This window comes from Streptomyces sp. Q6 (assembly GCF_036967205.1).
Taxonomy (GTDB): Bacteria; Actinomycetota; Actinomycetes; order Streptomycetales; family Streptomycetaceae; genus Streptomyces; species Streptomyces citrinus.
In genome coordinates this window covers 2720332-3639772 of sequence record NZ_CP146022.1, presented here as the reverse complement: position 1 = coordinate 3639772, position 919441 = coordinate 2720332, and the positions used below count along the sequence as shown (strand labels likewise).

Genomic DNA, 919441 nt, shown 5'->3' with positions numbered 1-919441 from the left:
CTCCGAGGCCGGGGCCGGTGTCCTCCAGCGACCCGCCCGCTCGGCCCTGACCGCGCTCGGCACGGTCCTCGGCGTCGGCACGTTCGTCGCGATCCTCGGCCTGACCGCGACCACGTCCTCGCAGATCGACTCCCGGTTCAACGCGCTCACGGCCACCGAGGTGAGCGTCGAGGAGGCCGGTGCCGACGACGCCGCGCTCGCCGGCCCCGTCTTCCCGGCCGACGCCGACCGCCGGATGCGGAAGGTCAACGGGGTCGAGGCGGCCGGGGTGTTCTGGACCCTACGCCCCGACGACGGCGTCACCGTCCGCTCCGCGCCCGTCGCCGACAGCGGCTCCGGCGGGACGGACGGCGGTCAGGAGATCTCCGTCGTCGCGGCCTCCCCCGGGGTGCTGCGCGCGGCCCGCCCCACCCTCGCCCAGGGCAAGGTGTACGACGACTACCTCGCCGCCACCGGGGAGCCGGTCGCGGTGATCGGCGAGGGCGTCGCGGCCCGGCTCGGCATCACGACCCTGGAGACGCACCCGGCGGTGTTCATCGGCGACGAGCCGTTCACCGTCGTCGGCGTCGTCGCGGACGTCGACCGCAAGGCCGACCTGCTGCTCTCCGTCGTCGTCCCGCGTACCGTCGCCGAACGGATCTGGGGCCCGCCCGACCCGCAGGAGGCCCAGATGCTGGTCTCCACCCGGCTCGGCGCCGCCCGGCAGGTGGCCCACGAGGCGCCGACCGCCCTGCGCCCCGACCACCCCGAGTACCTCAAGGCCACACCGCCGCCCGACCCGCGCACCCTGCGCTCGAACATCACCTCCGACCTCAACCAGCTCTTCCTGCTGCTCGCCGGGATCTGCCTGGTCATCGGCGCCGTCGGGATCGCCAACACCACGCTCGTCGCCGTCCTGGAACGCACCGGCGAGATCGGCCTGCGGCGTGCCCTCGGCGCCCGCGGGCGGCACATCACCGCGCAGTTCCTCGCCGAGTCGGGGGCGCTGGGCACCCTCGGCGGCCTGGTCGGCACGAGCCTGGGCACCCTGACCGTGCTCGGCGTGGCGCTCGCCCGCGGCTGGACGCCGGTCGTGCACCCGGCGACGGTGGCCTCCGCCCCGCTGATCGGCCTGGTCACCGGTGTCCTCGCGGGCCTCTACCCGGCGTGGCGCGCCGCCCGCGTCGAACCCGCGGAGGCCCTCCGACGCTGACGCGGGGAGGGGCACTGCCACAATGGGCGGGTGACCCGAGCCTCCCTGGACAAGCAGCCGCACGAAGTCGCCTCGATGTTCGACGACGTCGCGGAGAAGTACGACCTCACCAACGACGTGCTCTCCCTCGGGCAGGCACGGCTGTGGCGCAAGGAGGTCGCCAAGGCGGTCGACGCCCGGCCCGCGCAGAAGGTGCTCGACCTCGCCGCCGGGACCGCCACGTCCTCGCAGCCGTTCGTGCGGGCCGGCGCGTACGTCGTGCCCTGCGACTTCTCCCTCGGCATGCTGCGCGTCGGCAAGAAGCGCCACCCCTGGATGCCGTTCACGGCGGGCGACGGCACGAAGCTGCCGTTCCGCGACGACTCGTTCGACGCCGTCACCATCTCCTTCGGGCTGCGCAACATCCAGGACACCGACCAGGCGCTGCGTGAGCTGTACCGCGTCACCAAGCCGGGCGGCCGCGTCGTCATCTGCGAGTTCAGCCACCCGACGTGGGCGCCGTTCCGCACCGTCTACACCGAGTACCTGATGCGGGCGCTGCCGCCGGTCGCGCGCGCCGTCTCCTCGAACCCCGACGCGTACGTCTACCTCGCCGAGTCGATCCGCGCCTGGCCCACACAGCCGGAGCTCGCCACCCGCCTCCAGGGCGCGGGCTGGCGGAAGGTGGCCTGGCGCGACCTGACCGGCGGCATCGTCGCGCTGCACCGGGGCGTCAAGTAAGTCCCTTGCCCCATATTGCAGTTGACGGGAACCGGGCTGCGGGAAAGATGTGTCCGTTGAGTACGTGGTGACCGCCGGTGACGGCGGGTCACCCGACCGTCCCCGGAGCATCACGGAGCCCCCTGATGGCGTCGAACTGCCCGCACTGTGGAGCCGAGGCTCCTGATGAGGCCCTCTTCTGCATGAGATGCGGGCAGGAACGCTCCCCTGCGGCCCCGCCCGCCCCGGCCACCCCACCCGTCCCTGCCGTCGCACCCGCCGCCGCGGCGATGCAGCCGCCGCCTCCGCCGCCCCCACCCGCCTACGCCCGGGCCCCGCTCAGCCCTCGGCCGTCGGGCAGTTCTTCGGACGGGCGCTGCGCGGCGACTGGGCCGGGGCCGCGCAGGCCGCGCTGTGGCCGGTCGGGTTCCTGCTCGTGAGCGCCTTCGCGTTCGCCGTCCCCTCCTACGGCCAGGACTCCGACGATGTCGTCGTCGGCTTCACGGACCGCATGCGCATCGCGCTCGCCGCCCTGCTCCAGGGGGTCGGTGGCGGCCTGGAGGTGTCGGGCGCCGCGTCGTCCTCCGACTCCTCCCTGTACGACGGCGGATACGAGGCGGGGACGTCCGGCACCGCGTCGATCTCGCTCGTCCCGCTCCTCGTGACGGTGCTGTGGATCGTGCTGCTCGTCGTCGGCGTACGGATGCTGCGCGGCCGGCTGTACGCGCGGGTCGTGCCCGGCGCGCCCGACGGCGCCACCGCCGGGCTCGAAGCGGCCGTGCGCGTCGCCCTCCTGGTGACCGGTGCGACGCTGCTGCTCGCCCTGATCGCACAGCCCGGGATCGAGGGCGTCGACCTGTCCACCACGCCGTTCCTCACCGCCCTGTGGACGCTGCTGCTCACCCTCGCCGTGGCCGGGGGAGTGCTGCACGCGGACGACCTGCGGTACCGGGTGGCCGAGGCCAGGCCCGGGGTGCGGATGACGGTACGGGCCTTCGGTACGGCCGTGCGCGCCATGGGCTGGGTGCTGCTCATCGCGGCGGTCCTCGGCTACCTCGGGCTCGCGCTCTTCGGCGAGGACGGCGGCAACAGCGCCGCCGACGTCGCGGACTCCTCCGAGTTCGACGGCTCGGCCGCCGCGGCGCTCGGCGCGTTCCTGATGCTGCTGCCCAACCTCGCGCTCGGCGTGCTCGGCCTGAGCTGGGGCGCCCCGCTCCAGATGGAGGCGCGCGGCACGTCCTCGTTCGGCGGGGGCGGGTACGAGCGCGAGTCGTTCGGCCTGTCCCGGCTCGGCGACGAACTCGGCTCGGGCGCCGTCGCCTACGCGCTCGCCCTCGGCCTCGTCTGCGCGCTGACCGCCGGCGTGCTCATCGCCCGCCGCTCGCTCGACCGGCGCGAGCAACTCCTGTCCGCGGGGCTCTTCTTCGGCCTGTTCCTGCTGCTCGCCGGGGTGGGCGGTCTGGGCGTCGACTACACGGGCGGCTTCGACTTCTTCGGCAGTTCGAGCAGCGGCTCGGGGCAGGTCGATGTGGGCCTGAGCGTCCCGGACGCGCTGCTCTTCGGGCTGCTGTGGATCGGGGGCGCGGCGTTCGTCGGGCCGTACCTGGCGCAGGTGGCGGGGGCAGGCACGGGTGCGGGGACCGGGATGCCGCCGATGCCGCCGACGCCGGGTCAGGTCCCGGGGCAGGCACCCGGCCAGGCGGCCGCGTACTCCGGCCAACTGCCGCCGCCCGGCGACCGGTTCACCCCGTACCAGCCGCCGCCCGCCGACCGGTTCCAGCAGCCTCACGAACAGCAACCGCAGCAACCGCAGCACCCGCATCAGCCGCCGTCACCGTACGATCCGCACCCCGTCGATCCCCACACCGTGGATCCGCACACCGTCCACCTCACGCCGCCCGCAGGGCCCCCGCCGCGGTCGAAGCGGCGCGTCGGTATCTGGGTCGGCACCCTCGCGGGCGCCTTCGTGATCGGCGGCGGCGCCGCGGCCGGTGTGCTCCTGCTCCAGGACGACGGGGACGGCGGCAAGGACGACGGCGAGGGCGGCCGGCCGGTCGCCGCGCAGACCACGAAGCCGTCCGCCGGGACGTCACCGACGCCCACCCCGAGCGCGAGCCCGGACGCCGCGTCCGACCCGGCGTCCGCCTCCGCGTCCGCAGAGCCCACCGACATGCCGGACATCCCGGCCGGCTACCACCAGGTCTTCGACGAGAAGGGCTTCTCGTTCGCCGTGCCCGAGCAGTGGGACCGGCAGGGCATCGAGAACGACAGCCAGATCACGTACGCGGGCAGCACCGGCCAGGAGCACTTCCTCGTCGGCGTCATCCCGGCCGCGGACTACACCTCGTACGACAACTTCCTCGCCATGGAGAAGCACCTTCAGGCCGACAAGAAGAAGAGCGGCTACCAGCGGCTGCGCCTGGAGCGGAACACCTTCCAGGGCCGCACGGGGGCGCTGTGGGAGTACACGTACGAGAACGAGGCCGGGCAGACCATCCACGGCATCGACCAGGCCTACATCGCCGCGGACGGCACCGAGTACGCCATCCTGCTGTCGGCGCGGGAGGACGTGTGGGGCCGGTCCCAGCAGATGCACCGGGTCGCGCTCGACACCTGGCGGCTCACGGACACGGACTGAACGGCTCGACGGGCTCCGCCAGTTCACGGCGCAACCCACCGCCCCGCGGGCCCGGCTCGCGGGGCACGCGCACGCCCCCACCGCCCTCGCCCTCACCGAGGTCGAACCACACGGTGATCACGGCGTCCCTGGGCACCTCGACGCCCGGGTCCGGGTACTGGCGCACCACGTAGTCCACGGTGACCCGGTGGAAGTCGCGCCGGTCGGCCGCGGCGATGAGCACCCCGTGCTCATGGGCGGCCTGGCGTGCGTCGACCGCCATCAGGCCGACCAGTTTCGGAACGCGCACGTCCGGCGTCTCGGGTGTCTTGGGCGTCTTCGGCACGGATGTCACCCCCAGGCGGTACCGGAAGCGTAGCCCCGGGGGTGACGGCGCCGGAAGCGGCGTTACAGCACCAACCGGAAGCAGTGGCCCTGCTTGCCGGTCGGCGTCACGAACGTCTCCACCAGATCCATGCCGAGGCGGCGGGTCACCGCGATCGACCGCGCGTTGCGCGCGTCGACCATCGCGACGACGCTGCCGACGCCCGCCGCCCGTACCCGCTCCAGCGTGGCGTGCGCGGCGGCCGTCGCGTACCCCTGACCCCAGTGCGCGCGGCCCAGCCGCCAGCCGATCTCGATCTCGCCGACCGGGCCCCAGGTGCCCGGCCACGGCTGCGCGCCGGTGAAGCCGATGACCTCGCCCGCGTCGTTCGTCATCGTCCACAGGCAGAACCCGTGCTCGGCGTCGTGCCGCCGCTGGCGCGCGGTCAGTTCCTCGTACACCGACAGCTCCGCCGAGGCGCCGCCGTGGAACTCCATGACGTCCGGGTCGTCGAACACCCGGTGCCAGGCGAACGCGTCCTCATGGGTGGGGACCCGCAGCCGCACGGAGGGCGGCACGAACACATCGGCGACGTCGGTCATGGGCTGGCCCTTCGCTGGGAGATCGGTGCCGCTGAATAGACTGCCCATGTCCGTGCCGGACGGCACACCGTTTTCGAGACCACCGTTTTCGAGTCTGGGGAGAACCCGCCGTGACCGAGCAGCCCAAGCCCCTCTCCGAGCACAGCGCAGATGTGATCGTCGTCGGGGCCGGTCCTGCCGGTTCGACGACCGCCTACTACCTGGCGAAGGCCGGCCTCGACGTCCTGCTCCTGGAGAAGACGGCGTTCCCCCGCGAGAAGGTCTGCGGTGACGGCCTGACCCCGCGCGCCACCAAGCAGCTCGTCTCCATGGGCATCGACATCTCCGAGGAGGCGGGCTGGCTGCGCAACAAGGGCCTGCGCATCATCGGCGGCGGCGTCCGCCTCCAGCTCGACTGGCCCGACCTCGCCTCGTACCCGGACTACGGTCTCGTCCGCAAGCGTGACGACTTCGACGAGCAGCTCGCGCGGCAGGCGCAGAAGGCGGGCGCGCGGCTGTACGAGCAGTGCAACGTCGGCGCCCCGATCATCGACGAGCGCACCGGCCGCATCACGGGCGTCAACGCCAAGCTCGGCGACACCGGCGACAAGCGCGAGGTCACCTTCCACGCCCCGCTCGTCGTCGCCGCCGACGGCAACTCGACCCGGCTCTCCCTCGCCATGGGCCTGCACCGCCGCGAGGACCGCCCGATGGGCGTCGCCGTCCGTACGTACTTCACGTCGCCCCGCCACGACGACGACTACCTGGAGTCCTGGCTGGAGCTGTGGGACAAGCGCGGGCCCGGCGAGGACCGGCTGCTGCCCGGTTACGGCTGGATCTTCGGCATGGGCGACGGCACGTCCAACGTCGGCCTGGGCATCCTCAACTCCTCGAAGGCGTTCAAGGAGTTGGACTGGCGCGAGGTCCTCAAGGCCTGGTGCGCGTCGATGCCGGAGGACTGGGGCTACACCCCGGACAACATGACGATGCCGATCCGCGGCGCCGCTCTCCCGATGGCCTTCAACCGCCAGCCGCACTACACCAAGGGCCTGCTCCTGGTCGGCGACGCGGGCGGCCTGGTCAACCCGTTCAACGGCGAGGGCATCGCGTACGCCATGGAGTCCGGCCAGATCGCGGCCGACGTCATCGTCCAGGCCCACGCCCGCCCCACCGACGCCAGCCGTGAACTCGCCCTCCAGCGCTACCCGCAGGTCCTCAAGGACACCTACGGCGGCTACTACACGCTGGGCCGCGCCTTCGTGAAGCTCATCGGCAACCCGAAGGTCATGAAGATCGCGACGCAGCGCGGTCTGACCCACCCGATCCTGATGAAGTTCACGCTGAAGATGCTGGCCAACCTCACCGACCCGACGGGCGGCGACGCGATGGACCGCATCATCAACGGCCTGAGCAAGGTCGCCCCGAAGGCGTGACGCCCCGGCCCGCCCGGCACCGCCGGGCGGGTTCGTGTCCCCGGGTACCCGTCGTGCGGTCCGATTTGGCCGACGTGCCTGGCCGGAGGCAGGGTGGAAGCATGATTTTCATCGCCGTGAAGTTCACCGCCCGACCCGAGTACGCCGACTCCTGGCTGGAGAAGACGGCCGCGTTCACCGCCGCCACCCGCGCCGAGGAGGGCAACCTCTTCTTCGACTGGTCCCGCAGCGTCGAGGACCCCCACCAGTACGTCCTCCTGGAGGGCTTCCGGGACGCTGACGCGGGCGCCGCGCACGTCGGCTCGGACCACTTCAAGGCGGGCCTGGAGGCCATGGCTCCGCTCATCGCCTCGGTCCCCGAGATCATCAACGCCGACATCCCGAACGAGGGTTGGGGTCCGATGGGCGAGCTGACCCCGCAGGGCTGAGTCCGCAGGGCTGAGTCCGCCGGGCTGGCTCCACCCCCTGCTGTGCCTCCTGGCGCGGCCCCGCCACGCCGGGCCCGTTCACGCGGAAGGGCCGCCGCTCCCGACATCGGGAGCGGCGGCCCTTCGGCCGTTCACAGGGACCTCAGAGGACGCGGACCGCGCCGCTCGCCGGGTAGCCGGACAGGTCCTGGATGACCACGCCCTTGGAGGGGTTGGCGGCGTCCAGGTACTGGCCGTTACCGATGTAGACACCGACGTGGTACGCCGAGCCCGCGCCGCCCCAGTACAGGACGTCGCCGACCTGGACGTTCGACAGGGAGACCGGGGTGCCGGAGACCGACTGGTCCTGCGAGGTGCGCGGCAGGTCGACGCCGGCCTGCTTGAACGCGGCCTGGACGAGGCCGGAGCAGTCCCACGAGTTGGGGCCGGTGCCACCCATCACGTACGCGTCGCCGACCTGGGCCTTCAGGAAGCTGATGACGGACGCGACGGAGCCGCTGGCCGGGGCGGCCGCGGTCTCGGTGGCCGTGGCGAGCGTGGTGCGCTCGCTGGAGCGGGACGCGGCGGCCTTCTCGGCCGCCTCGCGCTCGGCCTTCGCCTTGGCGGCGGCCTCGGCCTTCTTCTTGGCCTCCGCCTTCTTCTCGGCGGCGAGCTGGTCCTTCTTGGCCTGGTCGGCGGCCTTGGCGAAGGCCTCGTCACGCTCGGCCTGGAGCTGGTAGTTGGCCGCGGCCTGCTGGGTGGCGTCCGCGGACTGGGCGACCTGCGTGGACAGATCGGCGGTGAGCGTGGGCAGCTCGATGGTCTGCGTCACCGGCTCGGCCGCGTTCGCCGCACCGGACGCACCGGCGACTGCCAGGGTGCTGAGGACGCCACCGGTAACTCCTGCGCGCAGGGCCATCTTCGAGGCGCTGCGGCGGGGCTTCCGGTGGCTGGGTATGTGAGCGGTGTGGGACATGAGAACAACCGCTATCAGGGCTTCACCGTTCCCATCAAGAAACGTGTGGTGCGCCACAGTTGTGAAGCCGCCGCGTGAATCCCGTTACCGACGGCCCTTATTGACGCCGTAACGGGCAATACGGACACCGGCGATCAACGCTGTGATCATGGGTTTTCAGCAATACGCCCGAATTGCCCGAGGCCTACCACTCGTTGAGGCCGTTGGCCAAGCCCGGTTTCCGGCAGGTTACTTGGCACGTGACGCAGGTCACACTCAACCCCTAGGGGGCGACCCTGGCGTCCACTCCCGTCCACACCTCTCCCTCTGATGTGTGAACGAGGTCCACTATCAGCCAAAGGCGTCCAGCGCCAATTTGCCCGTCGCGCGGCCCTCTTGATAGTGCGACGAGGCTCCGACCTGCGGTAACCGGGCAAGTTGTCACCTCTGGTGATCACTCAGGCGCTTCGAGTGTGAAGATCACCGCTCATCCGACTTCATGATCCTTCGTCAGGTGGTGGAGATCACAAAGTAGTTGGCGTACCCCGTGTCGCAGATCACAGAGCGGCAGGCATAGGATGCGGGGCAGTTGGGCTTGTGACCTGCTTCACATGTAAGCGATCTTCGACCGTTTGCAGGAGGGGCGGGAGTCGCGGGCCCGTGCAACCGCCAGCAGTCAGTGCCGACTGAGAGGAGCGAGGAGCGGTGAACGCGTATGCGCCCATCCTCGTACTGGGAGCCCTCGGGGCAGGCTTTGCGATCTTCTCCGTGGTCATGGCCACGCTTATCGGTCCAAAGCGGTACAACCGGGCCAAACTCGAAGCCTACGAGTGCGGTATCGAGCCGACCCCCACGCCGGCCGGCGGCGGGCGCTTCCCCATCAAGTACTACCTGACGGCGATGCTCTTCATCGTCTTCGACATCGAGATCGTCTTCCTCTACCCCTGGGCCGTCACCTTCGACGCCCTGGGGGTTTTCGGGCTCGTGGAGATGCTGCTCTTCGTGCTCACCGTCTTCGTCGCCTACGCGTACGTGTGGCGGCGCGGCGGCCTGGAATGGGACTGAGCCCCGCACAGGGGACGACAGGAGCCAGAGAGCAATGGGACTCGAAGAAAAGCTGCCGAGCGGATTCCTGCTGACCACCGTCGAGCAGGCCGCGGGCTGGGTGCGCAAGTCGTCCGTCTTTCCCGCCACGTTCGGGCTCGCGTGCTGCGCCATCGAGATGATGACGACGGGCGCGGGCCGGTACGACCTGGCGCGGTTCGGCATGGAGGTCTTCCGCGGATCGCCCCGCCAGGCGGACCTGATGATCGTCGCGGGCCGGGTGAGCCAGAAGATGGCGCCCGTCCTGCGCCAGGTCTACGACCAGATGCCCAACCCCAAGTGGGTCATCTCCATGGGCGTCTGCGCCTCGTCCGGCGGGATGTTCAACAACTACGCGATCGTGCAGGGCGTCGACCACGTCGTCCCGGTCGACATCTATCTGCCCGGCTGCCCGCCCCGGCCCGAGATGCTGATGGACGCGATTCTCAAGCTCCATCAGAAGATCCAGTCCTCCAAGCTCGGCGTGAACGCCGAGGAGGCGGCCCGCGAGGCGGAGGAGGCGGCGCTCAAGGCGCTGCCGACGATCGAGATGAAGGGGCTGCTGCGGTGAGCGACGCCCAGAGCAACGGGATCAATCCCGAGAAGGACCTCAGCGCCTCCAACCTTCCGGGGCAGCGCGGCGAGGGCGGCGAGGAGATCCGCGTCCAGCGCGGCATGTTCGGCGCCGACAACGGCGGGGACACCTCCGGTTACGGCGGCCTCGTCCGCTCGATCCGGCTGCCCGGAGAGACCGCCCGCCCCTACGGCGGCTGGTTCGACGAGGTCGCCGACGAGCTGGAGGGAGCCCTGGAGGAACAGGGCCTCGTCCCCGAGAACGCCATCGACAAGACGGTCGTCGACCGGGGCGAGCTCACCTTCCACATCGAGCGCGACCACCTGGTCCGCGTCGCGCAGACCCTGCGCGACGACCCGGCCCTGCGGTTCGAGCTCTGCACCGGCGTCTCGGGGGTGCACTACCCCGGGGACAAGGGCCGTGAGCTGCACGCCGTCTACCACCTGCGGTCGCTCACCCACAACCGTCTGATCCGCCTCGAAGTCTCCCTGCCCGACACGGACCCGCACGTGCCGTCCCTGGTCACCGTGTACCCGACGAACGACTGGCACGAGCGCGAGGCGTACGACTTCTTCGGCATCGTCTTCGACGGCCACCCCGCGCTGACGCGGATCATGATGCCGGACGACTGGCAGGGCTTCCCGCAGCGCAAGGACTACCCCCTCGGCGGCATCCCCGTCGAGTACAAGGGCGCCCAGATCCCGGCTCCGGACCAGCGGAGGTCGTACAGCTGATGACTACTCCCCACGCAACTGCGCGCGCGACCACCGAAGGCACCGTGTACACGGTCACCGGTGGCGACTGGGACGAGGTCGTCCAGTCCGCGGTCACGTCCGACGACGAGCGCATCATCGTCAACATGGGACCCCAACACCCGTCCACGCACGGGGTGTTGCGCCTGATCCTGGAGATCGACGGCGAGACGGTCACCGAGGCCCGCTGCGGCATCGGCTACCTGCACACGGGCATCGAGAAGAACCTCGAGTACCGCACGTGGACGCAGGGCACCACGTTCGTGACGCGCATGGACTACCTGACGCCGTTCTTCAACGAGACGGCGTACTGCCTCGCGGTCGAGAAGCTCCTCGGCATCGAGGACGAGATCCCCGACCGGGCCTCGATCATCCGCGTGCTCCTCATGGAGCTGAACCGGTTGTCCTCGCACCTGGTCTGCATCGCCACCGGCGGTATGGAACTCGGCGCGACCACGATCATGATCTACGGATTCCGTGATCGTGAACTCATTCTCGACATCTACGAGTTGATCACCGGCCTGCGGATGAACCACGCGTACATCCGGCCCGGCGGGCTCGCCCAGGACCTGCCGCCCGGCGCGGTGGACCAGATCCGCGAGTTCGTGAAGAAGATGAAGAAGAACCTCCCCGAGTACGACAAGCTCGCCACCGGGAACCCCATCTTCAAGGCCCGTATGCAGGACGTCGGCTACCTCGACCTGGCCGGCTCCATGGCGCTCGGCGCCACAGGACCGATCCTGCGCTCCGCGGGACTGCCCCACGATCTGCGCAAGGCGCAGCCGTACTGCGGCTACGAGAACTACGACTTCGAGATCCCGACCGCCGACACCTGCGACTCCTACGGGCGCTTCCTGATCCGCCTGGAGGAGATGCACCAGTCGCTGCGGATCGTCGAGCAGTGCCTGGACCGGCTCGCGCCCGGCCCGGTCATGGTCGGCGACAAGAAGATCGCCTGGCCCGCGCAACTGGCCCTCGGGCCCGACGGGCTCGGCAACTCGCTCGACCACATCAAGAACATCATGGGCACCTCCATGGAGGCCCTCATCCACCACTTCAAGCTGGTGACCGAGGGCTTCCGCGTCCCGCCGGGACAGGCGTACGCGGCCGTGGAGTCGCCCAAGGGCGAGCTCGGTGTGCACGCCGTGTCCGACGGCGGCACCCGCCCCTTCCGGGTCCACTTCCGTGACCCGTCCTTCACCAACCTTCAGGCCATGGCGGCGATGTGCGAGGGCGGCCAGGTCGCCGACGTCATCGTCGCCGTCGCGTCCATCGACCCCGTGATGGGAGGCGTCGACCGGTGACCACCAGTTCTTCGGAGCAGGGCGTCAGCCTGGGCATGCCCCAACTGCCCGCGCCCGCTTACCCGGACGACGTCCGAGCCCGACTCGAGGCGGACGCGAAGGAGGTCATCTCCCGCTACCCCGGCTCCCGCTCGGCGCTCCTTCCGCTGCTGCACCTCGTGCAGTCCGAGGAAGGCCACGTCACACGCACCGGCATGCAGTTCTGCGCGGACATGCTCGGCCTGACCACCGCCGAGGTGACGGCCGTGGCGACCTTCTACACGATGTACCGGCGCAAGCCGAGCGGCGACTACCAGGTGGGCGTCTGCACCAACACGCTGTGCGCGGTGATGGGCGGCGACGCCATCTTCGAGTCGCTCCAGGAGCACCTCGGCGTCGGCAACAACGGCACCACGGACGACGGCGCGATCACGCTGGAGCACATCGAGTGCAACGCCGCTTGTGATTTCGCTCCCGTGGTGATGGTCAACTGGGAGTTCTTCGACAACCAGACGCCCGAGACCGCCAAGCAGCTCGTCGACGACCTGCGTGCGGGCACGCAGGTGTCACCCACGCGCGGCGCCCCCTTGTGCACCTTCAAGGAGACCGCGCGCATCCTGGCCGGGTTCCCCGACGAGCGCGAGGGCGCCGTCGGAGCGAGCGGCAGCGCGGGCCCGGCCTCGCTGATCGGTCTGCGCCTGGCCAAGGGCGAGACGCCGCCCGCGCGCGTGGTCCACCAGCGCGCCGAGGCGGCGAAGGGCGAACCGGCCCACGAGCCGTCACCCACCGAGCACCTCAGCTCGCACGACGCGCCGCAGGACACATCGGCCTCCGACCCCGCGCACCCCGCGGGTCCGACCGCCGAGGAGGGGGAGTGATGACCTTGGCAGCCGAGATCGAGAACAACGACACCAGCCCGGAGAAGCTGCTCGCGCCGGTCCTGTCGGCCTTCTGGGACGAGGACGAGTCCTGGTCGCTCGACGTGTACCGCCGGCACGACGGCTACGAGGGGCTGCGCAAGGCCCTCGCCATGTCGCCGGACGACCTCATCGCCTACGTGAAGGACTCGGGCCTGCGAGGTCGCGGAGGCGCCGGGTTCCCGACGGGGATGAAGTGGCAGTTCATCCCGCAGGGAGACGGCAAGCCGCATTATCTGGTGGTCAACGCCGACGAGTCGGAGCCGGGGACCTGCAAGGACATCCCGCTCCTCTTCGCGAACCCGCACAGCCTCATCGAGGGCATCGTGATCGCCTGCTACGCGATCCGTTCCGAGCACGCCTTCATCTACCTGCGCGGCGAAGTCGTCCCCGTACTACGGCGGTTGCACGAGGCCGTCCGCGAGGCGTACGCCGCGGGCTACCTCGGGCAGAACGTCCTCGGGTCCGGTCTGAACCTCGAACTCACCGTGCACGCCGGGGCGGGCGCGTACATCTGTGGTGAGGAGACCGCACTCCTGGACTCGCTCGAAGGCCGCCGTGGCCAGCCGCGACTGCGTCCCCCCTTCCCTGCCGTCGCGGGCCTCTACGCGTGCCCCACTGTGGTGAACAACGTCGAGTCCATCGCCTCGGTTCCCGCGATCCTGCATCGCGGCAAGGACTGGTTCAAGTCGATGGGCAGCGAGAAGTCCCCGGGCTTCACGCTGTACTCGCTCAGCGGCCATGTCGCCTCGCCCGGCCAGTACGAGGCCCCGCTCGGCATCACCCTGCGCCAGCTGCTCGACATGAGCGGCGGCATGCGGCCCGGCCACCGCCTCAAGTTCTGGACGCCGGGCGGCAGTTCCACCCCGATGTTCACCGAGGAACACCTCGACGTCCCGCTGGACTACGAGGGCGTCGGCGCCGCAGGATCGATGCTCGGCACCAAGGCCCTCCAGTGCTTCGACGAGACGACCTGCGTCGTGCGGGCCGTCACCCGGTGGACCGAGTTCTACGCCCACGAGTCCTGCGGCAAGTGCACGCCCTGCCGCGAAGGCACGTACTGGCTCGTGCAGTTGCTGCGCGACATCGAGGCCGGCAAGGGCTCGATGGACGACCTCGACAAGCTCAACGACATCGCCGACAACATCAACGGCAAGTCGTTCTGCGCCCTCGGCGACGGCGCCGCCTCGCCGATCTTCTCCTCGCTCAGGTACTTCCGCGACGAGTACGAGCAGCACATCACGGGCAAGGGCTGCCCCTTCGACCCGGCCCGCTCCACCGTCTGGGCCGACCAGCACCGCACGGAGGTGAACGCATGACTGTGACCACTAGCGCTCCCTCCGGGGGCGGCGAGGCCGCGGTCCCGCCGGAAGACCTGGTCTCACTGACCATCGACGGCATCGAGATCAGCGTCCCCAAGGGGACCCTGGTCATCCGCGCCGCCGAACTGCTCGGCATCGAGATCCCGCGCTTCTGCGACCACCCGCTCCTCGACCCGGCCGGCGCCTGCCGCCAGTGCATCGTGGAGGTGGAGGGCCAGCGCAAGCCGATGGCGTCCTGCACCATCACCTGCACCGACGGCATGGTGGTCAAGAGCCAGCTCTCCTCGCCCGTCGCCGAGAAGGCGCAGCGCGGCGTGATGGAGCTGCTGCTCATCAACCACCCCCTCGACTGCCCGGTCTGCGACAAGGGCGGCGAGTGCCCGCTCCAGAACCAGGCGATGTCGCACGGCCAGTCCGACAGCCGCTTCGAGGGCAGGAAGCGCACGTACGAGAAGCCGGTCCCGATCTCCACGCAGGTGCTGCTCGACCGCGAGCGGTGCGTGCTCTGCGCGCGCTGCACCCGGTTCTCGAACCAGATCGCGGGCGACCCGATGATCGAGCTGATCGAGCGCGGCGCGCTCCAGCAGGTCGGCACCGGTGAGGGCGACCCCTTCGAGTCGTACTTCTCCGGGAACACGATCCAGATCTGTCCGGTCGGCGCGCTGACGTCGGCGGCGTACCGATTCCGCTCGCGCCCCTTCGACCTGGTGTCGTCGCCGTCGGTGTGCGAGCACTGCGCGGGCGGCTGCGCGACGCGCACCGACCACCGGCGCGGCAAGGTCATGCGCCGCCTCGCGGCCGACGACCCCGAGGTCAACGAGGAGTGGATCTGCGACAAGGGCCGCTTCGGCTTCCGCTACGCGCAGAAGCCGGACCGGCTCACGATGCCGCAGGTGCGCGACAAGGAGAGCGGTGAGCTGCGGGCCGCCTCCTGGCCCGAGGCCCTGGAGGTCGCCGCGCGCGGGCTCGCCGCCGCGCGGGGCCGGGCCGGTGTCCTCACCGGTGGCCGGCTGACCGTCGAGGACGCGTACGCGTACAGCAAGTTCGCGCGCGTCGTGCTCGACACGAACGACATCGACTTCCGCGCGCGTGTGCACAGCAGCGAGGAGGCCGACTTCCTCGCCGCGCGAGTCGCCGGACGCGGTCGCGACCTGGACGGCAGCGGCGTCACGTACAAGAAGCTGGAGAAGGCCCCGGCCGTGCTCCTGGTCGGCTTCGAGTCGGAGGAGGAGGCGCCCGGCGTCTTCCTCAAGCTCCGCAAGGCGTGGCGGACGCACGGACAGCAGGTCTACTCGCTCGCCACCCACGCGACGCGCGGCCTGGAGAAGGCCGGCGGCACGCTGCTGCCCGCCGCGCCCGGCACCGAGGCCGAGTGGCTGGACGCGCTCGCCGCGGGCGTCGGCCTGGAGGGCGCCGCGGGCGTGGCGGCCTCGCAGGCGCTGCGCGGCGAGGGCGCCGTGATCGTCGTCGGCGAGCGGCTCGCGGCCGTCGCGGGCGGACTCACCGCCGCCGTACGGGCCGCGACCGCGACCGGCGCCCAGCTGGTGTGGATCCCGCGCCGCGCGGGTGAGCGCGGCGCCGTCGAGGCGGGCGCGCTGCCGTCGCTCCTGCCGGGCGGCCGCCCGGCGACCGACCCGCGCGCGCGTGAGGAAGTCGCGGCCGCCTGGGGTGTGGCCGAACTGCCGCACCGCTACGGGCGCGACACCGGCCAGATCGTCGAGGCGGCGGTCTCCGGTGAACTGCGGGCCCTGGTCGTGGCCGGCGTCGAGGTCGCCGACCTCCCCGCTCCGGCACGCGCGCGTGAAGCGCTTCACGAGGTCGAGTTCCTGGTCTCCCTGGAGCAGCGGCCGAGCGAGGTCACCGCGCACGCGGACGTCGTCCTTCCGGTGGCCGCGGTCGCCGAGAAGGCGGGCACCTTCCTCAACTGGGAAGGCCGCGCGCGGATGTTCGAGGCCGCGCTCAAGCCCGACCAGATGACGCGCCGGGTCGCCCCGGCCGACGGGCGCGTGCTCCAGATGCTGGCCGACGCCATGGACGCCCGCCTGGGGCTGCCCGATCTGCGGGCGGCGCGCGGCGAGTTGGACCGGCTCGGCCACTGGGACGGTCCGCACGCCACCGAGCCCCTGGAGACGGCGGCCCAGCTGCCGCGGCCCGCGAGCGGCGAGGCCGTCCTCGCGGGACACCGGCTGCTGCTCGACCTCGGCCGCCTCCAGGACGGCGACGAGGCGCTGGCCGGCACCCGGCACGCCGCTCACGCGCGCGTGTCCGCCGCGACGGCCGCCGAGGCCGGCGTGAAGGACGGCGACACGGTCGCGGTCACCGGCCCGTCCGGAACCGTCGAACTGCCGCTCCAGGTCACGCGGATGCCCGACCGTGTGGTCTGGCTGCCGCTGAACTCCGTGGGCAGCGGCGTGGCGTCGGACGCGGGCGCCGTTCCCGGCGACCTCGTGAAGATCGGCCCGGCCGTCGCCGAGGCCCCGGAGGTGCAGTCATGAGTCCCCTGGCACTCGAAGACCTGTCGATGTTCGGCACCGACCCGTGGTGGCTCGTCGTCGTCAAGGCGGTGTTCTGCTTCGCCTTCCTGATGGTGACCGTGCTGTTCTCCATCGTGTGGGAGCGCAAGGTCGTCGCCTGGATGCAGCTGCGCATCGGCCCCAACCGGCACGGCCCCTGGGGCATGCTCCAGTCGCTCGCCGACGGCATCAAGCTGATGCTCAAGGAAGACCTGGTCGTCAAGCGCGCGGACAAGGTCGTCTACATCCTCGCGCCGATCGTCGCCGCGATCCCGGCCTTCATGGCGATCGCCGTGATCCCGTTCGGCCCGTCGGGCAACGAGATCTCGATCTTCGGCACCCGTACGGCGATGCAGCTCACCGACCTGCCGATCGCGATGCTCTACATCCTCGCTGTCGCCTCCGTCGGCATCTACGGCATCGTCCTCGCGGGCTGGTCGTCCGGGTCGACGTACCCGCTCCTCGGCGGCCTGCGCTCCTGCGCGCAGATGATCTCGTACGAGATCGCGATGGGCGCCGCGTTCGCCTCGGTGTTCCTGTACTCGGGCTCGATGTCGACCTCCGAGATCGTCGCCCAGCAGCACGACCGCTGGTACATCGTGCTGCTGCCGGTCTCGTTCCTGATCTACATCGTGACGATGGTGGGCGAGACGAACCGCGCCCCGTTCGACATGCCGGAGTCCGAGGGCGACCTCGTCGGCGGCTTCAACACCGAGTACTCGTCCATCAAGTTCGCGATGTTCATGCTCGCCGAGTACGTGAACATGGTGACGGTCTCGGCGGTGTCCGTGACGCTCTTCCTGGGCGGCTGGCGGGCCCCGTGGCCGGTCTCCACGTTCTGGGAGGGCGCGAACCACGGCTGGTGGCCGATGCTCTGGTTCGTCGTCAAGGTCCAACTGCTGCTGTTCTTCTTCATCTGGCTGCGCGGCACGCTGCCGCGCGTCCGTTACGACCAGCTGATGAAGCTCGGCTGGAAGGTCCTCATCCCGGTCTCCGTGGTGTGGCTGATGCTCGTCGCCACCGTGCGGACCCTGCGCAACGAGAACTACGACTTCGCCGACATCGCCCTCTACGTGGGCGGCGGCATCCTCGTACTCCTGCTGCTCTCGTTCGTCGTGGACATCTTCCGCGACCGCGGGGAGAAGGGGCGCGCGGCGGTCGAGGAGCCCGCGGCCTTCGACCCGATGGCGGGCGGGTTCCCCGTGCCGCCGCTGCCGGGACAGACCCTGCCGCCCGTGCCGCGCCGACGGCCGCGCCACGAGCGGGAGTTGATTGTCAGTGGTGGCCCCGATACTGCGAGTGACGAATCACTTGGCGGATCTCGTGACGGAAAGGAGGCGTCCGATGGCTGACGAGAAGCATGAGAAGCACGAGAAGGACACCAAGCCCGGGTTCCAGAACCCTGTCGCGGGCTTCGGTGTGACCTTCAAGGCCATGTTCAAGAAGCGGCTGACCGAGCAGTACCCGGAGCAGCAGAAGACCACCGCTCCCCGCTTCCACGGCAGGCACCAGCTCAACCGCCATCCGGACGGCCTGGAGAAGTGCGTCGGCTGCGAGCTGTGCGCCTGGGCCTGCCCGGCGGACGCCATCTACGTGGAGGGCGCGGACAACACCGAGGAGGAGCGCTACTCCCCGGGCGAGCGCTACGGCCGCGTCTACCAGATCAACTACGCCCGCTGCATCCTGTGCGGCCTGTGCATCGAGGCGTGCCCCACGCGCGCGCTCACGATGACGAACGAGTTCGAGCTGGCGGACAGCAGCCGCGCCAACCTCATCTACACCAAGGAGCAGCTGCTCGCCGGTCTGGAGGAGGGCATGGTCGAGTCGCCGCACTCGATCTTCCCCGGCATGGACGAGCAGGACTACTACCGGGGTCTGGTGACCGAGGCGGCGCCCGGCACCGAGCGCCAAGTGGCCGTCTCCAAGGGCGAGAAGCCGTCCGAGGCCGCGGAGGCCACCGAGGCCGAGGGGGTGGAGGCATGAGCGCGCAGCTCGCCGCCTACACGACCTCCACCGGTGAGGCCTTCCAGTTCTGGGTCCTCGGCACCGTCGCCGTCATCGGCGCGCTGTGCACGATCCTGATGAAGAAGGCCGTGCACAGCGCCCTCTGCCTGGCCGGCACGATGATCATCCTCGCGGTGTTCTACCTGGCCAACGGGGCGTACTTCCTGGGCATCGTGCAGATCGTCGTCTACACGGGCGCGATCATGATGCTGTTCCTCTTCGTGGTCATGCTCGTCGGCGTCACCGCCGCGGACTCCCTGAAGGAGACCATCAAGGGGCAGCGCTGGCTGGCCGCCCTGTGCGGTCTCGGCTTCGGGGTGCTGCTCGTGGCGGGCCTGGCGAACGCGTCGCTGACGCAGTTCAACGGCCTCGGCAAGGCGAACGCCGGGGGGAACGTGGAGGGCCTGGCCGCCCTCATCTTCACCAAGTACGTCTTCGCCTTCGAGATCACCGGCGCCCTACTGATCACGGCCGCCGTCGGCGCGATGGTGCTCACGCACCGCGAGCGCACCGAGCGGGCCAAGACCCAGCGCGAGCTGGCCGAGCAGCGCGTGCGCGAGGGCAAGCACCTGCCGCCGCTGCCCGCCCCGGGCGTCTACGCCCGGCACAACGCGGTGGACATCCCGGGCCTGCTGCCCGACGGCACCCCGTCGGAGCTCACGGTCATGCAGACGCTGCGCGAGCGCGGTCAGGTCCGCGACGTCTCGGGTGAGGCGCTCCGCGACCTCAAGGCCCTGGAGCAGCGCTCGACCGATCGTCTGGAGCGTTCAGAGGAGGCGTCGAAGTGAATCCGGTGAACTACCTGTACCTCGCCGCCCTGTTGTTCACGATCGGCGCCACCGGCGTGCTCATCAGGCGGAACGCGATCGTCGTGTTCATGTGCATCGAGCTGATGCTGAACGCGTGCAACCTCGCGTTCGTCGCGTTCTCCCGTATGCACGGCAACCTCGACGGCCAGATCATCGCCTTCTTCACGATGGTCGTCGCCGCCGCGGAGGTCGTGGTCGGGCTCGCGATCATCGTGTCGCTGTTCCGTTCCCGCCACTCGGCCTCGGTCGACGACGCCAGCCTGATGAAGCTGTAAGGGGTCGCTGAACCGTTATGAACGCTGAGAACCTGATTGCGCTGCTCGTCGCGGCGCCGCTGCTCGGAGCGGCCGTACTGCTGTGCGGCGGGCGGGCGTTGGACCGGGTGGGCCATCTGCTCGGCACGCTGCTCGCGGCCGTCTCCTTCGTGATCGCGCTGGTGCTGTTCTCCGATCTGCTCGGCAAGGGCCCGGAGGACCGCACGCTCAGCCAGCACCTGTTCAGCTGGATCCCCGTCGAGGGGTTCCAGGCGGACGTCGCCTTCCAGCTGGACCAGCTGTCGATGACGTTCGTGCTGCTGATCTCCGGTGTGGGCACGCTGATCCACATCTACTCGATCGGGTACATGGAGCACGACGAGCGGCGCCGCCGCTTCTTCGGCTACCTGAACCTGTTCCTCGCGGCGATGCTGCTCCTCGTCCTCGCCGACAACTACCTCCTGCTGTACGTCGGTTGGGAGGGCGTGGGCCTCGCCTCGTTCCTGCTGATCGGCTTCTGGCAGCACAAGCCCAGCGCGGCCACCGCCGCGAAGAAGGCGTTCCTGGTCAACCGGGTCGGCGACATGGGCCTGTCGATCGCGATCATGCTGATGTTCACGACCTTCGGGACGTTCGCCTTCACCCCGGTGCTCGGCACGCTGGAGGAGCCCGGTCTCGTCGGGGGCACCTCCGAGGGCAAGCTCACCGCGATCGGCCTGATGCTGCTGCTCGCCGCGTGCGGCAAGTCGGCGCAGGTGCCGCTCCAGTCCTGGCTCGGGGACGCGATGGAGGGCCCGACCCCGGTCTCGGCCCTCATCCACGCCGCGACCATGGTGACCGCGGGCGTGTACCTCATCGTGCGGTCCGGGGCGATCTTCAACGCCGCGCCCGACGCACAGCTCGTCGTCACCATCGTCGGCGCGGTCACGCTGCTGTTCGGTGCGATCGTCGGTTGCGCGAAGGACGACATCAAGAAGGCCCTCGCCGGCTCGACGATGTCGCAGATCGGCTACATGGTGCTCGCCGCGGGCCTCGGCCCCATCGGCTACGTCTTCGCGATCATGCACCTGGTGACGCACGGCTTCTTCAAGGCCGGGCTCTTCCTCGGCGCCGGTTCGGTCATGCACGGCATGAACGACGAGGTGGACATGAGGAAGTACGGCGCCCTGCGGACGTACATGCCGGTCACCTTCGTGACGTTCGGGCTCGGCTACCTGGCCATCATCGGCTTCCCCGGCCTGTCCGGCTTCTTCTCCAAGGACAAGATCATCGAGGCGGCGTTCGCGAAGGGCGGCACGGAGGGCTGGATCCTCGGCTCCGTCGCCCTGCTCGGCGCGGCCATCACCGCGTTCTACATGACCCGCGTGATGATCATGACCTTCTTCGGCGAGAAGCGCTGGCAGCCGGACGCCGAGGGCCATGAGCCGCACCCGCACGAGTCGCCCTCGTCCATGACCATCCCGATGATCGTCCTCGCGGTCGGCTCGGTCTTCGCCGGTGGCTTCTTCTCCATCGGCGACCGGTTCCTGCACTGGCTGGAGCCCGTCACCGGGCACAGCCACGGGCACGCGCCGATCAGCGCGGGCGTCGTCACCGGCGCCACCATGGTCTGCCTGGTGATCGGCGTGGGCATCGCCTGGCTCCAGTACGGGCGCCGCGAGGTCCCCGTCGTCGCCCCGCGCGGCTCGCTGCTCACCCGCGCGGCCCGCCGCGACCTGCTCCAGGACGACTTCAACCACGTCGTCCTCGTACGCGGCGGCGAGCACCTCACGCGCTCGCTCGTCTACGTCGACCACACCCTGGTCGACGGGGTGGTCAACGGGACGGCGGCCTCGGTCGGCGGCCTCTCCGGACGGCTGCGCAAGCTCCAGAACGGCTACGCCCGCTCGTACGCCGTCTCGATGTTCGGCGGTGCGGCGGTCATCGTCGCCGCGACCCTGCTGATGAGGGCGGTCTGATACCGATGTCCTTTCCTCTGCTGACAGCGACGGCGGTACTGCCGGCCGTGGGCGCCATCGCCACGGCCGCCGTACCGGCGAAGCAGCGCACCGCGGCCAAGTGGCTCGCGCTGCTGTTCTCGGTCGCGACCCTGGTCCTCGCGGCGGTGGTCGCGGTCCGCTTCGACCCGGACGGCGACCGCTACCAACTCACCGAATCCCACTGGTGGATCAAGGAATTCGGGGTCCGCTACGAACTGGGCGTGGACGGCATCGGGGTGGCGCTCGTCGCGCTGACCGCGCTGCTCATCCCGTTCGTGATCCTGGCCGGCTGGCACGACGCCGACCCGCAGGAGACCGGCGCCGAGTCTCTCGGCAGCTTCGCCGCGGGGCGGTGGCGCCCGACGCAGGGCTTCTTCGCCCTGATCCTCCTCGTCGAGGCGATGGTGATCATCTCCTTCGAGGCCACCGACGTCTTCGTCTTCTACATCTTCTTCGAAGCCATGCTCATCCCGATGTACTTCCTCATCGGCGGCTTCGGCGACCGCGCGGGCCCGCACGGCGAGAAGGAGGCCGCGACGCAGCGCTCGTACGCGGCGGTCAAGTTCCTCCTCTACAACCTCGTCGGCGGCCTCATCATGCTGGCGGCCGTCATCGGCCTCTACGTGGTCGCGGGGAACTTCTCGCTCCAGGAGATCGCCGAGGCGCGGGCCAACGGCTCGCTCGACATGGCGACCAACACCGAGCGGCTGCTCTTCCTCGGCTTCTTCTTCGCCTTCGCGGTGAAGGCCCCGCTGTGGCCGCTGCACACCTGGCTGCCGAACGCGATGGGCGAGGCGACGGCCCCGGTCGCCGTACTGATCACGGCCGTCGTCGACAAGGTCGGCACGTTCGCGATGCTCCGCTTCTGCCTCCAGCTCTTCCCGGAGGCGAGCAAGTGGGCGACGCCGGTCATCCTCGTCCTGGCGCTCATCAGCATCGTCTACGGCGCGCTGCTCGCGGTCGGCCAGCGCGACATCAAGCGCCTGGTGGCGTACGCGTCGATCTCGCACTTCGGCTTCATCATCATGGGCATCTTCGCGATGACCAGCCAGGGCCAGTCCGGCGCGACGCTCTACATGGTCAACCACGGCCTGTCGACAGCCGCGTTGATGCTGGTCGCCGGGTTCCTGATCTCGCGGCGCGGCTCGCGTCTCATCGCGGACTACGGGGGCGTGCAGAAGGTCGCCCCGGTGCTCGCCGGCACGTTCCTGATCGGCGGCCTCGCGACGCTGTCGCTGCCGGGGCTCGCGCCGTTCGTGAGTGAATTCCTGGTCCTGGTCGGCACGTTCGCGCGCTACCCGGTCATCGGCATCATCGCCACGTTCGGCATCGTGCTCGCCGCGCTCTACACGCTGGTCCTCTACCAGCGGACCATGACGGGCCCGGTGAAGCCGTCGAACGAGGGCATCGCCGACCTGCGGGTGCGTGAACTGGCGGTCGTGGTCCCGCTGATCGGCGTACTGATCTTCCTCGGTGTGTACCCGAAGCCGCTCACCGAGCTGGTGAACCCGGCGGTCAAGCACACGATGTCCGACGTCCAGAAGAAGGACCCGAAGCCGGAAGTGGAGGCGGCCCACAAGTGAGTGCATCAGCCGTCCACAGCCTGTGGACAACAGCCGCCGATCCGATCTCCAAGATCGACGCACCGAAGATCGAATACGGGCAATTGTCCCCGACCTTGATCGTCATCGGTGCCGCCGTCCTGGGGATCCTGGTCGAGGCGTTCGTGCCCCGTAAGTCCCGCTACTACGTCCAGGTGTTCCTGGCCGTCGTCGCGCTCGCCGCCGCCTTCGCCGCGGTCGTCGGGCTCGCCGCCGGTGGGTACGGCACCACCAAGGCGCACATCGCGGCCATGGGCGCGATCGCCGTCGACGGTCCCGCGCTCTTCCTCCAAGGGACCATCCTGCTGGCCGGGTTGGTCGCGATCTTCACGTTCGCGGAGCGGCGGCTCGACCCGGAGGCGCACGGCAACCGCGTCGACTCGTTCGCCGCGCAGGCCGCGTCCGTGCCCGGCAGCGACAGCGAGAAGGCCGCGATCAAGGCCGGGTTCACCACCACCGAGGTGTTCCCGCTCGCCCTCTTCGCGATCGGCGGCATGCTGGTCTTCCCCGCGGCGAACGACCTGCTGACGCTCTTCATCGCCCTGGAAGTCTTCTCGCTCCCGCTGTACCTGCTGTGCGCCGTGGCCCGCCGCAAGCGGCTCATGTCGCAGGAGGCCGCGGTCAAGTACTTCCTGCTCGGCGCCTTCGCCTCGGCGTTCACCCTGTTCGGCATCGCGCTGCTCTACGGCTACGCGGGCTCCGTCTCGTACGCCACCCTCGCGAGCGTCGTCGACGGCTCCATCCAGAACGTGGACCCGGCCCTCGCCGACACCATGGGCAACGACGCGCTGCTGCTCATCGGCATGGCGCTGGTCGTGATGGGCCTGCTGTTCAAGGTCGGCGCCGTCCCCTTCCACATGTGGACGCCGGACGTCTACCAGGGCGCCCCGACGCCGGTCACCGGCTTCATGGCGGCCGGTACGAAGGTCGCCGCCTTCGGCGCGCTGCTGCGGCTCCTGTACGTGGTCCTGCCGGGGCTGCGCTGGGACTGGCGGCCGGTCATGTGGGCCGTCGCCATCGTCACGATGCTCGGCGGCGCGATCGTCGCGATCACGCAGACCGACATCAAGCGGCTGCTCGCGTACTCGTCGATCGCGCACGCGGGCTTCATCCTGGCCGGTGTCATCGCGACCTCGCCCGACGGTGTCTCGTCCGTCCTCTTCTACCTGGCCGCGTACTCCTTCGTCACGATCGGCGCCTTCGCCGTGGTGACGCTGGTGCGCGACGCGGGCGGCGAGGCGACGCACCTGTCGAAGTGGGCGGGGCTCGGGCGGCGCTCGCCGCTGGTCGCCGCCGTCTTCGCGGTGTTCCTGCTCGCCTTCGCCGGGATCCCGCTGACCAGCGGTTTCGCCGGGAAGTTCGCCGTGTTCAAGGCGGCGGCCGAGGGCGGCGCCGGCGCGCTCGTGGTGGTCGGTGTGATCTCGTCGGCCATCGCCGCGTTCTTCTACATCCGCGTGATCGTCCTCATGTTCTTCAGCGAGCCGAAGGCGGACGGGCCGACCGTGGCCGTGCCGTCGCCGCTGACCATGACGACGATCGCCGTGGGTGTGGCGGTCACGATCGTGCTGGGGCTCGCGCCGCAGTACTTCCTGGACCTGGCGAGCCAGGCGGGCGTCTTCGTGCGGTAGCGCCCCGCTGAGCCCGTGGAAGCCCGGTCCCTGGTGGGGCCGGGCTTCTGTGCGTGCGGGCTCCCACGGACGAGTGAGGGTCCGGACGATTGTGAGCAAGTTATCCACAGGGGCTGCTGTGGATAAGTCTCGGGCTGTCGGTCCGGCCCCCTATCGTTGCGGGGGAAGTCGAGAGCGGCGGGCGAGGACGGGACTGACGGTATGAGCGAGGTGACCGAGAGCGAGGCGCTTGCCACGCTCCATCGTGTCTTCGGATACGACGCCTTCCGGGGTGAGCAGGAAGCGATCATCGAGCACGTGGTGGGCGGCGGCGACGCCGTCGTCCTCATGCCGACCGGTGGCGGCAAGTCGCTCTGCTACCAGATCCCGGCCATGGTCAGGCCCGGGACGGGCGTCGTCGTCTCGCCGCTGATCGCCCTCATGCAGGACCAGGTGGACGCGCTGCGGGCACTCGGCGTGCGCGCCGGGTTCATGAACTCGACGCAGGACTTCGACGAGCGCAGGACCGTCGAGGCCGAGTTCCTCGCCGGCGAGCTCGACATCATCTACCTGGCGCCGGAGCGGCTGCGCCTCGACTCCACCCTCGACCTGCTCTCGCGCGGCAAGATCTCCGTCTTCGCGATCGACGAGGCGCACTGTGTGGCCCAGTGGGGGCACGACTTCCGCCCCGACTACCTGGCCCTGTCCGTGCTCGGGCAGCGCTGGCCCGACGTGCCCCGGATCGCGCTCACCGCCACCGCGACGCACGCCACGCACCAGGAGATCACCCAGCGCCTCGGCATGCCGGACGCGAAGCACTTCGTGGCGAGCTTCGACCGGCCGAACATCCAGTACCGGATCGTGCCCAAGGCGGACCCGAAGAAGCAGCTCCTGACCTTCCTGAAGCAGGAGCACGAGGGTGACGCGGGCATCGTGTACTGCCTGTCGCGCAAGTCGGTCGAGGCGACCGCCGAGTTCCTGTGCAGGAACGGGATCGAGGCGGTGCCCTACCACGCGGGCCTGGACGCCGGGACGCGCGCGCGGAACCAGTCCCGCTTCCTGCGCGAGGAGGGCCTCGTCGTCTGCGCGACCATCGCGTTCGGCATGGGCATCGACAAGCCCGACGTGCGGTTCGTCGCCCACCTCGACCTGCCCAAGTCCGTCGAGGGGTACTACCAGGAGACCGGGCGCGCCGGGCGTGACGGACTGCCGTCGACCGCGTGGATGGCGTACGGACTCCAGGACGTCGTGCAGCAGCGGAAGCTGATCAACATGGGGGAGGGGGACGAGGCGTTCCGGCGCCGCGCCTCCGCCCATCTGGACTCGATGCTGGCGCTGTGCGAGACGGCGCGGTGCCGCCGGTCCCAGCTGCTCACGTACTTCGGGCAGGACGGCGCCGGGTCGTGCGGGAACTGCGACACCTGCCTCACCCCGCCGGAGACGTGGGACGGCACCGTCGCCGCGCAGAAGATCCTCTCCACGGTGGTGCGGCTCGACCGGGAGCGGCGGCAGAAGTTCGGCGCGGGCCAGATCATCGACATCCTGCTCGGCAAGCGCACCGCGAAGGTCATCCAGTTCGACCACGACCAGCTGTCCGTCTTCGGCATCGGTGACGAGCTGAGCGAGACCGAATGGCGGGGCGTGGTGCGGCAGTTGCTGGCCCAGTCCCTGATCGCGGTCGAGGGCGAGTACGGGACGCTGGTGCTCACCGAGGACAGCGCGAGCGTCCTGGGGCGCGAGCGGGAGGTGCGGCTGCGCAAGGAGGCGCCGAAGCCCGCGACGACGCGTGCGGCGCGGGGCGAGCGGAAGGCCAAGACGGTCGCGGCGGATCTGCCGGCCGAGCTGGTGCCGGTGTTCGAGGCGCTGCGGGCCTGGCGCGGCGAGCAGGCGAAGGAGAACGGGGTCCCGGCGTATGTGATCTTCCACGACGCGACGCTGCGGGAGATCGCCCTGCAACGGCCCACGTCGGTGGCGCAGTTGGGGACGATCGGTGGCGTCGGCGAGAAGAAGTTGGCGACGTGGGGCGAGGGAGTGCTGAAGGTGCTGGCCGGGATGGACGGCGGCGCCCCGAGTGCCTCCGGCTCCGGCTCGGATTCCGGTACCGGAACCGGCTTCGGTACCGGCTCCGGCTCCGGCTCGGATTCCGCGGAACCCGAGCCGGATTTCTGGCCGGAGGCCGAGCCCGACGACGTGGACTGGTGACCTAGGCCGGGCGGCGCTTCGGCCGGTCGGGACTTCGGCCGGTCGGGCTTCGGCTGGACAGGACTTCGGCTAGACGGCGCCGACGATCCGGCCCGTGACCTCGCCCAGGGCCACCCGGGTGCCGTCGGGGCCCGGGGCCCACGCGGTCATCGTCACCACGTCGCCGTCCTCCAGGAAGCCCCGCTTGCCGGTGGGGAGGTCGAGGAGGTCGCGGCCGTTCCAGGTGATCTCGATCAGCGATCCGCGCTCGTTGTCCTCGGTGCCGCTGATGGTGCCCGAGCCGTAGAGGTCGCCGGTGCGCAGGGACGCGCCGTTGACCGTCATGTGGGCCAGCATCTGGGCGCCGGTCCAGTACATGCCGGAGAAGGGGGGCTCCGAGATGATGTGCCCGTTCAGGGAGACCGTGATGTGCAGGTCGTAGCCCGCGGGGTCGTCGGTCGACGCGGTGTCGTCGAGGTACGGGAGCAGCGGCACGGTGCGCTCCGGCGGGGCCGTGCGGGCCGCGTCCAGGGCGTCGAGGGGCGTGATCCAGGCGGAGATCGACGTGGCGAACGACTTGCCCAGGTGCGGGCCGAGCGGCACCGTCTCCCAGTTCTGGATGTCGCGCGCCGACCAGTCGTTGAGGAGGCAGAGCCCGAAGACGTGGTCGCGGTAGTCGGCGAGCGGGACCGGCGTGCCCTGGGCGGAGGGGACGCCGACCACGTAGCCGACCTCCGTCTCGATGTCGAGGCGGACCGACGGCCCGAAGACCGGGGCCGGGTCGGACGGCGCCTTGCGCTGCCCCGACGGGCGGACCACGTCCGTGCCCGAGACGACCACGGTGCCGGCGCGGCCGTGGTAACCCACCGGCAGATGCTTCCAGTTGGGCTTGAGCGGCTCCTCGTCCGGGCGGAAGAGCCGGCCCAGGTTCGAGGCGTGGTTCTCCGAGGCGTAGAAGTCGACGTAGTCCGCGACCTCGAAGGGGAGGTGCAGGGTGACCGAGGCGAGCGGGTGCAGATGGGGGCGCACGGTCTCGCGGTGGGCCGGGACCGTCAGCCAGGCGGTGAGCGCGCGGCGCACGTCCGACCAGGCCGTGCGGCCCGCCGCCAGCAGGGGGTTGAGGGTGGGCCGGGCCAGCAGGCCCGCGTACGGGGAGCCGAGGGCCGTCGCCGCCGCGCCCGCGTCCAGGACGTGGTCGCCGAAGCGGACGCCGACCCGGGGGCCCTGGTCCGCGTACGAGAAGACGCCGTACGGAAGGTTGTGCGCGCCGAAGGGGTCGCCTTCGGGGAGGTCGAGCGGGTCGGGACGGTCGAGCCTGGTGGGCTCGGACGCGGACGCGGAGGTGGCTGCGGGTGCCATGCCTGCGGGCCTCACTTTCCATTCGGTGTGGGCCACACGTTACGTGGGAGACGGCAGTTGGGGCAGTGCCTAAAGAGTTCGCAATGTCCGAATGACCCGTTGATGGAGTGGTGGGTTCCGGCTTAGCGTCATTGTCCGGTGGGCGCGGACGGGGTGGGTCCGGGTCCGATGGGGGACGCGTGGGGGGACCCGTGGCCAGGAGTGCCGGTAATGCGCGGAGCGGTACCGAACGTGTGCCATTCGCCGTGGACCGGGACGTGCCGGGCCTCATCGTGAAGTTCGGTGACTATCCGCTGCACCACGGAGGCGTCGGAGCCATCCGCAGCCTGGGCAGGCTCGGGGTGCCCATGTACGCGATCACCGAGGACCGGTACACACCCGCGGCGGCCTCCCGCTATCTGCGCGGCGCCTTCCCCTGGCGGACCACCGGGGCGGAGGAGCCGGAGCGGCTCGTCGAGGGGCTGGTGCGGATCGCGCGCCGGATCGGCCGGCCCACGGTGATGATCCCGACGGACGAGGAAGCGGCCGTCCTGATCGCCGAGCACCAGGACCCGCTGGCCGACGCCGGGTATCTGTTCCCGCGCGTGGAGCGGGAGTTGCCGCGCCGTCTCGCCAGCAAGCAGGGGTTGCACGAGCTGTGCGTGGAGCACGGCATCCCCTCGCCGGCGGCCGCGTTCCCGCAGTCGTACGCGGACATCGAGGAGTTCGCCGAGAAGGCGCGCTTCCCGGTGGTGGCGAAGAACCGGGAGGCGTTCACCCGCCGCTCGCACCCCGCCGTGAACGGGACGACGAGGATCGCCACCGCGAACGGACTGCGTCAACTCGCCCGCGGCTGGGGCGAGAAGCCCGGCGTGATCCTCCAGGAGTACCTGCCGCGCGAGCAGGCCGAGGACTGGATCGTGCACTCCTACTTCGACCGGGACTCCACGCCCCGCGCGATGTTCACCGGGGTCAAGGTCCGCTCCTGGCCCCCGCACGCGGGCATGACGGCGAACGCGTACGTCGTGGACAATCCGGAACTCGCGGACCTCGCCGCGCGTTTCATCAAGCAGACCGGGTTCAGCGGAGTCATCGACCTCGATCTGCGCTTCGACCGGCGCGACGGACAGTACAAGCTCCTCGACTTCAATCCGCGGATGGGCGCCCAGTTCCGCCTCTTCGAGAACGAGGCGGGCATCGACGTCGTCCGAGCCCTGCACCTGGATCTGACCGGCCGCGCCGTCCCGGAGGGGGAACAGCGGGCGGGACACCGGTACGTGGTGGAGAACATCGACCTGCCGGCCCTGCTCGCCTATCGGCGCAGCGGATACACGACCCCGCACGCCCCGTCCCGCGCGAGCGGTACGGAGCTGGCGTGGTGGGCGGCCGACGATCCACGGCCGTTCTTCACGATGCTCGCCCGATTCGTACGGCCGGGTGCCAAGCATCTGTACCAGCTGTGGCAGACCAACCGCCGCGGCAGCACGTCGGGTCCGGGCGTCTGAGGATGCCCGGACGCGCACGGAGTATTGACGCTGCGTCGTCCTGGGGAGGGACTTCGTGATCCATCCTGTCGCTGTCATCGGAGCGGGCCCTTACGGCCTGTCCACCGCCGCGCACCTTCGGGCCCGCGGCATTCCCGTACGGGTCTTCGGGGAACCCATGGTGAGCTGGCGCTCGCACATGCCCGAGGGAATGATCCTCAAGTCCGTCCCGTCCGCGTCGAGCATCGACGCACCGCAGCGCGGCCACCGGCTCGCCGACTACTGCGACGCCGCCGGCATCGACCGTCTGGTCACGGACGAGGACCTGATCTCCGCCGAGACGTTCGTGGCGTACGGCGACTGGTTCCAGCAGAAGCTGGTGCCCGAGCTGGAGCGCGTACGCGTGGTGTCCGTGGACCGGCGCGGCGCGGCGGGCTTCGAGCTGAAGCTGGACTCGGGGGAGCAGTTCACGGCCCGCGCCGTCGTCGTCGCCACGGGGCTGTCCGGTCTGGAGCACCTGCCGCGCGAGTTCGCCGCCGCGGTCCCCGACGGGCCCACTGCGACGGGTCCGCTCTCGCACAGCGCCCAGCACCACGACCTGTCCCGGTTCGCGGGCAAGGAGCTGATCGTGGTCGGCGCGGGGCAGTCCGCGCTGGAGACGGCGGCCCTCGCGGCGGAGGCGGGCGCGAGCGTACGGGTCGTCTCGCGCGGCAAGGGCCGGGTCCGCTTCGGGGCGCCGCCGTGGAACCAGCCGAGGTTCCGCCCCGAGACCCCGTTCGGCAACGCGTGGTCGCTGTACGCGTTCACGTACTACCCGCACCAGTACCGCCAACTGCCGCCGCAGGCACGGCACTTCCTCGTGAAGCGGGTGCTCGGTCCGCTCGGCGCGTGGTGGCTGAAGGAGCGCTTCGAGGGGAAGGTGGCGGTGCGCGAGGTCGCCGCCGTGGAGCGTGTGACGGTGACGGACGGGGCGCCCGTCCTGACCGTACGCACGCACGGCGACCGGCTCGCGGAGATCGGCGGCGACCATGTCATCGCGGCGACCGGATACCGGGTCGACCTGGCCGCGATGCCGTTCCTCGGCGACGGCCTGCGCGCCCGGCTCGCCACCAGCCGGGGCACGCCGCGGCTCGGCGCGGGCTATGTCTCGTCGATCCCCGGTCTGTACTTCACGGGGATGCTCGGCGGTTCCTCGTACGGCCCGGTGATGCGGTTCGTGTGCGGGACGGAGTTCGCGTCCCCGCGGCTGGCCCGCCACCTCGCGGCCGCGCACGGCTAGCCGGACGAGGCTGGGAGGGCTCCCGGGGGCGGTCTACTACAACTGCCGCCCGGGGGCCCGTGGTTGGGCTCCGCTTAGCCCGAAGAGATGACGCCGTCCGGTCCCGACAGGGCATACGGCCCAGGGCGGCCGGTACTCGACGGGTCGTTGGGGCTGCTGGTCCGTATTCTTCGGATCATGGCCGCACCCGCATATGCACTCATCGCCACTGACCTGGACGGAACGCTGCTGCGCGGCGACGACACGGTCTCCGACCGGACCCGCGCCGCTCTCGCCCGCGCCGCCGCGACCGGGGCCCGGCACATCGTGGTGACGGGCAGGCCCGCGCCGCGCGTCAAGCCGCTCCTCGACGACCTCGGCGGCGGCCTCGCCGTGTGCGCGCAGGGGGCGCAGCTCTACGACGCCGTGTCCGACCGCCTGCTGTGGTCGCTCACCCTGGACCGGGAGCTGGCCGAGCAGGCGCTCGGGAAGATCGAGGCGGAGGTCGGGCAGGTGTACGCGGCTGTCGACCAGGACGGGGTGGAGGGCCTGACGCTGATCGAGCCCGGCTATCTGATGCCGCACCCGACGCTCCCCGCGGTCCGCGTCCACCACCGCGCGGCACTGTGGGCCGAGCCGATCAGCAAGGTGCTGCTGCGCCACCCGTCGCTGTCCGACGACGAGTTGGCGACCGTGGCCCGCGCGGCGGTCGGCCCGCTCGCCACCGTCACCATGTCGGGCCCCGGCACCGTCGAACTCCAGCCGCGCGGCGTCACCAAGGCGACGGGCCTCGAACTGGCCGCCGAACGCCTCGGCGCGGGCCCCGCCGACACGATCGCCTTCGGCGACATGCCCAATGACGTCCCGATGTTCGCGTGGGCGGCCCGCGGCGTGGCGATGGCCAACGCCCACCCCGAACTGAAGTCCCTCGCCGACGAGGTGACCACGTCGAACGAGGAGGACGGGGTGGCGGTGGTGCTGGAGCGGCTCGCGGGGTGAGGTGACGGCTCCGAGCCCGCCGCACCCCACGAGCTCCGTCTCACCTCGCCGCACCCCGCGAGCTCCGCTTCACCCCGCCGTCCGCGGAATCCGCCGCTCCCACGTCCGGTGGAACACCACCTCGCCGCCGTCCCGGCACACCACCTCGCTAGAGGTCAGGAACTCCCGGTCCGTGCAGGAGATCTCGGAGCGGGTCTCGACCGTCGCGTCCCAGGCCAGTTCGGGGCGGTGCAGGCGGATCGACCAGTCCGATCGGGTGCGGGCGGAGAGCGGGTCGTTCTCGTCGATGACGTACGTCTCCAGGGCGTCCTCGGTGAACTCCAGGCCGTCCGGGTAGACGCGCGTGCCGCCGTAGCGCGGGTCGACCTCCAGCTTCCACTCGCCCTTCGCGACGTCCCGTACGACGAGGCGTTCGGGCCGCTGCTCGTCCAGGGAGGCCGGGTGGACGACGCCGAGGGGTTCCGACTGCTCCGGGGTGTCGAAGGAGACGGCGCCGCCCAGGTCGCCGGAGCGGACCGGCAGTTCGAGGGAGCTGCCGACCGGGGCCAGCGTGAAGCCCGCCTGCGATCCCGGCTGGGGCCAGATCCACGGCCAGTACGCCGACGACACGGCGAGCCGGATGCGGTGGCCGGCGGGGAAGGTGTGGCCGATGCCGTTCAGCTCGAACGTGACGTCCTCGGTCGTCCCCGGCACCCACGGCACGCTCGCCGAACGGCCGTGCCGCGACGAGAGGTTGAGCACGCCACGGGTGACCAGGGTGGAGGAGCCGTCCGGCGCCACGTCGCACACCCGTGCCACGGCCTGCCCGCGCGGCACGTTCGACGTGATCCGCAGGGTCACCTTGGGGCGCCCCAACACCCGTACGTCCTGCGGTACTTCGAACTCGAAGCACGCCGACTTCGCGTCCTCGTCGCGCTGGTCGGGCGGCAGGTCGCCGTCGTTGCCGAACGGGAAGAAGCGGCCCGCGTCCAGGCCCGTCTGCTGCGGCGAGCGGACGAGCACCGGCGCGCCCTGGAGGGCGTAGGAGACCGGTGTGACGTGTGGCGAGGGCCAGGACGGGTCGCCGACCCAGCGTCCGGGCAGCTCGTCGTAGACGGTCGCCGGCGGGTGCGAGTCGCTGATCCACGACCGCAGCTTCGGCTCCGCCATCACCCCGGTGTCGTCGCCCTTCAGCCAGTGGTCCCACCAGCGCAGCGTCTCCTGGAGGAAGCCGATCGCGGGGCCCGGCGGCAGGCCGCGGTCCGGGTACTGGTGCGACCACGGCCCGATGAGTCCGCGGACCTGGTCGTCCGGGAGGTGTTCCACCAGGCGCAGCACCGTGTCCCGGTACGGGTCGTGCCAGCCGCCCACCGCGAGCACCCCGGCCTTGATCGTCGAGTAGTCCTCGCAGACGCTGCCGTGCCGCCAGTACGCGTCCCGCGTCTGGTGCCCCAGCCAGGTGTGGATGAACGGATCGACCGCCTCCAGGCGCTTCGTCCACATCTCCCGCCATTCCTCGCCCACGAACTGGGGGTCCGGCGGGCGCGCGACGAACGCGAGCATGGTCGCCGCCCACGCGTGCATGTCCACGGCGAGCACGGAGCCGCCCATGTAGTGCACGTCGTTGTCGTAGCGGTCGTCCGTGGAGCAGACCGTGACGATCGCCTTGAGCGGCTCGGGCGCGAGCGCGGCGATCTGGAGCGAGTTGAAGCCGCCCCAGGAGATGCCGAACATGCCGACCTTGCCGGACGACCAGGGCTGCTCGGCCAGCCAGTGGACGACCTCGACGCCGTCCGCGAGCTCCTGCGCGTCGTACTCGTCGCCCGGCATGCCCTCGCTGTTGCCGTGCCCGCGCACGTCGACGCGGACGGAGGCGTAGCCGTGCCCCGCGTACCAGGGGTGGCGCTGCCAGTCGCGCGGCGCCGTCCAGTCGGAGAGCCGGTAGGGGAGGTATTCGAGGAGGACTGGGACCGGCTCGTCGGTCACCGGGCGCCAGACGCGCGCGAAGAGCGTCGTTCCGTCCGAGAGGGGTACGCGGATGTCCTCGCGGGTCGTTCCGTACGGGAACTCGGTCTGGATGCGGGGGGAAGCAGGGCTCATGGGAGTACCTCAGTGAACGGGGTGCATGGTGCGCCGCAACCACGGCGCCAGGGCGATGACGGCGACACCGACGGCGACGGCGATGGCACCGTTCACGCCGAAGTACGCGGGGTTCGAGACCTCGCCGTAGAGCTTCACGGTCTGGGCCTGGATGCCGTTCGCGAGGGCGAGCGACAGGAACCACAGCGACATGGTCTGGCTGGCGAAGGCCTTCGGGGCGAGCTTGGTCGTCGCGGACATGCCCGACGTCTCCAGGAGGACGTCGCCGAGCCCGAGCAGCAGGTACGAGCCGACGATCCACCAGGCCGCCATCTTGTACGTGTCGCCGCTGTGGCCGGACGTCGGGATCACCATCAGCAGGAACGACAGACCGCCCAGGATCACGCCGATGGCGATCTTGTTGGAGGCGTGCGGCTGGCGTGGGCCCATCCGCGCCCACAGGCCCGCCACCACGGGCGCCAGAGCGACCTCGAAGGCGCCGAGCGCGGAGGCGTACCAGCTGGCGGGGAAGTGGAAGCCGAGGATGGTCGTCTCGGCGTTCGTGGAGGCCAGCAGCATCATCGTCGAGTAGGCCTGGAAGAGGATGAAGTTGAAGGCCACGGACGCGACGAACAGGACGAGGTACGGCCGCAGGCGGCCGCGTTCCTCCGCCGTGACCCGCGGGCTGCGGAACATCACCACGAAGTACACGACCGGAGCGATCACCGAGATGATCGTCAGGACGTCCACGAAGCGGTCCATGGTCAGCCAGCCCGCGGAGGCCAGGAGCACCGCGAGCGCCGCCACCACGATCGCGCCGACGATCATCATCCGGACCGCGCGGCGCATCCCCTCGGGCGGCAGCGCGTACTCGGCGGCGTGCTTGCGCCCGGCCAGGTGACGCCGCCCGGCGACGTACTGGATCAGGCCGAAGGTCATGCCGATCGCGGCCGCCGAGAAGCCCCAGTGCCAGCCCTTGTGGTCGCCCAGCCAGCCGGTGATCAGCGGACCGGCGAAGGCGCCGATGTTGATGCCCATGTAGTACAGCGCGAAGCCGGCGTCGCGGCGCTCGTCCTCGGTGCGGTAGAGCTTGCCGACCATCGAGGCCACGTTCGGCTTCAGCAGGCCCGTACCGGCGCTGATCAGGCCGAGCCCCACCCAGGTCATGGTCGCGGTCGGCACCGCCATGGAGTAGTGGCCGCAGGCGATGAGGATGCCGCCCCACAGGACCGCCCGGTACGAGCCGAGGATCCGGTCGGCGAGCCAGCCTCCGGCGACCGAGACCAGGTACACCAGCGTGCCGTACGCGGCCGAGACCGACGCGGCGGTGCCGGGGTCCATGCCCATGCCGCCGTGCGCGACGGTGTCCGCGAAGTACAGGACGAGGATGGCCTGCATGCCCAGGAACGAGAAGCGTTCCCAGACCTCCAGGCCGGAGAGCGTGAGCAGGCCGCGCGGCTGGCCGAAGAAGGCCGTATCGTCGCCGGGCGGCGGTTCTTCCGCGGCGGGCGCTGTGTCGCTGGCGGTGCGGGACAAAGTGGGTACTCCCGGTCGTATTGGCTGATCACGAACATACCGGGGGTGTCCGGAGGCCGCCCGGGCTGGGGTGACCGGGCAGGCGCCACCTGTGATCGAAACAGGACCGGATACGCTGACTTGAGTGATGGCAACGACACATCGACAAACCGTGTCATCGACCAAATGATCGACCGAGTTCGCCATGTGAGCGTCGTGATCGTCAGCAGACAGGAGAACCTCTCGTGACCGTCGTCGGGACTTTCGGTCTTAGCGTGCGGGACCAGGCTCTCGAAGCCGATGTCCAGGCCGGGTTGGCGGCTGTCGAGGAGGGACTGCTCGAAGCCACCAAGAGCGAGGTGCCCTTCATCACCGAGGCCGCCCAGCATCTGGTGCGCGCCGGGGGCAAGCGCTTCAGGCCGCTTCTTGTGACGCTCGCCGCACAGTTCGGCGATCCGTACGCGCCGGGCATCGTGCCCTCGGCCGTCGTCGTCGAGCTCACCCACCTCGCCACGCTGTACCACGACGACGTGATGGACGAGGCGGACGTGCGCCGCGGGGTACCGAGCGCCAACCAGCGCTGGGGCAACTCCGTCGCCGTCCTGACCGGCGACTTCCTCTTCGCCCGCGCCTCGCACATCCTGGCCGACCTCGGCCCCGACGCGGTGCGCATCCAGGCCGAGGCGTTCGAGCGCCTCGTCACCGGCCAGATCCTGGAGACCGCGGGCCCCGCCGACGGGCGCGACCCGGTCGACCACTACCTGGACGTGCTCGGCGGCAAGACCGGCTCGCTGATCGCCGTGGCGTGCCGCTTCGGCGCCATGATGTCCGGCGCCGACGAGACGGTCGTCGACGTCCTGACCCAGTACGGGGAGCGGCTCGGCGTCGCCTTCCAGCTCGCCGACGACGTCCTCGACATCGCCTCCGACTCCCGCGAGTCCGGCAAGACCCCGGGCACGGACCTGCGCGAGGGCATCCCCACGCTGCCGGTGCTGCGCCTGCGCGAGCGCGCCGAGCTGCTCGGCCTGCCCGAGGACAAGGAACTCGTCGACCTCCTCGACTCCGACCTCGCGGACGACGAGCGGCTCGCCGAGGCCATCTCCCGGCTGCGCACCCACCCGGCCCTGGACCAGGCCCGCCGGGACACCGTGCGCTACGCCGAGGAGGCGCGCGCCGCCCTCGCCCCGCTCCCGGAGTGCGAGGCGAAGTCGGCGCTGGTGGAGCTCTGCGACGCGGTCGTGCACCGGGCCGGCTGAGACCCGGTGCTTTCCGGCCCTTCGTGGCCGGTCCGGCACGGTCCCCTACGGGTCGGGGGAGACCCCGGCCCGTTCTGTCATCCCGTAGGTGTACACGGAGTTGATCCCGCGGTCTGACGCTTCGTGGTGGCCGGTTTGGTCAGATGGTGAACACCACTCCTGACCAATTCGGGTGAGAATGGCGGCTTGGGGTGGACGCACGCCAACGCAGGGACGAGTGCACAGGACGGTAAGCCGCCGCCGAACACGGAGGTAGGGCAACAGACATGGCACCGTACGCATCCGAAGACAGCCAGAGCCAGGACCAGGGCGCGGGGCAGGGCGCCGGGCGTCGCAAGGCCGCCCGGTACGCGGTCCCCGTGGCCGTACTGGGGGTGGCCGCGGCGACGATCGGGCTCGTCCCGGCGCTCGCGGACTCCGGTGACCCGGATCTGCCGAAGGTCACCGCCCAGGAACTCATCGAGAAGATCGCCGCGTCGGACACCCAGCAGCTGTCCGGCACCGTCAAGATCCACACGGACCTGGGCCTGCCCTCGCTCGGCGGCGGCGCCGCCGGCGGCCTCCTGGGCGGCGGGGCCGGCGGGGGCGAGGACGGCGGTTCGACCGCCGACCCGAAGTCGAAGCTCACCGAGCTCGCCTCCGGCACGCACACGCTGCGCGTCGCGGCGGACGGCGAGAACAGGCAGAAGCTGTCGATCCTGGACGACGCGTCCGAGTACAGCGTGATCCACAACGGCGACGACCTCTGGGCCTACGACAGCAAGTCGGACCAGGCGTACCACGCGAAGGACACCGGGAAGGGCGCGGACAAGGACGCGAGGAAGGAGCGGTCGGCCGAGGTCCCAGCCACGCCCGGGGAGCTCGCCGACGAGGTCCTCAAGGCGTCCGGCGACACCACGTCGATCACCGTCGACGGCACCGCGCAGATCGCGGGCCGCGACGCGTACCGGCTCCAGATCAAGCCCAAGCAGTCCGGTTCCACGGTCGGCGCGATCACGGTCTCCGTGGACGCGAAGACCGGGACGCCGCTGAAGTTCACGCTGACCCCGGCGAGCGGCGGCGCGGCCGTCATCGACGCCGGCTTCACCAGCGTCGACTTCGGCAAGCCCGCGGCGTCCACCTTCGACTTCAAGCCGTCGAAGGGCACGAAGGTCACCGAGGCCGACGAGCTGTCGGCGCAGGACGGCGGCAAGGCGCTCCCGAACGCCCCCAAGGCCCCCAAGGGTGCCGAGCTCGACGGCACGGGCGGCCTCGACGGGCTGAAGGTGATCGGCGAGGGCTGGACCTCCATCGCCGAGCTGAAGCTGCCGAAGGAGGCGGGCGGCCTCGCCTCCGGCGCCGGGTCCGGCTCCGCCGACGTGCCGGCCGACGCACAGAAGTTCCTGTCCTCCCTGGGCGACCAGGTCAAGGGCGAGTTCGGCTCGGGCACCGTGTACTCGACCCGCCTCGTGAACGTACTGATCACCGAGGACGGGAAGGCGTACGCCGGAGCGGTCACCAAGGACGCTCTGGTGAAGGCGGCCGACGCGGGCTGACCGCACGGAGGACGACGGGGTGAGGGGGCGGTGCGCACCGCCCCTCACCCCGTACGGGAACCAGTACTGGGGAGGGGCATGGCGCCGGCCATCGAGACGAGAGATCTCACCAAGCGGTACCGCGGTGGCCGACCGGCCGTCGACCGGCTGAGCCTCACCGTCCCCGAGGGGGCGGTCTTCGGCTTCCTCGGGCCGAACGGATCGGGCAAGACCACCACCATCCGCATGCTCATGGGCCTGATCGAGCCGACCGCGGGCACCGCCCAGGTCCTCGGCCGCCCGATGCCCCGCGGCGCCCGGACCGTCCTGCCGCACGTGGGCGCGCTCATCGAGGGCCCGGCCCTGTACGGGTTCCTGTCCGGGCGCGACAACCTGGTGCGCGTCGACTCCGCCGACCCGACCGCCGACCCGCGCACCCGCAGGGCCCGGGTCGGGGCGGCCCTGGACCGGGTGGGTCTGACGGCCGCCGCGGCGAAGAAGGCGAAGGCGTACTCGCTCGGCATGAAGCAGCGCCTCGGGCTCGCGGCCGCCCTGCTCCAGCCGCGCCGCCTGCTCGTCCTGGACGAACCGACCAACGGCCTCGACCCGCAGGGCATGCGCGAGATCAGGACCCTGGTACGGGAGTTGGCGACGGACGGCACCACCGTCTTCCTCTCCTCGCACCTCCTCGACGAGATCGAGCAGGTCTGCACGCACGTCGCCGTGATGGCGCAGGGCCGGCTGATCACCCAGGGCCCGGTCGCCGAACTGGCCGCGGGCGCCCGGGGAAAGCTCGTGGTCACGACCCCCGACCCGGCCGACGCGGCCCGCGTCCTGAAGGAGCACGGCATCACCATCACCGAGACGTCGGACGACGCCGTCGTCGCCGAACCGCCGCCGCCGGGGACCGAGTTGGCGGATCTGAACACGGCCCTGGTCACGGCGGGCGTACGGGTGCGCGGCTTCGGCGTCGAGCGGGCGTCCCTGGAGGACGCGTTCGTCGCGCTGACCGGGGAGGGCTTCGATGTCGCAGGCTGAAGCGCGGACCGCGCCGCGTCCGGGCCCGAGCGCGCGGCCGAGCCCGCTGTGGACCCTCGGCCTGTTCCGCAGCGAGCTGACCATGACCTTCCGCCGCTGGCGCACGCTGGCGCTGCTCGCGGTCCTGACCGGCGTCCCGATCCTGATCGGGGTCGCCGTGAAGATCGAGACGAGCGACGGTTCGACGCTCGGCGGGGGCGGGCCCGAGGGCGGCGGCCCCGCGTTCATCGCGCAGATCACCAACAACGGCCTGTTCCTGGTGTTCACGTCGCTCGCCGCGACGCTCCCGTTCTTCCTCCCCATGGCCGTCGGCGTCATCGCGGGCGACGCGGTGGCGGGCGAGGCGAACGCGGGAACGCTGCGCTACCTCCTGGTCGCCCCGGCGGGGCGTACCCGCCTCCTGCTCACCAAGTACGCGACGACGATGACGTTCTGCCTCGTGGCGACGCTCGTGGTCGCGGTCTCCGCGCTGGCCACCGGCGCGATCCTGTTCCCGCTCGGCGACGTCGTCACCATCTCCGGGACCCGGATCGGTTTCGGCGAGGGCCTGTGGCGGGCCTTCCTGATCGCGCTCGTGGTGGCGGCGTCCCTGATCGGGATCGCCGCGCTCGGCCTGTTCGTCTCGACGCTGACCAACAGCGGCATCGCCGCGATGGCGACCACCGTGGGCCTGCTGATCACCGTCCAGATCCTCGACCAGATCCCGCAGCTGCACGCGCTCCAGCCGTACTTCTTCTCGCACCACTGGCTGTCCTTCGCCGACCTGATGCGCGAGCCGGTCTACTGGGACGACCTGGTCAAGAACCTCGAACTACAGGCCCTGTACGCGGCGGTCTTCGGCTCGGCGGCCTGGGCCCGCTTCACGGCGAAGGACATCACGGCGTGACGGCCCGCACGGGATGGGCCCGGCCTGCCGTGACCGCCGTCACGGCGTGAGGGCGAACGGCGCCTGCGCGTAGACGCTCGCCGTGGGGAACGCGGCGAGCGGCGCCTGCCGCGCGAAGAACGTCTTGGCCCGGACGAGCGCCGCCTCGTCCTTCAGCACGTCGCCGGGCTTGCTGCCGTTGCCGAGCAGGACGCCGCCGAAGCGCATGCCCATGTACGCGGCCGAGTTGTTCAGCGTGCCGATCAGCGGGTCGGCGACCTCGGACTCCTCGTGCGCGAGCGCGGTGACGCCCCACAGGGTGCGCCCGGCGAGGGTCGCCTTGAAGTCGATGCCCGGCGTGCGCAGCCAGCCCGACCAGTGGTCCAGATAGCGCTTGGTGGAGGCGGAGACCGCGTACCAGTACAGCGGCGACACGATGACGATGTCGGTGGCCGCGAGCGTCGCGTCGAGCAGCAGCGCCACGTCGTCGCCCTCGGGGCGGGTGTGGTCGCTGTCGTGGCGCAGGTCCTCGAAGTCGGGCAGCGGGTGCGCGGCCAGGTCGATCCAGCGCTGCCGGGTGCCGGCCGGGAGCTGCTCGGCGGCCCGGCGGGCGAGGATCTCGGAGTTGCCGTCGGGACGGCTGCTGCCGAGCACGAACAGGAAATCGCGGGTGGTCATGGTTCCCCCAAGGCAGGTACGCGGGCTCACTTACTTGCGCGTGCAGTATATGCATGCGCAAGTAAGTAGGGGAAGGGCAACCGGGAACCCCCTCGTCGGGACGCGTGCCGGCCCGCCGCGCTCACTCCTCGGAACGGTCCAGGATCCCCAGCCCGGCGTCCGGCGCCTCCCGCTCGCCCCGCCCCCGGGTGAGCCGGACCACCACCCAGGTCAGCGCGGTCAGCGCGACGAGCAGGAAGAGGAACCCGAGCACCAGGAGCGCCGCGCCCCATGCCCCGAACCGGGCCAGCAGCCAGGGAAGGTTCTCCTCGCCGCACCCGCACGCCACGACATCCCGCACGCCCCGCGTCCCCGTCATACGCCGTGCCCCCTCACACGCAGCCGTGTGCCGAGCATCCCCCGGTGCCGGAGGTTCCGGCTCACTGAAGACAGAACTCGTTCCCCTCGGGGTCGGCCATCACCACCCACTCCCCGCCCTGCGCCTTCACCTCGTCGAGGACCCGGGCGCCGAGCCCGGTCAGCCGCTCGACCGCGGCCTCCCGCCGCTCCGGGCCGACGTGGACGTCGATGTGCAGCCGGTTCTTGCCGGCCTTCGCCTCCGGCACCCGCTGGAACAGGATCCGCCGCCCCTGCCCGGTCCCCGTCCCCTCCTCCACCGGGTCCTCGGGATGCCGTACGGCGATGAGGTCCCGGAAGGCCCTACGCCCCCGGAACTCCACGGTCTCGTCCTCGCTCAGCGCCCCGAATCCCAGCAGCCGCTCGATCAGCGCGGCGTTGTCCTCCACCTCGTACTCGAGGGCGGCGGACCAGAACTCGGCCTGCGCGTGCGGATCGGCACTGTCCACCACGAGCTTCCAATGAAAGGTCATGCGTTCAGTGAACCGGACACCACTGACAATCGCCCCGCACGCTCCCCGCTCCGGTGCGCCAGGCCCCCGGCCGCGGGACCTTCGGGCGTCGACGGCGCGCCCGGAGGGTCACACGGCGGTGGTCGGCCGCGGCGAGACGTCGCCCTCGCCCTGCGCGGCCGCGTCCGCGGCGGCGCGGGCCAGCGCGATCCGCCCGGCCCGGGAGGAGCGCAGGGCGTCCCACGTGAGAACCACCAACGCCACCCACACGAGCCCGAACCCGGCCCACCGCTCGGCCGGCATCTCCTCGTGGAAGTACACGATCCCGAGCACGAACTGGAACACCGGCGCCAGGTACTGCAACAGCCCCAGCGTCGACAGCGGCACCCGGATCGCGGCCGCCCCGAAGCACACCAGCGGGATCGCCGTGACGAGCCCGGTCGACGCGAGCAGCGCCGCGTGCCCGGCGCCCTCCGTCGCGAACGTCGAACTGCCCTGGACGGTCAGCCACACCAGGTACCCGAGCGCGGGCAGGAACTGCACGGCGGTCTCGGCCGCGAGGGACTCCACGCCGCTCAGATTGACCTTCTTCTTCACGAGCCCGTACGTGCCGAAGGAGAAGGCGAGGATCAGCGAGATCCACGGCGGCTGCCCGTAGCCGATGGCGAGCACGAGCACCGCGAGCAGCCCGACCCCGACGGCCACCCACTGCGCGGGCCGCAGCCGCTCCCCGAGCAGCAGCACGCCGAGCGCGATGGAGACGAGCGGATTGATGAAGTACCCGAGCGACGCCTCGACCACATGGCCCGCGTTCACGGACCAGATGTAGAAGCCCCAGTTGACGGTGATCACGGTGGCGGCGACGGCCACGAGCCCGAGCCGCCTGGGCTGGCGCAGCAGGTCACGCGCCCATCCCCACTTGCGTACGAAGAGCAGCGCGACGCCCACGACGACCAGCGACCACACCATGCGGTGGGCCAGGATCTCCACGGATCCCGCGGGCCTGAGCAGCGGCCAGAACAGGGGCACGAGCCCCCACATGCCGTAGGCGGCGAACCCGTTGAAGAGTCCGACCCGCCCGTCCTTGGCCTTCTGCGCCGCTGTTTCCTCTGCCGCCCCGGCGTCCCGCACGGACCCTCCTCCTGACACACGGCAGCCCCGCGGCGGCCACAGACGAAGGTAGCGCCGCGGGGCGGTGCGTGTCATGCCCGTATCGACATACGGTCCTGACGCCGAAGGAGCCCTGTCCCAGGACCGCCCCAGGATCGCCCCGGGACTGCTCCCGGGCGGCTTTCGGCCTACTTCAGCGCTTCGGCGATCGCGTCCGCGAGCGGGGTGGTCGGCCGGCCGATGAGCCGGGCCAGTTCGCCGTCGCGGTGGGCGAGGAGGCCCTGCTCGATGGCGGTGTCGACGCCGACGAGGATGTCGGCGAAGGGGGCGGGCAGTCCGGCGCCGATCAGCACCTCGCGGTTCTCCTCGGGCGTGACGGCGCGGTAGACGACGTCCTTGCCGGACTGCCGGGCGACCTCGGCGGCGTACTCGGCGAGCGACCAGGCGTCGTCGCCGCTCAGCTCGTACGCCCGGCCCTCGTGGCCCTCGCCGGTCAGGACGGCGACGGCGGCCGCGGCGTAGTCGGCGCGCGCGGCGGAGGCGACACGGCCCTCGCCGGCGTTCGCGACGACGGCGCCGTGGGCGAGGACCGGAGCGAGGTTCTGCGTGTAGTTCTCGTGGTACCAGCCGTTGCGCAGGAACGTGTACGGCAGCCCGGAGTCGAGGATCGCCCGCTCGGTGCCCTTGTGCTCCTCGGCGAGCGTGAAGTCGGCGGCGGGCCCGCCGAGCACGCCGGTGTACGCGAGCAGCGCCACGCCCGCGGCCTTCGCGGCGTCGATCACGGCCCGGTGCTGGGGGAGGCGCTGCCCGACGGCGTTGCCGGAGACGAGCAGCACGCGGTCGCCGGCGCGGAAGGCGTCCTTCAGGGTCTCGGGGGCGTCGTAGTCGGCGACCCGTACGACGACGCCGCGCGCGGCGAGATCGGCGGCCTTGTCCTTGTCGCGTACGACGGCGACGACCTGCTCGGCGGGGACGCCCTGGGCGAGCAGCCCCTCGACGACGAGACGGCCGAGATGTCCGGTGGCTCCGGTGACGACGAGGCTCATGTCCGAAAACTCCTTAAGTGGTGCGGTTCTCCCTCACCCTAAAACCTGCACTGTGGATTCGTAAGTACCCACTTTGAAGTAAGGTACTGGCATGACGGTAAGCAAGGTGAGGCAGTGGGCGGAGTCGTCGGCCGCGGGCGGGGGCATGTGCCCGCAGCGCCTGATCCTGGAGCACGTCACGAGCCGCTGGGGCGTCCTGGTCCTGCTGGCCCTGGACGAGCGCTCGTTCCGCTTCGGTGAGCTGCGCCGCGAGATCGGCGGCGTCAGCGAGAAGATGCTGACGCAGACCCTCCAGACCCTGGAACGCGACGGCTTCGTCCACCGCGACGCCAAGCCGGTCATCCCGCCGCGGGTCGACTACACCCTGACCGGCCTCGGCCGGGAGGCCGCGGGGCGGGTGCGGGAGCTCGCGGAATGGACCGAGCGGCGCACGGCCGAGGTCGCCGCGGCGCGACAGAGATACGACGAGGTCCGGGCGTCGGGGTCGTCATCCTGACGTAACTGGCCCTTGTGGCCCGGCAGTTGGGGCACGAGGTGCCGTTCGGCCCCGCATGCGCCCGGCACATAACGGGCACACACCCGATAGGGCGCCGGTCTACACCAAACCCGCCATCCATCTGTGCGCCCCCTGTCCGCCTCCCACGCCGCCCGGACCCGCTCGGCACTCTGGGGGTGGAACGTTCCGCCCGTTGCGCCGACCGGGGGGTCTCCTTGACATGGCCACACTGACATCACCCCTGCGAGGGGTCGGGACCTGGCTGAAGGCCGGGCTCGACCGCCGTCGCCACCGAGACGAGCTGCTCGAAAGGCTGGTGGAGGAGATGCGTCGCGCGAACACCCTCCGCCAGCACACCCTGTTCCTCGACCAGCTGGACCGCGCCATCGCCGACCCGGACCTCGCGGCGGCCCTCAGCACCCTCCCGGACCTGAGCGTCCGCGAACGCAGACTGATGCTCTGGGCCAACCGCGAGTACGCGGTGCTGCTGCTGGCGCACCGGGTGGGGACGTTCTGCTGGGACGAGCTGATCGGGCATCTGCGGGTGCTGTGCACGAACGAGGTCTTCAAGGACTACTGGCGCCGGACCGTGGAGCACCGGCGCAGCCTCCCCGACGGATCGCTGGACGCCAGAGCGTGCGCGGTCATGGACGGCATGATGGAGGAACTGGAGTCCGATCCGGACGAGTGGTGGGTCGTGGGACGCGACCTGGAGCCGGAGGGCGACCCGCGCGACGGGGAGGCGCCCTGTTGACCGAACGGTTGCGTGAGAGGGGAAGGCGCGGCGTTCGTACGGGGGGAGTGCCGGTCCGCGGCCGTGTTGACGATCCGCTCCGGCCGCAACTCGCGTAGAGGGTAAAGCGCCGGTCAAAGGCCCGATTCCGAGGGTGATTCCTGGAACCCTCGCCGCCAAGGGCGGGGACTTTACAGGGGCCATTCGCATGGTCCAAGCCGTGTGTCGTTGACGCAATCCATGCGAATTCGGCTGTTCATGTTGCGATTCCGTCTGAAATGTGCCGCGTCCGCGGCAGGGTGGAACACGTCGAGGGGTACCAGACAGTGAAGATCGTCCGTCGCATGGGAGACGCCCCTCGACTGAGAGGCTGCGGAACGGGCGAGACCTGTCCTGACATCTTCGAGTTGAGCGACAGCAATTTCGCGGTCGTGGGCACGGAGGCCACCGAGGCGCTCCGCGGCGAACTCCCCCCTGGTGTCACGCTCGGCCCCGATGAGCGCCTCGTCGTCATCACCCGCAAGACCTTGATCCGGGCCAAGCGCGACCTCCCCGACGTCTGATCGCCGGGACATGACGGAGGGCCGGAACCCTCGCGGGTTCCGGCCCTCCGTCATGCGGGCGGGTCAGCCCACCACGGTCCAGGTGTCGCCGCCGGCCAGCAGGGCCGCCAGGTCTCCCTTGCCGTTCTGTTCGATCGCCGCGTCCAGTTGGTCGGTCATCTGGACGTCGTAGACGGGTCGTTCGACGCTGCGGAAGACGCCGATGGGCGTGTGGTGCAGGGTGTCGGGGTCGGCGAGGCGGGAGAGGGCGAACGCCGTCGTCGGTGACGTCGCGTGGGCGTCGTGGACGAGGATGTCGGCCCGGTTCGCGTCCGTGACGGCGACGACCTTCAGGTCACCGGTCGCCGGGTCGCGGACGACGCCCTTCGAGGCCTCCGCGCCGAACGTGATCGGTTGCCCGTGCTCCAGCCGGATGACCGCTTCCTCCGCCTGCTGCTTGTCCTTGAGGACCTCGAAGGCGCCGTCGTTGAAGATGTTGCAGTTCTGGTAGATCTCGACGAGCGCCGTGCCGGGGTGGTCGGCGGCCGCGCGCAGCACCGACGTGAGGTGCTTGCGGTCCGAGTCGACCGTGCGGGCCACGAAGGACGCCTCCGCGCCGATGGCGAGCGACACCGGGTTGAAGGGCGCGTCGAGCGAGCCCATGGGCGTGGACTTGGTGATCTTGCCGACCTCGGAGGTCGGGGAGTACTGCCCCTTCGTCAGACCGTAGATCCGGTTGTTGAAGAGCAGGATCTTCAGGTTGACGTTGCGGCGCAGGGCGTGGATCAGGTGGTTGCCGCCGATGGAGAGGGCGTCGCCGTCGCCGGTGACGACCCAGACGCTCAGGTCGCGTCGCGAGGAGGCGAGGCCGGTGGCGATGGCGGGGGCGCGGCCGTGGATGGAGTGCATCCCGTATGTGTTCATGTAGTACGGGAAGCGTGAGGAGCAGCCGATGCCGGAGACGAAGACGATGTTCTCCTTCGCCAGGCCGAGTTCGGGCATGAAGCCCTGCACGGCGGCGAGGATCGCGTAGTCACCGCAGCCGGGGCACCAGCGCACTTCCTGATCGGACTTGAAGTCCTTCATGGACTGCTTGGCCTCGGCCTTGGGGACGAGCGAGAGAAGCGCCTCCGCGCCGCCGCCCCCGCTTCCGTCCGTGGACTCCCTGGTCTGCGTTTCAGCCATCGATGGCCTCCTTGAGGGCCGTGGCGAGCTGCTCAGCCTTGAACGGCATTCCGTTGACCTGGTTGTAGCTGTGGGCGTCCACCAGGTACGTGGCCCGGATGAGAGTGGCGAGCTGGCCGAGGTTCATCTCGGGGATCACCACCTTGTCGTAACGCTTCAGGACCTCGCCCAGATTCCGCGGGAACGGGTTGAGGTGGCGCAGATGGGCCTGCGCGATCGACTCACCCGCGGCCCGCAGTCGGCGGACGGCCGCGGTGATCGGCCCGTACGTCGAACCCCAGCCCAGGACCAGGGTGTGGGCGAGACCGTCCGGGTCGTCGACGGCGAGGTCCGGGACCTCGATGCCGTCGATCTTGGCCTGCCGGGTGCGGACCATGAAGTCGTGGTTGGCCGGGTCGTACGAGATGTTGCCCGTGCCGTCCTGCTTCTCGATCCCGCCGATCCGGTGCTCAAGCCCCGGCGTGCCCGGGATCGCCCACGGCCGGGCGAGGGTCTGCGGGTCGCGCTTGTACGGCCAGAACACCTCGGTGCCGTCGTCGAGCGTGTGGTTCGGCCCCTGGGCGAACTGGGTGCGCAGGTCCGGGAGTTCGTCGACCTCCGGGATGCGCCAGGGTTCGCTGCCGTTGGCCAGGTAGCCGTCCGACAGCAACAGCACCGGGGTGCGGTACGTGACCGCGATACGGGCCGCTTCCATCGCCGCGTCGAAGCAGTCCGCCGGGGTGCACGGCGCGACGATCGGCACCGGCGCCTCGCCGTTGCGCCCGTACATCGCCTGCAACAGGTCGGCCTGTTCGGTCTTGGTCGGCAGGCCCGTCGAGGGGCCGCCGCGCTGGATGTCGACGACCAGCAGCGGCAGTTCGAGGGAGACGGCCAGGCCGATCGTCTCCGACTTCAGGGCGACACCCGGGCCCGACGTCGTCGTCACCGCGAGCGAACCGCCGAAGGCCGCGCCGAGCGCCGCGCCGATCCCGGCGATCTCGTCCTCCGCCTGGAAGGTCCGGACGCCGAAGTTCTTGTGCTTGCTCAGTTCGTGCAGGATGTCCGAGGCCGGGGTGATCGGGTACGAGCCCAGGTACAGCGGCAGGTCCGCCTGCCGGGACGCCGCGATCAGGCCGTACGAGAGGGCCAGGTTCCCCGAGATGTTGCGGTACGTGCCCGTCGGGAAGGCCGTGGCCGCGGGCGCGACCTCGTAGGAGACGGCGAAGTCCTCGGTGGTCTCGCCGAAGTTCCAACCCGCGTGGAACGCGGCCAGGTTGGCCTTCATGATCTCGGGCTTGCGGGCGAACTTCTGCTTGAGGAACTTCTCGGTGCCCTCGGTCGGCCGGTGGTACATCCACGACAGCAGCCCGAGCGCGAACATGTTCTTGCTGCGCTCGGCCTCCTTGCGGGAGAGCGCGAACTCCTTCAGCGCCTCCACCGTCAACGTCGTCAGCGGGACGGGGTGCACGTGGTAGGCGTCGAGCGAGCCGTCCTCCAACGGCGACGACTCGTAGCCGACCTTGGACATCGCCCGTTTGGTGAACTCGTCCGTGTTGACGATGACTTCGGCGCCGCGCGGCACGTCTCCGAGGTTCGCCTTCAGGGCGGCCGGGTTCATCGCCACCAGGACGTTCGGCGCGTCGCCCGGCGTGAGGATGTCGTGGTCGGCGAAGTGGAGCTGGAAGGAGGAGACACCGGGCAGGGTGCCGGCGGGGGCGCGGATCTCGGCCGGGAAGTTCGGCAGCGTGGAGAGGTCGTTCCCGAAGGACGCCGTCTCCGACGTGAAGCGGTCACCCGTGAGCTGCATACCGTCACCGGAGTCGCCCGCGAACCGGATGATGACCCGGTCCAGACGCCGCACGTCCTTGCCCGATCCACCCGCGGCTGTGCGCTGTTCTCCCACAACGATCCCGTCGGCCCCGTCGGCCTGCTCGGCTGGACTACTGACCTGGCTGGTCACTGAACTGGACCTCCCTCGAGGCGGCTGTTCGGGCGGGCCCGTCCCACCGGCCTTCCCATGGCCCACCCTACGTCTGTAAGGGTCGCCTTCCTCTGAGCATTCACATGATGGGTGCGGAAATGAGACGGTCTGTCGTCCCGCTTTGCCATGTTTTGCTCGCCCCCCTGGGCTTCTCCTTGAAGACGCTCCGAGTCGTCCCTCAGTTCTAGGTCCTGGCTCCCGTGCTTCTGGGTCCTGGCTCCATCGGGTCCGGGTCCGGTTCCGGTTCCACGGCTGGGTCCGGGTCGCGGTTCCAGGTCCAGTGGCCGGCGCCAGGTCCGGCGTCCGCTTCCGTCCGGTCCGTCACTCCTGATTATCTGACAGGGTGTCAGTTCTTCAGGAGTTCAGGTAGGTCAGGACCGCCAGGACGCGGCGGTGATCCCCGTCACTCGGCGACAGGCCCAGCTTGAGGAAGATGTTGCTCACGTGCTTCTCCACCGCGCCGTCGCTGACCACCAGTTGACGGGCGATCGCCGAGTTCGTCCGGCCCTCCGCCATCAGGCCGAGCACCTCGCGCTCGCGCGGGGTGAGGTTCGCGAGGACGTCCTGCTTGCGGCTGCGGCCGAGGAGCTGCGCGACGACCTCCGGGTCGAGCGCCGTGCCGCCCTCCGCGACCCGCACCACCGCGTCCACGAACTCCCGGACCTCGGCGACCCGGTCCTTCAACAGGTAGCCCACGCCGTGGCTGGACCCCGCGAGCAGCTCGGTGGCGTACTGCTCCTCCACGTACTGCGAAAGGACCAGGACCCCGAGCCCGGGGAACCGGCCGCGCAGCTGCACCGCCGCGCGCACGCCCTCGTCCGTGTGCGTGGGCGGCATCCGTACGTCCGCGACGACCACGTCGGGGAGCTGGTCCTGCGCCCCCAGATCGGTGATCGTCTTGACCAGCGCGTCCCCGTCTCCGACGCCCGCGACGACCTCGTGCCCGCGGTCGGTCAGCAGCCGGGTCAGCCCCTCCCTGAGCAGCACTGAATCCTCGGCGATGACCACCCGCACCCTGTCCTCCATGTTTTTCGGCCCCCCAGCGCCCCCGCGCACCTGGCGCGGAGGTCGGTTCTGACAGGGCCAGCATTCCAGCATCGCGTCCGGGGTGCCCCCGCGCGACGGTAATCGTGGTGGATCCATCCGGTACGGGGCCGATGCCTGGCCGGACATCGTGTTTCTGGCCGGAACACGCCCCCGCGCACGGAGGGGCGGGGCCGCCGTCCCCGGCAGCCCCGCCCTGCGTCTTCGTCGTCCACGCCCTGGAGGCCGGCAATGGCCTGGTGGCGTTCAGCGTCCGGTCATGCCCGACGCCAGGGCAGTTCCGCCGTCACCCGGGTCGGGCCCGCCGCCGGGGAGTCGACCAGGAGGATGCCGTCGACCGCGTCCAGGCGCTCGGCCAGGCCCGCGAGACCGCTGCCCGCGGAGGCGTCCGCGCCGCCCGCCCCGTTGTCGTACACCTGGAGCATCAGACGGTCCTTGGTGCGCCACACGTCGACGGTGGCCCGCGTCGCCCGGCTGTGCTTGCTCACGTTCTGGAGCAGCTCGGAGACCGTGAAGTAGGCGATGCCCTCGATGGCGGGGGCCGGGCGTTCCGTGAGGTCGACCTCGACCGTCACCGGCACCGTGCAGCGCGAGGCCACCGAGGAGAGCGCCGCGTCGAGGCCGCGGTCGGTGAGGACCGCGGGGTGGATGCCGCGGGCCAGGTCGCGCAGCTCCTGCAACGCCGTCTTCACCTCGCCGTGCGCCTCGCCCACCATGCGCGCCGCCGACTCCGGGTCCTCGGTCAGCTTCTCCTTGGCGAGACCCAGGTCCATGGCCAGGTTGACCAGGCGGGCCTGCGCGCCGTCGTGCAGGTCGCGCTCGATGCGGCGCAGGTCGGCGGCGGCCGTGTCGACCACGACACCCCGGTCCGACTCCAGCTCCACCACACGCGAGTCGAGCCGCGAGGGACCGAGCAGCCCGGTGACCATCACCCGGTCCACCGTCGTCAGCGCCCGCAGCACCCACGGCGTCGCCAGCACGAACAGCAGGCCGACCGCCGAGGTCAGCGCGATCTCGAACGGGTTGTTCAGGTAGACGGAGTGCGCCTCGTCGCCGTAGAGCTGGAGGCCGGCCTGACCGGCGTACATCGGGAAGACCCACTGCCACAGCGGATACGTGAACAGGGTCCAGCCCGTCGTCCAGAAGGCGATCGCCACCGAGAACGCGAACGTCGCCCACGGGAAGTGCAGCACCGTGTAGACGAGGTGCCGCCAGGAGGCGCCGCTCTTGAGCGTCGCGCCCATCCACGACAGCGGGCCGTTCCCGCGCGGCCGCAGCGGCTGCGGCGCGTCGACGTCCAGCTTGAGCAGCGTCCGCGCCCGCGCCCGCTCCAGCGCGCCGAGCCCCCGCGCGCCGGCCAGGCCCGCCGCGAGCACCGGCACCCCGATGAAGGTGACGAGCAGTCCGGCGCCGAGCGACATCATCGTCACGGTCCAGACGAACCCGATGACGGCGATCGGGAAGCTCAGCAGGAGATAGCCGAACTCCCGCCAGGCCCGTCCCTCGACCGGCGCCCGCAGTCCGGCCGGCAACCGGCCGAGGCCACGCTTCGGGCGCGGCTCGTCGTCGTACGAGTACTCGCTGCGGTATCCGTACTGCTGCGTGGCCATCGGCGTCGTCCGTTTCTGCTCAGGGGCTGCTTGCGGGTGCTTGCGGCTGCTTGCGAGTGCTTCCGGGTGCTTCCGGGGCTTCGGGGTGGTGGCTCGGGGTCCCTCGGGGTGTCTCCGTGTTCTGGTTCCAGCGTCCTCGGCGGCGGGCGCACGGGCCATGCGGCGGGTCGGCGTCTTCGACCGGGGGTTTTCCCTACCCCTGGGCCCGGCCGGGCTTGTCGGGGGCTGCTGGGTGTACGGGGTGGGTGAGGTGTATGGGGTGGGGTGGGGCGAAGGGGATGGGTGGGGCGAACAGGGTCGGTGGGGCGAGCGGGGTGGGTGGGGGGCCTGGGCGGTAGGGGCTTCCGGGGCTGCGGGATCGTCGGGGCTGTCGGGGTTGCCGGGTCTGCGGGGTCGCTGGAGTGGCCGGGGTTGTCGGGTCTGCGGGGTCGCCGGATCTGCCGGAGTGGCTGGGGCTGTCAGGTCTGCGGGGTCGCCGGAGCTGCCGGATCAGGATCGCCGCAGCTGGCAGGACTGCCGGGTCCAGGGATCGTCGGGACTGCCGGAGCAGCCGGCTTCACGGGATCGCCGGGATTGCCGGAGCAGCCGCCTTTACGGGGTCGCCGGGCCCTCCGGAGCTGTCAGGACCCCCAAGGCTGCCGGAGCTGCCGGGCCCTCCGGAGCTGTCAGGATCGCCGGGGCTGCCGGGGCTGCCGGGGCTGCCGGGGCTGCCGGGGCTGCCGGGGCTGCCGGGGCTGCCGGGGCTGCCGGGCCTGCGGGGTCGCCGGAGTGGCCGGTGCTGTCGGGGCCGTCGCGATCGCCGGGTCCGGGATGTCCGGCACGCCTCCCCGGCCTAAGGGGTCCGCTGGGCTGTGCGGTCGCGCCAGGGCAGTTCGGCCGTGACCGTCGTCCCGCCGCCCTCCGGTGAGTCCACGACGAACAGGCCGTCGACCGCGCCGAGCCGCTCCGCGAGACCGGCCATACCGGTGCCCTTGTCGAGGCTCGCGCCGCCGCGCCCGTCGTCCTGGACCTGGATCAGAAGCCGGTCGCCCGAACGCCACACCTCGACCGAGGCCGAGCGCGCGCCGCTGTGCTTGCTGACGTTCTGGAGCAGTTCGGAGACCGTGAAGTATGCGATGCCCTCTATCGCCTCGGCGGGCCGCGCGGGCAGATCGGCCGTCACCTTCACCGGCACCGTGCAGCGCGAGGCCACCGAGGAGAGCGCCGCGTCGAGACCCCGGTCGGTGAGGACCGCGGGGTGGATGCCGCGGGCCAGATCGCGCAGCTCCTGCAATGCGAGCTTCACCTCACCGTGCGCCTCGTCGACCATCGCCGCGACCGTGTCGTCGGCCTGGCCCTCCAGAAGCTTCTCCTTCGCGAGGCCGAGCCCCATCGCCAGATTGACCAGACGGGCCTGCGCGCCGTCGTGCAGGTCCCGCTCGATCCGGCGCAGATCGGCGGCCGCCGTGTCGACCACGACACCCCGGTCCGACTCCAGTTCCTCGATCCGCCGCTCCAGCTCGTCGGACGGTGAGAGCAGCGCCCGTGCCATCGCCCGGTCCGCGTTGCTCAGCCCGCGCACCACGAACGGCAGCACCGGCCACAGCACGAAGAGCCCGACCAGCGTCACGACGAAGGTGAGAATGCCCCAGGGCAGCCGCATCACCGCGTAGAGCATGGCCCGCCAGCCCACCGGGTCCTTCAGCGCGTTCCACAGCCGGCCGAAGAAACCGTCCCCGCGCCGCACCGGCAACGGGCTCGGCTCGTCGATCCGCACCCCGAGCAGCGCCCTCGCCCGCCCCCGTTCGAGCCGGCCGAGCAGCCGCGCGCCCATCAGCGCGACCGCGATCAGCGGCAGGCCGATCACGGTGACGGTCAGACCCGCCCCGAGGGACAGCGCCGTCACCGCGTAGACGAAGCCGAGGACGGCGAGCGGGAAGCTGGTCAGGAGATACGCGATCTCCTTCCAGGTGTGGGCGTCATAGGCGAAACGCGCCCGGGGCAGTACGGGCTGCGCGTCGGAGACGTCGAGAGGCTCGGTCATATCGAAAGGGTGCCCTGCGCGCGCCGCGCGGCGCCATGAGGCGGACTGCCGGGGACGAACGGGGGATAACCCCACCCCGCCGGGGGCACCAGGGCCACCCGCGGGCGGCGGCCGCGAACCCGGGCGGTACCGGGCTGCTTACCGTCCCTTTAACAGGCCCTAGACTCCCGTGCGTACAGATCGTCGAACACGAATCATCAACGAACACGCGAGGGGCGCTAAGACGTGACCGTCATCGCGGCGGACTACTTTCGGTCGTACTCGGTGGTCGGCCTGCTCGCCGTCGTCGGCGTGCTCTTCGTCGCCGTCGCCTTCGGCGCGGGGAAGCTGCTGCGCCCGGTGGTCCCCACCCCCGAGAAACTCCTCACGTACGAGTGCGGCGTCGACCCCGTCGGCGAGGGCTGGGCCCACACGCAGGTCCGCTACTACGTGTACGCCTTCCTCTACGTGATCTTCGCGGTCGACTCGATCTTCCTCTTCCCCTGGGCCACGGTCTTCGCCGCGCCGGGATACGGCGCGGCGACCCTCGTCGAGATGTTCATCTTCCTCGGCTTCCTCGCCGTGGGCCTGCTGTACGCATACAAGAAGGGCGTCCTTACATGGGCGTGAGTGACGTGACCTCCTCGGAATCCGTACCCGTGCTGCTCCCCGAGCCCAAGCGGCTCGGCGTGCTCTCGCGCCTCGCCCCCGAACCGATGAAGGTGGTCCTCAACTGGGGCCGCCGGTACAGCCTGTGGGTCTTCAACTTCGGCCTCGCCTGCTGCGCCATCGAGTTCATCGCGGCGTCCATGGCCCGCCACGACTTCATCCGCCTCGGCGTCATCCCCTTCGCCCCGGGCCCGCGCCAGGCCGACCTGATGGTCGTCTCCGGCACGGTCACCGACAAGATGGCCCCCGCCGTGAAGCGCCTGTACGAGCAGATGCCCGAGCCCAAGTACGTGATCTCGTTCGGCGCCTGCTCCAACTGCGGCGGCCCGTACTGGGACTCGTACTCGGTGACCAAGGGCGTCGACCAGATCATCCCCGTCGACGTGTACGTACCCGGCTGCCCGCCCCGGCCCGAGGCGCTGCTCCAGGGCATCCTCAAGCTCCAGGAGAAGATCGCGCGCGAGTCGCTCGGCGAGCGGTACGCCTCCGCCGACGCGGCGGCGGGCCGGCCCTCGGCGGCGGCGCTGAGCAGCGGGCTCGTGCAGCCGCCCACGCCGGGAGGTACGGCATGAGCGGCTCCTGGCTGCCGAGCCCGGTGACGGAACTCTTCGGCGCCGACGCCACGACCGAGGAGGCGTACGACCTGCTGACGGTCGACGTCCCCGCCGCCTCGTGGACCGCGGCTCTGGAGACGGCCCGTACGACGCTGGGCTGCACGTACTTCGACTGGCTGAGCGCCGTCGACGAGCCGGGGACCGGGTTCCGCGTGTGCGCGCACGTCGCGGTCGTGGGTCCGGGCACGGTACGCCGGCTGCTGCTGCGCACGACGGTGCCGCACGAGGCGCCGGTCCTCGCGTCGGCGGTCGGCGTGTACGCGGGCGCGGCCTGGCACGAGCGCGAGACGCACGAGATGTTCGGCGTGGACTTCACGGACCACCCCGGCCTCGATCCCCTGCTGCTGCCCGACGGCTTCGAGGGCCACCCGCTGCGCAAGGACTTCGTACTCGCGGCGCGCGTCGCGAAGGCGTGGCCGGGTGCGAAGGAGCCGGGCGAGTCCGAGCACGGCGGACCCAAGCGGCGTCAGATGCTGCCGCCCGGCGTCCCCGACCCGAACGACTGGGGCCCGCTGAAGGGCCAACTCCCGCCCGCCCCGGCACGTCCGGCGCGGGGGCACGGGCTGGTGCCGCCGGTGCCGGTGCCGCCGGTGCCGGTGCGGCGGGTCGTGCGACGGGGAGCGGCCGGCTCGGCGGACGCGGTCCGTGAGCGAGGGGTCGGCCAGCCAGGCTGCCTCGGCTCCGGCTGTGCCGGAAGCGGGCTCGACGGGGGCCTCCGCGGAAGCGCCCGCGGGGAGCGGCCGGTGCGACCGGCGCGGCGCACGCGCAGCGCCTCGCAGGGCTCGGCCAGCCAGCAGCCGGTCCAGCCGGAACCGGAAGCGGAAGCGGCGAAGGAATCCGTGGGATCCGTGGAATCCGCTCCGAAACGCCGGGCCGGTGACGCCCCTTGGCACCACGCCACGCCGGCGTTCGACGAGAACGCGAAGCCGGAACCCGCATCCGCGCAGACGCCGGGATCCGCGCAGACGCCCGAGCCGGAGCCTGAACCTGAGCGGAAAACGGAGCCGACGCCGCAACCGGCCCCAGCTCCAGCCCCGGCCCCGGCACCCGCGCCCGCGCCCGACGACCGCGACCCGACGAGCGAACCCGCCACGACGGACGAACCCCACGCGAGGGACGAACCCAACGCGACGGGCGAACCCGCCACGACGGACGAACCCAACGCGACGGGCGAACCCGCCACGACGGACGAACCCAACGCAACGGGCGAACCCGCCACGACGGACGAACCCAACGCAACGGGCGAACCCGCCACGACGGACGAACCCAACGCAACGGGCAAACCCAACGCAACGGGCAAACCCGATACGACGAACGACCCCGACACGACCGACGGAGGCACGCAGTGAACGACGCGCTCGACGTCGCCCTGCGCCTCGTCCTCGTCTTCGTCGCCTTCCTGGTGCTGCCCCTGGTCGTCGGCCAGACCGAGCACAAGGTCATGGCCCACATGCAGGGCCGGCTCGGCCCGATGTACGCGGGCGGATTCCACGGCTGGGCCCAACTCGTCGCCGACGGCGTCAAGTTCGCGCAGAAGGAGGACGTGGTCCCGGCCGACGCCGACCGCCGCGTCTTCCAACTCGCCCCCGCCGTGGCCCTGCTGCCGTACCTCCTCGTGCTCCTCGCCATCCCGGTCGGCCCCGGCGACGGCGCGGTCGGCGTGGTCGTCGACGCGGGCGTCTTCTTCGTGCTCGCGGTGATGGGCATCGGCGTCCTCGGCTCGCTGATGGCGGGCTGGGCGAGCGCCAACAAGTTCTCCCTCCTGGGCGGTCTGCGCACGGCGGCACAGCTCCTCGCGTACGAACTCCCGATGCTGCTCGCGGCGGCCTCGGTCGCGATGGCCGCCGGCACGGTCTCCCTGCCCGGCATCCTCGGCGCCTTCGAGTGGTGGTGGCTGCCCTGGCAGATCGTCGGCGCGATCGTCTTCTTCGTGGCCGGCCTCGCCGAGCTGCAACGCCCGCCCTTCGACATGCCCGTTGCCGACTCCGAGATCATCTTCGGCGCGTACACCGAGTACACGGGCCTGCGCTTCGCTCTGTTCCTGCTCGCCGAATACGCGGGCATCGTGGTGCTCTGCGGTCTGACGACCGTCCTGTTCCTGGGCGGCTGGCACGGCCCGTGGGGCGCCGACGGCCTCGGCTGGCTCTGGACCCTGCTGAAGACGGCGGTCCTCGCCTTCGTCGTGATCTGGCTGCGGGTGACGTACCCCCGCCTGCGCGAGGACCAGCTCCAGAAACTGGCCTGGACCACGCTCGTCCCCCTCGCCCTCGCGCAGATCGCGCTCACCGGAATCGTGAAGGTGGCGATCAACTAAATGCCCCCGATCCCTGGCTCCGGCCTCGCCAAGGGCCTCGCCGTCACTCTCCGCACGATGACGAAGAAGACCGTCACCGCGCAGTACCCGGACGTCCAGCCCGAACTCCCACCCCGCACGCGCGGTGTGATCGGCCTGTTCGAGGAGAACTGCACGGTCTGCATGCTGTGCGCCCGCGAGTGCCCTGACTGGTGCATCTACATCGACTCCCACAAGGAGACGGTGCCGCCCGCCGCGCCCGGTGGACGCGAACGCTCCCGCAACGTCCTCGACCGCTTCGCCATCGACTTCTCCCTCTGCATGTACTGCGGTATCTGCATCGAGGTGTGCCCCTTCGACGCGCTGTTCTGGTCCCCGGAGTTCGAGTACGCGGAGACCGACATCCACGAACTCACCCACGAGCGCGACAAGCTCCGCGAGTGGATGTGGACGGTTCCGTCCCCGCCCGCCCTCGACCCGGCGGCCGAGGAACCCAAGGAACTGGCCGCGGCCCGCAAGGCAGCCGACAAACTCGCCGCGGCCGCCGCCCCGAGCCCCACGAACCCGACGGCTGCCGCCCCGAGCCCCACGAACCCGACGGCTGCCGCCCCGAGCTCGGCTGAACCGAAGCCCGTGGAAGCGAAGCCCGCCCAGCGCCCCGCGGGACCGGCGGCCGCCGAGCCGAAGCACACGGAGCCGAAGCCCACCGCGCCGAAGCCCGAGCCCGCCCCGGGCGCCACCCCCGACCAGCCCACCGACCAGCCCGGAAAGCGGCCCGGAGATCAGCCCGGAGAGGAGTCCGCCGGATGACAGTCCTCGCCGTTCCTCCTGGCCCCGGTCTCCCCACCGCCCTCGCGGCCTCGGCCGCCGAGAGCCACGGGTTCCTCTCCCCGACGGGCGTCGAGATCGCGTTCCTCCTCGTCGGTCTGGTCACCTTCGGCGCCGCGATCGTCACCGTCACCACGAAGCAGCTGGTGCACGCCGCCCTGTGGCTGGTCGTCGCCCTCGGTGGCCTCGCCGTCGAGTACCTCCTGCTCACGGCCGAGTTCATCGCCTGGGTACAGGTCCTCATCTACGTCGGTTCCGTCGTGGTCCTCCTCCTGTTCGGGCTGATGCTGACGCGGGCGCCCATCGGCCGCTCGCCGGACGCGGACAGCCCCAACCGCTGGGCCGCCCTGGCCGTGGCCGTCGTCTCCGCGGCGGCCCTGGTCTGGGTCGTCGTCGACGCGTTCCGCACGACCTGGATCGACCTCGACACCGGCGCGGCCCAGAGCAACACGGAGGTGACCGGGTCGGTCCTCTTCCGGCACTGGGTCCTGCCGTTCGAGGCGCTCTCGGTCCTGCTGCTCGCCGCTCTGGTCGGCGCGATCGTCCTGTCCCGCAAGAAGAACGCCGCCGAAGCCGAAGCCGCTCCGCAGGGCACCCGGGAGGGCAACCGCTGATGCACCTCGCCTATCCCGCTGTCCTGTCCTCCCTTCTCTTCTGCACGGGCCTGTACGGAGTGCTGGCCCGCCGCAACGCGATCCTGGTCCTGATGTCCGTCGAGCTGATGCTCAACGCCGTCAACCTCAACCTCGTCGCCTTCGACGTCTGGCTCCGCGACGCCCTGCACTCCGGCCAGGCCCTGACCCTGTTCACCATCGCCATCGCCGCCGCCGAGATCGGCATCGGCCTGGCGATCGTGCTGGCCGTGTACCGCAACCGCGGCACGTCGGACATCGACAAGCTCCGCGACTCCGCCGAGCCCCACGACCCGGACGACGACCCGCACGACCCGTCCGACGCCACCGCGGCGGCCGACACCCCGGCCGGCGCGACGGACGAGAAGGCCGAGGCCACCGCGTGACCACGACGACCCTCGCCGTACTCGTCCCCCTCCTGCCGTTCCTCGGCGCCGTCGCCGGCCTGCTCCTGGGCCGCACCGCCCCCGGCTTCGTCCGCCCGCTGGCCGTGCTGCCGACGCTCGCCGCGCTGGCCCTGGCCGCGACGGTCGCCGTCCGGCAGGGCGGCGGCTCGGGCAACGGCACCGCCGCCCTCGACGCGCACACCGAGCTCACCCCGACCGGCTCCGTGCCGATCGAACTCGCCCTGCACATCGACGGCTTCGCCGCCCTCGTCGCCCTCCTCGTCGGTCTGGTCGCGACCTGCGTCCAGCTCTACTCGACGGGCTACCTGCGCGACGACCCGCGCTACCCCTCGTACGCCGCCCTCGTCTCGCTCTTCACCTCCGCGATGCTCCTGGTCGTCTACTCGGGCGACCTGATGGTTCTCCTCGTCGGCTGGGAAGTCATGGGCATCTGCTCGTACTTCCTCGTCGGCCACTACTGGGAGACCCCCGAGGCGCGGGCTGCCTCCCTCAAGGCCTTCCTCGTCACGAAGCTCGGCGACGTCCCCTTCCTCATCGGCCTGTTCGCGCTCGCCACCGATGCGGGCTCGTTCCGCATCACGACGATCCTGGGCAAGGTCACCAGCGAGGGCGGCCTCGACCACCCGACCCTGATCGCCCTGCTGCTCCTCGCCGGCGTGGCGGGCAAGTCCGCGCAGTTCCCGCTGCACACCTGGCTGCCCGACGCGATGGCGGGCCCCACGCCCGTCTCCGCGCTGATCCACGCCGCGACGATGGTCGCCGCAGGTGTCTACTTCGTCGCCCGCCTCCTCCCGGTCTTCGCCGCCTCCCGGGCCGCGCTGATCGTGCTCGCCGTCATGGCCGCGGTGACCATGGCCGGTTCGGCGCTCGCCGCGCTCGCCCAGGACGACATCAAGCGCGTCCTCGCGTACTCGACGATCGGCCAGCTCGGCTACATGACCGGCGCCCTCGCCGTCGGCGACCGCGACGCCGCCGTCTTCCACCTCCTGTCCCACGGCGCCTTCAAGGCGCTGCTGTTCCTCGCGGCGGGCGCGATCATCCACGCCGCCGGCACCAACTCGCTGGCCGCGATGTCGCGCATGGGCAACCTGCGCGCCCGCGTGCCCGACGCCTTCTGGACGATGACCGTGGCGCTCCTCGCGCTCGCCGCGATCCCGCCCTTCAGCGGCTTCTTCTCCAAGGAGGCCGTCCTCGGCGCCGCCGAGCACACCGCCACCGGCCAGGAGCACGGCGCCCTGGCCGCCCCGGCCGCGTCCGGCTGGATCGTCCTGATCGCGGGCCTGGTCACGGCCCTGCTCACCGCCGCCTACGCGACCCGCCTGTGGCTCCTCGCCTTCAACGGCCGCGGCACCGAAGCCCCCGACCACGGCAGGCAGCCGGCCGTGATGAACATCGTCCTGTGGGTCCTGGCGATCCCCTCCCTCACCTTCGGCCTGATCACGGGCGTGCTGCCCGACTGGTTCGACGGCCGCTCGCTCACCCCGACCCTGACCACCTCCGTCCTCGGCACCGGCTTCGCGCTCGTCGGCGGCCTGGTCACGTACGCGGCCTGGCGGCACACCACCGCGATGGCTGTCCGCGCCACCGTCCCCATCGGAGCGGTCGCGGTCGACAGCGAGTCCGGTGACGGCGGTCTGGTCGAGGCCGAGGCGATCGCGACGCACACTCCCGCGTACGGCGACATCGCGAGCGCCCACGACCCGGCAGATCCGGGCCGTCTGCTGCTCGGCCCGCTGCACCGCCACGCGGCCGTCGGCTTCCACCTCGACGCCGTCTACGCGACGCTCTTCGTCCGCCCCGTCCAGGCCGGCGCCTCACTGGTCCGTTTCCTGGACCGCGCGGTCGTCGACACCTACGTACGCGCGGCGGCCGAGACCCCCAAGGCGCTGGGCTGGGCCGTGCGCCGCGCCCAGACCGGAAACGTGCAGACCTACCTCAGCGCACTGCTCGCAGGCACCGTCGTCCTGGTGGTCGCCGTCGTCCTCGTCGCCACCGCCGGAGCGTGAGCAGCCGTGATCGATATCAGCGAATCCGTGATGCAGTTCCTTCTCGCATTGATCGTCGTCGGCCCGCTCATCGGCGCGGTCCTCGCCCTCCTCCCGGCCCCGCCCGGGCTGAAGGGAAACTCTCCCGACCAGGCCGTGCTCCGCCACGGTGTGACCGTGACCGGCGTGATCCTGATCGCCGCGATCGTCCTCGCGCTCGGCTTCGACCACGACCATCCGTCGAGGATGCAGGCCACGACGGACATCAGCTGGATCCCGGCGCTCGACGTGCGTATCCACCTGGGCATCGACGGCATCTCCCTCCCCCTCCTGGTGCTCACGGCGCTGCTGACGTTCCTCTGCGCGCTGTACTCCTACTTCAAAATGCCGGCCGGGCCTTCGCCCAAGGCGTTCGTGGCCCTGATCCTCGTCCTGGAATCGGGCACGCTCGCCACCTTCGCCGTCCTGGACCTCCTCCTCTTCTTCCTCGCGTTCGAGATGGTCCTCATCCCGATGTACTTCCTCATCGCCCGCTGGGGCGGTGCCGAACGGACCGCGGCGGCCTGGAAGTTCATCCTGTTCACCCTGCTCGGCTCGGTCGTGATGCTGCTCGGCATCCTCCTTATCGGTGTTAAGTCGGGCACGTTCGACATGATGGCACTCGCCACTGACAACGGCCGGAACCTGACCGCATCGGTGCAGGTCATCGCCGTTCTGGCGATCGGGATCGGGCTCGCAGTGAAGACCCCGATGTGGCCGTTCCACAGCTGGCTGCCGGACGCGCACACCGCCGCGCCGACCGTCGGCTCGGTCCTCCTCGCCGGCGTCCTGTTGAAGATGGGTACGTACGGATTCGTCCGGATCCTGCTCCCCATCACCCCCGACGGGATGCGGACCTTCGCGCCGTACCTCGCCGCGTTCGCCGTCATCGGGATCATCTACGGGTCCCTGGCCTGCCTGAACCTGGCGAAGCAGGGCGCGAAGGGCGATCTCAAGCGCCTCATCGCGTACTCCTCCGTCGGCCACATGGGCTTCGTCCTGCTCGGTATCGCGACGATGTCCCCGACCGGCGTGAACGGCGCGCTGTTCGCGAACATCGCGCACGGCCTCATCACCGGCCTCCTCTTCTTCCTCGTCGGCGCGCTCAAGGACCGGACCGGCACCAGCGACCTCGACACCCTCGCCGAGCAGGGCGGTATGGCCCTGTACGGCAGGGCCCCGCGCCTCGGCGGCCTCATGGCCTTCGGCGCCGTCGCCTCGCTCGGCCTGCCGGGCCTGGCCGGGTTCTGGGGCGAGATGCTCGCCCTGTTCGGAGCGTTCGACCCGGCCGACGACCTCAGCCGCCCGGCGTTTCTCGTGTTCATGGCGATCGCCGCCTTCGGCACCCTGCTCACCGCCGCGTACATGCTCCTCGTGGTCCGCCGCGTCTGCATGGGCCCGCGGCCGACGGAGACGGCCCCGGCCGTCGCCGACGTCCAGGGCTACGAGTTCGCCGCCTGGACCCCGCTCGTCGCCCTCACCGTCCTCGCGGGCCTGTGGCCCGCCGCGCTGCTCGGCCTCACGAACCCGGCCGTGCAGAAGCTCCTCGCAGGAGGCCTCCAGTGATCGCCGTCGCCGCGCCATCCGTGGCGTCCCTCGTCCAGTCCGTCGACTGGGTCGCGATCGCGCCGCCCACCATCGCGGCGGTCGTCGCCCTCGGCGTGCTGGTCGCCGACCTGTTCGTGGGGGAGCGGCGCAAGCCCCTCCTCGGCTGGATCTCCGTCGCGGGCCTCGCCGCCGCCGCGCTCGCGCTGATCCCGCTGATCGGCGACGAACGCTCCACCTTCTGCCTCCAGGACGCCCCCTACCAAGCCTGTAGCTACACCGCGGACCGCTTCACGCTCGTCATCCAGTTCCTGGTCCTCGCGGGTGCCCTGCTCACCGCGCTGCTCTCGATCAGCACTCTGAAGGACGCCAAGAACGCGAACAAGCCGCTTCCCGAAGGCGAGTTCTGGTTCCTTCTCCTGTCGTCGGCCGCGGGCGCCGCGCTGCTTCCCGCCTCCCGCGACCTCGCCACCCTCGTCGTCGCCCTGGAAGTCGCCTCCCTGCCCGCCTTCGCTCTCGTGGGCCTCAAGCAGGGCGACAGGCGCTCCTCCGACGCGGCCCTGAAGTTCTTCCTCTCCTCCGTCACCGCGACCGCCATCACCCTGCTCGGTGTGAGCTTCGTGTACGCGACCACGGGGACCCTGCACCTCACCCGCGTGGCCACGGAACTCACCGATGTGGACGCCCAGTTCCACACCCTCGCCCAGGCAGGCGTGGCCCTCACCCTCGTGGGGTTCGCCTTCAAGACGGCCGCCGTACCGTTCCACTTCTGGGTGCCCGACACCTACGTAGGCGCGCCGCTGCCGATCGCCGCCTACTTGTCGGTCATCGGCAAGGCCGTCGGCTTCACCGGCCTCATCCTCGTCACCGTCGTCGCGTTCCCCTCGTACGCCGATGTCTGGGGTCCGGCCCTCGCCGCCCTCGCCGCGCTGACCATGACCATCGGCAACGTCGGCGCCCTGCGCCAGCAGGCCACGCGCGCGTACAGCGCCGTCCGCCTGCTCGCCTGGTCCTCCGTCGGGCAGGCCGGCTACCTCCTGGTGCCGATCGCCTCGGCCGCGTACGCCGACGACCCCCAGAAGGCGATCGGCTCCACGCTCGCGTACGCCCTCATGTACGCCGCCGTGAACCTCGGCGCCTTCGCGGTGGCCGCCCTCGTCGCCCGTACGAAGCCGCTCAACCGCCTGAGCGACTACCGCGGCCTCTACGCCTCGCGTCCGCTCGCCGCGCTCGTCCTGGGCTTCTTCCTGCTCTGCCTCGCGGGACTGCCGCCGGGCATCATCGGCCTGTTCGCGAAGGTCACCGTCTTCTCGGCGGCCGTCGACGCGGGGCTCGGCTGGCTCGCCGTCGTCATGGCCGTGAACGTCGTGATCGCGCTCTTCTACTACCTCCAGTGGACCACGACGCTCTTCCGCGCCCCTGAAGGAGAGCCGTCCGCCTACCGCGCCTCCATGCCGCTCACCGCCGCGATCGCCCTCACGGCCGTCATCGGAGTGGCCCTGTCCGGAGCACCTCAGCTGGTTCTGCGTTTTGCTTCGACGGGCCTCTTCTAGGCACCCTCGTACGGCACCGGACAACGCACACCTTCAAGGAGACTCACGCCGTGCTGAGCGGGTTCAAGGACTTCATACTTCGCGGGAACATCATCACGATGGCCATCGGCCTGGCCGTCGGTTCCGCCTTCACCGCGGTCGTCACCGGGTTCAGCACGGCGTTCATCGCCCCGCTCATCGGCCTGGCCACCCGCTCGACCGGCGACTTCAGCAAGGCGCACTTCACGGTCGAGGGCACCGACTTCCCGTACGGAAAGTTCGTCAGCGCGGCCATCGCCTTCGTGATCACCGCGGCGGTGCTCTACTTCGTGGTCGTCGTCCCGATGATGAAGCTCCAGATGCGCCTGGACCGCGGCAAGCCCGTCGACATCAAGGCCGCCCTGCGCGACTGCCCGCGCTGCTTCAGCCAGATCCCCGGCATCGCCACCCGCTGCTCCCACTGCACGAGCGAGGTCAAGCCGGACCCGCAGGCCCTGGAAATGGCCGGCCTGCCCCAGCAGCGCTGACCCGGACGGCCTACACGCGCGGCCCGCTCCCCAGGCGCGCACAAGGGAACTAGTCCCCCTCGCCTGGCGTTGACCAGTACGGGAGGGTCCACTGGACGTGGAGACACGCAGAGACCTGCACACCCAGTGGACACAGCAAGACAGCAAGCAGTGGGTTCCCCTGCCGCACCATCAGGAGGGCGTACCGTGCACCGCCGGCACAACGGGCTGAAGACCGCCGTACTCCTCGGGGGACTTTCCGCCCTCATCCTTGTCATCGGCAGTTTCTTCGGCCGTACGGGCCTCGTCATCGGCCTCGTCATCGCGATCGGGACGAACGCGTACGCGTACTGGAACAGCGACAAGCTGGCCCTGCGCGCGATGCGCGCCCGTCCCGTGAGCGAGTTCGAGGCGCCCGCGCTCTACCGGATGGTGCGCGAGCTCTCCACGCAGGCCAGGCAGCCGATGCCGCGCCTGTACATCTCCCCGACCGAGGCGCCGAACGCGTTCGCGACGGGCCGCAACCCGCGCAACGCGGCGGTGTGCTGCACCGAGGGAATCCTGCGCATCCTGGACGAGCGCGAGCTGCGCGGTGTCATCGGGCACGAGCTGAGCCACGTCTACAACCGCGACATCCTGATCTCCTCGGTCGCCGGCGCCCTCGCCTCCGTGATCATGTTCCTGGTCAACTTCGCGTGGCTGATCCCGATCGGCCGCTCCAACGACGACGACGGCCCCGGCATCTTCGGGATGCTCCTGATCATGATCCTGGGCCCGCTCGCCGCATCCCTGATCCAGCTCGCCATCAGCCGCTCCCGCGAGTACGAGGCCGACGCCTCGGGCGCTCAGCTGACGGGCGACCCGCTGGCGCTGGCCAGCGCGCTGCGCAAGCTCGACGCCGGTACGAAGCAGCTGCCGCTGCCGCCCGAGCCGCGTATCGAGACGGCGAGCCACATGATGATCGCCAACCCCTTCCGCCCCGGCCAGGGGATGTCGAAGATGTTCTCCACGCATCCGCCCATGGCGGAGCGCATCGCCCGTCTCGAGCAGATGGCAGGTCGCCAACAGTGAAGACAATCCTGAACGTCATCTGGCTGGTCCTGAGCGGCTTCTGGCTGTTCCTCGGCTACCTGCTCGCGGGCCTGCTGCTCTGCATCACCATCATCGGCATCCCGTTCGGCATCGCGGCCTTCAGGATCGGCATCTACGCCCTGTGGCCCTTCGGGTACACGGCGGTCGAGCGCAGGGACGCGGGAGCCCCCTCCTGCGTCGGCAACGTGCTGTGGCTGATCCTCGCGGGCTGGTGGCTGGCCCTGGCGCACATCTTCACGGGCATCGCGCTGTGCGTGACGATCATCGGCATCCCGTTCGGTATCGCCAACTTCAAGATGATCCCGATCTCGCTGCTGCCGCTGGGCCGCGAGATCGTCCGCACCGACCAGCCGTTCGCGGCGCGCTGACGCCTGCTGTCACGAGCTCCGCGCGCGGAGCCGCACCGCGTACGCGACCGCCCCCAGGGCGAGCACGCCGATCCCCGCCCCCACGGAGGTCACGGGCAGCGCGCACGCGAGGGCCACGCACCCCACGGCCCCGAGCACCGGCAGCGCACGCGCGCGCGGGGCGGAACTCAGCGTCCATGCCGAGGCGTTGGCGATCGCGTAGTAGACGAGCACACCGAACGACGAGAAGCCGATCGCCCCGCGCGCGTCCCCGAAGGCGGCCACGACGGCCACCACCGCGCCCACGGCGATCTCCGCCCGTTGCGGCACCTGGAAGCGTGGATGCACGGCTGCCAGCGCGGCCGGCAGGTGCCGGTCCCGTGACATCGCCAGCGTCGTCCGGGACACCCCGAGGATCAGCGACAGCAGTGACCCCAGTGCGGCCACGGCAGCCCCCACCCGCACCACAGGCACCAGACCGTCGACCCCGGCCGCCCGCACGGCGTCCGCCAGCGGGGCCGTGGCGTCCGCGAGCCCGTCCACGCCGAGCACGGCGACGGTGGCCGCCGCCACGGCCGCGTACACGACGAGGGTGATCCCGAGCGCGAGGGGAACGGCCCGCGGAATCGTCCGCGCCGGATCCCGCACCTCCTCGCCGAGCGTCGCCACGCGCGCGTACCCGGCGAAGGCGAAGAAGAGCAGCCCCGCGCCGCTCAGAACGCCGCCGACGCCCCCGGAGAGCCCGGTCGCGAGCCGCCCGCCCGACGCGCTCCCCGACCCCGCACAGGCCACCACGACGGCCGCGAGCACCCCGAGGACGACGGCGACGACCACCCGCGTGAGCCACGCCGACTTCTCGACCCCCAGGCACTTCACGGCGGTCAGCGCCACCACGGCCGCCACCGCCACCGCGTGCGCCTGCCCCGGCCACACGTACGTCCCCACGGTCAGCGCCATCGCCGCGCACGACGCCGTCTTGCCGACGACGAACGCCCAGCCCGCCAGATACCCCCAGAACGGCCCGAGCCGCTCCCTTCCGTACACGTAGGTGCCCCCGGAGACGGGATACCGGGCGGCCAGGCGCGCCGACGCCATCGCGTTGCAGTACGCCACCACGGCCGCCGCGGCGAGCGCGTACAGCAGCCCCGAACCGGCCGCCCGCGCCGCAGGCCCCAGCGCCGCGAACACACCCGCCCCCACCATCGCCCCGAGCCCCACCACGACGGCGTCACGCACGCCCAACGCCCTGCGCAGGGAGGGAACCGAAGATGTCATGGGCCGCACCCTAGAACGTCACCGCAACCGCGCCGTGCCTACTTGTCGTCCTTATGGGCAACAGCGCACCAAGGCAACACAGCACTACAGAAGCAGCGCGACCGTTCCACAGCGCAGCACGACAGAAGGGCAGTTCGTGGCATGGGCATCATCAGCTGGATCATTCTTGGCCTGCTCGCCGGTGCCATCGCCAAGTTCCTGCTCCCGGGCCGTGACCCGGGCGGCGTGATCGGCACCATCCTCATCGGTGTCGCGGGCTCCTTCATCGGCGGCTGGATATCGGCCCGTTGGCTAGACCGCCCGATCAGCACCGACTTCTACGACACGGCCACCTGGGTCGCCGCGATCGGTGGCGCCCTGGTCCTCCTGATCGTGTACCGCATCTTCTTCGGAGACTCCCGAAGTCGCCGCTAGACCGCAGCCAGCAGCACCATGAAGGGGCGGCACCCGACCGGGGTGCCGCCCCTTCATGCGTCACATGCGTCATCCGTCACATGTGTTGCTTCAACGTCCGCGCGACTACCGGTAGTTCACGAACTGAAGCGCGAAGTCGAAGTCCTGGCCCTTCAGCAGGGCCTGCACGGCCTGAAGGTCGTCACGGCTCTTGGAGCTGACCCGCAGCTCGTCGCCCTGGACCTGTGCCTTGACGCCCTTCGGACCCTCGTCGCGGATGATCTTCGCGACCTTCTTGGCGTTCTCCTGGGAGATGCCCTCCTCGATCGAGGAGAAGATCTTGTACTCCTTGCCGGACAGCTGCGGCTCACCGGCGTCCAGCGCCTTCAGCGAGATGCCGCGCTTGACCAGCTTGGACTGGAAGACGTCGAGGATGGCCTTGACCCGCTCCTCGGAGTTGGCCTCCATCAGGATCTTCTCGCCGGACCAGGAGATGGAGGCGCCGACGTTCTTGAAGTCGTAGCGCTGGGAGATCTCCTTGGCGGCCTGGTTGAGGGCGTTGTCGACCTCCTGCCGCTCGACCTTCGAGACGATGTCGAAACTGGAGTCGGCCATGTCCTGTGGCTCCTTGTATCGGGGACTGCGTATCGGTCCTGCTCGGCACTACATATGCGGGCTGCCCGGGTTTGCGAGGGCGTCGCGCCGCGTACAAAGCCTAGCCACCGCCCCGGGCTGCACCGTCGATCAATCGGGTGGCGAAGCACCCCTGTCCATCGGGTATTGTTTACGTCGTTGCCAGCGAGCACCGCGCAAGCGGGGCCCGGGGCGACAAAACCCAAGGCGGTGTGCCCGAGCGGCCAAAGGGAGCAGACTGTAAATCTGCCGGCTCAGCCTTCCCAGGTTCGAATCCTGGCGCCGCCACACTTGGGGGAAGCCCCCTCCGGATTCCGGAGGGGGCTTCGTCATGTTCAGGCGCCTGGGGCCGCCGTCTCAGCCGCGGCCCGCCTCGTCCACCGCGGCAGCGAAGTGCTTCCCCGCGGTCCGCCATGTCCGGTCGAGTTCCGCCGGCCCGTACCGGCGCGGTACCGCCTCGACCAGCATGATCAGGTACAGGTAGCAGCGGTAGAGCGCCAGGCGCAGCCGGGCGGGCCCGGTGAAGCGGGCCTCGCCGCCCGCCGCCGCGTACCCGGCCAGGAAGTCGCGGTCCTGTTCGATGTCCCCGAAGAGCGCGAGGGACACGAATTCCGCGAGCGGATCTCCCCAGAACATCCGCTCCCCGTCGATCACACCCCCGATCCGCCGGGCTCCCGGCTCGCCCGTGAGCAGCACGTTTCCCTGCCAGAGGTCGAAGTGCACCAGCGCCGGGCGGTCGACCTCGTCGAGCGCGTACGCGGCCGAGGCGAGCGCCGCGCGGACCGTCTCCACGCTGCGCGGCAACCGCGCCCCGTAGCGCACCGCGTCGTCCAGCGCGCCCTCCAGCATCCCCGTGAACGCCTCCCGCCAGCTGTGCGAGGGCGCCCCGAACGGCTGCGCCGGGTACCCGAACGCGTCCCCCGACACCCCGTGCAGCCGGGCCGCGATGCCGCCCAGCTCCTCGCGCAGCGCGCGCCGCTCGTCGGCCCGCAGATCCCCGTCGACCAGGTGCCAGGGCGTCCCGGGGCGCTCCGTCATGACGAGGCAGGACACGATGCCGGGGTCGCCCTCGACCTCGGCGTGCAGCACCACGGGAATCGGCAGGCCGAGGGGCGCGGCAGCGGCGTAGAAGACGGCCTCCCCGTGCAGCAGGTCGTACTCGTACGCCATCGTCGTCCCCGCCCCGTCGGACGGCGGCAGCTTGATCACCCACCGACGCCCGTCGCGCAGCACCACGCGGAACAGCGTGTTGTACGTGCCGCCGCTCAGGGGCTCGCATTCCATGACGTCCCGCAGGGACAGGCCGGGCGTGCCGGACAGGGGTGACGCGTCTCGCACGGCGGTCAGGGCCCGAGCGACGGCCGGATCCACCACGGGCAGCGGATCGGCACGAGTTCCCTGACCGTCCAGTATTTGTCGACCCTCACGACTATCGGAACCGTCCGCGTTCACTGTACGAGCCACACTCTCCCCATCGTCCCGACTGCCCATGCCCGCCTGGCGATCCTCACTCACGCCCCAGCCTTCCCACGCGCCTCTTCATAGGCACCCTGGCCACCTGGCGCCCGCCGCTGCACGTAGCCCTCGCGCAGCGGTCCCCCGACCAGATCGAGGACCTGCCGCGCGGCGGCGGTCAGTTCGGCCGTGTCGCCGTGTTCCGCCACCTTCAGGTGACCCGCCAGCAGGGCGTCGCCCAGGGCGGGGTCCGCGGACAGGAGGCGGCGGGGCAGCCATCTGCCGATGCCCGTCCAAGCGCCGTGGTGCGCCGTCAGCAGGTCCGACGCCGCGCGGAGCGTGAAGTCGGCCAGGGAGAGTTGCTCGTAGCGGTCGGAGCGGGTGGTGGGCGCGGTGTCGATCAGGTCGTCCATGAAGCAGGTCAGGACGTAGCGGGCGCGCTCGCGTTCCGGCGGGCTCAGCGGCGGCGGCCCCGCGGCGAGGATTTCGCCGGCCCGGGTGCGGGCGTGGGCCAGGTCGCCGTGCGGGTCGAGGAGCGGGACGCCCTCGCCGTAGAGGAACAGGAGCGTGCCGCGGCGCAGAAGACGGTCCCGGTCGAAGAAGCCGGGGAGGTCGGCGAGCGTGTGCAGGAACAGTTCTGCGGGCCGGCCCTCGTGGCGGACCAGTTCGCGCCTGCTCACGTCGGTGTCCGGCAGCAGGACCGCCAGATCCAGGTCGCTGGTCGCCGTCGCCCGCCCCCGTGCCGCCGAGCCGCCGAGCCGCCGAGCACGGCACCGAGGGCGTCAGGATGGCGCTCGGCGAGGAGGCGGCGGGCCTGGGCGAGCAGGGCGGCGGTCTCGGGCGTGGTGTCCGGAGGCGCGTTCATGTCGTACGGGTCTACCTGGGGGCCGGTGATCGCGTCCAGGGGGTTCCGGGGGCTGTGCGGCCCACGCGTCGTGGGCACCCTTGTGCGATTCCTGAGGCTCGGCCTAGGGTGAACCGCCTTATTGCATACGGGTGTTCGAGCCCGAGGGGCGGCCTGAGGGGGCGTCATGGAGATCAAGAAGACCGTGATCCGTGAGGAAGAACGCACGAATCGCAGGCCCGCCGTCATGGAGAAGCGGCCCACCCGCTGAACGACCACGAAGAGGGCGGCATGCGCGTTCAGCTGGTGACCATGCCCTGGCACCCGATCGATCTGCCCTCCCTCCAGGTGGGCCTGTTGCACCAGCTTCTGCGGCAGGTCCGCCCGGACGACGAGGTGCGCGAGTTCCACGGCTCGCTGCGCTGGGCGGAGTTCCTCCTGGAGCGCTCCGGCGGCCGACTGCGGCCAGGCGACTACGAGTCCATCGGCAGCGACTCGATCTTCCACGGGCTCGGCGACTGGGTCTTCTCCGGCGTGCTCTACGAGGACGAGGAGTGGGGCGCCGCCCGGCTCAGGGAGTACGCGCGCTCCCATGACCTGTGTCCCGACACCCTCGCCACCGTCTTCGAGATGCGCCGCCACGCCGCCGAGTACATCGTGCGCTGCGCCGACGAGGTGCTCGCCCATGACCCGGACGTTGTCGGCTTCACCAGCACGTTCATGCAGAACGTGCCCTCCCTCGCCCTGGCCCGCGAACTCAAGCGCCGCCGCCCGCGGCTGACCGTCGTCTTCGGCGGCAGCAACTGCGACGGCCCCATGGGTCACGCCCTGCACCGCAACCACCCCTACGTCGACCACGTCGTGCGCGGCGAGGGCGAGTACGCCTTCCCGGCCCTCCTCGCCCACCTCGACGCGGGCACCCCGCCCGACGACGTACCGGGCGTGTGCTGGTGGGACACCTCCACGACACCGCAGGTGTCGCGCGCCAACGCCGAAGCGCATCGCATCGTGGCGCCCGCCGACATCCCGTCACCCGACTACGACCAGTGGCAGGCGGAGATCGAGGCCTCCCCGGTCATCGAGTACGTGTACCCGAAGCTGGTCGTCGAGGGTGCGCGCGGCTGCTGGTGGGGCGAGAAGCACCACTGCACCTTCTGCGGGCTCAACGGCACCACCATGGCCTTCCGCGCCAAGCCCGGCGAGCGGCTGTGGGAGGAGATCGACCGGCTCGTGCGCCGCCACCGCATCCTCGACATCGTCACCGTCGACAACATCATCGACATGGCGTACTTCAAGGACTTCCTGCCGCGCGCCGTCGAGAGCGGCTGGGACCTGCGCATGCACTACGAGGTGAAGTCCAACCTCAACCGTGAGCAGATCGCCCTGCTCGGCGAGGCCGGCGCCGTCCTGATCCAGCCCGGCATCGAGAGCCTCAGCAACCGCGTCCTCGACCTCATGGACAAGGGAGTCAGCGGCGCCCGCAACGTCCGTACGCTGCGCGAGTTCGACAACCACGCGATCACCTGTACCTGGAACTACCTGTACGGCTTCCCGGGCGAGACCGCCGAGGACTACGCGCCGGTGCTCGACCAGCTCCCCGCGCTCGTCCACCTCCAGCCGCCCGGCGGCGCCCACCGCATCCAACTGGAGCGGTTCAGTCCGCACTTCACGGACCCGGGCTTCGGCTTCGGCAAGCGGCGGGCCGCAGAGATGTACCAGCACGTCTACGAGCTCCCCGAGGACGAACTGGCCGACATGGTCTACCTGTTCGACACCGAGGACGCCGGCATCGCGGGCGACGCGGAGAAGCGGCTCCTCCAGGCCGTCGCCGACTGGCGGGCCGGGCACGCGAACTCGACGCTCCTCATGGAGACACCCGGCGACGACGGCGACACCCTCCTGGTCCACGACCAGCGGCACGGCTGGCCGCAGCGCACCTACTGGTTCAGCGGCTGGCAGGCGGCGGCTCTGCGCCACTTGGAGGAGGGGCGAACACTCCCCGCTCTTCATAAGCGGCTCACCGCCGAGGCACACGACCTGAATGCCGAGGATCTGGGGGAGTGGCTCACCGACGCCGTCGCCCTGGGTCTGCTGTTCCGCGACGGCCGCACCTATGTCTCCCTGCCGACCCGGACCGCCCCCCTCCGTATCGACCGCGAGGTGGTGTCCGGATGACCGCCTCAACCCTTCCGAACCTGCCGAGCCTCCCGTTCGGTTCGGCCGGCAGACCGACCGCCGTCGCCCATCGCCTCGTCGGCGGAGAGGTCCAGGTGACCGAACCCCTGCCCCTGTACGGGGACGGGGACGGAAGCGGGGACGGGCGCGCCATCACCCAGGCGGTCCAGTTCCTGCGCGAGTGCCTGGGCCACGGACTGCGTGTCACGTATGACGTCCAGTCGCAGTCGCAGTCGCAGTCGCAGTCGCAGTCGCAGTCGCAGGCCCAGCCTCCGGCCGACGTGCGTGATACGCGTGTTACGTATGACCTCCGCATCCTGCGCCATCTGCCCCCGCCGACCGAACGCCCGGAGGAACCGGCCGAGCTGAGCACCTGGCGTGCCGATCACGTCTACGGGATGCTCTACCACCGCCGCGGCCCCGGCTTCGTCACCGTCATGGACCGCAGGGAACGCCCCGCCTCGGCCCGGTTCACGCTCGACCACCCCGACCTGCTCGCCGCGTTCGACGTGCTCCAGGAGGCCACGCCGCTCGACGCGCTCAGCCCGGTGCACCGGGAGGCCGCCGGGCTGCTCGCCGAGGAACGGCTCGCGCTGGCCGTCGACGGCTGGACGGTGGCGCTGCCGCCGCGCCTGCGCCGCTGGCCCGTCCCCTGCACGGGGATCTGACGGGTGACCTCGGCCGCGGCCGCCGCTCCCTTGTGGCGGCACCGCCCGTTCGTGCTGCTCTGCGGCGAGCAGACCGCCAGCTCCCTGGGGCGCCAGATCACCACCCTGGCGCTCGCGCTCCTCGCCGTCACCGGGCTCGGCGCTGGACCGTTCGGGGCGGCCGCGCTGCTCGGCCTGACCTATCTGCCCGGCGCGGTGCTCAGCCCGCTGGCCGGCGTCCTCGTCGACCGGGTGCGGCTGCGCGCGCTGCTCGTCACGGTCACGGCCGCGCAGGCCCTGGTCGTCGGCTCCGTACCGCTCGCGTACGCGGCCGGGCATCTCGCGCGGCCGCACCTGTACGCCGTCGCCGGTGTGTCCGGCGCCCTCACCTTCACGCTCTCGGTCGCCCTCCAGGCGGCACTGCCCCGCGTCGTCGCACCCGACCGCCTCCTGGGCGCCAACTCCGCGCTGACCGCCGCCCGTACCAGCGGGCAGATCGGCGGCCCCGCGCTCGGCGGCGTCCTGGTAGGGCTCGTCGGACCCGCTCCGGCCCTGCTCGCGGGCAGCGCCGCGTACGCCGTGGAGGCGCTGTTCGTCCTCGCCCTGCCGGCCACTCTGAACGTCCGCATACCAGCGGGCGTGCGCGCCCCCCTGGACGCCCTGCGCTCGGGCCTCGCCGTCGTCAGGTCCCACCCGCAGCTGCGCCGCATGATCCTGTCCGGCGCCGGCCTCAACCTCGGCAGCGGCGCCGCCGCCGCGCTCTACGTCTTCTACGCGACCGAGGAACTGTCGCTTCCCGCGTGGCAGTTGGGCACTACATATGCGGCCTACAGCGCGGCCACGATCGCGGGCGCGCTGCTCGCCGGGCGGTTCGCGCGCACCGCGGGCCTGTGGCGGGCCACCCAGGTCTGCGGCGTCGCGGCGGGCGCCACGGTGTTCCTGATCCCGGCCGCCTCCGTAGGGACCGGCTTCGCGCTGTTGCTCGCCTATCAGGTCGCGTACGGCCTGACCGGCACCGTGTGGATGGTCTCCATGACGACCACGCAGCAACTGGTCACCCCGGAGGACCTCCAGGGACGCGTCGCCGGGCTCGTGCAGTCCGTGCTCTTGGCGACGGTGCCGGTCGGCGCGCTCGTCGGCGGCGCGCTGGCCGCCTGCCTCGGGAGCGTCCCCGTCCTGCTCGGCGCCGCGTCGATCGCACTTCTGTCGGCGGCCACGCTCTGGTCGCCGACGCGGACCGGCGACCAGGTCACAAGGAACCCCCTCGGGACCGTTCCTGAGGGGGTTTCACCGTGTGCCCGTGCCGATCACGACGCAGACTGAACCCATGTCGACCACGTCCCGCCGCCGAAACTGCCCCGAGTGCCGTCGCGAGATCGCCGTCGTCGCAGGCCGCTTCGCCCGCCACGACCCACCCGGCGCCCGCGCGGCGGGCGAACTCGTCTCCTGCCCCGGCTCCCGCCGACAGGCCCAGCTGGGGGCCGTGCAGGACGCCCTCGACGGATACGTGGTCCCGCACGTCCCGGGCCAGATGCCGCTGTTCTGACCTTGCCTCGCGGGACGTGGATCGCGGGGCTCCCGCATCGCTCGGTACGGGGATCAGTTCCCGGCGACCGACTTCACCGCCACGGTCACCGGCGTCGACCCGGAGATGAGCTCCAGGGTCAGGCCGGCCGTGGCGGTCGAGTCCACCAGCTCCGCCAGGACCGCGGCCACGTCGTCGCGCGGCACAGGACCGCGCCCGGTCGACGCCTCCAGACGGACGAGCCCCTTGCCGGCGTCGTTCGTCAGCTGACCGGGCCGCAGGATCGTCCAGTCCAGGCCGCTGCGACGGCGCACGTCGTCGTCCGCGGCGCCCTTGGCCCGCAGGTACACGTCGAAGATGTCGTCGCCCTGATGCGCGGCGTCCGCGCCCATCGACGACACCACGACGTACCGCCGCACCCCGGCCCGCTCCGCCGCGTCCGCGAAGAGCACGGCGGCGTCCCGGTCCACGGTGTCCTTGCGGTCGGCCCCGCTGCCCGGACCCGCGCCCGCCGCGAAGACGGCCGCGTCCGCGCCCTGGAGATGGGCCGCGACCTCCTCGACGGACGCCGACTCGAGATCGCACAGGACCGGCTCCGCACCGGCCGCCCGAAGGTCGTCGCCCTGCTCGGCCTTGCGGATGATGCCCGACACCTCGTCCCCGCGCGCGGAGAGCAGACGCTCGAGCCGCAGCGCGATCTGACCATGACCACCAGCGATGACAATGCGCATGCTTCCGACGGTACGCCCGGTACGGGCGGTTCACCGCGCAACCATATGGGCGACTCACAGGTCGAACAGGCACCGTGGTGCCAACCAGGCCCCGCGGCCGCACACGGGGAGCCTGTCATCAACGTCATACGTACCACCACCCTCACCGCGGCGGGCTGCGCCGCCCTGCTGCTCGCGACGACCGCGGCCTGCGGCACCGTCGAGAACCTCACGGCGGCTCAGAAGATCGACCGCGCGGCCGACAAGCTGGGCGAACGCAACTCCCTGTCGCTGGAGTTGGGCCTCGACGCCTCGCCCGCCGCGCTCACGAAACTCGCGGGCCAGACCGATGACGAGCCGCTCCCGCCGAAGGTCGCGAAGGCGCTCACGAAGTCCCGCATCAGCTTCTCCGTACGGTCGAAGAAGCCGCTGGAGGATTCCGGCGCGAAGGACCTCGTCAGCGCGGGCATGAAGGTGACGGTGCCCGACGGGGTGCTGGCCGAATACCGGCTCGTCGGTGACTACGCGTACTACCGCATGAACGTGAAGGTCTTCTCGAAGCTCGCGGACTTCCCCGCGCCCACCGCCGACGAACTGCCGGACGAGGCGGGCGCCCTCAAGGAGGTGATCGAGGGCAAGTGGGTCAAGTTCAAGACGGAGGACCTCGCCGAAGGCCTGAAGGAGAGCGGCGCCGCCGCGAGCAGCAAGAAGGAGTCCTCGGAGTCCCTGGACGCCGCCACCCAGAAGAAAATCATGAAGGCGGTGCGCGGTGCCCTGCAACGCAACGTCACCTTCAAGGACATGGGCAGTAAGGACGGCACCGACCACGTCGTCGCCAAGGCGCCCTTCCGCACCCTCCTGACCGACCTCTTCGACCGACTGCGCCCTGTGGTCGACGACCTGCCCGAAGGCGCCGAACTGCCCACCGCCAAGGACCTGAAGGACGCGCCGAACAAGAAGGTCGCCGTCGACTTCGCCATCAAGGACGGCGCTCTGACCCGCGTCTCCCTGGATGTCGCGACGCTCGCGGACGACGCCCGGGGCGTGAAGGTCCCGCTCTACGTGAAGTTCGGCGAGGCGAGCGTCATCAAGGCCCCGGCCGGCGCCACCGAAATGCCCGCCGACGAGCTTCTGTCGGGCCTCCTGTCCGGCGGCGGCTCCGCGGACGCCGAGGGCTTCGACTCGCTCGACGAGGACTTCTAGAGGACTTCCAGACTTCCAGAGGACTTCCAGAGGCCCAGGAGGACTTTCGGACGCCTATAGAGGACTGCAAAAGGCCCTCTAGATCCGGCCAAGCACCTGGTCCGGCCAAGCACCTGGTCCGGCCGTGCGCCGGCTCAGGCCAAGGCGCCTGAGCCGGCCGAGCCACCCGGTCCGACCATGGCCGCCCGAGCGGGCCCCACGCGGGCCCGCTCAAGCCTGCCCGCCGCCCCCGTACTTGGCGGCCCGCCCCTGCCGCGGCAGATCGAGCGCCACGGCCACCGCCGAGTCGCAGTACTCCCGTACCGCACTCGTCCGTGCCACGACCCGCCCCCGATGCACCACGATCCGGCTGTACGCGAGCGAGAGCGCCCCCGACAGCCGATCGCCGCGCACCGCGAGCAGCTCGGCCGGGAACCCGGCCTCCACGCGCACCTCGGGCAGCCCGAGGGCCGCCCTCGCCGACGAACTCACCGCCGCGTACGCGTCCTCGGCCCGCATCCCGTACTGCGACGCCAGCAAGTAGGCGGCCTCCAGCGGATCGCCCCGGCCCACCGGGTTCGACACGTCCCGCAGCGCCCCGCTGCCCGCGGCCACGCGCACCCCGGCCGCCCGCAACAACCGCACCGGCGCGATGCCCCGCACGTCGACGCCCGCGCACCCGCCCTGCGGCAGGCAGACCACCGTCACCCCGGCTGTCGCGAGCCGGTCGACGACCCGCCGCGCCGCCTCACCGGGCTGGCGCGCGAGCGCTCCGAGCGGCCCGACGGCGACGCCGGTGTGCAGCCCGCCCGCGGCCGCCGCGAGCCGCCCGAGCCGGGCCGGATCCGCGCCGTCCGTGTGCAGGTCGACCGGGCAGCCGTGCTCGGCGGCGACCTCAAGCACCGCCTCCACGTAGCCCGTTGGGTCGGGGTCCAGATCGGGACACCCGCCCACTACAGAAGCGCCCATCTTCACGGCGTCCCGCAACATGGCGAGTCCGTCCGCCCCGGCGAGCCCGGTCAGCAGCCGCGGCATCGCCACCGCCCGCAGATCCGCGAGCCCCACCAGCGAACGCCGCGCCTGAAGCACGGCCTCCATCGAACCGAGCCCCTCCATGTCACCGATCCGCACATGGGAGCGCAGCGCGGTGGCCCCGTGCCCGAGCTGCAACAAGGAAGCCTCGGTGGCCCGCCGTTGGACGTCCTCGGCGGCGTACGAGACCGGGCCCTCGCCGTCCGCCGACAGAGCTGTGTCGCCGTGTGCGTGCGGTTCGACGGGTGCGGGCAGCAGGAGGTGGCCGGAGAGGTCCACGCGCGGCACGGAGGCGGTGAGGCTGCCGGCGGTGCCGACCGCCTCGATGCGTCCACCGCCGAGCCGTACGTCCACGGTCCTGCCGTCGGTGAGCCGCGCCCCGCACAGCAGCAGGCCGGAGCCGTCCGGCCCCGCGTCGTCGCCGGACGGGCCCGACGGGCCCGCGGACCCGGAGGGAGGGGGCTGCTGCGGCGGGCTGTCGGCCATCGCGCTCCAGAGGGCTCGTCGAAGACTCGTGGCGCGTGCAAGATCACGCAGAGTGGGACGAGCCTAGGACGGCGGCGGGGGAGCTTCGCGGAAGGGCGCAATAGTCGTACTGATGGGGTCCGAGGGGCTCAAGTGCCGTGCGGGCAAAGGCGCTGCCCTGCCCTGGTGCCGGGCGCGCGAAACGGATTTGGGCGATCGGCGCGCAACCGTGTAATGTCTTCCTCGCTCGCCCCAATAGCTCAGTCGGTAGAGCGTCTCCATGGTAAGGAGAAGGTCTGCGGTTCGATTCCGCATTGGGGCTCTGGTGCACACGTCGTTCGCAGCGTGAGCATCACAGCGGTGTAGCTCAGTCGGTAGAGCAAGCGGCTCATAATCGCTGTGTCACCGGTTCAAGTCCGGTCACCGCTACTGACAGTAGCCGATTGTGGGGTCGGTCCTTCGATCGGCTACTCTTTTATGCGTACAACCCTGTCCCATCCGTTCGTCAAGGAGCACTCACGTGGCTGCCACCGACGTCCGCCCGAAGATCACGCTGGCCTGCGTGGAGTGCAAGGAGCGGAACTACATCACCAAGAAGAACCGGCGTAACGACCCGGATCGACTGGAGATGAAGAAGCACTGCCCGCGTTGCAATGCGCACACCGCGCATCGTGAAACGCGATAAATAAGGCTCGTATGCGAGGCCGTCCCCTTTGGGGGGCGGCCTCGCGTCGTTCATCCACCCTGTTCTCACACCCAGGAGGTACCGAGTCCATGGCGCTCGACCAGTCCTTCGTGGGGCGGACCTACCCGCCCACCGCCCCGTACGAGGTCGGCCGGGAGAAGATCCGCGAGTTCGCCGAGGCGGTGGGGGACGCCAACCCCGCCTACGTCGACCGTGAGGCCGCGCGTCAGCTCGGTCACTCCGACGTGATCGCCCCGCCCACTTTTGTGTTCGCGATCACCTTCAAGGCCGCGGGCGACGTCGTCCACGACCCGGAGCTCGGGCTCGACTACAGCCGGGTCGTGCACGGTGACCAGAAGTTCGCGTACACGCGTCCGGTGCGGGCCGGCGATCGACTCTCCGTGACCTCGACCATCGAGGCCATCAAGTCGCTCGCGGGCAACGACATCATCGACGTCCGCGGCGAGGTCCACGACGAAGCCGGCGAGCACGTCGTGACCGCCTGGACCAAGCTCGTCTCGCGCGCCGCAGAGGAGGCCTGATCATGGCGACGACCATCAAGTACGCGGACGTCGAGGTCGGCACCGAGCTGCCGGCGCAGACGTTCTCCGTGACGCGCGCCACGCTCGTGCAGTACGCGGGCGCTTCCGGTGACTTCAACCCGATCCACTGGAACGAGAAGTTCGCGGTCGAGGTCGGCCTGCCCGACGTGATCGCGCACGGCATGTTCACCATGGCCGAGGCGATCCGCGTCGTCACGGACTGGGTCCAGGATCCGGCCGCCGTCGTCGAGTACGGCGTGCGCTTCACGAAGCCCGTCGTCGTCCCGAACGACGACAAGGGTGCCGAGATCGAGGTCAGCGCCAAGGTCGCGGCCAAGCTCGACGACAACCGCGTGCGGGTCGACCTCGTCGCCCTGTGCGCGGGGCAGAAGGTCCTCGGCATGTCGCGGGCGGTCGTTCAGCTGGTCTGATCGCCGTCTTCGTTCCCCGTAGACGCAGGTAAGGGGTGCCCTCCATGGAGCGGCGCCCCTTACGCGTATCCAGGGGTTGACTTAGATAGTGATTGGCCACTAACTTTGTCGCATGGTCAGGATGAGTGCGGAGGAGCGGCGCGAGAGCGTCATTCGCGCGGCGATGATCGAGTTCGCCCGCGGCGGCTACAGGGGCACGTCCACCGAGGCGATCGCCAAGCGCGTGGGCGTCTCGCAGCCGTACCTCTTCCGGCTCTTCCCGGGCAAGCAGGCCATCTTCCTCGCGGCGGCCCGGCATTGCTGCGAGAGCACCACCGAGGTGTTCCGGAAGGCGGCCGAGGGGCTGGAGGGGGCCAAGGTCGAAGAGGCCTTGGGCGGTGCCTACTTGTCGCTCATCTCCGACGAGCCCGACATGCTGCTCATGCAGATGCAGATCTACGTGGCGGTGGCCGCCGCCGAAGCGTCCGGTGAAGCGGAGTTCGGCGCCGAGATCCGTCGCCTGTGGATGGAGATGTACGACACGATCCTGCTGGCGATGGGGGCGGACGTCGAGGAGACGACCAACTTCCTCGCCGAAGGGATGTTGATCAATGTCCTGGTGTCGATGGGCTTCCCGCCCGACCACCGGGTCTGGGCCGGCTGCTTCCAGCCGTCGCAGTCCGAGTAACAGGCGCAGCGCACGTGTCACGGGGGCGCGCACTTTTGTGCCCGCGAAAGTTAGTCATCAATAACTAACCCAGGGATCTCAAGGGGAAGCGATGTCACAGCAGCCAACACAGCGCGGGGGAGCGGTCTGGGCCCTCGTCATCACCAGCGTCGCCGGATTCATGGCGGCTCTCGACAACCTCGTCGTCACCACCGCCCTGCCGTCCATCCGCGAGGACCTCGGCGGCGCTCTGGACGACCTGGAGTGGACGGTCAGCGCCTACACGCTCACCTTCGCCGTCCTGCTCATGTTCGGCGCGGCGCTCGGCGACCGGTTCGGCCGCAGGAGGCTCTTCCTCGTCGGGCTCACCGTCTTCACCGGGGCGTCCGCCGCGGCGGCCATGGCGCCCGGCATCGACTCGCTGATCGCCGCACGCGCGGTGCAGGGTGTCGGCGCCGCGATCATGATGCCGCTCACCCTGACCCTGCTGACCGCGGCCGTCCCGGTCGCCAAGCGCGGGATGGCCTACGGCATCTGGGGCGCCGTCAACGGTCTCGCCGTCGCCTCGGGGCCGCTCATCGGCGGCAGCCTGACCGAGCACGTCTCCTGGCACTGGATCTTCTGGCTGAACGTCCCGCTCGGCCTCGCCCTGCTCCCGCTCGCCCGGCTGCGCCTGAAGGAGTCCTACGGCTCCGGTGCCCGGCTCGACGTCGCCGGCACCGTGCTGGCCAGCGGTGGCCTCTTCGGGATCGTCTACGGGCTGGTCCGCGCCCCCATCGTCGGCTGGACCGACACCCTCGTACTGACCGCCATGTTCGCGGGCGCCGCCCTGCTCGTCGGGTTCGTGCGCCACGGCATCCGCAGCGAGAACCCCATGCTCCCCATGCGGCTCTTCCGCTCCCGCGCCTTCTCCGGGATCAACACCGCGAGCCTGCTGATGTTCCTCGGGATGTTCGGATCGATCTTCCTGCTCAGCCAGTTCATGCAGGGCGTGCTCGGCTACTCGCCGACCGAGGCGGGCCTGCGGATGCTGCCGTGGACCGGCATGCCGATGCTCGTCGCGCCGATCGCCGGAATCCTGGCCGACCGGATCGGCGGCCGCCCGGTCGTGGCCGCGGGACTCTTCCTCCAGGCCGTCGGACTCGGCTGGTTCGCCTCCGTGGTCGCCGCCGACGTCTCGTACGCCGCTCAACTGCCGGCCCTGATCATCAGCGGTGTGGGCATGTCCCTGTACTTCGCGCCCGCCTCCCACCTGGTCATGTCCAGCGTCCGTGAACACGAGCAGGGCATCGCGTCGGGCGCCAACAACGCGCTGCGCGAGGTCGGCGGAGCGCTCGGCATCGCGATCATGTCGTCGATCTTCTCGGCGCGGGGCGGCTACGACTCCGCGCAGCACTTCGTGGACGGCATCGAGCCCGCGCTGTGGGTCGGCTCCGCCCTGGTGGCCGTGGCGGGCGTCGCCGCGCTGCTCATCCCGCGGGCCCGGCGCACCACGGCCGTCGTGCGCGACGCCGAGTCCGCCCCGGTCCTGGAAAGCGTCTGACACCCCCGCACGTCCGCCCGTCACCCGTGCCCGTACATCCGTACATGGAAGGGAACCCGTCGTGCCGACACTGCCCTGGACCGTTCCGAACACGCCGCCCGCGCGCGCGGAGGCCACGGTCTTCGCCTCCCGCTTCGAGACCCGCACCCTGTGGGGCGCCCTGAAGTTCCTCCTCCGTACGCCCACCATCTGGCGCCAGGTGGGACGCGCACCCGGCGCCTACGGGGCCACCTTGAAGGCGGCGCCCTTCCGGCGCACCTTCTGGACGCTGTCCGTCTGGGAGTCGCCCGAGGCGCTCAAGGCCTTCGCGGCCTCGGCGCCGCACGGCCCGATCGCGGCGGGCCTGCGCGGACAGATGAAGGACTCCGCCTTCCGCACCTGGCGGACGACCACCGACGAACTGCCACTGGACTGGAAGGACGTCCTGCGGCGCTTCTCGTGAGATGCGGCACGTCAGAGCGGCCCCGTCCGAGCGGCGGGGCCGTTCTCGTACTCTGGACCGCGTGCAGGAACTCCACGACGCCCCCCTCGCCCCCCTGACCACCTTCCGGCTCGGCGGGCCCGCCACCCGGCTCATCACCGCGACGACCGACGCCGAGGTGATCGACGCGGTGCGCGAGGCCGACGCCGCAGGCACCCCGCTGCTGATCATCGGCGGCGGCAGCAACCTCGTCATCGGCGACAAGGGCTTCGCGGGCACCGCCCTGCGCATCGCCACCCAAGGCTTCGCACTCGACGGTACGCAGCTGGAACTGGCGGCCGGTGAGGTGTGGACCGACGCCGTCGCGCGCAGCGTCGAGGCCGGTCTCGCGGGCATCGAGTGCCTCGCCGGGATCCCCGGCTCCGCGGGCGCGACACCCATCCAGAACGTGGGGGCGTACGGCCAGGAGGTCTCTGCCACGATCACCGAGGTGATCGCCTACGACCGCGCCATTGGCGAGACGGTCACGATCCCGAACGCCGAGTGCGCCTTCTCGTACCGCCACAGCCGTTTCAAGGCCGAACCCGAGCGCTATGCAGTGCTGCGGGTGCGGTTCGACCTGGAGGACGCGGGCGGTCTCAGCGCGCCCATCAAGTACCCGGAGACCGCGCGCACCCTCGGTGTCGAGGCGGGCGACCGGGTGCCGGCCGCCACCGCGCGCGAGACCGTCCTGAAGCTGCGCGCGGGCAAGGGCATGGTGCTCGACGCGGAGGACCACGACACGTGGTCGGCCGGTTCGTTCTTCACCAACCCGATCCTCACGGAGGCGGAGTTCGCCGCCTTCCGCGCGCGCGTGGCCGAGCGGCTTGGGCCCGACATGAAGGCACCCGCCTTCCCCGCGGGCGAAGGGCTCACCAAGACGTCGGCGGCCTGGCTCATCGACAAGGCGGGCTTCACCAAGGGCTACGGGACGGGGCCGGCCCGCATCTCCACGAAGCACACCCTGGCGCTCACCAACCGGGGCGCGGCCACCACGGAGGACCTCCTCGACCTCGCGCGCGAGGTCGTCGCCGGAGTGCGCGAGGCCTTCGGCGTGACGCTCGTCAACGAGCCGGTGACGGTCGGCGTCCGGCTCTGAGCAGCGACTACTCCGCATTGACGTGTTAAGGATCCGCCCCTGATAGTGACGGCGTCGACGAGCTGGTCGACACGCACATCAGGGTGGGGACCACAGATGCAGGACACCGACGGGCAGCCCGTGCTGCCCGCGTACGAGCGCGCCGAACGACTGCTGCGCGCGGGGGAGTTGAAGGCGGCCCGGACCGAGGCGCAGGCGGGCCTCGACGAGCACGGACCGCACGCGGGGCTCTACGAAGTCCTCGGGCGCGCCCACGAGGCCGAGGACGAGGACGACCACGACACCGCCGCGGAGCGCGCCTACCGCGCCGGGCTCGACGCCTTCCCGGACGATCTGGACCTGCTCGCCGCGTACGCCTCCTTCGGGCTGGCCTGCGACGGACTGGAGCACCCGGGACGGCAGGCACGCGGGCGCGCGGCGGCCGAGCGGCTGGTGGAACTGGCCCCGGGCTCCCCGCAGGCGCGCCAGGCCGGTCACGCCCCCGGACCCAAGCCGCCCTCCGAGGCCCGGATCCAGCGCCATGACGCCCGTACCGTGCTCGCCCCGGGTGTTGCCCCGCAAGCCGCCGCCGAAGAGGCCGCACAGGCCGCCGCCGCATGGCCGCACGACCGGCGCCTGGCCGTGCGCGCCGCGACGCTGGCCGAGCTGGCCCGGCCGGTCGCGGCACCCGCGCGCGCGGTACTGCGTCACCCGTACCCGGCGGCGCTGTTGCTGGCCGTCGCCGCCTCCGCGCTGATCCTCACCGTGACGGCGCTCGAACTGTCGTCCTGGCTGCTGCTCGCCGTCTTCCTGCTGACCGCACCCGTGCGCCAGGAACAGGCCCTGCTGCGTCGGGCGCGCAGCCGGGCCGCGGCCGGGCTGCCGGTCGAGCACCGCGAGCCCGCGCCGAGCGCCCCCGACATCCCGCCCGTGAGTCCCCGGCAGAAGCTGGTGGCCGCCTGCGCGACGCTGATCCTGGTGGCGTCGGCGGGCGCCTCGGCGACCTGGGCCTACGCGCGGAGCGTGGCGTATCCGCACTACGCGGCCGCGGTGCCCCGGACGTTCCACGGTCTGCCGCGGCTCCCGGACAGCCCCGTGCTGAACCTCTACGCCGCGATCACGCCCGACAGGGCGATGCCCCGGCAGGTCGACCGCCTGCTCGCCGCCTACGGGGAGAAGGGGACCGCACAGCCAGCCGTGCTGCTGTTCGGATTCACGGGCGACCTGCACGATGTCGATCCCGGGGACGTCACCGGCGTTTTCCGCGAGGGCATCGAGATGACCGGCGCGCAGGTGACCGGCGCGTGGCACCCGGCGTCGGGACGCCTGGGCGGTCGCGTCGACTGCCTGACGTTCGAATCGCGCCTCGGGGGTGCGGCGCAGGGCGCCTGCACCTGGGCGGACCGCGGCAGCCTGGGCACGGTCCTGGTCAGCGCCGAGGGCATGAGCCATGCCGAGATCGCGCGGATCGCCGGGGAACTGCGCCGGCAGACCCTGACGCCGGGGCACGCCGGGCAGGCGTGATCCTCAGTACGCCACTCCGACGCCCTGCTTCACCGTCCCCGGGTCGTCCACCATCGCCAGCATCGCGTGCGCCACGTCCGCGCGGCCGATGAAGCGGCCCGAGCGCGGGAAGCCGCCCACGACGGTCCGGTACGAACCGGTGACCGGCTTGTCCTGGAGCCGGGGCGGCCGCACCGAGGTCCAGTCGGTCGCGCTGCGCGCCAACTCGGCCTCCATCGCGGTCAGATCGACGTAGACGGGCTTCAGAATCGCGCTGACCAGCTTCCCCATCACGCGGTCGGCGAGCGGCGAGTCGGCGGGCTCCGGTCCCACCGGCATCGCGCTGACCACGAGCAGCCGGCGCACACCCTCCGCCTCCATCGCCTTGAGCACCGAACGCGTCAGCTCCGTCGTGATCCCCGCGTCCGCGCGCTTGCGGGCGCCGAGCCCGGAGAGCACCGCGTCCCGGCCCGCGACCGCCGGGCGCAGCGACCCGGGATCCGCGAGGTCGCCGCGGAACACCTCCAGGCGCTCACCGGTGACGGTGAACCGCGCCGGGTCCCGTACCACCGCCGTGACCTCGTGCCCGGCCGCGAGGGCCTGCCGGACGATCTCCTGACCGATGCCGCCGGTCGCACCGAAAACCGTGAGCTTCATGGCGTACCTCCAGGTGCGCATGACAGAAGAGGACTGAAGGTGGGTGAGTGTTCACTCACCTCCGTTCACCCTTAGAGTGAGTGAGTACTCACCCCCGCGTCAAGCCCGCTTGGAGCCCGCATGGACCAGAAGCCGGCCCGCGTCCGCATCGTCGACGCGGCCCACGAGCTCATGCTGAGCATCGGCCTCGCCCGCACCACCACCAAAGCCATCGCCAAGGCGGCCGACTGCTCCGAAGCGGCGCTCTACAAGTACTTCGCCAACAAGGAGGAGCTCTTCGTGACGGTGCTCGACGAGCGCCTGCCGAAGCTCGGCTCCCTCCTGGGCCGCCTCCTCGCGGACGGCGCGGGCAACCCCGACCGCACGGTCGAGGAGAACCTCACCGACATCGCCCGCGAAGCGGCGCTCTTCTATGAGCAGACCTTCCCGATGGCCGCGTCCCTGTATGCGGAGCCCCAGCTCAAGCGCCGCCACGAAGAGGTGATGCGCGGCATGGGCACCGGCCCCCACAGGCCGATCCAGGGACTCGACGCCTACTTGCGGGCCGAACAGAAGGCGGGCCGCATCAGCGCCGAGGCCGACACGTACGCGGCCGCTTCGCTCCTCCTGGGCGCGTGCTCGCAGCGCGCCTTCGCCTACGAGATGTCCCCGGACCGCAGACCGCCGGTGGACGAGTTCGCGGCGCATATCGCGCACACCCTGCTCACAGGAATCGCATAAGGTCTCCCCGTTCCAGGGGAGGGATCATTCATGCGCGCAAGAGCACGCCGTGCCGCCGTGTCCGCGGCGAGCACGGTGCTGGTGGGGGTACTCGCGACGGCCGGATGCGGCCGGTCCGGCCTGACCGGGGGCGACGACAAGGACGCGGCCCGCGCGCACGGCGCGACCGCGTACACCAAGGTCGCCGCGCTGCCCGAGCGGATGTCCGCCGACGGCACGACCGTCGTCGTCGGCTCGCCCGACGCGGAGACCGTCGTCCACGTCTACGAGGACATGCGCTGCCCGGTCTGCCAGGAGTTCGAGCGCGAAGGCGGCGGTGAGGCGCTCCAGAAGCTGGCGCTGACGGGCGAGGTCCGGCTCGAATACACCTTCGCCTCCTTCCTCTCCGACAAGAGCCATCTGGGCGGCAGCGGCTCGCGCAAGGCGGCCAACGCGCTGCGCGCGGCCGTCGACCGGGGCAAGTTCACCGAGCTCCACAAACTGCTCTTCCTCCACCAGCCGGAGGAGGTCGTCGACGGCTACACCGACGCCTTCCTGCTGCGAACGGCCTCACAGGTCGACGGCCTGCGCGGCAAGAAGTTCGACGCGGCGGTGCGGACCATGAAGTACGGCGACTTCGTCGAGGCCTCCCAGAAGGCGTTCGACGACGACGGCGCGGACGGCACCCCGGGCTTCGCGATCAACGGAAACCTGGTCCCCGAACACCTGCGCGGGGGCATGTTCGACGCCGAGCTGCTCCCGCTGGTGGTGCGCATGCTGGCCGGCGGCGTCACACCCCCGCCGGACCAGGTCGGCTGATCAGCCGGCCAGCCACGCGTCCACGCCGCCCAGGAGCTTCTCCTTGACCTCCTCGGGCGCCGCCGAGCCGCGCACCGACTGCCGCGCCAGCTCGGCCAGTTCGGCGTCGGAGAAGTCGTGGTGGCGCCGCGCGATCTCGTACTGGGCGGCGAGCCGCGAGCCGAACAGGAGCGGGTCGTCGGCGCCGAGCGCCATCGGCACCCCGGCCTCGAACAGCGTGCGCAGCGGCACGTCCTCGGGCTTCTCGTAGACGCCGAGCGCCACGTTCGAGGCCGGGCAGACCTCGCACGTCACACCCCGGTCCGCGAGCCGCTTCAGGAGGCGTGGGTCCTCGGCGGCCCGCACCCCGTGCCCGATCCGCCGCGCGTCCAGGTCGTCGAGACAGTCCCGTACGGACGCCGGACCGGTCAGCTCGCCCCCGTGCGGCGCGGCCAGCAGCCCGCCCTCCCGCGCGATGGCGAAGGCCCGGTCGAAGTCCCGGGCCATGCCCCGCCGTTCGTCGTTGGAGAGCCCGAACCCGACGATGCCCCGGTCCGCGTACCGCACCGCGAGACGCGCCAGCGTCCGGGCGTCCAGCGGGTGCTTCATGCGGTTCGCGGCGACGAGCACGCGCATCCCGAGCCCGGTCTCGCGCGAAGCGCTCTCGACCGCGTCCAGAATGATCTCCAGCGCGGGGATCAGCCCGCCCAGCCTCGGCGCGTACGACGTCGGGTCGACCTGGATCTCCAGCCACCCCGACCCGTCCGCGATGTCCTCCTCGGCGGCCTCCCGCACCAGGCGCTGGATGTCCTCGGGCTCCCGCAGACAGGAACGCGCCGCGTCGTAGAGCCGCTGGAACCGGAACCAGCCCCGCTCGTCCGTGGCCCGCAATTTCGGCGGTTCGGCCCCGGTCAGCGCCTCGGGCAGCCGCACGCCGTACTTGTCGGCGAGTTCCAGCAGGGTCTCGGGCCGCATCGACCCGGTGAAGTGCAGGTGCAGATGGGCCTTCGGCAACTGCCGTACATCACGTTTTACTACGCGCTCCATCCCAAGATCCTGCCGTACGCACCTGGCGTACCGGTAGCGCCTTTCCACCTTCGGGGTCCCGCCCGAACGAAGAAACGGGCCGCCTCCGTGAAGGAGGCGGCCCGTTTCAGTGGCCCGCTACAGAGGGCGTACGACTCAGTCCTGCGCCTCGGCCAGCAGCTTCTGGATGCGCGAGACACCCTCGACGAGGTCCTCGTCGCCCAGCGCGTACGACAGACGCAGGTAACCCGGCGTACCGAAGGCCTCTCCGGGAACCACCGCGACCTCGGCCTCTTCAAGGATGAGCGCGGCGAGCTCGACGGAGTCCTGCGGACGCTTGCCGCGGATCTCCTTGCCGAGCAGCCCCTTCACCGACGGGTACGCGTAGAAGGCGCCCTCGGGCTCCGGGCACAGCACGCCGTCGATCTCGTTGAGCATCCGCACGATCGTCTTGCGACGACGGTCGAAGGCCTCGCGCATCTTCTCCACGGCGGTCAGATCGCCGGACACGGCGGCGAGCGCGGCCGCCTGCGCGACGTTCGACACGTTCGACGTGGCGTGCGACTGAAGGTTCGTCGCGGCCTTCACGACGTCCTTCGGGCCGACGATCCACCCCACGCGCCAGCCGGTCATCGCGTACGTCTTCGCGACACCGTTGACCACGATGCACTTGTCGCGCAGCTCCGGAAGGATCGCGGGCAGCGACGTGAACTTCGCGTCCCCGTAGACGAGGTGCTCGTAGATCTCGTCCGTCATGACCCACAGGCCGTGCTCCACGGCCCAGCGGCCGATCGCCTCGGCCTCGGCCTCGCTGTAGACGGCACCCGTCGGGTTCGACGGCGAGACGAAGAGCACGACCTTCGTACGCTCCGTGCGCGCGGCCTCCAACTGCTCGACGGTGACCCGGTACCCGGTCGTCTCGTCGGCGACCACGTCCACCGGCACACCGCCCGCGAGGCGGATCGACTCCGGGTAGGTGGTCCAGTACGGCGCCGGGACGATGACCTCGTCGCCCGGGTCGAGGATCGCGGCGAACGCCTCGTAGATGGCCTGCTTGCCGCCGTTGGTCACCAGAACCTGCGAGGCGTCGACCTCGTAGCCGGAGTCGCGCAGCGTCTTGGCGGCGATCGCGGCCTTCAGCTCGGGCAGACCGCCGGCCGGCGTGTAGCGGTGGAACTTCGGGTTCTTGCAGGCCTCGATGGCTGCCTCGACCACATAGTCGGGCGTCGGGAAGTCGGGCTCACCGGCGCCGAAGCCGATCACCGGACGCCCGGCGGCCTTGAGGGCCTTGGCCTTGGCGTCGACGGCGAGGGTCGCGGACTCGGAGATGGAGCCGACGCGGGCGGAGACCCGGCGCTCAGTAGGAGACGAACCAGCGGACGGGGAAGGAGTTGCAGCGCTCATAACCCCATCGTTCCAGACCCGAAACCCGCCCGGCACACGGGTTTCCAAGACCATCGGATCCACTGCTGATTCGTTGTTGATCCACTTCTCGTCGCCATTCGTTCGACGAGGGGCCGCGGACCACGTACACTCACTGCTCGTTGGCCTTCACCGGCCGCTCCTTCCGACCGCACTCCGTGCACCCGGGTGGATGCGGTACGTTGGGGAAAACAAAGGGTCGTAGCTCAATTGGTAGAGCACTGGTCTCCAAAACCAGCGGTTGGGGGTTCAAGTCCCTCCGGCCCTGCTACACACTCCTCACGCCAGGATGTGTGCGCATGTACGTACTGCATTGCACCGCCGTGCGGCTCAACCGGGCGCGGCACGGCCACGACCCGGAATTCAGGTGAGGACGAGTGACGGACGCCGTGGGCTCCATCGACATGCCTGATGCCCAGGACGACGTGTCGGAGTCCAAGAAGAAGGCCCGCAAGGGTGGCAAGCGCGGCAAGAAGGGACCCTTCGGTCGCCTCGCGCTCTTCTACCGCCAGATTGTCGCCGAGCTCCGCAAGGTCGTCTGGCCGACTCGCAGTCAGCTCTCGACGTACACAACCGTGGTGATTGTGTTCGTCGTCATCATGATCGGTCTGGTGACCGTGATTGACTATGGCTTCAGCCATCTCATCAAGTACGTCTTCGGTTAAACCGAAAGCGGAGGGCGCCGTCACCGGCGCCCCTTTCGCGCGTTCCACCCCATGTATCCAGGAAGAAGCAGCCACCGTGTCTGACCCGAACCTGAACGACGCCATCGAGTCGGCGGAGTCCGTGGAGGACCAGCTCGACATCGTCGAGGCGGCGGATGCCGAGGACCCGGACCAGGCCGAGGCTGCCGACATCGCCGCCGGCGAGCCCGCCGAAGAGGCTGCCCTCGAGGTCGAGACCGCGGAAGCGGACGCCGATGTCGATGTCGATGACGACGACGCCGAGGAAGAGGCCGTCGAGGCCGAGGCCGATGCCGAGGTCGAGGAGCTCGCGGAGGAGCAGGAGCCGGTCGACCCCGTCACCGCTCTCCGCGACGAGCTGCGTGGCCTGCCGGGCGAGTGGTACGTCATCCACACCTACGCGGGCTACGAGAAGCGCGTGAAGGCCAACCTCGAGCAGCGTGCCGTCTCGCTGAACGTCGAGGAGTTCATCTACCAGGCCGAAGTGCCCGAGGAAGAGATCGTCCAGATCAAGAACGGCGAGCGCAAGAACGTCCGGCAGAACAAGCTGCCCGGTTACGTTCTCGTCCGCATGGATCTGACGAACGAGTCCTGGGGCGTCGTCCGCAACACTCCTGGCGTCACCGGCTTCGTGGGCAACGCCTACGACCCGTACCCGCTGACCCTGGACGAGATCGTCAAGATGCTCGCCCCGGAGGCCGAGGAGAAGGCCGCGCGCGAGGCCGCCGAGGCCGAGGGCAAGCCGGCTCCGGCCCGCAAGGTCACGGTCGAGGTCCTGGACTTCGAGGTCGGCGACTCGGTCACCGTCACCGACGGCCCGTTCGCGACGCTCCAGGCCACGATCAACGAGATCAACGCGGACTCGAAGAAGGTCAAGGGCCTCGTCGAGATCTTCGGTCGTGAGACCCCGGTCGAGCTCAGCTTCGACCAGATCCAGAAGAACTAGCCCTCACCGGGCTTCCAGCTCCTTCTGGACACAACGCTTCCGAGCAGGTCAGAACGGCTGTCAAAGCCGCTCTGACCTGCTCGGTTTTTAGCCCCGCATAGATACCCGTTATCGTTGTGCGGTATGCCTCCATCCGGATGATCCGGACGATCATCGCTGTGGATGGTGGCTGAACACTCTCACTAAGACCCGGAGAGAGAGCACATGCCTCCCAAGAAGAAGAAGGTCACGGGGCTCATCAAGCTCCAGATCCAGGCCGGCGCCGCCAACCCGGCTCCGCCGGTCGGCCCCGCGCTGGGCCAGCACGGCGTCAACATCATGGAGTTCTGCAAGGCCTACAACGCCGCGACCGAGTCGCAGCGCGGTTGGGTCATCCCGGTGGAGATCACGGTCTACGAGGACCGCTCCTTCACCTTCATCACCAAGACCCCGCCGGCCGCGAAGATGATCCTCAAGGCCGCTGGTGTCGAGAAGGGCTCGGGCGAGCCGCACAAGACCAAGGTCGCCAAGATCACCGAGGCGCAGGTCCGCGAGATCGCCACGACCAAGATGCCCGACCTCAACGCCAATGACCTGGACGCCGCGTCCAAGATCATCGCCGGCACCGCCCGCTCCATGGGCATCACGGTCGAGGGCTGACACCCACCTCGTAGGTACATCCGTGGCAGGACCTGCTCGGTCCGGACCACGACTCCTCAGAACACACAGGAGCAGTAGTGAGCAAGCGCAGCAAGACTCTCCGCGCTGCGGACGCCAAGATCGACCGGGACAAGCTCTACGCCCCGCTCGAGGCCGTCCGTCTCGCCAAGGAGACCTCCGCGTCGAAGTTCGACGGCACCGTCGAGGTCGCCTTCCGCCTGGGCGTTGACCCGCGCAAGGCCGACCAGATGGTCCGTGGCACCGTGAACCTCCCGCACGGCACCGGCAAGACCGCCCGGGTCCTGGTCTTCGCGACCGGTGACCGTGCTGCGGCCGCGGAAGCCGCTGGCGCCGACATCGTCGGCTCCGACGAGCTCATCGACGAGATCTCCAAGGGCAACCGCCTGAACGAGTTCGACGCCGTTGTCGCCACCCCGGACCTCATGGGCAAGGTCGGCCGCCTCGGCCGCGTGCTCGGTCCGCGTGGCCTCATGCCGAACCCGAAGACCGGCACCGTGACCCCGGACGTGGTCAAGGCCGTGAACGAGATCAAGGGCGGCAAGATCGAGTTCCGCGTCGACAAGCACTCGAACCTGCACTTCATCATCGGCAAGGCGTCGTTCGACGACACCAAGCTGGTGGAGAACTACGGCGCGGCCCTGGAGGAGATCCTCCGCCTGAAGCCGTCCGCCGCCAAGGGTCGTTACATCAAGAAGGCCGCGATCAGCACCACGATCGGCCCCGGCATTCCGGTCGACCCGAACCGCACCCGCAACCTCCTCACCGAGGAGGACCCGGCCGCGGTCTGAGCCCCACAGGCTCGCTGAAGTCGGCGACGGGCCCCGCACCCTCCGAGGTGCGGGGCCCGTTCCTCTTTTCCCGAAGCTCCCGGACGTTCCCGGACGTTCCCCGACGTTCCCCGAGGTTTCCTGGGCGTTCCCGCCCCTCCCCGTACGGCACGCGCTAGCGTCGCCGTGACCGACCGGGGGAGCGTATGAGGCACGTACGACGAGGGGCGGCGGTCCTGGCCGCCGTGGGCGCCCTGCTCGTGGCCTGCGGAAGCGGCGAGAGCAGCGCCGACCCGGCGGCGGCCGACGCGCTGCGGGCGGCCCGCCGGCACGTCGCCGCGGCGGGCTCGGCCCGCGTCGACGCCACGACCGACACCGGCGGCGGCCTCACCTCACGCAGCGCGGGCACGCTCGCCTGGTCCGACGGGGTCGAGGGCACCCTCACGGTCCGCATCACCGGCGGCGAACTGGCCGCCTCCACCCGCAAGTTGGGCGGCGACCCCTCGCAGACGCGCTTCCTGCCCGACGCGTACTACACCCGGATGACCGACGCCTTCGCGTCCCTCCAGGGCGGCCGGCACTGGATCCGCCACCCGTACGACGCGCACAGCGACCTCACCCCGGCCGACTCCCTCAAGGCCCTCGGCGAGGCGAAGGACCTGCGCCGGGTGGGCCGGGAGACCGTGCGCGGGACCTGGACCACCCACTACCGCGGCACCTCCGGCGAACAGCAGATGGACGTCTGGATCGACTTCCGCGACCTCCTGGTGCAGCGCACCCAGCGCGCGGGCGACTTCACCAGCACCATCCGCTACAGCGACTACGGGGCCGAGGCCGCGGCCGTGCGCCCGCCCGCGCACGACACCGTCGACTTCTCGGACATCACGAGCGGCGGGTGACCGACGAACCGACCCGCTGTCGGAGGCGTCCTATACCGTGCCATGAGTACGCGTGTTCCAAGGGGTGGGATTGAGATGACTGTTGTCGTACGACGTGTGGCGGGCGCTGCCGCCGCGACCGCGCTGCTGTGTTCCGGAGCCGTCGCCTGCGGTGGGGGCTCGGACAAGGGGAGCGGCGAGAAGTCGGCCGCCACGACCCAGTCCCGGTCCCAGATGACCCAGGCCCTCACAGCCGCGTACGAGAAGACCTCGGAGGCCAAGTCCGCCAAGGTCGAGATGACGATGAAGACGCCCTCGGCGCTCGGTGGCGGCGGCACCATGAAGATGTCGGGGACCATGGGCTGGGACCCCACCGTCATGGATATGACGATGACGGGCTCCGCGCTCACGGCCGGAGATCCGGACGCGCCGGAGAACATCCGCATGATCATGCAGGACAGCGTGATGTACATGGACATGGGCGCGGCCGCGGCCAAGGACATGGACGGCAAGCGCTGGATGAAGATGGACCTCGGCGCCCTGGCGAAGCAGTCCGGGGACGAGAAGCTCACGCGGCAGATGACCGGCAGCCTGGACAGCATGAACCAGGACCCGGCCCAGCAGATCGCGGTCCTGCTCGACTCGCCGAACCTGAAGCACATCGGTTCCGCCACGGTCGACGGCGTGCGGACGCAGCACTACAAGGGCAAGCTCACGGTCGACGAGATGATGAAGTCGAACGACTCCCTGAAGGTGCTCAGCGAGTCGGAGCGCAGCCGACTCCTGAAGAACGTCAAGAAGGCCGGCATCAAGGACTACGACACCGAGCTGTGGGTCAGCGAGGACGATCTGCCGGTCCGCCTGGACGTCACGATGGACAGCTCCGAGGGCGCCGTCGACATCTCGGAGAAGTTCTCGGACTACGGCGCCGCGGTGAAGGTCGACGAACCGCCGGCGAGCCAGACCTTCGACCTGATGGACATGCTCAAGGAGCTCGGCGACAGCGCCGGCAGCGGCGTCTGAGCGGATTTGCTTGATAAGCCCGCCTTCCCGTAACCTTCCACAGAAGCCAAAGACCGCTGGTCGTCGCCGTGCACTCGCAAGAGGGTTCGGTGGCCGAAGGATCCGCTGAAATTGCGGACGACCCGCGCAGGTGACCGTGGAAGTGCTCCCGGGGTTCGCAAGAATCCTCGGTAGAGCTCACGCCCCGTGCGCCTGCGCCGGGGCGTTTTCGTTTTCCCAGCCTCCTTGCGAGCGGTCCTCATCACCCGGAAGGAGGCCGACGCTCTATGCCGACGCCCGACAAGGCTGCCGCGGTAGCCGAGCTCACGGACAAGTTCCGCAGCTCGAACGCCGCCGTGCTGACCGAGTACCGGGGTCTCACCGTGGCCCAGCTCAAGCAGCTGCGCCGTTCGCTCGGTGAGAACTCCGAGTACGCCGTGGTGAAGAACACGCTGACCAAGATCGCGGCCAACGAGGCCGGGATCACTACGCTCGACGACCTGTTCAACGGTCCGACGGCGGTTGCCTTCGTCACCGGTGACCCGGTGGAGTCGGCGAAGGGTCTTCGTGACTTCGCCAAGGACAACCCGAACCTCGTCATCAAGGGCGGTGTCCTTGACGGCAAGGCGCTGTCCGCCGACGAGATCAAGAAGCTTGCGGACCTCGAGTCCCGCGAGGTTCTGCTCAGCAAGCTGGCCGGTGCGTTCAAGGGCAAGCAGTCCCAGGCTGCTCAGCTCTTCCAGGCGCTCCCGTCGAAGTTCGTCCGCACCGCGGAGGCGCTTCGGGTCAAGCAGGCCGAGCAGGGCGGTGCCGAGTAATTCGGCTCGCACATTGACCGCCGCCTGAGGCGACGGTCGACGCGGGCCGAATGTACGCCCGCCGACATGGACAACCGGCACCAGCCGATTTAGTGGAAGGATCGCCCATCATGGCGAAGCTCAGCCAGGAAGACCTGCTCGCCCAGTTCGAGGAGATGACCCTCATCGAGCTCTCCGAGTTCGTGAAGGCCTTCGAGGAGAAGTTCGACGTCACCGCCGCTGCCGCCGTCGCCGTTGCCGGCCCGGCCGCCACCGGCGCCCCGGCCGAGGCCGAGGCCGAGCAGGACGAGTTCGACGTCATCCTCACGGGTGCCGGCGAGAAGAAGATCCAGGTCATCAAGGTCGTGCGCGAGCTCACCTCCCTGGGCCTCAAGGAGGCCAAGGACCTCGTCGACGGCACCCCGAAGCCGGTCCTCGAGAAGGTCGCCAAGGAGGCCGCTGACAAGGCTGCCGAGTCCCTCAAGGCCGCCGGCGCCTCCGTCGAGGTCAAGTGACCTCGCGAGTCCGCTGACTCCTCTCCGGTGAAACTGCTCCCTCGGGAGCTGTAACGCCGAGGTACCGAAGGGCGATCACCCAACTGGGTGGTCGCCCTTCGGCGTTGTCTGGCTCGCATGCCGAGGGTGCCTTGCACTGCTGGTCGCGAAGAGTATGGTGATCTTCGTTGTGCCTGGCGCCACCCCTGTTCGGTCAAGAGGGGGCCTTGACGAACCGCACGCAGCGCGCAATTCTCAGGACGCGTCGTCACAACGATCCGGGCTCCGAGGCATGGATCGACGGCGAAGAGGGCAGTAAGGATGTGCGCTCAGCGCACAGGGCATGCCGCAGACAGTGAATGGTTGAGAACAACGAGGGTGTCAAAGAACCCGCACTGGACATCAGTGGGCCTTCTGGCTACACTGTCCCTTTGCGCTGCCTGTTAGCTGCTCCCTGCCCGTCACCAGGGGCATGTCCTCGCTTGAGCACAGCCGACTGAATCGACCCTCACCTGGGCTTTTCCGTCTCTCTGCCTGGCTTGGGACCGGTACGCGCGTAGTGAGTCCGAGCCCTCGGAAGGACCCCCTCTTGGCCGCCTCGCGCAACGCCTCGACCGCGAATACGAACAACGGCGCAAGCACCGCCCCGCTGCGCATCTCCTTTGCAAAGATCAAGGAGCCCCTCGAGGTTCCCAACCTGCTCGCCCTGCAGACCGAGAGCTTTGACTGGCTGCTCGGCAACACGGCTTGGCAGAGTCGGGTCGAGGCGGCTCTGGAGTCGGGTCAGGACGTCCCCACCAAGTCCGGTCTGGAGGAGATCTTCGAGGAGATCTCCCCGATCGAGGACTTCTCCGGGTCGATGTCGCTGACGTTCCGCGACCACCGTTTCGAGCCCCCCAAGAACTCGATCGACGAGTGCAAGGACCGCGACTTCACGTACGCGGCCCCGCTCTTCGTCACCGCTGAGTTCACCAACAACGAGACCGGCGAGATCAAGTCCCAGACGGTCTTCATGGGCGATTTCCCGCTCATGACGAACAAGGGCACCTTCGTCATCAACGGCACCGAGCGTGTCGTGGTGTCGCAGCTGGTCCGTTCGCCGGGTGTCTACTTCGACTCCTCCATCGACAAGACGTCCGACAAGGACATCTTCTCCGCCAAGATCATCCCGTCCCGGGGTGCCTGGCTGGAGATGGAGATCGACAAGCGCGACATGGTCGGTGTGCGCATCGACCGCAAGCGCAAGCAGTCCGTCACCGTCCTGCTCAAGGCTCTCGGTTGGACGACCGAGCAGATCCTCGAGGAGTTCGGCCAGTACGAGTCCATGCGCGCCACCCTGGAGAAGGACCACACCCAGGGCCAGGACGACGCGCTGCTCGACATCTACCGCAAGCTCCGCCCGGGCGAGCCGCCCACGCGTGAGGCTGCTCAGACGCTGCTCGAGAACCTCTACTTCAACCCGAAGCGCTACGACCTCGCGAAGGTCGGCCGCTACAAGGTGAACAAGAAGCTCGGCGCGGACGAGCCGCTGGACGCCGGCGTGCTCACCACCGACGACGTCATCGCGACCATCAAGTACCTGGTCAAGCTGCACGCCGGTGAGACCGAGACGGTCGGCGAGTCGGGCCGGGAGATCGTCGTCGAGACCGACGACATCGACCACTTCGGCAACCGTCGTATCCGTAACGTCGGCGAGCTCATCCAGAACCAGGTCCGTACGGGTCTCGCCCGTATGGAGCGCGTCGTGCGTGAGCGCATGACGACCCAGGACGTCGAGGCGATCACGCCGCAGACCCTGATCAACATTCGCCCGGTCGTGGCGTCGATCAAGGAGTTCTTCGGTACGTCGCAGCTGTCCCAGTTCATGGACCAGAACAACCCGCTGTCGGGGCTGACGCACAAGCGTCGTCTGAACGCCCTCGGCCCGGGTGGTCTCTCCCGTGAGCGGGCCGGCTTCGAGGTGCGAGACGTGCACCCCTCGCACTACGGCCGCATGTGCCCCATCGAGACCCCTGAAGGCCCGAACATCGGCCTGATCGGTTCGCTCGCCTCGTACGGACGGATCAACCCGTTCGGTTTCATCGAGACGCCGTACCGCAAGGTCGTCGACGGTGTCGTCACCGACGACGTCGACTACCTGACGGCCGACGAGGAAGACCGCTTCGTGATCGCCCAGGCGAACGCGACGCTCTCCGACGACATGCGCTTCACCGAGGCCCGCGTTCTGGTCCGCCGTCGTGGCGGCGAGATCGACTACATCCCCGGTGACGACGTCGACTACATGGACGTCTCGCCGCGCCAGATGGTGTCGGTCGCGACCGCCATGATCCCGTTCCTCGAGCACGACGACGCCAACCGTGCCCTCATGGGCGCGAACATGATGCGTCAGGCCGTGCCGCTGATTAAGTCCGAGGCGCCGCTCGTCGGCACCGGCATGGAGTACCGCTGCGCCGTCGACGCCGGCGACGTGCTCAAGGCCGAGAAGGACGGTGTGGTCCAGGAGGTCTCCGCGGACTACATCACCACCGCCAACGACGACGGCACGTACACCACGTACCGCCTGCACAAGTTCTCCCGCTCGAACCAGGGCACCTCCGTCAACCAGAAGGTTGTCGTGGACGAGGGCGCCCGCGTGATCGAGGGCCAGGTCCTGGCCGACGGTCCCGCCACCGAGAACGGCGAGATGGCGCTCGGCAAGAACCTGCTCGTCGCGTTCATGCCGTGGGAGGGTCACAACTACGAGGACGCGATCATCCTGTCGCAGCGCCTCGTGCAGGACGACGTCCTCTCCTCGATCCACATCGAGGAGCACGAGGTCGACGCCCGTGACACCAAGCTCGGCCCGGAGGAGATCACCCGGGACATCCCGAACGTCTCCGAGGAGGTCCTCGCGGACCTCGACGAGCGCGGCATCATCCGTATCGGTGCCGAGGTCGTCGCCGGCGACATCCTCGTCGGCAAGGTCACGCCCAAGGGTGAGACCGAGCTGACGCCGGAGGAGCGCCTGCTCCGCGCGATCTTCGGCGAGAAGGCGCGCGAAGTGCGCGACACCTCGCTGAAGGTGCCGCACGGTGAGATCGGCAAGGTCATCGGCGTCCGCGTCTTCGACCGTGAAGAGGGCGACGAGCTGCCGCCGGGCGTGAACCAGCTGGTTCGTGTCTACGTGGCGCAGAAGCGCAAGATCACGGACGGTGACAAGCTCGCCGGCCGCCACGGCAACAAGGGTGTCATCTCCAAGATCAACCCGATCGAGGACATGCCGTTCCTCGAGGACGGCACCCCGGTCGACATCATCCTCAACCCGCTGGGTGTCCCGTCCCGAATGAACCCGGGACAGGTCCTGGAGATCCACCTCGGCTGGCTCGCCAGCCGCGGCTGGGACGTCTCCGGGCTCGCGGACGAGTGGGCCCAGCGCCTCCAGGCCATCGAGGCCGACCAGGTCGCCCCGGGCACCAACGTCGCCACCCCCGTCTTCGACGGTGCGCGTGAGGACGAGCTCGCGGGTCTCTTCGAGCACACCCTGCCGAACCGCGACGGTGACCGTCTGGTCCTCCCGTCCGGCAAGGCGCGGCTGTTCGACGGCCGCTCCGGCGAGCCGTTCCCGGACCCGATCTCGGTCGGGTACATGTACATCCTCAAGCTGCACCACCTGGTCGACGACAAGCTCCACGCCCGTTCGACCGGTCCGTACTCGATGATCACCCAGCAGCCGCTGGGTGGTAAGGCCCAGTTCGGTGGCCAGCGCTTCGGTGAGATGGAGGTGTGGGCGCTGGAGGCGTACGGCGCCGCTTACGCCCTCCAGGAGCTGCTGACCATCAAGTCCGATGACGTGACCGGCCGCGTGAAGGTCTACGAGGCCATCGTCAAGGGCGAGAACATCCCCGAGCCGGGCATCCCTGAGTCCTTCAAGGTGCTCATCAAGGAAATGCAGTCCCTGTGCCTCAACGTGGAGGTGCTGTCCTCGGACGGCATGTCCATCGAGATGCGCGACACCGACGAGGACGTCTTCCGCGCGGCGGAGGAGCTCGGCATCGACCTGTCCCGGCGCGAGCCGAGCAGCGTCGAAGAGGTCTGACGGGAGTCAGGCCGGGGGCTCTTCATGAGCCCCCGGCCGGCCCCCAGACCCCCGTTTCAGACCACAGACTTACAACCCTGAGAGGGATTGACGCATAGTGCTCGACGTCAACTTCTTCGATGAGCTCCGGATCGGTCTGGCCACCGCTGACGACATCCGTCAGTGGAGCCACGGCGAGGTCAAGAAGCCCGAGACCATCAACTACCGCACCCTCAAGCCCGAAAAGGACGGACTCTTCTGCGAGAAGATCTTCGGTCCGACCCGGGACTGGGAGTGCTACTGCGGTAAGTACAAGCGTGTCCGCTTCAAGGGCATCATCTGCGAGCGCTGTGGCGTCGAGGTCACGCGCGCCAAGGTGCGTCGTGAGCGGATGGGCCACATTGAGCTGGCCGCTCCCGTCACCCACATCTGGTACTTCAAGGGCGTTCCGTCGCGTCTGGGCTACCTGCTCGACCTCGCCCCGAAGGACCTCGAGAAGGTCATCTACTTCGCCGCGTACATGATCACGTACGTCGACGAAGAGCGTCGTACCCGTGACCTGCCCTCCCTCGAGGCGCACGTCCAGGTCGAGCGTCAGCAGGTCGAGAACCGTCGTGACTCGGACCTCGAGGCCCGCGCCAAGAAGCTCGAGACCGACCTGGCCGAGCTCGAGGCCGAGGGTGCCAAGGCCGACGTGCGCCGCAAGGTGCGCGAGGGTGCCGAGCGCGAGATGAAGCAGCTGCGCGACCGTGCGCAGCGCGAGATCGACCGTCTGGACGAGGTCTGGTCGCGCTTCAAGAACCTCAAGGTCCAGGACCTGGAGGGCGACGAGCTCCTCTACCGCGAGCTGCGTGACCGCTTCGGCACGTACTTCGACGGCTCGATGGGTGCCGCGGCGCTTCAGAAGCGTCTCGAGACCTTCGACCTCGAGGAGGAGGCCGAGCGCCTCCGCGAGATCATCCGTACCGGCAAGGGCCAGAAGAAGACCCGTGCGCTCAAGCGCCTCAAGGTCGTCTCCGCGTTCCTGCAGACCAGCAACAGCCCCAAGGGCATGGTGCTCGACTGCGTGCCGGTCATCCCGCCGGACCTGCGTCCGATGGTGCAGCTGGACGGTGGCCGCTTCGCGACCTCCGACCTGAACGACCTGTACCGCCGCGTGATCAACCGCAACAACCGCCTGAAGCGCCTTCTCGACCTCGGTGCGCCCGAGATCATCGTGAACAACGAGAAGCGCATGCTCCAGGAGGCCGTGGACGCCCTCTTCGACAACGGTCGTCGTGGTCGCCCGGTGACCGGTCCCGGTAACCGCCCGCTGAAGTCCCTGAGCGACATGCTCAAGGGCAAGCAGGGTCGTTTCCGTCAGAACCTTCTCGGTAAGCGTGTGGACTACTCCGCGCGTTCCGTGATCGTCGTCGGTCCGCAGCTGAAGCTGCACCAGTGCGGTCTGCCCAAGGCCATGGCCCTTGAGCTCTTCAAGCCGTTCGTGATGAAGCGCCTGGTCGACCTGAACCACGCGCAGAACATCAAGAGCGCCAAGCGCATGGTGGAGCGCGGCCGCACGGTCGTGTACGACGTCCTCGAAGAGGTCATCGCCGAGCACCCGGTTCTGCTGAACCGTGCTCCCACCCTGCACCGCCTCGGCATCCAGGCCTTCGAGCCGCAGCTGGTCGAGGGCAAGGCCATCCAGATCCACCCGCTCGTCTGCACCGCGTTCAACGCGGACTTCGACGGTGACCAGATGGCCGTGCACCTGCCGCTCTCCGCGGAGGCGCAGGCCGAGGCCCGCATCCTGATGCTGTCCTCGAACAACATCCTCAAGCCCGCCGACGGCCGTCCGGTGACGATGCCGACCCAGGACATGGTCCTCGGTCTGTTCTTCCTCTCCACCGACGGTGAGCTCCGTGACACCAAGGGCGAGGGCCGCGCGTTCGGCTCCGTCGCCGAGGCGATCATGGCGTTCGACGCCGGCGAGCTGGCGCTCCAGTCGCCGGTCGACATCCGCTTCCCGGTGGGCACCATCCCGCCGCGTGGCTGGACGCCGCCGGTCGCCGAGGAGGGCGAGCCCGAGTACCAGCAGGGCGACAGCTTCCGGCTGCGTACGACCCTGGGCCGCGCGCTCTTCAACGAGCTGCTGCCTGAGGACTACCCGTTCGTCGACTACTCGGTGGGCAAGAAGCAGCTCTCCGAGATCGTCAACGACCTGGCCGAGCGCTACCCCAAGGTCATCGTGGCGGCGACGCTCGACAACCTGAAGGCGGCGGGCTTCTTCTGGGCGACCCGTTCCGGTGTCACCGTGGCCATCTCCGACGTCGTCGTTCCCGAGGCGAAGAAGGAGATCGTCGCCGGGTACGAGGCGCAGGACGAGAAGGTCCAGAAGCAGTACGAGCGCGGTCTCATCACGAAGGAAGAGCGCACTCAGGAGCTCATCGCGATCTGGACCAAGGCGACCAACGAGGTTGCCGAGGCGATGAACGCGAACTTCCCGAAGACGAACCCCATCTTCATGATGGTTGACTCGGGTGCCCGAGGAAACATGATGCAGATGCGTCAGATCGCCGGTATGCGTGGTCTGGTGTCGAACGCCAAGAACGAGACGATCCCGCGTCCGATCAAGGCCTCGTTCCGCGAGGGTCTGTCGGTGCTCGAGTACTTCATCTCGACCCACGGTGCTCGTAAGGGTCTGGCGGACACCGCCCTGCGTACCGCCGACTCGGGTTACCTGACCCGTCGTCTGGTGGACGTCTCGCAGGACGTCATCATCCGCGAGGAGGACTGCGGCACCGACCGTGGTCTGCGTCTGAAGATCGCCGTTCGCGGCGAGGACGGCGTCCTGCGCAAGACGGACGACGTCGAGACCAGCGTGTACGCCCGTATGCTCGCCGAGGACATCGTCGTCGACGGCAAGGTCATCGCGCCGGCCAACGTCGACCTGGGTGACGTCCTCATCGACGCCCTGGTCGCCAACGGCGTCGAGGAGGTCAAGACCCGCTCGGTCCTGACCTGTGAGTCCGCGGTCGGCACCTGTGCCTTCTGCTACGGCCGTTCGCTCGCCACCGGCAAGCTGGTCGACATCGGTGAGGCGGTCGGCATCATCGCCGCCCAGTCCATCGGTGAGCCCGGTACCCAGCTGACGATGCGTACCTTCCACACCGGTGGTGTGGCCGGTGACGACATCACCCAGGGTCTGCCCCGTGTCGTCGAGCTCTTCGAGGCTCGTACGCCGAAGGGTGTCGCCCCGATCTCGGAGTCCGCGGGCCGGGTCCGGATCGAGGAGACCGAGAAGACCAAGAAGCTCGTGGTCACGCCGGACGACGGCAGCGACGAGATTCCCTTCCCGATCTCCAAGCGTGCCCGTCTGCTCGTCGGCGAGGGCGACCACGTCGAGGTGGGCCAGAAGCTCACCGTGGGTGCCACCAACCCGCACGACGTGCTGCGCATCCTCGGTCAGCGTGCGGTCCAGGTCCACCTGGTCGGCGAAGTCCAGAAGGTCTACAACTCGCAGGGCGTGTCGATCCACGACAAGCACATCGAGATCATCATCCGGCAGATGCTGCGCCGCGTGACGATCATCGAGTCCGGCGACGCGGAGCTGCTGCCGGGCGAGCTCGTCGAGCGCTCGAAGTTCGAGACCGAGAACCGTCGTGTGGTCACCGAGGGCGGTCACCCCGCCTCCGGCCGTCCGCAGCTGATGGGTATCACCAAGGCCTCGCTGGCGACGGAGTCCTGGCTGTCGGCCGCCTCCTTCCAGGAGACGACCCGAGTCCTGACGGATGCGGCGATCAACGCCAAGTCCGACAGCCTCATCGGCCTCAAGGAGAACGTCATCATCGGTAAGCTCATCCCGGCCGGTACGGGTCTGTCCCGCTACCGCAACATCCGGGTGGAGCCCACCGAGGAGGCCAAGGCCGCGATGTACTCGGCCGTCGGCTACGACGACATCGACTACTCGCCGTTCGGCACCGGCTCCGGCCAGGCCGTTCCGCTGGAGGACTACGACTACGGTCCGTACAACCAGTAAGCGAGCAGGTTGCTTGACCCGCAGGGCGGTCACCCCGAGAAAGTTCGGGGTGGCCGCCCTGCGGCGCGTTGGCGCATGATGGAGGGCAGCAGATGTCCGGCTCCGGGGGAGTGGTCTCGTGTCGAATCCGTCGTGGCAGCCGGCACCGTGGCCGCCGCAGAGTCACCAGCCCTCGATGCTGGCCGCGCACGCCGACCGGGAGCGCGCGGTCGATGTCCTGCGGGCCGGCTTCGCCGAGGGGCGGCTGCCGCAGGACGAGTACGAGAGGCGGGTCGAGCGGGCCTACCAGGCGCGCACGGTCGGGGAGTTGGGTGTGCTCGTCGCGGACCTGCCGCAGGGGCCCGTACCGCAGCAGTCCTTCCCGCAGGCGCCGGTGCCGCGGACGTTTATGCCGGTTCCGCTGCCGCCGCCCACCAACGGCAAGGCGATCGGCGCGCTGTCGTGCGGGGTGGCCACGTTCTTCACGGCGGGTGTCACCGGCATCCCGGCCGTGATCCTGGGGCACATGGCGCGGGCCGAGATCCGGCGCACCGGCGAGCAGGGCGACGGGCTGGCCGTCGGCGGGCTCGTACTGGGGTGGCTCTCGGTGGCGGGGTGGACACTGTTCCTGTTGATCATGATCCTGGCGGCGGCGCAGAGTGGCGGCGCGTAGCCGGCAGTGACGCTCCGCCCGGCGTGTCCTGGCTGCGGGGCATTTGTTTTGACCGCAGCCTATGAGATAGGTACGCTCAGACCTTGTGCCTGGGGTGTGCCTGGGCTCGTGTGCGTGTCTTCAGCCGCACGGCGAGCCCCGATCGATGCCAGTCAAGGTTTCGATCAGGGCCACCGCAATCTGCCGATCACCCGCTTCGAGCGGGGGCCTGCAGTATTCGACACACCCGACCGCGTGGGTCGGCGATGTTCCAGGTTAGTTTCACGATCGGCACACAGAAACCGGAGAAGTAGTGCCTACGATCCAGCAGCTGGTCCGGAAGGGCCGGCAGGACAAGGTCGAGAAGAACAAGACGCCCGCGCTCGAGGGTTCGCCCCAGCGCCGTGGCGTCTGCACGCGTGTGTTCACGACCACCCCGAAGAAGCCGAACTCGGCCCTCCGTAAGGTCGCGCGTGTGCGTCTGACCTCCGGCATCGAGGTCACGGCCTACATCCCGGGTGAGGGACACAACCTGCAGGAGCACTCCATCGTGCTCGTGCGTGGCGGCCGTGTGAAGGACCTGCCTGGTGTTCGTTACAAGATCATCCGCGGCTCGCTCGACACCCAGGGTGTCAAGAACCGCAAGCAGGCCCGCAGCCGCTACGGCGCCAAGAAGGAGAAGTAAGAATGCCTCGTAAGGGCCCCGCCCCGAAGCGCCCGGTCATCATCGACCCGGTCTACGGTTCTCCTCTGGTGACCTCCCTCATCAACAAGGTGCTGCTGAACGGCAAGCGCTCCACCGCCGAGCGCATCGTGTACGGCGCCATGGAGGGTCTGCGTGAGAAGTCGGGCAACGACCCGGTCATCACGCTGAAGCGCGCGCTGGAGAACATCAAGCCGACCCTCGAGGTCAAGTCCCGCCGTGTCGGTGGCGCCACCTACCAGGTGCCGATCGAGGTCAAGCCCGGTCGCGCCAACACGCTCGCGCTCCGCTGGCTCGTCGGCTACTCGCGCGCCCGTCGCGAGAAGACGATGACCGAGCGTCTGACGAACGAGCTGCTCGACGCCTCGAACGGCCTCGGTGCGGCCGTCAAGAAGCGCGAGGACACGCACAAGATGGCCGAGTCCAACAAGGCCTTCGCGCACTACCGCTGGTAGTCGCTACCCACATCGAGACCGAGAGAAGACTGAAGCCTTATGGCTACCACTTCACTTGACCTGGCCAAGGTGCGCAACATCGGCATCATGGCTCACATCGACGCGGGCAAGACGACCACGACTGAGCGGATCCTCTTCTACACCGGCGTCTCGTACAAGATCGGTGAGGTCCACGACGGCGCCGCCACGATGGACTGGATGGAGCAGGAGCAGGAGCGTGGCATCACGATCACCTCTGCTGCCACCACCTGTCACTGGCCGCTCGAGAACGACGACTACACGATCAACATCATCGACACCCCCGGGCACGTCGACTTCACCGTTGAGGTGGAGCGCTCCCTGCGTGTGCTCGATGGTGCTGTGACGGTGTTCGACGGCGTCGCCGGCGTTGAGCCGCAGTCCGAGACGGTGTGGCGTCAGGCCGACCGTTACGGCGTGCCGCGCATCTGCTTCGTGAACAAGCTGGACCGTACCGGTGCCGAGTTCCACCGCTGCGTCGACATGATCGTCGACCGCCTCGGTGCGACCCCGCTGGTCATGCAGCTGCCCATCGGTGCAGAGGCCGACTTCCAGGGTGTCGTCGACCTCGTCACGATGAAGGCGTTCGTCTGGTCGGCCGAGGCCGCCAAGGGCGAGGCGTACGACATCGTCGACATCCCGGCCACGCACACCGAGGCCGCCGATGAGTACCGCGGCAAGCTGCTCGAGGCGATCGCCGAGAACGACGAAGAGATGATGGAGCTGTACCTCGAGGGCACCGAGCCCACGGTGGAGCAGATCTACGCGGCCGTGCGCCGCATCACCATCGCTTCGGGCAAGGGCGGCGACACCACCGTCACCCCCGTGTTCTGTGGCACCGCGTTCAAGAACAAGGGTGTTCAGCCCCTGCTCGACGCCGTCGTGCGCTACCTGCCGACCCCGCTCGACGTCGAGGCCATCGAGGGCCACGACGTCAAGGACCCCGAGGTCGTCGTCAAGCGCAAGCCGTCGGACGACGAGCCGCTGGCCGCTCTTGCCTTCAAGATCATGAGCGACCCGCACCTCGGCAAGCTCACCTTCGTCCGGGTTTACTCGGGCCGCCTGGAGTCCGGCACCGCGGTGCTGAACCCCGTCAAGGGCAAGAAGGAGCGCATCGGCAAGATCTACCGTATGCACGCGAACAAGCGTGAGGAGATCGAGTCGGTGGGTGCCGGTGACATCGTCGCCGTCATGGGTCTGAAGCAGACCACCACGGGCGAGACGCTCTGTGACGACAAGCACCAGGTGATCCTGGAGTCCATGGACTTCCCGGCGCCGGTCATCCAGGTCGCCATCGAGCCGAAGTCCAAGGGCGACCAGGAGAAGCTGGGTGTCGCCATCCAGCGCCTCTCGGAGGAGGACCCCTCCTTCCAGGTGCACTCGGACGAGGAGACCGGCCAGACCATCATCGGTGGTATGGGCGAGCTTCACCTCGAGGTGCTCGTCGACCGCATGAAGCGCGAATTCCGCGTCGAGGCGAATGTCGGCAAGCCCCAGGTCGCGTACCGCGAGACGATCCGTCGGGCCGTCGAGCGCGTGGACTACACCCACAAGAAGCAGACCGGTGGTACCGGTCAGTTCGCCAAGGTGCAGATCGCGATCGAGCCCATCGAGGGCGGCGAGGCCTCGTACGAGTTCGTCAACAAGGTCACGGGTGGCCGCATCCCCCGGGAGTACATCCCGTCGGTGGACGCGGGCGCGCAGGAAGCCATGCAGTTCGGCATCCTGGCCGGCTACGAGATGACGGGCGTTCGCGTCACGCTTCTCGACGGTGCGTACCACGAGGTCGACTCCTCCGAGCTGGCCTTCAAGATCGCCGGTTCGCAGGCCTTCAAGGAGGCCGCGCGGCAGGCGAAGCCCGTGCTGCTCGAGCCGATGATGGCCGTCGAGGTCACCACGCCCGAGGACTACATGGGTGACGTCATCGGCGACATCAACTCCCGCCGTGGCCAGATCCAGGCCATGGAGGAGCGCAGCGGCGCTCGCGTCGTGAAGGGCCTCGTGCCCCTCTCGGAGATGTTCGGCTACGTCGGAGACCTCCGCAGCAAGACGTCGGGTCGCGCAAGCTACTCAATGCAGTTCGACTCCTACGCCGAGGTTCCGCGGAACGTCGCCGAGGAGATCATCGCGAAGGCCAAGGGCGAGTAACTCACTCGAGTTGACGCTTTAGGCTTGACTCCACCACCGGGAATCCCCGGGTTCCCGGCGGTGGACTCATCCGCTTTCCCGTCTCCTTCACGGAGATGCTCCGGCCGGCCTACGGGTTCGGCCGGGGGTCCGGGGGTCGTCCCCCGGGAGGAAGCAGTCCAGCAAAGATCACCTGGCGCCGATGAAGCAAGGCGTACAGAACCACTCCACAGGAGGACCCAGTGGCGAAGGCGAAGTTCGAGCGGACTAAGCCGCACGTCAACATCGGCACCATCGGTCACATTGACCACGGTAAGACGACCCTCACGGCCGCCATTACCAAGGTGCTGCACGACGCGTACCCGGACCTGAACGAGGCCTCGGCCTTCGACCAGATCGACAAGGCTCCTGAGGAGCGCCAGCGCGGTATCACGATCTCGATCGCGCACGTCGAGTACCAGACGGAGACGCGTCACTACGCGCACGTCGACTGCCCCGGTCACGCGGACTACATCAAGAACATGATCACGGGTGCCGCGCAGATGGACGGCGCCATCCTCGTGGTCGCCGCCACCGACGGCCCGATGCCGCAGACCAAGGAGCACGTGCTCCTGGCCCGCCAGGTCGGCGTTCCGTACATCGTCGTCGCCCTGAACAAGGCCGACATGGTGGACGACGAGGAGATCCTGGAGCTCGTCGAGCTCGAGGTCCGTGAGCTCCTCTCCGAGTACGAGTTCCCGGGCGACGACCTGCCGGTCGTCAAGGTCTCGGCGCTCAAGGCGCTCGAGGGCGACAAGGAGTGGGGTGAGTCCGTCCTCAACCTGATGAAGGCTGTCGACGAGTCCATCCCGGAGCCCGAGCGTGACGTCGACAAGCCGTTCCTGATGCCGATCGAGGACGTCTTCACGATCACCGGTCGTGGCACCGTCGTCACCGGTCGTATCGAGCGTGGTGTCCTCAAGGTCAACGAGACCGTCGACATCATCGGCATCAAGACCGAGAAGACCACCACCACGGTCACCGGCATCGAGATGTTCCGCAAGCTGCTCGACGAGGGCCAGGCCGGTGAGAACGTCGGTCTGCTCCTCCGTGGCATCAAGCGCGAGGACGTCGAGCGCGGCCAGGTCATCATCAAGCCCGGTTCGGTCACGCCGCACACCGAGTTCGAGGCCCAGGCCTACATCCTGTCGAAGGACGAGGGTGGCCGTCACACCCCGTTCTTCAACAACTACCGCCCGCAGTTCTACTTCCGTACCACGGACGTGACCGGCGTCGTGACCCTCCCCGAGGGCACCGAGATGGTCATGCCGGGTGACAACACTGAGATGACCGTCGAGCTCATCCAGCCCGTCGCCATGGAAGAGGGCCTGAAGTTCGCCATCCGTGAGGGTGGCCGGACCGTCGGCGCCGGCCAGGTCATCAAGATCAACAAGTAAGTCCGCTTACTTGCTGGGCTGATGCCTGGTAGCTCCTGCGAGCTGTGAGAGGGCCCGTACGACTTCGGTCGTACGGGCCCTCTCTGCGTGTCCTCGTGCGCGGCTCCGGGGAGCGGGGAGCTACGGGGAGAAGGTCGCCCAGCGCACCGCGCCGACCGCCAGCAGGGCCGCGGCCGGGACCACCCACGGCCAGCTCATGAGGCGACGCACCGAGGGCAGCAGCCACAGGATCACGACCGCGCCCGCCAGGAACACGGTGAAGAAGCAGGACACCTCGATGCCGCGGTACGCGTCGTCGTCCCAGCGGCCCGACGGCACGATCGTCACGGCCGTCCAGCAGAAGAAGGCCGCGACCAGCGTGAGCAGGATGAACGGGACGGCGAGCACGAGGCGCACACAGCCGCGGTCGGCGATCTCCGGGTCCGGGAGGGTGGGGTGGCTCATGAGCGCAGCGCTTTCCTCGCGTCGTCCAGGTTGTTGCTGAAGCCGCGCCCGTAGCCCTGGGCGTCCTCGGACTGCCAGTACGGGCCGCCGTTGTAGCGCGCGGCGAGCTCCTGGTACTGGGCCGGGGTCATCTCCTCGGGCGGTACGTTCGCGAACTCGCTCTCCGCCTTGAGCTGGGCCAGGTACTCGGAGGCGATGAACATGTTCTGCGCCGGATCCTGGAGGGCCTCCTCCACCATGCCGCGCTGCTGGTCCGTGAGGTGGTCCGGGTCGTAGCCGAGGACCTCGGCGCCGCGCCGCACCTGGATCGCGATGGGGCCCATCGACGTGTTGTCGGGGTCGCCGCCGAGCCGCCAGGGCAGGTTCTCCGGGATGATCGGACTCAGCGGGGAGTCGGCCTGCTCACGGATGGTGTCGGTCATGTCGTCGAGGATGCCGGGCTGTCCGCCGATCTCCTGCCAGGCGATACCGGCGACCATGTCCGGCGGGAGCCCGGAGTTGCGGGCCGCGGCGTTGATGATGTCCTTGTTCGCCGTGATCCACTCGGCGCGTTCCTGGTCGTTCCCCGGCGGGTTCCAGTAGTTGTCGCGGGCGCCGGGCAGCCCCGCGACCTGGAGCCGGATGTCGCGCAGCGTCGGCGAGACGATCTGGTCGCCGGCCGTGGGGTAGTAGTCCTGCTTCGGACCGCTGCCGGGCAGGTGGGTGAGCGGGTTGGAGCTCGCCTCGGCGGCCTCGCGGCGCAGCTCCGGGATGGCCGACACGAGATCGGTGCGGCCCGCGTACGTACGGAACTCCGGCACCATGTCGTACGCCTGCTTCAGCCGGTGCGTGCAGAGGTCGCGGGCCTCCTTCTCCGTGGTCTTGGCCAGGTGGAAGTCGGAGCCCGCCGCGTCGTGCAGCCGGTTCGCCTCGTCCTTGATGTCGTCGACGTCCATGGTCAGCTCGGCGAAGAAGTCCATGACGCCGGTGGTGGCCCGCATGTCCTCCCACTGCCGCATGGGCTCGGCCTCCTGGGCCTCGCGGGTGATGGCCGTGCCCTTGGTGTGGATCAGGTCGGCGAGGGACTGCTCGGTCCGCTTGCCGCTGGAGTAGTACGACTTGGCGGTGGTCAGGGCGGCCGCGTAGTCGCTCAGGGCCGTCGCGGCCTGCGCGTAGCCGTCGGCGAGCAGGGTGACCAGCTTGCGGCCCTCGCTGAGGCGGCCCTCGTAGTGGGTGCTGCCCTCGCTCTTCCACTGCGTGTGCTTCTCGGCCCGCTCGGCGGACGGATCGGCCGACGTCAGCAGGTCGTGTACGCGCTTGAACTCGTCGGCGTTGCGCTGGACGAGCGGCGGGCTGCAACTCTCCAGGAACTCGACGTCCTTGCGGTGGCTGATGCCGGTGCTCATCGCGCCTCCGGTGAGAGGTAACTGCCGTCGAGGACCTTGTCCAGGAAGCGCTGCGCGGTGTCGTCCTCGATCTTCACGAAGTCGCCGCCCGCGGTACGGAGCTTGGTGGAGAGCGCGGCGAACAGGGCGACCGCGTCCAGGTACTGGTCACCGGCGAACGTGGCGAACCGGGTGACCGCCGCCGCGACGTCCTCGTGGGCGCGCGGATCGCGGGCCAGGGTGGTGAGTTCGGCGTCGGGTCTGCCCTCCTGGAGCAGACCGGCTATCTCGATCAGCAGGTTCGCGTTGCCGTTGATGGACTCGGCCTTGGCGATGAGGGTGCCGGCCGCGGGCGCGCCCGTGTTCCCGCCTCCGCCACCGGCGTCCGCCGGGAGCTGGTTGAGCCGCATCCCCGTCGAGCGGCGTTCCAGGGCGTCGGCCTTTAACCGGGCCCACTCCTCGTCGAATGACATGTCGTCCCCCTTGCCGGTCCGCCCCCGTGACGGACCACCAATCGATCATGGCATCGGGGCGGGCGGCCGGGGGAGCCCCGCGGCGTCACCGTTCCGCTGCAAATCGTGTACCTGTCAGGCCGAGCTCGGGGCGGGTCTCAGGCCTTCGCCTGGGAGGGCCGCCACAGCCAGGGCCGGGCATCGGGGGACAGGCCCGCCGCCGTCGGCCCGAGCCGGCCCGCGAGCAGCGCCGGGCCGTCGAGCGTGACCGGGGCCGTGACCGGGCGGGTGATCCGGCCGTCGTGCAGGAGCTGGACGCGGCCGGTGACATCGCGGCCCAGGAGGTAGGGCCCCGCGGCCGTCACCGGTCCGTACCCGGGGAACTCCACGTCCGGGCCGCCGGGGGAGAGCAGCCGGTCGGCGGCCGGGGGCCGGTAGTAGAGGCGGCTGCCCGCCGCGGCTATCGCGTCGGCGGGGGTGGGCAGACCGGTGAGCGGGTCGGGTCCCGCCGGGGTCCAGTGGTGCACGGTGGAGTGGCCGGGCGCGTACACGTGCACCTGCCGGTCGTCCCCGACGACCGCGGTGAGCCCGTCCTGCACGGGACCGCCGCCGAGGTCGCGCCACGGCGACCAGGTCCCGGCCGTGGCGCGCACGCGGGTGCTGATGCCCTGGTCCGCGGTGCGTACGAAGAGGTGGACGCGGCCGTCGGGGGCGGTGACGGCGACCGGGACCCCGATCCGGCGACCGCGGTCGGCGTCGCTCTCGGGGTTGCCGAGACCCGTCCAGGAGCCGTACGCGCGCGGGCCGCGCCGCTCCAGGACCACGATCTCCCGCACGTCGGGGCCGCCCCTGCCCTCGATCGCCGCGAGCCGCAGGCCGAACACCAGGTGGCGGCCGCCGGGCAGTACGGCGCTGCCGAGCACCGGAGCGAGCGGGCCGCCGCCGAGGTCGACGGGGGCGCCGAACGCGCCGCTCCCGTCGGCCCGCTCCTCGTACCGCACCGCGCGCAGGCCGAGGACGCCGTACGCCGTGACGCGGCCGTCGGCGTTCTCGGCGAGCGCGAGCCGGGGGCCCGGATAGCGGTGGTGGGTGGCGCGGACCCAGCCCTTGCGGTTGGTGAGGGGGCGGTCGCCGCCGACGTTGTAGTCGCCGCAGCCGGACGGGTTGCCGCAGCTCCAGTCGGGGGCCGCGCCGTACGGGACGAGCTGGGCGGCCTTCTGGTCCAGGATCTGGGGCGGGAGGTTCTTGGGCCAGTGGTGGTTGTAGTAGCCGCGGAAGGCGGTGGCCACGAACGCGGGCGGCCCGCCCTTGGCCTCCTGTGCCCAGCGGATCAGCGCGGCCCAGCTGAAACAGGCGACGGCGGTGTGGTCGGCGTGGTCCGAGTAGCCGGGCTGCTCGCTGTCGCGGATCTGTGTGATCCGGTCACTGAGCTGGATGTCCGGGTCGGGGTCGAGGGTCTGCACGAGGGTCGGCCGGTAGCGCTCGAAGAGCCCGACGAGGACATCGACCAGGGAGTCGTAGTCGTACGTCTGGACGGCGCGCAGCGGTGCGCCGTCCGGGACGAGTGTGCGCAGGAGGAGGCCGCGGTCGCGCCAGAGCGCGGGGACGCCCATGTGGCCCGCCGGGGTGTGCATCGCGAGGTTCAGGTACACCAACTCGACGCGGCGGCCCTGGTGTTCGAGGGTGTCGACCTCGGCGCGGAAGCCGCCCGGCAGGCGCAGCACGCCCGTCTGCCAGGGGGTGAAGACGGGCAGGCCGAGCTGGGTCGCGTACGACTGGCGCAGGCCCTGGTGGCGGGCGGCGGAGTAGGCGGCCTTGTTCGGGGCGGGGGCGCGGTCCGTCGGCGTCCGGTTCACGCCGTCGGCCTCGCCGGCGGTGACGTAGACGCAGACGAGCGGAGTCCCGGCGGACAGTGCCTGCCGGGTGTCCGGGTTCATGAAGTACAGGTCGTCGTCGGGGTGGGCGAGGACCTGGAGCAGCAGGGCACGCTCGGCCTGGGCGGCGGGGCGGCCCGACGCGGGGGACGGGGCGGTGGTGTGCGGCGGGGGAGCGGGGGTGACGCGGGAACAGGCGGTGAGAGCGCCGGCGACGGCGGTGCCGACGACGAGACTGCGCCGGGAGATACCGCTCTTACCTCGCGAATCGGGCTGCGGTATCGCAGGTCTCTTCCGCATGGTGGTGCTCTCCGTCCGCTGTGGAGGCAGCGGTCGATCGGGCACGCGCCTCGGTTCAGGTGGTTCACCTGGCTAGAGGGTCGCCCGGGGGGCCGGGTTCCATGCGCGTACATGTTCCGTTCACCCGGACGGGGCGGCCGCGGCGGAACCGGGTCAGCGGTAACGGATCAGGCCGGGGGTGCCGGGAGCGAGCCCGTTTGCCCGGGGCGCCGCCTTGGTCCCAGCGCGCCGGCCAGGGCCCAGCCGTGCGGCGAACTCCCTTTTACGCGCGGTCAGTTCGGGATGCTCGGCCACCGATGGTGCCGGGCCTGCGGTCGCCGGCCGCCCGGGATCCGCGGCCGCCGCCGGCTCGGGTTCCCCGGTCATGGGCTCGGGTTCCCCGGGAGGCGGGGCCGGGGCGTCGGCCGTCTCCGGGTAGTCCAAGAGGCGTGATCTCGGGATTCGAGGCGGCTGGTCCGCCGCACCCCCGTGCTCAGACATGCAGGCCGTCACCACGGCCACAGGTGGCCGGAGCGCGAGCCCTCTCGGCTCGCGCCGTCCGTACCCCGGGTTTGACCTTCGTCACTCACCGGGTACTCTCTACGGCTCGATTGGCCCCGGACATGCCCCGTATGGCAGACTGTCGGGGTTGCTCGGTTGAGTGCCGATGCTGCGCGCCTCCCGCCGGGAGGACCGGAAGCGAGTCCCACAGTACTCGTCGCCCTATCTGTCGCTTGCGGCAGCGCTTGGGCGGACGTACGGGAATCTTCCGGGAAGCTCAGTGAGGGGCGAGACCAGGCACCTGGTGGGTTTCTTCCCCCAGCCTTGCGGCTCAGGGCCGCAGCTCCCCTAGCAGGGAAGTCCGTATGGATATTTCTGTCAGCGGGACTGCGACACGCCCGACCGCGTGGGTCGGAGGAAGTGTGAAACAGGGCCCTCAGGTTCCAGAGCGTTACGAGAGACAGGACTACTAAGTAGCCATGGCGGGACAGAAGATCCGCATCCGGCTCAAGGCCTACGACCACGAGGTCATCGACTCCTCGGCGAAGAAGATCGTCGAGACGGTGACGCGTACTGGTGCGTCGGTCGCGGGCCCGGTGCCGCTGCCTACCGAGAAGAACGTGTACTGCGTCATCAAGTCGCCGCACAAGTACAAGGACTCTCGCGAGCACTTCGAGATGCGCACGCACAAGCGCCTCATCGACATCCTCGACCCCACCCCGAAGACCGTTGACTCCCTGATGCGACTCGACCTCCCGGCCGGTGTCGACATCGAGATCAAGCTCTGAGGGCCGGTGATCTGAAGATGACTAAGCAGATCAAGGGCATCCTGGGCGAGAAGCTCGGCATGACGCAGGTGTGGGACGAGAACAACCGTGTTGTTCCGGTCACCGTCGTCAAGGCCGGCCCGAACGTCGTGACCCAGGTCCGTACGAACGATGTGGACGGCTACGAGTCGGTCCAGATCGCCTTCGGCGAGATCGACCCGCGCAAGGTGAACAAGCCCCTCAAGGGCCACTTCGCCAAGGCCGACGTGACCCCGCGCCGCCACCTGGTGGAGCTCCGCACCTCCGGCGCCAGCGAGTACACGCTGGGCCAGGAGATCACTGCCGAGGTCTTCGAGTCGGGCGTCAAGGTCGACGTCACGGCGAAGAGCAAGGGCAAGGGCTTCGCCGGTGTCATGAAGCGCCACAACTTCAAGGGTGGCAAGGCGTCGCACGGTGCCCACCGTGTGCACCGTATGCCCGGTTCCATCGGTGGCTGTGCCACCCCCGGCCGTGTCTTCAAGGGCATGCGCATGGCGGGTCGCATGGGCAACGAGCGGGTCACCACCCAGAACCTGACCGTTCACGCCGTTGACGCGGAGAAGGGCCTGCTCCTCATCAAGGGCGCGGTTCCTGGTCCGAACGGCGGCCTCGTCCTGGTCCGCACTGCGGCCAAGGGGGCCTGAGGACTATGAGCACCATTGACATTCTGTCGCCCTCCGGCGACAAGACCGGGACCGTCGAGCTCCCGGCCGAGATCTTCGACGTAGAGAAGATCAGCGTTCCGCTGCTCCACCAGGTTGTCGTCGCGCAGCTGGCCGCGGCCCGTCAGGGCACGCACAAGGTCAAGCGTCGTGGCGAGGTCCGTGGTGGCGGTAAGAAGCCTTACCGCCAGAAGGGCACCGGCCGCGCCCGCCAGGGTTCGACCCGCGCGCCGCAGTTCGCGGGCGGTGGCGTCGTTCACGGCCCCACCCCGCGTGACTACTCGCAGCGGACCCCGAAGAAGATGAAGGCCGCGGCCCTGCGCCACGCCCTCACCGACCGGGCCCGCAACGCTCGCATCCACGTCGTCACCGGCGTGGTCGACGGCGGAGTCTCCACGAAGGCCGCGAAGTCGCTGCTCGGCAAGATCTCGGAGCGCAAGAACCTGCTCCTCGTGATCGACCGCGCTGACGAGGCCTCGCTGCTCTCCGCTCGCAACCTGCCCCAGGTCCACATCCTGGAGCCGGGCCAGCTGAACACGTACGACGTTCTCGTCTCGGACGACGTGGTCTTCACCCAGGCCGCTTTCGAGTCCTTCGTGTCTGGCCCCAAGGCCGCTGACACCGAAGGGAGCGAAGCCTGATGGCTACGCGTCACCCGAGCATCGCCTCGAAGGCCGCCAAGGCCGCCAAGGCCGCGCGCGTCGCCAAGGCGAAGCGCCACGCCACCGAGGGCAAGAACACCGTCGAGACCCCGCTGAGCAAGAGCTTCACGGACCCCCGTGACGTTCTCGTCAAGCCGGTCGTCTCGGAGAAGAGCTACGCGCTTCTCGACGAGGGCAAGTACACCTTCGTCGTGGCGCCCGGCGCCAACAAGACCCAGATCAAGCAGGCCGTCGAGGCGGTCTTCTCGGTCAAGGTCACCGGCGTCAACACGCTCAACCGCCAGGGCAAGCGCAAGCGCACCCGCACCGGTTTCGGCAAGCGTGCCGACTCCAAGCGCGCGATTGTGACCCTCGCTGAGGGCGACCGTATCGACATCTTCGGCCAGGCCTCCTAACGGAGCGCCCTGGTCCGAATATCGGACGAGGACTGAGAAATGGGAATCCGCAAGTACAAGCCGACTACGCCGGGCCGTCGTGGCTCGAGCGTCGCCGACTTCGTCGAGGTCACGCGGTCCACGCCGGAGAAGTCGCTGGTCCGCCCGCTGCACAGCAAGGGCGGCCGTAACAACGCCGGTCGTGTGACCGTTCGCCACCAGGGTGGTGGCCACAAGCGCGCCTACCGCGTGATCGACTTCCGTCGTCACGACAAGGACGGCGTGCCGGCGAAGGTCGCGCACATCGAGTACGACCCGAACCGCACCGCGCGCATCGCGCTGCTGCACTACGCGGACGGCGAGAAGCGTTACATCCTCGCCCCCCGCAACCTGTCGCAGGGTGACCGGGTCGAGAACGGCCCTTCGGCCGACATCAAGCCGGGCAACAACCTTGCTCTGCGCAACATCCCGGTCGGTACCACGATCCACGCGATCGAGCTCCGTCCGGGCGGCGGCGCCAAGTTCGCCCGCTCCGCGGGTGCCTCCGTGCAGCTGCTGGCGAAGGAGGGCTCGATGGCCCACCTTCGTATGCCCTCCGGCGAGATCCGCCTGGTCGACGTGCGCTGCCGCGCGACGATCGGCGAGGTCGGCAACGCCGAGCAGTCGAACATCAACTGGGGCAAGGCCGGCCGCAAGCGCTGGCTGGGCGTTCGTCCGACCGTTCGCGGTGTGGCGATGAACCCGGTTGACCACCCGCACGGTGGTGGTGAAGGCAAGACCTCCGGTGGTCGTCACCCGGTCTCGCCGTGGGGTCAGAAGGAGGGTCGTACTCGTTCGCCGAAGAAGGCTTCGAACAAGTACATCGTCCGCCGCCGCAAGACGAACAAGAAGCGCTAGGAGCGGGTTTAGATGCCGCGCAGTCTCAAGAAGGGACCCTTCGTCGACGGACACCTCGTAAAGAAGGTGGACGTACAGAACGAAGCCGGTACCAAGAACGTCATCAAGACCTGGTCCCGCCGCTCGATGATCATCCCCAGCATGCTGGGCCACACGATCGCGGTGCACAACGGCAAGACCCACATCCCGGTGTTCGTCACCGAGTCGATGGTCGGCCACAAGCTCGGCGAGTTCTCGCCGACGCGCACCTTCCGGGGTCACGTCAAGGACGACCGGAAGTCGAAGCGCCGCTAAGGCGGGGTGGAATCGACTATGACTAACACCGAAGGGACAACCATGGAAGCCAGGGCCCAGGCGCGGTACATCCGCGTCACGCCCATGAAGGCCCGCCGCGTGGTGGACCTCATCCGTGGCATGGATGCCACGGAGGCTCAGGCGGTCCTGCGTTTCGCCCCGCAGGCCGCGAGCGTGCCGGTTGGCAAGGTGCTGGACAGCGCCATCGCCAACGCTGCACACAACTACGACCACACCGATGCGTCTTCGCTGGTCATCAGCGAGGCGTACGTGGACGAGGGCCCGACCCTGAAGCGGTTCCGTCCGCGTGCCCAGGGCCGTGCCTACCGGATCCGTAAGCGGACCAGCCACATCACCGTGGTCGTCAGCAGCAAGGAAGGAACCCGGTAATGGGCCAGAAGGTAAACCCGCACGGGTTCCGGCTCGGTGTCACGACCGACTTCAAGTCGCGTTGGTACGCCGACAAGCTGTACAAGGACTACGTCAAGGAAGACGTCGCCATCCGTCGGATGATGACGTCCGGCATGGAGCGCGCCGGCATCTCGAAGGTGGAGATCGAGCGCACCCGTGACCGCGTGCGTGTGGACATCCACACCGCTCGTCCCGGCATCGTCATCGGCCGTCGTGGCGCCGAGGCCGACCGCATCCGCGGTGACCTCGAGAAGCTCACGGGCAAGCAGGTCCAGCTGAACATCCTCGAGGTCAAGAACCCCGAGGTCGACGCTCAGCTCGTGGCCCAGGCCGTCGCGGAGCAGCTGTCCTCCCGCGTCTCCTTCCGTCGCGCCATGCGTAAGAGCATGCAGTCGTCGATGAAGGCCGGCGCCAAGGGCATCAAGATCCAGTGTGGCGGTCGTCTCGGCGGTGCCGAGATGTCCCGTTCGGAGTTCTACCGCGAGGGCCGTGTGCCCCTGCACACGCTCCGCGCCAACGTGGACTACGGCTTCTTCGAGGCCAAGACGACCTTCGGCCGCATCGGCGTGAAGGTCTGGATCTACAAGGGCGACGTCAAGAACATCGCCGAGGTTCGCGCCGAGAACGCCGCGGCCCGTGCGGGTAACCGCCCGGCCCGTGGTGGCAACGACCGTCCCGCCGGCCGTGGTGGCCGCGGTGGCGAGCGTGGCGGCCGCGGCCGCAAGCCCGCACAGCAGACGGCTCCGGCCGCCGAGGCCCCCAAGGCCGAGGCTGCCGCTGCTCCGGCTGCTGAGAGCACCGGAACGGAGGCCTGACCACCATGCTGATCCCCCGTCGGGTCAAGCACCGCAAGCAGCACCACCCCAAGCGCTCGGGTATGAGCAAGGGTGGCACGCAGGTTGCGTTCGGTGAGTACGGCATCCAGGCGCTCACGCCGGCGTACGTCACCAACCGTCAGATCGAGGCCGCGCGTATCGCGATGACCCGCCACATCAAGCGTGGTGGCAAGGTCTGGATCAACATTTACCCGGACCGTCCCCTCACCAAGAAGCCTGCCGAGACCCGCATGGGTTCCGGTAAGGGTTCGCCGGAGTGGTGGATCGCCAACGTCAAGCCCGGACGCGTGATGTTCGAGCTGTCGTACCCCAACGAGAAGATCGCGCGTGAAGCTCTGACTCGTGCGGCCCACAAGCTGCCGATGAAGTGCAAGATCGTTAAGCGCGAAGCAGGTGAGGCGTGATGTCGGCCGGGACCAAGGCGTCCGAGCTGCGCGAGCTGGGCAACGAGGAGCTTCTCAACAAGCTCCGCGAGGCCAAGGAAGAGCTGTTCAACCTCCGCTTCCAGGCGGCGACCGGTCAGCTCGAGAACCACGGACGGCTCAAGGCCGTCCGCAAGGACATCGCGCGGATCTACACCCTCATGCGTGAGCGCGAGCTGGGCATCGAGACGGTGGAGAGCGCCTGATGAGCGAGAAGACTGTGACTGAAGAGACTGCCGCCCGCGGCTTCCGCAAGACCCGTGAGGGTCTTGTCGTCAGCGACAAGATGGACAAGACCGTCGTCGTCGCTGTCGAGGACCGCGTCAAGCACGCGCTGTACGGCAAGGTCATCCGCCGTACGAACAAGCTCAAGGCGCACGACGAGCAGAACGCTGCCGGCGTCGGCGACCGCGTCCTCCTGATGGAGACGCGTCCGCTGTCGGCGACCAAGCGCTGGCGCATCGTCGAGATCCTCGAGAAGGCGAAGTAGTCCGGCGGGGGCTCAGGCCCCCGCTGTGCCTCGCCTTCGACAGGCCAAGTAATTCCTGCGGGAAACTCCGCAGGACAGTTCCGCCAGGCTCGGCAGGGGTTCCGCACGGAACCCCTGCCGGGAACCGGCAGACGATCAGGAGATAGACGTGATCCAGCAGGAGTCGCGACTTCGGGTCGCCGACAACACGGGTGCGAAGGAAATCCTCACCATCCGTGTTCTCGGTGGTTCGGGTCGCCGCTACGCGGGCATCGGTGACGTCATCGTCGCCACCGTCAAGGACGCGATCCCCGGCGGCAACGTGAAGAAGGGTGACGTCGTCAAGGCTGTCATCGTTCGCACCGTCAAGGAGCGCCGCCGTCCGGACGGCTCGTACATCCGCTTCGACGAGAACGCCGCCGTCATTCTGAAGAACGACGGCGACCCTCGCGGCACCCGTATCTTCGGCCCGGTGGGCCGTGAGCTGCGCGAGAAGAAGTTCATGAAGATCATCTCGCTCGCGCCGGAGGTGCTGTAAGCATGAAGATCAAGAAGGGCGACCTGGTCCAGGTCATCACCGGTAAGGACAAGGGCAAGCAGGGCAAGGTCATTGCCGCTTACCCGCGCGACGAGCGCGTCCTGGTCGAGGGTGTCAACCGGGTCAAGAAGCACACGAAGGCCGGCCCGACCGCCAGCGGTTCGCAGGCCGGCGGCATCGTCACGACCGAGGCGCCTGTCCACGTCTCCAACGTCCAGCTGGTCGTTGAGAAGGACGGCAACAAGGTCGTCACGCGTGTCGGTTACCGCTTCGACGACGAGGGCAACAAGATCCGCGTTGCCAAGCGGACGGGTGAGGACATCTGATGACGACCACCACCACTCCGCGTCTCAAGACGAAGTACCGCGAGGAGATCGCGGCGAAGCTGCAGGAAGAGTTCTCCTACGAGAACGTCATGCAGATCCCCGGTCTCGTGAAGATCGTCGTGAACATGGGTGTCGGCGACGCCGCCCGTGACTCGAAGCTCATGGACGGTGCCGTCCGTGACCTGACGACGATCACCGGTCAGAAGCCGGCCATCACCAAGGCCCGCAAGTCCATCGCGCAGTTCAAGCTGCGTGAGGGCCAGCCGATCGGTGCTCACGTCACGCTTCGTGGCGACCGCATGTGGGAGTTCCTGGACCGCACCCTGTCGCTCGCGCTTCCGCGCATCCGCGACTTCCGTGGTCTGTCTCCCAAGCAGTTCGACGGCCGTGGCAACTACACCTTCGGTCTCACCGAGCAGGTCATGTTCCACGAGATCGACCAGGACAAGATCGACCGCGTCCGGGGTATGGACATCACCGTGGTCACCACGGCGACCAACGACGCTGAGGGCCGTGCCCTTCTCCGTCACCTCGGCTTCCCGTTCAAGGAGGCGTAAGCGAGATGGCGAAGAAGGCTCTCATTGCCAAGGCTGCTCGTAAGCCCAAGTTCGGTGTGCGCGCGTACACCCGCTGCCAGCGCTGCGGCCGTCCGCACTCCGTGTACCGCAAGTTCGGCCTGTGCCGCGTGTGCCTTCGTGAGATGGCTCACCGTGGCGAGCTGCCGGGCGTGACCAAGAGCTCCTGGTAATCACCTACTGCCCCTTGGGGCGTAGGGGATTGCTTGGATCTCTCGGTAAGTAACGGGTCGGCAGTGGCCCCAGCTCTCATGGCTTAGGCTAGGAGGGTTGGGCGCTTCTGCCGCCCTGACCGACTTACTACGCCGTAGGTCCCCGTGCCGCACCCGTCCCGCCTCTGTGTGGGGAGAGGGATGGCGCATACAGGAAACCCCGGCGAGAGAGGCCGAAGGCCAATTCATGACCATGACTGATCCGATCGCAGACATGCTTACGCGTCTGCGGAACGCGAACTCGGCGTACCACGACACCGTGGCTATGCCGCACAGCAAGATCAAGTCGCACATCGCCGAGATCCTCCAGCAGGAGGGTTTCATCACCGGCTGGAAGGTCGAGGACGCCGAAGTCGGCAAGAACCTCGTCCTGGAGCTGAAGTTCGGCCCGAACCGTGAGCGTTCGATCGCCGGCATCAAGCGCATCTCCAAGCCGGGTCTGCGTGTTTACGCGAAGTCCACCAACCTGCCGAAGGTTCTCGGTGGCCTGGGCGTGGCGATCATCTCCACGTCCCACGGTCTCCTGACCGGCCAGCAGGCAGGCAAGAAGGGCGTGGGTGGGGAAGTCCTCGCCTACGTCTGGTAGCGGAAGGAATCGGAGGAAACAGCTATGTCGCGTATTGGCAAGCTCCCCATCACGGTTCCCGCCGGCGTGGACGTCACCATCGACGGCCAGACGGTCACGGTGAAGGGTTCCAAGGGCACCCTGAGCCACACCGTCGTGGCGCCGATCGAGATCGCCAAGGGTGAGGACGGCGTCCTGAACGTCACCCGCCCGAACGACGAGCGTCAGAACAAGGCCCTGCACGGCCTGTCCCGCACGCTGGTGGCGAACATGATCACCGGCGTGACCACGGGTTACGTGAAGAAGCTCGAGATCAGCGGTGTCGGTTACCGCGTCCTGGCGAAGGGCTCCAACCTGGAGTTCTCGCTCGGCTACAGCCACCCGATCCTGATCGAGGCGCCCGAGGGCATCTCGTTCAAGGTCGAATCGGCGACCAAGTTCTCGGTCGAGGGCATCGACAAGCAGAAGGTCGGCGAGGTTGCGGCCAACATCCGCAAGCTGCGCAAGCCCGACCCGTACAAGGCCAAGGGTGTCAAGTACGAAGGCGAAGTCATCCGCCGCAAGGTCGGAAAGGCGGGTAAGTAAGCCATGGCATACGGGCAGAAGATTCTGAAGGGCGACGCTTACAAGCGTGCTGCCATCAAGCGTCGCCACATCCGTATCCGGAAGAGCATCTCCGGTACGGCGGAGCGTCCGCGCCTGGTCGTCACCCGCTCGAACCGCAACATCGTCGCCCAGGTGATCGACGACGTGAAGGGTCACACCCTCGCGTCGGCTTCCACCCTGGACGCTTCGATCCGCGGTGGCGAGGGCGACAAGTCCACGCAGGCCAAGTCGGTCGGCGCCCTGGTTGCCGAGCGCGCCAAGGCCGCCGGTGTCGAGGCTGTCGTGTTCGACCGTGGTGGAAACCAGTACGCCGGGCGCATCGCTGCCCTGGCGGACGCCGCCCGCGAAGCCGGACTCAAGTTCTGAGTCGGTTCCGTAGCTAGCGGAAACAGAGAGAGGTAATTCCAATGGCTGGACCCCAGCGCCGCGGTGGCGGTGCCGGTGGCGGCGAGCGGCGGGACCGGAAGGGTCGCGACGGTGGCGCTGCCGCCGAGAAGACCGCATACGTTGAGCGCGTTGTCGCGATCAACCGTGTCGCCAAGGTTGTGAAGGGTGGTCGTCGCTTCAGCTTCACTGCGCTCGTCGTAGTGGGCGACGGTGACGGCACCGTGGGTGTCGGTTACGGCAAGGCCAAGGAGGTGCCGGCCGCCATCGCCAAGGGTGTTGAGGAGGCCAAGAAGCACTTCTTCAAGGTCCCCCGTATCCAGGGCACCATCCCGCACCCGATCCAGGGTGAGAAGGCTGCCGGCGTCGTGCTGCTCAAGCCCGCGTCCCCGGGTACCGGCGTTATCGCCGGTGGTCCGGTGCGCGCCGTGCTCGAGTGCGCCGGCGTTCACGACATCCTGTCGAAGTCCCTGGGCTCCGACAACGCGATCAACATCGTGCACGCGACCGTGGCGGCCCTTCAGGGCCTGCAGCGTCCCGAGGAGATCGCGGCTCGCCGTGGTCTGCCCCTCGAGGACGTCGCTCCCGCGGCTCTGCTTCGTGCGCGTGCCGGGGCTGGTGCGTAATGGCGCAGCTCAAGATCACGCAGGTTAAGTCGTACATCGGCAGCAAGCAGAACCACCGTGACACCCTGCGTTCCCTTGGTCTCAAGGGCATCAACACGCAGGTCGTCAAGGAGGACCGCCCCGAGTTCCGCGGCATGGTGCACACCGTCCGCCACCTCGTGACGGTTGAGGAGGTCTGACATGGCGGAGAACAACCCGCTGAAGATCCACAACCTCCGTCCGGCCCCCGGCGCCAAGACCGCCAAGACCCGTGTCGGTCGTGGTGAGGCGTCGAAGGGTAAGACGGCCGGTCGTGGTACGAAGGGCACGAAGGCCCGTTACCAGGTTCCGGAGCGCTTCGAGGGTGGCCAGATGCCCCTCCACATGCGTCTCCCGAAGCTGAAGGGCTTCCGGAACCCCTTCAAGGTCGAGTTCCAGGTCGTGAACCTGGACAAGCTCGCCTCGCTGTACCCCGAGGGTGGCGAAGTCACCGTCGAGGGTCTGGTGGAGAAGGGTGCTGTCCGCAAGAACAGCCTCGTCAAGGTCCTGGGCCAGGGCGAGATCACCGTGGCGCTGCAGGTGACGGTCGACGCCGTCTCCGGCTCCGCCAAGGAGAAGATCACCGCCGCCGGCGGTACGGTCACCGAGCTCGTCTGAGTCACTCGGACGTCTCGATGACGTGAGCGATCCCGACCGGGGATACCCCACAAAAGGGGTATCCCCGGTTGGTCGTTCCTAGGGGGGCGGGTCCGCCGGTAAGGTGGCGTCCGCTGTTAATTTCTGGGCTTTGCGTGCCCCCGGCACCAATCCCGGACTTTGAGCGTTACCTATTCGTCGAATCCTCAAGACCGTCACCTCTGACGCACGCGCGCGGGGGTCGCAGGAGGCACCGTGCTCACCGCGTTCGCCCGGGCGTTCAAGACGCCCGACCTGCGCAAGAAGCTGCTCTTCACGCTCGGCATCGTCGTGATCTACCGGCTCGGCGCACATGTGCCCATCCCCGGCGTCGATTACTCGAACGTCCAGACGTGCATGGACCAGGCCAGCTCCAGTACCGGACTGTTCGGTCTGGTCAACATGTTCAGCGGTGGCGCGCTGTTGCAGATCACGGTCTTCGCGCTCGGCATCATGCCGTACATCACCGCGAGCATCATTCTGCAGCTGCTCACCGTGGTGATCCCCCGCCTCGAAGCCCTCAAGAAGGAGGGGCAGGCCGGTACGGCGAAGATCACGCAGTACACGCGTTACCTGACCGTGGCGCTCGCCATCCTGCAAGGCACCGGCCTCGTGGCCACCGCCCGCACGGGCGCCCTCTTCCAGGGCTGCCCCGTCGCGAGCGAGATCGTGCCGGACCAGTCGATCTTCATCACCATCACGATGGTCATCACGATGACCGCCGGTACCTGCGTGATGATGTGGCTCGGCGAGCTGATCACCGACAAGGGCATCGGCAACGGCATGTCGATCCTGATGTTCATCTCGATCGCCGCCACCTTCCCGTCCGCCCTGTGGGCCATCAAGCAGGGTGGTTCGCTGGCCGACGGCTGGATCGAGTTCGGCACCGTCATCCTCGTCGGCCTCGTCATGGTCGGCCTGGTCGTCTTCGTCGAGCAGGCCCAGCGCCGTATCCCGGTGCAGTACGCGAAGCGCATGGTCGGCCGTCGTTCCTACGGTGGTACGTCCACGTACATCCCGCTCAAGGTGAATCAGGCGGGTGTGATCCCTGTCATCTTCGCCTCGTCCCTCCTCTACATCCCGGCACTCGTCGCGCAGTTCGCGGGCGGCGACTCGTCCTGGAAGCTGTGGATCGACGACCACCTGACCAAGGGAAATCACCCGATTTACATCGTCACGTACTTCCTCCTGATCGTTTTCTTCGCGTTCTTCTACGTGGCGATCTCGTTCAACCCCGAGGAAGTCGCGGACAACATGAAGAAGTATGGTGGCTTCATCCCGGGCATCCGGGCTGGCCGACCGACCGCTGAGTACCTTTCGTACGTGCTCAACCGGATCACCTGGCCGGGTTCGCTGTACTTGGGTCTGATCGCTCTCGTACCGACGATGGCGTTGGTTGGTTTCGGGGCAAACCAGAACTTCCCCTTCGGCGGCACCAGCATCCTGATCATCGTGGGTGTTGGTCTGGAGACGGTGAAGCAGATCGAGAGCCAGCTCCAGCAGCGCAATTACGAAGGGTTCCTCCGCTGATGCGAATCGTCCTCGTCGGGCCGCCCGGTGCTGGCAAGGGAACGCAGGCCGCGTACCTTGCGCAGAACCTGTCGATCCCGCACATCTCCACGGGCGACCTCTTCCGTGCCAACATCAGCAAGGGCACGGATCTCGGCAAGCAGGCGAAGTCCTACATGGACGCGGGTCACCTGGTACCGGACGAGGTCACCATCGGGATGGCCAAGGACCGCATGGAACAGCCGGACGCCGAGAACGGCTTCCTGCTCGACGGCTTCCCCCGCAACGTCTCGCAGGCCGAGGCGCTGGACGTCGCCCTCAAGGGCGACGACGTGAAGCTGGACGCGGTCCTGGACCTGGAGGTCCCCGAGGACGAGGTGGTCAAGCGCATCGCCGGCCGCCGCATCTGCCGTAACGACTCGGCACACGTCTTCCACGTCGCGTACAAGCAGCCGAAGGCCGAGGGCGTCTGTGACGTCTGCGGCGGCGAGCTGTACCAGCGTGACGACGACAAGGAAGAGACCGTGCGCAAGCGGCTCGAGGTCTACCACACGCAGACCGAGCCGATCATCGACTACTACCGGGAGCAGGGGCTCGTCGTGACGATCTCCGCCCTCGGCAAGGTGGAAGAGGTCACGGCGCGGGCCATGGAGGCCCTGGGGCGCTAGTCGTCCTGTTCTTCGCCGTACGTGGCTGAGGCCGCGGTTCCCCCTCAGGGGTGCCGCGGCCTTAGTGTTGGTAGGTCCCCTCTTTACCGGATGACGGAGAGCGCAGGCCCCCATGGTGCAGATCAAGACCCCCGACCAGATTCGCAAGATGCGGGAGGCGGGGCTTGTCGTCGCGGCGATCCACGCCGCTACCCGTGAGGCGGCCGTGCCCGGCGCGACCACCAGGGATCTGGACGAGGTCGCCCGCAAGGTCCTCGCCGAGCACGGGGCGAAGTCGAACTTCCTCGGCTACGGCGGCTTCCCCGCGACCATCTGCACCTCGAAGAACGAGGTCGTGGTCCACGGCATCCCGAGCGACGACGTCGTCCTGGAGGACGGCGACATCATCTCCATCGACGCCGGCGCGATCGTGGACGGCTGGCACGGTGACGCCGCGTACACCGCCTTCGTGGGGTCCGGTCACGCCCCGGAGCTCATCGAGCTGTCCCGGGTGACCGAGGAGTCGATGTGGGCCGGGCTCGCCGCGATGAAGGCGGGCAACCGCCTCGTGGACATCTCCCGCGCCATCGAGACGTACATCCGCCGCCAGCCCAAGCCGGGCGGCGGCAAGTACGGGATCGTCGAGGACTACGGCGGCCACGGCATCGGCACCGAGATGCACATGGACCCGCACGTCCTGAACTACGTCGAGCGCCGCCGCGGCAAGGGCCCGAAGCTGGTCCCCGGCTTCTGCCTCGCGATCGAGCCGATGGTCTCCCTGGGCACCCCGCGCACCGAGGTCCTGGAGGACGACTGGACCGTCATCACCACGGACGGCACCTGGTCCTCGCACTGGGAGCACTCCGTGGCGCTGACGGAGGAGGGGCCCCTGGTCCTGACGGCTCCGGACGGCGGAAAGGCCAAGCTGGCCGAGCTCGGTGTGACGGCGGCGCCGGATCCGTTGGCGTGAGTCGGAGGCGCGTCGGCTGCGTAAGGATCTTGGGTGTGGGGCAGAATTCGTGGATTCGTCTTTCCGATGGTACTGACGTAGACTGACTCGTCGGCTCTCGTGTATCCGCATGCCTGCACGTCGGGAAGCGTTCCACTCGGGAGTCGATCAAGGTAGTCGATTCGAAGGGCGAAGCGTGGCCAAGAAGCAAGGTGCCATCGAGATCGAAGGCACTGTCGTCGAGTCTCTCCCGAACGCCATGTTCAAGGTGGAGCTCCAGAACGGCCACCAGGTCCTGGCACACATCAGCGGCAAGATGCGTATGCACTACATCCGCATCCTCCCTGACGACCGGGTCGTGGTGGAGCTGTCTCCGTACGACCTGACGCGTGGCCGGATCGTCTACCGGTACAAGTAGATCTTGCCCAGTCCCGCTCTGCGGGCCGCCGGCAACTGACCCGGAGAACCTCACCCATGAAGGTCAAGCCGAGCGTCAAGAAGATCTGCGACAAGTGCAGGGTGATCCGCCGTCACGGTCGGGTCATGGTGATCTGCGACAACCCGCGCCACAAGCAGCGCCAGGGCTGACGCAGACCCGTTAACTGCAGTTCGTTCGCAGATTTCGCGCGACGCAGCACATTGAGTACACATGCAGAGCCCGCCGGCGGTGGATCAGTCCACCGTGGCGACACCCTCGGTCGGAGGCCGGGGACCCAGCTCGTACCAACCCTTCAGCACGAAGGGGACGGCGAGTGGGAGTGGCTCTGTTACAGACCTCCGAGTATCAACAGGAGCCTTGAATGGCACGCCTTGAAGGTGTTGACCTCCCGCGCGACAAGCGCGTCGAGGTTGCCCTCACGTACGTGTTCGGTATCGGTCGCACGCGCGCCCAGGAGACCCTGGACGCCACCGGTGTGGACCGCAACGTCCGTGTTCGCGACCTGAGCGAGGAAGACCTCGTCAAGATCCGCGAGTACGTGGACCACAACTTCCAGACCGAGGGTGACCTCCGTCGCGAGATCCAGGCCGACATCCGCCGCAAGGTCGAGATCGGTTGCTACCAGGGTCTCCGTCACCGTCGTGGTCTGCCGGTCCGCGGCCAGCGCACCAGCACGAACGCCCGCACCCGCAAGGGCCCGCGTCGCGCCATCGCCGGTAAGAAGAAGCCGGGCAAGAAGTAGTCCTCAGCGGACGCTCACCAGCGGTCTTCGCTGTAGGACCGACCACCTCCCTGTAGGAGAACGACATGCCCCCCAAGGGTCGTCAGGGCGCTGCCAAGAAGGTGCGCCGCAAGGAAAAGAAGAACGTCGCTCACGGGCACGCTCATATCAAGAGCACGTTCAACAACACGATCGTGTCCATCACGGACCCGACCGGCAACGTGATCTCGTGGGCCTCCGCCGGCCACGTCGGTTTCAAGGGCTCGCGCAAGTCCACGCCGTTCGCCGCGCAGATGGCCGCCGAGTCGGCTGCCCGTCGCGCGCAGGAGCACGGCATGCGCAAGGTCGACGTCTTCGTCAAGGGCCCGGGTTCCGGTCGTGAGACCGCCATCCGTTCGCTCCAGGCGACGGGCCTCGAGGTCGGCTCGATCCAGGACGTCACCCCGACGCCCCACAACGGCTGCCGTCCGCCGAAGCGCCGCCGCGTCTGACGCACGGCTGTCTTGAGGTTTTCGGGCGGTACGGCTCTGATGAGCGGTACCGCCCGTACCCTTGTAGCTGTAGTACATACCGGGCTACCGCCCGGTGCCAGGGCATCAAATAGTGGGTGCCCCTGACTGAAGGATTCGCAGAATGCTGATTGCTCAGCGTCCCTCGTTGACCGAAGAGGTCGTCGACGAGTTCCGCTCCCGGTTCGTGATCGAGCCGCTGGAGCCGGGCTTCGGTTACACCCTCGGCAACTCGCTCCGTCGCACGCTTCTGTCGTCGATCCCGGGTGCGGCGGTCACGTCGATCCGTATCGACGGTGTCCTGCACGAGTTCACCACCGTGCCGGGCGTCAAGGAAGACGTCACCGACCTGATCCTCAACATCAAGCAGCTGGTCGTCTCCTCGGAGCACGACGAGCCGGTCGTGATGTACCTGCGCAAGCAGGGCCCGGGTCTGGTCACCGCCGCCGACATCGCGCCCCCGGCCGGTGTCGAGGTGCACAACCCCGACCTCGTCCTCGCCACGCTCAACGGCAAGGGCAAGCTGGAGATGGAGCTGACCGTCGAGCGCGGTCGCGGCTACGTCTCCGCCGTCCAGAACAAGCAGGTCGGTCAGGAGATCGGGCGCATCCCGGTCGACTCGATCTACTCGCCGGTTCTGAAGGTCACGTACAAGGTCGAGGCCACGCGTGTCGAGCAGCGCACCGACTTCGACAAGCTGATCGTCGATGTCGAGACCAAGCAGGCCATGCGGCCGCGCGACGCCATGGCGTCCGCCGGTAAGACGCTGGTCGAGCTGTTCGGTCTCGCCCGCGAGCTGAACATCGACGCCGAGGGCATCGACATGGGCCCGTCCCCGACGGACGCCGCTCTCGCCGCCGATCTCGCCCTGCCGATCGAGGAGCTCGAGCTCACCGTTCGGTCGTACAACTGCCTCAAGCGCGAGGGCATCCACTCCGTGGGTGAGCTCGTCGCCCGCTCCGAGGCCGACCTGCTCGACATCCGCAACTTCGGTGCGAAGTCGATCGACGAGGTCAAGGCGAAGCTGGCCGGCATGGGCCTGGCCCTCAAGGACAGCCCGCCCGGATTCGACCCGACCGCCGCCGCCGACGCCTTCGGCGCCGACGACGACGCGGACGCGGGTTTCGTGGAGACCGAGCAGTACTGACCGGTCTTCTCCGGGGGACGCTCGCGTCCCCCGGATCTCCGACGGGCGAACCCGCCCGCTCGGACACTGACTTCGGTACCTGATACGGCCGGGGCAGACACCAAGGAGAAACATCATGCCGAAGCCCGCCAAGGGTGCCCGTCTGGGCGGCAGCGCCGCGCACGAGAAGCTGCTTCTCGCGAACCTCGCGAAGTCGCTCTTCGAGCACGGCAAGATCACGACGACCGAGGCCAAGGCCCGTCGTCTGCGCCCGTACGCGGAGCGTCTGGTCACCAAGGCGAAGAAGGGCGACCTTCACAACCGCCGTCAGGTGCTCACGGTCATCTCGGACAAGAGCGTCGTCCACACGCTGTTCACCGAGATCGCCCCGCGCTACGAGAACCGTCCGGGTGGTTACACCCGTATCACCAAGATCGGTAACCGCCGTGGCGACAACGCGCCCATGGCTGTCATCGAGCTGGTCGAGGCCCTGACGGTCGCGCAGCAGGCCACCGGTGAGGCCGAGGCCGCCACCAAGCGTGCCGCCAAGGACACCGAGGCCGCCGCTCCGGCCGCCGAGGTCGTCGAGGACGCCAAGCCGGCCGAGGCCGCCGAGGAGTCGAAGGACGCCTAGTCGTCCACCGGGTTCTGCTTCCGGGTGGCCGCGGCTCGTCGTGGCCACCCGGGCAGTCCCTTCACCCCTTCGGGGGTGCGTCTTAGCGGGTCCGTTCCTTCACGGGGGCGGGCCCGCTTCGCGTTGCTGAGAGGATCTTTGGGTGAGTGACGAAGTGGCGGACGGGTTCGTGCGGGTGCGGCTCGATCTGTCGTACGACGGCAAGGACTTCTCCGGGTGGGCCAAGCAGGCCGCCGGGCGGCGGACCGTGCAGGGGGAGATCGAGGACGCGCTGCGGACCGTGACCCGGTCCTCGACGACGTACGAGCTGACCGTGGCCGGGCGGACCGATTCCGGGGTGCACGCGCGGGGGCAGGTGGCGCATGTCGATCTGCCGGTGGACGTGTGGGCCGAGCACGAGGAGAAGCTGCTGAAGCGGCTGGGCGGACGGCTGCCCAGGGACGTGCGGGTGTGGTCGGTGGCCGAGGCGCCGAGCGGGTTCAACGCGCGCTTCTCCGCGATCTGGCGGCGGTACGCGTACCGGGTGACCGACCACCCGGGCGGCGTCGACCCGCTGCTGCGGGGGCATGTGCTCTGGCACGACTGGCCGTTGGACGTGGACGCGATGAACGCGGCCGCCGAACGGCTCCTCGGGGAGCACGACTTCGCGGCCTACTGCAAGCGGCGGGAGGGTGCGACCACCATTCGTACGCTGCAGGAGCTCAGTCTCGTACGGGACGACGACGGGATCATCACCGCCACCGTGCGGGCCGACGCGTTCTGCCACAACATGGTGCGCTCGCTCATCGGGGCGCTGCTCTTCGTCGGTGACGGGCACCGCGGACCCGAGTGGCCCGGGAAGGTGCTGGCGGCCGGGGTGCGGGATTCGGCGGTGCACGTGGTGCGGCCGCACGGGCTCACGCTCGAGGAAGTCGGTTACCCCGCCGATGAGTTGCTGGCCGCGCGCAATCTCGAGGCGCGGAACAGGCGGACCCTGCCGGGGGCGGGCTGCTGCTGAAGTGCAGACGGCCGAAAGGGGCCGATGGTTGTACGGCGGCTGCGAGAAGAGATGAAACCCTCAGGTAACACGCCTGTTCGGAATTAACCCCTGTATCTCGGCTATGCTCGCCCGGGTCTGGCCAAGGATTCACCTGGGGTGGCCGGGCGCACGTGGGGGCAGCGCGGGCCGGGGCCGGCCCGGGGGGTTAAGCATGAGCGCAGTGGGGGCTGCCCGTGGCTCCACCAACCGGAGGCGCGGGCCCGTTTCGCGGAACCAGGGGCTGCTGCCGCAGCCGCCGGACGACGTGGAGAAGTACTCGTACGCCCATCGGCACCTGTGGATGCTGACCGTCGGCTCGCTGATCAGTTTCGCGTGTCTGGCGATGAGTCAGTTCCTGTTCACCGCCTCCAGCCCGTGGTTCTGGCTGACGATGCCGATGCTGGCCTTCGTGGTCGCGGACTATCTCATCTCGCTCTATCTGGACGGGCTGAGCAAGGACTTCGACATCAAGGGGCACCGGCGGCTCGTGCGGCGCTGGCAGCCCGCGCACTATCCGAGCGTGGACGTGTTCCTGCCGGTGTGCGGGGAGCCGCTGGAGGTGCTGCACAACACCTGGGTGCATGTCAGCCGCCTCGCGGACACCTACCGCGGGGTCGTGAACGTCTACGTCCTGGACGACGCCGACGACGGTGAAGTCGGCGCCATGGCCGGGGACTTCGGGTTCCACTACGTGGTGCGGCCCAACCGCGGCTGGTTCAAGAAGGCCGGCAACCTGCACCATGCCTTCCAGATGACGTACGGCGACCACATCCTGATCCTCGACGCCGACTTCGCCCCCCGGCACGACCTGCTCGACGAGCTGCTTCCGCACATGGACGACGACCCGCGGGTCGGCATCGTGCAGTCGCCGCAGTTCTTCCGCGCCGTCGACCGGCAGAACTGGATCGAGCGCGGCGCGGGCGCCGTGCAGGAGCAGTTCTACCGGTCCGTGCAGACGTCCCGCGAGGACAAGGACGGGTCCATCTGCGTCGGTTCGTGCGCCGTGTACCGGCGGGCGGCGCTCGCCGAGATCGGCGGGATCACGCTGATCGAGCACTCCGAGGACATGTACACCGGGTTCGACCTGCGGGCGCTGGGCTGGCACCTGCGGTACGTGCCGGTCGCGCTGTCGGCGGGGGTGTGCCCCGACACGGCGGGCGCGTTCCACAACCAGCAGTACCGCTGGTGCATGGGGTCCCTGGAGCTGCTGACCAGCAAGCGGTTCTGGGAGATGGAGATGAAGTTCAAGACCCGGCTCTGCTACGTCTCCGGGTTCCTGTACTACCTCCAGACGGCCCTCGCCACCTTCCTCATGCCGGTCATCCCGCTCGCCCTGCTGATCCTGCGCCCCGACCTGCTGCGGGCCGAGGCGTCGATGTGGGTGCTGCCGAGCGTCGCGTACGTGACCCTCGTACTGCCGCTGTGGCACCGGGCGCCGTACCGGCTGGAGGCCTGGTCGGTGCGGCTCATGTACGGCTGGTCGCACGTCTTCGCCGTCTGGGACGTGCTGCGCGGGCGCCCGATGGGCTGGAAGCCGACCGGCTCGCAGGGCGCCAAGAAGAACGGTATGCGCCGCTACTGGGTCGGCATGATCGGCTGGACCGGCGGCACCGCCGTCGCCTGGGTCGTCGTCGCCGCCTGGCGCGTCCTGACGCTGTACCCGCCGGACTTCGCGCTGATGCTGTCCGCGGGTCTGTTCTACGCGATGGTCGTCGGCCGGGTGCTCGTGCAGCCGCGGCGACAGGAGGTCGCCACCGCATGAAGACCGTCATACGGATGCTGCTCGTGGCGACGGCGCTCGCCGTCCTCTCCGCGTGCAGCACCTTCTCCGACACCGGACGCGACGAGTACGCGCGCAGCCAGGGCAAGGACCCGGCCGCCTCGGCCGACGAGGCCTCGCCCTCCGAGAAGCCCGAGCCGCCGTACGACGTACGTCCGTTGCTCAAGCCCGCCAAGAAGTACTTCGGGGTCGCCGCCGACGGCGCGCCCGCGAAGATGACGGCCATCGAGTCGTTCGCGAAGTCCGCCGGCAAGAAGCCGAACCTGGTCGAGTTCTACTCGGCCTGGGGCGACCGCTACGAGAGTCGCCTCGTCCAGAACTCGTGGGACTACGGGGCGCTGTCCTTCATCGCCTGGGAGCCGTTCAAGGTGTCCCTGAAGGAGATCGCCGCCGGGAAGGAGGACGCGTATCTGCGTGACTACGCCTCCTCCGTCAAGGAGCTGAACCTGCCCGTCGCGATCAGCTTCGCGCACGAGATGAACGGGTTCTGGTACGAGTGGGGCACCAAGAAGGCCACCGCGAAGGAGTTCGTGGCCGCGTGGAAGCACGTCCACGACGTGTTCGACGAGGTGGGGGCGACCCAGGTCATCTGGGTGTGGAGCCCGAACATCATCACGCCGATGCCGAAGGTGAAGCTCGAGCCCTACTGGCCGGGCGACGGGTACGTCGACTGGGTGGGCGTCATCGGCTATTACGCGGCCACCGGCCCGTCGACGTACGCGACGCTGTTCGAGCCGACGATGGCGCAGATCCGCGGTTTCACGAAGAAGCCGTTCATCATCGCGGAGACCGCCGCGCAGGCCGGTGAGCGCAAGCCCACCGACATCAAGGACCTCTTCCGGGGGACCGCGCAGCGCGACGACGTCATCGGATTCGTCTGGTTCAACTTCGACAAGGAGACGGACTGGCGCATCGAGAGCGGCCCGCTCTCCAAGAAGACCTTCCGGGAGCAGTCCGTGAACGGTGCCTTCGGATTCGATGTGGCGAAGCCGTGACCAACCGAAACCACACGCCCACGTGGGCGGACGACCCCGGTGTGCAGTATGGCGAACAGCAGTACGGGGAGCAGCAGTACGGGGACCAGGGGCAGTACGCGCGGCAGCAGTACGGGGACCAGGGGCAGTACGCGCGGCAGCAGGAGTACGCGCCTCAGGAGCAGTACGCGCAGCAACCGGGGTACGCGGAAGAACAGCGGTACGCGGAGCAGCAGCAGTACGCGCAACGGCCGTACACGTCCCCCGTGTACCACCCGACCTATCCGGTGTACGACGACGAACCGCCCGCCTACCGGACCGGCGGCTGGCGGTTCGACGGCCGCACGTCCGAGTACCTGGACCAGCAGTCCTACGACACGTACGCGCCCTACGACCCGTACGCGTCCCACGTGGCGGTGGCTGAGCCGGAGCCTGAGACCGTGGCGCCGGAGCCGGAGAAGCCGGGCTACACGCTGCCCGAGACGCCGGAGTCCGCGTGGTCCGTCGACGGCAGGCGCGCCCGCAAGCTCGGACGCTGGGTACTGCTGTGCGTCCTGCTGATCCAGACAGGGCTCTCGCTGCGGCTGCGCGGCACCGCCTTCCAGGACGAGGCGCTGTACATCGCGGCGGGCCACTACGAGGTCGGGAACATCCTGCACGGCACGCCGGTGCCGGGTGACTTCGAAGGCTACTTCTCGGGCTACCCGAAGCTGTACCCGGTGCTCGCGGCGATGATCGACAGCTACGCGGGTCTCACCGGCGTCCGCGTCATGAGCCTGCTGTTCATGCTGGGGGCCACCGGCCTGCTGTACGCCACCACGCGGCGGATGTTCAACGTCCGGGCGGCGCTCGGGGCGGCCGCGCTGTTCTCGGTCATCCAGTCGACCGTGTTCCTCGGCAACTTCGCCACCTTCGACGCGGCGGCCGTCTTCCTGCTCGCGCTGTCCATGTGGATCATCGTGCGGACCGGGCGATCCACGATCGTGGCGGTGATGCTGGGTGCGCCGCCCGCCGCTCTCGCCTTCGCGACGAAGTACGCGGCCGGTCTCTTCCTGCCCACCCTGGTGGTCCTCGCGGTCCTCACCGCGTACCGGCACCGCGGGGTGCTCGCCCTCGCCCGCGGGGCGCTGTTCGGACTCGGGATGGGCGCCCTGCTGGGTGCCGGGTACCTGTACACCGGGACGCTCGGCGGCATCAGCCAGACCACGACCAACCGTGCCAAGGGCGCCGACACCGCCGTCATGATCCTCCAGCACAGCGCGGAGTGGGGCGGCCTGATGTTCCTCGCCGCGCTGAGCGGCTCCATCGCTTACGCGATCCGGCCCGCCATGGGAGAGATGCCGTGGGTGGACCGGCAGGCTCCGGGCCGGTTGCGCCGTGTCTCGCTCGGCCTGTTGCTGACCGGCACCGCGCTGCTCGCCCCGGCCTACCAGATTCACCTCCAGACCGAGATCTCCCTGTTCAAGCACGTCGGCTTCGGTCTGCTCTTCGCCGGGCCGATGGCGGGCCTCGGTCTGTCCCGGCTGGTCGGCCCGCACTTCAGGCACCCGCAGCTGGGCATCATGCTGTACGTCCTGACGCTGGTCTTCGGCATGGTGCAGGCGCAGCAGGCGTACAGCTTCCCGGACTCGCGCGAGATGACGACCGTGCTGCGCACTCTGGTCGACCGCAAGGGCACGTTCCTGGCCGAGGAGCACGAGGTGCCCGCGTACTACCTGCGGGACGTGACCGGGTACGACCAGTGGCAGAGCACGTTCGGCATGGACTACAAGGACACGAAGGGCAAGCAGCACTCCGGCCCCGACGCCTATCGCGCCGCGGTCCTGGACGCGAAGTTCGACGTCATCGTGTTGCGCGGAACGGTCACGCCCGAGGTGGACGAGGCCGTCGTGAAGGCGCTGCGCGGAAACTCCCACTACCGTCTCGCCGCGGTGTCTCGCTTCACGACGAGCAAGGGCGACGGTGCGTTCCGGATCTGGGTGAAGCGATGAGTCTGCATGCCTCAAGTCCCCAGGGAAGTTCCCAGGGCAGCCCCTATGGGACCCCCTACGGCGACGGCTACGCCGGTGCCCAGGACGCGTACGGCCAGGGCGCGTACGGCCACGACGCGTACGGGGCTCCGGGGGCCTATGGAGCCGCGGAAGCCTTCGCCGAGCCGGTGGCGCCCGCGCCCGCACCTGAGCGGCAGCAGCCCACCGAGCCGGAGGAGACCCCGGCCGAGGCACCGTCGCGTGGCGGACGCGTCGTGGGAGCGCTCACTTTCCTGCTGCCCACGGCCCTGGCCCTCGCACTGATCCTGCGGAACATCGACGACCGCCAGCTGTGGCGCGACGAGCACGCCACCTGGTGGGCGTCGGCCCTGTCGTTCCACGACCTGAGCCTGCTGATCCGCTCCATCGACGTGGTGTTCACGCCGTACTACGTGGTCATGCACGGCTGGGTCGCGGTCGCCGGAGACTCCGAGACCGCGCTGCGCATCCCCGGCGCGCTGGCCATGGCGGCCGCCGCCGGACTGCTCGCGCTGCTCGGCCGTCGGCTGTTCACCACACAGGTGGGCGTGCTCGCCGGCCTCGCCTTCGCGGTCGTTCCCGTCACTACCCGGTACGGGCAGGAGGTCAGGCCGTACGCCTTCGCGGTGGCGGCGGTGCTGCTGTCGACCTGGCTGCTCGTCCGGGCCCTCGACCAGCCGTCGTTCAAGGTGTGGGTCGCCTACACGCTGTCCGTGCCGCTGATCGGCTGGAGTCACCTGGCCTCGCTGGCGGTGCTCGGCGCGCACCTGGTGATGATCCTGCTGGCTCGGCGTGCCGGTGACCGGATCGTGGGCTGGGCCTACGCCGCGGCCTGCACGCTGGGCATGTGCTTCGTGATGCCCATGGCGGTGTCCGGCTCCGGCCAGAGCGGTCAGATCGCCTGGAACAACCCGGGGCTGAAGGAGCTCACGGACTTCCCCTCGCACCTCTTCGGGTCCTGGGCCGTGGCCGTACCGGTGATGGCGCTCGGCCTGCTGGGGCTGTGCTTCGCGGGGCGGCGCGCCCCGGTGCTGTTCGTCTGGGTCGCGCTGCCTCCGGTGGCCACGTTCGTGACGGCGGCTCAGCTGCACCTCTTCCTGCCGCGCTATCTGCTGTTCACAGCGCCCGCGTGGGTGCTGCTCGGGGCCGTGGCCGTGTGCCGGATCGCCGGTCCCGTCGCGGGGGCGAAGGCGGGGACAGCGGCCGTGGCACGACGGGGGATCGGCTGGGTGCTGGTGGCGGCCGCGGTCGCGGGGATCGCCTTCCAGTCGCTGCCCGGCCTGCGCGAGACCCGGCAGAACGCGCTGGGGGAGCCGGACTTCCGCGGCGCCGCGCGCATCGTCGCGGCGGACCAGCGCAAGGGCGACGGGATCGTGTTCAACGGTGCCATGTCCGAACGCCGGGCCATCGCCTACGAGTTGCGCGACGACGCGGGGCGCCCCAAGGACGTGCTGATGTACCGCACCCCGCAGCAGCGCGGCTCGTTCGACGCGGCCGAGTGCCCCAAGCCGTCCTCGTGCCTGGCCCGCACCGACCGCCTCTGGCTGGTGGCCACCACGTACGACGGCGACCCGTACGCGGGGATGGCGAAGCCGATGAGGACCGCGCTCGACCGGAACTTCCGCGTCGTGCGCACCAAGAAGCTCGACCACGTACAGGTACTGCTTCTGAAGCGGACCGGAGTCGCCGACGACGGCAAGGAGGCCGACGACGCGGGTGACCGCAAGGTCCACACCTGACCGGGCCGGACGGGCCGGGACGGGCTGAGATTTCCGAGGGCTGGGGAGGCCCCCGGTGGGGAGGGAAAAGAGAATGGGTCACGTACAGGGCAGTTCGGGTCCGGGGAGATCCGACGCCGCGGTCACCGTGGTGATGCCGACCTACAACGAAGCCGCGAACCTGCCGCGCATCGCCGAGCTGGTGCTCGGGCAGCCGATGGCGGGGCTGCATCTGAAGATCGTCGACGACTCCAGTCCGGACGGGACCGGGCGGATCGCCGAGGAGCTCGCCGAGAAGTACAACACCGACCTGCCCGCCGGGCGGCGCCGGATGAGCGTGCTGCACCGGGTCGAGAAGGACGGGCTCGGGCGGGCGTACGCGGCCGGGATGAGCGCGGCCGTCGCCGAGGGCGCCACGTACGTCGTGCAGATGGACGCCGACGGGTCGCACCCGGCGGAGGCCCTGCCGCGGATGCTGGCCGCCGCCGAGGAGTCGGGCGCGGGGCTCGTCATCGGGAGCCGGTACGTCGACGGCGGCTCGCTCGACGAGGAGTGGGGCTGGCACCGCAAGGCCCTGTCCCGGTTCGCGAACGGGTACGCGCGCACCGTGCTCGGCACCAAGCAGATCTCCGACCTGACCGCCGGGTTCACCCTGTGGCGGGCCGACGTGCTCACCGCGGTCGACGTGACGTCGCTAGACAGCGCCGGGTACAGCTTCCAGGTGGAGCTCAAGTACAAGGCCGTACGCGGCGGCTGCGAGGTCGTCGAGGTGCCGATCCGGTTCGAGGAGCGGACCGAGGGGGAGTCGAAGATGAGCCTCGGCACGCAGATCGAGTCGGCGATGATCCCGCTGCGCCTGCGCCGCCGCTACCGGTGATGGGCGGTCGGCACGGGGGAGCCCCGTCCGCACTGGGCAGGCTGTACGCCGAGATCGCCAAGTTCGGCGTGGTCGGGCTGCTCGGCATCGTCGTGAACCTCGCCGCGTTCAACCTGCTGCGCTGGGCCACGGACCTGCAGACGGTGCGCGCCAGTGTCGCCGCCACCGCGATCGCGATCGTCGGGAACTACATCGGCTTCCGGTACTTCACCTACCGCGGCCAGGAGTCGGGGCGGAGCATGCGGCGGGAGGCGGCGCTGTTCGCGTTCTTCAGCGCCGTCGGCCTGCTCATCGAGAACGGGGTGCTCTTCGGGGCGACGTACGGGCTCGGCCTGCACGACGCCCTGTGGAGCAACTTCTTCAAGTTCGGCGGCATCGGCGTCGCGACCCTGTTCCGCTTCTGGTCGTACCGCACCTGGGTGTTCAAGAGCGTGCCCCAGGTGTCGGTCGTCGTGCGGCACGGGTTCGACACGGCCGGGCTCGTCGAGTCCGTCGAGGAGACGCTGACGCTGCGCGCCGTCAGCCTGCCGTCGCCGCCGCGGAGGCCTGGACCTGGCCACGTCGGTAGATCTGCTGGAAGGTGAACTCCTGAAGGTCGTCGCCCAGCGTGAACAGGGCGGTGTCCTTCTTGGTGGCGTCCGTGCCGTTCGTGAGGCCGCCGTTGGTGAAGTACGCGTAGCGGCCGAAGGCGCGCGCGGTGGTGCGGCAGACCGTCGTACGGCAGAACGTGGGCACGCCGGAGCCGGGCAGCGAGACGATCGTGCCGTCCTCGTACTCCTCCTTGGCCCTGGCGGCCTGTGCCTTCGTGTCGAAGACGGCGACGCCGACGGTCACCGCGGTGCCGCCCTTGTAGTAGGTCGCGCGGATGACCTGGGTGCAGTCGTTCTTCTTCAGGACGGCGGCCAGGCCCTTCTGCGCCACGGAGGAGCAGTCGGTGGTGCGGCTGGTGGCGCCCTTCTGGTAGACGCGCCCGCTCATGGTCAGCGTCGTGCCGGGGAAGAGGGTGTCCGCGCTGAGCGGGGCCTTGTCCTTCTCCGCGCTGTCGATGAAGTCGTTCGGGTCGAGCGGCGGCGGCGCCGAGGTCTCCGCGAAGGACGGGCCCGGAGTGCGGTCCTCACTGGGGATGTCCGCGGTGCTCGGCAGCTGGTCGGCGGGCTTGTTGCCGGCCTCGCTGTCCTTGTTCGCCGAGACGATGCCCCAGGCGACGGCCGAGCCGACCGCGAGCGTCGCCACGACCGCGCCGCCGATCAGCAGCCAGCGCTTCTTGCGCGCGCGTGCCTCGGACTCCTCGGCCAGGGCCGCCCAGTCCGGCGCGTTTCCGTTGCCACTCGGCCCCCACTGGGGTCCCCCTTGCCCGAAACTCATGGTGCGCATCTTAGAGGGGCCCGGAAGCGGGCATGGCGCCGCTGTCCCATTGTTCCTCCGGCCTAACGTGAGCCGCATGAATACGGTCAAATCGCCCGTGATCGGGTGGCTGTCGAAGCCCGCGCCGGCCGCCGCGTGGGGCGCCCTCGGTCTCGTGCTCGCCGTGCTCCCCGTGCACGCCGCGCTCAAGGCCCCCGGCGGCGGCATGGACAACGGCATCGTCGTACGGGCCGCGGACGTGTGGCTGCGCGGCGGGTCCCCGTACGACGATCCGCACTTCCTCTACTTCCCGAGCGCCGTGCTGGCCGCCGTGCCGCAGGCGCTGCTGCCGGCGTGGGTGCTGCGCCCGGTCGTCCCCGTGCTCGTCACGGCGGGGCTGGTCGGCGCGTGGGCGTGCGCGCTGCGGGTGCACGGGGTCGCCCGGCGCAGCCGGTTCGCCGTGCTCGGGCTGCTCGCGCTCGCCGTCGGCTGCGCGCCCTTCGCGCACCTGGTGCACCTCGGCAACTGGACCGTGACCGCCGCCCTCGCCCTGCCCTGCGCCCTGCTGTGCGCGGTGCGGGGCCGGTGGCTCGCGGCGGGCGTGGTGGTCGGCGCCGCCCTCGCGCTGAAGCCGCTGCTCGCCCCGGTCGCGCTCCTCTTCGTCCTCGCCCGGCAGTGGCGCGGTCTCGCGGCGCTGGTCCTCGTGCCCGCCGCGGCCTCCGGCGCCGCGGCCCTGGCGATGCCCGACCCGGCCGGCTTCTTCACCCGCACCCTGCCCTTCCTGCTCCGCGGCGACGACGGCTTCGTGCGGCTCTACGAGGCGTCGCCGGGGGCCGTCCTCACGCGGCTCGGCGTCCCCGCGGGCGCGGCGACCGCGATCGCCGCGGCGGGGGCGGCGGCCGGGCTGTGGTGCGCGTGGCGGCGCTGGGGCCGGGGCGACGCGGGCCCGGGGCGGATCTCGGAGACCGCGGTGCTCCTCATGCTCTCCGCGTTCCTCGTCTCGCGGCCCAGCTACGACCACTACCTCCTGGTCGCCGTGCCGCTGCTGGTCGCGGGGGCCCTGGAGCGGGGCGCCGCCGCCCGCGACCCGTGGCTGTGGGCCGCCCTGCTCCCGCAGGTGCCGGGGATCACCTGGCCCTGGCTCGACACCGGTGTGCGCCGGGCGTTCCTGGACTGCGCGACCTTGTGCGGCCTGGTGCTCGCCGTCGGGCGGCGCGGTGCACGACGCGTCCCGGTTACCCTGGAACCTCGCGGCACGGCAGGACCGGCCACGGTCCCCGGCTCCCGGGACGACCGCGTTTTGACCCGTTCGGGTCGGCGAAGGTATCCTGCCTAGTCGTTATGCGTATCGGCTTGGTCGCTCTCAGGCGAGAGGCCCTTACGTAGGTTCCCTGGAGCAGTTACCAGTGGGCGGCATACGGGCGCTGAACCCGGCACTGTCGTCCCCAGCTGCACGATCGCTTCAGTGATGCCATGTTTCAGCACCCATCTACTGAAGAAGAAGGCTGCGAAGTGCGTACGTACAGCCCCAAGCCCGGTGACGTGACTCGCCAGTGGCACGTCATTGACGCTCAGGACATCGTCCTGGGCCGTCTGGCAACCACTGCGGCGACCCTCCTCCGTGGCAAGCACAAGCCGACCTATGCCCCCCACATGGACATGGGCGACTTCGTCGTCATCGTCAATGCGGACAAGGTGCACCTGTCCGGCAACAAGAAGACCCAGAAGATGGCGTACCGCCACTCCGGTTACCCGGGTGGTCTGCGGTCCGTCCGCTACGACGAGCTTCTCGCGAAGAACCCCGAGAAGGCCGTCGAGAAGGCCATCAAGGGCATGCTCCCGAAGAACACGCTCGGCCGTCAGATGCTCTCGAAGCTGAAGGTCTACTCGGGCGACCAGCACCCGCACGCTGCCCAGCAGCCGGTGCCGTTCGAGATCACCCAGGTCGCGCAGTAGTTCCGGCCACACCCCCTAAGACAGAAAAGAATCTGAGGAGAATCGTGGCCGAGACCACTGCCGAGACGCCGGTCGAAGAGACCGAGATCGTCGACGTCGAGAGCTACACCACCGAGTCGGACGCGCCCGTCGAGGGCGAGTACACCTCGGAGTCCAACCCGGCCCGCTTCGGTGACCCGCAGCCGGCCGCCGGCCTGGGCCGCCGCAAGAACGCCATCGCGCGCGTTCGCATCGTGCCCGGCACCGGCAAGTGGAAGGTCAACGGGCGCACGCTCGAGGACTACTTCCCGAACAAGGTGCACCAGCAGGAAGTCAACGAGCCCTTCAAGGTGCTGGAGCTCGACGGTCGCTACGACGTCATCGCCCGCATCTCGGGTGGCGGCGTCTCCGGCCAGGCCGGTGCCCTGCGTCTCGGTGTCGCCCGCGCGCTGAACGAGGCCGACGTCGAGAACAACCGCCCGGCGCTCAAGAAGGCCGGTTACCTCAAGCGTGACGACCGTGCGGTCGAGCGCAAGAAGGCCGGTCTCAAGAAGGCCCGTAAGGCCCCGCAGTACAGCAAGCGCTAAATCTCGCTGCCTGCTTGTCTTTTCCCGTTCGCCCCGGCGGCACCTCGCGTGCCGACGGGGCGTTCGGCTTATGGATGACTGTTTTGTCGGCTGGGGGTCCGGGGGCCTGCGGCGTAGCCGCTCATGACACGGACCCCGGGAAATGCAGTGGAGGACAACAAGTGGGACGACTCTTCGGCACGGACGGCGTGCGCGGTGTCGCCAACGCGGACCTGACGGCCGAGCTCGCGCTCGGGCTCTCGGTCGCCGCGGCGCACGTGCTCGGCGAGGCAGGAAGTTTCGCCGGTCACCGCCCGGTGGCGGTCGTGGGCCGTGATCCGCGTGCCTCGGGCGAGTTCCTGGAAGCCGCGGTCGTCGCGGGCCTGGCCAGCGCGGGCGTCGACGTCCTGCGCGTCGGTGTGCTGCCCACCCCCGCGGTGGCGTATCTCACCGGTGCGCTGGGAGCCGACCTCGGCGTGATGCTCTCCGCGAGCCACAACGCCATGCCGGACAACGGCATCAAGTTCCTCGCCCGCGGCGGGCACAAGCTCGACGACGCCCTGGAGGAGCGGATCGAGGCGGTCTACGACGAGCACCGCACCGGCGCGCCCTGGGACCGCCCGACCGGTGCGGGCGTCGGCCGCGTGACCTCGTACGACGAGGGGCTCGACCAGTACGTCGCGCACCTCATGGGGGTGCTGCCGAACCGGCTCGACGGGCTGAAGATCGTCCTCGACGAGGCGCACGGCGCCGCGTCCCGGGTCTCCCCGGAGGCCTTCACGCGCGCGGGCGCCGAGGTCGTCACGATCGGTGCCGAGCCGGACGGGCTCAACATCAACGACGGGTGCGGCTCCACGCACCTCGACCTCCTGAAGGCCGCCGTCGTCGAGCACGGGGCCGCCTTCGGTATCGCGCACGACGGGGACGCCGACCGCTGCCTCGCCGTGGACCACACCGGCTCCGAGGTGGACGGCGACCAGATCATGGCCGTCATCGCCCTCGCGATGCGGGAGCGGGGCGCGCTGCGCGAAGACACCGTTGTCGCGACCGTCATGTCGAACCTCGGCCTGAAGCTGGCCATGGAGCGCGAGGGCATCAACCTCGTGCAGACCGCGGTCGGCGACCGGTACGTCCTGGAGAACATGAAGGAGCACGGGTACGCGCTGGGCGGCGAGCAGTCCGGCCACGTCATCGTGCTCGACCACGCGACGACCGGCGACGGCACGCTCACCGGCCTGCTGCTCGCGGCCCGGGTCGCGCAGACCGGCCGTACGCTCAAGGACCTCGCGGGCGTGATGGAGCGGCTGCCGCAGGTGCTCATCAACGTCCCGGACGTCGACAAGTCGCGGGTCGCGACGTCGGCCGAGCTGACCACCGCCGTGGCCGACGCCGAGCGTGAACTCGGCTCCACCGGGCGGGTGTTGCTGCGCTCGTCCGGCACCGAGCCGCTGGTGCGCGTGATGGTCGAGGCCGCGGACATCGAGCAGGCCCGGTCCGTCGCCGGGCGGCTCGCCGACGTCGTGAAGTCGGCGCTCGGCTAGCCGAGCGAGCGCTTCGACCGGGTCCGTTCACGGTGCCTGGCCCAGAAGAACTTCTGGGCCAGGAGCGTGAGCGTGCCCGCGAGGACGATGGCGAGCAGGTTCAGGAGCAGCTGCTGCGTCGAGCCCCACGTCTGCTTCATGTCGTCGTAGCTGAGCGCCACCGCCGCGTTCGCCGCCGCCGGGACCGTGGTCACCGAGATGGCCACGCCCACCAGGGCGCCCGACTTGGCCGACGTGAGCGAGAGCGTGCCGGCCGCGCCCGCGAGGACGGCCACCACGAACGAGAACCAGTCGGGGGCGTACACGAACCCGGTGTTGGGGCGGTCCGCCTCCAACTGCGCCTCGCTGAACAGGTTCACGGCGTCCATGAAGTAGCTGAACCCCACCGTCACGACCATCGCGACCACGAACCCGACGAGCAGCGCGATCAGTGAGCGCAGCGCCAGTTTCGGCGCCCGCTGCACCACGGCCGTGCAGATCCCGGCCAGCGGCCCGAACTCGGGGCCGACCGCCATGGCGCCCACGATCAGGATCGCGTTGTCGAGGACGACACCGCACGCCGCGATCATCGTGGCGATCACGAGGAACGCCACGTACGTGAACGTGAGCGTCGACTCCTCGTGCGTGGCGTCCGACAACTGCTCCCACAGAACGGCGTCCGCGCCTTCGCCCGGTGCCTCGTCCTCCGCCTTGTCGGCGCGCAGCGACAGGGACAGATCGATGCTCTCGACGGCGATCGACCCGCACTTGTCGATGTCCAACTCCCGCAGCGCGCCGATGAGTTCGTCACCGGCCTCGCGGGCGACATCGCACATGACGACGTCGCCCGCCGGATTGCGGGCCGCGCCCGGCACCACGGCCAGGTGCGTGGTGCCGACGGTCTTCTCGATCAGACGCACCACGTCGTCCGTCTTGTCGGCCGGGGTGATCAGGCGCAGATGCAGCATGCGCGTAACCGTAACGGGCGCTCAGAGTTTGCGGAGCCGCAGCCGCTGCACCTTGTGGTCGGGACCCTTGCGGACGACGAGGGTGGCGCGGCCGCGCGTGGGCGCCACGTTCTCCAGGAGGTTGGGCTTGTTGATGGTGCGCCAGGTGGTGCGCGCGTAGTCGAGCGCCTCCTCCTCCGAGACCTGCGTGTACTTGCGGAAGTACGAGGACGGGTCCTGGAACGCCGTCGCGCGCAGCTTGCGGAAGCGGTTGAGGTACCAGGCCTCGATGTCCTCGGCGCGCGCGTCCACGTACACGCTGAAGTCGAAGTAGTCGGCGAGGCCGACGCGGGTGCGGCCGTCCTTGCCGGGCAGGGCGGGCTGCAACACGTTCAGGCCCTCGACGATGAGGATGTCGGGGCGCCGCACCGTCAGCGTCCGCGTGGGGTCGATGTCGTAGATCAGGTGCGAGTAGACGGGGGCCGTCACCTCGTCCTTGCCGGCCTTCACGTCGGCGACGAACCGGGTCAGGGCGCGGCGGTCGTACGACTCGGGGAAGCCCTTGCGCGACATCAGGCCGCGCGCCTCCAGCTCCTTGGTGGGGAGCAGGAAGCCGTCGGTGGTGACGCGGGCGACGCGCGGGTGCTCGGGCCAGCGCGAGAGCAGGGCCTGGAGGAGGCGGGCGACGGTGGACTTGCCGACCGCCACCGAACCGGCGACCCCTATGACGAACGGGGTGCCGGTCTGGGCGGCCTTCTCGTTCGTCTCGCCCAGGAACGTGTTGAGCGCGCCGCGCAGGCCGTCGGTCGCGCCCACGTACAGGTTCAGGAGACGGGAGAGCGGCAGATAGATGTCGCGCACCTCGTCGAGGTCGATGACGTCGCCGAGGCCGCGCAGCTGTTCCAGCTCCTCGGCGGTCAGCGGCAGCGGCGTCCTGTCACGCAGAGCACTCCACTCGGTTCGGGTGAGGTCGACGTAGGGAGTCACCTCCGGCTTCTGCCGGTGGGTGCTCCGGGAGTCCGTCGACGCGGTGGCCAGGGGCTCGGAGACCGGAGAGATCACAGTCCATTGTTACGGCTGTGTGGCCGGAGCGGGGCGTGGGGTGCGTCACGCCGGGCCGTGACAGGGCCCGCACGGACCCGTCACAGCTATGGACCCGGCGTGGAGGCGGCGATACCTTCCGGGGATCCGCGGGGCACCGGCGCGTCCGCGGGGCGGGAGGGAAACCCTCATGTCCGTGTTGCGCGTTCCCGGCTTCGTCCGTGTACGGGGGAGGTTCCGCGCCGCGCCGGCCGGTGACGACTGGGCGGGCCGGGTCCACAGCGAGCTGGCGCTCGACCTGCCCGACGAGGACATAGGCGAGGACCTCGACGACTGTCTCGACCTCTACGAGATGGGCAGCAAGCCGCGCTGCGAGGAAGCCGAGTACCTGGGGCTCGTCCAGGACGCGCGGGACAGGCTCCTGTGGGGGCGCTGACGGCGGTCGTACGCTGCGGCGTATGTGCGGAATCGTGGGATACGTAGGTTCTCAGTCGGCTCTCGACGTCGTCCTCGCGGGGCTGAAACGCCTGGAGTACCGGGGCTACGACTCGGCCGGGGTGGCCGTCGTCGCGGACGGTTCGCTGGCCTCCCGCAAGAAGGCCGGCAAGCTCGTCAACCTGGAGAAGGAGCTGGTCGACCGGCCGCTGCCGGCCGGGCCCGCCGGGATCGGGCACACCCGCTGGGCCACCCACGGCGGCCCCACGGACACCAACGCGCACCCGCACCTGGACAACGCGGGCCGGGTCGCCGTCGTCCACAACGGCATCATCGAGAACTTCGCCCCGCTGCGCGCCGAGCTGGCCGAGCGCGGCCACGACCTGACGTCCGAGACGGACACCGAGGTCGTGGCGCATCTGCTGGCCGAGGAGTACGCGGGCGACCTCGCGGCGGCGATGCGCCGGGTCTGCCGCCGCCTGGAGGGGGCGTTCACGCTGGTCGCGGTGCACGCGGACGCGCCGGACGTGGTGGTGGGCGCGCGCCGGAACTCGCCGCTGGTGGTCGGCGTGGGGGAGGGCGAGGCGTTCCTCGCGTCGGATGTGGCGGCCTTCATCGCGCACACCCGGTCGGCCATCGAGCTGGGTCAGGACCAGGTCGTCGAGCTGCGCAGGGACGGGGTCGTCGTCACCGACTTCGACGGGCGCGCGGCGGACGTCCGGCACTACCACGTCGACTGGGACGCGTCGGCCGCCGAGAAGGGCGGCTACGACTACTTCATGCTCAAGGAGATCGCCGAGCAGCCGAAGGCGGTCGCGGACACCCTGCTCGGGCGGATCGGCGCGGAGGGACAGCTGACGCTGGACGAGCTCCGCATCCCGCCGCAGGTGCTGCGGATGGTCGACAAGGTCGTCATCGTGGCGTGCGGTACGGCGTTCCACGCGGGTCTGATCGCCAAGTACGCCATCGAGCACTGGACCCGGCTGCCCTGCGAGGTGGAGCTGGCGAGCGAGTTCCGCTACCGGGACCCGATCCTCGACGCCCGGTCGCTGGTCATCGCGATCTCCCAGTCCGGCGAGACGATGGACACCCTGATGGCGCTGCGGCACGCGCGGGAGCAGGGCGCGACGGTGCTCGCCATCTGCAACACGAACGGGTCGACGATCCCGCGCGAGTCCGACGCCGTCCTCTACACGCACGCCGGGCCCGAGGTGGCGGTCGCCTCGACCAAGGCGTTCCTGACGCAGCTCGTCGCCTGCTACCTGGTGGCGCTGTACCTCGGGCAGGTGCGGGGCACCAAGTGGGCCGACGAGATCCTCGCCGTCGTAGGGGACCTGGCGCGCATCGGCGAGGAGGTCGAGCGGGTCCTGGAGACGATGGAGCCGGTCCGCGAGCTCGCCCGCTCGCTGGCCGGGGCGGACACCGTGCTGTTCCTGGGCCGGCACGTCGGCTATCCGGTCGCCCTGGAGGGCGCGCTGAAGCTCAAGGAGCTCGCCTACATGCACGCCGAGGGCTTCGCGGCCGGTGAGCTGAAGCACGGGCCGATCGCGCTGATCGAGGAGGGCATGCCGGTGGTGGTCGTCGTCCCGTCGCCGCGCGGCCGCTCGGTCCTGCACGACAAGATCGTCTCCAACATCCAGGAGATCAGGGCGCGCGGGGCGCGGACCATCGTGATCGCCGAGGAGGGCGACGAGGCCGTCGTCCCGTACGCGGACCATCTGGTGCGCGTCCCGGCCACGCCGACCCTGTTGCAGCCGCTCGTGGCGACGGTGCCGTTGCAGGTGTTCGCGTGCGAGCTGGCCACGGCCCGCGGCAACGAGGTGGACCAGCCGCGGAACCTGGCGAAGTCGGTGACGGTGGAGTGAGGGCCGGGTGACGCGTTCCGTAGGGTGCTCGGCATGAGCATCATCGGGGTCGGAATCGACGTGGCCGAGATCGAGCGGTTCGCGGCGTCCCTGGAGCGGACGCCGGGGATGGCCGGGCGGCTGTTCGTCGCGGGGGAGTTGCTGCTGCCGAGCGGCGAGCGGCGCGGGGTCGCCTCGCTCGCCGCCCGGTTCGCCGCGAAGGAGGCACTCGCCAAGGCGCTGGGAGCGCCGGCCGGGCTGCGCTGGACCGACGCGGAGGTGTGGGTCGAGGAGAGCGGGCAGCCCCGGCTGCGGGTGAGCGGCACGGTGGCGGCGCGCGCCGCCGAGCTGGGCGTGCAGGGGTTCCATGTGTCGTTGAGCCATGACGCGGGGGTGGCGTCGGCCGTGGTGGTGGCGGAGGGATGAGCGACACCGCGTCGACGACGACGCTGTGGCGCCCCACCGGGCCCGTGGAGCTGGACCTGGTGCGGGAGTCCGGGTGGCGTGCCTGGCCGCCCCGGCTCCCCGAGCAGCCGATCTTCTATCCGGTCCTCAACGAGGACTACGCGATCCGCATCGCGCGCGACTGGAACGTCAAGCACGACGGCGCGGGCTTCGTGACGCGGTTCGAGGTCGACACCGCGTTCCTGCGCCGGTACCCGGTCCGGCGGGCGGGCGGCGAGACGATCCTCGAACTGTGGGTGCCCGCCGAGGAGCTGGACGAGTTCAACGCGCACATCGTCGGGGAGATCGAGGTCGTGCGCGCGTTCCGCGCCGAGGCGTAGGCGCGGGCGCCTTCCCGCCCGGCCCGGCCGCCCGTCGGGTCAGTGGCGTACGTCCCGCCACACCGCCGGGATCGCCGCCGCCACGTCCTGCGCCGACACCGGGGCGCCGTCCGCCGCGCGGCGGGCCGCCAGGCCGTGGAGGTGGGCGCCGACCGAGGCCGCGTCCGCCGGGGCGAGGCCCGCCGCCAGGAGGAGCCCGTCAGGCCCGACAGGACGTCGCCGCTGCCCGCCGTGGCCAGCCAGGGGGTGCCCGTCGGGTTGACCCGGGTCGGGGCGCCGGGCGAGGCGATCAGGGTCGTCGAGCCCTTGAGGAGGACCGTCGCCGCGTACCGGGACGACAACTCCTTGACGGAACTCAGGCGTCGGGACTCCACCTCGGCGCGGTCCGTGCCCAGGAGGGCCGCCGCCTCGCCCGCGTGCGGGGTGAGGACGGTCGGGGCCGTGCGGGTGCGGATCACGTCCGCGTCCGCGAGGCGCAGGCCGTCCGCGTCGATCAGGACCGGGACGTTCGACGCCAGGACGTCGAGGACGCCCGACCGGTCGTCGCCCAGGCCGGGGCCGAGCACCCAGGCCTGCACCCGCCCCGCCTTGGACGGCGGCCCCGCCGACACCAGCGTCTCCGGGAAGCGGGCGAGGACCGCGTCCGCCGCCGGGCCCACGTAGCGCACCGCGCCCGCGCCGCCGTGCAGCGCCCCGGCCACCGCGAGGACCGCGGCCCCCGGATAGCGCGCGGAGCCCGCGACCACGCCGACGACCCCGCGCCGGTACTTGTCGCTCTCGCCGGTCGGCTCGGGCAGCAGCTCCGCGACGTCCGCGTACTGGAGCGCCTCCAACGCGGCGTCGCCGCGCGGCAGTTCGAGTCCGATGTCGATCAGGCGCAGCGCCCCCGCGTAGGCGTGCGCCGGGTCGATGAGGAGTCCGGGCTTGTACGCGCCGAACGTGACCGTCGCGTCCGCGCGCACCGCGTCGCCGCGGACCTCGCCGGTGTCGGCGTCCACCCCGCTCGGCAGGTCGACGCAGACCATCACTCCCCGGACGGCGTCGGCCAGTTGGGCCGCTCGGGGGCGCAGGCCGCCCTTGCCGCCGATGCCCACGATCCCGTCGACGACGAGGTCGGCGCGGCCCACCAGTTCGGGCGCCGCGTCCGACTCCGCGTCGAGCACCGTGCCGCCCGCCGCGCGCAGCGCCGCGAGGCCCCCGGCGTGGGCCCGCTCCGGCGCGAGCAGCAGGGCCGTCACGCCCGCGCCGCGCCGGGCCAGGCGGGCGCCCGCGAACAGGGCGTCGCCGCCGTTGTCCCCGGAGCCGACGAGGAGGGCGATCCGGGACCCGTAGACCTTTCCGAGCAGTTCCGCGCAGGCCGCGGCGAGCCCGGCCGCCGCCCGCCGCATCAGCGTTCCTTCGGGCAGCCGCGCCATCAGTGCGCGTTCGGCTGCCCTGACCGTCTCGACGTCGTAGGCGACTCGCATGTCATCGAGTGTCTCCCAAGAGGTGGGTGCGCAGCAGGTCGGCCGTCTCGGCGGGGTGGGTCGACCAGCCGTTGTGGGCGCCGGGGAAGTGCGCGAGGCCGAGGTCCAGCCGCCGCGCCAGCAGCTCCGCGGGCCGGTACGGCAGATGTCCGCGCGTCGCCGTGCCCGCCGCCAGGGTCAGCCGGTCGCGGGCCGTGGCCAGCGCGGCCAGGTCCGGTTCGTACGCCGCGAAGCTGCGGTGCTCGTACCGGATCGCCAGCGGGGCGTTCGCCAGCAGCCGCTGTCTCATCTCCCGTACGCGCTCGGGGAGTTCGCCCGGCTGGGGCGGTGCGGGCAGCATCACCGGGCCGACGCCCGCGAGGAAGCGCGCGCCCGCCGCCTCCAGGCCCCGCGCCATGAACGTCTCGTACACGTCCTGGAAGAACGCCGCCTGCTCGGCCGCGTCCGGCAGCACGCTCCACGACGGCGGTTCGTGGGCCACCACGTGCCGGAGCCGGCCGGGGTGCCGCGCCAGCAGGTCGAGGGCGACGATCGCGCCGCTGGAGACGCCCGCCACGTACGCGGGGCGGTCCGGGGAGAGCGCGTCCAGGAGGCGCAGCGCGTCGTCCGCGTGGACCGGCACGCGCTGCTCGGCCGGCGGCCCGTCCAGGGTGCTGCGCGAGTAGCCGCGCGGGTCGTGCGTGAGCACCGTGAAGGTGTCGGCGAGGGCGTCCGCGACCGGGTCGAGGGCCGCCGCGTCGCCGCCCGCGCCGGGCAGCAGGAGGAGGACGGGACCGCTGCCGCGCAGCTCGTGGTGCAGGGTCGCGCCGGGGACGCGCAGGGTGTGTGAGGTGATCATCGACGCACTTCTCCCTCGGGCCAGTGGGTGAGCATGACGTGCAGCGCCTCCAGGGCGCTCGCCCACGTCTCCTCCACGTCCCTGCGGTGCCGGAAGCCGCCCGCGAGTTCGAGGGTGACGAAGCCGTGGAAGGTGCTGCGCAGGACGCGCCCCGCGTCCGTGAGGTGCGGTTCCTCCAGGCCGTAGCCCTGGAGCAGCGCGTACGTGCACGTGAGGTTGCGGCGCAGGCCCGGGTGCTCGTCGAGGACCGACGGGTCGAGCTCCAGCTGGGTCGCCGCGTACCGCCCCGGGTGCTCCAGGGCGAAGGCGCGGTAGGCGTGCCCGAAGGCGAGCAGCGCGTCGCGCCCGGCCCGGCCCGCGAGCGCGTCCGCGATCCGGTCGGCGAGGTCGAGGCCGGACCGGATCGCGACCCGGGTGCTCAGCTCGGACAGGCCCTTGACGTGCGCGTACAGACTCGCGTCCTTGACGCCGAAGCCGCGGGCGAGCGCCGCGATGGTGATGTGGTCGAAGCCGACCGTGTCCGCGAGATCGGCGGCGGCCGCCACGACGCGCTCCGTCGTCAGCCCTGCCCTGGCCATCATGGGTCCGGCCCCTCTTTCCTAATGCTCCTAGGTTTTGTCCTACGGTACCTAGGTGCGGCCGGGCCGATCAACGGCTTTTCGGGGGACCTCGCCGCGCGGCTGCCCGGGGAGCGGGCCGCACCGGGATTCCCTCGGCCCATGACCAGCACTCCTGTGCGCGGCGCCCTGGCCGCGCTGCTCGCCCTCGCCGCCGCGCTCCCGGCGGTCCCCGCCTTCGCCGACCCGGGACCGCCGCCCCGGCCCTCGGCCCCGGCGCCCGCCGCGGGACCCGCGCTCGTCCCCGGCGTCCCGCTCACCCCGTACCAGCCCTGGCGGATGGACACCCCCGACCAGGTGCTGCCGCCGCGCGTGTACGAGCCGAGCGCCGCCGAGGACGCGATCGAGCCGTACGAGCCGTCCGTCCCGGTCGACGACAGCGTCGAGTACGTGCCCGCGAGCGAGGCGCAGCCGGCGCCGGGACCCGGTCTCGGACAGTTCGCCGCCGCGCGCTGCACCACGAAGACCGGCCCCTACCAGCGCCAGGTCGAGCGCTGGCTGAAGCTCAAGGTCGACGGCCGTCAGTCCGCCGCCGACTGCAAGGCCATCCGCGCCTTCCAGACCAAGCAGGGCATCCGCCCGAACAGCGGCTTCGCCGGGCCCGTCACCTGGGGCCGGATGCGCTCCATCAGCGCCCGCAAGAACCCGAACGCGGCGAAGAAGTGCCCCACGCGCGCGTACCGCCTCGCCTGCGTCGACCTGCCGCGCCAGCTGATGTGGGTCAGCAAGGGCAAGAAGATCGTCTACGGGCCCGTCCCGATCCGCAGCGGCCGCGCCGGGTACGCGACCCGCGCGGGCTGGCACAAGGTCTACTGGAAGCACAAGAACCACTGGTCGACGCTGTACAACACCCCCATGCCGTACAGCCAGTTCTTCAGCGGCGGCCAGGCCTTCCACGCCATCTACGGCAGCGTCTACAACCCGCCCGGCTCGCGCGGCTGCGTCAACATGCGGCTCGCCGACGCCAAGAAGCTCTGGGGCGTGCTCAAGAAGGGCGACCGCGTGTACGTGTGGGGCCGCAGGCCCGGTACCTGAGGGCCGCTCCGACCGCTCTGAGAGACTGGGCGCACCATGAACGAGAACGTGACTGCCCCGCTCCGCGCCCGCGCCGAGATCGACCTGGCCGCACTGAAGGCCAACGTGCGGTCCCTGCGCGCCCACGCGCCGGGGGCCGCGTTCATGGCCGTGGTGAAGGCGGACGCCTACGGGCACGGAACGCTCCCGGTGGCCCGCGCCGCGAAGGAGGCGGGTGCCGAGTGGATCGGCACCGCCACCGCCGAAGAGGCCCTGGAGCTGCGCGCGGCGGGCATCACCGGCCGCCTCCTGTGCTGGCTGTGGGTGCCCGGCGGGCCCTGGCGCGAGGGCATCGAGGCCGACCTCGACATGTCGGTCAGCGGCATGTGGGCGCTGCGCGAAGTCGCCGCCGCGGCACGGGAGTCGGGCCGGGTCGCCCGCATCCAGCTCAAGGCCGACACGGGACTCGGGCGCAACGGCTGCCTGCCGGCCGACTGGCCCGAGCTGGTGCGCGAGGCCCTGAAGGCGCAGGAGGCCGGTCTCGTCACCGTCACCGGACTGTGGTCGCACTTCGCCTGCGCCGACGAGCCGGGGCACCCCTCGACCGCCGCGCAGCTGGCCTCCTTCCGCGAGATGGTCGGGTACGCGCAGGAGCGGGGTATCACCCCCGAGGTGCGGCACATCGCGAACTCGCCGGGGACGCTGACCCTGCCCGAGACCCACTTCGACCTCGTCCGCCCCGGTATCGCGATGTACGGCATCTCGCCCAGCCCCGAGCTGGGCACGCCCGCCGACTTCGGCCTGCGCCCCGTCATGACCCTGAAGGCGAACCTCGCGCTCGTGAAGCACGCGCCGGGTGGACTCGGCGTCAGTTACGGGCATCACTACGTCACCCCGGGAGCGACGACCCTCGGCCTCGTCCCGCTCGGCTACGCGGACGGCATCCCGCGGCACGCCTCCGGCACCGGCCCGGTCCTGATCGCGGGCAAGCGGCGCACGGTCGCGGGGCGGGTCGCGATGGACCAGTTCGTCGTCGACCTCGGCGGTGACGAGCCGGCCGCGGGGGACGAGGCGGTGCTGTTCGGCCCCGGTGACGCGGGCGAGCCGACCGCCGAGGACTGGGCGGCCGCGGCGGGCACCATCGCGTACGAGATCGTCACGCGGATCGGTTCACGGGTCCCGCGCGTCTATGTCGGCGACGGGCCGGCGGACGGCGCGTGACCACGGACACGGGTTGAGCGGCGGCCGCCAGGGCTATGTGAACTTCGAACCGAACAGGAAACTCGGCACACCAGGGCAGCACGCAGCGCAGGACGCGGGCAGAGCGCACTAAGGAGCGGCACGTGAGCGAGGACACCGCACAGGCCACGGCGGCCGTCGCCGAAGCCGCGGCTTCGGGGAGCTGGCGCCGGGCCGGCCTCGCGGGCGCCGCGATCGGCGTGGTCGCCGCGGGCGCCGCCGCCGGAGTGGCCGTCGAGCGGCTCACGGTGGGGCGCGGCATGCGGCGCAAGGCCCGGCTCGCCCTGGACGCCTCGGGCCCCTACGGCGCGCTGCGCGGCACCCCCGGCAAGGCCTACGGCGACGACGGCACCGAGCTGTACTACGAGGTGGACGAGGTCGAGCCGGACAGCGGCGGCGGTCCGCGCAGGCGGCGCCTGTTCGGCCGCAAGGACCCGGCGCCGGTCACCGTCGTCTTCAGCCACGGCTACTGCCTCAACCAGGACTCCTGGCACTTCCAGCGCGCCGCCCTGCGCGGTGTCGTGCGCTGCGTCTACTGGGACCAGCGCAGCCACGGCCGGTCGGGGCGCGGGACCGAGCAGGTCGAGCAGGGGGCGCCGGTCACCATCGACCGGCTCGGCTGCGACCTCAAGGCCGTCGTCGACGCGGCCGCGCCCGAGGGCCCGCTCGTCCTCGTCGGCCACTCCATGGGCGGCATGACCGTGATGGCGCTGGCCGACCAGTGTCCCGAGCTGATCCGCGAGCGCGTCGTGGGCGTGGCCCTCGTCGGGACGTCGTCGGGGAAGCTCGGCGAGGTCAACTACGGGCTGCCGGTGGCCGGGGTCAACGCGATCCGGCGGGTGCTGCCCGGCATCCTCAAGGCCCTCGGCCAGCGGGCGGAGCTCGTCGAGAAGGGGCGGCGGGCCACGGCCGACCTGTTCGCGGGGATCATCAAGCGGTACTCGTTCGCGTCGCGGGACGTCGACCCGGCGGTCGCCCGGTTCGCGGAGCGGATGATCGAGGGGACGCCGATCGACGTGGTCGCCGAGTTCTACCCGGCGTTCCAGGAGCACGACAAGACGGCCGCCCTGAACCACTTCGCCGACATCCCGGCGCTCGTCCTCGCCGGTGAGCAGGATCTGGTGACGCCGAGCGAGCACAGCGAGGCGATCGCGGCGCTGCTGCCGCAGGCGGAGTTCGTGCTCGTACCGGACGCCGGGCACCTCGTGATGATGGAGCACCCGGAGGTCGTCACGGACCGGTTCGCGGACCTCCTGGCCCGCGTCGGAGCGGTTCCGGCAGCCGCTACCGTGGGTCCTTATGGAGACACCGGCAGCACCGCACAGCCCGGCGGCTGATCCCGCCACCCCCACCCCGTCCGTCGCCTCCGTCCGCACGGCCACGGTCACCGTCACCTCTCCCGACGCCATGCGGGACCTGGGCCGCGCGCTGGCCGAACAGCTGCGCCCCGGCGACCTCGTGATGCTCACCGGTGAGCTGGGCGCGGGCAAGACGACCCTGACCCGCGGCCTCGGCGAGGGCCTGGGCGTGCGCGGTGCGGTGACCTCACCGACGTTCGTGATCGCCCGGGTGCATCCGCACCTGTCCGGCGGGCCCGCCCTGGTGCACGTCGACGCGTACCGCCTCGGGGGCGGCCTCGACGAGATGGAGGACCTCGACCTCGACGTGTCCCTGCCGGACTCGGTCGTCGTCGTGGAGTGGGGCGACGGCAAGGTCGAGGAGCTCTCCGACGACCGGCTGCACGTCATCATCGACCGCGCCACGGGCGACACCACGGACGAGGTCCGGATCGTGACCCTGAACGGGATCGGGGACCGCTGGGCCGGGTCGGACCTGGGCTCGCTCGCGGCCTGAGACCCGTCGGGCGCGCGGTCACGCGCCGTATCCCGAACGTATCCCGACAACGCGTCGGCAAAATGTTGCGCGACGCGCCGTCGGCGTGTTCACATGGAGGTCCACCTTGGTTAGGTCTACCTAACCACGACTGCTTCGGCGGCCCCGGGAGGCGTCCATGTCTGCTTCGGAACGTGACGTACGACGGACTGCCGCGCCGCGCCAGGTGTCCATGCGGGACCTGCTGGCGTCCTGTGCGGCGGCGCGGGCCGTCTCGACACCGCCGCCCCCGCCGCGCATCGGGCGGGACGTGAAGGCGCGGCCCGACGCCGCGTAGGCGCGGGGCCCGCGGGACCCTACGGAACCACGACCACCTTGCGGCCGATCGTCGCGAACTCCCACATCAGGGTGCCGTTCGCGCGGGACTCGCGGATGCCGCCCGTCTGCTTGGACGGGTCGGGCTTCGGGGTCGAGCCGTCGACCGCCGCGCTGAAGCCGATCGCCACCCCGTCCGTCGTCGCGAAGCGGACCACGTGCTCGATCGCCACCCCGTCGGTGCCGGTGATGGTGCCCGAGCGGGAGGTCACGGTGTACGAGCCGGGCGCCGGGTCCACCGTTCCCGGCGTGACCTCGTACGTGCGCGGGGCCTTCGCGCCCGGGGTGACCAGCCACACGCGGTCCTCGCCCAGCGAGTAGACGACGCGCTCGCCCTTGCCGGACTGCGCGGGCAGGGCCTTCGGGTCCGACTTGTGCTTCGGGGCCGTGGACGCCGTCGCCGAGGGGGAGGTGTCCTTCGGCTTGGCGAGGTCGGCCGGTGCGCTCGCCGACGCCTGGTACGCGAGGAAGCCGACCACGGCGAGCGCGCCCGCCGTCAGCGCGGTCACGAATCCGGTGCTGCTCCGTGCCACCAGGTGCCTGCCTCTCATGTACGTCACCAGCGAAGGCTCCCCGTGACGGTAGCACCGGGGCCGGGCCCGCTCCGGTTGTGCGGGAGTGCGGACGTGTCAGCCTCCGGAGCGCCGTAGGCTGTTTGCGTGCTGCTGCTCGCGCTGGATACCGCAACCCCCGCCGTCACCGTCGCGCTGCACGACGGGACCTCCGTCGTCGCCGAGTCGAGTCAGGTCGACGCCCGCAGACACGGGGAGCTGCTGCTCCCCGCCGTCGACCGGGTGCTCGCCGAGGCCGGGACGTCGCTCGACGCCGTGACGGGGATCGTCGTGGGCGTCGGCCCGGGACCGTACACCGGTCTGCGGGTCGGCCTGATGACCGCCGACACCTTCGGGCTCGCGCTCGGCGTACCCGTGCACGGTGTGTGCACGCTGGACGGGCTCGCCTACGAGGCCCAGGTCGAAGGCCCCTTCGTCGTCGCCACCGACGCGCGGCGCAAGGAGGTCTACTGGGCCCGCTACGACGACGTGCGCACCCGCGTCACCGAGCCCGCCGTCGACCGGCCCGCCGACATCGCCGAGCGGGTCGCCGGGCTGCCCGCCGTCGGCGCCGGAGCGGTGCTCTACCCGGACACGTTCCCCGACGCCCACGGGCCCGAGCACGTGTCCGCCGCCGCGCTCGCCGCCTTCGCCGCCGAGAAGCTCGCCGCGGGTGCGGAACTGCTCGAACCACGCCCCCTCTACCTGCGCCGCCCCGACGCGCAGGTCCCCAAGAACTACAAGGTGGTCACCCCCCAGTGACCGGCGTGGACGTGGAACTGCGCGAGATGCGCTGGTGGGACATCGATCCCGTGCTCGCCCTGGAGAAGGACCTGTTCCCGGACGACGCCTGGTCGCGCGGCATGTTCTGGTCCGAGCTCGCCCACGCGCGCGGCGTCGGGGCGTCCCGGCGGTACGTCGTCGCGTACGAGGGGGACCGGCTCGTCGGGTACGGCGGGCTCGCCGCCTCCGGGGACCTCGCCGACGTGCAGACCATCGCCGCCGCCCGCGACCACTGGGGCACCGGGCTCGGCGCCCGGCTGCTCACCGAACTGCTCCGCCACGCCACCGCCTTCGAGGTCGCCGAAGTGATGCTCGAAGTGCGGGTCGACAACACCCGGGCGCAGAAGCTCTACGAACGCTTCGGCTTCGAGCCGATCGGCTTCCGCCGCGGCTACTACCAGCCGGGCAACGTGGACGCCCTCGTGATGCGCCTGACCACCACCAGCACCGTGAGTGAAGAGAAGAAGCATGGCTGACGAACCGCTCGTCCTCGGCATCGAGACCTCCTGCGACGAGACCGGCGTCGGCATCGTCCGCGGCACCACCCTGCTCGCCGACGCCGTCGCCTCCAGCGTCGACGAACACGCCCGCTTCGGCGGCGTCGTCCCCGAGGTCGCCTCCCGCGCGCACCTGGAGGCGATGGTCCCCACCATCCAGCGCGCCCTGAAGGACGCCGGGGTCACCGCGAAGGACCTCGACGGGATCGCGGTGACCGCCGGGCCCGGCCTCGCCGGTGCCCTGCTCGTCGGCGTGAGCGCCGCGAAGGCGTACGCGTACGCCCTCGGCAAGCCGCTCTACGGCGTCAACCACCTCGCCTCGCACATCTGCGTCGACCAGTTGGAGCACGGCAAGCTGCCCGAGCCGACGATGGCGCTGCTGGTGTCCGGCGGCCACTCGTCGCTGCTCCTCTCCGCCGACATCACCTCCGACGTACGGCCGCTCGGCGCCACCATCGACGACGCGGCCGGCGAGGCCTTCGACAAGATCGCCCGCGTGCTCAACCTGGGCTTCCCGGGCGGACCCGTCATCGACCGGTACGCGAGGGAGGGCGACCCGAACGCGATCGCGTTCCCGCGCGGACTCACCGGGCCGCGCGATCCCGCGTACGACTTCTCCTTCTCCGGTCTGAAGACCTCCGTGGCGCGCTGGATCGAGGCCAAGCGGGCGGCCGGTGAGGACGTGCCGGTGCGCGACGTCTCGGCGTCGTTCCAGGAGGCCGTCGTGGACGTGCTGACCCGCAAGGCCGTACGGGCCTGCAAGGACGAGGGCGTCGACCACCTGATGATCGGCGGCGGTGTCGCGGCCAACTCGCGGTTGCGCGCGCTCGCCCAGGAGCGCTGCGAGCGGGCCGGGATCCGGCTGCGTGTGCCGCGCCCCAAGCTGTGCACGGACAACGGCGCGATGGTCGCCGCGCTCGGCGCCGAGATGGTGGCGAGGAACCGGGCGGCCTCGTCGTGGGACCTGTCCGCGGACTCGTCGCTGCCGGTCACCGAGACGCATGTGCCGGGGCACCACCACCACGACCATGTGCACGAGGTCAGCAAGGAGAACCTGTACTCGTGACGGTCGCCCTGATGTGGGAGGCCCGGGCCGTCGAGGGCCGCGGCGAGGAGCTGCTGGCCTGGGTCCGGGCTCAGGTCCTGGAGCGGGAGCCGGCCCGGCGCGAAAATTTTCGCGCGCCGGGGGACCGGGTCCTCGTCATCACCTGGTGGGACGCGGAGTACGACGCCGTTCTGCCTGAACTCCCCGAGCCCGAGGGGGAGTTGGTGACCCGGGCGGTGCACCGGTGGCGGTTCGAAGCGGTCTGAGCAGGGCCGGGAGCGGTCTGAGAACCTCCTGAGATTTCCGAATCGGTCATGCCAAGTGGTTTACCGCCGTAATAATTCGGACTTACGTTCCCTGCGTGACTGACAAGAAAAGGTTCCGTGCGCGCACGGTGAAGGCGGTGGCGATCGTCTTCGGCTGCGTCGTGGTGCTCGGCGGAGCCGCGGGTGGCTGGGCGTACTGGCACCTGGAGAGCAACATACGCAGCGTCGACATCGACAAGGCGCTCGGCGACGACCGTCCGGCCCGCGCCGACCAGGTCGCCGCCTCACCGTCGGCGTCGGCCTCCGCGTCGCCGGAGCCGGTCGAGACGGGGGTCCTCAACCTCCTCGTCCTCGGCTCCGACTCGCGCACCGGCAAGGCGAACAAGGCGCTCGGCGGCGGTGACAGCGGCGGCGCACGCTCCGACACCGCCATGGTCGTGCACCTGAACGCCGACCGGAGCGAGGCCACCGTCGTCTCCATCCCCCGTGACACGCTCGTCGAGCGCCCGTCCTGCCCGACGGAGTCCGGGGGCACGACCGCGGTCGCGTACAACGTCATGTTCAACAGCGCCTACGCGGTGGGCGGTCCGGTCTGCGCGGTGAAGACCGTCGAGCGCCTCACCGGCGTGCGCATGGACCACTTCCTGGAGGTCGACTTCGCGGGCTTCGCGAAACTCGTCGACGCGCTCGGCGGCGTGGACGTCACCACGGACGAGGACATCGACGACGAACTCAGCCGGCTCCACCTGACGGCGGGCGAGCACCACCTCGGCGGCAAGCAGGCCCTCGCCTTCGCGCGCACCCGGCACGGCGTCGGCGACGGCAGCGACCTCGGCCGCATCAAGCTCCAGCAGCAGCTGGTGAAGGCGCTGGCCGACGAGGTGTCCGGCAGCGGGCTGCTGACCGACCCGACCCGGCTGTACAAGGTCGCCGACGCCGCGACCGGGAGCCTCACCGCCGACACCGGCCTCGACTCGCTGACCGAACTGTCCTCCCTGGCCCGGAGCCTGAGCGGTCTGACGTCCGACTCCATGACGACGGTGATGATGCCGGTGGTGCCCGCCCCCTCCGACTCCAACCGGGTCGTGGCCGACCAGCCCGAGGCGCGTGAGCTGTGGGAGTCCCTGCGCTGAGCCGGTGACCGGTGCGCCGGGAGTGCGCCAAGTGACGGGCTCCCGGCGGGGTCCCGGCGGCCCTCGCGGCGCCACAATGCTGCTGTGCTACGGGGGCCGTCCGGACGTCGGGAATCACATCTGCGCCTCGTCCGTGCCGGCCTCTTCGGCACGGTGGGGGCGGGGACGCTGGCGCTCGCCGCGTGGATGCTGTCCGGCGGGTTCGGCGCCGACGAGGTGGCCGCCGTGGTCTCCCTGCTCATCGCCGTCACGGGCCTGCTGATCGGCATCGCCGCCCGGCTGCGCCGCACCGCCGACCCCACCGACCCCGGCGTCTACGCCGACGACCTCGCCCGCACCGTCCGCGTCCAGTGGCGGGAGGAGGCCACGGCACGGCAGCTGCGCGAGCCCAGCGTCCTCCCGCTGAGCTGGGCGAGCACCGTCCGCGACGTCGCCGACCCGAACGCCGCGCCGGGAGCGGGCGGCCGGGTGCTGCGCCGGCGGCTCGACGGGCGCCTGTCCGGGCAGTTCACCGAGGCGACCGACCAACTCGCCTCCGGGTACGCGCAGTTGGAGCAGGGGCGGCTCGTCGTCATCGGGGAGCCGGGCGCCGGCAAGTCCGTCCTCGCCCTGCTGCTCACCCTCGGACTCCTCGACGCGCGCACCCCCGGCGGACCCGTCCCCGTCCTGCTGCCCGTGTCGACCTGGGACCCGGTGCGCGAACGCCTCGACGACTGGATGGCCCGCTCCCTCGCCGTGCCGTACTACAGCGGCGACCAGGACATCCCGCGCACCCTGCTCGCCCACGGCCTGCTGCTCCCGGTCCTCGACGGGCTCGACGAGATCCCGGAGTCCGCGCGCCGCGGCGCCATCCGCGGCATCGACGACGCGCTCGGCGGTGACCGCCCGGTCGTCGTCACCTGCCGTGCCGTCGAGTACGAGGAGCTCATCAAGGGCGGCGCCCCGACCCTGCGGCACGCCCCGGTCGTCGAGGTGCGGCCGGTGCCGCCCGACGACGTCATCACCTACCTGCGGAGCCTCGACTGGCCCGACCCCGACGCCTGGACCCCGGTCCACGAGCGGCTGCGCGCCGAACCCGCGGGACCGCTCGCGCAGGCCCTGGCCACGCCGCTGATGGTGACGACGGCCCGGCTCGTCTACCGCGGCGCCGGCGAGGGGCCCGGCGAACTCCTCGACGCGGAACGCTTCGACTGCCGGTACGCCGTCGAGGATCATCTGACGCACCGGGTGATCGACGCGGCGTACGGCACCGGCGAGGACGAGCGGTGGAACCCGCGCAAGGCGCGGCACTGGCTGACCTTCCTGGCCCGGGAACTGCACGACCACCGGGAGCGCGATCTGGCCTGGTGGCTGCTCGGCGGGCGGCTGCTGCCGGTGTGGCTCGGACCGGTCGTCGGGTTCACCGGCGGGCTCGTGCTCGCGGCGGCGGTGCTCGCCTGGGAACTGGCGACCGGCGGCCTCGACAGCGAATCCGGGTTCGCCGTGGAGAACGCCCTGAGCCTCGGCCTCGCCTTCGCACTCGTCTCCTCCGTGGTCTGGTACGTCACCGCGGGGCGCCCGCCGGGCCGTCTCTCGTGGGCGCTGCGCGGATCGGCGGACCGGCTGCGGCGCGGGTTCCTGCGCGGGGCGGTGCTGTGCGCGTGGACCGTCGGACCCGTGGCCGTCGTGGTGACGCTGGTCCGGGTCAGCAGCTACACACTGGGGTTCGGCACCCTCCTGGGCGCCGAGGAGTTCACCAAGCTGGTCACCGTGTGCGGCGCGCTGTGCGTGGTCACCGGGGCCGCGCTCGCCGCACACGCCTGGCTGAACGCCCCGCCGTCCAGCGCCGCGCAGGTCAGCCCGCTCAACTCCCTCGCCCAGGACCGCCGTTCGAGCCTCGCGGGGGCGCTGCTCGCGGGCCTGGTGTTCGGCGGGCTCGCCACGTTCGGGCTGCGCGCGGGCGTGGTCGTCGGCGGGCTCGTCTTCCGCTGGGCCACCGGCTGGCCCGGCTGGCCGGGGCACGGCGACATCGGCGCGTTCCTCGCCCACGACTGGCGGCGCACCGGCTCCTCGTTCGGCATCGGAGCGAAGGGCGTCGGCTGGACGGTGGTGCTGCCCGGCGCCGTCTTCGCGTACTTCCTGCTCCTGTCGCGGGCCTGGCCCCGCTTCGTCCTCGCGCGGCTGTGGCTGTGGACGCGCGGCAGGCTGCCGTGGCGCCTGTTCGCGTTCCTGGCGGACGCGCGGCGCCGCGAGATCCTGCGCCAGTCCGGCGGCACCTACCAGTTCCGGCACATCCGCCTCCAGGAGTCCCTCGCCGCGCGCCCCACGTACGTGGAGGCCGCCCCCGGACCGCCGCGCACCGCGCCCGCGGTCGTCCGGCGCCGGGTGCTGCTCGCGGCCGGGGTCGCCGTCGTGGCCGGCGGCGGCGCGGTCGCCCTGACCCGCGACCGGGACACGAGCCGTCTGGTCTTCTCGGCACCCGACGCGGCCCGCATGCGGGCGGTGGCCTTCCGGCCCGGCAGCGGGGAACTCGTGTGGGGCGACGACCGAGGCCGCCTGTGGCGGGGGTCGCGGCTGGGCGGGGCGGAACGGATGGCGGGCCCGTGGCGAGCGGCGAAGGACATCGAGGGAGGCGTGCCGAGGAGCGCCGTCCACTCGGTCGCCTTCAGCCCGGACGGGCAGTATCTGGCCGTCGGCAGCGAGGACCACCTGCTGCAACGGCGCGGGGAGCGCTGGCTGACCCCTGACAAGCCGGACGTCCCCACGTACCAGCTGGCCGTCGACGCCGACGGGCGACGGCTCGCCGGGCTGGTCGACAGCAGCGGCGACTTCGGGGTGTGGCGGATCACCGCCGACGGGACGGTCCCGGTGATCCGGCCGCCCGCCGCGTCCGACGCGCCCGTGCAGGCGGCGTGGCCGGTGTTCCTGCCCGACGGCGATCTGCTGGCCCTGTCGAACAGCGAGGCCGTCGTGCGCTACCGGCGGCCCGGCTTCGGCAAGGGGCGGACGATCACCCGCCGCGACGACTGGGGCGACTACGGGGCCGAGGTCCTGGCCGTCGCCCCCGGCGGCACCGCCTTCTACGCGGCCGGCAACGCGCGCGGCGAACTCTGGCGCCGCGACGGCGACGGCACGTGGACTCGCGTGGCCCGGCTGCCGGGATCGACGGCCGCCGCCCACCACCCCGCACAGCCGGTCCTCGCCCTGGCCCGCTCCGACAGCCTCGGATACGACACCGAGGCGGACGGCGCCGTCGAGCTCTGGTCGACGGGTCCTGGGCCGCACCGGCTGCGCGAACTCCAGGGCCACCTCGGCGTCGTCACGTCCCTGGGCTTCGACTCCGACGGCCGCCATCTGGCCACGGCGGGCTCGGACGGCACGATCCGGGTGTGGGACGTGGGCGGGCTCTAGCCGAGCGTCACCCGGCGCTCGCCGGCCTCGAAGGACGCGAACGACTGCGGCCAGTCGGTGCCGTCCGGCCAGTGGTAGGTCACCCGGCCCGCGACCGGCTCGTAGTGCGCGGTGTAGACGGTCCCGAGGCCGTCGTCGTACGTGCCCTTGTGCAGCGGCGGCCGCAGCAGGGCGCTCACGTCCGGGCCCGCCGCCCGCACCGCCGCGAGGCGCGCCCCGGTCCGGGTGGCCCGCTCCTGCTCGGCCGGGACCGGCAGGTGCTGGTGGTTGGCGGCGCACGCGTCCGGCGCCAGGGTCAGCGGGATGTCGGGACCCAGGTACGCGGTCACGGCGCGCTCGGCGTCGACGAGCGTGATGTTCTGCGGGACGGCGACCGGGATCGGGGCGAGCTTCTCCAGCGCCTGTCCGACGGTGTCGCAGGTCTCCAGGACGTACCGCAGCAGGAGCGGGAACGCGAAGCCGGGGCCGTGCACCAGCCGCCCGCCGAAGGTGAGGGAGACGGCGAGCCCCGCGTCGTTCATGCCGTCGAGCAGGCCCCAGCCCGCCTCCTGCATGCCGATCACGGGGCGCAGGAAGTGCGAGCGGACGACGGTGCCCTCGCAGTCGTCGGGCGTGAAGTCGTAGTTGCGTACGAGGGTGCCGGGGGCGCCGGACTGGGTGCAGCCCGCGAAGAACGCGCGGGCCGCCGCGAGCGTGAGGACCGTGTCGGCGCCCGGCCGCTCCAGTTGCGGCGCGAGCCGGTCGAGGACCGGGACCAGCTCCGGCAGGTGCGTCTCGAACAGTGTCCGGGCGCGCGCGGCGCCCTTTGGGGTCCGCCCTTCCTCGGTCAGCCAGGTCTCGGCCCGGGGCCACATCGGCCGTACGTGGGCGGCCCACCGGCCGTCACCGCCGTCCCCGATGTCGAGGGCGCGGAACGTCTTGCGCAGGGGTCGGCGGAGGGATCCCCGTGAGGGTGCGGCCATGGGCGCACCTTAGGAAATTCGCAGGTCAATTCACCAGAGGTGCGGGGTACTTCGGCGCCACGTACGTCAACAGGAAGCGCCAGTGGAGGAGGCGGCGCACCTCGCTGCCGGGCAGGAGCCGTGCCGCCTCCGTCCGCACCTCGGGCAGCGTCATCCCCGGTTCCCTGACCGGCGCCCCGCGCGGGGCGGGGGCAGGCCCGGGCGCGCTCGACGCCGTACACCGCGAGGCGCGTCCCCGCGTTCGCCGGGATCGCGGCGATGTCCCACGCGGTGGCGCCGGCGTAGCAGCCGAGGACGAGGAGCCGGCCGCCCGGCGCGAGGGCCGCGCGCAGGCGGGTGAGCGTGGTGAACGGCATGTGGTGCAGGGAGGCCAGGCAGCTGATGACGTCGTAGTGGGCGGGCGGCAGCTCGGCCCGGGACGCGTCCGCGAGGCGGTAGCGGGGGCCGCCGCCCGTCGCCTCCGCCGCCGCGAGCGTCGCCGGGTCCCGGTCGAGCGCGTCGACCCGGTAGCCGCGCGCCACCAGCCGCCGCGCGAAACGGCCCGTTCCGCAGCCGACGTCGAGCGCGGTGCGGCCGTGCGCGGGCAGGTGGCGCAGGAGGAGGCGGTGGTAGTGGTCGTTGTGGTCGAACGGCATGGGCAGCGACCCTGGCACGCGGCGGATGAGGGCACCGTAAGAATTTCTTCGAGAAATTCCGGCGACCGTGTCGATCCGGCCGTCTCCCGTTCGACGCAGGGGTGAGAGGCCGCCACGGCCGCTCGCTCACCGATCCGGTTCACCGAGGAGAACACCATGCCGCGCTACCTGACGATGGTTCGCATCGACGAGAACAACGCCCCCGCCGAGGGCCCCAGTGACGAACTCATGCAGCGCATGGGCGCGCTCATCGAGGAGATGACCAAGGCCGGCGTGCTGCTCGACACGGCGGGCCTCACCCCGACCTCGCAGGGCAAGCGCGTGCGCTACGAGAAGGGCGAGATCACCGTCACCGACGGCCCGTTCACCGAGTCCAAGGAGGTCATCGGCGGTTACGCGATCCTCCAGGCCAAGGACGAGGCCGAGGTCCTGGAGTGGACCAAGCGGTTCCTGAAGGTCCACGAGGACCACTGGACGGTCACCTCCGAGGTCCGGGAGATCGCCGAGGGCTGACGGACGCCGAACCTTGGACTCCGGCCGGAAGCGGTGTCTGATGGTGGGTCGTGACAGAGCGACACAATGCCACGGCCCACAGCACCGTCGAGACCGTCTTCCGCATGGAGGCGCCCCGCGTCATCGCCGCCGTCACCCGCATCGTGCGGGACGTCGGCATCGCGGAGGACCTGGCGCAGGACGCGCTGGTCGCCGCGCTGGAGAAGTGGCCCGGGTCCGGCGTCCCCGACAACCCGGGCGCCTGGCTCACGGCCACCGCCAAGCACCGCGCCGTCGACCTCGTGCGGCGCCGCGAGAACTACGCCCGCAAGCTCGAAGAGGTCGGCCGGGCCACGGAGTTCGCGTACGAGGAGGTGGGCGTCGCCACCGACCCCGACGACATCGACGACGACCTCCTGCGGCTCGTCTTCATGAGCTGCCACCCCGTGCTGTCCGCCGAGGCCCGCGTCGCGCTCACGCTGCGCCTGCTCGGCGGCCTGACCACCGCCGAGATCGCCCGCGCGGTCCTCGCCCCCGAGGCGACGGTCGCCCAGCGCATCGTCCGCGCGAAGCGCACCCTGGCCACCAGGAACGTCGCCTTCGAGGTCCCGTACGGCCCCGACCGCGAGGCCCGGCTCGGCTCGGTCCTGGAGGTCATCTACCTCATCTTCAACGAGGGGTACGCGGCCACGGCGGGCGACGACTACCTGCGCCCGGGGCTGTGCGAGGACGCCCTGCGCCTGGCCCGCGTCCTCCAGTCGCTGATGCCCAAGGAGCCCGAAGTGCACGGCCTGGCCGCGCTGTTGGAGCTCCAGTGCTCGCGCTCGGCCGCCCGCACGGCCCCCGACGGCACGCCCGTCCTGCTCAGGGACCAGAGCCGCGGGCGCTGGAACCCGATGCTCATCCGGCGCGGATTCGCGGCGCTGACCCGCGCGGAGGCGGTGTCCTCGGGGCCGCCGGGGCCGTACGCCCTCCAGGCCGCGATCGCCGCCTGTCACGCCCGCGCGTACACGTACGCCGACACCAACTGGCGCCAGATCGCCGCGCTCTACGCCCTCCTCGCGGCCCGCGCCCCCTCCCCGGTCATCGAGCTCAACCGGGCGGTGGCGGTGTCGATGACGCAAGGACCGCAGGCGGCGCTGGCGATCGTGGACGCCCTGTGCGACGAACCCGCCCTGCGGGACTACCACTTGCTGCCGAGCGTGCGGGGCGATCTGCTGGAGCGGCTGGGGCGCGTGGCGGAGGCCCGTGAGGAGTTCGCCCGCGCGGCGTCGCTGACCCGCAACGCGCGCGAGCGTCAGCTCCTGCTGGCCCGGTCGAGCCCCTCAGGGGGCACCTCCCGGCGTCGGCCGGGGGACCGTGAGGAGTGAGGCCCCGGAACCTCAGCGGACAGGTGCCCCCACCAGCATCACGGGAGCCCCCGCGACCCGGGTCAGGAACACCGTCGCCGCCCGCTTCCCGAAGGGCTTCGGCATGGCCTTGCGCCGCAGCTCCTCCGGCTCCACCGCCGACCCGCGCTTCTTCACGGTCAGCACCCCCACCTCCCGCTCCCGCAGCAGCGCCTTCAACTTCTTCACGTTGAAGGGGAGTTGATCGGTGATCTCGTACGCCGACGCGTACCCGGTGGGGTGCAGCTCGTCGGAGGTGACGTACGCGATGGTCTCGTCGATCAGCCCGCCGCCGACCTCCTCGGCGACCTCGGCGACCAGATGCGCCCGGATGACGGCGCCGTCCGGCTCGTACAGGTACCGCCCCACGGAACGGACGGCGGGATCCGGCAGCCCGCGTCCGACCAGCGCCCGCGGCCCGGGGAGCAGCGTCGCCCGCATCGTCCCCGGCGCCGTGCCGAACCACAGCACGGCCTCCTTCACGTCACCCCCGTCCGAGATCCACTCGGCGTCGGCGCTCTCCGGGATCGCCTCGTGCGGGATGCCCGGCGCGATCTTCAGGGCGGCGCGCGGGGCCTTCAGGGCGGTGGCGACGGCCCAGGACAGCGGCGGCGAGTAGGCCTCGGGGTCGAAGATCCGCCCGCCACCGCGCGAGGACGCGCCGCGCGCGGCACCTGCCGCTCGCTTGTCGGAGCGCCGCGCCGGGTCCACGAACACGGCGTCGTACGCGGCCGTGTCGACCTCCGTCACATCCGCCTCCCGTACCTCGATGAGGTCCGTGAGGCCCAGCGCCTCGGCGTTGGCCCGTGCGACGGCGCAGGTCAGCGGGTCGCGGTCGACGGCGAGGACGGAGATCCCGGCGCGGGCGAGCGCGATCGCGTCGCCGCCGATGCCGCAGCACAGATCGGCGACGGACGTCACGCCGAGCGCCTTGAACGACTCCGCGCGGTGGGTGGCCACGCTGGTCCGGGTCGCCTGCTCGACACCGTTCGGCGTGAAGAACATCCGGGCCGCGTCCTCGGCGCCGAACTTCGCCGCCGCCCGCTGCCGCAGCCGCGCCTGCGCGAGCGCGGCGGAGACCAGCTCGGCGGGGTGGTCGCGGCGCAGGCGCGTGGCGAGGGCGAGCTCCTGGGCGGGGTCGTGGTCGCGGAGTTCGTCGAGCAGGGCCCGGCCCTCGGGGGACAGGAGGGCGCTGAAGGCTTCGGCGGTGGAGAAGGAGCTCACCCGGACCATTGTGGGCCAGTCGGAGGACGACGCGCGCCCGGCCGCGGTGTCGGCCCTCGATCAGGGCTGTGAGCTGCGAGGATCCGGCGCCATGCAACTAGTACGACAAAACGAAGAAATCGCCGTGAAGCGGTCTCGTACGCGACGGGCCAGGAGCCGGAGGAGAACCGCGATCCGGGCCGCGGCCGCCGCCCTCGTCGGCTGCGCGCTCGCCACGGGCTGCGCGGGCGGCGCCGACGACGCGGTCCGGCCGGCCGCCGGTCAGCAGCCCCTCCAGGCCCCGCCGGCCCGCGCGCTCGACGCGTACGCCACCCAGCTCAAGGCCCAGCAGGCGCAGCGCGCGGCCGCCGCCCGGCGCTGGGGCCTCGCGAAGGTGCCGCTCGCCGCCCCGCGCCCGCCCGCCCGGAAGCCGGTCATCAAGGCGCGCAAGGGCTTCGAGGTCGACGGGCAGGAGGAACTCGGCCTGCCGCCGGTCTTCACGACGGTCCCCACCAAGGACAAGGTCGTCTTCCTCACCATCGACGACGGGGCCGAGAAGGACCCGAAGTTCCTGAAGATGATGAGCGACCTGAAGATCCCGTACACGGCCTTCCTGACCGACGCCGAGGTCAGGCCCGAGTACGACTACTTCAAGAAGATGCAGGCGACGGGCGTCGGCCTCAACAACCACACGCTGCACCACCCGTATCTGCCGGGGCTCTCCTACGCGCGGCAGAAGCACGAGATCTGCGGCATGCAGGACGTCATCGAGAAGAAGTACGGCAAACGGCCGACCCTCTTCCGGGCGCCGTTCGGCAACTACAACCAGGACACCCTCAAGGCCGCGAAGGCCTGCGGCATCAAGTACGCGCCCATCTGGAACGCCGAGGCGTTCGTGGACCGTATGGACTACCGGGAGTGGGACCGGGACATCCATCCGGGCGACATCCTCCTCACGCATTTCCGCGGACGCGAGGACTGGAAGGGCACGATGCCCGACATGATCCGGATGCTCATGAAGTACCTGACCGACAAGGGGTACGCGGTGGCCCGCCTGGAGGACTACCTGTGACAGGCCTCGGGGCGGGGGCGGCCGTCCGGTCGGCCGGGGTGCGGCTCGTCGGCTGCGCCCTGGCCGCCGCGCTGCTCACCGGGTGCGCGCAGTCCGTCGACCCGATCGAGCGGATGGGCAGGAAGGCGGCGCAGAAGGTCCGCCACCACCCGCGGCCGTCGGCCGGCGCGGCGGGGCCCCGGCGGCCCCCGCCGCGCCGGTCCCGGCGGCTCCCGCCGCACCGGACGCCCACCGGCGCTGGGGCCTCGCCGCCCCGCTGGCGCCGGCGCCGGAACCCCCCGCCCACGGGGTGCTCCCGCCCCGCGGACCGGGGGCGGTCCCCCCGGTCGTCGACCGCGTCCCCACCCGGGACAAGGTCGTCTTCCTCACCTACGACGACGGGGCTGAGAAGGACCCCCGCTTCGTCGACCTGGTCCGCGACCTGCGGCTGCCGATCTCGATGTTCCTCACGCACTCCGTGGCGGCCCCCGGCTACGGGCACTTCGGCACGCTGCGGCGGCTGGGCGCGGAGGTCGAGAACCACACCCTCACGCACCCGTTCCTGCCCGGCCTCGGCTACGTCGGGCAGCACGCCGAGATCTGCGGCCAGCAGGACCGGCTCAGGTCCCGCTTCGGCACGGCCCCGCGGCTGCTCCGCCCGCCCTACGGCAACTACGACGCGGACACCCTGCGGGCGGCGGGCGCCTGCGGCATCGACGCGATCGTCCTGTGGCGCGCCTCGATGCAGATCCACGACCTCCGCTACGCCGACGGCGGCGACCGCCTGCACCCCGGCGACATCATCCTGACCCACTTCCGCGGCCCGGCCGACCTCAAGGGCACGACCCTGACCCAGATGACGACCCGCATGCTCCGCCGCATCCAGGAACAGGGGTTCACGGTGGGGCGGTTGGAGGACTACCTCTGACCGTCCCTCCCCGGCCGGGCTCAGTGACCGCGGTGCGACGCGGCGTACGAGGCCAGGACCAGGAGGCCGAGCGCGAACCCGGCGACGACCTGGACGCCCGCCGTGACGGGCAGGCCCGCCCGGCCGCCGAACGCGAAGGCCGAGGCGACGACCAGGACGGCGAGGGCGAGGAGCGCCCACAGCACCCCCTCCACGGGGACGTGGGCGGCCCACAGCCACACGGCCGCGGTCAGGCAGGCCAGCGCGTCCACGAACAGCACGAACAGCGCCAGCGCGGCGTCTCCCCAGCGGGAGCGCGGAGTGCGGTAGTGACCGGCCATGCCCCGAGCCTCGTACGGAACCCCGGGCTCCGGCTCCGAAGCCCCCGACCGAGATCGATCCGTGCCCCGCGACCGACCGAAATGCCCCGCCGCGCCGCCGTCGATTGGCACTCCGCTTGACCGAGTGCTAATCGCGGTCATAGTCTCGGCCCTGGCACTCACCACTGGAGAGTGCCAACAGCGACGGGCAGGTCCGGCACCCGCGACGACGGATCCACCTGGTCGCCACCTCAGACTGTTAACCCCGTGAGATCTCCGAAGGGGGAGACCGGATCGTGACGACCACCAGCTCCAAGGTTGCCATCAAGCCGCTCGAGGACCGCATTGTGGTCCAGCCGCTCGACGCCGAGCAGACCACGGCCTCTGGCCTGGTCATTCCGGACACCGCCAAGGAGAAGCCCCAGGAGGGCGTCGTCCTGGCCGTGGGCCCGGGCCGCTTCGAGAACGGCGAGCGCCTTCCGCTCGACGTGAAGACCGGCGACATCGTGCTGTACAGCAAGTACGGCGGCACCGAAGTCAAGTACAACGGCGAGGAGTACCTCGTCCTCTCGGCTCGCGACGTGCTCGCGATCGTCGAGAAGTAGAACCCCCGAAGCAGATCGGTCTGCTTCGAACCGCGCCCCTGGCACCCGCGATCTTCAACGAGCCGGGGTCAGGGGCGCGGTGCGTTGGAACAGGGCTCTGCACCGAGCTCCACATCAAGCTTCACCCCGAGTTTTCCGAGAGGGCTGAATCGCTCCCATGGCGAAGATCCTGAAGTTCGACGAGGACGCCCGTCGCGCCCTCGAGCGCGGCGTCAACAAGCTTGCCGACACGGTCAAGGTGACGATCGGCCCCAAGGGCCGCAACGTCGTCATCGACAAGAAGTTCGGCGCCCCCACCATCACCAACGACGGTGTGACCATCGCCCGTGAGGTCGAGGTCGAGGACCCTTACGAGAACCTCGGTGCGCAGCTGGTGAAGGAGGTGGCGACCAAGACCAACGACATCGCGGGTGACGGTACGACCACCGCCACCGTGCTGGCCCAGGCCCTCGTCAAGGAAGGCCTGCGCAACGTCGCCGCCGGCGCCTCCCCGGCCGCCCTGAAGAAGGGCATCGACGCCGCGGTCAAGGCCGTGTCCGAGGACCTCCTCGCGACCGCCCGTCCGATCGACGACAAGGCCGACATCGCCGCCGTCGCCGGTCTGTCCGCGCAGGACAGCCAGGTCGGCGAGCTCATCGCCGAGGCGATGGACAAGGTCGGCAAGGACGGTGTCATCACCGTCGAGGAGTCCAACACCTTCGGCCTGGAGCTCGACTTCACCGAGGGCATGGCCTTCGACAAGGGCTACCTGTCCCCGTACTTCGTCACCGACCAGGAGCGTATGGAGGCCGTCCTCGACGACCCGTACATCCTGATCCACCAGGGCAAGATCGGCTCGATCCAGGACCTGCTCCCGCTCCTGGAGAAGGTCATCCAGGCCGGCGGCTCCAAGCCCCTGCTGATCATCGCCGAGGACGTCGAGGGCGAGGCCCTGTCGACCCTGGTCGTGAACAAGATCCGCGGCACGTTCAACGCCGTCGCGGTCAAGGCCCCGGGCTTCGGCGACCGCCGCAAGGCGATGCTCCAGGACATGGCCACCCTCACCGGTGCCACCGTCATCGCCGAAGAGGTCGGCCTCAAGCTCGACCAGGCCGGCCTGGACGTGCTCGGTTCCGCGCGCCGCGTGACCATCACCAAGGACGACACCACGATCGTCGACGGTGGCGGCAACAAGGGCGACGTCGAGGGCCGCGTCAACCAGATCAAGGCCGAGATCGAGAACACGGACTCCGACTGGGACCGCGAGAAGCTCCAGGAGCGCCTCGCGAAGCTCGCCGGTGGCGTCTGCGTGATCAAGGTCGGTGCCGCGACCGAGGTCGAGCTCAAGGAGAAGAAGCACCGTCTGGAGGACGCCATCTCCGCGACCCGCGCCGCGGTCGAGGAGGGCATCGTCTCCGGTGGTGGCTCCGCGCTCGTCCACGCCGTCAAGGTCCTTGAGGGCTCCCTCGGCAAGGAGGGCGACGAGGCCACCGGTGTCGCCGTCGTCCGCCGCGCCGCCGTCGAGCCGCTGCGCTGGATCGCCGAGAACGCGGGCCTCGAGGGCTACGTGATCGTCTCCAAGGTCGCCGAGCTCGACAAGGGCTTCGGCTACAACGCCGCGACCGGCGAGTACGGCGACCTGGTCAAGGCCGGCGTCATCGACCCGGTCAAGGTCACGCGCTCCGCCCTGGAGAACGCCGCGTCGATCGCCTCCCTGCTCCTGACGACCGAGACCCTGGTCGTCGAGAAGCCGGCCGAGGAAGAGGCCGACGCCGGTCACGGCCACGGCCACGGTCACTCGCACTGACCCGAGCTGTTCCCGAGGCCCGGTTCCCGCAGCGCGCGGGGGCCGGGCCTCGCCCGTTCGCGGGGCGCCCCGCGAGGTCGCCCTACTGCGGCCCGTACTTCCGTCCCGTACGTGACGTGATCCCGCCGAGCAGCGCGCGCGGCGTCACCTTCACCACGCCCATCAGCGCCTTGTACCGCGGGTCGGGGATCGAGAGCGACTTGCCGCGGGCCAGGTCGGACAGGGCTGCGGCCACCAGCTTGTCCGCGTCGAGCCACATCCACTTCGGGATGTTGCCCGTGCCCATCCCGGCCCGCTCGTGGAACTCCGTCCGCACGAACCCCGGGCACAGCGCCATCAGCCGGACCCCGCTGCCCGCGAGGTCCTTCGCCGCGCCCTGCGTGAACTGCACGACCCACGCCTTCGACGCCCCGTACGTGCCGCGCGGCACGAACGCCGCGACCGACGCCACATTGACCACGCCGCCCCGCCCGCGCTCGCGCATCACCGCGGTCGCCGCCGACGTCAGCCGCAGCACCGCCTCGCAGTGCACCTTCAGCATCGTCAGCTCGTCGGCCATGGGGACTTCGAGGTAGTGCCCCTTGTTGCCGAACCCGGCGTTGTTGACGAGGAGGTCGACGGCCGCCTTACGGTCCTGGAGGCGCGCCTCGACCGCCGCGATCCCCTCGTCCGTGGACAGGTCGGCGGTGAGCACCTCGGCCTCGATGCCGTGCCCGTCGTGCAGCTCCGTCGCCTGCTCCCGCAGCCGCTTCGTGTCGCGCGCGACGAGCACCAGGTTGTGCCCGTCGGCGGCGAGGCGCCGGGCGAACGCGGCGCCGATGCCCGCGGTGGATCCCGTGATCAGTGCCGTAGTCATGCGTCAAGGTTAGTGAGCATCAGTGGTGCCCGTGATCACCGGAGCCCGGCGTCCGCGCCCGCTGCCCCTGGTCGACGACCACGAACTGCCCCATCATTGCGCCGTCTTCGTGGTACAGCAGATGGCAGTGGTACATGAACGGCACCTCGGGATCGGCGAACTCCGGTCCCCCGTCGAACCGCAGCGCCAGCCTCATCGTCGTCCCGCTCGGCAGGAACACGGTGTCCTTGCGGCCGCGCAGCTCGGGCGGCGGCGCCTCCCCGTCGACCTCGACGACCCTGAACTGCACGTCGTGCACATGGAAGTTGTGCGGCATCCCGTTGTCGTTGCGCACGGTCCACACCTCGGTGGTGCCGCGCGTGACCGTCTCGTCGATCCGGCCCATGTCCATGGCCCGCCCGTTGATGCCGCTCATCCGCAGCTCGAAGTCCCGTCCGCGCACGGCGTCCCGGGCGTCGGGCAGCTCCAACTCGCCCAGCCGGGACGGGATCGCGGGGGAGGGCCGGAGCCGGTCCGCCGCGCGCAGCTGCAACACGTCGAAGGAGTCGTCGCCGCCCGCGAACCGCCGCTGCCACGCGTCCCCGTAGCCGTCCTGCGGGAAGCTGCGCAGCACGGCCCGCTCACCGGGCGCCATCCGCACCACGATCTCGGCCCGCTCCCCGGGCGACAGCCGGATCCGGTCCAGCGTGGCCGGCCGCTCCAGGAGCCCGCCGTCCGTCCCCACGAGCGCGACGTCCCGGCCGTCCGCGAACCCGAAGGCGTACGTCCGTGCCGTCGACGCGTTGAGCAGCCGCAGCCGGACCCGCTCGTCGCGCACCACCCGGTACGGGTCGAGGGTGCCGTTGACCATGGTCCGGTCACCGAGGAAGCCGACCGACCGCATCAGCCCGTGCCCGTGGTCGAAGCCGGCCCCGTCGAACTTCACGTCCTGCACGATCACCGGCAGATCGTCGACCCCGTACGTCCGGGGCAGCGCGAGCCGTTCGCTGCGCTCGTCGTCCACCAGGAACATCCCGGCGAGCCCCCGCTGGACGTGGCGCTCGGTCCGCCCGTGCGGATGGGGGTGGTACCAGAGGGTGGCGGCGGGCTGGTCCACGGTCCACCGCGGGGTCCACTCGGCGCCGGGCTCGATCATCTGGTGCGGGCCGCCGTCCATCCGGGCGGGCAGATGCATGCCGTGCCAGTGCACGCTGGACGCCTCGTCGAGCTCGTTGCGCACGCGGACCCTGACCTTCTCGCCGCGCTCGGCGCGCAGGGTCGGCCCGAGGAAATCCCCGTCGAAGCCCCACGTGGCCGTCCTCCTGCCGGGCCTGAACTCCTTCTCGCCCTCGCGCATCCGCAGGTCGAAGACGCGCGCGCCGTCCTTCTCGTCGATGTGCGACGGCGCGAGCGGCGGCACCGCCAGTTCGTTGCGGAACTCCGCCCGGCCCGCCGTGCTCACCTTCGCGTCGCTCCACAGCCACAGCACGCCGCCGCCCACCGCGAGCGCGAGGACGGCGACGAGCGAGCCGAGCACGAGGAGGACCCGCTTCAGGCGGGCCTTGGGTGTCTTCCGGGTCTTCGGAGTCATGCGTCGAGCGTCGCGCCGCCCCCGGCCCGCCCACATCGGGGGCGACCCCCCACCCGCCCCTGACCCGACCCCCGTACGGCACCGGGGGTTTCCCCGGCCGGACCCCCCTACAGGCCGTGCTTCGTCACGTACGCGCGCGCCTGCCGCACCGTCTCCGCGTGCAGCGCGTCCGCCGCCACGAGCAGCCGGGGCAGCAGCGGCCGCTCGGTCGTCACGGCCCGGAACTGGAACGCCACCGTCACCTCGTGGTCGGGCCGGTGGATCACCTCGATCGCGTCGCCCGCGCGGATCTCACCCGGCTCGATCACCCGCAGATACGCCCCCGGAACGCCCTCCTGCGTGAACCGCTTGACCCAGCCGCGCTCGCCCAGGTGCCCCTGGAAGGTGCGGCACGGGATCCGGCCCGAGGTGACCTCCAGGACCAGGTCGGGGCCGACGCGCCAGCGCTCGCCGATCTTCGCGCCGGTGATGTCGACGCCCTCGGTGGTGAGGTTCTCGCCGAACACGCCGCTCGGCAGCGGCCGCCCCAGGGTCCGCTCCCAGGCGTCGAGGTCCTCGCGCGCGTACGCGTAGACGGCCTGGTCGTCGCCGCCGTGGTGGCGGGTGTCGCACACCGCGTCCCCGGCCAGCCCGCTCGCGCCGGTCCCCTTGGCCCCGGGCGCGGTGACCCGCACCGGGCCCTCGACCGGCCGCTTGTCGATGCCGGTCACGCCCTCCGGCTGGTCGGTGTACTCCACGGCCTCGCGACGGCCCAGGTTGAGAGACAGAAGCTTCATGGCATCGCACGCTACGGGACCTTGGCCAAAGCCACCACGCATTATTCGCCGCGAACCCCAAGCTCCGCTTATGCTTGAGTCATGATCGAGGCCCGTCATCTCCGTGTCCTGCGCGCCGTCGCCGCCACCGGCTCCTTCTCGGCGGCGGCCCGCGAGCTGGGCTGCACCCAGCCCGCGGTGAGCCAGCAGATGAAGGCCCTGGAGAGCTCGGCCGGCACCCCGCTGCTGATCCGCACGGGCCGCGAGATGCGCCTGACCCAGGCCGGCGAGGCCCTCGTGCGGCACGCGGCGGGCATCCTCGCCGGGCTCACCGCCGCCGAGGAGGAGGTCGCCGCGATCGCGGGCCTGCGCGCGGGCCGGGTGCGTCTGGTGTCCTTCCCCAGCGGCAGTTCGACGCTGGTCCCGACGGCCCTGGCCGCCCTGCGCGCCGCACACCCCGGCACCCGCGTCTCGCTGGTCGAGGCCGAGCCGCCGCGCTCGGTGGAGATGCTGCGCGAGGGCGACTGCGACGTGGCTCTTGCCTTCCGGTACGAAGGCGCTCACGCGGCGGAGGAGTGGGACGACCTGGTCGTACGCCCGCTGCTCGCGGACCGGCTCGTGGGCCTGGTCCCCGAGGGGCACCGGCTCGCGTCGGCGGGCTCGGTGACGATCGACGCGTTCGCGGACGAGTCGTGGATCGCGGGGTGCCCGCGCTGCCGGCGCCAGTTGGTGGAGGTGTGCCGGGGCGCCGGGTTCGTCCCCCGTATCGACTTCGCGACGGACGACTATCCGGCGGTGGTCGGCCTCGTCGGCGCGGGGCTCGGAGTCGCCGTCCTGCCCGAACTGGCGATCGAGTCCGTTCGGCCCAAGGGTGCACGGACAGTGACCGTGGAGCCCGCGGTGCAGCGCGAGATCGTCGCGCTCACCCTGCCCGATCTGGCCCAGGTGCCGGCGGTCGCCGCGACCCTCGACCAGCTGGCGAAGGCCGCCACCAGGGCCGCGACGGTCTGAGCGAGGGCGTGGGCGCGCCGGAGCGCACCTACGCCACCCTCATCGCAGAAACGTTCCTTCAGTTGCGTCCCGCGCCGGTCGCGGGGGTTCCACCACCCATCGCCGACGCCGTGACGAGCCGGTTGCGGGCCCGTCCCATGAGCTCTTCGCGCTCGTCCTCGGTGAGTCCGCCCCAGACGCCGTACGGCTCGCGCACCTGGAGCGCGTGAGCAGCGCACTCCGCGCGCACCGGGCACCTCATGCAGACCTCCTTGGCCGAGTTCTCGCGGGCGCTGCGCGCCGCTCCCCGCTCGCCTTCCGGGTGGAAGAAGAGCGAGCTGTCGACCCCGCGGCAGGCCGCGAGGAGCTGCCAGTCCCACAGATCTGCGTTCGGTCCGGGAAGGCGGGAGAAATCTGCCATTGCGTTGTCCCCTTGTAGCCGTTGTGACGCGGATACGGTGCCCATGACCGTACATCTACTGTCTAAGGAGATGAAAATATGACTCATTGCGAATCTAGCTACAGACACCAGCAAAAGGGAAGAAAAGGCGCTAAATGGGGCATAGCTTGTGATGAAACCTTGAGGGTCTGTTGCGCCGCCCCCGCTGTGTCCGGCCCCTCACGTAGAGTGCCGAACGAGGCCGACCGACCCGTAACTCTTTCGAGTGACCGTCGTTGAGAGTGCGAGGCGGTTGAAAGAACAAGCGCTCGGGCATCTGTCCGAGAGCGTCGACCGCACAGGTGACGATTTCGTACCAGCCTGGAGGCTCAAGGTGACGCGCATCAGCTGCGGAGGACGGTCATGACATCCGTCCTCGTCTGCGACGACTCCCCGCTTGCCCGAGAGGCGCTGCGCCGCGCGGTAGCGACCGTGCCCGGCGTCGAGCGCGTGACGACCGCGGCCAACGGCGAGGAAGTCCTCCGCCGCTGGGGCGCCGACCGCTCGGACCTGATTCTGATGGACGTACGCATGCCCGGCCTGGGCGGCGTCGAGACAGTGCGGCGGCTGCTCTCCGCCGACCCCGGTGCGCGCATCATCATGCTCACCGTCGCCGAGGACCTGGACGGCGTGGCGCTCGCCGTCGCCGCCGGCGCCCGCGGCTATCTGCACAAGGACGCCTCGCGCGCCGAACTGCGGGCCACGGTGACGCAGGCGCTCGCGGACCCGACCTGGCGGCTCGCGCCGCGCAGACTGCGCTCGGCCGAGATGGGTGCCGCGCCGACCCTGACCGCGCGCGAGATCCAGGTGCTCGAAGGCATGAGCCATGGACGGTCCAACGCCGAGATCGGGCGCGAGCTGTTCCTCTCCGAGGACACGGTGAAGACGCACGCGCGGCGTCTGTTCAAGAAGCTGGGTGCCTCCGACCGGGCGCACGCGGTGGCTCTCGGGTTCCGGTGGGGCCTGGTCCGGTAGTGCGCCGCCGGGGTGCTGCGTCCAGCCGTCCACCGATTTCGTGTGGCTGGGCGCGCCGTGCCCCGCGCCCCTTCGGGGTGCGGCTCCTCGTTTCCCGCGCGATGCCGCATCCTTGATGTGTGGAGTTCCTCGGGGACGACGAATCGGGCGAGCAGGGTCAGCGAGAGGGGAGGGCGCAGGAAATGAGTTCCGGCGCACCTGTCCATAACGCTTCAGTGCACAACGACGGCCGCGGCGACGCGGACCGCGCTTCGGCAAGGCACCATGGACCGATGCGCGACGACGAGGCAGCCACCCCGCAGGGAGGCATCGGTACGCTAGTCGGCGCAGCCGTCGACGGTGACGAGCAGGCCACGCACGATCTGCTCGCGCACGTCCATCCCCTCGCCATCCGCTACTGCCGCACCCGGCTGTCCCGGCTGCCCGGTGACGCGCGGCACTTCGTGGAGGACCTCGCCCAGGAAGTCTGTGTCGCGGTGCTGCTCGCACTGCCGCGCTACAAGGACACCGGGCGCCCCTTCGAGGCCTTCGTCTTCGCCATCGCCGCGCACAAGGTCGCCGACCTGCAGCGCGCCGCCATGCGCGGCCCCGGGTCCACGGCCGTGCCGTCCGACGAGATGCCCGAGCGGCCCGACGACTCCCTCGGCCCCGAGGAGCGGGCACTGCTCAGCAGTGACGCCGAATGGGCCAAGAAGCTGCTCGCCAACCTGCCCGACAACCAGCGGGAGCTGCTCCTGCTGCGCATCGCCGTCGGCCTCACCGCCGAGGAGACCGGGCAGATGCTCGGCATGTCACCCGGCGCCGTGCGGGTCGCCCAGCACCGGGCGTTGAGCCGCCTCAGGGCGCTCGCGGAGCAGTAGCACACCGTCCCGATCGCGTACGTGTGAACGTACAAAGAAGTCCGATGATCTTGATCGTGGAATGAGACACCCCGTCTGGCCGTTAGCATGGACATCCGCACCGATCAAGGCCATTTGGGGAAGGTGTCATGACTGCAAACGTCGACGGAGTGCCCGAGAAATTCGCGACACTCGGGCTGACCTACGACGACGTGCTGCTGCTGCCGGGCTCGTCGGACATGGCGCCCGACCAGATCGACACCGCCTCGTACGTCTCCAAGAACGTGCGGGTGAACATCCCGCTGCTCTCCGCCGCGATGGACAAGGTCACCGAGTCCCGGATGGCCATCGCCATGGCGCGTCAGGGCGGCGTCGGTGTCCTGCACCGCAACCTGTCGATCGCCGACCAGGCGAACCAGGTCGACCTCGTGAAGCGCTCCGAGTCCGGCATGGTGACCGACCCGATCACGGTGCACCCGGACGCGACGCTCGGCGAGGCCGACGCGATCTGTGCCAAGTTCCGGATCTCCGGTGTGCCGGTGGTCGACGGCGGCGGCAAGCTGCTCGGCATCGTCACCAACCGCGACATGGCCTTCGAGAACGACCGCAGCCGCCAGGTGCGCGAGGTCATGACGCCGATGCCGCTCGTCACCGGCAAGGTCGGCATCTCCGGCGTCGACGCCATGGAGCTGCTGCGCCGCCACAAGATCGAGAAGCTTCCGCTGGTCGACGACGCCGGTGTGCTCAAGGGCCTCATCACCGTCAAGGACTTCGTCAAGGCGGAGAAGTACCCGAACGCCGCGAAGGACTCCGAGGGCCGGCTGCTCGTCGGTGCCGCGGTCGGCGTCGCCGGTGACGCCTTCGAGCGGGCGCAGGCGCTCGTCGAGGCGGGCGCCGACTTCATCGTCGTCGACACCGCGCACGGCCACTCGCGGCTCGTCGGCGACATGGTCGCCAAGATCAAGTCCAACGCGGGCGGCGTCGACGTCATCGGCGGCAACATCGCGACCCGCGACGGCGCCAAGGCGCTCATCGACTCCGGTGTCGACGGCATCAAGGTCGGCGTCGGACCGGGCTCCATCTGCACGACGCGCGTCGTCGCCGGTATCGGTGTCCCACAGGTCACGGCCATCTACGAGGCGTCGCTCGCCGCCAAGGAGGCCGGGGTCCCGGTCATCGGCGACGGTGGCCTCCAGTACTCCGGTGACATCGCCAAGGCGCTCGTCGCCGGTGCCGACACCGTGATGCTCGGTTCGCTGCTCGCGGGCTGCGAGGAGTCGCCGGGTGAGCTGATGTTCATCAACGGCAAGCAGTTCAAGTCGTACCGGGGCATGGGTTCGCTCGGTGCCATGCAGACGCGCGGCGACCGGAAGTCCTTCTCCAAGGACCGCTACTTCCAGGAGGGCGTCGCCTCCGACGAGCAGCTGATCCCCGAGGGCATCGAGGGCCAGGTCCCGTACCGCGGTCCGCTGTCGTCCGTCGTCCACCAGCTGGTGGGCGGTCTGCGCCAGTCGATGTTCTACGTGGGCGGGCAGACCGTGCCGCAGCTCCAGGAGAACGGCCGCTTCGTCCGCATCACGTCCGCGGGCCTCAAGGAGAGCCACCCGCACGACATCCAGATGACGGTCGAGGCGCCGAACTACAGCCGTAAGTAATCGCAGGTCAGATGTGGTGAGGGGCGGTTCCGGCATTGCCGGGACCGCCCCTCGCACGCGTGTCGGGGATACTGGACACGCAGACCAAGAGGGAAAGGCCCCACAACGTGACTGAGATCGAGATCGGGCGCGGCAAGCGCGGCCGCCGCGCGTACGCCTTCGACGACATCGCCGTCGTACCGAGCCGGCGCACCCGCGACCCGAAGGAGGTCTCGATCGCCTGGCAGATCGACGCCTATCGGTTCGAGCTGCCGTTCCTGGCCGCTCCCATGGACTCCGTGGTCTCCCCGGCCACCGCCATCCGCATCGGCGAGCTCGGCGGCCTCGGCGTGCTGAACCTCGAAGGTCTCTGGACCCGGTACGAGGACCCGCAGCCGCTGCTCGACGAGATCACCGAGCTGACGCCCGAGGCCGCGACCCGCCGCCTCCAGGAGATCTACTCCGCGCCGATCCAGGCCGACCTGATCAAGCAGCGCATCAAGGAGGTGCGCGACTCCGGTGTCGTCACCGCCGCCGCGCTCTCGCCGCAGCGCACGGTCGAGTTCTCCAAGGCCGTCGTGGACGCGGGCGTCGACATCTTCGTGATCCGCGGGACCACGGTCTCCGCCGAGCACGTCTCCGGTGCCGCCGAGCCGCTGAACCTGAAGCAGTTCATCTACGAGCTGGACGTGCCGGTGATCGTGGGCGGCTGTGCCACGTACACCGCCGCGCTGCACCTCATGCGCACCGGTGCCGCGGGTGTCCTCGTCGGGTTCGGCGGCGGCGCCGCCCACACGACGCGGAACGTGCTGGGCATCCAGGTGCCGATGGCCACGGCCGTCGCCGACGTCGCGGCCGCGCGCCGTGACTACATGGACGAGTCCGGCGGCCGGTACGTGCATGTCATCGCCGACGGTGGCGTGGGCTGGTCCGGCGACCTGCCGAAGGCCATCGCCTGCGGCGCCGACGCCGTGATGATGGGCTCGCCGCTGGCGCGCGCCACGGACGCGCCCGGCAAGGGGCACCACTGGGGCATGGAGGCCGTCCACGAGGACGTGCCGCGCGGCAAGAAGGTCGACCTCGGCACGGTCGGGACGACCGAGGAGGTCCTCACCGGTCCCTCGCACTCGCCCGACGGTTCGATGAACCTCTTCGGTTCGCTGAAGCGGGCCATGGCGACGACCGGCTACAGCGAGCTCAAGGAGTTCCAGCGGGTCGAGGTCACGGTGGCCGACTCGCACCACCGTCGCTGACGCCTCCGCAGCCGTCCATGGGTCGGGCCCCGCCGAATCATTCGGCGGGGCCCGACCCATGTGTTCTCGCGGTGTGTCACCCCGGAGGGCTCAGAGCGCGGCCTTCTTCGAGCTGCCGAACGCGGCGACCGCGCCGACCGCGAGGAAGACGTACGTCAGGACGTCGGACTCGTGCTTCCACGCTTCGCTGATGAGGCTGAAGTGGTCGAAGAGTGCCTCGAAGAACGAGATGTGGGTGTAATCGGCGAGCGCCATCGCGTATCCGGAGATCTGACCCAGGTACACCGCGCCCAGCGCCAGGACCGCGCAGACGAACGGGAGCGCCTGGCTGCGACCGCCGACCTTGCCGGCGACGAGGCCGATGAGCGCGCCGACGGCCACCGCCGCGTAGCCGATCTCGTGCTCGGTGGCCTTCATGATGGCGCCGTACACCCAGGCCGTGACGAGAGCGACGACCACGGCGGCGACTATGCCGAGCGCCACGTTGCCGCTGCGGCCCTGGGGGGCGAACGGCTGCGGAGGCGGGAAACCGCCCTGCTGCTGCGGGAACGGGGCGTACGGCTGGGCGGGCTGCTGCTGCGGGTAGCCGTAACCGGGCTGCTGCTGCGGCGGCTGCTGCTGGGCGTACGGGTTGTTGTCCTGTGGCTGCGGCGGCTGGGTCATGCGGTCCCCCTGGGGTGTGAACGGTGGCACAGATGTGCGCAGAGGGGCCGCACAGTAGCAGTCAGAGACGGTGGGCCGCTCCTACCGGAGTGGCACCCCTGGTGTCCAGGAGGAGTTGAGCCTTTACGGCCAGGCCCTGGAGGTCGTACGTGCGGTGGTGCTGGAGCAGGATCGTCAGATCGGCGTCGGCCGCGGCCTCGTAGAGGGAGTCGGCGCGGGGGACCGGGCGTTCCAGGACGTTCCAGGACGGGATGTGCGGGTCGTGGTAGCTGACGGCCGCGCCCAGCTGCATGAGGCGGGTCGCGATCTCCTCGGCGGGGGCGGCCTGCCGGTCGGCGAGGTCCGGCTTGTAGGTGATGCCGAGGAGGAGGACGCGGGCGCCTCGGGCCGACTTGCCGTGCTCGTTGAGGAGCGTGGCCGCGCGCTGGACCACGTACCCGGGCATGTGGTTGTTGACCTGGCGGGCCAGCTCGACCATGCGCAGGGGGCGGGTGGGGAGGTGGGGGCTGGAGAGGTCCTGGGGGAGGGCGTGGCCGCCGACTCCGGGGCCGGGGCGGAACGCCTGGAAGCCGAACGGCTTGGTCTCGGCGCAGCGGATGACGTCCCACAGGTCGACACCGAGGTCGTGACAGAGGACGGCCATCTCGTTGACCAGGGCGATGTTGACGTGCCGGTAGTTGGTCTCCAGGAGGTGGACCGTCTCGGCCTCGCGCAGGCCGCGGGCGCGTACGACCTTGTCGGTCAGTCGGCTGTAGAAGGTGGCCGCCGACTCGGTGCAGGCCGAGGTGTAGCCGCCGATGACCTTGGGGGTGGCGGAGTAGGGGTGCGCGCGGTTGCCGGGGTCGACGCGGCCGGGGGAGTGCGCCAGGTGGAAGTCGCGTCCCGCGCGCAGGCCCGACCCCTCTTCGAGCAGGGGCAGCAGGAGCGTCTCCGTGGTGCCGGGCGGGACCGGGGACTCGATGATCACCGTGGTGTGCGGGCGGAGATGGGCCGCGAGGGTGCGGGTCGCGTCGACCACCGGGGTCAGGCTCGGGGTGCCGTCCGGGCCCGGGGGCGTGGGGGCGCAGATCACGGCGGTGCGGACGCGGGCGAGTTCGGCGGGGTTCGCGGTGGGGCGGAAGCCGGTGGCCAGCATGCGCCGGACGTCGGCCGCGGTGAGCACCGCGCCGTCGGCGTCGCCGGGGAGCCGGCCCGCCGCGAGGTCCTGGGAGCGGGCCGGGTCGTGGCCGACGGTCGCGATCCTGGCGGCCACGGCGGCCTGGGCGAGGGGCAGGCCGAGGGGGCCGAGGCCGACGACGGCGAGGTCTGCGGGCATGGCGGTTGCCGTCCTTCCCGGGAGGCGGTTCCGGCGCTAACCGGAGCGGGACGAGTACGCAAGCCCGGTGGACAGAACGAGCGAGCGTCCTGTCAGACTAGGAGTAAATATGACCGATATGCCGGATTGGTTTGGTGTGAGTTGTGGAGTGTTGTCCTGCCCCTGCCTGTGGCTGGAACGGGGCAGGGCGGTCAGAATCGGGACATGAGGCGTGCAGCTTGCGCTCTGTGAGCCCGGGTACACCTGACGGGTGAGGCCGGTGCCGACGACAGCGGGAGGCAGCAGTGAAGGCAGCGACACTGGGACCCGAGCAGCGCGCCCAGGCCCTTGCGGCCATGGCGGAGCGCGAGCTGGACATTCTCGTCGTGGGCGCCGGGGTGGTCGGTGCGGGCACCGCGCTCGACGCGGCCACGCGCGGCCTCGCCACCGGGCTCGTCGAGGCGCGTGACTGGGCCTCCGGCACGTCGAGCCGCTCCAGCAAGCTGATCCACGGCGGGCTCAGGTACCTGGAGATGCTGGACTTCGCGCTCGTACGGGAGGCGCTGAAGGAGCGGGGGCTGCTCCTCGAGCGGCTCGCACCGCATCTCGTGAAGCCCGTGCCGTTCCTGTACCCGTTGCAGCACAAGGGCTGGGAGCGGCTGTACGCCGGGTCGGGCGTCGCCCTGTACGACGCGATGTCCATGGCCCGCGGGCACGGGCGCGGGCTGCCCGGACACCGGCACCTGTCCCGCAAGCACGCGCTGCGCGTCGCCCCCTGCCTGAAGCGGGACGCGCTGGTGGGCGCCCTCCAGTACTACGACGCGCAGATGGACGACGCGCGGTACGTGGCGACGCTCGTGCGCACCGCCGCCATGTACGGGGCCCAGGTCGCCAACCGGGCGCGGGTCACCGGGTTCCTGCGGGAGGGCGAGCGGGTCGTCGGGGCGCGGGTGCGGGACGTCGAGGGCGGCGGGGAGTACGAGGTCAGGGCCAAGCAGGTCGTGAACGCGACCGGGGTGTGGACCGACGACACGCAGGCCATGGTCGGGGAGCGCGGGCAGTTCCACGTCCGGGCGTCCAAGGGGATCCACCTGGTCGTGCCCAAGGACCGCATCAACTCCACCACGGGGCTGATCCTGCGGACCGAGAAGAGCGTGCTGTTCGTGATCCCCTGGGGCCGCCACTGGATCGTGGGGACCACCGACACCGACTGGGACCTCGACAAGGCGCACCCGGCCGCCTCCAGCGCCGACATCGACTACCTCCTCGAACATGTGAACTCCGTACTCGGCGTGCCCCTGTCGCGGGACGACGTGCAGGGCGTCTACGCCGGGCTGCGGCCGCTGCTCGCCGGGGAGTCCGACGCCACCAGCAAGCTGTCGCGCGAGCACACCGTGGCGCACCCCGTGCCGGGGCTCGTCGTGGTCGCCGGCGGCAAGTACACGACCTACCGGGTCATGGCGAAGGACGCGGTCGACGAGGCGGTGCACGCCCTCGACCAGCGGGTCGCCGAGTGCGTGACCGAGGACGTGCCGCTGGCCGGGGCCGAGGGGTACCGGGCGCTGTGGAACACGCGGGCGCGGATCGCGGCGCGGACCGGGCTGCACGTGGTGCGCGTCGAGCATCTGCTCAACCGGTACGGGGCGTTGGCCGAGGAACTGCTCGACCTGATCGCGGTCGATCCCGGGCTCGGCGCTCCGCTGGGCGGCGCCGACGACTATCTGCGGGCCGAGGTCGTGTACGCCGCCTCGCACGAGGGGGCCCGCCACCTCGACGACGTACTGACCCGGCGGACCCGGATCTCGATCGAGACGTTCGACCGGGGGACGCGGTCCGCGCGGGAGGCCGCCGAGTTGATGGCGCCCGTCCTCGGCTGGGACAAGGACCAGGTGGAGCGGGAGGTCGAGCACTACGAGAAGCGGGTGGAGGCCGAGCGGGAGTCCCAGTTGCAGCCGGACGACCTCACGGCCGACGCGGCCCGGCTGGGAGCGCCCGACATCGTGCCGCTGTAGGCGCCGGACGGGCTGTCGAGCGGTTCCCCGCGCTCCTGACGGCAGGCGCCGCGCGCGGTCTTCAGGGGCGGCAGAACTCCGCCTCCAGCAGTCGGTGTTCGACCCGGGGGCCGTTCGTCAGGAAGGCGGCGGTCGCGCGGTAGGTGAGGGTGCGCGAGCCGTCCGTGGTGGTCGCCGTGCGGACGTAGGTGCGCCCGATGCGGCCGTTGTGGCCCCAGACCGTGAGGCCGCAGGAGAGTTTCTCCGGGATCAGGCCCATGCCGTAGTGGCCGTGTGCGGTACGGGTGTTGAGCATGGCCCGCAGCGCTTCGGGCGGGAGCAGGCGGCCCGTGAGCAGGGCCCGGTAGAAGCGGTTCAGATCGGGCAGGGTGGAGATCAGCTCGCCGGCCGCGCCCGCCGTGCGCGGGTCCAGGCGGACGGCGTCGGAACCGTGCGGGACGGGGACTGTCGTGCGGGTGCCGGGGAACGTGGTGCCGGTGAGGCGCAGCGGGGCGATGACGCGGCGGCGGACCTCGGAGGCGTAGGAGTGGCCCGTGACCTGACGGACGATCATGCCAAGGAGGACGTAATCGGTGTTCGAGTACCGCCAGGTGCCCGGGGCAGTGGTGCGGGGGTGGCTGAGGGCCAGGGCCGCCACCGCCCGGGGAGTGAGAGGGATCTCTCCTTCGGTCGTCGACGTGAAGTCGTAGAGGCCGCTGGTGTGGGTGAGCAGCGAGCGGACCGTGAGGTCGTGGAGGGGGGTGAGAGCGGGGAGGTAGGTGGTCACCTCCGCCGCGAGGTTCAGGCGTTTCTCCCCTGCCAGTTGAAGAACCACCGTCGCGACGAACGTCTTCGTGACGCTGCCCGCACGGACGTGATCGGCGCGGGTGAGGGCGGGGTCCGTGGTGGTGAAACGGGCGCTCGTGCCCTCGGTGACCAGGAGCGCGGCCGCCGGGGCCTTGCCCTCGGTGACGAGCAGCGGAAGAGTGACGTCCGCGGATGGTTCGACTCGGGGTGCGCTGCCCGGATTCACGCACAGAAGGACCGCGGCCAGAGGTATGGCCAGGAGTGTCCGGAGTGCGGGCATGACGGTCCCTCCACAGGTGCCGTCCATCATGCGGGACGTATCCGGGCGTGGTGTCCGAGGGGCGACCCTGGGCGTCGGGCGGTCGCCGCGTGAGGGACAATGAAGGCTCTGTCAGGGCGGGTTGCAGAGGGGACGCATGTCGGAGGCGGAGCGGGCGGGCGAGGCCCGCCAGGACAAGAGCGCTCGTCAGGACTCTTCCGTTCAGGACGTTCAGGAGGCTCCCGTTCAGGACACCAAGGGCAGGCTGCTCGCCGGGCGCTACCGGCTCGGCGAGGTACTCGGCCGCGGCGGCATGGGCACCGTGTGGCGCGCCAAGGACGAGACGCTCGGCCGTACGGTCGCCGTCAAGGAACTGCGCTTCCCGTCGAGCATCGACGACGAGGAGAAGCGGCGGCTGATCACGCGGACGCTGCGCGAGGCCAAGGCGATCGCACGGATCCGCAACAACGGCGCCGTGACCGTGTTCGACGTGGTGGACGAGGACGACCGGCCGTGGATCGTCATGGAGCTCGTCGAGGGCAAGTCCCTCGCCGAGGCCATCCGTGAGGACGGGCTCCTCGAACCCCGGCGCGCCGCCGAGGTCGGGCTCGCCGTCCTCGACGTGCTGCGCTCCGCGCACCGCGAGGGCATCCTGCACCGTGACGTGAAGCCGTCGAACGTGCTGATCTCCGAGGACGGCCGCGTCGTGCTGACCGACTTCGGCATCGCGCAGGTCGAGGGCGACCCGTCCATCACCTCCACGGGGATGCTCGTCGGCGCGCCCTCGTACATCTCGCCCGAGCGGGCCCGCGGCCACAAGCCGGGACCCGCCGCCGACCTGTGGTCGCTCGGCGGTCTGCTCTACGCGTCCGTGGAGGGCGTGCCCCCGTACGACAAGGGGTCGGCGATCGCGACGCTGACCGCCGTGATGACCGAACCGGTCGATCCGCCGAAGAACGCGGGGCCGCTGGAGCCCGTGATCTACGGGCTGCTCGCCAAGGACCCCGAGCAGCGGCTCGACGACGCCGGGGCACGGGCGCTGCTCAACGACGTCATCCACGCGCCGGAGCCCAAGCCCGCGCCCGCGCCGGAGCCGGCCGACGCGACGAAGGTCGTGCCGCTGCCGCCCGTGCCGGAGCCCGCCACGTCGCTGCTCAAGAAGCGCCCCGGCAAGGGAGTTCGGCCGCGGCCGCCGGTGCCGCGAGTGTCGCCGCCAAGGGCGAGGAGGCCGCGGAGAAGCTGCGCGGCGCCCTGAAGTCCGTCCGCAAGGCGGCCGCCGCCGCCACCGCGAACCGGGAGAAGCCCGCCGAGACCGGGGCCACCACGCCCGCCGGACCCGCGGCCACGTCCGCCCGCATCCCCGCGCAGCCGGGGACGCCGCCGCGCACTCCGCGCGCCGGCCGCGCCTCGATCACGGACGTCGTGCCGCGCCGCACGCTGGTGATCGCCGCGATCGTCGTCGTCCTGGCCCTGCTCGGCACCATCCTGACCGTCGCCCTCAACGGCGGCGACGACAGCGGCTCCCAGGGATCCGGCTCGGGGTCCGACAAGTCCACGTCGTCCGGGAAGGGCGAGGACAAGAGCAAGGGGAAGGACGACAAGGGCGAGGGCGACGCGACCCCCGGCCCGGAGCGGAGCGCGTCCGGCGGCGCCGGACAGTCGTCCGCCCCCGGCCAGGGCGCCTCGCCCGGCAGCGACGGCAAGGGATCCGACCCCGGGTCGGGATCCACCGCCGTGAGCACGTACAAGCACGCCCAGGGATTCAGCATCGGGCTGCCCAAGGGCTGGAAGTACGGGTCCACCAGCGCGGCCGGCGCCCGCTTCACCGGGCCGAACGGGCAGAAGCTGCTGGTCGGTTGGACCACCACTCCGAAGTCCGACCCGGTGGCCGACTGGCGCAGCCAGGAGCAGTACATGCGCCGCTCGCAGTACGACCGGATACGGATAGCCGGGGTGGACTACCGCGGCTGGAACACGGCCGACTGGGAGTTCACCTACGTCGACGGGGGCACCAAGTGGCGCTCCATAGACCGGGGGTTCGTGGTGAACGGCTCGCTGGGGTACGGGTTGATGTACACCGCGAAGGACGGGGACTGGGGCGGCGCGCTGCGCAAGTCGACCTGGAAGACGTTCACGAAGACGTTCACACCCAAGTCCTGAACCTGAGCGGTGTTCGGCACGTATCGTGAGTGCTTGCGAACCGTGCGCAACGGTTCGCACAACGGGGCACATTGCGAACGGATTTGACTGCCGGACCGGGTGGGGGGCGTTGTGGACGAGTATGCGGGGCGGGTGCTCGCCGATCGATACCGCCTTCCCCTGCTGCCGGCCGACGCGTACGAGTTCGCCGCGGAGACCCGGGCGTTCGACACGTACAGCGGGCAGGAGGTCCTGGTCAGGCAGGTTCCGCTGCCCGAGGTCGTCGAGGCCGAGGTGCTCGACGCGGACGGACTGCCCGAGGGGTTCCGGCCCGGAGCGTCCGCCGTGCGGGCGTCCGCCGAGCCCGCTGTCGCGCGGGCCATCGAGGCCGCGCAGGCCGCCGCGCAGATACCCGACCACCCGCGCCTCGACCAGGTCTTCGACGTGTTCGCCGAGGGCGGGTCGCTCTGGATCGTGAGCGAGGTCGTGGCCGCGAGGCCGCTGGCCGCGCTGCTCTCCGAAGGACCGTTGAGCCCCTACCGCGCCGCGGAAGTCGCTTCTGACGTGGTGACGGCGCTGCGGGCGCTGCACGCGCACGGCTGGGTGCACCGGAACATCACCGCGCGGACCGTGCTGGTCTGCGACGACGGACGGGTCGTGCTGACCGGGCTGGCCGCCGGGGCCGCCGAGGAGGCGCTGTGCGGGTACGACCCGCGGCCCGCGGCGGAATCCTCGGGGAGCGACGAGCCCGGACCTGGACGTGGACCCGGACCCGGACCCAAGCCTGAGCCCGCTCCCGCGCCCGCGCCCGCTCCCGCGCCCGCCGCCGTGCCCGCGCCCGCCGCGGCTCCCGAGCCCGGGGACTACCGGGCCGCGCGGGCCGGGGCGATCGCCGCGTACCGCGCGGGGGCACGGGCCGCCGCGGCCGGGCGGATCGATGATCCGTACGGGGTGCGGGAGGGGACCGGGGCCGGGGGAAGGTTCCCGTGCAGCCCGCCCGGTGGCACGAGCTGATACCCGGTGACGGTCGTGGGGGCGCTGACGGGGTCGAGGGCGGCGCGGACCTCGGCCCCGCGAACCCCGCGAACCGCGAGAACGCCGGGAACGGCTCCGCCGGACACGGCTTCGGGCCGACCGACGGGCGGATGGCCGAGCGGGCCCGACAGGTGCGGATGACCGTCGTGGGGCCCGTGACCGAGCGGTGGGCCCCCGAGCAGGCGTATCCCGTGCAGGACAGCTGGCAGTTGGCCGCCCCCATCGGGCCCGCCACCGACCTGTGGGCCCTCGGCGCGCTGCTCTTCCGCGCCGTGCAGGGGCATGCCCCGTACCCGGAGGAGTCCACGCCGGATCTCGTGCAGATGGTGTGCGCCGAGCCGCCCGCGTTCGCCGAGGAGTGCGGGGCGCTGCGGCCCGTCGTCGAGTCGCTGCTGCGGCAGGACCCCACCGAGCGCCTCGACTTCGAGGAACTGCGGGGCTGGCTGAGGTCGTTGGTGCGCTCCGCGCCCGAGCCCGAGGCCGGGGCGAACGTGGTGCCCGCGCCCGCCTTCGACGCCGCCCGGCTGCCCATCGTGCGGCGCCGGGGAGAACTCGTCCGCAGGCGGCGGGGCGCGTTCCCGCGTCCACCCGGCAGGCCCGGCACAAGCGCGGTCGCGGTGAACCGCCGGTCCGTGAGCGGCGCGAGCCGCAGCGGCGCGAGCGGCCCGTACGGGAAAGGCCCGTACGCGAGCGGCCGGTGCGCCGGGAGACTCAGGGCCGTAAGCCCCGGGCGCTCGGACGGTGGCTGGTCGTCCTGGTACTGCTCGGGCTCGCCGGAGCAGTGGCGTACGCGATGGTCTTCATGCCGAAGGCCGGCAGCAGCGGTGCGGGGACGGGCACCGGGGGCGAGGCCAGGGAGAACGCCAACTCGGTCGGCGGTGATCCGCAACCGTCGGCCACCAAGTCCTCCACCGCGCCCTCGACGTCGGCGTCCAGGTCACCCGACGGCAAGAGCAGTTCCAAGCCGTCCACCACCCAGCCCCAGTCGGACGTCGCCGCCGGGTTCACCCTGCGCAAGGACCCCGAGGGGTTCGAGGTCGCCGTGGCGAAGGGCTGGGACCGGCAGGGGAAGAACGGCCGGGGGCAGGTCCTGTACACCCAGGGCGACTTCGAGCTCCTCGTCGTGCCGGGGCGGGACTCCACCGCCTCCTACGGCAGCGACCCGATGACGTACCAGCGTGAGCACGAGCGGGAGTTGCAGCCCTTCCGCGACTCGACCTGGGCCACGTCGAGCGGCATGAAGAGCATCGACGTCGGCGGACGGACCATGGCCGAGGGCCAGTTCACCTGGCAGGGCGGCGACGGGCGCGAGGTGTTCGTACGCAATCTCGCCATGGTCGTCGGCGGCAAGTACCACGTGGTGCAGGTGCGGGGCCCGGAGGCGGAGCGGGACGAGGTGTCGCGGCTGTTCGAGCAGGCCTCCGACACGTACCAGTACGGGGGTTGAGGCGTCACGGTCCGTGTCCGGCGGGGCGCGACAACCGTCACAGTGCTGTCTTCGTAGGACCCCGCGTGTTCCCCGAGTGGCCCCCGCTCCCTAGTGTGACCCTGTCAAGACCATTGCGGGGTAACGTGAATCAGATGCAGGGCCAGCTGCTCGCGGGCCGCTACCGGCTCGGCGAATCGATCGGGCGCGGCGGCATGGGCCGCGTCTGGCGGGCGCAGGACGAAGTGCTCCACCGCGCCGTCGCCGTCAAGGAGCTGACCGCCGCCCAGTGGGTGGCGGAGGCCGACCGTGCGGTGCTGCTCGCCCGTACGCAGACGGAGGCGCGGGCCGCCGCGCGCATCAACCACCCCGCCGTGGTCACCGTGCACGACGTGCTCGAACACGACGACCGGCCGTGGATCGTCATGGAACTGGTCGAGGGACCCTCGCTGGCCGACGCCGTCAAGGAGCACGGCCGGATCGTGCCCGCCGAGGCCGCCCGCATCGGCCTGTGGACGCTCCGGGCCCTGCGCGCGGCCCACGCCGCCGGGGTGCTGCACCGCGATGTGAAGCCGGGGAACGTCCTGCTCTCGCTCGACGGCCGCGTCAAACTGACCGACTTCGGGATCGCGCAGGTCGAGGGCGACTCCACCATCACGCGGACCGGCGAGATCGTCGGCTCCGTGGACTATCTGGCGCCGGAGCGGGTGAGCGGGTCCGAGCCGGGGCCCGCCTCCGACCTGTGGGCGCTGGGCGCGACCCTGTACACGGCCGTCGAGGGCATCTCGCCGTTCCGGCGCACGTCACCGATCAGCACCATGCAGGCCGTCGTCGAGGAGGAACCCGAGGTCCCGGAGTACGCGGGTGCCCTCGGGCCCGTCATGAGCGCGCTGCTGCGCAAGGACCCCGCCGCCCGGCCCACCGCCGACGAGGCCGAGGTGATGCTCGCGGAGGCGGCGGAGGGACGGCGGCCCAGCGCGGCGCAGGCCTATGTGCCGACGCAGGTCCATGTGTCGACCCCCACGGCCGTGGCACCCGCTCCCGCGGTACAGCCGCCGTCCCCGCACACGGTGCCGCAGACCGCGCCCGCGGCGCCCCGGCCGCGGATGTGGCTCCGGGGGGCGGGGGCGGTGCTCGCCGCGCTGCTCGTCGGCGGCGGTGGCGCGTTCGGCGCGATGTACTACCTCGACCACCGGGACGGCGGGAACGTCTCCGCGCGGGAGGACACCGGCCAGAAGGGCGGGGAGAAGAACGGGGACAAGGGGAGCGGCGGCACCGGGAGCAGGGGGAAGTCCACCGCGCCGGTCGCCGGGGCCATCCCCGACGACTGGGTGCGGGTCCGCGACGTCGAGGGGTTCAGCCTGATGCTGCCGCCCGGCTGGACCCGGGAGCAGAACGGTTCGCAGATCGACTACACGCCCGACGGCGGCGAGCGGTTCGTGCGCATCGCCATCGACAAGCAGACCGACTGGCAGGACTCGTACCAGCACCAGCTCGACCTGGAGAAGGCGGTCGCCAAGCTGCCCGACTACCAGCGGGTGCAGTTGCAGCCCAACACCTTCAGGGACCGGCCGGGCTCGCAGTGGGAGTTCACCTGGACGGCCGGGAACAAGGACACGACCAGCGGGCCCCGGCACGCCATCGAGCAGACGTACCGCGACGAGAGCGGCACCGAGTACGCGATCTACCTGTCGGTGCCCGAGGACCAATGGGCCACCGCGCGCCAGCAGTTCGACGCCATCAAACGAGGCTGGCGGCCGCCCACGGGCTGACCGGAAGGTGACCGTCCTGGTCCGGGAGCGTGCGGCATGATGGGGCGCATGGGGACCGAGGGGGGCAACGTCCGTGTGATCGCCGGGCGTTACCGGCTGGAGGCCAGGATCGGTCGGGGCGGCATGGGTGTCGTCTGGCGGGCCGCCGACACGTTGCTCGGACGGCAGGTCGCCGTCAAGGAACTCGCCGTCGACGAGACGCTCTCCGAGGAGGAGGCGCGCCGGCAGCGGGAGCGGATGCTCCGTGAGGCGCGGGCCGTGGCGCAGCTGCGGCATCCGAACGTCATCGTGGTGCACGACGTCGTGGTGCACGAGGAACACCCGTACATCGTCATGGAGTTGGTGCGCGGCGGGTCCCTCGCCGACGTGATCGCCCGGGACGGGCCCGTCGACCCGCTGACGGCCGCGCGGGTCGGTCTCGCGCTGCTCGGCGCGCTGCGCGTCGCGCACGCCGCCGGGGTGCTGCACCGCGATCTCAAGCCGGCGAACGTCCTGATGGAGGCCGACACCGGCCGGGTCGTCCTCACCGACTTCGGGATCGCGCAGGTCGCGGGCGCCACCACGCTCACCGAGACCGGCGGCTTCGTCGGCTCGCCCGAGTACACGGCGCCCGAGCGGATGTCGGGCGGGCGGGCCGGTGCGGGCGCCGACCTATGGTCGCTCGGCGGCCTGCTGTGTGCCGCGCTGACCGGTGAATCCCCGTTCCGCCGCGACTCGTTGGGCGGGATCCTGCACGCCGTCGTCTACGAGGAGATCCACCCGCCGGAGGAGGCAGTGCCGCTGCTCCCCGTCATCCGGGGGCTCCTGGAGCGGGACCCCGCGCTGCGGATGGGGCTCGACGAGGCCGAGCGGCTGCTGCGCGCGTACATCGCGACCGGCGCCACCCCGCAGCCCGCCGTCCCGCACGGCCCGTTCATGCCGCACGTCCCCTACACGCCGACGCGGCGCGACATGCCCGCGCCGCCCGTCCGCAAGCCGTCGCCCCGGGTGCTCCTGATCTCGGCGGCGCTGGCCGCGGCGGTCGCGGGGGCCGGGGTGTCGGCGGTCGCCCTGCTCGCGGGCCGCGACGACAACACGCCGCAGCCGCCCGCGAGTTCGGCGCCGCCGACGCCGTCCTCCCGTACGCCGTCCGCGTCGTCGCCCACGCCCACCGTGACCGTCACCCGGCAGGAGACCCGTACCGAGACGCCGCGGGTCTCGATCCCCGCCGGCTACCGGATGGCCGAGGACGCCGAGGGGTTCCGGCTCGCCGTGCCGAAGGGGTTCACCCGCTCGCTCGACGGGCCGCGGATCTTCTACATGTCGTCCGGCGAGACCTTCCGTATCGGCGTCAGGGTGTCGGACACGCGGCGCGGCGGGCCCGGCGCGGTGCAGCGGCGAGCCGCCGCCGAAGGCCCGACGACCAACCCCGGTTACCGCGCGGGAAAGGTCACCGACACCTCGCACAACGGACGGCGGGCCGCGCTGTGGGAGTTCACGTGGAACGGGTTCAGCGAGGCCGAGGGCGCCCGGCACACCGTCGACCTGTGCTGGGAGGAGGGCGGCCGGATGTACGACGTATGGGTGTCGGCGCCCGTCGGACGCACCGGTGAGGCGCGCGCGTACTTCGACACGGCGCTCGACACCTTCGCGGCTTCCCCGCGGGAATGACTCCCGCATACGGGAAGGGGGTGAGCGTGCGCATCAGCGCGGTCACAAGTGCGTGACCGGAGTGGTATCCGGGCCGCCCCGCACGGTACTGATGGGGACATGAGTGACAACGGGGGAGCCGTCCATGGCCCGAACGATCCCACGAGCTTCGGCCTGCAACCGCCGCGGCAGCCGGCGCACACGCCGCAGCAGGGGAACCCGTACGCCCGGCCCACGCAGGTCGTGGCGCAGTCCGAGCCGGGCGCGGGCCGGCTCGTCGCCGGGCGCTACCGGCTGCTGAGCAAGCTCGGGCACGGCGGCATGGGCACCGTGTGGCGGGCCAAGGACGAGACGGTGGACCGGGAGGTCGCGGTCAAGGAGCCGCGCATCCCCGACCACCTGCCCGCCCCGGAGCGGGCCAATGTGTTCGAGCGGATGCGGCGCGAGGCGCGCGCCGCCGCCCGGCTCGACCACCCGGCGGTGGTGAACGTCCACGACGTGGCCGTCGAGGACGGACAGCCGTGGATCGTCATGGAGTTCGTGCAGGGACGTTCGCTCGGCGACGCGCTCCAGGAAGGCACGCTCGGCGCGCGCGACGCGGCCCGGATCGGCCTCGAGGTGCTCGGCGCCCTCGAAGCCGCGCACGCCGCCGGCATCCTGCACCGCGACGTGAAGCCCGACAACGTCATGCTGGGCCGGTACGACCGTGTCATCCTCACCGACTTCGGCATCGCCCAGATCGAGGGCGAGACCAACCTGACCGACACCGGCGGCTTCGTCGGCTCGCCCGAATTCATCGCGCCCGAGCGGGTGCTGGGCCAGCGGCCGGGCCCCGCCTCCGACCTCTGGTCGCTCGGTGTCGTGCTGTACGCGGCGACCGAGGGCGTCTCGCCGTTCCGCCGCACCAACACCCCGGCCACGCTCCAGTCCGTCCTGAACGCGACGCCGGCCGCGCCCGCCGCCGCGCAGGGCCCGCTCGCCGAGGCCATCAACGGGCTGCTCCAGAAGGACCCGGCCCGCCGCCCGGACGCGGCACGGGTGCGCGCCCTGCTCCAGCGCGCCGCCGAACCGCCCGCCCCGCAGCCCACCCAGGTCGTGCGGACCGGGTCCGCGCAGGGCGGTCTGCGGCTCGGCCGCAAGGCGCTCATCGGGATCGGCGCGGGCGTGGTCGCCCTGGCGGTCGCCGCGTACCTGGTCGTCGCGGACCCGTTCGCCGGGCCGCTGCCGGACGGGTGGCGGGAGCGGGCCCACGAACCGCTCGGCGTGACGGTGGCCGTGCCCGCGTCCTACCAGGTGGGCAGGCCCGAGGACACGGACACGTACAAGGACTGGGTGAAGTACACCGACTGGAGCGGTGCCATCACCGTCGCCGTGGAACTGCGGCGCAAGAAGGACGACACGCTCAACGAGATCAAGGACTCGGCGGCCTCCCAGATGTACGCCGACGACGACGAGTTCACGTCGGACGGCGACTCCGGCCTCGACATGCCGGAGGGCGCGAAGACGACTCCGGAGAGCAAGGCCACGTACCGGGACAAGCCCGCCGCCGAGAACACCGTCACGTACAAGACGGACGACATCAACGACCCCAGGCCGCGCGAGCTCAAGGTCTTCTACTACAAGACCACGAAGGGTGACATGTACCGGGTCACGATCGGCTACCCCGGCGCGGGCGACCTGACCGAGCGCGGCCGCGAGGTCGCCAGAACGGTCATCGCCAACCTGGACATCACGACACTCTGAGATGGCATACACGGGGACACAGGAACAGGGCCGGCTGATCGGCGGCCGCTACCGGCTCGTCGAGCGGATCGGCTCCGGAGGCATGGGCACGGTCTGGCACGCCGTCGACGAACGCGTCGGCCGCGACGTCGCCGTCAAGCAGCCGCGGCTGCCCGGAGACCCGCACGGCGAGGCGCAGCAGCGCGCCTACGCCCGGCTCCAGCGCGAGGCACGGGCCGCCGCCAGCGTCGAGCACCACTCGGCCGTCGCGATCCACGACGTCGTCGTCGAGGACCAACTGCCGTGGATCGTCATGGAGTTGGTGCGCGGCGAATCGCTGCACGAGGCGCTCAAACGCGGCCCGCTCGCCCCGCGGGAGGCCGCCGGGATCGGCCTCGCCGTCCTCGGCGCGCTGCGCGCCGCGCACGCCAAGGGCATCGTGCACCGCGATGTGAAACCGGCGAACGTGCTGCTCGGCCCGCACGGCCGTGTCGTCCTCACCGACTTCGGCATCGCGCACATCCAGGGCGAGGAGTCGCTGACGGTGAGCGGCGAGTTCGTCGGCTCGCTGGAGTGCATCGCGCCGGAGCGGATGTCGGGCGAGGGTGCGGGACCGGCAAGTGACCTGTGGTCGCTGGGAGTTCTGCTGTACGCGGCCGTGGACGGCTGGTCCCCGTTCCGCCGTACGACGCTGGAGTCGACGCTCGCGGCGATCCTCTCCTTCGACCCGCCGGCGCCCGAACGGGCCGGGGCGCTCGGCCCGTTGATCGGACGGCTGCTCGCCAAGGACCCGGCGGCGCGGCCGTCGGCGGCGGAGGTGGAGGCGGGGCTCGCGGCGGCGGTCGACGGGCGCGCCCTGCCCGAGCCCGCGCGGGAACCCGAGCCCGAGCCCGAGCCCGAGCCCGATCCTGATCCTGATCCTGATCCCGAGCCTGCTCCCGGGACCACCGTCGTGCCCGTACCCGTACCCGCCGGGAAGCGCGGGCGCGGGCGGGTCGCCCTCGCGCTGGCCGGTGCCGTGCTGGTCGGCGGCGGAATCTGGTTCGGCACGTCGCTTGCCGACGACGAAGGGCAGCCGCAGGGGCGGGAGGCGCGGGCCGGCCTCCACGCCTCCGCCTCGGCCCCCGCCCCGGGCGCGGCCCGGAACTCCGCCTCGCCGAGCGCGGGCGACGAGGGCTGGACCGTCCACGAGGAGACCGACCTCAAAGCCGTCGTCGCGGTGCCCAAGAGCCTCGTCGACGCCTACCACGACCCGTCCAGGGACGGCGTCCAGTACACCGACCCGCGCAGCGACGTGACGCTGAGCCTGAAGCGCTGGGCTCCCCAGCAGGGCGGCTCGACGGCGTTCGCCTGGGCGACGAGCGTGGCCGACTCCTACGCGGACCACGACTACAGCGACATCCGCAGGACCGTCACCAGGACCAGCTTCCACGGCATGGACGCGGCCCAGCTCGACATCACGTACACGGACGCGACCCAGAGCGGCGTGATGCGCGAGATGCGCCTGTACGTCGTCGACGAGAAGGGCCGCTACGACCTGGGCGTGGTCATGCCGAAGGGTGGGCCGTACGAGAAGCAGGGCACCGACGCCTTCAAGGGAGCCCGTGACCGCCTCGTGCTCGAAAAGAGTTGAGGGCGGGTTCACGCGCGAATGACTGGCAGCAAAGCCCCTGATCAGCGGCTTTGCTGCCAGCGATCACTGGCGCGGTGTGTGTACTCGGTGAAGGCCGATTACCGATGGGTACCGAAAGCGCCGGCTTCGGCATACGCTCCCCTCCATGACGGACTCGCAGGCCCAGGCTGAGACGCAGCAGAAGACCGGTACGAACCCGATCGCCGCCGCCCCCGAGGGCGCGCGCACCGCCTCCGACGTGGTCACGCCGGAGCTGGTCGCGCAGCTCACCCGGGACGTCGTCGGCTCGGGGCGGACCGCGAACCACACGCCGTTCACCGGCGAGAAGCTGGCCGACCTGCCCGAGTCGACGCCGGAGGACGTGGCGACCGCGTTCGAGCGGGCCCGCGCCGCCCAGGAGGTCTGGGCGAAGACGCCGGTCCGGCAGCGCGCCGCCGTCCTGCTGCGCTTCCACGACCTGGTGCTCGCCCGCCAGGCCGAGGTCCTCGACCTGATCCAGCTGGAGACCGGCAAGGCCCGGCTGCACGCGCACGAAGAGGTGCAGGCCGTCGCCGTCGCGGCCCGGCACTACGGCCGCAAGGCCCCCTCCTACCTGAAGCCCAGGCGGCACACCGGCGCCGTCCCGACGCTCACCAAGGTGACCGAGCTGCGCCAGCCGCGCGGTGTCGTCGGCCAGATCGCGCCGTGGAACTACCCCCTGGAACTGTCGGTCGGCGACGCGCTCCCCGCCTTCGTCGCGGGCAACGCGGTCGTGATGAAGCCCGACACCGAGACCTGCCTGACCGCCCTGTGGGCCCGCGACCTGCTCATCGAGGCCGGGCTCCCCGCCGAGGTCTTCCAGGTCGTCCTCGGCGAAGGCCCGGTCGTGGGACCGGAGTTGGTCAAGCACGCCGACTACGTCTCCTTCACCGGCTCCACCCGCACGGGACGCGAAGTCGCGCAGGGCGCCGCCGCGCGCCTGGTCGGAGTGTCGCTGGAACTCGGCGGCAAGAACGCCATGCTGGTCCTGGAGGACGCCGACGTGGAGAAGGCCGCCGCGGGCGCGGTGCGGGCCTGCTTCTCGTCCGCGGGCCAACTGTGCATCTCCATCGAGCGGTTGTACGTCCACGAGTCGATCGCCGACGTGTTCCTGGAGCGGTTCGCCGCCCGGACCCGCGGCATGCGGCTCGGCAGGTCCCTCGCGTACGGCGCCGACATGGGCTCGCTCGTCGGCGAGCGGCAGCTGGAGACCGTCACCCGGCACGTCGAGGAGGCCGTCGCCAAGGGCGCCACGCTCGTCGCGGGCGGGGTCGCGCGCCCCGACATCGGCCCGTACTTCTTCGAGCCCACCATCCTGGACGGCGTCGAGGCGCCGATGGCGGTGTGCGGCGAGGAGACCTTCGGTCCGGTCGTGTCCGTCTACCGCTTCACGGACGAGGACGAGGTCATCGGCGTCGCCAACGCGACCCCGTACGGCCTCAACTCGTCGGTCTGGACGAAGGACGCCAAGCGCGGCCACGCGGTCGCCGCCCGGCTGCGCACCGGCACCGTCAACATCAACGAGGGCTACGCGCCCGCGTACGGCAGCGTCCAGTCGCCCATGGGCGGCATGAAGGACTCGGGCCTCGGCCGCCGGCACGGCTCCGAGGGCATCCTCAAGTACACCGAGGCGCAGACCGTCGCGCACCAGCGGGTGATGCCGATGGCGCCCTCGTTCGGGATGGACGACGAGAAGTACGCGGCGTTCATGACCCGCAGCCTGAGCGCGATGAAGCGGCTCCGCCTGAAGTAGCCGCCGCCTCCGGGCGTGACCCGCCACCCACGAGCCGCACACGCACACAAGGAGAACCATCAATGGCGATGGGCGACGACGCCTCCGCGTACGACTACGACGTCCTGGTCGTCGGTTCCGGCTTCGGCGGAGCCGTGTCCGCGCTGCGGCTGACCGAGAAGGGCTACCGGGTCGGTGTCCTGGAGGCGGGGCGCCGGTTCGCGCCGGGCACCCTCCCGAAGAACTCCTGGGACCTCAAGAACTACCTCTGGGCGCCCCGGCTCGGCATGTACGGCATCCAGCGCATCCACCTGCTCGGCAACGTGATGGTGCTGGCGGGCGCCGGTGTCGGCGGCGGCTCGCTGAACTACGCCAACACCCTCTACGTGCCCCCGAAGCCGTTCTTCGAGGACCCGCAGTGGAAGGACATCACCGACTGGCAGGACGAGCTCAAGCCGTTCTACGACCAGGCCCGGCGGATGCTCGGGGTGCGGCTCAACAAGACGATGACCCCGGCCGACGTGCACCTGAAGGCGGCGGCCCGGTCCATGGGCGTCGGCGACACCTTCCACATGGCGCCGGTCGGCGTGTTCTTCGGTGACGGCGACGACGCCGACGGCGGTACGCGGGCCGAGCCGGGCGAGCAGGTCGCGGACCCGTACTTCGGCGGCGCGGGGCCCGCCCGCAAGGCCTGCACCGAGTGCGGCGAGTGCATGACGGGCTGCCGCCACGGCGCCAAGAACACGCTCAACGAGAACTACCTGTACCTCGCCGAGAAGGCGGGCGCCGTCGTCCACCCGCTGACCACCGTCGTCTCGGTGACGGACGACTCGCAGGGCGGCTACGCGGTCGCGACGCTGCCCACCGACAACAGGAAGAAGGGCGCGGGCCGCACCTTCACGGCCCGCAAGGTCGTCATCGCGGCCGGCACCTACGGCACGCAGACCCTGCTGCACAGGATGAAGGCCGGCGGCCAACTCCCGTACCTGTCGAAGAGGTTGGGCGAGCTGACCCGGACCAACTCCGAGGCGCTCGTCGGCGCGCAGACCACCGACCGGCGCTACCGCAAGAAGCACGGCGCGGCGAAGGCCGACTTCACGCGCGGCGTGGCGATCACCTCGTCCATCCACCCGGACGAGAACACGCACATCGAGCCGGTCCGCTACGGCAAGGGCTCCAACGCGATGGGCGGCATGTCCATCCTCCAGGTCCCGTACGCCGAGGGCTCGTCGAGGGTCGCGGGCTGGCTGGCGAACGTGGCCAGGCACCCGAGCCTGGCGGTCCGCTCGCTCTCCAACCGCCGCTGGTCGGAGAAGACGATCATCGGTCTCGTCATGCAGTCCCTCGACAACTCGCTGACGACGTACCTGAAGCCGGACGGCGTCGGCAAGGGACTGCTCACGGCCGAGCAGGGCCACGGCGCCCCCAACCCCAAGCAGATCGAGGCGGCGTCCCGGGGCGCGTCCGCGATCGCCGCCGAGATCAACGGCTTCGCCGGGTCGAACGTCGGCGAGCTGATGGGCACCCCGCTCACCGCCCACTTCCTCGGCGGCTGCCCCATCGGCGACAGCGCGGACACGGGCGTCATCGACCCGTACCACCGGGTCTACGGCCACCCCGGCATCTCGGTGGTGGACGGCGCCGCGGTCTCCGCGAACCTCGGCGTCAACCCGTCGCTGACCATCACGGCGCAGGCCGAGCGCGCGATGGCGTACTGGCCCAACAAGGGCGAGGAGGACCCGCGTCCGGCGAGCGGCACGGCCTACCGGCGGCTCGCGCCCGTCGAGCCGAAGCACCCGGCGGTCCCGAAGGACGCGTTCGGCGCGCTGAAGCTGCCGTTCCTGGGGATGCCGGCGGTGCCGCCGAAGACCCCCGAGGAGCAGACCACGTAGGGCAGTCGTCCAAAGACGCCGGAGACGCGCGAAGGACCCGCACCCCCCTCCGAGTGCGGGTCCTTCCCGTATCCCTAGGTACGCGAACTCACGCCTCGCTGCTCACCTTGCGGCGGCGCACCGAGTACACGACACCGGCACCGGCGACGACGGCGACCCCGCCGACGAGGCCGACGGTCGGCAGCATCGAGTTGGAACCGGTCGAGGCGAGCGAGCCCGCCAGCGGGGTGCTGCTGGACTGCGGCGCCGGGGTGTTGCTCGCCGACGGCGACGGCGACGGCTCGCTGGTGGCCGGCGGAACCTTGCCCGGCTTGGTGCCCGCGGCCAGGATCTCGAAGCGGTACTCCTGGTCCTCGGGAACGCTGAAGCCGCAGACGCCCTCCGCGTTCACACTGGTGGCGAACGCCACCGAGCCGCCGAGCCCGTTCGGGGCCTTGGCGTCGACCTGGATGCGGAGCTTGATGTCGGCGTGGGCACCGGCCGCGAGAGCACCGGAGGCGGGGAACGACACGTCGTCCGAGGACTCGATGTCGGTGTCCAGGTCGTGCCAGCCGGCCCCGTCCTCGAACCACTGGACGTGCAGGTACTTGCTGATCTCCGTGGTGTTCTTGTCGTAGGCGTACGCGAACGCGTACAGCTGCGCGGAGACCGACTCGAAGTCCTCGCCGGTGTAGTTGGAGACGCGGAAGGTGAAGCCGTGCCAGCCGGAGCCGGCGACGATCTTCGAGGGCAGGCCGCGCAGTTCGGCGAGCGTGCCGGGGCTGTCCTCGTAGTCGGTGCACTCGTCCTCGGTGGGCGAGGCGATGGTGGTGTCGGTGGCGCTCGGCGACGTCGCGGCGGGCTTGGTCGTCGGGGCGACCTCGGCCGGGGTGGTCGTCCCACCGGTCGCGGGGGTGGTCTCACCCGCGGTCGCCGGGGGCGTCGTCTCGGTGGTGCCCGCGGGGGTGGTGCTCGCGGGCGGCGTCACCTCGGGGGCCGTCGTCCGGGTCTCCGTGCCACCGGCGGCCGGCGTCTCGTCGGCGAAAGCGGACGGCGCGGAGAGGAGCGCGATCGGGGCTATGGCGGCCGTGGCGGCAGCCGTCACCAGTGCGCGGCGAAGCTTCATCAAGACCTCGGGAGTCTGGGGCACCGCCGCCGTGTCGGGCGGTGCGGGCGTGACCGTCGATTCGGTACGTGTGACCCGCCGTGGCCGGAAAGGGTTGCCCCGCGTTTCACAGAATCTTTATGTGAGCTGAGCCATAGCTGTGCGAGGGCAACCATTTCGGCGATCTCTGATCGTTACGCAAAGCAGGCCCAAAGCAGTGGCAAAGCCTCCAGGTCACCGGCTTTGATTGCGCCTCGGTGCGACCGGATTCGCGGACGCGCCCTTGAACACATGAGGTGAAGACGAACGTGAAGTCAGGTCTGGGGCGCGTGCTGGCCGGTGTCTGTGTGGCGGCGGCGCTGGCCGGTACGGCCGCGTGCGGTGCGGAGTCCGGGGACGACGCCGGCAAGAGCTCCGACAAGGCGGCGCAGAAGCCGGCCGCGAAGGCGAAGCCCGGTCTGCCGGCGCTCACCGAGGCGCAGTTGACGAAGGCGGCCCTCGCCAAGGGCGACGTCAAGGGGTACCGGATCACGAAGGCGGCCGAGGACGAGATCCCGGACGTCTCCGTCCCGGCGGACCCGGCGTCCTGCCAGGCGATCGCCGACCTGTTCTTCCTCGGCACCGAGCCCGACGCGAAGGCCCGCGTGGCCCGCTCGGTGATCTCCGTGACGCGGACGGAGGCCACGATCGTCCGTGTCGGACTCTTCGGCAACGAGGAGGGCGACGCCAAGAAGCTGGTCGCCGACCTGCGCGAGCAGAGCGAGTCGTGCGACGCGTACGAGCACACCGACTACAAGTACAGCGACGTCACGCCCGGCAAGGCGTCCGACCTGGGTGACGAGTCCGTGGCGTTCACGCTGGCGGGTGTCGTCGACAAGGAGAAGATGCAGCTCGGCTACACGATCGTGCGCAGCGGTTCGACCGTCCTCGTCTTCCAGGCGCTGAACGCGATGAACGGCGAGAAGGCCGAGGTTCCGGCCGAGGTCGTCGAGGCGCAGGTCGCCAAGCTGGAGAAGCAGGCGTAAGGCCCAGGATCGACACGAAGGGCCCCGCGGGAACGATCCGCGGGGCCCTTCGCTGTCGGCTCCGACGTCAGGGCGGCGTCGGTGCCGTGGGGGGATACGGCGCCGGGGGGATAGCGCCGCGTATTCAGGTTCAGGGTGGTCGGTTCGCTGAGGGGAGAGCTGGGGGAGCAGGGGACGTGAGGCGCGGGGGTGGGGAGTTCCCGTGTCTCGTGCTCGGTGGGGGTGGGTGGTTCGGGGGGTGGGATACGGAGGCCGGCCGGCCCCGGGCGTCCCCGGGGCCGACCGTTCTCTTGGGTGACCGGGCTGCTGTCCCCTGCCGTCCGGTCACTGCACTGGAGCGAGGTCCCACGACGTACGGCGTGACCGTGACGTCTTCATCGCTCCAGCGGAGCCACGCGTGGTTCGGTTGAGCCCGCCCCTGGCTGGCACGGACACCGGGACCAACGAAGCCCGCGGCGACCGGTCACGCGCCGTACGGGTGAGGACGGAACCGAACTGGGGTGCGCGCCGGTCAGATCCGGCCCCGGCACAGCTCCAGGAGCGTCATCGCGAGGGCGGTGCCGGGCTTGCCGAGGGCGTCGCTGTAGTGGGTGAGGATCTCCATCTCGCGGGAGAGGTTCACGCGGCGGCCGCCGGAGGTGATCCGGGCCTCCTGGATGACGGCGGAGACCGCCATGCGTTCCTGGACGAGGCCGATGATCCGGTCGTCGAGGGCGTCGATGCGGTCGCGGGCGCCGGAGATCAGCTCGGCGGCCTCGTCGGTGCGGGCGCCGGTCGACTCCGTGGCGGTGTCAGGGGTCATGAGGCTCATGGTGGGCTCCTGTCTCGTGGACGGCAGCCCCGGATCGGCAGGACCCGCGAACGCCAGACGCCCCGGGCCTTGTCGGCCCGGGGCGCCTGGGAAGTCGCTTGTCAGTGGCTCAAGCAGCACGACCATGGCACCCGGCGGACCGGTTGCCATAGGTAAAGACGTACATCGTCTGCGTGAACATGGCGTCGAGTGTAGCGCAGGCGCAACGAGCCCCTGGGGGCGGTCGGGCGGCGGGGTCCGGGGCAGGGTCCCGTGACCTGAGGGCCGGTCGGGCCGAACCGTTAGAATCACTGGTACGACCCCCCCGCTAAACGCCGCCGGAAGGCAACCCGTGTCATCAGCGACTTCCGCTGCCGCCGCCCCCGACACCGTCCTGGTCGTCGACTTCGGTGCGCAGTACGCCCAGCTCATCGCCCGTCGAGTCCGTGAGGCCCGGGTCTACAGCGAGATCGTTCCCTCGACCATGCCGGTCGAGGAGATGCTCGCCAAGAACCCGGCGGCGATCATCCTCTCCGGCGGCCCCTCGTCGGTCTACGCGGAGGGCGCCCCGAGCCTGGACCGCGCGCTCTTCGACGCGGGTGTCCCCGTCTTCGGCATGTGCTACGGCTTCCAGCTGATGGCGACGGCCCTCGGCGGCACCGTCGACGACAACGGCGCCCGTGAGTACGGCCGCACCCCGCTCACCGTCTCCAAGGCCGACTCGACGCTCTTCGAGGGCACCCCGGCCGAGCAGCCCGTGTGGATGTCGCACGGCGACGCCTGCTCCGCCGCCCCCGAGGGCTTCACCGTCACCGCGTCCACCGACGTCGTCCCGGTCGCCGCCTTCGAGAACGACGAGAAGAAGCTGTACGGGGTCCAGTACCACCCCGAGGTCATGCACTCGACCCACGGCCAGCAGGTGCTGGAGCACTTCCTGTACCGGGGCGCGGGCCTCAAGCCCGACTGGACGACCGGCAACGTGATCGAGGAGCAGGTCGCCGCGATCCGCGCCCAGGTCGGTGACAAGCGCGCCATCTGCGGCCTGTCCGGCGGTGTCGACTCCGCGGTCGCCGCGGCCCTGGTCCAGAAGGCCATCGGCTCCCAGCTGACCTGCGTCTACGTCGACCACGGTCTGATGCGCAAGGGCGAGACCGAGCAGGTCGAGAAGGACTTCGTGGCCGCGACCGGCGCGAACCTGAAGGTCGTCGACGCCAGCGAGCGCTTCCTCAAGGCCCTCGCCGGGGTCTCCGACCCCGAGACCAAGCGCAAGATCATCGGCCGGGAGTTCATCCGCGTCTTCGAGCAGGCGCAGCTGGAGATCCTCCAGGAGGACGGCCCCGAGGTCGCGTTCCTGGTCCAGGGCACGCTCTACCCGGACGTCGTCGAGTCCGGCGGCGGCACCGGCACCGCGAACATCAAGTCGCACCACAACGTCGGCGGGCTCCCCGACGACATCGAGTTCGAACTCGTCGAGCCGCTGCGCAAGCTGTTCAAGGACGAGGTCCGCATGGTCGGCGCCGAGCTGGGCCTGCCGGACGAGATCGTCCAGCGCCAGCCGTTCCCGGGCCCCGGCCTCGGCATCCGTATCGTCGGCGAGGTGACGAAGGAGCGGCTCGACCTGCTCCGCGAGGCCGACGCCATCGCCCGCGAGGAGCTCACCGCGGCCGGCCTGGACCGCGAGATCTGGCAGTGCCCGGTCGTCCTGCTCGCGGACGTCCGCAGCGTCGGCGTCCAGGGCGACGGCCGCACCTACGGCCACCCGATCGTGCTGCGCCCGGTCTCGTCCGAGGACGCCATGACGGCGGACTGGACGCGGATGCCGTACGAGACGCTCGCGAAGATCTCGACCCGGATCACGAACGAGGTCGCGGACGTCAACCGCGTCGTGCTCGACGTGACGAGCAAGCCGCCGGGCACCATCGAGTGGGAGTAGTCCCCACCCGCACGTGACTGAGGGCGCCGCCCACCGAATCGGTGGGCGGCGCCCTCAGTCACGTGGAGGCCCGGACGGAGAGGCCGTCACGTCCGCTTCATCGTGCGGACCGGGCCGCCCGGGTTCCAGACCTGCACGACCAGGTAGGTGTCGTCCTCGACGTACGTCCTGGTGACCTCGGTCAGTTCGGTGCGGAACAGGTGGAAGTCGTTCGGGTCGGGGACCGCGACGCTGTCGGTGTAGCGGGCGATGGTCGCCGGGTCCTCGACGAGGAGGGCGCGGCCGCAGATCCGGGCGTCGCCGCCGCCCATGGTCTGGCCCTCGCCCGGGTTCGCCTGGATCGCGAAGCGCGGGTCGCGCAGCAGGTCGAGGGCCTTGAGGGAGCCGGGCATCATGCCGAGCCAGAACTCCCCGTGCAGGAAGCGGACCTCAAGGCCGCAGGTGCGGGGCGAGCCGTCCTTGCGCAGGGTCGCGAGGGTGTGGTGGGTGTAGGCGGTGAAACGGGCCTCGACGGTCTTGGCGAGGTCGGGTTCGGCGGTGGTGAAGGCTGCCCAGTTCGACGTCATGCGTCGAGTCTCGCGCGCATACCCGACACCTCCTGTCCGGTATGCGGGGGCGGTTCACCGCAGTCTCTTCACCGTCGGGCTCTGTCGTCTTCACGGTCGCGGAGGTACCTTCCGCTGCATGGCGACGCAGAACCCCACTCCCGTACCCACCGACCAGCTGCATTTCGCGATGCCGCCCGTCCACGCGACCGTCGCCGACGAACGGCGGCACCGCAAGGAGCGGCTCGCGGGCGCCCTGCGGGTCTTCGGGCGGCTCGGTTACGAGGACGGGGTGTCGGGGCACATCACCGCGCGGGACCCGGAGTACGACGACTGCTACTGGGTGAACCCCTTCGGGATGCCGCTGCGCCACATCACCGTCGGCGACCTCGTCCTCGCCAACGGGGACGGGCAGGTCGTCGAGGGCCGCCACCACGTCAACCAGGCCGCGTTCACCGTCCACGCCGAGGTCCACCGGGCCCGCCCCGAGCTCGTCGCCGTCGCCCACTGCCACTCCACGTACGGGCGCGCCCTGTCCGCGATCGGCGAGCTGATCGAGCCGATCACCCAGGAGGCGTGCGCGTTCTACGAGGACCACGCGCTGCTCGACGAGTACACGGGCGTCTCCGTCGACCCGGACGAGGGCAAGCGGATCGCGGTCGCCCTCGGCGCGTTCAAGGCCCTCGTGCTGCGCAACCACGGGCTGCTCACCGTCGGCGACTCGGTGGACGCGGCGGCCTGGTGGTTCATCGCGCTGGAGCGGTGCTGCCAGGTGCAGCTCGCGGCGCGTTCGGCCGGGCGGCCCCTGCTGATCGACCGGCGCAGCGCCGTCGCCACGCGCGAGCGCAGCGGCAGCGATCTGGTGGCCTGGATCAACTTCCAGAGCCTGTGGCAGGACATCAGCCGCAGCGAGCCTGAGCTGCTCGCGCAGGGCGCGGGCGTCAGCGGAAGTCGCGCAGCACGACCCGCTTCGTCATCGCGAACTCCTCGTCCGTGAGCACGTGTTGCCGGTGCAGCTCGCCCAACTCCCGTAACCGGCGCAGCAGTACGTCGTGGTCGGCGTGCGCCCGCGCCGGGGGCGTGTCCGCGGGGGCCGACGGGTGGGGGAGGCGGGCCGTGACGGCGGCCGCCACGAGGGCGGTCAGCAGGTCCTTGCGCGTGTTGCCCCACAGGTCGAGGGCGTACGGGTCCTTCTCCGGCGGCAGCTTTCCGTGCGCGGCGCCCTTCACGAGGAAGCGCAGCACTCCGTCCTCGTAGCCGGAGTTGGGCACCCAGTCGACGCCGTCCAGCTCGCCGATGCCGATGACGCGGGGACCCGTCGACCGCTTCACACGGTCCGAGGTGTCGCTCCAGTCGATCCGTACGCGGCTGCCGTCGAAGGAGACCGTGCCGTCGCTGGAGCGTACGGAGACGGGGACCGCGGGGCCCGGGACGAGGTACGTGTCGGCGGGCCCGGCGGGGAGTTGTTCGAGGAGCAGCGCCTGGCGGATCTCCTCGGCGAGGTACTCCGCGATGCCCGAGCGGTCCGCGTCGACCGCGAGGCGGTACGGATCGGCGGGTTCGGGAAGGCGGCCGCCGGTGGCCTGGAGGAGCGGATCGGCGGCCTCGCGCAGGGTCAGCCGGAGCCGGCCGCGCCTGCGTTCGGGCTCGTAGGCGACGCCCGCGATGGCGGTCAGCGGCACGTCGATCTCGCCGTACGTCTGCCGCAGCAGGGCCACGCTGCGGTGCAGACCTGGGGTGATGCGGACCATGGCTCCGTCGAAGGCCCAGGTTCCGTCACGCTGGATGATCTCGGCCATACGGAAATTCTCGCAGCCGGGTCAACACTCCGGTCAATGCGGACGAAAGCCGTTCACCCGGTGAGGGTGGCCCTGCGCGCCGGAGTGCGCGTCCCGTACGGCACAATTCCCTCTCATCACGCGGAAGTTGACGACACCCACGGGAACCACGACATCTGAGGGCGGGGGCGCGGCGGTGGCTGTGCAGGAAGCGCGACAAGGGCAGGGCACGCACGGAGGCGGGTGCACGTGCGGCGACTGTCCGCACGGGGCGCGTGAGGGGCACCGCAGGGCTGTCGCCGCCTTCCTCGCCAAGCGCGACGAACTGGCCTCCGGCGGTGGTCTCCCGGCGGCCGTGGCGCACTCCGCGGGCGCCTCGCGGCAGTGGATCTCCGACGAACTCACCCAGTCCGCCCAGGCGGTCGCCGACCGCGGCCGCGAAGAGGGCGCCGCCTGGCTCGCGGGCCTGTGGCCGCGCACCCTGTACGTGGTGTGGGGCGGCATCGGCGCCCTGCTGCTCGTCCAGGCGCTGACCGCGATCGGCGCGGGCTGGAGCGCGGCGCGCACGGCAGGTCTGGTCGCCGCGGTCGTGGCCGGCGGGCTGCTCAGCGGCGCCGCGTATCTGCACCGGTCGCGCGGCGGTGTCCTCGCGCCGGTGATCGGCGAGGACAACCGTCTGTCGACGTCGCGCGCGGTGGCCGGCGGTGTGGTCCTGCTGACCGTGTACGCGGTGCTCGTGCTCGCCGCGGAGCTGGCCCTGGCCTCGGCGCCCGGCCGCCGCGACGCGCTCATCGACAGCCTCGAACTCGCCCGGGGCGCGGGCCTGCTGACCGTCCTCGCCGTGGTCTGCGCGGTCGCCGTGCTGGTCCGCCGGGTGGTCGGCCTGCGCGTCCTCGGACAGCGGTTGCAGAAGGTGCGGGCCGCCCGGCCGCGCGCCGCCGACCTGCTCACCGACGACTCGGGGCGCGGCAGCTTCACCGACACCCAGTACGTGGCCGTGTGCGCCGCCGCCGTCGTCTGGGCCGCCGCCCGGCTCGCCCGCCGCCCGGACCAGCTGCCCGATCTGCCGTGGGGCCTCGCGGTCCTGGTGGCCGTCTCCGCGGCGACGTATCTGACCGGGAAGTACGCGGAGGGCGGCCGCCCGGTCGTGCTCTCCGTGGTGCGCGCCCGGGAGGCCGGTGATCTGGACGCGCCGATCCGCACCGGCGACGACATCGAGATCCGCGGCGCCGGGTTCGTGCCGCCGGGCGCGGGCACCGCCGACCAGCTCGCCCGGCTCGCCGTGCGGATCGGTCCGGTCCACGTCCACGTCCCGCTCGTCCCGGTCCCCGGCGGCTTCACCAATCCCACCGACGCGCTGCTCACCGTTCCGGTGCCGGTCGACGTGGAGCCGGGGCGGGTCGAGGTGCAGGTCGTCACAGCCACGGGGGTCGAGACGAACCGGTGCGCCATCGACGTGGTCGACTGAGCCGTCGATCGAGCTGTCGACCGAGCGGGTGGCGGGGCGGTCGGCCGAGCAGTTGATGGCGTAACGGAATGGCCGCCCGGCTGAGCCGGTCCGCGTTCTCGTACGTATGGTCGGGTAAAGGTCCCTGGCACCAGGCGCGAGAGGCGGCGGATCGGCGATGGCGCACGGCATCCGAAGCGATATGCACACCAGTTACGTCGAAGGGGGCGGGGACTGGCGCGACACCGCCCAGCGGTACGCCCTGATCCCCCTGCGCGTCTTCCTCGGCGTCACGTTCATCTACGCCGCCTTCGACAAGCTCACCGACAGCGCGTTCTTCAAGGCGAGCGGCGACGGGTCGATCGGTGAGCAGATGCGCGGAGTGCGGGACATCTCCGCGCTCCCGGAACTCGTCGACCTGGCGCTGAAGTCACCGACCGGGTTCGGCTACGCGATCGCCCTCGGCGAGCTGGCGGTCGGCATCGGCACCCTGCTCGGGGTGCTGGCCCGGGTCGCCGCGCTCGGCGGGGCGCTGATCTCGCTGAGCCTGTGGCTGACGGTGAGCTGGGCCACCGAGCCGTACTACCTGGGGAACGACCTGGCGTACCTGATGGCCTGGCTGCCGCTGGTCCTCGCCGGGGCGTCGGTCTGGTCGGTCGACGCGTGGTGGCGCCGCCGCAGGGCCGGGGGAGCGGCGTAGCGGCCGGTTCGTGTCGGGTGCGGGGCGTGGGTGGCGGGTCACGCGGTTCGCCACGCCCCTGAGAGGCGCGCCTTCGGTGCGGCCTCTCATCACCTCTCATCACCTCTCATCGCTGAAGGCTCGCGGCGAAGCCGCGGACGCGACACGGCCGCTTCAGGCCGACCGGCGGCGTCGGGTACGCACCGCGCGGGTGACCGTGCCCACCGCTCCCGCCAGGCCGAGGCCCCCGCACACCAGGGGGATCACCACGAACCACGGGGTGTCCCACGCGCCGCCCGCGTCGCCGAGGTAGACGATCGCGGTGAGCAGCAGGAACAGGCCCGCCACCAGCCGTCCCGGAGAGAACTCATGCCGCACGGGACACCTCCACCTGTCCGAGACCGACCTCGACCGACAGCACCAGCGTGCCGACGTCCTTGCTGCCCGCGGCGGGGTCGAGCGTCACCGTCTTCTCCTGGCCGGGGCGCACGTCCACGTCAGGGGACGTGTCGTCGGGGAGCCTGATGTCGCCGACGCCCACGTCGACGTGGAGCCGCACCCGCTCGCCCTTCGGCAGCACGATCTTCGCCTGGCCCGCGCCCACTTCGACGTGCGTGGTCGCGGACCTGCCCTCGGCGATGTCCACCTTCGACAGGTCGAGCGTGCCGACGCCCGTGCCGAGTTCGTACTGCGGCCGCAGCCGCGCCGCGCTCGACGGCGCCCAGTCCGTGCGGACCCAGTCCGTGCTGATGTTGGTGGGCAGCGCGGCGGCGCCCGCGAGCAGGCCCGCCGTGAGGATCGCCAGGATGATCGACCCGCCGCTGGTGCGGCCGCGGAAGGCACTCGCCGCGATGCCCAGGCCGAAGACGCCGAGCGCGCAGGCGAGCCCGGTCTGCAAGCTGTTGCCGAGCGTGCGGTCGTCCCAGGTCAGTCCGGTGCCGAGGCAGCCCGCGACCAGGGCGAGGAGGAACGTGAGGGCGCCGATGCCGCGGGGCCCGCGCGGGGCCGGTGGTCCGGCGGGCGGCCGGGCCGCGGCGGGGCCGCGGGCGGCGGCGTACGCGGGCGAGAGGTCCTCGCTGCCCGCCGGGCCCCAGAAGTAGCCGGTGCCGCCGACGTGCGAGCCGTCCTTGACGATCGGGTCGCGCCACCACGACGGCGCCCCGCCGACGGGCGGCGCCTGGGCCTCCGGCGGCGCGTCGGCGACGGTCTGCGCGGAGGTCGGGTCGGGGAGGGCGGTGCGGCGCTGCTGCGACCAGTAGCCGGCGCCCGCGAGCAGCAGGGCGAGGACGGCGGCGAAGGTGAGCGCGCCGCCGTTGTTCAGCATGGAGAGGAAGACGCCGCAGCCGACCAGGGCGGTGACGATCGCGGCGAGTCCGGGGCCGTCGACGCGGCCCGTGAGCAGCTTGTGGAACTCGTTCTCGTCCTCGTCGTCGTACGGGACGAACAGCCACGCGAAGCCGTAGAAGATCAGGCCGACGCCGCCGGTCACGGCGAGCACGGCCAGGCCGATCCGGAAGATCACCGGGTCCATGTCGCAGTGCCGGCCAAGCCCCGAGCACACGCCGCCCAGCGTCTTGTACCGCCGGTCCCTGCGGAATCGGCGCAGCGGGGCGGGTGCTTGCGCCGACTTGTCCGGTGCGGACGGCGCGCCGGGCGCGGTCGCCGCCGCGTCCCCCCTCGCGTCCTGAGGCTCCTGGGTCATACGCCCATGGTGACGGGCCGGGGCCGCGGACGGCAGTCGGGACAACCCTGGCCGGACCCTGAGATCGCCCCCGAGACCGCGGAGGGGATCAGGGAAGTTTCCGGGGTCGACCCTGATGCCCCGCCCCGTACCGCGTGTGACGATCGGTGGCATGCCGGAAGCAGCGACCGTCCCTCTCACCGAAGACACGCGAGACCCGCGGCCGCCGCGCAAGCTCTACCGCAGCAGCGACGGACGCTGGCTCGGCGGGGTCGCGCGGGGGCTCGCCGGGCATCTCGGGCTTCCGGTGATCTGGGTCAGGCTCGTCTTCGTGGGCCTGTTCATGGCGGACGGGCTCGGCGCGCTGCTCTACGCGGCGTTCTGGTTCTTCGTGCCGCTGGGGCTCGGCGGCGTCGGCGGGGGCCGCCCCACGGTCCTCACCACGGAGACGGCCCCCGACGGACGGCGCAGACTGGTCGCGCGCCGCCCCGACAAGGGCCAGATCCTCGCGCTGCTCCTGATGGTCGTCGTCGCGATGATCTTCGTGCAGAACGTGAACCTCACGGGCAACACCAAGGCGTACCTGGTCCCCACGGTCCTGGTCGGCGCGGGTGTCGCCCTCGTCTGGCGCCAGGCGGACAACGCCCGCCGGGCCCGCTGGATGGAGGCGGGCCGCCGCAGGCGCACCCTGAGCCTGGCCCGCGCCGCGGCCGGGATCGTCCTCGTCGGCGCCGGGATCACCGGCATCTTCGTCACGCAGGGCGCCACCGAGCACCTCGGCCCGATCCTCCAGGCGGCGCTCGCCGTCCTCGTCGGCATCGCGCTGCTCGCCGGCCCCTACCTGGTCCGGATGACGCAGGACCTGTCCGAGGAGCGCCTGATGCGCATCCGCGCGCAGGAGCGGGCGGAGGTCGCCGCCCATGTGCACGACTCGGTGCTGCACACCCTCACCCTGATCCAGCGCAACGCGGACAGCGCGGCGGAGGTACGCCGTCTCGCCCGCGCCCAGGAGCGCGACCTGCGGGCCTGGCTGTACAAGCCGGCCGCCGCCGAGAACCCGCGGGAGCCCGAGACGGTCGCCGAGGCCGTCAAGCGGAACGCGGCCGAGGTCGAGGACAAGCACGGCGTCCCGCTGGAGGTCGTGGTGGTCGGCGACTGCCCCCTCGACGAGGGCGTCACGGCACAGATGCAGGCCGCGAGGGAAGCGATGGTGAACGCCGCCAAGTACGGTGGCGAGGGCGGCGCGGTCCAGGTCTTCGCGGAGGTCGAGGGGGACGAGGTCTTCGTCTCCGTACGGGACCGGGGCCCCGGCTTCGATCCCGACTCGATCCCCGCCGACCGCATGGGCGTAAGAGAATCGATCATCGGCCGGATGGAACGCAACGGCGGGACGGCCCGGCTGCGGGCGGTGCCGGACGGTGGCACCGAGGTCGAACTGACCATGAAGAGGGCGGAGAAGACGTCATGACGGAACAGACCGAGGCAGTGGAGCAGGGGCCCGAGCGCCATGTGCGGGTCGTCCTGGTCGACGACCACCGCATGTTCCGCACCGGCGTCCAGGCGGAGATCGGCCGCACGGAGACGACGGGCGTCGAGGTCGTCGGCGAGGCGGCCGACGTCGACCAGGCGGTCACGGTGATCACGGCGACGCGACCGGAGGTGGTCCTGCTCGACGTGCACCTGCCGGGCGGCGGCGGCGTCGAAGTCCTGCGCCGCTGCGCCCCGTTGATGGCCGGCGCGCAGAGCCCGGTCCGGTTCCTCGCGCTGTCCGTGTCGGACGCGGCGGAGGACGTCATCGGCGTCATCCGCGGCGGCGCGCGCGGCTACGTCACGAAGACCATCACCGGCACCGACCTGGTCGACTCGATCTTCCGTGTGCAGGACGGCGACGCGGTGTTCTCGCCGCGGCTCGCGGGCTTCGTCCTCGACGCGTTCGCCTCCACGGACGCGCCGCCGGTGGACGAGGACCTCGACCGCCTCACCCAGCGCGAGCGGGAAGTGCTGCGGCTGATCGCGCGGGGGTACGCGTACAAGGAGATCGCCAAGCAGCTCTTCATCTCGGTCAAGACGGTCGAGTCGCACGTCTCGGCGGTGCTCAGGAAGCTCCAGCTGTCGAACCGGCACGAGCTGACCCGGTGGGCGACGGCCCGACGGCTGGTCTGAGCCGGGCGGTCCGCGTCAGGAGCGGCGCCCCGGCAGCAGCGGGGTCAACTGCTCGATGTCCCAGCGGAGTCGGAGCTCGGCGACCGCCTCCGGGGCGGGCGCGCCGGACGAGAGGAGTTCGCCCATCTCCGCCAGGTACAGCTCGTGCCCGGCGGGCGCGACGAGGAAGAGCAGGCGGGCCGGGGCGGGCCCCGGGTTCGCGAACGCGTGGGGGCAGCCCGCGGGCACGTACATGGCACTGCCGGGCCCGCCGCGCAGCGCCTTCGTGCCGTTGTGCGACTCCCAGGTCTGCCAGTCCTGGCCGGTGCGGCGCAGGGGCTCGAAGGCCAGCAGGTCCAGTTCACCGTCGAGGACGTAGAAGACCTCCTCGGCCTCCCGGTGCAGATGCGCGCCCACGTCGAACCCGACCCCGATCTCGGCCTCGAACATCGACCACCGTGGCGTCTCGTGCGCGCCGACCTTGAGCGTCATCCCGGCCGTCTCGATCCTGCGACCGGCGCCGGGGGAGAGCAAGAGTCCGTCGGTCATGCAGGGCAGCGTGCGGGCGGGCGGGGGTGGTTGGCAATGCGCGCAGGTACGTAAATTCGGTGGCATCGAAAAAGGGGGGTGCGGCCGGGCGGGCCGCTGTGGCTCCATGGACCTCATGATGTCCACCGACCGGCTGCTCGCCTTCGCGGCGATGTCCTTCCTCCTCATCGTGATCCCCGGCCCGAGCGTCCTGTTCGTCATCGGGCGTGCCCTCGCGCAGGGGCGCCGCGCCGCCCTGACGACGGTCGCGGGCAACACGCTCGGCGCGTACGTCCTCGTCGTCGCCGTGGCCCTCGGCATCGGTTCGATCGTCGAGCGCTCGATCGTCGTCTTCACCGCGCTGAAGCTGCTGGGCGCGGCGTATCTGGTGTACCTCGGCGTCAAGGCGTTCCGTCAACGCCGGGCGTTGACGGAGGTGTTCGGGCGGGACGGCGACGAGGGTCCCGGCGGCGGGACGCTGCGCACGTTCCGGGAAGGCTTCCTGGTCGGGGTCGCGAACCCGAAGACGATCGTGTTCTTCGCGGCGGTGCTGCCGCAGTTCGTCGACCGCGACGCGGGCCACTCGGTGGTCCAGATGCTCGTGCTCGGCCTGGTCTTCAACGTCATCGCGATCGCCTCCGACAGCGCCTGGGGGCTCGCCGCGTCCACCGCCCGCTCCTGGTTCGCGCGCTCCCCGCGCCGCCTCGCCGCGGTCGGCGGGACGGGCGGGCTCGCGATGGTCGGGCTCGGCGTGAGCGTGGCGGTGACCGGGCGGGCGGAGTGAGCGGGGAGCCGCTGGCGGGCGGGCTCGCCAACGCGGGGGCCGTCGTGCGGATCGGCGAGGTCGTCGAGCGCCCGGCGCCGCCGCACGCGGCCGCGCTCCACGCCCACCTGGACGGGCTGCGTCGACGCGGTTTCGACGGTGCGCCGACCTCCGTACGCCTGTCGCCGGACGGGCGGCGCGAGCAGGTGACGTACATCCCGGGCGAGGTGGCCCTGCCGCCGTTCCCCGGCTGGGCGATGACCGACGACGCGCTCCGTTCCGTCGGGGCGCTGCTGCGGCGGATGCACGACGCGGCGCGGGAGTTCCCCGCGGGCGTCGACTGGTCGGGGGAGTTCGCCGACCCGGACGCGCGCGGTGCCGGACTGGTCCTGTGCCACAACGACGTCTGCCCGGAGAACGTCGTCTTCCGTGCCGGCCGGGCCGCCGCCCTCATCGACTTCGACATGGCGGCACCGGGCCGCCCGGTCTGGGACGTCGCGCTGACCGCCGGCTACTGGGCGCCGCTGCTCGACCCGCTCTCCGCGTCCGCGCACTACCCGGCCGGGCTCGATCCCGTGCACCGCCTGACCGTCCTCGCCGACGCGTACGGGCTCGGGGCCGACGAGCGTGCCGCGCTGCCCGCCGTCATCGAGCAGGCCGTCGGGGTCTGCCGCGCCTTCGTCGCGCGCCGCCTCGCGGCCGGGGACGCGCCGTTCGTCAACGCCCATGCCGCCAAGGGCGGTTGGGCCCGCTGGGACCGGCGGCAGGCGTGGCTGGCGGAGCGCCGGGAGGACTTCCTGGCGGCGCTGACGGGGTGAGGTCGGGCGGGGGATCTTTCGTCGGGCTACTGGGCCGTATGGGCCATATGTCCGTTACGCTCCATCTGTATGGCTGTGAGGACCGACACACCCCCGATCGACAGCGCCGCCCCGGCGCCCCCCTGGCTGACGCAGGCCCTGCCCCGGCTGCGCGGGCTCGAACCGACGAGAAGTTACGGGTACGCCGGTGAACTGCTGCACGACGACGGGCGCGCCGACATGGAGGCCTACGGCGCCCGCGTCGCCGATCTCGCCCTGCGGCTCGGCGAGGCGCTCCTGTCGTACGGCGGGTCCGCCGAGGAGGCGGTCGCCGGGATGCTGGTCACCGCCGAGACGTACGGGCTGAGCTACTGCGAGCCCGGCGTCACGCTCGCCTCCGTGCAGCTGTCCGCGTACGCGCCCGGCGAGCTCATGCCGCTGCACGCGAGCCGCGTCATCCGCAAGCACGCCACCGACTTCCGCACCCTGGGCCGGATCCACCGGCTCGTCGACCGGATCAGCGCGCGCGAGCTCGATCTGGACGAGGCGCGCGCCGAGACGGCCCGGGTGCTCGACGGGCCGCCCGCGCGGGGCGGGCGGTGGCGGGTGCCGGTGCAGACCGGGTTCGTGGCCGCGGGCGGCAGCGTCGTCTTCGGCGGCGGGCCGCTGACCTCGCTGTGCTCGTTCCTGGCCGGGCTGTTCGGGGCGGCGCTGTGCGGCTGGCTGGGGCGGCGCGGGGTGCCCGCGTTCTACCGGTACGCCGTGGCGTCGATGCCGGCCGGCGCGCTCGCGCTCGCCGTCAGCGGGACCGCGCCGCCCTCCGCCGTGCAGGCCATCGTGGTGGCGGGGGTGCTCGGGCTGCTGCCCACGGTGACCTTCGTGAGCGCCATCCAGGACGCGCTGACCGGCCATTATCTGACCGCGCTCGGCCGGCTCTGCGACGCGCTGCTGGTGTTCGCCGCCGTCGTCACCGGTGTCGTGGTGGTGCTCGGGCTCGGCGATCTGGCGGGGTCGAGGTGCCCCTCGTGCCGACCGCGGTGCGCGCCGACCACCTCGGCGCCCCGGCCGTCGGCGCCGTTGTCTTCGCGGTCGCCGTGGCGGCACGGGCCCGCACCCCGCGACGGGACTGGCCGGCCGCCGCGGGGCTCGGGCTCGCCGGGTTCGTGGTCGCGGTCGAGTTCCGGGCGCTGGGGTTCTCGTCGCTCGTCGGCACGGCGCTGGTGGCCGCGGTGGTCGGCGGCGCGGGCCATCTCGTGGCCCGGCGCCGCCGGGAGTCCGCGCTGCCGCTGGTCGTGCCCGGGATCGCGCCGTTGCTGCCGGGCGGGGCGCTGTACGCGTCGCTGAGTGCGCTCGCCTCCGGGCGGACCACGGTGGGGATCGGGGGATGGTGAACGTCGCGGCGGTGACGCTGGCGCTGGCCGTGGGGGTGGGGTTGGCCGGGGAAGTGGGGCAGTTGGTGCGGAGGGTTCGGGCGGGGGTGGCTTGAGTGGCCCGGGGGGCAGGGGGCGGTGCTGTCGGTGCTGTCGGCGAGGCCACCGGGCGCCGCTCCTCGCTCTCCCCGCTAACGCCGGGAGGCGCTCCCCGAGGGGCCTGATCGGTCGCCCGCGCGGTTTGACGCGGGCCAGCCTGCCCACGCCGACGCCACCATGGCCCGTACGTCCCGCTTCGCCGTCCAGCCCAGTTCCGTCGCGATGCGGTCCGCCGACGCGACCACTCGGGCCGGGTCGCCGGGGCGGCGGGGGGTGGTCGTGGGCGGGAGGGCGTGGCCCGTCTCCTCGTTGATGAGGTCGATCATCTCGCGGACCGAGACGCCCACCCCGCGGCCGATGTTGAGGGTGAGGTCCGTGCCGGGGGCCGCCGCGGACAGGCGCTGGGCCGTCGCCACATGGGCCTCGGCCAGGTCGGACACGTGGATGTAGTCCCGTACGCAGGTGCCGTCCGGGGTCGGGTAGTCGTCGCCGAAGATCCGGGGCGGCTCGCCCGCCGTCAGCTTCTCGAAGACCATCGGGACCAGATTGAAGACGCCGGTGTCGGCCAGGTCCGGCGACGCCGCGCCCGCCACGTTGAAGTAGCGCAGGGACGCCGTGCGCAGACCGGTGGCGCGGCCCGTCGCCCGGACCAGCCATTCGCCCGCGAGCTTCGTCTCGCCGTACGGGCTCATCGGCACGCAGGGGGTGTCCTCGGTGACGAGGTCGACGTCGGGCATGCCGTAGACCGCCGCCGACGAGGAGAACACGAACGAGTGGGTCCCCGCCGCCGTCACCGCTTCCAGCAGGACCCGCAGGCCCTCGACGTTCTCGCGGTAGTAGCGCAGCGGCTGCTCGACCGACTCGCCGACCTGCTTCTTCGCCGCGAGGTGGATGACGCCGGTGAACGGGCGGGCGGCGAACGTGCGGTCCAGGAGTGCGCGGTCCAGCGTCGAGCCGACCACGAGTTCCACGTCGGACGGCACGCGTGCGGCCACGCCCGTCGACAGGTCGTCGTAGACGACGGCCTCTTCGCCCGCCGCGCGCAGCGCGTGCACCACGTGCGCGCCGATGTAGCCGGCCCCGCCGGTGATCAGCCAGGTCATGTCGGTGAGGTCCCCTCGTCCGTCGAAAGGTTCAGTGAAGCAGCCGGGCGGCCCTGCGGCGTACCACCGACGCGACGCCGCGCAGCCCCGACGCCGTGCGCAGCGCGAGGGCGCCGGAGTGTGTCGCGTACGGCTGGGCGAGCAGGACTCCGTGGCGGCGGCTCGGTACGGCGACGCGGCGCAGCAGGCCGGGGCGGCGGACGGCGTGGGCCGTCGTCTCGCGCAGGCTGCCGTCGGCGAAGCGCAGGCGCAGGCGGATGTCCCAGGTCCCGGCGCGGCCGAGCGCCGACAGGTCGAGGAGGGCCGTCGCCGACCAGAGGTCATCGTCCTCCGGGAGCGCGCTGAAGGCCGCCGTGCGGCGCTGGGTGACGGTGCCGCGCTGCCGGTCGACGACCTCCACGTCCACCGAGCGCGGCCCCGCGTCGGCCACCCGGCCGTACAACTCGTGCAGGAGCAGGCGCAGCCGGGTGCCGCGCGCGCCGGGGCGCAGCTCTCCGTCGACGGCCAGCGGGAGCAGCCCGACCGGACGGTGCAGGAGGTGGTCGAGGGGGACCTGCGGCAGGTCGGCCGACCAGGCGGGCGTGCCGTCGGGCGTGCGCGCGTACGGCGGGCACAGGCGGGCCGGGCGCGCGGCGACCTCCTTGACGCGCGGCAGGTCGCGCGGCGCGGGCGAGGCGAGCACGAGGCGGCCGACGACACGGCCCGGTGCCGGGGCCGCCTCGAAGTCGGCGGTGTCGAACGTCTCCAGGTACGCGCGGGTGCGCCGCCACCACTCGGCGGTGTACTCGGGGCCGCGCAGGTCGAGTTCGCGCGCGTACATCCGCAGCGAATGGTCGAGGAAGTGGGCCCGCGCCGCCCGCGCGAGCCGCTTCTGCGAGGCGGCGAGGAGCGTGTCGACGGCGAGGCGGTGGGCGTCGAGGCGGGCCTGCCAGTTGTCGATGCCGGACCGGTCGAGGGAGAGCGAGAGCCGCTCGGCGGCGCGCCGCACGTGCCAGACGTAGACCCGGTCGGGGACGAGGGCGACGCGCGGGGCGGCGGCCAGCACGCGTGCCGTGAACACGAAGTCCTCGTAGACGAACCGCCCGTCGGGGAACCGGATGCCGTGCTCGCGCAGGAAGTCCACGCGGTACAGCTTGTTGACGCAGAGGGTGTCGTGGACGAGGCGCGGGCGGCGGGTCGGGTGGGCGACGACGGACGCCTTCGCGTACAGCTCGGGCTGCCAGGGGGTCTCGCGCCCCGACGGGAGTTCGCGGCGCACGCACAGCCCGGCGGCGACCTGGGCGTCGTGCCGCACGGCCGCGTCGAGCAGCGCCCGCACCGCGCCCGGCGGCAGCACGTCGTCGCTGTCGAGGAACATCACGTACGACGAGGAGGCGCGGTCGATCCCGTCGTTGCGGGGCGTTCCGCAGCCGCCGCTGTTGGTCGCGCGGTGCACCACCGTCAGGCGCGGGTCGTGGGCGGCGAGGCCGTCGAGGAGGGCGCCGCTGCCGTCCGTCGAGCAGTCGTCGACCGCGAGCACCTCGCGCACCTCGGGGCCCTGCGCGAGCGCCGAGCGGACCGCGTCGGCGACATGGGCCGCGTCCTCGTACCCGATCACGACGACGGTGACCGAGGGGCCGGGCGGGGCGGGGGACTCCTGGAGGGGGGCGATGGGTTCGGGTTCCACAGAGTGAATAGTAGGGGTTTCAGGTAATTGTCCGGTAAGCCGGAGTCTTTACTCTTTCGTGCCTTTCCAGAGGGAACGGAACGAGACCAGAACCCCTCCGAGGAGAAGGGCGTTGCGGACGGTCATCACCGCGCAGCCCAGCCACGTACCGGCCATCACGTCCTCGTACAGGACCGGGTACGCGAGCGCGCTGACGCCCGCCGCCGCGACGACGAGGAGCGCGACCGTGCGCTGGGTCGTCCGTCGCGAGGTGAGGCAGACCGCGGCCAGGCCGAGCAGCCAGATCAGGTACTGCGGGCTGATCACGCGGCTGGTGACGGTGAACATCAGCACGGCGCACAGCGCGGCGTCGTACGGCGTCGCCTCGGAGTAGCGGCGGGCCCGGACCCGCCACCACAGCAGGACGCCGCACGCCGCGGCCGTCAGCGCGACGGAGACGGTCGCGACCAGGTGCACGGACGGGCCGACGTACTCCATCGCCCCGTACCGGTACCGGACCTGGCCCGGCCAGCCCGCGAGCCGCGCGTACGAGAGGACCGTGCCGCCCAGCGACTCGATCTGCACGCCCCGCTCGCCCTGTTCGCGCAGGAACGAGAACGGCGAGCGGAAGGCGACGGCCAGGACGAGCAGCATCGCCGCCGCCGACACCAGCGCGGAGCCCCAGACCTGCCGTGTCGTACGGCCACGGGGCGCACCCAGGAGGGTCAGCGCCGGCCACACCTTCACCAGCGCGCCGAACGCCGCGAGGGCGCCGCTGACGCGGGGCGCCCGGCGCATCGTGAGCAGCGCGAGGACCGCGAAGGCGGTGACCTCGACGTCGTAGCGGGCGAGCGGGATGTGCAGGAGGAGGGGGAGGCCCGCCGTCCAGAGCCAGGCGCCGCGCGGGTCGTGGTCGCCGCGCGCGAGGGCGTACGTGACGACGGCGTCGGCGGCGAGGGTGAGTGTCACGAACGCCTGGAAGTAGGTCAGCCCGGGGAGCGCGCCCGGGGCGAGCAGGAGGGGGCCCGCGCCCGGCGGGTACTGCCACAGCGGGTCGCCCGCCGGGAACGCGCCCTGCGCGAGGATCGCGTACCAGTGGGCGTACAGGCCGTGCACCTCGCGGGCGACGCCGCCGACGCCGAGGCCGTCCCGGATGAGCAGGTAGAGCATCCCGGCGCGGGTGAGGAGCCAGGCCGCCGGGAGCGCGAAGCGGGTGCGCCGGCCGGCGGGGATCCAGGTCGCGTGGACCGGGGAGCGGGTGGTGGGGCGGTCCTGGGTATCGATTGTCACGATTCGGGAGCGTATGTCCCGATCGTCGTGCCGCAGGGGTTCCGTCGCGTGTGTGTCTGCGGGTGTGCCCCCTCGGGGGCGCCTGCCGGCTCCCCGGTCCCGGACCGCCGACGGGTCAGAGCCGGGCCCCGTCCAGTGCTTCGGTCAGCCGGTTCAGGCGCTCCCGCAGGTCCTCGATCTCCCGCAGTTCGAAGCCGGTCGCGCTCGCGATCCTGAGGGGGACCTCGGCCGCCCGCGGCTTGAGCTCCTCGCCCGCCTCCGTGAGCGTGATCGTCACCGAGCGCTCGTCGCGCGTGCTGCGCTCGCGGCGCACGAGGCCGTTCGCCTCCAGGCGCTTGAGCAGCGGGGAGAGCGTGCCGGAGTCGAGGCGCAGGCGCTCGCCGAGCCGCTTCACCGGCAGGCCCTCGCCCTCGGGGGACTCCCACAGGGCCAGCATGACCAGGTACTGCGGGTAGGTGAGGCCGAGGTCCTTGAGGAGCGTGCGGTAGACGCCGCCGAACGCGCGCGTCGCCGCGTTCAGGGAGAAGCAGATCTGCCGGTCGAGCCGCAGGTGGTCGTAGTCACTGGCCATGTCTTCAGGGTAGCCCTTCACATCATTGAGTTGTGCGCAATTGAATTGCGTGCTCTACTTATGTCAGCGGAAACGCCCGAAACCACCGAGAGGCAGGTCCCCCATGGACGCCATCTACACCGCCGTCGCCACCGCCACCCACGGCCGCGACGGACGCGCCGTCTCCAACGACGGTGTCATCGACCTTCAGCTCGGCATCCCGACGGCGATGGGCGGCAACGGCCAGGGCTCGAACCCGGAGCAGCTCTTCGCCGCCGGCTACGCGGCCTGTTTCGGCAGCGCGCTCGGCCTCGTCGGCCGCGCCGCCAAGGTCGACGTCGCCGACGCGGCCGTCACGGCCGAGGTGTCCATCGGCAAGCAGGGCGAGGGCTTCGGCCTCGCGGTCGTGCTCCGCGTCGAGCTGCCCGACACGGTCGACGCCGAGACCGGCCGCAAGCTCGTCGAGCAGGCCCACCAGGTGTGCCCGTACTCGAACGCGACCCGCGGCAACATCGACGTCGAGCTCGTCATCGAGTAACCGTCAACCGGTCCTGGGTGAGCCCCCGTTGACCCGTGCGAGCACCTCGCCGGTCCGGGGGCTCCACGCTACGAGGACGGCCTCCGGCGGCAGCTTCTGGCTGCGGTCGAGCAGCAGCCAGCGCACGTCGTAGCGGCGCGCGATCGCCATCCGCTCCGAGCGGGTGGAGTCCGGGGCGAGATAGGCGCGGACCGCGGTCAGCCGGCGCTGCCGCTCGTGCTCGTCGAGGGCCGGGTCCGGCCAGGCCGGGGCGACCAGGTTCGGGCCGAAGCCGGGCAGCGAACGGGTCGGCCGGTAGCCGTTCGTCAGGACCACGTCGCCGGGCGGCACGTGCTGCGCCGCCCACGTGTACGTCGGCCACATCGGCGGCTGGTCGAGGACCCGCGGCACGACCGCGCCGCCCTGCACCGCGACGAAGCCGAGCGCCGCGCCCGCCGCCGCGACGGCGCCCAGGGCGCGGCGCGGCCACGTCCACGGGCGCGGAGCCGCCAGCGCGATCGCCAGGGAGAACTGGAGCGGGACGAGGGCGAGGCCCATGATCCTGCCGTACGTGTAGTGGCCGGTCGCCCAGCCGTACGCGATCACGACGACGTCCGCGGCGAACATCAGGGCGAGCGGGTCGCGGCGGTCGCGGCGGCAGCGCAGGAACAGCACGGGAAGGCCGAGGAAGGCCAGCCAGAAACGTTCCGGCATCGCGGTGTACAGCTGGCGGTGGATGCCGTCGACGCTGCTGTCCCCGACGAGGGACAGGACGTCGTAGTAGGGCCAGAGCAGGGTGACGGCCGCGGTGGCGAGGAGCGCCGTCGCCCAGCGGGCGAGCGCGGTCGGCGCGAGCGCTTCGTGGCGGGCCGCGCCCCGGCCCACCCCCACGCTCACCACTCCGATCACCGCGGCCACCGACGAGATCGGGTGGATCAACAGGATCGCGCCCACCAGAACGCCCAGACCCGCGTACGCCCCGTACGCGCTGTCGGACCGCAGTCGCGCCGTCCACGCCCAGGCCCAGAACGACAGGCCGATCGCGAACGTCGACGGGTAGCCGAGGTTGCCCGTCATCGACAGCAGGCCCAGGTAGCCGCTCCACCACGCCGTGCGCGTACCCCACAGCAGGGTCATCGCCAGCAGGGCCAGGACCGGCGCCCACTGACGGGACGTCAGCGTACGGACGAAGCGGCCCAGGCCCGTCAGGAGGACCAGGAGGTTCAGCGGGCCCGCGAGCTTCACGACCTCCCAGCCCGCCAGGCCCGTCACGCGGGCGAAGACGCCCTGCGCCACCGCGTACGGCGAGTAGTAGGGGCTGCCCGCGCCCGGCAGGTCGGCCATCGGGTGGCGGGGGTGCAGCAGGCTCGCCCTGAGGCGTTCGACGACCGCCGCGTGCTGGCCGAAGTCGCAGCACATCGGCACCCGCCAGTACGCGAGCGTCATCACCAGCCAGAACAGGCCGCCGAACACGAAGAACGGGGTGGGCCGCCAGGCGCGGCCGCCGCGCAGCGCGGTGGCGCCGCGGACGACCCGCCCGGTGAGCGTGGAGACGGTCATCGCATCAGCCGTTCCGCGACCCGCGCCGCCGCGCGCCCGTCGTCGAGGTCGCAGTAGGACGCGCGGAAGGTCTCGTACGCCGTCGCGTGGCGCGCGGTGACGTCCTCCAGCTCCCGCAGCGCGCGCACCACGTCGTCGGTCGACGCGAGGAGCGGGCCCGGCGCGCGGTCCTCGAAGTCGAGGTAGAAGCCGCGCACCGTGTCCCGGTAGTGCTCCAGGTCGTACGTGTGGAAGAGCATCGGGCGTCCGGTGTGCGCGAAGTCGAACATCAGGGACGAGTAGTCCGTCACCAGCACGTCGGCCAGGAGCAGGAGTTCGGCCGCGCTCGGGTGCCCGGTGACATCGCGCACGAAGGGGGCGCGGGCACCGGTGAGCCGGCCCGTGGCCCGCGGGTGCTTGCGGACGAGCAGGACGTGGTCGGCGGCCAGCTCCCGCTCCGCCGCCGCGAAGTCGAACGCGGGCTCGTGCCGGAAGCGGCCGGGGGAGTGGGCGAGGTGGTCCCGGTACGTCGGCGCGTACAGGACGATCCGCTTGCCCGGGTCGATGTCGAGGTCGCGGCGCAGCCGCTCGGCCCGCTTGCGGCGGTCGTCGGGGGCGGTGAACAGGACGTCGTTGCGCGGTGATCCGGCTTCGAGTACCTCGCCGTCGAAGGCCAGCGCGCGCGACAGATGCGGGGCCGACCAGCGCGAGGGCGCGACCAGGACGTCCCACTGGCGGGCCAGGCCCGGCAGTTGCGCCAGGTGGTCGTGGTCGGCGTACAGGGTGTCCGTGAGGTCCGTGCCGATCCGCTTGAGCGGGGCGCCGTCCCAGGTCTGTACGACGGTCTGGCCCTCACGGCGCTCGAAGAAGTCGGGCAACTGGTGGGCAGTGACGATCCGGCGGCAGCGGGCGAGAGCCGCGTACCAGGGGGAGGAGAACTCCTCGACGCCGCTCGCGGACGCCGGGACGTGGGTGCGAGCGTCCCTGGTCACCCACAGGTGCTCGACGTCCGTGCCGCGCCGGACCAGCTCCTCGTGGATCGCGCGCGGCGAGTCCCCGTCGACGTACAGGATCGCGTCCCGCAGCGGGAGCCGGCGCTGGGCCGGGTAGAACGCGGTGCGCAGGCGGTGGCGGGCGTACGCGCCGCGGTCGGCCGGGGCAGGGCCGGGCCCGCCTCGACGAGCAGCCGGTCGCCGAAGCGGCGGTCGAGGGTGAACTCCCGGGCCCCGTGCCGGTCCCCGGACGGTCGGTGGCGCGGCAGTCCGCCGGCCACCGACGTCAGGACGCGCACCGGGACGCCGTCCCCGTCGCGGTCGTCGGCCTCGCGCAGGAACCCGTACCAGCGGCCCTCCCAGAGCGCGGCCGGTGCGACGACGGCGCGGAAGCGGTCGCCGTACTGGTCGGCCGGGATCGTGAGCTCCTCGGTCGTCGAACTGTGCCGCAGCACGAACTCCGGTTGCCGCCAGGAGAGTTCGGGCGCCGTGCCCTCCACGACGAACGAGCCGTCACCCGCCCAGCTGACCAGGTCGGCGATGGGCTGCCGGGTGAGTTCGACGACGAGCTGCCCCTGGTCGTTGGCGGTCGCGCACAGCGCGCGCCCGGCCGCCGTGTACCGGGTCGGCGGGAGGTCGAGGGCCGCCGCGACGGAGCGCTTCTTCCCGTCCGGCAGGACGAAGTTGACCTGCCAGCGGTCGCCGTGCGGCGGCTCGACCTCCTTGGGCGCGCGGTGCTCGGGCGCGGGCACGCCCGCGAGGTCGGCGAGCGCGATCCGCACCAGGAAACGGCCGCCCGCGCACGTCACCGGATACGCGAACTCGGTGCCGGAGTGCTTGTGGGTCAGGCGCAGCGTGCGCGGTTCGAGGCCGTTCAGGAGGCGCCCGGCGAGGACCATGTTGCCGCCCTCGGCGTGGTGGTCGTCGGCGAGCGCCGTGTACGCGACGACCTTCAGGGCCAGGCGCCCCTTGGTGTGACCGACGACGAGCCGGGCGCCGTCGCCGAGGTCGCGGACCAGGTTCTGCTGCGCCGAACCGTCGAGCGCGCGCAGCGCCGCCCGGCGCAGCAGGCCGTGCCCGGCGAGGACGACCCCGAGGTTCCAGGTGCCGGGCTGCCACCGCCCCTTCACCTTCAGCTTCTCCGGGTCGATCGTCATGGTGAAGCCGGCGTGGTCGTAACTGTGCAGCTCCTGGCCGGAGTTGACGGTCGCGGCCGGGTCGGGGGCGGTGCGGGTCGGGACGCGGCGGACCTGGGTGCGGCTGTTCGTCGCCTTGAGGAGTCCGGTCTTCACGGAGTGGGCGGGACGGTCCGCCGCCAGGTTCTTCACGTACGCGTAGCCGCTGATCCGCAGCTTCCCGTCCGCGTCCCACGCGCTCTCCCGCACCCGCGCCACCACCGGCAGCTCGCGCTTGCCGACCTTGACGAGGTGCTCGGGGACGCGGGCCACACCCGGGTAGGAGGCGGTGCGGCGCAGCGAGCCGCGGACGTGGAAGGCGGTGCCGTTGCGGCGCTCGAAGGAGAGCAGCCGCACCAGGTCGTCCAGGCGCCGCTCGCGCACCAGGTGCCACTTCACGCGCAGGTCGACCGGGAGGGCCTCGGCGACGTCCGGTGCGGCGCGGCGCAGGAACGCGGCCGTGTCGTCGAGGAACGCCTGCCGGTACTCGGGCCCGCCCATCGGCAGCCCGTCGAGGAAGTAGACGAAGTCGTCGCGCAGGCAGGACGTGTCGTACGTGCGCTTCAGTTCCGGCCGGTCGGGGAACCGCTCGGCGAGGAACCGGCTCACGTGGTCGCAGGCCGCGATCCGGTCCCGTACGCCCTTCACGTCCGTGCGGCGCCGGGTGATGCTGCCCTCGCGGACCCGCCAGTAGTAGACGTGGTCGTGGAGCACGTCGACCGATTCGGCGAGGAAGTGGGCCGGGATCATGACCGGCGTGTCCTCGTACAGCTTGCCCTCGGGGAACGTGAAGTCGTGCCGGTCCCAGAAGGAGCGCCGGAAGACCTTGTTCCAGGCGACGCGGTCGGACAGGAGCTGCTGGTCGCGGGTGATGTGGGTGCGTTCGCGGCCGCGGGTGAGCCACTTGTACTGCCAGGCCTGCGACCGGCCGCGCTCGTTCAGGCGCCAGACGTTGCCGGTCGCGAAGTCGGAGCCGGTCCGGTCCAGGCTGGCGGTCATCCGCTCGTACGCGTCGTGCGGCACGATGTCGTCGCTGTCGACGAACGTCAGGAACTCGGTGCCGGGGGTCGCGTGGCGCACACCGGTGTTGCGGGCGGCGCTCAGCCCGGCGTTGTCCTGCCGGACGTACCGGAACCGGGGGTCGCTCGCGGCGCGGGCCCGCGCGATCGCGGACCCCGAGTCGGTCGAACCGTCGTCGACCAGGATGACTTCGAGGTCCGTGAAGGTCTGGGCGGCGATGGAGTCGAGGCATGCGGCCAGGTAGTCCTCGACGTTGTAGACGGGCACGATGACGCTGAGGCGGGGGTGACGAGGCGTATGCGGCATTCATCCGATGTGCCCGCTTGCGTCAACGCTTTTGCCTCTACTAACCCTTACGGGTGACGGTCGCCTCCGGCGGTGCGCGGACGCGGGCCTGGCCTATCAAGCCCCTGTGGTGCGTCGGGGGGCTTGGTGCATCAAGCCCCTGCGGTGTGCGTGGGGGAGCGGGCCTGGGCATATCAAGCCCCTGCGGCGATTGAGCAGCGGGGTCCGGGGCGGAGCCCCGCGGCCTCGGCGCCGTTGCCGGGCGCGCTGTCATCGGCGGGTGCCACGCCGTCGTGGCCGGTCGCGCAGTTCCCCGCGCCCCTGGCGGGGCTGTGTGTCGCCCCGAGGTCACACCTCTGGCGGGGCTGCGTGACGCCCCGATGCCGCGCCCCTGGCGGGGCTGTATGGCGCCCCGAGGCCATGCCCCCGGGTAACGTCGGGCGTTATGTCCCGATTCTCCGTAGTCATCCCCGCCTACCGCGCCCAGGGCTACCTCCGCGAGTGCCTGGACTCCGTACTCGGCCAGAGCCACCGCGACTGGGAGGCGATCGTCGTCGACGACGGGTCGCCCGACGCCTGCGGCGCGATCGCCGCGGAGTATGCGCAGCGCGATCCGCGCGTGCAACTCGTCCGGATCGAGGAGCGTTCCGGCGCAGGCGCGGCCCGCGACGCCGGTATCGCCCGCGCCACCGGCGGCCACCTCCTCTTCCTCGACGCCGACGACATGCTGCTGCCCGGCGCCCTCGCCGCGATCGACGCCGCGCTCACCGCCGCGGGCGATCCCGACGTCCTGCTCTACGGACACGACCGCACCGACTGGTGGGACAAGGTCTGGTCCGTCGGCGACGCCCTCGACGTCGAGGGGCTCGACCCGCTGACCGTCACGCCCGCCGCCTGGAACCGCGCCGTGCGCCGCGACTTCTGGACGCGACAGGGCCTGGCCTTCACCCCCGAGGGCCCGTACGAGGACGTCGTCCCCGTCCACCGCGCCGTCCTGGAGGCGGACACCGTCGCCGTGCTGCCCCGCGCCTGCGTCCGCTGGCGCAAGCGCCGCGCGGGCAGCGTCAACGGCACGCCCGGCCGCGGCCACTTCGCCGTCATCGAGCGGTACGGGGACCTGCTCGCCGGTTCCGCCGCCGACCGCGACCGGCTCTTCCCGCTCGCCGTCGCCCGCGTCCTGGCCGTCCTCGACGACGCGGGCCGCGTCCCGGCCGCCGACCGCCCCGAGTTCTTCCGCCTCGCCGCCGAACTCCACCGTGCCCACCGCCCCGCGGGGCACACCCCCGAAGGGCCGCGCGAAGCGGCCCTCGCGGCCGGGTCCTGGTCCGCGTACCAGAAGCAGGAGAAGCTCAACGACCGCAGGAAGACGGTGAGTTCGCGCCTCGCGCGGCAGAAGAAGAAGCTGCGGTCCCGTCTGATGAAGGCCGCCTACCGCACCGATCTGCGCACCGCCCGCCTCGACCCCGACCTCGCCGTCTACGGCGCGTACTGGAACCGCGGCGTCAGCTGCAACCCGGCCGCCATCCACGCCAAGGCCCGCGCCCTCGCCCCGCACGTCAAGGGTGTCTTCGTCGTCTCCTCCCGGCACAAGGACCGCGTCCCGAAGGGCGTCCCGTACGTCATCGAGGGCTCGCGCCGCTACTGGCAGACCATGGCGACCGCCACGTACCTGATCAACAACTCGTCGTTCCCCGGCGGCTTCACCAAGCGCCCCGGCCAGGTCTACCTCCAGACCCACCACGGCACCCCGCTCAAGCGGATGGGTCTCGACCAGCGCCGCTACCCGGCCGGGACGCACGGCATCAGCTTCGCCAAGGTCCTCGCCCACACCGACCAGTGGGACTACAGCCTGTCGAGCAACCCGCACTCCACACAGGTCTGGGAGCGGGTGTACCCGTCGTCGGCGTACGCCCCGCTGGAGGCCGGATATCCGCGCAACGACGTCTACTTCACCACCGGCGACGACGAGATCCGGCGCATCCGCCGGGAGCTGGGGATCGCCGACGGACAGCGCGCCCTGCTCTACGCGCCCACCCACCGCGACTACCAGAAGGGCTTCCTGCCCCGCCTCGACCTCGCCCGGTTCGCCGACGCCCTCGGCGACGACACCGTCGTCCTCGTCCGCGCCCACTACTTCTACGGCCACGAGGCCGGCCTCGCCGACACCCACCCGCGCCTGATCGATGTCACCGCGCACGACCGCGTCGAGGACCTCTGCCTCGCCGCCGACGCGCTGGTCACCGACTACTCGTCCCTGATGTTCGACTACGCGTGCCTGGACCGGCCGATCGTCACGTACGCCCCCGACTGGCAGGCCTACCGGCTGGCCCGCGGCACCTACTTCGACCTCCTGTCGGGCCTGCCGGGCGACACCCCGGGCGCGGTCGCCACGTCGGAGGACGAACTGGTCGCCCACTTCAGGGACGGCACCTGGGACACGGCGGACACGACCCGGCTCAGGTCGGCGTTCCGCGAGCGGTTCTGCGCGTACGACGACGGGGGCGCCGCCGAGCGGGTCGTACGGACGCTGTTTCTGAACGGGTGACGTTCGCGCGGCGCGGGGCGGGCCCGCCGCGGCGCGCGGCATCGGTCGCACAGGCTCGCCCCATGCTGCTGAACTCATGGGCCGGGACCGCGCGCGCCCGGATCCCGGCCGTCGTGGTGCCCGGCGCCACCGCGCTCGTCCTGGGGCTGTGGCACCTGGACCGGGGCACGATGTGGCGGGACGAGGCCGCCACCGTCATGGTCGCCTCCCGGTCGCTGCCGCAGCTGTGGCACGTGCTCGGCTCGATCGACGCGGTGCACGGCCTCTACTACCTGCTGATGCACTTCGTGCTGCCGCTGCACCCCGGCGAGGTCATGCTCCGGCTGCCGTCCGTGCTCGGCGCGAGCGCCGCGGCCTGCTGCGTCGCCGCGCTCGGCAGCCGTCTGGCCCGGCCGCGCGTCGGCCTGTGGGCGGGCCTGCTGTACGCGGTCGCCCCTTCGCCCAGTACTACGCGCAGGAGGGCCGCTCGTACGCCCTGGTCGCGGCCGGGGCGGCGGGCGCGACGCTGCTGTTCGCGCGGTGCGTCGAACGGCCGGCCGCGCGTGGCTGGATCGCCTACGCGGGGGCGGTCACCGGCACCGCCTGGCTGCACGAGTTCGCGGTCCTGCTGCTCGGCGCGCACGCCGTGACGCTCGCCGTGACCCGGGTGCCGTGGCGGACCTGGCGCGGCTGGGGCGCGGCGGCGGGCTGCTCCGCGCTGCTCCTGCTGCCGCTCGTCGCGCTGACCCACGGGCAGAGCGAACAGGTGGCCTGGATCCGGCGGCCCGGCCGGGCGGACGCCGAGACGCTGCTGCGCACCGCGACCGGCCACGACGGCCCCCTGTACGCGGCGACGCTGGCCCTCATCGCGGTCGCCGTGTGCCGGCCGCTGCCCCGCAGGGCTTCCGGCGCGTGCGGCCCGGTCGCGCTGGCCCTGCCGCTCGCGCTCGTCCCGCCGCTGATCCTCCTCACGGTCTCCCAGTGGCATCCGCTGTACGCGTCCCGGTACGCGCTCTTCGCGTTCGCCGGGGTGCCGCTGCTCGTGGCGGCGGGGGCGGAGACGCTGCTGGCCCGGGTGCCGTGGACCGCGCCGGGCGCGGCGGGCCCCGCGCTCGCGGGCGCCGGCCTGATCGCCGTCGCCTTCCTCGCCCAGCTCCCGCTCCAGGTGCACCAGCGCTCGGCGGACGCCCGGCGCGACGACCTCGGCGCGGTCGCCCGCATGCTGTCGGCCCGACTCCGCCCAGGCGACCCGCTGCTGTACCTGCCGAAGACCGGCCGCCGCTACAGCGAGGCGTACCCGGCGTCGGTCGCCGGTGTCAGGGACGTCTCGCTGCGCACGTCCGGCGCCGCCTCCGGCACCCTCTACGGCGTCGACGTACCCCGGCGCGAACTGGCCGCCCGCATGGACTGCCTGCCGCGCGTCTGGGTCCTCTTCGACGCGGAGGCCGCCCACCCGGGCCGGCGCACCCGCTCGGCCGACGAACGGGCCGAACTCGCCGTCCTCCAGCAGGACTTCGCACCGGTCAGTCAGGAGCGGCGCAAGAGCGGGCGCCTGGTCCTGTACACGCGCAGGGGCGGGCCCGTCCCGGGCTGCGCGCGCTGAGCGGGTCGTGCGCGGGGTGACCTGCTCCGGGTGAACCGGGAGGGCGGCGCCCGCGCGGACCGGCCGGACCGGTCCGGTCACCCGGGTGGACCAGCACAGGTGACCGAGGGGCCGGTCGGGTGTTGGTCCCTTGATGAAGATCTTGAACCGGCCTCCGGCACCGTCCCGTTCCTCCCTCCCCGCCGCCCGCGCGCCCGGCGCGCCGCCCGGCCCGCGCGGTCGGCGCGTCCGCCCCTGGGCGACGGCCGCCGCCGTCGCCGCGGGGACCGCGCTCGTCGGCGGGCGGGCCGCCGGGCTCGGCCAGTGGGTGGTCGACGACGCCGCCGTCACCTTCGCGTACGTCCGCAGCGTCGGCGACGGGCTCGGACCGGTGCAGCAGGCCGGGGCGGGCCCCGTCGAGGGCTACTCCAACCCGGCCTGGCTCGCCCTGCTGCTCGTGGGGCGGGTGCTCGGCCTGTTCGACCACGGCGCCTGGTCCGGGGTCAGCGACCTCGCGCTCTTCCCGAAGGCCCTCGCTCTCGCCTGCGTCGCCGGGACCCTCGCCTGCGTCGGCGGCATCGCGCGCGTGGCGCTGCCGGACCGGGCCTGGCTCGTCGTGCTCGGCACCGGCGGGCTCCTCGCCGCCTCGTACTCGTACGTCGTGTGGTGCTTCTCCGGACTGGAGAACTCCCTGTACGGCCTCGCCGCGGCCGCCCTCGCGCTGCTGCTCGTGCGGGGCGGCGGCACCCGTCTCGCGTGCGGGGCCGCCGGGCTCGCCCTGCTCGCCGCGCTGACCCGGCCCGACGGCGCCGTGCTCGCCGCCGCGTACCCGGTCACCGCGCTGCTGCTGCGCCGCCGGGCGGCCGTCCGCGACGTCCTCGTCCACTGCGCCGTCTTCGCCGCCGGGTACGGGGGCTTCCTGCTGTGGCGCCGCGCCACGTTCGGCCTGTGGGTGCCGAACACGGCCGTCGCCAAGGCCCAACAGGCCCCGGACACCGCCGAGTTCGCGAAGGTCGGCGAACTGCTCGGGTACGCCGGGTGGGCGCTCGTCCTGGTCTGCGCCGGATGCGCCGGGCTCGTCCTGGCCAGGCCGGGGCCCGTACGGCGGGTGACCGGCGTGCTGTGCGTGCCGCTCGCGCTCTGCCTCCTCGCGTACGGGGCGCTCGCCGCGGACTGGATGCCGCTGTACCGGTTCGCCACCCCCGTGTGGGTGCTCGGCTCGGCGCTCGCGGCGCTGGCCGTCACCGCCGCGTGGAGCACCGCCAGGACGCGGGCCCGCGTCCTGCTCGGCTGCGCCCTCGGCGGGGCGCTCGTCCTCTCCCTGGCCGGGCAGGGCGTGCGCGACGAGGAGTTCACCGCGGAGCCGACCCTGTCCATGTGCTGGGTCGCCGAACGCTACGGCCGCACGTTCGACGCGTACGCCGACCGGCTCGCCCTGCGCCCCGGCGCCACCGTCGTACTGCCCGACCTCGGCGGCACGCTGCTCACGAGCCGGCTGCGCGTCGTCGACCTGGCCGGTCTGACCGACCGCCGGATCGCGTCCGCGTACGCCGCCGGGGACCGGGCGGGGCTGCGCCGGTACGTGCTGGACGAGGTCCGTCCCGCGCTGCTGCACGCGCACGCCGCGTGGGTCGGCCGCACCGGGCTGACCCCGGACCGGCTGGCCGACGCCGGGTACGTCCCGCTTTACCGGGAGGGGAACGGCGGCGACTGGGTCCTCGCCTCGGCGGTCCCCGCGGGGCCGGACCGCATCGCCGCGGTACGGGAGTGGGCGAAGCCCCGGATCGACCGGATGCGGCACGCGAAGCACGCGGAGCGGGGGTACCTGGGTGGCTGCGGGGGCCGGCTGACGCCCGCGGCCTCGTCGAGCCGCCCCGCACCGCCCGGCTCCGCCGAGCCCATCCCCTGGCCCCGCGCCGCACCGCCCCCGTCGTCCTCGCGGAGGCCCCCCGATGAGCAGCGCGCTCCTCCCGCACCAGTCCCCGCTGCGGCAGCGCGCCCGAGCGCCCCGCGCCGACCGGCTCGACTCCCTCACCGGGCTGCGGTTCCTCGCCGCGTTCGCCGTGTTCACGCACCACTTCACCGGCACCGGTCCCGGCGGTGGCGTCGCGCACAGCCCCGTCCTGTTCCCGTACTCGACGATGGGTGTCAACGGCGTCGGGTTCTTCTTCGTGCTGTCCGGGTTCCTGCTGGCCTGGGGGCACCGATCGGGGACGTCCGCCCGCGCCTTCTACCGGCGGCGCGCCGGCCGCATCCTGCCGCTGCACCTCGCCGCGACCGTGCCGTGCGTCTGGGTGTTCCACGTGTGGGGCGGTGTGCCGTGGGACCTGCCGAGCTTCCTCGCCTCGCTCGTGCTCGTGCAGACCTGGTTCCCGGGCGTCGTCCCGATGTTCCCGGGCAACGGCGTGTCGTGGACGCTGAGCGTCGAGGTGTTCTTCTACCTCCTGTTCCCGCTCGTCGTCCGCGGTGCCTACCGGCTGCGGACCCGTACCCTCCTCGCACTCGCGGGCGCCGGGCTCGTCGCCATGTGGGCGGTCAACTGGTGGGCCGCCGCGCACCTTTCGCCGTCGCGCTGCGAGTGGCTGATGCGACTCCCGGTCATCCGCCTGCCCGAGTTCGTCCTCGGCCTCGCCCTCGCGCTCGCGGTGGGACGCGGCCTGCGCGTCCCGCTGCGCCCCGGCGTCCTCGCCGCCGTCTTCGCCGCGTACACCGTCGTGTACGTCCACCGCGATCCGTGGCTCTCCGACGCTGCCGCCGGTCAACTCGCCTGGTCCGTGCGGCCGTTGGTCGCGCTCTTCTCCGTACTCGTGATCGTCGCGTACGTGCAGCGCGAGCGCGACGGGCGGCGCGGATGGCTCTGCGGGCCCGTGATGGTACGGCTCGGCGCCTGGTCGTACGCCTTCTATCTGCTGCACCAGACCGTGAACCGGCTCATCCTCGACCACTGGGAGCGGCCCGACCCCACGAACCTCTCCGTGTTCACCCTGCTCGGCGTCGCGAGCGTCACCGTCGCCCTGTCCTGGGCCGCCTACCGCTACGTCGAGGAACCCGCCCGGAAGTGGTGGACGCACCATCAATCCACTTAAAGTGACGGCCAGTTGACTGAGCGTGACAGGGAGGGTGATTTGCGCGTAGTGTCCCGCCCCATGGCATGGAAGAAAGCCGTCAACGGCGCACTCCGGACGCTCACCGGATACCAGCTGACCCGACCGCAGGTGCCCGCCCAGCGTGCCGCCACGACCCTGAAGCCCGCACCGCCGAAGCCCGCGCCGAAGCCGAAGGGCCTCAAGTTCCCCGCGGACTACGACGACGAGGCCAAGGAGACGATCCGCTCGGTCAAGCCGTGGACGATGACGTCGCCGGAGCGGCTCAACGCCCTCATCCTCGCGACCCGGCACGTCGTCCGGCACGACATCCCCGGGGACATCGTCGAGTGCGGCGTGTGGCGCGGCGGTTCGATGCAGGCCTGTGCCAAGACGCTGCTGAGCTGCGGTGCCACCGACCGTGACCTGTACCTCTTCGACACGTACGACGGGATGACCGAGCCCACCGCGGAGGACCTGCGGCGCGACGGCACCCCCGCCGCCGACATCCTCGCGCGCAACGACAAGGACAAGGCGATCTGGGCGTACGCCACCCTCGACGACGTCAAGTCCGGCTTCCGGCGCGTGCCTTACCCCGCCGAGCGCGTCCACTACGTGCGGGGCAAGGTCGAGGAGACCGTGCCGGGCGAGGCCCCCGACAAGATCGCGATCCTGCGTCTCGACACCGACTGGTACGCCTCCACCAAGCACGAACTCGACCACCTCTACCAGCGGTTGGTGCCCGGCGGCGTGCTGCTCATCGACGACTACGGGTACTGGCAGGGCTCCCGGCAGGCCGTCGACGAGTTCCTGGAGGAGACCGGCGAGCGGCTCCTGCTGCTCCGCATGGACGAGGGCCGCATCGCGGTCAAGCCCTGAACTGCGCCCCACCTGCGCGGATTTGATCTCCGGCTCCCGCGCCCCGAGGCGCGGGAGCCGGTTCGCGATCACCCGGATGGCGCAGGGCGGGTGACCGGGGGCGGCGGCACCGGTTGTTAACGAGTAGGTCCCTCGAAGGTCCACCGCCGGTCCCTCGCCGTTCGCCGGAAGGAATGTGCGCAGCGCATGACACCCCGCCTCACCGTCGTCGTCCCCATCTACAACGTCGAGAACTACCTCGGTGCCTGTCTGGAATCGCTGGCGGCGCAGACCGTGCCGGACATCGAGGTCGTGATGGTCGACGACGGATCCACCGACGGCAGCGGGGCCATCGCGCGCGAGTTCGCGGCGGACGACGCCCGGTTCCGGCTCGTCGAACAGGCCAACGCCGGTCTCGGCGCGGCCCGCAACGCGGGCGCCCGGCACGCCACCGGCACCCACCTCGCCTTCGTCGACAGCGACGACGTGATCCCCGAGGGCGCGTACGCGCTGATGCTGGACACCGTCGAGGCGTCCGGCTCCGACTTCGTCACCGGCAACGTCTTCCGGCTGCGCGAGGGCGGCGCGACCGAGCAGTCGCCCATGTTCCGCAAGGCGATGGCGACCACCCGCACCGCCACTCACGTCACCCGCGACTGGGACCTGCTCGCCGACCGCATCGCCTGCAACAAGGTGTTCCGGCGCGCCTTCTGGGAGGAGCACGCCTTCGCGTTCCCCGAAGGCGTGCTCTTCGAGGACATCCCCGTCGTGCTGCCCGCGCACTTCCTCGCCCGCTCCGTCGACGTCCTGTCCGACACCGTCTACCTGTGGCGCGACCGCGACGGCTCCATCTCGAACCGGCGCGCCATCCCGCGCGCCGTGCACGACCGCACCGCCTCCGTCTCCCACGTCAGCCGGTTCCTCGGCGAGCGCGAGGAGTGGCGGGAGGGCAAGCGGCGCTACGACGCGTCCGTCGTCTCCGGCGACCTGTGGATGTTCATGGAGGCGCTGCCCGACGGGGACAGCGCCTACCACGAGGCGTTCCTCGACCACGCCAACTCCTTCGCGGACACGGTGGACCCGGCCGTCCTCGCCGAGCTGCCGCTCGGCCTGCGCGTGCGCTGGCGGCTGATCCGCGAGCGCCGGACGGCGGAACTCCTCGCGTTCATGGCGCACGAGAAGGCCAACCCGGGGCCTTCCGCGTCCGCCGCGGCCTGCGCGGGCGCCGCGCCGACTTCCCGGTGCTCGACCGGCGGCTGCCGCGCGGCGTCGTCGGGCTCGGCACGGCGGACATCCCGCTCGACGCCCGCATCACGCAGGCCGCCTGGGACGAGGACGGCAGGCTCCGGCTCAAGGGCTTCGCCTACGTCCGCAATCTGCCCGCGGGCCGGATCGCCGCCCGCGCCCGGATCGCCTGGCTGCGCGCGGGCAAGCGGCGCGCGGTGCCGCTGCGGCTGCGCACCGTGCGCTCCCGCGAGGCCACGCTCGCCTCGCGGCAGGGCCTGCACAGCTACGACCGGGCCGGGTTCGAGGTCGTCGTCGACCCGGCGAAGCTGGTGACCACGCGGGCCGGCGCCACCTGGAACCTGGAGCTCGGCGCGTACGCCGGAGGGCTGCTGCCGCGCACCGGGCCCGTGCGGATGAGCGGCCCCTGTCCGGTGCCGGTCCGCCACCTCGACGACTTCCTGCGCCTCGTGCCCACCCTCAGCGACGGACGGTTCCGGCTGCGCGTGGAGCGACTCAAGGCCCGCCTCGTCGCGCACACGCGCGACGGCGAACACCTCTGTATCGAGGGCGAGTTGGCGCCCGACGGGCCCGGTGCCCCGATCGCCCTGCGCGTCGAGAACTGGCGCACCAAGGAGGCCCACGACCTCCCCGTCACCCTGGGCGGCCGCACTTTCGGCGCGCGCGTCCCGCTGGCCCTCTTCGGCGCCGCCCAGGGCGCCGCCGACCCGTGGGGCGTCGGCCTCGTCCGCGAGGGCGGGGCGTGGAGCCCGCTGCCGGTGCGGCCCGACATCGCGCCCGGCCGGCACGCCCTGGGCGGCGGCCGCGAGCTGATGGTGCTCGCCAACCCGTCCGGCAACACCGAACTGCGCGACCAGACCGTACGGCCCGTCGTCGACACCGTCCGCTGGGAGGAGTGCGCGGCCGACAGCGCGTGCCGGGTGTGCACGGACGGCGACGACACCGGGCACCTGCTGCTCGCGGGCAGCTACCCGGGCGCCGGGCGCCGCGAGCTGGTCCTCGTGCACAGCGGCCACGACGAGGAGGCCGTGCTGCCCCTGACGCTCGCCGACGGCCGCTTCGAGGCGCTCGTGCGGCCGCACGCCGTCGCGGGCCCCGCGGGCACCCTGCCGCTGGCCGAGGGCAACTGGTACCTGTTCCTGCGTGAGCCCGGCGAGAGCGACCCCGAGCGCCGCGTCCCGCTCCTCGTCGCCCCCGCGCGCCACGCCGACCTGCCGCTCGTACGGAACCTGCGCGGCCGCGACCTCACCGTGCAGCGCCGCCACCACGACCAGCTCCTGATCACCTCGGGCTCCGCGCTGCCGGAGCGGGACCAGGGCCGCGGCGCCCAGGCGGCGCTGCGCGCCCGCTACGCCGAGCAGCGCACGCTGCCGCGCCGCGACGCCGTCCTCTACGCGAGCTTCGACGGCCGCCAGTACTCCGACTCGCCGCGCGCCGTGCACCAGGAACTCCTCGCCAGGAACATCGAGTGGGAGCACCTGTGGGTGGTGCGCGACCAGCAGGTCGACGTGCCGCCCGGCGTCACCACCGTGGCCCTGTGGAGCGCCGAGTGGCACGAGGCGCTGGCCCGCTGCCGGGCCGTCGTCACCAACACGCACCTGCCCGAGTGGTTCGAGCGCGCCGAAGGCCAGTACGTCGTCCAGACCTGGCACGGCACCCCGCTCAAGCGCATCGGCCGCGACCTGGCCGGCAGCGCGTCCGCCGACCGGAAGTACATCGCCACGCTGCCCGCCCGCGCCGACCAGTGGTCGCTGCTCGTCTCCCCGAACAGCTTCGCCACCCCGGTCCTGCGCGGCGCCTTCGGCTACGAGGGCGACGTCCTCGCCTCCGGCTATCCGCGCAACGACGTGCTGCACGCCGCCGACCGGGACAAGGTCGCCGCGTCCGTGCGCGAGCGGCTCGCCATCCCCGACGGCCGCCGGGTCATCCTCTACGCCCCCACCTGGCGCGAGAACCAGCCCCGCAGGTCGGGGCGGTACGGCCTCGACCTCCAGCTCGACCTCGCGGCGGTCCGCGCCGCCCTCGGCGACGACCACGTCCTGCTCGTACGCCGCCACTACCTCGTCGGCGGCGCGGTGCCCGACTCCGACTTCGTGCGCGACGTCTCCCGCTACCCGGACGCGGCCGAACTCCTGCTGATCGCCGACGTGTTGGTGACCGACTACTCCTCGATGATGTTCGACTACGCCCAGACGGGCCGGCCGATGCTCTTCCACACCTACGACCTCGACCACTACCGCGACACCCTGCGCGGCTTCTACTTCGACTTCACCGCCCAGGCCCCCGGCCCGCTCCTGCGCACCAGCGACGAGGTGATCGCGGCGCTGCTCGACCCGGACGCCGCCGTCGCCGGGCACCGCGACTCCTACGAGCGGTTCCGCGAGGCGTTCTGCGACCTCGACGACGGCACCGCCGCCGCGCAGGTCGCCGACGCGATGCTCGCCCACGTCGGGGACGGGGGCCGTCGATGAGCACCGCCACCACAGGGATCGCCGAACTCTTCGATGTCAGCGTGGTCGTCGACTGCCCCGCGGGCACCGACCCGAAGCTGCTCAGGGCCACCGTCGCCTCGATCCTCGACCAGACCCTCGCCGGCGCGGAGGCCGCTCTCACCGGCGAGGGCACCGGAGCGACCGGCGCCGCACTCGCCGCCGACCACCCCCACCGGGTCCGCGTCGGCGCCCCCGCGGCACCTACGTCCTGCCGCTCGCGCCCGGCGAACTCCTCGAACGCAACGCCTGCCGCAACCTCTTCGCGGCCGCCCGCCGCACCGACGCCGACCTCGTCGCGGGCCGCTGGACCCGGCTGACCGGCGCCGGGACCGGGGAGGCCCCCGCGTGGCAGAGCGAGCTGTACGCGCGGACGCGGACGCTCACCGACGCCGCCGAGGCCCCCGACCTGCTGGCGCGGGACGCGCTGAGCGCCGGGTACTGCGTCCGCCGGAGCTGGGCCGACGGCGTCCGCGGCAGCGCACCCGAGCACCTCGCCCTCGCCGCCCGCCGCATCACCCTCGTCCCCAACCTGATCACCACGCACCGCGCCGCCGCCGACCCGCTGCGCGACCTGCCCGCCGCCGTCGCCGCGCAGCGCCGCGCCCTCGCGCTCCTGACCGACCCCGGCCTGCGGGCCCGGCGCGGGTCCGCGTTCCTCACCGACCACGTGCTGCCGTGCGCCCGCGCCTTCCTCGGCCTCGCCCGTGACCGGCGCGCACAACTGGCGGCCGAGTACGCCGAGTTGCTCGCGGACGTGGTGGCGCCGGACGCCCTGGACGAGCTGCCCCGGGCCGAGCGCGCCGCCGTCGCCCTCCTCCTGGCCGGCGACGCCGACGGCGTGCACACCGCCGCGTACGCCCTGGAGCGGCCCGGCACCGTCGTCTCGCCCCGCGAACCCGGACACGAGCGCCGCCCGCTGACCGGCCTGCGCCTCCTCAACCGGGTCACCCGGTGCGCCCGCGAGAAGGGGCGCCTCGTCGTCGAGGGCGCCGTCGTCGTGCCCGCCGGCCTGATCGACGGCGACCGCGCCGCGGTCCTCACCGCGCACCTCGCCCTCCAGGTGCGCGACGCGGGCGAGCGGACGGTGACCGTGCCCGTCGACGACGTCCGCCTCACCGGCGAGACGATCACCTGGCGCACCGTCGTCCCGCTCACCCGGGTGCTGCGCCCGCGCGGCATCGGCGACCGTGTCTGGAACCCCCGCCTGCTGCTCGCCGTCGACGGCGAACGGCTGCCCCCGCTCGACCTGTTCGCCGAGAAGGACACCGTCCCCGCGCAGGGCACCGCGCTCCCGGCCCGTCCCCGCCTGAGCCGCCTCACGGCCGACACCTGGCAGCCGTACGTCGACGCGCGGCACCACCTCGCGCTCCGCCTGCTGCCGCGCCGCCGCCCGGCCCGCACGGCCGCCGCCCTCGCCCGGTACGCCCTGAACGTCCGCCCGGCCCGCACGGCCGAGCGCCTCGGGAGGAAGCTCCGCACGGCGTACAGGGCCCTGCACACGCGGCGGTTCAAGACCCGCGTCTACCGCCGCGTCCTGTGCCGCCTCCCCGTCAGCCGCGGCACCGTCGTCTTCGAGAGCCACATGGGCACGTGCTACGGCGACAGCCCCCGCGCGATCCACGAGGAGCTCGTCGCCCGGCGGCGCGGGGCGCGCGTCTTCTGGTCGTACGCGCAGGACCCGACGGGATTCCCGAAGGGCGCCACGCTGGTGCGCCGCTGGTCGTGGCGGTATCTGTGGGCCCTCGGCCGCGCCGAGTGGTGGGTCGACAACCAGGGCTTCCCGCACGCCCTGGACAAGCCGAAGCACACCACGTACCTCCAGACCTGGCACGGCTCCGCGTACAAGCGGATGGGGTACGACGAGATCCGGCACAAGACGCAGAACGCTCCGCAGCGTGAGCGACTCGCCCGCGCGGTCGGCCGGTTCGACCGCTTCCTCGTCCGCTCCGAGCACGACGTGACGACGCTCGCGCGCGCCTACCGCATCCCCGAGGAACGGCTGATGCGCGTCGGCTACCCGCGCAACGACCGCCTCGTCGAGGCCCGCCGCCGCGACGAGCGCCAGGGCCGCTTCCCGCGCCCCGCCCTCGCGGCCGCGCTCGGCATCCCCGACCACAAGGCGATCGTCCTGTACGCGCCCACGTTCCGCGGCACGCCCACGAGCAAGAAGGCCCGACTCCTGCTGGATGTCGCCGAGTTCGCCGAGCGGTTCGGTGACACGCACGTCCTGCTCGTGCGCGCCCACTACATGGAGGCCGCGACCCTCCCGGTCACCCCGGCGGGCACCGTCGTCGACGTCTCGGCCCACCACGACGTCAGTGAACTCCTCACCCTCGCCGACGTGTTGATCACCGACTACTCGTCGATCATGTTCGACTACGCGCTCCTCGACCGGCCGATCGTGCACTTCGCCCCCGACCTCGACACGTACACGGCCGAACGCGGCAGCTACTTCGACCTGCGCGCCCGCGCCGCGGGCCCCGTCGTCGACACCCAGGACGAGCTGCACCGGGCCCTCGTCCGGCTCAAGGAGACGGACGCGGACTGGCAGGAGGCGCGGCGGGCGTTCGCCGCCGAGTTCGGGGCGTACGACGACGGGGGCGCGGCCCGCGCCGTCGTCGACGCCCTCTTCACCCGAAAGGCAGGCTCATGACCGCGGCCCGCGACCTCTTCCTCGTCGCCAACACCACCGACGAACTCGGCGGCGTCACCGCCTGGACCCATCAGATGGCCCGCTTGTTCCGGTCGGCGGGGCACCGGGTGCACGTCATCGGCGTCCACGAGTCCGACCTGAAGATGGCGGTGCCCGAGGCGCCCGACTACCCCGTCACCGCCCTCTACGCGACGCATCCGCCGACCCCGCGCCCGCTGCGCGGCGTCCGCCGGTTCAGCGTGCCCGCCCGCCGCCGCGAGTCCCGCCGGATCGCCGCGAAGAAGCAGGCCGTCGCCAGGCTCGACGCCCTCCTCGGCCCGGCCCCGGCCGGCTCCGTGGTCGTCGTCACGCAGGTGTGGCCGATGGAGTGGCTGCGCGAGATCGACACCTCGCACCTGAAGGTCATCGGCATGAGCCACGAGTCGTTCGCGTACTCCCGCGCCTGCCACCGCTACCACTGGGTCAAGCGGCACTACCCGCACGTGGACCGCTGGCTGGCGCTGACCCGGGAGGACGCCGACCTCTGGACCGCCGAGGGCCTGGACAACGTGGACGTCATGCCCAACGCCCTCGCCCACCTCCCCGCGATCCCGTCACCGCGCACCGACAAGGTCGTCGCCTCCATCGGCCGCCTCGCCGACCAGAAGGGCGTCGACATGCTCCTCGACACCTGGGCGAAGGTCGCGCCGCTCCGCGCCGACTGGCAGCTGCACGTCTACGGGGCGGGCGCCGACGAGCCACAACTGCGCAGCCAGTGCGCGGAGTTGGGGCTCGACGGGTCGGTGAAGTGGCAGGGCCGCACGGACGACGTGCCCGCCGCCCTCGCCGCCTCCTCCGTGTTCGTGCAGTCCTCCCGCGGCGAGGGCTTCCCGCTCGCCCTCATGGAGGCGATGGCCAGCGCCGTCCCGTGCGCCGCGTTCGACTGCGCCCCCGGCGTCCGGGAGATCGTCCGCGACGGCGAGGACGGCCTGCTCGCCCCGGTCGGCGACATCGACGCCCTCGCCGACCGCCTGCTCCGCCTCACCGGCAACCCGCGCATGCGCGACGCCATGGGGGAGCGGGCCCGGGTGAACGTCCAGCGCTTCTCCGAGGAGCGGGTCCTGGAGATGTGGGAGGACCTGTTCGCCCTGCTGGAGCGGTAGCGCGGGCCCGGCGGCGCACCGCGGGGTGCGCCGCCGGCCGGTCAGCTCCCCGTGGGGCGCGCGAGGTGCGACGGGGCCGCGCTCTGGTGGGGAGGGCGGCCCCGCCCCCGGCCGGCGCGGACACCTGCTCGCCGAGCACGACACGGCGCACGACACGCTCGGCGGCGCGCCCGTCGTCGTACGAGCAGAAGCGCTCACGGAACGCGGCCCGCAGCTGCGCGGAGCGGGAGCCGCGCCAGTGGCCGGTGGCGAAGATGTCGATCAGCTCGTCCTCGGAGCGGGCGACGGCGCCGGGCGGGAAGGAACGCAGGTCGAAGTACGTGCCGCGGGCCGCCTCGTACGCCTCCCAGTCGTCGGCGTGGACGACGATCGGACGGTCCAGGCACGCGTAGTCGAACATCAGCGACGAGTAGTCCGTGAGCAGCGCGTCCGCGGCCAGGCAGAGCGTCTCCACGCTCGGGTGGTCCGACACGTCGATGAGGCGGCCGCCCGCCGCGTCGGCCAGCGGCGCCTCGTACGCGTGGTGGGCGCGGGTCAGGATCACGAAGCGCGGGCCGAGCGTGCGCAGCATCCGCTCCAGGTCGAGCGTGCGGCGCTGCGTGACGCGGTAGTCGCGGTGCGTCGGCGCGTACAGGATCGCGGTCGTGCCCTCGGGGATGCCGAGCGTCCCGCGGATGCGCGCGACCTCCTGCGCACTCGCCCTGACCAGCCGGTCGTTGCGCGGGTAGCCGTACTCCAGCGTCGTGTACGAGGACGGGAAGACCCGCTCCCAGACGAGCGTGGAGTGCCGGTTCGCGGACAGGACGTAGTCCCACTTGTCGACGTTGCGCAGCAGGGCGGCGAAGTCCGTGCCGCGCGCCGCCGCCGGGTGGTCCTGGAGGTCGAGGCCCATCTTCTTCAGCGGGGTGCCGTGCTGCGTCTGGATGAGGATCTGGTCGGGGCGCTTGACCAGGCGGCGGTCGAAGTTGACGTTGTTGACCAGGTACTTGGAGCGGGCGAGCGCCGTCCAGTACGCAGCGGTGCCGGGGGTGAGGCGGCGGGTCGCCGTCGGGATCGTGTGGTGGTGCGCGGGGTCCGCGATCCACGACGTCCGCACGTGCGGGGCGTGTTCGCGAAAGGCCTCCTCCAGGGCGCCCGGGTTGCAGCCGTGGCCGCGCCCCCAGTACGCGGAGAACACCGCCTCGTCCTGCCGTACGGGCAGCCGCAGCTGGACGCGGTAGTGGAGCTGGAGCACGGCCGCCCTGAGGGTGCGGCGGGCCCGCGTCGCGTAGCCGCCCAGGCGCCGCTTGACGTGCAGCGCCACCCACAGCGCGCGGTACGTGCGGTGCGTACCGAGGCGGACCAAGGTGTGCCGCAGCCGGCTGCGGCCCGGCAGGCGGACGCGCGGCGTGCGGTAACGGGCGTACTGGGCACGGGACTTGCGCAGGAACTCGGCGCGGCTGCGGCGCGGCAGCCGGCCCCGCTTGGTGAAGATCGTGGACAGGTGGTCGACCATCCGGCCGAACATCAGCGGCCGCCACTCCGCGTCCAGGTCCGGGTGCTGGTCGAGGAACTCGAAGACGCGCTCGTACTGCTCGAAGACGTCGAAGTGCTTGCGGGAGGTGGTGCCCAGGATGTTGCCCTGGCGCCGCTGCCGGTAGTGGACGCAGACCCGGTCGAGTGTCGCGAGGGACTCGGCGGCCATCAGGACCGGATAGGTCCAGGGCGTGTCCTCGTAGTAGCCGGGCGGGAACGTGAAGCCCTCCCGCTCGATGAACTCGCGGCTGTACGCCTTGTTCCAGACCACCATCAGGAGCGTCAGGAGGCCGGGCCGGTCGGCGAGCGTGAAGGACGCCGGGCCCTCCTGCGTGAGCAGGTGCGCGTACTGGTTGCGGATCTCGCGGCCGTCCCAGTGGGTGCGCGCGTAGTCGTAGATCAGGACGTCGGTGGAGCCGGTCTCCTTGACGCGGTCCGCGATCGCCTGGAGCGCGCCCGGCGTGAGGGTGTCGTCGCTGTCGAGGAAGAGGATGTAGTCGCCGGTGGCGTGGCGCAGGCCCGCGTTGCGGGCGCGGCCGAGGCCGACGTTCTCGTCGAGGTGGACGGCCGTCACCCGGGCGTCGCGCGCCGCGAACTCGTCGATGATCTGCCCGCAGGCGTCCGGTGAGCAGTCGTCCACCGCGATCACCTCGACGTCCGTGAAGGACTGTTCAAGGACCGAGGCGAGGCACTCGTGCAGGTACGCCTGCACCTTGTACACGGGGACGATGACACTGAACCGGGGCAAGGTGGCACATCCATGGGTCGGCGCGGGCATACTGCCCGGGAACGCCCGACGGATGTGATCGGTTACGCCGAATGTGCCATATGGGGGACGGGTGAGGGGCGGACCGGTCCGTCCGGCCCGCCCCTCAACACCGCTCAGACGAGCGCTACTTCACGGCGCCCGCCATCACACCGGACACGAACTGCCGCTGGAACGCGAAGAACACGGCCAGCGGGATCACCATCGAGATGAACGCGCCGGGGCCGAGCACGTCGACGTTGTTGCCGAACTGCCGCACCTGGGTCTGGAGCGCGACCGTGATCGGCTGGCTGTCGGTGTCCGTGAAGATCAGCGCGACCAGCATGTCGTTCCACACCCACAGGAACTGGAAGATCCCCAGGGAGGCGATCGCGGGCGCGCCGAGCGGCATCACGACCCGTACGAACAGGCGCAGTTCACCCGCGCCGTCCAGCCGGGCCGCCTCCAGGAGCTCGCGGGGGATCTCCGCGAAGAAGTTCCGCAGCAGGAACACCGCGAACGGCAGCCCGAAGCCGACGTGGAAGAGGATCACGCCGATCAGCGATCCGAAGATGCCGAGGTCGCCGAAGAGCTTGGCGATCGGCACCAGGGCGAGCTGCACCGGCACCACCAGCAGGCCCACCACGACGAGGAACCACCAGTCGCGGCCCGGGAACTCCATCCACGCGAACGCGTACCCGGTCAGCGAGCCGATCACGATGACGAGCAGGGTCGCGGGCACCGTGATCAGGGCGGTGTTGACGAGGGACTGGGTGATGTCGGAGTTCTCCAGGAGGCTGCTGTAGCTCTTGAAGGTGAGCTGCGACGGCTCGCTGAGGACCTTCCACCAGCCGCTCGCCGCCATGTCCTCGGGGGAGCGCAGCGAGGAGAGCAGCAGCCCGATCGTCGGGATCAGCCACAGCGCGCCGACCAGGAGCAGGACGAACTGGAGCACACCGCCGCGGACCGAGTCACCGATCCGGCGGGCGAGCGACCGCTCTCCCTTCACGCTCTCGTCCACGGTGGTCATCGCCGTACCTCCCGCCGCAGTCGCCGCATGTTGAACCACATCACCGGGATCACGAGGAGCAACAGCAGCACCGCGATGGCGCTGGCCAGCCCCTCGTTGCCCTCGTTGAACGCCGAGCTGTACAGCTGCAACGCCAGGACGTTCGCGTCGTCCTGCGACGATCCGGGCGCGATGATGAAGATCAGGTCGAAGATCTTCAGCACGTTGATCATCAGCGTCACGAGGACGACGGCGAGCACGGGTGCCAGCAGCGGCACCGTGACGCGGCGGAACACCTGCCACTCGGTGGCACCGTCGACCCGGGCCGCCTCCAGGAGTTCGCGCGGGATGGAGGCCAGACCCGCGCCGATCAGGACCATCGCGAACCCGGCCCACATCCACACGTACGCGAGCATGATCGACGTCGTCACGATGTTGAGGTAGAGGTCGAATCCGCCCAGGTGGATCGTGAAGAACTTCTTGTCGCCGAGCCAGTCGACGCCGTTGTACGCCTCCTCGAAGTTGGCCTGGGGCAGGCGCAGCCTGGCCCCGTCGGCGGCGGCGGGGAGCGTGAACGTACCGTCGTCGGCCGCGGTCGTGGAGGCGACGACCTCGCCGTCCTTCACGGCCTCGATCCGCATCCCGGGATAGCCGACCTCACTCGCGTCGACCTGGTTCTTCTTCCCCGCCCCCTTGCCGAGCGTGAAGTCCTGCCAGGTCGTGCCGGTGACCTTCCCCGACGTGGCGGGGGCCGCCTTCGCGGGCTTCGCGCCGCCCGGCATCTGGTCGGGCGCGACCCCGACGAGCGGCAGCAGGACCGGAGTTCCGGCCCGTACCGGCTCCTTGGTCAGGAACGGGCCACCGGCCTTGCCGGCGATGTCCGCGTCCGGCCGCGGATGCGCCTTGGGGAACGCGGACGACGAGACGAACGTGTCGTGCACCGAGGTGACGACCGCGTTCGCCACGCCCTTCTCCGGGTCCTGGTCGTACACGAGCCGGAAGATGATGCCCGCCGCCAGCATCGAGATCGCCATCGGCATGAAGACGACCAGCTTGAACGCCGTGCCCCAGCGGATGCGTTCGGTGAGCACGGCGAAGATCAGACCGAGGGCCGTGGCGATCGTCGGGGCGAGCACCACCCAGAAAATGTTGTTGTTGATCGCCGCTTTGGTGTCGTCGCGCGTGAACAGCGTCTCGTAGTTGTCGAACCCGATGAACGAACTGCCCGACGCGTTGAAGAAGCTGCGCACCAACGAGTACCCGATCGGGTACATGACCAGCGCGCCGAGCAGGACGAGCGCGGGCAGCAGGAACAGGAACGCGACGGACTTGCGGGTGCCGGTCACGCTCTTGAAGCGGGTGGGGCGGTCGGGGGACGTGGGGGCGTCGGCCCCGGACGCACCCGCCAGGCCGCCTGCCGGAGCAGGCGACTTGGCGGTGCGGTCCGGGCCGTCGCCGTCGGCGGCCGGGGTCATCGCCGCGTCAGTCCTTGTACGCCTTGGCCGCTTCGGCCTCCAGCGTGCGCTGGGTGCCCGCGATGTCCTTCGGGTTCATCAGGAAGTCCTGGAGCGCCTTCCACTCGCCCTTGCCGGGCGTGCCGCCGAACGCCTGCGGTGTCTGGTCCGACATGTCGAAGCGGAAGTCGTCGCCCGCGTCGATGACCGCCTTGGCGATCGTGCGCTGCACCTCGTTCGGATACGCCGACAGGTCCACGTTCTTGTTCGGCGAGAGGTAGCCGCCCAGCTTGGCCTGGATCGTCGCCGCCTCCGGCGAGGCCAGCCAGGTCACCAGCGCCTGCGACGCCTTGGAGTCCTTCAGGATGACCGCCGCGTCACCGCCGCTGACCACCGGCGGCTCCCCGGACCCGACCGCCGGGAACGGGAACACCTTCGCGTCCGTCCCGATCTTCGCCTTGGTCTGCTGGATGTTGACCTGCGCGAAGTCGCCCTCGTAGACCATGGCGCCCTTCGGCTGGTCGCCGCCGGTGAAGGTCTGCTCGACCGACTTGGTGAACTCGGTGCCCGCGGCGCCCTTGTTGCCGCCCGCCAGGAAGTCGCTCTTGCCCCACAGTTGCGCGAGCGTGGTCAGCGCGTCCTTCACGGACGGGTCGGTCCACTTGATCTCGTGCTTGGCCAGCTGGTCGTACTTCTCGGGGCCCGCCTGCGAGAGGTAGATGTTCTCGAACCAGTCGGTCAGCGGCCAGCCGTCGGCGCCGCCCACGGACACCGGCGTCACACCGGAGTCGTAGATCGCCTGGGCGGTCGCCATGAAGTCCTTCCAGGTCTTCGGCTCCTTGGCCGCCGCGTTCTCGAAGACCTTGGTGTTGTACCAGACCAGGGACTTGTTGGCGGCCTTGTAGTACGCCGCGTACTGCGTCCCGTCGACCTTCCCGAGGTCCTGCCAGCCCTTGCTGTAGTTGTCGGTCAGCTGGGCCTGGGCGTCCTTGCCGAGCGGCTTGGCCCACTTCTTGGCGACGGCCTGCTTGATGGCGCCGGGCTGCGGCAGCATCGCGACGTCCGGCGGGGCGCCACCCGCCACCTTCGACCCCAGGAAGTTGATGATCGGGTCCTGGGCCGGTACGAACGTGACCTTGGCGCCCGTCCGCTTCTCGAACTCCGCGAGGACCTGCTTGAAGTTCTTCTGCTCGTCACCGGTCCACACGGCGGCGATCTCCAACGACTCGCCGTCCAGCTTCGGCAGTTGGAGCGAGGATCCCGACGTCTTCTCGCCGCCTCCACTCGGCTTCTTGCCGTCGTCGTCCCCGCAGGAGGTGAGCGCGAGGGCTAACGACCCCGCCGTGACGACTATGACGGCCTTGCGAAGTGTGCGTGTCCGTAGGGTGCGTGTCCGAAGAGTGCGTGTCCGAAGAGTGCTGCGCATCACTGCCCCGTTCTCGTCCTGAACGTTGAACGTATGTACTGAGCGCTGTCCCGTGCGCTCTGGTCTACGCCCGGCCAGGGAGAACCGGCAAGAGTGCCCGTAGTGTCAAGACGGTGATCGTGACGGGGTCGTGATGGGGACCCCCTGCCCCACAGCCTCGGGCAACGGCCCAGCCCCCGCCGTCTTGGGCAATCTGCCGCCAAGGGCGGCAGGGTGGGCAAGGCGGCCCCCAGCGCGGGGCGAGCGCTCCGAAAGGGCCGGCACCCCGACCCCGCCCCGGCCACAGCAGCCCCGCTCACCGACGACAGCCCCGCCCACACCCAGCAGCGACGGCACCGCAGCGACGGCACCGCAGCGACCGCACCGCAGCCACGGCCCCTACAACAGCGACGGCACCTCACGCGCCGCCACAGACCGAGCGGCCCGCTCCAACGCACTCGCCAGCAACGCCAGATCCGTCGGCCCGTTCCCCAGCTCCCGCACCGGCCGCCGATCCGGCGGATCACCCATCCGCGCCCAGTCCAGCGCCACCACGGTCGGCCGCTGCGTCGCCGTCCGCGGAATGCGCCCGGTCACCCGACCCGCCTGCAACCCGACCTCGCGGCCGTCGCCCCCGAAGACCCGCCCACGCCCCGGAGCGGCCTCCTCCGCCCCGGCGGAGCCCACCGCGTCGAGCACGACGTACGGCCGGGCCGTCCACCCCGGCGCCCCGCCGGAGGCGAACGCCGCGACGAGATGCACCCCGAGCCGCTCCCCGTCCCGCGCCACGGCTTCGAGCGCCCGCACGACCGACCCGGCGGCGGGCCGCCCCGGCGAGCCGAGCGGCGGCGCGAGCAGCGCGTCCAGATCGTCCACGACGACCACCAGACGCGGCAGCGGCGGCGCGGTCTCCGTCTTCTCCCGGGCCGCGCCCGGACGCAGCCGGATCGTCGAACTCGGCGGCGCCTCCAGGTCGGCGGCTCCGGCACCGCCCGCCGCGGGCGCCGAGCGCTGGGCGACCATCCGCCCCGACACGGCGCGCTGGGTGTGCCACTCCGTGAAGTGCGTACGCCCTATGAGCTCGGCCCGCCGCTTCAGCTCGGTGCTCAGGGACTGCGCGAACTCCCGCATCCGCACGGGGTCGCTGGCCGCGAGGTGCGTCGTCACGTGCGGCAGATCGGTGCACACCCGCAGTCCGTCGGCGCGCTCGCTGCCGCCGCCCGCCCCGCCCTGCCCGTCGACGAGGACGAGCCCGAGCCGGTCGGGCCGCTCGGCGGCGGCGAGGAGGCGGCGATGGAGCGCAGCAGCTCCGTACGGCCACTGCCCGCGGGCCCCTCGATCAACAGGTGCGGCCCCTCGGCGGCCAGATCGACGCCGACCGGTCCACGCGGCCCGGCACCGAGCACGGCCCACACCCGGCCGCCCAGCGACTCCGGATCATCGGCGGCCGCGGCCCAACGGGCCATCAGGGACGCGGGAGTGGCCCGCGCGAGCCCCAACTCGTCGAGCAGGCGCGCGACATGAGGCAGCGGCGCCGTCACGCGCGCCCCGGTCCTGCCGCCCGGCCCCGCCACCGTGTCCGTCCGCAGCGGGGCGAGCGCCCGCGCGAACCGCTCGGCCCAGGCCGGCGACACGGCGTCCACGGTGGCGACCGTGCCGTGCCCGGCGAGCTGACCGCGCGCGGCCCGGTGCAGCCGCAGCGCCGTCGCCACGTCCCCGCTGAGCAGGGCCACGGCGCCGCACGCGCGGAACGCGGGACTCTGCGCGCACGCCTCCTCGTAGGTCTGCTCGACCGGCGACGCGGGCGAGGTGGCCGGGGTCTCGGCCAGGCACATCACATGGATCCCGGCCGCGGCGCCCTCGGCGGCGAGCCGCACGGTCGCCTCGCGCAGCGCGGCGGAACCGGGGTCGCCGTCCACGACGACGACCGTCGCGGTCTCCGCGTCCCCGGGCCGGTGCCCCGCGATGTGGTCGTCGAGCCGCCGCAGCAGCTCGCCGGTGCGCGCGGCCGCCTGCTCACGGTCGTAGGCGAGCAGGAGACGGCAGTCCTGGCCGTGGGCCGGGCGCACATGGGGCAGCCAGCCGAGCCAGGACCACTCGGCGACCCGCTCTGCCACGGTCCGCGCCCGGTCGGTGCTGATGAGGACGAGCTCCAGGCGGTCCGGCGCGTGCAGCCCGGCGAGCTGGGCGACGGCGCAGCGGGCCAGGCCGGTCAGGCGCGCCCGGGGCCCCGCGAGGCCCAGCGATCCTGCCTCGGCGAGGCCCACGGTCACCGGGACCGCGGGCAGCAGCCCCGCCCCGTCCGGCGTGGCCCGGTCGACGGTGCCGAGCCGCACGGCCAGCGTCTCCGGATGTCCGGGGCCGCGCTCCCACAGGCGCGGGCCGGGGCCGAGCGCGGTGAGCAGCAGGGCGGCGGCGTCCGGCCAGGTCTCGGCGGCGGCCGGGGGCCGGGGGCGGGCTCGTCCTCGTACGCGGGTGAGGCGGCCGGGGTGCGCAGGGCGTACGGCTCGTGGATCTCGTGCTGCTGGTCCTGCTCCTCGCGGCCGCCGCGGCGCAGCAGCCGGCCGAGGCCGCCGCGCTTACGAGGGCGCGCGGCAGCGCGGTGCCGCGCGGCGGCGTGCCCATGCGCGTGCTCTCCACGTCGGGCGCCCCGCCCTGCTCCGGCACGACCGGTTCGGTGCCCACGGACTCGGCGGGACCGGCCGCGCGCTCGCCCGCGGCGCCCCAGGACGCGTCCCCGTAGGCGTGCCGCGTCTCGTCGTCGGTGGTGAGAGCGGGGACGGGGGCGGTGGTGGGGTCGGCTCCGGCGCCGGGGCGGGCCGCTGTCCGGCGAACTCCACGCGTACGTGTCCCTCGCCGTCCGGCGCCGTGCCCAGGGGCGCGGTGCGGGTCGCGTCGCCCGCGCCCGCGACGCGCAGCGCCGATTCACCGAGGCGCAGCAGGGCGCCGGGGAGAGGCGGACGGGGCGGGCGCCGAGCGGGCGGCCGTCCACCGTCGTGCCGTTCGTCGAGCCCAGGTCCGCGACCGTGACCCGGCCGTCGGCGGCCAGCGTCACCGCGCAGTGCAGTCGCGACACGTCCGGGTCGTCCAGGGGCACGTCCGCGTCGGCGGAGCGGCCGATCCGGATCTGCCCGCCGTGCAGCAGGTGCACCCCGCCCGCGTCGGGCCCCGCCACGACATGGAGCTGCGCCGCCGCGCCGTCCGGCTCGGGGCCGGGGTCCGTGGGGCCGCCCAGCGAGAGCACCGCGCCGTCGGTCAGTGGCGGCTCGCCGAGCAGGCAGCGCTGTGCGTCGAGGCGCTCTGCGCCCGCGTACAGGACGGAGGAGGGAGCGTCGCCGCCCGCGACGGTCGCGGCCAGGCCGGAGGCGACCGCGGCCAGCGCGGTACCTGCCGGGGCGGTGACCAGGACGTCCGCGCCGTGCGCGGAGGTGTCGGGGCGCGTGCCCAGGGGGTCTACGACGGTAAGGCGGATCTGCATCGCCGTCTGTGGTCCCTTCCGCGCGGGCGCCCGGGACGGGACAGCCCGCGGTCCCCCACCGCAGATTCCCCCACCACTACGGGCACGTCAGCCAGTGCTGGGGGCATCCTCGCACCTGCCACTGACAACACGCCCACCACCCACTCGTAAGTGATCTTGATTGGTCGGCTCTGCCCGCAAAAGTGCCTGCTCGGTGCCCGCTTGAGATCGGTCACGTCGTCCCGCGGCAACCAACCGCCCCGGCCGCGCGTCTTTCCGTCGAACACGGGTAGGGCGGGCCGGGAGCCCGGCGAAGATCGACAGCCTGTACGGGGAGGTCCGCCACTAGAGTGGGTCGGAACACCTGGAGACGGTCCGGACCGAACAGGCCCGGCACCCGCACCAGGTCCAGCAGATTCAGCAGGTCCGACAGGTCCAGCAGTAAGTCCATCAGCAGTAGGCAAGCAGGGAGCGCATGACGTGCGGCCGGTAGGCAGCAAGTACCTGCTCGAGGAGCCGCTCGGACGCGGCGCCACGGGCACCGTCTGGCGAGCCCGCCAGCGCGAGACCGCGGGCGCCGAGGCGGCCGTCGCCGGTCAGCCCGGTGAGACCGTCGCCATCAAGGTCCTCAAGGAGGAGCTGGCGAACGACGCGGACGTGGTGATGCGCTTCCTGCGCGAGCGCTCCGTCCTGCTCCGCCTCACGCACCCGAACATCGTGCGGACCCGTGACCTGGTCGTGGAGGGCGAGCTCCTCGCCCTCGTCATGGACCTGATCGACGGCCCCGACCTGCACCGCTACCTGCGCGAGAACGGCCCGTTCTCGCCGGTCGCGGCCTCGCTCCTGACGGCGCAGATCGCCGACGCGCTCGCCGCCAGCCACGCCGACGGCGTGGTGCACCGCGACCTGAAGCCGGCCAACGTCCTGCTGAAGCAGGACGACAGGGGCATGCACCCGATGCTCACCGACTTCGGCATCGCGCGCCTGGCCGACTCCCCGGGGCTGACCCGCACCCACGAGTTCGTCGGCACGCCCGCCTATGTGGCGCCGGAGTCCGCCGAGGGCCGCCCGCAGACCAGCGCCGTCGACGTCTACGGCGCCGGAATCCTGCTCTACGAGCTGGTCACGGGTCGCCCGCCGTTCGCCGGCGGCTCGGCCCTCGAAGTCCTCCACCAGCACCTCAGCGCCGAACCGCGCCGTCCCTCCACGGTCCCCGACCCGCTGTGGACGGTCATCGAGCGCTGCCTGCGCAAGAACCCGGACGAGCGGCCCAGCGCGGAGAACCTGGCGCGCGGGCTGCGGACCGTCGCCGAGGGCATCGGCGTGCACGCCAACAGCGCGCAGATCGCCGCCGCCGACGGCGTGGGCGCCCTGCTGATGCCGGATCCGGACCCGGCGCAGGTCCCGGGTGTCCCGGGCGCCGCCGACCCGACGCAGGTGCTGCCGAGCAACGCGGGCTCGTACGACCCGAACGCCGCGACGAGCGTCATGCAGCAGCAGGGCCACCAGGGCAACCAGGCCAACCAGTGGGGGGACGCGGATCCGACCTCCGTGCTGCCGAACCGCGGCGCCGCCGATCCGACGGCCGTCATGCCGCCGGTCCCGCAGAACCCGCCGGGCGGCAATCCGGACGACCCGCACCCCTGGCAGAACCAGCTGCGCGCGGCCCGCGACCGCAACGAGCAGACGCAGGTGCAGTACCTCGACCCGAACGAGGACCCGCTGCGCCGCCGTCCGCAGCGCCAGGTCGCGCGCCCGCAGCAGCAGCCGCGCCAGCAGCAGCCGCAGCAGTACGCGCCGCGGCAGCAGCGTCCCGCGCCGCGCCAGGCCCCGCAGCCCCAGCAGCAGCCGCAGCAGTACGCACCGCCGCAGGCGCCGCCGCCGCAGCAGCCGAGGCCGCCGCGCGAGCCGCGTCAGCGCAGCGCCAACCCGATGAAGATCCCGGGCCTGGGCTGCCTCAAGGGCTGCCTGTTCATGATCGTGATCCTCTTCGTGGTGAGCTGGCTGGTCTGGGAGTTCACCCCGCTCCAGGACTGGATCGGCACCGGCAAGGGCTACTGGGCCCAGCTGTCCGACTGGTTCTCGACGGTCACCGACTGGATCGGGGAACTGGGCGGCAATTCCGGCAACTGAACGGCGATGTTGGAGATTTGTCGACATCCGGCGGGTGATTTCCCCCGCTGATGCGTTGGTTGGCGCCCGAGCCGCGTAGCTTGGGCGCCAACACGCGTCTGTAGGAGCAGTCTTGGCACGCAAGATCGGCAGCCGGTACACCGCACACCAGATCCTGGGTCGCGGCAGTGCGGGCACGGTGTGGCTGGGCGAGGGACCCGATGGTCCGGTCGCCATCAAATTGCTGCGCGAGGACCTCGCCTCCGACCAGGAGCTGGTCGGCCGCTTCGTCCAGGAGCGCACCGCCCTGCTGAGCCTCGACCACGCGCGCGTGGTCGGTGTGCACGACCTGGTGGTCGACGGGAACGACCTGGCCCTGGTCATGGACCTCGTACGAGGCACCGATCTGCGCACCCGGCTGGAGCGCGAGCGGCGGCTGGCCCCCGAGGCAGCCGTCGCCATCGCGGCGGACGTCGCCGACGCGCTGGCCGCCGCCCACGCGGCGGGCATCGTGCACCGCGACGTGAAGCCCGAGAACATCCTCCTGGACATGCAGGGACCGATCGGCCCCGGAGGAGCGCACCCCGCCCTCCTCACCGACTTCGGCGTCGCCAAGCTGATCGACACCCCGCGCCGCACCCGCGCGACGAAGATCATCGGCACCCCCGACTACCTCGCCCCCGAGATCATCGAGGGCCTGCCGCCCCGCGCGGCCGTCGACATCTACGCCCTGGCGACGGTCCTGTACGAGCTCCTGGCGGGCTTCACGCCCTTCGGCGGCGGCCACCCGGGAGCCATCCTGCGCCGCCACGTCACGGAGACCGTCGTCCCGCTCCCCGGCATCCCGGACGAGCTGTGGCAGCTGCTCATCCAGTGCCTGGCCAAGGCCCCGGCCTCCCGGCTGCGCGCCTCGGAGCTGGCCGCCCGGCTGCGCGAGCTGCAACCCCTCCTGGCGGGCATGGCCCCCCTGGACGTCGACGAGCCGGACACGGAGCCGCTCCCCGAGGAGCCCGAGACCACGGTCCCGGAGCCGGACGACACACCGGCCCCCCGCCGCGGCGCCGTCTCCCTGGTCCCCGGCTCCGCCTCCACCGACTCCAACCGCGACACCCATACGTCGATGAGGGTCCCGGCACCGGACGAGCTGGCCGGCGGCGCCCGCGGCACGGCCCGCGCGCCCCGCGCCAGCGGCGCCCCGCGCCCCGGCTCGGCCCGCAACCGCCACTCGGCGCGGCGCCGGCGCATCACGTTCGGCGTGGCCGGTGTCGTCCTCGCCGCCGCGGTCGGCGGTGGCATCTGGGCGGTCTCCTCCGGGGACGACCAGGCGCCGCCCCAGGACAGCAACAACTCGGCTCCGCCGACGCCGTAGCGCACGGCCCCGGGCGCCGAGGACCGGCGCCCGGCCGAGAGCACTTGCCCCAGCCGTTAGGCTGGTGTTGTGGCAGTCGTCGATGTTTCCGAAGAGCTGAAGTCCCTCTCCTCGACCATGGAGTCGATCGAGGCCGTCCTGGACCTCGACAAGCTGAGGGCAGATATCGCCGTGCTCGAGGAGCAGGCGGCCGCGCCGTCCCTCTGGGACGACCCCGAAGCGGCACAGAAGATCACCAGCAAGCTGAGTCACCTCCAGGCGGAGGTCCGCAAGGCCGAGGCCCTGCGCGGTCGCATCGACGACCTCTCCGTGCTCTTCGAGATGGCCGAGGAGGAGGACGACCCGGACACCCGCGCCGAGGCCGAGTCCGAGCTGACCTCGGTCAAGAAGGCCCTGGACGAGATGGAAGTCCGTACGCTCCTGAGCGGTGAGTACGACGCCCGCGAGGCGCTGGTCAACATTCGCGCGGAGGCCGGCGGCGTCGACGCCGCGGACTTCGCCGAGCAGCTCCAGCGCATGTACCTGCGCTGGGCCGAGCGCCACGGCTACAAGACCGAGGTCTACGAGACGTCGTACGCGGAAGAGGCCGGCATCAAGTCGACCACCTTCGCCGTCCAGGTCCCGTACGCCTACGGGACGCTCTCCGTCGAGCAGGGCACGCACCGCCTGGTGCGCATCTCCCCGTTCGACAACCAGGGCCGCCGTCAGACGTCGTTCGCGGGCGTCGAGGTGCTCCCCGTCGTCGAGCAGACCGACCACGTCGACATCGACGAGTCGGACCTGCGCGTGGACGTCTACCGGTCCTCGGGCCCCGGCGGCCAGGGCGTGAACACGACGGACTCCGCGGTCCGGCTGACCCACATCCCCACCGGCATCGTGGTCTCCTGCCAGAACGAGCGCTCCCAGATCCAGAACAAGGCCACGGCGATGAACGTGCTCCAGGCCAAGCTCCTGGAGCGCCAGCGCCAGGAGGACCGCGCCAAGATGGACGCCCTCAAGGGCGACGGCGGCAGCTCCTGGGGCAACCAGATGCGGTCGTACGTCCTGCACCCGTACCAGATGGTCAAGGACCTCCGTACGGAGTTCGAGGTCGGAAATCCGCAGGCCGTTCTCGATGGCGAGATCGACGGTTTCATCGAGGCCGGAATTCGCTGGCGCAAGCAGACGGAGAAGTAGGCGCCGCTTTATCGACAAGGCAACTGCCGCTCATAGAGCGGCAGTTGCCTTTTGTTGTGCGGGAAACGTGAAGGCGTTTCCGCCTTTTACGTCACAGTCACATGTCCGTACGACGGGCAAGTCGCGCTATTGCGGACATTGCGTGCGCAACGACCTTGACGTTGATCTGAAAACTGGGAAGGCTGGCGCGCGGCATGCGTATCAGTGGGACGTGTGTGAACGGGGGAGGGTCGAACGCGACCCCTGCTGCCCCTGATCGGACGCCGTCCCGGGCGCTGCTCCATTGACGATTGGCTACTGGGGGTAGCAGACAGATGACCAAGAAGACGCGTATCCGTGTGGCGCGTATAGCCGCCGGCGCGGTGATCGCTGCCGGTGCGTCCCTGACCGCCGCGGGTGCCGCCTCCGCCGCGGGCGTGAGTGTCGACCTGCTGGGCGGCAGCGTCGGCGTGAGCGCCGACGAGGACGGTATCTCCGCCGAACTCGGGGCCGAGGAAACCTGCGACCCGATCGGGGTCTGCAACACCAGCGGTGGCACCACGGGTGCGGCCACCGGCGGTTCCTCCTCCACGGGCGGTTCCTCCTCGACCGGCGGTTCGTCCACCACGGGTGGCTCGTCCTCGACCGGCGGTTCCTCGACGACCGGTGGATCGTCCTCCACGGGCGGTTCCTCGACGACCGGCGGTTCCTCCTCCACGGGCGGTTCGTCCTCCACGGGTGGCTCGTCCTCGACCGGTGGCTCGTCCTCGACCGGTGGTTCGTCCTCCACGGGCGGTTCCTCCTCGACCGGTGGTTCGTCCTCCACGGGCGGTTCCTCCTCCACGGGTGGCTCGTCCTCGACCGGTGGCTCGTCCTCCACGGGTGGCTCGTCCACCGGCGGCGACGACTCCACGGGCGGTTCCTCGTCCACCGGCGGTTCCTCCTCCACGGGCGGCTCCACCGGCGGTGACCACACCACCCCCGACGGCAACAACAACCCCGTCGAGCAGGGTCAGGGCAAGGACAGCCTCCAGGACACCGGCACCACGCCGGCCGAGCAGACCGCCGACCAGGGCAAGGACGGCGAGCTCGCCGAGACCGGTGCCGACGGCACCACCGTGCTGCTGATCGGTGCGGCGACGATGATCGCGGGCGGCGTCGGCTTCCGGCTCCTGCCGCGCCTCGTCGGCAACCGCGGCGCTGCCGCGTAACGCGGGCGCACACGCACACACAAGGGCCCGGAGCCGCTCGGCGGCTCCGGGCCCTTGGCGTGTCTTCGGGGGCGCCGGCTACACGGTCTGATGCGCGAGGAGCGCCACGGCCGCGACGAGCACGGCCAACAGAACTATCAGCGCGGCAGGGCTGAGGCCCGACAGCGGTCCCTCCTGCTGGAGCCGCTCGCGGTTGGCCCGGCACACCGGGCAGCGGCCCTCGCTGACGGGGGCCGCGCAGTTCGCGCACACCAGGCGGTCGTAGGTCATGCGCTTCTCCTCCTCCCGCGCGGCGGAGCCGGCCGATGGATACCCACTGGTTCTCTCCGCTCAACGCTCCGGGAAACGCAACCGTTCCCCCTACCACTGTGCCAGCTTCCCGGATTTTCGGCGCGGCCCGCCCCCAGGACGGTCGCTGACCAGGCAGGGGATGGACAAAAGCGGCACCGCGGCAGGCTCCGTACGGGGACAAAACGCGCAAGCGGGGTCGGCGCCTGCGCTCCGCATGCCGGTTCGCGTATGGTCACGCTCACCTACCCCCGGCGACCTGTGGTGCACCCGTGATCCGATTCGACAACGTCTCCAAGGTCTATCCCAAGCAGACCCGGCCCGCCCTCAGGGATGTCTCCCTGGAGGTCGAGCGCGGTGAGTTCGTCTTCCTGGTCGGTTCGTCCGGCTCCGGCAAGTCGACGTTCCTGCGCCTCATCCTGCGCGAGGAGCGGGCCAGCCACGGCCAGGTGCACGTCCTGGGCAAGGACCTCGGCCGCGTCTCCAACTGGAAGGTCCCGCAGATCCGCCGCCAGCTCGGCACGGTCTTCCAGGACTTCCGCCTGCTGCCCAACAAGACGGTCGGCGAGAACGTCGCCTTCGCGCAGGAGGTCATCGGCCGGCCGCGCGGCGAGATCCGCAAGGCCGTCCCCCAGGTGCTCGACCTCGTCGGCCTCGGTGGCAAGGAGGACCGCCGTCCGGGCGAGCTCTCCGGTGGTGAGCAGCAGCGCGTGGCCATCGCCCGCGCCTTCGTGAACCGGCCCAAGCTGCTGATCGCGGACGAGCCCACGGGCAACCTCGACCCGCAGACGTCCGTCGGCATCATGAAGCTCCTCGACCGCATCAACCGGACGGGTACCACCGTCGTGATGGCCACCCACGACCAGAACATCGTGGACCAGATGCGCAAGCGCGTCATCGAGCTGGAGCACGGCCGCCTCGTGCGCGACCAGTCGCGCGGCGTCTACGGCTACCAGCACTGAGAGAAGTACAGAGAAAGCTGCGAAAGGCTCAGTAGACGCTATGCGTGCCCAATTCGTCCTGTCGGAGATCGGCGTCGGTCTCCGCCGCAATCTCACGATGACCTTCGCCGTCATCATCTCGGTGGCCCTCTCGCTCGCCCTGTTCGGCGCCTCGCTCCTGATGAGCGACCAGGTGGGCCAGATGAAGGGCTACTGGTACGACAAGGTCAACGTCTCGATCTTCCTGTGCAACAAGGGGGACGCCGAGTCCGACCCGAACTGCGCCAAGGGCCCGGTCACGGCCGAGCAGAAGGACCAGATCCTCGTCGACCTCAAGAAGCTGCCCGTCGTCGACAAGGTGGCGCACGAGTCGCAGGACGACGCGTACAAGCACTACAAGGAGCAGTTCGGCGACTCCCCGCTGGCCAGCTCGCTGACGCCGGACCAGTTGCAGGAGTCGTACCGGATCAAGCTGAAGAACCCGGAGAAGTACCAGGTCATCGCGACCGCGTTCAACGGGCGGCCCGGTGTGCAGTCCGTGCAGGACCAGAAGGGCGTGCTCGACAACCTCTTCCGGCTGCTCGGCTACCTGAACTGGGCGGCGGGCGCGGTGATGGCGGTCATGCTCGTGGTCGCGCTGCTCCTGATCGTGAACACCGTCCGTGTCTCCGCGTTCAGCCGCCGCCGCGAGACCGGCATCATGCGGCTCGTCGGCGCGTCCGGCTTCTACATCCAGGCGCCGTTCATCATGGAGGCCGCGGTCGCCGGGCTCATCGGCGGCGGTATCGCCTGCACGATCCTGGCGGGCGGCCAGTACTTCGTGATCGACAACGGCGTGGCGCTCTCCGACAAGCTCCAGCTCATCAACTTCATCGGCTGGGACGCCGTGTTGACGAAGCTGCCGCTCATCCTGGCCGTGAGTGTGCTGATGCCCGCGCTGGCCGCATTTGTGGCGTTGCGCAAGTACCTCAAGGTGTGACGAGTCTCCTTCGCGACGCGGGGCGCCGTACGGTTCAACCAGCCGTACGGCGCCCCGCGTTGTCCTAGACTCACCGACATGTCAGGCCAGGATCCACTGTTTCGGACGTCCCGGCCCCGCCGCTACGGTCGTGGGGCGGCCCTGACATTGGTCTTCGCGAGCGTGCTCGCGGCGGGCGCCGCGACCGGCTCGTGGCCCGGCGACGGCCGGAAATCTCCGGAGGAGCACGGCAGTTCGGTCACCGCCGCGCACGAGGAGCCGCTGGAGGACGCGACGCGCGCCGCGCGGGAGGCGATGTCCGACGGCAAGTCGCAGAAGGAGTCGGCGCAGGCCGCCGAGGAGGCCGTCAGCCGCAGCGGCGACCGGTGGGGCGCGGTCTACTCCCGGGGCGAGTACGAGGACTTCGAGCAGGCCCTCGACGGTACGTACACGGGGGTCGGCCTGCGGGCCAGGCGCACCGCCGACGGCGCGGTCGAGGTCTCCAAGGTCCGTACGGGATCGCCGGCGCAGCTCGCCGGGATCCGTGAGGGCGACCGGATCGCGGCGGTCGACGGCAGGTCCGTCACCGGGCGGCCGGTCACCGAGGTGCTGACGCTGCTGCGCGGCGAGCACGCGGGCACACCGGTCCGGCTCGGTCTGCAACGCGGCACGCGCGTGTGGAGCGAGACGCTGCGCCGCGCCAACCTGTCGACCGATTCCGTCACCGTCACGCACCTGCCCTCGGGGCCCGTACTGATCAAGGTCTCCGCCTTCACCAAGGGCGTCGGCGCACAGGTGCGCAGGGCGGTGCGCGAGGCGCCCGCGCGCGCGGGCGTCGTCCTCGACCTGCGGGGGAACTCCGGCGGCCTGGTCACCGAGGCGGTCACCGCGGCCTCCGGGTTCCTCGACAGCGGCCTCGTGGCGACGTACGACGTACGGGGTGCGCAGCGCGCCCTGCACGCGGAGCGCGGCGGGGACACGTCCAGACCGGTGGTCGTGCTCGTCGACAGCGGGACGATGAGCGCGGCCGAACTGCTCACGGGAGCCCTCCAGGACCGCGGCCGCGCGGTCGTCGTGGGCACCAGGACCTTCGGCAAGGGCTCGGTCCAGATGCCGAGCCGGCTGCCCGACGGCTCCGTCGCGGAGCTGACCGTCGGGCACTACCGCACCCCTTCGGGCCGCAGCGTCGACGGGCGCGGCATCACCCCCGACCTGGAGGCCGACGCCGGGGCCCTCCAGCGGGCCGAGACAGTATTGAGTGGCCTCGGGGACCCCTCGTAGTGCGAAAATGGCCAGCACTATGGCCAAGGGAATGTACGTACCGAAGGAGTCCCAGCCCAAGCAGGGCAAGGGGGACGCGTCCAAGAAGGACGGCAAGCGCAAGATCGTCGCGCAGAACAAGAAGGCGCGGCACGACTACTTGATCATGGACACCTACGAGGCCGGCATCGTGCTGACCGGCACGGAGGTCAAGTCGCTGCGGCAGGGCCGGACGTCGCTGACGGACGCGTTCGTCCAGATCGACGGGCGGGAGGCGTGGCTGCACAACGCCCATATCCCGGAGTACAGCCAGGGCACCTGGACCAACCACTCCGTGCGCCGCAAGCGGAAGCTGCTCCTGCACCGCGACGAGATCGACAAGCTGGAGTCGAAGTCGCAGGAGACGGGTCACACGATCGTCACCCTCGCGATCTACTTCAAGGACGGCCGTGCCAAGGCCGAGATCGCGCTGGCCAAGGGCAAGCGCGAGTTCGACAAGCGGCAGACGCTGCGCGAGCAGCAGGACCGGCGGGACTCGGACCGCGCGATCGCGGCGGCGAAGCGGAAGCAGCGGGCGCGCGAGCGCTGACCTCCGTCGGGGGCGCGGGAATTGGCTGGCATCGTCGTGCGTTGTTCACGTACGATGGGAGGCGTCCTCCACGGTGAGGGCGCCGGGCCTTCGGGCCCACTTGAAAAATCAACATGGGGATGATCGGTTTCGACAGCGGATGTCGAAGCAGGGGAAGCGTGTCGAGGAAGCGGCAATGATCTCGTAAACCATATGTCGCAACCAATAATCGCCAATTCTAAGAGCGATTCCCAGTCCTTCGCCCTCGCTGCCTAATAACAGCGACTGAAGGACCCTAAAAGGGTGTCAGCCCGGGGATGTTCCCGACCCGGATCCTGGCATAATCTAGGGAACTAAACCATCGAGCCCGGTCACGGGGTTCGATGGGAAATCAAACAGTGACTGGGCCCGTCGGCGACTTGTTCGCGTGATCGCCGGGGCCGAGAAAATCGCAGCGAACTGCACACGGAGAAGCCCTGCTGCTGCACCGTTGGACGCGGGTTCGATTCCCGCCATCTCCACGAGACGATGCGCGGACTCTGTTCGCAGAATGCGCGAACCGAGACCGTCTCGTCGGGAATTCTGGGGGTATGACCCCCCAGGTCCCCTCATCCCATGTGGGCAAAGGCCCGGTGACCTTTCGGTCGCCGGGCCTTCGTCATGTCCGCCTCTTGCGTGCTTGGTCTGTACCTGTCACGATCTCGGCGCGCCCCCACGCCTTCCCCCTGCTTCGGAGGACCGGATGCGTCTGAGACTTCTTGGTGTGTTGACCCTGCTCGCCGCGCTCTTCGTGCCGCTCACCGGATCGCCCGCCTCGGCGGTCGGCGCCGCGCCGCAGGTCTATGGCGCCTGGCACTGCGGTGACGACGCGTGCATCTGGGGCACCGTGCGCAGCGTCAGTGAGTTCGACTCGAAGAATCACTGGCTGATCGACCGCGGTGACGGGCGGCCTTCCGTCAATCTCGTCGTGCTGAGTTTCCTGGAGCCGCAGAAGCTTCTGCACCGGACCAATGACGCCACCACCGTGAACGGTGTACCCAAGGGAATCACCCCGGAGATCGTGCAGTACTTCACGTCCCGGGGAATTCGCGTGATGCTTTCCATCGGCGGCATCACGTACACCGACGAATGGGACGCCGCCCTCGCGGAGAACGCGCGGCAGCTCGGGCTGAACGCCGCCGCCGTCGCCTCCCAGCTCGGGGTCGGGATCGAGATCGACTACGAGCAGAACACCGACCCGGACCTTGCCGGGCTCCAGACCTTCATCGACGCCTACCGGTCCGTGCACCCGTACGACGCCTCCGGTGCCGCCCCGGCCGCGCGGCTCACCCTCGACACCGCCGCCGGTGACCGCTGGCTGATCGGCATCAACCGCAAGGCCACCGCCGACTGGCTGCGCACCGACACGCCCGTCCTCGACTACGCCAACGCCATGGTCCCGGCCCGGCAGCCCTCCACCGGTACCGCGATCGCCAACTGGCAGGAGCACGTGGACGGCAAGCCCACCTACTCGCCGCAGGTGCCACCGCTGGCCCCCGCGAAGTTCACCGGCGCCGTCTACATCAGCGACCAGAGCAAGACGCTCCCCGAGTGCACCGACTTCGCCAACTCGCTCCAGAAGTCGACCGGTTCGTTCACGCAGAGCGTCGCGCCGAACGGGGCGGGCACCACCGCGGGCATGCTCGGCTACATGTTCTGGGCGGCCGAGAAGCCCTCCACACGCGGCTCGGGAACGGTGCCGCCGAACACGTGCGAGCGCGGCGTCGGCGCCGGCGCCACCGCGTACGGGATACCGCTGCCGATGCCGCCGCTGCGGCAGGGGTGACGGCGTACGACCACAGGGCCCGGGCGCCGCGTTGTGGTGTCCCGGGCCATATCGGCGCCCCGGACCCGGTCCTACCTTCGCTCCCCATGAGACACACCAGAGCCGCCACACTCCTTCTCGCGCTGCTGGCCTTCTTCCTGCCCGGCACGCTCACACAGGCGTCGGCCGCCGCGAGCGTCCAGGAAGTCACCGGGTTCGGGACCAACCCCGGCGCCCTCAAGATGTTCCGCTACGTCCCCGACGGGCTGCCCGCCGGGCGGCCCGTCGTCGTCGCCCTGCACGGGTGCACGCAGAACGCCGCCGGGTACGGCACCGACAGCGGATGGACCGCGCTCGCCGACCGGTGGGGCTTCTCCGTCGTCCTGCCGCAGCAGCAGACGGCCAACAACGCGAGCTCCTGCTTCAACTGGTTCCAGAGCGGCGACATCACGCGCGGCCAGGGCGAGGCCGCGTCCGTCGCGCAGATGGTCGACCGGCAGCTCTCCGACGCCGGCGGCGACGCGTCACGGGTCTACGTCACCGGGCTCAGCGCCGGCGGCGGCATGACCTCCGTGATGATGGCGACCTACCCGGAGAAGTTCGCGGCCGGAGGCGTCGTCGCCGGGCTGCCGTACGGATGCGCGCAGGCGGCCGGATCGCCGTACGTGTGCATGTACGTCGGTGCCACCCAGACCGCGCCGCAGTGGGGCGACCGGGTGCGGGCCGCGCGCGGCGGGTACACCGGGCCCTGGCCCCGGCTGACCGTCGTCCAGGGCAGCGCCGACTACACGGTCAAGCCCGTCAACATGACCGACCTCATGAAGCAGTGGACCGACGTGCGCGGTGCCGACCAGACCGCCGACGTGAGCGACACGGTCGGGGGCTTCCCGCACCAGGTCTTCCGCGACGGCACCGGCGCCGCCGCCGTGGAGACGTACAGCATCACCGGCATGGGGCACGGGCAGCCCGTCGACCCGGGGACCGGGGCCACGCAGTGCGGCACCGCGGGGGCGTACCTCCTCGACGTGAATCTCTGTGCGGCATACACGCTCGGCCACTCGTGGGGTCTTGGCTGAGGCCTGTGCGTCGGGGATGCTCCTGAGGCATGAGCAGACCTGACGGATCCGTGAGACGAGACCACGTCAACTTCCGTACGGGAGCGCGGCGGTGGGCCCTGCCCGCCGCCGCGCTCGTCGTCGCCGCCACGCTCTCCTGGGGCGCGCCCGCCGGGGCCGACTCCGACCCCAGCGGGCTCCCCGAGGCCATCGACACGATCCTCGGCGACCCGCGGATGGAGGGCGGGGCCGCGAGCGTCGTCGTCGCCGACGCCGGTACCGGCGAGACCCTCTACCAGCACAGTCCCACCGGGCGGCTCACCCCCGCCTCCAACACCAAGCTCGCCACGTCGACCGCCGCGATGGGGGTCCTCGGGCCCGACTACCGGTTCACCACCGACGTGCTCGCCGACGGGCGGGTACGGGACGGGGTGCTCGGCGGGGACCTGTACCTGCGCGGGACCGGCGACCCGACCACCCTCGCCGCCGACTACGACCGGCTCGCCGCCCAGGTCGCCGCGGCCGGCGTGAAGCGGGTCGCCGGGCGGCTGGTCGCCGACGACACCCGGTTCGACGCCCACCGGCTCGGCGACACCTGGGGCGCCGACGACGAGTCCTCGTACTACGCCGCCCAGATCTCGGCCCTGACCGTCGCGCCCGACACCGACTACGACGCCGGGACCGTCATCGTCGAGGCGAAGCCCGGCGCGAAGGCCGGGGACAAGCCCGCTGTCAGCGTCACGCCGAAGAACGACTACGTGCGCGTCGACGTGAGCGGCGCGAGCACCGTCGGCGCCGGGGGCGAGGACACCCTCGCCGTCGAGCGGCAGCACGGGACCAACACCATCACCGTCAGCGGGACCGTGCCGGTGGGCGGTGGCACCACCAAGGAGTGGGTCACCGTGTGGGAGCCGACCGGCTACGCGGCCGCCGTCTTCCGTGACGCGCTCGCCGCGCACGGCGTGAAGGTCGGCGGCCCGACCCGCCTCGGCAAGGCCGCGCCCGCCGCGGCCAAGCGGCTCGCCACGCACGACTCCATGGCGCTCAAGGACCTCCTCGTGCCGTTCATGAAGCTGTCCAACAACATGCACGCCGAGGCGCTCGTCAAGGCCATGGGGTACAAGACGACGGGCAGGCCCGGGAGTTGGGGCGACGGCCTCGCCGCCGTCGCCGACTATCTGAAGGGCGCGGGCGTCGACGCGGCGAAGATCCGCCAGGTCGACGGCTCCGGACTGTCCCGCAAGGACAACTTCGCGGCCCGGCAGATCGCCGACCTGCTGCTGTCCGTACGCGACGAGTCCTGGTACGCCGACTGGTACGCGTCCCTGCCGGTGGCCTGCGCCCCCGACCGGTTCGTCGGCGGGACGCTGCGGACCCGGATGTGCGACACCCCGGCCGCGCTCAACGCCCGCGGGAAGACCGGGTCGCTGACCGGCGCCTCGGCCCTGTCCGGTTACGTGAAGGACGCCGACGGGCGCGAGCTCGTCTACAGCATCGTCCAGAACAACTACCTGGCCTCCTCCGTGAAGCCGCTGGAGGACGCCATCGTGGTGACCCTCGCCCGGTCGTCGGCGGCGAAGCGGGTGACCGCGGTGCTGCCCAGGTCGACGCGCGCGGTCCCCGCGGCCGAGCGGCGCGGGGACCTGGAGTGCTCGTGGCGCAAGCCCGCCACGTGCTGAGCCGCGCGCGCTACCGGCTGGTGCGCGCGTAGCCGTAGAGCGACAGCAGCAGGGCGAGCGCCGCCGCCGTGACCGGCACGGTGTACGCCGCGGTGGGGCCCCAGTGCTCCACCGCGGCACCGCCCGTCGCCGAGCCGCACGCGATGCCGCCGAGTATGCCGGTCACCGCGAGCGTCATGCCCTCGTTCAACTGGCCCGCCGGGGTGCGCTCCTGCACCAGCGTCATGCCCGTCACCATGGTCGGCGCCGTCGCCATGCCGGCGACCAGGAGCGCGCCGCCCAGCGCGAACAGCGAGCCGGTGAGCCACGCCGCGAGCAGCGGGAGCGTCATCAGCACGGCCATCGCCGCGACCAGCAGCGGGTGGCGCCGGGCCGCGGGACCCGTCGGCTTCAGCGCGCCGTAGACGAGACCCGCCGCGCCCGAACCCGCCGCTTGCAGCGCGAGGATGCCGCCCGCCCACACCTTGTGGCCCTGCGCGTCCGCGAAGGCGACCGTGACGACCTCCAGCGAACCGAAGACCGAGCCCGTCGCGAGGAAGACGATGAGCAGCGGCGGCATGCCGCGCGCGCGGAGCGGCGTGCGCGTCGTCTCCGTCCGCGCGTGGGCGGGCGGTTCCGTCGCGCGCTGCGCCGCGAAGATCAGGACGCCCGTCACCATGAGGACCGCGCTGACCAGCGTGCCCGCCTCCGGGAACAGCGATCCGCACAAGAAGGCGGCGATCACCGGCCCCAGCATGTAACAGAACTCGTCCGCCGCCTGCTCGAAGGAGTTCGCGGTGTGCAGCGCGTCCGGATCGTCCTTGAGCAGGTGCGCCCAGCGGGCGCGGGACATGCCGCCCGTGTTGGGGGTCGCCGCCGACGCCAGGTAGGCGGCGAACAGCGTCCAGTCCGGCGTCCCGACGCGCACGCACAGGAGCAGCGCGAGCGAGCCGCACGCGGATATCACGGTGGCGGGCACGGCGATCCGCGCCTGCCCGAACCGGTCCACGAGACGTGCCGTCCACGGGCCCACGACCGCGTTGGCGACCAGGCCCGTCGCGGTGACGGCGCCGGCCAGCGCGTACGAGTCGCGGGCGCCGGAGATCATGATGACCGCGCTGATGCTGAACATGCCCTGCGGGAAGCGGGCGATGAGGTTGCCGAGGGTGAAGGCGCGGGCGCCGGGGATCGTGAAGAGCCGGGCGTAGGTGGTCTTGCCGGGGGAGGGGGCGGTCGTGGTCGCGTCAGCCATGGCACGAGCGTCGCCGCAGGTCACGTACGCCGTCCAACACCTGCTCGGCGATGATTCACGCACCTGTGTTGTCAGTCGTGCGGTAGGTTCGCCGGATGTCACCGCCGTCCGTCGAGCCGCGGCTGCTGCGTGCCTTCCTCGCCGTCGCCGACGAGCTCCACTTCACGCGCGCCGCCGCCCGGCTCTACGTCGCCCAGCAGGCGCTCAGCCGTGACGTCCGGCGCCTGGAACGGGAGCTCGGCGTCGAGCTGTTCGGCCGCACCACCCGGCAGGTCACGCTCACCGCGGACGGCACCCGGCTCCTGCCGTACGCGCGGCGGGCCGTCGAGGCGCAGGACGAGCTGCTCGCCGCGTTCACCGGGCCCGCGCCCGAGGACAGGCCGCTGCTCGTCGACGTCAACAGCCCGGGACTCGTGCACGAGCGGGTCCTGGCGCGGGCGCGGGAACTCGCCCCGGGGTGCGAGCTGATGGCCCGCTACGAGAGCGGGCTCACGCATGCCGCCGCCGAGCTGCTCGCCGGCCGTATCGACGTCTCCTTCGGCCGGTTCGCCGGGCTGGACGCGGCCGTGCGCGAGCGCCTCGACCAGCAGCCGATGCGCTACGAGCCGATGGCGGTCGTGCTGCCCGAGGAGCATCCGCTCGCCGCGCTCGACGAGGTGCCGCTCCGGCGGCTCGCGGGCGAGCGGATCTACGCGGGCGCGGGCAATCCCCGTACGCCGGAATGGACGGACCTCGCACGGCGGTTGTTCGCGGGGCGCGGCATCGAGATCGCGCCGCCCGCACCCCTCGCCATCGGGGAGGAGGAATTCCGGCGGATCATGGCCAAGTACCGCAATCCGGTCCTCACCGGTGTCGACTTTCCGGCCATGCCGGGATCGGTCCTGCGGCCGCTGGTCGACCCGGTGCCCCTGTCCCCGGTTTCGCTGGTGTGGCGAAAGGCACGTAGGCATCCCGGGATCGACGCCCTGCGGGCCGCCGCCAGCGCTCTGGCCGAGGAGAACGGGTGGCTGGAGCGGCCGGAGGGGGCGTGGATACCGGCCGCGGATGCACTCATCATGATGAGCCCGGGATGAACCGCGGACACGACTGTCACTTACGTGCGCTACATTCATGGTCCGGGTGCAGTGTGATAAGGGGGGCGCTCGGACCGGGTGGGGGCTCGGTCCGGCCGACGAGTGCCCGGTGAGTCGCGTGCGCACCCACGAACAGGTCCTTGGGGGGATGTGCGTACGGTGGAGAACTGGCGAGAAGACGCTCAGGCGGGTCATACCCATGATCCGAACGAGGTGACGGTCCAACTCGACGGCGCGGGGCGCCAGTTGGGTGACCTCCTCGCCGCGAGCGGATACCCGGGGGAAGCCCCGAAGACGGCGGACGACAAGGAAGTCCCGGTCTTCGTCGACGACTCGGGGCGGCGCAGCCGCAGATTCCGGCGGGCCGGTGTGGCCGTCGGCATCGCCTGTGCGACGTACGCGGTCGTCATCGTGGTCACCCTGCTCTCGGGCAACTCGAGCGCGCCCTGGCTTCCCATGAACCCCGAGGACAAGGGCAGCTCGAACACCGTCGACACCAAGCCCGTCCTGCCCGCGGACTCGACGACCCCGTCGACGTCGCCGGGCGGCACCCCCGACCCGAGCGCCTCCGGCAGCGCGCCGGGCGCGAGCGGCTCGGCCGACCCGAGCGGTTCGGCGTCCCCGGGCGCCGGCGCGAACACGTCGGGCAAGCCCTCGAACGGCACGACGACACCGCCGGCCGACGACAAGACCACGCCCCCGGCGGACGACAAGACCACGCCGCCCGCCGAGACGACGCCACCGGCCGAGACCACGCCGCCGGCCGAGACCACCCCGCCGGTCGACCCGACCACCGAGAACCCGCCGGCGGGCGGTGGCACCGACACCGTCGCCGACGGCGGCAGCGCGTCCCTGCCCGTAGACCAGAGCGACCAGAGCCCGAGCGGCGAGCCGCCGGCAGCGTCCGACTCGTCCCCCGAAAGCAGCGTCCTCTAAATGTCCGACCGCTCACGACGCCGGGGCCGCGCCCCCAAGCGCCGCTTCCCCCTGCGTTATCTGCTCCCCGCCCTGCTGCTCGTGGCGATGATCGCGATGCTGATGCTCCGCGGCTACGTGCACAGCGAGATCATGGCCGACCACCGCATCCAGCCGGAGGCGGCCACCGACAAGGTCCCCGAGAAGATCCTCGACGGCGGCCCCGTCATCGACACCCGTGAGGGCCAGGAGACCAGCCGCTCCATAGCCGACCACAAGCTGGTGCTCACCTTCGACGACGGGCCCGACCCGGAGTGGACCCCGAAGGTCCTCGACGTCCTCAAGAAGCACCACGCGCACGCCGTCTTCTTCGTCACCGGCACCATGGCCTCGCGCTACCCCGACCTGGTCCACCGCATGGTCGAGGAGGGACACGAGGTCGGCCTGCACACCTTCAACCACCCCGACCTCTCCTACCAGTCGACCAAGCGCATCGACTGGGAGCTGTCGCAGAACCAGCTGGCCCTGGAGGGCGCGGCGGGCGTGCGCACCTCCCTGTTCCGGCCGCCGTACTCCTCGTTCGCCGACGCCATGGACGACAAGTCGTGGCCGGTGACCAAGTACATCGGCTCGCGCGGCTACATCACCGTCGTCAACAACACCGACAGCGAGGACTGGAAGCGCCCCGGCGTCGACGAGATCATCAAGCGCGCGACCCCGCACGGCGGCAAGGGCGCGATCGTCCTGATGCACGACTCCGGCGGCAACCGCTCGCAGACCGTCGCCGCCCTCGACCGCTTCCTGCCCGACCTCCAGGGCGAGGGCTACACGTTCCAGAACCTCACCGAGGCCCTCGGCATCGCCAGCGCGCACACGCCCGTCACCGGCGTCGAGCTGTGGAAGGGCAAGGCCTGGGTCTACGCCGTCGACGCGTCGGAGAACATCACGGGCGTCCTGGTCGCCGGGCTCGCCGTCATCGGCGTCCTCGTCATGGGCCGCTTCGGCCTGATGCTGATCCTGTCCGCGGCGCACGCGCGCCGTGTGCGCAAGAAGGGCTTCGCCTGGGGCCCGCCGGTCACCGAGCCCGTCTCGGTGCTCGTGCCCGCCTACAACGAAGCCAAGTGCATCGAGAACACGGTGCGTTCGCTGATGCTCAGCGAGCACCCCATCGAGATCATCGTCATCGACGACGGCTCCACCGACGGCACCGCCCGCATCGTCGAGAACATGCGGCTTCCCAACGTACGCGTGGTGCGCCAGCACAACGCGGGCAAGCCCGCCGCCCTCAACCGGGGCCTGGCGAACGCCCGCTTTGACCTCGTCGTGATGATGGACGGCGACACCGTCTTCGAACCGGCCACCGTCCGCGAACTGGTCCAGCCGTTCGGCGACCCGCGCGTGGGCGCCGTCGCGGGCAACGCGAAGGTCGGCAACAGGGACTCGCTGATCGGCGCCTGGCAGCACATCGAGTACGTGATGGGCTTCAACCTCGACCGCCGCATGTACGACATCCTGCGCTGCATGCCGACGATCCCCGGCGCCGTCGGAGCCTTCCGCCGCAGCGCCCTGGAGCCCATCGGCGGCATGAGCGACGACACGCTCGCCGAGGACACCGACGTCACGATGGCGCTGCACCGCGACGGCTGGCGCGTCGTCTACGCGGAGAAGGCCCGCGCCTGGACCGAGGCACCCGAGTCCGTGCAGCAGCTGTGGTCGCAGCGCTACCGCTGGTCGTACGGCACCATGCAGGCGATCTGGAAGCACCGCCGCGCCCTCGTCGAGCGCGGCCCGTCCGGCCGCTTCGGCCGCGTCGGCCTCCCGCTCGTCTCGCTCTTCATGGTCCTCGCGCCGCTCCTGGCCCCGCTCATCGACATCTTCCTGATCTACGGCGTGGTGTTCGGCCCCACCGAGAAGACGGTCATCGCCTGGTTCGGGGTGCTCGCGATCCAGGTGGTCTGCGCGGCGTACGCCTTCCGGCTCGACAAGGAACGCATGACGCACCTGATATCCCTCCCGCTCCAGCAGCTCCTGTACCGGCAGTTGATGTACGTCGTGCTGCTCCAGTCCTGGATCACCGCCCTCACCGGCGGCCGGCTGCGCTGGCAGAAGCTGCGCCGCACGGGCACCGTGGGCGCCGCTCCGGGCGGCCTGCCGCAGCAGCGGACGGCCTCGGTCCGCAGTGACGACAGGAGGCCGGTGGGATGACCCAGCCTCCTTACAACGGCGCGTACGGCTCCGACGGCGCCGCGGGCTCCGCGAACGCCGACTGGTTCGGCGGGCCCGAGCAGGCGCAGTGGCCCGCGGCCGCGGCCGGCACCTCCGCGTGGCCGCAGACCGCCGCACCGGACGTGACCACGCGCCTCGCCGAGGTGCCCCCGCAGTCCGAACCGGCCGCGGCCACCAGCCCGCTGCCGCAGGCCGCGCCCGCCGCGCCCAAGAAGCCGGGCCGCGACCGCTACCTCGACCTGCTGCGCTCCCTCGCGCTGGTCCGCGTCGTCGTCTACCACCTCTTCGGGTGGGCCTGGCTGACCGTGCTCTTCCCGTCCATGGGCGTGATGTTCGCGCTCGCCGGGTCGCTGATGGCGCGCTCGCTGAGCCGGCCCGCGATCGGCGTGATCCGCGGCCGCATCCGGCGTCTGCTGCCGCCCATGTGGGGCTTCGGCGTCGTGGTCCTCGGCATGCTCTTCCTGAGCGGCTGGAACCCGGGCAAGGACCCGGACAACGGCGGCACCTGGGGCTGGATCAGCCTGCTCAACTACCTGATCCCGATCGGCGCGCCCACCTACCCGTGGCACATCGGCAGCAACGGCGGCCTGCTGGACACCACCTGGCCCGCCCAGGCCGCGGGCCCGCTCTGGTACCTGCGCGCCTACCTGTGGTTCGTGCTCGCCTCGCCGCTGCTCCTGTGGGCGTTCCGCAAGGTGCCGTGGGCGACGCTGCTCGCTCCGCTCGGCCTCACCGCGATCGTCGGCACGGGCCTGATCACCATCCCCGGCGAGACGGGCAACGCCGTCACCGACTTCGCCGTCTACGGCAGCTGCTGGGTGCTCGGGTTCGCGCACCACGAGGGCGTGCTGAAGAAGATCCCGCGCTATCTGGCCGTGTCCTGCGCCGCGCTCGTCATGGCCTTCGGCCTGTGGTGGGCGTCCGGCCATCTCGGCCCCGACGGCTGGGACCTGAACGACATCCCGCTGGCCCAGGCCACCTGGTCCTTCGGGTTCGTCGTGATCCTGCTCCAGTACTCGCCGTCCTGGCAGGAGCTGCCCGGCAGGCTCGCCAAGTGGGACAAGCTCGTCACGCTCTCCAACAGCCGCGCCATGACGATCTACCTGTGGCACAACATGCTGATCATGGCCACGGTCCCGATCATCGACCTCGCGTACGACCTGCCGTTCATGGAGGACGCGCGCTGGAGCGATGCCCTCGACTCGACGTACATGATCTGGATGTTCGTGCTCGTGTGGCCGCTGATCGCGCTCGCGATCCTCGGCACGGGCTGGATCGAGGACATCGCGGCGAAGCGCTCGCCGCGCCTGTGGCCGGACGGGTCCCGCAAGGGACGGAAGAAGTCGCGCCACGCCTGAGCGATGCACGACGCGGTGACCCCGGCGGCGATGGTCCGAGCCGCCGGGGTCACCGCGTTCCCGGCCCCGTGGGGCTGCGCCGCGTCAACCCCGGCCCCGAGCCTCACCGCCCGCCCACCTGCCGGGTGAGTGCAACGTTCCCCGACGGTCACTCCACGCCACAGTTCGGAAATCCGGCCTCCCTACCTTCGGTCGTATCAGCCGAGAACCGTGACCTGGAGGCGTGAGATGCCTGGCCCCAAGGACCTCAAGGACCCCAAGGAGCAGACCCGGAGCCGGAGTTGGATCGAGCGATGGGATCCCGAGGACGAGGCGTTCTGGGAGGAGACGGGGGCCAGGGTCGCCCGCCGCAACCTCGTCTTCTCCGTCCTGTCCGAGCACATCGGGTTCTCCGTCTGGACCCTGTGGTCGGTCATGGTCCTGTTCATGGGGCCCGAGTACGGCATCGACCCGGCGGGGAAGTTCTTCCTCGTCTCGACGGCCACGCTGGTCGGCGCCTTCGCGCGCGTCCCCTACACCTTCGCCGTGGCCCTGTTCGGCGGCCGCAACTGGACGATCATCGCGGCGAGTTTGCTGCTGCTCCCGGCGATCGCCGCGTTCGTGGTGATGGAGCCGGGGACCTCGTACTCCACGTTCCTGGTGTGCGCGGCGCTGACCGGTGTCGGCGGCGGTAACTTCGCCTCCTCCATGACCAACATCAACTCCTTCTTCCCGCTGCGGAAGAAGGGCTGGGCGCTCGGCCTGAACGCGGGCGGCGGCAACATCGGCGTCCCCGTCATCCAGCTCGTCGCGCTCGCCGTCATCGGCGCGAGCGGCGGCCCCCGCGTCCTGCTCGGCATCTACATCCCGCTGATCGTCGTCTCGGCGGTCTGCGCGGCGCTGTTCATGGACAACCTGGCCTCCGTCAAGAACGACACCGGCGCGGCGAAGGACGCGGCACGCGACCCGCACACCTGGATCATGTCGTTCCTCTACATCGGCACGTTCGGCTCCTTCATCGGGTACTCGTTCGCCTTCGGTCTCGTCCTCCAGACCCAGTTCGGCCGTACGCCGCTCCAGGCGGCCGGCGTCACCTTCATCGGGCCGCTGCTCGGCTCGCTGATCCGGCCCGTGGGCGGCAAGCTCGCCGACCGGTACGGCGGCGCGCGCATCACGCTGTGGAACTTCGTCGGCATGGCGGCCGCCACCGGTGTCGTGGTCCTCGCCTCGGTGCGGGAGTCGCTCGCGCTGTTCACCGTCGCGTTCATCGTGGTGTTCGTCCTGAGCGGGCTCGGCAACGGATCCACGTACAAGATGATCCCCGGCATCTTCCAGCAGAAGGCGCTGGCCGTGGGCCTCACGGGCGAGGAGGCGGCCGCGTACGGGCGGCGGCTCTCCGGGGCGTCGATGGGGTTGATCGGCGCGGTCGGGGCACTCGGCGGACTCGGCATCAACCTGGCGTTCCGGCAGTCCTTCCAGACCTCCGGCAGCGGGACGGGCGCCTTCGTCTCCTTCCTCGCCTTCTACGGGGTGTGCTTCGTGGTGACGTGGGCCGTATACCTTCGGCGTTCGCCCGTGCGTTCCGTGTCCGCACCGACGGCCGAGACGAAGCCGCAGTTCAGCTACGCGGAGGTGTGAGAGCGGAGCGCGTAACACCGTCGCAATCACGTTGATCCGGGTCTGTCACGCGGCGTTGACAGGCTCGGACGACGTCACTCTCCACCATGGGGCACAGGGACGACCGTCGAGCGGGACGAGAACCAGATGTACGACGAACAGCAGCAGCAGCCCACCTCCGCGGGGCCTGAGCACGGGCCGCTCGCGGGCTTCACCGTGGGCGTGACCGCTGCCCGCCGGGCCGACGAGCTGGGCGCGCTGCTCCAGCGCCGCGGTGCCTCGGTGCTGCACGCGCCCGCGCTGCGGATCGTGCCGCTCGCCGACGACAGTGAACTCCTCGCCGCTACGAAGGAGTTGATCGACCACGCGCCCGACGTGGTGGTCGCCACGACCGCCATCGGCTTCCGGGGCTGGGTCGAGGCGGCCGACGGCTGGGGCCTGGGGGAGGGCCTGATCGACCGGCTGCGCGGCGTGGAACTCCTCGCGCGCGGACCCAAGGTCAAAGGAGCCGTGCGCGCCGCGGGCCTGACCGAGGAGTGGTCGCCGTCGTCGGAGTCCATGGCGGAGGTCCTCGAACGGCTCCTGGCCGAGGGGGTGCAGGGGCGGCGCGTGGCGGTGCAGCTGCACGGCGAGCCGCTGCCCGGGTTCGTGGAGGCGCTGCGCGAGGCGGGCGCCGAGGTGGTCGGGGTGCCCGTCTACCGGTGGATGCCGCCCGAGGACATAGGGCCGGTGGACCGGCTCCTGGACGCCACGGTGTCACGGGCCGTCGACGCGCTGACGTTCACGTCCGCGCCGGCCGCCGCCTCGCTGCTCAACCGGGCCGAGGAACGGGGCCTGCTGCCCGAGCTGCTCGCGGCCATGAACCACGACGTGGTGCCCGTCTGCGTGGGCCCGGTGACGGCGCTGCCGCTCCAGGCGCGTGGGGTGGACACGGTGCAGCCGGAGCGGTTCCGGCTCGGCCCGCTGGTCCAACTGCTGTGCAAGGAACTGCCCGGCCGCGCCCGTACGTTGCCGATAGCGGGCCACCGGGTGGAGATCCGGGGCCACGCGGTCCTGGTCGACGGGGCGCTGCGGCCCGTACCGCCCGCCGGGATGTCGCTGCTGCGCGCGCTGTCGCGGCGGCCGGGCTGGGTCGTGTCCCGCGCCGACCTGCTGCGGGCGCTGCCCGGCGCGGGCCGCGACGAGCACGCCGTGGAGACGGCGATGGCCCGCCTCCGCTCGGCCCTCGGCGCGCCGAAGCTGATCCAGACGGTGGTCAAGCGGGGGTACCGGCTGGCGCTCGACCCGGCGTCGGACGCCAAGTACGCCGACTCGTAAGGGGAGTTGGGGGTCACCGGCTTCTCCGGACTTCACCGGACCTCTCCAGGCTTCACCGGGCGCCCCGCCGCGCCCACCCCACCGCCGCCCGCACCAGACACCCCGTCGCCACCGTGCACAGCACCGCCCGCGCCACGTTCCACGCCACCCACGGCCCCTCGAAGCGGTCCCGTACGCGGGCCGGGTCCGCGATCCTGGCCGGGTCGCCGGCCGCGGCCAGGGCGTCGTTGAGCGGCACGTTCACCGCCGAGGTCACGACGAAGGCCAGCGCGTAGGCCACGAACGCCGCCAACACCCATCCCCGCACGCCCTGTTGGCGCCGCGTCCACCACGCCGCGAGCCCGGTCAGCGCCAGTGCGCCCATGAACACCAGCAGGAACACCGGGTTCTGGATCACGTCGTTGATGTTCTGCATCACCTCGATGTACGTACGGTCGCCGCTGCGCGCCAGGGCCGGCATCACCGCGCACCCGAACACGTAGAAGGACCCGGCCATCAGCCCCGTGGCGACCGTGGCCGCTCCCAGCACCCCACCCGTGAACCGCGTCGTCTTCGTCATGCCTTCAGTGAAGCCGCGGGCCGCGCGCCCCGACATCGTCGAGCCGCGCACCCCCATAAGCGAGCGTCCACGGCAGCCACGTACCGTACGGACATGCTGATCGCCGATGACATCGAGCTGCGCCGCGCCACGGTCGCCGACGCCGCCGCCCTCGCCGAGGCGCACCTGCGCAACATCGAGCATCTGCGGTCCATCGAGCCGTACCGCGCCCCCGACTTCTACACGGCCGAGACGCACGCGGCCCGTATCGCCGAGGACGGCGGCGCGACCTGGCTGCTGTTCGACACGGCGGCGGGCGGGCGCGTCGTGGGGCGGCTCGCGCTCAGCGGCATCGTGCTCGGCCCGCTGTGCAGCGCGAGCCTCGGCTACTGGGTCGACGGCGAGTACCGGGGCCGCGGCCTGATCCCCGCCGCCGTCGAGGAGGTGTGCCGCGCCGCCCGCGACGAGCTCGGCCTGCACCGCGTCGAGGCGGGCACCCTCACCGACAACAAGGCGTCCCAGCGCGTCCTCGCCAAGTGCGGCTTCGTCGAGTACGGCCTCGCGCCGAAGTACCTCCACATCAACGGCGAGTGGCGCGACCACGTCCTCTTCCAGCGCCTGCTGCACGACGATCCGCCCGCCCGTCTCCCACCGCCGCCCTCAACCGAGCGCTCCGCGCGCCCCTTTTGATTCCGCACATTCCCAACTAGCCCGGAGGCGGGCACTGTAGAGGGCATGGCAGCAGTACCCACAGAGCTCTCCCTCCCCCCTCTTCAGGAGCTGCGGTTCGACTCCGGACGCCTCTGCCTGGACCTGGTCGCCACCGCACACCCCGATGAACGCCTCACGTCCCCTGACCGGTTGAGCGCCTGGCTCGTCGGCGCCCGGCTCGTCCCCGCCGGTATCGCGCCGCCCGCCCTCACCCCCGCCTGGCTCGCCGCCTTCCGCGAACTACGCGGCCACATAGCCCAGTTGGTGCGCGGCGAGCTAGCGGGACGGCCCGCCCCCGCCGCCCTGGAGCGCGTCAACCTGCTGGCCCGCGCCGCCCCGCCCGCGCCCTGCGCCGTCCGCACCGCCGAGGGCACCCTCGTACGGTCGTTGCAGGCCGAGCCCGGCTGTCCCGCGCTGCTCGCCGCCGTCGCCCGGGACGCCGTGAACCTGCTGACGGACCCCACCGTCCGCGGCTGTCTGCGCCAGTGCGAGGGCGACAACTGCCAGCTCCTGTACCTCGACACGTCCCGTGGGCGGCGCCGCCGCTGGTGCTCCAGCGAGGTGTGCGGCAACCGCGAGCGGGTGGCCAGGCACCGGCGCAGGGCGGCGCTCGCGCGGGCGTGACGCAGGACACGTCCGCGCGTCGCGACTGGGTCGAACTCCCTTTGAACACGGCCATGTTCACGCACGTATCCCTCCCATGAGCCCAGCAAGTGACGTCCGGCCGAAACGCCGAAGTGGGGACACCGGAGGTAGGCGTGCGCAAGGATTCCGCCGTGGCCGATGAACGCCCGCCCCGGGCCCGACATCGTGCGCCCCGGCCGCCCGAGCCGGACGAGGAGCTGATGCGCGCGCTCTACGCCGAGCACGCGCGACCGCTTCTGGCCTATGTGCTCCGCCTGGTGGCGGGGGACCGGCAGCGCGCCGAGGATGTCGTCCAGGAAACGCTCATCCGTGCCTGGAAGAACGCCGGCCAGCTCAACCGAGCGACCGGTTCGGTACGCCCCTGGCTGGTGACGGTCGCCCGACGCATCGTCATCGACGGCCACCGCAGCCGGCAGGCCCGGCCGCAGGAGGTCGACGCGTCGCCGCTGGAGGTCATCCCCGCGGAGGACGAGATCGACAAGGCGCTGTGGCTGATGACGCTGTCCGATGCCCTGGAGGACCTCTCCCCGGCCCACCGCGAAGTGCTGGTGGAGACGTACTTCAAAGGGCGTACGGTCAATGAGGCGGCCGAGACGCTCGGCATCCCCAGCGGAACGGTGCGCTCCCGTGTCTTCTACGCGCTCCGTTCCATGAAGCTGGCGTTGGAGGAGCGGGGGGTGACGGCATGACATCGACGTACGGGCATGAGCCGACGGATCCGACAGGTGACGTGCACGAGACGGTCGGCGCGTACGCGCTCGGCATCCTCGACGACGCCGAGGCGACCGCGTTCGAGGCCCACCTGGCGACGTGCGTGGCGTGCGCGCGGCAGCTGGAGGAGTTCGCGGGCATGGAGCCGATGCTCGCCGCGCTCGCCGACCTGCCGCCCGAGCGCGGCGCGCCCCACATCGGCGCCGCCCTCGCGGCCCGGCCGAGCCCCCGCCTCGCGGAGACGCTCGTCGACGAGGTCGCCCGCAAGCGGACGAGCAAGCGCCGCCGCGGCATGTACCTGGTGGCGGCCGCCGCCGCGCTGATCATCGGCGGCCCGCTCACGGTGATGGCGGTGACCGACGACGGCTCCACCGGCACCGTCGCCGACCCGCACCCCACCAGCCCCGCGCAGGACGCCTTCTTCCACCACATGCCCGACAAGGTGCACGCCACCGACGCCACGACGAAGGTCACGGCGACCATCGGCATGGAGGAGAAGGCCTGGGGCACCCACACCGCCCTGGAGCTGAAGAACGTCAAGGGCCCGCTGAAGTGCTCCCTCATCGCGGTCGGCAAGAACGGCGAGCGCGAGACCGTCACCACCTGGGCCGTCCCGAAGTGGGGCTACGGCATCAAGGACAGCCCGCACGAGAGCGCCACCTACCCGCTGTACGTGCACGGCGGCGCGGCGTTCGAACGCGACCAGATCGACCACTTCGAGGTCGAGACGCTCGACGGAAAACGGCTCGTGGAGGTGAACGCGTAGCCGTGACGCACCGTACGTAGCTTCCGGGCCCCCCTTTCGCGTACCTTTGACGGCTGCCCAGCACGTCAGAAGGGGGCCCGGTGGCCGCTCAGGCTCAGCACGATTCAGCGGTGAACTCGGAAGTCTCGAACATCTCGGACACCATGAGTGCGGACTCGGTCCGTGACCGCGAGATCGGCGTCGAACAGGACCATCTCGACGCCGTCTACCGCCGTCTCGAAGAGAAGATCCACGAGGCCGAGTTCCTGATGGACGACGCCGCCAAGCGCGGTCAGGTCGGCACGCCCGGAGCGCTGGCCGAGCGCGACGCGCAGGTCTTCCGCGCGGGCATCCACCTCAACCGCCTCAACAACGAGTTCGAGGACTTCCTCTTCGGCCGGATCGACCTGTTGCTCGGCAAGGACGGCAAGAAGGGCCCGGACGGCGCGTACACCGCGGTCGAACCGGCCGAGGGCGCCGTCCGCGACGACAACACCGCCGACATCGCCGAGACCCTGCACATCGGCCGGATCGGGGTGCTCGACGCGGACTACTCGCCGCTCGTCATCGACTGGCGGGCGCCCGCCGCCGCACCGTTCTACCGCTCGACACCGGTCGACCCGGGGCGCGTCGTGCGCCGCCGCGTCATCCGCTCCAAGGGCCGCAAGGTCCTCGGCGTCGAGGACGACCTGATGCGCCCCGAGCTGACCGCGTACCTCGACGGTACGGAGCTGCCCGCCATCGGCGACGGCGCGCTCATGGCCGCCCTCGGCCAGGCCCGCAGCCACTCCATGCGCGACATCGTGGCCTCCATCCAGGCCGAGCAGGACCTGGTCATCCGCGCCCCCGCCGCCTCGGTGACGTACGTGGAGGGCGGCCCCGGCACCGGCAAGACGGCGGTGGCGCTGCACCGCGCCGCGTACCTGCTCTACCAGGACCGGCGGCGCTACGCGGGCGGCATCCTGATCGTCTCGCCGACGCCGCTGCTCGTCGCCTACACCGAGGGCGTGCTGCCCTCCCTCGGCGAGGAGGGCCAGGTCGCGATCCGCGCGGTCGGCTCGCTCGTCGACGGGGCCGAGGCCACCGAGTACGACAGCCCGGCCGTGGCCCGCGTCAAGGGCTCCTCACGGATGCTGACGGTGCTGCGCAGGGCCGCCCGGGGCGCCCTGGAGTCGGGGCGGCCCGCGCGGCCCGCCCAGGACCAGGAGCAGCTGGCCTTCGGCGACCCGGACGACGACGAGACGCCGTCCGCCCCCGAGGAGACCCCCACCCGGCTGCGGGTCGTCGCCTTCGGCCGCCGCCTCGAACTGGAGGCGGGCGAGCTGAACCGCATCCGGCAGACGGCCCTCAGCGGCACCGCTCCGGTCAACCACCTGCGGCCGCGCGCCCGCAGGCTGCTCCTCGACGCGCTGTGGAACCAGTCCGGGGCCGGGAGCCGCCACTCCGACCCCGAGCTGGCCGCCGAACTGCGCTCGTCCTTCGACGAGGACGTCACGTCCGAGGACACCTTCATCCGGTTCCTCGACGCGTGGTGGCCGGAACTGACGCCCCGCGCGGTGCTGTCCGCGATGTCCGACGAGCGGCGCCTGGGCCGCTGGGCCCGCCGCGTCCTGAACCCGGGCGAGGTCCGCAAGCTCGCCCGCTCCCTGAAGCGCGACGCCCTCTCGGTGCACGACGTGGCCCTCCTCGACGAGCTGAACGCCGTCCTCGGCACCCCGGCCCGCCCGAAGAAGAAGCGCGCGTACGACCCGCTCGACCAGCTCTCCGGACTGGAGGAGCTGATGCCCGTACGCGAGGAGACGCAGTACGAGCGTGCCGAGCGGCTCGCGCAGGAGCGCACCGAGTACGCGCACGTCATCGTCGACGAGGCGCAGGACCTCACGCCGATGCAGTGGCGGATGGTCGGCCGCCGCGGCCGGCACGCGACGTGGACGATCGTCGGCGACCCGGCCCAGTCCTCCTGGTCGACGCCGGACGAGGCGGCCGAGGCCCGTGACGAGGCGCTCGGCTCCCGCCCGCGCCGCCGCTTCACGCTCACGGTCAACTACCGCAACCCGTCGGAGATCGCGGATCTCGCGGCCAAGGTCCTCGCGCTCGCGATGCCGGGCTCCGCGTCCCCGTCGGCGGTCCGCTCGACGGGCGTCGAGCCCCGTTTCGTGACGACGAGCAAAGGACACGGCACGGTCGCACGGGACCGGCTGGGCGACACCGTCCGCGAGGAGGCCGCGCGCCTCCTGGACCGGGTCGACGGCACGGTCGGTGTCGTCGTGGCGATGAACCGGCGCGCGGAGGCGGCCCGGTGGCTCGCGGGGCTCGGCGAGCGGGTCGTCGCGCTCGGCTCGCTGGAGGCCAAGGGCCTGGAGTACGACGCGTCGATCGTGGTCTCGCCGGCGGAGATCGCGGACGAGTCCCCGGCCGGCCTGCGGGTCCTGTACGTGGCGCTGACCCGTGCCACGCAGCAGCTCACGGTGGTCTCCACGGACCGTGACGAACCGGACGGGAGCGGGGTCCCGGACCTGCTGCGCGACTGACCCTTGTCTCGTCAGCCTCCGGTGTTACCGTTGATGACGGCACCGGCTCGATCCAAGCCCCCGGGCCCAACCTTCGTCCCTCAGAGGGACCACTTGCCGCGAGGCGAGCATGGCGGGTCGGTGTCATGAACGTGGATGAGGCCCACGTCACTTCGGTGACGTGGGCCTCTTTCCGTTTGCTCTTTCTGTTTCCGCCGACTTCTCGTATGGTGGAAGTCAGTTTCCAAAATAGAGATGAACGTAAGGTTCAAAATCCGATGCGGCTACCACGTACTCGCCGGTAGGTGCGACCATCGGACGGCAACAGCTCCACGGTGAAAGCAGAGGAAGTCGGCCATGGCAACGGCGCCCAGCGTCTCCTACTCGATGACGGTCCGGTTGGAGGTGCCCGCGAGCGGAACCGCTGTCTCGCAGCTCACCACTGCCGTGGAGTCCTCCGGGGGCTCGGTGACCGGCCTCGACGTCACCGCTTCCGGTCACGAGAAGCTCCGGATCGACGTCACGATCGCGGCCACCTCGACCTCCCACGCGGAGGAGATCGTCGAGGAACTGCGCGGCATCGAGGGTGTGACGCTCGGCAAGGTCTCCGACCGTACGTTCCTCATGCACCTCGGCGGCAAGATCGAGATGCAGTCCAAGCACCCCATCCGCAACCGTGACGACCTCTCCATGGTCTACACGCCGGGTGTGGCGCGCGTCTGCATGGCGATCGCCGAGAACCCCGAGGACGCCCGCCGTCTGACCATCAAGCGCAACACGGTTGCGGTCGTGACGGACGGCTCCGCGGTCCTCGGCCTCGGCAACATCGGCCCGATGGCCGCCATGCCGGTCATGGAGGGCAAGGCGGCCCTCTTCAAGCGGTTCGCCGACATCGATGCCTGGCCGATCTGCCTGGACACCCAGGACACCGACGCCATCGTCGAGATCGTCAAGGCGATCGCCCCCGGCTTCGCGGGCATCAACCTGGAGGACATCTCCGCGCCCCGCTGCTTCGAGATCGAGGCCCGGCTGCGCGAGGCCCTCGACATCCCCGTCTTCCACGACGACCAGCACGGCACCGCGATCGTCGTCCTCGCCGCCCTGACCAACGCACTTCGCGTCGCGAACAAGGCAATTGGGGACATCCGGGTCGTGATGTCGGGCGCCGGCGCGGCCGGTACCGCCATCCTCAAGCTGCTCCTCGCTGCGGGTGTGAAGAACGCGGTCGTGGCCGACATCCACGGCGTCGTGCACGCCGACCGCGAGGACCTGGTGGACGCCGACAGCGACTCGCCGCTGCGCTGGATCGCGGACAACACCAACCCCGAGGGCCTGACCGGCACGCTCAAGGAAGCGGTCGTCGGCGCGGACGTCTTCATCGGCGTCTCGGCCCCGAACGTGCTGAACGGCGACGACGTCGCGGCCATGGCCGACGGCGCCATCGTGTTCGCGCTCGCGAACCCGGACCCCGAGGTCGACCCCGCGATCGCCCGTCAGACGGCGGCAGTTGTGGCCACGGGCCGCTCCGACTTCCCGAACCAGATCAACAACGTCCTCGTCTTCCCGGGCGTCTTCCGCGGCCTGCTCGACGCCCAGTCGCGTACGGTCAACACGGAGATGATGCTGGCCGCGGCGACCGCCCTGGCCGACGTGGTGAGCGAGGACGAGCTCAACCCGAACTACATCATTCCGTCCGTCTTCAACGACAAGGTCGCGGGCGCCGTAGCGGGCGCCGTGCGGAACGCCGCGAAGGCGGCCGGAGTCGTTGTGACGGGAACCACGACCGCCTGAGGCCCGGCGCGTCGCGGAATGCGGGGCCCTTCCGGGCCCTCTAGGGTGGCCGGGAAGCAGGCCCCCCAAGGGCGTCCCGCCCCCGGTGGTGGCGCTGTCCGTGTGACCCCCAAGGGTGCCGGATTGGCTTTACCGCCGCTGGTGGGGGCAGGATGCGTCTTCGGGCGCGAGGGTCTGGACGACGGACCCGGGTCCTGGGCCTGACCGAGACCCTGGCAGCATCGGCTTCGCTGTTGCCCAACACGCGGCCTGTCCGCGTGGCACGCCTCAACGGCAAGAAGAACACGGGAGTACAAACATGAACCGCAGTGAGCTGGTGGCCGCGCTGGCCGACCGCGCCGAGGTGACTCGCAAGGACGCCGACGCCGTGCTGGCCGCGTTCGCCGAGACCGTCGGCGAGATCGTTGCCAAGGGCGACGAGAAGGTCACCATCCCCGGCTTCCTGACCTTCGAGCGCACCCACCGTGCCGCTCGCACCGCCCGTAACCCGCAGACCGGCGAGCCGATCAACATTCCGGCCGGTTACAGCGTCAAGGTTTCGGCGGGCTCCAAGCTCAAGGAAGCCGCCAAGGGTAAGTAACCTTCGGCTACGTGAAGGGCGGCCACCCGGGTTTCCGGGTGGCCGCCCTTTCGCATGGGTCAGCCGGCCGTCCGCCCCAGCACGACCTCGTCCAGGGACGCCACGACCGTCGTACGGGGCCCGGGGGCGATCCCGGGCACGGACGGCACCGCCAGCAGCCGGCACCCCGCGGCGAGCGCGGCCGCGGCCCCGGTCGGCGTGTCCTCGACGGCGAGACAGTCCACCGGGTCCACACCGAGCGCCCGCGCGGCGGCCAGGTACGGGTCGGGATGCGGCTTTCCGCGCACGGTGTCCCCGTTCGTCACCGACGCCGCGAACCGCTCGACCCCGAGCACCTTGATGACCCGCTCCGCCACATGCCGCTCAGAAGCCGTCACAAGGGCCACAGGGACGCTCAGCGCCCGCGCCCCGTCCAGCAGTCGCAGCGCGCCCGGCTGCACCCGCACACCGGCGGTCACGGCCGCCGTGAACTCCCGGTCGAGCCAGGCGTACGCGTCCTCGTACGACGACGCGGTGAGCCCCTCGTCCACACAGCGCCGCGCCGCGTCCGCGATCGTCAGTCCGGCGAACGCGTCGAGCCCCTCCGAGGCACCGACGAAGCGGCCCACGACGGCGAGCCACGCCCGCTCCGTGTCGACGAGCGTGCCGTCCATGTCGGTCAGCAGGGCGGCGGGGCGGGGAAGTCGGATCATCAGGGGTCTCGCTGAACCTGTCGTCGGTCAGGCGTCGTCATACGCCGATGGGGCCACCGGGTTGTCCCGGCGGCCCCATCAACGTACGGAAAAGAAGCGGCGCTTAACCCAGCGCCTTCCCCGGAAGCTCAACCTTCGCCCCGAGTTCGACCAGCTTCTCCATGAAGTTCTCGTAACCGCGGTTGATCAGGTCGATGCCGTGGACGCGGGACGTGCCCTGCGCCGCCAGCGCCGCGATCAGGTACGAGAAGCCGCCGCGCAGGTCGGGGATGACCAGGTCGGCGCCCTCCAGCTTGGTCGGGCCCGAAACGACCGCCGAGTGCAGGAAGTTGCGCTGGCCGAAGCGGCAGTCGGAGCCGCCCAGGCACTCGCGGTAGAGCTGGATGTGCGCGCCCATCTGGTTCAGCGCGGAGGTGAAGCCGAGGCGGGACTCGTAGACCGTCTCGTGGACGATCGACAGGCCGGTCGCCTGCGTGAGCGCCACGACGAGCGGCTGCTGCCAGTCCGTCTGGAAGCCGGGGTGGACGTCCGTCTCCAGGGCGATGGACTTCAACTGGCCGCCCGGGTGCCAGAAGCGGATGCCCTCGTCGTCGATCTCGAAGGCGCCGCCGACCTTCCGGTACGTGTTGAGGAACGTCATCATCGAGCGCTGCTGCGCGCCGCGCACGTAGATGTTGCCCTCGGTCGCGAGCGCCGCCGAGGCCCAGGAGGCCGCCTCAAGACGGTCGGACAGCGCGCGGTGCGTGTAGCCGCCGAGCTTGTCCACACCCGTGATGCGGATGGTGCGGTCCGTGTCCATCGCGATGATCGCGCCCATTTTCTGCAGGACGCAGATCAGGTCCTCGATCTCCGGCTCCACGGCCGCGTTCGAGAGCTCCGTGACGCCCTCGGCGAGGACGGCCGTGAGCAGGACCTGCTCGGTGGCGCCCACGGAGGGGTACGGCAGACGGATCTTGGTGCCGCGCAGCCGCTGCGGGGCCTCCAGGTACTGGCCGTCCGCGCGCTTCTCGATCGTCGCGCCGAACTGGCGGAGCACCTCGAAGTGGAAGTCGATCGGCCGGCCGCCGATGTCACAGCCGCCCAGGCCCGGGATGAACGCGTGGCCGAGGCGGTGCAGGAGCGGGCCGCAGAGCAGGATCGGAATGCGCGACGAGCCCGCGTGCGCGTCGATGTCGGCCACGTTCGCCGACTCCACGTGCGACGGGTCCATGACCAGCTCGCCGGGCTCCTCGCCGGGGCGGACCGTCACACCGTGCAGTTGCAGCAGCCCGCGTACGACACGCACGTCACGGATGTCGGGGACATTGCGCAGCCGGCTCGGAGCGCTGCCCAGGAGGGCCGCGACCATGGCCTTGGGCACCAGGTTCTTGGCGCCGCGGACACGGATCTCGCCCTCCAGCGGGGTTCCGCCGTGGACAAGCAGTACGTCGTCAATGCCGGTGACGGTCATGAATCTCGCGTTCCGATGAGATGGGCAGGTGGCCAAGGGACAAGGGTAAGGGCCGCCTCCCCCTGTTCCGTAAGCCCGCGGACGCTCCGGAAGCGTCATGACTTCGCTACAACACGAACCGTTGCGAATCGGGCACATGGGGTGACTGGCCCGTAGGTCGTGCCCATTCCGCTTGCCCACACGCTGAGCTGCGTTCACGCGGTTGTCGCGCTTGCATCCCCGCGCGGCGGGAAGATGCGGGATCATGTCAGGCATGACCGAGGTGTCCTCGCTCACAGGGCGGCTGCTCGTGGCCACACCCGCTCTCGCGGACCCGAATTTCGACCGGGCTGTCGTGCTGCTCCTCGACCACGACGAGGAGGGCTCGCTCGGCGTCGTCCTCAACCGGCCCACCCCGGTGGACGTCGGCGACATCCTGGAGGGCTGGGGCGACCTGGCCGGTGAGCCGGGCGTCGTCTTCCAGGGCGGCCCGGTCTCGCTCGACTCGGCGCTCGGTGTCGCGGTCATCCCCGGCGACTCCACGGAGGCCGCGCCGCTCGGCTGGCGCCGGGTGCACGGCGCGATCGGTCTCGTCGACCTGGAGACCCCGCCGGAGCTGCTCGCCGCGGCTCTGGGCTCCCTGCGCATCTTCGCCGGTTACTCCGGCTGGGGCCCGGGACAGCTGGAGGACGAGCTGACCGACGGCGCCTGGTACGTCGTCGAATCGGAGCCCGGGGACGTCTCCGCGACCCGCCCGGAAGGGCTGTGGCGCGCGGTGCTCAGGCGGCAGCGCAGCGAGCTGGCGATGGTGGCGACCTACCCGGACGACCCCTCGCTCAACTGACCGCACGGATCACCGGCGGGACGACTCTTCGCCTGGCGCGCGGCCTTAAGTACCCTTGGCGGTTATGAGCACTCTTGAGCCCGAGCGCGGGACAGGTACGGGGACCCTCGTAGAGCCGACGCCGCAGACGTCGCACGGCGACGGCGACCACGAGCGCTTCGCCCACTATGTCCAGAAGGACAAGATCATGGCGAGCGCCCTGGACGGCACGCCTGTCGTCGCGCTCTGCGGCAAGGTGTGGGTGCCGGGCCGGGACCCGAAGAAGTACCCCGTCTGTCCCATGTGCAAGGAGATCTACGAGTCCATGGGCGCCGGTGGCGACAAGGACGGCGGCAAGGACGGCGGCAAGAAGTAGCTCTGGTTCTCCGACGTGGGGCCCCTGGTGTGCGATGCCGCACGCCGGGGGCCTTTTCCGTACGGCGATCCCCCGCCGGCGATGGTGACGGTGACCGTGGTTTCCCGTACAACGATTCCCCGTACGGCTATGTCCAGTACCGCGGGTTCCCGTACAGCTATGTCCCGTACAGCGGCTGAGGAGTGAAGTGACTGACGTGAGCGGTCTCAGTGAGATGGGCCTCATCCCGGCGCCCCGCCAAGTGGCATGGGGCAACGACTCGTTCGTGCTCGGCGAGGGCACCGGGATCGCCGCGGGGGAGGGCACGCGGGACACCGCGCGCTGGCTGCGTGCCACGCTCGGCGCGGTGACCGGCCTCGAACTGCCCCCGAAGGACGCGGCGGACGCGACGGGCGCGACGGGCGCCGGTGAGTCCGGCGGTGTCATACGGCTGCGCGTCGATCCGGCGCTCGACGCGGAGGCCTACCGGCTGAGCGTCACCGCCGACGGCGTGAGCATCGAGGGCGGCGCCGCGGCCGGCGTCTTCTGGGGCGCCCAGACACTGCGTCAACTCCTCGGCCCCGACGCGTACCGCAGGGCGCCGCTCGCCCCCGGCCGCGTGTGGACCCTCCCGTACGTCACCGTCGAGGACGCCCCGCGCTTCGGCTGGCGCGGCACCATGCTCGACGTCTCACGGCACTTCATGCCGAAGGACGGCGTCCTGCGCCTGCTCGACCTCCTCGCCGCCCACAAGCTCAACGTCTTCCACTTCCACCTCACCGACGACCAGGGCTGGCGCGTCGAGATCAAGCGCCATCCGAAGCTGACGGAGACCGGATCCTGGCGCGCGCGCACCAAGTTCGGCCACCGCGCCTCCCCCCTGTGGGAGGACAAGCCGCACGGCGGCTTCTACACCCAGGACGACATCCGCGAGATCGTCGCCTACGCCCACGCCCGGCATATCGCGGTCGTCCCCGAGATCGACCTGCCCGGCCACTCGCAGGCCGCCATCGCCGCGTACCCGGAACTCGGCAACTCCGATGTCATCGACACCACTTCCCTCCCCGTCTGGGACACCTGGGGCGTCAATCCGAACGTACTCGCCCCCACTGACAACACCCTCCGCTTCTACGAGGGCGTCTTCGAGGAGCTGCTCGACCTGTTCCCGTCCACGTTCATCCACGTGGGCGGCGACGAATGCCCCAAGGACCAGTGGAAGCAGTCACCGACGGCCCAAGCCCGCATCAAGGAGCTGGGACTGGCCGACGAGGACGAGCTCCAGGCCTGGTTCATCCGGCACTTCGACACCTGGCTGAGCGAGCGCGGGCGGCGGCTCATCGGCTGGGACGAGATCCTGGAGGGCGGCCTCGCGCCCGGGGCCACCGTGTCGTCCTGGCGCGGCTATCGGGGCGGCATCACCGCCGCGCAGGCCGGCCACGACGTCGTCATGTGCCCCGAGCAGCAGGTGTACTTGGACCACCGGCAGGCGCCCGGCGAGGACGAGCCGGTGCCGATCGGATACGTGCGCGGCCTGGAGGACGTCTACCGCTTCGAGCCCGTTCCGCCGCAGCTCACCGCGGACGAGGCGCGGCACGTGCTGGGCACCCAGGCCAACCTGTGGACCGAGGTGATGGAGAACGCGCAGCGCGTCGACTACCAGGCGTTCCCCCGCCTGTCCGCGTTCAGCGAGGTCGCGTGGAGCGAGCTGCCCGAACCCGCGGCGCGCGACTACGCGGACTTCGAGCGCCGAATGACCGTCCACTACCGGCGACTTGACGCGCTGGGCGTCGACTACCGTCCGCCGAGTGGCCCGATGCCGTGGCAGCGGCGACCCGGGGTGCTCGGACGCCCGATCGAAGGGGCGCCCCCGAACGTGTGAGCCTGAGACGCGCACGGCGTGTCCCGGCGGTGCGCCGCCGGGGCCGCCCGCCGCCCGTCGGGTGCCACCCGGATCGAGCAGCCTTTATGTCGCCCTTACCTCGCCCGAACGTCACTGAAGCGGGACCGTTCGCGCGCACGGGTGAAGCCATCCGATATCGGTCATCTCCCAGGTGGAAAGGGCGAATGCCGCCTACCGGACCCCCTCGTCGGGCACCCGGGAAGATGTGCCAGAGTTGCCACGTCCGGCCTGTCAGCACGTACCGTACGGCGGAACAGGCGTAACGGCGGTAACGGCTCTCACGCGGCAGACCACGCGGAGATCGCCGGGGCGCTGGTCCGCGCGGCCGGACATCGGGAAGGGGCAGCCGGTTTGACCACGCACGCACCGCAGGCGACACAGGCCGCGGTACTTCCGGGTTCGCTGGACGAGGCCGTCGCGGCGTTGGCCGCCATGCCCGCCGCCGTGCCCGTCGCCGGGGGTACCGACCTCATGGCCCAGGTCAACGCGGGTCAACTCCGCCCCGCGGCCCTCGTCGGCCTCGGCCGGATCAGCGAGATCCGCGGCTGGCAGTACCAGGACGGGCACGCGCTGCTCGGCGCCGGGCTCACCCACGCGCGCATCGGCCGGCCCGACTTCGCCGCGCTCATCCCCGCCCTCGCGGCCGCCTCGCGCGCCGCGGGACCGCCGCAGATCCGCAACGCGGGCACGCTCGGCGGCAACATCGCCTCGGCCGCGCCGACCAACGACACGCTGCCCGTACTGGCCGCCCTGGAAGCCACGTTGATCATCGCGGGGCAGGGTGGCGCGCGCCGCGAAGTGCCGGTCTCGCACCTGCTGGCCGGTATGGAGATGCTGCGTCCGGGCGAGCTGATCGGCTTCGTCCGCGTCCCGCTGCTGCACGCGCCGCAGGTCTTCGTGAAGGCGACCGGACGCACCGGCCCCGCCCGCGCCACCGCGTCCGTCGCGCTCGTCCTCGACCCGGCCAGGCGCGGCGTGCGCTGCGCCGTCGGGGCCATCGCGCCGATGCCGCTGCGGCCCCTGGAGGCCGAGCAGTGGGTCGCCTCGCTCATCGACTGGGACGGCGAGCGCGGCGCACTGGTGCCGGAGGCGCTCCAGGCGTTCGGCGAGTACGTCGCCGCCGCCTGCATCCCGGACCCGGCCCCCGCTCCGGACGGCACGCAGCAGCCGTTGCCGTCCGCCGTACTGCATCTGCGGCGCACGGTCGCCGCGCTGGCCCGACGTGCACTTGGGAGGGCGCTGTCGTGACGAACCCCGGTACCCCTTCTTCGCCCGGTTCCTCCGGAGCGGACGGCTGGGAGCCGTTGCCCCAGGGCGAGTACGACTCCGACGCCACGGCCTTCGTGCAGCTGCCCCCCGAGGGCTTCCCGGACACGGCACCGCTCGCCGCGCCGGGCCACGGCTACGTCCCGCCGCAGATAACGGTGAGCCCGGCCACGGGTGCCGCCGCGACCGACCCGGCGGCGACCGGGGTTTGGGTACTGCCGCAGGATCTGATCGCCCCCGCTTCGGGTGGTGGCGCCGACGGCGGCGTCCCCGGTGGCGCCGGTACGTCGCAGGTCAGCTGGCCCGTGGCGGGTCAGGCCCCGTACGGGGAGCCTGGCCGGCAGGGGCATCAGGAGCATCAGGGACATCAGGAGCACCAGGGGCCGTACGGGCAGCCGTACGTAGAGGCGCGCCACCAGGAGTACGGCGGGTCGTACGAGGGATCGGGTTCGTCGGAACCGTCGGGACCGTCGGGGCCGCCGAGTTCGTCGGGTTCATACGAAGAGTCCGGCGCGGGGGCGTATCAGGCTGGACCCGGGCAGACCGGGCAGTGGTCGATTCCCGTGGCGAACGGTGATCTCCCGGACGAATCGGGTGAGTTCACGCAGTCGTCGCTCGCCGCGCAGTGGGGCGACCGGACGCCGCCCCCCACACTGCCCGGCGGCGCACCCGCGCCGTGGGCGTCCGAGCCCTGGGCGCAGCCCGACCCGGAGCCGATGCCGGAACCGGAGGCCGTCGAGGCGGAGTCGGCGCCTGAGGCCGACGTCGATGGTGGCGACGGGGGCGCGGGCGCGGCGGACGACGTGTCCGAACCGGCCAGGGTCTTCGAAGTCGCTGACGCTCCCGACGCCGTCGAGGTCACGGAAGCTGTTGTCGAGGTCTCCGAGGCGGCCGAGCCCGCCGAACCTGAGGCCGAGGTCTCCGGCGAGCCCGACCAGGAGGAGCTCCCCGAAAGCCCTGAGGGCCCCGAGAGCCCCGAGATCATCGAGGCCACCGACCTCTCCGGACCCGCCGATCCGTCCGAGCCCTCCGGTTCCTCCGACCCCGCCGGTTCCTCCGACGCCGCGCTCCCGCTCCACGACGACCACCCCCTCGTCAGCTACGTCCTGCGCGTCAACGGCACCGACCGCCCCGTCACGGACGCCTGGATCGGCGAGTCGCTCCTGTACGTGCTGCGCGAACGCCTCGGCCTCGCGGGTGCCAAGGACGGCTGCTCGCAGGGCGAGTGCGGCGCGTGCAACGTCCAGGTGGACGGCCGCCTCGTCGCCTCCTGCCTGGTGCCGTCGGCGACCGCGGCGGGCAGTGAAGTCCGTACGGTCGAGGGCCTGGCCGAGGACGGACAGCCTTCGGACGTGCAGCGCGCGCTGGCCGCGTGCGGCGCGGTGCAGTGCGGATTCTGCGTACCCGGCATGGCGATGACGGTCCACGACCTGCTGGAGGGGAATCCGAACCCCACCGACCTCGAAGCCCGTCAGGCACTGTGCGGCAACCTCTGCCGCTGCTCCGGATACCGGGGTGTGCTCGACGCGGTGCACCAGGTGTCCGCCGAGCGCAAGGCGAGCGCCGACGCGGCGGGGGCGTCCGCCGAGGACGAGCCCCGCATCCCGCACCAGGCGGGACCGACCCACGGTGAACTGTTCCAGGACGGAGGCCAGGCGTGACGACCGAGACGAACGGGTCGACCGGGATGACGGCCGAGTCCTCCGGAACCCCGGAGCCGGAGGGCATCCCGCACGGTCTGGGCACGACGCTTCCGTCCGTGGAGGCACGCGCGAAGGCCGAGGGCACGTTCCCGTACGCCGCCGATCTGTGGGCCGAGGGGCTGCTCTGGGCGGCGATCCTGCGCTCCCCGCACGCGCACGCGCGCGTGGTCTCCATCGACACGACCCACGCGCGCGAGATGCCCGGCGTCCGCGCGGTCGTCACGCACGAGGACGTCCCCGGCGGCCCGCTGTCCGGCCACCGCACGGCGGACCGCCCGATGTTCGCCTCCGAGGTCGTACGCCACCACGGTGAGGCCCTCGCGGCGGTCGCCGCTGACCACCCGGACACGGCGCGCATGGCGGCGGCGGCCATCATCGTCGAGTACGAGGTCCTTGAGCCGGTCACGGACCCGGAGCAGTCGTTCGCGGCCGAGCCCCTGCACCCCGACGGCAACCTGATCCGTCACATCCCGCTCCGCCACGGCGACGCAGAGGCGACCGGCGAGGTGATCGTCGAGGGCCTGTACCGCATCGGCCGCCAGGACCCGGCGCCCATCGGCGCGGAGGCCGGCCTGGCCGTGCCCCGTCCCGACGGCGGCGTCGAGCTGTACATCGCGTCCACGGACCCGCACGGCGACCGCGATCTGGCGGCGGCCCGCTACGGCCTGGAACAGGACCGCGTCAAGGTCGTCGTCACCGGGGTCGCGGGCGCGACGGCGGACCGCGAGGACCCGAGCTTCCACCTCCCGCTCGGCCTGCTCGCACTGAAGACGGGCTGCCCGGTCAAGCTCGCGGCGACCCGCGAGGAGTCCTTCCTCGGCCATCCGCACCGGCACCCGACCCTGCTGCGCTACCGCCACCACGCGGACGCGGAGGGCAAGCTGGTGAAGGTGGAGGCCCAGATCCTGCTCGACGGCGGCGCGTACGCGGACACGTCGTCGGACGCGCTCGCGGCGGCGGTCGCCTTCGCCTGCGGCCCGTACGTGGTCCCGCACGCCTCGATCGAGGGCTGGGCGGTGCGGACGAACAACCCGCCGTCGGGCCATGTCCGCGGCGAGGGCGCCCTCCAGGTCTGCGCGGCCTACGAGGCCCAGATGGACAAGCTCGCCAAGAAGTTGGGCATGGACCCGGCGGAGCTGCGGATGCGCAACGTCCTGGCGACGGGCGACGTCCTGCCCACCGGCCAGACGGTGACGTGCCCGGCGCCGGTGGCCGAACTCCTCGACGCGGTGCGGGAGTTCCCGCTCCCCGCCCTCCCCAAGGACACCCCGGAAGAGGACTGGCTGCTGCCCGGCGGCCCCGAGGGAGCGGGCGAACCGGGCGCCATCCGCCGGGGCGTCGGCTACGGCATCGGCATGGTGCACATGCTGGGCGCCGAGGGCGCGGACGAGGTGTCGACGGCGACGGTCAAGGTCCAGGGCGGCGTCGCGACGGTCATCTGCGCGGCGGTGGAGACCGGCCAGGGCTTCACCACGCTCGCCCGGCAGATCGTCCAGGACACCCTGGGCATCGACGAGGTGCACGTCGCCCCCGTCGACACGGACCAGCCGCCGGCGGGCCCCGGCTGCCGCGGCCGCCACACCTGGGTGTCGGGCGGGGCGGTGGAGCGCGCGGCGAAGATGGTCCGCACGCAGCTCCTGCAGCCCCTGGCCCACAAGTTCGGCATGTCCACGGAGCTGCTCCAGATCGCGGACGGCAAGATCACCTCGTACGACGGTGTCCTGTCGACGACGGTCGAGGAAGCCATGGAGGGCAAGGAACTCTGGGCCACCGCTCAGTGCCGCCCCCACCCCACGGAGCCCCTGGACGCGACCGGTCAGGGCGATGCCTTCGTCGGCCTCGCGTTCTGCGCGATCCGTGCGGTCGTCGACGTCGACATCGAGATCGGCTCCGTACGCGTCGTCGAACTGGCGGTGGCGCAGGACGTCGGCCGCGTCCTGAACCCCGGCCAACTCGCGGCCCGTATCGAGGCCGGCGTCACGCAGGGCGTCGGCGCGGCGCTCACGGAGAACCTCCGCACCCCGAAGGGCGTGGTCCGCCGCCCCGACCTCACCGGTTACGCCCTGCCGACCTCGCTCGACGCCCCGGACATCCACATCGTGAAGCTGGTGGAGGAGCGGGACGTGGTGGCCCCGTTCGGAGCGAAGGCGGCCAGCGCGGTCCCGGTCGTGGCGTCCCCCGCGGCGGTGGCCTCAGCGGTCCGCGCGGCGACCGGCCGCCCGGTGAACCGCCTGCCGATCCGCCCCCAGGCGGCGGTGGTCGTCCCGGAACCGGCGGAGTCAACTGCCTGACGGCGGTGGGCAGTTACTCCACTCACGGGCCCCTGACTCCGCCCTTTCGAACTGTTACGCCCCGTGGCGTTCTGTGACGTGATCTGTGTTGCCTCTGCCATGGGGCTGCTGTGAACTGTCAGTGCGCCTGGCTAGAGTTGATGCTCGCACCGCACGCGACGACTGCTCGCGACGACCCATCGCGGTGCGGGGACGCACGGGGACGCGGGTAGCGGGTAACGGGGAGGACGCACGCGATGGCGGACGACAAGGGTGGCGGCTGGCTGTCCGGTGTCTTCGACGCGGCGCAGGACGCGGTCGGGGACATCGTCACGGAGCTGGAGTCGTTCACCAAGTTCCAGCAGCGGGTGGATGAGCTCATCAGGAACCTCAAGGGTTCCGAGGCAGGTCCGACGAAGATCGGCCAGGAGCCGCTGGCCCGAGCGCAGTTCGGAGGCGGGGACGCCGGCTGGGGTGACGCGGACGGCCTTTACGCGAACTATCAGAAGGTCGTCGCCGATCTGGAGAGCTTCTCGCAGCTTTTGTCCGACTCGATAGAGGCCATGGGTATCGCCGTACTCGCCTCTCACAAGGGCTACGAGAACATCGACGTCGACATCCAGAACCGGATGGCAGCCATCAGCGCGGACACCAAGGAGCACTACGGCGGCAGCTACGACCCGGAGAAGTCCAAGCTGTGGCACGAGGGCAAGGGTCCCGAGGTGACCGACATCGGCAAGGACGGCACCGAAGGCACCTCCGGCGACGCGAACCCCAAGCCCGCAGCCCCGGCCAACGGCAGCTACCAAGGGGGGAAGGCCTGATGGCCAAAGATCCGTTCGATGGCATGAGCCACGAGGCGATGCTCGATTGGCTCGATCAGGCGAACTCCGGCACGGTACAGGCAGCTGCGGACAGACTCGCGGCAGCCGCCAAGGAGATCCACTCGATCGCCGAGGACCTGAAGATTCGGCCCCAGTGGGTGAACTGGAAGGGCGACGGCGCGGAAGCCTTCCGTACGTGGGCCGGCGACCTGGCCAATGCGACGCTCTCGCTCGGTGACTTCAGCCAGGACTCGTCGAAGTGGCTGGGCCAGGCGGCGACCGCGATCGGTACGGCGCAGGCGTCCATCCCTCGCGACAAGGCGAGCGCTCAGGCCAACCTGGATGCTGCCAGGAGCGCGCACAACGACCCGGACGCCGCGTCTGTCGCGAGCAAGTCGTCGAGTGAGCTCGAGGCGATCGCGGCGAACAAGGAGAAGGTACGCCAGGAAGCCGCCACTGAGATGCGGAAGTTGGGGCAGGCCTACTCGGTCTCCTCCACGCAGATGAGCGGGCTGACGCGACCGAAGTTTCCGCCACCTCCGGACGCTGTGGTGCCGCACGGTGGGTCCAGCCAGGATCTGGCGCGCCCGAGGGCTACGGGCCCCGGCGGCACGACTGGGGAGGGGGCGGCAGCCGTACCCCAGAACGCCGGGACGGAACGCAGTGCGGTGGAACCGGCACGGCAAGGTGCGGCTTCCGACGTTCACGTGGGAGGCAGCGTCCCGGCGTCGGACGGCGCGCGCGCCCCTGAGGTCACGCCCACCACGGGGATGGACATCGACTCGGTCGGCACTCTCCCGGATAGCGCTCAAGGGCGTACGACCCCATCGGGACCGTCGCTGCCCGGCACGGGCCCTCAGCCATCCGTGACAGGAACGCCCCTGCCGTCGGTCGGTGGCAACCCGATCCCGTTCACAGGCCGTCCGACCGGCTCACCGCCCGTCGCCCGCGGTGTCTTGCCGAGTCCCAACGCAATGGGCGCAGGCAGGGCGACAGGCACTTCGCCTGGGACGACCGCGACGGGTCGTCCCACCGCTCCAGGGGCACGCGGGCCCGTCATGGGCGGCCAGAACGTGACCGGCACCGGTAGGACAGCAGGAGGCGGTACACCTGGACGCGCGCCGACGAGCAACGGCGTGTCCGGGGGGCGCCCACAACCGGCAACCGGCCAGCGGGGCAGTGGAATTCCGCGTGGCACAGTGGTGGGCGGTGAGTCCGGAGGCCGTACAGCAGCCACGGGGCGCAGCGCGTCCGGCCCTCGGGCCGGGGGTGCCGCTGAGGGCACAGCTCAGCGGGGTGCGACCGGCGCAGGACGTCGCGGTGTCGGCCAGAGCGGCGGAATCGTCGGTGGCCGGGGGCAGCAGCAGGGCCGAGCCAATGCCCGTTCGTTCAGCCCTGGGGGCTCCGGGCTGGTGCGAGGGCAGAGCGGACGCTCGGCCAATGTCTCCGAGGGGACGCTGACGCCTAACCAGGCAGGCCGTGGTGGGGCCGCACCCCATGGCGCCCGTCCGGGGCAGCGTCGCGACGAGAGTCAGGGGGAGCGGCCTGATTACCTCGTCGAGGACGAATCGACCTGGCAGCCTGACGACCGGCGTGATGTCCCGCCAGTGATCGACGAGACCCCGAGAAACAACGAGAGGTAGACACGTGCCCACCACCAGTCCCAGCCACAAGCGCGTCGGAGTCGCGGCCTCGGCGCTGTGCGGCCTGCTGCTGGTGGGCACGGCGGCCACGCCTGCCGAGGCGGAGTCAACTCGCTCGCAGCAGTGGTTCCTCGACGTGATGCACGCCGAGTCGATGTGGAAGACCAGCACCGGCAAAGGCATTACGGTCGCCGTGATCGACACGGGTGTCGATCCCAGTAACGCTGACCTGAAGGGGCGCGTACTCGACGGTCAGGACCTTGCGTCGTCGAAGCGATCCGGCGACGAGCACACCGACTACGACGGGCACGGCACCGGCATGGCGGGTCTCATCGCCGGGACCGGTGCCTATGGTGGTGGGCAAGGGGCGTTCGGCCTTGCTCCCGGTGCGCAGATCCTTCCCGTTCGTATGCCGGACTCCAGCGAGATCACGTCCTTCGCGATGGCCGACCGCATGAGCGAAGCCATTCGCTATTCAGCGGATTCGGGTGCCAAGGTCATCAACATCTCCATGGGCGGCGGAGTCGACTCCCGGAAGCTGAAGGAGGCCGCCGGTTACGCGCTGAAGAAGGGGTCGCTCGTCTTTGCGGCCGTCGGCAACAGTGGAGCCTCCGACAATTCGGTCGAGTATCCGGCGGCCACTCCGGGAGTGGTCGGAGTGGGTGCGGTGGGGAAGAACCTCAGCAAGACCGGTGAATCGACGGCCGGGCCCCAAGTGGACCTTGCGGCGCCCGGCGATGAGATGGTTCACGCCTGCGGAGGCAAGACGGGGCTCTGCAAGACCAGCGGTAGCAGTGACGCCACAGCACTGGCCTCGGCCAGCGCCGCCCTCATCTGGTCAGCTCACCCCGACTGGACCAACAACCAGGTCCTGCGCGTCATGCTCAACACGATCGGTGGCCCCACCGACGGCGCGAAGCGCAACGACGGCATCGGGTACGGGATCGTGCGGCCGCGCATCGCGCTGAAGACGCCGGGGGATCCGGGGCCGGCGGACAAGTTCCCCATGACGGATTATCCCGTGGTTGCCAAGTCGCCGTCCTCGGAGGCGTCGCAGGGCGCTGGTACCAAAGCCTCAGGTGGCGAGGACTCTGCAAAGAGCGCGGCCGGGTCCGAGGGCAACACCTTTGGACCGTGGGTCGCGGCGGGAGCCGCTGTCGTGGTGGTCGGTGGCGCCGTCGCTCTTATCGTGGCTCGGCGACGCCGGCGCGACCGGCAACTGCCGCCCGCTATCCCGCCGATGCACCCACCTTACGGTGGCCCATACGCATCCCAACCGCCATACGGTGAGCAGCAGTTCAGCCCGCAGGGTCAGCAGCGTTACGGCTCACCTCAGGGTAACCACCCGAACGACCCGCACCAGGGATCCTGACCAGAGCTGTCAGGAAAGCAGCTTCCTTCCTTGCCTCAGAATTCCTCAATCATCAGCGGCAGGAAGCTTCTCCGGTAGGTCGGCCTCCTGCGCGCAACCGGCTTCCTTTGCCAGTGCTCGAGCCACTGAATTGAGTACCGTCATCCGGTCTCTGCCCCCGCTGTCTCCTCGGATTTTTCCTGATGCCGAGTACATGGAAGCCTTAACGTACTCCGAGTCGCCGACGTAGGAATCGGCCGAGTTCGCTTCGGTCTTACAGCGGAAGAAGAGTTGAGATCCGTTGACGCCGGTGGCGGCATAGACCCCTAGCGGATAAATGACATTGCTCGCCCCGGAGGTGGTGTCGTCAGGGTGGCTCAGTGACGCGGAGAAGTCGATTTCAAGTAGTGGCTTCCCGCTGCTGTCGCCCGCCTTGTAGACCGTGCAAGCACTGCGTCGGCTCGTCTTCTCGTGGAGATGCTTGACGGCTCGACCAAGGGAGAATTTATTAGGTTCACCTGCATCGTTGGTGCCGGTGAGTTCGTCGAATCGGTCTGTGCCCGACATACGCACAAGGGCGGCTACGGCCGACGCGTCGAGTGTGCCCGCGCATACCTCGACGGCTGGTACTCCCGCCGAGGCCGTTTCGCCTCCACTGCTGTTGCCGGAAGAGCTGGAACAGCCGCTGATAAGGATAGCCAAGGCGGCAACCGCAAAAGCGGCTCGAGGCGTGCTGCGTCCTGACACGTGATGCATCATTCGCCCTTGATCACTTCTCGTACGGGGGACGGCCGCGGTAGTCGTTCTCATGGGAACCGGTCCCCATGTACCCGGCCTTGATGTTCTCGATCCACTGGTTCTCGTCGGCTTTCGCCTTGGCCTCAGGGTGACCTTTGAAGTAGGCGTCGTAAGCATCTCCGAGGTCATCGGCCCCGTTTGCGTAGAACTTTCGACTCGTCATCTGAGAATTCTCCGACGGGTCTGATTCGTCACTTTCGGATCCCTTGTCGATCGCATGGCCGACCAAGGTGTCAGCCGCATTGGTCAACGTGTCGGCGGCCAGGGGAGCGATCACGATCGCGGCAGCGGTGGAACCCGGCAGTGGAATCGCTGCGACTCCACCGGCGATCGCGGCGCCCGCGACGAGTTTCTTCCAATCGCCGGACCGCTCAAGCGATTTGTTGGCTTCATCGCTCTTCTCGCCGTAGGTCTGCTCAGCTTGCTGAACGCGAGAGTTGTCCAAGATGCCGCGGGCCTCGGCTCCGACCGCCATGGCATCCTGAGCGTGCGTCATATTTGCATCGCTTGTGGCCGGGTGCGCATCCAGGAGGCTCAACGTGTAGAGGTGTTGGGCAGCGGTCACTGTTTTGTGAGATGTCTCGTTCTGGCCGAGAACGCTCAGAAAATCGATGGCTCCTTGGTTGCCGAAATTCGCTCTTCCGGCATACTTTGCCGGGAAATCGCTGGCGTCCTTGGAGTGATCGCCAAGTCCTGACAGGGAATAGTCGATGTCGTCAATATATGCACTGCCCATTTTGCCGAGACTGTCTGCGAGTTCAGGCTGGTCGTGCAGCATTTTAGGTCCGTCTTCCCCGCCATAGAGGTAGGCGACCTGCTCCATGACACCGGCAGTTTCAGCAGTCCGCCGATCGCCATCTCCGGGGATCATCGGATCCTTCGCGGTCATGGCGTCCGCGTCATAGGGATATCCCGTGGTCGCTGCCTCCAGCGCGTGCCCCAATGCGTCGTGTCCTGCTACGACGTCGTCGTCGCCATTGAGGGTGGGGTCGGCTGCCCAGATCCGGTCCTTCGTCAGATATTTGAGATGGTCGTTGACGTCTGAGTCCTTGTCGACGCCCGCGCCCGAACCGTGCGGCTGCTCGAAGAATTGCGTGGACGCGTCCGGGTTGTGGCCGAGCGCCTGAAGGAATCCCGCCATCGGGTCCCGGCCGCGGTCGTCCTTGTCCCAGTAGTTGAGAGTTCCCTGGTTCCAGTTGTTGACCCAGGGGTTCATGTCCTTGACGTTGCGTTCCTTGTCGTAGGCGATGAGCTTGTCGCCGTAGTCGTTGAGGAACTGGTCGTCGTAGTTGCCGAACCGCATCAGATTGCTCATCACGGCGAACCCGCGGGGGTTGTTCGCGTCGTCGGTCCCCAGCTCCTTCGGGCCCATGTCGACCACCTGCTTCTCCCAACTGCGCATGTGGGCGCTGTCGGAGAGGGTCGCCGTCCCGAGGGTGATGCCGAGGTTCTTCTGAAGCTGTTTGGCCTCTTCGCCGCGCTTGGGGTCGTACGTGATGTTGTACGGGTCGGCGATGCCCGCGTAGAAGGTCATCACCTTCTTCGGGCCGGCGTCCACGGCGAACTGTTCGGCGAAGAGCGGGTCGTTCTTGTACTTCGCCAAGTCGGCGTTCAGGGAGGCGAGTTCGGTGTTGGAGACGTCGTGCGGGTCCTTGCGTACCGTCTTCGCGGCTCGCTCGGCCGCCGCGATCGCGTCGGCGGCGTCGTCACGGTTCTTGTAGCTCGCGTCGGAGAAGCCGTACTCGGAGTGGTCGACTACCAGGCGCAGGGCCTTGGCGGCGGTGCTGTCGCTCTCGCTCGCCTTCTTCAGGATGCCTTGGATGTCGTCCCGCAGTGCGGTGGCCCCCTTGGTCGCGCCGTCGGGATCGGTGGTCGGATGCGGCACGACATTGAACGAGCCGCTGCCCGTGTCCACGACGGTGTACGAAGAGGCGTTGTCGATCGCGGTGTTCAACTGCTGCTTGTACGTCGCCAGTTCACCGCGGGTGTCCTTGATGATGTTGGTGACGGTCTGCGCCTGGGTGTGCGCGTCGTCGAACTCGCCCGCTGTCTTGTCCACGAACTCGCGCGTGACGGTGGCGTTGATGCCCGCCCAGTTCGCGGTGTCGGCCTTCTTCTTCAGGTTGTCGCGAGCATCAGAGGCGAGAGTCTTCAGGTCGCCTGTCATCTTCTCCCAGCGCTCGATGGCGTCGTCGAGCTTGGAGAAGTCGAGGTGGCGGAGCGCGTCGAGATCCATTACTTGCCCGTGGTCCTCTCGTCGAAGCCCTTGTCCAGGGTCGAGATGCTGCTGATCACGCCCTCGATGTAGACCTCGTCCTTGGCGTGGACGCTCTGCGTGACATGAAGGTGGTTCGCGATGTGAGCCGTCGCGTCGAGGAGCGACTGCACCTGGTCGACCCAGTGCACCGCGACATGGTCGATGGCCTCGCCGAGCTCGAAACCGTCGCCCTTCTTCATGCTGTCCACGACGCTCATCGACGCGAGCCGGGCCTTGTCGCTCGCCTCGTCGAAGTCCTTGTGCAGATCGTGGGCCGCCTTGCCCACGGCGATGAGGTCCTTGTTGTCGACCTTGAGGTCGCCGTACGTGCTGGGCCCGCCGCCGCCCGGTTCCACCGGGATGCTGTTGAGCTGCATCTTTGTGGGCTGCCGGTCCGCCGCCTCGGCCTTGAGCTGCTCCCACTCGTCCCACGCCATGTGCGATTCCCCCACGTGCTTGATTGCTTTCGCGACCGATGGACCCCTTCGCATCCGTCACGGTAGCGCTCGAACATCAAGATCACACCGGTCGCCGGTGATCTCCCTGGAGCGACTCGTGGATCGCATCGCGGTCGGATTCTTCGTGGGGACGGGACACCCCCTGGCCATCGATGGGAGCTGAGTTTCTGTGTCTGGTGCGCGACTCGGCGACCCGTTCGAGGACACGCCGCGCTTCGGGTCGACGCGATCGGCGTGTGCCGGAAGTCGGGCCGCCGCCGGGGCCAGGACCGGGACCGGGACCGGGCCTCAGGGATGGGGTTCAGCAGCGTCCTGACGTGACCTTCGTCTTCAGGTCGTACGCCGGTACGTGCGTCGGCGACTGGTCGCCCGCTCCTGGGACGATGAGACCGCCCTCGTCCGATGGCGACTCGGAGATCCGGAGGCAGAAGCCGTCGCCCGCGCCGGTCGCCGTCACGGCGTAGGAGTCCTTGTCGACCGACGTGACATCGAGGGCTGTCAGGGGGCCCGAGCCCTCGCCGGCCTTCATGACCTCGCTCTCGACGAGTGACCCGTAGTCGTCCTGCGGGTCACTGATGTGCGGCTCCCTCTCCAGCGCGGAGGCTGCCTGGTCCACCGTCCGACGGAGCTCGTCGGCGCTCCACGATGTCTCGTCCGCGAGCCTGAGGCCCTTGACTCCCTGGTAGGCCAGGGTGACGGCCAGGATCAGGAACAGCACCCGGCGCCAGCCCGAGGCCGAGGCGGTCGGCTCGGGGCGTCCGCTGCTTGCGGAGCGGCGGCCCGGCCAGTGCCGCTGGAGCCAGCTCTGGTTCACGAGGCCGAGCACCGCGAACAGCGCGGCGGCTATGAGAAGGCCGACGGCCATGACGGTCATGTGATGCCCCCGTGGTCTGAGTGGTCTGCGATGCCTCTTGTGTATAGCAGGGCACTCAGGGCGGCGGTGGTTTCCGTCAGGGGAACGGTGGTTGATCGCCATGGGGGGGGTGGTGGAGAGGGAGTGCCTGCGCGTGCAGGGTCGGTCAGCAGCCGTGATGTGTACGCGGCGGACGAACCCGGCAGCGGCTCGGCGCGAGAATGCATCCGTGACCGAGCCCCTCGACTCCGCCGTAGTCCTCATCACCGGCGTCATGGCGTCCGGCAAGTCCACCGTCGCCCAGGCCCTCGCCGAGCGGCTGCCACGCGCCGCGCACGTGCGGGGGGACGTGTTCCGGCGGATGGTGGTGTCCGGGCGCGTGGAGTACGAGCCCGGGGCCGGGGCGGAGGCACAGGCTCAACTCCGGCTCCGGTACCGGCAGTCGACGGCCGTCGCCGAGGGGTACGCGCGGGCCGGGTTCACCGCCGTCGTGCAGGACGTCGTGCTCGGCGAGGAACTGCGGACGTACGTCGACGGGATCGGCGTACGGCCCTTGTACGTGGTCGTCCTCGCGCCGCGCGCCGACGTCGTGGAGACGCGGGAGGCCGGGCGGGGCAAGACCGGGTACGGGGAGTGGGGGGTGAGCGGGCTCGACCGGGTGCTCCGGGACGAGACGCCGCGGATCGGGTTGTGGCTCGACACGTCCGCGCTGACGGTCGAGGAGAGCGTCGACGCCGTGCTGGCGGGGCTGATGCGGGCCCGGGTCGGCTGAGGCGCACGTACCGGCGCATGTACCGGTTCTCGTACCGGCGCATGTACCGGCTCTCGTACAGGCGCACGTATCGGTTCTCGTACCGGCTCTTGATCTCCCGTCGTGCGCGGGGCGTGGGGGCACGCCAAAAGGGCGCCCCACCACGGTGGGGCGCCCTTTCCTGGGCGTGCAGCTCAGCGCCGTTGAGCTGCCGGAGGCCGTGACCGGAATCGAACCGGTGTGCTTCGCTTTGCAGGCGAATCCCTAAACCACTCGGGCACACGGCCAAGTGGTCCGCGCGGTGGCCGACCCCTTGATGACTCGACCGTAGGGCGCATCCCACCCACCCTCAAGGCTCTCGCCGCCCCCGCAACGCGACTGCCACACGGCGTTCATGAACGGCCTGGTGGAGATGGCGGCCGGCGGTGGGCGGGCGGAGACGTAGGACCAAGGGACCAGCGGTAATCCCATCTCCCGACAGGGGTCAGGCGGCCGTACGCCCCTTACTCTGATCCGCATGGCCGCCCTCGACGACGATCTCGCAGACGACATGAACATGGCCCCCGTCCCCGCGGCCCACATCGACGTGGGCCACATGGACGGGGGCCACACGGGCACGGGCACGGGCGCCGACGTCGGCGGCGGCGTCGTCGTCGGTGAAGGTGTGCTCGGGCGTACCTATCGCGCCCTGAGCATCGGCATCGTCACCGTCGTCCTGCTCATCGCCTTCGAGGCGACCGCCGTCGGGACCGCGATGCCGGTCGCCGCGCGGGAGCTGGACGGGGTGTCGCTGTACGCCTTCGCGTTCTCCGGGTACTTCACGACGTCGTTGTTCGGCATGGTGCTCGCCGGGCAGTGGGCCGACCGGCGGGGGCCGCTGGGGCCCGTCACCGCCGGGATCGGCGCGTTCGCCGCGGGGCTGCTGCTCGCCGGGACCGCGGGGAGCATGTGGATGTTCGTCGCCGGGCGGGCCGTGCAGGGGCTCGGCGGCGGGCTCGTCATCGTGGCGCTGTACGTGATCGTCAGCCGCGCCTACCCCGCACCGCTGCGGCCCGCGATCATGGCGGCGTTCGCGGCGAGCTGGGTCGTGCCGTCCATCGTGGGGCCGCTCGCGGCGGGCGCCGTGACCGAGCACCTGGGGTGGCGCTGGGTGTTCCTGGGGATCCCCTGCTCGTCCTGCTGCCGCTCGGGCTCGCGCTCCCGCAGGTCAGGCGGCGGGCCGGCGGGGCCCCGAGCACGCGCCGACCGGGGGCGTCGACCGGCGGCGGATCCGGCTCGCGTTCGGGATCTCGCTGGGGGCCGGGCTCCTCCAGTACGCCGCCCAGGACCTGCGGCCGCTCGCGCTCCTGCCCGGTGTCGTCGGCGCCGCCCTGCTCGTGCCGTCCGTGCTCGGGCTGCTGCCGCCCGGCACGTACCGGGCCGTACGCGGGCTGCCGTCGGTGGTGCTGCTGCGCGGGATCGCGGCGGGGTCGTTCATCGCGGCGGAGTCGTTCGTGCCGCTGATGCTGGTCACCCAGCGCGGGCTGTCGCCGACGCTCGCCGGGTTCTCGCTGGCCGGTGGCGGCGCCACCTGGGCGATCGGGTCGTGGCTCCAGTCCCGGCCGAGGTTCGAGCCGTACCGGGAGCGGCTCGTCGCCGGCGGCATGGTGCTGGTCGCCGCCGCCATCGTCGCCGCGCCGAGCGTGCTGATCGAGGCCGTGCCGGTGTGGACCGTGGCCGTCGCGTGGGGCTTCGGCTGCCTGGGGATGGGGCTCGTGATCTCCTCCACGAGCGTGCTGCTGCTCCAGCTGTCCGCGCCCGAGGAAGCGGGCACGAACTCCGCCGCCCTCCAGATATCCGACGGCCTCTCGAACGTCGTGCTGCTCGCCGCCGGGGGAGCCGCCTTCGCGGCGCTCGGCGGGGAGCGGTCGGGCACGGCGTCGCTGACGGCGCCGGCGGCTCGCACCCCGCCGCGTTCGTCGCCGTCTTCCTGCCCATGGCGGCCGTCGCCCTGGCCGGGGCGTGGGTGGCCACGCGGCTGCGGGCGGCCCGGCAGTCACCTGGTGACGACTGCCCGTGAACGTACGCCAGTTGATCTGTGACACACGTCCCAACCAGCCGCTGTGCGGCCTCGTCGGGCGCGCTCGTCAACACGCTCACCGGTAGGGTGGCCCGGTTGTCATACGTAGCCGTGATGTCGTACGTAGCGTGCCGTCCAGTCCTGAGTAAACGGAGACCGTGACTACTACAGCCGCCACCAGCTCCTCGTCGTCCCACCACCTCTCACCCGCCTTCCCCGGCCGCGCCCCCTGGGGCACCGCCAACAAGCTGCGTGCCTGGCAGCAGGGGGCGATGGAGCGGTACATCCAGGAGCAGCCGCGCGACTTCCTCGCGGTCGCGACGCCGGGCGCGGGCAAGACGACCTTCGCGCTCACCCTCGCCTCCTGGCTGCTGCACCACCACGTCGTGCAGCAGGTGACCGTGGTCGCGCCGACCGAGCACCTGAAGAAGCAGTGGGCCGAGGCGGCCGCGCGGATAGGGATCAAGCTGGACCCGGAGTACAGCGCGGGCCCGCTCAGCAAGGAGTACCAGGGCGTCGCGGTGACGTACGCGGGCGTCGGCGTACGCCCGATGCTGCACCGCAACCGGAGCGAACAGCGCAAGACCCTCGTCATCCTCGACGAGATCCACCACGCCGGCGACTCGAAGTCGTGGGGCGAGGCGTGCCTGGAGGCGTTCGAGCCCGCCACGCGGCGTCTCGCGCTCACCGGTACGCCGTTCCGCTCCGACACCAACCCGATCCCCTTCGTCCAGTACGAGGAGGGCAAGGACGGCATCCGGCGCTCCTCGGCCGACTACACGTACGGCTACGGCAGCGCGCTCGGGGACGGCGTCGTGCGGCCTGTCATCTTCCTCTCCTACAGCGGCAACATGCGCTGGCGGACCAAGGCCGGGGACGAGATCGCCGCCCGGCTCGGCGAGCCGATGACCAAGGACGCCGTCAGCCAGGCCTGGCGCACCGCGCTCGACCCGCGCGGCGAGTGGATGCCGAGCGTGCTGCGCGCCGCCGACGCCCGCCTCACCGAGGTCAGGAAGGGCATCCCGGACGCCGGCGCCCTCGTGATCGCCTCCGACCAGGACTCCGCGCGCGCGTACGCGAAGCTGATCCGGGAGATCACCGGCTCCAAGGCGACCCTCGTGCTCTCCGACGACACCGGCGCCTCGAAGCGGATCGACGACTTCGCGGCGAGCGAGGACCGCTGGATGGTCGCCGTGCGCATGGTGTCGGAAGGCGTCGACGTGCCGCGCCTCGCCGTGGGCGTGTACGCCACCACCATCTCGACACCGCTGTTCTTCGCGCAGGCCGTGGGCCGTTTCGTGCGGTCCCGCAGGCGCGGCGAGACCGCCTCCGTCTTCCTGCCCACCGTCCCCGACCTGCTCGGCTTCGCCAACGAGATGGAGGTCGAGCGCGACCACGTGCTCGACAAGCCGAAGAAGGAGGGGGAGGAGGACCCCTACGCCGAGTCCGAGAAGGAGATGGACGAGGCGAACAAGGAGCAGGACGAGGACACCGGCGAGCAGGAACAGTTCGCCTTCGAGGCCCTGGAGTCCGAGGCCGTCTTCGACCGCGTCCTGTACGACGGCGCCGAGTTCGGTATGCAGGCCCACCCCGGGAGCGAGGAGGAGCAGGACTACCTCGGCATCCCCGGGCTCCTCGAACCCGACCAGGTGCAGCTGCTCCTCCAGAAGCGGCAGGCCCGGCAGATCGCGCACAGCAAGAAGCGGCCCGACAGCGAGGCCGATCTGCTCGAACTGCCCGCCGAGCGGCGGCCGGTGGTCTCCCACAAGGAGATGATGGAGCTGCGCAAGCAGCTCAACACGATCGTCGGCGCGTACGTGCATCAGAGCGGCAAACCGCACGGTGTGATCCACACCGAACTGCGCCGGGTGTGCGGCGGCCCGCCGAGCGCCGAGGCCACCGCCGGGCAGCTGCGTCAGCGCATCGCCAAGGTCCAGGAGTGGGCGACCCGGATGAAGTGAGGCCCGCGCTTCGGGCCGAGTCCTGGTCCAAGTGCGGGCAATCACCCATAACTCCGGCCGCGGGATGACCGGATTCTGGACGGAGTCTTCCGCTCAGCGGGACGACCTCGCTACATTCCCGGCAACGCACACGCCCCGTGGCAGCGCCGCCGCGGAGCGCAGCCGGTACGTACGAAGACAGTCGTATGCAGCCGTAGCCAGCCGTAGCGGCCGTATGCAGCCCAGCGCCTGATCACCGACCGGCGGCTCTGACGCGCGTCGCCCAAGGGACAGGCGGCGACAACCGCCGCGTAGGAGACCGCCGACCCTCACCACTAAGGAGTGGGCGTCGTGACCGCGGAGACCTCCCAGACGCTCGACCGGGGACTGCGCGTCCTCAAACTGCTCGCCGACACGGACCACGGCCTGACCGTGACCGAGCTGTCCAACAAGCTCGGTGTCAACCGCACCGTCGTCTACCGCCTGCTCGCCACGCTGGAGCAGCACGCCCTCGTCCGCCGTGACCTGGGCGGCCGCGCCCGGGTCGGGCTCGGGGTGCTGCGCCTGGGCCGGCAGGTCCACCCGCTGGTGCGCGAGGCCGCGCTGCCCGCGCTGCGCTCGCTCGCCGAGGACATCGGGGCGACCGCCCACCTGACGCTGGTCGACGGCAGTGAGGCGCTGGCCGTGGCCGTCGTCGAACCGACCTGGACCGACTACCACGTGGCCTACCGGACCGGGTTCCGCCACCCGCTCGACAAGGGGGCCGCGGGCCGCGCGATCCTCGCGTCGCGACAGGGGGCGCTCGCCGATCCGGGCTACACCCTGACCCACGGAGAGCTGGAGGCCGGGGCGTCGGGCGCCGCGGCGCCGCTGCTCGGGGTGACCGGGCTCGAAGGGAGCGTGGGCGTCGTGATGCTGGCGGACGCGGTGCCCGAGCGGGTCGGACCCCGGGTCCTGGACGCGGCGCGCGAGGTCGCCGACGCGCTGCGCTGACGCACGGCGCTCAGGCGCGGGATCGACGCGACGCAGGGGCGTGCACCCGCACGCACCCGCGCACCCGCACGTGCCCGCACCCGCACCCGTCAAGATCGACGGGGCAGACGATAAGTTGGCTCCGTGCTCAATCGCCTCAGCCGTCCCGGTGCCCTCGCCCTCTGCGCGCTCCCGGTGCTCGCGCTGCTCGCCGTCGCCGGGTTCGCCCCGCTGCCGTTCTCGCTCGCGCAGCCGGGGCCGACGACGAACGTGCTGGGGGAGTCGGACGGCAAGCCCGTCATCGAGATCACCGGCGCCCCGACCCGGGACACCACGGGCAAGCTGCGCGCGGTGACGATCGTGGCGACCGGGCCCGATGCGAGCGTGCACCTCGGTGACGTACTGGACGGCTGGTTCGCCGAGGACCGTGCGGTCATGCCGCGCGACTCCGTGTACCCGGCGGGCGACTCGACCAAGGAGGTCGAGGAGCACAACAAGCGGGAGATGAAGGGGTCGCAGGACGCCGCCACCCAGGCCGCCCTCGCCTACCTCGGCGACCAGGGCAAGGACATCGAGGTCAGCCTCCAGCTCGGCGACGTCGGCGGGCCCAGCGCCGGGCTGCTGTTCTCCCTCGGCATCGTCGACATGCTCGACGGTGACGGCCGCGGCGGCGACCTCACCGGCGGCAGGTCGATCGCGGGCACCGGCACCATCGACGCCGCCGGCAAGGTCGGCGCCGTCGGCGGTGTCTCGCTCAAGGTGCAGGCCGCCGACCGCGACGGCGCCACCGTCTTCCTCGTACCGAAGGCGGAGTGCGCGGACGCCAAGGCCTCCGCGCCGAAGTCGATGCGGCTCGTCCCGGTGACCACCCTCAAGCGGACGATCACCGACCTGACGAACCTGGCGAAGGCCCCGACCTGCTGAGCCCCGGCCACCGGCTCACTCCTTGACGAAGCCCTCCTGCACGAGCCAGTCCTTCGCCACGTCGTGCGGGTCCTGCCCGTCGACGTCGACCTTGGCGTTGAGGGTCTGCGCGACCGTGTTGTCGAGCTTCTTGGTGATCGGCTCGATGACCTCGGCCATCTTCGGGTACTTCGCGAGCGCCTTGCTGTTCAGCTCGGGCGCCGCGTTGTAGTTCGGGAAGAAGTGCTTGTCGTCCTCCATCACGTGGAGGTTCATCGACTTGATGCGGCCGTCGGTCGTGTAGACCTCGCCGAACGTGCAACTGCCCTTCGCCGCCTGCGTGTAGATGATGCCGCTGTCCATCTGCGTGACGTTGCCGTTCGGGATGCTCATCCCGTACGCCTTCTCCATGCCGTGCAGCCCGTCCGCGCGGTTGGCGAACTCGCTCTCCACGCACAGCGTGACCGCGCCCGGGTCCGACTTCGACAGGGCGGCGACGTCGGAGAGCGTCTTCGTCCCGTACTTCTTGAAGGCGGCGTCGTTCATCGCGAGCGCGTACGTGTTGTTGAGCTCGGCGGGCGGCAGCCACGTCACACCGTTCTTGAGGTCGGCGTCGTGCACCGCCTGCCACTGCTTCTGCGGGTCGGTGATCGGATCCGAGTTGCCCAGGTACGTGATCCAGGCCGTGCCCGTGTACTCGTACATGGCGTCCGCGTCACCGGACTTGATGGCCTCGCGGGCACCCACGGAGCCCTGGATGCCGGTCCGGTCGAGGACGTCCGCTCCGGCCGCCTTGAACGCGATGCCCATCATCGCGCCGAGGATCAGCTGCTCGGTGAACTCCTTCGACGTGACCGTGAGGTTCGCTCCCTTGAGCGGCTCGCCCTGCCCGATGGAGCCGGGCTTCACGTCGTCGACGAGCGGGCTGCCGCTGGTGAGACCGCAGCCGGCCAGCAGCGCCAGACCGCTGAGCGCGGCCGCCGCCCCGCGCACCCGGTAGCTCCTGCGCTTGGTGGACGTCATGCGCCTGCCTCCAACCCGCGCGGCCGCAAAAGGAGTTCGGCCAGCGACGCCAGCCAGTCCACGAGCAGCGCCAGCGCGATCGTCAGGATCGAGCCGAGCATCAGGACCGGCATGCGCTGGTTGGTGATCCCGGTGGTGATGAGGACGCCGAGCCCGCCGCCGCCGCCGAACGTGGCGAGGGTGGCCGTGCCGACGTTGAGGACGAGGGCCGTGCGCACACCGGCGAGGATCAGCGGGACCGCCAGCGGCAGTTCGACCTTGCGCAGCACGCCCATCGGCGACATGCCGATGCCGCGCGCCGCCTCCAGGAGCGTCGGGTCGTTCGCCTTCAGGCCCGCGATGGTGTTGGAGAGCACCGGCAGGATCGCGTAGATGATGATGCCGATCAGCGCCGACTTCTCGCCGATGCCCAGCCAGATGACGAGCAGCGCGAGGAGGCCGATGGCCGGGGTGGCCTGCCCCATGTTGGCGAGCGCCATCGCGTAGGGCGTCGCCTTGTGGAACATCTTGCGGGTCAGCAGGATGCCCAGCGGGATCGCGATGATCAGCACGAAGAACGTCGAGATCACCGTCAGGCTGATGTGCTGGCGCAGCGCCTTGCCGACCTGGCCGTCCGAGATGGCGTTCTCGGAGATCGAGTCGAGGTCCGCGTTGCGGAACCACAGCCAGGTGATCAGCAGCACGATCGCCAGGAGCGCCGGCAGGAACGTCAGCTTCTGCCACGTGATGCGGCGAGGCCCCCTGTCCGGGCCCGAGGACGGCGGCGCCTCCTGCTCGCCCTCGCCCTCGTCGCGGAACGCGAGGCCCTTGACCTCGTGCTCGCCCTCGGGGCGCTCGCCGCCCTGCTTCAGGGGACTGCTCACGCCTTCGCCTCCCCGTCGCCCGTATCGGCGCCCTCCTGCTCCAACTGCGTCTGGTGGGCGCGCTGTTCCTCCAGCTCGTGCTGGTGGTTGATGGCTTCCATCCGGTCGGCTTCCAGCAGCTCGTGCACGGAGTTCATGAGCGTCTCCATGTCGACGACGCCCTCGTACTCGCCGCGCCGCCCGGTGACCGCGACCCGGCCCGCGTTGTCGGTGAGCACCGCTTCGAGGGCGTCGCGCAGGGTCGCGTCCCAGGTGACGGTGTCGTGGACCAGGGTGCCCGCGCGGGCCAGCGACCCCTTGGCGCGCATGAGGTCGCCGCGGCGCAGCCACTTGTAGGGGCGGCCGCGCTTGTCGAGGAGCAGCAGCTCGTTCGTACCGGCCGCGCGCAGCTTGTTGAAGATGTCCTGGAGCGGGTCGTCCACGCCCACCGTCGGATAGTCGGTGACCTCGACGTCCCGTACGCGGGTGAGGTTGAGGCGTTTGAGCGCCGCGCCCGCGCCGACGAAACCGGAGACGAAGTCGTCGGCCGGGTTGGTGAGGATCGCTTCCGGGGTGTCGAACTGCGCGATGTGCGACTTCTCCCGCAGGACGGCGATCCGGTCGCCGAGCTTGATCGCCTCGTCGAAGTCGTGCGTGACGAAGACGATCGTCTTGTGCAGCTCGTGCTGGAGCCGGATCAGCTCGTCCTGGAGGTGGTCGCGGGTGATCGGGTCGACGGCGCCGAACGGCTCGTCCATCAGGAGCACCGGCGGGTCGGCGGCCAGCGCCCGTGCCACGCCGACGCGTTGCTGCTGGCCGCCGGAGAGCTGGCGCGGGTAGCGGCCGTGGAACTCGCCCGGGTCGAGACCGACCAGGTCGAGCATCTCCTCGACCCGAGACTTGATCTTCGACTTCGACCAGCCGATCATCTTCGGCACGAGCGCGATGTTCTGGGCGACGGTCATGTGCGGGAAGAGACCGGAGGACTGGATCGCGTAGCCGACCTTGCGGCGCAGCTTCACCGGGTCCATGTCGGTGACGTCCTCGCCGCCGATCCGGATGCGGCCGCCCGTCGGCTCGATCAGCCGGTTGATCATCTTCAGGGTCGTCGACTTCCCGCAGCCCGACGGGCCCACGAAAATGATCAACTCGCCCGCTTTGATCTCCATGTTGACGCTGTCCACGGCCGGTTCGGACGAGCCCGGGTAGCGCTTGGTGAGGTTCTCCAGCTCGATGCTGGCCCCGGACGCCTGCGTCTGCGCCGGTGCCTGCGCGGTCTCGGTGGTGGTCTCAGACACGGATCCCCCTCGGGATGGTCAAGCGGCCGATGAGGACGTACGCGGCGTCGAAGAGCAGCGCGAGGATGATGATGCCGAGGGTTCCCGCGAGCACCTGGTTGAGCGCGTTGGCGCTGCCCAGCGAGGCGATGCCGCGGAAGATCTCGTTGCCGAGGCCGGGGCCCGAGGCGTACGCGGCGATCGCAGCGATGCCGAACAGCATCTGCGTGGCCACCCGGATCCCGGTGAGGATCGGCGGCCAGGCCAGCGGCAGCTCGACCTTGAACAAGCGGGCCGCGCGGGACATCCCGATGCCCTTGGAGGCGTCGATCAGCGCCGGGTCGACACCGCGCAGCCCGACGATCGTGTTGCGGACGACCGGCAGCAGTCCGTACAGGGTCAGGGCGATGACGGTGGGCGGGACGCCGAGCCCCACGATCGGGATCAGCACACCGATCATGGCGAGGGACGGGATGGTCAGAATGCTCGTGGTGATGTTCGTGGCCACGTTCCGCGCCCACTCGGTGCGGTAGGTGACGACCCCGATGACCATGCCGATGGCCGTGGCCAGCACGGTGCATTGGAAGACCACGCTGGCGTGCTGAAAGGCGTCGGCGAGCAGCTGCTGGTGCCGGGCCACCAAGTAGTCCCAGAAGTTCATCGCGCCTCACCGCCCGGGCGATGCTCGAAGGGCCGTCAGGAATCTCCTGACGCCTGCTCCACCAGCGGAATGATCCGCAGCGGAACGGGATTTTCCATGACGATCGCCGTGGAAGCCCGGACGATGCCATCAAAACCGACAACCCGGTCGATCACACGTTGAAGATCCGCGTTCGAGCGGGCCACGAGCCGGCACAGCATGTCCCCGCTGCCGGTCGTCGTGTGCAGTTCGAGGACCTCGGGCACGGTCGCCAAATGCGCCCTGACGTCGGCACCTTGCCCCTGCCGGATCTGGAGCGTCGCGAACGCCGTGACCGGGTAGCCGAGCGCCGCCGGGTCCACCTGCGGGCCGAATCCGCGGATGACTCCGTTCGAGGTAAGCCGGTCCAGGCGGGCCTGCACCGTGCCGCGCGCGACGCCGAGGCGGCGCGACATCTCCAGGACCCCGATCCGCGGCTCGCGCGCGAGCAGCACGATGAGCCGCCCGTCGAGTTCATCGATCGACATGCCCGCCTCCAAGGTGGTCATCCTGTACACACAGCCCGAGAAATCGGACCCCTCACTGGTCAGATTGTCCAGCGAATACGCAAACTATTGCGCACCTTGTGGAACGGCGGGAGCCTCCACACATGACGCAGACCACGCACTCGTCCATGCAGCAGACCCCCGACACCGCCCGGCAGGCCGACCCCTTCCCGGTCAAGGGGATGGACGCGGTCGTCTTCGCCGTGGGCAACGCCAAGCAGGCCGCGCACTACTACTCGACGGCGTTCGGCATGAAGCTCGTCGCCTACTCCGGACCGGAGAACGGCAGCCGCGAGACCGCCTCGTACGTCCTCACCAACGGAGGCGCCCGCTTCGTCTTCACCTCCGTCATCAAGGCGTCCACCGACTGGGGCCACTTCCTGGCCGACCACGTCGCCGCCCACGGCGACGGCGTCGTGGACCTCGCCATCGAGGTGCCGGACGCGCGGGCCGCGTACGCGTACGCCGTCGAGCACGGCGCCCGCGGCCTCGTCGAGCCCTACGAGACGAAGGACGAGCACGGCACCGTCGTGCGCGCCGCCATCGCCACGTACGGCAAGACCCGCCACACCCTCGTCGAGCGCACCGGCTACGACGGCCCGTACCTGCCCGGCTTCGCCGCCGCCGACCCGATCGTCGAGCCGCCGGCCAAGCGCACCTTCCAGGCCATCGACCACTGCGTCGGCAACGTCGAGCTCGGCAAGATGAACGAGTGGGTCGCCTTCTACAACCAGGTCATGGGCTTCACGAACATGAAGGAGTTCGTGGGCGACGACATCGCGACCGAGTACAGCGCGCTGATGTCGAAGGTCGTCGCGGACGGCACCCTGAAGGTGAAGTTCCCGATCAACGAGCCCGCGATCGCCAAGAAGAAGTCGCAGATCGACGAGTACCTGGAGTTCTACGGCGGTGCCGGCGTCCAGCACATCGCGCTCGCCACGAACGACATCGTCTCGTCCGTACGGACCATGCGCGCGGCGGGAGTCCAGTTCCTCGACACCCCGGACTCGTACTACGACACCCTCGGCGAGTGGGCCGGCGAGACCCGCGTGCCCGTCGAGACGCTGCGTGAGCTGAAGATCCTCGTCGACCGCGACGAGGACGGCTACCTCTTGCAGATCTTCACCAAGCCGGTCCAGGACAAGCCGACCGTCTTCTTCGAGATGATCGAGCGGCACGGCTCGATGGGCTTCGGCAAGGGCAACTTCAAGGCGCTCTTCGAGGCGATCGAGCGGGAGCAGGAGAAGCGCGGCAACCTCTGACCCCGGGTCCCGTGACACGGGTCCGCGGGCGGCCGGCACGAGCGGCCGCCCGCGGACCCGGTTGCGTCAGCGGCGCTTCGGCGCCGCCACCTGCTTGCGCGCCGGTGCGAACACCTTCGGCTTCGGCGGCCACATCTGCTCGGGCCCGCCCTCCGGCGGCTCGCCGAGCGCCTCCATCGCCTCCCGGGCCCGCGGCGCGAGCAGCGGCGAGAACGCCGGGTTGATGCGCAGCGCCTCCCCGATGTGCCGCCGCGCGGGCCCGTACAGGCCCAACTCCCGCTCCACGGCGCCCCGGTGATACATGAACAGGGCCGAGCGGACCGTCCCGCCCTTCTGCCGGTCCGTGGCCCGCCGCAGCAGACCGATCGCCTCGTCGTCGTCCCCGGCCCGGTGCAGCGCCCAGCCGAGCGCGTCCGCCGCCGCCACGCTCGGCGCCCGCTTCCACTCCGCCCGCAGCCGCTCCACCGCCGCGTCCGCGTCGCCGTGGTCCGCCTCGAAGCGGCCCAGCACGAGCGCGTCGTCCACCCCGTGCGCGCCCTGGAGCGCGGCCCGCGCGCGCAGCACGCCGTACTGGGCGCGCGCCGCCCCGCCGAGATCGAGGGACTCGTACAACTCGCCCAATTCCAGGGCGTACTCGGGCGCGGGCCGCTCGGCCAGCGCCCGCTGATAGGCCTGGAGCGCCTGTGACGTGCGGCCCAGCGAGGCGAGTGCCCGGCCCCGGCCCGCGAGCGCCGCGTGGCAGTCCGGGTCGGCGGCCAGCGCCGCGTCGAAGTGGCGCAGCGCGTCCGCCGCCTCGCCCCGCTCCCACGCCAGGTCACCGGCGCGCAGCAGCAGCGCGGCCCGCTCGGCGGGCGTCGAGGCGCGGGCCGCCGCGTCGGACAGGACCGCCGCCGCGTCCTCGCGCCAGCCCCGGTCCCGGTAGACGGCCGCCGTGCGCAGCGTCAGCGCCGTGCCGGACGTCAGCCCGGACATCTTCTCCAGGGCGCGGCCCGCCGCCTTGTAGTCACCGAGCCCCTGATAGGCGTCGACCAGACCGGAGTACGCCGACCAGCGGCCCGGGGCGAGCTTCACCGCGGCCTCGCCCCACTTCCTGGCGCCGCGCCAGTCGCCCCGCGCGGCCGCGAGCGCGGCGAGCCCGTCGAGCGCCTCCACGTTCCCCTCGGGCCGCGCGGCGAGCGAACTGCGCAGCGCCCGCTCGGCCTTGGGGTAGTACGCCGAGTCGGCGGTCCGCGCCCCGCGCTCCACGTAGGCGGCCCCGAGCGCCGCCCACGACCGGTCGTCGCGCGGGTTCGCCCGCACCTGCGCCTGCCGCTCCGCGATCAGCGCGCCCAGATCGGGCAGCGAGGCCGGGGCCCCGGCCGCCGCCGCGATCACCGCCCGCCCCGCGGGTCCCGGCAGCGCGGGGAGCGGGCTGCTCGTCCGGCAGCAGGACGAGCACACCCCCGAGCACCACGCCCCCGGCGACGGACGCGACCAGGGCGCGCTTGACCAGGGGGGAGAGGCGGCGGGCGCCGGCTTCCTGGGGCGCCTCGTCCACCGCGGGCGCCGCGTCTCGAACCGAGTTGTCCATGGCGCACACTGTGCGTCAATACGAAGAGCACACCCGCTCGCCATTCCGGCGCGGGAAGGAGCCCACGGACGGGTTCACACCGATGGCCCCGGGTGCGACGCTGTGATCATGAGCCGCACCCTCATCGAACAGCTCACGTCGGACCTCGCCCAGGGCCTGCCGGCCGAGGCGATCCTCACCGACCCCGACGTCACCGCGTCCTACTCCCACGACATGGCGAGCTTCTGCGACGCGGGCGCCCCCGCCGTCGTCGTCCTGCCGCGCACCGTCGAAGAGGTCCAGCACGTGATGCGCACGGCCACCGCGCTGCGCGTCCCCGTCGTCCCGCAGGGCGCCCGCACGGGCCTGTCGGGCGGCGCCAACGCGTCCGACGGCTGCATCGTGGTGTCCCTCACGAAGATGGACCGCATCCTGGAGATCAGCCCCGTCGACCGGATCGCGGTCGTCGAGCCGGGCGTCATCAACGCCACGCTGTCCCGCGCGGTGAACGAGCACGGCCTGTACTACCCGCCGGACCCCTCCAGTTGGGAGATGTGCACCATCGGGGGGAACATCGGCACGGCCTCCGGCGGCCTGTGCTGCGTCAAGTACGGGGTGACGGCGGAGTACGTGCTCGGGCTCGACGTCGTCCTCGCCGACGGCCGCCTGCTGTCCACCGGGCGGCGGACCGCGAAGGGCGTCGCGGGCTACGACCTCACCCGGCTCTTCGTCGGCTCCGAGGGCAGCCTCGGCATCGTGGTCAGAGCGACCCTCGCCCTCAAGCCGAAGCCGCCCGAGCAGCTCGTCCTGGCCGCCGAGTTCGCGTCCGCCGCGGCCGCCTGCGACGCCGTGTGCCGGATCATGGAGCGCGGCCACGTCCCCTCACTCCTCGAACTGATGGACCGCACCACGGTGAAGGCCGTCAACGACCTGGCCCACATGGGCCTGCCCGAGACGACCGAGGCGCTGCTCCTCGCGGCCTTCGACACCCTCGACCCGGCATCCGACCTCGCCGCCGTCGGTGCCCTGTGCGAGGCCGCGGGCGCCACCCAGGTCGTGCCCGCCGAGGACGCCGCCGAGTCCGAACTGCTGCTCCAGGCGCGGCGGTTGTCCCTCACCGCCCTCGAAGCGGTCAAGGGCACGACGATGATCGACGACGTGTGCGTGCCGCGCTCCCGGCTCGGCGAACTCCTCGAAGGCGTCGAGCGGATCGCCGAGAAGTACGCCCTGACCATCGGCGTCTGCGCCCACGCGGGCGACGGCAACACCCACCCCACCGTCTGCTTCGACGCGCAGGACGCCGACGAGGGCCGGCGCGCCCGCGAGTCCTTCGACGAGATCATGGCGCTCGGTCTCGAACTCGGCGGCACGATCACCGGCGAGCACGGCGTGGGCGTCCTGAAGAAGGAGTGGCTGGCCCGCGAGCTCGGCCCGGTCGGCGTCGAGATGCAGCAGGCGGTGAAGGCGGCCTTCGACCCGCTCGGCCTGCTCAACCCCGGCAAGCTCTTCTGATCGCTCAGGGTGCCCCTCCGCTCACGTATAGGTGACATAAAGGACGAACGCCTCATGTGCCGGGGGGTCCCGCGGCGGCATCCTGAGTCCATGAGCCACAGCAAGAGCAAGTCCCTGCGCAACCGGAAGATCGGCGCCGCCGTCCTGGCCGGCGCCCTCGCCGTCGCCTCGCTCGGTCTGGCGGTCGGCACCGCCGCCGCCTCCACGGGACCGGTCACGGCCCCGACCGAGACCCACGCCTCCGCCTCGCAGCACCCCGCCTGACGGCCCCACGCGCGCTCACCGCTCGTCCGACGGCGACTCGTCCGACGGCCACGGGTCGCGCAGGTACAGGTCGTCGGCCGGGGTGACGGCGAGCAGCTCGGCGAGGCCGTCGTCGATGCCGAGCCGCTCGACCTCAGAGCCCGGGGGGACCACCCGCAGCGTCCGCTCCAGCCAGGCCGAGACCTGGGCCGCCGGTGCTTCGAGCAGCGCGTCGCCGTCCGGCGAACTCAGCGCCATCAGGACGACACTGCGCCCGTCCGCCTTCGTCGGCCACACCCGCACGTCGCCGTGCCCGCACGGCCGGAACACCCCCTCCACGAGCAGCTCGCGCGCGAACGTCCAGTCGACCGGGTGCTCCGAGCCGATGTGGAAGGCGATGTGGACGGCGTACGGGTCGTTGGTGCGGTAGGTCAGCCGGGCCGGGACCGGGATGCTCCGCTCGGGCGACAACACCAGATTCAGCTCGAGTTCGCGCTCCACCACGGTGTGCATGTCGTGCCTTCCCTCTCCATCTGTTCCGTCTCGACGAGGCCCGGGAGCGGGCCTTCGAAGGGAGAGACCACGATGTCCCCGCCGCATTACGCGAGTTCGGGAAAGTTTTTTCCGAGTCGCCGGGCGGGGGCTCTTGTTGCCCGGAAAGTGGTGCGTAACGCAGGACCGGCACGGGCGGGCACGGCCGTCTGATAGATGTGGAGGCCACAACAAGACCCCCGAGCAGATACGGGACGACGGACATGAGCGCCCCAACCCCGGCCCCCGGCGACGACAGGCCCCGCGAGGGCTATTACCCCGATCCGTCCATTCCCGGATATGTCCGGTACTGGAACGGAGCCGCCTGGGTCCCCGGCACCTCCCGCCCCGCCCCGTCCGACGGCGTACCCCTGCCGGCCCCGCCGGGCGTCACGCCCGCCCCGGCCGCGGCGCGGACCCCGGCACGCGCGGCCGAGCCCGAACCCGCGCCGGTCGAGGAGACGGGCCCCGTCTTCCTCGACGAGGAGCCCTCGGTCCGTACCGAGACGGGCGCCGACGACCCCACCTCGCCCGAGCCCGCGACCGCCTGGCAGGCCACGACCTCGCAGCAGTCCGGCTTCGGCGGCGAGCAGGACCGCCGCGTGTCCTGGGGCGCGGAGCCCGAGGAGCCGACGCCCGAGCCGGCCCCGCGCACCGACGGCACCGTCGCGATCCGCGCCGTGCGCCCCGGCGCCGACCGGGCACCGAAGACCGACGGCACGATGACGATCCGCGCGGTGCCGCCGCAGTCCTCCCAGCCGCAGTCACAGCAGGTCCAGTCGCAGCCCCAGCAGGCACAGGCCCAGCAGGCCAAGGCCCAGCCGCAACAGGCTCAGGCCCAGCCGCAACAGGCTCAGGCCCAGCCGCAGGTTCAGCCCCAGGCCCGGCCCCAGCCCCCGTCGCAGCAGCAGCCCGCTTCGGCGGATCCGCGCGTCGCCGCTGCGCCGCGGCCCGCGTACGGCTACCCGCCGCAGCAGCAGCAGGCCGCGGCGCCCGCTCCGGCTCCGGCGCCCGCTCCGGCTCCGGCGCCCGCTCCCGCCCCCGTACAGCCGCGGCCCGCGTACGGCTATCCGCCGCAGCAGCAGGCCGCGCTGCCGACCCCGGTGACCCAGGGTCCCGGTGGCGGTTCGGCGTCCTGGGCGCAGCAGGTGCACCAGCTGGCCGCTCCCGGGGCGGGCTCCGCCGCGGCTCCCGCTCCGGCGGCCGCCGAGCCCGAGGGGCCGGTCACCCCGTTCAAGCCGGTGGCCAGCGACCCGTTCCTCGCCGCCGCGCAGGCGCAGGCGTCCGCGCGCCCGGCCGGTCTCGGCAAGCGGTTCGTGGCGCGGCTCATCGACTCGATCGTCCTGGGCGCGGTCACCGCCGCGGCCGCCGTGCCGCTCGCCACGAAGGCGATCGACCACGTCGACGCGAAGATCGACGCGGCGAAGGCCTCGGGCCGCCAGGTCACGGTCTGGCTCCTCGACGGCACCACCGGGACGTACCTCGGCATCGTGCTCGCCGTCCTGCTCGTCGCCGGTGTCCTCTACGAGGCGCTGCCCACCGCCAAGTGGGGCCGCACGCTCGGCAAGAAGCTGATGGGGCTGCGCGTGCGCGAGATCGAGGGGAGCGACGCCCCGTCGTTCGGCGCGGCGCTCAAGCGCTGGCTCGTGTACAGCGTGCCCGGCGTGCTCGTCATCGGGATCTTCGGCGTGCTGTGGGGTCTCTTCGACCGGCCGTGGCGCCAGTGCCTGCACGACAAGGCGGCCCGGACGTTCGTGTCGGGATGAGCCAGGGGCGCGTGCGGGATGGGCGAGGCATGAGCCCGGGATGAGCACGGAACGACCCCGGGGCCGCGCGTCCGGCCCCGCGGTCATCCGGACGGCGGCCCCACAGGTGCAGGGTGGCGGCGGACGCGGTCCACTCGGGCCATGAGCACCGAACCGCCGCCCTCAGGGTCCGGCCAGCCGCCGGACGACGATCCGTTCCGCAAGCCGCCGCCGTCGACCCCGGGCAGCGGCTCCCCGTACGACTCCCCGCAGGGCCCGTACGACTCCCCGCAGAGCCCGTACGACACCCCCCAGAGCCCGTACGGCACCCCGCCGCCGAACAACCCGCCGCCCTACGGGGGCGATCCGTACGGCTCCGGCGGTTACGGCGGCGGTCAGGACCCGCTCGCCGGGATGCCGCCGCTCGCCGACAGCGGCCGGCGCGTCCTCGCGCGGATCATCGACATGGTCCTCGTCGCGATCGTCGTGGGGCTGCTGTCGTGGGCCTTCGGACTCGGGGAGTACGAGACCGACCCGGACAAGATCGAGTACGGAAGGCAGTTCGGCCAGTCCCTGCTCGCGGCCGTGCTCTACATCGGCTACGACGTCCTGATGACGACGAAGACCGGGCAGACCCTCGGCAAGAAGTGGCTGAAGCTGCGCGTCGCCAACCTGAGTGACGGGGCGACCCCCGGCGCGCAGACGAACCTGGTCCGCGCGGTCGTCCTGTGGATCCCCGCCGTGTTCTGCTGCGCCTGCGTGTGGACGGCGATCTCCGGCGGCTGGAGCTTCTTCGACAAGCCCTACAAGCAGGGCCTGCACGACAAGGCCGCGAAGACCGTGGTGGTCAGCAGCGCCTGACCGCGGGCGTCATGGCGACACCGGCCGCAGCCGCGGCGGCGTACGGACGGAGTCGGCGGGTCCCCGCCTCACGGGCCCGCCGCTTCGTGCACCGGCTCCCGGGCCGACTCGGACGCGGCCGGGGAGGCGAGCGTCGACGAGAGGCGCTGCGCGGGCACCCGCTCCTCGGCGGCGGCGGAGGCCGGGGCCGCGGGCGGCGGTGCCGGTTTGCGGGTCGGTACCGACATGGCCACGAAGAGTCCCAGGATGAGCGCCGACACGGCGATCACGGGAATGCCGGGGCCCGAACTCGTCTGTGACAGCAGGACCATGGCGATGGTGGAACAGACGACGGTGGCCGAACCGTAGGAGAGCTGTGCGACAGTCGGGCGAGGCATGGCGGTATCCGTCCTCGTGACATCAGGGGAGCAGGAGAGGATCGACGTCGTCGATCCGACTCTATTCGGACCTCTGCCCGAACGGAACGGCCAGTAAGCATGACCTAACCCACAGTGCCGGTGCATGGGGGGCGCACGGAGTCACCGCGTCCACCCAGTGGACGGTACGGCGCGCCCGTTGGAGGTTTGTCATCCGTGTCCGGATTCCGGATCGCCCGGTCTGCATAGTGCAACGTAAGCGTCACCGTCAAGGTCTGTTATTTCTCGCCTACCTCCGGTCAAATGGCGTCACTTGTGACACGTGGCTTTCACGCCACGGAGGAGGGGACCACCAAGTGACCACCAAGAGACGGGCGTTGAGATCCGCCGCCGTCCTCGTGACCCTGGCCGCCACCGCGGCCACGGGGTCCGTCGCGGCGACGACCGCCCAGGCCGACACTCCGGCCGCGACGAGCACGACCGCCGACGGCAAGACGTACGGCGGCAAGGGCCATGTGATGGACGGCCCGTTCAGCAAGCAGATGGAGCAGCAGCGCCAGACCGCGCTCCAGAACGTGTTGCAGGGCAAGTCCAAGGTCCAGGAGAAGAACGGCTCGAAGGTCGTCGAGCTCTCCAAGGGCAAGTACGTCGAGCTGGGCCGCGAGCGCACGGACAAGATCTTCACGATCCTGACCGAGTTCGGCGACAAGGTCGACAACACGACGCTGGTCGACCGCCAGGACGACGACACCGACGAGCTGAAGCCCAAGTACGGGGGCCAGCCCGGACCGCTGCACAACCAGATAGCCGAGCCGGACCGCGCCAAGGACAACAGCACGGCCTGGAAGAAGGACTACGACTCCCAGCACTACAAGGACCTGTACTTCGGTTCGGGCAAGGGCGTCGACTCCCTCAAGACCTACTACGAGAAGACCTCCTCGGGCCGCTACTCGGTCGACGGCGAGGTCTCCGACTGGGTCAAGGTCGAGTACAACGAGGCCCGTTACGGCTCCAACTACTGCGGCGCCGACAACTGCCCGAACGTCGAGGACCTGGTCCGCGACGGCATCAACGCGTGGGTCGCGCAGCAGAAGGCGGCCGGCAAGACGGACGCCGACATCAAGGCCGACCTCGCCACGTACGACCAGTGGGACCGCACGGACCACGACAACGACGGCAACTTCAACGAGCCCGACGGCTACATCGACCACTTCCAGATCGTCCACGCGGGCGAGGACGGCTCGGCCGGCGGCGGCGCGCAGGGCGGCGACTCCCTGTGGGCGCACCGCGGTTACGCCTACTCCCGCGACGACGGCGACACCGGCCCCTCGGGCTTCAAGGCGGGCGGCACCCCCGTCGGCGACACCGGCATCTGGGTCGGCGACTACACGATGCAGCCGGAGAACGGCGGCCTCGGCGTCTTCGCCCACGAGTACGCCCACGACCTGGGCCTGCCCGACCTGTACGACACCTCGTACGCGGGCGAGAACTCGGTCGGCTTCTGGTCGCTGATGTCGGCCGGTTCCTGGCTCGGCACCGGCAAGGAGTCGATCGGCGACATGCCGGGCGACATGACCGCCTGGGACAAGCTGCAACTCGGCTGGCTCTCCTACGACAAGGCGAAGGCGGCGACCAGGTCGACGCACAAGCTGGGTGTCGCGGAGTACAACACCAAGCTGAAGCAGGCCCTCGTCGTCGAGCTGCCGAAGAAGAACGTCACCACCGACATCGTGAAGCCCGTCGAGGGCTCCAAGCAGTGGTGGTCGGACTACGGCGACGACCTCTCCAACACCCTTGAGCGCACGGTCGACCTGACCGGCAAGGCGAAGGCCGCGCTGGAGCTCGACGGCTGGTGGAACATCGAGAAGGACTACGACTACCTGTACACGCAGGTGTCCACGGACGGCGGCGCGAGCTGGCACTCCATCGACGGCACGGCCGACGGCGCCACCATCACCCGTGACGGCGGCGACAAGCCCGCCCTGACCGGTGACTCGACCAAGTTCCAGCACCTCGTCTACCCGCTCGACGCGTACGCGGGCAAGAAGATCGGCATCCGCTTCCGCTACAAGACCGACGGCGGCGCGGGCGGCATGGGCTTCACCGCCGACAACCTCACGGTCAAGGCGGACGGCGCGGCCCTGTTCACGGACAACGCCGAGGGCGACGACAACGGCTGGACCGCGCGCGGCTTCTCCCGCGTCGGCGCCTCCATTTCCGGCGACTTCCCGCAGTTCTACATCGCCGAGAACCGCCAGTACGTCTCGTACGACAAGACCCTCAAGGTCGGCCCGTACAACTTCGGTTGGCGCGACGGCGGTGCCAAGAACAACTGGGTGGAGCACTACTCGTACCGTCCGGGCCTGATGGTCTGGCAGTGGGACACCTCGCAGCGCAACAACAACGTCGGCCAGCACCCGGGCAAGGGTCTGATCCTGCCGATCGACGCGCACGCGAAGCCGCTGTACTGGGCGGACGGCAAGACCAAGATCACGAACAAGATCACGCCGTACGACGCCGCCTTCGGCTGGTACCCCGTGCCCGGCATGACGCTGTACCGCCTGGGCGTCGAGAAGAAGATCCCGGCGCAGGCCGGCGTCCCGGTCTTCGACGACCACAAGGGCACGTACTGGTACGCGGAGAACCCGACCGGCAGTGTCAAGACAACTGACACCAACACCCGCATCTCGATCGTGAAGCAGCCGCTCGACGGCTCGTCGATCACGCTCAAGGTCGGCCCGTCGGTGAAGTAGCCGACAAAACCGCAGGTCAGAAACGTATCGGCCGCGACCCCCTGGCGGGTCGCGGCCGATCGTGTTTTAGTCCGTCCTGTGAGTTCCTTATTGACACGACGTCTCACGGGGGTGTGACAGGTATGTCCGCAGGAGGGTTCTGCAAGCTGCCCGGCGGCAGTGTCGTCGTCGCTCTGACCCTGCCCGCACCGGGCCCGGGGGAGGGCGCCGTACGGGTCCTGGTGCACGCGGTGAACCGGGCACGGGCCCTGACCCGGCTGCGCAATCTGGGCCTGCGGGCGGTCTACCTCCGCGGCAACTCCCATCCGCCGTCCCCGGACGAGATCACGGCGGTCCTGCACCACCCGGACGGCCTGATCTGGCGCGCGGCGCCCGACCTCACGGCGGGCGAGCTGTGGCACCCGATACGGGCGCTGATCAGCCCGGGGAAGGTCAGCCCCTCCGGCGCCTGAGCAGCGCGGCTCCCCGTGGCCTAGGCCACGACCGGCTTCCCGCTGAGCTCGACCCCTGCGTCCCGCAGCTCCTCCAGCGCCGCCTCGGTCGTCGCCGCGGCGACCCCGGCGGTGAGATCGAGCAGCACCTGCGTACGGAACCCCGCGCGGACCGCGTCCAGCGCCGTGGCCCGCACACAGTGGTCCGTGGCGATCCCGACGACGTCGACCTCGGAGATCTCCCGGGCCCGCAGCCAGTCCGCCAGGGACACCCCGTTCTCGTCGGCCCCCTCGAACCCGCTGTACGCGGCCGCGTACGCCCCCTTGTCGAAGACCGCGTCGATCGCGCCCGAGGCGACGGCCGGCGCGAAGTTCGGGTGGAAGCCGACGCCCTCCGTCCCGGCGACACAGTGCGCGGGCCACGAGTGCACGAAGTCGGGGGAGCCGGCGAAGTGCTCCCCGGGATCGATGTGGTGGTCGCGGGTGGCGACGATGTGCTGGTAGCAGCCGCCCCCGGCCTGTCCGACGAGATCGGTGATCGCGGCAGCGACATCCGAACCCCCCGCCACCGCGAGGCTGCCGCCCTCACAGAAGTCGTTCTGCACGTCTACGACGATCAAGGCGCGGCGCATGGTCGGTGTCCTTCTCCTTGGAGGCTTACGAGCCTAGAAGCTTCGAGTGCGCCGCGGGAGAGGGCAAGAGGGGCGCATCGCCCTCTCCCGGGCGGTCAGACGTACTCGGTCGGGATGACGGACTCGCCCTTGGAGAGCTGTGTCGCCGACAGCGGCAGTGCGTCGCGGGCCGCGATGTGCCGCTCGCGGACCGTGTCGAGCGGCTCGCGGGCGACCACGTCACCGCCCCTGACCAGCTCGACCAGGAGCTGCCGGTCGGCCAGCTCGGGCGGGACGGCCCCGGTGCCGACGACCTCGGCCTCCGCGACGCCGTCCCGGTCGAGGCGCCGCGCGGCCCACTTGCGGCCGCCGACGGACGTCTTGCCGCCCGCCGACTTCTTCGCGACCGGCACGAGCGGCGCCTTCGGATCGGCGGACTCGGCGCGCGCGACGAGCTTGTAGACCATCGAGCAGGTCGGGTGCCCGGAGCCGGTCACCAGCTGCGTCCCGACGCCGTACGCGTCCACGGGCGCCGCCGCGAGCGAGGCGATGGCGTACTCGTCGAGGTCGGAGGTGACCACGATCTTGGTGTCGGCGGCGCCGAGCTCGTCGAGCTGCTGGCGCACGCGGTGCGCGACGAGCAACAGGTCGCCGGAGTCGATCCGGACGGCCCCGAGCTTCGGTCCCGCGATCTCCACGGCCGTACGGACGGCTTCCTTCACGTCGTACGTGTCCACGAGCAGCGTCGTCCCCTCGCCGAGGGAGTCGACCTGGGCGCGGAAGGCGTCCCGTTCGGAGTCGTGCAGAAGGGTGAAGGCGTGCGCGGAGGTGCCGACGGTCGGGATCCCGTAGCGGAATCCGGCCGCCAGGTCCGAGGTCGTCGCGAACCCGCCCACGTACGCGGCGCGCGACGCGGCCACCGCGGCCAGTTCGTGCGTGCGGCGGGCGCCCATCTCGATCAGCGGCCGGTCACCGGCGGCCGAGGCCATCCGGGAGGCGGCCGCGGCGATGGCGGAGTCGTGGTTGAGGATGGAGAGGATCACCGTCTCCAGGAGCACGCACTCGGCGAAGGAGCCCTCGACGCGCAGCAGCGGGGAGCCGGGGAAGTAGACCTCGCCCTCCGGATAGCCCCAGATGTCGCCGGAGAAGCGGTAGTCCGCGAGCCAGGCCAGCGTCGCCTCGTCGACGACCTTGCGCTCGCGCAGGAAGCCGAGCACGCCCGCGTCGAACCGGAAGTTCTCGACGGCGTCCAGCACGCGCCCGGTACCCGCGACGACGCCGTAGCGACGGCCCTCGGGCAGGCGTCGGGTGAAGACCTCGAAGACCGAGCGCCGGTCGGCCGTGCCCGCGTGGAGGGCGGCCTGGAGCATCGTCAGCTCGTAGTGGTCGGTGAAGAGGGCTGTCGACGGAACATCCACCGGCAGGCCAAGGTCCGCAGAGTTCATGGGAGGGATGCTACCTCCAATTAGCGTCAGGGTGACGATTTCTGGGGTCCGTTTGTGCGCACACCCTCCCTGAGTGGCAGCATGGGCCGTGTGACGGCTCCAGCACCCCTTGAGATCGAAAGCCCCGAGACGACCGAGGACACGTTCGCGGTCCCGGAGCCCGACGTCCCCTGGATCACGCTCGTCCACAACGACCCGGTGAACCTCATGAGTTACGTGACGTACGTCTTCCAGACGTACTTCGGGTACTCCAAGGACAAGGCCACCAAGCTCATGCTCGACGTCCACAACAAGGGCCGCGCCGTCGTCTCCTCCGGAAGCCGCGAGGAGATGGAGCGCGATGTGCAGGCGATGCACGGTTACGGCCTGTGGGCCACGCTGCAACAGGATCGGAAGTAGAGAAGCGATGAGGGGTACTGCGCTCTGATGCCCGGCCACTTCGAACCGATCCCGGGCGGCGGCGCGGCCGTCGCCCTCGACGACGTCGAGATCTCGATCATCCGTTCGCTCGCCGTGCAGCTCCTGGAGCTGATCGGTCCCGGGCCCGGCGGTGAGATCTCCGACGACCCGCTCGCCGAACTCTTCGCCGAGGGCCCGACCGAGCCGCCCGCCGACGCGGTCCTGCAACGCCTGTTCCCGGACGCCTACGGAGGCCCCGGCGGCCCGGCGGGCGCGGACGAGGCGGAGCTGCGCGCGCACTCGTCCGAGTTCCGCCGCTTCACCGAGAACGACCTGCGGGCCGGTAAGCGGGAGGACGCCCTCGCGGTGATCCGCTGCCTCGACGCGCTCAGCTCCGCGTCGGACGGTGCGTCGCGCGGCGACTCCGATACGGGTGGTGGGCGAGGGGCGGGCGGTGGCGCGGTCCTGAAGCTGACGCACGACGAGTCGGTCCGGTGGATGCGGGCGCTCAACGACCTGCGCCTGGCGATCGGCACCCGCCTCGACATCACGGACGAAGAGGACACCGACCTCCTCTACCGGCTCCCGGACGAGGATCCGCGCAAGCCGATGGTGATGGCGTACCTCTGGCTCGGCGGGCTCCAGGAGACCCTGGTCGAAACCCTTATGCCCTGATCTTTCGGGACAAGGCGGGGCGCCGTGCGCGCCTCCGAATGAAAGCGCGTTCGCTCAGCGGACACTCAAATCCGGATAACGATCCTGTCACCGCGGTGCACCCGTATGCGGCGGGAAGGGTCGTTTGTCCGGTTCTTCCTGTGGGGTAGGGCACAGGTGCCTCAGTCGGTCACCACGAACACCGTGATAAATCTTCTCGACCGCCTGACGGACGCCACCCCTGTCCTGTCAGGTGCGCCCTTATCGGCCGACCGCCGGTAGGCAACAGCTCCATCCATCCAGGGGCCCGACCCCGAAGGATCGTCACAGTCGATCCGAGCCGCTCACGGCACGGATCGGCATGGAGAAAGGCGCACATCATGACCTCAGCGCAGGTCGAGCAGCACGACAAGGACTCAGCCGGCAACGAGGCCGTGCGGGCCGACCACGACGACACGGCGTCCGGCGAGGGCTACCAGCGTGGCCTCGGCGCCCGTCAGATCCAGATGATCGCCATCGGCGGCGCCATCGGAACCGGCCTCTTCCTCGGCGCGGGCAAGGGCATCTCCAAGGCCGGCCCCAGCCTGATCCTCGCGTACGCCCTCGCGGGCATCGTCATCTTCTTCATCATGCGGGCGCTCGGCGAGCTCCTCATGTACCGCCCGGTCTCCGGCTCGTTCTCGGAGTACGCGCGCGAGTTCATCGGCCCCTTCGCGGGCTTCGTCACCGGCTGGACGTACTGGCTGTTCTGGGTCGTCACCGGCATCACCGAGGTCACCGCGGCGGCCGTCTACATGACGTACTGGTGGGACATCCCCCAGTGGCTCTCCGCCCTCGTCTTCACGGTCATCCTGTACGGCGCGAACCTGATCTCGGTGAAGCTCTTCGGCGAGCTGGAGTTCTGGTTCTCGATGGTCAAGGTCACCGCCATCATCGGCATGATCCTGATCTGCGCCGGCATCCTCACCATGGGCTTCTCCGACGCCGGTGACACCGCCTCCGTGGCCCACCTGTGGGACCAGGGCGGCTTCTTCCCGCACGGCATCGGCAGCACCACGATGACCCTCCAGATGGTCATGTTCGCGTTCCTCGCCGTCGAGCTGGTCGGTGTGACCGCGGGCGAGTCGAAGGACCCGAAGACCGTCCTGCCCAAGGCCATCAACACCGTGCCGTGGCGCATCGCCGTCTTCTACGTCGGCGCTCTGATCATGATCCTCTCGGTCGTGCCGTGGACCACGTTCCAGCCGGGCGTCTCCCCGTTCGTCAAGGCCTTCGACACCATGGGCATGGCCGCCGGCGCGGGCATCGTGAACTTCGTCGTCCTGACGGCCGCCCTGTCCTCCTGCAACTCGGGCATGTACTCGACCGGCCGCATGCTGCGCGACCTCGCGCTCAACGGCCAGGGCCCGAAGGCGTTCACCCGGCTGACCAGGTCGGGCACCCCGCTGGTCGGCACCACGGTCTCCGCCGCGCTGATGATGGTCGGCGTCTGGATCAACTACCAGTGGCCCGGCGAGGCGTTCAACTACGTCGTCTCCTTCGCCACCATCTCCGGCATGTGGGCCTGGATCATCATCCTGATCTGCCAGATCCGCTACCGCCTCAAGGCCGACCGCGGCGAGCTGCCCCCGTCCTCGTTCAGGGCGCCGGGCGGCATCTGGCTCAGCGTCTTCTCGCTGGCCTTCATCGCCCTCGTCGTCGTGACGATGGGCATGGACAAGGACAACCGGGTCGCGCTCTACGGAGCGCCGGTGTGGGGCCTGATCCTCGCCGCCGCGTACCTGGTCCTCAAGGCCCGCAACCCGCAGGGCGCGGCCTTCGCCAAGCGCGGCTGAGGCCCGGAGCACCCCGCGCGTCTCACCAGGTGGGCCGCCCCGTACCGCACTCCGGTACGGGGCGGCCCTCTGCTTATCCTGGCCCCATGCTGACGATTTCCCAGACGCTGTACGACCAGATCGTGGATCACGCCCGCAAGGACCACCCCGACGAGGCGTGCGGTGTCGTCGCGGGCCCGGTCGGCGAGGGCCGGCCCGAGCGCTTCATCCCGATGCTGAACGCCGCCCGCTCGCCCACCTTCTACGAGTTCGACTCGGGCGACCTGCTCAAGCTCTACCGGGAGATGGACGACCGCGACGAGGAGCCGGTGATCGTCTACCACTCGCACACGGCGACCGAGGCGTACCCGTCCCGCACCGACATCACGTACGCCAACGAGCCGGGCGCCCACTACGTCCTCGTCTCCACCGCCGACACCGACGACGCGGGCCCCTTCCAGTTCCGCTCGTTCCGGATCGTCGACGGCGAAGTGACGGAGGAAGAGGTCGAGGTCACCGCCTGATCTCCGGGCGATCTCGACCAGCGGACGAAAATCAACCGCATGCTGAGATCACACTCGGGGAACCCGGTCGGGAATCGATACGATGAGCGCATGGTTTCCCACGACGTGAGCGAAAAGACGCCGGGCACGCTGCTCGTGGCGCGGCTGCACGTCGACCTGTGCCGCCTCGCCAGCGCCATCTGTCCCCCTTCTTGACGCATCTCGCGCATCGGCTTCGCCACGCTTCGAGGTGCCGCGCCGGACTCCGTCCGTCGGTCGTGCGCGCCCCGCGCCCATCGGCTCGGGCGAACCGCCGAACCCCTTCGTACTCCCACCTGTCTCTGGAGCCCAGCCATGGCCATCGAGGTCCGCATCCCGACCATCCTCCGCACCTACACCGACGGCGAGAAGGCCGTACCGGGCAGCGGGGACACCCTCGCCGAGCTCTTCGCCGACCTGGACACCCGGCACGCGGGCATCGCCGCCCGGATCGTGGACAACGGTCAGCTGCGCCGCTTCGTGAACGTCTACCTGAACGACGAGGACGTCCGCTTCCTCGACGGCATCGAGACCAAGCTCGCCGACGGCGACAACGTGACGATCCTGCCGGCCGTGGCCGGCGGCATGCGCTGAGCCGGACGTAGCGACGCATGCGATACGACAGCCCCCTGGACGCGGTCGGCAACACCCCGCTGGTGCGCCTGCCGCGACTGTCGCCCTCCGACGACGTACGGATCTGGGCGAAGCTCGAGGACCGCAACCCGACCGGCTCGGTCAAGGACCGCCCCGCGCTCCACATGATCGAACAGGCCGAGAAGGACGGCCGGTTGACGCCCGGCTGCACCATCCTCGAACCCACCTCGGGCAACACCGGCATCTCGCTCGCGATGGCGGCCCGCCTCAAGGGCTACCGCATCGTGTGCGTCATGCCGGAGAACACCTCGCAGGAGCGGCGTGACCTGCTCGCCATGTGGGGGGCGGAGATCATCCCGTCCCCGGCGGCGGGCGGCTCCAACACGGCCGTGCGCATCGCCAAGGAACTGGCCGACCAGCACCCGGACTGGGTGATGCTCTACCAGTACGGCAACCCGGACAACGCGGGCGCGCACTACGCCACGACCGGCCCGGAGATCCTGGCGGACCTCCCCTCCGTGACCCACTTCGTGGCGGGCCTCGGCACCACCGGCACGCTCATGGGCGTCGGTCGCTACCTGCGCGAGCAGAAGCCGGACATCAAGATCGTCGCGGCCGAGCCGCGCTACGACGACCTGGTGTACGGGCTGCGCAACCTCGACGAGGGCTTCGTCCCCGAGCTGTACGACGCCTCCGTCCTCACCACCCGCTTCTCGGTCGGCTCGGCCGACGCCGTGACGCGCACGCGGGAACTCCTCCAGCAGGAGGGCATCTTCGCGGGCGTCTCGACCGGCGCCGCGCTGCACGCCGCGATCGGTGTCGGCAAGAAGGCGCTCAAGGCGGGCGAGTCGGCGGACATCGTGTTCGTCGTCGCCGACGGCGGCTGGAAGTACCTGTCGACGGGCGTCTACACCGCGGCCACGACCGAGGAAGCGATCGAGGTCCTGCACGGGCAGCTCTGGGCCTGAGCGGTCCCGCTCACGCGCCGTAGCGGCTTCCGCGGGCCCGATGGGGCTCGTTCGCACGGTTCCCCGCGCCCCCAGGGGTGCGGGGAACCACCCGCACGCACCGCACCGAACTCACCGCCCCAGATGCCGCACCCGATCCCACAGCACCGGATCGACATGCCCCGACCGGCGCCGGAAATCCGCCAGCGGCACCTCGCGCAGCTCGTCCGTCTCCAGGAAGCTCGCGCGGCCCTGCGCGTCGCCCACCGCCCCGGGCGGCAGCGCGATCACCCCGGGACGCTCGTCGTGGTACTTGCTGGTGATTTTCGCGACCAGTGAGACGTCACCGCGCAGGGACAGCACCAGGCAGGGGCGGTCCTTGCCGCCCGGCCCGTCCTCGTAGGGCACCCGCGCCCACCAGATCTCGCCCGGCCGCGGTCCGCCGGACCCGCGCCCCGGCGCCGCGCGCCCGCGGCGGCGCGTGCCGCGACCCCAGCCGTCGACGAGTGCCGCCACCAGTGCGAGCAGCACCACGGCCGCGAGCGCGAGCCACCAGGACGTGTCCATAGGCATGACGGTACCGGTGGGGCGCAGGGGGCGCGCGCCCCCCGAACCGGTGACAGCGCAGGTGAGTTCCCCCACAACAGCCGGTGACGGAGGAGCCACTCGACCTTTTGCGCCTTACGCTCGACAGACCCCTCAGTCCCGTTAACGGGTCCCGCTCCATCCCGCTCTCCTGACCGCCAGCGCGGAGGTTCCGGCTCTAATGAAGCTCACCGTCGTCGGCTGCTCGGGGTCGTTCCCGTCCGCGGATTCGGCCTGCTCGAGCTACCTCGTCGAGGCCGACGGCTTCCGGCTGCTTCTCGACATGGGCAATGGCGCCCTGGGCGAGTTGCAGCGTCACTGTGGTCTCTACGACCTCGACGCGATCTTCCTCAGTCATCTGCACGCGGACCACTGCATCGACATGTGCGCGTACTTCGTCGTGCGCTACTACCGCCACGACGGCGGACGTTGCGACCCGATCCCCGTCTACGGACCCGAGGGCACCGAGCAGCGCCTCACCACGGCGCACGCCGACACCCCCTCGGCCTCCGCCTTCAGCGAGGTCTTCGACTTCCACACCGTCAAGCCGGGTTCGTACGAGATCGGGCCCTTCTCCGTCCGTATGGAGAAGGTCTGCCATCCCGTCGAGTCGTACGCGATCCGCGTCGAGCACGGCGGCCGGTCGCTCACGTACTCCGGGGACACCGGGCCGTGCGCCGCGCTGGACGAACTCGCGGCGGACAGCGACCTGTTCCTGTGCGAGGCCGCGTTCACGCACGGCAAGGAGAACATCCCGGCCCTGCATCTGAACGGCGTCGAGGCGGGCGAGTCCGCGCAGCGCGCGGGCGCCCGCAAGCTCCTGCTGACCCACATCCCGCCGTGGACCGACCCGCAGGTCAACCTCGCGGACGCGCGCTCCGTGTACGACGGCCCGGTGGAACTGGCCGCGCCGGGAGTGACGTACGAGCTCTGAGGCGGCGGGCACGACGTACGGCGAAGGCCCCGGAACCGTGGCGGTTCCGGGGCCTTCGTCAGGTGTCACGCGCTCTGCCGCGCGATCGACCGTGGGTCACGCCTTGGTGATGTCCTCGATCTCCTCCTCGGGCTCGCGGCCCGGGGTGGTGAGGTTGAACTTGGTGATCGCGAAGCGGAAGAGCACGTAGTAGATCACCGCGAAGACCAGGCCGATCGGGATGATCAGCCACGGCTTGGTGGCGAGGTTCCAGTTCAGCGCGTAGTCGATGAAGCCCGCGGAGAACGTGAAGCCGGCGTGCACGCCCAGCGCCCAGGTGACGGCCATGGAGACGGCGGTCAGGACCGCGTGGATCACGTACAGGAGCGGCGCGATGAACATGAACGAGAACTCGATCGGCTCGGTCACACCGGTGACGAACGAGGTCAGCGCGAGGGAGACCATCATGCCCATCACGGCCTTGCGGCGCTCGGGACGGGCCGCGTGCGCGATGGCGAGGGCGGCGGCCGGGAGGCCGAACATCATGATCGGGAAGAAGCCCGACATGAACTGACCGGCGGTCGGGTCACCCGCGAAGAAGCGGTTGAGGTCACCGTGGACGACGGCGCCCGTGGCGTCCTTGAAGTCGCCCAGCTGGAACCAGGAGACGGTGTTCACGAACTGGTGCATGCCGACCGGGATCAGCGCGCGGTTGATCAGACCGAACAGACCGGCACCGGCGGCGCCGAGACCCGTCATCCACTCGCCGAAGTTGGAGATGCCCTCACCGATCGGCTCCCAGATCAGGCCGAAGAAGACGCCCATGAGGGTGCCGACGAAGGCCATGATGATCGGGACGAGACGGCGGCCGTTGAAGAAGCCGAGCCAGTCGACGAGCTTGGTGCGGTGGAACTTCTGCCACAGCACGGCCGCGAGCAGACCCATCACGATGCCGCCGAGGACACCCGGGTTGTTGTACGTCGCCGCGACGTCGACACCCTTGTTCTTCGTGGTGTTGATGACGGCCTCGGTGACCGGGAAGGCCTTCAGCACGTTGCTGTAGACCAGGAAGCCGACCAGGGCGGCGAGCGCGGTCGAGCCGTCGGCCTTCTTGGCGAAGCCGATGGCCACGCCTATGCAGAACAGCATCGGCAGGTTGTCGAAGACGGCGCCACCGGCGGTCGCGAAGACCGAGGCGACCTTGTCCCAGCCGAGGCCGTCGGCGCCGAACACGTCGGCCTGGCCGAGGCGGAGCAGAATGCCCGCGGCCGGCAGCACGGCGATCGGCAGCTGAAGGCTGCGGCCGACTTTCTGCAGACCCTGGAACAGGCCGGAGCCCCGCTTCTTAGCGGGCGCCGCCTTAGCGGTGTCCGTACTCATGTGCTTCCTCCAAGAAGGCAAGGCGCCGCCCTGGACAGGGAGTTGAGGGGGGACGGCGGCGTCCTGGCAGTGCTGAGGGCCACCCTTGGGCGGCCCTCGTGGTCTACACCACTTCACTGGTTTAGACCTGTTGTAGCACGTGAGTGCGGCGTAAGGAACCCGTGCGAAGAGGGGTGGACGCAGATCACCCCGAACCTCGTGAGATTCGGGGTGATTTGCCTGGTTCGGCGGGGCGTTCCGTTATGCCTTGGTGATGTCCTCGATCTCCTCCTCGGGCTCGCGGCCCGGGGTCTTGAGGTCGAACTTGACGATCACGAAACGGAAGACCGTGTAGTAGATCACCGCGAAGACCAGACCGATCGGAATGATCATCCAGGGCTTCGTCGCCAGGCTCCAGTTGAGGACGTAGTCGATGAATCCGGCCGAGAAGTTGAAGCCGTCGTGGACGCCCAGGCCCCAGGTGATCGCCATCGACGCGGCGGTGAGCACCGCGTGGATCACGTACAGGAGCGGCGCGATGAACATGAACGAGAACTCGATCGGCTCGGTCACGCCGGTCACGAACGAGGTCGCCGCCAGCGAGATCATCATGCCCATCACGGCCTTGCGGCGCTCGGGGCGGGCGCAGTGGGCCATCGCGATCGCGGCCGCGGGCAGGCCGAACATCATGATCGGGAAGAAGCCCGACTGGTACATGCCGGCCGTCGGGTCGCCCGCGAGGAAGCGCGGGATGTCGCCGTGCACGACGTCGCCGGCCGCCGTGGTGAAGTCGCCGAGCTGGAACCAGGCGGTCGCGTTGACGAACTGGTGCATGCCGATCGGGATCAGACCGCGGTTGATCAGGCCGAACAGGGCGGCGCCGCCGGAGCCGAGGCCGGTCATCCACTCGGCGAAGCTCGTGATGCCGTTGCCGATGGGCTCCCAGACCAGGCCGAACAGGACGCCGATGACGATGCCGACGAAGGCCATGATGATCGGGACGAGCCGGCGGCCGTTGAAGAAGCCGAGCCAGTCGACGAGCTTCGTGCGGTGGTAGCGCTGCCAGACGACCGCGGAGATGAGGCCCATGACGATGCCGCCGAGCACGCCCGGGTCGTTGTAGACCGCGGGGGTGTCCGCGCCGGTGTTGATGACCGCCTCGTGCACCGGGAAGGCCTGCAACACCTTGCTGTAGACGAGGAATCCGACGAGGGCGGCGAGCGCGGTCGAGCCGTCGGCCTTCTTCGCGAAGCCGATGGCCACGCCGATGCAGAACAGGATCGGCAGGTTGCCCGTGATGGCGCCGCCCGCCTGGCTGAAGACCTCGGCGACCCGGTGCCAGCCGAGGCCGTCGTCGCCGAATATGTCGGGCTGGCCGAGGCGGACCATGATGCCCGCGGCGGGCAGCACGGCGATCGGCAGCTGAAGGCTGCGGCCGATCTTCTGTAGCCCCTGGAAGATGCCGGAGCCCCGCTTCTTCGCGGGGGCCGGGGCCGTCGCCGTACTCATCGCTCTCCTCCGTGTCGACGGGCGTGTCGTCCGATCTACCTACTGGTTTAGACCACTCAGAGGAGGTAGGAGAGCCATAAAGCGCCGTAAAGAGGAAATCAGGGTCTTTCGGCGAGCAGAACACAACAAAGGGCCCCCGGACCGATGGTCCGGGGGCCCTGTGCGGGGGAGGGGTCAGGCCTTCGTGATGTCCTCGACCTCGTCCTCGGGCTCGCGGCCCGGGGTCTTGAGGTCGAACTTCGTGATCGCGAACCGGAAGATCGCGTAGTAGACGACCGCGAAGACCAGGCCGATCGGGATGATCATCCATGGCTTCGTGGCCAGGCCCCAGTTGATGACGTAGTCGATCAGACCGGCCGAGAAACTGAAGCCGTCCTTGACGCCGAGGCCCCAGGTCACCGCCATCGAGACACCGGTCAGCACCGCGTGCACCGCGTACAGGAGCGGCGCGATGAAGACGAAGGAGTACTCGATCGGCTCGGTGATACCGGTGACGAACGAGGTCAGCGCCAGCGACAGCATCATGCCGCCGACCGCCTTGCGCCGCTCCGGGCGGGCGCAGTGGTACATCGCGAGGCAGGCCGCCGGGAGGGCGAACATCATGATCGGGAAGAAGCCCGACTGGTAGATGCCGGCGCTCGGGTCGCCGCTGAGGAACATGTTGATGTCACCGTGGACGACCGTTCCGTCGGGCTTCGTGTACGAACCGAACTGGAACCACAGCGGGACGTTCAGGAACTGGTGCAGGCCGATGACCAGCAGCGCGCGGTTGGCGACACCGAAGATGCCCGAACCGATGGCGCCCAGGTCCTGGAGCCAGTTGGAGAAGCTCTCCAGGCCGTCACCGATCGGCGGCCAGATCCACAGGCAGATGACGGCGAAGACGATGCCGATGAACGCCATGATGATCGGGACGAGCCGGCGGCCGTTGAAGAAGCCGAGCCAGGAGACCAGCTTCGTGCGGTGGTAGCGGACCCAGAAGAACGAGGCCAGGAAGCCCATGATGATGCCGCCGAACACGCCCGGGTTCTGGAACGAGAAGGCGGACACCGTGTTGTCGGCCGCCTGGCAGCCCGTCGCCACGGCCTTCGCCCCGTCGGCGCAGTCGATCGGGAACTGGTGCAGCACGCCCCGGTAGACCAGGAAGCCCGCCACCGCGGCGAGGGCCGTCGAGCCGTCCGCCTTCTTCGCCATGCCGATCGCGACACCGATGCAGAACAGCAGCGGCAGGCCGAGGTCGGCGTCGAGCAGGGCACCGCCCGCGCCCGCGAAGACCTTCGCGACGTCGGTCCAGCCGAGGCCGTCGTCACCGAAGACGTCGGGCTGGCCCAGGCGGTTGACGATGCCGGCGGCCGGGAGCACGGCGATCGGCAACTGCAAACTGCGCCCCATCTTCTGGAGCCCCTGGAAGAAGTTGCTCCAGGGGCTCGGTCGGGGTGCGGCGGCGGCGTTCGCGCTCATGGGCGTCCTCCCGGAACAAGCCACGTTTGGCGGGCGTTAGATACTCTGACTACTGGTGTAGACCAGTTGCGGCACGGCGCGGTCCACGTGCTCGTCATCTTTCGTCACGGGTGGGATTACCGCTCGCGAAGTTGGGCCAACCGTGAGTTACCGTGACAAAGCGGCCCAAAGGCGGGCCCGGGAAAAACAGGGAGAACGAAATGGCCACCAAGGCTGAGAAGATCGTCGCCGGGCTCGGCGGGCTCGACAACATCGAAGAGGTCGAGGGCTGCATCACCCGCCTGCGTACCGAGGTCATCGACCCGTCCAAGGTCGACGACGCCGCCCTGAAGGCCGCCGGCGCCCACGGTGTCGTGAAGATGGGCACCGCGATCCAGGTCGTCATCGGTACCGACGCGGACCCGATCGCCGCCGACATCGAAGACATGATGTGATCCGCTCCCACTGAGCGGACCCACGGAGACGGCCGCCGCCCCCTGGCGCAGGGGGCGGCGGCCGTCTCCGTGGATCCGGGCCATGGCGTGCTGAGGGCGCGGGAGCCGCGCGGGCGTCGCCGTGTGCCTGGCGCGAGTCGATGGCACCGGCGCCATGGCCCGAGCGGGCGTCGCCGCGGGCGCGGCCGGTCGCGGCGCCGCGCCCGTCCACCGAGCGGCCGTCACCGTGTCCAAGGCCGCCCGCGTCGCCGCGTCCGCGGCGCGGGGTGCGGCACCGCGCGCGTGGCCTGAGCCCGCGTCGCCGTGCTCGTCGTCCGGGCGGGGCCTCACCGTGTCGACCGCCCGCGCGGGCGTCGCCGCGTCCCGGCCCCGAGCCCGCGTCACCGCATCGGCGGTGTACCCGGTCTCAGCCCATGCGCAGCGCCAGGATCGCCACGTCGTCCGGGTTCGCGCCCTCGTCCAGGCACTGTTCCACCAGATGCCCGCACAACTCGCCGACCTCGGCCGGGGCCGACAGCGCGGCCTGGCGCAGTCGCTCAAGACCCGTGCCCAGTTCCTCGCCGCGCCGCTCCACCAGACCGTCGGTGTAGAGCACCAGCAGAGCGCCCTGCGGCAGCTCGACCTCTCCCGCCTCGGCCTGCCACTCGTCCATCACGCCCATCGGCACCCCCTGCCCCGCACGGACGAACGCCGCACCCGCGTGGTCCACGAGCAGCGGCGGGCAGTGCCCGGCCGACGCCACCGTCGCCCGCCGCTGCGCCGGATCCACCGTCATGTACAGCACCGTGGCCAGATCGGTCAGTTCCATGTCCGCCGTCAGCGCGTTGAGATCGGTCAGGACCGCCACCGGGTCCTCGCCCTCCACCAGCGCGTAACTGCGCAGCGCCGTCCGCATCTGGCCCATCGCCGTGGCCGCCCGCAGCCCCTTGCCCATCACGTCGCCGAGCGCGAGGCCCGCCTTGCCGTCCGGCAGGGCCAGTACGTCGTACCAGTCGCCGCCCGCCTGCATGCCCTGCGCGCCGGGCAGGCTGCACGCGGCGATCTGCACCCCCTCGATGTGCGGCAGCTCCTGCGCGAGCATCGACTGCTGCAACGTGCTCGCGATCCGCCGCTCCCGCTCGTACAGACGGTTGTTCTCCACGATCTGACCCGCGAACCGGCAGTACGTGGTGGCCAGTTGGCGCTGGCGCGAGGTGGGCCGGCCCGGCCGCCGGAACGCCCAGGCGAGCGCGCCGAGCTTGCGGCCGCTGGCACTGCGCAGCGCGAGGAGGTACACGCTGCGGAACCCCGTCTCCCGGCCCAGCTCGCGCAGCGCGCCCGCCGCGGCCGGGTCGGTCAGGACGTCCTCGTAGACGAGCCAGCCGCCCGCCCGCGCGGCCGCGTCGACCAGCTCGCCCTTGTCACCCACCGAGGAGATCAGTTCCTCGGCCCGCGCGGAGGGCTCGATGCCGTACGTCGCCCGCGTCTCCATCGTCCGCAACTCCTCGTTGAGGAGCCGCGCCACACCCATGTCCGCCTGCAACAGCCGCGCGCCCTCCGACAGCACCCGGCTCAGGGTCTCGTCGACGCTGTCGTGGTCGGTGAGCCGCTCGGTCAGGGCGTGCACCCAGGTGATGTCCTCCAACTGCTGCGCGAGCCGCCGGTTCGCCTCGTCCAGGGCGCCCGCCGCGTGGTGCTGGTGCGAGATGTCGTGCAGGTAGACGACCGCCACCTGATCCGCCCGGTGCGCGCAGTCGAGCGGGCTCGCGGTGATGTCGAGAGTGAGCGGCTCCTGGCCCGGTACGCGGTACTGCACCTCGGCCCGCGCGGGCCGCCGCTGGAGCAGCGCGACGCCGAGCGGCGACTCGGCGAACTCCATGGCCTCGCCGTTGCGGTCGAAGAGGGCCTGCGAGGCGGCGGCGAGACCGCCCGGCTCCATCGGCACGGGGGTACGGAACATCTCCTCGAGGCGAGCGTTCGCGTACAGGGCCGTCCCGCCCTCCCTGGCCGACGCGATGAGGATCCCGTGCGGCGAGCCCTCCAGGATGTCCGCCGACGGCACCGGGGTGGACGACGGGTGCGGCGGGGGATCCGGGTCGGCGTCGAGCCGGGACTCCGTGGACAGGGACTGAGTCCGGGGATGGTGGTCGTGGACGGACACGGCAGGCCTTTCGCGGTGGGTGGAGGTATCGACGGACGCCGACGCCGGACAGCGGACGGCGCAGATGTCACCCCCCCCCGGGTCGAGTGGCGCCGGTCCCGGTGAACCGCGACGACAGCCAGACTTCAACCCTAAAATCTTAAGGGTCATATAAGGAGTCCGGTTCGGGCCCAAGGTCGCCCCCGCCAGGGCCCTACGCCCCCACCCTCCCGGGACCTCCGCCCCTCGGGACCGCCACCCCCGCCCGCTCCCGCTAGGCTCGTCGCATGTCTCGCATCGACGGCCGCACCCCCGACCAGCTCCGCCCGATCACCATCGAACGCGGCTGGAGCAAGCACGCAGAAGGCTCCGTCCTCGTCTCCTTCGGCGACACCAAGGTCTTCTGCACCGCCTCCTTCACCGAGGGCGTCCCGCGCTGGCGCAAGGGCAGCGGCGAGGGCTGGGTCACCGGCGAGTACTCGATGCTGCCGCGCGCCACCAACACCCGCGGCGACCGCGAGTCCGTCCGCGGCAAGATCGGCGGCCGCACCCACGAGATCTCCCGCCTCATCGGCCGCTCGCTGCGCGCCGTCATCGACTACAAGGCGCTCGGCGAGAACACCATCGTCCTCGACTGCGACGTCCTCCAGGCCGACGGCGGCACCCGCACGGCCGCCATCACCGGCGCCTACGTGGCCCTCGCCGACGCCGTCGCCTGGGGCCAGGGCAAGAAGCTCATCAAGGCCGGCCGCCAGCCCCTCACCGGCACCGTCTCCGCCGTCTCCGTCGGCATCGTCGGCGGCGTCCCGCTCCTCGACCTCTGCTACGAGGAGGACGTCCGCGCCGACACCGACATGAACGTCGTCTGCACCGGCGACGGCCGCTTCGTCGAGGTCCAGGGCACCGCCGAGGCCGAGCCGTTCGCCCGCGACGAGCTCAACTCCCTGCTCGACCTCGCCGTTTCGGGCTGCGACGAGCTGGCCGCCGCCCAGCGCAAGGCACTTGAGGGCACCCTCGCGTAACTCACTACGTAGGTAAAGAACTCCCCAAGTAGGGTGGCGGCGGTACAGCAACCGCACAGCCACCGACTGCGTCACTACGGACGGGTGCACGGCATCACACACCGCCGCGCACCCGTCCGTTCTTCAGGGGAGGACCGTTCCATGCCCGCGCGCCGCCGACCACGTCCACGTCGTATCGCCGTACTCGCCGCAGCCGCCGCACTGATCGCGGCCCCCGCCGCCGTCGGCTGCTCGGCCGTCGACAAGGCGCTCGACTGCGTCCAGACCGCAGACTCGATCGCCGACAGCGTCACCGACCTCCAGCAGGCCGTGGAGAACGCGTCGAACGACCCGACCCAGGCCGACGAGGCGCTCGCCTCCATCGACAAGAACCTCGACAAGATCGGCGACAAGACCGACAACGCCGACGTGTCCAAGGCGGTCGGCGACCTCAACAAGGCCGTGGGCAACGTCCGTACGGCCATCAAGAACGGCGACGAGACCCCCGACGTCACCCCCGTCACGGACGCGGCGGGCGAACTGACGAAGGTCTGCACCCCCTGAGCGGGCCGCGATACTGGAGGCATGACCCGCCTCATTCTCGCCACCCGTAACAGCGGCAAGATCGTCGAACTCCGCGCGATCCTCGCCGACGCAGGTCTGCCCCACGACCTCGTCGGCGCGGACGCGTACCCCGACGTCCCCGACGTCCGCGAGACCGGCGTCACCTTCGCCGAGAACGCCCTGCTCAAGGCCCACGCCCTGGCCCGCGCCACCGGCCTGCCGGCCGTGGCCGACGACTCCGGGCTCTGCGTCGACGTCCTCGGGGGCGCCCCCGGCATCTTCTCCGCCCGCTGGGCAGGCAAGCACGGCGACGACCGCGCCAACCTGGACCTGCTCCTCGCCCAGCTCGGCGACATCGACGAGGACCGGCACCGCGGGGCGCACTTCGCGTGCGCGGCGGCGCTCGCCCTGCCGGACGGCACGGAGCGCGTGGTCGAGGGCCAGCTGCGCGGCGTACTGCGGCACGCCCCCGCGGGCACGAACGGCTTCGGCTACGACCCGATCCTCCAGGTCGAGGGGGACACGAGGACGGCCGCGGAGCTTTCGCCGGACGAGAAGAACGCGATCTCCCACCGGGGGAAGGCGTTCAGGGCGCTGGTGCCGGTGGTGCGGGAGCTGTTGGGCTGAGGAGGACCTCGGCCGACGACGAAGGGCGCTCCGGCATCGGAGCGCCCTTCGTCGTGTGGGCCCGGTGGGACTCGAACCCACGACACACCGGACCTAAACCGGCGCCCTCTGGCCAGCTGGGGTACGGACCCGTCCGACTCACTCTACTGGCTGAGCCGATCGTGGTTCGAAGAGGTTCGGGCCCGACATCAGGTCAGAACTTCGGTGCGGGGGCCTGTGCCTCGACCAGTTCCGCCGCTTCCTCCTGCGTCTCCACCGACGGCGGGGAACCGGCCAGCGGCTTGTTCGCCGTCTCCTTCATGCAGGCCACCGCGATCACACCGACCAGGGCCGCCGCCATCGCGTAGTACGCGGGCATCATGTCGGAGCCCGTCGCGCCGATCAGCGCCGTGATGACCAGCGGTGTCGTACCGCCGAAGATCGAGGCCGAGAGGTTGTAGCCGACGGAGAGCGAGCCGTAGCGCACCTGCGTCGGGAAGAGGGCCGGAAGCGCCGCCGACATCGTGCCGAGCATGCAGACCAGCGACAGGCCGAGCATCATCATGCCGAGCGAGACCGCCCACAGGGCGCCGTTCTGGACCAGCAGGAACGCCGGGACGGACAGGACGAGGAAGCCGAGCATGCCCGTCATCAGGAGCGGCTTGCGGCCGAAGCGGTCGGAGAGCTTGCCGATCCGGCTGATCAGGCACATCAGGATGATCATCGTCGCGATGAGGATCAGCAGACCGTGGGTCTCCGAGTAGCCCATCTCGTCGGAGAGGTACGTCGGCATGTACGAGAGCAGCATGTAGTCGGTGATGTTGTACGCGCCGACCAGGCAGATGCACAGGATGAGCGTCGGCCAGTAGTCGCGGAAGATCTTCGCCAGGTCACCCTTGGCCGTCGTCTCGACCGTGGACGCCGCGTCGGTCGCCTTGTGCGACGACTCGTCCTCCAGCTTCTGGAACGCCGGGGTCTCGTCGAGGCGCAGCCGCAGGTAGAGGCCGACGAGACCGATGGGCCCGGCCACCAGGAACGGGATGCGCCAGCCCCACGACTCCATGCCGTCGCTGCCGAGGACGGACGTCAGGATCGTGACCAGACCGGCCGCGCCGACGTAACCGGCCAGCGTGCCGAACTCCAGGAAGCTGCCGAAGTAGCCGCGCCGCTTGTCGGGCGCGTACTCGGCGATGAACGTCGAGGCGCCGCCGTACTCGCCGCCCGTGGAGAAGCCCTGGACCAGGCGGAAGAGGATCAGCAGGACCGGCGCCCAGAAGCCGATCGTGGCGTAGGACGGGATCAGACCGATGGCGAACGTACCGATCGCCATCAGGATCATGGTCATCGCCAGGACCTTCTTGCGGCCGATCTTGTCCCCCATCGGGCCGAAGACCATGCCGCCGATGGGTCGCACGAGGAACGACACGGCGAAGGTCGCGAACGAGGAGATCAGCTGGACCGTGTCGTTCCCGGACGGGAAGAAGACATGGCCGATCGTCACGGCCAGGTAGGAGTAGATGCCGAAGTCGAACCACTCCATGGCATTGCCGAGCGAGGCCGCTTTGACCGCCCGCTTGACCGCCGCGTCGTCGGTGACGGTGATGTCGGTACGGCGCAGAGGCGGATTCTTACGCCGTCTGACGGCGCGGAACAGCGCACGGTGACGCTTGACCGCCTCCGGGTCGGGCGATGCCTGCCCTTCCGCGGGCTCGGTCGTGGTCATGGGGTGGATCCCTTCTGTGGACACGAAACGCTTCCAAGGGGATCACTTGCTCGATCGTGGCTGGTGCAAACGAAAGTCCCCAGGAGAGGGGACTTTCGTCACAACGCGGGTACCCGGCGGGGTCGGTCAGATGCCCAGATCCTTGATGATCTTCGCCACGTGGCCGGTCGCCTTCACGTTGTAGAGCGCGCGCTCGACCTTGCCCTCCTCGTCCACGACGATCGTGGAGCGGATGACACCGGTGACGACCTTCCCGTACAGCTTCTTCTCGCCGAACGCGCCGTACGCCTCGAGGACCTTCTTGTCCGGGTCGCCGACCAGCGTGACCTTCAGGTTCTCCTTCTCGCGGAACTTCGCGAGCTTCTCCGGCTTGTCGGGGGAGACGCCGATGACGTCGTAACCGGCGTTCGCGAACACGTCGAGGTTGTCGGTGAAGTCGCAGGCCTGCTTGGTGCAGCCGGCGGTCAGGGCGGCGGGGTAGAAGTAGACGATCGTCTTGCGGCCCCGGTGGTCGGCGAGGGACACCTCGTTGCCGTCGGCGTCGGGCAGGGTGAAGGCCGGGGCGGTGTCGCCGGGCTGAAGTCGCTCGCTCATGTCGTCGCATCTCCTCGCGGGTGGGGTGACTGTGGTCGAGCGTAATAGGGGGTGCCGGGGGGTGAGGGAGCCGACGAGCTGACACACTGTCCATCAGCAATCAGGCAGTTACTCAGCGACCACGGAGGCAGCGCGGTGTCGGACACGTCGAGTACGTCGGATGCGCGGACGCCCGCGCAGATCGAGGCGGAAATCAAGCGCCGCCGCGAGACCCTGGCCGAGACGCTCGACGAGATCGGGGTCCGGGTCCACCCGAAGACGATCGTCGGCGACGCGAAGGCCAAGCTCGTGTCGAACGTCGACCACACCCTCGGACGGGCCTATGTCGGCGCGAACCGGTTCGTGTCCGACGTGAAGGGCCGGCTGGTCACCGAGGACGGCGCGCCGCGTCTGGAGCGGATCGTGCCGGTCGCGCTCGTCGTGGTCGGTGTCGTCGGTCTTCTCGCGGTGGGCTCGCGTCGCCGCAAGGACTGACCCGGCGGAGCACATCGGCGCGTGGTGCAGGTATTTTCGTCGGTGTGAGCGCCAATCTCGAGAAGTCCAGCAGCCAGCACGACAAGTTGCCCATCCGGATGCTGCACGACCGTGTGCTCGTCCGGCAGGACGCGTCGGAGGGCGAGCGGCGCAGTGGCGGCGGCATTCTGATCCCCGCCACGGCGGCGGTCGGCAAGCGTCTGGCCTGGGCCGACGTCGTCGCGGTCGGACAGAACGTGCGCGGTGTGGAGCCGGGTGACCGGGTCCTGTACGACCCCGAGGACCGGGCGGAGGTCGAGGTGCGGGGCGTGGCCTACGTCCTGATGCGCGAGCGCGACCTGCACGCGGTCGCCGCCGACCGGTTCGAAGGTTCCGAGGACTCGACGGGCCTGTACCTGTAGGACCGCTGTGCACGGCAAGGGCTGGTGACCACTGTCACCAGCCCTTTTTATCTTCCCTTTGCTACCTTGGAGGGACCCCGACGAGACGCGCCGTACCGGGCGAGCAGTACTGGCAAAGACGACGCACCCCCTTGCAACCACTGACGGAGGTGCCTCTCATGGCCTGGGTTCTCATCGTGATCGCCGGACTGCTCGAGGTCGGCTGGTCGATCGGCATGAAGTTCACGGACGGCTTCACACGGCTGTGGCCGAGCGTGTTCACCGGTGCCGGGATCGTCGCGAGCATGGTGCTGTTGTCGTACGCGGCCAAGTCCCTGCCCATCGGTACGGCCTACGGCGTGTGGGTCGGCATCGGCGCGGCCGGTGCCGCCGTCGTCGGCATGCTGGTGCTCGGTGAGCCGGCGACGGCCGCGCGGATCTTCTTCATCGGTCTGCTGCTTGTGGCGATCGTCGGCCTGAAGGTGACGTCAGGTCATTGAGGACGCCGTTCTCCCCGGTGTCCTCGTCGGTGCCCGTCCCGCCGTCCGGCTGCGGCTCCCCGGTCTCCGGGGCCTCGGAGGACTCCTCGGTCGGCGGTACGGGCTCCTCGCTGTTCGTGTCCTGCTCGGACGGCTCGTCGGACGCGGACGGCTCCTCCGACGCGGGCGCCGACTGCGCCGGCTCCGTCGACGGCAGGGGCAACTCCTCCGCGCCGTCCTCGAGTTCGAGGTCGAAGTCCCGCGCGGGCGTGCCGGACAGGGCCTTCCTCGTGAACTGGGCCCAGATCTGCGCCGGGAACCCGCCGCCGTTGATACGGGGGAGGCCCGTCGCCCCGTACAGCGAGGTGTGCGCGCCCGTGTCCGGGTCCTGGCCCATCACCGCGACCACCGTCGCCAGGTCCGGGGTGTAGCCCGCGAACCAGGCCGCCTTGTCCTCCTCCGCCGTGCCGGTCTTGCCCGCGGCCGGGCGGCCCGCCGCCTGGGCCGCGGTGCCCGTGCCGCCCTCGACGACGGACTGGAGGATCGACGTCGTGGTGTCGGCGGACTCGCGGCTGACGGACCGGCGGGTGTCCTGCTCGGGCAGCTCGACGTCCGTGCCGTTCTTGCTGACGGATTCGAGGATCGTGTACGTGCCGTGCCTGCCGTGGTTGGCGAGCGTCGCGTACGCGCTCGCCATGTCGAGGACGCTCGCGGTGGCCGGGCCGAGCGCGATCGACGGTGACGCCGTCAGGTCGGGGGTGTCGGACGGCAGCCCCAGGTCGATCGCCGTCTCCTTGACCTTGCCCGGACCGACGTCCACCGCCATCTGCGCGTACACCGAGTTCACGGACTTGTCGGTGGCCGTGCGCACCGTGATGGGACCGTACGAGACGTCGTCCTCGTTCTCGGGCGCGTAGTAGCCGCCGTCCCAGCCCTGGACGGGGCGCTTGTTCGTGCCGTCGTAGACCGTGTTCGGGGTGATGACCCGGCCGTCCTGCGTCGTCGAACCGTTCTCCACGGCGGCCGTGAACACGAACGGCTTGAACGTGGAACCGACCTGGTAGTCGCGGCGCGTCGCGTTGTTCACGTACTGCTTCGTGTAGTCGATGCCGCCGTACATCGCGAGGACCTTGCCGTTGTCCGGGTCGATCGCGGCGCCGCCCGCCCGCACGGTCCGGTCGACCTTGCGGGCCTTCTTGTCGACCTTCGACATCAGCTGGTCGTCGACCGCGTCCACGAAGGCGTCCTGCTTCTTCTTCTGCAAGGTCGTCGTGATGCGGTAGCCGCCGGTGGCCAGGGTGTTCTCGTCGAGGATCTCGTTCGTGGTGATGTAGTCCTTGACCGCCTGGACGATGTACCCGCGCTGCCCCGACATGCCGCTGGCCGCGTGCGCCGGGTCGTCCGGCACCGGGAACCTCATGCCCGCCCGGTCGGCGGCGGACAGCCACTTCTCCTTGACCATGCCGTCGAGCACGTAGTTCCAACGGGCCAGGGCCCGTGCCTTGTTCTCCGGGTGCGCGATCACGTCGTACGCGCTCGGAGCGTTCAACAGGGCCGCGAGGTAGGCGCCTTGAGCTGTCGTCAGATCTTCTACGTCCGTGCCGTAGTACGCCTGGGCCGCCGCCTGGATGCCGTACGCGTTGCGCCCGAAGTAGCTCGTGTTGAGGTAGCCCTCCAGGATGTCGTCCTTCGACTCCTCGCGGTCCAGCTTGATGGAGATGAAGAACTCCTTCACCTTCCGCGAGACCGTCTGCTCCTGCCCCAGGTAGTAGTTCTTCACGTACTGCTGCGTGATCGTCGAGCCGGACTGCTTGCCCTTGCCGGTGGCCGTGTTCCACGCCGCGCGCAGCATCGCCTTCGGGTCGACCGCCGACTCCGAGTAGAAGTCCCGGTCCTCGGCGGCCAGCACGGCGTGCTGCACGGTCTTCGGGATCTGCGCCAGCTGGACGTTCTCCCGGTTCACCTCGCCGTCGCGGGCGATCTGGGTGCCGTCCGCGTACAGATAGACGTTGCTCTGCGCGGTCGCCGCCGAATTGGCGGGCGGGATGTCCACGAGGAAGTAGCCGAGCGCGAACAGGCCGACGCACAGCAGGACGACGCCCACGAACGTGCCGAGCACCATCCGCCACGTCGGGATCAGGCGCCGCCAGCCCTTGCGCTTGGGGCGCCTGGCCTTCTTCGCCCCGCCTGCGGCCGGCTGCTGCTCAGGCTGCGGCGCGGGCCCGTCGGGCTGCGCGGGCTGTTGCGGCTCGTCGCTGCTCATGTCCTGTGGAACTCCTGATTCGCGTCGTACGTCACGTACGCCTCGTATGACACATAAGACTCCTACATCACCGCGAAAATGCGTGGCAGGCGACGCCTGCTCTGAGCTAGGCTCCTGCGCTTCGGTCCGAACCCGGGGGAGGCATGCGTGGGAGAGGTGCGGCTGTACGCGGCCGTCGCCGCCGGCGGGTTCCGGCGCTACGCGACCTACCGGGGGGCCACCCTCGCCGGCGTCTTCACCAACACCGTCTTCGGCCTGATCATCGCCTGCACGTACATCGCGCTGTGGGACGAGCGGCCGCACCTCGGCGGGTACGACCAGGCGCAGGCCCTCACCTACGTGTGGATCGGGCAGGCCATGTTCGCCGTGATGGTGCTGCAACTCGGCGGCGGGTTCGAGGCCGACCTGATGGAGCGGATCCGCAGCGGCGACATCGCCGTCGACCTGTACCGGCCCGCCGACCTCCAGGTGTGGTGGCTGGCGCAGGACCTGGGACGGGCCGCCTTCCAGTTCCTCGGGCGGGGGATCGTGCCGATGTGCGTCGGGGCACTGCTGTTCCCACTCGCCCTGCCGAGCGACCCGTTGAGATGGCTCGCCTTCCTGCTGACGCTGCTGCTCGGCGCCACCGTGAGCTTCGCCCTCCGCTACCTCGTCGCGCTGTCCGCCTTCTGGCTGATGGACGGCAGCGGCGTCGTCCAGATGTCGGGGCTCGTGTCGACCTTCATGTCCGGCATGCTGCTGCCGCTCAACGTCTTCCCCGGCGGCTTCGGCGAAGTCGCCCGCGCCCTGCCCTGGTCCGCGCTGCTCCAGGTGCCCGCCGACGTGCTGATGGGAGAGCGGGGCGCGGCGGGCGCGCTGGCCTTCCAGGGGGCATGGGCCGTCGTGCTGCTCGGCGCGGGGCGGCTCTTGCAGCGGGCCGCCACCCGACGGGTGGTGGTGCAGGGTGGCTGACCGGCCCACGGGGAGCGTGCGCGCCTACCGCCTGATCGGCGGGATGTGGATCCGCTCCACGATGACGTACCGCGCGTCCTTCCTGATGACGACGTTCGGCAACTTCGCGGGGACCGCCCTGGAGTTCGCCGGGATCCTGCTCATGTTCACCCAGGTCGACCGGCTCGGCGGCTACGGCCTCCCCGAGATCGCCTTCCTGTACGGCGCCGCGGGGACGTCCTTCGGCCTCGCCGACCTGGCCTTCGGCTCGGTGGGGCGGCTCGGGCAGCGGGTGCGGGACGGCTCCCTCGACACCTTCCTCGTGCGGCCCGCGCCCGTGCTCGCCCAGGTCGCCGCCGACCGGTTCGCCCTGCGCCGGCTCGGCCGGGTCAGCCAGGGCCTGGCCGTCCTGGGGTGGGGGCTCGCGACCGTCGACGTGACCTGGACACCGGTGAAGGTGCTCCTCGTCCCCGTCCTCGTGGCCTGCGGCGCCGCCATCTTCACCGCCGTCTTCATCGGCGGCGCCGCCTTCCAGATCGTCGCGCAGGACGCCTCCGAGGTGCAGAACGCGGCGACCTTCGGCGGCAACGCCATGCTCCAGTACCCGCCCACCGTCTTCGGCGACACCCTGCTGCGCGGCGTCACGTTCGTGCTGCCCCTCGCCTTCGTGAACTGGCTGCCCGGCCTCTACATCCTGGGCCGCCCCTACCCGCTCGACCTGCCGCGGTGGGTCGCCTTCCTGCCGCCGCTGGTCGCGGCGGCCTGTCTGGCCCTCGCGCTGTTCGCCTGGCGAGCCGCGCTCCGTACGTACCGCAGCACGGGGAGTTGAGGACGAGTGCCGTCCACGGACGACGAGTTCATCGCGCTCGACGGCGTCGAGAAAGTCTTCGACGTGCGTCGCAAAACCGGGTTCCTGCGGCGCGAGCGGCGCCAGGTACGGGCCGTCGACTCGCTCACCTTCACCGTGCCCCGCGGTGAGATGGTCGGCTACATCGGGCCGAACGGCGCCGGGAAGTCGACCACCATCAAGATGCTCACCGGCATCCTGACGCCCAGCGCCGGACGGCTGCGCGTCGCCGGCATCGACCCGTCACGCGAGCGCGCCCGGCTCGCACACCGCATGGGCGTCGTCTTCGGACAGCGCACCACCCTGTGGTGGGACCTGCCGCTGATCGACTCCTACCGGCTGATGCGGCGCATGTACCGGATTCCCGACGAGCGGTACGCGGCGAATCTCGCTCGCTGCGTGGACCTGCTCGAACTGGGGGATCTGCTGGACGTTCCCGTGCGGCAGCTCTCCCTCGGGCAGCGGATGCGCGGCGACATCGCGGCCGCGCTGCTCCACGACCCCGAAGTGCTCTATCTGGACGAGCCGACCATCGGCCTGGACATCGTCTCCAAGGTCAAAGTCCGCGGATTCCTGCGGGAGTTGAACGCCCAGCTCGGCACCACGGTGCTTCTCACCACGCACGACCTCACCGACATCGAGCAGCTGTGCCGTCGCGTCATGGTCATCGACCACGGGCGCCTCATGTACGACGGTGAACTCGACGGGCTCCACCGTGCGGGCGGCGCCGCGGCCGAACGGACGCTCGTCGTCGACTTCGAGCGGGAACTGCCTCCGCTGGATCTGGGACCGGAGCTGGAACTGGACATCGGCGAAGGGGTGCGGGTCGTGAAGGTCGACGGCGTGCGGCAGTGGCTCGCCTTTCCCGCGGGACGATCCGCCGCGCCGCTCGTCGCGCGGATCGCCGAACGGTACCCGCTGGTGGACCTCTCCGTCCGCGAGCCCGACATCGAGTCCGTGATCGCGCGGATGTACGCCAGGGACACGCCCGTCGCGCCCTGACGCCCTTACGCTGAGTCGTATGACGGACGAATCCCGGCCCGAACCTTCCTACCCCGCCCCCGAGTTGAGGGCATCCGACGCCGATCGTGAGCAGGTCGCCGAGCGGTTGCGTGACGCGCTCGCCGAGGGGCGGCTCGACATGGACGAGTTCGAGGAGCGGCTGGAGGCCACCTACAAGGCCCGCACCTATGGGGAGTTGGCGCCGATCACTCGGGATCTGCCGGGTGTGGGGGGTGCCGTTTCGGGGGCGGTGAGCTTTGTCAAGGAGCCTGATGGCGACGGGGGTGTGCACTGGCCCTCGCGCGTCGGGGGTGAGGCCACCTCCAGTGGGGCTTTCGCCTTCTGGAGCGGGTTCAGCCGCAAGGGGCGCTGGACGGTCGGCGAGCGGTTCACCGCGTTCGCGATGTGGGGCGGCGGGGAGATCGATCTGCGCGAGGCCCACTTCGCGGCGCGCGAGGTGGAGATCCGCTGCTTCACGATCATGGGCGGGATCCAGGTGAAGGTGCCGCCCGAACTCGACGTCGTCGTGCGGGGGTTCGGGATCATGGGCGGGGTCGATGACCAGGCCACGGGGGCCGGGACGCCGGGGTCGCCTCGGGTGATCGTGCGCGGGTACGCCCTGATGGGCGGGGTCGGCGTGGACCGGAAGCTGCCTCGGGGGGAGCGGCGGCGGCTGAAGTCCGAGCGGCGGGAGAAGCGGCGGGCCGAGCTGCAGGGGGAGCTGCAGGGGGAGCTGGAGGGGCGCCTCGATCGGCATCATCGGTTGCACGAGGATCTGCATGAGCGGCACCGCGAGCGGATCGAGGAGCATCGGGAGCAACGGGAGCAACGGGAGCGGCGGTCTCGACGGCATCGGGATTGATGCCGGGTGCCCCCTTCGGGCGCGTCGTGCTGTGTGCCCGGTGGGGGGCGGGGACGTGTCGGGGTACCTCCTCGGCCGGATGGGTGTCCTCGTTTCCGGACGACCGATGTCGGGCCTCCCGCGCTGCGTTCCTGCGGAGTCCTGCGGGGGTACCCCGACACGTCCCCTTGCGTTCGTGGGCAGCCGGCCGACCGTGGCGGTCGTGCGGGGTGGGTGTGTTCGTGGGTAGCCGGCGGGCTGTGCGGGTCGTGCGGGGCGGGTTTGTTCGTGGGCAGCTGGCGGGTCGTGCGGGGTGGGTGTGTTCGGGGGCGGTCTGCGGGGTTTAGAGTTCCGCTCCTGCTGCTGCCTTGAGGGTGGAGAGGTCGAAGGTCCTCGCCATGCGCTCGTAGCCCGCGTCGCTCGGGTGGAGGTGGTCGCCCGAGTCGTAGCGCGGGAGCAGCTTGCGCGGGTTGTACGGGTCGCGGAGCGCCTTGTCGAAGTCGACGTAGGAGTCGAAGACCTTGCCGGCGCGGATCTGCTCGTTGACGCCCTGGCGGACCGACTCCAGGTACGGCTCGTACCCGCGGTGGCCCTGGAACGGCATGAGCGTCGCCCCGACGACCCGCAGGCCCCTCGCGTGCGCCTGGCGGACCAGCTCGCGCAGGCCCTCCGTGATCTTGTCGGGGTCGGTCTGCTGCGGGTTGCGCAGGATGTCGTTGATCCCGAGGTCGATGACCACGGCCCGGACGCCGGAGCGGCTGAGGACGTCGCGGTCGAAGCGGGACAGGCCGCTCGGGTTGTTCGCGGGGCGGCCGTATCCGTCGGACAGGACGCGGTTGCCGCTGATGCCCTGGTTCACGACGCCGTAGCGCGGGGCACCCGACTCGGTGCGCAGCCGCTCGGCGAGGACGTCCGTCCAGCGGTGGTTGGCGCCCATCGTGGAGGTGATGCCGTCGGTGAGCGAGTCACCGAGGACGACGACCGTGCCCTGCGCCTCGTTGCTGAGCACGTCGACCGCGGTCAGGTAGCGCCAGTACGGGCTCTGCTCGGTGTACCGCGTCCCGTTCGGCTCCTCGACGAGGTCGCCGTTCGCGACGTACGACATCTGCCGGGCCTGGGGGTGGTACGTGACCGGTCCGGACGCGGTCGGCGAGTACGTGGTGACCAGGAGGTCCGTGTCGCCGGCCACCCGGAGGCGGACGGCGTCGCTGACGACCTGCTGTCCCGCCGGGATGACCACCGAGGTGTTCCCGGAGAAGGTGAGGCGCCGCACCGAGCCGGCCAGCGCCGTCGGGCTGTTGGGCGCCGAGGCGAGAGCGAGCGAGGCGTGCGTGATGCTGAGGGGCTGCTGCCCGAACAGATTGGAGAGCGTGATGCGTGCCGCGGCGCCGCCGATGCTGGTGTGCACCACGTTGCGGATGGAGCGGCCGGAGAATCCATTCGTCTCCGTGCCGGGCTCGCCGCCGGCCGGGGAAGCGGACCAGCTGGCCGCCCACGTGCCGGTGGAAGCCGGTGCGGCCGAGCTGCGCGGGTGCGCGCCACCGGCCTGGACGGTGTCGTCGCCGCCGCGCAGGACGCCGGAGAACCCGACGTATATGGCGGCCGAGATCACTACGGCGACCGCGACGAGCGCGGCCAACAAGGCATAACCGTGACGCCTGGTCATGCGGGGTGTGTCTCCTCGGGCAGGGGGAGCCCGAGGCTCCGATGTGATGAACCCATGATGCGGCATGGGTCAGGACCGTGGAACGAGGGGGCCGACACTGCCCCCCTCCGCTCATTCAGACGCCGGGAACTTGTGGTTCGTTCCGGGAGTAGGTCAGGAAGGGACAATGTGTGAGGGGAATGACAGATGCCGGATGTGCGGACGGGACGTGAGACATGAGCGAGCTGGACAAAAGGGGTGAAATGGGGGAGGCGGGCCAGGGGCAGTATGCCCAGGAGGCCACCGGGCAACCCCGCCCCGCCCGCCGCTCCGTGACCGAGTTCACCGCCGCGGACGAGGAGAAGCGGCGCGGCGTGCGCCGCATGAAGCTCACGGCGACCGGCATGCTCGGCTTCGTCGCGCTCGTCTACGTACTGGCGACCTGGGCCGGGCACTCCGGCGCCGGCGCCTGGACCGGTTACGTCGCCGCGGCCGCCGAGGCCGGCATGGTCGGCGCGCTCGCCGACTGGTTCGCGGTCACCGCCCTCTTCCGCCACCCCCTCGGCATCCCCATCCCGCACACCGCGATCATCCCGAAGAAGAAGGATCAACTCGGCGTCTCGCTGGGAGAGTTCGTCGGCGAGAACTTCCTGTCGGGCGACGTCGTACGGGACCGGCTGCGCGCCGTCGGCATCGGCTCGCGGCTCGGCGCCTGGCTCGCCGAGCCCGAGCACGCCGACCGCGTCACCGCCGAACTGGCGACGGCGCTGCGCGGCGCCCTGACCGTCCTGCGCGACTCCGATGTCCAGGCCGTCGTCGGCGAGGCCATCACGCGCCGCGCCGACAACGCCGAGATCGCGCCCGGCATCGGCAAGATGCTGGAGAAGGTCGTCGCCGACGGCGGCCACAAGCGCGTCGTCGACCTGGTGTGCGCGCGGGCCCACGACTGGCTCGTCCTGCACTCGGACTCCGTCATGGACGCCGTGCAGGGCGGCGCCCCCGGCTGGACCCCGCGCTTCGTCGACAAGCGCGTGGGCGAGCGGGTCTACAAGGAACTCCTCCGCTTCGTCACCGAGATGCGCGACATGCCGGAGCACCCGGCGCGCGGCGCCGTCGACCGTTTCCTGCGGGACTTCGCGGGCGACCTCCAGTCCGACTCCGACACCCGGGCGCGCGTCGAGCGCCTGAAGTCCGAGGTGCTCGGCCGTTCCGAGGTCCAGGACCTGATCGCCTCGACGTGGTCCGCGGTCCGCTCCATGATCGTGGCGGCCGCCGAGGACGAGCGCAGCGAACTGCGGCTGCGCGTACGGGCGTCGCTCCTCTCGCTCGGCCGTCGCATGGCGTCCGACCCGAAGGTGCAGGCGAAGGTCGACGGCTGGGTGGAGGGCGCCGCCGTGTACGTCGTCACCACCTACCGCGCGGAGATCACCTCCCTCATCACGGACACCGTCGCCGGCTGGGACGCCGAGCACACGTCCCGCAAGATCGAGGCGCACATCGGCCGCGATCTCCAGTTCATCCGGATCAACGGCACGGTGGTCGGCTCGCTGGCCGGGCTCGTCATTTACACGGTGTCGCGGGCGTTCGGTGCCTAGTTCCGCCACGGGTGTCGCGGGCGTTCGGTGCCTAGTTCCGCCACGGGTGTCGCGGGCGTTCGGTGCCTAGTTCCGCCACGGGTGTCGCGGGCGTTCGGTGCCTAGTCCCGCCACGGGTGTCGCGGGCGTTCGGTGCCTAGTCCCGCCACGGGTGTCGTGAGTGTTGCGCGCCTGGTCCCGTCACGGGTGTCGTGAGTGTTGCGCGCGTAGTCCCGCCGCTCCGGCGTGGGCGGGCGCGTAGCCCTTTGGCGTAGGCCCTGGTGGGCGGGGGACCCGGAGGAGGTCCTTACTCCCTCGACGAGGAGGGGGCCCATGTCCCTCAGTCCTGGCACCACCGGCGCCACCGTCACCACCGCCGTCCCCGCCCGCCTCGACCGCCTCCCCTGGTCGCGCTGGCACTGGACGGTGGTCATCGGCCTCGGCACCGTATGGATACTCGACGGCCTCGAAGTCACGGTCGTCGGCAACATCGCGGGCCGTCTGTCCGAGTCCGGCAGCGGTCTGCCCATCTCCTCCGCGCAGGTCACCGGCATGGCCGCCGCCCTGTACGTGGCGGGCGCCTGTGCCGGAGCGCTGTTCTTCGGCTGGCTCACCGACCGCTTCGGCCGCAAGAAGCTCTTCCTGCTGACGCTCGCCGTCTACCTCGCGGCGACCGCGCTCACCGCCCTGTCCTTCTCCACCTGGTGGTTCTTCGTCTTCCGCTTCTTCACCGGCTTCGGCATCGGCGGCGAGTACGCGGCCATCAACTCGGCCATCGACGAACTGATCCCGTCCACTTTCCGCGGCCGCGTCGACCTCATCATCAACGGCAGCTTCTGGCTCGGCGCGATCGGCGGCTCGCTCCTCTCGATCGTCGCGCTCGACACGGACCTGTTCGCGAAGAACGTGGGCTGGCGGCTCACCTTCGCCCTCGGCGTCGTCCTCGGCCTGGTCATCCTCCTCGTACGGCGCAACGTCCCGGAGAGTCCACGCTGGCTGTTCATCCACGGCAGGGGAGAGGAGGCCGAATCGCTCGTCACGGGCATCGAGGACCGCGTACGCGACGAACGCGGCGGCACCGAACTCCCGCCGCCCGCCGGGGAGATCACCATCCACCAGCGCAAGAGCATCGGCTTCGTCGAGATCGCCCGTACCGTCGTCCGGTCCTATCCCCGCCGCACCACCCTCGGCCTCGCCCTCTTCATCGGCCAGGCCTTCCTCTACAACGCGATCACGTTCGGCTTCGGCGCGATCCTCACCACGTTCTACGACGTGCCGACCGGCTCGACCGGCTACTACTTCGCGGTCATCGCGGCCGGCAACTTCATGGGCCCGCTGCTGCTCGGCAGGCTCTTCGACACGGTCGGCCGCCGGCTGATGATCTCCTCGACGTACCTCCTGTCGGGGATCCTCCTCTTCGGCACGGCCTGGCTCTTCGACCGCGGCTCGCTGACCGCGACGACCCTCACCGCCTGCTGGTGCGTCGTCCTGTTCTTCGCCTCGGCGGGCGCCTCCAGCGCGTACCTCACGGTCTCCGAGATCTTCCCGATGGAGACGCGCGCGATGGCGATCGCCTTCTTCTACGCGGTCGGAACGGCGGCCGGCGGCATCAGCGGACCGCTCCTGTTCGCCGACCTCACCGAGTCCGGCAAGGTCGCCGACACGGTCCTGGCCTTCCAGATCGGCGCCGCGCTGATGTGCCTGGCGGGCCTGGTGGCGGCCATGTTCGCGGTACGGGCGGAGCGCCGGTCCCTGGAGGACATCGCGCAGCCCCTGTCGGCGGTACGGCCCCGGGCGGGCGCAGCTGTCTGAGCCCGGCTCAACCGGTGTGCGGGCGGCGCACCATGAACACGTCGACAGGGTCCTCACGCTCGACGGTGAACCCGCGCCGCTCGTACAGCCGCCGGGCCGCGCTGCCCTGGAGCACGTCCAGCCGCACCGGTACGCCCTCGCGGTCGCACCGCTCCAGGAGCGAGTCCAGCACGGCCGTGCCGATGCCCCGGCCCTGGAGGTGCGGGGCGAGCAGGAAGTGCTCGAACCAGTAGCAGTCCGCCGCCCGGCGCAGCGCCACGGACCCGGCGAGCTCCCCGCCCACCTCGATCACCCAGGTGTGCGCGGGCTCCCAGGCGTCCCGCAGCCGCTGCCGCACCCGCCGCTCGTCGAACCGCCCGAGCCGCTCCAGGTCCGGGCGCATCGCGACGGCCCGCACCTCGGCGACCGCCTCCACATCGGCGGCCGTCGCGGGCCGCAGTGTCCAATCCGCCATGATCGCGAGAGTAGCCGGATGCCGGATGCCGGTGAGCGGATGGTGGGGGCTGAGCATTGGCGACCGGTGACGGCGATCAGTGACGGCGATCAGTGACGGCGATCAGTGATGGCGACCGGATGGTGGCCATCGGGTCGTGGCGATCGGACGGTGGTCAGGTGCGAGACTCCGGCCAGGGTGCGGAGGAGCGGTCGACGGCCTCGAAGGGGTGCCGGTGACGGTGACGGAGACGGATACGTGGACGGGGACGGAGAGGGAGAGGGAGAGGGTGACCGAGACGACGGTGGTGGCGGTTCTCGTCAGGGACGGCGTCCTGCCCATGGAACTGGGCCTGATCCACCAGCTCTTCGGCGCGGCCCGCGATCCTTCGACGGGCGAGCGCCTCTACGACGTGCGCACCTGCGCGCCCCGCCCCGGCAGAATCCGTACGGACGCCGACTTCCCGATCTACGCGGAGCACGGTCTGGAGACGGTGGCGGCGGCGGACACCGTCCTGGTCCCGGCCTCGCACGAGGAGGACGAGTCGCTCCGGCCCGGCTCGCTGGACCCCGAGTCGGCGCGGGCGCTGCACGCCGTCCACGCCGGCCGGGGCCGGGTGGCGTCGATCTGCACGGGCGCGTTCGTCCTGGCGGCTGCGGGCCTTCTGGACGGCCGCAGGGCGACGACCCACTGGCTGTCGTCGGACCGCTTCGCCCGTACGTTCCCGCAGGTCACGGTCGACGCGGACGTCCTCTACGTAGACGAGGGAACCGTCCTGACCTCGGCCGGCGAGGCGGCGGGCATCGACCTGTGCCTGCACATGATCCGCGCCGACCACGGCGCGGCTGTCGCGGCGGACGTGGCGCGCCGCACGGTCGTACCGCCGTACCGGGAGGGCGGCCAGGCCCAGTACATCCAGCGCCCGGTGCGGACGCGGGAGTCGGCCTCGACCTCCCGCTCACGGGCCTGGGCCCTGGCACGTCTCGCGGAGCCCCTCACGCTCGCGGACCTCGCGGCGCGGGACGCGATGGCGGTCCGTACGTACAGTCGCCGCTTCCGCGAGGAGACGGGTCTGACCCCGATGACGTGGCTGGCCCGCCAACGCCTCGACCGGGCACGGGAGTTGTTGGAACGCACCGACCACACCGTCGACCGCGTCGCGACGGAGACGGGGTTCGGCACCGGAGCGTCGTTGCGGCAGCACTTCCAGGCGGTGCTCGGGGTGTCGCCGGGGGCGTACCGGGCGACGTTCAGGGGACGCTGAGCCCATGACATCCGACGCGTCCGACGCGCACGCACCTGGGCCCATCCGCAGGGCCGTCCCGAACGTCGAGGTTCCGGGGGAGGAGTCGATGGCGGCGAACCGCGACTTCTACGGCACGCTCGGCTTCCGCGAGGTCATGAACCTGGGCTGGATCATGACGCTGGCGTCCCCGACCGACCCCACCGCCCAGATCGGCTTCCTCACCCACGACGCGACGGCGCCGGTGGTGCCGGACATGAGCGTCGAGGTGGACGACGTGGACGCGGTGTACGCGGCCGTACGGGCCGCGGGCTTCCCGATCGTCCACGACCTCCGGGACGAGGAGTGGGGCGTCCGCCGTTTCTTCGTACGGGACCCGCAGGGCCGGGTGGTCAACGTCCTGGCCCACAAGCCCTGACGGACGGGCGGCCTCGCGAACTACGCGGAACGCCGGTCGACCAGCACGTACGAGGCGGCTGCCACGGCCCCGGCCACCCCGAACACCGCGGGCCACGCCCCGACCTTCTTGGCCAGCGGGTGCGACCCGGCGAACGCGGCGACGTACGCCCCGGTCAGCGCGCCCGCGACCTTCCCGCCCCGCGACTTCGTCCACTGCGTCGCGGCGGCGGCTCCGGCGACCGCGAGCACGGCGCCGCCCAGCTGCCGCTTCTTGGTGAACCGAGCGGTGGCGTACCCGCCGACGAGGCCGGCGGCGGCGATGGGGGCGCTGGGAATGCGGGCGATACGGGCGGCCATGGAACCCTCCGGGCAATCGTCGACGTCGCTGTCTGTCGGCGAAGTCGCTGTCTGGTGCTGTCTGACGTCGTTGGGGGCGATCTGCTGCTGTTGGATGCGGTCTGTCGCTCCCGACGCACCAGACGCTACGCCCCCGCGCCGGCACCGCAGTCGCCGCCCCGGCCCGCCCGCTCCCGCCCGGCCTCGGAACGGCCCCGGGCGCCGAGGGCGCCGACCCGGAAGTCGGACGCTGCCTCGGCCTGCCCCTCGGGGGTGTCGATGACGACGGCGAGGAGTCGGCTGCGACGCGGCGTGCGCCGCACCCCGATCGCGCCCTTGCGCTGCCCGGAGGCGATCAGCCGAACTGTCCGGGCTGGTAGTCGCCGGCGGGCACCTGCAGGATGACGTTCATGCGGTTGTAGGTGTTGATGACGGCGATCAGGCCCGTCAGCGCGAGGAGCTGCTCCTCGTCGTAGTACTTGGCGGCGTTGGCCCACGCCTCGTCGCTGACACCACCGGCGGCGTCCGCGATCCGGGTCCCCTGCTCGGTCAGCTCCAGGGCGGCCCGCTCGGCGTCGGTGAACACCTTGGCCTCGCGCCAGGCGGCGATCAGGTGCAGCCGCTGAGCGGTCTCCCCGGCGTGCGCGGCGTCCTTGGTGTGCATGTCGGTGCAGAACCCGCACCCGTTGATCTGGCTGGCCCGGATCTTCACGAGCTCCTGCGTGGCGGCGGGCAGCGCCGAGTCGGCGATGACCTTGCCGGCGGAGTTGATGTGCTTGATGAGCTTGCCGGCGAGGGGGCTGGCGAAGGCGTTGAGTCGAGCTTCCATGACGATCTCCTCAGTCACTGTCGTTCGCTGTGGTCCGCTGTCGTTCACTGTCTTTTTTGTTGGCTACGTAGATGTGACGGAGCGGGCGGCGGAGATGTGACGGGCGGAGGTGTGACCTGCGTCACAGGCGTGGATGGGTGATCGACTCACTGCCAGAAGCACTCCTGGATGACGATCTGCGGATCGGCCGTTCGCTGCGTGAACTGATAGCGCAGCCATCCGCGCCCATGATCGAAGTACAGGACGTGCTGACCCCCGGGGCGGGTGGACTGGGCGGGCTCGACGCTCATGCCGGGGGGCAGGTCCCTGTCGGCGTCGACGCCCCGGAAGTAGGGGTCGCTGGCAGTGACCAGTTCGGCCCGCGCGGCGAGAACGAGATCCCGAGCGGCGTCCGGGAGGGCTTCCCGGTCCTCTGCGGCGGCGGTGGTCCAGTCTGCTTGCCAGGGAGGACCCATGAAGCCGTCGGTCACCGGCCGGGCTCGGCTTTCGCGACTTCGCGGCGCAGCCGCCCTGCCTCTTCGATGAGAGTCTTCGCGCGGGCGTAGTCGGCTTCCTTGTCCGCTGCCTCCTCCAGGCCGTGCACCATCGCCGCCAGTTCGGGATTACGGGCGAGGGCGTATTCGGCCCACCAGCGGGCCATGAACGCGGGAACGGGCGCGAGGTCGTAGGCATCGGCGATGTCGCGGCGCCAGTGGCGGTCGAAGTCGACGAGGAGCTGTGGGGCGTGCTGGGCGATGGCGGCGCGCAGCGCCTTCGGCGTTCTCTCGGGCATCGGGGGCACGGCGTTCGATGAGGTGGGGGAGGTGGTCATGGGGCGCTGTCCTCCGGTGGTGGCGAAACTCCGTGGTGTGAGTCGGTGCGGGTGGGTGGAGGTGTTCCTCGTGTCTGCCGAAACGGTAATACGGATCGGGGTGGCGACGGCGGGATACGCCGGGTGTTCACGTGGGTGACCGGGGCCGTGGGCCCGTCAGGCGGCCCGCTCCCGAAGCAGCCGCAGCGCCTCTTCCCGCCCGCATCCCAGAGGGGCGGGGCCCGCCGAACCCGCCCCGTCCCGGCACCCCCGGCACACGCCGGTCTCCTGCCCCCACGGCAACGGATCCCGGCACTCAGGACACTCATGAACCTGCCGCCACGCTCGCTTCCGCGGGGGCCGCTTGCGCTCCAGCCGGTCGGCGACGAGCCGGGCTGCTGAGTACACCGTGGCGGGCAGCCCGGCGGTGACGGCGTCGACGATCTCGGCGACGGAGGCCCCACGCTCCAGCCACATCCCCACGGCGGGCGCCAGCTCCCGCACACTCCGCGCGGACAACCGCAGCCGCGCATCGACGTCGCCGATCCGCTCCAGTACGCGTACGCAGGCGAGGTCGGGCGGCGCGGCGCTCTCCGCGACGCCGCTCTCCGCGGCGGGAGGGAGGGGAGGGTTCTTCCCCCCGTCTTCATAGTCGTCCGTCCCGCCAGGGAAAAACGCGCCCGCTTCCCCGGTTCCCACCCGTACGGGAACCGGCTCGGCGGTAACAGGAGCCTTGGTCAACGGAGTTGAGACAGAGCCCGCCTGTGGAACCTCATACACATCCACACTGGAGACGATCCGCCGAGTCTGAGCATCCCGCTCTGTCCTGGTCACCCAATACCCCAGCGCCCGAAGCTCCTTGACGGCCTTGGCCACGGCAATCCGCCCCTGGGGGAACCCGTCGCTGAGGGTGCGGACGTTGACCGGGGCGCCGCTGGGCAGCGACAGGGCGTAGACGAGGATGCCGCGAGCGGTGTGGGAGAGCCGGGGATCGCGGATGGCTTTGTTGGCGATGACGGTGAAGTCGCGCTCATGCCGAGGGATACGATGAATCTGCATGGGGAGTTCCTGCTCCTGATGCCGGACCCCCGGAGGTTGCTGCCTCGCGGGGGTCGCCTATGTCTGAACTTGTTACGCGACGTAGATGCCGCTGCGACGGAGAGTGACACAGGCGGGCTCGTTGTGGCAATCCGTGGCCACGGCCTCCAACTCGACCTCTCCTAGCCGACGTTGGAGCCACCCACCACAGAACAACCCGCACCGGCCCCACCACGCCCTGCGGCGGCCAGCTCCTGTAAGCGGCTTCCCTCGTCGGGCCCCACCTTTTCCCCAACGAATCCTCAGCCACCGAACGCCAGCCCCAACACACCGTCACCCAGGCCCGATACGGAGGGAGGCATCAGCAACCACCCACCGGCACCAGCCACGCAATCCAAGAAAAACCCACCGCCCCGCACCCGACTTCGAACCACGGCCACCGCCCCACCGGCGCGGGGCGCCGGACCTGAAGCCCAGCGGCCGACTCACCCGGCGGATGTGATGGAGCTCAAGAAGTCGACCCAGGCCGCCGCGCTCACGGTGACGATGTCTCCGCCTGTGCGCTTGGAGTCCCGTACGAACACCCGCTCGTCGGCGGCGGTGGCGCACTCCACGCATTCGCCCCCGGCGCCGTTGCTGTGCGACGACTTGAACCACGAGAGCTGCTCAGCGATCCCCGAACCATCCGCGGTCTTCTCGTAGTTCGTGGTCATCGGGCGTACTCCTTGACGAGGTTCTTGATCACTTGAAGGGAGCGTTGGGGACTCAGGGCGGCCGCCCTCAACCCGTCGAACGCGCGCGTGTACTCACGGATATGATGGTCCCCTTCGAGGTAGACCGCATCGGTGATGCCGTCTCGATAGACGACATCGGGGTCCTCCTGGTCAGGGAAGCCGAGAATCGTGAACGCCCCAGTCATCGGCCGCGTCCCGGCGTCGAAGGGGAGCACTTGAAGGGTGACGGAACTCAACTGGCAGACATCCAGTAGGTGTTCGAGTTGGTCGCGCATGACGGCCTCATCGCCGATGACGTTCCGCAGGGCACTCTCACTCACGACGAACCAGGTGTCTGGCGCGTCCGCGCGCGTCAGCATCTCCTGCCGCTCCAGACGTACGCGGATCGCTCGCTCCGAGTCCTCGGGCTTCATGTGCGACCCCGCCACGTGAAGTTCCGTGATGTAGGCGGGCGTCTGCATGAGGCCGGGTACGACCTCGCACTGGTACTGCCGGAAGGAGGACGACTCCTGCTCCAGGCCGATGTAGATGTTGAACCACTCAGGCACCCCAGACCCGTGGACCTGCCACCAGCCCTTCGTCTTCGCTTGCCTGGCAAGCGACTTGAGGAACTCGCGCATCTCGTCGCTGGTCGCGTAGAGCCGACACAGCACGTCCACGTCGGATGGCTGTACGCGTCCATGGCCGGTCTCCATCCGGTTCACTTTGGAGCCGCTCCAGTCCGCGGCAGCGCCGACCTGGGCGCAGGTCATGCCACTCGCCTCGCGGAGCTTCTTCAGCTCGATCGACAGCCGACGCCGTCGCGCTGTCGGTGATCCAGCCATCTCGACACCCTCCTCGCTAGCGGGCCTCAGTCTCCGGGCCAAGGGGTGTGCCTGCCAATCACTCGATAGTGGGAATCCCGTTCTGCAAATTGCAAGAAGGGATCGGATGCGGTCACGCTGGGTTGCAAGCCGGCGTCGAACTCGCGGCCTCGAAGCGGGAGTTGTTGCACCTCAACGGAGAGGGTGAGCCTGTGCTCCAGCAGAACTGCGTACACCGAAAGCCGTGGGAGCTGGCCTTCATCGCCGAGCCCGAGGAACTGGCCGGCCTGCGTCGCATCGTGCGCCTGCACCTCATGCACTGGGGCTTGCACGACCTCATCGACTCCGCCCAACTGTGCGTGACGGAGATGGTCTCCAACGTCATCACACACGTCGGCATCGGCACCCCCACCGAGCTGAGCCTGCTGATGAACGGCTCCTTCCTCCGCATCGAGGTCCAGGACCCGGATCTACGCGCCCTTCCCACGCTTCTGCACGCTGCGGACGACGACGAGGGTGGGCGGGGTGTGAGACTCCTTGACGCGGTGGCGGTGCGATGGGGCGCACTGATCAAGGGCGATCGCAAGGTGACATGGTGCGAGTTGGCCACCGGGATCAACGCCCCCGGAGGGCATGTTCGTAACGCGGCAGTCGACCGAGCAGAAGGGGTACTCCAGCTGTACGGTGTGGCTCGCGCAACCGACACGTCTATCGACAGAGGTGTGGATAAGGCGGAGGCAGTCGCCTTGATTGCGGATCTGCTCTGTTGGGCTCGCGCTCACGGGCACGACGCGGATGAACTTCTGGAGAGCGCAGAGACGCGTTTTGATCGCCAAGTGGGTCGGCGATGACGTGATCCGCCGCCCCTGGCAATGGCGTTGAGCGGCGGCAGTCCAGGCGGTCCCTCCCTGCGTCATTTGCCGAGGGGTTTGTCAGCACCTGCCTCTACAGTGCACTCATGCCTAGACGACTAGCCCCTGGCCTCTACGAGCACATCGTGACCAACGAACTCGACCAAAGCGTGGTCGAGGCAGCGGCTGAGGGCCGGGTGCACCGCGAACCTCTGGATCCGGACGACGCTCCTGAGATTCTGGGTCGCTATGTCGGGGATCTAGTCCGCCGGACACTGCGGGCGCACGCTAAGCAGAGGGGTGCTGACGGACCAACTCAGCGGCTGGCGAAGCAGGTCGCGGTGGTGAACCGGATCGTCGAGGAGTTGGGGCTTCTCTCGTCGGTGCAGGCCGGAGATGAGGCTGCGGTTGCTCAGACAAAGGATCTGCTTCTGGCCGTAGCCGAGAGATCGCCCTTGCCTGGCCAGAGGGTCTTTCCTGAACGTCCGCATGTCCCGCTGGCGACTAGCGCACTCTTCGCCAATCGCTCGCGGGAGAGCGTTGGGCACGCGCTGCGAAGGGAGCTGGAATCAGCCGACAGCGTTGACCTGATCTGCGCCTTCATCAAGTGGTCCGGCTTGAGACTCTTGTTGGGGCAACTCGGCGATGTCCGTCGCCGTGGCAAGCGCCTGCGCGTCATCACGACCACATACATGGGGGCGACGGACCAGCGCGCTGTAGATGCCCTGGCCAAGCTCGGCGCTGAAGTGCGGATCTCGTATGAGACCCAAGCGACGCGGCTGCACGCCAAGGCGTGGCACTTCCATCGCGAGAGCGGCACTTCGACCGCCTACGTGGGTTCGTCCAACATGTCGAAGGCCGCGCTTGTCGATGGGTTGGAGTGGAACGTTCGCCTCTCTCAGCTAGAGTCCCCGACGCTCGTCACGTCGATCGCGGACACGTTTGAGGAGTACTGGCAGGATCCGGCCTTCGAGCCGTACGACCCAAGTAGTGACCGAGACTGTCAGCGACTTGCCGATGCTCTGAGCACTGAACGTAGTGGTCCGGCTCAACTCCCCATTGAACTGGCTCCGTTCGATATCCAACCTCACCCACACCAGCGGGAGGTCCTGGATGAGCTTCAGGCACAGCGGGAGCTTCACGATCACCATCGCAATCTCGTCGTCATGGCGACTGGCACCGGAAAGACTGTGGTCTCTGCCCTTGACTATCGGGCGCTGCGCCAAGCAGGGAAGGTCGACAGCCTGCTGTTCGTGGCGCATCGAGATTCAATTCTCAAGCAGAGCATGGCTGTCTTTCGGCACGTTCTGAAGGACGGGACCTTTGGTGAGCTGTACGTGGGGAGCGAGCGTCCTCGCGATTGGCGGTACGTCTTTGCTTCGATCCAGTCACTCACTAGTTCTGGCTATGAGCGGCTACATCCTGAACATTTCGACATGGTTATCGTCGACGAGTTTCACCATGCGGGTGCTCGCACCTATGGGGAGCTCCTCACTCACATCGGCCCGAAGGAGTTGCTCGGCCTCACTGCCACTCCGGAGCGCACGGATGAATACGACATCACGCAGTGGTTCGAAGGGCGCACCTCAGTCGATCTCCGTTTGTGGGAAGCCATCGAGCGCGGGCTGCTGGTGCCCTTCCATTACTTCGGCATCAACGACGAGACCGATCTTAGGACCCTGCGCTTCAGTCGTCGTGCTGGTTACCAGACACGTGAGCTTGAGCAGTTGTACACCGGCGACGACGCCCGGGTGCGCATCATTTTGAAAGAGATCCGCAAAAAGGTTCTTGACCCACGCGCGATGCACGGCCTTGGTTTCTGTGTATCTGTGGCCCATGCCCGCTACATGGCTGAGAAGTTCACCAAGGCGGATCTGCCCTCTCGTGCTCTGACTAGCGAGTCAAGTCCACGGGAGCGCGAGGAAGCAGTGTCGGAGCTCAAGCAGGGACGCATCAAGGTGCTGTTCACTGTGGACCTTTTCAACGAAGGCGTAGATATTCCCTGCGTCGACACACTTCTACTTCTACGTCCCACGGAGAGCGCCACGGTCTTTCTCCAGCAGCTCGGTCGCGGTTTGCGGCATGCAGAGAATAAGACCAGCTTGACCGTTCTGGACTTCATCGGGGCCCAGCACGCGGACTTCCGCTTTGAACCGGCCATGCGTGCCCTGACGGGAGCTAACCATGGCCAGGTGGTACGAGAGGTTCAGGAAGAATTCCCCACGCTCCCCAGTGGTTGCGCTGTCCAACTGGACCGTGTGGCGCGCAAGTACGTGCTTGAGAGCCTTCAGCGCACGCTGAGGCCGCGCTGGAAGCAGTCTGTTGATGACCTGAAGCGGCTTGGTGACGTGCCGCTGGGCGAGTTCCTCAACAGCACGGGTGTCGAGGTCGAGGATGTGTATCGACGCGAACAAGGTACGTGGAGTGAGCTCCGTGAGGAGGCTGGCATGCACGTGCCTCCGCCGGGGCCTGGGGACCTCAAACTTGCCAAGGCCCTCCGGCGCTCCCTGCACATAGATGACCCCGAACGTCTCGCCTACCTCAGCCTTCTAGTAGAGGCGACGAGTTCGACTGGGCTCCATCCGGGTGTTCGCGATTGGCCCGCAGGCCGTCTGCAACGGCTTGCCGCGATGGCGAACTGTGTCTTGTGGGGAGATGCCCTGCTCGCCAGCCCCGCCGAGTCCGCACTGGAGAAGATGCTGGTGGAGCACCGCCGTAGGGCAGAACTTCAGCAGCTTGTTCCTGAGCTTCGTGAACGCCTTCAGCGTGTTACTCGTCCGCTCCATCCTGAGGGAGCAAACCCGCTACACGTTCATGCCCACTACACCAGGGCAGAGGCGGAAGCGGCGTTCGGCGGTGAATACAAGGGGCAGCCGACGGGGGTGACTTGGTTCCCCGAGGAGCAGGCTGACGTGTTCTTCGTCGACCTGGTCAAATCTGAGAAGCACTTCTCTGAGACAACCCGGTACGAGGACCGCGTGATCAGCCCGAGGCGGTTTCAGTGGGAGACCCAGGGGCGCATCTCGGAGGAGTCCGAGATCGGCAGGCGCTACATCGACCATAAGAGGCGTGGCAGCAGCCTGCACCTGTTCGTTCGCGAGACGAAGAAGGCTGATGGCCTGCTTGGAGCACCCTCGTATGTCTACGTGGGGCCAGCCACGTACGTGAGCCACGTGAACGACCGCCCGATGCGGCTCACCTTGGACCTAGAGCACACGCTTCCAGTGGACCTTTATCGCCGCTGGTCCCAGCTATCCGGGTGATCGCCCGGGGCTGTGCCACTGGCTGTGAGCTGGATGTGTTCTCCGGCGGGGGCGCGTCAACCTGTAACTATCCAGGTGCGCCCCAGCCCTGTTTGTTTCAACCTGCTCTAGGAACCGATCAGTTCAGGAACCACGGGGAAGCGGGGACACGCATCATGAACACCGGGCATCGACTGGCCGCCCTGACCGGAACCGCAGCCCTGGTCGCGACTGGGCTGACCTCCCTCGCCGCGGCTCCGGCCTCCGCCGCGACCTGCAGCCGGGCCGTCGTCAAGTCGGAGACCTGGGGCAAGGTGACGTACACCCGGTGCTGGGAGGGGAGTTTCACGTACATCTCGGGGCGGCTCGTGGACCGGGACAGTGATGACGGGTGCTACGTCAAGGTCACGTTCACCATGCCGCAGAAGGGCGGGACGACGGCGCGGAAGTCGTACAAGACGGGGAGCGCCACCGACTTCTGGACCGGGCCGGTCAAGCACGTCACCTCCGTCGGCGTGAAGCTTCTGCGCCGGTGCTGAGCCGACGAACCCGGTGATGCGACAGCTCGGAGCCCCGAGGGGAAGGCTCCGAGCTGTCCTCATGTGCTCAGCGGGCCGCCCTGAGTTCAGGATCCGTGCCGCTCAACCCCCGACACTCTCGAACGACACACGAACCGTGCACCCCAGCGCCTCCGCGATCCGGGCGAGCAGCGGCAGCGTAGGCACGTCCTTGCCGTTCTCGATGCGGGAGATCGCGGCCTGGCCGGTGCCGATCAGTTCGGCCAGTCGGGACTGGGAGAGGCCGCGCTCGCGGCGCCAGCGTCGGACGAGGGTGGCGGTGTCGATCACTGGGGCGCCTCGTCGTCGTAGCGCGGCAGGCCAGACGTGTCGATCTTCCAATCCCCCACCGTGACGGTGTCGCCGAAGGTGTAGTGCTGCTGGTTGTCGTAGGTCGGGGCTCCGGTGCGGGTGGTGGGGGCCCAGTAGTGGACGGCCGTGCCGTCTCGGGGGTCGACGATCAGATAGTGCGGGATGCCCATCGCGGGGTAGTCGCGGAGCTTCCCTTCGTAGTCGTTCGCCGGGTTGGAGCGCGAGACGACCTCGATGATGCAGTGGCAGTCGTGCGGCGGCATGGCGTCGGCTGCCGTGGGCTCGAAGTCGGCGTTGACGACGGCAAGGTCCGGTACGCGAAGGATGCCCAGGCCGGGGTCTTCCAGGTCCGTCTCGACGTAGAGCGCGAGGCCCGCCGCAAGCTGCGGTTCCAGCGCGGTGCGTAGGCGATGCGCCACACGCTGATGGCGCGCCTTGGAGCTCATCATCATGAGGATCTGGCCCTGGCTGATCTCGGGCCAGCGCACTTCCTCCGACTCGCTCCCGAACCCCTCGCGGAAGGTGTCGCGGAATGCGCGGAGGCGGCGGTACAGCGTCTCCTCGCTCATATCGGCACCGTATATGAGGAAATCCTCATATACGGCTGGGCTGTCGCGGTGAGGTGACAGCCCAGAGCCCCGTGGGGGAAGGGCCCGAGCTGCCCCCACGCCTACACCCCGTGGCACTCCCCATAAGCTGCCCCCGACCCGCACCAGCAAGCCGCCCCCGCCTCCGGCGGCCAAGCCGCCGCCCGGCCTCGGGCCGCCAGTGTCGTCGCGTACTGCGGCAGCAGCGACGCCTCGGCCGGGGAGGAGGCCTCCGAGGCCGCGAACGCCTCGTAGGACGGGACCGTGCCCGTGACGATGCCGAGGTTGCCCGTGCCGGAGGCCGACAGCTCGCGCAGGGAACCCTCTATCGACGCCAAGTGGGCCTCGTAGGAGGGGTATTCGGAGGAGAGGGTCGGGTACGCCGCGAGGAGTTCCGCGTACTCCGTCGACGGCCAGTGCAGGACCGCCACCGGGAAGGGGCGGGAGAGCGCCTCGCGGTATGAGCCCAACTCGGCGCGCAGGCGCGTGATCTCGGCCTTCAGTTCCGCGGGGTTCTCCGAGCCCAGGGACCAGAGGCGTTTCGGGTCGTGGAGTTCGTCCAGGGCGACCGTGGTGCGGTTGGCGCCGTCCGCCAGGGCGTCCCACTCGTCGTGCGGCGCGCCCAGGAGGCGGCGGACGCGGTGGCGGCCCAGGAGGAGGGGGTGCTTGGCGTAGGGGACGGTGCCCGACTCGCGTTCCGTCTGCGGGACCAGGAGTTCCAGCGCCTCGGTGAACGTCTCGTGGGCCTGGTCCAGCTCGTCGTGGGACTCCAGGGACTCCGCCGCGATCACCCACGGCGCCGGGTCGCGCGGGGCCGTCGCCCGCAGGCCCGTGATGATCGCGCGGGCCTCGGCCTCGTGGCCGTACTCCCACAGGTTCGACGCCTTCAGGGCGCGGATCAGGGCCGGGTCGTGGACGTCCGGCGACGCGAGCAGGGAGTCGTAGTGGGCCGTCGCGCGGTCGCGGGCGTCGGCGAGTTCGTAGTGGGCCGCGGCCTGGAGGAGCAGTTGTTCGGCGTCCTCGGGGTACATCGCCGCCGTGCGCTCCAGGCGCTCGGCTTCCGCGACGTGGTCGGCGGACTCGTTCTCGGCAGGCGTGGCAGGCGTGTCGGGGCGCATGAGGGACACCGTAGCGCCGGATGGCGGGAGACGGACCGGGGCGGTTCGGGCCGGGGCCTGCGCGGGCCTGGTGAATTGAAGCCGCGCGATCTATCTTGCGCGCGTGCCGCAGCGTACGAGGACGGAGAGGGCCGCGAGGGCCGCGAAGGCCGCGAGGCCCGGGACGGGCGGGGGCGACCCCGCGTCGTGGCTCAGGGCCGTCCCGCCCCGCCCGCCCGCGGCCCTCTCGCCCGCCGCCTCGTCTGGAACGGCGCCGAGGTCGCCGTCACCCTCGGCCTCGTCCTCCTCCTGCTCGTCCTGCACCAGCTGTGGTGGACCAACCGGCAGGCGAAGGCCGGGGCCGGTCGACAGGTGGAGGCCCTGGAGCGCGAGTGGGGCGCGCGGCGGCAGCCGTCCGGGGAGGCGCGGGCGCCGTCACAGGTGCCGGTCCCGGACGCGTCCGGCAGCCCCGAACGCACCCCCGCCCCGGCCGGCTCCTCCGCCGCCCGCGGCGGCGGCCGTACGAGCACCGGTACGGGGCAGGCGGCCGAGCGCCCCCGCTGGGACCAGGCCTACGCCGTCCTCTCCATCCCGCGCCTCGGCCTGCGCGTCCCCGTCGCGCAGGGTGTCAGCAAGCCGAACGTCCTCAACCACGGCTACGTCGGGCACTACCCGGGCACCGCGCAGCCGGGCCGCGCCGGGAACTTCGCGCTCGCCGGGCACCGCAACACCCACGGCGAACCGTTCCGCTACATCAACCGGCTGCGGCGCGGCGACACCCTCACCGTCGAGACGAGGAACGCCACCTACCAGTACGTCGTCGACAAGAGCCTCGCCCAGACCTCCGCCCGCGACGGGGGCGTCATCAACCCCGTGCCGCGCAGCCGCGTCGTGCCGTCCGCCGGGTACAGCGAGCCGGGGTACTACATCACGCTCACCACCTGCACCCCCGAGTTCACCTCCCGGTACCGGCTCGTGGTGTGGGGCACGCTCAGCCGGATGACACCCCGATAGCCGCCCGGGGCCCGCCCCGACGGCCATGTCGAAAGCGGCGGACAGCCACCCCGGCGGGCGTCACGTCGCCCGATACAGTCGTCGTCCGTGATCAAACGACGGCCCCATCTGCTCTGGCTCCTCGTGCCCTTCGTGCTGTACGTCGGCGCGCTCCCGTTCGTGAACCGGGTCGAGCCCGTCGTGCTCGGGCTGCCGTTCCTCTTCGCGTGGCTGCTCGCCTCGACGCTGCTCACGCCCGTCGCCGTATGGCTGACCTGGCGTGGGGACCGCAAGCTGCGCGCGGGGCGGTCGGCATGAGTGACGGAGCCGTCGCCACCACCCTCTTCGGTGTCTTCATGGTGGTCACCGTCGCCCTCGGGCTGCTCGCCGTACGCGGGAAGGGCAGCGGCGGCGGGCTCGCCGAGTGGTCCGTGGGCGGGCGGTCGCTCGGGGCCGTGTTCATCTGGGTGCTGATGGCCGGCGAGGGGTACACCAGCTTCTCGTACCTCGGGGCCGCCGGCTGGGGCTACAACTTCGGCGCCCCCGTGCTGTACGTCGTCGCCTACATGTCGTGCGGCTACGCCGTCGGCTACGTGGTCGGGCCGATGCTGTGGGCGTACGCGCGCCGGCACGGGCTCGTCTCCATCACCGACATGGTCGCCCACCGGTACGGGAAGCCGTGGGTCGGCGCCGCCGTCGCCGTGCTCGTGACGGTGTTCCTGCTGCCGTACATCCAGTTGCAGATCACGGGCATGGGCGTGGTCGTCTCGACGATCTCGTACGGCGCGATCAGCCTCGACTGGGCCTATTTCATCGGCTTCGCGGTCACCACCGGGTTCGTGGTGGTGAGCGGGCTGCGCGGCAGCGCGTGGGTGTCCGTCCTGAAGGACCTGCTGGTCATCGTCACGCTCGCCTTCCTCGCCCTCTACGTCCCCGTGCACTATTTCGACGGGTACGGGGACTTCCTCGGCCGGCTCATCGAGGAGAAGAGCGCCTGGCTGACGCTGCCCGGGAGCGGCGGGTCGCCGTACGGGCAGGGATGGTTCGCGACGACGACGTTCCTCAACGCCCTCACCGTCGTCATCTTCCCGACCACCGTCGCCGGGTACCTGGGCGCGCGCAGCGCGGACGGGCTGCGGCGCAACGCCATGTGGCTGCCCGCGTACAACATCCTGCTCTTCGTGCCGATGCTGCTCGGCATGGCCGCGCTGTTCGTCGTCCCCGGGCTGACCGGAGCCGAGTCGAACCTCGCGCTCCTCAAGCTCGTCGTCGACTCGCTGCCGGCCTGGGCGGTCGGGATCATCGGGGTCGCGGCGGCCCTCTCGTCGATCGTGCCGATGGCGGTGTTCATGCTGGTCATCGGGACGATGTGGGGCAGCAGCGTGTTCCCGCTCGTGCCGCGGTGGCGGGACGCCCCGGATGCGCGCAGGAGCGTGCAGAAGACCGGATCGCAGATCGTGGTCGTCGTCGCAGGCGCGCTCGCGCTCGTGCTCACGTACGTCGCGCCCAACACCCTCGTCCGGCTCTCCCTCATCTCCTACGAGGGGATGGCGCAGCTCGTCCCGATGCTGCTGGTGGGGCTGGTGTGGCGGCGGCTGAGTCTGGTGGGCGCGCTGAGCGGACTCCTCGTCGGGGTGGGGGTCGTGTGCGGGCTCGTGTTCAGCGAGCACGATCCGGTGTGGGGGATGAACGCCGGGATCGTCGCCCTCGCCGCCAATCTCGCGGTCACGCTCGTGGTCACGTACGTGTGTCCCGCCGATCGCGACGAACGGCCGGACGGCGAGGTGCTCGCCCGCGACCCGATCAGTGATCCGAAGGAGACGACGGACGCCGTTGCCGCGGGGTGAGGGCGGAGGCGGAGGGCGGAGGGCGACAGGTGACGCCGGGCGGTCTTGGGGCGGCGCGTGAGTTCCAGCACGTCGGACGCGGGCGCCTGCTCGGTCGCGCGGGGAGCGGGCGGCCCGCCGGGCCCTTGCGCCGCCGCAGGAAGCCGAGGTGCCGGCGGGCCACGGGCTCGGCCCGGATCCCGCCGGTCCGGTCGGCCGGGCGTCCCTCGCACCCCGTCGGCCGCTTCAGCCGGTCGCGACCGAGCCTGTATAACTGGCAGGAACGTTCGTGTATACCGATCGGCTATACCGATCTGTGCTTCGAAGGGCTCACGTCGAGTCGAAGCTCGGGTCGAGCCAGCGAGTCAGCGAGCCATCGAGGCATCGAGGCATCGAGGCATCGAGGCATTGAGACAGCGAGAGGAGGAACCCATGCCGCGTACCAACGCCTGGTCCACGACCCTGCGTCCGGCCGCCCTGCTGCTGTTCCTCCTCGTCGAGACGGTGATCTCGGCGCTCGTCGACACCGGCAGCCTCGCCGGGGCCGTCGCCCTCGCCGCGACCGCCGCCGCGGGTTCCGCCCTCGCCGTCTGCTCGCTGCTCGCCGCGCGGTCCGCGCCCGCCGTGCCACCCACCAGAGTGCGCACCGCGATCCGCGACCGAGAGCACCGCACCGCCTTCCTGCCGCAGCGCGATCCCGACGCCGCGGGGCGTACCAGGCCCCGAGCGCCCGGACGTCTCGTCCTGGCGGCCTAGCCCCGCTCGCCCTCCCGTACGCGGGCGCGGGCGTCTTGGGCCGTCACGCCGAATCCCCTGCCGGTCTCGCATCCGATTCCGGCACGTTCCGGTACGACGAGACCCCCGGAGGGCTCACCCATGTCGTCGTTCATGTCCGTCTTCGCGAGCTTGGTCGAGCATCTGGCCGACCTGCTCCAGCCGCTGTTCCACACCTCGGCCACGGCCGCGGCCATCATCCTGTTCACCGCGTTCGTACGGCTCCTCGTCCACCCGCTGTCGCGGGCCGGGGCGCGGGGTCAGCGGGACCGTCTCAAGCTTCAGCCGCGTATCGCCGAGCTGCGCAAGAAGCACAAGAAGAACCCCGAGGCGTTGCAGAAGGCGATCATGGAGCTGCACCGCGAGGAGAAGGTCTCCCCGCTCTCCGGCTGCCTGCCGATGCTGTTCCAGATGCCGGCGTTCTTCCTGCTCTACCACCTGTTCTCCAACAACAGCCTCGGTGGAGAGCCCAACGCCCTGCTCGGCCACACGCTCGGCGCGGCCCCGCTGGGGTCGCACTTCCGCGACGCGCTCGCGCACGGCGGGCTGTTCGGGGCGCAGGGGCTGGTCTACGTGGCGCTGTTCGTGCTCGTCGCGGCCGTGGCGACCTTCAACTTCCGGCGTACGAAGCGGCAGATGGCGCTGTCCGCGGCCGCCGCGCCGACGCCCGACGCCGGTCAGCCGCAGGTGCCGGGCATGGGGGCGATGACGAAGATCATGCCGTTGATGTCGTTCATGACGCTGTTCACGGTCGCCGTGGTGCCGCTCGCGGCCGCGCTGTACGTCGTCACGTCGACGACCTGGAGCGCGATCGAGCGGGCGTTCCTGTACCGGGACATGCCGTACGGCGCCGCGGCGGCGCTCCCCGTCTAGGGCCCGGCCGCGGGCCTGTCCGGGAGACGGGTCGGGTCCAGTCCGTGAACGGGGTATTGCGGACTGGACGCCGAACTTGGAGGATCGACCAGACCTCCGATGGCTGTCGGCCGCACCGGGCCATGGAGGCTCCTCCTAAAACAGAGGGAGTTACCCCATGAAGCTGCTGCGAGTCGGTCCCGCCGGAGCGGAGCGCCCCGCGCTCCTCGACGCCGAGGGGACCCTGCGCGACCTGTCGGGCCTGGTCGCGGACATCGACGGGGCGCTGCTCGCGGACGAGGCGGCCCTCGACCGCATCCGTGCCGCCGCCGCCTCCGCGGACCTGCCCGCCCTTGACTTCGAAGGGCTGCGGGTGGGTCCGCCGGTGGCCCGTATCGGCAAGGTCGTATGCATCGGCCTGAACTACCACGACCACGCGAAGGAGACGGGCGCCGAGCCGCCCGCCGAGCCCGTCGTCTTCTTCAAGGCGGCGGACACGGTGGTCGGCCCGCACGACACGGTGCTCGTGCCGCGCCGCTCGACCAAGACCGACTGGGAGGTGGAGCTGGCCGTGGTCATCGGACGTACGGCCCGCTATGTCGAGTCGGCGGAGGCGGCGCTCACGCATGTCGCCGGGTACGCGGTCGCGCACGACGTCTCCGAGCGCGAGTTCCAGATCGAGCGCGGCGGCACGTGGGACAAGGGCAAGAACTGCGAGACGTTCAACCCGCTCGGCCCGTGGCTCGTCACCGCGGACGAGGTCCCCGACCCGCAGGCCCTCGGGCTCAAGCTCTGGGTCAACGGCGAGCTCAAGCAGGACGGCAGCACCGCCGACCAGATCTTCTCCGTGGCCGAGGTGGTGCGCTACGTCAGCCAGTTCATGACCCTGTACCCCGGTGACGTCATCAACACGGGGACGCCGGCCGGGGTCGCGATGGGCCGCCCCGAGCCGAAGCCGTATCTGCGCTCCGGGGATGTCGTGGAGCTGGAGATCGAGGGGCTCGGCCGGCAGCGGCAGGAGCTGAAGGACGCGTAGGCGCTCCGCTTGAGGGGGGGGGGTGGGGGCGCGGGGTTGCGGGGTGCCCCCCCCTGGGTCCCGCTCCTCGATCGTGGGAGGCCCTGGGCCCCGCTCCTCGATCGCCGGAGGCCCTGGGCCCCTACTCCTACTCCGCGATCGCCGGAAACCCCGGCCCCCCCCCGCTCCTGTCACCGGAGGCCCAGGCAGCCCCGCTCCTCGTTCGCCGGAGGCCCCTGAGCGGCGCTACTTGGTGAACGTCTCCAGCGCCTCCACCACCAACGCGTGGTCCTCCACCTGCGGCAGGCCCGAGACGACCACGACGCCGACGACTCCCGCCCCGCGCACGGAGAGGGGAAACGCGCCGCCGTGGGCCGCGTACACGTCCGGGTCCAGGCGGGAGGAGTCCTCGAACGTCGTGCCCTTGGCGCGGAAGCGGCTGCCGACCAGGTACGACGAGGACTGGTAGCGCTCCACGACGCGGCGCTTGCGGGCGATCCACGCGTCGTTGTCCGGGGTCGAACCCGGCAGCGCCGCGTGGAACAGCTGCTGGCCGCCGCGGGTGATGTCGATCGCCACCGGAGCGCGGCGCTCGCGGGCCAGGTCGACCAGGAGCGTGCCGAGCCGCCACGCGTCGTCGTACGTGAACGAGTCGAGGACCAGGCGGCGCTCCTGCTCCTCCAGCGTCGCGATGTCGGGAGCCGTCGCGGGGTTCGGGGAGGCCGCGGTCACAGGGTCACCGTCACCTTCTGGTCGGCCGAGCGGCGGGCCGCTTCCAGGACGTCGAGCGCGGCGGCCGCCTGCGTGGCGGGCACCGGGTTCGGGGCGCCGTCGCGCAGGGCCGCGGCGACGGCGGCGTAGTACGCGGGGTAGTCGCCGTCGACGGTCGGCACCGGGCGGCCGCCGCCGGTCAGCGGGGACTCGCCGGAGCCGACGCGGCCCCACATCGAGTCGCTCTCGACACCCCACGGCTGACCCGGCGCCGGGCGCTTGCCGTCGCGCAGTGCCGCCTCCTGCGGGTCGAGGCCGTACTTCACGTAACCGGCCTGCGAGCCCAGTACGCGAAAGCGCGGGCCGAGCTGGGCCGTGGTGGCGGAGACGTACAGGTGCGAGCGGACGCCGCTCGCGTGGGTGATCGCGATGAACGTGTCGTCGTCCGCGGCGGCGCCGGCCCGGCGCACGTCCGACTCGGCGTAGACGGTGACCGCGGGGCCGAAGAGGACCAGCGCCTGGTCGACGACGTGGCTGCCGAGGTCGTACAGGAGGCCGCCGATCTCCTCCGGGTTCCCGGACTCGCGCCAGCCGCCCTTGAGCTGCGGGCGCCAGCGCTCGAACCGCGACTCGAAGCGCTGGATCTCGCCCAGTTCGCCGTCCGCCATGAGCTTGCGCAGGGTCAGGAAGTCGTTGTCCCAGCGGCGGTTCTGGAACACGGAGAGCAGCAGGCCGCGCTCGTCGGCCAGCGACGCGAGCTCGCGCGCCTCCGCCGCGGTGCCCGCCACCGGCTTGTCGACGACGACCGGCAGGCCCGCCTTGAGCGCGGCCGTCGCGAGCGGTACGTGCGTCTTGTTCGGGGACGCGATGACGATCAGGTCGAGGTCGTCGGCGCGCTCCCAGAGTTCGTCCGGGGAGTCCACGCAGCGCAGGTCGTCGCCGTGCTCGGCGCGGGCCTGGGCCTGCCGCTCCGGGTTCGACGTGACGACCGTGTCGAGGACGAGGCCCTCGGTCGCGGCGATCAGCGGCGCGTGGAAGACGGAGCCGGCCAGGCCGTAGCCGATCAGACCCACGCGGAGGGGGCCACCCGTACCGCTCGTACCGCTCGTACCCGTCATGTCAGTCATGCGTTCCATGCCTTCCACTTAAGCAACGGTGTTGCCAAAGTGCAAGCTCGGGAGACAATGGGACGGTGAATACGCATGTCACGCACGTACGGTCCACCGCGGGTGTCAATCTCTCCGCCCTGCGCGGGCACAACGCCGCGCTCGTTCTGGACCTGCTGCGCACCGCGGGAGAGGCCGGGATCAGCCGCCTGGAACTCGCCGAGCGCACGGGCCTGACCCCGCAGGCCGTCAGCAAGATCACGGCGCGGCTGCGCGCCGAGGGCCTCGCCGTCGAGGCCGGGCGGCGCGCCTCCACCGGCGGCAAGCCGCGCACCGTGCTGCGCCTGGTCGCCGGCGCCGGGCACGCCGTCGGCCTGCACCTCGACCGGGACGAGCTGCGCGCCGTCCTGACGGACCTGTCCGGCGCGGTCGTCGCCGAGCGCCGCGCGCCGCTCGACCTCGGCGCGGGCGCGGAGGTCGTGCTCGCCGCGGTGGCCTGCGCGGTCGACGCCCTGTTCGGCGCGTGCGGGAGCGTCGGCTCCGTGCTCGGGGCGGGCGTCGCCGTCCCCGGACCGCTCGACCACGCCGACGGCGTGCTGCACCGTGTCACCGGCTTCCCGCAGTGGGACGGCTTCCCGCTGCGCGACGCGCTCGCCGAGCGGCTCGGGATGCCCGTGGTCGTCGACAAGGACACGAACGCGGCGGCGCTCGGCCTCGCCCTCGACGCCGCCACCGGCGACGGCCACCGCTCCTTCGCCTACCTCCACCTGGGCACCGGCCTCGGTGCCGGACTCGTCCTCGGCGGCGCGGTCTATCGCGGGGCGCGGACCGGGGCGGGCGAATTCGGCCACCAGGTCATCCAGTTGGACGGTCCCGCGTGCGGCTGCGGAAACCGCGGCTGCATCGAGGCGCTCTGTCTCGCCGCCGTCGCGGACGGCACGGACGCCGGTATGGACGAGGCCGCGCGCGTGCTCGGGGAGGGCGCGGGCAACCTGGTCAGCCTGCTCGACATCGACGCCGTCCTGCTCGGCGGCCGCACGGTCTCCGCCGCCGAGGAGCGGTTCGTACGAGGCGTGGGCGGCGTCCTCGACGCCCGTGCGCGGCGCGAGGGCGGCGGGTCCGCGATACCGGTGCGGGCCGCGCCCGGGGGCGTCACGCTCGTCGTGGAAGGGGCCGCGCAGCTGATTCTCGCCCCGCTGTTCGGCCGCGGGAACACGGCCGTTCCGGCCCACCGGAAGTAGTCGAAACCGATCGCGAACATTCGAAAAGTAATCAAAGGTACGTGAATATGAGCTGATCGGGGGTTCTTTGACGGCCATTGGGCCGTACGGGGCCGTGGCGTCTCAGCCGGGTCGCGCGCGCGTGACAGATTCCTGGGCCATGGCCATCGGGGCCCGTGAGTCCGGCGATGGTCGTTGAACACCGCGACCAGCAAAGGCTCTTCATGCGACTGCGCCGCCCGATCGTCCTCGGCATCTCCGCCAGCGCCCTGACGCTCGCCTCCGCCGTCCACGCCCCGGCCTCGTCCCTCCCTGCGGCCGAGGCCCGCGAGCCCGCCTGCCGCATCGCTCCGGACAGCGGTGAGTTCCCCATCGAGACCGCGATCCACCGTGGCCCCGCCGTCTACCATCCCGGCGGCGGGTACCGGAATTGGTCGCTCGACCTCACCAACACCACCGACGCGAGCTGCGGCGGCATCCACCCGGTGCTCGTCCTCGTGGACGAGGAGCGGGAGTTGAAGCCGGACCAGGTCCGGCTCGAGTTCCTCGACGGGGACGCGTGGCGGTCCGTGCCGTTCGAGAAGACCGGCGCGGACGAGAGCGTGGGCGTCTTCGACGACGGCTTCGCCGGGTTCTCGGTCGGTCCCGGCGAGACGGTCACCGGGAAGGTCCGGCTCGCGTTCACCTCCGGCACCGCGCCCAACCACGTCGTCGCCAGTGCCGCGCTCGTGCAGCGCGAGGACGACGACGGGGACTGGGTGGGGGAGTCCGACGCCTATCCGTTCGCCATCCACCCGGACGGCGACGACAGCGGCGACGACGGTGGTGACAGCGGTGGCACCGACGACACGGGGTCGTCCCTCGGCGGCGAGCTCGCCAGGACGGGGCCGCGGTCCCTGCGCGGTCTCGGGGTCGCCTCCGGTGCCCTCCTCCTCGGCGGCGCGGCGCTCGTGGTGGGGTCCCGGCGCCTTCGCGTGCCGAGGCGCTGACACCGGCCGTCTCGCGCGGACGCGGTCCGTCCGCGCGCACGGCCGGGCGGGCCGTTCACCGTGATCTGCGAACATCCCTGCGTGGACTACCCGAACGACCAGGCCCCCGGCTCCCCGGTGCGCGGCGGCATCCCCGAGCACGGCCGCATCCCGAAGTACTACGCGGTGAAGGCCCGACTCGACCTGCTCATAGGCGAGTTGGGAGAGGGCGAGACGCTGCCGACCGAGCGGGATCTCGCCCTGCGGTACGCCGTGTCGCGCGAGACCGTCCGGCAGGCGCTGCGCGAACTGCTCCTCGAAGGCCGGCTGCGGCGCCAGGGCCGGGGCACCGTCGTCGCGGGCCCCAAGCTGGAGCAGCCGCTGTCCCTGGCCTCGTACACCGAGGGCGTCCGGCGGCAGGGGCGCCGCCCGGGGCGCACCCTCATCGGCCTCGAACGCTTCCCGTGCCCGGCCGCGCTCGCCGCCGAGATCGGCCTGGAGCGCGGCGAACCCGTGTGGCACATGGAACGCGTCCTGCTCGCCGACGACGAGCGGGTCGGCCTGGAGTCCACGTACGTGGCCGTCGCCCGGATGCCTCGCCTCGACACCGACTTCGACCCCGACTCGTCCTTCTACTCGTACGTCCATGAACGCCTCGGCATCGACTTCGGCTCGGCCGACGAGCGCATCGAGACGGTGCTCGCGACGCCGCGTGAGGCGCTGCTCGTCGGGACGCCGCCCGCGCTGCCCATGCTGCTGATCCACCGCGTCTCGTACGACACCGGCGGGCGGGCCACCGAGCGGGTGCGGACGCTTTACCGCGGGGACCGGTTCTCGTTCACCACGCGTTTGGGCGGCGACGGCAGGTAACGCCCCTTTTCTGTGGGTCGGTCGCGCCCTGCCGATGCGTCAGTGGCGTTCTGTCGACTCATGTTGATAACGGGAACGTAACGGGTCTAGGCCAACCTTGGGTGCCCGTTCACCGTCCCGTTGCCGACCGGACCGGCGCGGGACACCCGTCCCGAGGAGCGTGGTCGCCGTGAGAGAACGGATATGCAGGGGAGTTGAAGGCTGATGGCGGAACGGATCAGTGGCATCCGGTTCGACCGGGTCTCCGTCGCGTACGGCGGCGGGAGCGGCGCCACCGTCGCTCTCGAATCCCTCGACCTGACCGTCGAACCGGGCGAGGTGATGGCGCTCCTCGGCCCGTCGGGATCCGGCAAGACCACCGCCCTGCGCGCGGTCGCCGGGTTCGTGAGGCCCACGTCCGGGCGGGTGTTCATCGGCGAGCGCGACGTCACCGACCTGCCGCCGCACCGGCGCGGCCTCGGCATGGTCGTGCAGCAGTACGCGCTGTTCCCGCACATGCGGGTCGCGGACAACGTCGCCTTCGGGATGAAGGCCCAGAAGGTGCCGAAGAGCGAGATCCCCGGCCGCGTCGCCGAGGCCCTGGAGCTGACCGGCATGGCCGCCTACGCCCGGCGCCATCCGCGCGAACTCTCCGGCGGCCAGCAGCAGCGCGTCGCCATCGCGCGCGCCCTCGCCATCCGGCCGGGCGTCCTCCTCCTCGACGAACCGCTGTCGGCCCTCGACGCCCAGCTGCGCTCCGGCATGCTCGCCGAACTGGCGCGCCTGCACCGCGAGTTGCCCGACGTCTCCATCCTGTACGTCACCCACGACCAGGTCGAGGCGCTCACCCTGGCCGACCGGATCGCCGTCATGGACCGCGCCCGCCTCCAGGACGTGGGGACGCCGCAGAACCTGTACCGGCGCCCGCGCACCGAGTTCACCGCCTCCTTCGTCGGCAACGCCAACCTCCTTCCCGTGACGGTCGGCGCGGGCCATGTCACCTTCGGGAAGGCCGAGTTGAAGGTCGACACGCCCCACGAGGCCGCGGCCGGCGCCACCGCGACCCTGTGCGTGCGCCCGCACCTCGTCGGACTCGGTGACGGGCCCAACTCCCTGACGGGCGAGGTCGCCGAGGTGCAGTGGCGCGGCTCGACCCACCGGCTCCACGTCGACGTGGACGGGCATCAGGTCAAGGCGGACCTGCGCGAACTGCGGGACCCGCCCGCGCCGGGGGAGCGGGTCACCCTGCACTTCGCACCGCAGGACGCGGTGCTGCTCGCGGCGGGGGTGTCCGAGGATGGCTAGCGCCGCCGTCGCGACGCCCGTCGAGGTCGCCGCGAAGTCCCGTAAGCCGGTCGGGAGTTGGGTGTGGGCCGTGCCGCCCGTCGCCGCCCTCGCGGTCGTCTTCCTCTACCCCCTCTTCCTCGTCGTCCAGCAGTCCCTGCGGCCCGACACCGGCGGCACGTCCCTGAAGCCGTACGCCGACGTCTTCGCGTCGTCCGCCTTCCGTGAGGCGCTCGGGACGACCGTATGGCTCGCGGTCGGATCGACCGTCGGCTGCCTGGTCCTCGGGTTCGCGCTCGCGCTGGTCATCGCGTTCGTGCCGTTCCCCGGCGGGAAGGCCGTCGCCAAGTTCATCGACGTGTTCCTCTCCTTCCCGTCCTTCCTGATCACGCTCGCGCTGCTCTTCGTCTACGGGCAGGTCGGCATGGCCAACGGCCTGTGGACGGACGTCACGGGCGCCGCCACCGGGCCGTTCCGGTTCCTGACGACGCCCTGGGGGGTGCTGCTCGCCGAGATCACGTACTTCACCCCGTTCGTGATGCGGCCGCTGCTCGCCGCGTTCTCCCAGGTCGACACCGCGCAACTCGAAGTCGCGTCGTCGCTCGGAGCGCGGCCCGCGCGGATCGTGCGGCAGGTGATCCTGCCCGAGTCGCTGCCCGCGCTGGCCGCCGGCGGCGCGCTGGTGCTCGTCATGTGCCTGAACGAGTTCGGGATCGTGCTGTTCACCGGGGCGAAGGGCGTCACGACGCTCCCGATGCTCGTGTACGGCAAGGCGATCCTGGAGTCGGACTACCCGGGGGCGTGTGTCGTCGCCGTGGTCAACGTGCTGATCTCCGTCGGCCTCTACGGGATCTACCGGGTGGTGAGCCGACGTGTCGGCGCGTGACGCAGCGAGGGGTGTGCGTGCCACCGCCGTGTGCCCGTCGCCGACCGTCGCGCCGTCGCGGCCGGCCGCGCCCCGCGGCGGAGCCGCCGATCGATACCGTCCCGCGCCCCTGGAGGGGGTTCTCACCGATGCTCGTTCATAGCCGGCCAGGCACGTGGGCCACCTGGGCCCTCTTCTTCCTCCTCTTCCTCCCTCTCTTCGCCCTGCCCCTCCTCGTCATCGTCGCCGCCTCCTTCGCCACGAACTGGTCCGGCGCCTTCCCCTCCGGATTCACCGGCGGCCACTACCAGGCCGCCACCAGCGGGGACTCGCTCACCGCGCTCGCCACCAGCCTCGTCACCGCCGTCACGGCGAGCGTGCTCGCACTCGTCGTCGGCGGCTGGGCCGCGCTCGCCGCCGCGTCCCTGAAGAAGACCGGACGCCGGTTCATGGACGCCCTGTTCGTGCTGCCGGTCGCCGTGCCCTCGGTCGTCGTCGGACTCGCCGTGCTCGTCGCCTTCAGCAAGCCGCCGATGCTGCTCAACGGCACCCGCTGGATCGTCATCGTCGCGCACACCATCCTCGTCACCGCGTTCGCCTACCAGTCCGTCGCCGCCGCCGTCGTGCGCCTCGACCCGGCGTACGAACAGGCCGCCGCGTCCCTCGGCGCCCGGCCCGCGTACGTCCTGTGGAAGGTGAAGCTGCCGCTCCTGCTGCCGTCCCTGAACGCCGCGGCCGGACTCTGCTTCGCCCTGTCCATGGGCGAGTTGAGCGCCACGATGATGCTCTACCCGCCGGACTGGATGCCGCTGCCGGTGCAGATCTACGCGACCACCGACCGCGGCTCGCTGTTCACCGGCTCCGCGATCGCGGTGGTCCTGATGGCGGCCACGCTGCTCGTCCTGCTCGCCGTCTCACGGATCCGCACCAAGGCCTCGTACCGCTGAAACCCCCTGATCCCGCTAGGAGTTCACCTCGCCATGCGCAGAAACATCCTCACCGCGGTCGCCGCCACCGCGGGCAGCCTCGCCCTCGCCGCCTCCCTGACCGCCTGCGGCGGCAGCTCGGCCGCCTCCGACGCGAAGGTCGTCACCGTCTACAGCGCCGACGGCCTCAAGGGCGAGAACGGCGACGGCTGGTACGACAAGGTCTTCAAGGACTTCACCGCGCAGACCGGCATCAAGGTCGAGTACGTGGAGGGCGGCTCCGGCGAGATGGTGCAGCGCGCCGTCCGTGAGAAGTCCAACACGCAGGCCGACGTGCTCGTCACCCTGCCGCCCTTCATCCAACAGGCCGACGGGAAGGGCCTGTTGGCGAAGTACGCCCCCGAAGGCTCCGACCGGGTCGACGGCGCCGACAAGGCCGCCGACGGCACCTGGACCTCCGTCGTCAACAACTACTTCGGCTTCGTCTACAACAAGAAGGAGCTGAAGACGCCCCCGCAGACCTGGGAGGAACTCCTCGACGGGTCGTACAAGGACAAGCTCCAGTACTCCACGCCCGGCGTCGCGGGCGACGGCACCGCCGTGGTCGTCAAGGCCATGCACGACTTCGGCGGCAAGCAGGCCGCCATGGACTACCTGAAGAAGCTCCAGGCCAACAACGTCGGCCCGTCCGCCTCCACCGGCAAGCTCGCCCCCAAGGTCGACAAGGGCGAGCTCCTCGTCGCCAACGGCGACGTCCAGATGAACTTCGCGCAGGCCAAGACCATGCCCCACCTCGGCCTGTGGTTCCCGAAGAAGGCCGGCGGCAAGCCCACCTCGTTCGCGCTGCCGTACGCCGCCGGACTCGTCAAGAACGCCCCGCACACCGCGAACGGCAAGAAGCTCCTCGACTTCATGCTCGCCACGAAGCAGCAGCGGGACGTCAGCTCGGTCGGCGGCGGCTTCGCCGCGCGCACCGACGTCAAGGCCACCGACGAGAACGCCATCGCGCTCGCCAAGATCATGGACGGCGTGGAGATCTTCGAGCCGGACTGGGACGACATCGACAAGAACCTCCAGGCGTACGTGGAGGACTGGAAGTCGGCCACCGGCAGCTGAGTCCATCCCGCGGTGACGAATGTCCATGGGCATTCGCGCCCGCGTCACCAAAAGATAACGGGTCTGGTCCAACACTCCTGTGGAATCAGGGGCGTTGGACCACGCCCGTGCCCCCACATCTCCGGAGGACCGCATGTCGCGTACGACCACGCCCGGCATCTCCCGCCGCTCGATCCTCATCGGCTCCGCCACCGCCGCACTCGCCGCGGTGGCCGCCCCCGGCGCCGCGTCCGCTGCGGCCCGCACCCCCAAGGTCCTGGTCATCGGCCTCGACGGCACGCTGCTCAGCAGAGTCCGGGACGCCGACGCCCCCCGCCTCAAGGCCCTCATGGCGGCCGGCCTGACCGCCCCCAGCTCGATCTACGCCGACCCGATGGCGCCCACCATGTCGGGACCCGGCTGGTCCACGCTCATCACCGGCGTCTGGCCCGACAAGCACAACGTGAAGGACAACAACTTCACCGGCCACCAGTTCGCCCAGTACCCCGACTTCCTCACCCGGATCGAGACCGCGAAGCCGTCCCTGTCCACCTACGCCGTCTCCTCCTGGGCCCCGATCACGGACATGGTCTTCTCCTCGAAGGTCGACACCCGCGTCTCCACCCCGAGCGCCGAGTACGACACCGGCACCACCAGCCGGGCCGTCACGCGGCTGAAGTCCGCCGACCCGGACGCGGTCTTCGTCCAGCTCGACAACGTCGACCACGCCGGGCATTCCTACGGCGCCGCGAGCCGGCAGTACCTCGACGCGATCCACGGCGTGGACACCCAGGTCGGCGCCATGGTCGACGCCCTCACCTCCCGTGCCACGTACGGGAACGAGGACTGGCTGATCCTGATCACCGCCGACCACGGGCACACCGACGCGGGCGGCCACGGCGGCTCCACCTGGCCCGAACGGCAGACCTTCATGATCGCCGTCGGCGGGACCGTCAACGCGGGCTCGACCCGGTACGACGTGAAGATGCCCGACGTCGCCGCCACCGCCCTCGCCCACCTCGGCGTCGCCATTGACCCGGCCTGGGCCCTGGACGGCCGCCCGATCCAGCAGCCCACCCCCGACGACTTCGACGGCCTGCGCGCCAAGCTCACCGGACCCGTCGACGAGACCGGCATCGGCGCGGGCGTCATCGGCTTCACGCACACCCCGCCCACCGGCTGGAGCGTCGACAACTCCGCGATGGGCACCGGCGGCGTCACCGAGTGGCGCGGCTGGACCTTCACCACGGACGAGTTCTGGACGCGGGCCGAGCGCGACCAGCAGCGCGAGTGCAACGTCCGCGCCCGGAACGTCTTCGCGGTCGCCGACGGCGACGAATGGTCCGACAAGGCGGTCTCGGCCACGTACGACTCGACCCTGGTCAGCCCCGACTTCCCGGTCACCGGCGGCCGCCCGGCCACCCTCACCTACACGACCTTCTACCGCCAGGAGTCCCCGCAGAAGGGCGAGGTCCTCGTCTCCTACGACGGCGGCACCCCGGTCTCCGTGAAGACGTACACCTCCGACGTCCCGTCCCGCACGGAGACCGTCACGCTCGCCGTGCCGAGCGGTGTGACCAGGGCGAAGGTCCGTTTCCGGTACACCGGCGGCAACAACTGGTTCTGGACGATCGACGGGGTCAAGATCAGCGGTTCCTGATTAGGCTGTGGGCGTCGGCACAGTGTCGTCCCGGCGCCCCAGACAGCACGGTTGTTTCACCGCGGACCGCAGGAGTGCACCCCATGGCAGAGCGCAAGCCCATCGACTCGTGGCTCACCGACATGGATGGCGTGCTCATCCACGAGGGAGTCCCGATTCCCGGCGCCGACGCGTTCATCAAGCGGCTGCGCGACTCCGGCAAGCCGTTCCTGGTGCTGACGAACAACTCCATCTACACCGCCCGCGACCTCCAGGCCCGCCTCACCCGCATGGGCCTGGAGGTGCCGGTCGGCAACATCTGGACGTCCGCCCTGGCCACCGCCAAGTTCCTGGACGCCCAGCGCCCCGGCGGCACCGCGTACGTCATCGGCGAGGCCGGTCTGACGACGGCCCTGCACGACATCGGCTACGTGCTCACCGACCACGCGCCCGACTACGTGGTGCTCGGCGAGACCCGGACCTACTCCTTCGAGGCGATGACGAAGGCCGTCCGGCTGATCAACGACGGCGCCCGCTTCATCTGCACCAACCCCGACGAGACCGGCCCCTCCACCGAGGGCCCGCTGCCCGCCACCGGAGCCGTCGCCGCGCTGATCACCAAGGCGACCGGGAAGCAGCCGTACTTCGCCGGCAAGCCGAACCCGCTGATGATGCGCACCGGGCTCAACGCCATCGGGGCGCACTCCGAGACCAGCGCCATGATCGGCGACCGGATGGACACCGACGTGCTGGCCGGCCTGGAGGCGGGCATGCAGACCTTCCTCGTACGGACCGGGCTGACCAGCGACGCGGACATCAAGAAGTACCCGTTCACGCCGTCGCACGTCGTCGATTCCATCGCGGATCTGGTCGACCTCGTGTAAGGCCCCCGGGGCCGTTCAAGATGCGGAAAGCCGCCGCGCGCGTGAACCTGCACATATCAGGAGGTTCACGATGCGTACTGGTCTGCTTGCTCTGAGTGCCGCAGGGGCGGCCGCTGTCCTGGTGACCGCCCCGGTCGCCGCCCAGGCCGCCGACGGCGGCGGATCCATCGCCGTCACCCCGTACGCCGTCCCACCGGGCACCGAGGTCGATCTGCGGGTCTCCGGCTGCGAGGGCACCACGGGACGCGCCTACTCCGACGCCTTCGTGTCGCCCGGGGTGCTCGCGCCCTCCGCCGACCAGCCGACGCTGTTCGCCGAGGCCCGCGTGAAGACGTCCGTCGCCCCGGGCAACTACGAGATCAAGGTGACCTGCGACGGCGTCGACGGCAAGGTCAAGGGCACCGTACGGGTCCTCGACCACAGCAGCCCGTCGCCGCGGCCCACCCCCACCGCGCCCGTGCACGCCGGAGGCGGTGGCGCCGCCGAGCAGCTGGCCGCCGTGCAGGACGGGCCCGGCACCCGGCACGCCCTGATCGGCCTCGGCCTCACCGCGGTCGCCGCGGTCGCCGTGGCCTTCCGCAGCGTCCGGCGCCGCCGGTCCTCGCGGCAGTGAGCACGCCATGAGCGAACGGTCGGGCGGCGCCGGACGGCTGATCACCGGCCTCGCCTGGGCGGTGCTGCTGCTCGGCCTGTGGCTGTGGGGCCGCGAGATCACCGAGGTGAACCTGTCGTCGCCGACCACCGGCGACGCGGCCGCCGTGGGCCGCCCGCTCGGCGTCGCCCTGCCCGCCGCCCACAAACCCGTCAAGGCCGCGAAGCCCCAGCGCGTCGACGTCTCCGCGCTGCACATCCAGGCGCCGGTCGTCCCCCGCGGCCTGGACGGCGGCGGTGCCATCGACCCCCCGCCCTACGACCAGGCCGGCGTCGTCGGCTGGTACGGCGACGGGGTCGAACCGGGGGAGCGCGGCACGTCCCTGTTCGTCGGGCACGTGGACACCGAGACCCGGCCCGCCGTCTTCTACCACCTCAGCGAGGCCCGGCCCGGTGACGAGGTGCGGGTGGTGCGCGACGACGGGTCGGTCGCCGAGTTCACCGTCGACGACGTCCAGGTCTACTCGCGCCGCGACTTCGACCCGCACAAGGCGTACGGGCCGCACCACGGCGACCGCGCCGAACTCCGCCTGATCACGTGCGGCGGGACCTTCGACAAGGCGTCGCGGACGTACACGGCGAACGTCGTCGTCTCCGCGTACCTGTCCGGCATCGACGAGGCGCCGACGAAGGCGGGTTGAGAGCACCTGGCCCGGCCGGCGGCCCGCTCCCCCCGGAGCCGCCGGCCGGGCTGGTCCTCGACCGCGCGCGCAGCGGGCTGCGGGAGTAACCCGGCGCCGGCGCGGGAGGTGTGAGGAAGTCATCCTGGTCTGGGTGGTGTGGCCGGGGGCTCGGGCCGCTGCGTCAGACTCTAGAACGGATGGGCGTCGCGGCCTAGAGGGTGATTGACGCCAAGTGTGAAGATGGTTGCTCAACGTGGTCGTCGCAGGTGGCGACGGGTTTTCACGCAGGTCCGGGCTTGTCGGGGCGCAACTGGGCGTCGGTCAGGAGCCGTTTGATCACGCTGTGGGAGACCTGGTCGATCGGCAGTCGGTTCCTGCGTGCGTACTGCCGCAATATCGAGAACGCGGCGTCCGGCTCGGTCTTCCAGCGTTCGGCCAGCATGCCCTTTGCCTGTTCGACTCGCACACGGCTGGCAAGTGCCTGTTGGAGCTGGCCCGCCAACTCCCTGTGCTGGGCGTAGGCGCGCTGATTGGCCAGTCCGAGGGCGGCCGCGTCGGCCAGGGACTGTGCAATCGCCAACTCCTCGTCGCCGGAAGGGAGTTCCGGTGTGAAGATGCCGAGGGCGCCGAACGTGTCGTCGCGGCGTTGCAGGGGAACCGCGTAGGTGGCGGTGATGCCGTGCCGCAGGGCGACCGCCGTGAAGACGGGCCAGCGCGCCACCGCGTCCTCGGAGGTGAGGGAGACCGGCTCCACCGGCTTCCCCGTCCGCAGGCAGTCGTGAACGGGACTGGCCGACGGGGAAGCGACCAGTAACCGCTCGACGAGACGGGGTTGTTCGGAGCTCTTGACGATCGCCCCGGGAGGTCCGCCCGGATCATGCAGACTCACCCCCGCGCCGCGCGCTTCGAGCAGGTCCACGCAGTGGTCGGCCAGACGTCCCAGGTACCGGTGAGGGTCGAACCTGTCGAGGAGGGTGTCCGAGAACTCGACGAGGGCTGTGGCGAGCCGGAGTTCACGGGGTGGGTGCGACATGTCCTCATCCCTTCTGTGCCACTGGCCGTGCCCCGCATGGACGCCGCCTACCCATACGGCAGGGGGGTGTAACAGGTCTTTGACAAGCCATGTCCGGCCTCGTGACCCCGTCGAGGCGTATGCCACGATTGAGAACACCAACTGTGCACCCAAGGGGGAGTGGATGTACCGGAAACTGAGGGCTGGAGCGGTCGTCGTGGGGGCGGCGCTGCTCGTGTCCGCGTGTTCCTCCGGAGGCAAGGGCGACGAAAACTCCACGACGCCTCCGGTCAAGCAGCAGCCGAAGAGCGCCGACCCGTTCTGGGTCAACCCCGAGAGCAAGGCCGCGAAGGCCGTGTCGGCGCTGGAGGAGGACGGCAAGGACGACCAGGCCGCGGCGGTCCGCAAGATCGCGGAACAGCCCAGCGGTGAGTGGATCATTCCGGAGAACGCGGAGGAGCAGGCCCGCGGTTACACGGAGGCCGCCAAGAAGGCGGACCGGGACGCGCTGCTCGTCGTCTACAACATCCCGCACCGCGACTGCGGCAACTACTCGCAGGGCGGCGCCGCCGACGGCAACGCGTACCGGGAGTTCATCGACCAGGTCGCGGCCGGGATCGGGGACCGTCCCGCGACGGTGATCCTGGAGCCGGACGCCGTGCAGCACATGGTGGACAACTGCACCCCGGAGCAGTTCCACGAGGAGCGCTACGACCTGCTCAAGGGCGCCATCGGCAAGCTCAAGTCGCTGAAGAACACCACGGTGTACCTCGACGCGGGCAACGCGGGCTGGGGCAAGCCGGACCAGATCTTCCAGCCGTTGCAGTGGTCCGGCATCGACCAGGCCGACGGCTTCTCAGTGAACGTGTCGAACTTCTACACCACCGAGGAATCGGTGAAGTACGGCAAGGAGCTGTCGGCGAAGGTCGGCAACAAGCCGTTCGTCGTCGACACGAGCCGGAACGGGAACGGGCCGTACACCGGCGGCGCCGCCGACGAGCGCTGGTGCAACCCGCCGGGCCGGGCCCTCGGCGAGTCCCCGACGACCAAGACGAACGACCCCCTGGTGAAGGCGTACCTGTGGGTCAAGCGGCCGGGCGAGTCGGACGGCACGTGCAAGGGCGGGCCCAAGGCCGGCGAGTGGTGGGGCGAGTACGCGGTGAAGCTCGCCGAGGCGGGCAGCTAGCCGCCCTGGGGTGCGGATGCGCGAAAGGGGCGCGGGACCGACTCCCGCGCCCCTTCTTCGTGGTGGAGAGCCCCCTAGGGCACGTGCACCCACTGCGCCTTGCTGGGCGTTCCCTCGTCGTCCGTGACGAACAGCATGTACCAGCCCGATTCGACGAGCGCGCTGCTCTTCGGCACGGTCACCGTGATCGAGTCGGCCGACTTCTTCAGGTCGAGGGCGATGGACGTCTGGTCGACGTCCGTGACGTGCGTCGACGCGCTCGGCCTGATCAGCCGGGCCGTCTTGATCGACGACGCGTGGTCCGTCCGGTACGTCGCCGAACCGCCCCGCTCGACGGTCTTCTCGGCGCCGTCCAGGGTCGGCCGCGAGTCCCGGTACAGATACGGCGGCGTGTAGATCTCGATGCGCTGCTCGAACGTGCCGGGCTTGGTGTTGGCCTTGTCCGCGTAGAGCGAGTCCGAGCCGAAGAACAGCACGCGGCCGTCGGGCAGGAGCAGCGATCCCGAGTGGTAGTTGCGCCCCACGGCGGGGTCGGCGACCTGCTTGAAGGAGTTGGTGCTCGTGTCGTAGAGCCGCGCCTGGAGGATGTTGGAGTCACCGCGCCCGCGGTAGTCCTCGGAGCCGCCGGAGACCAGGATCGAGTCGTCGGGCAGGATCGAGGACTGCGGGTAGCGCGTGCCCTTCTCCAGCGTCGGGCCGTCGACGAACTTCGGGTTCGCGTCCTTCAGGTCGACGATGCGGGTCTTGTTGCTGGAGAGCTTGGACTCGCCGACGCCGCCACCGCCGATCACCATGTACTTCTGGTTCTGCGCGGGCGGCAGCTCGACCGTGCCCGCCGTCTCCATCATGTTCGCGTCGGAGAGGCCGGGGATCTTCTGGAACTTGTTGGTCTTCAGGTCCCAGACGCCGGGCTTGCGGCCGACGTCGTCCGGGCCGTAGCCCGCGTTGGCGCCCGAGTAGAAGATCTTGCCGTTCTCCATCTGGAACAGCGCCGGGTACGTCGGGAACTGGCGCTGCTTCGCCAGGTACGTCCACTTCTTCGTCTTCGGGTCGTAGATCTCGTTCTTGCCGGGGACCAGCTGCCCGATGTCGTCGAGGCCGGAGACGGAGAGGACCTTGCCGTCCGAGAGCGTGGTCAGCGTGGGGTACCAGCGCGCCTCGTTCATCGGGTCGACCTTGATGTACTTCTCGGCGACCGGGTCGAACTCGTAGCTGTCCTTGATCCCCTGGAAGTCCTTCTTGTCCAGGGCGAGCTTCTGCGCGATGCCGTACACGTTGCGCGCGTCGGCGCCGGTCAGGCCCTGGACCCGGTAGTTGTCCTGGGTGCCCGTCTCGTACTTCGCGCCGGACTTCTGGGCCTCGACGTAGACCCGGCCGATGCCCGGTTCGTTGCGCAGGAACTTGCCGGTGTTCGGGTCGAAGACCTTCTTGGCGCGCTCGACCGTGATGTTGATGTCGGAGACGAACGTCTTGCCGTTCTCCTTGCCGGTGAACTTCGTGCCGGCCTTGATGGTCTTGGGCGCGTCCGGGTCCTCGTTGTGGACGATCATCAGGCCGCCGGCCTTGGTGACGTCGCCCTTGAGCTTCTCGTACTTCTTCGTGCCGCCCGCGATCAGCAGGTTCCCGTTCGCCAACTGGGTGTGTCCGGTGCAGAACAGGTCGCTGGGCGTGGGGATCTTCTTGATGGTCTTCTTGACCGGGTCGTAGAGCCGGGTGTCGAACTTCTTCGCGTCGAAGTTCTTCTGGTTGTTCCCCGACCCGGCGACCAGCAGGATCTTCCCGGTGTGGAGCAGCGCCGCGTGGATCGTGTTGAGGCGCATGTCCTGGGGGAACTCGACGACGTCCCAGTGCCCGTTCTCGGCTTTGTACTCCGGCCTGTTGATCTTGTACTCGTGGTACTTGGCCGACCCGAAGCGATACAGCCAGGGTCCGTTCATCCCGGCCAGCGCCAGTACCACCACCGTGCCGATGGCTATGCGTCGGGCACGGCGGCGGCTCGCACCGTCTTTCACTTGTTACGTCCCCCCAGGGAGATCTGCATGGTCTGGTCGTTGCCCCCGTCACCGCGGCCGGCGGCCCAACTGGGCTTCTGCTGCGGGACGCCGTGCGGCTGCGCGGCCTGCTGGACCGGCTGCTGCTCGGGCGTGGCGTCGACGGGCGGCTTGGGCTTCTTCTTGTCCTGCCGCAGCATGTAGCGCCAGGCGAACATCGGCGTCGCGGTGATCAGGAGGGCGAAGCAGGCCCAGGTGATCATCGCCGGGTGCGAGTGGCCGAGGGCGAAGCCCGCGCCGATCGAACCGGCGAAGATCAAGATGAAGTACCAGTGGTAGCGGAACGTCCCGAACCAGCGGTCGGGGCTGGCGGAGTCGCCCTTGGGGGTGACGACGAACTTGCTCTTGCGGCGCAGCAGCGAGTCGATGAGCGCCTTCGCGTACAGCGGCGCCGACAGCGCGGACATCACCATGCCGGCGACACCGCCGGAGCCCTCGGGCTCGTGCGGCGACACGTTGTGCCGGCGGTTCCAGATGTAGAGGCCGATCTGCAGCGCCGAGGCGTTGCCGTACAGCATCAGCCAGATCGTCGGGTCGATGTTCACACCCGAGGCGCCCAGACCGAGGAACAGCGCACAACTCAGCGCCGCCAGGATCCAGTTCATCGCGGCCATCGGGTAGAAGATGATCATCATCGTGTAGTTGAAGAGCTTGCTCGGCGGGAGCGTGAAGAAGCCCTTCCAGTACTGCTTGAGGATCGTCTCGTACGTACCGCGCGACCAGCGCATCTGCTGCGTGAAGAAGTCGGTCCAGGCGCTGGGGCCCTCACCCACGGCGAGCACGTCCGGCGTGTACACGGAACGCCACTTCTTGCCGGTGGCCGGGTTCTTGGCGCGGTGGATCTCGAAACCGGTCGCCATGTCCTCGGTGATCGAGTCGTACAGACCGCCGATCTGCTTCAGCGTCTTGATCCGTACGGCGTTGGACGTGCCGACGAACATCGGCGATCCGTAGCGGTTGCCCGCGCGCTGGATCAGCGCGTGGAACAGGAACTGCTGCGACTCGGCGGCCTTGGTGACGAAGTTGTCGTAGTTGCCGTACACCTGGGGGCCGATGACGAAGCCCACGTTCGGGTCGCGGAAGAAGCCGAGCATCCGCTCCAGGTAGTTGGGCAGCGGCACGTGGTCGGTGTCGACCGAGGCGAAGAAGTCGTAGTCGTCGCCGTGCGCGTCCAGCCAGGCGTTGTAGTTGCCGTGCTTGGTCTTGGCGCGGTGCGGGCCCTTGGCCTGGTTCCACTTCGCGACTCCCTTGCGGGAGAAGTGGTGCACGCCGAGCCGCTCGCAGACCTCCTTGACCTCCGGGTCGTCGCCCTCGTCGAGCAGCCAGATGTGAAGAAGGCCCCGGTGGCGCAGCTTGACCGCTGCCTCCAGGGTCTTCGTCACCATCCCGAGCGGCTCCTTGCCGGGCACGAACGACGTCAGGAACGCCACTCTCGTGCCGGTCTCGGGCACCACGGGGATCGGGTCGCGGGCGACGAGGGTGGCGTGCGCGTTCGACAGCACGTTCATGCAGCGGAAGAACTCGATGAGGCCGATCGCGACCAGCATCACGATGTCCAGCGCCGGCAGGAAGTCGTACTGGACGTAGTCGCGCTCGGTCCAGTGCTCGGGCTGGAGCAGCCAGAACAGCAGCACCAGGGAGAGCAGCGGCGCGGCGCCGAGCATGAGCGCGGCGCGTATCCGGTGCGTCTCCTGCGAGAGCAGCGAGCGGTACTGCACCTCGTAGGGCTTGTTCGGATCGGGCTGGGTGAGGGGTCCGGCTAGCCGGCTGTAGTGCTCGTAGTCGTACCGCGGCAGTGTCTTCTTGATGCGTCGGAAGCCCCCTGTGCGGTGCGGTGGCACGCGCAGCTGGGTGGTCTGGGACGGGTCGAAGCCCTCGCGGGCGCCCGTCGGCGTCGACGTCATGATGAGTCATCCCCCCGCACGCGAGTCACCGCGTGGTCGTCGGTCCTTCCGTCGGAGTCCGGTCCCCCTCGACCTTTCCCTGACGTATCAGTGGCAGGCCACCGTCCCACCCTCTCTAAGACTGGAACGAGCACCTTCCGGTTGCATGATGCCCCCCTCGACATCTCTTCATGAACGGGGGCCCCCGCCCCCGCGCTGCGCAACCGCTCCGTGCGTGCTTCAACTGCCTTGCACCGTAAGCCTCATTGGAGCCAATGGCTCCAGGATAGGGTGCTGCGCCCCGCCTCATGATCGCAAGGGCGATACGGAGCGAAACACGGTGTTTACCGGTCTTGCTGTGGGGTTGCGGTCACTCAGAGGCGAATGTTCCCGAAGTGCTCCCGTATCGCCCGTTCCGCGCGCCCCACGTCGCCGGAGCGTACGGCGTCCAGGATCTCGCAGTACTGACGACTGGTCACTTCCGGGTCCTGTGGTACGTCCACGAGGTCGGTGCGCACCCGGTGGAACGCCTCCCGGAACGCCTCCGTCACCTCGATGAGCGGCGGATTGCTGAGGCTGCGGTGGAGCGTGGCGTGAAAGGCGCGGTCGGTGGCGGCGGCGCCCTTCTCCATCCGGCCCACCAGGGCGTCGAGTTCGGCGAGGTCCGCGTCCGCCCGGCCCGCCAGACGCGCCACGAGCCCGGTCTCGACGGCCTCGCGCGGTTCGCTGAACTGGAGCAGGCTGTCCTCGCCGCGGTGGTGCGCCGCGACGGTCCTGAAGGCGAGGCCCTCGACCGTCGGGGCCATCGACATCGCCCCGACGTACGTGCCGACCCCGCGCCGGACCTCGACGATGCCCATCGCCCGCAACGCCTTGAGCGCCTCTCGCACGGAGTTGCGACTCACGCCGAGCAGTTCCATCAGATCGGGCTCGGTGACCCGCTGATGCCGCGTCTCCCGGGGGATGACCCCCGGCCCCCCAGCCGGACAGGCGACCGGCGGTGTCGTGTGTCGGCGTGTTGCAACGACGAAAGCCCCCCGTGTGAACGGAGGGCTTTGCGTCTGTCGGTGCGCCGCCAGGGACTCGAACCCCGGACCCGCTGATTAAGAGTCAGCTGCTCTAACCAACTGAGCTAGCGGCGCCTGCTGACCTGCATAACTTTACCCGACCCCTGAGGGTGCTCCTGACCACTCGACGCGCCGGAGTGGGGGGTGATTTGTGTGGATTTCCATCATTCGGACCGTCAACATGCGATTTGTCTGGACAGTTGAGACGCTGCCTGCGTGCGAACACGAGGCTCATTAGTCCAACGGCCGGCACAAGAGTGTGAGGGGAATCGCATGGAGGCTCCGGTTTTCGAGGACGTCGACCCTGCGGGCGACTGCGAGTGCGCGGGCTGCGTCCAGTGGCGCCGCTCCGTCCCGCATCCTGTGCGTACCAAGGTCGGCGCCCGCCACGCGCTGGTGATCGCGGCAGCGGCCGGCACCGTCATCGGCGGCATCCAGGCGGCTCCGGCCACCGCGTCCGAACACCACGAGGCCAGACCGGGCGACCCGACCCCGGGTGATCGGCCGGACACACCGCAGGGCGGGACCAGCGCGCTGCACGGGGCGCCCGGCGTCGCGGCGGGCTCGGTCCCCCTGACGCAGCAGAGCGCGCTGCGCACCACGACCCGGGCCGCGATCATCAACCGCGCCAAGACCTGGGTCGCGGCGAAGGTCCCGTACAACATGGACAAGTACTGGAAGGACGGATACCGGCAGGACTGCTCCGGGTTCGTCTCCATGGCCTGGGACCTGCCCGGCAACGAGTGGACCGGCAGCCTCGCCACCTACGGCACGCGCATCACCAAGGCGCAGCTCCAGCCCGGCGACATCCTGCTCTTCCATAACCCCGCCGACCCGGAGAAGGGCTCGCACGTCACGATCTTCGGCGGCTGGACCGACTACACGCGGACGTACTACATCGCGTACGAGCAGACCCGGCCCGGGACGCGGAAGCAGGCCACCCCCTACGCGTACTGGAACAACTCGGCCCGCTACCTCGCCTACCGCTACAAGGGCGTGAAGGCGGGCACCACGCCGGGGTCCGGCTCGTCGTCGACCACGTACCCGGGCGCCGGGTCCTTCGGGCCGGGGGCGAACAACGCGTACGTCACCCAGCTCGGGCGGCTGCTCGTGGAGCGCGGCGGCAAGCGGTTCTACAGCCAGGGCCCCGGGCCGCGCTGGGGGGACGCCGACCGCAGGGCGACGCAGGCGTTCCAGAAGGCGCAGGGCTGGAGCGGCGCGGATGCGGACGGGATTCCCGGGCCGACGACCTGGTCGTACCTCGTCGCCGGCAAGGGGAAGGACATCCCGGGCTCCTCGGGGAGCGGGGGCGGGAGCGGGGGCGGTGCGGGGGTGAAGGTTCCGGCCTTCCCGGGCGCCGCGAAGTTCCGGCCGGGCGCGAGCAGCGCGTCCGTCACCCAGCTCGGCAGACAGCTCGTGAAGAAAGGTTTTGGCAAGTACTACGCCCAGGGGCCGGGGCCGCGCTGGGGCGAGGCGGACCGGCGGGCCGTCGAGGCGTTCCAGCGGGCCCAGGGCTGGCGGGGCGCGGCGGCCGACGGATATCCGGGACCCGAGACCTGGAGGCGGCTCTTCTCATGAGTGGCGTGAGTGGCGTGAGCGGTGTGAGTGGGGCGGGTGGCTTGCGGGGGTCGCTCCCTGGGGGCGGCTCGCGGGGCAACGGTTTTTCCGGGGCGGACAACTCGGTACGGAGGCGTGGATGAGTACGACGGCGGAGCAGCCCGAACGGGCCGTGCGGCGGCCGGCGGCCGTGACGGACGACGACCGCGCGGCGGACCACCGCGCCGAGGCGGGCGCCGCGCAGGAGGTGGCCGCGGCACCCGGCTCATCCACAACGAGGCGACCACCGAGATCCCCGTCCACCTGCTCTTCCGGGACGACCCGGACCCGGTGCCCGTGCCCGTGCGGTCCGCCGTGGTCGGCATCGGCACCGGCGGCCGGCCCACCTCGCCGCGCCCGCACCTGCGGACCCCGCCGCGCCCCGTGCCCACCGTCGACCCCGAGGTGCGGGAGCGGCCGGGGCGGGCGCTGCCCGGGGTGTTCGGGGTCCTGGCCGGTGCGGCGGGCACGGCGGGCGCTGTCGTCTCGCTCGGCTGGGCCGGGGCGCTGCCGCAGATCATGACGGAGATCGCCGGGCTGCCCGGGTACGAGGGCGTCGGGCCCGGCCCCGCGCAGTGGGCGGCGACCGCCGGGTCCGGGGTGCTCGCCCTCTTCGGCTTCGGCGGTCTGGCGCGCGGGCGGACCGGGCGGGCCTGGGTGCTCACCCTGTTCGGCCGGTACCGGGGCAGCGTGCGCAAGTCCGGGCTGCTGTGGGTCAACCCGCTGCTCCTGCGCCGCCGGGTCGACGTACGGCTGCGGCACTGGCGCAGCGAGCCGATGCCCGCGGTCGACGCGAACGGGGTCGCGTTGCGCGTCGTCGTCCTGGTCGTGTGGCGGGTCAAGGACGCGGCGCGGGCGACGCTCGGGGTCGAGGACCACGAGGAGTATCTGCGCGAGTGCGTCGAGGCGGACCTGGCGCGGGTGCTGTCCCAGCTGCCCGCCGACGCCTTCCACACGGACGCCCCGACGCTGCGCAACGCCGAGGCGGTCGGCGATCTGCTGACCCGCAAGCTCGCCGCCGACGCGGAGCCGGTCGGCATCGAGGTCTTCTCGGCGCAGCCCACCCGGATCGAGTACGCGCCCGAGGTGGCGGCCGCGATGCAGCGCCGCAGGATCGCGGCGCTGGACGCGCAGCACCGCGACAGCGTGCTGACGTCGGTCGTGGACTCGGTGGAGGACACGGTGACGCGGTTGACCACGCGGGGCCTGGTGGAGCTGGACGACTACGAGCGCAAGGCGCTCGTGAAGGATCTGACGGTGGCGTTCTACACGGGACGGGGTGAGTGATGCCGTGATGCGGCCGCTGCCGCGGACGTTCGGAGTGTGGGGCTCCGCAAGACCGTGATTGGTATGGACATGCTCAAGTGTCGGTCATACATTGGGTGTTGGTCTAGACCTGAACCATCGCTGTGCGCACGGCTTCCGGAACTCCCCACACACCCAGGAGCGGCAGCATGCGGAAAACCTCTGCGCGTACCAGGACGTACGCGGCCCTGCTCGGGCTGACCACCGCCGGGGCGTTCGCGCTCTCGGCCGGTGGCGCCAGCGGGCACGGCTACACCGATCTGCCCATCAGCAGGCAGAAGCTCTGTGCCAACGGCACCGTCACCGGCTGCGGCAACATCCAATGGGAGCCGCAGAGCGTCGAGGGCCCCAAGGGGTTCCCGGCGGCCGGACCCGCCGACGGGCAGATCTGCTCGGCGAACCACGGCGAGTTCGCCGCGCTCAACGGCGCCAAGCAGCCCAACGGCACGGCCTGGCCCACCACCAAGGTGACGGGTGGTCAGAGCTACACGTTCCGCTGGCAGTTCACCGCGCGGCACTCCACGACGGACTTCCGCTACTACGTCACCAAGGACGGCTGGGACGACAGCAAGCCGCTGACCCGGGCGGCCCTGAACACCACCCCGTTCCTCACAGTGCCCTTCAGCGGGCAGCCGCCGGCCACGCTCTCGCACACGGGGACGCTGCCGTCCGGCAAGTCGGGCCACCACGTGATCCTCGCGGTGTGGACGATCGCCGACACGGCCAACGCGTTCTACGCCTGCTCGGACGTCACGTTCTGATCCTCCCGCGTGTTCTGAGCTTGGCTTGAGGCTCTCGCGGTCCCCGCGCGGGTACGTTCCCTGCACGCCGTGCCGCTCGTGGCGCGGCGTGCGGGGGAGTGCGAGTACGGGGGACTGTCATGGACTTCATGTTCTACGTGATTCCGGGGATCATCGCGGCCGTGGCCCTGGGGATCGGCTACGCGGTGCTCGGCCGGTCGTTGCAGATGCACGCCGCGTGGCGCAGCGGGCTCACCGCCGAGGCGCGGTGCCTGCGCACGTACACGAGCGTGGGCGGCGGTGAACGCTCCACGACGACGACCCAGCACCACGTCTTCGAGTTCACCACGCCCGAGGGCCGCACCGTCCGCTTCGACGAGGCCGGCGGGCCCACCACGGTCGTCCAGGGCGACCTCGTCGTCGTGCACTACACGGCCGCGCGCCCCGAGCGCGCCACGGCCAGTCCGCCGCGGGCGTTCGCGAACGTCGCGGGGACGGCGTTCCTGCTGGGGTTCGTGGTGCTGATGCTGGTCTTCTGCGTCTTCTTCGTGAGCGACCTGCCGGGCGACGGATTCTGACCGTCCGGCGATCGCCGGGCCGCCGGGCCTCCACATCTGACGGTACGTCAATTATGGTGCGCGGCCATGGGACACAGCACCGGCATCTTCGCGGAACTCGTCCAGGAGCGGTGGGGCGACCGCGGGCCAGGACTCGCGTACGAGGACCAGGTGCTCCGCCACCACGACGTCGCGGCCGGCGCGGCGGCGCGGGCCGCGCTGCTCGGCGATCTGCTGCCCAGGGGTGCCGAGCCGCACGTCGGCGTGCTGCTCGACAACACCCCTGAGTTCCCGCAGTGGTTGGGGGCCGCCGCGCTCGCGGGCGCGGCCGTCGCCGGGATCAACCCGACCCGGCGCGGCGCCGAACTGGCCCGCGACATCATGCACACCGAGTGCCGCGTCCTGGTCACCGAGCGGGCCCACCTGCCGCTGCTCGACGGTCTGGCGCTGCCCGGCGTGCGGGTCCTGGTGACCGACACCGCGGCGTACGCCGAACTGCTCGCCCCGTACGAGGGGGCGGCGCCGGAGATCGCCGCCGGCGTCTCGCCCCGTACGCGGATGCTGCTCTACTTCACCTCCGGGTCCACCGGGGCGCCCAAGGCCGCCGTGTGCACCCAGGGGCGGCTGGCGGCGGCCGGGCGGTCGCTGGTGCGGACCTTCGGGGTGGTGCCGGACGACGTGCACTACGTGTGCATGCCGCTCTTCCACGGCAACGCGGTCATCGCCGACTGGGCGCCCGCGATGGCGGCGGGCGCGGGCGTGGCGCTCAGGCGGCGCTTTTCGGCCTCGCGATTCCTCGACGACGTCAGGAAGTTCGGGGCCACCTATTTCACTTATGTGGGCCGCGCCGTGAGCTACGTACTGGCGACCGAGGAGCGTCCCGACGACCGGGACAATCCGCTGCGGGTCGGCTTCGGCACCGAGGCAGGGGCCGTGGACGCCGAGCGGTTCCAGGAGCGCTTCGGGGTACGGCTGGTCGAGGGGTACGGGTCGTCCGAGGGCGGCGCCGCGGTGACGCGCACGGCGGACACCCCGGCCGGGGCGATCGGACGGGCGGCACCCGGCGACGACCTGGCCGTACTCGATCCGCGGACCGGGGAGCGGTGCCCGCCGGCCGTGTTCGACGCGGGCGGCCGGCTCGTCAACGGAGCCGTCGCGATAGGGGAGTTGGTCAACCGGGGGCGCTCGCCCTTCGAGGGGTACTGGCGCAACGAGGAGGCGTCCGCCGAGCGGGTGCGCGAGGACGGCTACTACTGGACCGGCGACCTCTTCTACCAGGACGCCGAGGGGTTCCTCTACTTCGCCGGGCGGGGCGACGACAAGATCCGCGTCGACAGCGAGAACCTCGCCCCCGCGATGATCGAGAACATCCTCGCCCGATGGCCGGATTCCACCTCCGTCGCCGTGTACGGGGTGCCCGACCCGGTCACCGGCGACCAGGTGATGGCGACGGTCGCCCTGCGCGAGGGGAGGGTCTTCGATCCGCTCGCCTTCGGCGCGTTCCTGCTGGAACAGAGCGACCTGGGGACCAAGATGGCGCCCCGGTTCGTGCGGGTCGTGGACCGGATGCCGGTGACCGCGACGAACAAGGTGCGCCGCGGCGAACTGCGCCGGGAGGGATTCTGGAGCGGAGGAGAGGTGTGGTGGCGGCCGGCCGGGGTAGCCGCGTACCGCAGGCTCGATGACGATCAACTCGACCTGCTGGCGGAGGAGTTCGAGGAGCGCGGCGGGAAGCCGTATGAGAACTTCATGCGCCGGGTGTGAAGGCGCCACTGTTTCCGGGGTTTAGTCGCACACAAGTATGACCGTCGACAGAGATACTCCGGTTCGGTACGAAAGGGCGTTCACCCCCATGGCCGTTGTCATGCAGCACCGTTTCGAGCCCGTGGAAAACACCTCCGGCACCCGGTCGCGGATGGTCATCGAGAACCTGGACGGCGGCGAGCAGGGCGTCGCCCTGATCACCATCTGCATCGTCGCCGAGGCCGACGGCCGCACCGCTTCCGCCGGGGCGCTCACGGCATGACCGTTTTCGGGGGGGAACAGGCCGGGTTCGCGGCCGATGCCGAAGGGGCGGCGGTGGGGTTCAAACTCCACCTGCACCCGCTCGTCGTCCCGGGAGAGGCCGCGTACCTGGTGTCGCGGCAGGGCGTGACCGCACTGCGCGGTGGACACGCCGAGACCCTGGTACCGCTGCTCGACGGAACGAGGGACGTGGCCGGCATCCTGCGCGAGGCAGGCCGCACGCTCGACTCCGCGTCCGTCATGAGCTCGCTCGACGATCTGATGGCGGCCGGCCTGCTCCGCCTCCACCCGCGGGTCGTGTCACCGGTCGACGCCGGTGACCCGACCCGCACCGCCGAGGCCTACTGGGACCTCGCGGGTCTGGACGGGGCGGCCACCGCCGCCCGGCTGGCCGGCGGCGCCCTGTGGGTCGAATCGGCCGGCGGCCTCGACGCCGACGCGGTCCGCCGCGCCTGCGCCGCCAACGGGATCGGCCTCGCGTCGGACCCCGACGCCGCCGACCTCACGCTCGTCCTGTGCGACGACTACCTCGCGCCGCGCCTCGGCGAGATCGACCGGGCGCACCGGGCCGCGGGCCGGCCCTGGCTGCCGGTGCGCGGCTGCGGCGCCCAGCCCTGGATCGGCCCGTTCTTCCGGCCCGACGAAGGGCCCTGCTGGCACTGCCTGAGCGCCCGGCTCGCCGGGCACCGGCAGTCCGAACGGCCGCTGCGCCGCGCCCTCGGCATCGAGGGGCCGCTGCCCCGGCCGGCCGCGTCGCTCGCCGCGGGCCGCTCCCTCGTCGTCGACCTCGCGGCGCTGGAGACCGCCAAGTGGCTGGCCGGCATCCGCGACGCGAGCCAGGGCGAACTGCACACCTGGGACACCCTGCGCATGCGGGCCACCGCGCACCGCGTCGACCGGCTGCCGCAGTGCCGCACCTGCGGCGACCCGGGGCTCGTGGCGCGGCAGGTCCGTCGCCCGTTCGTCCCGGTCTCCCGGCCGAAGGCGTCCGGCAGCGGCGGCGGCCACCGGGCGCTCACCCCGGACCAGATGCTCGCCAGGTACGGCCACCTCGTCGACCCGGTCACCGGCATCGTCAAGGAGATCAGGACCGCGCCGCACAGCCCCGCCGGTCTGCACTCCTGTGTCTCCGGGCCCAATCTGGCCATGGGCGCGCACACCCTCGCCGGTCTGCGCACCGGTCTGCGCGCGCTCAGCGGCGGCAAGGGCCTGACCGAGACGGAGGCGCGGGTCAGCGCGCTGTGCGAGGCGGTCGAGCGGTACAGCGGCACCCGGCACGGCGACGAGCCGGTGGTCCGCGACAGCTACCGGGCCCTGGGGGCCGAGGCCCTGCACCCGTACGCCTGCCAGCTGTACGACGCGCGCCAGTTCCGCGACCGCGAGGGATGGAACGGGCGGCACTCCAGCTTCCAGTACGTGCCCGTGCCCTTCGACGAGACGCGGCCCACCGAGTGGACCCCCGTGTGGTCGCTCACCGGGCGGACCACCCGGCTGCTGCCCACCTCCATGCTCTACTTCACCCGCGGCGAGGCCTCGGCGGACGGCCTGTACGCCGACTCGAACGGCAACGCGGCCGGCAGCAGCCGGGAGGACGCCCTGGTCCAGGGGTTCCTGGAGGTCGTCGAGCGGGACGCCGTCGCCCTGTGGTGGTACAACCGCACCCGGCAGGCGGGCGTCGACCTCGACGCGTTCCACGAGCCCTACGTCGAGCGGATCCGCGCCGTGTGCGCGGGCATCCACCGCGAGCTGTGGGTGCTCGACCTCACCTCGGACTTCGGCATCCCGGTGTTCGCGGCGCTGTCCCGGCGCACCGACAAACCGGCCGAGGACATCATCTTCGGCTTCGGCGCCCACTTCGATCCGGGGGTGGCGCTGCGCCGGGCCCTCAGCGAACTCGGCCAGCTGCTGCCGACCGTGTGCGAGGCGCGGGCCGACGGCGGCGGCTACGCGATCACCGATCCGGAGCCGCTGCGCTGGTGGACCACGGCCACGGTCGCGGCGCAGCCGTACCTGACGCCCGACCCCGACGTGCCGGCCCGTACGCCGGACAGCTGGGGCTACGTACCCCGCGCCGACCTGCGCGACGACGTCGAGGCGATCACGGACCTGGTGCGCGAGCGCGGTATGGAGCTGCTCGTCCTCGACCAGACGCGGCCGGACCTGGATGTTCCGGTCGTGAAGGTTATGGTGCCCGGAATGCGGCACTTCTGGGCGCGGTTCGCCCCCGGCCGACTGTTCCACGTACCGGTACAACTCGGCAGGCGAAGTGCCCCCATCCCGTACGAAGCCCTGAATCCGGTGCCGCTCTTCGTCTGAGTGGCGGTCAACTCGGCACGCGGACAAGGATCTTGGAGCGGTACTCAAGGCGCTACTCGTTGTCACGGCCTTCACATATCATCCGCAACGGTGAGCACGAAGCTGCGAGAAGAGGCCGCGGGCGATGACGAGTCAGGACCGGTTCGACGGTGGCAGGCGCAGCCGCGACCTGCCACCCCCCAGAGTCGCCCGCACCATCCTCGTGGTGGTGCTGGTGAGCTATGCCGTCGTCGTCGCGCTCAACATCCTCGACACGACGATGCCGACCCACCAGGTGATCATCGCGATCGCCGCGCTGGTCCTCGTCCTCGCCCTGCAATTACGGCACTCCGCGCCCGGTGCCAACCGGCGCTCCGCGCGGGTGCGGCTGACCTCCCTGGGCGCGCAGGCGGTGCTCACCTACCTGCCGCTGCTCGTCTTCCGCGCCGAATGGGGCGCCATGGCGGGCTTCCTCGCCGGTTCCCTGCTGCTCATACTGCCGCCGCGGATCGGCTGGATCCTGTACGGGTGCGTCGGCCTCAGCCTGCTGGTGCCGTCGCTGATCCAGGGGTACTCCGTCCTGGTCACCGTCTACCTGTGCCAGTCCACCCTGGTGACCGGCCTGGTCACGTACGGACTCACGCGACTGAGCGACCTCGTCGCCGAAGTGCACGCCGCACGCGGCGAGTTGGCGCACATGGCGGTCACCGAGGAGCGGCTGCGCTTCGCCCGTGACCTGCACGACCTCCTTGGCTTCGGGCTCTCCACGATCACGCTCAAGAGCGAGCTGGTGCACCGGCTGATCGAGAACCATCCGGAACGCGCCGTCGAGGAGATCCAGGACGTCCTCGCCGTCTCCCGGGACGCGCTGGCCGACGTACGACGGGTCGCCCGCGGTTTTCAGGACATGTCCTTGGAGCAGGAGATCCGCTCGGCCCGTTCCGTCCTCGCCGCCGCCGACATCGAGTTGGACGTCCGCGTCACGCTGAAGCCTTTCGGCCCCCGCTCGAATTCGGTTCTCGCCACCGTGCTCAGAGAGGCGGTGACCAATGTGCTGCGGCACAGCGAGGCCGGACGCTGCACCATCGAGGCGGGCCAACGAGGAGAAACGGTGCGCCTGTTGGTGGTCAACGACGGGGTGCGGCCCGGCTACCGCGACCCCTCGCCGGACAGCGGCAGCGGACTGGCGAACCTGAAGGTCCGGGTGCGCGGCGTCGGCGGCCGCGTGGAGGCCGGCTGCCCCGACGGCCGCACGTTCCGACTGCTGGCCGAGGTGCCCGCCCACACCGAGGTTCCCCAACAGCAGATATTTGACGGAAAGTTGAGTGCCCGGATAACCGCCGCGTAGCCGAATGGCGACTTCCGGTTGCTAGTATTCGGCCATCTCCGATCGGGGATGTGGGATTACGGGGGGGCCGTGATTCGAATTCTGCTAGCCGAGGACATGCACATGGTCCGCGGCGCACTCGTCGCGCTGCTCAATCTGGAGAGCGATCTGGAAGTCGTCGGGGAGGTCGAGCGCGGTGACGAGATCATTCCCACCGCGCTCGCGCTCAAGCCGGACGTCGCGGTCATCGACATCGACCTGCCGGGTCTCGACGGGCTGACGGCCGCGGAGCGCCTGCACGAGAAACTGCCCGCGTGCCGCACGCTGATGCTCACGAGCCTCGGCCGGCCCGGCACACTGCGGCGGGCGCTGGCCGCGCAGGTCTACGGCTATCTCCTCAAGGACGCGCCGCCCAAGCAGCTCGCCGAGTCCATCCGCCGGGTCGCCGCCGGGCACCGTGCCATCGACCCGCAACTGGCGCTGGCCGCGTGGGGCGGCGCCGAGAACCCGCTCACGGACCGGGAGAACGAGGTGCTGAGGCTGGCCGCGCAGGGCACCGAGGCCCCCGAGATCGCCAAGCGGCTGCACCTGACCGCCGGCACCGTGCGCAACTACCTGACGGCGATCGTCACGAAGCTCAACGCCCGCAACCGGGTCGACGCGATCCGTATCGCCCGGGAGTCCGGCTGGATGGTGTGAGGCGGGGCCCCGTCCGGTCGCGGCCGGACGCTCAGAGCGCGGGGTGGTCCGGCTTGCGGTCCTCGACCGGCTGGGCCATGCCCGCCGCCGCGAGATAGCGCAGGATGCCGTCGGTGACGTCGGGGTGCAGCGGCAGCGCCTCGGACGCGGCGCCGGGGGTGACCGGCCACGCCAGCATCGCCACCACCCACACCGCCTCGGGCCGGTGCAGCACCACCCGGTGCAGGGACGCCGCCGACTCCAGGGAGATGCCCGCGTCCTCCAGCGTGACGCGCACGTCGCGCGGCAGCCGCAGCGGGTCCGCGCCGGACAGTTCGCCGGGCGAGAAGTCGGCCTGACGGGACTCGGGGGAGACGGAGAGCAGCGGGCCCTTGAGGTCGTCCACGGACAGGGTGCGTACCGTCATGTGCGAGAGCCGGCTCAGCGTCGGCAGGAGCAGCAGGCACACGCCGCCCTCGCCGTCGGCGAAGTCGCCCGCGACGTTCTCGGGCAGGACGGGACCGAGCTCCATGCGGCGCAGCACTTCTCTGACGACCGGGTCCGGCGCGTCGATGCGCTCGGTCCCGAACCGCCCCGCCAGCGTCACCTCGTCGTCGGTGGCACGCACCACGACGTCCTCGCTGAGCGACCAGAGATGGATCGGCTGCCTGCCCATGGGCTGCGACACGGCCGGCACTCCTTGCTATGTGTGGACGGCCGAGTATTCGCCAGTGCCGGGCGCCCCGACAGACAAACAATCATGCGCGGCACATGAAGAATTCATGGGTGTCCGCGGGGCGGACGCCGGACACCGCTTTGGCCGGTCACAAGCCGTACTTCCTACCGTGCACCGACAGCCGACTCAGCTGCTACTGCTACGGGAAGGGGGCGGCCGGTGGCCGTTCTGTCAGTGGAAAGCAAAGAGATCCCCCGCAAGGACGTGCGGCGTCTGGACCGGGTGATCATCCGGTTCGCGGGTGACTCCGGTGACGGTATGCAGCTCACGGGTGACCGGTTCACGTCGGAGACGGCGGCGTTCGGCAACGATCTGTCCACGCTGCCCAATTTCCCGGCGGAGATCCGCGCCCCTGCCGGCACGCTGCCGGGGGTCTCGTCGTTCCAGGTCCACTTCGCCGACCATGACATCCTCACGCCGGGCGACGCGCCGAACGTGCTGGTGGCGATGAACCCGGCGGCGTTGAAGGCGAACATCGGCGACGTGCCGCGCGGCGCCGAAGTCATTGTCAACACCGATGAGTTCACCAAGCGGGCCATGCAGAAGGTGGGGTACGACGTCTCGCCGTTGGAGGACGGCTCGCTCGACGCCTATCACCTGCATCCGGTCCCGCTGACGACGTTGACGGTGGAGGCGCTGAAGGAGTTCGCGCTCTCCCGCAAGGAGGCCGAGCGCAGCAAGAACATGTTCGCGCTCGGGCTGCTGTCGTGGATGTACCACCGGCCGACCGAGGGCACCGAGCGCTTCCTGAAGGCCAAGTTCGCGAAGAAGCCCGAGATCATGAAGGCCAACCTGGCCGCCTTTCAAGCGGGTTGGAACTTCGGCGAGACCACCGAGGACTTCGCCGTCTCCTACGAGGTCGCGCCCGCGGCCACGGCCTTCCCGACGGGCACGTACCGCAACATCTCGGGGAACCTGGCCCTCTCGTACGGCCTGATCGCGGCCTCTCAGCAGGCGGAGCTGCCGCTGTACCTGGGCTCGTACCCGATCACCCCGGCCTCGGACATCCTGCACGAACTGAGCAAGCACAAGAACTTCGGTGTCCGGACCTTCCAGGCGGAGGACGAGATCGCCGGGATCGGCGCGGCGCTCGGCGCGGCCTTCGGCGGTGCCCTGGCCGTGACGACGACGTCCGGGCCGGGTGTGGCGCTGAAGTCGGAGACGATCGGCCTGGCCGTGTCGCAGGAGCTGCCGCTGCTGGTGGTCGACATCCAGCGCGGCGGGCCCTCGACGGGCCTGCCGACCAAGACCGAACAGGCGGACCTGTTGCAGGCGATGTACGGGCGCAACGGCGAGGCGCCGGTGCCGATCGTCGCGCCGTGCACCCCGGCGGACTGCTTCGACGCGGCGATCGAGGCCGCCCGTATCGCGATCACGTACCGGACTCCCGTGTTCCTGCTCTCGGACGGCTCGCTCGCCAACGGCAGCGAGCCCTGGCGCATACCCCAGGTCGACGAACTCCCCGACCTGCGCGTGGAGTTCGCGACCGGACCCAACCACACCCTGGCCGACGGCACCGAGGTGTTCTGGCCGTACAAGCGCGACCCGCAGACCCTCGCCCGGCCGTGGGCGATCCCGGGCACGCCGGGGCTTGAGCACCGGATCGGCGGGATCGAGAAGCAGGACGGTACGGGCAACATCTCGTACGATCCGGCCAACCACGACTTCATGGTCCGTACCCGGCAGGCCAAGATCGACGGGATCGAGGTCCCGGACCTCGCCGTCGACGACCCGGACGGTCTGGCCCACACCCTGGTCCTGGGCTGGGGTTCGACGTACGGGCCGATCACCGCGGCCGTCCGCCGGCTGCGGGCCGCGGGTGAGTCGATCGCGCAGGCCCATCTGCGCCACCTCAACCCGTTCCCGAAGAACCTCGGGGACGTCCTCGCCCGCTACGACCGTGTCGTCGTCCCCGAGATGAACCTCGGCCAGCTCTCCAAGCTCCTGCGGGCCAAGTACCTGGTGGACGCCCACAGCTACAACCAGGTCAACGGAATGCCCTTCAAGGCCGAGCAACTCGCCGCCGTACTCGAGGAAGTGCTTCATGCCGACTGAACTCCCGCTCCTGGCAAAGGACTTCAAGTCCGATCAGGAGGTGCGCTGGTGCCCCGGCTGCGGTGACTACGCGATCCTCGCCGCCGTGCAGGGCTTCATGCCCGAACTCGGCCTGGCGAAGGAGAACATCGTCTTCGTCTCCGGCATCGGCTGTTCCTCGCGCTTCCCGTACTACATGAACACATACGGGATGCACTCCATCCACGGCCGCGCCCCCGCCATCGCCACCGGCCTCGCCTCCTCGCGACGCGACCTGAGCGTCTGGGTCGTGACGGGTGACGGCGATTCGCTGTCCATCGGCGGCAACCACCTGATCCACGCGCTGCGCCGCAATGTGAACCTGAAGATCCTCCTCTTCAACAACCAGATCTACGGCCTCACCAAGGGGCAGTACAGCCCCACCTCCGAGGTCGGGAAGATCACCAAGTCGACCCCGATGGGCTCGCTCGACGCGCCCTTCAACCCGATCTCGCTCGCGGTCGGGGCGGGCGCCTCGTTCGTCGCGCGGTCCGTCGACTCCGACCGCAAGCACCTCACGTCCGTGCTGCGGGCGGCCGCCGCGCACCCGGGCACGGCGCTCGTCGAGATCTACCAGAACTGCAACATCTTCAACGACGGCGCCTTCGACGCGCTCAAGGACAAGCAGCGCGCCCAGGAGACCGTGATCCGGCTGGAGCACGGGCAGCCGATCACGTTCGGCGCGCAGGCCTCGAAGGGCGTCGTCCGCGATCCCGCGACCGGTGACCTGAAGGTCGTCGCCGTCACGGACGCGAACCGGGCCGACATCCTCGTCCACGACGCCCACACCCCGTCGCCGACGACGGCCTTCGCCCTCTCCCGCCTCGCCGACCCCGACACCCTGCACCACACGCCCATCGGCGTCTTCCGCGACGTCGAACGGGCCGTCTACGACGACCAGATGACCGACCAGCTCGACCTCGCCGTCGAGCGGTTCGGGAAGGGCGACCTGGCTTCCCTGCTGACCGGCACCGACACCTGGACCGTGGAGCGTTCCTCATGACCTACGTCATCGCCCAGCCCTGCGTGGACCTCAAGGACAAGGCCTGCATCGACGAGTGCCCCGTCGACTGCATCTACGAGGGACCGCGCAAGATGTACATCAACCCCGACGAATGCGTGGACTGCGGCGCCTGCGAGCCGGTCTGCCCCGTCGAGGCCATCTTCTACGAGGACGCGGTACCGGACGAGTGGGCCGGCTACGCCACCGCCGACCAGGAGGTCTTCGCCCTCGCCGACGTGTCGGGCGGCGCGTCGGCGGCCGGCGTGATGGCCGCCGACCACCCCGTGGTGGCGGCCGAGGCGGTCAAGGCCGCCGGCTGAGCGCCCGCCGCACGCCCGAGGCCCTCCCGGACTTCCGGGAGGGGCCTCGGTGTGTGGGCGTCGGCGCCGGGTCGCTCGAAGGGCGTCAACTCTCAGGCGGTGCGCGGGAGCTGTTCCGTACGGGACGTCGTCGTGCGGACCGTGGCCTTGCGGGTACGGAGCATGCGGCGCCACTGCTCCGCGCTGTACTGGGCGGGCTCGGTGGTCGCGATGAAGTCCCGCAGCACCGTCTCGAAGCGCTGCGGATCGGTGCGGAACGGGAAGTGGCCCGCGTCCTCGAAGATCTCCAGGCGGCTGCCCGGCATCGCCACGTGGCCGAGTCCCGCGTGCGTCGCCGGCACCACCTGGTCGCGGCCGCCCCACACCAGCATCGTCGGCATGCCCTGGGCCAGATAACAGCGGTCCAGCATCGTGCCGACCTGGCCGCGGCCGTCCACCACGGCCCGCAGCGTGCGGATGAAGGCGCTGCGCGAGGTGCCGTCCGGCAGGGCGTCCACCACCCGCAGCAGATCGGGCGCGTCCACCCCGAGGCCGGTGTCGAGGAACTGCAACGCCTTCACGGCCAGGCCCACCTGGGTGCGCATCGTCGGCAGCCGCAGCGCCATCAGGAGCAGCTCCGCGCCCGGCAGCGACGCGGCCCGCAGCAGCGGGGTCACCTCGCGGCCGATGCCGCCCGAACCGACCAGCACGAGCCGGTCGCAGCGCTCGGGGAACTGGTAGGCGAACTGCATGGCGACGGCACCGCCCAGCGAGTGGCCCACCAGCGTGACCCGCTCGACGCCGATGACGCCGAGCAGGTCCCGCATGCCGTTGGCGTACGCGGCCAGCGAGTAGTCGGCGCGCGGCTTGTCGGAGGCTCCGTGGCCCAGCAGGTCCGGGGCGATGACCCGGTAGTTGCGGGCCAGACCCGGCATGATGTCGCGCCAGGTGTCGGAGGAGTCGCCGATGCCGTGGATCAGCAGGATCGCCCGGCCCTTGCCGGCCATCCGGAAGGCCCGTCGATAGCCGTGCACGGTACGGAAGCGCATCCGGATCGCGGAGCCGGTGCTCGGCGGGGTCATGGTCGTCAGGCTCCCTCGGGGCCGCGGCGGTGGTGCCGCTCGCCCGGCCGGTCACCGGGCAGACGGGGCGGCACCACGGGCCGGTGATGGACGGTGGTCAGATCGCTCTCGGTCACCCCGAGCGAGGCCAGGGACTGCCAGGGCCGGACCGTGCGGTGACGCGCGGACGGTGCGGAATCAGTCATGGCGTGGCCTCTCGTCCAGGGGTGCGGGGGCGTCGAGCGGGGTGGGCGCGGCCGGCACCGTCAGCTCCTGCGCGGGGGCGCCCCGCAGGCGCAGGCGCAGCAGCGAGGAGAACAGCCAGCGGCGCATCGCGCCCAGGTGGGCGGGGGAGCCGTGGACGTCGTCGAAGACCTTGAAGCGGACGTCCTCCACATCGCGGCGCAGCAGCGCCTGGTCGCGGGCCGGGATGATCTCGTCCCGGCTGGAGGCCACGTACCGCACGGGGATCCTGACCCGCCGCAGCTCCTGCGGGGTCAGCGCCAACTCGGCCAGCACCGAACGCAGTTCGGTCTCGGAGTCGGTGCGGGTGAGACGGCGCAGCGTGTCGACGGTGATACCGGGGACGCGCGGCCACCACTCCTCGTCGGTGAAGAAGTCGGTGACCGGGGCGCCCACCGTGAGGATGCGGCTGATCCTGCGGTCCTGGGCGGCGGCGCGCAGCGCCAGATGGCCGCTGAAGCTGAGGGCGAGCATCGACGTGTCCGCGACGCGGGCCCGCCCCTCCAGGCGGTCGAGCAGCGACGTGAGCATCCGCCAGGAGTCAGGGGCGTAGCGCAGGGTGTTCTCGCCGACGCCCGGCAGCTCGGTCACCACCGCGGCGAAGCCCAGCTTGCGCAGCAGCGGCAGCAGCGGCGCCCACTGCTCCTTGACGCTGACGATGCCGCCCATCACGATCACCAGCGGCTTCGGGCGCCGCGCGTCCAGGCCCGACGCCCACGCGGCGAACGAACCCTCCAGCGTGCTGAACTCCAGGCGCTGGATGCCCTGCTGGGCCTGGCGCCAGCGGTCGAAGGTGTCCACGCACAGGGACTGCGCGAGCACCCGGTCGTCGTCGGCGTGGTACGGGAAGCGGGCCAGGGCGTAGTGCCGGCAGGCGTCCAGGAGGTCGCCGCGGGCCTCGGCGACCTTGCCCGCGCCGGTCCACACCGCGGCCCACGAGGCGGGGTCGCCGACCGTGTCGTTGTCGATCCCGGCCAGCACGGAGTCGGCGTGGGCGGGCTTCATGCCCTGGCCGCGCGCGTGCAGCCGGGCGAATTCCGTCAGCTCTTCGAGGTGGTCCATGGCTTCCCGTCCGTGGGTCAGTGGATGGCGCCGTCGGGGCGCCGGGTGCCGAATCCGAACGCCCGGTCCACGGCGATGTGCGTGGTCCAGCCGAGCCCCGCGAGCAGCAGCGGCCGCGAGGCGGTCAGCGCGCCCGCGGCGACGAGGCCCACGGCGAGCCGCGGGTCGTGCAGCGTGTTGTAGACGCGGACGGTCTCCGGCGAGACGTGCCCGGGACCCGCAGGCGGCGTCGCGCCCTTGTGCAGGAACGCCAGGTCGGGGGCGACGAGCGCGGCCCAGAACGGCCAGCTGACGACGCCGCCGAGCGCGACGCCCGTACCGAACGCGGCGGCGCCCACGGCGGCGCTGAGGAGCTTTCCGCCGGGGCTGCGCCAGGTCCACCCGTCGGCCGGGACGTCCGAGCCGGGGAGGCGGGCCGGCGAGCCGCCGGGTGCGGTGGTGCGGGGAGGTGCGGGGGCGACCCTGAGGTCGGCTTTCATACGGTGTCTCCTCTCGCGAGCGAGCCGCGCTGATGCCGCTCAGTCTTCTCGCGGGGGCTTGTGGCCCGCTTGTACGAGGTCGGGGGCCCCGTGGCGGCCCGGCACAGCGAAAAGGCCGGGCAGTCGCCCGGCCGCTTCGCTCACGCACCCCTCTCTCGCGTCCCTCGGGAGGGGATCACCACCAGTCGTCCGGCTCCGGCCCTCCGTGGTCGTCGTCGCCCAGGACCTCGGCGAGCGCGTCGACGATGCCCGCGTCGAGCGCCGTGCCGGCCGCCGTGTCCGCGGCGGAGCCGAACCCGGCGTCGCCGACCGCGACGCTCACCACGTACGTGTCGTCGAGCGTGTACGTGCCGAACGTCCACTCGCCGTCCGAACCCGGCTCGCCGTCCGGCTGGAGCACCTCCGTCGCCGTGCCGTCCGGGCGGAACCCGAAGTCGGTGAAACGGAACTGCATGCCCAGGCCGATCGCCTTGCTGTACGCCTCCTTGAGGGTCCACAGGCGCACCAGAGCCGGGTTGCGCTCCTGCTCCGGCATCGCCTCGATGGACCGCACCTCGTGCGGGGTGCACAGGTGCCGGCCGAGCCCGGGACCGTACAGCTTGCGGTCCGCGCGCTCGGCGTCCACACCGATGACCCCGCCGGTGGCGAGGCCCACCAGGAGCAGCTCGTCGGTGTGGCTGAGGCTGATGTGCACGCCGTCGTAGCCGCGCAGGAACGGCCGCCCGGTGTGCGTGTAGCCCAACTCCACGGACTGCGGCGGCACATGGAGCGCCGCCGCCGCCGCGAACTTGAGCAGCACCCGAGACGACGCGAACCGGGTGCGCACGTCCGGGTGCGTCAGCTCCAGGAAGCGCGCCCAGTCCCGCCCGAGCAGCGCCCGCAGGCGCGGCCCGCCCGCCCGCTCCGGACGCCAGTCGTCCAGGCGGGCGTAGAGGACCGCGGCGTTGTGCCGGTCGAGGTCATCGCGGACTGCCCGCCAGTCCCCTCCCGGCCCCGTGATCACGATCGGCTCCCCGAGTGTGCGCGGCGGGGACGTGCCCCCCGGAGCCGTCATCAAAGGCCTCCATGGTGTCGTGGAGATCGGTGAGGAGTGCGGCCGCGGCCGCCCCGTCGACGACCCGGTGATCGAAGGTGAGGCCGAGCCGCATGACGGGCGCTGCCTCGATCGTGCCGTCCGCGCGGACCACGGGCCGCTGCGCGATCCGGCCCGCGCACAGCGTGACGGCGGTGCCGCCCGCCGAGTGGAACCCGTCGACGGCGCCCTGCCCCAGCGAACTGACCGACACGGTGCCGAAGACACCGGGCCGCTTACGGGCGTCGCGCAGGGCGGCACCGAACGCCGCCCGGCCGAGGGGCAGCGGCAGCCGCCCCAGCATGCGTACGCCCTTGAACTCCGGCAGATCCGCGGCCTCCTGGCCCCGGTAGCGGTCGACCTGCTCCTGGATCTCGCGCAGCGAGGCCCGCTCCAGGCGCGGCACCAGTGCCGAGAGGACCACCCGCTGACCGTCGACCGGCCGGTCCAGGGCCAGCTTCGCGGTCACCGAGCGGAACCGGACGATACGCGGCGCGCGCCACGCGCTCGGCCAGCCCGGCGCCATCACCGCGTTGGCCTCCGGGTGGCGGGCCAGGGCGCGGCCCGCCGCGTGCAGCAGATACGTCACGTACGAGTAGCGCAGCCCGTCGGCGCGGGCCGCCTCCCGGTGCTCCAGGATCCGCGTCATGTCGATGTCGGTGTCCAGGTGCACGGGACGCTGCCCGTTCGCCCACTCCAGGAAGAACAGGGTGTGCCGGCGGCGCCGCTCGATGACCGTGTGCGAGCCGTGCGCCGTGGCCCCGCTCACCCGCCCACCGCCAGGTCGTAGATGCCCTTCAGGGAGCGCTCCTCCAGGACCTTGCCGACCGGCACCGGACGGCCGGTGGCCAGCTCCAGGGCGGTGACCAGCTTGAGCAGGTAGAGGGAGTCCCAGTCGGGCAGTTCGTCGAAGTCGGCGTGCACCTGCTCCGCTTCGAGCGGCATGCCGATCTCGTCGCGGACCAGGGCCGTGAAGTCGTCGAGGGTGAAGGTGCTGGTGGGCTGGCTCATATCTTCTCCAGGGCGAAACCGGCCTTGATCCACTTGCTGGACTCGACGGCGACGGCGAGGGCCTTCTCGCCGGCCTTCATCTCTTCGAGGAGTCCGGCGATCTGCAGGAAGGGCAGCGCGTTGCCGTTGTTGCCGGTGTCGGCGACACAGGAGATCTCGCGGGCCGTCGGCACCCCGAGCTCCTCGGTGATCTTGCGGGTCATCCGGCCGGACAGCTGCGGCGGCAGCAGGTAGTCCAGGTCGTCGGCGTCCCAGTCGAGTTCGCCGAGGAGCTCCCAGAGGATCTCCACGGCCATCACCGGCACGCCCTCCTCGATGGCCTTGTAGTCCTCGGTCAGCGCCTGCCGGTCGTCGTAGCGGTCGGCGAGGCCGAACCACTCGATGACCTGGCCCGCCTTGCGGCCGAGACCCGTGAACCGGTTGAGGACATGGCGCACCGCGACCCGCTGGCCGACCGGCTCGGCGGTGAGCACGGCCGCGCCCGCGCCGTCCCCGAAGAGCACGAAGTTCACCAGGTCGCTGGGGGCGGCGCCGGACAGGTCGCGCTGCACGTCGAGGTGCTTGCTGCACACGTCGCCGCCGATGACGAGACCGGTCCGGTACTGCCCGGAGGCGATCATCGTCTGGGCGACGCTGAGCGCCTGCACGGCGCCCGCGCAGCCCGACTGGAGCTGGAACGTGGGTACCTGGTCGAGGCCCAGCTGGTCGGCGACGTTGTTGACGGTCGCCGGCATCAGGGTGTCCGGGGTCGCGGTGCCGAGCAGGATGAAGTCGATGTCGGCGGCGTCCACCCCGTCCGCGTCCAGGGCCTTGCGGGCCGCGCTCGCGCACAGGTCCGCGAGGGACCAGCGGACCTCGCCGGTGGCCAGGTCCCGGGCGAAGTGCCGGGTCTTCGTACCGATGAAGACCTCGATCCACTCCTCGTTGACGCCGAGCACCTTGGCCAGCGTCGCGTTGTCCACCGGGTCGCCCGGCAGGGCCGTGCCGATGGAGGCGATGTGGGCGACGGGTGCGGCCGGTGCCGCTGCTTCCTGGGTCATGCCGTCCTCTCTTCCGGTTCGGGGGCGGCGGCGTCGAGCTCGTGGAGGAAGCCGACGAGGTCTCCGATGGTGGAGAGCCGGGGCAGCAGGTCCTGGACGGTCAGCGAGCCGAGTCCGGTGAGCCGTTCCTCAAGGCGGGACTTCAGCTCCATGACCATCACGGAGTCGAAGCCGAGATCTTCGTAGAGCCGCAGATCGGGGGTGAGTTCCTCGGGCGGGTAGCCGCCGACCTGTCCGACGGCCTCCAGCGCGGCGCGCGCGACCGGGCCCTCGGCCCTGCCGCGGCTCACCCCGAGCACGGCGACCGCGGGGTGCACCGGCTCGTCGTCGGTGACGGCCGGAGCCGGCTCCGCGACGGCCTCGACCGGCGCGGGCGCCGCACCGCGGGACGGCGTGTGCGCCGCCCAGTAGCGGTGCCGGTCGTCGAAGACGTACGGGGCGAGCGGCTGGGCCGCCTTGTCGCGCGGCGCGTACACCGCGTCCCAGTCGGGATCGACGCCGCCCCGGTACAACTCGGCGACCGCGTCGGCGAGTTGACGTCCGTCCGCGTGCTCGTCGGGCACCGGCACGACCTGCGCGGGCGCGCCGCCCAGGGTGCGGGCCATGCCGAGGAGGACCGGGCGCGGCCCGATCTCCACGGTGTGCGTGGCGCCGTCGTCGAGCAGGGCGCGGGTGGCGTCGGCGAAGAGGACCGGCGCGCTGATGTGCTCCAGCCAGTACGCGCCGTCCATCGGCTCGTCCTCCAGGAGCCGGCCGCGCACCGTCGAGTACACCGGGATCCGCGGCCGGTCGCCGCCGATCTCGTCGGCCAGCGCCGCGAACTCGGCCAGCATCGGCTCCATCAGCGGCGAGTGGAAGGCGTGCGAGACCTGGAGCGCGCGGGTGCGCACCCCCTCGGCGGTCAGCTCGGCGTCGATGCGCTCCAGCACGCCGAGATCGCCGGACAAAACCGTGGCCTGCGGGCCGTTGACCGCGGCGACACCGACCAGCGGCTCGTCGGCGACCCGCGCGGCCAGCTCCTCGTGCGGCGCGCGCACCGCCAGCATGCCGCCGCCTTCCGGCAGTTGCTGCATCAGGGCGCCCCGGGCCGCGATCAGCCGGGCCGCGCCGTCCAGCGGCAGCGCCCCGGCGAGGACCGCCGCCGCGTACTCGCCGACGCTGTGTCCGAGCAGCGCCGTGGGCCGCACGCCGAGCGCCTCGAAGGTGCGGCCGAGCGCGTACCCCACGGCGAACAGGGCGGGCTGCGTCCACCGGGTCAGGTGGACGTCGGCGTCGCCCTCGAGGATCAGGTCGCGCACCGAACGGCCGGTGTGCGGGGTCAGCGCCGCGTCCGCCTCGTCGAGGTAGCCGCGGTACAGCGCCGAGTCCCGGTACAGGCCCGCCGTCATCCGCGGGTACTGCGAACCCTGGCCCGTGTACAGGAACGCGGGCTCGGGCCGGGACGCCGGCTGCGCGGCGAGCCGGGCGAGCACCGTGTCGTCGGCGGCGGCCCGGCGCAGCAGGTCCGCCAGTTCGGCGGTGTCCGCGGCGCCCGTCGCGAACCGGTAGCGGTGCCCGGACTTGACCCGGTTGCTGGTCCAGGCGAGCGCCCCCACGGGCTGCCTGCCCCGCTCCACGGTGTCGGCCTGCGCGAGCAGGTTGCGGCGCAGCGCGGGCGCGTTCGGCGCGGTCAGCGTGAACACCGGGGTGCCGATGCCGCCGGGCTCGTCCGCGGGACGCTCGGCGGCGGGCGGCGCGCTCTCCAGGACGGCGTGCGCGTTGGTGCCGCCCATGCCGAAGCTGCTCAGGCCCGCGACGACGCCGTGCGCGGGCAGCCGCAGCGGCGCCTTCAGGAGGCGTATGCCGTGCTCGCGCAGTTTCAGACCCGGGTTCTCCTTGGCGGCGAACCGGCTCGCGGGCACCGTCCTGTGGTGCAGCGAGAGCGCCACCTTGATGAGACCCGCGATGCCCGCCGCGCCCTCGGTGTGCCCGAGGTTGCCCTTGACCGAGCCGAGTGCGAGCGGCTTGCCCGTGCGCGACGCGTGATGGTGGCCGAGCGCCTTGACCTCCATCATGTCGCCGAGCGCGGTGCCGGTGCCGTGGCCCTCGACGAACGTGACGTCGGACGGCTCGACCCCGGCCCTGCGATAGGCGGCGGCCAGCACGTCCTGCTGCGCCCAACGGTTCGGCGCCGTCAGGCCGTTGCTGCGCCCGTCCTGGTTGACCGCGGTGCCGCGCAGCACCGCGTACACCCGCTGGCCGTCGGCCAGCGCGTCCTTGAGGCGGCGCAGCACCACGACGCCGACGCCCTCGCCGCGGCCGATGCCGTCGGCCTGCGCGCTGAACGGCTTGCAGCGGCCGTCCGGCGCGGAGAGCCCCGCCTGCGTGTAGAAGATCGACAGGGCCGGGGTGAGTGCGACGTTCACGCCCCCCGCGAGCGCGATGTCGCACTCCTCGGACAGCAGGGCGTTCGCCGCCAGGTGCACGGCGACCAGCGACGACGAGCAGGCCGTGTCGACGGCCAGGGACGGGCCCTTGAGATCGAGGTGGTACGAGATCCGGTTGGCCGTCATGCAGTAGCCGTTGCCGGAGCCGATCTGCGCGGTGACATGGTCGTAGTCGGTCAGATGCAGCTGCGCCCACTCGTTGCCCATGATGCCGACGAACACCCCGGTGGGGGAGCCCGCCAGGGTCTGCGGGGCCACCCCCGCGTCCTCGACGGCCCGCCAGGCGCTCTGCAACAGGAGCCGCTGCTGCGGGTCCATGGCGCCCGCCTCGCGCGGCGAGATGGTGAAGAACTCGTTGTCGAACGCGTCGGGGTCGCTGACGAAGCCGCCCTTGGTGGTGTTGGTACGCCCCGGGGCGCCGGCCGCCGAGTGGAAGTCCTCGGCGTTCCAGCGCAGCCGGGGCACCTCGCCGACTCCGTCTCCGGAGCGCATCAGCAGTTCCCAGTAGGCGCGCGTGTCCGACGCCCCCGGGAACCGGCAGTCGATGCCGACGATGGCGATGGGTTCCATCAGCGGCCGCCGCCTTCCGCGGCCGCGAACTGCGAGAGCAGGTGGTCGGCGAGCGCCTGCACGGTCGGGTAGTCCCAGGCCGCCGTCGGTTCGAGGACGAAGTCGAAGTCCTCCTCGATGTCGCCGCACAGGCTGAACGCGGCGACCGAGTCGAGCCCGTACTCGGCCAGCGGCACGCTCGGGTCGATCTCGGCGGGCTGCCGCTTCAGGTAGAGGGCGATGCGGTCGGACAGCCACGTGATCAGCGAGTCACGGGTGTGGCCGGCCAGCGAGTCGGGAGCGGAGGGAGAGGTAGCGGACACGGTGTACTCCTGAGGCGAGTCGGGCGGTTCGGGCTGTTGGTTCACGGTCGTCAGGGGAAGCCGTCTCGGTCAGCCGGCCAGCGGGGTGTCGTACAGGTCGAAGCTGCGGCGCTGCTCGAAGCGGCGCAGCACCTCCTCGTGGATGCGGGCGTCGACGCCGTCCGGCAGGTCCGCGGGGTGCTGCCCGAGCCGCACCGCGAGCCGGTGCAGCACCGCGGCGAGCCAGGCCGGATCGGCGAGGAACGCGTCGTCGCCGCCCTGCGCCTGCTGCCACACCCCGATCACCGAGGCGGCGGCGAGCAGCACCGCGTACCGGTCGGCGAGGGCGAACGTGCCGGGCGAGGCGAGCGCCGTGCGGTCCTGCGGGGCCAGCGCGAGCGAGGACTCCTGGAGCTGGCGCAGCTCGTCCATCATCTTCAGCGCCACGCTGTGCACCGCCCGCTCCACGGGGGAGCCCGACGGCAGCTCGTCGACCGAGGCGACCAGCGACGCCGACAGGCTGTCGCGGCCGCTGGCCAGCGTGAGGCGCTCGAAGGGGATGCCGGGCAGGTCCTCGCGCGGCCGGAACAGCGCGCCGGGCGCCGCCTCCCCGGAGAACCACGACCGGCGGGCCAGCCGGGCGAGCTGCGGGATGATCGTGGCCTGGCAGGCCGCCGAGCCCGCGTGCCCGAGGCTGAGCACCGGCAGGTCCCTGATGTGCTTCTGGAAGATGCCGAACTCGCCCTCGCGGACGTAGAAGCGGGCGCCGAGCACGATCGACAGATCGTGCATCGTCTCCGTGAGCATCTTCGGCACCAGGTACTTGGTGGCCGCCGCGTAGACGCTCGTCTCCTCGGGCAGCAGATGCACCGCGCGGGTCGCGGTCAGCGAGAGGCTGTCGCAGATCAGCAGGTCGAGGAAGGCCCCGGACAGGGTCGCCCTGGCGTGCGGGATGTCCATCACGGACTTGCGGTACAGCTCCCGGCCACGCGCGAACGACACCACCGTGCGCAGCGCCGTGTCCGCCGCGCCGAGCGCCATGCCGGGCACCGCGGCACGGGTGATCTGGAAGGCGCGCAGGGCGAGTTCGACGCCCTGCCCGACCTCGCCGACGAGCGCGGCGTCGCCGACCGGGGTGTCCTCGAAGTGCAGCCCCGACAGGTGGCAGCCGCGCACCCCGGTCGCGCCGTAGCGCGGCAGCACCTTGTAGGTGTCCGCGTCGAGCTCGGCGCGCTCGCCGAGCAGCACCGAGTGGCTGCGGCTGCCCGGCGCCGGGCTGGTGCGGCTGAACAGGACCCAGGCGGCGGCCCGGTCGGCGTTGTTGATGACCTGCTTCTCGCCGGCCAGCCGGAACCCGCCGTCCGGCGCGGGCCGCGCCTCGAACTCGTTGCGCACGAAGTCGTTGCCGTGCGCCAGCTCGTGGTACGCGACGGACACCTTGCCGCCGTCGAGGAGGATCCGGGCGAGCCGCTCGCGCTGCTCGGCGGAGCCGGCCGTCCACACGTTGACGCCCGCCATGAACGACGTGACGCCGTAGCCGAGGCCGAGCGCCACGTCCCGGCGGAACACCTGCCGCATGACCCGCACCAGCGAGTCGATGCGGTCCAGGCGGCCGCCGTGCTCGCGCGGCACGAACTCGGCGTTCAGTACGGCCTCGTCGAGGATCCGCTCACCGGCCTCGGACATCTCGCCGGCCTCGTCCGCCGCGAGCAGCCGGGCGTACGACACTTCGTTGGACGGGTCGGTCGGATCGCCCAGGCGGGTCTCCAACTCGGCCACCCGCGCGGCGACGTCGGCCTCCTGGTCGAGGGCGGGCGCGGGGTGCGCCCCCTGGGGCGGGGAACCGGTCAGCATGACGTCCTCTCGTTCTCACCGGCCGCCGCGGCGGCCTTCTCGGGGGCGGCGGCCGGTGCGCGCTGGTCGAACAGCGCGAACAGCCGGCCCTCCGTCCGCGCCGCCCGCACCTGGGCGAGCAGCGCTTCGTACGTGTGGTGCGCCTCGCCGTCCGGGGTCGCCGGGTCGAGGCGTGCCAGGATCCGCAGCAGCGCGCCGCGCAGCCACAGACCGTCCCGCCACAGCGCGCCGGCCCCGTCGTCGGCGGCGAGCGCGTCCGCGTTCGCCGTCCACAGGCCCACACAGGCGGCGCCCGCGTAGCACAGCGCGTACCGGCGGGCCGTCTCGAACGCCGCCGGCGGCAGATCCGTCAGCACGTCCTGGTGCGCCGCCATCTCCTCGTGCACCGCCTCGCTCGTCGCGAGCAGCCGACGCGCCGCGTCCCGTACGGGGACCAGCTCGGGCCGCTCGGCCGCGCGCCGTTCCAGGTCCGCGACCCGGTCCGGCAGCGTGGCGACGACACCGCTGCCGCGCCGCGCGACGACCGACAGCGCCGTCGGGTCGAGCGGCGGCAGCGGCCGCCCCAGGTCGAAGGCGGCGGCCGCGCCGGCCACGTCGCCGCTCGCGCGCCGGTGGCCGCGCAGCAGCGAACGGAACTGGTTCACCAGGGAGTTGAGGTTCACCAGCGTGTTGCCGTCGAACAGGCCCACGATCCGGTGGTCCCGTTCGAGCTTCTGGAACCGGCCGTGCGCGTGCACGTCCTTGAGGAAGGCGCGGGCGCCGAGCAGCCGGGTCAGCTCGGCGAGCACCTCCTCGGTGCCGGTGGGCAGCAGGTACTTGGTGACCGCCGACGTCAGCGACATCTCGGCGGTCTGCGTGTGCACGGCCCGCGACGCGTACAGGGCCACCGCCTCGTGCAGCAGCACGTCGGCCGAGGCCTCGCCCAGGGCGCGCCGTGCCTTGGGCAGGTCGATCAGGCGGCGCCCGTACAGCTCGCGCTGCTCGGCGAAGTCCAGGGCGATGCGCAGCCCGTGGTCGGCGGCGCCCAGCGACAGCGCCGCGCACATGGTGCGGGTCAGCTGCAACGCCTTGATGACGGTCTCGACGCCGCCGCCCTCGGTGCCGACCAGCGCGCTCGCCGGCACCTTCGCGCCGTCGAAGGCGACACCGGAGATGTCGGCGCCGCGGATGCCGTGCGTGTGCACCTTGGGCAGATGCCGGTAGGCGCCCTCGTCCAGCTCCCGCTTGTCGACGAGCAGCACGCTGAAGCCGCGCGGGCCGCCCGCCGGGTCGGTGCGGGTGAGCAGGGCGATCAGCGAGCCGCGGGTGGCGTTGTTGATGAGCCACTTCTCGCCGCTCACCAGCCAGCCACCGCCCGGCAGTTGAGGCGCGGGCTCACCGGCGACCTGCCCGGCGAGCAGATCGCTGCCGTGCGCCCGCTCGGTCAGGCCGAGCGAGACCGGCACCCCGGCGCGGACGTCCGCGCCGAGCCGCTCGGCCTGCGCGTCGTCGCCCGCCACCCACACGCAGACACCGCCCAGGTACGTCTTGCCGTGCCCGATCGCGGTCGTCAGATCGCGCCGGGCCACGGCCCTGATGAGCTGGAGCAGCTGCTCGTAGTCGGCGAGCCGTCCGCCGTGCCTGACCGGCACGTAGTAGTCGCTCAGCCCCCACTCCTGAAGGCTGCGGCAGATGTCCGCGGGGAACGCCTCCGCGTCGTCGAGCGCGATCGTCCGCTCGTACGAGAACGTGGTCCGCGGATCGTCGGGGTCGCCGAGGAAGCGGTCGAGGTCCTCGGCCAGTCGGTACGGCGGATGGTCCATGTCAGGCCACCGTGTTCAGCGGGCGCTCGATGGCGTCGGCGACCAGCTCGCGCACGGCCGGCTCCAGGACCTCGTACAGCGGGGTGATCTGCCCCTTGAGGAAGAGCTGCTTCATGAGCGTGCGCTGGATCTTGCCGCTGGTGGTCTTGCGGATCGTGCCGGGGCGCACCAGGAGCACGTTGCCGGCCGGGATGTTGAACTCCCGCCCGACGAAGGCCTGCACGGCGGTGGCGAGGGTGCGCAGATCGGTGGTGACCGAGCTGGTGCGCACCTCCTGGACGACGACCAGGTGCTCGCGGTCCGTCTCCACGGCGAACACCGAACCGGCGCCGATGCCCAGCGCCTTGTCGGTGCCCTGCACCGCCCGCTCGATGTCCTGCGGGTACAGGTTGCGACCCGCGAAGATGACGAGCTCCTTGAGGCGTCCGGTGACGTAGAGCTGGCCGTCCTCCCACACGCCGAGGTCGCCGGTGCGCAGCCAGCCGCCGCCGTCCTGGCCGCCCTTGCCGTCGGCGATGGCCGCGTCGAAGATCTCCTTGTTGGTCAGCGGCCGCTGCCAGTAACCCGAGGCCACCGAGGGCCCCTTGGCCCAGATCTCGCCGACCGAGCCCTCGGGCTGCTCCAGGAACGACTCCGGGTCCACGATGCGGACGTCGAAGTCCTCGGCGTGCACCACGCCGCTGCTGACGAGCGTGCGGTGCGGGGCGTCGTCGCGCGGGTCGGCGAGCCGGCCCGCCTCCAGCGCCTCGGAGTCGACGGAGAGGACGACCGGGCGGGTGTTGCTCGGGGTGCCGGAGACCAGCAGGGTCGTCTCGGCCATGCCGTAGCAGGGGAAGAACGTCTCGGGCTTGAAGCCGGCCGGCTCGAAGCGCTCGGTGAAGGCGCGGATCGTCTCGACGCGGATCGGCTCGGCGCCGTTGCAGGCGGCCTGCCAGCTCGACAGGTCCAGCGTCGCGAGGTGCTCGTCGGTGACGCGGCGCAGGCACAGGTCGTAGGCGAAGTTGGGGCCGCCGCCGATGGTGACCTTGTAGTCGCCGATCATCTGGAGCCAGCGGTGCGGCCGCTTGAGGAACGACACCGGGGACATCAGGGCCGCGCTGCCGCCCAGGAACAGCGGCTGGAGGATGTGCCCGATCAGGCCCATGTCGTGGTAGAACGGCAGCCAACCGCCGTAGCGGGTATCGGAGTTGGAGCCCACCGAGTTCTTGATGGCCTGCTCGTTGGCGAGCAGGTTGGCGTGGCTGACCATGACGCCCTTGGGGTCGCTGGTGGAGCCCGAGGTGTACTGGAGGAACGCCAGGTTCTCGCCGGTCAGCTGCGGCTCGCGCCACGCGGACGCGTCACCGTAGCCCTCGGAGTCGGTCGCCAGGCACAGCACGTCGTGCATCTGCTCGGTGCGCAGCCACTCCGATATCTCGGGGGCGTTGGTCGAGTCGGTGAGCACGGCGCGGGCCTGCGCGTCGCGCAGGATGCCGGAGACGCGTGTGAAGTGGTTGCCCTGCTCGGTGGGGAGCGGCGCGGGCACCGCGACGGCGCCCGCGTACAGGCAGCCGACGAACGCCTTGATGAACTCCAGGCCCGACGGGTAGAGGAGCAGCACCTGGCGGCCGCTCGCCCCGTGCTCCTGGAGCCAGGAGCCGATCCGGCGGGCGTCCGCGTCGAGCTGGCTGTACGTGAGGTGCTGCGGGGACGAGCCCTTGGCGTCGTCCGGCAGGAAGATGAAGGCGTCCTTGGAGCCCAGCGCGTCGGTCCGCGCCAGTACCAGTTCCGTGAATGTGGGGAAGGCTGTCAACGTCGTTCCCTGACCTCTCAGGATCCGCTGGCGTGGCGCCGGCGAGGCTGCTTGGACACCGCAGATGCTCCGACGCGGCCCTAAGGCGACGCTTGTGCGATAACGAGGCGTCCTGGGGTGAGGCCCGATCAGCGGATAGCGTGAGGGAGTTCGTGTCTGCGGCGGCCCGTTTCCGGGGCCGCGGAAGGAGATCAGCTGGTGCGCCGTATCTCTACCGAAGTGGTGATCGACGGGTCGCCCGAGGACGTCTGGGCGGTCCTCACCGACTTCGGCCGCTTCCCCGAGTGGAACCCGTTCATCGTCGAGGCGAAGGGCGAGACCGTGCCCGGGGAACAGCTCGACCTCACGTTCCGGCAGGCCAGCGGGCGGCACATGGTGATAAAGCCGACCGTGGTGGCCGCGGAGCCGGGGCGCGAACTGCGCTGGCGCGGCCGGCTGTGGCTGCCCGGCATCTTCGACGGCGAGCACCTCTTCGAGCTGAAGCCGCGCCCCGACGGCGGCACGCTGCTCGTGCAGGCCGAGACGTTCGCGGGCGTGCTCGTGCCGTTCACGCAGAAGATCATCAAGGAGACCGTCGGCCGCTTCACCGACCTGAACGAGGCGCTGCGCACCCGCGTGGAATCGGGCGCCTGGAAGACCGCCTAGCGCCCCTCACAGACAGACCTGGCGCCCGCCCCGGGGGACGGGCGGACGCCAGGTGTCTGCGTACGGCACGGCTCAGGGCAGCGCAGGATAATCCGTGTACCCCGCCGCGTGCCCCGGATACAGCGTCGCGAAGTCCAGCGGGTTCAGCGGCGCCCCTTCGGCGAGCCGGCGCGGCAGGTCCGGGTTGGCGATGAAGTGCCGCCCGAACGCGACGAGATCGGCCAGCTGCTCGTCGAGGACCTCACGGGCCGCGTCGAGGCCCACCGGCTCGGCGAAGCAGCCCGTCGTCGGATGCACCATCGGCTCGTGCCGCGGACTGACGATCAGCGTGTACGGCCACAGCTTGCGCAGCAGCCGGGTGTACTCGCGCTCCCCGTTCTCCACGACGTGCACATAGGCGAGGCCGAGCCGGGCCAGCGCCGGCACCAGCGCCTCGTACAGCGCCGGGGTGTCGCCCTCGTCCATGTCGTTGAAGATGTTGCCGGGGGAGAGCCGGATGCCGACCCGGTGCGCGCCGATCGTCTCGGCCGCGGCCTGCGCCGTCTCGATCGCCATCCGGGCCCGCGCGCCCGGCGAACCGCCGTAGCGGTCGGTGCGCAGATTCGTGTTGACGCCCATGAACTGGTGCAGCAAGTACCCGTTGGCGCCCTGGAGTTCGATCCCGTCGAACCCGGCGAGGACCGCCCGCCGGGCCGACGCCGCGAACTCCCTGACGGTGTCCTCGACCTCGGCCGTGGTCAGCGCGTGCGGCACCTCGAACGGCTTGCGGCCCTCGTACTCCAGGACCGCGTCCGGCGGGCGCACCGCCGACGGCGCGACCGGCAGCTGCCCGTCGAGCAGATCGGGATGGCTGATCCGCCCCGCGTGCTGCAACTGGACGAAGATCCGGCCGCCGTTGAGATGCACGGCCCGCGTCACCCGCGTCCAGCCCTCGACGTGGTCGGCGGTGCACAGGCCCGGCATCCGGTAGCCGCGGCCCAGCGGCCCCGGGTACGTCGAGTCGGCGATCAGCAGCCCCGCCGAGGAGCGCTGCGCGTAGTACTCGGCCATCAGCGGACTCGGCACGCCCTCGTCGTCGACGCGGCCGCGGTTCATCGGCGCCATGGCGATGCGGTTGGGCAGGGACAGGCCCGCCATCGTGGTGCGGTCGAACAGGGAGGTCATGACGGCTGCCCCTCGGTGAGGTCGACGGCGAGGGTGAGGTGCGCGGGCACCTCCGGAAGGTCGGTGAGATCGTGCGCGAAGTCCAGCTCGCCGTCCGCCGATTCGGCGGTCGTCGTGAAACCGAGCGAGGGGTAGAAGTCGCGGACCCGGTGGTTCTTGGCGGTCGGCCGGTAGCGGGCGTGCACCGCCGAAGCGCCGGTCGCGGCCGCGTGGGCGAGCAGCACGGACACCGTGGCCTGCTCGATGCCGCGGGCGAAGACCCGGCAGCTGAGCAGCATGTTGTCCAGGTGCAGCACGCCGTCCGCGCGGTGCGCGAAGACCGCGCCGACGACGCCGTTGTCACCGAAGCGGTCCCGGGCCCGCACCGCGAGCACCAACTGGTCCGCGGCGTCCCGGCGTTGCTGCACCTCGGTCTGCTGGAGCCGCAGGGTGGTCAGGTTGAACTGGTTGGTGCGCAGGGTGATCTGGGCGATCCGGGCCACCTCGTGGTCGCGGACCGGCGAGATGTCCAGGCGCACGTCCAGGGCCGCGAGATACTCCTCCATCGACCCCGCCGACTCCTGGAGGTCCTGCCGGTCGGCCTCGCTCCGGTACTGCTCGGCGCGCAGCCGGTCCTCCGCGGTCAGCGCCCGCACGTCGAACCAGCCGTCCGCGAGCAGCCGGTCCACGTGCAGCGCCGGCTCCTCGTCGAGGCGTACGACCGCGACCTCGGGCAGGCTGGAGGAGACCAGACCGCACTCGAACGGCGAGTCGTCGGCGAAGACGAAACTGTCCACGCCCAGGTTGAGCCGGGACGCGATGGCGCGCAGATTGCCGTCCTTGGGATCCCAGTTGGCGTGGACCCGGGCGAAGTCACCCTCGCGCAGCACCATGTCGGGATGGTCGCGCAGCACCGCGAGCACGGGCTCCTGGTCGTTCTTGCTGCTCACCGCGAGCAGCACGCCCTGCGCCCCGATCTGCTTGACGGCCTTCTGGAACTTGCCGAACGCCTCACCCCGGTAGGTGGTGGCGGCCGCGATGCCGTCCGGGCCGTCGTCGCCGAGGATGCCGTCCCACAGCGTGTTGTCGAGGTCGACGACGAGCACCTTCTTGGCCCGGCCGCGCAGGGTACGGCCCAGATGGGCGACCTCGCGGGCGTAGCGGCCGAGGAGCTCCTCGCCGAGATGCACCTTCGCGTACACCGCGAGGCGGGTGTCGCGCACCGGCCCCGACTCGGCGACCAGCACGTCCAGGTCGACGACGTGCAGCCGCGGATGGGCGGCGGTCAGCCGCAGCAGCGCCGCGTTGAACTCCCGCCAGCGCGCCGCCAGCTCGGCGCGGCTCGCATGGTCGACGAGCTGCCGCAGCTGCGTGCCGAGCAGCGGCAGCGTGTTCAGCACGAGGGTGCCGGGGCCGTGCTCGCCGTACCGGGCGACCAGCGCGGTCAGCTGCTCCAGCTTGGCGTCGAGGGCGGCGCCCACGTCCGCGGCCGACCACGGCACGGGCAGCTCGTCGAACACGAGCTGCCCGTCCAGGACGCACAGCGCCAGGTCGGTGCCCGGCGCGTACAGCGGGCTGGACAGGTCCTGGAGATCGCGCAGCCACGAGTCGTACTCGGCCTCGCCGCAGCGCAGCGGTATGCCGTGCCGCGCGAACTGGGCGGTCAGCGCCGGGGTCAGCGCGTCGAGCATGCCGTGCCCGGCCACCGCGACCCGGACGGCCGCGGCGGACGGATGCAGCTCCTCGATACGGTCCACGGAGGTGCGGGAAAGAATCCGGCCGGCCCGCGCGAGCGCCGCGAAATCCGGGTCGGGCAGGGCCAGATCGGCCAGGAGCGGGGCGATCGCCGGATACTCCTCGGCGATCCTCCCCTCCTGGTGCAGCGCGCGCAGCCGGTCCAGCGGCCCGAGGCGAACGTCCTCGGCGGTGGTCACTGCTTGGGTCACGTCAGTCTTCTCCTGTCGGCGTGGACCGAAGCGCCTCGGGCCGCCACGTCATGTCAGTGGCGCAGCAACCAGGCGACTCGGTCGAGGGACGCGGCGTGGTAGGCGAGGAGGACCGCGGTCAGGGCCACGGCCGGGATGTGCGCGCCGGCCGCGTACAGCGCGGCGGCGCCGCCGAAGAACACGGCGAGTTCGAGGAGGAGCCGCAGGCCTCCGGCGGTCGCGACGACGGCGTCGCCGCTGCGCGACTCGTCGCCGGGGGTGGCGAACACACCCCAGGCGACGGCCACCAGGAGCGGCACCGCGACCACCGCGACATACCGCAGCGCGCCGGGGCTCGTCCGCCAGGCCCAGTACCCGAAGCAGACGAGGGCCGTCAGTTCGAGCACGAACCTGAGGCCGAGCATGGCCGGGTGGTAGCCGAGTCCCGTGGTCATCCGCATCCTGCTTTCTCCTTCGTGGGGGTGCTTCCTAAGCGGCACACATGGGGGTCGGCCGCTTCGGTCACCAGGCGACCGGCAGCGACGACACCCCGTGCACCAACCTGCCCTCCGGACGGGGCAGTTCACTCTCGTCCACCGCGAGCCGCAACGTGGGGAAACGACGCAGCAGCGTGCCGACGGCTATCTGGAGCTCGGCACGGGCGAGTCCGGAGCCCAGGCAGTAGTGGGTGCCCTGCCCGAAGGTCAGATGGGGGTTGGTCTCGCGGGAGATGTCCAGGGTGTCCGCGCCGGCGAACTGGCAGGCGTCGCGGTTCGCCGATCCGAGCGAGGGCAGCACCGCGCTGCCCGCGGGCACGACGGTCCCGCTCAGCTCGACGTCCTCCAGCGTGATCCGCAGCAGCGCCTCGTCACCCGGCGGGTACATCCGCAGCAGCTCCTCGGTGGCCCGCCCGATCCGCTCGGGGTCCGCGCGCACCGCGGCCAGCTCCTCGGGGTGGGTGAGCAGCGCGAGAACGCTGTTGCCGATCTGGTTGACCGTCGTCTCGTGGCCCGCGACGAGCAGCGAGATCCCCAGGAAGATCAGCTCCTGTTCGTCCAGGCGCCCCTCGTCCGCGTCGTGGATCGACACCAGCGCGGAGAGCAGGTCCGTGCCCGGCCTGTCGCGCTTGAGGGCGACCTGCTCGGCCAGGTAGTCGCGCAGCGCCACCTGCGAGGCGAGCACCTCCTCGGCCGGCAGCGACCCGGCCGCCAGGAACGTCGCCGACCAGGACCCGAACTTCTCCCGGTCCTCGAACGGCACCCCGAGCAGCTCGCAGATCATCGTCACCGGCAGCGGGAACGCGAGCGCCGGGATCAGGTCCGCGGGCGAACCCGACGCCTCCATCGCGTCCAGGAACCGGTCGGTGTGCTCCTGGATGCGCGGCCGCAGATCCGCGACCCGGCGCGCGGTGAACTCCCGCGACACCAGCTTGCGCACCCGGGTGTGCTCGGGCGCGTCCATGTTCAGCAGACTGCGGAAGTTCTGGGTGGCGGCGCCCATCCGCGGCGCGTCGGGCCGGGTCGTCGCGGCCCGGCTGAAGCGCGCGTCGGACAGCACCGTGCGCACGTCGTCGTACGTCGTCACGAGGTACGCCTGGTCGCCGCTGGGCATCCGTACCCGCTGCACCGGTGACGTCGCGCGCAGCCGGGCGTAGTGCGGGCAGGGCTCCAGCGCCGAGGCACGCGCGAACGGGTAGCCGAGCACCTCCTCGGCGTCCTGCGTCACGGGCTTGTCGAGCTGCTCGGTCATGACTGCGGTCCTCCAGTGGGCGACGGGGAAGCGGAGCGGTCGGCCAGGTCGAGCCGGGTGCGGCCGTCGCGCACCGCCTGCTGGAGCTGGTAGTAGACGCCGGAGAGGATGCGGCGCTTGAGGACATCGCTCGCGGACACGGTCCGGTAGGCGGTGCGGCGCAGCGCGACCGCGACCGGCGAGGCCAGCGCGAACGCCTTCTCCTGGCGCAGCTGGAGTCCGCGCGCCGTGGCGACCGACGCCTCCCGCGCGGACTGGAACCGGGTGCACGCGGTGTCGAGCCGCGCGTCCGGCGCGCCGCCGCCCTTCAGCGCGCGGGCGACGAGCGGGGCCAGCGTCACCGCGTCGATGATCGCGTGGTTGACGCCCTGCCCGAGGACCGGCGTCAGCGTGTGCGCGGCGTCCCCGATCAGCGCGACCCCGGGCCGCCACCACTTCGGGACGACCGTGGTGAAGATGTCCAGCATCGAGGTGTCCGACCAGCTGGTCACGTGCTCCCGCACCCCCGGGCCCGCCTGCGGCGCCAGCGCGTCGATCCGCGCGTGCAGCGCGCCGATGCCCTGCGCGCGCAGCTCGCGCAGCCCGCCCTTGGGGATGTTGAACCCGATCCGCACGAGGTCCGGCACGGTCGGGATGAACAGGCCGTGCCGGTCGCCGAGGATCCGCACCCGGTAGGTGTGCAGATCCCACTCCTTCGGCATCGGCGCCTTGAACCACACGAAGTCCCGCTCCAGCGGAATCTTCGTGTAGTCGATTCCGGCCATCTCGCGGACCTTGCTGAAGCGGCCGTCGGCCGCCACCGTCAGCGCCGCCGAGATCTCCACCGGGCCGTCGGGGAGCTGGGCCACCACGCCCGAGACCCGGGTGCCCTCGGTCAGGAGCCGCACGGCCTTGGCCCGGCGCAGCATCCGGAACGTCGGCAGCGCGCCGGCCTCCTCGGCGAGCGCGTCGAGCAGCGGCGGCTGGGGCAGCTCCATCGGATACGGGCACGGCTGGTCGAAGCGCGAGAAGTCGGCGGACAGCACGGTGCGGCCCGCGTCGGTGATCTCCATCCGGCGGGTGACCAGCGTCTGGTCCTCGACCTTGCCGAGGATGCCGAGCTGCTTCAGGAGCCATACGGAGTCGGGCGAGATGGACTCGCCGCGGAACGACCGGTCGAAGTGAGCGCTCTGCTCCACCACCACGACCTCGACACCGCGCCGGGCCAGTTCCAGGGCGAGCGTCAGACCGGCGGGACCGCCCCCGACGACGCACACCTGCGCGGACACTGCCGCAGCCATGGTTTCCCCTTCCTGCTGCTGATCCTGCTGCTGAGGTGCTGCTGAACCGATGGCGCCACCGTGCCGCGATGGCCTAAAGGACGCCTTGCACCGCCGTACGGACGCCCGGCTTCAGCACCGCACAAGCGGCCGGGGGCAGCCTGCTTCCTCGTACGCAAACCCGCTCGCGATCACCCCTGAACCCCCGTGTGCGACCCCTGCACCACCCGAATCCCCAGACCCCAAGTCGCCGCCGGCTTCCCGGCCCGGCCTGCGAGGAGAACCCATGAACACCGACTCGGCCGCCACCGCCCCGCCGGACCCCCGGCGTTGGTGGGTGCTCGGAGTCATCTCCCTTGCCCAGTTCGTCATCGCCATCGACTCGTCCGTCGTCAACGTGATGGGCCCCCGGCTGCAGGAAGCCATCGGCCTGTCCACGACCGGACTCCAGTGGGTCATGAACATCTACGTCCTCCTCTTCGGAGGGCTCCTGCTGCTCGGCGGGCGGCTCGCCGACGTCGTCGGGCGCCGTGTCGTGTTCCTGGCCGGCCTCGGCCTGTTCACCCTCGCCTCCCTCGGCGCCGGCCTCGCCGACTCCGAGAGCGCGCTGCTCACCGCCCGCGCACTCCAGGGCATCGGCGCCGCCGCGCTGTCGCCCGCCTCCCTGTCGATCCTCGTGACGGTCTTCCCCGACGCGAAGGAACGCGCCAAGGCGTTCGGCGTGTGGGGCGCGGTCATCGGCATCGGCGCCAGCATCGGCACGATCCTCGGTGGCGCCATCGTCAACGCCGACTGGCGCTGGGCGTTCTGGATCAACGTGCCCGTCGGCGTGCTGATCGCCGTCGGTGCCGTCGCGCTCATCAAGGTCCCGCGTCCCACCGGAGCCCGGCCGCCCGCCGACCTGGCCGGCGCCGTCACCGCGACCGGCGGTCTGCTGCTGCTCGTCTACGGCATCGTGACCAGCAGCGAGCACGGCTGGGGCGACTGGCGCACCTACGGCTCGCTGATCGTCGCCGCCGTCCTGCTCGTCTCGTTCGTCCTCGTCGAGCAGCGCAGCGCCGCGCCGCTCGTGCCGCTGCGGCTGTTCCGCTCCCGGTCCGTGGTGGCCGGCAGCCTCGGTGAGTTCCTCACCGCCGCGATGATGATGCCGATCTTCTTCCTGCTGCCGCTGTGGATGCAGGGCGTCCTCGACTACAGCCCGCTCCAGACCGGCCTCGCCTACCTCCCGGTGAGCATCGCCCTGATGACGCTCGCGCCGGTCGCCTCGCAGATGATCGGCAAGACCGGGCCGCGCTCCATGTACCTGCTCGGTACGGTGGCGCTCGCCGCCTGTGTCTTCCTGCTGACCCGGATGCCGGTGCACAGCGGCTACTGGAGCTTCCTGCTGCCGGTCACCGCGCTGTTCGGCATCGGCCTGGTGTGCTGCCTCATCCCGACGCCCGTCGTCGGCACGTCCGAGGCCACCGACGAGGACGCGGGCACCACGTCCGCGCTGCTCAACGCGTCGACGCAGATCGGCGCCGCGTTCGGCATCGCCGTCGCCGTCACCGTCCTCAACAACCGCACCGCCGCCCAGGTGGCGGACGGCGCGACCCCGAACGTGGCCCTGGTCCACGGCCTCCAGGCCGCGTTCCTCGTCCTGTTCGTCTTCCTGGCCCTCTCCGTCCTGAACGGCCTCTTCGGCTTCCGCCGAGGAGTGATCACCCAGCCCACGGAGTCGGCCGACCCCCTGCCCACGACGGAACCCCTGCCCCCGACCCCCGTCCAGCCCGCGACCCCCCACCGCCAGAACGAAAAGGTCGGCTGACCCCCACCCCAACCACCCCCGGCCCGACACCTCCCGAGGTGCCGGGCCGCAGGTGTGTTCTTCATGGGGGGCACACCCGGGCCACAATCAACCCCCGCGGTGACGGACAAGCGATCCACAATCAAGCCCCGCGGTGACGGACAAGCGATCCACAATCAAGCCCCGCGGTGACGGACAAGCGATCCACAATCAAGCCCCGCGGTGACGGACAAGCGATCCACAATCAAGCCCCGCGGTGACCGACAAGCGATCCAGAATCAAGCCCCTGCGGCGATTGAGCAGCGGGGCCGGGGCGGAGCCCCGTGGCGTGGACTCCATCAGGCCCGAGGAACAGACCCCGCCCTCACCCCACCCCGGCGAACCCCACCCCGGCGACCCCTCACCCCGGCGGAGCCCTACGCCCCGACGGAGTCAGCCGCCCCCACCCCGGCAACCAACACAGCGGCCAGCGCCTCCGCCTCGGACTCCCAAGGAACCGCGGCCACCACCGGCACCCGGGCCCCCGCCTCCGCCAACCGCCGCGCCAACTCCTCCCGCACCCCACCCGCACCGTCGCCGTCCTCGACGACAGCCACCAGGAGGTGCCGCGCGGCGAGGGTGACGACCCGGTCGGGCAGCGGATCGGCCCACCGCGGGTCCACCACGGTCACCGTCAGCCCCCGGCTCCGCGCCACCCGCGCCGCCGCCAGGGCGAGCCGGGCGTGCGCCCCGACCGACACGATCAGCGCGTCACCGCGGGCCCCGCCCTCCACGCCGTACAGCACGTCGACGCCCCGGTCGTGGGCCTGCGCCTCGATGTCGGGGCCGACCGGTCCCGAGGGGAAGCGGACCAGGGTGGGCGCGTCCTCGACGCCGAGCGCCTCCCGCAACTGCGCCCGCAGCCGCGCCGCGTCGCGCGGCTGGGCCCGCCGCACCCCAGGCACCGCCGCGACCGGACCGCTCCCGCCGAGCGCGAACGTCACCCCGGCGTGCTCGGGACCGGCCTGGCACCCGGCGAGGGCCCGCCCGGCGAAGTCGTCGTGGGCGACCACGACCGGGTGGAGCCGACCCGCGGCGAGGCCGGCCGCGCAGGCCGCGATCTGCGGCTCGGCGCCCGCGGGCGTCACCGTGCGCTCGGGGTGCCGCCGGGCGAACGGCGCGGTTCCCGCGTCGAGTTCACCCTGCACCCGTACGGCTATCACCTCGGGCAGCTCCGCGCCCACCGCCGCAAGCTCGTCACCGAGGACCGCCTCCCACGCCGGCGAGGCGGGCGCCACGGCACGGCTCCCGCCGTCGACCCGGCACCGCACGACGACGGTGCGCCCCGCGTCCCTGGCCCGTACCAGAGCAGCCTCCAACTCCCGCCCGCGCGCCGCGTCGACAGGACCGAGCACCTCCATCTCGCGTCCCGGAGCCAGGAGTTCACGAGCCCGGCGCAGCACCACCGGCAGCACGTCCGATGTCCGCACGGGGCCCGCGTGACCCGCGTGACCCGCGTGATCCGTGTGGTCCGCGTCGGTCAGGGCGAGGACGACGACCGGGGCCGGGCAGCGGGCCAGCGTGTCGAGCGCCGCGCGCCCCGTGGCGGTGGACAGCGTCGCCGCCCGCGCCACGACGACGACCCGCCGACCGGTGTCCCCGGCCAGCCACAGCGCACGGGCGAGCCCCTCCGCGTACGACAGTGCCCGCACCCCCGACGGCGGGTGCGGGCACGAGCGCGGGCCGGGCAACTCTGGCGCCCCGGTGAGGAGGTGCCAGACGAGGGCGAGTTCGTGGCCGTCGGAGACGAACACATCGCTCGCGGAGTCGAAGACCCGGCACAGGGCGAGCGCGGGCTCCACCGCGTCCCGCGCGGCGGCTCCGTCGGGCCGCGCCGCCAGCGCCGCCCGCACCTGCCGCGCGAGCAGGGGCAGACGCCGGTGCGGAAGGACGCGTATCTCATGGGGGGCGAGGATCAAGACGTGCCTCCTGGGCGCGGGGGTGCGGTGTCTTCCCGGGGAGCGAGCCCCGGACCCCCGGCCGAACGAGCAGGTCGGTGAGGCGCGTCGGATCGCCTTCGGGGGGTGGATTCCGGTGAACACGCGGACGGCCGGGCCATGAGGACGTCATGGCCCGGCCGTCCGGGAACCGATCTCGGGATGTCGCTCACGCGGCGACGGGGACCCGGGCGTACTGCCGTGCCAGCGTGGCCAGTTCCCGCAGGAACGTGTCCTCGTGGGCCCGTACGAAGAAGTGCCCGCCGGGCATCGTGCGCACCTCGCAGCCGCGCCCCGCGTGCCGCCGCCACGACACCACCTCGGGCACCGACACCAGCCGGTCGCGCCGGCCCGCGAACAGGTGCAGCGGCACCCGCAGCGGTTCGGACGTCAGGGACGCCGCGTTGCCCGTGCACAGCAGCAGGTCGTCGCGGGCCACCGGCAGGAGTGCCGACAGGAAGTCCGGGTGGTTGAGCAGCACTTGGGGGATGCCGCCCAGCGAGGCGAGGCTCTCGATCAGCTCCTCGTCACTGGCCTCGGGACGGGCGATCAGGGGCGCGGGCAGGTGCGGGGCCCGGTAGGCGCTCAGGGCCACGGCGAGCGGCAGCGGCGCGCCACGCTGCTGCCGGCGCCAGGCCAGCGAATAGGCGATGAGGGCACCCATGCTGTGCCCGTAGAAGATGTGCGGACGGTCGAGCTCGTCGTCGAGCTCGGCGTCCATGTCGTCGATCAGGGCGCTCAGATCCGTGAACCGCGGTTCGTCGATACGTCCTTCGCGGCCGGGCAGTTGGATGGGCAGGACCCGCACCCCCGCGCCATGGGCGTCCAGGATGCGCTGCCACCGCCCGTACGCGGAGGCGCCGCCACCCGCGTACGGGAAGCAGAACAGCCGCACGTCCGCGCCCGCACTCTCGTCGATGCTGCTCCGGGACAGGTATCGCGTCATCTTGCTCCGCCTCGGGTTCCGTCCAGCGTGGGTGCGTCGGCCGGGATCCGTCGCGTGCGGCGGCCGATCGGACGGGCGAGGCCCGGCCCGTGCCGTGAGGTGCGCACGGGCGGGGCGGGCTCCCGACCGGGAGGACGCCGTCGAAGCCGCGAGGCGGATCCCGGCCGACGCCAGTCAGCATGCGGTTGACGGCTAAAGCGTGGCCAAATCTGGCCGTACGTGAGCGAGTTGGGCCCTACGGACGGTTCGGCGGGCGTCGGCTGAGCCGAGCCTTTAGCGGTCCGCGGCAGAGTCGTGACCGCGCCGCAGGATGTCGGCGTCCCCGTGAAGAGAGCCCGCCGCAGGCCCCCATCCCCGGGCCGCGGCGGGCCCGCGGGCACCCGCGCCCCGGCGCACGGCACCCACCTCAGGCCCCGGCCGGCGACGAGAGCAGCCACATGCCCGGCCGCACCTCCAACGGCAGACCCGCCCGGCCGGCGCCCTCGCCGACCGCACGGCTGACCCGCGCCGTGTACTCCTGCCAGCGCCGGTCGCCCACCCCGCGCGCCCACCGCTCGCACTCCGCGAGCCGGCCGAGCGCCTCCTCGAAACGGCCCTCGCGCACCGCCACCAGGGCGAGCCCGCGCAGCGCGTGCGCGGCGCCGCGCGCGTCGGACGCGGCACGGGCCCCGGTCAGCGCCCGTACGTAACCGCGCTCGGCCCGCGCCACCCGGCCCTGGCCGAGCACCACGTCCGCCTCACCGGACAGACAGCGCGCGGCCGAGGCGTGGTCGCCGAGCCGGGTGAACAGGTGCCAGGCGAGGCGGTAGCGGTCCAGCGACGACGCCGCGAGGTGGCGCTGCCAGTCGAGCGCGGCCAGCGACTGGAGCAGCACCGCCTCGGCCTGCCGGTCGTCGGCCTGCCGTGCGGCGTCCAGAGCGAGTTCGTGGCTGAGTTCCCAGTCGTCCCAGACCGCGCCGGCCTCGTAGAACCCGGCGCTCGCCGACGCGATCCCGAAGCACAGCTCCCACAGCCCGCCGGCGTGCGCCTGCCGCACCGCTTCGAGCAGCCCGGCCGCCTCCTCCTGGAACCAGGAGAGCGCCGCGTCGCCCACCACCTCCAACGGATCGATGCCCGGCGGCGGTGTCACCGCCCGCGCCAGCCGGTCGCGGCCCGGGGCGAGCCGGGCGTCCGAGTGCTGGGCGAGCGCCAGATACGCCCGGCACAGCCGCTCCGTCGCACCCGGCGACCCCGCGCCGAGCAGTTCCAGGGACAGCGAGCGCAGCAGCGGATGGAACCCGTACCGCTTGGGCGTGAGCCGCCCCGGGCAGGGCCGCGCCTCGAGCAGCTGGGTACGTACCAGCTCCTCGACGTGCCGGTCCGCCTCGGGCAGATCGCAGGCGAGCAGCGCCGCCGCGCCCCACAGCGGGAAGTCGGGCAGCGGCGCGAGGCCGAGCAGCCGGAACGCGAGCCGCTCCTGCACGCCCGCCTCCCGGTACGCGGCGAGCAGCCCGCTGCGCACGTCGAGGTCGCCGAGGGCCAGCGCGGCCAGCCGGGTCCGCTCGTCGGTGAGCCGCGCGACCAGGTCCTCGGCGCTCCAGTGCGGCCGCGCCGCGAGCCCGGCGGCGGCGACCCGCAACGCCAGCGGCAGGCTGCCGCACAGCCGGGCGATCTCGGCGACGGCCTTCGGGTCCGCGCGCAGCGACTCGCCGCCGCAGCGCAGCAGGAACTCCCGGGCCTCGGCCACCCGGAACACGTCGAGCGCGATGTGCCGCGCCCCTTCGAGCGCGCCGAGCGGCTGCCTGCTGGTCAGGACGACGGTGCAGTCCGGGGCGGCGGCGAGCAGCGGACGTACCTGCGCCTCGGAGACCACGTCGTCGAGGACGAACAGGATCCGGCGGCCCTGGGTGCGGGCGTGCAGCACCTCGTCGGGTTCGAGCGCCGCGGTGTCCGCCGCGCCGCCGACCGCCGTGTCCACCGGGTCGCGCAGCCACCGCAGCAGCGTCGTGAGCACGGCCGGCGGGGTCAGCGCTCGGCCGCCCGCGTCACGCAGCACCAGCAGCAGCCGCCCGTCGGGGAACCGGTCCGCCGCCTCGTGCGCGAGCTGGGTGACCAGCGCCGTCTTCCCCACGCCCGCCCGCCCGGACACCGCGAGCAGCCGGCTCGCACCGGGCCCCGCCGCGGCCAGGAACCTTCTGCCGAGGGCGAGCTGGGAGGTGCGTCCGGTGAAGTCGGGCACGGGCGCGGGCAGCCGTACCACCGCGGCCGCCGACGGGCCCGTCGTGGGCACGGCGGACGTCGGTGCCGGGCCGCCGTGCCGGGCCAGGTGCGGGTCGCCGGCCAGGATCCGCTCGTGCAGGCGGCTCATCACGGGGCCGGGCTCGACGCCGAGCTCCGTGACGAGGGCGCGGCGGGCCGCGTGGTAGACGTCCAGGGCGTCCGACTGCCGGCCCGACCGGTACAGCGCCACCATCAGATGGCAGTGCACCGTCTCGCGCAGCGGATGGTCGTGGACCAGCGACTTCAGCTCACCGATCAGCTCCTGGTGCTTGCCGAGCCGCAGATCGGCGGCGATGCGCTGTTCGAGGACCTCCGCGCGCAGCTCGTCGAGCCGGATCGCGGAACTCTCCAGGGTCGGGCCGTGCGGGATGCCGGACAGCGCGGGCCCGGTCCACAGGTCGAGCGCGGTGCCGAGGGCGCGGGACGCCTCGGCGTACTCGCCACGCGTGTGGGCGGCCCGGCCCTGTTCCCGCAGCGCCTCGAAGGCCAGCAGGTCGAGGTCGTCCGGCGCGACGCGCAGGAGGTAGCCGGGCGGCCTCGTGAGCAGCGGCTGCCGCCCGTCGGCCGCGCCGGCCAGGAGCGCCTTGCGCAGCTGGGACACGTAGACCTGCAACGTGGTCGTGGCGGTGCGCGGAGGCTCGGTTCCCCATAACTCGTCGATCAGGGTGTGGGTCGACACCACGCTGTTCGCCTGGGTGAGCAGCGTCGCGAGCACTGCCCTCGGCTTGGCCGCGGAGGGCGTGGCGGGGGCCATCCGGACCGGCCCGAGGACACGGAAACGCATGGGGACCTCAGCAGTCCTGAAGCACGGTCGCCGCCACCTGGGCCACCTCGCGGTCGCCCTGGAGGAACGACAGGTGCAGTCGGATCGCCGGGCGGCGGGCCGCGTCCCGGACGGGGGTGCCCTTGCTGCGTACGGCGCAGTGCAGGGCGAGTTCCGGCTCGGCGTAGCCGCGGAACGCGGCGCGCCACCGGGTGAGGACCGCGTGCGCGGGCAGGAAGCCGTGCAGTTCGGCGGCGGCGATCAGCGCGGCCTGCCGGGAGGCCTCCAGGAACAGGGCCGGCGGCACCGCGTCGGAGCCGTCGCCGAGCAGCGTCGCTGCGGCGGCGGTGTCCACGGGCAGGACGAGCGTGTCGTCACCGTCGGGCACGGGCAGCCCGACGAACACGTGGTGCGCGGCGCCCCGCCCGACCTGCTCCGGCGTCGGGCTGCCGGTGACCGCCCGCGGCCGTCCGGCCAGGCTCCGCTCGCTCTGCTGCCGCCCGGCCGTGCGGTGGGCGCGGTGCACGCCGGGGCTGAGGAAGACGAGCCGGGCCATGGCGGTGCCGCAGCGCCGCCCGTCGATCGCGACGACGGCCTCGCACTCCATGCCCCGCGGTACGCCGGTGACGACGTCGACGGGGGTGAGCGTCAGGTCGAGCGAGATCCGCGCGGACACCCCGGCCGCGCCGCTGCTGCGCCACGCCTCGACCTCGGTGATCTCGGTGCCGGCCGTGGCCATCGCGGTGACGCGTTTCTCCGGCACCCGGAAGTACTGCCGCGCCGCGAACAGGGCGGCACGGCGCAGCGCTTCGACGGGGAACAGCAGATCGTGGAACGGCCGGTCCGCCCCGTCGAACAGCGGATGGGCGTCGGGCAGCTCGGTGGCGAAGGTGAACCGCTGCGGCGCCGGCGTTCCCGCCCCGAGCAGGTAGGCCTCCGGGCTGTCGGGCTTGTGCACGAGGTGCTGCGGGCCGGGGAAGAAAGGGGCCAGCGTCAGTGTGGGGTCCATGCGAAGTCCTCCGCGGCAAGTCATGAGGCCCGGACCCGACGAGTCTTGCGCCCCCACGTCCCCGACGAAATGCCACACGTCATGGCTCGCACATGACGGTTTCATGAGCCCCACCTGCGCTCACGCGCTCACCGCCAGGGGAGACGGCGGGGGCCACGAAGGAACGACGAAGGCCCCCCGATCGCTCGGGGGGCCTTCGTCTGTCGGTGCGCCGCCAGGGACTCGCACCCCGGACCCGCTGATGCTGCGTCTTCCGGGGGATGACCCCCGGACCCCCAGCCGGACAGGCGAGGCGTGGTCCCGGGTGCGTGGGGGTGGGTAACGGCGAAGGCCCCCCGATTTCTCGGGGGGCCTTCGTCTGTCGGTGCGCCGCCAGGGACTCGAACCCCGGACCCGCTGATTAAGAGTCAGCTGCTCTAACCAACTGAGCTAGCGGCGCTTGCTGACTCGTAAATCGTACCTGGTCCCCGGGGGTGGTCGTGACCACGGCCCGGCCGCGCCTCAGATCGCCAGCGACAGCAGGACCGGTGCCGCGCCCCTGTTCAGGCGGTCCGCCGCTCGGTGCAGGCGGTGGGCGTGTTCGAGCGGGAGGGAGAGGGCCAGGCAGCCGACCGTGGCGCCCGCCGTGATCGGGACCGCCGCGCAGACCGTGCCGACCGCGTACTCCTGGAGGTCGAGGACGGGGACCGTCGGCGGCTGGGACGCCAGCTTGGACAGGAGCACCTTCTCGTTCGTGATGGTGCGCGAGGTGAGGCGGGCCATCTTGTGCCGGGAGAGGTGGTCGCGCCGCCCGTTCACGTCGAGCTGACCGAGCAGGCTCTTGCCGATCGCGCTGGCGTGCGCCGAGGAGCGGAAGTCCACCCACTCGTTCACCGCGGGTGTCTCGGGCCCCGCCGCGTACTGGGTGACGCGGATCTCCCCGTCGACGTACCGGCTCATGTAGACCGCCGCGCCCACCAGGTCCCGCAGCTCGTCCAGCGTCCGCTGGAGCTGGTCGGCGAGGGCGGCCTCCCGGCCCTCGGCGGAGTCGAGCCTGGTCAGGGTCTCGCCGGTGACGTACGCGCCGTCGGCGATCTGCCGGACGAAGCCCTCGCGTCGCAGCATCCGCAGCAGCGCCGTCAACTGGTCCGCGGGCAGTTCGCAGACGCGCGCCAGCTCGACGTCGGTGACGCCGACGCCCCGCTGGGCGACGGTCTCCAGCACGCGCAAGGCGTGCTGCACCGACTGGTGCGGCTGGTACGACGACGCGCTCGGCTCGTGCTTCAGCGCCACGGGATCCCCCTGCATGGAACGGTTCCGGACAGCTAAGCTCCGTCCACGATAGCCGCCAACACACCCAATAGGGGCGGCTGTTGGGGAGATTGGTGGCGCGTTCCGTGCCTCTCAGCAGGCCCGCGCCACCCTGGCATATGCCAAAGTCATGCCCCATCCGGTGCGCGGCAGGTCACAGGACCGCGCTCAGGAACTCCCGGGTCCGATCGTGCTCGGGCTCGGTGAAAATCTTCTCCGGCGAACCGGACTCGATGACCCGGCCCGCGTCGAACATCAGAACCTGGTCCGAGATGTCCCGGGCGAAGTTCATCTCATGGGTCACACAGAGCATGGTGATGTCCGTGGTGTGCGCGATGTCCCGGAGGACGTCGAGGACTCCGGCCACCAGCTCCGGGTCGAGCGCGGACGTCACCTCGTCGAGCAGCAGCACCTGTGGACGCATCGCGAGCGCCCGCGCGATCGCGACGCGCTGCTGCTGACCGCCGGAGAGCTGCGTCGGGTACGCGTCGCAGCGGTCGCCGAGCCCGACCATGTCGAGCAGCTCGCGGGCCCGCTGCTCCGCCTCGTCCTTGGGCATCCCGAGCACCGTGACCGGCGCCTCCATGACGTTGCGCAGGACCTTCATGTTCGGGAAGAGGTTGAACTGCTGGAACACCATCCCGATGTTCTTGCGGACCTCGCGGACGTGCTTCTCGCCGGCCGGGACCAGCGTGCCGTTCTTCTTCTCGTGGGTCAGGTACTCCCCGCCCACGCTGATCGTGCCCTCGTCGGGCTTGATCAGCGTCATCAGGAGCCGCAGGATCGTCGTCTTGCCGGAGCCGGACGGGCCGATCAGCGTGACGTGCTTGCCGGAGGCGACGGAGAAGTCCAGCTCGTCGAGGACGGTGTTGCCGCCGAACCGCTTCACCACCTTGTCGAAGCGGATCAGCTCCTTGCCGTCCACCTTGGGGTTGGGCTGTTCTTTCGAGACGTTCGTGTCAGCGGACAAGGCGTCGCTCCAGGGATCGGAGGAGAAGGGATGCGGTGTAGGAGATGACGATGAAGGCGACACCGACGACCGTGAGGGCCTCCGTGTACTGGAACGTCTGGGCCGCCTGGAGGCGCGAGCGCTGAAGCAGCTCCAGGACGCCGATGCCCGCGAGCAGCGGGGTGTCCTTCAGCATCGCCACGACGTAGTTGCCGAGCGCGGGCACCACACGACGGATGGCCTGCGGCAGGATCACCGCGGTCCACGTCCTGCGGTACGGCAGGCTCAGCGCGCGGGCCGCCTCCCACTGGCCGGCCGGGACGGCCTCGATGCCGGCGCGGTACACCTGCGCCGTGTACGTCGAGTAGTGCAGGCCGATCGCCACGACACCGGTGGTCAGCGCCGAGAACTGCACGCCCCACTCCGGCAGCACGAAGAAGAGGAAGAACAGCTGGACCAGGAGCGGGGTGTTACGGATGAACTCCGTGACGAGCCCGACGGGCCAGCGGACGAAACGGGTGGGCGCGCGGAACGCGACGGCCCACACCAGGCCGACGCTGAACGAGATCAGCGAGCCGAGGACCAGGGCCTGCAACGTGACGAGCAGCCCGTCCCAGAAATGCGGCATGAAGTCCGAGACCGCGTTCCAGTCCCAGCCCGACGCAGCGGTGGTGATCACAGCGAGGCACCTCCTGCGCCGCCCACGGGGAGCTGGGCGGTCTCGTTCTGCCGGCGGAGGCCGAGCTTGCGCATGACTCCGGTTCCGGGTGCGGGACGCTGGCCGATGCCCGCCTTGGCCTTGCGCTCCACCCCGCGCATCACGCGCGTGAGCAGGAACGCGATCACGAAGTAGATGACGAGGGTGAGGGAGTAGATCTCCGCGCTCTCCGTCGTCGCGAGCCGCACCAGGTTCGCGGCGAACGACACGTCACCGATGCCGAGCAGCGACACCAGGGCGGTGCCCTTGAGCAGCTCGATGAGGAGGTTCGAGAACGGCGGGATCATCTCCGGCACGGCCTGCGGCAGCAGGATCAGCCGCATCCGCTGCCACGGCGTGAAGCTCAGCGCGACCCCCGCTTCGCGCTGCGCGGGTGCCACCGCCTTCAGGGCGCCGCGCACGATCTCCGCTCCGTAGGCCCCGTAGGACAGGCCGAGCGCGAGGACGGCCGCCCACATCGGGACCAGTGACCAGCCCGCGAGCTGGGGCAGGACGAAGAAGATCCAGAACATCAGGACCAGGGCGGACGTGCCCCGGAAGACCTCGGTGTAGAAGCCGGCGACGAACCGTACGATCCACACCCGGTGCGTGCGCGCCGTACCCGCGACGAACGCCACGACGGTCGCGAGCGCCGCGCTGTAGACGGTCAGCTGGATCGTGATCCAGATGCCGGGCAGTACCCAGTGTTCCCACAGTCCGGCGGTCATCGGCACAGCTCCTTGGCGGTCAGCGTCGTCATCTCCGCCTTGGTGAAGCCGAAGGGCTGGAGGATCCGGAACAGCTCGCCGCTCTTCTTCATCTTGTGGATCTCGACGTTGAAGGCGTCACGCAGCTTCGTGTCGGTCGGCCGGAAGGTGAAGCCGCCGCCGTCGACGTGCTTCTTGCCGCCGACGAGCGGGGCGAACGGCTCGGTGCTCTCCGCCTTGTGGCTCTTCTTGGTGACCTCGCGCGTGGTCAGGGCCGTGCCCGCGAAGACGTCGATACGGCCCGACTCGACCGCGTTCAGACCGGCCACCTGATCCTGGAGGATCACGATGTCCGACTCCTTGTACCCGGCCTCGACGGCGTACCCGATCTCGGCGTACCCGGTGCCGGTCCCGATCTTCGCCTTGGCCTTCACGCAGTCCGCGTAGTCGTGCAGGTTCTTCGGGTTGCCCTTGCGGACGATGAACGAGTCCAGCATCTGGTACTCGGGATCCGCGAAGATGACCTGCTGGCAGCGCTCCTTGTTGATGTACATCCCGGCGGACACGACGTCGAACTGCTGCGTGTTCAGGCCGGGGATGAGGGAGGCGAAGTCGGTGGCCACGGGCTGGACATGGCCGACTCCGAGCCGTTTGAAGATGACCTTGGCCAGTTCCACCGCCTCTCCGGTGAACTCCCCACTGTCATCGATGTACCCGTACGGCACCTCTCCCGCGATGCCCAGACGCACCGTGCCCTGCCCCTTGAGCCGGGCCAGCGTGTCACCCTCCGGCACCCGGCTGCATCCCGCCGCCCCCAGGGCACCGACCGCGCCGAGCGCTCCCGCGCCGACGAGCAGTGAGCGTCTGCGTACGGATCGTTCGTTCCCTGTCTCCTGCGTACGTATCTCTGTTGGTGGAGCCATGGGCGCGCGGCTACCCGACTCGACTCGACCTATGCCGATCAATTCCCGCCCCTGTTACGGGCGATGCGGTCTTGACCGGGAGGGGTGGGTGAGGTCGACCATGGAGCGTATGGCTGCGAATGCTGCGAATCCGGACCGGTACATTCACATCACTCTGGCGAAAAGGGGGGTTTCCTGTACGGCGAAACTCCTCGACGATCGGGCGCCGTTGACCTGTGCGGCGGTCTGGGACGCGCTCCCGCTCGTCTCCGACGTGTACCACGCCAAATACGCGCGCAACGAGATCTACGCCCTGTTCCCGGCATTCGCGGAACAGGAACCACCGCTGGAGAATCCGACGGTCACGCCCATTCCGGGTGACCTCTGCTATTTCTCCTTCAACGGAACGCAGTTGGGCACCCAGTCGTACGGCTACGGCGGCGGCGCCTCCCTCGCGGCCGGCGCCCCCGTGATCGACCTGGCGCTCTTCTACGAGCGCAACAACCTCCTCCTCAACGGCGACGTCGGCTGGGTCCCGGGCATCGTGTGGGGCCAGGTCGTGGAGGGCCTGGAGGAGATGGCGACCGCGTGCCAGGACCTGTGGCGCGCGGGCGCGGTGGGCGAGACGCTCGGCTTCAGCCGCGTCTAGGCACGCCTCGCCCCTCAGGCGATCGAGGCGCGGGGCCCCGGGGCGGAGCCCCTAGCCGAGAGCGACCGGCTCCGTCCCGGCGACCCCCGCCTCGTACAGCGCGTGCGCGACCCGCAACACCAGCGCGTCCGCATGCCGGGCGGCCACGACCTGGAGCCCCACCGGCAGCCCGTCCCGGTCCCGTCCGACGGGAACGCTCGCCGCGGGCTGCTGCGTCAGGTTGAACGGATACGTGAACGGAGTCCACCCCGTCCACCGCCGAAGCCCCGAGCCCCGCGGCACCTCCGCCCCCGCCTCGAACGCCGTGATCGGCAGCGACGGCGTGATCAGCACCTCGTACGTCGAGTGGAAGGCCCCCATCCGCCGCCCGAGCTCCATCCGCGCGTCCACCGCCGCGAGATAGTCGAGCGCGCTGTACCGCGCCCCGCGCGCACAGATCTCCTTCAGCCCCGGGTCGAGCAACTCCTTCTGGGACGCGGACAGTTGCTGCGTCACCCGTGCCGCGCCGCTGAACCACAGCGTGTGGAACGCCTCGACCGGATCGGAGAAGTCGGGGTCGACCTCCTCGACGTACGCCCCGAGTCCGGCGAGGCGCGAGACGGCGTCCCGCACCCGCGCCGCGACATCCGGCCGCACCGCCACCTGGCCGCCGAGCGACGGCGAGAAGGCCACCCGCAGCCCGCGCACCCCGCCGCTCAGCCCGTCCAGGAAGCTCCCGGGCGCGGGCGCGAGCCCGGACCAGTCGCGCGGGTCGGGCCCCGAGATCACGTCCATCATCAGCGCCGCGTCGGCCGCGCTGCGCGTCATCGGCCCCACGTGCGCCAGCGTCCCGAACGCCGACGCCGGATACAGCGGCACCCGCCCGTACGTCGGTTTCAGGCCGAAGATCCCGCAGAACGCGGCGGGGATGCGCACCGAACCCCCGCCGTCCGTGCCCAGCGACAGCGGCCCCGCGCCCACCGCGACGGCCGCCGCGCTGCCACCGCTCGACCCGCCGGACGTGCGCGAGGTGTCGTACGGATTGCGCGTCACCCCCGACAACGGCGAGTCGGTGACGCCCTTCCAGCCGAACTCGGGCGTCGTCGTCTTCCCGACGAACACCGCGCCGTGCTCCCTGAGCCGGGCCACGGACGGCGCGTCCTGCGTCCACGTGCCGTCCGTACGCGATGACTTCGAGCCCCGCAGGGTCGGTGCGCCGCGCTGCAACAGGATGTCCTTCACCGTCACCGGCACGCCGTCCACCAGGCCCTGCGGCTCACCGCGCCGCCATCGCCGGGTGCTCGCCTCCGCCTCGGCGAGGGCGCCCGCCGCGTCGATCCGCACGAACGCGTTCAGCGCGGGCTCGGTCTCCTCGATCCGGGCGAGGACGGCCCGGGTGGCGTCGACGGGGCCGAACTCGCCCTTGCGGTAGCCGTCGACGAGTTCCTGCGCGGTCAGTCCGGTGAGCTCGGTCGTCATCCGCTCTCCTACGGTTGCGGTCGTACCCGAAGATCAGTTCCCGGGGACATACCCACGTTTCTTGTCGACTACATTCATCAGCGTCCGCCCGCTCTCCCAGCGCCCGTACAACTCCAGGAACTGGCGCCCCAGTTCATCGCGCCAGCCCACCGTGTCCCCGCTCATGTGCGGCGACACGATCAGCCCCGGAGTCGTCCACAGCGGGGAGTCCGGCGCGAGCGGCTCGTGCTCGAAGACGTCGAGCGCGGCGCCCGCGATCCACCGCTTCTCCAGCGCCGCCACCAGGTCGGACTCCACGACCAGCGCCCCTCGTCCTACGTTGATGAAGCGCGCCGCCGGCTGCATCACGCCGAACCGGCGCGCGTCGAACATGCCGCGCGTGTCGTCGGTCAGCGGCGCCGCGCACACCACCCAGTCGGCGCGCGCGAGGAGCCGGTCGAGGTCGGCGGGGCCGTGGATCCCGGTGCGCGGCCTGCGCCCCACCAGGGCCGTGGTGATCCCCAGGGCCTTGAGCTGCTTGACGATCGCCTGCCCGATGGGGCCGGAGCCGACCACACAGGCCCGGGTCCCCGCGATGCGCTGCGACTCGCGGTGGCGCCAGGTGCGCTCCGCCTGGAGGGCGAGCGTGCGGGGGAGGTCCTTGCCCATCGCGAGGACGAGCGCGGCCACGTACTCGGCGATCGGCTGGTCGAAGACGCCCCGCGCGTTCGTCAACTGCGTGTCGGAGTCGATGAGTTCGGGGAACATCAGCCGGTCCACGCCCGCGCTCGCCGTGTGCACCCAGCGCGGCCGCGCGTCACCGTCCGCGGCGGGCCAGGCCTCCCGTACGGCATCGGAGAAGATGTCCCACACCAACAGCACGTCGGCGGAAGGGAGTTGATCGCGAAGGTCGGCGACGCCCGACGCGTGCAGGATCCGGGCGCGGCCGGTCAGGCTGCCGAGGCGAGGCGCCGGCTCGGACGGCGCGGCGTCCAGGACGAGCACGGTCGGAACGGCAGGGAAATCGCTTCGCAACGAAACTCCGCTTTCCTGGGTAGACACATGGAACCCTTCTGACATGCGCGGATTGACCACGCTGGCACCTGAACCTACCTTCGTCAACAGGGGTACTTCGCGTGTATTCCGCGCCTGTTCCCACGCGCGGACGCGGCCCCTTTCTGTCCCGACGTCCCGGCGGTTCGCCGGTTCCAGCATCACCCGGGCACCACCCCGCATCCATCACGTCAGCTGAACTTGGGGTCTGCTATGGACGTCTCTTTTCTGGGGGGACCGCAGCCGCAGCGCGGCGTGGGCGTCGTCGCACCGTTCGACTTCGCCCTGGACCGCGAACTGTGGCGGTGGGTACCCGACGAGATCTCCCTCCACCTCACCCGCACCCCGTTCGTCCCGGTCGAGGTCAGCCTCGACCTGGCGCGCCTGGTCAGCGAGCACGAGACGCTCGGCGAGGCCGTACGGGCCCTGGGCGCCGCGGAACCCGAAGTCCTCGCGTACGCCTGTACCTCCGGCAGTTTCGTCGGCGGCATCGCCGGTGAACGCGCCATGTGCGAGGCGATGCGCAGGTCCGGCGAACTACCGGCCCTGACCACGTCGGGCGCGCTCCTCGACGCGCTCGCCGAACTGGGCGCCCGACGGATCGCCCTGGTCACGCCCTATACGCGCTCGGTCACGGAATCCCTGGAGGAGTACCTCGCCGAGGCGGGCATCGTCGTCACCGGGCGCGCCTACCTCGGACTGACCCGGCACATCTGGAAGGTCCCGTACCGGGACGTCGCCGCCATGGCCCGCGAGGCCGTGCGCGGCGAGGCCGACGCGCTGTTCATCAGCTGCACGAACCTGCCCACGTACGACGTCATCCCGCAGCTGGAGGCCGAACTGCGGATGCCCGTGATCTCGGCGAATCAGGTCACGATGTGGGCAGCGCTCGCGCGACTGGGTACGCGTGCCGTGGGGCCGTACCAGGCGCTGCTGGATCCGGCGGCGCGGCACCAGTGGCCCCTGCCAGGTACGCCAGGGCTGCCCGGGACAGGGCTGCCGGGTCTCCCGGAACTTCCGGAGGGCCAGGAAGGATGGGCATAGAGCATGACCGCGCTCGGATTTCTCTACCCCGGACACTCGGCCGAGGACGACTACCCGCGCATCGAGATGCTGATCGACAGCGACGTACGCCTGCCCGTCGTCCACACGGACATCGGTGAGGACGCGCACCGGGTCGACGCGCTGCTGCGCATGGGCGCGCCCGAGCGCCTCGCGGCGGGTGTCGAGGAACTGCGCCTGTCGGGCGCGGAGGCGGTGGTCTGGGCGTGCACGTCCGGCAGCTTCGTCTTCGGCTGGGACGGCGCGCACGACCAGGTCCGCGGCCTCGCACGAGCCGCCGGGCTCCCCGCCTCCAGTACGTCCTTCGCCTTCGCGCACGCGATCCGGGAGCTCGGGGTGCGGCGCGTCGCCGTCGCCGCGACGTACCCGGCGGACGTCGCCGACCACTTCGCCACGTTCCTGAAGGCCGCCGGGGCCGAGGTCCTCTCCGTGCGCGGCAGCGGGATCATCACGGCCGCGGAGGTCGGCACATGGGGGTGGGACGAGGTCCTGGCGATGGCCAGGGCGGGTGATCACCCCGACGCGGAGGCGGTGCTCCTGCCGGACACGGCGCTGCACACCGCGGCGCACGTCCAGGGCCTGGAGGAGGCCCTCGGCAAACCGGTCCTCACCGCCAACCAGGTCACGGTCTGGGAGGCCCTGCGCCTGGTCGACCGCCGCGTGAACGTGCCCGCGCTGGGCGCCCTGTTCACGAAGCAGCCGCTGATCCAGGTCTGAAACCGGACCCGGCCCCCGCCGCACGGGCGGCGGGGGCCGGCCGGTCCCGGAGCGACCCTTCCGGAATAAAACGGAGCAGCCCTCCGTTACGACCGGGTTGTACAGACCCACGTCACCAGGAGGACCCCGTGCCGGCCAACCACGAAGAGAGCCAAGACGAGATCCGCGGCGTCGTCCACGGATCTGCCCCCACCCCTCTCTCCGTCCTGGACCTGGTCACGGTCGGAGCGGGCCGCACCGCCACCCAGGCCCTGCGCACCAGCGTCGACATCGCCCGCCTCGCCGAACGCCGCGGCTACCACCGCTACTGGGTCGCCGAGCACCACTCGATGCCCGGCGTCGCCTCCAGCAGCCCCGCCGTGATCCTGGCCCACCTCGCCGCGCACACGGACCGCATCCGCCTCGGCTCCGGCGGCGTCATGCTCCCGAACCACGCCCCGCTGGTCATCGCGGAGCAGTTCGGCACCCTCGAAGCCATGGCCCCGCACCGCGTCGACCTCGGCCTCGGCCGGGCCCCCGGCACCGACGGCGCCACCGCCGCCGCCCTGCGCCGCAGCGACCGCCTCAACGAAGGCGCCGACGACTTCCCCCAGCAGCTCGCCGAGCTGACCCGCTTCCTCGACGACGACTTCCCCGACGGCCACCACTACGCGCGGATCCACGCGGTCCCCGGCCCCGTCCAGGCCACGTCCCCGGGCGGCGTCCAGGATCCGCACCGCCCGCAGATCTGGCTGCTCGGCTCCTCCGGCTTCAGCGCCCGCCTGGCCGGCGTCCTCGGCCTCCCGTTCGCCTTCGCGCACCACTTCTCCGCGCAGAACACGATCCCGGCCCTCGACCTGTACCGCGAGTCGTTCCAGCCCTCCGAGGTCCTCGACAAGCCGTACGCCCTCATCGGCGTCTCCGCGCTCGCGACGGACGACGACGGCACCGAGGCCCGCCGCCAGGTGCTGGCCGCCGCCCTCAACATGGTCCGGCTGCGCACCGGCCGCCCCGGCCTCGTCCCGACCCCGGAAGAGGCCGAGGCGTACCAGTTCAACGAGATGGAGCGGGACTTCATCCAGTCCTGGAACGCGAACGTCATCCACGGCGCCGTCGACGAGGTCCGCGCCGGCCTCGACGACCTCGCCAAGCGCACCGGCGCCGACGAGCTGATGCTCACGGCCAACGCCCACAGCGGCGACATCCGGCTGCGCAGCTACGAACTCATCGCGGACGCCTACGGGTTGCCCACCGAGTGACGCGAACGCCGCCCCTCGCCGACGAGCCGATCCGTTCGATCCGTTCGATCCGTCGAACCGTCGAGGGGCGGCGCCGCCCTCTTCTCCGTACGAGTCCGTACGAGTCCGTACGAGTCCGTACGAGTCCGTACGAGTCCGTACGAGTCTGTACGAATCCGTACGGCACCGGGGACGCCGGGGACTATCCGCCCGCCAGCAGCGACGCGATCCGCTCGGGCGCGACCGGCCGTGAGTACAGCCACCCCTGCCCGGTGTCGCAGCCGATCGCCCGCAACCGCTCCGCCTGCTCCACGGTCTCCACGCACTCCGCCGTCACCGTGAGCCCGAGCCGGTGCGCGAGCGCCACCAGCGCCTCCACGATCACCGCGTCCGCCGGATCCGCGGGCGCGACCCCGGCCTCCCCGGCGTCCTGGAACCCGCGCACGAACGAGCCGTCCAGCTTCAGTACTGACACCGGGAGCCGGCTCAGATAGGCGAGGTTCGAGTACCCGGTGCCGAAGTCGTCGATGGCGATCCGTACGCCCATCTCGCTGAGCGCCTGCAACGCCTGCAACGGCCCGCCCGCCGACCCCATCACGGCCGACTCGGTGAGCTCCAACTGGAGCAGTTCGGGCGCGAGCCGGGTCTCCGCCAGAATGCGCGCGACGTCGGCCACCAGGTCCGAGTCCCACACCTGACGCACCGCCACGTTGACGCTCACGAACACCGGCGGCACCCCGGGGTGCGCGAGCTGCCACTCCCGCGCCTGTCGGCAGGCCGTGCGCAGCACCCAGCGCCCCAACTGCACGATGGAGCCGTCCTCTTCGGCGAGCCCGACGAACCGATTCGGCGGCAGCAGCCCGAACCGCGGGTGCTGCCAGCGCACCAGCGCCTCGACGCCGCGCAGCCCGCCGTCCTCCAACTGCACCAACGGCTGGTACTCCAGTACGAATTCGCCGCGCTCGACGGCGGGCCGCAGGCTCGACGCGAGGGCCTGCCGCGTCATGCGATGGGCGTTGCGCTCCGGGTCGAAGAGGGTCCAGCGGGCCCGGCCGTCGGCCTTGGCCCAGTACAGCGTGGTGTCGGCGGCCTGCATCAGGCCCGTCGTGGTGGTGCCCGCCGCGTCCCGCTCGACGACGCCGATCGAGGCCGAGACCGACAGCCGCTGCCCGTTCAGGTCGAACGGCTCCTGGAGCGCCTCCAAGACCGACCCCGCCAGCTCCGTCACCTGCTCGGTGTCCGTCGACTCCTCCACCAGCAGCGCGAACTCGTCACCGCCGAGCCGGGCCACCAGGGGGGCGCCGGTGGCGTGCCGGGCCCGGTCGGCGCAGCGCGTGAGCCGCTCGGCGACGGCGGTCAGCAGCCGGTCGCCGACATGGTGACCCAGGGCGTCGTTGACCGCCTTGAACCCGTCGAGGTCGAGGTAGCACAGACCGATCCGCCCGGTCGCGCCCGTGCCCTCGCACGTACCCGCTTCGAGCGCCGCGCTCAGGCGCTCCAGGAAGAGGGCGCGGTTGGGCAGCCGCGACACCGGGTCGTACATCTGCGAGCGGCGCAGCCGGGACTGGAGCTCGCGGTGCGCGCTGATGTCGCTGAGCGAGATCAGGACGATGTCCGCGTCCGGCACGGGGGAGACCGTGACCCGCGTCCACACCGAGTGGCCCGCCGCGTCCTTGAGGCGCCGGGTGCGGCTGAGCCGGGCCTGTCGGCCGCGCAGCACCTCGCTGTAGGAGTGCCAGGTGCGCGGGTCGGAGGAGAGGTCGAGCAGCTCGGCGGCGAGCAGCCCGGTCAGCGGCTCGGCGCTGTCGCCGCGCAGCAGGACGCGCGCCGCCGTGTTGGCGTCCACGACCGCCCCGCCGCGGTCGACGACGAGCAGGGGCAGCGGCGCGGCGAGGAACGTGGAACGCACGGCGGCCGCGGTCAGTGGCGGCCTGGAGCGGCCACGCTCCGTGAGGGATTCCAGGCGCGGGCCGGGCGGGGACGCCTCCGCCGCGGTCGTGGGCCCATCGGGCTGTGCGCTCACCGCTCGCTCCCGCAGTGCGTCGTCTGGTTGCGTGGTCTGGTGCAGCCGGGTCTTGGCAGGAAAGTGTGCCGATCATAGAGGCAGGTCGGACGGCCCATCCAGCCTTGTCCACAGGGTGGCCGCGCAGCGGATGGACACACCCCGGCCCGGCAGATCGTTTCTGCGCGCCCCGCGTCGGCCTTCGTTCTCCCCTCGATCATTTGTGACGTTCTGTGATCGCTCACGCGAGGCCCGCTCACTCGTCCGGGCCAGATAAACAGGGCGAAGGCCAGTAAATCCCCACAGTCTGGGTGAGGTGTCCCGCTTTCCCCTCCCGGAGGTCGACTTGCCGCGTCCGCAGCCACTCGGGGGAGTGGAGAAGCCTCGCCTGCGCGCAGCCGCGGCGGCGCTGACCGCTCTCACCGCCCTGGCCGCCACAGGTCTGGTCGCGGGCCCCGCGGCCGCCGCGCCGTACGCGGGCCCCTGCGCGCTGGAGCGCACCGCGGCCCACCACTCGGAGGGCGTGGACACCTGGAACGCGTCCTACCCGCGCCCGCGGCGGACCCTGAACGCGGTGATGGTCTTCCTCTCGTTCCCGGACTCGCCGCCGCTGACGACGCCGGAGGAACTCGCCGCCGACTACTTCCCGGCCACCAGCCGCTTCTTCGAGCGGGCGTCGTACGGCAAGTTCACGCTGGTGCCGCACCCGCAGCACGCGTGGATCGAGATGCCGAAGGACTCGACCTCGTACGCGATACAGCGTGACTGGAGCGCGGCGCACCGCAGCGCGTATCTGCGCGACGCGCTGAAGGTGGCCGATCCGCGCACGGACTTCAGCAAGTACGACGTCGTCTACTTCGTCGCCGACCCGGACGCGCCGGGCGTCGACTCGGACGCGACGAAGGTCGTGAACTTCGACCGTCCGATGCGGGCGGACGGCGCTGACATCCGGCGGATCGTCACGGTCTTCGAGCAGCACCCGCCGGACCGCAACGTCCTCGCGCACGAGACGGGCCACGTCTTCGACCTGCCCGACCTCTACCACCGGCCGTCGGACGGCAAGGGGGACTGGGACACGTACGTCGGGGACTGGGACGTCATGGGCAGCCAGTTCGGGCTCGCGCCGGACTTCTTCGGCTGGCACAAGTGGAAGCTGGGGTGGCTCGATCCCCGGCAGGTGGCGTGCGTGACGCGCACCGGGTCGACGCGGCTGACCCTGGAGCCGCTGAACACGGCGCCGCGCGCAGCCGGCGCGCCGTTCGGCACGGGGGACGGCACCAAGCTCGCCGTCGTCCGCACCGGCCCGGCGAGCGCGATCGCGCTGGAGGCGCGCGGCGGGGGCGGCAACGACGCGGCGACCTGCACCCAGGGCGTCCTCGCCTACCGCGTCCGCAGCGACTCCTCGTCCGGCGGCGGCCCCATCCAGGTCCTGGACGCCCACCCCTACACCGAGGCCTGCTACGGCGACTCGGTCTACCCCCCGCTGGCCGACGCCCCGGTCGGCGTCGGCGAGAGCTTCACGATCCCCGGCGAGAACGTCCGCGTGGAGGTGGGCGACCGCACCCCGTCAGGCTCCTGGACGATCAAGGTGACGACGGGCTGACCCGGCCGGACAAGGCCGCCCCGGCAAGACAAAGAAGAAGCCCCCCGCTGTTGCGGGGGGCTTTCGTCTTCGGTGCGCCATCAGGGACTCGAACCCCGGACACGCGGATTAAGAGTCCGCTGCTCTAACCAACTGAGCTAATGGCGCCGGTTGACGTCGTAGACATTAGCACCCTGATCGGCGGCAGGAAAAATCGAAATACGCACGGCGGCCTGGGCCTGGGCCCGCGCCGCCCGGACGCAGGCCCAGAGGAGCACCTCCGGGCCCGGCAGCCAGGGCCTGCGGGTGTCGGGGGCGACCACCCAGCGGGACTCCAGGTGCTGGTCGGCGCGGGGGCCGACGCCGGTCAGGGGAGGGCACGGTCACCGCGTCGCCGGGCCCGTGGCAGAGCAGCGGCGGCACCGAGGGGCCCCACTCCTCCCACTCCAGGAGCGACGGCAGGCGCTGCGCGGTGCCCGGCGCGCAGAACAGGAGCATGCGGCCGCGGTGCGCCGCGACGGGGCCGGAGCCGGGGCCCTCGTCCCAGAGCCGGTCTAACATCCGGCGGCCGAAGATCGCGGGCACGTTCACCACGTCGAAGACCGAGCCGCAGGGCAGCACCACGGGCGCGGTGGGCCGGGTCTCCCAGTGGGAGAGCGTGGAGCGCGGATACGTTCCTGCGGAGGCCAGCCAGGCGGCGCCCTCGGGCGTGACACCGGAGACGTCGAAGCGGTCGTGGGGGGCGGTGGCCGGGGCGATGTGGGGGTAAACGGTGCTCATGACCCCTACATCTACAGGGCGTGAGGGGTCAGCTCCAAAGGGTTGCGGGAAATCGGGACAGGAGGGTGCGGGGTGGAGTATCTTGCCCCTCTGGCATATGCCAAATGATCTTTACGGGGATGATCAAGGCGTACGGTCGGCGGCCCCGCGCAGCAGGTCACGGCCGAACTCGACCATCTTCTTGGCATAGTCCTCGGTCCACTCCGCGCGCTCCGCGATGTCCGCCGTGGTCAGCCGGTCGAAGCGGCGCGGATCGGCGAGCTGGGCGGCCGCGATCGCCTGGAACTCGACGGACCGGTCGGTCGCCGCGCGGAACGCGTGCGTCAGTTCCGTGGCGCGGGCGAGCAGCTCGCGGGGGTCCTCGATGGACTCCAGGTCGAAGAAGTGCTCCGGATCGGCGGCGGCCTCGGCCGGCTCGAAGATCAGCGGGGCGGGTCGCAGCCGCGGCTGCGGGGTACGGGGCCGCTCGGGCTCCGCCATGGTGGGTCCTCCTCGGTACGGTTCCGGCCCGTTCGCTGCGCGGGCCACCTTCTATTGTCCGTCGGGGCGCAAGTGCGCCTCGGGGCCCCGGCGCCAAGGTCCCGGCGACAAGAGCACGGGGCGCCCCGGGCCACCGCCTACGGCGTCCACGCCACCCGATGCCGCCCGAGCCGCGCGAGCACCGCGTGGTTCGCCTCCCACCCGTCCGGGAACTTCACCGTCACCCCCAACTGCACCGGCTCCGTCGACGGATGCTCGTCCAGGAGGTCGGCGACGCCCGCCCGGCACACCACGATGCACGCGTGCCGGTGGCGCGACGCGAGGACGCAGAGGCGGCCCGTCTCCAGGTGGAACGCCGTCGCGTCGGGCCGCCCCGACAGCGGGTGCAGGACCACCGTGACGTCGAACTCCCGGCCCTGAAGACGGTTCGCCGTGTCGACCGTGACATCCCGCACGCCCAGCTCGGCGAGAGCCGCCCGCACCGCCGCCGCCTGGTCGCGGTGCGCCGTGCCGACGCAGATCCGGTCCGCCGTCAGCGGCGCCCGCGGACCCCGCTCCGAGCGGCTCACACCGTCCCGGTCGAGCAGCCGCCGCACGACGAGGGCCACCGCCCGGATCGCCTCCGGGTCCGTGCGCGGGGTGTGCGCCGCGGGCAGTTCGAGCAGGCCCCAGCCCGCCCGCGCCGCCTCGTCGATCACCCGGTCCGGGCCCGAACCGTCCGACGCCGCACGGAACTCCAGCTCCCGGTCGCCCTCCGACGTCCCGCTGCGGAACCGCGTGTACGGGTAGAACGCGTCCGAGACCAGCGGCGCCGCCGACGCCGGGAGGCGCCACGACACGGGGAGGCGGTGCTGCGGCAGCTCCGGATTGTGGGCCAGGAGCGTGGAGACCGCCGACGCCGACGGGTCGTACGACAGGCCCGCCCACTGCTCCGAGCCGACGATCGCGAACGGGTCCAACTGCCCCGGGTCGCCCACGAACAGGGCCCGCTCGAACAGCCCCGCCACGGCCAGCAGCGCGTCCGAGCGCATCTGGTACGCCTCGTCGACGATCGCGTGCCGCCACGGGTCCACGTTCTTCACGTGCGCCCACTTCGCGGCCGTCGAGATCACGACGGGCAGCGGCGCGAGGTCGGCCGCCTTGGTCGAGGTGCGCACGCTCGGCAGATCGTCGAGCGCCTTGTCGTACGCGTCCGGATCACTGCTGTGCAGCCGCCCGACGGGCAGCTGCGGATTCTTCTCGTGGAGGCGGACGACGAGGTCGTCGACCTGGGCGTTCGTCTGCGCGACCACCATCAACGGCCGCCCCGCCTCCGCCAGTTCGAGCGCGGCCCGCACGACCAGCGTCGACTTCCCCGCGCCCGGCGGCGAGTCGACGACGACACCGCGCGCGGTGCCGTGCAGCGTGTCGTGCAGGATCGCGTCGGTGGCGCGTCCCGCCGCGGCGGAGGGGGCGAGCTCGTCGGTCGTCACAGCAGGTCCTCCGTCGTCACGGTGTCCGGCGCCTCCGCGTCCGAACGCGGCGGCCCGCCATGGGTCCACGGCGTCGCCTCCGGGTCGGGCAGCGTGGGACCGCCGCGCTGCTCGTGCTCGAACAGCGTCCAGCACACCAGATCCCCCTTGACCGGCAGGGACCCCTCCTCGGGCTCCTTGCCACGCCCCATCTTGTCCAGCACCCGCAGCACGACGGAGCCCTGGCCCTCGGGGCTCTCGTACGCCACGAACTCGGCCGTCTGCGGCTTGCCGTCGAGCGAGCGGTACACCTTCACGCGCTCCCCGAGATGCGGCCGGTCGTCCGTGCGGACGGTGACCAGCGGACGCGGCCGCTTCTTGTCGTTGTACGCCGCCACGACCTCCGTCACCTCACCCGCGAACGCCTCCCCGGAGAGCCGGCGCCCCGCCATCACCAGGGGGTCGTCGAGCGCCTCCTGCGCGTCCAGGCGGGCCTGTTCGCGCTCGCGCGTGGCCAGCTTGTTCGCCGCGGTCACCGCGTCGTCGCGGCGCGGCTGCGGCGGCTCGCCCGCCGCCACCCGGTCGCGGTGGCCGGTGAACGACCAGCGGTCGCGCGTCCAGCGCTCCGCCGCGCGCGGGCCCTCCGGCAGCGTGCACAGCACGTCCAGGCCCCGCCACACCGCGTCCCACGTGGGGCGGGTCCGCGACTCGACCAAAGCGTGGATCTCCCGCTCGGCCGCGGTGAGTTCGGCCAGCCGGCCGTCGGCCTCCACCGCGTCCTCGGCCGCCGCCAGTCGCGTACGGGCCTTGTCGTAGCGCTCGATCGCGGGCGCGAGGAGCTTGTTGTCGAACGCCGGGTCCGTGGCGGGTCCGGCCGGCGGGCACAGCAACTGCCCCCGCGCGTCACGGTCCAGTTCGGCGCGGCGCGCGGCCTCCGCTCCCGAAGTGCCCTCCGGCGCGTCGATCCAGGCGAGCAGCGCGCCCAGGTGCTGGTCCTCCAGGCTCGACTGGCCCGTGGCCCAGTGCCGGGACAGCAGGTCCGTCATCGCGAGGAGCAGCGACGAGCCGGGGACGCGGGCCCGCTCGCCGTAGTGCGTCAGCCAGCGGCCGAGCAGCGGCACGTGCGGGGGAGCGGGGTACGGCGTCTGCGGGTCCTGCTCGGCGGTGCGGCGAAAGCGCATCGAGCGGCCCAGCAGACGGACGAACTCGATGCCCGCGCGGCTCGGCACGATCAACTGCGGCGCGTCCGCGCACAGTTCGACCTCGACCTTGACCTTCTTGCCGGTCTCCGGATCGGTCTCGCTGCGCTCGGCCGCCTCGACGTCGGCGGCGTAGGTGTCGATGTACGGCAGCACCGTCTCGGCCAGCTGCGTCAGGAACGCGAAGCGCAGATCGCGGTCGCGCGGCTGCGCGACGACGAGGAGGCGCGGCGAGGTCCGCTCCGTGCCGACGAGCGCGCCGAGCGGGGCACCGGTCTCGCCCGCCGTGGTCAGCGGCACGAGGACCAGCGGGCGCTGCGACAGATGCCGGTGCCGGGTGGTGGCGGTGGGCTGCGCACGGCCGGTACTGGTGGCTTCGAGCCGGGCGAGGTGCGTGATCAGGCTCATGGGACGGGCTCCTCGCGGGGGATGCGGGCGATGCGGGCGATGCGGAGGTCGTGCGGGTCGCCCGGGTACGGGACGGGGCTCAGCACCGCGCACCCCGAGCGCCTCCGCCCGCAGCGCGGCCGCGCGCCGCAGTGCCGCCACCGTCGGGTCCGCCGGGTCACCCGCCTCGCCGCGGGCCGCGGCGAGCACCGCGTCCACCGTGGTCAGACCGCCGAGCTCGGCCCGCAGGGGACGGCCGAGCGCCGTCACCGCGCCCGCCTCGCGCGAGCGGTCACGGCAGTGGAACGCCAGCTCGCACGCGGCCAGGCACTCCGGCGCGTACGTGGCGGGGACCGCTTCGACGGCCGCCGTCAGCTCGGCCGCCGGCAGGTCCGGGTCGAAGACGGTGCCGGGCGGGAGCTCCGCCGCGATGTCCTCGATCCGGGTCAGCCGCCGCAACTGCCGCCGCGTCACCGAGAGTTGCTTGCGCACGTCCACCGCCGACGCGGCCGGCAGGTTGCTGAAGTCCTTGGGGCAGACCAGTACGATCCGCTCCCGCACCCGCACCTCGGCCTGCGGCATCCGCGCCGCGACGTCCTCCAGGGCCAGCACGTACACCGCCGCCTGGCGGGCGGCCGCGCCGACCTTCGCCGGGTCGGCCGCGCCGTCGATCATCGGGAAGGACTTGATCTCGACGACCGTCCAGGTCCCGTCCGGGTGCACGACCACCGCGTCCGGCTCCAGGAACGCCGGGGTGCCCGCCACGTCGAGCGCCAGCATCGGATGGTCGAGGAAGGTCCACGTGCCCGGCGACCCGACCGCCTCGCGCAGCGCCAGCGCCGTACGCGCCGTGCGGCCCTCGGGTCCGATCGCCGACAGGTCGGGGGCGCGGATCAGGTCGGGGAGGGCTCCGGGTCGCCGCCGCCCACGCACGCGTGCACCAGGCGCAGCAGGTCCGCGCCGCCGTCGGCCTTGACCCGCGCCTCGAAGACATTGCCGCGCGCGAGCGCGAACTGGGACTGGCCGAAGCCCGAGGGCGAACCCAGCGCGTCCGCGAGCCGCGCCTTGTCGACGCCCGCCCCGTCCAGGAGCGCACGCCGCCTGCACCCGGGGTTCGCCGCGAGCGCGGCCAGCGCCCTGGCGTCGAGCGGGCGGGGCGGAATGTCGGGACCGCGCAGCTCAGCGAGCTGGTGCCGTAGCCCCGTCCTCTGCCTCGGGGGCTGCTGCGGCGGCCTTGCGCTGTCGGGGAATTCGCTCACCCGGGGAAGTCTGGCACTCTCCACTGACAATCGAGGAACCTGTGGTGGAAGGTGCCGTGCCCGAGACCGCCGCGAACACCAGCGCGGCCCGGTCCCGGATCCGCGCCGCGACCGCCATGACCGGCTTCGTGAGCAGCAGTCCCACGCCCATCACGGCGCCCCCGGCGAGCGCGTCGAAGAAGTAGTGGTTGGCGGTGCCCATGACGACGATCGTGGTGATCAGCGGGTAGGCGACACCGGCGGCCTTCGCGTACGGGGTGCGGCCGTGCCGCCACAGCATGACCCCGCACCACAGCGCCCACCCGACATGCAGGCTGGGCATCGCCGCGTACTGGTTGGTCATCCCGCCCATGCCCTTGGGCGCGCTGGCCGCCCCGCCCCACCAGCCGTACGAGCTGTACTGCGCCATCGTGTCGACGAAGCCGTGGCCCGAGGAGAGGAGCCGGGGCGGGCACGTCGGCAGCAGCGTGAAGCCGATGAGGCCGATCATGGTGGACGTCATCAGCCAGGTGCGGGCCCTGCGGTAGACGTCGGCGCGGCGCCGGAAGAGCCAGATCAGGAGGGCCGGCGTGATCATGTAGTGCAGCGAGGCGTACCAGAAGTCGGCGGGGACGCCGATCCACGCCTCGCGCGTGAAGAGCCGGTTCAGCGGGTGCTCGAAGTTGAGGCGGACGGCCTTCTCGGCCCGGAGTATCGCGAGGCCGTGGTCGACGGCGGTGGACACGTCGCCCCGGGCGAGCAGCCGGCCGGCGGAGTACGCGCCGTACACGAGGACGATCAACGGGAGCTCGGTCCACCAACGGAGCCGGGCTCCTGGTATCGCTCCGGTGTGTGGTGCGTCGTCGATCGTCTGCGACATGCGGGCCGCTCCCCCTCATCCTCGTCGTGCGGCCTCCGGCCCCATTGACCACCCTACGGTGTACACGGGGGCCCGCGCGGGGGACCCCTGACCCTCGTAGACGCGGAGATCGGCCCCCGGGTTGCCCGACGGGCGGCCCCCGATCCGGTTGGGCGATGATGGTCGGGCGAAACATGCCGTTCGCCTCCTGTACCCCGTACGTCACGGCGTACGTCTCCGATTGGGAAAGGCCCCGCTCATGGCACCGCGCATCCTGTTGGCCCGGCACGGACAGACGGAATGGTCCCTGTCCGGCCGCCACACCGGCAGGACGGACATCCCGCTCCTGGAAGAGGGCCGACGCGGTGCGAAGCTCCTGGGCGAGCGCCTGAACCGGGCCCCGTACGACGGGCTCGACGGCGTCGAGGTGCGCACCTCACCGCTGGTGCGGGCGAGCGAGACGTGCGAGCTGGCCGGGTTCGGCGAGCGGGCCACCGCGTGGGACGCGCTCATGGAGTGGGACTACGGCGCGTACGAGGGCCTCACCCCGGCGCAGATCCAGGAGCTGCGGCCCGGCTGGTTCATCTGGCGGGACGGCGTCCCGGACGGCGAGACGCTGACCGAGGTGACCGCGCGGGCCGACGAGGTCGTGGCGTGGGCGCGGAGCGCGGACCGCGACGTGCTGGTGTTCGCGCACGGGCACATCCTGCGGTCGATCGGCGCGCGCTGGCTGGGCCTGCCGCTCGATTTCGCGTCCCGGATCCGGCTGAACCCGACGTCGCTGTCGGTGCTCGGCTGGGCCTACGGGGAGCCTGCGGTGGAGAGCTGGAACGAGACGGGGCACCTGGCGGTGGGCTGAGCGGATACGCGGCTGCGGCTGCCGTGAGCGGTGCGCTGGCGTCCGCGGGCGCGCCGTGGTGGGTCGCGCAGTTCCCCGCGTCCCTGCAACGCAGCCGCTTCGCGTCGCGTTTCCCCGATGAGCATGCCTTCTGGGGGCGCGGGGAACCGCGCGACCGACTCCCACGCACCCGCGGACGAACTCACACCGACCGGCGGGACGCCATCGCGTGGGCGTCCAGGAACGCCGCCACCCCCGAAGCCCGCCGGTGCGGCAGCAGCACCCGTGCCGTCGTGGCCAGCATCGACTCGATCCGCGACGAGCGGACCTCGCGCAGGAACGCGAGCGTCCGCAGCCCGCGGCGGCGGCCTCGTCGGGCTGGCCCGCGCGGGCCAGGTCGTCCGCGTACTGGGCCGTGTAGAGCGCGATGTTCCGCGTGAAGTGCGGGTCCTGGAGCGCCGCGGCCCGCCGCGCGTGCCGGGCCGCACGGCCCCAGTCGCCGAGCGCCGACCAGCACTGCGCCTCCAGGCCCTCCAGCTCGGCCTCGCCGTAGAACGACATCCACTCCGGGTCGGCCTCCGACGCGCCCCGCGCGAACAACGCCTGCGCCCGCGCCAGCGACCGCTCGCACGCCCGACGGTCGCCGAGCCCGGCCCAGCCCCCGCCTCCCGCAGCGCGAGCAGCGACAGCAGGCGCGGCGAGCCGAGGTGCGCCGCGATCCGGGTCGCGGCCTGCGCGGCCCGCACCGCCTCGCGCGGGCGCCCCGCGTCCCGCGCCAGGAACGCCGTGTTGCAGAAGGCGTGCGCCTCCAGCGCCTCGTCCCCGGCCATCCGCGCCGTGGCGAGCGCCTCCGCGTAGTGCGAGCGCGCGTCGTCGAACCGGCCGGAGTCGTGCGCCAACCAGCCGACGGAGATGGCCAGTTCACCCGCCCCAGCCTGGAGCCGCTCGGCGACGTCGCGCTGCGCGGTGCCCGAGTCGAGCAGTTCGAAGGCGGTCCGCAGCGGATCGGCGGCCCGCCGGTACAGGCCGTCGGCGCCGTGCCGGTCGTCGAGCAGCCGGATCCGCCGGATCGCCTCCTCCACGGCGCCGACCCCGGCCCGCGCGGGATGCCGGTCGAGCCCGGAGGGCAGGGAGGGGACGCTGAAGGGCGTCAGGGTGGCGACGGCCACCGTCGCCGTGGAACCGGTCATGCCGGTCATGAATGCGCGACGCCGCACGTCGCTCTCCTCGTGGTGGTGCGTGTAGTCGTGGTGCCGGCTCTCGTCGGCGGGCGGCGCGGGGCGCGCGCTGCGCCCGCGTACCGCGGACCGGGGCGCGAACCCGAGGTCCGCGAGGGTCCGGCCCGGGAACATGTGCAGAAAGACCCGCTCGTACGCGTAGTTGGGGCAGCGGATCTCGCCGGCCTCCACGCGGCCGATGTAGCGGGCGTCGCAACTGACCCGCTCGCCGATCTGTCGCGCCGCACGCCGTACCGCGGCCGCGAACTCGCCCGGTGACCGCTGCCCGCGCAGCGCACGGAAGGCGAGGTTCGGCCGCGGGGACTGCGCCGCCTGGGTGTACGGAGACGTCGTCATGGTCGGGTCCTCCCGAGCGAACCGTGCCGGACGCCAAGGGAGTTGTCCGCACAGCGGCCCGAACTCCCTTGTTCCGGCGAGGCTCGAAGGTACCGGCTGTCACGGGTTCGACACGCAGGGTTTGGCTACAAACCGGATATCTCACCCACGATCCGCCATGAACTGCCATCCTTTGCGGCGGCGTGCCGCCGTAGCCGTTGACGCCGTGGGGCGTTGATACATACGGCGATCCCCACGAGCCAGGAGGGGCCGACATGTTGGACGCGGCACACCCCATGACATCGACGGCGCAACACCGCCCGACCGAGGAGCGCAGCGCGCAGCCACCGGGCGCCTGCGACCTGGTGACGGTTCCGTCCCGGCAGGGCCTGGAGGCGGTCGACATCCTGCGCCGCGGCCCCGCCCAGCCGGTCGGCCCGGTGCTGCACGACGGCGGTGGCGACACCCTCGGCTTCCTCGTCCCGCCCGGCACCGCCGACGCCTGGGACGTCCCGGGCAGTGCCTGTACGCACACGCAGGGCCGCGGTCTCGTGATCGGCCCGGTGCCCGAGGCCCCGCCCGTCGAGGGCACCGGCTGGCTGCTGCCCCCGGATCCGAACGGCACGGAGGCCGCCGACCTGGTCACCGACCCGGCCGTGCTGCGCGCCGCGCTCGACGAGGCGGCCCGCCTGATCGAGGCCGCCGACAACTGTCGCTGAGCCGCCCGTCGCCCACCACCGCCCCGTGCACGCCCCTTCGGGGCGCCCTTTTGATCGCCGCCCCCCGATAATGGGCGAATGGCGAGGTCACGAGGGAATCAGCAGCGCGGAGGGCGGGAGTCCGTCGTGCGGAGCGTCGACGGCGGTCTCGCCGAACTCATACCCGACCGGGACCGGCCCGCGGGCTGGACCCTGCTCGTGGACGGCGCCCCGCAGTCGCACGTCGACCTCGACGACCCCGCCCACCTCTCCTTCGAGTACCAGCGCCGCATCGGCCACGTCCTCGACCTGGCCGCCGACAAGGGCCGCCCGATCCAGGCCGTGCACCTCGGCGGCGGCGCCTTCACCCTGGCCCGCTACGTCGCCGCGACCCGCCCGCGCTCCACGCAGCAGGTCGTCGAGCGGGACGGCGCGCTCGTCCAACTGGTGCGCGCCTCGCTGCCGTTGGACCCCGGCGCCCGCATCCGGGTGCGGACGGCCGACGCCCGTGAGGCCCTCGGCAAGGTGCCGGACGACTGGGCCGACGTGATCGTCGCGGATGTGTTCAGCGGGGCCCGCACCCCGGCGCACCTGACGAGCACCGAGTTCCTCACCGAGGTGCGGCGCGTGCTGCGGCCCGCGGGCACGTACGTGGCGAACCTCGCCGACGGCCCGCCGCTGGCCCACCTGCGCGCCCAGATCGCCACCGCCGCGACCGTCTTCCCCGAGCTCGCGCTGATCGCCGACCCCACGGTGCTGCGCGGCAAGCGGTTCGGCAACGCGGTGCTCGTGGCGTCGGCGCTGCCGCTGCCCGTGGCCGAGCTGACGCGGCGGGCGGCGGGCGACCCGCACCCCGGGCGCGTGGAGCACGGCAGGGAGCTGACGGATTTCACGGGCGGCGCGCTGCCCGTGGCGGACGCCTCGGCCAAGGCGTCCCCGGCGCCACCGCCCTCGGTCTTCCGGTAGCCGGTAGCCGGTCGGGGGGCGGTCAGTACTCCGCGATCTCCACCGTCGGCTTGTGGTCGTGCCACGTGCAGAACACCGACACCTTCTGCGTGCCGGACGTGAACTCGACCCGGATCCAGGTGGTTTGCTTCCACACCTGCACCGACCAGCCCGCGTCCGGCGTCGCCGACACCAGCGTCGCCGACGCCTCCCCGAGGTCGAAGACGGCCCGCCCGCCGGCCGTCGCGTAACTCTTCACGGTGCCGGACGACGACGGCGGCGAGGAGGCGGCGGACGACGCTCCGGCCCGCGGTGTCGCCGACGGTTCGCGGCTCGCGGACGGCGACGTCGACGCCGGTCGGGACGCCTTCGACGTGGCCTTCGAGGGGGACGAGCCCGACGGCTCCGGGCGGTGCGTGGAGGACGAGAGCGGCGACGACGGGTCCGAGGCGTCGTGCGTCGCCATGACCGGCAGCGCCCGCGGCGGGTCGTACGCCGTGCCCGACATCACCGTGTGCACACCCCACCACGACAGCGTCACCGAGGCGCCGGTCGCGAGCAGCCACGCCGCCGCGTGCACGAGCCCGCGGCGCGACGGGCGCGGGGCCCGCGGTGCGTCCGGGGTCCGCTGCGGCGGTGGGGGCGTCGGTTGCATCGCGGGCCATACTGCACCACACCCGACCCCGCTGTCCCGTACGGGCCACAGTCACCCGGGAGAGGCCCCCGAACGCCCGGATGGCGTACGGTGCCGCCCATGGCAAGTGTGCTCGTGGTCGAGGACGACCAGTTCGTACGCTCAGCCCTCATCCGGCACCTGACCGACGCGGCGCACACCGTGCGCAGTGTCGGCACGGCCCTGGAGGCGCTGCGCGAGGTCGCCCATCTCCGGTTCGACGTGGTCATCCTCGACCTCGGTCTGCCCGATCTGGACGGGGCCGAGGCGCTGAAGATGCTCCGTGGGATCACCGACGTACCCGTGATCATCGCCACGGCGCGGGACGACGAGGCGGAGATCGTGCGGCTGCTCAACGACGGCGCCGACGACTACCTGACCAAGCCGTTCTCGCCCGAGCACCTGTCCGCCCGGATGGCCGCCGTGCTGCGGCGCTCGCGGGGGAGCGCGGCCGCCGAACCGCCGTCCCGGGTCATCCGCGTCGGCGGCCTGGCCATCGACCCGCTGCGCCGGCAGGCCGAGCTGGACGGCGCGCGGCTCGACCTGACCCGCCGCGAGTTCGACCTGCTGACCTTCCTCGCCGGCCGGCCGGGTGTCGTCGTCCCCCGCAAGGAACTGCTCGCCGAGGTCTGGCAGCAGAGCTACGGGGACGACCAGACCATCGACGTCCATCTGTCGTGGCTGCGGCGGAAGCTGGGCGAGACGGCCGCGCGGCCGCGCTATCTGCACACCTTGCGCGGTGTCGGCGTGAAGCTGGAACCGCCGAGGTGGGAGCCCTCGCCATGAGGTGGGCGCTCGTCAGGGTCTGTCTGGCCGTGACGACCATGGTGGTCGTCGCGTTCGCGATCCCGCTCGGACTCGTCATCAAGGAGATGGCGCGCGACCGGGCGTTCTCGAACGCCGAGCGGACCGCGACCGCCATCGGGCCGACGCTGTCCATCACCACCGACCGCGACCAGCTCGTCCGCGCCCTCGCCACCGCGCAGGCCGGCGACGACGAGCGGATGTCCGTGTACGTCCCGGCCGGCGGCGGCGACCCGGCGATCCGGCTCGGCGAGCAGCGGGTCGACGACGGACAGCTGCGCATCGCGCGGGCGACCGTCGCGGACGTGCCGGGCGGCTCCGTGTGGCTCCAGCCGATCGCGGTGAGCACCGGGATCGCCGTCGTCGGCGTGTACGTCCCCGAGGCCGAGGTCACCAACGGAGTGACGACGGCGTGGGTCGTCCTCGCGGGCGTCGGGATCGCGCTCGTCATCGGCTCCGTGGCGGTCGCGGACCGGCTCGGCGTCCGGATGGTGCAGCCGGCCCAGCGGCTGGTGGGCGCGGCGCACGAACTGGGGGAGGGCCGGCTCGGCGCGCGCGTGCCCGAGGACGGGCCCACCGAACTGCGCCTGGCCGCCGTCGCGTTCAACTCCATGGCCGATCAGGTCGTGCAACTGCTGGCCAATGAGCGGGAGTTGGCGGCCGACCTGTCGCACCGGCTGCGGACCCCGCTGACTGTGCTCCGGCTCAACGCCGCCTCGCTCGGCGACGGTCCCGCCGCCGAGCAGACCCGCGTCGCCGTCGAGCAGCTGGAGCGTGAGGTCGACACCATCATCCGTACGGCCAGGGACGCCAAGCCCCGGACCGCCGCCGCGGGGCCGGGCGCCGGCTGCGACGCCGCCGAGGTCATCCGTGAGCGGATGGACTTCTGGTCGGCGCTCGCCGAGGACGAGGGGCGCAAGGTGCGGGTCGCCGGGATCGACCGGCCGGTACGGATCCCCGTCGCGCGGGGCGATCTGGTGGCCGCCCTCGACGCGCTGCTCGGCAACGTCTTCCGGCACACCCCCGAGGGCACCGCCTTCGCGGTCGACGTGCACAGCGGCGAGGACGCCGTGATCGTGCTCGTCTCGGACGCGGGGCCCGGCATCGTCGACCCGGAGGCCGCGATGGCCCGCGGCCGGGGCTCGGGCGGCGAGGGCAAGGTCGGCTCGACCGGACTGGGCCTCGACATCGTGCGCCGCCTCGCCGAGTCGACCGGCGGCGACGTACGGATCGGCTCGTCCGTGCTCGGCGGCACCGAGGTGCGGATCTGGGTGCAGACCGACCAGCGGGCCGGGCGCGCCCCGGGCGAGGGGCGCCGGGGACGCGGACATCGGGGCCGGGAACGTAAAGGATTGGTCTCTACCTTTAATCGCTCCCGATCCCTCCCTTAAGTCAACCCTAAGATCCTCAACGCCCTTCCCGCTTGCCCGAATTGACGGGTTCCGGATCGCTAGCGTGCTGCCGCGCCCTCCCCCCAGGGCACCCACCCCCAGTACAGCTAAGGCAGGCACGCGATGAGCAGCACGCACCGGCGCAGGATCAGTGGCAGGAACAAGGCGATAGGCGGCGTCGTCGCCGCGGCCGTCGTGGGCGGCGGCGCCTTCCTGTTCGCGTCGAGCGCGTCGGCGGCCTCGGTCGGCGCCGCGTACACCAGGACCAGCAGCTGGTCCGGCGGCTACACCGGGCAGTACGTCGTCACGAACGACACGGACACGGTCCGGTCCGACTGGACCCTGGAGTTCGACCTGCCCTCGGGCACCCGGCTCAGCTCGCTGTGGAACGCCGAGTCGACGACCGACGGGCAGCACGTCACCGTGAAGCCCGCCTCCTGGGACAAGGAGGGCATCGCCGCCGGCAAGTCCGTCACCGTCGGCTTCGTGGTGTCCGGCGACGCCGACCCGACCGGCTGTCTGATCGACGACACCGCGTGCTCGGTGGACGACGCCGCGACCCCGGAGCCGTCCGGGCGCCCGACCGGATCGGCCACCCCGACGCCCACGGCCTCCGCCACCCCGAAGCCCAGCGGGACGACGACGGCGAGCCCGTCCGCCTCCGCCACGTCCGGCACGGGCACGGGCTCCGGCTCGGCCGCGAGTGCCGGCTTCGCGCCGTACGTGGACACGTCGCTGTACCCGAAGTTCGACCTGGTCGCCTCGTCCAAGGCCACCGGCGTCAAGGAGTACAACCTCGCCTTCATCACCTCCGGCGGCTCCTGCACCCCCAAGTGGGGCGGCGTCACCGATCTCGGCAGCGACGAAGTCGCCGCGCAGATCGGCGCCTTGAGGTCCGCGGGCGGCGACGTCCGGGTCTCCTTCGGCGGCGCGTCCGGCACCGAGCTGGCGCAGGCCTGCTCGTCGGCGTCCGAGCTGGCGGCGGCGTACCAGAAGGTCATCGACCAGTTCAAGCTCACCAAGGTCGACTTCGACGTCGAGGGCGGCGCGCTGCCGGACACCGCCGCGAACACGAAGCGGGCGCAGGCCATCGCCACGCTCCAGAAGAACAACCCGGAGCTCAATGTCTCCTTCACGCTGCCCGTCATGCCCGAGGGCCTCACCTCGGACGGCGTGAACTTCCTGAAGAACGCGAAGGAGAACGACGTCTCCACCGACCTCGTCAACATCATGGCGATGGACTACGGGGCCTCGTACAGCGGCGACATGGGCACCTACGCCGAGCAGGCGGCCACCGCCACGCAGGCGCAGATCAAGTCGGCCCTCGGCCTGTCCGACGCGGCCGCGTGGAAGGCCGTCGCGATCACCCCGATGATCGGCGTCAACGACGTCGCGTCCGAGGTCTTCAAGGTCGAGGACGCCACGCAGCTCGTCTCGTTCGCCAAGGCCAAGGGTCTCGGCGGCCTGTCGATGTGGTCCGCGACCCGCGACAAGCAGTGCGAGGGCGGCGCCTCCAACGCGGCGCAGCCGACCTGCTCCTCCATCGAGCAGGGCGCGAACGCCTTCCAGAAGGCGTTCGCGTCCTTCAGCTAGAGGGCCCGCGGGTCCTCTGGATCAACGGGGTCCACGCCCCCCGGCCGGTCGTTCGCTCCCCCCACCCGGCCGGGGGTCGTGGTGTGCGGTGCCGTCAGCCCTTCGACGCCCGCCACTCCTCCGCGTAGTCGTTGAAGATCGCCCGCAGGTGGTGGCCGATCTTCAGGTAGTCCAGGTCGTCGAGGTTGGCGAGCGAGACGCGCACCGACCACTCGGGACCCTCGAAGCCGCCGCCGTTCAGGAGCACGACGCCCGTCTGCCGGGCGAGGCGGAACAGCGGGTCGATGGGCTCGTAGGTCTTCTGCAGATACGCCGCGAACTCCTCGCCGTGCTCCAGCTGCGCCTGCGCCAGCAGGTCGAGCTCGATGTAGTAGCCGGCCCGGTGCGCGTCCTCCGCGATCTTCATCTGCGAGCCCTCCAGGAGGAGTTGGAGGCGCTGCTGCACGATGGCGCGGATCCGGCGCTTGTACTCCTGGCCCTCGTCGAGCATGTCGAAGAGCGAGAACATGGCGAGCATGACCTGCTGGGGGAGCGAGAGTCCCGCCGTGTGGTTGAGGGCGACCTGTCGGGAGTCCGCGACCAGCCGGTCGATGAACTTGATCTTCTCGGGCTCCAGCGTGAGCGAGCCGTACCGCTTGTTCAGGCGGTCCTTCTCGTCCTGCGGGAGCGCGGCGATGCGCTCGTCGATGACGTTGTCGTCGTGCAGCCCGATGACACCGAGCCGCCAGCCGGTGCAGCCGTAGTGCTTCGAGTACGAGTACACGAGCAGCGTGTTGCGGGGGATGTCGGCGGCGACCGAGCGGAAGCCCTCCACGAACGTGCCGTACACGTCGTCCGTGACGATGAGCAGGTTCGGGTTCTTCGTCGCGACGATGTTCTTCAGCTGGTCCGCGACCCGCTGCGACAGCGCGAGCGAGGGCGGGTTGGAGGGGTTGACCAGGCAGACCAGCTTGATCTCCGGGTCCTCCAGCTTGGCGACCTCCTCCTCCGGATAGCGCCACTCGCGGACCCCCGTCTCGGCGAACATGCTCGCCTCGACGTACGTCACGTCGAACTCGTACGTGTCGAGCTCGGGGATCTCGATGTACGGCGTGAAGACCGGCACCATGAGGGCGATCTTGTCGCCCTTCTTCAGCAGCCCGTTCTTCATGAGCGAGTCGAAGATGTAGCACATGGCGGCGGTGCCGCCCTCGGTCGCGAAGTACGAGATGTCACCGGCCGGCGGCCGCTTGTCGAACATCTCGTCCGCGACGTACCCGCGCACGATCTCCTGGACGTGCGTCAGGATGCGGTCCGGCACCGGGTAGTTGTCGCCGATCGAGCTGTCCGTCAGCTCGTGCACGAAGTCGTCCTTGTCGAACCCGAAGCGCTGGATGCCGAGCTGGACGCACTGCGCGAGCAGTTCGATGCCGGGCATGTCGGGGTGGCGGCGCACGAACGTGTCGAAGCGCTCGTACGAGCCCTTCAGCTCGGGCATGCCGCCGAGGTTGTCGGCCGTCCACACGCGGCGCGACTCCTCCAGGGCGAAGTGGCCGAGCGCGTAGAACGCCTCACGGGGGCCGGTGGCCACCCAGTTCGGGTTGCCGCGGCCCGCGTTGAGCATCTGGACGCTGGAGGTGCCCTTCTGGCCGGGCTTGTCGGCCTGCGCCTCCTTGGCGAGGTCGATGAAGATGTTCTTCAGCTCGAACGGGGAGAGCTGGGCGTACTGCTGGATCTGTTCGCGGGTCAGGGTCGTCTTGGGCATGGCTCTTCCTTAGGGCGGGGGAGGTCAGTGCTGGAGGAGGACGATGACGGCGCCCCAGATGGTCAGCAGGACGTTGCCGACGGCGTACGGGATCGTGTAGCCGAGCGTCGGGACCTGGGACCGGGAGGCTTCGTTGATCGCGCCGATGGCCGCGGTGGTGGTCTGGCCGCCGGCCAGGACGCCCATCAGGATCGGGAAGCGGATCTTCTGCACGTAGTGGCCGAAGAGGAAGCCGATGATCAGCGGGATGACGGTGGCGACCGCGCCGAAGATCAGCAGGCCCCAGCCCGCTTCCGACAGACCCGAGGTGAAGCTCGGACCCGCGTTGATGCCGACGATCGCGACGAACATGCACAGGCCGAGCGTGTCCATGAACCACTGGGCGCCGGGCGGCACGTTGCCGTACGTCGGGTACCTGCCGCGGATCCAGCCGAAGACCAGGCCCATGATGAGCGCGCCGCCCGAGGTGGACAGCGAGATCGGGACGCCGGAGACGGTGAGCGCGGGGATGCCGAGGCAGCCGCCGAGGAAGATGCCGAGGCCGACCCAGATCATGTCGGTCGCGAACGAGGTGGGGACCGGCTTGCCGATCTCCTTGCCCGCCGGGTCCACGAGCCGCTTGGGCCCGGTGAGGATGAGCGTGTCACCCCGCTCGATCTTCGTGGAGAGGCGGTACGGGAACTCGGCGCCCGAGCGGTAGATCTTCTCGATGTAGACGCCGACCATGAACGGCTCGCGCCGCAACTCCGCGACGGTCTTGCCCAGTTGGGCCTTCTCCGACGCGACGACGTGCAGCGACTCGGTCTGGTAGCCGAGGAGTTCGACGTCGTCGGTCTCCATGCCGATGTGCGTACGGGCGTCGTAGTCGACGAGGGAGCCGCGCAGCGCGCTCAGCGCCACGACATCGCCCTCGCGCAGCACCGTCTGCTGGGTGTGGTCGATGATCGCCCCGTCGCGGCGGACCCGCGTGAGGTAGATGCGGTGACCGAGCTGCTGCTGTTGCTGCTCGAAGTCCTCGATCGTGCGGCCGACGATGTCGGGGCGCTGGATCGTGTAGGCCCGCAGCACGACCTCGTAGTAGCCCTCGTGGAGGTCGGGGTCGTCGTCCGGGGCGTCCAGCTCCTTCGCCATGATGGCCGATTCGGCGGCGAGGTCCTTCTTGTAGATCTTCGGCAGGATGTTGGCGAGCAGCATCGCGCACAGGATCGTGCCCAGCGGATACGTCACGGCGTAGCCGATGGCGACGAGGTTCTCCTCGTTCTTGGCCGCGCCCGACGACAGGCCGGGCAGGGTGCCGATGGCGTCCTGCGCGACACCGATGACGGCGGACTGGGTGAGCGCCCCGCCGAGGAGTCCGGCCGACAGACCGGGGCCGTAGCCGAGCATCGACGCGAACAGCCAGCACACCAGCAGGCCGGTCACACACACGACGATGGCGTTCAGGACCTGCGGCAGGCCGTCCTTCTTCAGACCGCGGAAGAACTGCGGACCGACCTTGTAGCCCAGGGCGAACAGGAACATGATGAAGAACAGGCTCTTCACCGTGCCGTCGATCTGGACCTTGGACCAGGAGCCGAGCAGCAGCCCCGCGACCAGACAGCCGGTGACGGCGCCCAGCGCGATGGCCTTGTAGCGGATCTTCCCGAGCAGGAACCCGAAGGCGACGGTGATGAACACCAGAAGCTCCGGATACGGCTGGAAGATGTTCCGATTGAGGAAGTCGATCATCTCGCGGACCGTCCTCTCAGTGTCCGAGTACGCCGACGAGCACGGGGCCCGTCAGGGGGAGCAGGAAGTTGGAGAGGGCGTAGGTGATCGTGTAGCCGAGCATCGGCACCGACGACTGCGCCACCTGGGTGACGGCGGTGATCGCGGGGGTCGAACACTGCTGTCCCGCGATGGCGCCGATGAGGAGCGGTTTCTCGATCTTGAGGAGCTTGCGTCCGACGACCAGTGAGAGCGTCGCGGGGACCAGCACCATCGCGATCCCGGCGAACGGCAGCAGCGCCCCGTACTCCTTGAGGAGCGGCCAGGCCTGCGGCCCCGACACCAGACCCGTGCAGGCGATGAAGACCGCGAGGCCCATGTCCTTGATGGTCGAGGCGGCCTGCGGCGGGAACGCGCCGAAGGTCTGCGACCGGGAGCGGAACCAGCCGAAGAGCAGCCCCGAGATCAGACAGCCACCGCCCGTGCCGAGCGACAGCGGCACGTCGCCGAACTTCACGACGATCTGCCCCAGCAGGGAACCGGCCGCGATGCCGAGCCCGAGGTAGATGAAGTCGGTGGCGTCGTTCTTGACGACCGAGCCGATCTTCGCGACCAGCTTGTTGAGCCCCGAACGGGCACCCACCAGGGTGAGGACGTCGCCGCGGTGCAGGACCGTGTCGCCGGTGGCGGGCAGGTCGTTGTCGCCGCGCGTGATGTCGGTGACGTAGACGCCGTCCCGGTGGAACTCGGGGTTCGCCTTCTGGAGCGCGTCCACCGTCATGCCGTCGAGCGACTTGTCGGTGATCGACACCTCACGGCTGGCCAGCGGCGAGTCGAGGCCGGGCACGCCCGGCGTCTCGGGCCCGATCAGGCGGCCCGCGTCGATGACGTTGGCCCGGCGGCCGACGAGCAGCACCAGGTCCGACAGAGTGAGTTCCAGCTCCGGGGTGACGTCGAGGATCCTGCTGCCGCGCTTGACGGACTCGATCGTGATCCGGTCGTCGAGACCCGTCTGGAGATCCCCGACCGTCCGGCCGTCGGCGGTGGTCACCAGGTACGTACGGCCCACCATGCCGGGCAGGGCGGGCCGCTCGTCCGCCTCCAGGCTGCCGCGGCTGCGCGTGCGCTCCCACAGCTCACGGGCGGCGTCGCGCAGGTTGATCCGCAGCAGCATCGGCATGATCTGGCTCGTGTAGAGCACGATCGTGATCAGGCCGAACAGGTAGCAGACCGTGTACGCGGTGGCGACGTTGCCCTGGTACTCGGAGATCTGCGCGGCGGTCAGGTTCGTCAGCTTGCCGATGGACTCGGTCGCCGTACCCACCACGGCCGACTCGGTGGCCGCACCGGCCAGGATGCCGGAGGCGGTACCGACGTCGAGGTCGAACCACTTGGCGAGTCCGAAGGCGATGCCGAGGACGCAGACCAGCTCGATGCCGCACAGCACGAAGAAGCGCAGCGACTTCTTGTTGAGGTTGCGGAAGAACTGCGGCCCGGCCATGTAGCCGAGCGCGAAGATGAACAGCGCGAAGAACACCGTCTTCACGTCGTCGGAGACCTCGGCCTTGGTCCAGGCGCCGAGGAGCAGCGAGACGATCAGGGTGCCGCAGATGCCGCCCAGCGTCAGCGGCCCCACACGCAGCTTCCCGACGAGGTAGCCGAGTGCGAGGCTCGCGAACAGGACGAGTTCGGGGTGGTCCTTGAGTACGCCCATGGCGCCTCAGAACTGCTCAAAAATGGCGATATCTGGCATAGCCGAAAAATAAGGGCCGGTACGTCACCTCGCCACGCGACGTACCGGCCCTCCCCCGGCTACTCGGCGGCGGGCAGACCGCCGCTGCGCGCGACCTGGGAGTACCAGACGGCGCTGGACTTGGGGATACGGGCCTGCGTCTCGTAGTCGACGTAGACCGCGCCGAACCGCTTTCCGTACCCGTACGCCCACTCGAAGTTGTCGAGCAGCGACCACAGGAAGTACCCGCGCACATCGGCGCCCCGGTCGATCGCCTCATGGATCGCGGCGAGGTGGAGGTGCAGGTAGCGGACCCGCTCCGGGTCGTGCACCTGGCCGTCGGCGCCGACGACGTCGTCGTAGGCGGCGCCGTTCTCCGTCACGTACAGCGGCACGCCCGGGGCCTGCGCCGTGTAGTCGAGCAGCAGATCGGTGAGACCCGTCGGGTCCACCGGCCAGTTCATGGCGGTGACCTCGTGGTTCGCGTGGTGGAAGGCGACGTCGTCGGAGGCCGGCCAGGGGGAGTGCTCGCTCGCGCCGTGCCCGTCGAGGCGCGGCCCGTCCTGCTCCGGACGGGCGGCCGAGACGACGGCCGGCGTGTAGTAGTTCAGGCCGATGAAGTCGAGCGGCTGGTGCGCGACGGCGGTGTCCCCGTCCTTCACGAACGACCAGTCGGTCAGGCGCGCCGTGTCGTCGATCAGGTCCTGCGGGTAGGCGCCCTTGAGCAGCGGCCCGGTGAAGACGCGGTTGGCGAGGGCGTCGATCCGGCGCTTCGCGTCCAGGTCGGCGGGGGCGTCGGTGAGCGCCCGCACCACGCTCGGGTTGAGGCTGATCCCGATGTCCGCGCGGGCCGGCAGCACGTCGCGCAGCGCCTGCGTGGCGAGGCCGTGCCCGAGGTTGAGGTGGTGCGCGGCACGCAGCGCGGCGGCCGGGTCGGTGCGGCCCGGGGCGTGCACACCGGAGCTGTAGCCGAGGAAGGCGCTGCACCAGGGCTCGTTGAGGGTCACCCACTGCTCGACACGGTCGCCGAGCGCCTCGCCGACGATCCCCGCGTACTCCGCGAACCGGTGCGCGGTGTCCCGCTCGGGCCAGCCGCCCGCGCTCTCCAGCTCCTGCGGCAGGTCCCAGTGGTAGAGGGTCACCACGGGCTTGATCCCGTGCCCGAGCAGCTCGTCGACGAGCCCCCGGTAGAAGTCGAGCCCGCGCTGCACGGCGGGCCCGCGCCCGGTGGGCTGCACCCGCGGCCACGCCACGGAGAAGCGGTACGCGGTCAGACCCAGGTCCGCCATGAGCCGTACGTCGTCGCGCCACCGGTGGTAGTGGTCGACGGCGACGTCCCCGGTGTCGCCGTTGTGCACCTTCCCCGGAGTGTGGCTGAACGTGTCCCAGATCGAGGGCGTCCGCCCGTCCTCCGCCACCGCACCCTCGATCTGGTACGCGGCGGTGGCCGACCCCCACAGAAACCCTGCGGGGAAGCGGGTGAGCGAGGTGGGGGCCGTGGTGGTGGCGGTGCCCGTGCTGTTGGTCGTGGTCATAGGAGCGCTCCCAAGGGGTGTGCGGAGAGGATGAGTTGGGGGTGGGAGGGGTGTGGCGTGTCCGGGGGTGTGCGCCGATGCGCCGCGGGGCGTGCGGTTCCTGGGCGGCTGCGGGCCGTGTGTGGCTGGTCGCGCAGTTCCCCGCGCCCTGAGACGCGCACCTTCGGTGCGGCATCTCATCGATGAAGGCAAGCGGCGAGGCCGCAAGCCGTCAGGGGCGCGGGGCTGTGTCGATACGCGGCTCCGCCGCGGGGCGCGACCAGCCACACACGGCCCGCAGCCGCGGTACCCACGCGCGCTCGCGGCGCGCCCGCGCACACCGGCCCACCGGCGAGCCCGCAGCACCCCCCTCCGGCGCTGCGGAACCGCCGGTCCGACGGGTCCCGGGGACTACCCCTTGACGGCGCCCTGCATGATGCCGCCCACGATCTGCTTGCCGAACAGCAGGAACGCGATGAGCAGCGGCAGCGTCCCGAGCAACGCACCGGCCATGATCACCGAGTCGTCGGGGATGTAGCCGGTGCCCAACTGGTTCAGGGCGACCTGGACCGTCGGGTTCTCGGCGTTGAGCGCGATGATCGGCCACAGGAAGTCGTTCCAGGCCATGACGAACGTCAGGAGTCCGAGCACGGCCATCGCCGGACGCGCCGCCGGGAAGACGACGTGCCACACGACCCGCAGACTGCTCGCCCCGTCGACCCGCGCGGCCTCGATGAGCTCGCTCGGCAGCGCCCCCACCAGGTACTGCCGCATGAAGAACGTACCGAAGGCGCTGACCAGGGTCGGCAGGATGACCGTCTGCAACTGGTTGGCCCAGCCGAGGTCCGACATCCACAGGTACAGCGGGACGACCGCGAGCTGCGGCGGCACCATCATCGTGCCGATGGTGAGCAGGAGCAGCAGGCTGGAGAACCTGAACTGCAGCTTGGCGAAGGCGAATCCGGCCAGCGTGGAGAAGAGCACCGTGCCGACCGTGATGGCGGACGCCACGAGGATCGTGTTGACCATCGCGGTCCCCATGCCCGCCTCGTTCCACGCCCGTTCGAGGTTCTTGAACAGGTTGCCGCCGATCCAGAACGGCGGCGGGGTCTGCGCGAGCCGCGCGTTGGTGCGCGAGGCCGCGACCACAGTCCACAGCAGCGGGGCCAGCGACACCGCGGCGAACAGGGCCAGGACGACGTACGTGACAGGGCCCGCGTGCAGGTGCTTGCCCGCGCCCATCACCCGCCGCCGGCCGCGACGGCCCTGCGCGTCCGGCGGGGCCACCTGAGGCAACGTCACATCAGTGGTGGTCATTGGGACTTCCTCAGCCGTCGGGAGATCAGCATGTTGATCGCGGCGATGACCAGCAGGATCAGGAACATCGACCAGGCGATGGCGGAGGCCTTGCCCAGGTTGCCGATCATCCAGCCCTGGTCGTACATGTACAGACCGAGCGTCTGGTACTGGTGCTCGGACCCGCCCTTGGAGCCGCTGACGCCACCGAACAGCAGGGGCTCGCCGAACAGTTGGGTCGCGCCGATGGTCGAGACGACCACGGTGAACAGGATCGTCGGACGCAGCATCGGGATGGTCACGTGCCGGAACTGCTGCCAGCGGTTGGCGCCGTCGAGCGCCGCCGACTCGTACAGGTCCGCCGGAATGGCCTGCATCGCGGCGAGGTAGATCAGCGCGTTGTAACCGGTCCACCGCCAGATCACGATCGAGGAGATCGCGAACTGTGAACCCCAGTCGGATTCCTTCCAGTTGACCGGGTCGAGACCGACCAGGTCGAACGCCCAGTTGATCATGCCGTTCTCGGGCTGGTACAGCAGCGCGAAGACCAGCGTCGCCGCCGCCACCGAGGTCGCGTACGGGGTGAGCATCACGACGCGCCACAAGGTCGAGCCGCGCAGCCGGTAGTTGAGCATGTGCGCGAGCCAGATCGCGACCGCCAGCTGCGGCACGGTCGACAGCAGACCGATGCTGAACGTGTTGCGCAGGGCGTTCCAGAAGAAGTCCGACGCGAACAGGTTCGTGTAGTTGTCGAGGCCGGCCCAGGTCTGTGTGTCCAGGGAGGACAGCTGCACGTTGTGCAGCGAGTACCAGGCCGTGTAGAGCAGCGGCACCAGCGAGAAGGCGCCGAAGATGATGAAGAACGGGGAGATGAACGCGTACGGCGACGCCTTCATGTCCCAGCGGTACAGCCGGCTGCGCCACGAGTCAGGAGCCTTGGCCGTACCGCGACCGTGAGTACCGCGGGCCGCGCCCTCCTTGTCGGAGGGCGCGGCTTCGGCACTCGACGCGGACTGCGCGAGAGCCTCTTTTGACACGGTCACTGTCCGAGCACGTCCTTGACTTCCTTGGACGCCGCGTCCCAGCCCTGCTCGGGCGACTTGCCCTTCTGCTCGACCTGGAGGATGCCGATGTCAGTGATCGCGGTGTTGATCGGCTGGTCCTTGATGCCGAAGTACTGCGACGGGATGGTCTTCGCCGAGTCGGAGAAGATCTGCGTCAGCGGAGCGTCCGAGAAGTACGCGGCCGTCTCGGCCTTCGGCTTCAGCGACCCGTACGCGGACGGCGTCGAGGGGAAGCTGGCCTGCTTCGCGAAGACCTTCGCCTGCTGCTCGGGGGCGGTCAGCCACTTCGTGAAGGCGATGGCCTCCTTCTGGTGCTTGCTCGCCGTCGGCACACCGAGGAACGAGCCGCCCCAGTTGGCCGCGGTCGGCGCCGCCGCCACGTCCCACTTGCCGGAACCGGCCTTGCCGGACTTCTCCTGGATGTAGCCGATCATCCACGCGGGGCAGGCGACGCTGGCGAACGTGCCGTTCGCGTAACCCTGGTCCCACGCCTTGTCGAACTGCTTCAGCTTCGCCGACATGTCACTGGTCGCCACCTCCATGGCGACGTCCCAGGACTTCTTCACACCCTCGGACTTGTCCCAGTCGACGGTGGTCTCGTCCTTGTAGTAGCGCTCGGACTCGCCACCGAGGGCCGCGTTGTAGACGGAGGACGCCGAGTCCACGAACTTGGTGCCCTTGGGCGCCTTCTTCATGTAGTCCTTGCCCAGGGCGACGTACTTGCTCCAGTCGCCCTTCCACTGCTCGGCGAGCTTGGCGCGGTCCGTCTCCAGACCGGCCTTCTTGAACAGGTCCTTGCGGTAGCAGATCGCCATCGGACCGATGTCCGTGCCGAGCCCTATGGTCTTGCCGTCCTTGGTGGTGGCCTGCTTCAGCTTCCAGTCCAGCCACTGGGACTTGTCGACCTCCTTGCCCAGGTCGACGAACTTGGAGGCCTGCGTCTGCACCGCGTCGGTGATGTTGCCGATCTCGATGGCCTGCACGTCGTCGGTGCCGGAACCGGCCTGGAGACGGGTGACCGTCTTGGGCCAGTAGACGTCCGTGCGGGTGGTGACGTTCTCCTTGACGGTGATGTCCGGGTGGAGCTTCATGTACTCGTCGTACAGCCCCGCCTGCTTGTACCCGAAGGTGCCGAAGGTGCCGATGGTGAGGGTGGTCTTGCCACCGCCGCCGGCGCCTCCGCTCGATCCGCCGTCGGAGCTGTCGTCGTCATCGCTCGCGCAGCCGGCGAGCAGCCCCGTGGCCAGGGCGGCGACGACCGCAAAGGTCATCGCGCGTCGGGACTTTCGGGCAGTCGTGCGCATTGCGTCCTCCAAAGTGCTCAATTGCTCTGAAGTGCCAAACCCCGGCCAACTGCCTGACTGGGCCCGTTCGTTCATGTGCGGCTCGGGCGGGGAACGTGCGGCTTCTGTATGCGTCCACTAGGGTGGGAGCGCTCCCATCCGTGATGTGTTGAAGAGTCGTCGCTCGGCCCATGGGTGTCAAGACACCGGGCAGCGACAAGTTGGTGCGGTTATCGGGCTGTTAGATTCCGCGTGAGACTTGGGGAGGTAGGAGTCATGGCGGCTCGCGGCACTCACAGCAGGCGTCCGACCCTTGAGGAGGTCGCGGCCAGGGCAGGCGTCGGCCGGGGCACGGTCTCCCGGGTGATCAACGGATCCCCCCGGGTCAGCGACCGTACGCGGGCGGCGGTCGAGGAGGCGGTCGCCGAGCTCGGCTACGTACCGAACACGGCGGCGCGGGCCCTCGCGGCCAACCGCACGGACTCCATAGCGGTGGTCGTCCCCGAGGCCGAGTCCCGGTTCTTCTCCGAGCCCTACTTCTCCGGCATGGTCGGCGGTGTCGGCATGGCCCTCGCCGAGACCAACCTGCAGCTTCTGCTGACGTTCGCACGTGGCGAGCGCGAACAGGACCGCCTCGCGGCCTACCTCGCCGCGCACCGCGTGGACGGCGTCCTGCTGGTCTCCGTGCACGCCGACGACCCGCTCGCCGACCGTCTCCTCCAGATGGACATCCCGACCGTGATCAGCGGCCCGCGCTCCGCCGACGAGCCGCTGCCCTCGGTCGACACCGACAACTACGCCGGCGCCCGCTCCGCCGTCGAGCACCTGATCTCCCGCGGCCGCCGCTCCGTCGCCATCATCGCGGGCCCGCTCGACGTCTACGGCGCCCAGCGGCGACTCGCCGGATACGAGGACGAACTGGGCGCGTCCGGATTCGCGTACGACGAGAAACTGGTGGCCTACGGAGACTTCACCGAGGAGGGCGGCCGGCGGTGCATGGCTGATCTTCTTGAACGCAGTCCCGGTCTGGACGCCGTCTTCGCCTGCTCCGACCTGATGGCCTCGGGCGCCCGCCAGGTGCTGCGCGAGGCGGGCCGGCGCATCCCGGACGACGTCGCCCTGGTCGGCTTCGACGACTCCATGATCGCCCGCCACATGGAGCCCGGCCTGACCAGCGTGCGCCAGCCCACCCGGGACATGGGCCGGGCCATGACGGGGCTGCTCCTGGACGAGATCGCGCTCGCCGCCGAGGGCAAGCGCTCCTCGGTCCGCAGGGGCGCGGAGCGGCACCTGGTGCTCCCCACGGAGCTGGTGATACGCGCCTCGTCGTGAGTGACGGGTTCAAGTCCCGCAGCCCTCGGAACACGCCGAAGGCCCCGGTTCTCTCGAACCGGGGCCTTCGACCCTTCAGGGTGAGTGACGGGACTTGAACCCGCGGCCACCTGGACCACAACCAGGTGCTCTACCAACTGAGCTACACCCACCATGTCCGGTCTTTTGTCGTTCTTCCGACCGGCCGAGAAAAAGTGTACAGGGTCCGAAGGGGTGCTCGCGCCCACCTTTTTCCTGGGCTCCGCGGACCCCGTACACAGGGGCGTACGAGGGACTATTCCGCAGGCAGGACGTACTTCGCCGCGATCGACTTCGCGGTGTCGGAGTCCGGGCCCGGCTGCGGGACGAAGACCGCCTCGCGGTAGTAGCGCAGCTCCGCGATGGACTCGCGGATGTCGGCGAGGGCCCGGTGGTTGCCGTTCTTCTCCGGACTGTTGAAGTACGCCCTCGGGTACCAGCGCCGGGCCAGTTCCTTGACCGAGGACACATCGACGATCCGGTAGTGGAGGTACTCCTCCAGCGTCGGCATGTCGCGCAGCAGGAATCCGCGGTCGGTGCCGACCGAGTTCCCGCAGAGCGGGGCCTTGCCCGCGTCCTTGACGTGTTCACGTACGTAGGACAGGACCTGCTCCTCGGCGTCGGCCAGCGTCGTACCGGCTGCCAGCTCGTCGAGGAGGCCCGAGGCGGTGTGCATGGTGCGCACCACCTCGGGCATCTGTTCCAGCGCCTCGTCCGGCGGGCGGATCACGATGTCCACACCGTCGCCGAGTACGTTCAGCTCCGAATCGGTGACCAGTGCGGCCACCTCGATGAGCGCGTCGTTCGCCAGCGAGAGTCCGGTCATCTCGCAGTCGATCCACACCATGCGATCGTTCATGCGGTCAACCCTACGGGTCGGACGTCTCTGCTGGCAGACGACGGCGTCAGCTCGGTGCTCTCCTACGGTGCCGTGCGCGGTCCGGGAAGGCTCGCCCGGCCCGGCGCGAACGCCTCGGAGTGCTGCCCCGCACCCTCCGCGTGCCCGGTCGGCCCCGTGGGCAGCGAGGCCGCGGAGACGCCGAGCGCGGACGCCGCGGCGGTGCGCCGCGACTGGGCCGGGACCGGCCCCGTGCCCGGGGTGTCGGGCCCCTGCACCGGTGCGATCTCGACGGGCTTGTCGGACTTCCCGTTGCTCCCCGGGCTGTCGCCGGACTGCGGCCTGCGCGCGCGGTACGCCGCCCGGTACGCGGCAGGGGACGAGCCCAGCTGGCGCCGGAAGTGTCCGCGCAGCGCGACGGGGGAGCGGAACCCGCAGCGCCCGGCCACCTCGTCGACCGAGTAGTCGGAGGTCTCCAGGAGCCGCTGGGCCTGCAGCACCCGCTGCGTGATCAGCCACTGGAGCGGGGCGGACCCCGTCAGCGACCGGAAGCGGCGGTCGAAGGTGCGGCGGCTCATGTAGGCGCGGGCGGCCAGCGTCTCCACGTCGAACTGCTCGTGGAGGTGCTCCAGGGCCCAGGCGACGACCTCGGCCAGCGGGTCCGCGCCGATCTCCTCGGGTAAAGACCTGTCGAGGTAGCGCTCCTGACCGCCGCTGCGGCGCGGTGGGACCACCAGGCGGCGGGCGAGCGCTCCGGCCGCCTCGTTGCCGTGGTCCGTGCGCACGATGTGCAGGCACAGATCGATTCCGGCCGCGGTGCCGGCGCTGGTGAGCACGTCGCCGTCGTCGACGAAGAGCTCGCGCGGGTCCACGTGGACCGACGGATAGCGCTTGGCGAGCGTCGGCGCGTACATCCAGTGCGTGGTCGCCGGGCGGCCGTCGAGCAGCCCTGCCGCGGCGAGCACGAACGCGCCGGTGCACAGGCCGACGATGCGGGCGCCCTCCTCGTGCGCGCGGCGCAGCGCGTCGAGGGCCTCCTCCGGCGGCGGAGAGGTGATCGAGCGCCAGGCCGGCACGACGACCGTGCCTGCCCGCGCGATCGCCTCCAGGCCGTGCGGTGCGGTGAGTTCGAGTCCCCCCGTGGTCCGCAGCGGTCCCTCTTCGCCGGCGCACACCAGCAACCGGTAACGAGGAACTCCCGCGTCCTGACGGTCGATTCCGAACACGGAGAGCGGAATGGAACTTTCGAAGATGGGTCCGCCGCTGAAGAGCAGCACCGCGACGATCTCTCGCCGCCGCCTGCCTGTCAGCTTGCGAGCCGCCGCCTCCGGCGCAGTGGTGGAGTCGTGGCTCATCCTGCTAAGCCCCCCTCGGTGATCGCGGCTCCCTCAATACTTTGACGGGCTGTTCGCTCCTGCACGTTTCCCCTCGGTCCTGCACGAAGTCCCCCGCCGCCTACTGATCAGACAGTCATGATCGAATCTACTGTGTCCCGTGGTGCCGTCGTGACCAGTTAAAGACCTGGCACATTGTCGACATGGCAACTTGGCGTGAAGCATTCGATCACGAAGCGTTGCACTCACGGGCGTTGCTGGGAAGTGCGCCTCAACTCAGTGGCCGGTCCCCATAGGGTGCACCGGCCTTTTGGGGTCCTTTCGGCCCTGGTGGAACGGGGGTTGGAGGCGCCGAATCGCAAGGGAAGCCACCCTGGGTGAAGTTGGCTGAAAATCTACGGGGTAGTGCGCGGAAACCGGTCAGTCGACCGGCGCACCACGCTCGGTGCGGCGCCCGCCCCTGTGCGCCCCCGAACCGGTCCTGCCGTGCCTGCCACGATGAGGGCAACACTGTTCACTGTGCAACCGTTCGGCGCCGCGTTCGGACTGGCGGAGCAGCACCCGGCAGACCGCGGTCACGGCGGCGAGCCCCAGCGCCGCGCCGGCGGCGCCCGCGGCCGAGCCGCCGTACCAGACGAGTACGAGCGGCACCAGGACGCAGCTGAATGCCGCCCAGCGCATCACATCGCTCACTCCCTCGGAACCCGCGGGTGGCGTGTGTTCGGCGTGAGGGGTCGCTCGGGTGTGCGACTCGGGCGCGCGGGTAGGCGCCGGAACGCTCCGGCGTGCGGTGGTCGTCGGATGGTGCGCCGTGGTCGGTCCGGTCACGGAGTGCTCCCTGGGGCTCCCTGGGTCGTGGCGGTCGGGAGTTCAACGCGCGGCATGCGCTCCGGTCACCCGATCCGGCCTGGACGGGGCCACAAGGGTGCGCAAACCGCCTGTACGGGGCAGCAACCATTGCCATACGGGCGGAGCCTCGTGCATGCTCCCCTGAACGCCCGCCCGTCTCCCACCACCGCCCTTGCACGGCATGCCATGCGCGCATCAGTCATCTTTCACGGCGCACGTACATACAGGCCTGAGCGTGGGCCGGAGTCTGGGCAGAGGAGGAGTGTCGCCGTACCCTTGGGGGTATGGGGTTGGGAAGATGATTCCCGGACACAGCTCCGCCGATCATTTGTCGTCCCCTCATACGAGGCCCACGAGGTACACGCCGAGACACTCATGGCCGGTCACGAATTCTCCGAACCCGAAGGCCGCAAGCGGCAGGTCGCCGATCACACGGTGACCCCCCAGGCGGCGGAAGAAACACGTCACGCCTGCGATCCCGCGTTCAAGCACGGTGTCGTCGTCGGCTTCGACGGCTCCATGTCGAGCGAGCGCGCCCTGGCCTACGCGATCGGCATGGCCCACCGCTCGGGCTCGGGCCTGATCATCGTCCACGTGGCCAACAGGCTGCCGACGACCGTGTGGGCGGGGTGTGAGCCCCCGGTCTTCGTCGACGTGCCGGACCACAGGACCGAGGTGCTCGGGCTGGAGCTGGCCTGTGCGGAGTACCTGTCCGAGGTGCCCTGGATCCTCGTCGAGCGCGGTGGCGACATCTGCCACGAGCTGGAGGAGGTCGGCCGCGAGTACTCCGCCGACGCCATCGTGGTCGGCTCGACGCACGGGCTCGTGGGGCGGATCTTCGGCTCGGTGGCGGGCCGGCTCGCGCGGCGGGCCCAGCGACCCGTCGTCGTCATTCCGTAACGGGTCTTCGTTCCAGGTGGGACGCGCCTGACGGTTCTTCAACCTGCCTGCGGGGTACGGCCGTTCATTCTCCGGTGCATGCGCGCCCGATGGATAAATCTACTCGTGCGTAGAGGTGGTATGTGCCCTTGTGAAGGGTACATACCGGTCGCCGGAACAGCACGACACCGGCACAGCGACAGCACAGCACCCGCACTTCGCACGAAGGGAGCCCGCTGTGGACAACGACGTCTCCGCGGGAAGCACCTCCACCGTCTCGACTCTCGGCCGACTCGCCCTGGGACTGACCCTGTTGGCCTTCGGCCTCGGGCACACCCAGGTGATCGACGGCGTGACGGCCGCCGACGCCGTCTCTCTCGCCACCTACGTGGGCGGCATCGCCCTCTTCGTCGCCGGTCTGCTCGCCCTGCGCGAGGACGGCTTCACCGGCACGGCGTACGCCGGACTCGGTGCCTTCTGGTTCACCTGGGGCGTCGCCTCCGACGACCCCGTCTCCGCGAACGCCGCGGGGCTCTTCCTGCTCCTCTTCGCGCTGCTCGCGCTGAGCCTGACACTCGGCTCCGGCGGGGCGGGCGTCTTCACGCGGGGCACGTACGCGGCGCTGTTCGTGGCGCTGGTGCTGCTCGCCGTCGCCGCGTTCGGTGACACGGACTCCCTGGCCAAGGTCGGCGGCTGGTTCGCCGCCGCGGGCGGTCTGCTCGCCTGGTACGGGGCCACGGCCTCGATGGCGGGGCTGCCGACCGCGCTGCCCGGTCGTGCTGCCGGCCGGGGGGTGACGGCCGCCGGCTGACAGCCACAGCGGGCCGGGGTAATGGGCGACCCCGGCCCTTCGCGAACGGGTCCCGCGCGCTCGGTGGCACGCGCGGGACCCGTTCAGTCGTTCTGCGCCGGAGGGCGGCGGCTGACTACTCCACCGTGACGGACTTGGCCAGGTTGCGCGGCTTGTCGATGTCGCGGCCGAGGGCCAGCGCCGTGTGGTAGGCGAGGAGCTGGAGCGGGATGCCCATGAGGATCGGGTCCAGCTCGTCCTCGTTCTTCGGGACGACGATCGTGCGGTCGGCCTTCTCCTGCTCCTGGTGGGCCACCGCCAGGATGCGGCCGGAGCGGGCCTTGATCTCCTCCAGCGCGGCGCGGTTCTTCTCCAGCAGGTCGTCGTCGGGGACGATCGCGACCGTGGGGAGCGCCGGCTCGATGAGCGCGAGGGGGCCGTGCTTCAGCTCCGAGGCCGGGTAGGCCTCCGCGTGGATGTAGGAGACCTCCTTGAGCTTCAGGGACGCCTCGCGGGCCACCGGGTAGCCCCGGACGCGGCCGATGAACATCATCGAGCGGGCGTCCGCGTACTCCTCGGCGATCTTCTTGATCTCCGCTTCCTGGTCCAGGATCTCGGTGATCTGGGCCGGGAGCTTGCGCAGGCCCTCGATGATGCGCTTGCCGTCGGCGACGGACAGGTCGCGGATGCGGCCGAGGTGCAGGGCGAGCAGCGCGAAGGCGACCGTCGTGTTCGTGAAGCACTTGGTCGAGACGACGCAGACCTCCGGGCCCGCGTGGACGTAGACACCGGCGTCGGACTCGCGGGCGATCGCCGAGCCGACGACGTTCACGACGCCGAAGACGCGGGCGCCCTTGCGCTTGAGCTCCTGGACCGCCGCGAGGACGTCGTAGGTCTCGCCGGACTGGGACACCGCGATGTACAGGGTGTCGGGGTCCACGACCGGGTTGCGGTAGCGGAACTCGGAGGCGGGCTCGGCGTCCGCGGGGATGCGGGCCAGCTCCTCGATCATCTGGGCGCCGATCAGACCCGCGTGGTACGAGGTGCCGCAGCCGAGGATCTTCACGCGGCGCACGGAACGCGCCTCGCGGGCGTCCAGGTTCAGGCCGCCCAGGTGCACGGTGGAGAAGCGGTCGTCGATGCGGCCGCGCAGCACGCGGTCCACGGCGTCGGCCTGCTCGAAGATCTCCTTGTGCATGTACGTGTCGTGGCCGCCCATGTCGTACGAGGCGGCCTCCCACTCCACGGTCGTCGGGGACGCCGTCGTGCGGGTGCCCTCCGTGGTGTACGTACGGAAGTCGTCGGCCTTCAGGGTCGCCATCTCGCCGTCGTCGAGGGTGACGATCTGGCGGGTGTGGGAGACGAGGGCCGCGATGTCCGAGGCGACGAACATCTCCTTGTCGCCGATGCCGAGGACGACCGGCGAGCCGTTGCGGGCCACCACGATGCGGTCCGGGAAGTCGGCGTGCACGACCGCGATGCCGTACGTGCCCTCGATCAGGCGGAGCGCCTCGCGGACCTTGTCCTCCAGGTCCGTCTGCTGCGAGCGGGCGATGAGGTGGACGAGGACCTCGGTGTCCGTCTCGGAGAGGAACTCGACGCCCTCGGCGGTCAGCTTCGCGCGCAGCTCGGAGGCGTTGTCGATGATGCCGTTGTGCACGACGGCGACCTTGTTGTCGCCGGACATGTGCGGGTGCGCGTTCTCGTCGGAGGGGGCGCCGTGGGTGGCCCAGCGGGTGTGGGCGATGCCGGTCGTGCCCTTGAAGCGGGCCGGGACCTTTGCTTCCAGGTCGCGGACGCGGCCCTTCGCCTTGACCATCTTCAGGCCGGTCGCCTTGGGGCTGGTGATCACGACGCCCGCGGAGTCGTATCCGCGGTACTCCAGGCGCTGCAACCCCTCAAGGAGGAGCGGCGCGACGTCACGCTTGCCGATGTAGCCGACAATTCCGCACATAAGTGTTGAGAATCCCCTCTGTTCAGCCGTAGACGATGCGGCGCAGCTGTCGGAGCGAGAGCTCCGGTGGCGCCACCGCCCGGTACCGCAGGTCCGTCGTGATCTGCTCGAAGATCTTCGCGTTCACCAGGCCCTGACCCTGGAGCTCGCGATGACGGCGGCGGACGTAGTCCTCCGCCGGCTCGTCGAAGTAGGCGAGCACGTCCTGGATCACCCGCAGCGCCTCGCCCCGGCTCAGGGACGTGGTCCGCGTCAGATGATCGACAAGTTCCTCGTGCACCCGGTAGATCCTGGGGGACCGCGAGGGCTTTCGCAAGAATCCTGCCCGATATCGGGCAAGGGTCACCAGGTCGTGACAGAGTCCGGGGTCCTTGGGGTGGATGTGGCCAAGGCTTGAAACGCGCCATGCCGCTTGTTCGGGCCCTGTTCACCCCGCGTATCCGGGCGAGATGGATGCCCCAAGCACCTTTCCGGCCATGGACATCCCACGCATGGGCGTACCCGACGCCCTGGCCGGCCGCAGCCTGGCCGAGCAGCACGAGTACCTGCGCAGCACCTTCTCCCGCCGCACCATGATCCGCGGCGGCGCCGTCACCCTCGGCGCGGTCGCGGGCGGCGTCTTCGTGCCGGGCGCCGCCCAGGCCGCGCCCGCCGCCCCCGCGACGGCCTCGAACGCGGCCGCCGAGCACGTCGACGGCGCGCTCGTCGCCCCCTTCGGCCGGCATCTCTCGTACGGCGACGACGCGCGCACCGAGATGACCGTGTCCTGGCAGGTCCCGGTCGCCGTGAAGAACCCGTTCATCCGGATCGGCGCGCACGCGGGCGACCTCTCGCGGAAGATCCCGGCCGAGATCCGCGCCCTCCACACCCCCGCGGGCGTCGGTACGAGCGCCGACCACACCCAGTACTACGTCCACGCCAAGCTGACCCACCTCAAGCCCGGCCGGACGTACTACTACGGCGTCGGCCACCAGGGCTTCGACCCGGCGACGCCGCGCTTCGCCGGCACCATCGGCACGTTCACGACCGCGCCCGCCCGCGCCGAGCGCTTCACCTTCACCGCCTTCGGCGACCAGGGCGTGAGCTACCACGCGCTCGCCAACGACAGCCTGATCCTCGCCCAGGGCCCCGCCTTCCACCTGCACGCCGGTGACATCGCGTACGCGGACCCGTCCGGGCAGGGCCAGACGAAGGACACCTTCGACGCCCGCACCTGGGACCAGTTCCTCGCGCAGACCGAGTCGGTCGCCAAGTCCGTGCCGTGGATGGTGAGTTACGGCAACCACGACATGGAGGCGTGGTACTCGCCGAACGGCTACGGCAGCCAGGAGGCCCGGTTCGCCCCGCCCACGAACGGACCCGACCCGAAGAACCTGCCGGGCGTCTACTCCTTCGTGCACGGCAACACCGCGGTCATCTCGCTCGACGCGAACGACGTCTCGTACGAGATCCCGGCGAACCTGGGGATCAGCGGGGGCACGCAGACCACCTGGTTCGAGCGGCAGCTGAAGAAGTTCCGCGCCCCGGGGTCCGGCATCGACTTCGTCGTCGTCTTCTTCCACCACTGCGTGTACTGCACCGCCACCGCCCACGCCTCCGAGGGCGGGGTGCGCACGGAGTGGGTGCCGCTGTTCGAGAAGTACACCGTCGACCTCGTCGTCAACGGCCACAACCACGTGTACGAGCGCTCCGACGTCCTCAAGGGCGACAAGGTCACCAAGGAGCTGCCGATCGGCGGGACCGCCTATCCGGAGACCGACGGCGTCGTCTACGTCACCGCGGGCGCGGCGGGCAAGAGCCTGTACGCGTTCCCGGTCGCGGACACGTACGAGGGCAATGAGAAGGACGTCGACCCGTTCGCGTCGTACGTCACCGAGGCCGACGGCGGCAAGAAGTCCGTGACGGTGGACTGGTCCCGGGTGCGGTACACGAACTACTCGTTCCTGCGCGTGGACGTCGAGCCCGCGCCGGTGGGGCGGACGGCGACACTGACGGTGCGCGGGCTCGCGGAGACCGGCGCGGAGATCGACCGGTTCGTGGTGGCGCGGAAGGTCAAGCGCTGAGCGCCTGATATGTGACGAGCCGTCACATGCGTTGCAGGACGGCCTGTTTGGCGGCCGTGAACTCCTCGTCCGTCAGGACTCCGGAGCGGTGCAGCTCGCCCAGCTCCCGCAGCCGGCGCAGCAGTGCGTCGTGATCGTCCTCGGCGGGGGCGGCGGGAGCCGGGACGGGTGGGGGCAGGGTGCGGGCCGCGCGGCCGGCCGCGGCGTGAGTTCCTTCGGGGGCGTCGCGGCCGTCGCCGCCGGGTGGGGGAGTCGGGCCTGGACCGCCGCCGCGATCAGCGCCATCAGCGGGTCCTTCTTGAAGCCCCACAGCTCGATCGAGTTCGGGTCGTACTTCGGTGGCGCCTTCGTCGGCGACGAGCGGACCGTGAAGCGCAGACAGCCGTTCTCCAGGCCCTCGGCGGGCTGCCACTCCACCGCGGCGACATCGCCGAGGGCGAGCAGCCGCGTACCGGCGGAGGCCTTGGCGTCCTCCGTCTTCCAGTTCCATTCCAGGCGCACGTGCTCGCCGTCGAAGGTCGCCGTGCCGTCCCCGGCGGAGACCGACAGGGGGACGGACGGCCCCGGCAGGAGGTAGGCCGTGACGGGGGAGGACGGGATCTGTTCGAGCAGCAGTGCGTTGCGCACCTCGTCCACGAAGTACTCCGCGACCCCGTACCGGTCCGACTCGACGCCCAGTTGGTACGGGTCCGCGCTCTCCGCCAGCTTGCCGCCGGTGGCCTGGAGCAGCGGATCGGCGCCGTCGCGCAGCCGCAGGCGAAGCCGCCCCGACTTCTTGCCCTGCTCGAACGAGACACCGGCGAGGGCCTGGAGCGGCACGGCTATCTCCCCCAGCGTCCTGCGCAGCAGACTCACCGCCTTGTCGCGCCCGGGTACCAGCCGCAGCGTCTCGCCGTCGAACGTCCACGTGCCGTCGCGCTGGATGATTTCCGCCATGGGGCAATTCTGGCATCAGGCCGGGGGAGCGCGTGCGTACGAGAAAGGGGCTCGGGAGGACCGTCTCCCGAGCCCCTTCCGGTCGGTGGGGCCGATCTACGCGATCGGGTTCTCCAGGTCGCCGACCAGTTGCAGCGCGCCCGACGGGTCCGCCAGGTCGACCATCTGCTCGTTGTTGCGCAGTTGGAGGCGGTTCAGGGCGGACAGCGCGAAGCTCGGCGCGAACATGTCGAACTGGGCGAACTTGTCGGCGAGTTGGGGCGTCGACCGCTGGTAGTCGCGGACGCACTCGGCGACCGCGCCCCAGAACGTGCTCTCGTCCAGGACACCGTCCTCGACCAGGTTCGCCGCGAGGAAGCGGAAGAAGCAGTCGAAGACGTCCGTGAAGATCGACAGGAGTTTCATGTCGTCGGGCACGTCCGCGCGGATCCGGTCCACCTTCGGCGGCAGCACCGCGTCGGTGTCCATCACCGCGATCTCCTCGGCGATGTCCTTGAAGATCGCCCGCGTCACGACGCCGCGCTCGTCCAGGACCAGGATGACGTTCTCGCCGTGCGGCATGAACACCAGGTCGTAGGCGTAGAAGCTGTGCAGGAGCGGGGTCAGGTACGCCGTCAGGTACGGCTTCAGCCACTGCGCCGGGGTCAGGCCCGAGCGCGCGATCAGGGCGCCCGCGAACGAGCGGCCCGCGCGGTCCACGTGCAGCAGCGACGCCATGGTCGCCAGGCGCTCGCCCTCGGCCAGCGACGGCACCGGCGACTCGCGCCACAGCGCCGCCAGCATCTTGCGGTACGGCGAGTAGCGGTCGGTGGCCGCCTCGTACTCCAGGTGCCGGTAGCCGACGGCCGCCCGCTCCCTGATGATGGTGAGACCCGTGCCCTTCAACACCTCGTCGTTCTCGATGAGGTGGCTCAGCCAGTCGTTGATCGCCGGGGTCGCCTCCATGTACGCCGCCGAAAGGCCGCGCATGAAGCCCATGTTGATGACGGACAGCGCCGTCTTCACGTAGCGCTTCGACGGGGACGTCGTGTTGAAGAACGTACGGATCGACTGCTGCGCCAGATACTCGTCGTCACCCTCGCCGAGGCAGACGAGGTGCTGCTGCGCGACCTCGGCGGCGAACGTGACGGAGAGCTTGTTCCACCACTGCCACGGGTGGACCGGGATGAGCAGGTAGTCGGCCGGGTCGAGGCCCTTGTCACGCAGGATCGTGTCGAAGCGGTCGAGCGTGTCCCGGCCCAGCTCGTCCCGGAGGAACGACTCGTAGTCCAGGCCGACGCCCGCCGTGAACGCGGCCCGCTCGCGCGTCGCCGCCAGCCAGACCAGACGGACGGGGCTCGCGGTCTCGGGCGCGTACGACAGGTACTCGTGGATGCCGAAGCCGAGCCGTCCGTTGTTCGCGACGAAGCAGGGGTGGCCCTCGGTCATGCCCGTCTCGATGTCCTGGAACGAGCCGGACGCGGCGAGTTCGGCGGCGGACACGTCCGGCTTCGTCAGTTTGAAGCAGGTGCCGGAGAGCGTGGAGGAGATCTCCTCCAGGTAGACGGGCAGGATCGCGTCGGACAGGCCGAGGGAGTCCTTCATCTCGATGAAGAACTGCTGTGCGTTCAGCGGGAGTTCGGTGCCGTCCCGGTGCCGGGTGAGGGAGGCCGGGTTCACCTGCCAGTGGTCCAGGCGCAGGCGGCGCGCCGTGAACCGGTAGCGGGTGAGGCCGTCGTCGCTGCGGACCACGTACCGGTCGGCGCCCTCGGTCGGCTCGGGGGTGAGCAGGCGCTCGTGGCTGAACTCGGCGAGCGCCTTGCGGATCAGGAGCCGGTTGGCCTCGGCCCAGCGCTCGGGGGACAGGTGGGAGACGGTGTCGGCGAGGGTCATGCCGCGCCCCCCGTCCGCCGGCCGGTCGCTGCTTCGAACGCGGCCCGCGTGCAGAAGCTCAGCAGCGCCGTCTTCTCCGGCTTGGCGATCTCCCGGTCGGGCACGAAGCCGACGGCTTCGTTCAGGGCGTGCACCGCCGTGTTCCGTACGTCGGGTTCGACGACGACGCGCTCGACCGCGGGGTCGGCGAAGAGGTGCTCCATGACCGCGGTGATCACGGCCCGGGTGAAGCCGGGGATGCGTATCTCGGAGGGCGCGGTCAGGAAGTGCATGCCGATGTCGCCGGGCTCGGGCTCGTACAGGCCGACGAGTTCGACGTGCGCGGGGTCGTAGCGCTCCATCAGGAACGCCGGCTCCCCGTCGTGCAGGCCGAGGAACGTGTCGTGGTGCTCGGCCGCCGCGATCGCCATGTACTCGCGCTCGACGTCCTCCAGCCTGGCGTCCTGCATCAGCCAGAACGCGGCCTTGGGGTCGGTGACCCAGCGGTGCAGCAGCTCGGCGTCGGCGGCCGGGTCGAGGGGGCGCAGGGTCAGCTGTCCGGTGGTGGTGGTGGTGCTCATGCGGCGAACTCCTGGAACGCGATGGTCTTCTCGACGGGGTAGTACTCGGTGCCGAGCAGCTCGCCGATGATGTAACTGTTGCGGTAGGCGCCCATGCCCAGGTCGGGGCTGGTGATCGAGTGGGTGTGCACCCCCGCGTTCTGGAGGAAGATGCCCCGCCCGGTCGTGTCGATCGAGTAGTTGCGGGCGACGTCGTAGCGGCCCCGGCCGTCCAGCCGGATGCGGTCCTTGACGGGCTCCAGGAACGCGGGCGCCGCGTACTTGTAGCCGGTGGCCAGGATCAGGCCCTCGGTCTCGATCTCGTACGCCTTGTCCTGCTCCGCCTGGTGCAGGCCGAGCGTGTACGTGCCGTCCTCGTAACGGGCGCTGCGCAGCGCCGAGTTGGTGAGCAGCCGCGTGGGGACGGGCCCGCCGAGGCCCTTCTGGTAGAGCAGGTCGAAGATCGAGTCGATCAGCTCGCCGTCGATCCCCTTGAACAGGCCCTTCTGCTTCTCCTCCAGGGAGTAGCGGGTGGCCTCGGGCAGCGCGTGGAAGTAGTCGATGTAGTCCGGGGACGTCATCTCCAGCGTCAGCTTGGTGTATTCGAGGGGGAAGAAGCGCGGGGAGCGCGTGACCCAGTTCAGCCGGTAGCCGTGGACGTCGATCTCGCTGAGCAGGTCGTAGTAGATCTCGGCGGCGGACTGGCCGCTGCCGACCAGCGTGATCGACTTCTTCCGCTGGAGCTCCTGCTTGTGCTGCACGTAGCGGGAGTTGTGGATCGCGTCGCCGCCGAGGCCCTGGACCGCCTCGGGGATGTGCGGCGGGGTGCCGGTGCCGAGGACCAGGTGCGGGGCGCGGTACGTCGCGCCGCTCTCCGTCAGCGCCGTGTACAGGCCCGTGCCCTCGTCGTACGTCACCTCGGTCACGGTCGTCGAGAACCGGATCGAGGAGAGTTTCGCGGCGGCCCAGCGGCAGTAGTCGTTGTACTCGACGCGCAGCGGATAGAAGTTCTCGCGGATGTAGAAGGCGTACAACCGCCCCGATTCCTTGAGGTAGTTGAGGAACGAGTACGGGGAGGTCGGGTCGGCCAGCGTGACCAGGTCCGACATGAACGGGGTCTGGAGGTGGGCGCCGTCGAGGAACATCCCCGAGTGCCACTCGAAGTCCGGCTTGGACTCCAGGAAGACACCGTTCAGCTCGGCTATCGGCTCGGTCAGGCAGGCGAGGCCGAGGTTGAAGGGGCCGAGCCCGATCCCGATGAAGTCGTGTGTCTCAAGAGGCGCGGTCAAGGGTGTCTCCCAGGTACTGCTCGGCGTGGCCGGCGATGAGGTCGAGGACGGCCGAGATGTCGGCGAGGGTCGTCTCGGGGTTGAGCAGGGTGAACTTCAGGAACTGGCGGTCGCCCACCTTCGTGCCCGCGACGACGGCGTCACCGGAGGCGAACAGGGCCTTGCGGGCGTACAGGTTGGCGCGGTCGATCTCGGCCGGGTCGGTGATCCCGGCCGGGATGTAGCGGTAGACGAGGGTCGACAGGCGGGGCTCGACGACCACGTCGAAGCGCGGGTCGGCGACGAGCAGCTCCCAGCCCTGGCGCGCGAGTTCGCAGACCTCGTCGAAGAGGCCGCCGATCCCGTCGGCGCCCATCACGCGCAGCGTCATCCACAGTTTGAGGGCGTCGAAGCGGCGCGTGGTCTGGAGGGACTTGTCGACCTGGTTGGGGATGCGCTCGGCGACCGTACGACGGGGGTTGAGGTACTCCGCGTGGTACGTGGCGTGCCGCAGCGTGGCCCCGTCGCGGACCAGCACGGCGCTCGAACTGACCGGCTGGAAGAAGGACTTGTGGTAGTCGACGGTCACGGAGTCGGCGCGCTCGATGCCGTCGATCCGGTCGCGGTTCCTCGGGGACACGAGCAGCCCGCAGCCGTACGCGGCGTCGACGTGCATCCAGGTGCCGTACCGCTCGCACAGCTCGGCGATCTCCGGCAGCGGGTCGATGGAGCCGAAGTCGGTGGTGCCGGCGGTCGCGACGACGGCCATGGGGACGAGCCCGTCGCGGCGGCAGCGCTCCAGCTCGGCGGCCAGGGCCAGGGTCCGCATGCGCTTGTCCTGGTCGACCGGGACGGAGACGACGGCCCGCGGGTCGAGGCCGAGCAGCGTCGCGGACTTCTTCACGCTGAAGTGGCTGACCTCGGAGGCGAAGATCCGCAGTTTCGCCAGGTCGTCGGTCTTGGCCTCCTGGCGGGCGAGGAGCAGCGCCTGGAGGTTGGACTGCGAGCCGCCGGAGGTGAACACGCCGTCGGCGGCGGGCCCGAGGCCGATCCGGGCCGCGGTCCAGTCGATGAGCTTGCGCTCGATGAGGGTGCCGCCGGCCGACTGGTCCCAGGTGTCCAGGGAGGAGTTGACCGCGGAGAGGATCGCCTCGCCGAGGACGGCCGGGATGACGACCGGGCAGTTGAGGTGGGCGAGGTAGCGGGGGTGGTGGAAGTAGACGGCGTCCCGGAGGTACACGTCCTCCAGCTCGTCGAGCACGGCGATGGTGTCGTGGAGCGGCTTGTCGAGGTCGACGGCGTCGATGGTGGGGGCGAGGGCGTCGGGGGTGACGCCCGTGAACGGCCGTGTGGTGGTGGCGAGTTTGGCCGCCACCCGCTCGATTCCCTCCGTCACGGAACTGCGGTAGAGCTCCGCGGTCGTGTCATTGAGCAGGTGCGAGCGCATGAACGGTTCCTCCGGGTGGGGATGAGGGTGTTCCCGGGTGGGGCAGGAGAAGGGGCGAGGTCGCAACCCCTTGACTTAGGTTAGCCTAACCTAAGTTGAGCTTGCGACCCCGCCCCTGTTCTGTGACCGAAATGCACGGAAGTGGCTTGAAAGAGCCGGAGTGGAAAGGGAGTTACGCGTCGGCGGGCTCCTCCCGCAGCGCGTCCTCGCTCAGCCCGCGCTTCCAGTAGCCGACGAACGTCACCGCCCGCTTGTCGTAGCCGCGCTCCCGCACGAGATGGCGGCGCAGCTCCTTCATCGTCCCGGACTCGCCCGCCAGCCAGGCGTACGGGCGAGCCGCGTCGTGGAGCCGGGTGTCGCGGACCGCTTGGAGCGCGCTCGGCGCGTCCTCGTCGCGGACCAGCCAGTGCACCGTCAGCCGGGCCGCGGTGCGGATCGGCTGGATGTCGGCCCGGTGCGGGACCTCCAGCCACACGTGCGCCGACACCGACGCGGGCAGCCACGCGAGCACGCCGAGCGCGGCGGGCAGCGCCGTCTCGTCGCCCCACATCAGGATGTGGTCGAAGTCGTCGTGGGGACGGCAGCGCACCGCGGTGTTGTCGGTGGCCGCCGGGCCGAGCACGACGACCTTGTCGCCGGGCCGCGCGGCCCGCGCCCAGCGGCAGGCGGGGCCGGCCGCGACGGTGTCGTCCGCGTCGGTACCGTGCAGCACGAAGTCGATGTCGACCTCCTGCGCGGGGTGCCGCCGCTGGCCGCTGAGCGTGTACGAGCGCATGATCGCGCGCTCGTCGTTCGGGATCGCCCGGTACGCCGCGTGCCAGGCGCGGCCGTCGTCGCCGGGCTCGGGCGTCGGCAGGACGGGGGCCTGCTGTCCGGGGTGCGGCAGGAAGAGGGACAGGGACTGGTCCCGGCCGCCGCCGTGGAAGTCGGCGAGTTCGGGACCCGTGAACGTGACCCTCAGGAGCGACGGCCCGAGCCGCCGCGTGCGGACCACTTCCAGATCGAAGAAGTCGAACATCCTGTAAGGGGTCGCCGCGGGGGCTTCGGTCGTCGCGGTCATGGGGTTACGACACCTTCTTCGCGTTCTCGATGGCCTCGGCGAGGTTCTCCAGGAGCGGGGCGCACTTGTCGTAGGACAGGATCGGCTCGGGGGAGCGGGCGATGACCTGGCCGGCCTTGACGGCGGGCAGCTTGTCCCAGGTCGGCTTCTCGCCCTTGAGGGCGTCCGGCTGGAGGGCCTGGGCACGGTCGTCCATCATGATGATGTCGGCCTGGTGCTTGTCGACGTTCTCCCAGCTCAGGTTCTCGAACCAGCCGCCGGACGCCTTCTTCGCGGCCTCCGTGGGCTCCACGAAGTTCACGCCGAGGGCCTTGAAGTACTCCAGGTCGATGGAGAGGTCCGTGCCGGACACGTAGAAGATGTCGGCGCTCGCGGAACCGGCCATCACCTTGATGTCGGGGTGGGCCTTGGCGGCCTTGCGCAGCCGGGCCGCGGCGGTCTCGAAACGCTTCTTCGCCGCGACGACCTTGTCGGCCTTCAGGTCGGCGCCGAGCGACTCGGCCAGCGCGTACATACGCTCCAGCGGCTGGGTCAACTGGCGGTCGAACACGGAGATCCCGACGCTCGGGGCGAGCTTCGCGATCTTCTTCGCGGACTCCTCCGGGACGTACCAGAGGGTGCCCGCGTCGTCGAACATCGTGGTGATCAGGACGTCGGGCGCGAGGCTCGCGTACTTCTCGATGTTGAACTGGCCCCACTCGTTGCCGATGACGGTGACCTTGGAGACGTCCATGTCGCCGGCCTGCACGTCGGGCTTGCCGCCCTTGACCGTGGTGGGGCCGAAGACGCCCTTGACCTGCACGCCGTAGTCGTAGAGCGCCGCGCCGACGCCGGTGAAGGCGACGATGTTCGCCGGGACCTTGTCCAGCTTCACGGTCGTGCCGCGGTCGTCCTTGAACGACCAGGGGCCGGACTTGTCGGCCTTCGCCGTGGAGCCCGAACCGCTGTCTTTCGAACCGTCGTCGTTGCCGCAGGCGGCGAGCGCGACACCGAGGCCGAGGGCGCCACCGGCGGCCAGGATGCCGCGGCGGGAGGGGCGGGACAGGCGGGCGTTGGGCATCAGGGGGCTGCTTTCGGACGTGCCGGACCGGCCGGACAGGGTCATGAAACTGAGGGTAGGTTAACCTAAGTTTCTGAGCTGTCCAGGGGGCGGGGTCCCGTGCGCCCCCTCCGTCACGAGGCGCTGCCCCGGACCCCGCTCCTCAACCGCCGCAAGGGCACGGGGCTACGACGTGAGCCCCAGCTCCCGGGCGATCAGCATCCGCTGCACCTCGCTCGTGCCCTCCCCGATCTCCAGGATCTTGGAGTCCCGCCACATACGGGCCACCGGGTACTCGTTCATGAAGCCGTAGCCGCCGTGGATCTGCGTGGCCTCGCGGGCGTTGTCCACCGCGACCGTCGACGAGTACAGCTTCGCGAGCGCGGCCTCCTTCTTGAACGGCTCGCCGGACACCAGCCGCGACGCCGCGTCCCGCCAGGCGAGCCGCGCCGTGTACGCCTTCATCTCCATGTCGGCGATCTTGAACTGGATGGCCTGGTACCCGCCGATGTTCCGCCCGAAGGCCTTGCGCTGCTTGGCGTACTTCACCGACTCGTCGACGCAGCCCTGCGCCAGACCGGTCGCGAGCGCCGAGATCGCGACACGCCCCTCGTCGAGGATCCGCAGGAACTGGGCGAAGCCGCGGCCCTCGGTGCCGAGGAGGTTCGCGGCGGGCACCCGTACGTCGTCGAAGTGGAGCTCACGGGTGTCCGACGCGTTCCACCCCACCTTCGAGTACGGTGCCGCGACGGTGAACCCGGGCGTGCCGGAGGGGACGATGATCGAGGAGATCAGCGGCTTGCCGTCGGCCGTGCGGCCGGTCACGGCCGTGACCGTCACCAACCCCGTGATGTCCGTACCCGAGTTGGTGATGAAGCACTTCGTGCCGTTGATGACCCAGTCGCCGGTCGTCTCGTCGCGGACCGCCGTCGTGCGGGTGCCACCCGCGTCCGAACCCGCCTCCGGCTCGGTCAGCCCGAAGGCGCCCAGGACCTCGCCCGAGCACAGCTTCGGCAGCCACTGCCGCTTCTGCTCCCGCGTGCCGAACAGGTGCAGCGGCATGGCGCCGAGAGACACCCCGGCCTCCAGGGTGATCGCGACCGACGAGTCGACCCGCGCCAGCTCCTCCAGCGCGATGCCCAGCGCCAGGTAGTCGCCGCCCATGCCGCCGTACTCCTCGGGGAACGGCAGCCCGAACAGGCCCATCCGGCCCATCTCGCGCACGATCTCGTACGGGAACTCGTGCCGCTCGTAGAAGTCCCCGATCTTCGGCGCGACGACGTCGTGCGCGAACTCCTCGACGGTGCGCCGGAGTTCCTCGTGCTCGGGGGAGAGGTGGTGATCCATCTGTCTCACTGCTCCTGCGGGGACTGTGCCTCGGGTACGAGGGCGCGAACGGTGCGGGACGGGCTGGGTCGGCCCAGGTGGCCGGCCATCCACGCGCTGGTGGCGGTGAGACGGCCGAGGTCGACCCCGGTCTCGATGCCGAGTCCGTGCAGCATCCAGACGAGGTCTTCGGTGGCGAGATTGCCGGTGGCGCTCTTCGCGTACGGGCAGCCGCCGAGACCTCCGGCGGACGCGTCGACGGTGGTCACGCCGTGCTGGAGCGCGGCGAGGGTGTTGGCGAGCGCCTGGCCGTACGTGTCGTGGAAGTGCACACCGATCGTGTGCGTCGGCACGCCCTCCTCGTTGAGTCGCGCGAGCAACGCCTGGACGTGGCCCGGCGTGGCCACGCCGATCGTGTCGCCGAGGCTCAGCTCGTCGCAGCCCATGTCCCTGAGGGCCGTGGCGACCGCCACGACCTGGTGCACGGGGACGGGCCCCTCCCAGGGGTCGCCGAAGCACATCGAGAGATAGCCGCGGACCTGGGCGCCTGCCTCCTTGGCCCGTGCCACGACCGGTTCGAACATCGCGAGGGACTCGGCCACCGTGCGGTTCAGGTTGGCCTTCGCGAACGATTCGGTGGCGCTGGCGAACACGGCGATACGGGTCGCGCCGAGCGCCAGGGCCCGGTCGAGACCGCGTTCGTTCGGTACGAGGACGGGGAGGTGGACGCCCTCGATGTCCTGGAGGAGGGGGAACAGGGCCTCCGCGTCCGCCAGTTGGGGGACCCACTTGGGGTGGACGAAGCTCGTCGCCTCGATGGTCGTCAGACCGGCCCGCGCCAGGCGGTGGACGAACTCCGCCTTCACCTCCGTGGGCAGGGCCGTCTTCTCGTTCTGGAGGCCGTCACGGGCGCCCACCTCGTGGATGCGCACCCGGGTGGGCAGGCCCGGGGCGGGGACGACCATGGGCAGGTCCGAAGTCATCGCCGGGCCTCCTCGGCCTCGGACACCGGCGCCTGCGGCGAGGCGCCCTCCTCGGACACCACGGCCAGCACCTGGTCCATGGCGACCGTCGTGCCCGCGGACACATCGAGCTCCGTCACCACGCCCGCGTGCGGCGCCGCGATCACGTGCTCCATCTTCATCGCCTCCACCACCAACAGGCTCTGGCCCGCGCTCACTTCGTCGCCCACCGCCACCTTCACGACCGTGACCGTGCCGGGCATCGGGGCGGTCAGGGAGCCCGCGCCGCCGGAACCCGCGCCGGTCAGGCTCGCCGCCACCGGATCGTGGTCCTGGACGTGCCAGGCGTCGCCGTCGCGGGCCAGCCAGTCGCCGGCCGACGCGGTGAGACGGGCGGGGACCGTGGGGGCGCCGTCGACCAGGACCTCGGTGCCGCGCACCCTGACCTCGACGGGGTCGTGACCCGGGACCCGTACGTGGTGCACCGTCCACGCCGGTTCGCCGCCGAGCCGCCACGCGGTGGGCCGGGCGAACGGATCCACCCAGCCGTCCTGAGCCGGTGCCAGGGACCGCTGGCGCAGCACGCCGGCCGCCGCGTACACCTCCGGCGGGACCTCCGTCTCGACCAGGTCGTCCACCGCCCGCTCCACGAGCCCGGTGTCCAACTCGCCCGCCACGACCGCAGGATGGGCCAGCAGGCGGCGCAGGAACCCGGCGTTCGTCGGGACGCCGAGGGTCACCGTGCGGGCGAGCGCGGCCCGCAGCCTGCGCAGCGCCGTGTCCCGGTCGGGGCCGTACGCGATGACCTTCGCGAGCATCGGGTCGTACAGGGACGAGACCTCCGTGCCCTCGGTGAGGCCCGAGTCGGTGCGCACGCCGTCGCCCTCGGGTTCGTGCAGGGCGAGGATCGTGCCGCCCGACGGCAGGAACCCGCGGGCGCCCTCCCGGACGGACACGGTCTCGGCGCACAGGCGGGCCTCGACCGCGTGGCCGGTGAGCGTGATGTCGGCCTGGGTGAACGGGAGCCGCTCGCCCGCCGCCACACGGACCTGCCACTCCACCAGGTCCAGGCCGGTGATCAGCTCGGTCACCGGGTGCTCGACCTGGAGGCGCGTGTTCATCTCCATGAAGCAGTACGCGGACGGGTCGTCGCCCGGCACGATGAACTCCACCGTGCCCGCGCCCCGGTACCCGCACGAGCGGGCCGCCTCAACGGCCGCCGCGCCCATCGCCGCGCGGGTGGCCTCGTCGAGCAGGACGCTCGGGGCCTCCTCGATGATCTTCTGGTGGCGCCGCTGGAGGGAGCACTCGCGCTCACCGAGGTGCACCACGTTGCCGTGCGCGTCCGCGAGGACCTGGATCTCGATGTGCCGGGGGCGGTCGATCCAGCGCTCCACGAGGAGCGTGTCGTCGCCGAACGAGGCCCGCGCCTCGCGCCGCGCGGCCGCGATCTCGTCCTCCAGGACGGTCAGGTCGCGCACCAGGCGCATGCCCTTGCCGCCACCGCCCGCGGACGGCTTCAGGAGGACGGGGGCGCCCAACTCACGGGCCGCCTCAGCCAGTTCCGGATCGCGGCCGCCCGGGACGATCGGCACCCCGGCCGCGCCGACCGTCTCCTTGGCGCGGATCTTGTCGCCCATGAGGGCGATGGCGTCGGCGGACGGGCCGATGAAGGCCAGGCCGGCCTCCTCGCAGGCCCGCGCGAAGCCCGCGTTCTCCGCGAGGAAGCCGTAGCCCGGGTGCACCGCCTGCGCGCCCGTCGCGGCGGCCGCCTCCAGGATGCGCTCCACGGACAGATAGCTCTCGGCGGCCGGGGGCGGTCCGATCCGTACGGCCTCGTCGGCCTCGCGCACGTGCCGGGCGTCCGCGTCGGCGTCGCTGTGGACGGCGACCGAGCGGATGCCGAGCGCCCGCAGCGTGCGGATGACGCGGACGGCGATCTCGCCCCGGTTCGCCACAAGTACGGTCTCGAACAAGGTCGTTCCCCTCGCAGGAGAAGTCGTCGTGGAAGGAGTTCCGGAAGGTGTCGGGGACGTCGTCATGGCCGTCACATCCGGAAGACGCCGAAGCCGCCGGACTTCTCCGGGAGCGGCGCGTGGGCGCAGGCGGTCAGGGCCAGGCCGACGACCTGACGGGTCTCCAGCGGGTCGATCACACCGTCGTCCCAGAGTCGGGCGGTCGCGTAGTAGGCGCTGCCCTGGGTCTCGTACTGGGCGCGGATCGGCGCCTTGAAGGCGTCCTCGTCCTCGGCCGCCCACTCCTCGCCGCGCGCCTCCATCTGGTCGCGCTTCACGGTCGCGAGGACCGACGCGGCCTGTTCGCCGCCCATGACCGAGATCTTGGCGCCGGGCCACATCCACAGGAAGCGGGGGCTGTAGGCCCGCCCGCACATCGAGTAGTTGCCGGCGCCGTACGAGCCGCCGATCACGACCGTCAGCTTCGGCACGCGCGTGCAGGCCACCGCCGTGACCATCTTGGCGCCGTGCTTGGCGATCCCGCCCGCCTCGTAGTCACGGCCCACCATGAAGCCCGAGATGTTCTGGAGGAACAGCAGCGGGATGCCGCGCTGGTCGCACAGCTCGATGAAGTGGGCGCCCTTCTGGGCGGATTCGGAGAACAGGATGCCGTTGTTCGCGACGATGCCGACCGGGTGGCCGTGGATTCGCGCGAAGCCCGTGATCAGCGTCTGCCCGAACTCGGCCTTGAACTCCGCGAAGCGCGAGCCGTCGACGACACGGGCGATGACCTCGCGGACGTCGTACGGGGTGCGCGAGTCGACGGGCACCGCGCCGTACAGACCCGCCGGGTCCACCTTCGGCTCGATCGCGGCCTTCACCGCCCACGGCAGCGGGCCGCGCTCCGGCAGCGTGGAGACGATCGTGCGGACGATGCGCAGCGCGTGCGCGTCGTCCTCGGCGAGGTGGTCGGTGACGCCCGAGACGCGTGCGTGGACCTCGCCGCCGCCCAGCTCCTCCGCCGTCACCACCTCTCCGGTGGCCGCCTTCACCAGCGGCGGACCGCCGAGGAAGATCGTGCCCTGATTGCGGACGATCACGGCCTCGTCGCTCATCGCCGGGACGTACGCGCCGCCCGCCGTGCACGAGCCGAGCACCGCCGCGATCTGCGGGATGCCCGCGCCGGACATCCGCGCCTGGTTGTAGAAGATCCGCCCGAAGTGCTCGCGGTCCGGGAAGACGTCGTCCTGCATCGGCAGGAACGCGCCGCCCGAGTCCACCAGGTAGACGCACGGCAGCCGGTTCTCCAGCGCGACCTCCTGGGCGCGCAGGTGCTTCTTCACGGTCATCGGGTAGTACGTGCCGCCCTTGACCGTGGCGTCGTTGGCCACGATCACGCACGTACGCCCGCTGACCCGGCCGATCCCCGCGATGACACCCGCGGCCGGCGCCTGCCCCTCGTACATGCCGTCCGCCGCGAGCGGGGCCAGCTCCAGGAACGGGGAACCCGGGTCGAGCAGCTGGTCGACGCGGTCGCGGGGCAGCAGCTTGCCGCGCGCGGTGTGCCGCGCCCTGGCCCGGTCGCCGCCGCCCAGCCGGGCCGCCGCGAGCTTGGCCCGCAGCTCCTCGCCCAGCGCGCGGTGCGCCGCCTCGTTGGCCCGCCAGGCGTCCGACGCGGGGTCCGCCGCGCTCGTCAGCTCCGGTGCGTCCTGCATCCCGCGGCCCCTCACTCAGATCATGAGCAGTTAATGAGCGTTAACAGATTTCCTTCAGGTTAACGCTCGCTAACCTCGCTGTCTAGAATTGCTTCCATGGCCACCAGAACCGACGCCCCCACCCGCCGCGAGCAGATCCTCAGGGAGGCCGCCCGGCTCTTCGCCGAGCGTGGTTTCCACGGCGTGGGGGTCGACGAGATAGGAGCCGCGGTCGGCATCAGCGGCCCTGGGCTCTACCGGCACTTCGCCGGCAAGGACGCGATGCTCGCCGAGCTGCTCGTCGGCATCAGCGGTCAGCTGCTGACCGGCGGCAAGCGCCGGGTGGCCGAGTCCGAGCACGGCCCCGAGGCGCTGCTCGACTCGCTCATCGAGGGGCACATCGACTTCGCGCTCGACGACCGCGACCTGATCACGCTGCACGACCGCGAGCTCGACCGGCTGCGCGACAGTGACCGCAAGCTGGTGCGCCAGTTGCAGCGCCAGTACGTCGAGCTGTGGGTGCAGGCCGTGCAGAAGGTCTATCCCGACCTCGCCGAGCCGCACGCGCGCGTGGCCGTGCACGCGGTCTTCGGGCTGCTGAACTCCACGCCGCACCTGAGCCGCCCCGGCTCGCTCCCCGGGCGGAGCGCGACGGCCGGGATGCTGCACAAGCTGGCGCGCGGAGCGTTCGCCGCTGCCGCAGAGTGATCTGTATCGCCGCAGAGTGATCTGCATCTCTGGACGGTCACATGACCGACCGGTAACCTTTGCTGAGCAAGCGCTTAGTCCTGGGTCTTGTCACAGATCTCGCAGCAGGTCTCGTAGTAGGTCTCGTCATAGAGGGAGAGTTCTCCGTGCGCCGTACCGTTTTCAATGAGGACCACGAGGCGTTCCGGGAGACCCTGCGCGCCTTCATCGAGGCCGAGGTCGTCCCCCACTACGACGAGTGGTTCCAGCAGGGCATCGTGCCGCGCGAGCTCTACGGCAAGATGGCCGAGCTCGGCCTCTTCGGGATCAACGTCCCGGAGGAGTTCGACGGCGCCGGCCTGGACACCCACAAGTTCGAGGCCATCCAGTACGAGGAGACCGCCCGCGCGGGCGTCTCCTTCGGCGGCTCGGGCGTCCACGTCCTGCTCGCGCTCCCGTACATCAAGATGCTCGCCACCGACGAGCAGAAGAAGCGCTACCTCCCGAAGTTCGTGGCCGGCGAGGAGATGTGGGCCCTCGCGATGACCGAGCCGGGCACCGGCTCCGACGTCGCGGGCATGAAGACCACCGCGAAGCTCTCCGAGGACGGCACGCACTACGTCCTCAACGGCGCCAAGACCTTCATCACGGGCGGCGTCCACGCCGACCGCGTCATCGTCTGCGCCCGTACCTCCGCGCCGACCGCCGAGGACCGCCGCTTCGGCATCTCGCTCTTCGCCGTCGACACCACGTCCGAGGGCTACTCGATCGGCCGCAAGCTCGACAAGCTGGGCCTGCGCACGTCCGACACCGCCGAGCTGGCGTTCGTCGACGTGAAGGTGCCCGTCGAGGACCTGCTCGGCGAGGAGAACAAGGGCTTCCACTACCTCGGCGTCAACCTGGCCTCCGAGCGCTGGGGCATCGCCTACGGCGCGTACGCGCAGGCCAAGGCCGCCGTGCAGTTCGCCAAGAGCTACGTCCAGGAGCGCACCGTCTTCGGCAAGCCGGTCGCGTCCTTCCAGAACACCAAGTTCGAGCTGGCCGCCTGCCAGGCCGAGGTGGACGCCGCCGAGGCCGTCGCCGACCGCGCCCTGGAGGCCCTCGACGCCGGTGAGCTGACGGCCGCCGAGGCCGCGTCCGCGAAGCTGTTCTGCACCGAGGTCGCGCACCGCGTCATCGACCGCTGCCTCCAGCTGCACGGCGGCTACGGCTTCATGAACGAGTACCCGATCGCCCGCCTGTACGCGGACAACCGCGTCAACCGCATCTACGGCGGCACCAGCGAGATCATGAAGTCGATCATCGCGAAGAACATGGGACTGTAACCCGCCGCGCCTGTCACCCCGAACAGCTGCCGGATACAACTGTCCCTATGCAACAGGCACTTGAGTCCCTGCTCGATCTGCTCGACCTCGAGCAGATCGAGCAGGACATCTTCCGCGGCCAGTCCCGGTCCGCCGTCGTCCCCCGTGTCTTCGGGGGACAGGTGGCGGCCCAGGCGCTGGTCGCCGCCGGGCGCACCGTCCCGGCCGACCGGCTCGCCCACTCCCTCCACGCGTACTTCCTCGTGGCCGGGGACCCGGGCGCGCCCATCGTCTACACCGTCGACCGGATCCGCGACGGGCGCTCCTTCACCACGCGCCGCGTCGTCGCCGTCCAGCACGGTCAGCCGATCTTCCACCTCTCCGCGTCCTTCCAGACGTACGAGGAAGGGCTCGACCACCAGGCCGACATGCCGCCGGCGCCCGACCCCGAGACGCTGCCGACCGCGGCCGAGATGCTGCCGCGCTACGCGGACGCCTTCGTCGACCGCACGGTCGTCGACCGGCTCCTCGAAGCCCGGGAGGCCGTCGACCTGCGGTACGCCGACGCGCCGCCGTTCGCCTTCGTGGGCGAGCCGCAGCCGCCGCGCTCCCAGGTCTGGTTCCGCACCAACGGCAAGCTCGCGGACGACCCGCTGCTGCACGTCTGCCTCGCCACGTACGTCTCCGACATGACGCTGCTCGACTCCGTCCTGCTCGCGCACGGGCGCGGCGGCTGGGCCGTCGGCGACGTGGTCGGCGCGTCGCTCGACCACGCCATGTGGTTCCACCGGCCCTTCCGCGCCGACGAATGGCTGCTCTACGACCAGGAGTCGCCGTCCGCCGCCGGGGGCCGCGGGCTCGGGCAGGCCCGGATCTACACGCAGGACGGGCGGCTCGCGATCACCGTGATCCAGGAGGGCGTCGTCCGCGTACCGCGCTGAGCCGCACCCGGGCGGCATTCGCGTTTCACCCTGATCGGACATACCGTCCCGTACATGGATGTACGGGCTGACGGTGCGGGTGGGACGGCGCAGGAGAGCGGCGACGGCGAGGCGGGTGGCGAGAGCGTCTTCACCGTCATCGTCGCCGCGCTCGCCAATCTGGGGATCGCCCTGGCGAAGGCCGTCGCCGGTGTCATCAGCGGCTCCAGCGCGATGCTCTCCGAGGCCGCCCACTCGTTCGCCGACACCGTCACCGAACTGCTGCTGCTCACCTCACTGAAGCGCAGCGAGAAGCCCGCCGACGAGGAGCATCCGCTCGGCTACGGGGGCGAGCGGTACGTGTGGGCGCTGCTCGCCGCGGTGGCCACGTTCGTCGGCGGCGCCGTCTTCTCGCTGTACGACGGGATCCACACCCTGGTCGCGGGCGAGGAGCTCGGCGACCCTCTGGTGTCGTACATCGTGCTGGCCGTCGCGTTCCTGCTGGAGGGCTTCTCGCTGCGCACCGCCGTCAAGCAGGCGCGGGGGGAGGCGGCGCGCGCCAAGGCGCCCATGGGTACGTATCTGCGGCACACGCCCGACACCGCCGTGAAGGCCGTCGTCCTGGAGGACAGCGCGGCACTGGCCGGGCTCCTGTTCGCCGCGGGCGGCCTGCTCGGCGGGCAGCTCACCGGATCCGGGGTCTGGGACGGGATCGCGTCGCTGTGCATCGGCGCGCTGCTGCTGTGGGTGGCGTGGGTCCTCGGCCGCTCCAACGCGGAACTGCTCGTCGGGCGGCCGCTGCCGAAGTCGGTGCGGGACGAGATCCGCGTCCTGCTGGTCGAGGGCGAGCACGTCGAGGCCGTGCTCGAACTGACGACCCTGGTGCAGGGGCCCCGCGAGGCGCTCGTCGCGGCCAAGGTGGACTTCCGGGACGCCTCGACCGCCGCGCAGATCGAGTGGGCCTGCGAGGACGCCGCACGGCGGCTCCGCGAGCGGTTCCCCGCGGTGCGGCGGGTGTACCTGGACCCGACGCCCGGTTTCGCCCAACGCCGTACGGAGGGGCTGAACCCGTGGTGAGGGCGGTGCGCCCACCCGCGCGCGGGTGCGACCCGGACGGGTCCTAGCCCAGCAGTCCCGCCGCGTCCAGCAGGTACGCCGTCATCGGGTCGTAGTGGCGCGGGCTCGTCACGTGGTCGTCCAGCGGGACGGTCACCTGCATGGTGCCCTCGGCCTCGCCGACGAACAGCGCCGGGTCGTTGCAGTCCGCGTACCCGACGGAGTCCAGACCGCGCTGGGCCGCGCAGCCCGCCCAGCCGTGGTCGGCGACGACCAGATCGGGCAGCCGGCGGCCCTCGCGCTCCAGGCCGTCGAGGATGCGGGTCATCGGGTCGGGGGAGTGCGTGTGCCACAGCGTCGCGCCGCGCTCCAGCATCGCCACGTCCGCGAACTGGAAGACCATGCCCTCGTCGGTCGCGAGGCCCTCGGGGATCACGACGATCTCGCAGCCGGCGGCGCGCAGCGCGGTCGCCGTCGCGCGGTGCACGTCGAGCAGCCCGCCCGGGTGACCCGTCGCGAACAGCACGCTCTGCCGGCCCTCGGCCGCCTTGCGCAGCCGGGCCGCCATCCGCTCCAGGGCGTCGACCGTCAGCTCCGGGTCGATGGTGTCCTGGCCGTACCGGTGCTCCGGGTCGTCGATGACGCCGCAGCGCTCCGCCATGACCGCGAGCACGTCCTGCTCGTCGGTCCACCGGTCGCCGAGCTCCAGACCCAGCCAGAAGTGCCGGTCACCGTTCGCGAGCTTCCGGTAGTGGGAGAGGTTGTTCTCGCGGGGGGTGGCCACATCGCCCGCGATACGGGTACGGACGAGGTGGTCGATCAGGGCGGCGCGGGTCGGAGTGTCGCTGGGGATCCCGGGTATCGGCATGGGTCCCATTGTGCCGGGGGCCGCTGGGGGCCGGTGATCGATTCCGAGGAGTGGACCGCGTACGGCGGCAGGCCGCGGCGTCGACGGTTCGGTGTCGGCCGAACTTTTACGGCATGCTGGGGGCATGTCTGCCGATGCTGCTCCCGACACCGCCGCCGATCCCGCTGCCGACGCCCCTGCTGACGTCGCCGCCGCCGGCGTCACTCCTGATACCGCTGCCGACGTCGCGGAGGGTGCCGAGGTCACCGCTGCCGACGTCGCTGAGGGTGCCGAGGTCACCGCCGACGCCGTCGCGCCCGCCGCCCGTCTCGCCGCCCTGGCCGCGGTGTTCGCCGACGAGACGCGGGCCGCGATCTGCATGGCCCTGCTCGAAGGGCGGGCCTGGACCGCCGGTGAGCTGAGCCGGATCACCGGGGTCGCCCCGTCCACCGTCAGCGGCCATCTGGCCCGCCTGGTGAGCGCCGGGGTGTGCGTCGCCGAGCGCGAGGGCGCCGCAGCCTCGTGCGCATCGCGGACACCGGCACCGCGCGCCTCGTCGACGCCCTCGCCTCGCACGCGATCCCCGACCGGGACGCCGCGCACACCGTGCCGGTGGTCGCCGCGCCGGACCCGCTGGCCCGCGCCCGCGTCTGCTACGACCATGTCGCGGGGCGACTCGGCATGGCCGTGACCGACGCCCTGGAGGAGCGCGAACTGCTGCGTACGGACGGGGTGTTCGAGATCACCGACGCCGGGCGCGACTGGTTCGAGCGGGTCGGTGTCGACCTGACCCCCCACGGACGCAGGCCGCTCGCGAGCTCCTGCATGGACTGGACGGAGCGCCGCCGCCACCTCGGCGGGCTCGCGGGCGCCCGGCTGTACGCCCGCGCGCTGTCGCGGGGCTGGGTGGAGCGCGACCCCGGCCGGGCGCTGCGGGTGACCGCCGACGGGGAGCGCGCGCTGCACGACCTCCTCGGGCTGACGGAGCAGGCGTGGCGCTGAGCCGGATGCCGTCGACGGCGTGACCGCCCCGGCCGTACCGCTGCCGGCTTGCGGCCATTCATTTCGGTGGACGCCGAAATGTTTTTTCCGTACGCTTCCCACATGACCACACGCACCCCGCTCACGTCCCGGAGCGCCGTCACGCCCGGCCTGCTCACGGTCGGAGCCGTCTGTTTCACGGTGTTCGCCTGGGCGTCCGCCTTCGTCTCCATCCGCAGCGCCGGTGCCGCCTACTCGCCGGGCGCGCTCGCCCTGGGCCGGCTGCTCGCCGCGTCCGTGGTGCTCGGCGTCCTGATGCTGATCCGTCGCGAGGGGCTGCCGCCGCGCGGGGCCTGGCGCGGGATCGTGGTCTCCGGCGCGGTCTGGTTCGGCGGGTACATGGTCGCGCTGAACTGGGGCGAGCGGCTCGTCGACGCGGGGACCGCGGCGCTCCTGGTGAACGTCGGGCCGATCCTGATGGCCCTGCTCGCCGCCCGGCTCCTGGGGGAGGCGCTGCCGCCCCGGCTCGTCGCGGGCATGGCGGTGTCGTTCGCCGGAGCGGTCGTCGTCGGCCTGTCGATGTCGGCCGGGTCCTCCGACGCGAAGGAGTCGACGTCGCTGCTCGGCGTCGTGCTCTGCCTGCTCGCCGCGGTGGCGTACGCGACGGGCGTGGTCGCCCAGAAGCCCGCGCTGTCGTACGGCAGCCCGTTGCAGGTGACGATGTTCAGCTGCCTCATCGGGACCGCGGTCTGCCTGCCCTTCGCCGGGCAGCTCGCCGGAGAGGTGTCCCGGGCCCCGATGTCGGCGACGCTCAACATGATCTACCTGGGCGTCGTACCGACCGCCCTCGCCTTCACCACGTGGACGTACGCCCTGGCCCGTACGCCCGCCGGGAAGATGGGCGCCACGACGTACGCCGTCCCCGCGATCGTCGTCCTGCTGAGCTGGCTGTTCCTCGACGAGGTGCCGGGCTGGCTGACGCTGCTCGGCGGTGTGCTGTGCCTGGCGGGCGTTGCCGTGTCCCGCTCCCGGGCACGAGCCGCCGCCGCACCGGTCCCGAGCGTCGCGGTGGAGGATGCGGGCGAAGGCGAGGGCGAGGGCAAGAGCGAGCCAGAGGGCGAGACGGAGACCCCCGCGCACACGGCCTGAGCTGCCTGAATCCCCTGGGCTGCTTGAGCTGCCTGAACCGCCCGAACCGCCTGAGCGGTCTGAACCCCCTGGGCTGCTTGAGCTGCCTGAACCCCCTGAACCGGCACACCGTCCGCAACCGCCTGAGGTCGCTTACGCGCGGCGCGCCGCCCGGCGTGCGCGGACCGCGAGCCACAGGTCGAAGCGGGCGTCGCCGTCGTCGAGACGGCGGCCCGTGAGCTGGGCGATCTTGTCCAGGCGGTTGCGGACGGTGTGCCGGTGCAGGCCCAGGCGGCGGGCCGTCTCCTCCCAGGAGCTTCCGGTGTCCAGCCAGGTCGCCAGGGTCAGCGCCAGCGCGCCGGTGGGGTCCGCCGTGTCGAGCGGGCCGAGCAGCGCGTCCGCGTAACCGGTGAGCGTCGCGCGGTCGCCGAGGTCCAGGAGCAGCGCCCCGGCGCGGTCGCTGCGGGCACGGACCGGCCGCCCCGCGGCGCGGCTCAGCTCCAGCAGGCCGCCGGCCTCCCTGAGCGAGGTGCGGGCCGCACCCGGCGGCACCGCCGAGCCGATGCCCGCGGGGCAGCCCTGCGCGAAGTGGGCGAGGACCGCGTCCAGGTCGAGCCCCTCACCGACGACCGCCTCGACGAGCGCGCCGCGGGTCCGGGTGAGCCCGCCCGGCACGGCGAGCGCCAGGTCCGCGGCGATCTCCCGGGCGGCGTCGTCGGACGGCGCGGCGACGGCGACGCCCCGCACCGCGTCGGCCGCGAGCCCCGCCCCCGCCAGCAGGTCCGCGGCCTGCTCGGCGGTGGTCGCCGCGTCGAGGAGACGGCCCAGCAGGCCCGCCCTGCGGCGGCGTTCGGGCTCGTCGGCGAGGTGGCGCCGCTCCAGCTCCAGGGAGAGCAGGGACACCAGACCCGAGATGAGCAGGCGGGCGTCCGGGCCCGGGTCACCGGCCAGCACCAGCATGCCGCGCAGCCTGCGCGCGCCGAGCGGCTGCACCTCCAGACCCGGCGCGACCGCGCTGGAGCGCAGGCCGCCGACCGCGACCCGGCGGATCAGCTCCGTGCTCTCCCCGCCGGGCGCCGCCGGGTCCCCGGCGATCACGCGGCCCAGCGGGTCGGTGACCTGGGCGCGGATGCCCGTGGCGGACGTCCACGCGTCCAGGGTCGGGGTCAGCCCCTGCCCGCTCGCGGCGGCCGCGGTCAGCCGCCGCTGGGTCTCGAAGGCGCTCTCCACGGCGGCCCGCTGCTCGGCGGCCTGCGCCGCGAACACCGCCTTCGTCACCGCGATGAACGGCACCTCCTCGCCGACCGTGAGCAGCGGAAGCCCCGCCTCGCGCGCCGCCGTCACCAGCGGCTCGGGCGCCTCCTGGTACGGAAGCTCAGGACCGAGCCCGAGCGCCAGGGCGTGCGCGCCGCCCGCCGTCACGTCGTCCACGTACGCGCGACAGGCCGCCACGTCCATCGGCAGCAGCAGCCCGATGGTCATCAGGAGCTCGCCGCCCTGGAGCCACGATCCGGGACGCACCAGCTCCGAGGCGTGCGCGGCCAGCACCGGCCGGTCGAGGTGCTCGGGGCACGCGGCGACGGACAGATGCAGTGCGGGACGGTCGACCAGGTCGGACAGGAGCAGCGCCATGCGTCCAGTGTCCGGCACGTCGGCTGTACGCGATGTCCAGGGGGTGCGCGAGGATTCGCCCTCAGGGCGATCGAAGCGGTCGCTCACCCGCGGCTACGTTCCGTCTGCCGCGGTTCCGCAGTCCCGTGGCCCGTACAGCAGTGAGGGAGGAGCCGCGATGAGCGCTCCCGCGGCCGACAACACAGCCGACAAGACAGCGGTGGCCCACGCACCCGAGGGCGGGCGCGGCCTGATCGAGGTCCGGTCCATCGACTACGTGCCGGTGCGCGAGCGCCACGGCAAGGTCTGGCACCAGGGCCCGTTCTGGTTCACCGGCAACTTCGTGCTCACCACGATGGTGACCGGGTTCATCGGCCCCTCCCTCGGACTCAGCCTCGGCTGGTCGGTGGCGGCGGTCGCGCTCGGCGCCTGCTTCGGCACGTTCTTCATGGCGTTCCACGCCAACCAGGGCCCGCGCATGGGCCTGCCGCAGATGATCCAGTCGCGCGCCCAGTTCGGGATCCGCGGCGCGGTCGTCCCGTTCGCGGCGGTCGTCTTCGTCTACATCGGCTTCAACGTCTTCAACGTCGTCCTCGCCGCGCAGGGCCTGACCACCGTGCTCCCCGGCGGGGCCCGCGCCTGGTACGCGATCCTCATCGCCGTCGCGGTCGTCCTCGCCGTCGTCGGGCACGACCTGCTGCACCTGGTCCAGCGCTGGCTGACGTACGTACTGATCGTCGTCTTCGGCGTCATCACCGTCGGCGCGCTCGTGCAGCTCCACCCGCACGAGGTGGCCGCGTCGTCCGGGGGCCACTCCTGGACGTCGTTCCTGATTGTCTTCTGCGGCGCCGCCGGCTACCAGATCTCGTACGCCGTCTACGTCTCCGACTACTCGCGCTACCTGCCGCGCGACGTGTCGGCCCGCAAGGTCATCTGGTGGACGTACGCCGGTGCCGCGCTCTCCGCGGTCTGGCTGATGTCGCTGGGCGCGCTGCTCGCCTCGTCGATGAAGGCGCCGGACGCGATCAACAGCCTGCGCGCCGTCGGCAACGACATCCTGCCCGGCTTCGGCACCTTCGCCGTCGTCGTCTCCGCCCTCGCGCTCATCACGATCATGGCCGTGAACGCGTACGGCGCGATGCTCACGACGACGAGTGCGGTGGACGCCTTCCGTCCCGTGCGCCCCACCGTGCGCTCCCGCATCACCGGCATCGTCGTGATCGAGCTGGCCGTCCTGGTCGTGGCCCTGCTGCTGCCCGAGGACTACCTCGGCTCGTTCAACGACTTCATCCTGCTGATGCTGTACTTCCTGATCCCGTGGACCGCGGTCAACCTGGTCGACTTCTACGCGGTGCGCCGCGGGCACTACGCCATCACCGCGATCTTCGACCCGAAGGGCATCTACGGCCGCTGGTCCTGGCAGGGCCTGACCGCGTACGTCGTCGGGTTCGCCGCGATGGTGCCGTTCTTCACGACGTCCTTCTACACCGGCCCGCTGGCCGAGGCGCTCGGCGGATTCGACATCTCGTTCGTGGTCGGCCTGCTGGTCGGAGGCATCCTGTACTACGTCCTGACGCGCGGGATCGACCTCGACGCCGAGCGCGCGGCGGTCGAGGCCAGCGAGGCGGAACTGGAAGGTGCCGGAGCATGACGACGACCGTGGCGTGTGCGCAGCTGGCCCTCGGGGTCGGTGACGTCGCCGCGAACCTGGCCGCCGCCGAGGAGGCCATCGACGTCGCGGCCGGTGCCGGGGCGCGCGTGATCGTGCTGCCCGAGCTCGCCAATAGCGGCTACGTCTTCGCGGACGCCGCCGAGGCGCGGGCCCTCGCCGAGCCGGTCGACGGGCCCACCGTCACCGCCTGGGCGGCCGCCGCGCGCCGGCACGGCGTCACCCTGGTGGCGGGCTTCGCGGAGCTCGACGCCGACGGCCTCGTACGCAACAGCGCCGTCCTCGTCGACCCGACCGGCACCGTCCGCGCCGTCTACCGCAAGGCCCACCTCTTCGGCACCGAGAAGGACTTCTTCGTACCCGGTGACGCGGCGCCGCCCGTCGTCGACATCGAGGGCGTCGGCCGGATCGGCGTGATGGTCTGCTACGACGTCGAGTTCCCCGAGTGGGTGCGGCGGGCGGCCCTCGACGGGGCCGAGCTGCTGTGCGCGCCCGTCAACTGGCCGCTGTTCCCGCGCCCGGCCGGCGAACGCCCCGGCGAGGTCGTCCGCGTCCAGGCCGACGCCGCCGTCAACCGCATGTACGTCGCCGCCTGCGACCGGGCCGGCGCCGAGCGCGGCGTCGCCTGGACCGGCGGCTCCGTCATCGTCGACCCGGACGGCTTCCCGCTCGCCGGGCACACGCCGACCGACGGGCCCGTCCTGCTGCTCGCGTCCTGCGATCTCGCGCAGGCCCGCGACAAGCGGCTCGGCGACCACAACGACGTGTTCGGGGACCGGCGCCCCGAGCTGTACGCACCCTGATCCCGCACCGCCCTCTCCCCGTACGTCCGCCAGTACGCCAGTTCACGTGAAAGGCAAGCACGCCATGACCAGCGAGCACCCCACACCCCGCGGCCCGGTCGACTCCTCCCGCGTCCCGCGCTACGCGGGCCCCGCGACCTTCGCCCGGCTGCCCCGCCTGGACGAGGTCGGCACGGCGGACGTCGCCGTCGTGGGCGTGCCCTTCGACACCGGCGTCTCGTACCGCCCCGGCGCCCGCTTCGGCGGCAACGCGATCCGCGAGGCCTCGCGCCTCCTGCGCCCCTACAACCCGGCACAGGACGCGTCGCCCTTCGCGCTCGCGCAGGTCGCCGACGCGGGCGACATCGCGGCGAACCCGTTCAACATCAACGAGGCCGTCGAGACCATCGAGGCCGCCGCCGACGACCTGCTCGGCACCGGCGCCCGCATGATGACCCTCGGCGGCGACCACACCATCGCCCTGCCGCTGCTGCGCTCCGTCGCGAAGAAGCACGGCCCGGTCGCGCTGCTCCACTTCGACGCGCACCTCGACACCTGGGACACGTACTTCGGCGCCGAGTACACGCACGGCACGCCGTTCCGCCGCGCCGTCGAGGAGGGCATCCTCGACACGTCCGCCCTCTCCCACGTCGGCACCCGCGGCCCGCTCTACGGCAAGCAGGACCTCACCGACGACGAGAAGATGGGCTTCGGCATCGTCACCTCGGCGGACATCTACCGCCGCGGCGCCGACGAGGTCGCCGACCAGCTGCGCCAGCGCATCGGGAACCGGCCCCTCTACATCTCCATCGACATCGACTGCCTCGACCCGGCCCACGCGCCGGGCACGGGCACCCCGGAGGCGGGCGGCATGACGTCCCGCGAGCTCCTGGAGATCCTGCGCGGCCTGTCCTCGTGCAACCTGGTCTCGGCGGACGTCGTCGAGGTGGCCCCCGCGTACGATCACGCGGAGATCACCGCGGTCGCCGCCTCGCACACCGCGTACGAGCTGACGACGATCATGTCGCGGCAGATCGCGGAGTCCCGTACGGCCTCCTGACCCTTGAGGAGAGACGCCCGATGACCCACGACCACGACCTCGTCCTGAGCCCCACGCCCCGGCAGATCGAGGCGGCACTCAACCCGCCGCCGGGGCGGACCGGCGGCGACCTGGTCGTGGAGACCCTCGCGGGTCTCGGCGCGTCCACCGTCTTCGGCCTCCCGGGACAGCACGCGCTCGCCCTCTTCGACGCGCTGCGCCGCTGCGACCTGATCCGGTACGTGGGTCTGCGCACCGAGCTGAGCGCCGGGTTCGCGGCGGACGCGTACGGGCGGGTGAGCGGGGAGGTCGCGCCGCTGTTCGTCTCGACCGGCCCCGGCGCGCTGATGACGCTGCCCGCGCTCCAGGAGGCGGCGGCCGCCTCGGCTCCGGTCCTGGTGGTGGCGAGCCAGGTGCCGGTGGCGGGCCTCGGCGGTGGCCGCCACGGCTATCTGCATGAACTCCGGGACCAGCAGGCGGCGTTCAGGGACGTGGTGAAGTCCGTCCACCCGGTCCGTACGCAGTCGCAGATCCCGTCCGCGATCGCCGAGGCGTGGGAGTCGGCGCTGAGCGCGCCGCACGGCCCGGTGTACGTGGAGATCCCGCAGGACGTGCTCCTCGCGCCGACCTCCCTGCCGGTCGTCACGGCGGTCGACGCGACCCCGCACGAACTCGTCCCGCGCCCCGAACTCACCGCCGTCGCCGCACACGTGCTCGCGCACGCGGAGCGTCCGGTGATCGTGGCGGGTGGCGGTGTGGTCCGCGCGGACGCGGCCGGGAAGCTGCGCGCGCTGGCGGAGAAGGTGTCGGCGCCGGTGGTCTGCACGTTCGGCGGCAAGGGCGCGTTCCCCTGGGAACACCCGCTCTCCCTCCGGTCCTGCCTCGACGACCGCCGGGTGATGGACGTCCTGGAGGACGCGGACGTCCTCCTCGTCATCGGCTCGGGCCTGGGGGAACTCTCCTCGAACCACCACAGCTTCACGCCGCGCGGCCGCATCATCCACGTCGAGGCGGACGCGGGCAAGCTGGAGGCCAACCACCCGGCCCTCGGCATCCACGCGGACGCGCGCCTCGCACTCCAGGCCCTCCTGGAGACGGTCGAGTCCCGCCCCGACGACAACGCGCCGAGCCGCGTCGCCGAGGCACTCGCCACCGTACGAGAACGCCTCGGCGCCCCCGAACACGCCCTGAACCACGGATTGTTGACGTCGATCCGCGAGGCGCTCCCGCCCCGCGCCCCGTCCTTCTGGGACCTGACCTCCCTGACCTCGTCGGCCTGGTCGTCCTGGCCGGGCCCGCTGCACTCGGCGCAGGGAGCGGGCGGCCCCGGCTACGGATTCCCGGCGGCCCTCGGCGCGGCGGTGGCCGACCCGACGACGCCCGCCCTCGCGGTGTCCGATACCGGGACCGCGCTCTACTCGATCGCCGAACTGGCCACGGCGAAACAGGAATCGCTCCACGTCACGTGGCTGATCGTCGACGACACGGAGGGGGAGGCGCCCGATGGCCGACCCGACTTCGTGGCCCTGGCCGCGTCTTTCGGCGCCCCGGGGACGCGAACGTCTCCGCAGGCGCTGCGCGACGACCTGACGACGGCACTGGCGACAGCCGGGCCGACCGTGCTGGTCCTGCCGGTACGGCCGCCTGCCTAGGGGCGCGGCCCGTACACCGCGGCGGGCCCGCTCAGCCGCGCCATGACCAGCGCCAGCCACCCGCTCGGCGCGTACGGCTCCGGCGGGTCGACCTCCATGCCCAACTCCGCGAGCGCCTGGGCGTAGTCGGCCTCGTCGAGGTCGAGCGCGAGCAGTTCGCCGAGTTCCCCGGCGAGGCGGGCGACGAGGCTCGGGTGCGTACCGGCGACGTAGTCGGCGATCGCCGTGTCATGGGTGTCGCACTCGTCCGGCATGTCCTGGGAGAACCAGCCCCCCAGGAACTGGCCCAGCTCCGGGAAGCGGGCGTGCCACTCCCAGTGGGTCTCGGGAGCGGCCGGTGGCGGCACCTCGCCCTCCTCGACACCGCGCTTGATGTGGTCGGCGAGGACGAACAGCCAGTCCTGGACGCCGTCCTCGGCCAGTCCGACATCGGGTACCGGGTAGAACTCGCCGAGCCTGAGGCGCAGGCGCCCCGGCGGGTTGCGGGCGTACTCGCGCACCTGTGACTCGGCGACGGCCAGCGCCCAGGGGCGGGTGTGCCAGGTGTGGCGCAGGTACGCCGTGAGGGCGACGCTCGGCCTGTCCTGCGTGTCGTCGGCGGGCTGACCCACGTACGCACGCAGTACCTGGTCCAACTCGCCGTAGCGGTGGTCGTGTTCGAGGGGACTCATCGGCATGACGGACAGACCTCTATACGTAGATCGGGAACGAGGCGTGCACGACGAACCCGTGCGGGACGGAAGGCTCCCGCTTCAGAATCACCCGGGCCGCGCGTACGTCCACGGGCTCCCGGCCGGCCAGCATCATGGCCTGCAACAGGACCCGGCCCACCGGATCGGGCCGCGACGGCCATGACGCTTCGACGGTCAGCCGGGAGCGGGTCCGCTGGGCGAGCCAGCGGTGGATCAACTGCTCGTTGGCGGTGACGACCTGTTGGGTGGCCCATTGCGCGGTTTCGCGGTCGGGGTAGGAGGCGCTTCTGGAGCGAGTCGGAGGTGGTGGGACGGACATGAGTGCTGACTACCGCCTGGCGGAGGAAGGGACAGGGGAAACAGGCCCACCGCCCCTGCTCGCGGCGGCCCGCACAAGGGCGTGGACCAGCCGCGACAGTGACTGAGGACCGTACGGGTCAGGGGCGTATCGCGGGATGTGAAGCGGGCCGACCTCATCCAGGATGACGTCCTCGCGTGCGAGGACGTGCCCAAGGGCGAGCAGCGCCGCACGGCCGTTGCCGTCGTCGAACGGGTGGAAAAAGCAGATGTCCAGATAGACGCGAGCGGCACGGGCCGGGAGCGGCTCGTCGGTCTCGGAACGCGTGGCCTCGGCCAGGCAGGACGAGAACTGCCGCGCGGTGGCCCCGGTCACGCCATACCGCTCCCGGCCACCCTTGGCGTATGCGGGGTGAGTGCGAAGTGCCACGTCAGGGCGTCCGAGAAGCACCTCCTGCCAACCGGCGAGGCGTCCGAAATCGAGATCACGGCCCGCCGCCGCATCTCGTTTGGCTTGGCGCCAAGCAGCGCGCAACCGTTCACCCCTGCCCGGATCACGGACATCGCGACGGGCAACCGCCGCAGCGTCGATACCGTCGCGCCGCCCCCGGACAGGCCCGGACACATCCGGGCACAGGCGGCCCCAGTCCACTGAGGAACGCACGTCGAGCCAGGACTCGAGGGCGTCACGCACGGTGTTCCCCGACAGCCTTCCGCGCCCGGCCGATCGCTTCGGCGTCGGGGGCGACCCAACTGGCGAACTCACCGTCCACGATGTCGTCCACAAGTTCCTCGGCCTCTGCAACGGGCACGCCCGTCGCCTCCAGGAACCAGGTGAGGGCTTGAGCACAGGTGCCGAGCCACAGTTCGCCGGCCTGCGTCCGTTCCACGACGAGCGTGACCAGGGCTGCGACTCCGCTTTCGCGCAACTGTCGACGTGTTGCCGCGTCACTGTCCGGCCCGGGTACGAAAGGAGCGAAGGCAGCGGCTAGCTCCTCCAGCCATCCGCGCCACTGGAGGAGTGCGTCGGTGTAGCGGCGCGCCTGCTGATCGAGATCACGGGCACCGAGGCCACAGGGCGGAAGCTCCCTGATCACCGTGCCGGAGTCCGGGTACAACTGCATGGCGGTGTACCAGCCGAACGCCCACGTTCCGTAGTGCTCGGCGAGACCTTGAGCGATCGAGTTGTCGGACCAGAGTCCACGGGGGCGGCCCGATTCCGGGTCGGGAGAGGCGACGACCGCGCGCACAGCGTCCAGCGCGCGGCTGGGGTCGAAGGGGTGCTTCGCGGGTTCGACGTCCCGCCACGTCATCGATTCGGGATACCAGCGTGTGTTGATTGTTGCTCCCGGTATAGGTGGTCCACGACTGCTGAGATCAGGCCTGTTCAGGCATCGACGTCAGCACGACGAACGGCGGATCGAGCGAGGGGTCGTACTTCAGAATGGTTCTGACGCCCTTCACAGGGATGGCCTCGGCATCGAGCCCGTCGGTTTTGAAGCCTTGGTGATTCACGTCGTTCGGCTGCTTGGTGACGCTTCGGCCACTGTATTCGCCGTTCGGCGCCTCGGTTTGGATGGGTAGTTTCGGGTCTCGGTTCGGGTCGTCCAGCCACGTCTTGATCTGGCTGGAGTTCTGGTCGACGTTGTACTGCGTCAGTTCCTGGGCGCGCTCGGGCGTCGCGAAGGTGGACGCACCGCCGATGGCAGGCCTTCCGTGTGGCCAGGCAGCGGTGGGCGGACCGCCTTGGTCCCGCAGCCGCTGGGCCAGCTGCTCATCGGTCTTGCCGACGTGCTTGTCCAGGGTGTGGCCGCCTCCCAGCCACTCGTTGCTCGCCAGGTCGATCTTGTAAATGCCGTTCTTGGCGTTCTCTGGGTCGGTCCACTTCAGATCGTGCTTGAAGTCATTGAGCGCACGGGCCCCGAACGCTTCGGCCCGTGCCTCCTCCGCCGCGTAGGTGGGTGCGCTGCGGTATGCCTCGTCGAGCGGTCCCATGAGTGCGGTGAGTTGCGGCGTAAGGGCGTTCACGCGGCGGTTGTACGCCTCCACCACGGCGTTCAGTGCGGCCGTGTCGATGTTCAGAGTGATCTCGGCACCGAGCTCCGCGCCGCCCGTGACCACGCCTTTCAGGAATCGGCCGACTCCCTTGGCGCCCTCCTTGAGGTCCTTGAGGTCGACGCCGTCGCTGAGGTCGATGTCGCCCACGGCCTGTTTCACGGCTTTGAAGTAGATGTCCCAGACCTTGCCGTTCAGGTCGACGGCGGCTTCGGCGTATTCGTGCAGCAGGCTGCTGACCTTCATGGCGGAGTCGTGGAGCACCGCCATGACCGGATGCGTGGCCGTTTGGCTGGAGGCGCTGTCGTGCTTCCACTGATAGCCCGCGGTGGACTGCCCCCATGCCGTGCTGCCCCAGAGCGAACTGCAGAACTGACGCATGGCGTCGTGCCATTCGCTGTTGCTCTGTTGCGTGATGCTGCTGACGAGCCCGTCGAGGCCGCCCATCGTCATACCCAGCGGGACCGTAGAGTCTCTCCAGGCCTCGGAGAGCGACTGCACGTAGTGCTGCTGAGGGAACGGATAGACCTCGGCGACCTTGCCCCAGCGGAACGCGTGTTCCAGGAGCGGGCGGATGATGTGCCAGACGACATCCGGTATCCACTCCAAGAGCGAGCGGATGAAGTCGTCTCCGCCGTCGTCGTCCCCCCATCTGAGGTTGGGGACGGACTCGTACTTCGGCGGTTTGTCGATGACGACGGGCGGCTGCTGTACCTGGGCGTGCGTCCGGCCCGACGGGTCGTTCGCCGCCTCCGCCCTGGAGTAGTTGTTCGCCGTCGTCGCGAAGCCGACAGCCCCGCCCCCGATGCTGGCGACCGACTTGGCCCATACCTCCAAGTAGCGGTTGCCGACCTTCACGTACTCGGTGGCGAAGGCCTGTGGGGCGGTGCCGTAGCCGCCCGCGTCCGGGTACTCCTTGAGCGCGGTGAGCAGGTCCTTGGCGCCCTTGTCGAACGGCGTCTGCTGGCCGGCGAATCCACCGGCGACCTGGTGCAGCGTGGACGGCTTGACGTCGATGGTTCCGCCGCCGGGCGCGCCGCTTCGGGACGGCGTGGGGGACGGGCCCGCCATCAGGCGCCTCCCCAGCCGCGCAGCACCGCGCGATGTGCTGCCGCGTAGTTGATGTGGCCGGTGGTCACGACCTCGTGCAGCCACTTCTGTGACGCCTGAAGATCCTGAGCGGACCGGTCCCACTCGTCCAGCTTGTCGATGAACGCCTCACGTGCCTCGCCGCTCCACGAGAGAACGACGGGTTCGACACGTTCGTACAGCTCGTCCAGCGTCCCGTTGAGCTTCTTGAGAATGTCCTCCAGCTCACCGGACAAGTGTTGAAGCGTGGCCAGTTTGACGGTGATGTGGTCGTCGTCCGAGATCGGCGGCATGTCGTCCCCCTGTGGTTGCCTACGGTGCTGCTGCGGTGCGGGATGGTCTCCGGACCACACAGGTCACAGGCTGTCGAGGCCGCTGCGCGGGCGGGCCTCCGGCTCGGCTGCGGCCGGGTTCGGTGTGGACAGACGGTCGACCTCGCTGCCGATGTCGACCTTGATGCTGCGCATCCGCGCCAGCACGTCCAGCTCTCGTTCCGTAAAGCCGTCCCGGCTCATGCGCACCGCGGATTCGATGACCTTCATGACCTCGCGGATGCGCACCGCGTCCTCCGCCGCGGCCCGATGGAACTGTCGGTACGCCGAGCCCGCCGGACCCTGCCACCCCGCCTCGATGGCATCCACGATGCCGTCCATACGCCGCACCTGACGTGTCAGGTACTCCTGCATGCCGTCGAGGTCGTCCGCGAGTTTGGTGAGGTCCTCGTGCTTGGCCCGTAGGTCCTTCGGATTCTTGTGATCGCCCATGGCCCCCTCGACCGCTGCTTGAGTCGCACGCAGACGCAAGAGGTGTGTGCTGCGCATGATTCGTACAAGCGAGCCTATCTTGGGGCGGAAGCGGGGAACGGGGACTGAATCAAGGCTGTGACATGACGGAGGGCCACCCCAGGGGGTGGCCCTCTTTCGCGCTCTGGCTACCAGATCGCCTCGACCCATTCCGGATGGTCGATGAACGGGTTGCGATTGTGCTGGTAGGTGTCGTAGATGGCCTGGTTGCGCTTCTCCTCGAAGGCGCTGGGCGGGTCCTCGTCGCTCCACTGCTTGAGGACGGAGAGCTTGCCCATGTACGGGTTGCTGCCGTTGCTCACCGACTCGTTGGGCTCCAGGTCGGCGAAGCCGTCGTCGCCCTCGTAGCGCACCGCCATGTAGAGGATCATGCGGGCCACGTCGCCCTTGTCCGCGTCGCGCGGCTCGAAGGAGTCGGAGTCGGTGAGGCTGCCGCCGCCGCCCGCGACGGTGCTGCCGCCGTTGTCGAAGTCCTTGTTGCCGCGGATGCTGTTGACCTGGACGTCGGCGGGGCGCAGGTGGTGCAGGTCCGTGCCGGGGCCCGTCACCTCGCCGAAGTCGCCGTGCGACTTGGCCCAGGTGTGTTCGCGGTTCCAGTCGCCGACGTCGCCGCCGTTGAGGGTCTTGGACCGCGAGACTCCGCTGTACAGCAGGATCACGTTGTTGCTGTTGTTCGGGTCCTGGTCGGTGACCTTCAGGGCGTTCCAGACCGCGGAGTACGAGATCTTGGTCTGGCTGCTGATGATCGTGTGGAGCGACGACTTGAGGCTCGTGCCGGTCTTGCCGATCGCGTTCTTGTAGTACGTCGAGTCGTACGCGGTGGTCGTCGCGGCGGCGGGGCCCGCCGTGGTCAGGGGGAGGGTGACGGCCGCCATCAGCGCGGCCGCGGTGAGCGTGGCGGTGCGTATGTGGATTCCGGGCATGGGGGGTGTCCGTCCGTTCTACGCGGGTTGAAGGAGATGCAACCCGCGTAGAGTGACATGGACACGTAGTGTTTGGGTGAACAATTCGCGTCAATCACATGACGCGGACGGCCCCTGCCGCTTCGGTGATGAAGCGTCAGGGGCCTTTCTGTGCACGTTAGTTCACGTCTGACGGGTCCAGTCGGTAGAGGGACGACGATGAGGATGCCGAAGGTGTCGAGGTCGACGACGAGGATGACGCGTTCTTGCTGTACTCGCTCTCCTTCACCGCCGTGCCGTGCTTCTTCACCCACGCGGTGACCGCGGAGCTGACGTCGTCGCCGCCCATGCCCCCGCCCATGCCGCTCTCGCCGACCTGGATGTAGTGCAGCTCGCCGCTCGCGACCAGCTTCTTGAGCTTCGCTACGGTCATGCCCTTGTCCGAGCCCGAGAAGCCGTACATGGAGATGACCGGCTGCTTCGTGCTGAGGATGATCTGCGCGGCGGACTGCGAGTTGGAGACCGCGAGCAGCCACTCGGCGCCGTCCTGGTGCTTCTCCAGGTACGAGATCAGGTCGCTGTCGACGCTGCCGCCCATGCCACCGCCGCCCATGCCACCGCCGCCCATGCCACCGCTGGGACGGCCACCGGTGCCACCGTCGCCGTCCTGCTGCGTGCCACCGGGCATCTCGCCTCCGCCCGGCATCTCACCGCCACCGGGCATCTCGCCACCCGCCTGACCGCCTGGCATCTCCCCGCCGCCCGGCATCCCGCCCGAGCCGTTCGGAGGCGTGAATCCGCCCTCCTGGCCGCCCTGGCCCCCGGGACCACCGCCTTGGTCGCCCTGGCCCGAACCCCGCTGCTGCCCGCCGCCCGGCAGCTCGCCGCCACCGGGGAAGCCTCCGCCGGGGCCGCCCATGCTGTTGCCCGTCGTGGGCCCGGCCGTCGGGTTCGTGCCGCCCATGCCGCCGCCCCCGCCGGTGGAGAACGGCTCGGCGAAGGAGTACGCCGCCGGACCCGCCACCGACGCGACGATCGCCGCCGCGACCGCCGCCGCGAACAGCCGCAGCCGCGCGCCCGACGCCGTACGGAAGACGAGCAGGCCCGCGATCGCGAGCGCCATGACGACGGCGACCAGCGGCCACAGCCAGCCGTTCCAGCCGGACGCGCGGCGCAGCAGCACGACCGCCCAGATCCCGGTCACGCCGAGCGCGACCGGCAGCACCCACGCCCACCGCTTGTCGGCGCGGAAGGCGCGAAGGAGCATCACGCCGCCGCCTCCGCACAGCGCCGCGACTCCGGGGGCGACCGCGGTCGTGTAGTAGGGGTGCATGGTGCCTTCGGCGGTGGCGAAGGTGACGTAGTGCAGGAGCAGCCAGCCGCCCCACAGGACGAGGGCCGCCCGCGTGAGGTCGGTGCGCGGCGCGCGGCCGCACAGCACCAGGCCGCCGACCAGCGCGATCGCCGCGAACGGGAGCAGCCAGGAGATCTGGCCGCCGAGGGTGTCGTTGAACAGCCGGCCGAGGCCCGCGGTCCCCGCGAAACTGGCGCCCCCGCCGCCGCCCCCGCCGTTGCCCTCGCCGCCGAGGATCCGGCCCAGGCCGTTGTAGCCCATGATCAGGTCCCAGGCGGAGCCGTCGGTCGAGCCGCCGATGTACGGGCGCTCGGACGCGGGCACCAGCGAGACGGCCGTGGCCCACCAGAAGCTGGACACGGCGAGCACCACGGCCGCGAGGGCCAGGTTGCGGGCCTTCCTCGCCCAGCCGAGGTGGGACGCGTACAGGTACACGGCGAGGACCGCGGGCAGCGCGATGTACCCCTGGAGCATCTTCGTGTTGAAGGCGAGGCCGAAGCAGGCCGCCGACGCGAGCAGCGGCAGCAGCCTGCCGTCACGGGTGGCCCGCAGCGCGAGGGCCGCGCCGCCCACCATGAGGAGCACCAGGATGGTGTCCGGGTTGTTGTCGCGGTTGATCGCGACGGTGATCGGCGTCAGGGCGAGGACGAGGGCGGCGATCGCGGCCGCCGCGTGGCCCCACACCCGCTTCACGGAGGAGTGCAGGATCCAGATCGTGCCGAGCCCGGCCGCGATCTGCGGCACCATCATCTGCCACGTGCCGAAGCCGAGGACCCGGCAGAACAGGCCCATCACCATCAGCGCGAACGGCGGTTTGTCGACCGTGAGGAAGTTTCCGGCGTCGATGGAGCCGAAGAACCAGGCCTTCCAGCTCTGCGTGCCGCTGTAGATCGCGGCGCTGTAGAAGCTGTTGAGGCTGCTGCCGGACAGGTTCCAGGCGTACAGCACCGCGGCGAGCGCGAGGGTCGCGAGCAGCGCGGGCAGCGACCAGCGCGGCGCGCGGTGCACGGTCGGCGCGGCCGTCGGCGGCGGCGGTGCGGGGGCGTGGGGGAGCGGTTCGATCGCAGAGGTCACCAGTGAAAGGTGCACGGCGCGGGTGGGCACCGGCTGTGTCGGACCTGGGTGCCACCTGTGGATCACGGAAAGGGATCACGGAAAGGGGTCACGGAAAGGGGTCACGGAGAGGGATCGCGGACGGGGGATCGCGGACGGGGCTCGCGGACGGTGAGGAACGGACGCTGATGACGGACGGTGACCCCGGAGGGGACGGGGCAGCCCGCGATTGTTGCCGCCGCGTGAAAGCGGGATGAAAAACGGTCCGGCCCGTGTTGGTCCTCACGGCACGACAGCAGGTGGGCACGGCAGCAGGCGAACGAGAGGCGGCACGCGTGGCGGAGCGACAGGGCTGGGCGAAGCGACTGTGGGGGTACGCCCTGCGCTACCCCAAGGACGTCTTCCTCGCGCTGGGGGCCTCGCTCGGCGGCATGGCCGTCATGGCGCTCGTCCCGCTGATCACCAAGGTCATCATCGACGACGTGATCGGCGACCACTCCCGGTCCATGGGCGTGTGGGCGGGCGTCCTGATAGGCGCCGCCGTCGTCGTGTACGTCCTGACCTACATCCGCCGCTACTACGGCGGCCGGCTCGCCCTCGACGTCCAGCACGACCTGCGCACCGAGATGTACGACACGATCACGAAGCTCGACGGGCGGCGTCAGGACGAGCTGTCGACCGGGCAGGTCGTCGGCCGCGCCACCAGCGACCTCCAGCTGATCCAGGGCCTGCTCTTCATGCTCCCGATGACCATCGGGAACGTCCTGCTCTTCGTCATCTCCCTGGTGATCATGGCGTGGCTCTCGCTGCCGCTGACCCTGGTCGCGCTCGCCGTCGCCCCCGCCCTCTGGTTCATCGCCCGCCGCAGCCGCTCCCGGCTGCACCCCGCCACCTGGTACGCGCAGGCGCAGGCCGCCGCCGTCGCGGGGGTCGTCGACGGCGCCGTCAGCGGCGTACGCGTCGTGAAGGGGTTCGGGCAGGAGGACCAGGAGACCGGCAAGCTCCGGGAGGTCGGCCGGAAGCTGTTCGCCGGACGGCTGCGCACGATCCGGCTGAACTCCAAGTTCACCCCCGCCCTCCAGGCCGTGCCCGCCCTCGGACAGGTCGCCATGCTGGCCCTCGGCGGCTGGCTCGCCGTGCGCGGCCAGATCACCCTCGGCACGTTCGTCGCCTTCTCCTCGTACCTCGCCCAGCTCGTCGGCCCGGTCCGGATGCTCGCCATGGTGCTCACCGTCGGGCAGCAGGCCCGCGCCGGCGTCGAGCGCGTCCTGGAACTCATCGACACCGAGCCGTCCCTGACCGACGGCACCAAGGAGCTGCCCGCCGACGCCCCGGCGACCGTCGAGTTCGACGACGTCTCCTTTGAGTACGCGGGTGCCGACCGGCCCGTCCTCGACGGGCTCTCCTTCGAGATCCGCGCCGGTGAGACCCTCGCCGTCGTCGGCTCCTCCGGCTCCGGCAAGTCCACCGTCTCGCTGCTGCTGCCGCGCCTGTACGACGTCACGCACGGCGCCGTCCTCGTCGGCGGCCACGACGTGCGCGAGCTGACCCTCGCGTCGCTGCGGTCCGCGATCGGCCTCGTGCCCGAGGACTCGTTCCTGTTCTCGGACACGCTGCGCGCCAACATCGCGTACGGCGTCCCGGACGCGACCGACGAGCAGATCGAGGCGGCCGCGCGCGCCGCGCAGGCCGACCGGTTCATCGCCGAGCTGCCCGACGGCTACGACACCGAGGTCGGGGAGCACGGACTCACCCTCTCCGGCGGCCAGCGCCAGCGCGTCGCCCTCGCCCGCGCCCTCCTCACCGACCCGCGCCTGCTCGTCCTCGACGACGCCACGTCCGCCGTGGACGCCCGCGTCGAGCACGAGATCCACGAGGCCCTCAAGCACGTGATGGCGGGGCGGACCACGCTCCTCATCGCCCACCGCCGCTCCACCCTCGGCCTCGCCGACCGCATCGCCGTCCTCGACGGCGGGCGGCTCGCCGCGATCGGCACGCACGAGGAGCTGGAGGCCGGATCCCCGCTCTACCGGCGCCTGCTGACCGACCCCGACGAACTGGGCGGCGTCTCGCCCGGACACGCCCTGCCGCAGGCCCCCGCCGAGGACACCTCCGTACGGGACGAACTCGACGCCGAGTTCGACGCCGAGCGCGGGGTCACCCCCCGGCTGTGGGCCGGCGACCGCGAGCCCAAGGACACCGCGCTGTCCGGGATGCCCGCGACACCGGAACTCCTGGCCCAGGTCGACGCGCTGCCGCCCGCCGTGGACACCCCCGACATCGACGAGGCGCGGGCCGTCACGCCCGAGGAGTCGTACGGACTGCGCAGGCTCCTGCGCGGCTTCGGAGCGCCGCTCCTGATCAGCCTCGCCCTGGTCGCCGTGGACGCGGGCGTCGGTCTGCTGCTGCCGGTCCTCATCCGGCACGGCATCGACGAAGGCGTCACCCAGCTCGCGCTCGGCGCGGTCTGGGCCGCCGCCGCGCTCGGGCTCGTCGCCGTCCTCGTGCAGTGGGCCGCGCAGATCGGCGAGACCCGGATGACCGGGCGCACCGGTGAGCGCGTCCTGTACTCGCTGCGCCTGAAGATCTTCTCGCAGCTCCAGCGGCTCGGGCTCGACTACTACGAGCGGGAGCTGACCGGCCGGATCATGACCCGCATGACCACGGACGTCGACGCCCTGTCGACGTTCCTCCAGACCGGTCTGGTCACCGCGTTCGTCTCGGTCGTCACGTTCTTCGGCATCATGGTCGCCCTGCTCGTCATCGACGTACAGCTCGCCCTCGTCGTGTTCGCGACGCTGCCGCCGCTGATCATCGGCACGTTCTTCTTCCGCCGCTCCAGCGTGAAGGCGTACGAGCTGGCCCGCGAGCGCGTCTCCGTCGTCAACGCCGAACTCCAGGAGACCGTCGCCGGGCTGCGGATCGTGCAGGCCTTCCGACGCGAGCGGGACGGCGGGCGGCGGTTCGCCGAGCACAGCGACAGCTACCGCTCCGCGCGCATCCGCGGCCAGTTCCTGATCTCGATCTACTTCCCGTTCGTGCAGCTCCTGTCGTCGGTGGCGGCCGCGGCCGTCCTGATGGTCGGCGCGCACCGGGTCGACGCGGGCACGCTGACGACCGGCGCGCTGGTCGCGTACCTCCTCTACATCGACCTGTTCTTCGCGCCCGTGCAGCAGCTCTCCCAGGTCTTCGACGGCTACCAGCAGGCGACCGTCTCGCTCGGCCGCATCCAGGAGCTGCTGCGCGAGCCGACCTCCACGAAGGCCGCCCGCGAACCGCTCGACGTGCTCTCCCTGCGCGGCGAGATCGCCTTCGAGGACGTCGACTTCGCGTACGGGGGCCCCGCCGACGAGGAAGTGGCGCTCAACGACGTGGCGCTGCGCATCCCCGCCGGGCAGACCGTCGCCTTCGTCGGCGAGACCGGCGCGGGCAAGTCGACGCTGGTCAAGCTCGTCGCCCGGTTCTACGACCCGACCGGCGGCCGGGTCACCGTCGACGGCACCGACCTGCGCGACCTCGACCTCACGGCGTACCGGCACCGGCTCGGCGTCGTCCCGCAGGAGGCGTACCTCTTCCAGGGCACGATCCGCGACGCCATCGCCTACGGCCGCCCGGACGCCACGGACGCGCAGGTCGAGGCGGCGGCCCGCGCGGTCGGCGCGCACGAGATGATCGCGACGCTGGACGGCGGCTACCTCCACGAGGTCGCCGAGCGCGGCCGCAACCTGTCCGCGGGCCAGCGCCAGCTGATCGCCCTGGCCCGCGCCGAACTCGTCGACCCCGACATCCTCCTGCTCGACGAGGCGACCGCGGCCCTCGACCTCGCCACCGAGGCCCAGGTCAACCAGGCCACGGACCGCATCGCGGGCCGCCGTACGACCCTGGTCGTCGCCCACCGCCTGACGACGGCGGCCCGCGCGGACCGCGTCGTGGTGATGGACCACGGCCGGGTCGCGGAGGACGGCACCCACGAGGAACTGCTGGCCCGCGACGGCAAGTACGCGGCGCTGTGGCGCACGTTCGTGGGGAGGACGCGACGGCTGCCGCGTGACGCGGAGCCGGGTCGCGGCACCCCGGGCGCCGGACGGCGTCCGGCCGGTCGTCCCGCCGCGCTGCCCCGGGACCCCGCGCGGGGCGTCGTGCAACCATCGGCCCCGCATGTCGCGTCCGTTCATCAGTACGCTGGGGACGATGTGACGGGAGGGGCTGCGGTGCGAAGAGGTGACGACGACGGCATACGTGACGTACGCCGGCCACGCCGTGCGCTCGCGGTCGCCCTGGCCGTCCTGGTCGGGACCGGTGCGCTCGTCGTGGGCGGGCCCGGGGTCGGCGGCGCGCAGGCCGCCGCGCTCTGCGCCGGACACAAGGTCCGCACCCTGACCTTCGCCACCGGCCGCACCGTCGTCTACAAGAAGCGCGACTACATCTGCGCCGTCACCTTCGCCGAGCGCACCGGCCGCCGCCAGACCATGTCGGTCAGCGTCCAGGCGCGCGGCAGCCGCGCCGTCGTCGACGAGGGCCGCTACACCCACCACGCCGGTCCCGTGACCGTCCACGCGGGCCACCGCTGGGTGCGCGTGAAGGGGAAGGTGGCCGGCGCGTCACGCAGTTCGGGCTGGGTCAAGTTCTGAGATCACGCCCCGCTGTCCGATTCGGGTGTCATGTCCTGTGCCCCGAGGGGCCGTTGCGCTGAGCGGACATCAAGTACCTCTGGTGGTGCGCGAGTTGCTCCGATAGCTTCCGGAGCGCATCTGTGTATCTCCAGGGGAGGGTGCATGCGCAAAACTCTCAGATGGCTGCTGTCCCTCGTGGTGCTGATAGGCACCGTGAGCGCGGCCGGGCTCTCGACGGCGACCGCCGTCGAACAGCCCGCGACCGCCGCGGCCACCGACATCAAGGACCGGCTCCTCGCCATACCCGGCATGAGCCTGATAGAGGAGAAGCCCTACACGGGCTACCGCTACTTCGTCCTCAACTACACCCAGCCGATCGACCACAAGCACCCGTCCAAGGGCACGTTCCAGCAGCGCATCACGGTGCTGCACAAGGACGTCAGCCGCCCGACGGTCATGTTCACCAGCGGCTACAACGTCTCCACGAACCCGTCGCGCAGCGAGCCGACGCGGATCGTCGACGGCAACCAGGTCTCCGTCGAGTACCGCTTCTTCACGCCGTCCAGGCCGCAGCCCGCCGACTGGACCAAGCTCGACATCTGGCAGGCGGCCAGCGACCAGCACCGCATCTTCCAGGCCCTCAAGCCGGTCTACGGCCAGAAGTGGCTGACCACCGGCGGCTCGAAGGGCGGCATGACCGCCACCTACTACGAGCGCTTCTACCCGCGCGACATGGACGGCGTCGTCGCCTACGTCGCCCCGAACGACGTCGTGAACGACGAGGACTCCGCGTACGACAGGTTCCTCGCGAACGTCGGCCCGAAGGACTGCCGCGTCGCCCTCCAGAAGGTGCAGCGCGAGACGCTCGTACGCCGGGACGCGCTGGAGACGAAGTACAAGGAGTACCTCGCCGCCAACAACTACACCGTGAACACGGTCGGTTCGGTGGACAAGGCGTACGAGGCGACCGTCCTCGACCTCTTCTGGGGCTTCTGGCAGTACCAGCCGGAGTCCGCCTGCGCCGACGTCCCCGACGCCGCGACCGTCACCGACCAGGCGCTCTTCGACTACGTCGACGCGGTCGGCGGCTGGTCCTCCTACGCCGACCAGGGCCTGACCCAGTACACGCCGTACTACTACCAGGCCGGCACCCAGCTCGGCTCGCCCGACATCAAGCAGCCCTGGCTCGCGGACCTGTCGCGCTACGGCTACCAGCCGCCGCGCAACTTCGTACCGCGCGACATCCCCATGAAGTTCCAGCCGTGGGCGATGCGCGACGTCGACACGTGGGTGCGCCACAACGCGACGCGGATGCTGTACGTGTACGGCGACAACGACCCGTGGGGCGCGGAGCGCTTCCGCCTCGGGTCCGGGGCCCGCGACTCGTACGTGCTCACCGCGCCGCACGCCAACCACGGCGCGAACGTGGCGGGTCTGACGGCCGACGACAAGGCCCTCGCCACGTCGCGGATCCTCGCGTGGGCCGGCCTGTCCGGTACGACGGCGAAGGCGCCGCACGACGCGAAGCTCGACCGGGTCGACGGAGCACGTGAGCTGAAGCTCCGCCCGTGACGCCGTGACGCCGTGATGGTGTGACGCCGTGAGCGTGCGGGAGAGGGGGCGCCTGGGGTGCCCCCTCTCTCACGCGCCGTCCGGTGTCAGATCCTCACCGCGCATCCCACCGGCTCGGCGCCGCCCAGCGTCACGTACAGGGAGGTCGACGGCGGGCACGCCGAGCGCGTGCCGACCGCCTTCGTGACCCGGTACTGCGGCGCCCGCTCGCCCGAGCCGTCGCACTCCGTCTCGCGCACCTGTCCCTGGCCCGCGGAGTACACGCAGTCGCCGACGATCGTGCGCGGGCCGCCCCCGCCGCCCGCGTCGCCGGGGTGCGGGGCCTCCAGGTTGCGCATGCAGGCGTAGCCCTGGGCGACCGCCCCGTCGCCGTTCTCGTCCGACGACGGCCGGTTCTCGCTGATGTGCAGGACGAAGTCGGTGGTGCCCGGACACGCAGGGCCGTTCGACGGCAGGCCCTCGTAGCGCGCGACGACCTTGGCCACGGCCCGCTCGCTGCTGCACGGCACCTCGTTGAACGACGTGCGCCCGCGCGAACTGCACTCGTCCACCGCCAGGAAGACCGCCCCGTACCCGGACGGGGACCGCAGCGGCCGCGGCGACGACGGGTTCGCCCCGTCGTCCGGCGGATCCGACGACCCCTGGCACCCCATCAGCGCGAGCGTCAGCAACGACGCCGCGCACACCACCCCGACCGTCCGCGCAAGCATGGCAATCCCCCCGATATACGCACCCAGCGTGACCCGCGAGAGCGGGCGCACGCCAGGTGTGCAGGGGGCTTTGCGTCAGTTGGGGGTGGCGTGCGCGGGGAGCTGCGTACGCCGGGTGCGTCCGGTTCAGTACGACGCGTCGGTACGGGTCAGTACGTCAGGCCGTAGCCGATCGGATAGAGCACCTGCGTCGGGTCGCCGGCCTTCTGCACCGGGACCGGCAGCTTGCCCCGCGGCTCGGCCTCGCCCGCGAGGACCCGTACCGCGGCCCGCAGTTCGACGTCGATCCATGAGTACGCCGCCAAATGCGCGTCCGACGAGGCCAGTTGAGCCACGTCGTACGGATTGCGCATCGACAGCGTGACGACCGGGACGCCCGTCGCGGCCACGGCGTTCACCAGGGACTGCTGCGCGCTGCCCGCCCCGACGTTGTACGTGCCGATGACCACCGCGTCCTTGCCCTGGGCCGCCGCCACCGCCTGCGCGACGACCGCCTGACTCGGCGCGGTGCCGGTCGGCAACACCGTGGCGGCGAAGCCGAGTTCGGTGAGGGCGGCGCCGATGACGGTGGTCGGCGGACCGTCGCTGAGCGAGGGCGACGCCGGGTTCGCCCCGAGCACGAGCACGTTCTTGTGCGTCCGCGGGGACAGCGGGAGCAGGCCCTCCTTGTTCACCAGGAGCGTCGTCGTACGCTCGGCGATCCGGTCGGCGGCGGCCAGGTGCGCGGCCGTCCCCACCGTGCGGTCGACGCCGCGATGGGTGACGTACGGCTCCTTGAAGAGACCCAGCTTGGCCTTCAGGCGCAGGATGCGCAGGATCGACTCGTCGAGCCGCTCCTCGGTCAGCTCGCCGCTGCGCACGGCGTTCAGGACCGCGTTCCAGGAGACGGCCAGGGTCGGCGGGTTGAGGAGCTGGTCGACGCCCGCCTTGAGCGCGAGGACGGGGACGCGTTCGTCGCCGTACTTGGTCCGCACGCCCTCCATGCCGAGCGAGTCGGTGACCACGACACCGTCGTAGCCGAGCTGTTCGCGCAGGATGCCGGTGAGGATGGGGCGGGACAGCGTCGCCGGGTCCTCGGCCGGGTCCAGGGCCGGTACGACGATGTGGGCCGTCATGATCGAGTCGATGCCGGCGGCGATCGCGGCCTCGAACGACGGCTTGTCCAGCTGCTCCCACTGCTCGCGCGTGTGCGTGATGACGGGCAGGCCGGTGTGGGAGTCGGTCGCGGTGTCGCCGTGCCCGGGGAAGTGCTTGGCGGTCGAGGCGATGCCGGCCGACTGGTACCCCTTGACCTGGGCGGCGACCATCGCGGCGACGGCCTGAGGGTCGGCGCCGAAGGAGCGGACGCCGATGACCGGGTTGGCCGGGTTGACGTTGACGTCGGCGTCGGGCGCGTAGTCCTGGACGATGCCGACCGAGCGCAGTTCGGCGCCGGCTATCTGTCCCGCCTTGCGCGCGTCGGAGTGGGAGCCGCCCGCGCCGAGCGCCATCGCGCCGGGGAACAGGGTGGCGGGCTTGCCGACCCGGCAGACGATGCCGTGCTCCTGGTCGGTGGCGATCAACAGCGGTATGCGGGACGGCTGTCGGAGCCCGGCCTGCTGTATCCCGTTGCTGAGGTCGGCGATCTGGTGCGGGTCGCGGACGTTGTGCGCCCACGCGAAGTAGATGATGCCGCCGAGCTTGTACTTGTCGATCAGCTCGGCGGCCGTGCGGACGCCGATCTCCTTGAGGTTGGCGTCGATGTCGGCCTGGTCGGGGGCGGTGGCCGAGTGGCCGTACACCCGCATGACGAAGAGCTGGCCGACCTTCTCCTCCAGGGACATCCCGGAGATGACGCGTTTGAGGGCCTTGTCGCGGTCGTCCGCGGCGGCCTGGACGGGAGCGGCGCTCAGGCCCGCGGCGGCGACACCCGCGGTGGCCGCGGCGAGCAGCGTACGTCTGGAGAAACCCTTGCTGGACTGGCGGTTGCGCACTTGCTCCCCTTCCGGAGAAACAGCAGTGAAGGAAACTTCCGCGCGCAACGAATATCCGGAAAGTTATTGCCAGTCAAGGGAGTTGGCGGAAGCGGCCCGCAGGGGGAGGGGCCGTCACCGGCGCTGTTGGAGGGGGGCGCGCCGGTGACGGCAGGCTGCCGGCCGCAGGCGGCGGAGAGGGTGGTCAGCGTTCGCAGCCAGCAGCGATGCCGACACCGCACTGCGGAGACTCACCGGCAGGTGTCTGTTGGACGGTCGGGCCCTCCGATGGGTTCCCGTCTTTTGAAGGTTCAGAGAAGTTGGTGTGGAGGTGGCGAGGAGAGGGCCGGGGGGCGGGTGGGGTGCCGCACGGCGAGATCCACCCTCCGCGACGGTGGCGACCAGGCGCGATCCGGCGCGTTCCGGCGCGGTCGGTGGTGGTCGGTGGCGGGCAGTCGCGATCGGTGGCGGTGGCGGGCCGTGGTGGCGGTGGCGGGTCGGGGTGTCGGTCGCGATCCGCCGCGGTATCGGCCGGGGTGTCGGCCGGGATGTCGCGGCGGTGTCGGCCCGGTATCGGTGGCGGTCGCGATCGGCGGCGGTGTCGGTCGGGGTATCGGTCGCGGTTCCGGTCGCGGGGTCGGTCGGGGGATCGGCCGCGGTGGCGATCGCGGTGGCGATCGTGGTCAGTCGCGCACCAGGCAGGCGCGCCCTGCTCGCGCAGCGCCCCGACCACCGCCCGCACCGCGGGCGTCGCGCCGTCCCCGCGCGCCACAGCGCGTACAGCCGTCGCCGGGGCATCGGGTCGAGGCCCACCGCGACCGCCTCGGGCGGCAGCGGCCCGCGCCCGAGCCGGGGGATGACCGCGATCCCGAGCCCCGCCGCGACGAGCGCGACCAGCGTCGGGTTCTCGTCCGCCTGGTGCGCGATCTCCGGCTCGAACCCGGCCGTCCGCATCGTCCGGACGAGCCAGTCGTGGCACACCCGCCCCGGCGGCTGCGACACCCACCGCTCGTGGCCCAGCTCCTCCCGCCGCACCGACGTCCGCCCGGCGAGCGGATGCCCGGCGGGGACCAGCAGATCGCACAGGTCGATCCCGATGACGGCCTGTTCGACCCCGGCCGGGGCGGGCAGCGGCGCGATGTCCCAGTCGTGCGCGACCGCGAGATCGACGGCGCCCTTCGCCACGAGGTCCACCGACAGATGCGGGTCGACCTCGGTCATCCGCACGTCGAGCGCGGGATGCCGCCCGGCGAGATCGGCGAGCACCGCGGGCAGCAGGCCGCGCGCCGCCGAGGCGAACGCGGCGATCGTCAACCGCCCCGCGGGCACTCCGCGCCGCTCCTCGATGCCGGTCTCGGCGCGCTCCATGATCGCCATCAACTCCCGCGCGGTGGCGGCGAGTTGCAGCGCTTCGTCGGTGAGCCTGACGCCCCGCCCCTCCCGTTCGAGAAGCACCGTCCTGGTCTCCCGCTCCAGCTTCGCGATCTGCTGGGACACGGCGGAGGGGGTGTAGCCGAGGGCGGCCGCGGCGGCGCCGACCGTGCCGTGGACGGAGACCGCGTGCAGGGCGCGCAGCCGCTGGAGATCGAGCATCCCCGGACCCACCTTTCAGTAACGCTTCATCCAACCATGTAGCAAACATCGCTGGTGCTACATGGTCGTGCGGCGTGATCCTCGACGCATGAGACCTGCGCACACCGGCCTCGCCGTCCTCGTCGCCGCCCTGTGGGGCGTCAACTTCGTCGTCATCGACATCGGCCTCGACCACTTCCCGCCGCTGCTCTTCTGCGCCCTGCGCTTCCTGCTCGCCGCCGTGCCCGCGGTGTTCCTCGTCGGACGGCCGAGCGTGCCGTGGCGGTGGATCGTCGGGGTGGGGCTCGCGCTCGGCGTCGGCAAGTTCGGGCTGCTCTTCATCGGCATGAACACCGGGATGCCCGCGGGCCTGTCCTCGCTCGTCCTCCAGGTGCAGGCGGTCTTCACCGCCCTGATCGCCTTCGCGTTCCTGGGCGAACGCCCGCGCCCCGTGCGCGTAGGGGGCATGACCGTGGCCCTCGCGGGCATCGCGGTGGCGGCGGTCGACGAGGGCGGCTCGGGGCCGCTGGGCGCGTTCGCGCTGGTCCTCGTCGCGGCGGCGTTCTGGGGCGTCTCCAACGTCCTGACCCGCAAGGCGTCCCCCGACGCCCCGTTCACCTTCATGGTCTGGTCGAGCGCGGTGCCGGTCCTGCCGCTCCTCGCGCTCTCCCTGCTCTTCGAGGGCCCGACGGCCGACGTCCACGCCCTGACCTCGCTGGACGTGCCCGGCATCGGCGCGATCGTCTTCGTGGCCTTCGTGACGACCCTCTTCGGCTTCAGCGCCTGGAGCCACCTCCTCCAGCGCTACGACGCGTCGACGGTCGCCCCGTACTCCCTCCTGGTCCCCGTCTTCGGCATGTCGTCCGCGGCCGTCTTCCTGGGGGAGTCGATCAGCCCCCTGCGGTGGTGCGCGGCGGCCCTGCTGGTCGGCGGCGTGGCCCTGACCTCCTTCGGCGCCGCCCCGCGCAAGAGCGGGGCGGTACCGGTCGGCGGGCCCGCCCCGATCCCCGCGCCGAGCCCTACGCCGACTCGTTGAGCAACCGGGCCAGGTGGTCGCGCCCCGCTTCCAGCAGTCCCGGCAGCGGGGCGGCGGCCTCGTACCAGCGCGCCTCGTACTCCCAGCACAGCCACCCGTCCCAGCCCTCCCGGCTGAGCACCTCCACGCACTCGCCGAGCGGCAGTACGCCGTCCCCGAGCGGCAGCGGTGTCGTGTCGTCCGGGCCCGCGATGTCCTTCACCTGGACATAGCCGAGGTACGGCGCGAGCGCCGCGTAGGAGACGGCGGGCTGCTCGCCGCCCAGCCAGGTGTGCATGACGTCCCACAGCACCCCCACGTGCCGGTGCCCGACGGGGCCGACGACGCGGGAGGCCGCGGCGCCGGTGCGGTGGGAGTCGTGCGTCTCCAGGAGCACCCGTACGCCCCGGTCGGCCGCGTACTCGGCGGCGACCCCGAGCCGCCGGGCCGCCGTCGCGTCCGCCTCCTCGGGGCCCTGCTCGTCGCCGCCCCCGGGGAAGACCCGTACGAACGGCGCCCCCAGATCACGCGCGAGATCCACCAGTGCCCGTACGTCGTCCAGGACCGGCTCGTCGTCGCCGGGCGCCGCCACCCGCGCGTACCCGGCGACGCCCAGGACCTCGACGCCCGCCGCCTTGAACTCGGCGGCGACGTCGGCCCGTTCGGCCGGGCCGATGCCCGGGTGGACCGGCTCCTCGGGATGCGCGCGCAGCTCCACACCGTGGTAGCCGTGCGCGGTGGCGAGGCGGAGGACGTCGGTCAGCGGGAGACCGGGGACACCGAGGGTGGAGAAGGCCAGTTTCATGGCTCGGACCCTACCCGCGACCCCGCCCGTCACTCAGGGGCGCCGTGCAGCGCGAGTCGCCAGTCCTGTCCGACGAGATCGGCGCCGAACGACCGGTGCGGCTTCTCTCCCACGAGTACGAAACCGTGCCGCAGATAGAGGGAGCGGGCCGCCGCCAGGATGTCGTTGGTCCACAGGATCAGCTCCCGGTAGCCGACCCCGCGCGCGAAGTCGACGCACGAGCGCACCAGCCGGTCGCCGATGCCGAGGCCGCGCGCGTGCGGCTCGACCAGGAGCAGCCGCAGCCGGGCCGTGCCGGGTGCCTCGTCCCGTACGCACATCACGCACCCGACCGGGCGCCCGTCCAGCTCGGCGATCCACACCCGCTCCAGATGCGGATCGTGGTCCTCGGCGAAGTCGGCGACGATCCGCGCGACGAGCCCCTCGTAGTCGGTGTTCCAGCCGAACTCGGCGGCGTACACCGCCGCGTTGCGCGCCACGATCCAGCCGAGGTCGCCCGGACCCGGCTCGCGCAGCAGCACGTTGTCGGGGTGCGGGGCGGCTCGGCCGTCGCCGAGCAGTTCGCGCACGGTGCGCAGCGCCTCGGAGAGCCGGTCGCGGTCGGCCGGCGGGACGGCGGCGAGGAGCGTGCCGACCTGCTCCTGGGCGCGCTCGTCGAGCAGTTCGGCGGCGCTCCGGCCGCGCGCGGTGAGGGTGACGCGGCGGCGCCGCGGGTCCCGGTCCGACGAGCCGCGCTCGACCAGCCCCGCACGCTCGAACTTGCCGAGGATCCGGCTCAGATATCCGGCGTCCAGGGAGAGCCGGACGCGCAGATCGGCGGCGTCGACGTGCTCGGTGTGCGCCAGCTCGTACAGGACGCGGGACTCGGTGAGCGTGTACGGGGCGTACAGGTGGCGGCCGTAGTCGAGCGCGCCGATGACGTTCGTGTAGAAGCGGTTGAAGGACCGGATGTCGTGCACGGTCATGGTCACCTCGCGGCACTCGCGGCACGGATGATTGACTCAGTCAGACGTTCGCGGTGGCGCTCAGCGTACGCCCGGGAGGTACCCGCGTCCATGGCCTCGCGGCGGCGCCGGTCCCGCCGGCCCCCGTCGCGTATGACGACCCCGCCGCGGTGCTCCGGCTCGCGGCGCCAGGCGCACGGGCGGCTCCGCGCGGACGTCGCGCGCCGTCGCGGAGCCCGCACCGGTGCACGTCCGCACGGCCCGCCCGTCCCACAGGAACTCCCGCCCGTCCCACATGAACCAGAGCGGTACCCGGACATGCGGGTCTCCAGCGGAGTCGCGGAGGCTCTCGATCAGAGCGCCGCGAACGGCCCGTCCAGCGCCGCCCATTGGAGGAGCATGATCGTCTTGGCGTCCGCGACGCGGCCGTCGCGGATCATGGACAGGGCCTCGCGGAAGGGGAGTTCGAGGACCTCGATGTCCTCGCCGTCCTCCTCCAGGCCGCCGCCGCTGCCGGTGCGGTCGGCAGGGGTGTAGGGGGCGGCGAAGAAGTGCAGGCGCTCGGTGACGGAGCCGGGGCTCATGTAGGCGGCGAGCACCGGGGTGAGGGGGCCGAGCGTGACGCCCAGTTCCTCGGCGGCCTCGCGGCGGATGGCGGCCGGCGGATCGTCCGCGTCGAGCAGTCCCGCCGCCGCTTCCACGAGCATGCCGTCGGGGTGCTCGTTGACGTAGGCCGGGTAGCGGAACTGGCGGGTGAGCAGCACCGTGCCGCGTTCGGTGTCGTACGGGAGGATCACGGCGCCGTCGCCGCGGTCGTACGTCTCGCGCTGCTGGGTCTCCCAACGCCCGTCCCCGCGACGGTAGTCGAAGGTGGTGCGGCGCAGGACGTGCCAGCCCTGGGAGGTGAGTTCCACGTCGCGGACCACCACGTCGGGGTTGCGGTCCAGGTCGCGTCCGGCCCGGTCGAGGGCGGTGCGCCCGCGGTGGTCGGGGACGTCGACGCCGGGGCGGTGGCCGGTCGGGGCGGCGGTCACGCGGTCTCCTGCGGAGCGACGCGCGGGATCTCGGCCACGTCGTGGAAGACGGGCAGGCCGCGGCGGCGGGCCAGGGCGACGTCCTGGTCGGCACCGGCGGAGTCGCCGGGCAGCCGCAGCACGGCGTCGCAGCGGGCGAGCAGGCGATGGGCGGTCGGGTAGAGCACGTCGTCGGCCAGCGGGTCGGTCGGACCCGCCCCCGCGGAGCTCAGGACGGGCAGGGCGATCCACTCGCCGATCACCGGGAGGTGGCCCGCGGCGAAGACCGGCCAGGCCGCGGACTCCAGGCTGGCCAGGTTCGCGGCCATGGCCTGGGGGTCGCCGTCCGTGCCGGAACGGTAGGGGCCTGCGATCAGGATCATCATCGGCTTCTCGGCCGTGGGGGTGGTCATGGTGCGCTACCATACATGCAGAAACGTGCAAGAACGCGAAAGAACGTGAATCGGGGAGTGCCCATGCTGGCTGCCGAACGACGGGACCACCTGCTCGGCCTGCTCGCCCGCGAGGGCAAGGTCGTGGCGAAGAGCGTCGCCGCCGAGCTGGGCATCTCCGAGGACAGCGTCCGGCGCGACCTGCGCGATCTCGCCGCCGAGGGACTGTGCCAGCGGGTCTACGGCGGCGCGCTGCCCGCGTCGCCCGCCGTCGTCGACTACGCCGCCCGGCAGGCCGTCGCCCCCGACGGCAAGGAGAAGGTCGCCGCCGTCGCGGCGGGGCTCGTACGCCCGCAGAGCGCGCTGATCCTCGACGGCGGCACCACCGCCCTCGCCGTCGCCCGCGCGCTCCCGCAGGACCTCGACTGCACCGTCATCACCCACAGCCCGACGATCGCCGCGGCCCTGCTCGACCACCCGCGCGCCGAGCTCTATCTCCTCGGCGGCCGCCTGTTCAAGCACTCGGCGGTCACCTGCGGCGCCGCGGCCGTCGAGGCCGCGCAGAACGTCTCCGCCGACCTCTGCCTGATCGGCGTCACCGGCGTCCACGCCGAGGCCGGGCTCACCACCGGCGACGCCGAGGAAGCGGCGATGAAGCGGGCTCTGGCGGCGCGGGCCGCCGAGACGTACATCCTCGCCTCGTCCGAGAAGATCGGCACGGCCTCCCGCTTCCGCGTGCTGCCCTGGTCGAAGGTGACCGGCGTGATCACCGACGCGGATCCGCGCCATCCTGTCGTCGCGCAGGTCGCGGGGCTCGGCGTGGAGATCTTGCCGGCGGGCTGAGCGGCGGGCTGACCGGTCGGTCCTGCCCGCATGGCGAGCGTCCTGGGCTCGCTGGACGGCCATGTGCTGTGCGGGGTGACGACGTTGGGGGGAGTGCCTGGCCCCCGCCGATCCCCGCCCGTACACGGTCCGCGCGCCCGTGGGGCTGCCCAGGCAGGATCGCGCCGGCCCGGTCGGCTTACCGGGCAGCGGAGTTCAGCGGTGGCGTCGGGACCGAGGTCGATCCGCTCGCGTGACGCGGCGCCGGGTCACGTCAGCGTCCACAGCGCCGCGAACGGCAACAGGACCAGCGGCACCGTGCGCGGGCAGACCCCCGTGGGCCTGCGGCGGGCCAGGCCCCGGTTGCTCAGGACCACGAACAGGGTCAGCAGCAGCGCGGACACCACGGCGAGAGCCATGATCACCGGGCCGTGGTCGAGCGTGTGGTAGTCGCAGAGCGGCGTCGCACCGGCCGCGGTCAGCTCGTCGAACCGGGCGCAGTCCGTGCCGAACCAGTTCGTCAGCAGCCAGGAAAGGCTGAAGAGGGGGACGAGCGCCGGTATCCCCAGCGCCAGATTGGCCACGACCGGCGGGACCCAGACGCGCAGCGGCCCGGCCCCGCCGAGAGAGTCGTCGGGGCCGTGAGCGGCGTCGGAGGAGGTGCCGTACTCACCTGCCACGCGGCGCACCCGTCGAACCCCGCACCATCAGCTCCCCGCGCACGACGTCCACCCGACCGGCCGGAGCCGCCTCCCGGCCCATCGCGATCCGCCCCGCCCGCGCCGCCGCCTCCGCCAGCGGCAGCCGTACGGTCGTCAGCGCCGGCACCGCGTCCACGCTGAACGGAAGGTCGTCGAAGCCCGCGACCGAGACGTCCTCGGGGATGCGCAGGCCCGCCTCGCGCAGGGCCGCGCACGCGCCGAGCGCCACCGTGTCGTTCGCGGCGACCACGGCCGTCAACTCCGGGTCCTTGCGCAGGAGTTCGGTCGTCGCCGTGTAGCCGGACGTGCGGTCGTACGAGCCGTGCGCCACCAGCCCCTCCGACTCGGGCACGCCCGCCGCGGCCAGCGCCTCGCGGTGTCCCTCCAGCCGGTCACGGGTCGTCGTGCGCTCCTCGGGGCCCGCCACGTAACCGATGCGGCGGTGCCCGAGCGTGAGCAGATGCTCCGTCAACTCCCGTCCACCGCCCCGGTTGTCGAAGGTCAGCGCCACCGCGTCGGTGTCCGGGACCGGCGGCCGCCCGCACAGCACGACCCGCGTGCCCGCCTCGGCCAGCCGCCGCAACTTCCCCGCCACGGCGGCGACATGGTCCGCGTTCTCGATCGCGCCGCCCGTGAGGACGACCGCCGCCGCGCGCTGACGCTGGAGCAGGGTGAGGTAGGTGAGCTCGCGCTCCGGGTCGCCGCCCGTGTTGCAGACCACCGCGAGCCGCTCGCCGCCCGCCCGGCCGCCGGGGCCCATGATCTCCGACTGCACGGCCGACGCCATGATCCCGAAGAAGGGGTCGGCGATGTCGTTGACGAGGACCCCGACCAGGTCCGAGGTGGACGCGGCGAGGGCGCTCGCGGGGCCGTTGAGGACGTAGTCCAGTTCGTCCACGGCCTTCAGGACCCGCTCACGGGTGGCCGCGGCGACCGGGTAGTTGCCGTTCAGTACGCGGGAGACGGTCGCGGGGGACACCTGCGCGCGGGCGGCCACATCCGCCAGGGTCACGGTCATCGAGTCAGCCTCCGTTGGCCTCTGTCGACACGCGGGCCCGGGTCGTCGGCCCCTGTCTCGTACCCGCTCTTGTCCGAGCGGCTGTGCAGAGGCTAGCTTCTTCTCAGATAGAAAGCGCTTGCTACGAAGGATCCGGCGGGCGCGGTTTCGTGCGCGCCGGACACGGCCCCGGTCGCACGAGCGGACAAGACGCGCAAAACATGGCAACGACTTCAGCGTGACGGCTTCCCGGCGACGCCCCCCAAGGGCCGGAGCGACGGACTGCCGGAAACCGCTGAGCGACGACCGACGAAGAAGGACGAAGGGACTCACGTGACACGCAAGACGGTGCGCATCGCCATGAACGGGGTGACGGGGCGCATGGGCTACCGCCAGCACCTCGTCCGTTCCGTCCTCGCCCTGCGCGAGCAGGGTGGGCTCGACCTCGGCGACGGCACGGTGCTGTGGCCCGAGCCGGTTCTCGTCGGCCGCCGCGAGTACGCCCTGAAGGCCCTCGCGCAGAAGCACGGTCTGGACGAGGCGAACGTCTCCACCGACATCGACGCCGTCCTCGCCGACGACAGCGTCGACATCTTCTTCGACGCCGCGATGACCTCCGGCCGCGAGGAGGTCCTCAAGAAGGCGATCGCCGCCGGGAAGCACGTCTACACGGAGAAGCCGACCGCCACCGGCCTGGAGGGCGCCATCGAGCTGGCCCGCCTGGCGCGCGAGGCGGGCGTCAAGTCCGGTGTCGTCCAGGACAAGTTGTTCCTGCCGGGCCTGCTCAAGCTGAAGCGGCTCATCGACGGCGGCTTCTTCGGACGGATCCTGTCCGTGCGCGGCGAGTTCGGCTACTGGGTCTTCGAGGGCGACTGGCAGGAGGCCCAGCGCCCCTCCTGGAACTACCGCTCCGAGGACGGCGGCGGCATCGTCGTCGACATGTTCCCGCACTGGGAGTACGTCCTGCACGAGCTGTTCGGCCGCGTCACCTCCGTCAACGCGCTCGCCACCACCCACGTCCCGACCCGCTGGGACGAGCACGGCAAGCCCTACGACGCCACCGCCGACGACTCCGCGTACGGCATCTTCCAGATCGAGGGCGGCATCGTCGCCCAGATCAACTCCTCCTGGGACGTGCGCGTCAACCGCGACGAACTCGTCGAGTTCCAGGTCGACGGCACCGAGGGCTCCGCCGTCGCCGGGCTGCGCAACTGCCGCGTCCAGCACCGCAGTGCCACCCCGAAGCCGGTCTGGAACCCGGACCTCCCGGCGACCTACTCCTTCCGCGACCAGTGGCAGGAGGTCCCGGACAACCAGGAGTTCGACAACGGCTTCAAGGTCCAGTGGGAGCTCTTCCTCAAGCACGTGTACGCGGGCGCCGAGTACCACTGGGACCTGCTCGCCGGCGCGCGCGGCGTCCAGATGGCCGAGCTCGGCCTGAAGTCGTCCGCCGAGGGCCGCCGCCTCGACGTCCCGGAGATCTCGCTGTGACCCTCCACCTCCCCTCCGCGGGTGGCGAGATGAGGGCGTACGAGCCCCGCACCGAGCCCCTCGCCTTCGACACGGGCGCGAAGCTCGCCTCCCGCGTCGTCTTCTCGGCGGCGCACGTCGTCGCCGACCCGTTCGCCGACACGACCCCGGACTCGCCGGCCGCCGTCGACTGGGACGCCACCCTCGCCTTCCGCCGCCACCTGTGGTCCCACGGGCTCGGCGTCGCCGAGGCGATGGACACCGCGCAGCGCGGCATGGGCCTGGACTGGGCGGGCGCCGCCGAACTCATCACGCGTTCGGCCGCCGAGGCGAAGGCCGTCGGCGGACTCATCGCCTGCGGCGTCGGCACCGACCAACTCACCACACCCGCAGGGGACCTGGCCGGGGTCAAGGCCGCGTACGAGGAGCAGCTCGCGCTCGTCGAGGGCGCGGGCGCGCAGGCGATCCTCATGGCGTCGCGGGCGCTCGCCTCCGTCGCCCGGGGCCCCGAGGACTACCTCGACGTGTACGGGCACCTGCTGCGCCAGGCGACCGAACCGGTCGTCCTGCACTGGCTCGGCCCGATGTTCGACCCGGCCCTGGACGGCTACTGGGGCTCCGCCGACCTGGACGCCGCGACGGAGACGTTCCTCGACGTCATCGCCGCGCACCCCGACAAGATCGACGGCATCAAGGTCTCCCTGCTCGACGCCCAGCGCGAGGTCGACCTGCGCCGCCGCCTCCCCAAGGGCGTGCGCTGCTACACCGGCGACGACTTCAACTACCCGGAGCTGATCGCGGGCGACGACCGGGGCTTCTCGCACGCCCTGCTCGGCATCTTCGACCCGCTGGGCCCGCTCGCCGCGCAGGCCGTCCGCGTCCTCGACACCGGCGACACCAAGGGATTCCGCGAACTCCTCGACCCCACCGTCGAGTTGTCCCGCCACCTCTTCCAGGCGCCGACCCGCTTCTACAAGACCGGCGTCGTCTTCCTGGCCTGGCTCGCCGGCCACCAGGACCACTTCACCATGGTCGGCGGCCTCCAGTCCGCGCGCTCGCTGCCGCACTTCGCGAAGGCGTACGAACTCGCCGACGGGCTCGGCCTGTTCCCGAACCCGGAGCTGGCCGAGACCCGCATGAAGAACCTGCTCGCCCTGTACGGAGTGACCGCATGACCGCCACCACCGCCGACCCGCGGTTCTCCATCAACCAGATGACGGTCAAGCAGCTCGGTCTGCCCGAACTGGTCGAGGCGTGCACCGAGTCGGGCGTCCGCAACATCGGTACCTGGCGCGCGCCCGTGCAGGAGTACGGCGTCGAGGCCGCCGCCAAGCTGCTGCGCGACGCCGGTCTCACCGTCACCACGCACTGCCGCGGCGGGTTCCTCACCGCCCTCGACGAGGCCGAGCGCACGGCGGCCGTCGACGACAACAAGCGCGCCGTCGACGAGGCGGTGACCCTCGGCACGGACGTCCTCGTCCTGGTCTCCGGCGGGCTGCCGGAGGGCTCGTACGACCTGGTGGGCGCCCGGGAGCGGATCGCGGACGCGCTCGTCGAGCTCGCCCCGTACGCCGCCGAGCGCGGGGTGCGCCTCGCGATCGAGCCGCTGCACCCGATGTACGCGGCCGACCGCTGCGTCGTCTCGACCCTGGCCCAGGCCCTGGACATCGCCGAGCGCTTCCCGGCCGACCAGGTCGGCGTGTGCGTCGACACCTACCACATCTGGTGGGACGACCAGGCGCCCGCGCAGATCGCGCGGGCCGGGGCGCAGGGACGTATCGCGACGTTCCAACTCGCCGACTGGACCACGCCGTTGCCCGAGGGCGTCCTCAACGGACGCGGGCAGATCGGCGACGGATCGATCGACATGCGGTACTGGCGCGGACTCGTCGAGGACCAGGGATACACCGGGCCGATCGAGGTCGAGCTGTTCAACGACGGGCTGTGGGCACGCGACGGCCGCGAGGTCCTCGCGGAGACGTCGGCCCGGTTCACGCGGCACGCCTGCTGAGCGACCGCCGCCGTTTCCCCGCGCCCCCAGGGGCGCGGGGAAACCCTCCGGACACCACCTGACAAAGTCCTCCTAGCGCTTGCGCGCCGCCCGCTTGCTCACGACCGCCAGGATCACCGGGATCAGCATCTCGATGCCCCGCGCCACGTTCGCCGCAGGCAGCCCCGTCTTCTTCGCGACCGCGTTCGCCACCGGGCGGCTCATCTTCGCCAGGACGCCCGCCACCAGCCCGCCGGACGCCATCCCGCCGAGCCCGCCGAGCGTCGCGACGCCCTGGAGCTGCGGCTCCTGCGGCACCTCGGGAGCCGTGGGCAGGTCCTTCAGGCCGCCGGATACCTCGGACACCGTGCCGCCCACGACCTCCCGCGCACCGGCGGCATCCGTGCCGAGCACACCGGCGAGCTCCTGGAGACGGTCGTCGCCGAGCTCGTCGAGGACGTCCTGTTCCAGCGGCTTGTCACCCGATTGTTCGCTCATGCCCCAAACGCTACGACTGCTCACTTATGTCGGCACGCTGAAAATCCCGCGAAGAAAACGCTCCGCAACCGTGCAACCTTTCCGGGACATGGCGGGTCTAGGGAGCGTCAGAACTTTTGGAGGGGGATCTGGGGGGATCGGAAGTTCTGACGAGGAGGGGAAGCGTCGAGGGCCCGGTCCGCGGACCGGGCCCCTCGTAGCAATCTCCGGGCCGCCGCGAACGCCGGCAGACGCTAGAAGAAGACTCCGCAGCGCAGCAGCACGTTCGCGTACGGCCGCGCCTCCCCGGTCCGCACGACGAGCCGCGCCGACGCCGACAGCGCCTTCAACTCCTCGTGCGTGACGAAACCGAGCGACGGCACCCGGGACTCGAGGAGCCCGGCCGCGGACGGGTTCGCGGAGCGCACCTCGTGGGCCGCGGTGCCCGCCTCCACCACCAGCTCGTCCAGCAGCCCGTCGAGGACCTCGGCGAACGACGGCACCCCCGCCCGGAAGGCGAGGTCGACCACGCGCGGCCCCGCCGGGATCGGCATCCCCGCATCACACACGAGGACCCCGTCCCCGTGCCCCAACTCGGCCAGCGCGCCCGCCAGATGACGGTTGAGTATCCCGGCCCTCTTCACAGCGAAGCGACCTCGTCCGCCGTCGGGTACGACGCCTGCGCGCCCTCCTTCGTGACCGCGGCCGCGCCGACCCGCGCCGCGTAGGCCGCGGCGTCCGCCAGCGACTCACCGGTGCCGAGCCGCCACGCGAGCGCCGCCGTGAACGCGTCACCCGCGCCCGTCGTGTCCACGGCCTTCACCCGCACCGACGCCACCCGCCGCGCCCCGGACGCGTCCGCGACCAGCGCGCCCTCGGACCCGAGCGTGATGACGACCGAGCGCGGGCCGAGCGCGAGCAGGTCCCGCGCCCAGTCCTCCGGCTCACCGTCGGGCTCCGCGCCGAGGACCACCCGCGCCTCGTGCTCGTTCACGATCAGCGGGTCGCAGGCCGCGAGGACCTCGTCCGGCAGCGGCGCGGGCGGCGACGGGTTCAGCACCAGCCGGGCCCCGTCGGCGACCGACCGGGCGACCTCGGCGACCGACTCCAGCGGGATCTCCAGCATCACGGAGACGACCTTGGCGCCGGCGAACAACCCGCCCGCCGCCCGTACGTCGTCCGGCGTCAGCCGCCCGTTCGCGCCCGGCGACACCACGATCGAGTTGTCGCCCGACGGGTCGACGGTGATCAGCGCGACGCCGGTGGGCGCCCCGCCGACCAGCACACCGGACGTGTCGACACCGGCCGACTCCATCGAGTCGCGCAGCAGCCTGCCGTGCCCGTCGTCGCCGACGCGCGCGAGCAGTGCCGTACGGGCACCGAGCCGGGCGGCGGCGACGGCCTGGTTGGCGCCCTTGCCGCCCGGATGGACCACCAGGTCGGAGCCGAGGACGGTCTCACCGGCGGCGGGACGCCGGTCGACGCCCACCACCAGGTCGGCATTGGCGGAGCCGACGACGAGGAGGTCGTAGGTGTTCATGCGTTGTGCCCTTCTTCGTACGTCACTCGAAGATATGCGAACCGGTACAGGTCACTCGAAGTCGGCGACGTTCTTCGACGTCACGACCTTCACCGGCACCTTCACCGCACCGGCGATCTTCTCGTCCCGCGCCGCCTTGATCGCGTTCTGGACGGCCATCCTGCCGAGCTCGCGCGGCTGCTGGGCCACCGACGCGTACAGCGTCCCGGCCCGCACCGCCTTGAACCCGTCCGGCGTCCCGTCGAACCCGACGACGTCCACGGACCTGCCCGCCTTGGAGCCGAGCGCCTTCACCGCGCCGAGCGCCATCTCGTCGTTCTCGGCGAAGACACCGTCGATGTCGGGGTGCGACTGGAGCAGGTTCGTCATGACGTCGAGCCCCTTGGTGCGGTCGAAGTCGGCGGGCTGCTTCGCGACGACCTTGATGCCCGGGTACCGCTTGATCCCGGCGGCGAACCCGGCACCGCGCTCCCGGCTCGCCGACGTACCGGCCTGGCCCTGGAGGATCACGATGGTGCCCTTGCCGCCGAGCTTGTCGGCCAGCGTCTTCGCGGCCTGTTTGCCGCCCGCGACGTTGTCGGAGGCGACGAGCGTGGCGGTCTTTGCCTTGTTCACCCCGCGGTCGGCGGCGACGACGGGAATGCCCGCCTTGACGGCACCGCGCACGGACGGACCGACCGCGTCGGAGTCCACCGGGTTGACGATCACCGCGCCCATGCCCTCGCTCGTGAAGTTCTGCAACTGGTTCGCCTGCTGCGACGCGTCGTTCTGCGCGTCCGTGACCGTCAGCTCGACGCCCCGCTTCTTGGCCTCCGCCTGCGCGCCCGCCCGCATCTCGGTGAAGAACGGGTTGTTGAGCGTGGAGACCGCCATGCCGAGCTTCAGATCCTTCGTGCCGCCCGACGACGAACCGTTGTTCCACAGCGCGAGACCGCCGACGATCGCCGCGGCGACGACGGCCGCGATCACGTACTGCATCCGCTGCTTCGGCCCGCCCGCACCGGCACCCGCCGCGGCCGGCTGCGCACCGGCCTTCCTGCGCGCCGTGTCGAGCAGCACCGCGAGCGCGATCACCACACCGATGACGACCTGCTGCCAGAACGCCGACACGGACAGGAGGTTGAGGCCGTTGCGCAGCACCGCGAGGATCAGCGCGCCGATGAACGTGCCCGACGCCTTGCCCGTGCCACCGGCCAGCGAGGCGCCGCCGATGACGACCGCGGCGATGGCGTCCAGCTCGTACCCCTGAGCGGCCTGCGGCTGCGCGGAGACCAGACGCGAGGCGAGCACGATGCCCGCGACGGCCGCGAACAGCCCCGACAGGCCGTAGATGACGAGCTTCTGCCGCTTCACACGCAGCCCGGACAGGCGCGCGGCCTCCTCGTTGCCACCGATCGCGTACATGGACCGGCCGATGAACGTCCGCCCCAGCACGACCGCCGTGACGACACCCATCACGACCATCACGATGACGGGCACCGGCAGCCAGCCGCCGAGCGTGTCACCCAGCGTGGACACCGACTCGGGGAACGGGATCGGCGAGCCCTGCGAGATGACGAGCGACAGACCGCGGCCGACCGACAGCATCGCCAACGTCGCGATGAACGGCGGCAGTTTGCCGTACGAGATCAGCGCACCGTTCACGAAACCGCACGCCACACCGGTGAGCACGGCGAGGACGACCGCTATCGCGACGGGCACGCCCTCGTTCGTGGCCGCCCAGGCGAGGACGGTCGCCGACAGAGCCGCCACCGAACCGACCGACAGGTCGATGCCCGCCGAGACGATGACGAAGGTGACACCGAACGCGAGGATGGCGGTCACGGCCGCCTGCACCCCCACGTTCAGCAGGTTCTGCGTGGTCAGGAAGTCACCCGAGAGCAGCGACATCACGATGACGAGGACGACGAGCGCGGTGAGCGCGCCGTTGTCGAGGAGCAGCCGCAGCAGACTCCCGTTCTTGGCCTGTGTCTTCTTGAGCGTGTCAGTGCTTGTCGTGGTCACGGGAGCCCTCCTCCTCGGACGAGTCGTGGTTCTGGTTGCTGACGGCGAGCGCCATCACGGAGTCCTGCGTGGCGTCGTCGGCGGCGAGTTCACCGGCGATCCGGCCCTGGGCCATCACCAGCACGCGGTCGCTCATGCCGAGCACCTCCGGCAGATCGCTGGAGATCATCAGGACGGCGTGGCCCGCGGCGGTCAGCTCATTGATCAACTGGTAGATCTCGACCTTGGCGCCCACGTCGATCCCGCGCGTCGGCTCGTCGAGGATGAGCACCTTGATGTCCGCGAGCAGCCACTTGCCGATGACGACCTTCTGCTGATTGCCGCCGGACAGCGTGCGCACGTGCTGACCGAGCCCCGCCATGCGCACGCCCAACTGCGACGCGATGCGCACGGCGGCCGCGTGCTGCCCCTTGAGGTCGACGAACCCGCCGCGCGTCGCGGCCCGCATCGTGACGAGCCCCAGATTCTCCTCGACCGACTGATCGAGGACGAGGCCCTGCCCCTTGCGGTCCTCGGGCACCAGCCCGACCCCCGCGGCCATGGCGGCGTTCACGTCGTGCCGGGGGAGCGCCGCGCCCGCGACCTCCACCGACCCCTTGTCGTACGGATCGGCCCCGAAGACCGCCCGGACCACCTCGGTCCGCCCCGCGCCGACGAGCCCGGCGATGCCGACGACCTCACCGGCCCGCACCTCGAAGCTCACGTCGTGGAAGACGCCGTCGCGCGTCAGACCCTCGACCTTCAGCAACGCGCCGCCCGTGTCCGGGCGTTCGCGCGGGTACTGCTGCTCGATCGACCGTCCCACCATGAGGCGGACGAGCTCGTCCTCGGCGGTGGAGGCGGGCACCTGGCCGACGCTCCGCCCGTCCCTGATGACGGTGACGCGGTCGCCGAGAGCGGCGATCTCCTCCAGGTGGTGGGTGATGAAGACGATGCCGACCCCGTCCTCGCGCAGCGCCCGCACGATGGCGAACAGCTTCTCGACCTCCTCGGAGGTCAGCACGGCGGTCGGCTCGTCCATGATCAGCACCCGTGCGTCCAGGCTGAGCGCCTTCGCGATCTCGACCATCTGGAGCCGGGCGATGCCCAGTTCGCGCACGCGCGCGCGGGGCGACACGTTCACGCCCACGCGCGCGAGGAGCGCCTCGGCGTCCTGCTCCATCTTCTTCCGGTCGATGAGACCGAAGCGGCGGGGCTGGCGCCCCAGGAAGATGTTCTCGGCGACGGTCAGATCCGGGACCAGGTTGAACTCCTGGTAGATCGTCGCGATGCCGAGCCGCTCGGCGTCCTGCGCACCATGGATACGGACCTGCTCGCCGCCGACGGTGACGCGGCCCTCGTCGGGCGTGTAGGCACCGGAGAGCATCTTGATCAGCGTGCTCTTCCCGGCCCCGTTCTCACCGAGCAGGACGTGCACCTCGCCGCGGCGCAGATCGAAGTCGACGCTGTCGAGCGCGACCACGCCGGGGAAGGTCTTCCGTATCCCTTCGATACGCAGCAACTCGTCCGGGTTGCCTGCCGGTTTCACCGGGTGCTCCTCTCCGTTGAGGTACGCGGTCCAGAGGGCTCGCCGCACGACCGGCGTACGACGAGGTGGGCGGGGAGGGTGACCGACTCGGGGACGCGCCCCTCGATGCGGTCGACCAGGGCGCGCACGGCGGCCCGGCCCAGGTCCTTGGTCGGCTGGGCGATCGCCGTGACCGGCGGATCGGTGTGCACGAACCAGGGGATGTCGTCGAAGGCGGCGAGCGCGATGTCGTGCGGGACGCGCAGCCCGCGCGCGCGGACGGCGTCGAGCGCGCCGAGCGCCATCAGGTTGTCGGCGGCGAACACGACGTCGGGCGGCTCGGGGAGGTCCAGGAACCCCTCCGTGACGCGGCGCCCGCTGTCCGCCTGGAAGTCGCCCTGGCCGATGTAGGCGTCGGGCAGCTCGATCGCGTACCGGGCGAGGGCCTCGCGGAAGGCGTCGACGCGTTCGCTGCCGGTGGTCGTCGCGGCCGGGCCCGCGATGATCGCGAGGCGGCGGTGGCCGAGCCGGTGCAGATGGGCGACGAGGTCGCGGATGGCGGCGCGGCCGTCGGACCGCACGACGGGGACGTCGACGCCGGGGATCCACCGGTCGACGAAGACCATCGGCGTGCCCGCGCGGACGGCGCCGAGCATCAGCGGGGAGCCGCCGTCGGTGGGGGAGACCAGGAGGCCGTCGATGCGCCGGTCGAGCAGGTTCTGGACGTGGTGGTCCTGGAGGTCGGGGCGCTCGTCGGCGTTCCCGATGATCACGCTGTAGCCGAGCGCGCGGGCCTCCTCCTCGACGGAGCGGGCGAGCTCGGTGAAGTACGGGTTCAGCACGTCGCTGATGACCAGGCCGAGGGTGCGGGTCTGGTCGGTGCGCAGGGAGCGGGCGACGGCGTTCGGCCGGTAGCCGAGGGATTCCACGGCGGCCAGCACGCGGGTGCGCGCGTCCGGGCTGACGGACGGATGACTGTTGAGGACGCGGGAGACGGTCGCGACCGAGACTCCGGCCGCGGCGGCGACATCCTTGATGCTCGCGCTCGACGACATCACAGACCACCTCCTTGTGGCTGCGGGAGCTCATGTGCGACGAGTAGGTCGCACATGTGCGTGGAATCGATTACATGAGGGATTGGAATCGATTACACGGGAGTCTGGCAAGAGGGGTTCCGGTTGTCGTGACCGGATCGTGATGAGGGAGGGGTGAAGGAGGGGGCGTTGTCGGTGCGGCGTGCCATGGTGGAAGGCACGGGTCACGAGGTACGCGGACCCAGCGACGAACGGAGCCAGGAACCGTGAACCACGCGCAGCTCACCGCACTCGGCCGCGCCCTGCGCCTGCTCGGCGAGCACGGTGACGGCCTCACCGGCGACACGTCGGACACCAAGCTCCACGAGGTGCGGGGCGACGTGAAGCGCGCCCTGGAGCTGCTCGACGGCACGGTCGCCGGCGCCGCGCCCACGACCCGCTGCCCCGAGCACCCCCAGGGCGCGGTCGACGAGACGGCGCCCGACCTGTGCCTGCTGTGCGAGACGCGCCGCAGGCAGGCCCGCCGCTCGGAGTACGGCGGCGGGCCCGCCCGCCCGCGCGGCGAGCAGCAGGGCGCGGTGATGTCGCGCTACGGCACGCGCGAGGACCGCCCGCAGCCGCAGCAGCGCTGGATCCCCGAGATGTGGACCGGCCAGGTGTGGCAGCTCTGCGGCACCCCGCGCCACGACCGCCGCGAGGCGGACCTCTATCTGGCGGCCCAGCGCCGCCGCCCCGACGCGGCGATGGCGTACCGCCTGGTCCACGAGTTCACGGACTACGAGGTCGTGCGGGTGTGGGGGACGCCGGTGAAGGTGGACGTGGAGCCGATGGGCGGGATCTGAGTCAGGGGGTCACGCCTGGTCGTCGTCGCTGCCGGTCCTGTCGGCGTTCTTGCCGCCGGCGGCGCGGTGGGTGGTCGAGGCGAAGCCCAGCCAGGTGTGCCGGTTGCCCGCCCAGCACCAGCCGACCTTGGGGGCGTCGCGGCGCTCGCGGCCGTCGCGTCCCGTGCCGTTGCTGATCCAGATCGCCGGGGTACGGGCGTCGAGGGTGCCGTCGGCCTTGGGCAGCCGGGAGCCGATCGTCATGAAGCAGTGGTTCCGGTCCAGCACCCCGGGCTGCTGGAGCACCCAGTGGATCCCCTCCGTGAGGAGCAGCGGGGTCCGGTCCCGCTCGGTGAGCGCGGGAAGCGCCTCGCCCGGACTCCAGTCCGCCATGTCGTCACCGCGGTCGGGCCGGGCCACGAGATAGAGCGGGGCGTCGGGCACGTCGACCGACTCGATCGGGGTGAACCGGTCCACGTCGGTCATGTCGACGACGACGAATCCCGGCTTGTCGCCGCGACGCAGCAGCGGGGCGAGGGCCGAGGCGGGGGCGCGGTCGGGATGGACGACGAGCAGGACGTCACCGCCCCGCTCCTCCGCCTCCTTACCGAAGGCCCGCACGTCGGCGGCGGACAGTCCGGCGATGTCGTGCACGCCGAGCTCGATCAGACGCTCGGCCTGGGCGGCGGGTGACGGCAGCGGGGGCAGGGCGGCCGCGGACGCGGCAGCGGGAGCGGTCGTGGGTGCGGTGGTCGGTGCGGTGGTGGATGCTGCGGCGGATTCGGTCACGGAACTCCCTCGGTTCGTGGCGTGCACGGTCGCGGCGTGCTGTGGTCCCAACGCGGCACCCCTCCCTGTGAGTTCCCTGAGCGTCAGGGTGGACCGGCACGCTCACTGCCCGGCGCGGTCCTCGGCGAGCGTGTGCGCCACCAGCGCGTTGGCGTGCCCGTGCCCGATCCCGTACGCGCTCTTCAGCCAGTTCACCAGCTCCATGTGCCGGGTGAGCGGCGAGGAACGGATGGCGTCCTGCCAGTGGGAGACGGGCTGCCCGTACTTCTTCTCGATGGACGGGAAGTAGGAGGCGGGGCCCTTGACGGTGGTCATGAGTGCGGTCCTGTCTGCCGGGGCCTGTGACGGCCGGTTCCTGTCACGGTCGCCTGTATGACCGGGCGGCGGGGAGAAACTCATCGGTCGGCCCCAGGACGCGTCGTCCGGCGCTCACGGTTCCGGGTTCCGCCCCCGTTGTCAGACGTCGCCGCTACCGTCGGATCATGTCGAAGCAGCAGGCGGCTGCCGGGGCGCGGCCGATGGCGCGGCTCGAGGGGGTCCTCGAGCGGATCACGTACGCCAATGAGGAGACCGGGTACACGGTCGCGCGGGTGGACACCGGCAGAGGCGCCGGCGATCTGCTGACCGTCGTCGGGTCGCTGCTCGGCGCGCAGGCGGGGGAGTCGCTGCGGATGGAGGGCTGGTGGGGCTCGCATCCGCAGTACGGCAAACAGTTCACCGTCGAGAACTACACGACGATCCTGCCCGCGACCATCCAGGGAATCCGCCGCTACCTCGGCTCCGGACTGGTCAAGGGGATCGGGCCGGTCTTCGCCGACCGCATCACACAGCACTTCGGGGTCGACACCCTCGACATCATCGAGCAGGACCCGAAGCGCCTCATCGAGGTGCCGGGGCTCGGACCCAAGCGCACCAAGAAGATCGCCGACGCGTGGGAGGAGCAGAAGGCCATCAAAGAGGTGATGGTGTTCCTCCAGACCGTCGGCGTCTCCACCTCCATCGCCGTGCGCATCTACAAGAAGTACGGCGACGCGTCGATCTCCGTCGTCAAGAACCAGCCGTACCGGCTCGCCTCGGACGTCTGGGGCATTGGCTTCCTCACCGCCGACCGCATCGCCCAGTCCGTCGGCATCCCGCACGACAGCCCCGAGCGCGTGAAGGCCGGTCTCCAGTACGCCCTGTCGCAGTCCACCGACCAGGGCCACTGCTTCCTGCCCGAGGAGCGCCTCATCGCCGACGCGGTGAAGCTGCTCCAGGTCGACACGGGCCTCGTCATCGAGTGCCTCGCCGAACTGACCCTGCCCGACGAGCACACCGGGGACGTCGGCGTCGTACGGGAACAGGTGCCCGGAGCCGACGGGCAGCCGGTCACGGCCGTGTACCTGGTCCCCTTCCACCGAGCCGAACTGTCGCTCTCCGCGCAGCTGTTGAGACTCCTGCGCACCGACGACGACCGGATGCCCGCGTTCCGGGACGTGGCCTGGGACAAGGCCCTCGCCTGGCTCGCGGACCGCACGGGAGCGACGCTCGCGCCCGAGCAGGAGCAGGCCGTGAGGCTCGCGCTGAGCGAGAAGGTCGCGGTGCTCACCGGCGGGCCCGGCTGCGGCAAGTCGTTCACGGTGCGCTCGATCGTGGAGCTGGCGCGCGCGAAGAAGGCGAAGGTCGTCCTCGCCGCGCCGACCGGCCGGGCCGCCAAGCGCCTCGCCGAGCTGACGGGAGCGGAGGCCTCGACCGTCCACCGCCTGCTCGAACTGAAACCGGGGGGCGACGCCGCGTACGACAAGGACCGGCCGCTCGACGCGGATCTCGTCGTCGTGGACGAGGCGTCGATGCTGGATCTGCTGCTCGCCAACAAGCTGGTGAAGGCCGTGGCACCGGGTGCACACCTGCTCTTCGTCGGCGATGTGGACCAGCTGCCGAGCGTCGGCGCGGGGGAGGTCCTGCGCGACATGCTGGCGCCGGACAGCCCGGTGCCGGCCGTCCGGCTGACCCGCATCTTCCGCCAGGCCCAGGAGTCCGGCGTGGTCACGAACGCCCACCGGATCAACTCCGGTACGCCGCCCCTCACCCAGGGCCTGAAGGACTTCTTCCTCTTCGTGGAGGAGGACACGGAGGAGGCGGGGCGGCTGACCGTCGACGTCGCCGCCCGGCGCATTCCGGCCAAGTTCGGCCTCGATCCGCGGCGCGACATCCAGGTGCTCACCCCGATGCACCGCGGCCCGGCCGGCGCGGGCGCGCTCAACGGCCTCCTCCAGCAGGCGATCACACCGGGCCGCCCCGAGCTGCCCGAGAAGCGGTTCGGCGGCCGCGTCTTCCGCGTCGGCGACAAGGTCACGCAGATCAGGAACAACTACGACAAGGGGGCGAACGGCGTGTTCAACGGCACGGTCGGGGTCGTCACCTCCCTCGACGCCGACGAGCAGAAACTCACCGTCCGCACCGACGAGGACGAAGAGGTGTCCTACGACTTCGACGAGCTCGACGAGCTCGCCCATGCCTACGCTGTCACCATCCATCGTTCGCAGGGCAGCGAGTATCCGTGCGTGGTGATCCCGGTCACGACCGGGGCCTGGATGATGCTTCAGCGGAACCTCCTCTACACGGCGGTCACGCGTGCGAAGCGGCTCGTCGTCCTGGTCGGCTCACGCAAGGCGCTCGGCCAGGCTGTGCGCACGGTTTCCGCGGGTAGACGCTGTACCGCACTCGCTTTCCGGCTGGCCGGTGCGCACCTTCAAAAGATTTGATCGATCAAATTCGTCGTGAAGGTCACAGACCACTTCCGGAACCAGGGCGAAGGGGGCAGGATGAGCAGGTTGGCGGCACTCAGTGCCGCCAATAGGCCCAATGGTCGACCCCGAGTGCACTCTGCTGGGCCAAGTGGGGGATGGTAGAGACAGTCAGGGCACCTCGAAGAAGAGGCACTACGTCGGTGAGGGACGAGACGTGAGCGACAACTCTGTAGTACTGCGGTACGGCGATGGCGAATACACCTACCCGGTGATCGACAGCACCGTCGGCGACAAGGGCTTCGACATCGGGAAGCTCCGGGCCCAGACCGGACTGGTGACCCTCGACAGCGGATACGGCAACACCGCCGCCTATAAATCCGCGATCACCTACCTCGACGGTGAGCAGGGCATTCTCCGGTACCGCGGCTACCCGATCGAGCAGCTGGCGGAGCGTTCCACCTTCACCGAGGTGGCCTACCTGCTGATCAACGGCGAGCTCCCGACCGTGGACGAGCTCTCCACCTTCAAGAACGACATCACGCAGCACACGCTGCTGCACGAGGACGTCAAGCGGTTCTACGACGGGTTCCCGCGCGACGCCCACCCGATGGCCATGCTGTCGTCGGTCGTCTCCGCGCTGTCCACCTTCTACCAGGACAGCCACAACCCGTTCGACGAGCAGCAGCGCAACCTGTCGACGATCCGCCTGCTCGCCAAGCTTCCGACGATCGCGGCGTACGCGTACAAGAAGTCGGTCGGCCACCCGGTGGTCTACCCGCGCAACGACCTCGGCTACGTCGAGAACTTCCTGCGCATGACCTTCTCGGTGCCGGCCGCCGAGTACGACCTGGACCCGACGGTCGTCTCCGCGCTGGACAAGCTGCTCATCCTGCACGCGGACCACGAGCAGAACTGCTCGACGTCCACCGTGCGTCTGGTCGGCTCGTCGCAGGCGAACATGTTCGCGTCGATCTCCGCCGGTATCTCCGCGCTGTGGGGCCCGCTGCACGGCGGCGCCAACCAGTCGGTCCTGGAGATGCTCGAGGGCATCCAGGCCTCCGGCGGCGACGTCGACACCTTCATCCGCAAGGTGAAGAACAAGGAAGACGGCGTGAAGCTCATGGGCTTCGGGCACCGCGTCTACAAGAACTTCGACCCCCGGGCGAAGATCATCAAGGCGGCGGCGCACGACGTCCTCTCGGCGCTCGGCAAGAGCGACGAGCTGCTCGACATCGCGCTGAAGCTGGAAGAGCACGCGCTGGCCGACGACTACTTCGTCGAGCGCAAGCTCTACCCGAACGTCGACTTCTACACCGGCCTGATCTACCGGGCCATGGGCTTCCCGACCGAGATGTTCACGGTCCTGTTCGCCCTGGGTCGTCTGCCGGGCTGGATCGCCCAGTGGCACGAGATGATCAAGGAGCCCGGATCGCGTATCGGGCGCCCGCGTCAGATCTACACCGGTGTCGTCGAGCGGGACTTCGTCCCGGTCGAGCAGCGCTGAGTGTCGCTGCTGAGCCGCGTCGCGGCGTAGCGCCGCGGTCGTCGTAGCACCGCGGCAGGAGCGTAAGAGAAAGCGCCCCGCTGCCGGTCCCCCCACGGGCCGGCAGTCGGGGCGCTTTCCTTTTCCCGGTGCGGATTCCCCCCACGGGATCCGTCCGGGCGTCTGCGGTGCGTCGGTCGCCGGAACACGTACGCACGGGTGGGCCGCTCAAGCTCCCCGGTGCACGTGTCCCGGCCAACGCAGTCGGGGCCGTCCCCCAAGACGGTCCCGCTCGACACGGAGACGTCCCCCAAGACGTTTCCTGTATCGCTCCTTAGACTCACGAGACCTGCAAAGGGTTACGTTCACATCAATGTGATCTGCGTCTCTTGCATATGTCCCGTGTGTACGCAAGAGGCCCGATCTGTGGATCCCGGCCCCCTGAGTGAGAGTGCTGCAATTGTGCCGTGTGGATTGTGTGGAGGTCCAGGGCCTACTAGGTGAATTTGCGCAGGCGGAGACTATTGGTCACAACGAAGACCGATGAGAACGCCATTGCGGCACCCGCGATCATCGGGTTCAGGAGCCCCGCGGCGGCCAGCGGAAGCGCGGCGAGGTTGTAGCCGAAGGCCCACCAGAGGTTGCCCTTGATCGTGGTGAGGGTGCGGCGGGAGAGCCGGATCGCGTCGGCCGCCACCCGCAGATCACCGCGTACGAGCGTCAGGTCGCCCGCCTCGATCGCCGCATCCGTGCCCGTGCCCATGGCCAGGCCGAGATCGGCGGTGGCCAGCGCGGCGGCGTCGTTCACTCCGTCGCCCACCATCGCCACGCCCCGGCCCTCGGCCTGAAGTCGCTCGATGGTCCTCACCTTCTCCTCGGGCAGCACCTCCGCGATCACGTCCTCCGGGGCGATGCCGACCGCGCGGGCGACCGACTCGGCGGCGGCGCGGTTGTCGCCGGTGAGCAGCATCGGCGTCAGGCCCAGGGCGCGCAGTTCCGTCACCGCCTGAGCGCTGGTCTCCTTCACCGCGTCGGCGACCGTGAGGACACCGCGGGCCGCACCGTCCCAGGCGACGGTGATCGCCGTGCCGCCGGTCGCCTCCGCCGCGCGCAGGGACTCCCTGAGCGGGGGCGGCAGGGTGAAGCCCTCCTGGGTCAGGAGGCGGGCGCGTCCTGCCAGGACCGTGTGGCCCTCCACCGTGCCGCGCACGCCCAGGCCGGGGACGCTGGAGAAGTCGGTGACCGGAGGGAGCTCGCCCGCCTGATCGGCCGCGGCCCTCGCCACGGCGCGGGCCACCGGGTGCTCGGAGGCGTGCTCCAACGCTCCCGCCAGACGGAGGAGATCCTTGTCGTTCACGTCCTCCGAGGGGTGCGTCGACTCCAAGGTCATGCGGCCCGTGGTGACCGTGCCGGTCTTGTCCAGCACGATCGTGTCCACCGTGCGGGTCGACTCCAGGACCTCGGGACCCTTGATGAGGATGCCCAGCTGGGCGCCGCGACCGGTGCCGACCATGAGCGCCGTGGGCGTCGCGAGTCCGAGCGCGCACGGGCAGGCGATGATCAGGACCGCCACGGCCGAGGTGAACGCCGCCGTGGTGTCGCCCGTGACGAGAAGCCGTACGAGCAGGGTGGCGACCGCGATCGCCAGCACCGCCGGGACGAAGATCGCGGAGATGCGGTCGGCCAGGCGCTGGACCTGGGCCTTTCCGGTCTGGGCGTCCTCGACCAGGCGGGCCATGCGGGCGAGTTGGGTGTCGGCGCCGACGTGGGTGGCCTCGACGACCAGACGGCCGCCCGCGTTGACGGTCGCACCCGTGACCGGGTCCCCGACGGTGACGTCCTCGGGGAGCGACTCTCCCGTGAGGATGGACGCGTCCACGGCCGATGTGCCCTCGACGACCCTGCCGTCCGTGGCGATCTTCTCTCCGGGGCGTACGACGAAGCGGTCGCCGGGCTGGAGGCGGTCCGCCGGGACACGGGTCTCCGTGTTGTCGGCGTCGAGCAGGGTGACGTCCTTCGCGCCCAGTTCGAGCAGGGCGCGCAGGGCCGCCCCCGCGCTGCGTTTCGCGCGGGCCTCCAGGTAGCGGCCGATGAGGATGAACGTGACCACGCCCGATGCCACTTCGAGGTAGATCGTGGAGGAGGCGTCGGCGGGGGTGCCGGTGAGGCTGAAGCCGTGGCGCATGCCGTTCATGCCGGCGTCGCCGAGGAACAGGGCCCACAGGGACCAGCCGTAGGCGGCGAGGGTGCCGAGCGAGACGAGGGTGTCCATCGTGGCGGCGCCGTGGCGCAGGTTCGTCCACGCGGCGCGGTGGAAGGGGAGGCCGGCCCAGACGACCACCGGTGAGGCGAGGGTGAGTGAGAGCCACTGCCAGTTGTCGAACTGGAGCGCCGGGATCATGGAGAGGGCCACCACGGGGGCCGTGAGTACCGCCGCGATCTTCAGGCGCTGGCCCGGTGGTGTTCCGGGTGGTGTTACGGGCGGCTTCGCGGAGGGGGGTGTCGTCGCCGCCCGGTCGAGTGGGGGCGGGGACGTGCCGGGGTACCTCCTCGGCCGGATCGGTCGTGTCGTTTCCTGACGACCGATGTCGCGCGTCCCGGGCTGTGTTCCTGCGGAGTCCTGCGGGGGTACCCCGGCACGTCCCCTCACGTCGGTGGGCGACTGCGGGAGTGTCCGTGGGCTCTCCAGCGGGGTCGCTGTGTAGCCGAGTTTGGTGATCGTCGTGATCAGCAGTGCCGGGTCGACCTCGAGGGCGTGGGTGACCTTGGCCTTTTCCGTGGCCAGGTTGACCGTCGCGGTCACGCCCTCCAGGCGATTGAGCTTCTTCTCGATGCGGGCGGAGCAGGACGCGCAGGTCATGCCCCCGATCGCCAGGTCGAGGGTGAGGGGCTGCTGTGGTGCGTCCGTCATGGTGCTTTCGAGACTACGGCGACGGGGCCGGGGGAGTGCCCCGGCCCCGGTGTCCGTGTGGTGTGTGCGTGGGGTGTGCTTGTGGGTCTTTACGGTTGGGTGGCCTGTGTCTTTACGGCTGGGTGATGAGTTCGTAGCCCGCCTCGTCCACTGCCGCGCGGACCTTCTCCTCGTCCAGGGGAGCCGCGGAGATCACGGTCACCTGGCCGGTGGCGGCCACCGCCTTCACCGAGGAGACGCCCTCGATCTCCGAGATCTCGCTGGAGACCGCGCCCTCGCAGTGGCCGCACGTCATGCCCTTGACCTGGTACACGGTCGTGATCGCACCCTCGGTGGCCTCGGGCGTGGCGTCCGAGTGACAGGCGCCGCCGCAGCAGGACCCGGCGGCCTCGGCGGAGTCGGTTCCGATCTGGGGGAGCTCGGTCTGGGCGCTCATGTCGTTCTCCTTGGTAGACGGGCCATGGCGGGGCTGCCGGGTGCCCCCGGCATCTCCTGACGCACTCGACTCTATACCCCTAGGGGGTATTTTTCCAAGATGGATCGCGGCGGGCCAGCGAGCGGACCCAGGCGATGCCGAGAAGCGAGATCAGGAGCAGGCCGCCGACCGAGAAGAGCGTGAAGAGATGCTGCTGGGTGTCGGTGGGGCTGGGGATGTAGCCCTCCGCGAAGAGGCTGCGGTCCAGGCCCGAGGTGGTGAGGCGGGCCACCAGCCAGATCGCGATGCCGTGCATCGAGTCCCACAGGGCGTGCAGGAGCGAGACACCCAGATAGGTGACGATCACCGGGGCCGCGAAACGGTAGCGCCCGTTCGGCTTGCGGAAGGAGAGCAGGGTGGCGCCCGCGATCGCCGTCCACAGGCCGTGGCCGAACGGGGCGAGCAGGCCGCGCAGTACCTCGGTCTCCAGGAGCGAGCGCAGGTCGATGCCCTTCATGCTGACCGCCGCGTTGAACGCGTACCCCGCGCTCTCGAACGCCGCGAAGCCGAAGCCGACCGTGGCGCCCAGGACCAGGCCCGCCCGCAGCCCGTGGATGCGCGGGTAGCGGTGCAGCACGTACATGAGGGCGAGGAGCTTCACCGCTTCCTCGATCAGGCCCACGCCCACGAACATCCAGAGGGAGGGGTGCAGGAGGTAGTACTCCATCACCGAGGCGCCCAGCACGCCGAGGATGCCGCCCACCAGGAAGCAGCCCAGGATCACGTTCACGCCCAGGTCACGGCCGTGACGCTCGTACGCCCACAGGACGAAGGTGGCCGGCACCAGGAAGCTGCCGAGCATGATCAGGGTGGGGAGGAGCGTGGTGTTCTTCGTGGCGTAGGTGACGATCGCCGTCAGGACCCAGAGGGCCAGGCCGCCCCAGAGGCAGCGCTTCCACAGGCCCGGACGGATCTGAGGGCCGGGGGGTGGCGGCTGCTGGGGGATGCGGGCCTGCGGGGCCCCTGGGGGCTGGGGGTGCGTCACGACGACTCCCTCGGTGCGTACGTAACTGGCTGTGGGCTTGGGCGATTTGCCCGAAGTTTATGGTAGGAACCCGTTATGTCGCAGTACGGGACGTTGATTCTGATCATGGCCGTCGCGGTGCTCGCACCCCTTCTGGCCTACGGGGTGGGGCGCTGGCTGCCCGTTCCGCTGGTGATCTTCGAGATCCTGCTGGGGATCGTCGTGGGGCCCGACGTCCTGGGGTGGGCGGCCGGGGGAGAGACCATCGACGCCCTGTCCGACCTGGGGCTCGCGATGCTGATCTTCCTCGCCGGGTACGAGATCGAGTTCGACAAGGTCCGCGGCGACACCCTCAAGCGCGCCGTGTGGGCGTGGGTGATCTCCATGGCGTTCGGGCTCCTGCTCGCCTGCGCGCTGGCCGGATGGTCGTACGCGAAGGGCGTCTACATCGGGACCGCGCTCGTCAGCACCGCCCTGGGCACGATCCTGCCGGTGCTGCGGGACTCGGGGGACCTGCACTCGCGCTTCGGGTCCGTGATGATGGCGTTCGGCTCCGTGGGGGAGTTCGGGCCGATCATCGCGATGGCGCTGCTGCTCAGCGGGCGCTCGCCGGTCGAGTCCGCCGCGCTGCTCGCCGCCTTCGCGGTGATCATCGCCGGGGCCGTGTACTGGGCGATGCGGCCGCGGCCGCTGTGGTTCGCGCGGGTCATCGCCAAGACCCTGCACAGCAGCGGACAGTTCGCGGTCCGGCTCGTCGTACTGCTGCTCGCCGTGATGCTCGGCGCCTCCACGGCGCTCGGCGTGGACATGCTGCTCGGCGCGTTCGCCGCGGGCATGGTCGTACGGCTCGTGCTGCACGGCGCCGCGCCCGAGAGCGCGCACGAGGTCGTCGAGAAGGTCGAGGCCATGGGCTTCGGCTTCCTCGTCCCGATCTTCTTCGTCGTCACCGGCATCGAGTTCGATCTGGACGCCCTGCTCAGCGGCGGCCGGGCGCTGATCATGCTCCCGGTGTTCCTGGCGCTGTTCCTGCTGGTGCGCGGCGGACCCGTGTACGCGCTCGCGCCGGGTGACCTGGGCGTACGCGACCGGCGGGCACTCACCGTCTTCTCGTCCACGGCGCTGCCGCTCGTCGTCGCCATCACCACGATCGGAGTCGGCGACGGGGTGCTCGACACCGAGGAGGCCGCTGCGCTCGTCGGGGCCGGCATGGTGTCGGTCCTCGTCTTCCCGCTGACCGGGCTGAAACTGCGGGCCGGCAAGGGCGAACGGGCCATGCCGAAGGGCCCCACCAAGGGAGCCGAGTCCTGGTGAGGGGCGATCCCTGGGCCTCGTAGCGTGGGGGTACTGATCGTCGTACGGGAATGGGGTGGTGGCCGATGCGTGCCGTCGTGTTCGAGCGGTTCGGAGAGCCGGCCGAGGTACGGGAGGTGCCGGATCCGGTGGCCGCGGCGCGCGGCGTGGTCGTGCGCGTGGAGGCGACCGGGGTGTGCCGCAGCGACTGGCACGGGTGGATGGGGCACGACCCGGACATCGTGCTGCCGCACGTTCCCGGCCACGAACTCGCCGGTGTGGTCGAGTCCGTGGGCGCGGATGTGCGCGAGTGGCGGGCCGGGGACCGGGTGACGGTGCCGTTCGTGTGCGCGTGCGGGAGCTGCGCCGCGTGCGCGGCCGGGGATCAGCAGGTGTGCGAGCGGCAGACCCAGCCGGGCTTCACGCACTGGGGTTCGTTTGCGGAGTACGTCGCCCTCGACCACGCCGACGTGAACCTGGTGGCCATGCCGGACGACATGTCCTTCGCCACCGCCGCGGGCCTGGGCTGCCGGTTCGCCACCGCGTTCCGGGCCGTGGTGCAGCAGGGGCGGGTCGCGGCCGGCGAGTGGGTGGCCGTGCACGGGTGCGGCGGGGTCGGCCTGTCCGCGGTGATGATCGCGGCGGCGGCCGGAGCGCGGGTGGTGGCGGTGGACGTCGCTCCCGGAGCGCTCGAACTGGCCAGGAAATTCGGGGCCGCCGAGGCCCTGGACGCGCGGAGTACGGGCGATGTGGCCGACGCCGTACGGGAGGTGACGGGTGGCGGCGCGCATCTGTCACTGGACGCGCTCGGGTCGGCGGCCACCTGTGCGGCGTCGGTGCGTTCGCTGCGGCGGCGCGGGCGGCATGTGCAGGTGGGGCTGCTGCCCGAGGATCCGGTCGTGCCGATGGGGCGGGCGGTCGCGTGGGAGCTGGAGCTGATCGGGAGCCATGGGATGGCGGCGCATACGTACCCCGGGATGCTGGAGCTGGTGCGGGGCGGGGTACTGCGCCCCGACCTCCTGGTGACGTCGGTGATCACGCTGGAGGAGGCGGGAGCCGCGCTCGCGGGGATGGGCACGGGCGCCGGGGCGGGCGTGACGGTCGTCGCCCCGCACCGGACCCGATAGAGCCTCCCGCCTCCCGCCCGGGGGCTCCGACCGGTCGGCTCCACAGGACCAGGACCTCCCTCGCGGCGCTCGCTGGCGCGCTGGATACGGCCATCGACAGGGCCATCGACAGGGCGATCGACAGGGCGATCGCTAGGGCCCGGAAGAAGGGCTGGGATCGGCCCCAGCCCCCTCCACGAGCCTCCACGAGCCCTAAGCGTCCACCGCGCATCCAGCGCATCCAGCGGATTCAGGGCTTTCTGCTCATTGCACGGCTCAGTCGGTCGCGCGGCCCCGGTTGCCGGGGCGGGAGGCCACCCACGCTCTCACCGTGTCGGCGTACCAGAAGGGTTTGCCGCCCTCCACATGGTCCGGGGGCGGCAGCAGCCCGTGTTTGCGGTATGAGCGGACCGTATCGGGCTGGACCCGGATGTGCGCGGCGATGTCCTTGTACGACCAGAGCCTGCGGTCGGTCATCAGTGGCTCCTCCCTGGCGGGTGTCGCGACGACGGCTCGGGGGTGGCCGTCGGCGATCACTCACCCTGTGCCCGGAGAACGAGGTGCACCGAGGTGAAGGGAGGGCCTGTGGGGCCCCTGTGACGCAGAACCCGCGTAGGGCGGACAAGCGTGACAGGAAGGGGGCGTTTGTGACGTGAGTGATGCAAAGGGGGCGCGCTGCGGGCGCATACACCGGCGCGAAAAGGTACAAGGCGAGAGACAACGCAAGGGGCAAGGCGAGAGGCAACGCAAGGGAGCAGGTCAACGGACAAGGCAAGGGATCAGGTCAACGGACAACGCAAGGGAGCAGGCCAACGGACAAGGCAAGGGACAAGGCGCGGTGGGGCGGACCTGCTGCGCCAGGCCCGCCCCACTCCCCGCTCCCCCCGGCCAGTTGGCCTGAAGGGACAAGGGTGCCGTCAGCACATACCGCCGGTCTTGGAGAAATGCGTACTACCGGACCGGGTGTCGCGGCGCAGGACCAGGCTCGTCGCCTCCCCGTTCAGCCGGTCGGTGGCCGGCGGCCCGCCCGGATCGGTCCGCGCGCCGCGTGCCAGGGCGAACTCGCGAGGAGTGCACCCGGTCATCGCCTTGAACTCGCCGCTCAGGTGCGCCTGGTCGTAATACCCGCAGGCCGCCGCGGTCTCGGCCTGGGTGCTGCCCGCGCAGAGCAGCCGCCGGGCCCGCTGGAGGCGCAGCACCCGCGCCGCGGACTTCGGGCTGAGGCCGATCTGTTCCCGGAAGCGGTTCTCCAAGTGCCGTACGCTCCAGCCGACTTCGTCGGCGAGCCGGGTGACGGGGAGTGCGCCGCCGCTGTGCGTCAGCGCGTACCAGGCGTGTACGGTGCCGCTCGCGCAGTGCGGCCCGGTCTCCAGCCAGCCCCCCAAGGTGGCGTCCAGCAGCCGGAACCGAGCCCGCCACGAGGACAACTCCCCCAATACACAGGAGAGTTCCTCTACCACCCCGGCGCGCAGCGCCCCCAGTTCATCCGGGTGAACCTTCCAACGGGACAACTCGTGGAGCTCCGTACCGAAGATCCGGAAGGCGGCCCAGGGCGTCAACAGTACTTCCACGCCCGCGAGTCGGCCGGAGTGCTCGCCGAGGGCCGGGGTCGTCGTCAGGCCCGACAGGACGGAGGTCAGCTCGACCGTACGCAGCCCGGTGGGGCGCGGGCCCCGGTCCCTGCCCACCCCGACCCAGCCGCCGCCCGCCTCCGTGATCCGCACCGACCCCCGGAAGCCGAGCATCAGCGTCACCGCGCCGATCGGAGCCTCCAGGCGGGAGCGCGGCTCGGGAAAGTCGAGCCGGAAGCCGCGGTAGCCGATGACGCCGGGGCGCAATCGGGGGTGCGGGCGCGCGGACGCGGTCTCCCAGGTGCCGTTCGGGCAGCGGGCGGGACGAATGGCGGAACGTGAGGTACCCGGGGCGCGAGAACTCATCCGTCGATACTGCTACACGCCGCGCGGCCTGAGGTAGCCCCGGGCGCGGCGAGCGGCCTGTGGCGGCCGGCCCTGAAATCTCGTCCTCCGGTGGCACCGGGGGACGGAGGGAGAACGAGTCGAGGGGACGCGGTGGGGTGCCCCCGCAGGACTCCGCAGGCATTCAGCGCACCCGCACGCGACTTTGGTCGTCCGGGGGCGATGCGACCCATCCGGCCGAGGAGGCACCCCACCGCGGCCCCGCCCCACCCACCGGTCGACGCCCGGTCCAGGGGCCCCGCCCGGCACGGGCGGCGACCGAATCGACCAGGCCGCCGGACGACCGCACCGCCGAAGGCCGGGCGACCGCACCGCGGAAGAGGGAGAGTGGACACGTGACCCACCTCGTTCTGCCCCTGACAGGCGGTTGCTCTGTTCACCTACCAGGGCGGATCATCGAACTACGCGGCAGGGCAAGCGTGTTCAGCGACGCGAGCGACCTCGCGCGCGTCCCGCGCGACACCCGCGCAGAGATCGCCTCCGGTGCGGGAGGCCGCTTCGCCCTGGCAGGAGCGAGGTGCGGTCGACGACTCCCCGTCCGCTACGGCCCCGCGCCGGAGGTTCCCGCCGAGGGGGACGGCGCGGGCGTCAGCGGCACAGCCGGCCACGCCACGTACGACCTGAATGTGACGGCGGGACCGGGAAAGGAGCGAGAGTGGAAGATCTGCTTCCACCCGGACGACGTCACGGAGGGACACCGATGAACACCAGCGCGACCACCCGCCTCACCGTGGCCCAGGCGCTCGTGCGCTTCCTCGCCCACCAGTACACGGAACGTGACGGCGCCCGCCACCGCCTGATCGGAGCGACCTGGGGCATCTTCGGCCACGGCAACGTGGCGGGCCTCGGCCAGGCACTGCTCCAGTACGGCGACGACATGCCGTTCCACCAGGGTCGCAACGAGCAGGCGATGGTGCACGCGGCGGTCGGCTACGCACGCCAGAGCGACCGCCTGTCGGCCCACGCCGTGACGACGTCCATCGGCCCGGGTGCCACGAACCTGGTCACGGGCGCCGCCCTGGCGACGATCAACCACCTCCCCGTGCTCCTCCTCCCCGGAGACGTCTTCGCAGGTCGCCCCGCCGACCCGGTGCTGCAACAGCTCGAGGTCCCGTACGCGGGTGACGTGTCGGTCAACGACTGCCTGCGCCCGGTGTCCAAGTACTTCGACCGGATCGCGCGGCCCGAGCAGCTGATCCCGGCGGCGCTCCAGGCGATGCGGGTGCTCGCCGACCCCGTGGAGACGGGCGCGGTCACGCTGGCGCTGCCGCAGGACGTGCAGGCGGAAGCGTACGACTGGCCGGAGGAGTTCTTCGCGGACCGCACCTGGCACGTCCGCAGGCCCGCACCCGACGCCGCCGAACTGGCCGAAGCGGTGAGCCGGTTGAAGCGGGCGCGGCGACCGCTGATCGTCGCGGGCGGCGGTGTCCGCCACAGCGGAGCGGAGGACGCACTCGCAGCGTTCGCGGACACGACGGGCATCCCCGTGGCCGCCACGCAGGCGGGCAAGGGCGCCCTGCGCCACGATCACCCCTGTGATGTCGGCGGCATCGGGCACACGGGCACGGCCACGGCGAACGAGCTGGCGCGCACCGCGGACCTGGTGATCGGCGTGGGCACCCGCTTCACGGACTTCACCACGGCGTCCCACACCCTGTTCAGCGCGCCGAACGTCCGCTTCCTGAACCTGAACATCGCCGCGTTCGACGCGCACAAACTGGCCGCGAGCCCGCTGGTGGCCGACGCCCGCACGGGCCTGACGGCGCTGCGCGAGGCGCTCGGGAAGAAGGTCAGGGCAGAGCCCGCGTACGTCACCGAGTACACCGACGACAAGGAGCGCTGGGAGCATCGCGTCGACGCGTGCTACGCCGCCGAAGACGATCTCGTACGGCCGACGCAGACCCAAGTGCTCGGCGCGCTGGACGAGTTGGCGACGGAGGACGACATCCTCGTCAACGCGGCCGGATCGCTCCCCGGCGACCTGCACAAACTCTGGCGCACGCGTTCCCGCGACCAGTACCACGTGGAGTACGGCTATTCCTGCATGGGCTACGAGATCCCCGCGTCGATCGGTGTCGCCCTCGCCGCGCCCGGCAGGCCGGTGTGGGCGCTGGTCGGCGACGGCACGTACCTGATGATGCCGACGGAGCTGGTGACAGCGGTGCAGGAGGGCGTCCCGATCAAGGTCGTCATCGTGCAGAACCACGGGTACGCGTCGATCGGCGGGCTCTCCGCGTCGGTCGGTGCCGAGGGTTTCGCGACGGCCTACCGGTACGACGGCGAGGACGGGGCGCCGTACGCGGGCGGCCCGCTGCCCGTCGACCTGGCCGCCAACGCGGCCGCGCTCGGCATGGTCGTACACCGGGCGAAGACCGTCCGTGAGCTGCGCGAAGCGCTCGCCGCGACCCGGGCGGCCACCCGTCCCACATGTGTCTACGTCGAGACCGAAACGGCAGACACAGTGTCGGGCCCGCCTCCCGCGCAGGCGTGGTGGGATGTTCCCGTGGCCGAGACGGCCGACCGACCGTCGGCGGTCAAGGCCCGCGAGGAGTACGACCGGCACGTCACCGCCCGACGCCGCCACCTCTGACACCGCACTGGAGTTGCCCCATGCCTGACCTCAAGGACCTCAAGGACCGCAAGGACCTCACGTCCGTCCACCACTGGATCGGCGGCAAGACCGTCGAGGGCACATCGGGCAACCACGGCCCGGTGACCGACCCGGCGACCGGCGCCGTCACCACGCGGGTCGACTTCGCCTCGGTCGAGGAGGTGGACGCGGCGGTGGCCGCCGCCAAGGAGGCGTACGCGACGTGGGGCCAGTCCTCGCTCGCGAAGCGCACCGAGATCATGTTCCGGTTCCGCGCGCTGCTCGACGCCAACCGTGACGCGATCGCCGAGCTGATCACCGCCGAGCACGGCAAGGTGCACAGCGACGCGCTCGGCGAGGTGGCGCGCGGCCTGGAGATCGTGGACCTGGCGTGCGGCATCAACGTGCAGCTGAAGGGCGAGCTGTCGACGCAGGTGGCGAGCCGGGTCGACGTGTCGTCGATCCGTCAGCCGCTCGGTGTCGTCGCCGGTATCACGCCGTTCAACTTCCCGGCCATGGTGCCGATGTGGATGTTCCCGATCGCCATCGCGTGCGGCAACACGTTCGTGCTGAAGCCGAGCGAGAAGGACCCCTCGGCGTCCCTCAAGATCGCGGAGCTGCTCTCCGAGGCGGGCCTGCCCGACGGCGTCTTCAACGTCCTGCACGGTGACAAGGTGGCGGTCGACCGCCTCCTGGAGCACCCGGACGTCGCGGCGGTGTCCTTCGTCGGCTCGACCCCGATCGCGCGTCACATCCACACCACGGCCTCCGCCAACGGCAAGCGCGTACAGGCGCTCGGCGGCGCCAAGAACCACATGCTGGTGCTGCCGGACGCGGACCTGGACGCGGCCGCCGACGCGGCGGTCTCGGCGGCGTACGGCTCCGCGGGCGAGCGCTGCATGGCGATCTCGGCGGTCGTGGCGGTCGGTGCCATCGGCGACGAGCTCGTGGCGAAGATCAAGGAGCGCGCCGAGAAGATCAAGATCGGTCCCGGCAACGACCCGACGTCGGAGATGGGCCCGCTCATCACGGCCGTCCACCGCGACAAGGTCGCCTCGTACGTCGAGGGCGCCGCGGCCGACGGCTGCGAGGTCGTGCTCGACGGCACCGGCTACACCGTGGAGGGCCACGAGAACGGCCACTGGATCGGCCTCTCGCTCCTCGACAAGGTCCCCACCTCGGCGAAGGCCTACCAGGACGAGATCTTCGGCCCGGTCCTGTGCGTGCTGCGCGCGGAGACGTACGAGGAGGGCCTGGCGCTGATCAACGCCTCGCCGTTCGGCAACGGCACCGCGATCTTCACGCGTGACGGCGGCGCCGCCCGCCGCTTCCAGCTGGAGGTCGAGGCCGGCATGGTCGGCGTCAACGTGCCGATCCCGGTGCCCGTCGGCTACCACTCGTTCGGTGGCTGGAAGGACAGCCTCTTCGGCGACCACCACATCTACGGCAACGACGGCACGCACTTCTACACGCGCGGCAAGGTCGTCACGACCCGCTGGCCGGACCCGTCCGAGGCCCCCTCGGGCGTGGACCTGGGCTTCCCGCGCAACCACTGATCCCCGCGTACGCCATGTGAAGGGGCCCGGCCGTCACCACGGCCGGGCCCCTTCACGTACGCGCGTCGCGGTTCACTGCCCCAGTGACTGGTCGCGCTGCTCCTGGACCTGTTCGGTGAGGTCGCCGGTGTCGGAGGCGGGCGGCGCCTCGACCGGCTTCGTGGCACCGAACTTGAGGAAGTCCATGGTCACTTCCATGCCGCCGCCGCGCTGGAACATGCGCACGGGAAGGTCCTCCCCGTCGACCCAGACGTCGCAGGTCATGGAGCCGCCGCTGGTGCCGAGGGCCTTGATGGCGGCCTTCTTCTCGGCGGCGGTCATGTTCGTGGAGGCGTTGATCTCCTGCGCGCCGACGGTGCCCCGGTAGTGGTGCGTCTTCTTGCCGAGCATGGTCTCCTCGCCGAGGTCCTTGACCTTCTTCGAGGCGCCGATGTAGCGCAGGCCGGCGGTCGGGTCGGCGTTGTCCGCGACGTTGTTGGCGCCCGTCTCGCCCATGACGGCGGCGACGTCGATGCGCATCCAGTGCTTGCCCTTGAGCGGGCCGTCGGCCTGCGGGTCGATCTCGTAGTAGTACGCGCCGTCGACCATCTTCACGGTGAGCTTCGGGTCGTCCTGGAGCGTCTGCATCTGGGCGGCCTTCGTGTCCATCTGCACGTCGAGCGCGGCGCCGTCGCCCCAGGAGTACGTGCCGTCCATGGAGATCGGTGTGCCGCCGGTCGCGGTGAGCCGCGTCGTCGTCTCCACCTGGGCCGAGCCGAGCGCCTTGGTCTTGTCGGAGGCCCGGGTCAGCGCCGCCATGATCGTGTCGGCGTGGCTCACGGCGTCGGCGGTCTTCTGTGCGGCCTGCGACCCGCACGCGGTTGTCGCGGCCAGTGCGGCCACGGTGATTCCGGCCCATGCCGACACTCGTGTGTGCTTCATACGGTCCGCCCCCTATGCGCTTCCTGCGCGCTTTCTGTGTGTGCGTGATGAGGAGCGGACTCTAGCGGGGCCGGGGACACCGGCCAATCCGAGGGGCATAGCGGACATGAACGCACTGTGCGGCGCCCGCCCGAGTGTCCGGACTGCGGACAAATTCCGGCGAAGTTCGAGGCTCCGGCTGCGGTTCCCATACGTAGGGGATGAATGGGGCGACGCAAGTAAATGATGCAGTTGACCTTGGATAGCAAGATCAACTAACCGATTCGAAGCATGGAACTCGGCCGACTTTGCGAACAGGTAAAGAAGCGCCGGTAGTTGCACAAGGTCACGAGTGCGGAATCCGCAGGGAAACGGCCGTTGACGTTCCGGATATCGGCGGGGTTCCATAACGCGCCGGGAGCGGATGCAGCACCACCCCCTCAGCACCGCAAGAGCCTTCGGAGGCGATAGCGCTCCCGCCCGAACCACCTGCCGCACAAGTCGATCGGAACCGCTCCATGACCGACATGCTTCGCCCCACCGCGTCCCCCACGGTGGAGCCCCTGCCGAACACGGCACCGCCCCAGAAGCTCAAGCGTTCCATCGGCGTCGTCGGCGGCACCCTGCTCACGCTGTCGTGCGTGACGCCCGCCTCCACGCTCTTCGTCGTCGTCCCCGACCTGTTCGGCACGCTCGGCACGGCCACCGCCCTCACCATCGCGATCGGCTCGCTGCTCTGTATCGGCGTCGCGTTCTGCTACTCGGAGCTGGGCACGCTCATCCCCAGCGCGGGCGGCGAGTACGCCATGGTGTCGACTCTCGCGGGCCGCCTCGCCGGCTGGCTGGTCTTCGTCCTCTCCCTCCTCGTCGTGATGATCGTGCCGCCCGTGATCGCCATGGGCACGGCCGACTACCTCGCCCCGCTCGTGCATCTGAACCCGTCGCTCGCGGGCGCCGGCGTCATGCTGCTCGCCACCCTCGCGGGCCTGCTCGACCTGCGGGCCAACGCCTGGATCACCGGCGTCTTCCTCGTCCTGGAAGTCATCGCGGCGGCCGTCGTCGCCGTCCTCGGCTTCGCGCACTCCGAGCGCGGCGCCGGCTCGCTGATCTCCATGGAGGTCGCGGGCGGCAACGGCCACGCCGACACGGTGACGGCCATGCTCGTCGTCTCCGGGCTCGCCATCGCCCTCTTCATCACCCAGGGCTTCTCCACCGCCGTCTACCTCTCCGAGGAGCTGGAGAACCCGCGTACGTCCGTCGCCCGCACGGTCCTCGCCACCCTCGCCATCTCGACGGTGATCATCCTGGTCCCGGTCGTCGCGATCACCCTGGGCGCCAAGGACCTCTCGGCCCTCACCTCCGGCGACATCAGCGGCATGGTCGAGGCCTGGTCGAACTCGGCCGTCGGCACGTTCGTCTCCCTCTGCGTCGCCCTCGCGATCATCAACGCGGGCATCGTCATGGTCATCCAGAACTCCCGCGTCCTGTTCGCCTCCGCCCGCGACAAGGCCTGGCCCGAGCCGGTCAACCGCGGCCTCGCCAAGCTCGGCCGATTCGGCTCGCCCTGGGTCGCCACGCTGGTCGTCGGCGTCCCCGGCGCGGCCCTGTGCTTCGTCAACCTCGACACCCTGTACGGCGTGACGGGCGTCTCCGTCACCGGCATGTACCTGCTCGTCGCCGTGGCCGCGCTGCTCTCCCGACGCGGCAGCCACCGCGAGCAGTCGGCCTGGCGGATGCCGCTGTGGCCCGCCGTCCCGGTCGTCCTGATCGCGGTGATGGCGTACATCCTCAGCCAGCAGGAGACCTCGTACCTGCTGTGGACGGGCGGCATCACGGCCGCGGCGACCGTCTACTGGGCGCTGTACCTGCGCCCGCGCCGCGAGACGCGCTGGCTGGTGTCGCTGCCGGAGGACGCGCAGGCGTAAGGGACGGGCGGCGGCCCACCGCACCCACCCTGCGCACAGCGGAACAGGCGCACGCCCCTGCATCACCCCGGCCCGGCCGTCTCCACGGGGCGGCCGGGCCGCCTAGGGGAAGTCCCACGTGAGGACGCGACACGGCCCGTCGTCGCGACCGCCCGCGCCGCGGTAGGCCGCGAGAGCGACGGTGTTGTCCGTGTCGACGCCGACCCACATGTCGTAGCAGCCGAGTTCCGAGGCGAGGTCGGCGAGCGTACGGATGAGGGCGCGGCCGATACCGCGCCGCCGGTACTCCTCGTCCACGGAAAGCTCGTAAAGAAACATCTCGCGCCCTTTGTCCGGATGGACGGTCTCCACCCCACTGATGAACCCCACAGGGGTGTCACCGCCCTCCACCTCTTCGTAGGCGAGACAGAGGTGATGGCCGGGGGCGGAGAGGAAGTCGGCGGCCCACTCCGGGCGCGGGGGCGCGTCGAAGAGGTCGGCGGCGGCGAGGAGTTGGGTCGGCGTGGTGGCGCGGACGATACGCATGGGGACGTCCTACCCGGCACGGTCCACCGGCCCACGCCGTCTACCACGTACGCGGTACGGCGAGGGCGGACCCTACTCCCCGGGGAGGTCACCCGGTTCCGACCGGGGGCTGCCGTGCTTGTCGGTGGCGCCCCCTACCGTTGTCGTATGGATCTACGACTGGGCGCATGGCGCGAGCGGGTACGAGGACGGCCACGGCGGTGGATCGCCGCCACGGCCGCGCTTGTGGTGCTCGCGGGCGCGGGGACCTGGTCCGCCGCGGCCGCGTCCGACGGCGAACCCGCGGTACAGCGGCAGGACCGGATGATGCCGATGGGCGGCGGCGTCCGCATCGACACCTCGTACTTCACCTCGGGAAGCCCCACGGACAAGCGCCCCGCCGTACTGCTCGCCCACGGCTTCGGCGGCAGCAAGGCCGACCTGCGCGCAGAGGCCGAGAAGCTCTCCAGGGACGGGTACGCGGTACTGACCTGGTCGGCGCGCGGCTTCGGCCGATCCAACGGCAAGATCGGGCTCAACGACCCGAAGGGCGAGGTCGCGGACGTCTCGCGGATGATCGACTGGCTCGCGAAGCGGCCCGAGGTCCGGCTCGACAAGCCGGGCGACCCGCGCGTCGGCGTCACCGGCGCCTCGTACGGCGGCGCGGTCTCCCTCCTCGCCGCCGGACACGACGACCGGGTCGACGCGATCGCTCCGCAGATCACGTACTGGAACCTCGCCGACGCCCTCTTCCCGGACGGCGTCTTCAAGAAGCTGTGGGCCGGGATCTTCTTCACCTCCGGGTCCGCCGACATCGGCGCGCGTACCAGCGAGGCCGGTCTCCAGTGCGGCCGCTTCCAGAAGCAGCTGTGCGACATGTACCAGCGCGTGGCGGTCTCCGGTGAACCGGACGCGGCGGCGAGGAAGCTCCTCGCCGAGCGCAGCCCGGTCGCCGTGGGGAACCGCATCAAGGTGCCCACGCTGATCGCGCAGGGCCAGACCGACTCACTCTTCCCCCTCGGGCAGGCCGACGAGATGGCCCGCCAGATCAAGGCGAACGGGGCACCGGTCGACGTCGACTGGCTCGCCGGCGGCCATGACGGCGGCGACATGGAGGTCGCGCGGACCGAGACCCGCGTCGCCTCCTGGTTCGACCGCTACCTGAAGCAGGACAAGAGTGCCGACACCGGCCCGGCGTTCCGCGTCACCCGCACCGGCGGCGTCGACTCGACGGACGGCGCGGCCACGCTGCGTGGCGCGAGCGGGGAGACGTATCCGGGCCTGCGCGGCGACAAGCGCGTCGCGGTACCGCTGAAGTCGGCCACGGAGACGTTCGAGAACCCGCCGGGCGGCGGCCCCCCGTCGATCTCGGCGGTCCCGGGCCTGGGCAGCGTGTCCAGGCTCTCGTCGCTCGGCTTCGGCCTCTCCCTCGACTTCCCCGGTCAGTTCGCGCGCTTCGACTCGGCACCGCTGCGCAACGAGGTGCGGATCACCGGCTCACCCACGGTGCGGGCACACGTCAAGTCGTCCACCGGCACGGCCGTCCTCTTCGCGAAGGTGTACGACGCGGGCCCCGCCGGTACCCGCGAGGTACTGCCCTCCCAACTCGTCACACCGATCAAGGTGACCGGGGCGGGCGGCAACGGCAAGAACGTCACGATCACGCTCCCGGCCATCGACCACGAGGTGCAGAAGGGGCACCGGCTCCGGCTCGTCCTCTCGGCGACCGACCTCGGCTACGCGTCCCCGGCGAAGCCCGCCACGTACCAGGTCTCGCTGCACGACGGAGCCCTGAGCCTGCCCACCGCGCCCGACGTGGAGACGGCGGCGGCTCCCTTGCCGTCCTGGGTGTGGTGGCTGCCGATCGGCGCGGTCGTCATCGCGGCGGCCCTGCTCCTGACGGCCCGCAGGCGCACGACGGCGCCCGCCCCCGACCCCGCACTGGCAGAAGTCCCCCTCCAGATCACGGACTTGAGCAAGCGGTACGCGAAGTCGACCGACCGGTACGCGGTCCGTGACGTCTCCTTCACCGTGGAGAAGGGCCAGGTCCTCGGCCTCCTCGGACCGAACGGCGCGGGCAAGACGACGACCCTGCGCATGCTCATGGGCCTCATCCGCCCGGACGCCGGCGAGATCCGGGTCTTCGGCCACGCGATCCGCCCGGGCGCGCCCGTCCTCTCCAGGGTCGGCGCGTTCGTGGAGGGCGCGGGTTTCCTCCCGCACCTCTCCGGCCGGGAGAACCTGGAGCTGTACTGGAAGGCCACCGGCCGCCCGGCGCAGGACGCGCACATGGAAGAGGCACTGGAGATCGCGGGCCTCGGCGACGCCCTGGCCCGCGCCGTCCGCACGTACTCCCAGGGCATGCGCCAGCGCCTGGCCATCGCCCAGGCCATGCTCGGCCTCCCGGACCTCCTCATCCTCGACGAGCCGACCAACGGCCTCGACCCGCCGCAGATCCGCGAGATGCGCGAGGTGATGATCCGCTACGCGCAGGGCGGCCGCACGGTCATCGTCTCCAGCCACCTCCTCGCCGAGGTCGAACAGTCCTGCACGCACTTGGTCGTCATGGACCGAGGACGCCTGGTCCAGGCGGGCCCGGTGGCGGACATCGTCGGCTCCGGCGGCACCCTCCTCGTAGGCCTGGTGACCCAGATCCCGGACCCGCTGGTGGAGAAGGTCGGAGCCCTGGAGGGCGTGGAGACAGCGACCAGGGTGGACGCCGGCCTCCTGGTCCGCCTGGGACCGACCGGCACGCCGCACCGCCTCCTGACGGACCTGGTGCGCCTGGACGTCCCCGTCAACGCCCTGGGCCCGCACCGCCGCCTGGAGGACGCGTTCCTGACGCTGATCGGAGCCCCCCAGACATGACAACAGCCACCCGCCCCCCACAACCGCCCACGAACAAGAGGGGACGTACCGGCACCCCCGCAGCATTCCGGCAGCCGTCCGCGCACGCGAGGGGACGTACCGCCGGTACCGCCGCACGCACGCTCCCGCAGCCGCCCGCGCACGCGAGGGGACGTACCGTCGGTTCCGCCGCACGCACGCTCCCGCAGCCGCCCGCGCACGCGAGGGGACGCACCGTCGGTTCCGCCGCACGCACGCTCCCGCAGCCGCTCACGGACATGAGGGGACGTGCCGGGGTACCCCCGCAGGACTCCGCAGGAACGCAGCGCGGGACGCCACGACATTGGTCGTCCGGGAACGGCGAGACCCATCCGGCCGAGGAGGTTCCCCGGCACGTCCCCGCCCCACGACCTACCCAAGGGCGCACACCCGGAGGCCCAGCATGAGTGCCACGCAAACACCCCCAGCCCCGGCCCCGACCCCGGTGGCGGAGACGGCCGACGGCTACCGCCCCGGCCGCACCCTCCCGCTCCGCGTGGAGCTGATCCGCCAGGTGAAGCGCCGCCGCACCCTGGCCATGGCAGCCGTACTGGCCCTGCTCCCGTTCATCCTGGTCATCGCCTTCGCGATCGGCGGCGACCCCGGCGGCCGCAACGGCGCGGTGACCCTGATGGACACGGCTACAGCGTCCGGCGCGAACTTCGCGGCGACCTGCCTGTTCGTCTCCGCCGGCTTCCTGCTCGTCATCCCGGTCGCCCTCTTCTGCGGCGACACCATCGCCTCCGAGGCGAACTGGTCCAGCCTGCGCTACCTCCTCGCCGCCCCCGTCCCGCGCGCCCGCCTCCTGTGGTCCAAGCTGACCGTCGCCCTGGGCCTCAGCCTCGCCGCGATGGTGCTGCTCCCGCTGGTCGCGCTCGGCGTGGGCACGGCCGCGTACGGCTGGGGCCCGCTGGAGATCCCGACGGGCGGCGCGCTCGACGCGGGTACGGCGGCCCAGCGCCTTCTCGTGGTGATCGCGTACGTCTTCGTGTCCCAACTGGTCACGGCGGGGCTCGCGTTCTGGCTGTCGACGAAGACGGACAACCCCCTCGGCGCGGTGGGCGGCGCGGTCTTCCTGACCATCGTCGGCAACGTCCTGGACGCGGTCACGGCGCTGGGCGACTGGCGCGATTTCCTGCCCGCGCACTGGCAGTTCGCCTGGGCGGACATGATCCAGCCGCAGCCGGAGTGGAGCGGCATGATCCAGGGGACGGCGGTCTCGGTGGCGTACGCGGTGGTCCTGTTCGCGCTGGCGTTCCGAAACTTCGCACGCAAAGACGTGGTCTCGTAAAAGCCCCACACCCCCCACCCCACACCCCGCCCCCAACACCAAACAAGACGAACGAATCACCGGAGGATCACCCACCGGTCACAACACCCGCCCGCCGTAACCCCTTTGAGGCCAAGGAGCAACCGCTCGGAACGAACACTCGACCCGCCCCGCGCGTCACAGTCACAAGACGCCGGTGAGGCACACCCGACACCGGCGTACGGCTGACCGGGAGGGGCGGGCCATGAGGTTCGACAGGACGGGAGCGGATTCCCTACGACGCCGCGGCGGGGCACTGCTCGCCGCGGCACTGGCAGGCGGACTGCTGCTCACGGGTTGCGGCGGCCCGGGGGACTCGGCGGACTCGGCGACGGACAAGGCGCGAGGTTTCCACGGCGGCACCGGAAACAGCAGCAGCGGGAACAACGGCAACGCGGACGAACCCGCGCCGTCCGTGGCACCGGAAGGCAAGGACAAAACTCCCGAGGCGAACCCGAACCACCTCTCCACGTTCGCCCTGGACGTCGACACGGCCTCCTACGGCTACGCCCGCCGCTCCCTGGAGGAGGGCCGCCTGCCGGACGCGGGAACGGTGAGGGTGGAGGAGTTCGTCAACAGCTTCCGGCAGAACTACCCGCGCCCCGAGGGCAACGGCTTCTCCGTGACGATGGACGGCGCCCGCACCGGCGCCGACGGCTGGCGCCTGATGCGGGTGGGCCTCGCGACGGCGCAGGCCCCGTCCTCGGGCGAACGCCCACCGGCGGCGCTGACGTTCGTGGTGGACATCTCCGGTTCCATGGCGGAGCCGGGCCGCCTGGACCTGGTCAAGGAGTCGTTGGCGACGCTCACCGGACAACTCGGCGCGGACGACTCGATCGCTCTGGTCACGTTCAGCGACACGGCCGAGACCGTGCTGCCGATGACACTCCTGGGCGCTCGTGACGGCGAGGCCCGCGACCGGGTCCTCGATGCCGTGGACACCCTGGAACCCACGGATTCGACCAATCTGGACGCGGGGATCCGCACCGGTTACGACACGGCCGTGGAGGGCGTGCGCTCCGGTGCGACGAACCGGGTCGTCCTCCTGTCCGACGCGCTCGCCAACACGGGCCAGACCGAGGCCGACGTGATCCTGGAGCGCATCGCGGACGCCCGCCGCGAGCACGGGATCACGCTCTTCGGGGTGGGCGTCGGCAGCGACTACGGGGACGCGCTCATGGAGCAACTGGCCGACAAGGGGGACGGCCACACGACGTACGTGTCGACGCCGGCGGACGCGCGCAAGGTGTTCGTCCAACAGCTGCCGGCGAACGTCGAGTTGAGGGCGAGGGATGCGAAGGCGCAGGTCGCCTTCGACCGGCGCAACGTCACGGACTTCCGGCTCCTCGGCTACGAGAACCGCCGCGTCGCCGACGACGACTTCCGCGACGATCGCGTGGACGGCGGTGAGATCGGCCCCGGCCACACGGTGACGGCCCTGTACGCGGTGAAGCTCGGCGAGGGCGCGTCGGGCCGGGTCGCCAAGGCGACGGTCCGCTGGCTGGACCCCGAGAGCCGTGCGCCCCGGGAGGAGTCCGGCACCGTGGCCGTGTCCGACCTGGATCAGGATCTCTGGTCGGACGGGACGGAACCCCGCCTGCGGGTCGACGCGGTGGCGGCGTACTTCGCGCAGAGGCTGGGAGACGGATCGGACAAGGCGTTCCCGGAAGAGCCGTCGCTGACAGAACTGGCGGTGCTCTGCCGCGACTTGGCGGAGGAGACAGAGGACGCGGACGTACGGGCAATGGCCCAGGCGATCCGACAGGCAGCAGGCCTGAAGCCACAATAGAAAACGCCACCGCCACCGCCCACCGCCACCGCCCACCGCCCACCGCCACCGCCACCGCGCCCGCCCACCGCCCCGCGCCCACCGACCCCGCCCCACCTACCGAATCTGCCGCCCCGAGATGGCCCGAGCGATCACCAGCCGCTGGATCTCACTGGTCCCTTCGAAGATGGTGTAGATCTTCGCGTCCCGGTACATGCGCTCGACGGGGTGCTCCCGGCTGTACCCGGCCCCGCCCAGCACCTGAACCGCCTTCTCGCCGGCGGCGACCGCGAGTTCCCCGGCACGGAGCTTCGACATGGAGCCCTGGGCGGCGTCGAAGACCTTGTCGTTGCGGGCCATCCAGGAGGCCTGCCAGATGAGCAGCCGGCAGGCCTCGATCTCGGTGCGCAGGTCGGCGAGGGCGAAGGCGATCGACTGGTTCTCGATGATCGGCCGGCCGAAGGCTTCGCGGTCACCGGCGTAGGCGAGGGCGTACTCGTAGGCGGCGCGGGCGATTCCGAGGGCCTGGGCGCCGACCGTGGGGCGGCTCACTTCGAACGTCGACATGGCGGCCTGGCCGCGCCCGCCGCTCCGTCCGCCCTCACGGGCCCGTGCCAGCCGCGCGTCCAGCTTCTCCTTGCCGCCGAGCAGGCAGTGCCCGGGGACCCGTACGTCGTCCAGGAACACATCGGCGGTGTGGGAGGCCCGAAGCCCCAACTTCCTTATCTTCCGGCCGCCTTCGAGGCCGGCGGTGCCCGGGGGAACGATGAAGGCGGCCTGCCCGCGGGCGCCCAGTTCGGGTTCGACGGAGGCGACGACGACGTGCACGTCGGCGATGCCGCCATTGGTGATCCAGGCTTTCTGGCCGCTGATCACCCATTCGTCCTTCGCCGCGTCGTAGCGGGCCCGCGTCCGCATGGCCGACACGTCGGACCCGGCCTGGGGTTCGGAGACGCAGAACGCGGCGACCTTGGGGTCCGCCTCGTCGCCGTAACACTGCGGGACCCACTCGGCGAGCTGGTCGGGCGTGCCGGAGGAGAAGATCCCGGCCACCGCGAGCGAGGTGCCGAACAGCGCCATGCCGATGCCGGCGTCGCCCCAGAACAGCTCTTCGTTGGCGATCTGGAGGGAGATCCCGCTCGGGTCGCCGAACATCTCCGCCAGCGACTCGAACCCGTACAGGCCGATTTTCGCGGCCTCCCGGATCACCGGCCAGGGCGTCTCCTCGCGTTCGTCCCATTCGGCGGCCGCGGGGCGTACGACGTCGACGGCGAAGCCGTGCACCCAGTCGCGCAGGTCCCGTTGTTCCTCGCTCAGTTCGAGGGAGAAGGCCACGGTGGCATCACGCCTTCGGGATGTCGAAGTAGCGGGTGAGTCCGGACGCGAGCGCGACATCGCCCGCGATCTTCACCTTGCGCATCATGAACATCGTGACCGGCGAGGAGTTGCCGGAGACGAGCTTCAGGAAGTCGGCGTCGCCCATGATCAGCGTGACGCGGGGTTCGGCGTCCGAGCGGCCTTCGGTGACCGTGCAGGTGCCGCCGGAGATCTTCGTCTCGTAGACCGCCTCGGGGCTCTCGCCCTGGCCTGTCACCTTCCAGCGGATCAGCGCTTCCAGGGAGCCGGCGACGTCGGGCTTGAACTGCCGCTCCATGCGTCCGAAGACCTCCTTGAGGATGCGGGCGCGCAGCGTGGTGTCCTCGGCGATCTCGTTGATCTGCTGGGCGGACAGGCCCTTCACGATCCGGGCGAACTCCTCCGGCGTGACGCTCGAGAAGTCGAGAGCCGCGATCTCGTCGGCACCACTCATGGAGCCACTCTCCTTACCTGATAGTAAACTTACTGATTGGTAAGGTTACGGCGACGTAGGTAGGCTGACAAGAGTGACGGGGACATCGGAAGCGACTCAAGGGCGCACGGCAGCGCGAAGGAAGCGCGTGCCGCGCCACGAGCGCGAGCAGCAGATCATCGACGTGGCCGTACGGGTCTTCGCCAAGCGCGGCTACCACGCCTCGTCCGTCGACGAGATCGCCGAACTGGCCGGGATCTCCAAGCCGATGGTGTACCTGTACCTGGACTCGAAGGAAGGTCTCTTCCTGGCGTGTCTGCGCCGCGAGGCGGCACGGCTCGTCGCGGCGTTCCAGGAGGCGGCGCGAGGCGCGGGCCCCGCGCCCGAACTGCGCCTGTACGCGGGCCTGTCGGCGTTCTTCGTGTTCGTCGCGGAGCACCGCGACAGCTGGGTGGTGCTGCACCGGCAGGCGTCCGAACTGAGCGAGGCGATCGCCGCGGCCGTGGCGGAGGCGCGCCGCGCGGTGATGTCCGAGGTCGCGAGCCTGATCAGGGACGGCATCAGGGAAAGCACGGGAGACGGCGCGATCCCGGGCGCGGACCGCGCCGACGGCGCCGATCGCGGCCACCGGGCCGCTCAACTCGGTGACGAGGACGCGGACTTCGTGGCGCACGCGCTGGTGGGTGCGGCCGACTCGCTCACGGACTGGATGGAGCGCCACCCCGGCCAGTCGCCGGAGGGCATCACTCTGCGCCTGATGAACATGGTCTGGGTGGGCATGCGAGACGTCTTGGACGGCAAGGTCTGGCTCCCGTAAAGCACCCCACTCCACCTCACCCCACTCCACCCACCCCACTCCACCTCACCCCGCTCCACCCACCCCACCCCGCTCCACCCACCCCACCCCACCCCACCCACCCCAATTCACTCCAGGCCATTGAATTTCCCTTACGCGTGAGTAAGTTGACGTCCCAGTAAGTACGAACGGGCAGGGGCGAGTCAGTCAGTCGCGCGACCGGGAGCCGTCATGGGCGTACGCAAGGATCTGAAGCGGGCCAGGAAGCGGACGGACCTGGCCGACCGCGCGAAGGTCGAGCTGGTCAGGGACGAGCACGGCACGGTGCGCGAGGCGCGGGTAGCCGCACTCGCCGCCCCGCCGCACGATGGTGGGACCCCCGCCGACATCCCTTTCGTGAACGCAGAGGAGGTCCCGGACGCCGTCGTCCTGCGCCGCAAGGAGGCGGGGGAGTGGCGCCCGGTCACCGCCGCAGCGTTCGCCCGGGAGGTGACCGCCGCGGCGAAGGGCCTGATAGCGGCGGGCCTGGAACCGGGCGGGGGCGTCGCGCTGATGTCCCGTACGCGCTACGAGTGGGAGGTCCTCGACTTCGCGATCTGGGCGGCGGGCGGCCGCACCGTCCCCATCTACGCCACGTCGTCGCCCGAGCAGATCGAGTGGATCGCGCGGGACTCGGGCGCCCGGATGCTGATCGTGGAGACCCCCGAGAACGCCGCCACGGCCGAGACCGCGCTGGCCGCCCTGCCCGAGCCCGACCGCCCCCGGATCTGGCAGCTGGACGCGGGCGCCGTCCTCGAACTCGCCACGCAGGGACGGGAGATCAGCGACGAGGAGGTCACCCGGCGCCGCGCGGCCCTGACCCCCGACAGCGTCGCGACGATCTGCTACACCTCCGGCACCACCGGCAAACCCAAGGGCTGCGTCCTCACCCACGGCAACCTCCACGCGGAGGCCGCCAACACCGTCGAACTGCTGCACCCCATCTTCAAGGCCATCACCGGGCAGGTCGCCTCCACCCTCCTCTTCCTGCCGCTCGCGCACATCCTGGGCCGTACGATCCAGATCGCCTGCCTGCTCGCCCGGATCGAACTCGGACACTGCGCGAGCATCAAGCCGGACGAGTTGCGACCCGAACTCCGTTCGTTCCGGCCGACGTTCGTGGTCGGCGTGCCGTACCTCTTCGAGAAGATCCACGACACCGGCCGGGCCACCGCCGAGAAGATCGGCCGCGGCGCCTCCTTCGACCGGGCCGACCGGATCGCCGTCCGGTTCGCGCAGGCGCACCTCGCCCGTTTCCTGGAGGCGGGGCAGGGCCCAGGCTTCGGCCTGAGGATCGCCGCCGGCCTCTACGATGTGCTCGTATACCGGCGCGTCCGCAAGGAGTTGGGCGGCAGGCTGCGGTACGCGATCAGCGGCGGCTCGCCCCTGGACCGCGACCTCAACCTCTTCTTCTACGCCGCCGGAATCGTCATCTACGAGGGCTACGGCCTGACCGAGACGACCGCGGCGGCCACGATCACCCCGCCGCTGCGGCCCCGGCCCGGCACCGTCGGCCTGCCCGTCCCCGGCACCGCCGTCCGGATCGCCGACGACGGAGAGGTGCTCATCAAGGGTGGCATCGTCTTCGGCGCGTACTGGCAGAACAAGGAGGCGACCGACCAAGTCCTGGACGCGGACGGGTGGTTCACGACCGGTGACCTCGGCGCGCTCGACGACGAGGGCTACCTGACCATCACGGGCCGCAAGAAGGACATCCTCGTCACCAGCGGCGGCAAGAACGTCTCACCGGCCGTCCTGGAGGACAGGCTGCGCAGCCGGTCGCCCGTCGGCCAGTGCCTGGTGGTCGGCGACAACCGTTCCTACGTGGCCGCGCTCATCACTCTTGAACCGGAGTCCGTGGCGCACTGGTTGAGCATGCGCAAGCTCCCCGCCGACACACCGCTCTCCGAGGTTATCGGCGACCCGCGAATGGTCGCCGCCGTCCAGAAGGCCGTCGACTACGCCAACCAGGCCGTCTCGCGGGCCGAGTCCATCCGCAGATTCACGCTGGTGGAGGGCGAGTTCACCGAGGACAACGGCCTGCTCACCCCGTCCCTGAAGATCAAGCGGCGGGCCGTCATGACGGCGTACGAGCGCGAGATCGAGAAGCTGTACGACGGCGCGTGACCCAGCCCCCAACCTGATCCCCACCCCGGCCCACTCCACCCCACCCCCACCGCCAACCCCACCCCCGATCCCACCCCTACCCCCACCCCACTCAAGCTGAAAGCACCCACCGTCCCGGCGGGCGCTTTCAGGAAGCTCAGGCGGTCGCGCAGAGCCGAAGGACTCAGCGCTTGGTGGTGCGGGCGAACAGCGACCGCGACCAGAGGTAGCCGACCAGCGTGATCCCGACGCACCAGGCGAGCGAGACCCAGCCGTCGTTGCCGATCTCCGAGCCGGTGAGCAGCCCGCGCAGCGTCTCGGTCATCGGCGTGAACGGCTGGTTTTCGGCGAACCAGCGCAGGCCCGGTGCCATCGACTCGGCCGGCACGAAAGCGGAGCCGATGAACGGCAGGAACTGGATGAGCAGGGGCTTGTTGCTCGCGGACTCGACCGTCTTGGAGATGAGCCCGAGCGCCGCCGACAGCCACGCCACCGCGAAGGCGATGGCCGTGAGCAGTCCGGCCGCCGCCAGCCACTCGACCGGGTTGGCGTCGGGCCGGAAGCCCAGCGCGACCGCCACGAGCACGACCAGGACCAGACTCACCAGGGTCGTGAGAACACTGCCGAGGACATGACCCGTCATGAAGGACGAACGGGTGATGTTCATGGTGCGGAAGCGGTTGATGATGCCCTCGGTCATGTCCTGGCAGACCGCGATCGACGTCGACATGGCCCCGGCGGCCACACCCATGATGATGATGCCGGGCGTCAGATACTCCAGATAGGCCGACCGGCCGCCGTCGCCGGGCAGCCCCGCGCCGATCGAGTCCCCGAAGGCGTACACGAAGAGCAGCAGCATCAGGATGGGCATCATCGCCGGGCCGAGTGACACGGCGGGGTAGCGCAGCGCGTGTTTGAGGTTGCGCCGCAGCATCGTCATCGAGTCGTGCACGGTGTACGTGAGGGTGCTCATCGCTGGGTCTCCTTGATGTGGAGGGAGCCGGCCGTCGCGCCGTCGCCGGTCAGGGCGAGGAACACGTCGTCGAGGTCGGGGGTGTGCACGGAGAAGTCAGCGGCCCGCACACCGTGCGCGTCGAGCCGGTCGAACAGGGTGCGCAGGGCGGCGAGATCACCGTCGCTCGCGATGCGCAGGGCGAGGTTCTCGTCGTCGCGGGCGGCGGCGGGGAAGGCGCCGGCGGCGCGCTCGTACTCGTCGAACTCGTTGAACCGCAGGCGTACGTGACTGCCGGGGATCTGCGCCTTGAGCTCGTCGGCGGTGCCCTCGGCGACGATCCGGCCGCCGTCGAGCACGGCGATCCGGTCCGCCAGCTGGTCGGCCTCCTCCAGGTACTGCGTGGTGAGGAAGACGGTGACGCCCCCGGCGACCAGCGACCTGACGGTCTCCCACATGGTGCGGCGGCTGCGCGGGTCGAGCCCGGTCGTCGGCTCGTCGAGGAAGATCACGCGCGGGTCGCCGACGAGCGTCATGGCGAGGTCGAGCCGGCGCCGCATGCCGCCGGAGAAGGTGGCGGCGCGGTTCTTGGCGACGTCCGCGATGTCGAACCGTTCCAGGAGTTCCTGGGCGCGCTTCCTGCCCTCGCGCTTGCCGAGCCGGAGCAGGTCGGCCATGAGGTGCAGGTTCTCCTCGGCGGTGAGCATGTCGTCGAGCGCGGCGAACTGCCCGGTGACACCGATCGCGGCGCGCACCCCGTCCGGCGACGTGGCGACGTCGTGCCCGGCGACCTGCGCCTGCCCGCCGTCGGCGTCGAGGAGCGTGGACAGGATCTGCACGGTCGTGGTCTTCCCGGCACCGTTCGGCCCGAGCAGAGCGAAGACGGAACCGGCGGGGATCCGCAGATCGATGCCGTCGAGAACGGTCTTCTCGCCGAACGACTTGCGCAGGCCGACGGTGGAGATGGCGGCGGGCGGCAGTTGACCGTCGCCTTTCCTAGACATGGGCATGACAGAAGAAGGCATGAGGCCCTCCAGTTCGAGGGGTGAGTAAGCGGAGAAGAAGGCGCGAGGCGCGGGGCGAACCCCTAAGCGCTGTAAGTGCTCTACGTGCTCGACGTGCTCGACGTGCTCGACGTGCTGTACGAGCTAAGGGAGCTGCACGGGGGTGAAATGAGCTGCACGGGGTGAGGGGGGCGTCGGCTCAGCTCTTGGAGCGGCGGACGTCGATGTTGCCGTACTTGGTACGGGCGCGGACCTCGACCCGGTCGTCGGTCTCCTCGGGGGAATCGGAGGCGGTGAGCGCGTTGCGCACCTGCCCCTGCCCGGAACTGGCGTCGAGCCAGGCGGCCGTACCCTCGCGGACGCCGATGTCGATGGACCCGTACGAGGTCTCCAACTGGACCGTGCCACGGACCACTTCGGCCACGCGCAGGGCGCCGTGGGCGGTGGCGGCGGCGACGGAGCTCTCGGCGCGCTGGATGTCGATGTCGCCGTTGGCGCCGCTGACCCGCAGTTCGCCGGTGGCGGTGCCGACGGCGGTGCTGCCGTGCGAGTTCTTCACGACGGCCGTGCCGTCCACGTGCCCGACCCGGATGCTGCCGGAGCTGGAGGTGATCTCCGCGTCGCCCTGAACCCGGTCGACGGTGATCGCGCCGTGCGAGACGGCGAGGTGCAGCGGCCCGGTGGTGTCGAAGCGGACGTCGCCGGTCGAGATCTTCACGCGGACGTCGCCGAGCCGGCCCTCGCCGAGCACCTGGGTCCAGGCGCCGGTCGTGTCGATGCGCGAGCCGGTGGGCAGGTCGACCGTCACGCGGACGACGCCGCTGGGGCCGATCATGCGGCGTTCCTTCGTTCGCACGGTGAGGGCGCCGCCCGCGAACGAGACCTCGGTCTGCTCGGCGGCCCGTACGTCCTTGTCCCGGTGGGGGTCGCCCGGCAGCACCTCGACGACGGTGTCGGTGCGGTCACTCGCGGTGAACTGGATGGAACCGGCGCCCACGTGGGCGGTGACCGAGATCGCTTCGGGGGTGTCGAAAGTAGGCATGGCTGTCCCGTCCTCTTGACTCGTTGGGGCGTCCCCGCTGGTGGGACGTGGTGTGCCGTTCTCGTTCCGTGGGGCCGGCGCGGTGCTAGCGCACCCAGCCCGTGAAGCTCTGCCCGACGGACGTGGTCCGCTCCGGTGTACGCGGCCGGGCGCCGCCGTCGACCGCGGCCGACACGGCGCGCACCAGCCACGCGTTGACCGACAGGCCCTCGCGGCTCGCGGCCTCCTCGGCGCGCGCCTTGAGGTGGGCCGGCAGTCGCAGGTTGACGCGGGCGGTGCCGCCCTCGTCGCCGTCGGCCGGGACGGAGGTCTTGAAGACCTCGGCCGGCGCGGTCGGCTCCGCGGGGGCGCCGCGGTCGGTGGGCGGCAGCGTCACCTGGAAATCGGGGTCGAGCCCACGCAGTCGTACGTCGACGGAACCGGGGGCGAGTTCACGGGTGATCTCGTCCATCGCGGCGGAAAGCACATTGAGCAGGGTCAGTCGGGCGGCCGACTCCAGGGGGGCGGTGAGCCGCTCGGCCAGCTCGCGAGCTTCGTCGCCGCCGGCTTCGGCGGCCACCGCGAGTTCCCGGCGGAGAATGTCGACATACGGCGTGAGGTCCATGACGTCATAGTGGCACCATCGTGGCGCCACACGCAACCTCTAATGGCGCGAGATTGGCGTATGTGCAGGTCGGGGCCGCAAAATCGGCGCACTGAACCCCTCATGCACATCTCTGAGTGAAACGAATGGCGTCGATGTGGCATAACGTGGCACTACGAGGCGCCACACTCCAACGGATCCGGCGCCATGCGACGCCACGAGGTGCCAGGCGACGCCACGCAACGCATTGCCACGCAACGCGACGCAACGCCACGCCACGCCATGAGGCACCAGGCGACGCGAACCGCCACCCGGCACGCCCCAGCCTCCCCGCACGCCCCAGCCCCCCCGGGCACGCCCCAGCCCCCGAGGCGCGCCCCGCCACCGCGCAGGGCCGCAACGCCGTCCGAGGATCACCCTCGGGCTGCCCCGGCCCCCTCAACTCTCCCGATCCGGCACCCAGTTCCCATGGAACCCCACCGGCACCCGCACCGGCAGATGCACCCGCGCCACAGGCCCCCCGCTCAGATCCTGGGCGGAGAGGATCACGAGGTCCGTGGCACCCCGGTCGGGATCGAAGGTGTACGCGAGGACCCAGCCGTCGTCCTCGGCGCTCCCGGCGGAGGACGGCACGAAGACGCCCTCGCCGACGTCCCCGTCCGGATGGAACAGGTGCACCTCGCTGCCGCCCCGCTCCAGGTCGAACTTGACGATGCCGAGCCCGACCTGGGCGAGTTCGGGCGCGGGCGACGACGGGGTCAGCAGGTGGCGACGGGCCCGCCCGGCACCCCCGTACCCGTCCTCGGGTTCCAGGACCCCGTACCCGTACCGATGCGCACCGGTCTCGCGCCGCGGGTCGACGCGCGGGAACTCCACGGCCCGTTCGTCGAGTTGGTCCTCGCGTACGGTCCCGGCGGTGAGGTCGACGGTCCAGCGGACGAACTTCGGTGGCGTCTCGTCGGGCCCCCGGCTGTCGAGCGAGCCGAACATCCGGTCGTAGCGCACGAGGTGCACGGTGATCAGCCCCGCCCCGTCCTCGTACGCGTTCATGGGGTGGAAGACGAAGCACGGCTCGACCTCCAGCCACCGGATGTCCTCGGCCCGCCCCTTGCGCGGCAGCACCCCGAGCCGCGGCGTGCGCTCGGGATCCCATATGTACGGGAGTGAGGACGGGGAGGTCGCGAGCTCCGCGTTGAAGACCACCGGCAGGTCGTAGAGCAGGACGTACGAGGCGGTGAGCGAGAAGTCGTGCATCATCGGCCGGCCCTCGACGGGCACGTTCACGCACCGCCGGACGCGACCGTCGACGCCCACGACCAGGTACTGCACGTAGGGGTACGCCCAGCAGTAGGCGACCGCGTGCAGCTCCCCGCTGACCGGGTCGAGCGTGGTGTGCGCGGCGAACCCGCCCGGCAGCGTGCCCTGGAAGTCGTACGGGCCGATGGTCGCGAGGTCACCGTCGAGCTCGTACGGCAGCGGGCCGCCCTCGACGGTGGCGAGACAGCGGCCCGCGAAGTTGAGCACGTGCGTGTTGGGGGCGTAGTCCATGTCGAGGTGGCGTGGCCCGTGGATGGCCTTCTCGCCGAGGAGCGCGGCGGTGGCGTCGCTGCGCACCCACCGGTTGCGGTACCACTCGGCGCGCCCGTCGCGCAGCCGCACCCCGTGCACCATGCCGGGACCGCTGAACCAGTGGTACGCGGCCGGGTCGTCGATGTCGAGCGGGTTGGGCCCGTTGCGCAGGTACCGCCCGTCGAGGCCCTCCGGGATCCGCCCGGTCACCGACAGGCGGTGCGCGGTCACTTCTTCCCGGACAGGCGCGAACAGCCCCCGCAGATAAGGATTTCCACCACCCGCACTGTTTCCCTGACCATCCATGGAGTCCTCCTCGACGGGACGCGATGGGACGGGACGCGACGGAACACGCCGGATGCGCCGGAACGGCTACCCCTTCACCATCCAGCGGAACGGCGACGGGGTCGAGTGCTGTGCGCGGCGTGTGTTCGCCGGACGATCACCTGGCGGTACGACCGAGCCGCTCAAGCCGCTCGACCCGCTCAAGGCGCTCAAGCCGCTCGAGCCGCTCAAGGCGTTCCGCGGTCCGGGCGAGGGTCTCGTCGCCGGTGAAGACCGTCCGTATCGCGACCGGCGCGGCGCCGGGTTCGTCGAGCCGGTGGGCGAGAGAACCGTGCCCGTCGCCGACCCAGGACCGACGGCCCTTGCTCGCCTCGCAGCGCTGCCGCAGCACGCCCCGGCACCGGATCGGCGCGACACGCACGGTCCCCGAACGGCGACGACGACGATGTCGGTCCCGCAGGATGAATCCCGGCTCAGCGACGATCGAGGTCTTCCGGAGGACGGCGTCCGGGGGATGTCGAGAACGGACCGCCGGCTCCGTCCCCGGGGCAGGAGCGGTCATCAGCGACCGCACAAGCAGAGGGAGTGAGCAGAGCATGGCGATTCAACGGATGGACAACGTCGGCATCGTCGTCGAGGACTTGGACGCCGCCGTGGCGTTCTTCGTGGAACTCGGCATGGAACTGGAGGGCACGGCAGAGGTCGAGGGCCCCGTCGCCGACCAGTGCACGGGCCTGGCCGGCGTCCACTGCGACATCGCGATGGTCCGCACCCCGGACGGACTCAGCCGCCTCGAACTGGCGCGTTACCGCACCCCCGCGGCGACCCACGACGGCCCGCGCGACAAGCCGCACAACATCCTGGGCACCCACCGCGTCATGTTCGCCGTCGACGACCTGGAGGACACCGTCGCCCGCCTACGCCCCCACGGCGCCGAACTCCTCGGCGAGATCGCCAGGTTCGAGGACATCTACCTGCTCTGCTACATCCGTGGTCCGGAGGGCATCATCGTGGGCCTGGCCCAGAAACTGCACTGACGCCGGCCGACAGCAAAGGCCCCGCCCAAACGGAGCCCGACCAAGGCGCCCCGCCAGGACCCGAACCTGCGGCCCTACGCGCTTCTGGTGCTCGGCGCTCGGGCGGCCGCCCGGAGCCGATCGGCGCCCAGATCTACTGGGCGGACACCTTCGTGAGCGCCAGGGACCACGACCCGTCCGGACGGCTGAACTCGACCTTCCCTCCGCCGCGCGCGTAGAGCTGGACACCGGAGACCTCACCGATGCCACGCTCATCGATGTCCAGGTAGACGAAGTCGCTGCCGCTGCTGTCGACGAAGTCCCAGTGGCCGTGCAAATCTTCGGGGTCGGTGTGCGCGTCTGTCGACAGATCAGTGGCGGTGAATGTGCCGTCGGAATCGAGCGTGATCTCGCCGCCGGTCTTGCTGTTGCGGTACACGCCGGGAAGCTCGTCGGCGTCGACCGAGTACGCACACCCGGAGATGAGTACCGAAGCAGCGCCCAGTGCAGCGGCTAGCCACCGTCCGACTGTCCCCCTGCTCATCCTGTCCCCCTGATCATCACGGCGCCACGACTCCAGCGCGCTGTACTTGCCGAACCAGATCTTGAACGCGTTCAAAACGCATGTCAAGCGTGAGTGGGTGTGACGTGCTCGGTCGCTTCGTGGGCTGATCATCTTGCCGCTGCGGTCGGCTCTCGGCGCTCCCGTGGCCTCTGTCCGATCCGGCACGGAGGCGGCACGACTGCCTTCTTATCCGTAGCTCTGACAGCTCTTGAGAGAACGGTCGGCCACCGTCATACCGGCCGAAGTCGAGCCCATGGCGCCCGTCGCCGAGCGTGGACGGTCGCTCTGGTCGCTGTACTTCGCTGCTGTACAACTGGCCCCGTAGGCGAGTCACCAGCCACCAGCCACGGGTCGCGATCAGTTCTTCCACAACTCGCGCGGCGGTACTTCCGCCAGCGGGTGCGTAGTCGATCGGCTGACACCTCGGGCTGCTCCCACCGAGTTGGGGCCATCGAGCGAACCTGCGGCCAAGCGCTCAGAGGGCGCTGGCGTGTTCATCCGGTACTGGTCGCTGACCTGGGCGCGGTTCTCTCTTCTTGCCCGTGGTAACGCTGCCTTCGACACGCATTCGACAGTCGGCGGCCAGGCGCCGATGTACCCCGGAGCCAGGAGACAAGATCACAAAAAGCCCCATATACAGGGCTGACTTACTTCGTCGCGGCGCGCACCGTTGCTGTAGCGAGGCTGGTTGTCGCTGTCACCACTTTGGGGCTCCTGTCGATCGATAGGGTGCAGGACGTTGAAGCGACTACTTGGGTACTGTCTCCGGCTCTCGTGTGCCAAATCCTTGCGGAACCACAGGGTGCGGGAGATGTGATGGTTAGTCATTGGGGCTGCAAGGGCGCGGAGCGGTCAAGGATTGATCGGGATCTCGTAAACGATCTCGCAAAGCGCGGTCGGCACCACGATGTCCGTCTCAACGGGGCGTCCCTGATCGCTGTAGTACGTCCGCCGGATGTGGGTGACCAGTGTGGCCTTCTGGATGCCCAGCAGCGACGCCTCCTCGGCCGTTGCTGTGCGCGGCTCCGGTTGCTCCACCGCGTGGCTGACGGTGACCCCGATAGCCGCCATCCGGTTCACGACTCCCGCACCCGCGTGCGGTCCGCCCTCGGGGAGAACGACGAGGGTGCCAGCGGTGAGGTCGCACGGCTCCCAACTCGTCGACAGCTGGACCGGCTTGCCGTTGGCCAGAAACTCGTACGTGGTGCGGACGCACAGGTCTCCTTCGGCGAGACCGAGCCGAGCGGCGATGTCCGCCGGTGCCGGCACCTTTGCATCTGTCCGGCTCTCCCAGTCGCCTTGTCGGCCAAGGGCCTTCATGTCAGCGCGGAACGGTGCGACTCCTGGCTGCTCCCGCGCCGACGACCGTACGACCCGCACTCGCTGCCGAGGCTCGGCGACGTATGTGCCGGACCCAGCGCGACCTTCGAGCACGCCTTGCGAGATCAGGAGTTCCTGAGCCCGGCGGACCACGTTCTCGCCGACCCCGTGTTCCTGACCGATCTGCGTGCGGGAGGGGAGCGGGTCCCCGGGTGCCCACATGTGCTCCGCGATGAGCCGGCGGAACTCGTCGGCGAGGCGAAGGGCTTCGGGCGTACGCGCCGAAGGCACCGCTGCTCGGTTAACGGTGCTCGGACTCACTCCCCGCGTCACAGAGCACTCCGATCACCTGGTGATCAAGACAGAGGTACCGGATTCGCTCCCAGCCGACAAGTGGCGGGAGGCCCTGAAAGCAGTGGCTGAGGCCGACCGATTCGGCCTCCTGGCCAACAGCCTCAACGGCCGCACGTTATGGGCCGCCGTACATACAGAGACCCCCGCGACGGGCGACGTCCGGGGACCTGGGAATCAGCGGTAGGAGCTGATCAACGTGTTCAACGGTATTTGCAGTACTGCCCGCTCGATCAGCACACGGCACACCCCGCCGGTCGGTTTCGTACCGACGGGGGCCTTCTGATGTCGCTGGGTAAGCCCCCCGGCGTCTCCCACGAGACCCCCGTCCCCTACAAGTCGAGTGCATGCACGGTCGGCAAGCACAGCGCATGCGCACAGTTCGCACCGGCCGTCTCCACGCCGGACGTACCTCTGATCTACGAGACATGCGGCTGTGGCTGTCATGCGGTGACCGCCGGTGGCGGCACGTTGGAGGTACCCCGGTGAGGGCATTGGCGCCGCGGGGAGTGATGGCCGCTCCGGTCGAGATCACCGCGGCCAACATCCGGTCCGCGTGACACAAACTCGCCACTGGAGGGCTTGTTGCGGCCAAGTGTCCCCACTTCGAATCAAGCAGACCATAAAGTTGAGGCGTTGACGTCAGGTAACGGTCGGGGGGAACTGTGGATCCGGAGATCGTCGCACTGGCGAGTAGCGCAGGAACCACCATCGTCACACTGGTGGCCACTGACGCCTGGGAACGCGTACGGAACGGGATCACGTCCCTCTGGCGCCGTGAGCACGCTGAGCGAGCTGAAGCCGTGGCAGCAGAACTCGATGTCACCCGCGAGGAGCTCCTGGCCGCCTCGCAGGCTAGTGATCAAGATGTCGAGGCTGAGCTTCAAGCGGAGTGGCAAGGTCGGATCAGACGACTTCTTGTGGCCCGGCCGGAGGTGGCTGAGGAACTGCGGAGACTGCTGGACGAGCTCGCTCCAGACACAGGCGCCGCCCCGAAGGTGACGCAGCATGCCACCGCCTCGGGCCACGCCAGGATCTACCAGGCCGGCCGCGACCAGCGCATCTCTGAGCGATGACGGGCGCCATGGACGGTCGCGCCGACCATAACGGCCGGGTCTACCAAGCTTCCGGCGATCAGCACATTGTCGAACACCACCACCATGGAGACGTCGGACCGGGCGCGTGGGCGGGAACTGAATCAGTACGCCAGCCGACCGGTGGCCGAGCGCCGTTGGTGCTCCGTGACCGCAGCGAACTGATGCGAACTCTTCAAGCCGCAGTCGCGCCGGGGGTAGGCGACCAGGTCTACGTGCTTCATGGCATGGGCGGCTGCGGTAAGACCGCAGTTGCTCGGTCGCTTTTTCAGTTCGCAACGACAGAAAGTGACCGCATCGGGTTTTGGGTCAATGCGGCCGATCGCGCCAGTCTACGCAGCGGCATGCTAGCCGTGGCTGCGGACAGAGGGGCGGCAGAAGGCCAGCTGAACGCTGCTCGAAGCGGGTTACGGGCGCCTGCGGATCTAGTATGGGAGCGACTCGAAGCGTCCGAATCTTCTTGGCTGCTGGTGCTCGACAACGCAGATTCTCCGGAGATCCTGCAGGATGGCGGCTGGCTGCGTGCCAATCCGCGCGGCACGGTCTTGGTCACTACTCGTCGGGCCGCGGCTCAATGGTGGCCGCATGCCGAGTTGCATCACGTCGGGGTACTGCCTCGCGAGGCGGCAGCGCAGGTGCTGTGCGACCTTGCGCCAACGTCGGGGACGCTGGAGGAAGCTGCCGAGATCGCGGACAGGCTCGGACGGCTCCCTCTTGCGCTCACCCTGGCGGGTGGCTTCCTCTCCCATCAGGTCATCGATCCGTGGACCATGGAGAAATACGGTGAGCACCTCGAAGGCCAGGAGCGCGTGGGCCTTATCGACCAAGGGGCTGCAGCTCTGGTCCAACGGGACGACCGGCACCTGATCACCCGCACCTGGCAGCTATCTCTCGACGCACTCGCAGCCCAGGGAGTGCAGGAATCGGCCTCCCTGCTCCGTCTGCTCGCCTGCTTTGGGCCTGAGCCACTGCCGCTTACGCTCTTGAACAACCCGCAGATCAATAGTGTCGTCCCTCGACCGCGGGCCGAAGTGGCGCTGCGTGGACTACTAGATCAGTCCCTGACCACGATGATTGACGTCAGCACGCGATGCATTCAAACCCATGCTGTGCTGCTTGCCAGTGTGATGGCTGGCATCCCGCACGAGGAGGTAAGGCAGCTCACCAGTACGGCAACCTTGTTACTGGACGCCGTTGTACCAACCATCCCTGAGCGGGGTCCGCAGGACCTAGGGTTGAGCCTCCTCGCACCGCATATCCTCGCGTTGCTACACCATGCCGCTGATGCGTCCGTGGTGGCTAGCGCTCTCGATGTCGCGGTACGGCTGGCGTGCGCCTTCCACCGTACTGGCGATTACCTGTCAGCCCGGGAGTTGGCCTCTACCGCGGCCACTATCACGGAACCCAAGCTCGGTCCGGAACACAGGTTGGTGCTCTCCGCGCACGCACGGGCCGGCCGGGCGCTCTTCCGCCTCGGCCGGTTCGAGGAGTCTGAAGCGATTCTCCGGCGGGTGCTTGCGGACCGGGAACGCCTCTTCGGGCCCGACCACCCCGACACACTGGACAGTTATTTCGGGCTCAACCACCCATTGCAGCAGCTTGGGCATGCGGCGGAGGGCGTCACCCTTCTTCAACGCGCCACAGACGGACGGGAACGGGTGCTCGGAAAGGAGCACCCGCTCACGCTGCAGTCTCGAGCTCACCTGCTTGAGTTCCTGCCAATAACCGACCTTGCTGTTGAGGTCGATGGCGCGATGATGCCACTTCCGCAAGAGTGCGCTCTTCACTTGGGACCTGACCACGCTGTCACCCTGGGGTCACGGCTCAGCTACGCCTTCTCCCTGGTCCGGCTTGGTCGGTTTGAAGCGGCTGTCGAGGATGCGAGGCAAGTCGCCCAAGACTACGAACGCTGCCACGGCCCCAACTACGCACTCACGCTTTCAGCGCAGTTTCTGTACGCGCGAGTCCTGGCCGCCCTCGGCGAATTAGAGCCGGCAGTCGAGTTGATGGCCTTAGTGGCCCACAGGCGCGAACAAAGCCTCGGTGATCAGCACCCCTACACGGCTAGGAGCTATGAACTCTTGGAGGAACTGCGAGCCAAGGTGGCTGAGCGGCCCGCTGATTGATGACTACAACTGGCTCTGGTTTCGCCATCCGAACTGCTGAGTGTTGGGCCGGTCCCCACATCTCCTGATGAGCATCACGTCAGCACTGGACGACACGCTGATCGGTCATAGCGATACCGGTACCGACGTGGAGCGACCACGCCGGCCTCAACCGCATCGCGGCAGCAGTTGCTCCCCATCCGCCCAATTCCGGTGGTGCGGTCGCCTCACACTCTCGTCATCCGTGACGGCGGGGGCACGGCGCCCCGCCCTACTCGGGCCCTGCGGCCGGCGGGTCCCGCGTAAGGGGCCACCGCTCCCTCGCTGCTGGCTGCCTTTCGGTCGTCCCTTTTGGCCGCAGTCGGAAGCGCTCGTTGCTACGCGTGCCATGTGACGGTTGCCGTGCTTGAGGGCTTGTTTTGGCTACCCCTCGACCCAAGCTGTCAGGCGTGCGGACGGCGGCCGGGCTGGAGCGGGGCATAGACAGGAGCGCAGGCCCGGGCGACGGGCCGCGCGCGACGGGCCGTGCGCGGGCCTTGATGAAGTAGTGAAAGTCCTATCGCGCCGGTGTCAGGTGCTTGCCGTCGTGGCTCCGCACGTGGGGGTCGGCCCCACCAAGGGCGTCCAGAAGTCGGATCCCGTAGACCTCGGCCATGTACTGCGTGACTTCGTCGGGTGTCAGCCACTCAACTGCCGTCGATTCCCTTGACGTTCGTTAGATGTCGCGCGCGGGCCTGCAGCGGAACACCAGGGCGACGACGCCTCGGGTGCCAAGCGGTGCGCGCCGCACTGCACCAAGCTCCCGAACGGCGACCTCAGGATCCGACGGAGCGATCTGGACCTCTGGCTCGACGACCGTGAGGACGCCGCCTGATGGAGACGACGTACGACGTGAAGGTGTACAAGATCCTTACGCACAAGAGCGCCCGCAAGACCACGTGCACCGTGCGATAGATAGTCGCCGGCTTGGCGCGAGCCGTTCGGCACGGTCGCACCCTAGGTGGATGCGCGCTGGACCCAACTTGGCGGCGATAGCCGGAAGAACACGGCCAAGACGCTTACGGCCACCACGATCGCTCTGCTGCGCGTTCGCTCTGCACAGTTCGATCCTGTCGCCGTGCCCGTGCGCACGGCTCTGCGTGAGGGCCTTCAACGTGAACCGCCGCCCAGGCGCCCCGCGGGACGTCGTGACCAGTGGGTCGAGCGAAACTCGCTCCCGGTCTCATCTTGAGAAGACCCGGAGCCTGCGCACGTTTTCGAGTCACCCATGGGCAAGCGCGTGTACGACCTCCGACACACCCGCCTGGCCAAGTGGCTCAACGACGGGATCCCGCCCGCTCAGGTGGCCGACTGGGCGGGCAACAGCGTCCCCGTGCTGCTCGCGATCTATGCCCGATGTGTCGACGGCCAGTTGCCGGACTTGAAGAGGCGCCTCGAAGCGGCGGGGGATCTCGAAGACCTGCTGCCTCCGACTGACGGACTGAACGGCCCGACTGACCCGCCGCGAAAACTTCGACACGTATTCGACAGAGCCACCCGCAGAAACCCGGTTTCGGCCGGACAGCCCCGGGATCGGCAGGGGAGTGGTCGGGGCTTCTGCGTGCGCACGTACAGGGCCTCTGACCAGCAGAAAGGCCCCACCGAAGTGGGGCCTACGAGAGGCGCCCCCGGCAGGACTCGAACCTGCGGCCAAGCGCTTAGAAGGCGCCTGCTCTATCCACTGAGCTACGGGGGCCGGTGTGTGGCCGGGTGGCGTGGTCTCGGGTATGGGGGTGATCCATGACCATGCCGGGGACAAGGATAGGGCTCCCGGGTCCCTGTCCTCGCTGCTTCGCCTCCGTTTCGTCCCTGCGACTCGATGTGGAGGTTCAGTGAAGCGGTCCTGATAATCGCAGGCAGGTACGAATCGTGCATCGCTTTTGGCGTCTCACGCCCCGGGTGTTGTGCACTCGTTATGCCTGCGCCCCCTCTCTCCCCTTCCGTCCCGCTGTGCGCTCCCTGTGTGCTATCGCACCTCTTGATTCCGGTCCTGGACACGACCGGTGGTGTCTTATCGGCGCGCAGAGGTGGTCATATGCTTCAGAAAGGCTCCAAAGTTGGGCATTCTTCACATGTGGTGACCTTGGACGTACGGCCTCAGCTGCTCGACGCACTTACCGCGCTGCGCGACCGTGTCGCCGCCGCGCGCTTCCCGCTGCCTCTCGCGGGGGCGCCACGCGCGCGTGCCAACCGCGGTGAGTTGCTCGCACAGCTCGACGACTACTTGGTGCCCCGGTTGCGGGCGCCCGAAGCACCCCTGCTCGCCGTGGTGGGCGGCTCGACCGGAGCGGGCAAGTCGACGCTGGTGAACTCGCTCGTGGGGCGCATCGTCAGCGAGGCCGGTGTGCTGCGGCCGACGACACGTACCCCTGTGCTCGTCTGCCACCCGGACGACCACCACTGGTTCTCCGGGATGCGCGTCCTGCCCGACCTCACGCGCGTGTGGGTGCCCCGGCAGGCGGACGTGGGCGACGAGGACGACGAGGACGACGCGCTCGCGCCCGTACTCGACGACGAGGAGCGGGTGCTGCGGGTGGAGACCGCGGGGACGATGCCGCGCGGGCTCGCGTTGCTCGACGCCCCCGACATCGACTCCCTGGTCGCCGAGAACCGGGTCCTCGCCGCCCGGCTCATCAGCGCCGCCGACGTCTGGGTCATGGTCACCACCGCCTCCCGGTACGCCGACGCCGTGCCGTGGAACCTGCTGCGTACCGCCAAGAGCCACGACGTGAGTCTGGTGACCGTCCTCGACCGCGTGCCGCATCAGGTCGTCGGCGAGGTGTCGCGGCAGTACGGGGCGCTGCTCACGAAGGCCGGGCTCGGCGAGGTGCCCCGGTTCACCGTGCCCGAGCTGCCCGAGTCCACCGGCAACGGAGGGTTGTTGCCGGCGACCGCCGTCGCGCCGTTGCGGGCCTGGCTGACCCACCGCGCCCAGGACCCGGACGCCCGCGCGCTCGCCATGACCCGTACGGCCCGTGGCGTGCTCGACTCGCTGCGGGTGCGGATGCCGGAACTCGCCGCCGCCGTCGCCACCCAGTACTCCGCCACCGTCCGGCTCACCACGGCCGTCGAGGAGGCGTACGAGAGCGAGCACGCGCGCGTGCGCAGTCGGTTGCAAGGGGGCGCGGTGCTCGCCGGTGACGCCCTCAAGCGCTGGCGGAGCTACCCGCTGGACTCCACCGCGGGGGAGTTGCTGGACGCCCTGGTCGAGAGCTTGGGCGCCCTCCTGCTGTGCGCGGTGACCGCCGCCGACGAACGGGTGGACGAGGCCTGGCGGCGCGAGCCGGGCGGCGGCGCGCCCGAACTGGGGGGTCGAGACCCGGAGTTGGAGACCGCCGAGCACCGGATCGGGATGGCCGTACGACGGTGGCGGCGGGTCCTGGAGGAGTACGCCGAGGAGGAGGTGCGGGCGGTCGGGGAGGCGCAGGGCGCGGCGCCCCCCGATCCCGAGATCGTCGCCGCGCTCGTCGCCACGGCCCTGCTCGGCGGGCGACGGGCCAGGGCCGCCGGCGAGAACCTCGCCGAGCGGATCGGCGCTCAGGCCGCCCTGCGGCTGCGGGACCGCGGCGGGCGGCTGCTCAGCGAGTACCTCGACACCGTCCTCGGGGCGGAGCGCGAACGCCGGCTCGCGCCGCTCGACACTCTCGGCGTCAGTCCCGAACCCCAGGCCGAGCTGATCGCGGCCCTGTCGCTGTTGCAGAAGGAGAGGTGAGGGCGGTGACCGCCGTCACGGATCACACAGATCACACAGATCGCTCGGATCGCTCGGATCGCTCGGATCACACGGATCGGTCGGATCGGTCGGATCACGCGGAAGGCACCGATCGTTCGGATCGCGCAGGGCAGTCGGAGCGGGCCGAGCGCGGTGCCGTTTCAGGAGCGGGCGATGCCGCCCCGAAGAGTGGGCCCTGGGACGACGGGCTCATCGCGCGGCGCGCCGGAGACCAGCACGGCGAAGGCGCGCGGGACGGCGCCCCGGCGGCCGGTTCAGGGACGTACGACGGACAACTGAAGCAGCGGCTCGACGCGCTGCGCGAGCTCGTCGGGCTCTCGCGGACGCGGCTCGACGGCGCGACCCTCGCGGAGGCCGGGCGGGTGCTCGACGAGGCGTCCGCGCGGCGGCGGCTGTCCGCGCGGCACACCGTCGTCGCCATCGCGGGAGCCACCGGCAGCGGCAAGTCGACCCTGTTCAACTCCCTCGCCGGGGTGCCCCTTTCAGAGACCGGGCTGCGCCGCCCGACCACGTCCGCGCCGATCGCGTGCAGTTGGACCGATGGGGCGGCGGGCCTTCTCGACCGGTTGGGGATCCCCGGGCGGCAGCGGCGCAGGCCGTTGCAGGGGCAGCACGGGGACGCGCCGCTCGAAGGGCTCGTCCTCGTCGATCTGCCGGACCACGACTCCGCGGCGCCCGAGCACCGGGAGCAGGTCGACCGGGTGCTCGCGCTGGTGGACGCCGTCGTGTGGGTCGTCGATCCGGAGAAGTACGCCGACGCCATGCTGCACGAGCGCTATCTGCGGCCCATGGCGGGCCACGCGGAAGTGATGTTCGTGGTGCTCAACCAGGTCGACCGGCTGCCCGGCGACGCCGCCGAACAGGTCCTCGACGACCTGCGGCGGCTGCTCGACGAGGACGGCATCGCGCTCGGTGAGCACGGCGAACCCGGGGCCACCGTGCTGCCGTTGTCCGCGCTGACCGGCGAGGGTGTCGGTGAACTGCGCGAGGCGCTGGACCAGTTCACCGCCGAGCGGACGGCCGCCGCCCGCCGTATCGGCGCCGACGTCGACGCGGCCGCCGACCGGCTGCGGCCGGTGTACGCGGCCGGGCGGCAGGTGGGGTTGAGCGAGGCGGCCCGTGAGGAGTTCGCCGACCGGCTCGCCGACGCGGTGGGCGCGGCCGCCGCGGGGCAGGCCGCCGAGCGCGCCTGGTCCCGCGGCGCCAACAAGGCGTGCGGCACCCCGTGGCTCAGGCTCTGGCGCTGGTACGAGGCCCAGCGCGCCCTCACGTCACCGGCCACGGCCCCCGTACCTCCGGCCGAGGAAGAGGCAACGGCCCGCCAGCGCGTCGAGCACGCGGTGCGCGCGGTGGGCGAGGCCGCGGCGACCGGGCTGCCCGTCGCGTGGGGGCAGGCCGTACGGGAGGCGGCGACGCGCGGCGCCGAAGGGCTGCCGGAGGCGCTGGACGCGCTCGCCGTGAATCCGCCGCAGGGCGCCGGGCACGGCGGGGCCGCTCAGGAGGGCACCGCTCACGGAGGTGCCACGCGGCCGCCGCGGCCCGGGTGGTGGCCGGTCGCCGTGCTCGTCCAGGCATCCATGACGATCCTTCAGATTCTGGGCGGGCTCTGGCTGTTGGCGCAGATCATCGGGGTCGTGCCGCCGAACCTGGGCGTGCCGGCGCTGATGATGCTGGCCGGGATCGTCGGCGGTCCGTGCGTGGAGTGGGCCTGCCGGTTCGCGGCGAAGGGGCCCGCGCGGCGGTACGGGCAGGACGCGGAACGGCGCCTGCGGGACGCGGCCGCCGCGTGCGGCAGGGCCCGGGTCCTCGACCCGGTCGCGGCCGAGCTGCTGCGGTACCGGGAGGTGCGGGAGCAGTACGTACGGGTGGCGGGGTTTTCCACAACGGGCCGGTAGGACACAGGCGTCGGCGGGATCCGGTGGGCGGGGGCAGTCTGGGATCGCGGTTCGGGGAGGGCTCGGGCCGCGGTTCGGACACGGCGCGCGGGGGTCCGCGCGTCGGACACGGCGTGCGGGGGGTCCGCGCGTCGGGAGGGGCGTACGACATGAACGAAACGCTGTTGACGGTCGTGGGGAACGTGGCGACGACGCCGGTGTACCGGGAGTTGCCGACCGGTCCGGTGGCCAGGTTCCGCCTCGCGGTGACCCCGCGCCACTTCGACCGGGTGCAGAACGCGTGGGTGGACGGGCATACGAACTTCTTCACGGTGTGGGCGCGGGGGATGCTCGGCACGAACGTGCAGGGGTCCGTGGCGATCGGTGAACCGGTCATCGTCCAGGGGCGGTTGAAAGTGCGCGACGAGGAACGGGGAGGGCAGCACTGGACGTCCGCCGACATTCAGGCGACGTCGGTCGGACACGATCTCTCGCGCGGCACCTCCGCGTTCCGTCGGGCCGCGAGGAAGGCCCAGGCGGAGGAGGATCAACGGGCAAGGGACGAGCCGTCGTTCGAGATCGAACCGGCGCCCGTGGGGTGACCCGGAGGCTGGGGCCGACCTGGAGTCCGTGGGGTGACCCGGAGGCGGGGGCCGACCTGGAGTCCGTGGGGTGACCCGGAGGCGGGGGCCGACCTGGAGTCCGTGGGGTGACCCGAAGGCTGGGGCCCACCTGGAGCCCGTGAGGTGACCCGAAAGCTGGAGCCGATCTGGAGTCCGCGGGGGTGGCCGGCAGGAGCGGACGAGGTGAACCGGCCGGAGTGGAGAGGATGACTCGGCCGGAGCGGACGAGGTGAACCGGCCGGAGTAGAGAGGAAGACTCGGCCGTAGCAGAGGGGATGTCCCGGCCGGAGCAGAGGGGATGACTCGGCCGGAGTCGAGAGGGTGGCCCGGTGCGGTCCGCATGACCGAAGTGCGGCGCATGTCGAGCATGGGGCGCATATGGCTTATCGGCGAATGCGTGCCGGTGATTTGTCGATAAGCCCAGCTCGGATGCGAGTTCGGCGATAACGATTGCGAGTCGGATCGGTTGCCTGAGGACAGCACCGGGGATCGTGATAGGCCGCTTCCTTAGGATGCCGGGCGTAGCGAAAGTAGCTCAAGCAGCTCAAGGGGCCTTTGGGGTCCCCGCATTGATTCTGCCGGCGGGACACCACCCCCCATGTGTGTCATGACGTCCTGCCTGAAGGGAACTACGTGTTTTCTGTGTTCTCACAGGCCGCGCGGCGCGGGCGAGGTACCGCTCGCCTCGCCGTGGCGAGCCTGGTGTCGGGACTCGTGATGGCCGGCGCGATATCCGGCGCCGCTCCGGCCTCCGCGGACGAGGGCGTCCAGGGGCAGGGTGGCGCGACCGCGACCATCGGCGGCCTCCAGACGTACGGCGCGGCAGAGATCCACGAGGGCGGGCGCACGGAGCGGGTCTCCGCGGGGCTGTTCCAGATGACGGTCGACGGCGGCGGGATGCTCCAGACGTACTGCGTCGACCTGCACAACCCGACCCAGACCGACGCCAAGTACCAGGAGACGTCCTGGAGCGGCACGTCGCTGAGCGGCAACTCCGACGCGGGCAAGATCCGTTGGATCCTCCAGAACTCGTACCCCCAGGTCAACGATCTCGCGGCGCTCGCCCGCAAGGCCGGGGCCGGCGGTCTCACCGAGCAGGACGCCGCGGCCGGCACCCAGGTCGCCATCTGGCGCTACTCGGACAAGGCCGATGTCGAGGCGGTGAGCGGTGCCGCCGAGAAGCTCGCCGACTACCTGGAGAAGAACGCGCGTGACCTCGGCGAGCCGCGCGCTTCGCTGAGCCTGTCGCCGCAGGCCGTCTCCGGGCATCCGGGGGAGCGGGTCGGTCCGGTCACCGTGCGGACGGACGCGGAGAGCGTCACCGTGACGCCGCCCGCCGAGGCCGCCGCGGGCGGGGTGAAGGTCGTCGACAAGAAGGGCAAGCCGGTGACCTCCGCGGTCGACGGCAGCCAGATCTTCTTCGCCGTGCCCAAGGACGCCGCGGCGGGCTCCGCGGCGCTGACCGTGCAGGCGTCGACGACCGTGCCGGTCGGCCGCGCCTTCACCTCCGACACCCGCAGCCAGACGCAGATCCTCGCCGGGTCCAGCGAGTCCACGGTCTCCGCGACCGCGACGGCGACCTGGGCCGGGGAGGGCGCACTGCCGGCGCTGTCCGCGCGGAAGAACTGCGCGGCGGGCGGTGTGGACATCACGGCGGTGAACAAGGGCGACGAGCCGTTCACCTTCAAGCTGATGGGCACGCGGTACACGATCGAGGCCGGTGCGTCGCGGACGGTGACGATCCCGCTCCAGGAGGACCAGGCGTACGACTTCACGATCAAGGGGCCGCACGGGTTCGAGCAGCGGGTGCGCGGGATCCTGGACTGCCGCACGGTGGCCGCCGCGACCGGCTCCGCCGACGACGGCCTGCACACCCAGACGACGACCCGCCCCAGCCCCGCGTCGGTCGGCGGCACCGGCACCCCCGCGTCGGACCTCGCCGAGACCGGCAGCTCGAACGCGACGCCGGTGATCGCGGGCATCGCCATCCTGCTGGTCCTGGTGGGTGGAGCGTCCCTGGTCCTGGTTCGGAGGAAGAAGTCGCCGCAGGGCGGAGAGTGACCGACGGAGCCACGGGGAACGGCAGGCGCCGGCGGGGCGGGCGCCTGACGTCCGCCGGAGTGCTCGCGGATCGTCGGGCCGAGCCGATCGGCGATCTCCGGGCCGGGAATCGGTCCTGGCCTGGACGTAAGCGCAGGTGAGGGGCGGTCGGGGCGTACGGGGTCGGCTGTCCCGGGCGCTCGCCGAAAGCCCGTCCGACGCCGGGGGACCGGGAACGGCGGCGCGCGGGGCCGAGGAAACCGGGTAACGTCCTTGGCATGTTCTTCCAGACGCCGATTTACGAGTGAGAGCGTGACGGGCCCCTGCTGACGTCCTTCGACGTCGCCGCCCGTCCCCCACCGATGAATCCGTAGATCACTTCACATCACCGCCGGGAGAACCCGTGACCGACAGCAAGAACATCAACAACCCCGTGGGCCAGGGCGGCGGCCAGCGCAAGAAGCAGTCCCGCGCCGAACGCCAGACCAATGGCCCGCACCGCAACCTCGACCGCAAGCGCGCAGCCGACCAGAAGGCCGAGCTGGTGCGCAAGATGCGCGAGAAGACGGGTGCGACCGAGGGCACGGGGCAGGCGGGCGACGACACCGCCCAGAGCTGACCCGCCACTGCCCAGAGCTGACGCACCGCCGCCGCAGGGCGGCATCGCACGGAACAGGGCCCGGACCACGACGCGTGGTCCGGGCCCTGCCGCTGTCCGGAGCCGAGGCCCCAGACGCGTCGGGCTCTCCCGCGCCGGGGCGATCACGGGGCGAGGCCGTCGGCGGCCGGCCGACCGTCCGCGGTCGGTGGTCAGCGACCGACGGTGATCGGTCCGCTACCGCCGAGCGCGGCGAACGCGCAGTTCAGGGCCGCGGACCGATACGGGTTTCCGTCGTGGGGTGCCGGTCAGGCAAGATGGGGTGTTACTCGCCGCGCAAGGGCATGAAACAGCCCCTCACCAGGCGGTTTCCCGTCGATGAGGGGCCGTGTCAGGCGGCTTGGGCCGTCTCTGGGCCGTCATGTGCGTGACCAGCGGCCCGGTACATGGCGCTGATGGCCTTCCGGGTCCGCGTCTCGCTGGACGGCATGAGGTGGGTGTAGACGCGGAGCGTGAACCCTGGGTCGCTGTGACCGAGGTACAGGCTCAGGGCCTTGATGTTCTCCCCGGAGTCGAGAAGCACCGATGCGTAGAAGTGCCGGAGCGCGTGCATCCCGTGCTCGCGAGCGGCAGCGTAACGCTGGCCCTTCTCCGGGACCGGGATGATCCCAGCGGAGGCTAGGGCGGGCTTCCAAACGCGGTCGTTGAAGTCGTTACTCCACAGCGCGCCGTCGACGTTGCTCGTGAAGATCAGTCGGTGCGTGACCTTCGGTCCGGTCGGCGTGAGCCACGGCAAGGTCACTTCTACCGGCGGGAAGCGCTTCATGTGCTCGGTCAGTGCCGCCGACACCTCGGGGTCGAGGGGAACGTCACGGAGCTTGCCGCGCTTCGGCGGGGCGAACACGAGCTTGCCGCGGACCTTCTTGACCTGTTGGCGGACGTAGAGCCAGCCGAGATCTCCGATGTTGTCGACCGCGAGACCGAAGATCTCACCTTGCCGAAGGCCACAGCCGCCGCCGACGTCGGCCATTGCCTGGTAGCGATCGGGGAGCCCCGCGCGTACGTCGAAGACCTGCGAGGCCGACCAGGGATGCACGCGTGTTGGTGCCGGTCGTGGAGCCTTGACCGATCGGGCGCGGCACGGGTTCGAAGCCAACAGCCTGTCGTCGACGGCCGCATTGAGGACCGACGAGACGGCGTCGAAGATCAGTCGCCGGTACGACGCGGACGCCACGGCGTCTTCGAGCTGCCGGTTCCACTCGCGGATGTGCTCCGGTTGGAACGACCCGATGGGGCGCGTACCGAGGTACGGCAGAGCGTGGAGCCGTAGGCGTCCCTCGACAGCGGCCCGGCTCGTGAGATCGGTGGTCAGCGCGCCGAGCCACCGTTCCGCGTACTCACGGAAGGTCGTTCGAGCGGCCCGGGGGTCGATGTACTGCCCGCGAGCCATGTCCGCTTCGATGTTGGTCAACCATGTGTCGGCCAAGCGCTTCTGCTTGTCCGGGAAACTCTTGGCCTTCTCGGTGCCGTCCGGACCCACGTAGCGGGCACGGTAGCGGAGGCCGACGCCATAGCGGTCGGTCTTGACCTTGACCGGCTTGCCGTCCGGGCCCGGCTCGACCTTGAACCAGCGGTCTTGGATGTGTCCGGCCATCAGGCGGCCACCTCCATCTGTGTCATGACCCAGGCGTGAACGTCGGCGGGGTCGTAGCGGAGGTGTCGGCCGACACGGAAGCCCTTGGGGCCAGTGCGCTTACGCCGCCACTGGTAGATCGTCTCGACCGGGACGCCGAGCAGGTCAGCGACATCGACCGGGGTCAGGTAGCGGTCGGGCAGGGTGTGCTGCATGGTCACCACTCCTTCTCGTCGGCGAGGTCTGCCAGGGCTTCGCGTGCTGTGTCGCGGTTCAGTTGGATGTCGCGGGCGATCGTGGCCGCGAGGACGGATTCGCCGGGGGTGTGGCCATGCCCGGCGTACTGCCAGTCGGCGAGCACGAGCACGGTGTCCGGTTCGTAGTCGGGCAGGCCGAGGGCTTGGCGTTCTTGTGCGGCGCGGAAGTCGGCGCGGGCTTGGCGGAGATGGCCGAGGGTGGTCGAGTAGCGGCGGGACTTCGAGGAGAAGTGGCCGCGGAAGCCGAGCATGTGGGCCCAGGCCCAGAGTCGACGGTCCGGGTAGAGGGGATCGAGCCGCTTGCATGCGGTGATCAGTCGGCGGGCGTGGTCGGGGACGCCGTGGCGGTCGAGTTCGGCGAGTTCGCCGATCCGGCGATCGAGGGTGCCCGTGTCCTCTGCGGCTTTGGTGGCGTACTTGGCGACGTAGGAGGCCACTGCCTGTTCGGTGATGTCGGAGCCGTTGCCGAAGGCTTTGACGGGGCGTACGTCGAGCTGACGGCCCCAGCGGAATGTCCGGGCCGGTTGGTCGTCGGCGGCGGGGACGCTGACGCTGGTGTAGGCGTGCGCGGCGGCGGCGCGGATCGCGTCGTCGAGGAGGGTGACGCTGGCCCAGGAGGGCGGCGGAGTGTCCGGGCCGTCGGGGCCGTCGAGGCGGATCACGGCGTGGAAGTGGATGGCGCCGCGCTTTTGGAACTCGGCGACCTTGCCGTACGAGATCCGGGCGGACTCGGAGAGTTCCCGTTGGGTGATCCCGGCACGGGCGGCGATCTCACGGCGCAGCCGGTTGACGAACCGCATCCACAGTTCGCCGGACAGGTTGTTGAAGAGGACCGCGCCCGCGTAGTCGTACGTGCCCGGGTCGAGGGCGGTGCCGAGGGCCGGGTCGTCCGGGGTATGCCGGGTGCCGCAGCGGCAGGTGCCACGTTCGGGCCGGTTGTGGACCGGGCCGAACGAGGGCGCGGTCAGAGTGGTGAAGACGCGGGGATGGTCGCGGACTGTGGCGGTGATGTCGCGGGCGTCGTCGCCGACGAGTCCGGCGCGGATCAGGTGGTAGGTGTCTCCGGCGTAGGTCCAGGCGCAGGACGGGCAGCGGGAGGCGCGGCGGTTGCCGCAGGCGACGCGGAGGCGTCCGCCGGGCTCGGTCTCGGTCGAGTAGTGGTGCAGGGTCTCGCCGGTTGCCTTGTCCTTGGTCAGGGTCCAGCCGGTCAGGTGGATGGGGTTGGCGCAGCCGCCCGTGCGCTTGATCTGGTCTTGCCAGCGGTCGAAGCCGTCGGACCCGGCCACCCTGAGCGCGTCGGCGAGGGTGACCGGGTCGAGGCCCGCGAAGGTCGCGGTGTCGGTCATGCGCGGCCCCCGGCCAGGGCGGTCGTGCGGGTGGCCAGGGTGCCGAGGCCGTGGCACTTGGGGCAGTGCACGGTGATGGTGCGCAGGTGCCCGGCGGAGGTGCGGCCGCCGAGGGTAACGGCGACGGCGGGGAAGCCATCGCAGTTCGGGCAGACCCGCGCCGGGGAGTCGATGCGGTCGGTCATGATGAGGGTTCCTTCCGGATCAGTGAGTTCGGGCAGGAGGCACGGGCCCGGGCGGCGGAAACCTGGCAGTGGAAGCCGCCCGGGACCCGGTCAGCGGCGCTTGTGCTCCGAGGCAAGGAGCGAGCGGACGACGACCGCGCACACGGCCACCGAGGCGGCGGTGATGGCGACGGCGAGAAGCATCGAGACCAGGACGGCGCCGACGACGAGAACAGCCGCGGTGCCGCCGCCGACGGCCAGGAGCAGCGCGCCGGGGGTGAGCTGGACCGTGGGAGGCGACGAGGCCGGAGAGGCCGGGGTCTGCGGCGTCGGGGCGTAGTACGCGTTAGGGACGATGGCGGTCGGCTCGACCACGGTCGGCGAGACGGGGCCGATCGCGTGGTCGTTGGTCGGGACCTTGGGGCGAAGCGCCATGGGAGAACTCCTCTCAGGGATGGGTTACTTGAGGGCGGGGTCGATGACGGGGGCGAAGAGGCTGTTGGCGAGGAGGTAGCCGCCGAGCAGGAGGAGGGCGATCAGCCACCAGGGCACGCGGACGAGCCGGATGCCGAGCACGCCGACGCAAGCGACGAAGAACCAGAGCGGGATGTCCATGACTGATCTCTCCTAGTCGGCGAGGCGGCAGCGGTGGGTGCGGGCGGCGAGCTGGGCGGCCGAGGAGGTGCCGTAGTCGGCGGACCAGCCGCACCGGTCGTTGGTGCACACCGCGGCGTGCTTGGACTGGCCGTGCCGGTCGCGGTGGGTGCCGATCTGCACGGGGCCGATCCGGATCACGGAGTGGAAGAAGTCGCGGGCAGGCATGACGGGTGATCTCCTTTCGGGGTCAGGTGAGTTGGGCGGCGATCGCGTCGGCCATCGGGGCCGGGACGCCGAGGCGGGCGCGCAGGGTGTCGGTGTCGATCGGGGTCCCGGTCCGAGCGCGGTGGTCATCGGCGACCTTGCGGGCGTGCTCGACCAGCGCGGCCGGAACCGCAGGAGCGGGGTCGGAGGCGGGAAGGGCTGGAGCCTCCTCCGGGGCCGGGATCGCTTCCGCGGGATCGGGTGCGGGAGTGGGTTCGGGGGCCGGGGCTGCGGGCGCCGGCGGAACCGGCACCCGGTCCCCGGCCGGAGCGTTCGGGGAGTGCGTGAGGAGCGTGCCGCCGAGGAAGGCGAGCGCGGGCCATCCGGCGACGCCGAACCGCAGCCAGGCCGGAGGGTGGGCCAGGTCGAGGAATCCGGCGGTGGCGACGTTGGCGCCGAGCGAGGCCACCAGGGCGACCAGGAACCAGCACCAGGCCAGTCGGGACGGTCCATCGGTGCGCAGTCGTCGCCAGGCGGCGACCAAGAGCAGGTCGACGCTGATCGGGTAGGCCCATGCCTTCCAGCCGGTCTGTCCGGCTGAGGAGGCAAGGTCGTGCAGGTGGGCGAAGGACAGCGCGCCAGCGATCACGGCCTGTACGAGGACGGCGTCCGGGCGGATCGAGCGGAACATGTCTTCACCTCCTTCGAAGGGGTTGAGGCCCAGACCGGGCGGGGCTCACGGAGTCCGGCCGCCCGGTCTAGGCGGTGTTCAGTCGGTGGCTTCGCCGGAGCCGAAGCAGGCCAGGCACATCCCGGTCTGCTGATGACCGGTGGTCCGCTGCTTGCGACCGCCGACACGGACCGCCACGGAGATCTCTCCGGAGCCCTTGCAGGTCTCGCACTTGGCAGGCTCGACGGGCTTGCGCGGGGTCCGCTTGCGAGCAGTGGCCATGGGTGGTGCTCCTTCCGTGATCAGGCATGGGCGGGGTAGGGGCCTGGCGCGAGACGGTTACGCCGACCGGGGAGCGGAGGGGGTTCAGGCAGCCGCGGCGGCGGGCTTGGAAGTCGGGGCCGGGATCGGCTTCAGGTGCGGCAGCACGGGTCGGAACGGGGCCAGTTCAGGCAGGTCCGGAGTGCGCTTCGCGTGCCGGTTGCAGATGTTCACGGCCTTGCGCAGGGAGAGGTGCGGGGCGCGGATGCGGGACCATCCGCCGGTCGAGTCGCCGGAGATGGCGACGCCCTTCATGTCGGCCGGGATCGAGATCGCGGCCAAGACGGCGTCCGGGGCGATGTCGCCGAAGGCCATGTTCGCGCTGGACTCGTCGTTGACGCGGTGCGCGGTGCGGCCGGAGAGCTGGGCACGGAGCATCGTGATGCCCTTGCCGAGTTCGGAGCCGAAGCGCTGGCCGCAGATCTCCAGATAGACCCCGGCAGCGCGGCCAAGCTGGGCCAGGCGCACGAGCGCGGTGATGATGCGGTCGCGGCGCTTCTCTTCGATCTTGTTGGCGTACAGGGCGAGTTCGGCGACCTCATCGACGAGGACGACGATCGGGACCGGGCGCAGATCCTTGGGCAGGTCCCAGATGTCGGCGGCGATCTCCGCATCCGGGATGCCAGAGGCCACACCCTGATGGGCGCGGATGGTCTGGTAGACGCCCTCCATGTGATCCACGAGCGCATCCAGCAACTCCGCGGCGGTGTCGGGGTTGTCGGCGAGCGCGGAGAAGCGGCGGGCGAGCGGGAACAGCTCCACGCCCTGTTTGCAGTCGATGCCGACCAACGCCACATCCCGCGGGGCGAGTTCGGCGACCAGGTTGCGCAGGTACACCGACTTTCCGGACTCGGTGGCGCCGAGGGTGAGGGCGTGCGGGATAGCCCGGTAGTCGCGGTAGTGCACCGCACCGTCCTCGCGCAGGGCGACCGGGATACGCATCGGCGCCAGATCGGTCTTGGCGGGCATGTGCACCTTCTTGAGCACGTCGTAGCCGGTCATCCGCAGTTCGACGACGCCAGAACGCAGCTCACGCGAGGAGACGCCGTACAGGGCGAAGGAGTGCCGCAGCCGGTCCGTGGACGCGGCCACGTCGAAGGCATCCTGTCCGGGACGAAGCTTGATCCGTAAGACCAGGCCGGTCCGGGTCGGCTTGAGGCGCAGGATGCGCGGCGCGCGCGGGCCGGGCATGTCCCGGTTGGTCATCCGGGCCAGCCGGAGACGCCAGCGCGAGGGCGGGACGGTCAGGCCGCAGGCGTCCATGACCGAGCCGTAGTGGATCAGGATGCGCAGCGCGGCGAGGGTGACCCCGAAGGTCAGCCAGTACCAGGCGGGGCGCCGCCACCGCAGCACAAGCGCGGTGGCGACGACCAGCAGCACGACGGCGAGCAGCCACGTCATGATCAGGCTGCCTTCGGCTTCGAGGCACCCGCGGCGAGCGAGGTGACGGCGACCGCACGGAACGAGATGCCGTGCCGCTTGCCGTTGCCGAAGTCGTTTTCCCACGGGCGGGCGATCAGCCCCGTAAGCGCGACGGGCGTGCCCATCACGAGCTCACCGGTGATGCCCGGCTCGGGGACCGTGACGGCCAGGATCTCGACCTCGTCGTTGGCGGAGAACATGACCTCGACGGTCATCAGGGTCGCGCCGGTCTCAGTGTCCGTGGCGATCTCACCGGAGCGCCGGTCCTTGACCTTGGGCTGCGGGGGCTTGGCCACCATCACGGTGGCGGCGGAGGTGTCGACGGGAATCTGACGCATGAGCGTGCTCCTAGATTCGAGCCACTTGACGTACTTGGTACGTCAACCTTGATTCGAGAATGCTCCTGTACTACTTGGTGTGTCAAGTGGATGCCCTCGACTCGTGTCGGTCCGATGTGCTGCACTTGGTACAACAACCGCGGAGAGGGGCTATGACCGAGTTCACCGGGCGTGCGGCGTACTTGCAGATCGCCGACGAGTTCAAGGGCAAGATCCGGGACGGGGAACTGGCCCCGGGTGACAAGCTGCCTTCAGAGTCTGAGCTGATGACTCGTCACGGCGTTTCGCGTACCGTCGCCCGGCAGGCGATCTCTCGTCTACGTGAAGACGGCTATGCGATCTCCCACCAGGGCAAAGGCAGCTTCGCGGCCCTGCCGGGTGAGGGCGCCGAGTCGAAGCGGAGCCCGGAGTTCGAGCAGATCACGAAGTATCTGTCAGAGGTTCGCCAGGACGTGCGCCGTCTTTCCGAGCGGATGGAACAGCTCGAAGATCTCGTGAAACAGCAGAACCGAGCGAAGTGATCACCGCATCGGCGCGACGCGTCAACGCGGTCACTTCGTCGCCAAGTCCCTTGATCTGGCGGACCAGTTCCAGCCGTTCTTGCGGGGTCAGTGCCATCGTGTCCCCCTCGTCGCACGTTCGAGCTGACAGCCCCTCGGGTAGTCAGCAACGCTAGGACCGGAGCGGAACACCACCCCGGAAAATCTCTCCGGGGTCGCGTGAAGAGACGGGGGGACGCTCGTTCCATGCGAGGAATGACGACGAACCTGACGATCGGCGAACGAGTCGCTTGGTACCGCCGCCGACGCGGTATCTCCCAGGAAGTCTTGGCCGGACTCGTCGGCCGTACAGTCGACTGGCTCAGCAAGGCCGAGAACAACAGGCTGGAACTGGACCGACTCTCGGTCATCAAGTCCCTGGCTGACGCTTTGGACGTGACGTTGGGCGACTTGCTTGCCGAGCCGACGCTCATGGACTGGACAGCCGACAGCGGGACTCGCACCGTCCCCGCGCTGCGATCAGCGCTGATGAACTACCGGCAGCTCACGCCGCTGTTGGGAGTGCCCACCGAGGGTGAGCCGACGGCGCTCGACGAACTGCGTACCAGCGTCTCCGAGGTATGGGACGCCTACCAAGATTCGCGGTACGGCTTCGCGACGCGCCGTCTACCGCTGTTGCTGGCCGACGTACTCATTGCCGCCCAGGCGTACGAAGGTCAAGAACGCGAGCGGGTGTACGAGTTGATGGCCATGACCTACCAGGGCGCCGCCATGGTGCTGACCAAGGTGGGGGAAACGGATCTCGCCTGGATCGCAGCGGATCGCGGCCTTGCCGCGGCGCAGCAGTCCGGCAACCAGGTCGTGACCGGATCGCTCTTCCGGTCGGTGGCGCACTGCCTCCTTTCCAACGGCCGATTCGACGCCGCGGTGCAGCTCGTCGGCGACGCGTCGGACTACCTCCGGCCAGGGCTCGACGACGCCAGCCCCGAGTTCCTGTCGATCTACGGAACGCTCTTCCTTGCCGGATCAATGGCAGCGGCACGCGCCGAGAACCGGGACACAACGCGCGAGTTCCTTGCCGAAGCCGACCGGGCCGCACGGCAACTCGGACACGACGCCAACCACGTATGGACAGCGTTCGGGCCGACCAACGTCGCGATTCACCGTGTGGCCACATCAGCCGAACTCGGAGACATGCAAGTTGCCGTCGATCTCGGACCGCAGATCGACACCAGTGCACTGCCGACCGAACGGCGCACTCGACACAACCTCGAAGTGGCCCGAGCCCTCAGCGCACACAACCGCGTCGATGACGCCCTGTCGATGATCCTCGAAGCCGAGCGATGGGCGCCGGAGCAGGTCCGGAGTCACTACCTCGCGCGAGAGCTTGTGCTCACCTGGGTGCGGAACCAGCGGGGCCGACCGAGCCGTCCCATGGCGGAGCTGGCCAACCGACTGCATGTCGTCTGACATAGGTACGCTCGGCGGCATGGCCTTGAACGAACACGAAGCGAAGATGGCGCATCCGCGAATGGCAGCGGGTGCGCTCTTCTTTGATACCGCGGGGCGAGTCCTCATGGTCGAGCCCACGTACAAGGACTACTGGGACATCCCCGGCGGGTACGTCGAGACAGGGGAGTCACCCCTTCAAGCAGCCGTGCGCGAGGTGCGGGAAGAGCTTGGGATCACACCTCCCATCGGGCGCTTGTTGGCCGTCGACTGGGCGCCCAGCGACGCCGAGGGAGACAAGGTCTTGTACCTGTTCGACGGCGGTCAACTCAGCCCCGAGAGCCTTGCCAAAGTGACCTTGCAGGCGGACGAGCTGAAGGGATTCGAGTTCCTGTCGGCCCCAGAGATCAGCAAGCGGTCGATCCCGAGGCTAGCCCGAAGGATCTTTGCCGCGGTTGAGGCCCGATCGGGGGCCGCCCCGATCTATCTCGAACACGGGCAGCAGCCCGGGAGTGCAGCCGCCTAGCCGATGGTGAATCGCCGTGCCCCCTGGTTCGCTGGGCGCGGTGGAACTTTCCCTACTTCATCAAGGCTCGCTGCGCTCGCGGCTCGGGCCGGGCCCCATGGGATCGATCAGTGCCAACCCAACCGCCAGAGGGGCACTTCGGCGCACCATGGCCGCTCACGGCCCCTCGCTCCTCTCCGCCATGATCCGGCCCAGAAGAGGAGAAGAACCAAGCAACAGGTGAGACCCCAAGGTGCAGGAGCAAGAACACCACCTCTCAAAGCCCCAGGCCCACTGTCCCCAGGGGATCGATCCATACGGACCGAGGGCCTCACAACTTCGGGGCGGCGCCGGCCAGCCGCCGCCCCTCCGCCTCCTGCCTTCGTCCCGGCTGCGGGACGTCGTCTGTCCGTCACCACCCAGGAGGCCACAACCAGACAACCAGGCCGTGGGGCACAAGGTGGACAGCAAGAGCACAGGGTGAAGACGCTTTGTGTTACCGATCAGGCCGGATCATGGCGGAGCGAATCGACGGGCCACCGCAGCCAGGTTCACCAAGCGCCCCAAGGCCCGCTGACCACCCACAGGCGCCGAGCCCAGACGCGGGCAGCAGCCCGATGAGCGGGAAACCCGTCGTGGCCGGGGCCGGTCGGCTCCACGGCTTTAGGCAGCCACCATGGGGCGAGCCTCTAAGATCATGGCCCCAACGTCGTGCTTTAACGGGCAGCTCCACAGACTGCCCGACTCGCCGGAAGCTTAAGGGGCCATGATCACTCGCCCCATGGCAGCTCCCGCCCAAAGCCGCTCCACCGACCGCGGGCTAGGGTGCCGCATCAAGGGGGGGCGAGATGGCTGGCAAGAAGGATCGCTGGAACAACCCGCACTGGCACTTGCTCATGGTGCTGCCGATTCTGATCTGGCTCATTACGGAGCGCGACGCAGGCATGCGCTTCTTCGAAGCCACCGGCCTCACGATGTGGGCAGTTGCCTACGGACGTGCGTTGGCAGGGCGCGCACGTGCCAGGAGTGCCCCCGACCGTGACATCCGTAGCTGACGCCAGCAGAGGCAAATGTCGGCAGCTCGGACGCGCCCGGATCGAGAGCGCGCACGGGGCCGTCGTTGTGGGTGGTGTGGGCGGTGCAGCCCGGATCGCCGTCGATGCCCTGATGCCCGAGGGCAGCACGAACCTGGGAGGGGCCGCAAGGTCGTTCAGACAGTGGGGTGCTCCACCTTGCGGCCCCTCCCAGAACCGTGCCGGGCGAAGCCCATCAGGACAACGACACCGATCCTCGGAGGCACCCATGAGTGACACCACCGCTCAGAACTCGATCGACGCCGTCACCGTCGAGGTCACGAAGTACCAGGTAGTCGACGCCGCGCTGACGGGTCACAGGGATCTGCGCCTGTTCGCCCTCCAGGTGCAGCTGACCGGTGACGGTCGCTGGGCCATCCACCACCAGGGCGAGTACCTCGGCGAGGATGGCCGCTGGGGGCCCGAGGCGCACGGCTTCGACCACGACACCGCGCTGGAGCGGGCCAAAGCGGAAGCGCCGCGCGTGGTGGTCAACGGACTGACCATCGGCGACGTGCTCGCCAGGCAGAGGTAGAACGCACCGCGGGCCCCGGCTCAGGTCGGGGCCCAACCCCACCGGGCGGGGTGGTGGGCAGGGAAAACACGCCGAGCGCGGGGCCGTCTGTGGGCCGTCCGAGGCCGCTCACGGGTGCCTGACAGCGACAACCAGTGACAGATCAACTACAGCAGCGATCAGGGAACGGCCAGGTCACAGGCCCCCGCCCATACTGGTTTCCATCGGAGGGTGCCGGTCAGGCAAGATGGGGTGTATCTGCCCTCATGCGGTGGAGCCGCGTTACGCGGGACCCTCGCTGCCACACTTCGACTGCCGGACGGTTTCTCTTGGCTGAGTACATCTACACCATGCGCAAGACGCGCAAGGCGCACGGCGACAAGGTGATCCTCGATGACGTCACCCTGAACTTCCTTCCTGGCGCGAAGATCGGTGTAGTCGGTCCCAACGGCGCCGGTAAGTCGACCGTCCTGAAGATCATGGCGGGCCTGGAGCAGCCGTCGAACGGTGACGCGTTCCTGTCGCCCGGCTTCAGCGTCGGCATCCTCATGCAGGAGCCGAAGCTCGACGAGTCGAAGTCCGTCCTGGAGAACGTGCAGGACGGCGCGGCCGAGGTCATGGGCAAGCTCAAGCGCTTCAACGAGGTCGCCGAGCTCATGGCCACCGACTACAGCGACGCGCTGATGGAGGAGATGGGCAAGCTCCAGGAGGACCTCGACCACGCCGACGCGTGGGACCTCGACGGTCAGCTGGAGCAGGCCATGGACGCGCTGGGCTGCCCGCCCGGCGACTGGCCCGTCACCAACCTCTCCGGTGGTGAGAAGCGCCGCGTCGCGCTCTGCAAGCTGCTCATCGAGGCGCCCGACCTGCTGCTCCTCGACGAGCCCACCAACCACCTCGACGCCGAGTCGGTGAACTGGCTGGAGCAGCACCTGGCCAAGTACAAGGGCGCCGTCGTGGCCGTCACCCACGACCGGTACTTCCTCGACAACGTCGCCGAGTGGATCCTCGAGCTCGACCGTGGCCGCGCGATCCCCTACGAGGGCAACTACTCGACGTACCTCACCAAGAAGTCCGAGCGGCTCAAGGTCGAGGGCAAGAAGGACGAGAAGCGGCAGAAGCGGCTCAAGGAAGAGCTGGAGTGGGTGCGGTCCAACGCCAAGGGGCGTCAGGCCAAGTCCAAGGCCCGCCTCGCCCGCTACGAGGAGATGGCCGCCGAGGCCGACAAGATGCGGAAGCTGGACTTCGAGGAGATCCAGATCCCGCCGGGCCCGCGTCTGGGCAGCATCGTCGTCGAGGTCGAGAACCTCAGCAAGGCCTTCGGTGAGAAGGTCCTGATCGACGACCTCAGCTTCTCGCTGCCGCGGAACGGCATCGTCGGCGTCATCGGCCCGAACGGCGCCGGCAAGACCACGCTCTTCAAGATGATCCAGGGCCTGGAGACGCCGGACTCGGGTTCGATCAAGGTCGGCGACACGGTCAAGATCTCGTACGTCGACCAGAACCGCGCCAACATCGACCCGAAGAAGACCCTCTGGGCCGTGGTCTCCGACGAGCTCGACTACATCAACGTCGGCCAGGTCGAGATGCCGTCGCGCGCCTACGTCTCGGCGTTCGGCTTCAAGGGCCCCGACCAGCAGAAGCCGGCCGGTGTGCTCTCCGGTGGTGAGCGCAACCGCCTCAACCTCGCGCTCACCCTCAAGCAGGGCGGCAACCTGCTGCTCCTCGACGAGCCGACGAACGACCTCGACGTCGAGACCCTCAGCAGCCTCGAGAACGCCCTGCTGGAGTTCCCGGGTGCGGCTGTGGTCGTCTCCCACGACCGCTGGTTCCTGGACCGGGTGGCCACGCACATCCTCGCGTACGAGGGTGACTCCAAGTGGTTCTGGTTCGAGGGCAACTTCGAGTCGTACGAGAAGAACAAGATCGAGCGGCTCGGTGCCGAGGCGGCCCGTCCGCACCGCGCCACCTACAAGAAGCTGACCCGCGGCTGATGGCTCGCCACGTATACGCCTGCCCCCTGCGCTGGGCGGACATGGACGCGTACGGCCACGTCAACAACGTGGTCTTTCTTCGGTACCTCGAAGAAGCGCGGATCGACTTCCTGTTCCGTCCGGACAAGGACTTCCAGCAGGGGTCCGTCGTGGCGCGCCATGAGATCGACTACAAGCGGCAGTTGGTGCACCGGCACCGTCCGGTGGACATCGAGATGTGGGTGACCGAGGTGCGTGCCGCCTCGTTCACGCTCGCCTACGAGGTCAAGGACGACGACCAGGTCTACGTCCGGGCGTCGACGGTCATAGTGCCGTTCGACTTCGAGGCGCAGCGTCCGCGGCGGATCACCGCCGAGGAGCGGGAGTTCCTGGACGAGTACCGGGACGACGCCGACGACGCCGCGGGGGCGCTCGCGGCATGAGCGTGCCCGTGCTGTATTTCGCCGATGCCGGGGAGGCGGCGGATCTCGCCGCCTTCCTCGGCCGGCTGCTGCACTACGACAAGGCGGCCGCCGTACGGTTGCAGGCGCAGGCCGGCGGCCAGGCGCTCGCGGTGTTCGGGCGGCCGCCTTCGTTCGAGGTGCTCGCCATCCGTACGGCACGGCTCCTGAAGCCGTACGAGAGCGGGATCGACGACACCCTCGATGTGACCGTCTCCGCGGGGGAGTTGCTCGACGCCCTCGACGAGGCGGGGGCGAGCGCGGTGGTGCCCGCCGCCGTCACCGGGCCGCCGTGGGCCGGGATGCTGCCGCCCCGTGGCGGCTGGGAGCGGGTCCCCGGGTGCCCGGACGCCGAGGCGCTGCGCGCACTCGTGAAGGCCGCCGTCGCCGAATTCCGGTCCCGCGTCGAGGAGTTGGCGCCCGAGGCGCGGACGCGGAGCGAACTCGACCGGGTCGGGCGGGAGATCTGGTCGCGGGAGATCGCCGGGACCGGCGTGCCGGTGCGGATCGCCCACGCGGCGGCCTCACTCGGCTTCCTGCGCGGCGACGCCGTCGACCTGCTCGCCTCCGGGGCGTGGGTGCGGTTGCGCGCCCCGTACGGATCCGTCGCCCTGCGGCGCACTTCCACCGGCCTGGGCGGGCTGTCCGTCCTGCTGTGAGATCGACCGGTCGGCCCGTCGGCCGGCCGGCCGTGTCGCACTGATCCAGTCAGAGGCGGGAACGGGCGGCGTTCAGCGGTCCTGGTCGTCCGGCCGGATCTGGATGTGGTCCTCCTCCAGTTCCAGGAGCACGCGGTCGCGCATGCCCAGCGACTCCGTGTACTCCGCGGGGAGTTGGAGCCGTCCCGCCCGGTCCAGCATCGCGTACTCGCGGGAGACCAGGGACTCCTGGCCCGTCGTCTCGTCCACGTGCCGGTGGCGCAGCACCTCCGTCGACGTACGGCCGTCGCGGATCGCCACTGTGCGGCGGACCTCGCTCGCCACCGTCTGGTCGTGGGTGACGATGACGACCGTGGTGCCCAACTCCTCGTTCGCCGTGCGGAACGCGGCGAAGATCTGCTCGCCGGTGTGCGAGTCGAGTTCGCCGGTGGGCTCGTCGGCGAGCAGCACCTTCGGTTCGTTGGCGAGGGCCACGGCGATCGCCACGCGCTGCTGCTGGCCGCCGGACATCTGCTGTGGGCGGCGGTCGTGGCAGTCCGCCACACCGAGCATGGTGAGGAGCTGCGTCGCCCGTTCCGCCTTCGCCGAGCGGCGGGTCCTGCCGCGCAACTGCATGGGCAGCGCCACGTTCTGAGCTGCCGTCAGGTACGGCAGGAGGTTGCGGGCCGTCTGCTGCCAGACGAAGCCGACCGCCTCGCGGCGGTAGCGCAGGCGCTCCTTCGACCCCATCGCGAGCAGGTCGTAGCCGGCCACCTTCGCCGCGCCCGCCGTGGGTTCGTCCAGGCCCGCCAGGATGTTCATCAGGGTGGATTTTCCGCTGCCGGACGCGCCCACCAGCGCCATCAACTCGCCGTTGCGGACGAGGAGATCGAGGCCCTGGAGGGCCTGGACCTCGACGCCGTCCGTCGTGAAGACGCGCACGAGCCGGTCGCAGGTGATCAGGGCGTCGTGGCCGTAGGCGGGGCGGTCCCGGTGGGCGGTGGCGCGCTGTTCCAGGTCGGCGAGGGTGGGGGCGGGCGCCGGGGTGTCCGGTGTCATGTCGTTTCCGTCTCCCGTGTCGTGCGGCGGGTCGATCCGTGTGGGCTCGGGTGGTGCTGGCTGGGGTGGGGTGTCCGCGGCATCTCCTACGCGCCTACAGCGGCGCCTCTTCCCCCGCTCTCAGCTCTCTCGCCGCGCTGCGTCTTCCCGAGCGATATGCCTGGAGTGTGGCCGTTCCCGTCGCCAGGAGGAGGACGCAGACGGCCGGGAGCGCCAGGGAGAGGGGGTCCGTGCGGAGGTGGGAGGCCGCCGTCGACGTCTCGTCCGCCAGGGCGAGGGACGTCAGGTCGAGGCCGGGGGAGAGGAGTTGGACCGCCGCCCAGCCGGTCAGGGCGCCGCCCGCCGTCGCCAGGAGCGCCTGGGGGAGGGACTCCAGGATCAGCAGGCGGCGGGCCTGCCCGCGGGTGAGGCCCATGGTGCGCAGGCGGGCCAGGAGCGCGAGGCGTTCCGGTGTCGCGCGGGCCAGGGCGAGGAGCAGCGCGAGGGCGGCGAAGCCCGCGCCCGCGGCGACGGCCGCGACGTAGCTGTCGGTGGCGCCGGTCTGGAGCGGCGAGTCCACGTACCGGGCGCGCTCGACGGACCGTACGCGCACGGTCGTGTCGTCCCCCGCGGCCTTGCGTAGGGCCCGCGCGTCGATGTGGGCGCCGGTGAGGAGGAGGGACGTGGGGCGGGCGGGGGCTTCGGTGGCGCGGGCGAGGGCCCGTGCGTCGACGATCAGGAAGTCGTCGGCGAGGGCGGGCGTCTCGGAGCGGACGACCGCCGGGCGCAGGGTCACCGTCTCGCCGTTCATCCACAGGACGAGGCGGCCGCCGGTGAACTGTTCCCGCAGGGACGGGGAGATCAGCGCCGGGATCGCGGACGACTTCGAGGCGGGCTGCTTCAGCTTGCTCGCGGGGAAGGCGCCGAGGTCCGTCCGGGCGGCGAGGTCCGCGTACGCCCGCGGGTCGACCGCAGCCAGCGGGAAGCGGCGCGTGCCCTCCTTGACCTCCGCGTCGTAGCGGACCGTGACCCCGGTGGCGCCGGAGACGCCGGGGGCCTCGCGGATCGCGTCGATCGTGCGCGCGGACAGCGGGCCGCTGCCGTCGACACGGGCGTCCGCGCCGGTCGCGAGGAGCGCGGCGCGGTCGCGGGTGCCGTCGATGCCGGCGAGCACGGAGCCGCCGAACGCCGCCGTGGTCAGCGCGGTGAGCAGCGCGAGCAGCGGCAGGACCGCCGTGCCCGCGCTCGCCCTGGTGCGGGCCGCGCGGGCCAGCGACAGCAGGCCGATGGCGCCGCGCAGCCGTCCGGCGGGGCCCACGAGACGACGCAGGACGAGCGGGTGGACCCGTACGAGGACGAACGCGGCGACCACGCCGACCAGGACCGGGGCGAGGGCGACGAGGCCGTCCCCGCCGTCCGTCGCGCCCCGGCGGCGCAGCGCCACGATGGCGCCGACCGCCAGGACCAGGACGGTCAGTTCGGCGATCGTGCGGCGCGGTGTCGGGCGGGCCGTGGCCACGTCCTCGCGGCCCGTGTGGAGCCGCGTACGGCGATGGGCGGCCAGCGCGCGCACGGGCAGCGCCGCGCAGGCGACCGCCACGACCGCGCTCGCCGCGAGCGCGGCCCGCGTCCACCGCCCGTACGGCACGGCCGCGAGCGCGAGCAGGAGACCGAGCGCGCCGGCCGGTACCGCGACCACCGCCGTCTCGGCGAGCAGCCGTCCGCCGAGGCCGCGCAGCGACGCGCCGCGCGAGCGCAGCAGGCCCAGCTCGGCGCGGCGCCGGTCCGCGCCGAGGCCGCCCGCCATCAGCAGCACGACGCAGGCGACGGTGCCCGTGCCGTACGCGGCGACCGCGACGACGGGGGTGATGCCGTCGCGCAGTGCCTCGAAGCGGCCGATGACGTCGTCGAGCCCGGTGGTGACGTCCGTCGTCTCGGTGGCGGTCGCCCGGCGTACCTTCAGGAGGCCGGGGCCGTCCGTCGTGTACGCCAACGCCTCGCGCAGCGCCGGGAGTTCGCGTGCCGTGAGGCGGCCGACGGAGGGCGCCAGCTGCCAGTACTGCTCGACGCCGCTCGGCAGGTTCAGGAGCGCGGGCCCGGCGTCCGGGTTCAGGAGCAGCGAGCCCGTCCAGTAGTGCTGCGGCGGCATGCCGTCCGTGCTGCGCAGGGCGGGGGTGCGCAGCAGCGGCCGGGCCGACCAATACGCGCCCGACGGATTGCGCGGGGCGACGATTCCCGTGATCCGTACGGCGGTCCACTCGCCCTCGATGTTCAGCGTGTGCACCACCGAACCGGCCTCGATGTGCAGCGTCTTCGCCGTCTCTCGCGTGACGGCGGCCTCCATGGAGGTCAGGGACGCGGCGGCGCGCGGCAGTCGGCCCGCCGTCACCTTCGCGTGCCCGGCGAGGCCGCCCTGCGCGTTCAGCGTGAACTTGACCGCGAGACCGTCGGGCCGGGGCAGCCAGTCCTCGCGCACCTCCACCTGCTCCCGGCTGCGCACGCCGTACGAGGACTCCCGCGGATCCGCGACGAGCGGGGCGCGCAGTCCGGACACGAGGTGCCGGAACGCGAACCGCGTGAAGTCCTCACCCAGCCGCTCGTCCCGCTGTTCCGGGGGGAGTTCGATGCCGGCGTCGAGCGTCGTGGCGTTGAGACCCATGTGGCCCGGCGACTCGTCGGAGACGGTCTGGCGCAGCCCCTGGTCCTCGTAGCGGTCGACGGCCCTCGGGAACGCGGCCGCCAGGCACGACGTGAGCAGGACCAGGAGGAACAGCGCGGCCGCCGCGCCCGGCGCCGTCCGCAACCGGGTGCGCACCCACGGCGCGACGACCCTCGTCAACCTCGCGGAACCGGCCGCGGAACCGCCCCCGATCCCGCTCGCCCTGTCGTCGGCCATGTCACTCGCCTCCTTGCGCGCGCAGCGCCGTCGCGGCGCGCGGCGGCCTGCGCAGCGCCAGACCCGCGGTGATCAGAACGGGGGTCGCGGCGACGCCCGCGAGCAGCAGCGCGACCTGGTGCGGCGGGAGTTGGACGACCACGTCGGGCACGGGCCGGGTCGCTTCGCCGGTCAGCACGATCAGCGGCACCACCGCCCGCGTCAGGAACGTGCCGAGCGCGGTGCCCACCAGGAGCGCCAGGGCCACGAGCACGCCCTGTTCGGCGGCGACCAGGCGGGCCAGGCGGCGCCGCGACGCTCCGAGCGCCGCGAGGATCGCGAACTCGGTGCCGCGCTCGCGCAGCGAGCCCGCCGTGTTCACCGCGAAGCCGACGGCCGCGAGCAGCGCCGCGGCCAGGGCGGCGGCGGCGAGCGCGGACTGCGGGCCCGCGCCCAGCGGGTCGTCGCGCAGCCGCTCGCCGATCTCGGCGCGCACCACGATCTGCGAGGGGTCCGTGTCGGGCAGCGCCCGCAGCGCCTTCGCGGCCTGTTCGGCGGCGCCGGGCGCCGTGGTCAGCCACCATTCGTTCGGTGCGACCGGGTCGGTGGTCGGGCCGGTCAGGGCCCGGTTGAGGTCCCGCAGGTCGACGAGCAGGGCGCCGCCGTCCCTGGCCGGGTCACCGGCGCCCGCCTCGGATCCGGTGGTCGGCAGGGCCCGTACGCTCCGGGTGATCCGCACGCGTACCGTCGCGCCGTTCAGGTTCACGTCGGCGCTCTGGCCGACGCGGGTGCCGGACGACTTCAGGTAGCGGTCGGTGGCCACGGCCGCGATCTCCTCGACCTCGGGCCGGGCGGGCGCGAGGCGGATGTTGACGGTGGGCAGGGGGCCGTAGCCGTTCCACTGGTCGGGCAGCGTGTAGCCGGTGCCGTACACCAGGGACAGGCGTCCGTCGGCGAGGGCGGCGCGGTCCAGCTTCGGGTCGGCGGGGGCGCCGGGGGCGCCCGGTTCCGAGGTGCCGGTGCCGAGCATCGACGTACGCCACGGGAGACCTTCGACGCTCGATGCGCGGAAGGGGCCGCCCGGTTCGGAGGCGGCGACCGACGTGACGTCGATCCGGTTGCGGGAGCCCTCGCCCATCCGCTGCCGGGTGTCGAAGTCGAGCCCGGCCAGCCTGAGCGGGCCCGCCGCCTGCCCGAGGCCGACGTCGAGGCGGTGGGCGCGGCCGTCGAGCGGCAGGTCACCGACGAGCAGCCGGTACGTGAGCCCGTAGCGGTCCTGGACGGTCGCGGACACGGTCGTCGCCCGGTCGGGGTCGGGGGTGCCCTCGGCCTTCAGGTCGGTGGCGCGCAGGGTCAGGCGCAGGCGGTCGGCCTTGGCCGGCAGCCGTACGCCCGGGTCGGTGCCCGTCTTCGGGCTGAGCGCCGCGACGATGGTGCGCGGTGGCGCGTCCGCGAGGTCGTCGCGGAGCATCAGGCCGTTCTTCACGTGCGCGGTGTCCAGTGCGAGGACCGTGCCGGAGCGGCCGCTGTCGAGGGGGACGGACATCCGGTAGGCGGGCGCGGCGTCCCGCACGCCGGGCACGGTCGCGTACCGCGCCACCTGGTCCATGCCCGGTTCGGTCGCGAGGACGCGTACGTCGGCGCCCGAGCGGAAGTCCGCCTGGTCCTCCTGCGAGCGGTCCCACGACGCGCCCTGGCCGATCGCGAGGACGCCCATCGCGACGGCGAGGACGAGCAGCAGGACCGGGCCCGCGCCGCGCATCGGGCGGCGGCTGAACTGCCAGCCGGCGAGCGCCATGGGCAGCCCGCGCCCGCTCGCCGCCCGGCGCTCCGCGAGCCGCGCCACCGGCGGCAGCAGCCGCAGTGTCAGGACCGTGCCGGCGAGCAGGGCGAGCGCGGGCGCCACGACCAGGAGCGGGTCGATGCCGAGCGATCCGCCGCGGTCCGCGGTGATCGCGCCCGAACCACCCGAACCCGCGGTCTGCCGGTCCAACTGCCAGTACGCGACCGCGGCGATGACGAGCAGGCCCACGTCGGCCCCTGCCCGCACCGGCGCGGGCAGCGCCTTGGCCCGCCCGCCCTGCGGTCCCTGCGCGGTCAGCGCGGGCACCGTCACCGCGAGCGCGCAGCCCACCGCGACGCCCACGGCCACCAGCCATACCGACCCCGTGCCCGGACCCACGTCCAGGCGCAGCCCGATCCGGGACAGCGCCCCCTGCGAGGCGACGAGTTGGGTGAGGGGCCTGCGAGCAGCGGCGCGCACACCGCGGCGGGCAGCGCGAGCAGCAGCGCCTCGCTCGCGGCGAGCCCGGTGATCCGGCCCCGCGATCCGCCGCGCGAGCGCAGCGTCCAGGTCTCCCCGGCCCGTTCGACGCTCAGCAGCCGCGCCACGAGCAGCAGCGCGTACCCGGCGAGGAGCACCAGTTGCAGGGCCACGATCAGCAGTGTGGAGCGGGCGACGAGCAGGGCCCGCTCCGCCCGGTCCAGGACGTCGGGCAGTGAGGTGCCCACCGCCGTCGTGCCGGCCAGTTCCTTGTCGTGCAGCAGTTTCCGGGTGCCGGTGCGGGCGGCGTCGCGCAGGGCGTCGATGCGGTCGGTGGTCAGGGTGGAGAAGTCCGCCGTCGCCAGCCACGCGGACTGCCCGTCGCTGACCCGGCCGCCCTCCACGACGGACGGGTCGGCGAGCAGCGGCCCGTACGTGGTGAAGCCCAGCTTCTGCACGCCGCGCCCGCCGAGCTCGTCGAGCGTCCAGTACGGGGACTGCGGCCGGGCGGGGCGGTAGACGCCGGTCAGTTCGACGCGGATCTTGGGGCCGCCGAGCCGGTCGGTGAGGGTGAGCCGGGCGCCCGGCTTCAGCTTGAGCGCCCGTGCGGCGATCTGCGGCAGCGCCGCCTCGACCACGGGGCCCGTGCGGGCGCGCGGCAGCCGCCCGGATGTGATCTTCACCTCGGACGGTTCGATCGCGGCGAACTTGGTCAGGTCCGGTTTGTCGCCGGACCCGGTGTGCGGCAGGCCGTACGCGCCGGAGCGGGTGAACGACTCCCGGTGCACGGGGAGTCCGTCGAAGATGTGCCGCGTGCCCCGGCCGAGCGCGGCGACGGCCTTCTTCCTGGCGTCCGCGGGGACGTCGGCGCGGACCACGAGCGCGGTCGTCGCCGCGTCGCGGGTGCGCAGGGAGTGCCGCAGCGCGGCGTCACCGATCGCGCCGGAGAAGGCGCTGAGCATCGCGAGCACCGACGTCGTCAGCAGCACGGCGAGCACGGCCGCGGTCAGCAGCAGCCGATGCGCCCGCACCCGTAGCAGGACAAAACCCCACACCCCTGAAGCCCCCGCCTCGCCGTTCCGCTCTGTTCGCCCCCGAAAGTCTGTCCGGATGTTGTCAGAGGGCGTGGGGTTTGGGGAAGAGGTCTGGACCGGCTACCGACCGGATACCGGGGAGAGGTGTCCGGCGAGAGGTGTCCGCCGTGGGCCCGGCGGCCTCAGCCCTCCGTGTTCACCATGGAGGCCGCCGCGTACGTCAGGTAGTTCCACAGCGTCCGCTCGTGCTCCTCGGACAGGCCGATCTCGTCCACCGCGACGCGCATGTGTTTCAGCCACGCGTCGTGCGCCGCCCGGTCCACCCGGAACGGCGCGTGCCGCATCCGCAGACGCGGGTGCCCCCGGTGGTCGCTGTACGTGCGCGGGCCGCCCCAGTACTGCATGAGGAACAGCGCGAACCGCTCCTCGGCGGGGCCCAGGTCCTCCTCCGGGTACATGGGGCGCAGCAGCGGGTCCTGGGCGACGCCCTGGTAGAAGCGGTGCACGAGACGGCGGAACGTCTCCTCGCCGCCCACCTGCTCGTAGAACGTCTGCTCCTGAAGCGTGTCGCGCGGGATCTCAGTCACCCGTCCATGGTCTCAGACGGGGTGGCCGAGGACTCGGGGCTTAGGACCGGTCGCCGGGCCCGCGGGGGCTCGCTGTTTCGGCGCCGCGGCAGCACAGTGGACATATGGGCGCAGACCATACGGAGGACCTCGGCGTCCTCGCGGTACGGGCGCGGGCCGGGCTCGTACGCGAGATCGAGGCGAGCGGCGCGTGGGTCGCGGACACGAGGTGGCGGTCGGCGTTCGCGCAGGTCCCGCGCCATGTCTTCGTGCCCTACTACTTCCTCGGCGTGCCCGGCGGCTACGAACGGCTGTGGGGCGAGCACCCCGACCCCGAGCGCCGGGCGCGGTGGCTGCGCGGCGCGTACGCCGACCAGCCGCTGGCCACCCGGCTGCGCGACGGGCACCTCGTCTCGTCCAGCAGCCAGCCGTCGCTGATGGCCAGGATGCTGGTGGACCTGGACGTACGGGACGGGGACCGGGTCCTGGAGATCGGCGCGGGCACCGGTTACAACGCGGCCCTGCTCGCCCACCGCCTCGGCGACGACCACGTCACCACGGTCGACCTCGACCCGGAGATCACCGAGTCGGCGCGGACGCATCTCACCGCCGCGGGGTACCGGCCGGCCGTCGTCACCGGGGACGGGACGCGCGGCTGCCCCGAGCGGGCGCCGTACGACCGGATCATCGCGACGTGCGCGCTGCGCGCGGTGCCGGTGGCGTGGGTGGGCCAGTGCCGTCCGGGGCGCGGATCCTGGCGCCCGTCTCGACCGGCCTGGTCGCGCTGACCGTGACGGACGCGGGGCACGCCGAGGGGCGGTTCCTGCGCACGGCGGCGTACTTCGTGGCGCTGCGCGGGGACGCGGGGGAGGTGGCGGAGCCGTACGTCGGAGGGCTGCCGCGGCGCCTGCTGCGGGACGAGCTGTTCCGCTTCCTGCTGACGCTGACCGCGGGCTGTCTCGACCCGCGCGAGGTGGTCGCCCTCTGGGAGCGGGAGGGCAGGCCGACCCGTGACCGGTTCGGGCTGACCGTGGAGGGCGGCCGGGAATGGGCCTGGCTGGACGACCCCGGGGGGCCTTACGTGTGGGCGCTGCCGGGGGTGTAGGCCCTGAAGCACAGGTACTGACGGGGGCGGCCCGTCGCGCGGTTCCCCGCACGACGGGCCGCCCCCGGCGACCGGACGGAGCGCTCAGCCCCGGTGGATCGTGATCGTGGTCCAGGCGCCGACGTGCACCCGGTCGCCGTCCTGGAGCGGTACCGGGACGAACGGCTGGATCGGCTCCTCGCCGCCGTTGACCGTCGTGCCGTTCGTCGAGTTCTGGTCGACGACCGCCCATGTGCCGTCCGGCTGCTGCACGAGCACCGCGTGCGAGTGCGAGACACCCGGGTCCTCCGGCGGCACCGACAGATCGATGTCGGGGGTGTCACCGGTCGAGTGCCGGCGACGGCCGATCGTGATCTGGTTCCCGGTGAGCCGGCGCTGCTGCTCCGGCGAGTACGCGGGCAGGTTCAGGCCCGACGCCTCGGGACCGCTGCGGTGCATCATCGCCATGAAGTACTCGCGGTCGGGACCGATCGTCGCCGACCAGCCCATCGGCTGCTGGGGCTGCTGCGGCTGCGGAGGCTGCTGGTAGCCCTGCCCCTGCTGCGGGTAGCCCTGCGACGGCGGACCCTCCGGCGCGGTCGACGGCGACGACGGCGGCGAGATCACCCAGTCGTCCCCGCTCGTCCCGCCCCCGCCGAACGACGGCGAGGGTCCGGGCGGAGGCGGCGGCGGACCCTGCGGATGCGGCGCCTGCGGGTAGTCGGGGAACGGCGGCGGCGCGGGCGGCCCCGGCTGCGCGGGCGCCGGAGCGGGCGGCCGCTGCTGGAACGCCTGCGGGACACCCCCGCCCGTGCCGTTCGGACCGGGCGGCGGGACCGGGCCCGAGGGCTCGCCACCGAACGGGTTCGGCGGGATCGGCTCGGCCGGCCGGTTCACCTGTGAGGGGCGCGAGCCCTGGTACTCGTACGGGTCGGCGCCCTGCGGCGGCTGCTGGAAACGCAGCGCCGGGTTCGGGCCCTGCGGCCCGCCGGAGGAGTTCGGCAGCGGCGGGTTCGGGGCCGCCGGGGTGTACGACGTCGCCGTGTTCGTGAGGAAGTTCCAACGGCACTCCTCACAGAACGGGGCGCCGCCTTCACGCGGCGTACGGCACTGCGGGCACAGCTCCGGCGCTCCGCCCCCACCCTGCGGCGCCTGCGGCTGCTGGGGGTAGCCGTAACCGGCGGCCGGAGGCGGCGGAGGGGGCGGGGGCACGGCACCGGCCATGCGGTGACCGCAGACCTCGCACCAGTCGTCGGAACCCGACTGGTGTCCGTTCGGGCAGGTCGGCATGTCGGCGCTTCCCCCTCTCCTTCGTACGTACTCGTCCGTACTGGTCCGTACTCGTACGTCAGTCTGTATCGCTACGGAGCAGCTGCTGAGCTGCTACTTCTTCACGCGAACCGTCTTGGTGGACCGGGTTTCGAGAGTCATCTCGTCGGCCTCCGCGACCTTCGCTTTCAATCGAACAGTACCTTCCGCGGCATCCACCACGTCCACCACCTTCGAAAGCAGTTTCGCCGTATCCGCGTTTCCGGAGAGCGCCGCGAGCTGCACCGCGCGGCCCAGTTTCGCCGTGGCCCCGTCCACGTCGCCCGATTTGCGCGCGTCCAGACCCTGCTGGATGACCTGGGCCAGTTCGGCCTGGCCCGTGTAGTGCGCGACCTGGGGGTTGATCGACGTAGAAGCGGCCATGTCGTCCGTCCAGACCGCGCGGACGAGACCCTGCGACAGCGTCTGCGCCGAGCCGTCCGGCTGCGGGATCACCAGGGAGACGCGGGCGGCGAGCATCTCCTGGCCGAGGTCGGCGGTCGGGACCTGCACACACACGTGGTAGTCGCGGGACTCGTCGCCCCAGGAGCCGGTCGGGTAGTCACCGGCGCGCGGTCCCACCTCCGTGCGGCGGTCCGTCAACTCCTCGACGGTGGGCGCGACCTGCTTGACGAACTTGATCTCGGAGCCGAGCGGGGTCCACAGGCGCAGCGCCACGTCCGCGACCTCCTTGCCCATCGCCGTCTCCATCATCTGCGTGAAGTCCTCGGCGAGGTGCGCCGGGTCGGCGACGATGTCGGCGGTGCCGAGCAGGGCGGAGGCGATGCCCGTGACCTCCTTCACCTCCCAGTCCGTACCCACACCGCGGGCGTCACAGGTGAAGCGGCCCGCGCACGCGTCGAGCGTGGCCCGCAGGTCCTGCGGCGACTCGTGTTCGTTGCGCCCGTCGGTGAGCAGGATCCCGTGCCGTATGGAGACGTCCGCGGAGGACAGGAGGCGGTCGGCGAGCCGCAGCCAGGTGCCGATCGCCGTGCCGCCGCCCGCGGACAGCTTGCGCAGCGCCTGCTTGGCCTGACCGCGGGTGGCCGGATCGGCGACGGCGAGGCGGCCGCCGCCGGGGTAGACCTCCTTGGCGACGTGCGTGCCCGCGATCACCGCGAAGTGCACCCCGTCGCGCAGGGTGTCGATCGCGGCGGCCGAGGCCTCGCGCGCCCCCCGCATCTTGGTCGCCGGATAGTCCATCGAGCCCGAACAGTCGACCATCAGCGCGACCGCCGCGTCCGCACCGCCGCCGGCGCCGAACAACTGCGGGGCCGCGACGGCGCCCCCGACCGTGCCGCCGGTGGACGTCACGGTGACGATCGCGTTGACCTCGCGACCGCCGTCCGGCAGGTACTCGTTCTGGTAGACCTCCACCGAGAACTGCGGAACGTTCGACTTCGAGAAATTGGCCATGGTGACAAGTCCCCCCTGAACAAGACCATTCGCGGTACGTGCTGCGGCCGGTTCCGGCCTAGGCCGATCCTGCCCCCGCGGGCGGGACCGGGAACGGCAGCACTGCCACTGTTACGTTGTCGTGGCCCCCGCCGTCCAGGGCGTGGCCCACCAGAACCTGGGCGCTGTGCAGCGGGCGCGCGGCCGCGTCGGCCGGGACGACCCGGGCCATCTCCCCGGCACCCTCCGCGTAGTTCCACAGCCCGTCGGTGCACACGATCACCACGCCGGGCCGGTCCGGCTTGAACGACGCGGTGTGCGGCTCCAGTTCGTACGCGTCCGCGCCCAGCCAGCCGGTGATCGCGTGGGCCCGCTCGTCCGCGTACGCCTCCGCCTCGTTCATCAGGCCCGCCGCGACCATCTGCGCGGCCCACGAGTCGTCCTCGGTGAGCCGGGCGGCGGGGGAGGAGCGGTCGTCGGGCACCCAGTAGGCGCGCGAGTCACCGACCCAGCCGACGATCAGCAGTTCCTTGGTGATGATCGAGCCGACGAACGTGCACGCCGGGGCGTTCTGGTGCGGCTGGTGCTCCCGGGCCGTCGCGGGCTCGTGCGCCAGCGCGTTGACCGCCTCGGCGGCGGCCACGATCGCCTCGTGCATGGCCTGCTGCGGGTGCGTGCCGCGCGGCAGCGACTCGTGCAGCGACTCGTTGGCCGCGCGGGACGCCGCGAGCGACGCGTCGTCGGGCCGGGTCGCCGACGACACCCCGTCGCAGACGACGGCGACGACGGCCGCCGAGCCGTCGGGCAGCGCGGCCGACGAGATCGCGAACGCGTCCTCGTTGCGGTGGTGGCGCAGGCCGCGGTCGCTGACCGCCGCGACGGCGTCCAACTCCTGCTCCATGTGGTCGCGTTCGCGCGGCTGCGCGTGCCCGCAGTTCTCGCAGTAGCCGTCCGCGTCGACCTGGCCCGCGCGGCACGCCACGCACATCTTGGTGCCGGACGGCGGCGTCGCGGCCTCGATCTCCTCCGGTGACGCGGTCCGCGGATCGGGCGCGGCGAGCGGGAACTCGTCGGCCGAGGAGACGGGAGAGGCGGGAGAGGTGGGAGAAGCGGAAGGGGTGGGAGAGGGCGAGGGGGCGGCGGCGGCCGAGGGGGCCGGGACCGGGTCGTCGAACCGTACGGCGGCGGGCAGTTCGGACCCGCCGGAGTCCGTGCCCTCCAGGTCCGTGGGCAGGTGCACCGGCGCCGGGGTGTCCGAACTGTCCAGCTCCGGTGCGGCCGGCCACTCCACGGAGGCGGGCTCCGCCTCGGGCGCCTCGGGCACAGCGGGTGCGCCCATGGTCAGCGTCGGCTGGTCGTCCGGCACGGGAGGCACCGACGACAGGTCGTATCCGCAGGCCCCGCAGAAGCGGTCGCTCTCGTCGAGCGGCTCCTCGCAACTGGGGCAAGCGGCCAGCTGTTGCTTCTGCGACATCAACTCACACCCACGTCCGGGGGCGGTAGCGGTTGGCCCGCTCCACCAGTTCGATCCTCTCCTCGCCGCGCTGAGCGAGCCTGGCCAGTGTCCGGTACGAGCGCTCCAGGCCGAGACGCAGTCCGCGCTCGTCCAGGTCATTGCCGAGTACCACCGTGCGCACGGGGCCCTGGGGCTGACCGGAACCCTGCCTACCGGAGAGTACCCAGTCGAGCGCCGTCCCGAGGACCTCGGTGGACAACAGTTCGCGGCGCACCGCGTCGAGGCCGAACGCGTCGAGCGCCTCGACCTGTCCGGCGGCGGCCGTCAGGTCGTTCAGGAGCGGATCGCCGTTCAGGCTCTCCGACATACGGCCCCGCAGTCGCGCCCGTACGGAGGCGACGCGGGCGGCCGTGTAGTGGATCGAGGACTCCGGCACCGACTCCAGGGTGCGCACCGCGCCGCCCCGGTCCCCGGCGGCCAGCTGGACGCGCGCGAGGCCGAAGGCCGCACTGACGTAACTGGGGTCGGTGGACCACACGAGGCGGTAATACTCGGCCGCGTTGTCGAGTTGACCGAGCACCTCCGCGCAGACACCGAGCGCCAGCTTCGGCGCGGGCTCGCCCGGGAACGCGTCGTAGATCGCGTCGAAGGAGAGCGCCGCGCTCGCGTGGTCGCCGGTCGCGAGCGCCGCGACGCCCCGGTACCAGACCACCCGCCAGTCGTCCGGGTGGTCGGCCTCCAGCGCCGCCAACCCCCGTACGGCGGAGTCGAGTTCGCCCATCTCCAGGCGGGCCCGCAGTTCGCGCAGGCGCAGCTCCAGGGAGCCGGTGGGCGCCGCGTGCAGCGCCGAGATCAGCTCGGCGGGCGCCGACGCCATCAAGCCCGCGAGGAACCCGGCGTTGGGATCGGCCGGGTCGACGCGGGGCACCGGCAGCGCGAGCGCGGTGGCCGGCGCGTTCAGGACCTTGACGAGCGAGACGGGCGACGGCGGCAGGGCGGGCTGCTCGGGCGCCGCGCCGACGGCCGTCCGCGCCGCCTTGCGCCGCACCGGCACCTGCCGCACCCCGAGCCGCGACACGGCCCCGTCGAACCGGCCGAACAACTCCGTGTCGGTGACCTTGACCTCGGGCCCGAACAGGGTGGACAGGGCGGGCCGGGGCCGGTTCGTCTGGAGCGCGACGACCTCGCGCAGGACGCCCGTCAGCTGCTCGGCCATCTCCTGCGCGGAGGCGAAGCGGCGGGCCGGGTCCGGGTCGGTGGCGCGCACCAGGAGCCGGTAGAACGACTCGTAGCGGCGGAAGACCTCGATGTTGTCGGGGTCGGGCAGGGAGTCCACGAACACGTTCGTGTAGCCCTGGAAGTCGAAGGTGAGGACCGCGAGGGTGCGGGCGACGGTGTACAGGTCGGAGGCGATGGACGGGCCGACCTCGGCGACCTCCGGCGCCTGGTAGCCGACGGTGCCGTAGATCGCTGACTCGTCGTCGTCCATCCTGCGGACCGCGCCCATGTCGATGAGCTTGAGCTGGTCCTCGGTCTGGATCGCGTTGTCGACCTTGAAGTCGCAGTACAGGAGGTTGCGGCTGTGCAGGTGACCGAGCGCCTCCAGCGCCTCGATGCCGTACGCGCACGCCTGCTCGACGGCGAGCGGGTCCCGCTTGCCGTCGGGCGTGCGCCGCTCGTTGGCGATCTCCTTGAGGGACTTGCCGCCGACGTACTCCATGACGATGTAGCCGTCCATGGAACCGGTGCGCTGGTCCAGGTGCTCGACGAAGTTGTAGATCCGCACGATGTTGCTGTGCTCGATCTCGGCGAGGAAGCGGCGCTCCGAGATCGCCGCAGCCATCGCGTCCTGGTCGCCGGTGTCGAGCAGGCCCTTGAGGACCACCCAGCGGTCGGAGACCGCGCGGTCGATGGCGAGGTAGACCCAGCCGAGCCCGCCGTGCGCCAGACAGCCCACGACCTCGTACTGGCCGTGCACGATGTCGCCCGCGCCCAGCTTCGGCACGAAGGAGTACGGGTGCCCGCACTTGGTGCAGAACCCCTCGGTGCGGCCGGGCCGGTCGCCGCGCGCGCGGCCCACCGGGGCGCCGCAGTCGGAGCGCGAGCAGAATCGCTTCCGCTCGGGGACCTCGGGGTTGTCCTGCACCATCACGCGCGGGTCGGGGCGCGGCACGTCCGGCACCTTGACCAGGCCCACGCCGAGCCGCGCCCGCCCCGAACTGCCCGCGGACGAGCCGGAGCTGCGCACGGACACCGACCGGGACGTCGACGACCCGGACAGCGAACGGGACAGCCGCCCGGACACGGACCGGCGCGACTGCGAGGAGCGCGACGAGGAACGTGCGGACGCCCGCGACGACGCCCGGGAACTCGACGACGAGCTCTGCGAACCGCGCGCGCCGCCCGCCGCGACGCCCGTCGGCGGCGACGACACCAGGCCGGTCGGCGACACCACCGGGGCGAGCCCGCACGTGTCGCAGTACAGCTCCCCGCCGCCCATGTCCTCGTAGGCGCCGGAACAGCCGGGACGCTGGCAGCCGCCCGTGGCCTGCGGCCCGCCGGCGTGCGGGTCGGGCCCGGGGCCCGGGGGCCGGCCCCCGGGAACGTACAGCAGGCCACAGGTGTCGCAGTACAGCTCCCCACCCATGTCCTCGTAACTGCCCGTGCAACCGGGTCGCGTGCACCTGCGTGCTTCGGCCACGACTACGACTCCCCCCTCTGGTCACTGGGCGCGGCCAGGACGTCCGCCGCGGCCCGCTGGTAGCGCAGCACCGCTTCCTCCGCCACGCGCAGGTCGCAGGGCGCGCTCCACAGCATGCGGCGCGCCGCGTCGTACCGCTCCACCAGGAACGGGTCCTCCGCGAAACCGAGCCGCGCCACCTTCGCCTTGTACGCGTCGAGCCGCCCGCGCAGCTCCGCGCGGACGGCCAGCGGCTGGGTCACGGCCGTCAACGACTCGCGGGCGCGCAGCAGTTCGTCCTCGGCCTTCTCCTCCAGCGACTCCAGGAGCGGCGACAGCCGGTGCCACTGGCCGTGCCTGCGGTACTCGGCGGCCAGCGCCAGCTGCTCCTGGAGCGCGGTCGGCGGGCCCGACACCGCGGGCACCTCCGACGCGGCTATCTTCGCGAGGACCTCGCCGCGCGCCGATCTCGCCTCGGCGAGGGTGCGGTCCGCGCGCGAGAGCACGTCCCGCAGTCTGGCCAGGCGCGCCTCCGCGTCCTGCCGTACGCCGAGCACGGCCTCGATCTCGCGCCGCACCTCTTCCAGAGCGCGCGCCTGCCGGTCGTACGCCGTCGTGTCCGGGCGGCCGCCGCCCGGCGCGGAACTCCCGTGCGCCTTCTGCCAGTACGTGAGCGGGTCCGAGACCACTTCCTCGCGCAGCCGCGTCAGCGCGCCGGTGATCCGCTCCAGGTCGTCGCCCGCCGGGTGCTCCCCGGGGCGTACGCCGACGGAGTGCGCGAGCTGGCGGGTGCGGCCCAGCTCGGCGGCGAGCAGGTCTATGCGGGCGGGCAGCGCCGACCACACCGCGTCGGCGGAGACGACCATGTCGAGGGACGACGCGTACAGGTCGTTCATCCGCTCCACGAGCGCGGCCAGCGTGAACCGCTCCGACAGCTTCGCCGGGCCGGTGATCGACGGCGACGCGCCGCCGCTCGTGCCCGCGCCCGAGGCGATCGTCACGGACTCGCCGCGCAGCAGCTCGGTCAGCTCCACCAGGTCGTCACGGCTCGGCCAGCGGCGCCGTGAGCGCATCTCGCGCGCCGCGCGCAGAGCGCCCGCGTACGCGTCGAAGTACGTCCACAGCAGCGTGATCGCCTGCTCGGCCGACGCCCAGCGCTCCCGGGTCGTCCCGGTCAGCTGCGCGCCTTCCAGCAGGCGGCGTCCCGCGTGGTCCTGGAGCGCGAGCAGCGACGTCTCGATCGCTTCGTGCTCCGCACCGAGCCGGGCCAGGGCACGGTCCACCTCGTCCCGGTCCATCACCGGACCAGGGGGTCCCGCGACGCCCATCGATCACTCTCGCTTTCCTTCACGTCCCCGAATGTCCCTGTCACTTGTACTTCGGTGCGGGCGGCCCGGAGGACGCGCCGAGCGCCGGCTTCAGCCACTTGTCGTACGACTTCTGCCAGCCGCCGTCCTCGCGGTAGTCCTCCAGGGCCCCGTTCACCCGGCGGACCAGGTCGTCCGAGCCCTTCTTCATGGCGATGCCGTAGTACTCCTCGGTGAACGGCTTGCCCTTGAGCTCCACCGTCGGGTCCTGCGCGGCCTGGCTCGCCGCGAGCGCGCCGTCGGTGACGACCGCGTCGACCTCGCCGAGCTGGAGCCGCACCAGGCAGTCCAGTTGGTTCGGCACCGTCGTCGAGATGTCGGTGCTCGCCGGCAGCTTCTTCGCCGTCTTGTCGTCGCCGAGCGCCTTCTCGGCCGTCGACCCCTTCGCCGTGCAGATCCGCTTGTCGGCGAGCGACTCGTCGTACCCCGTGATCTTCGAGGTCTTCGGGGCGAGCACCTGCTGGCCCGTCTGGAAGTACGCGGTGGAGAAGTCGACCTGTTCCAGGCGGTCGCAGCTGATGGTCATCGTGCGCACCACCATGTCGACCTCGTCGCGCTGGATCGCCGGGATGCGCTGGTTGGTGGGGATCGCGTGGAAGTGGACCTTGGTCGGGTCGCCCAGGATGCGGTCCGCCATCTCGCGTGCGAGGTCGATGTCGAAGCCCTCCAGCTCGGCCGTCTTCGCCTCGCTGTTGGGATCGCGGTAGCCCCAGCGGTAGCTGTTCTGGTCGACGCCGACCGACAGATAGCCGCGGTCCTTGATGGCCCGCACCGCGTCCCCGTCGTCACTGCCGGAGGCGGGGTTCAGGCTGCGCTCCGGCTCCTTGTCCTTGACCTTCGGGTCGCAGTCCTTGGCCGCGGCCTGGGTCCCGTCGGCGACGCCGCCCGAGCCGTACCCGGTGCTGCCGTCACCGCCCGTGCCGGCGCGCTGCGTCAGGGGGAGCAGCAGCGCGAACACCGCCGTCAGGGCACAGGCGACCGCCATGGCCGCCACGCCGCCCCAGCCGCGCAGACTCACCCCGCGCGTTCCTCGCCCGTCCATCACCGCACCCCCTCTCACCGGTACTCCGAAAGCCTGCGCCCGATGCCGAGCACCGCGCCCGCCGCGGCGAGCACCGCCAGCACCGCGGCGCCCACGGGCAGTCCGGTCATCGCGTCGAGCCCGTCGCCCGCCTCGGTGCTGAACTGCCGCTGCTCGTGCGCCAGTGCCGTGTCGAGACTCTGGTCCACCAGATCGAAGCACTCTCCGGTCGGCTTGTCCTGCTTCGAGCCGATGATCTTGTCGAGGGCGCCCTGGTAGTTACCGGAATCGTCCGCCTTGCGGGCGTCCTTGTGGCGGGCGAGCCATTCCTTCATGCTCGCGTTCGCCTTCGTCACCGGGGCGCGTCCGGCGCTGTCGCCGCCCGCGAGGGAGTCGGCGGCGCCCAACTTGTCGCCCAGCGTGTTCATCTGCTTCTGGAAGTCGACGTCGTACTTGTCCTTGATGTCGCCGTTCTTCAGCTCGACCGTCTCGGCGCCGCGGCTGACCAGCGTCAGGTTCTCGCTGCCGCGCGCCTTCAAGGACGCGATGCTCGCGTCGTGCAGGACGTTCAGCGAGCGGACGCCGTGGTCGTAGGAGGCGTCGAGCCCGCTGCGCGCCACCGTGTGCCCCACCACGAGCCACAGCAGCACCACCGCCGAGGCGGCGGTCGCGGCGAGCAGTCCGTGGTTGAACACCCGGTTCGTCCGACGGTAGTTGCGTCGCTGCGCCCACGCGAGAGCCCCGAGGGCGATGACGCCGAGGGCGATCGCGATCCAGGGGTACGGGGTCGCCGCGTCGTAGTCGCCGCGCAGCCGCTGGTTCTCCTTGGTGTACAGGTCCTCGGCGGCCGGGAGCATCTCGGTCTGCATCTTCTCGTTCGCGTACCGCAGGTAGGCGCCGCCCAGCGGGAAGCCCTGCCGGTTGTTGGCGCGGGCCCGCTCGATGAGGCCCTTGTACTGCGGCAGCAGCTTGTTCAGTTCGGCGATCGTCTTCGCGGAGGGGGAGCCCGGGTCGGTGCTGGCCGCGGCGGTCACGAGCTTCTCGGCGGCGGTACGGATGTCCTTCTCGTACCGGTCGCGCACGGCGGCGGGCTCCTGCCCGCCCGCCAGGAACCCGCTGGACGCCGCGGTGTTGGCGTCGGCGAGGGAGCGGTAGATGTCGGCCGCGTCGGCGCTCAGCGGCTGGCTGGAGTGCAGCACGTCGTCGGCGGCGGCGGAACGGTCCGTCATCTGCCACGCCGTCGTCGCGCCGAACGCCACGACGAGCAGCGCGATCACGGCCCCGATGATGCGCAGCCGCCCCGGCTCGGTCGTCGCCGCGGACTTCAGGCGGTCCACGCCCTCGGCCCAGGCGGTGCGCCGCGCGGGCGCCGGTGCGGGCGCGGGCACGCCGGGCGCCGCGCCCCGCGTCTGCGGCGGCACGCTCGGCATCGACGGCACGGTGCCACGCCCCGGTGGCGCCGCGCTCCCGTTCGGCGGTGATGTCACTCTCGACCCTCCCCCATGGTCGTACGTCGTTCACTTCCGCCCGGCGTACGAGGGCGCGGGCGAAGGTGCACGGCCGCAAGTATCGCTGCCGCGACTGACATCCGCACAGGCATTGACTCGATCTTGTTCAGGCGATCTCGCCCCGGCCGTGCCCCGGCCGCTTCCGGTACGACGTCGCGGGCCCCGCCTTGGAACACGTGCCGGGGATGCGATCGGTTCCCTTCGCGGCCCGGCGATCACGGCGGGGCGCCGGGCCGTTCCCGGTCCCGGCGCCCCGCGCTCCCGCTACGACGCGTAGTGGCCCCGCACCCGCGCGAACACCTCCGGCGCGGCCCCCACCGCGTCGAGGCCGAGCAGCGCCGCGCCGAGGACCGGCCGCTCGGAGACCACCCGCGGTACCGCCCTGGGCGCGCGGACCGACAGCAACTCGCTGATCCGTGACTCCAGTTGAGGGTGGCGTGCGGCCAGGACGCTGCCGCCCAGGAGGACCGGCACCTCCTCCGCCAGCAGATCGAGGCGGCGCAGCGCGACCACCGACATCGCCACGACCTCCTCGGCCATCCGGTCCACCACGGCGCGGGCCACCGGGTCCCCGTCCGCCGCCGTGGCGAACAGCACGGGCGTGCACTCGTGGCGCCGGGCGAGGGGGATGTGCTCCAGGTGCAGCGCCTCGATGAGCGCGTACATGGAGGAGAGCCCGAAGTGCGCGGGCAGCGTGCGCATCAGGGCCGTGGGTTCGCCCCGGCCGTCCTCCGCGCGGGCCGCGAACCAGAGGGCCTCCTCCGCCAGGCCCCCGCCGCCGCCCCAGTCGCCGGAGATCTTGCCGATCGCCGGGAAGCGGGCGGTGCGCCCGTCCGGCAGCATGCCGACGCAGTTGACGCCCGCGCCGCACACGACGGCGACGCCGCGCGGCTCGCCGTCCTCCAGGAGCCCGGCGCGCAGCACCGCGAACGTGTCGTTGCGCACGTCGACACCCGGCGCCCACCCCGGGCCCGCAGCGCGACCGCCAACTCCTTCTCCTCCACCGGGAGATCGGCGTTGGCCAGGCACGCCGACACGTGCGCGACCGAGGCGACGCCGGCCTGCGCGAACGCCCGGCCGACCGCTTCGGCCAGCACGTCGACGGCCGCCTCCACGCCCACCTTGGGCGGCTGGAACCCGCCGCCGCGGGCCGCGCCGACGACGGTGCCGTCGGCCGCGACCACCGCGACGTCGGTCTTGCTGTTCCCCGCGTCCACGGCAAGGACGGTCATGCCCACGCGAGATGCTCCCGGTTGTGCGCGATCAGCTGGTCGGTGAGCTGCTCGGCGTACTCGAACTGTCCCACCAGCGGGTGGGCGAGCAGCGCCTTGAAGACCCGGTCGCGGCCGCCGCGCAGGGCGGCGTCCAGGGCCAGGTCCTCGTACGCGGTGACGTTCGCGACGAGGCCCGCGTACATCGGGTCGAGCCGCGGCACCGGCAGCGGGCGCGCGCCCTTCCCGTCGACCGCGGCCTGCACCTCGATGACGGCGTCGTCGGGCAGGAACGGCAGCGTGCCGTTGTTGTACGTGTTGACCACCTGGTACGGCGAGCCGCCGCCGCCGAGCAGGGACGCGGCGAGGTCGACGGCCGCCTCGCTGTAGAAGGCGCCGCCGCGCTTGGCGAGCAGCTCGGGCTTCTCGTCCAGCGTCGGGTCGCCGTACATCGTCAGCAACTCGCGCTCCATCTCGGCCACCTGCGCGGCCCGCGACGGTTTGGTGCGCAATTCCCGTACGACAGCGTCATGTTGGTAGTAGTAGCGCAGGTAGTACGACGGCACGACCCCCAGCCGGTCGACGATCTGGCGCGGCATGTGCAGGTCCTCGGCGACGGCGTCACCGTGGTCGGCGAGCAGCCGGGGCAGCACGTCCTCGCCGTCCGGGCCGCCGAGGCGGACGCCGAGCTCCCACGTGAGGTGGTTGAGGCCGACGTGGTCGAGGTGGACCTGCGACGGCGCCACGTCGAGGAGGCGGGCGAACTTCCGCTGGAAGCCGATCGCCACGTTGCAGAGCCCGACCGCCTTGTGCCCGGCCTGGAGCAGCGCCCGGGTGACGATGCCGACCGGGTTGGTGAAGTCGATGATCCAGGCGTTCGGGTTGGCGCGGCGCACGCGCTCGGCGATGTCGAGGACCACCGGCACCGTGCGCAGCGCCTTCGCGAGGCCGCCCGCGCCGGTCGTCTCCTGGCCGACGCAGCCGCATTCGAGGGGCCACGTCTCGTCCTGGTTGCGCGCGGCCTGGCCGCCGATGCGCAGCTGGAGTAGCACGGCGTCGGCGTCGGCGACCCCGGCGTCCACGTCGGACGTCGTACGGATGACGCCCGGGTGGCCCTGCTTGGCGAAGATCCGGCGCGCGAGACCGCCGACCAGTTCGAGGCGGTCGGCCGCCGGGTCGACGAGGACCAGTTCCTCGATCGGCAGCGTGTCCCGCAACCGCGCGAATCCGTCGATGAGTTCGGGTGTGTAGGTCGACCCTCCGCCGACCACAGCGAGCTTCATATCCGAATGACCTTCCTTAGCCCTTGACCCCGGTGAGGGTGACGCCTTCGACGAAGGCCTTCTGTGCGAAGAAGAAGACGATGCAGACCGGCGCCATCACGAGCAGCGTCGCGGCCATCGTCAGGTTCCAGTTGACGCTGTGCGCCGACTTGAAGGATTCGAGCCCGTAACTCAGTGTCCACGACGCCGGGTTCTGGGCCGCGTAGATCTGCGGACCGAAGTAGTCGTTCCAGCAGTAGAAGAACTGGAACAGCGCGATCGCGGCGATGCCGGGCTTGGCCATCGGCACCACGATCTTCAGCAGGGTGCGCAGTTCGCCGCAGCCGTCGACCTTCGCCGACTCGATGTACTCCTTCGGGATCGTCAGCAGGAACTGACGGAGCAGGAAGATCGAGTACGCGTCGCCGAACGCCATCGGGATGATCAGCGGCCACAGCGTCCCCGACAGATGGAACTGCTGCGCCCACACCAGGTACATCGGAATCACGATGACCTGGGGCGGCAGCATCATCGTCGAGATGACCAGCATCATCGCCGTACGCCGGCCGCGGAAGCGGAACTTGGCGAGCGCGTACGCGACGGGGATCGCCGAGCACACGGTGAGCAGCGTCCCCAGGCCCGCGTAGATCAGCGAGTTCTTCCACCAGTCGAGGAAGCCGTCCGTCTGCACGACGGCCTTGTAGTTCTCCCAGTGCCAGGCGTCCGGCCACAGGTCGCCGCTCATCGCCTGGTCGTCGCTCATCACGGACGTCAGGAAGACGAACACGAAGGGGAGCACGAACAGCAGCGCGATCGCGATGGCCACGCAGTGCACGGCGATCCAGTTCAGGACCCGCTTGCGGCGGGCGCGGGCCGCCGCGGGCCCTCTCTCGTACGGGGCTTTGGCGGTCGTGGTGGGCGCCGCCGGGCGCAGTGTCGTCGTGGTCATGGGTCTCAGTCCTCCGCCGCGAGCAGGCCCGAGCGCTTGCGCATCAGCAGCATGGTCACGGCCATGGCGATGACGAACAGGACGAGCGAGAGCACGCACGCCGCGCCGGTGTTGAAGTTCTGGAAGCCCATCGAGTAGACGAGCTGCGGAACGGTCAGGGTCGAGTGGTCGGGATACCCGGGCTGGATCACCGACCCGGGGCCGATGGAGACGCCGGACGCGATCTTTCCGGCGACCAGGGCCTGGGTGTAGTACTGCATGGTCTGTACGACGCCGGTGACGACGGCGAACATCACGATCGGCGTGATGGACGGCCAGGTCACGAACCGGAACTTCGACCAGGCCCCGGCCCCGTCCAGGTCGGCCGCCTCGTACTGCTCCTTCGGTACGTCGAGGAGCGCGGCCATGAAGATGACCATGAGGTCGCCGATGCCCCACAGGGAGAGCAGGACGAGGGACGGCTTGGCCCAGGCGGGGTCGTTGAACCAGTTGGGGCCGTCGATGCCGACCTTGCCGAGTACCTCGTTGACGGGTCCGGTCGCCGGGTTGAGCAGGAAGACGAAGGCGACGGTCGCGGCCACCGGCGGCGCGAGATACGGCAGGTAGAAGGCGGTACGGAAGAAGCCGACCCCGCTCTTGATCTTCGTGACGAGCAGTCCGAGCGACAGCCCGAAGACGACCCGCAGCGCCACCATGATCACGACCAGCCACAGCGTGTTCCACAGCGCGGGACCGAAGAGCGGCATGTCCTGGAACACGTACTTCCAGTTCCGCAGCCCCACGAAGGTGGGCGCCTTGATCTGGTTGTAGTGCATGAACGAGAAGTAGACGGTGGCGATCAACGGGTACGCGAAGAACGCGCTGAACCCGATCAGCCACGGGGAGAGAAAGCCGAGCGTGCGCAGTCTGCGGCGCGCGGGCCGGGAAAGTGTGAGTGCCATGGTGCCTTCTCCGCCCCTCAGTTCTTCGATTGCAGGGTGTCGGCGTCGATGAGCCGGTCGAGGCGTTTCAGCCCCTTCTTCAGGTCAGGGACATCGCCGGCCTCCTCGCTGTACGAGAAGTCCTGCAACTGCACGATGTACATGCCGCCGTTCGTGGAGGGCGGAAGGACCTGGCTGTATTTGTTCTTCGCGATGTCGAGGAACGTACGGAACGTCGGATCGGCGTCCAGCTTCGGCGACTTGAGGGCGGCGTACGTCGACGGGACGTTGTGGATCGCGTTGGCGAACTTCACCACCTGGTCGGTGTCGGCCGTCAGGAACCTCACCAGTTCCCACGCCGCGTTCTGGTGCTTGCTGCTGTGCGCGATCCCGGCGACGGTGCCGGTCAGATAGCCGCGCCCGTACGTCTCGGCCTGGTCGTCGGGGACCGGCAGCGGGGCGACCCCCCAGTCGAACTTCGCCTTCGCGTCGTCGAGCATCAGTCCGCGCCATTCACCGTCGAGATGCATGGCCAACTTGCCGCTCAGAAAAGCGTTCTGGTTGGACATCTCGTCACCGAACGACGTCCGGAACTTCTCCAGGGCGTCATATCCGCCCTGTGCGTCCACGAGCTTGCGCGCGGTCTTGAAGAACTCGTACGAGGCCGGCTCCTTCGCGAGCCGCGATTTCCCGCTCTTGTCGAAGTACGTCGGCCCCCACTGGGCGAACAGCCGGTCCGGGCTGTTCTGGTAGAGCCGGAAGTTCGGCATGAATCCGACGCGCTTGTACGAGTTCCCGGACTTCTCGGTGAGCTTCTTCGAGTCGGCGACGAACTCGGACATCGTCTTCGGCGGTCGCGCGATACCCGCTTCCTTGAAGGCGTCCTTGTTGTAGTACATGCCGAACGCGTCGGCGAGCAGCGGCAGAGCGCACTGATTGCCCTGGTAGCTCGTGTAGTTGAGCAGCGACCGCGGGAAGACCTCGTCCTTCTTCAGTCCGGTCTTCTTCATGAACGGGTCGAGGTCGACCCACATGCCGGAGTCGCAGTACTGGCCGACGTTGTTGGTGGTGAAGGACGAGACGACGTCGGGAGCCTCGTCGCCGCCGGCCCGCAGGGCCTGGTTGACGGTGGCGTCGGAGACGTTCCCGGTCGCCCGGACCCGGATGTTCGGGTGCAGCTTCTCGAAGCGGGCGATCGAGTCGTTGATCGCCTTCACCTCGCCGGGCGCCGACCAGCCGTGCCAGAACGTGATGGTCACGGGCTTGGTCGGATCGTCGTCGGCGCTGCCGGTACTCGGGTTGGCGCAGCCGGCGAGCAACAGCCCGGCCGAGGCGAGTACCACGGGAGCGCGCAGGGGTATGCGCCATCGCGGCATGGCGAACGTCCTTTACGTGTACGGGGGTTGGGGCGTGGGAGAGAGGGAGGGCGGGCGGGTCAGGCGGTGCTGGTGTCGAAGACGGTGTCGCGGGCCTGGGTGAGGGCGGTGCGCAGGGCGCCGGTGAGGATGGGATCGCCGTCGAGTTCGCTGACGCGCAACTGCGGCCGGGGCAGGGCGAGCCCGGACAGCTCCTCCTCCACCCGCTCCCGCAGGGCGTCGCCGCCGGCCTGGGCGACCGTCCCGGACAGCACGACGAGTTCGGGGTCGACGACAGCGACGACCGCGGCGAGCCCGGTGGCGAGCCGCCGGGCGACCTCGTCGAGCACACCGGGGTTGCTCAGGGCCTCGCCCAAGTCGTGCACGCCCCCGGCGAGTTGGCGCACTGCGGGGGCGGCGACAAGGCTCTGGAAACCGCCGCCGCCGTCGGTACGGGCGTGGACGCTGTCGCCGCCGCGCGCGAGCGGGGCGCCCGGCAGCGGCATGTAGCCGATCTCGCCCGCGCCGCCCGTGGCGCCGCGCAGCAGCGTCCCGCCCAGCACGATGGCGGCGCCCACGCCCTCGTCGACGTAGGCGAGGACGAAGTCGTCGTGGTCCTGGGCCGCGCCTTCGTGCTGCTCGGCGACGGCGGCGAGATTGACGTCGTTCTCGATGGAGACGGGCGTGCCGAGGACCTCGGCGAGCTCGGCGCGCAGGGTGCGCGAGTGCCAGCCCGGCAGGTGCGGGGCGTACCGGAGCTGCCCGGTGTGCGGGTCGATGGCGCCCGGGGTGCCGATGACGGTGGCGGTCAGCTCGTCCGGCCGGAGTCCGGCCTTGCCCAGGGCCCCTTCGACGGCCTCGGCGACGAGCTGCGCGGTGCGGTGCCGCACGTCCTCGGCGACGGCGACGGCCTCGATCCGGCAGCGTCCCCGCTCGGCGCCGGTGATGTCGGCGACGACGGCGGTGATGCCGGTGGGGTCGGCGGACAGGGCGGCGACGTGCGCGGCCCCGGGCTCGATCTCGTACAGCACCGCATTGGGTCCGGGCCGCCCGGCCTGACTCCCGGTGGTCCGCACGAGCCCGGCGGCTTCGAGCCGCCCCAGGATCTGCGAGGTGGTCGGCTTCGAGAGCCCTGTCAGCTCGCCGATCCGGGTGCGGGTGAGCGGCCCGTGCGCGACGAGGAGATCGAGCGCGGCCCGATCGTTCATGACACGCAGCACGCTGGGGGTGCCGGGGGTGACCGCCATCGCCGCTCTGCCTCCTCGCAGGACTGTTAGGAAGGTTTCCTATCGGTGCGAGGAAGGTAAGGCGCGCGTGAAGGGGGCGTCAATAGCGAGCGGCCCCCGGTCGGCCAACTCGTTACCTTCGACGCCCGGCCGCTCCGGCCGCGCCCTCCCGGTCCGACCCCGGATCGGACTGCCGGTGTGTTCATAACAAGGCGCCCGGACAAGGGAGTTGAGGGCATAGAGTCGTCGTCCAGCAAACGCGCGAGTCCGCCCGTCCTGGTGGCCGACCCGGTAGCCGTTGTTCACACCGGCCAGGTCGAACCCGGCCAGGTCGAACCCCGCCAGGTGGAACTGGACGATCAGTCAGCGGCTTCGCCGCACCCGTACAGCGTCCCGTCAGGGCGTGTGCAGCAGGGGAGCGCCCGGCGGACGAAAGGGGTGGCCGCCCGCCCACCGGGCGCACGGCCACCCCCGTCACACACGAAGACCCGGATCGATGATCAGGCGGAGACGCCTTCGATCCGGGCCAGTGCCTCGTCCGCGCCGAACGGCTGCAAGTACGGCAGCCAGCGCGGGTCCCTATGCCCGGTCCCGATGATGCGCCAGGCCAGGCCCGACGGCGGGGCCGGTTTGTGGCGCAGGCGCCAGCCGATCTCCACCAGGTGGCGGTCGGCCTTGGTGTGGTTGCAGCGGCGGCACGACGCCACCACGTTGTCCCAGACGTGCTGACCCCCGCGGCTGCGCGGGATGACGTGGTCGACGCTGGTTGCGACGCCACCGCAGTACATGCACCGGCCGCCGTCACGGGCGAACAGCGCACGTCGGGTCAGAGGAACGGGCCCCCGGTAGGGAACCCGTACGAACCGCTTGAGCCGGACCACGCTGGGGGCGGGGACGGTACGGGTCGCACTGTGCATGAAGGCGCCGGACTCCTCGAGGCACGTGGCCTTGTTCTCGAGGACGAGTACGAGCGCGCGGCGGAGCGGTACGACGCCGAGCGGCTCGTACGACGCGTTGAGGACCAGGACATGCGGCACGGATGCCTCCTTGTACGCCGGCGGCGCGTGGCTCGCGCCGGGACGATCTCGTAGTCAGTCTCCCCTCATGGCTGGTCATGGCGCCACCATGTCCGCGTAACGGGCTGGGAGTGTTTTCGACCACACGTCCTTCATCCCCAGGCGGGCACGGCCTCTCCCTCGAACATGGCAACAATCCACACACGATGCCCCGTTAGTGTGGTGGGTCAGCCCGCACCCGTCCCCGAGCAACACCGAGGTACCCGCTGTGATCGCGACCGTCCTGCCGGCTTCCGACACGAAGGAACAGCCCACGCTCAAGGACGCCCAGGAGCAGGCCGGACAGGCCGCGAGCTGGGTCGAGCAGAACTGGTCCACCTGGCTGGGCATAGGCCTGCGGGTGCTGCTGATCGTCGTGATCGCGGTCGTGCTGCGGGTCGCCATCCGCCGCGCGATCACCAAGCTGATAGAGCGCATGAACCGCACCGCGCAGGCCGTCGACGGCACCGCGCTCGGTGGGCTCCTGGTGAACGTGGAGCGGCGGCGGCAGCGCTCGCAGGCCATCGGCAGCGTGCTCCGCTCGGTGGCGTCCTTCGTGATCCTCGGCACAGCCGCGCTCATGATCCTCGGCACTTTCGAGATCAATCTCGCACCGCTGCTCGCCTCCGCCGGTGTCGCCGGCGTGGCCATCGGCTTCGGCGCCCGCAACCTCGTGACCGACTTCCTCTCCGGCGTCTTCATGATCCTGGAGGACCAGTACGGCGTCGGGGACTCGATCGACGCCGGTGTCGCCTCCGGCGAGGTCATCGAGGTCGGCCTGCGCGTCACCAAGCTGCGCGGCGACAACGGCGAGATCTGGTACGTGCGCAACGGCGAGGTCAAGCGCATCGGCAACCTCTCCCAGGGCTGGGCCACCGCGGGCGTCGACGTCACCGTCCGCGCCGACGAGGACCTCGACAAGGTCAAGTCGGTGCTGGCCGAGGCCGGCGAGGCCATGAGCAAGGCCGAGCCGTGGAACGAGATGCTGTGGGGCCCCATCGAGGTGCTCGGCCTCGACAGCGTGCTGCTCGACTCGATGGTGGTGCGGGTCTCCGCCAAGACCATGCCCGGCAAGTCCCTGACCGTGGAGCGCGAGCTGCGCTGGCGCATCAAGCGCGCCTTCGACGAGTCCGGGATCCGGATCGTGGGCGGCGTCCCCGTGCAGGTCGACGGCGAGCCCGCGGTGGATCCGACGGCCGGCATGTCGGCGCCCTCGGCGTACGCGTCGACGACGTCGCCGCAGTCGCTGGCGGCTTCCCCGATACCGCCGGCGAATCTTTCGAAGTAGTCCCTACGACGCAGGGGGCGCCCGGAGATCCTCTCCGGGCGCCCCTGCGCGTGGCGGGACTCTCTTACGCCATCCGCAGGTACGCCGGATGCGTCGAGCGGCGCAGCAGGGGCAGCGCGGTCGCCGCGGCCAGGAGACAACAGCCGTAGACGGCGACGGGGACCAGGAGCGGGGCGGCCCACGGCACGTCCTGGTCCGTGGCGGAGGCGTACGCCGTGTGGATCGCCGTGCCACCGGCCGTGGCCAGGAGCAGGGCGGGGGCCAGCGGCAGGGCCGTCTCCAGGAGCAGGGCGCGGATCAGGACCCGGCGCGGCACCCCGCTCGCGGTCTGCGCGGCCAGGGCCCGGCGCCGGGACGACAGCGACTCCGCGACTCCCACGGCCAGCGCGGCCATGCTGATCAGGAGGGCGAGGGCGACGGCCGCCCCGGTGAGGTCGATGCCGAACGTGTAGTACTCGATGGACATGCCGAGGGTCCCCTCGCGCCGCTGTTCGTGCAGCCGGTCGATCAGGATCCGCCGGATGCCGATCAGGGCGACGCCGACGACCGTGACCAGGACGACCGCGGCGTGGCTGCGCGCCGCCGCCCAGGGATCCTCCTGGAGCCGGTGCGCGGCCAGCAGCGTGGCGGGCTTCTGCGCGCGCTCCGCGAGTCGCCGTCCCATCGTCCTCGCCGAGAAACCGGTGATCCACAGGGCGGCGGCCCCGGTGACCGCCACCGTGCCGATGACGATCATCGGCAGGACGGCGACCTGACCGCGGAAGCCCCGGGCCATGACCAGCACCACCGCCGCGGCCACCAGGAGCACCGGCAGGAACAGGCCCACCAGCAGCCCCGGCCCGCCGCGTGCCCGCTCCCGCCGCACGTGCCCGAGCGGTGAGGCGATGACCCGGCGCAGCGCGAACCGGCTCACCAGCGCCGCGAGGACCGGAACGGCCACGACCACCACGGCGGAGCCGGCCCACGCGACCGGGTCCGGCAGCCGTCCGACGGACAGCACGGCCACCGTGAACACGACGAGCCCGGCCACCGCCCCCACCAGGCACGCGAGCCCGGCCTCCAGAGCCGCGATCCGCCGCACCTGCTTCGGCCCCGCCCCCGACAGCCGCAGCCCGGCCAGGCGCCGGTCGCGGTGGACCGCGCCGATGCGGGCGCACTGCCCGAGGAAGCCGAGCACCGGCACCAGCAGGAGCAGCAGCGCCAGCACGAAGCCCTGCCGGGTGCCGGGCTGGTCCAACAGGCCGTACCCGTACGGGAACCAGACCTGGCCCCGGATGCTCGCCAGGGCCACCGCCCCGAGCGCGAAGAGCGTCGCCGCCCCCGCCCCCACCGCCGTCAGCGCGGCCCGCCGCCGCTCCAGCCGGTCGGCGCCCCGGGTCAGGAGCCAGGCGAGCCGCAGGTCGGACCCGGCACTCATCGCGCCACCTCCGACGCGGCGGACGACGAGCCCGACGGCATCGCGCCGAAGGCGTCCTGCACCACCCCGTCCTGGAGGCGCACCTCGCGGTCCGCGTACGCCGCCACCTGTGCCTCGTGCGTCACCAGGACCACCGCGGTGTGGGTCTCGCGCGTCGTGTGGACCAGCGACGCGAGGACCTGCTCCGTGGCCAGCGAGTCGAGCGCGCCGGTCGGCTCGTCGGCGAAGACGATCTTCGGCTCGGTCACCAGTGCCCGTGCCAGGGCGACCCGTTGGGCCTGGCCGCCGCTCATCTCGCCGGCGCGCAGCTCGCGCTGGCCGCGCACGCCGAACCGCTCAAGCCACGCGTCGGCCTCCGCCCGCGCCGCGGCCCGCGGTCGCCCGGCGAGCAGCAGCGGCAACGCCACGTTGTCCAGCGCGGACAGCTCGGGGATGAGCTGTCCGAACTGGAAGACGATGCCGAAGTCGGTGCGGCGCAGCTCGCTGAGGCGCTCCTCGTCGAGTCCGGCGAGGCGGGTGCCCTCGTACGCCACCGCGCCTGCGTCGGGGTGCACGATGCCGGCCAGGCAGTGCAGCAGCGTCGACTTGCCGCTGCCGCTGGCGCCCGTGACGGCGAGGATCTCGCCGGCGTGGACCTCGACGTCCGCGCCGCGCAGGGCGGGTGTCCTGCCGTAGGACTTCGTGAGCCCTTCGGCGACCAAGAGTGTGCTCATGCTGCGGTGACCTCCGCGGTCAAAGTGGTGAGCCGGGCGGCGGTGGTGGTCATCCAGCGCAGATCGGCGTCGAGGTGGGCGAGGGCGTAGTCGGCGGACAGGACGGTGGTGAGGTCGGCCTTCGGGTCGGTCTTCACCGCGGTCAGCTCGCGCATCCGGGCCATGTGCGCGGCGCGCTGGGCCAGCAGGTGCGCGGCGGGATCGGCGCCCTCCCCGACCGGGCTCCCGTCGGCGACGAGGATGGCGACGACGACCTTCGCGAAGATCTCGTTGGCGACGTGCGGGGCGGGCGGGGTGATCTCCCGGGCCCAGTCGAGCAGTTCACCGTGGCCCTGCTCCGTCGCCCGGTACAGGGTGCGTTCGGGGCCGCCGTCGGAGTCAGTGCTGTCGACCTCCACGAGGCCGTCGCGGACCAGGCGCTGCAAGGTCGTGTAGACCTGCGCGTAGGCCAGGGGGCGGGCCTGCGGGAACCGTTCGTCGTGGCGTCGCTTCAGGTCGTAGCCGTGGCGGGGTCCCGAGGCGAGCAGCCCCAGCAGGATGTGGCGGGTGCTCATGAGGTCAGTATGTACTGGGTATATGTACTGAGTACATAGCGACGCGTGGGGCGGCAGAAGTGGGAAGCAAGGTTCCGGTTCGCCGTGCGGCGGGACTCAGCTCACGCCCGGCTCACTGCGGAGCCACCGCGTACGCCTCCACCGACCACAGCGAGATCCCGTACTCCGTGGCCCGCTCGTCCCCGACCACCCGCACGAAGCGGACGTCCTTCGCGTCCATCCGGACCGCCTCGCGTCCGCCCTGGCCGTCGCGGACGGTCGCCGCCGTGCGCCAGGTGCGGCCGTCCGTGGAGGTCTGGACGCGGTAGGCCTTCGCGTACGCGTCCTGCCAGCGCAGGACGATCTGGCCGAGGCGCACGGGGGAGTCGAACTCCGCCTGCCACCACTCGCCGTCCTTCGCGGGGGAGGACCAACGGGACTCCGCGGAGCCGTCGTTGGCGCCGGACGCGGGGAAGTCCGGGGTCTCGTCCGCCGAGGACGTCGCCTTCGCGGTGCGGGCCAGGTCGGGACCGGCCGTGCGCGGGTAGGCGCGCACCGACACCGTGCGGGTCTCGTCGCCGAACGACACCGGGACCTCGTACGTCCCTGCGGGAGTGCCCCGGGGGACCGTCACCTCCACGGGGACGTCGACCTGCGTGCCGCGCGGGAGTTCGGACTTCTCGGGGACGTGCACACGGATGTCGTGCGGGGCCTTCGCCGTGAGCTTCCCGCGGACCGCGGCGGGGCGCTGCGACGTCAGGCGGGCCGTGATCCGCTGCGCGGCGCCGCCGATCTCCGCGTCGGCCTCGGTGCGGGCCAGGGAGAGCGCGGCGCTGGGCGTGTCCGCGTACCAGGGGACGAGGTGGCTGACCCGGTCCGTGCCCGTGACCCGTACCGCGTCCGCCCGCGTGTTCTTCGCCGGGAGTTCCGTGAAGCCGCCCTCCGCGAGGGCCCCCAGGCGCCGCCAGCCCTCGCCGGGGACGTGGATCTCGACCGTGCCCCGCGCGTCCGGGTCGGTGAGGACCGTGACCGTCGACAGGGCGCGCACGCGCGGGAGTTCGGCCGAGGGGCCCGTCGCCGCGTCCGCCCGGTCCGTGCCCGCCCACGCCGCGAACGCCTTCTGCGCCCGCGTCAGGAACGGGTCCAGCACGCCCTTGCCGACGGTGACCTGGCCGCTTCGCTTCAGGTCCGCGCGCAGGGACGACAGGCGGCGCGCGGCCTGCCAGGCGGCCGCGGTGTCACCGCGACCCGCCGCCTCCAGCATGTCGACGGCCGCCTCGCCCGCCGCGCCGTAGCGGCCCAACTTGTCGCTCCACGGCCGCACTTCGGACGCGAGCGCGGTGTCGTCGAGCGCGCCGGGCGTGCGCCGCATCACCGTGAACGCGGCGCGCAGCTCCTTCGCCGCCTTCTTGTTGCGGGCCGCGTCCGTCGTCGTACGGGCCTGCCAGAAGGCGGACAGGAGGGGCTGGAGGTACGCGGACTCCTCGGCGCCGAGGACCGAGGAGGCGTCGTTGCCCGCGAGGGCGGTGAGCGCCCGCCCGCGGGCGGTGTCGCCGTCCGCGAGGTCGTCGATCGCCGCCCTCCAGGAGTCCTGGGGGCGGTAGTCGCGCGGGTTCCACGCGTAGTCCGCGGCCGTGAAGAGCGGGATGCGGGAGGCCGCGGGCTGCTCCATCGCGGTGGCGAGGACCGCCGCCGAGCCGGACGCCACGGCCGGTTCGCGGCCGGTGTAGGGGCCGAGGAAGATACGGTCCTGCGCGTAGTCGTTGACCGGGTAGTTGTCCATCGTGAGCAACTGGTGCGCGCCGCCGAACGCCCGGTTGGCGCCCGCCAGTTCACCGCCCGTGATGGTGCGCGGGACCACGCCCACGCCGGTCCACGCGACCTCCACCGTGTCGTCCAGATCGCGGGCGAGCGCCGTACGGTACGCGGTCTTCCCGTCCTGGTAGTACTCGGTCGGCATCAGCGACAGCGGCTCGGCGCCCGGGTGGCGGTCGGCCAGGTGCTCCGCCACCGCGTTCGCGACGCGCGCCTGCGCCCTCGCCGCGGCCTGCGGCCCGGACCCGAACGCGCGGGCGTCCGACGCGCAGTGCCACTCGCTGTACGACACGTCCTGGAACTGGAGCTGGAACGCGCGCACCCCGAGCGCCCACATCGCGTCCAGCTTGCGGTTGAGGGCCTTCACGTCGTCGGGCGACGACATGCACATCGCCTGTCCGGGCGCGACGGCCCAGGCCAGCGTCACGTGGTTGGCGCGGGCCCGCTCGGCCAGCTCGCGGAAGTCGGCACGCTGCTGCGCCGGGTACGTCTCGCGCCAGCGGGCCTGGCGGTACAGGTCGTCGCCCGGCGCGTACAGATAGCGGTTCTGCTTGGTGCGGCCCATGAAGTCGAGCTGCTCCAGGCGCTGCCGGGTCGTCCACGGCGTTCCGTAGAAGCCCTCGGTGAGGCCGCGGACCGCCGTGCCCGGCCAGTCCCGTACGACGACGCCCGCGACGGACCGCCCGTCGAGGAGCTGCCGGAACGTCTGCACCGCGTGGAACAGGCCGTCGTCCCCGATGCCCTCCATGGCCACGCTCGGGCGTCCGGCCGTGTGCCCGACGGCGATGCGGTAGCCGCCGGACGGCAGGTCGCGGCGGGCCGTCGCGCCGAGGCCGCGCAGCACCGTGTCGAGGGAACCGGCCGCGCTGTTGCGGGAGTCGGGCCGGTAGTCCCCGGCGCCCGCCGACGTCTCGGGCACCGCGGAACCGGTCCGCACCACGAGCCCCGACCCGGCGGGCACGGCGGAGTCGTCGGCGACCTGCCGGATCTCGCGCGCCCCGGCGTCGCGCAGCGCCGTGCGCAACGCCTCCACCGCGTACGGGTCGGTCCCCGACGGGACGACGAGCACCACGTCGTCCGAGACCGTGACCCCATGGGCCGAGGCCTTCAGCGACTGCGGCCGCGGCCACACTGACGGCAGCCCCGCGTCCGACTCCGTTTTCCCGGCGGTGCCCGACGTGGTCCCCGGCGCCGGCGGAGCGGCGACCGCTCCCGTGGCCCCGCCCAGCGTCCCCGCGATGACGGCGACCGCCAGAGCGGCCGCCCTCTTCCTGCGCCGGAGCTGCACGGCCTACTCCTCAACGAAGATCTACGGGATCAGAGCTTTCCCAGGGTGGCTACCGACCCCACCACTCACCGGGGCAGGGTGTCAACGCCCGTGGCCGTTGTGCCGCAATTGCCCCGACGGGGCGTGGTGCGACCAGTGAAGTTCTTCCGGTTTTCCCGGTCCCCTGGCCAATTTCCTTTCGTCGTACACAATGTGACCAGCAACACGTTGCCCGTACTGACAGGTCTGCGGCCGCGCCCGCTGGGTAGGGGTCACGACTCACGACGGACCCGCATCACGAAGGAGGCCACTGTGGCCGCATCGGCGCATCTCCTGCTCTCGGCCCTCTCCAAACAGGCGGAACCCCTGTACCCCGGGGACCTCCTGGATCCGCTGGAGCCCGGAGCCGACACCACCACGTACTCCTACGAAGCACCCCTGACCAGCGAACCGGCCTTCGCCGACTACGCCCCGCTGACGTCCGAGCCGCCCATGGCCGACGAGGCGCCCCTGACTTCCGAGCCCACTCCGAGCGGCCTGGCCGCGGGATGAGCCTGGCCCGGCTCGCCGCCCTGCACGGCGTGGCCACGTCCTACTCACCGGCGCCCGGCCGCACGGTCCGCGCCTCCGACGCCGCGGTGACGGCCGCACTCGCGGCGCTCGGCGTGGACGCCGGGTCGCCGGACGCGCTGCGGGACGCGCAGGCGCGGGCGGAGAGCCGCCTGCTGCCGCCGACCGTGGTGGCCGCCGCCGACGGACGGATGCCGTCCTGGGCGCCGACGCTGCCCGCGGGCTCGCGGATCGCGCTGTGCCGGGAGGGCGACGACCGGTTCGCCCCCTGGAACCCGGGCACCCCGACCGCGCCGGGCGTGCACCGGCTGCGCGTCACCGCGCCCGACGGCCGCGCCGCCGAGGTCCACCTCGTCGTGGCGCCGTCCCGCGCCCCGCAGCCGCCCGAGCGCACCCACGGACTCCTCGTCCAGCTGTACTCCCTGCTCTCCCAGCACTCCTGGGGCATGGGCGACCTCGCCGACCTGGCCGATCTCGCGTCCTGGTCGGCCCGCACCCACGGCACCGGATTCCTCCAGGTCAACCCGTTGCACGCGGCCGTACCCGCGGGCCCCGACGGCGGCACCGACCCGTCCCCGTACCGCCCCTCCTCCCGCCGCTTCCCCGACCCGGTGCACCTGCGGATCGAGGACATCCCCGAGTACGCCTACGTGCCCGCGCGCACCCGCGACGCCGCACGGCTGCGGGAATCCGTCCTGGACAAGGGCGAGTTGATCGACCGGGACGCGGTGTGGGCGCTCAAGCGCGAGGCCCTCGAAGCCGTCCACCAGGTGCCGCTCTCCCCGGGCCGCCGCGCCGCCTACTGCGACTTCCTCGCCGCACAGGGCACCGCCCTGGAGGACCACGCCACCTGGTACGCGCTCGCCGAGCGGTACGGCCCCGACCGGCACACCTGGCCCACGGCCCTCCAGGACCCGCGCTCGCCCGAAACGGCCGCCGCGCGGCGGGAGTTGATGGACCGCGTCGACTTCCACTGCCGGCTCGCCTGGCTCACCGACGGCCAGCTCGCCGCCGCCCAGCGGGCCGCCCGCGAGGCCGGCATGCCGATCGGGCTCGTGCACGACCTCGCGGTCGGCGTGCACCCGGGCGGCGCGGACGCCTGGGCGCAGCGCGACGTCTTCGCGCAGGGCATGAGCGTGGGAGCGCCGCCGGACGCGTTCAACGCGCGCGGCCAGGACTGGGGCCTGCCCCCGTGGCGCCCCGACCGCCTCGCCGAGACCGGGTACGCGCCCTTCCGCGAACTCCTGCGGGGCCTGATGCGGCACGCGGGCGCCGTCCGCATCGACCACGTGATGGGCCTCTTCCGGCTCTGGTGGATCCCGGAGGGCCAGGCGCCGACCGAGGGCACGTACGTCCACTACGACGCCGAGGCCATGCTCGCCGTGCTGGTCCTGGAGGCGTCGCGTGCGGGCGCGTACGTCATCGGCGAGGACCTCGGGACCGTCGAGCCCGGCGTGCGCGAGACGCTGGGCGAGCACGGGGTGCTCGGGACGTCCGTGCTGTGGTTCGAGCGCGCCTACGGACCCGAGGGCGACGGACGTCCGGTGCCCGCCGACGACTGGCGTACGGACTGCGTCGCCACCGCCACCACCCACGACCTGCCGTCGACGGCTGCCCGGCTGACCGGCGACGACGTGCGGCTGCGCCGGCGGCTCGGCCTGTCCACGGCCTCACCGGACGAGGCCGCGGCGGAGGTGGGGGAGTGGCTCACCCTCTTCGCCCGGCTCGGGCTGCTGCGCGACGGGCACGACGAGGAGGAGGAGATCCGGGCCGTGCACCGGTTCCTGCTGCGCACCCCGGCCCGCATGATCGGCGTCTGGCTGCCCGACCTCGTGGGCGACCGGCGGCCGCAGAACCTGCCGGGGACCTGGACCGAGTACCCCAACTGGCGGCTGCCCGTCGCCGACCCGACCGGGCGCCCCGTCACCCTGGAGGAGCTGGCCGCCTCGCCCCGCGCGCACGCCCTTCTCCGGGAGCTCTGGGACGGCTCCGTGCCCCTTACAGGCCCCCCGGGCGCGCGGCGCGCTTAGGCGTTCGCTACGTTGGCACCGTGGACAAGAAGAACGCCCTGCGCGCCGGCGCCCTGGCCTCCGGTACGACGCTGATGATGCTGCTCATGTCGTCCCCCGCGCTCGCGCTGACGCGCGACGACGGTGACGACCCGGGCACCAACGGCCTGAGCGTGATCGAGACGCTCGGCCTCTACGTGGCCGCTCCGATCGTGCTGTTCCTGGTCATCGCCGGTCTGGTGGTGCTCGGCGACAAGTCCCGCAAGCAGCAGAAGCAGGGCTGACCCGCACGCTTTCCCGTCGAGGGCATCCACGGCGCGCACCCGCGCCGTGGATGCCCTCGACGCGTTCACCCCTGCGGGTCCTGCCCGTCCCGGTCCGCGTCCGCTTCCCGTCCCGCTCAGGGCGTCTCGGCCGTCAGATAGCGCTGCACCGTCGGGCCAAGCCAGTCCACGATCTCCTCGCGGCTCATCGCCACGCTCGCCGGGAAGCGCAGCACGTACCGCGTCAGCGCGAGCCCGAGCACCTGTGACGCGCCCAGCGCCGCCCGCGCCGGGGCCTGCTCGGGGTCGGGGCAGACCTTCCTGGCCACCGGGATCAGCTGGTCGCGCAGCACACCCTGCATCCGCTCGGCGGCGGCCTGGTTCGTGGTGCCGACCCGCAGCAGCGCGGTGAGCACCTCGTTCTCCTCCCACAGCGCCAGGAAGTGGCCCACCAGCGTGCGGCCGATCTCCTCACGCGCGATGCCCGCCGGGTCCGGCAGCTTCAGGTCGAGGGTGACGGCCGACGCGAAGAGACCTTCCTTGTTCCCGAAATAGCGCATCACCATGGACGGGTCGATCCGGGCGTCACGCGCGATGGCGCGGATCGTCGCCCGCTCGTACCCGTCCGCGGCGAACCGTTCACGGGCCGCGCCGAGGATCGCGGCGCGGGTGGCGTCGGACCGCCGGGCCACCTGCGTCGCCTGCTGCTTCTCACTCATGCCAACAAACGTAGGCCAACACGTGTTGACAGTCCAGACGTGCGGCTCTACGTTTGCCAACAAGCGTTGACCAACAGGTGTTGACCAACAGGTGTTGGCGCACCGCAGTCGCAGTCGCAGTCGCTTTCGCAGCGCAGTCGTAGGAGGCCACCATGAACGGCACCACGAACGGCACCACGAACGACCGCACGGGCGTCGGCTCCGTCCTCGTCGTCGGCTCCGGGCCCACCGGCCTGCTGCTCGCCGGGGACCTCGCCGCCGCCGGTGTGCCCGTCACCCTCGTCGAGAAGCGCGCCCGCACGATCAGCAACCTCTCCCGCGCCTTCGTCGTCCACGCCCGCACCCTGGAGCAGCTCGACGCGCGGGGTCTGGCCGACGAGATCGAGGAGAGGGGCCAGGTCCTCGACCGGCTGCGGCTGTTCGGGCGCCTCACCGTCGACCTCGGCGACCTGCCCTCCCGGTTCAACCACCTCCTCGTCGTCCCGCAGTACGAGGTCGAGAAGGCGCTGGCGCGGCGTGCCGTCGAGGCCGGGGTCTCCTTCGCGTACGAGACCGAGGTGACGGGCCTGACGCAGGGCACGGACGGCGTCACCCTTCAAGTCCGCACGGCGGACGGGGAGTCGAAGGAGATGAGCGCCGCGTACGTCGTCGGGACCGACGGCATGCGCAGCGCGGTGCGGGAGGCCGTGGGGCTGCCCTTCCCCGGCAGGTCCGTGATCCGCTCCGTCGTCCTCGCCGACGTGCGGCTCGCCGAGCGGCCCGAGAACCTGCTCACCGTGAACGCCGTCGGCGACGCCTTCGCCTTCATCGCGCCGTTCGGCGACGGCTACTACCGCGTCATCGGCTGGAACCGCGCCCACGACGTGCCGGACTCCACCCCGCTCGACCTCGACGAGATCAAGGAGATCGCCCGGCTCGCCCTCGGCCGCGACTTCGGCATGCACGACGCCCGCTGGATGTCCCGCTTCCACAGCGACGAACGCCAGGCGCCCGCCTACCGCGTGGGCCGCGTCCTGCTCGCCGGGGACGCCGCGCACGTGCACACCCCGGCCGGCGGCCAGGGCATGAACACCGGCCTCCAGGACGCCGCGAACCTCGGCTGGAAGCTGGCGGCGGTCCTCAACGGCCGTGCGGACAAGGCCCTGTTGGACACGTACCAGGCCGAGCGGCACCCCGTCGGCCGGGCGGTCCTGCGCAGCAGCGGCGGCATCGTGCGGATGGCGATGGCCAGGCGCCCCTGGACGCTCGCCGCCCGCGCCGTCCTCACCGGCCTCGTCGACCGGGTCCACCCCGCCCGGGACCGCGCCCTCGGGCAGATCACCGGCATCGGCTTCCGCTATCCGGCCGCCAAGGGCGCCCACGCGCTCGTCGGCAGGCGCGTCCCCGATGTCGCCCTGCGCGGCGGCACCCGGCTCTACGAGGCCTTGCGCGACGGCGAGTTCGTGCTGATCCTGCCCGAGGAGGCCGAGCACAAGGGCGGCCCGGTCCGCGTCGAGCACTGGGCGAGCGACCGGCGGACGGCGCTGCTCGTACGCCCCGACGGATACGCGGCGTGGGCGAGCGAGCCGGGGAAGAGGGGAGTTATCTCCACCGACGTGCCCGAGGAGTTCGCCGGATACTCCTTGCAGTAGACGGGTCGAGCAGGGGAGCCGGGGGATGAAGAGGGTCGAGGCGCTGAAGCGCAGCCACCGACTGTGGTGGCTGTCGGTGGTGTCCATGCACTGGTCGGCGACGGTGGGGATCGCGGTGTGGACGCCCGTCCCCGGGTTCCTGCCGTGGGCCACGGCCGGCATGCGCCGCCACGTGGACCGCGAGCGGGCGCTCGCCGGCACATGGTCGGGGATCACGGTCGAGGCCTCGCCCGCGGTCCCGCTCGGGCACGAGAAGGAGCGCCGGGGCCTGGTCGCCCGCTACCGCTGGCTCCTGGAGGACCCGCAGCGGCTGCGCGAGTGGCGCTGGGTGACGGTGTACGGGTTCGTGGCCGGCCTGATCGTCAGCGTGCCGGTCGGTCTCGTCGGATACGGCCTGTGGGGCGTGTTCCTCGCCGCGTTCGGCCCGTACCTGGCGCGGGACGCCGGCTGGGAGGGCCTCTGGTACATGTTCGTGCACGTCCAGAACGTGCCGACCGGGCTCATGGCGGGGCTGCTCGGCCTCGGCATCGCGAGGACCGGCCTGTGGCTCGCGCCCCGCGCCGTGACCCGGCACGCCCGCTTCGTGAAGGCGGCACTGGCGCCCAGCGAGCAGGAGCTGATGGCGGCCCGCATCGCGCACCTCGCCGCGACCCGCTCCGACGCCGCCGACTCCTCCGCCGCCGAACTCCGGCGCATCGAGCGTGATCTGCACGACGGGGCCCAGGCCCGCCTGGTCGCGATGGGCATGACGCTGGACGCCGCCGAGCACCGCCTCTCCGAGGACCCGGAGGCCGTGCGGGCGCTGCTCGCCGAGGCCCGCGCCTCGTCCGTCGCCGCGCTCCAGGAACTGCGCGACCTCGTCCGCGGCATCCATCCGCCGGTCCTCGCCGACCGTGGACTCGCCGACGCCGTACGGTCGTTGGCGCTCCTGAGCCCGCTCTCCGCGGAGGTCACGATCGACCTCCCCGCGCGCCCCGAGCCGCCGGTCGAGTCCGCCGTCTACTTCGCGATCGCCGAGACCGTGACGAACGCGGCGAAGCACGCCGACGCCGAGCGGCTGTGGATCGACATCGCCTACGATCCCGAGCGCACCGCCCTGCGGGTCGGCGTGGGCGACGACGGCCGCGGCGGCGCCGATCCGTCCCGCGGCACCGGACTGGCCGGTGTCGAGCGCCGCCTGGCCACCTTCGACGGCGTCCTCGCCGTGCACAGCCCGGTCGGCGGCCCGACCCAGATCTCGATGGAGGTGCCGTGCGTGTTGTCGTCGCCGAAGACCACTTCCTGCTGAGGGACGGTCTCGTACGGCTCCTCGGCGCGTACGGCCACGAGGTCGTCGCCGCCGTGGACAACGGCCCGGAGCTGCTGGGCGCCCTCGTCACCGAGAAACCCGACGTCGCGATCGTCGACGTACGCCTGCCGCCGGACTTCTCCGACGAGGGCCTGCGGGCGGCGCTCGCGGCCCGCGCACAGGTGCCGGGGCTCCCGGTGCTGCTGCTCTCGCAGTACGTGGAGCCGCTGTACGCGCGGGAGTTGCTGGCCGACGGCGCCGGGGGCACCGGCTACGTCCTCAAGGACCGGGTCACGAACGGCGCCGAGTTCCTGCGGACCATCGGGCAGGTCGCCGACGGCGGGACCGTGATGGACCCCGAGGTGGTGTCCAAGCTGCTGGCCCGCAAGGTCCGTGACCGGCGCGTCGGATCCCTCACCGCACGCGAGCACGAGGTCCTCGGACTGCTCGCGCAGGGACGCTCGAACGCGGGCGTGGCGGAGGCGCTCGTCGTCACCGAGAAGGCCGTGGCCAAGCACATCGGCAACATCTTCACGAAGCTCGGCCTCTACCCGGGGGAGAGCGACAACCGCCGGGTCCTCGCGGTGCTCGCGTACCTGGAGGCGTGAGCGGCGTCTCGTGGTTGGTAGCCTGCCGCGATGAGCGAGGCGTTGGACGAGGGGCCGTTCTTCCACGGGACGAAGGCCGCACTGCGGGTCGGGGACCACCTCACCGCCGGGTTCCGGTCCAACTACCGGCCCGAGATCGTGATGAACCACATCTACTTCACCGCGCTGCGCGACGGCGCGGGGCTCGCCGCCGAGCTGGCCGCCGGGGACGGGGAACCGCGCGTGTACCTCGTCGAGCCGACCGGGGAGTTCGAGAACGACCCCAACGTCACCGACAAGAAGTTCCCCGGCAACCCCACCCGCTCCTACCGCAGCGAGCAGCCGCTGCGCATCCTCGGCGAGGTCACCGACTGGGTGCGGCAGACGCCCGAGGCCCTCCGGATGTGGCGGGACCGGCTGGCCGCGATCCGCGAGGACGACGGCGCCGAGATCATCAACTGACGCGACGGACGGCCCGCCCCGATTTGCCGAACCGGCAACACCGGCCGGGGGCGGCGACCGCGCGGAGGCATGATCGACGTATCGCAGCAGCCGCACCGCGCGACCCGGAGGTCCCCATGGCGCAGCCGTCCGCCCTCGCCCCCGTCCACCGTCTCGTCCCCTCGCCCGCCGGGCGCGTCCACCTCGTGGAGCAGGGGGAAGGGCCCCTCGTCCTGCTGATCCACGGCTTCCCGGAGTCCTGGTACTCATGGCGGCGGCAGCTGCCCGTCCTCGCCGACGCCGGGTACCGGGCCGTCGCCGTCGACGTCCGCGGATACGGGCGCTCGTCGCGGCCCGACCGGGTCGACGCGTACCGGATGCTGGAGCTCGTCGAGGACGGCGTCGCCGTGGTCGAGGCGCTGGGGGCGGACCACGCCATGGTCGTCGGCCACGACTGGGGCGCCGGGATCGCCGCGCACTCCGCGCTGGTGCGGCCCGACGTGTTCCGCGCCGTGGCGATGCTGAGCGTGCCCTACGCCCCGCGCGGCGGACCCCGGCCCAGCGAGGTGTTCGCCGGGACGGGCGGCGGGCCCGAGGAGTTCTACGTCTCGTACTTCCAGGAGGCCGGGCGGGCCGAGGCGGAGATCGAGCCGGACGTGCGCGGCTGGCTCGCCGGGTTCTACGCCGCGCTGTCCGCCGACACCATGCCCGGACCCGACGCCCCCGACCCGCACCTCGTCACGCGCGGCGGACGGCTGCGGGACCGGTTCCCTGCCGGGCTCCCGCACTGGCTGAGCGAGAGCGAACTCGACGTGTACGCGGGGGAGTTCGAGCGTACGGGGATGCGCGGCGCGCTGAACCGCTACCGGAACATGGACCGGGACTGGGAGGATCTGGCCGGCTTCGACGGGGCCGCCCTCGCGCAGCCGTCGCTGTTCGTCGGCGGGACGAGGGACGCCTCCACCATGTGGCTCTCCGACGCCATCGACGCGTTCCCGAAGACGCTCCCCGGGCTCGTCGGCTCGCACCTGCTCGACGGCGCCGGGCACTGGATCCAGCAGGAGCGCGCCGACGAGGTCAACCGGCTTCTGGTGGAGTGGCTCGCGGTCGCACGGTCAGCTCCATGAGCGGGAGGGTGCGGCCGGGGACCGAGCCCGACGGGATCGCCCCCGTGCGCCGGCCGCCCATCGCCTCGTAGAACGGCACCGCGTTCGGGTCCGCCGCCCAGCGGACCGTCGTGAACCCCGTGGCGGCGGCCGTCGCGCGCACATGCGCGAACAGAAGGCGGCCCACGCCGAGCCCCATCGCCTCCGGGTCCACGAACATCAGCCCCAACTCGCCGTGCGGCGGCGCTCCTTCGAGCGTCGCGAGGCCGAGGACCCGGCCGTCGTCGGATTCCGCCACGGCCGTGCGGCGCGCCGCGATCTCGTCCGCCGCGAGCGTCAGCTCGGCCACGCACGCCGCCATGAACGCCTCGTCGTAGCCCCAGTGCGCCTTCGAGCGCAGGGCGAGCGCCGTGAGTTCCGCCGCCTCGTCGGGGCGGGCCCGCCGGATCCGTACCGTCCGCGTACGCGTCATGGGCCCAGCGTAGGCCGCGTTACGTTGTGCCGTATGAGCGAACGAGTGCCGGGGCCCGACCGGTGGGACGTGAAGAAGCTGGTCATCCTGCGGACCCTGCGCGAGCGGGACACCGTGACGGCCACCGCCCAGGCCCTCCTCATGACCCCGTCCGCCGTCTCGCAGCAGCTCACCAACCTCGCGAAACAGCTCGGCGTGACGCTCCTCGAAGCGCAGGGGCGGCGGGTGCGGCTCACCGACGCCGCGCACCTCGTGCTGCGCCACGCGGAAGCCGTCTTCGCCCAACTGGAGCGCGCAGACGCCGAGTTGGCGGCGTACACGCACGGCGAGGTGGGTGAGGTGCGGGTCGCCGCGTTCTCCACCGCCGTGCCCGCCCTCGTGGTGCCCGCCGTACGGGCGCTGCGCGCCGCGCACCCCGGGGTCACCGTGCGGGTGCGCGAGGCCGAGGCCGGGGAGGCGTACGAGCTGCTCGCCGCCGGTGACGTGGACCTCGCCCTCTCCCTCGCGGCGCACGCGCCGACCGCCCGCGACCCGAAGTTCACGCGGGTGCCGCTGCTCGCCGACCCGCTGGACGTGGCCCTGCCCGCCGGGCATCCGCGCGCCGGGCGGCCGGGGCTGCGGCTCGCCGATCTCGCCGGAGAACCGTGGATCTTCGGCGGGTCGGGGCCCTGGTCGGAGATCACCACCGCCGCCTGCGAGGCCGCCGGGTTCGTGCCCGAGCAGGCACACAGCGCGGCCGGGTGGACGGCGATCCTCGCCATGGTCGAGGCGGGGATGGGCGTCGCGCTGGTGCCGCGGATGGCGGCGGCGCGGCGGGACGGCGTCGCGATGTGCGCGCTGGGCGCCGACCGTCCCGTACGGCATGTGGTGGCGGCCGTGCGGAAGGGGGCGGAGGAGGGCGGCGCGGTGCGGCGGGTGCTCGACGCGCTGCGGGAGGCGCCGGCGCCCGCCTAGCCGAACGTTCAGTTCTGCTGAACAAGTACGTCGAAAACTTTCGATGGACCTGAGGGATTGCCGGGGCCGATGGTGGAGCCATGACCACGACCCCGAACCACCAGGACCCGCACGCCAACGACGCCGCCCCCTACGGCGGCGGTGACCCGTACGCCGACTACCGCACCTTCGGTGACGCCGACGCCTTCACCGACCTCGTCGACCTCGCCGACCGGCGGCTCGGCGCCGGGGTCATCGCCGCCAACGACGAGTTCTTCGCGATGCGCGAGAACCTCCTCGTCCGCGAGCGGGCCGTCTTCGACCCGGAGCACTTCGGGCACAAGGGCAAGGTCATGGACGGCTGGGAGACCCGGCGCCGCCGCGGCACCCAGGACGAGCCGTTCCCCGCGCCGGGCGAGCACGACTGGGCGATCGTGCGGCTCGGCGCGGCCGGTGTCATCCGCGGCGTGATCGTCGACACCGCCCACTTCCGCGGCAACTACCCGCAGCGCGTCAGCCTCCAGGCCGCCTCGGTACCGGGCGCGCCCGGCCCGGACGAGCTGCTCGGCGACGACGTGAAGTGGGAGGAGATCGTCGCGCCGAGCCAGGTGCGCGGCCACGCCGCCAACGCCTTCGCCGTCACCTCCGAACGCCGCTTCACGCACGTCCGGGTCTGCCAGCACCCCGACGGCGGGATCGCGCGGCTGCGGGTGCACGGCGAGGTCGTCCCGGACCCGGAGTGGCTCGACCTGCTCGGCACGTTCGACCTGGTCTCCGTACTCCACGGGGGTGTGTACGAGGACGCGTCGGACAGGTTCTACTCGTCGCCGACGCAGATCATCCTGCCGGGCACGTCACGGAAGATGGACGACGGCTGGGAGAACCGGCGGCGCCGCGTGCACGGCACGAACGACTGGGTGCGCTTCCGCCTCGCGGCGCAGGGGACGATCCGGGCCGTCGAGATCGACACGGCCTGTCTGAAGGGGAACGCGGCGGGGTGGATCGCGCTGAGCGGGCGCGACGGGGAGACGGGGGAGTGGTTCGAGATCATCCCGCGGACCCGGTTGCAGCCGGATACGCTGCACCGCTTCCCGCTGGCCGCGGAGGCGGTCGCCACGCATGTGCGGCTGGACGCGTTCCCTGACGGGGGCGTGGCGCGGATGCGGGTGCACGGGGCGTTGACGGAGGCGGGTCGCTCGGCGCTGGAGGAGCGCTTCCGTCGGGGGTGATGCGGTTCGTCGCGGGCTGCGGGTTGCGTCGTGACCAGCCCCCACCGGGCCGCAGCCCGCAAGGGACCGCGACCCGGCAGAAGGCCACCGGGATCCGGTTACGCGTCCGCGGCCTGCGCCTTGAGCGCGCGGTCGACTCCCGAGCGGGACTCCGAGACGAGACGGCGCAGGGCCGCGGTCGGGGCCGCCGAGGCCAGCCACTCGTCCGTCAGCGCGAGCGTGTCCTGCGAGACCTGGATCGACGGGTACAGGCCCACCACGATCTGCTGCGCCATCTCGTGCGAGCGGGAGTCCCACACGTCCTTGAGCGCCGCGAAGTACTTCCCGGTGTACGGCGCGAGCAGCTCGCGCTGGTCGGTCTGGACGAAGCCGCCGATCACCGCCTCCTGCACCGCGTTCGGCAGCTGGTCGGAGTCGACGACCGACGCCCACGCCTCCGCCTTGGCCTCCGGCGTCGGACGCGCGGCCCGCGCGGTCGCCGCGTGGCGCTCACCGGCGGCGGTCTTGTCGCGGTCGTACTCGGCGCCGATCTCCGACTCGTCGTAGCGCCCGGTCGCGGCGAGGCGCTCCACGAACGCCCAGCGCAGCTCCGTGTCGACGGCCAGGCCCTCGATGGTCTCGCGGCCCTCCAACAGGGCGACGAGCAGGTCGAGTTGCTGCGGGGTGCGGGCCGTCGCCGCGAAGGCGCGGGCCCACGCCAACTGGTGGTCGCCGCCCGCCTCCGCGGTCCGCAGGTGCGTGAGGGTGGCCTCCGTCCAGCGGGACAGGAGCGCGTCCCGGTGGGCCGGCGCCGCGTACAGGTCGATGGCCAGCTTGACCTGACGGTGCAGCGACTGGACCACGCCGATGTCGGACTCCTTGGCGATGCCCGACAGGACCAGGTCCAGGTACGCGCCGGCCGACAGCTCGGCGTCCCGCGTCATGTCCCAGGCCGACGCCCAGCACAGCGCGCGCGGCAGCGACGACTCGAAGTCGCCGAGGTGCTCGGTGACGAAGGCCAGCGACTGCTCGTCGAGGCGGACCTTCGCGTACGACAGGTCGTCGTCGTTGAGCAGGATCACGTCCGGACGGTGCTTGCCGACGAGGTCGGGGACCTGCGTCGACTCCGTGGCGGTGACGTCGAGTTCGACGCGCTCGCCGCGCAGCAGCTTGCCGCTGTCGTCGTCGAGGTCGTAGAAGCCGATCGCGATCCGGTGCGGGCGCAGCGTCGACGTGCCCTTCGCGCCCTCGGGCAGCGCCGGGGCCTCCTGGCGGATCGCGAACGACGTGATGACGCCGTGCTCGTCCGTCTCGATCTCGGGACGCAGGACGTTGATGCCCGCCGTCTCCAGCCACGCCTTCGACCAGGCCTTCAGGTCGCGGCCGCTGGTCTCCTCCAGCGCGCCGAGCAGGTCCGACAGGCGCGTGTTCCCGAACGCGTGCCGCTTGAAGTACGCCTGCACGCCCTGGAAGAACTCGTCCATGCCGACGTAGGCGACGAGCTGCTTGAGGACCGAGGCGCCCTTCGCGTACGTGATGCCGTCGAAGTTGACGAGGACGTCGTCGAGGTCGTTGATCTCCGCCATGATCGGGTGCGTCGACGGCAGCTGGTCCTGCCGGTACGCCCACGTCTTCATGGAGTTGGCGAACGTCGTCCACGAGTGCGGCCACTTCGAGTCCGGCGCGTACGCCTGGCAGGCGGCCTCGGCGAAGGTGGCGAACGACTCGTTCAGCCACAGGTCGTTCCACCACTCCATGGTGACGAGGTCGCCGAACCACATGTGCGCCAGCTCGTGCAGGATCGTCGCCGCCCGCACCTCGTACGCGGCGTCCGTGACCTTCGAGCGGAACACGTACTGGTCGCGGATGGTGACCGCGCCCGCGTTCTCCATCGCGCCCGCGTTGAACTCCGGCACGAACAGCTGGTCGTACTTGGGGAAGGGGTACTGGTAGTCGAACTTCTCCTGGAACCAGTCGAAGCCCTGCCGCGTCACCTCGAAGATCGCGTCCGAGTCGAGGTGCTCGGCGAGCGAGGGACGGCAGTAGATGCCGAGCGGCACGCTCTGGCCGTCCGGACCCTCGTACGAGGAGTGGACGCTGTGGTACGGGCCGACGATGAGCGCCGTGATGTACGTCGACATGCGCTGCGTCGGCTCGAAGACCCAGAGGTCGTCCTTGGGCTCCGGCGTGCGGGAGTTGGAGATCACGGTCCAGCCGGTCGGCGCCTTCACGGTGAACTGGAAGGTGGCCTTCAGGTCCGGCTGCTCGAAGGAGGCGAACACGCGGCGGGCGTCCGGCACCTCGAACTGCGTGTACAGATAGGCCTGTTGGTCGACCGGGTCGACGAAGCGGTGCAGGCCCTCACCGGTGTTCGTGTACGCGCAGTCGGCCACGACCCGCAGTTCGTTCGGGCCCGCCTCCAGGTGCGTCAGCGCGATCCGCGAGTCACGGAAGACGGCGGCGACATCGAGGGAGCGGCCGTTGAGGACCACCTCGTGCACGCCGTCCGCGATGAGGTCGATGAAGGTCTCCGCGCCCGCCTCGGCGCTGTCGAAGCGCACGGTGGTCGCGGAGCGGAACGTGCCGCCCTCCTGCGCGCCGGAGAGGTCGAGATCGATCTCGTAAGAGTCAACGGTGAGCAGCTTCGCACGCTGCTGCGCCTCTTCACGGGTCAGATTGGTGCCAGGCACGCGGTCATCTCCTAGTGCGGTCTACGTTCATGACGTTTTCGGTCATCCTTCCACGCGCGATGAGTGAACGCGATGTCCGTTTTCCGCCGGTGAACGCGGGCGCCCGGGACCAGCCTGGACGCATGACCAGATACACCGCACGCCCCATCGACGCCGTGGCCCTCAAGGAGCTGCGCACCACCGACGACGCGGGCCGCGCCTGCGTCCCGTACACCGCGACCGACGCCGACGCGGGCTCCCCGCTGCGCTGCTGCCTCAAGCCCGTCGAGGAGGGCGAGCGGATCGCCCTCGTCTCGTACGCGCCGCTGCGCCGCTGGGCGGCGGAGACGGGCGCGCACCCCGGGGCGTACGACGAGCAGGGGCCGGTCTTCGTCCACGCCACGCCCGACGACTGCCCGGGACACGTCCCTGACGAGGACCGCTACCCCTTCGACCGGCCCGGCGCCCGGCGCACCGTGCGGCGCTACGACGCGCGCGGGCACATCGCCGGGGGCGCGCTCCTGGAGATCCCGGACAGCGCGACGGCCGGGTTCGACGCCGCCTTCGATGAGGCGTTCGCCGACCCGGCCGTGGTGCTCGTACACGTCAGGGCGCTGGAGTACGGCTGCCTGCACTTCGAGGTGCGGCGGCCGACGGCTCCCTGAGGCGCTGCTCCGGCGGTTACTTGCCGGACAGCTCGGCGGCGACGAGCTCCGCGATCTGCACCGCGTTCAGCGCGGCGCCCTTGCGGAGGTTGTCGCCCGAGACGAAGAGGGACAGGCCGTTGTCGACCGTCTCGTCGGGGCGGATACGGCCCACGAAGGAGACGTCCTTGCCCGCGGCCTCCAGCGGCGTCGGGATGTCGGAGAGGGCGACGCCCTCGGCGCCGGCCAGGATCTCCGTGGCGCGCTCGACCGAGAGCGGGCGGGCGAAGCGGGCGTTGATCTGGAGCGAGTGGCCCGAGAAGACGGGGACGCGCACGCAGGTGCCGGAGACCTTGAGGCCGGGGATCTCCAGGATCTTGCGGGACTCGTTGCGGAGCTTCTGCTCCTCGTCCGTCTCGTTCAGGCCGTCGTCGACGATCGCGCCCGCGAGCGGCAGGACGTTGAAGGCGATGGGGCGCTTGTAGACGTTCGGCTCGGGGAAGTCGACGGCGCCGCCGTCGTGCGTGAGCTGGTCGGCCTCCGCGACGACCTTCTGCGCCTGGCCGTGCAGCTCGGCGACACCGGCGAGACCGGAGCCGGAGACCGCCTGGTACGTGGCGACGACGAGGGCTTCGAGGCCCGCCTCCGCGTCCAGCGGCTTCAGGACCGGCATCGCGGCCATCGTCGTGCAGTTCGGGTTCGCGATGATGCCCTTGGGGCGGTCGATGATCGCGTGCGGGTTCACCTCGGAGACGACGAGGGGGACCTCGGGGTCCTTGCGCCACGCGGAGGAGTTGTCGATCACGACGGCGCCCTGCGCGGCGACCTTCTCGGCGAGGGCCTTGGAGGTGGCGCCACCGGCGGAGAACAGCACGATGTCCAGGCCCGTGTAGTCGGCCGTCGAGGCGTCCTCGACCGTCACGCCGTCCAGGACCGTACCGGCGCTGCGCGCGGACGCGAACAGGCGCAGCTCGTCCACCGGGAAGGCGCGCTCGACGAGGATCTTGCGCATGACCGTGCCGACCTGACCGGTGGCTCCGACGATTCCGACCTTCACAGGAATTTCCTCCGTACGTGCGAGCGGCCCTCCGGCCTGCGGGTGCGTCCATGATGCGTCTGTCCAGGCCCGCCTTGTCCAATCCATTGTCCGGTGGACGGGACGGCGTGGTACATCCCACAGCGTGCTCATGGCGATGTCCGTGGCCGGCGGCGAACGTTTTCGTGGCCCGCGGCGTCGTAGGGCCATATGCGGGGAGGGGAGGGTCAGTGCTGCGCAGAAAGCCGAGGGGGCGGCCGGGCGACCCGTTGGACAAGGTCGTCGAGGACCGGGTGCGGGCCGTGCTGTCGTTGGGCGGGGTGCCGTACGCGGATCTTCCGGACGGCGTCCAGCAGGTGCGGCTGCGGCTTCTGGAACGGGCCGCGAAGGGGCAGGAGGAGCCGCGCGACGTGTCGGCGTGGGCGGCGGTCGTCGCCTCGAACCTCGCCATGGACTGGCACCGGGCGCGCCGCCGCCAGGAACGGCTCGGCGAGCGCCTGGCCGCCCTGCGCCAGGAGGACGCGCGGGACGCCGCCGACACCCGCGTCCTCTCCCTCGCCGTGGCCCAGGGCCTCGACGAGCTGCCCGACCAGCAGCGGCAGGTGGTGGTCCTGCGGTTCTACGCGGATCTGCCGGTACGGGACATCGCGGCCGAGCTCGGAGTGCCCGAGGGCACCGTCAAGAGCAGGCTGCACACCGCGGTCCGTGTGCTCAGGGCCCGGCTGCACGAACAGGAGGTGGTGTGACGTGTCACGCGATGCCCGCGAGGACCGGCTCCTGATGCTCGCCGTGACCGGGGAGCCGCTGCCGGACGACGATCAGGACGCGGCGGCCGTGGCGGAGGACGTGGCCCTGCTGCGGGAGCAGGTGCGCGGCCTCGGCGACGCGCTGGCGTCCCGCCCGGCACCGGCACCGGCGCCCGCCCGTGCCCCCGCACCCGTACCGGTCCACCGGCGCCGTCCGTTCCGGCTCGCCCTCGGCGCGCTGGCCGCGGCCTGCGTCGTGTCGTTCTTCGGCGGACTGTTCTGGCTCGGTGCTCAGGCGCCCGGCGGAGGCATGAGCGCCGACTCCAAGGGGTCCGACAAGGCGGCGGCCGAGGACAACGGCAAGTCCCGCTCCTCGCCCGAGATGTACATCGCCTGCTCGCGGGTGCTGGTGGAGGGCAGGGTCGTCGGCGTCACGCCGCGCGCGGACGGTGACGTACGGGTCGTGCTGAAGGTCAAGCGCTACTACCGCCCCGAGCGCTCGGTCCGCGAGCACCCCACGCTCGCGGTCACCCTCGACGGCCCGGCCGGGGAGGACCTGAAGCCCGGCACGTACACCCTGATCCGCACGCCGGTGCGTCCCGGGGACCGGCAGGACTGGGAGACGGGCCGGGGCGTCGACGACGTCCGCGAGGACATCCTGAGGGGGCTTCCGGGCGCCGAGGGGCTGGCCTGCTCGGGGCCGCACGGCTGAACGGCAGGAGGGGCGGACGCCACCGGCGCCCGCCCCTCCCGTTCACTTCGGGTCACGCGTTACGAGGTGACCTTCTCGATCTTCACGCTGCCGACGCCCGCGGCGACACCGCGCTCGTTCAGCAGCTGGACCTGGCCGAAGAACTCCCGGCCCGCCGGCGCCGCGGCCGCGGCCGTGACCTCGGCCGAGACATCCGTGGACGCCCCGTTGGCCAGCGAGACCGCCTTCGTCTCGTCGACCTTCACCGTGCCGAGCGACGGCGAGAAGAAGACGTCGACGTAGTCGTACGCGGTCGAACCGGACGGCACCGAGTAACCGGCGACCTCCACCGTGTACGTGCCGGCGGCCGGCTTCGCGATGCTCACCGACTCCTCGGAGTCACCGTCGGCGGACTGGGCGACGACCTTGCCGGCCGCGTCGTAGACCGTGAGGTCCAGGTCGGCGGCCTGGTCGGAGACGTTGCCGATGGAGACGTCGAGCTTCTCCGTGCCCGCGGGCACGTCGACCGTGGTCGTCTGCGCGGCGCCGTCGGCGATGGTCGGCCTGGCCGTCTTCGACGAACCGAGCGCACCGCCCTGGAGCTTGCCGCCGGTGATGGCCGCGAAGTTGTTCGTGACCTTCCACGAGACGGCGGCCGGGGTACCGACCTTCGCCTCGGGCAGCGTCTGCACGGCCGGGTCGAACGCCGCGCCGAGCACGGCGACGTCCAGCGTGTACGGGTTGTCGAGCAGCGGCGACGTACGGCGCGACTCGACCTCGATCTCCCAGACACCGGCCTGCGGGTCCGCGTACGAACGCAGGTCCGGGCGGCAGGTGTTGGCCGGGTTGTAGTTCGGGTAGCAGCTCGGCGTCGACGTGTCGTCGACCGGCACCCCGTACGGGTGGATGGAGATGAAGCGGGTCTGGCTCTTGTCGGCGAGACCGCTCATCCGCACCTGGAGCGACGTGGCTCCCTCAGGCACCGTCAGGAAGTACGACTTCGTGCTGTTGCGCTGCACGGAGCTCTTGGCGGTGAACGTGTACGACGGCTTGGCCAGCGGCGTCGAGACGACGACGGTCGCCATGACCTGCTGGTCGACGCCCTCGGTCTTCGGGTCGTCGACGTTCAGGATCGCGCTGCGCAGACCGGCCGACTCGGGACGGGCCTGCACCTTCACGGTGACGGCCTTGTTCAGCGGCAGCCAGACCTTGGTGGGCCCGGCGATCACGAACGTGTCACCGGAGTTGTTCTTCAGCGACAGGTTGTGCAGGACCGGCTTCGGCGAACCGGACGTGCGCGTGATCGTCACGTCGTACGTCTTCTTCTGCCCGGCCTTCAGGCCACCCTCGCGGTCGTAGATGCCGGTGCCGAAGCCCGGCGTCTTGAGCGCGTAGTCGATCGCGGTGTCGACGGGCGCCTTCACGGTGTACGTGTGCGCGCTCGCCCCGTCCTCGATGGAGTCCCAGGCGTCGACGATGTCGATGAGGCCGGAGCCCTCCGCGTACGCCTGCTCGCCCGGGATGTGGTGCGCGGTCGAGGTGAGCGCGGTGCGCAGCTTCGCCGGGGTCAGGTCGATGTGCGCGCGCTTGGCGGCGGACAGCAGCAGCGCGGAGGCGCCGGCGGCCTGCGGCGACGCCATCGACGTGCCCTGGAGCATCGAGTAGCCGGCGGGCAGGGAGTACCCGGCCTCGGCGACCGGCGAACCGGGCAGCCAGGTCTGGGTGGTGTTGATCGCCGCGCCCGGCGCGGTGATGACCGGCGCGAAGCCGCCGTCCTCACGCGGACCGCGCGAGGAGAACGGCATCATCGCGTACGACTTCTCGACCTGGGAGCCGTAGTTGGAGGCCCACGTGGCCTTCGAGATCGAGGCGCCGACGGAGAGGACCTTGTCGGCGAGGCCGGGGTCACCGATGGTGTTGGCACCGGGGCCGGAGTTGCCCGCCGAGATGACCAGCTGGACGCCGTACGTGTCGATGAGCCGCGTGTACAGCTCGGAGCGGGCGTTGTTGCCGTCGTTGAGGGCCGGCAGGCCGCCGATCGACATGTTGACGATGTCGACGCCGCGCTTGGTGACGAGGTCGATCATGCCCTCGGTGAGCGCGACGTTCGTGCAGCCGCCGGACCAGGTGCAGGCCCGGGACGAGACGAGCTTGGCGCCGGGGGCGGCACCGTTCATGTTCTTGTTGCCGAACAGCGAGTTGGCCGCGGTGATGCCCGCGACGTGCGTGCCGTGCTCGGACTCGATCACGCCGATGTTGACGAAGTCGACCTTCTTGCCGACCCAGTCGCCGCCGTACGGATCCATCGGTACGTCCTTGCGCACCTCGACGACGAACGGCACGCGCTCGACGACGTCGGTGGCCGGGTCGTCCTTGCCGAAGTACCCGATCTGGTAGCCGTCCTTGTACGGCTTCATCGGGGTGTCGTCGGTGAAGTCACCGTTGTCGTTCAGGTCGACGGTGACCGTCCCGGCGGCGGCGTCGTAGAGCACGCCCCACTTGTCCGTGGTGTCGCCGTCGCGGTTCAGGTCGCCCTTGGCGTCGCCGCCCGTGGTGGCGGCCTCGGAGAAGACGCTGACGCCGTACGAGCCCGAACCGGCCTTCCAGGTGCGGCCGCTGTACGTGAACGTCGGGCCGGTGACCTGCGTGACCATCGGGCGCCAGGTGGCGTCGCCGTCGACGATCGGGTCGGTCGCGGTGACCCAGTCGACGATCTTGCGCTCGCCGGTGGTGGTCTTCTGGAGGGCGGGGTGCCCGAGGTCCACACCGGAGTCGAGGATGCCGATGGTGACGCCGCGGCCGTCGGCCTTCGGGTTGTCCTTGACGAAGTCGACGGCGCCCGTCTCGAAGGACGGGTTGTACGGGTTCTTGGCGGGGGTGCTCGCGCCGGGCCCGCTGTACGAGCCGGTGTCCGCGCCCGACGCGCCCTTCGCCCTGTCGGCGGTCGGGGTCGGGTCGTCGAGCTCGATCTCCTGGCGCAGGTCGATGCCGTGCACGGAGGCGAGCTTCTCGGCGGACTTGATGGCGGCGTCGGCCCGGCCGGTCGGCACGGTGGCCCGTACGTAGCCGAGCTTGTCGTAGGTCCGGCCGACGGAGCCGCCCTTGACGGAGTCGAGCTGCTTGGCGACCTCCTCCGTCCTGCCGGGGGCGGTCGCGACCATGAGGGTCACGTTCTTCTTGCCGTCGGCCTTGGCGTCGGCCAGCAGTTCGGCGTCGTGCGAACCGAGCTTGTCGCTGGCGGACTTGACGGCCGGGTCGGCGGCCGGGGCGGAGTCGGAGTCCGCGGCCATGGCCATGGGTATCGGCCCGGCCGCGGTGAGGGCGGCCACCAGGCCGGCGGCGGCCGCGAGCCGGGCCGCGCGTCTCGCGCCGGATATCGGTGCGCGCTGGGGATCGAGGGTCATCAGCATCCCTGTACGTAAAGGTGAGACACCATGGGAGAGGTGCAGAGTGGTTCGAAAACAATCCGGAATTCGGTGCCGGATGACCGCTCAGCTTTACGTAAGTGACCATAGTTTGGGGAGAGTTGCCCGAGGTGGGATGAGGCCATGGCGTACTTCCGCCATACGCCATCCAGGCCAAACCGTCCCTAACAGCTCTTAGCGGGCCGGGTGTCCGGTCCCTTCCGGTGCTCGTCAGTTCCCGCGTGCGCGGGCGTAGTGCCGCGACGCCTTGGCGCGGTTGCCGCACAGGGCCATGGAGCACCAGCGCCGGGTGCCGTTGCGCGAGGTGTCGAAGAAGTGCAGCAGGCACGCCTCGTGCGCGCAGGCCCGAATCCGGTCCGGGGCGGTGCTCAGCAGCTCCAGATAGTTCCGCGCGGCCAGCCAGCCCGGTCCCCGTGCCGGATCGCGGAACTCGGGCACCTCGCCGGGCCCCCGCGCCGTGAGCGTCGCCCTGATCCGGCCGTGCCGGAGCGTGGCGTCCACCTGTGCGGCGGCGCCGTCCACCCCGTCGACGGCGGCGAGCAGCGCGTCCCGTGCGCCCAGGGTGTGCCGCAGGGTCGTGGCGTCGGCCGCGAAGTCCAGCCCGTTCGCCCGCAGCCACACGCCGAGCCCGGCCTCGTCGGCCAGCAGGTCGTGGAGCTCGCCGTCCTGGTGCCAGCGCGTGTTGAGCAGGTCGAGCGCGAGCGGCTCACCGGTGAGCGGCCTCGGATCGGCGGCCATGGCGGAACTCCCTCCCAGAGCTAACCGCTCAAGCCTACGTGACCGGTTGTGCGCCGGGTGGCGCTCCCGGCGTATCCGCTGCGCGACCGGCCGGATCCCTCTAGCGTCGGGGGATGCACAAAGAGCTGAGGGTGGCGGCGTACGCCGTGTGCGTGCGCGACGGACAGGTACTCCTCGCGCGCTGGGTCGCCGGCGACGGGACCAAGCGCTGGACGCTGCCCGGCGGAGGCATGGACCACGGCGAGGACCCGTACGACACCGTGATCCGCGAGGTCGACGAGGAGACCGGCTACGCCGTCACCCCGGCCGCCCTGCTCGGCGTCCACTCCATCCTGCGCCGCTACCCCCGCAAGCTCGGCACCGTCGCCGACTTCCACGGCCTGCGGCTGGTCTACGAGGGCGAGATCACCGGCGGCGCCCTGCGCCACGAGGAGAACGGCTCGACGGACATGGCCGCCTGGCACGACCTCGACGCCGTCGACGCCCTGCCGCGCGTCGAACTCGTCGACGTGGGACTCGACATGTGGCGCGACCGCCCGCCGACGGGCCACATCCTTCCCCGGAAGATGAACGCGGAGTGACAGCCGGAACGCCGGTCACCTACGTGCGCGTGACGATGCGGACCCGGCCCCTCCCCCCGGAGATCCACGTACCGTGATCGGCGTCGCGCGTTGCGTCACCGTTAACGCGCAGGCCACCCCCGATGCCAACGATCCAGTGAGGACGGGCGGTTCGAGCACCGCCGCCTGGCCGTCACTGTCGATGCGTTCGCACTCGGGGAGACCGCGCCATGTCGCGCACACGCTCTGTCACCAAAGCCGCCGCAGACTTCGACCGCCGTACGTTCCTGGCCGCGACCGGCGCGGTGACGCTGAGCGCCGGGATCGGCTACGCCCTGCGGCCGGGCGACTCGGCCGCCGCCACCGGCCAGGGACAGGCCACCACCGTGCGGGCCGTCTCCCGCCGGGCGCCGGCCGCGCCCCTCGCCCCGTACACGCGCGGCACCACCCTCGCCTCCGTCGCGACGGCGCCCGGCGGCAGCGGATTCCGCCGCCTCGGCGACGGCCCGGCCTGGCGGCGGGTCGTCCGCTCCGACCTCAGGTCCCCGCGCTCCGGCCGCGAGGCCCGCCGCACCGCGCTCGCCGCCTTCGTCCAGTTCACCGACCTGCACCTGGTCGACGTCCAGCACCCCCTGCGCTACGAGTACCTGCGGTCGCAGACCGCCAGCGCCTGGCGCCCCCAGGAAGCCCTGTCGGTCGCCGGGGCCGTGGCGCTCGTCGAACGCGTCAACGCCCTGCGCGGCGCACCCGTCACCGCCTCGCCCCTGCACTTCGTGATGACGACCGGCGACAACACCGACAACAACGCCCACGCGGAACTCGACTGGTTCCTCACGGCGATGAGCGGCGGCCGGATCACGCCGAACACGGGCGACCCGCGCCACTACGAAGGCGTCCAGAACAGCGGCGTCCCGCTCTACTGGCACCCGGACGCCGCCCTGCGCGACACGGACAAGCGCGACCACCGCTTCCCGCGCGTCGACGGCTTCCTCGCCGCCGCGATCTCGGAACTGCGCAGCCCGGGGCTGAACCTCCCCTGGTACTCCACGGTCGGCAACCACGACGCGCTGCCCGGCGGCTGCTACGCGCCCGGCGACTCCTTCCTCGCCGAATTCGCCGTCGGCGGGCGGAAGTTGATGGACCTCCCGACGTCCGCGGGCAAGGCGATCTGGGACAACGTGAAGAACGGCGGCGACCCGAAGGGCGCGGCGTTCAAGGAACTCCTGCGGTCCCAGACCCGCCACATGCGCTCCGTCACCCCCGACGCGTCCCGCGCCCCCTTCACCCCGGCCGAGTACCTCGCCGCCCACCTCGACCCGGCCCGCACCGGACCGGGACCCGTCGGCCACGGCTACACCCAGGCCAACGTCGCGGCGGGCACGCAGTACTACGCCTTCCGGATCTCCGACGACGTCCAGGGCATCAGCCTCGACACGACGGACCCCGGCGGCCACTACGAGGGCTCGATCGGCGCCGCCCAACTGGCCTGGCTCAAGCGGCGGCTCGCGGCGGCCGAGACGGCCGGCGACCACGTCGTCGTCTTCTCCCACCACACCAGCAAGACGATGCGCAACCTCCGCGCGGACCCGCACCACCCCGGCGAGCAGCGCCACGGCGGCGAGGAACTCGCGGCCCTGCTCGCCGCGCACCGCCCGGTCCTCGCCTGGGTCAACGGCCACAGCCACAAGAACGACATCACCCCGCACGCCGGGACCGGCGGCAGCGGCGGCTACTGGGAGATCTCCACCGCCTCCCACGTCGACTTCCCGCAGCTCGCCCGCATCATCGAGATCGCCGACAACCACGACGGCACGCTCTCCCTCTTCACCACCCTCATCGAGTCCTCGGCCCCGCACCGCACCGACTTCACGGACCTGACCCAGACCGGCCTGGCCGCCCTCTACCGCGAACTCTCCTTCAACGCACCGGGATCACGGGCGACGCTCTCCGGCACGGCGGGCGACCGCAACACCGAACTCGTCCTGCGCAAGGGCTGACCCCGGCACACACGCGGAGGGGCCCCCGGTTTCCCGGCGGCCCCTCCGCTCCCCTCCTGATGCCACCCGTCCGTCACCTACCGGGGCAGCACCACGACATACGCGGCCGGATCCCGGTCGCCGGACGCCATCAGGGCGGTCCGCACGACGGTGGCCTGCTGCTCGATGGACTCACGCAGTTTGCGGGGCGTGATGTGCACGACGGTGATACCCAGCCGCTCCAGGTGCTCGCGCTTGCGCGCGTACTCGTTCCACAGCTCGTCGCCCTCCTGTCGCACGCCGTGCCGTGTCGCCCGCGTGTCCAGCTCGACGGCCACGGCCTGGTCCGGCCAGTACGCGTCGAGGCCGCCCAGGTGCGGGCCGCCGGGCAGCCGCAGGTCCACGTTCCACACCGGGTCGGGCAGGCCGTACTCGCGCACCATCGTGTACAGCCGGTCCTCGGCGATCGCCCGCCCCTCGGCGAGCAGCGAGTCCACGGCGTCGACGACGTGCGGCCGCGTCAGCAGCCGGGCCTGCGTCAACTCCCGTACGACGGCGGCCGGTTCGCAGTGCCCGCCGCGCACCGCCTCGGTCAGCAGCCGCCGCACCGCCCCCGCGTCGGACAGCTGCGCCACGGCGTCGGCCACCGCCCGCGGTACCGGCGCCACCGGAACTCCCTCGATCTGTACGGGAGTCGGCAGCCCCGTCGCCCGTACGAGCCGGGCGAACTCCGTGGACCGCAGGCGCCGGGTGCGCGGCACGATCACGTCGATGTGGTCCAGCGAGAGCAGCGGGGGAGTGGACGAGAAGCCGTGCAGGGTCAGCGCGGCGAGACCGGTGATCAGGGCGTCGGTGTACACGGCGGCGGGCGTGGGAGGGGCGTCACCGGCGGCCGGCTGCACGGGCACGGCGTCCAGCGGCCCCCGCCGCTCCTGGGTCCGGCCCGCGTACAGCAGCGTCGCGTGCAGCCGCTCCTCGCTGCTCGGCGGGCCGGGGTGGAGCAGATAGACCCCTGGCAGCACCTGCTGCCAGGGCCCGCCGGCCCGGCACTGCTCGTGCGCCGACGCGGTGGAGACCCCGTGCGCCTTGAGCTGCGCGCCGCTCATGACGCGCCGCTGGGTCTGGATCAGGTGCCGCAGGGGCCGGGGGGACAGGGGAGCGGGGGTGTTGTGGTTCATGACCCGGACATTCCCGCCCGGATCCGCTCCGCTAACCGCTGTTACAGTCCCGTCGACAAAACAGGACAAGCTCGCCCTAAAGTCTGCCGTCCCACCTGCCGAAAAGCCCAGGCGGCACCGGGGGTTACGGCCGCGGATGCCCAGGTTCGGTAACACCGGCGGGCACGGGGTGAGCGCGCGACCGAGCGCTCACCCCGTGCGGCCCGGCGGTCAGCCCGCGGCGCTCACGTCACAGGCCTGTCCCCGCAGCCCGCGGGCGAGATCGTCCCGGGCCTCCAGGACGAGCCGTCGCAGGGCGGGCGCGGCCCCCTCGTGCGCGGACAGCCACGCGTCGGTGGCGTCCAACGTCCCCTGGGAGTCCTGGAGTCCGGGGAACAGCCCCCGCACCACGTCCATCCCGATCTGGATCGACCGCTGGTCCCACACCCGCTCGATCACCTCGAAGTACTTCTGGGTGTACGGCGCCGTGAGCTCCCGCTGCGACGGCTGCTGGAACCCGGCGATCGTCGCCTCCACCAGCGCGTTGGACAGCGCGTCCGACTCGACGACCTGCGCCCACGCCTGCGCCTTCACGGCCGCCGAGGGCCGCGACGCGAGGCAGCGCACCTGGTGCCGCTTGCCGGACGCCGTGTCGTCGCGCGCCAGTTCCGCCGCGAGGGCCGCCTCGTCGGTGACGCCGTACGTGGTGAGCGTGTCGAGCAGCGCCCAGCGCAGCTCCTGGTCGACCTCGAGGCCGTCGATCTTCGCGGTGCCCTCCCACAGGCCCCGCAGCAGCTGGAGATCGGACGCGCGCGACGCGACGGACGTGAAGAACCGCGCCCAGGTCAGCTGGTGCTGGCTGCCCGGCCCTGCCGTGCGCAGCTCGCTCAGCGCGCCCTCGGCGAGCAGCGCCGCGCCCTCCTCGCGCCACGCGGGCGCCGCGTAGTGCGTGAGCGCCGAGCGCGCCCACGCGTGCAGCATCTGAAGGACCCCGATGTCGGTCTCCCGCCCGGCGAACCGCAGCACGAGCCCGATGAAGTCCCGCGCGGGCATGAGCGCGTCCCGCGTCAGGTTCCACAGCGCGCTCCAGCACAGCGCCCGCGCCAGCGGGTCCGTGAGGTCGCCGAGGTGCTCGCGCAGCGTGGCCAGCGAGGTCTCGTCGAAGCGGATCTTGCAGTACGTCAGGTCGTCGTCGTTGACGAGGACGAGCTCCGGCGCCTCGGCCCCGGCCAGCTCGCCGACCACGGTCCGCGGCCCGTCCACGTCGACCTCGGCGCGCGCGTACCGCTCCAGCGCGCCCTCGGCCGTACGCCGGTACAGGCCCACGGCGACCCGGTGCGGGCGCAGCTCGGGGTGGTCCGCCGGGGCGGCAGGGGCGGCCTCCTGGAGCACCGACAGCTCGGCGACCCGGCCCTCGGCGCTCAGGATCACCGCCGGGGTCAGGGAGTTGACCCCGGCGGTCTGCAACCAGGAGCGCGACCAGCTCGCCATGTCACGGCCGCTGGTCTCCTCCAGGACCGACAGCAGATCGCCGAGCTGGGTGTTCCCGTACGCGTGCCGCTTGAAGTAGCGGCGCGCGCCCTCCAGGAACGCGTCCCGGCCCACGTACGCGACGAGCTGCTTGAGGACCGAGGCGCCCTTGGCGTACGTGATGCCGTCGAAGTTGAGCTTCGCGTCCTCCAGGTCACGGATGTCGGCCGTCACCGGGTGCGTGCTCGGCAGCTGGTCCGCGCGGTACGCCCACGACTTGCGGTTGTTGGCGAAGGTGATCCAGGCGTTCGTGAACCGGGTCGCCTCCACCATCGAGAACGAGCCCATGAAGTCCGCGAAGGACTCCTTCAGCCACAGGTCGTCCCACCACTGCATGGTGACGAGGTCGCCGAACCACATGTGGGCCATCTCGTGCAGGATCACGTTCGCGCGCCGCTCGTACGACGCCTGCGTGACCTTGCCGCGGAAGATGAACTCCTCGCGGAAGGTGACCATGCCCGGGTTCTCCATGGCGCCGAGGTTGTACTCGGGCACGAACGCCTGGTCGTACTTCCCGAAGGGGTACGGGTAGTCGAAGTTGTCGTGGAAGAAGTCGAGCCCCTGCTTGGTCACCAGGAACACGTCGTCGGCGTCGAAGTAGGGGGCGAGGCCCTTGCGGCACATCGCGCCCAGCGGCACGACGAGCTTCGACCCGTCGTCGAGGACGCGCTCGTAGGAGTCCGTCACGTAGTGGTACGGGCCCGCGACGACCGCCGTGATGTACGTCGAGATCGGCTTGGTCTCCGCGAACCGCCAGATTCCGTCGACGAGTTCACCGACCCCGTTCGACCAGACGGTCCACCCCTGCGGGGCCTGGACGCTGAACCGGTAGGGGGCCTTGAGGTCCGGCTGCTCGAAGTTGGCGAAGACGCGCCGCGCGTCGGCCGGCTCGTACTGGGTGTACAGGTACACCTCGCCGTCCTCGGGGTCGACGAAGCGGTGCATGCCCTCGCCGGTGCGCGAGTAGGCGCACTGGGCGTCGACGACCAGCTCGTTGTCCTCCGCGAGACCTTCCAGGTGGATGCGGTTGCCGTCGAACACGGCGGCCGGGTCGAGGTCCTCGCCGTTCAGCGACAGCGCGGTCACCGACGGGGCGATCAGGTCGACGAAGGTGCTCGACCCCGGCTCGTTCGCCCGGAACCGGATCGTGGTCACGGACCGGAAGGTGCGCGGACCTCCGTCGGCCGAGCTGCCGCCCGCCTCGCCCACGGCCGACCGCAGGTCGAGGGCGACCTCGTACCCGTCGACGGACAGCAGGCCCGCCCGCTCGCGGGCCTCGTCGCGGGACAGATTCTCTCCGGGCACGGGCGGCACTCCTTCGTGACGTGTGAACGCGTCCTTGTGGGACGGCGGCTCTGTTCGAACGCCTACGATCCTCGCACGCGGCGTCGGCGGCGGGCATCCGGGAATGCGTGCGGTGCGGGTCGCGTTGCCGCAGGCAAGACCACTTGGTGACTTCCTGAGGAGACCCATGTCCGCTACGGCCGAAGCGTCCGCGAAGACTCCCGTCGACTTCTGGTTCGACCCCCTGTGCCCCTGGGCCTGGATGACGTCCCGCTGGGTCCTCGAGGTCGAGAAGGTCCGCGACATCGAGGTCCGCTGGCACCTGATGAGCCTCGCGGTCCTGAACGAGCCGCGCCTGGACGAGCTGCCCGAGCAGTACCAGGAGATGATGCGCACCCAGGCCTGGGGCCCGGTCCGCGTCGTCATCGCCGCGCAGCAGGAGCACGGCGCGCAGGTGCTCGGCGACCTGTACACCGCGCTGGGCACCCGGATCCACAACCGCGGCGAGGGCCCCACGAAGGAGGCCGTCGCCGGCGCGCTCGAAGAGGTCGGCCTGCCCGCCTCGCTCCTCGACCACTGGGACAAGACGCCGTACGAGGCCGAACTGCGCGCCTCCCACAAGGAAGGCATCGACAAGGTCGGCCAGGACGTCGGCACCCCGGTCATCGCCGTCCCCGGCGCCGACGGCGAGCAGATCGCCTTCTTCGGCCCGGTCGTCACCCCCGCCCCCAAGGGCGAGGAGGCCGCCAAGCTCTGGGACGGCACGCTGCTCGTCGCCTCGGTCCCCGGCTTCTACGAGATCAAGCGCACGCGCACGCAGGGGCCGATCTTCGACTGACCGGGTCGTGAGGGCGCGGCGGCTCAGTAGTCGGGCAGCTTCTTCGGGCCGTCGAACGGGTTCTTGTTGAGTCCCGTGCGCAGCGTGCCGCAGGGGCCGCCGTCGCCCCGGTGGCGCTCGCAGACCCAGACGTCGTCGACGTACTTGCGGCCGATCCCCTTGCGCAGGCGTGTGCGTTCGTCGGCGTCGAGCGGGCGGTGCGGATGATCGCCCTTGCAGGTGATGCAGTAGAGCGTGCGCATTCCGTTCGGCATGGTCCCCCCGGCTCGTCGGTGGCGCCCCGTCGCGGGGCGGCGCGCGGCGTGAGTGTATGCCGGACGATGTCCCTCCGAGCAGAGGCGGAACGGGCCACGGTACGGCGGAGCCCCGCGAGTCACGTCCTCGCGGGGCTCCGCCTTTTCGCGCCCGCCGCCGTGAAGGGTGAGAAGACGATCACGAGGCGGGACGTTCCGATGGGTCCCGGTCAGGGGACCAGCAGCAGGTCATGGGCGCGGGCCTTCGCCGCCGCGTACCGCTTCGCCACGTCCTGCCAGTTGACGACCCGCCACATCGCCTCGATGAAGTCGACCTTCTGGTTCTTGTACTGGAGATAGAACGCGTGCTCCCACGCGTCGAAGACCAGGATCGGCGTGGAGCCCTGGCCCACGTTCCCCTGGTGGTCGTAGATCTGCTCGACGATGAGCCGCCCGCTCACCGGCTCGTACGCGAGCACGCCCCACCCGGAGCCCTGGGTCGTCGCCGCGGCCTTCGTCAGCTGGGCCTTGAAGCCCGCGAAGGAGCCGAACGACTCGGCCAGCGCGTCGGCCAGTTCGCCGACCCCGTCCGCCGCGAGCGGCTCGCCGCCGCCGTCGCCGGTCATGTTGTGCCAGTAGATGCTGTGCAGGATGTGGCCCGACAGGTGGAAGGCCAGGTTCTTCTCCAGGCCGTTGAGGGAGCCCCACTGTTCCTTGTCGCGGGCCTCGGCCAGCTGCTCCAGGGTGTCGTTCGCGCCCTTCACGTACGCCGCGTGGTGCTTGTCGTGGTGCAGCTCCACGATCTGCGGATCGATGACCGGCTCAAGTGCCGCGTAGTCGTACGGAAGTTCCGGGAGTGTGTAGGTGGCCATGTCCGTCGTGCCCTCCGACCGCTCTGCTTATTGCAACCTATTCGCAAGTGCAGGCTAGCAGCAACAGTGTCGGGTGCAACGCGAAGGACCCCCGGGCCGGTCGAGCCGGTCCGGGGGTCCTTCGGTGGAGTGGGGGGAGGTCAGTCCTGCGGCGCCGGGCGGCGGCGCTGGCTGGCGTAACCGGCGGCGGCCAGCGCGGCGACCAGGATCGCCGACACGTACAGCTGGTCACGGCCGGAGTCGGTCGTGCCCATCGCCACGAAGACACCGATGATGGCGACGAACGCGACCCAGGTCAGGTACGGGAAGCCCCACATCTTCACGGTCAGCAGCTCGGGCGCCTCGCGGTCCAGGCGGCGGCGCATCTTCAGCTGGGTCAGGCAGATGAAGGACCAGACGACCAGGACGGCACAGCCCGTGGTGTTCATCAGCCACGTGAAGACGGTGTCGGGCCAGTAGATCCCGGCCAGCACGGCGAGGAAGCCGAAGACGCAGGAGCCGATGACGGCCGGCATCGGGACGCCCTTGACGACCGTGCCGAGGAAGCGGGGACCCTGGCCGCGCTGCACGAGCGAGTAGGCCATGCGCGAGGCGCCGTAGATGTTGGCGTTCATCGCGGACAGCAGGGCGATGAGGACGACGACCTGCATGATCGTGCCCGCGGCGGGGACACCCAGCTCGTCGAGGACGGTGACGTACGGGCCGTCGCTGACGACCTGCGGGTCGTTCCACGGGACCAGGGTGACGATGACGGCCATCGAGCCGATGTAGAAGATCGCGATGCGCCACACGGCGGTGCGCACGGCACGCGCCACGTTCTTGCGCGGGTCGTCGGACTCGGCGGCCGCGATGGTCACCGTCTCCAGACCGCCGTACGCGAACACGGCCGTCAGCAGACCGGCGATCAGACCGGCCGAGCCGGTGGGGAGGAAGCCGCCGTCACCGGTGAGGTTCGAGGTGCCCGGCGCGTCGCCGAAGACACCGCAGATGCCGAGCACGCCGAGGACCAGGAAGGCCGTGATGGCCAGGACCTTGATGCCGGAGAAGACGAACTCGAACTCGCCGAAGTTCTTCACCGCGGCCAGGTTCGTGAAGCAGAAGAACGCCATGAAGATCGCGACCCAGCCGTACGCCGGGACGAACCCGACCCAGCCGTGCATGATCGTGCCGGCCGCGGTGGCCTCGGCCGCGACACCGCAGCAGAGCATCACCCAGTACATCCAGCCCGAGGTGACGCCGGCCCAGACGCCGATCTCCTTCTCGGCGTGCACCGAGAACGAGCCGGTGGCCGGACGGGCCGCGGACATCTCGCCGAGCATGCGCATGATGAGCATGACGACCGCGCCGGCGCCCGCGAAGAGCAGGACGACGGCCGGGCCCGAAGCGGCGATGCCCGCGCCCGACCCTACGAAGAGCCCGGCGCCGATGACGCCACCGAGGGCGATCATCGACAGGTGGCGGCGCTTGAGGCCGTGCGTCAACTGGGAGCCGGAAGCGCCGTCGGCAGGCGACTGCGCCTGCGACTTCTCCGGAGCGGTGGTGCTGGTCATGGGGGCACGCCTGTTCAGTACGTGAGACGGGGACAGCCCCCGTGCGTTCACCTGGTGAGACGGGGGCGATCCCGGAAGTGTGCGGGTGTCATCCGCTCAGGAGAAGTGGACGACCGCTATGCGGACACCTGGCTCACGCACGGTGACGATCGCGCCACTCGCGCACACCCGCTGTCAGCAGCACGACCGCGGTGGCACCTGTCGACCACAGCAGCTGCGGCCGCGCGGTGTCGTCCGTCAGCATCAGTCCGAACACTGCCGCCATCGCCGCGAGGGCCGCCCAGGTCAGCCACGGGAACCCCCACATCCGCAGCACGAGCCGCTCCGGCGCCTCGGCCTCGATCCGGCGGCGCAGGCGCAGCTGCGACGCGGCGATCAGCGCCCACACGAACAGCAGCACCGCGCCGACCGAGTTGAGCATGTAGAGGAAGACGGTGTCCGGCCACTCCAGATTGAGCAGGACGGAGACGAAGCCGAAGGCCACCGAGGCCAGTACCGCCCGGCGCGGCACCCCGCCCCCGCTCACCTTCAGCAGCGCCTTCGGGGCCTCGCCGCGCTCGGCCAGCGAGAAGACCATGCGGGACGAGCCGTAGAGGTTGGCGTTCAGGGCGGACAGCAGCGCCACGAAGACGACGACGTTCATGATCTGCCCCGCCGAGGGGACCCCGATCGAGTCCAGGACCGTCACGTACGGGCTGATGCCCGCGTGCTGCGCGGTCCAGGGCAGGACGGTGACGATGACCAGCATCGACCCCACGTAGAAGAAGAGGATCCGGAAGACCGCGCTGCGCACGGCCCGCGCCACCGAGCGCACCGGGTCGGCGGACTCGGCCGCCGCGATGGTGACGACCTCGAGACCGCCGAACGCGAAGATCACCGCGAGCACGCCGGAGATGACGCCCTGCCAGCCGTGCGGCAGGAAACCGCCGTCACCGGTGAGGTGGGTCAGGCCGACGGGGTCCGTGTCCGGCAGCAGCCCGAAGATCGCGAGTGTGCCGAGGACCAGGAACGCGATGATCGCGAAGACCTTCAGGGTCGCGAACCAGAACTCGAACTCGCCGAAGTTCTTCACGGACGCCAGGTTCGTCACGGTGAACACCACCATGAAGAGGAGGACCCACGCCCACTGCGGGACCCCCGGCACCCATCCGTTCGCGATCTGCGCGGCGCCCGTCGCCTCGACGGCGAGGACGACCACGAGCAGGAACCAGTAGAGCCAGCCGACGCTGAACCCGGCCCACCGCCCGAGCGCCCGCTCGGCGTGCACGGAGAACGACCCCGACGCGGGCATCGCCGCCGACATCTCGCCGAGCATCCGCATCACGCACATCGCGAGCGCGCCCGCGATCAGATACGAGACGACGATCCCGGGACCGGCCACCTCGATCCCGGCGCCCGAGCCGACGAACAGGCCGGCGCCGATGACGCCGCCGAGACCGAGCATCGTGAGATGCCGCTGCTTCAGCCCGGCGGAGAGGGGTTCGTCGGGCGTGGGGCTGTCGTGCATGGGGGGCTTCGGCCGATCTCTGGCGGTGCGGGGGGACGTACGCGGTTTGGCAGGAACCTACAGTCTTCCCGTCGGGCGGGCCCGCGCGCAAAACCGGGCCGCCCACCCCTGGCCTCAGTGACGAGCATCACCTCGTACGAGGTGTACAGGAGCCCCTTTGTACGGAGCCCACCAAGGCGGTGCCCCGCCCTTTGTCGATCGGCGACCGTGATCGGCCCAACTCCCCTGGGATAGCGTCACGGAGTCCCACCCTGCCCGTAGACATGTGGAGTCCCCATGAGTACCGCCACCGCTGCTGTCGCCGCCCGTCCGGGCAAGGTCCTCGCCGACCTCCTGCCCGGCTCCCGCACCCAGTCCGCCGTCGGTGCGAGGAACGTGGCGCTGGTCGTCGGCGGCGCCGCCCTCACCGGCCTCGCCGCGCAGATCGCCGTGCCCGTGCCGGGCTCGCCGGTGCCGGTCACCGGGCAGACCTTCGCCGCGCTGCTCGTCGGCACCGCGCTCGGCGCCCGGCGCGGCTTCCTCGCGCTCGCGGTGTACGCGCTCGCGGGCATGGCCGGCATGCCGTGGTTCGCCGAGGGCGGCTCGGGCTTCTCGATGCCGTCGTTCGGTTACGTCATCGGCCTGATGCTCGCCTCCGCGGCCGTCGGCGCCCTGGCCCGGCGCGGCGCCGACCGCACGGTGCTGCGGACCGCGGTCACGTTCCTGATCGGTGAGGCGATCGTCTACGCGGTCGGCGTCCCGTACCTGGCGCTGTCCACCGGCATGAGCGCGTCGGCCGCCATCGCCGCGGGCCTGACCCCGTTCCTGCTCGGTGACGTCCTGAAGGCGGCCCTGGCGATGGGCGCGCTGCCCACCGCCTGGAAGCTCGCCGACAAGTAAGCGGTCGAGCGAGCGCTCATCGCAGGTTGTAGTTCCTCCGGAAGAGGTTCGCCGGGTCGTACGCGGCCTTCACAGCGGCGAGCCTCTTTCGCGTATCGGCGTCGTACAGCCCCTGCGTACGGTCGTTGCCGCCGAAGGCGAAGTTGAGCGAGCGGCCCACGACGTGCTCCGCCACCGCCCCGAACGCCCGCGCGTGATGGGCCCGCGCCGCCTCCCGCGCACTCCCGTCCAGCGGCGACAGGATCCGCACCAGCCATCCCGCGTCCCGGTACGGCACCGCGTTCGGCGCGGGCCGCGACAGGGCGCCGCCCAGGTGGTTGAGCTGCACGACGTGCATGGTGTCGGCCGCCGGTCCCGACAGGGCGAACAACTCGGCGACCCCCGCGACGTCCAACTCGTCCAGGAACACGCTGTCCCCGTAGTACGCGTGCGGGAAGTCCGGGTCGCTGTGGATGGTGTGGCTCTCGCCGTACGGCATCTCGCGCACGGTGTCGCCGACGCCCGGCCCCAGTGCGGCGCGCAGCGGGGCCACGAGCCGCTCGCCCTCCGCCGCCGAGCCGGTGAAGGCGATCCGCACCGAGACCACGTACGAGCCGCGCAGGTGCGGCGGCAGCATGGGCAGGTCCGGGTGGACGAGCGCGGCGAGCGACGAGGTGAGGGTGTCGGGGAGCGTCGCCGTCCACTCCGCGTACGCGCGCAGGACGTCCGCCGGGTCCGTCACGCGCCCGTCGTGGGCGAGCGAGCCCCCGTACAGGCGGGTCACCGGCACCAGGCCGACCTCCAGGCCGGTCACGACACCGAGGTTCGCGCCGCCGCCGAGCAGGCCCCAGAACAGCTCGGGGTCGCTGTCGGCGGTGACGTGACGCGGTACGGCGTCCGCCGTCACGACGTCCACGGAGCGCACGTGGTCGGCGGTGTAGCCGAACTCCCGTGCCAGGATGCCGAGTCCACCGCCCAGCGTGTAGCCGACGGCGCCCACGCTCGGCGCCGAACCGTTCAGCGGGGCGAGGCCGTGCTCGGCGGCGGCCGCCACGACCGCGCCCCAGCGGGCGCCCGCGCCGACGCGCGCCGTGCGGGCGGCCGGGTCCACGGTGACCGCGTCCATCCGCCGGGTGCTGACGAGCACCCCGCCGTCGGCGGCGCCGGGCACACCGTGACCGGTGGCCTGGACGCCGACCGGGAGGTTCCCCGCGGCGGCGTACCGCACGGCGGCCACCACGTCGTCCGCGGTGGCCGCCGCGTGGATCACCTCGGGCCGCTGGGCGAAACCGGTCTGGAATCCGGCGAGTTCGTCGTCGTAACCGGCCTCGCCCGCGCGGAAGGTGAGCGGTGCGCTCCTGCTGTCGTGCGTGTCCTGCGTGGTCGTCATGGCACGTACTGTGCCCGCATAACCTGACAGGTTCCGTCAGCTTTCCCGGCTCTCCTCGGACCGGCGGCGGGTCCACCACAGACCGGCCGCGCCGGCGGCGAGCAGGCTCGCGCCGAAGGCGCCCAGCGGCAGCACGTCCTCACGGGGACCGGTGGAGGGCAGCTCGCGCTTGTCGCCGCCCTTGTCGCCCGGCTTCTCCCCGCTGTCGCCACCGCCCTTGTCACCGGCCGGGGCGGCCGGCTTGTTCTCCGTGTTGAGCAGCAGCGGTGTCACCGGCGCGTTCGGCGAGGGGCTGGTCGTGCCGAACGGCACGGGACCCTGCTGCCAGAAGGTCTTCTTCGTGTCGCCGCTCTGCACCGGCAGGCAGATCTTTCCGGTCTTGGCGAGATCGAAGGTCGCGTCGACCTTGTACGACCTGAACTTTCCGGCCGCGAGATTATCGATCGAGCATGCGAATCCGCTGTTCGATCCCTTCGGCAATTTGTTCTCGGGAATCATCGCGCAGCCGGGCACGTCTTTGATCACGAGCCCGTCGAAACCGACCACGGCGAGATGGATCTTTCCGCTGTCCTTGGTGCCCTCGTTGTTCACGGTCGCGACAAGGTTCTGCGTTTCCTTGGTCGAATTGTCGACGGTGATCTTCTTGGGCAGACCCGTGGTCAGTTTGACGCCGGACGGTGCCGCGTCCATCGCCTTCCCGCCCTCGCTGCTGCCGGGTCCGGGCTCGCCGTTCGCCCCGGCCGCACCCGGCAGGAACAGCACCACCGTGGCCGTCGCCGCCAGCAGTGACCCCGCCGTCTTGACCTGACGCCGTGCACTCATGTTCGTCCCCCTTGGTCTTTCATGGTCTTTCGCGTTCCCCCAACTGCGTCCGAATTCGCAGTACTTGAAGAGGTACCACAAGATTTCTCCGCACTATGCTGGGACGGCGCGAAGTGTCACCTATGTGTGACCGGGGAATCGTCGGATACGGGGGTGCAGTCGATTGCCAGGGAATATGAGCGGAGGCGTCAGGGGATTGATGGTGGCGGACCGCTACCGCCTCGACGCGCACATAGGACAGGGTGGAATGGGGCGCGTGTGGCGCGCGGTCGACGAGATGCTCGACCGGCCCGTCGCCGTCAAGGAGATGCGCATCGACGGCCTCGACCCCGAGGACGCCCGCACCCGCCGTGAGCGCACCCTGCGCGAGGCCCGCGCGACGGCCCGTATCGACCATCCCAACGTGGTGCGCGTGTACGACGTCGTGGACCAGGGCGAGCGCCTGTGGATCGTCATGGAACTGGTCGACGGCCGCTCGCTGGAGCAGGTCCTCGTCGACGAAGGACCGCTGGGCGTGGAGCAGGTCGCGGAGATCGGCCTCGGCCTGACCCAGGCGCTGCGGGAGGTGCACGCGGGCGGTGTGCTGCACCGGGACATCAAGCCGGGCAACGTCCTGATGGAGCGGGCCGGACGGCGCCGCGTCATGCTCACCGACTTCGGGATCGCCGCGATCCAGGACACCAAGGCGCTCACCATCGTCGGGATGCTCGTCGGCTCGCCCGACTACATGGCCCCCGAGCGGGTCTCCGGCCGCCCGCAGGGCCCGCCGTCCGACCTCTGGTCCCTCGGCGCGACGCTCTGCGCGGCGCTCGGCGGCCGCTCGCCGTTCTCCCGCGACACGACCCTCGCGACGCTGCACGCCGTCCTGTACGAGGAGCCCCGGCTGCCGGACGAGGCGGGGCGGCTGGGCCCGCTCCTGACCCGGCTGCTGGCGAAGGAGCCGCAGGACCGGCCCGGCCTCGACGAGGTCGCGCGGGAGCTGACGCCGCCGCCGTCGCCCGAGTGGCACCCCCGTACCCGCACGCTGGACATCGGCCTGCGCCGCCCGGTCGAGGCCCCGCTGCCCGCGCTCCCCACGGAGTGCGCGAAGCCCGTGCCGTCCGGCGACCTCCTCGGCCCGCCCGCCCCGGCGCGCGCGCCGGGCACGCGCCGCCGCCGGATCACCTTCCTCGCGGCCGGGGAGTGCTCGCCGCGGGCGCCGCGCTGGCCCTGGCCCTCACGCTGCCCGGCGGCGGCACCGGGGCGTCCGGCGACCCGACGCCCACGTCACGGCAGCCGACCGTCGCGGGCACCTCCCGCGCGCCGTCGACGACCCTGCCGCCGGGCGCGCGGCAGGAGGTGGGCTTCGCCTGGGTGCCGCCGAAGGACTGGAAGCGCTCGGTGAGGACGGCGGCGGAGGTCCACTACACGTCCCCCGACGGCTCCCAGGAACTCGCCGCCCAGTCGGCCCTGGCCAAGGACGACCTCCTGGCGACCTGGCGGAAGTCCGAACGCGACGCCCACCAGGGCCAGGACTACGCGAAGATCCGCCTCGGCCGCACGACGTTCCGCGGCCACCCGGCCGTGATCTGGGAGTACCTCTTCACCCTCGACGGCAGGCGCTGGCACGCCGAACAGCTCGCGTTCGAGCAGGGCTCGCAGTCGTACCAGATCAGTACCTGGTACGAGGTGGGGGCGGGGGAGAGCCAGGCGCGGCGCACGTACGCGGGGGTCAAGAAGACGTTCGCCCCCACGGTCGCGTCCAGCGACTGAGGGGGCGAAACCAGGGGCGGGGGTGCGCTCAGCTCTTGGCGCGCCGCGTCCGCTCCCGTACGAGCGAGAACCCGACCACGAACGCGGCCACGAGGAGCGAGAGGAGCACCTGCTCGCGCCCGGCGTCGTCGGTGAGCATGTACACGAGCACGAACGAGATCGCGGCGATCGTCGCCCACGTCAGGTACGGGAACAGCCACATCTTCACGACGAGCTTCTCCGGCGACTCGCGCAGGATGATGCCGCGCATCTTCAGCTGCGTGAAGCAGATGACGAGCCACACGAACAGGGCGACGGCGCCGGAGGAGTTCAGCAGGAAGTTGAAGACGGTGTCCGGCCACTGGTAGTTGAACCACACGGCCAGGAAGCCGAAGACGACGGAGCCGAGGATCGCGGTCCGCGGCACACCGCGCGAGGTGGTCCGCGCGAACGCCTTCGGCGCGTCACCGCGCTGCCCGAGCGAGAACGCCATGCGGGAGGCGGTGTAGAGGCCCGAGTTGAGGCAGGAGAGCACGGCCGTCAGCACGATGACGTCCATGACCTGACCGGCGTGCGGGATGCCGATGGAGTTCAGGGCGGCGACGTACGACCCCTCGTCGACGATCGACTTGTCGTTCCACGGCAGCAGCGTGAGGACGACGAAGATCGAACCCAGGTAGAAGATGCCGATCCGCCAGATCACGGAGTTCGTGGCCTTGGTGACGGCCTTCTGCGGGTCCTCCGACTCACCGGCCGCGAGCGTCACGATCTCGGAGCCCATGAAGGAGAAGACGACCATCAGCACACCGGTGAGGATCGCGCCGGGCCCCTTGGGGAAGAACCCGCCCGCGTCCGTCAGATGCGCGAGCCCGCTGCCCGGGTTGTCCGAGCCCGGCAGCACACCGAAGGCGGCGAGCAGACCGACGACCACGAACGCGCCGATGGCGACGACCTTGATCCCGGCGAACCAGAACTCGAACTCGCCGTAGCTGCCGACGGCCGCCAGGTTCACGATGGTCAGCACGACCATCACGATCAGCGCCCAGCCCCACTGCGGGACCCCGGGTATCCACCCGTTGAGGATCTTGGCTCCGGCCGTGGCCTCCACGGCGAGCACGACGACCCAGAAGAACCAGTACAGCCAGCCGATCGAGAAGCCGGCCCAGCGGCCGAGGGCCTGGTCGGCGTAGGCGGAGAAGGAGCCGGACGTCGGCCGGGCGGCGGCCATCTCGCCGAGCATCCGCATCACGAAGACGACCATGGCGCCGACGAGTGCGTACGAGACGAGGATGGCGGGCCCCGCGGCCGCGATGCCGGAGCCGGAGCCCACGAAGAGGCCGGCGCCGATCACTCCGCCGATGGCGATCATCGACAGGTGCCGGTTCTTCAGCCCTGCCTTGAGGCCGTCTCCGCCGTCGTTGCCGTGGTCCGGAGGGGTGCCCGGGGCGGCGTCCGTGGTGGGGGATGACTGCGTGGTCATGCACGGGTCCTTACGTCTGGTGTCAAACGTGCGGGTCGCATTGAAAGCACGTGGGCGACGCAATCGGAAGCCTTGAGTCCGGATTGTTGTCAACGGCACGTCGACCCCGTCACCGGCCCGCGTCCTCCTCCGACGCCGCACCCGGACGCTGCTACCCGGCCCCCGGCGTGCCACACTCGGACCCATGCGCGTGTACCTCGGCTCGGATCATGCCGGCTACGAACTCAAGAACCACCTCGTCGAATGGCTCACGGCCCACGGCCACGAGCCCGTCGACTGCGGGCCCCACATCTACGACGCCCTCGACGACTACCCCCCGTTCTGCCTCCGCGCCGCGGAGCGGACGGCGGCGGACCCGGAGTCGCTCGGCATCGTGATCGGCGGCTCCGGCAACGGTGAGCAGATCGCCGCGAACAAGGTCAAGGGCGTCCGTGCGGCCCTCGCCTGGAGCGAGCAGACGGCCGCCCTCGGCCGCGAGCACAACGACGCGAACGTGATCTCCATCGGCGGCCGCATGCACACGCAGGAGGAGGCGACGAAGTTCGTCGAGATCTTCCTGTCGACGCCGTACTCGAACGAGGAGCGCCACCAGCGCCGCATCGACATGCTGTCGGCGTACGAGCGGACCGGCGAGCTCCCGGCGATCCCGCCGCACCACCCGCAGGGCTGAGCCCTCGCCTCAGCTCCTCGAGCGCGGGCCGGGCACCGTCCCGGCCCCACCGGCGCTCGAGGAGCGGGGCCCCGGGGGCGGAGCCCCGGGACAGCGACCCCCACCGACCCGAGGAGAACGACGGCCGTGCCCGAAGGGCATACGATCCACCGGCTGGCCCAGGACCACGCCGAACGCTTCGCGGGCCGCACGGTGACGGTGACCAGCCCCCAGGGCAAGTTCTCCGACGCGGCCGCACTCCTGACCGGCCAGGAGCTGACCCGCACCGAGGCCCACGGCAAGCACCTCTTCCTCGGCTTCGCCGCGGTCGGCTGGGTCCACATCCACCTCGGCCTCTTCGGCAAGTACACCTTCGGCGAGACCCCCGCCCCGCCGCCCACGGACACCGTCCGGCTGCGCCTGGCCGGTCCCACGCACTACGCGGACCTGCGCGGCCCCACCACCTGCGCCCTGATCACGGACGCCGAGAAGCAGGCGATACACGAGCGCCTCGGCCCCGACCCGCTGCGCGCCGCGGACACCCCGGCCAAGGCGTACGCCCGGATCTCCCGCAGCCGCACGACGATCGCCGCGCTCCTCATGGACCAGAAGGTCATCGCGGGCGTCGGCAACGTCTACCGGGCCGAGGTCCTCTTCCGCCACGGCATCGACCCGTACACCCCGGGCCTGGCCGTCACCGAGCCGCTGTTCACCGCGGTCTGGGACGACCTCGTGGCCCTCATGCGCGACGGCGTCCGGGCGAACCGCATCGACACGGTCCGCCCCGAGCACACCCCCGAGGCGATGAACCGCCCGCCCCGCGTCGACGACCACGGCGGCGAGGTCTACGTGTACCGCCGCGCACCGCAGCCCTGCCTGCTGTGCGGCACGCGGATCCGCACGGCGGAACTGGCGGCCCGCAACCTCTTCTGGTGCCCGACCTGCCAGCCCCCGGCGGCCACCCGCTAGAAGCCGTGCGGCAGCCACGGCGCGACGGTTGACCCGAACGCCACCGCCGCCTCCGCGAGCGCCCCCTGGCGCAGCTCGCGCACCCGCCCCGCCCCGGCCAGCTCGACGAGCGACACGTCGCCGAGATAGGCCGCGCCCAACTCCCGTACGGACAGGGCGAGATCGGCCCGGTCGTCGGTCCGCTCGCAGGACGCGCCCTTGGTGTCCCCGGTCAGCCGCCAACGCCCCTGGTTCCAGGGGCAGAAGGCGTCCTCGACCTCGAACACCACGTCCACCGGCGCGAGATACGTCCGCGCCTCGAGCGCGACGCCCACCTCCACCAGCCGTACGTGCATCGAGTCCCGCACCCGTACGCCGCAGCGCCGGATGTCGGAGACCAGGGAGAGGATCGGGTCGTCGACCGGCCGGTTGCGGGCCTCCACCGTCTCCGTCAGATCGATGTCGCACAGGAACCGCCACAGCGCCGCGTACGCCGCCGGGTCGAGCGCCGTCACGTCCCGCGCCTGGATCCGGCCGCGCGCCACCGCGAACTCCGACTCCGGCTTGTTGTGGAAGCGGGCGAACCCCACGGTCTCCCCGTCCCGCTCCGCGACCACGCACAGCAGCGGGGACGCCCCGCCGCGGTCCTGCTCCGCGTCGAGCAGCGGCAGCCGCTCCCAGCCGGCCCCCCGGGCGAGCATCCCGGGCCGGGTGCCGACCGTGCGCAGATACACGGCCTCGCACCGCTCGGCGGCCTCGGCCGCGTCCACGAACCGCAGCCGCACGTCGTCCGTACCGGCCGGGGCGTCGATCCGTACCCGCGTCGAGTCGATGGTCAGCGCCGCCTGCCGGGTCCCGACGCCGTACCCGAACCGGCCGTAGATCGCGGGCTCGGACGCCGTCAGCACGGCGAGGGGCTCGCCCCAGGCCCGTACGTCGTCGAGCTGGCGGCGCATCATCGAGGTCAGGATGCCGCGCCGCCGGTGCGTCGCCGCGACGCTGACCATGGTCACGCCCGCGGCGGCCACGAAGGCGCCGCCGGGCACCGAGACCCGGAACGAGAAGGCGCCCGCGGTGCCCACGCACTCGTCGCCGTCCCACACCCCGTACGAGCGGTCGAGCTCCGTCAGGTCGTCCCACAACCGCCGCTCCTGCGGCGACTCCGCCACCCCGCCGAAGGCCAACTCCAGCCTGGCGTACCAGCGGTCCCACTCGTCTCGGCGCAGCGTGCGCAGGTCCGTCGTCATATGCCATCCCTACCAGGGGGACCGGCGAGGGGCGAGGCATTTTGATGCCCGGAAAGGGGGACAAGTGGGACCTCCCGTGCACAGTCGGAGGCTCCATGGATAAGGTCCACGAGCAATGGCCCTACGACGAGAACGGCGCGGGCGCGAGCAGCGCGCGGAGGCCGAGACGTTTCCGGCCCGGTTGAAGATGCGCATCCACCGGGTCCGCACCGCCGTGCGCAGATCGGGTGTCGACTACTTCCGCGGCGACGGCTCGGACTGGATCGCGCTCGCCGGTCTGCTGATCACGGTTCCGCTGATCGCGTTCGGCACGATCCTCAACCCGGTCTGGTGCTCGCCGTCCGCCCTCGTCCTGCCGATCGTCGCGGGCGGCCTGCTGCTGCGCCCCGCGAGCCTGCTCGGCCTGTACGCGGCGTCCGCCACGGCCCTGATCGTCGAGTCGGTCCAGCTCGGCCCGTACGCGCGGACCGCGGCCGCGGTCACCCCCGGCACCGTCCTCACGGTCGCGGCCTGCGGCTTCTTCGGCCTCCTGATCGCGCAGTTCCGCAGCCGCGTCGGCGTGCCCTGGCGGCGCGGCGGCACGATGCTCTTCGACCTGCGCGAACGGATCCGCACCCAGTCGCGCCTGCCGAAACTCCCGCCCGGCTGGCACCGCGAGATGGCGCTGCGCCCGGCCGGCGGCCAGTCCTTCTCGGGCGACTTCGTCGTCGCGGCCCGCACGAACAACGGCCGGACGCTGGAGGTCGTCCTCACGGACGTCTCCGGCAAGGGCATGGACGCGGCGTCGCGTGCGCTGCTCCTCGCGGGCGCCTTCAGCGGCCTCCTCGGCTCCCTGCCGCCGCACGCCTTCCTGCCCGCCGCCAACGGCTACCTGCTCCGCCAGGACTGGGACGAGGGCTTCGCGACCTCGATCCACCTCGTCCTCGACCTCGAATCCGGCGACTACGAGCTCTACTCCGCGGGCCACCCGCCGGGCCTCCAGCTCAGCGCGGGCACCGGCCGCTGGGAGGAGAAGGCCGCGGAGGGCCCGCTGCTCGGGGTCTACGACGGCGCCGAGTTCGACGCGACGAAGGGCACGCTGCGCCCCGGCGACGTGCTGATGCTCTTCACGGACGGCCTGGTGGAGACGTCGGAACGCGACATCTCCGAGGGCATGGACCGCCTCACCGGCGAGGCCGACCGCTACGTCACGGGAGGCTTCCACGGCGCGGCCTGGCACCTCATCGAGGCGGTCGCCAAGGACGTCAACGACGACAGGGCGCTGCTGCTGATCTGCCGCGACGCGTAGCGCGCCCCCGAGAGGGCGCACGCAGTGCGCATCTCAGGGGCGCGGGGAACCGCGCGATCAGCCCCACCGGAGGCGCACCCGGCGACGAACCGGTCCACCCACGGCGAGCTGGCCCTAGACGCCCGCCCGGACCCGCTCCTCGACCGCCCCCGACGACCGTCCCCCCGGCAGAACGCTGGCCAGCCACGACGACCGCCCCGCCGCGAGCGGCCCCAGAACGGCCAGGACCAGCACATACCCCGCGATGAACGGAGACAGCCGCGCGTCCAGCCCGGCCCCGGCCGCCATCGTCGCCAGGATCAGCGCGAACTCCCCCCGGGCCAGCAGCGTCGTGGAGATGTTCGCCGCGGGCCCGGCCCCGAACCCGTACACCCGGGCCGCTCCGAGCCCCGCCAGCACGTTCATCACCAGCGTCACCGCGACAGCGGCCAGCACCGGCCACACCACGGTCGGCAGATCCCCCGGGTCGATCGACAGCCCGAACGCGAAGAAGAAGATCGCCCCGAACGCGTCCCGCAGCGGATGCACCAGGGTGCGGATCCGCTCCCCGGACGCGGTCGACCCGAGCATGAGCCCGACCATGAACGCCCCGATCGCGTCGGCGACCCCGAACCACTCCGAGACCCCGGCGACGAAGACCGCCGCGCCGAGGAACGAGATCACGAGCAGCTCGTCGTCCTTCACGTCGAAGAGGCGTCCCACGACCCGCGTACCGAACCGTGCCGCGAGCGCGAGCAGCAGCAGGAACCCGAACGCCTTCCCGCCGTCCACCACCGCGGCGGCGAGCGAGTCCGCGCCCGACAGGATGGGCTGGAGCGCCGCCAGGTACAGCGCGAGGAAGATGTCCTCGACCACGATGATGCCGAGGATCGGCTTGGTCTCCGGGTTGCCGAGCCGCCCGGTGTCGACCAGGACCTTCGTCACGATCGCGGACGACGAGATGCCGAGCACCCCGGCGAGGACCAGAGCTTCGGAGGTGCCCCAGCCGAGGGCGAATCCGAAACCGAGGCCGGCGCCGACGTTCAGGGCGAGGTACGTACCGCCGGCCACGGCCATCTTGCGGCCGCCCGCCTTGAGGTCGTCCATGTGGAACTCGAGGCCGAGGTAGAAGAGCAGCAGCACCAGGCCGAGCGCGGAGAGCATCTCCAGGTCGTGCGGGTCCGAGACGAGGACGACGCCCGGTGTGTGCGGGCCGAGCAGGATGCCGGCCAGGATGAACAGCGGGATGGTGGGGAGTCCGATCCGTCCGCCGACACGGGCGAGGACGGCGGCGGCGAGAAAGGCGCCACCCATGGCTATCAAGGTGTCTGCGTGTCCGATGGGCCCGTTCCTCCTTGGTCTGGGGAGCTCCCTTGGTAAAGGGAGCGTCAAGAAAGCGTCAATAGTTAGCTTACCAAAGGACTGAAAGGGCGGGCCGAACGGCCAGGCCGAAGGGCCGGGCCCCCTGTCCCGGACACCCCGGGCTGGGGGTTATCCCCACCCGTGATCCGCCAGCCGCCCTCATGGTCGCGACCACCCCCGAATCCGTACGTTCGAGACATCGACGCCACCGGGCGTCCGACCACGTACGTACGAGAGGGCGACCATGGGCCTGCGCAGGAGGCGACCGGCTCACCCTCCGCCTCCCCGACGGCACGAGGACGACCGCGACGGTCTCGGCGACGTACGAACGCGGCCTCGGCATGCCCCAGGTCACGCTCCCGCGCGCGGCGCTGACGGGCCACGTCACCAACCCGTACGACACCGAGGTGTGGACCAAGGGCGGCACGGGCCGGGACCTCGCGTCCCTGGGCACCCCGCTGGCGCGGGACGACTACACCACCGCGCGGTCCCTGGACCGGGAGATGAACGCCTGGGCCAACACCACGATGGCCGCGGTCCTCGGCGGCTTCGCTGCGATCGCCGCGGTCAACACCCTCGTGATGACGGTCCTCGACCGCCGCCGCGAACTCGGCACGCTCCGCCTGATCGGCTCGACCCGCCGGCAGGTCCTGCGCATGATCCGCTGGGAGGCGCTGCTGGTCGCGGGCGCGGGAGTGGCGCTCGGCACGGTGATCGCCCTCGCGACCCTGATCCCGATGACGAACGGCCTCACCGGCCAGGGCCCGTACGTCCCGCCGTTCCTGTACGGGGCGTTCGCGGGCTCCGCGCTGGGCCTCGGCCTCGCGGCGACGGGCTTCTCGGCCCGGTGGGCACTGAAGCCGTCCCGCTAGGCGCGACCACGCGCGACTACCCTCGGGCCATGCTCACGCTGACGGAAGTCGAGGCCCTGGCGCGACGGGCCCACGAGGGCCGGACCGACAAGGCGGGCCGCCCCTACGCCGAGCACCTCGCGGCCGTGGCCCACGGGGTGCGGGCCAGGGGCGGCTCGCCGGCGCAGATCGCGGCGGCCTGGCTGCACGACGCGATCGAGGACGACGCCCTGACCCCGGACTGGCTGGCCGCGGCCGCGCTCCCCGCCGACACCAAGGCGATCGTGCTGGCCCTGACGAAACGACAGGGCGAGCCCCCGGCGGCATACGCAGAGCGCATCCTCGCCACCCCGGGGGCCCGCCTGGTGAAGGAGTCGGACCTGGCGCACAACGCGGACCCGGCCCGCCTCGCGGTGCTCGACGCACCGACCCGGGCCCGCCTGACCCAGAAGTACGCGACGATGCGCACACTCCTGGGCCTCGATCCCTAGGTGCGCGCGCGGGCCCGTGCCACCGCGGTGGCGTCCTTCTTGAAGGCCCACTCCATCTTCGGCTCCATGGCGAACCGGAAGATCCGCTGGACCGGCGGCGTGCACAGCACGGTGATGACCGCCGCCGCGACGACGGTGACGGCGATCTGACCGGCCGGCGTGTGGACCCAGTCCGCGTCGAACCAGTTCCAGAAGCGCGAGCCCTTCGCCAGGAACCCGTGCAGCAGGTAGCCGTACAGGGTGCCGGCGCCGAGCACCGTGAACCACATCTTGCGCCGCGGCACCCATGCGAAGAAGCACGCGGTGAGCACGATCGAGCAGCCGAACAGGGCGAGCGTCATGACGACACCGGCCCACCACGGGGCACCGAGCTCCTGCGCGCTGTCGCGGTGGTAGAACCACGCGGACGTCATCCGGGGCCCGGCCCAGTACGCGAGGGCGAGCGCGCCGAGGACGATCGGCACGGACAGGATCCGCACCTCGCGCCGCCGCACCAGCTGGAAGTGCTCCGGCTTCATGAACAGACCGAGCACGAAGAAGGGCAGGAACTGCAGCACGCGCTGGAGGTCCAGGTCGTCGCCGAGCTCCGGCGAGACCGACGCGAGCACGGCGACGGCGACGGCGACCGGGATCGGCCAGCGGATGATCTTCCACAGCGGTGTGGTCAGCCGCCACACGAACAGCGCGACCAGGAACCAGGTCAGGTACCAGGGGTCGAGCAGGCTGATCGGGTACGAGGGGTCGCCCCCTGCGGTCCGCTTGAAGAGGGTGTACGCGATCTCGAACAGGACGTACGGGACGGCGACACCGGTGATCAGCCTCCGCAGCCGGTCGGGCCGCATGTCGAAGCTGCGCGAGAAGTAGCCGGAGATGAGGATGAACGCCGGCATGTGGAACGTGTAGACGGTCATGTACAGCGCTTCGGCGGTACGACTGCCGTCCGTCAGGGGCTCCCAGCAGTGGCCCATCGCGACGAAGACGATGGCCAGGTACTTGGCGTTGTCGAAGAACGCGTCCCGCTGCTTGGGCTTCGGGGCGTCGGTCCGAGCGGGGGCCGACGCGGGAGCGGGGGTCGGGGGAGCGGTGGGGTGGAGAGTTCGGGGGGCGGGGACTCCGTCCGCGGGCCGCGCCGCCGGGGGCAGCGGGCTGCGGTGCGAGCCATGCGGGTACAGCGAGTTGGTCACAGGCCCTCCCACCAGGAACAAGGGGGGACGATCCAGGACCGCACTGCGCCGGCGGGGATCAAGGCAGTGTGGAACATCTGAGGCACCCTAGCGGGGCCTGTGGGATTTCGTAAAACCCTCAACTCGATTCCTCCTTAGGCCCCTCGTGTACCCCGGATTCGAAAAAGTTGACATGGGTTCGTATGACGCCCCTTCATTGGCGATCTGTCCGTTATCGCACCTCTAATCCCTCTTAAACGCCGCATAACACCCTCAGTCGACTACGGAGAGATGCCCGATTGGTCGCGATCGTGGGCGGCGTGAATAAGCCGCCGAATTCTCGTGAATTCGCTGTGTCGCACTCAAGGAGAAACCGCGGGAAAACCGCGGGTGGCATGCGTGGGGCATGCGAGGGGCACGTGTGGGCCGCATGTGCGCCGATAGAAACGATCAAGCCGAATTCCGTGCGGTCCCGGACGCCCCCGCGCCCCCGCCGACGTGCGCGGCTCATGCGCCCCAAGGGTGCGCGGGCCTCGCGCCCTCGCGCACGCGTGGCCGACGATGCGTCACCGACCGCATACGGAGGCCGTGTTGGTGGCACGATGGTTCTGGCGGGGGGTGTGCGGGGCTGTGCCCCCCGGGCCGGGAGAGCGGACCGACCTAGGGTGTGATCAGTGTGGCCATTTCGCTGTCAGTGGTGCTGTTGTTGGCGATCGTCCTCGTGGTGCTGATGCGCGGCGGATCGATCAAGGCGGGGCCCGCCATAGTGGCGGTGCTCTTCGGCTTCTTCCTGGCCTCGACCGGAATGGCGCCCGCGATCAACAACTTCCTCAACTCTGTCGCGGACAGCATCAGCGCGATCAAATTCTGAGATCCGAGGCCGGGGGGACAGCGGAAAGCCCCCGGCCCGGCCGACCATGCCCGCGGTCCGTCACGACGCCGGACCGGATGTCACCGCTTCCCTGACCGCCGCGGCCATCCGTGAGCAGAGCGCGGGAAGCCCGGGAGCGCCGCGTATCCAGTCCTCGATGTCGACACCGACCACGATCCCGGTCAACTCGATCGGAGAAGAGGCCGCTTCGTGGCGCGTCGGTAGTTTGCCCACCGGTTCTCGCGACTTCTGCCGACTTCACCCGATCCGGCGGAGCGAGACGTTCTCGCCACCCCGGGACGTGTTCCGGCGCCGCGGACGCGGCGCCGTGCGCCGTGCGCGGGACGACCGTGGATCATGTGGAACGGCGGCGCGGGACCGGCGGGAGGTGGCAGCGATGCAGGCCGAGCAGTCCCCGGACGGAGGGCCCGAAGAGGCGCGCATCCGCCACCTCGCGGACGCGCTGAGGGCGGTGACCCAGCAGGCGGTGAGCGCCGAGGAGGCACCCGCGGCCCTGTGCCGGGCCTGCACCGAGCTGCTGCCCGTGAGCGGCGCCTCCGTCTCCCTGTCCACGGGCGGGATGACCCACGCCCTGTGGTACGCCAGCGACGACATCGCGGCACGCCTGGCGGAGGCCCAGTACACCCTCGGCGACGGGCCGTGCCGGATCGCGTCGATCCTGGCCGCGCCGGTGCTGGCCGACGACCTGGCCGGCGGCCCGGACGCCCGGCGCTGGCCGGTCTTCGCCCACCAGGCCGTGGACCTCGGCGTGCGGGCCGTCTTCTCGCTGCCGCTCGGCGCCGGCGGCCTCACGATCGGCACCCTCGACCTGTACAGCAGGAACGCCGGACCGCTGTCCGAGCGGGACACGCACGCCGCGCTGCTGCTGCGGGACGCGATCACCTTCGCCGTCCTCAAGCTGCCGACCCGGAACGGCATCCCCTGGGGTGAGGGCGACGAGGGCGTAGCGTCATGGGTGGAGGCGGCCGAAGCCGATCATGCGGAAGTCCACCAGGCTGTGGGCATGGTGATGATCCAGCTCTCCGGCAGTGCGGAGCAGGCGCTGGACAGACTGCGGGCGCGGGCCTTCGCCCAGGGCCGCAGCGTGACGGAAGTGGCGCGCGACGTCGTGGCACGTTCGCTGCGCTTTCGCCCCGAGGACGATCAGGAACAGTGACCGGACGTATGGAGCACGCGCAGCACTCAGGACGAGAGACGGTGACAGGCATGGACCGCGATGAGCAGCTCGCCGAGGCATTCGTCGAGCTTGCCGACAGCCTCGCCAGAGACGTCGATCCCGTGGTCCTCCTCGACCGGCTGGTCGGCCGGGTCCTGGAGTTCAGTGGCGCGGACGCGGCCGGGGTGATGGTGGCCACCCTCCGCGGCACCCTGCGCACCGTCGCCGTCACCGACGAGGGCACGGGCCTGCACGAGCTGTTCGAGCTCCAGGCCGGCGAGGGCCCCTGCCTCGACTGCTACCGCAGCGACACCGCCGTCGACGTCCCCGACCTCACGTCCAGCGAGGGGCGCTGGCCCCGGATGGCACCGCTCGCCGTGCGGTCCGGCTTCCGCGCGACCCACGCCCTGCCGCTGCGCGTCAACCACCAGACGATCGGCGCGATCAACCTGCTCTGCGCCCGGCCCGGCGGCCGCTCGCCCGCCGAGCTCCGGGTGGCGCAGGCCCTCGCGGACGTCGGGGCCATCGCCCTGTACCAGTGGAGCCCCGAGTCCGCGCGGCCCACCGACGTCCTGCGCCAGGTCGAGGCCGCCCTCGCGGCCAAGTCCACGGTGGAGATCGCCCAGGGCATGCTGGCCGAGTACGGCGACCTGCCGCTCGCCGACGCCCTCGCCGCCCTGCGCGTCTACAGCCGCCACAACGGCGGGCGTCTCCTGGACACCGCCCACGCTCTGGTCGGCCGCAGCATCGACCCCCACGCCGTCCTCACGGACCAGCACTGACGGCATCGCCGTCCGCCCCGGAAAACACTCAGGGCCAGATCGAGGAAACTTCCTCTGACCTGGCCCTGAGCTCTATGGAGCGGGCGACGGGAATCGAACCCGCGTAGCTAGTTTGGAAGACTAGGGCTCTACCATTGAGCTACGCCCGCACGTACCGCGCCGCAGCTCGGGGACCACGGCACGCAGGCATCGTAGCCGGTCCCGGGGCCGCTTCGCACACCCCATTGCCGCGCCCCGTCGAGGGCCCCGCAATGCGGGGGCCGCACCGCCTGCGGGCATGTACCCTACGTGTCGCACCGACGGGGTGTGGCGCAGCTTGGTAGCGCGTCCGCTTTGGGAGCGGAAGGCCGTGGGTTCAAATCCCGCCACCCCGACCAGCGTTGTCGTCGCGGCGAGCAGCCGCCGACCGCCTCCGGGCCTCTTCACCGAACCGGGAACCAAGATCGCATTGTGGGTGTGCTGCGGCGTGCCGTTACTATGCAAGCTGCATGCCCGTGTGTCTCTCTGCCGGGCAGAACCCAAGAAGTCAGCCCCCAAGGAGACCGAACCGTGAAGAGCGCCGTGGAGACCCTGAACCCGACCCGGGTTCGGCTCAGCATCGAGGTGCCCTTCGAGGAGCTCAAGGACAGCCTCGACGCGGCGTACAAGAAGATCAACCAGCAGGTCACGGTGAAGGGCTTCCGCAAGGGCAAGATCCCGGCCCGCGTCATCGACCAGCGCTTCGGCCGCGGTGCGGTGCTGGAAGAGGCCGTCAACGACGCGCTTCCGAAGTTCTACACCGAGGCCGTCAACGAGGCGGAGCTCAACGTCCTCGGCCAGCCCGAGGTCGACATCACGGAGCTGAAGGACGGCGAGACGCTGAACTTCACCGCCGAGGTCGACATCCGCCCGGCCATCGAGATCCCGGACTACTCCGGCATCGAGGTCGAGGTGGACGCCGTCGAGGTCAGCGACGAGGACGTCGAGAAGTCGGTCGAGCAGCTGCGCGACCGCTTCGCCTCGACCTCCCCCGTCGAGCGTGCCGCCGAGGACGGCGACGTCGTGACGATCGACCTGGAGGCCAAGGTCGAGGGCGAGGTCCTGGAGGACGGCGTCGCGTCCGGCGTCTCCTACACCATCGGCTCCGGTGAGCTCCTCGACGGCATCGACGAGGCCGTGAAGGGCCTGGAGGCCGGTGGCGAGGCCACCTTCACCTCCGAGCTGAAGGGCGGCTCGGCCGAGGGCAAGGAGGCCGAGGTCACCGTCAAGGTCACCCAGGTCGCCGCCCGTGAACTCCCGGCCCTGGACGACGAGTTCGCCCAGCTCGCCTCCGAGTTCGACACCCTCGACGAGCTGAAGGCCGACAGCCGCAAGCGCCTCGAGAACATGAAGCAGTACGACCAGGCCACGCAGGCCCAGGAGCGCGTCCTGGAGAAGCTGCTCGAGCTGGTCGAGGTCCCCGTTCCCGAGAAGCTGCTCGAGGACGAGGTCCAGACCCGCAAGCACAACCTGGAGCACCACCAGCTCGGCCAGATGGGCCTGGACATCGAGAAGTACCTCGAGATCCAGGGCAAGACGGTCGAGGAGTTCGACGCCGAGACGCGCGAGCAGGCCGTCAAGGGCATCAAGACGCAGTTCGTCCTCGACGAGCTCGTCAACAAGGAGAAGCTGAACGTGAACCAGGAGGAGCTCACCGAGCACCTCATGCGTCGCGCCGCTTCCTCCGGCATGTCCCCCGACCAGTTCGCCCAGGCGGTCGTCGAGGGCGGCCAGGTCCCGATGCTGGTCGGCGAGGTCGCCCGCGGCAAGGCCCTTGCCGTGGTCGTCGAGGCCGCCACCGTCAAGGACACCAACGGCGAGATCGTCGACCTCGAGGACGACGAGGACGAGACCCCTGCCGCTGAGGAGCAGGCGGAGAAGTCCGCGGAGACCGAGGAGTCGACGGAGGCCTGATCTCCGTAGCGCCTCGCGAAGGCCCCCGGGACCCCGGTCCCGGGGGCCTTCGCGCCGTCCTGGCCGCTCGCGCCGCTGTGCGCGCCCCGTGCCGCGCACCCTGCGCTCACAGCGAACAGTTCCTTCTGCGGGATTCTCCTGAGGGACCCGCGCGTTAGGGTCCATGAATACGAGGGCAGGGGAGTCCCCGAGCGAGGGCCCCGGCCTCAGTTAGAGACGCGAGACGGCGCGTAGCCGTCAGAGACGAGCAGGTGGATACGTGACGATTCAGATGCCTTCCGCCGCCGGAGAGCCGTCCATCGGCGGTGGCCTCGGCGACCATGTCTACAACCGGCTGCTCGGCGAGCGGATCATCTTCCTCGGCCAGCAGGTCGACGACGACATCGCCAACAAGATCACCGCGCAGATGCTGCTCCTGGCCGCCGACCCGGACAAGGACATCTTCCTCTACATCAACAGCCCCGGTGGCTCGGTGACGGCCGGCATGGCGATCTACGACACCATGCAGTACATCCCGAACGACGTCGTCACCATCGGCATGGGCATGGCCGCCTCGATGGGCCAGTTCCTGCTGACCGGCGGCTCCGCGGGCAAGCGCTTCGCGCTCCCGAACACCGACATCCTGATGCACCAGGGCTCCGCCGGCATCGGCGGTACCGCCTCCGACGTCAAGATCCAGGCCGAGTACCTGCTCCGTACGAAGCAGCGCATGGCGAGGATCACGGCCGAGCACTCCGGCCAGACCATCGAGACGATCATCCGTGACGGTGACCGCGACCGTTGGTACACGGCCGAGGAAGCCAAGGAATACGGCCTCATCGACGAGATCATCACTGCCGCTACGGGCGTTCCGGGCGGCGGCGGTACCGGGGCCTGATCGTCACGATCACCCCCCGGCACAGCCACCCAGCCCACCCTCACCAGGACGGAACACCGACCATGAACAACCTCCCCGGCAGCGGCCTGTACCAGGGCCCGCAGGTCGACAACCGCTACGTGATCCCGCGCTTCGTCGAGCGCACCTCGCAGGGCGTGCGTGAGTACGACCCGTACGCGAAGCTCTTCGAGGAGCGCGTGATCTTCCTCGGCGTGCAGATCGACGACGCGTCCGCCAACGACGTCATGGCGCAGCTGCTGTGCCTGGAGTCGATGGACCCGGACCGCGACATCTCCATCTACATCAACAGCCCCGGTGGCTCGTTCACGGCCCTCACGGCCATCTACGACACGATGCAGTTCGTGAAGCCGGACATCCAGACGGTCTGCATGGGCCAGGCGTCCTCCGCGGCCGCCGTCCTGCTCGCCGCCGGTACGCCGGGCAAGCGCATGGCCCTGCCGAACGCCCGCGTGCTGATCCACCAGCCCTCCGGCGGCACCGGTCGTGAGCAGCTCTCCGACCTGGAGATCGCGGCCAACGAGATCATCCGGATGCGTACGCAGCTGGAAGAGATGCTGGCCAAGCACTCGACGACGCCGATCGAGAAGATCCGTGACGACATCGAGCGTGACAAGATCCTGACGGCCGAGGACGCGCTCGCGTACGGCCTGGTCGACCAGATCATCTCGACCCGCAAGATGAACAACGAGGCGATCGCGTAAGCACGGGCTGTATCGTCTGCCATCCCCATGGCGCGGTTCACGTCAAAGTGAACCGTGCCAAGGGGGGCCCGAACGGGGGGCCCGGCAAGGTACCGTCGGATACAGGCACCAGGAGCCGCTGAACGTGGCGTCTCCCAGGCGAAGGGGAAGCACCTCGTGGCACGCATCGGTGACGGCGGCGATCTGCTCAAGTGCTCGTTCTGTGGCAAGAGCCAGAAGCAGGTCAAGAAGCTCATCGCAGGTCCCGGTGTATACATCTGCGACGAGTGCATCGACCTCTGCAACGAGATCATCGAGGAAGAGCTCGCCGAGACGAGCGAAGTGCGGTGGGAGGAACTCCCGAAGCCGCGCGAGATCTATGAATTCCTCGAGGGTTACGTCGTGGGCCAGGAGGCCGCCAAGAAGGCGCTCTCCGTGGCGGTCTACAACCACTACAAGCGCGTCCAGGCCGGCGAGAACGGCGGAGCGGCGAGCCGCGAGGACGCGATCGAACTCGCGAAGTCCAACATCCTGCTGCTCGGCCCCACGGGCTCGGGCAAGACGCTGCTCGCCCAGACGCTCGCCCGGATGCTGAACGTCCCGTTCGCGATCGCGGACGCGACGGCGCTCACCGAGGCGGGCTACGTCGGCGAGGACGTCGAGAACATCCTCCTGAAGCTGATCCAGGCGGCCGACTACGACGTCAAGAAGGCCGAGACCGGGATCATCTACATCGACGAGATCGACAAGGTGGCTCGGAAGTCCGAGAACCCGTCGATCACCCGCGATGTCAGCGGCGAGGGTGTCCAGCAGGCCCTCCTGAAGATCCTCGAGGGCACCACCGCCTCCGTCCCGCCGCAGGGCGGACGCAAGCACCCGCACCAGGAGTTCATCCAGATCGACACGACGAACGTGCTGTTCATCGTGGGCGGAGCCTTCGCCGGTCTGGAGAAGATCATCGAGTCGCGGTCCGGCGCCAAGGGCATCGGCTTCGGCGCGACGATCCACTCCAAGCGCGAGCTGGAGGAGAAGGACCAGTTCCAGGAGGTCATGCCGGAGGACCTGGTGAAGTTCGGGATGATCCCGGAGTTCATCGGCCGTCTCCCCGTCATCACCTCGGTCCACAACCTGGACCGCGAAGCCCTCCTCCAGATCCTCGTCGAGCCGCGCAACGCCCTGGTGAAGCAGTACCAGCGCCTCTTCGAACTCGACGGCGTGGAGCTGGACTTCGAGCGCGAGGCCCTGGAGGCCATCGCCGACCAGGCGATCCTGCGCCGCACCGGCGCCCGCGGCCTGCGCGCCATCATGGAGGAAGTCCTCCAGTCGGTGATGTACGAGGTCCCGTCCCGCAAGGACGTCGCCCGCGTCGTCATCACAGCGGAGGCCGTTCACTCGAACGTGAACCCGACGCTGATTCCGCGGGATGCGCGCGGCACGGGCGGCGGCGAGCAGAAGTCGGCGTAGCCGCTGCGCTGTCGCCGTAGCTGACACACGAGAGGGGCCCCGGTCGGACATCCGACCGGGGCCCTCGTCACGTCTGCGTGGCGGTCATGCCGGGACGCGGATCTCCTTGCGGAGCTTGGCGGCGATGTCCGACGCCGACTTCAGGTCGGGCACCTTGCCGGCCATCATGTCCGCGATCTCGGCCGAGATGACCATCGAGACCGTGCTGTGGTCGCCCCAGATGCACACCGGCATGTGCATCTCCTTGGGCGTCGTGGAACTGCCGGCCGAGGCGCCGGTGTTCTCCATCTTCATTTCCTGGCACTTCAGGATGAAGTCGTCCGTGCTGTAGTCGGTCGGGTCGCCGACGAGCGTCGCCTTGGTGTCGTCGTCGCCGCTGCTGCCCTTCGCGATCTCCAGGGCACCCTTCTCGAACATGCCGTCGACGAGCTTCTCCGGGTCGTCGATCTCGCCGTAGGCGCCCTGGAACTGAAGGACCTTGCCGGCCAGCGGGTTCGAGGTGTCCTTGACCGAGTAGGCGCCGTTGACGGGCTTGCCGTTCTTCAGGCCGTCCTTCTCGGCGTCCTTCATGTCCTCGTCGGTGAAGCCGTCCGACGACGAGCTCTCGTCCTTCTTGTACTCCGTGAGGACCGTCGAGGGGGCCGTCAGCTTGTGGGCCCCGTCGTCGGCGACCGAGGCGCCCCCGCCCCCGCCGAACACGAAGTACGCGCCCACGCCCAGCGCCGCCACCACGGCGACCGCCGCGATGATGATGCCGGTCTTCTTCTTGCCGCCACCCGCCGGAGGAGCCGCCGGGTACTGGCCGTACGGGGCCTGCTGCTGGCCGTACGGGCCGGGCTGCTGGGGCTGGCTGTAGCCGCCCGGCTGCTGCGGCGGAACGCCCTGCGGAGCCTGCTGCGGGTACCCGTAGCCGGGCTGCGGGGCCTGGGGCTGCTGGCCGTACGGACCTTGCTGCGGCTGCTGGCCGTACGGTCCGGGCTGCTGCGGCTGCTGGCCTCCGTACGGGCCCGGCTGGTTGTAGCTCATTACTGGGGTTCCCTCCCGCTGTTTATCTGCTCCCGACATCCTTGCGTACGGGCGTGCGGTTCCGTCCATCGGATTCGGTTTCAGTACGAGCTTGTGACCCCTCTAAACTGAGTCCGTGACCGAGAACTCTCAGCAGCAGACTCCAGTGCCCACCTCCGAACTGCCGACCCAGTACGCGCCGGCCGAGGTAGAGGGGGCGCTGTATGCGCGCTGGGTGGACCGGGGCTACTTCACCGCTGACGCGAAGAGCGAGAAGGAGCCGTACACGATCGTCATCCCGCCGCCGAACGTCACGGGCGCGCTCCACCTGGGCCACGCGTACCAGGTCACGCTCATGGACGCCCTCACGCGCCGCAAGCGCATGCAGGGGTACGAGACGCTCTGGCTGCCGGGCATGGACCACGCCGGTATCGCGACGCAGAACAAGGTGGAGCAGCAGCTCGCCGAGGAGGGCAAGTCGCGGCACGACGTCGGCCGTGAGGCCTTCGTCGAGAAGACCTGGCAGTGGAAGAACGAGTACGGCGGCCGGATCCTCGGCCAGCTGAAGCGTCTCGGCGCCGGTCTCGACTGGTCGCGCGAGCGGTTCACGATGGACGAGGGCCTGTCCCGCGCCGTCCAGAAGATCTTCAAGGACCTGTTCGAGGACGGGCTGATCTACCGCGCCGAGCGCATCATCAACTGGTGCCCGCGCTGTCTGACGGCCATCTCGGACATCGAGGTCGACTACCAGGACGACGACGGCGAGCTCGTCTCGCTGAAGTACGGCGAGGGCGACGAGACCGTGGTCGTCGCCACGACCCGCGTCGAGACGATGCTCGGTGACACGGCCGTCGCCGTCCACCCGGACGACGAGCGGTACGCGCACCTCATCGGCAAGCGGATCAAGCTGCCGCTGACCGACCGGACGATCCCCGTCGTCGCCGACACGCACGTCGATCCGGAGTTCGGCACCGGTGCCGTCAAGGTGACGCCGGCCCACGACCCGAACGACTTCGCGATCGGTCAGCGGCACGACCTGGAGACCCTGACGATCATGGACGAGCGGGCGGTCATCACCGTGCCCGGTCCGTTCGAGGGGCTCGACCGGTTCGAGGCGCGTTCCGCGATCGTCGCCGCGCTGCGCGAGCAGGGCCGCATCGTCGCCGAGAAGCGCCCGTACGTGCACAGCGTCGGCCACTGCTCGCGCTGCAAGACCACGATCGAGCCGCGCCTGTCGCTGCAGTGGTGGGTCAAGGTCGAGACGCTCGCCGCGGCCGCCGGTGACGCGGTCCGTGACGGGCGCGTCGCCCTGCACCCGAAGGACATGGAGAAGCGCTACTTCGACTGGGTCGACAACCTCAACGACTGGTGCATCTCGCGGCAGTTGTGGTGGGGCCACCGCATCCCCGTCTGGTACGGGCCGAACGGCGAGGTCGTCTGCGTCGGTCCCGACGAGCAGCCGCCGGGCACCGAGGCCGAGGGCTGGACCCAGGACGAGGACGTCCTCGACACCTGGTTCTCGTCCGGCCTGTGGCCGTTCTCCACGCTGGGCTGGCCGGAGCAGACCGAGGACCTCGCGAAGTTCTATCCGACGTCCGTGCTCCTGACCGGGCACGACATCATCTTCTTCTGGGTCGTCCGGATGATGATGTTCGGGCTCTACTCGATGGACGGGCAGATCCCGTTCAAGACGGTCGCCCTGACCGGCCTGGTGCGCGACGAGTTCGGCAAGAAGATGTCGAAGTCGAACCCGAACGCGGTCGACCCGATCGACTGGATGGACGCGTACGGCTCGGACGCCGTCCGGTTCACGCTCGCCCGCGGCGCCAACCCGGGCGCGGACGTGCCGATCGGCGAGGACTGGGTCCAGGCGTCCCGCAACTTCGCCAACAAGATCTGGAACGCGACCCGCTTCGCGCTGATGAACGGCGCGACGATCGAGGGCCCGCTGCCCGAGCCGTCCGAGATGACGGCGACGGACCGCTGGATCCTGTCGCGGCTCAACAAGACGGTCGCCGAGGTCGACGCCTTCTACGACGACTACCAGTTCGCCAAGCTCAGCGACTCCCTCTACCACTTCGCGTGGGACGAGGTCTTCGACTGGTACGTCGAGCTGTCGAAGACGACGTTCATGGCGGGCGGCGAGCCGGCCAAGGTGTCGGGCCGCGTGCTCGGCGAGGTCCTCGACGTCACGCTGCGGCTGCTGCACCCGGTCGTCCCGTTCGTCACGGAGACGCTGTGGACGACGCTGACCGGCGGTGAGTCCCTGGTCGTCGCCGACTGGCCGAGCGACAGCGGCTTCCGCGACGAGGCGGCCGAGAAGGAGATCGCGACGCTCCAGCAGGTCGTCACCGAGGTCCGACGCTTCAAGGGCGAGCAGGGTCTGAAGCCGGGCCAGCGCGTCCCGGCCCGCCTCACCCTGGACGGCACGGCGCTCGCCGCGCACGAGCCGGCGATCCGGCAGCTCCTGAAGTTGCAGGAGGAGGGCGAGGGCTTCGCCGCCACCGCCACCCTGCCGGTGGCCGGCGCCGAGGTGGCGCTCGACCTGTCCGGCGCGATCGACGTGGCCGCGGAGCGCAAGCGCCTCGCCAAGGACCTCGCCGCCGCCGAGAAGGACAAGGCGCAGGCCGAGGGCAAGCTGGGCAACGAGAAGTTCCTGGGCAAGGCCCCCGAGAAGGTCGTCGAGGGCATCCGGGCGCGGCTGGCGAAGGCGGACGAGGACATCGCCCGCATCCAGGCGCAGCTGGAGCGACTGCCGCAGGCGTGACGCAGGACGAAGGCCCCCGGAACCGCACGGTTCTGGGGGCCTTCGCGTGCGCGGGCTACTTCCGGCCGCGCGGGACGATGCGGGCTATCGCCGTGCCGACCGCGATCAGCGCGAACGCGGCGAGGAACAGCCACATGACCTGGGCGCCGGTCGCGGCCAGGGTGCCGCCCGACGCGACGGTGCCCGCGGCGGCGGCGGAGGAGACGTTGTCGTACATGAGGGCAGATCCTTTGCGGGGGAAGGGAATCGGGGAAGGGATCAGGGAAGGGGATCGGGGGAGAGGGGCGCCGGGGGAGGGGCGCGGTCACCAGGTCTTCCTGCGGCGCAGCAGCGCGTCCGCGTACGCCTTGCCGTGGCAGGCCTGGAGGAAGAAGTCGAGGACCAGCTCGTACATCGAGGCCGCGGCGAGCATCTGCCGCCAGCCGCGCAGCCGTACCGTCACGACGCGTTCGACGACGAAGACGCCGGTGATCGCCAGCCAGAACGGCTGCAGGTGCAGGCCGCCGGTACCGAGCGCCCACGCGAGGGTGGAGAGGTAGACGAAGGTCACCAGCACGCCGAGGAACGTCAGGAGCTGGCGGCCCCAGTAGCGCCAGGTGACGCGGGTCAGGCCGTACTGGAAGCAGTTCTCGACGGCGCCGCGCTTCCAGCGCAGCCGCTGGCGCCACAGGTCGCGCCAGGTCGGCATCACCTCGGTGACCAGGGTGCAGGCGGCCGGCGAGACGACGTCGTGGCCCAGGTGCTTGATGGCGAAGGTGAGTTCGTTGTCCTCGGTGAGGACCGTGGTGTCGTAGACGCCGCCCGCGCCGTCGCCCGCGGGCAGGGTCCCGGCGAGCCGGGCGGTGGATATCTCGCGCAGGACGCGGACCGGGAAGACGGCGGCCGTGCCGGTCAGGACCAGGCACCGGCCCTTCAGACGGGCCACGTCGCGGGCGTAGCGGGCGAACTCGTTGCGCTGGAGATGGCCGACGAAGCCGCCGCCCTCGTCGCCGCGGAAGACCCCGCCGACGCCGCCGTAGCCGAGAGCGACATGGTCCAGGGCGACCGCGAGGAACTCGGGGTCGAGCGCGCAGTCGGCATCGGTGACGAGGACCGCGTCGTCGTCGGCGAGGGAGGGCAGCAGGGTCGCGAGGGCCTGGTTGAGGGCGCCGGCCTTCTTGTGCCGGTTGCCGTCGGTCACGAACACCTCGGCGCCGGCGGAGCGCGCCAACTCCTCCGTCGCGTCCGTGCAGTTGTCGGCGACGACCACGATCCGGTCGGGGCGCACGGTCTGCTGTCGCAAGCCCGCGAGCGCGATGCCGATGCGGTCCTGCTCGTCGTGCGCGGGGATCACCGCGACCAGTGCCATGGCCGAGCCGCCCCTTCGCCCAGTCGAGTACGCGCCGTACGAGGAATTCGTACGACCTGTCGACGGTGGGCCGGTGACGTGGCAGCCGTGTTGGTTCAAGGTTGCACGAATGTGGCAGGGGCGAGTCCAGGAGCGTTTCGGGTCGTTGGTCCCGGGTCCTAGGTCACTGCCGCGGGATCCGGTAGCGGTAGCCGACGCCGCGGACCGTCTCGATGGGCGCGGGCCGCCCGGTGGCCTCCTGGAAGACGCGGCGCAGCCGCAGGACGACGTAGCGGACCTTGGCGGGGTCGCCCTCGGCCGGGTTCTTCCAGGCCCGCTCCAGGAGCTGGAGGGGGCTGAGCACCTGACCGGGGTTGCGGGCCAGGATCCGCAGCACGTCGAACTCCAGCGGGGTCAGCGGCAGGAACACTCCGGCGACCGAGGCCTCGTGCGTGACGATGTCGAGGCTGAGGCAGCCGTCCTCGATCAGCTGGGCGTCGGGGTCGGCGGGGCGGGCGCGGCGCAGGCGGGCGATCCCCACGGCCCGGATGTACGACACCGGGAGGTCGTTCCACAGGTAGTCGTCGGCGCCCTCGTCCAGGGCGCGCAGGGCGACCGACTCGCGGTACCGGTGGTCGAGCAGCATGACGTGCAGGTCGTCGGTCATGTTCCTGACGTGCCGCAGCACCTCCCACACGTCGGGCTCGCGCAGCCGCGCCCCCAGCAGCAGCATGTCCGGCCGGTACCGGTACAGGTCCTGGAGGGCCTCCCGGCCGGTGTCGACCAGGTGGTACGTGAACCGGGCGTCGCGGAGGTGGTCGATGACCAACCGCTGCTGCGACGGCGTCACCGCGACCAGCAGCATGGGCAGCGCCCGCTCCCCGGACCGGCCCCGCGTCATGCCGCGCGGAGCCCGAGCCGTACGAGTTCCGCCTCGGCCAGCGCGTCCAGGGTCGCCGGGTCGCCCTCGCGCCAGCCCTCGGCGAGGCTGCCGGGGGTGCTGTCGGGGAGCGCGTCGGCGGTGCGCCCGACCTCGTCGAGGGGCGGAGCAGGGCACGCAGGGCGAGCAGCTCGCGGCCGTCCTCGGTGGCCGCGAGGTCCCGGGCGGCGGCGGCCTGCCGCACCCAGCGCAGCCGGCGCGGCAGCCACAGCACGAACAGCAGCCCCACGGGTACGGCGAACAGGGCGACGGCGGCGACCAGCGCGAGCAGCTGCGCGGGGCCCGCGCCCGCGGGGCGGCATCCGTGAGCCGGTCGCCGGCTCGGGCGACGTCGTGCAGGGTGCCGTTCATCCGGGGACCGAGCAGCGGGATCCGGGGCCGGGGGTGCGGGGCCGCGAGCGTGAGGAGGCGGTGGGCGACGACCGCGGTCGTCGCCCACCCGGCGGTCCACAGGAGGGCCGCGCCGTCCCCGATGATCTGCCGTGTCCTGCGGGCGGGTTGATGTGCGTACCACATGGTCCGATTGGACCCCCGGCCGTCGGAGCCGGGCGGTCACCGCGCCGCAGCGCAGGGGCGGTTTACGGCGGATGGACGCGCCCCGCGAACTGGCCGGGAGGGGTGCCCCGTTGACGGCGCCGGGCGCGCGGGGGCCCGGCGGCGGCGCTGCGGCACCGGCCAGGACCTTGGATGATGGGGCTCATGCACGACCGGGCCGCCACCTCCACGATGCGCCGGGCGGCTGCCGCGGGGCGTCGTCCGGACGGCCTGTGGCCGCGCCTGGAGCGCTGGCGGGGCACCCCGCACGCGGTCGACCTGCTCACCGCCGGCGGCTGCTTCGCGCTGATGAGCCTGGACATCCCCGGCCTGGCCCGCGCCGACAACGCGCTGACCGGCACGACCGCCACGGTCGCCCTCGCGCTCGGCGCCGCGACGCTGCTTCCGCGCCGCCGCGTGCCGTGGGGGCCCTGGCTCCCGTACGGCGTCGCGCTGGTCTTCCTCGTCTGGCTGCACGAGCTGACGCTGATCCAGTTCGCGCTGTACTCGGTCGGCCGCTACCGGGGCAGGGCCGCGGGCATCCTGGCCTGCGGCGGCTATCTGGCCGTGGCCTGTGTCTCGTACGCGCTGCCGAACTGGCCCGCGCACCGCGGCGAGACGGTGAGTCAGTTCCTGGCGCTCGTCGTGCCCGTCGGGGTGCTCGCGACCGGGGTCGGCATCGCCGCGAACCGGCGCGATCTCGTCCTCGCCCTGGAGCGGCAGCGGGCCGAGACCGCGCTGCTCCAGGCCGTGCAGGGGGAGCGCAGCAGTGTCGCGGGCGACGTGCACGACTTCGTGGGGCGCGAGCTGACGCTGCTCGCGGTGCGCGCGGAGGTGCTGTCGCGACGGGCCCGCGGCGAACCCTGGGAGCGGGACTTCGACGAGCTGTCGGAGACGGCGCGGCGCGCGCACCTGCTCCTGAACGAGATCGTCGTGCGCCGCGCGAGCGGCGGCGGCGCGCCCACCCCCGGTCTCGAAGCCCTGCCGCGCCTGGCCCGGGAGAGCCGTACCGCGGGCAACGAGGTGAGGATCGACATCGACGCCGCCGCGTACCGCCAGTCGCCGCTGCGCCAGGCCGCGGTCTACCGCGTCGTGCAGGAGTGCCTCACGAACGCGGCCAAGCACGCGCCGGGCCTCCCGGTGGACGTGACGGTCGCCCTGACCCCCGAACGCCTGCGCGTGACGGTCACCAACCCCGTCCCGACCACGCTGCCCGCCACCGCCCCGGTCTCGGCGGGCACCGGCACGGCGGGCATGGCGGAGCGGGTCCACGCGATGGGCGGCACGTTCGACGCGGGGGAGCGGTCGGGCCGGTACGAGGTCCGGGCGGAACTCCCCGCGCGCACGGCCCCCTGAGCGCGCCCGCCCTACGCGGCGCTCAGCATCCGCTCCAGACCGTCGAAGTCGTCCACGCACTTCCCGCACCCCAGCGCGACACTGTCCAGCGGATCGTCGGCCACGAACACCGGGATCCCGGTCGCGGACGCGATCCGCAGGTCGAGGCCCGGGAGCAGCGCGCCGCCGCCGGTCAGCACGATCCCGTGCTCCATCACGTCACCGGACAGCTCCGGCGGACACTCCTCCAGCGTCGTCCGCACCGCCGCGATGATCGACTCCACCGGCTCGTCGAGCGCCGAGCGCACCTCGCGCACCGTCAGCTCGACCGTCTTCGGCAGCCCGGCGACCTTCTCGCGGCCGCGCACGGTGAACGCCCGCATCTCGAACGCCTCTTCGCCCGGCACCGGCCACGCCGAGCCGATCGCGATCTTGACGTGCTCGGCCGTGCGCTCCCCGATGAGCAGCCCGTGCTCCTTGCGCACGTAATCGGTGATCGCCTCGTCCAGCCGGTCGCCGCCCACCCGCAGCGACTGCGACGTGACGACGCCGCCCAGCGAGATGACGGCCACCTCGCTCGTGCCGCCGCCGATGTCGACGACCATCGAACCGCGCGGCTCCGCGACCGGGAGCCCCGCCCCGATCGCCGCCGCCATCGGCTCCTCGATCAAATGCACGGCCTTCGCGCCCGCCCGCTGCGCCGCGTGCACGATGGCCCGCCGCTCGACGGGGGTGATGCCGCTCGGCACGCACACCACCATCCGCGTACGGGGACGCCGCCCCGGCACCACCTTCCGCACGAAGTGCCGGATCATCTCCTCGGCCGCCTCGTAGTCGCTGATCACGCCGTCGCGCAGCGGCCGGATCGCGGTGATCGACCCCGGGGTGCGCCCGATGGTCTCCTTCGCCTCGGTGCCGACGGCGAGCACGCCGCCACGTCCGCCCTCCCTGACGGCGACGACCGACGGCTCGTTGAGCACGATGCCCTGCCCGCGTACGTAGAGAAGGGTGTTGGCGGTGCCGAGATCGATGCCTATGTCCATGATCGCCAAGTTTGCAGGGTCCCGCTGTGATGCGGCGGGACCAAGGTCCCGAATCGGACAGGTCCAAAGTCCCGAACCCGCTCGACCGGTGGCGTCCGCGCCGCTGTCGGCGCGGCTCCGTAGACTGGCGTACGTGAGTGACCTCCCCCCGCGCGACAGCAGCGACGACGAGACCGCCGGCCTTCCCGATTCCTCCGACGCCTTCGAGGAGATCGTGGGCGCCGAGACCGACCGCGATCCCGACCTCGCGGTGATCGAGGCGGGCAGCCGCACCCTGCGTACGCAGGGCGGCGCGCCGCAGGGCGACGGCATCCCGGCCCGCCCGCAGGACCCCGAGGTGGAGAAGGCGCTGCGCGCGGTGGAGGCCGACCTGGCCACCCGCTGGGGCGAGACGAAGCTGGAGCCGTCCGTCGCCCGCATCGCGGCGCTGATGGACGTCCTGGGCGAGCCGCAGAAGGCGTACCCCTCGATCCACATCACGGGGACGAACGGCAAGACGTCCACGGCCCGCATGATCGAGGCACTCCTCGGCGCCTTCGAGCTGCGCACCGGCCGGTACACGTCGCCGCACGTCCAGTCCGTCACCGAGCGCATCAGCCTCGACGGGGAGCCCATCGGGTACGAGCGCTTCATCGAGACGTACGAGGACATCAAGCCCTACGTCGAGATGGTCGACTCCCAGCAGGAGTACCGGCTCTCCTTCTTCGAGGTGCTCACCGGCATGGCGTACGCGGCCTTCGCCGACGCCCCCGTGGACGTCGCGGTCGTCGAGGTCGGCATGGGCGGCAGCTGGGACGCGACGAACGTGATCGACGGATCGGTCGCGGTCATCACCCCCATCGATCTGGACCACACCGACCGGCTCGGCTCCACGCCCGGCGAGATCGCCGGCGAGAAGTCCGGGATCATCAAGCAGGACGCCACCGTGATCATGGCTCAGCAGCCGGTGGACGCGGCGCAGGTGATCCTCAAGAAGGCCGTCGGGGCGAACGCGACGGTGGCCCGCGAGGGCCTGGAGTTCGGCGTCGTCTCGCGCCAGGTCGCCGTCGGCGGCCAGCTCATGACGCTGCGCGGACTCGGCGGCGAGTACGAGGAGATCTACCTGCCGCTGCACGGCGCCCACCAGGCGCACAACGCGGCGGTGGCGCTCGCCGCCGTCGAGGCGTTCTTCGGCGTCGGCGCGGAGCGCGTGGAGCCGCTCGACATCGACACGGTCCGCAAGGCGTTCACCACGGCGACCTCGCCGGGCCGCCTCGAAGTGGTCCGCCGCTCGCCGACCATCGTGCTCGACGCCGCGCACAACCCGGCGGGCGCCCGCGTCACCGCCGAGGCGATCAGCGAGGTCTTCGACTTCAGCCGGCTCATCGGCGTCGTCGGCGCCAGCGGCGACAAGAACGTGCGAGGGCTGCTCGAAGCGTTCGAGCCGCTCTTCGCCGAGGTCGTCGTCACGCAGAACTCCAGCCACCGCGCCATGGACGCCGACGAGCTCGCGGCCATCGCGGTGGAGGTGTTCGGCGACGACCGCGTCCAGGTCGAGCCGCGGCTCGACGACGCGCTGGAGGCCGCGATCACGCTCGCCGAGGAAGAGGGCGAGTACGCGGGCGGGGGAGTGTTCGTCACCGGGTCCGTGATCACGGTCGGCGAGGCCAGGCTGTTGCTGGGGAAGGGCTGATCCGCTGTGCGTACGTTGTGTTCCTCGACCCTGATCGGTGAGTTCTTCATCATCGGCTTCGCCGGGCTGGTGGCGATGAAGGACCCCGATCTGTCGTCCGGTGTGGTGTGGACGGTGTGCGGCGTCGCGATGTTCCTCAGCGTGCTGCTGTGCGGCATGGTGACCCGCCCCGGCGGCGTCCAGCTGGGCTGGGCGCTCCAGATCGCCCTGATCCTCAGCGGTTTCGTCGTTCCGATGATGTTCTTCCTCGGCGCGTGCTTCGCGGGCCTGTGGTGGGCGTCGATCCACTTCGGCCGCAAGATCGACGAGGCGAAGGCCCGCTGGGCGGAGCAGGCGGCCTAGGGCTCGGGGAAACCCCGGTGCCGGGCGTGCCATGACTCCCTGTAATCTCGGGCCTCACCGCACATCCAGGCCGTACAAGGAGTCCAGCCAACATGACCCAGCGCACGCTCGTCCTGCTCAAGCCCGACGCGGTCCGCCGTGGCCTGATCGGCGAGATCATCGGCCGTATCGAGCGCAAGGCCGGCTGGACGATCAGCGCGCTCGAACTGCGCAGCCTGAGCCAGGAGACGCTGGAGCAGCACTACGGCGAGCACCAGGGCAAGCCGTTCTACGAGCCGCTGGTCGCCTTCATGTCGTCCGGTCCGGTCGTCGCCCTGGTCGTGGAGGGTGAGCGCGTCATCGAGGGCGTCCGCCAGCTGGCGGGTCCGACCGACCCGATCGCCGCGGCCCCGGGCTCCATCCGTGGCGACTTCGGCGTCATCGTCCGCGAGAACCTGATCCACGCCTCGGACTCCGAGGAGTCCGCCGAGCGCGAGCTGAAGATCTTCTTCCCCGGTCTCGCGTAACACCTGTCCGCTCTGTGAGACCGGCGGAATTCGATTTCTGACGTCATGTCAGTCACGGAGCGCCACTGACCTGGAGCGGTCCGATAATTTCGGGCCGCTCTTTGGCATATGCGCCCCGATTGGGGGAACGCGACCCCCCGTCGGCACGTCCCCATTAGCGGGGCGGGGATTCATCTGCTGACAATGGCGAAGACCCTCGCGCCGTGACTGTGCAGGCGAGACTACGATGGAAGCCTCCACGCCACACGCGTCCACCTCTCGCCTACCTGATAAGCAATCAAAAGCTCCACTTGGGAAGGCCAGACGAATCCTGATGGGGAACTCAATGTCGTTCATCGGCCGTGACATGGCTGTCGACCTCGGGACCGCCAACACGCTGGTGTACGTCAGGGGTCGCGGGATCGTACTCAACGAGCCGTCCGTGGTCGCGATCAACACCAACACCGGTGGCATCCTCGCGGTGGGCGCCGAAGCCAAGAAAATGATCGGGCGCACCCCTGGCAACATCGTGGCGGTCCGTCCGCTCAAGGACGGTGTGATCGCCGACTTCGAGATCACCGAGCGCATGCTCCGCTACTTCATCCTGAAGATCCACAAGCGGCGCTACCTCGCCCGGCCCCGAGTCGTGGTCTGCGTGCCCTCCGGCATCACCGGCGTCGAGCGCCGCGCGGTCATCGAGGCCTCTTCGCAGGCCGGTGCCCGCCAGGTGCACATCATCGAGGAGCCCATGGCCGCGGCCATCGGCTCCGGCCTCCCCGTCCACGAGGCCACGGGCAACATGGTGGTGGACATCGGCGGCGGCACCACCGAGGTCGCCGTCATCTCCCTCGGCGGAATCGTCACGGCACAGTCCATCCGTGTCGCCGGCGACGAGCTGGACAACGCGATCATCCAGCACATCAAGAAGGAGTACTCGCTCCTCCTCGGCGAGCGGACGGCCGAGCAGATCAAGATCACGATCGGCTCCGCGTACGACATGGACGCCGACGAGCACACCGAGATCCGCGGCCGCGACCTCGTGTCCGGACTCCCCAAGACCGTCGTCATCTCGGCCGCCGAGGTGCGCAAGGCCATCGAGGAGCCGGTCAACGCGATCGTGGACGCGGTCAAGACGACCCTCGACAAGTGCCCGCCCGAGCTGTCGGGTGACGTGATGGACCGCGGCATCGTTCTCACGGGTGGCGGCGCTCTGCTGCGTGGCCTCGACGAGCGGCTGCGCCGCGAGACCGGCATGCCGATCCACATCGCCGAGGACCCGCTGGACTCCGTGGCGCTCGGCTCCGGCAAGTGCGTCGAGGAGTTCGAGGCCCTCCAGCAGGTGCTGGACGCGTCGCCGCGCAGATGAGCTGGACGGGGACACCCGAATAGGCGGTCCGCCGTACGAGTGCCTGCCACTTCGTACGGCGGATCGTTGATATATAGGCAAGGCATAACAGTTCCCCAGATTTCGATGAGGAAGGCACGGCCGCCGCACGTGAGGGACACACGAGAGAGCCGGCTGCTCCTGGTGCTGCTGATCGCCATCGCGTTCGCACTGATCACGGTGGACATCCGCGGCGGCGAGGACTCGCCGGTCGACGGTGCCCGACAGGCCGCCGCCACGGTCTTCGGCCCGGTGGAGAACGGCGTCTCCGGCGCGGTGGACCCCATCGGCAACGCCATAAGCGCCGTCCGCGACTCCGGCAAGCGGCACGACCGCATCGGCCAACTGGAGCGCGAGAACGCCGCCTTGAAGGCCAAGCTCGGCAGCGACGACCGCAACCGCAGCAAGATCCGCCAGCTCGACACCATGCTGAAGACGGCGGGCGCGGGACAGTACGGCATCAAGGGGGCCCAGGTCATCGCCATAGGGTCCGCACAGGGCTTCTCCTGGACCGTGACCATCGACGCGGGCGCCGACGACGGCGTCAAGCGCGACATGACCGTCCTGAACGGCGACGGACTCGTCGGCCGCGTCACCACGGTCGGCCCCGACACCGCCACCGTGCTGCTCGCCAACGACCCCGACTTCACCGTCGGCACCCGCATGGAGAAGACCGACGAACTCGGCTTCGCCTCCGGGCAGGGCGACCGCCCGCTCCGCGTCCAGCTGCTCAACGGCAAGGCGAAGGTCAAGAAGGGCGACCGGCTCGTCACGTTCGGCTCGCAGGCCGACAAGCCGTTCGTACCCGGCGTCCCGGTCGGCAAGGTCGTCCGCGTCGACCCGTCCGGCGGCGACCTGACCCGTACCGTCTACGTCCAGCCGTACGTCGGGTTCACCAAGCTCGACATCGTCGGCATCGTCGTCCAGGCCCCGCGCAGCGACCCGCGCGACGAGGTCCTGCCGGCCAAACCCGCCAAGCCCAAGCCGGCCCCCACCGTGACGGTCACCGTCACCCCGTCCGCGCCCGCGGGCAACGCCGCCGACAACGGCTACGAGCAGTAGTCAGGAGGAGCAAGAACCATGCGCTTCAACCGGATGCTGCTCTCCACCACCCTCGTCGTCGTCGCCCTGGTCATCCAGGTGTGCGTCCTCGCGAGGCTCCAACTCCCCGGCGCCGTACCGGACCTGCTGCTGCTGACCGTCCTCGGTCTGGCCCTCGTGTACGGACACGTGGGCGGCGCCCTCATCGGCTTCGGCGCGGGACTCCTCGCCGACCTCGCCCCGCCCGCCGACCACGCCGCCGGCCGCTACGCCCTCGTGCTCTGCGTCATCGGCTACCTCGCGGGCCTCGCCAAGCCCGACAACGGCCAGCTGCGCTCGGCCGCCGGACCGATGCTCGTGGTCGTCGGCGCCGCCGTCGGCACGACCCTGCTGTACGCGGGCGTCGGCGCGCTCGTCGGCGACACCGCCGCCCGCCACGTCGGCCTCGGCAGCCTGCTGTTCACCGCCGCGCTCTACGACCTGCTGCTCGCGCCGTTCGTCGTACCCGGCGTGATGGCCCTCGCCAGACGCGCCGAGAACGATCCGCTGGGCGAGACCGGCGGCTCCGGCAAGGCCGCCGACGTCTCCTCCGGCTGGCTCTCCTCGGGCACCGGGCTGCGCATCGGCAGCCAGCGCGGCGGTCTGCGCATGAAGGCCGTCAAGGCGCGCTCCGCCCGCGCCGGACGCATCAAGGGGGTCAAGCGACTGTGACGGCACGGCAGTTGACGCACAGCTTCAGCGTGTACGTGTACCCGTACGCCCACGCGTCCACGTACTGAGAGGGGGAGCACGCCACCGTGACCAACGCCCGCCCGTCGCCCACCACCGCCCTTTCGAAGAATGGGCTTCGCCCATGACCAACATCCCTGAGACGGGACGGACACCCCGCGTCCAGATCCGGCTCATCGTCCTCCAGATCCTCGTCCTCTCCCTGCTGCTCACGCTCGGCGGCCGCCTCTGGTACCTCCAGATCCGCAACGGCGACGAGTACGCCAAGGAGGCCTCCGGCAACCACGTGCAGCAGGTCGTCACGCCCGCCGTGCGCGGCTCGATCCTCGACGCCCGCGGCGTGCCCATCGCCGACAACGAGACCCGCCTCGTCGTCTCCGCCTCGCGCACCGACCTGATGAAGATGGACGACGACGGCAAGTCCGTCCTCACCAAGCTCGCGGGCGTCCTCGGCCTCAAGCCCAAGGAGGTCGAGGAGAAGGTCCGGCTGTGCGACGCCAAGACGCCGCAGCCCTGCTGGAACGGATCGCCGTACCAGCCCATCCCGATCACCGACGAGGCGACGCCCAAGCAGGCCCTTCAGATCCGCGAGCGCGGCGAGGACTTCCCCGGCATCACCGCCGAACCCACCGCCGTACGCCGCTACGCGGGCCCCGGCGGCTCCAACACCGCGCAGGTCCTCGGCTACCTCTCCCCGGTCACCGACGCCGAGATCGAGAAGGCCAAGGACAGCGACTCCCCGTACCTGCGCTCCGACCAGGTCGGCCGCAGCGGACTCGAGCGCACCTACGACAAGGAGCTGCGCGGCAAGGCGGGCGTCACCCGCTACGAGGTCGACAACCTCGGCCGTGTCATCGGCCGCGCCAACAGCGACAAGGCCGAACCGGGAGCGAACGTCGTCACGTCGATAGACGCACGCGTCCAGTCCGTCGCCGAGTACGAGCTGAACGAGGCGATGAAGGCCGCCCGCCACGAGTTCGACAAGAACACCGGCGAGAACTACAAGGCCGACTCCGGCGCCGTCGTCGTGATGGAGGCCAAGACCGGCCGCGTCGTCGCCATGGCGTCCAACCCCTCGTACGACCCGAACGCCTGGGTCGGCGGCATCTCCGGCAAGGACTACGCACAGCTCACCGGCAAGAAGTCCAACTACCCGCTGCTCAACCGCGCGATCCAGGGCCAGGCGGCCCCCGGCTCGATCTTCAAGGTCGTCCCGACGACCGCCGCGGTCAACGCCGGATACGCGTTCGACGGGAACTACGACTGCTCCAGCTCGTACTCCATCGGCAGCCAGGTCTTCAAGAACTTCGAGTCCAAGGGGTACGGGCCGATCTCGCTGGGCCGCGCCCTGGAGGTCTCCTGCGACACCGTCTTCTACCGCCTCGCCCACGAGGAGTGGAAGAAGGACGGCGGGCTCAAGGGCAACAAGGACACCCAGGACTGGTTCTACAAGACCGCCAAGCAGTTCGGCCTCGGCAAGGAGACCGGCATCGACCTGCCCAACGAGGTCACCGGCCGGATCCCCGACCGCCAGTGGAAGCAGCGGTTCTGGAAGGCCAACAAGGACGCCTGGTGCAAGGCCGGCAAGAAGGACGGCGACTACGTCCAGCGGCTCAGCTACGAGAACTGCCTGGAAGGCAATCTCATGCGCGCCGGTGACGCGGTCAACTACTCCATCGGCCAGGGCGACACCCTCGTCACCCCCATCCAGATGGCGTCCATCTACGCCGCGATCTCCAACGGCGGCACCCTGCACGCCCCCGAGGTCGGCAAGGCCATCGTCAGCGCCGACGGACAGCGGGTCCAGGAGATCAAGCCGAAGGTCAACGGCAAGCTCCCGATGACCGCCAAGACGCGCGACGAGATAGACGGAGCACTGGCGGGAGTGGCGACCCGCGGAACGGCGGCCTGGCGCTTCGGCGGCTGGCCCCAGGACAAGATCCCGATGCACGCCAAGACCGGTACGGCCGAGGTCTACGGCAAGCAGACGACGTCGTGGTTCGCGACGTACACCAAGGACTACTCGATCGTGATGACGATCTCCCAGGGCGGTACGGGCTCCGGCGCCTCCGGCCCCGCCGTCCGCAAGATCTACGACGCGATCTACGGCCTCGACGCCAGCGGCAACCAGGACCTGAAGAAGGCCCTGCTCCCCGAGCCGCAGAAGTCCCTGCCGAAGATCGAGTCCGACGGCTCGATCGACTCCCCGAAGATCAAGCCGTACGAGCCGAACAAGGAAGAGCCGCCGGCCCAGCAGCAGCTGGCGGCCGGGCTGCCCACCTCGACGTACAGCAGGAGGGACTGAACCGTGGCCGGCACCAATGGCTTCTCCGTCTCCGGCTACGGGCCGCAGCAGCGCTCCACCATGTCGCGGCTCCTGGCCCGCGACTCGGTCGTGCGCAGGCTCGACTGGCCGATCCTGCTGTCGGCCGTCGCGCTGTCGATGATCGGCGCGGCGCTGGTGTACTCGGCGACCCGCAACCGCACCGAGCTGAACCAGGGCGACCCGTACTACTTCCTCTTCCGGCACCTGCTGAACACCGGCATCGGGTTCGCGCTGATGGTCGGCACGATCTGGCTCGGGCACCGCACGCTCAGGACCGCCGTCCCGATCCTGTACGGGCTCTCGGTCTTCCTCGTGCTGCTCGTCCTGACGCCCCTCGGCGCCACCGTGAACGGCGCGCACGCCTGGATCATCGTCGGCGGCGGGTTCTCCCTCCAGCCCTCCGAGTTCGTGAAGATCACGATCATTCTGGGCATGGCGATGCTGCTGGCGGCGCGGGTCGACGCGGGCGACCGGGAGTACCCGGACCACCGCACCGTGGTGCAGGCCCTCGGCCTCGCCGCCGTCCCGATGATGGTCGTCATGCTGATGCCGGACCTCGGGTCCGTCATGGTCATGGTGATGATCGTGCTCGGCGTGCTGCTCGCCTCCGGCGCCTCCAACCGCTGGGTCCTCGGACTCATCGGCGTCGGCGCGGCCGGCGCGGTCGCCGTCTGGCAGCTCGGCGTCCTCGACGATTACCAGATCGCACGGTTCGCGGCGTTCGCCAACCCGGCGCTCGACCCGGCCGGCGTCGGCTACAACACCAACCAGGCACGCATCGCGATCGGCTCGGGCGGCCTGTCCGGAGCCGGACTCTTCCACGGCTCGCAGACCACCGGGCAGTTCGTGCCCGAGCAGCAGACGGACTTCGTCTTCACGGTCGCCGGTGAGGAACTGGGCTTCGTGGGCGCGGGCGCGATCGTGCTGCTGCTCGGCGTCCTGCTGTGGCGCGCGTGCCGGATCGCCCGCGAGACGACGGAGCTGTACGGCACGATCGTGGCCGCCGGCATCATCGCCTGGTTCGCGTTCCAGGCGTTCGAGAACATCGGCATGACGCTCGGCATCATGCCGGTCGCGGGCCTGCCCCTGCCGTTCGTCTCGTACGGAGGCTCGTCGATGTTCGCGGTGTGGGTGGCGGTGGGTCTGCTGCAGTCGATCAGGGTGCAGCGGCCCATGTCGGCGTAGCCCCCCCGGCGGTCCGACGCCGTCGTGGCTGGTCGCGCGGAACCCCGGGCCCCTTACGGGGCGCGGGGTTCCCGTCTAGATTCAAGTCATGGCGGAGACCAAGCGCGAGATCGAGCGGAAGTACGACGCCCCGGCCGAGCACTTCCGGCTGCCCGACCTGCGCAAGGTCCCGGGCGTCGCGGCCGTCATCGACAAGGGCGTCGTCGAGCTCGACGCCGTGTACTACGACACCGAGGACCAGCGGCTCGCCGCCGACCGGATCACGCTGCGCCGCCGCACCGGCGGGGACGACGCCGGCTGGCACCTGAAACTGCCCGTCGCGGTCAGCGCGGACGCCCGCGACGAGGTGCGCGCCCCGCTCTCCGACGACCTGCCCCGCGCGCTCGCCGGACTCGTCCGCTCCCGGGTCCGCGGCGACGAGCTCGGCCCCGTCGTCCGACTGCTGTCCTCCCGTCAGGTCACCCACCTGAGCGCCGCGGACGGCTCCCTGCTCGCCGAGGTGAGCGTCGACGCCGTCCGCGCCGAGCGGGCCGACGGCGAGCGCTCCGCCGAGTGGTCCGAGATCGAGGTCGAACTCGCCGACGACGGCGACCCGGCCTTCCTCGACAAGGTGGAGAAGCGACTGCGCAAGGCCGGTGTCGAACGCTCGGGCTCCGCCTCGAAACTGGCCCGCGCCCTGGCGGAGACCGGGGCACGCACCGGCGAGCCGGCTCCCGCGGCCACCGAGCCCACCACCGCGGGCGACCACGTCCTCGCCCATCTGCGGGCCCAGCGCGACGCCCTCGTCGAACTCGACCCCGCCGTCCGCCGCGACCTGCCCGACGCCGTCCACCAGATGCGGGTCGCCACCCGCAGGATCCGCAGCGCGTTCAAGACGTACAAGAAGGTCATCGACCCGGACGTCACCGCCGCGCTCGGCGAGGAGCTGAAGTGGCTCGGGGCGGAGCTCGGCGTCGACCGCGACCGCGAAGTGCTCACCGAGCGGCTCACCGGCCGGATCGACGCGGTCCCGCGCACCCTGCTCCTCGGCCCGGTCCGCGGCCGGCTGCGGATCTGGGCGGTCGCCCGGCGCCAGGGCTCACGCCGCCACACCGTCGCCGTACTCGACAGCAAGCGCTACCTGGCACTCCTCGACGGCCTGGACGCCCTGCTCGACCGGCCGCCGCTGGGCCCCGCCGCGGACCGCCCCGCCGTCGGAGTCCTCACCAAGGCCGCCCTCAAGGACCACGCCCGCCTCGCCGCCCGCGTCGAGCACGCTCTCGCCCTGGAGCCCGGGACCGACCGCGACCTCGCCCTGCACGAGGCCCGCAAGGCCGCCAAGCGCGCCCGCTACGCCGGAGAGGCGGCCGTTCCCGCGCTCGGCAAGCAGGCCAAGAAGTTCGCCAAGCGGATGAAGGCCGTCCAGAGCGTGCTCGGCGACCACCAGGACTCCGTCGTCGCGCGCGAGGCGCTGCGGAACCTCGCGATCCAGGCGCACGCGGCCGGCGAGACCGCCTTCACCTGGGGCCTGCTGTACGGCCAGGAGCAGGCCGCCGCGACCGACCGGGAGCGCGAGCTGCCCGAGGTATGGGCTCGGGCGGCTGAGGCGGGTCTCGGGGCGGGTTAGGCTTGAGGGTCACCCCTGTCAGCTCACAAAGGTCCACGGTTATGCCTGCCGAAGCCGCCGCCGCGGCGCCCCAAGCGGTCGAGTCTGTGTTCCCGCAGCTCGAAGCGCTGCTCCCGCATGTGCAGAAGCCGATCCAGTACGTCGGCGGAGAGCTCAACTCCACGGTCAAGCCGTGGGAGTCCTGCGACGTCCGCTGGGCGCTGATGTACCCGGACGCCTACGAGGTCGGACTGCCCAATCAGGGCGTCATGATCCTGTACGAGGTCCTGAACGAGCGCGAGGGCGTCCTTGCCGAGCGCACGTACAGCGTGTGGCCCGACCTGGAAGCGCTGATGCGCGAGCACCGGGTGCCGCAGTTCACCGTCGACTCGCACCGCCCGGTGAAGGCCTTCGACGTCTTCGGGCTCTCCTTCTCCACCGAGCTCGGCTACACGAACATGCTGACCGCGCTCGACCTGGCCGGCATCCCGCTGGAGTCGAAGGACCGCACGATCGACGACCCGATCGTCCTCGCGGGCGGCCACGCGGCCTTCAACCCCGAGCCGATCGCGGACTTCATCGACGCCGCGGTGATCGGCGACGGCGAGCAGGCCGTGCTCGACATGACCGAGATCATCCGCGCGTGGAAGGCCGAGGGCCGCCCCGGCGGCCGCGAGGAGGTCCTCTTCCGTCTCGCGAGGACCGGGAACATCTACGTCCCGGGCTTCTACGACGTCGAGTACCTGCCCGACGGCCGCATCGGCCGCGTCGTGCCCAACAAGTCGGGTGTGCCGTGGCGTGTGTCCAAGCACACCGTCATGGACCTCGACGAGTGGCCGTACCCGAAGCAGCCCCTCGTGCCGCTCGCGGAGACCGTCCACGAGCGCATGTCCGTCGAGATCTTCCGCGGCTGCACCCGCGGCTGCCGTTTCTGCCAGGCCGGCATGATCACGCGCCCCGTGCGGGAGCGAAGCATCACCGGCATCGGCGAGATGGTCGAGAAGGGCCTCAAGGCGACCGGCTTCGAAGAGGTGGGCCTGCTCTCCCTCTCCTCCGCCGACCACACCGAGATCGGTGAGATCGCCAAGGGCCTCGCGGACCGGTACGAGGAAGACAAGATCGGCCTCTCGCTGCCGTCGACCCGCGTGGACGCCTTCAACGTCGACCTGGCCAACGAGCTGACCCGCAACGGCCGCCGCTCCGGCCTCACCTTCGCCCCCGAGGGCGGCAGTGAGCGGATGCGCAAGGTCATCAACAAGATGGTCAGCGAAGAGGACCTCATCCGGACCGTCGCGACCGCGTACGGCAACGGCTGGCGTCAGGTGAAGCTGTACTTCATGTGCGGCCTGCCCACCGAGACCGACGACGACGTCCTCCAGATCGCCGACATGGCGATGAACGTGATCCAGAAGGGCCGCGAGGTCTCCGGCTCGAACGACATCCGCTGCACGGTGTCGATCGGCGGCTTCGTGCCGAAGCCGCACACGCCGTTCCAGTGGGCGCCGCAGCTGTCCGCCGAGGAGACGGACGCGCGGCTCACCAAGCTGCGCGACAAGATCCGCGGCGACAAGAAGTACGGCCGCTCCATCGGCTTCCGCTACCACGACGGCAAGCCCGGCATCGTCGAGGGCCTGCTCTCGCGCGGTGACCGCCGCATCGGCGCCGTGATCCGCGCGGTCTACGAGGACGGCGGCCGCTTCGACGGCTGGCGCGAGCACTTCAGCTACGACCGCTGGATGGAGTGCGCCGCCAAGACGCTGCCCGCGTACGGCGTCGACGTCGACTGGTACACGACGCGCGAGCGCACGTACGAGGAGGTCCTGCCCTGGGACCACCTCGACTCCGGTCTCGACAAGGACTGGCTCTGGGAGGACTGGCAGGACTCGCTCGACGAGACCGAGGTCGAGGACTGCCGCTGGACGCCGTGCTTCGACTGCGGTGTGTGCCCCGCCATGGACACGAACATCCAGATCGGCCCGACGGGCAAGAAGCTGCTGCCGCTGACGGTCGTCAAGTAGCGCACGCGCACAGCGAGAAGGGGCGGCCGGTTGGAGACAACCGGCCGCCCCTTCTCGCGTCCACGACGTACTACTTGCTCGCGGCGAACCGCATCAGCGCGTGCTCGTCACCCTGCTTGATCTTGCCCGTGGTGTTGATGACCTCGAGCTTCCAACTGCCGCCGACGCGCATGGCCTTCGCCACCGCGCAGCCGTTGTCGGCGCTGAGCAGGCTCGGCCAGATGTCGGCGACCTGCTGGGTGCTGCCGCCCGTGGCGTCGTACACCTTGAAGCTGATGTTGCGGGCCTTCTGGAACGAGCTGCCCTTCTTGTACGCGGCCGCGATGAACACCACCGACGTGATGTTCGGCGGGATCCGCGAGAACTCGACGGTGACCGTCTCGTCGTCCCCCTCGCCCTTGCCGGACTGGTTGTCGCCGCTGTGCAGCAGCGAGCCGTTGCCCATCGGGTCCAGCGAGTCGAGACCCGCGAGCCGCACCGGGTCGGCGCCGGCCATGGCGATCGCGATCAGGTCGAGGTCGGTGCCCTGCTTGCGGCGCAGGGAACCCAGCACCCCGCCGCTGCTCCCTGAGGTCGGGTCCCAGGACACTCCGATGGACAGGTGCGTGACGCCGTCCAGGTCCGCCGGGCCATCTTCCTTGGTGAGCGTGATCATGCGTGAATCTCCCCCTTCTGCGGGACTGCGGTGCGCAGACTGCCCGAACATACGACGTTTGCGTCCGGGCAGGCTACGCCGGGGTCGGCGCAACACGACAGCCCGGAGCCGCATCCATGGCGCCCTCAGCGGCGTCTGACAGGGCATGGACCTGGAGAAGCGCCCCGCCCCCGCGCCCGTCGTCGCCCCGCCCGAGGGCTGTCTGGTCGCGGCGATCCGGCTGCCGGTGCGGATCGTGGTGCTCGTCCTCGTGGTGCCGGTCCGGCTCGTGTGGGACGCGCTCGTCACCTGCGGCCGCTTCCTCTACGAGAAGGCCCTCGTGCCGCTCGCCCGCGGCATCGGCCTGCTGCTGTTCGCGGTGCTCGTGTGGCCGCTCATGGCGCTCGGCCGGTACGTCCTGATGCCGCTCTGGCGTGGACTGGCGTGGCTGGGACGGGTCTTGCTCGTGGTGCCCGCGCTCTGGTGGTACGCGCGGGTGCTCGCGCCGGTCGGCCGGGCGGTCGCCGCGCTGGCCGCGGTGCTCGGCACCGCGCTCGTCCGGCTCGGGTGGGCCGTCTTCGTCTGGCCGTGGGTCGCGCTGTGGCGGCATGTCCTCGTACCGCTGGGACATGGACTGGCGTGGCTGGCACGGCAGTTGGGGGCCGGCGCGGAGGCGGTCGGCCGAGCGGTCGCCCTGCTGCTGCACGTGCTGCTGGTGGTGCCGGTGGTGTGGCTCTACGCGTCCGTGCTCACCCCGATCGGGCACGCGCTGCGGTGGCTCGGGCGGGTGTTGGTCGTGGTGCCGGTGGTATGGCTGTACACGTACGTGTTCACTCCCGTCGGGCACGCGATCCGGCGGACGGTGGTGACACTCGTCCGGTGGATCGTCGTGCTGCCCGCCGTCGCGGTGTGGCGCTGGGTGCTCGTGCCGGTCGGCCGGTTCTGCGCCGTGCTCGGCCGGGAGATCCGGGACGCGCTCGGACACGCGTGGCGGGTGGCCGGGTACGTGTCCCGCGCCGTCGGACGGTTCCTCGGACGGCTGCTGCGGTGGGTCTTCGTGGAACCGGTGCGCTGGGCGTACCGCAGCGTGCTCACGCCGCTCGGCCACTTCACGCGCGACCAGGTGTGGCGTCCCGCGGTCCGCGTGGGCCGCGAGATCCGGGCCGGCGCCCGCCAGGCCCGCGCCGAGGTGCGCCGCATGCTGTTCGGCACATCGAGGGCCCCGGAACCGCTGGTCAGGCAGGGGCGGGAACCGGACGGCGCGCGGACACGTACTCTTGGTAGCAGTACGACCTCACTCACGAAGACCGTTTTCACGAAGGATTAGGACACTGGGCAAGCGACAGCCCGTAGGCCCGCCGCCCGCACCCGCGGTGCAGCGCATCCGACTGCGCTACACCAAGCGCGGCCGCCTCCGGTTCACCAGCCACCGTGACTTCCAGCGCGCCTTCGAGCGCGCGTTGCGCCGCGCCGAGGTGCCCATGGCGTACTCGGCGGGGTTCACGCCGCACCCCAAGGTGTCGTACGCCAATGCCGCACCCACCGGCACGGGCAGTGAGGCCGAGTACCTGGAGATCGCGCTCACCGCGACGCGCGACCCCGAGAAGCTGAAGGAGCTGCTCGACGAGTCGATGCCCGTCGGGCTCGACATCATCGACGCCGTCGAGGCCCGCACCTCGGGCCTGGCCGACCGGCTCACCGCCTCCGTGTGGGAGCTGCGGCTCGACGGGGTGACGGTCGAGGAGGCCGCGCGCGCCGCCGAGGCGTTCCGTGCCGCCGAGACCGTCGAGGTCCAGCGCCGCACGAAGAACGGGATGCGGACGTTCGACGCCCGCGAGGCCGTCGTCAGCCTGGAGGCGCTGGACGCCGCACAGGCGGCGGATGTCCCGGCTGATAGGCCGAGCGACAAGGCCTGTGCGATACTGCGCCTGGTTGTTCGGCACGTGACGCCCGCCGTTCGACCCGACGACGTCCTGTCCGGTCTCCGCGCCGTGGCCGACCTGGCGCCGCCGGTCCCCGCAGCGGTGACCAGGCTGGCGCAGGGGCTTTTCGATGAAGAGACCGGCACGGTGACCGACCCGCTCGCGCCCGACCGCGAGGCAGCCCAGGCCCTCCCCCCAACGGAGGCCGCAGGATCTGCCACCGCGACGGTGCCTGCCGTGGAAGGTTCCGCGTAAGGCGGTCGTCGTAGCGCCGCCCTCGTACTCGGGAGCCACCTGGGTCGGGCAGCGCACCCACCCAAGGACTTTCGCCAGGCCGTACGTACATCGCGTACCGGAACCGGCGAGAACAGACAGAGAGCCCCCGTGCGGCGCCCGCGCCCCGGACCGGCGGCCCTCGCGCCCTACCTACACGGCGCGAGCGAGCCGCGGACGTCACCGGTCATGGATCAGGCGCGGCGCCCGGGGGCCTGACGGGAGATCCACCCGCATGCCCGAGCCGACCGAACCCACCACTCCTGACGTGGACAGCCCCAGCGACACCCTGCCCCCGCGCCGTCGGCGCAGGGCCGCGTCGCGACCCGCGGGCCCGCCGCAGGGCGCCGCCGCCGAGACCGTGGCCGAGCAGGCCGCGCCGGCCATACCGGCCGCCGCCGACGAGACCGTCGAGGCCGAGACCCCCGAGACTTCCCCGGCCGCCGAGGCCCCTGCCCAGGACGCTGTCCCCGCAGGGCGCCCGCGCCGTCGCGCCACCCGCCGTTCCTCCGCGCCCGCCGGTTCCCCGGCCGCCGAGACGGCTGCCGCGGAGCCCGCCGAGGCCGCTGAGAGCGCCGCTCCGGCCGCCGAGCCGGTCGCCGCCGACGAGCCGCAGGACGCCGCGCCGCGCCGCGGCCGTCGCCGTGCCACCCGCGCCGTGGCCACGCCCACCGCGGAACAGGCCGCCGAGGCCGCCGCCGAACCGGTCGCCGCCGCGCCCGCCGCCGAGGAGGCGCAGGACGCCGAGGCCGCCGCGCCGCGCCGCCGTCGTCGCGCCACCCGCACCACCACCGCGCCCGCCGCCGAGGCGCCGGTCGCCGTCGCCGAGGAGCCCGCCGAGGCGCCGCGCGAGGCCGTCGCCGAGGAGCCGGCGGAGGACGCCGCCCCGCGTCGTTCGCGCCGCCGTGCCACCCGTGCCGTCTCCGCGCCGGAGGCCGAGGCCGCCCCGGTGGCCGCCGAGACCGCCGCGGCGCCGCAGGCTCCCGAGGCTTCCGAGGCCGAGGCCGCCGAGGTCGTCGAGGACGCGGCTCCGCGCCGTCGTCGTCGCGCCACCCGTACCGTGTCCACGCCCGCCGCCCCGGAGGTCGCCGACGTGGTCGCCGCCGAGCGGCAGGCGCCTCAGGCCGCTGAGGTCACCGAGACCGCCGAGGTCACCGAGTCCGCCGAGGACGCCGAGCCGCGTCGCGGTCGTCGCCGCGCGACCCGTAAGGCCGCGGGCGGCTTCGCCGAGCCGAGGGCCGCCCGGGGCGCGAAGGGGAAGTCCGCGTCGAAGGGCGACCGGGACGACGAGGGCGCGGGCCGTCCGAAGCGCCCGTCGATCGCCGTGTTCCAGGCGCCGGTCTTCACCGAGCCGATGTTCCAGACGCCGGAGCGCGCCGCCGCCGCTGCCGCGGCCGAGGCCGCCGAGGAGCCGGTCGCCGAGCCCGAGCAGGCTCCGGCCGCCGTGGCCGCGCCGGTCGCCGAGCCGGCCGTCGAGGAGGAGCAGGGCCCGCGCCGCCGTCGCCGTCGTCGCGCCACGGACGAGCAGCCCGCCGCCCCGCAGCCCGTCGAGCCCGAGCCGGCCGCCGAGGCCGAGGCCGACGTCGAGGACCAGGACGAGCAGGGCGAGGACCACGAGGACCACGAGGACCACGACGAGCACGGTGACCGGCCGACCCGTCGTCGCCGTCGCGGTGGCCGCCGTCGTCGTCGCGGCGAGTCCGCCGACGCCGACTCCGAGTCCGGCGCGTCCGAGGAGGACGCCGAGGATTCCGAGGACGCCGAGGACGCCGAGGACGAGGCCGACGAGCACGAGGCGCACGGGGACGAGCGCGAGGAGAGCGGCGGGTCCGGCTCCAGCAGCAGCCGTCGCCGTCGGCGCCGTCGCCGTCGCGCCGGTGACAGCTCCGTCGAGGCCGACCCGTCGACCGACGACCCGGAGCGCACCGTCGTCAAGGTCCGCGAGCCGCGCAAGAAGGAGAGCCACGCCGAGCGGTCGACCTCCGCGGACGAGGTGCAGTCCATCAAGGGCTCCACGCGTCTGGAGGCGAAGAAGCAGCGCCGCCGCGAAGGTCGTGAGCAGGGTCGCCGTCGCGTCCCGATCATCACCGAGGCCGAGTTCCTGGCGCGCCGCGAGGCCGTCGAGCGCGTGATGGTCGTCCGCCAGAACGGCGAGCGCACCCAGATCGGCGTGCTCGAGGACAACATCCTCGTCGAGCACTACGTCAACAAGGAGCAGTCGACCTCGTACGTCGGCAACGTCTACCTGGGCAAGGTCCAGAACGTGCTGCCGTCGATGGAGGCCGCCTTCATCGACATCGGCAAGGGCCGCAACGCGGTGCTCTACGCCGGTGAGGTCAACTTCGAGGCGCTCGGCATGGCCAACGGGCCGCGCCGCATCGAGTCCGCCCTCAAGTCCGGCCAGTCCGTGCTCGTGCAGGTCACCAAGGACCCGATCGGCCACAAGGGCGCCCGCCTGACCAGCCAGGTCTCGCTGCCCGGCCGCTACCTGGTCTACGTGCCCGAGGGCTCGATGACCGGCATCAGCCGCAAGCTGCCCGACACCGAGCGCGCGCGTCTGAAGACCATCCTCAAGAAGATCGTTCCCGAGGACGCGGGCGTCATCGTGCGCACCGCCGCCGAGGGCGCGAGCGAGGAGGAGCTGCGCCGCGACGTCGAGCGTCTTCAGGGCCAGTGGGAGGACATCCAGAAGAAGTCCAAGCAGATCTCGACGTCGTCGCCGAGCCTGCTGTACGGCGAGCCGGACATGACCGTCCGCGTCGTGCGCGACATCTTCAACGAGGACTTCTCCAAGGTCATCGTCAGCGGTGACGAGGCGTGGGACACCATCCACGGCTACGTGAACCACGTGGCGCCCGACCTGTCGGACCGGCTGTCCAAGTGGACGTCCGAGGTCGACGTCTTCGCGACGTACCGGATCGACGAGCAGCTCGCCAAGGCGCTCGACCGCAAGGTGTGGCTGCCGTCCGGCGGCTCCCTGGTGATCGACAAGACCGAGGCCATGATCGTGGTCGACGTCAACACCGGTAAGTTCACCGGCCAGGGCGGCAACCTCGAAGAGACCGTGACGAGGAACAACCTCGAGGCGGCTGAGGAGATCGTGCGGCAGCTGCGGCTGCGTGACCTCGGCGGCATCGTCGTCATCGACTTCATCGACATGGTCCTCGAGTCCAACCGCGACCTGGTGCTCCGCCGTCTGCTGGAGTGCCTGGGCCGTGACCGGACCAAGCACCAGGTGGCCGAGGTCACCTCGCTCGGCCTGGTCCAGATGACCCGTAAGCGCGTCGGCCAGGGTCTCCTGGAGTCCTTCTCCGAGACCTGCGTGCACTGCAACGGCCGTGGCGTCATCGTGCACATGGAGCAGCCCACCTCGGCCGGTGGCGGCGGCAAGCGCAAGAAGCGCGGCCGCGGCGGCAACGGCGGTGAGCAGGGCCACGAGCACACGCACGAGGTCGAGACCGCCGACACCGAGACGGAGACCGAGCCCGAGGTCGCCGTGGAGGCGGCCGAGCCGTCCGCGGCGGAGCCGCTGGTGGAAGCCTTCGTGCCGGACGAGGAGCTGTACTCCAGCCCCGCCGAGGCGGAGGCCGCGGCCGGCCGTGGTGGCCGCTCGCGTCGCCGTGCCACGCGCCGTGCGTCGGCCCCGGCCGGTGCCCCGAAGGCGGAGGCGGCCCCCAGGTCCGCCAAGGCGCCCAAGGAGCAGCGGGAGCCGCAGCAGGCTGCCGAGCCGGTCGTCGCCGAGGAGCCGAAGGAGGCCGAGGCCGTCCAGCCGCAGCCCGTCGAGCCCGCGCAGCCCGTCCAGCCCGCCCAGGAAGAGGCCCCCGCGCCCCGCTCGCGCCGTCGGGCGACGCGCAAGGCGTCGGCCCCGGCCGGGTCCCCGAAGGCGTCCTCCGAGGCCGCTGCCGAGGTGACGGTCGCCGAGGTGAAGGTCGTGGAGCCGGAGCCCGTCGTGGAGCCGGAGCCCGCGCCGGTCGTGGCCGAGGAGCCCCAGGCCGAGGCCGCCGCTCCGGCCCGTCCGCGCCGCCGCGCCGTCCGCAAGGCCACCGCGCCCACCGCGTCCGAGGAGGCGGCCGTCCTGGTCGTCCCGTCGGCCACGGAGGCGGCGGCCGAGGAGCCGAAGCCCGACGAGACGGTCCAGGCCGACGTCGAGGCCGAGGAGGCGCCCGCCGCCAAGAAGGCCGCCCGTAAGACGGCCAAGAAGGCGACGGCGAAGAAGGCCGCCACCACCAAGAAGACGGCCGCCAAGAAGACGACCGCCGCCAAGAAGACCACGGCCAAGAAGGCGGCCACCAAGAAGACGGCTGCCAAGAAGACGACCGCGAAGAAGACCGCGGCGGCCGAGCAGCAGTCGCTGCCGTCCGTCTCGGCCGCGGCCGACGAGGCCTGAGGCACCCGCCCGGGCGACCGGGCACAGCGACACCCCCGCACAGCACGTTGTGCGGGGGCGTCGTTTTTTGTGCGCGCAAGTCGGGCATTGCCGTGGTTTTCGGTGGCGTAAGCGATCGGAGAGGCACCAAAGAACACCGGATTCACCCCCCGCCTCTTGGAGCGCGGTGAACTACCTGTAAAACTCATCCAGTCGTAGAAGTGAATGCAGGGGCGTCGGTTGGGGAGACGGACGTCCGTGCCAGGGGAGGGATTGCCATGGCGCACGTGCGTCTCAGAGGTACGGGACGGCACCGTGCCGTGAAGCAGGCCAAGGGCGGACGGCAGGCGGTGGCGATAGCCACCGTGCTCTCGGCCGCCGGTGTGCAGGCGGGGGTCTCGGCGTCCACCGCGTCGGCCGAGACGCCGACCTGGACCGAGGGGCCGATCTTCAACAACCCGCTGGGTACGACCGACGAGCAGTACGCGATACGCACCCGGCTGATCCAGCTGACGGACGCCGCGCTGCCCGGTTCGTACATCAAGGTCGCCGTCTACCACGTGTGGGAGCAGTCGGTCGTCAACGCGCTGGTGCGCGCCAAGGCGCGCGGTGTGAACGTGCAGATCCTGCTCGACTCCACCAGCAAGACCGACCGCCCGGACAACACGATGTACGCGCAGCTGGTGGCGGCGCTCGGCACCAGCCGCACCGCCTCGTCGTTCGTGCAGCTGTGCCCGCAGGACAAGTCGTGCCTGGGCGACCCCAAGTTCGGCAAGTCGATCATGCACAACAAGTTCTGGCTGTTCTCGGCGGTCGAGGGCGCCACGAACGTCGTCGTGCAGACGACGTCGAACTCGACGCCGTCGGCGAGCACGCGGTTCTTCAACGACGCGCTCCAGCTGCCCAACAACAAGGTCCTGTACGGCGCGTACTCCGACTACTTCGCCGACATGGTCGACAAGGACTGGGCGAACTGGGACTACCGGACCGTCAGCAACGGCCACTACAAGGCGTACTTCTTCCCGCGGGCCGGCACCACCAACGCCTCGGACACGCTGTACTCGGTCCTCAACAACGTGTCGTGCACGTACAAGGACGCGGCGACCGGCACCACGAAGCGGACCGTCGTGCGCGCCGCGATCTTCCAGATCACCCGGCAGGCCATCGCGGACAAGCTCGTCTCGCTGAAGAAGGCCGGCTGCACGGTCCAGATCGAGTACGCGACGGCCGACAGCGGCACGTGGGCGTCGATGCACTCCACGGGCGCCCCGCCGGCGCGCTGCTACAACGACGACCGCGACCCGCTGAACCCGGGGGTGAAGCTCGGGACGCCGTTCATCATCCACACCAAGTACGTGGCGATCGACGGCATGTACGACGGCGCCCGCAACAAGATCACGTTCACGGGCTCGCAGAACGCCTCGAACCCGGCGCTGCGCGAGAACGACGAGGCGTACGTCAAGATCGACGACGACTCCGTGCACAACACGTACGTGGGACACTTCAACAGTGTCTGGAACGTCGCCTACCCGGGTGCCTCCGACAACACGAACCTGTGCAAGGGAGTCAAGACCCTGCCGCAGGACGGTGAGGGGAAGACCACCTGAGCCCCGCGGTCAGGGGGCCGGTTTGACCCTTCTGATGGGTGACCCGTAACCTTGACCGTCGGCGTGTCCATAGACGCGCTTCACTCCCGTAAACCTTCTTCCTCGTGCAACCCGGGTCTCCCCGTGGATGCGTGAGAGGCCGCCTCGTGCGGCTGGACTGCGGGGGTTCCGTTCCGAGCGAAAGAGAGATCCGCGTGTACGCCATCGTGCGCAGCGGTGGTCGCCAGCACAAGGTTGCTGTCGGCGACATCGTTGAGGTTGACAAGATTTCCACCGGCAAGGTTGGCGACACCGTAGAGCTCTCTACGCTGCTCGTTGTCGACGGCGACGCCGTGACCAGCGACCCGTGGGTGCTGGCCGGGATCAAGGTTCAGGCCGAGATCGTGGACCACCACAAGGGTGCGAAGATCGACATCCTTCGCTACAAGAACAAGACCGGCTACCGCCGTCGTCAGGGCCACCGCCAGCAGTACACGGCGATCAAGGTCACTGAGATCCCCGCGGCTGCGAAGTAAGGGTAGGGACTGAGACATGGCACACAAGAAGGGCGCATCGTCCACTCGGAACGGGCGCGATTCCAATGCTCAGCGGCTCGGTGTGAAGCGCTTCGGCGGTCAGACCGTGAACGCCGGTGAGATCCTGGTCCGCCAGCGCGGCACCCACTTCCACCCGGGCAACGGCGTCGGCCGTGGCAAGGACGACACCCTGTTCGCGCTCGACGCCGGCGCGGTGGAGTTCGGTACCCACCGCGGCCGCAAGGTCGTGAACATCGTCCCGGTCGCCTGAATCGCCTGACGGCGCTTCGACCCGGATTTTCGCGAGGCGGACCTCACTTCCCTTTCGGGAAGCGGGTCCGCCTTTCGCGTGTTGAGCTGTAGACATTCCCGTACGCCCCCCACCTTCGGCCGGGGGGACCCCCCAGGAGGCACTGACCAATGACCACCTTCGTGGACCGCGTCGAGCTGCATGTCGCCGCGGGTAGCGGGGGCCACGGCTGTGCCTCCGTCCACCGTGAGAAGTTCAAGCCGCTCGGCGGCCCGGACGGCGGCAACGGCGGCCGTGGCGGCGATGTGATCCTGGTCGTCGACCAGGACGTCACGACGCTCCTCGACTACCACCACTCCCCGCACCGCAAGGCCACCAACGGCGCCCCCGGCGCCGGTGACCACCGCTCCGGCAAGGACGGCCAGGACCTGGTCCTGCCCGTGCCGGACGGCACGGTCGTCCTCGACAAGCAGGGCAACGTGCTGGCCGACCTGGTCGGCCAGGGCACCACCTTCGTCGCCGCCCAGGGCGGCCGCGGCGGCCTCGGCAACGCGGCGCTGGCCTCGGCCCGCCGCAAGGCGCCCGGCTTCGCGCTGCTCGGTGTCCAGGGCGACATGCGTGACGTCGTCCTGGAGCTGAAGACCGTCGCGGACGTGGCGCTCGTCGGCTACCCGAGCGCGGGCAAGTCCTCGCTGATCTCGGTGCTCTCGGCGGCCAAGCCGAAGATCGCCGACTACCCGTTCACGACCCTCGTCCCGAACCTGGGCGTGGTCACCGCCGGCGACACCGTGTACACGATCGCCGACGTGCCCGGTCTGATCCCCGGCGCCAGCCAGGGCAAGGGTCTCGGCCTGGAGTTCCTGCGCCACGTCGAGCGCTGCTCGGTCCTCGTGCACGTCCTCGACACGGCGACCCTGGAGTCCGACCGCGACCCCGTCTCCGACCTCGACGTCATCGAGGCGGAGCTGCGGGAGTACGGCGCGGGCCTGGAGAACCGGCCGCGGCTCATCGTCCTCAACAAGATCGACGTGCCCGACGGCCAGGAGCTCGCCGAGATGGTCAGGCCCGACCTGGAGGCGCGCGGCTACCGCGTCTTCGAGGTGTCGGCCATCGCCCACAAGGGCCTCAAGGAGCTCTCGTTCGCGCTCGCCGAGCTGGTGGGCGCGCACCGTGCCGCGAAGCCCAAGGAGGAGTCGACCCGCGTCGTCATCCGTCCGAAGGCCGTGGACGACGCGGGCTTCACCGTCAAGCGCGAGGAGCTCGAGGGCGAGCCGGTGTTCCGGGTGCGCGGCGAGAAGCCGGAGCGCTGGGTGCGCCAGACCGACTTCAGCAACGACGAGGCCGTGGGTTACCTCGCGGACCGCCTCAACCGCCTCGGCGTCGAGGAGGAGCTGATGAAGGCCGGTGCCCGCAGTGGCGACGGCGTCGCCATCGGCCCCGAGGAGAACGCGGTCGTCTTCGACTGGGAGCCCACCATGATGGCGGGCGCCGAGATGCTGGGCCGCCGTGGCGAGGACCACCGGATGGAGGCCCCGCGTCCGGCCGAGCAGCGCCGGCGCGACCGGCAGGCCGCGCGCGACGAGGCGCAGCAGGAGTTCGACGACTTCAAGCCGTTCTAGGTTCGCTGCCGGCGACGTGGTCGAGGCAAGGGCCGCACCCCTCGGGGTGCGGCCCTTCCGCGTTCCAGGGGCTGGACCAGCACGTTCTTGTAGAAGAGGTTCGAGCGGCGGTCGCCCGCGAGGCCCGAGGCGAAGCCCAGGAAGAGGCAGGCCCCGCCGTCGACCGTCTTGTGGATCGCCAGGCCCTCCGGCTCGCGGAAGGTCGGCGTCGAGCCCGCCTTGGTGATGACGGGGGACGATCAGGCGGTTGTTCACCGGGTCCATGGCGCAGGTGAACTCGTTCGCCGTGGCGACCGGAGTGTGCTTGGCCGGCGGCGAGGACGTGGTGTGGGAACCTGGCGCGAGGGGCCCGGGAGTCTTCTCCCGGGCCCCTCGTTCTGTCGGTGCGGCGCGGCTGCCGTGCCCGCGCCGGCGGTTACGCCGTGACCGCGTCCTCGGAGTCGGACGCCGCCTCGGCGCCTTCGGCCGCCTCCGCCGCCGTGGCTTCGGCGACCTGCTCCTCGATGGAGTCCTCACGCTGCGAGGGGATCTCCGCGTCGCCGCGCTCGGCCATCCGCACCCGGCGCTCGTCGGCCCGCTCGCACAGCGCGCGCACGGCGTCGTTGAAGCGGTCCATGGAAGGCGGGTCGGAGGGGCCCAGGAGGTGCTCCTTGAGCTCCAGACGCGCTTCGGCGTACGCGTCCTCGGTCTCGCCGCGAACGGCCGCGAGAAGGGCAGGTACGCCCTTCGCCTTCGGCGTCAGGATCGTCGCGGCGCTCACCGTCGGGAAGCCGGTGCGGAAGTCCGCCTCCGACAGCCCCGAGGTGTTGGCGACGGCGTACGGCTTCTCGCTGCTCAGCCAGTCGGAGACGACCGAGGAGACGTCGGAGATCAGGACGTCGGCCTGGTTGAAGCAGGTGAAGATGGCCGGCCGGGCCTCGGTGACGATCAGGTGCTCCCACTCGGGGAACGACGCCCAGTACGCCCGCTCCCACGCGGCGGTCGCCTCGGCCACGGCCGCGGCGCGGTCACCGTCGGGCGCGCCCTGGAGCATCATCTTCTCCATCTCGTCCGCACTGGTGCGGAACGCGGTGGAGGTGAGCCGGTCGAGGGTCGCGGCGGCGCGGGTCAGCTCGGCGGCGGCCTCGGGGCCCGGACGGGCGCCCGAGCGGCGGGTGTTGGCCTCGCGGATCATCGCCATGATGCGCTGGTTGGCCTCGCCCGCGGCGGGGACCTGCGAACCGGTCATCGGGTGCGGCTTGTAGATCAGCCGCACCTTCTCGTCGGCGAGCAGGTGCCGCACGATGTTCTCGCCGGCCAGGATCACGGACGTGTTGCCCGGGTTGCCGTCCCAGCCCTCCCAGGTGGGGGCGTAGAGGACGGTGGTGTACGCGCCCTTCGCCGGACCGGTGCCGACGGTGATGGGGGAGAGCTGCGGGCGGCCCACCTCCACGACGTCCTTGTCCTCGACGCCGACGTCGGCCAGCTGGTAGCGGTCGCGGGCCGCGGCGCCCGCCACCCACACCTCGTCGTACGCCTTCGCGTACGGGTTGCAGGAGCTGAGCTTGTCGGACTCGCCGTGGTTGATGAAGGCGTGCTTGATCGTGGGGATGCGCAGCACCTGCGAGGTCTTCGCGGCGTTCGCCGGGTGCAGCATCATCTTCAGCGTCGAGTTCTCCAGGGAGAACATCGTGGCGACCTTGGGGAAGCAGATGATCGGCACGTCGGTCGCGTCGATCTTGTTCACCATGAAGCGCTCACGCAGCACGATGAGCGGCTTGCCGTCGACGTCGGCGAGCGTGGAGAGCCACATGTTCGCCTGGTACGCGGAGGTCGTGCCGCCGGAGAAGTACATGGCCACGGTCGGCTGGTAGGCGGCCAGCCACTGGTCCAGCCACTCCATGACCTTCTGCTCGCTCAGCGCCCGCTTCCTGGGCAGCAGCCAGGTGGCCAGGTAGAGCATGCCGCCGCCGAACAGCGCGATCGACAGGCCGATGCCGATGCCGCCCCAGAACGCGTCGGTGGTGGCGGCCGTGAGGAGCAGCCCCGCCGTGGAGGGGATCGAGAAGGCCAGCATGCGGTGGCTGGCGCGGCGGGCCAGGATGCGCGGCGGCGCGGCGGACAGGCGCAGCGCCGAGGCGTCGATGTTGCGGGTGACGATCGGCAGGGTCCGGGTGCGGCGCACCAGGACCGCGGCGGCCTGGCAGCCGAAGTGCAGCACATAGACGGCGAGCAGCGCGATGAGCAGCGGCGCCTGCTCGCCGAGCGGGTCGATGCCGTCGATGCGCAGCAGGCCGACCAGGATCAGCATGTCGCGCAGCAGCTGCCGCACGGTCACGTCGAAGCGGATCTTGCCCAGGAGGGACAGCAGGCCCGGCTGCTTGAACTGGAGATACGTGTCGAGGGCGAGGCCGGCCGCACTCGCGGCGACAAACACGGGAACGTACGGAACGAGCGCGCTGACGAGCTGGGCCACATAGAGCGCGAACATCGTGAACAGCACTGAGAGCTGCACGACGCGGCGCGAGGCAAGTCCGGCGGAGGGCACGGGCTGGGCTCCTGGCAGGGGGTCGAAGGGTGGGGGGACCAGTGGGGGTTGATCCGCCTCGGTGAAAAGGCTGACCACTGACCGTATGACTTTCAGCGGTCCCGTAGCAATCCTCCGTGACATCAATCACCAGATAAAGGGGCAAAGGGTACGGAACGCAGGGGACCAAATACCCGTCGGGCCGGCCCGGTCCTGTCCGCCCCTCGAAACCCGAGAGCGTCCGGATGACCACGTCACGTAAATTGCGAGCCATGTCAGGGGCAAGGCAGGGCGTCGCGGACGCGCGCCGGATCGTGGTCAAGGTCGGATCGTCGTCGCTCACCACGGCCGCGGGGGGACTGGACGCGGACCGCGTCGACGCCCTCGTGGACGTGCTGGCGAAGCACCGGAGCGGGGGAGAGAAGGAGATCGTCCTCGTCTCCTCCGGCGCCATCGCGGCCGGTCTCGCGCCACTGGGACTGACCCGCCGCCCCAAGGACCTCGCCCGCCAGCAGGCCGCGGCCAGCGTCGGGCAGGGACTCCTCGTCGCCCGCTACGCCGCCTCCTTCGCGCGCTACGGCGTCCGCGTCGGCCAGGTCCTGCTCACCAGCGACGACATGGCGCGCCGCGCCCACCACCGCAACGCCTCGCGCACCCTCGACCAGCTCCTCGCGATGGGTGCCTTCCCGATCGTCAACGAGAACGACACCGTCGCCACCGACGAGATCCGCTTCGGCGACAACGACCGGCTCGCCGCCCTCGTCGCCCACCTCGTCCACGCGGACCTCCTCGTCCTGCTCTCGGACGTCGACGGGCTCTACGACGGCGATCCCGCCAAGCCCGGCACCTCGCGCATCGCCGAGGTGCGCGGCCCCGCCGACATAGAGCACGTCAAGATCGGCTCCGCCGGGAAGGCGGGCGTCGGCACCGGCGGCATGGTCACCAAGGTCGAGGCCGCGTCCATCGCCGCGGCGGCCGGTATCCCCGTGGTCCTCACCAGCGCCAGCCACGCCGCCGACGCGCTCGCCGCCCGCGACACCGGCACGTACTTCCACCGCACCGGCCGGCGCAGCGCCGACCGCCTCCTGTGGTTGCAGCACGCCTCGACGCCGCAGGGCGCGATCACCCTGGACGACGGTGCCGTACGGGCCGTGGTCGAGCGGCGCACGTCACTGCTGCCCGCGGGGATCGCCGCCGTGGAGGGTGAGTTCAGCGCGGGGGACCCCGTCGAGCTGCGCGACGTCGGCGGCCGGGCGATCGCCCGCGGGCTGGTCAACTTCGACGCGAAGGAGATCCCGCAGCTGATCGGCCGGTCCACCCGGGAACTGGCCCGCGACCTCGGTCCCGCGTACGAGAGGGAAGTCGTACACAGGGACGATCTGGTCCTCCTCCGGGCTTGAACCGCGGCCTTCCGCCTTCGAAACCACCTGTGTGAACGGCCGAAAGCCTGCCACCCGTGGGGGACCTTCCCCAAAACCACCCCACGAAGCTCCGTGGCCTGGTCAACTCTTGTGGCAGGGAGTTCACGCAGGGAAGTTCCGCACGACCATTGCGCAAAGGAGGCCGTCGTGAGACGAGCGCGCCCGGGGGCCAAGGTGTCCCGAGGGTCGGCGGAGCGGGCACTGACCAGCGTGGCCGCGGGAGAGTCGTACGAGCCGGGCGCCGCCGGTGAATCCACGGACGGCGTGGCCGAAGAAGGCCCCCGGCTCTGGCACATCACGCTCAGCGTCTCCGGTGCCGAGGCGCCCCTCGCGGAGATCCGCCGCGGGCTCGAACAGCTCGCCCACGACCACCCCTTCCTGCTGACCAGCCGCTACGCGGTCGACCACGCGGAGATCCGCTACTGGGAAGAGGCCCGCGACCTCCACGACGCGGCCGCCGTCGCCCTGCGCCTGTGGGGCGAACACCGCCAGACCTCGCAGCTGCCGCCGTGGGAGATCGTCGGCCTGGAGGTCATCGACCGCCAGACCTACCACCAGCGCATCGCGGAGGGCTACGGCCCGCTGCCGGCCACCCCCGTCGGCGTGCACCCGTTCTGACCGTGCTCCCGGCGGCAGGGGCGCGCCCGGCCCGTTTTCGGCCATGTCTCAGCACCCGAAACATGTGCGGGACGCCCACCGCGCCCCCGTTACGCTGCGGAGCATGACGTCGCCTTCGCTGAACCCGTACGACTCGCTGACCCCGGTCACCCAGGCCGCCTACCGCGCCCGCGCCGCCGCGAACGACCTCGCCCCGCTGCCGCGCGCCGAGAAGGACGACGCCCTCGCGGCGATCGCCGACGCCCTGGAAGTCCGTACGGCCGAGATCGTCAAGGCCAACGCCAAGGACATCGCCCGCGCCCGTGAGGCGGGCACGTCCGAGTCGATCATCGACCGGCTGACGCTGACCCCGGAGCGCGTGCGGGCCATCGCCTCCGACGTGCGCGACGTCATCGCCCTGCCCGATCCGGTCGGCACCGTCGTGCGCGGCAACACCCTGCCGAACGGCATCGACCTGCGCCAGGTCCGCGTCCCGCTCGGCGTCGTCGGCATCATCTACGAGGCCCGGCCGAACGTCACCGTGGACGCCGCCGCCCTCTGCCTCAAGTCGGGCAACGCCGTGCTGCTCCGCGGCAGCTCATCGGCGTACGAGTCGAACACCGCGCTCGTGCGTGTGCTGCGCGACGCCGTCGGCGGCAGCGGCCTGCCCGCCGACGCGATCCAGCTCGTGCCCGGCGAGTCCCGCGACTCCGTCACCGAACTGATGCGCGCCCGCGGCCTCGTCGACGTCCTGATCCCGCGCGGCGGCGCCTCGCTGATCAAGAACGTCGTGGAGAACTCGATCGTCCCCGTCATCGAGACCGGCACCGGCAACTGCCACGTGTACGTCGACGCGGCCGCCGACATCGACATGGCCGTCGACATCCTGATCAACTCCAAGGCGCAGCGGCCCTCCGTCTGCAACGCCGCCGAGACGCTCCTCGTCCACCAGGACATCGCCGACGCGTTCGTGCCGCGCGCCCTGGACGCGCTCGCCGACGCGGGCGTCACCGTCCACGCGGACCCGCGGATCCTCGCGTACGCCCCGCAGTCCAAGGCGACCGTCGTCGAGGCGCACCACGACGACTGGGAGACCGAGTACCTCTCGTACGACATCGCGGCCGCCGTCGTCGACGACCTCGACAAGGCCGTCGAGCACATCCGGCTCTGGTCCTCGGGCCACACCGAGGCGATCGTCACCACCTCGCAGGCGGCCGCCCGCCGCTTCACCCAGCTCGTCGACTCCACGACGGTCGCGGTCAACGCCTCGACGCGGTTCACCGACGGCGGCCAGTTCGGCTTCGGCGCGGAGATCGGGATCTCCACCCAGAAGCTGCACGCCCGCGGCCCCATGGGCCTGCCGGAGCTGACCAGCACCAAGTACATCGTCACGGGGGACGGACACATCCGTTAAGCAGCGTCAGTTTCGGTGAATTCCCTTACCGTCTGCCCAAATTGACCCCTCAGGTCTACTCTGGACGGGTGCCGGAGGACGTGGGGGGCAGGCCGTTTCCGGACGGCTGGGAGCCCGACGACGACCACGACCGCGGGGGCTGGGACGAAGAGTTCGCCTCCGTGGTCTTCGACGAGGACTTCGTGAAGGCCGCCGAGGTCCATGAGCCCACCGCGGTGGAGCGACTGCTCGCCGCGGCGCAGGCCCGTGCCGAGGCCCAGGAGTCCGAGGCCCGCAGGGCGCGCATACGCCGCGGCCCCGACGACGACTTCTACGAGGACGGCGACGGGTTCATCTCGGACGGCGCGGACGAGTTCGACCGCGACCTCGACGAGCTGTACGAGGAGGAACTCGCCCGGGAGGGCCGGCCCGGCCCGTACTCCGGGATGGTCCGCTGGCGCAGGCCCGTCGCCTGGGCACTCGCCCTCCTCATGGGCATCGGCATGGTCGCCCTCGCCTTCACCGCGGTCTACCGCGGCGCCGCCTCGGGCCGCCAGGACCGGGTGCCGCCCCCGGCCACGACCGAACTGGAGAAGAGCCTCCCCGGCCCGCCTTCCGCCTCCGCCGACTACTCCCAGCCTGCGGTTTCGGCGGTGCCCCGGACCCCCTGACCGGCTCCGGGGCGGCTGCCGCGCGACGGTGTGAGCGGCTGTCGGAACTTGTCGTGTACCAGGGCGTTTACCTGAGGTCCCGGAGACCTACCCTGAAGGTATGGGCGGGCCAGGAGACCCACCGGAGGGGACACCGGAAGGCACCCCCGGCGGTGGCAGCGGGAGCGAGGACGAATACCGATCCGTCGTGTTCGACGAGTCGTTCGTCAAAGCTGCCCGTCTCCAGGAGTTCTCCGCCCAGGAGCGCATCACCGACCACGCGCCCGCCGTACGCCGCACCCCCGCGCTGCGCCGCGGCCTGACCAGGCAGGCTGTCATCCTCGTCGCCCTGATCGTGATCGCCTTCGGCACCGCGATCTACATGGGCGTACGCAGCCCGTACCGCACGGTCCCCGTCGCCCGGCACACCGATCCGCTGCGCATGACCGTCATCCCGCTCGCCCCGGCCGGCAAGGTGCCCGGCTCCGTCTCCGTCGCCGACCTGTACGCGCACAGCCCCGCGGCGCACTTCCACGTCGCCGCCGGGGGGATAACGCTGCCCACGTCGATCCGCCGCACCACGCACTTCTCCGACAGCCAGGTCGTCACCGCGCTGACCACCGCGAAGGACTACCTCGTCGACTCCTCGCTCGACCCGGACGTGCTCACCGGAGGGTCCGTGCGCCCCGTACGCACGCTCGTCGACCCGCAGCAGCTCGGCCAGTTCGACCGGAGCTTCGACAAGCCGACCGCCGACGGACGGCACGCGGCCACCGGCTGGCTGGTCCGCTTCGACCCGGCCCAGGCCGAGCTCGCCGACCCGCACATCCGCGTCCGGGGCGCGCTCCAGGTCGCGGAGACCGACGCGGACACCCTCGAAGTGACCTCGGACCACACGTTCGTGTACGCGCTGCGGCCCGCGGGCGCCGCCACCGGGGCGAAGGCCTCCCTGTTCACGGTCCGGCGCGAACTGCACTTCCGCTTCGACCGCGACGACCTGCGCAACCACCAGGCCGAACTGCTCGTGTCCTACGTCCAGGCCGGGCCGCTCGCCTGCGCCGCGGACTCGGCCGAGCATCTGCACCCGCTGCTCGCGGGGCAGACGGCGAAGAAGGACGGCCCGGCGGGCACCGACCCGTACGCGACGGGCAGTGCGACCGCGTCCGCGCTGTGCGGCGCGCTCGCACCGAGTGCCCAGCCGTCCGTCTAGGCGCCGTACCGACGCCTGTCGTGAGGGCAGGCGCCGTACCGGCGCCTGCCCTCACGACCTCTTCCCTCACGTCGTCACGTCGTCACGTCGTGACGGGTGAGGTCACTCGTCGTCGCGGGTTCCGTGGTTGCCCGCGTTGTCCCCGCCGGCGGCGCCGCCGTTGGTCCCGCCGAAGTTCCCGAAGCCGCGCCGCACCCGGCCGCCGAGGTCGCCCGCGCCGCCCGCGATGTCGCTGACCAGCTTCATCAGCGGGTCCTTCGAGTTCTTCATGTGATCCGAGTAGTGCGAGGCCGACTCGCGGAACGAGTCGGTCACCGAGGTGTCCTTGTCCTCGGCGCGGCGCGGGTAGTGCCCGTCCATCAGCCGCTGGTAGTCGCGGGTCCCGGCCCACTTCTTCAGCTCGGCGGCGCGCACCGTGGTGAAGGGGTGCGAGCGCGGCATCACGTTCAGGATCTTCAGGACCGAGTCGCGCAGATCGCCCCCGGCCTCGTACTCCTCGGCCTGCTTGAGGAACGCGTCCACGTTCATCTCGTGCAGGTGGTTGCCGCCCGCGATCTTCATCAGGCCGCGCATGGAGGCCTGGAGGTCCTGTCCGACCAGCAACCCGGCCCGGTCCGCGGAGAGTTCGGACTTGCGGAACCACTCGCGCAGCGCCGTCACGATCGCCATGATCGCGAGGTTGCCGAGCGGGATCCACGCGACGCGGAGCGCCAGGCTGGTGAGGAACAGCAGTATCGTCCGGTAGACCGAGTGGCCCGAGAGCGCGTGGCCGACCTCGTGGCCGACGACCGCCCGCATCTCCTCCTCGTCGAGCAGCTCCACGAGACCGGTCGTCACGACGATGATCGGCTCGTCGAGACCGATGCACATCGCGTTCGGCTGCGGGTCCTGATTGACGTACATCGGGGGGACCTTCTCCAGGTCCAGGATGTAACAGGCGTCCCGCAGCATCGCGTTGAGGTGCGCGAACTGCTCGTCGGAGACACGCACCGAGTCCGACAGGAACAGCAGACGCAGGCTGCGCTCCGGCAGCAGACCGCTCAGCGCCTTGAAGACCGTGTCGAAGCCGGTGAGCTTGCGCAGCGCCACCAGGGCGGAGCGGTCCGCGGGGTGCTCGTACGCCCGCGAGGAGATCCCGGGGAAGCGCCTGCGCTGCCTGCTGGGTACGTTCTCGTGCTCTTCGTTCGGTACGTCGGGCATGCGGCCCCCCATGGTGTGTGTGGTTGTGCCCCCGAGACGGACTCCACATTAGGCGGAGATACCGTGACGGGGCAGCACACAGAAGGAGCGAACCGCCATGGACCACACCGATCACCTCGATCACCTCATCAGCGCCGCGTCGGAGCAGGGGCCCGGCAATCTGCTGCGCGTCGTGCTGATCGTGGGTGTTCTCGGCGCGGTCCTCCTCGCCTGGTTCCTGCTGCGGGGCTACAAACAGGACGACCGGACCGACGACTGATACCGACGACTGATGAGGCCGTACGGCAGAGTCGGCGTTCGCGGCGGGAAGGGCCCCGCTTACGATGGGTCAGAAGTCTTTATCCCGATCCCACACCGGATAGGTCCTGCTGAAGATGAGCCTCCACAGCACCGCTGCCCAGCTGGCCACTCTCGCCTCCGAGGGCGGCGAGCACGGCGGCAACCACGAGAGCATCAGCCCCCTCATGACGGGCGGCGCCGCGTTCGTCATCCTGCTTCTGCTGCTGTGGATCACGACGCGCTTCAACCGCGACCGCTGAGCCGGGGCACCGAGCACTCGGACCGGGCCAGTAGGCTCTGCACGCATGGGAGCGCAGGACATGCCTACCGGCCCGGTCAACAGCCCGGCCGGCGGCCCGGATCGTGAGTGGGCCTCACCGACCAAGCGACGCCTCGGCGTCATGGGCGGAACGTTCGACCCGATCCACCACGGACACCTGGTGGCGGCCAGCGAGGTCGCCGCGCAGTTCCACCTCGACGAGGTGGTGTTCGTGCCGACCGGGCAGCCCTGGCAGAAGAGCGACAAGAAGGTCTCGCCGGCCGAGGACCGCTATCTGATGACGGTCATCGCGACCGCCGAGAACCCGCAGTTCTCGGTGAGCCGTATCGACCTCGACCGCGGCGGACCGACGTACACCACGGACACGCTGCGCGATCTGCGCGCGCTCAATCCGGACACGGACCTCTTCTTCATCACGGGTGCCGACGCTCTCGGCCAGATCCTCACCTGGCGATACACCGAAGAGCTCTTCTCCCTGGCACACTTCATCGGCGTGACCCGTCCGGGCCACACACTCGCCGACCCCGGCCTGCCCGAGGGCGGTGTCTCGTTCGTCGAGGTCCCCGCCCTCGCGATCTCGTCCACGGACTGCCGTGACAGAGTCGCCAAGGGCGACCCCATCTGGTACATGGTGCCGGACGGTGTGGTGCGCTACATCGACAAGCGCCAGCTGTACCGAGGCGAATGACCCTGCACCGCCGAGAGGGGCATCGGTGAACGACCGATACGACGGTTACGACCAGCAGCAGTACGAGTTGGTCGGCTACGACGAGTTCGGCCAGCCGGTCTACCGGCAGGTGCAACAGGCGCCGTCGTACGAGCGGTCCGGAGAGTACTCGGCGTACGGATACGGCTACGACCCGTACGCGACCGGGCAGCAGCAGCCCGTCCAGCCGGCGCAGCCGTCGTCGCCGCCCCCGCCCGCGCCTTCGTACGATCCCTACGGCGGTGCGCAGCACGGCGGTTACGACCCGTACGGCGCCGCCGCCGGAACCGGTGAGCAGCCCCGGGCCGCCGCGCAGCAGCAGGCCACCGCCTACATCCCGCAGCAGGCCCCGGCCCCTCAGGAGCCTGAACCGGAGCCGGCGCAGGACCGCGACTACCGTACCGAGCAGTTCGACTTCGTCGAGGACCCGGACGAGAACTCCGAAGACGTCATCGACTGGCTGAAGTTCACGGAGTCCCGCAGCGAGCGGCGCGAGGAGGCCAAGCGGCGCGGCCGCAACCGGGGCGTCGCGCTCATCGTCGTCCTCGCCCTGTGCCTGGTCGGCGGCGTCGGCTACCTCTGGTCCGCGGGCAAGCTGCCCTTCCTGTCCGAGGACGCCAAGAAGGCCGACGGCACGACCGCGGCGGGACCGCAGAACCGTGACGTCATCGTCGTGCACCTGCACAACACCAAGGGCGGGGCCACTTCCACGGCCCTGCTGGTGAACAACACCACCACCCAGCAGGGCACCACGGTCCTGCTGCCCAACTCCCTCGCCGTGTCGGGCGACGACGGCACCACCAGCACGCTCGGCAAGTCCGTCGACGACGACGGCTCCTCCGGCACCAGCGACGCGATCGACGCCCTCCTCGGCACCGACGTCCAGGGCACCTGGCGCCTGGACACCCCCTACCTGAACAACCTGGTCGAGCTCGTCGGCAACATCGACATCAACACCGACACGGACGTGCCCGACCCGGACAAGAAGGGCACCACCCTCGTCCACAAGGGCGAGCAGCAGACCCTCAGCGGTCCGATGGCCGTCGCCTACGCCACCTACCGGGCCAAGGGCGAGGCCGAGACCGCGCAGCTCATGCGGTTCGGGCAGGTCATGCAGGGCGTGCTGCGCAAGCTGTCCTCGGACCCGCAGGCCGCGACGACCACCGTGCAGACGCTCGCCCAGATCCTCGACCCGTCGCTGACGGAGAAGGACCTCGGCGCCTTCCTCGCCAAGCTCGCCGACCACGCCAAGGAGGGCGACTACAAGACCGCCCTGCTCCCGGTGCAGAGCGACGGCACGCTCTCCGACGCCGCCGCGAACTCCGTGGTCAAGGACGTGCTCGGCGGCACCGTGAAGGCCCCGTCCGACGGTGACTCGCTGCGCGTCGGCATCAAGAACGCCACCGGCGACAAGACCCGCACCGAGAAGGCCCGCGTCACCCTCGTCAACGGCGGCTACACCTTCATCTCGGCCGGCACCGGCACCGCCGCGGCGGCGTCGCAGGTCACGTACGCCGACGCCGCCCGCAAGCAGGACGCCGTCGAGGTCGCCAAGACGCTGGGCCTGCCGACCTCGGCCGTGCGGAAGGGGAAGACAGCCGCGAACGCGGACGTCTCCGTGGTCCTCGGTCAGGACTACACCGGCAAGTGATCCACCTACCGGCGCCCCCGGAATCGGGGGCGCCGGTAATGCCGTGAGGCAGTTCGGCTGTCCGTGAGACCCTTGAGGTACCCCCGTCAGGCATGGCCCGGGGGATCTGCCCCCCGACGGAAAGCCTTGTAGTGACCGCCACTGACCGTTCCCTTGAGCTCATCACCGCCGCCGCCCAGGCCGCAGCCGACAAGCTCGCGCACGACATCATCGCCTACGACGTCAGCGACGTGCTGTCCATCACGGACGCCTTCCTGCTCGCGTCGGCTCCCAACGACCGCCAGGTCAAGTCGATCGTCGACGAGATCGAGGAGCGCCTGAACAAGGAGCTCGGCGCCAAGCCCGTCCGCCGCGAGGGCGACCGCGACGCCCGCTGGATCCTGCTCGACTACGTCGACATCGTCGTCCACGTCCAGCACAGCGAGGAGCGCGTCTTCTACGCCCTCGAGCGCTTGTGGAAGGACTGCCCCGAGCTGGACCTGCCCGCCGACGCCAAGGCCACCCGGGGCAAGGGCGCCGAGCACGCCCAGCGCGAGCAGGCCGCGGAGGATGCGGAGGAGATCCGCGAACTCGGCGGTGAGGTCCTTTGACCACCGCTTCACCTCGCGGCCGCCGCGTCGTCCTGTGGCGCCACGGCCAGACGTCCTGGAACCTGGAGCGCCGCTTCCAGGGCACCACGGACATCGAGCTGACCGAGACCGGCGTCGCGCAGGCCAAGCGCGCCGCCCGCCTGCTCGCCTCCCTGAAGCCGGACGCCGTCGTGGCCTCCGACCTCAAGCGGGCCGCCGCCACCGCCGCCGAGCTGACCGCCCTGACCGGCCTGGACGTCACGTACGACCAGGGGCTGCGCGAGACGTACGCCGGTGAGTGGCAGGGCCTCACGCACGAGGAGATCATCGCCCGGTACGGCGAGCAGTACGCCGCGTGGAAGCGCGGCGAGAGCGTGCGCCGGGGCGGCGGCGAGCTGGAGACCGAGGTCGCCGACCGGGCGGCGCCCGTCGTGCTGCGGCACGCGGACAAGCTGCCGGACGACGGCCTGCTCGTCGTGGTCAGCCACGGCGGCACCATCCGCACCACCATCGGTCGCCTCCTGGGTCTGGAGTCCCACCACTGGGAGGGGCTCGGCGGTCTGTCGAACTGCTGCTGGTCCGTCCTCGGCGAGGGCGCCCGCGGCTGGCGGCTGCTGGAGCACAACGCCGGCACATTGCCGGAACCGGTCCTCGGCGACGACGACTGAGTCCCTGGTCGGGACGGTTGTGGCCGGTCCCTGCGGGCCGCAGGGACCGGATTTCACTTTCCGGCAGGTCGCAGGCTAAAGTTCTTCTTGTTCGGCCCGCCGGGGGAAACACCGGGGGGAGCGGACGAAGGCAAGGGGCTATAGCTCAGTTGGTAGAGCGCCTGCATGGCATGCAGGAGGTCAGGAGTTCAATTCTCCTTAGCTCCACAGGAAGTTCCGGTTCACAGGAACCGAAGATCCCGTCCCGTCAGGGGCGGGATTTTTCGTTGTCCGTGCGCACGGCCGCCAGGCGCTCATGGGTCTCCTCGTCGACCGGCGAGTAGACGACGATCCGGCACTCCGGCATGCCGTTGATCGACAGCGAGGTCGACGTCATCCGCAGCTCGCCCTCGACCGCCCGGTGCCGGAACGTCTTCACCCGCGGTCCCGGCGGCGCGACGTCACCGCTCTCCCACAGCTCGGCGAAGTACGGGCTGGCCGTGATCAGCCCGCGTATGAAGTCCTCCCAGACCGGCTCGCCCGCGTGCCGCCCGTATCCCGACCGCAGGGTCGCCACCATCACCGGCAGCTCGGTCTCCCGCAGCACCAGTGGGCAGGTGGCCTCGGGGGCCAGGAACAGCGTGCGCAGTGCGTTCGGCGTCCGGGGCAGGGTCTCGGGGGCGAGGATGAACAGCGCGCGGTAGGCGGCATTGGTCGCCAGGAGGTCGAACCGGGCGTTGTAGACCACGGCGGGCAGCGGGTCCAGCGCGTCGATGATGCCCTGGATGTCGGGCCCGACGGTCTCGCCGCCGGCCACCCGCGCCGGCTCGTACGGCACCTCCGCCAGCTGGTAGAGATGTTCCCGCTCCGGCGGGTCGAGCCGCAGCGTGCGCGCCACCGCGTCCAGGACCTGCGGCGAGGCGTTGATCGGGCGGCCCTGCTCCAGCCACGTGTACCAGGTGACGCCGACGCCGGAGAGCTGCGCGACCTCCTCGCGGCGCAGGCCCGGGGTGCGCCTGCGGGGGCCCGCGGGCATGCCGACGTCGGCCGGGGTGACCCGGGCCCGGCGACTCTTCAGGAAGGCGGCCAGCTCGGGCCGCGTCCTGCGGCGGTCCCGGCCGGGGGCCGGTGGGTGCTCCGGCGTGGTCGCGCGGCCCGTCGCGGTCGTGTGCTCCGTCGTGGTCATCGTCGTCACATCCCCCATCGTGTGCGCCGGTGCCGCGCCCCGGAAGGCGCGTACCGGGTGGTGCCGCTACCAGCATCAGCGGGCTCTCGTTACCCGTATCCGATCGCCGTCAGGCTCGACGCATGACGACAACCGTCCCGGAAAGTCCGCAGTCCCCAACTCCCGGATCCAGTAAAGCCCCTGGCACTGACAACGGCCCGGCGCCCGGTCGCGGGCTGCTGCTCGCGGTGGTCCTCGCCGTCCAGTTCATGGCGGTCCTCGACGTGTTCATCGTGAACGTCGCCGCCCCCACCATCGGCACCGAACTCGACGCGTCCGGCGCCGCGTTGCAGCTGGTCATCGCCGGATACACCATCACGTACGCGGTCCTGCTGATCACCGGCGCGCGCCTCGGCGACCGGTTCGGGCACCGGCGCGTCACGCTCGTCGGGCTCTGCGGGTTCACCGTGGCGTCGCTGGCCTGCGGACTGGCGCAGAGCGGCGGCGAGTTGATCGCGTTCCGGATGGTGCAGGGCGCCGGCTCCGCGCTGATGATCCCGCAGGTGCTCAGCCTCATCCAGCGCCATTTCGCGGGGCAGGCCCGGCTGCGGGCGCTCGGCGCGTACTCCGCGGTGATCGCCGTGGGCGCCGCGGCCGGACAGGTGCTCGGCGGCGTGCTGGTCAGCGCCGACCTCTTCGGCACCGGCTGGCGCCTGGTGTTCCTGGTGAACGTGCCCGTCGGGCTCGCGCTGCTCGCGCTCGGGCGCCGGGAGTTGCCGCGTGACGAGACCCGGGGGCAGGGCCGCGGCCGCCCGCTCGACCTGCCGGGTCTCCTCCTGCTCGGCGGCGCCGTCTCCCTGTGCGCGGTGCCGCTGGTGCTCGGCCAGGAGGAGGGCTGGCCCCTGTGGTCCTGGCTGTGCCTCGTCGCGTCCGCGGCCCTGTTCGTCCTGTTCTGCGGTTACGAGTCCGCTCTCGCCCGGCGCGGGGGCGCCCCGCTGATCGCGCCGCGGGTCCTCGCGCTGCCCGGCATCGGCCTCGCCGTCTTCCGGGTGCTCGCCGTGATGGCGGTCAACGCCGGATTCCTCTTCGCGATGACCCTGCACGTCCAGGCCGGGCTCGGCTACAGCGCGCTGCGCGCGGGGCTCACCTTCGCGCCGATCGCCGTGGTGTTCGGCGCGGTGGGACTGACCTGGCGGCGCTGGCCGGAGCGGTGGCAACGGGCCATGATCCCCGCCGGGTTCGTGCTCGCCGCGGCCGGAAGCCTCGGTACCGCCCTCGCGCTGCGCGACGGCGCCGGGGCCGGATTCTGGCTCTATGTCTCGTTCGTGGCGGTCGGTGCCGGGCTCGCGCTCGGCTTCAGTCCGACGCTCACCCGGGCCCTGGCCGCGGTACGGCCCGAGGACGCCGCCGACGCCAGCGGACTGCTCGCCACCGTGACCCAGCTCGGCCAGTTCGTCGGCGTGGCCGCCTTCGGCACACTTTTCCTCAACCGCGTTGAGGCATCAGGGGCTTCGGGGGCGTATTCCTCGGCAGACGCGCTCCTGGTGTGCGCTTATGCGCTGGCCGGAGCGGCGGCGCTGGGTGCCGTGTCCGGACTGGTACGCAGGCGTCGCTGACCGTATTGCTCCGGCCGTGGCAGAATCGGACGGCCGGAAGGGGGCTGCGTCCGACCGATGAAGACGGCCCGACGGGAGGGAGTACGCGATGCCCTTGAGCATCAACGAGGAGGCCGACCGCCCCCTCGGCGTGGCAGTGATATCCACCGAGTCCCCGACCCCTTCCGAAACCGTCCCGGGAGACGCCCCGCTTCTCCTCAACTGTCCGTCCTGCGGCTCCTCCCATGTCGCCCAGATGCTGGGTGACAACGGCGGGATCTCGTACGTGTGCACGGCCTGCGGCCACAGCTGGAGCTGATCGATGGGTGCACACAGGAGAAAGTGCGACTGGTGCGACAGCGGTACGCCCATCGTGCGCGACATGGAGCCGGTGAATCCCGACTACCAGTACTGGTGCGAGGAATGCGCGCGGGCGCTGATCATAAAGGGCGACCCGATCGAGACGTATCGGGAACTGGAGGGCGAGCCGATCTACGGGCGCCTTCTGGACGAGCACTGCACCCTCAAGCGGTTCTACTCGTTCGCCACAGCCTGACGCCGCAGTGCGCCAGGAAGGCGCAGCCCACCCCTACGTAGAGCGCCGACAGCAGCAACTGACCGCTGTCCTGGTGCAGTTCGGGCCTGCCGCGACCGTGCGGCACCCACCACAGGGCGTACGAGCAGAACGGCAGCGCCGCGAGGACGGCCGCGCGGCGCCGGCCCGACTCCCAGACCAGCAGGACCAGCGGCACGCACCACACCCAGTGGTGCGACCAGGAGACCGGGCTGACCAGGAGCGCCGTCGCCGCGCACGCCAGGACGGCCTGCGCCCGCCGTCCGCGCAGCGCCGCCGCCACCGCCACCGCGAGTCCGACCGCGCCCGTCACGGCGGCGGCAGCGGCCCACCACAGGCCCGGGTCGCCGGTGTGCAGGACCCTGGCCAGGGCGCCGCGCAGCGACTGGTTCGCGGTGTCCTCGGCGTGGCCGACCCGGCCCGCCGCGAAGATCATCCGGGTCCAGAAGCGGCGGGAGTCGAGCGGCAGGACGAGCGCCGTCAGCGCGGTCGCCCCGAGGAACGCGTACGCCGCCACGCGCGCGCGGCGCAGCCACGGCCGCCAGGAACCGCCCCGAACCGCCAGCGCGATCCCCGTACCCAGCAGGAACACGGCGAACAGCGCCGGTGTCAGCTTGACCGCCGCCGCGACGCCGATCCCCGCGCCCGCCCAGCGGTGTCCCGGCCGCCGGGTCAGATCCCACAGGACCAGCACGGCGAGCAGCAGATTGACCTGCCCGTAGCGCAGCGTCGTCCACACCGGTTCGCACCACACCGCACCCGCCGCCACCCACAAGGCGTGCTCCACGCGCGCGTGGCGGCCCACGAGCCGCAAGGAGAGATGCGCGAACGCGACAAGAAGAGCGAGGTTCGCGACGGTCGCCGCCGCCTTCATGGCCGCGACGTCCAGGAGCGTCAGCGGGGTGAACAGCAGAGCGGCGAACGGGGGGTAGGTGGTCGGCAGGCGGGCCTGTGTCGCTCGCAGCGCGTACAGGTCGCCGCCTGCCCGTACGGTCGCGCCCTCCGCCCGGTAGACCAGGAGGTCGATCATCGAGACGTGGGCCGCGCGTTGCGCGGCCCAGAAGGCCACGAAGGAGAGCAGGCAGGCGCCCAGGGCGAGGGGCACACGGCGGTGGGCGTGGGGCAGGACGAGCACGGTCACGTCACGCGACAGTAGTGGTCGTATCCCACACCTTTCCCTACAGACCGGGGCAGACAGGAAACGATTTGGTGATGCACCGGGGGGACCGTGTAATGTTGGCGTCGCCGCCGGGGAAACCGACAGGAACACCGGGCGGAACCCACAGCAAGGGGCTATAGCTCAGTTGGTAGAGCGCCTGCATGGCATGCAGGAGGTCAGGAGTTCAATTCTCCTTAGCTCCACAGTAATGAGAAGCGGGCCATCCGATCGGATGGCCCGCTTTCGTGTGTCCGCTCGTCCTGTGCGGTCCCTACCTGCGGGCCCGGCTGCGGCCCGGGGGCAGCGCCGGCGGCAGGACGGGACGGGGCGGGGTCGCCGCCGGGTCCTCCTCGATGCGCAGCGCCAGCGCGGGACAGCGACGCACCGCGCGCACCGCGTTCGCCTCCGAATAGCGCGGTACCGCCGCCTCCGCGACCGTGGGGAACCCGTCCGGACCGAGCTGGAGCAGCTCCGGCGCGATGTCCGCGCACAGGCCGTGGCCCTGGCACAGCGTCCAGTCGACGGCGAGGCGCTTGCCGCTCGGCGCCGCGCTCGCCGGGGCCTGCGTGTGCAGCGGCAGCACGCCGCGCACCGGCCGACCGCACCCGGCGCCCAGGACGTGCGCGGCCAGATCGTCCGTGAAGGCCGAGATCGACGACTCGATGAACGCCGCCGAACCGTCGGGGTGCTTGCATGCGCCGCGCCGCTTCACCGCGCGGGTGACCTCGCGCAGCGCCTCCAGGGCGGTGGGGCCGCCGCCGTTCAGGACGTCCTCCAGGCCGCGTGCCGCCGCCGGCAGCCCGAGGTAGCAGGGGCCGCACTGGCCCGCGCTCTCGGACGCCAGCCACTGCGCGACTTTCAGGGACTCGCCGAGCGGGCAGGTGTCGGGCCCGATCGGCAGGATCGCGCCCGCGCCCAGCGCGCCGCCGCACGCCTCCAGGGAGGCCCGGGAGACGATCGCGTCCTGCGCCCCGACCCCGTCGAGCCACTTGCCGTGATAGCCGCCCGTCAGGACGCCCTGGGGCAGCGGGGGAGCGCCCGCGAGCTGAAGGACGTAGCGCAGCGGGACGCCGGAGGGCACTTCGAGGACCATCGGCCGGGCGACCGCCCCGGAGAGCGTCAGCAGGATCGTGCCGGGCTCGTCGTGCAGTCCCGTGCGGCAGAAGCGCTCGGGGCCCGTACGGGCGGCGACGGCGAGCTGGGCGAACGTCTCCGCGTTGGACAGGAGCGTCGGGGCGCCGCCGACCCCGGAGTCGGAGGCGCGCACCTTGCGGCCGGGCGGCTTGGGCGGGCCGCCGTCCGCGGAGCGGATCAGCGCCGAGGACTCACCGGTCACCATCCGTACGGGATTGCGCTGCACGCGCGCGCGGAGCGGGGCGTTGCGGCGGTTCGTGAGGCCGCGCTCGGCGAGCGCCGCCTGCATCGAGGCCTCGGTGGAGTCGCGGGTCACGCCCACGATCAGGGTGCGGGCGCCGAGCGCCTCCGCGACCAGCAGGGCGCCGTCCAGGATGAGGTGCGGGGCCCGGTTGATCAGGACGGTGTCCTTGCGGCAGGCGGGCTCGTCCTCGCTGCCGTTGACGACGACCACGGGGCGCACACCGCGCCGGATCGCCGCCTCTGCGACCGCGCGCAGCTTCTTGGCGAAGGGGAAGCCCGCGCCGCCGCGGCCGCGCAGCGACACCGCCTGGGCCAGCCGGGCGAGCTGCTCGCCCGCCAGGGGTTCCAGCGGGCCGTGGACCTTCAGGTGCATGTCGAGGTCGAGGCGCTCCACGAGGTCGAACCCCGAAGTGAGCTGGGGAAGGCCGACGACGCGGACTTCGGGGACGTCGGGCAGCGCCGTGTTCACTACGCGCCTCCGTAGGGCGTGGTCCATGGCTCACCGGACGTGGGTGCCTGGAAGGGGCCGGGGAGCGGTTCGGTCGGGGGATCGCCTTCTTCGTAGGCGCCTTCATAAGTGCCTTCGTAGATGCTCTGGTAGGCGCTCTCGTAGGTGCCGGTGTTCGTGTTCTCTCCGTAGGTGGGCGGATACGCCGGCACGCCTCCATACGGGGTGTCGTACGGCGGGTCGTACGCCGAGGGGGGCGCCTCGGCGGGCGGCGGCGGGGACGGGGCCGGCCAGCGCTGGGTGGGCGCTGCCTCCATGGCCTCCATGGCCTCCATGGCGGAGGTCTGCGCCGGTACCACGTAATCCACGTAGGGCAGCGATTGCGTGGGGGCCTCCGCGCGGGGAGCGGCGGAGACCGCGCGGTAGGCGGCCGCGAAGCCGACTCCGGCCGGGGCCGGCGCGGGCCTGGCCCGCTCGTCCGCGGCCGGCCTGGCGGGCGTGGGCGGCTGGGTGGCGGGCAGCGGCTGCTCGGCCACGTCGCGGGGCGCGCGGGGGCCGCGGTCCAGGAACTCCAGGACGCGCGCCGCCACCTTGCGCTTGACCGACAGCGGCGCCGCCCGCAGCCCCATCGCGCCGGCGACGGCGAGCAGGCACAGGCAGTACAGGACGACCACGTACGTCTTCGGGGCGCGGCCCGCGTACAGGCCGTGTACGAGGGCCATGCACCAGGCCGGGTAGGCGAGCATGTGGGTCGCCCGCCAGCGAGCGGCGAGGCGGGCCGGGGAGGCCATCGAGCTGCGCAGCGCGCCGGTGACGCCGGTGGCCACCATCAGGAGGCCCGCGAGGACGCCCAGGCCGATCAGGCCGCTGCTGCCGGCGACGCCCGTCCCGAAGGGGATCAGCGCGCCGATGAGCGTCACGTGGGCGAGCGCCAGCTTCACGCTGACGTGCAGCAGCAGGAACCCGATCGAGCCGACGGCGGTGGCCCGGTGCACGGCCTGGGCGAGCAGCCGCTGCCGTGAGGTCAGGAACAGACGGTCGGACGCGACCAGGCCCCACACGACGGACGCCGTGAGGGAGACCAGCGACAGCACGCCCGTGGTGAAGTCGAGGGCCGCCCGGAAGGCGTCGCTCCCTGTGACCACGACCACGGGTATGAGGGCGAGTGCCGCCGCACTCAACACCCCCGTTGTTCTGCGGCGGCTACTTCTAGTGGTGCCTGAACTCCGCAGCGTGTTAAGGGAGTTCAGATGGTTCGACGTTCGAGGGTTCATGGGGGCGACTCCGAATGGTTCGGCACAGTGGACCCACAGCCCGCACTCTAGGTCGATGAATACCAGCCAGTACGAGGTTTGAGTTATCTCGCCGTTATCTAGACGCCGCCCGGTATTTGTGTTGCCCCGATAGCGGGCGGTACGCGGAGTAACCCTTGGCCCTCGGTGGGGCGGACGGAAGCCCGTCGCGGCCCGCCTGAGGGCTGCGGTACCCTGACGCCATGCGTGCCGTACGCCTTCTGCTTAGCGAGCCGCGCTGATCAGTCCCGACCCGCCCCTGAGCGTGTGGTCGGAATCGGCGCGGCGCCCCCTCCTGTGCGAGGGGCTTTTTCATTTCCTAAGCCGATGGGCTGCTGTGCAGAGACGATCGATGGAGCTTTGAGGATCATGAGCGAGACGAATTCCGCTGCCACGTCCGAGGCGGCGGTCGCGCCGCACCGCTACACGGCGGCCATGGCCGCCGACATCGAGGCACGCTGGCAGGACTTCTGGGACGAGAACGGCACCTACGAGGCGCCGAACCCGACGGGTGACCTGGCCGGGGCCACCCAGGAAGCCAGGGCGCTCGCCGCGCGGCCCAAGAAGTTCATCATGGACATGTTCCCGTACCCCTCGGGTGCGGGCCTGCACGTCGGCCACCCGCTGGGTTACATCGCCACGGACGTCTACGCCCGTTTCCAGCGCATGACCGGGCACAACGTGCTGCACACCCTGGGCTTCGACGCGTTCGGCCTGCCGGCCGAGCAGTACGCCGTGCAGACGGGCACCCACCCGCGCACGTCGACCGAGGCCAACATGGAGAACATGAAGGCGCAGCTGCGCGGCCTGGGTCTGGGCCACGACAAGCGCCGGTCGTTCGCCACGATCGACCCCGAGTACTACAAGTGGACGCAGTGGATCTTCCTCCAGATCTTCAACTCCTGGTACGACGAGGACCTGGACAAGGCCCGTCCGATCGCCGACCTGGTCAAGCAGTTCGAGACCGGTGAGCGTGCGGTTCCCGGCGGCGGTTCGTGGTCCGCGCTGAGCGAGGCCGAGCGCGCCGACATCCTGGGCGAGTACCGCCTGGCGTACGCCTCCGACGCGCCCGTGAACTGGGCACCGGGCCTGGGCACCGTCCTGGCCAACGAGGAGGTCACCGCCGACGGCCGCTCGGAGCGCGGCAACTTCCCCGTCTTCAAGGCGAAGCTGCGCCAGTGGAACATGCGCATCACGGCCTACGCGGACCGCCTGCTGGACGATCTGGACGGCCTGGACTGGCCCGAGGCGATCAAGCTGCAGCAGCGCAACTGGATCGGCCGCTCCGAAGGCGCCCGTATCGACTTCAAGGTCGGGGCCGAGGACGCCATCACCGTCTTCTCGACCCGCCAGGACACGCTGTTCGGCGCCACCTACATGGTGCTGGCCCCCGAGCACGACCTGGTCGAGAAGATCACGCCCGCCGCGTGGCCCGAGGGCACGCACGACGTGTGGACGGGCGGTCACGCGACGCCCGCCGAGGCCGTCGCCGCGTACCGCAAGCAGGCCGCGTCCAAGTCGGACGTCGAGCGCCAGGCCGAGGCCAAGGACAAGACCGGCGTCTTCACCGGCGCGTACGCCACCAATCCCGTCAGCGGCGAGAAGGTTCCCGTCTTCATCGCCGACTACGTGCTGATGGGCTACGGCACCGGCGCGATCATGGCCGTCCCGGCGCACGACGCCCGCGACTTCGCCTTCGCGCGCGCCTTCGAGCTGCCCATGCGGTGCGTGGTCGAGCCGTCGGACGACCGCGGCACCGACACCTCGACGTGGGACGACGCCTTCGTCGCGTACGAGGCGAAGCTGGTCAACTCCAGCGGTGACGAGGTCTCCCTGGACGGTCTGGGCGTCGCCGACGCCAAGGCCCGGATGACCGAGTGGCTGGAGCGCAAGGGCATCGGCCACGGCACGGTCAACTTCCGGCTGCGGGACTGGCTGTTCAGCCGCCAGCGCTACTGGGGCGAGCCCTTCCCGATCGTCTACGACGAGGACGGCATCGCGCACGCGCTGCCCGAGTCGATGCTGCCGCTGGAGCTGCCGGAGGTCGACGACTACACCCCGCGGACCTTCGACCCGGACGACGCCGACACCGAGCCGGAGACGCCGCTGTCGCGCAACGAGGACTGGGTGAACGTCACCCTGGACCTGGGCGACGGCCCGAAGAAGTACCGCCGCGAGACCAACACCATGCCCAACTGGGCCGGCTCCTGCTGGTACGAGCTGCGCTACCTGGACCCGCACAACAGCGAGAAGCTGGTCGACCCCGAGGTCGAGCAGTACTGGATGGGCCCCCGCGAGGGCATGCCCACCGGCGGTGTCGACCTGTATGTGGGCGGTGCCGAGCACGCGGTGCTGCACCTGTTGTACGCGCGCTTCTGGTCGAAGGTGCTGTTCGACCTGGGGCACGTCTCGTCGGCCGAGCCGTTCCACAAGCTGTTCAACCAGGGCATGATCCAGGCGTACGTCTACAGGGACGCGCGCGGCATCGCCGTACCGGCCGCCGAGGTGGAGGAGCGCGACGGAGCGTACTACTACCAGGGCGAGAAGGTCTCCCGGCTGCTGGGCAAGATGGGCAAGTCCCTGAAGAACGCCGTCACGCCGGACGAGATCTGCGACGAGTACGGCGCGGACACGCTGCGTCTGTACGAGATGGCGATGGGTCCGCTGGACGTGTCGCGGCCGTGGGACACGCGCGCGGTCGTCGGTCAGTTCCGGCTGCTGCAGCGACTGTGGCGCAACATCGTCGACGAGGCGACCGGTGAGGTCACCGTCGTGGACGCCGCCGACGCGGACATCGACCCGACCACGCTGCGCGCGCTGCACAAGGCGATCGACGGGGTGCGCGGCGACCTGGAGGGCATGCGGTTCAACACCGCCATCGCCAAGGTCACCGAGCTGAACAACCACCTGGTCAAGACGTACGCGGGCGGCGCGCTGCCGCGTTCCGTCGCCGAGCGCCTGGTGCTGCTGGTCGCGCCGCTGGCCCCGCACGTCGCCGAGGAGCTGTGGCGCAAGCTGGGCCACGCCGACTCGGTCGTCCACCAGGACTTCCCGGTCGCCGACCCGCAGTACGTCGTCGACGAGGCCGTGACCTGCGTCGTGCAGATCAAGGGCAAGGTGAAGGCCCGCCTGGAGGTCTCCCCGTCGATCTCGGACGAGGAGCTGGAGAAGGTGGCCCTGGCCGACGAGAAGGTCGTCGCGGCGCTGGACGGCGCCGGCATCCGCAAGGTGATCGTGCGGGCGCCGAAGCTGGTGAACATCGTGCCTGCGTAACGCACTCGGGGTTGTTCCCTACGGGCAGGTTGGGGGTTCCGATGGAACCCTCGGCCTGCCTGTTCCGTTTACGGTGGAGACGGCGGGAAGACCGGCACCCGACCGGCACCGACCGGTGGCGGACCGGCAGCGGGACGATGTGGAGGAGCACCATGGAAGTCGTGCTTGTGATCGTGGCGCTGCTCTTCGTCGCGTTCGTGGTGCTCGGGGCGTACGCGACGGTGAAGGCGGTCGGCGCCGCCAAGCGCGGGGTGGACCGCACGGTCGCGCAGGCCAGGCGCACGGTGGAGGACACCACGCTGCGGGCCAGGACCTTCCAGCCCGGGGCGGCGAGCGAGCTGGCCCAGCTGCGGCTGAGGCTGCGCACCTCCATGCGGGCCACCCAGGACGCCCTGCACGCGCGTGTGGCCGAGGACGCCTCGCTCCAGGAGTCCATCGGCCTCTTCGAGCGCCTGAGCGCCCACGGGCACGAGGTGGACGCCGAGCTCAAGCGACTGGAGAGCGAGCCCGACAAGGCCCAGGTGGCACGCGTGCTGCCCGAGCTGCGGGCGCGTACGGAACAGATCACGAGCTCCGCCGACGCCCTGCGGCACGCCGCCAGGGACCGGGCCACCCGGTTCGCCGACGACGACCTGGACTCGCTGAGCACGCAGATCGACCTGGAGGCCGGGGCGCTGCGGCACTGGACGACGGAGACCCCGCGGACCGGGCAGGCCGCTCAGGGCCCGGGGACTTCCCGGCAGGGCGCTCGCGACGCGCGGTCCGCGCAGGAGCCGTCCCGGTCCGCGCTCACCCCACCAGGTGTGCGGCCGGTGTATCCGTGGCAGAAGAAACCCCGTCCCGAGAGCACGACTTGAGCCTGGCCGACAGCCGCCGCTGACCGGCCGCCCGGAGGGGGCCGGGCTGCCGTCGAGGGGCCCCGGCGGGTAACCTCCGGTGCATGTCCCGCCATGTCGCGATCGTCACCGATTCAACGGCCTACCTGCCGCAGCGGACGATGGAGCGCCACAACATCACGGCGGTGCCGCTGACCGTGGTCCTGGGCGACCGGGCCCTCGAAGAGGGCACGGAGATCTCCGCACGCTCGGTCGCCGAGGCGCTGCGCAAGCGTCGCTCGGTCACCACGTCGAGACCGGCCCCCGAACTGTTCGCCGAGACCTACCGCAAGGTCGCCGAGTCCGGCGCCACCGGCATCGTCTCGCTCCATCTGTCGTCCGAGATCTCCGGAACGTACGACGCCGCGGTCCTCGCCGCGCGCGAGGCGCCGGTGCCGGTGCGCGTCGTGGACACCGGGATGGTGGCGATGGCCCTCGGCTTCTGCGCCCTGGCGGCCGTCGAGGTGGCCGACGCCGGGGGCACCGTCGACGAGGCGGTGGCGGCCGCGGAGAAGCGGGCCGCGGGCACCTCCGCGTTCTTCTACGTCGACACCCTGGACTACCTGCGGCGTGGCGGGCGGATCGGCGCCGCGCAGGCGCTGTTCGGCTCCGCGCTCGCGGTCAAGCCGCTGCTCCAGCTCGACGGCGGGCGCATCGAACTCCTGGAGAAGGTCCGTACGGCGTCCAAGGCGATCGCACGGCTCCAGGAGATCGTCGCCGAGCGTGCGGGCAGTGGGCAGGTGGACATCGCCGTCCACCACCTGGCCGCGCCGGAACGGGCCGAGACGCTGGCGGAGTGGCTGCGCGAGCGGGTACCCGGCCTTGTCGAGCTGCACGTCAGCGAGGTGGGGGCGGTGATCGGGGCGCACACCGGGCCGGGGTTGCTGGGAGCGGTGGTCTCGCCGCGGTCGTAGGTTTCGCGTCGGTCGCCGGTCTCGCCGGTCTCGCCTTGATCGTCGGGGGCGGGGACGGCGTAGTCGTGGGTGGGCGTGGTGGGGTTCGCCGGTTTTTCATCTGTGAGGGTGGCCGAGTTATCCACAACTGCCTGGTTCTCCCCGGGAATTGACCAAGATCCACTGAATCGTGGCGGGGTGCCTACCGTCTCGTGGCATGGCACTTCGATCACTGTCACGGACAGCACAGGCATCCAGCGGGCCGGGACGCGGCCCCGCATCCGACGGTCGCGCCCGGCACCGGCACGTGGTGCGGCGGCATGCGCGGCGCAGGCGCATCGCGGCGGAGCAGACCCGGTTGCGCGCGGAGGCGCTGTTCGCCCCGCCCGAGCGGTACGCCGTGCCGACGCCGGTACCTCGGGATCCGGGGCCGGAGAGTGGGGCGGCGCGGGATTCCGGGCTGCGGGAGCCTGTCGCGCGGGCGCCCGAGCACGCGCCTGATCCTGAGCCGCCGGTGCTTTCCTGGCGGGAGCGGGCCCTGCTCGCCGTGCGCGACCGGATGCCGCTGTGGGTGCAGACGCGGTGCGGGATCGAGCGGCGGGGCGCGACGGCGCTGGTCGTGGTGCTCGGTGTGCTGGCCCTCTTCGCGGTGCAGCACTTCTGGACCGGGCGTACGCAGCCGGTGCGGGCGCCCGAGGCCGTGCGTGCGGCGGCCCCGGAGGCCGTTGCGGCGGAGGGCGATCCCTCGGGGAGCGAGCAGGCACAGGGCGGGCCGGGGACGGGAGAGCCGTCCGCCGTGGCGTCGGCCGGTGTCAGTGCCGGGATCGTGGTGGACGTCAGCGGCAAGGTCAGGCGGCCCGGGGTCCACCGGCTGCCCGCGGGGGCACGGGTGGCGGACGCGCTGCGGGCGGCCGGGGAGTCCGGCCCGGCACCGACACCGCCGGGCTGAACCGGGCGCGGCTCCTGACGGACGGCGAGCAGGTGCTGGTGGGCGCTCCGGCGAGTGCCGCCGCCGCGCCGCCGGGTGGCCCGCCGGGATCGGCGTCGGCGGGATCGGCGGGGTCCGCCGGGCCGATCGGTCTCAACACGGCGAGCTTGGAGCAGCTCGACACCCTGCCGGGCGTGGGCCCGGTGCTGGCCCAGCACATCATCGACTACCGCACCGAGCACGGCGGTTTCCGTTCGGTCGACGAACTGCGCGAGGTCAACGGCATCGGGGACCGCCGCTTCGAGGATCTCCAGAATCTCGTACGGCCATGACGCGTACGGCCGCGCAGGGGCGGCGAGTCGAGCGGTCACGCGGAGAGGCGCGGCGCGCGGCAGGTCGCCTCGGGGACGCGGATCCGCGCCAAGAGGGGCCGCCGGACCTGCGGTTGGTGCCGCCCGCGCTGGCGGCGTGGGCGACGGCGGCTCTCGCCCTGACAGCGCCGGCCGGTTGGACGGCGGGGGTGGCGGCGGTGTGCCTGGTCGTGGGCGCCGGGCTGCTGGTGGCGGAGTACGCGCGCGGGCGCGCCGAGCGGGGAGGGAGACGGGGCGGACAGACGCGGAGAGCCCGCACCCGTCGACCTCCGACCGGGTGCCCGAGGGGACGGCCGCTGCGGCGACCGGCCGGGCCAGGGGTCTGCCGTGGCGGCGGTCGTCCGTGGCCGCCCTGCTCCTGTGCGTCGCGGCGGCGGCCGTCTCTTCGGGCTTGCACGCCGCCGATCTGCACCGGGGGCCCGTGCCCGGTCTCGCCGCTCAATACGCCCGGGTGGGAGCCGAGTTGGAGGTCACTTCCGACCCGAGGCTCACGCGGCCGAGGATCAGAGGTGACCACGCGGCGCCGACCTCGGTGCTCATCGAGGCGGACGTGGTGCGGGTGACGGGGCCGGACGGAGCGGAGTCGCGGACGCGGACGCCTGTGCTGGTGCTCGTCGATGCGGCGGACAGGGCCGACGAGGCCGACCGGAGGTCCGGGGCTGATGCGACTGACGCGGCTCAAGGGGTCGGCGGGGCTGATGCGACTGACACGGCTCAAGGGGTCGGCGGGGCTGATGCGGCTGACGCGGCTCAAGGGGTCGGCGGGGCTGATGCGACTGACGCGGCTCAACGGGTCGGCGAGGCTGATGCGGCGGGAGGCAGTGGAGTCAGTGGAGGCACTGGAGCCACTGGAGGCCTTGGAGCCAGTGGAGCCACTGGAGGCCCGGGAGGCAGTGGAGCGACTTGGGTCGGTGGAGTCACTGGCGAGCCAGGGCCGGCCGATCGGGCTGGCTCGCCCGGCGCTTCCTCCCTCGTCTCCTCCTCCGCTTCCTCCCCCGCCTCCTCTTGGTTGTCCCTGTTGCCGAGCACCCGGTTGTGGGTCCGTGGCGGGCTCGCGCCCCCGCTGAGGGACGGTGAGAAGATCGCCGCGGTGCTGCGCGTCGGGCAGGACGAGCGGCCGCGCGTCATCGGTGCGCCGAGCGGGCCGCAGCGCCTGGCCGGGACCCTGCGCGCGGGGCTGAGGGAGGCGACGGACGGGTTGCCGGCGGACGCGCGGGCCCTGCTGCCCGGCCTCGTGGTCGGCGACACGGCCCGGGTCACACCCGAGCTGCACGCGGCCTTTCAGGCGACGGATCTGCTCCACCTCATGGCTGTCAGCGGTGCCAACTTCACGATTCTGCTGGCCCTGTTGATCGGCCCACCCGGCACAGCGCACCTCGTCGAGCGGCGTGGTATCGCGCCCCGCGTCGGCCTGTCGCTCAGAACGACGGCGCTCCTGGGCGGGGTGCTCACCCTCGGCTTCGTCGTGGTCTGCCGACCCGAACCGAGCGTGCTGCGCGCGGCGTCGTGCGGGCTGATCGCGCTCCTCGCCGTCGCCACCGGGCGCCGCAGATCCCTGATCCCGGCGCTCGCCACGGCCGTGCTGCTGCTCGTCGTGTACGACCCTTGGCTGGCGCGGAGTTACGGATTCCTGCTGTCGGTGCTCGCCACCGGGGCGCTGTTGACGCTGGCTCCTCGGTGGAGCGCGGCGCTGCGGGGGCGCGGTGTTCCGGCGCGGCTCGCCGAGGCGCTCGGGGCCGCCGCTGCCGCCCAGGCCGTGTGCGCGCCGGTGGTCGCCGTGCTCGCGGCGCGGGTGAGCCTGGTGGCGGTGCCGTGCAATCTGCTCGCGGAGTTCGCCGTGGCTCCGGCGACGGTGCTCGGGTTCGCCGCGCTCGCGGCGGCGCCGGTGGCGATGCCGGTGGCCGAGTTCCTGGCCTGGTGCGCGGGCTGGCCCGCGGGCTGGATCGTGGACATCGCCCGCACCGGGGCCGCGCTGCCGGGCAGCGGGGTGGACTGGCCGGGCGGCTGGCGCGGAGGCGCGCTGCTCGCACTCGGTACGGCCGTGCTCGTCGTCGTAGGGCGCAGAGTGCTCAAGTCGCCCTGGATCAGCGGGATATGTGTGCTCGTGCTGATCCTGGTGCTCGTGCAGCCGGCGCCGCTCGCCCGGATCGTCACCGGATGGCCGCCGCCGGGGTGGCGCATGGTCATGTGCGATGTGGGGCAGGGCGACGCGCTCGTCCTCGCGGCGGGCGCGGGGGCGGGGGTGGTGGTGGACGCGGGGCCCGACCCGCTGCTCGTCGACCGGTGTCTGCGGTCGCTGGGCATCACCACCGTTCCGCTCGTGGTGCTCACGCACTTCCACGCGGACCATGTGGCGGGGCTGGCGGGAGTGCTGCGGGGGCGTTCGGTCGGGGCGATCGAGACGACGGGGTTCGCGCGGCCGGCGGACCAGGCGGCGTCCGTGCGGGCCCTCGCGGCGGCGCGCGGCATCCCGGTGACCAGGGCGGTGGCGGGGAGCGGCGCCGGGCGGGACCGCTCGACTGGCAGGTGCTGTGGCCGGCGGCCCGCCCGGGACCGGCGCCCGACAGCCCGAACGACGAGAGCGTCACGCTGCTGGTGCGCACCGCGGGCCTGACGCTGCTCCTCCTCGGCGACCTCGAACCGGCAGCGCAGCGCGCCCTGCTGAGATCCGGCGCGGGGGCCGGGCTGCCGCCGGTGGACGTGCTCAAGGTCGCCCACCACGGTTCGGCGTACCAGGACCCGGAGCTGCTGCGCCGGGCCGCGCCCCGGCTCGCGCTCATCAGTTGTGGCGCCGACAACCCCTACGGCCACCCCGCCCCGCGCACGGTCGCGGCACTGCGGGACCGGGGCGCGGCGGTACTGCGGACCGACCGGGACGGAGCGGTCGCTGTCGTGAGTGAGGGAGAACGAAAGGGGCGAGCGGGCGGGGCGGAAGGGGCGGACGGGCCAGGGGGAGCCGGCAGGAGAGGGGAAGGGGGCGGCTCAGGCGGATCGGATGGATCGGATGGATCGTTCGGATCGGTCAGATCAGGTGGATCAGGTGGATCAGGCGGATCGGACGGATCGGGCGGATCTGGCGAGCCAGGCGGGGCCGACCTGGAGGTGGCGCATTTGAGTCCCTGAAACACGCCCCGGTCGGGACCACGAGGAGCCGCAGAGGGTCGTGAAGACCGACGGAGACCGACGGAAACCGACAGAGAGCCACGGAGAGCCACGGAGAGCCACGGATGGCCACGGGGAGTGACGGGAAGCCGGGAGGACCCGCCGTGAGGGTGCGACGCGCCCCGGAAGGCGCGGTGCGAGCGCTGCGTGTCATGCCCTGCGCGCCGTGCATGACAAGGGATCGGTGCGGGTGGCAAGAAGATGGGCGGACGGTGGCGGTGCCGTTGCTACCCGTGAGTAGAAATGCCGCTGAGCTGGGCAAACGCCAACCGGAAGGGGTAATTCGGAGCAGTCGTGGGCAGCAGTGCACCTTCCTCGGCATTCTTGCGATGTGACCTCGTGTTGCCTCGAAAGCCGCAACGGTGATCGAATACTTCTTCGTTGAAGAAGTAACGGACGTTGTCAAGACGCACCTGGGGTGGGTAGTTCATGTTCGGCCGCTGGCTGGGAAACCGTACGAACCGGGCTCAACGGACAAGTCCACTGGCGGCGTTGACGGTGCCGCCCAGCGCGGGGGTGCTCAGCTGTCGCGTTCTGGACCCCGTCAATGAGCCGGTCCGCGGAGCCGAGTTCGCGGTGAGCGATGTGATGGGGCGCAAGGTGGTCGGTGGCGGCACCGATCCGTTCGGCTCCTTCATGGCGGCCGTGCCCGCCGGTGACTACCGGCTCGCCGTCTCCGCCGAGGGGTACGCGCCCTATCGCGTCAGCACCACCGTCACGGAGAGCGGGCACGCCTCGCTCGGCGACGTGACGCTCCAGGTCACCCCGCCGCCGCAGCTGCCCAGGCCCGGCGACTGGGAGATCGAGCCGATGCACTCGTCGATCGCGTTCACGGCCCGGCACATCGGGCTGGCCCGGATCCACGGCCGGTTCAACACGTTCGCCGGGGCGCTGCGTGTCGCCGAGCGCATCGAGCAGTCCGCGATGCACGTCGTCATCGACGCCTCGTCCATCGACACGAACGTGAAGATGCGCGACGACCACCTCAGGTCCGCTGACTTCCTCGACGTCGACCGCTTCCCGACGCTGGAGTTCTACAGCGAGCGGTTCGTGCACAAGGGCGGCAACCGCTGGGCGGTCACCGGCGCGCTCACGCTGCACGGTGTGACCCGCACGGTCACGCTCGACGCGGAGTACCTGGGCCTGGGCAACGGCATGGAGGGGGAGACCCGTGCCGCCTGCCGCGCCACCGTCGAACTGCACCGCGACGACTTCACCGTCAGCTGGCAGACGATGCTGGCCAAGGGCATCGCCGTCGTCGGCTCCAGTGTCAAGATCGAGCTGGACGTACAGGTCGTGCCCAAGGGCTGACCGCCTCGGGCCCGTCGCCCCGAGGGCCCGTCGCTCCGAGGGCCCGTCGCCCCGAGGCCCCACGCCTCTTGGGCCCCTCGCCCCGCGCCCCTCGGGTCCCTCGCGACCCGAGGGCCGACCGCCGACCGCCACCTGCCTGTCTGTCTGCCTGTCGACCTGTCTGTCTGCCGACCTGTCTGCCTGTCCCTCCGCCCCGGTGCGGGGCAGTCGCCGTCATGTCCGAAAATGGTTTCGTGAGCGATGAGAGACACGTACTGGTGCTGCCGGACCGCGACGCGGCGGACGAGGCCGCTGAGGCGCTGAAGGAGCGTTTCGCGGTCGCCGAGGAGCCGCAGCTCGTACGGGACGCCCTGGCCGGTGAGGACGATGCCGAGGACGCGCAGTGGCTGCTCGTCGTCGAGGACCCGGCGGGGCGGCTCGACCCGGACGAGCTGGACGCGTTCGCCGGCGAGTGGGACGGCTGGCGCGAGGAGCAGTAGGCCCGGCGCCCGGCGTACCGGGAGCACCCGGCGGGCGGGCCGGGCTGTCAGTGCCGCGTGGGATGCTTGACCGCGATGGCCAGGAACCCTGCAAACGACGATCCGCTCGCCCCCGTCACCGTCGCGGTGGGCCAGGAGGATCTGCTGCTCGACCGCGCGGTGCAGCAGGTGGTGGCGGCCGCGCGGGCCGCCGACGCGGACACGGACGTGCGCGACCTCACGCCGGACCAGGTACAGCCCGGCACGCTCGCCGAGCTGACGAGTCCGTCGCTGTTCGCCGAGCGCAAGGTCGTCGTCGTGCGCAACGCACAGGACCTCTCGGCCGACACCATCAAGGACGTGAAGGCGTACTTCGGCTCGCCGGTCGAGGAGATCACGCTGGTGCTGCTGCACGCCGGCGGCGCCAAGGGCAAGGGGCTGCTCGACGCCGCCCGCAAGGCCGGGGCGCGTGAGGTCGCCTGCCCCAAGATGACCAAGCCGGCGGACCGCCTTGCGTTCGTGCGCGGCGAGTTCCGGGCGCTCGGGCGCTCCGCCACGCCCGAGGCGTGCCAGTCGCTGGTCGACGCGATCGGCAGCGATCTGCGCGAGCTGGCCTCCGCCGCCGCCCAGCTCGTCGCCGACATCGAGGGGACGATCGACGAGGCCGTCGTCGGGCGCTACTACACGGGACGCGCCGAGGCCTCCAGCTTCACCGTGGCCGACCGGGCCGTGGAGGGCCGGGCCGCGGAGGCGCTCGAAGCGCTGCGGTGGTCGCTGTCGACGGGGGTCGCACCGGTTCTGATCACCAGTGCGCTGGCCCAGGGCGTGCGGGCCATCGGGAAGCTGTCGTCCGCGCGGGGCGGGCGCCCCGCGGATCTGGCGCGGGAGCTCGGGATGCCGCCGTGGAAGATCGACCGGGTGCGCCAGCAGATGCGGGGGTGGACTCCGGACGGGGTCGCCATCGCGTTGCAGGCCGTCGCCGAGGCCGACGCCGGAGTCAAGGGCGGCGGAGGCGACCCCGGGTACGCGCTGGAGAAGGCCGTGGTCACCGTCGCGCGGGCGGCGCGGGCCCGGGGCCGCTGACAAGCCGGACCGCACGCCGAAGCCCCGCCCTGAAGAGGGCGGGGCTTCGGTTCACGCATGAGGTGAGCCGCACCCGCGTGGCGAACGCAGGCCGCGTGCGGCTCGGGGGCCGGTCGGGGGCGGATGAGAGAGGGCCCGCCCGGGTCCTTCCGGCGTTCAGATCAGGTGTTCGGGGACATGCCCCGAACGACAGGTTCAGGCCTTGATGGACGCGACCTGCGAAGCAAGCGCCGACTTCTTGTTGGCGGCCTGGTTCTTGTGGATGACGCCCTTCGAGGCGGCCTTGTCGAGCTTGCGCGCAGCCTCGCGCGCGGCGACGGTGGCCTTCTCGACGTCACCCGCGGCAGCGGCCTCGCGGGCCTTGCGGATCGCGGTCTTCAGGGAGGACTTGACGGCCTTGTTGCGCAGCCGAGCCTTCTCGTTGGTCTTGATCCGCTTGATCTGGGACTTGATGTTCGCCACGAAATGAGCCTTTTCAGGTTCAGGCACAGGCCCGATGAAGGACCCGTACCGATGATTTTTACCGAGTGTGCCTCGCGCTGAGAGGGCATGAGACACAGCTGCCCACGGTACCAGCCGTCCTCCCACCGGCCCAAACCTGGCGCAGTCCCGCGGCCGTGGGACCATGGAAGCTACGTATCGATCCGACCCGAGGCATAAGGCGCCTCAAGAGACAGGACCCTGCGTGCCCGCGACCCCTAAGAATGTGCCCGAGCCGAGCCGTACCGACCCGGCTCTGATCCGCAATTTCTGCATCATCGCGCACATCGACCACGGCAAGTCCACCCTCGCCGACCGCATGCTCCAGCTGACGGGTGTGGTCGAGCAGCGGCAGATGCGTGCTCAGTACCTCGACCGGATGGACATCGAGCGCGAGCGCGGCATCACGATCAAGTCCCAGGCGGTGCGGCTGCCCTGGGCCCCGACGGAAGGGGCCGACCAGGGCAGGACGCACATCCTGAACATGATCGACACCCCGGGCCACGTGGACTTCACGTACGAGGTCTCGCGCTCCCTCGCCGCGTGCGAGGGCACGGTTCTGCTCGTCGACGCCGCCCAGGGGATCGAGGCCCAGACCCTCGCCAACCTCTACCTGGCGATGGAGAACGACCTCAAGATCATCCCGGTGCTCAACAAGATCGACCTGCCGGCGGCCCAGCCCGAGAAGTTCTCCGAGGAGCTGGCCAACCTCATCGGCTGCCAGCCCGAGGACGTGCTGCGGGTCTCCGCGAAGACCGGCGTCGGTGTCGACGCGCTGCTCGACAAGGTCGTCGCCGAGATCCCCGCGCCGGTCGGCGTCGCCGACGCCCCCGCCCGCGCGATGATCTTCGACTCGGTCTACGACTCGTACCGGGGCGTCGTCACGTACGTGCGTGTCATCGACGGCCAGCTCAACAAGCGTGAGCGGATCCGGATGATGTCCACGGGCGCCACGCACGAGCTCCTGGAGATCGGGACGAACTCGCCGGAGATGCTCGCGGCCGACGGCCTCGGTGTCGGCGAGGTGGGTTACCTGATCACCGGCGTGAAGGACGTCCGTCAGTCCAAGGTCGGTGACACGATCACCTCCCTGCACAACGGCGCGACGGAGGCCCTCGGCGGCTACAAGGACCCGAAGCCGATGGTCTTCTCGGGTCTGTATCCGCTGGACGGCTCGGACTACCCCGAGCTGCGCGACGCCCTCGACAAGCTCCAGCTCAACGACGCCGCGCTCGTGTACGAGCCGGAGACCTCGGCCGCGCTCGGCTTCGGCTTCCGTGTCGGCTTCCTCGGCCTGCTGCACCTCGACGTGATCCGCGAGCGCCTGGAGCGCGAGTTCGGGCTCGACCTGATCGCCACCGCGCCGAACGTGGTCTACCGCGTCGACATGGAGGACGGCTCCGAGCACGTCGTCACGAACCCGAGCGAGTTCCCCGAGGGGAAGATCGACAAGGTCTATGAGCCGGTCGTGCGCGCCACCATCCTCGCGCCGTCCGAGTTCATCGGGTCGATCATGGAGCTGTGCCAGACCCGGCGCGGTGTGCTGCTCGGCATGGACTACCTGTCGGAGGACCGGGTCGAGATCCGGTACACGCTGCCGCTCGCGGAGATCGTCTTCGACTTCTTCGACCAGCTGAAGTCCAAGACCCGCGGCTACGCCTCCCTCGACTACGAGCCCACCGGCGAGCAGACCGCCAACCTGGTCAAGGTCGACATCCTGCTGCACGGCGACAAGGTCGACGCGTTCTCGGCGATCACGCACCGGGACGCGGCCTACTCCTACGGCGTCCGGCTCGTCGCCAAGCTGCGCGAGCTCATCCCGCGGCAGGCGTTCGAGGTGCCGATCCAGGCCGCGATCGGCTCCCGGGTCATCGCCCGCGAGACCATCCGCGCCATCCGCAAGGACGTGCTCGCCAAGTGCTACGGCGGTGACATCTCCCGTAAGCGCAAGCTGCTCGAGAAGCAGAAGGAGGGCAAGAAGCGCATGAAGATGGTCGGCTCCGTCGAGGTGCCGCAGGAAGCCTTCATCGCGGTCCTGTCCAGCGACGACTCCGGCAGCGCCAAGGGCAAGAAGTAGCCCGGAAGCCGTTGTGCGGCGTTCCGTCGAAGGCGCCTGTCCGTGACCCGGACAGGCGCCTTCGGCGTTTTCCGTACCGGCGGTGGGGCCGACGCACACAGGCGTGGTGGCCCCACCGCTTTTGTGTGAACCCTGTGTGGGCAGGGGGCCACGGGGGGCGGCGCGGCGGAAGTTGAGGGCCGGAGCCTCTTACGCGGCGGGCGAGTGACCCTTACCCTGATCACTGCTCCATAGTTACTCGCCAGTTAAACAAGCCAGCCGCACCGCCGCGGGCCCGGAGGACGTCGTGAGCGACACACAGACCCTGATCGAGAACCGTCCGCCCTCCGTGGCGTCTCTCTTCCTGGAGCGCGTGGCGGCCACACCGGATGCCGAGGCATACCGCTACCCGGTGCCCGCGAGCAGCGGCCCCGACGAGTGGAAGTCGCTCAGCTGGGCGCAGGCCGCGCAGCGCGTCTACGCCATCGCCGCCGGTCTCGTCGAGCTCGGGGTGCAGCCTGAGGAGCGGATCGCGCTCGCCGCCTCGACGCGGGTCGAGTGGATCCTCGCCGACCTCGGCATCATGTGCGCGGGCGCGGCGACCACGACGATCTACCCGCAGACCAACGCCGAGGAGTCGGCGTTCATCCTGGCCGACTCCGGGTCGAAGGTGCTGGTCGCCGAGGACGCCGCGCAGCTCGCCAAGGCACGCGCCCAGCGCGCCGAGCTGCCCGAGCTCGCGCACGTCGTGGTGATCGACGCGACCGGGGTCGAGCCGGACGCCGCCGACCCCGACGGATGGCTGCTCACCCTGGAGGACCTGGAGGCGCGCGGCGCCGCCTACCTGGAGAAGAACCCCGAGGTCGTCAAGGAGCGGGTCGGGGCGATCCAGAAGGACCAGCTCGCCACGCTCATCTACACCTCGGGCACGACCGGGCGCCCCAAGGGCGTCCGGCTCCCGCACGACAACTGGTCGTACATGGCCAAGGCGATCGCGGCGACCGGGCTCGTGGGCCCCGACGACGTGCAGTACCTGTGGCTGCCGCTCGCGCACGTCTTCGGCAAGGTACTCACCAGCGGTCAGATCGAGGTCGGGCACGTCACCGCGGTCGACGGACGCGTCGACAAGATCATCGAGAACCTGCCCGTCGTGCAGCCGACGTACATGGCCGCCGTGCCGCGCATCTTCGAGAAGGTCTACAACGGCGTCGCCGCGAAGGCGCGCGCCGGGGGCAACGCCAAGTACAAGATCTTCCAGTGGGCGGCCGGCGTCGCGCGCGAGTACGCGAAGGTCAGCCAGGACAACTTCCGCAGGACCGGGGTGAGTTCGGTGCCCTTCGGACTCGCGTCCAAGCACAAGGTCGCCGACGCCCTCGTCTACAGCAAGCTGCGGGAGGCGTTCGGCGGACGGCTGCGGGCCTGCGTCTCCGGATCCGCCGCGCTCGCGCCCGAGATCGGCTACTTCTTCGCAGGCGCGGGAGTCCACATCCTTGAGGGGTACGGCCTGACCGAGTCGTCGGCCGCGTCCTTCGTCAACCCCGGCGAGGCGTACCGGACCGGCACGGTCGGCAAGCCGCTGCCCGGCACGGACGTACGGATCGCGGACGACGGCGAGATCCTGCTGCGCGGGCCCGGCATCATGGCCGGCTACCACGGGCTGCCGGAGAAGACCGCCGAGGTCCTGGAGTCCGACGGCTGGTTCCACACCGGTGACATCGGCGAGCTGTCCGTCGACGGCTACCTGCGGATCACCGACCGGAAGAAGGACCTCATCAAGACGTCGGGCGGCAAGTACATCGCGCCCGCCGAGGTCGAGGGCCAGTTCAAGGCCGTGTGCCCGTACGTCTCCAACATCCTGGTGCACGGCGCCGACCGGAACTTCTGCACCGCCCTCATCGCGCTCGACGAGCCGTCGATCCTGGAGTGGGCCAAGGAGAACGGACTCGGCGGGAAGTCCTACGCCGAGGTCGTGGCCGCGCCCGCCACGGTGCAGCTCGTCGAGGGCTACGTACAGGAGCTGAACCAGGGGCTTCAGCGCTGGCAGACCATCAAGAAGTTCAAGCTGCTGCCGCGCGATCTCGACATCGAGCACGGCGAGCTGACGCCCAGCCTGAAGCTGAAGCGGCCGGTCGTCGAGCGCGAGTACAAGGGCCTGCTCGACGAGATGTACGCGGGCAGCCGCGAGGGCTAGCGCGCGGCGGCGCCCCGGTCAGGGGCGCCGCATCGTGCGCAGCGTTTCCTCCATCCGGGCGATGTGCGTGCGCAGCTGGTTCACGTCCGGGTCCGTGTGGGCGGCCAGGCTGTGCTCGATGGCGTCCATGCGTGCGGCCAGGCTCTCGAACTGCTGCTGTTCGCGGGCCAGCAGCCGCTCCAGCTGCCGGTTCTTGCGGTGCAGGTCGAGGAAGACGGTGACCTTGGCGCGCAGCACCCACGGGTCGAACGGCTTGGTCAGGTAGTCGGCGGCGCCGGTCGCGTAGCCCCGGAAGGCGTAGCCGGCGTCCGCGTCCGTCCCCGTCAGGAAGATGATCGGGACGTCCTTCGTCTGGTCCAGGCGCTTGATGTTGGTCGCCGTCTCGAAGCCGTCCATGCCCGGCATCCTGATGTCCAGGAGGACGACGGCGAAGCGGCGGCGCAGCAGCGCCTTCATGGCCTCCTCGCCCGAACGAGCCCGCACGAGGGGCTCGTTGAGCGATCCGAGGACGGCTTCCAGGGCTACCAGGTTGTCCTCCATGTCGTCGACCAGCAGGATGCTGGCCCGATCGGGAGAACCGGTCTCTGCGGTGGTGGTCATGGTGACGCTGCCTCACTCGATCGTCGGCGGGGCGACGGTTTCCCCTTCGCTCTCGGATGTCCCCGGCTCAGCGGGTTCGCCGGCGGGTCGGTCAGCGGCCTCGGGGGCCAGCAGGTCGCAGACGACGGTCAGCAGTTGGTCCACGTCCACCGGCTTCGGGACGTAGTCGTTGGCGCCCTTGGCGATCGACTTCTCGCGGTCGCCGGGCATCGCCTTGGCGGTGAGCGCCACGATGGGCAGCCCGGCCCAGCGCGGGGTCCTGCGGATGACCGAGATGGTCTCGTAGCCGTCCATCTCCGGCATCATGATGTCCATCAGGACCAGCTCGATGTCCGGGTTGCGGTCGAGCGTCTCGATGCCCTCGCGGCCGTTCTCCGCGTACAGGACGGGCATGCCGACCCGGCCGAGCACATGGGTGAGGGCGAAGACGTTGCGGATGTCGTCGTCGACGATGAGGACGCGGCGGCCCGGAAGGATCTGTCCCGCCTGACCCTTGCGCCACTGCTCCAGCTTCGTCGGCGTCGGCCAGTTGTCCTCCTGCTCGTGGATCGTGTACGTGTCCGCGCTCTGGCCCTGCTGGGCCGGTACGAGCGGCGCCTGGTCCGGGGCGGGCAGTTCGAGCGGGGAGTCGGCCGCCGGGTCGTGGCCCGGATAGACCACGGGGACGTACAGGGTGAACGTGGAGCCCTCGCCGGGCTCGCTCTCGGCGATGATCCGCCCGCCCAGCAGGCCGGCGATCTCGCGGCTGATGGACAGGCCGAGGCCCGTGCCGCCGTACTTGCGGTTGGTGGTGCCGTCGGCCTGCTGGAACGCCTCGAAGATGACGGGGAGTTTGTCGCGGGCGATGCCGATGCCGGTGTCCGAGACGGCGAAGGCGAGCAGGTCGTCGGTCTCGCGCACGAGCGTGTGCTCCGGATCCTTGATCCGCTTGACGCGCAGCTCGACCTTGCCGTTCGCGGTGAACTTGATCGCGTTCGACAGCAGGTTGCGCAGGATCTGCTGGAGGCGCTGCTCGTCGGAGAACACCTCGCGCGGCACGTCCTCGCCGACCGACACCTCGAAGGCGAGGCCCCGGTCGAGGGTGATGGGCCGGAACGTCGCGTGGACGTAGTCGAGGAGCTTGATGAGGGGGAGCTTCTTGGGCCGTACGTCCATCCGCCCGGCCTCGATCTTCGACAGGTCGAGGATGTCGTTGATGAGCTGGAGCAGGTCCGAGCCCGAGCGGTGGATCGTCGTCGCGAACTGGACCTCCTGGTCGTTCAGATGCCCGTCCGGGTTGTCGGAGAGGAGACGGGCCAGGATGAGCAGGGAGTTCAGCGGCGTGCGCAGCTCGTGCGACATGTTCGCCAGGAACTCCGACTTGTACTGGGACGACGTCGCCAAAAGGGCTGCCTTCTCCTCCAGTTCGGCGTTCGAGCGCTGCAACTCGGCCTGCTGGCGCTGGAGTTCGTCCGACCTCTCCTGGAGCTGCGTCGCGAGGCGCTGGGACTCGCCGAGCAGGGACTCCGTACGGGAGTTGGCGATGATCGTGTTGATCGCGACGCCGATGGTGTTCACGAACTGGTCGAAGAAGGCCAGGTGGACGTCGGAGAAGCGGGAGAACGAGGCCAGCTCGATGACGCCGAGGAGCTTGTCCTCGAAGAGGATCGGGATGATGACGACCGAGGCGGGCGCGGCCTCACCGAGACCGCTGTTGATCTTGATGTAGTCCGGCGGCGCCTCCTCCACGAGGATGCGCTTCTTCTCCAGCGCCGCCTGCCGTACGAGCCCGTGGACCGGCATGCCGCCCGTGTCGACGACCAGGGCCGCCGCCGAGCCGTACCCCGCGATGTAGGCGAGGCCCTTGGTGGGGATGGCCGAGCGGATCGGGGTGTCGTCCTCGTCCGGTTCGGCGAGGAAGAAGGCGCCGTACTGCGCGTTCACCAGCGGGGTCAGCTCGCGCAGGATCAGGTCGGCGACCTCCATCAGGTCGCGGTGGCCCTGCATCAGCGCCGCCAGGCGGGCCAGGTTCGACTCCAGCCAGTCCTTCGCGCGGGTCGTCTCGCGGAGGTTGGCCACCATCAGGTTGATGTTGTCCTTCAGCTCGGCGACCTCGCCCTGGGTCTCCACCGTGATGGAGCGGGACATGTCGCCGGAGGTCACCGCGGAGGCGACCTCGGCGATGGCGCGGACCTGCGTGGTCAGGTTCGACGCCAGTTCGTTCACGTTCGTCGTCAGGCGCTTCCAGGTGCCGTACACGCCCTCGACCCGGGCCTGGCCGCCGAGTTGGCCCTCGGAGCCCACCTCGCGGGCCACGCGGGTGACCTCGGAGGAGAAGGACGAGAGCGTGTCGACCATCGTGTTGATGGTCGTCTTGAGTTCGAGGATCTCACCGCGCGCGTCGACGTCGATCTTCTTGGAGAGGTCGCCCTGGGCCACGGCCGTCGCGACCTGCGCGATGTTGCGGACCTGCGACGTGAGGTTGTCCGCCATGTAGTTGACGTTGTCGGTGAGGTCCTTCCAGACACCCGAGACGCCGTGCACGGTCGCGCGGCCACCGAGCCGGCCGTCGGTGCCGACCTCGCGGGCCACACGGGTCACCTCGTCGGCGAAGCCCCGCAGCTGCTCCACCATCGTGTTGACGGTGTCCTTCAGTTCGAGGATCTCGCCGCGGGCGTCGACCGAGATCTTCTTCGACAGGTCGCCCTGCGCCACCGCCGTGGTGACCTGGGCGATGTTGCGGACCTGCGAGGTCAGGTTCGACGCCATGAAGTTGACGTTCGCGGTGAGGTCGTTCCACACACCGGCGACGCCGCGGACCTGGGCCTGACCGCCCAGGTTCCCTTCCGTGCCCACCTCGCGGGCCACGCGGGTGACCTCGTCGGCGAAGGCGGAGAGCTGGTCGACCATCGTGTTGATCGTCGACTTCAGTTCGAGGATCTCGCCCTTCGCCTCGACGGTGATCTTCTTGCCGAGGTCGCCCGAGGCCACCGCCGTCGACACGAGCGCGATGTTGCGGACCTGCGACGTGAGGTTGTCCGCCATGAAGTTGACGTTGTCGGTGAGGTCCTTCCAGACGCCGGAGACGCCGCGGACCTGGGCGCGGCCGCCGAGTTGGCCCTCGGTGCCGACCTCGCGGGCGACGCGGGTGACCTCGTCGGCGAAGGCGGAGAGCTGGTCGACCATCGTGTTGATCGTCGACTTCAGTTCGAGGATCTCGCCCTGCGCGTCGACGGTGATCTTCTGGCTCAGGTCGCCGTTGGCCACGGCCGTGGTGACCTGGGCGATGTTGCGGACCTGCGAGGTCAGGTTCGACGCCATGAAGTTGACGTTGTCGGTGAGGTCCTTCCAGACGCCGGAGACGCCGCGGACCTGGGCGCGGCCGCCGAGTTGGCCCTCGGTGCCGACCTCGCGGGCCACGCGGGTCACCTCGTCGGCGAAGGCGGAGAGCTGGTCGACCATCGTGTTCACGGTCAGCTTCAGTTCGAGCAGCTCGCCCGTCGCCTCGATCGTGACCGTGCGCGTCAGGTCGCCCCGCGCCACCGCCGTCGTCACCAGGGCGATGTCCCGCACCTGCGCGGTGAGGCGCGACGCCATCGTGTTGACGGCCTCGGTCACATCGCGCCAACTCCCGGACAGGCCCTGGGCCTTGGCGCGGCCGCCGAGACGGCCCTCGGTGCCGACCTCGCGCGCGACGCGGGTCACCTCGCCGGTGAACAGCGAGAGCTGGTCGACCATCTTGTTGACGGCGCCGCCCAACCTCCTCAGGTCGCCCCGGAGTTGGCGGGTCCCGTCGTGCAGGTCGACGCGCTGCGTCAGGTCGCCGCCCGCGACCGCGTCGAGCACCCGCGTGGCGTTCGCCGCCGGGGCGACCAGGGCCCCGATGATGGTGTTGACGTCGTTGATCCTGGTCGCCCAGGCGCCCTGTCCCGGGCTCGCCTCCAGCCGTTCGTCGAGACGGCCGTGGCGCACGATCTCCCGGCGCACACGCGTCAGTTCGACGTTGTAGTGGTGGCTGCGGTCGATGATCTGGTTGAAGACCGCGCCGAGCTCACCCACGATCCCGTTCCCGTTGTCGGGGACACGGATGAAGTTGCCGTCGCGGGCAGCCGTCATCGCGGCAAGGAGCGGACGCAGGTCGGCCGGATGGATCAGATCCCCGGGCGGGGGGATCGGCACCGTGGCCGACGTCCTGCTCGATGGCGCGCTGCGCGGTCCACGCTTAGCACTGTTCTCACTCATAGCGGCCCACTTCGGTGACTCGGCGCTTATGGGCGCGGTCAGTCTGTCACTCTGAGCGTGTCGCCTGAGGCGTCTTTGCCACAACTGCTCAGGAGCCGAAAAGTGGGGTCGATTCCTCTCCAGCGGGAAACCGCCGCCTCCGCCGCCGACCTGCCGGATCACTCGCACGTGGGATCGGTGGAGGCGCACACCTCGCTGCCCGGGAACCAGTTGGCGCCCGCCGCCGCTCGTCGTTTCGTCCGCTCGGCGCTCACCGGATGGGCCGAGGACGAGCTGCCCGAGGCGGCCGGAGTCGACGGCCGGATCACCGACGACGCCGTCGTCATCGTCAGCGAACTCGTCACGAACGCCGTCGTGCACGCCGGCACCGCCATCGACCTGCTGTGCCACCTCGCGGACGGCGTCCTCGTCATCGAGGTCACCGACCACCACCCCGCACGCGCCCTGTGGGGCGAACACCCGAGCCGCTCACCGGAGATGCCCGAGTACGGGCGCGGCCTGCGGCTCGTCGCCTCCCTCGCCGAGGCGTGGGGCATCACGTACCGGTCAGGCACCAAGACCGTCTGGGCCCGGCTGCCCGCCGACGGCACCGAGCCGTCCGCGGCCGAGCCCGACACCCGCTCCGCGGCGCGCGTCCTGCCGCGCGGCGCGCGCGCCGCCGAACTCCTCGCGGCCGCGCCCCGGCGCACACCCGACCGGGACTGGGTCAACCGGGGCGCCCTGACGTTCCTCGCGGAGGCCTCGGACATGCTCGCCGGGCAGCTCGACGTCGACATGGTCGCCGCCCTCGTCGGCCAGCTCCTCGTGCCGCGGCTCGCGGACTGGTGCGCCGTCTGGTTCTACGACGAGGAGGGCCGCGGCATGCCGGGCGCGGACGGGCACGATCTGCGCGGCGCCGACAGTGTCATGCCCGCGCCGCGCCTCGCCCGCGTCTGGCACTCCCACGAGAGCCGGATGGAGGAGCTCCGCGGCCTCCTGGAGAAGGACCCGCCGCGGCTGCCCGACAGCCCGTACTCCGCCCCCGTCCCCGTGCCGTGGCCCTTTCCGACGCAGGGCGACTCCGGGTCCGCGCTCGCCTACCGGCTCTCCGCCGGCGGCCGGGCGCTCGGCATCCTGCTCATCGGCCGGGCCGGACTGCTGCACTTCCCCGACGAGGTCACCGGGCTCGTCGAGGACTTCAGCCGCCGTGTCGCGCTCGCCGTCAGCGCGGCCCGCCGCTACACCCGGCAGGCCACCATCAGCCGCATCCTCCAGCGCGGTCTGCTGCCCTCCTCCATCGCCGAGATCCCCGGCATGAAGAGCGCCCTCGTGTACGAGCCGAAGGAGGCCGGCGGCCCCGGCGGCGACTTCTACGACGTGTTCCCCGCGAGCGACGGCCGCTGGTGCTTCGCCCTCGGCGACGTTCAGGGCAAGGGCCCCGAGGCCGCCGTGGTGATCGGGCTGGCCCGGCCCTGGCTGCGGCTGCTCGCCCGCGAGGGATACCCGGTCGCCCAGGTCCTCGACCGGCTCAACGGACTGCTGCTCGACGACGCCATGGAGGCCACGGACGCCGCGGGCCGCGCCCTCGCGGCCGCATCCGGCGGGCAGGACGTGCCGCCGGAGGGCTCGTCCACCCGCTTCCTGTCGCTCCTCTACGGCGAACTGACCCCCACCGAGACGGGCGTGACCTGTACGCTCGCCTCGGCCGGACATCCGCTGCCGCTGCTGATGCGGCCCGGCGGCGAGGTCGTCCCCGCGGCCGTACCGCAGGTGCTCCTCGGCGTCGTCGACGACCCCGAGTACACGAGCGAGACCTTCGAGATGCACACCGGGGACACCCTGCTGTGCGTCACGGACGGGGTGACCGAGCGGCGCCGCGGCCACCTCCAGTTCGACGACGGCGAAGGGCTCGCGCACGCCCTCGCCGGATGCGCGGGGCTCTCGGCGCCGCTGCTCGCGGAGCGGATCCGGCGCCTCGTGCACGCCTTCGCGGACAGCCCGCCCGACGACGACCTGGCGCTCCTGGTGCTCCAGGCGCAGTGACGGGCGCCGAGGGTTTCGCGGAGGCGGGACAATGGGGGCATGCCTTCCGCACTCCCCGACGGTGAGCCCGTCCCCGACGACGGCTCGCTGCCCGCCTCAGCCCTGGCCGACGCGGCGTCGCGACCGCTCGGCTTCTACCTCCACGTCCCGTACTGCGCCACGCGCTGCGGGTACTGCGACTTCAACACGTACACGGCGACCGAGCTGCGCGGCAGCGGCGGCGTGCTCGCGTCCCGCGACAACTACGCGGACCTGGTCGTGGACGAGGTCCGGCTCGCCCGCAAGGTGCTCGGCGACGACCCGCGGCCGGTGCGGACCGTGTTCGTCGGGGGCGGTACGCCGACCCTGCTGGCCGCCTCCGACCTCGTACGGATGCTGAAGGCGATCCGCGACGAGTTCGGCCTCGCGGACGACGCGGAGGTGACGACGGAGGCGAACCCCGAGTCGGTGGACCCCGCGTATCTGAGCGAGCTGCGGGAGGGCGGGTTCAACCGCGTCTCGTTCGGCATGCAGAGCGCCCGGCAGCACGTCCTGAAGGTCCTCGACCGCACGCACACGCCGGGTCGGCCCGAGGCCTGTGTCGCCGAGGCGCGCGCGGCCGGGTTCGAGCACGTGAACCTGGACCTGATCTACGGCACGCCGGGGGAGACCGACGACGACTGGCGGGCTTCGCTGGACGCGGCGCTCGGGGCCGGACCCGACCACGTCTCGGCCTACGCCCTGATCGTCGAGGAGGGCACCCAGCTCGCCCGGCGCATCCGGCGCGGCGAGGTCCCGATGACCGACGACGACGTCCACGCCGACCGGTACCTGATCGCGGACGAGGTCATGACCGCGGCCGGGTTCGACTGGTACGAGGTGTCGAACTGGGCCACGTCCGAGGCGGCGCGCTGCCTGCACAACGAGCTGTACTGGCGCGGCGCCGACTGGTGGGGTGCCGGGCCCGGGGCGCACTCGCACGTCGGCGGGGTGCGCTGGTGGAACGTGAAGCACCCCGGGGCGTACGCCGCCGCGCTGGCCGCCGGGAAGTCGCCCGGCGCCGGGCGGGAGATCCTGGCCGACGAGGACCGGCGGGTCGAGCGAATCCTTCTCGAACTGCGGCTGCGCGACGGGTGCCCCGTGTCGCTGCTCAAGCCCGCCGGTCTCGCGGCGGCCCGCAAGGCCGTGGCCGACGGCCTGCTGGAGGGCGAGGCGTTCCAGGCGGGCCGGGCCGTGCTGACCCTGCGCGGGCGCTTGCTGGCGGACGGGGTCGTGCGGGACCTGGTGGACTGAGGGCGCCGCTCGCGGTGGGCGGCGCGTCCTACGCGGTGACGAAGTCGATCAGTTCCTCGACCCGGCCCAGGAGTTCGGGCTCCAGGTCCTTGTAGGACCTGACCCGGGACAGGATGTGCTGCCACGCCTCGCCGGTGTTCGCCACACGCCAGCCGAGCGCCCGGCACACGCCCGTCTTCCAGTCCTGGCCGTGCGGAATCCGCGGCCAGGACTCGATACCCACCGAGGACGGCTTCACCGCCTCCCAGATGTCGATGTACGGGTGGCCCACGACCAGGGCGTGCTCGCTCGTCACCGACCGGGCGATCTTCCATTCCTTGGTGCCGGGCACCAGATGGTCGACCAGGACACCGAGGCGGGCGTCGGGTCCGGGCGCGAACGCGGACACGATCGCCGGAAGGTCGTCGACGCCTTCCAGGAACTCCACCGCCACACCCTCGATGCGCAGGTCGTCGCCCCACACCCGCTCGATGAGCTCCGCGTCGTGCTTGCCCTCGACGTAGATGCGGCCGGCCCGCGCCACGCGCGCACGGGCCCCGGGGAGCGCCACCGAACCCGAGGCCGTACGGGTCGGGCGGACCGGCGCGGGCGCCACGGCGGCGGGCCGCACCAGCGTGACGACCTTGCCCTCCAGGAGGAAGCCGCGCGGCTCCATCGGGAAGACGCGCTGCTTGCCGAAGCGGTCCTCCAGGGTCACCGTCGGACCCTGCGCCGTCTTCTCGACGCGGACGACCGCGCCGCAGTACCCGGTGGTGACCTCCTCGACCACGAGATCCGGCTCGGCCGGTACCTCGGGCACCGGCTTGTTCCGCTTCCAGGGGGGCGTGAGGTCGGCGTGGCCGTACGCACGGCGCTGCGGGTCCGAAGGACCCTCGTGGGAGGGGTGGCGGGAGACGGGTGGGAGCATTCGGCCGACGATAGGAGAAGTGGGCGCGCCCGTCCTAGGACACGCCGAAGCGGGCCGCCAGTGTGGCGCGCTGCTCGCGGACAAAACCCGCATTCACCACGGATCCGTGCCCGGGGACGTAGACCGCGTCCTCGCCGCCGAGCGCGACGAGCCGGTCGAGCGCCGCGGGCCACTGCCGGGGCGCCGCGTCCGAGCCCGCCTGCGGCTCCCCGGACTCCTCGACGAGATCGCCGCAGAAGACGATCTCCGGGGCACCGGCGATGCCCGGCACGAGCACCGCGAGGTCGTGGCCGCTGTGCGCCGGGCCGACGTTCGCGAGCAGCACCTGGAGGCCGCCGCCCAGGTCGAGCGTCCACTCCCCGCACACCCGGTGGTGCGGCGTGACCAGCAGGTCGCTCGCCTCGCCCGCCAGGTCCTCGTCCAGACCGTGCCCCACGGCGTCGGAGCGCAGCGCGTCGGCGCCGTGCGCGAAGACGGCGTCGACGCCCACGGCCCCGTACACCTCGACGCCCGCGAACGCGGCCGTGCCGAAGACGTGGTCGAAGTGCGGATGGGTGAGAGCGATGTGCGTCACTCTCCCGTGTGGCGTCAGGAGGCGCCGGACGTCCGCGCGCAGCCGGGAGCCTTCACGCAGTGAGGATCCGGTGTCGATCAGCAGGGCCGCGCCGTCCCCCACGACGAGGCCGGTCGTGCAGTCCCAGCCGGGCAGCCTGACCCGCCCCACGCGTGGCGCCAGCTCTTCCCAGCCCGCCGCCGTCCAGTCGATGCGTTCACCACGTTCCATGGGGACGACGCTAGCGGCCTTGCCGGGGCCGTACCCCACGGCCGTACACTGAGCCGGGGACGATTGGCACTCGCCCGCGGGGAGTGCCAAAAGGGAAGATCACGACGAGAAGGTCGCTGGAGGTGTGCGCCGATGCTCAGTGAACGCAGGCTCGAAGTGCTGCGCGCCATCGTCCAGGACTATGTCGGAACCGAGGAGCCGGTGGGCTCCAAGGCGCTCACCGAGCGGCACCGCCTCGGCGTCTCGCCGGCGACGGTGCGCAACGACATGGCCGCCCTGGAGGACGAGGGATACATCGCCCAGCCGCACACCAGTGCCGGGCGCATCCCCACCGACAAGGGGTACCGCCTCTTCGTCGACAAGCTCACGAACGTCAAGCCGATGACCGCCCCGGAGCGCCGGGCCGTCCAGAACTTCCTGGAGGGCGCGGTCGACCTGGACGATGTCGTCGGGCGGACCGTGCGGCTGCTCGCGCAGCTCACCCGCCAGGTCGCGATCGTCCAGTACCCGTCGCTGACCCGGTCCACCGTGCGCCACGTCGAGCTGCTCTCGCTGGCGCCCGCCCGCGTGATGCTCGTGCTGATCACGGACACCGGGCGCGTCGAGCAGCGGATGATCGACTGCCCGGCGCCGTTCGGCGAATCGTCTCTGGCGGATCTGCGCGCCCGGCTCAACAGCCGGATCGCGGGCCGCCGCTTCGCCGACGTACCGCAGCTGGTGCAGGATCTGCCGGAGGCCTTCGAGGCGGAGGACCGCGGCACGGTCTCGACGGTGCTCTCCACTCTTCTGGAGACGCTCGTCGAGGAGTCCGAGGAACGGCTGATGATCGGCGGCACCGCCAATCTCACCCGCTTCGGACATGACTTTCCCCTCACTATCCGACCCGTTCTCGAAGCCCTTGAGGAGCAGGTCGTGCTCCTCAAGTTGCTTGGTGAGGTGGGGGATTCGGGCATGGCCGTACGGATCGGTCACGAGAACGCCCATGAGGGGCTCAACTCCACGTCCGTCGTGTCGGTCGGCTACGGTTCGGGCGGCGAGGCAGTCGCCAAGCTCGGCGTGGTCGGACCGACCCGCATGGATTACCCGGGAACGATGGGAGCAGTACGCGCAGTGGCACGTTACGTCGGACAGATCCTGGCGGAGTCGTAAGTGGCCACGGACTACTACGCCGTACTCGGCGTGCGCCGCGACGCTTCCCAGGACGAGATCAAGAAGGCTTTTCGGAGGCTCGCGCGCGAGCTGCACCCGGACGTGAATCCGGATCCGAAGACCCAGGAGCGGTTCAAGGAGATCAACGCCGCCTACGAGGTGCTCTCCGACCCGCAGAAGAAGCAGGTCTACGACCTCGGGGGCGACCCCCTGTCGCAGTCCGGCGGAGGCGGTGCCGGAGGCTTCGGCGCCGGTGGGTTCGGGAACTTCTCGGACATCATGGACGCGTTCTTCGGGACCGCGTCGCAGCGCGGCCCCCGGTCGCGTACGCGCCGCGGACAGGACGCCATGATCCGGCTCGAGATCGAGCTGGACGAGGCCGCCTTCGGGACCACCAAGGACATCCAGGTCGACACCGCCGTGGTCTGTACGACCTGCAGCGGCGAGGGCGCGGCCCCCGGTACCTCCGCGCAGACCTGTGACATGTGTCGCGGTCGCGGTGAGGTCTCGCAGGTCACGCGGTCCTTCCTCGGCCAGGTCATGACCTCGCGGCCGTGTCCGCAGTGCCAGGGGTTCGGCACCGTCGTGCCGACGCCCTGCCCGGAGTGCGCCGGTGACGGCCGCATCCGGTCGCGGCGGACGCTGACCGTGAAGATCCCGGCCGGTGTGGACAACGGCACGCGGATCCAGCTCGCGGGCGAGGGCGAGGTCGGCCCCGGCGGCGGCCCCGCCGGTGACCTGTACGTGGAGATCCACGAGCTGCCGCACCCGACCTTCCAGCGGCGCGGCGACGATCTGCACTGCACGGTGACGATCCCGATGACGGCGGCGGCTCTCGGTACGAAGGTGCCGCTGGAGACGCTCGACGGCATGGAGGAGATCGACATCCGGCCGGGCACGCAGTCCGGCCAGTCGGTTCCGCTGCACGGGCGCGGTGTCACACATCTGCGGGGCGGCGGCCGAGGCGACCTGATCGTGCACGTCGAGGTCATGACGCCGCAGAAGCTCGACCCCGAGCAGGAGCGGCTGCTGCGGGAGCTGGCCAAGCTGCGCGGCGAGGAGCGGCCCACCGGGCAGTTCCAGCCGGGACAGCAGGGGCTGTTCTCACGGCTGAAGGACGCGTTCAACGGGCGGTGAGCCGGTGGGAGCGGGGCCCGGGATCTCTTCCCGGGCCCCGCCCCTTTCGCGTCCGCGGCGCCACCGGTTCCCGTGGGGTGCCGGGTGCGGCTCCGGCCTCGTCGCTCGCGCCCGCCGAGGGCGGAACGCCCGATTCGGCGGACCGAATGGGACGTGGCACGATGCGGTCATGTCCTCCGCACTGACCGATCTCTGTCACTATCCGATCGTGCAGGCCCCCATGGCGGGCGGCGCCTCCTGTCCCGTGCTCGTGGCCGCCGTCGGCGAGGCGGGCGGGCTCGGGTTCCTCGCCGCCGGGTACAAGACGGCCGACGGCATGTACCAGGAGATCAAACAGGTGCGGGGGCTGACGAACCGTCCCTTCGGCGTCAACCTCTTCATGCCGCAGCCCGACTGTGCCGATCCGGCCGCCGTCGACGTCTACCGCCACCAGCTCGCCGGTGAGGCCACCTGGTACCAGACCGCGCTCGGCGACCCCGACAGCGGCCGCGACGACGGCTACGACGCCAAGCTGGCCATCCTGCTCGACGACCCGGTGCCGCTGGTCACCTTCACGTTCGGCTGCCCCACCCGCGAGGTCGTGCAGGCGCTGCAACGCGTCGGCACCCGCAGCGCCGTCACCGTCACGACGGTCGACGAGGCGCGGGCCGCGCAGCACGTGGGCGCCGACGCCGTGTGCGTCCAGGGCATCGAGGCCGGCGGCCACCAGGGCACCCACCGCGACAACCCCGAGGCCGACGGCAGCGGCGTCGGACTGCTGTCGCTGGTCGGCCAGGTGCGGGAGGCCGTACAGCTGCCGATCATCGCCGCCGGCGGCATCATGCGGGGCTCGCAGATCGCCGCGGTGCTCGCCGCCGGCGCCGATCTCGCGCAGCTCGGCACCGCGTTCCTGGTCACCCCGGAGTCCGGGGCGCCCACGCTGCACAAGCGGGCCATGACCGATCCGCTGTTCACCAGGACCGAACTGACCCGGGCGTTCTCCGGGCGGCCCGCGCGCGGGCTCGTCAACCGGTTCCTGCGCGAGCACGGACCGTACGCGCCCGCCGCGTACCCGCAGATCCACCACATGACGTCACCGCTGCGCAAGGCCGCCGCCAAGGCCGGTGACCCGCAGGGCATGGCGCTGTGGGCGGGGCAGGGGCACCGGTTCGCGCGGGAGCTGCCCGCCGGGCAGCTCGTGGAGGTCCTCGCCGCCGAACTCGACGCCGCCAAGGCCGCGTTGGGGCAGCGGGGTGCCGAGTGACGGCGCCGGTGTTCGTCGTCGAGGGCGCGGTCCCCGGCGACGGTGCGTATGTGCTCGACGGGCCCGAGGGACGTCACGCCGTCTCCGTGAAGCGGCTGCGGGCGGGCGAGGCCGTGGTCCTCACCGATGGGCTCGGGGCGTGGTGCGACGGTGTCGTCACCGGGAGCGAGGGCAAGGACCGGCTGCTCCTCGACGTCGGCCCGGCGCGGGTCGAGGACGAGGAGCAGCCGCGGATCACCGTCGTCCAGGCGCTGCCCAAGGGCGACCGGGGTGAGCTCGCCGTCGAGACGATGACCGAGACCGGCGTCGACGCGATCGTGCCGTGGGCCGCGTCCCGCTGCATCACGCAGTGGCGGGGTGAGCGCGGGCTCAAGGCGCTCGGGAAGTGGCGGGCCACCGCGCGGGAGGCCGGGAAGCAGTCGCGGCGCGTGCGGTTCCCCGTGGTGGCGGACGCCGCGTCGACGAAGGAGGTCGCCAAGCTGCTCGCGGCCGCCGACTTCGCGGCCGTGCTGCACGAGGACCGGGACGCTCCCAGCGGCGCCCTCGCCTCGGCCGAACTGCCCACGAGCGGCGAGATCGTACTCGTCGTCGGGCCCGAGGGCGGGGTGTCGCCGGAGGAGCTCGCCGTGTTCGAGGAGGCCGGAGCGCTGCCGTTCCGGCTCGGCCGCAGCGTGCTGCGCACGTCCACCGCGGGAACGGCGGCGGTGGCGCTGCTGCTGGGACGCACGGGACGCTGGGGCTGAGCGGCGGCCGGTGGGACGCGTAACGGCGTGACCACGCACTGTGGTTCACACGGTGGTGTCGCCGGGTGCGGCCGTAAACTGGGGCCATGGAACTCGCCCAGGTGAGGCTGCTCGTCAGTGACTTCGGTGCCTGCTACCGGTTCTACGCGGATGTGCTCGGGCTCAAACCGCAGTCCGGTGCGGAGCGCGGGCCGTACGAGAAGTTCTCGCCACCCGGCGGATCCGCCGGGATCGCCCTCCAGGACCGGGCCATGATGGCCGAGATCCTGGGCGAGGTGGGGGAGCCCGCCACCGGCCACCGCTCGCTCGTGGTGCTGCGCGTCGACGATCTGGACACCTACTGCGCCCAGGTCACCGAGCGCGGCGGCGTCCTCGTGCACGGGCCCGTGCCGTTCACGGAGCGGATGCGCGTCGCCCACCTCAAGGATCCCGAGGGCAATCTCGTCGAGCTCCAGGAGTGGCTGCTGCTGCGCGGCTGACCGCCGGCGGGCCCGCTGTGGCCGCAAGTGCTCTACCGCCCGGGTGGCGGGGCTGTCATGCTGCCGCCCATGGGGGCTTTGAGGCGTATTGGATCCCGTTTGCGGCACCGGCGTCTCCTTGCGACCGGCGCGCTGATCGCCGCCGCCGTCGCCGGAGGCGTCGCCTGCGAACCGATCGGCGGAGACCTGAACCCGTCCACGGTGGCGGCCACCACCGACCAGGAAGCCACGCAGGAGCTGGAGCGGCAGCACGCCCCCGTGGCGTGGATCAGCTGCACCGCGTCGTACAACGGCCGCTCCACGCCCAGCAGTTCGACACCGAGCGAGGTCGAGGTGGACTGCCGGGGCAAGACGGACAAGGGCGAGGACATCCGGATCAAGGGATGGGCGCACGGCGTCGTCTCCGGCCACTGTGTGCGCGGCGACTTCATCGGGCGCGTCGAGGGCAAGGTCTGGTTCCACCTCGCCGTCCTCGGCAACTGCGCGGAGTCCGGCTCGACTTCGCACCCGCCGCAGAACCCGCCGCCCTCGCACGACGACCAGCCCACCCGGCACGAGCCGCAGCCCGGGACCACGCGCACCGTCACCCAGACCGTCACCGTGTACCCGCCCGATCCGACGTGCTCCTGCTTCCAGGGCAAATGAGCCGTACGAAAGTGATCAGACCGGGTGACGGCGGACGTGACGCAAATTTAGGGTGGGCGGGGTGACGACTCCTGCGTACCTCCGATTCCCGCATCCGCACGGCGAGTCGGTGGTCTTCACCGCCGAGGACGACGTGTGGGCCGCACCCCTCGACGGCGGCCGTGCCTGGCGGGTCAGCGCCGACAACCTGCCCGTGAGCCATCCTCGGATCGCACCCGACGGCGCCACCGTCGCCTGGACGTCGCGGCGCGACGGCGCCCCCGAGGTGTACGTCGCCCCGGTCGACGGCGGCTTCGCCAAGCGCCTGACGTACTGGGGGAGTTGGACCACCGCCGTGCGCGGCTGGACGCCCGACGGGCGGGTCCTCGCCGTCAGCGCGCACGGGCAGGCCTCCTCGCGCCGCAGCTGGGCGCGGGCGGTGCCGCTGGACGGCGGACCCGCCGAGACACTGCCGTACGGGCCCGTGGGCGGCGTTGCGTACGGCCCCGAGTCCCAGGTGCTGCTGCTGTCCGCGCCGATGGGCCGCGAGGCCGCCTGGTGGAAGCGGTACCGGGGCGGCACCGCGGGCAAGCTGTGGATCGACCCGGAGGGCGGCGGCGACTTCGTACGGCTGCACGCGGACCTCGACGGGAACATCGAGTGCCCGATGTGGGTGGGCGAGCGCGTCGCGTTCCTCTCCGACCACGAGGGCGTCGGGGCGCTCTACTCGTCCCTGCCCGACGGGTCGCAGCTGCGCAGGCACTCGGCCCTTGACGGGTTCTACGCCCGGCAGGCCGCCACCGACGGCGACCGGGTCGTGTACGCGAGCGCCGGTGAACTGTGGGTCGTCGACGCCCTGGGCGAGGACGCGCAGCCGCGGCGGATCGACGTGCGGCTCGGCGGACAGCGGGCCGATCTCCAGCCGCGCCCGGTGGACGCCGCCCGCTGGTTCGGGGCCGCGTCGCCCGACCACACCGGACGCGGCAGCGCCGTCGCCGTGCGCGGCGCCGTGCACTGGGTGACGCACCGCTCCGGGCCCGCCCGCGCCCTCGCCGCCGAACAGGGCGTCCGCGCCCGGCTCCCGCACACCTTCCGCGTCGACGGCGAGGAACACGTGGTGTGGGTGACCGACGCCGAGGGCGACGACGCGCTGGAGTTCGCGCCCGCCACCGGCGCCGCCGCCGGCGCCACCCCGCGCCGGCTCGGCGCCGGACGGTTCGGCCGGATCCTCGGGCTGGCCGTCGCCCCGGACGGCGGCCGGGTCGCCGTCGCCGCGCACGACGGGCGGATCCTCCTGGTCGAGCGGGAGAGCGGGGACGTACGGGCCGTGGACCGCAGCGAGGACGGGCACGCGACGGGTCTCGTGTTCTCGCCGGACTCCGGCTGGCTCGCCTGGTCGCACCCCGGACCGCACGGGCTGCGCCAACTGAAGCTCGCCAACGCCTCCGACCTCGCCGTCACCGAGGCGACCCCGCTGCGGTTTCGGGACTACGCGCCCGCGTTCACCCTCGACGGCAAGCACCTGGCCTTCCTGTCGGCGCGCTCCTTCGACCCGGTCTACGACGAGCACGCCTTCGACCTGGCCTTCGTGAGCGGGGCGCGGCCGTATCTGATCACGCTGGCCGCGACGACCCCGTCGCCGTTCGGGCCGCAGCGGCACGGCCGCCCGTTCGACGCCCCGGACGCGCCCGGGGCGGAGACGCCCGACAGCGAGGGCGCGCCCGTCACCCGCGTCGACCTGGAAGGGCTCGGCGACCGCATCGTGGCGTTCCCCGTCGAGGCCGCCCGCTACTCGACGCTGCGTACCGCCAAGGACGGCGTGCTGTGGCTGCGGCACCCGGTGCGCGGCGTCCTCGGCGACTCCCGGGCCGGACTCACGGACCCCGAGCCGAAGACCCGGCTCGAACGCTACGACCTGGCCCAGCGGCGCATCGAGGAACTCGGCTCCGACGCCGACCACTTCGAGGTCACCGGCGACGGCAAGCGCGTCCTGCTGTGGACGGGCGAGGTCCTGAAGGTCGTGCCCAGCGACCGGCGCCCCGCGCACGACGACGACTCCGACACCAACATCACCGTCGACCTCGGCCGGATCAGCCAGAGCGTCGACCCGGCCGCGGAGTGGCGGCAGATGTACGAGGAGACGGGCCGCCTGATGCGCGACAACTTCTGGCGCGCGGACATGAACGGCGTCGACTGGGACGGCGTCCTCGACCGCTACCGTCCCGTCCTCGACCGGGTCGCCACGCACGACGACCTCGTGGACCTCCTCTGGGAGGTGCAGGGCGAACTGGGCACCTCGCACGCCTACGTCGTGCCGCGCGGCTCGGGGAACTCCGCCGCCCGCCGCCAGGGGCTGCTCGGGGCCGACATCTCCCGTCAGGAGGACGAGAGTTGGCGGATCGACCGGGTGCTGCCCTCCGAGACGTCCGACCCGCGGGCCAGATCGCCGCTGGCCGCGCCGGGCGTCGCCGTGCGCGCCGGAGACACGATCGTGGCGGTGGGCGGGCGGCCCGTCGACCCGGTGGCCGGGCCCGCGCCGCTGCTCGTCGGCACCGCCGGCAAACCGGTCGAGCTGACCGTGTCACCGGCCGGCGGCGGCGATCCGCGGCACGTCGTCGTGGTGCCGGTCGACGACGAGGAGCCGCTGCGCTACCACGCGTGGGTCGCCGACCGGCGGGCGTACGTCCACGAGCGGTCCGGCGGGCGGCTCGGCTATCTGCACGTACCGGACATGCAGGCGCCCGGGTGGGCGCAGATCCACCGCGATCTGAGCGTGGAGGTCGCGCGGGACGGACTGATCGTCGACGTACGGGAGAACCGCGGCGGCCACACGTCGCAGCTCGTCGTGGAGAAGCTGGCGCGCCGTGTCGTGGGCTGGGACCTGCCACGCGGCAGCCGCCCGTTCTCGTACCCGATGGACGCGCCGCGCGGTCCGGTGGTCGCCGTCGCCAACGAGTTCTCCGGGTCCGACGGCGACATCGTCAACGCGGCGATCAAGGCACTCGGCATCGGGCCCGTGGTCGGCGTACGGACCTGGGGCGGCGTCATCGGGATCGACAGCCGCTACCGGCTCGTGGACGGGACGCTGGTGACCCAGCCCAAGTACGCCACCTGGATGGAGGGGTACGGGTGGGGCCTGGAGAACCACGGGGTGGACCCGGACGTGGAGGTGGTGGCCACACCGCAGGACGCGGTGGCCGGGCGGGACCCGCAGCTGGACGAGGCGGTCAGGATCGCGCTGGCGGCCCTGGCGGAGAACCCGGCGAAGACCGCGCCCACGGCGCTGTGACCGGTTCCGGGGACGCGGTGTCACAGAACCGGGGGCGTCGGCGTCTTGTGCGTATGGACTCTGCCACCGAGGCGTTCGTCGCCCACCGCAAGCTGTTGTTCACGGTCGCCTACGAGATGCTCGGCTCGGCCGCCGACGCCGAGGACGTGCTCCAGGAGGTCTGGCTGCGCTGGACGGGAGTGGACTTCGAGGAGGTGCGCGATCCGCGCGCGTTCCTGGTGCGGATCACCACCCGGCAGGCGCTGACCCGGCTGCGGACGCTGCGCCGCCGCAAGGAGTCCTACGTCGGACCGTGGCTGCCCGAGCCACTGCTCACCGCGCCCGACGTGGCCGAGGACGTCGAGCTCGCCGACAGCGTCTCCATGGCGATGCTGCTGGTCCTGGAGACGCTCGGACCCACCGAGCGGGCGGTGTTCGTGCTGCGCGAGGTCTTCGGCCTGGACTACGACGAGATCGCGGCCGCCGTCGACAAGACCCCGGCCGCCGTCCGGCAGATCGCCCACCGCGCGCGCAACCACGTCGCGGCCCGCCGCCCGCGCGGCACCGTGACCCCGGCCGAGAGCAAGGGCGCCCTGGAGGCGTTCCGGCGGGCGGTCGAGACCGGCGATCTGCAAGGGCTGCTCGACATGATCGCCCCGGACGTCGTGCTGCTCACCGACGGCGGCGGCGTCGTCCAGGCCGCTGTCACGCCCATCGTCGGCGCCCGGCGCGTGGTCGAGGTCCTCGCCCGCATCTCCGGGCTCGCGGAGCTCAGGCCCGCGCAGGTCAACGGCCATCCCGCGGTGTTCGTACGGATCGCGGGCGAGGTCGACAGCGTGCTGGCCGTGCGGATCGACGACGGCCTCATCAGCGGCATCTACGCCGTCCGCAACCCCGAGAAGCTGTCCCGCGTCGCGCGGGAGGCCGCCGTCGGCCGCTGAGAGCCCGTGAACACTCCCGTCCGGCAGATCGATACGATGCCGCCGTACCCGAGACGCCCCGCGCGAAGGAGCCGAACGTGCCCGGAGAACCCCAGGCCGACTGCCTGTTCTGCAAGATCGTCGCCGGGGACGTGCCCGCGACGATCGTCCGGGAGACCAAGACCACCGTCGCGTTCCGGGACATCAACCCGCAGGCGCCGACCCACGTCCTGGTCATCCCGCGCGTCCACCACGCCGACGCCGCCGCCCTGGCCGCCGCCGAACCGGAGATCGCCGCCGACGTGCTGCGCGAGGCCGGCGAGGTCGCCAAGGAGGAGGCGCTGGACAGCTACCGGATCGTGTTCAACACCGGCAGCGGCGCCGGCCAGACCGTCTTCCACGCACACGCCCACGTCCTGGGCGGCCGCGGCCTCCAGTGGCCTCCCGGTTAAGAGCGACCACCTGTGTCCGTACGGGAGTTCGTCGTCCTCGGCACCGCGAGCCAGGTGCCGACGCGGCACCGCAACCACAACGGCTATCTGCTGCGCTGGGACGCCGAGGGCATCCTCTTCGACCCCGGCGAGGGAACCCAGCGGCAGATGCTGCGCGCGGGTGTCGCCGCGCACGACATCGACCGGATCTGCGTCACCCACTTCCACGGCGACCACTCCCTCGGTCTCGCGGGCGTCATCCAGCGCATCAATCTGGACCGGGTGCCGCACCCGGTGACCGCCCACTTCCCGGCCTCCGGGCAGCGGTTCTTCGACCGGCTGCGGTACTCCACCGCGTACCACGAGACCGTCGGCATCACCGAGGAGCCGGTCAGCGGTGAGGGCGCGGTGCTCGCCGACACCCCCGCGTACCGGCTGGAGGCGCGCAGGCTGTCGCACCCCGTCGAGTCGTACGGCTACCGGCTCGTGGAGCCCGACGGGCGGCGGATCCTGCCCGAGCGGCTCGCCGCGCACGGCATCGCCGGACCCGACGTGGGGCGGCTCCAGCGCGAGGGAAGCCTCGGCGCGGTCACGCTCGACGACGTGAGCGAGGTGCGGCGCGGCCAGCGGGTCGCCTTCGTCATGGACACCCGGCTGTGCGAGGGCGCGGAGGCGCTCGCCGAGGGGTGCGATCTGCTCGTCATCGAGTCGACCTTCCTCGACGAGGACCGCCGACTCGCCGCCGACCACGGTCACCTGACCGCCGGGCAGGCGGCCCGCGTCGCCCGGGACGCGGGCGTGCGGCATCTCGTCCTCACGCACTTCAGCCAGCGCTACAGCGATCCGCAGGAGTTCGAGCGGCAGGCCCGCGCCGCCGGGTTCGACGGCGAGCTGACCGTCGCCCGCGACCTCGACCGGGTGCCCGTGCCGAAGCGTGGGTGATCGGGTCCCTGCGTACGATGGCCGGATGTCCCTCGCACCACTCGCTCGCATCCCCAAGGCCGAGCTGCACCTGCACATCGAAGGCACCCTCGAACCCGAGCTGGCCTTCGAGCTCGCCGCCCGCAACGGCATCACGCTGCCCTACGCCGACACCGAGGCGCTCCGCACGGCGTACCTCTTCGCCGACCTCCAGTCGTTCCTCGATCTCTACTACGGCCTGATGGCCGTCCTGATCACCGAGGACGACTTCGAGGCGCTCGCCGACGCCTACCTGGCGCGCGCCGCCGAGCAGGGCGTGCGGCACGCGGAGATCTTCTTCGACCCGCAGGCGCACATGGCGCGCGGTGTCTCGATGGGGACCGTCGTCGAGGGGCTCTCGCGGGCGCTCGCGCGCAGCGAGGAGCGGCACGGGGTCACCACCAAGCTCATCCTGTGCTTCCTGCGCGACCAGTCCGCCGAGTCGGCGATGGAGACCCTGGAGGCCGCGAAGCCGTACCTCGACCGGATCGTCGGCGTCGGCCTGGACTCCGCCGAGGTCGGCAACCCCGCCTCCACGTTCCGCGAGGTGTACGAGGCCGCGGGCGCGCTCGGCCTGCGCAAGGTCGCGCACGCGGGCGAGGAGGGCGACCCGTCGTACGTGTGGGAGGCCCTGGACATCCTCGGCGTCGAGCGCGTCGACCACGGGCTGCGCTCCCTGGAGGACCCGGAGCTCGTCGCCCGTCTCGTACGGGACCGGATCCCGCTGACGCTCTGCCCGCTGTCGAACGTGCGGCTGCGGGCCATCGACGTCCTGGAGGACCACCCGCTGGTCAAGATGATGGACGCGGGCCTCGTGTGCACCGTGAACTCCGACGACCCCGCCTACTTCGGCGGCTATGTCGGCGACACCTTCCACGCGGTGCACGAGGCCCTCGCCCTCGACCACGAACGGCTGCGGACGCTGGCCCGCAACTCGTTCGTGGCGTCGTTCCTCGACGGCAGCGCCGAGGAGGAGGCGCTGCGGGCGCGCTACCTCGCCGAGGTCGAGGCGTACGAGCTGGACGACATCTCGGGCTGAACTCCTGACGGGCCCGCCGTCGTGGACGTCGTGAACTCGCCCTGCACCGGATCCGGCAGGGCCTCCGCGACGACGGCGGGCACCTCGATCTCCACCACCGGCATCTCGGGCACGCCCGACGGCGGGACGACCGCGCCGACCGGGGCGCCGCTGTGCCGCCTGGCCGCACCCGCGAACAGCGGGCGGCCACCGGTGTGCAGGGTGACCGCGGTCAGCGGCACCGCCAGCAGGAGCAGCGCCACGGCGAGCATCGTGCCCATCGCGGGGAAGCCGGCCGCCTGCGACAGCGAGCTGCCCACCAGGGGCCCGCACGCCGTGCCGAGCGACGACGCCGAGCCGACCAGGACCGCCCAGCGGCCGCGCGGGTCGAGCGAGGCGGCCAGGCCCAACAGGTACGAGAGCACCACCGGGTAGAGGGTGTTCCAGGCGATCTCGCCGGTGGCGAAGGACGCGAGGCCGTCCGCGCGGGCGCTCAGCGCGATGCAGCAGGCGATCGCCGCCGTGCCCACGCCGATCGGCAGCGCGCGGCCGGCCCGCACGCCGAGCGCACCCGCGCCGATCACGCCGAGCAGCCCGGCGCCGAGCGCCACCGCGAAGACACTGCCGACGGCGACCTCGCTCAGGCCCGCCTGCTCGGTGCCGATCCGGCTGCTGACGCCCCACAGGGAGTTCTGCGCCATCGACCAGCAGACCAGGGTGCCGGCCAGGACCAGTCCCGAACGGGCGTGGGGGAGCGGGGACCTGGGGGCCTGCGCGGCGCGGTTGTCCGGCGTGGCGGCGCCCGCGAGGCGGCTCGTCGCCGGCCATACGGCGAGCGCGGTGGCGGCCAGCGCGGCGAACGGCAGGCCGTGTCCGTCGCTGATCCGCGGGAGGGTCAGATACAGGGCGCCCGCGAGGGCGGAGACGCTCAGCAGGCCGAGCGTGGACGCCCGGTGCGGATCTTTCTGCGCGGCGATCCCGGTCGCGGCGACGGCGGTCGCCGTGCCCGAGCCGAAGCCGCCGATCATCGCACCCGCGACGACCAGCGGGACGGTGGCGGTCAGCGCCGCGGTGCCGTAGCCGACGGCGGCGAGGAGGAGTCCGGCGCGGGCGGCGCGACGGGCGCCGATGCGTTCCACGCGGGCGGCGAGCACCAGGCCCGCGGTGGCCGAGCTCAGCAGCAGGGCGCTGCCCATGAGACCGGCCTGGGTGGGCGAGAGGTGCAGGCCGGCGGCGAGTCGGCCGACGACCGTGGGCAGCAGATAGGCAGCGAGATAGCCGGCCGTGAAGAGGGCTATGAGTGCGGGCAGTGCGGGCCGGGGAGCGCGCGAAGACACGGGCAGTCCTGGAGAACGGACCCCCTGCCCGGACACGTGGGACCGCTGTTTTGGGCAAGGGGGTGGTAAGGAAAAGGGGGTGGTGGAGCGCGACGTCTTTGCGAACGGGACCGAACCGGGGACGCCCTGCGCGGCCAATTTGTATCAAGCCGGAGGGGCCGCGCAGAAGCCGGGGCTGTGTGACCTGAGACACATGTGGTTTGGGTGGGGTGCGGCCGGGTAGCGGAGGGCCTTTTCGCCTGCTCGCTAACGCCAGTTGGGGGTGCCCGCGGAGCCCCGGTGGGCCGTCGTCTCGATCTTCGTGCGGGTCTCACGCATGACCGCGACGATGCGTTCCTCGTGCTCCGGCGTGAGCCGTGCGACCGGCACCGAGCAGCTGATCGCGTCGTGCGCCGGAGACGCGTAGCGCAGGGCGAATCCGAAGCCGACGATGCCGGGGACGCCCTCCTCGCGGTCGATCGAGTGACCGCGGGCGCGGATTTCCGCGAGATCGGCGGCGAGCGCCTCGCGGGTGGTCAGGGTGTTCCCGGTGGCCCGCGCGTACGGGCCCGCCGGGAGCGCGTCGTCGGGGCGCTCGGCGAGCAGCGCCTTGCCCAGGGCGCCGACGTGCGCGGGCAGCCGCCGCCCGACGCGACTGATGGTGCGCAGGTACTCGTGCGACTCCCGCGTCGCGAGGTACGCCACGGCGAACCCGTCCAGGCGGCCCAGGTGGATCGTCTCGCCGAGCGCCTCGGACGCCTCGTCGAGGAACGGCCGCACCGCCCGCACGTACGGGTCCGTGTCCAGGTAGCTGGTGCCGGTCAGCAGGGCGTGGATGCCGATGCCGTACAGCGATCCGGTGACGTCGGTGCGGACCCAGCCGCGGCCGATGAGTGTCTGGAGCAGCGCGTACATGGAGCTGCGTGGCACGGCCAGTTCGTCCGCGAGCTCCTGGAGGCGGGCCGGGCGGTCGCCGCGGGCGGCGAGCACGTCGAGCAGCTCGACGGTGCGGGCCGCGGACTTCACCTCGCGGACGCCGCGGACCTGCTCTTCGTGCTCCGGCTGCTCTGGCATGCGCTGATCGTAGACGCCGACCCATTGACGGCCCCTGTTCGCGTATCTAATCTCCATCTACATGTGTGGATGGCATCTACGGACGAAGACAGAAGGAGCTGACAGGTGGCGGCGATGGTGAACGGTGACGTGGTGGCACGACTGCGAGAGGGCATGGCGCACGGCGTCCTCTCGTTCCCGCTGACGAGCTTCGACGAGCGGGGCGCCCTCGACCTCGACGGCTTCCGCGCCTACGTCGCCGCCCAGGTGGACACCGGACCCGGCGCGGTCTTCCCGGCCTGCGGCACCGGCGAGTTCTCCTCCCTCGACGAGGACGAGTACCGCCGGGTCGTCACCGCCGCCGTCGAGGAGAGCGCGGGACGCGTGCCCGTCGTCGCGGGCATCGGCTACGGCTGGGCGCAGGCGGTCCGCTTCGCGCGGATCGCCGAGGAGGCCGGCGCCGACGCCCTCCTCGTCCTGCCGCACTACCTCGTGCGCGGACCGCAGAGCGGACTCGTCGCCCAGGTCGAGCAGATCGCGGCCCGCACCCGGCTGCCGCTCATCGTCTACCAGCGCGACCAGGTCGCCTTCTCCGTCGCCTCGCTGCGGCGCGTCGCCGCCCTGCCGGGCGTCATCGGCCTCAAGGACGGCCACAGCGACCTCGACCGCCTCCAGCGCCTCACGCTCGCCGCACCCGAAGGCCTCCTGTTCTTCAACGGCGCCGCCACCGCCGAGATCCAGGCCCGCGCCTACGCCGCCGTCGGCGTCCCCGCCTACTCCTCGGCCGTGCACGCCTTCGCGCCCGAGATCGCCGCCGCCTTCTTCGTCGCCCTGCGCGACGGCGACCACGCCCGCGTGGACCGGCTGCTGCGCGAGTTCTACCTCCCCTTCGTCGAGATCCGCGACCGCGTGCCCGGGTACGGGGTCTCCCTCGTCAAGGCCGCCGCCCGGCTGCGCGGCCGCCCCGTCGGGCCCGTCCGCGCCCCGCTCGCCGACCCCACCCCCGGCGACCTCGCCGACCTGGAGCGGGTGCTCGCCGCCGGCCTCGACCTCGTATCCGCCCCCACCCTCGCCGGAGCCGCCCGATGAGCACGACGCCCGACCTCACCATCACCGACGTCCGGCTCACCCCGATCCTCGTCGCCGACCCGCCCCTGCTGAACACCCAGGGACTCCACCAGCCGTACACGCCCCGGCTCATCGTCGAGGTCGTCACCGCCGACGGGGTCACGGGCGTCGGCGAGACGTACGGCGACGCCAAGTACCTGGAGCTCGCCCGCCCCTTCGCCGACAAACTGACAGGCCGTCAAGTATCGGACCTGAACGGCCTGTTCGTCATCGCCGACCAGGTGGCCGTGGACGACGCGCGCGTCGACGACCAGGTCGACGTGGGCGGCCTGCGCGGTGTCCAGACCGCCGACAAACTGCGGCTGTCCGTCGTCTCCGGATTCGAGGTCGCCTGCCTCGACGCACTCGGCAAGGCGCTCGGCCTGCCCGTGCACGCCCTGCTCGGCGGCAAGCTGCGCGACTCCGTCGAGTACAGCGCGTACCTCTTCTACAAGCACGCCGACCACCCCGAGGGCATCGCGAGCGAGAAGGACGACTGGGGCGCCGCGACCGACCCGGCCGGAGTCGTCGCCCAGGCCCGCCTCTTCCACGAGCGGTACGGCTTCGAGTCGTTCAAGCTCAAGGGCGGCTGCTTCGCCCCCGACGAGGAGATCGCCGCGATCCGCGCCCTCGCCGACGCCTTCCCCGGCAAGCCGCTGCGCCTCGACCCCAACGGCGCCTGGTCCGTGGAGACATCGCTCAAGGTCGCCGACGCGCTGCGCGACGTCCTGGAGTACCTGGAGGACCCCGCGCTCGGCACGCCCGCCATGGCCGAGGTCGCCGCCAGCGCCGGCGTCCCGCTCGCCACCAACATGTGCGTCACGACGTTCGCGGAGATCGAGGAGGCCTTCCGCTCCCGCGCCGTGCAGGTCGTCCTCTCCGACCACCACTACTGGGGCGGGCTGCGCAACACCCAGCAACTCGCCGCGATCTGCCGGACGTTCGGCGTCGGCATCTCCATGCACTCCAACACACACCTGGGCATCAGCCTCGCCGCCATGACCCACGTCGCGTCCACCGTGCCGAACCTCCACCACGCCTGCGACTCCCACTACCCGTGGCAGTCCGAGGACGTCCTCACCGAGCGCCTCACCTTCGAGGGCGGCCGCGTCGCCGTCCCCGACGCGCCCGGCCTCGGCGTGGAACTCGACCGGGACAAGGTCGACGCGCTGCACCAGCGGTGGCTCGACCCGGCCTACGCCCACCTGCGCGACCGGGACGACGCGGCCGCGATGCGCGTCCTCGACCCGGACTGGGTCACCCCCGCCGTCCCGCGCTGGTAACCCGCCCGCCCCACGGGTCCGGGCTTCCCCCGCCTCCTGGGGACTGGTTACTGCGGACACGAGCGGCTCCGGTCGTGGGGCAGGTGAGGGGAGGGTGGGGCACCCCGCCGCCGTCCAGTCGGCCATCCGCAAGAGCGTCGTCGGGTTCCTCGCCGCGCTCAGCGTCCTGTTCGTGCGCGGCGGCGGACGCAACGACACCGTGCGCACGGCCCGCCGCCCCGCCCCGCGCCGGCGGCCCGGGACGGCACCCGGCACCGCCGCACGTATCGGTCCCGCGACCAGCTGATGTCACCCGCGGTGGTACGGGAACCTGTCGGGCACACTGTCCGGACCCGTACCACTTCAGGGAGCGTGATGTGACCTCCACCGCCCCGGACCGCGACCGCACCGACCCCCTCGCGGCGCTGCGCACGCCCGGCGAACCCGCCTGCGACGTCTATCTCACCGGCACCGTCTTCCTCGACATCATCTTCACCGGGCTCGACAGCGCGCCCGTGCGCGGCACCGAATCCTGGGCCCGCGGCATGGGATCGAGCCCCGGCGGCGTCGCCAACATGGCCACCGCCCTCGCCCGCCTCGGCCTGCGCACCTCACTGGCCGCCGAGTTCGGCGACGACCACTACGGCGAGTACTGCTGGGACACCCTCGAACAGGGCGAGGGCATCGACCTCGGCTTCTCGCGGACCGTCCCCGGCTGGCACTCGCCGGTCACCGTCTCCATGGCGTACGAGGGCGAACGCACCATGGTCAGCCACGGCCACGTAGCACCCCCGCAGGAGCACGCGCCGCGCTGCCCGCCGCGCGCGAGAGCCGCCGTCGCCTCCCTCGCACCGGGCGTCGACGCGCCCTGGGTCGCCGAGGCCGCCCGCAAGGGCACCCGTATCTTCGCGGACGTCGGCTGGGACGAGACCGGCCGCTGGGACCTCGCCGCACTGCCGGACCTCGCCCAGTGCGAGGCGTTCCTGCCCAACGCAGAGGAGGCCATGCGCTACACGCGCACCAGCTGCCCCCGCGCCGCCGCCCACGCCCTCGCCGAACACGTGCCGCTCGCCGTCGTCACCCTCGGTTCCGAAGGCGCGTACGCCGTCGACGGCCGCACCGGCGAGACCGCCTCCGTCCCGGCCATCGAGGTCGCCGCGCTCGACCCGACCGGCGCCGGGGACGTCTTCGTGGCCGGATTCGTCACCGGCACCCTCGCCGACTGGCCGCTCGCCGACCGGCTCGCCTTCGCCGGACTCACCGCGGCCCTCTCCGTCCAGGAGTTCGGCGGCTCCCTCTCGGCACCCGGCTGGTCCGAGATCGCCGCGTGGTGGCGCCAGGTCCACACCTACGAGGACCAGGACCCCGCCGCCCTGGAGCGCTACGCCTTCCTCGGACCGCTGCTGCCCGGCAGCGCACGCCCCTGGCCGCTGCGCCGGGCCGTGCCGACCATCGGGTTCGGCCGCTCCGCGTAGCGCGCACCCGCACCGGAAAAGCCCTCGGCGATGTCAGTGCGGCGTCGTAGGCTGGAACGCATCAGACCACGGCTGTCACAAGGAGATCGCGGCCTACAGAGCCCGCCCATGACGCAGACACCATCCAGCTCACGCGCGCAGTTCACCGTCCCGGCGAAGCACCCCATGGTGGAGATCCTCGGATCCGGAGACGCGCTGTTGCGGGTGATCGAGAAGGCCTTCCCGGAGGCCGACATCCACGTCCGGGGCAATGAGATCAGTGCGACCGGAGAGCCCGCCGAAGTGGCCCTCATCCAGCGCCTGTTCGACGAGATGATGCTGGTTCTGAGGACAGGGGCACCGATGACCGAGGACGCCGTGGAGCGCTCCATCGCCATGCTGAAGGCGACGCAGAACGGGGAGGGCGGCGGCGACGAGACCCCCGCCGAGGTCCTCACGCAGAACATCCTGTCCTCGCGCGGGCGCACCATCCGCCCCAAGACGCTCAACCAGAAGCGGTACGTCGACGCGATCGACAAGCACACCATCGTCTTCGGCATCGGCCCCGCCGGCACCGGCAAGACCTACCTGGCGATGGCCAAGGCCGTCCAGGCGCTCCAGTCCAAGCAGGTCAACCGCATCATCCTGACCCGCCCCGCGGTGGAGGCGGGCGAGCGCCTCGGCTTCCTGCCCGGCACCCTGTACGAGAAGATCGACCCGTACCTGCGCCCGCTGTACGACGCGCTGCACGACATGCTGGACCCGGACTCGATCCCCCGGCTGATGGCGGCGGGCACGATCGAGGTGGCGCCGCTGGCTTATATGCGGGGTAGAACGCTGAACGACGCGTTCATCATCCTCGACGAGGCGCAGAACACCAGCCCCGAGCAGATGAAGATGTTCCTGACCCGGCTCGGGTTCGACTCGAAGATCGTGATCACGGGTGACGTGACCCAGGTCGACCTGCCGAACGGCACGAAGAGCGGTCTGCGGCAGGTGCAGGACATCCTGGAGGGCCTCGACGACGTGCACTTCTCGCGGCTCTCGTCCCAGGATGTCGTCCGGCACAAGCTGGTCGGCCGTATCGTCGATGCGTACGAGAAGTACGACAGCGAGAACGGTACGGAGAACGGCTCCCACCAGGGCGGCCGCACCAAGCGGAAGTAGACGAACCAGCGCCATGTCGATCGACGTCAACAACGAGTCCGGAACCGAGGTCGACGAGCAGGCGATCCTCGACATCGCCCGCTACGCCCTCGCGCGGATGCGTATCCACCCGCTCTCCGAGCTCTCGGTGATCGTCGTGGACGCCGAAGCCATGGAGCAGCTGCACGTGCAGTGGATGGACCTGCCGGGTCCGACCGATGTCATGTCCTTCCCGATGGACGAGCTGCGTCCGCCGACGAAGGACGACGAGGAGCCCCCGCAGGGGCTCCTCGGCGACATCGTGCTCTGCCCGGAGGTCGCGAAGAAGCAGGGCGAGGACGCGCCGACGCAGCACTCGATGAACGAGGAGCTCCAGCTGCTCACCGTGCACGGGGTGCTGCACCTGCTCGGCTACGACCACGAGGAGCCCGACGAGAAGGCGGAGATGTTCGGTCTCCAGGCCGCCATCGTCGACGGCTGGCGTGCGGAGAAGGGGATGGAGGGTCCGTCACCGGCCCCGACCGTGTCATGAGTCCCTCCCTCATCGCGGGCGCCGTCGCGCTGGTCGTCGTCGCGTGGCTCGCGGCGTGCGCCGAGGCCGGTATCGCCCGTACGTCGAGTTTCCGCGCCGAGGAGGCCGTACGGTCCGGGCGGCGCGGCAGCGCCAAGCTGGCGCAGGTCGCCGCCGATCCGACGCGGTATCTGAACGTGGCGCTGCTGGTGCGCGTGGCTTGCGAGATGGCCGCCGCCTCGCTCGTCACGTACGCGTGCCTGGAGGAGTTCACCGAGACCTGGCAGGCGCTGCTCGTCGCGATCGGCGTGATGGTGCTCGTCTCGTACGTGGCCGTCGGTGTCTCGCCGCGCACCATCGGGCGCCAGCATCCGCTGAACACGGCGACCGCCGCCGCGTATGTGCTGCTGCCGCTGGCGCGGATCATGGGTCCCATTCCGCCGCTGCTGATCCTCATCGGCAACGCGCTGACGCCCGGCAAGGGTTTCCGGCGCGGCCCGTTCGCCTCCGAGGCCGAGCTGCGGGCCATGGTCGACCTCGCGGAGAAGGAATCGCTGATCGAGGACGACGAGCGCCGGATGGTGCACTCCGTCTTCGAGCTGGGCGACACGCTGGTGCGCGAGGTGATGGTGCCGCGCACCGACCTCGTCGTCATCGAGCGGTACAAGACGATCCGGCAGGCGCTCACGCTCGCGCTGCGGTCCGGGTTCTCGCGCATCCCCGTGGTGGGCGAGAGCGAGGACGACGTCGTCGGGATCGTGTACCTGAAGGACCTCGCGCGCAAGACGCACATCAGCCGCGACGCCGAGGCCGAACTGGTGTCGACCGCCATGCGGCCCGCCACCTTCGTGCCCGACACGAAGAACGCCGGTGACCTGCTGCGCGAGATGCAGCAGCTGCGCAACCACGTCGCCGTCGTCATCGACGAGTACGGCGGCACGGCGGGCATCGTCACGATCGAGGACATCCTGGAGGAGATCGTCGGTGAGATCACCGACGAGTACGACCGGGAGCTGCCGCCCGTGGAGGAGCTGGGCGACGACCGGTTCCGGGTGACGGCGCGGCTCGACATCGGGGACCTCGGCGAGCTGTACGGCATCGAGGAGTTCGACGACGAGGACGTGGAGACCGTCGGCGGCCTCCTCGCCAAGGCGCTCGGCCGGGTGCCGATCGCCGGGGCGTCGTCCTCGGTGACGCTGCCCGACGGGCGGGTCCTGCGGCTGACCGCGGAGGCCGCGGCCGGCCGGCGCAACAAGATCGTGACGGTGCTGGTCGAACCCACGGGGGAGCAGGAGACGTGACACCGCAGGAGCTGCGCGCACTGTGCCTGTCGTTCAACGCGGCGGTCGAGGACTTCCCGTTCAGCCCGGAGATCTCGGTCTTCAAGGTGCTGGGCAAGATGTTCGCCCTCACGCATCTGGACGCGCGGCCCCTGACCGTCAACCTGAAGTGCGACCCGGACGACGCGGTGCGCCTCCGCACCGAGTACGAGGGCCTCGTCGTGCCCGGCTGGCACATGAACAAGCGCCACTGGAACACGGTCGACGCGGGCGAACTCCCCGACCGGCTGGTCCGGGAACTCGTCGAGGACTCGTACGACCTGGTGGTGGCGGGACTCCCGCGAGCGGAGCGACTGAAGCTGGACCGCTCGTGACGCCGTGAATTGGCCCGACTGACTCTCGCCAACGGTCGGGCGCGGCGGCAGAATGGACTGACGGTGCGCTGTGATGCCACCGCTCCGGGCCGCCTGCCAGGGAAACTCGGAACGGCAGCGTCTCCATCGGGCGTCCGCCGCTTTTGGCCCCGGCCTCCTGGTCGGGGCTGATCGCTGTCACACGAAGGGCAGAATCCACTCCTCGACGATCTTCTGGATCGCGATGAGGAGATTGATCAGCGGGAGCAGCTGAGCCACTCGCGCGCCCCACGTGGGCTGCATCCGGTCCGGGTGACGCCCTCCTTCCTGCTTGTCGTGCTTACCCATCGCCGCACACTCCTTCCGATACCGCTCGCCGCCGCGTCAAGGCACGGGGACCCACGAACGGGTGGGGTGTATGTGGCGATCGTGGGGCTCCAAGTGCGCTTCTGGAGTGCGGTGTCGGCCATGCTGGGCGATCAACTCCCTTGGTGTGCCTGCGTGTTCGCTTGCGGCAATACCTCAGAGTATCTCCGAGCTGGCCGATTGGACAGTGCCTCTTGAGAGAGAGCTATCGGCTACCCCCATTCTGCTAGGTAGCAGATCGCCATGTAGGGTGTGCGCAGAGCGCGCGGTGCCTGGGCGCTGCACCCCTGGTGTGGGGCGTGCGCACCCCGTGTGAGAAGTCGCCCTGGAACGTCGTAACCATGAGGGTCTCGATGAGTGATGTGTATAGCTGCTACGTTGCACAAAGCTGGATGCGCTTGGGGGTGGAGCATTCATGACGGCGACCAGTGCGGCGCTCTTGCGGCTACGGCTGCGCACGGAGCTCCGGAAGGCGCGGATCGCAGCGAATCTGACGCAGCGTGAGGTCGCGGAGCGGATGGAGTGGAGTCCGTCCAAGCTGATCCGGATCGAGGCCGGCGAGGTCGGTATCTCGATCAACGATCTGCGTCCGCTCGCCGCCGCCTACAGCATCTCGGACCGGCGCAAGCTGGAGGAGCTGCTCAACATGGCGCGGGGGAGTCGGCGGATGCCGTTCTCCGAGTACCGGGACATGTTCAGCAAGGACTTCATGCAGTTCCTCGCGCTGGAGTCGGCCGCCTCGATCAACCGGCAGTTCGCCTCCTTGGCCATCCCCGGTCTGTTGCAGACCGAGGAGTACATGCGCGCCGTGATCGGCGCGTTCGACAAGGGGGAGCCCGAGGAGCGCACCGAGCGCTACGTCGAGGCGCGACTCGCCCGCCAGGAAGTCCTCGAGAACGAGGAGTGCGAGTACTTCTTCGTCCTGGACGAGTCCGTGGTGCGCCGGGTGGCGGGTGGCAGGCGGGTGATGCGCGCGCAGTTGGAGCATCTCGCCGACATGTCCCAGCGCCCCAACGTCACCGTGCAGGTCCTTCCGTTCAGCGTCGGGGCCCACCCCGGTATCCAGGGCCCCTTCACCTTGTTCGAGTTCCGCGACGAGGTCATGGAGGACGCCCTGTTCCTTGAGGACTCGCGCGGCCTCACCACCGCCAGCAACTCCGCGGAGGAGACGCGGCGGTACCTGGAGCGGTTCTGGGAACTGGAGGATCTGGCCATCAAGGACGGCGTCGAGCGGGTGCTGCGCCGCCTCGCGGAGCGCGTCGTCGAGGGCGGAGACGATCTGGAGGCGCTACTGCAGCAAGAGCCTGCCTGAGCGGATGTTGGCGCCAACTCGCCGCAGGATTCGGCAAGTTGGCGCGAATTGGCATGCTTGGAAAGATGGTCTCCACCTCTATGCTGGGAACGCTGTTGCGTGTCCCTGCGACCGGTGTCCGGGGGCACCCCGGCTGGAGTGTCCGCAACCGGGGTGGAGGTTGAGGGTGAGCGGGTCACGGGCGTGGCGGAAGAGCAGTGCGAGCGGCAGCGGCGGGGGGAACTGCGTCGAGGTCGCCCGTGCCGGTGCCGAGGTGTGCGTCCGGGACTCCAAGCGGCGGCGTGGCCGGATCATGACCGTTGCCCCCGCCGCGTGGGGGTCTTTCCTGCGGGCCCTGTCCGACGAGTCGTTCGACGGGGGCAAGCGGTCGTAGCGGCGGGGGCCGTCGGTCATCGGCGGCGCAGGCCGAGTGCCACCACGGCCGCTGTCACCAGGACGATCGCCGCGTCCAGCGCGATCACCGTGCGGACGCCGGTCACCAGGTCCGTGGACGTCGTGGCGAGGACGCCGAGCAGCGGGATGCCGATCGTGATGCCCACCTGCTGGGTCGAGGTGACCAGGCCGGTGGCCAGGCCCTGCTCCTCGTCGCGGACCCCCGAGGTGGCGGTGACGTTGTAGGCGACGATCGCGCCGAGGTGTCCGACGCAGGCCAGCGCGGCGGCCGCCGTCGCCAGCCACACGGATCCGGCGCCGGTGCCGATGCCGAGCAGCGACGCGGTGATCAGGCCCTGGGCGACCAGCGAGCCGACCAGGGTGCGGTGGGCGCCGAGGCGGCCGATGACGCGCGGGGCGAACATGCCGGTGACGACGGCCGTCGCGCCCTGGAGGCCGAAGATGAGGCCGGTCGCGAACGCCGACAGCTTCAGCGTCTCCTGGAGGTACAGGGTGAGCACGAAGACGATCGTCGACATCATCGAGAAGGTGACCAGGCCGCCGAGGTTGCCGAAGGCCACCGAGCGGCGGCGCAGCATCGGCAGCGACACCAGCGGCTGGGCGGTGCGCGACTCCACGTAGCCGAAGAGGGCGAGGAGGGCGATGCCCGCGATCAGTCCGGCGATGACGTCGGCGCCGCCGAAGCCGCGCTCGGCCGCCGTCGACAGGGCGTAGATCAGGGCGAGCAGACCGCCGGTGACGGTGATCGCGCCGGGTACGTCGAGGCGCGGGCGGTCCGGGGTGCGGGACTCGGGCAGCAGGCCGGGGGCGAGCGGCAGGACCAGCGCGGTGAACAGGGCGAGCAGGCCCATCGTCGAGCGCCAGCCCAGGGTGTCGGTCAGGGTGCCGCCGGCGACCATGCCGACGGTGAAGCCGAGCGAGAGCACCGTGCCGGCGATGCCGAGTGCCTTGTCGCGCTGCGGCCCCTCGGGGAACGTCGTGGTCAGCAGGGACATGCCGGTCGGCACGATCGCGGCGGCGCCGAGACCCTGGAGCGCGCGTCCCACGAGGAACGACGTCGGGTCCCAGGCGAACGTGGTGAGCAGCGAGGCCGTGCCGAACACGACGAGCCCGGTCAGGAAGAGCCTGCGGCGTCCGTAGAGGTCGCCGACCCGGCCGAACAGGAGCAGGAACCCGCCCGACGGCAGGGCGAAGGCGGTGACCGCCCACTGGAGGGCGGACTGGCTCATGCCGAGGTCGGGGCCGAGGACGGGCAGCGCCACGTTCAGGATGGAGAAGTCGAGCGCGACCATGAACTGCGCGGCGCACAGCACGAACAGGACGAGCTTGGCGCGGCGGGAGAGCCGGGGCGGGGGTGCGACGACCGTGGTGTCGACCGCGGTGGGGAGGATGTCGGTTGCCATGGCCACGAGCTTCGCCGTCCCGGAATGTTCGTGGAGAGTAGGAACTTATGCTGGTGGTCGCACCACCAGGCAGGTCGCACGATCAGCTACGCGGAGGGGGAGTCCGTGGCGGACAGCGAGGCGCTCAAGGCCCATCGGCTGGGCGAATTGAGGGAGTTCCTGATGAGCCGGCGGGCCCGGGTCACGCCCGCGCAGGCCGGACTGCCCGACGGCGGCGCCCGCAGGCGCACCCCCGGACTGCGCCGCGAGGAGGTCGCCGTGCTCGCCGGGGTCGGGGCGTCCTGGTACCAGTGGCTGGAGCAGGGCCGCGACATCTCGGTGTCGCCGCAGGTGCTCGACGCGGTCGCGCGGGTGCTGCGGCTCAGTGACGCCGAGCGCAGGCATCTCTACGTCCTGGCGGGGCTCAACCCGCCCGCGCCCCGGGCCGATCCGGCGTACGAGGCGAGCGGCGGTGAGCAGTTGCGGCGGCTGATCGACACGTGGATGCCGTATCCGGCGCACATCATGGACGGCTACTACAACTGCGTGATGTACAACCACGCGGCGGCGATGGTGCTCGGCATGCGCCCGGAGACGACGCAGAACTGCATCCTGGACTTCTTCACGGATCCGCTCTACCGCGCGCGCAGCGTGAGTTGGGAGCAGAACGCGGAGACGGTCGTCGCCCAGTTCCGCTCGGCCTGCTCGGACTGCCCGGACGACGCCGGGTTCCAGGAGGTCGTGGCCGAGCTGAAGCAGGCGAGCCCGGAGTTCGCGGAGTTGTGGGAGCGGCGCGACATCTCGGCGCAGGGCACGATCCGCAAGGAGCTGGAGCATCCGGTGGCGGGGCTGCTCGTCGTCGAGTCGACGGCCATGAAGGTGCCGGCCCGCCCCGATCTGACCGTCGTCCTGCACACGCCGCTGCCGGAGGCCGACACCGCCGCCAAGCTGGAGTGGCTCGCCTCGCCCGAGGGGCGGCGCGGGTCGATGTATCCCGTCGCGGGGTGAGCCCGGCGGACCGGTGGGCAGGGCCCGGCTCTTATGCTCACCCCATGACTGAGAGCACCGACCTCGGCCCCGAGGACCGCAAGATCGTCACCCTGGCCCGCTCCGCGCGGGCGCGCAACGGTGTGCCCGAGGGCGCGGCCGTGCGCGACGAGACGGGGCGTACGTACGTCGCGGGCACCGTCGCCCTGGACTCCCTGAAGCTGAGCGCGCTCCAGACCGCCGTGGCCATGGCCGTCGCGTCCGGCGCGCAGTCCCTGGAGGCGGCGGCCGTCGTCTCCGCGGCCGAGTCCGTCGCCGCCGGGGATCTCGCCGCGGTGGGGGATCTGGGCGGGGCCGGGACGCCGGTGTTCCTCGCGGCGCCCGACGGGACGGTGCGGGCCTCCGTCGAGGCCGGCTGAACCGGAGGCGTCCGGGAGGCGTGCATCACAGCGAAATGCCCGATCCCAGTAGTGAAGCGGCTTTCGCCCGAAGTGCGTGAACACGGTCACGTCGGCCTGGGGCCGGGACTTTGGTCCCGGCCCTTACGCGTGCCAGCAGGGCGGGCGGATCCCGTGCGGCGCAAGGCCCGCGGGGCTCTCGGCCCGGAGCGTCCGGCCCGCGGCGGCGCCCCGGGAATCCGGGACCAAAGTCCCGCCGATGGGACTTAAGGCCCCTGGGGCGGGCGGGGCGCGCCGGTCATGGTGGATCAGTCGCCGGGCGCCGATCGCGTTCCGACAGCGTCCCGTCCTCGGGAGGCGCCGCGACACTCCTCGTCCCCGAACAAAGGCTTCTCTACGTGTTCTCCGCTGCTCTCAAGTCCTCGTCCCGTGTCCGTCGTCTCGCCGTCGGCACCGTCCTGACCGGCGCCGCGGGTGCCATGGTGCTCGCGGGCACCGGCAGCGCCTCCGCGGCGACCGCGGCCGCCCCGGCGAGCTCCTGGGACGCCGTCGCGCAGTGCGAGTCCGGCGGCGACTGGGCGGCGAACACCGGCAACGGCTTCTCCGGCGGTCTCCAGTTCACCTCGTCCACCTGGGCGGCCTACGGCGGCACGCAGTACGCGGCCTCCGCGCACCAGGCCAGCAAGGGCGAGCAGATCACCGTCGCCAACAAGGTCCTCGCGGACCAGGGCGCGACCGCCTGGCCGGTGTGCGGCGCCAGCCTGTGACATCAGGGCGGTAGACACGCCCGAACACGCGGAGCGCGGCCGGAGGCACTGATGCCTCCGGCCGCGCTCCGCGTCGTCGCGCTCCTGCGTCGCGCGGCCGCACGCACCGGCCGCACGCGTCGGACGCGGTCCCTACACGGCGTCCGGTCCGCGCTCGCCCGTGCGGACCCGCACCACCGAGTCGACCGGTACGCACCACACCTTGCCGTCGCCGATCTTGCCCGTGCGGGCGGCGCGCACGATGGCGTCCATCGCGGGCTCCGCGTCGGCGTCGTCGACGACGACCTCGACCCGCACCTTCGGCACGAGGTCGACCCGGTACTCCGCGCCGCGGTACACCTCGGTGTGCCCGCGCTGGCGCCCGTAGCCGCTGGCCTCGGTCACCGTCAGACCGTGCACGCCCAGCTCCTGGAGCGCCGTCTTGACCTCGTCGAGGCGGAACGGCTTGACGACCGCGGTGATCAGCTTCATGGCTGCTTGGCCTTTCCTGCGAGGGCAGCGGGGAGGTGCGCGGGGTGCGTGGACGCACTCAGGACGCCGTGATCGTACGCACTCTCGGCGTGCATCGTCTGGTCCAGGCCCGTCATCTCGTCCTCGGCGGACGCCCGGAAGCCCATCAGCCGGTCGATGACCTTGCCGATCCCGTACGTCACGAGGAAGGTGTACGCCGCCACGACCACGACCGCGACCAGCTGCTTGCCGAGCTGCCCCAACCCGCCCCCGTAGAAGAGGCCCTCCTCGGCCGGCGAACCGGTCATCGCGGAGGTGGCGAAGAGGCCGATGAGGACCGTACCGACGACACCGCCGACGAAGTGCACGCCGACGACGTCGAGCGAGTCGTCGTAGTCGAAGCGGAACTTCCAGGCGACGGCGTACGAGCAGACCACGCCCGCCGCGAGACCGACCACCGCCGCGCCCAGCACGCCCACCACCCCGCACGCCGGGGTGATCGCGACCAGGCCGGCCACCGCGCCGGACGCGGCGCCGAACGTCGTCGGGTGCCCGTCCCGCTTCTGCTCCACGAACAGCCAGCCGAGCAGGCCGGTGCAGCCCGCGATCAGGGTGTTGAAGAGGGAGGCGGCGGCGATGCCGTTCGCGCCGAGCGCCGAGCCGCCGTTGAAGCCGAGCCAGCCGAACCACAGCAGGCCCGCGCCCATGACCACCATCGGCAGGTTGTGCGGGCGCATGGCGTCCTTCTTGAACCCGACGCGCGGGCCGAGCACGAGGCAGAGCGCCAGACCGGAGGCGCCCGACGCGATCTCGACGACCAGGCCGCCCGCGAAGTCCAGGGCGCCCAGGTGGTTCGCGATCCAGCCGCCCGGACCCCACACCCAGTGCGCCACGGGAACGTATACGAGCAGTGCCCAGACCGGTACGAAGACCAGCCACGCCCCGAACTTCGTGCGGTCCGCGACCGCGCCGCTGATCAGCGCCGCCGTGATGATCGCGAACGTCAGCTGGAAGGTGGTGAAGAGGAAGGTGGGGACCGTGCCGGTCACGTCGGACGGGCCGATGCCCGCCATTCCCGCGTGTCCGAGGCCGCCGATGAGGCCGGCGAAGGAGTCGTCACCGAACGCGAGGGAGTATCCGGCGACCAGCCAGACCACCGTGACCAGGGCGATCGACACGAAACTCATCATCAGCATGTTCAGCACGCTCTTCGTACGGACCATGCCGCCGTAGAAGAGGGCGAGTCCGGGCGTCATGAGCAGGACGAGGGCGGTGGCGGCGAGCAGCCAGGCGGTGTCACCGGAGTCGAGGGCGGGGGCGTTGCCTGCGGCGATGGTCGCGGTCATGCGGGCCAGCGTCACGGGCCCGGGTTTCCGAATTCGTACCCACGCGTTTCCGCCGTGTTTCATGTTGCCGAGGTGTTACCGATGTCTCACGGTGCTCCGGCACCTGCGGTATCAGGGACAATGGGCGCCATGAGCGTTCACACCCCTGCCGCCGGACCCGCCCACCGTGCCGGTTTCGCCTGCTTCGTCGGCCGCCCCAACGCGGGCAAGTCCACCCTCACGAACGCTCTGGTCGGCAAGAAGGTGGCTATCACCGCGGACCAGCCGCAGACCACACGGCACACGGTGCGCGGCATCGTGCACCGCGACGACGCCCAGCTGATCCTGGTCGACACCCCGGGCCTCCACAAGCCGCGCACGCTGCTCGGCGAGCGCCTCAACGACGTGGTGCGCACCACGTGGGCCGAGGTCGACGTCATCGGCTTCTGCCTCCCCGCGAACGAGAAGCTCGGCCCCGGTGACCGGTTCATCGCGAAGGAGCTGGCGTCGATCAAGAAGACGCCGAAGATCGCGATCGTCACCAAGACCGACCTCGTCGACAGCAAGCAGCTCGCCGAACAGCTCATCGCCATCGACCAGCTCGGCAAGGAGCTCGGCTTCGAGTGGGCCGAGATCATCCCGGTCTCCGCCGTCGGCGACCAGCAGATCGGCCTCCTCGCCGACCTCATCGTGCCGCTGCTGCCCGAGGGCCCCGCGCTGTACCCGGAGGGCGACCTCACCGACGAGCCCGAGCAGGTCATGGTCGCGGAGCTGATCCGCGAGGCCGCGCTCGAAGGCGTACGGGACGAGCTGCCGCACTCCATCGCCGTCGTCGTGGAGGAGATGCTGCCGCGCGAGGACCGCCCCGCCGACAAGCCGCTCCTCGACATCCACGCCTTCGTCTACATCGAGCGCCCCAGCCAGAAGGGCATCATCATCGGCCCGAAGGGCAAGCGCCTCAAGGACGTCGGCATCAAGTCCCGCAAGCAGATCGAGGCGCTGCTCGGTACGCCGGTCTACCTCGACCTGCACGTGAAGGTCGCCAAGGACTGGCAGCGCGACCCGCGGCAGCTGCGCAAGCTGGGCTTCTAGGCGCCCCAGCGGTCGCTGGGGGTGAGGTCCTGGAGGCCGATCACCCGCAGCAGCTCCAGGCGCTCGTACGTCTCCGTGCCCGGACGGGCCGAGTGCACGACGAGCTGCTGGCTGTGGCCGTCGCCGGTCAGCACCTCGCAGTCCAGGTCGAGCACGCCGACCACCGGATGCAGGAAACGCTTCGGCGACGGGCGGTGCACCTCCACGTCGTGCGTCCGCCAGAACCCCTCGAACTCCCTTGAGCCGGCGCGCAGTTCGGCCACCAGGGCGGCGGGGCCGGGGTCGTCGGGGCGGGCCGCGGTGACCGCGCGCAGGCTCGCCACGTGGGAGCGGGCGTGCCGCTCGTGGACCTCCGGCGGGAACAGGGTCCTCAGGGACGGTTCGGTGAACCAGCCCCGGATCACGTTCGTCCCCGTGCGGTCGCCGCTCAGCGCCATCGACATCGCGTTCTGCGCGAGCATCTCGCCCCAGTCGCTCAGCACCGACGCCGGCAGATCGTGCAGCCGGTCCAGGATCAGCAGCAGGCCGGGCCGCACATGGCCGGACGACGTGCCACGGCGCGGCGGCTCCTCGCCCGCCAGATGGAACAGATGGTCGCGCTCGGCGTCCGTCAGCCGCAGCGCGCGGGCCAGCGCGGTGAGCATCTGCCGCGACGGATGCGAGCCGCGGCGCTGTTCGAGCCGCGTGTAGTAGTCCGTGGACATCCCGGCGAGCTGCGCCACCTCCTCGCGGCGCAGGCCGGGCGTGCGGCGCCGCGGGCCCGCGGTCAGGCCCACGTCCGAGGGCGCCAGGCGGGTGCGGGAGCGGAGCAGGAAGTCGGCGAGTTCGACACGGTTCACCTCTCCAGGATCGCCCGGCGCGCGGCGCGCGACCAGGCCGTATCCAGGGAGTGCGGGTCCCTGGATAACCGCGTCTCTCCCGCCGCGGCCGCAGATCGCCGACGCTTCTGGCGATGGCTACGGCAGCTGCGACGGCTGCACCGAAGGCAAGGAGGCGGCCATGCTGACATTGGTGACGGGTGCGACGGGACAGGTCGGTCGGCGGTTCGTGCCGCGACTGCTCCAGAGCGCCCCGCCGGGGGACCGGGTACGGGTCCTCGTCCGGGACGCGGCGCGCGGGGAGCGGTTCGCCGCACTCGGGGCGGACGTGGTGACCGGGGATCTGCGGGACACCGACGTGCTGGGCAAGGCGACGGCGGGCGTGGACTGTGTGGTCAACGTCGCGGCGGCGTTCCGCGGGGTGCCGGACGAGGAGGCGCGGGCCGTCAACCGGGACGCGGCGATCGAGCTGGGCCGGGCCGCGGTGGCCTCCGGCGTGGGCAGGTTCGTGCAGGTCAGCACCGGGCTCGTGTACGGCACCGGGCGGGGCAGGCCGCTCGTGGAGGACGACGAGACGGTGCCGGGCGGGGGCATGTGGGGCGCGTACCCGGAGTCCAAGTGGGAGGCGGAGCGGGCGCTCGGCGCGCTCGACGGCCTCGACGATCTGCGGATCGGGCGGCTGCCGTTCGTCTACGGCGACGGGGATCCGCATCTCGCCGATGTGATGCGGTGGGCTCCTTCGTGGCCCGCGATGCAGCGGCTGCACATGGGGCATCACGTGGATGTGGCGCAGGGGTTGCGGCGGCTGCTGTACGCGCCGGGGGCGTCCGGGGTGTACAACATCGCCGATGACGCGCCGGTGACGACGGTGGATCTGTTTCAGCTGAACGGTGTGGCGGTGCCCGCGGAGGCGTACGCGAAGGTTGATCCGGATCCTTGGGGGGCGGTGATGTCCACGTTCCGGATCCGGCACGAGTTGGGCTACCGCCCGGTGTTCTCGTCCGTGTGGGCGGCGCGCGACGCGGGGGCCCTGTAGGGGTGCGGCCCCGGGGCTCCGCCCCGGCCCCCGCTGCTCAATCGCCGCAGGCGCTTGGAGGGGGTGCCGCCCCGGCCCTGTCACGTGGTCGCCGTAGGGGCTTGGAGGGGGTGGGGTGGGCGGCGTGGTGATGTGGGGCCTTGCGGGAGTGCGGCCCCGGGGCTCCGCCCCGGCCCCCGCTGCTCAATCGCCGTAGGGGCTTGGAGGGGGTGGGGTGGGCGGCGTGGTGATGTGGGGCCTTGCGGGAGTGCGGCCCCGGGGCTCCGCCCCGGCCCCCGCTGCTCAATCGCCGCAGGGGCTTGGAGGGGGTGCCGCCCCGGCCCTGTCACGTGGTCGCCGCAGGGGCTTGGAGGGGGTGCCGCCCTGGCCCTGTCACGTGGTCGCCGTAGGGGCTTGGAGGGGGTGGTTTAGGGGGTGGTTGACGGGGGTTCGGCGATCATGGCTGTGGCTTGGCGGTGGAAGCCGAGTTTCGCGTAGACGCGGGCCACGTCGTCGTCCCCGGCCGAGAGGAACACCGTGTTCGCGCCGGTCGTGGACGCGTGGGTGACGAGGGCCGATGTCACCGCCAGGCCGAGGCCCCTGCGGCGTGCGGCCGGGAGTGTGCCGACGCCGGCCACCTCCGTGACGTCGCCGACGGGCAGGTGCATGCCGGAGCTGACCACCACCCCGTTCTCGACGGCCGCCGCCACGACGACCTGCCCGGCCCGGATCCGGTCCTGGTACCCGGACAGCGTCCCGTCCCCGGCCCGCTCCGTGAGCGCCGCGGTCAGTTCGGCGGCGCCCGCCGTGCCGACCGCGGTCCCGGGGTGCGCGAACGCCACGTGCGGCAGCGCCAGCGCCGCCGCCAGGAACGGGTCGTCGGCGGACAGGATCCGGACCAGCGGATGCGGTGCGCCCGCGGGAGCCCCGGGTTCCCGGGCCATCAGCGGATGCGTGTGCACCACGAGCCCCGCCGCCTCGGCGGCCGCCCGCATCCCCGGCGTCGTCTCCGCCACCCACTCGAACGCCTCGGGCACCTTCAGCTCCCGCTGCCGGGCCCGTACGGCGAGCACGTCGGTCACGCTCGGCGGCGGCGCGTCCGCGCGCAGGGCCGGGCGCGCGTAGTACGGCCAGCCCGCGCCCTCGCGGACGAAGAGGGTGAGGGAGTCGAAGTCCTCGGCGCGTGCCGCCGTGCGCGGTACGGCGTCGTAGTACCGCTCAAGCTGTTCCAGGCGCATGCCGGGACCCTATGCGACCCCCCGGATCCGGCGCACCAGAATTGCCCCGGCCAGACCCACCCCGGCCGCCACCAGGTACAGCACCCGGTAGCCGCCGAGGTGGTTCACCAGGGGAGCGGCGAGCGCGGGGGCCGCGACCTGGGGCAGGGAGTTGGCGATGTTGATGACGCCGAGGTCCTTGCCGCGGTCGCGGGCCTTCGGCAGGACGTCCGTCATCAGCGCGAAGTCGACGGAGGTGAAGACGCCGAAGGCGACCCCGAGGACCGCCGCGGCGACCAGTGACCCCGGCCACGTCTGCCAGAAGGCGAGCAGCCCCGTCGCCACCGCCATCAGCACGCCCGACCAGAGCACGAACGGTTTGCGGCGCCCCACCCGGTCCGACCAGATCCCGCCGACGACGACGGTGGCGAGGAGCGTCACCCCGTTCACGGCGGTCAGGATGAGGACTCCCGACTCCGGGTCCGCGTAGTCCAGTCGGTCGCGGAGGTAGAAGAACAGGTACAGCAGGACCAGCGCGTTGCCGAGGTTGATCAGGAAGCGCGTCAGCCACGCCCACCCGAAGTCCGGATACGTGCGCGGACTCAGCCAGAAGCCCCGCGCGAACCCCCGCCACGACCACGCGGGGCGCGCCGCCGGGTCCAGGCGCAGATCCGGGAAGCGCAGCACGTACGGCGCGACGCCCACCAGCGTGAACACGGCGCACGCCGCGTACCCGGCGCCGATCCCGCCGGCCGCCGTCGCGAGCCCCGTGCCCACGACCACGCCCAGGATCTGCGCGGCCCCCAACCAGCCGCCCACAGCACCCCGTTGAAGCCGGGGCACCCGGTCCGGGACGGCCGCGGTGACCGCCGCGAACGACGCGTTGAGCGTCAGCTGCACCAGGCACCAGCCCGCGAACAGCACCCACACCGCGTCCGCGCCGCCGAGCAGCAGCAGCGACAGCGCGCCGCCCGCCGCGCCCGCCACGATCCACGGCGTACGCCGCCCGAACCGCGACACCGTGCGGTCGGAGAGCGCCCCGAAGAGCGGGTTCGCGGCCAGCGAGACGACCGCGCCGACGCCCGTCACCCACGCGAGCAGCGACTCCTTCGACATGCCCGCGCCGGGCGCGAAGTGCTCGGACTGCCGGGCGAGGAGGATCTGGAGAGGGCCGTACCAGCCCACCCAGATCGCTCCGTTGGCGAGCGAGAGCGCCGACGTCCAGCCGCGCCCCACCCGCTCGCCCGGCTCCTGGAGGGCGAGCCCCGTCACGGGCGTTGCGCCCGCAGCGCGTCACACAGCCACCCGTACGAGGCCTTGGGGGTGCGCCGCTGTGTCGCGTAGTCGACGTGGACGAGTCCGAAGCGCTTCGTGTAGCCCTCCGCCCACTCGAAGTTGTCCATCAGCGACCAGACGAAGTAGCCGCGCACGTCGACACCCGCCTCCAACGCCCGGTGCAGCGCCCGCAGATGCCCCTGGAGGAAGGCGATGCGCTCCGGGTCGTCGATGCCTTCGTACGCGCATCCGTTCTCGGTGACGACGAGCGGGGGCAGCCGGTCCCCGTACCGTTCACGGAAGCCGGTGAGCAGCTCGGTGAACGCCTCGGGGACCACCGGCCAGTCGAAGTCCGTCGTCGGATACCCGTCGATCCTGCCTACGGAGAAGGGGAGTTCGGCGGGGAGGGTGAGGCCGGAGAACTCCACGTCCGCCGTGCCCGGCGCGCCCACCTTCGTCGGCTGGTAGTAGTTGATCCCGTACCAGTCGAGGGTGTCCTCGGAGATCACCTTCAGGTCGCCGGCCACATCCCCGCCCGGCATCAACTCCCCGAATCCGTCCGGGTAGCGGCCCAGGATCAGCGGGTCGGAGAAGAGCCGGTTGAGGATCACGTCGTACAGGTCGGCGGCCGCGGTGTCGGCCGGGTCGTCGGAGGCGGGCCAGGTCGGGCCGTGCGAGTTGGCGATGCCGAGGTCACGGACGCCCGCCGCGCGCAGGGCCCGCGCCGCGAGTCCGTGCGCGAGGAGCTGGTGGTGGGCCACCGGCAGCGCGTCGAAGAGCAGCTTCCTGCCGGGGGCGTGCTCGCCGAGCGCGTGCCCCAGCAACGTGTGCTCGGCGGGTTCGTTGAGGGTGATCCACTTGCTGACGCGGTCGCCGAGCCGGGCCGCGACCGTCGCCGCGTACTCCGCGAACCGGTGGGCGGTGTCCCGCTCCAGCCAGTCGAGGCCCACCGGAAGGTCCCAGTGGAAGAGCGTCGGCACCGGGCGTACGCCCTGCGCGCACAGCTCGTCGACGAGCCGGTCGTAGAAGTCGAGGCCGCCCGGCGCGAGCACCCGCGGCCAGGAGACGGAGAAGCGGTACGCGTCCACGCCCAGGTCGCGGACGAGCGCCACGTCCTCGCGGTAGCGGGCCACGTGGTCGCAGGCCACCTCCGCCGTCGAGCCGTCCCTGATCCGGCCGGGCTCGGCGCCGAACACGTCCCAGACGGAGGGCGCGCGCTCCGCGACGGCGCCCTCGATCTGATGGGCCGACGTCGAGACGCCCCACAGGAAACCGGGCGGGAACTGCGGGAGCGCGGCATCGTCCTCGGTCGCTGTCATGGCCGCGATCTTCCGTACCGGCCGGTACGAAGTCAACGGCCATGCAGCAAGCGGATGTCACGCTCCTTCTTTGAGCACCCGCGTGATCAGTTTGCGCTGTTCCTCGGTGAGCCGGGGGTCCGCGCAGTACACGGTCCTGCCGTCCACGGTGAGGGTGTAGCTGAACCCGTCCGGCACGCCTATCGGCGGCGTGCCCCGGCCGGCGGCCAGCGCCCTCTCGGCCAGGGCGTGCCATTCATGGGCGTCGGCACGGCCCGCCGTGTCGACCTCCGCGTGCCGGTCGATGCCGGCGAATCCACCCGTGCGCTTGACCTGAATACGCATGGGTCCCTGTCTACCGCAGCGCGCGCCTAGTGAGTAGGCACCCCGACCTGCTCCCACGCCTTCAGGACAGCCTGGTACTCCTCGCCGCTGCCGCCGTAGCGGGACTTCGCGGTCTCCAGGGTCTCCTTCGCGAAGTCGGTGAAGGAGCTGTCCTGCCTCAGCTTGCCGCCGGTGAGCGTGTCGTACCAGATCTGTCCGGCCCGCTCCCAGGCGTGCCCGCCGAGCGACTCGGCCAGGATGTAGAAGGCGTGGTTGGGGATGCCGGAGTTGATGTGCACGCCGCCGTTGTCCCGGCCGGTGCGCACGTAGTGGTCCATGTCGGCGGGCTGCGGGTCCTTGCCGAGCTCCGGGTCGTCGAAGGCGGTGCCCGGGGCCTTCATGGAGCGCAGGGCCACGCCGTGGATGCGCGGCGCGAGCAGCCCGGCGCCGATCAGCCAGTCGGCCTCGGAGGCGGTCTGGCCCAGCGTGTACTGCTTGATCAGCGAGCCGAACACGTCGGACATCGACTCGTTCAGGGCGCCCGGCTGCCCGAAGTACGTCAGGTTCGCCGTGTACTGCGTGACGCCGTGGGTCAGCTCGTGGCCGATGACGTCGACGGGGATGGTGAAGTCGAGGAAGATCTGGCCGTCACCGTCGCCGAACACCATCTGCTCGCCGTTCCAGAAGGCGTTGTTGTAGTCCTCGGAGTAGTGCACCGTCGCGAGCAGCGGCAGACCGCTGCCGTCGATCGAGTAGCGGGCGAACTTCTCCAGATACAGCTCGAACGTGGCGCCGAGGCCCGCGTACGCGCGGTTGACGGTCGCGTCCTTGCCGGGCTTGTCGCCCTCGCCGCGCACCTTGCGCCCCGGCAGGTTGGTGCCGTGCTTGGCGTCGTAGATGGTGCGGTGAGGCTTCTGCGCGGCGGCTTCGGGGGGCGGCGCCACGGAGGGCGCGCCGATGACGGTCGTCATCCGGCGGTGGGTACGCTCGAAGGCGTCGCGCTCCAGGGTCTTACGAGCCGTGGCGGCGATCGCGGAGTCCTCGGACTGGGCGGCCTTGTCGAGGACGTGGGGCGGCACGATGGTGCAGAAAACGGGCTCGAACCCCTCCGGGTTCCCCGTTGGGTTGGCGGTCATGCGTGGCAATGTGGCACTGGGTCATGCCGCTGTCACTACCTGCAACCATGATTACTGAAATAGAGGTATTGATCACCTCTTACCCGTTACCTCATGACGGTCCCGCATACTGATACGGGCCTCCGTCTCCGGCGCGACTGGGCTAGTGTGCTCCGCATCATGCGTTTCGGGCTGCTTCTCCTTAGCTGCCGCGGCGAGGGCCTGTAGTCGAGGCCGACCCCCTCCCCGCGGAGTTTTGGCGTTGCGCCGTCGGCCGACTGACCGGCAACCTCCCGAGGAGCCCACGCATCATGGCGAACCGCCAGCAGCCCAGCAGCATGCCGATCCACAAGTACGGTCAGTACGACCAGGTGGACATCCCCGACCGCACCTGGCCCAGCAAGCGTGTCACCACCGCCCCCCGCTGGCTCTCCACGGACCTGCGCGACGGCAACCAGGCCCTGATCGACCCGATGTCGCCCGAGCGCAAGCGCCGGATGTTCGACCAGCTGGTCAAGATGGGCTACAAGGAGATCGAGGTCGGCTTCCCCGCGTCCGGCCAGACCGACTTCGACTTCGTCCGCTCGATCATCGAGGAGCCGGGAGCGATCCCGGACGACGTGACGATCTCCGTACTGACCCAGGCCCGCGAGGACCTGATCGAGCGGACCGTGGAGTCCCTGAAGGGCGCCAGGCGCGCCACGCTGCACCTGTACAACGCCACCGCGCCGGTCTTCCGCCGCGTCGTCTTCCGCGGCTCGAAGGAAGACATCAAGCAGATCGCCGTCGACGGCACGCGGCTGGTCATGGAGTACGCGGAGAAGCTGCTGGGCCCGGAGACAGAGTTCGGCTACCAGTACAGCCCGGAGATCTTCACCGACACCGAACTGGACTTCGCCCTGGAGGTCTGCGAAGCCGTCTGTGACGTGTGGGAGCCGGCCGAGGGCCGCGAGATCATCCTCAACCTGCCCGCCACGGTCGAGCGCTCCACCCCGTCCACGCACGCCGACCGGTTCGAGTGGATGGGCCGGAACCTGACGCGGCGCGAGCACGTCTGCCTGTCCGTGCACCCGCACAACGACCGCGGCACCGCCGTCGCCGCCGCCGAGCTGGCCCTGATGGCCGGCGCCGACCGCATCGAGGGCTGCCTGTTCGGCCAGGGCGAGCGCACCGGCAACGTCGACCTGGTGACCCTGGGCATGAACCTGTTCTCGCAGGGCGTCGACCCGCAGATCGACTTCTCCGACATCGACGAGATCCGTCGTACGTGGGAGTACTGCAACCAGATGGAGGTCCACCCGCGCCACCCGTACGTGGGCGACCTGGTCTACACGTCCTTCTCCGGCTCCCACCAGGACGCCATCAAGAAGGGCTTCGACGCGATGGAGGCCGACGCGGCCGCCAAGGGCGTCACCGTCGACGACATCGAGTGGGCCGTCCCGTACCTGCCGATCGACCCGAAGGACGTCGGCCGCTCCTACGAGGCCGTCATCCGCGTCAACTCGCAGTCCGGCAAGGGCGGGATCGCGTACGTCCTGAAGAACGACCACAGCCTGGACCTGCCGCGCCGGATGCAGGTCGAGTTCTCCAAGGTCATCCAGGCGAAGACGGACGCCGAGGGCGGCGAGGTCACGCCGAAGGACATCTGGAACGTCTTCCAGGACGAGTACCTGCCGAACCCGCACAACCCGTGGGGCCGCATCCAGGTCAAGACGGGCCAGACCACGACCGACACGGACGGCGTCGACACGCTGACCGTCGAGGCCGAGGTCGACGGCGTCGAGCAGGTCCTGGTCGGCACCGGCAACGGTCCGATCTCGGCCTTCTTCCACGCCCTCCAGGGCATCGACATCGACGCCCGCCTGCTGGACTACACGGAGCACACGATGAGCGAGGGCGCGTCCGCGGTGGCCGCCTCGTACATCGAGGTCGCGATCGGCGACAAGGTTCTGTGGGGCATCGGCATCGACGCGAATACGACACGTGCCTCGCTGAAGGCCGTCGTCTCCGCCGTCAACCGCGCGACCCGCTGAGGCGGTTGAGCTGCTCGTTCCCGGCCCCGTACACCTTTTGTGGGTGTGCGGGGCCGTGGCGTGTATCGGCCAGTGCGCCGGTCCGTCGTGACCTCGGCGTGACCAAGGTACTGACGCCGCATCAACAATGTGGCTAACATCACGCCAACACCGCGGCTCCGCATCCCGAGGCGCTGTCGAAGGGCAGAGGCGGGGTGGAGTGAAACGCAACGAAGCGTGCGGTGCCGTTACGGAGGTGTGCGACGTGCTGCCGATCTGGGGACGTATGCGACAGGCCGGACTCTCGCGGGTCCTGGGCGTGCACACCGCGTGGACCACCGTGGGCGACGGGGAGTTCTTCTGCCCGGGCTGTGGTGGCGATCGCAACTACCAACGGCGCACCGGGCGGCGCCGGTTCAGCGTGCTCGGGGTCCCCGTGCTGCCGCGCGGCGAGACCGGACCCGTCGTCCAGTGCGCGGCCTGCGAGGAGCGCTACGGCACGGACGCGCTCGACCACCCGACCACGCACCGCCTCTCGGCGATGCTGCGCGACGCCGTGCACACGGTGGTCCTCGCGGTGCTCGCGGCGGGCGGCGCGTCGTCGCGCCCGGCGCTGGAGTCCGCGGTCGGCGCGCTGCGCGGGGCCGGATTCGACGACACCTGCGAGGAGCAACTCGCGGCACTGGTCGAGGCGTTGATGAGCGACGCCGGACGGATGCGGATGCCCGACCCGTGCGCGGGAACCGGCTCCGGGGCCGGGCTCGCGATCGAACTGCACGAGGCGCTCGATCCGCTCACGCCGCATCTCGCCCCGGCCGGACGGGAGTCGCTCCTGTTGCAGGGCGCGCGGATCGCCCTGGCCGACGGCCCGTACTCGGCGGCCGAGCGTGACGTGCTGCGCACGGTGGGCGCCGCGCTGACCCTGTGTACGGACGAGGTGGACCAGATCCTGGTCGCCGCCACCCGGACACCCCGCTGATCCCTCGCCGTTGACGGACGCCGTACTCCCTGGGGAGTACGGCGGCCCCCGGACCGCCCCCGGGAGTACCGCCCCCCTCGCCCTCTCGCCCGACGCGTCGCCCCCTCCCCTCGAAGAGTCTGGAGCGGACGGACTTCGAGACGAGAGAGAAGGGGGCCCACCCATGGGGGGACCGCCTGCACGAAACGCGCGGCGGCGACGGGTCGTACTGCCGTGGACGTTGCTGGGGCTCTGGATCGCCGTGCTCGCGCTCGCCGGCCCGTTCGCCGGCAAGCTCGGTGACGTCCAGCACGACCGGGCCGTCGACTATCTGCCCGCGAGCGCCGACTCGACGCAGGTCGCGAAGATCCAGGACCGGCTGCCGGGCGGCGAGACGACCGAGCTGGTGCTCGTCTACCACCGGGACGGCGGCCTCACCGCCGGGGACCGGGAGACCGCGGGCGAGCAAGTCGCCGCGATCGGACGTGAGTTGAAGCTCACCGGGACCCCCGAGGGGGTGCCCTCCAAGAGCGGTGACACCCTCATGTACCCCGTCGCCAGCAACGCGCCCGGCCAGGACGAGAAGCTCCGCGACGCCTTCGTGAACGACGTACGGGACATCGCCCACGACACTGGCGCCGGGATGAGCGTCGAGGTCGGCGGGCCGGGGGCGCTGGCCACCGACGCCGCCGAGGTCTACCAGTCCCTCGACGGGCCGCTGCTCTACACGACCGTCGCCGTCGTCGCGATCCTGCTGATCCTGATCTACCGCAGCCCGTTCCTGTGGCTCGTGCCGCTCGTCGTCGCGGGCGTCGCCGACTTCCTGTCGATGGGCGTCGCGTACGGGCTCCACGAGACCTTCGGGACCACCATCAGCGGGCAGAGCTCGGGCGTCATGACCATCCTCGTCTTCGGCGCGGGCACCGACTACGCGCTGCTCATCGTGGCCAGGTACCGGGAGGAACTGCGGCGCGTCGAGCGGCCCTACGACGCCATGCGCGTCGCCCTGCGCGGCTGCGGGCCCGCGGTCCTCGCCTCCTCGGGGACGGTCGCCGCGGGACTCCTGTGCCTGCTCGCCGCCGACCTCAACTCCTCCCGCGGCATGGGCCCGTTGGGCGCCGTCGGCGTGCTGTGCGCGCTCGTCGCCATGCTGACGCTGCTGCCCGCCGTCCTCGTCCTGCTCGGCCGCCGTGTGTTCTGGCCGCTCGTCCCCGCGCTCGGCTCGCAGCCGAAGCCGCGCAGGTCGCTGTTCTCCGCGATGGGTTCGTCGGCGGAACGCCGGCCGCTCACCGTCCTCGGCGTCGGCGCCGTCCTGCTCGGGGCGCTCGCCCTCGGCGCGCTGAACCTGTCCGGCGCCGTCAAACAGGAGGACTCCTTCACCAGCACACCCGACTCCGTCGCCGCGATGAAGACCCTCGCCGCCGCCTACCCGGAGACCGGCACCCAGCCCCTGACCGTCATCGCGCCGACCCGCGGCGCGGACCGGGCCGTGCGGACCGCACGCGCCACCGAGGGCGTCGCCGACGTACAGCGCGGGCGCAGCGGCGGCGGCTGGACCGAGATCACCGTCGTCGCCAGGGCCGCGCCGCAGAGCGCTGCCGAGACCGCCACCATCGAGGCGCTGCGCGACGGACTCGACGCCCAGGGCGCCTACGTCGGCGGACCCAGCGCCGAGCAGCTCGACCTGAAGGACACCAACGCCCGGGACCGCCTCGTCGTCGTGCCGATCGTGCTCGCCGCCGTGCTGCTCGTCCTCGTCGCACTGCTGCGCTCGCTCGTCGCGCCGCTGATGCTGCTCGTCGCCGTGGTCGCGGTGTGGGGCGCGGCGCTCGGCATCGGCGGGCTCGTCTTCGGCCCGGTGTTCGGCTTCGAGGGGACCGACCCGGGGCTCGAACTGCTCTCCTTCGTCTTCCTCGTCGCGTTGGGCGTCGACTACGGGATCTTCCTGATGCACCGGATGCGCGAGGAAGTGCTCGGCGGCGCCGACACCAGGGCAGCGGCGCTCACCGCGCTGCGCACCACGGGCGGGGTCATCGCCTCCGCCGGTCTCGTGCTCGCCGCCACGTTCGCCGTGCTCACCAACATGCCGATGGTCCAACTCGTCGAGCTGGGCTTCGTCATCGCGGTCGGCGTACTCCTCGACACCTTCCTCGTCCGTACGTACCTGGTGACGTCCGCGAGCCTCGCGCTCGGCCGGAAGGTGTGGTGGCCGGGGGCGCTGTCCCGCCCGGCCGGCGAACCCGTACCGCCGCCGGCCGAGGAGGCCGTCCTCACCCGCACCTCCTGAACGACCCGGGGCGCCCCTTCGACCACCTCCCCGTGCCCGCCCTGTCGAAGGGGCGCCCCCTGACGGAAGATGAGCCCGTGGACGTCACCCGCCTTCTCCTGCTGCCCGGCCGCGGCCCCGGCGCCGCCCGCCGGGCCGCGCCGCCGGACCCGGGACGCGTGCTGCGCCAGGACGCGCTGCTCGCCGCCGCGATGCTGGCGGTCGACCTGTGCCTGGCGCTGACCGTACGGGCCGACGGACGCCAGCCCACCCTCTTCGGGTGGGCGCTGCTCGTGGCCGCGCACGTCCCCGTGGTGTGGCGGCGGCGGTCGCCGGGCCTGGCCCTGCTGGGCGTCGCCGCCTGCGTCGGGCCGTACCACGCGATGAACTTCAACCACACCGCTCCGGCCCTCGTCTCGCTGGCCGCGCTGTTCACCGTCGCCCTCACGGGCCGCCCGCTGCGGTCCGTCCTGGTGGGCGCGGGCGTCATCGGCCTGATGCTTTCCGTGAAGTTCAGCCAGGGCATGGCCGAGGGCGTGCAGGCGCTGCGGGTCTCCGGCTGGATCGTCGCCGTCATCCTGCTCGGCGTGTACGCGCGGGTCCACGTGCAGTACGTCGAGTCGGTCATCGAGCGGGCCGAGCGCGCGGAGCGCACCCGCGAGGAGGAGGCCAGGCGCCGCGTCGCCGAGGAACGCCTGCGCGTCGCCCGCGACCTGCACGACCTGCTCGCGCACAGCATCACCCTGGTCGGCGTGCAGACGTCCGTCGCCGCCCACGTCCTGAACGCCGACCCCGGCCGTCTCGACCGGGCGGCCGTCGCCAAGGCCCTCGACGACATCGCCGACACGTGCCGCTCCGCCCGCGGTGAACTCCGCGCCACACTGGAGGTGTTGCGCTCCTCGCCGGACGAGTCGCGCGGGCCCCTGCCGGGCGTGGAGGGCATACCGGAGCTGGCGGAGGCCGCTCGTACGTCGGGTGCCACGGTCTTCTGCGACCTGGACGCGGCCGAGCTGCCGCCCGCGGTCGGCGCCGCCGCGTACCGGATCGTGCAGGAGGCGCTCACCAACGCGGTACGGCACGCAGGACCGGGTCTGACCGTCCGGGTCGCGCTGCGCGTCCGGCCCGGGGCGGTCGAGGTGTCGGTCCGCGACGACGGCTCGGGCCCGCCCGCCCCGCCCTCGGCGGCGCCCGGGTTCGGGCTCGTGGGGATGCGGGAGCGGGCGCGGAGCGTAGGCGGCGTCCTCGACGCGGGCCCGGGGAGACCGGGGGCTTCGCCGTGACGGCCACCCTGCCCCACCAGGGCGCGAGCGGCCGCGACGCACCCGTACCCGTACCCCCCGAGGAGAGCGCGCCGCCGCGCGCCCGCGCGACGCCCACCACGGAGACCGCGTCATGACGATCCGCGTCCTGCTGGCCGACGACCAGACCCTGGTGCGCGCCGCCTTCGCCATGCTCGTCGCGTCCGCCCCCGACATGGAGGTCGTCGCCCAGGCGGGCACCGGCCGCGAGGCCGTCGAGCTGACCGGTTCGGCCCGCGCCGACGTGGTCGTCATGGACATCCGGATGCCCGACCTCGACGGCATCGAGGCCACCCGGCTGCTCGCCGCCGACGAGGACCTCGCCGGGGTCAAGGTCCTGATGCTGACGACGTACGACACCGACGAGCACGTCGTCGAGGCGCTGCGCGCGGGCGCCTCCGGGTTCCTCGTGAAGGACACCCGGCCGGCCGAACTCCTCGACGCCATCAGGACGGTGGCCGCCGGGGACGCCCTGCTCTCGCCCGGACCCACGGCCCGCCTGATCTCCCGCGTCCTGCGCGCCCCCGAGATCCCCGCGCCGCACGACGCGCACCACGCCTCGCTGACGGCGCTCTCCGACCGCGAACGGCAGGTCCTCGCCCTCGTCGCGCGCGGCCTCAACAACACGGAGATCGCCGACACGTTGGGCCTCAGCCCGCTCACCGCGAAGACCCACGTCAGCCGGATCATGGGCAAGGTGGCGGCGCGGGACCGCGCGCAACTGGTCATCGTGGCCTACGAGTCCGGGCTCGTCGCCCCGCTCAACTCCGCGTGACCGCACGCCTGTCGAAGAGCGTGCGCGGCGCGAGGCGGTTACCGTACGGCCATGTCAGAGACCCCGCACCGGCCCGCGCTCCTCGTCGTCGACATGCAGGACGCCCTGCTGCCGATCATGCACGAGGCCGGCCGGACGATCGCCGTCATCGCGGGCCTGCGCTCCCGGGCGCGCGCGGCGGGCGTCCCCGTCGTCATGGTCCGGCAGCGCGGCGAGGGACGCGTGGTGCCCGAACTCGACCCCGGCAGCGGCGCGTCGGCGGTGGAGAAGACCACGGCCGACGCGTTCCTGCGCACCGGCCTCGACGCGACCCTCCGGGGCCTCGGCGTCACCGAGGTCCTGGTCACCGGCTTCGCCACGGAGAACTGCGTGGAGACGACCGCGCGGCAGGCGCTGAGCCGGGGCTACGACCTGGTGCTCGTCGCCGACGGACACACGACGTCGGTCCGGTCGGGCCCGACGGACTTCGTCCCGCCGGACCGGTCGATCGCCCACCACAACGAGATCTACCGGCACATCGACTTCCCCGAGCGCAGCGTGCGGGTGCTGCCGGCGGCGGACGTGGACTTCGGCGCGCCCTGAGGGCCCGCCGGTGCGGTCCGTGCCGGGCGCTATCCGTGGGCGAGCGGGTGCAGGGGCTCGTACAGGCCGATCTCACCGCCGCCCGGCAGGCGCAGCGCGGTCAGCCTCCCCCAGCGCAGCTCCTCGACGGGCTTGGTGAACTCGACTCCCTGGAGAGCGAGTTCGGCGACCGTCGCCGCCAGGTCGTCGCACATCAGCAGCAGCTCGTGCGCGGGCGCGCCCTCGGTCGGGTGCAGGGCGACCTCGCCGGGCGGCGCGGCGAAGATCAGCCACCCGCCCCCGGCGTCGACGTGCGGCCAGCCCAGCACGTCCCGGAGGAAGGCCCGGTCGGCGTCGGCGTCGGCGGAGTACAGGACGGTGTGGGTTCCCGTGATCATGCGGGGAGGGTACGTCCCGTGCCCCCGTCCGGGATGACGCCGCGCAGGGGGCGGCCCGGACCCCGGCCCCGTGAGCGGCCCCGCCACCTCAGGGGATGACACAAGGTGAGCGAGTGCGCCGGGCGCCGGCCGCCCTCGCGGACATGTGCGGACAGCGCTGGATCACTTGCGGTCACTGCCGGGCGCAGCCGGTCAACGGCTCGTGCGACCAGGGGAATCAGCGCCATAGTTGACGGCTCACCATGGCGGGGCGCACAGGACAGGAGGCCCGGCGTGGGCGGACGAGACGAGGGCCGACGGCGATGGCGGGGCGCCGTTCCAGGGCCCCCGGGCGGCATGGGCGCGCTCTGCGCGGTCCTGTGCCTGTGCACCGCGCTCACCGCACTCGTGGACGCCTGGCGTCCGGCGGTCGCGATCCTGCTCATCGGACCCGTCCTGGCCTGCGCCTGGCTGGGGGTGCGCGCCACGGTCGTCGCGGTCGTGTGGAGCCTGGCCCTGGCGACGGTCGCGGTGGTGGTCAGGCGCCACGCGGCGAACCCGCTGCTCGCCGTCGAGTACCTCGTGCTGCTCGCGGGCGGCTGCGCTGCCGTGCGGGCCGCCCACCGGACGGCGGCCCGCACGGCCGCCCTCGCGCGGGTCACCGACATCGCCCGCGTGGCCCAGGGCGCGCTGCTCCGCCCGGTCTCCGACCGGATCGGCGGCATCGACGTGTCCACCCGCCACCACTGCCCCACGGCGCCGGAGACGGCGGGCGGTGACGTCTACGACATCGCCAACACCCCGTACGGGCTACGGGTGTTCATCGGCGACGTGCGCGGGCACGGCCTGGACGTGGTGCGTACGTCGGCGACGGTGGCCGGCGCCTTCCGCGACCTCGCCTACGTCACCCCGCACCTCACGGACCTCGCCGCGCACCTCGACGCCCGGATCGCCCCCGACCTCGGCCCCGAGGACTTCGTCACCGCGCTCTTTGCCGAGTTCGCCCCCGGCGAGATCCGGCTCGTCAACTGCGGCCACCCGGCGCCCCTGCGCCTCGGCCCGACCGGTCCCACCCTCCTCGAACCCCTCGATCCGGCACGCCCGTTGGGCCTCGGGGCGCGCCCCGGCCAGCGCCGCTGCTGGATGCAGCCAGGCGACCGCCTGCTCTTCTACACGGACGGCCTGACCGAGGCCAGGGACGCCGGTGGCGTCGACTTCCCGCTCCTGGAGCACGGCAGCGCGGCGCTCGGCAAGGAGCCGCACCTGAGCGACGCGCTGGACGCCCTGTACGCGGCGGTCACCGCGCACACGGGAGGCCCGCTCCGGGACGACGTGGCGTTCGTCCTCTGCGAGCAGGCTGCCGCCGTGGGGGGCGAGTTCAGCTCCGCCGTACCGTCCCCGCCACGAACGCGCTCCACGCCGCGGCACTGATCACGACGACGTCCCCACCGTCCACCTTGGAGTCCCGAACGGGCACGACGCCGGGGAATCCGTCGGCGACCTCAAGACAGCTTCCGCCTTCGCCGTTGCTGTACGTGGATTTGCGCCAGGCGGCGGCTCCGGCGAAGTCGTACGCGACCTCGACGCAGTCGCCGCCGTTGCCATCACTGAAGGAGCTCTTGCGCCAGCGTGCGTTGCTCAGGTCGTACTCGCGCATCGTCTGTGGTCCTCCGCCGCCGACTCGACCAGGGCCAGGGTCGCCTCCGGCGACAACGCGGCGCCCCTGAGCAGATCGTAGGCGCGTTGTGCCCGCTTCACCACGGCCGGTTCGTCGATGAGCGTTCCCGAGAACGCCGTCTCTGTATAGGCGACCGGCGGGGCGTCCTCGAACTCCATGAGCTGGAGCATCCCGCCCATTGAGGCGTGCGCGCCCTCCGCGTACGGGATCACCGTCGCCCACACCACCCGCTGCCGCATCAGGGCCGCGATCCGGCCCAACTGCTCGGCCATCACGGCCGGTCCGCCCACCGGGATGCGCAGCACGTTCTCGTGCAGCACCACCCAATACTCGGGCCGTGTAGCGTCCCTGAGGATCGCCGCCCGCTCGCGGCGCCCGGTCACCTTCTCCTCGACGTACTCGTCCGTCACGAACGGGTTCGCCTCGATGGTGACGGCCCGCGCGTACGCGGCTGTCTGCAACAGGCCCGGCACCACGCTGGGCGCGAACTCGCACACCGTGGTCGCGAGCCGCTCCAGCTCCACCACCTCCGCGAAGTAATCCGCGTAGCGATGGTCATCGATCAGCTTTCGCCACATCCGCTCGAAAATACCGTCGGTTTGCAGCGCGTCGTCAATCCGTTGGGCGACATCCAACTGTGGCTTGCGAATTGCCTGTTCGAATTGGCCGATGTAGCCGCCGGATACGAATACCCGTAAACCCAACTCGACTTGCGTCAGCGCGGCGTCCTCCCGGCGCCGCTTCAGCTCAAGTCCGAAGAACTCCCACGCCGCCTGCCTCGAACCATTGGCCATGGCCAACCCCCAAGTCCGGCCGGGCACTTGTAGTGCACAGACCCCTCCCCACTGTAGAGACGCGACGTCATCGTGGAGGCGCGAAGCGTGAAATCGAATCGAGAAGGGGAGCCACGTGACGGGACAGGCGGAGCACGCCGAGGTGTGCGTGGAGGAGGCCGAGGAAACGGTGGAGAAATTGCGAGCCGCACTCGCGGGGGTGGGAATTGTGCTGCCCTCGCTCGGGCTGGACCACGGGTCAATCGCGCGGACCGCCCCGTGTCCATTGGTGGAATTGGGGCGTTGTCCGGTTGACGTGGCGGCCCGCCTGGCCGCCGTACTCCTCGCACACCCGGACAGGAGCGCCACCCGATGAAGCCGCCGATCGGTTCGTACGCAGTCGACACGAGTACCGGTCAGGTGGGGAGGGTGATGGGGCACGAGGGCCCGTACGTGCAGTTGCGGCCCTTCGGGGGCGGCCGGGAGTGGGACTGTCCGCCGGAGGTGCTGCGGGAGGCGACCACGACGGAGCGGCTGCGGGCGGCGACCGCGTACGAGAACAGGAGAAGCCGGGGCGAGGTTCCCTGAGCTGCCCGCCGGGCGGGTGCCCGGGTAGGGGACAATGGGGGCCATGAGTCTGTTCCGCGACGACGGCATCGTGCTGCGCACCCAGAAGCTGGGTGAAGCGGACCGCATCATCACCCTCCTCACGCGCGGTCACGGGCGCGTACGGGCCGTAGCGCGCGGGGTGCGGCGCACCAAGTCGAAGTTCGGGGCGCGGCTCGAACCGTTCTCCCACGTCGACGTGCAGTTCTTCGCGCGGGGGAGCGAGCTGATCGGGCGGGGGCTCCCGCTGTGCACGCAGAGCGAGACGATCGCCGCGTACGGCGGCGGGATCGTCACCGACTACGCCCGGTACACGGCGGGCACGGCCATGCTGGAGACGGCGGAGCGGTTCACCGACCACGAGGGCGAGCCCGCGGTGCAGCAGTACCTGCTGCTCGTGGGCGCCCTGCGGACCCTCGCCCGCGGTGAGCACGAACCGCACCTCGTCCTCGACGCCTTCCTGCTGCGCTCCCTCGCCGTGAACGGGTACGCGCCCACCTTCGGCGACTGCGCGAAGTGCGGAATGCCCGGTCCCAACCGGTTCTTCTCGGTCGGCGCGGGCGGCTCGGTTTGCGTCGACTGCCGGGTACCGGGCAGCGTCGTACCCTCACCGCAGGCCCTCACCCTGCTGGGAGCGCTGCTGACCGGCGACTGGGAGACGGCGGACACGTGCGAGGCACGGTTCGTGCGGGAGGGCAGCGGCCTGGTGTCGGCGTACCTGCACTGGCACCTCGAGCGCGGACTGCGCTCGCTGCGTTACGTAGAGAAAAGCTAGAGCTGAGCTAGGGGAGAGGCCCACCACATGGCACGTCGCGGAATTCTCGGACGGTCGTCACGGCGCGAGTACGTGGCACCCGAACCGCACCCGTCGGGGGCGCGGCCGCCGAAGATCCCCGGCGAGCTGGTGCCCCAGCACGTCGCCATCGTGATGGACGGCAACGGCCGCTGGGCCAAGGAGCGCGGGCTGCCCCGGACCGAGGGCCACAAGGTCGGCGCCGAGCGGGTCCTCGACGTCCTCCAGGGCGCCATCGAGATGGGCGTCGGCGCGATCTCGCTCTACGCCTTCTCCACCGAGAACTGGAAGCGGTCCCCGGACGAGGTGAAGTTCCTCATGAACTTCAACCGGGACTTCATCCGCAAGACCCGCGACCAGCTCGACGAGCTGGGCGTCCGGGTGCGCTGGGTGGGCCGCATGCCCAAGCTGTGGAAGTCGGTCGCCAAGGAGCTGGAGATCTCCCAGGAGCAGACCAAGGGCAACGACAAGCTGACCCTGTACTTCTGCATGAACTACGGCGGCCGCGCCGAGATCGCCGACGCCGCGCAGGCCATCGCCGAGGACGTGAAGGCCGGCCGCCTCGACCCGTCGAAGGTGAGCGAGAAGACCTTCGCGAAGTACCTGTACTACCCGGACATGCCGGACGTCGACCTGTTCCTGCGGCCCAGCGGCGAGCAGCGCACCTCCAACTACCTTCTGTGGCAGAGCGCTTATGCCGAGATGGTCTTCCAGGACGTGCTGTGGCCGGACTTCGACCGGCGCGACCTGTGGCGGGCCTGCGTCGAGTACGCCTCGCGCGACCGCCGCTTCGGCGGCGCGACGCCCAACGAGGTGCTCCTCCAGCTGGAGGGACGCTCCGAGGAGGGCTGACAGCCTCACCGGTTACGATCCCGGACGTGCATCACACAGGAATACCCGCGGCGCCGTCCGTGGAACTGGAATACCGGCCGACGCTGCGCCAGTGCGAGGAAGCCGGCCAGGCGCGGCGCGCGGCCTCGGACCGGGATCGCCGGAGCCGGATCGTCACCGTGGTCTTCGCCGTCCTGGCGGTCCTGCTGGCCGCGCGCGACGGCGGCGCGGCCTCCGCGGGCCTGATCGGCGTCGCGATCGGCCTGGTCGTCAGGGTCTTCGTGGTGCGGCCGCGCCGCGAGGACCGGGCCCTGCACGCGCGCGCCGTACGCCGCGGCGGGCACCGCGCGACGGTCGACGCGAACGGTGTGCACGTCGAGCACGAGCTGGGCTCCGAGGCGATCGCCTGGGCCGGGGTGCGGCGCTTCGTGGAGACCGAGAACCTCGTCGTACTCCTCGACGAGGACGCCGCCGAGGCGACGGCGCTGCCCAAGGAGGGGCTGTCCCGGGAGGACGCCGACCGGCTGCGCCGCCTGCTCGACGAGCACCTCGGCCGGGGCTGAGCGCGGGCGGTCAGGACGCCGGGACGCACTCCGCGCAGGTGCCGAAGATCTCCACGGTGTGCGCCACGTTCGCGTAACCGTGCTCGGCGGCGATCGCCTCCGCCCACTTCTCGACCGCGGGGCCCTCGACCTCCACCGCCTTGCCGCAGACACGGCAGACCAGATGGTGGTGATGGTCCCCGGTCGAGCAACGGCGGTACACCGCCTCACCCTCCGACGTGCGCAGGACGTCGACCTCGCCCGCGTCGGCGAGGGACTGGAGCGTGCGGTAGACCGTGGTCAGGCCGACGGAGTCGCCCTTGTGCTTGAGGACGTCGTGCAACTCCTGGGCGCTGCGGAACTCGTCCACCTCGTCGAGCGCCGCCGCCACTGCCGCGCGCTGGCGGGTCGACCTGCCTCGAACCGGGGCTGCCACGGGTTCCTCCTCACGTCTGCGCCACGTACGTACCGCCGCCATTGTGCCAGGTGGCGTGGTGGCCGGGTCAGCCATGGAGGGAAGGAGTCGGGGCCTGCTGCCCCGGGATCGCGCACTCCGCCGGATCGCCCGCGGCCGTCGTCGCCGCGCGGGCCCGCCGCCGTGCCAGCGGCGTCGCGAGCAGTGTCAGGACGATGAAGACCGCGATCGTCAGAAGCACGATCGTCGCGCCCGGCGGCACCGGCTTGTAGTACGACGTCACGGTTCCGCCGAGCGTCACCACGACCCCGATCGCGACCGCGACGACGAACGTCGCCTTGAAGCTGCGGGTCAGCTGCTGCGCCGCCGCCACCGGGACGACCATGAGCGCCGACACCAGGAGCAGGCCGACCACCCGCATCGCGACCGTCACCGTCACCGCCGCCGTGACCGCGATGAGCAGGTTCAGGGCGCGCACCGGCAGCCCCGTGACCCGCGCGAACTCCTCGTCCTGGCTGACCGCGAACAGCTGCCGGCGCAGGCCGACCGTCACCAGGATCACGAGCGCCGCGAGCCAGCAGATGGCGACGACGTCCGACTGCGAGACGGTCGTCAGGGACCCGAAGAGGTAGGAGCCCAGGTTGGCCGTCGAGCCACCGGGCGCGAGGCTGATGAGCATCACACCGCCCGCCATGCCCCCGTAGAAGAGCATCGCCAGCGCGATGTCGCCGCGCGTCTTGCCGTACCAGCGGATCAGCTCCATGACGAGCGCGCCGACGACGGAGACGGCCATCGCCATCCACACCGGCGACGTCGACAGCAGGAAGCCGAGGCCGACACCCGTCATCGCGACATGGCCGATGCCGTCGCCCATGAGGGCCTGGCGGCGCTGGACCAGGTAGATGCCGATCGCGGGGGCCGTGACGCCGATGAGGACGGCGGCGAGCAGCGCCCGCTGCATGAAGTCGTAACTCAGGAATTCCATGTCAGCTCAGCAGTCCTGTGCGCAGGGGCGCGGCGTCGGCCGCGGCGTGCGGGTGTACGTGGTCGTGGCCCGGCAGCGCGTGCTGGCCGACGGCCTTGGGCGGCGGCCCGTCGTGCAGCACGCAGCCGTCGCGCAGCACCACCGCGCGGTCGATCAGCGGTTCGAGGGGGCCGAGTTCGTGCAGGACGAGAAGGACGGAGGCCCCTGCCGCGACCTGCTCCCGCAAGGTCGCGGCGAGGATCTCCTGGCTCGCCAGGTCGACGCCCGCCATGGGCTCGTCCATGATCAGCAGCTCGGGTTCGGCGGCCAGGGCGCGCGCGATGAGCACCCGCTGGTGCTGGCCGCCGGAGAGCGCGTCGACCGAGTCCTTCGCCCGGTCCGCCATCCCGACCAGCTCCAGGGCGCGGCCCACCGCGGCCCGGTCCGCCTTGCGCAGGACGCCGAAGCGGGCACGGGACAGCCGGCCCGAGGCGACGACCTCGGCGACCGTGGCGGGCACGCCGCCCGCCGCCGTCGTGCGCTGCGGCACGTAGCCGACGCGCGCCCACTGCCGGAAGCGGCGCCGGGGCGTACCGAAGATCTCGATCTCGCCGCCGGTGAGCGGGACCTGGCCGATGATGCCGCGCACGGCGGTGGACTTGCCGGAGCCGTTGGCCCCGAGCAGCGCGACGACCTCGCCGCGCCCCACCGTCAGGTCGATGCCGCGCAGCACGGGACGCCCGCCCAGCTCCGCCGTCACCCTGCGCAAGGTGATCACGGGGTCACTCATGTCCGCGCCGCCCTTCAAGCTGCTTGATCCGTACGTCACTTGGCGCCGAGAGCCTTCTGGAGCGCCGCGAGGTTGGACCGCATCACGGCGATGTAGTCGTCCCCCTTGGACTTCTCCGTGATGCCCTCGATCGGGTCGAGTACATCAGTCGTGAGCTTCGCGTCGTTCGCCAGGGTCTTGGCCGTCTTGTCGCTGACGAGGGTCTCGTAGAAGACGGTGGTGACGCCGTCGGCCTTCGCCATCTCCTGGAGGTCCTTGACGCGCGAGGCGCTGGGCTCGGACTCCGGGTCGAGGCCGCTGATGGCCTCCTCGGTGAGGCCGTAGCGCTCGGCGAGGTAGCCGAAGGCGGCGTGCGTGGTGATGAAGACCTTGGAGTCCGTGTTCTTCAGGCCGTCCTCGAACTCGGTGCTGAGCGTGCCGAGCTTCTCCACCAGGGCCGCGGTGTTCTTCTTGTAGTCCGCCGCGTGGTCCGGGTCGGCCTTCTGCAGGGCCTTGCCGACGCCCTCGGCGACCTCGGCGTACTTCACCGGGTCGAGCCAGATGTGCGGGTCGGTGCCCTCTTCGCCGCCGTGGTCGTGGCCCTCGTGCTCCTCGGCGTGGCCGCCGACCTCGCTGCCGTGCTCCTCCAGCGTCGTCAGGGACGCCGCGTCGACCTTCGTGGAGATCCCGGACTGGCTGATCGCCTCGTCGACGGCCGGCTGGAGGCCCTTGAGGTAGATCGCGGCGTCGGCCTCCTCCAGCTGGGCGCGCTGCTGGGCGCTGACCTCCAGGTCGTGGGGCTCCTGACCGGGCTTGGTCAGGTTCGTGACGTCGACGTGGTCGCCGCCGATCTCCTCGGCGAGGTACTGCATCGGGTAGAACGACGCCACCACGTCCAGCTTGCCGTCGCTGCCCTTGCTGTCGGCGGCGGAGGACCCGCACGCGGACAGGGCCGTGAGACCGAGCATCGTGGTGGCGGCGACGGCGGTCGTGGATATGAGGCGGCGGCGGGGCCGGCGGGGAAGGCGCACGTTCATGACAGTCATTTTCAACAAAACTGGAAATGATTGTCAAGAAGAGTGCGGTGAAGCGTTCGTCCCACTCTGTGCCGACTCCGGTCGCGGAACCGATTTGGTTCGGGGGGTGGGCCCGCCGGTAACCTGAAGCATTCGCTCCCGGAGCGCGTATCCGCCCGCCCGTCGCCCGACCACCACCCCTGACGGAGGCGCTGCGCGCCACACCTTTTGAATCGTCGTCGTAAGAAGAGAGCACCGTGGCCGCCGACAAGATCGAGACCATCGTCAGCCTCAGCAAGCGCCGTGGCTTCGTCTACCCCTGCAGCGAGATCTACGGCGGCCAGCGTGCCGCCTGGGACTACGGACCGCTGGGCGTGGAGCTGAAGGAGAACCTCAAGCGTCAGTGGTGGCGCTACATGGTCACCTCGCGCGAGGACGTCGTCGGTATCGACTCGTCGGTGATCCTGGCGACCGACGTCTGGCAGGCCTCCGGCCACGTCGCCACGTTCACCGACCCGCTCACCGAGTGCACCTCCTGCCACAAGCGGTTCCGCGCGGACCACCTGGAAGAGGCGTACGAGGAGAAGAAGGGCCGCGTTCCGGAGAACGGCCTCGCGGACATCAACTGCCCGAACTGTGGCACCAAGGGCGCCTTCACCGAGCCCAAGCAGTTCTCCGGCCTGCTCGCCACGCACCTCGGCCCGACGCAGGACAGCGGCTCCATCGCCTACCTGCGCCCCGAGACCGCCCAGGGCATCTTCACCAACTTCTCGCAGGTGCAGACCACTTCGCGCCGCAAGCCGCCGTTCGGCATCGCCCAGATGGGCAAGTCGTTCCGCAACGAGATCACGCCCGGCAACTTCATCTTCCGCACCCGTGAGTTCGAGCAGATGGAGATGGAGTTCTTCGTCAAGCCGGGCGAGGACGAGAAGTGGCAGGAGTACTGGATGGAGCAGCGCTGGAACTGGTACACCGGCCTGGGTCTCCGCGAGGAGAACATGCGGTGGTTCGAGCACCCGAAGGAGAAGCTCTCCCACTACTCGAAGCGCACCGCTGACATCGAGTACCGCTTCCGCTTCGGCGGCAGCGAGTGGGGCGAGCTGGAGGGTGTCGCCAACCGCACGGACTACGACCTCTCCGCGCACTCCAAGGCCTCCGGCCAGGACCTCTCCTACTACGACCAGGAGAAGGGCGAGCGCTACACGCCGTACGTCATCGAGCCCGCGGCCGGTGTCGGCCGCACGATGCTGGCGTTCATGCTCGACTCGTACTTCGAGGACGAGGCGCCCAACGCCAAGGGCAAGATGGAGAAGCGCACCGTCATGCGCTTCGACCCGCGCATCGCCCCGGTGAAGGTCGCCGTCCTGCCGCTGTCCCGCAACCCGGAGCTGTCGCCGAAGGCCAAGGGCCTGGCGGCCGCGCTGCGCCAGCACTGGAACATCGACTTCGACGACGCCGGTGCCATCGGCCGCCGCTACCGCCGCCAGGACGAGATCGGTACGCCGTTCTGCGTCACCGTCGACTTCGACACCCTGGACGACAACGCGGTGACCGTGCGCGAGCGCGACACCATGAAGCAGGAGCGCGTCTCCCTCGACCGGATCGAGGGCTACCTGGCCAGCCGCCTGATCGGCTGCTGACCTCGTCGCACGTCCCGCAGACCCCGGCCGCGGCCTTCCGCGGCCGGGGTCTGCTGCGTGCCGGGGCGAATTGCTGCACACTGCGGGCATGCCGCAGATGACGAGCAGCAAAGTCAGTCGCTGGGACCAGCACGGACGGGCGCATGTCGTGAGCGTCGAGAAGGCCGGTCTCCAGCGGCAGTTGACGTGCGGGACGTGCGGGTGGCGCAGAACCGCCCAGTTCCTGCCCTGGCTGAAGGCGCAGGAACACCTGGAGCGGGAGCACCAGGCGACGGTGGACCCCGGCTCCGACTAGGGCCTGTCTCCGAGATCCCTCCGTCCGCCCGCAGGGCAGGAGGGATCTGGGAGACAGACCTAGGGCCTAGCGGCTCGTCAGGCCGCGCATCACCAGGGCGACCACGGCGTCGAAGGCCTGCTCGGCGCCCGGGCGGGACCACTCGGGGGCGTGCACCGGGTCGTGGAAGTGGGCGGTCGCCTCGAACACGGCGCGGGCCGTCACGGGCAGGTCGGCGCTCTCGAACTCGCCCTGCCGGACGCCCTCGTCGAGGATCCGGGTCAGCTGGCCGATCAGCTCGGCGATGTGCGCGTCGACCACGCCGCCGTTCTCCGTCGTCAGGACGGTGTACGTGGCGAACAGCTCGGGGTCGTCGCCCGCCTTGTGCCGCTTGGCCTCGAACAGCGTCGCCAGCCAGAGCCGCAGCTTGGCGGCCGGTGCCGCGGAACCGGCGACCACCTCCGCGAGCAGCTCCGTCGTATGGTCCAGCCAGCGCTTGGTGACCGCGCCGCGCAGCTCCGCCTTCGTACGGAAGTGGCGGTACACCGAGCCGTGGCTGACCCCGAGTGCGCGGGCGACGTCGACGACGGTGGCCTTGGCGGCGCCGTGCCGGCGCAGCACCTCCTCGGTCGCGGCGAGGATGCGCTCGGGGGTCAGGGGCTCGGTGGGCATGGTGTTGAAGTTACCCGGCGTCGATCAGCGCTCGCTGTCGAGGTGTGCCATCTGGGCCGCCGGGTAGCGCTCACCGGCCGCGGCGTCGGCGGGCACGGCCTCCTCGATCGCGGCCAGATCGGCGGCGTCCAGGGTGACGTCGAGCGCGCCGAGGGCCTCCGTGAGGCGGTCGCGGCGGCGGGCGCCGACCAGCGGCACGATGTCCTCGTGCTCCGCGCCCCGGCTGAGCACCCACGCGATGGCGATCTGCGCGACGCTCACGCCCTTCTGCTCGGCGATCTTGCGGAGCTGCTCGACGAGGTCCAGGTTGTGCTGGAGGTTCTCGCCCTGGAAGCGCGGGCTCATCCCGCGGAAGTCGTTCGCGGCGAGCTGCCGGTCGCGGGAGAAGTGGCCGGAGATCAAACCGCGGGACAGGACCCCGTACGCGGTGATGCCGATGCCCAGCTCGCGGGTGGTCGGCAGGATCTCGTCCTCGATACCGCGCGAGATCAGCGAGTACTCGATCTGGAGGTCGCTGATCGGGGCGGTGGCGGCGGCCCGGCGGATGGTGTCCGCGCCGACCTCGCTGAGCCCGATGTGCCGGACGTGGCCCTTCTCGACCAGCTCGGCGATCGCGCCGACGGTCTCCTCGATCGGGACGTCCGGGTCGATCCGGGCGATCCGGTAGACGTCGATGTGGTCGACGCCGAGGCGCTGGAGGCTGTACGCGGCGAAGTTCCGCACCGCCGCCGGTCGGCCGTCGTAGCCGGACCAGCCGCCGTCCGGATCGCGCAGGGCGCCGAACTTCACGCTGGTCAGCGCCTTCTCGCGGGCCGCGGCGGGCGCCGAGCGGAGGGCTTCGCCGATGAGCATCTCGTTGTGGCCCATGGCGTAGAAGTCGCCGGTGTCGAGGAGCGTGACGCCGGCGTCGAGCGCAGCATGGATGGTGGCGATCGACTCGGCGCGGTCGGCGTCGCCGTACAGGGCGGACATGCCCATGCAGCCGAGGCCGAGGGCGGAGACGTGCGGGCCGGTGGTGCCGAGTTTCCGAGTGGGGAGGTTCATGCCTCCACCATGACATGACAGATGACAGATTTCAATATCTGTCATCTGTCATGCGTGGTGCGTGGTGCGTGGGGGGGGTGCGGGCAGGGGTCAGACGCCGACCGTGCCGTCGATGCGCTCCCGGAGGAGATCGGCGTGGCCGTTGTGGCGCGCGTACTCCTCGATCATGTGGATCACCACCCAGCGCAGCGACACCGTGCCCCGCCAGGCATCCCTGCCCGTCACGTCCAAGTCGGCGGCCCCGGCGAGGAGTTGATCGGCGAACTCCGCCTCCGCGCGCCACGCGGCCCAGACGGCGGCCGGGTCCGCCGCTGCCGCGTCGTCGAAGTCGCCCTCCGGGTTGTCGGGCGTGGAGTACAGGTTCGGGGCGTCCTGGCCCGCGATCGCCCGGCGGAACCAGCGCCGCTCCACATCGGTCACATGCCGCACGAGCCCGAGCAGGGAGAGCGTCGACGGCTCCACCGACGCGGTCGCCAACTCGCCCCGCAGACCCGCGCACTTGAGCTCCAGCGTGGCGCGCTGCGCGGTGAGGAACCCGGCGAGCATGCGGCGCTCGTCGCCGGTGGCGGGGGTGGTGAAACGGGCCTCGGAGCCCGCGCCGGGGAAGAGTCCGACGCGGCGGGTGACGGCGGACGGATCAGGGATGTCGGTGGTCATGCGGGTGACAGTAGGCAGGGGCGGCGGTCGGCGTCCGGCGGACGCGGGGCGCGCGACCGGGCGCGCGTGTGGTCAACTCCCGCCATGAAGGCTTTCGTCGGGCTGCTTCTCGCCCTGATCGGTGCCTGCTCGTTCCTCGGACACGGGTGCGGCGCGCTGGGCCGGGGCTGCGGCCGCGCGGGCTCGCCGCGCTGGCCGCCGCGCTCACCTGCGCGCTGTACGCGTGGGGTCTGCTCCATGTCGTCGGAGCCGTGCTGGACGCGGAGGACGGCGGGACGGACTCGGCGCCGCCGCGGCCGTGCCGGTCCGCGCCCCGGGCCGTGGCGCCCGGATACCTCGACCATCACGTCGACCTCCTGCCGCTGCGGTTCGTGTGCGACACCGAGAGCGCCGGCGGCGACACCGCCGACACCGTGCCCCCGTACGTCAATCCCGCCCTGCTCGTCACCGGGCTCACGACCGTCGGTCTCGGGGTGTGCGCGGTGGTCGCCCACGAACGCGACGAGCGGCGCCGTGCCGCCGTCGCGGGCGCTCGGTGAGGCCCGTGCCTCCCGTCAGGAGACCGTGCGGGGCAGGCGGAGGCTGAGGGCCACCGTCAGGGCCACCGTGGCGAGTTGGGCGACGAGCGTCACCAGGAGCGCGTCACGCATCCCCATGCCCGGCGCCAGCGAGAGGAACAGGGAGCCGAGCGTCGCCACGCCCAGGGCGAGCGCCGCCTGCTGGGTGGTCGTCATCACGCCGCCGCCCACGCCCGCCCGCGCCGCGGGCACCTCGGACAGGATGATGCGGAAGAGGATGGGGAGCTGGAGCGCCTGCCCCGCTCCGGCCAGCGCCGCCCCCGGCATCAGCTGGACGACCCCGAGGTCCGGCCAGGTCCGCCACGCCGCGACCGCGATCAGCGCGAGCCCGGCCGCCTGGAGCAGTCCGCCGGCCGTGACGACCCGCGTGCCCCAGCGGGCCACCAGGCGCGGACCGGCCAGCGACGTCGCGAAGAACACCGCGGCCATCGGCGCGAGCGCCAGGCCCGCCGCCGTCGCGTCGAGGTGCTCGCCCTGCTGCAACGCCACCGCGATCACGAACATGAAGCCCGAGAAGCCGATCGAGAACGGCACGACCATGATCAACCCCCGTCGCAGGGACGGCAGCCGGAAGAGGGACGGCGGCACCAGCGGGGTGCGGCCCGCCCGGTCCTCCCGGCGCTCCACCGCGTAGAAGAGGTACGCGAGCAGCGGGAACGCCGCGAGCGACAGCCACGTCCACAGCGGCCAGCCCGCCGCCCGGCCCTCCGTCAGCGGGGCGAGCAGCGCGGCCAGGGCGAGGGCCAGCAGGACCGTGCCGGGCACGTCGACCGGCTCGGGGCGCGGCGAGCGGGTCTCGGGCACCGTACGGGCGGCGAGGACCAGGGCGAGCAGCACCACCGGCACGTTCACCAGGAACACCGAGCGCCAGCCCGTGCCGAACAGATCCGCGGAGACCAGGACCCCGCCGAGCACCTGGCCCGCCACCATCGACAGACCGGCCGTCGCCCCGTACATGCTCATGGCCTTGGCGCGGCGCGAGCCTGCCGTCGTCGCCTGGATCGTGGCGAGGACCTGCGGCAGCATCGCCGCGGACGCCGCGCCCTGCGCGACCCGTGCCACGACGAGCGTCCCGGCCGTCGGCGCGAGGCCGCAGGCCAGCGAGGTCAGGCCGAAGGCGGCCATGCCGCCGAGGAAGAGCCGGCGGCGGCCGAGCAGATCGCCGAGCCGCCCGCCGAGGACGAGCAGCACGGCGTACGCGATGCCGTATCCGGCGACGACCAGTTCCAGGACCGGTTCGCTCGCGGACAGATCGCGGTCGATGGTGGGCAGGGCGACGTTGACGATGAAGAAGTCGATGAGGGGGAGTGCCGCGCCGAGCAGCACGGTGAACAGGCCCGGTCCGGTCAGCGCGGTGCCGGGAGCGGCGGACCGCCCGAGCGTCGGGGACTGCGTGGTGGTGGTCATGGCATCGAGCGTCCACCTCTTCCCAAAGGGGTACCAGAGTGTTCTTATCCTGGTAGAAGAGGTACCTGGAAACAGGCTCGGCGCGGGTGCAGTCTGGAGGCATGACCACCATGACGCAGGACGCCGCCCTCGCGCGGGGCGAACGGGGCGACCGGAGCGAGGGGGACGCGCGGCCCGCGGAGATCCGGCGGCACGAACTGGCCGGGTTCCTGCGCAGCCGCCGCGAGCGCATCACGCCCGAGGACGTGGGCCTGCCGCGCGGTGCCCGCCGCCGCACCCCCGGCCTGCGCCGCGAGGAGGTCGCGCACCTGTCCGCGGTCGGCGTCACCTGGTACACCTGGCTGGAGCAGGCCCGCGACATCCAGGTCTCCGCGCAGGTCCTCGACTCCCTGGCCCGCACCTTGCGGCTCGACGTCAGCGAGCGGGCCCACCTCTTCGGCCTCGCCGGGGCGATCGACCCGGCCCCGGCGGCGAGCTGCGCCCGGCTCACCCCCGAACTGCGCCAGATGCTCGACCAGTTGGACCCGATGCCGGCCTGCGTGCAGAACGGCCGCTACGACATCCTCGCCTACAACAGCACCTACCGGCTGCTGCTCTGCGACCTCGACGAGATCCCGCCCGAGGACCGCAACTGGATGCTGCTCGCCTTCACCCACGAGCAGTGGCGCTCGGCGATCGTCTCCCTCGACGACGTCCTGCGGATCATGGCCGCCAAGTTCCGTTCGGGCATGGCCGACCATCTCGCCGAACCCACCTGGAAGTCCGTCCTCAACCGGCTCCTCGACGAGTCCGCCGAGTTCCGCGAGGTGTGGGAGCGCCACGAGGTGGTGCGGTCGGTGCCCAGCAAGGTCAAGCACTTCCTCAACCCGCTCGTCGGACCGCTCGCCGTCGTCCACACCGATCTGTGGCTGGGCCGGGACTGCGGGGCGCGCATGGTCACGTACACCCCGGCGGACGACGCGACCCGCGCCCGCCTCGACACGCTCAGGGAGCTGTCGCTCAGCCGGAGCTCGTGAGGTCGGCCTCCGCGCGGACCTCGGGCTCCGCCAAGCGCCGGGCCGTGCGCCGGGCCGTCTCCTTCGCCCACCGCCCGCTGGTCAGCGCGCCGAGCACCAGGACCGCCAGACCGCACCCGGCGATGATCCACCAGCAGGTCCGGCCGGCATCGACGAAGGAGTCGGCGTACGAGGATCCGGCGACGCCCGACGCGAGGACCGCGCCGATGACGGCGACACCGAGGGTCTGGCCGATCTGCCGGCTGGTGGAGGCGACGGCCGCCGCGACCCCGGCCTGGGCGCGGGGCATCCCGGAGACCGCCGTGTTGGTGATGGGCGCGTTGACGAAGCCGAAGCCGATGCCGAACAGCACGTAGGCGACGAACAGCGACCCGTTCGAGGTCTCCGCGTCGAACGCCGCGAGCAGCACCCCGCTCGCCGTCATCGTGACGCCCGCGACGAGCAGCGGCAGGCGCGGCCCGCGGCTGCCGACGAGCCGGCCCGACAGGGGCGCGCACACCAGGGCCATCGTCGCCATCGGCAGCATCCACAGGCCCGCGTGCAGCGCGTCCAGGCCGCGTACGTCCTGGAGGTACAGCGTCGACAGGAACAGGAAGCCGCCGAGCGCCGCGAAGGCGCTGACCGCGATGACGGTGGCGCCGCTGAACGGGGCCGAGCGGAAGAACCGCAGGTCGATCAGGGGTTCGTCGCGGCGCGGCTCGTAGGCCAGGAGGCCGGTCAGCGCGGCGACGGCGATCGCCGCGAAGACGATGATGCGCGTCGAGGTCCAGCCCGCGTCGGGCGCCTCGATGATCGCGTACGTCAGCGAACCGAGCAGCGCGATGATCAGGACCTGGCCGACCGGGTCGGGGCGGCGGGCCTTCGGCGCACGGGACTCCGGCACGTAGCGGAGGGTGAGCAGCAGCGCGGCCAGGCCGACGGGCAGATTGACCCAGAAGATCGACCGCCAGCCGATCGAGTCCACGAGCAGGCCGCCGACGATCGGTCCCGCGGCCATCGAGATGCCCACGACCCCGCCCCAGACGCCGATGGCGCGGGCCCGCTCGCGCGGGTCCGTGAAGGTGTTCGTGATGATCGACATCGCCACCGGATTGAGCATCGAGCCGCCGACCGCCTGGACCATCCGGAACGCCACGAGGGCCTCCAGGCTCGGCGCGAGCGAGCAGGCCACCGACGCGGCCGTGAAGACGATCAGCCCGATCGTGAAGACCTTGCGCCGCCCGATCCGGTCGGCGGTCGAACCGGCCAGCATCAGCAGCGACGCGAGCACCAGCGTGTAGGCGTCGATCGTCCACTGCATGCCCGACAGCGTGGCGTCGAAGTCCTTCGCCATGGACGGCAGGGCGACATTGAGGACGGTGTTGTCGAGGCTGACGATCAGCAGGCTCATGCAGCAGATCGCGAGGACGAGCATCCGCCGCCGGTGGGTCAGGTCAGAGGGCGCGTCGGGCATGCCTCCGACGGTATCCGGAACGCCGCCGGGACGGGTGTGTGAGGTCATGCCCCTACCGTCGCCGCCCGCTCAGCCTGGTACCAGAGTCTCCTTATCGTGTTACAGGCAGTACCTGGCACCAGGATGAGCGGCGAGGCATCCTGGGGGCATGACGACTGCCGCGACCGCCGCAGGGACCGCGTCGGCGGACGGTCCGCGCCGCGCCGAGCTGGCCGCCTTCCTGCGCAGCCGCCGCGAGCGCATCACCCCGGACCAGGTCGGCCTGCCCGGCACGGCCCGCCGCCGCACCCCGGCCTGCGCCGCGAGGAGGTCGCGCACCTCGCCTCGGTCGGCATCACCTGGTACACGTGGCTGGAGCAGGGCCGCGCCATCAACGTCTCGGCCGGCGTCCTCGACGCCATCGCCCGCGCCCTGCGGATGGACCCCACCGAGCGGGCCCACGCCTTCGCGCTCGCCGGGACCACCGACCCGCGCGCCACCCCGGAGAGCCCCGCCGTCACGCCCACGGTCCTGCGGCTGCTGCGCCGCCTGGAGCCGTACCCCGCCGAGGTGAAGAACGCCCGGTACGACATCCTCGCCCACAACCGGGCCTACACCGACGTCTTCGGCGACCCCGCCGAGCACGAGCCACGGCACCGCAACGCCCTGTGGCTGATGTTCATGAACGACCGCTGGCGCGTGCGGTTCCTCGACCGCGACGTGATGCTGCCCGAGCTCCTCGCCAAGTACCGCAAGGCGATGGCCGAGCACGTCGCCGAACCCGCCTGGAAGACGCCGGTCGACGAGCTCCTCGAAGCGTCCGAGGAGTTCCGCGCACTGTGGCGGCGGCACGACGTCGCGCCGATGGTCTCGCACGTCAAGCGCTATCTGCACCCTGACCCGGAGGTCGGCCTGCTGCGCCTGGAGCACCGCCACATGTGGCTCGCCCCGGACAGCGACGCGTACCGCGTCGTCGCCTACCTCCCGGCGGACGACGAGACCGCGGAGCGGCTGGAGAAACTGGCGGCGTCGACGGCCCCGACGGGGTGAGCGCGGGGAGTGGGACAATGGATCCTTGCCCGCGCCCCTCGAAGGTGTAGTCGTACGTCTCCGGAGACCCGCCCCGATGACTCAGCAGCCTCTTCACGTCGGCCCGCACACCGTGCAGCCGCCCGTGGTCCTCGCCCCCATGGCCGGGATCACGAACGCGCCGTTCCGCACCCTGTGCAGGGAGTTCTCGGGCGGCAAGGGCCTCTTCGTCAGCGAGATGATCACGACGCGCGCCCTGGTCGAGCGCAACGAGAAGACCATGCAGCTCATCCACTTCGACGCGAGCGAGAAGCCGCGCTCGATCCAGCTGTACGGGGTCGATCCGGCGACCGTCGGCAAGGCCGTCCGCATGATCGCGGAAGAGGACCTCGCCGACCACATCGACCTGAACTTCGGCTGCCCGGTCCCGAAGGTGACCCGCAAGGGCGGCGGCTCCGCGCTCCCGTACAAGCGGAACCTGCTCCGGGCGATCCTCAAGGAGGCCGTCTCGGGCGCCGGTGACCTGCCGGTCACCATGAAGATGCGCAAGGGCATCGACGACGACCACATCACGTTCCTCGACGCGGGCCGGATCGCCGTCGAGGAGGGCGTCACGGCGATCGCGCTGCACGGCCGCACCGCCGCGCAGCACTACGGCGGCACGGCCGACTGGGACGCCATCGCCCGCCTCAAGGAGCACGTCCCGGAGATCCCCGTCCTCGGCAACGGCGACATCTGGTCCGCCGACGACGCGCTGCGCATGGTCCGCGAGACCGGGTGCGACGGGGTCGTCGTGGGCCGTGGCTGCCTGGGCCGGCCGTGGCTCTTCGCGGACCTGGTCGCGGCGTTCGAGGGCCGCGACGAGCGGGTCCGCCCGACGCTGCGGGTCGTCGCCGACGCGATGGTGCGGCACGCGACGCTGCTGGGGGAGTGGATCGGGGACGAGGCGCGCGGTGTCATCGACTTCCGCAAGCACGTGGCCTGGTACCTGAAGGGGTTCGCGGTCGGCTCGGAGATGCGCAAGCGGCTCGCGATCACCTCGTCGCTGGACGAACTGCGCTCCGGGCTGGACGAGTTGGACCTGGAGCAGGAGTGGCCCGCCGGCGCGGACGGCCCCCGGGGCCGCACGTCGGGCAACAACCGGGTCGTGCTCCCGGACGGCTGGCTGAAGGACCCGTACGACTGCGCGGGGCTGTCCGAGGACGCGGAACTGGACACGTCCGGGGGCTGAGCGGTTCTGCGCCGCCGCTCCCCTGAGGTGGCGCAGAGAGTGCGCCTCTCAGGGGAGCGCGCGACCAGCCACGACGGCGCAGCGGTCGACCGTGAACCTCAGCCCCCGACGGCGCTCAACAACGCCAACGGCGCCGCAGCCGACCGCGACTCACGCACACATGCGTACGGATACGGCACCGGCTCCGGATACGCCGACCGTGCGTACCCGGCGATGACCTCCGGCAGCCGCCCTCCGCAGGCGACCGCCGCCGAGACGAGCCCGCCCGCCACGACCCGCGCCTCGTCGTGCAGCCCGTACCGCGCGAGCCCCAGCGCGATCAACGCGTTGTCGTGCGGCCACACCGACCCCCGGTGGTACGACAGCGGGTGGTACGCCGCCTGGCCGGAGGCCACCGTACGGACGCCCCACCCGGAGAAGAAGTCCGGCTCCAGCAGGCGCCGTCCCACCGCCTCCCCGTACTCCTTGTCGAGCAGCCCGGACCAGAGCAGATGCCCCGCGTCGGAGGCGAGCGCGTCGACCTGCTGCCCGTTCCCGTCGAGGGCGAGCGCAGGGAATCCCCGGTCCTCCATCCAGAAGTCCCGCAGGAACCGGTCCCGCAGATCCGCCGCCGCCTGTTCCAGCAGCTCCGCGTAGACCACGTCGTCCCAGACGGTGCGGGCGAGGACGGCGGTGCGCCGCAGCGCGTCGTACGCGTACCCCTGCGCACCCGCCGCCATCACGGGCCCCGTCGCCCGGCTCCCGTCGGCGGAACAGATCGCGCCGGGGGAGTCCTTCCAGTTCTGGTTGGCGAGGCCGCCCTGGTCGGCGCGGTACACCAGGTACCCGCGCGACGTGAGCCCGCCGTGGTCCAGCATCCAGCCGACCGCCGCCCGCGCGTGCGCCTCCAGGCGCCGGGCCGGCCCGAGGTCCGCGGTCTGCTCCGTATACGCGCCGAGCAGCACCAGGAACAGCGGCGTCGCGTCGACCGAGCCGTAGTAGCGGCCGAACGGCACCTGCCCGAAGTGCGCGAGCTCCCCGTGCCGCACCTCGTGCACGATCTTCCCGGGCTGCGCCACCGCCCCCTCGACCTGCTCGGTCGCCTGCGTCGCGGCGAGCACCGGCAGGGTGGCCGCGGCCAGCTCGGGCCGGTAGGGGAGGGCGAAGAGCGACGTCAGGAGCGCGTCCCGGCCGAGCAGTGTCAGGAACCACGGCACGCCCGCCGCGGGCACCAGATGCCGCTCCCCGTCGGGCCCGGCCGCCGGGACCCGGAGCACCGCCAGGTCGGCGAGCCCGCGCGCGCACGCGTCGGCCAGCTCCGGCCACGCCCCGGGCAGCTCCACCCCGTCGGCGAACTCCCTCACAGCGGTGGCCAGTTCGGCGGCTGCGTCCTGCGGGCTCGCCGCGACGGCGTCCGTCTCCCGCGCGCCGTGCGGCCGCGCCACCACGCGCAGGTTCAGCTCGGCGCTGCCCTGCGACTCCAGCTCCAGCGCCCACACGAGCCGCCGAGCGCCCGCCCCGGTCTCCTCGACGGCGTCCGGTGCGGGCTCGCTCGTCACGGTCGTCGACGAGCGCCAGTCGCCGCGCGTGTACGTGAACCCGACGCCGTCGTCCAGGACTTCACGCCCGCGCACCGCCCCGAGCTTCGTGTACGTGCGGTGGCCGGCGCGCAGCTCGAACTGGTCCGTGAAGTCCGCGTCGACCGTCAGCGCGAGGCGCACGGTCGTCGGCACCGGCCGGTTCGACACGATCCGCAGCCGCTCCACGAACGTCCCGTCACCGACGGCCTGTTCACGGAAGAGCGTGTACGCGGGCGGCTCCTGGCGTCCGCCGCGCGGCACGAGCACACAGCGGGCGACGCCCTCGTCCTCGTACGTCATCGGGGTGAGCACCTCGGGCGCCGCGCCGTCGACCGTGAGCTGCCAGCGGCACAGGTGCCGGGCGTCCCGCACGAAGAGGCCCTCGGGCGAGGTCCCGCCGCGCACCGCGGTGAGCCCGCCGGCCGCGTCCATCGACGCGAACGTGCCCGCCCGCACGAGGAGTTGGCGCGTCTGTCCGTGCGTGTGTCCGTCCGTCATCACAACGTCCCTTCCCGAGGGCCCAGCAAGTCCAACGTCAGAGCGGCCGTCCAGCCGAAGCCGCGGGCGCCGCAGCCCGCCCCCGTGTACGGGTCGACGTACTCGGCGAAGTCCGAGGTCCCCGCCACCTCCAGGAGCGCGGCCCGCAGCCCCGCGGCCCGCGCGTGCTCGCCGTGGAGGTTCAGGCCGCGCTCCAGAAGCCAGTTGGTGTTGAACCAGGCGGGCCCGCGCCAGTAGCGGTGCGGGTCGAAGGCGGGCCCCTCCAGGTCGTAGCTCGGCGCCAGGCGTACGCGGTCGCCGACGCCGAAGTGCGGCCCGCACGCGGTGCGTACCAGGGCGGCGACCACGTCGCGGGGCAGCGTGGGCAGGATCAGCGGGAGCAGCCCGGAGATGCCGCGCTCACGGATGAGACCGCCCGCGCCCCGCAGGTCGCGGCAGAAGAACAGGCCCGCCTCCGGGTCCCACAGCCGCTCCACGAGCGCCGCCGTCAGCCGCTCGGCCCGCGCGTGCCGGGCCGTGCCCGCCGCCCCCAGCTCGCAGGCGATCCGCGCCAGCGCGTGCTCGGAGGCGGCCAGCAGCGCGTTGAACGCCGGGTCCTCGACCGCGAACTCCCCGCCCCCGTCCGCGTATCGGCGATCCCGGTAGTCCATCGCGAGACGTACGTACCGGCCGTAGTCGAGGTCGGTCGGCCGGTCCTCCGCCGCGCCGTGCTCCAGGTCCGCGCGCCGGAACGTCCGCGGCGGGGCGGGGGAGACGCGGCTCAACGGGGCGTCCCAGCAGGGGCTGTTGTCCATCCCCTGCTCCCAGGGGTGGACGACGCAGACGAGGCCCGCGCCGCCGAGGTCGCGGCGGTGCAGCAGGTAGCGGTGCCAGGCGGCGAGGCCCGGATAGACGCGCGCCAGGAACCCGCGCTCGCGCGAGAGGGCCGGGTCGGCTCGGTGCACCAGCCAGGCGGCGAGCGCGTGCACCGGCGGCTGCACGATGCCGGACGTCTGCTGGGTGAGCGGGGCTCCGGCGGCCCGGCCGGCGGTGGAGGAGCGCCAGAAGTCGGGGCTGGGGAAGTACGCGTCCAGCGGGATGGCAGGGTTGAACACGATGTGCGGGATGCGGCCGTCGCCCCACTGGGCGCCGAGCAGCGTCTCCAGCTCCAACTGGGCGCGTAAGGAGGAGACATGGCGCAGGCCGATGGCGATGAACGCCGAGTCCCACGACCACTGGTGAGGGTAGAGCGTGCGCGAGGGGACGGTCGACGTGCCGGTCCAGTTGGCTTCGAGGACCCGCGCCGCGCGGTCGCGCAGCGTGTCCCGCTGGACGACGGCGACCGGGGATCCGCGTCGCTCGGTGGTGTGCTCCACATGCTCTCCCGCGGGCTGCCGGTTACGCGGAAGGCAGCATAGGGTTACGTCTGCTTAACATGCAAAACCTAGAATGTAACGCGCAGTTGATGAACGCAAGGGGGTTGGCGGCCATGGCGGGGAACCAGGCGAGCGCCGGAGATCTGCTGCACCTGGTGCGCAGCGGACGGGCGACCACGCGCGGCGCTCTCCAGGAGGTCACGGGCCTGTCCCGGGCCACCGTCGGACAGCGCCTCGACCGGCTCTTCCGCGCGGGCTGGCTGCGCGAGGGCGCGGCCGGACCCGTCAACTCCCGCCTGGGCGGCCGCCCTTCGATCCATCTGGAGTTCGACGACGCGCACGCGGTGGTGCTCGCCGCCGACCTCGACACCCGGCACGCCCGCGCCGCCGTCCTGAGCCTGAGCGGCGAGGTCGTCGCCGAACACACCGGCACCCTCACCGTCGAGGACGGACCCGAGGCGGTCCTGCCCCAACTGGGCATCTGGTTCGGCGAGTTGCTGAAGGCGACCGGCCGCGCGGCCGACACGGTGTGCGGCATCGGCCTCGCCGTCCCCGGTCCCGTCGACATCGAGACCGGCCGCGTCGTGCAGCCCCCGATCATGCCGGGCTGGGACGGCTACGACATCCGGGGCCGCCTCGCCCGCGCCGCCGCCGAACACGCGGCGACCGCGCCCGACGTCCCTGTGATCGTCGACAACGACGCCAACCTCATGGCGTACGGGGAACAGCGCGCCGGCCACCGGGACTGCCGCGCCTTCGCCCTGGTCAAGGTCTCCACCGGCATCGGCGCGGGCGTCGTCGTGGACGGGTCGATCTACCGCGGGATCGACGGCGGCGCCGGCGACATCGGCCACATCCGGGTCCCCGAGGGCGCCGACGCCCTGTGCCGGTGCGGCTCGTACGGCTGCCTCGCGGCGGTCGCGAGCGGCCGCGCCCTCGCCCGCAGGCTCACGGAGGCGGGCGTGCCCGCGGCCTCCGGGTGGGACGTACGGGGGCTGCTCGCCGCCGGGCACCCGGAGGCGGCCCGGCTCGCGCGGGACGCGGGCCGCAGCGTCGGTGAGGTCCTCGCCACCGTCGTGACGCTCCTGAACCCCGGCGTTCTCATGATCGCCGGAGACTTGGCCGGAACTCCCTTCCTCACCGGCGTCCGTGAACTCCTGTACCAGCGGGCCCTGCCGCGCTCCACCGCCCGGCTCGACGTGGTGACCTCGCGGCTCGGCGAGCGGTCCGCGCTCATCGGAGCGGGAGCGCTGGTGGTGGAGGAGCTGTACGCCCCGGCGCGCGCCGAGCGGCGGCTCGCGGCGCTGGGCGTGTGACGGGCCCGTTTCGCCGCCGATACAGGCCCGCGCGGTGTCCGCATGCTGACATCGGGCCGTCCGAAGCCCGCTTCAAACGGCGTGATTCTCGCCACGCCTGATAGGGCTTGCGCTCACATGAGCGCGGAATCGTCGTCTGCACTTCTCCAACCCCTGGCACTGAGTGCCACTGCTCGATCATTTATGCAGTGAACGCACATGTGAGATTGCCGCGCTCATGTGAGCGATTTCCGGGGTCTACGGGGGTTGATCGTTCAAGACGTGAACGCGCGCTCTCGAAGGCGCCTACCTGTCGGTCACTTTCGATCTCCTGGCGGACGGGTGGTTACGTCCGTATGACGGCTGAGTGGACGTACCCACAGGCCTTGGATCTGGGTATGTTCCTCGCCGTCAGGGCAGCCACCCGAGCCTCGAGGAGTCGAGACCCGTGTCGGAAAACAAAGATCCTCAGGGAACGAAGTTCGTTTACGACTTCACCGAGGGCAACAAGGACCTCAAGGACCTCCTCGGCGGCAAGGGTGCCAACCTCGCCGAGATGACGAACCTGGGGCTCCCCGTGCCTCCGGGCTTCACCATCACCACCGAGGCGTGCAAGGTCTACCTCGAGAGCGGCGCCGAGCCGGTGGCACTGCGTGACGAGGTGAGCGCCCACCTCGACGCCCTCGAGGAGCGGATGGGGAAGAAGCTCGGCCAGGCCGACAACCCCCTTCTGGTGTCGGTCCGTTCGGGCGCGAAGTTCTCCATGCCCGGCATGATGGACACCGTCCTCAACATCGGCCTCTCCGACAAGTCGGTGCAGGGCCTCGCCAAGCAGGCCGGCGACGACCGCTTCGCGTGGGACTCGTACCGCCGCCTCATCCAGATGTTCGGCAAGACCGTCATGGACGTCGACGGCGAGCTGTTCGAGGAGGAGCTGGAGAAGGCCAAGCGCGCCAAGAAGGTCACCGTCGACACGGACCTGGACGCCGCCGACCTCAAGAAGCTCGTCACGCGCTTCAAGAAGATCGTCAAGACCGAGGCCGGCCGCGACTTCCCGCAGGACCCGCGCGAGCAGATGGACCTCGCGATCCACGCGGTCTTCGACTCGTGGAACACCGACCGCGCCAAGCTCTACCGCCGCCAGGAGCGCATCCCCGGCGACCTCGGCACCGCGGTCAACGTCTGCTCGATGGTCTTCGGCAACCTCGGCCCCGACTCGGGCACCGGCGTCGCCTTCACCCGCGACCCGGCCTCCGGCCACCAGGGCGTCTACGGCGACTACCTCCAGAACGCGCAGGGCGAGGACGTGGTGGCGGGCATCCGCAACACCGTGCCGCTCGCCGAGCTGGAGTCGATCGACAAGAAGTCGTACGACCAGCTCATGCAGATCATGGAGACCCTGGAGAACCACTACAAGGATCTCTGCGACATCGAGTTCACCATCGAGCGCGGCCAGTTGTGGATGCTCCAGACCCGCGTCGGCAAGCGCACCGCCGGTGCCGCCTTCCGCATCGCGACGCAGCTCGTCGACCAGGGCCTGATCGACGAGGCGGAGGCGCTCCAGCGCGTCACTGGCGCCCAGCTCGCCCAGCTGATGTTCCCGCGCTTCGACGACACCGCCCACGGCACGAAGGGCATCGAGCTGCTCGGCCGCGGCATCGCCGCCTCGCCGGGTGCGGCGGTCGGCAAGGCGGTCTTCGACTCGTACACCGCGATCAAGTGGTCGCGCTCCGGCGAGAAGGTCATCCTGATCCGCCGCGAGACCAACCCCGACGACCTCGACGGCATGATCGCGGCGGAGGGCATCCTGACCTCGCGCGGCGGCAAGACCTCGCACGCGGCCGTCGTCGCCCGCGGCATGGGCAAGACCTGTGTCTGCGGCGCCGAGGAGCTGGAGGTCGACACCAAGCGGCGCCGGCTGACCATCGGCGACATTGTCGTCGAGGAGGGCGACGTCGTCTCCATCGACGGCTCGACGGGCAAGGTCTACCGCGGCGAGGTCCCGGTCGTCCCTTCCCCGGTCGTCGAGTACTTCGAGGGCCGCATGCACGCCGGGGCCGACGACGCCGACGAGCTCGTCGGCGCCGTGCACCGGATCATGGCGTACGCGGACCGAGTACGCCGCCTGCGCGTACGGGCCAACGCCGACAACGCCGAGGACGCGCTGCGCGCCCGCCGGTTCGGCGCCCAGGGCATCGGCCTGTGCCGCACCGAGCACATGTTCCTCGGTGAGCGCCGCGAGATGGTCGAGAAGCTGATCCTCGCCGACACGGACACCGAGCGCGAGGAGTCCCTCAAGCAGCTCCTGCCGCTCCAGAAGCAGGACTTCATCGAGCTGTTCGAGGCGATGGACGGACTGCCCGTCACGGTCCGGCTGCTCGACCCGCCGCTGCACGAGTTCCTGCCCGACATCACCGAGCTGTCGGTGCGCGTCGCGCTCGCCGAGTCCCGCCAGGACAGCAACGAGAACGACCTGCGCCTGCTCCAGGCCGTGCACCGGCTGCACGAGCAGAACCCGATGCTGGGTCTGCGCGGCGTCCGGCTCGGCCTGGTCATCCCCGGCCTGTTCGCCATGCAGGTGCGCGCCATCGCCGAGGCCGCCGCCGACCGCAAGAACGCCAAGGGCGACCCCCGCGCGGAGATCATGATCCCGCTCGTCGGCACCGTCCAGGAGCTGGAGATCGTCCGCGAGGAGGCCGACCGGGTCGTCGCGGAGGTCGAGGAGCAGACCGGCGTCGAGCTGAAGCTGGCCATCGGCACGATGATCGAGCTGCCCCGCGCCGCCCTCACGGCCGGGCAGATCGCCGAGGCCGCCCAGTTCTTCTCCTTCGGCACGAACGACCTGACGCAGACTGTCTGGGGCTTCAGCCGCGACGACGTGGAGGCCTCGTTCTTCACCGCGTACCTGGAGAAGGGCATCTTCGGGGTGTCGCCGTTCGAGACGATCGACAAGGACGGCGTCGGCTCCCTCGTGAAGTCCGCGGTCGAGGCGGGCCGGGCCACGCGCCCCGACCTCAAGCTCGGCGTCTGCGGCGAGCACGGCGGTGACCCGGAGTCGGTCCACTTCTTCCACGAGGTGGGGCTCGACTACGTCTCCTGCTCGCCGTTCCGCATCCCGGTCGCCCGCCTGGAGGCCGGCCGCGCGGCCAGCACCTCCGCGGGCAGCGACCACCGCTAGGGCCTGTCTTCAAAGTGGGCGGAGCCAGAGGAGCGTTGATGCGAGGGTGACCGCGGCTTCGAAGGAGGTCGCGGTCTTGTCGTATCGGGTGGCGATGCCGCGCCATTGCTTGAGGCGGTTGAAGCAGCGCTCGACGACGTTGCGGCGCCGGTAGGCAGCCTTGTCGAAGCCGCATCGCCGTTCACGGCGTCGTGCTCGCCCGGCGAGTTGGTCGACCCGTTCGGGAATGGTGGCCTTGATGCCGCGTCGGCGCAGATGGGTGCGGATGGCCCGGGACGAGTAGCCCTTGTCCGCGACCACCCGGTCGGGGCGAGTGCGGGGGCGACCGGGGCCGAGTCGAGCGACGCGAATACCCGCCATGACCTGTTCGAACTGGGTGCAGTCATTGCGGTTACCGCCAGTGAGAGTGAACGAGAGCGGGCGGCCGCGGCCGTCACAGGCAAGATGGATCTTGGTGGTCAGTCCACCTCGGGATCGACCGAGGGCGTGATCTGCCGGTTCGTCCCTCGACCTGCCCCCCTTTTCGCGCCGGCCGCGTGTTGATGGGCACGGACCACAGTGGAGTCGACGGCCACCAGCCAGTCCACGTCCGCGTTCGCGTCGCGGTCGGCCTGGACCGCGGCAAGCATGCGGGTGAACGTGCCGTCCAGGGCCCACCTGCGGAAACGTGTGTACAACGACTGCCACGGCCCGTACCGGGCTGGCACATCCCGCCAGGCGGCGCCCGCACGGATCTTCCATACGATCCCGTTCAACATCGTCCGGTCGTCCGCCCGCGGGCGACCGAACGATGCCGCCGGCAGGAACGGGCGTAACAACTCCCATTCCTCATCGGTCAGTTCATAGCGGCGACTCACAAGACCCATCATCCCGCGCCGCTACTTTGAAGACAGGCCCTAGGGCCCGGACCGGCCCTGGGCGGAACGCCCAGAACCCCGGAGCCGCCGTCGGTCCCCGACCCTCACCGATCGGCGGCGGCCCCGGCCCATGCGAACGGGCGGTACCCCTGTGCGGGGGGTACCGCCCTTCGCGTCCCCGGCGGGGTCCCCGTGTTTACTGGTCGGCAGGAAGCAAGCACTCCGCCCCTCGTCCAGGGAGGACACCGCCATGAGCGGCTGGAACGCGAGCGACATCCCCGACCAGAGCGGCCGCACCGCCGTCGTCACCGGCGCCAACAGCGGCATCGGCTACGTCACCGCCCGCGAACTCGCCCGCGCCGGGGCCCGGGTGGTCCTGGCCTGCCGCAGCGAGCCGCGCGGCATCGAGGCGCGGGACCGGATCCGCTCCGAAGTCCCGGACGCCGACGCCGAGTTCGCACCCCTCGACCTCGGCGACCTCGCCTCCGTACGGGACTTCGCCGCCGCCTGGGGCGACCGGCCCCTTCACCTGCTCGTCGACAACGCGGGCGTCATGGCGCTGCCGTACGGGCGCACGGCCGACGGCTTCGAGACCCAGTTCGGCGTCAACCACCTCGGGCACTTCGCCCTGACCGGACTGCTCCTGCCGAGCATCCTAGAGGCGCCCGCGCCACGCGTCGTCTCCGTCTCCAGCGGCCTGCACGCCCTCGCGAACATCGACATCGGCGACCTCAACAGCGAGCGGCGCTACCGCCGTTGGGTGGCGTACGCCCGCTCCAAGACGGCCAACCTGCTGTACGTCCACGAACTCGCCCGCCGGGCGGCCGCCACCGGGGTCGACCTCGTGGCCGCGGCCGCGCACCCCGGATACGCCGCCACGTCGCTCCAGACGCGCGGCGTCAGGATGGAGGGCCGCAAGGCGGCCGAGCGATTCGTCGAGATCGGCAACCGGATCGTCGCGCAGCCCGCACACCGGGGCGCGCTGCCCACGCTGTACGCGGCGACGGCGCCCGAGGTGCGTCCCGACGGCTTCTACGGGCCGCGCCACCTCATGTGGCGTGGGGCGCCGGCCCCGTCGTGGCGCGCGCCGTGGACGCTCGACGACACGGCGGGGGAACGCCTCTGGGCCGCGTCGGAGCAGCTGACCGGGGTGGAGTACGGGTCCCTCAAGGGCTGACGGCCTCCTGCGGCGGCTCAGTCGAGGCCCGACGCCTCGAAGACGGCCTTCGCCACGTCGCCGTCGACCCGCGCGCCCAGTCCGCGCAGCAGCTCGTCGCCGCAGACGAGGAGGCCGCTGGCGCGGGCCCGCGCGGCCCCCGTCTCGACGCGGTGCCACAGCAGCGGATTGCCGGTGAGGATCTTCGGGTCCAGCTCGACCCGGCCGCCGAGGGCGTCCCGCAGGACGAGCCGCGGCGCGACCCCGTCCGCGCGCCGCGCCGACACCAGCAGATCCGTGCAGACGTGGGCCCGCCGCACCAGCCCGCGCACGGCGAGCCAGCCCGGCCCCGCCGTGACGCGCTGCGGGTGCAGAACGGCGTGCAGCAGCAGGGAGAGGCCGACCCACATCGCCGTACGGGCCGGGGTGAGCGTGGAGTTGGCCGCGTCGATGGTCAGCACGAGCGCGGCCAGGCCGAAGGAGCAGAACAGGGCGGCCCGCAGCTCGCCCGTCCAGTTCCGGTCGGTGACGGTGACGGTGGCCGTGGGCCGGGCCGGCCACCTGCCGACCCGCGCCCCTCGTGTCCTCGCACTGTGTCGCATGCAGCGCACGCTAGGCCGGTGCCCGCCCCGAGTCACCCCTCTTGACGTGACGCTGATCCACGGCGCGCGGGTCTTGACGGCACGCTGACGGGGTCACGCGGCGGCGCCGCCGTCGATCACCAGATCGGCGCCGACCACCGACGCCGCGTCGGAGGAGGCCAGGTACAGGACGGCCGCGGCGATCTCGTCGGTCGTCGAGACGCGGCCGAGCGGCGACGCCTCCTTCATCCGGGCCGCGCGCCCGTCGGCGCTCTCGCCGGGCAGCAGCGACATCGCCGTGTCCGAGGGGCCCGGACTCACCGCGTTGATCCGTACGCCGTCGGCGATGTGGTCCAGGGCGGCGCCCCGGGTGAGGGCGGAGACGGCGGCCTTCGAGGCGCCGTAACCGGCGATACCCGCACGGGACTTGTGCGGTCCGAGGTTCGAGGAGATGTTCACGATCGCGCCGCCGCCGGGCTGGGTGCGCATCTGGGCGACCTCGGCCTGGAGCGCGTGCAGGACGCCCGTGACGTTGACGTCGAGCAGGGTGCGCCAGTCCTCGGCGGACAGGTCGGCGACGGGGCCGCCGCCGCGGAAGACGCCCGCGCTGTTCACGGCGACGTCGAGCGAGCCGAACCGCTCGACCGCCGTGCGGACCAGGGTCCGCACCTCGTCGGCGCGGGTCACGTCCGTCGGGTGCGCGAGGGCCGTGCCGCCGGCCGCCTCGATCAGGGCGACGGTCTGGGCCAGCGGGGCGGCGGTGCGTCCGGCGACGACGACGCTCGCGCCCTCGGCGGCCAGCGCGAGGGCGATCGCCCGGCCGAGTCCGGAACCGGCACCGGTGACGAGGGCGGTGCGGCCGGTGAAGCGCGTGCGGGGCGCTGGAGACATGGGATCCTCTTTCTTGACCGATCGGTTCATTATGAGGGTGTGAAAAAGGGCCGGGCGAGGTGCGCGGTGCCCGGTCTCAGTCCAGGAGGGCGAGCGCCTGCTCGGCCGCGTCCGTGACCCGGGCGGGGTCCTGCGACGCCTTGCCGGTGACCCGGATGCCCTGCATCAGGACGAGCAGCAGGCGGGCGAGCGAGCGGGGTCGCGCCCCGCGGGCAGTTCGCCGCGGGCCTGCGCGCGGGTGAGCGTCGCGCGCAGCAGTGTCTCCAGGTGCTCCCAGCTGCCCTGCACGCGCCGGGCGGCCCGCGCGTCGTGCGGGCCGAGCTCCGCCGCCGTGTTCGTCACCAGGCAGCCGAGGAGGCGCCGGTCGTCCGAGGTGGCCTCGGCGGCGAAGCGGCGTACGAGCGTGCGCACGAGGTCGAGCGGCGGCCCGTCGCCCGACAGCTCGGCGAGGATCGCCGCGTCGGTGGTCCCGGTGTACCGGTCGACCGCCTTGAGGTACAGCTCCCGCTTGCTGCCGAACGTCGCGTAGAGGCTGGCGCGGCCGATGCCGAGGTGCTCGACGAGGTCCGCCATCGACGTCGCCTCGTAGCCGCGCCGCTGGAACAGCTCAAGGGCTGCCTGCAACGCGGCGTCCGGGTCGAATTCCTTGGTCCTGGCCACGCACGGAACCTACGTGTGAGTGGAACGATCGGTCAAGTAAAGTCGGGAGGCTCAGGCGACGGTGCGCGTCCCGTACGCCCGGACCGCGACCTCGTCGTCGTCCAGGCAGCGGCCCGTCTCCAGGTCGAAGCGCTGCTTGAGCAGCGGCGACGCCACGAACGGGCGGCCCTGCGCCGAGCCGATCAGGCCGCGCGACAGGACGGCCGCCCCGGTGAACGGGTCGGTGTTGTCTAGGGCGAACAAGCGGCCCGCGCGGTCGAGGAAGACCGCCGCCTGCCGGCCGTCGGGCAGCAGGGCGGCGACGCCGCGCCCCGGGGTCAGCCGGGACAGCTCGCACACGCTCAACCACTCGTCGCCGAAGGCGAGTTGGACCAGTACCGTCGTCTTCTCGGGGGCGATCGGGGCCATTGTCATCGGACAGCGAGTCCTTCCAGGGGAATGAGCGGCAGTTCCGGCTTGATCTGGTCGCGCTCCGGCACGAAGCGGACCGTGGGGTCCGGGGTGTCGGGGGCGTTGACGAAGGAGACGAAGCGGGCCAGGCGCTCCGGGTCGTTGATGGTCTCGGACCACTCGTCGCGGTAGCGGTCGACATGGGCCCGCATCAGCGCCTCCAGGTCGTCGCAGATGCCGAGCGAGTCGTGCACGACGACATCCCGTACGTGGTCGAGGCCGCCGTCGATCCGGTCCAGCCAGACCGAGGTGCGCTCCAGGCGGTCGGCGGTGCGGATGTAGAACATCAGGAACCGATCGATCAGCCGGACCAGCTCCGCGTCGCTCAAGTCCTGCGCGAGCAGGTCGGCGTGACGGGGCGTCATGCCGCCGTTGCCGCCCACGTAAAGGTTCCAGCCGTTGGCGGTGGCGATGACGCCGAAGTCCTTCGACTGGGCCTCGGCGCACTCGCGGGCGCACCCGGAGACCGCCGACTTCAGCTTGTGCGGCGACCTGAGCCCCCGGTAGCGCAGCTCCAGGTCGATCGCCATCCGGACCGAGTCCTGCACGCCGTACCGGCACCAGGTCTGCCCGACGCACGACTTCACGGTGCGCAGCGACTTGCCGTACGCGTGGCCGGACTCGAATCCGGCGCCCACCAACCGGGCCCAGATCATCGGGAGTTGCTCGACACGGGCGCCGAAGAGGTCGATCCGCTGGCCGCCCGTGATCTTCGTGTAGAGGCCGAAGTCCCGCGCCACCTCGCCGATCACGATGAGCTTCTCCGGGGTGATCTCACCGCCCGGGATGCGCGGCACGACCGAGTACGAGCCGTTCTTCTGGAGGTTGGCGAGGAAGTGGTCGTTCGTGTCCTGCAACGCGGCCTGCTCGCCCGCGAGGACATAGCCGTCCGCGCCGATCGTCGGGGCCAGCGAGGCGATGATCGAGCCGACCGTCGGCTTGCAGATCTCGCAGCCCTCGCCGCCGCGCGCGCCCTCGCGCCCGTGCTCGTCGAGCAGCTGCGCGAACGTCGTGATCCGCTTGACGCGCACGATCTCGTACAGCTCCTGGCGGGTGTGCCTGAAGCAGCCGCACAGCCCGTCGTCCCCGCTCTTGGGCAGCAGCTGCCCGATGAGCTTGACGCAACTCCCGCACCCGGTACCGGCCTTGGTGCACTTCTTCACCTCGGGCAGCGTGGTGTGCTCGCAGATCTCGCCCTTGGTGACGTTGTGGCACGAGCAGATGACGGCGTCCGCGGGCAGCGCGTCCGGACCGAGCTGCACCGGCGCCCCGGCACCGGCCGGCAGCACCAGCTGCTCGGGCGCGATCGGCGGGACCGCCCCGGTGAAGGCGCGCAGCGTGCCGTACGCCTCCGCGTCACCGACCAGGATGCCGCCGAGCAGCTCGCCCCCGCTGCCGATGACCAGCTTCTTGTACGTGCCCGAGCGCGAGTCGGAGTAGACGACGTCGAGGCAGTCGGCGGTGGCGCCGTGCGCGTCGCCGAAGGAGGCGACGTCGACACCGAGCAGCTTCAGCTTGGTGGACAGGTCGGCGCCGGTGAACGTGAGTCGCTCGGCCGCGTCGTCCTCGGCGATGGCCGCAGCGGCGGTGAGCGCCATCTCGTAACCGGGGGCGACGAGCCCGTACACCCGGCCGTCCGAGGCCAGCGCGCACTCGCCGATCGCGAAGATGTCGGGGTCGCTGGTGCGGCACTGCTCGTCGACCGTGACGCCGCCGCGCTCGCCCACCGACAGACCCATGTCACGGGCGAGTTGGTCGCGCGGACGGACGCCCGCGGAGAAGACGACGAGATCGGTCTCCAGCTCGGAGCCGTCGGACAGCTTCATGCCGCGCACGGCGCCGGTCTCCGCGCCGTCGGAGGTCACGATCTCCTGCGTGCCGACCCCGGTGTGCACGCTGAGGCCCATGTCGGAGATGGTCTTCAGAAGGGCGGCGCCGCCGCCCTCGTCGACCTGGACGGGCATCAGGCGCGGCGCGAACTCCACGATGTGCGTGGTCAGTCCGAGCCCCTGGAGCGCGCCCGCGGCCTCCAGGCCGAGCAGGCCGCCGCCGACGACGGCGCCCACCGTGGCGTTGTTCCTGGCGTACTCCTCGATCGCGTACAGGTCCTCGATGGTCCGGTACACGAAGCAGCCGGCGGCATCCTTGTTCGGCACCGGCGGCACGAACGGGTACGAGCCGGTGGCCAGCACCAGCGCGTCGTACGCCACCGTGAGACCCGACCGGGCGTGCACCACGCGCGCCTCGCGGTCGACGACGACGGCGGGGTCGCCGACGTGCAGCTCGATGCCGTGCTTCTCGATGAACTCCGGCTCCGTCAGGGAGAGTTCCTCGGGTGTCGTGCCCGAGAAGTACGAGGTGAGGTGGACGCGGTCGTAGGCGGGGCGCGGCTCCTCGCACAGCACGACGACGCGATGCGTCTCGGTGAGCCCGCGCTCGGCGGCTGCTTCGAGGAAGCGCTGGCCGACCATGCCGTGGCCGACGAGGACGAGGGTGGGCAGTGAGGTCGCCATGTCAGTGGCCTCCGTCGTGGGTGAGCAGATGGAGCAGCGACGCCCCGACCGCGGGGTCGGTGCCGTCGGCGGGCAGGGATTCGTTCGCCTCCCAGGCGAGGGCGAGCGCGCCGACGCTGGCGAGCTCACCGACCAGGACGCCGCCGACCAGGCGGTCCCCGCGCACGACGACCTTGCGGTATGTGCCGCGCGTGGCGTCCGCGAGCTGGACGACGTCGTCGCCGGGGAGTGCCTCGGTCTCGCCGAACGCGGCGAGATCCAGCGGGCCCGCCTCGTGCGGGAGGGTGAGCCGGGTGAGCGTGCGGGTCCCGGTGTACGCGGCCCGCCCGCCGGTGAGCAGGTCGGCGAGCGCGTCGGCCTGTTCGAGGGCGGGCGTCGCGAGCCCGTAGACGGTGCCGGCGTGCTGGGCGCAGTCGCCGATCGCGTGGACGAGCGGGTCGCTGGTGCGCAGCTCGTCGTCGACGACGATCCCCTTGCGCACGTCGAGGCCCGCGGCCTGCGCGAGCCCGGCGCGGGGCCGCACCCCGCAGGCGAGCACGGTGACATCGGTGCCGAGGACGTAGCCGTCGTGCAGTTCGACGCGGCGTACGCGGCCGTCGACGACGCCGACGCCGCGGACCCGGCACTCGGTGTGGATCTCGACGCCGAGTGCGGTCAGATGGCGCCGGACGAGGGCGGAGGAGCGCGGGTCGAGCTGGCGCTCCATCAGCCGCTCGGCCTGCTGTGTGAGCACCACCTGGGCGCCGCGCCGGGCGAGCGCGCGGGCCGCGGAGACACCGAGGAGGCCGCCGCCGATGACGACGGCGCGGGTCCCCTCGGTGACGGCCGCGGACAGCGCGAGGCAGTCGTCCATGGTGCGGAACGCGTGGACGCCGCCCGGCAGCTCGGTGGCCCCGGGCTCGAAGAGACCGCGCAGGGGAGGCAGCACGGGGTTGGACCCCGTCGCCAGGACGAGCCGGTCGTAGGCGACCTCGGCCCCGTTCTCGCACTGCACGATCCGCCGGTCCCGGTCGATGCGGACGGCGCGGGTGTGCAGGCGGGGGCCCGGGGTGCGGGGCAGTTCGATGACGTCCGCGCCGTACGTGCCGGCGAGGACCTCGGCGAGCAGCACGCGGTTGTACGGGGCGTGCGTCTCCTCCCCGATCAGCACCGCACGCTCGCCCAGGCGCTGGGCGAGGCGGGTGCCGGCGAGGCCGGTGCCGATGACGACGACCCGGGACCCGTCCCGGGGTGCGTCGTCGTGCTCGTACGGTGCGGTCATGCTCCGAAGCCTGCGGCGTGGGTGTTTCCCGGTGGCGTCCCGATGATTTCCCTGGGGGAACGGTGGGCTCAGCGGGGGCGGGTGACGGGTGTGAGGGCTCTGCGGCGGGCGCGGGCGCAAGCTCAGAAGACGCTCAACTCTCCCCGGATCGATGGACGGCACACGTATCGCGTCCATAAGGTCGCGATCATGCCTGACATATCGCTCACCACCGTCATCGTCCTCTGCGTCGCCGCGCTCGCGGCGGGCTGGATCGACGCGGTGGTGGGCGGCGGCGGCCTGCTCCTGCTCCCCGCGCTGCTGCTCGGCCTGCCGGCCTCCTCGGCGGCGGGGCCCTACGCGCTCGGCACGAACAAGGCCGTCGCCATCGTCGGCACGACCGGCGCCGCGATCACGTACACCCGCAAGGCGACGGTGGACGTCCGCCTCGCGGTCCGGATCGGCGTGGCGGCGCTCGTCGGCTCGACGGGCGGCGCCCTCCTCGCGGCCGGGATGAGCACGGACGTCCTCAAGCCGATCGTCATGGTCGTCCTGGTGGGCGTCGGCGCCTTCGTGATCTTCCGCCCGTCGTTCGGCACGGCCCCGTCGGCCACCCCGGTCTCCCCGCGCCGGGTCTGGGCGGCGATCGGCTTCGCCGGCCTCGGCATCGGCTTCTACGACGGCCTGATCGGCCCCGGCACCGGCACCTTCCTGGTCCTCGCCCTCACCGCGCTGCTCCACCTGGACCTGGTCACGGCCTCCGCCACCGCCAAGATCGTCAACTGCTGCACCAACGCGGGCGCGCTGGCGATGTTCGCCTACAAGGGCACGGTCTACTGGCAACTGGCCGCGCTGATGGCCGTGTTCAACCTCGCGGGCGGCATGATCGGCGCCCGCACGGCCCTCAAGCGCGGCGCGGGTTTCGTACGCGTCGTGCTGCTGACGGTGGTGTGCGCGCTGGTGCTGAAGATGGCGTACGAGCAGTGGGTGGCGTGAGCACCGAGGCACGAGCCGGTCTCAGCGGCTCCCCGTCAGATGCGCGAACACCACGACGTTCCCCTGGTACCCCGTGCCCCGCGCGTACGGCCCGCCGCACGTGATCACGCGCAACTCCGGCCTGCGCGCCGCCCCGTAGACCTTCTCGTCGGGGAAGTCCTTCGCCGCGTAGACCTCGACCGCGTCGACCGTGAAGACGGCGACCGAGCCGTCGCGGCGGTCGATCTCGATGGTGCGGCCGCGGGTCAGCGCGCCCAGGTCGTAGAAGACGGCGGGGCCGACGGCGTTGTCGACATGGCCCGCCACCACGGCCGTGCCGGTCTCGCCGGGCGTGGTGCCGGCCTCGTACCAGCCCGCGAGGTTCTTCTTCTCCGGCGGCGGTACGTCGAGGCTGCCGCCCCGGGTCAGGCCCAGGCCCATCAGCGGGGCGTCCACCCGGATCGACGGGATGCGGACGCGGTCCGGCGGCGAGGGGAGAGCGGGGCCGCGGCGGGGTGTCGTGGCCGCCGCCCGCACGGGCCTGCGCGGCCGACGGCTGGGGCGGCGGGTGGCCCTCGGAACCGCTGGCCAGGAGCCAGGCCCCGGCGCACAGGGCGAGGGCCGTGACGGTTCCTATGACGGCGTTGGCCCGATTCCCGGGGCGCACGCGCACGCGTCGCATTCAGGCTCCTGACGGCTCGACGACTGGGTCCCCTTCCTCTCCGGTCCGCGAGGGGATGCGGCCGGAGAGGAGGGGACTGGCGGTACCGGGGGACGGACGGGTGCGCGAACGGCGGAGGGGGTCCGCGCCGACCCGTCAGATCCCATCGCCTCTCGCCCGGCGATGCAGGAGCCAGGTACCGCCCGCGGCGGCGACGGCCAGCGCCGCCACACCCGCCGCGGTCTGCACGGGGTCGGGACCGAGCGCGCCGCCGACCCCCGTCTTCACATGGCCTTTCGGCATCTGCGCCCCCGGCGTCCCGGCCTGGGCCAGCGACACGATCAGGTCGCCGGTCACCTCGGTGCCGCGGGAGCAGCGGGCGACGATCTCGTACGTTCCCGGTTGCGCGGACACGGGCACCGAGAACCGTCCGTCGGCGCCGCCGGAGTCCGCGCCGGGCGCCAGCGTGAACGCCCCCGCGCCGACCGCCGACGCGTCGCCGGACGCCGTGCCGTCCGCGCCGCACGCGGTCGTGCCGACGGTCACGGTGTCACCGGGCGACACCGTCGCCGGGTACACCTCCAGGCCGCCCTGCGCGGCGCCGACCGGGCCGGCCGCGATGCCGGCGGCGGCGACGGCCAGAGCGGCGACGGTCAGCGGTCGGCCTGTACGCATCGAGCTGCTCCTTCGTGTCCTGAGCGGGCGTCCGGTGCGCCCTGCCAAGCACGAGGTAAGTCCCCTTCGCCGCCGCACGCTTGCTGATGCACCGTCAGATACCCCGGTGGCGCCCTACTCCTGACGCCTCGACGGCAACATTCCAGCAGGTCATCGGCGTGTCGGCGAAAAGAACCCGAAGGGCGCGCCGAAGCGTGCGACCGGGTGACCCGACACTCCGTCAGCGCCCCCGGCGGTACGCGGAACCGCGCGTCCGGTCCCGCGCGAATTCCCGTGGGACGCCCGTGCCGGAGCCCTGAAGGTCACAATGGGAGGCGTGCAGAAGCCTCAACGGACAGAGCGGACCGACCGGACCGAGCAGGGCGACCTGAACGATCAGGCCGACCGGAGCGAGCGGGCCGGGTCGGGTGTCCTCGCCGTCCTGACCACGACGGACAGCCGCGAGAAGGCGGACGCCCTGGCGCGCGACGCCGTCGCCGCCCGGCTCGCCGCCTGCGTCCAGATCGGCGGACCGGTCACCTCCGTCTACCGGTGGGAGGGCGATGTCGAGTCGGCGCAGGAATGGCAGGTGCTCCTGAAGACCACGGAGGCCCGGTACGCCGAACTGGAGGGCTGGCTGACGGAGCGCCACGACTACGAGACGCCGGAGATCGTCGCCCTGCCCGTGGTGCGCGGCGGCGCCGGCTACCTGGCGTGGGTCCACGACGAGACGTCCCCCGCGTGACCCTGCGCCGGTTCCTGCTGTCGGGTGCCGTGGCCGTGCTCTGCCTCGCGCTCATCGGCCCCAGCGCCCCGGGCGGCGTCCTCGTCGCCAAGCCGCTGCCGGTCGACGCCGCCAAGGACGTCGTACCGAACCGCGTCATGACGTGGAACATCTGCAACCCCTGCGGCAGGAGCCAGAACCTCGGCAGGGCGGCGGAGATCGCCACATACGCGCCCCAGGTCATCGGCCTCCAGGAGGCGTGCGTGCGGGACGTCGAGGAGATCCGGCGCCTCCTCGCGGGCCTCTACGGCCTGACGTACCAGGTCGCGTACGGGCCGGTGCTGACGAGCTGGGGCCGCTGCGGCGGACTGCCGTGGCGCCCGGGAGGCTACGGGCAGGCGATCCTGTCGGCGGCGCCGATCAGCGACCGCGCGAACGTCGAGTACCCCGACGGCGGTTCCGAGGACCGCGGCTACCTGTCCGTCACCACCACGGTGGACGGGCGGCGCGTCCGCGTCATCGACACCCACCTCGCCGAACGGCGCCAGGAGCCGGTGCGGGCCCGGCAGGCCCGCGTCCTCGCGCGGGAGATCGCCCGGCACGACCGCGTGATCGTCATCGGCGACTTCAACGCCGTGCCGTACGCGCCCGAACTCGGCCCCGTCCAGGCCCTGGCCACGGAGTCGGACCCCGCCTGCCGGGCCGTGTTCGAGGGCGACTGCGCGCCGACCACCGACTGGCAGAGCAAGTTCGACTACGTGTTCCTGCGCGGCGTCACCGCGGTCGCGCACCGGGTGCGGCCGAGCCCGTACTCGGACCACCACCTGTTCCAGTCCGACGTGCGGATCGTCACGCGGGCCGCTCCAGACGCACCGCGCACACCTTGAACTCGGGCATCCGTGACGTCGGGTCGAGCGCCGGGTTCGTCAGGGTGTTGGCGCGGCCCGCGCCCGGCCAGTGGAACGGCATGAAGACGGTGTCCGGGCGGATCGTCGCCGTCAGCCGTGCCGGGGCCACCGCCCGGCCGCGCCGGGACACCACCGCCACGTCGTCGCCCTCGGCGATGCCCAGGCGGGTCGCGAGCCGCGGGTGCAGCTCCACGAACGGCCCCGGGGCCGCCTTGTTGAGTTCGGGGACGCGGCGGGTCTGCGCGCCGGACTGGTACTGGGCGACGACCCGGCCCGTCGTGAGGTGCACGGGGTACTCCGCGTCCGGCTCCTCGGCGGCGGGGCGGTGCGTCACGGGGACGAAGACGGCCCGGCCGTCGGGGGTCGCGAAACGGTCGAGGAAGAGGCGGGGGGTGCCGGTGGTGTTTCCGGTGTGTGTGGTGCTCGCGGTGCCTTCAGTGTCACTGGTGCTCGCGGTGCCTTCGGTGTCGCTGGTGCTCTCAGTGCTCTCAGCGCTCTGAGTGCTCTCGGTGCTCCCGTTGTCTCCCGTGCCCCGGGTGTCGTGCTCCGCGTCCGCCGGGCACGGCCAGAAGACCGCGTCGCCGGCCGCGAGACGCTCGTACGTGATCCCCGAGTAGTCGGCGGGGCCGCCCGCGGACGCGCGCCGCAGCTCGTCGAAGACCTCCGCCGGGTCCGTCGGGAACTTCTTCTCCAGGCTGTCGGCGGACAGCCGGGCCGCCAGCTCGTGCAGGATCTGGAGATCCGTGCGCACGCCGTCCGGCGGGGTGAGGGCCCGGCGGCGCAGCAGCACACGCCCTTCCAGGCTCGTGGTGGTGCCGGTCTCCTCCGCCCACTGGGCTACGGGGAGGACCACGTCGGCGAGTTCGGCCGTCTCGGACAGGACGACGTCGGCCACGGCGAGGAAGTCCAGGGAGCGGATCCGGCCCTCGATGTGCGCGGCCCGGGGAGCCGACACCACCGGGTTCGAGCCCATGAGGAGCAGCGCCCGCACGTCCTGCCCGAGCGCGTCGAGAAGCTCGTACGCCGAACGTCCCGGACCGGGCAGCGCGTCGGGGTCCACGCCCCAGACCTCCGCGACATGGGCGCGGGCCGCCGGGTCCGTCAGCTTGCGGTAACCGGGCAACTGGTCGGCCTTCTGGCCGTGTTCGCGCCCGCCCTGCCCGTTGCCCTGGCCGGTGAGGCAGCCGTACCCGGACAGCGGACGGCCGGGGCGGCCGGTCGCGAGGGCCAGGTTGATCCACGCGCCGACCGTGTCCGTGCCCTTGGACTGCTGCTCGGGGCCGCGCGCGGTGAGGATCATGGCGTGCTCGGCGTCGGTGAACATCCGCACGGCGGCACGGAGTCGGGGGAGCGGCACCCCCGTGACCCGCTCCACGTACTCCGGCCAGTGCGCCATCGCCGCCGCCCGCGTCTGCGCCCAGCCCTGTGTGCGCTCACGGACGTACGCCTCGTCGACCCGGCCCTCCGCGACGACCAGGTGCAGCATGCCGAGCGCGAGGGCCAGGTCGGTGCCGGGGCGCGGCGCGAGGTGCAGGTCGGCCTGGTCGGCGGTGCGGGTGCGGCGCGGGTCGATGACGATCAACTTGCCGTCGCGCGCCTTGAGTTCGGTGAGGTAGCGCAGGGCGGGCGGCATCGTCTCGGCCAGGTTCGACCCGACGAGGATGACGCAGTCCGTGCGCGGGATGTCCTCCAGCGGGAACGGCAGACCGCGGTCGAGGCCGAACGCCTTCTGGTTCGCGGCGGCTGCCGACGACATGCAGAAACGCCCGTTGTAGTCGATCTGGGAGGTGCCGAGCGCGATCCGCGCGAACTTCCCCAGCGCGTAGGCCTTCTCGTTGGTGAGGCCGCCGCCCCCGAAGACCCCGCACGCGTCCGGGCCATGCGCCGTACGCGTACGGGACAGGCCCTCGGCGACCGCGTCGAGGGCCGCCTCCCAGGTGGCCGGTTCGAGCCGTCCGGTGGCGGGGCTGCGGACCAGCGGCTCGGTGAGACGGACCCGCGAGGAGAGCACGGCGGCGGCGCTCTGCCCCTTGCCGCACAGCGCACCCTGGTTGACCGGGAAGTCCGCGCGGCCCTCGACCTGTGGGGCGCCGGGGCCGGACAGCACGTTCATCCCGCACTGCAGAGCGCAGTACGGACAATGGGTGGGCGTCGACGTGGAGTGCATGGCGTCGAGGGTGCGCCGCGCGTGTTGCGCCCGCTCACGCACCCGGTTACGCCACCGGTACGGGGGCCTCCCGGCGGAGGTGGGGGCGTGGTGAGGTTTGTCGCCGGGTGCGGGCCGGAGGGGGCCGCTCGCCTTCAGAGGAGGCGCGGCGAAGCCGCCGCCTCAGGGGCGCGGGGAACCGCGCGACCGGCCACGACGGCGCCGCACCCGGCAACGAGCCCTCACGGTCAGCGCCCCGCACTCAAGGCCCGCCGCACCCCGTCCTCCCGGCCCCCCAAGAACCGCGGAGCGGGCCGCACCACCGCGTCCACCGCCGCCTTCCCCGCCGCGAAGACCTCCCGCGCCCCACCCCCGTACCACGTCACGTCGTGCGGCTCGGCGACCCCGACGCCGTACGACGCGACGCCCGCCGCCTCGCAGAGCGCGACCGCCCGCCGGATGTGGAAGCCCTGGCTGATCAGCACCGCCCGGTCGACCCCGAAGATCTTCTTCGCGCGGACGCACGAGTCCCAGGTGTCGAACCCCGCGTAGTCGTTCACCACCGCCCGCTCCGGCACCCCGCGCCGGGCCAGATACGCCCGCATCGCGCTCGGCTCGTCGTACTCCGTGCGGCTGTTGTCCCCGGTGACGAGGACCACCCGGATCCGCCCGTCCCGGTACAGCTCGGCCGCCGCGTCGAGCCGGTGGGCCAGGTACGGGGACGGCTTCCCGTCCCACAGCCCCGCGCCGAACACCACCGCCACGTCCGTGCGCGGCACGTCCGCGACCGACCGCAGCCGGTCCCCGGTCGACACGAACAGCCACGTCGCCGGCAGCAGCGCCAGCACGCACAGCCCCATCAGCGCCTGCACCGCCCGCCGCTGCCCGGCGCGGGTACGGGGCAGGCGGGGCAGACGCGGCCGTGGAAGGGCGGACGCGGACAGACGCATGAAGGACCCCCTGGTCGGACGACGTGCTCGTGGTGCGGCCTGTGGTTCATGGAGACGTCCCGCGGGCCCGGACGGTTCACGTTCCCCGGGCTCACCTCACGCCCACCCCGACCGTGAAGCCCCCGCAACCGGACCCGTCACCGCCCCGCAACAGCCCGGCAACCACCGCCCGGCAGGATCGCTCCATGACGGACGAGTCGTACGGCACCATCCAGCCCCGCACGACGCACCACGCCACGATGAACCACGGCACGACGAACCGGAGCACGACGGACCGGAGCACGACGGACCGGAGCACGACGGACCGGAGCACGACGGACCGGAGCACGACGGACCCCCGGACGGACCACCTAGACAGCACGGCGGGAATTCTCAGCATGATCAGCACCCAGCTCGGCGCCCAGCTCAGCCACATGTCCCCGCGCTCCCCGAGCTCCCTGCGGGGCCGCCCGCGCCCGCCCGCCCTGGTCCTCGTGGCGCACGGCAGCCGCGACCCGCGCGCCCTCGCCACCGTCACCGCGCTCATCGAGCGGATACGTGAAGAGCGCCCCGGGCTGACCGTCCGCCTCGGACACATCGAGCTGAACGATCCCCTGCTGAGCGACACCCTCGCCGAACTCCCCGCGGGCCGCGCCGTCCTCGTACCGCTGCTGCTGTCCCGCGGCTACCACGTCAAGCAGGACATCCCGCGGGCCGCGGCCGCCGCCGAGCACCTGCTCACCCGCGTCGCCGCCCCGCTCGGCCCGCACCCCCTGCTCGTCGACGCGCTGCACGACCGCCTGACCGAGGCGGGCTGGCCCGCACACCTGTCCGAGCGAGCCCGCCGCCACACCGGCGTCATCCTCGCCGCCTCCGGATCGCGCGACCCGGAAGCCGCCGTCGACACCCACCGCACCGCCGCGCTGCTCGCCCGCCGCCTCGGCGTCCCGGTCGTCCCCGCCTACGCCTCCGCCGCCGGTCCGGACGTCGCCACCGCGGTCCGCGTCCTCGCCGCCCGCGGCCGCCACCGCGTGGCGCTCGCCTCGTACTTCACGGCGCCGGGCCGGTTCGCCACCGAGTCGGCCGAAGCGGCCCCCGGCATCGTCGCCGCCCCGCTCGGCACCCACCCGGCCCTCGCCCGGCTCGTCCTGCACCGCTACGACACCGCCCTGACGACCGCCCCCGAGAGCGCCGCACGACACCTGGCGTCCGCCTGACCCCACCCGCCCCGTCCTCAATGTCAGTGGGTGCCCTTACTGTCAGTGCATGGACGGCAGCAGCACGTACGAAGGCGCGACCGCGTATGACGACGGCGCGGTGGAGCGCTGGGCTCCCGAGCCCGACAAGCGCCCGGGGCGCACCGCGTTCCAGCGCGACCGCGCCCGCGTCCTGCACTCGTCGGCACTGCGCAGACTCGCGGGCAAGACCCAGGTCGTCACGCCCGGCACGCGCAGCCGGCACTGGGACGCGAGCCCCCGCACCCGCCTCACCCACTCCCTGGAGTGCGCCCAGGTCGGCCGTGAGCTCGGCGCCGCCCTCGGCTGCGACCCGGACCTGGTCGAGACGGCCTGCCTCTCCCACGACCTGGGCCACCCACCCTTCGGTCACAACGGCGAGCAGGCGTTGAACGAGGTGGCGCAGGACTGCGGCGGCTTCGAGGGGAACGCACAGTCGCTGCGCCTGCTCACCCGCATCGAACCCAAGCGCTTCGTGCGCTCCGAGGAGTCGGGCGAGCTCGTCAGCGTGGGGCTGAACCTCACCCGGGCCGCTCTCGACGCCGCCACCAAGTACCCGTGGCCGCGCGGCGAGCACCCCACCGACCCGCACTCGTCGAAGTTCGGCGTGTACGAGGACGACCGGCCGGTCTTCGACTGGATCAGGAAGGAGGCGCCAGGCCGCCGCACCTGCTTCGAGGCGCAGGTCATGGACTGGTCGGACGACGTCGCGTACTCCGTGCACGACCTGGAGGACGGCCTGCACGCGGGCCACCTCGATCCGAACGTGCTGCACGCGGAGCCCGAGCGCGCCGAGATCTTCACCGTCGCCATCGGGCGCTATGTGCCGGGCGACACGGACCCCGCCGAGCTGTCCGCCGCCCTCGACCGGCTCCTCGACCAGGAGTGGTGGCCGCACGGCTACGACGGCACGGCGGTCGCCCAGGCCCGCTTGAAGGACGCCACCAGCCAGCTCATCGGCCGCTTCTGCCTCGCCGCCGAGGGCGCGACCCGCGAGCGGTACGGCACCGGCCGCCTGACCCGCTACGGCGCGGAGCTCGTCGTCCCGCGCGCCGCCCGGTACGAGTGCGCGGTCCTCAAGGCCGTCGCCGACCGGTACGTGATGCAGCGCCCCCAGCAGGAGCGGCTCCGCGCCGACCAGCGCGTCGTCGTCGCCGAGCTGGCCGAGGCCCTCACGGCCCGCGCGCCGGACGGCCTCGACCCCCAGTTCCGCGCCCTGTTCGACGACGCGCCCGACGACCGTACGAGAAAGCGCGTCATCGTCGACCAGATCGCGTCCCTCACCGACGCCTCGGCCCGCTCGCTGCACGCCCGCCTCAGAGCCGACCGGCCGGGCGCCGACTGACGGGTCCCGCGCGGCGGTTCGGAACGTTTCCCTCCCCGCCCCGCGACCACTGGGCGTGACGAAAAGATGGTCTGTTCGGGCCACGCCCCCTTCCCGCATCACGCTGCGTGCGGGACGCTCGCACAAGACGGCATGGCAACGAGGAGGCATCAAGTGGTCGACGCGGACCAGACGTTCGTCATCGTCGGAGGAGGGCTCGCCGGTGCGAAGGCCGCCGAGACGCTCCGCTCGGAGGGGTTCACCGGGCGAGTCATCCTCATCGGCGACGAACGGGACCACCCCTACGAACGCCCACCCCTGTCCAAGGGCTACCTCCAGGGCAAGGAGGACCGGGACAGCGTCTTCGTCCACGAACCGGCCTGGTACGCGAGCAACGACATCGAGCTGCACCTGGGTCAGACGGTCACCACCATCGACCGGGACGCGAGGACGGTGCACCTCGGCGACGCCACCGTCATCCGCTACGACAAGCTGCTGCTGGCCACCGGCGCCGAGCCGCGCCGTATGGACATCCCCGGCACGCACCTCGCCGGCGTCCACCACCTGCGCCGCCTCGCCCACGCCGAGCGGCTGAAGAACGTCCTGGCCGCGCTGGGCAGGGACAACGGCCACCTGGTGATCGCCGGCGCCGGCTGGATCGGCCTGGAGGTCGCCGCGGCCGCCCGCGAGTACGGCGCCGAGGTCACCGTCGTCGAGCCGGAGGCCACCCCGCTGCACGCCGTGCTCGGCCCCGAGGTCGGGCAGATCTTCACCGAGCTGCACAGCGACCACGGCGTCCGCTTCCACTTCGGCGCGAAGCTCACCGGCATCGTCGGCCAGGACGGCATGGTGCTCGCGGCGCAGACCGACGACGGCGAGGAGCACCCCGCGCACGACGTGCTCGCCGCGATCGGCGCGGCCCCGCGCACCGCGCTCGCCGAGGCCGCGGGCCTGACCCTGGTCGACCGGCGGCACGGCGGCGGCATCGCCGTCGACGAGCGGCTGTGCACGTCCGACCCCGACATCTACGCGGCCGGTGACGTGGCCGCGCTCCGGCACCCGCTCTTCTCGGCCACACTGCGCGTCGAGCACTGGGCCAACGCCCTGAACGGGGGACCGGCCGCCGCCCGCGCCATGCTCGGCAAGGACGTCCGCTACGACCGCGTGCCCTACTTCTTCTCCGACCAGTACGACCTGGGCCTGGAGTACTCGGGCTGGGCACCCCCGGGCACGTACGACCAGGTCGTGCTCCGCGGCGACGCGGGCAAGCGCGAGTTCATCGCCTTCTGGCTCAAGGACGGACAGGTCCTCGCCGGGATGAACGTGAATGTGTGGGACGTCACGGAGCCCATCCAGGAGCTGATCCGCTCCGGCGTACGGCCCGGCGCCGAGCGCCTGTCGGACCCCAGCGTCCCGCTGAACGATCTTCTGGAGGCGTAACGGGAGTGTCGGTGCGGGACCGTAGACTTGCCGCGTGGCAGGCAGGATCAATGACGAGGACGTGAAGGCGGTTCGGGACGCGGTCCCGATCGACGCCGTGGTGTCCGAGTACCTGCAACTGCGCAACGCGGGCGGCGGCAACCTGAAGGGCCTGTGCCCCTTCCACGACGAGAAGTCCCCGTCCTTCCAGGTCAGCCCGAGCAAGGGGTTCTTCCACTGCTTCGGCTGCCAGGAGGGCGGCGACACCATCACGTTCGTGATGAAGGTCGACCACCTCACGTTCTCCGAAGCGGTGGAGCGCCTCGCCGGCCAGGCCGGCATCACGCTCCGCTACGAGGAGGGCGGGTACAACCCGCAGAACCAGCGCGGCGAGCGGATCCGCCTCGTCGAGGCGCACAAGGCGGCCGCCCAGTTCTACGCGGAGCAGCTGGAGTCGCCCGAGGCCGAGATCGGCCGCAAGTTCCTCGCCGAGCGCGGCTTCGACCAGGCCGCCGCCGCCCACTTCGGCGTCGGCTACAGCCCGGCCGGCTGGGACCACCTCACCCGCTATCTGCGCGGCAAGGGCTTCAGCGACAAGGAGCTGACCCTCTCCGGGATCTCCCAGGAGGGCCGCCGCGGCCCCATCGACCGGTTCCGCGGCCGCCTCATGTGGCCGATCCGCGACATCGGCGGCGAGGTCGTCGGCTTCGGCGCCCGCCGTCTGCGCGACGACGACAACGGCCCCAAGTACCTGAACACGCCCGAAACGCCGATCTACAAGAAGTCCCAGGTCCTGTACGGCATCGACCTCGCGAAGAAGGACATCGCCAAGTCCAGCCGAGCGGTCGTCGTCGAGGGCTACACGGACGTCATGGCCTGCCACCTCGCCGGTGTCACCACCGCCATCGCGACCTGCGGCACGGCCTTCGGCACCGACCACATCAAGATCCTGCGCCGCCTCCTGATGGACAACGGCTCGGCCCGGGTGATCTTCACCTTCGACGGCGACGCGGCGGGCCAGAAGGCCGCCCTGCGCGCCTTCGAGGACGACCAGAAGTTCGCCGCCGAGACGTACATCGCGATCGCGCCGGACAACATGGACCCGTGCGACCTGCGCCTCGCCAAGGGCGACGAAGCGGTCGCCGACCTGGTCGAACCCCGCACGCCGCTCTTCGAGTTCGCGCTGCGCCAGATCGTCGGCCGCTACGACCTGGAGACCCCGGCGGGCCGCGCCGCCGCGCTCGACGAGGCGGCGCCCGTCGTCGCCCGTATCAAGAACAGCGCCTCGCAGCACGAGGTCGCCGTCCAGCTCGCCGGCATGCTCGGCATCCTCGACACCCAGTTCGTCGTCAAGCGGGTCGCGCAGCTGGCCCGCTGGGCGCGCGACCGAGGCGGCAAGGGCCCGGCGCCCACGCGCGGCCAGGCCCCGGTGGAGGCCGCCTCGGGCCCCGCGTTCGGCGGCCCCGCGCTCACCCTGCGCAACCCGGTCTACGCGACCGAGCGCGAGCTCCTCAAGCTCGCCCTCCAGTACCCGCACCTGGTCTCCCCGGCCTTCGACGCCTACGGGATCGACGAGTTCACGGCCGCGCCCTACGCCGCCGTACGCCTGGCGGTCCTGGAGGCGGGCGGCGCCGAGCAGGGCATCCAGGACCCGCACGAGTACCTGGTCAGGGTCCGTGACGCGGCACCCGACGACGCGGTGCGGGCCATGGTGACCGAGCTCGCCGTCGAGGCGATCCACCGCAAGACCGTCGACGAGGCGTACGCGGGCGAGCAGCTCGTCTGGGTCCGCCGGCGCGCCGTCGACCGCCGCATCCGCGATGTCCAGGGCACCCTGACCCGCCTCGGCTCCGGCGGCGACCCGACCCAACTGGCAGCCGTGCAGAACGAGTTGTGGGTGCTCCAGCAGTACGGGCAGGCCCTGCGCGAGCGAGGCGCGGAAGCGCTCTAGAGCGGACCGCGCGCCCGGCCGCACATTCACGCGCTGTTTGTAGCCGTATCGGTCGGGGCAGAGTGGGCACCCGTACATCACGGTAACCGCGCGGTCACGCACCGGACTCAAAAAGTCAACGCACGCCCCTCGTGGCGGCACTGTGTCGTACTCCACACTGGGTTGCGGTGCCTGAGTCCTCGGAGCGCGGCCGGACCCCGGACAACGGGTCCGACACCCCCGCGGTTCCGCTCATCGTGTACGGGACGGACAGCGGCGAGGCCGCCGCTGACGCCCCTCGGCCGCACGCCTCAGCAGCGATCACCTTGGAGGTCGCCCCCGTGCAGACCCAGACCCTCAGTCAGAGCGACAGCACAGCGCAGGCCCTCACCGATCCGGCAGCCGTGGCGGACAGCGACGTCCTCACCACGGTGCCGCCCCAGAGTCGTGCCGCGCACCACCCGGAGGCGGACGCCGCGGACCCCGAAGCGCCGGACGAGCCCACGGCCACCGAACCGGTCGAACCGCCCGAACCCGTGCGCGGCGCCCGCGCCGACACCAGCGGCCCGTCCTCCGACCTGTTCCGCCAGTACCTGCGCGAGATCGGCCGCATCCCGCTGCTCACCGCCGCGGACGAGGTGGAGCTCGCGCGCCGCGTCGAAGCGGGCCTGTTCGCCGAGGAGAAGCTCGCCCACGCCCCCGACCTGGACTCCCAACTCGCCCTCGACCTCGACAAACTGGTCGTCATGGGCCGGATGGCCAAGCGCCGCCTCATCGAGGCGAACCTGCGCCTGGTCGTCTCCGTGGCCAAGCGGTACGTGGGCCGCGGCCTGACCATGCTCGACCTGGTCCAGGAGGGAAACCTCGGCCTGATCCGGGCCGTCGAGAAGTTCGACTACGCCCGCGGCTACAAGTTCTCGACGTACGCGACCTGGTGGATCCGCCAGGCGATGAGCCGGGCCCTCGCCGACCAGGCCCGCACGATCCGCGTCCCGGTCCACGTCGTCGAACTCATCAACCGCGTCGTCCGGGTGCAGCGCCGCATGCTTCAGGAACGCGGCTACGAACCGACACCGGAAGAGGTCGCGGCCCACCTGGACCTCCCGCACGAGCGGGTCAGCGAAGTCCTGCGGCTGGCCCAGGAACCCGTCTCCCTGCACGCCCCGGTGGGCGAGGAGGACGACGTCGCGCTCGGCGACCTCATCGAGGACGGCGACGCGACCAGCCCCGTGGAATCGGCGGCGTTCCTCCTGCTCAGGGAACACCTGGAGGCCGTCCTGTCGACGCTCGGGGAGCGCGAGCGCAAGGTCGTCCAGCTCCGCTACGGCCTCGCCGACGGCCGCCCCCGCACCCTGGAGGAGATCGGCCGCATCTTCGGGGTGACACGGGAACGCATCCGCCAGATCGAGTCCAAGACCCTCAACAAACTCAGGGACCACGCCTTCGCGGACCAGCTGAGGGGTTACTTGGACTGAAGCTGATCAAGCCCCGCCGGCGACTGAGGCGCGAGGTCCGGGGCGGAGCCCCGCGACCGCAACCCCGGCAGGGCTTCCCGATCAGTCGACCTCGGCGACCGCCTGAGCGAACTGGGCCTCGTACAACCGCTGATAAGCCCCGCCGGAGGCGACCAGCGCGTCGTGCGAGCCCTGCTCCACGATCGCCCCGTTCTCCATGACCAGAATCGTGTCGGCATCGCGGATCGTCGACAGACGGTGCGCGATGACGAACGACGTACGACCGGCGGCGAGCCGCGCCATGGCCTTCTGGATGAGCACCTCGGTCCGGGTGTCCACCGAGCTGGTCGCCTCGTCGAGGACCAGTATCACGGGGTCGGACAGGAAGGCCCGCGCGATGGTGATGAGCTGCTTCTCACCCGCGCTGACGCCCGTGCCCTCGTCGTCGATCACGGTGTCGTACCCGTCGGGCAGCGTCCGGATGAACCGGTCGGCGTGCGCGGCCCGCGCCGCCTCCTCGATCTCCTCCGGCGAGACGTCCTTCGCGGCGCCGTACGCGATGTTCTCCGCGATGGTGCCGCCGAACAGCCAGGTGTCCTGGAGCACCATGCCGATACCGGCCCGCAGTTCGTCGCGCGACATCGTCGCGATGTCGACCCCGTCGAGCGTGATGCGCCCCCCGGTGACGTCGTAGAACCGCAGCAGCAGATTGACGAGCGTGGTCTTGCCCGCGCCCGTCGGCCCGACGATCGCGACCGTGTGCCCCGGCTCCGCCGTCAGCGAGAGGTCCTCGATGAGCGGCTTGTCCTCGTCGTAGCGGAAGGCGACGTGCTCGAACTCGACGTGCCCGCGCAGGTTCTGCGGCTTCGCACCCGGCACCGGATCCGCCGACTGCTCCTCCGCGTCGAGGAGTTCGAAGATCCGCTCGGCGGACGCGACACCCGACTGCACCAGGTTCGCCATCGACGCCACCTGCGTCAGCGGCATCGAGAACTGCCGCGAGTACTGGATGAAGGCCTGCACGTCGCCGATGGAGAGCGACCCGCTGGCCACCCTCAACCCGCCGACCACGGCGACCAGCACATAGTTCAGGTTCGAGATGAAGAACATCAGCGGCTGCATGATGCCGCTGTTGAACTGCGCCTTGAACGAGGCCTCGTACAGCGCTTCGTTCTGCTCGGCGAACTGCTCGGCCGACTCCTGCTGCCGCCCGAACACCTTCACCAGGTTGTGGCCCGTGTACATCTCCTCGACGTGCGCGTTCAGCACACCCGTGGTCTTCCACTGCTGCACGAACTGCGGCTGCGACCGCTTGCCGACCTTCGCCGCGACGAGCACCGACAGCGGCACCGTCACCAGCGCGACCAGCGCGAGCAGCCACGAGATCCAGAACATCATCACGAGGACGCCGACGATGGTCAGCAGCGAGTTGAGCATCTGCCCCATCGTCTGCTGGAGCGTCTGCCCGATGTTGTCGATGTCGTTCGTCGCCCGGCTCAGCACCTCGCCGCGCTTCTGCTTGTCGTAGTACGACAGCGGAAGCCGCGACAGCTTCGCCTGCATGTCGCCGCGGAGCTTCGCCACGGCCAGGTTGATCGCCCGGTTGGCCAGCCGCGTGCCGATCATCATGGACACGCCCGCCACCGCGAACACCGCGAGCGCGAGCAGCAGCACCTCGCCGATCGCCCCGAAGTCCACGCCCTGGCCGGGCGTGAAGTCGACGCCGCCGAGCATGTCGGCCATGCCGCCGTCACCCTTGGCCCGCAGGCCCTCGATGACCTGCTCCTTGGTCTGCCCGGCCGGCAGCTGCCCGCCGACGATCCCGCCGAACAGCAGGTCGGTGGCGTGCCCCAGGATCTTCGGCCCGACCACCGAAAGGCCCACACTGATCACCACCGCGACCAGCACCCCGACCACCGACGCGCGATGCGCCGCGAGCCGCTTCAGGAGCCGCTTGCCCGACCCCTTGAAGTCCATCGAGCGCGCGTTGGGCCCACCGGCCGCCATCCGCGCCGCCATCGGCCCACTCATCAGGCGGCCTCCGCTTCCGTCAGCTGGGAGAGGACGATCTCCCGGTACGTCTCGTTCCCGGCCATCAGCTCGTGGTGGCGCCCGGTGCCGACCACCCGGCCCTCGTCGAGCACGATGATCCGGTCCGCGTCGCGGATCGTCGCGACCCGCTGGGCCACGATCACCACGGTCGAGTCGGCCGTCTCCGCCCCCAGCGCACGGCGCAGCGCCGCGTCGGTGGCGTAGTCGAGCGCGGAGAAGGAGTCGTCGAAGAGATAGATCTCGGGCCGCTGCACGAGCGTGCGCGCGATCGCGAGCCGCTGCCGCTGACCACCCGAGACGTTCGTCCCGCCCTGCGTGATCGGCGCGTCCAGCCCGCCTTCGAGGCGGGAGACGAAGTCCTTGGCCTGCGCCACCTCCAGCGCGTGCCACAGCTCCTCGTCGGTCGCGTCGGGATGCCCGTACCGCAGGTTCGAGCCGACGGTCCCGGAGAACAGGTACGGCTTCTGCGGGACGAGTCCGACGGTCTTCGCCATCAGGACCGGATCGATCTCGCGGACGTCCTCGCCGTCGACGTACACGACGCCCGCGGTGGTGTCGTACAGCCGCGGCACGAGCCCGAGCAGCGTCGACTTGCCGCTGCCGGTCGAGCCGATGACCGCGGTGGTCTCGCCGGGCAGCGCGATCAGGTCGACCCCGCGCAGCACGGGCTCCTCGGCGCCCGGGTAGCCGAAGTCGGCGCCCCGGATCTCCAGGTGCCCGCGCCGCCGCAGTTCCCGTACGGAGTTCTCGGGGGCCGGCGGCACGACGCTCGACTCGGTCGCGAGGACCTCCTGGATGCGCTCGGCGCACACCTCGGCGCGCGGCACCTGCATGAACATGAAGGTGGCCATCATCACGCTCATCACGATCTGCATCAGATACGCGAGGAACGCGGTCAGGTCACCGATCTGCATGCCGCCGCTGTTGATCCGGTGCGCGCCGAACCAGACGACGGCGATCGAGGCGACGTTCACGATCGTCATGACGAACGGGAACATCAGCGCCATGATCCGGCCGGTGGCCAGCGACGTCTCCGTCAGATCCCAGTTGGCCCGGCCGAACCGGTCCTTCTCGAAGTCGTCGCGCACGAAGGCGCGGATGACGCGGTTGCCGGTGATCTGCTCGCGCAGCACCCGGTTCACCGTGTCCAGCTTGACCTGCATGGACCGGAACAGCGGTCGCATCCTGCGGATGATCAGCGACAGCACGATCGCCATCACCGGCAGCACGGCGAGCAGCACACCGGACAGCGGCACGTCGAGCCCCAGGGCCATGACCACACCGCCGACGCACATGATCGGCGCCGACACCATGAGCGTGAAGCCCATGAGCACCAGCATCTGGACCTGCTGCACGTCGTTCGTGGTCCGGGTGATCAGCGAGGGCGCCCCGAACTGGCCGACCTCACGCGCCGAGAACGACTGCACCCGGTCGAAGATCCCGCCCCGCATGTCCCGCCCGAGAGCGGCGGCGGTGCGCGCGCCGAAGTAGACGGCGCCGGTGTTGCAGACGACCTGCACGACGGTGACGCCCAGCATCAGGGCGCCGAAGGTCAGGATGTAGCCGGTGTCGCCGTTGACGACACCGTTGTCGATGATGTCCGCGTTCAGCGTGGGCAGGTACAGCGCGGCACAGGTCTGCAGGAACTGCAGCAGCACCAGCAGCCCGATGGGTTTCTTGTACGGCCCGAGATAGGTCCGCAGGAGTTGTATGAGCACGCTCTGTCTCTCGTGGGTCGGCGGTCTGAGGGTGAGCGGTGGACAGGGGAGGGCGACGGGGGAGAGCGGTACGTCCTCGTCCCGACGGGCGAAACGAAGACGCATGGACCCCTATCGTCGGACACTCCACCCGCGTTACCTCAACCGATTGACCCAAGAGCGTTCAAAGACCGGCCACGGGGTGCTACGGCGGACCGTCAGGCGAACGCACCGGGGTGGATCTGCTCCCGCACCGCCCGGTACTGCTGGCGCACCGCCTGCCCGACCGCCAGCTCCTCGCCCGGCTCGAAGACCTGGGTGGCCGCGCCCTGCCACATCGGCAGCTGCCCGGTCATCGCCCACGCGGCCTGGCGCGCCGCGCCGATCGCCGCGTAGTCCGCGGGCTGCGGCACCACGACCTGCGTCCCGAACAGCATCGGCGCCGCACCCTGTACTGCGTGCAGCTCGGCGGCCGCGCCCAGCAGGAACACCCGCCGCACCTCGACACCCCGCCCGCGCAGCACGTCCAGCGCGTCCGCGAGCCCGCACAGCATGCCCTCGAAGGCCGCGCGCGCCAGATGCTCGGGCCGCATGGACTCCCGCCGCAGCCCGCTCAGCGTCCCCGCGGTGTGCGGCAGGTTCGGCGTCTTCTCGCCCTCCAGATACGGCAGGAGTACGAGACCGTGGGCGCCCGGTGTCGACTTCACGGCGAGCTCGGACAGCTCCTCGAGCCCTCCGTCGAGCCCCAGCATCTCCGCGGTGGCGCGGGGCGCCCGCACCGCGTTCAACGTATGCACCACCGGCAGATGCATGCCGGTCGCGTCGGCGAGCGACGTAATGGCACCGCTGGAGTCGACCAGCGCCTCATGGTGCACGGCCATCACGGAACCGGAGGCCCCGAGCGACACGACGGCGTCGCCGGCCCGCACCCCGAGCCCGAACGCGGCGGCCATGGTCTCCCCGGTCCCGGCCGAGATGATCAACCCCTCCGGGGTCGTCCCCGCGGCGTCGCCGGGACCGAGCACCTCCGGCAGCACCGCCTGGTGCCCCAGCGCGAGCTCCACGAGGTCGGGCCGCCACGAGCCGCTCGCCGCCGACCAGTACCCGGTGCCCGAGGCGCCGCCCCGGTCGGTGGTCCGGCGCGCGGGGCGCCCGAGCAGCTGCCACACGAGCCAGTCGTGGGCCTGTAGAAGGGTGCCCACCCGCTGCGCGTTCTCCGGCTCGGTCCGCGCGAGCCAGCGCAGCTTCGCGATCGGCAGCGGCGCCTGCGGCACGCAGCCGACGGCCTCGGCCCACGCCTCGCGCGAGCCGAGCCGGTCGATCAGGTCCGCGGCGGCCGCCTGCGCCCGCTTGTCGCCGCCCACCAGGGCCGGGCGCACGGTGTTGCCCTGGGCGTCCAGCGGCACCAGGGCGTTCTGCTGCGCCGAGACGCCGATGGCCTGCACGCCTTCGAGCAGCCCGCCGCCCGCGGCTTCGCCGAGCGACAGCAGCCAGGCCTGGGGATCCACGTCGGAGGGCCGACCGCCCCCTTCGGCCGTCTCCAGCGGATGCGGGGCGTACCCCTGCCGGAGCACGGCCCCGGTGTCCGCGTCACAAACGACGATGCGTGTGAAATCGGGCGAACTGTCCAGCCCGGCGACTATCCCCATGCCGGAAATTCTGCCGTACCGCGCGCCACTCCCGTACCGCTACGTGTTGCTGGTGCCCCAGTCGTCGCTCTCGGTCCGGTCGCCGCGATCCCGCAGTGAGCGGACGCGGTCGGCCACCGAGTCGGGGACCCGGCTCTCGACCTTCTCGCTCACGGAGTGGAACGCCTTCCCGGCGTAGGTCCGGGTCTGCTGTGCGGCGGACTCCGCGGTGTTGCGCACCGTGGGGTTCTGGGAGATCTCGCGTGCGGTCTTCTTCAACTTCTCGTACCGCTCGCGGCCGGCCCGCGTCCCCAGCACGTAACCCAGGGCCAGACCGCCGATGAATGTGAGCCGGTAGCGCATGTCGGCCACCCTTCCCTAGCAAGGTTCGAGGTCGTATCTGACAGGCTCGGTGATCGCAGGGGGGATACCGATTGGCGGAGCACCCCCCTGCTTGCGCTAATGTATGTGTCGCAGCGAGCGCACGCCGCCTGGCAAGTACCCAGGTAGGTACGTTCGAAGCAACGAGACATTCCCCTGTAGCTCAATTGGCAGAGCAGCCGACTGTTAATCGGCAGGTTACTGGTTCGAGTCCAGTCGGGGGAGCTCGATCTCCTGTAGCTCAATTGGCAGAGCAGCCGACTGTTAATCGGCAGGTTACTGGTTCGAGTCCAGTCGGGAGAGCTGTCGAACAAGCCCCCTCGGTGAACACGCCGGGGGGCTTTTTCGTGCGCGGTGGAACCGACCGCGTACCTGCGGAGTCCTCAAGGTCGTGCAGAGCCGAACCATCCGAGGCAGGAGATCGTATGAGCGGCTATGCTGCGGCAGACGGCGCGCACACTTGTACGCGCCACGCCGTGACGGGGCGGTAGCTCAGCCGGTTAGAGCAGCGGACTCATAATCCGTCGGCCGTGGGTTCGAGTCCCACCCGCCCCACCAAGGTTGGTAGAGCAGAATCGTTCTGACCTGCCTGTACGTAACCTGATGACCCGTCACTAAAACAGTGGCGGGTCATTTGTCACTCCATGGGCCGCATCCCGGAGCCGCCCGAGCCACTCCGTGGCCAGGCGGCGGCCGTTCGGGAGGCGGTCGTCGCGGTCCCAGCGCCAGGTGGTGACCATCGCGAGGACGAGCGTCCGGCAGGCGCGCAGGACGGTCTGGTCGACGCCCGGACAGTGCGCGCCGACCTCTTCGGGTGCGTGGGCCAGGTCGAAGGCGACGGGGCCGCGGCAGCATGTCTCGAAGTCGATGAACCGTGGGCCGCTCTCCGTGGCGAGCAGGTTGCCCGGGTGGGGCTCGCCGTGCAGGAGTTGCTCGGGGCCACCGTGCTCGGCCACCACGCGGCTCAGGTCGCTGAGGGTGGCGCGGAGCAGTGCCCGGTCCGCGTCGGCGAGTGCCGGGGTGCGGTCGGGGTCCGCCAGGAGGCGCATGGCCTGGGCGATCCGGTCCGTGTAGTGCGGGGTCGGGACGTCCAGGGTGCGCATGCCGCTGTGCAGGCGGTGGAGCGCCTGGGCGTAGGCGGGCGCGGGGATCTCGGGCCGGGGCGTGGGCGCGTAGTACGTCCACAGGGTGATGTCGAAGCCGTCGCGTTCGAGGACGCGCGGTCCACAGGCGGGCGTGGCGACCGGGCAGCCGGCCTCGGTGAGCCGCTGGGCGAGCGCGATCTCGAACCGGGCGACCCCGTGCGCGGCCGGTGCCACGCGGGCCACGACGTCGCAGGGGAGCAGGCGCAGGGTCAGTTTGTTCGAGTCGTGGAGGACGAGCGCCTCGGTGGCCGGTAGACCGAGGGCGGTGGCGGTGTCCAGGGCCGCGGTCCTCGCGCGGGCCGACTCCGGTGCCTGCATCGTCGCTCGGCCCCTCCCGTGATGGAATCCGCACGGCCTAGGTGTATTGACCCGCAGGGTTGTTGACGCGGGTGATGGGTGGCTGGCCGCCGAGTGCGGTGTGGCTGCGGTGGTGGTTGTAGGTGTGCAGGAAGTCTGCCAGGGCCGCGGTGCGTTCGTCGTTTGAGGTGTAGAGCCGCAGGTAGGCCCATTCCTCGAGCAGGGTGCGGTTGAAGCGTTCGACCTTGCCGTTGGTCTGGGGCCGGTAGGCGCGGGTGAGCTTGCCACTCGCGCCGAGTTCGGCCAGGACGTTCTTCCAGGCCAGGCCCTTGCGGTAGGCCCAGGCGTTGTCCGTCAGCACGCGTTCGATGCGGGTGATGCCCATCTCGGCGAAGAACGCGGCCGCGCGGGTGAGGAAGGCCGCGCAGGTCGCGGCCTTCTCGTCCGGGTGGATCTCGCTGTAGGCGAGGCGGGAGTGGTCGTCGACGGCCGAGTGGATGTAGTCGTAACCCATGTTGTTGCGGGTGACGCGGCCGGCCTGGCGGCCCAGGGCCTTGTGGCCGCCGCCGTCGGGAATCCGGCCGAGTTTCTTCACGTCGATGTGGATCAGTTCGCCGGGCCGGTCGCGTTCGTAACGGCGGATCACGGTGCCGGTCGGCCGGTCGATCCAGGACAGCCGGTTCAGCCGGTGGCGGGTCAGAACGCGGTGCACGGTCGAGGCGGGCAGTCCCAGGATCGGGCCGATCCGGGCCGGCCCGAGCTTGCGGTCGGTCCGCAGCCGGCAGACGTCGGCCTCGATACTCGCCGGGGTCCGATGCGGTGTCGTCAAAGGCCTGCTGGAGCGGTCGGCCAGGCCCGCCCCGCCCTCGGCTCGCCACCGCCGGAGCCATTTATGGGCGGTCGCCCGCGAGATGCCCATCTCGGCGGCGACATGGGCGACGGGACGGCCGGACGCGACACGTTCGACCAGCAGGCGCCTGCCGTGCACGGTCAGCCGGGCATTACGGTGGGACACGAAGACCTCCGTGTGGTGCAGTCCTAGACAGCTCCACCACACCGGAGGTCTTCGCCATGATCAAGACCCGCCAGTGTCAACAACGCTCGTGATCAATACACCTAGGGCCGCACAGCCCACGGCCGCACAGCCTAGGGCCGCGAGGCCGTCACACGTCAGGGGGCGACTGCCAGGTCACCGTCGTCGTGGCCTCGCCGTCGTCGCGGGCGCCGTCGTCCGCCACCGTCAGGCGGACGCCGGGGCGGCCGTCCGGAAGGGTCGCCTCCGCGTCGACCGTGACGTCGATACGGGAGATCGGTGAGCGGCGCGACGCGGCCGCCAGAGCGCGGCGCAGGGCCGTCAGGAGGTGGCCCTGGACCTGGTCGCCCAGGGTCGCGTCGACCGCGCCGTGGAAGTGGACCGAGGGGGCGAAGCCGAGGATCGCCGCAGCGCCCGCCGTCTCGCGCAGCACCCTGCCGCGGAACGTCGTCGGGGCGTCGGCGGGCGGCTGCTGCAACGCGAAGATCGTGGTGCGGACCTCCTGGATCGTCGACTCCAGCTCGTCGATCGCCTGGGTGAGCGCGTCGTGGACGTCCTCGACCTGGGCGCGGCGCTGTGTCGACTCCAGCATCATGCCCGTCGCGAACAGCCGCTGGACGACCAGGTCGTGCAGGTCACGGGCGATGCGGTCGCGGTCCTCGAAGACGGCCAGGCGCTCGCGGCCCGCCTGCGCGTCGGCCAGCACCAGCGCGAGCGCCGCCTGCGAGGCGAACTGGGTCGCCAGGAGGTGGTCGACCGACGTGTAGGGGCGGGCGCCGCGGGCGCGCGGCAGGGCGAGCGTGCCGATCAGTTTTCCCGCGGCCTGGAGCGGGAGCATCATGCTCGGCCCGAAGCGGGAGCGGACGTCCGTCGTCATTCGCGGGTCCGTCGCCGAGTCCTCGATGAACACCGGCTCCCCGGTGAGGAGCTGGGCGAGGACGGCGCTGCCGGGCAGGATCGTCGTACCGAGCAGTCCGTGCGGGTCGTCCGTCGTGGACGCGGCGACGATCTCCATGCCGCCGGCCTCCGTGGGCTGGAGGACGACGCCGGCCGCCGCGTCGGCGAGCAGCCTGGCCCGTTCGGCGACCGTGGTCAGGGCGTCGCCCGCGCGGCCGGTGAGCAGCGCCGTGGTGACGGCGGCGGCGCCCTCGATCCAGCGCTCGCGCTGCTTGGCGGTCTCGTACAGGCGGGCGTTGCCGATGGCGATGCCCGCCTGCGTGGCGAGCAGCCGCAGCAGATCGAGGTCGTCGTCGGTGAAGCCGCCCGGGGAGCGCTTGCCGGTGAGGCGCAGCCGCCCGAAGACCGTCTGTTGTACGTGGATGGGGACGGCGAGGACGTCCGGTTGGTGCACGACCGAGTCGGCGGCCTCGTCGGGCGGCGCGTCCGGCCGCGCCTCCCCGGTCACGACCTCCTCGACGACGGTGCCGTGCCCCGGGTCGAAGACGCCGAGCACGCCGTGCTCGGCGCAGGTCAGGGCGGCGGCACTGTCCACCAGGTGCTGGAGCGTGGCCCGTAGTTCGAGGTCGGTGCCGACGCTGAGCACGGCCTCCAGGAGGACGGAGAGGCCGGCCGGGACGCCGGGGTCGCGCGGTGCTGCGGTCATGGTTCCAGGCGTCCCCGTGCGTTCGCTGCGGCCGGTCGGCGGATCGGCCGGGTCAGCCGGTCAGCGGGTCGAGGACCAGCGGCTGGATCCTGCCCTCCATCATCGCGCCCAGGCCCTGCACCGCGCACACGTCGGGGCGTTCGGCGATGTGCACCGGCATGCCCGTCGCGTCGCGCAGCATCTGGTCGAGGCCCGGGAGCAGCGCGCTGCCGCCGACCATCATGATGCCGCGGTCCGCGAGGTCGGCGACGAGGTCCGGCGGGCAGTCCCGCAGCACCTTGCCGATGCCGTCGAGGACGGCGGTCAGCGGCGTGTGGATCGCGCGGCGCACGGCGGAGGTGTCGACGTGCACGGAGCGGGCCAGGCCGGTCGCCACGTCGCGGCCGTGGATCTCGGTCTGCTCCGGGCCGTGCGGGGTCAGGCCGTTGCCGCTCAGGGCGAGCTGCAGAGGCCGTACGGACTGCGAGGGGAGCATCAACTCGTGCTGCTGGCGCAGGTGTTGCACCACCGCGTGGTCGATGGCGTCGCCGCCGACCGGCACCCGGTCCGCGGTGACGATCGCCCCCAGCGAGAGGACGGCGATCTGTGTCGTGGCCGCGCCACAGACGATGATCATCGTGGCCTCGGGCTGCTCCACCGGCAGCCCGCAGCCGACGGCCGCGGCGATCAGGGTGTCGACCAGTTCGACGCGGCGCGCGCCGAGGCCGACCAGGGTCTCCACGGCGGCGCGCTGGGCGAGCGGGTCGGCGTCGTGCGGGGTGCAGGCCGCCGCGCGCAGCCGGGGCTTGCGGCGCAGGGTGCGGCGGAGCTTCTCGCCGAGTAGGTGGCGCAGCATCCGCTGGGCCATCTCGATGTCGACGACGGTGCCGCCGGAGACGGGCCGTACGACGCGGATGTAGGAAGGGGTGCGCCCCGTCATCTTCTCCGCGAACTCGCCGACCGCGATCAGGGCGCCGGTGCGGGTGTTGATCGCCGCCGCGCTCGGCTCGTCGACGACGAGGCCGGAGCCCTTCACGTAGACGCGGGTGCGCGCGGCACCCAGATCGACGGCGAAGTGGCAGCGGCGCAACTGCTCCAGACTGACGGTCATGGCAGATCCTCCCGAGAGCGCAGACCGTGGGTGGACCACGGATCCGCGGTCCTCCTGGCATCGTGCGGGCCGGGTCCGCGGAGCGCGCGCTGGGATGGGCCGGGCGGGGCGGGGCCGGGCGGGTGAAAAATCCCATGACCGGACCGGCCGGGGCCGCCGCCGGCCCGCGTCGCCTCACTTCTGACGGGCGGCGTACGTCTCTCTGCTGGCCAGGATCTCGCCGTTGTGCTCGATGGCCCAGCCCGCGAGCGTCAGGGCGGGCGGGATGAGGCTCTTGCCGAGGGCGGTGAGCTCGTACTCGACGCGGGGCGGCACCTCCGCGTAGGCGGTGCGGGAGACGAGGCCGTCGCGTTCGAGATGGCGCAGGGTCAGGGTGAGCATCCGCTGCGAGATGCCGGGGATGTGCTCCTTCAGTTCGGTGAAGCGCATCCGGCCGTCGTCGAGCGTGGCCACGATCAGCATCGTCCACTTGTCGCAGATCCGGTCCAGGATCGCGCGGATCGCCCGCCCGCCGTCTCCCCTGATCATGCACGTGTGCTGGTACTCGTCCACGGTGTCTCCTCGACCGTCCTGTGTGCCTGACGCACATCCGTGTGCCTTTTGTAGGCCTCCCGCCGGTCACTCATCATGGGGCAACTTACGGTTCGTAACCATTGGCCGGGGAGGCCGTCATGCACGTCGCGTACTGGATCGTCGCCGCTCTGCTCGCCCTGTTCTACGCCTACGCGGGCGGAAAGAAGGTGGTGCAGGGGCAGGAGGAGCTACGGCCGATGATGGCCTGGGTCGACCAGGTACCCATGCCGTACGTACGGGCCATCGGCGCCCTGGAGATACTCGGCGCCCTCGGTCTCGTCCTGCCGCCGCTGACCGGCATCGCGGTGGGCCTCGCGGTGGCCGCGGCGGCGGGGCTCGTGCTGGTCCAGCTCGGCGGGGCGACGCTGCACCTGCTGCGCGGCGAGGCCCGGGTGATCGGGCTGAACGTGGTGCTGCTCGTGCTCGCGGCGGTGGCGGGGTGGCTGGGCACCGGGCTGCTCTAGGCGGTCCTCAGCGCCTGATGCCGCGTGCCGCGTCGACCAGTTCGGACAGGTGCCGTACGACGAGGAGGGCGCCGTCCTCCGTGAGGCGTGCGGCGTCGCGGGACGTCGCGGCGTAGCCGACGAAGGGGAGGTCGATGGCACGGGCCGCCCGAAGCTCGGCGGGGGACGAGCCGATCAGGACGCCGTGCTGGGTGGGGACACCCAGCAGGTGCAGGGCGCGGTGCAGGACGTCGGGGTGGGGCATCAGGTAGTCCGGGTCGTCGGAGCGGCCGTGCACGGCGGCCCGTAAGGCCGGTGAACGGCCTTGCAGGTAGGTCGAGATGACGTGCGGGGCCACGTCGGAGACGACGGAGACCGGGCGCCCCGTGGCGTTCAGGGCGCGCACGAGGAGGTCCGCGTCGCGGTGCGGGCGGGCGGTGCGCAGGGCGCTCAGTTCCAGCTCTTCCAGGCGTTCGCGCAGGGCGCGCGACAGCGCGGCGTCGTCCGCGAAGAAGCGCAGGACATCAAGGGGACGAGAGTCGAGCGACGAGGTGACGGGGAGTCTGTCGGACGCGGCGGGACCGTCGAGGCGTCCGCGGTGGGCGAGGAGGCCGGCCGAGTAGTTGGCCAGCGCGGCCGTGTCGTTGTGCCGTTGCGTGTGCAGATCGAGCAGGAGTCCGTCGAAGCCGAGGAGGTAGGCCTCGGCGGTCGTGAGGACCTCGTTGAGGATGCGGGCCGTTCCGGACGCGTGGGCCGGTGCGGGAGCGGCGGGCTCCGGTCCTCGTTCCGGCACGGTCTTCGGGAGGCGCCAGCGGACCGTGTAGCCGGGCAGCGGGCGGCGGTCGAGTTCCTCCTCGGCCGCCGCCCGGTCGCCCCCGTGCAGGGCCTGGGTCAGACGTTCCGCGAGGAGCGTGGGCAGGTCCAGGTCAGGGGCGAGCGCGACCTCCACCGGATCGGCGACGCGGACGTCGACGCGGGCGCCGAGCAGGACCTCGTCCAGGTCGTACGTGTACTGGGTCAGGTCGATCTCGTAGAACTCCCAGCTGAACTCGGAGCGTTGGGGAGCGGTCAGGGTGAGACTGCCGTCGGGGCGGACGTAGACCGGGACGGTGTTCGGGGTGAGGTCGACGCCGTCACCGGGGAGGGGGAGCGGGCCGCGGGCGAAGGAGTCGGGTGGGGCCGGGCTCGCGGGAGGGGCCAGCAGACGCAGGCGCTCGACGAGCATGTTCAGCGTCTGCCTGCCGGTCGGATGGTTGAGGGCGGCGTGGGCGAGGGCGAGGGCGTCGGCGCGCCGGGGGCCGGCGAGTGCGACGGGGCGGCCCAGTTCGGCGGCCAGCGCGTCGGCGAGGCCGCGGCGCCGGGCCCGCGTGTCCAGCATGGGGCGTGACCGCAGGGCCTCGGCCAGGCGGAAGCGGTCGTCGAGCGCGCTCGGCACGGAGTCGCGGGAGTGCGGAACCGGCAGGCCCGAACCGACCCGGCGCACGAACTCCGTGGCCGCCTCGGTGCCCGCGAGATGGTCGACCAGGTGGCAGAGGAAGGACAGCCCGTCCGGATGCCCCAGCGTCGCCTCCGCCAGTTCCCCGGCGTCGACCGGCGACACCATGTGGATGTCCAGGAGATCGTGCAACAGGCGCGCGCACAAGGTGAGCTGGGCGGGAGTGTTCAGCTCCCGGGTCTCCGTCAGCGCCGCCGTGAGCAGGCCGGGCGGGAAGGCCGCGCCCTGGTGTGCGAGGGCCTCCTCGACGCGGGCGACGCTCGTCGGCGCGTACCGGACGACGGCCTCCAGGAGGGCGCGGCGGCCGTCCGGGACGCGCAGGGCCGCGGAGGCGAGTACGGGACCGGGACTGGACGCGTCGAGGCGCGGGGTGAGGCCCGCGCTCCGCAGCGCCGTATTGAGGGAGTCGACGAGCGCGTGGCGCAGCGGTGTGCTGGTCCACTCCCGCGTCACGTCGTCGATCACCCAGCCGAGTTGCTCCACCGTGCTGCGGGCCAGGAGCTGGTGCTTCCAGACGTCCGGCGCACCGCCGAGCGGACTCAGCGGGCGCATGCCGAGGGCCAGGGCGCGCTCGCGCGGCACCAGGTCGAGGGATGCCGTGACCTCCACGGGGGCCGGGAGGTGGCTCGCGACGATCGGGATGCGGGAGCCCATCGGCCAGAACGTGACGCTCACCCGGCCGTCGACGGGCGTCTCGGCGACCAGGCGCGTGAGGTGCTCCACCGTCGTGGCCAGCAGCAGATCCGTCGCCGCGGCATCGGTCAGGACGACCTCGCAGACCGTCGGGGTGGTGGTGGACATCCGGTACGTGTCGGGGCCGAGGCCCGCGACCGCCGTCAACTCGGCTGCCAGCGACTCCACTTGTCCGGGCCGCGCGTCCTGTGCCGAGAACAGGGCGGAGGCGTGCGCCAGGCGCCCGCCGGAGGGCGCGGCGGGTGGAGTGCCGAGGCGTCCGCGGGTCCGTGCGTGCATCCGCAGCAGGTCCGCCCGGCCGGGGTTCTCGACCAGGAGCGCCACCAGGGCCGCCTCGGCGCGGTCCAGATCGCCGGAGTCCAGGTCCAGCTCGACGAGTTGGCGGCGCAGGGCGAAGCGCCGCTCTTCGAGGTGGGCGCGGATCTGTGCGGCGCCGGGGCCGGGGACCCCGTCGAGAGGCGTTCCGTAGAAGAGGTCGAGGGCGGCGGTGGCGTGCGCGCGGGCGGCCTCCGTGTCCCCGGCCGCGACAGCCGTCGCGACATCGACCTCCCGGCTCGCCAGTACGTCCACGTCGAGGTGGTCGGCGCTGATGTGGACGGCGTACCCGGTCCGGGTCTTGGCGATCAGGGCCACGTCGTCGTCGGCCGATCGCCTCGCCCAGGCGGCGATCTGGTTGCCGGCGTCGGAGGGCGGCTCGTCGCCCCAGAGGGCATGCGCGATCGCCGCCAGCGGGACGACGCGTCCGGGGTCACTCAACAGGGCGCACAGGAAAGCCTGCTGGCGCGGCCCCGGAGTGGCGAGGTCGCCGTTCGGCAGGGTGATCCTCGGGGCGCCGAGAAGCTGGAAGGAGCGCTCCGGGGGCAGGGGGTCGGGGCTGTTCGCCAACTGCCCCTCGGCCAGGTCGAACAGGGCCCGATCGGCCGCGTGCGCGTCGGGTCCGGCCAGGGCGAGGGCCACGTGCGGCACGATGTCGAACGAGGCGAGCAGCCGCCCGAGTTCGAGCAGATCCTGCCGCAGTTCGTACGCGCTGTGCGGGCCGTACCAGAACCGGGTCAGCTTGGTGGTGCCGTCCGGCAGCAGCAGGACGCGGGACGGGAGCAGTTCGCCGAGCGTGACGCCCGCGTCGTGCAGCGCCCGGACCCCGCGGGCGAGATCCTGCGCCAGCCGGTCCCGCCGACGTGCGATCAGCCGGGGTGTGCGCAGCAGCGCGTCCAGCGGGATCCCGTCCAGATGCTCCATGACGACGTACGCGTCCCCGTCCGTGAACCCGTGGTCCAGGACCCGGGCCACGTTCGGGTGGTCGAGTCCGGTCAGTCTGCCGGCGACCCGCCGGAAGGCGGCGGGGTCGGAGGTCGCGAACCGCTCCACGATCACCGTGCCGCCCTGGTCGAGGTCGCGGGCCAGCCAGACGGACCCGCGCGCCCCGATCGCCCGGTCGAGGAGATAGCGGCCGCCGAGCCGCCGCACGCTCTCCTCGGTCACGGCCGCCACCGCGTCCTCGCGCGCGCCCCGCGTCGACGCCGCGAAGTCGCCCGGTGCCGCGCCCGCCCGGTCGTCGATCAGGGCCCCGCGCTCGGCGAGGAACAGGGTCGTACGGCCGCGCGCCGAGCGCGGCAGCGTGCGCAGCAGCAACGCGCGGACGCCCGGCCGGAAGGCGTAGGAGCCCGGCGGGCCCGCGTCCTGCGTGAGCATGCCGGAGAGGATGACCTCGGCCAGGTGCGAGGGGCGCGGACGGCGCTCCAGAGTGGCCTGGATCAGGCGCATCACGGGCAGGTGCGGGGCGCCGACCGCCAGATGCCCGGCGAGCCGGAACGCCTCCGGGGACGCGGTGGCACGGAAATCCAGGACGAGCTCCTCCGGGGACGCGGCGAGCGCGCGGGCCGGCCGCGCCGACTCCGCCGGTTCGCGCGTCAGCCAGGCCGCCGCGCCCGGCACGTCGGCGCCGCCGGGCGCGCCGGTGAGCCGGGACCAGTGGGCGAGCCAGCGCGGCTCCGCCTCCAAGACCGGCACCGCGAGCGCTCCGCGCGGGGCCCGCTCCTCGGTGTCGTACGGCGTGAAGCGCAGCGCCGCGGACGGCGCCGCCGGGTGCGGGGAGGCGAGGCGCCCCGCGGTGGCGGGCAGCGCTGTGGTGCGCCACAGGCGCTCGGGCAGCGGCTGGAGCACGGCGAGCGGGGCGCGGCGCGCCAGCCGGTGCAGGGTGTCGAGCCAGCGGGTGCCCGCGTCGCCGGGGTGCCACTGCGGGCCGGTGCAGTCGCTGAGCAGGAGGACGACGGTGCGGCCGTCCGCGGGCGGCGAGAGGCGCTGGACGCGGCCGTCGGGTGTGGCCGGGTGCACGCTGACGGTGCGGAAGAGGCCCGACTGGGTGAGGGCGGTGTGCAGTTCCCGCAGCAGGGGGTGCCAGATCGGCATGGTCGGGCCCGTGTCGTGCACGAGGGCCAGGCGCAGCCAGCGTTCCGGTGCCGGGCGCAGCACCGGCAGCCAGGCGTCGGGGCCGCCGCCCAGGCGTGCGATGCGGTCCGCGGTGGCGTGCTCGTCGATGACGCGGGCGCCGGTGGGCGAGGGGACGCGGCGGCCCAGTGGGCGCAGGGCGCGCTGGAGGTCCAGCGGGTGGCGCAGCATCGGCGGGGTGGGAGCGAGGAGGGTGCCGGGGGTGGGCGGCTCCTCCCGCTGGACGTAGAGCGTGACGCGGGCGGGCGCGGGGCGCGGTGGGGCGGGCGGCGGAGGGGGTGGGGCGCGGCGGGCCGTCCGGGTTCGGGGTCTGCCGGGCACTCCGCGGGCGGCCGCTCCTGCCGTCGCGGCCCGGCCTTCTCCCGTACGGATCCACCCCGCGCCGTCTCCTGCTCCGGACGCGCCGTGTCCTGCACCGGCCGCTCGATCCGCTCCAACTCCCGTGCCAGCCACAGAAGTTCCGCGAGTTCCACCGGTGTCGGTTCGGTGCCCTCCGCCGCGGTGGTGAGGGCGGCGGCGAGCCGGCCCAGCTCAGTGCGCATCGTGGTCCGGCGCCGGCTGCCGCAGCCCCGGCATCAGACGCAGGGCCAGCGCCTCGCGGGAATCGGCGTCCAGGCCCGCCGTGCCGGTGAGATACAGGGCGTTGAGCAACTGGTCGGTGGCGAGTTCGCCCGCGTTCGCGCGGGACAGGAAGCGGGAGATCAACTGGCGGGCCTCGGCGTCGGGTTCGCCGAGATGGGCGCGGACGATCGCGGCGAGCTGCGCCTCGTCGGGGCGGCGCAGGTTCAGCGTGACGCAGCGGCGCAGGAACGCCGCGGGGAACTCCCGCTCGCCGTTGCTGGTCAGCACCACGAACGGGAACGCCCGGCAGCGCACCCGCCCGCCCCGCACCGGCACCTTCGTGTCCGTGCCGTCGGCCCGCACCTCGGCGGTGCCGCCCGCGCGCAGCAGCTCCGGGATCTCGAACTGCCCCTCCTCCAGGACGTTCAGGAGGTCGTTGGGCAGGTCGAGGTCGCTCTTGTCGATCTCGTCGACGAGCAGGGCGCGCGGCCGCTCGTGAGGCAGCAGCGCGGTGCCCAGCGGGCCGAGGTGGAGATGGTCCTCCACCTTCACCCGGTCCGTGGCGCGGGCCGCGTACAGGCGCGACAGCGGGTCGTAGCGGTACAGGCCGTCGGCGAGCGCGGAGCGGCTCGTGATGTTCCAGCGCAGCACCGGGCCGAGCCCCAACTCCCGTGCCACGGCGTACGCGAGGGACGACTTGCCGGTGCCGGGCGGGCCGGTGACGAGCAGGGGGCGGCGCAGGAAGAGCGCCGCGTTGACCAGGTCCACGCTCTCGGCGGTGGGCCGGTAGGTGTGGGCGCGGTGCACGCGGTCGGGTGAGACCGCCGCCAGGTCCTCGCTCTCGTCGGGGACCGGGAGGAGCGGGCCCCCGTCGAAGGCCCGCCACGGCGGGGGCGCGGGCAGCCGGTCGATACCGTCGTGCGGTTCGTTCGTGCCGCGGTACACGGGCCACTCGGGCATGAACCTCTCGCTTTCCGTTCTGTCGGTCCCGTCGTCCCGTGCGGGCCGTCAGGCCACCGGGCAGTGGGCGTGCGTCCTGGGTGGTGCGGGGAAACAGTGCGGAGCGTCCCACAGGAGTTGGACGTCGCCCGCCCAGTGTTCCGCCCGGCCGCTCGCCCGCTCCCGCAACTCCATGATGTGGCGCGGCAGTTCGGCGAGGCTCACCTGGGACACGTACGGGCCCACCGCGTCCAGGAACGCGGCCCCCGGGCAGGTCTCGTCCGGCCGGTGACCGCCGTCGCAGCCGGCGCGCGGCCACAGCAGCGCCGGTACCGGCTTGGCCAGCGCCGCGTCGTGCGGGCCGCCCTCCCCGGCCGGCGGGGCGGCGAACCCCACCACGTCCGCACGGGCCAGATCCCACTGGCTGGGCGTGCCGCCGGAGCAGCCGACGCGGTGCACACCCGCCGTGGGCCGGTCGCCGCTCTCCTGCCAGCGGCGGACGAGACGCCGACGGCTGCCACCGCCCCTGCGGGCCGTCGCGGTCACCACGACCGGGTAGGCGCAGCCCATCGGGGTGGAGTTGTCGGCGCTCGCCGGCCAGTGCGCGACCGGCCAGTTCAGATGGCGGCGCGGCAGCTGGAAGGCGACCAACTCGTCGGTCTCGTCGGGCAGATGGTCCATCGCCGCGTCGATGACGGACGCCACGTACCCACCGACCTCGGCGACCGGCACCGTGCGCGGCTCCTCGACCAGATGCCGGTGTCCCTCGTGGTACGCGGACACCTCCACGCGCACCTCGTCCTCGCCCGCGCCGGTGTGCTCGACCGTGAACAGGACCGGTGACCAGGCGGTGGTGCGGCGGGCCGGGCGAGGGCGCTCCGGGGCCGCGGTGACGAGCTCGGTGAGCCGGTCCGCGAGCCGCTCGGCGACCTCGGCGTCCGGCGCGTCCAGGGCGTACATCGCCGCCGCCTCCAGGGAGTTGAGGCCGTGCGGCGGCACCGGCGGATCGAACGCGCCCGCCGCGTACCGGTAGAGGCGCTCCGGGTTGCAGTCGAGGCCCAGGCGCCGCACCCGCTCGACGAGCGCGGTCAGCCGGGCCGCGCCCGGCAGGTACAGGGCGAGGTCCGGCCAGTAGCGGGCCATCACGGACAGCGGCATCATCCGGCCGGTCAGCACATCGGCGCCGCCGGTGGCGGAGGTGACCATGCCGACGACCCGGTTGGTGCCCGCGACGGCCAGCGCGGCGCCGCTGAAACCGTGGTCGAGGGGCTGTCCGTGGCTGTCGAGCGCCACCAGTTCGACCCACTCGTCGAGCACCCTGATCGAGCCCTTGGTGCGGTACTCGGCGATCGTCCCCTCGTCGTACTTCTTCGGGAAGCCGTAGGCGAGCAGCGTCGGCGCCGGGCCGTTCTGTCCGCCGTACGCGGTCGCCTCGTGGGCGAGCCTGGCCGGGGCGAGGTCCACCTCGCGGGCCAGTTCGAGCACGGCCAGGTCGCCGTGGGTGGTGGCGTCGCCCCGCCAGCCGCCGCCGACCAGGACCCGCGCCGCGACCGGCGCGTCGGCCGGTCTGTGCGGGAAGGAGACGGTCACGTCGGCGCCGCCCGCGACGACATGGGCGCAGGTCAGGACCGTGCGCCCGGCGACCAGGAAGCCGGAGCCGACGATCCGGCCCGCGCACTCGACGCGGGCCACCCACTGTGCGTCGCTCATGAGCCGGACGGAGCTCCCGCGGCCGGGTCCTGCGGCGTCTCGCGCGACCAGCTGAGCTTGACCACCAGGTGGCCCTCCGCCGTCCCCTTCGTGATGAACGCCCCCGCCTCCGCCGACAGCTTCACGCCGAACTCGATCTCCACGCCGTCGGGGGAGAGCGGGCCGTCGCGCAGGACGCGCAGGGCCGACTGGGCGGCCGAGCGGACCGAGTCCAGGGCCGTCTCGAAGGTGGCCGTCGCCTGGACGGGGCCGCCGCCGCGGGCCACCATGCGGGCGCCCGTCTCCTCGTCGCCGGCCACCTCGAACAGGATCGGTGTCCCCGTCCCGTCGACCTTGAACTCCACCAGGCCGTCCATGCCGTCCGTACCGTCCGCGCTGTCCACGTGCCGCCCCCGTACCCGTACGTTCCGTGCTGGTGCTGTCCCGTCGTGCCTGGGGCCATTGTGGCGTTCGTCGGCGGGAAAGCGCCAGGGCGGGTTCCCGCCGTGGACATCAACTTCCGCGCCACATGCGCCTCTTGAGAGTCTTCTGCGTACTCGGTACCACCCCCGCACCGAGGGCTACGAAGAGAGGCAACGATGACCAGAGGACCTGCCGCGAGACGTGGCGCGGCCCTGCTGTCGGCCGGTGTCGCGTTCGCGCTGCTGCCCGCCGGAGGGACCCAGGCCGCCGTACCGGACGCGTCGACGGCACCGGCGCCGACGACCACGCGGGCCGCGCGCGCCGCGCACACCGTGACCCTGGTGACCGGCGACAAGGTGACCGTCACCGAACTGGGCGGCGGCCGGCGGACCGTCACCGTCGACCGGGCGAAGGGCGCGACCGGTGCCGTCAGGACGCAGGTGTCGGGCGGCGAGGTGAGCGTGGTGCCCGACGAGGCGCGGCCCTATCTCGAAGCGGGCACCCTCGACGCCCGCCTCTTCGACGTCAGCGGGCTGATACGGCAGGGGCTCGCGGACAAGAAGGCCGCCGCGACCCCGCTGATCGTCACCTATCGGAACAAGGCCGCCCGCGGCGCCGCCGCCACCCCGCGGGCGCCGACCGCACCCGCGCGCTGGGCAGCATCGGCGGCGCCGCCCTGGACGCGGACAAGGGCCGTACGTTCTGGAACGCGGCCACCACCGGCAAGAGCGGGTTCGCCGACGGGATCGGGAAGATCTGGCTCGACGGCCGCGTCGAGGGCGACATGGAGCAGTCCAACGCCCAGATCGGCACCCCGAGCGCCTGGGAGGCCGGGCTCACCGGCAAGGGCGTGAAGGTCGCCGTCCTCGACACCGGCTACGACCCCGCGCACCCCGACCTCGCGTCGCGGGTCACCGAGTCGAAGTCCTTCATCGACGGCGAGGAGGTCGCCGACCGGCACGGCCACGGCACCCACGTCACCTCGACCGTCGGCGGATCCGGCGCCGCCTCCGACGGCAAGGAGAAGGGCGTCGCCCCCGACGCCACCCTCGCCGTCGGCAAGGTCCTCGACAACGAGGGCTACGGCAGCGAGTCGCAGATCATCGCCGGGATGGAGTGGGCCGCCAAGGACGTCAAGGCCAAGGTCGTCTCGATGAGCCTCGGCTCGGACACCGGGAGCGACGGCACCGACCCGATGGCCGCCGCCGTCAACTCCCTGTCCCAGGAGACCGGCGCACTCTTCGTGGTCGCCGCGGGCAACGCGTACGGCGCGTACACCATCGGCTCGCCCGGCGCCGCCGACGCCGCGCTGACCGTCGGCGCGGTCGACGCCGACGACCGGCGCGCCGACTTCTCCAGCCAGGGCCCGCGCACCGGAGACAACGGCCTCAAGCCCGATGTCTCCGCACCCGGCGTCGACATCCTCGCGGCCCGCTCCTCGCTGACCGAGGGCTCCGGCGCGTACACCACCATGAGCGGTACGTCGATGGCGACGCCGCACGTCGCGGGCGTCGCCGCGCTGCTCGCCCAGAAGCACCCGGACTGGACGGGCGCCCGGCTCAAGGACGCGCTGATGTCGTCGAGCGAGCGGCTCGACGCCACCGGCTACGAGGTGGGGGCCGGGCGGGTGTCCGTGCCCGACGCCGTCACCGCGAAGATCACCGCCACCGGCAGCGCCGACCTCGGCTCCTACACCTGGCCGTACGAGAGCAACGAGCCGGTCACCCGGACCCTCACCTACTCCAACTCCGGTGACACGGATGTGGAGTTGGACCTCGCCGTGCAGGGCGGCGGCGCCGGTGTCGCCGCGCTCGCCGACAGCAGGCTGACCGTGCCCGCGCACGGCACCGCCGCCACGACCGTCACCGGTGACGGAGCCAAGGCCGCGGTCGGTATCAACAGCGGTCAGATCGTGGCCAGTTCGGGCGGAACCGTCGTCGCGCACACCGCGTACGGACTCGTCAAGGAAGAGGAGCGTTACACGCTCACCGTCCACGTGAAGGACCGCTCCGGCGCGCCGACCGCCGCGAACCTCGTCTACCAGCAGCTCGCCGAGGGATCCGAGTCGTACCCGGCCGCCGTCGGGGACTCCGGAACCGTCCGACTGCGCCTGAAGCCGGGCACGTACAGCCTCGACACGTTCCTCGACGTGCCGGGCAGCCACGGCGCCGACTCGCTCGGGCTCGGCTACCTCGCCGCCCCCGAGGTCGTCCTGGACCAGGACCGCGAGGTCACCCTCGACGGCACGAAGCTGCGCGAACTCGCCACCCGGCTGCCGCGCGACACCGACCCGCACCAGGCGATCATGGAGTACGCACGGGTCGCCGGCGGCGCCGACATCATGGGCGCCGTCCAGGTCCCCGTCCGGTACGACTCGCTGTTCGCCGCGCCCACTGGGAAGGTCACCGACGGCACGTACGAGTACCGCACCGTCTGGCGCGAGGCCCAGCCGCGCATCGACGCCGCCGGTCTGAGCGAGGTCTGGGAGCAGCCCGGCTCCACGCTCATCGAGGGCCGCAGCAGCCTCGCCCTCGTCGATGCCGGGGCCGGTGCCCCCGCCGACTACGCGGGCAAGAACCTCAAGGGCAAGGGCGCCCTCGTCCACGTCGACGGCGCCCGCACCCCCGCCGAGATCGCCCAGGCTGCGCAGGACGCGGGCGCCAAGGCCCTGTTCCTGACCGACGACACCCGCGGCCGCCTCAACACCAGCTTCTACGACGAGGACGACGGCTCGGCCCGACCGATCCAGATCGCGAGCGTCACCAACGCCGACTTCGGCCGGCTGCTCGCCCTCGCGCGCCGCGGCGGCCGCCTCGACCTGACCGGCACGGACAACGCCACATACGTCTACGACCTGTCCAAGGGCTACCCGGGCGGCATCCCTGACCGCGGCCTCGCCTACGCCCCCGACAGCGACGACCTCGCCGCCGTCGACACCACGTACTACGGAGCCAGGAAGACCGAGGGCAGCGAGTTCCGCTACTCGCTCACCGACGCCTTCGCGATCGGGATCGGCTTCCAGGAGCGGTACGACTTCCCGGGCCGGCGCACCGACTACGTGTCCATGGAGCCCGGCGGCCAGCGGTGGCACGAGTCCGTCCAGCTCGGCTCCGACCTGGAGGAGCGCGGCGGCCTCGTCACGTACCGGACCGGCCGGCACACGCCGTTGAACTGGTTCAAGCCGGTCTGGCACCCGTGGCTGGGCACCGGGCTCGGCTGGGGGCAGCAGCGGCGCGGCGAGCAGATCCAGTTCAACGTCCCCGGCTGGGGCGACTCCGGGCCCGACCACACCGGGTTCGGTGACGCGTACAGCAGCGAGAGCGGCATGACCCAGTACACCGAGGTCTTCGCCGACGGCGTCAGCCAGGGCCGCAGGACGGGCTCCGCCGGATACGTGTGGGAGGCCGACCCGGCCGAGAAGCCGTACCGGGTCGTCACCGACACCGCGCTCGACCCGGCGAAGTGGCGGCTCGGCAGCACCGGGCACACCGAGTGGACGGTGCGCTCCGCACGGCCCGCCACCGACGACGAGGTGTTCCTGCCGCTGATCAACCTCGGCTTCGACCTCGACACCGACCTCGCGGGCGACCTCCGCGCGGGCTCCCGCGTCCCGATCGGCCTGTACGCCCGGTACGTGGCGGAGGCCGTGGGGACGGGCACCATCGGCGGCGGCTCGCTCCAGGTCTCGTACGACGGCGGCACGAGCTGGTCGAAGGTCGCGCTGACCGGCGGCCGGGCCTCCTGGACGGGCACGCTCGACGTGCCGCGCGGCGCGAAGTCCGTCTCGCTGCGGGCGTCGGCCAAGGACGACAAGGGGGCGAGCGTCACGCAGGAGCTGCTGCGCGCGGTGGGGGTGAAGCAGCCCTCGTGAGCTGAGGTTCCACGGGCCGGGGTCCGGTGCGGAGCGAGGTCTCCGCGCCGGACCTCTGTCCGTCTGATGAGATGTGGATGTCCGTGATGCGGGACATGGGTTGTCGTGACAGGCCGTGCGCGGACAGGATGCGGGCATGGGCCTCGTCCTCGTCTCGCGTCGGCACGTGGATCTCCTGCGTGTCTCCACCGCGCTCTGTCAGTCCACCTGACCTCGCCGTTTCCCGAGCACAGCCGCCGCGCAGTCGACCCAGCCCGAGGTGCCCTCCCATGCCCGAGAATCATCCTTTGCTGCACTGGCTCCTGCCCACCGGCGGGGACGGCCGGGACCCCGGACGCCTCGTGCGGGTGGCCCGCGCCGCCGAAGAGGCGGGCTTCGGCTCGCTCCTGACCCCGGTCGGACCCGGCTGTACCGACCCGTGGACGCTCGCTCCCGCGCTGTGTCGCCGAACGGAACGCATCAGCTTCCTGATCAGCTGTCGCGCGGGCTTCGCGAGCCCCACGGTCCTCGCCCAACAGGCCGACGCCTTCCGCAGGTTCGCGGGCGGCCGGCTCGGCCTGAACGTGATCACCGGCACGGACACGGACTCCGACGGTCGGCGGCCGCACGGCGATCGGCCCACGCACGACCAGCGGTACGGCCGCACGGACGAGGTGATGGCCGCGCTGCGCGACCTCCTCGACGGCAAGCGCATCGACTTCCAGGGCGCGCACGTCCAGGTCGAGGGCGCCCAACTGGCCGACCCCGCCGTCGCGTACAAGGTGCCGCTGTACTTCGGCGGCGCCTCGCCGGCCGCCGAGGACGTCGCCGTGCGCCGCGCGGACGTCCACATCCTGTGGAGCGAACCGGGCGAGGACCCGGCGGCCGTCGCCGCGCAGGTCGCCCGGGTGCGCGACCGCAATCCGTCCCTGCGGCTCGCCCTGCGGGTCCCGCTCACGGACCGCGACGCGGTGGACGAGGTGGTCCAACGGCTCAGCGGCTACGCGGAGTCGGGCATCGACGAGTTCATCCTCTCGGGGAGCCGGGCGCACCTGGAGGTCGCGCCGCGGCTGCGGGAGCTACGGGCCGCCGCCTGACCGGTTCCGGAAACGCCACGGCGCCGCCTCCCCGTGGGACCGGGGGAGACGGCGCCTTCGGCGTCCGACGCCGTTACACCAGCCAGCCGACGAAGTGGACGAGGCCGGCGAGGATGTCGGTGATGAGGTTCATGGTGGCGCGTTCTCCTAGCGGTGTTGCATGTGTGTGGGACGTGCACTGCATCGCGATGCGTTCGCTACGGTCTGCAGCCCGTTGCTTGCGCCCCGTAAGCATCGTTGTTCTCGGGCGCCGCATGCAAACTCTGGAGCGACGATCACCTGTTCCAGGGAACAACTGCTCCCTTGTTCGCTTCCGGTGTTCGCTTACGCGGCCTCTTCGTCTACGCTCTCGACTCCCAACTTCCTTATGACATCTGCCCGGTGAAGAAGTCGGCGTAGGGCGCGCGTCCCCGCTCCACGCCACCACTGGACGGCTTCAGTCGCAGCCACGGGTCGGCCCATCCGGACGCCGACGGCCCCGTGTGGCGCGTCCCGCCGGGCGGCGAAGGGGACGCTCCGTGTCTTCGGCTCCGGCCACCTACCGCTCACTGCTGCGCACTTCGGGCGCCGCCGCCTTCTTCGTACCCGCCGCCGTCGGGCGCGTGGGCATCGCCATGACCGGGATCGCGCTCGTCTGGCTCGTGCACGCGCGCACCGGGTCGTACGCCGCCGCGGGCCTCGTCACCGGCGGGTTCGCCGTCGCCGACGCCCTGGTCGGCCCTCAACTCGGCCGCCTGGTCGACCGGTTCGGGCAGGAACGCGTGGTGCCCGCCGCGCTGGCCGCGCACGCCGTCTCGGTGGCACTGCTGCTCACCGGCGCCGCCCCCGACCTGGTCGCCGGGGCGCTCATCGGCGCCACGCTGCCCCAGCTCAGCGCCTTGTCCGCGGCCCGCTGGTCCGCGCTGCTGTCCGGCGGACGCGCCGCCGCACTGCCCACCGCCTTCGCGCTGGAGGCCCTCGCCAACGGCGTCTCCTACCTGGCGGGCCCGGCCCTGGTGAGCGTGCTCGGCGCGGCCGGCCGGCCGGACGCCGGGGTGCTGCTCGCCGCCGCCCTCGTGGTCGGCGGCGGACTCGCCCTCGTCGCGCAGCGCCGCACCGCGCCGCCCCCACCGGCCACGCCGAACGCCGGCACGCCGGACGCGCCCTGCTCCGCCCCGCGTTCCTGCGCCAGGCCGCGCTCGGCCTCGTCCTCGGGGTGTTCTTCGGCGCCATGCAGGTGTCCGTCGCCGCGTACGCGACCGGGCGCGGCACGCCGGACATCGCGGCGCCCCTCTACGCCGCCTCCAACTGCACCAACCTGCTGGGCGGTTGGGCGTACGGGGCCTGGGGCGGCGGAGTGCCGCCGCGGCGCGGGCAGACCGCCGCCGCGGCCGGACTGTGCCTGCTCGGCCTGCCGCTGACCTTCCTCGACGCGCCCCTCGCGATCGGCGCCACCCTCGCCCTGACCGGCCTCGCGGTACCGGTCCTGCTGATCCTCGCCTCCGTCCGCACGGAGGCGTCGGTACCGCGCGCCGTCCTCACCCAGGCGTTCACGTGGGGCAACTCCGCGAGCGCGGCGGGCTCGGCCGGGGCGGCGGCCGTCGCGGGGCGGGTGGTGGACACGGGCGGCGCGCACGGCGGGTTCGCCGTGGCGGTGGGGGCCGCCGCGGTGATGGCGGTGCTCGCGGCGGGGGGCCGGCGGGACATGCCTGGACGGGCGTCGCGTTAGCCTCGGACCATGGTCACGTCACCCGTCGGCGAGACCGACCGAACCGGCACCATCGAGGAGTAGTTCCGTATGCCGCGCATCGCCCTGGTCACCTACCGGCCCGGCCCCGAGCAGCCCGTCGACCGCGATCTGGCACTGCTCGCCGAGGAGTTGGGGCGCGCCGGAGCGGAGGCGGCCGTGGTGTCCTGGGACGATCCCGACGTCGTGTGGGGCTCCTTCGACCTCGCCGTGCTCCGGTCCACGTGGGACTACAGCTGGCGGCGCGCGGAGTTCCTGGAGTGGGCCGTGCGCTGCTCCACCGTCACCCGGCTCGCCAACCCCGTCGACGTGATCCGCTGGAACACCGACAAGCGCTACCTCGGCGAACTCTCCCGGCACGGCGTCCCCACGGTCCCGACCACCTACGTGGCCCCCGGCGACGTCCCCGAGCTGCCCACCGACCGGGACTACGTCATCAAGCCGACGACGGGCGCGGGCGCCCGGTACGCCGCCCGCTACACCCCCGCCGAACGGGACGTCGCGCTGCGGCAGTTGGCCCGTATGCACGCCGAAGGTCTGACCGCGATGGTGCAGCCGTACGTGGACGGCATCGACGTCGATGGCGAGCGGGCGGTCCTCTTCTACGGCGGCCGCTTCCTGCACTCCATCCGCAAGGGCGCCGTCCTCGCCCCGGGCGTCGCCTTCGACGCCCGCAAGGTCGCCCACCCGTCCCTGGAGCCGTGGAACCCGACCGAGGCCGAGTTCGATGTCGCGGCGCGGGCGTTGGCGGCGGTACCGGGCGGCCCCGAGCAGCTGCTCTACGCCCGGGTCGACCTGGTCGACGGTGCGGACGGCCGGCCCTGCGTGATGGAGCTGGAACTCGTCGAACCGAACCTGTTCCTGGGCGCCGTGCACCCGGGGTCCGTGCCGGTGGTCGCGGAGGCGATGGTGAAGGCGGCGGGCTGAACCCCGCCGCCCCCACGGACGACCGCGCCGCAAGGCACGTGCCTGCCGATCCGACGGCACGTGCCTACCGGATCGCACGTCCCTAGTCGAGGCAGAACTCGTTGCCCTCGACGTCCTGCATGGTGATGCACGACTCGTTCTCCTCGTCGGCGAGGAGCGTGTACAGGTGCGTGGCGCCGAGCTTGATCAGCCGGTCGCACTCGGCCTGGAGCGCGGCCAGGCGCTCCTCCCCGACGAGCCCGGTGCCGGCCCGGACATCGAGGTGCACCCGGTTCTTCGCGACCTTGCCCTCCGGTACGCGCTGGAAGTAGAGGCGCGGCCCCTCCCCGGTGGGGTCACTGGCGACGAACCACGCGTCCCGCTTCTCCTCGGGCAGGGAGAGGTTGTACTCGTCCCAGCTCGCGAACCCCTCCGGCGGCTCCGGCGGGACGTACCCCAACACCTCGCACCAGAACCGGGCGACGCGCTCCGGTTCCGCGCAGTCGAAGGTGACTTGGATCTTCCTGATCGTGGACATCGGCGCACCGTAACGCGCGACCTCCCTCCGAGGGAAGGGAATTCCGGCGCACCGGCCGGGAGAGTGGTCGACGATGGCTCCCATGGATGAGGTCCAAGTCGTCGTCGCCCACTCCGAGCGCGCGACCCTGCGCGTGGGCGACGTGTTCCTGAAGGTGGACGCCGATCAGGCGCGGATCGACGCCGAGGTCGAGGCGATGTCCCTCGCGCCGGTGCCGACCCCCAAGGTCCTGTGGCGCAAGCCGCCCGTGCTCGCGATCACCGCGGTCCCGGGCGCGACACTCGGCCGCCTCGGCGGGCCGGCGACCGGGTCGTCGGCGGCGTGGGCCGCGGCGGGCGCCGCCCTGCGGAAGCTGCACGACGCGCCGCTGCCGCCCCGGCCGGGCCGGGCGGGCCGCAGTGCCGCCGCGCTGACGGCGGAACTCGACGACGAGTGCGGGCGGCTCGTGGCGAGCGGTCTCCTGCCCGTCGGCCTGGTCGCCCGCAACCGCCGGGCCGCCGAGGCCGCGCTGCGGCCGTGGACGCCCGCGTTCACCCACGGCGACCTCCAGATCGCGCACGTCTTCCTCGACGGCGACGAGGTCACCGGCATCATCGACTGGTCCGAGGCGGGTCGGGGCGATGCCCTGTACGACCTCGCCACCTTCACGCTCGGGCACGAGGAACACCTGGACGACGTCATCGCCGGGTACGGTACCGACGTCGACCTCGACGTGATCCACGCCTGGTGGTCGCTGCGCAGCCTGCTCGCCGTGCGCTGGCTGGCCGAGCACGGCTTCGACCCGTTCGCGCCGGGCTGCGAGGTCGACGTGCTGCGATCCCGGATGTGAGGCCGCGCCGACGCCGGGTCCCTCAGGCCGGGGACCACCGCTGGAGCAGCCCCCAGGTGAACTCCGCGCGCACCGCACGCCCCGCCCCCGCCGCGTCCGGCGCCGTGAACGCCAGGCCCCACCTCGTCGGGGCCGAGCCCTCCAGCGGGCGGGCCGGAGGGAACGCGCGAGCCGCCTCGTCGACCGTGCAGGACCAGGGCGTCAGATCGTCGAGGGTGCGCAGGGCGGGTCCGGGGGCGCCCGGGGCGCGGATCAGCCACTCGTTCCAGACCGCGCCCGTGGGGGACAGCAGCACCTCGAAGCGGA

The 919441-nt window shown here is 71.3% G+C and carries 793 protein-coding genes, 18 tRNA genes, 1 other RNA gene, 27 pseudogenes and 1 riboswitch (2 of these 840 running past the window's edge); of the genes and pseudogenes, 488 read left to right on the top strand and 351 right to left on the bottom strand.

Annotated elements, in window-relative coordinates:
* The 4 genes and pseudogenes from V2W30_RS16900 to V2W30_RS16890 all read left to right on the top strand — a co-directional run.
* On the top strand, window positions 1-1192 hold the 3' portion of the coding sequence (locus V2W30_RS16900) for an ABC transporter permease (RefSeq protein ID WP_338697475.1). It extends 149 nt beyond the left edge of the window; 1192 of the gene's 1341 nt are visible here — the last part of the coding sequence; the start codon falls outside the window, past its left edge; it ends in the stop codon at window positions 1190-1192.
* 30 nt (window positions 1193-1222) lie between these two features.
* Window positions 1223-1912, top strand: a complete 690-nt coding sequence (locus V2W30_RS16895; protein ID WP_338697474.1) for a demethylmenaquinone methyltransferase — start codon at window positions 1223-1225, stop codon at window positions 1910-1912.
* 125 nt (window positions 1913-2037) lie between these two features.
* Window positions 2038-2082, top strand: a pseudogene (locus V2W30_RS41605) (hypothetical protein); the annotation flags it as partial.
* A gap of 17 nt (window positions 2083-2099) precedes the next feature.
* Window positions 2100-4529 (top strand): hypothetical protein, encoded by a 2430-nt coding sequence (locus V2W30_RS16890; RefSeq protein ID WP_338697472.1) that lies wholly within the window; start codon window positions 2100-2102, stop codon window positions 4527-4529.
* On the opposite strand, the gene V2W30_RS16885 is transcribed toward V2W30_RS16890, so the two are convergent.
* Both V2W30_RS16885 and V2W30_RS16880 read right to left on the bottom strand, forming a co-directional pair.
* A complete protein-coding gene (locus V2W30_RS16885; protein ID WP_338703643.1) occupies window positions 4513-4791 on the bottom strand; it encodes a PASTA domain-containing protein in 279 nt (92 codons plus the stop codon). The genes V2W30_RS16890 and V2W30_RS16885 overlap by 17 nt on opposite strands.
* A gap of 125 nt (window positions 4792-4916) precedes the next feature.
* Window positions 4917-5435 carry a GNAT family N-acetyltransferase gene (locus V2W30_RS16880; RefSeq protein ID WP_338697470.1) on the bottom strand — a complete coding sequence of 173 codons (519 nt, stop codon included), beginning with the start codon at window positions 5433-5435 and terminating at the stop codon, window positions 4917-4919.
* Window positions 5436-5545: 110 nt separating this feature from the next.
* On the opposite strand from V2W30_RS16880, the gene V2W30_RS16875 reads away from it, so the two are divergent.
* Together V2W30_RS16875 and V2W30_RS16870 are read left to right on the top strand one after the other, a co-directional pair.
* The gene (locus V2W30_RS16875; protein ID WP_338697468.1) at window positions 5546-6847 is read left to right on the top strand and encodes a geranylgeranyl reductase family protein; all 1302 of its coding nucleotides are present in this window, start codon (window positions 5546-5548) and stop codon (window positions 6845-6847) included.
* 101 nt (window positions 6848-6948) lie between these two features.
* Window positions 6949-7275, top strand: a complete 327-nt coding sequence (locus V2W30_RS16870; RefSeq protein WP_338697466.1) for a putative quinol monooxygenase — start codon at window positions 6949-6951, stop codon at window positions 7273-7275.
* Window positions 7276-7417: 142 nt separating this feature from the next.
* Here the strand turns inward: V2W30_RS16870 and V2W30_RS16865 are convergent, their stop codons facing one another.
* Window positions 7418-8230 carry a C40 family peptidase gene (locus tag V2W30_RS16865; protein WP_338697464.1) on the bottom strand — a complete coding sequence of 271 codons (813 nt, stop codon included), beginning with the start codon at window positions 8228-8230 and terminating at the stop codon, window positions 7418-7420.
* Window positions 8231-8914: 684 nt separating this feature from the next.
* Here V2W30_RS16865 and V2W30_RS16860 point away from each other — a divergent pair.
* The 15 genes from V2W30_RS16860 (at window position 8915) to recQ (ending at window position 27109) form a co-directional block, all read left to right on the top strand.
* Window positions 8915-9274, top strand: coding sequence for an NADH-quinone oxidoreductase subunit A (locus tag V2W30_RS16860; protein ID WP_007383963.1), 360 nt, complete (start codon window positions 8915-8917; stop codon window positions 9272-9274).
* Window positions 9275-9308: 34 nt separating this feature from the next.
* Window positions 9309-9863: a NuoB/complex I 20 kDa subunit family protein gene (locus V2W30_RS16855; protein WP_006133126.1), complete on the top strand. Its 555-nt coding sequence runs from the start codon at window positions 9309-9311 to the stop codon at window positions 9861-9863.
* Window positions 9860-10600: an NADH-quinone oxidoreductase subunit C gene (locus tag V2W30_RS16850; protein WP_338697454.1), complete on the top strand. Its 741-nt coding sequence runs from the start codon at window positions 9860-9862 to the stop codon at window positions 10598-10600. The genes V2W30_RS16855 and V2W30_RS16850 overlap by 4 nt, the downstream gene beginning before the upstream one ends.
* Entirely contained in the window at window positions 10600-11922 is a 1323-nt protein-coding gene (locus tag V2W30_RS16845) for an NADH-quinone oxidoreductase subunit D (protein WP_338697452.1), read from the top strand. The genes V2W30_RS16850 and V2W30_RS16845 overlap by 1 nt, the downstream gene beginning before the upstream one ends.
* A complete protein-coding gene (gene nuoE, locus V2W30_RS16840) occupies window positions 11919-12779 on the top strand; it encodes an NADH-quinone oxidoreductase subunit NuoE (protein ID WP_338697450.1) in 861 nt (286 codons plus the stop codon). Before V2W30_RS16845 ends, nuoE begins: the two co-directional genes overlap by 4 nt.
* A complete protein-coding gene (nuoF, locus tag V2W30_RS16835) occupies window positions 12779-14137 on the top strand; it encodes an NADH-quinone oxidoreductase subunit NuoF (RefSeq protein WP_338697448.1) in 1359 nt (452 codons plus the stop codon). Before nuoE ends, nuoF begins: the two co-directional genes overlap by 1 nt.
* Window positions 14134-16635 (top strand): NADH-quinone oxidoreductase subunit G, encoded by a 2502-nt coding sequence (locus V2W30_RS16830; RefSeq protein WP_338697446.1) that lies wholly within the window; start codon window positions 14134-14136, stop codon window positions 16633-16635. The genes nuoF and V2W30_RS16830 overlap by 4 nt, the downstream gene beginning before the upstream one ends.
* Complete coding sequence (gene nuoH, locus V2W30_RS16825; RefSeq protein ID WP_338697445.1) at window positions 16632-18005, top strand: NADH-quinone oxidoreductase subunit NuoH; 1374 nt, start codon at window positions 16632-16634, stop codon at window positions 18003-18005. The genes V2W30_RS16830 and nuoH overlap by 4 nt, the downstream gene beginning before the upstream one ends.
* Window positions 17998-18636, top strand: a complete 639-nt coding sequence (gene nuoI / locus V2W30_RS16820; RefSeq protein WP_338697444.1) for an NADH-quinone oxidoreductase subunit NuoI — start codon at window positions 17998-18000, stop codon at window positions 18634-18636. The genes nuoH and nuoI overlap by 8 nt, the downstream gene beginning before the upstream one ends.
* Window positions 18633-19445 (top strand): NADH-quinone oxidoreductase subunit J, encoded by an 813-nt coding sequence (locus V2W30_RS16815; RefSeq protein WP_338697442.1) that lies wholly within the window; start codon window positions 18633-18635, stop codon window positions 19443-19445. The genes nuoI and V2W30_RS16815 overlap by 4 nt, the downstream gene beginning before the upstream one ends.
* Complete coding sequence (gene nuoK, locus V2W30_RS16810) at window positions 19442-19741, top strand: NADH-quinone oxidoreductase subunit NuoK (protein WP_003974374.1); 300 nt, start codon at window positions 19442-19444, stop codon at window positions 19739-19741. The genes V2W30_RS16815 and nuoK (V2W30_RS16810) overlap by 4 nt, the downstream gene beginning before the upstream one ends.
* A gap of 17 nt (window positions 19742-19758) precedes the next feature.
* Window positions 19759-21678, top strand: coding sequence for an NADH-quinone oxidoreductase subunit L (gene nuoL / locus V2W30_RS16805; RefSeq protein WP_338697440.1), 1920 nt, complete (start codon window positions 19759-19761; stop codon window positions 21676-21678).
* A gap of 5 nt (window positions 21679-21683) precedes the next feature.
* The gene (locus tag V2W30_RS16800) at window positions 21684-23282 is read left to right on the top strand and encodes an NADH-quinone oxidoreductase subunit M (RefSeq protein WP_338697438.1); all 1599 of its coding nucleotides are present in this window, start codon (window positions 21684-21686) and stop codon (window positions 23280-23282) included.
* Window positions 23279-24928 carry an NADH-quinone oxidoreductase subunit NuoN gene (nuoN, locus tag V2W30_RS16795; protein WP_338697436.1) on the top strand — a complete coding sequence of 550 codons (1650 nt, stop codon included), beginning with the start codon at window positions 23279-23281 and terminating at the stop codon, window positions 24926-24928. Before V2W30_RS16800 ends, nuoN begins: the two co-directional genes overlap by 4 nt.
* A gap of 201 nt (window positions 24929-25129) precedes the next feature.
* Window positions 25130-27109, top strand: coding sequence for a DNA helicase RecQ (recQ, locus tag V2W30_RS16790; RefSeq protein WP_338697434.1), 1980 nt, complete (start codon window positions 25130-25132; stop codon window positions 27107-27109).
* 69 nt (window positions 27110-27178) lie between these two features.
* Here recQ and fahA read toward each other — a convergent pair whose 3' ends face one another.
* Window positions 27179-28447, bottom strand: coding sequence for a fumarylacetoacetase (gene fahA / locus V2W30_RS16785; protein ID WP_338697432.1), 1269 nt, complete (start codon window positions 28445-28447; stop codon window positions 27179-27181).
* A gap of 233 nt (window positions 28448-28680) precedes the next feature.
* Between fahA and V2W30_RS16780 the strand changes: the two genes are divergently transcribed.
* From V2W30_RS16780 to V2W30_RS16770, 3 genes are all read left to right on the top strand, one after another.
* Window positions 28681-29931, top strand: coding sequence for an ATP-grasp domain-containing protein (locus V2W30_RS16780; RefSeq protein ID WP_338697430.1), 1251 nt, complete (start codon window positions 28681-28683; stop codon window positions 29929-29931).
* Between the two features lie 55 nt (window positions 29932-29986).
* Window positions 29987-31189, top strand: coding sequence for an FAD-dependent oxidoreductase (locus V2W30_RS16775; RefSeq protein WP_338697428.1), 1203 nt, complete (start codon window positions 29987-29989; stop codon window positions 31187-31189).
* Window positions 31190-31366: 177 nt separating this feature from the next.
* Window positions 31367-32167, top strand: a complete 801-nt coding sequence (locus V2W30_RS16770) for an HAD family hydrolase (protein ID WP_338697426.1) — start codon at window positions 31367-31369, stop codon at window positions 32165-32167.
* Between the two features lie 69 nt (window positions 32168-32236).
* Here the strand turns inward: V2W30_RS16770 and V2W30_RS16765 are convergent, their stop codons facing one another.
* On the bottom strand, window positions 32237-34246 hold the full coding sequence (locus V2W30_RS16765; protein ID WP_338697424.1) for a CocE/NonD family hydrolase: 2010 nt from the start codon (window positions 34244-34246) through the stop codon (window positions 32237-32239).
* A gap of 9 nt (window positions 34247-34255) precedes the next feature.
* Window positions 34256-35761: a peptide MFS transporter gene (locus V2W30_RS16760; protein ID WP_338697423.1), complete on the bottom strand. Its 1506-nt coding sequence runs from the start codon at window positions 35759-35761 to the stop codon at window positions 34256-34258.
* Between the two features lie 224 nt (window positions 35762-35985).
* Here V2W30_RS16760 and V2W30_RS16755 point away from each other — a divergent pair, with 224 nt between their 5' ends.
* The 4 genes from V2W30_RS16755 to V2W30_RS16740 all read left to right on the top strand — a co-directional run bounded on the left by V2W30_RS16755 (window position 35986) and on the right by V2W30_RS16740 (window position 40434).
* Window positions 35986-36996 carry a polyprenyl synthetase family protein gene (locus V2W30_RS16755; protein ID WP_338697422.1) on the top strand — a complete coding sequence of 337 codons (1011 nt, stop codon included), beginning with the start codon at window positions 35986-35988 and terminating at the stop codon, window positions 36994-36996.
* A gap of 266 nt (window positions 36997-37262) precedes the next feature.
* Window positions 37263-38531 (top strand): DUF2092 domain-containing protein, encoded by a 1269-nt coding sequence (locus V2W30_RS16750; RefSeq protein ID WP_338697420.1) that lies wholly within the window; start codon window positions 37263-37265, stop codon window positions 38529-38531.
* 78 nt (window positions 38532-38609) lie between these two features.
* Window positions 38610-39548: an ABC transporter ATP-binding protein gene (locus tag V2W30_RS16745; protein WP_338697418.1), complete on the top strand. Its 939-nt coding sequence runs from the start codon at window positions 38610-38612 to the stop codon at window positions 39546-39548.
* Window positions 39535-40434, top strand: coding sequence for an ABC transporter permease (locus tag V2W30_RS16740; RefSeq protein ID WP_338697416.1), 900 nt, complete (start codon window positions 39535-39537; stop codon window positions 40432-40434). Before V2W30_RS16745 ends, V2W30_RS16740 begins: the two co-directional genes overlap by 14 nt.
* A 39-nt stretch (window positions 40435-40473) precedes the next feature.
* Here V2W30_RS16740 and V2W30_RS16735 read toward each other — a convergent pair whose 3' ends face one another.
* The 5 genes from V2W30_RS16735 to V2W30_RS16715 all read right to left on the bottom strand — a co-directional run bounded on the left by V2W30_RS16735 (window position 40474) and on the right by V2W30_RS16715 (window position 44095).
* A complete protein-coding gene (locus tag V2W30_RS16735; RefSeq protein WP_338697414.1) occupies window positions 40474-41091 on the bottom strand; it encodes an NAD(P)H-dependent oxidoreductase in 618 nt (205 codons plus the stop codon).
* A 121-nt stretch (window positions 41092-41212) separates the two neighbouring features.
* Window positions 41213-41449: a hypothetical protein gene (locus V2W30_RS16730; RefSeq protein ID WP_338697413.1), complete on the bottom strand. Its 237-nt coding sequence runs from the start codon at window positions 41447-41449 to the stop codon at window positions 41213-41215.
* 61 nt (window positions 41450-41510) lie between these two features.
* Window positions 41511-41960, bottom strand: coding sequence for a VOC family protein (locus V2W30_RS16725; protein ID WP_338697411.1), 450 nt, complete (start codon window positions 41958-41960; stop codon window positions 41511-41513).
* Window positions 41961-42068: 108 nt separating this feature from the next.
* Window positions 42069-42980, bottom strand: coding sequence for an EamA family transporter RarD (gene rarD, locus V2W30_RS16720; protein ID WP_425244685.1), 912 nt, complete (start codon window positions 42978-42980; stop codon window positions 42069-42071).
* A gap of 257 nt (window positions 42981-43237) precedes the next feature.
* Window positions 43238-44095, bottom strand: a complete 858-nt coding sequence (locus V2W30_RS16715; protein ID WP_338697407.1) for an SDR family oxidoreductase — start codon at window positions 44093-44095, stop codon at window positions 43238-43240.
* A 91-nt stretch (window positions 44096-44186) separates the two neighbouring features.
* Here V2W30_RS16715 and V2W30_RS16710 point away from each other — a divergent pair, with 91 nt between their 5' ends.
* The 3 genes from V2W30_RS16710 (at window position 44187) to V2W30_RS16700 (ending at window position 45887) form a co-directional block, all read left to right on the top strand.
* Window positions 44187-44591, top strand: coding sequence for a helix-turn-helix domain-containing protein (locus V2W30_RS16710; protein ID WP_338697406.1), 405 nt, complete (start codon window positions 44187-44189; stop codon window positions 44589-44591).
* A 220-nt stretch (window positions 44592-44811) separates the two neighbouring features.
* Window positions 44812-45345 carry a DUF6082 family protein gene (locus V2W30_RS16705; RefSeq protein ID WP_338697404.1) on the top strand — a complete coding sequence of 178 codons (534 nt, stop codon included), beginning with the start codon at window positions 44812-44814 and terminating at the stop codon, window positions 45343-45345.
* Between the two features lie 305 nt (window positions 45346-45650).
* Entirely contained in the window at window positions 45651-45887 is a 237-nt protein-coding gene (locus tag V2W30_RS16700; RefSeq protein WP_338697402.1) for a hypothetical protein, read from the top strand.
* Window positions 45888-45950: 63 nt separating this feature from the next.
* On the opposite strand, the gene V2W30_RS16695 is transcribed toward V2W30_RS16700, so the two are convergent.
* From V2W30_RS16695 to V2W30_RS16675, 5 genes are all read right to left on the bottom strand, one after another.
* The gene (locus tag V2W30_RS16695; RefSeq protein ID WP_425244548.1) at window positions 45951-47051 is read right to left on the bottom strand and encodes a 2-oxoacid:ferredoxin oxidoreductase subunit beta; all 1101 of its coding nucleotides are present in this window, start codon (window positions 47049-47051) and stop codon (window positions 45951-45953) included.
* Window positions 47044-48990, bottom strand: coding sequence for a 2-oxoacid:acceptor oxidoreductase subunit alpha (locus V2W30_RS16690; RefSeq protein WP_338697400.1), 1947 nt, complete (start codon window positions 48988-48990; stop codon window positions 47044-47046). The genes V2W30_RS16695 and V2W30_RS16690 overlap by 8 nt, the downstream gene beginning before the upstream one ends.
* Before the next feature lie 375 nt (window positions 48991-49365).
* On the bottom strand, window positions 49366-50037 hold the full coding sequence (locus V2W30_RS16685) for a response regulator transcription factor (RefSeq protein ID WP_338697398.1): 672 nt from the start codon (window positions 50035-50037) through the stop codon (window positions 49366-49368).
* Between the two features lie 275 nt (window positions 50038-50312).
* Window positions 50313-51665, bottom strand: a complete 1353-nt coding sequence (locus V2W30_RS16680) for a sensor histidine kinase (RefSeq protein ID WP_338697397.1) — start codon at window positions 51663-51665, stop codon at window positions 50313-50315.
* Between the two features lie 832 nt (window positions 51666-52497).
* A complete protein-coding gene (locus tag V2W30_RS16675; RefSeq protein ID WP_338697395.1) occupies window positions 52498-53688 on the bottom strand; it encodes a sensor histidine kinase in 1191 nt (396 codons plus the stop codon).
* 225 nt (window positions 53689-53913) lie between these two features.
* Here V2W30_RS16675 and V2W30_RS16670 point away from each other — a divergent pair, with 225 nt between their 5' ends.
* The 13 genes from V2W30_RS16670 to V2W30_RS16610 all read left to right on the top strand — a co-directional run bounded on the left by V2W30_RS16670 (window position 53914) and on the right by V2W30_RS16610 (window position 66177).
* Entirely contained in the window at window positions 53914-54297 is a 384-nt protein-coding gene (locus V2W30_RS16670) for an NADH-quinone oxidoreductase subunit A (RefSeq protein WP_338697393.1), read from the top strand.
* On the top strand, window positions 54288-54908 hold the full coding sequence (locus V2W30_RS16665; RefSeq protein ID WP_338697391.1) for an NADH-quinone oxidoreductase subunit B family protein: 621 nt from the start codon (window positions 54288-54290) through the stop codon (window positions 54906-54908). The genes V2W30_RS16670 and V2W30_RS16665 overlap by 10 nt, the downstream gene beginning before the upstream one ends.
* The gene (locus V2W30_RS16660; RefSeq protein ID WP_338697389.1) at window positions 54905-56299 is read left to right on the top strand and encodes an NADH-quinone oxidoreductase subunit C; all 1395 of its coding nucleotides are present in this window, start codon (window positions 54905-54907) and stop codon (window positions 56297-56299) included. Before V2W30_RS16665 ends, V2W30_RS16660 begins: the two co-directional genes overlap by 4 nt.
* A complete protein-coding gene (locus V2W30_RS16655; RefSeq protein WP_338697388.1) occupies window positions 56296-57264 on the top strand; it encodes a complex I subunit 1 family protein in 969 nt (322 codons plus the stop codon). The genes V2W30_RS16660 and V2W30_RS16655 overlap by 4 nt, the downstream gene beginning before the upstream one ends.
* Complete coding sequence (locus V2W30_RS16650) at window positions 57265-58053, top strand: NuoI/complex I 23 kDa subunit family protein (protein ID WP_338697387.1); 789 nt, start codon at window positions 57265-57267, stop codon at window positions 58051-58053.
* Window positions 58050-58685, top strand: a complete 636-nt coding sequence (locus tag V2W30_RS16645; protein ID WP_338697386.1) for an NADH-quinone oxidoreductase subunit J family protein — start codon at window positions 58050-58052, stop codon at window positions 58683-58685. Before V2W30_RS16650 ends, V2W30_RS16645 begins: the two co-directional genes overlap by 4 nt.
* Window positions 58685-59089 carry an NADH-quinone oxidoreductase subunit NuoK gene (gene nuoK, locus V2W30_RS16640; protein ID WP_338697385.1) on the top strand — a complete coding sequence of 135 codons (405 nt, stop codon included), beginning with the start codon at window positions 58685-58687 and terminating at the stop codon, window positions 59087-59089. Before V2W30_RS16645 ends, nuoK (V2W30_RS16640) begins: the two co-directional genes overlap by 1 nt.
* Window positions 59086-61116 carry an NADH-quinone oxidoreductase subunit L gene (locus V2W30_RS16635; protein ID WP_338697383.1) on the top strand — a complete coding sequence of 677 codons (2031 nt, stop codon included), beginning with the start codon at window positions 59086-59088 and terminating at the stop codon, window positions 61114-61116. The genes nuoK (V2W30_RS16640) and V2W30_RS16635 overlap by 4 nt, the downstream gene beginning before the upstream one ends.
* 6 nt (window positions 61117-61122) lie before the next feature.
* Window positions 61123-62700, top strand: coding sequence for an NADH-quinone oxidoreductase subunit M (locus V2W30_RS16630; protein ID WP_338697380.1), 1578 nt, complete (start codon window positions 61123-61125; stop codon window positions 62698-62700).
* Window positions 62697-64232, top strand: coding sequence for an NADH-quinone oxidoreductase subunit N (locus V2W30_RS16625; RefSeq protein WP_338697378.1), 1536 nt, complete (start codon window positions 62697-62699; stop codon window positions 64230-64232). Before V2W30_RS16630 ends, V2W30_RS16625 begins: the two co-directional genes overlap by 4 nt.
* Window positions 64233-64282: 50 nt before the next feature.
* On the top strand, window positions 64283-64738 hold the full coding sequence (locus V2W30_RS16620) for an MscL family protein (RefSeq protein WP_338697376.1): 456 nt from the start codon (window positions 64283-64285) through the stop codon (window positions 64736-64738).
* Window positions 64739-64924: 186 nt separating this feature from the next.
* The gene (gene htpX / locus V2W30_RS16615; RefSeq protein ID WP_338697374.1) at window positions 64925-65788 is read left to right on the top strand and encodes a zinc metalloprotease HtpX; all 864 of its coding nucleotides are present in this window, start codon (window positions 64925-64927) and stop codon (window positions 65786-65788) included.
* Window positions 65785-66177, top strand: coding sequence for a YccF domain-containing protein (locus V2W30_RS16610; protein ID WP_338697372.1), 393 nt, complete (start codon window positions 65785-65787; stop codon window positions 66175-66177). The genes htpX and V2W30_RS16610 overlap by 4 nt, the downstream gene beginning before the upstream one ends.
* Window positions 66178-66186: 9 nt before the next feature.
* Here the strand turns inward: V2W30_RS16610 and V2W30_RS16605 are convergent, their stop codons facing one another.
* Entirely contained in the window at window positions 66187-67431 is a 1245-nt protein-coding gene (locus V2W30_RS16605; protein ID WP_338697370.1) for an APC family permease, read from the bottom strand.
* 141 nt (window positions 67432-67572) lie between these two features.
* Between V2W30_RS16605 and V2W30_RS16600 the strand changes: the two genes are divergently transcribed.
* Window positions 67573-67845 carry a GlsB/YeaQ/YmgE family stress response membrane protein gene (locus V2W30_RS16600; RefSeq protein ID WP_338697368.1) on the top strand — a complete coding sequence of 91 codons (273 nt, stop codon included), beginning with the start codon at window positions 67573-67575 and terminating at the stop codon, window positions 67843-67845.
* Window positions 67846-67950: 105 nt separating this feature from the next.
* On the opposite strand, the gene V2W30_RS16595 is transcribed toward V2W30_RS16600, so the two are convergent.
* On the bottom strand, window positions 67951-68439 hold the full coding sequence (locus V2W30_RS16595; RefSeq protein ID WP_338697366.1) for a YajQ family cyclic di-GMP-binding protein: 489 nt from the start codon (window positions 68437-68439) through the stop codon (window positions 67951-67953).
* A gap of 224 nt (window positions 68440-68663) precedes the next feature.
* Here V2W30_RS16595 and V2W30_RS16590 point away from each other — a divergent pair.
* Window positions 68664-68745: transfer RNA gene (locus tag V2W30_RS16590), tRNA-Tyr, on the top strand.
* A 69-nt stretch (window positions 68746-68814) separates the two neighbouring features.
* On the opposite strand, the gene V2W30_RS16585 is transcribed toward V2W30_RS16590, so the two are convergent.
* The 3 genes from V2W30_RS16585 to V2W30_RS16575 all read right to left on the bottom strand — a co-directional run bounded on the left by V2W30_RS16585 (window position 68815) and on the right by V2W30_RS16575 (window position 70855).
* A complete protein-coding gene (locus V2W30_RS16585) occupies window positions 68815-69795 on the bottom strand; it encodes an aminoglycoside phosphotransferase family protein (RefSeq protein ID WP_338697364.1) in 981 nt (326 codons plus the stop codon).
* A 173-nt stretch (window positions 69796-69968) separates the two neighbouring features.
* Window positions 69969-70619 carry a nucleotidyltransferase domain-containing protein gene (locus tag V2W30_RS16580; protein WP_338703641.1) on the bottom strand — a complete coding sequence of 217 codons (651 nt, stop codon included), beginning with the start codon at window positions 70617-70619 and terminating at the stop codon, window positions 69969-69971.
* Window positions 70589-70855 (bottom strand): hypothetical protein, encoded by a 267-nt coding sequence (locus tag V2W30_RS16575; protein ID WP_338697362.1) that lies wholly within the window; start codon window positions 70853-70855, stop codon window positions 70589-70591. The genes V2W30_RS16580 and V2W30_RS16575 overlap by 31 nt, the downstream gene beginning before the upstream one ends.
* 192 nt (window positions 70856-71047) lie before the next feature.
* Between V2W30_RS16575 and V2W30_RS16570 the strand changes: the two genes are divergently transcribed.
* From V2W30_RS16570 to V2W30_RS16555, 4 genes are read left to right on the top strand one after another with little or no spacing between them, the layout of a single operon-like run.
* Window positions 71048-72931: a RiPP maturation radical SAM C-methyltransferase gene (locus V2W30_RS16570; protein WP_338697361.1), complete on the top strand. Its 1884-nt coding sequence runs from the start codon at window positions 71048-71050 to the stop codon at window positions 72929-72931.
* Complete coding sequence (locus tag V2W30_RS16565; RefSeq protein ID WP_338697359.1) at window positions 72928-73599, top strand: DUF5825 family protein; 672 nt, start codon at window positions 72928-72930, stop codon at window positions 73597-73599. The genes V2W30_RS16570 and V2W30_RS16565 overlap by 4 nt, the downstream gene beginning before the upstream one ends.
* A 3-nt stretch (window positions 73600-73602) precedes the next feature.
* A complete protein-coding gene (locus tag V2W30_RS16560; RefSeq protein ID WP_338697357.1) occupies window positions 73603-74901 on the top strand; it encodes an MFS transporter in 1299 nt (432 codons plus the stop codon).
* Between the two features lie 4 nt (window positions 74902-74905).
* A complete protein-coding gene (locus V2W30_RS16555) occupies window positions 74906-75124 on the top strand; it encodes a hypothetical protein (protein WP_338697355.1) in 219 nt (72 codons plus the stop codon).
* A gap of 53 nt (window positions 75125-75177) precedes the next feature.
* Here the strand turns inward: V2W30_RS16555 and V2W30_RS16550 are convergent, their stop codons facing one another.
* Window positions 75178-75834 carry an SDR family oxidoreductase gene (locus tag V2W30_RS16550; protein ID WP_338697353.1) on the bottom strand — a complete coding sequence of 219 codons (657 nt, stop codon included), beginning with the start codon at window positions 75832-75834 and terminating at the stop codon, window positions 75178-75180.
* Between the two features lie 45 nt (window positions 75835-75879).
* On the opposite strand from V2W30_RS16550, the gene V2W30_RS16545 reads away from it, so the two are divergent.
* Complete coding sequence (locus tag V2W30_RS16545; RefSeq protein WP_338697351.1) at window positions 75880-77016, top strand: hypothetical protein; 1137 nt, start codon at window positions 75880-75882, stop codon at window positions 77014-77016.
* Window positions 77017-77226: 210 nt separating this feature from the next.
* On the opposite strand, the gene V2W30_RS16540 is transcribed toward V2W30_RS16545, so the two are convergent.
* Entirely contained in the window at window positions 77227-78513 is a 1287-nt protein-coding gene (locus tag V2W30_RS16540; protein WP_338697349.1) for an amidohydrolase family protein, read from the bottom strand.
* 228 nt (window positions 78514-78741) lie between these two features.
* Here V2W30_RS16540 and V2W30_RS16535 point away from each other — a divergent pair.
* From V2W30_RS16535 to V2W30_RS16490, 10 genes are all read left to right on the top strand, one after another.
* Window positions 78742-78814: transfer RNA gene (locus V2W30_RS16535), tRNA-Thr, on the top strand.
* Between the two features lie 34 nt (window positions 78815-78848).
* Window positions 78849-78921, top strand: a tRNA-Met gene (locus V2W30_RS16530).
* Between the two features lie 91 nt (window positions 78922-79012).
* Window positions 79013-79177: a 50S ribosomal protein L33 gene (gene rpmG / locus V2W30_RS16525; RefSeq protein ID WP_004571794.1), complete on the top strand. Its 165-nt coding sequence runs from the start codon at window positions 79013-79015 to the stop codon at window positions 79175-79177.
* Between the two features lie 89 nt (window positions 79178-79266).
* On the top strand, window positions 79267-79719 hold the full coding sequence (locus tag V2W30_RS16520; RefSeq protein ID WP_338697347.1) for a MaoC family dehydratase N-terminal domain-containing protein: 453 nt from the start codon (window positions 79267-79269) through the stop codon (window positions 79717-79719).
* Window positions 79720-79721: 2 nt separating this feature from the next.
* Complete coding sequence (locus V2W30_RS16515) at window positions 79722-80150, top strand: MaoC family dehydratase (protein WP_338697345.1); 429 nt, start codon at window positions 79722-79724, stop codon at window positions 80148-80150.
* A gap of 112 nt (window positions 80151-80262) precedes the next feature.
* On the top strand, window positions 80263-80817 hold the full coding sequence (locus V2W30_RS16510; protein WP_338697343.1) for a helix-turn-helix domain-containing protein: 555 nt from the start codon (window positions 80263-80265) through the stop codon (window positions 80815-80817).
* Between the two features lie 91 nt (window positions 80818-80908).
* Window positions 80909-82339 carry a DHA2 family efflux MFS transporter permease subunit gene (locus V2W30_RS16505; protein ID WP_338697341.1) on the top strand — a complete coding sequence of 477 codons (1431 nt, stop codon included), beginning with the start codon at window positions 80909-80911 and terminating at the stop codon, window positions 82337-82339.
* Between the two features lie 61 nt (window positions 82340-82400).
* Window positions 82401-82781, top strand: a complete 381-nt coding sequence (locus tag V2W30_RS16500) for a DUF3291 domain-containing protein (protein WP_338697339.1) — start codon at window positions 82401-82403, stop codon at window positions 82779-82781.
* Window position 82782: 1 nt separating this feature from the next.
* Window positions 82783-83898 carry a UDP-N-acetylmuramate dehydrogenase gene (locus V2W30_RS16495; protein ID WP_338697337.1) on the top strand — a complete coding sequence of 372 codons (1116 nt, stop codon included), beginning with the start codon at window positions 82783-82785 and terminating at the stop codon, window positions 83896-83898.
* A 96-nt stretch (window positions 83899-83994) separates the two neighbouring features.
* Window positions 83995-85401: a hypothetical protein gene (locus tag V2W30_RS16490; protein ID WP_338697335.1), complete on the top strand. Its 1407-nt coding sequence runs from the start codon at window positions 83995-83997 to the stop codon at window positions 85399-85401.
* 3 nt (window positions 85402-85404) lie between these two features.
* On the opposite strand, the gene V2W30_RS16485 is transcribed toward V2W30_RS16490, so the two are convergent.
* Window positions 85405-86037 carry an NAD(P)-dependent oxidoreductase gene (locus V2W30_RS16485; RefSeq protein ID WP_338697333.1) on the bottom strand — a complete coding sequence of 211 codons (633 nt, stop codon included), beginning with the start codon at window positions 86035-86037 and terminating at the stop codon, window positions 85405-85407.
* A 120-nt stretch (window positions 86038-86157) separates the two neighbouring features.
* Between V2W30_RS16485 and V2W30_RS16480 the strand changes: the two genes are divergently transcribed.
* Both V2W30_RS16480 and V2W30_RS16475 read left to right on the top strand, forming a co-directional pair.
* The gene (locus V2W30_RS16480) at window positions 86158-86757 is read left to right on the top strand and encodes a TetR/AcrR family transcriptional regulator (RefSeq protein ID WP_338697332.1); all 600 of its coding nucleotides are present in this window, start codon (window positions 86158-86160) and stop codon (window positions 86755-86757) included.
* Between the two features lie 30 nt (window positions 86758-86787).
* Window positions 86788-87555: a DsbA family protein gene (locus tag V2W30_RS16475; protein ID WP_338697330.1), complete on the top strand. Its 768-nt coding sequence runs from the start codon at window positions 86788-86790 to the stop codon at window positions 87553-87555.
* Here the strand turns inward: V2W30_RS16475 and V2W30_RS16470 are convergent, their stop codons facing one another.
* A complete protein-coding gene (locus tag V2W30_RS16470; RefSeq protein ID WP_338697329.1) occupies window positions 87556-88581 on the bottom strand; it encodes an adenosine deaminase in 1026 nt (341 codons plus the stop codon).
* 135 nt (window positions 88582-88716) lie between these two features.
* A complete protein-coding gene (locus V2W30_RS16465) occupies window positions 88717-89964 on the bottom strand; it encodes a pyridoxal phosphate-dependent aminotransferase (protein ID WP_338697328.1) in 1248 nt (415 codons plus the stop codon).
* Window positions 89965-90177: 213 nt separating this feature from the next.
* Here V2W30_RS16465 and V2W30_RS16460 point away from each other — a divergent pair.
* The 16 genes from V2W30_RS16460 to tuf all read left to right on the top strand — a co-directional run bounded on the left by V2W30_RS16460 (window position 90178) and on the right by tuf (window position 109651).
* Window positions 90178-90250, top strand: a tRNA-Trp gene (locus V2W30_RS16460).
* Between the two features lie 109 nt (window positions 90251-90359).
* Complete coding sequence (secE, locus tag V2W30_RS16455; RefSeq protein ID WP_338697326.1) at window positions 90360-90647, top strand: preprotein translocase subunit SecE; 288 nt, start codon at window positions 90360-90362, stop codon at window positions 90645-90647.
* A 76-nt stretch (window positions 90648-90723) separates the two neighbouring features.
* Window positions 90724-91611: a transcription termination/antitermination protein NusG gene (gene nusG / locus V2W30_RS16450; RefSeq protein ID WP_338697325.1), complete on the top strand. Its 888-nt coding sequence runs from the start codon at window positions 90724-90726 to the stop codon at window positions 91609-91611.
* Between the two features lie 204 nt (window positions 91612-91815).
* Window positions 91816-92250: a 50S ribosomal protein L11 gene (gene rplK, locus V2W30_RS16445; RefSeq protein WP_016645192.1), complete on the top strand. Its 435-nt coding sequence runs from the start codon at window positions 91816-91818 to the stop codon at window positions 92248-92250.
* A 77-nt stretch (window positions 92251-92327) separates the two neighbouring features.
* Entirely contained in the window at window positions 92328-93059 is a 732-nt protein-coding gene (gene rplA, locus V2W30_RS16440) for a 50S ribosomal protein L1 (RefSeq protein ID WP_338697324.1), read from the top strand.
* A 185-nt stretch (window positions 93060-93244) separates the two neighbouring features.
* A complete protein-coding gene (locus V2W30_RS16435) occupies window positions 93245-93937 on the top strand; it encodes a hypothetical protein (RefSeq protein ID WP_338697322.1) in 693 nt (230 codons plus the stop codon).
* Between the two features lie 75 nt (window positions 93938-94012).
* Window positions 94013-94939, top strand: coding sequence for a hypothetical protein (locus V2W30_RS16430; RefSeq protein WP_338697321.1), 927 nt, complete (start codon window positions 94013-94015; stop codon window positions 94937-94939).
* Between the two features lie 266 nt (window positions 94940-95205).
* Window positions 95206-95736, top strand: coding sequence for a 50S ribosomal protein L10 (gene rplJ, locus V2W30_RS16425; RefSeq protein ID WP_338697320.1), 531 nt, complete (start codon window positions 95206-95208; stop codon window positions 95734-95736).
* 110 nt (window positions 95737-95846) lie between these two features.
* The gene (gene rplL, locus V2W30_RS16420) at window positions 95847-96230 is read left to right on the top strand and encodes a 50S ribosomal protein L7/L12 (RefSeq protein WP_338697318.1); all 384 of its coding nucleotides are present in this window, start codon (window positions 95847-95849) and stop codon (window positions 96228-96230) included.
* 568 nt (window positions 96231-96798) lie between these two features.
* Window positions 96799-100284: a DNA-directed RNA polymerase subunit beta gene (rpoB, locus tag V2W30_RS16415; protein ID WP_338697316.1), complete on the top strand. Its 3486-nt coding sequence runs from the start codon at window positions 96799-96801 to the stop codon at window positions 100282-100284.
* Between the two features lie 97 nt (window positions 100285-100381).
* Window positions 100382-104281, top strand: a complete 3900-nt coding sequence (locus V2W30_RS16410; RefSeq protein ID WP_338697314.1) for a DNA-directed RNA polymerase subunit beta' — start codon at window positions 100382-100384, stop codon at window positions 104279-104281.
* Window positions 104282-104456: 175 nt separating this feature from the next.
* Window positions 104457-104933 carry a DUF1707 and DUF4190 domain-containing protein gene (locus V2W30_RS16405; RefSeq protein ID WP_338703640.1) on the top strand — a complete coding sequence of 159 codons (477 nt, stop codon included), beginning with the start codon at window positions 104457-104459 and terminating at the stop codon, window positions 104931-104933.
* Between the two features lie 292 nt (window positions 104934-105225).
* On the top strand, window positions 105226-105597 hold the full coding sequence (gene rpsL / locus V2W30_RS16400) for a 30S ribosomal protein S12 (RefSeq protein WP_003948652.1): 372 nt from the start codon (window positions 105226-105228) through the stop codon (window positions 105595-105597).
* 2 nt (window positions 105598-105599) lie between these two features.
* Window positions 105600-106070, top strand: a complete 471-nt coding sequence (gene rpsG / locus V2W30_RS16395; RefSeq protein ID WP_119286186.1) for a 30S ribosomal protein S7 — start codon at window positions 105600-105602, stop codon at window positions 106068-106070.
* A gap of 39 nt (window positions 106071-106109) precedes the next feature.
* Window positions 106110-108236, top strand: a complete 2127-nt coding sequence (gene fusA / locus V2W30_RS16390; RefSeq protein ID WP_338697312.1) for an elongation factor G — start codon at window positions 106110-106112, stop codon at window positions 108234-108236.
* A 221-nt stretch (window positions 108237-108457) separates the two neighbouring features.
* Window positions 108458-109651 (top strand): elongation factor Tu, encoded by a 1194-nt coding sequence (gene tuf / locus V2W30_RS16385; RefSeq protein ID WP_338697311.1) that lies wholly within the window; start codon window positions 108458-108460, stop codon window positions 109649-109651.
* A gap of 120 nt (window positions 109652-109771) precedes the next feature.
* Here the strand turns inward: tuf and V2W30_RS16380 are convergent, their stop codons facing one another.
* The 4 genes from V2W30_RS16380 to V2W30_RS16365 all read right to left on the bottom strand — a co-directional run bounded on the left by V2W30_RS16380 (window position 109772) and on the right by V2W30_RS16365 (window position 114085).
* Complete coding sequence (locus V2W30_RS16380) at window positions 109772-110095, bottom strand: hypothetical protein (protein WP_338697310.1); 324 nt, start codon at window positions 110093-110095, stop codon at window positions 109772-109774.
* On the bottom strand, window positions 110092-111480 hold the full coding sequence (locus tag V2W30_RS16375) for a hypothetical protein (RefSeq protein WP_338697309.1): 1389 nt from the start codon (window positions 111478-111480) through the stop codon (window positions 110092-110094). Before V2W30_RS16375 ends, V2W30_RS16380 begins: the two co-directional genes overlap by 4 nt.
* Complete coding sequence (locus V2W30_RS16370) at window positions 111477-111932, bottom strand: hypothetical protein (RefSeq protein ID WP_338697308.1); 456 nt, start codon at window positions 111930-111932, stop codon at window positions 111477-111479. The genes V2W30_RS16375 and V2W30_RS16370 overlap by 4 nt, the downstream gene beginning before the upstream one ends.
* A 137-nt stretch (window positions 111933-112069) precedes the next feature.
* Window positions 112070-114085 (bottom strand): PIG-L family deacetylase, encoded by a 2016-nt coding sequence (locus V2W30_RS16365; protein ID WP_338697307.1) that lies wholly within the window; start codon window positions 114083-114085, stop codon window positions 112070-112072.
* A 959-nt stretch (window positions 114086-115044) separates the two neighbouring features.
* Here V2W30_RS16365 and rpsJ point away from each other — a divergent pair.
* The 37 genes from rpsJ (at window position 115045) to V2W30_RS16180 (ending at window position 140378) form a co-directional block, all read left to right on the top strand.
* The gene (gene rpsJ, locus V2W30_RS16360; protein ID WP_003948644.1) at window positions 115045-115353 is read left to right on the top strand and encodes a 30S ribosomal protein S10; all 309 of its coding nucleotides are present in this window, start codon (window positions 115045-115047) and stop codon (window positions 115351-115353) included.
* Between the two features lie 17 nt (window positions 115354-115370).
* Complete coding sequence (rplC, locus tag V2W30_RS16355; RefSeq protein WP_338697306.1) at window positions 115371-116015, top strand: 50S ribosomal protein L3; 645 nt, start codon at window positions 115371-115373, stop codon at window positions 116013-116015.
* A 5-nt stretch (window positions 116016-116020) separates the two neighbouring features.
* Window positions 116021-116674 carry a 50S ribosomal protein L4 gene (gene rplD, locus V2W30_RS16350; RefSeq protein ID WP_338697305.1) on the top strand — a complete coding sequence of 218 codons (654 nt, stop codon included), beginning with the start codon at window positions 116021-116023 and terminating at the stop codon, window positions 116672-116674.
* A complete protein-coding gene (rplW, locus tag V2W30_RS16345) occupies window positions 116674-117090 on the top strand; it encodes a 50S ribosomal protein L23 (RefSeq protein ID WP_018528352.1) in 417 nt (138 codons plus the stop codon). Before rplD ends, rplW begins: the two co-directional genes overlap by 1 nt.
* Window positions 117091-117129: 39 nt before the next feature.
* The gene (gene rplB / locus V2W30_RS16340; protein WP_338697304.1) at window positions 117130-117966 is read left to right on the top strand and encodes a 50S ribosomal protein L2; all 837 of its coding nucleotides are present in this window, start codon (window positions 117130-117132) and stop codon (window positions 117964-117966) included.
* A 12-nt stretch (window positions 117967-117978) separates the two neighbouring features.
* The gene (rpsS, locus tag V2W30_RS16335; RefSeq protein ID WP_111663848.1) at window positions 117979-118260 is read left to right on the top strand and encodes a 30S ribosomal protein S19; all 282 of its coding nucleotides are present in this window, start codon (window positions 117979-117981) and stop codon (window positions 118258-118260) included.
* A 42-nt stretch (window positions 118261-118302) separates the two neighbouring features.
* On the top strand, window positions 118303-118650 hold the full coding sequence (rplV, locus tag V2W30_RS16330; RefSeq protein ID WP_004571827.1) for a 50S ribosomal protein L22: 348 nt from the start codon (window positions 118303-118305) through the stop codon (window positions 118648-118650).
* Complete coding sequence (rpsC, locus tag V2W30_RS16325; RefSeq protein WP_338697302.1) at window positions 118650-119486, top strand: 30S ribosomal protein S3; 837 nt, start codon at window positions 118650-118652, stop codon at window positions 119484-119486. The genes rplV and rpsC overlap by 1 nt, the downstream gene beginning before the upstream one ends.
* Window positions 119487-119491: 5 nt before the next feature.
* Window positions 119492-119911: a 50S ribosomal protein L16 gene (gene rplP / locus V2W30_RS16320; RefSeq protein ID WP_055553500.1), complete on the top strand. Its 420-nt coding sequence runs from the start codon at window positions 119492-119494 to the stop codon at window positions 119909-119911.
* The gene (gene rpmC / locus V2W30_RS16315; RefSeq protein ID WP_010036720.1) at window positions 119911-120135 is read left to right on the top strand and encodes a 50S ribosomal protein L29; all 225 of its coding nucleotides are present in this window, start codon (window positions 119911-119913) and stop codon (window positions 120133-120135) included. The genes rplP and rpmC overlap by 1 nt, the downstream gene beginning before the upstream one ends.
* Window positions 120135-120419 carry a 30S ribosomal protein S17 gene (gene rpsQ / locus V2W30_RS16310; RefSeq protein WP_018528358.1) on the top strand — a complete coding sequence of 95 codons (285 nt, stop codon included), beginning with the start codon at window positions 120135-120137 and terminating at the stop codon, window positions 120417-120419. The genes rpmC and rpsQ overlap by 1 nt, the downstream gene beginning before the upstream one ends.
* 148 nt (window positions 120420-120567) lie before the next feature.
* On the top strand, window positions 120568-120936 hold the full coding sequence (gene rplN, locus V2W30_RS16305) for a 50S ribosomal protein L14 (protein WP_003974257.1): 369 nt from the start codon (window positions 120568-120570) through the stop codon (window positions 120934-120936).
* 2 nt (window positions 120937-120938) lie between these two features.
* Window positions 120939-121262, top strand: a complete 324-nt coding sequence (gene rplX / locus V2W30_RS16300) for a 50S ribosomal protein L24 (RefSeq protein WP_016645174.1) — start codon at window positions 120939-120941, stop codon at window positions 121260-121262.
* Complete coding sequence (rplE, locus tag V2W30_RS16295) at window positions 121262-121819, top strand: 50S ribosomal protein L5 (RefSeq protein ID WP_338697294.1); 558 nt, start codon at window positions 121262-121264, stop codon at window positions 121817-121819. The genes rplX and rplE overlap by 1 nt, the downstream gene beginning before the upstream one ends.
* A gap of 5 nt (window positions 121820-121824) precedes the next feature.
* Window positions 121825-122010 carry a type Z 30S ribosomal protein S14 gene (locus V2W30_RS16290; RefSeq protein WP_003956452.1) on the top strand — a complete coding sequence of 62 codons (186 nt, stop codon included), beginning with the start codon at window positions 121825-121827 and terminating at the stop codon, window positions 122008-122010.
* A gap of 226 nt (window positions 122011-122236) precedes the next feature.
* Entirely contained in the window at window positions 122237-122635 is a 399-nt protein-coding gene (gene rpsH, locus V2W30_RS16285) for a 30S ribosomal protein S8 (RefSeq protein WP_018528360.1), read from the top strand.
* Window positions 122636-122659: 24 nt separating this feature from the next.
* The gene (rplF, locus tag V2W30_RS16280) at window positions 122660-123199 is read left to right on the top strand and encodes a 50S ribosomal protein L6 (protein WP_338697292.1); all 540 of its coding nucleotides are present in this window, start codon (window positions 122660-122662) and stop codon (window positions 123197-123199) included.
* A 3-nt stretch (window positions 123200-123202) separates the two neighbouring features.
* Window positions 123203-123586 carry a 50S ribosomal protein L18 gene (rplR, locus tag V2W30_RS16275; protein ID WP_338697290.1) on the top strand — a complete coding sequence of 128 codons (384 nt, stop codon included), beginning with the start codon at window positions 123203-123205 and terminating at the stop codon, window positions 123584-123586.
* A 41-nt stretch (window positions 123587-123627) separates the two neighbouring features.
* The gene (rpsE, locus tag V2W30_RS16270; protein ID WP_338697288.1) at window positions 123628-124230 is read left to right on the top strand and encodes a 30S ribosomal protein S5; all 603 of its coding nucleotides are present in this window, start codon (window positions 123628-123630) and stop codon (window positions 124228-124230) included.
* Window positions 124230-124409 (top strand): 50S ribosomal protein L30, encoded by a 180-nt coding sequence (gene rpmD, locus V2W30_RS16265; protein WP_052580766.1) that lies wholly within the window; start codon window positions 124230-124232, stop codon window positions 124407-124409. The genes rpsE and rpmD overlap by 1 nt, the downstream gene beginning before the upstream one ends.
* A gap of 1 nt (window position 124410) precedes the next feature.
* Complete coding sequence (gene rplO / locus V2W30_RS16260; RefSeq protein WP_338697281.1) at window positions 124411-124866, top strand: 50S ribosomal protein L15; 456 nt, start codon at window positions 124411-124413, stop codon at window positions 124864-124866.
* Between the two features lie 234 nt (window positions 124867-125100).
* A complete protein-coding gene (secY, locus tag V2W30_RS16255) occupies window positions 125101-126414 on the top strand; it encodes a preprotein translocase subunit SecY (protein WP_338697280.1) in 1314 nt (437 codons plus the stop codon).
* Window positions 126414-127061 carry an adenylate kinase gene (locus V2W30_RS16250; protein ID WP_338697278.1) on the top strand — a complete coding sequence of 216 codons (648 nt, stop codon included), beginning with the start codon at window positions 126414-126416 and terminating at the stop codon, window positions 127059-127061. Before secY ends, V2W30_RS16250 begins: the two co-directional genes overlap by 1 nt.
* Before the next feature lie 112 nt (window positions 127062-127173).
* Complete coding sequence (gene map / locus V2W30_RS16245; RefSeq protein WP_338697276.1) at window positions 127174-128010, top strand: type I methionyl aminopeptidase; 837 nt, start codon at window positions 127174-127176, stop codon at window positions 128008-128010.
* A gap of 175 nt (window positions 128011-128185) precedes the next feature.
* Window positions 128186-128407 (top strand): translation initiation factor IF-1, encoded by a 222-nt coding sequence (gene infA, locus V2W30_RS16240; protein WP_003948620.1) that lies wholly within the window; start codon window positions 128186-128188, stop codon window positions 128405-128407.
* 56 nt (window positions 128408-128463) lie between these two features.
* Window positions 128464-128577, top strand: a complete 114-nt coding sequence (gene rpmJ / locus V2W30_RS16235) for a 50S ribosomal protein L36 (protein ID WP_003974245.1) — start codon at window positions 128464-128466, stop codon at window positions 128575-128577.
* A gap of 212 nt (window positions 128578-128789) precedes the next feature.
* Complete coding sequence (gene rpsM / locus V2W30_RS16230) at window positions 128790-129170, top strand: 30S ribosomal protein S13 (protein ID WP_338697274.1); 381 nt, start codon at window positions 128790-128792, stop codon at window positions 129168-129170.
* A gap of 65 nt (window positions 129171-129235) precedes the next feature.
* Window positions 129236-129640: a 30S ribosomal protein S11 gene (gene rpsK / locus V2W30_RS16225; RefSeq protein WP_003948617.1), complete on the top strand. Its 405-nt coding sequence runs from the start codon at window positions 129236-129238 to the stop codon at window positions 129638-129640.
* A gap of 142 nt (window positions 129641-129782) precedes the next feature.
* The gene (locus V2W30_RS16220; RefSeq protein WP_003966937.1) at window positions 129783-130805 is read left to right on the top strand and encodes a DNA-directed RNA polymerase subunit alpha; all 1023 of its coding nucleotides are present in this window, start codon (window positions 129783-129785) and stop codon (window positions 130803-130805) included.
* A gap of 115 nt (window positions 130806-130920) precedes the next feature.
* Complete coding sequence (rplQ, locus tag V2W30_RS16215; RefSeq protein WP_338697272.1) at window positions 130921-131418, top strand: 50S ribosomal protein L17; 498 nt, start codon at window positions 130921-130923, stop codon at window positions 131416-131418.
* A 142-nt stretch (window positions 131419-131560) separates the two neighbouring features.
* Window positions 131561-132415 (top strand): tRNA pseudouridine(38-40) synthase TruA, encoded by an 855-nt coding sequence (gene truA, locus V2W30_RS16210; protein WP_338697271.1) that lies wholly within the window; start codon window positions 131561-131563, stop codon window positions 132413-132415.
* A 193-nt stretch (window positions 132416-132608) separates the two neighbouring features.
* A complete protein-coding gene (locus tag V2W30_RS16205; protein ID WP_338697269.1) occupies window positions 132609-134198 on the top strand; it encodes a glycosyltransferase family 2 protein in 1590 nt (529 codons plus the stop codon).
* Window positions 134195-135211: a glycosyl hydrolase gene (locus V2W30_RS16200; RefSeq protein ID WP_338697268.1), complete on the top strand. Its 1017-nt coding sequence runs from the start codon at window positions 134195-134197 to the stop codon at window positions 135209-135211. The genes V2W30_RS16205 and V2W30_RS16200 overlap by 4 nt, the downstream gene beginning before the upstream one ends.
* Complete coding sequence (locus V2W30_RS16195) at window positions 135208-137181, top strand: ArnT family glycosyltransferase (protein ID WP_338697266.1); 1974 nt, start codon at window positions 135208-135210, stop codon at window positions 137179-137181. The genes V2W30_RS16200 and V2W30_RS16195 overlap by 4 nt, the downstream gene beginning before the upstream one ends.
* On the top strand, window positions 137178-138938 hold the full coding sequence (locus V2W30_RS16190; protein WP_338697264.1) for a glycosyltransferase family 39 protein: 1761 nt from the start codon (window positions 137178-137180) through the stop codon (window positions 138936-138938). Before V2W30_RS16195 ends, V2W30_RS16190 begins: the two co-directional genes overlap by 4 nt.
* A gap of 73 nt (window positions 138939-139011) precedes the next feature.
* Window positions 139012-139794 carry a polyprenol monophosphomannose synthase gene (locus V2W30_RS16185; protein ID WP_338697263.1) on the top strand — a complete coding sequence of 261 codons (783 nt, stop codon included), beginning with the start codon at window positions 139012-139014 and terminating at the stop codon, window positions 139792-139794.
* Complete coding sequence (locus tag V2W30_RS16180; protein WP_338697262.1) at window positions 139794-140378, top strand: GtrA family protein; 585 nt, start codon at window positions 139794-139796, stop codon at window positions 140376-140378. Before V2W30_RS16185 ends, V2W30_RS16180 begins: the two co-directional genes overlap by 1 nt.
* Here the strand turns inward: V2W30_RS16180 and V2W30_RS16175 are convergent.
* Window positions 140314-141159, bottom strand: a complete 846-nt coding sequence (locus V2W30_RS16175) for a hypothetical protein (RefSeq protein WP_425244547.1) — start codon at window positions 141157-141159, stop codon at window positions 140314-140316. The genes V2W30_RS16180 and V2W30_RS16175 overlap by 65 nt on opposite strands.
* A gap of 76 nt (window positions 141160-141235) precedes the next feature.
* Between V2W30_RS16175 and V2W30_RS16170 the strand changes: the two genes are divergently transcribed.
* The 4 genes from V2W30_RS16170 to glmM all read left to right on the top strand — a co-directional run bounded on the left by V2W30_RS16170 (window position 141236) and on the right by glmM (window position 145180).
* Window positions 141236-142474 carry a glycosyltransferase 87 family protein gene (locus tag V2W30_RS16170; protein WP_338697259.1) on the top strand — a complete coding sequence of 413 codons (1239 nt, stop codon included), beginning with the start codon at window positions 141236-141238 and terminating at the stop codon, window positions 142472-142474.
* A 176-nt stretch (window positions 142475-142650) separates the two neighbouring features.
* Entirely contained in the window at window positions 142651-143094 is a 444-nt protein-coding gene (gene rplM / locus V2W30_RS16165; RefSeq protein ID WP_338697257.1) for a 50S ribosomal protein L13, read from the top strand.
* 44 nt (window positions 143095-143138) lie between these two features.
* Window positions 143139-143660, top strand: a complete 522-nt coding sequence (gene rpsI / locus V2W30_RS16160; protein ID WP_338697255.1) for a 30S ribosomal protein S9 — start codon at window positions 143139-143141, stop codon at window positions 143658-143660.
* 161 nt (window positions 143661-143821) lie between these two features.
* Window positions 143822-145180: a phosphoglucosamine mutase gene (gene glmM, locus V2W30_RS16155; protein ID WP_338697253.1), complete on the top strand. Its 1359-nt coding sequence runs from the start codon at window positions 143822-143824 to the stop codon at window positions 145178-145180.
* Here the strand turns inward: glmM and V2W30_RS16150 are convergent.
* Both V2W30_RS16150 and coaA read right to left on the bottom strand, forming a co-directional pair.
* Window positions 145177-146127 (bottom strand): DUF389 domain-containing protein, encoded by a 951-nt coding sequence (locus tag V2W30_RS16150; protein WP_338697252.1) that lies wholly within the window; start codon window positions 146125-146127, stop codon window positions 145177-145179. The two genes, glmM and V2W30_RS16150, sit on opposite strands and share 4 nt — an antisense overlap.
* A gap of 21 nt (window positions 146128-146148) precedes the next feature.
* The gene (gene coaA, locus V2W30_RS16145; protein ID WP_338697250.1) at window positions 146149-147168 is read right to left on the bottom strand and encodes a type I pantothenate kinase; all 1020 of its coding nucleotides are present in this window, start codon (window positions 147166-147168) and stop codon (window positions 146149-146151) included.
* A 169-nt stretch (window positions 147169-147337) separates the two neighbouring features.
* On the opposite strand from coaA, the gene V2W30_RS16140 reads away from it, so the two are divergent.
* The 4 genes from V2W30_RS16140 to V2W30_RS16125 are packed head-to-tail and all read left to right on the top strand — an operon-like array spanning window position 147338 to window position 150211.
* Window positions 147338-147583 carry a hypothetical protein gene (locus V2W30_RS16140; protein WP_338697248.1) on the top strand — a complete coding sequence of 82 codons (246 nt, stop codon included), beginning with the start codon at window positions 147338-147340 and terminating at the stop codon, window positions 147581-147583.
* A 22-nt stretch (window positions 147584-147605) separates the two neighbouring features.
* Window positions 147606-149447 carry a glutamine--fructose-6-phosphate transaminase (isomerizing) gene (glmS, locus tag V2W30_RS16135; RefSeq protein ID WP_338697246.1) on the top strand — a complete coding sequence of 614 codons (1842 nt, stop codon included), beginning with the start codon at window positions 147606-147608 and terminating at the stop codon, window positions 149445-149447.
* Between the two features lie 33 nt (window positions 149448-149480).
* Window positions 149481-149852 carry a holo-ACP synthase gene (locus V2W30_RS16130; protein ID WP_338697245.1) on the top strand — a complete coding sequence of 124 codons (372 nt, stop codon included), beginning with the start codon at window positions 149481-149483 and terminating at the stop codon, window positions 149850-149852.
* The gene (locus V2W30_RS16125) at window positions 149849-150211 is read left to right on the top strand and encodes a hypothetical protein (RefSeq protein WP_338697244.1); all 363 of its coding nucleotides are present in this window, start codon (window positions 149849-149851) and stop codon (window positions 150209-150211) included. The genes V2W30_RS16130 and V2W30_RS16125 overlap by 4 nt, the downstream gene beginning before the upstream one ends.
* Before the next feature lie 39 nt (window positions 150212-150250).
* On the opposite strand, the pseudogene V2W30_RS16120 reads toward V2W30_RS16125, so the two are convergent.
* The 3 genes and pseudogenes from V2W30_RS16120 to V2W30_RS16110 all read right to left on the bottom strand — a co-directional run bounded on the left by V2W30_RS16120 (window position 150251) and on the right by V2W30_RS16110 (window position 153093).
* Window positions 150251-151677 (bottom strand): annotated as a pseudogene (locus V2W30_RS16120) (NAD(P)H-hydrate dehydratase).
* Between the two features lies 1 nt (window position 151678).
* Window positions 151679-152515, bottom strand: coding sequence for an alpha/beta fold hydrolase (locus tag V2W30_RS16115; protein WP_338697243.1), 837 nt, complete (start codon window positions 152513-152515; stop codon window positions 151679-151681).
* Window positions 152512-153093 (bottom strand): TetR-like C-terminal domain-containing protein, encoded by a 582-nt coding sequence (locus tag V2W30_RS16110; protein ID WP_338703639.1) that lies wholly within the window; start codon window positions 153091-153093, stop codon window positions 152512-152514. The genes V2W30_RS16115 and V2W30_RS16110 overlap by 4 nt, the downstream gene beginning before the upstream one ends.
* Before the next feature lie 141 nt (window positions 153094-153234).
* On the opposite strand from V2W30_RS16110, the gene V2W30_RS16105 reads away from it, so the two are divergent.
* The 5 genes from V2W30_RS16105 (at window position 153235) to V2W30_RS16085 (ending at window position 157555) form a co-directional block, all read left to right on the top strand.
* On the top strand, window positions 153235-154167 hold the full coding sequence (locus V2W30_RS16105) for a L,D-transpeptidase (protein ID WP_338697242.1): 933 nt from the start codon (window positions 153235-153237) through the stop codon (window positions 154165-154167).
* A 36-nt stretch (window positions 154168-154203) separates the two neighbouring features.
* Window positions 154204-155367 carry an alanine racemase gene (gene alr, locus V2W30_RS16100; protein ID WP_338697240.1) on the top strand — a complete coding sequence of 388 codons (1164 nt, stop codon included), beginning with the start codon at window positions 154204-154206 and terminating at the stop codon, window positions 155365-155367.
* Between the two features lie 122 nt (window positions 155368-155489).
* Entirely contained in the window at window positions 155490-156722 is a 1233-nt protein-coding gene (locus V2W30_RS16095; RefSeq protein WP_338697238.1) for an alpha/beta hydrolase, read from the top strand.
* Window positions 156685-157239, top strand: a complete 555-nt coding sequence (gene tsaE, locus V2W30_RS16090) for a tRNA (adenosine(37)-N6)-threonylcarbamoyltransferase complex ATPase subunit type 1 TsaE (RefSeq protein ID WP_338697236.1) — start codon at window positions 156685-156687, stop codon at window positions 157237-157239. Before V2W30_RS16095 ends, tsaE begins: the two co-directional genes overlap by 38 nt.
* Before the next feature lie 157 nt (window positions 157240-157396).
* Entirely contained in the window at window positions 157397-157555 is a 159-nt protein-coding gene (locus V2W30_RS16085; protein WP_338697234.1) for a hypothetical protein, read from the top strand.
* A gap of 19 nt (window positions 157556-157574) precedes the next feature.
* Here the strand turns inward: V2W30_RS16085 and V2W30_RS16080 are convergent, their stop codons facing one another.
* Window positions 157575-158126: a hypothetical protein gene (locus V2W30_RS16080; protein ID WP_338703638.1), complete on the bottom strand. Its 552-nt coding sequence runs from the start codon at window positions 158124-158126 to the stop codon at window positions 157575-157577.
* Between the two features lie 126 nt (window positions 158127-158252).
* Here V2W30_RS16080 and tsaB point away from each other — a divergent pair, with 126 nt between their 5' ends.
* The 6 genes from tsaB (at window position 158253) to V2W30_RS16050 (ending at window position 165258) form a co-directional block, all read left to right on the top strand.
* Window positions 158253-158906, top strand: a complete 654-nt coding sequence (gene tsaB / locus V2W30_RS16075; protein WP_338697232.1) for a tRNA (adenosine(37)-N6)-threonylcarbamoyltransferase complex dimerization subunit type 1 TsaB — start codon at window positions 158253-158255, stop codon at window positions 158904-158906.
* A 26-nt stretch (window positions 158907-158932) separates the two neighbouring features.
* Window positions 158933-159403, top strand: a complete 471-nt coding sequence (rimI, locus tag V2W30_RS16070) for a ribosomal protein S18-alanine N-acetyltransferase (protein ID WP_338703637.1) — start codon at window positions 158933-158935, stop codon at window positions 159401-159403.
* Window positions 159396-160490 carry a tRNA (adenosine(37)-N6)-threonylcarbamoyltransferase complex transferase subunit TsaD gene (tsaD, locus tag V2W30_RS16065; protein WP_338697230.1) on the top strand — a complete coding sequence of 365 codons (1095 nt, stop codon included), beginning with the start codon at window positions 159396-159398 and terminating at the stop codon, window positions 160488-160490. The genes rimI and tsaD overlap by 8 nt, the downstream gene beginning before the upstream one ends.
* A complete protein-coding gene (locus V2W30_RS16060; RefSeq protein ID WP_338697228.1) occupies window positions 160487-160735 on the top strand; it encodes a hypothetical protein in 249 nt (82 codons plus the stop codon). Before tsaD ends, V2W30_RS16060 begins: the two co-directional genes overlap by 4 nt.
* Before the next feature lie 128 nt (window positions 160736-160863).
* Complete coding sequence (locus V2W30_RS16055; RefSeq protein ID WP_338703636.1) at window positions 160864-161868, top strand: LCP family protein; 1005 nt, start codon at window positions 160864-160866, stop codon at window positions 161866-161868.
* 84 nt (window positions 161869-161952) lie between these two features.
* The gene (locus tag V2W30_RS16050) at window positions 161953-165258 is read left to right on the top strand and encodes a hypothetical protein (RefSeq protein WP_338697224.1); all 3306 of its coding nucleotides are present in this window, start codon (window positions 161953-161955) and stop codon (window positions 165256-165258) included.
* On the opposite strand, the gene V2W30_RS16045 is transcribed toward V2W30_RS16050, so the two are convergent.
* Together V2W30_RS16045 and V2W30_RS16040 are read right to left on the bottom strand one after the other, a co-directional pair.
* Entirely contained in the window at window positions 165255-166157 is a 903-nt protein-coding gene (locus V2W30_RS16045) for a C45 family peptidase (RefSeq protein WP_338703634.1), read from the bottom strand. The genes V2W30_RS16050 and V2W30_RS16045 overlap by 4 nt on opposite strands.
* The gene (locus V2W30_RS16040) at window positions 166085-166855 is read right to left on the bottom strand and encodes a class I SAM-dependent methyltransferase (RefSeq protein ID WP_338697222.1); all 771 of its coding nucleotides are present in this window, start codon (window positions 166853-166855) and stop codon (window positions 166085-166087) included. The genes V2W30_RS16045 and V2W30_RS16040 overlap by 73 nt, the downstream gene beginning before the upstream one ends.
* Before the next feature lie 156 nt (window positions 166856-167011).
* Between V2W30_RS16040 and V2W30_RS16035 the strand changes: the two genes are divergently transcribed.
* A complete protein-coding gene (locus V2W30_RS16035; RefSeq protein WP_338697221.1) occupies window positions 167012-167368 on the top strand; it encodes a YciI family protein in 357 nt (118 codons plus the stop codon).
* Between the two features lie 104 nt (window positions 167369-167472).
* Entirely contained in the window at window positions 167473-168717 is a 1245-nt protein-coding gene (locus tag V2W30_RS16030) for an RNA polymerase sigma factor (protein WP_338703633.1), read from the top strand.
* 12 nt (window positions 168718-168729) lie between these two features.
* On the opposite strand, the gene V2W30_RS16025 is transcribed toward V2W30_RS16030, so the two are convergent.
* Window positions 168730-169968: a THUMP-like domain-containing protein gene (locus V2W30_RS16025; RefSeq protein ID WP_425244546.1), complete on the bottom strand. Its 1239-nt coding sequence runs from the start codon at window positions 169966-169968 to the stop codon at window positions 168730-168732.
* 82 nt (window positions 169969-170050) lie between these two features.
* On the opposite strand from V2W30_RS16025, the gene V2W30_RS16020 reads away from it, so the two are divergent.
* Both V2W30_RS16020 and V2W30_RS16015 read left to right on the top strand, forming a co-directional pair.
* The gene (locus tag V2W30_RS16020) at window positions 170051-171010 is read left to right on the top strand and encodes a polysaccharide deacetylase family protein (protein WP_338697218.1); all 960 of its coding nucleotides are present in this window, start codon (window positions 170051-170053) and stop codon (window positions 171008-171010) included.
* Window positions 171011-171299: 289 nt separating this feature from the next.
* Window positions 171300-171917: a polysaccharide deacetylase family protein gene (locus V2W30_RS16015; RefSeq protein WP_338697216.1), complete on the top strand. Its 618-nt coding sequence runs from the start codon at window positions 171300-171302 to the stop codon at window positions 171915-171917.
* A gap of 20 nt (window positions 171918-171937) precedes the next feature.
* Here V2W30_RS16015 and V2W30_RS16010 read toward each other — a convergent pair whose 3' ends face one another.
* Complete coding sequence (locus V2W30_RS16010; RefSeq protein ID WP_338697214.1) at window positions 171938-172237, bottom strand: hypothetical protein; 300 nt, start codon at window positions 172235-172237, stop codon at window positions 171938-171940.
* Window positions 172238-172512: 275 nt separating this feature from the next.
* Between V2W30_RS16010 and groES the strand changes: the two genes are divergently transcribed.
* Both groES and groL read left to right on the top strand, forming a co-directional pair.
* On the top strand, window positions 172513-172821 hold the full coding sequence (gene groES / locus V2W30_RS16005; protein ID WP_017239619.1) for a co-chaperone GroES: 309 nt from the start codon (window positions 172513-172515) through the stop codon (window positions 172819-172821).
* Window positions 172822-172978: 157 nt separating this feature from the next.
* The gene (gene groL, locus V2W30_RS16000; RefSeq protein ID WP_338697212.1) at window positions 172979-174607 is read left to right on the top strand and encodes a chaperonin GroEL; all 1629 of its coding nucleotides are present in this window, start codon (window positions 172979-172981) and stop codon (window positions 174605-174607) included.
* Window positions 174608-174689: 82 nt separating this feature from the next.
* On the opposite strand, the gene V2W30_RS15995 is transcribed toward groL, so the two are convergent.
* From V2W30_RS15995 to V2W30_RS15985, 3 genes are all read right to left on the bottom strand, one after another.
* Window positions 174690-175463 carry an SDR family oxidoreductase gene (locus V2W30_RS15995; protein ID WP_338697211.1) on the bottom strand — a complete coding sequence of 258 codons (774 nt, stop codon included), beginning with the start codon at window positions 175461-175463 and terminating at the stop codon, window positions 174690-174692.
* 19 nt (window positions 175464-175482) lie between these two features.
* Window positions 175483-177033 carry a multicopper oxidase family protein gene (locus V2W30_RS15990; protein WP_338697209.1) on the bottom strand — a complete coding sequence of 517 codons (1551 nt, stop codon included), beginning with the start codon at window positions 177031-177033 and terminating at the stop codon, window positions 175483-175485.
* 107 nt (window positions 177034-177140) lie between these two features.
* Window positions 177141-177809 (bottom strand): MOSC domain-containing protein, encoded by a 669-nt coding sequence (locus tag V2W30_RS15985; protein WP_338697207.1) that lies wholly within the window; start codon window positions 177807-177809, stop codon window positions 177141-177143.
* Between the two features lie 81 nt (window positions 177810-177890).
* On the opposite strand from V2W30_RS15985, the gene V2W30_RS15980 reads away from it, so the two are divergent.
* Window positions 177891-178799, top strand: coding sequence for a LysR family transcriptional regulator (locus V2W30_RS15980; RefSeq protein ID WP_338697205.1), 909 nt, complete (start codon window positions 177891-177893; stop codon window positions 178797-178799).
* A 58-nt stretch (window positions 178800-178857) separates the two neighbouring features.
* Here V2W30_RS15980 and V2W30_RS15975 read toward each other — a convergent pair whose 3' ends face one another.
* Window positions 178858-179199: a WhiB family transcriptional regulator gene (locus tag V2W30_RS15975; RefSeq protein ID WP_338697203.1), complete on the bottom strand. Its 342-nt coding sequence runs from the start codon at window positions 179197-179199 to the stop codon at window positions 178858-178860.
* Window positions 179200-179580: 381 nt separating this feature from the next.
* On the opposite strand from V2W30_RS15975, the gene V2W30_RS15970 reads away from it, so the two are divergent.
* The 4 genes from V2W30_RS15970 (at window position 179581) to V2W30_RS15955 (ending at window position 183918) form a co-directional block, all read left to right on the top strand.
* The gene (locus V2W30_RS15970) at window positions 179581-180192 is read left to right on the top strand and encodes a response regulator transcription factor (protein ID WP_003948568.1); all 612 of its coding nucleotides are present in this window, start codon (window positions 179581-179583) and stop codon (window positions 180190-180192) included.
* Between the two features lie 272 nt (window positions 180193-180464).
* The gene (locus V2W30_RS15965; protein WP_338697201.1) at window positions 180465-181052 is read left to right on the top strand and encodes a sigma-70 family RNA polymerase sigma factor; all 588 of its coding nucleotides are present in this window, start codon (window positions 180465-180467) and stop codon (window positions 181050-181052) included.
* Window positions 181053-181180: 128 nt separating this feature from the next.
* Window positions 181181-182686, top strand: a complete 1506-nt coding sequence (gene guaB / locus V2W30_RS15960; RefSeq protein WP_338697199.1) for an IMP dehydrogenase — start codon at window positions 181181-181183, stop codon at window positions 182684-182686.
* 107 nt (window positions 182687-182793) lie between these two features.
* Entirely contained in the window at window positions 182794-183918 is a 1125-nt protein-coding gene (locus V2W30_RS15955; RefSeq protein WP_338697197.1) for a GuaB3 family IMP dehydrogenase-related protein, read from the top strand.
* Window positions 183919-184008: 90 nt separating this feature from the next.
* Here V2W30_RS15955 and V2W30_RS15950 read toward each other — a convergent pair whose 3' ends face one another.
* Window positions 184009-184581, bottom strand: a complete 573-nt coding sequence (locus tag V2W30_RS15950; protein WP_338697195.1) for a hypothetical protein — start codon at window positions 184579-184581, stop codon at window positions 184009-184011.
* A gap of 61 nt (window positions 184582-184642) precedes the next feature.
* Window positions 184643-185896 carry a nucleotide sugar dehydrogenase gene (locus V2W30_RS15945; protein WP_338697192.1) on the bottom strand — a complete coding sequence of 418 codons (1254 nt, stop codon included), beginning with the start codon at window positions 185894-185896 and terminating at the stop codon, window positions 184643-184645.
* Window positions 185897-186180: 284 nt separating this feature from the next.
* Between V2W30_RS15945 and V2W30_RS15940 the strand changes: the two genes are divergently transcribed.
* Complete coding sequence (locus V2W30_RS15940; protein ID WP_338697190.1) at window positions 186181-187887, top strand: glycerol-3-phosphate dehydrogenase/oxidase; 1707 nt, start codon at window positions 186181-186183, stop codon at window positions 187885-187887.
* Window positions 187888-187948: 61 nt separating this feature from the next.
* On the opposite strand, the gene V2W30_RS15935 is transcribed toward V2W30_RS15940, so the two are convergent.
* Entirely contained in the window at window positions 187949-188953 is a 1005-nt protein-coding gene (locus tag V2W30_RS15935) for a serine hydrolase domain-containing protein (protein WP_338697188.1), read from the bottom strand.
* Between the two features lie 136 nt (window positions 188954-189089).
* On the opposite strand from V2W30_RS15935, the pseudogene V2W30_RS15930 reads away from it, so the two are divergent.
* The 8 genes and pseudogenes from V2W30_RS15930 (at window position 189090) to V2W30_RS15895 (ending at window position 203930) form a co-directional block, all read left to right on the top strand.
* Window positions 189090-191092: pseudogene (locus V2W30_RS15930) on the top strand (serine/threonine-protein kinase).
* Window positions 191093-191203: 111 nt separating this feature from the next.
* A pseudogene (locus V2W30_RS15925) lies at window positions 191204-193553 on the top strand (protein kinase).
* A gap of 134 nt (window positions 193554-193687) precedes the next feature.
* Window positions 193688-195304, top strand: a complete 1617-nt coding sequence (locus V2W30_RS15920) for a serine/threonine-protein kinase (RefSeq protein ID WP_338697187.1) — start codon at window positions 193688-193690, stop codon at window positions 195302-195304.
* A gap of 48 nt (window positions 195305-195352) precedes the next feature.
* Window positions 195353-196954 (top strand): serine/threonine-protein kinase, encoded by a 1602-nt coding sequence (locus tag V2W30_RS15915; protein WP_338697185.1) that lies wholly within the window; start codon window positions 195353-195355, stop codon window positions 196952-196954.
* A gap of 99 nt (window positions 196955-197053) precedes the next feature.
* Window positions 197054-198676 carry a serine/threonine-protein kinase gene (locus tag V2W30_RS15910; protein WP_338697183.1) on the top strand — a complete coding sequence of 541 codons (1623 nt, stop codon included), beginning with the start codon at window positions 197054-197056 and terminating at the stop codon, window positions 198674-198676.
* 1 nt (window position 198677) lies between these two features.
* A complete protein-coding gene (locus tag V2W30_RS15905; RefSeq protein WP_338697181.1) occupies window positions 198678-200288 on the top strand; it encodes a serine/threonine-protein kinase in 1611 nt (536 codons plus the stop codon).
* Window positions 200289-200433: 145 nt separating this feature from the next.
* Window positions 200434-202059 (top strand): succinic semialdehyde dehydrogenase, encoded by a 1626-nt coding sequence (locus tag V2W30_RS15900; protein WP_338697180.1) that lies wholly within the window; start codon window positions 200434-200436, stop codon window positions 202057-202059.
* A gap of 62 nt (window positions 202060-202121) precedes the next feature.
* Window positions 202122-203930, top strand: coding sequence for a GMC family oxidoreductase (locus tag V2W30_RS15895; RefSeq protein WP_338697179.1), 1809 nt, complete (start codon window positions 202122-202124; stop codon window positions 203928-203930).
* A gap of 88 nt (window positions 203931-204018) precedes the next feature.
* On the opposite strand, the gene V2W30_RS15890 is transcribed toward V2W30_RS15895, so the two are convergent.
* Window positions 204019-205035 carry a hypothetical protein gene (locus V2W30_RS15890; RefSeq protein WP_338697177.1) on the bottom strand — a complete coding sequence of 339 codons (1017 nt, stop codon included), beginning with the start codon at window positions 205033-205035 and terminating at the stop codon, window positions 204019-204021.
* A 287-nt stretch (window positions 205036-205322) separates the two neighbouring features.
* Here V2W30_RS15890 and V2W30_RS15885 point away from each other — a divergent pair, with 287 nt between their 5' ends.
* Window positions 205323-206039, top strand: a complete 717-nt coding sequence (locus tag V2W30_RS15885; RefSeq protein ID WP_338697175.1) for a hypothetical protein — start codon at window positions 205323-205325, stop codon at window positions 206037-206039.
* A 511-nt stretch (window positions 206040-206550) separates the two neighbouring features.
* On the opposite strand, the gene V2W30_RS15880 is transcribed toward V2W30_RS15885, so the two are convergent.
* Window positions 206551-206841 carry a chorismate mutase gene (locus tag V2W30_RS15880; RefSeq protein WP_425244545.1) on the bottom strand — a complete coding sequence of 97 codons (291 nt, stop codon included), beginning with the start codon at window positions 206839-206841 and terminating at the stop codon, window positions 206551-206553.
* A gap of 340 nt (window positions 206842-207181) precedes the next feature.
* On the opposite strand from V2W30_RS15880, the gene guaA reads away from it, so the two are divergent.
* A complete protein-coding gene (guaA, locus tag V2W30_RS15875) occupies window positions 207182-208762 on the top strand; it encodes a glutamine-hydrolyzing GMP synthase (RefSeq protein ID WP_338697170.1) in 1581 nt (526 codons plus the stop codon).
* Window positions 208763-208848: 86 nt separating this feature from the next.
* On the opposite strand, the gene V2W30_RS15870 is transcribed toward guaA, so the two are convergent.
* A complete protein-coding gene (locus tag V2W30_RS15870) occupies window positions 208849-209328 on the bottom strand; it encodes a pyridoxamine 5'-phosphate oxidase family protein (protein ID WP_338697168.1) in 480 nt (159 codons plus the stop codon).
* A 118-nt stretch (window positions 209329-209446) separates the two neighbouring features.
* On the opposite strand from V2W30_RS15870, the gene V2W30_RS15865 reads away from it, so the two are divergent.
* Complete coding sequence (locus tag V2W30_RS15865) at window positions 209447-210304, top strand: class II aldolase/adducin family protein (RefSeq protein WP_338697166.1); 858 nt, start codon at window positions 209447-209449, stop codon at window positions 210302-210304.
* Here the strand turns inward: V2W30_RS15865 and V2W30_RS15860 are convergent.
* The gene (locus V2W30_RS15860) at window positions 210249-211106 is read right to left on the bottom strand and encodes a DUF4429 domain-containing protein (protein ID WP_338697164.1); all 858 of its coding nucleotides are present in this window, start codon (window positions 211104-211106) and stop codon (window positions 210249-210251) included. The two genes, V2W30_RS15865 and V2W30_RS15860, sit on opposite strands and share 56 nt — an antisense overlap.
* Window positions 211107-211281: 175 nt before the next feature.
* On the opposite strand from V2W30_RS15860, the gene V2W30_RS15855 reads away from it, so the two are divergent.
* Together V2W30_RS15855 and V2W30_RS15850 are read left to right on the top strand one after the other, a co-directional pair.
* Entirely contained in the window at window positions 211282-212553 is a 1272-nt protein-coding gene (locus tag V2W30_RS15855) for a hypothetical protein (protein ID WP_338697162.1), read from the top strand.
* A 157-nt stretch (window positions 212554-212710) separates the two neighbouring features.
* Entirely contained in the window at window positions 212711-213232 is a 522-nt protein-coding gene (locus V2W30_RS15850; RefSeq protein ID WP_338697160.1) for a DoxX family protein, read from the top strand.
* A gap of 153 nt (window positions 213233-213385) precedes the next feature.
* Here V2W30_RS15850 and V2W30_RS15845 read toward each other — a convergent pair whose 3' ends face one another.
* Together V2W30_RS15845 and V2W30_RS15840 are read right to left on the bottom strand one after the other, a co-directional pair.
* A complete protein-coding gene (locus V2W30_RS15845; RefSeq protein WP_338697158.1) occupies window positions 213386-213589 on the bottom strand; it encodes a hypothetical protein in 204 nt (67 codons plus the stop codon).
* On the bottom strand, window positions 213579-214913 hold the full coding sequence (locus tag V2W30_RS15840; protein ID WP_338697156.1) for a PspC domain-containing protein: 1335 nt from the start codon (window positions 214911-214913) through the stop codon (window positions 213579-213581). The genes V2W30_RS15845 and V2W30_RS15840 overlap by 11 nt, the downstream gene beginning before the upstream one ends.
* 115 nt (window positions 214914-215028) lie before the next feature.
* On the opposite strand from V2W30_RS15840, the gene V2W30_RS15835 reads away from it, so the two are divergent.
* Both V2W30_RS15835 and V2W30_RS15830 read left to right on the top strand, forming a co-directional pair.
* Window positions 215029-216360 carry a PspC domain-containing protein gene (locus V2W30_RS15835; protein ID WP_425244544.1) on the top strand — a complete coding sequence of 444 codons (1332 nt, stop codon included), beginning with the start codon at window positions 215029-215031 and terminating at the stop codon, window positions 216358-216360.
* A complete protein-coding gene (locus V2W30_RS15830; protein ID WP_338697152.1) occupies window positions 216357-217055 on the top strand; it encodes a response regulator transcription factor in 699 nt (232 codons plus the stop codon). Before V2W30_RS15835 ends, V2W30_RS15830 begins: the two co-directional genes overlap by 4 nt.
* A 15-nt stretch (window positions 217056-217070) precedes the next feature.
* Here V2W30_RS15830 and V2W30_RS15825 read toward each other — a convergent pair whose 3' ends face one another.
* The gene (locus V2W30_RS15825) at window positions 217071-217583 is read right to left on the bottom strand and encodes a cupin domain-containing protein (protein WP_338697150.1); all 513 of its coding nucleotides are present in this window, start codon (window positions 217581-217583) and stop codon (window positions 217071-217073) included.
* Window positions 217584-217698: 115 nt separating this feature from the next.
* Between V2W30_RS15825 and V2W30_RS15820 the strand changes: the two genes are divergently transcribed.
* The 4 genes and pseudogenes from V2W30_RS15820 (at window position 217699) to V2W30_RS41600 (ending at window position 220513) form a co-directional block, all read left to right on the top strand.
* Window positions 217699-218346: a LysE family translocator gene (locus V2W30_RS15820; RefSeq protein ID WP_338703632.1), complete on the top strand. Its 648-nt coding sequence runs from the start codon at window positions 217699-217701 to the stop codon at window positions 218344-218346.
* Window positions 218343-219143, top strand: a complete 801-nt coding sequence (locus V2W30_RS15815; RefSeq protein ID WP_338697148.1) for a phosphotransferase — start codon at window positions 218343-218345, stop codon at window positions 219141-219143. The genes V2W30_RS15820 and V2W30_RS15815 overlap by 4 nt, the downstream gene beginning before the upstream one ends.
* A 69-nt stretch (window positions 219144-219212) precedes the next feature.
* Window positions 219213-220106: pseudogene (locus tag V2W30_RS15810) on the top strand (threonine/serine exporter family protein); the annotation flags it as partial.
* 32 nt (window positions 220107-220138) lie between these two features.
* Window positions 220139-220513 carry a threonine/serine exporter family protein gene (locus tag V2W30_RS41600; protein ID WP_425244684.1) on the top strand — a complete coding sequence of 125 codons (375 nt, stop codon included), beginning with the start codon at window positions 220139-220141 and terminating at the stop codon, window positions 220511-220513.
* Between the two features lie 170 nt (window positions 220514-220683).
* Here the strand turns inward: V2W30_RS41600 and galE are convergent, their stop codons facing one another.
* From galE to V2W30_RS15790, 4 genes are all read right to left on the bottom strand, one after another.
* Window positions 220684-221694, bottom strand: a complete 1011-nt coding sequence (gene galE / locus V2W30_RS15805; RefSeq protein ID WP_338697146.1) for a UDP-glucose 4-epimerase GalE — start codon at window positions 221692-221694, stop codon at window positions 220684-220686.
* 31 nt (window positions 221695-221725) lie between these two features.
* Window positions 221726-223360, bottom strand: coding sequence for a glycosyltransferase family 2 protein (locus tag V2W30_RS15800; protein ID WP_338697144.1), 1635 nt, complete (start codon window positions 223358-223360; stop codon window positions 221726-221728).
* 48 nt (window positions 223361-223408) lie between these two features.
* Window positions 223409-224629 carry a glycosyltransferase family 87 protein gene (locus V2W30_RS15795; protein WP_338697142.1) on the bottom strand — a complete coding sequence of 407 codons (1221 nt, stop codon included), beginning with the start codon at window positions 224627-224629 and terminating at the stop codon, window positions 223409-223411.
* Window positions 224630-224744: 115 nt separating this feature from the next.
* Entirely contained in the window at window positions 224745-225200 is a 456-nt protein-coding gene (locus tag V2W30_RS15790) for a MarR family transcriptional regulator (RefSeq protein WP_338697140.1), read from the bottom strand.
* 103 nt (window positions 225201-225303) lie between these two features.
* Here V2W30_RS15790 and V2W30_RS15785 point away from each other — a divergent pair, with 103 nt between their 5' ends.
* Window positions 225304-225717 (top strand): organic hydroperoxide resistance protein, encoded by a 414-nt coding sequence (locus tag V2W30_RS15785; RefSeq protein ID WP_338697138.1) that lies wholly within the window; start codon window positions 225304-225306, stop codon window positions 225715-225717.
* Window positions 225718-225720: 3 nt separating this feature from the next.
* Here the strand turns inward: V2W30_RS15785 and V2W30_RS15780 are convergent, their stop codons facing one another.
* From V2W30_RS15780 to V2W30_RS15770, 3 genes are read right to left on the bottom strand one after another with little or no spacing between them, the layout of a single operon-like run.
* A complete protein-coding gene (locus V2W30_RS15780; RefSeq protein WP_338697136.1) occupies window positions 225721-227256 on the bottom strand; it encodes a hypothetical protein in 1536 nt (511 codons plus the stop codon).
* Complete coding sequence (locus V2W30_RS15775) at window positions 227253-228233, bottom strand: CDP-glycerol glycerophosphotransferase family protein (RefSeq protein WP_338703631.1); 981 nt, start codon at window positions 228231-228233, stop codon at window positions 227253-227255. Before V2W30_RS15775 ends, V2W30_RS15780 begins: the two co-directional genes overlap by 4 nt.
* The gene (locus V2W30_RS15770) at window positions 228224-230728 is read right to left on the bottom strand and encodes a glycosyltransferase family 2 protein (protein WP_338697134.1); all 2505 of its coding nucleotides are present in this window, start codon (window positions 230726-230728) and stop codon (window positions 228224-228226) included. The genes V2W30_RS15775 and V2W30_RS15770 overlap by 10 nt, the downstream gene beginning before the upstream one ends.
* Window positions 230729-231152: 424 nt before the next feature.
* Here V2W30_RS15770 and V2W30_RS15765 point away from each other — a divergent pair, with 424 nt between their 5' ends.
* Together V2W30_RS15765 and V2W30_RS15760 are read left to right on the top strand one after the other, a co-directional pair.
* Window positions 231153-233252 carry a CDP-glycerol:glycerophosphate glycerophosphotransferase gene (locus V2W30_RS15765; protein WP_338697132.1) on the top strand — a complete coding sequence of 700 codons (2100 nt, stop codon included), beginning with the start codon at window positions 231153-231155 and terminating at the stop codon, window positions 233250-233252.
* Window positions 233253-233658: 406 nt separating this feature from the next.
* Window positions 233659-234834: a hypothetical protein gene (locus V2W30_RS15760; protein ID WP_338697130.1), complete on the top strand. Its 1176-nt coding sequence runs from the start codon at window positions 233659-233661 to the stop codon at window positions 234832-234834.
* 402 nt (window positions 234835-235236) lie between these two features.
* Here V2W30_RS15760 and V2W30_RS15755 read toward each other — a convergent pair whose 3' ends face one another.
* Window positions 235237-236190 (bottom strand): hypothetical protein, encoded by a 954-nt coding sequence (locus V2W30_RS15755; RefSeq protein WP_338697128.1) that lies wholly within the window; start codon window positions 236188-236190, stop codon window positions 235237-235239.
* 575 nt (window positions 236191-236765) lie between these two features.
* Between V2W30_RS15755 and V2W30_RS15750 the strand changes: the two genes are divergently transcribed.
* From V2W30_RS15750 to V2W30_RS15725, 6 genes and pseudogenes are all read left to right on the top strand, one after another.
* Window positions 236766-237899 (top strand): acyltransferase, encoded by a 1134-nt coding sequence (locus tag V2W30_RS15750; protein ID WP_338697126.1) that lies wholly within the window; start codon window positions 236766-236768, stop codon window positions 237897-237899.
* A 60-nt stretch (window positions 237900-237959) separates the two neighbouring features.
* On the top strand, window positions 237960-238775 hold the full coding sequence (locus tag V2W30_RS15745; RefSeq protein WP_338697124.1) for a TylF/MycF/NovP-related O-methyltransferase: 816 nt from the start codon (window positions 237960-237962) through the stop codon (window positions 238773-238775).
* 186 nt (window positions 238776-238961) lie between these two features.
* A pseudogene (locus V2W30_RS15740) lies at window positions 238962-242470 on the top strand (bifunctional glycosyltransferase/CDP-glycerol:glycerophosphate glycerophosphotransferase).
* Window positions 242467-242808, top strand: coding sequence for a hypothetical protein (locus tag V2W30_RS15735; protein ID WP_338697122.1), 342 nt, complete (start codon window positions 242467-242469; stop codon window positions 242806-242808). The pseudogene V2W30_RS15740 and the gene V2W30_RS15735 overlap by 4 nt, the downstream one beginning before the upstream one ends.
* A gap of 350 nt (window positions 242809-243158) precedes the next feature.
* Complete coding sequence (locus V2W30_RS15730) at window positions 243159-245144, top strand: CDP-glycerol glycerophosphotransferase family protein (RefSeq protein WP_338697120.1); 1986 nt, start codon at window positions 243159-243161, stop codon at window positions 245142-245144.
* Complete coding sequence (locus V2W30_RS15725) at window positions 245141-246286, top strand: glycosyltransferase (protein ID WP_338697118.1); 1146 nt, start codon at window positions 245141-245143, stop codon at window positions 246284-246286. The genes V2W30_RS15730 and V2W30_RS15725 overlap by 4 nt, the downstream gene beginning before the upstream one ends.
* Before the next feature lie 120 nt (window positions 246287-246406).
* On the opposite strand, the pseudogene V2W30_RS15720 reads toward V2W30_RS15725, so the two are convergent.
* The 5 genes and pseudogenes from V2W30_RS15720 to V2W30_RS15700 all read right to left on the bottom strand — a co-directional run.
* Window positions 246407-248549 (bottom strand): annotated as a pseudogene (locus V2W30_RS15720) (bifunctional glycosyltransferase/CDP-glycerol:glycerophosphate glycerophosphotransferase); the annotation flags it as partial.
* Window positions 248550-248694: 145 nt separating this feature from the next.
* On the bottom strand, window positions 248695-249576 hold the full coding sequence (locus tag V2W30_RS15715) for a carbohydrate ABC transporter permease (protein ID WP_338697116.1): 882 nt from the start codon (window positions 249574-249576) through the stop codon (window positions 248695-248697).
* Window positions 249573-250901, bottom strand: a complete 1329-nt coding sequence (locus V2W30_RS15710; protein ID WP_338703630.1) for a sugar ABC transporter permease — start codon at window positions 250899-250901, stop codon at window positions 249573-249575. The genes V2W30_RS15715 and V2W30_RS15710 overlap by 4 nt, the downstream gene beginning before the upstream one ends.
* 136 nt (window positions 250902-251037) lie before the next feature.
* Window positions 251038-252435, bottom strand: a complete 1398-nt coding sequence (locus V2W30_RS15705; protein WP_338697114.1) for an ABC transporter substrate-binding protein — start codon at window positions 252433-252435, stop codon at window positions 251038-251040.
* Between the two features lie 378 nt (window positions 252436-252813).
* Window positions 252814-255892 (bottom strand): annotated as a pseudogene (locus V2W30_RS15700) (FHA domain-containing protein).
* 459 nt (window positions 255893-256351) lie between these two features.
* Here V2W30_RS15700 and V2W30_RS15695 point away from each other — a divergent pair.
* The 4 genes from V2W30_RS15695 to V2W30_RS15680 all read left to right on the top strand — a co-directional run bounded on the left by V2W30_RS15695 (window position 256352) and on the right by V2W30_RS15680 (window position 261718).
* Window positions 256352-258004 (top strand): serine/threonine-protein kinase, encoded by a 1653-nt coding sequence (locus V2W30_RS15695; protein WP_338697112.1) that lies wholly within the window; start codon window positions 256352-256354, stop codon window positions 258002-258004.
* 112 nt (window positions 258005-258116) lie between these two features.
* Window positions 258117-259352, top strand: a complete 1236-nt coding sequence (locus tag V2W30_RS15690) for a serine/threonine-protein kinase (RefSeq protein ID WP_338697110.1) — start codon at window positions 258117-258119, stop codon at window positions 259350-259352.
* A 69-nt stretch (window positions 259353-259421) separates the two neighbouring features.
* Entirely contained in the window at window positions 259422-260528 is a 1107-nt protein-coding gene (gene prfB, locus V2W30_RS15685; RefSeq protein ID WP_338697108.1) for a peptide chain release factor 2, read from the top strand.
* Between the two features lie 314 nt (window positions 260529-260842).
* Complete coding sequence (locus V2W30_RS15680; protein WP_338697106.1) at window positions 260843-261718, top strand: hypothetical protein; 876 nt, start codon at window positions 260843-260845, stop codon at window positions 261716-261718.
* A 78-nt stretch (window positions 261719-261796) separates the two neighbouring features.
* Here V2W30_RS15680 and V2W30_RS15675 read toward each other — a convergent pair whose 3' ends face one another.
* Window positions 261797-261988, bottom strand: coding sequence for a hypothetical protein (locus V2W30_RS15675; protein ID WP_338697103.1), 192 nt, complete (start codon window positions 261986-261988; stop codon window positions 261797-261799).
* A 290-nt stretch (window positions 261989-262278) separates the two neighbouring features.
* Between V2W30_RS15675 and ftsE the strand changes: the two genes are divergently transcribed.
* From ftsE to dacB, 8 genes are all read left to right on the top strand, one after another.
* Window positions 262279-262968 carry a cell division ATP-binding protein FtsE gene (ftsE, locus tag V2W30_RS15670; RefSeq protein ID WP_338697101.1) on the top strand — a complete coding sequence of 230 codons (690 nt, stop codon included), beginning with the start codon at window positions 262279-262281 and terminating at the stop codon, window positions 262966-262968.
* 40 nt (window positions 262969-263008) lie between these two features.
* Window positions 263009-263926, top strand: a complete 918-nt coding sequence (gene ftsX / locus V2W30_RS15665) for a permease-like cell division protein FtsX (RefSeq protein WP_338697099.1) — start codon at window positions 263009-263011, stop codon at window positions 263924-263926.
* A 78-nt stretch (window positions 263927-264004) separates the two neighbouring features.
* Complete coding sequence (locus V2W30_RS15660; protein ID WP_338697097.1) at window positions 264005-265186, top strand: S41 family peptidase; 1182 nt, start codon at window positions 264005-264007, stop codon at window positions 265184-265186.
* A 31-nt stretch (window positions 265187-265217) separates the two neighbouring features.
* A complete protein-coding gene (gene smpB, locus V2W30_RS15655) occupies window positions 265218-265754 on the top strand; it encodes an SsrA-binding protein SmpB (protein WP_338703629.1) in 537 nt (178 codons plus the stop codon).
* Between the two features lie 115 nt (window positions 265755-265869).
* Window positions 265870-266257: a transfer-messenger RNA gene (gene ssrA, locus V2W30_RS15650) on the top strand.
* Window positions 266258-266496: 239 nt separating this feature from the next.
* Window positions 266497-267558 carry a hypothetical protein gene (locus V2W30_RS15645; protein WP_338697095.1) on the top strand — a complete coding sequence of 354 codons (1062 nt, stop codon included), beginning with the start codon at window positions 266497-266499 and terminating at the stop codon, window positions 267556-267558.
* 86 nt (window positions 267559-267644) lie between these two features.
* Window positions 267645-268613, top strand: a complete 969-nt coding sequence (locus tag V2W30_RS15640; RefSeq protein ID WP_338697093.1) for an extracellular catalytic domain type 1 short-chain-length polyhydroxyalkanoate depolymerase — start codon at window positions 267645-267647, stop codon at window positions 268611-268613.
* A gap of 29 nt (window positions 268614-268642) precedes the next feature.
* On the top strand, window positions 268643-270271 hold the full coding sequence (gene dacB / locus V2W30_RS15635) for a D-alanyl-D-alanine carboxypeptidase/D-alanyl-D-alanine endopeptidase (protein ID WP_338697090.1): 1629 nt from the start codon (window positions 268643-268645) through the stop codon (window positions 270269-270271).
* A 10-nt stretch (window positions 270272-270281) separates the two neighbouring features.
* Here the strand turns inward: dacB and V2W30_RS15630 are convergent, their stop codons facing one another.
* Window positions 270282-271502 carry an MFS transporter gene (locus tag V2W30_RS15630; protein WP_338697089.1) on the bottom strand — a complete coding sequence of 407 codons (1221 nt, stop codon included), beginning with the start codon at window positions 271500-271502 and terminating at the stop codon, window positions 270282-270284.
* A gap of 95 nt (window positions 271503-271597) precedes the next feature.
* On the opposite strand from V2W30_RS15630, the gene V2W30_RS15625 reads away from it, so the two are divergent.
* The 6 genes from V2W30_RS15625 (at window position 271598) to V2W30_RS15600 (ending at window position 279987) form a co-directional block, all read left to right on the top strand.
* Window positions 271598-272575, top strand: a complete 978-nt coding sequence (locus V2W30_RS15625; protein ID WP_338697087.1) for a LysR family transcriptional regulator — start codon at window positions 271598-271600, stop codon at window positions 272573-272575.
* Window positions 272576-272788: 213 nt separating this feature from the next.
* Window positions 272789-273511 (top strand): hypothetical protein, encoded by a 723-nt coding sequence (locus V2W30_RS15620; RefSeq protein ID WP_338697085.1) that lies wholly within the window; start codon window positions 272789-272791, stop codon window positions 273509-273511.
* Complete coding sequence (locus V2W30_RS15615; RefSeq protein ID WP_338697084.1) at window positions 273512-275695, top strand: glycosyltransferase; 2184 nt, start codon at window positions 273512-273514, stop codon at window positions 275693-275695.
* Window positions 275692-277074: an acyltransferase gene (locus V2W30_RS15610; RefSeq protein WP_338697082.1), complete on the top strand. Its 1383-nt coding sequence runs from the start codon at window positions 275692-275694 to the stop codon at window positions 277072-277074. The genes V2W30_RS15615 and V2W30_RS15610 overlap by 4 nt, the downstream gene beginning before the upstream one ends.
* Before the next feature lie 228 nt (window positions 277075-277302).
* Window positions 277303-278691 (top strand): nitrate/nitrite transporter, encoded by a 1389-nt coding sequence (locus V2W30_RS15605; RefSeq protein WP_338697080.1) that lies wholly within the window; start codon window positions 277303-277305, stop codon window positions 278689-278691.
* A 126-nt stretch (window positions 278692-278817) separates the two neighbouring features.
* Entirely contained in the window at window positions 278818-279987 is a 1170-nt protein-coding gene (locus V2W30_RS15600; protein WP_338697079.1) for a uroporphyrinogen-III synthase, read from the top strand.
* 52 nt (window positions 279988-280039) lie between these two features.
* Here the strand turns inward: V2W30_RS15600 and V2W30_RS15595 are convergent, their stop codons facing one another.
* A complete protein-coding gene (locus tag V2W30_RS15595; protein WP_338697078.1) occupies window positions 280040-280546 on the bottom strand; it encodes a DUF1772 domain-containing protein in 507 nt (168 codons plus the stop codon).
* Between the two features lie 93 nt (window positions 280547-280639).
* On the opposite strand from V2W30_RS15595, the gene V2W30_RS15590 reads away from it, so the two are divergent.
* The 7 genes from V2W30_RS15590 (at window position 280640) to V2W30_RS15560 (ending at window position 288218) form a co-directional block, all read left to right on the top strand.
* Window positions 280640-281215, top strand: a complete 576-nt coding sequence (locus V2W30_RS15590) for a GNAT family protein (RefSeq protein WP_338697076.1) — start codon at window positions 280640-280642, stop codon at window positions 281213-281215.
* Window positions 281216-281260: 45 nt separating this feature from the next.
* Complete coding sequence (locus tag V2W30_RS15585) at window positions 281261-281860, top strand: CGNR zinc finger domain-containing protein (RefSeq protein WP_338697074.1); 600 nt, start codon at window positions 281261-281263, stop codon at window positions 281858-281860.
* Window positions 281861-281994: 134 nt separating this feature from the next.
* Complete coding sequence (locus V2W30_RS15580; protein ID WP_338697072.1) at window positions 281995-282570, top strand: sigma-70 family RNA polymerase sigma factor; 576 nt, start codon at window positions 281995-281997, stop codon at window positions 282568-282570.
* Window positions 282567-283358 carry an anti-sigma factor family protein gene (locus V2W30_RS15575; RefSeq protein WP_338697070.1) on the top strand — a complete coding sequence of 264 codons (792 nt, stop codon included), beginning with the start codon at window positions 282567-282569 and terminating at the stop codon, window positions 283356-283358. Before V2W30_RS15580 ends, V2W30_RS15575 begins: the two co-directional genes overlap by 4 nt.
* Window positions 283359-283438: 80 nt before the next feature.
* Window positions 283439-285868, top strand: a complete 2430-nt coding sequence (locus tag V2W30_RS15570; protein WP_425244543.1) for a HelD family protein — start codon at window positions 283439-283441, stop codon at window positions 285866-285868.
* A gap of 336 nt (window positions 285869-286204) precedes the next feature.
* Window positions 286205-287638 carry an NAD-dependent malic enzyme gene (locus tag V2W30_RS15565; protein WP_338697068.1) on the top strand — a complete coding sequence of 478 codons (1434 nt, stop codon included), beginning with the start codon at window positions 286205-286207 and terminating at the stop codon, window positions 287636-287638.
* Between the two features lie 298 nt (window positions 287639-287936).
* On the top strand, window positions 287937-288218 hold the full coding sequence (locus V2W30_RS15560) for an HU family DNA-binding protein (RefSeq protein WP_016645140.1): 282 nt from the start codon (window positions 287937-287939) through the stop codon (window positions 288216-288218).
* 59 nt (window positions 288219-288277) lie between these two features.
* Here the strand turns inward: V2W30_RS15560 and V2W30_RS15555 are convergent, their stop codons facing one another.
* Both V2W30_RS15555 and murA read right to left on the bottom strand, forming a co-directional pair.
* Window positions 288278-288910 (bottom strand): HAD family phosphatase, encoded by a 633-nt coding sequence (locus tag V2W30_RS15555; protein ID WP_338697066.1) that lies wholly within the window; start codon window positions 288908-288910, stop codon window positions 288278-288280.
* 103 nt (window positions 288911-289013) lie between these two features.
* Window positions 289014-290360 (bottom strand): UDP-N-acetylglucosamine 1-carboxyvinyltransferase, encoded by a 1347-nt coding sequence (gene murA, locus V2W30_RS15550; protein WP_338697064.1) that lies wholly within the window; start codon window positions 290358-290360, stop codon window positions 289014-289016.
* Between the two features lie 253 nt (window positions 290361-290613).
* Here murA and V2W30_RS15545 point away from each other — a divergent pair, with 253 nt between their 5' ends.
* From V2W30_RS15545 to mycP, 8 genes are all read left to right on the top strand, one after another.
* A complete protein-coding gene (locus V2W30_RS15545) occupies window positions 290614-291183 on the top strand; it encodes a YqgE/AlgH family protein (protein WP_338697062.1) in 570 nt (189 codons plus the stop codon).
* A gap of 64 nt (window positions 291184-291247) precedes the next feature.
* Complete coding sequence (locus V2W30_RS15540) at window positions 291248-291538, top strand: DUF3039 domain-containing protein (protein ID WP_255976123.1); 291 nt, start codon at window positions 291248-291250, stop codon at window positions 291536-291538.
* A gap of 214 nt (window positions 291539-291752) precedes the next feature.
* Window positions 291753-293396, top strand: coding sequence for a beta-N-acetylhexosaminidase (locus V2W30_RS15535; RefSeq protein WP_338703626.1), 1644 nt, complete (start codon window positions 291753-291755; stop codon window positions 293394-293396).
* Between the two features lie 372 nt (window positions 293397-293768).
* Window positions 293769-294665 carry an FAD binding domain-containing protein gene (locus tag V2W30_RS15530; protein ID WP_338697055.1) on the top strand — a complete coding sequence of 299 codons (897 nt, stop codon included), beginning with the start codon at window positions 293769-293771 and terminating at the stop codon, window positions 294663-294665.
* Window positions 294662-296344, top strand: a complete 1683-nt coding sequence (locus V2W30_RS15525) for a (2Fe-2S)-binding protein (protein ID WP_338697054.1) — start codon at window positions 294662-294664, stop codon at window positions 296342-296344. Before V2W30_RS15530 ends, V2W30_RS15525 begins: the two co-directional genes overlap by 4 nt.
* 26 nt (window positions 296345-296370) lie before the next feature.
* Window positions 296371-298677 carry a xanthine dehydrogenase family protein molybdopterin-binding subunit gene (locus V2W30_RS15520; protein ID WP_338703625.1) on the top strand — a complete coding sequence of 769 codons (2307 nt, stop codon included), beginning with the start codon at window positions 296371-296373 and terminating at the stop codon, window positions 298675-298677.
* A gap of 236 nt (window positions 298678-298913) precedes the next feature.
* A complete protein-coding gene (locus tag V2W30_RS15515) occupies window positions 298914-299480 on the top strand; it encodes a hypothetical protein (protein WP_338697053.1) in 567 nt (188 codons plus the stop codon).
* 1647 nt (window positions 299481-301127) lie between these two features.
* Entirely contained in the window at window positions 301128-302495 is a 1368-nt protein-coding gene (gene mycP, locus V2W30_RS15510) for a type VII secretion-associated serine protease mycosin (RefSeq protein ID WP_338697051.1), read from the top strand.
* Window positions 302496-302540: 45 nt separating this feature from the next.
* On the opposite strand, the gene V2W30_RS15505 is transcribed toward mycP, so the two are convergent.
* The 4 genes from V2W30_RS15505 to V2W30_RS15490 form a co-directional block, all read right to left on the bottom strand.
* A complete protein-coding gene (locus tag V2W30_RS15505) occupies window positions 302541-303221 on the bottom strand; it encodes a hypothetical protein (protein ID WP_338697049.1) in 681 nt (226 codons plus the stop codon).
* 22 nt (window positions 303222-303243) lie between these two features.
* On the bottom strand, window positions 303244-305508 hold the full coding sequence (locus V2W30_RS15500) for a hypothetical protein (RefSeq protein ID WP_338697047.1): 2265 nt from the start codon (window positions 305506-305508) through the stop codon (window positions 303244-303246).
* Window positions 305508-305966, bottom strand: a complete 459-nt coding sequence (locus V2W30_RS15495) for a hypothetical protein (protein WP_338697045.1) — start codon at window positions 305964-305966, stop codon at window positions 305508-305510. The genes V2W30_RS15500 and V2W30_RS15495 overlap by 1 nt, the downstream gene beginning before the upstream one ends.
* Window positions 305967-306288: 322 nt before the next feature.
* On the bottom strand, window positions 306289-306861 hold the full coding sequence (locus tag V2W30_RS15490) for a hypothetical protein (protein ID WP_338697044.1): 573 nt from the start codon (window positions 306859-306861) through the stop codon (window positions 306289-306291).
* A gap of 208 nt (window positions 306862-307069) precedes the next feature.
* Between V2W30_RS15490 and V2W30_RS15485 the strand changes: the two genes are divergently transcribed.
* The gene (locus V2W30_RS15485) at window positions 307070-307612 is read left to right on the top strand and encodes an AAA family ATPase (RefSeq protein ID WP_338697042.1); all 543 of its coding nucleotides are present in this window, start codon (window positions 307070-307072) and stop codon (window positions 307610-307612) included.
* Window positions 307613-307806: 194 nt separating this feature from the next.
* Here the strand turns inward: V2W30_RS15485 and V2W30_RS15480 are convergent.
* A tRNA-Cys gene (locus tag V2W30_RS15480) sits at window positions 307807-307878 on the bottom strand.
* A 308-nt stretch (window positions 307879-308186) separates the two neighbouring features.
* On the opposite strand from V2W30_RS15480, the pseudogene V2W30_RS15475 reads away from it, so the two are divergent.
* From V2W30_RS15475 to V2W30_RS15460, 4 genes and pseudogenes are all read left to right on the top strand, one after another.
* Window positions 308187-309650 (top strand): annotated as a pseudogene (locus V2W30_RS15475) (MFS transporter).
* Window positions 309651-309808: 158 nt separating this feature from the next.
* Complete coding sequence (locus V2W30_RS15470; protein WP_338697040.1) at window positions 309809-311611, top strand: DEAD/DEAH box helicase; 1803 nt, start codon at window positions 309809-309811, stop codon at window positions 311609-311611.
* Between the two features lie 330 nt (window positions 311612-311941).
* The gene (locus V2W30_RS15465) at window positions 311942-312583 is read left to right on the top strand and encodes an IclR family transcriptional regulator (RefSeq protein WP_338697038.1); all 642 of its coding nucleotides are present in this window, start codon (window positions 311942-311944) and stop codon (window positions 312581-312583) included.
* 123 nt (window positions 312584-312706) lie between these two features.
* Window positions 312707-313486 (top strand): S16 family serine protease, encoded by a 780-nt coding sequence (locus V2W30_RS15460; protein ID WP_338697037.1) that lies wholly within the window; start codon window positions 312707-312709, stop codon window positions 313484-313486.
* A 15-nt stretch (window positions 313487-313501) separates the two neighbouring features.
* On the opposite strand, the gene V2W30_RS15455 is transcribed toward V2W30_RS15460, so the two are convergent.
* From V2W30_RS15455 to V2W30_RS15435, 5 genes are read right to left on the bottom strand one after another with little or no spacing between them, the layout of a single operon-like run.
* Entirely contained in the window at window positions 313502-314488 is a 987-nt protein-coding gene (locus tag V2W30_RS15455) for a glycine betaine ABC transporter substrate-binding protein (protein ID WP_338697035.1), read from the bottom strand.
* The gene (locus V2W30_RS15450; protein WP_338697033.1) at window positions 314485-315351 is read right to left on the bottom strand and encodes an ABC transporter permease; all 867 of its coding nucleotides are present in this window, start codon (window positions 315349-315351) and stop codon (window positions 314485-314487) included. Before V2W30_RS15450 ends, V2W30_RS15455 begins: the two co-directional genes overlap by 4 nt.
* Window positions 315348-316628 (bottom strand): betaine/proline/choline family ABC transporter ATP-binding protein, encoded by a 1281-nt coding sequence (locus V2W30_RS15445; protein ID WP_338697032.1) that lies wholly within the window; start codon window positions 316626-316628, stop codon window positions 315348-315350. The genes V2W30_RS15450 and V2W30_RS15445 overlap by 4 nt, the downstream gene beginning before the upstream one ends.
* Complete coding sequence (locus V2W30_RS15440) at window positions 316621-317268, bottom strand: ABC transporter permease (RefSeq protein WP_338697031.1); 648 nt, start codon at window positions 317266-317268, stop codon at window positions 316621-316623. The genes V2W30_RS15445 and V2W30_RS15440 overlap by 8 nt, the downstream gene beginning before the upstream one ends.
* Before the next feature lie 35 nt (window positions 317269-317303).
* Complete coding sequence (locus V2W30_RS15435; RefSeq protein WP_338703624.1) at window positions 317304-317774, bottom strand: Lrp/AsnC family transcriptional regulator; 471 nt, start codon at window positions 317772-317774, stop codon at window positions 317304-317306.
* 122 nt (window positions 317775-317896) lie between these two features.
* On the opposite strand from V2W30_RS15435, the gene hppD reads away from it, so the two are divergent.
* Window positions 317897-319054 (top strand): 4-hydroxyphenylpyruvate dioxygenase, encoded by a 1158-nt coding sequence (hppD, locus tag V2W30_RS15430; RefSeq protein ID WP_338697029.1) that lies wholly within the window; start codon window positions 317897-317899, stop codon window positions 319052-319054.
* 66 nt (window positions 319055-319120) lie between these two features.
* On the opposite strand, the gene V2W30_RS15425 is transcribed toward hppD, so the two are convergent.
* Window positions 319121-320428: a tetratricopeptide repeat protein gene (locus tag V2W30_RS15425; protein WP_338697027.1), complete on the bottom strand. Its 1308-nt coding sequence runs from the start codon at window positions 320426-320428 to the stop codon at window positions 319121-319123.
* Window positions 320429-320732: 304 nt separating this feature from the next.
* Between V2W30_RS15425 and V2W30_RS15420 the strand changes: the two genes are divergently transcribed.
* Together V2W30_RS15420 and V2W30_RS15415 are read left to right on the top strand one after the other, a co-directional pair.
* Entirely contained in the window at window positions 320733-322115 is a 1383-nt protein-coding gene (locus V2W30_RS15420; protein WP_338697025.1) for an FAD-binding oxidoreductase, read from the top strand.
* A gap of 90 nt (window positions 322116-322205) precedes the next feature.
* Complete coding sequence (locus tag V2W30_RS15415) at window positions 322206-322379, top strand: hypothetical protein (RefSeq protein WP_338697023.1); 174 nt, start codon at window positions 322206-322208, stop codon at window positions 322377-322379.
* A gap of 15 nt (window positions 322380-322394) precedes the next feature.
* Here the strand turns inward: V2W30_RS15415 and V2W30_RS15410 are convergent, their stop codons facing one another.
* A complete protein-coding gene (locus V2W30_RS15410) occupies window positions 322395-322871 on the bottom strand; it encodes an SsgA family sporulation/cell division regulator (protein ID WP_338697021.1) in 477 nt (158 codons plus the stop codon).
* 242 nt (window positions 322872-323113) lie between these two features.
* Between V2W30_RS15410 and V2W30_RS15405 the strand changes: the two genes are divergently transcribed.
* Both V2W30_RS15405 and V2W30_RS15400 read left to right on the top strand, forming a co-directional pair.
* Window positions 323114-324655 (top strand): RDD family protein, encoded by a 1542-nt coding sequence (locus tag V2W30_RS15405; RefSeq protein ID WP_338697019.1) that lies wholly within the window; start codon window positions 323114-323116, stop codon window positions 324653-324655.
* Window positions 324656-324796: 141 nt separating this feature from the next.
* Window positions 324797-325495 carry an RDD family protein gene (locus V2W30_RS15400; RefSeq protein ID WP_338697018.1) on the top strand — a complete coding sequence of 233 codons (699 nt, stop codon included), beginning with the start codon at window positions 324797-324799 and terminating at the stop codon, window positions 325493-325495.
* Window positions 325496-325563: 68 nt separating this feature from the next.
* Here the strand turns inward: V2W30_RS15400 and V2W30_RS15395 are convergent, their stop codons facing one another.
* The gene (locus tag V2W30_RS15395; protein WP_338697016.1) at window positions 325564-325872 is read right to left on the bottom strand and encodes a hypothetical protein; all 309 of its coding nucleotides are present in this window, start codon (window positions 325870-325872) and stop codon (window positions 325564-325566) included.
* A gap of 335 nt (window positions 325873-326207) precedes the next feature.
* Between V2W30_RS15395 and V2W30_RS15390 the strand changes: the two genes are divergently transcribed.
* Together V2W30_RS15390 and V2W30_RS15385 are read left to right on the top strand one after the other, a co-directional pair.
* Window positions 326208-328604: an immune inhibitor A domain-containing protein gene (locus V2W30_RS15390; RefSeq protein WP_338697015.1), complete on the top strand. Its 2397-nt coding sequence runs from the start codon at window positions 326208-326210 to the stop codon at window positions 328602-328604.
* 122 nt (window positions 328605-328726) lie between these two features.
* Window positions 328727-329056, top strand: a complete 330-nt coding sequence (locus V2W30_RS15385) for a hypothetical protein (RefSeq protein WP_338697013.1) — start codon at window positions 328727-328729, stop codon at window positions 329054-329056.
* A gap of 20 nt (window positions 329057-329076) precedes the next feature.
* Here V2W30_RS15385 and V2W30_RS15380 read toward each other — a convergent pair whose 3' ends face one another.
* On the bottom strand, window positions 329077-329667 hold the full coding sequence (locus tag V2W30_RS15380; RefSeq protein WP_338697011.1) for an isochorismatase family protein: 591 nt from the start codon (window positions 329665-329667) through the stop codon (window positions 329077-329079).
* A 95-nt stretch (window positions 329668-329762) separates the two neighbouring features.
* A complete protein-coding gene (locus tag V2W30_RS15375; RefSeq protein WP_338697009.1) occupies window positions 329763-331091 on the bottom strand; it encodes a nicotinate phosphoribosyltransferase in 1329 nt (442 codons plus the stop codon).
* Between the two features lie 81 nt (window positions 331092-331172).
* Between V2W30_RS15375 and clpS the strand changes: the two genes are divergently transcribed.
* The 7 genes from clpS to V2W30_RS15340 all read left to right on the top strand — a co-directional run bounded on the left by clpS (window position 331173) and on the right by V2W30_RS15340 (window position 336062).
* On the top strand, window positions 331173-331490 hold the full coding sequence (gene clpS / locus V2W30_RS15370) for an ATP-dependent Clp protease adapter ClpS (RefSeq protein WP_338697007.1): 318 nt from the start codon (window positions 331173-331175) through the stop codon (window positions 331488-331490).
* Between the two features lie 27 nt (window positions 331491-331517).
* Entirely contained in the window at window positions 331518-332165 is a 648-nt protein-coding gene (locus V2W30_RS15365; protein ID WP_338697005.1) for a DUF2017 domain-containing protein, read from the top strand.
* Window positions 332166-332524: 359 nt separating this feature from the next.
* The gene (locus V2W30_RS15360; protein WP_338697003.1) at window positions 332525-333979 is read left to right on the top strand and encodes an amino acid permease; all 1455 of its coding nucleotides are present in this window, start codon (window positions 332525-332527) and stop codon (window positions 333977-333979) included.
* A gap of 86 nt (window positions 333980-334065) precedes the next feature.
* Window positions 334066-334482 (top strand): M67 family metallopeptidase, encoded by a 417-nt coding sequence (locus V2W30_RS15355; RefSeq protein ID WP_338697001.1) that lies wholly within the window; start codon window positions 334066-334068, stop codon window positions 334480-334482.
* Window positions 334483-334572: 90 nt separating this feature from the next.
* Window positions 334573-334677 (top strand): putative leader peptide, encoded by a 105-nt coding sequence (locus V2W30_RS15350; protein ID WP_338696999.1) that lies wholly within the window; start codon window positions 334573-334575, stop codon window positions 334675-334677.
* A gap of 138 nt (window positions 334678-334815) precedes the next feature.
* A complete protein-coding gene (locus V2W30_RS15345) occupies window positions 334816-335094 on the top strand; it encodes a MoaD/ThiS family protein (protein ID WP_338696997.1) in 279 nt (92 codons plus the stop codon).
* Between the two features lie 17 nt (window positions 335095-335111).
* On the top strand, window positions 335112-336062 hold the full coding sequence (locus V2W30_RS15340; RefSeq protein ID WP_338696995.1) for a cysteine synthase: 951 nt from the start codon (window positions 335112-335114) through the stop codon (window positions 336060-336062).
* Window positions 336063-336173: 111 nt separating this feature from the next.
* Here the strand turns inward: V2W30_RS15340 and V2W30_RS15335 are convergent, their stop codons facing one another.
* The gene (locus tag V2W30_RS15335; protein ID WP_338696994.1) at window positions 336174-336608 is read right to left on the bottom strand and encodes a type II toxin-antitoxin system PemK/MazF family toxin; all 435 of its coding nucleotides are present in this window, start codon (window positions 336606-336608) and stop codon (window positions 336174-336176) included.
* A gap of 199 nt (window positions 336609-336807) precedes the next feature.
* Between V2W30_RS15335 and V2W30_RS15330 the strand changes: the two genes are divergently transcribed.
* Window positions 336808-337560, top strand: coding sequence for an MBL fold metallo-hydrolase (locus V2W30_RS15330; protein ID WP_338696992.1), 753 nt, complete (start codon window positions 336808-336810; stop codon window positions 337558-337560).
* 96 nt (window positions 337561-337656) lie between these two features.
* Here V2W30_RS15330 and V2W30_RS15325 read toward each other — a convergent pair whose 3' ends face one another.
* The 3 genes from V2W30_RS15325 to V2W30_RS15315 all read right to left on the bottom strand — a co-directional run bounded on the left by V2W30_RS15325 (window position 337657) and on the right by V2W30_RS15315 (window position 341868).
* Complete coding sequence (locus tag V2W30_RS15325) at window positions 337657-338919, bottom strand: PTS transporter subunit EIIC (protein WP_338696990.1); 1263 nt, start codon at window positions 338917-338919, stop codon at window positions 337657-337659.
* 240 nt (window positions 338920-339159) lie between these two features.
* Window positions 339160-340407: a PTS transporter subunit EIIC gene (locus tag V2W30_RS15320; protein ID WP_338696988.1), complete on the bottom strand. Its 1248-nt coding sequence runs from the start codon at window positions 340405-340407 to the stop codon at window positions 339160-339162.
* A gap of 174 nt (window positions 340408-340581) precedes the next feature.
* Window positions 340582-341868, bottom strand: coding sequence for a PTS transporter subunit EIIC (locus V2W30_RS15315; RefSeq protein WP_338696986.1), 1287 nt, complete (start codon window positions 341866-341868; stop codon window positions 340582-340584).
* A gap of 200 nt (window positions 341869-342068) precedes the next feature.
* Between V2W30_RS15315 and V2W30_RS15310 the strand changes: the two genes are divergently transcribed.
* Entirely contained in the window at window positions 342069-342302 is a 234-nt protein-coding gene (locus V2W30_RS15310; RefSeq protein WP_338696984.1) for a PTS glucose/sucrose transporter subunit IIB, read from the top strand.
* 406 nt (window positions 342303-342708) lie between these two features.
* On the opposite strand, the gene V2W30_RS15305 is transcribed toward V2W30_RS15310, so the two are convergent.
* Window positions 342709-344442 carry a GAF domain-containing SpoIIE family protein phosphatase gene (locus tag V2W30_RS15305; RefSeq protein ID WP_338696982.1) on the bottom strand — a complete coding sequence of 578 codons (1734 nt, stop codon included), beginning with the start codon at window positions 344440-344442 and terminating at the stop codon, window positions 342709-342711.
* 266 nt (window positions 344443-344708) lie between these two features.
* On the opposite strand from V2W30_RS15305, the gene rph reads away from it, so the two are divergent.
* The 3 genes from rph to rdgB all read left to right on the top strand — a co-directional run bounded on the left by rph (window position 344709) and on the right by rdgB (window position 346613).
* Window positions 344709-345443, top strand: a complete 735-nt coding sequence (gene rph / locus V2W30_RS15300) for a ribonuclease PH (protein WP_338696981.1) — start codon at window positions 344709-344711, stop codon at window positions 345441-345443.
* Window positions 345444-345584: 141 nt separating this feature from the next.
* Window positions 345585-345986: a hypothetical protein gene (locus V2W30_RS15295; protein ID WP_338696979.1), complete on the top strand. Its 402-nt coding sequence runs from the start codon at window positions 345585-345587 to the stop codon at window positions 345984-345986.
* Window positions 345987-346007: 21 nt separating this feature from the next.
* Window positions 346008-346613 (top strand): RdgB/HAM1 family non-canonical purine NTP pyrophosphatase, encoded by a 606-nt coding sequence (gene rdgB / locus V2W30_RS15290; RefSeq protein WP_338696977.1) that lies wholly within the window; start codon window positions 346008-346010, stop codon window positions 346611-346613.
* 56 nt (window positions 346614-346669) lie between these two features.
* Here rdgB and V2W30_RS15285 read toward each other — a convergent pair.
* From V2W30_RS15285 to bcp, 3 genes are all read right to left on the bottom strand, one after another.
* Window positions 346670-346744, bottom strand: a tRNA-Leu gene (locus tag V2W30_RS15285).
* Between the two features lie 62 nt (window positions 346745-346806).
* On the bottom strand, window positions 346807-348315 hold the full coding sequence (gene proP / locus V2W30_RS15280) for a glycine betaine/L-proline transporter ProP (RefSeq protein ID WP_338696975.1): 1509 nt from the start codon (window positions 348313-348315) through the stop codon (window positions 346807-346809).
* 126 nt (window positions 348316-348441) lie between these two features.
* Entirely contained in the window at window positions 348442-348909 is a 468-nt protein-coding gene (gene bcp, locus V2W30_RS15275; RefSeq protein WP_338696974.1) for a thioredoxin-dependent thiol peroxidase, read from the bottom strand.
* 135 nt (window positions 348910-349044) lie between these two features.
* Here bcp and V2W30_RS15270 point away from each other — a divergent pair, with 135 nt between their 5' ends.
* From V2W30_RS15270 to V2W30_RS15260, 3 genes are all read left to right on the top strand, one after another.
* Complete coding sequence (locus V2W30_RS15270; protein ID WP_338696973.1) at window positions 349045-349383, top strand: DUF3618 domain-containing protein; 339 nt, start codon at window positions 349045-349047, stop codon at window positions 349381-349383.
* Window positions 349384-349481: 98 nt separating this feature from the next.
* Window positions 349482-349784: a co-chaperone GroES gene (locus V2W30_RS15265; RefSeq protein ID WP_338703623.1), complete on the top strand. Its 303-nt coding sequence runs from the start codon at window positions 349482-349484 to the stop codon at window positions 349782-349784.
* 50 nt (window positions 349785-349834) lie between these two features.
* A riboswitch (guanidine-III (ykkC-III) riboswitch) is annotated at window positions 349835-349912 on the top strand.
* Between the two features lie 30 nt (window positions 349913-349942).
* Window positions 349943-350263: a multidrug efflux SMR transporter gene (locus V2W30_RS15260; protein ID WP_338696972.1), complete on the top strand. Its 321-nt coding sequence runs from the start codon at window positions 349943-349945 to the stop codon at window positions 350261-350263.
* Here V2W30_RS15260 and V2W30_RS15255 read toward each other — a convergent pair.
* Entirely contained in the window at window positions 350208-352505 is a 2298-nt protein-coding gene (locus V2W30_RS15255; RefSeq protein WP_338696971.1) for a transglycosylase domain-containing protein, read from the bottom strand. The two genes, V2W30_RS15260 and V2W30_RS15255, sit on opposite strands and share 56 nt — an antisense overlap.
* Window positions 352506-352661: 156 nt before the next feature.
* Here V2W30_RS15255 and V2W30_RS15250 point away from each other — a divergent pair, with 156 nt between their 5' ends.
* Genes V2W30_RS15250 through V2W30_RS15235 form a run of 4 tightly spaced genes read left to right on the top strand, consistent with a single transcriptional unit; the run spans window position 352662 to window position 356146 of the window.
* On the top strand, window positions 352662-353456 hold the full coding sequence (locus V2W30_RS15250) for an ABC transporter permease (protein ID WP_338703622.1): 795 nt from the start codon (window positions 352662-352664) through the stop codon (window positions 353454-353456).
* Window positions 353457-353499: 43 nt separating this feature from the next.
* On the top strand, window positions 353500-354264 hold the full coding sequence (locus tag V2W30_RS15245) for an ABC transporter permease (RefSeq protein WP_338703620.1): 765 nt from the start codon (window positions 353500-353502) through the stop codon (window positions 354262-354264).
* Window positions 354265-354270: 6 nt separating this feature from the next.
* Window positions 354271-355284: an ABC transporter ATP-binding protein gene (locus tag V2W30_RS15240; protein WP_338696970.1), complete on the top strand. Its 1014-nt coding sequence runs from the start codon at window positions 354271-354273 to the stop codon at window positions 355282-355284.
* 19 nt (window positions 355285-355303) lie between these two features.
* Window positions 355304-356146 carry a DUF1707 SHOCT-like domain-containing protein gene (locus tag V2W30_RS15235; protein ID WP_338696969.1) on the top strand — a complete coding sequence of 281 codons (843 nt, stop codon included), beginning with the start codon at window positions 355304-355306 and terminating at the stop codon, window positions 356144-356146.
* A gap of 322 nt (window positions 356147-356468) precedes the next feature.
* Here the strand turns inward: V2W30_RS15235 and V2W30_RS15230 are convergent, their stop codons facing one another.
* Window positions 356469-357791, bottom strand: coding sequence for an SGNH/GDSL hydrolase family protein (locus tag V2W30_RS15230; protein WP_338696968.1), 1323 nt, complete (start codon window positions 357789-357791; stop codon window positions 356469-356471).
* Between the two features lie 215 nt (window positions 357792-358006).
* Here V2W30_RS15230 and V2W30_RS15225 point away from each other — a divergent pair, with 215 nt between their 5' ends.
* Window positions 358007-359365: a DUF445 domain-containing protein gene (locus V2W30_RS15225; RefSeq protein ID WP_338696967.1), complete on the top strand. Its 1359-nt coding sequence runs from the start codon at window positions 358007-358009 to the stop codon at window positions 359363-359365.
* A gap of 312 nt (window positions 359366-359677) precedes the next feature.
* Window positions 359678-361156, top strand: a complete 1479-nt coding sequence (locus tag V2W30_RS15220) for an MFS transporter (protein WP_338696966.1) — start codon at window positions 359678-359680, stop codon at window positions 361154-361156.
* 7 nt (window positions 361157-361163) lie between these two features.
* On the opposite strand, the gene V2W30_RS15215 is transcribed toward V2W30_RS15220, so the two are convergent.
* Window positions 361164-361610 (bottom strand): GNAT family N-acetyltransferase, encoded by a 447-nt coding sequence (locus tag V2W30_RS15215; protein WP_338696965.1) that lies wholly within the window; start codon window positions 361608-361610, stop codon window positions 361164-361166.
* 319 nt (window positions 361611-361929) lie between these two features.
* On the opposite strand from V2W30_RS15215, the gene V2W30_RS15210 reads away from it, so the two are divergent.
* Both V2W30_RS15210 and V2W30_RS15205 read left to right on the top strand, forming a co-directional pair.
* Window positions 361930-362853, top strand: a complete 924-nt coding sequence (locus V2W30_RS15210) for a GlxA family transcriptional regulator (RefSeq protein WP_425244683.1) — start codon at window positions 361930-361932, stop codon at window positions 362851-362853.
* 4 nt (window positions 362854-362857) lie between these two features.
* Window positions 362858-363250, top strand: coding sequence for a VOC family protein (locus V2W30_RS15205; RefSeq protein WP_338696961.1), 393 nt, complete (start codon window positions 362858-362860; stop codon window positions 363248-363250).
* Between the two features lie 20 nt (window positions 363251-363270).
* Here V2W30_RS15205 and V2W30_RS15200 read toward each other — a convergent pair whose 3' ends face one another.
* The 8 genes from V2W30_RS15200 to V2W30_RS15165 form a co-directional block, all read right to left on the bottom strand.
* On the bottom strand, window positions 363271-363576 hold the full coding sequence (locus tag V2W30_RS15200; protein ID WP_338703619.1) for a hypothetical protein: 306 nt from the start codon (window positions 363574-363576) through the stop codon (window positions 363271-363273).
* Window positions 363577-363713: 137 nt separating this feature from the next.
* Window positions 363714-363890, bottom strand: coding sequence for a hypothetical protein (locus tag V2W30_RS15195; protein WP_338696960.1), 177 nt, complete (start codon window positions 363888-363890; stop codon window positions 363714-363716).
* 32 nt (window positions 363891-363922) lie between these two features.
* Window positions 363923-364396 (bottom strand): carboxymuconolactone decarboxylase family protein, encoded by a 474-nt coding sequence (locus V2W30_RS15190; protein ID WP_338696958.1) that lies wholly within the window; start codon window positions 364394-364396, stop codon window positions 363923-363925.
* 146 nt (window positions 364397-364542) lie between these two features.
* Window positions 364543-364851, bottom strand: a complete 309-nt coding sequence (locus V2W30_RS15185) for a hypothetical protein (protein ID WP_338696956.1) — start codon at window positions 364849-364851, stop codon at window positions 364543-364545.
* Between the two features lie 11 nt (window positions 364852-364862).
* Window positions 364863-365207, bottom strand: a complete 345-nt coding sequence (locus V2W30_RS15180; protein WP_338696954.1) for a hypothetical protein — start codon at window positions 365205-365207, stop codon at window positions 364863-364865.
* 156 nt (window positions 365208-365363) lie between these two features.
* Complete coding sequence (locus V2W30_RS15175; protein WP_338696952.1) at window positions 365364-366245, bottom strand: hypothetical protein; 882 nt, start codon at window positions 366243-366245, stop codon at window positions 365364-365366.
* Between the two features lie 464 nt (window positions 366246-366709).
* A complete protein-coding gene (locus V2W30_RS15170) occupies window positions 366710-366937 on the bottom strand; it encodes a DUF397 domain-containing protein (RefSeq protein WP_338696951.1) in 228 nt (75 codons plus the stop codon).
* Window positions 366934-367782 (bottom strand): helix-turn-helix transcriptional regulator, encoded by an 849-nt coding sequence (locus V2W30_RS15165; RefSeq protein ID WP_338696949.1) that lies wholly within the window; start codon window positions 367780-367782, stop codon window positions 366934-366936. The genes V2W30_RS15170 and V2W30_RS15165 overlap by 4 nt, the downstream gene beginning before the upstream one ends.
* Before the next feature lie 191 nt (window positions 367783-367973).
* Between V2W30_RS15165 and V2W30_RS15160 the strand changes: the two genes are divergently transcribed.
* The 3 genes from V2W30_RS15160 to V2W30_RS15150 all read left to right on the top strand — a co-directional run bounded on the left by V2W30_RS15160 (window position 367974) and on the right by V2W30_RS15150 (window position 372393).
* Window positions 367974-368612 carry an ATP-binding protein gene (locus V2W30_RS15160; RefSeq protein ID WP_338696947.1) on the top strand — a complete coding sequence of 213 codons (639 nt, stop codon included), beginning with the start codon at window positions 367974-367976 and terminating at the stop codon, window positions 368610-368612.
* A gap of 146 nt (window positions 368613-368758) precedes the next feature.
* Window positions 368759-371875 carry a DUF3427 domain-containing protein gene (locus V2W30_RS15155; protein WP_338696945.1) on the top strand — a complete coding sequence of 1039 codons (3117 nt, stop codon included), beginning with the start codon at window positions 368759-368761 and terminating at the stop codon, window positions 371873-371875.
* A 155-nt stretch (window positions 371876-372030) separates the two neighbouring features.
* On the top strand, window positions 372031-372393 hold the full coding sequence (locus tag V2W30_RS15150) for a hypothetical protein (RefSeq protein ID WP_338696943.1): 363 nt from the start codon (window positions 372031-372033) through the stop codon (window positions 372391-372393).
* A 102-nt stretch (window positions 372394-372495) separates the two neighbouring features.
* Here V2W30_RS15150 and V2W30_RS15145 read toward each other — a convergent pair whose 3' ends face one another.
* The 3 genes from V2W30_RS15145 to V2W30_RS15135 all read right to left on the bottom strand — a co-directional run bounded on the left by V2W30_RS15145 (window position 372496) and on the right by V2W30_RS15135 (window position 374428).
* A complete protein-coding gene (locus V2W30_RS15145; protein ID WP_338696941.1) occupies window positions 372496-372702 on the bottom strand; it encodes a helix-turn-helix transcriptional regulator in 207 nt (68 codons plus the stop codon).
* The gene (locus V2W30_RS15140; protein WP_338696939.1) at window positions 372699-373292 is read right to left on the bottom strand and encodes a Uma2 family endonuclease; all 594 of its coding nucleotides are present in this window, start codon (window positions 373290-373292) and stop codon (window positions 372699-372701) included. Before V2W30_RS15140 ends, V2W30_RS15145 begins: the two co-directional genes overlap by 4 nt.
* Before the next feature lie 101 nt (window positions 373293-373393).
* Window positions 373394-374428 carry an SEC-C domain-containing protein gene (locus tag V2W30_RS15135; RefSeq protein WP_338696937.1) on the bottom strand — a complete coding sequence of 345 codons (1035 nt, stop codon included), beginning with the start codon at window positions 374426-374428 and terminating at the stop codon, window positions 373394-373396.
* A 186-nt stretch (window positions 374429-374614) separates the two neighbouring features.
* Between V2W30_RS15135 and V2W30_RS15130 the strand changes: the two genes are divergently transcribed.
* From V2W30_RS15130 to V2W30_RS15105, 6 genes are all read left to right on the top strand, one after another.
* On the top strand, window positions 374615-375421 hold the full coding sequence (locus tag V2W30_RS15130) for a class E sortase (protein ID WP_338696935.1): 807 nt from the start codon (window positions 374615-374617) through the stop codon (window positions 375419-375421).
* 87 nt (window positions 375422-375508) lie between these two features.
* Entirely contained in the window at window positions 375509-375718 is a 210-nt protein-coding gene (locus tag V2W30_RS15125) for a DUF3311 domain-containing protein (RefSeq protein ID WP_338696933.1), read from the top strand.
* A complete protein-coding gene (locus V2W30_RS15120) occupies window positions 375715-377247 on the top strand; it encodes a sodium:solute symporter family protein (RefSeq protein ID WP_338696931.1) in 1533 nt (510 codons plus the stop codon). The genes V2W30_RS15125 and V2W30_RS15120 overlap by 4 nt, the downstream gene beginning before the upstream one ends.
* A 411-nt stretch (window positions 377248-377658) precedes the next feature.
* On the top strand, window positions 377659-377982 hold the full coding sequence (locus V2W30_RS15115) for a DUF6412 domain-containing protein (RefSeq protein WP_338696929.1): 324 nt from the start codon (window positions 377659-377661) through the stop codon (window positions 377980-377982).
* Window positions 377983-378102: 120 nt separating this feature from the next.
* Window positions 378103-378873 carry a YidC/Oxa1 family membrane protein insertase gene (locus V2W30_RS15110; RefSeq protein WP_338696928.1) on the top strand — a complete coding sequence of 257 codons (771 nt, stop codon included), beginning with the start codon at window positions 378103-378105 and terminating at the stop codon, window positions 378871-378873.
* Between the two features lie 157 nt (window positions 378874-379030).
* Complete coding sequence (locus V2W30_RS15105; protein WP_338696926.1) at window positions 379031-379888, top strand: fumarylacetoacetate hydrolase family protein; 858 nt, start codon at window positions 379031-379033, stop codon at window positions 379886-379888.
* 225 nt (window positions 379889-380113) lie between these two features.
* Here V2W30_RS15105 and V2W30_RS15100 read toward each other — a convergent pair whose 3' ends face one another.
* Complete coding sequence (locus V2W30_RS15100; protein ID WP_338696925.1) at window positions 380114-380599, bottom strand: heme-degrading domain-containing protein; 486 nt, start codon at window positions 380597-380599, stop codon at window positions 380114-380116.
* Entirely contained in the window at window positions 380596-381696 is a 1101-nt protein-coding gene (locus V2W30_RS15095) for a Gfo/Idh/MocA family oxidoreductase (RefSeq protein WP_338703618.1), read from the bottom strand. The genes V2W30_RS15100 and V2W30_RS15095 overlap by 4 nt, the downstream gene beginning before the upstream one ends.
* A gap of 74 nt (window positions 381697-381770) precedes the next feature.
* On the opposite strand from V2W30_RS15095, the gene V2W30_RS15090 reads away from it, so the two are divergent.
* From V2W30_RS15090 to V2W30_RS15040, 11 genes are all read left to right on the top strand, one after another.
* Window positions 381771-382925, top strand: coding sequence for an ROK family transcriptional regulator (locus V2W30_RS15090; RefSeq protein ID WP_338696923.1), 1155 nt, complete (start codon window positions 381771-381773; stop codon window positions 382923-382925).
* Between the two features lie 167 nt (window positions 382926-383092).
* The gene (locus V2W30_RS15085; protein ID WP_338696921.1) at window positions 383093-383893 is read left to right on the top strand and encodes a hypothetical protein; all 801 of its coding nucleotides are present in this window, start codon (window positions 383093-383095) and stop codon (window positions 383891-383893) included.
* 81 nt (window positions 383894-383974) lie between these two features.
* A complete protein-coding gene (locus tag V2W30_RS15080) occupies window positions 383975-384742 on the top strand; it encodes a GntR family transcriptional regulator (protein ID WP_338696919.1) in 768 nt (255 codons plus the stop codon).
* Window positions 384743-384946: 204 nt separating this feature from the next.
* Window positions 384947-386026, top strand: a complete 1080-nt coding sequence (locus V2W30_RS15075) for an ABC transporter ATP-binding protein (protein WP_338696917.1) — start codon at window positions 384947-384949, stop codon at window positions 386024-386026.
* Window positions 386019-386891: a 2-aminoethylphosphonate ABC transporter permease subunit gene (locus V2W30_RS15070; RefSeq protein ID WP_338696915.1), complete on the top strand. Its 873-nt coding sequence runs from the start codon at window positions 386019-386021 to the stop codon at window positions 386889-386891. Before V2W30_RS15075 ends, V2W30_RS15070 begins: the two co-directional genes overlap by 8 nt.
* A 128-nt stretch (window positions 386892-387019) precedes the next feature.
* Complete coding sequence (locus V2W30_RS15065) at window positions 387020-387817, top strand: ABC transporter permease (protein ID WP_338696913.1); 798 nt, start codon at window positions 387020-387022, stop codon at window positions 387815-387817.
* 33 nt (window positions 387818-387850) lie between these two features.
* A complete protein-coding gene (locus V2W30_RS15060; protein ID WP_338696911.1) occupies window positions 387851-388912 on the top strand; it encodes a 2-aminoethylphosphonate ABC transporter substrate-binding protein in 1062 nt (353 codons plus the stop codon).
* Between the two features lie 133 nt (window positions 388913-389045).
* Entirely contained in the window at window positions 389046-390551 is a 1506-nt protein-coding gene (locus tag V2W30_RS15055; RefSeq protein WP_338696909.1) for an alkaline phosphatase family protein, read from the top strand.
* An 83-nt stretch (window positions 390552-390634) separates the two neighbouring features.
* The gene (locus tag V2W30_RS15050) at window positions 390635-391414 is read left to right on the top strand and encodes an HAD-IIA family hydrolase (RefSeq protein ID WP_338696907.1); all 780 of its coding nucleotides are present in this window, start codon (window positions 390635-390637) and stop codon (window positions 391412-391414) included.
* Between the two features lie 70 nt (window positions 391415-391484).
* Window positions 391485-392027, top strand: coding sequence for a hypothetical protein (locus V2W30_RS15045; RefSeq protein WP_338696906.1), 543 nt, complete (start codon window positions 391485-391487; stop codon window positions 392025-392027).
* A gap of 7 nt (window positions 392028-392034) precedes the next feature.
* The gene (locus V2W30_RS15040) at window positions 392035-392706 is read left to right on the top strand and encodes a class F sortase (protein ID WP_338696904.1); all 672 of its coding nucleotides are present in this window, start codon (window positions 392035-392037) and stop codon (window positions 392704-392706) included.
* Window positions 392707-392968: 262 nt separating this feature from the next.
* On the opposite strand, the gene V2W30_RS15035 is transcribed toward V2W30_RS15040, so the two are convergent.
* The gene (locus V2W30_RS15035) at window positions 392969-393721 is read right to left on the bottom strand and encodes a GAF and ANTAR domain-containing protein (RefSeq protein WP_338696902.1); all 753 of its coding nucleotides are present in this window, start codon (window positions 393719-393721) and stop codon (window positions 392969-392971) included.
* Between the two features lie 163 nt (window positions 393722-393884).
* Between V2W30_RS15035 and V2W30_RS15030 the strand changes: the two genes are divergently transcribed.
* Window positions 393885-394886, top strand: coding sequence for a glycoside hydrolase family 6 protein (locus V2W30_RS15030; RefSeq protein ID WP_338696900.1), 1002 nt, complete (start codon window positions 393885-393887; stop codon window positions 394884-394886).
* A gap of 74 nt (window positions 394887-394960) precedes the next feature.
* On the opposite strand, the gene V2W30_RS15025 is transcribed toward V2W30_RS15030, so the two are convergent.
* The 4 genes and pseudogenes from V2W30_RS15025 to V2W30_RS15010 form a co-directional block, all read right to left on the bottom strand.
* Complete coding sequence (locus tag V2W30_RS15025; protein ID WP_338696898.1) at window positions 394961-396898, bottom strand: kelch motif-containing protein; 1938 nt, start codon at window positions 396896-396898, stop codon at window positions 394961-394963.
* The gene (locus V2W30_RS15020) at window positions 396895-398841 is read right to left on the bottom strand and encodes a glycosyltransferase family 2 protein (protein WP_338696897.1); all 1947 of its coding nucleotides are present in this window, start codon (window positions 398839-398841) and stop codon (window positions 396895-396897) included. Before V2W30_RS15020 ends, V2W30_RS15025 begins: the two co-directional genes overlap by 4 nt.
* A 353-nt stretch (window positions 398842-399194) precedes the next feature.
* Window positions 399195-399755 (bottom strand): annotated as a pseudogene (locus V2W30_RS15015) (FadR/GntR family transcriptional regulator); the annotation flags it as partial.
* Window positions 399756-399888: 133 nt separating this feature from the next.
* Window positions 399889-399962, bottom strand: a tRNA-Lys gene (locus tag V2W30_RS15010).
* A gap of 198 nt (window positions 399963-400160) precedes the next feature.
* Between V2W30_RS15010 and V2W30_RS15005 the strand changes: the two genes are divergently transcribed.
* From V2W30_RS15005 to V2W30_RS14965, 9 genes are all read left to right on the top strand, one after another.
* Window positions 400161-401465, top strand: coding sequence for a peptidoglycan-binding protein (locus tag V2W30_RS15005; RefSeq protein ID WP_338696896.1), 1305 nt, complete (start codon window positions 400161-400163; stop codon window positions 401463-401465).
* 246 nt (window positions 401466-401711) lie between these two features.
* Entirely contained in the window at window positions 401712-402770 is a 1059-nt protein-coding gene (locus V2W30_RS15000; protein ID WP_338703615.1) for an SPFH domain-containing protein, read from the top strand.
* Window positions 402771-402937: 167 nt separating this feature from the next.
* Window positions 402938-403549: a lytic polysaccharide monooxygenase auxiliary activity family 9 protein gene (locus V2W30_RS14995; protein ID WP_338696894.1), complete on the top strand. Its 612-nt coding sequence runs from the start codon at window positions 402938-402940 to the stop codon at window positions 403547-403549.
* Window positions 403550-403668: 119 nt separating this feature from the next.
* Entirely contained in the window at window positions 403669-404106 is a 438-nt protein-coding gene (locus V2W30_RS14990; protein ID WP_338696892.1) for a DUF3592 domain-containing protein, read from the top strand.
* A gap of 66 nt (window positions 404107-404172) precedes the next feature.
* Entirely contained in the window at window positions 404173-405849 is a 1677-nt protein-coding gene (locus V2W30_RS14985; RefSeq protein ID WP_338696890.1) for an AMP-binding protein, read from the top strand.
* Between the two features lie 88 nt (window positions 405850-405937).
* Window positions 405938-406111 carry a hypothetical protein gene (locus V2W30_RS14980; RefSeq protein WP_338696888.1) on the top strand — a complete coding sequence of 58 codons (174 nt, stop codon included), beginning with the start codon at window positions 405938-405940 and terminating at the stop codon, window positions 406109-406111.
* Window positions 406108-408426, top strand: coding sequence for a TOMM precursor leader peptide-binding protein (locus tag V2W30_RS14975; protein ID WP_338696886.1), 2319 nt, complete (start codon window positions 406108-406110; stop codon window positions 408424-408426). The genes V2W30_RS14980 and V2W30_RS14975 overlap by 4 nt, the downstream gene beginning before the upstream one ends.
* 124 nt (window positions 408427-408550) lie before the next feature.
* On the top strand, window positions 408551-409753 hold the full coding sequence (locus tag V2W30_RS14970) for a sensor histidine kinase (RefSeq protein WP_338696885.1): 1203 nt from the start codon (window positions 408551-408553) through the stop codon (window positions 409751-409753).
* A gap of 69 nt (window positions 409754-409822) precedes the next feature.
* Window positions 409823-410431 (top strand): response regulator transcription factor, encoded by a 609-nt coding sequence (locus tag V2W30_RS14965; protein WP_338696884.1) that lies wholly within the window; start codon window positions 409823-409825, stop codon window positions 410429-410431.
* 31 nt (window positions 410432-410462) lie between these two features.
* Here the strand turns inward: V2W30_RS14965 and V2W30_RS14960 are convergent, their stop codons facing one another.
* Window positions 410463-411098, bottom strand: coding sequence for an NADH oxidase (locus V2W30_RS14960; protein WP_338696882.1), 636 nt, complete (start codon window positions 411096-411098; stop codon window positions 410463-410465).
* Between the two features lie 90 nt (window positions 411099-411188).
* Here V2W30_RS14960 and V2W30_RS14955 point away from each other — a divergent pair, with 90 nt between their 5' ends.
* From V2W30_RS14955 to fdxA, 3 genes are read left to right on the top strand one after another with little or no spacing between them, the layout of a single operon-like run.
* Window positions 411189-413201, top strand: a complete 2013-nt coding sequence (locus V2W30_RS14955; RefSeq protein ID WP_425244682.1) for a 2-oxoacid:acceptor oxidoreductase subunit alpha — start codon at window positions 411189-411191, stop codon at window positions 413199-413201.
* Window positions 413191-414222 carry a 2-oxoacid:ferredoxin oxidoreductase subunit beta gene (locus tag V2W30_RS14950; RefSeq protein ID WP_338696880.1) on the top strand — a complete coding sequence of 344 codons (1032 nt, stop codon included), beginning with the start codon at window positions 413191-413193 and terminating at the stop codon, window positions 414220-414222. The genes V2W30_RS14955 and V2W30_RS14950 overlap by 11 nt, the downstream gene beginning before the upstream one ends.
* Window positions 414219-414542, top strand: coding sequence for a ferredoxin (fdxA, locus tag V2W30_RS14945; RefSeq protein WP_338696878.1), 324 nt, complete (start codon window positions 414219-414221; stop codon window positions 414540-414542). The genes V2W30_RS14950 and fdxA overlap by 4 nt, the downstream gene beginning before the upstream one ends.
* A gap of 92 nt (window positions 414543-414634) precedes the next feature.
* Here the strand turns inward: fdxA and V2W30_RS14940 are convergent, their stop codons facing one another.
* From V2W30_RS14940 to V2W30_RS14880, 13 genes are all read right to left on the bottom strand, one after another.
* Window positions 414635-415603, bottom strand: a complete 969-nt coding sequence (locus tag V2W30_RS14940) for an alpha/beta hydrolase (RefSeq protein WP_338696876.1) — start codon at window positions 415601-415603, stop codon at window positions 414635-414637.
* Window positions 415604-415608: 5 nt separating this feature from the next.
* Entirely contained in the window at window positions 415609-415788 is a 180-nt protein-coding gene (locus tag V2W30_RS14935; RefSeq protein ID WP_338696874.1) for a hypothetical protein, read from the bottom strand.
* Window positions 415781-416887, bottom strand: coding sequence for an alpha/beta fold hydrolase (locus V2W30_RS14930; RefSeq protein WP_338696872.1), 1107 nt, complete (start codon window positions 416885-416887; stop codon window positions 415781-415783). Before V2W30_RS14930 ends, V2W30_RS14935 begins: the two co-directional genes overlap by 8 nt.
* Window positions 416888-416904: 17 nt before the next feature.
* Window positions 416905-417366, bottom strand: coding sequence for a DUF4260 family protein (locus tag V2W30_RS14925; RefSeq protein ID WP_338696871.1), 462 nt, complete (start codon window positions 417364-417366; stop codon window positions 416905-416907).
* A 175-nt stretch (window positions 417367-417541) separates the two neighbouring features.
* Entirely contained in the window at window positions 417542-418420 is an 879-nt protein-coding gene (locus tag V2W30_RS14920; RefSeq protein ID WP_425244542.1) for a 4'-phosphopantetheinyl transferase family protein, read from the bottom strand.
* Window positions 418326-419207 carry a 2-oxo acid dehydrogenase subunit E2 gene (locus V2W30_RS14915; RefSeq protein WP_338696868.1) on the bottom strand — a complete coding sequence of 294 codons (882 nt, stop codon included), beginning with the start codon at window positions 419205-419207 and terminating at the stop codon, window positions 418326-418328. Before V2W30_RS14915 ends, V2W30_RS14920 begins: the two co-directional genes overlap by 95 nt.
* Window positions 419204-419449, bottom strand: a complete 246-nt coding sequence (locus tag V2W30_RS14910; RefSeq protein WP_338696866.1) for an acyl carrier protein — start codon at window positions 419447-419449, stop codon at window positions 419204-419206. The genes V2W30_RS14915 and V2W30_RS14910 overlap by 4 nt, the downstream gene beginning before the upstream one ends.
* Window positions 419446-420489, bottom strand: coding sequence for a 3-oxoacyl-ACP synthase III family protein (locus V2W30_RS14905; RefSeq protein ID WP_338696864.1), 1044 nt, complete (start codon window positions 420487-420489; stop codon window positions 419446-419448). The genes V2W30_RS14910 and V2W30_RS14905 overlap by 4 nt, the downstream gene beginning before the upstream one ends.
* Window positions 420486-423485, bottom strand: coding sequence for a type I polyketide synthase (locus tag V2W30_RS14900; RefSeq protein ID WP_338696862.1), 3000 nt, complete (start codon window positions 423483-423485; stop codon window positions 420486-420488). Before V2W30_RS14900 ends, V2W30_RS14905 begins: the two co-directional genes overlap by 4 nt.
* Window positions 423485-423787 (bottom strand): acyl carrier protein, encoded by a 303-nt coding sequence (locus V2W30_RS14895; RefSeq protein WP_338696860.1) that lies wholly within the window; start codon window positions 423785-423787, stop codon window positions 423485-423487. Before V2W30_RS14895 ends, V2W30_RS14900 begins: the two co-directional genes overlap by 1 nt.
* A gap of 69 nt (window positions 423788-423856) precedes the next feature.
* Window positions 423857-425620: an acyl-CoA dehydrogenase family protein gene (locus V2W30_RS14890; protein WP_338696858.1), complete on the bottom strand. Its 1764-nt coding sequence runs from the start codon at window positions 425618-425620 to the stop codon at window positions 423857-423859.
* A complete protein-coding gene (locus V2W30_RS14885; RefSeq protein ID WP_338696856.1) occupies window positions 425614-427422 on the bottom strand; it encodes an acyl-CoA dehydrogenase in 1809 nt (602 codons plus the stop codon). The genes V2W30_RS14890 and V2W30_RS14885 overlap by 7 nt, the downstream gene beginning before the upstream one ends.
* A gap of 1 nt (window position 427423) precedes the next feature.
* On the bottom strand, window positions 427424-429214 hold the full coding sequence (locus V2W30_RS14880) for a fatty acyl-AMP ligase (protein ID WP_338696854.1): 1791 nt from the start codon (window positions 429212-429214) through the stop codon (window positions 427424-427426).
* Between the two features lie 198 nt (window positions 429215-429412).
* Between V2W30_RS14880 and V2W30_RS14875 the strand changes: the two genes are divergently transcribed.
* Complete coding sequence (locus V2W30_RS14875; RefSeq protein WP_338696852.1) at window positions 429413-429859, top strand: SRPBCC domain-containing protein; 447 nt, start codon at window positions 429413-429415, stop codon at window positions 429857-429859.
* Between the two features lie 72 nt (window positions 429860-429931).
* Here the strand turns inward: V2W30_RS14875 and V2W30_RS14870 are convergent, their stop codons facing one another.
* The 5 genes from V2W30_RS14870 to V2W30_RS14850 form a co-directional block, all read right to left on the bottom strand.
* Window positions 429932-431023 (bottom strand): alkene reductase, encoded by a 1092-nt coding sequence (locus V2W30_RS14870; protein WP_338696850.1) that lies wholly within the window; start codon window positions 431021-431023, stop codon window positions 429932-429934.
* Entirely contained in the window at window positions 431020-432948 is a 1929-nt protein-coding gene (locus V2W30_RS14865; protein ID WP_338696848.1) for an HAD-IIIC family phosphatase, read from the bottom strand. The genes V2W30_RS14870 and V2W30_RS14865 overlap by 4 nt, the downstream gene beginning before the upstream one ends.
* A 53-nt stretch (window positions 432949-433001) precedes the next feature.
* Window positions 433002-433388, bottom strand: coding sequence for a YrdB family protein (locus V2W30_RS14860; RefSeq protein ID WP_338696846.1), 387 nt, complete (start codon window positions 433386-433388; stop codon window positions 433002-433004).
* 61 nt (window positions 433389-433449) lie between these two features.
* On the bottom strand, window positions 433450-434676 hold the full coding sequence (locus V2W30_RS14855; protein WP_338696845.1) for a cytochrome P450: 1227 nt from the start codon (window positions 434674-434676) through the stop codon (window positions 433450-433452).
* On the bottom strand, window positions 434673-435956 hold the full coding sequence (locus V2W30_RS14850; protein WP_338696844.1) for an FAD-dependent oxidoreductase: 1284 nt from the start codon (window positions 435954-435956) through the stop codon (window positions 434673-434675). The genes V2W30_RS14855 and V2W30_RS14850 overlap by 4 nt, the downstream gene beginning before the upstream one ends.
* Window positions 435957-436221: 265 nt before the next feature.
* On the opposite strand from V2W30_RS14850, the gene V2W30_RS14845 reads away from it, so the two are divergent.
* Entirely contained in the window at window positions 436222-437742 is a 1521-nt protein-coding gene (locus tag V2W30_RS14845; RefSeq protein WP_338696843.1) for a DHA2 family efflux MFS transporter permease subunit, read from the top strand.
* Between the two features lie 395 nt (window positions 437743-438137).
* Here the strand turns inward: V2W30_RS14845 and V2W30_RS14840 are convergent, their stop codons facing one another.
* The 10 genes from V2W30_RS14840 to ehuB form a co-directional block, all read right to left on the bottom strand.
* Complete coding sequence (locus V2W30_RS14840) at window positions 438138-439679, bottom strand: transketolase C-terminal domain-containing protein (RefSeq protein ID WP_338696841.1); 1542 nt, start codon at window positions 439677-439679, stop codon at window positions 438138-438140.
* A 187-nt stretch (window positions 439680-439866) separates the two neighbouring features.
* Window positions 439867-440643, bottom strand: coding sequence for a thioesterase II family protein (locus tag V2W30_RS14835; protein WP_338696839.1), 777 nt, complete (start codon window positions 440641-440643; stop codon window positions 439867-439869).
* 406 nt (window positions 440644-441049) lie between these two features.
* Window positions 441050-443686 carry an AfsR/SARP family transcriptional regulator gene (locus V2W30_RS14830; RefSeq protein ID WP_338696837.1) on the bottom strand — a complete coding sequence of 879 codons (2637 nt, stop codon included), beginning with the start codon at window positions 443684-443686 and terminating at the stop codon, window positions 441050-441052.
* Window positions 443687-443693: 7 nt separating this feature from the next.
* Entirely contained in the window at window positions 443694-444674 is a 981-nt protein-coding gene (locus V2W30_RS14825; RefSeq protein ID WP_338696835.1) for an AfsA-related hotdog domain-containing protein, read from the bottom strand.
* 365 nt (window positions 444675-445039) lie between these two features.
* Window positions 445040-445113, bottom strand: a tRNA-Lys gene (locus tag V2W30_RS14820).
* A gap of 62 nt (window positions 445114-445175) precedes the next feature.
* Window positions 445176-445946 (bottom strand): IclR family transcriptional regulator, encoded by a 771-nt coding sequence (locus V2W30_RS14815; RefSeq protein WP_338703613.1) that lies wholly within the window; start codon window positions 445944-445946, stop codon window positions 445176-445178.
* A gap of 172 nt (window positions 445947-446118) precedes the next feature.
* The gene (gene ehuA, locus V2W30_RS14810; RefSeq protein WP_338696833.1) at window positions 446119-446934 is read right to left on the bottom strand and encodes an ectoine/hydroxyectoine ABC transporter ATP-binding protein EhuA; all 816 of its coding nucleotides are present in this window, start codon (window positions 446932-446934) and stop codon (window positions 446119-446121) included.
* The gene (gene ehuD, locus V2W30_RS14805; protein ID WP_338703611.1) at window positions 446924-447541 is read right to left on the bottom strand and encodes an ectoine/hydroxyectoine ABC transporter permease subunit EhuD; all 618 of its coding nucleotides are present in this window, start codon (window positions 447539-447541) and stop codon (window positions 446924-446926) included. Before ehuD ends, ehuA begins: the two co-directional genes overlap by 11 nt.
* A 47-nt stretch (window positions 447542-447588) precedes the next feature.
* Window positions 447589-448338, bottom strand: coding sequence for an ectoine/hydroxyectoine ABC transporter permease subunit EhuC (gene ehuC, locus V2W30_RS14800; protein WP_338696831.1), 750 nt, complete (start codon window positions 448336-448338; stop codon window positions 447589-447591).
* The gene (gene ehuB / locus V2W30_RS14795; protein ID WP_338696829.1) at window positions 448335-449240 is read right to left on the bottom strand and encodes an ectoine/hydroxyectoine ABC transporter substrate-binding protein EhuB; all 906 of its coding nucleotides are present in this window, start codon (window positions 449238-449240) and stop codon (window positions 448335-448337) included. The genes ehuC and ehuB overlap by 4 nt, the downstream gene beginning before the upstream one ends.
* A gap of 109 nt (window positions 449241-449349) precedes the next feature.
* Between ehuB and V2W30_RS14790 the strand changes: the two genes are divergently transcribed.
* Window positions 449350-449868, top strand: a complete 519-nt coding sequence (locus V2W30_RS14790; RefSeq protein WP_338696827.1) for a DUF3830 family protein — start codon at window positions 449350-449352, stop codon at window positions 449866-449868.
* A gap of 51 nt (window positions 449869-449919) precedes the next feature.
* Here V2W30_RS14790 and V2W30_RS14785 read toward each other — a convergent pair whose 3' ends face one another.
* Together V2W30_RS14785 and V2W30_RS14780 are read right to left on the bottom strand one after the other, a co-directional pair.
* A complete protein-coding gene (locus V2W30_RS14785; protein ID WP_338696825.1) occupies window positions 449920-451326 on the bottom strand; it encodes an amidase in 1407 nt (468 codons plus the stop codon).
* 33 nt (window positions 451327-451359) lie between these two features.
* Window positions 451360-452385, bottom strand: coding sequence for a D-2-hydroxyacid dehydrogenase (locus V2W30_RS14780; protein WP_425244681.1), 1026 nt, complete (start codon window positions 452383-452385; stop codon window positions 451360-451362).
* Window positions 452386-452571: 186 nt separating this feature from the next.
* Between V2W30_RS14780 and V2W30_RS14775 the strand changes: the two genes are divergently transcribed.
* From V2W30_RS14775 to V2W30_RS14765, 3 genes are all read left to right on the top strand, one after another.
* The gene (locus V2W30_RS14775; protein ID WP_338696821.1) at window positions 452572-453402 is read left to right on the top strand and encodes a maleate cis-trans isomerase family protein; all 831 of its coding nucleotides are present in this window, start codon (window positions 452572-452574) and stop codon (window positions 453400-453402) included.
* 3 nt (window positions 453403-453405) lie between these two features.
* Window positions 453406-454137 (top strand): decarboxylase, encoded by a 732-nt coding sequence (locus V2W30_RS14770; RefSeq protein WP_338696819.1) that lies wholly within the window; start codon window positions 453406-453408, stop codon window positions 454135-454137.
* A 128-nt stretch (window positions 454138-454265) separates the two neighbouring features.
* A complete protein-coding gene (locus tag V2W30_RS14765) occupies window positions 454266-455375 on the top strand; it encodes an LLM class flavin-dependent oxidoreductase (protein WP_338696817.1) in 1110 nt (369 codons plus the stop codon).
* Window positions 455376-455556: 181 nt separating this feature from the next.
* Here the strand turns inward: V2W30_RS14765 and V2W30_RS14760 are convergent, their stop codons facing one another.
* Entirely contained in the window at window positions 455557-457377 is a 1821-nt protein-coding gene (locus tag V2W30_RS14760; RefSeq protein WP_338696815.1) for a putative bifunctional diguanylate cyclase/phosphodiesterase, read from the bottom strand.
* Between the two features lie 352 nt (window positions 457378-457729).
* Between V2W30_RS14760 and V2W30_RS14755 the strand changes: the two genes are divergently transcribed.
* On the top strand, window positions 457730-458959 hold the full coding sequence (locus tag V2W30_RS14755; RefSeq protein ID WP_338696814.1) for a M6 family metalloprotease domain-containing protein: 1230 nt from the start codon (window positions 457730-457732) through the stop codon (window positions 458957-458959).
* Window positions 458960-459032: 73 nt separating this feature from the next.
* Here the strand turns inward: V2W30_RS14755 and V2W30_RS14750 are convergent.
* The 7 genes and pseudogenes from V2W30_RS14750 to V2W30_RS14720 form a co-directional block, all read right to left on the bottom strand.
* Window positions 459033-459106 (bottom strand) — tRNA-Lys (locus V2W30_RS14750).
* Window positions 459097-459718 (bottom strand): annotated as a pseudogene (locus V2W30_RS14745) (bifunctional DNA primase/polymerase). Before V2W30_RS14745 ends, V2W30_RS14750 begins: the two are co-directional and overlap by 10 nt.
* A gap of 123 nt (window positions 459719-459841) precedes the next feature.
* On the bottom strand, window positions 459842-460198 hold the full coding sequence (locus tag V2W30_RS14740) for a hypothetical protein (RefSeq protein WP_338696813.1): 357 nt from the start codon (window positions 460196-460198) through the stop codon (window positions 459842-459844).
* Between the two features lie 137 nt (window positions 460199-460335).
* Complete coding sequence (locus V2W30_RS14735; RefSeq protein WP_338696811.1) at window positions 460336-461670, bottom strand: AAA domain-containing protein; 1335 nt, start codon at window positions 461668-461670, stop codon at window positions 460336-460338.
* Window positions 461667-463256, bottom strand: coding sequence for a hypothetical protein (locus V2W30_RS14730; protein ID WP_338703609.1), 1590 nt, complete (start codon window positions 463254-463256; stop codon window positions 461667-461669). Before V2W30_RS14730 ends, V2W30_RS14735 begins: the two co-directional genes overlap by 4 nt.
* Window positions 463257-463325: 69 nt before the next feature.
* Window positions 463326-464494 (bottom strand): annotated as a pseudogene (locus V2W30_RS14725) (hypothetical protein); the annotation flags it as partial.
* On the bottom strand, window positions 464415-465353 hold the full coding sequence (locus V2W30_RS14720) for a phosphatase PAP2 family protein (RefSeq protein WP_338696809.1): 939 nt from the start codon (window positions 465351-465353) through the stop codon (window positions 464415-464417). The gene V2W30_RS14720 and the pseudogene V2W30_RS14725, both read right to left, overlap by 80 nt.
* A gap of 238 nt (window positions 465354-465591) precedes the next feature.
* On the opposite strand from V2W30_RS14720, the gene V2W30_RS14715 reads away from it, so the two are divergent.
* Complete coding sequence (locus V2W30_RS14715) at window positions 465592-466191, top strand: histidine phosphatase family protein (protein WP_338696807.1); 600 nt, start codon at window positions 465592-465594, stop codon at window positions 466189-466191.
* Here V2W30_RS14715 and V2W30_RS14710 read toward each other — a convergent pair.
* On the bottom strand, window positions 466134-467744 hold the full coding sequence (locus V2W30_RS14710) for a tetratricopeptide repeat protein (RefSeq protein WP_425244541.1): 1611 nt from the start codon (window positions 467742-467744) through the stop codon (window positions 466134-466136). The genes V2W30_RS14715 and V2W30_RS14710 overlap by 58 nt on opposite strands.
* Before the next feature lie 254 nt (window positions 467745-467998).
* Here V2W30_RS14710 and V2W30_RS14705 point away from each other — a divergent pair, with 254 nt between their 5' ends.
* Together V2W30_RS14705 and V2W30_RS14700 are read left to right on the top strand one after the other, a co-directional pair.
* The gene (locus V2W30_RS14705; protein ID WP_425244540.1) at window positions 467999-468442 is read left to right on the top strand and encodes a hypothetical protein; all 444 of its coding nucleotides are present in this window, start codon (window positions 467999-468001) and stop codon (window positions 468440-468442) included.
* Between the two features lie 78 nt (window positions 468443-468520).
* Entirely contained in the window at window positions 468521-469387 is an 867-nt protein-coding gene (locus tag V2W30_RS14700) for a fused MFS/spermidine synthase (RefSeq protein WP_338696804.1), read from the top strand.
* Window positions 469388-469409: 22 nt separating this feature from the next.
* Here the strand turns inward: V2W30_RS14700 and V2W30_RS14695 are convergent, their stop codons facing one another.
* Window positions 469410-470021, bottom strand: coding sequence for a hypothetical protein (locus V2W30_RS14695; protein WP_338696802.1), 612 nt, complete (start codon window positions 470019-470021; stop codon window positions 469410-469412).
* 99 nt (window positions 470022-470120) lie between these two features.
* On the opposite strand from V2W30_RS14695, the gene V2W30_RS14690 reads away from it, so the two are divergent.
* The 3 genes from V2W30_RS14690 to V2W30_RS14680 all read left to right on the top strand — a co-directional run bounded on the left by V2W30_RS14690 (window position 470121) and on the right by V2W30_RS14680 (window position 473827).
* The gene (locus tag V2W30_RS14690) at window positions 470121-470825 is read left to right on the top strand and encodes a response regulator transcription factor (protein ID WP_338696801.1); all 705 of its coding nucleotides are present in this window, start codon (window positions 470121-470123) and stop codon (window positions 470823-470825) included.
* Window positions 470822-472234: a HAMP domain-containing sensor histidine kinase gene (locus V2W30_RS14685; protein WP_338696800.1), complete on the top strand. Its 1413-nt coding sequence runs from the start codon at window positions 470822-470824 to the stop codon at window positions 472232-472234. The genes V2W30_RS14690 and V2W30_RS14685 overlap by 4 nt, the downstream gene beginning before the upstream one ends.
* Window positions 472235-472357: 123 nt before the next feature.
* Window positions 472358-473827, top strand: coding sequence for a glycoside hydrolase family 18 protein (locus V2W30_RS14680; RefSeq protein WP_338696798.1), 1470 nt, complete (start codon window positions 472358-472360; stop codon window positions 473825-473827).
* A 94-nt stretch (window positions 473828-473921) separates the two neighbouring features.
* On the opposite strand, the gene V2W30_RS14675 is transcribed toward V2W30_RS14680, so the two are convergent.
* The 7 genes from V2W30_RS14675 to V2W30_RS14645 form a co-directional block, all read right to left on the bottom strand.
* Complete coding sequence (locus V2W30_RS14675) at window positions 473922-475571, bottom strand: bifunctional aspartate transaminase/aspartate 4-decarboxylase (RefSeq protein ID WP_338696797.1); 1650 nt, start codon at window positions 475569-475571, stop codon at window positions 473922-473924.
* Between the two features lie 24 nt (window positions 475572-475595).
* Window positions 475596-477299, bottom strand: coding sequence for an aspartate-alanine antiporter (aspT, locus tag V2W30_RS14670; protein WP_338696796.1), 1704 nt, complete (start codon window positions 477297-477299; stop codon window positions 475596-475598).
* A gap of 16 nt (window positions 477300-477315) precedes the next feature.
* A complete protein-coding gene (gene aspT, locus V2W30_RS14665; protein WP_338696795.1) occupies window positions 477316-478992 on the bottom strand; it encodes an aspartate-alanine antiporter in 1677 nt (558 codons plus the stop codon).
* Between the two features lie 98 nt (window positions 478993-479090).
* The gene (locus tag V2W30_RS14660) at window positions 479091-480545 is read right to left on the bottom strand and encodes a GH1 family beta-glucosidase (RefSeq protein ID WP_338696793.1); all 1455 of its coding nucleotides are present in this window, start codon (window positions 480543-480545) and stop codon (window positions 479091-479093) included.
* 390 nt (window positions 480546-480935) lie between these two features.
* A complete protein-coding gene (locus V2W30_RS14655) occupies window positions 480936-481841 on the bottom strand; it encodes a carbohydrate ABC transporter permease (protein WP_338696791.1) in 906 nt (301 codons plus the stop codon).
* Complete coding sequence (locus tag V2W30_RS14650) at window positions 481838-482863, bottom strand: sugar ABC transporter permease (protein WP_338696789.1); 1026 nt, start codon at window positions 482861-482863, stop codon at window positions 481838-481840. The genes V2W30_RS14655 and V2W30_RS14650 overlap by 4 nt, the downstream gene beginning before the upstream one ends.
* Entirely contained in the window at window positions 482860-484188 is a 1329-nt protein-coding gene (locus V2W30_RS14645; RefSeq protein WP_338696787.1) for an ABC transporter substrate-binding protein, read from the bottom strand. The genes V2W30_RS14650 and V2W30_RS14645 overlap by 4 nt, the downstream gene beginning before the upstream one ends.
* 255 nt (window positions 484189-484443) lie before the next feature.
* On the opposite strand from V2W30_RS14645, the gene V2W30_RS14640 reads away from it, so the two are divergent.
* The gene (locus V2W30_RS14640) at window positions 484444-485499 is read left to right on the top strand and encodes a LacI family DNA-binding transcriptional regulator (protein ID WP_338696785.1); all 1056 of its coding nucleotides are present in this window, start codon (window positions 484444-484446) and stop codon (window positions 485497-485499) included.
* Window positions 485500-485578: 79 nt separating this feature from the next.
* On the opposite strand, the gene V2W30_RS14635 is transcribed toward V2W30_RS14640, so the two are convergent.
* The 4 genes from V2W30_RS14635 to V2W30_RS14620 form a co-directional block, all read right to left on the bottom strand.
* Window positions 485579-485651 (bottom strand) — tRNA-His (locus tag V2W30_RS14635).
* 122 nt (window positions 485652-485773) lie between these two features.
* Entirely contained in the window at window positions 485774-486376 is a 603-nt protein-coding gene (gene orn / locus V2W30_RS14630; protein WP_338696783.1) for an oligoribonuclease, read from the bottom strand.
* 62 nt (window positions 486377-486438) lie between these two features.
* Window positions 486439-487710 (bottom strand): helix-turn-helix domain-containing protein, encoded by a 1272-nt coding sequence (locus V2W30_RS14625; protein ID WP_338696782.1) that lies wholly within the window; start codon window positions 487708-487710, stop codon window positions 486439-486441.
* Window positions 487711-488109: 399 nt separating this feature from the next.
* A complete protein-coding gene (locus V2W30_RS14620) occupies window positions 488110-488370 on the bottom strand; it encodes a hypothetical protein (protein WP_425244539.1) in 261 nt (86 codons plus the stop codon).
* Window positions 488371-488913: 543 nt separating this feature from the next.
* Here V2W30_RS14620 and V2W30_RS14615 point away from each other — a divergent pair.
* Complete coding sequence (locus V2W30_RS14615) at window positions 488914-489438, top strand: universal stress protein (RefSeq protein ID WP_338696779.1); 525 nt, start codon at window positions 488914-488916, stop codon at window positions 489436-489438.
* A 217-nt stretch (window positions 489439-489655) separates the two neighbouring features.
* Complete coding sequence (locus tag V2W30_RS14610) at window positions 489656-490228, top strand: GPR1/FUN34/YaaH family transporter (protein ID WP_338696777.1); 573 nt, start codon at window positions 489656-489658, stop codon at window positions 490226-490228.
* Between the two features lie 115 nt (window positions 490229-490343).
* Here the strand turns inward: V2W30_RS14610 and glmS (V2W30_RS14605) are convergent, their stop codons facing one another.
* Window positions 490344-492161, bottom strand: a complete 1818-nt coding sequence (gene glmS, locus V2W30_RS14605) for a glutamine--fructose-6-phosphate transaminase (isomerizing) (RefSeq protein WP_338696775.1) — start codon at window positions 492159-492161, stop codon at window positions 490344-490346.
* A 22-nt stretch (window positions 492162-492183) separates the two neighbouring features.
* Window positions 492184-492441, bottom strand: coding sequence for a hypothetical protein (locus tag V2W30_RS14600; protein ID WP_338696773.1), 258 nt, complete (start codon window positions 492439-492441; stop codon window positions 492184-492186).
* Between the two features lie 196 nt (window positions 492442-492637).
* On the opposite strand from V2W30_RS14600, the gene V2W30_RS14595 reads away from it, so the two are divergent.
* A complete protein-coding gene (locus V2W30_RS14595; protein ID WP_338696771.1) occupies window positions 492638-494224 on the top strand; it encodes a metallophosphoesterase family protein in 1587 nt (528 codons plus the stop codon).
* 22 nt (window positions 494225-494246) lie between these two features.
* Here V2W30_RS14595 and V2W30_RS14590 read toward each other — a convergent pair.
* The 11 genes and pseudogenes from V2W30_RS14590 to V2W30_RS14540 form a co-directional block, all read right to left on the bottom strand.
* Window positions 494247-495160 (bottom strand): annotated as a pseudogene (locus V2W30_RS14590) (DUF4429 domain-containing protein).
* A 96-nt stretch (window positions 495161-495256) separates the two neighbouring features.
* Window positions 495257-497032 carry an IucA/IucC family siderophore biosynthesis protein gene (locus V2W30_RS14585; RefSeq protein WP_338696769.1) on the bottom strand — a complete coding sequence of 592 codons (1776 nt, stop codon included), beginning with the start codon at window positions 497030-497032 and terminating at the stop codon, window positions 495257-495259.
* A complete protein-coding gene (locus V2W30_RS14580) occupies window positions 497029-497592 on the bottom strand; it encodes a GNAT family N-acetyltransferase (protein ID WP_338696767.1) in 564 nt (187 codons plus the stop codon). Before V2W30_RS14580 ends, V2W30_RS14585 begins: the two co-directional genes overlap by 4 nt.
* Entirely contained in the window at window positions 497589-498860 is a 1272-nt protein-coding gene (locus V2W30_RS14575; protein ID WP_338696765.1) for a lysine N(6)-hydroxylase/L-ornithine N(5)-oxygenase family protein, read from the bottom strand. Before V2W30_RS14575 ends, V2W30_RS14580 begins: the two co-directional genes overlap by 4 nt.
* Window positions 498844-500286, bottom strand: a complete 1443-nt coding sequence (gene desA / locus V2W30_RS14570; protein WP_338696763.1) for a lysine decarboxylase DesA — start codon at window positions 500284-500286, stop codon at window positions 498844-498846. The genes V2W30_RS14575 and desA overlap by 17 nt, the downstream gene beginning before the upstream one ends.
* Before the next feature lie 172 nt (window positions 500287-500458).
* Window positions 500459-501346, bottom strand: coding sequence for a siderophore-interacting protein (locus V2W30_RS14565; protein WP_338696761.1), 888 nt, complete (start codon window positions 501344-501346; stop codon window positions 500459-500461).
* A gap of 4 nt (window positions 501347-501350) precedes the next feature.
* Entirely contained in the window at window positions 501351-502406 is a 1056-nt protein-coding gene (locus V2W30_RS14560) for an ABC transporter substrate-binding protein (protein WP_338703607.1), read from the bottom strand.
* A 165-nt stretch (window positions 502407-502571) separates the two neighbouring features.
* On the bottom strand, window positions 502572-503732 hold the full coding sequence (locus V2W30_RS14555) for an acyl-CoA dehydrogenase family protein (protein WP_338696759.1): 1161 nt from the start codon (window positions 503730-503732) through the stop codon (window positions 502572-502574).
* A gap of 5 nt (window positions 503733-503737) precedes the next feature.
* On the bottom strand, window positions 503738-504694 hold the full coding sequence (locus tag V2W30_RS14550) for a hydroxymethylglutaryl-CoA lyase (protein ID WP_338696757.1): 957 nt from the start codon (window positions 504692-504694) through the stop codon (window positions 503738-503740).
* Window positions 504691-506649: an acetyl/propionyl/methylcrotonyl-CoA carboxylase subunit alpha gene (locus tag V2W30_RS14545; RefSeq protein ID WP_338696755.1), complete on the bottom strand. Its 1959-nt coding sequence runs from the start codon at window positions 506647-506649 to the stop codon at window positions 504691-504693. Before V2W30_RS14545 ends, V2W30_RS14550 begins: the two co-directional genes overlap by 4 nt.
* Window positions 506650-506720: 71 nt before the next feature.
* Window positions 506721-508343: a carboxyl transferase domain-containing protein gene (locus V2W30_RS14540; protein ID WP_338696753.1), complete on the bottom strand. Its 1623-nt coding sequence runs from the start codon at window positions 508341-508343 to the stop codon at window positions 506721-506723.
* Between the two features lie 96 nt (window positions 508344-508439).
* Between V2W30_RS14540 and V2W30_RS14535 the strand changes: the two genes are divergently transcribed.
* The 4 genes from V2W30_RS14535 (at window position 508440) to V2W30_RS14520 (ending at window position 512310) form a co-directional block, all read left to right on the top strand.
* The gene (locus tag V2W30_RS14535) at window positions 508440-509030 is read left to right on the top strand and encodes a TetR/AcrR family transcriptional regulator (RefSeq protein WP_338696751.1); all 591 of its coding nucleotides are present in this window, start codon (window positions 508440-508442) and stop codon (window positions 509028-509030) included.
* 146 nt (window positions 509031-509176) lie between these two features.
* Complete coding sequence (locus tag V2W30_RS14530; RefSeq protein WP_338696749.1) at window positions 509177-510334, top strand: acyl-CoA dehydrogenase family protein; 1158 nt, start codon at window positions 509177-509179, stop codon at window positions 510332-510334.
* A 47-nt stretch (window positions 510335-510381) separates the two neighbouring features.
* Window positions 510382-511254 carry an acyl-CoA thioesterase II gene (locus V2W30_RS14525; protein ID WP_338696747.1) on the top strand — a complete coding sequence of 291 codons (873 nt, stop codon included), beginning with the start codon at window positions 510382-510384 and terminating at the stop codon, window positions 511252-511254.
* Between the two features lie 54 nt (window positions 511255-511308).
* Window positions 511309-512310: a cation diffusion facilitator family transporter gene (locus tag V2W30_RS14520; protein WP_338696745.1), complete on the top strand. Its 1002-nt coding sequence runs from the start codon at window positions 511309-511311 to the stop codon at window positions 512308-512310.
* 43 nt (window positions 512311-512353) lie between these two features.
* Here the strand turns inward: V2W30_RS14520 and V2W30_RS14515 are convergent, their stop codons facing one another.
* Together V2W30_RS14515 and V2W30_RS14510 are read right to left on the bottom strand one after the other, a co-directional pair.
* On the bottom strand, window positions 512354-513157 hold the full coding sequence (locus V2W30_RS14515; protein ID WP_338696743.1) for a phosphatase: 804 nt from the start codon (window positions 513155-513157) through the stop codon (window positions 512354-512356).
* A 106-nt stretch (window positions 513158-513263) separates the two neighbouring features.
* Window positions 513264-513599 (bottom strand): hypothetical protein, encoded by a 336-nt coding sequence (locus tag V2W30_RS14510; RefSeq protein WP_338703944.1) that lies wholly within the window; start codon window positions 513597-513599, stop codon window positions 513264-513266.
* Here V2W30_RS14510 and V2W30_RS14505 point away from each other — a divergent pair.
* Window positions 513516-514138: pseudogene (locus V2W30_RS14505) on the top strand (ArsR/SmtB family transcription factor). The gene V2W30_RS14510 and the pseudogene V2W30_RS14505 sit on opposite strands and share 84 nt — an antisense overlap.
* A gap of 102 nt (window positions 514139-514240) precedes the next feature.
* Complete coding sequence (locus V2W30_RS14500) at window positions 514241-515266, top strand: DMT family transporter (protein WP_338696741.1); 1026 nt, start codon at window positions 514241-514243, stop codon at window positions 515264-515266.
* Between the two features lie 132 nt (window positions 515267-515398).
* Here V2W30_RS14500 and V2W30_RS14495 read toward each other — a convergent pair whose 3' ends face one another.
* Complete coding sequence (locus tag V2W30_RS14495) at window positions 515399-516877, bottom strand: PucR family transcriptional regulator (RefSeq protein ID WP_338696739.1); 1479 nt, start codon at window positions 516875-516877, stop codon at window positions 515399-515401.
* Window positions 516878-517034: 157 nt separating this feature from the next.
* Between V2W30_RS14495 and V2W30_RS14490 the strand changes: the two genes are divergently transcribed.
* The 4 genes from V2W30_RS14490 to V2W30_RS14475 all read left to right on the top strand — a co-directional run bounded on the left by V2W30_RS14490 (window position 517035) and on the right by V2W30_RS14475 (window position 521998).
* Window positions 517035-518507, top strand: a complete 1473-nt coding sequence (locus V2W30_RS14490) for a purine-cytosine permease family protein (RefSeq protein ID WP_425244538.1) — start codon at window positions 517035-517037, stop codon at window positions 518505-518507.
* The gene (locus V2W30_RS14485) at window positions 518504-519328 is read left to right on the top strand and encodes a nitrilase-related carbon-nitrogen hydrolase (protein WP_338696737.1); all 825 of its coding nucleotides are present in this window, start codon (window positions 518504-518506) and stop codon (window positions 519326-519328) included. Before V2W30_RS14490 ends, V2W30_RS14485 begins: the two co-directional genes overlap by 4 nt.
* A 64-nt stretch (window positions 519329-519392) precedes the next feature.
* A complete protein-coding gene (gene speB, locus V2W30_RS14480) occupies window positions 519393-520367 on the top strand; it encodes an agmatinase (RefSeq protein ID WP_338703604.1) in 975 nt (324 codons plus the stop codon).
* Window positions 520368-520387: 20 nt separating this feature from the next.
* Window positions 520388-521998, top strand: coding sequence for a thiamine pyrophosphate-binding protein (locus V2W30_RS14475; RefSeq protein ID WP_338696735.1), 1611 nt, complete (start codon window positions 520388-520390; stop codon window positions 521996-521998).
* On the opposite strand, the gene V2W30_RS14470 is transcribed toward V2W30_RS14475, so the two are convergent.
* The 9 genes from V2W30_RS14470 to V2W30_RS14430 form a co-directional block, all read right to left on the bottom strand.
* A complete protein-coding gene (locus V2W30_RS14470; RefSeq protein WP_338696733.1) occupies window positions 521995-522675 on the bottom strand; it encodes a contact-dependent growth inhibition system immunity protein in 681 nt (226 codons plus the stop codon). The genes V2W30_RS14475 and V2W30_RS14470 overlap by 4 nt on opposite strands.
* A gap of 13 nt (window positions 522676-522688) precedes the next feature.
* Window positions 522689-523009 carry an RNase A-like domain-containing protein gene (locus V2W30_RS14465; RefSeq protein WP_338696731.1) on the bottom strand — a complete coding sequence of 107 codons (321 nt, stop codon included), beginning with the start codon at window positions 523007-523009 and terminating at the stop codon, window positions 522689-522691.
* A 9-nt stretch (window positions 523010-523018) separates the two neighbouring features.
* Window positions 523019-523363 carry a Fic family protein gene (locus V2W30_RS41595; RefSeq protein ID WP_425244680.1) on the bottom strand — a complete coding sequence of 115 codons (345 nt, stop codon included), beginning with the start codon at window positions 523361-523363 and terminating at the stop codon, window positions 523019-523021.
* Window positions 523364-523673: 310 nt separating this feature from the next.
* Window positions 523674-524300 carry a hypothetical protein gene (locus V2W30_RS14455; RefSeq protein WP_338696729.1) on the bottom strand — a complete coding sequence of 209 codons (627 nt, stop codon included), beginning with the start codon at window positions 524298-524300 and terminating at the stop codon, window positions 523674-523676.
* 64 nt (window positions 524301-524364) lie between these two features.
* A complete protein-coding gene (locus tag V2W30_RS14450; protein ID WP_338696728.1) occupies window positions 524365-526113 on the bottom strand; it encodes an RNase A-like domain-containing protein in 1749 nt (582 codons plus the stop codon).
* Window positions 526113-526424: a WXG100 family type VII secretion target gene (locus V2W30_RS14445; RefSeq protein WP_338696727.1), complete on the bottom strand. Its 312-nt coding sequence runs from the start codon at window positions 526422-526424 to the stop codon at window positions 526113-526115. The genes V2W30_RS14450 and V2W30_RS14445 overlap by 1 nt, the downstream gene beginning before the upstream one ends.
* 63 nt (window positions 526425-526487) lie before the next feature.
* Window positions 526488-526895, bottom strand: coding sequence for a WXG100 family type VII secretion target (locus V2W30_RS14440; protein ID WP_338696726.1), 408 nt, complete (start codon window positions 526893-526895; stop codon window positions 526488-526490).
* 167 nt (window positions 526896-527062) lie between these two features.
* Complete coding sequence (locus V2W30_RS14435) at window positions 527063-527857, bottom strand: endonuclease I family protein (RefSeq protein ID WP_425244537.1); 795 nt, start codon at window positions 527855-527857, stop codon at window positions 527063-527065.
* A gap of 157 nt (window positions 527858-528014) precedes the next feature.
* Window positions 528015-530264, bottom strand: coding sequence for a glycosyltransferase family 39 protein (locus tag V2W30_RS14430; RefSeq protein ID WP_338696725.1), 2250 nt, complete (start codon window positions 530262-530264; stop codon window positions 528015-528017).
* A 314-nt stretch (window positions 530265-530578) separates the two neighbouring features.
* Between V2W30_RS14430 and V2W30_RS14425 the strand changes: the two genes are divergently transcribed.
* The gene (locus V2W30_RS14425) at window positions 530579-534874 is read left to right on the top strand and encodes an ABC transporter ATP-binding protein (RefSeq protein WP_338696724.1); all 4296 of its coding nucleotides are present in this window, start codon (window positions 530579-530581) and stop codon (window positions 534872-534874) included.
* A 144-nt stretch (window positions 534875-535018) separates the two neighbouring features.
* On the top strand, window positions 535019-536428 hold the full coding sequence (locus V2W30_RS14420) for a S28 family serine protease (RefSeq protein ID WP_338696723.1): 1410 nt from the start codon (window positions 535019-535021) through the stop codon (window positions 536426-536428).
* Window positions 536429-536514: 86 nt separating this feature from the next.
* On the opposite strand, the gene V2W30_RS14415 is transcribed toward V2W30_RS14420, so the two are convergent.
* The 3 genes and pseudogenes from V2W30_RS14415 to V2W30_RS41590 form a co-directional block, all read right to left on the bottom strand.
* The gene (locus V2W30_RS14415; RefSeq protein WP_338696721.1) at window positions 536515-537138 is read right to left on the bottom strand and encodes a hypothetical protein; all 624 of its coding nucleotides are present in this window, start codon (window positions 537136-537138) and stop codon (window positions 536515-536517) included.
* A gap of 149 nt (window positions 537139-537287) precedes the next feature.
* Complete coding sequence (locus tag V2W30_RS14410; RefSeq protein ID WP_338696719.1) at window positions 537288-539111, bottom strand: glycoside hydrolase family 3 protein; 1824 nt, start codon at window positions 539109-539111, stop codon at window positions 537288-537290.
* A 723-nt stretch (window positions 539112-539834) separates the two neighbouring features.
* Window positions 539835-540683 (bottom strand): annotated as a pseudogene (locus V2W30_RS41590) (LysR family transcriptional regulator); the annotation flags it as partial.
* Window positions 540684-540771: 88 nt separating this feature from the next.
* On the opposite strand from V2W30_RS41590, the gene V2W30_RS14400 reads away from it, so the two are divergent.
* Window positions 540772-541698 (top strand): EamA family transporter, encoded by a 927-nt coding sequence (locus tag V2W30_RS14400; RefSeq protein ID WP_338696715.1) that lies wholly within the window; start codon window positions 540772-540774, stop codon window positions 541696-541698.
* Here the strand turns inward: V2W30_RS14400 and V2W30_RS14395 are convergent.
* The 4 genes from V2W30_RS14395 to V2W30_RS14380 all read right to left on the bottom strand — a co-directional run bounded on the left by V2W30_RS14395 (window position 541682) and on the right by V2W30_RS14380 (window position 544852).
* Window positions 541682-542482 carry a sugar phosphate isomerase/epimerase family protein gene (locus V2W30_RS14395; protein WP_338696713.1) on the bottom strand — a complete coding sequence of 267 codons (801 nt, stop codon included), beginning with the start codon at window positions 542480-542482 and terminating at the stop codon, window positions 541682-541684. The genes V2W30_RS14400 and V2W30_RS14395 overlap by 17 nt on opposite strands.
* A 29-nt stretch (window positions 542483-542511) precedes the next feature.
* On the bottom strand, window positions 542512-543447 hold the full coding sequence (locus V2W30_RS14390; RefSeq protein WP_338696711.1) for a helix-turn-helix domain-containing GNAT family N-acetyltransferase: 936 nt from the start codon (window positions 543445-543447) through the stop codon (window positions 542512-542514).
* 332 nt (window positions 543448-543779) lie between these two features.
* The gene (locus V2W30_RS14385; protein ID WP_338696709.1) at window positions 543780-544460 is read right to left on the bottom strand and encodes an NUDIX domain-containing protein; all 681 of its coding nucleotides are present in this window, start codon (window positions 544458-544460) and stop codon (window positions 543780-543782) included.
* Window positions 544457-544852: a DUF4406 domain-containing protein gene (locus V2W30_RS14380; protein ID WP_338696707.1), complete on the bottom strand. Its 396-nt coding sequence runs from the start codon at window positions 544850-544852 to the stop codon at window positions 544457-544459. Before V2W30_RS14380 ends, V2W30_RS14385 begins: the two co-directional genes overlap by 4 nt.
* A gap of 63 nt (window positions 544853-544915) precedes the next feature.
* On the opposite strand from V2W30_RS14380, the gene V2W30_RS14375 reads away from it, so the two are divergent.
* A complete protein-coding gene (locus V2W30_RS14375) occupies window positions 544916-545674 on the top strand; it encodes a DeoR/GlpR family DNA-binding transcription regulator (protein ID WP_338696704.1) in 759 nt (252 codons plus the stop codon).
* Between the two features lie 248 nt (window positions 545675-545922).
* On the opposite strand, the gene V2W30_RS14370 is transcribed toward V2W30_RS14375, so the two are convergent.
* The gene (locus V2W30_RS14370; RefSeq protein WP_338696702.1) at window positions 545923-546333 is read right to left on the bottom strand and encodes a hypothetical protein; all 411 of its coding nucleotides are present in this window, start codon (window positions 546331-546333) and stop codon (window positions 545923-545925) included.
* The gene (locus V2W30_RS14365; RefSeq protein WP_338696700.1) at window positions 546323-547372 is read right to left on the bottom strand and encodes a LacI family DNA-binding transcriptional regulator; all 1050 of its coding nucleotides are present in this window, start codon (window positions 547370-547372) and stop codon (window positions 546323-546325) included. Before V2W30_RS14365 ends, V2W30_RS14370 begins: the two co-directional genes overlap by 11 nt.
* A gap of 312 nt (window positions 547373-547684) precedes the next feature.
* Between V2W30_RS14365 and V2W30_RS14360 the strand changes: the two genes are divergently transcribed.
* From V2W30_RS14360 to V2W30_RS14350, 3 genes are read left to right on the top strand one after another with little or no spacing between them, the layout of a single operon-like run.
* Window positions 547685-548842, top strand: a complete 1158-nt coding sequence (locus tag V2W30_RS14360) for a Gfo/Idh/MocA family oxidoreductase (protein WP_338696698.1) — start codon at window positions 547685-547687, stop codon at window positions 548840-548842.
* A complete protein-coding gene (locus V2W30_RS14355; RefSeq protein ID WP_338696696.1) occupies window positions 548839-549996 on the top strand; it encodes a dihydrodipicolinate synthase family protein in 1158 nt (385 codons plus the stop codon). The genes V2W30_RS14360 and V2W30_RS14355 overlap by 4 nt, the downstream gene beginning before the upstream one ends.
* Window positions 549993-550832, top strand: coding sequence for a sugar phosphate isomerase/epimerase family protein (locus V2W30_RS14350; protein WP_338696694.1), 840 nt, complete (start codon window positions 549993-549995; stop codon window positions 550830-550832). Before V2W30_RS14355 ends, V2W30_RS14350 begins: the two co-directional genes overlap by 4 nt.
* A 72-nt stretch (window positions 550833-550904) precedes the next feature.
* On the opposite strand, the gene V2W30_RS14345 is transcribed toward V2W30_RS14350, so the two are convergent.
* The 6 genes from V2W30_RS14345 to V2W30_RS14320 form a co-directional block, all read right to left on the bottom strand.
* Window positions 550905-551309, bottom strand: coding sequence for a DUF937 domain-containing protein (locus V2W30_RS14345; RefSeq protein ID WP_338696692.1), 405 nt, complete (start codon window positions 551307-551309; stop codon window positions 550905-550907).
* A gap of 233 nt (window positions 551310-551542) precedes the next feature.
* Window positions 551543-551932 carry a D-ribose pyranase gene (gene rbsD / locus V2W30_RS14340; RefSeq protein WP_338696690.1) on the bottom strand — a complete coding sequence of 130 codons (390 nt, stop codon included), beginning with the start codon at window positions 551930-551932 and terminating at the stop codon, window positions 551543-551545.
* Window positions 551929-552828 (bottom strand): ribokinase, encoded by a 900-nt coding sequence (locus V2W30_RS14335; RefSeq protein WP_338696688.1) that lies wholly within the window; start codon window positions 552826-552828, stop codon window positions 551929-551931. The genes rbsD and V2W30_RS14335 overlap by 4 nt, the downstream gene beginning before the upstream one ends.
* A 51-nt stretch (window positions 552829-552879) precedes the next feature.
* Window positions 552880-554832, bottom strand: a complete 1953-nt coding sequence (locus tag V2W30_RS14330; RefSeq protein ID WP_338696686.1) for a substrate-binding domain-containing protein — start codon at window positions 554830-554832, stop codon at window positions 552880-552882.
* Window positions 554813-556360, bottom strand: a complete 1548-nt coding sequence (locus tag V2W30_RS14325; RefSeq protein WP_338696684.1) for a sugar ABC transporter ATP-binding protein — start codon at window positions 556358-556360, stop codon at window positions 554813-554815. The genes V2W30_RS14330 and V2W30_RS14325 overlap by 20 nt, the downstream gene beginning before the upstream one ends.
* Window positions 556357-557394, bottom strand: a complete 1038-nt coding sequence (locus tag V2W30_RS14320; protein WP_338696682.1) for a LacI family DNA-binding transcriptional regulator — start codon at window positions 557392-557394, stop codon at window positions 556357-556359. The genes V2W30_RS14325 and V2W30_RS14320 overlap by 4 nt, the downstream gene beginning before the upstream one ends.
* Window positions 557395-557639: 245 nt before the next feature.
* On the opposite strand from V2W30_RS14320, the gene V2W30_RS14315 reads away from it, so the two are divergent.
* Complete coding sequence (locus V2W30_RS14315) at window positions 557640-558215, top strand: hypothetical protein (RefSeq protein ID WP_338696680.1); 576 nt, start codon at window positions 557640-557642, stop codon at window positions 558213-558215.
* A 9-nt stretch (window positions 558216-558224) separates the two neighbouring features.
* Here the strand turns inward: V2W30_RS14315 and V2W30_RS14310 are convergent, their stop codons facing one another.
* Both V2W30_RS14310 and V2W30_RS14305 read right to left on the bottom strand, forming a co-directional pair.
* The gene (locus V2W30_RS14310; RefSeq protein WP_338703601.1) at window positions 558225-558902 is read right to left on the bottom strand and encodes a DUF5701 family protein; all 678 of its coding nucleotides are present in this window, start codon (window positions 558900-558902) and stop codon (window positions 558225-558227) included.
* Window positions 558903-559085: 183 nt separating this feature from the next.
* A complete protein-coding gene (locus V2W30_RS14305) occupies window positions 559086-559298 on the bottom strand; it encodes a DUF4287 domain-containing protein (protein WP_338696678.1) in 213 nt (70 codons plus the stop codon).
* A gap of 167 nt (window positions 559299-559465) precedes the next feature.
* Between V2W30_RS14305 and V2W30_RS14300 the strand changes: the two genes are divergently transcribed.
* Window positions 559466-561727 carry an SF1B family DNA helicase RecD2 gene (locus V2W30_RS14300; protein ID WP_338696676.1) on the top strand — a complete coding sequence of 754 codons (2262 nt, stop codon included), beginning with the start codon at window positions 559466-559468 and terminating at the stop codon, window positions 561725-561727.
* A 199-nt stretch (window positions 561728-561926) separates the two neighbouring features.
* Window positions 561927-563216 (top strand): citrate synthase, encoded by a 1290-nt coding sequence (locus V2W30_RS14295; RefSeq protein WP_338696674.1) that lies wholly within the window; start codon window positions 561927-561929, stop codon window positions 563214-563216.
* A gap of 475 nt (window positions 563217-563691) precedes the next feature.
* On the opposite strand, the gene V2W30_RS14290 is transcribed toward V2W30_RS14295, so the two are convergent.
* From V2W30_RS14290 to V2W30_RS14280, 3 genes are all read right to left on the bottom strand, one after another.
* Window positions 563692-566106: a heavy metal translocating P-type ATPase gene (locus V2W30_RS14290; RefSeq protein ID WP_338696672.1), complete on the bottom strand. Its 2415-nt coding sequence runs from the start codon at window positions 566104-566106 to the stop codon at window positions 563692-563694.
* Between the two features lie 112 nt (window positions 566107-566218).
* Complete coding sequence (locus V2W30_RS14285) at window positions 566219-566542, bottom strand: heavy-metal-associated domain-containing protein (protein WP_338696670.1); 324 nt, start codon at window positions 566540-566542, stop codon at window positions 566219-566221.
* 79 nt (window positions 566543-566621) lie between these two features.
* On the bottom strand, window positions 566622-567566 hold the full coding sequence (locus V2W30_RS14280; protein WP_338696668.1) for a PrsW family intramembrane metalloprotease: 945 nt from the start codon (window positions 567564-567566) through the stop codon (window positions 566622-566624).
* A 75-nt stretch (window positions 567567-567641) separates the two neighbouring features.
* On the opposite strand from V2W30_RS14280, the gene V2W30_RS14275 reads away from it, so the two are divergent.
* A complete protein-coding gene (locus V2W30_RS14275; protein WP_338696666.1) occupies window positions 567642-568856 on the top strand; it encodes a cation:proton antiporter in 1215 nt (404 codons plus the stop codon).
* 65 nt (window positions 568857-568921) lie between these two features.
* A complete protein-coding gene (locus tag V2W30_RS14270) occupies window positions 568922-569962 on the top strand; it encodes a zinc-binding dehydrogenase (RefSeq protein ID WP_338696664.1) in 1041 nt (346 codons plus the stop codon).
* A 255-nt stretch (window positions 569963-570217) separates the two neighbouring features.
* Here V2W30_RS14270 and V2W30_RS14265 read toward each other — a convergent pair whose 3' ends face one another.
* Both V2W30_RS14265 and V2W30_RS14260 read right to left on the bottom strand, forming a co-directional pair.
* Complete coding sequence (locus V2W30_RS14265; RefSeq protein WP_338696662.1) at window positions 570218-570418, bottom strand: helix-turn-helix transcriptional regulator; 201 nt, start codon at window positions 570416-570418, stop codon at window positions 570218-570220.
* Window positions 570419-570858: 440 nt separating this feature from the next.
* The gene (locus tag V2W30_RS14260) at window positions 570859-571878 is read right to left on the bottom strand and encodes a helix-turn-helix domain-containing protein (protein ID WP_338696660.1); all 1020 of its coding nucleotides are present in this window, start codon (window positions 571876-571878) and stop codon (window positions 570859-570861) included.
* A 59-nt stretch (window positions 571879-571937) separates the two neighbouring features.
* On the opposite strand from V2W30_RS14260, the gene V2W30_RS41585 reads away from it, so the two are divergent.
* Genes V2W30_RS41585 through mmsA form a run of 3 tightly spaced genes read left to right on the top strand, consistent with a single transcriptional unit; the run spans window position 571938 to window position 576063 of the window.
* Entirely contained in the window at window positions 571938-572621 is a 684-nt protein-coding gene (locus tag V2W30_RS41585; protein WP_425244536.1) for a 5-deoxy-glucuronate isomerase, read from the top strand.
* A complete protein-coding gene (iolD, locus tag V2W30_RS14250) occupies window positions 572618-574507 on the top strand; it encodes a 3D-(3,5/4)-trihydroxycyclohexane-1,2-dione acylhydrolase (decyclizing) (RefSeq protein ID WP_338696658.1) in 1890 nt (629 codons plus the stop codon). Before V2W30_RS41585 ends, iolD begins: the two co-directional genes overlap by 4 nt.
* 20 nt (window positions 574508-574527) lie before the next feature.
* Window positions 574528-576063 carry a CoA-acylating methylmalonate-semialdehyde dehydrogenase gene (gene mmsA, locus V2W30_RS14245; RefSeq protein ID WP_338696656.1) on the top strand — a complete coding sequence of 512 codons (1536 nt, stop codon included), beginning with the start codon at window positions 574528-574530 and terminating at the stop codon, window positions 576061-576063.
* Between the two features lie 72 nt (window positions 576064-576135).
* Here the strand turns inward: mmsA and V2W30_RS14240 are convergent, their stop codons facing one another.
* Window positions 576136-576984, bottom strand: coding sequence for a hypothetical protein (locus tag V2W30_RS14240; RefSeq protein ID WP_338696654.1), 849 nt, complete (start codon window positions 576982-576984; stop codon window positions 576136-576138).
* 497 nt (window positions 576985-577481) lie between these two features.
* On the opposite strand from V2W30_RS14240, the gene V2W30_RS14235 reads away from it, so the two are divergent.
* Window positions 577482-578888 (top strand): APC family permease, encoded by a 1407-nt coding sequence (locus V2W30_RS14235; protein ID WP_425244535.1) that lies wholly within the window; start codon window positions 577482-577484, stop codon window positions 578886-578888.
* A gap of 102 nt (window positions 578889-578990) precedes the next feature.
* On the opposite strand, the gene V2W30_RS14230 is transcribed toward V2W30_RS14235, so the two are convergent.
* Window positions 578991-579413 carry a GNAT family N-acetyltransferase gene (locus V2W30_RS14230; protein ID WP_338696652.1) on the bottom strand — a complete coding sequence of 141 codons (423 nt, stop codon included), beginning with the start codon at window positions 579411-579413 and terminating at the stop codon, window positions 578991-578993.
* A gap of 147 nt (window positions 579414-579560) precedes the next feature.
* On the opposite strand from V2W30_RS14230, the gene V2W30_RS14225 reads away from it, so the two are divergent.
* The 3 genes from V2W30_RS14225 (at window position 579561) to V2W30_RS14215 (ending at window position 585376) form a co-directional block, all read left to right on the top strand.
* Complete coding sequence (locus V2W30_RS14225; RefSeq protein ID WP_338696650.1) at window positions 579561-582260, top strand: alpha/beta fold hydrolase; 2700 nt, start codon at window positions 579561-579563, stop codon at window positions 582258-582260.
* Between the two features lie 421 nt (window positions 582261-582681).
* Window positions 582682-583569 (top strand): ABC transporter permease, encoded by an 888-nt coding sequence (locus V2W30_RS14220; RefSeq protein ID WP_338696648.1) that lies wholly within the window; start codon window positions 582682-582684, stop codon window positions 583567-583569.
* Window positions 583570-583792: 223 nt separating this feature from the next.
* Window positions 583793-585376, top strand: coding sequence for a vWA domain-containing protein (locus V2W30_RS14215; RefSeq protein WP_338696646.1), 1584 nt, complete (start codon window positions 583793-583795; stop codon window positions 585374-585376).
* A 96-nt stretch (window positions 585377-585472) separates the two neighbouring features.
* Here the strand turns inward: V2W30_RS14215 and V2W30_RS14210 are convergent, their stop codons facing one another.
* Both V2W30_RS14210 and V2W30_RS14205 read right to left on the bottom strand, forming a co-directional pair.
* Window positions 585473-586690 carry an acyl-CoA dehydrogenase family protein gene (locus tag V2W30_RS14210; protein WP_338696644.1) on the bottom strand — a complete coding sequence of 406 codons (1218 nt, stop codon included), beginning with the start codon at window positions 586688-586690 and terminating at the stop codon, window positions 585473-585475.
* A 7-nt stretch (window positions 586691-586697) separates the two neighbouring features.
* On the bottom strand, window positions 586698-587165 hold the full coding sequence (locus V2W30_RS14205; RefSeq protein ID WP_338696642.1) for an SCP2 sterol-binding domain-containing protein: 468 nt from the start codon (window positions 587163-587165) through the stop codon (window positions 586698-586700).
* Between the two features lie 127 nt (window positions 587166-587292).
* Between V2W30_RS14205 and V2W30_RS14200 the strand changes: the two genes are divergently transcribed.
* Window positions 587293-587961, top strand: a complete 669-nt coding sequence (locus tag V2W30_RS14200) for a TetR/AcrR family transcriptional regulator (RefSeq protein WP_338696640.1) — start codon at window positions 587293-587295, stop codon at window positions 587959-587961.
* Window positions 587962-588171: 210 nt separating this feature from the next.
* Window positions 588172-590106 carry an AMP-dependent synthetase/ligase gene (locus tag V2W30_RS14195; protein ID WP_338696638.1) on the top strand — a complete coding sequence of 645 codons (1935 nt, stop codon included), beginning with the start codon at window positions 588172-588174 and terminating at the stop codon, window positions 590104-590106.
* A gap of 163 nt (window positions 590107-590269) precedes the next feature.
* On the opposite strand, the gene V2W30_RS14190 is transcribed toward V2W30_RS14195, so the two are convergent.
* The 6 genes from V2W30_RS14190 to V2W30_RS14165 form a co-directional block, all read right to left on the bottom strand.
* Window positions 590270-591058: an ABC transporter permease gene (locus tag V2W30_RS14190; protein ID WP_338696636.1), complete on the bottom strand. Its 789-nt coding sequence runs from the start codon at window positions 591056-591058 to the stop codon at window positions 590270-590272.
* Complete coding sequence (locus V2W30_RS14185) at window positions 591055-592047, bottom strand: ATP-binding cassette domain-containing protein (protein ID WP_338696634.1); 993 nt, start codon at window positions 592045-592047, stop codon at window positions 591055-591057. The genes V2W30_RS14190 and V2W30_RS14185 overlap by 4 nt, the downstream gene beginning before the upstream one ends.
* 193 nt (window positions 592048-592240) lie before the next feature.
* A complete protein-coding gene (locus V2W30_RS14180; RefSeq protein ID WP_338696633.1) occupies window positions 592241-593083 on the bottom strand; it encodes a DUF4097 family beta strand repeat-containing protein in 843 nt (280 codons plus the stop codon).
* Window positions 593084-593168: 85 nt separating this feature from the next.
* Window positions 593169-593687 (bottom strand): hypothetical protein, encoded by a 519-nt coding sequence (locus V2W30_RS14175; protein ID WP_338696631.1) that lies wholly within the window; start codon window positions 593685-593687, stop codon window positions 593169-593171.
* 417 nt (window positions 593688-594104) lie between these two features.
* Entirely contained in the window at window positions 594105-595541 is a 1437-nt protein-coding gene (locus tag V2W30_RS14170) for a carotenoid oxygenase family protein (RefSeq protein WP_338696629.1), read from the bottom strand.
* A gap of 136 nt (window positions 595542-595677) precedes the next feature.
* Entirely contained in the window at window positions 595678-595911 is a 234-nt protein-coding gene (locus V2W30_RS14165) for a hypothetical protein (protein WP_338696627.1), read from the bottom strand.
* A 205-nt stretch (window positions 595912-596116) separates the two neighbouring features.
* On the opposite strand from V2W30_RS14165, the gene V2W30_RS14160 reads away from it, so the two are divergent.
* A complete protein-coding gene (locus V2W30_RS14160) occupies window positions 596117-596557 on the top strand; it encodes a VOC family protein (protein ID WP_338696625.1) in 441 nt (146 codons plus the stop codon).
* 133 nt (window positions 596558-596690) lie between these two features.
* Here V2W30_RS14160 and V2W30_RS14155 read toward each other — a convergent pair whose 3' ends face one another.
* Both V2W30_RS14155 and V2W30_RS14150 read right to left on the bottom strand, forming a co-directional pair.
* Entirely contained in the window at window positions 596691-597155 is a 465-nt protein-coding gene (locus V2W30_RS14155; RefSeq protein WP_338696623.1) for a hypothetical protein, read from the bottom strand.
* A 798-nt stretch (window positions 597156-597953) separates the two neighbouring features.
* On the bottom strand, window positions 597954-598712 hold the full coding sequence (locus V2W30_RS14150) for a GntR family transcriptional regulator (protein WP_338696621.1): 759 nt from the start codon (window positions 598710-598712) through the stop codon (window positions 597954-597956).
* On the opposite strand from V2W30_RS14150, the gene V2W30_RS14145 reads away from it, so the two are divergent.
* From V2W30_RS14145 to V2W30_RS41580, 4 genes and pseudogenes are all read left to right on the top strand, one after another.
* The gene (locus V2W30_RS14145; protein WP_338696619.1) at window positions 598654-598959 is read left to right on the top strand and encodes a hypothetical protein; all 306 of its coding nucleotides are present in this window, start codon (window positions 598654-598656) and stop codon (window positions 598957-598959) included. The genes V2W30_RS14150 and V2W30_RS14145 overlap by 59 nt on opposite strands.
* 478 nt (window positions 598960-599437) lie before the next feature.
* The gene (locus V2W30_RS14140) at window positions 599438-599848 is read left to right on the top strand and encodes a hypothetical protein (protein ID WP_338696617.1); all 411 of its coding nucleotides are present in this window, start codon (window positions 599438-599440) and stop codon (window positions 599846-599848) included.
* A pseudogene (locus tag V2W30_RS14135) lies at window positions 599845-601386 on the top strand (NB-ARC domain-containing protein); the annotation flags it as partial. The gene V2W30_RS14140 and the pseudogene V2W30_RS14135, both read left to right, overlap by 4 nt.
* 69 nt (window positions 601387-601455) lie before the next feature.
* Window positions 601456-601992 (top strand): tetratricopeptide repeat protein, encoded by a 537-nt coding sequence (locus V2W30_RS41580; protein WP_425244679.1) that lies wholly within the window; start codon window positions 601456-601458, stop codon window positions 601990-601992.
* Between the two features lie 1641 nt (window positions 601993-603633).
* On the opposite strand, the gene V2W30_RS14125 is transcribed toward V2W30_RS41580, so the two are convergent.
* Window positions 603634-603706, bottom strand: a tRNA-Arg gene (locus tag V2W30_RS14125).
* A gap of 378 nt (window positions 603707-604084) precedes the next feature.
* Between V2W30_RS14125 and V2W30_RS14120 the strand changes: the two genes are divergently transcribed.
* The 5 genes from V2W30_RS14120 (at window position 604085) to V2W30_RS14100 (ending at window position 610899) form a co-directional block, all read left to right on the top strand.
* Window positions 604085-605722: a GTPase domain-containing protein gene (locus tag V2W30_RS14120; protein WP_338696613.1), complete on the top strand. Its 1638-nt coding sequence runs from the start codon at window positions 604085-604087 to the stop codon at window positions 605720-605722.
* A gap of 383 nt (window positions 605723-606105) precedes the next feature.
* Complete coding sequence (locus tag V2W30_RS14115) at window positions 606106-607638, top strand: YfjP family GTPase (protein WP_425244534.1); 1533 nt, start codon at window positions 606106-606108, stop codon at window positions 607636-607638.
* 149 nt (window positions 607639-607787) lie between these two features.
* Window positions 607788-608219 (top strand): single-stranded DNA-binding protein, encoded by a 432-nt coding sequence (locus V2W30_RS14110; protein ID WP_338696609.1) that lies wholly within the window; start codon window positions 607788-607790, stop codon window positions 608217-608219.
* 654 nt (window positions 608220-608873) lie between these two features.
* Window positions 608874-610301, top strand: coding sequence for a TQXA domain-containing protein (locus tag V2W30_RS14105; protein ID WP_338696607.1), 1428 nt, complete (start codon window positions 608874-608876; stop codon window positions 610299-610301).
* Between the two features lie 382 nt (window positions 610302-610683).
* Window positions 610684-610899, top strand: coding sequence for a DUF6243 family protein (locus V2W30_RS14100; protein WP_338696605.1), 216 nt, complete (start codon window positions 610684-610686; stop codon window positions 610897-610899).
* A 370-nt stretch (window positions 610900-611269) separates the two neighbouring features.
* Here the strand turns inward: V2W30_RS14100 and V2W30_RS14095 are convergent, their stop codons facing one another.
* From V2W30_RS14095 to V2W30_RS14045, 11 genes are all read right to left on the bottom strand, one after another.
* Window positions 611270-612532 (bottom strand): site-specific integrase, encoded by a 1263-nt coding sequence (locus tag V2W30_RS14095; RefSeq protein WP_338696603.1) that lies wholly within the window; start codon window positions 612530-612532, stop codon window positions 611270-611272.
* Window positions 612532-612726, bottom strand: coding sequence for a helix-turn-helix domain-containing protein (locus V2W30_RS14090; RefSeq protein WP_338696602.1), 195 nt, complete (start codon window positions 612724-612726; stop codon window positions 612532-612534). Before V2W30_RS14090 ends, V2W30_RS14095 begins: the two co-directional genes overlap by 1 nt.
* Before the next feature lie 2 nt (window positions 612727-612728).
* Complete coding sequence (gene repSA, locus V2W30_RS14085) at window positions 612729-614114, bottom strand: replication initiator protein RepSA (RefSeq protein ID WP_338696601.1); 1386 nt, start codon at window positions 614112-614114, stop codon at window positions 612729-612731.
* Window positions 614111-614299 (bottom strand): hypothetical protein, encoded by a 189-nt coding sequence (locus tag V2W30_RS14080; RefSeq protein ID WP_338696600.1) that lies wholly within the window; start codon window positions 614297-614299, stop codon window positions 614111-614113. The genes repSA and V2W30_RS14080 overlap by 4 nt, the downstream gene beginning before the upstream one ends.
* A gap of 90 nt (window positions 614300-614389) precedes the next feature.
* Complete coding sequence (locus V2W30_RS14075; protein WP_338696599.1) at window positions 614390-614713, bottom strand: SpdD-like protein; 324 nt, start codon at window positions 614711-614713, stop codon at window positions 614390-614392.
* A gap of 24 nt (window positions 614714-614737) precedes the next feature.
* Window positions 614738-614893, bottom strand: a complete 156-nt coding sequence (locus tag V2W30_RS14070; RefSeq protein ID WP_338696598.1) for a hypothetical protein — start codon at window positions 614891-614893, stop codon at window positions 614738-614740.
* A 12-nt stretch (window positions 614894-614905) separates the two neighbouring features.
* A complete protein-coding gene (locus V2W30_RS14065; RefSeq protein WP_338696597.1) occupies window positions 614906-615100 on the bottom strand; it encodes a mobile element transfer protein in 195 nt (64 codons plus the stop codon).
* 22 nt (window positions 615101-615122) lie between these two features.
* Window positions 615123-615770, bottom strand: a complete 648-nt coding sequence (locus V2W30_RS14060) for a DUF2637 domain-containing protein (protein ID WP_338696595.1) — start codon at window positions 615768-615770, stop codon at window positions 615123-615125.
* 78 nt (window positions 615771-615848) lie between these two features.
* Window positions 615849-616031, bottom strand: coding sequence for a hypothetical protein (locus V2W30_RS14055; protein ID WP_338696594.1), 183 nt, complete (start codon window positions 616029-616031; stop codon window positions 615849-615851).
* Window positions 616032-616115: 84 nt separating this feature from the next.
* On the bottom strand, window positions 616116-617471 hold the full coding sequence (locus V2W30_RS14050) for an FtsK/SpoIIIE domain-containing protein (protein ID WP_338696593.1): 1356 nt from the start codon (window positions 617469-617471) through the stop codon (window positions 616116-616118).
* A gap of 2 nt (window positions 617472-617473) precedes the next feature.
* Window positions 617474-617830 carry a hypothetical protein gene (locus V2W30_RS14045; RefSeq protein ID WP_338696592.1) on the bottom strand — a complete coding sequence of 119 codons (357 nt, stop codon included), beginning with the start codon at window positions 617828-617830 and terminating at the stop codon, window positions 617474-617476.
* 152 nt (window positions 617831-617982) lie between these two features.
* On the opposite strand from V2W30_RS14045, the gene V2W30_RS14040 reads away from it, so the two are divergent.
* The 8 genes from V2W30_RS14040 (at window position 617983) to V2W30_RS14005 (ending at window position 624964) form a co-directional block, all read left to right on the top strand.
* Window positions 617983-618351, top strand: coding sequence for a winged helix-turn-helix domain-containing protein (locus V2W30_RS14040; RefSeq protein ID WP_338696591.1), 369 nt, complete (start codon window positions 617983-617985; stop codon window positions 618349-618351).
* 234 nt (window positions 618352-618585) lie between these two features.
* Window positions 618586-619800, top strand: a complete 1215-nt coding sequence (locus V2W30_RS14035; protein WP_338696590.1) for a helix-turn-helix domain-containing protein — start codon at window positions 618586-618588, stop codon at window positions 619798-619800.
* A gap of 19 nt (window positions 619801-619819) precedes the next feature.
* Window positions 619820-620305 carry an NUDIX hydrolase gene (locus V2W30_RS14030; RefSeq protein ID WP_338696588.1) on the top strand — a complete coding sequence of 162 codons (486 nt, stop codon included), beginning with the start codon at window positions 619820-619822 and terminating at the stop codon, window positions 620303-620305.
* An 827-nt stretch (window positions 620306-621132) separates the two neighbouring features.
* On the top strand, window positions 621133-621339 hold the full coding sequence (locus V2W30_RS14025; RefSeq protein WP_338696587.1) for a hypothetical protein: 207 nt from the start codon (window positions 621133-621135) through the stop codon (window positions 621337-621339).
* A 247-nt stretch (window positions 621340-621586) separates the two neighbouring features.
* The gene (locus tag V2W30_RS14020; protein ID WP_338696585.1) at window positions 621587-621892 is read left to right on the top strand and encodes a hypothetical protein; all 306 of its coding nucleotides are present in this window, start codon (window positions 621587-621589) and stop codon (window positions 621890-621892) included.
* A 308-nt stretch (window positions 621893-622200) separates the two neighbouring features.
* Entirely contained in the window at window positions 622201-623865 is a 1665-nt protein-coding gene (gene ettA, locus V2W30_RS14015) for an energy-dependent translational throttle protein EttA (protein WP_338696583.1), read from the top strand.
* Complete coding sequence (locus V2W30_RS14010; protein WP_338696581.1) at window positions 623865-624287, top strand: thioesterase family protein; 423 nt, start codon at window positions 623865-623867, stop codon at window positions 624285-624287. Before ettA ends, V2W30_RS14010 begins: the two co-directional genes overlap by 1 nt.
* Window positions 624288-624289: 2 nt before the next feature.
* Entirely contained in the window at window positions 624290-624964 is a 675-nt protein-coding gene (locus V2W30_RS14005; RefSeq protein ID WP_338703599.1) for a hypothetical protein, read from the top strand.
* 72 nt (window positions 624965-625036) lie between these two features.
* Here V2W30_RS14005 and V2W30_RS14000 read toward each other — a convergent pair whose 3' ends face one another.
* From V2W30_RS14000 to V2W30_RS13985, 4 genes and pseudogenes are all read right to left on the bottom strand, one after another.
* The gene (locus V2W30_RS14000; RefSeq protein WP_338696579.1) at window positions 625037-626002 is read right to left on the bottom strand and encodes an ATP-binding cassette domain-containing protein; all 966 of its coding nucleotides are present in this window, start codon (window positions 626000-626002) and stop codon (window positions 625037-625039) included.
* A 94-nt stretch (window positions 626003-626096) separates the two neighbouring features.
* On the bottom strand, window positions 626097-628877 hold the full coding sequence (locus V2W30_RS13995) for an ABC transporter permease (RefSeq protein ID WP_338696578.1): 2781 nt from the start codon (window positions 628875-628877) through the stop codon (window positions 626097-626099).
* A gap of 1 nt (window position 628878) precedes the next feature.
* A pseudogene (locus V2W30_RS13990) lies at window positions 628879-632174 on the bottom strand (FtsX-like permease family protein).
* A gap of 161 nt (window positions 632175-632335) precedes the next feature.
* A complete protein-coding gene (locus tag V2W30_RS13985) occupies window positions 632336-632740 on the bottom strand; it encodes a globin (RefSeq protein WP_338696577.1) in 405 nt (134 codons plus the stop codon).
* A gap of 104 nt (window positions 632741-632844) precedes the next feature.
* Between V2W30_RS13985 and V2W30_RS13980 the strand changes: the two are divergent.
* A pseudogene (locus V2W30_RS13980) lies at window positions 632845-633824 on the top strand (methyltransferase domain-containing protein).
* An 84-nt stretch (window positions 633825-633908) separates the two neighbouring features.
* Here V2W30_RS13980 and V2W30_RS13975 read toward each other — a convergent pair.
* The 14 genes and pseudogenes from V2W30_RS13975 to V2W30_RS13910 form a co-directional block, all read right to left on the bottom strand.
* Complete coding sequence (locus tag V2W30_RS13975) at window positions 633909-635093, bottom strand: FHA domain-containing protein (RefSeq protein WP_338696576.1); 1185 nt, start codon at window positions 635091-635093, stop codon at window positions 633909-633911.
* Between the two features lie 93 nt (window positions 635094-635186).
* The gene (locus V2W30_RS13970; protein WP_338696575.1) at window positions 635187-636527 is read right to left on the bottom strand and encodes a VWA domain-containing protein; all 1341 of its coding nucleotides are present in this window, start codon (window positions 636525-636527) and stop codon (window positions 635187-635189) included.
* A gap of 58 nt (window positions 636528-636585) precedes the next feature.
* Window positions 636586-637980 (bottom strand): PP2C family serine/threonine-protein phosphatase, encoded by a 1395-nt coding sequence (locus tag V2W30_RS13965; protein WP_338696573.1) that lies wholly within the window; start codon window positions 637978-637980, stop codon window positions 636586-636588.
* 4 nt (window positions 637981-637984) lie between these two features.
* Window positions 637985-640462, bottom strand: a complete 2478-nt coding sequence (locus tag V2W30_RS13960; protein ID WP_338703598.1) for a serine/threonine-protein kinase — start codon at window positions 640460-640462, stop codon at window positions 637985-637987.
* 203 nt (window positions 640463-640665) lie between these two features.
* On the bottom strand, window positions 640666-641970 hold the full coding sequence (locus V2W30_RS13955) for a hypothetical protein (RefSeq protein ID WP_338696572.1): 1305 nt from the start codon (window positions 641968-641970) through the stop codon (window positions 640666-640668).
* A gap of 40 nt (window positions 641971-642010) precedes the next feature.
* Window positions 642011-643051 (bottom strand): glutamate ABC transporter substrate-binding protein, encoded by a 1041-nt coding sequence (locus tag V2W30_RS13950; protein WP_338696570.1) that lies wholly within the window; start codon window positions 643049-643051, stop codon window positions 642011-642013.
* Between the two features lie 14 nt (window positions 643052-643065).
* Window positions 643066-644460, bottom strand: a complete 1395-nt coding sequence (locus tag V2W30_RS13945) for a hypothetical protein (RefSeq protein ID WP_338696568.1) — start codon at window positions 644458-644460, stop codon at window positions 643066-643068.
* Window positions 644461-644802: 342 nt separating this feature from the next.
* Window positions 644803-645770 (bottom strand): annotated as a pseudogene (locus tag V2W30_RS13940) (N-acetylglucosamine kinase).
* Complete coding sequence (locus V2W30_RS13935) at window positions 645767-647032, bottom strand: 6-phospho-beta-glucosidase (protein ID WP_338696567.1); 1266 nt, start codon at window positions 647030-647032, stop codon at window positions 645767-645769. Before V2W30_RS13935 ends, V2W30_RS13940 begins: the two are co-directional and overlap by 4 nt.
* 16 nt (window positions 647033-647048) lie before the next feature.
* On the bottom strand, window positions 647049-647960 hold the full coding sequence (locus V2W30_RS13930; protein WP_338696565.1) for a carbohydrate ABC transporter permease: 912 nt from the start codon (window positions 647958-647960) through the stop codon (window positions 647049-647051).
* Window positions 647961-647965: 5 nt separating this feature from the next.
* On the bottom strand, window positions 647966-648901 hold the full coding sequence (locus tag V2W30_RS13925; protein ID WP_338696563.1) for a sugar ABC transporter permease: 936 nt from the start codon (window positions 648899-648901) through the stop codon (window positions 647966-647968).
* Window positions 648902-648918: 17 nt separating this feature from the next.
* On the bottom strand, window positions 648919-650256 hold the full coding sequence (locus V2W30_RS13920; RefSeq protein WP_338696561.1) for an ABC transporter substrate-binding protein: 1338 nt from the start codon (window positions 650254-650256) through the stop codon (window positions 648919-648921).
* 59 nt (window positions 650257-650315) lie between these two features.
* Window positions 650316-651482, bottom strand: coding sequence for an ROK family transcriptional regulator (locus V2W30_RS13915; protein ID WP_338696559.1), 1167 nt, complete (start codon window positions 651480-651482; stop codon window positions 650316-650318).
* 479 nt (window positions 651483-651961) lie between these two features.
* Entirely contained in the window at window positions 651962-652498 is a 537-nt protein-coding gene (locus V2W30_RS13910) for an HNH endonuclease (protein ID WP_018531511.1), read from the bottom strand.
* Between the two features lie 196 nt (window positions 652499-652694).
* Here V2W30_RS13910 and V2W30_RS13905 point away from each other — a divergent pair, with 196 nt between their 5' ends.
* Window positions 652695-653804 carry a mechanosensitive ion channel family protein gene (locus tag V2W30_RS13905; RefSeq protein ID WP_425244533.1) on the top strand — a complete coding sequence of 370 codons (1110 nt, stop codon included), beginning with the start codon at window positions 652695-652697 and terminating at the stop codon, window positions 653802-653804.
* A gap of 64 nt (window positions 653805-653868) precedes the next feature.
* Here the strand turns inward: V2W30_RS13905 and V2W30_RS13900 are convergent, their stop codons facing one another.
* The 4 genes from V2W30_RS13900 to V2W30_RS13885 all read right to left on the bottom strand — a co-directional run bounded on the left by V2W30_RS13900 (window position 653869) and on the right by V2W30_RS13885 (window position 659570).
* Window positions 653869-655221, bottom strand: coding sequence for an FtsX-like permease family protein (locus V2W30_RS13900; protein ID WP_338696551.1), 1353 nt, complete (start codon window positions 655219-655221; stop codon window positions 653869-653871).
* The gene (locus V2W30_RS13895; RefSeq protein ID WP_338696549.1) at window positions 655218-655934 is read right to left on the bottom strand and encodes an ABC transporter ATP-binding protein; all 717 of its coding nucleotides are present in this window, start codon (window positions 655932-655934) and stop codon (window positions 655218-655220) included. Before V2W30_RS13895 ends, V2W30_RS13900 begins: the two co-directional genes overlap by 4 nt.
* A complete protein-coding gene (locus tag V2W30_RS13890; RefSeq protein WP_338696547.1) occupies window positions 655931-656488 on the bottom strand; it encodes a PadR family transcriptional regulator in 558 nt (185 codons plus the stop codon). Before V2W30_RS13890 ends, V2W30_RS13895 begins: the two co-directional genes overlap by 4 nt.
* Window positions 656489-656600: 112 nt before the next feature.
* The gene (locus V2W30_RS13885; protein ID WP_338696545.1) at window positions 656601-659570 is read right to left on the bottom strand and encodes a beta-N-acetylglucosaminidase domain-containing protein; all 2970 of its coding nucleotides are present in this window, start codon (window positions 659568-659570) and stop codon (window positions 656601-656603) included.
* A gap of 291 nt (window positions 659571-659861) precedes the next feature.
* Between V2W30_RS13885 and V2W30_RS13880 the strand changes: the two genes are divergently transcribed.
* Genes V2W30_RS13880 through V2W30_RS13870 form a run of 3 tightly spaced genes read left to right on the top strand, consistent with a single transcriptional unit; the run spans window position 659862 to window position 662412 of the window.
* Window positions 659862-660101 (top strand): hypothetical protein, encoded by a 240-nt coding sequence (locus V2W30_RS13880; protein ID WP_338696543.1) that lies wholly within the window; start codon window positions 659862-659864, stop codon window positions 660099-660101.
* The gene (malQ, locus tag V2W30_RS13875; protein ID WP_338696541.1) at window positions 660098-662149 is read left to right on the top strand and encodes a 4-alpha-glucanotransferase; all 2052 of its coding nucleotides are present in this window, start codon (window positions 660098-660100) and stop codon (window positions 662147-662149) included. Before V2W30_RS13880 ends, malQ begins: the two co-directional genes overlap by 4 nt.
* 20 nt (window positions 662150-662169) lie before the next feature.
* Window positions 662170-662412, top strand: coding sequence for a hypothetical protein (locus V2W30_RS13870; RefSeq protein WP_338696539.1), 243 nt, complete (start codon window positions 662170-662172; stop codon window positions 662410-662412).
* A 116-nt stretch (window positions 662413-662528) separates the two neighbouring features.
* Here the strand turns inward: V2W30_RS13870 and V2W30_RS13865 are convergent, their stop codons facing one another.
* Window positions 662529-663110, bottom strand: coding sequence for a TetR family transcriptional regulator (locus tag V2W30_RS13865; protein ID WP_338696537.1), 582 nt, complete (start codon window positions 663108-663110; stop codon window positions 662529-662531).
* A gap of 152 nt (window positions 663111-663262) precedes the next feature.
* Here V2W30_RS13865 and V2W30_RS13860 point away from each other — a divergent pair, with 152 nt between their 5' ends.
* The 5 genes from V2W30_RS13860 (at window position 663263) to V2W30_RS13840 (ending at window position 668184) form a co-directional block, all read left to right on the top strand.
* Window positions 663263-664741: an FAD-dependent monooxygenase gene (locus tag V2W30_RS13860; RefSeq protein ID WP_338696535.1), complete on the top strand. Its 1479-nt coding sequence runs from the start codon at window positions 663263-663265 to the stop codon at window positions 664739-664741.
* Between the two features lie 25 nt (window positions 664742-664766).
* On the top strand, window positions 664767-666029 hold the full coding sequence (locus V2W30_RS13855) for a sensor histidine kinase (protein ID WP_338696533.1): 1263 nt from the start codon (window positions 664767-664769) through the stop codon (window positions 666027-666029).
* Window positions 665993-666637 carry a response regulator transcription factor gene (locus V2W30_RS13850; protein ID WP_338696531.1) on the top strand — a complete coding sequence of 215 codons (645 nt, stop codon included), beginning with the start codon at window positions 665993-665995 and terminating at the stop codon, window positions 666635-666637. Before V2W30_RS13855 ends, V2W30_RS13850 begins: the two co-directional genes overlap by 37 nt.
* A gap of 30 nt (window positions 666638-666667) precedes the next feature.
* Window positions 666668-667078 carry an NAD(+)--rifampin ADP-ribosyltransferase gene (gene arr / locus V2W30_RS13845; protein ID WP_338696530.1) on the top strand — a complete coding sequence of 137 codons (411 nt, stop codon included), beginning with the start codon at window positions 666668-666670 and terminating at the stop codon, window positions 667076-667078.
* A gap of 116 nt (window positions 667079-667194) precedes the next feature.
* Entirely contained in the window at window positions 667195-668184 is a 990-nt protein-coding gene (locus V2W30_RS13840) for an alpha/beta hydrolase (protein ID WP_338696529.1), read from the top strand.
* Here the strand turns inward: V2W30_RS13840 and V2W30_RS13835 are convergent.
* A complete protein-coding gene (locus V2W30_RS13835; protein ID WP_338696526.1) occupies window positions 668135-668635 on the bottom strand; it encodes a GNAT family N-acetyltransferase in 501 nt (166 codons plus the stop codon). The genes V2W30_RS13840 and V2W30_RS13835 overlap by 50 nt on opposite strands.
* A gap of 33 nt (window positions 668636-668668) precedes the next feature.
* On the opposite strand from V2W30_RS13835, the gene V2W30_RS13830 reads away from it, so the two are divergent.
* Complete coding sequence (locus tag V2W30_RS13830; protein ID WP_338696524.1) at window positions 668669-669589, top strand: LysR family transcriptional regulator; 921 nt, start codon at window positions 668669-668671, stop codon at window positions 669587-669589.
* An 80-nt stretch (window positions 669590-669669) separates the two neighbouring features.
* Window positions 669670-670797, top strand: a complete 1128-nt coding sequence (alc, locus tag V2W30_RS13825; RefSeq protein ID WP_338696522.1) for an allantoicase — start codon at window positions 669670-669672, stop codon at window positions 670795-670797.
* Between the two features lie 98 nt (window positions 670798-670895).
* On the opposite strand, the gene pepN (V2W30_RS13820) is transcribed toward alc, so the two are convergent.
* Window positions 670896-673466, bottom strand: a complete 2571-nt coding sequence (gene pepN, locus V2W30_RS13820; protein WP_338696521.1) for an aminopeptidase N — start codon at window positions 673464-673466, stop codon at window positions 670896-670898.
* A 122-nt stretch (window positions 673467-673588) separates the two neighbouring features.
* Here pepN (V2W30_RS13820) and V2W30_RS13815 point away from each other — a divergent pair, with 122 nt between their 5' ends.
* Window positions 673589-674110 carry a DUF1203 domain-containing protein gene (locus V2W30_RS13815; protein WP_338696520.1) on the top strand — a complete coding sequence of 174 codons (522 nt, stop codon included), beginning with the start codon at window positions 673589-673591 and terminating at the stop codon, window positions 674108-674110.
* A 16-nt stretch (window positions 674111-674126) separates the two neighbouring features.
* Here V2W30_RS13815 and V2W30_RS13810 read toward each other — a convergent pair whose 3' ends face one another.
* Window positions 674127-675146, bottom strand: a complete 1020-nt coding sequence (locus V2W30_RS13810; protein WP_338696519.1) for an aspartate-semialdehyde dehydrogenase — start codon at window positions 675144-675146, stop codon at window positions 674127-674129.
* A 209-nt stretch (window positions 675147-675355) separates the two neighbouring features.
* Here V2W30_RS13810 and V2W30_RS13805 point away from each other — a divergent pair, with 209 nt between their 5' ends.
* Together V2W30_RS13805 and V2W30_RS13800 are read left to right on the top strand one after the other, a co-directional pair.
* Window positions 675356-675871 (top strand): sigma-70 family RNA polymerase sigma factor, encoded by a 516-nt coding sequence (locus V2W30_RS13805; protein ID WP_338696517.1) that lies wholly within the window; start codon window positions 675356-675358, stop codon window positions 675869-675871.
* A 1-nt stretch (window position 675872) separates the two neighbouring features.
* Window positions 675873-676583 (top strand): hypothetical protein, encoded by a 711-nt coding sequence (locus V2W30_RS13800; RefSeq protein WP_338696516.1) that lies wholly within the window; start codon window positions 675873-675875, stop codon window positions 676581-676583.
* A gap of 59 nt (window positions 676584-676642) precedes the next feature.
* Here V2W30_RS13800 and V2W30_RS13795 read toward each other — a convergent pair whose 3' ends face one another.
* Together V2W30_RS13795 and V2W30_RS13790 are read right to left on the bottom strand one after the other, a co-directional pair.
* Window positions 676643-679966, bottom strand: a complete 3324-nt coding sequence (locus V2W30_RS13795; protein WP_338696514.1) for a S8 family serine peptidase — start codon at window positions 679964-679966, stop codon at window positions 676643-676645.
* A gap of 231 nt (window positions 679967-680197) precedes the next feature.
* Window positions 680198-680725: a CGNR zinc finger domain-containing protein gene (locus tag V2W30_RS13790; protein WP_338696512.1), complete on the bottom strand. Its 528-nt coding sequence runs from the start codon at window positions 680723-680725 to the stop codon at window positions 680198-680200.
* 113 nt (window positions 680726-680838) lie between these two features.
* On the opposite strand from V2W30_RS13790, the gene V2W30_RS13785 reads away from it, so the two are divergent.
* Both V2W30_RS13785 and V2W30_RS13780 read left to right on the top strand, forming a co-directional pair.
* The gene (locus tag V2W30_RS13785) at window positions 680839-681306 is read left to right on the top strand and encodes an NUDIX hydrolase (RefSeq protein ID WP_338696509.1); all 468 of its coding nucleotides are present in this window, start codon (window positions 680839-680841) and stop codon (window positions 681304-681306) included.
* A gap of 209 nt (window positions 681307-681515) precedes the next feature.
* A complete protein-coding gene (locus tag V2W30_RS13780; protein WP_338696508.1) occupies window positions 681516-683282 on the top strand; it encodes a TIGR03767 family metallophosphoesterase in 1767 nt (588 codons plus the stop codon).
* 77 nt (window positions 683283-683359) lie between these two features.
* On the opposite strand, the gene V2W30_RS13775 is transcribed toward V2W30_RS13780, so the two are convergent.
* Both V2W30_RS13775 and pepN (V2W30_RS13770) read right to left on the bottom strand, forming a co-directional pair.
* Window positions 683360-684439 carry a hypothetical protein gene (locus tag V2W30_RS13775; protein ID WP_338696507.1) on the bottom strand — a complete coding sequence of 360 codons (1080 nt, stop codon included), beginning with the start codon at window positions 684437-684439 and terminating at the stop codon, window positions 683360-683362.
* Between the two features lie 210 nt (window positions 684440-684649).
* Window positions 684650-687253 (bottom strand): aminopeptidase N, encoded by a 2604-nt coding sequence (gene pepN / locus V2W30_RS13770; RefSeq protein ID WP_338696505.1) that lies wholly within the window; start codon window positions 687251-687253, stop codon window positions 684650-684652.
* A 166-nt stretch (window positions 687254-687419) separates the two neighbouring features.
* Here pepN (V2W30_RS13770) and V2W30_RS13765 point away from each other — a divergent pair, with 166 nt between their 5' ends.
* Window positions 687420-688070 carry a DsbA family protein gene (locus V2W30_RS13765; RefSeq protein ID WP_338696503.1) on the top strand — a complete coding sequence of 217 codons (651 nt, stop codon included), beginning with the start codon at window positions 687420-687422 and terminating at the stop codon, window positions 688068-688070.
* A 23-nt stretch (window positions 688071-688093) separates the two neighbouring features.
* On the opposite strand, the gene V2W30_RS13760 is transcribed toward V2W30_RS13765, so the two are convergent.
* From V2W30_RS13760 to V2W30_RS13745, 4 genes are all read right to left on the bottom strand, one after another.
* Window positions 688094-688324, bottom strand: coding sequence for a hypothetical protein (locus tag V2W30_RS13760; protein ID WP_338696501.1), 231 nt, complete (start codon window positions 688322-688324; stop codon window positions 688094-688096).
* A 209-nt stretch (window positions 688325-688533) separates the two neighbouring features.
* Window positions 688534-689175, bottom strand: a complete 642-nt coding sequence (locus V2W30_RS13755) for a superoxide dismutase (protein WP_338696499.1) — start codon at window positions 689173-689175, stop codon at window positions 688534-688536.
* Between the two features lie 140 nt (window positions 689176-689315).
* The gene (locus tag V2W30_RS13750) at window positions 689316-690725 is read right to left on the bottom strand and encodes an amino acid permease (RefSeq protein ID WP_338696497.1); all 1410 of its coding nucleotides are present in this window, start codon (window positions 690723-690725) and stop codon (window positions 689316-689318) included.
* A 133-nt stretch (window positions 690726-690858) separates the two neighbouring features.
* Entirely contained in the window at window positions 690859-692232 is a 1374-nt protein-coding gene (locus V2W30_RS13745; RefSeq protein ID WP_338696495.1) for an amino acid permease, read from the bottom strand.
* Window positions 692233-692508: 276 nt separating this feature from the next.
* Here V2W30_RS13745 and V2W30_RS13740 point away from each other — a divergent pair, with 276 nt between their 5' ends.
* Window positions 692509-693111 (top strand): biotin transporter BioY, encoded by a 603-nt coding sequence (locus tag V2W30_RS13740; protein WP_338696493.1) that lies wholly within the window; start codon window positions 692509-692511, stop codon window positions 693109-693111.
* A 16-nt stretch (window positions 693112-693127) separates the two neighbouring features.
* Here V2W30_RS13740 and V2W30_RS13735 read toward each other — a convergent pair whose 3' ends face one another.
* Both V2W30_RS13735 and V2W30_RS13730 read right to left on the bottom strand, forming a co-directional pair.
* Window positions 693128-694480: an FAD-binding oxidoreductase gene (locus V2W30_RS13735; protein WP_338696492.1), complete on the bottom strand. Its 1353-nt coding sequence runs from the start codon at window positions 694478-694480 to the stop codon at window positions 693128-693130.
* A gap of 36 nt (window positions 694481-694516) precedes the next feature.
* Complete coding sequence (locus V2W30_RS13730; RefSeq protein WP_338696490.1) at window positions 694517-695302, bottom strand: LPXTG cell wall anchor domain-containing protein; 786 nt, start codon at window positions 695300-695302, stop codon at window positions 694517-694519.
* A 199-nt stretch (window positions 695303-695501) separates the two neighbouring features.
* Between V2W30_RS13730 and V2W30_RS13725 the strand changes: the two genes are divergently transcribed.
* Together V2W30_RS13725 and V2W30_RS13720 are read left to right on the top strand one after the other, a co-directional pair.
* The gene (locus V2W30_RS13725) at window positions 695502-696686 is read left to right on the top strand and encodes a serine/threonine-protein kinase (RefSeq protein WP_338696489.1); all 1185 of its coding nucleotides are present in this window, start codon (window positions 695502-695504) and stop codon (window positions 696684-696686) included.
* Window positions 696656-697054 (top strand): hypothetical protein, encoded by a 399-nt coding sequence (locus V2W30_RS13720; protein ID WP_338696487.1) that lies wholly within the window; start codon window positions 696656-696658, stop codon window positions 697052-697054. The genes V2W30_RS13725 and V2W30_RS13720 overlap by 31 nt, the downstream gene beginning before the upstream one ends.
* A gap of 28 nt (window positions 697055-697082) precedes the next feature.
* Here the strand turns inward: V2W30_RS13720 and V2W30_RS13715 are convergent, their stop codons facing one another.
* On the bottom strand, window positions 697083-698513 hold the full coding sequence (locus V2W30_RS13715; RefSeq protein WP_338696486.1) for an amino acid permease: 1431 nt from the start codon (window positions 698511-698513) through the stop codon (window positions 697083-697085).
* 184 nt (window positions 698514-698697) lie between these two features.
* Between V2W30_RS13715 and V2W30_RS13710 the strand changes: the two genes are divergently transcribed.
* Together V2W30_RS13710 and V2W30_RS13705 are read left to right on the top strand one after the other, a co-directional pair.
* Window positions 698698-699183 carry a ribose-5-phosphate isomerase gene (locus tag V2W30_RS13710; protein ID WP_338696484.1) on the top strand — a complete coding sequence of 162 codons (486 nt, stop codon included), beginning with the start codon at window positions 698698-698700 and terminating at the stop codon, window positions 699181-699183.
* A 126-nt stretch (window positions 699184-699309) separates the two neighbouring features.
* Complete coding sequence (locus V2W30_RS13705) at window positions 699310-700131, top strand: Fpg/Nei family DNA glycosylase (protein ID WP_338696483.1); 822 nt, start codon at window positions 699310-699312, stop codon at window positions 700129-700131.
* On the opposite strand, the gene V2W30_RS13700 is transcribed toward V2W30_RS13705, so the two are convergent.
* Window positions 700128-701357, bottom strand: coding sequence for a GNAT family N-acetyltransferase (locus V2W30_RS13700; RefSeq protein WP_338696481.1), 1230 nt, complete (start codon window positions 701355-701357; stop codon window positions 700128-700130). The genes V2W30_RS13705 and V2W30_RS13700 overlap by 4 nt on opposite strands.
* A 115-nt stretch (window positions 701358-701472) precedes the next feature.
* On the opposite strand from V2W30_RS13700, the gene V2W30_RS13695 reads away from it, so the two are divergent.
* Window positions 701473-702645: a PP2C family protein-serine/threonine phosphatase gene (locus tag V2W30_RS13695; protein ID WP_338696479.1), complete on the top strand. Its 1173-nt coding sequence runs from the start codon at window positions 701473-701475 to the stop codon at window positions 702643-702645.
* A gap of 114 nt (window positions 702646-702759) precedes the next feature.
* On the opposite strand, the gene V2W30_RS13690 is transcribed toward V2W30_RS13695, so the two are convergent.
* Window positions 702760-703938 carry a cation:proton antiporter gene (locus V2W30_RS13690; protein WP_338696477.1) on the bottom strand — a complete coding sequence of 393 codons (1179 nt, stop codon included), beginning with the start codon at window positions 703936-703938 and terminating at the stop codon, window positions 702760-702762.
* A gap of 389 nt (window positions 703939-704327) precedes the next feature.
* Between V2W30_RS13690 and V2W30_RS13685 the strand changes: the two genes are divergently transcribed.
* Both V2W30_RS13685 and V2W30_RS13680 read left to right on the top strand, forming a co-directional pair.
* Window positions 704328-704858 (top strand): ABC transporter permease, encoded by a 531-nt coding sequence (locus tag V2W30_RS13685; RefSeq protein ID WP_338696476.1) that lies wholly within the window; start codon window positions 704328-704330, stop codon window positions 704856-704858.
* 29 nt (window positions 704859-704887) lie between these two features.
* Window positions 704888-705328, top strand: a complete 441-nt coding sequence (locus V2W30_RS13680) for an HD domain-containing protein (protein WP_338696475.1) — start codon at window positions 704888-704890, stop codon at window positions 705326-705328.
* Here V2W30_RS13680 and V2W30_RS13675 read toward each other — a convergent pair.
* The gene (locus V2W30_RS13675; RefSeq protein WP_338696474.1) at window positions 705325-706512 is read right to left on the bottom strand and encodes an acyltransferase family protein; all 1188 of its coding nucleotides are present in this window, start codon (window positions 706510-706512) and stop codon (window positions 705325-705327) included. The two genes, V2W30_RS13680 and V2W30_RS13675, sit on opposite strands and share 4 nt — an antisense overlap.
* 655 nt (window positions 706513-707167) lie before the next feature.
* On the opposite strand from V2W30_RS13675, the gene V2W30_RS13670 reads away from it, so the two are divergent.
* The 3 genes from V2W30_RS13670 (at window position 707168) to V2W30_RS13660 (ending at window position 709321) form a co-directional block, all read left to right on the top strand.
* A complete protein-coding gene (locus V2W30_RS13670) occupies window positions 707168-707362 on the top strand; it encodes a hypothetical protein (RefSeq protein WP_306323068.1) in 195 nt (64 codons plus the stop codon).
* A 397-nt stretch (window positions 707363-707759) separates the two neighbouring features.
* Entirely contained in the window at window positions 707760-708539 is a 780-nt protein-coding gene (locus V2W30_RS13665) for a GAF and ANTAR domain-containing protein (protein ID WP_338696470.1), read from the top strand.
* Window positions 708540-708589: 50 nt separating this feature from the next.
* Window positions 708590-709321: a GAF domain-containing protein gene (locus V2W30_RS13660; RefSeq protein WP_338696468.1), complete on the top strand. Its 732-nt coding sequence runs from the start codon at window positions 708590-708592 to the stop codon at window positions 709319-709321.
* A 75-nt stretch (window positions 709322-709396) separates the two neighbouring features.
* On the opposite strand, the gene V2W30_RS13655 is transcribed toward V2W30_RS13660, so the two are convergent.
* Window positions 709397-709470: transfer RNA gene (locus V2W30_RS13655), tRNA-Gly, on the bottom strand.
* A 151-nt stretch (window positions 709471-709621) separates the two neighbouring features.
* Here V2W30_RS13655 and V2W30_RS13650 point away from each other — a divergent pair.
* The 5 genes from V2W30_RS13650 to clpX all read left to right on the top strand — a co-directional run bounded on the left by V2W30_RS13650 (window position 709622) and on the right by clpX (window position 714295).
* Window positions 709622-709698: transfer RNA gene (locus tag V2W30_RS13650), tRNA-Pro, on the top strand.
* Between the two features lie 172 nt (window positions 709699-709870).
* The gene (gene tig, locus V2W30_RS13645; RefSeq protein WP_338696466.1) at window positions 709871-711253 is read left to right on the top strand and encodes a trigger factor; all 1383 of its coding nucleotides are present in this window, start codon (window positions 709871-709873) and stop codon (window positions 711251-711253) included.
* A 271-nt stretch (window positions 711254-711524) separates the two neighbouring features.
* Entirely contained in the window at window positions 711525-712130 is a 606-nt protein-coding gene (locus tag V2W30_RS13640; protein ID WP_338703597.1) for an ATP-dependent Clp protease proteolytic subunit, read from the top strand.
* A gap of 62 nt (window positions 712131-712192) precedes the next feature.
* Complete coding sequence (locus V2W30_RS13635; RefSeq protein WP_338696464.1) at window positions 712193-712852, top strand: ATP-dependent Clp protease proteolytic subunit; 660 nt, start codon at window positions 712193-712195, stop codon at window positions 712850-712852.
* Window positions 712853-713008: 156 nt separating this feature from the next.
* Window positions 713009-714295: an ATP-dependent Clp protease ATP-binding subunit ClpX gene (clpX, locus tag V2W30_RS13630; protein ID WP_338696463.1), complete on the top strand. Its 1287-nt coding sequence runs from the start codon at window positions 713009-713011 to the stop codon at window positions 714293-714295.
* Between the two features lie 84 nt (window positions 714296-714379).
* Here clpX and V2W30_RS13625 read toward each other — a convergent pair whose 3' ends face one another.
* Entirely contained in the window at window positions 714380-715321 is a 942-nt protein-coding gene (locus V2W30_RS13625; protein WP_338696462.1) for a hypothetical protein, read from the bottom strand.
* Window positions 715322-715436: 115 nt separating this feature from the next.
* On the opposite strand from V2W30_RS13625, the gene V2W30_RS13620 reads away from it, so the two are divergent.
* Window positions 715437-718067 (top strand): valine--tRNA ligase, encoded by a 2631-nt coding sequence (locus tag V2W30_RS13620; RefSeq protein WP_338696460.1) that lies wholly within the window; start codon window positions 715437-715439, stop codon window positions 718065-718067.
* A gap of 55 nt (window positions 718068-718122) precedes the next feature.
* Here V2W30_RS13620 and V2W30_RS13615 read toward each other — a convergent pair whose 3' ends face one another.
* The 4 genes from V2W30_RS13615 to V2W30_RS13600 form a co-directional block, all read right to left on the bottom strand.
* The gene (locus V2W30_RS13615) at window positions 718123-718284 is read right to left on the bottom strand and encodes a hypothetical protein (protein WP_338696459.1); all 162 of its coding nucleotides are present in this window, start codon (window positions 718282-718284) and stop codon (window positions 718123-718125) included.
* Between the two features lie 87 nt (window positions 718285-718371).
* Entirely contained in the window at window positions 718372-719415 is a 1044-nt protein-coding gene (locus V2W30_RS13610) for a glycosyltransferase family 2 protein (protein ID WP_338696458.1), read from the bottom strand.
* A 163-nt stretch (window positions 719416-719578) separates the two neighbouring features.
* On the bottom strand, window positions 719579-720295 hold the full coding sequence (locus V2W30_RS13605) for a response regulator transcription factor (protein ID WP_338696456.1): 717 nt from the start codon (window positions 720293-720295) through the stop codon (window positions 719579-719581).
* Window positions 720292-720543 (bottom strand): hypothetical protein, encoded by a 252-nt coding sequence (locus tag V2W30_RS13600; protein ID WP_338696454.1) that lies wholly within the window; start codon window positions 720541-720543, stop codon window positions 720292-720294. Before V2W30_RS13600 ends, V2W30_RS13605 begins: the two co-directional genes overlap by 4 nt.
* Before the next feature lie 490 nt (window positions 720544-721033).
* Here V2W30_RS13600 and V2W30_RS13595 point away from each other — a divergent pair, with 490 nt between their 5' ends.
* A complete protein-coding gene (locus V2W30_RS13595) occupies window positions 721034-722224 on the top strand; it encodes a sensor histidine kinase (protein WP_338696452.1) in 1191 nt (396 codons plus the stop codon).
* An 11-nt stretch (window positions 722225-722235) separates the two neighbouring features.
* On the opposite strand, the gene V2W30_RS13590 is transcribed toward V2W30_RS13595, so the two are convergent.
* Window positions 722236-723246: a rod shape-determining protein gene (locus tag V2W30_RS13590; protein WP_338703596.1), complete on the bottom strand. Its 1011-nt coding sequence runs from the start codon at window positions 723244-723246 to the stop codon at window positions 722236-722238.
* A 133-nt stretch (window positions 723247-723379) separates the two neighbouring features.
* Here V2W30_RS13590 and folC point away from each other — a divergent pair, with 133 nt between their 5' ends.
* The 10 genes from folC (at window position 723380) to V2W30_RS13540 (ending at window position 736013) form a co-directional block, all read left to right on the top strand.
* On the top strand, window positions 723380-724918 hold the full coding sequence (gene folC, locus V2W30_RS13585) for a bifunctional tetrahydrofolate synthase/dihydrofolate synthase (protein WP_338696450.1): 1539 nt from the start codon (window positions 723380-723382) through the stop codon (window positions 724916-724918).
* Window positions 724919-724924: 6 nt separating this feature from the next.
* Window positions 724925-725260 (top strand): DUF4233 domain-containing protein, encoded by a 336-nt coding sequence (locus V2W30_RS13580; protein WP_338696448.1) that lies wholly within the window; start codon window positions 724925-724927, stop codon window positions 725258-725260.
* A 92-nt stretch (window positions 725261-725352) separates the two neighbouring features.
* Window positions 725353-725766 carry a nucleoside-diphosphate kinase gene (gene ndk / locus V2W30_RS13575; protein ID WP_338696446.1) on the top strand — a complete coding sequence of 138 codons (414 nt, stop codon included), beginning with the start codon at window positions 725353-725355 and terminating at the stop codon, window positions 725764-725766.
* 325 nt (window positions 725767-726091) lie between these two features.
* On the top strand, window positions 726092-727111 hold the full coding sequence (locus V2W30_RS13570; RefSeq protein ID WP_160505014.1) for a rod shape-determining protein: 1020 nt from the start codon (window positions 726092-726094) through the stop codon (window positions 727109-727111).
* A 129-nt stretch (window positions 727112-727240) separates the two neighbouring features.
* Window positions 727241-728191, top strand: a complete 951-nt coding sequence (gene mreC, locus V2W30_RS13565) for a rod shape-determining protein MreC (protein WP_338696440.1) — start codon at window positions 727241-727243, stop codon at window positions 728189-728191.
* An 18-nt stretch (window positions 728192-728209) separates the two neighbouring features.
* Window positions 728210-728881 (top strand): rod shape-determining protein MreD, encoded by a 672-nt coding sequence (gene mreD / locus V2W30_RS13560; RefSeq protein WP_338696438.1) that lies wholly within the window; start codon window positions 728210-728212, stop codon window positions 728879-728881.
* 142 nt (window positions 728882-729023) lie between these two features.
* Entirely contained in the window at window positions 729024-731204 is a 2181-nt protein-coding gene (gene mrdA, locus V2W30_RS13555) for a penicillin-binding protein 2 (protein WP_338696436.1), read from the top strand.
* Between the two features lie 3 nt (window positions 731205-731207).
* Window positions 731208-732410, top strand: a complete 1203-nt coding sequence (gene rodA / locus V2W30_RS13550) for a rod shape-determining protein RodA (protein WP_338696435.1) — start codon at window positions 731208-731210, stop codon at window positions 732408-732410.
* Between the two features lie 88 nt (window positions 732411-732498).
* On the top strand, window positions 732499-734016 hold the full coding sequence (locus V2W30_RS13545; protein WP_338696434.1) for a CYTH and CHAD domain-containing protein: 1518 nt from the start codon (window positions 732499-732501) through the stop codon (window positions 734014-734016).
* 41 nt (window positions 734017-734057) lie between these two features.
* Entirely contained in the window at window positions 734058-736013 is a 1956-nt protein-coding gene (locus tag V2W30_RS13540) for a TIGR03960 family B12-binding radical SAM protein (protein WP_338696432.1), read from the top strand.
* 70 nt (window positions 736014-736083) lie between these two features.
* Here the strand turns inward: V2W30_RS13540 and V2W30_RS13535 are convergent, their stop codons facing one another.
* Window positions 736084-736668 carry a TerD family protein gene (locus V2W30_RS13535; RefSeq protein ID WP_338696430.1) on the bottom strand — a complete coding sequence of 195 codons (585 nt, stop codon included), beginning with the start codon at window positions 736666-736668 and terminating at the stop codon, window positions 736084-736086.
* Between the two features lie 145 nt (window positions 736669-736813).
* Between V2W30_RS13535 and V2W30_RS13530 the strand changes: the two genes are divergently transcribed.
* The 7 genes from V2W30_RS13530 to obgE all read left to right on the top strand — a co-directional run bounded on the left by V2W30_RS13530 (window position 736814) and on the right by obgE (window position 747199).
* On the top strand, window positions 736814-737974 hold the full coding sequence (locus V2W30_RS13530) for a hypothetical protein (RefSeq protein ID WP_338696428.1): 1161 nt from the start codon (window positions 736814-736816) through the stop codon (window positions 737972-737974).
* A gap of 46 nt (window positions 737975-738020) precedes the next feature.
* Entirely contained in the window at window positions 738021-738824 is an 804-nt protein-coding gene (locus V2W30_RS13525) for a TIGR03936 family radical SAM-associated protein (protein WP_338696426.1), read from the top strand.
* A 253-nt stretch (window positions 738825-739077) separates the two neighbouring features.
* Window positions 739078-743229, top strand: a complete 4152-nt coding sequence (locus tag V2W30_RS13520; protein ID WP_338696424.1) for an Rne/Rng family ribonuclease — start codon at window positions 739078-739080, stop codon at window positions 743227-743229.
* A gap of 257 nt (window positions 743230-743486) precedes the next feature.
* Window positions 743487-744815 carry a phospholipase D-like domain-containing protein gene (locus V2W30_RS13515; protein WP_338696422.1) on the top strand — a complete coding sequence of 443 codons (1329 nt, stop codon included), beginning with the start codon at window positions 743487-743489 and terminating at the stop codon, window positions 744813-744815.
* A gap of 194 nt (window positions 744816-745009) precedes the next feature.
* A complete protein-coding gene (rplU, locus tag V2W30_RS13510) occupies window positions 745010-745330 on the top strand; it encodes a 50S ribosomal protein L21 (RefSeq protein ID WP_338696421.1) in 321 nt (106 codons plus the stop codon).
* A gap of 16 nt (window positions 745331-745346) precedes the next feature.
* A complete protein-coding gene (gene rpmA / locus V2W30_RS13505; RefSeq protein ID WP_161306244.1) occupies window positions 745347-745601 on the top strand; it encodes a 50S ribosomal protein L27 in 255 nt (84 codons plus the stop codon).
* A 149-nt stretch (window positions 745602-745750) separates the two neighbouring features.
* Complete coding sequence (gene obgE, locus V2W30_RS13500; RefSeq protein WP_338696418.1) at window positions 745751-747199, top strand: GTPase ObgE; 1449 nt, start codon at window positions 745751-745753, stop codon at window positions 747197-747199.
* A 415-nt stretch (window positions 747200-747614) separates the two neighbouring features.
* Here obgE and V2W30_RS13495 read toward each other — a convergent pair whose 3' ends face one another.
* The gene (locus V2W30_RS13495) at window positions 747615-749726 is read right to left on the bottom strand and encodes a hypothetical protein (protein WP_338696416.1); all 2112 of its coding nucleotides are present in this window, start codon (window positions 749724-749726) and stop codon (window positions 747615-747617) included.
* Window positions 749727-749977: 251 nt separating this feature from the next.
* On the opposite strand from V2W30_RS13495, the gene proB reads away from it, so the two are divergent.
* The 5 genes from proB to V2W30_RS13470 all read left to right on the top strand — a co-directional run bounded on the left by proB (window position 749978) and on the right by V2W30_RS13470 (window position 754976).
* The gene (gene proB, locus V2W30_RS13490) at window positions 749978-751105 is read left to right on the top strand and encodes a glutamate 5-kinase (RefSeq protein WP_338696415.1); all 1128 of its coding nucleotides are present in this window, start codon (window positions 749978-749980) and stop codon (window positions 751103-751105) included.
* A gap of 168 nt (window positions 751106-751273) precedes the next feature.
* Window positions 751274-751744, top strand: a complete 471-nt coding sequence (locus tag V2W30_RS13485; RefSeq protein WP_338696413.1) for a hypothetical protein — start codon at window positions 751274-751276, stop codon at window positions 751742-751744.
* Window positions 751745-751847: 103 nt separating this feature from the next.
* Window positions 751848-753137, top strand: coding sequence for a glutamate-5-semialdehyde dehydrogenase (locus V2W30_RS13480; RefSeq protein ID WP_338696411.1), 1290 nt, complete (start codon window positions 751848-751850; stop codon window positions 753135-753137).
* Between the two features lie 41 nt (window positions 753138-753178).
* Window positions 753179-753787 carry a hypothetical protein gene (locus tag V2W30_RS13475; RefSeq protein WP_338696409.1) on the top strand — a complete coding sequence of 203 codons (609 nt, stop codon included), beginning with the start codon at window positions 753179-753181 and terminating at the stop codon, window positions 753785-753787.
* 100 nt (window positions 753788-753887) lie between these two features.
* Entirely contained in the window at window positions 753888-754976 is a 1089-nt protein-coding gene (locus tag V2W30_RS13470) for a hypothetical protein (RefSeq protein ID WP_338696407.1), read from the top strand.
* A 102-nt stretch (window positions 754977-755078) separates the two neighbouring features.
* Here the strand turns inward: V2W30_RS13470 and V2W30_RS13465 are convergent, their stop codons facing one another.
* Entirely contained in the window at window positions 755079-756176 is a 1098-nt protein-coding gene (locus V2W30_RS13465) for a M48 family metallopeptidase (protein WP_338696405.1), read from the bottom strand.
* Between the two features lie 97 nt (window positions 756177-756273).
* Here V2W30_RS13465 and V2W30_RS13460 point away from each other — a divergent pair, with 97 nt between their 5' ends.
* The 7 genes from V2W30_RS13460 (at window position 756274) to V2W30_RS13430 (ending at window position 760536) form a co-directional block, all read left to right on the top strand.
* Window positions 756274-756435 (top strand): hypothetical protein, encoded by a 162-nt coding sequence (locus V2W30_RS13460; protein WP_338696404.1) that lies wholly within the window; start codon window positions 756274-756276, stop codon window positions 756433-756435.
* 115 nt (window positions 756436-756550) lie between these two features.
* Window positions 756551-756715, top strand: a complete 165-nt coding sequence (locus tag V2W30_RS13455; protein ID WP_338696402.1) for a hypothetical protein — start codon at window positions 756551-756553, stop codon at window positions 756713-756715.
* A gap of 45 nt (window positions 756716-756760) precedes the next feature.
* Entirely contained in the window at window positions 756761-757423 is a 663-nt protein-coding gene (gene nadD / locus V2W30_RS13450; protein ID WP_338696401.1) for a nicotinate-nucleotide adenylyltransferase, read from the top strand.
* 25 nt (window positions 757424-757448) lie between these two features.
* A complete protein-coding gene (locus tag V2W30_RS13445) occupies window positions 757449-759092 on the top strand; it encodes an LCP family protein (RefSeq protein ID WP_338696400.1) in 1644 nt (547 codons plus the stop codon).
* A 131-nt stretch (window positions 759093-759223) separates the two neighbouring features.
* Complete coding sequence (rsfS, locus tag V2W30_RS13440; protein WP_338696398.1) at window positions 759224-759682, top strand: ribosome silencing factor; 459 nt, start codon at window positions 759224-759226, stop codon at window positions 759680-759682.
* A complete protein-coding gene (locus V2W30_RS13435; RefSeq protein ID WP_338696396.1) occupies window positions 759679-760329 on the top strand; it encodes a histidine phosphatase family protein in 651 nt (216 codons plus the stop codon). Before rsfS ends, V2W30_RS13435 begins: the two co-directional genes overlap by 4 nt.
* Before the next feature lie 134 nt (window positions 760330-760463).
* Window positions 760464-760536 (top strand) — tRNA-Ala (locus tag V2W30_RS13430).
* A 40-nt stretch (window positions 760537-760576) separates the two neighbouring features.
* Here the strand turns inward: V2W30_RS13430 and V2W30_RS13425 are convergent.
* Window positions 760577-761512, bottom strand: a complete 936-nt coding sequence (locus tag V2W30_RS13425; RefSeq protein ID WP_425244532.1) for a helix-turn-helix transcriptional regulator — start codon at window positions 761510-761512, stop codon at window positions 760577-760579.
* 200 nt (window positions 761513-761712) lie between these two features.
* Here V2W30_RS13425 and V2W30_RS13420 point away from each other — a divergent pair, with 200 nt between their 5' ends.
* From V2W30_RS13420 to V2W30_RS13410, 3 genes are all read left to right on the top strand, one after another.
* Window positions 761713-763089 (top strand): MFS transporter, encoded by a 1377-nt coding sequence (locus V2W30_RS13420; RefSeq protein WP_338703594.1) that lies wholly within the window; start codon window positions 761713-761715, stop codon window positions 763087-763089.
* Between the two features lie 88 nt (window positions 763090-763177).
* On the top strand, window positions 763178-763387 hold the full coding sequence (locus tag V2W30_RS13415; protein WP_338696395.1) for a hypothetical protein: 210 nt from the start codon (window positions 763178-763180) through the stop codon (window positions 763385-763387).
* Window positions 763388-763390: 3 nt separating this feature from the next.
* A complete protein-coding gene (locus V2W30_RS13410; RefSeq protein ID WP_338696394.1) occupies window positions 763391-763624 on the top strand; it encodes a hypothetical protein in 234 nt (77 codons plus the stop codon).
* Here the strand turns inward: V2W30_RS13410 and V2W30_RS13405 are convergent.
* Window positions 763593-764783 carry a glycosyltransferase 87 family protein gene (locus tag V2W30_RS13405; RefSeq protein ID WP_338696393.1) on the bottom strand — a complete coding sequence of 397 codons (1191 nt, stop codon included), beginning with the start codon at window positions 764781-764783 and terminating at the stop codon, window positions 763593-763595. The two genes, V2W30_RS13410 and V2W30_RS13405, sit on opposite strands and share 32 nt — an antisense overlap.
* 148 nt (window positions 764784-764931) lie before the next feature.
* Here V2W30_RS13405 and V2W30_RS13400 point away from each other — a divergent pair.
* A tRNA-Ala gene (locus V2W30_RS13400) sits at window positions 764932-765004 on the top strand.
* Between the two features lie 68 nt (window positions 765005-765072).
* On the opposite strand, the gene V2W30_RS13395 is transcribed toward V2W30_RS13400, so the two are convergent.
* Together V2W30_RS13395 and V2W30_RS13390 are read right to left on the bottom strand one after the other, a co-directional pair.
* Entirely contained in the window at window positions 765073-766647 is a 1575-nt protein-coding gene (locus V2W30_RS13395) for an NADH-ubiquinone oxidoreductase-F iron-sulfur binding region domain-containing protein (protein ID WP_338696391.1), read from the bottom strand.
* The gene (locus V2W30_RS13390; RefSeq protein WP_338696389.1) at window positions 766647-767771 is read right to left on the bottom strand and encodes a cytochrome b/b6 domain-containing protein; all 1125 of its coding nucleotides are present in this window, start codon (window positions 767769-767771) and stop codon (window positions 766647-766649) included. Before V2W30_RS13390 ends, V2W30_RS13395 begins: the two co-directional genes overlap by 1 nt.
* 516 nt (window positions 767772-768287) lie before the next feature.
* Between V2W30_RS13390 and leuS the strand changes: the two genes are divergently transcribed.
* From leuS to holA, 8 genes and pseudogenes are all read left to right on the top strand, one after another.
* A complete protein-coding gene (gene leuS / locus V2W30_RS13385) occupies window positions 768288-771191 on the top strand; it encodes a leucine--tRNA ligase (RefSeq protein WP_338696387.1) in 2904 nt (967 codons plus the stop codon).
* Window positions 771192-771343: 152 nt separating this feature from the next.
* On the top strand, window positions 771344-772048 hold the full coding sequence (locus V2W30_RS13380; RefSeq protein WP_338696385.1) for a hypothetical protein: 705 nt from the start codon (window positions 771344-771346) through the stop codon (window positions 772046-772048).
* A gap of 83 nt (window positions 772049-772131) precedes the next feature.
* Window positions 772132-772980, top strand: a complete 849-nt coding sequence (locus tag V2W30_RS13375; protein WP_338696384.1) for a DegV family protein — start codon at window positions 772132-772134, stop codon at window positions 772978-772980.
* Between the two features lie 196 nt (window positions 772981-773176).
* Window positions 773177-774219, top strand: a pseudogene (locus tag V2W30_RS13370) (helix-hairpin-helix domain-containing protein).
* Window positions 774220-774355: 136 nt separating this feature from the next.
* A pseudogene (locus V2W30_RS13365) lies at window positions 774356-777381 on the top strand (ComEC/Rec2 family competence protein).
* Between the two features lie 468 nt (window positions 777382-777849).
* Complete coding sequence (locus tag V2W30_RS13360; protein WP_338696383.1) at window positions 777850-778731, top strand: YceI family protein; 882 nt, start codon at window positions 777850-777852, stop codon at window positions 778729-778731.
* Window positions 778732-778964: 233 nt separating this feature from the next.
* The gene (locus V2W30_RS13355) at window positions 778965-779210 is read left to right on the top strand and encodes a hypothetical protein (RefSeq protein WP_338696381.1); all 246 of its coding nucleotides are present in this window, start codon (window positions 778965-778967) and stop codon (window positions 779208-779210) included.
* A gap of 75 nt (window positions 779211-779285) precedes the next feature.
* On the top strand, window positions 779286-780272 hold the full coding sequence (holA, locus tag V2W30_RS13350) for a DNA polymerase III subunit delta (RefSeq protein ID WP_338696379.1): 987 nt from the start codon (window positions 779286-779288) through the stop codon (window positions 780270-780272).
* Between the two features lie 195 nt (window positions 780273-780467).
* Here holA and rpsT read toward each other — a convergent pair whose 3' ends face one another.
* Complete coding sequence (gene rpsT, locus V2W30_RS13345; RefSeq protein WP_338696377.1) at window positions 780468-780734, bottom strand: 30S ribosomal protein S20; 267 nt, start codon at window positions 780732-780734, stop codon at window positions 780468-780470.
* A 223-nt stretch (window positions 780735-780957) separates the two neighbouring features.
* Between rpsT and lepA the strand changes: the two genes are divergently transcribed.
* Together lepA and V2W30_RS13335 are read left to right on the top strand one after the other, a co-directional pair.
* The gene (gene lepA / locus V2W30_RS13340) at window positions 780958-782829 is read left to right on the top strand and encodes a translation elongation factor 4 (protein WP_338696375.1); all 1872 of its coding nucleotides are present in this window, start codon (window positions 780958-780960) and stop codon (window positions 782827-782829) included.
* A 286-nt stretch (window positions 782830-783115) separates the two neighbouring features.
* Window positions 783116-784999 (top strand): long-chain fatty acid--CoA ligase, encoded by a 1884-nt coding sequence (locus V2W30_RS13335; protein WP_338696373.1) that lies wholly within the window; start codon window positions 783116-783118, stop codon window positions 784997-784999.
* 18 nt (window positions 785000-785017) lie between these two features.
* On the opposite strand, the gene V2W30_RS13330 is transcribed toward V2W30_RS13335, so the two are convergent.
* Window positions 785018-785599 (bottom strand): response regulator, encoded by a 582-nt coding sequence (locus V2W30_RS13330; RefSeq protein ID WP_338696372.1) that lies wholly within the window; start codon window positions 785597-785599, stop codon window positions 785018-785020.
* 12 nt (window positions 785600-785611) lie between these two features.
* On the bottom strand, window positions 785612-789694 hold the full coding sequence (locus V2W30_RS13325) for a HAMP domain-containing protein (protein ID WP_338703593.1): 4083 nt from the start codon (window positions 789692-789694) through the stop codon (window positions 785612-785614).
* Between the two features lie 228 nt (window positions 789695-789922).
* Between V2W30_RS13325 and V2W30_RS13320 the strand changes: the two genes are divergently transcribed.
* Window positions 789923-791842, top strand: a complete 1920-nt coding sequence (locus tag V2W30_RS13320) for an ATP-binding SpoIIE family protein phosphatase (RefSeq protein WP_338696371.1) — start codon at window positions 789923-789925, stop codon at window positions 791840-791842.
* A gap of 39 nt (window positions 791843-791881) precedes the next feature.
* Window positions 791882-793114 carry a radical SAM family heme chaperone HemW gene (gene hemW, locus V2W30_RS13315; protein WP_338696370.1) on the top strand — a complete coding sequence of 411 codons (1233 nt, stop codon included), beginning with the start codon at window positions 791882-791884 and terminating at the stop codon, window positions 793112-793114.
* 28 nt (window positions 793115-793142) lie between these two features.
* Here the strand turns inward: hemW and V2W30_RS13310 are convergent, their stop codons facing one another.
* Window positions 793143-794021, bottom strand: coding sequence for a DUF3097 domain-containing protein (locus tag V2W30_RS13310; protein WP_338696369.1), 879 nt, complete (start codon window positions 794019-794021; stop codon window positions 793143-793145).
* Window positions 794022-794055: 34 nt separating this feature from the next.
* Window positions 794056-794805, bottom strand: a complete 750-nt coding sequence (locus V2W30_RS13305; RefSeq protein WP_338696368.1) for an MBL fold metallo-hydrolase — start codon at window positions 794803-794805, stop codon at window positions 794056-794058.
* Window positions 794806-794937: 132 nt separating this feature from the next.
* Here V2W30_RS13305 and hrcA point away from each other — a divergent pair, with 132 nt between their 5' ends.
* The 11 genes from hrcA to V2W30_RS13250 all read left to right on the top strand — a co-directional run bounded on the left by hrcA (window position 794938) and on the right by V2W30_RS13250 (window position 806798).
* Window positions 794938-795954: a heat-inducible transcriptional repressor HrcA gene (gene hrcA, locus V2W30_RS13300; RefSeq protein WP_338696367.1), complete on the top strand. Its 1017-nt coding sequence runs from the start codon at window positions 794938-794940 to the stop codon at window positions 795952-795954.
* A complete protein-coding gene (gene dnaJ / locus V2W30_RS13295; protein ID WP_338696366.1) occupies window positions 795955-797091 on the top strand; it encodes a molecular chaperone DnaJ in 1137 nt (378 codons plus the stop codon).
* 169 nt (window positions 797092-797260) lie between these two features.
* Window positions 797261-798334, top strand: a complete 1074-nt coding sequence (locus V2W30_RS13290) for a nitronate monooxygenase (RefSeq protein ID WP_338696365.1) — start codon at window positions 797261-797263, stop codon at window positions 798332-798334.
* Complete coding sequence (locus tag V2W30_RS13285) at window positions 798331-799077, top strand: 16S rRNA (uracil(1498)-N(3))-methyltransferase (protein ID WP_338696363.1); 747 nt, start codon at window positions 798331-798333, stop codon at window positions 799075-799077. The genes V2W30_RS13290 and V2W30_RS13285 overlap by 4 nt, the downstream gene beginning before the upstream one ends.
* A gap of 86 nt (window positions 799078-799163) precedes the next feature.
* Window positions 799164-799556 carry a VOC family protein gene (locus tag V2W30_RS13280; protein WP_338696361.1) on the top strand — a complete coding sequence of 131 codons (393 nt, stop codon included), beginning with the start codon at window positions 799164-799166 and terminating at the stop codon, window positions 799554-799556.
* Window positions 799557-799655: 99 nt separating this feature from the next.
* Window positions 799656-800201: a hypothetical protein gene (locus tag V2W30_RS13275; protein WP_338696359.1), complete on the top strand. Its 546-nt coding sequence runs from the start codon at window positions 799656-799658 to the stop codon at window positions 800199-800201.
* A 61-nt stretch (window positions 800202-800262) separates the two neighbouring features.
* Window positions 800263-803469: a S41 family peptidase gene (locus V2W30_RS13270; protein ID WP_338696357.1), complete on the top strand. Its 3207-nt coding sequence runs from the start codon at window positions 800263-800265 to the stop codon at window positions 803467-803469.
* Between the two features lie 53 nt (window positions 803470-803522).
* Window positions 803523-804389, top strand: coding sequence for an RNA polymerase sigma-70 factor (locus tag V2W30_RS13265; RefSeq protein WP_338696355.1), 867 nt, complete (start codon window positions 803523-803525; stop codon window positions 804387-804389).
* Window positions 804390-804466: 77 nt separating this feature from the next.
* Complete coding sequence (locus V2W30_RS13260) at window positions 804467-804820, top strand: histidine triad nucleotide-binding protein (RefSeq protein WP_338696353.1); 354 nt, start codon at window positions 804467-804469, stop codon at window positions 804818-804820.
* Window positions 804821-804832: 12 nt separating this feature from the next.
* On the top strand, window positions 804833-805741 hold the full coding sequence (locus tag V2W30_RS13255; RefSeq protein ID WP_338696351.1) for a ribonuclease Z: 909 nt from the start codon (window positions 804833-804835) through the stop codon (window positions 805739-805741).
* Between the two features lie 25 nt (window positions 805742-805766).
* Window positions 805767-806798 (top strand): adenosine deaminase, encoded by a 1032-nt coding sequence (locus V2W30_RS13250; protein ID WP_338696349.1) that lies wholly within the window; start codon window positions 805767-805769, stop codon window positions 806796-806798.
* On the opposite strand, the gene V2W30_RS13245 is transcribed toward V2W30_RS13250, so the two are convergent.
* Both V2W30_RS13245 and V2W30_RS13240 read right to left on the bottom strand, forming a co-directional pair.
* Window positions 806750-808114 carry an MFS transporter gene (locus tag V2W30_RS13245; RefSeq protein WP_338696347.1) on the bottom strand — a complete coding sequence of 455 codons (1365 nt, stop codon included), beginning with the start codon at window positions 808112-808114 and terminating at the stop codon, window positions 806750-806752. The two genes, V2W30_RS13250 and V2W30_RS13245, sit on opposite strands and share 49 nt — an antisense overlap.
* Window positions 808115-808360: 246 nt before the next feature.
* The gene (locus V2W30_RS13240; RefSeq protein WP_338696345.1) at window positions 808361-809167 is read right to left on the bottom strand and encodes an IclR family transcriptional regulator; all 807 of its coding nucleotides are present in this window, start codon (window positions 809165-809167) and stop codon (window positions 808361-808363) included.
* A 114-nt stretch (window positions 809168-809281) separates the two neighbouring features.
* Between V2W30_RS13240 and V2W30_RS13235 the strand changes: the two genes are divergently transcribed.
* From V2W30_RS13235 to V2W30_RS13200, 8 genes are all read left to right on the top strand, one after another.
* Window positions 809282-810235, top strand: a complete 954-nt coding sequence (locus V2W30_RS13235; RefSeq protein WP_338703592.1) for a 5-dehydro-4-deoxyglucarate dehydratase — start codon at window positions 809282-809284, stop codon at window positions 810233-810235.
* The gene (locus V2W30_RS13230; protein ID WP_338696343.1) at window positions 810232-811536 is read left to right on the top strand and encodes a glucarate dehydratase family protein; all 1305 of its coding nucleotides are present in this window, start codon (window positions 810232-810234) and stop codon (window positions 811534-811536) included. Before V2W30_RS13235 ends, V2W30_RS13230 begins: the two co-directional genes overlap by 4 nt.
* Before the next feature lie 94 nt (window positions 811537-811630).
* Window positions 811631-811822, top strand: a complete 192-nt coding sequence (locus V2W30_RS13225) for a hypothetical protein (RefSeq protein ID WP_338696341.1) — start codon at window positions 811631-811633, stop codon at window positions 811820-811822.
* A 70-nt stretch (window positions 811823-811892) separates the two neighbouring features.
* The gene (locus V2W30_RS13220; protein ID WP_338696340.1) at window positions 811893-812990 is read left to right on the top strand and encodes a PfkB family carbohydrate kinase; all 1098 of its coding nucleotides are present in this window, start codon (window positions 811893-811895) and stop codon (window positions 812988-812990) included.
* A gap of 108 nt (window positions 812991-813098) precedes the next feature.
* Complete coding sequence (locus tag V2W30_RS13215; RefSeq protein ID WP_338696338.1) at window positions 813099-814136, top strand: PhoH family protein; 1038 nt, start codon at window positions 813099-813101, stop codon at window positions 814134-814136.
* Between the two features lie 13 nt (window positions 814137-814149).
* Complete coding sequence (gene ybeY / locus V2W30_RS13210) at window positions 814150-814647, top strand: rRNA maturation RNase YbeY (RefSeq protein ID WP_338696336.1); 498 nt, start codon at window positions 814150-814152, stop codon at window positions 814645-814647.
* Window positions 814644-815927, top strand: a complete 1284-nt coding sequence (locus V2W30_RS13205) for a hemolysin family protein (protein ID WP_338696334.1) — start codon at window positions 814644-814646, stop codon at window positions 815925-815927. The genes ybeY and V2W30_RS13205 overlap by 4 nt, the downstream gene beginning before the upstream one ends.
* Window positions 815924-816280 carry an MmcQ/YjbR family DNA-binding protein gene (locus V2W30_RS13200; RefSeq protein ID WP_338696332.1) on the top strand — a complete coding sequence of 119 codons (357 nt, stop codon included), beginning with the start codon at window positions 815924-815926 and terminating at the stop codon, window positions 816278-816280. The genes V2W30_RS13205 and V2W30_RS13200 overlap by 4 nt, the downstream gene beginning before the upstream one ends.
* 177 nt (window positions 816281-816457) lie before the next feature.
* Here the strand turns inward: V2W30_RS13200 and V2W30_RS13195 are convergent, their stop codons facing one another.
* Window positions 816458-816607 (bottom strand): hypothetical protein, encoded by a 150-nt coding sequence (locus tag V2W30_RS13195; protein ID WP_338696330.1) that lies wholly within the window; start codon window positions 816605-816607, stop codon window positions 816458-816460.
* Window positions 816608-817040: 433 nt separating this feature from the next.
* Here V2W30_RS13195 and V2W30_RS13190 point away from each other — a divergent pair, with 433 nt between their 5' ends.
* Both V2W30_RS13190 and V2W30_RS13185 read left to right on the top strand, forming a co-directional pair.
* Window positions 817041-817937, top strand: a complete 897-nt coding sequence (locus V2W30_RS13190; protein WP_338696329.1) for a helix-turn-helix transcriptional regulator — start codon at window positions 817041-817043, stop codon at window positions 817935-817937.
* Window positions 817938-817941: 4 nt separating this feature from the next.
* Window positions 817942-818310: a DUF397 domain-containing protein gene (locus V2W30_RS13185; protein ID WP_338696328.1), complete on the top strand. Its 369-nt coding sequence runs from the start codon at window positions 817942-817944 to the stop codon at window positions 818308-818310.
* 16 nt (window positions 818311-818326) lie between these two features.
* Here V2W30_RS13185 and V2W30_RS13180 read toward each other — a convergent pair whose 3' ends face one another.
* A complete protein-coding gene (locus V2W30_RS13180) occupies window positions 818327-819733 on the bottom strand; it encodes an MFS transporter (protein WP_338696327.1) in 1407 nt (468 codons plus the stop codon).
* A 162-nt stretch (window positions 819734-819895) separates the two neighbouring features.
* Here V2W30_RS13180 and V2W30_RS13175 point away from each other — a divergent pair, with 162 nt between their 5' ends.
* The 3 genes and pseudogenes from V2W30_RS13175 to V2W30_RS13165 form a co-directional block, all read left to right on the top strand.
* Window positions 819896-820720, top strand: a complete 825-nt coding sequence (locus tag V2W30_RS13175) for a helix-turn-helix transcriptional regulator (RefSeq protein ID WP_338703590.1) — start codon at window positions 819896-819898, stop codon at window positions 820718-820720.
* 44 nt (window positions 820721-820764) lie between these two features.
* A complete protein-coding gene (locus tag V2W30_RS13170; protein ID WP_338696326.1) occupies window positions 820765-821118 on the top strand; it encodes a cytidine deaminase in 354 nt (117 codons plus the stop codon).
* 377 nt (window positions 821119-821495) lie between these two features.
* Window positions 821496-821861 (top strand): annotated as a pseudogene (locus tag V2W30_RS13165) (transglycosylase family protein); the annotation flags it as partial.
* Window positions 821862-821996: 135 nt separating this feature from the next.
* On the opposite strand, the gene V2W30_RS13160 reads toward V2W30_RS13165, so the two are convergent.
* Both V2W30_RS13160 and V2W30_RS13155 read right to left on the bottom strand, forming a co-directional pair.
* Complete coding sequence (locus V2W30_RS13160) at window positions 821997-822335, bottom strand: P-II family nitrogen regulator (protein WP_338696324.1); 339 nt, start codon at window positions 822333-822335, stop codon at window positions 821997-821999.
* Window positions 822332-823660: an ammonium transporter gene (locus V2W30_RS13155; protein WP_338696322.1), complete on the bottom strand. Its 1329-nt coding sequence runs from the start codon at window positions 823658-823660 to the stop codon at window positions 822332-822334. Before V2W30_RS13155 ends, V2W30_RS13160 begins: the two co-directional genes overlap by 4 nt.
* 120 nt (window positions 823661-823780) lie before the next feature.
* On the opposite strand from V2W30_RS13155, the gene era reads away from it, so the two are divergent.
* Window positions 823781-824731 carry a GTPase Era gene (gene era / locus V2W30_RS13150; protein WP_338696320.1) on the top strand — a complete coding sequence of 317 codons (951 nt, stop codon included), beginning with the start codon at window positions 823781-823783 and terminating at the stop codon, window positions 824729-824731.
* On the opposite strand, the gene V2W30_RS13145 is transcribed toward era, so the two are convergent.
* Entirely contained in the window at window positions 824728-825570 is an 843-nt protein-coding gene (locus V2W30_RS13145) for a helix-turn-helix transcriptional regulator (protein WP_338696318.1), read from the bottom strand. The genes era and V2W30_RS13145 overlap by 4 nt on opposite strands.
* Window positions 825571-825730: 160 nt before the next feature.
* On the opposite strand from V2W30_RS13145, the gene V2W30_RS13140 reads away from it, so the two are divergent.
* Window positions 825731-826585, top strand: a complete 855-nt coding sequence (locus tag V2W30_RS13140) for an NAD-dependent epimerase/dehydratase family protein (RefSeq protein ID WP_338696316.1) — start codon at window positions 825731-825733, stop codon at window positions 826583-826585.
* Between the two features lie 407 nt (window positions 826586-826992).
* Here V2W30_RS13140 and V2W30_RS13135 read toward each other — a convergent pair whose 3' ends face one another.
* Genes V2W30_RS13135 through V2W30_RS13115 form a run of 5 tightly spaced genes read right to left on the bottom strand, consistent with a single transcriptional unit; the run spans window position 826993 to window position 831814 of the window.
* Complete coding sequence (locus V2W30_RS13135) at window positions 826993-827802, bottom strand: GNAT family N-acetyltransferase (protein WP_338696314.1); 810 nt, start codon at window positions 827800-827802, stop codon at window positions 826993-826995.
* Window positions 827803-827811: 9 nt separating this feature from the next.
* Window positions 827812-829053 (bottom strand): MFS transporter, encoded by a 1242-nt coding sequence (locus tag V2W30_RS13130; RefSeq protein WP_338696313.1) that lies wholly within the window; start codon window positions 829051-829053, stop codon window positions 827812-827814.
* Window positions 829050-830375 (bottom strand): GH1 family beta-glucosidase, encoded by a 1326-nt coding sequence (locus V2W30_RS13125; protein ID WP_338696312.1) that lies wholly within the window; start codon window positions 830373-830375, stop codon window positions 829050-829052. The genes V2W30_RS13130 and V2W30_RS13125 overlap by 4 nt, the downstream gene beginning before the upstream one ends.
* Window positions 830376-830432: 57 nt before the next feature.
* On the bottom strand, window positions 830433-830699 hold the full coding sequence (locus V2W30_RS13120; RefSeq protein WP_338696310.1) for a protealysin inhibitor emfourin: 267 nt from the start codon (window positions 830697-830699) through the stop codon (window positions 830433-830435).
* 26 nt (window positions 830700-830725) lie between these two features.
* Window positions 830726-831814: a M4 family metallopeptidase gene (locus tag V2W30_RS13115; RefSeq protein WP_338696309.1), complete on the bottom strand. Its 1089-nt coding sequence runs from the start codon at window positions 831812-831814 to the stop codon at window positions 830726-830728.
* 290 nt (window positions 831815-832104) lie between these two features.
* Between V2W30_RS13115 and leuA the strand changes: the two genes are divergently transcribed.
* From leuA to V2W30_RS13085, 6 genes and pseudogenes are all read left to right on the top strand, one after another.
* Window positions 832105-833826, top strand: a complete 1722-nt coding sequence (gene leuA, locus V2W30_RS13110; RefSeq protein WP_338696308.1) for a 2-isopropylmalate synthase — start codon at window positions 832105-832107, stop codon at window positions 833824-833826.
* 265 nt (window positions 833827-834091) lie between these two features.
* The gene (locus V2W30_RS13105; RefSeq protein ID WP_338703588.1) at window positions 834092-834784 is read left to right on the top strand and encodes a TerB family tellurite resistance protein; all 693 of its coding nucleotides are present in this window, start codon (window positions 834092-834094) and stop codon (window positions 834782-834784) included.
* Window positions 834785-834947: 163 nt separating this feature from the next.
* Window positions 834948-837050, top strand: coding sequence for an MMPL family transporter (locus V2W30_RS13100; protein ID WP_338696307.1), 2103 nt, complete (start codon window positions 834948-834950; stop codon window positions 837048-837050).
* A gap of 158 nt (window positions 837051-837208) precedes the next feature.
* A pseudogene (locus tag V2W30_RS13095) lies at window positions 837209-838425 on the top strand (sensor histidine kinase).
* Window positions 838422-839102 (top strand): response regulator transcription factor, encoded by a 681-nt coding sequence (locus V2W30_RS13090; RefSeq protein ID WP_338696303.1) that lies wholly within the window; start codon window positions 838422-838424, stop codon window positions 839100-839102. Before V2W30_RS13095 ends, V2W30_RS13090 begins: the two are co-directional and overlap by 4 nt.
* Before the next feature lie 51 nt (window positions 839103-839153).
* Window positions 839154-839684, top strand: a complete 531-nt coding sequence (locus V2W30_RS13085; protein WP_338696301.1) for a cysteine hydrolase family protein — start codon at window positions 839154-839156, stop codon at window positions 839682-839684.
* 29 nt (window positions 839685-839713) lie between these two features.
* On the opposite strand, the gene V2W30_RS13080 is transcribed toward V2W30_RS13085, so the two are convergent.
* The gene (locus tag V2W30_RS13080; RefSeq protein ID WP_338696299.1) at window positions 839714-840061 is read right to left on the bottom strand and encodes a VOC family protein; all 348 of its coding nucleotides are present in this window, start codon (window positions 840059-840061) and stop codon (window positions 839714-839716) included.
* 273 nt (window positions 840062-840334) lie between these two features.
* Here V2W30_RS13080 and V2W30_RS13075 point away from each other — a divergent pair, with 273 nt between their 5' ends.
* Window positions 840335-841471: a PP2C family protein-serine/threonine phosphatase gene (locus tag V2W30_RS13075; protein WP_338696297.1), complete on the top strand. Its 1137-nt coding sequence runs from the start codon at window positions 840335-840337 to the stop codon at window positions 841469-841471.
* Here the strand turns inward: V2W30_RS13075 and V2W30_RS13070 are convergent.
* Window positions 841419-841697 (bottom strand): DUF397 domain-containing protein, encoded by a 279-nt coding sequence (locus tag V2W30_RS13070; protein WP_338696295.1) that lies wholly within the window; start codon window positions 841695-841697, stop codon window positions 841419-841421. The two genes, V2W30_RS13075 and V2W30_RS13070, sit on opposite strands and share 53 nt — an antisense overlap.
* Window positions 841679-842512: a helix-turn-helix transcriptional regulator gene (locus V2W30_RS13065; protein WP_338696293.1), complete on the bottom strand. Its 834-nt coding sequence runs from the start codon at window positions 842510-842512 to the stop codon at window positions 841679-841681. The genes V2W30_RS13070 and V2W30_RS13065 overlap by 19 nt, the downstream gene beginning before the upstream one ends.
* 351 nt (window positions 842513-842863) lie before the next feature.
* Here V2W30_RS13065 and V2W30_RS13055 point away from each other — a divergent pair, with 351 nt between their 5' ends.
* The 4 genes from V2W30_RS13055 to V2W30_RS13040 are packed head-to-tail and all read left to right on the top strand — an operon-like array spanning window position 842864 to window position 845284.
* Window positions 842864-843079 carry a hypothetical protein gene (locus V2W30_RS13055; RefSeq protein ID WP_338696290.1) on the top strand — a complete coding sequence of 72 codons (216 nt, stop codon included), beginning with the start codon at window positions 842864-842866 and terminating at the stop codon, window positions 843077-843079.
* A gap of 43 nt (window positions 843080-843122) precedes the next feature.
* A complete protein-coding gene (gene recO, locus V2W30_RS13050) occupies window positions 843123-843872 on the top strand; it encodes a DNA repair protein RecO (RefSeq protein ID WP_338696288.1) in 750 nt (249 codons plus the stop codon).
* A 27-nt stretch (window positions 843873-843899) separates the two neighbouring features.
* On the top strand, window positions 843900-844742 hold the full coding sequence (locus V2W30_RS13045; RefSeq protein ID WP_338696286.1) for an isoprenyl transferase: 843 nt from the start codon (window positions 843900-843902) through the stop codon (window positions 844740-844742).
* A 26-nt stretch (window positions 844743-844768) separates the two neighbouring features.
* Window positions 844769-845284: a YcxB family protein gene (locus tag V2W30_RS13040; RefSeq protein ID WP_338696285.1), complete on the top strand. Its 516-nt coding sequence runs from the start codon at window positions 844769-844771 to the stop codon at window positions 845282-845284.
* 10 nt (window positions 845285-845294) lie between these two features.
* Here V2W30_RS13040 and V2W30_RS13035 read toward each other — a convergent pair whose 3' ends face one another.
* Genes V2W30_RS13035 through V2W30_RS13020 form a run of 4 tightly spaced genes read right to left on the bottom strand, consistent with a single transcriptional unit; the run spans window position 845295 to window position 848457 of the window.
* Window positions 845295-845741 carry a Fur family transcriptional regulator gene (locus V2W30_RS13035; protein WP_425244531.1) on the bottom strand — a complete coding sequence of 149 codons (447 nt, stop codon included), beginning with the start codon at window positions 845739-845741 and terminating at the stop codon, window positions 845295-845297.
* 25 nt (window positions 845742-845766) lie between these two features.
* The gene (locus V2W30_RS13030; RefSeq protein ID WP_338696283.1) at window positions 845767-846663 is read right to left on the bottom strand and encodes a metal ABC transporter permease; all 897 of its coding nucleotides are present in this window, start codon (window positions 846661-846663) and stop codon (window positions 845767-845769) included.
* Window position 846664: 1 nt separating this feature from the next.
* Complete coding sequence (locus V2W30_RS13025; RefSeq protein WP_338696282.1) at window positions 846665-847432, bottom strand: metal ABC transporter ATP-binding protein; 768 nt, start codon at window positions 847430-847432, stop codon at window positions 846665-846667.
* Window positions 847433-847467: 35 nt separating this feature from the next.
* A complete protein-coding gene (locus V2W30_RS13020; protein ID WP_338696281.1) occupies window positions 847468-848457 on the bottom strand; it encodes a metal ABC transporter substrate-binding protein in 990 nt (329 codons plus the stop codon).
* Between the two features lie 227 nt (window positions 848458-848684).
* On the opposite strand from V2W30_RS13020, the gene V2W30_RS13015 reads away from it, so the two are divergent.
* Together V2W30_RS13015 and V2W30_RS13010 are read left to right on the top strand one after the other, a co-directional pair.
* The gene (locus V2W30_RS13015; RefSeq protein ID WP_338696280.1) at window positions 848685-850067 is read left to right on the top strand and encodes a glycine--tRNA ligase; all 1383 of its coding nucleotides are present in this window, start codon (window positions 848685-848687) and stop codon (window positions 850065-850067) included.
* A gap of 88 nt (window positions 850068-850155) precedes the next feature.
* Window positions 850156-850362, top strand: a complete 207-nt coding sequence (locus tag V2W30_RS13010) for a hypothetical protein (RefSeq protein WP_338696279.1) — start codon at window positions 850156-850158, stop codon at window positions 850360-850362.
* Between the two features lie 66 nt (window positions 850363-850428).
* On the opposite strand, the gene V2W30_RS13005 is transcribed toward V2W30_RS13010, so the two are convergent.
* From V2W30_RS13005 to V2W30_RS12995, 3 genes are all read right to left on the bottom strand, one after another.
* Window positions 850429-851013, bottom strand: coding sequence for a TetR family transcriptional regulator (locus V2W30_RS13005; protein WP_338696278.1), 585 nt, complete (start codon window positions 851011-851013; stop codon window positions 850429-850431).
* A gap of 24 nt (window positions 851014-851037) precedes the next feature.
* Window positions 851038-852057 (bottom strand): aldo/keto reductase, encoded by a 1020-nt coding sequence (locus tag V2W30_RS13000; protein ID WP_338696277.1) that lies wholly within the window; start codon window positions 852055-852057, stop codon window positions 851038-851040.
* Between the two features lie 90 nt (window positions 852058-852147).
* Window positions 852148-852714, bottom strand: coding sequence for a DinB family protein (locus tag V2W30_RS12995; protein WP_425244530.1), 567 nt, complete (start codon window positions 852712-852714; stop codon window positions 852148-852150).
* 146 nt (window positions 852715-852860) lie between these two features.
* Between V2W30_RS12995 and V2W30_RS12990 the strand changes: the two genes are divergently transcribed.
* A complete protein-coding gene (locus V2W30_RS12990; protein WP_338696275.1) occupies window positions 852861-853253 on the top strand; it encodes a hypothetical protein in 393 nt (130 codons plus the stop codon).
* 15 nt (window positions 853254-853268) lie between these two features.
* Here V2W30_RS12990 and V2W30_RS12985 read toward each other — a convergent pair whose 3' ends face one another.
* Window positions 853269-854699: an MFS transporter gene (locus V2W30_RS12985; protein WP_338696273.1), complete on the bottom strand. Its 1431-nt coding sequence runs from the start codon at window positions 854697-854699 to the stop codon at window positions 853269-853271.
* Window positions 854700-854800: 101 nt separating this feature from the next.
* Between V2W30_RS12985 and V2W30_RS12980 the strand changes: the two genes are divergently transcribed.
* Window positions 854801-855715 carry a helix-turn-helix transcriptional regulator gene (locus V2W30_RS12980; RefSeq protein ID WP_425244529.1) on the top strand — a complete coding sequence of 305 codons (915 nt, stop codon included), beginning with the start codon at window positions 854801-854803 and terminating at the stop codon, window positions 855713-855715.
* Here the strand turns inward: V2W30_RS12980 and V2W30_RS12975 are convergent.
* Window positions 855699-857168, bottom strand: coding sequence for an MFS transporter (locus V2W30_RS12975; RefSeq protein ID WP_338696271.1), 1470 nt, complete (start codon window positions 857166-857168; stop codon window positions 855699-855701). The two genes, V2W30_RS12980 and V2W30_RS12975, sit on opposite strands and share 17 nt — an antisense overlap.
* A gap of 123 nt (window positions 857169-857291) precedes the next feature.
* On the opposite strand from V2W30_RS12975, the gene V2W30_RS12970 reads away from it, so the two are divergent.
* Entirely contained in the window at window positions 857292-858197 is a 906-nt protein-coding gene (locus V2W30_RS12970; RefSeq protein WP_338696270.1) for a helix-turn-helix transcriptional regulator, read from the top strand.
* 76 nt (window positions 858198-858273) lie between these two features.
* Entirely contained in the window at window positions 858274-859407 is a 1134-nt protein-coding gene (gene dusB / locus V2W30_RS12965; RefSeq protein WP_338696268.1) for a tRNA dihydrouridine synthase DusB, read from the top strand.
* A gap of 98 nt (window positions 859408-859505) precedes the next feature.
* On the opposite strand, the gene V2W30_RS12960 is transcribed toward dusB, so the two are convergent.
* Window positions 859506-861464, bottom strand: coding sequence for a glycogen debranching N-terminal domain-containing protein (locus V2W30_RS12960; protein WP_338696266.1), 1959 nt, complete (start codon window positions 861462-861464; stop codon window positions 859506-859508).
* Window positions 861464-862819 carry an MGH1-like glycoside hydrolase domain-containing protein gene (locus V2W30_RS12955; protein ID WP_425244528.1) on the bottom strand — a complete coding sequence of 452 codons (1356 nt, stop codon included), beginning with the start codon at window positions 862817-862819 and terminating at the stop codon, window positions 861464-861466. Before V2W30_RS12955 ends, V2W30_RS12960 begins: the two co-directional genes overlap by 1 nt.
* A gap of 113 nt (window positions 862820-862932) precedes the next feature.
* Here V2W30_RS12955 and V2W30_RS12950 point away from each other — a divergent pair, with 113 nt between their 5' ends.
* Together V2W30_RS12950 and ppdK are read left to right on the top strand one after the other, a co-directional pair.
* Window positions 862933-864135 (top strand): ROK family protein, encoded by a 1203-nt coding sequence (locus V2W30_RS12950; protein ID WP_338696265.1) that lies wholly within the window; start codon window positions 862933-862935, stop codon window positions 864133-864135.
* A 427-nt stretch (window positions 864136-864562) separates the two neighbouring features.
* A complete protein-coding gene (gene ppdK, locus V2W30_RS12945; protein ID WP_338696264.1) occupies window positions 864563-867292 on the top strand; it encodes a pyruvate, phosphate dikinase in 2730 nt (909 codons plus the stop codon).
* Between the two features lie 9 nt (window positions 867293-867301).
* On the opposite strand, the pseudogene V2W30_RS12940 reads toward ppdK, so the two are convergent.
* Window positions 867302-868158, bottom strand: a pseudogene (locus V2W30_RS12940) (IS5 family transposase).
* A 241-nt stretch (window positions 868159-868399) separates the two neighbouring features.
* Between V2W30_RS12940 and V2W30_RS12935 the strand changes: the two are divergent.
* Window positions 868400-869326 carry an oxidoreductase gene (locus V2W30_RS12935; RefSeq protein WP_338696263.1) on the top strand — a complete coding sequence of 309 codons (927 nt, stop codon included), beginning with the start codon at window positions 868400-868402 and terminating at the stop codon, window positions 869324-869326.
* A 17-nt stretch (window positions 869327-869343) separates the two neighbouring features.
* Here the strand turns inward: V2W30_RS12935 and V2W30_RS12930 are convergent, their stop codons facing one another.
* The 6 genes and pseudogenes from V2W30_RS12930 to V2W30_RS12905 all read right to left on the bottom strand — a co-directional run bounded on the left by V2W30_RS12930 (window position 869344) and on the right by V2W30_RS12905 (window position 875661).
* The gene (locus V2W30_RS12930; RefSeq protein WP_338696261.1) at window positions 869344-869907 is read right to left on the bottom strand and encodes a hypothetical protein; all 564 of its coding nucleotides are present in this window, start codon (window positions 869905-869907) and stop codon (window positions 869344-869346) included.
* A gap of 93 nt (window positions 869908-870000) precedes the next feature.
* Entirely contained in the window at window positions 870001-870777 is a 777-nt protein-coding gene (locus V2W30_RS12925) for a glucose 1-dehydrogenase (protein ID WP_338696260.1), read from the bottom strand.
* Window positions 870778-870853: 76 nt separating this feature from the next.
* Window positions 870854-871437, bottom strand: a pseudogene (locus V2W30_RS12920) (TetR/AcrR family transcriptional regulator).
* Between the two features lie 51 nt (window positions 871438-871488).
* Window positions 871489-871851: a nitrite reductase small subunit NirD gene (gene nirD, locus V2W30_RS12915; protein WP_338696259.1), complete on the bottom strand. Its 363-nt coding sequence runs from the start codon at window positions 871849-871851 to the stop codon at window positions 871489-871491.
* Window positions 871848-874400 carry a nitrite reductase large subunit NirB gene (gene nirB / locus V2W30_RS12910; RefSeq protein WP_338696258.1) on the bottom strand — a complete coding sequence of 851 codons (2553 nt, stop codon included), beginning with the start codon at window positions 874398-874400 and terminating at the stop codon, window positions 871848-871850. The genes nirD and nirB overlap by 4 nt, the downstream gene beginning before the upstream one ends.
* Before the next feature lies 1 nt (window position 874401).
* Window positions 874402-875661, bottom strand: a complete 1260-nt coding sequence (locus V2W30_RS12905; RefSeq protein WP_338696257.1) for an NAD(P)/FAD-dependent oxidoreductase — start codon at window positions 875659-875661, stop codon at window positions 874402-874404.
* Window positions 875662-875850: 189 nt separating this feature from the next.
* Between V2W30_RS12905 and V2W30_RS12900 the strand changes: the two genes are divergently transcribed.
* A complete protein-coding gene (locus V2W30_RS12900) occupies window positions 875851-876636 on the top strand; it encodes a sulfite exporter TauE/SafE family protein (RefSeq protein ID WP_338696255.1) in 786 nt (261 codons plus the stop codon).
* Window positions 876637-876657: 21 nt separating this feature from the next.
* On the opposite strand, the pseudogene V2W30_RS12895 reads toward V2W30_RS12900, so the two are convergent.
* Together V2W30_RS12895 and V2W30_RS12890 are read right to left on the bottom strand one after the other, a co-directional pair.
* Window positions 876658-877297, bottom strand: a pseudogene (locus V2W30_RS12895) (class F sortase).
* Window positions 877298-877432: 135 nt separating this feature from the next.
* Complete coding sequence (locus V2W30_RS12890; protein ID WP_338696254.1) at window positions 877433-877951, bottom strand: hypothetical protein; 519 nt, start codon at window positions 877949-877951, stop codon at window positions 877433-877435.
* Window positions 877952-878258: 307 nt separating this feature from the next.
* On the opposite strand from V2W30_RS12890, the gene cutA reads away from it, so the two are divergent.
* Together cutA and V2W30_RS12880 are read left to right on the top strand one after the other, a co-directional pair.
* On the top strand, window positions 878259-878675 hold the full coding sequence (gene cutA / locus V2W30_RS12885; protein ID WP_338696253.1) for a divalent-cation tolerance protein CutA: 417 nt from the start codon (window positions 878259-878261) through the stop codon (window positions 878673-878675).
* Window positions 878672-879541, top strand: a complete 870-nt coding sequence (locus V2W30_RS12880) for an endonuclease/exonuclease/phosphatase family protein (RefSeq protein ID WP_338696252.1) — start codon at window positions 878672-878674, stop codon at window positions 879539-879541. Before cutA ends, V2W30_RS12880 begins: the two co-directional genes overlap by 4 nt.
* Here V2W30_RS12880 and V2W30_RS12875 read toward each other — a convergent pair.
* Entirely contained in the window at window positions 879504-881729 is a 2226-nt protein-coding gene (locus tag V2W30_RS12875) for a molybdopterin oxidoreductase family protein (RefSeq protein WP_338696251.1), read from the bottom strand. The two genes, V2W30_RS12880 and V2W30_RS12875, sit on opposite strands and share 38 nt — an antisense overlap.
* 227 nt (window positions 881730-881956) lie before the next feature.
* The gene (locus V2W30_RS12870; protein WP_338696249.1) at window positions 881957-882658 is read right to left on the bottom strand and encodes a SanA/YdcF family protein; all 702 of its coding nucleotides are present in this window, start codon (window positions 882656-882658) and stop codon (window positions 881957-881959) included.
* 377 nt (window positions 882659-883035) lie between these two features.
* On the opposite strand from V2W30_RS12870, the gene V2W30_RS12865 reads away from it, so the two are divergent.
* From V2W30_RS12865 to V2W30_RS12845, 5 genes are all read left to right on the top strand, one after another.
* The gene (locus V2W30_RS12865; RefSeq protein ID WP_338703584.1) at window positions 883036-883854 is read left to right on the top strand and encodes a sirohydrochlorin chelatase; all 819 of its coding nucleotides are present in this window, start codon (window positions 883036-883038) and stop codon (window positions 883852-883854) included.
* A 49-nt stretch (window positions 883855-883903) separates the two neighbouring features.
* Window positions 883904-885217 (top strand): deoxyguanosinetriphosphate triphosphohydrolase, encoded by a 1314-nt coding sequence (locus V2W30_RS12860; protein ID WP_338696248.1) that lies wholly within the window; start codon window positions 883904-883906, stop codon window positions 885215-885217.
* Window positions 885218-885370: 153 nt separating this feature from the next.
* Entirely contained in the window at window positions 885371-886636 is a 1266-nt protein-coding gene (locus tag V2W30_RS12855; RefSeq protein ID WP_338696247.1) for an NAD(P)/FAD-dependent oxidoreductase, read from the top strand.
* 34 nt (window positions 886637-886670) lie between these two features.
* Window positions 886671-888566 (top strand): DNA primase, encoded by a 1896-nt coding sequence (gene dnaG, locus V2W30_RS12850; RefSeq protein WP_338696245.1) that lies wholly within the window; start codon window positions 886671-886673, stop codon window positions 888564-888566.
* A 167-nt stretch (window positions 888567-888733) separates the two neighbouring features.
* Window positions 888734-890020, top strand: a complete 1287-nt coding sequence (locus tag V2W30_RS12845; RefSeq protein WP_338696243.1) for an RNA polymerase sigma factor — start codon at window positions 888734-888736, stop codon at window positions 890018-890020.
* Between the two features lie 81 nt (window positions 890021-890101).
* On the opposite strand, the gene V2W30_RS12840 is transcribed toward V2W30_RS12845, so the two are convergent.
* The 4 genes from V2W30_RS12840 to V2W30_RS12825 all read right to left on the bottom strand — a co-directional run bounded on the left by V2W30_RS12840 (window position 890102) and on the right by V2W30_RS12825 (window position 895739).
* On the bottom strand, window positions 890102-892030 hold the full coding sequence (locus V2W30_RS12840) for an ABC transporter ATP-binding protein (protein WP_338696241.1): 1929 nt from the start codon (window positions 892028-892030) through the stop codon (window positions 890102-890104).
* Window positions 892030-893769 carry an ABC transporter ATP-binding protein gene (locus V2W30_RS12835; RefSeq protein ID WP_338696239.1) on the bottom strand — a complete coding sequence of 580 codons (1740 nt, stop codon included), beginning with the start codon at window positions 893767-893769 and terminating at the stop codon, window positions 892030-892032. The genes V2W30_RS12840 and V2W30_RS12835 overlap by 1 nt, the downstream gene beginning before the upstream one ends.
* Before the next feature lie 197 nt (window positions 893770-893966).
* Window positions 893967-895397: an FGGY family carbohydrate kinase gene (locus V2W30_RS12830; protein WP_338696238.1), complete on the bottom strand. Its 1431-nt coding sequence runs from the start codon at window positions 895395-895397 to the stop codon at window positions 893967-893969.
* A 39-nt stretch (window positions 895398-895436) separates the two neighbouring features.
* Window positions 895437-895739 carry a YtxH domain-containing protein gene (locus V2W30_RS12825; RefSeq protein ID WP_338696237.1) on the bottom strand — a complete coding sequence of 101 codons (303 nt, stop codon included), beginning with the start codon at window positions 895737-895739 and terminating at the stop codon, window positions 895437-895439.
* 170 nt (window positions 895740-895909) lie between these two features.
* Here V2W30_RS12825 and V2W30_RS12820 point away from each other — a divergent pair.
* The 3 genes from V2W30_RS12820 to V2W30_RS12810 all read left to right on the top strand — a co-directional run bounded on the left by V2W30_RS12820 (window position 895910) and on the right by V2W30_RS12810 (window position 896315).
* Window positions 895910-895982 (top strand) — tRNA-Asn (locus V2W30_RS12820).
* Window positions 895983-895987: 5 nt separating this feature from the next.
* Window positions 895988-896060, top strand: a tRNA-Asn gene (locus V2W30_RS12815).
* Window positions 896061-896238: 178 nt separating this feature from the next.
* Window positions 896239-896315, top strand: a tRNA-Ile gene (locus V2W30_RS12810).
* A gap of 56 nt (window positions 896316-896371) precedes the next feature.
* Here the strand turns inward: V2W30_RS12810 and V2W30_RS12805 are convergent.
* The 5 genes from V2W30_RS12805 to V2W30_RS12785 form a co-directional block, all read right to left on the bottom strand.
* Entirely contained in the window at window positions 896372-897220 is an 849-nt protein-coding gene (locus V2W30_RS12805) for an aminoglycoside phosphotransferase family protein (RefSeq protein WP_338696235.1), read from the bottom strand.
* Window positions 897221-897257: 37 nt separating this feature from the next.
* On the bottom strand, window positions 897258-898214 hold the full coding sequence (locus tag V2W30_RS12800) for an IS481 family transposase (RefSeq protein ID WP_338694943.1): 957 nt from the start codon (window positions 898212-898214) through the stop codon (window positions 897258-897260).
* Window positions 898215-898362: 148 nt separating this feature from the next.
* Entirely contained in the window at window positions 898363-899835 is a 1473-nt protein-coding gene (locus V2W30_RS12795) for a GAF domain-containing protein (protein WP_338696234.1), read from the bottom strand.
* Between the two features lie 52 nt (window positions 899836-899887).
* Window positions 899888-900925, bottom strand: a complete 1038-nt coding sequence (locus V2W30_RS12790; protein ID WP_338696233.1) for a rod shape-determining protein — start codon at window positions 900923-900925, stop codon at window positions 899888-899890.
* 174 nt (window positions 900926-901099) lie between these two features.
* Window positions 901100-901477: a helix-turn-helix domain-containing protein gene (locus tag V2W30_RS12785; RefSeq protein WP_338696231.1), complete on the bottom strand. Its 378-nt coding sequence runs from the start codon at window positions 901475-901477 to the stop codon at window positions 901100-901102.
* A gap of 119 nt (window positions 901478-901596) precedes the next feature.
* Here V2W30_RS12785 and V2W30_RS12780 point away from each other — a divergent pair, with 119 nt between their 5' ends.
* The gene (locus V2W30_RS12780; RefSeq protein WP_338696229.1) at window positions 901597-901962 is read left to right on the top strand and encodes a DoxX family protein; all 366 of its coding nucleotides are present in this window, start codon (window positions 901597-901599) and stop codon (window positions 901960-901962) included.
* 7 nt (window positions 901963-901969) lie between these two features.
* On the opposite strand, the gene V2W30_RS12775 is transcribed toward V2W30_RS12780, so the two are convergent.
* The 4 genes from V2W30_RS12775 to V2W30_RS12760 all read right to left on the bottom strand — a co-directional run bounded on the left by V2W30_RS12775 (window position 901970) and on the right by V2W30_RS12760 (window position 910170).
* On the bottom strand, window positions 901970-906898 hold the full coding sequence (locus tag V2W30_RS12775; RefSeq protein ID WP_338696227.1) for an SAV_2336 N-terminal domain-related protein: 4929 nt from the start codon (window positions 906896-906898) through the stop codon (window positions 901970-901972).
* A gap of 210 nt (window positions 906899-907108) precedes the next feature.
* Window positions 907109-908098, bottom strand: a complete 990-nt coding sequence (locus V2W30_RS12770; RefSeq protein WP_338696225.1) for a MoxR family ATPase — start codon at window positions 908096-908098, stop codon at window positions 907109-907111.
* 48 nt (window positions 908099-908146) lie between these two features.
* The gene (locus V2W30_RS12765; RefSeq protein WP_338696223.1) at window positions 908147-909787 is read right to left on the bottom strand and encodes a trypsin-like peptidase domain-containing protein; all 1641 of its coding nucleotides are present in this window, start codon (window positions 909785-909787) and stop codon (window positions 908147-908149) included.
* Window positions 909784-910170: a CU044_2847 family protein gene (locus tag V2W30_RS12760; protein WP_425244527.1), complete on the bottom strand. Its 387-nt coding sequence runs from the start codon at window positions 910168-910170 to the stop codon at window positions 909784-909786. Before V2W30_RS12760 ends, V2W30_RS12765 begins: the two co-directional genes overlap by 4 nt.
* A 195-nt stretch (window positions 910171-910365) precedes the next feature.
* Between V2W30_RS12760 and V2W30_RS12755 the strand changes: the two are divergent.
* The 6 genes and pseudogenes from V2W30_RS12755 (at window position 910366) to V2W30_RS12735 (ending at window position 917789) form a co-directional block, all read left to right on the top strand.
* Window positions 910366-914060: pseudogene (locus V2W30_RS12755) on the top strand (S8 family serine peptidase).
* Window positions 914061-914196: 136 nt separating this feature from the next.
* Window positions 914197-914271 carry a putative leader peptide gene (locus V2W30_RS41575; RefSeq protein WP_425244678.1) on the top strand — a complete coding sequence of 25 codons (75 nt, stop codon included), beginning with the start codon at window positions 914197-914199 and terminating at the stop codon, window positions 914269-914271.
* Between the two features lie 58 nt (window positions 914272-914329).
* Window positions 914330-915136, top strand: coding sequence for an LLM class flavin-dependent oxidoreductase (locus V2W30_RS12750; RefSeq protein ID WP_338696221.1), 807 nt, complete (start codon window positions 914330-914332; stop codon window positions 915134-915136).
* Window positions 915137-915654: 518 nt separating this feature from the next.
* The gene (locus tag V2W30_RS12745; protein WP_338696219.1) at window positions 915655-916536 is read left to right on the top strand and encodes an MFS transporter; all 882 of its coding nucleotides are present in this window, start codon (window positions 915655-915657) and stop codon (window positions 916534-916536) included.
* Window positions 916473-916844 (top strand): hypothetical protein, encoded by a 372-nt coding sequence (locus V2W30_RS12740; protein ID WP_338696217.1) that lies wholly within the window; start codon window positions 916473-916475, stop codon window positions 916842-916844. The genes V2W30_RS12745 and V2W30_RS12740 overlap by 64 nt, the downstream gene beginning before the upstream one ends.
* 69 nt (window positions 916845-916913) lie before the next feature.
* Complete coding sequence (locus tag V2W30_RS12735) at window positions 916914-917789, top strand: hypothetical protein (protein WP_338696215.1); 876 nt, start codon at window positions 916914-916916, stop codon at window positions 917787-917789.
* Window positions 917790-917871: 82 nt separating this feature from the next.
* Here the strand turns inward: V2W30_RS12735 and V2W30_RS12730 are convergent, their stop codons facing one another.
* Entirely contained in the window at window positions 917872-918306 is a 435-nt protein-coding gene (locus V2W30_RS12730; protein WP_338696213.1) for a VOC family protein, read from the bottom strand.
* 82 nt (window positions 918307-918388) lie between these two features.
* Here V2W30_RS12730 and V2W30_RS12725 point away from each other — a divergent pair, with 82 nt between their 5' ends.
* Window positions 918389-919135 carry a phosphotransferase family protein gene (locus tag V2W30_RS12725; protein ID WP_338696211.1) on the top strand — a complete coding sequence of 249 codons (747 nt, stop codon included), beginning with the start codon at window positions 918389-918391 and terminating at the stop codon, window positions 919133-919135.
* Window positions 919136-919157: 22 nt separating this feature from the next.
* On the opposite strand, the gene V2W30_RS12720 is transcribed toward V2W30_RS12725, so the two are convergent.
* A protein-coding gene (locus tag V2W30_RS12720) for a hypothetical protein (RefSeq protein ID WP_338696210.1) crosses the window boundary here: on the bottom strand, window positions 919158-919441 show its final stretch. It continues 310 nt past the right edge of the window; 284 of the gene's 594 nt are visible here — the last part of the coding sequence; its start codon lies beyond the right edge, outside the window; its stop codon occupies window positions 919158-919160.

Excerpts from the sequence above, each read along its gene's own strand:
- V2W30_RS16890 (WP_338697472.1), top strand. The coding sequence starts at position 2,100 with ATGCGGGCAGGAACGCTCCCCTGCGGCCCCGCCCGCCCCGGCCACCCC.
- V2W30_RS16885 (WP_338703643.1), bottom strand. The coding sequence starts at position 4,791 with ATGGCGGTCGACGCACGCCAGGCCGCCCATGAGCACGGGGTGCTCATC.
- V2W30_RS16880 (WP_338697470.1), bottom strand. The coding sequence starts at position 5,435 with ATGACCGACGTCGCCGATGTGTTCGTGCCGCCCTCCGTGCGGCTGCGG.
- V2W30_RS16870 (WP_338697466.1), top strand. The coding sequence starts at position 6,949 with ATGATTTTCATCGCCGTGAAGTTCACCGCCCGACCCGAGTACGCCGAC.
- V2W30_RS16865 (WP_338697464.1), bottom strand. The coding sequence starts at position 8,230 with ATGTCCCACACCGCTCACATACCCAGCCACCGGAAGCCCCGCCGCAGC.
- V2W30_RS16855 (WP_006133126.1), top strand. The coding sequence starts at position 9,309 with ATGGGACTCGAAGAAAAGCTGCCGAGCGGATTCCTGCTGACCACCGTC.
- V2W30_RS16845 (WP_338697452.1), top strand. The coding sequence starts at position 10,600 with ATGACTACTCCCCACGCAACTGCGCGCGCGACCACCGAAGGCACCGTG.
- nuoF (WP_338697448.1), top strand. The coding sequence starts at position 12,779 with ATGACCTTGGCAGCCGAGATCGAGAACAACGACACCAGCCCGGAGAAG.
- V2W30_RS16830 (WP_338697446.1), top strand. The coding sequence starts at position 14,134 with ATGACTGTGACCACTAGCGCTCCCTCCGGGGGCGGCGAGGCCGCGGTC.
- nuoH (WP_338697445.1), top strand. The coding sequence starts at position 16,632 with ATGAGTCCCCTGGCACTCGAAGACCTGTCGATGTTCGGCACCGACCCG.
- nuoI (WP_338697444.1), top strand. The coding sequence starts at position 17,998 with ATGGCTGACGAGAAGCATGAGAAGCACGAGAAGGACACCAAGCCCGGG.
- V2W30_RS16815 (WP_338697442.1), top strand. The coding sequence starts at position 18,633 with ATGAGCGCGCAGCTCGCCGCCTACACGACCTCCACCGGTGAGGCCTTC.
- nuoL (WP_338697440.1), top strand. The coding sequence starts at position 19,759 with ATGAACGCTGAGAACCTGATTGCGCTGCTCGTCGCGGCGCCGCTGCTC.
- V2W30_RS16800 (WP_338697438.1), top strand. The coding sequence starts at position 21,684 with ATGTCCTTTCCTCTGCTGACAGCGACGGCGGTACTGCCGGCCGTGGGC.
- recQ (WP_338697434.1), top strand. The coding sequence starts at position 25,130 with ATGAGCGAGGTGACCGAGAGCGAGGCGCTTGCCACGCTCCATCGTGTC.
- fahA (WP_338697432.1), bottom strand. The coding sequence starts at position 28,447 with ATGGCACCCGCAGCCACCTCCGCGTCCGCGTCCGAGCCCACCAGGCTC.
- V2W30_RS16770 (WP_338697426.1), top strand. The coding sequence starts at position 31,367 with ATGGCCGCACCCGCATATGCACTCATCGCCACTGACCTGGACGGAACG.
- V2W30_RS16765 (WP_338697424.1), bottom strand. The coding sequence starts at position 34,246 with ATGAGCCCTGCTTCCCCCCGCATCCAGACCGAGTTCCCGTACGGAACG.
- V2W30_RS16750 (WP_338697420.1), top strand. The coding sequence starts at position 37,263 with ATGGCACCGTACGCATCCGAAGACAGCCAGAGCCAGGACCAGGGCGCG.
- V2W30_RS16745 (WP_338697418.1), top strand. The coding sequence starts at position 38,610 with ATGGCGCCGGCCATCGAGACGAGAGATCTCACCAAGCGGTACCGCGGT.
- V2W30_RS16740 (WP_338697416.1), top strand. The coding sequence starts at position 39,535 with ATGTCGCAGGCTGAAGCGCGGACCGCGCCGCGTCCGGGCCCGAGCGCG.
- V2W30_RS16735 (WP_338697414.1), bottom strand. The coding sequence starts at position 41,091 with ATGACCACCCGCGATTTCCTGTTCGTGCTCGGCAGCAGCCGTCCCGAC.
- V2W30_RS16730 (WP_338697413.1), bottom strand. The coding sequence starts at position 41,449 with ATGACGGGGACGCGGGGCGTGCGGGATGTCGTGGCGTGCGGGTGCGGC.
- V2W30_RS16725 (WP_338697411.1), bottom strand. The coding sequence starts at position 41,960 with ATGACCTTTCATTGGAAGCTCGTGGTGGACAGTGCCGATCCGCACGCG.
- rarD (WP_425244685.1), bottom strand. The coding sequence starts at position 42,980 with ATGTGGGGGCTCGTGCCCCTGTTCTGGCCGCTGCTCAGGCCCGCGGGA.
- V2W30_RS16715 (WP_338697407.1), bottom strand. The coding sequence starts at position 44,095 with ATGAGCCTCGTCGTCACCGGAGCCACCGGACATCTCGGCCGTCTCGTC.
- V2W30_RS16710 (WP_338697406.1), top strand. The coding sequence starts at position 44,187 with ATGACGGTAAGCAAGGTGAGGCAGTGGGCGGAGTCGTCGGCCGCGGGC.
- V2W30_RS16705 (WP_338697404.1), top strand. The coding sequence starts at position 44,812 with ATGGCCACACTGACATCACCCCTGCGAGGGGTCGGGACCTGGCTGAAG.
- V2W30_RS16695 (WP_425244548.1), bottom strand. The coding sequence starts at position 47,051 with ATGGCTGAAACGCAGACCAGGGAGTCCACGGACGGAAGCGGGGGCGGC.
- V2W30_RS16685 (WP_338697398.1), bottom strand. The coding sequence starts at position 50,037 with ATGGAGGACAGGGTGCGGGTGGTCATCGCCGAGGATTCAGTGCTGCTC.
- V2W30_RS16680 (WP_338697397.1), bottom strand. The coding sequence starts at position 51,665 with ATGGCCACGCAGCAGTACGGATACCGCAGCGAGTACTCGTACGACGAC.
- V2W30_RS16675 (WP_338697395.1), bottom strand. The coding sequence starts at position 53,688 with ATGACCGAGCCTCTCGACGTCTCCGACGCGCAGCCCGTACTGCCCCGG.
- V2W30_RS16665 (WP_338697391.1), top strand. The coding sequence starts at position 54,288 with ATGGGCGTGAGTGACGTGACCTCCTCGGAATCCGTACCCGTGCTGCTC.
- V2W30_RS16660 (WP_338697389.1), top strand. The coding sequence starts at position 54,905 with ATGAGCGGCTCCTGGCTGCCGAGCCCGGTGACGGAACTCTTCGGCGCC.
- V2W30_RS16650 (WP_338697387.1), top strand. The coding sequence starts at position 57,265 with ATGCCCCCGATCCCTGGCTCCGGCCTCGCCAAGGGCCTCGCCGTCACT.
- V2W30_RS16645 (WP_338697386.1), top strand. The coding sequence starts at position 58,050 with ATGACAGTCCTCGCCGTTCCTCCTGGCCCCGGTCTCCCCACCGCCCTC.
- nuoK (WP_338697385.1), top strand. The coding sequence starts at position 58,685 with ATGCACCTCGCCTATCCCGCTGTCCTGTCCTCCCTTCTCTTCTGCACG.
- V2W30_RS16605 (WP_338697370.1), bottom strand. The coding sequence starts at position 67,431 with ATGACATCTTCGGTTCCCTCCCTGCGCAGGGCGTTGGGCGTGCGTGAC.
- V2W30_RS16600 (WP_338697368.1), top strand. The coding sequence starts at position 67,573 with ATGGGCATCATCAGCTGGATCATTCTTGGCCTGCTCGCCGGTGCCATC.
- V2W30_RS16595 (WP_338697366.1), bottom strand. The coding sequence starts at position 68,439 with ATGGCCGACTCCAGTTTCGACATCGTCTCGAAGGTCGAGCGGCAGGAG.
- V2W30_RS16570 (WP_338697361.1), top strand. The coding sequence starts at position 71,048 with ATGCGCGTTCAGCTGGTGACCATGCCCTGGCACCCGATCGATCTGCCC.
- V2W30_RS16565 (WP_338697359.1), top strand. The coding sequence starts at position 72,928 with ATGACCGCCTCAACCCTTCCGAACCTGCCGAGCCTCCCGTTCGGTTCG.
- V2W30_RS16555 (WP_338697355.1), top strand. The coding sequence starts at position 74,906 with ATGTCGACCACGTCCCGCCGCCGAAACTGCCCCGAGTGCCGTCGCGAG.
- V2W30_RS16550 (WP_338697353.1), bottom strand. The coding sequence starts at position 75,834 with ATGCGCATTGTCATCGCTGGTGGTCATGGTCAGATCGCGCTGCGGCTC.
- V2W30_RS16545 (WP_338697351.1), top strand. The coding sequence starts at position 75,880 with ATGGGCGACTCACAGGTCGAACAGGCACCGTGGTGCCAACCAGGCCCC.
- V2W30_RS16540 (WP_338697349.1), bottom strand. The coding sequence starts at position 78,513 with ATGGCCGACAGCCCGCCGCAGCAGCCCCCTCCCTCCGGGTCCGCGGGC.
- V2W30_RS16520 (WP_338697347.1), top strand. The coding sequence starts at position 79,267 with ATGGCGCTCGACCAGTCCTTCGTGGGGCGGACCTACCCGCCCACCGCC.
- V2W30_RS16515 (WP_338697345.1), top strand. The coding sequence starts at position 79,722 with ATGGCGACGACCATCAAGTACGCGGACGTCGAGGTCGGCACCGAGCTG.
- V2W30_RS16510 (WP_338697343.1), top strand. The coding sequence starts at position 80,263 with ATGGTCAGGATGAGTGCGGAGGAGCGGCGCGAGAGCGTCATTCGCGCG.
- V2W30_RS16505 (WP_338697341.1), top strand. The coding sequence starts at position 80,909 with ATGTCACAGCAGCCAACACAGCGCGGGGGAGCGGTCTGGGCCCTCGTC.
- V2W30_RS16495 (WP_338697337.1), top strand. The coding sequence starts at position 82,783 with ATGCGGCACGTCAGAGCGGCCCCGTCCGAGCGGCGGGGCCGTTCTCGT.
- V2W30_RS16490 (WP_338697335.1), top strand. The coding sequence starts at position 83,995 with ATGCAGGACACCGACGGGCAGCCCGTGCTGCCCGCGTACGAGCGCGCC.
- V2W30_RS16485 (WP_338697333.1), bottom strand. The coding sequence starts at position 86,037 with ATGAAGCTCACGGTTTTCGGTGCGACCGGCGGCATCGGTCAGGAGATC.
- V2W30_RS16480 (WP_338697332.1), top strand. The coding sequence starts at position 86,158 with ATGGACCAGAAGCCGGCCCGCGTCCGCATCGTCGACGCGGCCCACGAG.
- V2W30_RS16475 (WP_338697330.1), top strand. The coding sequence starts at position 86,788 with ATGCGCGCAAGAGCACGCCGTGCCGCCGTGTCCGCGGCGAGCACGGTG.
- V2W30_RS16470 (WP_338697329.1), bottom strand. The coding sequence starts at position 88,581 with ATGGAGCGCGTAGTAAAACGTGATGTACGGCAGTTGCCGAAGGCCCAT.
- V2W30_RS16465 (WP_338697328.1), bottom strand. The coding sequence starts at position 89,964 with ATGAGCGCTGCAACTCCTTCCCCGTCCGCTGGTTCGTCTCCTACTGAG.
- rplK (WP_016645192.1), top strand. The coding sequence starts at position 91,816 with ATGCCTCCCAAGAAGAAGAAGGTCACGGGGCTCATCAAGCTCCAGATC.
- V2W30_RS16435 (WP_338697322.1), top strand. The coding sequence starts at position 93,245 with ATGAGGCACGTACGACGAGGGGCGGCGGTCCTGGCCGCCGTGGGCGCC.
- V2W30_RS16430 (WP_338697321.1), top strand. The coding sequence starts at position 94,013 with ATGACTGTTGTCGTACGACGTGTGGCGGGCGCTGCCGCCGCGACCGCG.
- rplJ (WP_338697320.1), top strand. The coding sequence starts at position 95,206 with ATGCCGACGCCCGACAAGGCTGCCGCGGTAGCCGAGCTCACGGACAAG.
- rplL (WP_338697318.1), top strand. The coding sequence starts at position 95,847 with ATGGCGAAGCTCAGCCAGGAAGACCTGCTCGCCCAGTTCGAGGAGATG.
- V2W30_RS16405 (WP_338703640.1), top strand. The coding sequence starts at position 104,457 with ATGCTGGCCGCGCACGCCGACCGGGAGCGCGCGGTCGATGTCCTGCGG.
- rpsG (WP_119286186.1), top strand. The coding sequence starts at position 105,600 with ATGCCTCGTAAGGGCCCCGCCCCGAAGCGCCCGGTCATCATCGACCCG.
- fusA (WP_338697312.1), top strand. The coding sequence starts at position 106,110 with ATGGCTACCACTTCACTTGACCTGGCCAAGGTGCGCAACATCGGCATC.
- V2W30_RS16380 (WP_338697310.1), bottom strand. The coding sequence starts at position 110,095 with ATGAGCCACCCCACCCTCCCGGACCCGGAGATCGCCGACCGCGGCTGT.
- V2W30_RS16375 (WP_338697309.1), bottom strand. The coding sequence starts at position 111,480 with ATGAGCACCGGCATCAGCCACCGCAAGGACGTCGAGTTCCTGGAGAGT.
- V2W30_RS16370 (WP_338697308.1), bottom strand. The coding sequence starts at position 111,932 with ATGTCATTCGACGAGGAGTGGGCCCGGTTAAAGGCCGACGCCCTGGAA.
- V2W30_RS16365 (WP_338697307.1), bottom strand. The coding sequence starts at position 114,085 with ATGCGGAAGAGACCTGCGATACCGCAGCCCGATTCGCGAGGTAAGAGC.
- rpsJ (WP_003948644.1), top strand. The coding sequence starts at position 115,045 with ATGGCGGGACAGAAGATCCGCATCCGGCTCAAGGCCTACGACCACGAG.
- rplC (WP_338697306.1), top strand. The coding sequence starts at position 115,371 with ATGACTAAGCAGATCAAGGGCATCCTGGGCGAGAAGCTCGGCATGACG.
- rplD (WP_338697305.1), top strand. The coding sequence starts at position 116,021 with ATGAGCACCATTGACATTCTGTCGCCCTCCGGCGACAAGACCGGGACC.
- rplW (WP_018528352.1), top strand. The coding sequence starts at position 116,674 with ATGGCTACGCGTCACCCGAGCATCGCCTCGAAGGCCGCCAAGGCCGCC.
- rplB (WP_338697304.1), top strand. The coding sequence starts at position 117,130 with ATGGGAATCCGCAAGTACAAGCCGACTACGCCGGGCCGTCGTGGCTCG.
- rpsS (WP_111663848.1), top strand. The coding sequence starts at position 117,979 with ATGCCGCGCAGTCTCAAGAAGGGACCCTTCGTCGACGGACACCTCGTA.
- rplV (WP_004571827.1), top strand. The coding sequence starts at position 118,303 with ATGGAAGCCAGGGCCCAGGCGCGGTACATCCGCGTCACGCCCATGAAG.
- rpsC (WP_338697302.1), top strand. The coding sequence starts at position 118,650 with ATGGGCCAGAAGGTAAACCCGCACGGGTTCCGGCTCGGTGTCACGACC.
- rplP (WP_055553500.1), top strand. The coding sequence starts at position 119,492 with ATGCTGATCCCCCGTCGGGTCAAGCACCGCAAGCAGCACCACCCCAAG.
- rpmC (WP_010036720.1), top strand. The coding sequence starts at position 119,911 with ATGTCGGCCGGGACCAAGGCGTCCGAGCTGCGCGAGCTGGGCAACGAG.
- rpsQ (WP_018528358.1), top strand. The coding sequence starts at position 120,135 with ATGAGCGAGAAGACTGTGACTGAAGAGACTGCCGCCCGCGGCTTCCGC.
- rplX (WP_016645174.1), top strand. The coding sequence starts at position 120,939 with ATGAAGATCAAGAAGGGCGACCTGGTCCAGGTCATCACCGGTAAGGAC.
- rplE (WP_338697294.1), top strand. The coding sequence starts at position 121,262 with ATGACGACCACCACCACTCCGCGTCTCAAGACGAAGTACCGCGAGGAG.
- V2W30_RS16290 (WP_003956452.1), top strand. The coding sequence starts at position 121,825 with ATGGCGAAGAAGGCTCTCATTGCCAAGGCTGCTCGTAAGCCCAAGTTC.
- rpsH (WP_018528360.1), top strand. The coding sequence starts at position 122,237 with ATGACCATGACTGATCCGATCGCAGACATGCTTACGCGTCTGCGGAAC.
- rplF (WP_338697292.1), top strand. The coding sequence starts at position 122,660 with ATGTCGCGTATTGGCAAGCTCCCCATCACGGTTCCCGCCGGCGTGGAC.
- rplR (WP_338697290.1), top strand. The coding sequence starts at position 123,203 with ATGGCATACGGGCAGAAGATTCTGAAGGGCGACGCTTACAAGCGTGCT.
- rpsE (WP_338697288.1), top strand. The coding sequence starts at position 123,628 with ATGGCTGGACCCCAGCGCCGCGGTGGCGGTGCCGGTGGCGGCGAGCGG.
- rpmD (WP_052580766.1), top strand. The coding sequence starts at position 124,230 with ATGGCGCAGCTCAAGATCACGCAGGTTAAGTCGTACATCGGCAGCAAG.
- rplO (WP_338697281.1), top strand. The coding sequence starts at position 124,411 with ATGGCGGAGAACAACCCGCTGAAGATCCACAACCTCCGTCCGGCCCCC.
- V2W30_RS16250 (WP_338697278.1), top strand. The coding sequence starts at position 126,414 with ATGCGAATCGTCCTCGTCGGGCCGCCCGGTGCTGGCAAGGGAACGCAG.
- map (WP_338697276.1), top strand. The coding sequence starts at position 127,174 with ATGGTGCAGATCAAGACCCCCGACCAGATTCGCAAGATGCGGGAGGCG.
- rpmJ (WP_003974245.1), top strand. The coding sequence starts at position 128,464 with ATGAAGGTCAAGCCGAGCGTCAAGAAGATCTGCGACAAGTGCAGGGTG.
- rpsM (WP_338697274.1), top strand. The coding sequence starts at position 128,790 with ATGGCACGCCTTGAAGGTGTTGACCTCCCGCGCGACAAGCGCGTCGAG.
- rpsK (WP_003948617.1), top strand. The coding sequence starts at position 129,236 with ATGCCCCCCAAGGGTCGTCAGGGCGCTGCCAAGAAGGTGCGCCGCAAG.
- V2W30_RS16220 (WP_003966937.1), top strand. The coding sequence starts at position 129,783 with ATGCTGATTGCTCAGCGTCCCTCGTTGACCGAAGAGGTCGTCGACGAG.
- rplQ (WP_338697272.1), top strand. The coding sequence starts at position 130,921 with ATGCCGAAGCCCGCCAAGGGTGCCCGTCTGGGCGGCAGCGCCGCGCAC.
- V2W30_RS16205 (WP_338697269.1), top strand. The coding sequence starts at position 132,609 with ATGAGCGCAGTGGGGGCTGCCCGTGGCTCCACCAACCGGAGGCGCGGG.
- V2W30_RS16200 (WP_338697268.1), top strand. The coding sequence starts at position 134,195 with ATGAAGACCGTCATACGGATGCTGCTCGTGGCGACGGCGCTCGCCGTC.
- V2W30_RS16190 (WP_338697264.1), top strand. The coding sequence starts at position 137,178 with ATGAGTCTGCATGCCTCAAGTCCCCAGGGAAGTTCCCAGGGCAGCCCC.
- V2W30_RS16185 (WP_338697263.1), top strand. The coding sequence starts at position 139,012 with ATGGGTCACGTACAGGGCAGTTCGGGTCCGGGGAGATCCGACGCCGCG.
- V2W30_RS16180 (WP_338697262.1), top strand. The coding sequence starts at position 139,794 with ATGGGCGGTCGGCACGGGGGAGCCCCGTCCGCACTGGGCAGGCTGTAC.
- V2W30_RS16175 (WP_425244547.1), bottom strand. The coding sequence starts at position 141,159 with ATGAGTTTCGGGCAAGGGGGACCCCAGTGGGGGCCGAGTGGCAACGGA.
- V2W30_RS16170 (WP_338697259.1), top strand. The coding sequence starts at position 141,236 with ATGAATACGGTCAAATCGCCCGTGATCGGGTGGCTGTCGAAGCCCGCG.
- V2W30_RS16150 (WP_338697252.1), bottom strand. The coding sequence starts at position 146,127 with ATGCTGCATCTGCGCCTGATCACCCCGGCCGACAAGACGGACGACGTG.
- V2W30_RS16140 (WP_338697248.1), top strand. The coding sequence starts at position 147,338 with ATGTCCGTGTTGCGCGTTCCCGGCTTCGTCCGTGTACGGGGGAGGTTC.
- glmS (WP_338697246.1), top strand. The coding sequence starts at position 147,606 with ATGTGCGGAATCGTGGGATACGTAGGTTCTCAGTCGGCTCTCGACGTC.
- V2W30_RS16130 (WP_338697245.1), top strand. The coding sequence starts at position 149,481 with ATGAGCATCATCGGGGTCGGAATCGACGTGGCCGAGATCGAGCGGTTC.
- V2W30_RS16125 (WP_338697244.1), top strand. The coding sequence starts at position 149,849 with ATGAGCGACACCGCGTCGACGACGACGCTGTGGCGCCCCACCGGGCCC.
- V2W30_RS16115 (WP_338697243.1), bottom strand. The coding sequence starts at position 152,515 with ATGATCACCTCACACACCCTGCGCGTCCCCGGCGCGACCCTGCACCAC.
- V2W30_RS16110 (WP_338703639.1), bottom strand. The coding sequence starts at position 153,093 with ATGGCCAGGGCAGGGCTGACGACGGAGCGCGTCGTGGCGGCCGCCGCC.
- V2W30_RS16105 (WP_338697242.1), top strand. The coding sequence starts at position 153,235 with ATGACCAGCACTCCTGTGCGCGGCGCCCTGGCCGCGCTGCTCGCCCTC.
- alr (WP_338697240.1), top strand. The coding sequence starts at position 154,204 with ATGAACGAGAACGTGACTGCCCCGCTCCGCGCCCGCGCCGAGATCGAC.
- tsaE (WP_338697236.1), top strand. The coding sequence starts at position 156,685 with ATGGAGACACCGGCAGCACCGCACAGCCCGGCGGCTGATCCCGCCACC.
- V2W30_RS16085 (WP_338697234.1), top strand. The coding sequence starts at position 157,397 with ATGTCTGCTTCGGAACGTGACGTACGACGGACTGCCGCGCCGCGCCAG.
- rimI (WP_338703637.1), top strand. The coding sequence starts at position 158,933 with ATGCGCTGGTGGGACATCGATCCCGTGCTCGCCCTGGAGAAGGACCTG.
- tsaD (WP_338697230.1), top strand. The coding sequence starts at position 159,396 with ATGGCTGACGAACCGCTCGTCCTCGGCATCGAGACCTCCTGCGACGAG.
- V2W30_RS16040 (WP_338697222.1), bottom strand. The coding sequence starts at position 166,855 with ATGCCGTTCGACCACAACGACCACTACCACCGCCTCCTCCTGCGCCAC.
- V2W30_RS16035 (WP_338697221.1), top strand. The coding sequence starts at position 167,012 with ATGCCGCGCTACCTGACGATGGTTCGCATCGACGAGAACAACGCCCCC.
- V2W30_RS16030 (WP_338703633.1), top strand. The coding sequence starts at position 167,473 with ATGGAGGCGCCCCGCGTCATCGCCGCCGTCACCCGCATCGTGCGGGAC.
- V2W30_RS16025 (WP_425244546.1), bottom strand. The coding sequence starts at position 169,968 with ATGGTCCGGGTGAGCTCCTTCTCCACCGCCGAAGCCTTCAGCGCCCTC.
- V2W30_RS16020 (WP_338697218.1), top strand. The coding sequence starts at position 170,051 with ATGCAACTAGTACGACAAAACGAAGAAATCGCCGTGAAGCGGTCTCGT.
- V2W30_RS16010 (WP_338697214.1), bottom strand. The coding sequence starts at position 172,237 with ATGGCCGGTCACTACCGCACTCCGCGCTCCCGCTGGGGAGACGCCGCG.
- groL (WP_338697212.1), top strand. The coding sequence starts at position 172,979 with ATGGCGAAGATCCTGAAGTTCGACGAGGACGCCCGTCGCGCCCTCGAG.
- V2W30_RS15995 (WP_338697211.1), bottom strand. The coding sequence starts at position 175,463 with ATGACTACGGCACTGATCACGGGATCCACCGCGGGCATCGGCGCCGCG.
- V2W30_RS15990 (WP_338697209.1), bottom strand. The coding sequence starts at position 177,033 with ATGACTCCGAAGACCCGGAAGACACCCAAGGCCCGCCTGAAGCGGGTC.
- V2W30_RS15985 (WP_338697207.1), bottom strand. The coding sequence starts at position 177,809 with ATGAAGCTTCTGTCTCTCAACCTGGGCCGTCGCGAGGCCGTGGAGTAC.
- V2W30_RS15980 (WP_338697205.1), top strand. The coding sequence starts at position 177,891 with ATGATCGAGGCCCGTCATCTCCGTGTCCTGCGCGCCGTCGCCGCCACC.
- V2W30_RS15975 (WP_338697203.1), bottom strand. The coding sequence starts at position 179,199 with ATGGCAGATTTCTCCCGCCTTCCCGGACCGAACGCAGATCTGTGGGAC.
- V2W30_RS15970 (WP_003948568.1), top strand. The coding sequence starts at position 179,581 with ATGACATCCGTCCTCGTCTGCGACGACTCCCCGCTTGCCCGAGAGGCG.
- V2W30_RS15965 (WP_338697201.1), top strand. The coding sequence starts at position 180,465 with ATGCGCGACGACGAGGCAGCCACCCCGCAGGGAGGCATCGGTACGCTA.
- guaB (WP_338697199.1), top strand. The coding sequence starts at position 181,181 with ATGACTGCAAACGTCGACGGAGTGCCCGAGAAATTCGCGACACTCGGG.
- V2W30_RS15950 (WP_338697195.1), bottom strand. The coding sequence starts at position 184,581 with ATGACCCAGCCGCCGCAGCCACAGGACAACAACCCGTACGCCCAGCAG.
- V2W30_RS15945 (WP_338697192.1), bottom strand. The coding sequence starts at position 185,896 with ATGCCCGCAGACCTCGCCGTCGTCGGCCTCGGCCCCCTCGGCCTGCCC.
- V2W30_RS15935 (WP_338697188.1), bottom strand. The coding sequence starts at position 188,953 with ATGCCCGCACTCCGGACACTCCTGGCCATACCTCTGGCCGCGGTCCTT.
- V2W30_RS15920 (WP_338697187.1), top strand. The coding sequence starts at position 193,688 with ATGCAGGGCCAGCTGCTCGCGGGCCGCTACCGGCTCGGCGAATCGATC.
- V2W30_RS15915 (WP_338697185.1), top strand. The coding sequence starts at position 195,353 with ATGGGGACCGAGGGGGGCAACGTCCGTGTGATCGCCGGGCGTTACCGG.
- V2W30_RS15910 (WP_338697183.1), top strand. The coding sequence starts at position 197,054 with ATGAGTGACAACGGGGGAGCCGTCCATGGCCCGAACGATCCCACGAGC.
- V2W30_RS15905 (WP_338697181.1), top strand. The coding sequence starts at position 198,678 with ATGGCATACACGGGGACACAGGAACAGGGCCGGCTGATCGGCGGCCGC.
- V2W30_RS15900 (WP_338697180.1), top strand. The coding sequence starts at position 200,434 with ATGACGGACTCGCAGGCCCAGGCTGAGACGCAGCAGAAGACCGGTACG.
- V2W30_RS15895 (WP_338697179.1), top strand. The coding sequence starts at position 202,122 with ATGGCGATGGGCGACGACGCCTCCGCGTACGACTACGACGTCCTGGTC.
- V2W30_RS15890 (WP_338697177.1), bottom strand. The coding sequence starts at position 205,035 with ATGAAGCTTCGCCGCGCACTGGTGACGGCTGCCGCCACGGCCGCCATA.
- V2W30_RS15880 (WP_425244545.1), bottom strand. The coding sequence starts at position 206,841 with ATGACCCCTGACACCGCCACGGAGTCGACCGGCGCCCGCACCGACGAG.
- V2W30_RS15870 (WP_338697168.1), bottom strand. The coding sequence starts at position 209,328 with ATGACGTCGAACTGGGCAGCCTTCACCACCGCCGAACCCGACCTCGCC.
- V2W30_RS15865 (WP_338697166.1), top strand. The coding sequence starts at position 209,447 with ATGGCGACGCAGAACCCCACTCCCGTACCCACCGACCAGCTGCATTTC.
- V2W30_RS15860 (WP_338697164.1), bottom strand. The coding sequence starts at position 211,106 with ATGGCCGAGATCATCCAGCGTGACGGAACCTGGGCCTTCGACGGAGCC.
- V2W30_RS15850 (WP_338697160.1), top strand. The coding sequence starts at position 212,711 with ATGGCGCACGGCATCCGAAGCGATATGCACACCAGTTACGTCGAAGGG.
- V2W30_RS15840 (WP_338697156.1), bottom strand. The coding sequence starts at position 214,913 with ATGACCCAGGAGCCTCAGGACGCGAGGGGGGACGCGGCGGCGACCGCG.
- V2W30_RS15835 (WP_425244544.1), top strand. The coding sequence starts at position 215,029 with ATGCCCCGCCCCGTACCGCGTGTGACGATCGGTGGCATGCCGGAAGCA.
- V2W30_RS15830 (WP_338697152.1), top strand. The coding sequence starts at position 216,357 with ATGACGGAACAGACCGAGGCAGTGGAGCAGGGGCCCGAGCGCCATGTG.
- V2W30_RS15825 (WP_338697150.1), bottom strand. The coding sequence starts at position 217,583 with ATGACCGACGGACTCTTGCTCTCCCCCGGCGCCGGTCGCAGGATCGAG.
- V2W30_RS15820 (WP_338703632.1), top strand. The coding sequence starts at position 217,699 with ATGATGTCCACCGACCGGCTGCTCGCCTTCGCGGCGATGTCCTTCCTC.
- galE (WP_338697146.1), bottom strand. The coding sequence starts at position 221,694 with ATGACCTGGCTGATCACCGGCGGGGCCGGCTACATCGGCGCGCACGTG.
- V2W30_RS15790 (WP_338697140.1), bottom strand. The coding sequence starts at position 225,200 with ATGGCCAGTGACTACGACCACCTGCGGCTCGACCGGCAGATCTGCTTC.
- V2W30_RS15785 (WP_338697138.1), top strand. The coding sequence starts at position 225,304 with ATGGACGCCATCTACACCGCCGTCGCCACCGCCACCCACGGCCGCGAC.
- V2W30_RS15780 (WP_338697136.1), bottom strand. The coding sequence starts at position 227,256 with ATGACCGTCTCCACGCTCACCGGGCGGGTCGTCCGCGGCGCCACCGCG.
- V2W30_RS15770 (WP_338697134.1), bottom strand. The coding sequence starts at position 230,728 with ATGCCGCATACGCCTCGTCACCCCCGCCTCAGCGTCATCGTGCCCGTC.
- V2W30_RS15765 (WP_338697132.1), top strand. The coding sequence starts at position 231,153 with ATGTCCCGATTCTCCGTAGTCATCCCCGCCTACCGCGCCCAGGGCTAC.
- V2W30_RS15755 (WP_338697128.1), bottom strand. The coding sequence starts at position 236,190 with ATGGACAGGGTCGGCTCCGCGGTGAACTCCTCGTCGCGCACGCCCTGC.
- V2W30_RS15750 (WP_338697126.1), top strand. The coding sequence starts at position 236,766 with ATGAGCAGCGCGCTCCTCCCGCACCAGTCCCCGCTGCGGCAGCGCGCC.
- V2W30_RS15745 (WP_338697124.1), top strand. The coding sequence starts at position 237,960 with ATGGCATGGAAGAAAGCCGTCAACGGCGCACTCCGGACGCTCACCGGA.
- V2W30_RS15735 (WP_338697122.1), top strand. The coding sequence starts at position 242,467 with ATGAGCACCGCCACCACAGGGATCGCCGAACTCTTCGATGTCAGCGTG.
- V2W30_RS15725 (WP_338697118.1), top strand. The coding sequence starts at position 245,141 with ATGACCGCGGCCCGCGACCTCTTCCTCGTCGCCAACACCACCGACGAA.
- V2W30_RS15715 (WP_338697116.1), bottom strand. The coding sequence starts at position 249,576 with ATGACCACCGTGGACGAGAGCGTGAAGGGAGAGCGGTCGCTCGCCCGC.
- V2W30_RS15705 (WP_338697114.1), bottom strand. The coding sequence starts at position 252,435 with ATGCGCAGCACTCTTCGGACACGCACTCTTCGGACACGCACCCTACGG.
- V2W30_RS15680 (WP_338697106.1), top strand. The coding sequence starts at position 260,843 with ATGACCAAGAAGACGCGTATCCGTGTGGCGCGTATAGCCGCCGGCGCG.
- V2W30_RS15675 (WP_338697103.1), bottom strand. The coding sequence starts at position 261,988 with ATGACCTACGACCGCCTGGTGTGCGCGAACTGCGCGGCCCCCGTCAGC.
- ftsX (WP_338697099.1), top strand. The coding sequence starts at position 263,009 with ATGCGTGCCCAATTCGTCCTGTCGGAGATCGGCGTCGGTCTCCGCCGC.
- V2W30_RS15660 (WP_338697097.1), top strand. The coding sequence starts at position 264,005 with ATGTCAGGCCAGGATCCACTGTTTCGGACGTCCCGGCCCCGCCGCTAC.
- smpB (WP_338703629.1), top strand. The coding sequence starts at position 265,218 with ATGTACGTACCGAAGGAGTCCCAGCCCAAGCAGGGCAAGGGGGACGCG.
- V2W30_RS15640 (WP_338697093.1), top strand. The coding sequence starts at position 267,645 with ATGAGACACACCAGAGCCGCCACACTCCTTCTCGCGCTGCTGGCCTTC.
- dacB (WP_338697090.1), top strand. The coding sequence starts at position 268,643 with ATGAGCAGACCTGACGGATCCGTGAGACGAGACCACGTCAACTTCCGT.
- V2W30_RS15630 (WP_338697089.1), bottom strand. The coding sequence starts at position 271,502 with ATGGCTGACGCGACCACGACCGCCCCCTCCCCCGGCAAGACCACCTAC.
- V2W30_RS15625 (WP_338697087.1), top strand. The coding sequence starts at position 271,598 with ATGTCACCGCCGTCCGTCGAGCCGCGGCTGCTGCGTGCCTTCCTCGCC.
- V2W30_RS15615 (WP_338697084.1), top strand. The coding sequence starts at position 273,512 with ATGTCCGACCGCTCACGACGCCGGGGCCGCGCCCCCAAGCGCCGCTTC.
- V2W30_RS15610 (WP_338697082.1), top strand. The coding sequence starts at position 275,692 with ATGACCCAGCCTCCTTACAACGGCGCGTACGGCTCCGACGGCGCCGCG.
- V2W30_RS15605 (WP_338697080.1), top strand. The coding sequence starts at position 277,303 with ATGCCTGGCCCCAAGGACCTCAAGGACCCCAAGGAGCAGACCCGGAGC.
- V2W30_RS15600 (WP_338697079.1), top strand. The coding sequence starts at position 278,818 with ATGTACGACGAACAGCAGCAGCAGCCCACCTCCGCGGGGCCTGAGCAC.
- V2W30_RS15595 (WP_338697078.1), bottom strand. The coding sequence starts at position 280,546 with ATGACGAAGACGACGCGGTTCACGGGTGGGGTGCTGGGAGCGGCCACG.
- V2W30_RS15590 (WP_338697076.1), top strand. The coding sequence starts at position 280,640 with ATGCTGATCGCCGATGACATCGAGCTGCGCCGCGCCACGGTCGCCGAC.
- V2W30_RS15585 (WP_338697074.1), top strand. The coding sequence starts at position 281,261 with ATGGCAGCAGTACCCACAGAGCTCTCCCTCCCCCCTCTTCAGGAGCTG.
- V2W30_RS15575 (WP_338697070.1), top strand. The coding sequence starts at position 282,567 with ATGACATCGACGTACGGGCATGAGCCGACGGATCCGACAGGTGACGTG.
- V2W30_RS15565 (WP_338697068.1), top strand. The coding sequence starts at position 286,205 with ATGGCAACGGCGCCCAGCGTCTCCTACTCGATGACGGTCCGGTTGGAG.
- V2W30_RS15560 (WP_016645140.1), top strand. The coding sequence starts at position 287,937 with ATGAACCGCAGTGAGCTGGTGGCCGCGCTGGCCGACCGCGCCGAGGTG.
- V2W30_RS15555 (WP_338697066.1), bottom strand. The coding sequence starts at position 288,910 with ATGATCCGACTTCCCCGCCCCGCCGCCCTGCTGACCGACATGGACGGC.
- murA (WP_338697064.1), bottom strand. The coding sequence starts at position 290,360 with ATGACCGTCACCGGCATTGACGACGTACTGCTTGTCCACGGCGGAACC.
- V2W30_RS15545 (WP_338697062.1), top strand. The coding sequence starts at position 290,614 with ATGACCGAGGTGTCCTCGCTCACAGGGCGGCTGCTCGTGGCCACACCC.
- V2W30_RS15540 (WP_255976123.1), top strand. The coding sequence starts at position 291,248 with ATGAGCACTCTTGAGCCCGAGCGCGGGACAGGTACGGGGACCCTCGTA.
- V2W30_RS15535 (WP_338703626.1), top strand. The coding sequence starts at position 291,753 with ATGGGCCTCATCCCGGCGCCCCGCCAAGTGGCATGGGGCAACGACTCG.
- V2W30_RS15520 (WP_338703625.1), top strand. The coding sequence starts at position 296,371 with ATGACGGCCGAGTCCTCCGGAACCCCGGAGCCGGAGGGCATCCCGCAC.
- V2W30_RS15515 (WP_338697053.1), top strand. The coding sequence starts at position 298,914 with ATGGCGGACGACAAGGGTGGCGGCTGGCTGTCCGGTGTCTTCGACGCG.
- V2W30_RS15500 (WP_338697047.1), bottom strand. The coding sequence starts at position 305,508 with ATGGATCTCGACGCGCTCCGCCACCTCGACTTCTCCAAGCTCGACGAC.
- V2W30_RS15495 (WP_338697045.1), bottom strand. The coding sequence starts at position 305,966 with ATGGCGTGGGACGAGTGGGAGCAGCTCAAGGCCGAGGCGGCGGACCGG.
- V2W30_RS15490 (WP_338697044.1), bottom strand. The coding sequence starts at position 306,861 with ATGACCGTCATGGCCGTCGGCCTTCTCATAGCCGCCGCGCTGTTCGCG.
- V2W30_RS15455 (WP_338697035.1), bottom strand. The coding sequence starts at position 314,488 with ATGACGTCCACCAAGCGCAGGAGCTACCGGGTGCGCGGGGCGGCGGCC.
- V2W30_RS15440 (WP_338697031.1), bottom strand. The coding sequence starts at position 317,268 with ATGAACTTCTGGGACTACTTGGTGGCCCGGCACCAGCAGCTGCTCGCC.
- V2W30_RS15435 (WP_338703624.1), bottom strand. The coding sequence starts at position 317,774 with ATGTCGATCGATGAACTCGACGGGCGGCTCATCGTGCTGCTCGCGCGC.
- hppD (WP_338697029.1), top strand. The coding sequence starts at position 317,897 with ATGACGCAGACCACGCACTCGTCCATGCAGCAGACCCCCGACACCGCC.
- V2W30_RS15420 (WP_338697025.1), top strand. The coding sequence starts at position 320,733 with ATGAGCCGCACCCTCATCGAACAGCTCACGTCGGACCTCGCCCAGGGC.
- V2W30_RS15415 (WP_338697023.1), top strand. The coding sequence starts at position 322,206 with ATGAGCCACAGCAAGAGCAAGTCCCTGCGCAACCGGAAGATCGGCGCC.
- V2W30_RS15410 (WP_338697021.1), bottom strand. The coding sequence starts at position 322,871 with ATGCACACCGTGGTGGAGCGCGAACTCGAGCTGAATCTGGTGTTGTCG.
- V2W30_RS15405 (WP_338697019.1), top strand. The coding sequence starts at position 323,114 with ATGAGCGCCCCAACCCCGGCCCCCGGCGACGACAGGCCCCGCGAGGGC.
- V2W30_RS15400 (WP_338697018.1), top strand. The coding sequence starts at position 324,797 with ATGAGCACCGAACCGCCGCCCTCAGGGTCCGGCCAGCCGCCGGACGAC.
- V2W30_RS15395 (WP_338697016.1), bottom strand. The coding sequence starts at position 325,872 with ATGCCTCGCCCGACTGTCGCACAGCTCTCCTACGGTTCGGCCACCGTC.
- V2W30_RS15385 (WP_338697013.1), top strand. The coding sequence starts at position 328,727 with ATGTCCGCAGGAGGGTTCTGCAAGCTGCCCGGCGGCAGTGTCGTCGTC.
- V2W30_RS15380 (WP_338697011.1), bottom strand. The coding sequence starts at position 329,667 with ATGCGCCGCGCCTTGATCGTCGTAGACGTGCAGAACGACTTCTGTGAG.
- V2W30_RS15375 (WP_338697009.1), bottom strand. The coding sequence starts at position 331,091 with ATGAACTCTGCGGACCTTGGCCTGCCGGTGGATGTTCCGTCGACAGCC.
- clpS (WP_338697007.1), top strand. The coding sequence starts at position 331,173 with ATGGGCCGTGTGACGGCTCCAGCACCCCTTGAGATCGAAAGCCCCGAG.
- V2W30_RS15365 (WP_338697005.1), top strand. The coding sequence starts at position 331,518 with ATGCCCGGCCACTTCGAACCGATCCCGGGCGGCGGCGCGGCCGTCGCC.
- V2W30_RS15360 (WP_338697003.1), top strand. The coding sequence starts at position 332,525 with ATGACCTCAGCGCAGGTCGAGCAGCACGACAAGGACTCAGCCGGCAAC.
- V2W30_RS15355 (WP_338697001.1), top strand. The coding sequence starts at position 334,066 with ATGCTGACGATTTCCCAGACGCTGTACGACCAGATCGTGGATCACGCC.
- V2W30_RS15350 (WP_338696999.1), top strand. The coding sequence starts at position 334,573 with ATGGTTTCCCACGACGTGAGCGAAAAGACGCCGGGCACGCTGCTCGTG.
- V2W30_RS15345 (WP_338696997.1), top strand. The coding sequence starts at position 334,816 with ATGGCCATCGAGGTCCGCATCCCGACCATCCTCCGCACCTACACCGAC.
- V2W30_RS15340 (WP_338696995.1), top strand. The coding sequence starts at position 335,112 with ATGCGATACGACAGCCCCCTGGACGCGGTCGGCAACACCCCGCTGGTG.
- V2W30_RS15335 (WP_338696994.1), bottom strand. The coding sequence starts at position 336,608 with ATGGACACGTCCTGGTGGCTCGCGCTCGCGGCCGTGGTGCTGCTCGCA.
- V2W30_RS15330 (WP_338696992.1), top strand. The coding sequence starts at position 336,808 with ATGAAGCTCACCGTCGTCGGCTGCTCGGGGTCGTTCCCGTCCGCGGAT.
- V2W30_RS15325 (WP_338696990.1), bottom strand. The coding sequence starts at position 338,919 with ATGAGTACGGACACCGCTAAGGCGGCGCCCGCTAAGAAGCGGGGCTCC.
- V2W30_RS15320 (WP_338696988.1), bottom strand. The coding sequence starts at position 340,407 with ATGAGTACGGCGACGGCCCCGGCCCCCGCGAAGAAGCGGGGCTCCGGC.
- V2W30_RS15315 (WP_338696986.1), bottom strand. The coding sequence starts at position 341,868 with ATGAGCGCGAACGCCGCCGCCGCACCCCGACCGAGCCCCTGGAGCAAC.
- V2W30_RS15310 (WP_338696984.1), top strand. The coding sequence starts at position 342,069 with ATGGCCACCAAGGCTGAGAAGATCGTCGCCGGGCTCGGCGGGCTCGAC.
- rph (WP_338696981.1), top strand. The coding sequence starts at position 344,709 with ATGTCTCGCATCGACGGCCGCACCCCCGACCAGCTCCGCCCGATCACC.
- V2W30_RS15295 (WP_338696979.1), top strand. The coding sequence starts at position 345,585 with ATGCCCGCGCGCCGCCGACCACGTCCACGTCGTATCGCCGTACTCGCC.
- rdgB (WP_338696977.1), top strand. The coding sequence starts at position 346,008 with ATGACCCGCCTCATTCTCGCCACCCGTAACAGCGGCAAGATCGTCGAA.
- proP (WP_338696975.1), bottom strand. The coding sequence starts at position 348,315 with ATGACCACGACCGAGCCCGCGGAAGGGCAGGCATCGCCCGACCCGGAG.
- bcp (WP_338696974.1), bottom strand. The coding sequence starts at position 348,909 with ATGAGCGAGCGACTTCAGCCCGGCGACACCGCCCCGGCCTTCACCCTG.
- V2W30_RS15265 (WP_338703623.1), top strand. The coding sequence starts at position 349,482 with ATGCTGCACGACCGTGTGCTCGTCCGGCAGGACGCGTCGGAGGGCGAG.
- V2W30_RS15260 (WP_338696972.1), top strand. The coding sequence starts at position 349,943 with ATGGCCTGGGTTCTCATCGTGATCGCCGGACTGCTCGAGGTCGGCTGG.
- V2W30_RS15255 (WP_338696971.1), bottom strand. The coding sequence starts at position 352,505 with ATGAGCAGCGACGAGCCGCAACAGCCCGCGCAGCCCGACGGGCCCGCG.
- V2W30_RS15245 (WP_338703620.1), top strand. The coding sequence starts at position 353,500 with ATGTGGATCCGCTCCACGATGACGTACCGCGCGTCCTTCCTGATGACG.
- V2W30_RS15235 (WP_338696969.1), top strand. The coding sequence starts at position 355,304 with ATGACGGACGAATCCCGGCCCGAACCTTCCTACCCCGCCCCCGAGTTG.
- V2W30_RS15230 (WP_338696968.1), bottom strand. The coding sequence starts at position 357,791 with ATGACCAGGCGTCACGGTTATGCCTTGTTGGCCGCGCTCGTCGCGGTC.
- V2W30_RS15225 (WP_338696967.1), top strand. The coding sequence starts at position 358,007 with ATGAGCGAGCTGGACAAAAGGGGTGAAATGGGGGAGGCGGGCCAGGGG.
- V2W30_RS15220 (WP_338696966.1), top strand. The coding sequence starts at position 359,678 with ATGTCCCTCAGTCCTGGCACCACCGGCGCCACCGTCACCACCGCCGTC.
- V2W30_RS15215 (WP_338696965.1), bottom strand. The coding sequence starts at position 361,610 with ATGGCGGATTGGACACTGCGGCCCGCGACGGCCGCCGATGTGGAGGCG.
- V2W30_RS15210 (WP_425244683.1), top strand. The coding sequence starts at position 361,930 with ATGGAACTGGGCCTGATCCACCAGCTCTTCGGCGCGGCCCGCGATCCT.
- V2W30_RS15205 (WP_338696961.1), top strand. The coding sequence starts at position 362,858 with ATGACATCCGACGCGTCCGACGCGCACGCACCTGGGCCCATCCGCAGG.
- V2W30_RS15190 (WP_338696958.1), bottom strand. The coding sequence starts at position 364,396 with ATGGAAGCTCGACTCAACGCCTTCGCCAGCCCCCTCGCCGGCAAGCTC.
- V2W30_RS15185 (WP_338696956.1), bottom strand. The coding sequence starts at position 364,851 with ATGGGTCCTCCCTGGCAAGCAGACTGGACCACCGCCGCCGCAGAGGAC.
- V2W30_RS15180 (WP_338696954.1), bottom strand. The coding sequence starts at position 365,207 with ATGACCACCTCCCCCACCTCATCGAACGCCGTGCCCCCGATGCCCGAG.
- V2W30_RS15175 (WP_338696952.1), bottom strand. The coding sequence starts at position 366,245 with ATGCAGATTCATCGTATCCCTCGGCATGAGCGCGACTTCACCGTCATC.
- V2W30_RS15170 (WP_338696951.1), bottom strand. The coding sequence starts at position 366,937 with ATGACCACGAACTACGAGAAGACCGCGGATGGTTCGGGGATCGCTGAG.
- V2W30_RS15165 (WP_338696949.1), bottom strand. The coding sequence starts at position 367,782 with ATGGCTGGATCACCGACAGCGCGACGGCGTCGGCTGTCGATCGAGCTG.
- V2W30_RS15150 (WP_338696943.1), top strand. The coding sequence starts at position 372,031 with ATGAACACCGGGCATCGACTGGCCGCCCTGACCGGAACCGCAGCCCTG.
- V2W30_RS15140 (WP_338696939.1), bottom strand. The coding sequence starts at position 373,292 with ATGAGCGAGGAGACGCTGTACCGCCGCCTCCGCGCATTCCGCGACACC.
- V2W30_RS15135 (WP_338696937.1), bottom strand. The coding sequence starts at position 374,428 with ATGCGCCCCGACACGCCTGCCACGCCTGCCGAGAACGAGTCCGCCGAC.
- V2W30_RS15120 (WP_338696931.1), top strand. The coding sequence starts at position 375,715 with ATGAGTGACGGAGCCGTCGCCACCACCCTCTTCGGTGTCTTCATGGTG.
- V2W30_RS15115 (WP_338696929.1), top strand. The coding sequence starts at position 377,659 with ATGCCGCGTACCAACGCCTGGTCCACGACCCTGCGTCCGGCCGCCCTG.
- V2W30_RS15110 (WP_338696928.1), top strand. The coding sequence starts at position 378,103 with ATGTCGTCGTTCATGTCCGTCTTCGCGAGCTTGGTCGAGCATCTGGCC.
- V2W30_RS15105 (WP_338696926.1), top strand. The coding sequence starts at position 379,031 with ATGAAGCTGCTGCGAGTCGGTCCCGCCGGAGCGGAGCGCCCCGCGCTC.
- V2W30_RS15095 (WP_338703618.1), bottom strand. The coding sequence starts at position 381,696 with ATGACGGGTACGAGCGGTACGAGCGGTACGGGTGGCCCCCTCCGCGTG.
- V2W30_RS15085 (WP_338696921.1), top strand. The coding sequence starts at position 383,093 with ATGGTCGTTGAACACCGCGACCAGCAAAGGCTCTTCATGCGACTGCGC.
- V2W30_RS15075 (WP_338696917.1), top strand. The coding sequence starts at position 384,947 with ATGGCGGAACGGATCAGTGGCATCCGGTTCGACCGGGTCTCCGTCGCG.
- V2W30_RS15070 (WP_338696915.1), top strand. The coding sequence starts at position 386,019 with ATGGCTAGCGCCGCCGTCGCGACGCCCGTCGAGGTCGCCGCGAAGTCC.
- V2W30_RS15065 (WP_338696913.1), top strand. The coding sequence starts at position 387,020 with ATGCTCGTTCATAGCCGGCCAGGCACGTGGGCCACCTGGGCCCTCTTC.
- V2W30_RS15060 (WP_338696911.1), top strand. The coding sequence starts at position 387,851 with ATGCGCAGAAACATCCTCACCGCGGTCGCCGCCACCGCGGGCAGCCTC.
- V2W30_RS15055 (WP_338696909.1), top strand. The coding sequence starts at position 389,046 with ATGTCGCGTACGACCACGCCCGGCATCTCCCGCCGCTCGATCCTCATC.
- V2W30_RS15050 (WP_338696907.1), top strand. The coding sequence starts at position 390,635 with ATGGCAGAGCGCAAGCCCATCGACTCGTGGCTCACCGACATGGATGGC.
- V2W30_RS15045 (WP_338696906.1), top strand. The coding sequence starts at position 391,485 with ATGCGTACTGGTCTGCTTGCTCTGAGTGCCGCAGGGGCGGCCGCTGTC.
- V2W30_RS15040 (WP_338696904.1), top strand. The coding sequence starts at position 392,035 with ATGAGCGAACGGTCGGGCGGCGCCGGACGGCTGATCACCGGCCTCGCC.
- V2W30_RS15035 (WP_338696902.1), bottom strand. The coding sequence starts at position 393,721 with ATGTCGCACCCACCCCGTGAACTCCGGCTCGCCACAGCCCTCGTCGAG.
- V2W30_RS15030 (WP_338696900.1), top strand. The coding sequence starts at position 393,885 with ATGTACCGGAAACTGAGGGCTGGAGCGGTCGTCGTGGGGGCGGCGCTG.
- V2W30_RS15020 (WP_338696897.1), bottom strand. The coding sequence starts at position 398,841 with ATGACGTCGACGCCGACGGGCGCCCGCGAGGGCTTCGACCCGTCCCAG.
- V2W30_RS15005 (WP_338696896.1), top strand. The coding sequence starts at position 400,161 with ATGGAGGCTCCGGTTTTCGAGGACGTCGACCCTGCGGGCGACTGCGAG.
- V2W30_RS14995 (WP_338696894.1), top strand. The coding sequence starts at position 402,938 with ATGCGGAAAACCTCTGCGCGTACCAGGACGTACGCGGCCCTGCTCGGG.
- V2W30_RS14990 (WP_338696892.1), top strand. The coding sequence starts at position 403,669 with ATGGACTTCATGTTCTACGTGATTCCGGGGATCATCGCGGCCGTGGCC.
- V2W30_RS14985 (WP_338696890.1), top strand. The coding sequence starts at position 404,173 with ATGGGACACAGCACCGGCATCTTCGCGGAACTCGTCCAGGAGCGGTGG.
- V2W30_RS14980 (WP_338696888.1), top strand. The coding sequence starts at position 405,938 with ATGGCCGTTGTCATGCAGCACCGTTTCGAGCCCGTGGAAAACACCTCC.
- V2W30_RS14975 (WP_338696886.1), top strand. The coding sequence starts at position 406,108 with ATGACCGTTTTCGGGGGGGAACAGGCCGGGTTCGCGGCCGATGCCGAA.
- V2W30_RS14970 (WP_338696885.1), top strand. The coding sequence starts at position 408,551 with ATGACGAGTCAGGACCGGTTCGACGGTGGCAGGCGCAGCCGCGACCTG.
- V2W30_RS14950 (WP_338696880.1), top strand. The coding sequence starts at position 413,191 with ATGCCGACTGAACTCCCGCTCCTGGCAAAGGACTTCAAGTCCGATCAG.
- fdxA (WP_338696878.1), top strand. The coding sequence starts at position 414,219 with ATGACCTACGTCATCGCCCAGCCCTGCGTGGACCTCAAGGACAAGGCC.
- V2W30_RS14940 (WP_338696876.1), bottom strand. The coding sequence starts at position 415,603 with ATGACCCCGCCGAGCACCGGCTCCGCGATCCGGATGCGCTTCCGTACC.
- V2W30_RS14935 (WP_338696874.1), bottom strand. The coding sequence starts at position 415,788 with ATGACTGATTCCGCACCGTCCGCGCGTCACCGCACGGTCCGGCCCTGG.
- V2W30_RS14930 (WP_338696872.1), bottom strand. The coding sequence starts at position 416,887 with ATGGACCACCTCGAAGAGCTGACGGAATTCGCCCGGCTGCACGCGCGC.
- V2W30_RS14925 (WP_338696871.1), bottom strand. The coding sequence starts at position 417,366 with ATGAAAGCCGACCTCAGGGTCGCCCCCGCACCTCCCCGCACCACCGCA.
- V2W30_RS14920 (WP_425244542.1), bottom strand. The coding sequence starts at position 418,420 with ATGACGGCTCCGGGGGGCACGTCCCCGCCGCGCACACTCGGGGAGCCG.
- V2W30_RS14910 (WP_338696866.1), bottom strand. The coding sequence starts at position 419,449 with ATGAGCCAGCCCACCAGCACCTTCACCCTCGACGACTTCACGGCCCTG.
- V2W30_RS14905 (WP_338696864.1), bottom strand. The coding sequence starts at position 420,489 with ATGACCCAGGAAGCAGCGGCACCGGCCGCACCCGTCGCCCACATCGCC.
- V2W30_RS14900 (WP_338696862.1), bottom strand. The coding sequence starts at position 423,485 with ATGGAACCCATCGCCATCGTCGGCATCGACTGCCGGTTCCCGGGGGCG.
- V2W30_RS14890 (WP_338696858.1), bottom strand. The coding sequence starts at position 425,620 with ATGCTGACCGGTTCCCCGCCCCAGGGGGCGCACCCCGCGCCCGCCCTC.
- V2W30_RS14885 (WP_338696856.1), bottom strand. The coding sequence starts at position 427,422 with ATGGACCATCCGCCGTACCGACTGGCCGAGGACCTCGACCGCTTCCTC.
- V2W30_RS14870 (WP_338696850.1), bottom strand. The coding sequence starts at position 431,023 with ATGACCTCCCTGTTCGACCGCACCACGATGGCGGGCCTGTCCCTGCCC.
- V2W30_RS14860 (WP_338696846.1), bottom strand. The coding sequence starts at position 433,388 with ATGCGGATGACCACGGGACTCGGCTACCACCCGGCCATGCTCGGCCTC.
- V2W30_RS14855 (WP_338696845.1), bottom strand. The coding sequence starts at position 434,676 with ATGACCGAGCAGCTCGACAAGCCCGTGACGCAGGACGCCGAGGAGGTG.
- V2W30_RS14850 (WP_338696844.1), bottom strand. The coding sequence starts at position 435,956 with ATGGCTGCGGCAGTGTCCGCGCAGGTGTGCGTCGTCGGGGGCGGTCCC.
- V2W30_RS14845 (WP_338696843.1), top strand. The coding sequence starts at position 436,222 with ATGAACACCGACTCGGCCGCCACCGCCCCGCCGGACCCCCGGCGTTGG.
- V2W30_RS14835 (WP_338696839.1), bottom strand. The coding sequence starts at position 440,643 with ATGACGCGATACCTGTCCCGGAGCAGCATCGACGAGAGTGCGGGCGCG.
- V2W30_RS14830 (WP_338696837.1), bottom strand. The coding sequence starts at position 443,686 with ATGCGTTTCCGTGTCCTCGGGCCGGTCCGGATGGCCCCCGCCACGCCC.
- V2W30_RS14825 (WP_338696835.1), bottom strand. The coding sequence starts at position 444,674 with ATGGACCCCACACTGACGCTGGCCCCTTTCTTCCCCGGCCCGCAGCAC.
- ehuD (WP_338703611.1), bottom strand. The coding sequence starts at position 447,541 with ATGCCGCATTTCTGGGACGGGCTGCTCGTCACGTTGCAGGCCCTGGTC.
- ehuC (WP_338696831.1), bottom strand. The coding sequence starts at position 448,338 with ATGACCGCCGGACTGTGGGAACACTGGGTACTGCCCGGCATCTGGATC.
- ehuB (WP_338696829.1), bottom strand. The coding sequence starts at position 449,240 with ATGGCTCCACCAACAGAGATACGTACGCAGGAGACAGGGAACGAACGA.
- V2W30_RS14790 (WP_338696827.1), top strand. The coding sequence starts at position 449,350 with ATGGCTGCGAATGCTGCGAATCCGGACCGGTACATTCACATCACTCTG.
- V2W30_RS14785 (WP_338696825.1), bottom strand. The coding sequence starts at position 451,326 with ATGACGACCGAGCTCACCGGACTGACCGCGCAGGAACTCGTCGACGGC.
- V2W30_RS14780 (WP_425244681.1), bottom strand. The coding sequence starts at position 452,385 with ATGTCAGAAGGGTTCCATGTGTCTACCCAGGAAAGCGGAGTTTCGTTG.
- V2W30_RS14775 (WP_338696821.1), top strand. The coding sequence starts at position 452,572 with ATGGACGTCTCTTTTCTGGGGGGACCGCAGCCGCAGCGCGGCGTGGGC.
- V2W30_RS14770 (WP_338696819.1), top strand. The coding sequence starts at position 453,406 with ATGACCGCGCTCGGATTTCTCTACCCCGGACACTCGGCCGAGGACGAC.
- V2W30_RS14740 (WP_338696813.1), bottom strand. The coding sequence starts at position 460,198 with ATGGCGGAGCCCGAGCGGCCCCGTACCCCGCAGCCGCGGCTGCGACCC.
- V2W30_RS14730 (WP_338703609.1), bottom strand. The coding sequence starts at position 463,256 with ATGAGCCTGATCACGCACCTCGCCCGGCTCGAAGCCACCAGTACCGGC.
- V2W30_RS14720 (WP_338696809.1), bottom strand. The coding sequence starts at position 465,353 with ATGTCGCAGACGATCGACGACGCACCACACACCGGAGCGATACCAGGA.
- V2W30_RS14715 (WP_338696807.1), top strand. The coding sequence starts at position 465,592 with ATGGCACCGCGCATCCTGTTGGCCCGGCACGGACAGACGGAATGGTCC.
- V2W30_RS14710 (WP_425244541.1), bottom strand. The coding sequence starts at position 467,744 with ATGACGACGTCTCCGTACACCCAGGCGGCGCAGTCCCCGCGGCCGAAC.
- V2W30_RS14705 (WP_425244540.1), top strand. The coding sequence starts at position 467,999 with ATGTTGGACGCGGCACACCCCATGACATCGACGGCGCAACACCGCCCG.
- V2W30_RS14700 (WP_338696804.1), top strand. The coding sequence starts at position 468,521 with ATGGCGAGGTCACGAGGGAATCAGCAGCGCGGAGGGCGGGAGTCCGTC.
- V2W30_RS14695 (WP_338696802.1), bottom strand. The coding sequence starts at position 470,021 with ATGCAACCGACGCCCCCACCGCCGCAGCGGACCCCGGACGCACCGCGG.
- V2W30_RS14690 (WP_338696801.1), top strand. The coding sequence starts at position 470,121 with ATGGCAAGTGTGCTCGTGGTCGAGGACGACCAGTTCGTACGCTCAGCC.
- V2W30_RS14685 (WP_338696800.1), top strand. The coding sequence starts at position 470,822 with ATGAGGTGGGCGCTCGTCAGGGTCTGTCTGGCCGTGACGACCATGGTG.
- V2W30_RS14680 (WP_338696798.1), top strand. The coding sequence starts at position 472,358 with ATGAGCAGCACGCACCGGCGCAGGATCAGTGGCAGGAACAAGGCGATA.
- V2W30_RS14675 (WP_338696797.1), bottom strand. The coding sequence starts at position 475,571 with ATGCCCAAGACGACCCTGACCCGCGAACAGATCCAGCAGTACGCCCAG.
- aspT (WP_338696796.1), bottom strand. The coding sequence starts at position 477,299 with ATGATCGACTTCCTCAATCGGAACATCTTCCAGCCGTATCCGGAGCTT.
- aspT (WP_338696795.1), bottom strand. The coding sequence starts at position 478,992 with ATGGGCGTACTCAAGGACCACCCCGAACTCGTCCTGTTCGCGAGCCTC.
- V2W30_RS14660 (WP_338696793.1), bottom strand. The coding sequence starts at position 480,545 with ATGACCACGACCAACAGCACGGGCACCGCCACCACCACGGCCCCCACC.
- V2W30_RS14655 (WP_338696791.1), bottom strand. The coding sequence starts at position 481,841 with ATGACCACCACTGATGTGACGTTGCCTCAGGTGGCCCCGCCGGACGCG.
- V2W30_RS14645 (WP_338696787.1), bottom strand. The coding sequence starts at position 484,188 with ATGCGCACGACTGCCCGAAAGTCCCGACGCGCGATGACCTTTGCGGTC.
- V2W30_RS14640 (WP_338696785.1), top strand. The coding sequence starts at position 484,444 with ATGGCGGCTCGCGGCACTCACAGCAGGCGTCCGACCCTTGAGGAGGTC.
- orn (WP_338696783.1), bottom strand. The coding sequence starts at position 486,376 with ATGAACGATCGCATGGTGTGGATCGACTGCGAGATGACCGGACTCTCG.
- V2W30_RS14625 (WP_338696782.1), bottom strand. The coding sequence starts at position 487,710 with ATGAGCCACGACTCCACCACTGCGCCGGAGGCGGCGGCTCGCAAGCTG.
- V2W30_RS14620 (WP_425244539.1), bottom strand. The coding sequence starts at position 488,370 with ATGCGCTGGGCGGCATTCAGCTGCGTCCTGGTGCCGCTCGTACTCGTC.
- V2W30_RS14615 (WP_338696779.1), top strand. The coding sequence starts at position 488,914 with ATGGCCGGTCACGAATTCTCCGAACCCGAAGGCCGCAAGCGGCAGGTC.
- glmS (WP_338696775.1), bottom strand. The coding sequence starts at position 492,161 with ATGTGCGGAATTGTCGGCTACATCGGCAAGCGTGACGTCGCGCCGCTC.
- V2W30_RS14595 (WP_338696771.1), top strand. The coding sequence starts at position 492,638 with ATGGACATCCCACGCATGGGCGTACCCGACGCCCTGGCCGGCCGCAGC.
- V2W30_RS14585 (WP_338696769.1), bottom strand. The coding sequence starts at position 497,032 with ATGACCCTCGCCGACACCGTCTCCCACCTGTCCCCCGAGCGCTGGGCC.
- V2W30_RS14580 (WP_338696767.1), bottom strand. The coding sequence starts at position 497,592 with ATGAGCACCACCACCACCACCGGACAGCTGACCCTGCGCCCCCTCGAC.
- desA (WP_338696763.1), bottom strand. The coding sequence starts at position 500,286 with ATGCGCTCGCACCTGCTCAATGACACGACCGCGGAGCTCTACCGCAGT.
- V2W30_RS14565 (WP_338696761.1), bottom strand. The coding sequence starts at position 501,346 with ATGACCGCGACGACCGAAGCCCCCGCGGCGACCCCTTACAGGATGTTC.
- V2W30_RS14560 (WP_338703607.1), bottom strand. The coding sequence starts at position 502,406 with ATGCCCAACGCCCGCCTGTCCCGCCCCTCCCGCCGCGGCATCCTGGCC.
- V2W30_RS14555 (WP_338696759.1), bottom strand. The coding sequence starts at position 503,732 with ATGGATCACCACCTCTCCCCCGAGCACGAGGAACTCCGGCGCACCGTC.
- V2W30_RS14550 (WP_338696757.1), bottom strand. The coding sequence starts at position 504,694 with ATGACTTCGGACCTGCCCATGGTCGTCCCCGCCCCGGGCCTGCCCACC.
- V2W30_RS14540 (WP_338696753.1), bottom strand. The coding sequence starts at position 508,343 with ATGCAGGACGCACCGGAGCTGACGAGCGCGGCGGACCCCGCGTCGGAC.
- V2W30_RS14535 (WP_338696751.1), top strand. The coding sequence starts at position 508,440 with ATGGCCACCAGAACCGACGCCCCCACCCGCCGCGAGCAGATCCTCAGG.
- V2W30_RS14525 (WP_338696747.1), top strand. The coding sequence starts at position 510,382 with ATGCAACAGGCACTTGAGTCCCTGCTCGATCTGCTCGACCTCGAGCAG.
- V2W30_RS14520 (WP_338696745.1), top strand. The coding sequence starts at position 511,309 with ATGGATGTACGGGCTGACGGTGCGGGTGGGACGGCGCAGGAGAGCGGC.
- V2W30_RS14515 (WP_338696743.1), bottom strand. The coding sequence starts at position 513,157 with ATGCCGATACCCGGGATCCCCAGCGACACTCCGACCCGCGCCGCCCTG.
- V2W30_RS14510 (WP_338703944.1), bottom strand. The coding sequence starts at position 513,599 with ATGGCCGCTGACGGTGGACGGGGCGACCCCGGTGATCCGGCTCAGCTC.
- V2W30_RS14500 (WP_338696741.1), top strand. The coding sequence starts at position 514,241 with ATGACCACACGCACCCCGCTCACGTCCCGGAGCGCCGTCACGCCCGGC.
- V2W30_RS14495 (WP_338696739.1), bottom strand. The coding sequence starts at position 516,877 with ATGGCGCTGCTCCTGTCCGACCTGGTCGACCGTCCCGCACTGCATCTG.
- V2W30_RS14490 (WP_425244538.1), top strand. The coding sequence starts at position 517,035 with ATGAGCGCTCCCGCGGCCGACAACACAGCCGACAAGACAGCGGTGGCC.
- V2W30_RS14485 (WP_338696737.1), top strand. The coding sequence starts at position 518,504 with ATGACGACGACCGTGGCGTGTGCGCAGCTGGCCCTCGGGGTCGGTGAC.
- speB (WP_338703604.1), top strand. The coding sequence starts at position 519,393 with ATGACCAGCGAGCACCCCACACCCCGCGGCCCGGTCGACTCCTCCCGC.
- V2W30_RS14475 (WP_338696735.1), top strand. The coding sequence starts at position 520,388 with ATGACCCACGACCACGACCTCGTCCTGAGCCCCACGCCCCGGCAGATC.
- V2W30_RS14470 (WP_338696733.1), bottom strand. The coding sequence starts at position 522,675 with ATGCCGATGAGTCCCCTCGAACACGACCACCGCTACGGCGAGTTGGAC.
- V2W30_RS14465 (WP_338696731.1), bottom strand. The coding sequence starts at position 523,009 with ATGTCCGTCCCACCACCTCCGACTCGCTCCAGAAGCGCCTCCTACCCC.
- V2W30_RS14455 (WP_338696729.1), bottom strand. The coding sequence starts at position 524,300 with ATGACGTGGCGGGACGTCGAACCCGCGAAGCACCCCTTCGACCCCAGC.
- V2W30_RS14450 (WP_338696728.1), bottom strand. The coding sequence starts at position 526,113 with ATGGCGGGCCCGTCCCCCACGCCGTCCCGAAGCGGCGCGCCCGGCGGC.
- V2W30_RS14445 (WP_338696727.1), bottom strand. The coding sequence starts at position 526,424 with ATGCCGCCGATCTCGGACGACGACCACATCACCGTCAAACTGGCCACG.
- V2W30_RS14440 (WP_338696726.1), bottom strand. The coding sequence starts at position 526,895 with ATGGGCGATCACAAGAATCCGAAGGACCTACGGGCCAAGCACGAGGAC.
- V2W30_RS14435 (WP_425244537.1), bottom strand. The coding sequence starts at position 527,857 with ATGCCCGGAATCCACATACGCACCGCCACGCTCACCGCGGCCGCGCTG.
- V2W30_RS14420 (WP_338696723.1), top strand. The coding sequence starts at position 535,019 with ATGCGCAAAACTCTCAGATGGCTGCTGTCCCTCGTGGTGCTGATAGGC.
- V2W30_RS14415 (WP_338696721.1), bottom strand. The coding sequence starts at position 537,138 with ATGCTTGCGCGGACGGTCGGGGTGGTGTGCGCGGCGTCGTTGCTGACG.
- V2W30_RS14400 (WP_338696715.1), top strand. The coding sequence starts at position 540,772 with ATGAGACCTGCGCACACCGGCCTCGCCGTCCTCGTCGCCGCCCTGTGG.
- V2W30_RS14395 (WP_338696713.1), bottom strand. The coding sequence starts at position 542,482 with ATGAAACTGGCCTTCTCCACCCTCGGTGTCCCCGGTCTCCCGCTGACC.
- V2W30_RS14390 (WP_338696711.1), bottom strand. The coding sequence starts at position 543,447 with ATGACCGTGCACGACATCCGGTCCTTCAACCGCTTCTACACGAACGTC.
- V2W30_RS14380 (WP_338696707.1), bottom strand. The coding sequence starts at position 544,852 with ATGACCACCCCCACGGCCGAGAAGCCGATGATGATCCTGATCGCAGGC.
- V2W30_RS14375 (WP_338696704.1), top strand. The coding sequence starts at position 544,916 with ATGCTGGCTGCCGAACGACGGGACCACCTGCTCGGCCTGCTCGCCCGC.
- V2W30_RS14365 (WP_338696700.1), bottom strand. The coding sequence starts at position 547,372 with ATGACCGTGACCCTGGCGGATGTGGCCGCCCGCGCGCAGGTGTCCCCC.
- V2W30_RS14350 (WP_338696694.1), top strand. The coding sequence starts at position 549,993 with ATGACCGCCACCACCGCCGACCCGCGGTTCTCCATCAACCAGATGACG.
- V2W30_RS14345 (WP_338696692.1), bottom strand. The coding sequence starts at position 551,309 with ATGAGCGAACAATCGGGTGACAAGCCGCTGGAACAGGACGTCCTCGAC.
- V2W30_RS14335 (WP_338696688.1), bottom strand. The coding sequence starts at position 552,828 with ATGAACACCTACGACCTCCTCGTCGTCGGCTCCGCCAATGCCGACCTG.
- V2W30_RS14320 (WP_338696682.1), bottom strand. The coding sequence starts at position 557,394 with ATGTCGTCGAGCGCGAGCATCAAGGATGTCGCCGCCGCGGCCGGAGTC.
- V2W30_RS14305 (WP_338696678.1), bottom strand. The coding sequence starts at position 559,298 with ATGACCACCGTCAAGGGCCCCGCCTCCTACTTCCCGTCCATCGAGAAG.
- V2W30_RS14300 (WP_338696676.1), top strand. The coding sequence starts at position 559,466 with ATGTCGAAGCAGCAGGCGGCTGCCGGGGCGCGGCCGATGGCGCGGCTC.
- V2W30_RS14290 (WP_338696672.1), bottom strand. The coding sequence starts at position 566,106 with ATGACGGACGCACCACAGCAGCCCCTCACCCTCGACCTGGCGATCGGG.
- V2W30_RS14285 (WP_338696670.1), bottom strand. The coding sequence starts at position 566,542 with ATGAGCGCCCAGACCGAGCTCCCCCAGATCGGAACCGACTCCGCCGAG.
- V2W30_RS14275 (WP_338696666.1), top strand. The coding sequence starts at position 567,642 with ATGTCGCAGTACGGGACGTTGATTCTGATCATGGCCGTCGCGGTGCTC.
- V2W30_RS14270 (WP_338696664.1), top strand. The coding sequence starts at position 568,922 with ATGCGTGCCGTCGTGTTCGAGCGGTTCGGAGAGCCGGCCGAGGTACGG.
- V2W30_RS14265 (WP_338696662.1), bottom strand. The coding sequence starts at position 570,418 with ATGACCGACCGCAGGCTCTGGTCGTACAAGGACATCGCCGCGCACATC.
- V2W30_RS14260 (WP_338696660.1), bottom strand. The coding sequence starts at position 571,878 with ATGAGTTCTCGCGCCCCGGGTACCTCACGTTCCGCCATTCGTCCCGCC.
- iolD (WP_338696658.1), top strand. The coding sequence starts at position 572,618 with ATGAACACCAGCGCGACCACCCGCCTCACCGTGGCCCAGGCGCTCGTG.
- mmsA (WP_338696656.1), top strand. The coding sequence starts at position 574,528 with ATGCCTGACCTCAAGGACCTCAAGGACCGCAAGGACCTCACGTCCGTC.
- V2W30_RS14240 (WP_338696654.1), bottom strand. The coding sequence starts at position 576,984 with ATGAAGCACACACGAGTGTCGGCATGGGCCGGAATCACCGTGGCCGCA.
- V2W30_RS14235 (WP_425244535.1), top strand. The coding sequence starts at position 577,482 with ATGACCGACATGCTTCGCCCCACCGCGTCCCCCACGGTGGAGCCCCTG.
- V2W30_RS14230 (WP_338696652.1), bottom strand. The coding sequence starts at position 579,413 with ATGCGTATCGTCCGCGCCACCACGCCGACCCAACTCCTCGCCGCCGCC.
- V2W30_RS14225 (WP_338696650.1), top strand. The coding sequence starts at position 579,561 with ATGGATCTACGACTGGGCGCATGGCGCGAGCGGGTACGAGGACGGCCA.
- V2W30_RS14220 (WP_338696648.1), top strand. The coding sequence starts at position 582,682 with ATGAGTGCCACGCAAACACCCCCAGCCCCGGCCCCGACCCCGGTGGCG.
- V2W30_RS14215 (WP_338696646.1), top strand. The coding sequence starts at position 583,793 with ATGAGGTTCGACAGGACGGGAGCGGATTCCCTACGACGCCGCGGCGGG.
- V2W30_RS14205 (WP_338696642.1), bottom strand. The coding sequence starts at position 587,165 with ATGAGTGGTGCCGACGAGATCGCGGCTCTCGACTTCTCGAGCGTCACG.
- V2W30_RS14195 (WP_338696638.1), top strand. The coding sequence starts at position 588,172 with ATGGGCGTACGCAAGGATCTGAAGCGGGCCAGGAAGCGGACGGACCTG.
- V2W30_RS14190 (WP_338696636.1), bottom strand. The coding sequence starts at position 591,058 with ATGAGCACCCTCACGTACACCGTGCACGACTCGATGACGATGCTGCGG.
- V2W30_RS14185 (WP_338696634.1), bottom strand. The coding sequence starts at position 592,047 with ATGCCCATGTCTAGGAAAGGCGACGGTCAACTGCCGCCCGCCGCCATC.
- V2W30_RS14180 (WP_338696633.1), bottom strand. The coding sequence starts at position 593,083 with ATGCCTACTTTCGACACCCCCGAAGCGATCTCGGTCACCGCCCACGTG.
- V2W30_RS14175 (WP_338696631.1), bottom strand. The coding sequence starts at position 593,687 with ATGGACCTCACGCCGTATGTCGACATTCTCCGCCGGGAACTCGCGGTG.
- V2W30_RS14170 (WP_338696629.1), bottom strand. The coding sequence starts at position 595,541 with ATGGATGGTCAGGGAAACAGTGCGGGTGGTGGAAATCCTTATCTGCGG.
- V2W30_RS14160 (WP_338696625.1), top strand. The coding sequence starts at position 596,117 with ATGGCGATTCAACGGATGGACAACGTCGGCATCGTCGTCGAGGACTTG.
- V2W30_RS14145 (WP_338696619.1), top strand. The coding sequence starts at position 598,654 with ATGAGCCGGCGGAACTCGTCGGCGAGGCGAAGGGCTTCGGGCGTACGC.
- V2W30_RS14110 (WP_338696609.1), top strand. The coding sequence starts at position 607,788 with ATGAACGAAACGCTGTTGACGGTCGTGGGGAACGTGGCGACGACGCCG.
- V2W30_RS14095 (WP_338696603.1), bottom strand. The coding sequence starts at position 612,532 with ATGGCCGGACACATCCAAGACCGCTGGTTCAAGGTCGAGCCGGGCCCG.
- V2W30_RS14090 (WP_338696602.1), bottom strand. The coding sequence starts at position 612,726 with ATGCAGCACACCCTGCCCGACCGCTACCTGACCCCGGTCGATGTCGCT.
- repSA (WP_338696601.1), bottom strand. The coding sequence starts at position 614,114 with ATGACCGACACCGCGACCTTCGCGGGCCTCGACCCGGTCACCCTCGCC.
- V2W30_RS14080 (WP_338696600.1), bottom strand. The coding sequence starts at position 614,299 with ATGACCGACCGCATCGACTCCCCGGCGCGGGTCTGCCCGAACTGCGAT.
- V2W30_RS14075 (WP_338696599.1), bottom strand. The coding sequence starts at position 614,713 with ATGGCGCTTCGCCCCAAGGTCCCGACCAACGACCACGCGATCGGCCCC.
- V2W30_RS14070 (WP_338696598.1), bottom strand. The coding sequence starts at position 614,893 with ATGGACATCCCGCTCTGGTTCTTCGTCGCTTGCGTCGGCGTGCTCGGC.
- V2W30_RS14065 (WP_338696597.1), bottom strand. The coding sequence starts at position 615,100 with ATGCCTGCCCGCGACTTCTTCCACTCCGTGATCCGGATCGGCCCCGTG.
- V2W30_RS14060 (WP_338696595.1), bottom strand. The coding sequence starts at position 615,770 with ATGTTCCGCTCGATCCGCCCGGACGCCGTCCTCGTACAGGCCGTGATC.
- V2W30_RS14055 (WP_338696594.1), bottom strand. The coding sequence starts at position 616,031 with ATGGCCACTGCTCGCAAGCGGACCCCGCGCAAGCCCGTCGAGCCTGCC.
- V2W30_RS14050 (WP_338696593.1), bottom strand. The coding sequence starts at position 617,471 with ATGACGTGGCTGCTCGCCGTCGTGCTGCTGGTCGTCGCCACCGCGCTT.
- V2W30_RS14045 (WP_338696592.1), bottom strand. The coding sequence starts at position 617,830 with ATGCGTCAGATTCCCGTCGACACCTCCGCCGCCACCGTGATGGTGGCC.
- V2W30_RS14040 (WP_338696591.1), top strand. The coding sequence starts at position 617,983 with ATGACCGAGTTCACCGGGCGTGCGGCGTACTTGCAGATCGCCGACGAG.
- V2W30_RS14035 (WP_338696590.1), top strand. The coding sequence starts at position 618,586 with ATGACGACGAACCTGACGATCGGCGAACGAGTCGCTTGGTACCGCCGC.
- V2W30_RS14030 (WP_338696588.1), top strand. The coding sequence starts at position 619,820 with ATGGCCTTGAACGAACACGAAGCGAAGATGGCGCATCCGCGAATGGCA.
- V2W30_RS14025 (WP_338696587.1), top strand. The coding sequence starts at position 621,133 with ATGGCTGGCAAGAAGGATCGCTGGAACAACCCGCACTGGCACTTGCTC.
- V2W30_RS14020 (WP_338696585.1), top strand. The coding sequence starts at position 621,587 with ATGAGTGACACCACCGCTCAGAACTCGATCGACGCCGTCACCGTCGAG.
- V2W30_RS14010 (WP_338696581.1), top strand. The coding sequence starts at position 623,865 with ATGGCTCGCCACGTATACGCCTGCCCCCTGCGCTGGGCGGACATGGAC.
- V2W30_RS14000 (WP_338696579.1), bottom strand. The coding sequence starts at position 626,002 with ATGACACCGGACACCCCGGCGCCCGCCCCCACCCTCGCCGACCTGGAA.
- V2W30_RS13995 (WP_338696578.1), bottom strand. The coding sequence starts at position 628,877 with ATGGCCGACGACAGGGCGAGCGGGATCGGGGGCGGTTCCGCGGCCGGT.
- V2W30_RS13975 (WP_338696576.1), bottom strand. The coding sequence starts at position 635,093 with ATGCCGACCTGCCCGAACGGACACCAGTCGGGTTCCGACGACTGGTGC.
- V2W30_RS13970 (WP_338696575.1), bottom strand. The coding sequence starts at position 636,527 with ATGGCCAATTTCTCGAAGTCGAACGTTCCGCAGTTCTCGGTGGAGGTC.
- V2W30_RS13965 (WP_338696573.1), bottom strand. The coding sequence starts at position 637,980 with ATGTCGCAGAAGCAACAGCTGGCCGCTTGCCCCAGTTGCGAGGAGCCG.
- V2W30_RS13960 (WP_338703598.1), bottom strand. The coding sequence starts at position 640,462 with ATGGGCGGCGGGGAGCTGTACTGCGACACGTGCGGGCTCGCCCCGGTG.
- V2W30_RS13955 (WP_338696572.1), bottom strand. The coding sequence starts at position 641,970 with ATGGGCGTCGCGGGACCCCCTGGTCCGGTGATGGACCGGGACGAGGTG.
- V2W30_RS13950 (WP_338696570.1), bottom strand. The coding sequence starts at position 643,051 with ATGGACGGGCGAGGAACGCGCGGGGTGAGTCTGCGCGGCTGGGGCGGC.
- V2W30_RS13945 (WP_338696568.1), bottom strand. The coding sequence starts at position 644,460 with ATGCCGAGCGTGCCGCCGCAGACGCGGGGCGCGGCGCCCGGCGTGCCC.
- V2W30_RS13935 (WP_338696567.1), bottom strand. The coding sequence starts at position 647,032 with ATGAAGCTCGCTGTGGTCGGCGGAGGGTCGACCTACACACCCGAACTC.
- V2W30_RS13930 (WP_338696565.1), bottom strand. The coding sequence starts at position 647,960 with ATGACCACGACGACACTGCGCCCGGCGGCGCCCACCACGACCGCCAAA.
- V2W30_RS13925 (WP_338696563.1), bottom strand. The coding sequence starts at position 648,901 with ATGGCACTCACACTTTCCCGGCCCGCGCGCCGCAGACTGCGCACGCTC.
- V2W30_RS13920 (WP_338696561.1), bottom strand. The coding sequence starts at position 650,256 with ATGCCGCGATGGCGCATACCCCTGCGCGCTCCCGTGGTACTCGCCTCG.
- V2W30_RS13915 (WP_338696559.1), bottom strand. The coding sequence starts at position 651,482 with ATGGCGGTCACCCCCGGCACCCCCAGCGTGCTGCGTGTCATGAACGAT.
- V2W30_RS13900 (WP_338696551.1), bottom strand. The coding sequence starts at position 655,221 with ATGAGTGCCGGGTCCGACCTGCGGCTCGCCTGGCTCCTGACCCGGGGC.
- V2W30_RS13895 (WP_338696549.1), bottom strand. The coding sequence starts at position 655,934 with ATGAGCACACTCTTGGTCGCCGAAGGGCTCACGAAGTCCTACGGCAGG.
- V2W30_RS13890 (WP_338696547.1), bottom strand. The coding sequence starts at position 656,488 with ATGAGCACCCGCCACATCCTGCTGGGGCTGCTCGCCTCGGGACCCCGC.
- malQ (WP_338696541.1), top strand. The coding sequence starts at position 660,098 with ATGAGCCTGGCCCGGCTCGCCGCCCTGCACGGCGTGGCCACGTCCTAC.
- V2W30_RS13865 (WP_338696537.1), bottom strand. The coding sequence starts at position 663,110 with ATGAGTGAGAAGCAGCAGGCGACGCAGGTGGCCCGGCGGTCCGACGCC.
- V2W30_RS13860 (WP_338696535.1), top strand. The coding sequence starts at position 663,263 with ATGAACGGCACCACGAACGGCACCACGAACGACCGCACGGGCGTCGGC.
- V2W30_RS13855 (WP_338696533.1), top strand. The coding sequence starts at position 664,767 with ATGAAGAGGGTCGAGGCGCTGAAGCGCAGCCACCGACTGTGGTGGCTG.
- arr (WP_338696530.1), top strand. The coding sequence starts at position 666,668 with ATGAGCGAGGCGTTGGACGAGGGGCCGTTCTTCCACGGGACGAAGGCC.
- V2W30_RS13840 (WP_338696529.1), top strand. The coding sequence starts at position 667,195 with ATGGCGCAGCCGTCCGCCCTCGCCCCCGTCCACCGTCTCGTCCCCTCG.
- V2W30_RS13835 (WP_338696526.1), bottom strand. The coding sequence starts at position 668,635 with ATGACGCGTACGCGGACGGTACGGATCCGGCGGGCCCGCCCCGACGAG.
- V2W30_RS13830 (WP_338696524.1), top strand. The coding sequence starts at position 668,669 with ATGAGCGAACGAGTGCCGGGGCCCGACCGGTGGGACGTGAAGAAGCTG.
- alc (WP_338696522.1), top strand. The coding sequence starts at position 669,670 with ATGACCACGACCCCGAACCACCAGGACCCGCACGCCAACGACGCCGCC.
- V2W30_RS13815 (WP_338696520.1), top strand. The coding sequence starts at position 673,589 with ATGACCAGATACACCGCACGCCCCATCGACGCCGTGGCCCTCAAGGAG.
- V2W30_RS13795 (WP_338696514.1), bottom strand. The coding sequence starts at position 679,966 with ATGACCCTCGATCCCCAGCGCGCACCGATATCCGGCGCGAGACGCGCG.
- V2W30_RS13790 (WP_338696512.1), bottom strand. The coding sequence starts at position 680,725 with ATGGCCGCCGATCCGAGGCCGCTCACCGGTGAGCCGCTCGCGCTCGAC.
- V2W30_RS13785 (WP_338696509.1), top strand. The coding sequence starts at position 680,839 with ATGCACAAAGAGCTGAGGGTGGCGGCGTACGCCGTGTGCGTGCGCGAC.
- V2W30_RS13780 (WP_338696508.1), top strand. The coding sequence starts at position 681,516 with ATGTCGCGCACACGCTCTGTCACCAAAGCCGCCGCAGACTTCGACCGC.
- V2W30_RS13775 (WP_338696507.1), bottom strand. The coding sequence starts at position 684,439 with ATGAACCACAACACCCCCGCTCCCCTGTCCCCCCGGCCCCTGCGGCAC.
- V2W30_RS13765 (WP_338696503.1), top strand. The coding sequence starts at position 687,420 with ATGTCCGCTACGGCCGAAGCGTCCGCGAAGACTCCCGTCGACTTCTGG.
- V2W30_RS13760 (WP_338696501.1), bottom strand. The coding sequence starts at position 688,324 with ATGCCGAACGGAATGCGCACGCTCTACTGCATCACCTGCAAGGGCGAT.
- V2W30_RS13755 (WP_338696499.1), bottom strand. The coding sequence starts at position 689,175 with ATGGCCACCTACACACTCCCGGAACTTCCGTACGACTACGCGGCACTT.
- V2W30_RS13750 (WP_338696497.1), bottom strand. The coding sequence starts at position 690,725 with ATGACCAGCACCACCGCTCCGGAGAAGTCGCAGGCGCAGTCGCCTGCC.
- V2W30_RS13745 (WP_338696495.1), bottom strand. The coding sequence starts at position 692,232 with ATGCACGACAGCCCCACGCCCGACGAACCCCTCTCCGCCGGGCTGAAG.
- V2W30_RS13740 (WP_338696493.1), top strand. The coding sequence starts at position 692,509 with ATGAGTACCGCCACCGCTGCTGTCGCCGCCCGTCCGGGCAAGGTCCTC.
- V2W30_RS13735 (WP_338696492.1), bottom strand. The coding sequence starts at position 694,480 with ATGACGACCACGCAGGACACGCACGACAGCAGGAGCGCACCGCTCACC.
- V2W30_RS13730 (WP_338696490.1), bottom strand. The coding sequence starts at position 695,302 with ATGAGTGCACGGCGTCAGGTCAAGACGGCGGGGTCACTGCTGGCGGCG.
- V2W30_RS13725 (WP_338696489.1), top strand. The coding sequence starts at position 695,502 with ATGGTGGCGGACCGCTACCGCCTCGACGCGCACATAGGACAGGGTGGA.
- V2W30_RS13715 (WP_338696486.1), bottom strand. The coding sequence starts at position 698,513 with ATGACCACGCAGTCATCCCCCACCACGGACGCCGCCCCGGGCACCCCT.
- V2W30_RS13710 (WP_338696484.1), top strand. The coding sequence starts at position 698,698 with ATGCGCGTGTACCTCGGCTCGGATCATGCCGGCTACGAACTCAAGAAC.
- V2W30_RS13700 (WP_338696481.1), bottom strand. The coding sequence starts at position 701,357 with ATGACGACGGACCTGCGCACGCTGCGCCGAGACGAGTGGGACCGCTGG.
- V2W30_RS13695 (WP_338696479.1), top strand. The coding sequence starts at position 701,473 with ATGGCCCTACGACGAGAACGGCGCGGGCGCGAGCAGCGCGCGGAGGCC.
- V2W30_RS13690 (WP_338696477.1), bottom strand. The coding sequence starts at position 703,938 with ATGGGTGGCGCCTTTCTCGCCGCCGCCGTCCTCGCCCGTGTCGGCGGA.
- V2W30_RS13685 (WP_338696476.1), top strand. The coding sequence starts at position 704,328 with ATGCCCCAGGTCACGCTCCCGCGCGCGGCGCTGACGGGCCACGTCACC.
- V2W30_RS13680 (WP_338696475.1), top strand. The coding sequence starts at position 704,888 with ATGCTCACGCTGACGGAAGTCGAGGCCCTGGCGCGACGGGCCCACGAG.
- V2W30_RS13665 (WP_338696470.1), top strand. The coding sequence starts at position 707,760 with ATGCAGGCCGAGCAGTCCCCGGACGGAGGGCCCGAAGAGGCGCGCATC.
- V2W30_RS13660 (WP_338696468.1), top strand. The coding sequence starts at position 708,590 with ATGGACCGCGATGAGCAGCTCGCCGAGGCATTCGTCGAGCTTGCCGAC.
- V2W30_RS13640 (WP_338703597.1), top strand. The coding sequence starts at position 711,525 with ATGCCTTCCGCCGCCGGAGAGCCGTCCATCGGCGGTGGCCTCGGCGAC.
- V2W30_RS13635 (WP_338696464.1), top strand. The coding sequence starts at position 712,193 with ATGAACAACCTCCCCGGCAGCGGCCTGTACCAGGGCCCGCAGGTCGAC.
- V2W30_RS13625 (WP_338696462.1), bottom strand. The coding sequence starts at position 715,321 with ATGAGCTACAACCAGCCGGGCCCGTACGGAGGCCAGCAGCCGCAGCAG.
- V2W30_RS13615 (WP_338696459.1), bottom strand. The coding sequence starts at position 718,284 with ATGTACGACAACGTCTCCTCCGCCGCCGCCGCGGGCACCGTCGCGTCG.
- V2W30_RS13610 (WP_338696458.1), bottom strand. The coding sequence starts at position 719,415 with ATGGCACTGGTCGCGGTGATCCCCGCGCACGACGAGCAGGACCGCATC.
- V2W30_RS13605 (WP_338696456.1), bottom strand. The coding sequence starts at position 720,295 with ATGACGCGGGGCCGGTCCGGGGAGCGGGCGCTGCCCATGCTGCTGGTC.
- V2W30_RS13595 (WP_338696452.1), top strand. The coding sequence starts at position 721,034 with ATGCACGACCGGGCCGCCACCTCCACGATGCGCCGGGCGGCTGCCGCG.
- V2W30_RS13590 (WP_338703596.1), bottom strand. The coding sequence starts at position 723,246 with ATGGACATAGGCATCGATCTCGGCACCGCCAACACCCTTCTCTACGTA.
- ndk (WP_338696446.1), top strand. The coding sequence starts at position 725,353 with ATGACCCAGCGCACGCTCGTCCTGCTCAAGCCCGACGCGGTCCGCCGT.
- V2W30_RS13570 (WP_160505014.1), top strand. The coding sequence starts at position 726,092 with ATGTCGTTCATCGGCCGTGACATGGCTGTCGACCTCGGGACCGCCAAC.
- mreD (WP_338696438.1), top strand. The coding sequence starts at position 728,210 with ATGCGCTTCAACCGGATGCTGCTCTCCACCACCCTCGTCGTCGTCGCC.
- mrdA (WP_338696436.1), top strand. The coding sequence starts at position 729,024 with ATGACCAACATCCCTGAGACGGGACGGACACCCCGCGTCCAGATCCGG.
- V2W30_RS13545 (WP_338696434.1), top strand. The coding sequence starts at position 732,499 with ATGGCGGAGACCAAGCGCGAGATCGAGCGGAAGTACGACGCCCCGGCC.
- V2W30_RS13540 (WP_338696432.1), top strand. The coding sequence starts at position 734,058 with ATGCCTGCCGAAGCCGCCGCCGCGGCGCCCCAAGCGGTCGAGTCTGTG.
- V2W30_RS13535 (WP_338696430.1), bottom strand. The coding sequence starts at position 736,668 with ATGATCACGCTCACCAAGGAAGATGGCCCGGCGGACCTGGACGGCGTC.
- V2W30_RS13530 (WP_338696428.1), top strand. The coding sequence starts at position 736,814 with ATGGACCTGGAGAAGCGCCCCGCCCCCGCGCCCGTCGTCGCCCCGCCC.
- V2W30_RS13520 (WP_338696424.1), top strand. The coding sequence starts at position 739,078 with ATGCCCGAGCCGACCGAACCCACCACTCCTGACGTGGACAGCCCCAGC.
- V2W30_RS13515 (WP_338696422.1), top strand. The coding sequence starts at position 743,487 with ATGGCGCACGTGCGTCTCAGAGGTACGGGACGGCACCGTGCCGTGAAG.
- rpmA (WP_161306244.1), top strand. The coding sequence starts at position 745,347 with ATGGCACACAAGAAGGGCGCATCGTCCACTCGGAACGGGCGCGATTCC.
- obgE (WP_338696418.1), top strand. The coding sequence starts at position 745,751 with ATGACCACCTTCGTGGACCGCGTCGAGCTGCATGTCGCCGCGGGTAGC.
- proB (WP_338696415.1), top strand. The coding sequence starts at position 749,978 with ATGTCAGGGGCAAGGCAGGGCGTCGCGGACGCGCGCCGGATCGTGGTC.
- V2W30_RS13480 (WP_338696411.1), top strand. The coding sequence starts at position 751,848 with ATGACGTCGCCTTCGCTGAACCCGTACGACTCGCTGACCCCGGTCACC.
- V2W30_RS13470 (WP_338696407.1), top strand. The coding sequence starts at position 753,888 with ATGGGCGGGCCAGGAGACCCACCGGAGGGGACACCGGAAGGCACCCCC.
- V2W30_RS13465 (WP_338696405.1), bottom strand. The coding sequence starts at position 756,176 with ATGCCCGACGTACCGAACGAAGAGCACGAGAACGTACCCAGCAGGCAG.
- V2W30_RS13460 (WP_338696404.1), top strand. The coding sequence starts at position 756,274 with ATGGACCACACCGATCACCTCGATCACCTCATCAGCGCCGCGTCGGAG.
- V2W30_RS13455 (WP_338696402.1), top strand. The coding sequence starts at position 756,551 with ATGAGCCTCCACAGCACCGCTGCCCAGCTGGCCACTCTCGCCTCCGAG.
- nadD (WP_338696401.1), top strand. The coding sequence starts at position 756,761 with ATGGGAGCGCAGGACATGCCTACCGGCCCGGTCAACAGCCCGGCCGGC.
- V2W30_RS13425 (WP_425244532.1), bottom strand. The coding sequence starts at position 761,512 with ATGGGGGATGTGACGACGATGACCACGACGGAGCACACGACCGCGACG.
- V2W30_RS13415 (WP_338696395.1), top strand. The coding sequence starts at position 763,178 with ATGCCCTTGAGCATCAACGAGGAGGCCGACCGCCCCCTCGGCGTGGCA.
- V2W30_RS13410 (WP_338696394.1), top strand. The coding sequence starts at position 763,391 with ATGGGTGCACACAGGAGAAAGTGCGACTGGTGCGACAGCGGTACGCCC.
- leuS (WP_338696387.1), top strand. The coding sequence starts at position 768,288 with ATGAGCGAGACGAATTCCGCTGCCACGTCCGAGGCGGCGGTCGCGCCG.
- V2W30_RS13380 (WP_338696385.1), top strand. The coding sequence starts at position 771,344 with ATGGAAGTCGTGCTTGTGATCGTGGCGCTGCTCTTCGTCGCGTTCGTG.
- V2W30_RS13375 (WP_338696384.1), top strand. The coding sequence starts at position 772,132 with ATGTCCCGCCATGTCGCGATCGTCACCGATTCAACGGCCTACCTGCCG.
- V2W30_RS13360 (WP_338696383.1), top strand. The coding sequence starts at position 777,850 with ATGTTCGGCCGCTGGCTGGGAAACCGTACGAACCGGGCTCAACGGACA.
- holA (WP_338696379.1), top strand. The coding sequence starts at position 779,286 with ATGGCCAGGAACCCTGCAAACGACGATCCGCTCGCCCCCGTCACCGTC.
- V2W30_RS13330 (WP_338696372.1), bottom strand. The coding sequence starts at position 785,599 with ATGACCACCACCGCAGAGACCGGTTCTCCCGATCGGGCCAGCATCCTG.
- V2W30_RS13325 (WP_338703593.1), bottom strand. The coding sequence starts at position 789,694 with ATGACGGCTGCCCGCGACGGCAACTTCATCCGTGTCCCCGACAACGGG.
- hemW (WP_338696370.1), top strand. The coding sequence starts at position 791,882 with ATGCCTTCCGCACTCCCCGACGGTGAGCCCGTCCCCGACGACGGCTCG.
- V2W30_RS13310 (WP_338696369.1), bottom strand. The coding sequence starts at position 794,021 with ATGCTCCCACCCGTCTCCCGCCACCCCTCCCACGAGGGTCCTTCGGAC.
- V2W30_RS13305 (WP_338696368.1), bottom strand. The coding sequence starts at position 794,805 with ATGGAACGTGGTGAACGCATCGACTGGACGGCGGCGGGCTGGGAAGAG.
- hrcA (WP_338696367.1), top strand. The coding sequence starts at position 794,938 with ATGCTCAGTGAACGCAGGCTCGAAGTGCTGCGCGCCATCGTCCAGGAC.
- V2W30_RS13290 (WP_338696365.1), top strand. The coding sequence starts at position 797,261 with ATGTCCTCCGCACTGACCGATCTCTGTCACTATCCGATCGTGCAGGCC.
- V2W30_RS13280 (WP_338696361.1), top strand. The coding sequence starts at position 799,164 with ATGGAACTCGCCCAGGTGAGGCTGCTCGTCAGTGACTTCGGTGCCTGC.
- V2W30_RS13265 (WP_338696355.1), top strand. The coding sequence starts at position 803,523 with ATGGACTCTGCCACCGAGGCGTTCGTCGCCCACCGCAAGCTGTTGTTC.
- V2W30_RS13250 (WP_338696349.1), top strand. The coding sequence starts at position 805,767 with ATGTCCCTCGCACCACTCGCTCGCATCCCCAAGGCCGAGCTGCACCTG.
- V2W30_RS13240 (WP_338696345.1), bottom strand. The coding sequence starts at position 809,167 with ATGCCAGAGCAGCCGGAGCACGAAGAGCAGGTCCGCGGCGTCCGCGAG.
- V2W30_RS13235 (WP_338703592.1), top strand. The coding sequence starts at position 809,282 with ATGGTGAACGGTGACGTGGTGGCACGACTGCGAGAGGGCATGGCGCAC.
- V2W30_RS13230 (WP_338696343.1), top strand. The coding sequence starts at position 810,232 with ATGAGCACGACGCCCGACCTCACCATCACCGACGTCCGGCTCACCCCG.
- V2W30_RS13215 (WP_338696338.1), top strand. The coding sequence starts at position 813,099 with ATGACGCAGACACCATCCAGCTCACGCGCGCAGTTCACCGTCCCGGCG.
- ybeY (WP_338696336.1), top strand. The coding sequence starts at position 814,150 with ATGTCGATCGACGTCAACAACGAGTCCGGAACCGAGGTCGACGAGCAG.
- V2W30_RS13205 (WP_338696334.1), top strand. The coding sequence starts at position 814,644 with ATGAGTCCCTCCCTCATCGCGGGCGCCGTCGCGCTGGTCGTCGTCGCG.
- V2W30_RS13195 (WP_338696330.1), bottom strand. The coding sequence starts at position 816,607 with ATGGGTAAGCACGACAAGCAGGAAGGAGGGCGTCACCCGGACCGGATG.
- V2W30_RS13190 (WP_338696329.1), top strand. The coding sequence starts at position 817,041 with ATGACGGCGACCAGTGCGGCGCTCTTGCGGCTACGGCTGCGCACGGAG.
- V2W30_RS13185 (WP_338696328.1), top strand. The coding sequence starts at position 817,942 with ATGTTGGCGCCAACTCGCCGCAGGATTCGGCAAGTTGGCGCGAATTGG.
- V2W30_RS13180 (WP_338696327.1), bottom strand. The coding sequence starts at position 819,733 with ATGGCAACCGACATCCTCCCCACCGCGGTCGACACCACGGTCGTCGCA.
- V2W30_RS13175 (WP_338703590.1), top strand. The coding sequence starts at position 819,896 with ATGAGCCGGCGGGCCCGGGTCACGCCCGCGCAGGCCGGACTGCCCGAC.
- V2W30_RS13170 (WP_338696326.1), top strand. The coding sequence starts at position 820,765 with ATGACTGAGAGCACCGACCTCGGCCCCGAGGACCGCAAGATCGTCACC.
- V2W30_RS13160 (WP_338696324.1), bottom strand. The coding sequence starts at position 822,335 with ATGAAGCTGATCACCGCGGTCGTCAAGCCGTTCCGCCTCGACGAGGTC.
- V2W30_RS13155 (WP_338696322.1), bottom strand. The coding sequence starts at position 823,660 with ATGACCGCGACCATCGCCGCAGGCAACGCCCCCGCCCTCGACTCCGGT.
- era (WP_338696320.1), top strand. The coding sequence starts at position 823,781 with ATGGGCGCCATGAGCGTTCACACCCCTGCCGCCGGACCCGCCCACCGT.
- V2W30_RS13140 (WP_338696316.1), top strand. The coding sequence starts at position 825,731 with ATGCTGACATTGGTGACGGGTGCGACGGGACAGGTCGGTCGGCGGTTC.
- V2W30_RS13135 (WP_338696314.1), bottom strand. The coding sequence starts at position 827,802 with ATGCGCCTGGAACAGCTTGAGCGGTACTACGACGCCGTACCGCGCACG.
- V2W30_RS13125 (WP_338696312.1), bottom strand. The coding sequence starts at position 830,375 with ATGACAGCGACCGAGGACGATGCCGCGCTCCCGCAGTTCCCGCCCGGT.
- V2W30_RS13120 (WP_338696310.1), bottom strand. The coding sequence starts at position 830,699 with ATGCGTATTCAGGTCAAGCGCACGGGTGGATTCGCCGGCATCGACCGG.
- V2W30_RS13115 (WP_338696309.1), bottom strand. The coding sequence starts at position 831,814 with ATGACCGCCAACCCAACGGGGAACCCGGAGGGGTTCGAGCCCGTTTTC.
- leuA (WP_338696308.1), top strand. The coding sequence starts at position 832,105 with ATGGCGAACCGCCAGCAGCCCAGCAGCATGCCGATCCACAAGTACGGT.
- V2W30_RS13105 (WP_338703588.1), top strand. The coding sequence starts at position 834,092 with ATGCGACAGGCCGGACTCTCGCGGGTCCTGGGCGTGCACACCGCGTGG.
- V2W30_RS13100 (WP_338696307.1), top strand. The coding sequence starts at position 834,948 with ATGGGGGGACCGCCTGCACGAAACGCGCGGCGGCGACGGGTCGTACTG.
- V2W30_RS13090 (WP_338696303.1), top strand. The coding sequence starts at position 838,422 with ATGACGATCCGCGTCCTGCTGGCCGACGACCAGACCCTGGTGCGCGCC.
- V2W30_RS13085 (WP_338696301.1), top strand. The coding sequence starts at position 839,154 with ATGTCAGAGACCCCGCACCGGCCCGCGCTCCTCGTCGTCGACATGCAG.
- V2W30_RS13080 (WP_338696299.1), bottom strand. The coding sequence starts at position 840,061 with ATGATCACGGGAACCCACACCGTCCTGTACTCCGCCGACGCCGACGCC.
- V2W30_RS13070 (WP_338696295.1), bottom strand. The coding sequence starts at position 841,697 with ATGCGCGAGTACGACCTGAGCAACGCACGCTGGCGCAAGAGCTCCTTC.
- V2W30_RS13065 (WP_338696293.1), bottom strand. The coding sequence starts at position 842,512 with ATGGCCAATGGTTCGAGGCAGGCGGCGTGGGAGTTCTTCGGACTTGAG.
- V2W30_RS13055 (WP_338696290.1), top strand. The coding sequence starts at position 842,864 with ATGAAGCCGCCGATCGGTTCGTACGCAGTCGACACGAGTACCGGTCAG.
- recO (WP_338696288.1), top strand. The coding sequence starts at position 843,123 with ATGAGTCTGTTCCGCGACGACGGCATCGTGCTGCGCACCCAGAAGCTG.
- V2W30_RS13045 (WP_338696286.1), top strand. The coding sequence starts at position 843,900 with ATGGCACGTCGCGGAATTCTCGGACGGTCGTCACGGCGCGAGTACGTG.
- V2W30_RS13035 (WP_425244531.1), bottom strand. The coding sequence starts at position 845,741 with ATGGCGGCGGTACGTACGTGGCGCAGACGTGAGGAGGAACCCGTGGCA.
- V2W30_RS13030 (WP_338696283.1), bottom strand. The coding sequence starts at position 846,663 with ATGGAATTCCTGAGTTACGACTTCATGCAGCGGGCGCTGCTCGCCGCC.
- V2W30_RS13025 (WP_338696282.1), bottom strand. The coding sequence starts at position 847,432 with ATGAGTGACCCCGTGATCACCTTGCGCAGGGTGACGGCGGAGCTGGGC.
- V2W30_RS13020 (WP_338696281.1), bottom strand. The coding sequence starts at position 848,457 with ATGACTGTCATGAACGTGCGCCTTCCCCGCCGGCCCCGCCGCCGCCTC.
- V2W30_RS13010 (WP_338696279.1), top strand. The coding sequence starts at position 850,156 with ATGCCGCAGATGACGAGCAGCAAAGTCAGTCGCTGGGACCAGCACGGA.
- V2W30_RS13005 (WP_338696278.1), bottom strand. The coding sequence starts at position 851,013 with ATGCCCACCGAGCCCCTGACCCCCGAGCGCATCCTCGCCGCGACCGAG.
- V2W30_RS13000 (WP_338696277.1), bottom strand. The coding sequence starts at position 852,057 with ATGAACCTCCCCACTCGGAAACTCGGCACCACCGGCCCGCACGTCTCC.
- V2W30_RS12995 (WP_425244530.1), bottom strand. The coding sequence starts at position 852,714 with ATGACCACCGACATCCCTGATCCGTCCGCCGTCACCCGCCGCGTCGGA.
- V2W30_RS12985 (WP_338696273.1), bottom strand. The coding sequence starts at position 854,699 with ATGACCACCACCACGCAGTCCCCGACGCTCGGGCGGTCCGCCGCTCCC.
- V2W30_RS12980 (WP_425244529.1), top strand. The coding sequence starts at position 854,801 with ATGACCACCATGACGCAGGACGCCGCCCTCGCGCGGGGCGAACGGGGC.
- V2W30_RS12975 (WP_338696271.1), bottom strand. The coding sequence starts at position 857,168 with ATGCCCGACGCGCCCTCTGACCTGACCCACCGGCGGCGGATGCTCGTC.
- V2W30_RS12970 (WP_338696270.1), top strand. The coding sequence starts at position 857,292 with ATGAGCGGCGAGGCATCCTGGGGGCATGACGACTGCCGCGACCGCCGC.
- dusB (WP_338696268.1), top strand. The coding sequence starts at position 858,274 with ATGACTCAGCAGCCTCTTCACGTCGGCCCGCACACCGTGCAGCCGCCC.
- V2W30_RS12960 (WP_338696266.1), bottom strand. The coding sequence starts at position 861,464 with ATGACGGACGGACACACGCACGGACAGACGCGCCAACTCCTCGTGCGG.
- V2W30_RS12950 (WP_338696265.1), top strand. The coding sequence starts at position 862,933 with ATGGCGGGGAACCAGGCGAGCGCCGGAGATCTGCTGCACCTGGTGCGC.
- V2W30_RS12935 (WP_338696263.1), top strand. The coding sequence starts at position 868,400 with ATGAGCGGCTGGAACGCGAGCGACATCCCCGACCAGAGCGGCCGCACC.
- V2W30_RS12930 (WP_338696261.1), bottom strand. The coding sequence starts at position 869,907 with ATGCGACACAGTGCGAGGACACGAGGGGCGCGGGTCGGCAGGTGGCCG.
- V2W30_RS12925 (WP_338696260.1), bottom strand. The coding sequence starts at position 870,777 with ATGTCTCCAGCGCCCCGCACGCGCTTCACCGGCCGCACCGCCCTCGTC.
- nirD (WP_338696259.1), bottom strand. The coding sequence starts at position 871,851 with ATGACAATGGCCCCGATCGCCCCCGAGAAGACGACGGTACTGGTCCAA.
- nirB (WP_338696258.1), bottom strand. The coding sequence starts at position 874,400 with ATGGCGACCTCACTGCCCACCCTCGTCCTCGTCGGCCACGGCATGGTC.
- V2W30_RS12905 (WP_338696257.1), bottom strand. The coding sequence starts at position 875,661 with ATGACCGCACCGTACGAGCACGACGACGCACCCCGGGACGGGTCCCGG.
- V2W30_RS12900 (WP_338696255.1), top strand. The coding sequence starts at position 875,851 with ATGCCTGACATATCGCTCACCACCGTCATCGTCCTCTGCGTCGCCGCG.
- V2W30_RS12890 (WP_338696254.1), bottom strand. The coding sequence starts at position 877,951 with ATGCGTACAGGCCGACCGCTGACCGTCGCCGCTCTGGCCGTCGCCGCC.
- cutA (WP_338696253.1), top strand. The coding sequence starts at position 878,259 with ATGGGAGGCGTGCAGAAGCCTCAACGGACAGAGCGGACCGACCGGACC.
- V2W30_RS12875 (WP_338696251.1), bottom strand. The coding sequence starts at position 881,729 with ATGCACTCCACGTCGACGCCCACCCATTGTCCGTACTGCGCTCTGCAG.
- V2W30_RS12870 (WP_338696249.1), bottom strand. The coding sequence starts at position 882,658 with ATGCGTCTGTCCGCGTCCGCCCTTCCACGGCCGCGTCTGCCCCGCCTG.
- V2W30_RS12865 (WP_338703584.1), top strand. The coding sequence starts at position 883,036 with ATGATCAGCACCCAGCTCGGCGCCCAGCTCAGCCACATGTCCCCGCGC.
- V2W30_RS12860 (WP_338696248.1), top strand. The coding sequence starts at position 883,904 with ATGGACGGCAGCAGCACGTACGAAGGCGCGACCGCGTATGACGACGGC.
- V2W30_RS12840 (WP_338696241.1), bottom strand. The coding sequence starts at position 892,030 with ATGAGTGGGCCGATGGCGGCGCGGATGGCGGCCGGTGGGCCCAACGCG.
- V2W30_RS12830 (WP_338696238.1), bottom strand. The coding sequence starts at position 895,397 with ATGGGGATAGTCGCCGGGCTGGACAGTTCGCCCGATTTCACACGCATC.
- V2W30_RS12825 (WP_338696237.1), bottom strand. The coding sequence starts at position 895,739 with ATGCGCTACCGGCTCACATTCATCGGCGGTCTGGCCCTGGGTTACGTG.
- V2W30_RS12805 (WP_338696235.1), bottom strand. The coding sequence starts at position 897,220 with ATGCAGGCACCGGAGTCGGCCCGCGCGAGGACCGCGGCCCTGGACACC.
- V2W30_RS12795 (WP_338696234.1), bottom strand. The coding sequence starts at position 899,835 with ATGACCGCAGCACCGCGCGACCCCGGCGTCCCGGCCGGCCTCTCCGTC.
- V2W30_RS12790 (WP_338696233.1), bottom strand. The coding sequence starts at position 900,925 with ATGACCGTCAGTCTGGAGCAGTTGCGCCGCTGCCACTTCGCCGTCGAT.
- V2W30_RS12780 (WP_338696229.1), top strand. The coding sequence starts at position 901,597 with ATGCACGTCGCGTACTGGATCGTCGCCGCTCTGCTCGCCCTGTTCTAC.
- V2W30_RS12770 (WP_338696225.1), bottom strand. The coding sequence starts at position 908,098 with ATGCCCGAGTGGCCCGTGTACCGCGGCACGAACGAACCGCACGACGGT.
- V2W30_RS12765 (WP_338696223.1), bottom strand. The coding sequence starts at position 909,787 with ATGAGCGACGCACAGTGGGTGGCCCGCGTCGAGTGCGCGGGCCGGATC.
- V2W30_RS12750 (WP_338696221.1), top strand. The coding sequence starts at position 914,330 with ATGCCCGAGAATCATCCTTTGCTGCACTGGCTCCTGCCCACCGGCGGG.
- V2W30_RS12735 (WP_338696215.1), top strand. The coding sequence starts at position 916,914 with ATGCCGCGCATCGCCCTGGTCACCTACCGGCCCGGCCCCGAGCAGCCC.
- V2W30_RS12730 (WP_338696213.1), bottom strand. The coding sequence starts at position 918,306 with ATGTCCACGATCAGGAAGATCCAAGTCACCTTCGACTGCGCGGAACCG.
- V2W30_RS12725 (WP_338696211.1), top strand. The coding sequence starts at position 918,389 with ATGGATGAGGTCCAAGTCGTCGTCGCCCACTCCGAGCGCGCGACCCTG.